Here is a 922,746-nt window from a genome sequence, read left to right on the forward strand (position 1 = left end):
AGCGTTCATCCTGAGCCAGGATCAAACTCTCCATTGTAAATGTTGTTTGATACTGACTATCAATTTTCTCTCGAAATTTGACGTCATATTATCGATCTCTTTCGCTAATATAACCTTACCAAAAAAACTAAGTTTCTTTGTGCTATTGTTTCCCTTCTTTCAAAGAACTTTTTGGCTTTTGCCTACCGTTTTTTTCGAACGGATTGCAAAGTTAAGAGCCTTTATCAAACTATCAAAAACTTTCTGCTGTTTTCCTTTCTTTAGTTATTCACAGAAGATGTGAAAACAGTGTGCAGTATTTGAAAGATCAATCAAAAAATTTTAAAGCGGACGGCAAAGATACGATCAGGATCGTTAACCACCAATTTTTCACCCGATTTTTTTGAGAATCTGTTTCCCGTCTTTCATCACATTTTCTGTCGTAATTGGGCTGTCCGCTTGCAAAGAACTTGTCCGATGTGAGGGTATTTCGTGCCCTTTATTTCAAATCGGGTTGCAAAGATAAGCACATGCACAACGCTGCCAAATCTTTTTTGAAAATTCTTCTTTCATGCAATGTGCATAACGCGTGAAACATAGTGCCGGTGCACCTCCTGGCCGAATAAAAAATTTTCCGCCACCGGCGCGGGAGAAACTAACGGCGATGAATGCCACAGTTTGCCGCAGTGTGAACAGGCTATCCCGCGTGCGGATCCAGGACACTAACGGGGAAGGTTACCTGATGCAGAAAAAGCCCGTGGCCGGGCGCGGTGAAATCGGCCAACTGGTTGTTCCTTTCGCCGAGGATAGCGTCGAGTTCCTCCAGGCTCAGTTTGCCGCGGCCCACCTGGACCATGGTGCTGACCAGTCCGCGAACCATCCCACGGAGGAAACGGTTGGCGCGGACGCGATAGACAAGGCATTGCCCGTCCTCTTCCCAGACGCTGTCATAGATGGTGCAGAGAAAGGTCTTGACTTGCGTGTTGCGCTTGGAAAAGGTAGTGAAGTCGTGGTGAGCGGGGATGATGCGGGCGGCAGCGTCGAGCTTCTCCCGATCGAGGGTATAAGGATAGAACCAGGCGCGATCGGCGAGGAAAGGGTTCTTTACCCGATAGAGATAATACCGGTACTCGCGGCTGGTGGCGTCGAAGCGGCAGTGGGCGTCGGCGGCAACGGGGTAGAGGTTTTTCAGGACGATGTCGGGCGGGAGGATGGCATTGATATTGTAGAGCACCCTCGGGTCGATAATTTCTTCATAATCAAAGTGAAAGAAGTTTTGCAGGGCATGGACGCCGGCGTCGGTACGGGACGAGCTGGTGAGGTCGAACCGCTGGCGGAAGAAGATGGCGAGGGCTTTTTCCACCTCCTGCTGGATGGAGTTGGCGTTGTCCTGTATCTGGAATCCGCTGTAGTTGTTGCCTTTGTAGGAGAGTTCGAGGAAATACCTGGGCATGGGGACAAAGATACGTGGGTTAACGCCCGCCCATCAGGGTTTTGAATTTTGCGACATAGACGGGGTCGGTGAGGAGGGCGCTCAGTTCGCGAAAGTGTTCGTCGGCGGCATAGGGCCAGGCGGCTTCGAAGAACCTGTATTTCCCTGCATCGGTGGCAAAAACTTCGCTGAGGGCGCGGACCTGGCGGGTGTAAAAGCATTTGGCCTTGAAGACCTTGAGGGCGGCGGCTATGCGCTCTTCGTCCTTTTCAGCCGCCAGCATCTTTACCCGCAGTTTGTCGACATCGTAGTCCGAGGCGAAGTTGTGGCAGTCGGAGTTGACATACGGCAAGGGAGCCCTTGTCGCCCCCTTCTGGCCCGAGTCGGCGATGCGGGATTTATCGGCCGCGGAATTGATGGGCACCGGCATGACGGCCTTATTAGGAGCGCCCTGGGCTTGGGTTGGGCTGTCCGGGTTCGGGCCATGGCTTCTCATAGCGGGTAACCTGCTGCTGTCGGCGCTATGGTGCTTTTGGGCGGCAGCAGTCGCGACGGTATCGTAAAGAATATAGAGGACGATGGTGTCGGCCTTTGTTCCCATGCCCCGATCGGCATATACGAGGCGCATGTACCGGGCTCCTTTCCTTTCACTGAGTTTGACGATGGCAGGCAGTGGTCTGAACAGTTGTTGCTGGCTGGAAGAGTCGACCACGGGGGCAGATCGATGGAGGGCGGTGCCGGCGACAGGCCGGTATTGGGGAGCGGTAGTTGTAGCGGCAGTGTCGGTATGGATTGGAGTAGAGGCGGTTGTGGGGGTGTCCACGGGCTTTAGGGTAGCGATGGCGCTGTCGGGTTTTGTAATGGTGGGGCTATCGAGGCGAGTGGTGTTTGCGGGTTTGGTTGCGACGGTGGACGAGGTATCAGTGCGGTCGGAGTCGAGGCGAGTGGCTATTGCTGGTGTGTTGGCGGTTGCAGGGGTGTCGACTGGAGCGGTGGCGACGTAGTTGTTATATAATACGGCCGTATCCTGCACGATGCCGGCCATCATCCGGGAGAAGTCGTCCTCGCGGCGGATGCCGACGGCATGAATCTCTTCGCGGGCCGTATTTTGGGCGGCGAGCCAGTCGTTGCCCATCGGATTGTAAAGCCCCCACCCTGCCTCGCCGTGAGGCCTGATCTCGAGCTCCCGATCGGTGTGGTTCACGGCAAACGTATAGGTCTGCTCCCCTGCGGCGCCATGAGGAGGAATGCCAACAATTATTGTATACGTGCTGTCCTTCAATTGCGACAGGATGAGATGGCCATCGGCGGCAGAGCTGTAATATTGCCCGCCCAGCCGGACATAGAAGGGCTGGTGGTTGTCCGTTCGGATAAGAACAAAATAGTCCTGTGCATAGTTGTGACCCACCAGCAACGACAAAAGAAGGACCAAACCGAACTTACACATGACTTAGGGGATTATGCTCCGGCAGACGCCCGCGACAGGGTCACCGTTACTGATTTTTACAGGGTTCAATAATGGTAAATCTGGTGCAAGTTAAGAAAAACCATAGTCAACGGATTATACGAATGATATATTTATTAAATATTTACAATAGGTAAGAGGGGGGCGGAAGGGAAAAATGGATAGGCGGCAGGTAAGGTCACGGACCAACGATTATCTTTATCACCTGTAAAAAAATCACTATGCACATTTACCAACACATGAGGCATCAAACGAAATTATTTACTGTCCTATTAGCGGGGTGCTTGTCCAGTGCGCTCCTTGTACAGGCGCAGGAAGCGCACCAGCCGGAGGATGATTCCTGGAAGAAGATTTACCGCGCGACGGCTACCAAATATGACGACCTGATCAATACGAAGTTGGAAGTCAAGTTCGATTACGACAAATCCTATATGTACGGCAAGGCCTGGGTGACGCTAAAACCGCACTTCTATCCTACCGACACGGTATCGCTGGACGCGAAAGGGATGGATATCCATGCCGTCGAGATCGACAAAGAGGGAAAGAAAACCCCGCTGAAATACGATTATGACGGGATGGTGCTGCGGATCCATCTCGACCGGGTATATAAACACACGGAGGACTATACGCTTTTCATCGATTATACGGCGAAGCCGAACGAGCTGAAGGTGAAGGGCAGCGCGGCGATAACCGATGCCAAAGGCCTGTATTTTATCAACCCCAAGGGCGAGGACAAGAATAAACCGACACAGATCTGGACTCAGGGCGAGACAGAGGCGAATTCGGTGTGGTTTCCGACGATTGACAAACCGAACCAGAAAACGACCGAGGAGATATATATGACCGTTCCTTCCAAATATGTGACGTTGTCCAACGGGGTAATGGTGGGGCAGAAGGAGAATGGCGATGGCACGCGCACCGATCATTGGAAGATGGACCTGCCGCATGCGCCCTACCTTTTCTTTATGGGGGTGGGCGACTATGCGATCGTAAAGGATTCTTACAAGGGCAAGGATGTAAATTATTATGTAGAAAAGGCCTATGCACCGGTGGCTCGCCGCATTTTTGGTCATACGCCGGAGATGATCGCCTTTTATTCCCGCATCACGGGGATCGACTATCCCTGGCCGAAGTACGACCAGATCGTCGGCAGGGACTATGTCAGTGGAGCGATGGAGAACACCACTTCCACGCTGCATGGCGAAGGAGCGCAGCAGGATGCCCGGGAATTGACCGACGGCAACGGATGGGAGGATGTGATCGCGCATGAGCTGTTTCACCAGTGGTTTGGCGACCTGGTCACGACCGAGAGCTGGAGCAACATCACGTTGAACGAGTCTTTCGCCGACTATAGCGAAACAATGTGGAACGAATACAAATACGGCAAGGACGCAGGAGATGCAGTGAATTACCAGGGGATCCAGAGCTACCTCCAACAGCCGGAGAATGCATCAAAAAACCTGGTGCGCTTTTATTACGCCGACAAAGAGGATGTGTTCGACCAGGTGAGCTATCCCAAAGGCGGCCGCATCCTGAACATGTTGCGGAATTATGTCGGCGATAGCGCCTTCTTCCAGGCCCTGCACGTGTACCTGACGGAGAACAAGTTCAAATCAGCGGAAGCGCAACAGCTGCGGCTGGCCTTCGAAGAGGTGACAGGCGAGGATCTCAACTGGTATTGGAACCAGTGGTATTATGGCAGCGGTCATCCGAAATTGTCGATCGATTATGTGTATGACGATGCGGCGGGGAAGGTGCAGGTGATCGTGAACCAGACGCAGGAGACGGGAAAGGTGTTTCGGCTGCCGATAGCTATAGATATTTACAATGGGGCGGCGAAAGAGCGCCACAAGGTGTGGATCGAGGATAAGACGGACACCTTTACTTTTTCTTATAAGAGCCATCCCGATCTGGTGAATGTAGACGGCGACAAGATGTTGCTTTGCGAGAAGAAGGATAACAAGACGCTTGACAATTTCATCCACCAGTATACTTATGCCGGGAATTATGTCGACCGGCGGGAAGCAGTAGAATATTGTGCTGCCCACCAGGACGATCCGAAGGCGGTGTCACTGTTGAAAACGGCGCTGAAAGATCGTTACTACCGCATCCGGGACCTTACGATGAACAAGATAGAGTGGAAACAGGATGCGTTGAAAACGGCGTTCGAGCCGCTGGTGGCCCAGCTGGCGCAGAATGATCCGAGCCGGGTTGTGAAGGCAACGGCTATAGAGATACTGGGCGCTTTCGGCAATCCGGCCTACGAGCCGTTGTTCATCAAAGCGTCGGCAGACTCTTCTTATACGGTTGCGGGCAATGCCTTGGAAGCCATGTCGGCGATAGACAGTACGTCGGCGCTGGCGCTGGCGAAGAAGATGCTCAAGCAGCCGGCGAAGGGTGAGTTGTCGATCGCGATCTCGAAGATCCTGGTTCAATCAGGGGATGAGAGTGATTTCGATGTGGTGTCGGACAATTTCGAGCGGATGCAGACGGGGCAGGCTAAATTCCAGTTTATGATGCCGTATGCGTCGATGCTGACGAAGGTGAAGAGTACGGATAGGGTGAAGCGGGGGGTTGATCTGTTGATACAGTTCAAGGAGGCAATACCGCAAGCGTATCGCAGCAGGACAGATGCTTATTTTGACAATGCGTTGAAGGGGGTTGCGAGGAAGAAGCAGGCAGAGGGGATGCAGGACCAGGCAGATTATATTAATATGAAGCTCACAAAATAAAAAAAAAGCCCCGCCTCAACGGGGCTTTTTTTTATTCGTTTACCAGGATCCGCCGGCGCCGCCGCCATCGCTGCTGCCGCCACCGAAGCCGCCGAAGCCACCACCACTATCTCCACCACCGGACCAGCCGCCTCCGCCACCGCCGCCCCATCCACCGCCACTGCCAAAGCCGCGGCCGACCATGGTACCGAGCAGGAAGGGCAGGAAGCCACCACCACCGAAGTAACCTCCCCCACCCCCACCACCGCCACCGCGACGAAAGATGGCCACGATGATAATGACGAAGATGATAAAGAAGATGCCGATGCCGGTACCACTACCCCGGGAATGCCGGCGGCCGCGATTGGCGTATTCATTGGTTGCCTTGTATTCGCCGGCGGCTGCCTTTACAAGGGCGTCTGCTGCCTGGTCGAAGCCGCGGTAATAGTTATCTCCCGTGCTGCTGCGGAAATTGGGAATGATCTCATTATCAATGATGGCTTTTGCCGTGACATCGGGGATGGCGCCCTGGAGTCCAGTGCCGACATTGATGAAGACCTGGTGCTTGTCGACGGCGACGAAGATGAGGACGCCATTGTTCGTATGCTTATTACCGATGCCCCAGTTGTTGAAGAGTTGAGTGGAATATTCGTTGATGTCCGCGTCGCCGATGGTTGGCTCGGTGACGATGACGATCTGGTTGGAGGTGCTGTCGTCGTAATTGACGAGCTTGTGCTCGAGGGCCGACACCTGGTCGGGAGTCATGACATGTGCGAAGTCGTTGACCAGCCGTGGGGGATCGGGTTTTGGCGGAACGGCCTGGGCATGGGTGACCAGGGGACGGATGAGGGTGAGGGTGGCGAAGAAGAGGAAGAGGAGTTTTTTCATTGCGTGCGATTGATAGTAGCGGGATCACCGGCCGAAGACAATATCGTCCGGGAGTTCGTTGACGTCGGTGTCGCCGTCATAGGGAAAATGTTGTTCGAGCGCGTGGCCAATCTCTTCGACGACCCGGGCAATGCCTTCCGCATAATCGGCCTTGTAGAAATGAGCCAGCATGTTCTTCACCTGCTGGTCCCAGAAGGCCTGGCCTACCTTTTCGTGGATGCCACGGTCGCCCGCAACAGCCAGTTGCCGGGACTTCAGCGCGACATAGACGAGTACGCCGTTGCGGGCGGCGGTCTTTTCCATTTGGAGGGCTCTGAAGACCTCAGCGGCACGGTCGAGGGGGTCGACATAGCGGCAGCGGCTTTCTACAAATACCCGGATCTCGCCGCTGGTACGTTTCTCGGCAGCCTTGATAGCGGTGACGATGCGGTGCTGCTGCTCTTCATTGAAGAGGGCCTTTTTTTTGAAGAATTGGATAGCCAAGGCAAGATGTTTTTGTGTGAGGGGGCGGCGGCAGGCCAGGCCGTGAAAATTGTGGACTGCCGCCGCTAGGCTTATTTTATATCAAAGTGAATTTCCGGGGCGTTCTCGCTGCCTGGGTCTGCCTTATAGTAGGGCTTTTCATGGAAGCCGAAGATGCCCGCGAAGATGTTATTGGGGAAGGTTTTAACCTTCAGGTTGTAATCGTTGACGGCGGCGTTGAATTCGCGACGGGAATTGTTTATGCGGTTTTCAGTGCCGGCAATATTGGTCTGGAAATCCTGGAACTGCTGCGTAGTTTTCAGATCGGGATAGGCTTCGGCAACAGCCATTAGGCGGCTGAAGGAACCCTGCAATTGAGCCTGTGCCCGTTGATAGGCGCCCAGCGAAGCAGAGTCGTTGACATCGACGGTGACACTGGTGGCTTTGGCGCGGGCGGTGATGACTTCCTTGAGAGTGGATTTTTCGAAGTTGGCCGAGCCTTCGATGGTCTTGATGATGCTATTGTACAGATCGGTACGGCGTTGATATTGCGTTTCGACGTTGCTCCACGAGGTCTTGACGCCCTGGTCGACGCTAACCAATCCGTTGTAACGGCTGCAGGCGCAGCCACCGAAGAGGAGGATGACAACTAATACCACGATAAGGGTGAGATTCTTCGTGCTCATTTTTTCAATTTTTAAGGTTAGCCTGTTTTAGGTTAACGGACCAAATTTACACCTTTTGGCGAGGTCCGTGATGCGGGTTTCATGGGATCAGAGGTAGATTTCACTTTAATTGGGCGAAACCGTCGGTATTTGCCCGGATTCTGCCGGTGGGCAGCCGGCGGTAGCCGGCGTATATCACTATCCGATGGCGAAAGGTGGCGGACTGGCCTTTTTCAAGGCGGAAGTTCATGGTCTGCTTACCGTTACTGAATATCTTCTGGCCCAGGGGGTTAGCGGCAAAGAGGCCATAACCGCGGGCGTGCCAATACGTGGGATAGCCGGGATTGGCGGGGTTGTCGATAATGAGGATGCTGAGGGTGTCCTTACCTTTTTTGCCATAAAGCATGCACCAGGCGCCTCTCGTTCCCCAGGCGCTGTCGCCGGTTTTTCCTTCGCTGGTGATATAATTGCCATTGATGTCGGGGGTGTTGCCTGCCGCCACCTTTGTTATATTTCCTTTGTCATCGACGAATTGGCCGGGGGTGTTGGAGGGTATTTGTAATTCTTTTGTGACACGAAGGCCGAGCATGCCGTCTTTTGCGTCGGGGAAACTTACGCCGGCATCCGCGACAGCCGTGAGAGTAGCAATGCGATCGATGACCCATTCGTCCTGGTTGCCATTAAAGATAAAAGTGGTGTGTTCTTTCAAGAGGGTGTTTTGCTCTTGATCGGTCCAGCGGGCAGCATAGCGGATGATGCCGTTGCAGTTGGCGCAAGGGCTACCGAACGAGCTGGTTGGCTCGCCGGGCTTGGGTGATACGACGGCGTTTGGGTTGGCGGTGTGGGATGGCATGGCGGTGCCGGAGGAAGTGGGGTTGGTGACGTTGGTATTGGGGTAATGGGTGAGGGCGAGGGCTTCGCTGGAGATGTTGCCCGCTTCGAGGATGCTGTCGACATGGATCCAGCCATATTGGCTTTTTTTGGCGGCGGGGATGGCGTAGGAGTTGTTCCAGAAGTCGAGGCCATTGACATTCTCATAGTTAAACCAGAGGCCGACATGATGCGGATGGTCGACGGGTTCGCCGGCACGTGGTGCAAGCGGAAAGCCGCGGGTGATGAGTTGGCCGTCGGCAGCATAGATGGGATATAAGACGGGTTTGGCGAGCGTGTCGGGATAAATGAAAGTAGTAAAGGGTTTGCCGTCGGCGGTGACGGTGATGGTGCGGGCGGCGGGGTTGTGTTGTACTTTTATGTGCATGGCCTGCGCGTGGAGAATGGCCGGAAAAAGCAGCGCGGGCAGGAAAAAAAATTTACGAAAACGTTTGCGGAGCGTGGATTTGATCATATAACAGGCGTTTGCTTGAGCAATGTCCTAAATTAGTACATTTACCGGAACTGGACTCGGTCCAGTTCGTACCGAAGGGTACAGACATTAAATTATAAAATACACTTCCATATGACAACGTCACGCAGAGATTTTATCCGTAACACCAGTATGGCCGGGATGGCCACTTACATGGGCGCGCTTGGATTCAGTGCGAGCAGCTATCGCCGCATCATCGGCGCCAACGATCGGGTGCGGGTGGGCGTAGTAGGCTTTTCCGATCGGCACCAGCACGATCATATCCCGGCTTTTTTGAAAAGCTACCAGGAGATGAATTTCGATATCATCGCCGTGTCGGATATCTGGAAGAAACGGAGAGAGGAAGGCAGCGCTTTTTTGGCGCAGAAGTTTGGGCACCCGGTGCAGGCTTGCGTGAATAACGACGCGTTGTATGCCATCAAGGAAGTGGATGCGGTGATGATCTCGACGGCGGATTTTCAGCATGCCTTGCATACCGTGGAGGCGGTGAAGGCGGGCCGCGATACATATACGGAGAAGCCGCTGGCGGAGACGATGGAGGATGCACGGGCGGTGCTGAAGGCGGTGAAAGAGTCGGGCAGGATCGTCCAGATCGGTTCGCAGCGTCGCAGTGGAGCCAACTATTGGGCTGCGGCGGAATTCATCCAGTCGGGGAAGTTTGGACCGATTGTGATGGTGGACCTCACCTGGAATGTGAATCAACCGGGGCGTTGGCGGCGGCCTGCGCTGGTGGCGCAGATGCGGGAGGAAGATACGGATTGGAAGCGCTTCCTGATGAACCGTCCTTACGAGCCGTTTGATGCGCGGAAACATTTGGAGTTCCGCTTGTTCTGGCCGTATTCGTCCGGGCTGCCGGGGCAGTGGATGAGCCATCAGATAGATACCGTTCATTGGTTTGCACAGTTGCCGCATCCGCGGAGCGCTTCGGCCAACGGGGGCATCTATGCGTGGAAGGATGGACGGAAGAATGCAGATACGATGACGGTAGTGTTCGATTACGGTCCGTTAAATGATGCATCCACCGGGTTCCAGGTGGTGTTTACTTCGCGGCAGACGAATTCATCGGGTGAGACGAAGGAAATTTATTATTCCAATGGCGGAACCCTGAACCTGGATACCAATAAGATCACGTCCGAGGGCGGGCTGAACGAGAAATATGCGAGCGCGATGGGGATGCATGCAAATCAGCTGCCTGAGCTATCTTTGAAAGAGCTGGGTGAGAAGATATCTACTGACGCGAGTACGGGAGGTGATCCGTTGACGACGGCGCATGTGCGCAACTGGATGGAGTGTGTGCGGAGCCGGAAGCAGCCGAATGCGCCGATAGAGGCGGGGTATAATCACTCGATTGCAGTGATCATGGCCAATGCAGCGTACCGGACGGGGCAGCGGGTGACGTTTGATGAGCAGACGCAGGAAGTGATGGCGGGGGGAAAGGTGTTTAAATATTAGCTATGAAAGCATTGGTGATAACAGAGAAGAATAAGCCGGTGGAGTTATTGTCGGTGGCGGACAAGGTTGCCGCAGCGGGGCAGGCGTTGGTGAAGGTGTACGCAGCGGCGTTGAATCACCGGGACGTGTGGATACAGAAGGGGCAGTATGCGGGGTTGAAGTTCCCGATTATCCCCGGGTCGGATGGCGCGGGTGTTGTCATTTCGGGTGGAGACTGGACAGGGAAGGAGGTGATCATCGACCCGGCATTGCATTGGGGGGATGCTCCAGGGTACCAGAGCCCGACGGATTTTCACATCGTGGGATTGCCGGATGACGGGACGCTGGCCGAGTATGTAGTGGTGCCGGTGGCTAACCTGGTGGACAAGCCGGCGCATTTGTCATTTGAAGAGGCGGCGGCATTGCCGTTGGCGGGTGTCACTGCTTACCGGGCCTCGATGGTGCGGGGGCAGGTGCGGGCCGGCGAACGGGTACTCATCACCGGCATCGGCGGTGGAGTGGCGTTATTTGCCCTGCAGTTTGCGGTGGCGGCAGGGGCGAAGGTGTATGTGACGTCGGGGAGTGACGAGAAGCTTGCGCGGGCGAAGGCGATGGGGGCTCTGGGCGGTGTTAATTATAGGACCCCGGACTGGGCAGCGGCATTGCGGGCGCAGGCGGGCGCTTTTGATGTGATCGTAGACGGGGCGGGCGGGGATGGAATGAACGATCTGCTCGACCTTGCGACGCCCGGAGGGCGGCTTGTCTTTTATGGATCGACACGGGGCAATCCTTCGTCGGTGGTTCTGCGGCGGATATTTTGGAAGCAGTTGAATGTGCTCGGATCGACGATGGGAAGTCCGGCGGATTTTGCGGCGATGGTGGATTTTGTAGGCCAGCATGGGATCAGGCCGGTGGTGGACCGGGTGTTCGCGATGGACGAAGGTGAAGCGGCCTTCCGGTATATGGATGAAGGAATGCAGTTTGGGAAAATAGTGATACGCATATAGGGGCGCCTATTTTTTCCTCGTAGCCTTGAAGGTGCCATTAGGTTGGATGGCCATCAGTCCTGTGACCTGGCCCTGGGCGTCGGTGACGAACTGCATGGTATAGCCGCTGAGCGAGGTGATCGTAAATTTGTCCGGGCCGATGTTGGCCAATTCATACTCCGGCTGGCCGGCAACAAAGAGATAGAGCGTTTTCCCTTTTGTATAGACTTTTGCGGTGACAGCGCCGATGCCGAAGACGTATTCGCCCACGTATTTCTGCAACTGGGCGGAGTCGAGGGGTTTGCCTTTCGGCGCCCGGGTAAAGACAATGGGCTTGTTGAGCGACGGTTCGAGCGGTATGGACGCCGTGGTTATATCGCCGGCGGGGTCCATGTCGAACTGCATTTTATTGGATTCATCGCCACCGGTGGTATCGTAGCCATCTTCGCGATCCTTTCGGACGGGGATGAAGATATCATAGTGAAAATGTTTCAACCACAGGGCTTCGTTGCCCAAAGAGGCAAAGAGCGAGTCGCCCTTCAGGGATACTTCGAAAGTTCCAAAGGCGGGGTTGTTGTAGAGACCGGTATAGTCCTGCAGCGGATGAGAAGTATGGGTCCCCGGTTTTCGATTGGAGATCTTTGCCGCCTCCGCCTGCCTGAGAGTCCTCCTTGCCTGCTCATCCTGTGTATGCAACTGGGTTGTCCAGTTTTTATACGGTAGATGCAGGAGCCGATCGGCAATAATATTCCGTACCACGGCCGGGACGGCGGAGCCATCCTGGTTAGTGAGCACGATGATACCGATGCTATCGGCGGGGAATAGACAGGCGTTGGCTGAGAATCCATCGATGTTGCCGCCGTGCTCTACACGATAGTGGCCGCGATAGCTGGAGAGCGACCAGCCAAGGCCGTAGGTGGCAAAGTACACGTCGGGGCTCTCCTTTGAGGGAAGCCCGCCGCCAATGACCACCTGAGAGCTGATAGCCTGCGTGGCGTATGTTCCCGGGATCATCTCTTTACCATGATATTTCCCCCCATGTATCCAGGTTTTGAGCCATGAAGACATGTCCAGGACATTGCTGTTGATAGCGCCGGCGGGAGCGATGGCATGTATCTCCTTGAAATAGTCTAACTTTTTTATGATACTATCCTTTCTAAGGCCATAGCCCACGGCGAAGTCTTTTTGTTTCACCATGTCCTCTATCGAGAGGGTGGATTCCGTCATCCCGAGGGGGCGGAAGATGCGGTTGGTAATATTTTCTTCCCAGGTTTGATGCGTTAGTTTTTCCACGACCATGCCTTGGGCGAAGAACATGAAGTTGTTGTATTGCCAGCGTTCGCGGATGCCGGCGGTTGGCTCCATGTAGCGGATGCGCCCCAGGAGGCTGTCGCGCGAGGAGGTACGGAAGAAATACCAGGAGAAGTCATAGCGGGGCAGGCCGGTGCGGTGGCACATCATGTCGCGGAGGGTGATGGTATTGTCCATCTGCTCGTTGTAGAACTTCAATGACGGGAGATAGTCGCGGACGGGTTTGTCGAGGTTCACCTGCCCTTCCTGTTCGAGTATACCGAGCAGCGAGGCGGTGAAGGCCTTGGTGCAGGAGCCGATGGCAAAAAGGGTATGTGGGGTGACGGGTATCTTGTTCTCCCAGTCGCGGTAGCCAAAGCCATTTGCATAGAGGATGCTGTCCTTTTCGACGACGGCCACGGCAAAGCCCGCGACGTGGAAGGTCTTCAATACGCGATCGAAGGTGGTGTCGAGGCCGGATAAGGGGTTGGCGGCGCCTTGATGTTTTTGGGCGAAGAGCGGCGCGGCGAAAAGGAAGAGGGAGCAGAAGATGGCTGGGATGCGCATAGTAGGAGGTTTAGACTCGGTCGAGCCGCTTCCGGCGGCCCAGGATGAAAAAGCCCGATAAATCTAATGATTATCGGGCTATGATGGAGATTTTTTGTTGATCAGCGGTGCGCGCGATGCCGGATGCGGCGGAGAACTATGCCTTGACTGCAGCGATGCCGGGGAGCTCTTTGCCCTCGAAATATTCGAGCATGGCGCCGCCGCCGGTGGAGACATAGCTTACCTTGTCGGCATAGCCGAACTGGTTGACGGCGGCAACGGAGTCGCCTCCGCCCACGAGAGAGAAGGCGCCTTTTGCGGTGGCGTCCGCTACGGCCTTGGCGATGGCTTTTGTGCCGTGCTGGAATTTGGCCATTTCAAAGACACCCATGGGGCCGTTCCAGAGGATGGTCTTCGACTGGCGGATGACGTTGGCGAATTGTTCGCAGGCATTTTCGCCGATGTCGAGGCCCATCCAGCCATCGGGGATGTTGTTGCTGGGCGCCGCCGAATCCATGGCATCAGCGGCGAACTTATCGGCGATGATGGAATCCGGAGGAAGGTGAATCGTGACGCCTTTGGTCGCGGCCTTTCCGAGCAATTCGCAGGCGGTGTCGAGGCGATCGTTCTCGCAGAGGGAGTTGCCGATTTTGCCGCCGGTTGCTTTGAAGAAGGTGTAGGCCATGCCGCCGCCGATGATGATGTCGGTAGCGCGTTCGAGCAGGTTTTCGATGATGAGTATCTTATCAGAGACCTTGGCGCCGCCGATGATGGCAACGAAGGGCTTTTGGGCCTGGTGCAGGACTTTTTCCGCGCTGCTGACTTCGCTTTCCATCAGCAGACCGAACATTCGTTTGTCTTTGGGGAAGAACTGGGCGATGACCGCGGTGGAGGCGTGGGCGCGATGGGCGGTGCCAAAGGCGTCGTTTACGTAGACGTCGCCGAGTTTAGCCAGTTGTTCGGCGAAGGCTTTGTCGCCTTTTTCTTCTTCCTTATGGAACCGGAGGTTTTCGAGCAGCAGCACCTGGCCGGGTTTTAGCTGGGCCGAAGCCTGGGTGGCGGGTTCGCCGATGCAGTCGGTGGCGAAGAGGACGGGGACGCCGAGCAGCTGCTGCAGGTGTGAGACGAGGTGTTTCAGTGAAAATTTTTCGGTGGGACCGTCCTTGGGGCGGCCGAGGTGGCTCATCAGGATGACGCTGCCGCCGTCGGCGAGGATCTTTTTGATGGTGGGGATGGCGGCCCGGATGCGGGTGTCATCGGTGATCTCGTACTTGTCGTTCAGCGGAACGTTGAAGTCAACCCGGATGAGGGCTTTTTCATTTGCAAAGCTGTGCTGGCTGAATTGGCTCATAAAATAGTAGATAATAAATATATAAAGCCCGGCGAGTGGGACCGGGCTTTTATTCGTTAGACCTTATTTGGAGATCAGTTTGGCGAAGTAGTGCAAGCTGCGAACGAGCTGGCTGACATAGCTCATTTCGTTGTCATACCAGGAGACGGTCTTTACCAGTTGGGTGTCGCCGTTGGTGATGACGCGGGTCTGGGTGGCGTCGTAAAGCGAACCGTAACGGATACCGATGACATCGGTGGAGACGATCTCGTCTTCGGTGTAGCCGAAGCTTTCGTTGGCGGCGGCTTTCATGGCGGCGTTGACTTCTTCGATAGTGACTTTTTTGCCGAGGACAGTGACGAGTTCGGTAAGCGAGCCGGTGATGGTGGGGACGCGTTGGGCGCCGCCGTCGAGTTTGCCTTTGAGTTTAGGCAGGACCAGGCCGATGGCTTTTGCGGCCCCGGTGCTGTTGGGAACGATGTTGGCGGCAGCGGCGCGAGCGCGGCGGAGATCGCCTTTGGCATGGGGAGCGTCCTGGGTATTTTGGTCGTTGGTATAGGCGTGAATCGTGGTCATGAGACCGGAGACGATACCGTATTTGTCATCCAGCACCTGGGCCATGGGCGCCAGACAGTTGGTAGTACAGGAAGCACAGCTGATGATGGTTTCGCTGCCGTCGAGGGTGTTGTGGTTGACGTTGAAGACGATGGTCTTCAGGTCGCCAGTGGCGGGTGCGGAGATGACGACGCGTTTGGCGCCGGCTTTCAGGTGAGCTTCTGCCTTTTCTTTATCGGTGAAGAAGCCTGTGCATTCGAGGACGACGTCTACGTCGTGGGAATTCCAGGGAATTTCGGCGGGGTTCTTCTGAGCGTATATTTTTACTTCCTTACCGTTGACAATAATGGAATTTTCGGTGGAAGTTACCTTTTCTTCGAAGCGGCCCTGTGCGCTGTCATATTTCAGCAGGTGAGCCAAAACCTTGGGGCTGGTCAAGTCATTGATCGCTACTACTTCAATCCCCTCCAGCGTATGAATCTGGCGGAAAGCCAATCGTCCGATGCGGCCAAAACCGTTGATAGCAACTTTTACTGTGCTCATAACGATGAATTTGAATTTTGAATTTTAGAGGCCGAAGGTACAATATTGGGTATTATGAGTTTATAAATTTTTGGGTATCAATTGAAAAGATGAGCTAATTTTTTTAAAACCAATAGCTTGGCGTGGTCGAATTTGTGTTGGAGATAATGTGCCTCTTTTCGTGGCCCGTGGCCGGTCCTGGTGCCCCTTTTCCTGGGTATTTTTGAGGACATCCGAGCCTAAGCGATGGATGCGAACGAGGACGGCCGTGTCGAAGCAGGCCGGACGAAGTTCTGAGCTTGCGGCTGTGGAAAGCAACGACAAAACAAATTGATGATTAAAAATTTGGCCGGTTTTTGAATGGACTATATCTTTGCACTCCTTTCACGGAAAACCGGCAATACGGTTTATACGAAAGCCGCGTTGGTCAATCGGTTAAGACGCCTCCCTTTCACGGAGGAATGAGGGGTTCGATTCCCCTACGCGGTACAAAAGAAACGGTGTAATGTATTGATAGCGAATATACTACACCGTTTTTCTTTTAGCCTCGTGGTCGGTTTTGTGGCCGAAATTTTTATCTTTTAGGTTTTTAGGTCTGTGTTCGTTACTTTGTCTCTGGTTTAGTAGCTCATTTGTTCCAATCACTCACAACCTATTTTGAAACATGACAAGTACAGCTATGCCCGAAACAATACATCATGGTCGAAACGTTAAGCGCTTCCGCGAATTGTTAGGAATTAAACAGGAAATTTTAGCCGCTGAATTGGGGGAGGATTGGAACCAGAAAAAAATTTCCCTCTTAGAGGGTAAGGAAACCATTGAACCGGAACTACTAGAACGTATAGCTAAAGCATTGCATGTGCCAGCTGATGCCCTCAAAAATTTCGATGAAGAAACGGCCATAAATAACATTCAAAATAACTATGACAGCGCGGTTATTAATGGCGGTCCACATATCAACTACAAATGCACGATCAACCCTATTGACAAATGGGTGGAGGCGGTAGAGAAAAATGAAAAGCTCTACGAACGGCTCCTAGAATCAGAAAGGCAAAAGGTTGAAATCCTCCAAAGCCAGTTAGCCGCGAAGAAGTAACCCGCCAGCTCAGGGACCGCAAAACTCATAGGCCGCCATTGTTGGCAGGCCGTAATATTGGCAAAGCCCATAAACGATTGATATGGGTAAATGAGGCCAGCGGCCATTTTCAGCCTTTGCCACGGTAGCAGGAGAAATACCTATAGCAGCCGCAACCTGTTCCCTGCTTAGTTTCCGGGCCATACGGTATATATACAGATTGAACCCTAACTCTTCCAGGGATTGGTATAATGTCAGCTTTGTACGCATGGTATCGGTTTAGGGTTGTGGGTTCTCCACGACCAGGGGAAAGGAAATAATCCGGTTAGTGGTACAGGCTTTTAGCTTTTCCTCGTAGAGCATTTGCGCAATGGCCTGTAATTCCCTCACTCGTTCGACCAGGATCGTCGCCTTTTCAATGGGTAAATTGTATCCGCTTTTATACCTGCTATCGGAATATCCACGTACCAGTAAATCAAACAGCTCCGTTTCCTCCGTTGTGATCCGGGGAAATATGGTCATCGGGAGTAAAGAAAAGGCTTCCGTTAATGCCAGTAAGCGGGTCAGGTTGTGCGTATTGGTCCGATACCCGGTAGCTGCCCGGATTAGGGCGATACAAGTATGTTCAACGGCCTGATGGAGTAAAAACCCTGTGAGGACCAGCCAGCCGGAGGACAGGCTATAGGCCGCCGCGTTGTAAAACTGCTGGGCAAGGCCGTACTCCTTTGCCCAATACGCTTTGATCTTATCAGCCGTACCCGGTTGGTCGGGTTGCGCTGGGGGCGTCACCAGCTGGCCGCTGTTTCTTTCGTATAACAAAACGCCTTCGTGGTATAGGTCGGTAAAGAATGGGGAATCCTCCGCAAGGGCCGCGTTGACAAAGGAAAGTTTATGCACGATGGACGTTACATACGCCAGGGGCTTACTAACCTGCTCGACTAGCTGGATGACCTCATAGTCCTGCCGCTTTTCTTCGACCCCTGTGATGATTAGAAGGTGGTAGGTATCCTTATCCTCCGTGAATTGCTCACCGAACAGGAAAAGGCCCCAATCCTGCGTGGTATAGGTCCGGTATCCGTAACAAACGATCTTTTCCGGGGAAATGGCGGATACAATTTTCTGTACCAGCTCCGCCAGCTGCTTTACCTGTCCTTCCGACAGGTGGGACATTGTTGTAAGCATAGGGCACGGATTAGCTGGCGGGAGTGGTTTTTCTTGTCTTTTTATTCTTCGCAGGTGTGGGCCTGTCTGTCTTTCTTAGCTTCTCTTTCAGCTGGTCGTTTTCAAACTTTAGTATTTTGATAACCTGCCGTTGGGCTAACAGGGTATCCAGCTGTAAAACCGATGTGTAAATATTGGTCCCGTGGGTTCCGTAGAGCTGGCCCAATGCCTCCGCCTGTTTATAGGTAATCAACACTTCCCCGTCCTCTATTTCTTCGTACTGTTCGGGGGTGATCTTCAAAGCGGCGGCAATGGCTTCGTTGGTTTGTTTGTGGGTTTCTTTGCAGTGTAGCAGCAAGGCGTTACTCATAACGTGTAAGGTTTATTACTGCCGGTAAGTTACGGTCCAGGGTAGGGGATATTCTATTCCTGTAGCGTCTATTTCACCAGGAGAAGCGGATATTTTATCCCGCTCCCCCTGGTATTTTATTCCCGTTTATATTCTCCTGAATGAAAGACACTCCTTTGCAGGAGATACTTACCGCTTCGCTGCCTTCAGGTAGTTGTATACCGTAGTCCGGCTCTTTCGGATTGTCGCGGCTATCTCCTGGTAACTGAACCCCTGTTTCCTCAGCTGGGCGGCTCGCTGCTGTAGGGTGTCCGGTCGGGCTTTTTCCTTAAACCGGTATTCGCTCGCCCACCGCTGGACCGTCCGGGTGGATACGTCTAACAATTTGGCCGTTTCCCTGGCCGTTAAGCCCTTCAAATGGTAGTGGTAGGCCCTCAGTACTTCCGGGGGCATTTGACCCGCTGTATCGCTTTGTTTTACTTTTGGCATACGGTTAAACTGAAATGATAGAAAATATACTTTTTCCGCTTCGTACCTAAAGGCCGCCATTATGCGCAGTTGGCTGAACTGTTTTTGAACTATACCCCCGTGGGCCTTTCGTTGCCGTTGCTTTTCCCTGCCCGGCCAATTTAGCCCCTTTTCTACCCTGGTATCCATTGCCCGTTGGCTGTATGGCTCCATCCGTGTACCGGGCTATCGTCTTTTCTATTCCCGTTAAAGCATTCGCAAGGTTGTACAGGATCATCGGCGGGGTAGCCTTGTCCCGGCTAAGGGCTATTAACCGTTTCTGCATCTCGTTTCGAATGGTCAGGTAACTACCTACCGGCAGCTCCTTCGCCCAGGTACTTGCCGTCTTTACCGATATACCCAACCGTTGGGCTATCTCCCGTTGTAACATACCTTTCCCTTTGAGGATGGCAAATTCTTTTCTGAACCGGACCAGCTGGTCGTGTGTATGCTTTTTACTTTTCCCTTTTGTTGTCTGTTCGTTCATGGTTGATGGTTTGATGTGTTTGCTTTTTCTTCTCTACTTTTCCCCTGTTCCCTTTCCTGCCCCTTCCTTCGGCCCCCCTGCCGGGGGCAAGATCGTAATATCCTCTACCCTATCCAGCCAATCCCGACTAATGGCTAGTTCCGTAGGGTGTAGGGTATATACAGCCCCCTGGTTATTCCTGTACCTGACGTTAATCAATCGGTTTCCCTGTTTGGCTTTGGATAGGATACGCTTATGGTCCCTTCTCTTATTGCTGTCCCTGTTCCGGCATTGCTTTGCCTTTGGACCGTATACCTTTTCTGAACAAAAACGACTACGTTTATCCTGTCCCGATATATCCCGACCACAAGAAATACAACGACGGGAAGGGAGGATACTGATAGGGCCAGTTACATTATTTATTTTTTTAATATAAAGATCCTCCTTACCCGAAAAACCTGCAAGGGGTTTCGTTAATTCCTGGTCCTTCTCTCTCACCTTTTCTTTGATACATTCAAGCGGTGAAAAAGTGGGTAGGTTGACTGCTTCCAATTTTTCCGACAGCCGGTGAAAAGGTGGGGCGTTGTCTGCTTCACTGCTTCCCGCAAATTGCTGCTTCCAGGTCGTGACCAGGAGGGGAGCAATGACCGCAGAAATGGGGTGATCGACATACCGGCCAAACAGGGCCGCCAGCTTCTTACGACTGTCCCGGAGCTGGTACTTGTTCATGGCCTCCCAGCTGGCCGGACTGCCCAGGTATAACCATTGCTTTTGCTCCCGGTCGTTCATGCGGTCCAGCTGGGCGGCCTTGTCGGTCCAGATGATCCCGCCCAGGGCATCGGTCAGCACTTGTATAAGCGGGTACACCTTGCCCGGATCGGTCAGGGCTTCCAGGTGGGTAAGGCCGTAGCCGTCCAGGTAGCGCATTTTGTTCACCTTCACTTCGAATCTGAGCAGGTCGCCGCAATCCGTATCGCTTTGCGCGGCCTTATCGTAGAGTTTTATATCATAGTCCCAAAGGCAGCAAAGCAGGCCCTTGCGTTTGTTCCGTTTATGGATCAGCTGGAAAGGTTTGTTTTTGTAGCAAACGGCATTGTTCAGCACCCGCAGCGGGGTAAACGGCAAGGGGATATTTAGACCGATCTCGATACCGTGCAGCTCCAACCGGTCAGGCATTACGCCAATGGCGGCACATAGCCCGCTGATCGTATCCAGGAGGCCGGTAAACGGGAAGGCGTCGGCGTTGTGCTCCCCGCCGTTGTGGTACTTGTGCAGGCTGCCGTTAATGGTCAACCGGTAGCCGGTGGCGGCGGGTTTTAGTTCCATGTTCAGCCCACGGAAGGAGGCCCGCCGCACATCGTCCACCCGCTGGCCGGTCTTTTCATTTACCAGCACTTCCCAACAGGATAGGGCCGTTAAGTGGGTCCGGTCTGGCGCATAGTGTACTAATTGGATACCGTCGATCATTACCCTGTCCTGGTTACTTGTAGTTGAACAGGGTTTGAATCTCCTGCAAGGCGTTGCCCAGGTATTGCCGGGCCTTGTAGGCGGCATCGGGTTTGTCGGACCGTTCCAGGATGGACAGGATTAGTATTTCCGTGGCGATGGTCACGTAACAACCGGCTGCCCATTCCCGCCGACCGTTGCCCCTGGTCGCGGGGGTGTAGGCCCATTGCCTGTTAGGATAGGTTTGCAGGCAGGCCAGGGCCGTTTCTATCTGTTCCAGGTGTTTCCTTTCCGGCAGCACAATAATGTCGGCCAGCTCGTCCAGGGCGGCCATTATTGCGCCTTCCTTCTTCGTCAGGACGGATACTACGTTACGCATGGGCCACCTCCTTTCTGCTGCCAACATTGACGGCGGCGGCCTTTACCTCACTGAGCAGGAAACGGGTCTTATTCCCGATCTTGTAGGGTGTGAGGATACCCGCGTTCATCCAGGCATGAACAGTGGGCAGGGAGATTTTAAACAGGTCGGCCACCTCCTGGCGGGTAATAAACGGGTCCGTTTCCTTCGGGGCCGCTGATCCTTTCAGCGTGGAGATTTTCAGGTCCAGCAAGTCACTAACGGCCTGTAGTAACGTTTGGCTGCTGACGCTTTCAACCTGTAAGAGTTTGGATTGCATTTGCATAACAGAAAATTTTGTTTCTGCTGCAAAATGCGCCGGGCGTTAAGCGGTCAGGCGGTAGCAAGTGGGTACAACAATTTTAAGCCCGCTAAACTGCTGGTTAGCGGGCCGATACATAGTGAAAAGTAAGGGGGTAGTAAGTGGGTTAGCGCCTTTTATCGTAGGCGTTTTTCAGCTCGTCCAATTCCGCTAAAGCCAGTTTAACGGCGGCGGTATTCTTGTCCGCCCTCAGCAATTCGATAGCGATTTGTAAATTACTCAGCCGGGCTTTGGCGGCATTCGCATTGCCGGAAATCCCGACCCGTTCCATCTTATCCCGCTGGATGGCCTGATAGTGATTATACAGGTCGTTGCCGCTATTGGGGGAAGTCTTGCCGAATCGTTCCGCCAGCTGCCGGGCGTTGGTCTTGCGGACCGTCTGGCCGCCTGATAGGGTGACATAGTAGAAATAAAGCGCGACGGCCCTGGTCGGGATGATGGGGACCGCTCCCGGATCGGCGGCCAGCTCACCAGCTGGCGGGCGGGTTGCGGGTATCTCACTTGCTGCCGTCTCTACGATCCGGGCAAATTCTTCGGGCGTGTAAAATTGCAGTGGGGCGTATTCGTTGTTAACCTGTCCTTCTTTGGCATAGTGCAGGAAATACAGCCGTTCGTTTGTGCCAAGGCGTTGGCATTCGGTTATAATTTGCCCGATCCGCAACAAATCGTTAACCTGTCTTATCTCCACTTCGCATTGGTTAATTAGGGCTTTAATAGGCTTTAAACGTATCTTTTCCGACAGGTGCTTTTCTGGTCCGGTAAGCGGTTTGCCGTTGAGGATAATTTGAGGGCGTGTAACGTATTGGGGTGTTCTGTCCTTTTCGTTCTCCTGGTCAATGACAGATAAAAGATACTCCTTTCGTTTGTTCAAATCCTTTATATCCCTGGCCTGAAATATGTCTCTATAGTATGGTCGGTCCTGGTACACCCGATTTTTAAATATCTTGTCCGGGTCTGTATCGGGTATCTGCTTGTATATAGTTTCCTTCGGTCGTATGTTGTCTGCTATCTTTTCTATGTCTATCATGGAAGCCGGTAGTTATGCGGTTTGCTTTATTTCTTCATTGTCCCATACCTTACTGATCATTTCCGCGTGTTCCAATTTGCTGAGGCGGATATATATGCGAAATGCCTTTTCTGTTTTGTGGCCGGTGATCGCCATAATGGTTTGAATGGGTAAGCCTTTTTTGTACAGGTTAGTCGCACATGAGCGGCGGCCCGTGTGACTGCTCACTAACTTATACTTTTCGGCTACCGTCTTTACGGTCGCGCCGCCTTTGGTCTGAGTTATTTCTACTAACTCCGTAATCTTTGCCTCTTTACAAACGTCCTTTATATAGTCGTTAAATTTTTGGTTTGAAATTTTCGGCGGGCGTGTGTCTTTATACTTATCGAATATCTCCTTCACTTTGGGGTGTATGGGTATCGTTACAGGGTTGTTTGTTTTGGTTTGGGTAAGATCAATAAACCCGTTTTTGAAGTGATGGGGTTGCAATTGCATAAAGTCGGAGAATCGAAGGCCGGTATATGCGCCGATCATAAACAAATCCCGCACCCGGTCAAGGCGCGGCTGATCCGACAATTGCAGGGCGGCGATCTTGGCTAATTCGGCTTCATCCAAATAAACAGAATCCGCGTCCTCCCTTTTGGCTTTGAAGGACCGGCTTTTATAGTCCAAGTTAACGGTGATCTTTTCAGAAGCGGCGGCGTTTAGAAACGTCTTTAGCGTCTCTATGTATTTGGCGACAGTGTTAGCGGCGTATTCCTTGCCGCTTGTAAGCCATTGCTTGAAGTCGGTAAGCATATCCAGGTCCAGGTGGTCAAAGGTCAATTTATTGCCGCTCTCCTTTTCATATTCCTGCAATATATTTCTGGCAGTGTTGTACCGTTGAATGGTTCGCCTGCTTACCTTCTTCCCTGTGTCGGGAAGTATCCGCGTGGGAGCGGTCTCAATAAACTTGTTTACAAAACTCCAAAAGGTAACGGTTTCAACGACCTTTCTGCCCGTGTGCAGGTCCAGGCGTTCTTTTAATAGTGCGGCTGTGATCGGCAAATTGTCAGCTACGGCAGCAGTGTATATCCTTTGGGCGGTTATCTTCAATTCCTGCAAGTTCCGGTTAATGTCATTTTTCATTACCTCGTCGATGGCGTTGACCTTTTGGGCCTTCTTATTCCAGTGAAGGGGCTTTACTTTCCATTTGGTGGGATACCTGTACCTATTGCCGTCCCAACGTAGGACCATGTATATATTTTCCGGGTCTTTGGAATCTTGCAGCCTGAGATTGAAATTTACCTTTATCATGGGTGCGGATTTCGGTAAATATAGGTTAAACCGCTAAATAGGTGGCCGGTTTCGTGGTCGTTTTTTCTTCACTAATTGATATTTTTTCACACTTCGTTTAACGGCAACTAGCAAACGAACACGTTATAAACAATTAAAAATGAATGAATAACACAGGCATTTGTTAGGTGTGCAAAAAAAGAGCAGTTAAGCCATGAGTAGTGCCCTACGCGGTACATAAATTTCTTAGCAAGCCCCAAATTGACATTTGGGGCTTCTTATTTACTGCAAATCAATAACTTCTGAGTGCAGGTTTGATTACCCTTATCAATGAGTTGCGAAATCATTTAGTTGAGTCTAAAGTAAAAGTGGAAGCCCAATTCACTATCAACTAAGTAATTGAGTGGATTCGCCAAGTGTTCGACTTCCCCTACAGGGGTTACGCTTTCACTCAATAAAATGCGCTAACGGTTAGGTGCATCTTCATCAAGGACGCACTGTACAATGAGAGATGCCACGAGTCTAAGAAGTGCGTCCTCTTTCTCGCTTATTTCTGGCTGCTCAAGTTTTGTTTTTACAGCTTTTGGCTTTCTTCGGGCCTCCTTAATAATTGGAATTGCATTAGCTACATTACTTCCTTTAAATTTCTTTTGCCAACGAACTAGGACCTCTAAAGTCAAATGATACTTCCGCAATGTCGGCTCTAGACCGTTAAGATGAACCGCATTTAGAATAACTGATTTCTCGTGAGTAGTAAACCTCTGACGAGAGTTTCTCATATCGTTTATCACATTTACGAAAATATGCTAAGGTATGTCTGAGTTAACCCACAACCCTTAAAGCCCGGTCATTGATATACGATGATCGGACCCAGGATGCAATTAGCGTCCTTAAAGATATTATTGGCGAAAAGCCTGCCACCGGGATTTGGGATACTGCTTTAAGGACAGCGTGTGATAAATCAATTGAATTTAGATGAGGCAACTTGGCAGCGTGGAAAGGCGTGGGCATTATGGAAGGCGCAAAAAATGTATTAAAAGAGATTTTTGAAGACTAAATTATGAAATCCAATTCGGGAAAACCTGATGCATCTTTTTACTGCCAGATATGATTATGTTTATTTCAAAAAGTCATTCAGGTAGCCTAAGATTATTTTTGTTTGCATCATCAGGCTCACATGCCCTTGCGAAGGAACAATGGCCAAATACGATTTTGGCATTGGGTGCAGGTCTGCGGCAACACCACCACCCAACAATTGATATGTTTTCATCAACTCAATTTTATCCAGTCCGTCATTGTCACCCGATATAATTAATACAGGCGCAGCAATTTTCGCAATATTCGAGTCCCCCACGTTGAATGGAACTTTAGCGAAGTCAAACATCTGCTTTAAGAAGTTCGTCCATTTTGTTTTATCAGGCGCCACTGCATCGTATCCGGTTTTTATAGGCGTATTATCAAAAAATTCGGGTTTAAAATTTTCAAACGCGCTGTTTACTATGGGTAACCAACCATCTGTTTTATAGGTGGAAGAAATGATCACTAATTTTCTTAAGCGTCTAGGGCTTTGTACAGCAAACTGGTAAGCTACAGAGCCGCCCATACTATATCCTGCTACATCAGCACTGTCAATTTTCAGGTAATCCATCACACCCTCCACATCACTTGCTAAAGTAGTAATCGATAATTTTCTATCTGAAAAGGGAGTATGCCCATGTCCTTGAAATTCAATGGCAATTACTTTCCTGGTTTTTGACAGATCAGGGATTAATTGGCTCCAGTTCATACCGATCGTGTAAAAGGCTCCGTGTAATAAAACGATAGGCCTACCCTCGCCATATACTTCGTAATAAACTTTGATGCCATTAACAGGTGCGTACCCACTGTTGGAAGGTTTGATTTGCTGCCCGTTTGATCGGGATGCTGTCAATATAATGACTACAATTAGCAGTATTGATCTAAGTGGATTATTCGTTTTGAGTAAATTTTGCATAACGTGATTTAGCTTTTGTTTGAATTTTATTGACAAGACAAAGATGGGATTCCTTTCAGGAGTCAAATTCCACAATCCATTCAATGCCGTATTTGTCTCTAAAACAACCAAAATATGAACCCCAGGGACTATCACCAATAGGCCCTTCTATTTGTCCTCCCACTGAAAGCCTATTGAATAATTTGTCTGCTTCTTCCTTACTTTCCGCAGTTATTACAATTTTACTTCTGTTCTCATTCTCGTTTGTTCTTCCCATACTTTCCGGAACATCATTTGCCATCAACATATTGCATTTACCGATAGGTAAAGCAATATGCATAATTTTATTTTCTTCTTTTTTCGCTATCGGGAATTCAGGGCTTGCAAGGTCTTTGAAACGAATAACTTTTGCAAACTCTCCGCCAAATACTGATTTGTAAAAGGTAAATGCTTCTTCGGCATTTCCGTTGAAATTAATGTGAGGATTGATTAGTGCCATAGTTACAATATTTTAGCTTGTTAAATTGTTTGTTCTATTAAAAGTTTATTCAAAATATTTTCAACAGAAATCATTTCCCGGATAATGTTGCCAACAGATCTTCTAAATTGTTTATTGACATCTTAAATCCTTCTTCGAAGCCCATTTCAATCATTTTCTCCATGCGGGCAAGAGATTCATTATAAATAGTAATGCGCACGGTTGTCTTTCCGTTCTGTTCGCTAAAGGTGTAATCCCAATCAGAACCGGGTAATTCAGGGTTTTCGTCTTTGTCAGCAAAAGCATTAAACATTTTGAAATTGGTTTTGGGGCTAATTGAAGTGTATTTCTGAATTCCCCAACGCTCTTGTCCTTCAGGGCTTATCATCGCATAAAATCTTCGTCCACCAACCTTGAAGTCCATAAATTTTGTCCTTGACGTCCATGGTTTAGCTGCCACCCATTGGTCAAGAATTTCTGGTTTGGTAAAAGCATCCCATACCAGTGAAAGGCCGGCATCAAACTCTCTGGTTATGAGTATCGTTTTTGTTGCTTTGTCTACGGTAAAATCAAATAGCAAACTGTTTGTCATTTTTTCTTTTTTTTAATTGTTGATAATATCTCGTCAAGTTGATTAAATTGAGTTTCCCAAATTTTCCTGAATTGGGCTAACCAATCGTCAAACTCTTGCATTTTTTTTGGATTAAAATGATAATAAATCTCTCTGCCAGATGGCTCAGGTTTAATCAATTCGCATTCTTGTAATACCTTAATATGCTTTGATACTGCCTGTCGGCTCATATCAAATTTTTCCGCCATTGCATTTGGCGTTAATGATTGAATAGCAATTAAAGTTAAAATAGCCCTCCGTGTTGGGTCAGCTATGGCTTGGAATATGTCTTGTTTCATTTTTCAATACTTAATTACGCAACCTTCAGGTTGCAAATATATATGCAACTTTTGAGTTGCGCAAATTTATATGCAATTATTTTTGTCGAGGTAAAATGTCGGGAAGTTTTAGTTGTTGTCGGAGGGATTGTTGCAATCCCACCCGATCCGACCTCCATTTTAAGCAAAAAACGAGTCTCCCGCCGAATTGATGGTGTGGCACATTGTGGCACGTTTTCCAGCCCCCACTTGCTAAAGATTTCCTGAAATTGAAGGTATTATGAATCCCCTGATATAGGTAATCTGTTGCACAAACCGCTCGAAATGTTCGAACCAATTCCCCGACAGGGTACACGCAATTTGTGGCACAGATTTTTGAAGGCCATCTCTTATAGAGGTGGCCTTCTCGCTTTATTATCAATTTTATACAAACACCATTTTTTCAGATCAAGCAAATTCGTGTGCCACATTTACCCGCCAACTATTGTCTCCAACAATAACCCACTCCGCTAAAAACATACAGGTGCTGTATCAGAATCGTGCACCACTCAAAACGGGGGATAACTCAAAATGTTGACCTACATCCATTTAGAGAACGGTATTCTTTTGGGGGGATTTCCAAATTAATCGTAATTTCCAAAATATAGGTATGAAAAGAATTGTTCCCCTTCTTACGCTATTAATAAGCATTCATTTCTCACAGGCGCAGGATTTCAGCGCATATAAGAAAGAATTATTTATTCGGGGAGCAGATACATTGCGCTACCGGATTTTATATCCCGAAAACTATAAAAGAGAAATAGCCTACCCTTTAATTGTTTTCCTGCATGGCGGCGGCGATAGGGGAAATGATAATGAACACCAGCTCGAGTTCGGCGGCACGCTGTTCTTAAGAGACACCTTGCGAAAACGATTCCCGGCCATTGTTGTTTTCCCACAATGCCCTCGGGATAGTTCTTGGAGCAGGTTTACGAAAATGACGGATACGACGGCAGCGGACGTGCGGAACCGCTCATTAAACACATACGATCTTACCACTCCCGAGCGTTTGGTAAAGTTATTAATGGATAGCCTGGTTCGAAACAGGATCGCTGATAAAAAGAGAATTTATCTCGGCGGCAATTCACTTGGCGGTTTCGGAACCTATGATTTGGCGATTCATTATCCGAATTATTTTGCAGCGGTATTTCCGATTGTCGCGCAGGCCAACGTAAAAGTGTATACTGAAAAAGCGGCTGGAGTCCCCATTTGGATCTTTCATGGGGCGCTTGATGAAATTATCGATCCCCAGCCCGATAGGGATTTAATCAAGGCTTTACAAGCCGTTGGCGCGAAGAATGCGAAGTATACTGAATATCCAAACGCCAACCACAAGAGTGGTGCAAACAGTGCATTTGCAGAACCAGGGCTGCTTCCATGGATATTTTCGTTTAAAAAATAGAGTATGGTCACATTTTGCTTTGAGATTCTGACATCTCGTGACAAACTGAACTTAAGCCAGTCGGCGAGTACTTCGAACACCTTAAGAGATCAAAATATTGCAACATCGTAGGAGGGAATAACCTACTTCTCAGTAAAATTTTGAAGGTCGCGCCAGGAGGTGTCCGATAGTGAACAGAAAGTGTGCGCTTATCATGCAGCTTCTTTTACCTGCTATTGAATAATTCATTGTGCAACAATCAAAAATGATATTGGCTCCTTTGTTGTTCTCAAAGAAAATAACTCTTTTGTCACATGAAGAATTTGCGATTTTATCATTTCGGTTTGTTATGCATAGTAACAATGGTGATAAGTTCATGCACGCGGTCGCCAAAAGCAAATGAGCCCATACCGGTTGGCTTCTTGCCAGAGAATATAAGAACGGTTGATAACCTCGTGGCCGCTTTTATGAATAAGTATAATATTCCAGGACTGTCGTTCACCATTGCCAGAAATGACAGCATTAAAATTAAGCGGTGTTACGGCTATGCCGATAAAGAAACGAAGGAATTGATGAACCCCGGCAACTGTTTTCGGATTGCCAGTATCAGCAAGACCTTTACTACTACGGCCATCATGAAATTAGTCGAACAAGGTAAATTGCACCTTCAGGATAAGGTCTTCGGGCCAGGCGCAATTCTCGGAACTACTTACGGAACTTATCCTTACAAAAGATGGGTAGAGGAAATTACGGTGGAGCATTTATTGGAGCATTTGGGCGGTGGGTGGGCCGATTTTGGTAATCATAACATGAAGGACCAGAGTAATGATCGGGATCCCGTGTTTCTGCATCGTGAGATGGACCTGGATGCGTTGATCAGTTGGGCAGTCGGTAATCAGCCGCTTAAGCATGAGCCGGGCACGCACTTCCAATACTCTAATTTCGGGTTTGATCTGCTGGGTCGGGTGATCGAAAAGGTAACAGGGATGAAATACGAAGAATTTGTTCGTAGAACCGTATTGCAGCCTTGCGGAATAACGGATATGCAGATGGGTGGCAATACCCTTGCAGATCGGTTGCCGGGAGAAGTGCACTATTATGACAGTCAGAATGATCCCTACACCTTGTTTGATGCGCGCAGATTGTATTCGAACGGAGGATGGATAGCCACGCCGACTGACCTGGTTAAATTCATCATGCGGGTGGATAAATTTCCACAAAAGGCAGATATTTTGGAACGGGCCACACTGGACACGATGTTCTCGCCACCCGCGTTTAACCCGGACTACGCCAAGGGATGGTTTGTAAACAAATACGGCGATTACTCTCATGGTGGCGGCTTTCCGGGACTACAGTCCCTGGTGGTCAGGACGCATGATGGCTTTTGTGGGTCCGTGATCGTGAATACACGGTCCTATAAAGCCGTTTTCGGCAAGAAGTTGGATGAGTTAATGTGGCAGATACTGCAGGCAATAAGCTACTGGCCGAATGGCGAAATATAGCGGAAAATAGCCGATGGGCTATTGCCTCATCGCCCGTCGAGGAATTCGAACACCTTTGGTACGCCAGACGTGGCACGCAATCCGTCCATGAGTTCGCATTATTATTTATTTGCTATCGCAAACCCGGCAATCTATAGCGACTTATAAAAAGCAAACTTTCAACAAATTTCGAAAAGTGTTCGATCCAGTTCCCCGACACGGTACCATATGGGAATGCTCTGAATATTCGGAGCATTTTTCTTTTAAAGGATCGCTGAAACCGGCCACTGGCCAGCACATCCAGAGAACGACCTCTTTGATCAGGATGTCTCGATAAAGTTCTTCCCTTCTAAAAAAATGAAAGTAAAAGGCCGCCTCAATTTACTTTGAGACGGCCTCATGAAGATCATTTACAGACTTCTATTTCTAATAGCCAGTATTCTGCGTAAATAACTTTGAAGCATCCATTGTAGACTGGGGAATGGGGTAAATACGGCGGAAAGGCTGAGATACGGGTTTTGTCGTACCTGCTGCCTCGAAGGTGCCGAAGCGGATCGAAGCTTTTCTTCTGTACTGTTCCCAATACATTTCAAACCCGGTTTCATTGTAGAGCGTTGGCATGTCAATAGAAGTAAGCGCTGTTCCGGGAGCATTGGCATAGAGCGCCTCACGCGTCCGGCTGGTACGCAGGGCATTAACATCAGCCAAAGCCTGCGTGGTTTGGCCTTTGCGTAAATAAGCTTCTGCGCGCATACAATACATACCGCCAAGACGATACATCGGAATAGCGCAATTGCTTCTACTGTTAAGGCCTGTCGGATCAAACTCAAATTTGAATGGCCGGACACCGCGATTGATCTCCAGCTGGGTGAATACTCCCTGAGTGGGATCGTCAAAATTAAGATCGGGTGTAAAGTTCATCAGTTGGGTGGGCGCCTTTTCGCAATACAGCATATTTACTTTGATACGTCCGTCGGGTGTACGTTGATAGTCAGTAGATCCCGAGAGGCTTGGTCCATACTGTTGACCAACCTGCAAACCGCGGTTGTAATGGAACCAGGGCAATGTAGCACCTCCCACTACAGCAGTGGTAACCGGTACGCTAACATCAGTACCGTCGTTCATAAACCAGGTGCCATCGGCGTATTGATAATGCCTTTGAAAGCGCGGATCGTTATGATTGTTATCCCACGTATGATAAAACTCGGGGGTAATACAGGAGGCATTGGTACCCCGGTTGGCCGGAGTAGGTTTCTGATTCCTTTCCATAGGCATATAAGCAAAATTATTGCTGCTGCCGGTGAGGGTGCTCACATGCTGGGTTATTACAAAGATGAGCTCAGTTCCGTTCGAGTTCTGAATATCGAAATTGTGGAAAAAGTTGCTTTCCAGCTTAAATTGTCCCGACCCAATCAGATTGGAAGTGTAAGTGATCACTTTATCCATGTCCGTTCCGTTGCCATCAACCGCTGCTTCACTAAAATTAAAACCGCTGGTATTATAACGGTCTTTGAACACAGCACGGTTAAGGTACATATCCGCCAGCAGGGCATAAGCAGCCTGTTTGGTGAAACGCCCATTACCCGTATTATTCTGGCCGATGTTCGCCAGAGCAGGTATTAATGACTCCACATCTGTGATCAGACTGTCGATGGCTGTTGCTGCTTTTCTCACCTGCAGTGGAGCATTGGCTGAGCTGGGGTCGCGGTAAGGCGCCTGGCCAAACAGGTCTAAGGCATGAAAAGTGTATAGATCCAGCAGGGCTTTGGCTTCCGCCAGCAGCTGAGCCTTGTTGGGATCATTCGATTGGTTAACGCTGTTGATGGCAGTGAGCGATTCGGTGATACCGAGATTAAGGCTATTCCAGGTGTTGGTGATCATAGAATTAGTCCCATCCCAGGTGAATTCATGAATAGCGCGATAAATACCACCGTCACCCCAGTCGCTGCCACGTGTAGGCAATATCGCTTCGTTAGTTGAATATTCCTGCAGGGCAAATGTCTGGGCATGGTTTACAAATGTTCCATTGTCCATTTGTCCGTATGCCGCGGCCAGCGAATTTTGAGGACTTGCACTACTGGAGCCCAGCACTTCATCAATTACCTGTTCTTTAAGTTTGGTACAGGCTGCCATAGCCACTATAAGAAAAACGCAGGCTATTTTCAGTTTAAATGATTTCTTGTTCATATTCCAAATGATTTAAAATTTGATCGTTGCGCCTAACAGGAATGTTTTTGCCGCGGGATAGGTAGCATAATCAACACCCAGCGACTGGTTACCGTTTGCATTTTTGTCAGTATTCACCAAAGGATCGTAGCCGGAATACTTAGTGATGGTAAACAGATTCTGAGCGCTTACATATAAGTTGAACGATTGCATCCAGGGGAGTTGTTTGAAAGTAAAGGTATTTCCCAAACGGAGATTGTTGAGACGGAGGAAATCTGATTTCTCCAGGTACAGGGACGACACGGTTACCGGGTTGCCAAGGTTTGCGTGAGCATCGACATATTTTTTCAGCACGTTGCGGTCTGTTGACAGGTTGTTGATGTTCAGCTCGAGCGCGGTGTTGTTGAACAGGTACCCACCGGTTTGTCCAATGAAGGAAATCCCCAGATCAAGGGTCTTATAGCGTAGCAGGCTATTGAAGCCGAAGTTGAACGTCGGAATTGCCCCCTGAAAGATCTGCTTGTTCGCTGAGAATATATCCTTTCCATTTTGGTCGTAGCCCAGGTGGTTTAACATATAGAATGAGCCTGCCGCATAGCCATTTGTATAGATGTTTGCTGTTACACCGGAAAGCCCCGGACCTGAGATGCTACCAGAAAATAATTGGGAAACAGGAAGGCCTTTGATGGTGTTTTTCAGTGTAGATCCGTTTACATCAACAGTCAATGAGAGGTCTTTTCTGCTGATCAGCTGGGAACCCAGTGTAAGCTCAAAACCCTTGTTCACGATCTGGCCAGGCACATTCGCCCATACGGTACTGGTGGGGCTTAATGGTTGTGAAGGGATGTTCAGGATAGGATCTTTTGTGGTTTTGTTATAATACTCCAGTGAACCGTACAGTTTGTTCCTGAAGAGTTCGAAGTCAAGACCCACGTTGTATTGTTCAACAAGCTCCCACTTGAGATTGGGGTTGGCGGTACGGTTGACTACAAGTCCATTCACCAGGTTAGTGCCATCCAGGTAATATCCAGAGGCCGTTGATAAAGAATAGCTGGCCTGGGTAATTTTGTTGGGAACTTCCTGGTTACCGGTTTGTCCCCAGCTGGCACGCAGCTTCAGGCTCCTGATCGCGGAAACATTTTGAAGAAACGATTCGCGGGTAAGATTCCAGCCCGCTGCAAAAGAGGGGAAGTAACCATATTTGTTATTGGCACCAAAACGGGTAGAACCGTCTGCACGCATAGATGCAGTAAGCAGAAACCGATTGTCGTAGTTGTAGTTCAAACGTCCGAAGTAAGATTGCAGCTCGTTCTCCTGAGCGTAACCGCTAGGGCTGATGGGCGTACCGGAATAACCCGGATTATACATGGGCGGTACACCTGCATTCTGTGCGGCAATGTTCTGCATACCGAAAGCCGTACCTGCGGCGTTGAACTTTTGATAGGAAAACCCACCTAATACTTCTACCTGGTGTTTTTGAATAGCCAGATTATAGGTGAGGTAATGTTCCAGCAAAGTAGTCAAATATTTCAGGTCGTTTTGTACATATTCGCCCTGGGGGGTTCTGTCGGTAACGTTAGGGTATATGGTCGTATTACGCTCCGAAGTTGATTTATCGAGCCCCAAATTGAAACGGTAGGTCAATCCCGGTAACAAACGCAACGTGGCTTCCACATTGCCCAACACCCGGAAAGTATTGGTTCTGTCATCATATACGCTGAGCACGTATAGGGGATTGAACAACTGGATCATGTTGAAATTGGTGTATTTGCCGGTAGAATCATATATAGTCCTGGTGGGATTGGCCATCAGGGCGTACATCATAAACTGTCCGTCTGACCCGGCAGTATTTCCGTTGGGTATACCACTTTCATCGATATTGCTGGCGGTCAGGTTCATTTTAACGATCAACCGCTTGTTGTCGAAGAACGATTCTTCGGCATTCAACCTGGCGGTCGTCCTATTGAAGTCGCTATTCTTTACAATACCATTCTGATCGAGGCGGGAAAGCGATGCATTAAAGCTGCCTGTAGCAGTAGTTTTCGCAAACGACAGGTTGTGGTTTTGTATAAAGCCATTGCGGAAGATCGCATCCTGCCAGTCAGTATTGCCACCGTGATCGAAAGTCGGACTGGGCAGTGCCTTCCGGTATTCTGAAGCAGTCAGCACCCTGATCTTCCTGATAACAGAAGAGGTACCCACATAGGTATCGTAGGTTAATGAGGGATCGCCCTTTTTACCACGTTTGGTAGTAATGAGCACTACGCCATTAGAACCCCTGGCGCCATAGATGGCCGCAGCAGAAGCGTCTTTCAATACAGTGATGGTCTCGATATCACTCGTATTCAGAAAGTTGAGTGGATTCTTGGCATCCGTGCTACCCATACCCAGATCGGGGCTGCCTGCGCTGACGTTATCATTGCTGAGGGGTACGCCATCTACCACGAAAAGCGGTGTGCTGCCGCTGCGGATAGAACCCACACCACGGATGAATACATCAACACCCGCACCGGGCTCACCACTTGATTGCGCGATACGTACGCCTGACACTTTACCCTGAAGCATGTTGTCTGCAGAAATGGTAACCCCTTGCCGTATATTATCAGCCTTCAACTGAACCAACGCACCGGTTAAATCAGACTTTCTACGACTCCCATAACCTATAACTACCGCCTCTCCGAGCTGGCTGTTGCCAATTGTCATGGTCACCTTCAAGGATGTGCCGCTGACTGTTACTTCCTGATCGCTGTAGCCAACAACAGTGATCATGAGTTTTTCGCCATCGGTTGCAGGCAGGGTAAATTCTCCCTTTTCATTGGTTGTTGTCATTTGTTTGGTGGAAAGTGATTTAACTGTGGCGCCGGCAATAGGTGTGCCATCCGGGCCAATCACTGTTCCTTTAACAGGCTCCCCTGAGGCAACCTGGTGATACATGTAATGGTCTGGCATATTAGCCCGGGAAAAGCTAATGCACGATAACCATACTCCTACCATAAGCAGAAATCGAATGTTCATACGTATACGTGTTTTAAGTATTTGGTTAAAAAACAATTTGATATATATAGAATAACTGTCTGTCGATATCTTTCGATGGCATACGAGTTGGTTTCTGTATGCGCATACACAAAATGGCCTTTGAACCCCTAGTGAGTAACAATTTGGTAATATAGGCTAGAAAAGAAGGTGTGTACGGGTAGCAGCATGGCAACCCGAAGCTGCTGACCTCGGGCTTGATTGCAAGTCGCCGAAGAAAACAGCAGAAAAAGAGTGGAAGATCATAGAAGGCCATCTCTTGACGAGATGGCCTTTTTATTTCTTATTCGCTACGCAGCGACTTGACGGGGTTGGCCGTGGCGGCACGGAAGGTGCGAAGACAAATGACGATGAGAGCGATCAGCAGCAGCGCGCCGCCGCCCAGTGCGAAGACCCACCAACTGAGCGTCGTCTTATAGGCGTAATCCTGAAGCCAGGCGTGGGTGGCCCACCAGGAGAGCGGGGTAGCAATGGCGAAGGCGATGGCGACCAGCAACAGGAACTCCTTTGAGAGGATGGCAGTGATCTGTGTCACGGAAGCGCCGAGCACCTTCCGAATGCCGATCTCCTTCGTGCGCCGGTTGGTGACATAGATGACCAGACCCAGCAGACCTAGACAGCTGATAAAGACGGTAAGACCCGTGGCCCAGCGCAACAACCGGGAGATACGCTGCTGGCCGTTATAGCTGTTGGCGATGCTTTCATCCAGGAAGTTGTAGCTAAACTCATCCTGCGGATAGGTACTTGCAAAAAGGGTCTTCATCGCCGCAATGGTCCCTTGCCAGTCTTCTCCATGCCCACCGCCTTCCCCCTTCGTCCGCAGGGTGACGATAAGGTCATTCGCCCGATTCATCATCCTGCAAAGGGCCATGGGCTTGATCTCAAAGCTCAGGGCATGGGCATGGAAATCGCGCATCACCCCTACGATGGGCATAAGGCGGTCGTCCCAGTTGATCATTTTGCCGATGGCCTCTTGTGGCTGGCGGAAGCCCAGGGCATGCACGGCAGCTTCATTGATGACGAGCTCCCTTGCCGTGTCGTTTGGCAGCAGGTCCCTGCCAGCCAACAACGGGATCCGGAACATCCTGAGATAGTTGGGATCCCCCGCCTTCATTTCCATGGCTAACTGGATATCCTTCTTTCCATCCTTATATTCCATGCCCTGTGTCCACCAGCCCCAGCCAAAGGGCACGTCATTCGCAAGGCTGGCCATACGGACACCCGGCAGCCGCTTCACCTGGTCGAGCATATAGACTCGCCGCAGCATTGACGTATCCCTGTAAGGTAGTTGGAAACTCAGAATCGCCTCTTTGTTAAACCCCAGGTCCTTGTCCAGCATATACCTTATCTGTTTGCTCACCAGCAGGGCACCCATAATAAAGAACTGTGCGATGACGAACTGAGAGACGGTGAGCCCCTGGCGCACCCATGCGCCGCGAGTCTTGGCCGTCCCGGCATAGGCCTGGTTCTTCAGTACCACCAGTACCTTGGAGGAGGACAGCACGAGGGCTGGGTAGATGCCTGCCAGCAAGCTGACCAGCAGGACCAGAAGACCGAGAAAGACAGTGAGGAAAGGTTGGGTCAGTGAGAAATGGAGTCCCGTCGGAATAAAATCGGCGAAGGCCTTTAGAAGCAGGGGGGTCAACAGGATGGAAAGCATGGTAGCCGCCAGCGTGATGAGGAAGGTCTCGCTCAGAAACTGGAGGACCAACTGACGACGCGTACTTCCCAGTGTTTTGCGGATGCCGATCTCCCGGGCCCTTTGCGTACCCTGCGCGGTCGTCAGGTTGATAAAATTGATGCTGGCTAGCAGCAGGAGAAAAGCGGCGATCAGCATGAGTCCATACAGAGTGGGTTTGTCGGCGAGCTCGACATTGAAATTCCCATAATCGCGGTTAAAGTGGAGATCGCTCATCGGTTGAAGGCGCCATGTCTCTGTGAAATTGTTTTTCTTCTCGCTCTCCCCTTCGTACTTGTTGCAGAAGGCCTTTAGTTGAGCTTCAATGGCGGCCGGCTTCACGCCTTTACCCAGCCTGAGATACAACTGCTGGTCGCTTGAAGTAGCGCTCCACTTGTCCCAGTAGAACTGCTTGCGCAAGGCAGGGTTGTCCAGCACGGTGGCGAGGGAGAGGAATTCCTTAAAGTTGAAATCGGTGCGCTGCAGGCTGTCGAAGTCCCGAACGACCCCGGTTACCTGGGCGGTCAGGGTGTCGTCATAGGTGAGGGTCCGCCCGACAATGCTATTAAGGGGTTGGTTGGGGAAATATAGTAGCGCCCTGCTCTCGCTGAGGACTACGCGACCCGGTTCGGCCAGTGCGGTGGCAGGTGAACCGGCCAGCCACTGATACGGCAGCAGCTTGAAATAGGCCTCGTCGGCGAAGATGAGGTGCTTCGGATTGTGGAAGGTTGCCGGATTTGCGGGATTTGTGCCCGGGCCTGCGGACGGGCTTGCGGCCTCGTTGCCCGGCACGACCAGCTTACCCGCATTGTAATAGCGAAAGCTCACCACCAGATCGGCCCCCGTCAGCTCTTTTTTTGCGACATCAGCAAGGAGGGCATGCGTGCCGCGTGTGTGGCCAGTATTGCCCTGATATACATTGTCGCTCACGACCCGGTAGATACGATCGCCATCGGGTTCGAAGCGGTCGAAGCTGAAGTCGTACTGGACGATGAGGAAGATGACCAGGGAGGCGCTGATACCGATGGCGAGACCAAGGATATTGATCAGGGAGAACAGCTTGTTATGGCGTAGGTTCCTGAGCGCGACCAGGAAGTAGTTTTTTAGCATGTCGGTGGGGGATGGTTGCGTTTACCGCAACACAGAGAATGCCAATAAATTACGGTTTACTAATCAATTAGTTGGCGAGGGCTTTCCCGGCTGGTGTACGGTTGTGATACAATGGATTGTACGGTAATAAGGCTCGTGTGGCACAGGTGTTCGTTAGGATTACTTGACAAATCCCTTGTACGGTCTGTTCCGCAGCATCGACGCCGTACGGTCATAGCTGAAAAGGTAATGACCCGCCAGTATTCCCGCCAGAAACCAAGCCCCAGTGTCATATCCCAGGTCTTCCAGCGCCCAGACCGCCGCCGCAAACAATGCCCATTCGAGCAGCAGGCGAAGCGGTCCAGGAATGGCCACCGGCGCCGGACGCGGGTCAGTCGGAATCCGGAAGACACCCCAAAGAATCACTGCTATGACTGGAAGGGTGATAGAGGCGGCTACGCCTTGCCAACCGGGGAAGCGGTGATAGCCCCAAAATGCGATAACGGCCAGCATGACCAACTCCAGCAGGAAGCGTAGCGCAAGATTGAGGGGGTGTGTATTCATCAGTTTGTTTTGCGGTAAATTAAATCAAAAAGCGCAATATTACTTGCGCTCTTTGCCATCCCTATCCCTCTCAGCAATCAGTCTCCATAGTCGATGACCAATTGATTGTCGACGTCCATAACGCCGGGAGCCGACCAGGCGACCCTTTCGGCCTCGTTTTTTTCGAACCAGGAATTGACGGTTCCCAGGAGCTTGACGCTGTTGTTGTTCACTTCAACTACGATATCATCGTCGTCATCGATGAAGGCATCACGCTCCAGCGCACTGATAACGTCTACCTTTTCTACCGCATCCTTCAGGCTGGGGTTGACCTCGATTTCGTCGATCACGCCTTTCACCCCTGCAAGGACCTGGACGCTGTACTCCGCCGAGGACCGTTGGTATTCCCAATCGACGGTACCGCTGAGTGTTACCCAACCATCCTCCACGTCCACCTTGATTTGGGAGTCGGGCACATCGATATTCCATTTCAGGGCATTGATCGCGGAGGCGGTAATATCGGCATCGGTCCGCTGGCCATCCGGACCAAGTTTCACCTGAATCTCCACGGCAACGCCTTTCACGCCATTGACCCGTTTGGCGGCGTTTTCTGCGGCAAGCTTTTTGGAGTAACTATCTACTGTCCCCGTCAGTGTTATCACCCCATTCTTAGCCGTAACACCGATCTCTGCGACATTCAAGGCCGGCGTCCACGTAATTTCGGTTTGGACGTCTTTCTGCAATTCAGCATCAGATTTCATTTCTTTTGTTTTATAAAGTGAATAATTGAAGGCTTCCCCTGTGTTGAATTCCCAAGGCAAAATTCGGGGAATGTCCGACCCGGGTCAATGCATCAATCCTAGATTCCGATGTCGAAATAAAGGGTTCAGGGGTGCGTCAGATCCTGACACTACAATCGGTGGTTCGTCCATTGACTTCTGTCCTTGATTCCGGCAATTTTACGTGTGATCTGTTTCACACAAAAAATTGGCCATGTTAATACCATCATTAAATAAAAAGTTGGATAATGTCTTTGGAAACCGATTCGCGCCTTTGAATATAGTAGCTTATGGCAGTTTCCAATGCCGCTTTTCCATCGCGGCGTATGCTGAAGTGCGGCTTCTGCAGGAGGTAATGGGTAGCCAGTTATTGTATGCATACAGGCATTGTCCCGACCCATTCCTTCACCCCCTGTCGCTTGACGCGGCGATCGCAGCCGAGGTGGCCGGTATGCAGGGCAAATTCTGGGAGATGCACGATGCGCTGTTCGAGACCCGGCAACCCCTTAGTCGCCCGTCGCTGATCGAGATCGGCCAGGACATCGGAGTAGATATGTCATTCTTTACCGATCCCGGAGTATACAGGAAGATGGCTCACAAAGTCATTTTGGATTTTGGGAGTGGAGTCAAGAGCGGGGTCAGAAAGACTCCCACCTTTTTTGTCAATGGCGTCCAGTATAATGGAAGGCCTGACTTCAACGGGTTATATAAGGCCTGCAGGTATGTCCAGCTGATCCGGGAAGCTAGCTCGCGGGAAGGACGATCACCTTCATTTTTTTAAAATCCGTGAAATTCATGCCCGTTACGGTCTTGAAGAACTTGCTGAAATGTGCGCTGTCGGAAAAGCCAAGATCGTAGGCTATTTCTTTCATCCCGGTATTAGAATACACGCCCAGGCGTTTTGCCTCCAGAGCGACGCGTTGCCGGATATTATGCCCGGCGGAATATCCCGTGATCTTTTTCGTAACGTCGTTGAGGTAGTTGGGTGTCACCACGAGGTCCCTGGCATAATCCGAAACCTTTTTGTGGGTTTTGAATTTTTTATCCAGCAGCGACAGAAACCGCTGAACCAACTCGAGATTCCTGGATTGTATGGCGACATGAAAATTTCCGTCCAGTTCCCTGGTCAGGTACAAAAGAAATATCTTGAAATAGCGGCGCAGTATCTCCGTCCGGAATAAACCTGAATTGTTGTACTCCTTGATCATTTTTTGAGTGATATCCAGCAGGTCAGCAAATATCTCACATTTGATCGCTATGCCCCGTGCCGAGGCGAATAGGGTGAACAGCTGATTGTAATAAGTCGTCTCCGCTCGTGGGTCCTCGATATCCAAAAATGCATCCGTAAAGCATACCACATATCCTTTCAGGTCTGCTTCCGGTTGAAATCTGTGTGCCTGGTTTGATTTTATAAAATAAAGGGTATTGTTTGTGATGGCGGTTTGCTCCAGATCCATCCAATTTGTTCCCGATCCATTGACCACCCAGATGATTTTATAGTGATGGTCGGCTTTCAGACTTTCGTTTTCTTCTTCATGCCCGAAGCCGGCCGGCTGAAGCTGGCTGATATAAAAAAGGCCCTGCAATTTTTCCATGTGTTTCTGCTGTTGGTAAGTACTCAAAGAGGTTTCCATTTGTATGCCAAACTGATGTGAGAAAACCGCCCGTTTCGATAGGGTTGATTTTCAGCCAATGTGCCCGGGCTTCGACGGAAACCGATCGCCCGATGCGTGGCCTTTTGATGGAAATTCCTCCGAAAATATTGGAGGATTGGAGATGGCTACGATAATATTGGAGGGGCTTCTACCCGTGTTCCTTTTTGATACCCAATTTTGCCATTCGGGATTCCAGGGTCGTTGGTTTCATGTTTAGTATCTCTGCTGCGCCGCCCATACCCCGAACACGGCCATTGGTCTTTTTTAGTATCGAAAGGATATAGTCCTTTTCCGCGGCTTGCTTTTGCGCCTTGATCTCCGGCAGCGATTGGGAGGGAGTGTCGGCGGTTGCAGGTGATGAGACGGCCGGACGATTATTGATCAAAGGGCGCCCCCACTGAAGCGGACTTTTCCCGTCATTCAGCACGAATGCCTGTTCCATCACATTTTCCATTTCCCGGATATTGCCTGGCCAGTCATAGGTCATCATTTCTTCAAGGGCGGAAGGCTTGATCCCGTTGAAAGGCTTCCCGGTCTTTTTTGCAAATTTGCGGGCAAAGAAATCGGCCAGCAGAGGAATGTCTTCCTTTCTTTCGCGTAAGGGCGGGAGGGTAATAGGGAATACATTGAGGCGGTAGTAAAGATCGAGTCTGAATTTCCCATTGGTAATTTCTGTTTCGAGGTCGCGGTTCGTGGCGGCAATGATGCGGATGTCGACCTTGATGGTCTGCTTGCCGCCGATGCGCTCGATCTCTTTTTCCTGTAACACGCGCAATAATTTGGCCTGGAGGTCCAGGGGCAATTCCCCGATCTCGTCCAGGAAGATGGTGCTGCCCTGGGCGAGTTCAAACTTCCCGATCCGTCTGTCGGTCGCGCCTGTAAAGGATCCTTTTTCATGACCGAATAACTCACTCTCGATGAGGTTGGCAGGCAAAGCCGAACAATTCACCTTTATCAGCAATTTGTCCTTCCGGGGAGACATGCTATGGATGGCCCGGGCTACCAGTTCCTTGCCCGTACCGCTTTCTCCCAGCAGCAATACCGAAGTGTCCAGGTGAGCCACCTGCGTGACCTTGTCAAACACCTGCAACAGACTATGACTGGTCCCGATGATCTCTTCAAAATTGGCATTCGTTTTTACTTCTTCCTGCAGGTATATCTTTTCTCTTTTTAATTGTTCGCTTAGCATCCTTATTTCATACAATGCTACCAAGCGGTCGACAGCCAGTTCAAGGGAAGGCTGGAGGTTTTTCAGCAGCTGGAGATGGTCGGGAGTATAGGCATCCGGCAGCAAACTAAAAAATGAAAGAAGAAAATATCCCTTGTCCGTTACATTGATGGGAGCGATGAGGTTGCTTTGCACCTGGAACTTCTTTGCGATCTGCCTTTTGAGCATCGATCTCGCACATAAGGCCTTAAAGTCATCGCCATTATAGATCTTAAATCCTTCGGCAATGATCATCTCCTCCATTTCGGAGAAATGTTTGGCAGGTATCCCCGTGATAGAAAAGAAATCGGCTATTTTGATGGTCTGATATTCGTCAAACCCAATGCGAAAGAAGGTACATTTCCCTTCAAGGTCGGCCTCCCGGGTCTTGTATCCAATTATAAGAAAATCGAAGGGGACTGCATGTTGTAATTGTCTGGCCATCTTTTCCAAACGTTGCTGCCACGCAATTTCCTCTCCCATGATGTTCGAGAGCGCAATTTGCAGGGTCTGTTCTTTCCTCAATTTGGCTTCAAGGCTATGCGCGTGCCTGTACCAGGCTATATCCAGGGCTACCAGCACATCCTTTTCACGGAAGGGTTTTACCAGGAAGCCGTAAGGCTGCGTCGCCCGGGCGTCCTGGAGCACCTGCTGGTTGTTATTGGCCGATAAGTATACAAAGGCTATATTCCTTTCGCCCAGCGCATGGGCCAGGTCGATTCCGGTCTTAGCCCCTTTCAGGTAGATGTCCAGCAACACGAGGTCAGGCTTATGTTTTTCTATTATAGCAATCGCTTCATCATAGGAATCGGCCATCCCGCAAACATCAAAGCCGGATCTGCTGAGGATCAGCCGCAGGTCATTGGCCACGACAAATTCGTCATCGACGATCAGTACCTTCTTTTCCATTATAATCGATTTTAACGGGATTAAAGCTCACCTGAATGGTTAGCCCCTCATGGTTCACGAGGCTAAATTCCCCATCCAACTGTTTCGACAACCCTTTCATCAGGGACATGCCTAAGGAAGGAGAATGGAGCCCGTCATATCCTTCCGGCAAACCGATGCCATTATCGAGGATCGTGACCAGCATACGGCCGTCTCCGGCGGTTTCCATCGAGACCCGGATGTGCCCTTTATTTTCGTCAGGGAATGCATACTTTATCGCATTGGTGACCGCCTCATTGACGATCAACCCCAACGGTACCGCTTGAGAGACATCGAGCGCCACGGGCGCAACATTTACCTCGAAATCGATGCGATGTCTGGCATTAAGGTTCTCGGCGAGGTATTCCGTCACCTCTTTTACATAAGAGGGCATATCGATAACCGACAGGTTTTCAGACTGATAAAGTTTCTGATGTAGCAGGGAGATCGCCTGTACCCGGTTTTGGCTTTCCCGGATGGCCGATAGAGCCCGCTCATCCGTCAGGTAGGCCGACTGGGAGTTGAGCAGGCTCATGACGATCTGCAGGTTGTTCTTAACCCGGTGGTGGATCTCTTTGACCAGCCAGTCTTTTTCCGTCACCAGGCGTTGGAGGGCGAGATTCTGTTCATTGAACTGTTTATTCGCCCGGTTCTTTATGCTGTATCGTCCGTACAGCAGGATCAGGATCACGAAGAGCAGCACAATCCCGACAATGGTCATGTTGCGGGTAAGTTCGGCCGATCGGAGCCGGGTCTGGCGCAGTTCATCGGCCTGCTGGAGCAGGGAGATGCGTTGATCACGCAACCGGATCTCGTTCTCCTTCTTTTCGGTCTCGTATTTTACTGCGATATCTTCGACCATTCGTCGCCCCTGGATCTTCAAATTAGAGTCTTGCAGTTGGATATAGTTTTGGAGGTGACGCATTCCCGAATGATAGTCTCCGGTAGCGGAGTCGATCCTGGCCATGCTCAGCTCGGCATCGCGCTCGGCATTCAGGAACGAGTTGGTGTTCCCGGAAGTGACGAACCGTTGAAAGTATCGTCTTGCTTTTGCATATTCCTTCTTCCTGAGGTAGATATTTGCCAGCCAGTATCCGGAAAAGGCTGTATTGATCGTGCCGCGTTGGCGGCTGATCTGTTTTTCCAGGCGAGCGCTTTCCCGTGCATGCATTTCGACGGAATCATATTGTTGCAAGGCCTCAAAGCATTCCGCGAGTGCACGGTGGTAATGGAGTAGGCCGCTGACAGAATAAGGCGGATAGAGCTTGGCTACTTCCCGTATCCGTGCCAGGCCGGCGGTGGGTTGTCCGCTGTCCATCGGCCAATTAAACGCATTTGCCAGGACGACATATAGGTATGCTTCATCCTTGTCGATGATCATGCGGTCGACAGACTTCAAGCTCCATTTCCTATGGTCGGCCATCTTATCGTCGAGGAGTCCGTACAAGTCGGCCATGCGGGAATAAAGCGAAGCCAGGGGCAAGCTGTCTTTCAGCGCCTCGGCGGTCTTCACGGACTGGAGACCATAACTAAGCGGCTCGCCATACCGGCCTTCGAAGACATCGACCATGGCAATATCGTCGGTAGTATAATGCGTGTAGGCAAAGCCTGCCGAGTCTTCCAGCTGGAGGGCCTGCAGGAATACCTCCCTGGCCTTTGGCAATTGCAGGGCGCTGACGAGCAAATAGCCGATGTTGGTGAGGGTGTTGACCTCTCCCTCCAGGTTGCCGGTCTCCCGGTATATCTCCCGGGCCCGTTGCAGGATATCGATCCGGTCGTTGGTATTGGCGGCGGCATAGCGCATGTACAAACCGCGCCAGGCCAACGCCTTGGCTTCCGTGGCTTTGTCGCCGTTAGCCCGGCATGCGGCAATGCATTCGTCGAAGTAAGATACGCCACGCTGCGGCTGGTCGCCCATTATGTAGAGTTTCCCCAGGAAGCAAAGGATCTGCCGGTGCCAGCCACCTTGATCCGGCGACTGGCTTTCGAGGCTGGCGGCGCCGAGATAAAAGGCCGCGCTGTCCTTATAGTTTTTCCAGGGATCCGGTTGAAAAGCATAATACAAGCCCAGCAACGTAAGCAACCGGAGATGCTCCAGTCCCTTAGCGGCGGCCAACGCCCGGACCGCAAAGGCAGGATCGCGACCGTCGAACCATGGAACGCTACCTTCAGGGATTTCCCGTTCAAAGGCCTCATTGATCACCGTCAGCCGGCACAAGCCCAGGTATCTGGCAGCGTGAATAAGGGTGGTATCGAGATCGATGTCCGCATTTTTGTACACATGGTAATACGTGCTGCTCAGCTGCAGCAGCAGCCGCTGTTGGGCAAGCGGGTACCACTTCGCAGGGTGAAAAACCGGCGAAGCCTGGAACCGGTAGGGTGTTGGCAATCCCGAAGAATCAACCGACTGCGCACGATCGGAAATCGGACTCCCCAACCCCAACACAATACAAAGAAGAATTAATGTTGGTCTCATGACCTCTTCAGGTAAATATTTTATTCTTTTCCATTATGGTCGATATTAGCGGGACTGAAGCGCACCCGGATGGTCAGCCCCTCATGGTTTACCAGGCTAAATTCTCCATCCAACTGTTTGGACAACCCTTTCATCAGGGACATGCCTAAGGAAGGAGAGTGGAGCCCGTCATATCCTTCCGGCAAACCGATGCCATTGTCGTGGATCGTGACCAGCATGTGGCCGTCTCCGGCGGTTTCCATCGAGACCCGGATATGCCCCTTATTTCCGTTCGGGAATGCGTATTTTATCGAATTGGTGATCGCCTCATTGATGATCAACCCCAAAGGTACTGCTTGGGAGATGTCCAGCGAAAGGGGTGCAACGGCCACCTCGAAATCGACGCGATGTCTGGCATCAAGGTTCTCGGCGAGGTATTCCGTCACCTCTTTTACATAAGATGGCATATCGATAACCGACAGGTTTTCAGACTGATATAGTTTCTGGTGTAACAGGGAGATCGCCTGTACCCGGTTTTGGCTTTCCCGGATGGCCGACAGGGCCCGCTCATCTGTCAGGTAGGCCGACTGGGAGTTGAGCAGGCTCATGACGACCTGCAGGTTGTTCTTTACCCGGTGGTGAATCTCCCTGACCAGCCATTCTTTTTCTTTCAGCAGGCTTTCCAGGGCGTTACTTTTTTCACAGATCAGCTGCTGCCTGATCTCCAGTTCCCTATTGAGTCGTTGTTTGACCAGGTATCGGTTATAAAGCAGGACCAACAAAAGCCCCAGCACGACGACGCCGATACCACCTACCCTGTTGAGTATCCGGGTTTGTGTGAGCCTGGCTTGTTCGATCTCCTGCTGTTGTTTGAGGAGGAGGATGTCTTTATCTTTCTGTTCAGTATTGTACCCCACCTGTTGTTCGGCGAATTGGAAGCTTGTCGTCTCGTTCAGCATCGAATCGGTGATCTTTTTGTAGTTTTTGTAGTCGGAGAAGGCAGCCTGATAATTGCCGAGGGCCGAGTCGACGCCCGACATCATTTCATATGCCCTGGCCTTCTTCTTTTTCTGATTGTTTGCCAGTTCCATCGAAAGGTAGGTCAGCGCATTTTCTTTCGCCTCAGGATACCGCCGGATAGCCATATAATAACGGAAGAGGACCGCATACGCAAGATCCGAAGCTCGGGCGGCATCCGGGTGGGCCTTCAATAGCGACATCAACTCGTCTGCGTATATTTTTGCTTTATCGAATTGTCTGGCCCTGGTATAGGTATCCAAATAAGCGAGAGCCAGATAGCTACTGTCCAGCCTATCGCCAGGTCCTTTGATGGCAGCCTGTGTGAGCCGCTCATACCTGATCGCCTCCTCCCACTGCCCTTGCCGGCTTAGTCCGGCACACAGGTTCTGCATCACCACCCGCATTGCGGGCAAATCCTTATATTTTACTGCAATATCCATGGCCATTTTCCAATACACGATCGCCTGGTCCAACCCGCCCCAATTTGTATACGCAACTCCCAACCTATTGTAGATGGTGCACAATTGCAAACTGGTGTCATGCCGGTTCTCTGCAGTACGCAGTGCCTCCAAACCATATTTTACGGCATCCGCATAGTCACCCATCCAGGAAGATGCCTGCCCCAGCAGATCGTACACTCCCTGCAGGTCTTTATAGCCGATTGATCGATAAATGACAAGGGCGCTCAGGAGTTGTTTTGCAGCCAGCGTATCATTTTCCATTACCATGTTGCAATCCCCCATATTCTTTAACGCAAAGGCCTCATTTTCTTTATCGCCTGCCGCCCTGAATAAGGGCATCGCCTCGTCGAAACAATCCCGCTTATGACTTATACCTTCAGATGCATCGGAATAATAATTGGCCATTTCAAACCAGGCAAAACCCATATCCTCGGGATCATCCAACGTTTTATACAACTCCAGCGCTTTTCCGATATACCTCCGGCCGGAGTCGATCTTCCCACCCTCGCGGAAGGCATTGGCATAGACAAAATAAGCCCGGGCCTCTATTTTCCTGTTCCCCAGGCTTTCGTTTATCTTTTCGGCTTGTTTCACCAGCAGGAGTGCACTGTCGAGATCATTGGCATATTCCCCGGGTTTGAGCACATAACCCAACCCCAGGTCGAGGAGAAGCTCCGGCCTTTTTGTATCGGTTGGCGCATTTTTCAACTGCTGCCGGATCTCATCCATGGGCCTTCCAAGGCGCACCTGAGCCGCAGCGGGAACCAGCGTCGCTGCCGTGAGCAGAATAGATAATATTGGCAGCCTTATGACCATTGATATCTTGTAGCAAACGGGATTCCATTTTGGTTTTCCTTCAAATGCAGTTGTGCACCTCTAAAAGTACGCCGATTTCGGAGATTATTCCGGGGAACTCCAATTATTTCGGAGGCATCGGATCGACGTTCTTGCTCATAAAAGGGCTATCTCCACTCATTTCGGGTCACCTGAAAAATGGTATAATGGTTGCCAATGGCCTATCCAGGATGTACTTACTATCTTAAATCAATCAATCATGTCTTTAGCCCTAACGATTACCCAGGATCTTTACCATGCTATGGAACAGGGAAATATCGGAAAGATATTTAGTTTGTTAGACCAAACATTTGTTATACAGGGACCGATAGGGACGGACAGGAACGGCAAGGAAGGCGTCCTGGATATCATCTCCAGCTTGTATCGGCAGGGGAAGGGAATCAAGAAGGAAATTGATCATTTCATCGAACATGAGAATATGGTCATCGTGCTTGGGAATATCTATATGAACCAGGCGTCATCGGCGGCAGTAAAAATGCCCTTTGTAGATATATGGAAATTACAGGATAACAAGATAACCGAGCTGCAGTATTTCTACCAGGACCCTCCGCTTCTGGCCAGGCACCTCAACCACAAGGATTGAACGATAATGCGTCACTCGTCAATCAGTGAACGAGACATTTTTTTCCCCTAACGGTCCATTGACTTCCGTATCCACTAAAAGTAATTTTGTTTTTAGAGACACGATGTTCTTCACCAACAAACACTTTATATGGAAAGTTTAATTGTAGCAACCTTCAAGGATGTTCAAGATGCAAATGCTGGTCTCAGCAAGCTGAAAGAGCTGGACCAATTGGATGATATCGTCATCTACAATATGGTCATGGTCCGGAAAGATGGAGATCAAATGTTTGAATATCTCTATCAGTACGTGGAAGATACGCATGACCTTCCTGCGGAAGGAGCGCTCATCGGATCTGTGATCGGGCTCATCGCAGGCCCCGTAGGCATGGCTATCGGCCTGATGACCGGTGCAATGGCGGGTGCTATCGGCGAGGATGACACCGATGACTTCACCGATGAGATCTCGGACAAGGTCAACAATCGGCTCAAGACAGGAGAATATGCCATCATTGCCGATGTCGAAGAAGACATCGAATCGTTGATCGACGGCTATCTCGGCGAATACGACGCTGAGATCGTTCGCACCAGCCTGGAGGACGCAGCCGACCAATATGATCTGGAGCAGTGGGCGGAGTTGGACAAGGACATTGACGATGCACAAAAGGAGCTGGACGCTGCAACGGAAGCCCAAAAAGCGTCCCTGAAGGAAAAACTGGCCAAATTGAAGACAAAACGGGAAGAAAGGAATAAAGCGTTAAAGGCAAGGGCGGAAAATATGAAAAAGAAAATGCAGGACAAGATGAAAAGCCTGGATCAAAAGATTGCCGCTGCGAACGGTGAAAGAAAGGAAAAATTACAGGCGTATAATGAAAAGGTCCGGGCCAAATTTGACAAATGGAATAAGAATGTTAATTCATTACTCACATCTAAAAATTAAAAACATGAGCAGCGTTTTAGAGACGATCCGATCGGACGTCAAGAATTGGTGGTGGTACCTCATCATCGGGATCATATTTATTATTGGGGGTATCACCATTTTTGCGAGGCCGCTGGATGGTTATGTTGGATTGAGCGTCCTCTTTAGTGTGGTAATACTTAGTTCTGGCTTCGGCCAGATCTTTTTTTCTCTCTCCAACAGTAGTATCCTGAAAGGTTGGGGCTGGATATTGGTATCCGGCATCCTGGACGTCGCCATCGGGACTTACTTGCTGATGTATCCCGTTGTGACAATGGCCACCTTACCTTATTTTGTCGGGTTTTGGCTGGTCTTCCGATCCTTTTACCTTATGGGTGCTTCCTTTGATCTCAAGGACCTGAATGCCGGAGGATGGGGCTGGCTTTTGTTTGGCGGTATTGTCGTCCTGGTGCTTGGTTTTCTGGTGATCTATTATCCCGCAGCCGGGGCCGTCGGTATTGTAGCGGTCTCCGGGTCGGCCTTTATTGTCGGCGGGTTTTTGAATATATACCTGGGATTTCAGCTGAAGAACCTGAAAATGGATGTATCCCAGATTCAGAGCGCCATAGGAAAGTACAAGCATGCCTGAAAATGAAAAATAAAACCTGAAAAATGACAAACCTTGTAGTTATATCCTTTCCAACCGAAGAGCTGGCCATGGAAGCTTCACACAAGCTCGCCGAAGCCGAGGGATTCGGGAGTATCACGGTGTATGAAAAGGTAATGGTAAGAAAGGATCTCGATGGGAAGGTTACGGTACTCGAAAGTAATACGACGGATGGCCTTCGTACCCTCACGGGTATGGCGCTTGGTACGTTAGGAGCTTTTGCCGGCCCTATCGGCCTGGTGATAGGCATCTTTACCGGTGCGTTGGCAGGTGCGGCCGTTGAAGCCGATTATTTTGATTTTGCGGAGGATTTCACGGAGAAAGTCATCGAGCACCTGCAACCCGGGACGGTCGTGATCGTCGCCGAGATCTATGAAGAAGACCCTTCTTTGCTGGACGAAGTCCTCGAGCCTCTGGGCGGCACGATCTCAAGGTCGAACCTTGATTATGTCCACGACGATTATGTGGACGGCCAGATCAAAAAGATCGAGGATGAAATTGCGGCCGACAGAAACAAGCTTAAATCGGCTTTGGCGGCTGATAAAGCCAGCATACAGGAAAGGATCACCCAGCTGAAGGAGCGGCGGAAAAAGAGGATCGCCGAGTTAAAGCAACGACAAAACACGGTGATTGCAAAGATCAGAACACTGGCCAATGACCAAAAAAAAGCCCGCCTGATGAAAAACATCTCCAGGCATGAGGAAAAAGTGGCGGAATTGGAAGAAAAGCTAAAAAAAACGGAACAACACACAAAATAAAACAACAAGTATGAAACAACATTCGATCGTGGGCATTCTCTTTTTGCTGATATTGACGGGTTGCAATTCCAATAGTAACATCAACAAGGTAAAGGATCCCGAAGCGGTTGTATCGCAGGCCGTGACCAACGATACGCTCGTTACAGTTTATGACGGGGTGAGGCCTTGTAAGGGATGCAAGGAGATCGCCACCGAGATCATCTTCGAAAGAAGACTCCAGGACACGGTGGGCAGGTTTCATCTCTCGGAGGCCTATATCAACAAAAAAGACAGCGCTTTTCAGCATTACCAGGGTGTAGGGAATTACAAGATCATTCCTGCAGCCAATGGCGATGTAAAAGGAATCGCCGTATACAACATGGTTCTGGACGATCAGAGCCGCGGATACCTGTACCTGTTGGCAGATAGCCTGACAATGGTCCGGATAGATGAAAAGGGGCAGCCCGTCCAGGGAGATGAGGCGATCACCTTAAAGAAATCAGCTAAAAAGATCTAAACAATACCATCATGAACACACAATCATTAAAAGACTCCTGGAGTCATCTGAAAGAATCGCTTAAGCAAAAGTATAGCACCCTCAGAGAAGAGGATCTGCGATACGTGGAAGGAAAAGAAGAAGAGTTGTATACCAAGCTTGGACAAAGGCTCAATATGACAAGAGAGCAAGTGGACAAGATCCTGAGTGAAAATTATCTCCACGTAAAGGAGAAATTAGAGAAAGCCAAAGCAAAGCATTAAGCGAAAGTAAAAAAGATAGGTCATCCTATCTTTTTTACATTTTCATCCCTGCCATCGCGTCCCCGCCATGCTTAAATCCATATTCACTATTCACCAGGTACGCCCCCTCCGTCACCACCACATCCCCCGCCTTTAGCCCCGACCGGATCTCTACCCGGCCGCCGTCTTCCATCCCCGTCTCCACCATCACCGGCCGAAACAGGTTATGTCCCGACACCACCCACACCAGGCTTCCCATAGCGCTGCGGATCACGGCAGCCTCCGGCAACGTCAGCGAATGTTGCGCACCGCTAGTCACCGTTACCTCCGCAGCCATCCCCGGCTTCAACACCCCGTCCGCGTTCCGCAAGGAAATCCGCACCCCGTTGATCCGTGCCGCAGGGTCCACCTCCGGGTTTACAAACGAAATCCGCCCCGACCATTCCCTGCCCGGTACATCCGGCAAGCGCACCACCACCGCCGCGTCCCTGCTCACCTCCGACAACTGCGAAGTATATAGCTGCGCCTCCACCCAGACCGTCAACAGGTCCGTCAACCGCAGCACCACCGACCCGGCACCCACATAGTCCCCTTCGTGTCCATCTACCGAAGCTACCACTCCCTCAGAAGGACTATAAAACGACGTCACCGCCTGCGGCTTCCGCGTCCGCGCAAGCTCCGCAATCTGCGCCTCACTCAAACTCCACAGCAACAATTTACTACGAGCCGCTTCCACCAGCTGCTTCAGGTCCACCACATTACTGTGCAAAGTCTCCTGACGTTCCAGCGCCAGCAGATACTCCTGCTCCGCCGTATTCAGCTCCTCGCTGTACAGATCGTACAACTTCTCCCCCCGGTGCACAGTTTCCCCCGTCGTCTTCACATACAACCGCTCGATCCTTCCCGACAGCCGGGCACTAACCACCGTACTTCGTGTCTCATCCACCGTTAACGTCCCCGTCAGCACTGTCCGGTCCCCGATCACCGAGCCCCCCACCGTATCCAGCCCGATCCCCCCCAACTGCACCTGCTGATCGCTCAACTGCACCGACCCGTCCCCCATCGAAGCCATTTTCTTCTCCGGTATCAGTTCCATCCCGCAGATCGGACATTTCCCCGGCCGGTCCTGCATCACCTGCGGGTGCATCGAACAAGTGTACACCGTATCGGAATGAGCGACAGCCGAAGCCGCCGCCTCCTTCTTCTTTCCCTGACAAGCCACCAACAACAAAGCCACCGACATGATTACCATAAAATATCGCATACCATTACTCTTTTACTTTTACAAAATCTTCGCTGTCCACCATAAACTGTGCATTCCCCGCCACCGAATCCGCCGGCCCCAGCCCCGACAACACCTGCACCTGATCGTTGTACATTATTCCCGTCACCACCTTATGCGCCCGAAACCCGCCAGCCTCCCGCAAGAAAACCACCCGGTCAGTCCCCAACGACAACACCGCGGACGCCGGTAGCCAGTTACCCGTTACCGAGCCCGCCCCGATCACCGCCTTTACCTGGCTCCCGATGGGAATATCCCGCATACTATTATCAAAGTACACCCGCACCGTCAGCGCCTTCTCGTCCTTCCCATACACCGGCAGCACTTCATCTACTTCAGCGTCAAAAGCCTTATCCGGCGCCGTCTCTGGCACCACCTTGACCACGTTACCCTTCCGTACCAGCGCCGCATCGCCCGGAAACACCTTCAACAGCGCCCAGCTCCGGTCCATATTGAACACCTGGAAAATCGTCTGCCCTTTCTCCACATACATCCCCTCCTTCACCGGCAGTTGCTCCGACATCCCCGATGCACCCGCAGCAGGGCCCGCTTCCGGCATCGTATTCCCCGCCTCATGGATATGACCCGTAGCATGACTAAATACCCCCAGCGTCGCCGAAGGCCGCCCCGTCCGCTCCACCTCCGCCAGCTGCTCTCCACTCACTCCCAGCAACAACAACCGCTGACGTGCCGCACCAATCAACGCCCCATTCCCCGGATCGTTCTTTAATAGAAACAACAGGTCTCGCTCCCCTGTCTCCAACTCCGGGCTGTACAAGTCCATGATCCGCTGCCCTTCATGCACATGCTGGTAACGGTACCGCACATACAGTTTTTCGATCCGTCCAGACACTCTCGCCGCAATCGTGCTGATCCGTCGCGTGTCATATCCCACCGTCCCCAGCACCGATAGCTCTGGCTGAACCGTCTGCCGGTGTATAGCTATCACCGCAGCAGCAGAAAGCACCCTTTGGTCGCCCGGGCCGCTATCACGCCCACCCTGTCCGCAGGCAGCCATCAACAAAGCGGCCACCAACCCGCCGCCATATAACCATTTCTTTTTCATACACATTTATTTTACCTCCAACACCTTTTTTAATTCCACCTCCATCAACAACACCTGCTCCACCCCATCCCAATACTCCATCTTCGTATTGTCCAGCGACGCCCAGGCATCATACACACTCAATAATTCTTCCGTGTTCTGCTCATACGCCAGCTCCAGCGTCTGCAAATTCTTCTGCAGCGCCGGCAATACCTGCTCCTCCAGCACCTTCACCTGCCGCCGCTTCGCGTCCAGCGCCCGCTGCAAGCCATACGCCGCACCAGTCGCGTCGTTCACCATCGCCTGCCGCTCGTCCTCCAGCGACTGCGCTTTCCATTTCAGGCTCTCCACGTTCGCCTTCGACGCCCTCGACGACCACGACAACATCGGTAGCCGCACCGTCGCCATCAACGTGTATTCCATCGGCGTCCCGCCAAAACCGAACATGTGATCATACCGTACGCCGAACTCCGGCCGCAGCTTTGCCCGATCGGCCGTCTGCTCCAACCCATTCAGCCGGATGCTCTCGCTCACCGCCCGTATGTCACTACGCCCTTCCAGCAGGCTCATGCTATCAACACCCACCACCGGCATATCGACCACCACCGCCGTGTCCACTTCGAAAGCCGTCGCCTTGTCCCGGTTCATCAGCGTATTCAGTGCAATCCGCACCTGTTCCACGTCATTCTCCAACCCGATGCGCCGGCCGGCCAGGTTTCCCAGCGCCGCCTTCGCCTTATAATACGCTCCGATCTTCCCCAGGTTATTCTTATACCGCAGCTCCGCGTCCCGGATCATAAAGTCAAGGAGCTTTGCATCCTCGTCCAGCACCCCCATCCGGTGCTCCGCCACCACCCACTGATAATAGGCACGCCTCGCCGCCGCATACAGTTCATTGGCCGTCGCCCCCTTCTTTGCCCGCTCCACCGCCGACATGCTCCGCAGATATGCCTCTTCCGCGTCCTGCCGCCTCCTGTTGGGAAACATCTGCTCCGCTGACACCATATACTGTCCTATCCCCGACGCTCCGTTCCCCTGCCGCTTCCACAGCGACGGATCATACGGCGTCATCCACCACCCCGTGCTCAACTGCGGCGCTTCCCAGCTCCGCGCCCCCTTCGCGCTTTCATCCAGCGACTGCGCCAACGCATCCGACGACCGCAGCGAAGGATGGTTGCGACCGATGATCCTCAGGATGCTGTCGATGCCGAGCACTGGCTGGGCTTGCACGGTTAGACTGTCCAGGAGCATGAGCATAATGATTATCTTGTTCATGTCATTAGTGTTTTGCATCTATTATTTGGATGCGTCCAAATTTTCGTAATTCGTATTCCTTTGTCATCAGAAAGATCAGCGGCGTCACCAGCAGGATATGAGTAGCCGAAGTCAATACTCCGCCCACCATCGGCAGCACGATCGGTTTCATCACGTCACTCCCCACGCCATTACTCCATAGGATCGGCACCAACGCAAACAACGCCACCGATACCGTCATCAGCTTTGGCCGCAGCCGCCGCGCCGCCCCCGCAATCACCGCCTCCCGCAGGTCGGCCCGGGTGATCGTCTCCCGCGAATTGCCCTTCGCCGCCACCAGCTGCGCCATCGCGTCATTCAGGTAGATCACCATCACGATACCCGTCTCCACCGCCAGCCCAAACAGCGCGATAAAGCCCACAGCCACCGCTACCGACAGGTTCACACCCCACACGTAGATCATGATCGCCCCGCCGATCAGCGCAAACGGGATCGACACCAGCGAGAAAAACGCCTCCCTCGCCGAATGAAAAGCGAAATACATCGCTCCAAAGATGATCAGCAGCACCACCGGCAAAATCCAGGTCAGCGTCCGCTCGCTGCGGATCAGGCTCTCGTACTGCCCGCTCCATTCGATATAATATCCCTTCGGCAGCCCCGTCAACGCCTTATCCAGCCGCTGCTGCGCTTCCTTCACCGTTCCCGCCAGGTCGCGGTCCCGCACATTGAACAACACCGTCCCCCGCAAAGCCGCATTCTCCGAATTGATCATCGGTGGCCCCTCCGTAATCTTTATATCTGCCACCGCTTCCAGCGGCACCGGCCCAAAGCCGTTCGTCGCCACCGACAAGCGCCGCAGCGCCGTCAGGTTGTCCCGGAAGTCCTGCCCATACCGCGCATTCACCGAAAACCGGTCCCGGCCTTCCACCGTCGTCGTCAGCTGCATACCACCAAGCGCACTCTCCACTACTGCATTCACGTCATCCACCGTCAACCCATAGCGGCCGATCTCCTCCCGCTTCACCGAAATGTCGATATATTTCCCACCGGTGATCGGGTCCACGTACAAATCCTTCACGCCCGGTATGCCATTCAGCGCGGTTCGTATCCGCTGCGACAACGCGTCGATCGTGTCCAGGTTCTGCCCGTACACCTTTACCCCCACATCCGTCCGTATCCCAGTTGATAGCATATTGATGCGGTTGATGATCGGCTGCGTCCATCCATTCGTCACCCCGGGGATCTGTAGCTTTGCATTCAGCTCCCGGATGATACTGTCCTTCGTCACCCCCGGCCTCCACTGGGCCCGAGGCTTCAACAGCACAATCGTCTCCACCATATTGATCGGAGAATTATCCGTCGCCGTACTGGCGCGTCCCGCCTTGCCTAACACGTTCGTCACCTCCGGCTGTGCCGCGATGATCCGGTCCTGCACCTGCAACAACCGTTTCATCTCCGCATTCGACACGTCCGGCTGCATCACCGGCATAAACAGAATAGACCCTTCGTCCAATGGCGGCATAAACTCCCGCCCCAGGCTCAACACCAACGGCACACAAACCGCCAGCGCCAGCACGTTGATCCCCAGCGTTACCCAGCGCAGCCGCAGACAACCGCGTATCACCCACTCATACCCCCGTTCAAGCAGCCGGTTCACGGGGTTAGCTCCCTCCTGGCGAAAACGCCCCCGCATAAACAACGAGATCAGCACCGGCGCCAGCGTCACCACCAGCACCGCATCCACCGCCAGGATAAACGTCTTCGTATAAGCCAGCGGATGAAACAGCTTCCCCTCCTGCCCCGTCAGCAGGAATACCGGCAAGAAGGACGCGATAATGATCACCGTCGAAAAGAATACCCCCCGCGACACCTGGATACACGCCTTACGGATCAGCTCCATCCGCGTTGCCTCCGCCAGCCGGCCACCCGTCCCCAGCGCTGCCTGTTCCTCCGCCAGGTGCCGGTACGCATTCTCCGACATAATGATCCCATTGTCCACAATCACCCCGATCGCCAACGCAATTCCCGTCAGCGACATAATATTGGAGGACAGCCCAAACGCGTTCAGCAGGATAAAGCTCGTAGCGATCGTGATCGGTATCTGGATAATAATACTGAGCGCGCTCCGCCAATCCAGCAGGAAAAGCAGCACGATCAGCGACACGATCACCATTTCCTCCAGCAGCTTCCCCTTCACATTCCCGATCGCCCCCTTGATCAGCTCGCTCCGGTCGTAGGCCACCTTGAACGTTACACCCGCCGGCAGCCCCCGCTGCACATCCGCCATCTTCCGCTTCACCGCCTCGACGACCTTGTCCGCATTCTCCCCATAGCGCATCACCACGATACCACCCACCACTTCCCCCTGGCCGTTCCCGTCGAATATCCCCAATCGTAAGTCCCCTCCCATCTGAACCGTCGCCACATCCTTCACCCGGATGGGAATACCTTTATTATTGCCGATGGCGATGGTCTCCAGGTCTGCCTTATCTTTCACATAGCCAAGTCCCCGGATGATATAGGCCGCGTCGCCCATGTCCATTTTGCGTCCTCCCACGTCGTTATTCCCCGCGCGAATCGCCCGCCCCACATCTCCCATCGACAGACCGTAATATTGTAGCTTCACCGGGTCTACCACCAGTTGGTACTGCTTCTCAAAGCCGCCGAACGAAGCCACCTCCGCAACGCCCGACACCGTCTGCAACGCCAGCTTCACATACCAGTCCTGCAAAGCCCGCTGGTCCCCCAGGTCCATCCCCTTCGCATCCAGGGTGTACCAGAACACATGCCCCACTCCCGTCCCGTCCGGCCCCAGCGCCGGCACCACGTCCGCCGGCAACAAGCGCTGCGCATAGCTCAACCGCTCCAGCACCCGGCTCCGCGCCCAATACACATCCACGTCGTCGTCGAAAATGATATACACGAAGCTCATCCCGAACATCGACGTCCCCCGCACGTTCTTAACTTTGGGGATACCCTGTAGATTGCTCACCAGCGGGTACGTCACCTGATCCTCGATGATCTGCGGACTCCGCCCCGACCACTCCGTAAATACGATCACCTGGTTCTCCGAAAGGTCCGGGATCGCGTCGATAGGGTTCTGCCGGACCGAGTACATGCCCCAGCCCAGCAGTCCCGCCGCCAACAGGAGCACCAGCACCCTGTTGTGCAACGACCACGCAATTAATTTTTGCACCATAGTGTTAAGATTACATTTTCATCCCCTTCATCGAGGCTGAATCTTTTTTGGTCTTGTTCAATCCCGCTGCCTTCTTCTCCGCCAGCGTCATCCCACATTTGGGGCATTTCCCGGGCTTCTCACTTACGACATCGGGGTGCATCGGGCAGGTGTATTGTTTCCTGACTACCAATGTCTGCGTTGCTTTCGGGGTTGGCTTTGTTTGGGCAAATACACCAGTAATGGCCATAAAAGAAACCATCATTATCATCAATAACTTTTTCATTGTTCAATGGAATTGTGTGTATACGGTAGCTTGCCGTCAGCATATGCCGACATAGCCGCTATCGTACGATACTTTAAGAAATAAAAATCAACAGGAAATAATCGTCCACGGTACGACGCAAACGACAAAGCCCGGCAGGACGCCAGGCATTCATTAACCAAATGGATCAAATACGGAAATTACAATTGCGCAGAAAAACGGGGACGCTTTCTGCTAAAGGTGGGCCGTTCGCCGCCGGACAGGCTATCGCGGACGCAAACACCAGCGGCTCACTCCATGCAGGAAGCGGCGTCGGGACAAGCGCTGCCGTCAGATTCCACTCCGCCCAGCCCTGCACAGGCTTTTGCGCGCGGTCGCTCTGGATATGCTTGTGCTCGTCGTGGCAGCAATTCTTCATGCCCACCGAGCAACCCTTCATCGCCACGTCCTTCGCCATCCCACAGGAAATGCAATCCCTGCTTTCATGGTCCACCAACCCCCACCCCACCAGGCGCCCCATGCAATAATGCAAATGCACCGTAGCCCCCATCGAGGTCGAGAGGTAAAGAACCGCTAATATGGACGCAATGATCCTTTTCATGGATGTTACCCCAAAGCTATACACTTTCCCCGAATCCCTGTTATATTTTACTGGGAAAAAATTGCAAAATTCCTCGCTTAATGCTTCGCTTCTATCGCAATTGGTGAGACGTCTACAAGCTCAAGAGATTTAACCATGTGTTCCACCGTGTGCTTGTATTTTAAGAAATGGGCAGTTTGAATATGATATCTATACGCATTTTCATCGGCATAGATTTCAAACACAGTCACATGCGTTGGATGCTCCTTCTCATAAACGGCAGATAAACTAAGAACACCTGGTTCCATTTTCACAGCGGCAGTTATTCCTTCCTTAAGAGCGGCTTTATAGCTTCCCAGTTGTGTGGAGTCTACTACAATTCTTGCGATTCGCATATAAGGGCCGGTGTTGTTTTGTGCCGTCAATTGATCGGTTTTGAGGAAAAGAAATAGAATAAAGATGGTAACAGTTCTAAATTTCATTTGGTGAGATTTTACTTTTTGTACTGCTCGTCCGTCACCTTTTCCATCCAGTCAACGACCTTGCCGTTCAGGTTCTCCTGAATGGCGATATGGGTCATGGCAGTGGTAGGCGACGCCCCGTGCCAGTGCTTTTCACCCGGCGCAAACCATACCACATCACCAGGCCGGATCTCTTCTATCGGGCCGCCTTCCCGCTGTACCCAACCGAACCCCGCCGTCACAATCAACGTCTGTCCCAACGGATGCATGTGCCAGGCGGTACGGGCTCCCGGCTCAAAAGTAACAGCGGCGCCGGCAGCACGGGCCGAATCATTTGCCTGAAACAAGGGATCGATGCGAACTGTCCCCGTGAACCAATCCTCCGGCCCCTTCGTGGAAGGTTGCGAACCAACTCTCTTAATATCCATTTTACAACCATTTTAAAAATGTGTTTGCCCTATCTCGACAATAAATTACCTGGCACCCGCAGTCCTTCCTCGCTTGACAGGACTTTGAGCATGACCTTTCGCAGTCCCTGGGGAATCAGGGTTATTTCGGACTGAGCAAGCGGCTGGAGCAGTTCAATGAATTCATCCTCGTCATCGTAGAAACCAAACTGTAGGACCCATTTATCCCCGGAGAGCAACCGGATCGCCAACTCCTGGTCCTCTTCGTCCTTATGCACCTTAATGATCGCCCACTGCTCATTGTCCTCCTCTTCAAAGTGAACGTCGACGGCTTTTTTATTCACCACTTCTGTCACGATCTTCTCTACTAAGGAGCCCGGGCGGTTTTTGACCAGTTCTTCGTATTTTTTGTTGTTTGCCATAGCTGCCGCAAAGATACCCATTATCAGTCAATTCGTTGCGCAAACCCGTGCAAGATTTTAATCTACTATTTTTGTAGACTTTAACAATTGCGGTATCTTGGCACTCAACAAAATAACTGCTCATATGAATACCAATACGATCGCGCCGGCAGATACGAAGCAACCCCCTGCGGAGCCAAAATTCTGGGCGAAGGAAGACTGGTGGGCGGTATGGCTTGGCCTGGGTATCATCCTTTTGGCCTATGGCTTTTATCTTTCCGGATCGAGTATCTCCTGGATCGCAGTCGCCCCTTCCAAGTGGTCGACCCTGACGCAACTGGCCGGCCAGTTCTCGACGAACGCCGCCCGGTACCTTACTTTGCTGATTGCTTTCCTGGTCCTTTTCACCATCGTGGTTTCTTTCATTGGCCAGCGGCCCAAGGCATTCATCCCCTCTTTTGTCTTTGTCTTTGTTGGATCGACAATGATCTACTTCCTCGGCAGCTGGGACCAGGCCAGCCGCTATAACCTGGAACCGCCCCTGGTGGCGCTGCTACTTGGCCTTATGATTTCCAATATCATCGGATTGCCCCGCTGGCTCGACGCCGGTTTCCGGGTCGAATTTTATATTAAGCTGGGCATCGTCCTGCTGGGCGCAACATTGCCGTTTACGTTGATCATCTGGGCTGGACCGGTGGCTATTTTGCAAGCGTCCATCGTTTCCATCGTCACGTTCCTGGCTATCTTCTTCTTTGCCCGGAAATTAGGTCTGGATAACAGGCTGGCGGCGGTGTTGGGAGCAGGTGGAGCTGTCTGTGGCGTTTCAGCGTCCATTGCCGTTGCCGGCGCCGTACGGGCCAAAAAGGAGCATCCGCCAATCGCGATAAGCCTGGTGGTATTTTGGGCGATCGTGTTCATTTTCGCTTTGCCGCTGGTATCGCGCATGATGCACCTGCCGACGGGTGTCGGGGGCGCCTGGATCGGGACTTCGGAATTCGCCGACGCTGCCGGCCTGGCCGCGGCGCAATCTTACGGCGGGCTGGCCGGAACCAACTTGGGTATTTCAGGAACGGCGGACCAGGCGCTTGCTTCGTATACGCTGATCAAGGTTATCGGCAGGGATATCTGGATCGGCATTTGGGCGTTCGTGCTGGCGCTGATCGCCGTGACGGTTTGGGAACGATCGGAAACCCAGTCGAAGGCGCCGATCGGTCAGATATGGTGGCGCTTCCCCAAATTCGTGATCGGATTCCTCATCGCTTCGATCTTGACGACCCTGATCGTCCATGGATATACGCTGGGGGATTACAACAAACTGGTGAAACCCGCCCTCATCACCCCCATCACGTCGCTGCGGACCTGGGCGTTCACCTTCAGCTTCCTGAGTATCGGGCTTACTACGCGATTCCGGGAGTTAGCCAACGCGGGGGTGAAACCCTTTGTGGCATTCACCGCCGGAGTCGTCATCAACGTACTATTGGGGTACATCCTGTCCGTAGTTGTTTTCGGCCACTACTGGGCTTCCCTGGCAACACATTGACATATGAAAATCTTTAACTCGATCGAACTAAGTAATTCCGGGCCGACGTGCCAGCAGTGCGCCCATTTCCAAAATGATCCGGCAACGATCGAAGAGGCGTATGGCGGACTGAAGTGCATGAGTTCAGGCTTTGCATCAGTACGGGACCGGGATGGTTTTTGCAATTACCATCAGCTGTATCTTTCCGCGCGGGACAGTTGTCCTCAATTGTTGCTTCAGCCCATATGAAACGGCTACAACAAACAGAGAATTGGATACCGCCAGTTTTTGAGCGGGTGTGAAATTTGCAGTATAAAATGCGCGAAATCATGAAAAATGTATTGATAACGGGAGCCAACAAAGGGATCGGCTTTGAAACTGCCAGACAACTGGCGCAATTAGGATATTATGTCTTTTTGGGCAGCAGAAACAGGGACAAGGGAGAAGATGCCGTTCAGCGCCTGAGAGGATTGGGGCTTGCCAACGTGGAAGCTGTTGAAATAGACGTCGCGGATATGCATTCTGTTATGGCTGCAAGAGTGGCGCTGGAAGCCAGGATCGATGCACTGGATATACTCATTAATAATGCGGCTATCGCAGGAGACCAACCACAGAAAATATCTACCGGCGATATCGCCAATTTGCGGAATGTTTTCGACACCAATTATTTCGGCGCCATCCAGGTGACACAGCAATTCCTTCCGCTGCTGAAGAAATCCCGGAACCCCGTGATCCTGAATGTTTCCAGTGAAGTGGGTTCCTTAAGCATAAACACCAGACCCGGGCGTAAAGACAACTGGGACAATTACAACGCATATGGCTCTTCCAAGACGGCTTTGAATGCTTTCACGGTGACGTTGGCCAATGAATTCAGAAATACTAATTTTAGGATCAATAGCGTGACGCCAGGCTATACCGCCACCGACCTCAACCAATTCCAAGGGATAAAGACCGTAGAAGAGGGGGCGAGACCCATTGTGCGACTGGCAACCAATTCAGAAGATGGACCTACCATGAAATTTTTCGGAGAAGATGGCGAAGTGGCGTGGTAAGCCATTAATAAAAGAACAATGAACAAAGTACACCGAATAAGGTCGATCACTGAATATCACCGGGTGCGAGGGCTGTCCAAGCCTGCTCACCCGTTGATCAGCCTGATAGATTATGCCGAAATCAAGAATTCGCCCGAGAATAATGATATTAATTGGGTGTTCGATTTCTATTCCATTGCGTTGAAAAGGAATTGCGGCGCCAAATTCAAATACGGTCAGCAAGAATATGATTTCGATGAAGGGATCTTATTCTTTATGTCTCCCGGGCAGGTACTTAGAATAGAGGTGGATGATGCCAACGCAGCCGATAAAGCGGGTTTGGGCTTGCTTATTCACCCGGATTTCCTTTGGAACACTTCCCTCGCCGGTAACATTAAGAAGTACGAATATTTTGGCTATGCCGTCCACGAGGCTTTGTTCCTTTCGGACAAAGAAGAGCAAACGGTTCTGGGCGTTTTGGAAAACATCCGGCAGGAGATCCATTCGAATATCGACAAGTTCTCGCAAAACATCATTATTTCCCATATCGAGGCTTTGCTCAATTATGCGGACCGGTTTTATCACCGTCAGTTCATCACACGGAAGATCAGCAATCACCAGGTTCTTGAGCGGCTGGACAAGGTGCTCGATGACTATTTTGAAAGCGATGACCTGATCAATAAGGGCCTGCTCAGCGTTCAACGCATATCGGAGGCGCTGAATATTTCGGCCAACTATTTGAGCGTCCTACTGAGGACGTTGACAGGGCAAAGCACGCAGCAGCACATTCATGAAAAACTGATCGCAAAAGCCAAAGAGAAGCTTTCCACTACCACCCTATCCGTAAGTGAGATCGCTTATGAGCTGGGTTTTGAACACTCCCAGTCGTTCAGCAAGCTGTTTAAGGCGAAAACGAAGATGTCACCGCTTGAATTCAGGAGTGGATTCAATTAGGGGGGCAACCTTCGTTCCAAGCAATTCGATGCTTTTCATCATTTGCATGTGGGTGAGGCCAGCATTGTCCATTTGAAAGGTGACACGGTCTATGCCGCCCAGGGCTTCACTGTGGCGAAGTATTTTCTCTGCAACCGTTTCCGGGTTGCCGATGATGATGGCTCCTTCGGGACCAGTTACTGCATCGAAATGCTGGCGAGTCACCGGGGGCCATCCCCTTTCCCGGCCAATTCTGGTAAATACTTCCGCGTAACCGGGATAGTATTGTTCCATAGCGAGAGCCGTGTCAGCCGCGACGTAACCCAATGAATGAAGCGCCACTTTCCTATTGGCCGGGGGGTGGCCGGCTGCCCGGTATGTTTCACGGTAAAGATCTATCAACGGGCGGAACCGCCGGGTTTGCCCACCGATAACGGCCACGGCTAAAGGAAGGCCCAGCATGCCGGCCCGCTGAAAGGATGCAGGAGTACCGCCGACACCGATCCAGACCGGCAACGCAGGCTGGAATGGACGGGGATAGATGCCCACATCGTTGAGTTGCGGGCGGAATTGGCCGCGCCAGGTAACTTTTTCGTTCTGGCTGATCCGGAGCAATAAGCTCAGCTTCTCTTCGTATAGCGCTTCATAATCGTCCAGCGTATAGCCAAAAAGCGGAAAGGCTTCGATGAATGAACCCCTTCCGGCGATGATCTCGGCTCTCCCCCGGGAGATCAGGTCAAGGGTGGCAAATTCCTGGAAAACGCGCACCGGATCGGCGGCGCTGAGCACGGTGACTGCGCTGGTGAGGCGGATCTTTTTCGTCACAGCGGCCGCCGCCGCCAGAATGACCGCAGTGGCTGAATCCAGAAACTCCCTGCGATGATGTTCGCCGATGCCGAAGATATCGAGACCGACCTCATCAGCAAGCCTTATACGCTCGAGCTGTTCGGAAATTGCTTTCGCGTCGTCGATGCCGTTCGACACCTTGGAGGCTACGTCTTTTGCGATGAAACTATCTAGTCCGATTTCCATGATATTGTGCAATTTATGCCTTTCAAATACGCAAAATTGCATCCTTTCCGGAAGTCAAAAATTGATAAATGTGGGAAAATGCTCTTGACAAAAGTCAAAATTTCCTCCTCAAAAATTCAAAAACAACGTAGCCGACGAAAGCCGACAACAACGCGATCAAAAAATTGGTAAAGGTAAAAATGTCCTCAATGGCCGCAATCAGGGTTCTATGCTGCCCATTTGAGCGCTCGAACTCTCCCATAAGGAGATTTGAATAGAAAAGGAAAATGATAAATCCGATTTCGATCATCGCCCGGAAGACTTTTGGACCCATACATGCAAATTAGACCCTTAAGATATCGCATTTTTCTCCGAGAGCAGTCTCTTGAAAAATATTTTAATTGATGCTTGTCACAAAAACTCCGCCTGGCTCTCCTTGTAATAAAACAAATCTATGGGGCTTGTTCCCCCACCTTTTGAACCCCGCTCATTTTATTGGGGTTATGAACCATGTAAATATCGGCCAGATGATGATCACGCAGGTGAAATAACATTATGGCATAGGGCTCGCCGGAAACGGCGTCGCGTAGGACTAAACCAGCCTCTCCGTTGATCTCTATAAAGTGAGGGGTAAGTTCCGCCGACCACTTTTGATAAAGACCGGTGAGGTACGCAACGCAGTTCCGCTTTCCGGTAATCGGCTTTAAAGCCGCAGGCCGCTTGCCACCGCCGTCTGCCTGAATGACAATGTCTTCATGAAGCCGATCCAACAGTTCGCTGATCTCTCCGGACGAAGCGGCCCGCACAAAAGCTGCGAGGAATTGTTGTAACTGCTCCGGTGAAGTTCTTTCTATTCGGGTGCTTGAAGATAAAGCCAGCTTTGCACGATGCTGGAGTTGCCGGCAATGTTCGCTGTTGATCGATAGACAGTCTGCTATTTGGGAGTAGGAATAGCCCATCGTCTCCCGAAGCACAAAAACAGCGCGCTCCATTGCCGATAATCGCTGCAACAGGACCAAAAGACCATACGAAAGATCCATTGTCTCCAGGCCGGGAATTCGGTCTAATACCAATGGCTCCGGAAGGTCGGGGCCAGGATAAACGTCCTTTTCCTTTGCCTTTATCACCGCGAGGCAGCGATTCGTCGCAATCCGGACGAGATAGGCTTCCGGCTCCCGTACCGTATCCGCCGGCAAGTCTTCCGCGGCAAGGAAAACGTCGTGAACAATGTCTTCAGCATCGACGACGCTTTTTGTCATCCGGTACGCCAATGCAAATAACCGGGGGCGAATGGCCAGAAAAGCCTCCCGAAGGGAAGGATCGTATGACATATTATTAATTCAAACTCCGCTCAAGATATGAAAAAGAAATACTTAGTAGAAAAGACATCTCCTGTACATGCAAGCGCAAGGCATATTTTCAATATTCTACTGCGTTTGGAGCGATGGAATTTATGGACGCAATCGGTAACAGGGATATCCACTTTGAATAATGCTTCGGTCGAAGTAGGCACTAAGTTAAGGGTATTGCAGCCCAAGTTGTCCCCTGCCATTTGGATAATTACAAAAATCGACCAGGACAAGATTTTAATCTGGGAAAAAAGGTCATTGGGGCTAAAAATGATCTCCGAACATCTCATCCACAGTGATGCAAATGAGACGAAAGTCACTATTCGCATGAATTACGAAGGTCCATTGGCTGGCTTAATTTATCAGCTCACCCGATCTTTAACAAATCGTTACATGACCATGGAGATCAATGGACTCAAAAAGGAATCCGAAAAACTGTAGTTTTAGTATGTGTGGTACGGCCGATCAGTCTTCGGACAATGCCAGTGTTGCGGCGCATTTGCCCCCATTGAATGTCTTCTTCTCCCCCCTTTTGGACAAACCACGTTCGCTACTTTTACAAAAAAAAGTTATGCGAAAAATTATCGTTACCGAATTCATCACCCTCGATGGTGTTGTCGAGTCACCCGGCGGCAATGAAACCCCTCATCCTCATGGCGGCTGGCAATTTAAGTATAGCGCGCCGGAAATGGGTAAGTACAAGGTTGATGAGCTTGCTGGCGTGGAGGCCTTGTTGTTGGGCAAAAACACGTATGAGTTGTTCGCCGGCTACTGGCCCGGCCAGACCGGCGCCGGGTTCGCCGACCCCATCAACCGGTTGCCGAAATATGTCGTATCCCGGAGCCTGCAAAAGGCGGAGTGGAACAACAGCCATATCCTTCGCGACGTGGCGGGAGACGTCAGTGCACTGAAGAAGACCGATGGCGGTGATATCCTCGTCTATGGGAGCGCCACACTCGTAAAGGCGCTGTTTCACCACGATCTCGTCGACGAGTTGCGGCTGATGGTATATCCCCTCTCGATCGGCGGCGGGTTGAGGCTATTTGATGACAATCGGGAATTAAAGAAATTCGAGCTCAAACACTCGCGCGCGATCGACAACGGCGTCCTTATCCTCGAATATCGGCCGGTGAATTGATCCAAAAGGCGGCGTGCGGCAGCTATTTCCTTACTCAGCCCAGGGCGAATGTAAAATACAGTCACAGAAATTCTTCCGGTGGAAATTGGGGATCATGAAGGCGCATACATCCGCCTTGATATTCCCGAAAGTTGTTTCGGTCTTGTGTTGAAAGCCACCAAAAAAAGTCGGAATGATCTTCTGCTTAAAATTATCCCTTGGGAATGCCTTTACGATCTCTTCCCGGTTCGCTGTATTCAGGTTTTCATAACCTTCACCCATCACATCCAACCCAACCCCGCTATACATCAGGGCTACCTCATTCTCCTTGTGCTCGGCTATGCCGATGGTAGTGTGCAAGGCAATGGTATCCCACACCAGCTGCAACTTATCCTTGGCGATACCGTGAACTGTAAGGAAATCCCTTGCGGCATTGGCACCGTCCACTTCAAACCTCAGGTCAGGGCTACTGTAGTGGGGAACCAGGCCCAGGTCATGAAAAACAGATGCCACGTAAAGCAACTCTGAATCATGCTCCAGGTTATTTCGCTGAGCATTGAGAGAAGAGAACAGGAACACCCGCAGAGAGTGGTTATAAATGAATTCAGTACCATGTTCCAATAGAAGCTCTGTCGCCTGGGTCGCAATTTTGCTATCGGGAATAATGATCCCGGCTACTTTTTTCAAACGATTAACTGACATAACCTTGATTTAATTTCCTCAAAGTTACCCTCGTAAGCAGCCCAAGGGAATATCAAAAAATGCGTTTGACATGTCAAAATTTACGACGACCACTACTGGACGCCAATACTGATAAAGTGATTGCGGTAGCTGGCAGGAGACATTTTCGTGTTCTTCTTAAAGAAATGGCTGAACTGCTCCGGCGTACCAAAACTCAGGTGATAAGCGATCTCCTTCACAGGGCTTGAGCTGAATTGCAAAGATCTTTTTGCCTCGGCGATCAGCTGTCCGTTAATAATCTCCTTCGCGCTTTTATTACTGCACCGTTTGCAAAGATCACTGAGCCTCCTGGCCGTGATTCCAAGCCGCTGAGCATAATCGCTAACTTCATGGCAATCCCGGAACCTGGCGCTTAACTCTTCCATAAACTTCCGGTACAACACATAGTCCTGGCTATCGAAGGTACCTTCTTCCGTTATCTTTATATTGGCCAGCTTGATCATAATGATCTTTAGATAGGCCGCCATGGCATCGATCTGATTAGTATATGCAGGGGCATCATGCTCGGCCTGCAATGCGTCAAACAGAGAAGTCAGCTCCGCCATTTCCGTATCATTCAAGCGAAGGCGCTGGTTGGCCGCGGCGTTATTGAACAGCACCGCTTTACAGTTGCTGGCGCTGGACGGCGCCTTTTCCCAGAAACAATCGCCGAAACATAAAAGATAACCGGAAACTACCGTAAGCTGATCAAAATTGTATATCTGACCTTTTGCTAACAGGAAGACCTCCCGTCCGTGGATCTCAAACGCATTGCCATCCACCGACAATGCCCCCTTCCCTTTTTCCACGAGCAATATGCGGTGGTAACTAAGCCGGTTTGGAAAACCATTATCAAAGATACGGTCGTTCATCCGCTCCACTGAAAAGGAATTATAAATAGCTGATTCCGCGAATATCTTTACCGAGGACATCATGGGGCATAGCTTTTCATAAAGATAGGCAGGTTTGCAAGAAACGGCGCCTGCCGGATATAGTTTTTATCCAGCACCTGAGAGACCAGGAATCGCGCAAGATCTGCTGCGTGTATCCCGGTTCCCGGGCAGTCTTCGAGACTCGTAGCGATGGCTTCGCTGTTTTCGGTAAGCCCAATAAGTGGAAGCCTGACAAGTGTCCAATCGACAGCGCTGCCGGCAAGTAATTCATACTCCAGCTGCTTGTCGGCCGTTGTTTCCGGGTAATGTTCCCTCATCCAATTAGTGCCAGCCTGAGTGACTGGTCCCTTCTTGTCCACCGGGGTGTCAACGTTCAAGCCGGTAGTAAGGATATATCTTTTTATGTTTATTGCCTGCATTGCCGTAAGTACATTACGCGTCGCCTGGCTGAATATGGACGGCTCACCTTTTGGCTGACCCAGCGTGCTGATTATGGCCGTGCAGCCTTCAGCGACTTTCAGGACTGCTTCAGGATTTCGCACATCACCCTGGATAATTTGGCCAACAGGCAGATTGCAGGACGCTGCGTTTCTTAACAAAATGCGAAAGGGAATATTTTGCCGGATCAGTTCACGGACTACAAATTTTCCGGATTTACCGGTGCCGCCGATGACGGCAATTGTTGTATTGGATAGCATAAAACTCGTTTATAAGATAAATGATGAATTCGTTCCCGCTGTCAGGAACAAGCATGATCTGAGGAATGGATGTTATCTTATAAAGAGATTTTAATGCTACAATATAGTAAAAATTGGAATATCCCGGCTACTTTGCATCGGCTGCGGCCTCATACTCTAGTGGAATTTACCTGAGCTATGACAAAAGCGGTTCCACAATAGGCAAGCGCCAAAAAAGCGCTGGTAACCTCGCCCTCGTTTCTGGCAAGAGGGGCGGATAATGCGTAAGGAATATGGAGGATGACAACCCAGATAAAGATCATTATACCTAACAGAGTAGCGGCTAACCGGCGTTTAATGTTCAAAAGGATACTGATCCCGGAACAAAATAATGCCGCGCCGGCGAGATACAACCAGAAAATATGGTAAGGAATCCATGAGGGAACATAGCCGGCTGCCTCTTTTGCATACAGGAAGTGATCAATGCTATAGCTGATAATGGTTAGGCTAAATAAAGTGATCCCAAGAGGAATCAACCTGCGTCCGGCAATCACCAATGCACCGCCGGCCAATGACAATTCTTTGGCAGCATTCTCCCAATCCCCAAAATGCTTATAATTGGGGGACACCATTAATTCATACGGGATAAAATAAAAATATCAATAGCAATACTGTTCCCAACAGGAGGGAAACCCGGCTGAGTTTCATTTCAAGAACGATACATATCCCTGCCAGCAGTAACAGGGCCCCTGATATGTAGACCCATATCACATGATCGCTGAGCCAATGATGGTTTGGAGGAATCATCATATATGGTAATCTGCGGAAGTAGATCGTTAGAAGTCCCAACGCGACTATAGCGATGCCATAGAAGATGCGACCTATGTTGGACAGATTTCGGTTTGAAGGGGGAGGCATAATGACAATATAATATTTTCTTTCTTATTTGGGAAATTAAAGGGGGGCGGAGGGCAATTCCGTAATTTTATGTAACAGCAGCCTATGACGTATACGAAGGAGAATAACGTGGTGCCCTGGCCTGTCCTGAAGTTCGACCGGTATAAAGACACCCTCGAGACTGTTCATTTATGGACGCAGATAATCGGCAAGGTACGGCTGCGGCAAATGCCCTGGCTGAACCATTCCTGGCATGTAACTTTGTACGTGAGCCCACGCGGCCTCACGACCGGAAGTATGCCCTATGCAGGCGGCATCTTCGAGATCGTCATGGATTTTACGAGTCACGAAGTGAAAGTCGCCACCAGTGATGGTGCAACCCGCAGCATGCCCTTATATCCGTGTTCGGTTGCCGATTTCTACGCGTCGTTCTTCGATATGCTTCATAATCTGGGAATCGATGCCAGAATATATGGGAAGCCGAGCGAGATTGCCGGAGCCATCCCTTTTTCTGAAGACCACGTGCATTGCAGCTATGACAAGCAGGAGATGAATCTGCTCTTCCAGGCGCTGATGAAGACGAATGTTGTCTTCACCCGGTTCAGGGCTGGGTTCAGGGGGAAGGTCAGCCCGGTTCATTTCTTCTGGGGCGCCTTCGATTTGGCTGTTACCCGCTTCTCAGGACGGGAGGCACCCAAACATTCGGGCGGGATACCGAATATGCCGGATGATGTCATGCAGGAAGCCTACTCCCACGAAGTGAGCAGCTGCGGTTTCTGGCCGGGAGGCAGGGATTTTCCGACGCCTGTCTTTTATTCCTATTGTTATCCGACACCTCCCGACTTTGGCCGCCAGCCCGTCGAACCTTCGGAGGCTTTCTATAGCGAGCAACAAGGCGAATTCTTTCTTTCCTATGAGGTCATCCGGCAATCAATGGACCCTGAAGGCACGCTTATGCGGTTTCTGAAGACTACGTACCGGGCTGCTGCCATCACCGGGCACTGGGACGACAGCCTGGAATGCGATCTCTCTCATTATAAAAGACTGTTATAAAATGGGAAGGATATTTATCACCGGATCAGCCGACGGTTTAGGCCAAATGGCTGCCAGCGCGTTGATTGCGCAAGGTCACACCGTGACATTACATGCCCGCAATGAAAAGAGGACACGGGAAGTGTCCATGAAAGTTCGAGGCGCGGATGCGGTATTGACCGCCGACCTGTCCAGCATGGAAGAAACTAAGAAGCTGGCTGCCGATATCAACAGCATAGGCCACTTTGACGCGATTATTCATAATGCGGGTGTTTACCAGGTCTCCAACAATGCCCTCAGCGTAGAGGGTTTGCCTGTGCTGCTTGCCGTCAATACCATCGCGCCTTATATCCTGACCTGCCTGATTCATCCCCCGCAAAGGCTGATCTACCTGACATCCGGACTGCATTCACAAGGCGATGCCGGACTACATGGATTGCAAAGAAATAAACTCAGGATCGGCTATCCGGACTCCAAGCTGCATGATCTCATCTTATGCAAAGCAGTTGCCCGCAGATGGCCTGATGTCCGTTCAAACGCGGTAAATCCGGGTTGGGTGCCGACAAAAATGGGTGGACCGGGTGCGACTGACGATCTGGAAGAAGGGTATCAAACGCAGGTTTGGCTGGCAGTGAGCGACGACGAAAAAGCACAGGTAAGCGGCCGTTACTTTTATCATCGGCGGGAAGCCCGTTATCTACCGGCAGCGGACGATGTAACTATCCAAGAAAAATTCCTCGCATTGTGCGAGCAGATCAGCGGGATTCCTTTTCCAGCAGAGAGGCTGGGACCCTGAGCGTCCGTTGGTTTATTTTTGCTTTTTAATAGTTGATAAGAGTGTGTCGAGCTGTTGGAAGCGATCATCCCAAATCACTCTGAAGTGTTCCAACCATTTGTCTATTTCTTTCATTTTGTCAATTTCAAGTTGATAGTAAACTTCTCGTCCCTGGTGCTCTTGTTTCACCAGTTCGCACTCGGTCAATATCTTTAAATGTTTCGAAACTGCCTGGCGTGTCGTGTCAAAATGCTCGGCAATGGCGTTTGGCGTCATTGCTTGTACTGCAATTAAAGCGATGATAGCCCTTCGTGTCGGGTCGGCAATGGCTTGAAAAACATCTCTTCTCATTGGTGGATAATTTTCATTACGCAACTGATCGGTTGCAAATATACGAGCAAACGATCGGTTGCGCAAATTTATTTTCAAAAATTTTCAGGAGGCCATCCTATGCCGCGCTATGTAGAGGCTGGTGATCATGTTACGTGTCACCCGACCGTTGAACTGGATGCGGGCGATGTGGCCCAGCTCGGCAAGAACGGCCTCTCGATCGGAGCGCGCGTTTATATTCGAATAAGTCGCATAGAGAGCGACTGTTTGAGCCGGATCGAGGACGATAGACCATGCGCTGGTTTTGTGCTCAACCACATCGAAAGCATTCGTTCGATCCAACGCGGCCAGGCGGGCCTCCACGTCAAGAGCGAAGGGCAAATTACCGATGCCCTCCGCGGGACTGGCTGCACCGTCAAGCAGCGCCTTTGTTGCTTCATGAAACGGATCAGCGCGATTGGGATCACCAAATACATTCCAGACCATTGCCCACCAACCACCCGGCCGGAGCAGCCTGGCCACTTTTACCAAAGCCAGGTCCTCGTTCAACCAGTGAAAAGCGGTCGCGCTGAAGCCGAGGTCAAAACCACCTTCCTGCAACACCACATCCTCGAATGGAGCTATGCTCACCGAGAGCGCTTCATCCGGGATGGTAGCGCGAAGAAAGTTTGCAAGGTGTTCGTTTGGCTCGATGGCTATAAGGGGACTCGCACCAAAATCAAGCAGCTGACGCGTCGCAGTCCCCGTTCCGGCCCCGATCTCGAAGGTACTGGTATGTTGCCGGAGACCACAACGATCGCGTAGCGTCTCAAACACCCAATCAGGGTAGGCAGGTCGCGCAGCATGATAGCCGGCAGGATCGGCTCCGAAGGCCTCGCGACCGAATTCCAGGTTAAGAAGTGACTTTTGGTTTAACGTCATCCGTGAAATATAGGATAATTTCATAGGTCCTGCAACTGCACATGCACGCAATCGGTGATGTGGAAGGGGGGACGCCTGGTTTCGCCGTGCACGACGACCCGGTTATGTAGGAACGTCAGCCCGTCCACGCTTCGGGCCGACAGCAACAGGCCGTTGAGGGTATCGAAATCGTTGTCTTCTATACGGATATCGTGATGAACAAAGTCTCCTGCTATGCTCTTCCGGTTCTCAGGAGCGACGGCAATGACGTAGTCGTCGGCAGCGGAGTTGTAACCGCAGCCGATGAACCGGTTGCGACGGATCGTGACATCGCGCGCAGGGCCGGACTCGAACCAGCTTAGAGCGTCATCTGCGATGAGAATAGCATGCATACCCGTCTTGTAAAACGTGTTGTCCTCGATGAGGACCTTGCGGCGGGTCGTCACCAGAACGCCGCGCGTGTTCGTCCGTTCGAAGCGGCAATGCCGAATGGTGACTTCGGGGGTCCAGGTGATGTTTTCGATGCAGTCGCCGATGCGTATGGATGCGGGTGGCGCGGTTTCCATTTGCAGGTCGATCTCGCGCCGGCTGATCAGGCGGACGCTGCGCACGATGCCGTAGCCGATGGGTAATAACGTCTGAGGGTTGATGTAAGCGATGCTGTCGCCGGGATAAAATGCCTGGAATCCCCAGGTCTGGGGATGCATGAAGCGAACTCGTAGGGTCCTGGCGGTGGACACGATGCGCAAGTGCGTGCCATGGATATTCACCGCATCGTCATGCGAGCCCTTGGTCCAACAGCTGTCCAGCAGGATGCGGCCCTTGCAGCCGGAAAAATGAAAACAGTCTGCGAAGGCGCTAACGATACGACCGGAGCCCTGGCGGGGAGCTATGCGAACGCCTTTGAAAGAGAGGTTTTCAGAATATTGGGAAACGATGCCCAGTCCGTGCATATAATACATGTCCACGTTGTCCAGCATCACGTCACGGCTCTGTTCGATAAGGGCGCCGACATTATCGCGGTAGGGGTCGCGGAATGTCAGCACGTCGCCCGCATGAAGCCCGGCCCTGCTGAAATCGCCCTGGAAATGCACCCGGAACGGCCCGACACCGATCGCCCTGCTTTCCAGGAAGGGCTGAAACGATGAGTACCGCATCGTTTCGCCAGCCGAATCATATGAAATAGTAAAAAAGTTCCGGGTCTCCCACCCTTCCCCATAAAAGTGAATCCGGCCAGCGTCGTCGATCCGATAACGGGAATCCGGATGGGTGTCAACATCAGCACCGTCCGGCCCAACAGACCGGATCGTCATTTCCGACATGGTCGGTCGGTCATAATCCACCTGCACATCCCGGATGGTGACATCCGCACAGTGCAACAATGCAAACGATACCATTTTACCATGCAGCACCAACAGGGTATGATGTCCTTCTACAACCAGGTGATGCGCCCCTTCCAGGCAAAGCGCTATATGCTTTACTTTCGAGAGCGTATCATCCTCCGTTGCATTGGAGATGTACAACTCTTTTTCAACGGCTCCTTCCGGCCAAAGGTCGAACCTGCCGCCCGGCAGCGACAACACCTTCGCCTTTGTCCGGATAGCGTCTTCGACGGCTTTTCGCAGGGCGGGGCTTGTGTTGATGCTAACCGAAACTTGCTGGCCGGGGCCCAGCGGTACATCCACATAGGATATGACGCGACCCCATTTGTCCGTTACCCGATGCATCGGAACGATCTTCCCTTCTACACTGGCGTTTTCAAACCTACCGTAGAACTGAGCCCGCCAGACCAGTCGCCGGCCGCCTGTATTTGCGACGGTACTTTCCAAGGGCGATACATGTCGTACAGAAAGGGTCGTACCCAGGATGGGCAGCTCTTCCAGCCAGGCGCTGCCGGGTCCCTGGTGTCGATACAAAGTCGTTATCGTTCGGGTGCCGGGTATGGGGTCCACACCCATCAGACCAAGAACGATCGCCTGTACGACGCCGAAAGATACCTCGGGATATTCACGGCGCTCAGTACCGGGGTCGGCGAGGTAGAGGATCGTATGTCTCGCCGTATCCCAGAATCCTTCGCGGTAAAACAAGTAAGGTAGATAGGAGGTGTTCTCTACATTCCATCGCACTGACGCCAGGTGGTCGATGGTGCGGCGAAGGCGGCCGGTGTCCTTCAATGCGTCGAACCACAGCAGGAAAGTCTCGCCTTCCCCCAATCCGAAATGACCGTCGTTGCCGTACCAGGTGTTATAGCGGCCAAGGGAGTCGTTCCACCAATCGTGTTCGAGATGAAGCCGGTATCGTTCCGCGCGTTGGTCATAGGCAGCGGCCGCAGCCGTGAGCCCGCGCCCTCGAAGGATATCCGAATAGGCCTCCAGGCCCCGGTAGAGCGCCGCAACCAGGTCTACGCCCATCTTGATATTGGGAATGCCTTCCGAATAAGAAGGCAAACCGCGACAACGGTCGAAGGCATCTTGTTCATTGAATGGTTCGGGTGCATTGGGATGTGCGGGGCGGGTAAGCAGTGAATCCGGTTGCAGCACCCAGCTATTGATATACGCATCCGCGGTTTGCTGCTGGAAGTAGCGGAAGACGGGATCCTGATAATAAGTGCTGTCACCGGTCCAAGCGGCTAAACGCCATGTGGCTGAAAGCACATCGAAGTTGGCGTCGAGATTATACCAGAATTCCTTGTCGCTGCGGTAGTCCTCCGGCGCGGGTACGCCACTCTTATTCATTTCCCAATAGGAACACCAGTTTTTCGAGGCGGAAATATTCCGGGCAAACAGCGTCAGCATATTCTTGTTCGCCGCGTCGAGCCCCAGGATGGCAGCGCCGACCAACTGATGCGAGACATCGCGCATGCAGAAGGCATCTCTTGGCGGCAAAGCCGATTCATACCAGGGGCCAACGGGGTCGCCCGGTTTGCCTTTATAGTGCAGGGCTTGCGCCTTCGCCCAGGCAAACGCCCGCGTCAGAGCCGTGTCTGTGGCGCCGAATCGAACACCCTTGGAGGTGTCCATTGTTTTGGGTCGTGGGCCCTGAGCGGTGGCGGCGCCTACGATGATGGGTGCCCGACCATCCCACCGCACATCTTTTACCAGTTTTCCATTTCTGAAGATAGTTACCTCTTTGCCGCGGACGGCAATGCGCCAGTCTGCGCCAAAGGCAGCCATATGATCGAGCGACATAACCGACCATCCGGCCGGCATCCTGGGCATGATCGAAAAACTGCCCAGCCCCAGCGGGTCTATTCCAAAAAGTCCTTCGGTGACGACCCTGCAATACAACGCGCTCTCCGCCGCTAATTGCCGCTGGTTCCCTTCCGGCCACGCTTCAACCGGATAAGGCACATGCTCACCCAGCAAACGGGTACGCGAGTAACAGGAAAAATATCGGTAACACGTATCCGTAGCGCCGGCGCAGAAGAGTCCCCGGAAAGCGTACAAGGTGGCCCGGTCCCAAAAGGTGGTATCCCCCGCCTGGGTAAGAATGCCGTTCTTCGTCCAGAGATAGGGTGACAAGAGGGCCTGCACCGTTTGAGGCGCCCGGTCGTAAATGCCCATCACGAGCGGCAGACATATCCACGACCGGAGAACCGTATTCCCGTCATAATAACGATAGGTATTGAAACCGCTGACCCGCGCGCCGAAGTACTTGCCTAAATCTTCCCTAAGCCGGCCGGCTTCCGATTGCAGGCTGGCTGCCGTAGCGTTGTCGCCGAGTGATGCGGCCAGGCGTGAGGCATATAGAAATCCGCCATAGGCTAATACGTTGGTTGATAAATTGACCTTCCCGGCAGGGAACCGCCCTTCCAGTTCATCCGCGTCGCTGGCAATAACCCCGTCGGATGTGCGCTTCCGGCGCAGATATTCCAGGCACCAGCTGATCAGCGGCCAAAGGCGCCTTGCCTCGATGGTATCGCCGTTAGCCAGGGCAAAACGCGCCGCGCCGTAAGCGATCATGGCCTGGTCTCCCCGGTCGCCCGCCCCGTCCCAGATGGAATCCCCTTCGGCAACGATCGAACTGGGTATGGGCCGGTAGCCCGGATTCATGTAGGAGGCAAATAATCTGAAAGTGTTTTCGGCCGCCTCATTCCCGGATGCATTGCCCACGAACGGGAAGAACGGACTGGCATATTCTGCCTGGTCGTTCGCCCAGATGGCGGCGTAATATTGTCCGCCGCCCGGTCCGTGCATCAATCCCGCCTTTGTGTCATAGATGCTTTCCGTAGTCCGCAGTTTTGCAAAATCAAAAAGCCGGTTGATGGTATCGTTGGGTGTTGTAAGGACAAGCGAGCCGAACAGGCTGTTCACCAGTGCCTCCCGCCGTTTCAGCTCATAGGAGGCGGAATACGCATAGGGGTTTTCGGCTACCCGCCTCACCGATAGGACGTAAGCGAAGCGCGCCTGTTCATGAGGTTTCAATTCATAGTCGCCCCCACCGTAGGTACGTCGGGTGACTATAAACGGACCTTGTATCTCGGTCGCGGGGCTCGTGACACTATCCGCATCCACCATGGGCAGGTGCACGTGTATAACAGAGGGTCCCGGGTTAGTGAGCAGGTATTGCTCCAGGTAAGCCCGTTTATCAACCGATGGGAAGATGGTCCGCTGCAGGGTTAACGGCGTTTGTGTCCTGCTTACGATACGCAAAAGCCCTTTGATATAAAAGGCGGCCGGTCTTTCGACGATCGGCTGCCCATCCACCAGGATGGAATCGGCCACCCGTTCGGTAAGACGAAGGGCATAGCTGCCACGCGTATCGTTTGGGATCTTCCGCAAGCCGGGGAAGACAAGCTGTTGCTGCAGCTTTAGCCCCCCGGAAGGGTCCACGCCGTAAGTAACAATAGCCGCAATACCCTTGCCTGCCATTTCGATATGGTCGCTATGAGCGCGTCCCGGTTGCACCGTCCAGCTAATGCCTTTGTCCCGGCTTAGGTTCCACCGGGGTTGCTGTGCGGACAGTACAAGGGGGGAGAAGAGGACAAATATGGCTACCATCACCGCCAGCAACGCTACCGCATAGTAGTGCCGGTTCTTCCAGGGCGTCAGCTCCACCTTGGCATTCATCACCGGCCGGTATGGTTCAGCCATTGGCCATACCCTGCCCACGATGAGCATCAACACGGCAGTCAACACGAACAGTATGGCCAGCACATGAAGGAAATGTAATGGAACAGGGAAGATGGTTTGAGTAAGTCCATAGCAAACAATAAAAAATAACAGCCCGATTTTCGCCGCCAGCGCGGGCACCCGTTTTGTCATCATGCCAACAAAAATGATTGTGAAGATTGGAACATTAAAAAAACCATTCACCGTTTGTATGTAGGTATAAAACCCGTGCCGTGCAAAGACCAGGAAAGGCGCTATCGACATGGCCAGGAAACATACTCCCAGCTCGAAGCGCTTCGCTGCGCGCACCATCGACCGCTCTTCCACGTTCAATCCTCTCGACAGCCGCCAGGGCCGGTAAATGTTCAGAATAAACAGGGTGCTGCTGCTGTTCAAGCCGGCATTGAAGGTGCTCAGCCCCGCCCCGAAGATGATCGCCGCGAAATAGCCGCTGATAAAAGGCGGTGACACCAGGGCCGAGAGGGCGGGAAATACTTCCGCGGTGTTGTGCAGATGGGCGAATACATGCACGGCGATCAAACCCGGGATATTCAGCAACAGCGGAGAGACCAGCTTCCCAAGACAGGCCACCGCGATACCCTGCTGGCAGGTTTTGAGGTCGCGGGATGCCAGCACCTGCTGTACGATATATTGCTCGGTGCCCCAGTAATACAGATTTACCAGGATCATGCCCGTGAACAGGGTTGGAAACGGGATCGCATCACCAGCGCGGCCGATGCTGTTGAAATGGTCGCGGTGGCTACCCATCACCGTGCGAAGCCCCGCCCCGATATCGCCGTGCCCCACATACCGCAGAGCAAAGATGGGCAACAAGATCCCGCCGGCAAAGAGGCCCATTCCCAGCAGCGTATCCGACACCGATATCGCGCGGAGGCCGCCGAGTACGCTGTACAGACAACCTACAGCACCCATGATCCAAACCACCAGCCAAACCGAGGGCCAATAACCTATGCCCAAATGGTCGGATATATGAAACAGCGCATTGAATGCTACAGCACCACCGTATAATACTGTTGGCAGCAGGTTGACTATGTAGCTCACCAGGAAAATGATCGACACCATTGTCCCCGTCGACCGGTCGTAACGCTTCGCCAAATATTCCGGTGTTGTAGCAATGCCTGTCCGCAGGTAGATCGGCATAATGAACTCGGACACCAGCAGCATGGCGAACACCGACGTCACTCCCCAGGCTATCACCGTCAAATTGTTGGTGTACACCAGCTCGTTCTCCCCGATGATCGTCGCCGTATTGATATTGGCGAACAGCAACCCTCCCCCCACTACCAGAAATCCAAGACTCCGGCCGGCGAGGAAGAAGCCACTCAGGGTAGCCGCTTCGGTTTTTCTGGCCTGCCGCCAGGCGACGAAGGCGATGATTGACGTAAAAAGAAGAAAACTGCCTATCGTGACGATGTTCCCCATTTATTTATAGTGTGTTCCTCCGCCACAACACCATTGGCATCGTTTCCATTACCGCCTCCCGGCTCATCACGAATTCTCCTGCCTTCTTTCCCATCAGGGAGAAGTCCGCCGAATAGGTCGTGATCCCAATGAGCTCCTTGGCCGGCTCATCGTTATGGGAAAGGATACCGAGGTCACGGCCCGGCTTGAGCTTTCTCGCCTTGCACTCCTTGAGCATCGCAAATACAGCAAAGTTGTCCAGGGTGAAATAGGCCTTTCCCTTTTCCAGGGTGCCGGGTTTGAACTCCGTTAGCACGCGTCCTTTGATACCGGCATCCTTCAGGAATTTTTTGAAGGAACCAACGATCTCCTTCGGGTCAAGCGATTCGGGTGAGTGATAAAATATCATCTCGTCGAACTTCCGGATCTCCGGTGCGAGCTCCATGAATATCCGGTAGGAAGATTTCGCAAACTCCTGGGTGATGTGGTTGAATTCCCCGTCGATCGGCTCAAAACGATCGACCATCAGAAACCGGTGGCGGGGAATGGCCTCCAGCAGCTCTTTCGTCCGGGGATGCGGAATAGGCGCAATCACATACATCCCATACTTTCCCTTCACCTGTGTCAGAATGGTTTCGAAAACCTCTATATTGCCGTGGTGGAAGAAGACGTTGAGGTGTACGTTGGGTCCCAGTTCGGCCCTGAAACTCCTGTAGAACTGCTCCTCGAAGGTGTCCATGTTGTACATCAACAGAGCCACCAGCAATGTCTGTTCCGTATTTCCGTTCGTCACATAATAACCTCTACCGCGGGTGGAGCCTATGAGGCCCCGGTTGATCAGCTCCTGGTAGCCTTTCACTACAGTATCCCTGGAAAACCGGAGCTCCCGGATCATTTCGTTGAGCGATGGCAGGAGGTCGTCCGTTATCAGCACCTTTTGATCGATGGCGCTGATTATGCCGTTGACCAACCGGTCGTGTTTCGAAAACGACGGTACTGCCTCCAACTTCTTTATTTCATCAAAAACTGTCTTCATCCTTTACTTTAGGAAGTTTTGCTCCAAGATACGATACTTACACTCAATTATACCCGGGGTTCTGCGTAAGATTAGGATTAGCCTGGATCTCCGACCGCGGGATCGGATAGTAATAAAAGCCCGGCAACCACACCCTGGTCTGCACGGTGTCGACCTGGTAACTAAAGGTAGTATTCTGGGAATTGGTCGGTGTAATAATAATACCCAACGCATTGCCATTACCCTGATCGGCTATTCCCCAGCGACGGAGATCGAAGAACCGGTGCCCCTCAAAGCAGAGCTCGATGCGGCGTTCCTGGCGGATCTTCTGGATCAGGTCGTTTCCTCCACCCGAGGCGATGTCGGGCATGCCCGCCCGTTCGCGAATCTTGTTCAGGTAGGTAAGCGCGGTAGCCGTCTGACCCAGTTCGGCTTCCGCCTCAGCGTAGTTGAGGTAGATCTCCGACAGCCGGAAAACGATCCACTGGGCCGCGCTGTACGGTTGCACATTGAAGTTATAGGTGGAGTCGACCATCTTCAGCATCGTATATCCCGTCTTGGAGGCATTCCAGGGAGAGAGGGAGCTTAGTTTCGAGTCCAGTCCACCCAGCCAGAACTGGGCAGGCCGTCCCTGGAAGGAAGCGCCGTTGAAAAGGATATCGGCATAAAAACGGGGATCCCGGTTTGCGTAAGGGTTGGCCGCTTCCGAGGGATTGCTCCAGCTAAAGGCCGAGCCGTCGTTCATCTGGAAAGCTTCCACCATCTGCTCCAGTACATTGTAGGCGCTGTAGCCATTGTAGCCGTTGGGGCTGAGATCGCGATAGACGGTGTTGTAACGATCTTCGAATACGTTTCCATAGACCCTGGCGAAGATCACTTCCGGGTTGAAAAAATCCGTGAAGATCTTTCCATAGGTGGTGGAGGTTCCATAGAGCGAATACTGGTTCATGTTGATCACTGCCAGCGCTGCGTCAGCTGCCGCCTGCCACCTGGACATATCGTTCGCCGTATTGAAATAAGGACTTGCCGCATATAGCAGCAGCCTGGACTTCAGGGCCAGCGCCGCGCCCGTGGTGGCGGTTCCTTCCTGGCCCTGGGGTGGGGTCGCCTGTAGACCGGGAAGGGCAGCGTTTATATCGGCCAGGATAAATGCCGCCGTCGAATCCCAGGACGCCCGGGTTTCGGTAAACTTCGTATCGTTGATGGTATATACTTTGGTGATGAGGGGCACCCCGCCGAAGCGTTTTAGCAGTTCGAAATAGCACAGCGCCCGGAGAAAATGCACCTGGCCGGTCATCGAAGTAATCTGCGGGGCGTTGCCGACGGTGTCCAGCGTGCCGATGTTTTGAAAATAGGTGTTGCATTTCTGTATGGTGCTGTAGAGCGTTGGCCAGAAATTCAGGGTGCTGCTGTAGTTGAGCGGAAAAGAGCTACCCTGGTTGTCCGGCGTCGCCTGGCCCTGCACATAGGTGTTTTCGTGGCACCAACCGAAGTTGCTGTACAGCTCATCGGTTTGGGAGCCCCAGCCGAATCCGCCGTCTTTGAAGCCAAAAACGGCCTCCGCGTATATTTCGTTCACGAATACCTGGACCAGCGCCGGACTCGACCAGACAGCGTTGGTGGTAAATGAGCTGGTCGGTTGTATATTCAGCACCTTATTGCAGGCGCCTAGTGCTATTGTGCCTATCAGGAATAGTATGCCATATGACTTTTGCATGAGAAATTGCTTTAAATGGGGAATCAAAAGGTTACGTTCAATCCGACGTTAAGGACCCGTTGCTGCGGGTAATAACGTCCGTTAGTGGACGGACTGCTCGGGGCTTCGGGGTCGAAGGATGGGCCCCATTTGTCGATCGAAAACAGGTTGTTCCCGCTGACATACAGCCTGGCCGAGTTGATCTTCGCCTTCGACAAGATGCCCGTCCTGGAGAAGTTGTAGCCTATCTCCACATTTTTCAATCGCAGGAACCCGTCATTCAGCAGCCAGAACGTCGATCCGTAGGTGTTAGACCCATAGGTGGCGTTAGTGGGACCGTTAAATGTCCGGGGATATTTGTTGTCACCGGGTTTCAACCACCTCCCGTCATAGAATTGCTGCGCCATATTCAGCCCGCCCGGTTGCAGCATGGCTTTAGCGGCTGCCTGTCCCTGGAAAAAGATGGTTGCGTCGAAGTTCTTGTACCGGCTTCCAAAGCTAAAGCCATACATGATCTCCGGCGTAGCGGAGAGGTTTGTCCGTACCTGGTCGAGTCCATTGATCTTCCCGTCGCCATTGACGTCTTTGTACTGGATATCGCCGGGGCCCGAGCCGAGGGGGTGGGGTGTATGGCTCACCGTGGCGCTGTCCTGGTATAGACCCATGGCCTGGTAGAGCAGGAAGGACCCGGTGGGGTGGCCGGTCATGCGTTGCCAGGCGGGTACCGAAGCGGGTTCCGCCTCATAGACAACTTTATTGACTGCAAACGTGAAGTTGCCGTTGACAAAGTAAGAGAAGTCTTTGGTGGGGCTTTTTCGCCATCCGAGCTGGAATTCGATGCCATGGTTCAAGACCTTCCCGAGGTTCTCATCGGGCAGGCTAAGACCGGTATATTGAGGAACGGTCTCGTTGGGCGGCACCAGGATATGCGTCCGCATGCTTCTGAATACGTCGATGTCGAATGTCAGATTCTTGAGCAACCGCATGTCCAGGCCCAGGTCGGTCGTCGTCGCCGTTTCCCAGGTGATGTTTACATTCGGCGTAGGGCCGAGCACGAAACCGGGCGCCTGTGTGGGCGTCGTTCCGTAGAAATAGCCCGCCGCCAAGTATTGGGACAGCTGCCCTGCCTGCAACTGATAGGTTTGGATGTATTGGAACGGGGTCACGGCGTCGTTCCCCGTCTGTCCCCAGCTGCCGCGTACCTTTAACTCATCGATGACGCCCGAGTGGAAGAACGATTCATTGGACACCCTCCAGGCCGCCGACACAGCAGGAAAGAAGCCATACTGGTTTCCTTTAGGGAAATTGGGCGACCCGTCTTCCCGCATATTAAAATCCAGCAGATACCGGTCGTCATAGTTATAGGATACCCGGCCGATATAGTTCTGCCTGGCCGTCCTGGTCGTTACCGAATTATTCGATTCACCGATGGTACTGCCGGCAAAAAGGTCCTGCACGTTATTGCTCAGGAAGCCCGTACGATAGGCATCGAGTTCGGTATAGGTCTCACGGGACAACTCATACGCCGCGAAAGCCTCTACCGCGCTTTTTCCAAACTTCCGTTCATAGCCCAGCTTGACGTTGAACAGTTGATCTTCCGTCTTCGAGTCCGTGATCGACAGGTTCGGCGGGATCGTGCTCTGAACCTCGGTGAATGTATTTGTCGTCTCGTTAAAACTATAAGCGGGCGGCGGCTGTGCGTTGAAACCCTTATAGTTATAATAGAAAAGGTCGTAACTATAGTAGCCGTCGAGGTGTAAACCCGGGGTGATCTTATCCCAATTCCAGGCAAAGGACGTCTTGGTCTGGAAAAAATCGTAGTTGGTGGTGGTATTGCCAAGGTCACCGTTGAGGACGTATACCATGCTGTTCTGCGGTCCTCCGCCGATGCCTACGCCGACCTTTCCATCGGGGTACCGCGCCACCAGGTAGGGATAGGCGCTCCACAGTTCGTTGAAGATATCGCCGGCGGTGCCATATTGCGGGCCTTCGTTGAGCTTGTATTCGTTGCGGTACATGACGTCCAATCCGAGCCGGAAGCCGGGTGTTGCCTGGATGTCCACGTTGGCCCGGGCATTTTTATTGGTATAATAATCTGATCCACCCCTGTACATACTGTTCTGCCGGAGGTACTGTCCCGACAGATAATACTTCACCTTATCCGTACCGCCCCGCAGGGACATCACATCATTGTTCTGATATGACCAGGGGCGCATGACGGTTTTCCACCAGTTGGTATTGGGGTAGCCCAGCGGGTCGGACCCGTCCGCGTATTTCTGCAGTTGGGTTGCTGTATAGGTAGGCTGCTGACCGACCAACGCATCGTATTCATTCACCGACTGCGCATAGTCGTGCGAATCCAGCATTTTCGGCACCCTTGTCGGTTGTGTAAAGGCGCTATTCGTCGTGAACGACAAGGTGGACTTCCCGCTGAACCCGCGCTTGGTCGTGACCAGGACGACTCCATTAGCCGCCCTGGCCCCATAGATAGCGCCCGTGGCGTCCTTCAGCACGGTGAACGATTCGATATCGTTCGGATCGAGCCGGTTAAAGCCTCCCTGCCGGTCGGGGATGCCATCGATGACGATCAATGGGGCAGTATTGCCCAGCGTACCGATGCCCCGGATATAAAATGCGGCGTCATCGGCTCCGGGTTCGCCGCTGCGCGTGTTTACGATGAGGCCGGGCATTGCGCCTCCCAGTGCATTGGAGATGTTTGATACGGGTGATTTAGCGATCTCCGTTCCGCTGATGGCGCTCACCGCCCCGGTGAGGTTTACTTTTTTCCGGGTGCCGTACCCGATGACGACGGCTTCCCCCAGATCTTTCTGGCCGCCCTGCAGGACAACCGTCACCGCGGTGCGACCGTTGAGCGGAACTTCCTGGTCGCGGAAACCCACCATCGAAAATGTCAGCACGGCATTCCCCGGGGGCAGGTTTATAGTAAAGTAACCGGTGGAATCCGTGGTTGCGCCACGTTTCGATCCCTTGATGCCGACACTTACGCCACCCAGGGAGGCGCCTGATGAATCCGTAACCCGGCCGGTGATTTGCCTGGCAGACTGGGCCGATGCGGCGTTTGGCAGCATAAGAAAGCCTCCAAGGACAAAGCCGAGGAGGCAGATCTTTAAAATCATTTTTGCAAGCATGTTCGTTAGGTTTTGGCCTTTTAAATTTCTTATTTTGGTCAAACAAGACTAGTCTGGTCTAGTCTGGTTTATGTAAAAGTAAAATTCTTTTTAATATTTTCCAATAGCTGGGAAAAAAATTCATAAATAAAAAAAGCCGGGGTTTACCCCGGCCCTGGATTGGTTGTGTGATGTCTCTTTATATATTATTGGGACAAAGCCCTTATCATATTTGTGAGCAACCGGCCCGCCACCGGATCGGTTGTCGCTTTCTCCACCATCACCTGCGAGAGCATGATAACTCCCTTATCATCGATGCGTATGATGGGAAAGCCCCGAAGCTTATCCAATGCCGCTTCCCGTTGCGCCATCTCTCCTTGCAGGTAGCCGTGCACCCGTGTAAAAGTAGCAGGCGCGGAAAGCCCGGGCCGCCGTACTACCTGGAAAGCACCCGCACACACCGCCGGCGATTCCCGCCGATTGTTGTTGAAATAACGGAGGTCCATCGGCTCCAACCCATCAAACACGGGTGACTCCGGCATATCCATATTCATGATCTCGCCTTTCCATTCCAGCAGGCCCTTGATATAGTCCGGGTAAACCATAGCCGCCATTGTGCCTGCACCGAGCCATAGTACTTTGCCGCCACCAGAAGCGAAAGCCCGCAACCGGTGGAGGTCGTCGAGAGATGTATTTCCGGCATTCAATCCCGACAGAACCAACACCCCACCGGCAGTTAGGGCCGCGTCCAGCGAAGCGAAAGCTTTGTACCGCACCCCAAGTGTATCCAGCACACCGGACATCCGCCCGCCGGGGTCCACAAGGGCAACAGCCGGCACGTTCGCGGCAGCCCAGGCACGCGGGGCGACGATGAGATCATAATCATTTGCGGAAAGTACCTGCCCGCCACGCTCGAGCTTCAACACCAACTTCAATTCCTGCCTGCCCATCACCTCCGGCGTTATAATCTCCGGCATCACCCAGCGGCGGCCATAATAACCCACCGTATCGATCGGGACTGTGCCCGAGCCAAGGATAGCCGCGGAACCCGACACCGCGTCCGAACCCGGCACCCCGCCATCGGCCAACCGCCATTCCCAATGAAGGGTCGCCGGCGAAGCCATCACGGTATCATCCTGGTCGTTGACGACACAAACCCGCACGGGTAGCCGGTCGCGGGAATAAAAATGCCGACCCCACAGCTCCGCTGAGACCAAAAGCGGCTGCATGGCCTTTTGCATGGCATAATAAACCGGGTAAGGCTGAATGCTGTCAGCGGAGTAGACATAGCGAAACCAGGTGATGCTTGCGAAATGCATAAAGCCTGCGGCCTCGTTGTCCGTGCGCCGGAAAGCCTCCGCCACCTCCCGGGTGATAAAGGCATGCGTCCGAAGAAAATACGCGGGATCACTATAGTCATACGCATACTTCCCCACCAGCGCCTGTGCTGTCTGATGCATGAAAGTATAATAACGCACCGGATGGCCGGTCTCATTGTTAGAATATCCGGTGGACATCTCCTGGCTGATCAGCGGCCGACCTTCGTTCTTATATTTCGCCTGAAATTCCCCCTTGAACTGATCGAATATTGAATAGTCGTACCAATTGGGATACATATGAATATCGTCTATATCCCCATCATCGACAATGGTAAAGAAATCCGCTCCGAATTTCTTCTTGTTGCGCCGGTAATTGGAATCGAACACGATGGGCCGCGTGGGATCGATGGTGCGCATCTTCCGCACCACATCCGAAATGATCCGCATCTTGCGCTGGGCCCGCCCGAAGTCCGGATCGTTATCATAAAATTTCATTTCATTGTTCACCGTCCAGAGCAGCAGAGATGGATGGTTGCGGTATTTCTTTAGCAGGTCGAGGAATTCATTTTTCCAGAGTGTAATGAGGGTGGAGTCGGGCATCGTGCCCTGGATCATCAGCCAGGGCCAGGTGCCCTCATAGCTGACTCCAAGCCCTTCGCGATCGGCGGCGTCGAGCCAGGTCTCCGTAAAAGGTACCGTATGCGTACGCGTAGCATTGATATGCGCTTCGTGCATGAGCCGGCAATATTTGGAAGCCAGGCGGGCATCATTCGGCCCCAGCGGCATTGCCGTCTGGTTGGCGCCCCGCAGCCAATATCGATGCCCGTTGAGGTAGAGGAAGCCGTCCCGGCTTTCGAAGGTGCGGAAACCGCTGCGTACGATTACGGAATCGCTCCCTACTATGGAAAAAACAAAATCGTAAAGGTTGGGTTCCTCCGGTGACCACAACCGTGGGTGCAAACCGTCCACCGAATACCGCAACACCCGCTCCTCTCCTGGCTTCAGATTTACCTCCGATGCCGAAACCCCACTGCATAATCCACCAATTGCCGTATGCAAGGCGAATGTCCGATCGACGTTGCCATCGTTCTTAACCCGCACCTCCAGATCGGCCCCCGTAAGCCCCGGCTTGATAAACACATCGGCAATATGTAGCGGATCGGTGATGGTCAGCTTCACCGGCTGCCAGATGCCGGCCGGGTCGTCGACAAAAAATCCATGCGCCAGATCCTTGATCATTTTTTGGGTGACTTCTACGGTGACGGCTACGTCAGCGACCTTGTCTGCATTCTTTATATTGTTGACATAGTTGCGAAAAACTTTTACTGTAACGAGGTTTTTGCCGGGATGGAGGAGGGTGCTGACGTCGAGGGTAAAATCGCCAAACATCCCGATGTGGCTTCCGGCCTTTTGCCCATTGACCCACACCTCCGCCACTTTCGATACGGCGTCGAAGGTCAGTTCCATGTGTTTGCCTTGTATAGAGGAAGGTAGCTCGATCCATTGCCGGTACCAGCCTTCATTCGTGCGGGTATAGTCGAAGCTGTAGGATGCGCAGCGGTCGATCTCCTGCTGGTAGTATTTATCCGATGCGCCTTTGCTTTCACCCTTATAATGTTCCCCATGGAGCCAGACCCGGCTGGGGTTCCAGAAATCCGGCACGTGCAGCACATGCCAGGCGCGGTCGTCCTTCGAGGGATTTGTCGCGTCGTCCGATCGGGTAAGTTCATAGTCCGGGCAGAACAGCCAGTTGCCGTCGAGAGATAGTTGAGACCGGGCGCCGGTGAGGGTGGCGAGTTGGATGGGGCGCCAGGCGGCACGCTGCCTCTGGCGGAGCTTTTCCTTGTCGGGGGCGGGGGGCTGTAATTCCCTTGCCGGGCCGTGTAACGCCCCTTCGCTTAGCTGCTTCACCACCAAGCCATCATATTTTGTTTCCCGGTAGCTTCCGCCCAAAGTGAGCGGGCCCGCCGGGCACAACGCAGCATTCAGGTCGCGTACGTCGATCCGCGGCAGGGCCTCATCCCCCAGGTAAACCCGCATGCGATCGCCGGCCACCTGTACCCGCAAGCGATACCACTGCCCCGCCCGCACCGGAAAGCCCAGCGGCCGCAGCGCGAGATAATCGTCCGTCCCCATATAGCCCATCCGCTCGAGGTATAGCGCATCGAAGCTCCCGCCCTTGAGGCCGACAATATACCGGTCGTCCCGGTTGTTCGCGTGAAACCCCGCGCAGATATGTACATCGCCGCTGTCCATCCCCATCGCGCGGAAACTGAATTCGTAGTTACGCCAGGTGGAATCGCCATAACTGGCATAGGCGTCCTTTGTGAACAGCACGCCGCTTCTCGTTTCGCATATTCCCCTGCCTATCTTTCGGGGTTGCAATTGCGCCATACCTAACGTCGCCAACCCGCAAAAGAAAATAATAAATCCTGATCGTATCATTCTATAATTTTTTCTACATGTACCAATCGGCCCGTCGCATTCATCCCTTCCACGACCACGCGGAGCCTGCGGCTGACATCGTTGTTGTAGAATTTGAACTCCGCGGTGTGGGTGTTTGCATCCGTAATAATATAAGGGTTCCAGTACAGCGTTGGCCGCACGTCCGGCAGGAAATCTGTTTGGCTCGCCGGGTCGACGGAATAGTCGGGCGAATAGAACTGTCGCTCGGCCGCATAGCCCTCCACCAATGTATAGTTCAGTCCCTTCGTGGGCAGTGGCTTCACGTCCTCGCCCTTCTTTGTGTAGATGGCGATGGCGCCGGCCCGCGGGTTGATCACCCCGCCCATGAGGAACGGTGGATAGAATACCTTGACATAAGCGATCTCGGTTATCGGGATATCACCCACCAGATCGGCCCGCATGCCCGCCTCATCTACAAAAAAGCCCGGCGTGCTCTGACGCCATGTCACGACGGGATAACCGTCCTTATACTGCACCTCCAATCCGGGGACTACCTGCCGCAGGTAGTAGAAGATGTCCGTCGAATGCACCGCGAGCGGATCGTCCTTGACATCGAACTGGTAACCCGCTTCGCGTTTGAAGGGGCCCGTGGCATATTTTTCATCCAGGATATCCACCGGCCGCTTTGTATGCCCCTTTACAGTAACAGGCGCCAGCACCATCGCCTGCCGCTTCTTCTCCTTGTCGGCTGTCGCGGCTTCGAAATACTGTACGCGTTGCATCCCCGTCGTATCCGGGAGCCTGCTCGTGGGTGGAAGCGGGGGCGCCGGCAGCAAATTAGTACCGAGTTGCATCGACTTCCCACCATAGAACACTTTCAGGGTATCGTAGAAGACCAGTCCGCGCTGCACGAACATGCCGTCCTTACTGACAGGCACCAGCAATCGCTTCCGGCTGCTGTCCTTCGCTTGTAGGATGAGCATCACGGGCTGTCCGGCCACTGCCTCCCTGACCCTGCCCTTCAGCTCGAGGTAGCCGCTGTCCCGTGGATATCGCATCTCCGACAACCCGCCCTGCCCGAAAAAGCGCCTCCATCCATGCGTTAGCATCACGAGGTCGAGCTGCCTGGCGACGACCGCACCGCCGGAAGAAAAATAATAGGAAGGATGATAGACGGCGCCCCGGATGTCATCGCTCAGCAGCAGCGTGCTGACAATATCATCGGAGCCCGCCGGCAGGTCTGCGTCGGTGACGGAAACCGAGAGATTGGTAAACACGGTGTCGGGGACATTGACCTCGATCGCATTAAGGGCCCGCCTGCCAAGCCCGGCAGTAGCTACTTTTACATCCACCGGGAACAAATGCAGCCGGTTGTTCACGAAGCTCACCCGTTCGGCTAGTGGCTTCCATCCGGCATCAAATAATGTGTATTGCAGGATGCCTGTAGGCAGACTATCCGTAGGCACCTGTACGGCAACCTCGGTGCGCGAGGTCAAGTTCAGCTGGGCGGCATATATCACATGCTGGTTCATATGCACCACCAGGTTTAGCATGGGAGAAACTTCCGCCGTCCTCCGGACGATCACGGTACTCTGGTCCGCATGCGGCTGTACCTGCAAACCAACCCCTCCTGCGGCCGCAACAGGCAGATCGTTCCGATGCTGCTGACCCGATGCATCCGCCCACATGGCCCAATACTTCACGCCTCGCCCGGGGCGGATAAAAAAGCTGCCCATCCCGTCATGTTCCACCGTCAGCGAGTCCACGAAACTCCCGTCACTGCCCTGCACCACACCGCTGACCATCACCGGTATACCCCACTGGTTATTGGCCTTGAAAGCCACCTTGCACGGCAGACCGGTGATCAGCGCGCCGCCTTCGGGGAAAAAACCGATCTCCGTCCGTGCAGGCTCGGCATTGCGTTGTGGATGGTGAGCAACACCGGCAACCGGAATATCCCTGTCGTACAAAAGACCCGAATCGAAATTCAACATCCACTGCGTATAGACCCGCACGTGGATCGAGCCGCCGGTATATCCAGCGGGTATGTCGAACTGTCCTCTGGCAGAGGCTTCCAACACCGGAGCCGCCATATGCTTCAACAACCGACCGGTAACATCATACCAGTCAACATAGATGTTCCTGCTGAGCGTTGAGGGTTCGAAGCCTGACAGCAAATAGGCTTTGAACCAAATGGTCTCGCCCGGGCTATAGGCATATCGGTCAAAGTGCAGGTACACCTTCTCCTGTGGAAACCGCCCGGCCAACGAATCAAGTGGCGACTGGGCGGCCACTCGGGTGCCCATGCCAAGCGCCAGGCAGACATATAGGATTATTCTTTGCATGGCCAGATTATTTAACTCCCCATTCCCTGTTCGGCCGGGGGCCCATCTCCAATTCCAGGGTCCCCCCCGCTATCAGCTGCTCATGTGTGAACCATGGCGTGTCCAGCGGCGCCCCGTTCAGCGTCGCCCGCTGAATGTATTTATTCGTCTTCGAACACTCATGGGCGATAATAGTAAACTGCTTCCCGTTGGGCAAATCGATCCTCACTTTTTCGAATACGGGACTGCCGATAGCATACCGTGGTATCCCGGGTGTAACCGGATAAAACCCCATCGAAGAGAAGACGACAAACGCACTCATGCCTCCGCCGTCCTCATCGCCCGGGATGCCAAAGACATTATCCTTGAACCAGAGATCGAGCAGCAGCCGCACACGCTCCTGGGTCTTCCAGGGCGAACGGGTGAAGTCGTATAGATAAGGAATATGGAAACTGGGTTCGTTGCCCATGGAATATTGCCCCACCAATCCTGTCGCATCGGGAAATTTGTTCCAGAATTCGTACTTACTCCGGCCCAGGTCTTCCCGGAACAGTTGATCGAGTCGCGCCTCGAAGGCATCCCTTCCGCCCATCAGCCCGATGAGGCCAGGGATATCGTGCTGCACCTGCCACAAATAGGTCCACCCATTGTTCTCATCGTAATAATCCCTGCCCCCCGAGCCACCGTCATACTTGGGATCAATAAGTATCCAGGCTCCTTTGTCATCTTTGGGCAGGAACATCCGGCGTTCGGGATGCCATAGGTTGCGGTAGTTGCCCGAACGCTGCAGGAAAAAATGATAATCCGAATCCCTGCCCAACTGATGCGCCATCTGCGCGACGGCCCAGTCGTCATAACTGGCGCCCAACGTCACCGCCACTGCCTGACGGCGTTCGCGGGAATCGACCTGGGGGAAACGTTCGCTTTCGCCGATCGGTAAAGCCGGGAAATATCCGTGCGCATAATAAAAACTGTCGAGCGCCATGGCCGGACCATTCCTCCACGGCAGCATCGTAGCCTGAAGGGCATTCTTACGCATACCCTCATACGCCTTCACAGGATCATCGGCCCGGATACCTTTTCGATAATCGTCCAGGATCATGATCGACGAATGGAACCCATTCATGCAAGCATGATCGCCAAACAACACCGGAAAAGTGGGCATCCAGCCCAACTGCCGGTACATGGTCACATACGAATTCAGCATGTCCCGCTCGAGCGCGGGATCGAGAATCGCGCGAAGCGGGTGCAGCGCCAGATAGGTATCCCAGACCCAGTCGTCGACATAAAACGGCCGCGACCCGTCCGCATGTATCTGCTTGTCGAATCCGCTATAATAGCGGCCGTCTTCGGTGATATCCACCATCCGCTCGTTGCACCGGTATAATGCGGAGTAAAAAGATCGCTTTTGTGCTTCGGTGCCGCCTTCTACCTGAATCTGCCCCATCACCCTGGCCCAGGCGGCTTCTCCGGCCGATCGCAACGCCGCAAAGTCCCGTCCATCCAGCTCCTCATGGAAATTCCGTTTCGCCTGTTCGGGCCCGATGTATGATATGGCATACCGGAATTCGACGGTGTCCCCGGCCGTCCCGGGAAAGGTTATCTGCAGGCGATCGCCCGCCGCCTGCGTGGTGCCCTGCACATTGAACCGCCCATAGACATATACCGGGATATCCCCATGGTAGACCTCGGTGGCGGCCACTGCACCATCGGCAAGCGACTGCCACTTCGCGCCGCCAGGATTATACTCCCCCAACAGGATGCTCCTTAACCTGGCGCCTCCAAAGGCAAACCGGTAGATGCCCACCTTCTTCCCCGGCGCGAATTCCACCGTCACATCCTCATCCAGCAGGTAGCCGCTGTAATACCAGGGACGCGTTACCTCCGCCCCCTGGTCGCAGGCCATAGGACGCGCCCAACTTTCCGGTTCGGTTGCGCGGCATGGCTTGATCGAGAAAGCCTGACCCAGCCTGTGCGACACGATGGTCAGCGGGAAATCGGTCACCTGGTCGTCAATAAAATCCTTGCGCATCGGATACATCCGGATCAGCTGATGCGGCAGCTGCACTGTCGGCCGCGTGGGTTGCAATAAGGCCCCCACATTGCCGATGGTGGGGTCTACATATTCGAGGTTGTCTTCCGGAGATCGGTATGATGTCTGCGCAGACGCCGCCAAACCCATCATCATAAGGCACGCAAAAAATAGCTTCAACATGCTTAAGGCGTTTTAAATTCTTTCTTTACAATATTCAGGTACAGCTCGCCGTAAGGCTTCACATTATTGGTATTGACCGTATCCGGTTCCAACTGCATATCGTACTGCCACTGGTTCCAGGAATCGATCAGCACCATGCGGATGCCGTTGCTCCCCGTGTCGGCATTCATCTTGGCTACATTGCAGAGTTGCCGGAATATCGCCCCACTGTCTGTCCGGGGATAAATGGGATTGGTGCTGTTGGGCGTCGTGATCGTCGGGTCACAAGCCGGACTGATATCCGGGATATAGTTGATGCCGCCCATGCTGTCCCGGAAATACTGCCGCGAATACTCCCAGTTCTGATCCATCGTCTGCGGCAACAGATACCACCGGTCCCAGGACGTCAGCCCCGTAAAACCGCTGAGAGTATTGTGATAGATCGCATCCACGCACTTATAAAACCGATCGATATACCGGGCCGGGGGAGTCCAGGCATCCTGCATGCCGACGAAATACATTTGAAAGCCCATACCCGACAGGCGCGTCCGGATGGAATCATAGATAACACTGTCCTGGCTCGAATAGATGTTCTCGGCTGACTCGATATACAACAGCGTCTTGCCGTTTACCTTCATATAATTGGGATTGCTCATAAAGGCTGCGACCCCACGCTGAAAGTCGGTGAGGAAATTATTCATCGCCGTCGCATTCTTTTCCAGCGGGTTCGCATTGCTGATACCCAGCGCCCCGGAATTGACCACATAGGCAAGGGCGAACTTCATATTACCCGACCCATTTGCATTGACAAACGTCTGGATCAGCGTGGAATCGCTCTTCCAGTTCGTATTGTCCTTTGTAGGCGACCGGTACGCAAACAGGAAATAATCGATACCCCCGGCCTGCGCCTGGGTGATATGCCTCGCCATTACAGCAGGCGACACCGCCCCATTGGTCATGTTATAATCCCCCACCACCGGCACCCGCTTAACGGCCGCCGTCCAGGTGCTGTTGTTATAATAGAAAGCACCCACCGTATAATTCTTCGTCACAGGGATCTCGTTGATGGAATAGGCCAGGATATTACTCTGCGGCGTCGGCCCGGTATTATCCTTTCCGAGCGCCCATTTCTTACAGGAATAAAAACCCGCGATCAATAGAAAACCAAATACAATCTTTTTCATATATAGAGCAATTAAGGATGATAAGTAGAAACGAGAGTATAAGGAAAATGTCCGGCCGCAGCCGCGGCCTTCAGCTGCTGGATCGTCGTCCCATACCACTTGCTGAGATAACGCAGGTCAAAACCACCCGGCGCCAGGGCATTCCAGTCGGGGATCTTATTGGGGATCGCAAAATTGAGCTGGATATCCGGGTTGTACTCCGTATTGGCCAGCAATCCGGCATTCATCGGGTTGGCCTGGAGAAAGGTCACCGCCTGGTTATACCCGTTGGTGTTGAGCGTAGCCTCGTTGAGGTTATACGATCCCCGGCCCGGCACATCCATCCACGCCGTATGACTCGTGTAACTGGCATTGCCGCCTGGGTTCAATTCGGGTGGGAAGGTAAAGAACCGCGTCCGCCGTTGCAGACACCAGCTGTCGAACCCCTGATCGGGAAAATAGTTCATCCACTCCTGCGCCCAGATCTGGTGCAGCACATCGGTGATATTTGCATTGCTTAGATCGAACAGGTCCCAGTAGGCATTCGTATTGACGGTACCCCATTGCACGCCCGGCTGCGTCATATAGGCCGCCAGCTGCGCCGCCGATAGCCCCCAGTACGCAAAATTTGCCGCGATCGCCGCATTGTAATACACCATCGGCGCCGACGCGCCCCCATAGCCCAGCTGTGCAGCCTCCGCCTTCAGGAACAAGGTCTCGGCATAAGACAGCATGATCAGCGACCGCGCAGGATTGTTAAGGATCGCATCGTTGATCAGTGAATAAGCCGTATCGTTGATCGCCGATAGGGGATTGGTAAGACCCGTCAGCGAAGTGCTCCAATTGGGCAGCAGGGTCGTGAAATTGGCCGCCAGCGGCTTGCCCAGGTAAGGGATACCGTAGCGCACCACCCGCATGGAATCATCCGCCGTGCTGGTGAGGGTATCGGTGATCTGGAACCTCGCCGTCAAGGATGTCACCGAATCGTAATATACCGCCATACGGGGGTCCTTATAGCTCCGCAAAAACACCTGCATGAACTCCGCCATCCTGGGCGGTATCTGGTGCCCGGTCGGGGAATAGGGGTAATAGCTGTTCGATAAGATGAAGAAGAGATAATACGGGTTCTGGTTATTCGTCACGTTCTCATAGGCCATCTTCGCGGTCTCCGCCTCCGAGCCGATGAGGTTCGATTCATTGGCCATACAGTCCGTAATATGGCTGACCGCCTTGGCGCCGAGGTTCTTCATACACCGCAAGGCTACCTTCAGCCGAAGCGTATTGGCAAAATGAACCCAGCTCGTGTTATTGCCGTTATAAACTATATCATAAGACAGCTTGTCCCCCGATGGCACGATCTTGCTCGTCGCGTCCTTGAGGCTGTCAAGGATATAGGAGTAGGTCGAATCCTCGCTGTCGAAGGCAACCGTATTGAGATCATTCAGGTTGTTCGCCTGCTTCACCGGGACCGGCCCGTACTGCCCTACCAGGATCGAGTACGTGTACCACTTCAGGATACGCGCAATCTGCACCCGGTTCGTATACAAAGAATTGCCGCCATAGGTCTGGATCGTCTGGTCCAGGTTCTCCAGCACATTATTATAAGCCGTCTTCCACAGTCCCTTATCGGTCACATCATACCGGGAACCCTCCCATATCTGGTTGGCGATGTCCCAATATTGGGAATAATTGTAGGTCGAGATCTGCACATTGAGGTTCTTCACCGCCGCCTCGATCACCGCCTCCGGCGAGACGACATAAAATTTGTTCGGGTCCTGGTTGATGCTGGAGAAATTTTTCGTACAGCCGGTCACCAGCAAACCTGTCAGGACATATATATAAAGGAGTCGCTTCATAATAAAAGTTTTAGAAATTTACTTTCAGGTCAAAGCCATATTGCGCATAAGGAAAAGAGTTGCCCGCGTCGATGCCCTGTGCATTGCCCGAACTATTGGCGGCCTCCGGGTCGATGCCCTGCGGCGTATGCTTGAACAGCGTCCAGAAATTGCGCCCCACAAGGGCTATCCGGGCCCCGCGGATCGGCAGCCGGGTCAGATAGGTCTGGGGCACGGTATAGCCGAACACGATCTCGGCTATCTTGATACTGCTCGCGTCGTAGGTGATAGCCGGCGTATTGTTCACGGTCATATCCGACTCGTACGTCGTAGGGTTCATCCATACCGTGCTCTTCGCCCCCGGCTCATACCGGCCGTTCTTGTCCAGCACCGGTTTGCCGCTCGCATCCACCTTGATAGTATAGGCATTCGGATACTGCACCCCCTTCACCCGGCCCGAATCGGCATAGCGCGTAACCCCCGAACCCACCGTCTGACCGATGCCTTGCTGCTCGTTGCCATTCTCGCCCAGGATCACCGAACTCAGCAACCAGGCGTCCCTGCCCAACAGGCTGTACTGCGTCACCCCCAGGAAGTTGGCGCGGCCATAGGACGCCGAATAGATCTTGCCATGCCACTTGACATTGAAAAGGATCGAGAAGTCGAACCCGGCATAGGTAAAGGTGGATCCCAGCGACCCGATCCAGTCCGGGTGGAAATTACCCAGCGGGGTATTGGGCTGCACAACGGCCCGGCCATTGGCCTGTACCAGCGTCGTATCCCCGACCTTATACGGGGCATTGCCATTCAAATAACCATAGGGCGACCCCACCTTCGCATTGACATAGACACCCAGGTTCTGCGCCAGCACGAAATTGTTCACCCCCGGCGCCAGGGATACCACCATATTCCGGTTCATCGACCAGTTGGCAATGAGATTCCAGTTGAATTTCTTCCCCCGGATGACCTTGGCGTTCAGCGAGAGCTCGATCCCCTTGTTGGTGATCACCCCGGCATTGATAAAGCGGGTGCTGAAACCCGTCTCCGGCGCCGTCTGCGCCGTAATGATCTGGTTGGTCGCCCGCGTACTATACACTGTTCCGTTGAAACTGATGCGATCGTGAAACATCGTCACATCGATGCCCGCTTCCCGCGAAACGGTCTGCTCGGGTTTGAGATTCGGATTGTTCAGCTGGTTATTGCTCGTATAGTTGATATACGGATTACCAAGGAAGATGCCCCCATAGGTATAAGGCGTGATCAGCGCCTGCGCCGGGGCCGAGTTGCCCACCTGCGCCCAGGAAGCCCGCAGCTTACCATAGCTGATCAGGTCTGTGTTATTCAGAAAATCGCTGAAAATAAAACTGCCGCTCACCGATGGATAGAAGAAAGAACAATTGTTCACCGGCAGCGTGGAAGACCAGTCATTCCGTCCGGTGACATCCACGAACAACCAGTCGCGGAAGCCGATGGTCACGTTGCCGAACAGGCTTTGCGTATTGGTCTTAGATTCGGCTTCCGATACCGTCGGAACCGCATTGCTGTTCAAAATGGAAGGCATATTGTGCACCAGCAGCGCCGCCACCCTGGCGGACCGCACCAGTGTGTTATTGGTGGCCAGTTCCGCCCCGGCATTGGCCGTCAGGTTGAAATCGCCGCTCAGCTGTTTGTTGAACATCAGCAAACCCTGGTAATCATTATTGATCGAGTGCTGTTCCAGGTTACTGTAGGAACCCTGCGGCGTCTGCAAGCCACCGAGTTCGCGATATTGCCAGGAGCTGAGGAAATCCATATCGGTGGCGCCCTGCAACCGGAGGCTAAGCATTTTGTTCAGCCTGCTCGTGGCCGTAATGCCGCCGATGACGCGGTTGTGCGTGTCCTCGTTCTTGTCCTCATACAGCGACCAGAACGGGTTCTCGAAGCTGTTGGCACTGCCCAGCGCGATGGAGTTGCCGGTGAGTGGATTCACATAGGGATTCAGCGCCGAGATATTGAAGCTGCGCGGCATATACACATAGGCGGCCATCGGACTGGCCGGATCGAGATTGCGCACTGTACGATCCTTGGTGTCCTGGTTCGTATACAGTACCCAGGTATCCAGGGTCAGCCAGTCGATCTTCCGCGTACCGCTGAGACTTACAGTGTTCCGCTTGATGATATTCTGGTTCTTCAACACATCATCGGCATAGACATTCTGATAGGACAGCCGGAAACTGCCGTTGGCGTCCCCCTTGCTGATGGACAGGTTCGACGAGTTGGTAATGCTCGGCTTATAAAAAGAGGTAATGTTCCCCGGCTGTGGACTGTAGCCGCCCGGGATCAGCTGACCCGCAAAGTTATCATAGGGCTGTCCCAGCATCGGCATGCCCCAGGTGGTGCCGACCGAACCCATCCGCGCGGCCCCGGTCCCGGGGACAATATTGTTGTTGTTGGTGACGAAGACACCGTTGCTCCCTTCTCCATATTCGTTCTGATAAGCCGGGAACTCGCTGATCGTGCTCCACATCGTGTTCTGGTTGAGCGAAATGCCCAGGGTCTTGTCCCCGGTCTTCCCCTTCTTGGTCGTCACCAGGATGGCGCCATTGGCGGCCCGCGATCCATATAAGGCCGCGGCATTTGGCCCCTTCAGCACTTCGATCGACGCAATATCATCGGGGTTGAGGTCAGCCGCTCCATTGCCATAGTCCAGGTTATCGCCCCGGGTATCACCCATATCGTTCTGAATAGGAACTCCATCCACCACCCACAAGGGCTGGTTGTTCCCTGTAATGGAATTCTCCCCCCTGATCTGCACCCGGGTGGAAGAACCGGGCTGACCGGTGGTAGTCACCTGCAAGCCGGATACTTTCCCGGCGAGCGCGTCGGTGATATTGACGTCCCGGGCCTCCGTGATCCGGTCGGGGTCAATCGACTGAGAAGAATAACCAATGGATTTTTGCCTTTTGGTAAGTCCGAGCGCGGAAATCACAATGACATCCTTTAAGTCTTTGGTCGAAGTACCGAGGGTGATCCGCAGGTCTGTCTGCCCGTTGATCGGGACATCCTGCGTGGCATAACCCACGATCGATACCGTCAACACGCCTTTTTGAGCATCTTCGACGTTGATCGTAAATCGTCCGTCCGGCCTGCTCAGCGCGGAAGCGGTTCTCCCCTTTAATAAAATGGTAACGCCTTCGAGGGGCTCCCCCTTTTCATTGACCACGGTACCCCGGATGGGGATTTTTTGACCGTAAGCGAAGGCGACGATGAAAATGCATGTTGTTAAGCAGACTAGCAATCGTTTCACAGCCGTTAGTTTTTAATGATGAATGAGCCGTGAAACTACCCCGGGGGTGATAATAATTGATTAATGAAATATTAATGGGTGGACGGGTAACTAAAAATTTACTAAGTTGTGTGCGGAATGTGGCCATTTTCGAAATCGACTGCTATGCCCAACAGGAAAACAAGGATATACGCATTGCGTTTTTTGTGTATAATTACGCTTGGGTCAGTAGCATTAACTTCTTCCGGCCAGGCTGTTCCCTCTTTTGGCCTGGGGTTTTACAACAACGAGACTGTACAGGACAGGCGGACCAGCCTCGACCTCACCCCGGAAGCAGCCTTTGCATTTCATGGCGGTAGCGTCGATCTCAGTTTCGACTTTTCCTTCCTGCCCGGCCACACTAATTTCTTCGGCTATATCCTCCGGCTGATAAAAAACAACACCCAGAACATCGACCTCCTTTATGATAAGGTCAATCTTGCTGTGGGGCATTTCCGGATGGTCGCCGGCGATAACCCGCCTTTCGCCACTTTCACCCTGGACAGCGGTCATCTTTTCAATACCTGGAATACTTTGCATCTTACCATCGATGCCGGTCAGGACCGGCTGACCCTACGAATGGGTAAGGAAGTTTTTGTGCAAAACGGCCTGCACCTGTCCTCAAAAGATAGCTTCCGCATCTGCTTCGGGGCCTGCCCGGTTCCGCCCTTCAAGACCACCGATGTGGCACCTATGAAAATCAGAGATATCCGCATCACAAAAGGACGCGACCTGCTTTATTATTGGCCCCTCAACGAGGAAAAAGGCGCGACGGCGGTGGAAACCCTCGCGGGAAAGAATGGTTTAGTGGTCAATCCACTCTGGCTCCGCAGCACCCATTACGAATGGAAACCCCTCGACAGCCTGGTCATCGACGGAGCGGCCAGCTGCGCCTTCGACTCGCGGGACGGTGTCCTCTATCTTGTCGGGCGGGACTCTCTGACCCTCTACAACCTTAGTTCGGGTACCCGCCAGGCCCTGCCCTATGCATCCGGCCGGCAGGATCTCCATGTCGGTAACCAGTCGGTCTTCGATGCTTTCAACCGAAAACTATACAACATCTTTCCCGATCAGCAGATCGCTGCCGCTTTCGATCTGACCAGCCTGCGATGGGATGCGAAATATAAACCCGGGGATATCAATTTCTGGCATGTCAATAAGTTCTGTTCGGTGCTCGACAGCTCTATCTATGTATTGAATGGATATGGCCACATGCGATACCGGAATTCCGTTTTTCGGTATCATATCCCTACCCACAGCTGGGAAAGCGTAATTCCGGGCGGGGACTCCGTTGTTCCGCGCTATCTTGCGGCAGCCGGCGCAACCGACCGGGCAGACACCCTCTACCTCATCGGGGGCTATGGCAGCGCCAGCGGGCAACAAATACTCAGTCCCCACAATCTCTACGACCTGATGCGCTTCGACGTCCGCACAAGGACCTTCAAACGGCTGCACGAACTCTCCCCTTCCGCGGATGGCTTCGCCTTTGCCAACTCACTGGTCATCGATCAGAAGAACAGGTGCTTTTATGGGCTTACCTTCAATAACGGAAAATACTACACCAGTCTCCAGATGATAAAGGCATCCCTCGATGCACCGGGCGACCAGGCAGTCGGCGACCAGATACCCTATCCTTTTCATGATATCGAATCATTCGCCGATCTCTATTATAGTCCCTCGGCCAACCGGTTTCTGGCGGTGGTGCTATTTACCGACAGCACCACGACGCGTCCCCTGCACACCTGGGTCCACCTCTATTCCCTCGACGGGCCACCCGAACCTTATATCGCGGAAACAGCGCCCGTTGCCTCTCCACACAACCACAACTGGTATATCTGGACCGCCCTCATTGTCCTTGTGACCGGTGCGGCTTTCTATCGCTATCGCAGGCGCCCCGCCAGGCTACAACTGGAGGCCCCCGTCCCCCGCCCGGCGCCCGCGCCATTCACCCCCGTTCTCGTCACTACCGCCCCAGTCACCGGGGCTGCCATCTTCCTCTTCGGCGAAATGCAGGTCTTCGACCGGGAGGGCAACGATCTCACCCGCCAATTTTCTCCCCTGGTGAAACAGCTGTTCCTGCTTATACTGCTCTATTCATTGAAGAACAACCGCGGCGTCAGCTCCGAAAAACTCAACGAAATTTTATGGTTCGATAAGGATGAGAAAAGCGCGAGGAACAACCGTTCGGTGAATATCGCTAAACTAAAGGCCCTTCTCGACAAAACGGGTGGATGCAATCTCGGCAAGGAAACCGGATACTGGAAGATCGATATCGATGTGCAAATGGTTCGCATCGACTATCTCGAGTATCTGGCGATCGTCCAAAACAGGGAGGCCGTGGACAAGGGCGCCATCGAAGCCCTTGCCACCATCACCCATCGCGGTAGCCTGCTGAGCGACGTCGAATACCCGTGGCTCGACCCTTTTAAGTCCGATGTGTCCAACCATGTCATCGACACCTACCTGCATTTCGCCCGGCACAATCCCGCCGATCCCGAATTCATGATCCGCCTGGCGGACTATATCTTCTACTTCGATGCTGTCAACGAAGACGCGATGATCATCAAATGCAGGGCCCTGGCGCAACTGGGCAAACATTCCCTGGCCCGCAACACTTATGCCGCTTTCCAGAAAGAGTACAAACACCTCTACGGCCAGGACTTCGAACGCGACTTCCACAGCGTCTTACAACAATAGTCCTATGGCCGGTCATATGCTGAATCCAGCTCTTTCAAAAAATCGGGTTGATTACACGTGAACCTGCCCTTAAAACTCCCTTTGACAACAAAATGATTCCATCCCTGATGCAATCGCAGCGCCCTGGTAACTCCTTTTCCTTTTGCCACCAACGCCTCGTTCAACCACACCTCCCCACTGCTTTCTTCCTCCAGGTTCACCACGGGAATATTCGGCTCGCTAAGCAGATCATCCAACGATCGTGGGCTCAACACCCAGAACTCACTTGCACCATTAAGCGACAACTCCCCGTTGGGCAATAAGGGCTTGCCCATGACGCTGCATTCATTCAAGTGAACGCCCAGGTTGCCAAGCAGCATCCGTACAGCCTTTGCCGCCTTATCCACCCGCGGCGCCACTGGTAGCGTACTCATCACCAGTCTGCCCCTGCCCAGCGATAGCACCACCAACACCGCGCCCGGTGGCTTTGTCTCCAGCTGCGATCGCAGCACCATGGCCGTCTTGGCATATTCCGGCTGCTTGTTCCATTTCAACCAATCCGTGCCACAGGCTTGCAGCAGAACCAGACTGCTATCCACCAATGGGCCGCCGAGCGTATAGTCCACGATCTCCGGGGGCCGCATTTCCGAAAAATACATGTCAGCCGCTGTGATCCCTGCCGTAATACTATCCTGTCCCACCGGCAATAGCGAGGAAGCCTTCCGTGGATATAGCTCCAATCTTGCCGGCAGCAGCTTGTTCAATTGGGTAAGCATTTCCGGCCGTACGCCCCACACCACAGCCATTCCGCCATGGGCCGTCACTTTGTCGATCTCCCCAAGCCCACGCACTCCATCTATAAACACCACTTCCCCGGACTGCCCGGAGTGTGCGACAGGCTGCCGCTTCACCACCGGCGTATCGGCCATCCACCTCGCCGAATTGGCCCCGGTGGCGGCATCCCGAATTGCGTCGAATAAAGGCCAGGTGCGATACATTGGTAAGGCGGGATCGTATCCCGGATTGAGAGTGGTGCAATAGGGTCCCAATCGCTCGGGCTGTACGCCTGGTTCGCCCTCTTTGAAATGGGTGAAATAAACCCCGTCTTCCAATCGAGGTGGCCGCGTCGTATCCTTCATCCCCAACGGTAAGGGCCGCAGGCCATACCAAACCATATTGAATACGCTTTGGTAGACGGCATTCCGCTCTTTTTGCGCCATCAACGATCGGCATGACGATGCTGCTACTCCCTCCATCCGCCCTTCGAAGGATTCATAGGCCCGCATCCCATTCGTTTGGGCCACCTGCTCCGGCGTCCCGTAATACGCATTCCCGGCTTCTCCAACGCCCCAGGGTTTGCCGCTCTTTTGCGCCCTGTTCATCGCATCCATGCCACCATAGTGAACAAGATACACCGGGAACCTTCCTTGGCCATCCTCTTCTCCATCGGCGGATATCCATGTGCGTGTGGGATCGAGCCGCCGGCAGATCGTTGCCCATTCCTCATCATACTTCAAGAGGGTATCAGCCATCCCGGGCGGGTCGTGGAAGACATTGCGTACAACGGGCATGATCTCGTTGGAGACACTCCAGCCGAATATAGAAGGATGATTCCGGTCGCGCAGGATCAGTTCGGTTAGATGTTGCTTGCTGTCCTGCCAGTATAAAGGGTCATCGAGCTTTGGTCCCCCATCACTCGCCCACATCGCGCTTTCGTCCAGGACCAGGATGCCCATCTCGTCGGCTACATCCAGGTAAAATGAAGGATAAGGCTGCGCATGTAAGCGAACGGCATTCAATCCCGCGTCCCGCATGGCCCGGTACCAGGCCTCCGCATAACGGCGGCTCATCTGCGGAATGCCGAGAAAATGCCAGGAGTCGCCCCGCATGACGATGGGCTTGCCGTTGAGCAATACCTGGTTGCCCTGCAGGCTCACCTGTCTCCAGCCAAATCGGGTGGATCTTGCATCTACCGCCCTACCCTTTTCGTGCACGGTTGCTATGAGGTTATATAGATTGGGCGCCTCGGTCGACCAATACTTCAACCTCCCTTTTACCACCGCGGACAACACCACTTTGGCCTCGCCACGAGCGGGGACGCGAACCACCCGGGCGGGCAACGTCAACCCTGCAGCCACTGCATCGACAGTGACAGTTGTCTCCCTATCCCGGTGATTCACCAGCGAAACCTCGGCCTGCAACGTATCCACATCCACCCGCGGTTGCACGAACACGTTGGCAACATGCACATCGGGCAGGGCCACGACAAACACATCCTGCCAGATACCCGCAATATGTTGTCCCCAGAAGGAGCCCGCCTGGTAGTTGCGGCGGCCGTAATTACCCCGATGATCGAAAAGAGAAGCCTTTCGAACGCCCACGCATAGCTCGTTGTCGCCACCGGGTCGCACAGCATCCGTTATATCGATATCGAAAGGAAGAAAGATGCCGAAATGAGTGCCCACGGGTTTTCCGTTCACCACCACCTGCACATCCCCGGCCACGGCCTCGAAATGAAGTTGAATACGCCGGCCTTCCCAGCCGCGGGGGACAAAGAATTTTTTCCGCAGCCATCCCAGCTTGCATTTTTCCCATGCTGCAGGATAACTGGGATAACATCGGAAATCGCCCCCCTGTCCATTTCTGTCGGCAAAGCTATTTACATTCCACGGAGATGGGATGCGAATGGGCGTCCTATCCCATCCGGCCTGGTCGATGCCGGCAAGCTCGGGTGCGGGATCCACGCCCTCTTTAAACCCGGTGGGCAGCGACAACGGCTCGAACTGCCAGAGCCCATCGAGACAGATATCGTCCCGGTATGGCTTCTCCCCTTCCTGCACGAACATCCGTGAGGGAGCAAATACGCCCGCATATTCCGTATGCTGACCGTAATTCACCAGCGGCGCCGCCAGCACCAGCACCAGCAGCATCCATTGTCTTTTTATCATAATGATTGTTTACCTATGGTGAGTCCACCGGAGATCGTTGCTTTTTTCCATTCGTTCGTAACCGACCAGCGGGCCAAATCGCCGTCAGTGCCGGTGAGCACCACCGTTTGCACGGCCGGCGTTGCAGTCCAATCAGCGGCCGAGAGAGTAATTTTTATCCTAACCCTGGCGCCTTTCAACCCTTCCAGCGCAAGGGACTGCTCGCCGTCTTTTAATGGAATGATCCTGGATGCCAGCGGCCGGTGGTCCTCTCCCTCGGTTTCAATGGTGAGCACCGCGCTGCTCTTTTTGGGAACGCTGGCATTGTAACGGAGAGTGGAGATGGCCGTTTTTATATCGCGCCATTCCGTAACAACTTCTCCATTGCGTAACCCACCGATCCCTTTTTCGCAGAGCTCTTTTATAGTTGAAGGAGAAAGACAATTGCGCGCAACGAGCACTTCATCCATGGCAAACCTGCCGTGACCGAATCGCGGCGCACCGCCGATGATATCGAGCGGCCCCGCATAGGCCTTCTGGGCTGCACTCTTATCCAGCCGGCCATTTATGTACAGGGTTCCTTTGTTGTTTTCCGCATCGTATGTGTAAGCAAGATGCACCCATTGTCCGGTAGGCACTCTTGCGTTGCCTTTGAGATCCCTGTCCTGGAAGGACAACAGCAACGCTTCGTTCTGCACGCCTGCAGCGAGAACAGTGCCTGTATTATCCACATCGGCGCCCATCGGCGCCTGACCACCGAAGAACATGGCCTGGCCGTTTTCGTAGCTATCCACCTTTACCCAGCTTGCCAGCGTGAAAGATTTACGGTACAGGTCGAGGCCTCCGGCCGGGATGAAAGTTTGCTTATCCGAGCTGTAAAATGCCCACCCATTCTTACCATTCGGGTATTGAGCGGCTCCCTGCACCTTCAGCGACGCGCCCGACACATCGTCTTTGGCGCCCGCCTGGTCGAAATCCAGGTACAGCAGCGGGTTTTGCAGGGCAAGCCCCACGCCACCCGGCGCCATGAGCCTTTGCTCGCTGCCATTGCCGATACGTACCCGGTAAGCACCAGCAGCGGGGAAGGCATAACTATATTGCACATCCCGTCGCTCTCCGGCCTTCAACACTAACAGCTGCGAAACCACAGCATTGTCATTCACCATTATGCGCAAGCTGTCACTATAAGGTACACTTCCCCCATTCACCGCGGTTGCTTCATAATGCAGCACCCCATCATCGCCTATCGAGAGCCGCGCGTTGTCAAGCGTAAGCATGGCGGGGCTTTGCGCTACATTCACCGGCCATGTAAGCAGCTTTTTCCCTACGATCACCGTGATAGTTTGCCGGCCGCTGCGGTACAACGTCACCTCGAACGTATGGGTGAAAGATTGGCCGGGGTCTATTTCACTGCGATAGTCATCGAGTAAGGTCTCGCCATATATTTTGATATCGGCCACATCTGTGATATTTCCCTCGTTGGTCACGGTAACCGTCACAGGGAAGGCCACGCCGCCTTTAACGCCCGATGGCGCCTGGATGCCCGGCATGAAGGAAGCCTTGTAGCGGGTGTTTATTTCGAATTCCCCCGAAACGCCCTCTTTCGGATCGTTGTACCCTATTTTCCCTTTATGCTCCGTATTACCGGGCGGCGATTCAGGACTTACGCCACCCACATGGACCCGGTACCTGCCCAGCTCCACGACCCTTTCCATCGACGCATCGAGCAGCGAAAGTTGGTAGGGCGACAGGCGGAAGCCGATGGTTTTCTTTTCCCCTGTATCGAGGTGCACCCGCTGAAAGCCCTTCAGAGTGATGACAGGCGTAATAACAGAGCTGATCATATCCGTAAGATACAACTGGGCCACTTCATCCCCCGCGCGGTTGCCTGTGTTCTCTATGTCTACCGACACGGCAACAGTGCCGTCGCCGTTTACAGCGGTTGTAAGATTGGAGTAATGGAAGGTCGTATAGCTTAGCCCGTATCCGAACCGGTAGAGCGGCGTAAAAGGCATGTCGTAGTAGTCATAGTTGCGACCCGAGGGCAAATAATCATACCGTAGCGGCAACTGCCCCACATGGCGCGGAAAGGTAACCGGCAGCCTCCCCGAAGGGTTGGCATCGCCGAACAGGATATCGGCGGTGGCGTTGCCGCCTTCTTCACCGGGATACCAGGTTTCGAGAATGGCAGCAAGGTGTTCCGCCTCCCAGGTGAGGACAAATGGCTTACCGTTTACCAGCACCAGCACCACCGGCTTTCCGGTGGCGGCAATACGCCTGATCAACTGCCGCTGGACGCCCGGGATCTCCAGCGTGGCTCCATCCACATTCTCGCCGGTGGTGTTTTTTTCTTTATGCTCGATGGCGGGATTGTTGTTAGAATAATCTCCCACTACCACAACGACAGCATCTGCTTTGGAAGCCGCGGCCGTCGCTCTTTCAAAACCCGACGAATCCATCGACTCCACATTACAGCCTTTTTCATATAATATCGTCGTACCGGCACTCACATGCGATTTGATGCCCTGCAACACCGTTACCAGCTGACCGGGGCCCGCCTTTGCCGAGTAATCGCCCGTCTGCGCCATATCGGCATTCGGACCGATAACGGCAATCGTTTTGATGTCCTTTGATAACGGAAGCAGGTTGCGGTCGTTTTTCAACAATACCGAGCCTTTAATAGCCGCTTCCCTGGCTAATTCCCGGTGCGGGGGAATATCGTATACCGGCAGCTTTTCCCAATTCATTTTATCGGGTCCCGGCCGATCGAATAAGCCAAGGCGGTATTTGGCCCTGAACACCCGGCGCAGGTTTACATCGAGATCCCTTTCCTTTAGCACACCTCTTTTGATGGCGCCGGCCAGCGTAAATGCATTCACAGAACCACACTCTATATCGACGCCAGCCAATATCGCCATTTTCGCGGCCTCATCGAGATTATAGACTACGGATTGTTTTCGGAGGAAATTTTCCGGGGCGCTGCAGTCGGAAACGACGATGCCATCGAAGCCCCATTCTTCCCGCAGTATTTTTTGCAGCAGCTCGTTGGATCCATTGTCGGGAACCGCGTCCCAGGTACTGTAGGCGGCCATGACCCCGCCGGCATGCGCTTCTTTGATCGCCGCACGGAATGGCACCAGGTGCACGTTGCGCATCGTACGGTCGGACAAGCCCACATCGTGGCTGTCGCGCCCGCCCAGCGGCTCCCCATGCCCGGCAAAATGCTTAGGCACGGCAATCATCCCTTCATTCTGGAAACCATTGATCCAGGCAACGCCCATCCGGCTCACGAGATACGGGTCTTCGCCATACGTTTCCTCCACCCGACCCCATCTCACATCGCGCGCCACATCCAAAACGGGCGACCAGGTAACCCGTAAACCTGCCGCCTTCGATTCAATAGCAGTCGTTTTACCGATATTATGGACCAGCGCCGTATCGAAGGTGGAAGCCATGGCAATAGCCTGTGGAAATATCGTCGCGCCCGTTGAATAGGATTGGCCATGCAACCCTTCTGTCTTTAGCATAGCCGGCACTTTAAGCCGGGGGATGCCCTTGGAACCCCAACTATCGCTAAGCTGTACTATCTTTTCTTCCAGGGTCAACCGCGGCAGCAGATCGGTAATGCGCGCCTCGATAGATAGGTTAGAATCCAGGTAGGGTAATGTTTGCTGCGCCCGGGCATTAATTATGCAAAATACGATGGATGAAACCAGTAAGATCAGCTTTTTTTTACTCATATAGCTTGTAAATCTATGAGTACGAGTCTAATAAAACATTAATAAAATACTAACGGGGGATGTATTTTGCATTATATGAAAGCGCATAAATTCAAGGCAGAGATCGAACTCATCGGGATCAACCCCTTCGTGTTCGTGCCTGAGAAAATACTAAAGGAAATATTCCGCCAGTCGGGTAAAGAAAAAGGACATATTCCGGTTTGCGGCTCCGTCAATCGAAAATCCTATAAGCAGACCCTGGTAAAATACAGCGGCGACTGGAGACTCTATATTAATACGACGATGTTGAAGGATTCGCCAAAGCGGATAGGAGAGGTTATCGAGGTCACTATCCGGCATGACCCGGAGGACAGGACGATCGGGCCTCATCCTGCTTTTGCAAAAGCGCTCAGAGACAACAAGGAAGCCAAAAAAGTTTTTGACAGTTTGCCCGCATCGCGGCAAAAAGAGATCGTGCGGTATATTTCCGCTTTGAAGACGCCGGAGAGCGTAAGCAAAAATATCCAACGGGCGATTGGGTTCCTTACGGGAAACAACCGGTTCGTTGGCCGGAATAAACCGTAAAATAAATCCTAACTTCCCGTATGCGTCGCAGAAACTTTATCAAAAATGCCGGCCTGCTCGCAGGCGGGCTCACTTTACTGGACCAGGCGGTCCTCCCTTCCAGCCCCCGGAAAACCAACCCTTTGCCTAAATGGAGGGGATTCAACGTGCTTGACTTTTTTTCTCCCAATCCCGCCCCCTCCCCACATCCCACTACGGAAGAGCATATCCGTTGGATGCGGGACTGGGGTTTCGACTTTGTCCGTATCCCCATGGCCTATCCCCACTACCTGCAATTTGACCGTAGCAGGGATATCACGCCTGATGAAGTATTTCAGATGGATGAACAAAAGGTCGAGGAGGTAGACCGGCTTGTCATGCTGATCAACAAGTATGGGATGCATGCCAACTTAAACCTGCACCGGGCGCCGGGCTATTGTATCAATGCGGGATTTCACGAGCCGTATAACCTATGGAAGGACCAGGCGGCCCTCGATGCGTTTTGTTTTCACTGGAACTTCTGGGCCCGCCGATTCCGGAATATATCAAAAGACAAGCTCAGCTTTGACCTGCTCAACGAGCCGGCGATGCGGATGGATATGAACGACCAGCACTCCCCGGGTACAGCCGTTCCGGGGGACATCTATCGGAAAGTTGCCGGGGCTGCAACGGAAGCCATCCGCAAAGAAACCCCTGAGAGACTCATCATCGCCGATGGCAACTGGGGTGGCAGCAACGTCGTTCCCGAACTGATAGACCTTAACATTGCCCAGAGTTGCCGCGGCTATAATCCGCACGCCATCTCCCATTATAAAGCGCCCTGGGCCAATAAGGACCCCGACCATAATCCGGAACCCAAATGGCCGGGACAGGTGGGGAACCAATACCTAAGCCGGGATATGCTGGAAACGTATTATAAGCCATGGATAAAGCTGGCAGGACAAGGGGTAGGCGTCCACTGTGGCGAATGCGGCTGTTGGAATAAGACTCCGCACGATGTCTTCCTCGCCTGGTTCACCGATGTCCTCGACATCCTTTCGTCAAACGGTATCGGCTTCGCCTTATGGAATTTCATCGGTGATTTTGGCATCCTCGACTCGGGAAGATCGGATGTAGCGTATGAAGACTGGCACGGTCATAAGCTGGATCGTCAGTTGCTGGAATTGCTGCAGAAGCACTAAAGTGGGCTCCCAGTACACCAGGCGCCTACTTGCCTACCCTTTCCTGCAGATGTTGGGGATACCGTGCACCCTGGACGGTGATGCCAGCTGCCGCCGCCTCGATTTCCCGAAGGTCATCCGCTGACAATTCGACCCTAACCGCACCGAGATTTTCTTCCAGCCGGGTCAGTTTGGTAGTACCGGGGATAGGCGCGATCCACGGTTTTTGGGCTAACAACCAAGCCAATGCCAGCTGAGCCGGTGTGGCTTTCTTCCCCGCAGCCAGTTTAGTCAATACGTCTACCAGGGCCTGGTTCGCCTTCCGGTTCTCCGGACTAAACCTTGGAACGACGTTGCGGAAATCGCTGCTGGCAAACTGGGTCTTATCATCGATCTTCCCCGTGAGGAAACCCTTTCCCAACGGACTAAACGGCACAAAACCGATGCCCAGTTCGGCAAGGAGGGGCAGGATCTCCCGTTCGGGCTCCCGCCACCATAAGGAATATTCACTTTGTAAGGCAGTCACCGGCTGAACCGCGTGCGCCCGGCGAATGCTTTGTACACCCGCCTCGGACATCCCGAAATGCTTTACTTTCCCTTCGCGGATCAAGTCCTTTACTGCCCCTGCCACGTCTTCTATAGGCACGCTGGGGTCAACGCGGTGCTGATAAAACAGGTCGATGCGATCGGTTCTCAGCCGCTTTAGGGACGCCTCAGCCACCGCGCGGATATTGTCCGGCCGGCTGTCCATGCCCTTACTCACTTCACCACCCACAAAACCGAATTTCGTCGCAATGACAACCTGGTCCCGAAAGGGAGCCAGCGCCTCCCCAAGCAGTTGTTCATTCACAAAGGGGCCATACGCTTCCGCGGTATCAAAGAAGGTGACTCCCAGATCGTACGCGGCGCGTATCAGCTTGATGGCATCCTGCTTGTCGGGGGTCGGTCCATAGGCATAGCTGAGTCCCATACAGCCAAGTCCCAGGGCCGACACTTCCAGCCCACTCTTACCCAAAATTCTTTTTTCCATATAATAAATTTTAAATTTCCTTGAAGAGCAAGGCAAAGGTCCGGCCTCTTTTCCGTCGGCAGTGTATACCAATTACTGGTTTTCGTACCAAGATTACTGATCGGCCTCACCCTGATGGCTTTCATGGCGGCCGGTTCGTAAATTTGTAGTGGAAAATCAACATATCATGGGGACACTACGCAGGTTCGATACCATCAGCGAATACAACGCCTTCAATGACCACGAGACTTTACATCCGTTGGTCAGCGTAATCGACTTCTCCAAGGCTAAGCCGCGGCGTCTTTCCCGTACCTATTTTGGGTTCTACACCGTCATGCTAAAAGACGTCGACTGCGGAGATCTATATTATGGTAAGCATACCTATGATTATCAGGAAGGGACCCTCTTATTTTTGGCCCCGGGACAAATAGCGGGGCTTGCCGATACAGGCGAACTTTATTATCCAAAAGGCTACGCCCTGGTATTCCATTCAGATTTCCTCCGCGGCACCAGCCTCGGCCAGCATATCCAGGACTACACGTTCTTTTCCTATAATGTCAACGAAGCCCTGCATATCTCGGAACGAGAGCGGCAGGTTGTCATGGACTGTCTCGCCAAAATAGACTCCGAGCTGCGGCAGTCCATCGACAAACACAGTAAAAAGCTCATCGTCTCCAACATCGAACTTTTCCTGAACTATTGCACCCGGTTTTATGACCGGCAGTTTATTACCAGGGACAACGTTCACCGTGGCATTCTCGAACGGTTTGAAAAGCTGTTAAACGACTATTTTTCATCCGACAGGCCGCAACAGATCGGCCTGCCATCGGTTGCCTGGTGCGCGGCCGAGCTCCATTTATCGCCCAACTATTTCGGCGACCTGATCAAAAAAGAAACCGGTAAATCGCCCCTGGAGTATATCCAGGAGAAAGTCATCGACGTAGCTAAAGAGAAGATATTCGACAGTACCAAGACTGTCACTGAAATAGCCTATAACCTTGGGTTCAAGTACCCACAACATTTCAGCCGGCTTTTCAAGCAGCGGGTTGGGTATACGCCCAATGAATACCGGAACATAAATTAGGCCATTGCTACAGCAAGCCTGCCAGCTCGGCGATGCGGTTGGAAATGCCCACTTCATTATCATACCAGGCGACCACCTTCACAAAATTGCCGATAGCCTTCGTCAATGTCCCGTCCACAATGGAGGAATGCGTATTACCGAGGACGTCAGACGACACCCACTGCTCTTCCGTATATTCCAAAATACCCTTCAGTGCGTTTTCGGAATAATGTTTCAGCATCTCACTCAGCTTCCCGGCGGCAACTGGCTGCTTCAGGTTGATAGACAGATCGACCACGGAAGCGTCGATGACGGGGACACGATAGGAATAACCATCCATTTTTCCCTTGAGCGCCGGCAACACATCACCGATGGCTTTGGCGGCGCCGGTCGTCGTAGGGATGATGGAATAGGTAGCTGCGCGAGCCCTCCGCAGGTCGCGGTGGGGAGCATCCTGCAAATTCTGATCTGCGGTAAAGGCATGCACGGTAACCATATAGCCGGATTCAATGCCGAACTCCTTGTCCAATATGTACAATATAGGAGCAATACAACCCGTGGTACAGGATGCAGTCGAATAGATCAGATCGTCACCGATGTTTTCATCGTTGACACCATGCACGATAGTTTTAATCCCACCGGTGGCGGGCGCGGTGATCAAGACCTTTTTTGCGCCCGCGTCGATATGTGCCTGTGCCGTGCTTCTATCCGTGAATCTTCCGGTGGATTCTATTACCAGGTCGATGTCCAACGCTACCCAGGGGAGCCTTGCGGGATCTTTTTCCTTTAGCATGCATATCCGCTTTCCATTGACCCGGATGGCGTCTTCCTCCGCCAGCACCTCGCCGGGAAATCTGCCGTGTGCCGTATCATATTTCAACAGATGGGTCAACGTTTTGACATCAGTCAGGTCATTGATGGCCACTACTTCAATTGGGGTCTTGTTTTGTAGTGCACGGAGCGTCATCCGGCCAATGCGGCCGAATCCATTAATTGCAATTCTCATATTATTCGATTTTTTGAAAGGCGCGGCGATATTCCGAAGGCGTCGTCATCAAATGCCGCAGAAAGGTTCGCCGCATGGACACCAATCCGCCCAGGCCACATCGTTCGGCAATATGCTCCAGGCTGAAATCCGTGTCCTCTAAGTATTTTCGCGCGGATTCGATCCGAAGCTTCTCAATATATTTAGCAGGAGGTACGCCGGTTTGTTTATGAAAAACCCGGGTAAAGTTGCGCGGGCTCATACTCAGGTGGGTGGCTAGCCGAACGACATCCAACTGCTCGTGCATATGTTCGCTCAGCCATGGGCGGAGCTTTTCTGCGATACTGGCGGTCTCGAACACGGGCAGCAAATGGCCAAACTGTACCTGAAAGCCTGGCCGGCTTAAAAATACCACCAGTTTCCGGGCAACTTCAACGGCCACCTCTTTCCCATGATCCTGTTCGACCAGCGCAAGGGCCAGGTCTACCCCGGAGGTAACACCCCCGGAAGTATAGATCGGCCCATCCTGGGTGTAAAAAGCATTGGCATCGACCTTCACCAGGGGATAACCGTTCTTTAACCGCGGGCATAGATCCCAATGGGTGGTGGCCCTCCGTCCATTCAGCAGACCCGCTTTTGCCAATGCGAAAGCTCCCCCGCACACGGACCCGATGCGCCGCGTATTTTGCTTTTCCAGTGTCGATAGCCAGGAAAAGAATGCGGCATATTCGGGATCTTCCAGTTTGCTAAGATCATTGCCCGCTACCAGCACGGTATCGATAGGTCCCTTAATGTCCATCGCGCTATGCTTACAGGCAATTTCGATTCCCGAGGTGCAGATCGTCTTGCTTTTCCGGGTAGGAGAGACGATCGTCACATCATATCCCCGTGATGAGCCTGAAAGCCGTAAGAGCTTATCGGCATAATTGAAGACATCGGCAGGGCCAGCAATATTCAGCAGCAAATTGCCCGACATCATCACGATGACGACCTTTTTACGCGGCTGCGCCGGGTTTATGAGAGCTTTATCGCGCTTCATAGCGCTAAAGTAGGACAAAAGCGAGTTGTCACAAAGGACATAAATTATACAATTTAGGCCAACAGAGAAAAGTATAAATCTTGCCTTTAAAGGTATAAGTGAATGGTGACGGGGTGGAAGAACTTTGTGTCATAAAATTATTTTTTATGAACACGACAAATCAACAATCGAAAATTGCCCTGGTAACCGGTGGCAGCCGGGGTATCGGCAAAAGCATCGCATTAAACGCAGCAAAACGTGGCATCGGCGTCCTTCTTACCTATAACAGCAATCCGGAACAGGGAAAGGCAGTAGCCGATGAGATCAACAAGAATGGTGGCAAGGCCGTTGCCTTGCAGTTTGACTCGTCGAAAGTGGGGACCTTCGACGATTTCGTGGGTCAGGTGGGGCAAGTACTCAAGAAAGAATGGAACCGGGACACCTTCGATTACCTCGTCAATAACGCAGGCATCGCTCAACGCACGCTTATCAAAGACACGACCGAAGATATCTTCGACCAACTGGTAAATGTGAACTTCAAAGGGGTTTTCTTCCTCACTCAAAAATTGATCCCTTTGATGGCCGATGGCGGTGAGATCATCAATATCTCATCCGGGCTCGCCCGATTCGCGTTTCCCGGTGTTGCAGTGTATGGCTCACTCAAAGCCGCGCTTGAGGGATTAACGAGGTACTTTGCAAAAGAATATGCATCCCGGAAAATTCGTGTAAATACGGTTGCGCCGGGAGCGATCGATACCGAGTTCGGAGGCGGAAAAGGAGACGAGGCTCACCGTCAACAAATTGCCAGTATGACGGCGCTCGGACGCCTGGGGGAAGCTGAAGATGTAGGCCTTTTGGTAGCGTCCCTCCTTTCGGATGACAGCCGTTTCGTAAACGCACAGCGTATCGAGGTAGGTGGTGGTATTATGATCTAAAAAAAGTAAATTACATGCCGTGAAATATGTAGATATCCCATCGGTTTCCGAGCTACATGACCTTTTCAGGATCGACAAACCAGTTCATCCGCAAATAACGGTTGTCGATCTTGCAAATGTAGATCGTTCACACCGGGAACCTGGCGCCATGTACAGGCTTAATTTATATTCCGCCTCCTGCAAAATATTAAAAGGAGTCTTCAAATATGGCCGTACGACCTATGATCATTCCGAAGGCTCTTTAATGTTTACTGAACCCAACCAGGCTCTGTCACCGGCTACCGATAATAAAGTGATCGAGGGTTGGGGCATTTATATTCATCCGGATTTCCTGAATGCCAGCAGCAGGGGGCACAAATTAACCGAGTACTCTTTTTTTGGCTATGATACCAATGAGGCTTTGCATATATCAGATGCCGAAAAGAAAATTCTCGAAGAATGCCTTGCCAATATCCAAAGGGAAATTTCAAGCAACCTGGATAAGCATTCTTACCACCTTATCCTCAGCAACCTGGAATTGTTTTTTGCCTATTGCGATCGTTTCTACGATCGCCAGTTTCTGACAAGAACAAGAAGCAGCCATGATATAGTACAGCAATTCGACCGGCTTTTGCGGGATTATTTTGCCCAGGACTCGCTTATTGAAGCCGGCGTCCCCGATGTAAAATATTTTTCTTCCCATCTGAACGTATCGGCTAACTACCTGTCCGACCTGCTAAACAAATACACCGGTAAAACGACCCAGGAGCACATTCATCTAAAACTGGTGGACAAAGCAAAGGCATTATTATGGAGTACTGAAAAACCGATCAGTGAGATTGCTTACGACCTGGGATTTGAACACCCCTCTCACTTTACGAAGCTATTTAAAAACAAAACGGGCCTATCCCCTTCAGCGTTTAGAAATTCAAATTGATCTTACAGGTATGCAGACTATCCTTGGAGCAAACGGACAAATAGGCATCGAGCTGGCAAAGGAACTCCATCAACGCTACACCAAATCCATAAGGTTGGTCAGCAGACATCCGCGTAAGGTAAATGAATCCGATGAACTCTTTGCCGCCGACCTGCTGGATGCCGGACAAACCATGCAGGCAGTTGCCGGCAGCCAGATCGTATACCTCACCGTGGGTATACCCATGGATACCAAAGTCTGGGAAGACCAGTGGCCGAAGATGATGAGCAATGTCATCGATGCCTGTAAAGCCCATAACGCCAGACTGGTCTATTTCGACAATACCTATATGTTGCCGCAAACGGCCGAGGTGCAAACCGAAGAAACGCGTTTTCGTCCCAACGGCCCAAAAGGCCGGGTGAAGGCGAAGGTTGCTTCGATGCTACTGGATGAAATGCAAAAAGGCGGACTGGAGGCCATCATCTGTCGTGCACCGGAATTCTATGGTCCCGGCAAAACCCAAAGCATCACCAATTCGCTCGTGTTTAATAGCATCAGAAAAGGGAAAAAGCCAAGGGTTCTCCTGCGGGACGATACCCTCAGAACATTAATATATACTCCGGATGCCAGCAAGGCGATGGCCCTGATCGCCAACTCAAATGATACTTTTCAGCAAACCTGGCACCTGCCCTGTGATGACGACCGGCTAACGTATAAAGAGCTTATCCGGCTCACCGGAGAGGTGCTGGGTGAACAGCTTTCCTATTCCATCCTCTCCTCTCTACTATTAAAAGTGTCTGGATTGTTTAACCCCAGGGTGCGAGAGATTGCTGAATTGCTGCCCCGCTATCGAAGCAACAACCTGTTCGACTCCCAAAAATTCAAACGCCGGTTTCCCGATTTTCCGATAACGGGATACAAGTCTGGCATCAAGGCGATCGTCAGCGCGTGGGAAGGGAAGGCGCCTGGCTAATGTCCGATGATCACCTCTTCGAGCTCTTCCAACGTCTTCCCCCTCGTTTCCTTCACTTTCAGAGCGATGAACAGAGCGCCCAGGGCACAGATGCCTGCATAAATATAAAAGGTGCTGTCTTTCAAGCGCGCGTAGAGAATAGGAAAAGTAAATATGAGGATGAAATAAGCGGCCCACAGGCTTACCACAGCCACCGAAGTGGCGGCGCTCCGTACTTTGTTGGGAAATATCTCGGAGATGAGCACCCATGTCACCGGCGCCAGCGACATGGCGTAGACGGCGATGGCGGACAGCAGGTACCAGGATACCTGTGTGGAGCCGGCCGCCAGCATCCGCACCACAATAAGATAGAGAAGGGCAAGGCCGCCAGCGCCTGCCAGCATCAGCGGCTTGCGGCCCACCCGGTCGACGAGCAGCATGGCCAACAGGGTAAATACCAGGTTTACCGCACCGATGAAGATGGTTTGCAGTAGTTGCCCGTCCTGCGGCACGCCAATGCTACGAAAGATGATGGTGGTATAGTTGAAGACCACGTTGATACCGCAAAGTTGCTGGAACACGGCGAGGCCGATGCCCACGAGTACGGCAGGCAGTATCCCCTTTTGAAATACCGCCGTATAACTCACGCGTTGCCGGTTGCCTGTGTGAAGGGTAATACCGGCCAGGCTGCTCGCGGCATAGGCGGGACCGCCAATCCTCTCCAGTATGGCCTTGGCCTGGTCGGATTTTCCTGCGCTGACCAGCCAACGCGGGCTTTCGGGCAGCCACCACGCGCCCGCAAAGAACAGGGCCGAAGGGAGCATACCCAGGCCGAACATCCAACGCCAGGCATCTGCGCCCGTGTTGCGCAGCAGGTAGTTGACAAGGTTGGTAATGAGAATACCGATGACGATAGTGAGCTGGTTGATGGCCACCATCCGGCCACGAAGATGAGCGGGCGCTATTTCGGCAATGTACATGGGTGATAGCATGGAGGCCATGCCTACACCGGCGCCTGCCATGAAACGGGCCGTAACAAACCATCCCCTGAAAGGCGCCAGCGCCATGGCCACTGAAGAAAGACCAAAGATGGTGGCAGCCAGCAGTAAGCCTTTACGCCTGCCATATTTGTCGCTCACGTTGCCGGCCACCAGGCAACCAAGGATGGCGCCCAGCGCAAGGATGGCCGTAGTAAGGCCCGCCCAATATTCGTTGAGGTCAAACTGTTGTTGTAAAAAAGGCAGTGCACCGGAAATCACGGCAAAGTCGAAGCCGAACAGGTAGCCGCCGAGGGCCGAGGTAAAAGAGATGCCCAGGATGTAGGCATGATTGTATCCGGATCGTGACATTGGCAGCAATTTATTGTATGGCGAATGTAAATATCGTTTTTGTTTGATAGACATGACCGGGCCGCAGGATGGTATTGGGAAATTCCGGCCGGTTGGGACCATCGGGAAATGCCTGCGTCTCAAGCGCAAAGGCGCCATGGCGGCGATAGGGCTGTGCATGCGCCCCGCGCAGGGAGCCATCCCACCAGTTGGCCGTATACAGCTGTACACCGGGGCGGCCTGTTGTCATCCGCAAGAGCCTGCCCGAATGCGGGTCAACTACTTCCACCGCGGGCTCGACGCCATCGAGCACATAGTTGTGATCAAAACCTCCATCTGCTGCCAGTCTGCCCATGCCCTCGCCCAGGCGTTTTGGCGAAGAGAGGTCAAGCGGTGTGTCCTGCACCGGCAGGATCCTACCCGTTGGCAGGTTTTGCTGCTGCTGCTTTTCCGTAAAAGCTTTGGCCCGGATCATCATTACATGATCGGTAATCAGCGGCTCATCAAAACCCGACAGGTTGAAATAGGAATGGTTCGAGAGGTTCACCGGCGTAGGCTTGTCGGTCATCGCAAGATAGCTCATCTGGAACTGATCGGCCGCGTTGAGCGTGTATTTCAACTGTACATAGAGGTTCCCCGGATAGCCTTCTTCGCCATCGGGGCTGGTATAGTCAAAAAGCACACCCGCCTCTCGGTCGTTGTTATAGCTGTCGATGATTCGCCAGACCTTTTTGTTGAATCCTTCAAAGCCGCCGTGCAGGTGGTTGCCGCTATCGTTGGCCGAGAGACGGATGGTACGGTCGTCGAGGTGGTAGCAGGCGCCGCTGATGCGGTTGACATACCGGCCAATGACGCTGCCGAAGTACCAGGGATTCCGGAGATATTCCAGCGGATCGGCAAACCCGGCTACGATGTTTTTTTGAACCCCGTGCCGGTCAGGGGTATGGATAGACATGATGGAGCAGCCGATATTGGTCACGCCTACCGTAACGTTGCCATTATTCAGCGTGATCACGCTCACCTCCCTACCGTTGAGCATGCTATAAGGGGTAACGGAGCAGGATAAAAAACTCTTCGAGCCGGTCAGCATGATACATCCTGTTTTAATGCCTGTGCGATAACAGGCGTCAGTTGCAGCCAGTTGGCAGCACCGGCATGGTTCGGGTCTATCTCCAGCACTTGTTGTAAATAGCTGCGGCCTTTGGCTTCCTCATGAAGTCCGAGGTAACCCAGGCCGATGAGGTAGGTGCAATGGACAGTATTGCGCAGGTTGATGTCCTGGTCGAATACCAGCATATCGGGTAGCGAAACGGCAAAATAGTCGATGTCGATGCGGTCGTTCCGGTGCAGCCGGCCGAATTCGATGAACCGGCTGAAGATGGCAGCAGCCTTTTCAGGCTCATTCAGCCTGAGCCAGGCCAAGGCCTGGTAGATGATATTATCGGGCTGTGGATCGTTGTAATAGATGGCCTGCGCCGGCTCGCTGATGCCCATAGTGGCTTTGCGGAACAGGGCAAGGGCCTCTGCCGTATTGCCCAGCCCCATATAAGCGCATCCCAGCCAGTAATCCACATCGTTTTCCTGTGCGCCATACAGCTTACCCTCGCCCAGGTTGTGGGGATAGATCGCAGTCGCCAGCAGGAGATCGATGGCTTCCTGCCAGGCGCCCTTTTCTATGGCCTGACGGCCAAGCCCGATATGACAGCGTAGAAACTGTCCCACGACCTTGCCTTCACCGCCTTCCCAGGGATGGAAGATATGCGCGGTCAGCAGTTGCCGTGCGGTTGAGTATTGTCCCAGGTTGTTGTACAGCGTCACCCTTTCCAGGTAAAGATCATCCCGCGAATTCACCAGTGGCAGGTGCGCTTCCAGCAGTTGCAGCCGTTCGGCAAATGACCTTCCTAAACTCTTGTATAGCTGGTCGAGCTCCATCAATACACGTGCATCGGTGGTATCGAGGGCAAAGGCTTTTTCCAAAAATTGACGGGCCTGTTCTTTTTTTCCCAGCTTATTGTAATAGGCCAGCGCCAGGTTGCGATATACGGTGGGAAATGTGGGATCGAGGGGTACGGCTTCTTCCCAGCAGGTGATGGCCTCGGGGTATTGACGTTTGTCGTACCACAGGTTGCCGAGGTAATAACGGGCCCTCGCATCCGTCGGGTTGAGTGCGATGGCTTTTTTGAGGATCAGCACCTCTTCGATCTTATTGGGAAAGCACCCGTCGGGGTTCGCGGTGGCGGCCAGGCGATAGAGGGTTTTCGCTTCTTCTAAATGGCCATCCTGCGCGGCCAGCCAGGCTTTGTAATAACCAACAAGGATTGCCTGTGTTGTTCGGTCATCGCCGTATAGTTCCAGCAGCAGCGTGGCATCGGTATACAGGCCGGCCTGCGCATAATCGAGGGCGATTTCGAGGTAGTTCTGAACGGCATCGCGCATAAGCCCTTTGAGAGCCGCAAGCGATTGAGGTGTTCGGTCGATGAGCCAGGCTTCGAACAGGCACCCGAAATTGAAGGGATCGATAGAGAGGGATTCTTTGATCAACGCCTGCGCCTCGGTGTGACGATCAAGCTTACGCAGCAGCGCTGTCTTAAGATGACGCGTGGTGGAAGAATGGTTATTCCGCAGCAACGATCTTTCGGCCAGCGTCAATGCCTCCGCGTAATGCTGCTGTGCGGCGGCAATGCGCGACAGCTGTAAAAATCCGCTGTGCTGCCAGGCATCGTTCCAGGTGGCTTTGTAAAAGGCTTCGAAGGCTTCCTCCAGCCGGCCCTGCAGCTTCAACGACCAGCCTAGGTTGTAATATGGCTCGCCGTCGTAAGGATTAGGGTTCCGGCTGGTGAGCGTGCGGATGGCCGTTCTGAAATAGGGCTCGGCCTTTTCAAACTGACCCCTGCGCAGCAGCAGCAGGCCCATGGCATTGTTGCAACGGATGTCGCCGGGGCTCCTGCGCAGGCCTTCCTGGTAATAATCGATGGGGTTGAAGGTGGCGTGCCGGTATTGCTCGAGATGCTGGCCGTTGATGTAAAGCTCTTCCACCTGTTCGATCTCCGCGGGCGGACGGGCCGCCGTGGCGGCGGGGGGAATTTCTTTTTGTACATTAGCCTCCGGTCGCCACGATACGAGCAGGCGGCCTTCGGCATCCTGTACCGTGATCTGCCAAGCCTCCGGCGAACCCGGCAAACCGGCATCAAATGCTTCATCAAATACATCGGCCGGCGACAACCTGGTGACAAACTCTCTCACCACCACATCGCTCTTTGTGATGCGGATAACAGCATTCTCATACACTCCCGTGGCATAGACGCGCACGCGTAGTTGCCCCTGTTCCCACTCCATGTTGAGCATGGCTTCCTTAGTAGCGTTCTTCACGACACCGATGCGGGTGTAGGGCATGAAATATTGTTCAAAGGTTTTTTCTTCATTAGGCTGCAGCCAGGAAAAATCAGGCTGGTTGTCGGTAAATACGCCCGTCATTAATTCGATATAAGGACCGTCTTCATCGGTGAGGTTGCGATCCCAGGCGTGACCGAAATCGCCATTGCCCCAGGTCCATTGCTTCTTGCCGGGCGAAATATGGTGGTTGGCCACGTGTAGCATGCCGGCCTGGGTGTCGTTCTCATAGCAGCCCATGAAATCATATTCGCTGCGAATAGCCATGTAAGAGGTGGGCACGGGAATGTTGGCATAACGGCTGATGTCGGTGCCCGGGGCATAATTCACTTTATAATAGGTGCCGGTAGCGATGGGGAAGTCGGATACGTCGCGTTTGCCGTGATCGAATACCGCGTACACATCGGGGGGGAATACCGATTGGTAATGTTCGTTGACCTTCACCGCCGGGTTGGCCCACCACAAAAAGGTTTGTGGAAAAGGCGTGCGGTTAAACAGCCGGCCGGTTATTTCCAGGTAGGCCTTACCGGGATAGAGGGTAAAACCGGCAGTACCCCGGGTACGGAACATCAGCTCTATCTCATTTACCAAAACGGTGCTGCTGCCATCGGCATTTTGCCGGATGGTAAAGTCTACCGGGCTGAACGTACTCGGCCGATGGTGCTGCGGCCAGTTGAACTCTATCCCGCCTGAGATCCAGGGGCCGGCAAGTCCTACCAATGCCGGCTTGATCACCTGGTTGTAGTAAATAAAATCCCTTCCTTTCACCTTATCGTACGCGCGCTGTATCCGGCCGCCCAGCTCAGGCAATATCATGATCTTCAGGTATTCGTTTTCGAGGAATACGGCGGTATAGTCCTGCATCACCTTTTCGTCGGCTATATGTTCGATCACCGGGTGCGGGTAGACTACGCCGCTGCTTCCCTGGTACACCCGTTTTTCGAGAAACATCGGGTTCTTTTCAGGCTTACCCGCCTGGTAGGTGGGAATGGTTACCTGCTGGATCCATGCTTTTACTTCGGTCATACTATCGGTGCTTTATTGTGGTATCAGTTCCGCCATGAGCGCGTCTCCCGGCGGAATGGTCAATGAAATAACGTCCTGCCCCGCTTCCACCGTCGCGAGGGTGGCGCCGGTTAAAAATTCTTTCACGAGGTACTTTCCCTTCTTCAACCCCAGGCTATCCAAACCACACCGCCACCGGAACACCTCATGGGTATTGAAGTTAAACAGTCCCAGCAGGGTATCTTTTGCCTTACCATAAAAAGCCATTTGCTGATCGAAACCGTCACCATCGGAATATTTCAATGGCAGGAATGCCTGTGGCCGGCTGAAGAATGCACAAAGCCTGGGATCATTAAGGTATTTTCTGCCCCGCTGAGCGGCCAGGGGTTGACGAAAATCGGAGCCATCGCCCAATATGCTGCCCATGACCATCATGGCATAGAGCCGCACCCTGATCTCCTGTTCGCTGAGATCGGGGTTTTTCTGGAAATGCTGCATGATGCATACATCCAGGTTGGTGAAGGGCCAAAGTGTGCCCTGCACCCATCCCAGGTGGGCGCCCGTGGCCAGCGAAGCTTCCGTGCTGCCCCATGAAGGAAAACCCTTTTCGTCGTCCCGCAGGTGGGAGTATACATCGGTAGAGATGAACCGCGTATGCGCGTACTGGTGGGGGAACATAGGCGAAATGGCCTCGGTGATGAAGATATCCGGCCCCAGTATGGAATCGATGAGATGCTTCACCATCTTCATGCCATAGTTATAGGCCTGCATGCCGGTGCTGATGGCAGGGTCGCTATGAGTAATCGATTCCAGCGCGCCGCAAGTAAGGAAGTCGATCTTTAAGAAAGTCGCATGGATAGCCTTGGCTTTTTGCAGTTGGGTGATGATATACTGACGCGTAGCGGGGTGGGTGGGGTCGATGGGGTAAGCGCCCCAGTCGCCGTCCTTATAAGCAATGGGCTTCCCCTGCTCGTCCTTTAGCACCGCCTCGCCAAGGGAGAAGTTTGTCCCCGGCAGCTTGGTCTGCTCCACGCTGTTCTTCCACGTCCATACGACGAAAGGGCCGAAGTAAAACCCCATCTGCTGGCCGTTCTTTTTGGCATACTTCGACAGCGAGGCTAGCAGATCGGTGGTATAGATCGACTGATCGTAAGAGTCGACGCTGAGTACGGGTGGCGACCAGCGGCTAAAATTGTCCAGGCTATGCAGATAGTCGGAAACCTTTGCCACTCCGGGGGGCATCATCACTTTTTCGTACCCGAGCACGCCTTCCACGCCAAAACTGTTCCAGTACACGGGGGCGTTGCCTTTCCAGTCCAGGCTTCCATTGATGCGGGCGTTGGCGCGGCCGTAGCCGGTGAACGCGCCGCGTATATCTGTTCCGCCGCCGAGGTAAATAAGCGGGGAAGCTACGGCCGCACCGGTGAGTGTGCCATGCGGCATAACATCATGGGTTCCGTCCCTCCCACCATACGCCCGAGGTAACGACGGGACGTCGGGCGTGGCGGCGCCACCGTATACCACCAGCGAATCGATCTGACCCGGGGCGGCCCCGGTATGGTACACGATGCCCGTTTTCCAGCAGTCATGGGTCAGGCTCCCCATCACCAGTCCATTGAAGGCGGCATTGTCGTATAGCGCCGAAAACTCGTAACTGATGCCGGCGGCGTCTGGCCAATGCCGCTCTACCACTCCTACCCAATCGTCGTTGTCGAAGGGTTCGTCGAGTATCCGGGGTTCGCTACCGGACATTGCTACGCGTCCCTGTTGGGAAGGCAGGATAGCCAGCGGGCTGATGTTACGCGTTTCCACGGTGGCCTGCCCCGTTGAACTGGCCGCAGTTATATCGGTGAGCACCCAGTGGCGGTCGGCATAAAGGGTGATCCGCTGCACGAGGCTGATGGCATGGCGGTCGTCCATGTGCCTGATATTGATACGGATGCCGTCACCCAGGCTGTCATGCACCGCATCGGTGCTGTAGGGATGCTGCGCCAGGCTGGTGGTAAGCAACAGCCCCGTCCGGGTATCCAGGACATAGCCCACAGCGTTATATACGTCCGTTGGCCCCGCAAAATGGTAGTCGATGGCGCCGTTGGCCGTGTGGAATACTATTCGAACCTGGCTGTCATACAATACTACGCTGTCGGGGTACTCCTTCAGGGTCTGGGCCTGCAGTCGCCATCCCGAAAAGATCAGGCATAGACAAAAGGTTATATAAATAGTCGTGCGCATGCGCTAGTAGCCCGGGTTTTGATCGGTGAGCGTCAAAGCCGCGTTGGTCTGCAATTCGCTCAGGGGTATAGGATATAGGTTATTGATAGCGGAGATATTCTGCGCCGGGTGCGCATCGCCACTGCCATTCCTGGCAACATAATATGGGCGGGGGTTGTCGTGTTGCAGCACCCGCGCTACCAGTGTGCCGGTGCGCTTGAGGTCGAACCAGCGCCAGCCTTCGCCGCCGAGTTCGCGACTCCGCTCTTCGAGAAGCTCAGTGCGCAGCTCACCTTGTGTAGGCGTTCGACCCCAGGCGATCTCAAGGTTTTGCAGGCCGGCCCTGTTACGCACTTTGTTAAGTGGCGTCAGTGCCTGACTGGTCTGCCCCAGCTCGTTGAGCACCTCGGCATACATCAAATATACATCGGACGCACGCAAGTAGTAGAGGTTCTTACCTGAATTGTAGATATCGATGTCGGTAGTGCTGATATCATATTTCCGGAAAGTAGGCAGACCCGGGTCTACCCACCAATCCATGGTATTGCCGCTGCCGTCATAGCGGTGCGGCCAGAGCGAAGCCTTATAGCGTTTGTCGTTGGTTTGGTCGAACAGCGTATCGGCATAATAAGCCGTAGTGATCACCACCGAGCCGCCATAGCCTGGCGTATGGGTGTTGAAGGTTTCGTAGGGAATACCGGGACCGGCATAGGAGCCAAAGAGGTTCTGAAGGCCCTGGGTGTTGTTGGCATCGAGGGAATATTGTATCTCGAACAGTGACTCGGCATTGTTCTCATGCTGGCCGTCGAAGAGCTGGCTATAATCGGGCAGCAGGGTGAGCCCATTATTGTTTATCAGGTCTTCGAATATCGTTTTAGCATCGCTATAATCGCCCATCGTGAGGTATACCTTGCCCAACAGGCCCTTGGCCGCTTCCACGCTGGCCCGGCCCACATCCGGGTTCTTGCTTTTTACCCACAGATTGGCTACAGCAAATTTGAGATCGCTTACGATGAGATTATATACTTCATTCGCCGGTGAGCGCTTTACGCCGGCCGAATAGGGTGTCGTTTCGATGCGCAGCGGGATATCGCCATACAGCTGTACGAGGTAGAAATAGAACAGCCCCCGCATGAATTTCGATTCCCCCAGCAGCCGGCTCTTCACCGTGGGGTCGGCGATGGAGGCATTGGGGATACCTGCAATGGCGGCATTGGCATTGGCAATCCCAAGGTAGCAATCCGTCCAGAAGCCCGAAAGCTGGTAATTCTGGCTGTTGAACTTGATGTCATACACGTCGAGGCCAAACACGTTGGCCCAGTAGTCGCCATAGCCCCGGCTCTGGTAGGTACACCTCGCCTCGTCTGTGCCCACCACCCCGATGAGAGCGTAGTCGCTCCTTTTGAGTGTTTGCAATTGCGTATAGATGCCGGTTACTGCTGCCGTAGCGCCGGCCTGGTCTTTGAACACCTGTGGTTGGGCCACAAATACTTCCGGAGTATAGTTGAGATCCTTCTTGCAGCTGGTCATGGCCGCTGTGCCAATGATGCCAAGCGTAAGAAAACGTTTTATATAGCGATGATAGAATTGCATAAAAATGGCTTTAATGATTATAACCCTAATTTTATCCCGGCCAGGAAAGTCCTGTATCGTGGGTAGTTTTCCAGCTGCGTGGGGTTGCCGTTATCGGGGTCAAGTCCTTTGTAGCTGGTGATGAGGAAAGGTTCGATCGCCTGCACATAGATGTTGAGGCTTCTCAGCTTCGCTTTCTGTATCAACCGGCCCGGGATGTCGTAACCCAGCGTGATGCTTTTGATGCGGATATAATCGCCCTTCTGGATGGAATAGCTCGACCCCTGGTCAGGCCCGCCGGGCAAAGGCTTGAGCTCGGTGGCAAAGGCATTGGGGCGCGGGATATTGGTATGGGTATTGGTAGGCGTCCAGTAATTGCCGCCTTCCCTGGTCACGTTGCCTATATTGCCAAAGTCTGAATTGTAGTAGGTGAGGTTGGTATACGGCAGGTTGTTCAGCTGCTGACCATATTCGTAGGAAGCAAGAACAGCCAGCGAAATACCCCTGTACCAGAAATAGTTCCAGAAGCCGCCCCAGCCTTGGGGGATGTTGTGGCCTACGATGGTCTGGTCGAGCGGGGTTATCTTCCCATCGTGATTGAGATCTTTTATCTTGATATCGCCGGGTTTGCCACCGGGGTTCAGGGTAAAGTCGTCGTTCTGCTGGTAGAGGCCGTTATACACATAGTTCACCAGCACCCCACTGGGTGGCTGGCCTACGCGCAGGGACAGGCTGACCGAATCGCGGCCGGGAAACAGCTTGGTGATCTTGCTCTCATACCGGCTCCAGTTCACCGTGAACTGCCATTGGAAATGTGGCGTCTTCACCGGCGTTGCCTGGAAGTTGATGTCCATACCCTTTGTATTCATGGCAGCCACATTTACCTGCTCGTTGTAAAAGCCGGAAGAGGGCGCCAGGTTGAAGGGCATCAGCAGGCTGCTGATGTTCTTATTGTAATAGTCCACGCTCAACGAAAGACGGTTGTTCCATGCCGCGATATCCATGCCCACATTCGTCTGGTGCTGGCGCTCCCATTCCAACGCGGGGTTACCGGCTGTACCGCCCACCTGGTAGCCGCTGACGGCATTGCTGCCATTGAAGGGGTACTGGGCATTGTTGTATCGGGTATAAATGGCGTCGTAGGGCAGGTTCTGGTTGCCGATGATGCCATAACTTCCCCTGATCTTCCAGTCGCTGAGCACCGTCTTCATCTTGTAGCCTATCCAGGGCTCTTCTATCACCCGCCAGGCAGCGCTCGCCGAAGGGAAGAAACCAAAGCGGTTGTCCGGGCCGAATCGCGATGAACCATCCCGCCGGCCGGTGAGATTGATGATATACCGGTGTTTGAATTTATAGATAGCGCGCGCCAGCAGCGATTCTACGATCCAGCCGTCATAATTGGTGTTATCCTGTACCTTGATGCCGGCGCTGCCCATATTCTTGAACGTGAGCAGATCGGTGGGAAACTCTTTTCCTTGCATGTCCATGGCGATGTCCTCCCTTCGCTCGTAGGTGGCGCCGGCCAGCACGTTCAGATCATGGTCGCCTTTTGTCCATGAGTAGGTTGCCGTATTTTCCCAAAGCACGTCGGTCGATTTGGTATTGTACACTTCGGCCCAGCCATTGGATGCGAACCCTTCGCCGGTATTACGGGGATAGTAAGTATCGTTCTCTCCGTCGAGCAGGTCGGCGCCGATGCTGCTGCGCAGCACCAGGTTGCGAATAGGTGTAAGCTCCAGGTAGAAATTGCCAAACGTCCGGTTGGAGGTGTAATTGTTAACCGAATACAGGTCCGAGGTCACGGGGTTGCGGATGGTGAGCGTACCCGTGCTCTTATCGGTGATCACCAGGGGTGCGCCGGTGGAATCGTAAATAGGCATCAGCGGGCTCTGGGTAAGCGCCTGCTGGTATACACTGGTGCTGACCCCTTTGGTAAAGTTGTGGTTAACGTTGATATTGCCGCCCAGCCGGAATATTTTATTGATATCGGTTTCTATGCTGAAATGGCCGCCGTAGCGCGTAAATCCGGTATTGGCAATGATGCCTGCCTGGTTAAGGTAGTTGGCGCTGAAATAGACCCTGCTTTTGCCCACGCCGTTGGACACCCCGATGGAGTAATTCTGCATGGGCGCGTTTCTGCGGGTCACCGCCTTGAGCCAGTCGTAGCTTTTATAGCCAGCGGCGATGCTTTGCAGCTCATAGGGGTTAAAGATCTTCGCATCAGCGGCAGCGCTACCGATGGGATACGTCACAGGGTCGGCATCGTTGAAGGCGAAGCGGCGCAGCTGGGCAAAGTCAGCTGCGTCGAGCATATGATAGGGGTTATTCATTCGCTGGATACCCGAATACATGCTGAAGTCGATGGTGGCCGTGCCCGCCCTGGCGCGCTTGGTGGTCACGATGATCACACCGGCAGAAGCGCGTGAACCGTAGATGCCGGCGGCGGCGGCATCCTTCAGCACCTCTACCGATTCGATGTCGGCGGGATTGATGTCCCGGATATCACCCGTTATCGCCACGCCGTCCACCACATACAGGGGCCCTTCACTCTGGGTAATGGAGTTGAGACCGCGTACATTGATGACGTTGCCCGAGCCGGGAGCATATCCTGTGCTGTGCACCTCCACGCCGGGCACCCTGGAGGCCAGGGCGCTGGCTAAGTTGGTAACGGGCAGTTCGTTAACCTGGTCGGAAGAAATGCTGGAGATGGAGCTCGTGAGATCGGTTCGCTTTTCCTTGCCATAGCCGATGACCACCACCTGGTCGAGCTTGCTATCGCCTCTTTCGAGCAGCACGGTGATGGAATCGCTTCCGTCCCGCAGCGCAATCTGTTTTGTCTTATAGCCGGAATAGCTTACCGTGATGGTGGCGCCGGCGACCGCCGTAATACTGAAGCGTCCGCGGCTGTCGGTAAGCTTTGTAGCGGGTGGACCGCTTTTTGTCGAAGTAGTGATAGTGGCCAGTGGCAGTGGGTTGCGGGTATCCGCATCCAGCACCTCGCCCTGCACAGGCCTTTGCTGGGCAGTGACGGGGAGCATTGCGCCGAATACCAACGCCAGCAGTAGAAATAGTCGAAGATGCAATGGAGGGAATGGCATGACAATCGTTTTAAGCAGTAAAGTTTATCTTTTTAACATGACAAAAATCGACCATGGCAACAGGAAAAAGAATAGCGTTTCTTACGAAAAGGATGGATTTTTTTCTGGTTTGCGTACATTGCAGAAAATCCCGTTGACATGCAACGACAAGGCGCCATTCGCAAGCGGCAGGGCTTTAAAGGCCAAAAGCTTATCGTGTTACCCAAGAAGATCACCACCGAATTCCTCACCAGGGACCCGGTGACCCGGCAGATCTATATTACCGACATCGGATACTATCCCAAGGCCGCTTTTCACTATGTCGACCGGCCGGCGGGCATCGGGCAGCACATTATCATCTATTGCATGGAGGGAAGCGGCTGGATCGTCATCGGCGGGAAAAGAATAGAGCTGGGGCCTTCGCAGTTTATTACGATACCCGCCAATAGCGCCCATAAGTATGGCGCCAATGAAAATGATCCATGGACTATTTACTGGTTCCATTTCAAAGGCGAGATCGCCTCTTTCGTGGTAGATCTTATCCTGCAGCGCTCTCGTACCGGAGGCACAACTTACCAGCCCGCATTGACCTATGACGAAAACCGGATAAAATTGTTTGAAGAGATATATGCCAACCTGGAGAAGGGGTATGGCCAGGACAACCTGCGCTATGTCAACATGATCTTTTACCACTTTTTGTCGTCGCTGCTGTATGAAGACAAATTCAGCCATACTGACAACAGGCAGGCCGATGACATCATTGCCCGTACTATCCAGCAGATGCAGCGAAAGATCCATACCGTCACCGGTCTGAAGGCTTTTGCCGATTTCGCCAATCTGTCGGTCTCGCATTTTTCCGCCGTATTCAAGGAACAGACGGGTTATGCCCCTGTCGAATATTTCAATCACCTCAAAATACAGAAGGCCTGCCAGTACCTGCTGCTCACCCAGATGACCGTAAAAGAAATAGCCGGTGAATTGGGGATAGATGACCAATATTATTTCTCGCGGATGTTCTCCAGGCTCATGGGCTATTCGCCGCTTGAATACCGGAAAAGAAACCGGTCGGCCAGGTGAATTATAGTAAGGCTGGTGCTGCCGGGACAGCCATCTCTTGCCGTAATTCTTCCATGAATTCGTCGATCAATTCCCTCTTAAGACCGGGCATACAGATGATATGGCTTGAACCGCTTTCAGTAGCAAGCTGCCATTTTTGACGGATGCTTAGGGATGGCGCCGGGAATACGACCGTTATGGCGGAAGGGTTTCGCCAGGCAGAGATGCCGATGCTCCGGAATTTCTCTATTGCATAGCCGGCAATTTCGAGACATTCGACGGCACGTTGCTTCAGGCCTTCCACACCCAGCCGCTTTATCGCGTACCAGAGAAAGACCGGGCTATGGCCGTTGCGGCTCCCGGAAATGGTGGTATCCAGGGTGCCGATGTAGGAGATGGCCTTCCCTATTCTGTCCTTATAGTTCTTTTTTACCAACACGACACCACAAGGTATTGGCGACCCGATGAACTTGTGACCGCTTATCGCGATGCTGTCGGCTCCGTGGCTGAAGTCGAAGCCTGGTTCGAGTTGCAGCAAGGCGCTATAGACGCCTGCCAGTGCAGCATCGCAATGGATATAATGATTCCTTATAGCCGATTGTTTCAGCACCCTGCGGATAGCGCTGAGATCATCCTTTGCCTCGGTCATGGTCGTGCCTATGTTGGCCAGGATGATGACGGGCTTTTCCCGATGAAGCCGGATCATTTGTTCCAGGTCGGCATAATCCATTTCGCCCTCATCGTCCGTACGGATGACGATGCTGCGAAGCCCCAGCAGCTGGATATTTTTCTGAACGCTGTAGTGTGTTGCTTCCGAATAATAGACGATGCCTTCCGGGTACAGTTCCCGGGCGACATACAGCCCATACAGGTTGCCTTCCGAGCCGCCATTGGTGACATAGCCCCACCAGTTGTTTTCCGGGGCCTTGAAGATCGAAGCAAAGAATTGAAGCACTTCGATCTCGATGCTACGGGAGTTGAGATCATAGGTCGACTCGACGAAGGGGTCGCCGACATTGTTCAGCGGCAGGGAGAGCAGCGGATAAAGTTCGCTGTAGTCGAAGTCGGTGGCGATGGGGTAGCCGATGAAATGCTTTGCTCTTTCAAAGGCCTTCGTCATATAGTCCTCCAAACGCCGGCGATGGGCAATAGTCAAGGTATTCATGGTATAATAAGTTGTCAAAAGGCCGGTTCGAGGTCACGTATCCTGCCCGGCGCCAATTTTACTCCGGCCGACAGGTGGCTGAGCATATGCCGCACGGTCTCGGAAATGCCATAAGCATATTCCCATTTCCAATCGGCCGCTGCCACGGAATCATCGGGTTTTTGTATCCATCCGTCGGCAATCGTCTGCCGGAAATCTGGCCGGTAGCTCATCTTGAATTCCGGCACATATCGTTGGATCACCAGCGCCAACTCCCTGGGCGAAAAGCTCATCGCGTTGATATTATATCCTCCACGGACCGTCAGCGCGGTTGCCGGAACCGCCATCAGCTCGATCGTCGCCCGGATAGCATCGGGCATATACATCATCGGCAGAATGGTATTTTCCCTCAGGTAACAGCTATACGATGCGGTATGCAGCGCCTCATGAAAGATCTCTACGGCATAGTCGGTGGTGCCACCGCCGGGCTTTGATTGGTAGCTGATCAGCCCCGGGTAACGGATGCTGCGCACATCCACCGCATACTTTTCCCAGTAATACCGGCACCAGCTTTCTCCCGCCACCTTGCTGATGCCATAGACGGTAGCCGGGTTCAACGGTCCATTCTGAGGACAGTTCCATTTCGGGGCATCTGGTCCGAATACCGCGATGCTGCTCGGCCAGAATACCCTGCCGATGCCCTTCTCCCTGGCGGCCTCCAACACATTGAGCAAGCCCAGCATATTCACATTCCAAGCTTCCAGTGGGAGCCTTTCCGCTACTGCCGAGAGCTTTGCCGCCAGCAAATAGATCCGGGAGATGTCATAGCGGGTGATCGCCCGGCCCAACTCTTCCCTTTCCAGCACATCGAGCTCCACATAGGGTCCTCCTTCCAACCCGGGAGAGACAGGGCCCAGATCGGCGGCAACGACATGCGAGTGGCCGTACAATTTTCGCAGCGACTGTGTCAATTCTACACCAATCTGTCCTTTGGCGCCGATCACCAGAATCGTATCCTTTTTCATAATTGCAATCGTTTAGTGACCAAAGGTGGCGAATACCGGTCCATTTTATACGCTTCGGCGATTGCACGGAAAATAAAACTAACTTTGGGGCTCAGAACAGAAAAAATTTCGTTGCTATGCTTGCCGACCTCGACGCCGTTGACATTCAGATTCTCACTATCCTGCAATACGACGCCCGGATGACAACCAAGGAGATCTCGGCAAAGACGGGCAAGTCAGTCACTGCCATCCATGACAGGATACACCGCCTCGAAGAGCGAGGGGTTATCCAGTCCTATGTTGCGCTGTTGGACAGGAACTGCATCGGTAAGAAGCTGACTGGTTTTACGACAGTGAAGCTGAAAGAGCATTCGGATACCATCCTGAGCCAATTCGAGAAGGAGGTGGTGAAATTTCCCGAGGTGATGGAATGTTATCAGCTTACCGGGATTGCCGATTTCCTGCTGAAGGTGGTGATCGCAGATATGGATGCGTATAACAATTTTCTCAAGAACAAGCTGGCCTCCCTCCCCTACGTCGGCAATCTGCTGACCTCATTTGTCCTTGTCGAGGCCAAACGGACGACGGCTTATCAGATCGGGTAGGCGGGGTGCACGCTAACCAACCTTCGCCCGGTAGGCGGTTGGGGTCATTTTCGTCATCCTGGTAAAAAAGGAGGAAAAATAATTCGCATCCGAAAAACCGAGTTTGTCCGCTATTTCTTTGATGGACCAGGCCGTGGTTACGAGCAGGGATTGAGCTTCCATCACGAGCCTGTTGTCAATCGTTTTTTTGGCATTCAGTCCGTTGTGTTTTTTCATCAGATAATTCAGATGTCCGGGGTGAATGTTAAGCTTGTCTGCATAGAATTCGACAGCCCGCTCTTTTGAAAAATTCTCCTCGATCAACTGATTGAATTTCTCGATGGTGGGATGATAGATGCTCTCTCCGCCAACCGACTCCGCTTCCGTGAACAGCCGGTCACAAAGGATCAGCAGCTCAAGTATCTTGATGGCGATCATTTGGTTCTTCCCCTGCGCCGCTTCGGAATTCTCATGGAAAATATATTCGAAAATGGTCTCCAGTTGCTTCCGCTTGGAAGCGGAAAGATACAGATAGGGCTTCAATGAAGACTTGAATACCTTCTTTTCGGAAATAAGCTTTTTAGGAAAGGCATTGTTCAGGAAAAATTCAATGTTGAAATTCAATAAATAGCCTGAAGCATGCAGGGAGTCATACAGCGTGGAATGGATCACCCGCTGGGGGATCAGCAACAAGGTGTTGTTCTTTATCTCAAAATTGAACAGCCCCACGCTCTTCCGCGCCGCTCCTTTTCGGAAAAGCGTTATATAGTACATCGACTGCCGATAAGGCGGAACCACCCCGTTCAATTTCGGAATGATATCCTCGAGCCGATGTATCTGGTAGCTGAACTTATGTTTCAGCCGCTTGTCCATATCGATGACGCCATCCTTTGCAAACCGCTGAAACACTTCCTTGTATCGGTCGATGATCTCCGCATCGGATAAATTATTATTCAATCGTAGCCGGCTTTTTTGCAAATATTATGTTTTTGCAAGGCTTACGCAAGCATTTTTACCGCATTCTTAATACCCCGAAGTTTAAACGCCAGCACGATCGACAACAAACCCCCTGTCAAAAAGGCCAATCCCGACCAGGCAACGATACCGACGGCGGCCGCGGTGGGAAAATACAGGATGAGGCCTGACAAGATCAACAGGAGAATACCACCCGAAAATAGCCATCCCCAGCCGGATATCCCGAAGCTTTGGATATCCATCGAAGCGCCCATGATGTAGAACGAACGGAACATCAGCCAGAACCCCACAAAATAAGGAAGCGTCGCCATCGTGACAACGGGGAACATGAACAAATAGGCCCCCACAGCAACATCGATAATGCCGGAGGCCAGGGTCCAGCCCCAGCCGGGAAGGATGTCCTTGTTCCCGATGGCAAAAACGATCTGCGAGATGCCGATGCCCAGGATGGCGATGCTGAATAGCACACTCAAACTAACATAACCTTCCAATGGCCGCGACAGGACGGCGATGCCCGAAACGATGAAGAGGAGGCCGACGATGATGAACCACCACCAGTTGCGGATGGCCCCGATTGCGTTGGATGCGACAGTCATAATTACATTTTTTAAGGTTATAAATAGCTGTACCGTGTGGAAACAAAGGAAAGTTGTATTTCGAAGAATAGCCTTTGAAAATCACACAATAGTCTTTCACTTTCAAAGAATTCCCCCGCCATTTGTGCTTCTTCGGAAATTTTTAGTAATGACTCCCTGCTGTGGACGCCTACCTTTGCAAAGATGATGTCACACCTCAACGCAAGAAATAGTGGTATAGCGATCGTCGGCCCTACAGAATGGGGAACCCATATTTGCCAGTTTTATGAAACCAGGGAAGACCTGCTGCAGGTGCTGATCCCTTATTTCAAGGCCGGCCTCGACAATAACGAATATTGCCTCTGGATCACCTGTGACCCCATTACCGCAGAGGACGCTATCGCTGCCTTGAAAGAGTCTATTCCCGACATTCAACGCCGCCTGGACAAGAAAGATCTCGAAATTATACCTTACACGGATTGGTATACACCATCCGGCCGCTTCGATAGGGAAGCCGTGACAAGCGCCTGGATGGAGAAGCTTCGCGAGGCGCTGGATAATGGCTATGACGGCATGAGGGTCAACGGCAATGAGGCCTGGCTGAAAAGCGATGACTGGAACGATTTCATGCGATATGAAAGGGACCTCACCGCCATGTTGCAACACCTGCGGATGATCGTATTGTGCACCTATCCGCTTTCAGGCACAACCGCTGGCGCAGTGCTCGATATCGCCCATGCCCATGAATGCGTCATCGCCAGACGTAAGGGACGATGGGAGATGCTGGAGGGGCCCGAACGTTTGCAGGTAGTTCGCGAAGAAGAAAGGAAATCTATTGCAAGAGAGATGCATGATGAGCTGGGACAGTTGCTCACCGTATTGAAACTGGACATCAGCCGGTTGAAGAAAAGCCTGGACAAACCGGATGAAGCAACGGGCAAAAAGCTGCAAAGCCTGATGGATATCACAGACAGCATCGTCCGCTCCGTCCGGCGTCTTGCTTCCGATTTGCGTCCGGGCTTGTTGGACGTCTCCGGGCTGGGGGCGGCCATCGAATGGCATTTACAGGAATTTGAAGCACTGTCGGGCATCGCAACGCATTTCACCGGGTCGGGGTCGGAAGAGAACCTGCCCGAACATGTAAAGATCCATCTCTTCCGCATTGTACAGGAGTCCCTGACCAATGTAGCCCGCCATTCGAAAGCTACCGATGTCCGGGTCGACATGCAGTATTCCGAGAAGCAGCTGATACTGACGATAACCGACAACGGACACGGGTTTGACAAGGGAGTGATTGCCGGGAAGCGAACGCTGGGTATTCTGGGAATGAAAGAACGTACGACCATCATAGGGGGTGAATACCATCTCCGGACAAAGCCCGGACAGGGCACCGGAATATCCGTCAAAATACCATTGAGAACACAAGCCGAAAAGCCTCCGCCAGTCGGGCTTTATTGAAGCCCCGGCGGAGGCGACCAGAAGGAAACTAACACACACTATTCGAGAATCTCCTGCAATTTCTTTTCGAGCTCTTCCCCACGCAGATTCCGGGCGACGATGACGCCATTGGGATCTACCAGGAAGTTGGTCGGGATGGCTTCGACGTCGTATTTGAAAGCAACGGCATTGTTCCATCCTTGAAGATCGGATACATGGGTCCAGGGCATGCCGTCTTTACGAATAGCCTTGAGCCAATTTTCTTTTTTGGTGAAGCCGCCGTCCAGGGATACGCTGAGGACGGTGAAGCTCCGGTCTTTGTACTTGTTGAAAGCCGCTACCACATTGGGGTTTTCGGCGCGGCAGGGGCCGCACCAGCTGGCCCAGAAGTCGATGAGCACATACTTCCCCCTGAAATCCCGGAGGGACACGGTGTTGCCGGCGGTATCGGGCTGGGTGAAGTCCGGGGCCGGCTTGCCGATCGCTGTGAGTTGATTCGCGTCGATGCTGTGCTGGAGGCGTTTGGCCGGAGCATTGTTTTTCGCTTCGGGAGTCAGCCGGGCCAGCATAGCCGCTTTTTGATCCAGGGTCAACTTTTTCAATTCGGAGGTCAGCAAGTAGGCGCTGACGGGAGAATTAGGATGTTGAAGGATCCACTGACTGGTCATCGCCTTTTCAATGGAATCCCATTGCTGTAATTGCGGCGCAAGGGCCCTCCATCCTACTGAGTCATGCGCATTGTATAAGTCCATCATCTTCTTAGTCAATTCCTGGCGCGCGGCCTTCTCCGGGCTATTCCTGATATAATCCGTGTAAGCGTTGTAATCGGTGATGGCCTGTCCGCCGGTGACGACGGCATCGGCAAAGTTGGGGCCAGGCGCGTTGATCGTGACCGTGCCCTTATCGAGATAGAGGGTCTGTTGTATGTAGGGTTTAATTTCCCGCCCCAATTGGAGAATATACCCGTCCGCGTCGCCCTCCGCCACTTCAACAGTCATACTGAACCCGTCAGCGACACTCTTCACCGAGTCTGCCCCATGGCCACCCATGAGGCGAAAGCGGTATACCGTAACTCCAGCCGGCAAACCCTTGAGGGACGCGTTGATGGTCACCTTTTCCTGGGCTCGCGGGCTGAAAGCACTCAATAGTAAAGTCAAAACAAAAAGAGTCTGCTTCATAAAGATTGTTTTTTTAATTCCGGGGTTTCAGGGTCCCTTCCAGTCTGTCATATAGATCGGTCAGGTGTTCGTGCATCACCCCGGCGGGATATCGGGGCATCGCTTGTTTGATCGATGCGGCCAGCGCTTTGGCGGATGTTTTTATGCTGGTAAACCCGTCGCTCGTCGATTGCACCTCTCTTCTTACCGACGTGTCGGCGCCGAGCATTACCACGAGCTTGTTGACATAATATTTTTGGATCATGCGCCTGTGCGCATCTATCGGTTTTCCGTCGGCCAGCTCGGAGAAGAGACCGCTTTGCAGGTCGTGCAACATCCCGGTTACCGTATAAGCCTTGGACCCCAGGGCTTCCTCCTGCTGCAACAGCTGGTGGATACGGGAAGGCTCGATCAGTCCATCGATCACCGCGGTCTGAATTTTCGCCACATGGTCGAAATCCCCTACGCCGAGACTGTACAGTTTCTCATCGATGAGCCAGGTGGGGGTGGTGAACAGCTGGGTATTAAGGAAGGCCATCGCCCGTTGCTGCTTTTCCTTGCCGGGATAGGCGATCACCGGTCCTTGTTGATCGGGCAACTTGGGCGTGATCATTTCGCCGCCGATATTCTTCAGGACATGGCCCATATAGCGGGCATACTGGCCGACGAGCGCACTGTACATAGCCTCCAGCTTTCCATAATCGTCGTGCCTGTCCATGGTCCATTCCATCAAATGGGGTTCTATCCGCTTGAGGTTGCGAATGCCGTATTCGCTTGCCTTCATGGCGTCGTCGCCGAGGTCTTCACTCTGGTCGCGGGGGTCGGGGTTATTGGGATTCCCCATGGGATTGAAGGGATTTGTCTGTGCGCCATAGAAGTACTGGGGGCCACTGGCCAGTTGCCGGACGATCCAGGCATTCAATGTATCCTTTTCGGCTTCGGCGCTTATTGTCGCGGGCAGCCAGCGATAGCCCCAGTTGATCGTCCATTTATCGTAATCCCCGATATGTGGGAAGAGCCCATTCTCATCGATGCCGTCCTCGGGCTGGGCCACATAGTCGAAGCGGGCGTAATCCATAATGGAGGGTGTATGGCCGTGGGCGTCTACCCAGGCCTTACTCCGCAGGCTGTCCACCGCAACGGTAGAGGAGGCGCCGAAGTTGTGCTGCATGCCGAGCGTATGGCCCACCTCGTGAGAGGATACGAAGCGGATGAGCGTACCCATCAGGGAATCATCGAAGTGAGGATGCCGCGCCCGCGGGTCGACGGCGGCCGCCTGGATGAAATACCAGTTGTACAGCAGCTGCATCACATTGTGGAACCAGTTGATATGCGTCTCGAGTATCTCGCCGGTGCGGGGATCCTTGATGCTGGGGCCATTGGCATTCTCTATCGGTGAGGCATGATAAAGCAAAACGGAATGCCGGGCATCTTCCATCGACCAGGTAGAATCGCCCACCGGCGCCTCCTTACCGACGATGGCGTTCTTAAACCCGGCCTTTTCGAAGGCGGACTGCCAGTCATTGATACCCTGGATCAGATAGGGCACCCATTTTTTGGGTGTCTCCGGGTCGATATAGATGACGATGGGCTTGGCGGGTTCGACCAGTTCGCCACGAAGGTAGCGTTCCTGGTCTTCCGGCTTCGGTTCCATCCGCCACCTCCAGATATGGTTGCCCGGCCGTACTGCCTGGGGGTCTGCATCGAAGTCTATATAACTGTCGTAAAACAGACCGATGCGCAGATCGGCAGGCCGGCTCCGCATCGGGTTGGATGGCAGCAGGACGACGCTGCTGTTGAGCTCGTAGCTGTGGACGCCAGTCCCTGGCGCGCCATTGTACGTGCGCACCGTCTTGATCTCGATGTTCATGGGGAAGGCCTTGATGTTCTGGATGAAGCTCCGGTCGGCCGCCAGCCCTGCAAGGCCCAAAAAGGGCTTTAATTGAGCATTAAAGTAGAGCACCTCACTCTCCGAGTTGATGAAGTCGGTGAGGTCGATGACCACCGACTTGCCCGCCTCGTTCACGGCCTTGACAGGAAATGCCGCCTCGATCGGCTGGACATTATTGTCCTGTACGTTCTGGTGCAACCCGTTGGCCGAGCTGTCGTCGCTGTGTTCGATGTAGCTGACGCTTCTGAGAAAGACCTTGTCGTCGGTGAGCCGTTCGAACCGGATCACGCTTTGGTTGATGGCATCCCCTGCATAGCTTAATGCTCCGGCAAGGGCCTTGAGCAGATTATAATAGCCGGTCGGCCCTTTGACGATGCGGGTGACCACCAGTATGTCGCGGCCCAGCAGGGAGTCGGGAATCTCGGCCAGCCAGCGGTCGTCCACTTTGTGGATGAGGAAGAAGCCTTTCGATGTCTTGGCTGTCGCGGGCACTACCTCTTTGTAAGGTTTGATCTTCGATTTGGCGGTGTCTTTCTTGCCGGCGACCATCGCCTTGATGGCCGCGGTGTCGATGTTCTGGGCCCGGATCGTTGTTGACAGTGTAAGGAAAAAGAAGGCGGTGAGGGCCGCAATTGCGCCCCCTGCCTTTGGAATGTGCAGGTGCATGATTAAATGGATTATTTGGTTATTGGAATCCGGGGGTTTGGGTCAAATGGAGATCACTTTGTATGTCGGCGGCAGGTATCGGCCACCATGCCTTATAGCTGGCCCAGGAGCCGCCTTTCAGCGGTGCTATCACATTCATGACGGCATCCAGGTTACCCGTGCGGCGGAGGTCCCAAAAGCGATGGCCTTCCGTGAACAGTTCGACCCGCCGTTCGCGGAGGATGGCTGCGAGCAGATCGGATTGGGTGATGGCGGTGGTGGCGCTGAGGCCTGCCCTTGCCCTTACGGTGTTGAGGTCAGCAGAGGCGGCGGTGAGATTATTCTGCTGTGCGCGAGCTTCGGCACGGATGAGGTATTGTTCGGCAAGGCGGAAAAGGGCGATCATCTCCACCGGCGAGGTATAGGGTCCTCTCCCCTTGTACTTGGCTGGATAGTAATAGACAGCACTCGGCGACACGCTGTCTTTGCCCACCCAGTTGGACTTGCGGGCATCGCCCGGCTCGAAGGATGCCACCAGGGAATCGCTCATCGTAGCCAGCTTATAAGCCGCGGTCGGTGTGACTCCCGCCGGCAAATAGTAACCATTGGCATCCCCCACCTGGTAGTTGTTATAGTAGCCACTGGAGTTGTAGGGTTCGATGCCCCAGATGATCTCCGAGCTGTTGAGCAGGAAGGTCTTCGACAGGGCCGTCATCTGGAAGTCTGCTGCGTCGGCGATGAGGCTGTCGGTCATCGACTCGGCATCGGTCCAGTCCTGGGTATAGAGGTATACTCTTGCCAGCAGGGCCATGGCGGCAGACCTGCTGGGTCGGCCGCGATCGGTGGTGACGGCCCCGGCAGCATTGTGGTACTTGCTGTCGAGCAGGGACTGGGCCTGCTTCAGATCGGCCACGATCTGCTTGTAGACATTGGCTTGCGGGCTTCGGGCCAGCTGGTTGTTGGCCAGGTAGTCCGAGCCGAGCACGAGCGGCACATCCCCATAGGCATTGGTGAGGTAGAAATACATGAGCCCGCGGAGGAAATACGCCTCGCCCAGCCACTGGTTGGAGTAGTTGAGGTTGCTGTTCGGCGTCTTCAGGCCTTCGATGGCCAGGTTCACCGAATATAGTTGGCCATAGAAATTTGTCCAGTAATTGGTAACAGTATAGAGGGCGCTGGTCGCGCCATCGCCGTACAAGGCCAATTGGTTGGGGTAATTGAACCAGTTCTTCAACTCATCACCATACAGCCCGGTGACGCATCCCAGCCCGCCCCAGCCGTCGAAATCTCCCTGGCTGTATAATTGCGAATACACGGCGCTGAGGGCGCCCGCCGAAGTGGCGTCGCTTTGGAACACGGTACTGCCGGCTATGGTACCGACAGGCAACGGAACCTCAACGTATTTCTTACAGCCGGTCGTGGCGGCAAGCAGCAGCAAGAGCCAGCACCAGCGTGTTATGAATCTTTTTTTATATTGAAATAGTCCTGTCATAGTCATGCGTTTTAAAAATGTGCTGGAATGTTAGAACCCTACGTTTATACCTCCGGTATATACCCGAAGGGGCGGCATATGGCTGGACGTCATATTCTCCGGGTCCAGCCCCTTGTATTTCGATACCGTCAGCAGGTTCTGACCGGCCACGTACACCTGGAGCAAGGTGAGATGCATCTTTTGAACAACCCGCACCGGCAGCCGGTAACCCAGGCTGAGATTCTGCAGGCGGGCATACGTGGCGTCGCTGTAAGCCCCCGTGCTGTTGATAAAGTTGTTCTGGTCGATGAAGGCATTGATACTATTGCTTGCCTTCGCCACCTTAGCCACATCGCCCGGCTTCATCCACCGCTCGTTCGCAATGTCCGCCGGCACATTGGTATTGTACGCACCGAGCCCAAAGCTCTGGTAGGCTTCGTAACTGGGGCCCGTCCGCTTCGTGACAGAAACCAGGAAGTCCAGACTGAAATTCTTATAGCTGAAGGAATTGAGGATGCCTCCATACCATTTGGGCGCCCGGTCGATGAATGCCGTACGATCTGAAAAACTCAGCGGTGTGGGACTCAGGAACGTATACTCCCCTTTCACTCCTGCGGCATTATAGAAGTTGTACACCCCCGTGGCCGGATCGACCCCTGCAAACTTAACTACTCTGAGTCCGGTGATCGGCTTGCCGATGATAAAATTGTAGTTGTTGACGAGCGTGCCCAGGCCGGGAAAAGAAAGCAGCTTGGTGCGGGGTATCGTCGCGTTAATCTTGGTGGTCCAGGAGAAATTCTGGTTTTGGATAATCTTCCCGGTGACCGCGAATTCGGCGCCATAAGACCTTATCGTCGCCGACGTATTGGTAAAGTATGAGCTAAAGCCCGTGATGCTGGCGAGACCCTGGCTGGTGATCTGGTCTCCTACATTGTCGGAATAATAGGTCGCGTCGATGTTGATCCTGCCCTTGAAAAGGTCGATATTGACGCCGGCCTCGAAATTCCGGTTGGTTTCCCAGTGGAGATCGGCATTGGCCAGGTTCTGGGGAAACAGTCCAAGCCCGCCTTCATAGGCGTTGTTGCCATAACCGTAGGTACTGATATATTGATAGGGCTGGAGCGCGCTGCCGCCGACAAGGCCATAGCTGGCTTTCAGCTTGAAAAAGTCCACCACTTTCCGTAGGCCTTTGAACCAGGGCTCTTCGCTGAGGATCCAGGCGCCGGCAACGGAGCCGAAATTGCCGAACTGGTGGTTGGCGCCGAATACCGAGGACCCGTCCCGGCGGCCATTGAGCGCGAGGATGTATTTGTCGGCCCAGCGGAAATTGATCACGGTGAATGCGCCGATGTATTTCTGCGGCTTCACTCTGTATACCGAATAGCCATTGGCCGAAGGGGCGGATGTCGGGTCGAGCAGCAGCTCGTCGGACGCAAAGTTGGAGCCAACGACGGCCGTCTGCGTTTGCAGCTGGTCCTTGAGGCTTACCCCGGCGATGACGTCCAGGCGCGCCTTACCCCAGGTGTGCAAGAACTCCGCGCGCGGGTCGGCGCTGAGGGTCCGGTAGCGGTAGAAGTTGAGGACGCTGTGTGTCTGGGATGGCGTAAAGGTGGCGGGGTTGAACATGGAGGAGGGTTGACCCTGGAATTCCTTTGCCGAGAGCAGGCTAAAGCCGCCGGCAGCCGTGAAGCTGAGCCCCGGCAGCGGAGAATAGGTCAACGACGTATTGGCAAGGAAGTTGTCCGTTTGGTTGTTGTACAGGCCATTCAGCGCCGCCGCGGGGTTGGTCCCATTTTGCCAGTTGAGCTTGCCATTGGGCAGATAGGGAGAAGGGGCGTTGGGAGCCTGGGTCAGGCCGTATGGACCGGAGAAATCCACCGGCACGGTATTGTCCAGGTTGGTGGAATAGCTGCCAGACAGGGCCATTGTAATCTTTCTATCGTTGGTGGCCGTGTTGAGGCTGAAATTCATGCCACCCTGCCGTACGGAACCCTTGGCCCGTTCGATATTGCCGATAGAGCTGTAGTTGGCTCCCAGCAGGAAACTACTGTTGGCGGAGCCGCCCGAATAAGTGGCGTTGATCCTCGTGGTGGGGGCATGACCGCCCATGAAGAATTTTTTCCAGTCAGTAGACTTTGTCGTATCCCATGTCCCGTTGACATCGTAGTCATACGACTGAGGCTGCTTGCCATCGTTGGCAAAGGCATTGTGGCGCAAGGCCAGGTAGTCTTGCAGGTTCAGCAGCTTGGGGGAAACACCCAGGGTGGAGAACCCCTGGACGGCGTTGATCGTTACCGAAGGCTTGCCGGCTTTTGCCTTTTTTGTGGTGATCAGGAAGACACCGAAGGCCCCGCGAGACCCGTAGATGGAAGTGGCGTCCGCACCTTTGAGGATATTGACGGATTCGATAAGGGATGGGTCAACGTAGTTTAGCGCATTGCCATAGATCTCCGCATTCGGATACCCGTAGAAATTGGCCATCGGCAGGAAGCCGTTGGCCGGATATTCCACTCCATCCACGATGTACAGCGGCTGACCGCCATTGGCAAGGACGATCGGCGCATTCGATACCCCGCCCGACAAAGTGTTGAGGCTTCTCACTTGCACCTGGAACGAGCTGTTGGGCTTGCCCGATGTCTCCGTAATGAGCATCCCCGGCACCCGGCCCTGCAGGCTTTGCAGCACATTGGGCACGGGGTTGCGGGCGATCTCTTCGGAAGTGACAGTGGTGATATCCCCCGTGTTGAAGCGCATGGTCGTCTTCGAATAGGCCATTGTCTGGATGGCGTCCAGGGCGTCGGTGGCTTTTTTCATAGGCAGCCAGAGCACCTGTGGCTTGTCGGTGAGCTTTATTTCCCGGGTAACTTTTTCATAGCCGATGAAGGTAACTTCCAGGATATACGTTCCATCGGCGATGTTTATGATGCGGAATCCGCCGTTAGCATCCGTCGTCCCGGCCACGAATATCGTTTTCCCGGGTTGCCGCAGGATGATGCTGGCGCCTGCCAGTGGTTCGCCGGTGACTTCTACAACCCGGCCCTGAAGCTTGATCTTGCTGACATTCTCGCCCGGCCGGGCCGTATCGATGAGTTTTGGTGGCGGGGCCGTAGTCTTGGGTTTGATGATGATGAACCTGTCCTGGATGGAGTAAGTGAGCGGCTGGCCGGCAAGGACCTGATCCAGCACCTGTTGCAGGGAGGCGTTCTTTATGTCAACGGTGACGCTACCCGTTTGCTGGATGAGTTCGCGGGTGTAGACAAAACTATACCCCGTTTGTTTCTTCACCTCTTTGAAGACCCGCTCGAGCGAGGCATTCCGGAGGGAAATTGTCACCGCCTGGGCGTTGCTCCTGGCGCTGACCTCCAGGCAGGTGACAAAAAGGAAAATAGCAGTCAACTTCATAACCATCCACGTTTTGGTCAGCAATCCCCGCCTGCATGGCGGAGATATGCAGCAGTCAATAAATTGCATACTTTTGCAATGTTTGGGTTTAACAATAAGCAGTCCGACGATTGTACAATTGGCCAAACCCGAATTTTCCGCCGCTCCGGATCCGACCCGGGGCGGTTTTGTTTTGGGCGTTGAGGCGGCCAAATTCTTTTCTATTGCATAACGAATACTTTCTTTCCTTCGACGCGGAAGTGCACCTGGTCGGTCGCCTCCAGCAGTTGTAGTAATTGGGATAAGGGAACATTTCGCGGGATATCGGCGACGAAATGTTTGGTGATGTTGGCTTCATATATGACATCCACGTCGTACCAACGCTGCACCTGTTGCATGATAGCCGCGATGCTTGCATCTTTGAAAGCGAAGGAGCCGTTTTTCCAGGCCAGCACTGCTTCGATGTCCGGGTTATGGTCGATGGAGATGCCCGCATTGCTGTTCGCGATCACGGCCTGCTCCCCGGGCTCCAGCATACTGGCAGCCGCCCCCTTCTCTACCCTGACCTTTCCATCCACCAAGGTTGTTTTAAGGGCCGCCTCATCGCCATACCCGTTGACATCGAAACTCGTGCCCAATACCTCTACGTTCATATCACCCTCCTGCACGATAAAGGGCTTTTGCTGGTTTTTCATTACCTCGAAATAGGCTTCGCCGCTGATAGTCACTCTACGCTCTTTACCGGCGAATGCCGTGGGATAAGTGATGGAGGAAACGGCATTCAGCCAGACCTTTGTGCCGTCCGGCAAGGTCAGATGGTACTGATTTCCTTTCTGCGTGGTCAATGTATTGTAAAAGATCTCTGACTCTTTTCCGGCTTTGGCCTGATAGACGAGCTGACCGCTGTCGTTGAGGATGACAACGTTGCCCTGACTGCCGATGGTTTTTGGGGCGCTGGCATCGAGCACGACCGTTTTGCCGCCTGCCAGCGTGAGCACGGCCGCATTCCGACCCGGCCGCACGTCGTTGCGATAGCGTTGGGATAAGGATGCAATCGGTTGTGTCGTTTTCCGGGTGAAGAGTAACCAGGCGCCTGTTATTAATAGCAGGAGTACGGCCGCGGCGCCCAGGCTTCTTTTAGTGAGCCATAAGACCCGGGTACGTGGTTGCTCCGCAATTTGTTCAAGCAGCCGGCTTTCCATGGTGGCTTGTAGCTGCTCCCGCTCCCCTTCCGCCCAATTCCATTCTCCCGCATCGACCAGCTGTTGGTACCATTGTTCTATTAAGATGATCTCCTCATGACTCGCATCGCCCTCGAGATATCGTTGCAGCAGGGCTTTGGCGGTTGTTGCATCCATCAGATAAGTTTTTAGAATAGCTATTCCTATATATAGTCCGGTGAGCGAAGAGGAAGGGGTAAGAAAAAGATAATAATTTTTTTACGCAGGGTTCATGATAGCAAATAGAAAAGCAGGGCGGGAATGGAAGCTGGCGCCTTGCCCATTGCCGACCGGAGCAATTGCAGGGCATTCTGGATGTGTTTTTTCACCGTTTCCTCGGAAATGCCGAGCCGGGTAGCTATCTCCTTATGGGTCAACTGTTGCTGGCGGCTTAGCTGGTATACCTCCCGCATTTTGGGCGGCATATTCTCAATGACGGTTTGGATCAGTTGCTGTACTTCCTTCACCCGGAGCAGCACCTCGGGAGAAGCCGGTGCGCCGGTCTCTGCCGCCTTGCTGAGAGCCTGCAGGTAGTGCCGGCGAGTGATGTTCTTATCGATATAGTTGATCGCCTTGTATTTCACGCTGACTTGAAGATAGCCGGCCAGCGGTCCTGTCAGGTCCAGCGATCTGCGCCGGTTCCAGAGGGATGCAAAGACCTCCTGGATGATGTCTTCCGCGTCCTCTTTGTTCCCGATAACCCGGACGGTGGTGACAAAAAGGGATTCCCAATGCCGCCGGTAGAGGGTAGTAAAGGCCGACTGATCATCACCGGCCATCCTGCGCAAAAGGTCTCCATCGTTGTCCAAAACCGTCTCTTTCAATAAATTCTACATTTGGGCTAAAAATAATAAAAATTGCCTTCACATAGTAGTACCAAAACAATATGGCGGGCCGCTTGTGCGGCCCGCCATCCCAACCATGTCAATATATCTACGCCTGTCTCGCCAATTCTACCTCGATATCGAAAGCAACTTCATCGCCTATCACCACCCCGCCGGTTTCCAGCGCGGCATTATAAGTAAGACCCCAATCTTTCCGGTTGATCTTCCCCTGGATACTGATGCCTGCTTTTTCATTTCCCCAGGGATCCTTGGCAACTCCGCCAAACTCTACATCCAGTTCCACCGGCCTGGTAACACCTTTTATAGTAAGATCGCCATACAGGATATAGTCATTCCCCCGGCCAGCTTTCTCCACCTTTTTACCCGTGAATTTTATCTCCGAAAAATTCGCGACATCGAAAAAGTCGGGGCTTTTCAGATGCTCGTCCCTCTTGCTGTCATTGGTATTGATAGAGGCGGGATTGATAAAAAGGTCGACCTCGGCCGTCGTAAAATCAGTACCATCGGTGGAAATGCGAGCTTCATATTCCCCGAAAATACCCCGTACATTGGTAAACATGAGGTGTTTTACCTTAAAGCCGATCTGGCTGTGCATCGGGTCAATGTTCCATTTTGTGATCGTAGATACTTCTTGCGTTAACATAAAATTTGTTTTTTAAAGTGAGTAATGATTTGTTCGTTTAAACTACCAGGGTATTCGCCCTTTGCTACCAAAAAATTGTCCGCTCGGTCCCTCCTGGGAAAGGGTAGCAAATTTCACGACTATCCGTGCGGCTTCTTCGGGCGTCTGGTGGCCGGAATGGTCCGTCAGATCGGTGGCAGTAAACCCGGGCGTAACACTATTGACCTTGAATTCCGTATGCTGCAGCTCTTTTGCCAGCATAAGGGTAAATGAATTGAGGGCGGTCTTTGAAGCGCTGTAGGCCATCAGCTCTGTCGCATAAAAAGAGGAAGTATCCCGCTCCTGAAACCATAGGGAGCTCAATTCGCTCGATACATTGACGATGCGCGGAGCTTCCGATCTGCGCATCAGTAGCAGGAATGCGCGGGTCACCTCGATAGCGCCGAAGAAATTAGTATCAAATACTTCTTTAAGGATAGCGACATCGCCCGAACTGGCCTTTTGGGGACGACGCCCCCCAATAGCTGCGTTGTTGACCAATACATCCAGATGGTCTTCCTTACCTGCAAGCCATGCCGCTGCCTTCCATACCGAAACAGGGTCGGCTACGTCAATCGAAAGCAGGGAAACTTTAGAAAATCCCTTTGCTTTAAGGGTATTGATAGCAGCCTGTCCTTTGACCTTGTCTCTGGCGCCGAGATACACATAATAACCAAGCCGGAGCAATTCTTCAGCTACCGAGAAACCTATCCCTTTATTGGCGCCCGTTATCAGGGCGGTCAATCGTTTTTCTTTCATAACTGATTTTGAAATGGTTTATCAATCTTCAACTCACCATACCGGCCCGCAAAAAAGTCAGCATATGCCTGGGCGATGTCCTTTCGGCTATTCATTACGAAAGGCCCCGCTGCAACGATAGGTTCCAGGCACTCGTTGCCACCGAAGATAAACGCATCAGAGCTAACGATGCCAGGATTATAGAGGTGGATCGTTGGTTCATTATTGATGAATGCAAGCAGATGGCTCCTACCTGTTACCCGGCCGTTGACATGAACTTCGTCTGCAGGAATAAGCACTGCATATTCAATATCCCGTTTTGGAGTATAAGCGAATGCGGATTTTGGATTCAGCCGCAAATGGTAGATAAATTCACCCGAAAATGTTTTGACGGGGGATTGACACACCCCGCAGCTGCCCAATACAACCCTCAGCACCCCAGCGTTGTCCGGCAGCTCTAATTCCGGGAAGTCATAGGAGAACAGCGCCTTGAATTCCGGCTCTTCCAGCTTGTTCACTGCAGGGAGATTGATCCAGAACTGCAATGCATGAAAGATCCCACCCTTACGTTGGAAATCGGGGCTAAGCCGCTCATCATGGATGATACCATTTCCGGCCTTCATCCAAAGAGCGCCGCCACTGTCTGCCGTGCAATGATGACCCCGGCTGTCAACATGTTGTAACGAACCACTGAGTAAATAGCTGAAAGTAACGATCCCGCGATGGGGATGGGCATGCTGTCCACGATAGGGTTTTGGCTCCTGGCCTTGCTGAACGATGGGATACACATGGTCCATGGATACAAAAGGACCGACATTTATGATCTGGTCGTTTGGCAGTAGCCGGTTTACGAGCCAATCCGCCACTTTTTCATTCCGGCCACCCGAACTTATTTTATTCGCCCTATTCATAACAACTCTTTATGCAAAGTTGTCATGAAAAGGCAGCCCGGATAATGACATAAGTTAAAAAATCAACTTGACAAATGTCAAGTCATCTTCCTGCGCATCCTGCTGAGGGTCTCCGGTGAGATTCCAAGATAGGACGCTATCATACTCTGGGGGAAACGCTGCAGAAACTGAGGATAGGTATTGACCAGGTCGTCATACCTTTCCTCAGCGGTCATACTGATAGCGGCATGAATTCTCTTCTGCGTGGCAACGGACAATTGTCTGTCCATCGCTTTAACGGTAAGGTCGAATGCTCTTACCTCATCCCTGAGTTCGTGTGCGTGTACGGTCGTTATGACGAGGAGGTCTGTATCCTCCAACACTTCTATATGATAGCGGGAGGGTGTGAGCAAATTAAAGCTTTCGTGGTCCCCCAGCCACCAGGATTCCAGTCCAAACCGGACAATATGTTCATGCCCCTTGTCGTCGATAGAGAACATTCTCGCAGCACCCTTGACAATAAAGGCTATCTTTTTACAAACATCCCCTTCCTGAAGGAAGTACTGTCTTTTTAGTAGCCTCTTAGGGATGAACTTTGATTCTATGATTGACCGTTCATCATCTGTGAGCCGCAGGCCCGACCGGGTCTCTATATATTGGAACAGCGCTTCATACATGGTGATAAGGATGTTTGCGGCCAAATTTACAAATAAACACGTCTCATTTCATGATGAATTTCCACCTGATGCCCAGCTTCCGCATCCGGGTGGAAAGAGTATTCGGGTTGATGCCCAACAATTCGGCGGCGCCGCCCTTTCCGGATACTTTACCATTGCATTTTCTCAGCGCTTCAATAATGGCCTCCTTCCCGTTCGGGGGAGAAGATACCCCTCCTTCCGGTGGCAAAGGGGAACGCCCCGGTAAAAAGTTTTCGGGCAATTCGATCTGTTCGATAAGGTCTGAAGGGGTAGACAGGACATGCCGCTCGAGCAAGTGCTGCAATTCGCGGATATTACCTGGCCAGGAATAGTCCATCAGCTGTTGAAGCGCCGTCGCCGACAGGGCTTTTGCCGCCTTCCCTGTCGCAAGCGCGAACGCCTGTAAAAAATGTTCGGCCAGCAATGGAATGTCCTCTTTTCTTTCCCGTAACGCGGGCACCACGATGGGGAAGACATGGATCCGATAATACAGATCCATCCGGAAGCGCCCCTTTGCGACCTCATCATACAGGTCGCGGTTAGTAGCTGCGATGACCCGTACATCCAGCTTCACCGGGTTCGCACCTCCTACCCGTTCGATCTCCTTCTCCTGTAAAACCCGGAGTAGTTTACCTTGCACGGACAGCGGCAGCTCGCCTATCTCATCGAGAAACACCGTCCCGCCCTGAGCCTGCTCAAATTTCCCGATGCGCCGGTCGGTAGCATCGGTAAAAGCCCCCCGCTCGTGACCAAATAATTCGGATTCGACAAGGAGGGCAGGTATGGCGGCACAGTTGATCTTTATCAGCGGCTTGTCCTTTCGATCCGAAAGCCGGTGGACGGCAGCGGCTACCCCTTCTTTTCCAACTCCCGTCTCGCCGGAAATAAGGACGGTGCTCGAGACAGGCGCCACCTGCCTGACAAGGTCGAGAACGCGAAGCAGCTTTGAGCTCCGCCCGACGATGCCCTGCGCCCGGATATTGTGGTCCTGGATCCCTTCTTCCAGTTTCGTCAGCAAAGGCATGGTCTCCCTGGCGTGCCGGCGGATATCCCCAATGACGGTTTCCAGCACCCCTTGAATGGAGCGAAGCAGGTCAGCGTGTTCGGCGTTAAATCCTTCCGGCGCCTTACTCAAAAAAATAAGTCTCGAGAGGGAAAGTGAGGATTGAATGGAATAGCGTTTTCGCAGGATGTCCATAAGAGCGGCTGCATCGATAAGGCCAGGCTGAGTCTTCTTCATCAGTGCCGGCACATCTACGCGCTTGTATTCTTCAAGATCGATGCGCTGAAAACAATGGAAAGAGTCGCCGCCAACATCTATGCCAGTCCTATCGATCACTATAAGGTCGAAAGGAATGAATTGCTGTAAGCCTTTTACCAATAGCAGCAATTTCTGATCCCTGGTGACTACTTCCTTTATAACGCTGCTGAGCAGGGTGGCCAGCCAACGCTCCTGCCGGGCAAGATGTTCCCGGGCCTGTCGATGCCGGTAGGCCGCGATATCGAGGGCAATAAGAATGTCCTTTTCCCGGAAGGGCTTTACCAGGAATCCGTATGGGTTGGTCGCTTTGGCCGCTTCCAGGGTCGATGGGTTCGAGTTGGCGGAAAGGTAGATAAATGGGATACCCTGCTTTGCCAGCGCGCCGGCAAGATGGATGCCTGTGAGATGTCCTTTCAGGAAGATATCCAGCATCACCATGTCCGGCCGCTCCTTTTTAAGGGCATTGAAAGCCTGCTCGACGGATTTCGCGATAGCCGTGACGGAATGCCCGGCCTTCACGAGGATGTTGCTCAGATGGTCCGCCTCGATAAAAACATCTTCTACTATGAGTATTTTTAATGGCATATCACGAATTCCCATTAATGCCTCTTTTGATACCCAGCCGTTTTATCTTTGACGAAAGCGTCGTAGGGGCAATTCGGAGCTTTTCCGCCGCGCCACCCTCACCGGATATCTTTCCATCACAAAGCTTCAGCACAGCAAGGATGTGTTCCCGCTCTACTTCCTCGATCGTTTTTATTCGCCGGCCAGCCACGCTGATATCGGACGCCACAGGTTTGGGAAGCTGGAGGTACAGTTTATCGACAACCGCACCGAAAGTAAGCAGCACACTTCGCTCGATAAGATGCTCGAGTTCGCGGACATTGCCGGGCCAGTCATAAGCCATCAATTGCCTCATCACCCGTGGCGAAATACTCGTTGGCGATTGACTACCCTTCCTGGCATGTTTCACCAAAAAGTGCGCCGCCAGGCCGGGGATATCTTCTTTTCGGTCGCGCAAAGGCGGAATCTGAATGGGAAATACATGCAACCGATAGAACAGATCACTGCGAAAATTGCCGGCGATGACCTCTTTTTGTAAATCCCGGTTTGTAGCAGCAATGATCCGCACGTCTGTCTTGATCACCGTACGACCCCCGATGCGCTCGATCTCCCTTTCCTGCAGTACCCGCAGCAGCCTTGATTGTAATTGCAGGGGCAATTCACCGATCTCATCGAGAAAGAGTGTGCTTTTATGGGCTAATTCGAATTTCCCTATCCGCCGCTCGGTAGCACCGGTGAAGCTGCCCTTTTCATGCCCGAAAAGCTCGCTTTCGATGAGGTTGGCAGGAATAGCGGCGCAATTCACTTTTATCATCATTCTGTCGTTTCGCTGAGACAACCGGTGAATCGCCCTGGCAACAAGCTCCTTACCCGTCCCGGTCTCTCCGCTGATGAGTGCGGTGCTCGGGGATTCGGCAACCTGGGAGACCATGGTGAAAACCTTTCGCATCGCTTCTCCCGGGCTTACTATTTCCTCACTATGACAGCAGATCTCTGGTGAAGTCATACCGAAATTTAGGTATTTTATGATAATTCCTCAATTCGTTGCGGGTTCCTCACGATATATCGTTGCCCGGTAATACCGCCTATATTCATTCGGCGTCTGTTGGGTATGCTTCCGAAAGAACGTATGGAAATGTGCCGGCTCCCTGAAAGCAAGCCGGTATGCGATCTCCTTCGCAGACAAGGCTGTTTGACTCAAAAGGGATTTTGCTTCGTCAATTACTTGCTGATGGATATGCCTTATCGCAGGCTTGCCCGTGCTCTTCTTTACTACTGCGTTGAGGTAATTCGGATGCACGAGCAATAATCCGGCATAGTATTGAACCGATCGGGCATCATCCGCCACTTCCGGTGATGTCAGATGTTGCTTTATTGCGGTTTTGAAGCGTTCGACAAGCGTCATCTGAGTGCGTCATTTTATATCTTCTCATCCGAATTGCATACCAATCTCTAATCTGCTATTTATCACTCTATTACAGTCAACTTCCAACACCTTCGCTTACGATAGGTCGTCAATTCGTTGCCGGCCGACGACAACCCGCCACCTTTGAATTTTGCATCGATGGCATTGATTTTTGCAATCGCCGGGGATTCGCGGTTGCGACCTTTGACAAAACAATTCCCCATGTTGCTTCAGACAAACAGCACGGCCACGCGTTACGCAGCCGCCGCAACCGAATACGTTGCCGTAGACGGAATATCATATGCCCACCGGCGGGTTGGTAAGTCCACGGATCTCCCACTCATTTGTTTACAACATTTCACCGGAACATTAGATAATTGGGACCCGCAGGTGATCGATGGGCTGGCCCGGGAAAGGCAGGTGATCACCATCGACAACGCCGGCATCGGCAATTCGGGTGGGGAAACACCGGACAATGTGCAGGATATGGCAAAAACGGCTGTCAGCATCATCACCGCCCTGGGCATAACCAAATGCGATCTGCTTGGCTTTTCTTTGGGGGGATTCATCGCCCAAACTATCGCAATCACCCATCCGCAACTATTCCGGAAGATACTCCTGATAGGAACCGCGCCGCAGGGAACCCTGGCCTTACATAGTTTTCCTGAATTAGTAGGCCGGGCATTCTCCAAGCCCCCGGCCGAGGGCTACCTATATCTCTTCGCTACATCCTCCGAAAAAAGCAGGGAAAAGATCAAGGCTGCGCAGGCCCGTTTCATGGAACGAGAGAACGATAGGGACAAACAGACATCAATGCCCGCTATCCAGGCGCAGATAAAAGCCCTTACCCGCTGGGGCACGGACCCTGTGACGCTGAACCTCGGCTCCATAACCCATCCCGTACTGATCGTTCAGGGGAGCAGTGATGAGATGATGAATAGCGCATCTTCCGTCGAGCTGTTCAAGCAGATCCCTAATGCGATATTGACTTTTTATCCGGATTCGTCTCACGGCTCTTTTTTCCAGTATCCGGAAATGTTTGTCGATGAGGCGAATTCGTTTCTGGATAAGTTTATGTAAGCGGTGGAAATGCAGTCGCCTGGAAGCTGAAAAAATATTCGACGCCGCCATTGTTCACTATGGTCAGCGTCGCCTCCAGGTCTTCTGCCAGCCCCTGGATAAGTCGAAAGCCGAAGGAATTTCCAGCGTGGACATCCAACCCCGGAGGGAGTCCCTGGCCGTTATCGGCTGCAAAAAGCTCGATTTTTTGATCCTGCATCTTTCTTAACCAGACCCGGATGCGGGGATCAGGGATATCGTAAAAGGCGTACTTGATGGAATTGGTGATCACTTCATTGAGGATAAGCCCGATAGGTATGGCCTGGTTGACGTCGAGGCTCACCTTTTCGATCTGGATATCGAAGATAATGCGCTGATCGGGCCGAACCATATCCCGAAGATAGTCGATGAGGTCGGTGATATAATCCTGCATGTCGATGGTAGAGACGGCCACGTTGCTGTACAATTTTTGATGGATAAGGGCCATGGCCTGGACACGGGACTGGCTTTCCGCAACGGCATCGACAGCTTTTGGATCGGTGAGAAAAACGGATTGGGATTGAAGAAGGCTGGTCACCATCTGGAGATTATTCTTCACCCGATGATGCACCTCACGAAGAAGCCACTCGTTCTCATGCAGCAGCTTTTCGAGGGTAGTGTTCTTATCGAGTATCTCCTGCTTTTGCCCTTCCAGCCGCGCTGCGAGCCTTTGCTTTATCCGGTAGCGGTTAAAGATCAGGATGGAAAAAGCCAGGAGTAGCAGGATCCCGCCGATCATCGTATTTCGAGCGAAACGGGATCGCTGCGCCTGCTCCTGTTGCAACCGGTTCTCTTTTTGCAGAAGCAGCAGGTCTTTGTCCTTTTTTTCGGTTTCGTATTTTGTGTTTATCTCCGTAAAGTGTACGGTCTTTGCAATCCCGTAGAGAGAGTCGCTGTACACCTTATAAAGCTGAAAATAATATAGTGACGAATCGAATCTTTCCATTCCGGAATCGATGCGGGCGCGGTCGAAGGCCCATCGCCGGAGGTCGATCAGGTAATTCGGAACACTACGATCAAAATGTATCCTGTTGAGGTACCATTCGGCCTTTTTGAACTCCCTGTGCAAAATATATGCTTCCGAGAGACCGGCATAGAACAATACCATGGCGTGATGGGTAAATATATCCGAATGATGGCTGTAGAAGCTCTCAGCCAGCGTAACACAACTCAGACCGGACTGCTCTGCAAGATCCGGTTTCTTCAGGGCCGTATAAGCCAGGCAAAGAATGTAGTCTGCATGGACCTTTGCGATGGTGTCAGCCTTCGTCTCCCCTTTATAGAATGGAGAAAGAATGGTTACGGCCCTGGCAGGGCTGTCGTTCCCCACCAGATCGAGGCCATATGCGCTGGCGGCCAGTATGGGTGGCAAACTATTTGACCTGCTTCGACTCAGATCGAAAGCCTTTTTCGTGTATACGAGGCTTCGTTCGTTCATGCCCGCATCCCGGTAGGCTTCCGCCATGCGGATATTGAAATAGGTGAGGTCGCCGATGTCGGTTTGCACCGAGTCCGTCGTTTTGATCATCCTTATGGCATAAAAGATCTCGCCCGCGATATCGCCCTGAGCTTTGCAGACGGCCCGAAGCAGGTCGTAGGTGTAATAAAGCTGTGGAAACCGGATGGATTGGTAGGTGTTGAGTACCTCCAGCAATTCCTTCTTTGCGATCGCCAGGTCGTTCTCGCCCAGGTGAAGGTCGGCGATCGTCTTAAGGGTATTGGTCGCGCTCAGGGTATCATGCAACTCCAGATATATCTGGCGGGCACGGGAGTAGGCTTTGATCTTCGCGTTTAGTGCAGGCTTCCGGGAATTTGTTACTTCCGCCCGCTGCATCCATGTTTTTGCTTCTTTTTGCAATGCAGCCGTTTTAAGGCTGTCGGTTCTTTTATCACGTTGTCCACACAATGTTTCACCCAGCCCAAGGATGGACAGGGCAAACAGCAAAATACTCCGGGTCATCACGCACATAGCCCCTGAAGGTAGGAAGATTTCTCCGGGTTCTTTGATATTTGCAACCAATATGAGGTTGCAAAATCCTAATTTTCACGTATGAATATCGATAAAATAAAACAACAACTGGTCAAGGGCGATTGGGTGAGCATCGCGCCGGAGATAAGGCCCAGCACCGTGAAGACCGCCACCGGCGATATAAAGCCTCTTTATTGTTCAAGGCGATTCAGCTATTTTCAAGCGGATACTTTCCGGCTGATCTTTATCAACTACGCGGACCCATTCGGTAAGGCTCCGGTGGTAGAAATGCGAATTGAAGGTCATGTGCATTATGGCGCCGAACACCCGATCGCGCCGGGGGCATACGAGGCGGATTATGTGGCTGACATTTCTTTCGACATAACGATCCTTAACCCCGCGTTTGTAGCGGCCCTGAATGCAGGTGCACCGTCCGGCGGTATCTCCCCCTGGGAGTTGAATGTACCCCAAAGCGTATTGAGTAAATCAGTGCCGGCATTCGGGCTGAAAGCCGGGGAATATTTTACCGAGTACGACCTCATTTATCTCCATGAAAACCTGTTGTTCAACGGCAGCAGGAATATAGATGGCCGGCCTTTCGACAAACCAGCCAACAGGCCGACCAATCTACAGATCCCGCTTATTCTTTTGGCCTGAGCACCAGCCGGCCGGCCTGAGCAGCAGCCGGCGGATCAGACCTCCGTGGCTGGAAATTTGCCTGCCCATTCTTCTATTTCCCTGGAAGTACGGGCGGCATTGTTTCGATAAGATTGAAGGGAATCCAGTCCAACGGGCAGGTGGAGGGGAGGATGCTCCTGGGCAGCGAGCGCCACTACAACTTTTGCCAGCTTAGCCGGATCGCCTGCCTGATTGCCGTGGTATGCGCCCGCGTTGTTTCGATATTGGCCCGCGGGAGTCTTGTCATAATCCCCGATCGGATTAGCCGGCGTTAAAAAAGAACCGGCGTCGAGAAAATTCGTGCGGAACAGTCCTGGCGCCAACGCAGTCACCTGGATGTCGAAGGGCGCGAGTTCGATCGCCAATCCTACCGAAATGCCTTCCACAGCAAATTTCGTAGACCCATAGAGCGCCCATGCCGGGATGGCGTCGTAGGCAAAAAGAGAGCTGATATTGATGATATGGCCCGACCGTTGCTTCCTCAGCTGCGGCAGCACGGCGCGGATCACATTCAATACGCCGAATACGTTCGTGTCGTACTGCTTTCTGGTCTCTTCATCCGAAATTTCTTCAATAGCCCCAACGATGCCAAAGCCCGCATTATTGACGATCACATCCAGTCCGCCAAATCGGGCAATCCCTTTTTCCACCGCGGCTTCCACTTGTTTTGGCAGAGTGACGTCCATCCCGAGGACCAGGACGTTCGGGTCGCCGTCGAAAATATCCTTTTCCGATTCCTTCCTGACGGTCGCGACCACCTTGTCGCCGGAAGCCGATGCTGCTTTTACGATCTCGTAGCCAAATCCTTTGCCGGCCCCTGTGACCAGCCAGACTTTCCCTTGTTTCATGCTGCTGAATTTTTTATGCTGAAGAATAAATCAGGAGGGCCAAATCCGTGCCATGGAATGCGTGGCTGACAATCAGCATGATGTCTACAGGGTTAGCCGGCGTCGTTTCCGACATCTCGTCATTTCGTGCCGGCTTTTACGAACCAACGGCTTTGGCGGCTTTGAGGATCGTGTATTTAGTTGTTTGCCGCTTTTTCAATTACTGCCGCGACTTCGGCAGGGTGACTAACATATACCGCGTGGCTCGCGTCGATCTCCGTCACCACCGAACCTGCCCGCTTTGCCATACTCCGCTCCACATCCGGCGGGATCATATGGTCCTGCTTCGACACGATATACCAGCTCTTCTTATTTTTCCATGCCGCTGTCGTTAGGTCGGTTGAGAATGCCGCCAGCCCGGGCGGTACCTGGGAAGCCGCCATAAAATCTGCCTGTGCAGCCGGCACGTCGGCACAAAACGCCGCGTGGAATTTCGCCCTGTCCAGCCAAATGAATCCATCTTTTGGCGGCAGAACCGGGGAATTCGGATCGGCAGGCGCCCCCTGCTGCATCTTAAAAAGAGATTCCCCCGCGTCAGGCGCGAATGCAGCTACATACACCAACCCCTTTACAATAGATTCATCTCCAGCCTCCGTAATGATCGCCCCCCCATACGAATGCCCGACCAGGATCACCGGCCCGTCCTGTTGCGCCAGGACAGCCTTTGTAATTCTCACATCTTCCGCCAGACTCGTGTTCGGGTTGGAAACAACCGTAACGTTGTATCCCTTGCCCTTAAGTATCTTGTAAACACCTTCCCACCCCGAGCCGTCGGCCCAGGCCCCATGCACCAGCACGATGTTGTTAACCCTGGTGGCTGCATGTGAATGGGGCTTCACCGGGGAAGTTCCTGCCCCCGTAACAATGGCGCCCATAAGTAGAGAACCCGCCACCGAAATCGCTTTAATGGAATTCAGAAAAATCGAATTTTTCATAACAAACTTTTTTGGTGAGGAAATAATTACGCCAGGATAGCTAAATTAGTCTAAACTTATGCAGGCCATCCAGGTAAGAACAACCAAATTGAAAAATGAGGGAACCACCGGGCATCTGAGTAAAACTACTCAGAAGGAAGCGTGCCGGGTATTCCTGTGGCTGGTTTTTATCCGGATTTGCTTGCTCGTGCAGGGGAATTCAACCGTTTTGGGGCAACAACCGATGAGTGATCCTGCGCAGGGGGCGAAGCTTATTAAGCAATATTATGTAAAAGGGGAGTATTCGAAGATACCCGATCTATATCATCATGCGATGAGCCGGCCCGGCGCCGACCAGCAGCCGGACAGCCTGAAAGTGGAGCTGTGGTATTTCATGGCCCTTACACAGTTCGAGTTTGGCCGGTATGATTCCTGTGCCTGGTATGATCAAAAGATTATTTCCTTATATACCCTGCCGGACAAATTCACCTACAAGCGTTTATTCGGAGCGCTGAACATTATGGGAATGGCTGAGGACCGGGCAGACAACGAACAAAAGGCACTCGGCTACTATCAGCAGGGAGCCGGGCTGGCGAGAGCATTCAATGACACGACGTATGAAACGATGGCATTGGTCAACTCGGCAACCGTATATGACAAACTGGGCGATTATGAAAAAAGCCAGGCCATCGGGCTAAGGGCGCTGGCCTTGTCCCGGCCCCGGAAGCAGTGGCTGAATATCATCGAAGGGGCCTCGATGGTTGGCAAAGCATATAGCAGCAAAGGAAATTACAAGGAAGAGCTGGCGTATATGAAAGAGGCATACGATGCCGCGCTGGCCTATGGGGCTTTCACCTATATCCTTAACCAAACCTATTGGCTCGGGGAATCCTATCTAAACCTCAAAGAATATTCGAAGGCAGAGGACTTTCTACTGAAAGCATTGCAAATGTATAGGGAAAAAGGGCAGCAGGACAACCTTGTGAATGTATATAAGGGGTTATCCGAAGCCTATACGGGATTGAACGACTTCAGAAAGGCCGCCGAATTCATGTCTAAATATGCGTTGCTGAAGGATACCCTCCGGGGCAACGAGAATGCCCGGCGGATCGTAGAGATCGAAGCCAAATACCAGAGTGCTGAAAAAGACAAACAACTCTCCGCGGAAAAGCTACGCGTCATTCAACGCGACCAGCAGATAATGGCCCAGCGACAGCAACTCCTTTTCATCCTTTTTGTGCTCCTGCTGGTCGGAATCGCCTGGTTTCTGATGTACCGTAACAGCCGCAATAAACAGCAGATCGCCTTATTAAAGGCAAAGATCGAAGGAGAGGTGACTGAGCGGCAAAGATTGAGCCGCGAACTTCACGACGGCATTGCCAGCCAACTGCTGAGCATCAGGCTGGGGATGGAAACGCTTGAGCGCGATGCACAAAAGACAGGGACCACGCCTTCATTCAGCCAAATCGCCAGCCAGCTCGAGAAGGCAACAAAAGAACTGCGAAACACTGCCCACAACCTTATGCCCGAACTGCTTGTTCAAAAAGATTGGCTTGCCGCCATTGCCTTATTGTGTCAAAACACGACTGATCTCACCCAGGTGAAGACGGAATTACAGGTGCTGGGTGAGCCATCGCCGCTAAGCAAGGACATCGAGCTCTCACTTTACCGGATAGTACAGGAGCTGGTGCAAAATGCCGTAAAGCATGCGAAGACCACTAATCTGCTGGTCCAGGTAAGCGATAGGGATGGGCTGCTGGCCCTCACCGTGGAGGACGACGGCGTTGGCTTCGAGACCTGGCAGGGCTTCCGGCCGGGAAGCGGACTGTCAAACGCCAGGAAGAGGGTAGAAGAGTTGGGTGGGCACATGGATATCAAGAGCAGACCCGGAAATGGAGCGACCGTCTACATCGAATTCAAGATCCGCCAGTGGCGAAAATTCAGGAAACAAACAAGCCAGAAGGCATGATAAAAGTAATGATCACGGACGATCACCTTTTAGTAACGGACAGTCTGAGCAAGGCTCTGGCGGCATATGATCATATTGACATCTCGGGTATCTATAATACGGGAGAGGCATTGCTGCAAGCACTTAGGAAACAGCTCCCCGATGTACTTTTACTCGATGTGCACCTCGCCGATGCAAAGGACGCCAGCCTGGCCAAAAGGATCCTGCAGAACTATCCCGGCATAAAGATCCTGATAATGACAGCCGATGAATCCATTGTACTGGTCCGCGAATTGATGGAGGCCGGATGTTACGGCTATTTGTCAAAGTCAAGGGCCACCGGCGCCATCCTGGCCGAGGCCTTACGGAAGGTTGCCGATGGCGAGCTTTACGTGGATGAGCCTTTAAAAGAAAAGCTGCTGAAAGACCTGTTACAGCCAGGTGCGAAGAGGTTGGGAGAAAAGAACAAGCTGACGATGCGGGAGAAAGAAGTGTTACAGCTCATCGCGGCCGGTCTGAGCAACAGACAGATCGCGGACAAGCTTTGCGTAAGCCTGCGTACAATTGAAAATCACCGTTACAATCTTTTACAAAAGCTGGATGAGAAAAACGCCGTCGGATTGGTGAAGGCCGCTATCAGACTCGGACTTTTTCCGGAAGATCGGGCTGGAAAGGAGTAGCTGAGACGCGGAGGCGGCTTTTTTACATAGTGACCAAATATGTTCTATAAGGGTCGTTATGCGGATGGGGAGGCTTATTTTTATCAAATCGTTAACTCCTCATCTGTTATGGGTAACCGCAGTAGATATGTCATCGCCACGACTATCTTTATGGCTAACCATATAACATCCTTTTATGAAAAAAACCTCCCTCCAAGCTCTTTGTTTGTTCGTTTCGATCATCCTTTCATCGACTGCCTGTAAGAAGGCATTGCAGCCGGATGAGGCCATTCCCGGTAACAGTCCCAGGAAAACCACGACGTCGACGGCAGCCCGTCTGATTTCTGTTGCGGCAACAGACTGGATGGCTTCGATCAGCGACAATATCAACCTCGCAAACCTGTCCATTCCCGGTTCACATGACGCCTGTGCCCGCTACGAACCTATAGCCGGTACGGCCATCTGCCAGTCCCTGTCCCTTGGCGATCAGCTGAATGCCGGGTCCCGTTTCCTGGACATCCGTTGCCGCAACGTCAACGATTCTTTTGCCATCCATCACGGGTCCATCTACCAGCATCTCAATTTTACGGATGTACTCAACGCCTGCAAGACTTTCTTTGCCGCCCACCCGAATGAAACTATCATCATGAGCGTCAAGGAAGAGTATACGGCCAGCGGCAATACCCTCAGTTTCGAGCAGGTATTCCTCCAGCATTATTATGCTTCCAATTCCAACCTATTTTATATGGGGACCAGTGTTCCCAACCTTGGGGCAGTAAGAGGTAAGATCGTCCTGCTTCGACGATTCAATGCCTATGATTCTGCGACAGGCGCTGCAGATGGCAACCTTTACGGCATCGATGCCACGAATTGGGGCGATAATACGACCTTCACCACCTCCACCGGGACGGCCACTCTCCATGTCGAAGATGACTATGTCGTCAACAACAACAATACCAAATGGAGCGAGATCACTGCCAATTTGAGCAACGCGCTAAGCGGCGACCCTACAGCGCTATATATTAGCTTCACCAGCGGCTATTATCCCATCCTGGGTTTTATCCCGAACATCCCTGATGTCTCGAATACCATCAATCCGGATATCAATTCGTATTTCGGTGCAGCTACACACGGGAGATATGGGATCATCCCGATGGATTTCGTGGATGCCACCAGGCCGGCAGCCATCATTGGCACCGACTATTAATATGGAGCTGGGCATCCGATTCAATATCCTTTTTGGATGCCCAGTTTTTTCATTTTCGATCGTAAGGTGGTAGGGGGAAGGTTCAGAATTTCGGCGGCGGCGCCAGGCCCCCATATCTTTCCATTGCACTTCCGCAGCACGGCAATGATATGGTCGCGTTCGTTTTCCTGGATCGTTTTTATCTGGGTCTCCGGGTTGCCAGCCCCCTGGTCATTTTTCGGGTTGACCGGGATGTCCTCGATGATCGGCCCTTTTGCCAGCAGGACACAGCGTTCGATCATATGCTCCAGTTCGCGAATATTGCCGGGCCAGTGATAGGCCATCATGCTCTTTATCGCCCGATCGGACAAGCCGGCGATCTTCCTTCCTGACTTACGATTATACCTATCGATAAAATATTCAGCGAGGTCTATAATATCTTCTTTCCGATCGCGCAACGGGGGCAGGGTGATGGGAATTACATTTAGGCGGTAATACAGATCGAGGCGAAAACGGCCATCCGCTACTTCCTTTTCCAGGTTTCGGTTTGTGGCGGCGATGACACGTACATCAATTTTTACCGGGGCTTTCGAGCCGATGCGATCTACTTCTTTATCCTGTAGTACATGCAGCAGCTTGGCTTGCAGCTCTAGGGGCATTTCACCGATCTCATCGAGGAAGATAGTGCCTTTGGCCGCCTGTTCGAATCTGCCTATTCTTTTGTCAAAAGCCCCGGTGAATGCTCCTTTCTCATGGCCGAACAATTCTGATTCGATGAGTGTCGGTGGGATCGCCGCGCAGTTCAACTTGACAAACCGCTGATCTTTTCGCAGGGACAGCTTATGGATGCAACCTGCGATCATCTCCTTACCCGTACCGCTTTCTCCAAGGATCAATATAGAGGTATCTGTAGGGGCCACCTGGATAATGTTATCGAACACATTGAGCAGCAGGTGACTTTTACCAATGATCCCTTCAAACCCGGGCATCACCGGGCCGGGGCGATGTTCCGCATACCCGCCTTCCACAATCAAGACTTTTTCTTTCATATAATAGGTTTTTGGGTGGACAAGATTAGAGGCGTGTCTGGCTGGCTTTGTCTTAGGAGGGAGAACAATTCTCTCGATGTTTTGGTTGTTAGCAACTGCGCATACATAATCAGCCCTCGATGTAGTACTTTAATTTACTACTATATTTCGTAAATGCGGGGGATATGCGATGAAATATTCCATTAATACGACTTTGCTACAGCATTATAATTATTTGATTAGTAGTAGTTTGTTCTTATGTAGTATATTTTACTGTTAATTCAGTTAAATATGAAACAAAACTATACTTTGATGAAAACGACAGTATTCCCGGGAAGAGCATTTTGCTGGAATAATTGTTGCAGCTGTTCAGCAAAAAATGGAAATGTATAACGACAATCAAACCCGGCGTCATTTTCTTAGCACTGCTGCGACTGCGGCACTAACGCTCGCCGGACCATCAATCGGCATTTTAGAATCTGCAGCTGCGCAAACAAAAAAACCGGCTGTTGCATCCCCGATCAAGCCGGTTGCCCATACATCGCTCGGTCCGCTGAAGCAGATAGATGCCGGCGTACTGAATGTAGGCTATGCCGAGACCGGCCCGGGTAGCGGACCGGTCGTCATTCTTCTTCATGGCTGGCCATACGATATTCAGAGTTTTGCGGAAGCATCGGCCCTACTGGCGGCTAAGGGTTACCGGGTTATCGTTCCTCATCTGCGCGGATATGGCACAACCCGGTTCTTATCCCCACAAACGCCCAGAAACGGCCAGCAGGCAGCCGTAGCAAGCGACATCATCGCATTGATGGATGCATTGAAAATAGAAAAAGCTATTATTGGCGGCTTTGACTGGGGCGCACGAACCGCCAACATCATGGCGGCCTTATGGCCTCAGCGCTGTATAGCGATGGTATCGGTAAGCGGTTACCTCATCGGCAGCCAGCAGGCAAACAAGGCGCCCTTGCCGCCAAAAGCAGAATTTGCATGGTGGTATCAGTTTTACTTCGCTACCGAACGGGGCAGGATGGGGTACCAGGCCAATACGCATGCTTTTGCAAGACTCATCTGGGAGCAGGCTTCCCCCCAATGGAAATTCGACGACGCCACGTTCGAGCGGTCGGCCGCCTCGTTCGACAATCCCGATCATGTTGCCGTTGTGATCCATAATTATCGCTGGCGTCTTGGCCTGGCGGATGGCGAGAGCAAGTATGACTCCCTGGAAACGAAACTGGCCACCGCACCGGTGATCACCGTCCCAACCGTTACATTGGAAGGAGATGCCAATGGCGCACCGCATCCGGAACCATCTGCCTATGCCGCCAAATTCAAAGGCAGGTATGTTCACCATACCATTAGTGGCGGCATCGGTCATAACCTCCCACAAGAGGCGCCAAAGGCTTTCGCCGATGCGATCATCGAGGCAGCTGGTAGTTGAAAACTTTCCTTTTCAGCCATTCCCGAACGGGCTCGTCATAATATTTAAGACAGGCATAGGCGAGAACGATGCTTGCTATCACCAGCACCAGGCCTACCAGCATCCCCTCGATGCCGAGCGGTATCTTATTGTTGACCACCCAGGCAGTAAAGATGTAAATAAGCGGGTAGTGGGTGATATATAGCGGGTAAGAAATATCGCCCAGGAACTTACATATTTTTGCGGAGTGTGGATCGATAATGTGTCCTCCGGCGCCGATAGCCACGATGAGCGGGAAAACGATGATCACACAGCATGCCTCGTAAATACCGTTGAGCCACAGGTGATGTTCATCACCTATACGGGGTATGGAGAGCACGATGACGATGAGCAGGCTGCACCACCAAAATGCGCCCTTGACATGGATGAGTTTTCCAACGCGCGAAAGCAGCACCCCGGCAAAAAACGGATACAGCACACGGGTGAAACCGATGAAGAGCTGATCTTTATCCAACGACCAGCCGCCTATCAGGTCGCCCTGGGGGCCTAAGACCAGGTAAAGGACCAGCATGCAGCCTGCCAGGGATACGAATATCGAAAGCACCAGTTTAGAGAAACGACGTACCACTGTCGCATACAGGATATTGGCAATATATTCGAAAAACAACGACCAGGCCGGTCCGTCCAAGGGGTGCATTTCCTGCCAACCACGGATATCCATCGAAATGGGCACGGGGATGAGCGTGCAGCCGATGAGCATCAACAGCAGCATTTTCCATACCGGGGTGCCCGCAATAAGCGGGAAAGCACTGCTTGTCTGGAAGTAAAAAAGCGCCGCGCCAATGACGGAGCCCATCACTACCATGGGCTGCAGGCGGACCAGCCGTCGTTTGTAAAAATCCCAGGTTGTCATCCTATCCCAGCGGTCGTCATAAGCGTAAGCTACCACGAAACCCGACAGCAGAAAGAAGAAATCGACTGCCAGGTAGCCGTGATTGATCATCTGGATAAAGCGGTTTCCACCGGTGAAGGTTTCAAATACATGGAAGACAATAACCAGGACGGAAGCCACGCCACGCAGCCCGTCAAGGATAGGGTAATGGTTCTTGGATTCGAGATAGACAGTAGTGGGACTATTCATTTTGTTATGACTAGACCCTTAAGATAAGGTAAAGTTGCTAAAGCTTCGTTTTTGCTTCGGCGAGTGTAACTGTTTTGCCTAGCGCACCGAATTCAGCCAGGTCGCCAAATACCTCGATGCGGATAGATTGATCAATACCGCCGACGCGTACCGGCTCGAAACCACCATCACGGATAAGGTCTTCGATTGTTGCATCGATACCTGTATCATCCGTAGCATAGAACAGGACGGCTGGTTCAGGCTTTTGGAAGGCAGCACCGGCAAGAGAGCCGGCACTTAATGAACCCAGGGCTTTGGCCAATTTTGCATTTTTGGGAAGTAGTTTAGAGAGCAGCAGGCCGGCGGATTCTTTTTCCCCAATAATCTTTTTAAACCCGCCTTTTTCGTCAGGAGCGATGGGATTCGAGGGATCAATGATGATCTTTCCCTGGAGCTCCGCGGCATATTTGGCGAGCGCTTCTTTTATCGCATTAAAATAAATGGCTAAAACGATAATGTCTGCCTCATTGATAGCCGCGGGGATCTCCATGGGTCGAGCCAGGCTGCCCAGCTTTTGGGCGAGCGTTTTTGCCTTTTCCAGCGTTCGGTCTGCTACGATAACAGGACGGTTACCTTTTACCAGATTGGCAGCAACGATGCCGCCGATGTTGCCGAGCCCGATGACGGCTACCTTTGCCTTGCTTGAACTTACTTGTGCCATGACTAATTCTTTTTTTGGTTAATGTTTGCTTTGATAAGGCAAATATCCGCCGGCCAGAGGGGCTCGCCCAATGACTTTTATCAAGAAATAGTCTTGACCTGGATTAAGATTGGGCGGTTTCCATTCTTGTCAATTGCGCCAGGGTAAAGGCGCCTACTGCCATCACCAGATCCCGGACGGCCACATCAAAATAATTGCCGCCGACGAGCAGTTCTAATGCTATACATATCAGCCAGATCATCACGATATAAGCACCGATGAGCGGCCGCACAAGCACGATGATGCCCGCTACGATCTCGATGATCCCGACAATTTTCATGAATACAAGCGGATCGAATGGGATCATTCCTTTGTTATTCCCTAAATAATCCACCCAATGGGTCAGCAAATTGGTAAATTTGTCAAGGCCGGCCACAATCGGTACAATGCCGAAAGTTAGCTTCAAAGTGCCCTGGAGTTGTTTAATCGTTGCCATAAAAGTCGTTTTGTTTCATAGATTGGATTCAGCACTTATCAAAAGGTTACAAAAAAATCTCCTGCCCGGCCCGTAACCTTTTTTCATCTTATTTATCCAATGGCCATGATAGGTCAGTTAAATGCCATATCGAACCAGGCCCCGGACGAGCAACTAATCAAACAGATAGCTGCGGGTGAGAAAGAGCTTTTCGAGATTATTATCCGGCGTTATAACCAACGGCTTTACCGGGTAGGCATGTCGGTGCTGGGCGATGACCAGGAGGTGGAAGAGGCGATGCAGGTAGCCTATATCAGCGCCTACGAGCACCTACAGCAATTTGAATACCGCAGTGCATTTGGAACCTGGCTGACGAGAATTATGCTCAATCAATGTTATAAGGCCAGGCGCGATCATACCCGGATTCTACCTGTATCCCAGGACAGCGAAAATTTTATCAACATGAAAACGCCGGAAAATGTTATGGCCAGCAAGGAGTTGAGCCAGGCGCTGGAAAACGCGATCGCGCAGCTGCCGGAAAAATATCGCCTTGTTTTCGTCTTAAGGGAGATCGAAGATCTTTCTGTCCGGGAAACGGCCGAGATAGCCGGCATTCAGCAATCGAACGTAAAGGTGCGGCTCAACAGGGCGAAATCGATGCTGCGGGAAAGTCTCAACTCCTATATGAAGGAGTCGATCTACCAATTCCACCTTTCCCGGTGTGATAAGATGGTCAGCTTTGTGATGGATTATGTGGGCGGCAATGCGGGGAAGAACCTTTAACTTCGGTGCGCTATTTAAACCAACCATTATGCCTGCAATTGGAAAAACACCGTTGATAAAACTCGAGCGGCTGTCGGAGCCGGGATGCGCCGATATCTATGTAAAGTATGAGGGGTCGAACCCCACCGGTAGCATGAAGGACCGGATGGCGCTGTCGATGATCGAAGGTGCGGAGCAACGGGGGCAGCTGAAGCCGGGGGGAAAAGTGGTGGAGTACACCGGTGGAAGCACGGGAAGCTCGCTGGCTATGGTTTGCGCCACGAAGGGATACCGGGCGCATTTTGTGTCCTCCGATGCTTTTTCCATGGAGAAATTGCTTACGATGAAGGCTTTTGGCGCTGACCTGGAGCTCTTCCCAAGCGAGAACGGCAAGATAACGGCCCGGCTCATCGACGATATGATCGAGCGGGCAAGGGAATTGAGCAAGCAGCCAAATGTTTTTTGGACCGACCAATTCAAAAACGTGGACAACCGCAATGCCTACCATGCCATGGCGAGAGAGATCATCGATGTGTTGGGTAAGGACATTGCGGAGTTTATCCAGGGTGTAGGTACGGGAGGTTGTTTTTCGGGCAACGCCGAAGTATTGAAGGAGGAGGTACCCGGCATCCGCTGCATCCCCATCGAGCCGCTGGGTGTGCGCGCACTTTCCGGCGGTGATATTTCGGGGACGCACCGCCTGGAAGGCATCGGAACGGGATTCGTGCCGGCGATCTGCCGGTTGGACCTTGCCGATGAGATCGTGGCCGTCTCCGACCAGGATGCCTATGCGACGGCACGGCGGCTGGCGCGGGAAGAGGGTATTTTCGGGGGCATCACTTCGGGCGCCAATGTATGGGCAGCCATGCAACGGGCCAGGGTCCTCGGAGCCGGGAAGAAGATCGTCACGATCATTTGTGACTCGGGGTTGAAATACCTGAATGGAGATCTTTATAGACAGTAGTTATCCACGCTGCGATAGCCTCACCAATGGCATCCGGCGCATCTTCCTGCAGGTGGTGGTGGCCGTTAACCGTCACTTCCGTCTGGTTGGGCCAGGTGCGGCAAAACTCTCTTTCTTTTGCGGAGAGGGCGCCGGGACTGGATTCGATAAATAGTTTAGGGATCGGGCTGTGGGCCATAAAATCACCGTAATCATCGACAACCTTTACGACGTCGGCGGGTTCGCCTTCGATAGGCAACTGTCGCGCCCAGCTTAGCATGGGCCTCCGCCCTTCGCCAGGTTCCAAAAAGGGGCGGCGATACTCATCGTGTTCTTCTTTTGACAAGGGACGAAGTATGGATTTGGGCAGGTTGAATTCGATGAAAGAATTCTGCCGGAGCACCATGTCTTCGCCTTTTTCCGACCGCAGCGCCTGGAAGATCTGTTGGGCAGTGGGAGAAAGTTCGCTCCAGCTGCGGGTCTGGATAATGGCTTCCATGTATACGATGCCTTTTACTGCACCGGGATGGCGGCGCGCCCAGTCGAAGCCCAGGGCGGAACCCCAGTCATGAACAACAAAGATGATGTCGCGTTTGACGTCGAGTGCGTCCAGCAGGGCATCGAGGTATTTCCGGTTTTCGAAGAAAGTATACCCATTGCTGTCGGGCAGCTTTTCAGAATCGCCCATGCCGATGAGATCGGGTGCGATGACGCGACCCATCCCTTCTACATATGGAATGATGTTGCGCCAGATATACGATGAGGTGGGGTTGCCATGGAGAAAGACGATGGGGTCACCCTGGCCTGCTTCGACGTAGGCCATCTTAAGGCCGTTGATGATTTGAAATTGTTTCATAAAATGATTTGTTTGTCGATACAAAGTTGAGCAAAGGCGGGGCCGGGAAATAGTAAAAAATCATTGATCTGGCGGAATTGGGGAAAAAGCGATAAATTTAATGCATGGCCTATAATGAAAAATTAGCCGACAGGGTCCGGGCCCGCTTTGCGGGCCTTCGCAACGTCGAAGAGAAGAAGATGATGGGGGGGCTCACCTTTATGTACAACGGGAAAATGTGTGTGGGCATCATCAAGGACGACCTGATGTGCCGCATCGACCCGGCGCTGCACGAAGATTCCATCGCCAGGACGGGTTGCCGGACAATGGATTTTACGAACCGCCCGATGAGTGGTTTTATCATGGTCGACGAGCGGGGCATGAAGACGCAAAAGGATTTCGACTACTGGATCGATCTTGCGCTCGATTTCAACAAAAAAGCAAAGCCTTCCAAGAAGAAGAAATAGGGGGCCGGCCTGGCTGCAGGGTGGCGGGACGCAAGTGACCCCGGCTTACTCGCTACGCAACGCCCTTACCGGGTTGGCGATAGCCGCTTTTATTGCCTGGAAGCTGACGGTTAGCCAGGCGATAGCAACGGCGATGAGGCCCGCCAGGGGGAAGAGCCACCAGCTGATGCTGATGCGATAGGCAAATCCCTCCAACCATTTATGCATTCCATACCAGGCCAGCGGCGAGGCGATGAGGATGGCAATGACGACGAGGCCGAGGAAGTCGCGGGACAACAGCAGGGTAATATTGGTCACCGAGGCGCCCAGCACTTTGCGGATGCCGATCTCGCGGGTACGTTGCTCAGCCGAAAAGACCGACAGGCCAAACAGCCCCAGGCAGGCGATGAGGATGGTGACGATGGTAAAATAGCGAACAATCTCCCCCGTACGCTGATCTTTCTCATAATTCTGTTGAAAATCCTTATCAAGGAAGGAATAGGAAAATGGCACACTCGGGTTTATCTTTTTCCAGGTAGCGGCTACCTTTTTGATGACGCCGGCATAGTCGTTGGTGCCGAGGCTGGCGATAGCATAGACGTACCTATCCCACAAGGAAGTAGTGAATGCATAGGGCTTTATCGGGTTATACAGGCTCTCAAAATTAAAATCCTTCACCACGCCGATGATCTCCATTGAATTATGCAGGCGTGGGATGCCGGTGAAGGAAGTATAGATCTTTCGCCCGATGGCCGTTTTGCGATCGTAGCCCAGTTGTCTTAGCGCCGTCTCATTCACGATGACGCTACCAGAGTCTGCATCGATGTTTTTCGAGAAAGTCCGGCCTTCGAGCAGCGTAAGCCCCAGCGTTTGGAAATAATCACCTTCCACAGCATTAAGGTTGAAATCTATCTGGTCTTTGGAAGTCTTACCTTCCGCATAAAAGACCATGTCATTGACGCTCGTAATGCCCGGATACGTTTCCCCACAAGTGACGGAACGGACAGCTGAAATATTTGCCAGTTCGTTCTTCAGGGCCGTGTAGTTTGCCGCGGCCTCCTTGCTTTGTAAGGGGAGAACGATCTGCTGCTCCTTATTAAAACCCAGCGGCTGGGTGTTGAGGTAATTCAATTGCCGGGCGATGATGATGGCGCCGGACACCAGGCAGATGGAGATGGTAAACTGGAAGACGATCAATCCCTTCCGGATGGTGAGGGCGGAGAAGTTGTTGAGCAGCTTTCCCTTCAGTACGGCGATGGGGCGAAACGAAGACAGGTAGAAAGCAGGATAGAGTCCGGCCAGGATGCCAGTGACCAGCGTCAGCCCGGCGACCCATGCCCAGATGCGGGGTTCATCAAACAGTTGTAGCTGTTTTTGCACCACGGTATTGAAAAGCGGCAGGAGCAGCCAGGTGAGCGCCAGCGCGAGCAACAGGGCAAGAATGCTCAACCCGATGGATTCACCCAGAAACTGATAGACGAGCGATCGCCTTTCCGCCCCCATGACCTTGCGGACGCCGACCTCTTTTGCTCTTTTCCCCGACCGGGCGGTGGAAAGGTTCATAAAGTTGATGCATGCGATGAGTAAGATGAAAGCAGCGATGCTGCCCAGGATATAGAGCGTAGTCACATTGCCGTTGGGAGCGATCTCGTCGTCCAGCTGTGAATACAAATAGATGCGGGTGAGGGGTTGGAGAAAGAAATACCGCGAGATGCCTACTTCTTTCAACTCGGTGCCGCCGCGTTTGCCGATGGCGGCGTTGATCTTTTTTTCAAAGCTGGTGGGGTCTACTGCTTTCTTTAGCCGGATATACGTGTGAAAGATGCTGCCGGCCACCCAGTTGGTCTGATTATCCACCCAGGCGCCGCCGACATCGCTGTTATGCATAGATAAAAAGAAATGGGCGGGGATATGGGATTTGAGGCCTTTATCCCGGAATACCCCTCTTACCGTATAGTCGAAATTGCCAAAACGTAACCCGATGGTCACCGGCCGGCCCACCGGGTTCTCGTTGCCAAACAGCCGCTGCGCCACTGTTTCAGAGAGAACGACGCTGTTCGGGACATCGAGGGCGGTAGGGGCATCGCCGTACTTGAAGTCATAGGTGAAGACACGAAAGAAGGTGGAATCGACGTAATAGGCATTGGATTCGTAGAACTGTTTGCGGCTGTCGCCCTGCCCGGCCGTGAGCAGCATGTTGTCTATCTCGGGGAATTTAAGCAGCCGGGTAGTAACGGCTACTTCCGGCAGATCGGTTTTCAGTGCCCAGGCGAGAGCCGGAGGCGCGGCGGCCCAGCCTCTTTGCTTTTGTCCGGCCAATGTGGCGACGGTTGGGACGCGGTAGATGAGGTCAGCATCCTTATTTTGCTGGTCGTAGCCCGATTCGCTGAAGATGAAGAACATGATCAGCAGGCAGGTGGTGAGCCCGATAGCGAGGCCAAAAATATTGATAAAGGAGAAAACCTTGTTGCGGGCAAGGCTTCTGAGGGCGACTTTGAGGTAGTTGTACAGCATGATCAAGGGAAACCTAAAAATATGCCAATGCCATAGCCAGCTGGTTATCAAACGCTTGCCATTTTGCGCGTAATCGGACCCGTTCGGAAGCGATACAGCAATTGTCCGATGTCGTGGTTTTACCACGTAAAAGCACTTATGAGGGGCGGAAAACGGATATTATCTTTGTTCGATTAAGTTGTCGCCACCGTGAATGAAAAACCCATTCACCGAGTCCACGGCGGGCCTACAATTCTCCACTACTCTATGCTTAACCCTCACACGCAGTAATCCATACCTGGGACCGGCATTGTTTTACGTAAACTTAAAACGATGTTGAAGTCGAAAGTGCCCTTTATTTGTACGCTGGCGTTTGTCATGGCCATGCCATCTGACGCCAATTCCGGTCGACCGGTTTCTGAACCAACAGAACCCCCGACCCAATCCACATCATCATCAACCCCCCAAACGATGGTTGCTTTTTCATCCCCTCAAGAGCAGGAGATGAGATTCGTGCATGCCTATATCCGGGAGAATGATGAGTCCCTTCTTGCTGTAAAGCAACGAAGCAAGCGTCCTTTTCACATCATCGAATCCGTGCTACAGCATTATGGCCTGCCGGTGGAGTTGAAATACCTGGCCGTAATAGAGTCCGATCTAAAGACAACGGCTGTCTCCAGGGTCGGCGCAAAAGGTCCCTGGCAGCTGATGGCGGGTACGGCCCATGACCTTGGGCTGAAAGTCGACAGTACGGCCGACGAACGGACCAACTTTTACAAGAGTACGAAGGCTGCTGCTTTGTACCTGCGCGATCTGCATAATACGTTTAAGGACTGGCTGCTGGTGCTGGCAGCTTATAATGCCGGTCCGCTCCCGGTCTTCAAGGCAATCCGCCGGGCAAACAGCAATGACTACCGGCAGCTGGAGCGTTATCTGCCCGCCGAGTCGAGACAGCATGTACGGAGGTTTCTTGCCACCGCCTATTATTTTGATGTAATGATGGATGACGGCATGCAGGTAGCACAGCGTGCGCCTATAACGCGGCACCCCGGCCCTGCAAAGGATGTCAAGATGAAGCCAGTCCCTGTCATGACGACTACCGGTGTAGCTGTCGCCGGGCCTGGCGAAGTGACTGTGCAGGTGAACGGTGGCGGCTTTCCTGGTCGTGCAGTGTTGCTTGGCGTGCTGCAGCGCAGGCGGGACGGCCTTGCAGCTTAGGCTTGTTGCGCCAATGCTTTCATCACATTATTCTTGAACAATTTGCCGATGGGTATCTCGGTACTGCCTATTCCGATGACCTCGCCGGTGAACGACCGGATCTTCGATCTTGACACGATGTAAGAACGATGGGTTCGGATAAAGGCGGCTTCGGGCAACATGGCTTCCACGGCAGCCATCGAATTCTTGGTGATGATGGCGCCTTTGTCGGTGATGATGCGGATATAGTTTTTCATCCCTTCGATATATATGATCTCATCGAGCATGACCTTTACCATTTTCCTATCGGTGCGAAAGTAAAAATAGGACTCCGGTTTTTCTTCCTGCTTTGCCGGCGGAGGGGCAGCGGGTTGTGGGGTCACGCCGATCTGCAGCGCCGCCTTGTTTATCGCCTTCAAGAATCGTTCGAACTGGATCGGCTTTAACAGGTAGTCCACCACGTCCAGATCGTAGCCTTCCAGGGCGTACTCCGGATAGGCGGTGGTGAGGATCATTTTTGGCGGGTGTTGCAGGATCTTTATAAACTCCGTACCGAGGAGTTCCGGCATTTGGATATCGACAAACGCCAGTTCGATCTCCTGTTGCTGGACGATGGTCATCGCCTGGATGGCGTTCTCGCATTCGGCCACCAGCTGCAGGGATGGGACGCGGGCGATGAAACGGCTGATCACTTCTCTTGCGAGGGGCTCGTCGTCTACGACCAGGCATTTGATCTTTTTAACCGGCTTATCCATTGGCGGCATAATTGGATTGGGCGGACCGGGCTCCATCCGGGTTACTGGTTTGTAATTCTACCTTAAAATTTACGATAAAAAGGTCTTGTTCGGAAATAATGCTCAGTTCGTGTTTGTTCGGGTATAGCAGCTGCAGCCGTTTTCTTACGTTGCTGAGGCCGATGCCTTCCGTAAAGTTATCACCTCCTTCACCTGTGGGCCGGCCATTGATCAATTTCACGAATAACCAGTCGTCCTTCAATTCAGCATCTATGCGGATCCAGGGTTGTTCGATCACCCTGCTGGTGCCATGTTTGAAACAATTCTCCACCAGCGGCAGCAGCAACAGGGGGGCGATGGTATAATGATCGCTATCTACGGGGAGATGAGCCGTAAGATCGAGATGGGTATACCTGATCTTTTCCAGCGAGATATAATCCTCGATGAGTCGGAACTCCTGGAACAACGGGACGAGCGGCCGGTCGCAGTCATAGAGGATATAACGCAGGAGGGCCGACAGTTTCAGGAGCATCCCGGAGGCCAGAGGAGAGGTATTCTCGGTGATGCTGTAGATGTTATTGAGCGTATTGAACAGGAAATGGGGGTGCAGCTGGGCTTTGAGGGATTGCAGTTCGGCATCGAGTTTCTCCTTTTGCAGGATGTTGTTGCGGTATTCTTTCTCGTACCAGTGTTTCATCAGTTTGATAGCAGCAGCGAAACCGGCTACGTTGAGGCATGCCTGTAAGCCAAAGAAGAAGCTGTATGGTATTTGTTTGAGCCACGGGTCGTAGGTGGGTGCGGGGAGTTTGATCTTGATGCCGCCCATGACGACGGTGGGTTCGGTGCGGTGCATGACATACCGATCGAAGGAAGGGAAAAGCAGATCGTAGGAAGCCGCGGCGATGAACCCGGCCAGGATGCTAAGGATGATTATCCAGAGAAAGCCGGCGGGATATCTTGAGTGCAAAATATACCGGGGGATCACGAAATACAGTAAGGCATAGACAATAACCAATTGGCCCGGGAGATATAATATAGGTTGCAGCAAATGTTCGTTTATGGATCCATGGGAGACCTCGATGCTGAACAAGGGCCGGACGCCCATCCCCACCAGGCCCATGCCAAAGAGCGCCACGACCCAGAAGACAAGATGTCTCGCCAGCCGGTACTTTCTCTCATTAGAAAATATAAAGGGAAGCTTTTGCATACCTGAAATTAGCGCTTCCTTGCATTGACGGTGACTTTTTTCCTTCTATTTACACCAGGGTTGTTGTTTTGGGGACGAAGTGCTTTTGTCACCGACGGGAGCGGCTGGCATCCCTTGTTACGGAGTATTTATACTGGTGCGGTGCTTCCGTGTAATAAGATGATGGCCAATGAGAATAATGCCAAGTTTTGAAGAAAAAACTGGCATGAAAACAACCAAACTATTCCTTGTCCTTGTAACCGGGCTGCTTGCCTTTTGTCCGTTATTGCTGTTCGCCCAGGGGGCTGGCGGCAAGGTGCTGGGGAGCATTCTTAACAAAGAGGGGCAGGTGGTGGAAGCGGCCACGGTATTGCTGCGGCGGCAGAAGGATTCTGCTGTTGTCAGATCGGCTGTTACCGACAAGACAGGAGCCTATGCTTTCGGCCGCGTAGCGGCCGGTAATTATTTCCTTTCCATCACCTGCGTCGGCTATCAACGGTATACCGGTGGCGCTATTGCCATGGATAGTTCGGATGCGGTTGTTGTGGCGCCGGATATCCGGTTGTCGCCGGCCGTGAAAGACCTGAAGGCTGCTTCCGTCGTTTCTCAGAAACCTTTTGTTGAATGGAAACTGGATAAAATGGTAGTGGATGTCGCCGCCTCACCCTTCTTTAATCCGGGGCTATCGGCGCTGGATGTGCTCGAACGAAGTCCGGGGATCACCATCGACTATATGACCAGTATCATCAACCTGAATGGGAGGCCCGGTACAGTGGTCTACATCAACGGCCGGCTCAGCTATCTCTCCGGGCAGGACCTTCTGAATTATCTGCGGGGACTGCCCGCGGGTACGCTTGATCAGATAGAGATCATGTCCCAGCCACCCGCCAAATATGATGCCGCGGGCAGCGGAGGAGTGATCAACATTATTTTGAAAAAGAATCAGGCCGATGGGGTATACGGGAGTGTTACCACCAGCGCCATTTTTGGATATTATTTCAAGACCCGGGACAATTTTCTACTGAATTGGCGGAAGGATAAGTTGAACCTCAATTTCTCTTATGGGATCGCGGATAATAAGAAATTTAACGATCAGCATATAGTATCTTCTTTCCGATCGGGTTATGGCTTTCCATTTTCACAGTACCAGGATTACCAGACCTCGACTATTTCGGATGGGGTGTCTCATACCCCGCGGCTTTCGCTGGACTACCAGGCTTCGAAGAAGACGACGCTGGGCGCCAATCTCACCGGACTGTTCAGCACCAATAACAGTGTCACGAATGGGCCTATCAATTTGTATGACAGCCTTTACCGAATGGTGCAGCATACCAATTTTATTAATGGCACGCAGAGTCCTGTGACCAATTTTGGGGCAAACGTCAATCTGCAACAGAAGCTGAAGAAGGGGAAGGAGCTGAGTGCGGATGCCGATTATCTTTATTACCATAGTCCTGGCACCCAGAATTCAGACAATTACCTTTACGACAATAATGGGAATGCGCTTGCGCCCTATCTGGTGAATGGGGTGGTACCGTCGCAGATAGATATTTACGCTTTTAAGACTGATTATAGTCGGCCGTTGGATAGTGCCGGGAAGTCGAAGCTGGAAGCCGGGGTAAAGACAAGCTATGTGCGGACGGATAATGACGCTGAATATACGCAATACGATACGGTGCAAAAAAGCTGGCAGCCGGATGCTGCGCTTACTAATCATTTTATTTATACGGAGAATATCAACGCGGCCTATCTCGATGTCAGCAAGCAGCTGAATAAAAAATGGAGCGTGGAAGTCGGTGTCCGGGCTGAGCAGACCGTGGCACGGGGTAATGAGTTGGTGCAGGGAAACCGGTTTACCCGGAATTATTTCCAGGTATTTCCGGATGCCTATATCGAGTATAAGCCCAACAATGTCCATTCGTTCGATGCCAACTACGGCAGGCGGATGGACAGACCGAGTTATCTCGATCTCAACCCCTTCCGGTATGTTATTAGCCAATACAGCTTCCGCGAGGGCAATCCGGCGTTGCAGCCCGAATATGTCAATGATATCCAGGTGAACTACCATTATAAGGGCGTCTTCTCCGTCTTGTTGGATTATATCAAATTCGACAATTTGTTCGCGCGGGTGGTCAAGAGTTCGGGCCAGGGGAATGATCTTATCACGATCCAGACCAAAGAAAATGTCGCCTTTCGCAGGAATATTTTCCTGTTCGTTTTTTATTCCAGAGCGCTGACCAAATGGTGGAATGCTAATTGGCTGGCCGGCTTTATCAACAGCAAATTATCGGACCCGGCCAATACGGGGGATGTACTTGATCAGATATCGGTGTTCAGGTGTGACTTTAATAACAATTTTCCTTTTGGGAAGGGGTGGAGTCTCGATCTGCGGGGGTTCTATACAACCCGGCGACTGGAAGGCATCCGCATCTATGCGTTGTCAGACGGTTATTTTTCCACCGGCATTAATAAGAAGGTGTTGAAGAACAAGGGGACGCTGACAGCGAATATCAATGATGTCTTTTATCAGTCCAGGCCCGGCCAGACGAGTGAGGCGGCAACCTTTTTTACAAAGACCGTCAACCGGCCGGAAAGCCGTTATCTGACGCTGACCTTCAACTACCGGTTTGGGAAGATAAAGCAACAGCAGCAGCACAGTGGGAGTGCTGATGATGAGCGGGGCCGCGTGAATTTTTAACTATAAAATAAAAGGAGGATTATCATGAACAACAAGACATGGGCAGTTTTTGGCCTTTTAGCGGGGTTACTTTCCGCCACCGCCGGGAAGGCGCAGACCGATCCGAAGTTGCATCCTGGGGAAAGCGTAAAAGTTACCAAGGTGGTGATGGTGAAAAAAGCGGCCGGCAAGGCTCCAGGGGATTCGGTGGCGGATGTAAAGGTGAATTATATCAAGCCTGGTGGGTCGCCGGGAGTGCTGCAGGTGAACAATGTCGGGTATTCCAAGGGGGATTCGACGAAGCGGAAGGGTCATCTCTGACGGGAGGGCGGGATAGGAAAAAGCCGCCGGTAGGGGGCCGGCGGCTTTTATTTATTGGGGGCTTCCCTATTTGAGGGTGGCAATATCGATAACAAACCGATAGCGGACGTCGCCTTTGAGCATTCGCGCGTATGCTTTCGTGATGTCCTTTATATCGATGAGCTCGATGTCCGAGACGATGTTGTGGTCGGCACAAAAATCGAGCATTTCCTGGGTTTCCTTGATGCCGCCGATGCCCGAACCGGTAAGGCTTTTGCGCCCGTCGATAATGGCGAAGGGGTGGATGGGTGTCGGCTTGGGCGGAACTCCCACGCAGATGTGGGCGCCATCCGTACGCAGCATCGACATGTACATATTTATATCGTGCTCTGCGGAGACGGTGTCGAGGATGAAGTCGAATCTGCCCCTGGCGGCTTTTACCTGTGCGGCATCAGAGGTGAGAAGGAAATGATGGGCGCCCAGTCTTTTGGCATCCTTTTCCTTAGCGGGAGAGGTGCTGAGGACAGTGACCTCTGCGCCAAAGGCTACCCCAAATTTTACGCCCATATGTCCTAATCCACCCAGGCCCAGGACGGCAAGTTTATGCCCTTTGCCAACCTTCCAGTGGCGCAGGGGAGAGTAGGTGGTGATGCCAGCGCAAAGCAGCGGTGCTGTTGCAGCCAGATCGAGCTTTTCGGAGAGGTGCAGGACAAAGTCCTCGTTGACCACGATAGTCTTGGAATACCCGCCATAGGTGGGGGTTTTCTTATCCTGTTCGAGCCCATTGTAAGTTTGGGAGTTGCCCTTGAGGCAGTACTGTTGCAGATCGCGCTTGCAATTCTCGCATTCCCGGCAGGAGTCGACCATACAGCCGGTTCCGGCGAGGTCGCCGACCTTGAAATTTTTTACGTGGCTGCCGACCTTTATCACCCTTCCGACGATCTCGTGGCCGGGTACCATCGGGAAGATGCCGGGGAACCAGTCGTTCTTTATCTGATGCAGATCGGAGTGGCAGACTCCACAAAATAAAATGTCGAATTGTACGTCATGCGGACCAACGTCGCGGCGTTGGAAGTCCCACGGAGCAAGATCGGTTGTTGGGCTCTGCGCAGCATATCCTTTTACTGGTATCATAATTCCAATTTTTAAAATGAGCCTCAAAATTACCTAATCCCCCGGGAAAACCGGGGAACGGGGTTTACTCATATTTTTATAAGTTGGGGTGCTGCTGCTTTAGCCCTCGAACTTTGCGCCGGGCAATCGGCTTCTCAGCAAGGCAATCTGCCCAAGGTGATGCGATTCGTGTTCACAGACATGGAACCATTTGCAGTAGTTGTTGGTCGGGCCCCAATACCATTTCTCGTCGACGGCCATAAACCATTTGTCATCGCGTTTTTTGAATTCTGTCAGCGTATTTTCCCTGGTTTCCTGTAGCAAAGTAAGATAAAAGTCCACGGTATTGCCTTTGATCTTCTTGCGCCCCTCTTCACCCAATTCCATGGCTACCCTGAATTTCTCATCCACAGCAGGGTCAAATTTCCCCCATGCAACTCCTTTGAAGGTGTGTTCGTGATAAAAGGCATCGGTCGCCGCAAGATGGTATAAGAGTGCGCCGATGGTGTTTGCCTTGTCATCGAGCAGGAAATCCAGTTGTTCGGTCGTCATGTTCTTGACCGAATTAACTATCTGGGGTCGGATCCAGGCCATCATCGACACCAGGGTTCCGATCTGCGGACTGTATCCTTCTTTCGGGCCAATGATGTTGATATCCTTGTCCACCGGCAGGGCAGCAATGGTGGCGGGGTTTACGGGCGATTGAGTGTTGGGGCCGTTGCCGGCCAGCACCGGTGCAGAGAGCAGGGAAAACCCGGCCATACCACCGGCAAACGTAGCAGCGGTTTTGATGAAATTACGCCGTCCGGCGGGAAGTGAAGTATCTTTCATGGTAAGTGGTTGAGAGTTGAAAGATACGAAAAGGAAAGGTTTTATGAGCGTCAGACGGGGACTGCAGTAAAGGGGAAGGTCTTGTTTTTTAGTGCCGCAGGAATAGTGAAGAGGGTAGGATGAAATAAGGCGGCCAGTAATTCGATGCCGTCGACGAGGTTGGATGGCGAGGGTTGGGTGAACAGATCGAAGTCGCAGGCAAAGACGCGACCGGTACGTACGGCAGTGATGTTGTCCCAGCCTTCGTGGCGGGTGAGGAGGTGCAGTTCTTGTTGGGCACGGGAGATATGAAAACCGCAGGGCGCGATGATCAGTATCTCAGGGTCGTATTTCCTTATCTTGTCCCAGCCGGTGACGATGCTGTCGCCGCCGGGGTTGCCGAGCATGTCGATGCCGCCGGCCTGGGCGACCTGGAAAGGTATCCAGTGACCGCAATTATAGATGGGGTCGATCCATTCGAAGATCATGACGCGTTTCATCGGCATGTTGTGCTGCCGGAGGGTATCGAGGATGCGGGAGGTTCTTTTTTGCAAGGCGGCCAGATAGGTGTAAGCGGCGTCTTCGTGGCCCAGGGCCTTCGCAATGGTGACGGCCGTCGTATAGACATCTTCGAGAGTATCGGGCGTTAGTGGGATGACCTCCGGGCGATGAGGCAGTCTGGCGACCGCGGCGGCGGTACATTTTGTGTCGATCTGGCAAACATCGCAGGTGTCCTGGGTGAAGATGATGTCGGGAGCGATTTGTTGCAAGAGCTCTTCCTCGACATAATACAAGCTTTTGCCTTGCGCCTTGGCGGCGCTGAAAACGGAATCGATCTCCGCGCTGGTATAGGTTTTGCCTTCCATGATGCAACGGACGATGGCCGGTTTTTCGGCGAGCGCCTGTGGGTGGCATTCGAAGGTGACGCCATGCAGAAGGTGTTGCAGGCCCATATCGTAGATCATCTGTGTGGCGGCGGGAAGAAAGGAACAGGCTTTTGGCGGGTTGTGCTGGTTCATGGTGGAAGGTTGGCTTAAAAACCGGGGTCGAAGATACAAAGAACCGTAACTTGCAGGGATGAAAACGGAAATTAATCTTCCGGAAACCATAAAACGTTTGTTCCCCGAATTTGATCCTTCCCTGGCGGAAGAGGTGATGGCAAAGGGGCAGGTAAAGAGTATCCGCGAGGGGGAAGAGATCATGCGGCCGGGACAGCATATAAAGTCAACGATGCTGGTGCTGGATGGCCTGATCAAGATCTTCCGGGAAGATGAGGAGGGAAAAGAGATATTTCTGTACCACTTAGAGCCGGGACAGGCCTGCGCCTTATCGATCTTGTGCTGCGCCCAGCATCGCGCCAGTGAGGTAAAGGCCGTGGCGGTGAAGGATACCCTTGTTCTTAGCATCCCGATAGCCCAGGCCGGCAACTGGATGCGGACCAACGCTTATTGGTACCAGTTTGTGCTGTCTACCTACCGCAGCAGAATGGAAGACCTGCTCAACACTATCGACGCCATCGCCTTCCGGAATATGGACGAGCGCATCCTGCTCTACCTGAAGAAGCACCGGCAGATGCTCAATTCCACGATCATCCCGGTGACGCATGGCAAGCTGGCGACTGAACTGGGCACTTCCCGCGAGGTCATCACCCGGCTGTTGCGGAAGCTGGCAGAACAGGGATATGTGAAAGTGAATCGTCAGCATATAGAGCTGCTTCATCCCGATAATCTCCCGTTGTGACATAAGTCACCGGCGACCTGCTATTAAAAGCTGAACTTGCAGCCCTATGATGGTCGGCTATATTGCTTCCCTTTTTATAGGTGTTTCGCTTGGGCTGCTCGGCGGCGGCGGTTCTATCCTTACCGTACCTGTATTGGTGTACTTGTTTGGGATCGATCCGGTACATTCTACTTCCTATTCCCTCTTTATTGTCGGGCTGACGAGCCTGGCGGGGGCGGTCGCCCAATACCGAAAGGGTCTTGTACGGGTGAGGATCGCGCTGCTGTTTGCTTTTTCGTCAGTGGTGACCGTTTTCCTTACGCGGAAGCTGTTGATCCCGAGGATACCCGAACGGCTTTTTTCGATCGGGAGCCATACCATCACCCATGGCATGCTCACGATGTTGTTGTTCGCCCTTTTGATGATAGTGGCGGGGTTGGCAATGATCCGCGGGCGTAAGGGGACGACGGGTGGCGAAGGAGTAGTGGCGGTGATGGACGGGGGGCAGATGGTAGCGATGGGCGAGATGAGTGCGGGGCAACCCTTCCGGATGACGTTATACGCCGTCGGGGTCGGGTTGGTTACGGGTATGCTGGGTGCAGGCGGCGGATTCCTGTTGATCCCCACGCTTGTGCTTTTTGCCAACCTGCCGATGAAGGAGGCGGTGGGGACGTCCTTATTGATCATCGCGCTAAATTCCCTCATCGGATTCTCCGGGGACATCGGCCGGCTGGCGATCGACTGGCGACTACTTCTACAGATAACAGTCATAGCCGCCGTGGGTATTATCCTGGGCGGGATGCTGAGTAAAAAAATGCACGGCGAAAAATTAAAACATTTGTTCGGCTATCTTGTATTGCTGATGGGGTCGACTATTTTTATACTATCCTTTTTTTCTTATGCTTGAATTGATAAAACATCCCTGGCCCTGGTATGTCGCCGGGCCACTGATCGGGTTGACCGTGCCGGTTTTGCTTATCACCGGCAACAAGACCTTTGGTATTTCCTCCAATCTGCGGCATATCTGCGCCGCCTGTTTTCCTTCGGGTATTTCATTCTTCACCTATGACTGGAAGAAGGAAACCTGGAATCTGGTGTTTATCGCCGGTGTCCTTTTGGGCGGAGCGGTCGCTGCCACCTGGCTTGCCACTGGAAGGCCCGTAGCCATAGACCCCCGTTTGGCGCGGGAGCTGGCAGGCTATGGGGTGAGCGACCATGGAACATTGCTGCCCGGTGAGTTGTTCAGCTTCCGGTCGCTGCTGACGCTGCGGGGACTTTTGCTCATCGTCGGTGGCGGATTCCTCGTTGGGTTTGGGACGCGCTATGCCGGTGGGTGTACGTCCGGCCACGCGATCATGGGTCTTTCCAATCTGCAATGGCCTTCGCTTGTCGCCACCTGTTGTTTTATGATCGGTGGATTCATCACCGCCAATCTTTTATTACCAATCATTCTACGTTTGTAAGCAAGAGAATTATGAGAGCACTACTAAAATACCTGTTCATTGGGATGGGTTTCGGGATCATTTTGGTAAAATCCGAAGTGGTCTCCTGGTTTCGTATCCAGGAAATGTTTCGCCTCGAGAGCTTCTATATGTATGGGGTGATCGGATCGGCCATTGTGACGGGAATGATCTCGATGCTGTTGATCAAAAGATTCAATGTAAAGGCTATCACCGGGGAGAAGATCTCTGTGGCGCCGAAGACCTTTAACAAGGGGCAGATCATCGGCGGGCTGATCTTCGGGTGCGGCTGGGCGTTGACGGGCGCCTGTCCCGGTCCTTTATTTGCGCAGGTTGGCGCGGGTTTCTTCGTCATGTTTATCGCGCTGCTAAGCGCCGTTGCGGGCACCTGGGCCTATGGAAGGATCAGGAATCGGCTTCCACATTAAAAAATTAAACTATCATGAAGATCAGACAATTTGAAGACAAGCATCTTTCGCATTTCAGCTATGCGGTGCTTAGCGAATCGGCAAACGAGATGATCCTTATCGATCCGGCAAGGGATACGAAGCCCTACCGGGAGTTCAGCGCCGAAACGGGGGCGGCTATAACGGGTGTAATCGAGACGCATCCCCATGCCGACTTTGTCAGCAGTCATCTGGCGTTACACCAGCAACTGGGAGCTACCATCTATTCGAGCAAATTAATAAAAGCGGGATATCCGCGTCAGACCTTTGATGATGGGGATGTGATCGAACTTGGCGAGGTGCGGTTTTTGGCGATCAATACCCCAGGTCATTCCCCCGATAGCATCAGCGTGTTGGTTTCGGCAGATGGAGTGCAACGGGCGATCTTTACCGGTGACACCTTATTTGCCGGGGATGTAGGCCGGCCCGATCTGCGGGAAAGCAACGGATCGCGAGAGACGGAAAGGCATACACTTGCCCGCCAGCTTTTTCACAGTCTGCGGGAGAATCTGGCCAACGTTCGGGATGAAGTGATCGTCTACCCGGCACATGGTGCGGGTACGCTTTGCGGGAAACATCTGAGTGAGGCGACGAGCAGTACGATGTATGACCAGCGGCAGTATAACTGGGCCTTCCAGGTGAAGACGGAAGCGGCTTTTGTAAAAGAGCTATTACAGGAGCAACCGTTTATACCCGCCTACTTCCCCTATAATGTATCGATGAACCAGCAAGGGGCGCCGGCGCCGGTTTATCCGGCATTGGGTGTGAAGGAGATAGACGCCGGGCTTTGGACCATCGATGTCCGGGATGGGAAATCTTATAAGGCGGGGCACTTACCGCATTCGATCAATATTATGGAGGGGAATTCCTTCGAGACCTGGCTGGGAAGTCTTATCCGGCCGGAGGAGCGGTTCTATCTGACGGCGGGAGATGAGAAGACCCTGCAGCGAATGTTGGCGCGGACGGCGGCCATCGGTTATGAGAATAAGGTGGCGGGGGCGTTTGTGATGGGGGCGGACGCCGGCGTGGCGGGGGATGCGGCGGCGTTGGAAGGGGCCGGCGAGTTTGTGGCGGACCAGTTGGATGTCGAATGGTTCAGGGAGCATTTTTATGACTATACTATTGTGGATGTGCGCAATGCGAGCGAGGTGAAAGACCGGCCCATATTCGACCATAGCCTTTCTATCCCGCTTTTTGAGTTGCAGCAGCGGGCCGGGGAGATCCCGGTGGACAGGCCTATCGTCGTTCACTGCGCCGGTGGGTATCGCAGCGCCGCGGGAAGCAGCCTGTTGCAATCGTTGTTACGGGGTAAACAAAGGGTGCTCGACCTTGGGGAGGCGGTGAAGACATTTTGAGCGGTGATACTATAATTTGCAGTACTAATATACACTTTTGTATATTACTAATGCACAAGTTTGTATATTTGTAATGCAAACTATTAAAATGGTTCCAAAATCATCTCTCCATCAAGTACTTACGTCCCAAAAAGAGAGCCTTTTAATGAAGGAAAGGGGGTTAATACGAGAAGTATTGCCAGACCTTCCTGACCTTTCCGCGTATGCATTGATCATTTCAGGGATCCGGAGGTGTGGAAAAAGCACGCTGCTTTATCAAATGCTGAAGGAAAGGTATTCGGACGCTTTATACCTGAATTTTGAAGATCCCCGGTTATACGAATTCGAAAGAAAGGACTTTCTAAAACTGGATGAGATCATCCGGGAGGCTGGGAGCAAGGTCCTGTTATTTGATGAGATACAAATTATCCCTGAATGGGAGCGATATGTACGCCAAAAGCTGGACGAAAACTTCAAAGTAGTTATCACCGGTTCGAATGCCAGCTTATTGAGCAGAGAGTTGGGAACCAAACTGACCGGAAGGCATATCACCAAGGAGCTCTTTCCCTTTTCCTACCGGGAGTTTAATTCGTTTCATCAATTAGTGCCATCGCCTGATTCCCTCCATCAATATCTTCAAACAGGGGGATTCCCTGAATACGTTAAACAAAAAACTGATGAGATACTAAATCACGTTTTCGATGATATTCTGATCCGCGATATTGCTGTACGGTATGGTATACGAGATATAAAAACACTACAGCGCCTGGCGTTATACCTGATATCCGATGTAGGAAAATTCTTTACTGCAAACAGGTTGAAAAGCCTGTTCGAAATAGGATCTACTAATACCATAACAGAATACCTTTCACATCTTGAAGACAGTTATCTGTTCTATTTCGTGCCGAAATTCAGCTACTCGCTTCGCAAGCAAATGATCAATCCTCGGAAGGTTTATGCCGTAGACACCGGCATGATCAGCGCAAATTCCAGCTCCTACGCCGATGACAATGGGCGTATGCTCGAAAATCTGGTTTACCTCCATCTCAGAAGGAAAACCAAGGATATTAATTATTATTCGGAGAAAGGCGAATGTGATTTTGTTACTTTCAATAAAGGGCATATTCAGGAAGTGATACAGGTCTGTTATGATCTTAACCAGGATAATCTTGACCGCGAACTGAACGGAATATTCGAAGCCCTCCAATTTTTTAATGTTAAAGAAGGTAAGATCATTACGTTTCAGCAAAAAGATCAGTTTGAACAAGAAGATTGGAAAGTTGAAGTAATTCCCTGCCATGAATTTTTGCAATAGTCGAAAACTATTTTCTTATTTCGTACCATAGTTCGACCATTCCGTTTTTGTAGGCTGTCACATCTTTCAGGTGCAATGTCTGTTCTTGTCCTACGTGGTCAAAAAACGGCGTCCCGTCACCCAAAATAATGGGCAGAACGGACATCCTTATTTCGTCCGCCAATTTCTCCCGGATGAAATTTTTTGCAAGCACTGCTCCGCCTACGACCCAAACGTTCTTGTAGTTTGGTTTTAGCCGTTCGTTCACAAGCTTTTCGAGGTCGCCTGAATACATCTCGATGTTCTGTCTTTCAATTGGCAGGTTTCTGTGCGTCACTACAATTGTCGGCACGTCTCCATAAGCCCACCCATAAGATCTTGAAAGCTCCAGGGCGTGCTCATATGTCCGGGAACCCATTATATAGCAATCTATTGTTTTTAGGAATTCCTCGGTTTCCTGTTCAGTAATTCCCACTCCTTTTTCATAATTGTCAGCTGTTTCAAACCATGAAACGCTATTATCTTTTTTGGCAATGATCCCGTCAAGACTTGAGACCATATGTATCGTTACTGTAAAGGTGTTTGGCGTCATTTGTTAGTTTTTGCACTGGCAATATAGGGACTCCGGAAGAAAAATTTGCGCAAGTAAATGCTTGCACATATATTTGCAAGTAAATACTTGCATATTTATGGAAGCCAGACGAGATGTTTTTCAGGCGATTGCCGATCCCACAAGGAGGGAGATCATTAACCTCATCGCGCACCAGCCACAGAACCTGAACGCCATTTCCGCCAATTTCGAGATGAGCCGCCAGGCCATCTCATTACATATTAAGATTCTTGCAGAATGTGGACTGGTTGCGATAAAGCAGCAGGGAAGGGAGCGCTTTTGTGAAGCAAGGCTGGAAAAATTAAACGAGGTGCATGAATGGACAGAGAAATACAAGGAATTCTGGACCAAGAGCTTCCATTCGCTTAGAAATTACCTTGATAAGGAAGCAAAAGATCAGAAGAAAACTATTATAAACCAAACTCAGAAAAAAAATGGAAAATCCAACCAAAAAGGACCAGAGCAAGGTTCTTGAAATAGTAGAATTGTTTGATGCTACACCTGAAAGAGTATTTAAGGCATGGACAAATAGGAAAGATTTCGTGTCATGGTACGGACCTGAAGGCTTTACTGTCCCTTTTTGCGAGATGGACGTTAGGGTTGGCGGTGCATGGCGCGCATGTATCAAATCTCCGCATGGTGATGAATACTGGATGCAGGGTAAATATATTGAGATCACCAGTCCTTCCAGGCTTGTATTTACCTATGAAGATGGGAGCGGGAAAGGGCTTATGGGGGCCACCTTTGTTACCATTACCTTTAACAAGATCGGAAATAAGACCGAGATGGTTTTCCGTCAAACTGATTTCCCGACGACGGAATTACGGGATGCCCATTATGGAGGCTGGTCGAGCGCATTTGAATGTCTCAGGGAATTTGTTGAAGCATAGGATAGTGATCATGCCTGTATCTGCGGCGACGACGGCGCAGTGCGGCTCTTCGACCTCGCGCTATGTTCTAAGAAACGAGCCGTTTGACTGAAGGGCCTTGACCATGAACGGCGCCGTAGTCGTTCTTGCCCAATCTCTTTGTAATTCGCATGCCAATTGAGTAACAGAAGTAAGTTGTGCACCTGCCTGTTCTACCCTGCGGAGCGCCATTTCGTGTGCTGCTATCGACGTTCCTCCTACAGCGTCTGCGATTGGATATACCTGGAACCCTTCTCTTAACGCATCCAATGTTGGAAAGGTCAGGCAGGCTTCCGTCCATAGAGCTGCCATTAAGAGTTTCTTTCTCCCTGCAGCGTTTACTGCGTCATTAAATTCTTTGTCTTCCCAAGCGTTGATCGATGTTCTGTCATAGGAAGGAAAGCCTTTCAGCACTTCCAAAATAGGGGATATGGTTTCTGCATTTTTGCCGGTTTTGACGTTCACTGTGCTCAATATGATCGGCAGTTTGTAATCCACTGCCAATTGACAGGCGATTACAATGTTAGTTATCAATTCGCTTCTGAGCATAGAATTGATAGAATTAACTTGTACCGGCTGATAGTCGATTATTATGAATGCCGAATTCTCTGGAGAGATCAAAGCGTCCTGCTTTGGGTCTCTCGCTGGGGAGTAGCTGCTCATTTTCTCAGAATTAAGTTTATAAATGGCTTCCTTTACGATGTCGGGGATGCATAAAGGTAGGGTTTCCGATGGACACGCCGCCGGATGACGATGGAGGATGCGAAAGTCGTGCGCCGCTAAGGCAGGGATCAGAGCGGGATGGGCGTTGGGTTGCGGGTATAGAAGACGCAGATCATATCGACGAGGTCGTCGTAGACTTCATCGCTGGGATAGTCGCGGGAGTGTTTGATGAGGCGCTGGGTTTCGGTTCGGATCCGGTGGCTCTCGGTCTTGTCGAAGACGCCTGAGCGTAGGAGGGTGTCGCGGACGAAGATGGCCTGGCGCTTCTGCACCCTGCGATGGGTCGCGCCGGCGACGGCCTGTAGAGTTGTAGTGGCATGTTGATGGCTATTGGCGATGCGCCGGGCTTCGTCGCGCAGGTTTTCGACGGTGCGCAGGAGTTCGCCCTGGACGGTGTCCGCGGGGCCGCCGTCCGCTGGCACAAATTGATCCCAGATGTGGCGTACCAGTTCGGGGTAACGGAGATTAGGGAATACCGGCTGCACCGTGGTAACGTCGTGGATAACGGGTTTGGCTGCTTCCCAACGCTGCACCAATTCCTGGACATCGGGGGACGCCAGTTGGAGCCATTTGCGCGTGTTCATGCCGAAGCGGTTCTCCTGGTCCAGGTCGGCGCCAAGGTGGAGTATCTTATCGAGCACCCGGAGATAGGTGGCGCGGTCGGCGCCTTCCCGCCGCAACAGCCAGCCCTGAACGGCCCAGTAGACGATGTTGGAGCCATCCGCGTCGCCGATGTTGACATCAGCATCGTAGTCGAGGAAGAGATCGAGGGCATGGATATACTTCTCCTGCTGCGCAGCAATGTGCAGGCAGTTGTATCCACGGGCACAGATGATGTTGGGATTGGCGCCTTCGTCGAGCAGGTAGTGCAGGAGGGGTAAACGATCGTCCTCAGTGGCAAAGCCGTAAGACAATAGCGCTTCCATTAGGACGGGCATCCAGGCGGAACTGTCGACGCAGGCGTTGACGTCGAGGCGATGATCTTCTACAATTTCCTGGGCCCGGGGGGCATCTCCGCGGGCTATCGCGAGGGAGAGCGAGTTCCACACAGTGGTGGGGATTAGTTTTGGCAAAGCAATCATAAAGTAGACTTGTATCCAAAAGATACAAAAAACAGTTGAGCCTTCCTAGTGGTTTTTTGCCTTTTGCTCTTCCAGCTTTTTCCTGGTGTCGGGGTTGTCCCATAGGGTCAGGCATTTTGCATAGGCTTCGATGGCCTTTTCCCGATCGCCCGCCGAACTATAGTAATCACCCAGGCTGTCAAATGTGTTGCCGCTTTTGGGATAGTTCTCCGTATTCATCTTAAAGAAGGCGAAGGACTTGGCCGGCTGGTTGCTTTGTAAGAAATAGTACCCCAGGCTGTTGACCATGTCTTCCGGCGGCAGGATGGTATAGCCCATGTTTTCGCTGAGCGCCCGGAAGCGGGTCTTGAACAGGACGATGGCGGAGTCCGCCGGGATGTCTTTGTTCACCAGCCGATCGAAGCCCCGGAAGCTGTAGAAGTCGAACATAAAGCGCAGGCCGTCGTATTCGGTGATGAGGGGTACGGTGCCATGGCTATCGTCGGGGTAATATCTATACCGGAACCGCAGGCCGTTGCTCTTGTTCTTTTTTATCGCTGCCGCCAGCCGCAGGATGCTGCGGATATGTAGGGTGTTATTGGTGGTATCTTTTCTCACCTTTGCAGTGTCCATCCCGTCGGGCATCGTGTTGGCTACCCCCATATAGAGGGTCTTGCCGGTAAATTTCTCGTGTGCGAGGGCGACCTCGGCCTCTTTCAACAACTTTCGATCGTCCCACCACATGCTGGGGTCGATGGCGATGTAGGAATTGAAAAGCTGGGGATGGTGTATCAGGGTATTGATGACCATGAGACCGCCGAGGGAATGACCGATCATGATCCGGTAGGGCGCTGTCGGATAGAGCGAGTCGATGTGGGGGATGAGTTCCTTTTCGATGAAGGCGGTGAAGTTCTCGCCGCCGCCGGAGGTGCGTACCGAGTTGCTGTCGCCAAATATGCTGGTCTTCACGTGGGTAGGGGTGAGATCTCTTTGCCGGTCGGTATTAGGAATTCCGACGATGATCATTTCCGGAAAGGCAGTGTTGCCATTCACCTCGGTGAGTTGCTGGATGAGGCCCTCTACGGAGGGGAAGTGGGCATCGCCGTCCAGGAGGTAGACGACCGGATAGCGCACGCTGGTGAAGGGGTTGTTGCCATCGTGTGGCAGGTGGATGAGGATACCCCGCTTTTCATTGAGGATATGGGAAAAGAGGGTGTCCCGCTTGCCGATGACGATGTCGCGACCGGATTGGGCGGATGCCTGCAAGGCAAGGATACAGATGAGGGGCAGCAAGAGTTTCATGATTAATCGTTTTGTCTGATAAAATATAGAAAAACAGGCGCGCAGCGCCAAAGCTGCTCCGCCCCTTATTCGCTGCGCAAAGATCTTACCGGATTGGCGATGGCCGCTCGCACCGCCTGATAGCCGACCGTCAGCAGCGCGATGACCACGGCCAACGTTCCGGAGACGAGAAATATCCAACCGGTGAGGGCTATGCGATAGTTGAAGCCCTGCAGCCAATTATTCATCGCATACCAGGCGATGGGGGTGGCGATGACGACAGCCACCAGCACCAGCTTGACAAAATCCCCTGAGAGGAGGACGGCGATGCCTGCCACGGAAGCGCCCAATACCTTGCGGATGCCGATCTCCTTGCGTCTGTTCTCGGCCATATGGATAGCGAGTCCGAAGAGTCCGAGGCAGGATATGAAAATAGCGAGGGCGGCGAAGAGGGTGCCGAGGGTGCCTTCCTGTTGTTCGGTGCGGAATTTATCGTTATAGGCTTCGTCGACGAAGTTGTACTCGAAAGGGTATTGCGGGTTGTATTGTTTAAATATCTTCTCGGCCTTTGCCAGGTCGTCGGCGATGGAGTTGGCGGGGTTGAGCCGGTAGTGGATCACGGGGTAGTCGGTTTGCAGCCCCTGGATGAGCATGGGTTGGATGGGGTCGTATGGCGACTCGATGATGAAGTCTTTTATCACCCCGACGATATGATACCTTCCGCCACCCTCATCGGTGACTATTTTCCCGATGGGGTCTGTGAGGCGCATGGCTTTTACTGCCGATTCGTTGAGCAACAGGGCGGTGCTGTCGGTAGGATAGGTTCTGATATCAATGTCCCGACCCTGGACGAGCCGGGTGCCAGTGGTACGAACAAAGCCGGCGTCGGCCGCAAATTGCTGGAAATAGGTTTTTGTATCCGTGGGGGTGCTGCCGGGCCAGGAGAAGCCGGTGACCGTCCCCCAGAGCCTTGTTATGGGCGAGAAGGTGCGGGTGACCGCTATGGCGGCGCCGCTGGCGAGAAGGTCGTGTCTGATGAGATCGTAGTGGGTGTAATTACCCCCCTGGCTAAAGGCAAAGACGAGGCGATCGCGGTCGTAGCCGGCATCCCGGCTGTGAACATAGCTAAGCTGCTGCCGGACGATGAGGGTGCCCGTGATGAGGACGATGGCGAAGGTGAATTGGAAGACGACCAGGACTTTTCTTGGTGTAAGGAGGGTGTTGATGCTACTGACAGCGCCCTTCAGGACGCTGGAGGGTTTGGAAGAAGACAGGAAGAAGGCGGGATAGCTGCCGGCGACGATTCCGGTGAACAGGACAAAGGCCAGGGCGGCGAGCCAAAATAGCGGATCGGCATAATCGATGGCGAGGCTGCTGTTGATCACCTGGTTGAAACTACCCAGGCTTAACTGTACGATTGCCAGCGCCAGGACAAAGCCAAACGCCGTGAGCAGAATGCTTTCACCGATGAACTGGGTAATGAGGGCGGACTTGCGGGCGCCGACGACTTTGCGGATGCCTACTTCACGCGAGCGTTTTTCGCTGCGGGCGGTGCTGAGGTTCATGAAATTGACGCAGGCGATGAGCAGGATGAAGATGCCGATGATGATGAAGAGCCGCACAGTAGTGATCTGCCCGGTGACGAGCTGACCGTTCTCGGCTTTGCTATAGAGGTGCATCCGGCTAATGGGCTGCGTGAAGGTCTCCCGGCCGGCGCCGTTCGCGTCGGTAACATGGGTTTTGACAATGTCTTTTATTTTGGCGTCAAATGCGTCGTGGGAGGCGCCGGATTTGAGGAGAACGTATGCCTGAGCATTAGTTGTGCCCCAGTTGGGGATATCCCATTTCAGGCGATCGACATAGGCCCAGGGAAGGAGGTATTGGAAGTTGAATTCAGTGTTGGTGGGCAGGTCTTTCAACACACCCGTTACTTTGAAGACGTCTTTGCTCTCGATACGGACCATTTTGCCCATGGCGTCCTCGTTGCCGAAGAGGCTTTTAGCGAGCTTTGCCGTCAGCACGATGCCCTGGCCGCTGTTGAGTGCGGTTTTGGGATCACCCTGCAGCAGGGGAAAGGAGAACATCGACAAAAAACCCGAATCGGTGAAGGCGCCTTCCAGATTGAAGTGTTTTTCACCTTCGGTGACGAGGAAGAAGACGTTGCGGTAGCGGATGGCGTCTTCGACTTCGGGGTAGTTCTTTTTCAGTTCGGCAGATAGCATGGTGGAGGCGCGGGGCCAGACATCAAGGTTGCCGTTGCCGAGTTCGCGGCTATAGACGAGGTATAGTCTGTCCTTTTTGGCATGAAAGCGATCGAAGCTGATCTCTTGTTGCACCCAGAGGCCGATGAGCATGGCGGCGGCCATGCCGATGGCAAGGCCGAGGATGTTGATGGCGGAGAAATCTTTGTTGCGCCAGAGGGTACGGAGGGTTACTTTGAAGAAGTTGTGGAGCATATAGGATGGCATTGGCGGTTGGAGGATTTTGCGCCAAGAGGGTGCCAGTTTTGCAGATGGTTAGCGACCAGCGGATTATGGGGGGGTGGCAGGGGCGGAAGTGTACGGTTTTGATACGGCGGGTGTACGATGGCGAGGACGGGAAGAAGATGCTTATGAATTAAACATGGTCCAACAAGAATGCGGGATCAACTTTTAGCTCTTTATATACAGCCTTTAAAAATGGTACATCGGGTTTTCTTTTTCCAGAGAGAATTTCCGAAAGTTTTGACTTTCCCAATCCCAGCGTATCAGCCAGTTTCGCTTGGGTCATTTTATTTTCATACATCTTTTGTTCCAATAGCTCGGTTATTGTCTGAGGTTCCTTTGCAGGTTTAAGACCCAATACATTGTCCTCATATTCTTCCGCTGCTTTTGCCATTGCAGCAAGGTCTTTGAGTTCTTTTGCAGTAAGATTTGCTTCACCCTTATTCATCAAGTCATAAACGGCGACCATTGTTTCATGATAGGCTTTTTTGGATGTAATAGCATGTTTCATATTCTACTTTTTAAATTGAACTTTGGAAGCATCGATCTTGTCGTATTCTTTGTGTGATCCAATGAATAAAATAAACACAGTTCTTACTTTAAAAATAATTAAAGCGATGAGCCTATACTGATTACCTTTTATATCAAAAATATACCGATCATTGGCCACCGCATCTGCTGTATTGAAAGTCTTTTTAAGATCGCTGAAATTCCTCCAATCGGCTGTATGGGTTTCATTGTACCACTTCATCAGAGCAGCCTCAGCATCCGGGTATTTTTCAGCGAACTCTTTGAGAACTGCTTTGGATATGACAACCATCGTCCTTTCTTTTCATCGAGACAAAGATAGAATAATGTTCTGAAATATAGAATTTTATTTATAAAATGAAAACAACGAGATCGATCGCTGATAAACTTTAGATTCCAACTAACTGAGGATGAGATCATCAAGAAGATCGTCCTTTTGCGCGATGAAAAGGTCATTCTGGATGTGCACCTGGCCGAACTGTACGGAGTGGAGACCAGAGCCCTGAAACAGGCCGTCCGAAGAAATATTGAGCGGTTTCCGGCCGATGATTTTATGTTCGAACTGACTGATGAAGAGGCAGATGCGGTGGTATCACAATTTGTGATACCACATAAAAAATACCTGGGTGGTGCCAAGCCTTTTGCTTTTACAGAGTTGATCAATCCACCCTTGGAACCACGGCCCCGCATTGGATTCCGCCGGGCTGACGAGAAAGACGAGGATGCCAATGGAACCTGGGGATAGAAGCGGTATCTTCTAGTCCCCCGTAGGTTGGATGGCGGCGGATTCGACCATGAGGATGACGGCTCGTTTTGGGGCGCGGGTTTTGTGCAGAACGCCCTTCGAGATGGTATAGCCTTGCCAGGGGTTGAGCGTGACGGTCTCGTTCTCCAGGTCGATGATGAATTGTCCTTCGAGGACGAAGAAGAATTCGTCTTCGTGGTCGTGTTTGTGCCAGTGGTATTCGCCTTCTACGATGCCGAGGCGGACGACGCTGTCGTTTACCTTCGTAAGGGTTTGGTTGAACCATTTGTCCTGGCACTCGCGGACCATAGCGGGGATGTCGATGAGTTCGAAGTGATCGAACTTGATGTCGAGGTGGGTGGCGTATGGGTATTGTGTTTCCATGTTGTTGGGTGTGAAGTATTTAAAGATACAGCAAGAACCGGGTTTCCGGAGCAGTGGAGGGGTGGTATTTTTGTGTTGAAAAAGGAAAATAATATGGAAACACAAGCATCGATCAATTATAACCGGATAGCGGAGGCGATCGCCTTTTACAAGGCTAATTTCAAAGATCAGCCTTCGCTGGAGAAAGTGGCGGAGCATGTACATCTGAGCCCATTCCATTTCCAACGCATGTTCAAGGAATGGGCAGGGGTGACGCCAAAGCAATTCCTGCAATACCTGACGCTGGAACATGCCAAGCAGGTGCTGGAGTCGGGAGCTACCCTTTCGAACGCGGCCTTTGAGGCCGGACTGTCGGGTACGGGGAGGTTGCATGACCTTTTCATCAAGATAGAGGGAATGACGCCGGGAGAATACAAGAACGGCGGGGAGGACCTGCCGATCAATTACCGGTTTACGGAGAGCCCGTTCGGGCCGTTGCTGATCGCGTCGACCCGCAAGGGTGTTTGTTATCTGGCGTTTGCAGATGAGGGTGAGGCGAAGGCGCTGCGGTCGCTGCAGGAGTTTTTTCCGAATGCGCAGTATCACGCCGCCAGTGACGGGTGGCAGGAAGAGGCGCTGGCCATTTTTGCGAAGGACTGGAGCCGGCCGCTGGAGATCAAGCTGCATCTGAAGGGGACACCGTTCCAGATGAAGGTTTGGGAGACGCTGCTAAAAGTTCCCATGGGCGGGTTGACGACCTATGCAGAGGTGGCGGACAATATAGATTCGCCGCAAGCGGTGCGGGCGGTGGGGTCGGCGGTGGGCGCCAATCCGGTGGCCTTTCTGATCCCCTGTCACCGGGTGATTCGCAGTGATGGGCAGACGGGAGAATACCATTGGGGTGGAAAGCGGAAGCAGGCCATCATCGGATGGGAGGCAGCGCAGGTGGAGACGAAGGTGGCGTAAGGAGAGCGTCAGGGACAGGAGCGGCAGCCCGGAGCCGAAGGCGAGGACTATAGCGGATGGCCCGACCCGAAGGGAGACGCCCAGGAAGGTCAGTCCGTTCGGAGGACGAGGACGGGGTTTGTGAGGGCCGCGCGGACTGCCTGGTAGCCAACCGTACCGATGGCGATGAGGATGGAAAGGAGGCCGGTGAGGGCGAAGATCCACCAGTTCATGTTGATGTGATAGGGAATGCCGTCGAGCCATTGACGCATAAACCACCAGGCCACGGGGGAGGCGATGATGAAGGCGATCATGACCAGGATGAGGAAATCCTTTGACAACAACGCCGTGAGCCGCATAATGGAGGCGCCAAGGACTTTGCGGACGCCCACTTCACGAAGTCGGGATTCGGCCATGTATGCCGACAATCCAAACAGCCCGAGGCAGGAGATGAAGATAGCCATCCCGGCGAAGAGGGCGGCCAGGGTGCCGAAGTGCACGTCGCCCTGGAGCTTTGCCTTGTCATACTTGTCGACGTAGTAATATTCCAAAGGATAGTTGGGGTTGTATTTTTTCAGGATGGCAGTAAGCTTTGCCTCGCTTTCGCCGATAGGCGGATGTTCGGCAAAGCGGAAAGTAAGCGTGCCGAAGCTGGCGGTTGGCGACGAGCCCCGAATGACGATGGGAACGATGCTGTTGAAGAGGCTGCCGGTGACAAAGTCATTGATGACCCCGACAACATGCCAGGTGTTGCCGTTCTCTTTGAGCATGGTGCCGATAGGATCGGCGAGGCTCATGCGCCGTACGGCTTCCTGGTTCAATAGGATGGCGGTGGAGTCGGCGGGATATTTCCCGATGTCGATGTCGCGGCCGGCGAGTAGTTTCAATCCCATGGTGGTGACATAGTTGCGATCGGTATGATATTGGATAAAGGCCGTCCGTTGCCACGGGTCTTTCCCCGGCCAGGTGTAACCGTCGTTCCAAGACCAGATCTCGGAGATGGGCGCGTCACTGCGAGTGAGAGTGCTGACGACGCCGCTGTTGAGGAGGTCGTTGCGGATAGGGGCAAAGTTGCGGGCAATGTCCCCTTTTATATAGACAAAGGCGAGGCCGGTCTTATCATAACCCGTCTTCCGATTCCAGGTGTAGTCGAATTGCCGGTAGATAACGATGGTGCAGATGATGAAGGTGATGGCGAAGGCGAACTGGAAGACGACGAGGACACGCCGGGGTGTTACGAGCGCATGGATGGTCTTGAAGTGGCCGCGCAGCACCTTGACGGGTTTGAAGGCCGAGAGATAGAAGGCGGGGTAGCTGCCGGCAAGCAGGCCGGTGAAGAGGATGAAGCCGAGTCCGCCAAGCCAGAACCAGGCATCGCCGTAGGGAATGGTGAGCCTGGTGTCGACGAGGTGGTCGAACCAGGGCAGGGCGATGATGACGATGCCTAACGCAAGAACGCCTGCCACGACGGCGAGAACCAGGGATTCGCCAAGAAACCGACAGATAAGAGAGCCTCTCCCCGCCCCTACTATCTTGCGGATGCCTGTCTCACGTGCGCGGCGGATGCTGCGTGCGGTGCTCAGATTCATGTAATTGATACAAGCAATGAGCAGGATGAAGCCGGCGATGACGGCGAGCATGTGGACGAAATTTATTTCTCCGCCGGTGGCCTGCCCGTCGACGAAGTTGGAATACAAATGCCATTTACGCATGGGATGGAAGAAGACCTCCGATCGGACATCGGGGGCATGGCTGTGTATGACCATGCGCATGGCCTGGTTGGCCATTGCTTCAGTGACGCCGGGCCGCATGAGAACATAGGTGAAAATGGAAGCCGACTGCCAGCGGGGCTCTTCCCAATGTACCTCTTTTGTATAGCTCCAGGGGAGAAGGTATTCAAATTGAAATCGCGTGTTGGGCGGCTGGTCCTTCATGACCGCGGTGACGACGAAGTTGTGGGTGCTGTCGACGTTGACGGTGCGACCCAGCGGATCGACATTGCCAAAGAGTTTTTTTGCCAGTCTTGCGGTGAGTACTACGCCGCGGGGTGACTGCAGTGCTGTTGCAGTGTCGCCTTCCAATAATGGGAAAGAAAAGAGCCGGAAGAAGCCAGGGTCGCAGAGATAGCCCTCGATATCCTGGTGTTTGTCGCCGACGGAGAAGACAAAGGCGTGGACCCAGTTCATGCGGACTACTTCCTCTATCTGCCGGGGATAGCCGGTCTTGAGGACGGGTCCCATCACCGAAGGAGTGCGGCTTTCGACATCGGGCCGGCCGTCGAGGGGCGCGCGGGTGAGTGCGATGTAGATGCGATCGCTTTTTTGATGAAACTGGTCGAAGGAGAGTTCATTGCGGATCCAGAGGATGAGAACTATGGCGCTGGCCAGACCGATGGCGAGGCCGGAGATGTTGATGGCAGTGAAGCCTTTGTTGCGGCGGAGGCTGCGAAGGGTGGTGATGAAGTAGTTGCGGATAAGGTCGCGGGTCTGCGGACGGGAGGGGGTGCGGGGGGCGACGGCGCCGGGCATAGAGGTCTCTGCGGCGGACGGCTGCAGGTCACGGAGGGTCATGCGGGTGAGGTGGCGGCTGAAGGCCTGGTCGGCCTCGGTGGCATCGGCGGGGTCAGCGGGCTTTTGAGCCCTCCAGAGATCGGCCAGAAGCTGGAGGGAATAGGTCATTTCGGGATGTTGTTGCTGAAAGCGTTCAAGCTCTGCGATCTCTTCCGGTGTGGCTTCGCCGGACAGCTTACGGGCCATCAGGATCCAAATATGGTTTTGTTCTTTCATATGAGCGGAAGCGCTTTGATCAAGTTAGGAGACTTGGGTTTGGCCGCTGTCGTTATAGTCAAAGATCGTAAAAAAAGGAGGCATCTGGAGCTAAAAGTAGATGCCTCCTTTTTTCGCAATGTCCGGTAAGCGGAGCTTACCGGGGGATGGATTGTTGTACCAACGGGAAAAAAGGGACGCGCCCGGGGGTTGGCGGGGAGGGGTTGCGCGGCGGGAGTTGGAGTTGGTGCCGACTAGGACCATACCCCCGCTTTTTCTGTCTACCGTAAAGACGGTAATGAAAAACCAAGCCCCTAAACCCAAAACCCAGCAAGCCATGAAAGAAATGGACCCTTATGCCGAAGAGCAGGAGTTATTGCTCGCTCTGGAAAAAAGGGAGGTCAAGGCCTTCCTGCGACTGTTCAAAGACTATAACGACGACCTGATGATCTTTGCTTACAGCCAGCTGAACAACCAAAAGAAAGCGGAGGAGACTGTGCAGGAACTCTTTGAAGAATTATGGTCGGCGGGGCGGTTCAAGGAAATAAAACCCCCCATTTACAAATTCCTTGTAGGAGAATTAAGTCGTATCTGTGAAAGCAAAATAAGCCAATAACAAGGCGGTTGTTGATGCTTCCTTTGTTTTTTGCAACCCTGGGGGTGAGATGCAACGGGCGTTTCACCCCTTTTTTATTGGCCGCGCGGCAACCTTGGGCGGGCCGGGGCGGGGTGGCTTTATTCGGCAGATTCGAGCAGCTGCCTGATCTGGACGAGGATGGGGTCCCAGCCGCCGCCGTCGACGGAGTGTTTGTAGCGATTCTCGCCGTCGGCCACGGTGCGGTAATCGCCCTGGGTGACGGTAAGATGAGTATGCCCGTTCTGTTCGGTTAGTTGACAGGTGACGGTGAGATAATTCTCCGGGAGATCGGGAATGGCTGGGTTGTTGGGATCGATCACCGTATAGACAAGGGTTTGGGGAGGTTGGATGCTGACAACATGGCCTTTGACCGCCACCATCTCGACGCCATTGAAATTACCTTTCCAGATGAGGGGGCTGCCGGGGAGCCAGTCGGAGAGGGCTTCACAGCCAAACATGTATTGCTTTGTCCATTCGGACATTGTTAGCGCATCCCAGACTTTTGTTGCAGGTGCGTTGATCGTTATTTCGCTTTTTATAACCAGGGGAGTGTTCATATTATTTCTTTCTACAATAGTAGACCGTATTTCCCGCCCGGGATTGCATTTTACGGATTTTTTCTAAGGTCATTTGGAGTGCTGCCAAAACGCTTTTTGAAAGCGTTGTTGAAATGCTGCGGGGTGCAGTAGCCGAGTTCGTAGGAGATCTCTGCCGCGGTGCGGCTGGTGTCCAGCAGGTATTGCCGGGCAAGGAGGAGACGTTGTTCTGCGAGGTAGCCAAAGACGGTGGTGTTGAAAGTTTCTTTGAAGCCGCGTTTTAGCTTGTATTCGTTGAGTCCAACGGTGCGGGATATCTGCGAGAGATTGGGTGGGCAGTGGAGTCTTTCATTGATGAGATCGCGGACGGCGAGAATTTTTTCCTTGTCGGCGGGCGACTTGAGGAATTCTTCTTTTTTGTCGAGGGCGAGGCGGCAGGATTCTGCGCATAGGACAAGGAGCTCGATGCTTTTGCTCAACAAAAAGAGTTGTTGCAGATCGCCTTTGTAGGGGTTGTTGACAATTTGGTGTACCACCTGCTGTATGCCGGGGTCTACGGCGCCCCATTGTTCGGAGAGGATGGCGCTGTCGCCGCTGATAAGGCGGTCGGCAAAGCGTTGGAGCAGAGGGTTCGCGTTCTGGGTGAAGCGGAGGAAGGTTTCGCGGGGGAATTGGATGCCGAAGGTTTCGAGCTGAAGCGTCCGGTTCTCGACCATCATGTCGAAATCTTTCGAGTATAGGATATTGTGATGGCCGCCGATGAGATGGTAGTGGGTGTCGAGTTGTTTATAGTAGAAGCTATAATTGCCTTTTAGCCCGATGTGGAGGCGGACGACGTCGGTGTTCGCGCTGGTGGCGCTGAAGCTGGTGAGGGTGTTGAAGGTGGAGATGGCATGGCCCATACGGATGCCGTCGAATTCCCAGGTGAGGGAGTCGCGGCTACCGGCATCAGTTGTTATGCGTTGAGGGCTGGACATGGTGGAGTAAAGATAAGAATCCGGCTGAATTTGTGTTTAACCATCCGGTGGGGCAAATAAAGAGATACATTTGCAATCTTCAAAACCTATCTTATGGCAAAGACAGTTAAAACAATGGTAGTCGCAGATGAGGTAATCGTGACTAAGATATATTTTATCAGAGGGCATAAAGTGATGTTGGACGAAGACCTGGCAGAGCTGTACGAGGTGCCAACAGGGCGATTAAATGAACAGGTTAAGCGAAATATAGACCGCTTCCCGGAGGATTTTATGTTCCAGTTAACAGAAGATGAGTTTAAAAACTTGAAATCGCAAAATGCGACATCAAGTTGGGGTGGTCGCAGGAAGGTGCCTTCTGCCTTTACGGAACATGGAGTCTTAATGCTATCCAGTGTATTGAACAGCAAACGAGCGGTTGCCGTCAATATCCAGATCATGCGAATCTATACGAAGATGCGCGAGATGCTAATGACCAATCAGGAAATATTAGTAAAGCTGGAACAACTGGAAAGAAAAGTGGACGGCCATGACGAGAATATACAGGTCATTTTTGACTACCTGAAGCAATTACTGAACCCACCCCAGGAGCCTCGGCTCCGCATCGGCTTCCGCAGAAAAGATGAACAAGATTAATCGCTGATGCCGGTTCACGGCGGCGCGGGACGCCCTGCTGAACGCTCTAGCGGCTGGCGGTTGCTTTACCGATGGCGAGGGGGCCGTCGCTGACTTTGACGCCATCGGTCCAAACGGCGGAGAGGGTGCGGGTGTTGCGGATGTTGGTGATGGGATCCTTGTCGAGGACGAGGAAGCTGGCGCGTTTGCCGGGTTCGAGGGTGCCACGGTCGTCTGCGATGCGGAGCAGGTGGGCGCCATTGTATGTACCGACCTTGATGGCCTCGAGCGGGGTGAGGCCGGCCTTTACCATCAGTTCGAGTTCCAGATGTTCGGAGAAGCCCTGGGCGCGGATGGGGGTTGCGCCGGAGTCAGTACCAAGAGCGATGAGAATGCCGGCTTTGTGTAGCTTGCGAAGATTGATGAGGGCATATTTCAGCGCTTCCTTCTCTTGTGGGGTGACGGGGCTCTTGCCGATCTTGTCCTTGTACGCCTGGCTGGTGATCATGGTATAGACACCGGGTTCGAGGGAGTTGCGGAAGAAGGGGTCGTTGAGCCAGGACGGGTCGTCAAGATAGGCGGTGGCGAACTCGTCCAGCGAGAGGGTGGGAATATAGGCGACGTGTTTCGCCTTCATTTCGGCGATGAGGCTGTCGTCGATCTCGCCGTCGCGGATGCTGTGGGCCATCATGTCGAGGCCGGCAGATAGTAGCTTACGCGCATCCGCAAGATGGTAAACATGTGCTGCGACCCTGATACCATGCTTATGGGCTTCCTGGATGATAGCGGTATAAATCTCTTCTTTCATCGTGGTCTGGAACTGACCATAGAAGTTGTCGACCCATATCTTTATTACATCCGGATGCCAGGCGGCGAGTTCGTCGACATCATTGGCGGCTTCTGCGGGTGTCTCGGGCCGGTAGATGGAGGTGAAACCAGCAGATTCGGGAGGCATGGCGCCTTTTACCCCAAAGCCGAAGAGAGCCGAGTACATGGTTGCTCCGGGTATCAGGCCGGCGCGCGAATCTTCGCGGATAGAAAGGCCGAGGGGTTGTTCGGTGCCCATGGAAAGAACGGCCCCTACGCCATAGTCCTGATAGAGTTGCAGTTGCCGGATGACATTCTCCCGGGTGTAGTTGGCCGAAGATGCGGTGGTGTCGCGGACATTGCCGAGATGGCCGTGGCAGTTGATCAATTGCGGCATGAGGTATTTACCGGTCATGTCTATCTGCGCGGTGCCAGGGGGAACGGCGATCTTGTCACGGGTGAGCTTTGCGATGCGGCCGTTTTGGATGAGCATGGTCATGTGCGACTGTGGCTCGCGACCGGTACCGTCGATGATGGTGGCGTTGGTGAGGACGGTTACCTGCTGGGCAGTGACGAGGCTGGTGGCGGCAAACAAGCCGGTGAGAGCCAGGATGATTGCTTTCATGGATTAAATGGTTCTACCAGCAAGTTACGACGCTATCCTCATTTGAACGAGATATTTAATGAAACGACGTCGGAGACGAGGTCGGTTGTCTGAGTATAGTGTCCATACCGAATCTCGAGGGTGCTGAGGTGGGTATGGAGGATGCCGCCAGGTGGCGAGAGTCGGATACCCGCGCCAAAGAACTGACTCGAGAAGGCCGAGAGGGCATAATTGCTGGTGTAATAGGTCTGGGACTCGGTATGAGTCTCGTAAGGCGCAAAATACCTGGCGGCCGTTTGGGTATAATAGCGATAGAAGGGGCTGATGGAGAAGAAGGGGGTGAACTTTACCGGGACCTCGAGGCTGGCGGTGTGCGAGCGGATGCCCCAGTCGTCGACATAGAAGCGATAGTACGAGCGAAGGATGACCCGATCGCCCAGGAAATAATTGAGGCGGAGGCCGATGGGCAATTTGAAGCGGGTGGAAGGCAGGTTCTCCACCGAATCCGTGCCATCCTTGAAATATACCCGGTGGAAGGGCAGGCCGAGATAGCCGTTCTGGGCAACGAGATCCAGCAGCAGGGCGCCTTGCAGCCGGCTGTTGATGATCTGGCTGAAGGAGAAAGAGGCGGTGTAGGTTTCCCTGGGGCTGGAGGGGATGGCCGACGAACCGCTTTCACTCACATACGTTCCACCCGAGCTGAGGGTCACGGTGCGGCCGCTGGCGGTTGTATAGGTAGTGGTGCCGCCTGAAGAGTTGGTGATGGTGTCGGTGGTGTTGAATTCGGAGGGGCGGAGAAGTTTCACCTGATCGAAATAGCCCGATAGCTTTAGCCCGAATTCGCCGTTGTGTTTGGTCTTTACGGAAAAATCTGATTCCAGGCCGATGGAGTGATAGTTATATTCAGATGAGTAAGAAGCGCCTAAACCAAAGAGGGTGCCCTTTTGTTCGTTCTCGCGCTGCCACTTGAGAGAGGGATAGATGCGGGTACCGCCGGTTTTCGACGCGCCGGTCTTGCTGACCCAGGCCTGGGAGGCGGCGGTGTGGTGGTCGTAGCCTCCGCTCAGGGTGAGGGTGTTCTTACGCTGGAGGAAGTCGTAGCCCACGAATTTGAGTTCGATGCCACTGGCGAGATCGGTGACCGCTTCTGAGCCGATGCCACCCTGGATGGAGGAGTGGTCGCCGGTTTGCGTATAGTAGCTGCCGACGAGGTTTATTTCCTCCAGTTTTAACTTCCGGGGTTTGAAGTCCGAAGTGTCTTTTGGGGCGGATTGGGAGAAGGCATGCATCAGTGTGAGGTACATACCGATGACGGTGAGACAGATCTTTCTCATGTGTAGTAGTAGCGTTTAATTACTGCCTTTAATTACAGCCGCAGCCGCCGCCGGTTTTGCCGCCATTTGCGCCGGAAGAGCCTTCGCGATAGGATTGAAAATTCAGTTCGTTCTTTTCGACGGTGCGGTTGCCGAGGGACATTTCCGCGTCATTGAGCCTGCTCTTCTGGTATTCCTTCACCGAAGTGCAGGCGGTGATGGAGAGGACGCTGCAGCCGATGGCCACGGCGGTCGCCAGGGCGACGGCTGGTGATTTGGGTATCATGTTGTTGACTTTTATTGGTGTATACGGCGGTGCCGGTGTTTGTAACGGTGATGGTGTTTGACGAAGGTTAGTTGCCTGCGGCGGTGATGGTCCGAACCTGTTGCGTGAAGGCTGGGGCTCCCCCATCGGGAAATCCATCCCAGGTTTTCAGCACTTTCCCATCTGCTGTCAGCAACAGGGTGAGCGGGAATTTGCCTTTGGGATTGTATTGATCGGCCATAGCGTCGTTCAGTTGCTGCTGTTGGGGCGGCAGCTGATTTTTCCTCATGCGGGGGAAATCCGCGTTGACCATCACCAGGGATGAATCGGCGAAATGGCGAAATACATCATCGTTGAATATTTCTTTGTGCATCCGGATGCACGGACCACACCAGTCCGAGCCGGAAAAATTGAGCAGGATGAAGCGATGTTCGCTTTTGGCGATGGTTTCGGCTTCCTTCAGATCGTGGTGCCATTCGATGTTGAACCATCCGGTGAGGAGGAAGGCGGATAAAAGAATCTTAAGCATGGGCGTGTCGGCTTGTGTTTTCTCTTTTAGTAATGTTACGAAAATAAAATGAAAAGAGTTGCCGTCCGGGGTCTCGAAATTCGCTTTAACAATGTTGTAACTTCAAAATCGGTGAAGAGGGCGAGAGTTGCGGTGAAATGGGAACGCCGCCGGGGGGTGTGCCGGTGGCGTCAGCGGGGATTGGGGGTCCACCATTGGTGGGGAAGGGCTATGATGCTGCGGGGCTCATGGCGGTGGCGATGCCGATACGGTTCCAGGCGTTGATGACGATGGCGGCCATGATGATCTGGCCGATGTATTGTTCGTCGAAGAGGGCCGCGGCTTCGTTGTAGGTTTTATCGGAGACGTGGTTGCTGATAAGCGTTATTTCTTCGGTGAGGGCCAGGATGGCGCGTTCTTCGGGGGTGAAGAAAGGGGTGTCGCGCCAGGCGGTGAGGGCGTAGATGCGTTGTTCGGACTCACCGGCCTGACGGGCTTCCTTTGCATGCAAATCGATACAGTAGGCGCAGCCATTGATCTGCGAGGCTCTTATCTTTATCAGATCTTTGTGGGTGGCAGTGAGGCGGGTGGTCTGGAGATACTTGTCAAAGTCGATGATTGCCTTGTAGCCGGCAGGTTCGGCTTTTCCGAGTTTGAGACGTGTTGACATAATGCTTTGTTTTTGATGACACAAAGTTTGGACGGATGAGGGTGGGAAAAAATAATCATGATTAAGAAAAAACAGGGCATTATTGCGGATGAGGCCAGGAGCTATTTGCGGCGGGTTTTGATCTTGCTGATGAATTCGGGAGTGAACCCGAGGTAGGAGGCAACCATGTATTGGGGGATGCGCTGGACGAATTCGGGGAAGGCGTCGTTGAAATGATGATACCGCTCTTCGCCGGAGAAGGTGTAGAGAAAGAAGAGGTTTTGCTGGGCGGCGGCAAAGGCGCGTTGGACGATGAGGCGGAGATAGTGATCGAATTGGGGAAGGCGGGCGCAGAGGGTGGGCGCGGTGCGACGATCGAGGATGGCGACTTCGGTAGTCTCGATGGCCTGGATATGGAAGCGCGACGATTGCTGCCAGTCGAGGCTTTGAAAGTCGGTGATCCACCAATTCTCGATGGCGAACTGGATGATGTGTTCCACGCCGTCCTCACGAATGAAGTACATGCGCAGACAGCCCTTGAGGACGAAATAGTTCGACGTACAGACCTGCCCTTCCTTTAACAGGAAATCCTTTTTCTTTAGCTTTTTACAGCGCAGACCCCTGGTAAGGGCGGCGGCTTCCCCGTCGTCGAGAGCGACAAATTTCCGGATGTGGGTAAAAAGCGGCAGGAAAGGGTCCGGGTTTAATGGCATGTGGTGTTTTGTTGAAGACAAAAATACTGAAACTATCACCATTCCCTTATCCCGGATGCTGCCGAATTTTGTAGCCTAAATCACTATTTATGGCAACAAGAACGAAAATTGCATTGATCACCGGTGGCAGCAGGGGCCTGGGAAAGAATATGGCGCTACAGCTGGCCGGGAAAGGACATGATATTATCCTGACGTACAACAGCAACAAGACGGAAGCGGAGAAAGTAGTGGATGAGATTCGTGGGATGGGGCGTAACGCAGAAGCCTATCAATTGGACACGACGAATATCGTATCCTTTGACGGATTCTTTGCGGCAGTATCGGCTCATCTGATGAAGTATACGGGCAGCGGAAATTTCGACATCCTGATCAATAACGCAGGTACGGGCGCCCATTATTCCGTTGCGGATACCCCGGAGGCGGTGTTCGACCAGCTGTACAGCATCCACCTGAAAGGCGTATTCTTCCTCACCCAAAAGGCGCTGCCCCTGTTGAATGATAATGGCCGCGTGATCAATATTTCCTCCGGACTGGCCCGCTTCACCTACCCGGGGTATGCGGCCTACGCCTCGATGAAGGGGGCGATAGAGGTATTTACGCGCTATCTCGCCAAAGAGCTTGGCCCGAGGGGCATCACCGTGAACACGATAGCGCCGGGATTGACAGAGACGGACTTTACCAGGGGCGGACTGCCGCCCACCGAAGAAGGCCGGAAGCAGGTGGCGTCTATTTTTGCGCTGGGCAGGATCGGGCAGCCGGAAGATATTGGCGCTGCCGTGACGCTCATCTGCAGTGAAGAAGCACGATGGATCACCGCCCAACGGATCGAGGTGTCGGGGGGACAGCAGTTGTAGAAGAGCCGCACCCGCCTTCGGCGGGGGCGGCAAAGTCATTACTTCCGGTGTGCTTTCAGCTCATCCAGCTGAGCCTGCATCTGGGCCATCTTTTTGTCCTGTTCAATGATATATAGGGTAAGCTCTTCTATCTTTTTCAGCAGCATGGTTTGGTTATCGCCCACATTAACGCCTTCCTCCTGCATCTGCTTCGCAGGAGCAACATCCGGGAGGTGGTGATTGGCGTGAATATATTTCTCCAGTTGGTGCAGGGAAGGCAGCTTATAGGCCGAATCGAATACGAAGTCGGCGCCTGTAGTATTGACCACCACCTGGTTGGCACGAAGATTCCCATAAACGTCTAGTATATAGTTGCTCACCGGATTGCCGCCAACCGCCATATGCCCCGTGTAGTCTATGTTGATCACACCGGTGTTGGGTTCGACGCCGCCATTGTTCCCTATCCGGAACATATTTAGTGTCGCAGTGAGCCAAAAGGCCTGCCAGTTACCGGCGCCTCCCTGCAGGATGAGATTAGCATCTCCACTGGCAGTCCCTTTCAGCCAGGCAGCGGCAGTGTTGGCTCCCTGGGCATCGACAACGAGTATATTGTTCGAGTGAATGGAGCCATTCACGTCCAGGTTCCACGCGGGATTGCTCATATTGATGCCGACATTACCATTTGCCATGCCCGATATGAAGAAGGTGGGGCCGCCGTCGTTGCCGATGAAAAAACTGCCGGTATTGGACCAAAGATAGCCGTGCGGTGTCGCGGAGCCAATGCCGAGATTGAGATGATTACTGGCATTTGCAAAGGTAATGGCGCTATTTGCCGTACCAGTGTATTGGAAATAGGCCGGAGAGCTTGACGAGATGACTGTAAGCGCGTTGGAAGGGGTGGTAGTGCCGGTGCCGATGCCTACATTCCCAGTGGCAGGGAAAGTATTGCTTTGAGCTTGCAGCAGCTGAACCGTAGTCAAAAGGGGGATAAGATAAGCGATAGATTGAAAAATCGATCTCATTGGTCAGTAAGGTTTAAAAGTTAAAAATTGATGGGATATCTAAAGGCGGGAACGGATGACGGGCCTTAAGATAACCAATAATCCGTTATTTCAATCATTTGTATCGGTCACAGCTATGCGATAACCATTCAAAAATAGGAACCGCCGTGCACAGAGGGAGCATAAACGTGTCGATTCATGCAATATGCGCATTGCTATGAAATTGTAAAATAAGGGAAAAGCCCAATCGAGCCGTTGCCGTTAGCTCTTCAGCGAAAGCAGCTTGTCCTTCAGATCGGATTCGAGGCGGACGAGTTCGGTTTCGGCCTGCTGGCGTTTGATCTTGCCTTCGGCCTGGATCTTGAGGGTTTCCTCGATGGTGCTGATGAGATCGTTATTTACTTTCTTCAGGGTTTCGATCTCGACGATGCCGCTTTCGGATTCCTTTGCGATCTCGATAGTGCCTTCCTTCAACAGCTGGCTGTTCTTTGTGAGCAGTTCGTTGGTGGTTTTGGTGACCTCCTTTTGTAGTTCGAGCGAGTTACGCTGGCGCAGGAGGGTGATGGCGATGACCATTTGATTTTTCCAGAGCGGTATCGTATTGAGGATGCTGCTCTGGATCTTTTCGACGAGGGCCTGGTTGCCGTTCTGGATGAGGCGGATCTGCGGCCCGGTCTGAATAGAAATGACGTGGCTGAGATTGAGATCGTAGACCTTTTTCTCGAAGCGATTGAGGGTCTGGGAAAAATCATTATACCGCTGGGCGTCGAGGGCATCCTTTGTCTCGCCGGCCTTTGCGCGGAGGGCGGGGAGAGTGGTGGTTTGGAGCTCGTGTATCTTTAGCTGCCCCGCCGCGATATAAGCTTCGAGGTTTTTGCGATAGTCCTGGTTCTTGACGAACATATTATCCAGCAGGGTGATGTCGCGTAACAGGCCCATCCGTGCGTTGTCGAGCTGATCGGTGATCTTTTCGATCTGAACGCTGAGCTTATCATAGCCGGCGATGAATTTCTTCACCGAATTGAAGAACGACGACAAGATGGGAATACGCGAGAGGAAGCCGCCTTTTATCTCGAGGCCGTTGACATCCACCTTTTTAATATGCGTGAGCAGATTGGTCATGATGTCCCCGACATAACCGCTGTCCTTGTTGCGCACTTCGCCGAGGATAGTATCAGCGAAGGTGGAGATCTCGCGCTGGGCCCCTACCCCATAAGTGATGATGGCCTGCGAATCTTCGAGATTGATCTGCTGCCTGATGGTTTCCACCCTGGTCATTTCTTCGGGGGTGAATTTCGTAATATCGAGGTTGGCGTTGCCCTGGCTTAGCGGAACGGGCATGTTGGTATCGCTCATGGCTATTGATTATTTGTATTAAGGGCATTAATGATTTTTTCCATGATGGCGGCGCGGGGCATGGGCATGGTCTTGTTGATGCTGCGCGCGAGACCATCCACCTTTATGACCTTCGGGTCGTTTTGTACGCCGATGAGGCCGGTGCGAAAGCCGTGTTCTTCCCAGGCGATGCGTTGGATCTCGGGGTCCTTCAGCGCGTCGAGGAGGGGCAGGGCTTTTTTATTTAAGATGAGTACGGGGTGTTCGCTCCACACGGTAGGAACGGGATAAACGATCTTTATCTTGTCCTTCACTTTTGGCCAGAAGTCGGGATGCTGGAGGGAGAACTCGACGATCTGGTTTTCGTAGTCCGCAATGAGGGGGTACTGTCCCACCCCGGTTTGGAGAAATTGTTCGAAGAGAAAGCCCGATGAGCTTTGCATGAAGCCCTGGCGGGTGAAGAGTTTTTGCAGCGAAGGCAGGATACGATCGACGCTGTCGGGGTCGTTGACGCCGTCGGGGCTGAGGAAGTTGGCCATGAGACCGGCGTAGAGGTTGCCGGTGTTGGACTTTGTCGGATCGGTGGTGATGACATTGACCTTCCCATACAGATCGGGAAGACCAATGTCGGGCCAGGACTTGCCGGTGAGCTCCCACCGGATGAGCTTGTCCATATCCGTGAGATAGGCGACACTGTCCTCCACCTTTACAAGGCCCTGGGCGACGAGGGCTTTTACGACGATGTCCCAGCTATAGAGGACGACGGGGGAATTGAAGACGAGTTCGGATTGGATAAGGCGGTTGCTTTGGGTGTTCTTGAAGAGTTCGAGCGCGACCTGGCTGGAAGGCCAGAGGAAATCAATGTCGTCTTTGACGGGTGAGGAGACCATTTCGATGGAGCCTTCGCGGGTGTAGTCGAGTTTCAGGCCGTATTTAGTTTCCAGGATAGAGCGGACACGGGGGTTTTCGAGAAAATTGCTTTTTTCGCTGCCGACGATGCCTTTTATGGTGAGCAGGGTCTTATGATTGCCCTCGTACCAATAGGCCACCCCGACGACGACCGCCAGAAGAAAGAGTCCGAGTCCAATGAATATTCCGCGCATAGGTTATCATTTCAAATCTTCCGCGTTGAAGGTTTTTTCCAGGGTCTGGATCTCGGTGTCGAGTTCCATCGCGTCATCGCGCAGGAGACGGGCGTGTTGCTTCTCAAACGCTTTTTCGATGGAGTCGAGCATGAGTTCGGCCTTGGCAAGGGTGGCGGCGATCTCCGGCGAACGGACGTTCTGCTGGGAGAGGTCGCGGTATTTGCGGACGATCTTTATACTGGTGTCGAGATAATAAGCCAGGAATTGCTTTGCCTGTTTTATATCCTTTGGGTCTTTTTCAAAGTTGCCAAAGATGCGTTTGATGACATCGATGATGCGGGCGATCTTGGCGCGGATCGCCGGGTCCTTTATATCGTTGGCACAGTCGACGAGGGCTTTTACCTTTTCGCCGCCTTCTTTCATCGTGGTCTCGAGCAGCTGCGGGGTGATGCCTGCGCCGATGTCGAACTGCATACGGGGTTTGGGCCGGAAGGCGTAGATAAACAGCCAGGCGCCGCCAAAGCAGGCGAGGCCGAGCAACAGGGACGTCAGCAGGGGTATCCCAAGGAAGAAGAACAGCACCAGGAATCCAGTGGCGCCGATGACGCCAGAGATGAGGCCTGTTATGTTGGTGAAATTTCGCACTAGTTATATCCTTTTGCTTTACGAAATGCGGTTATGAGATCTTTCTTGCCGTCGAAGAGACTGGCACGGGTGAGGCCGACAATTTGATTCAACTGGTCGTCGGATGCATCCCCGAAGGTGATGGCGAAGACGGGGATGTCGAGGCCGTTAGCCGTCCAGGCTTTCGAGAGATCGGGATAGGTTTTGCCGGTGTTGGACTCCCCATCGGTCATGAGGATTATGGCTGGAATATAGTGATCGGCGGTGTCGCCTTGTTTTATCGCTTCGAGTCCCCGGATGACGGGCGAATAGATGTCGGTGCCGCCGGAGGGGTACAGATCGGTCACCCGTTGGAGGATGGCTTTTAGCGAGTCGCCCTGGTTGCCATCGGCTTCCCATTCGGTAATAAGATCATGATTGAAGGGGATGATGATGAGGCGATCGTCGTCGGAGGCCTGGAGAAAGTAACGTTTTGCCTGATCCTGGTCGAGAAGAAGCTGCATGGCCTGCTTCACCTGATCGGCGCCGCCATTGGTGTTCATGCTGCCGGAGAAGTCGAGGCAGAAGACAGTAAAGGAGGGTTTACGAAAATCCGTTTGGTAGAGGCTGAGGGCTTCCCGGATGACGTCTTCGCCGGGGAGCTTGATGGGGCTGAGTATCTTTTTTGTGTCGATGCCCCAGTCGGCGCGGAAGACGTCGGGGGGCGCGTTGGTCAATTCGCCGGCGAAGCCGGTACGGCGACCGAGCTGCAGCAGCTTTGCCTGGACGTCGCTGCTGAGCAGGTAGTCCTGCAATTGGCGGAAGAAGGTTTCCTTGTCCTTGCCGTCGCTGTTGTTGTCGCTTCCGCTCCGATCGACGAAGCCCAATTGCGAGTCGGCGATGACGAGGCCGTCGGTGGGATAGACGACATAGAGGGGTTCCTGGTTGCGCCGGAGGAGTTCCTGGTTGGTCTCGATGATGATGGATTCATAGTTGACCATGGCGTCGTACTGACCGTTGCCCTGGAGGAAGAGGTCTTTTAACCAGCCCGAGCTGCCGGAAGAGCGGTTGATGCCGGAGAGCAATTCGCGGATCTGCTCCTTAAGTTCAGGCTTGTGAAGATCGTCCTTAGTGATGTATTCGGGGTTGCCGAGCAGGGCGTAGAGGAAGCCGAAGTAGGCGCTCGCGCCGGAGTTGGATTGCGAGGCCGAGGTCATCATAAATTTCAGTTGCCGGTTGCGGATGGCAGTGAGGATGTCAGCTACTTTGACGGGGCGGCCGATGAAGTTGAGTTGCCGGGCGAGGCTTTTCTTTATGCCGAAGACGACCGGGCTGGTGAGGATCGACTTTGCGTATTTCACCTTGTGGTGCTGGTCCCCGAGAGTGATCCAGAGCCCGGAAGCGGGCCAGACGCCGTCGAAGTCGGTGGTGTCGGATTGGAGAGCAAGCATGATGTCTACGGAGCCTTTGTAGACAAAGTCGATGTCATAGCCTTTCTTGTCGGCGAAGTCCTTGATGAGGGGTTGGAGGGCTTCATTTTCCGAACCGAGCAGGAGGCGGAAGTTTTTATGCTGATTACAGGAGGTGAGCAGGGTGAGGGCGGCGAAGAGGATGCCGAGAGGGTGGCGGAGGAAGTGGGATAGTTTTGAAACAACTAAGGTCAAATGGAAGCTTTTGTACAAGATACGGCGGGTTATTTTTGTAAACGAGTTCGGCCGCGCCGTAAGACGAAGTTTACAATTATTTAATGTGAGGGCCCTGGGTTGCCAGATGGGGTTTTCGCCAGCGGATTACCCACCACGCAAGGGTGGCGGAGAAGAGCATGCCGAGGCCAAGACCGAGCGGGAGTTGCATCGTATCCGAAGACATCAGCGCGCCTGCGAGGGCAATGGAATAAACCAGGATGGGGGCGATGACGAGAAGGACAAGTCCTTTTTTGCCCAGGGGGATCTTGAAGGGCCTGGGCCGGTCGGGTTCTTTACTGCGCAGGATGATCAGCGCCAGAAATTCCAGGGTGAGAGCCGCGCCATAAAGAATGATATCCATCACCACTAGTTCGGAGAAGCTGAGGACAACCAGGATGCTGACGATGGCGGAAGAAACGAGAATAGAGATATAGGGTGTGCCGAAGCGGCGATGCAGTGCGCAGAACCAGGTGGGCAACAGCTGGTCGTCGGCCATTACCTTTGGAACGCGGGATACCGAAAGCAGCACGGCGGAGTAGAGTCCGAGGGTACCTGCCATCCCGCCTGCAGCCACGAGCATCCCGAGCCAGCGGCCACCGAGCAGAACGCCGATGAGGGGCATATCGCCTTCGTGGAAGCCGGAGGTGTCGATGCCGGTCTGGTTGACGGAAATAGTGGCAAGGATGTAGATGGACACGGTGAAAAGAAAGGCCAGGCAAACAGAAGTAAAATAAGAGCGCACGGGCCGGGCAACCTCACCCGCATAGGTAGTCGCATTATCCCAGCCGATGAAGTTCCACATGACGGTGTAGAGTCCCAGGCTAAGGGTGGAGAACTGCGGGTTGTGCAGCGCGGGAGTGGGTATGGCAACGGGATGGCTGCCGAAGAAGAGCAGACCGAAAATGAGCAGGAAGGGGACGATGACCACTGCGCTGAGAACGAGGGAGGCTTTTCCGACGGGTACGATGCCGATGATGTTGAGCAGCGCCGATGTCCAGACGATGAGGAGGCAGACGGGTATCTTGTAATGCGCTATCTCGGGAAAGAAAAATGCCGCATAGGTGACGAAGAGGACGGGATAGATGGTGAGATCGCAGAAGGTGTAGAGCCAGGTCCACCACCCTTCGAAGAAGGCCCAGCGGAGGCCGAGGGCGTGTTTTACCCACTGGTAGTAACCTCCGGTGACGGGCATGAGGCTGTTGAGCTCGAGTACCGTAAGGATGGTGGGAACGTCCCATAGCAAGGGGGTGACGAGCAGCAGGAGCATGGCGCCGTGCGTGCCGACATAGGAGAAAAGGGGTTCCAACCCGTAGGGGCCGCCCGATACGGTAAGAAAAATGACAGCCGCGAGCTGGAGGGGCCGAAGTTTGCGCATCGGGTTAAAAATAAGAAGAAATGGGGAGAATGCGGCCCGGTGCGTCAGCTGATGTAGTGCGGGATGAAGCGGCTGAGATTGTTGGTGACAAGGGTGTTGCTTTCGCGGATGCCCATGCCGGCGGGTTCCTGCCCAATGATCCAGCTGCCGAGGACGGGATGGTTGCCGTCGAAGTCGGGGAGAGCACAGAGCTCCTGATAGATGTAGCCTTCGGCGCCATATTCACCTTCAGTGGACTGGAGGACGCTACTCCCGCGGACGAGCTCGATGTTGGCGCCTTCGCGGGAGAGGATAGGCTTCTTCACGTAGTCGGTGAGGCGGCCGGGTTCGAAATAGGCAGGAAGAAGATAGGGGCAATCGGGATAGAGTTCCCAGAGGATGGGGAGGATGGCCTTGTTGGAGAGCAGCATCTTCCAGCCGGGTTCGATCCAGAATGTCTTGTTGCGATCGGTGAGGATGTTTGTGCCGAAGGCTTCCTTTACCAGCCATTCCCAGGGATATAGTTTGAAGATGTTCTTGATGGGCTGGTCTTCCATGTCGACAAATATCTCGTCTTTTTGGTCCCAGCCGATATCGTCGACGAAGAGCAGTTTTGTCTGCAGGCCGGCCTGGATAGCACAATCCCGGAGATATTCGGTGTTGGTGAGGTCTTCGAGTGAGCCTTTTACACAGGCGAAGTGGAGGGAGCCGGGATAGAGATAGGCTTTGAGGTATTTCCAGTAGGCGATGAGTTTTTCGTGTACGCTGTTGAACTGATCCTTGCTTTTATCAAAGTCCTGCAGCCAGAACCATTGGATGATGCCGGCTTCATAGAGGCTGGTGGGGGTGTCGGCGTTGAATTCGAGGAGCTTGAGGTTGCCCTCCTGGTAACAGAAGTCATAGCGGCCATAGATGGCGGGGTGGTCTTCCATCCAGGTCTTTTCGATGTAGGGGATAAAGGCTTCGGGGATAGCGAAGTGATGATAGAGATTATTGTCCATGACGTGCTGGACGGCGCCGAGACAAAGATCCCAGAGTTCGGCGGACGCTTTTTCGATGAAGAGTATCTCGTTCATAGAAAATTCATAGCAGGCGCTTTCGTCCCAGTATGGGACATTGGTGGTGTGGAAACCAAAGCCGAGTTTTTCGACTTCTTTTTGCCAGTTATTGCGGGGATGGAGGGTATGACGTTTCATTGTGCGTGAAGTTAAGAGGAGACAGAATATTCTCCGCCGAAGCCGCCGCGGACAACGGAGGTTTTTTCGAAGTCGAAGCCGACGTTGCTTCTTTCGCTAAGGGCATCGGAATAGTAGCCGACACGCCGGTAGTGGCCGCTGTAATACCTGCCATAGGGCCGAAAGGCATAATACCAAAGAGGACTGCCGATAGGATGATGCATATAGGTATAGGGGGCGGTGCTGTCGCTGCGGATATAGACCTGGTGATGCCGATCGTTGGCGTCGACCCAGTCGGTGGGGCCCGGGCGGTGGCACGATGCAAGAGCGGCGGTGATGAGGACGAGGGAGATATGTTGGGGTTTTTTCACAGGGGGTTATTTTACGGTGATGAACAGCTGATAGTCCTTTTTTGCCCGGACGGTTTTTGTATCGCCGACGGAGTTTTCGGCGGTGGTGTTTAGTGAGTCGAGGGTCGGGATCGTGTCGCGGTGGACGATGGTGCTGTAGACGCCGGATTTGATCCATACTTTGTGGGTGGTGAGGATGACGTCGTGCGTGCTGTCGGCGTGCTCCACGGAAAGGACGGTCTCGACGGAACCGTCGTGATCGACGGCAACGCCCTGGTCATCACCCTGCTGGTTATTGGGACCGCTAATGATAAAGCTGAGGGCGAGGACAAGCAGGATAGAGAGGATGACGATAGCAGCGATGGCAGGCTTGGGCATAGCGTTAGGAGTTAGTACGGAATAAAGATAGCAGGTAGAGTCGAGAGTTGCCAGTGGGAATGGGAGAAGCGGACGGCGGGGGTGGTAAATGGCTGTGGGGGCCCGCCGTCGGGGATGACGGCGGGGCGGGTGGCGAGGGCGTGCGGGGGTATGGGTTATGGGTTAATCTACTGTGATGAGCCGATCGACCCGGGTGTCGGTTTGGATACGGATGTTGCGGCTGATCTTTTCTTTTCCACTGCTTACCACAATAAGGTAATCGCCGTCTTCGAGGTCGCTGAGATTGTAGACGTAGTCATAGGGCGCCTTGCCGGCGATATCTTCGAAGAGAATGTCGTTTCCATGGTGGATGGAAATGGACACCGCATGTTGGTTCGGGTTCTGGATAGTGATACGGAACCGCATCGAGCTGCTATCCATCTGCCTGATGCTGACCTGCAAATGAGCAGCGGCGACGATGGAGTCGAGGGCATTGCATTGAGCAGCGGTGGCAACTTTATAATGATAGTTTTGGCTGAAGGCTTGCGGTGCGGCGAGGGTCAGGGTGATAAAAAGGGGAAGGATCGCCTTTCCGGTGAATTGTTTCCGGGACATAATTAATAGGTTTTTTAGGTTTTCAAAAACCGGGCAAAAAATACTTTTTTCAATATTTTTTGCCGGGACATTCAAGACGTAAAAGCGCTTCTACCTTTTGTCGCCGCAAAGATAGAAAGGATATATTATGCAGGTGTTACGTGGCCGTTAAATGTTGTTAACAATGGCGACTATGCGCGACGTGCTTGTGAGTTTTGAGTGATGATCAGCGTTGGAAGCAGTTTCAAACTGGTGGCTGTTTCTTGCATTCTGAATAAATCGATATGTTCTTTTTTGAGGCGACCGTGACGATATTTTGAACATTGCGTTGAAAACCATTGCCGGAGATAGTAGTTGGTATTTTCTGTAGGAAGGTTACCGTTATTTTCCCTGATGAATTTTATTAGCAATTCCAACGTTTGTTCATATGTATTTCTTTCATACTTGAATTTGAACCCCAGTTCTATTAGTCTATCATAGACAAATTGAGGCAGTGATCCCATTCTGTGAGATACCCGGACCTGCCTGACGTCTGTTTGAATTTCAGAACCTCGGCCTTGGGGAAACTTATTATGCCTTGCAAAATATTCTTCCAACCGATCGAGTCTTTTTGTCCATAGTACTTCGCGGTCATTCTCGAGCGAGATGATCTCTTCCAGGAGATGCCGGTACTCCTTTTCCAATTTATTTTGTTGATATAACCGCTTTTGCCGTGCAAACCAACGGGCAAGGGGTTTATCGATCCGTGTGCGAGGTAAATAACCTTGTTCCTCGATAATTTTTCTGAGCTGGCGGTAATTGGCGTACCACCTTTCCTCACTGGTGTTATTCCAATCGATGCCTATTTGGGTGAGTTGCGACACCTTTTCGGACGAGAGTCTCCCGGCTCTAAATGCGCTCTGCTGTTTTTCGATCCACCTCAGCAAGTTTAAGTCTTCCTTCATTGGTACTTTCAAATGCCCTTTCTTCTCAAAAAATGCCTTTGCCCTTGAATATCCTATCGCCCAATTGTCGATTCGGTTTTCGAAAGAGGTTAAGATATCCTGGATCCCCTGGGTTTCGTCTATGAATTCGATGGCGGTGGGTACCTTATCCAATCGATTATAGGGGCGCATTATTTTACTATCGTCCGAGGCAGCTTTCTCTTCTTCATGATCCGCCTTAAACCGGGCGTGCTGGAGATTCCTGAAATTATTTACCAGATCGAGTATTATGGGTTGCTCTTTTTGATCTACCGAGAAGCATCTTCCTATCTGCTGATACCAAATGATGGGCGAGCTGGTCTCTCTCAACAGGATGACGGTGGAAATGTCCTTTGAATGCAGGCCTTCGGTGATCATATTCACGGTAAACAAGACTTTCGTGAGGTTATCGTCTTTATCGAACCTGGAAAGATGTCGTGCGTTGACTTTTTTCCCGAATTTTGTGTGAAGGGGTAAGGAGAGGAACCTTCCAAAAATGCTTTTAAGCATCGGCGTAAGCGTTTCCTCGGCCATTTTCATTTCTTTGAGCGTAGTACAAAAGACGATGATCTTTTTCCGTGACGGCGGCAGGTGCTTTTTTAAGATGGCATCCAGGCCGGAACTTTTTTCCCAATCGATGACCCGCGCCTTCATTTCCCTGATCAGCGATTCTTTTTGCTGATGTTGAGTTTGCCCGATCTTTTCCTCCATTCGCCGGTATTCCTGCGAAATGGAGTAAATGGCGCTAATATATTTGGGTGCCATTAAAATGCCTTCGAGAAACGCCCCGTGCAGGGAGAAATAGGAAGCGATATTGTTCCTGAACAGTTCGAAGGCCATATCCCGGCTATGGTCCAGGAATCGGATGTGGGTTGCGGTAGTACCCAGCACTTTTGCCTGTGGGTTCCTGTCGAGCAGTTGTAGAACCTTTGGTCCCCATCCGCGGGCGCCCACCCGATGGAATTCGTCGAGATAAATGAAATCGAAGTTGTTTCGGCCCGATAGGGTCTTGGACGTTAGCAAGTTCCTATAGGTGCAAAAGAAGAAGTTGGCGCCGTCAACGTGCTTTTGGACCTCGGCACAGATGTGTTCTCCGGGCGCCAGAAGGAGATGTCGGGCTGTGGGGTTGGAAATGATGAATTTCGCGATGATAACGGCTTTACCCGTGCCGGTGGGATGGATGATACAGGTTTTGTTGTGGTGTTCGAGGGCATTTACCGCACTATCATAGGCTCGTTGGTTATGTGGATAGAGTTGCATAGGGACAGCGTTTTAGTCAGGAGTAAATATATTACTCCCGGCCGCGCTGAGCATGCAGAAGCGGGATTTTGACTTATGTCAATTTCCTTTGAATGGGCAGAACGGTTATCCGAGTCCGTGTTCGGAGTGGAGCTCGGGGATGCGGACATCCGTGAATCCTTTTTTCAGGAGGCGCTCCTGAAAAGCCTGCTGAACATCGTATTCGCCGTGGACGATGAAGACGGTCTTTACCTGCTTGGGGTCCTGGCAGGCGAGGAACTGGCTCAGGTCTTCATAATCGCCGTGGGCACTCATGCTGCGGATGCTGCCGATCTCGGCGTGGACCTCGTGCAGGATGCCGAAGATGTGTACCTCTTTTGCCCCGGCCTGGAGCCTTCCGCCAAGTGAATGGGGCTCGCAGTAGCCGACGAGCAGGACGGTGTTGCGGCTGTTCTCGATGCTGTTGCTGATGTGATGTTTTACCCGACCGGCATCAGCCATACCGCTGGCGGAGATGATGACGCAGGGTTTGTCGTGGAAGTTGAGCTGTTTGGATTCGGCGACCGTCTTTATGTATTTCAGTCTTTTGAAATCAAAAGGGTCTTTGTCGGTCTCAAGCACCTTCTGTACCGCCTTATTGAAATATTGCGGATAGCTTTTAACGATCTCCGTGGCGGCGATGCTCAGCGGGCTATCGACATAGTAGTCGAAATCGGGAAGGCGATGCTCTTCTTCGAGGGAGTTGAGGGCGAAGAGAAGCTCCTGGGTGCGGCCGACGCTAAAAGCGGGGATGATGAGTTTGCCTTTTTTCTCGCCACAGGTGTGGTTGATCCATTTCAGGAGCATATCGGGGGTCGTATCCGCCGGATCGTGGAGACTGTTACCGTATGTCGATTCAATGATGATGTAATTGGCCTGGGGGAAGACCTCGGGACTGCGGAGAATGACGTCCTTATAACGGCCGACGTCACCGCTGAAGGTGAGATGGGTCTCCTTTCCATCTTCTTTTATCTTCAGGCTTACAGCGGCGCTGCCGATGATATGCCCGGCGTCGGTGTAGAGGACGCTGATGTTGTCGTCGATGGTGGTCCAGGTGTCGTATTCTATAGTGACGAAGTGATCCATGGCTCTTTTTGCATCTTCTTCCGTGTAGAGGGGCTGAAGATAGGCGAGCCCATTGGCCGTCTTGCGTTTGTTGGCGAACTTCACTTCTTCCTCCTGGATACCGGCGGAGTCTTCCAACAGCACGGCGGTGAGTGCTTTTGTGGCGGGCGTGCAATAGACCTTGCCGGCAAAGCCATCCTTCACCAGTTTGGGAATGAGGCCGCAATGGTCGACATGCGCATGAGAGAGAATAAGCGTATTTACCTCGGCAGGGGTAAATCCCCAGTTGCGGTTGAGGACGTCGGTTTGGTCGCCCATGCCCTGGAACATACCACAGTCGAGTAAGTATTTTTTGCCATTATTTAATGTGAGAAGATGTTTCGATCCGGTGACGGTACGGGCGGCGCCGTGGAAAGCAATTTTCATGTCGTTTGTTTATCAGGGTAAATGTAGGGAAAAACCGTTTATAAAGAAATCATTTCTTTACTACGCAGAATACTATTATAGGGCACGGTTGAGACTCACCGTTTTTCATTTATACATTTTCCTATTCTCTCATATCGCATACGATTCTTTGCCGGCGCTGATTTGTGCGATCGCAGCGTTTTAATCGATTGCAAAAAAATGTACTTTGCTGCCTCGTTTACAGTATACAGTTACCCTTATCCTGCCAGGCGGCATCCTTCGGGAGAGCGTGCTTCCGCTTCCGATATCTTAACCTCGTGAACTAAACCAATACATATGATCATGTTTTTACCCGGAAAAAGGTATAATATCTCTATTATATCTTTCCTTCTCATTCTCTTTTTTTCTGGGCGGCTGTACGCATCGCCGCCAGGGCTCGGTAGCCCGGGGAGCGGACATGGATTGCCCGGCTTTTTCGGCGGCGGCGAGCCTATCAAAACAACCCCCAGGAGGGTCGGTGACCGGCTGTATTTTACGCCGGCCTGTCCCATCATCGCGGAAAACTTCAACCAGGCCGCCGACGTCAACGGTGCGACATCCGACCCTAGCAGCGTGGGATGGTACCTCGACAGGACGAATGTTCCAAATGCGGTGTATTTCGCGATGAAATCCCACCGCATCAAGGCGCAGACCCTGGGCGGTGAGGGTGTCTGGTATTCCCAGGTATTTAATATATCCGGCTATACCGGCATCCAGGTGGATGCGAAGATCTCTTCGGAAGGGTCGTTCACCAGCAGTGAATATGCGCATCTGTTTTATAAGCTCGACGGCGGGCCCGAGACGTCTTTCGGCTCATATACCGGCGCCTTTGGGACACCCCTTGTCACTTCGGGGCAGATGACGGGCCACACGGTGCAGATCGTTATCCGGTTGTATAATGTCTCCGCGGGTAACAACGATTATTATATCGAACAGTACGATGTGTTCAAGGAAGTCGGTCCTTGTACGGTCAGCAGTATTTCGGTGTCTGCCTCCGCAAGTAATTCGGGGGTGCTGACCTGTACCAATCCTTCGACGACCTTGACCGCTTCGACTACGGCCTCGGGAACCACTACGTACAGCTGGACGGGACCCAACAGCTTTAGCGCCACCGGTGCTTCGGTGACCGCTACTACGGCGGGAACCTATACGGTGACGGGGACAAATTCTGCTGGCACGGGTACGGCCACGGTGAACGTGACCTCCAATACGGCAGCCCCAGGGAGTTTGACGGCGACGGCATCCGGGTCGCTGAGTTGTTCGGTAACTGGTGTGACGCTGACGGGAAGTTCGTCCGAGTCGGATGCGACGTATGCCTGGACGGGGCCTAACAGCTATTCCAACACCGGCGCTTCGGTCACCGCTAACATGGCGGGTACCTACACGCTGACCGCTACAAATCCCACTACAGGCTGTACGTCTTCCACTACTGTAGCCGTGACGTCCAATACGACGAACCCAACAGGCGTGACGGCGACGGCCAGCGGACCGATTACTTGTTCGTCGCCCAGTGCGACGCTGACGGGAAGTTCGACGTTGTCAGGGACGACTTTCGCCTGGACAGGGCCTAATAGTTTTACGGCCTCGGGTGCAACGGCTACAGCTACTGCAGCAGGTACCTATACCCTAACGGCTACCTACCCTCCTACGGGTTGTTGGTCGTCCGTCACCGTGGCGGTTACTTCGAATACGACGGCGCCAGCAAATGTGACGGCAACGGCTTCCGGCTCGTTGAGTTGTTCAACCACTAGTGTGACGCTGACGGGCAGTTCGTCGACGTCGGGAACGACTTTTGCCTGGACTGGGCCCAACAATTTTACCGCCAGCGGCGCTACGGCTGCCGTGACGGCTCCGGGTACTTATACGGTGACCGCTACCAATCCTTCTACAGGATGTACGGCAACTGCCTCTACCACGGTGACGCAGAATCTCACCGCGCCGGCCAATGTAACGACCAGCAATAATGGTCCGTTGACCTGTAATTTCACCACGGCCACGATGAGCGCCTCTTCTACCACTACCTCGGGTGTCACCTACGCCTGGGCAGGGACAGGCAACGCTGGCAACTACAGTGCCACCGGCGCTTCGGTTACTACTACGATTCCCGGTACGTTCATCCTGACGGCTACCTATACTGCCACCGGCTGTACGACTACTGCCATGACCTCCGTGTATCAGACACTCACCGCACCGGGCACTATAACGGCCAGCAATAATGGTCCATTGACCTGTTCTGCCTCCAGCGTCACACTGAGCGGCTCTTCTACCCTTAACACCGGGGTCTCCTACGCCTGGACAGGGCCCGGCAGCTTCACCGCCACCGGCACTTCGGCGACTGCGACAGTCCCAGGTACGTATACGCTGACGGCCACCAATACTTCCAGCGGATGTACTGCTACTGCCACGACCACAGTGGCCCAGAATATCACGGCCCCAGCGGGTGTAACGGCGACGGCTTCCGGCTCGTTGAGCTGTTCTACGACCAGTGTTACGCTGACCGGTAGCTCGACAACCTCGGGTACGACCTTCGCGTGGAGCGGGCCCGGCGGGTTTACTGTCACCGGCGCTACGGCTACTGCTACTGCAGCAGGAACCTATACGCTGACGGCGACCAATCCCACCTCGGGTTGTACGGCTACTGCCACGGTGACCGTGACGGGCAATACGACAGCACCGGCAGGGTTGGCGATTGCAGCAGCGAACAATGTTACCCAGCTCACCTGTAGCACCAACTTTACCACGCTATCCGGCAGCTCGACCACGTCGGGCGTAACCTATAGCTGGACAGGGCCTAATAATTTCACCGCGACTTCTTCGGCCGTGAATGTGTTCAATCCCGGTACGTACACTATGACCGTGACGAACCCCACTAGCGGCTGTACGGCTAGTACTTCCATTGCTATTACCCAGAATGTAACACCACCGGCAGGGGTGGCGATCAGCCCATCGCTGACGACGCTCACCTGTAGCAATTCCAGTGCAGTGCTGACCGGTACTTCCACAACCACCGGTGTGAGCTATGCCTGGACAGGACCGAGCAGCTTTACTGGTACGGGAACTACAGTCACTGCCGTTACACCCGGGGAGTATATCCTCACGGTGACCAACCCGACCAATGGCTGTACGACTTCCACTGCCGCGACTGTCAACGCAAATTTTGCTCCGCCGGCAGGAGTGACGGCCATCAACAATGGTCCGATCACCTGTAACAATCCGACGGTGACGCTGACGGGCAATTCTTCGACGGCCAATGTCAGCTATAGCTGGACGGGGCCGTCCAACTTTACGGCTTCCGGTGCTACTGCCACGACCAGTGTGGCCGGCACTTATACCCTGACGGTCACCAACCCGGTGAATGGCTGTTCGACCATTGCCAACACAGTGGTTGCCCAGAATACCACGACACCGGCCGGCCTGACGATAGGCAGCAGTACGGGGGGCTCAATCCTGACCTGTACCAGTCCCAACATCACCCTGACGGCCAGCTCTTCTACGAGTGGTGTCAACTATAGCTGGAGTGGTCCAAACAGTTTCACGGGCTCATTGGCTTCTGTCAGTGTAACCAATCCGGGAACCTATAATGTAACAGCGACCAATTCGTCGAACGGTTGCACTTCCGGCACTTCGGTCATTATATCGCAAAATATCACGCCGCCGTCGGGTCTGCTCATGACGAGCAATCCTACTACTGCGGTGCTGACCTGCGCGACAAGCAGCATTGCTTTCAATGCCAATGCTTCCGGCTCTAGAGTTGGTTATTCATGGACAGGGCCCGGCGGGTTCACGTTCAATGGTCAGACTACGAACATATCTGTACCCGGTACCTATTCGGTGACGGCTACGGACTCGACCAATGGATGTTCTTCAACGGCATCGACCACCGTTACGCAAAATATCACGCCGCCCGTAGCAGTGACCATTGCCTCTGCAACGGGGACGACGATCATCAACTGTACGAATCCTACGATTACGATCACCGGCAACGCCAACCCCCAGAACGTGAACTATAGCTGGAGCGGGCCGAATAACTATAGCTCCGCTAACGCCACTACATCGGTGACCGCGCCGGGGACTTATACGGTAACGGCTACCAAAACCGACAACGGCTGTTCGAAGACTGCTAACGTGTCCATCGCCCTCGATACGGCACATCCGGCGGCAGTAACGACGAGCAGCGTGCCTGCCAATGCTACGCTTACGTGCAGCACGCCGAATGTCATTCTCACCGGCAGCTCTAACACGACTGGCGTCACCTATGGCTGGACAGGCCCCAACAGCTTCTCCGCCTCCAGTGCATCGGCGACGGTGACGGCGCCGGGAAGCTATGTCCTGACAGTTACCAACCCCAACAACGGCTGTTCTACTGCCGCCACGGCCAACGCGGTGACGCAGAACATTGCTGTTCCGCTCGGGGTGACGGCGAATGTATCGAACAAGATCTCGTGCTTCACCACGAGTGTGACGATAACAGGAAACTCTACCACCTCCGGCGCTACCTATGCCTGGACAGGGCCGGGTGGATTCACTTCGGCTGCGCAGTCGGCATCGGCAACGCTGGGAGGCGTATATAATCTCACCGTAACGAACCCTGCCGATGGCTGTACGGCCACCAAACAGCTCACGGTAGTGGCGGATACGGCTACCCCGGCAGGGGTGACGGCTACGAATTCCGGTCCGATCACGTGTACTGTCTCTACAGTAACGCTGACGGGCAATTCCACGACGTCGAATGTGACATATAGCTGGTCGGGTCCGAACGGGTTCTTTGACCCTGAGCAGGTGTCTACAACGGCTACCGACTCCGGAACGTATGTGCTGACAGTAACCAGTTCGGGCAACGGGTGTAGCACGAATGCTTCGACCAATGTATCTGCGAATTTGACGGGCTGCTCCAGTGTGGCGCGGGCGTTGACGACGGGAAAGGCTGCTACCTTTGCACAGGGTGGGCAGGATCCTCAGACAGCAACCGCCTTCACGTATAAGGTGTATCCCAACCCGGTGAGCACGGTCGCTTATGTCGAGTTCCAGTCGCCTTCCCGGAGCCAGGTGAGCGTTGAGCTCTATAATTCACTTGGGGTGCGGGAACAGGTGCTATTCCAGAATACGGTAGAAGCCAACCAGAGCTACAAGCTGACGCTGGGCCCCGGCGGGCTTGGAGCAGGTATCCATTATTGTATGATCAGAGTGGATGGGAAAGTGTATACCAGTAAGGTGTTGGTGATGCCTGGACACTAAGTGTAGTTTGATCGATAAGATTAGGCCGCCCCGGTACGGGGCGGCCTCTCTTTTTCTCCGTACAGTGCCTGTATCGAAACAGAACACCCGCTCCCGGTCATATTTGAATAAGATATTACATATCAATTATTTGCATTAGCGGCACACTCTTGGCCGTCTGTTTGGCATGCTTAAAAATTATTTCCTCATCGCCCTCCGCCAGTTGCGGAAGGAGCGGATGTATGCCGCTGTGAAGATCGGCGGCTTTGCCCTCAGCATTGCCGCCTGTCTGCTGATCACCCTGTATATTCTCGATGAGTTGAGCTATGATACCTCCTGGGCAGCCGCCGGCCGGCTCTACCGGCTGACGAGCGAGTTCAGGCTGGATGGGAGGGTCGAAACAAACGCCGACTGGTCCGCCCCCATGGCTGCCGCCCTGAAGGATAATTTCCCCGAGATAGAGGCGGTGGGACGCCTGATGCCCCACGATCTCGCGGGCGTAACCGAAAGCAATGAGATACGCCGCACCGACCGGCAGGAGAACACCTATGCCGAACATTTCACTTTTGCCGATCAATCCATCCTGGACATGCTGCAGGTGTCCATGGTTTATGGCGACCGGGCTCACGCCCTTACCGGGCCTATGACGATGGTAATCACTAAAAAGCAGGCGGATAAGTTCTTCCCGGGCGAGAATCCCGTCGGTAAGACCATGATCCTGAACAACGACCCCAAGAAAACCTATACCGTCACCGGTGTCATAAACGACTTACCCGCCAATTCGCATATCCGGTATGATTTCTTTCTCACGCTGAAAGAATATGCCTTCTGGCCCGGCGAGCAACAGTATTGGGGAGCCAGCAACTACTACACCTATATGCTGCTGAAACCAGGCGCCAGCGCAGCGAAACTGCAAGCCCACCTGCCGCTGATCATTACCAAATATTATATACCCTTCTTGAAACAAGCGGGAGATAAATTAGCCGACCTGATGGAAGAGCATGCCAGACTTTTTGTCCAGCCGATATCCCGGATTCATCTCTCTACGCTGGATGACGAACTGCCGCATGGGGACATCCGCTTTGTATGGCTTTTCGCCGCCGTCGCCTGTTTTATCCTGCTCATAGCCGGTATCAATTTCATTAACCTTTCTACCGCCAAATCCGCCAACCGCGCCAAGGAGGTCGGCCTGCGTAAAGTGGTGGGCTCTCTCCGCAGCAGTCTCATCCAACAATTCCTGATGGAATCGATGGTCTTCAGCTTCCTCTCCATTGCCCTGGGCGTACTGCTGGCCTGGTTGATCCTGCCCTGGTTCAATACCCTTACCGCCAAGTCGCTAACGATCCCCTGGGAAGCCTGGTGGCTCTTACCCGCCATCCTCATCGCCGCTGTGGTCATCGGGATCCTGGCCGGCATCTACCCTGCCCTATACCTCTCCGCCTTTAAGCCCATCGAAGTATTGAAAGGCCGGCTCAGCAGGGGGACCAAAAGCGCTTTCTTACGCAATGGCCTGGTGGTCTTCCAGTTTACGACCTCCATTATCCTGATCATCGGCACCCTGGTGATCTATGGTCAAATGCATTTTATCCTCAACCGTGAGCCCGGCTTTGATAAAGATCAGGTGGTGGTGATCCGTGGCACCGGGGCGCTGACGAACGACCAGGTAAGAACTTTCCGTAACGAGCTGGCCGGCCTGCCCCAGGTGAGCAGCGCCTCTGTCAGCGATTACCTGCCCGTGTGGGGAACCAGGCGGGATGGGAATGACTTCTACCTCGCTGGCCGTAACAAAATCGATCTCGGCATCAATGCACAGTTCTGGACCGTGGATGACAGTTACCTCAAGACCCTGGGCATGCACCTGGTGGCCGGAAGGAACTTCAACAGCAATCTGCTGGCCGATAGCCAGAACGTCATCATCAACCAGGCCCTGGCTTCCCAGCTGCACCTGAAAGAGCCTTTGGGCAAAAAGATCACCAACGGCTGGGCTGATCTCACGATCATCGGTGTCATACAGGACTTCAACTATGAATCCATGCGGGACAATATCAGGGGCCTCGTTATGCGACCTGGCTACAGCTCGTCCATCGTATCGGCAAAGCTCCATACAAAGGACACCAAAGGGGCGCTCTCCGCTATCGATAAGGTGTGGAGGAAGTTCGCACCGGCTCAGCCTATCCGCTATACTTTTCTCGATGAGAACTTCGCCGCTATGTATGCCGATGTACAAAGAACCGGGGGCATCTTCACCAGCTTTGCCCTGCTGGCCATCGTCATCGCCTGTCTGGGCCTCTTCGCCCTTTCCGCCTTCATGGCCGAACAACGGTATAAGGAGATCGGTATCCGCAAGGTTCTCGGCGCCAGCGTCGCCAGCATCACCTCCCTGCTGTCCAAAGACTTTATTCTCCTTGTGCTCCTCGCCTTTCTCATTGCCTCTCCCATCGCCTGGTGGGGTATGAATAAATGGCTGCAGGACTTTGCCTATCGGATACATATATCTGCCTGGGTCTTCGTGGCCACCGCCCTGATCTCGATGCTGATTGCCTTGTTCACGATCAGTTTCCAGTCCATCAAGGCCGCTATGACCAACCCGGTAAAAAGCTTAAAATCGGAATAACAAAGGGCCGCCTCAAAATAGGCGGCCCCTTTTTGCACGTGTCGTTTTACTTTTTCACGAGAGTAAGGACTTTATTGAAGCCATCATCACTGGTGAGCCGAACGAAATACAGTCCGCGAGACACCCGGCTGAGGTCGAGCGGGAGGGTGTTCGAACCTTTTGGCAGATGGACCGAGAAATGCGACAGGACATGTCCGGAGAGATCGCTGATGCTGTATTGGAGATCAGTTTCGCGGCCCAGGGTTACGTGGAGATTCGAGGCACCGGTCTCCGTGACGGAGGGGGCGAGTGTGGCCTGGTCTGCCGCGGCGGCATCCGTCAGCACAACGACCTTGCTGTAGGTGATAGTCCCGTCGGCGTCGGTGAGCTGCAGCCGGTAGCTGTTATTGGCATTGGGATGCATATCGACAAAGCTATAGGATGATCCGCCCAGCCCTGCAGGCACCGTGGCGATATTGTCGAAATTGCTGCCATCCCCTGAACGCTGGACGATAAAGTTTCGGGCTTCAAAATCCGCGGGCGTTGACCAGGTGAGGCCTGCCGTGCCGTTCTCGAGCCAATGGCCGGTGAAGGATAGCAGCTTCACGGGCAGAACGACCAAGGTACTGGTGGCTACGCTGAATTGCGACACCGTGGAGAAGGGACCTTCTTCCATCCAATAGGGGTTGCTGCCGGAAGCCGAGAAGTTCATGCCTTCTTCCACTGCATATGTTCCGTTGCCGCGGATGATGGATGCAGAAGCGGGATTGAAGGAGGAAGGTTGGTCGGAGGCGTTCCATTGAAACGCAACATAGATACCGCTGGCGCCCGGATTGGCGGCGGATATGAACCAGGTGTGGGCGACAGTGGCATTGAGCGGACCACCCGGCATAGGCTGATCGTTGACAGCGACGGTAAAATCATTGGTGGCCCCGGGGTTGTAGATCTCAGCCGGGGCATACGAAGCCGGGGTCGGGCCGACAGGGATCACAAAGAAGCCGGTGTTGGTACCGAGTTGGCGGATCTTGAGTCCGCCGAGCCCGGTGTTGCCGGCGCCGCTGTTACCGTTGCCGGTGACGACCCAGCTGGTGGCGGCTGTCGGCATTCCTACGATGCCGGTGATGGAGTTGTTTCCTCCGGCATACATCGTAAGCAGATTGTTTCCCGTCACGAGGGTGGCGGTACCGCCAAGGTTGAGGGTGCCCACGATGCCGGTGTTGGTCTGCAGTATCTTGGTGCCGCTGCCGCCGATGGTGAGGTTGCCGTGGTCGGCGGGCAGTACGTTCTGGCTGCCTGCTGCTGTATAGGCCACTGTCCCGACGATGCTGAAGGGCCCCAGCATCGAAGTGCTGCCACCGCTGATGGTGAGGACGGCGCCGCTCTGGACGTTAAGCGCCGTTGAATAGGCTGTTCCGGTGGTTGAGCTAATAGTCGGCTGGAAAGGCGCCGTAGGCGAGGGCGGGATGACCACATTGGTCGTCTGTACGGGTACGCCACCGCACCAGTTGGCGGCTTGTTCCCAGGCAGTGCTGGTGCCACCCAACCAGACGCCGGAAGACTTGACGTGCAGGGTCACCGTGTTGGAGGTGAGCTGGGGGCCGCAGGCGCCGGTCACCAACACCTGGTAATGATAGCCATCCATAGTGGTAGTGACGGAGGCGTCGGTGAGGGTAGACGAACTGGTGCCGACATTGGTCCAGACGCTGGGGCTGGTGCCGTTATCCGTCTGCCATTGATAGGCGAACGGCGTGCTGCCGGTTGCGGTGATATGGAAGGTGGCATTCGTTCCGGCGCAAGCGGTTGCGTCGACCGGCTGGACGCCAACGGAAGCATTTGTTTTTAATGCCAGGGGAGCGAAGGTGGAGGCAGAGCTGCAGGTGAGGCCATGCTGGGTCTCCGACCTGATCACATGATAGCGGGCCACCGCCGCCGCCGTAGCCCCGGTGATGGACAGTGCGTCGGTGGTGGAGCCAGTGTACAGCGATCCATCAGTGGTATTCGTCCAGGTGGCGCCGTTGTTGGTGCTATACTGCCACTGATAGGTCAGAGTGGTGCTATCCACTATACTGAAAGTAGCATTCGCCCCCGGGCAGATATTGGCGCTGACGGGTGAAATGGAAACCAGGGGGGTAGGCGTGCCGACTATATATAAGATATCGACGCCGGTGCTGGTGGCAGTGCAGCCGCTGGTCGGATCGGTGACGATGAACCGGTATTGATTCCCATTCAGAGATAAGGCGACGTTCCAGGTGAGGGTATAGGTAGTGGTGCCGGTGTAGACGGCGCCGTCAGTGATGTTATTCCAGGAAGAACCATTGTCGGTACTCGCCTGCCATTGATAGTTGAGGCTGGCATTTGAAGCAAGGGCCGACCCGGTGGGCTGGGAAGAACATTGAACGATGGACTGACTCGAGGTCTGCGCAACGGGAGTGGCGTTGACCGTCAATATCCCGGCAGAAGAAGAGGTACTCCCGAGTCCGTTGGTAACGGTGCAGCGGTAGTCAGACCCTGTCAAAGAAGCCGGGGTGTTCGAGATAGTCAGGGTGGCGGTTGTCGCGCCACTGTAAGTGGCGTTGTTTGTTATCGCTGTCCAGGTAGCGCCGTTTGTGGTGCTGACCTGCCACTGATAGGTCAGTGGGGCGGCTCCTGCTGCCGTGACGGTGAAGGTGGCTGTAGTACCGGAACATACGGTTTGACTTGACGGTGATGTCGAGGAGACCGTAGGTTGCGAGAAGGCCACGATCGATGTCATACAAAGGAGGAGGCAAATTATGGTTTTCATATAATACGGAACTGGGGTTATAAGATAAAGGCTCGGGTTAAATGTAGCCTGTTTTTTCGGCGTTTCGAATAGGCGTATGGTATAGGTAGCGGCGTGGTGGCATGCGTTGGGCGGCAGCAGCTAAAAATGCAGCGGACATGCAGGGTGAGGGACGCGGGCTATGGGTACAATCGTATATATGTAATAGCTACAGTTATCAGACGCTATTATGGGATCGGGCTGCAATCGGTTGAAATGATATTTTTCCAGTAAGAGGAAATGCGCAAAATGCGTTGAATCCGGCCGGAGGTGTTATTTGACGGCTGACTACATACTTTTATTTAGGCGATAAGGAAAAGCCTTTATGATAGTGTCTAAATAGTTCGTGTCAGTTGCTTTTTGCCTTGACTTTAAACGACCAGGTGATGAAAAATTCTGCTATGGCGTCGCCATTGCGGGCAGTGCCGGCCGATCGGGCCTTGATCGTAGTGGCTTCGCCCGTGGTGATCGCCTGTTCTATCGCGGCTTGTATCGCGGGGCCATCTGTGCAGACAAAACGGGTGAGGCCGGTGGCCTTTTTGAAGTAGGCGGCTTCGGTGTGGACGACGAGCATGGAGACGGGTGGATTGCGTTTGTAGCAATGAGCCATGGCGAGGATGCCGGTGCTCATCTCGGCCGCCATGCTGAGGCAGGCGAAGTAGGTAGAGCGGAAGGGGTTGCGGGTGAACCAGCGGTAGGGAACGGTAACGGCGCACTGGGTGTCGCCGGCTTCAGCTACGCGAAGCCCGGAGAAGTAGGCACTGGGCAGGTTAGCGAGTAGGAATAATCTTACTTTCAGGGGGTTGCGGATGAGGTCGAGGAAGGGAGTCATGGCTTTAGTGTTTGGTTATTTCGACGACAGTAGCGACGATGCTGTTGGGGTTGTCGCCGCTGATGGTGAATTGCATGTTTCCTTTTGCGGAGCTTTTGAAGTCGACGTTACGGATTAGCCTGTCCGATAGGGCAGCGTTGAGGCGGCTGCCATAGTCCTGGCCGGGATTGCGGCTGAGCTCGTTGTTGATGGCGTACCAGTCGAGGGGCTGCTTGCTGACGACGACGGCCATCTGGTCTTTTGTTCCAATGCTGTCGGGCATCATGCTCTTGCCTTTTGGAAAGAGCCGGTAGCCGGTGATACCGCAGAAGGGAGAGAATTTTGTTTTTTGCGGATTGTTGTGGTCCGGATAGGGAAAGAGGGTGTAGCTGGTGCCGTCGGTTTCCTTACCAAAAACATAGACATAGCATTCGGTGGTGTTCTTGACCTCCATTTTAAACCGGGTGCCCATTTTTACGGGGGAGACAGTCTCAAAGACGTTGTCTTTCTTCACTTGCAAGGGGATGTAGTCGCCGGGAATAGTTTTGTTGCCTTCATAGTGCACCTGTACGAGGCCGATCTCGCAGGAGAAGGGTTCTTGTGCGGCGGCGCCGGTGCGGGCCATGGGTTCGATGCCATAGGCCTCTCGGACGAAATGCCGGAAATCGGGATAGCGTACCCAGGCGAAGCCGTTGTTGCCCCATTCCGGTCCCCAGCTGTTCATGATGAGGAAGGCGCCGCCATATTTGCGATCGTCATAGGCGACGACGCATTGGGCGTGACCGCCAAAGCCGAGCATGCTTCTGTCCTCGGCGGTGGGCTGCCAGAGATCTTTGCCCATCATATCCTGCATATATGATCCGCCGACCTGCATGCCGATGACGACGGGTGCACCCTGGGAGATATTCTCTTTGATAGCGTGCAGGTCGAGGACGTTGTTGCGATCACCGGGGGTGAGGCGGTTGAAGCCACGCATCTTGTATTGTCTGGCTTCTTCGAGCAGCTGCTGGTCGGGTTGTTTGGAGCAGTCCTGGTCGTTGTAGGGGAATTCATTGTAGGGAACGGAGCCCGAGCGGGTCATGAATTCCATGGCGCGTTCGATATAGCTGCCATCGCAGTTTTGGAGGCCGATCTGGTTGTACAAGAACGAGGGGCTGAAGCGGAGACTGTTGGGGTCGGAGCCCGTGCGGGCGGCTTCGGCTATCGTTCGGGCAGCGTAAGCACTGGACCAGGCGACGCAGCTTCCCTGATGGCCCTGATTGCCAACAGAGGGAGCGTATTTTTGCAGATTGGCTGCTTCGGGCAACGGGTCTTTTGTGGAGTCGAGGGACTCGTAGATATTGGCCTTTTCGAATTGTTTTGGATCGAGATAGCCGCCGGTGGAAAGCTGCTGGAGATTGCTGCTGCTGCTGCCGCCGCCACCGCCGAGGCCGCCGATGTGACAGCCGCGACCGAAGAAGAAGTAGCCGCCAACGATGATGAGGAGCAAAAGGATCAGGCCGCGGCCGCGGAAGAGGCCAAGCAAGAGCAAGAGTACGCCGATGATGCCGCCATCCCCTCCCCCGCCAGGGTCGAAACCGCCGCCTCCGCCACCGGAGTCGTCACCGCTGTTTTCCTGGGGATCATTGGGGTCGTCGACCATACGGATGGGAGGCATAGGTAGTGTTTTTTGGTTGGGATAAATGTAGGAAGAATTCGCGGCTTGCGTTAGGGACAGGAGTGGAAAGCCCGGAGTTCGAGTCGTAAGGCGAGGGCGAGGACTTGCAATGGATGGCCCGACCCGGCGCTTCGCATTGGTTTGCGGCGCCGGGGAACGCCCTAGAGTTCGATCTGATTGCGCAGCAGGTCTTCGAATTTGTCGCGGCGGCGGATGAGGTGGGCCTGGCCGTCTTTTACGAGGACTTCGGCGGGCTTATAGCGCGAATTGAAGTTAGAGGACATTTCGAATCCATAGGCGCCGGCGTTGTAGAAGACGAGATAATCGCCTTCGCGCACTTCGTTGATCATGCGGTGCCAGGCGAAGGTGTCGGTCTCGCAGATGTTGCCGACGACGGAATAGCGCTTTGGTATCCCCGTTGGGTTGCTGATGTTCTCGATACGATGATAGGCGTCGTAGAACATGGGACGGATGAGGTGGTTGAAGCCGCTGTCGACGCTGACGAATGTAGCCGCGTCGGTCTCCTTCATGACGTTGACCTTTGTGACAAAGTAGCCGCATTCGCTGACAAGAAATTTGCCGGGCTCGAACCACACCTGAAGGGGGCGGCCGCCTGGATTGGGGTGATTGGCGAAAGCTGTCTGAACCTTTTGTGCGAGTTCGGTGATGTTGGTCTCTCCGTCGCCGTCCTTATATGGAACTTTGAAACCGCCGCCGAGGTCGATGAATTGAAGCTCCTTGAATTTCGGGATTAGATCGAACAGTATCTCGATACCTTGGACAAAGACGTCGACATCCTTGATCTCGCTGCCGGTGTGGATGTGGAGATCGGCGATGCGGAGATGGTAACGGTCGACGAGGTCGAGTATCTTGTCCACCTGGTCGACGGGGATGCCGAACTTGCTTTTGTCATGACCGGTGCTGATCTTGAGATTGCCGCCGGCCATGATGTTGGGGCGGAGGCGGACACCGACGGGATAGGTATGGCCATATTTCTTCCCGAACTTCTCCAGGTTGCTGAGGCTGTCGATGTTGACGATAACGCCGAGGGACACGGCCTCTTCTATCTCGTCAAAGCCGATGCCGTTGGAGGTGTACAGTACGCGTTCGGGCGGGAAACCGGCATGGAGGGCGAGCCTTACTTCGTTGATGGAGCTGCAGTCGACGTTGGCGCCGAGGCTGTGGACGTATTTTAGGATATTGATATTCGTGAGGGCCTTGCAGGCGTAGAAGAAAACGGTATTGCTGTCGCGGAAGGCCGTCGTGAGTTTTGCATATTGCTCGCGGATCTTTTCGGCGTGATAGACGTACAGGGGAGTTCCGAATTGCTGGCCGAGGGTGATGAGATATTCCGGGGTGAGTTGAGATTGCTGCTGGGACATGTCTTGGGTCGTTTAAGGATGGGCGTCGCCGGCTTCTTCTTCGTCGTCGGCTTGCTCGTCAGACTCGCCGGATTCGGAGGTTATGTGGGAACCGGAGGCCTGGTCGCGGGGGGAGTCGGAGCTGAGGTCGGTGGGGTCGCCTTCGTCGGCCTGTTCGTCGGATTCTTCCAATTGCGTTTGTCCGGTTGATTCGGGAGCGAGGTCTTCGTCGGCGTCGGAATAGGGCGGGATGGGTTCACCATCCAGGAGTTCGCCGTGTTCGGAGACGAGGAGGGAAGCATCGCTTTCGCCTGTTTGGTGCTCTCCTTCGCTTTGGGCGGCGCCGGGGTTGGCAGCTTCGCCTTCTGCGCTTTCACCTTCGACCGAAGCTTCGCCGCCATGAGGTCCGATGATCGTAGGTTCGACAAGGGTCTCCGCGAACACCTCCTTGAGTTTGGGGAGATCGGCAGGGGAGTTGATGCCGAAATAATCCATGAAGGTTTTGCTCGTGGAATAGACCAGGGGCTTGCCCGGCATATTTTCGTTGCGGCCCGAGATGACAATGAGTTCTTTTTCCAGCAGTTTCTGAATGCTATAATCGCTGCTGACGCCCCGGATGGCTTCGATCTCGCCTTTTGTGATCGGTTGTTTGTAAGCAATGATGGCGAGGGTTTCGAGAGCGGCTGAGCTAAGGCGCTTCAGGAATTTCTCGCCGTTGAGCTGGGCTACGGTCTTATGATAATCCTTTTTGGTGAGGAACTGCCAGCCGCCGCCGCTTTCGCGGACTTCGAAGGGATAGAATTCGGATGCATATTTCTCGATGATGCCGTCGATGGAGGTCTGGATCTGTTCGAGGGTAAGCTTCTCTTCCATAAAGCCAAAAGCGTTGTTGATCAGCTCCGTGATCTCCATGGAGGTGAGCGGCTTGTCGCTGGCGAAGATGAGGGCTTCGATATGCGGGATGATGTTTCCGATTTCCATATGCTAAGTTTTCGGCCTTCGGCCTTTGGTCAGGGGTGGGGCAGCGGCGGCCTCCTTATCGGATGCCGTGACCTGTTGCTTATCCCTGGAGTGCAGCGGCGCCGCTGACGATCTCGGTGAGTTCGGTCGTGATGGCGGCCTGACGTGCACGGTTGTAAGACAGCCGAAGTGCCTTGAGCAGTTCGTTGGCGTTGTCGCTGGCCTTGTCCATGGCGGTCATACGGGCGCCGTGTTCTGAAGCCCAGGCGTCGAGTACGGCCTTGTACAGCTGGGTGTTGAGTATCTTCGGCATCAGCTCGGTGATGAGTTCGGCTTTGCCGGGTTCGAAAATGAAATCTACGTTGTTGGTACCGGGCTTCTTCTCCACCTTGGGGATGGGGAGGAATTGTTCGAGAACGAAGTTCTGGGTGGCCGCGTTGCGGAATTGGCTGTAGACGATCTCGACGGCATCGAATTCCCCTTTTTCAAAGGCCTTGACGGCGGCCTGGGCTGCTGCCTGGACGTGTTCGAAGGTTAAGTTAAGGAAGATATCCTTGTAGGTGTCGGAGACGTTGAAGTTGTTCTTGGCAAAATGCTCGTACCCCTTCTTGCCGATGCCCCAGATGGTGAGGTTGCCTTTGGATGCCTGGGTGGCGTATTTCTCACGAATGGCGGTCTTGGCAAGCTTGATGATGTTGGAGTTGTAGGCTCCGGCCAGGCCACGGTCGCTGGTTATGACGATGAGCAGTACTTTCTCGACTGGACGCTGGACGGCGAGGTCCATACCCAGTTCGCCTTCGGAATTGCTGACGATGTTGCTGAGCAATTCCTGCAGTTTCTGAGCATAGGGGCGCATTTGGAGGATGGAATCCTGGGCGCGGCGGAGCTTGGCAGCGCTGACCATTTTCATGGCCTTCGTGATCTGCTGCGTGTTTTGGATGGATTTGATCCGATTGCGTACCTCTTTTAGTTGTCCTGCCATAGTCGGGAAATCAATTTAAAATGGGTGCAAAAATAGCGCAAACAGGCGAGAAATCCCGATGATGGGGGGAAAACGGGGGAAAATTCCGAAATAATGCTGATTTTTGCTCTTCTAAGACTTATGGAAAAAAAGAATATCAATAAGAAGGGCGGCGGGACAAGGACAGCGGCCGGTGCCAATGGAAAGACGGCGGCTACGAAAAAGCCCGGTAAGACGGGGGCAACAGGGATTATCAAGAAAACAGATACCACAGCCAGACCGCGAAGGACAGGAAAGACAGGCCCTACGGGGATCATCCGGGAGACGACGGGGAAGATCGGGTTGAGCGAGGATGGCCTTGGTAAGGGTGTCGCGATCTCGAAAGTGGAGACAGCCGGGAAGAAGGTCGACGGGAAAGAGAGAGTTGCTGCAAAAGGATTGAAAAATCCTAAAGCTGCTGGCAACGGAACACATGGGAAAGGCGGCAAACGGCTGCCCGTCATCCTGGTAACGAACGACGACGGCATCAGCGCCCCCGGTATCCGCAACCTGGTGGAGGCGGTGAGAGGCCTGGGCAAGATAGTAGTCGTAGCTCCGGACAAGCCCCAGTCGGGGATGGGTCATGCCATTACCATCGGGAACCCATTGCGGCTGCAACCGATGCACCATGTTTTCGAAGGCGTGGAGGCATGGTCGTGCAGCGGGACGCCGGTGGATTGCGTGAAGCTGGCCGTGGACAAGGTCTTACGGCGGAAGCCAGATCTGTGCCTCAGCGGTATCAACCATGGCGCCAACCATAGTATCAACGTGATCTATTCCGGGACGATGTCGGCAGCGGTGGAAGCTTCTATTGAAAGCATCCCTGCCGTGGGCTTTTCGCTGCTGGATTATAGTGTGGAAGCTGATTTCGGTCCGGCGCGGAAATATGTGCGGATGATCGTCGAGGAGGTGTTGGCCAATCCCTTGGATAAACACTTGATTCTCAACGTGAATTTCCCAGCGGTGCCGGATAACCTGATCAAGGGGATCAAGATCTGCCGGCAGGCCTATGCGAAGTATGAGGAAGATTTTGTCGAGCGGAACGACCCGAATTCGAGAAAATATTATTGGTTAACGGGCAAATTTGTAAATTTTGACCGGGGAAGGGATACGGATGTATGGGCCTTGGAGCACAATTATGTGAGCGTGGTGCCCGTACAATTTGACATGACGAATTACGTTCTTAAGAGCAAACTCGAAAAAACGTGGAAATCGTGATATTTAAAAAAGACAACCTTCGGTTGGGCCTTGTGCTGGGTTTGATAGCACCCATTCTTAGCCTTGTCATCTACTACTTTGTCCAATTCTATCCTCTTTATACGATCAGGGAATTTTTCGGGTTTATCCAGACGAATAAGTCGCAGGTTACGGCTATTTCGGTGCCTTGTCTGGTATTGAATATCGCTTTGTTTACGATCTATATAAATACGCATCGGGATAAGACGGCGAAGGGAGTGTTTGCGGCGACCTTGATCTATGCGATTCTGGCGATGTTGTTTAAGTTTATATGATGGGGACGCCGGGCGCGGGCGTTTTTGGCATAAGTTGCTGATCCGGAGGGCTCCCGATTTCACAGTAAATTCTTTTGGACGGTTTTTCCTCAAAGCTTATTTTTGCACTCCTTTTTACCAAGGACGGATTGCCCGATAGTATAAAGGTAGTACGACAGATTTTGGTTCTGTTTGTCTTGGTTCGAATCCAGGTCGGGCAACAACGAACCCCGAAGCTTCGCTTCGGGGTTTTGTTTTTTCGGTACCGGGGCGAACTTGTTCGCCAAAGCGGACGAAGAAACAAAACCCGCACGGCGCCAGCCGGGCGTGGTTCGTTGGGTTCGAATCCAGCTCCGGCAACGAAAGCCTCTCGCGATTATCGGACAAGGATAAGGGTTCCGCGGCGGGATTCGGTGTGGCCGAGGATATCGGTATAGTGGATCGTCCAGACATAGATGCCTGTGGTGGCGGGGCGGCCGTCGCGGCTACCGTCCCAGCCAGTATAAGGGTCGGCGGTTTCGAAGACTGCCTGGCCCCAGCGGTCGAAGATGGTCATCGAGAAGATTTTGACCAGCTGGGGATTTTTTACGCGGAACACATCATTATGTCCGTCTCCGTTGGGGGTAAAGGCATTCGGGACGATGAGGTCCTGTGTTGTTAGCACCTTTATGTTCACGGTAACGACGGCGCTTGAGCAGTCGCCCTTTCTTAAAACCACATACAGTGTAGTATCGGCCTCCAGTGGAGCAGTGACAAAATCGCCGGTTGCGTTTGTCTGCGCGGATGCGGGCTGACCCGGCGACCCTGGTGATGAACCGGCGCCGCCGCCATCGGGGTTGATAGCGTAAAGATCGTATGTTCCGGATTGGCGGGCTTTGTTGGTAAGGGTTGCGGGCTGACCCTTCGGGATGACGATATCGTCATACACAGGAGCATTCAGCTGCGCCGATATGTCGCCGACATTCACTGTCGGGCCAGTGGTTGAGCAATCGTTCTGATCCTGCACCACCAGATAATAACTACCCTGCCCTACCGATATAAGGTCCTTTGTCGTAGCAACGGACACCCCTGTGGCCTGATGCCAGGCGAACGTAAATGAAGGCGTGCCCTTGACGGTAATCCCGGTGATTGAGCCGATATCCTGCGAACAGGTATCGGGAATAACGATAGCTGCCGACACATCGATCGTGGGCGCGGGGTCGTCGATGACCTGGAAAGTCCTTACCTTTTGTTGGCAGCCGGTGGCATCGGTAGCTTGCAGATCATAGCTGCCTGCGGCAAGATTGGCAATGGATGTCCCGTTGCCAATGATCTGACCTGTGGCATCGTCGATCCAGACAAAGCTGAAGCCGGCCTCAGTGGGACTAATGTCCTGCACCTGGATCGAGGCATTTTTTCTTTCGCATGATTCGTCGGTCTTGGCGACATTGCCGGCGGTGAGCTGGATGTCGCCGCCAGTATTTGTAATGGCGATTGCTGGCGTCGTGATCGCGGGGCAGGAGCCCTGATCTTTAAATACCAACTGGTAACTCCCCGCGGGGACACCTTGCAATTCGAGTGAGGTACCGACTGTCTTGCCAGAGGCATCGATCCAGGTATAGTTTGCCTGACCTGTGACATTGTTAGTCAGGATATTTGAAATGCCCCCCGTGGACTTCCGGCAGGTAGTACCGGTCAACACAGCCTGGCTGATATCCACGGTAGGACCTGACTGATTGATGAGCTGATAAAAGCTGGTCTGGTCGCTGCAACCTGTGACGGCATCCGTGACTACTAACTTATATTTTCCCGGTCCGGCGTTGGTAAGGTTTTGTGCCGTAGATACCGTTTGACCCTGATCATTGATCCACGCAAATTGAAGGTTCGAGTATTCGGAAACGGTGATACCGATGATGGATCCATTGAATTGCCCGCAACCGGGTTGGGTGACGACGGCACCGGCGGCCTGGATATGCGGGGTAACATCCGACAGGGAGATCGAATAGCCGATAGCTTTTATACAAGTTCCGCCGTGCACGCCAAAGAGCAGGTACTCGCCCGACCCGGCATTGGTCAGATTGATGGAATGGGAGACCGTGGCACCCGTCGTGAGATCTACCCAATAAAAACTCTCGGCGCCGTCGGATGTGATCCCGGTGATCGAACCGTTGGCGTTCCCGCAGGATGGCTCTATGATCTTCATGCTACTGGTAAAGAAACGGGGCGCTGAGAAGTCACCGGTGCGGCCGGAGGCATCTGTCGCAGTGGCTATTACGGTCCCATTAACGGGCCCGCTATAGATCCAGTTGCCGCTGGCGTCGGACTGTGTCTTACCGATGTATATCTTTCCTTCGCAGGCGGTACATTCGTCATCATAATAGAGATCGATACGGCAGTTGGCTGTCGCGATACCCGAAACGACATTGGGGGTGGGCTGACTCACCTGCACAAACGGAACGACATAGGGTTCGTCGACGTACTGCGACATGGTGGTGGATCCGTATTGGGAATTACATTCATAAATATTCTTCCAGCTGGTGATAGGGCCAACATTGCCGGAGTGTACGCTATACCCGGGATGCTGGCCGAACAAGAACTGGTTGGCATCAGCAGGATTGTCGCCACCAATGATACCTCCCGAACATTGGTCGATCAAGAGCTTGGTATCACCTATATTCAGAAAGTCAGGAGCGATCCCGAATACGTTGCGTTTAATGCTGAAGTTTACGGACAGATTGTCGATATATACTCTCTCGGGGATATCATTGTCCAACAGCTGTAGAGAATAGTCCTGCGTTGTTTTGGTATCGCCTATATCAATATACTGCGTAAAGCCATCATATCCCCTCACCAGGGTCGTTTTATCAAATCCTCTGGCAAAATGGTTGTTTTGAATAAGAAGGGGGCCATTGCCGGTGGTAGCGGTCGAGCCCATCCAGAGTCCCGCCTGTCCGGTGAGTACATTACCGGCGATCTGAGAGGGCCCGCCGATAGTAAGATTCGCTACATTGAGCAAATGCATGGCAGCGTCCATCTGGATAATATAGGTGTCCACATCCTGCGTGGCAGATGGGTACAGTCCGCATCCGATATAGTTGCTCTGGATTGTAATATCGTGGGTAAGGCTGGTGTTGTCTGCTGACCAGATGCCCACAGCCTCGCCATTGAGGACGTTGCCCTTGCCGGGCGCGCCGATAATAATATTGGAGGAGTTAGCGATGTCTACACCATAGAGCGTATGTGTCCGGAATTTAGTAGCTGAAAACAGCGCGTCCTGCCAGTCGCCGTAGTAGAGATACAGTCCATATATCTGTACGGAGGTACAGTTATACACCTTTAGCATCGAGAAAGTAGTGGCATAGGTCATCATGCGGACAAAAATGCGTGCGTCGGTGACGTAGAAAGGCATTCCGGGCTGTGTCGTTCCATCGATGACAAGGTTAGAGCTTAGGACGGGTAGCTCGGTGAGTAAGTCGATTGTCCTGCCTGTGATACTTTGATCGGCCAGGTTAAAATAGATATAGTCGGTAGTGGTGGTGCCGTTGGCGGCGGCCTGTGTGAGGGCATCGCGGAGCGTTCCCGTGCCATTATCGGCATTGGAGGTAACGTAAAAGGTGGCCGGCAATGCGGGTATTATGAATGCAATCAGGCACAGAATAGTTAGCAGGGTGCGTTTGGTCAAGGGCATGTAAGGGATAATTCCCCCCAAAATAAGTGTTTTCCAGCACTACTCCTAGCAGGGCTTGGGTAATTACCAAAGCACAGAAAATGGTACAGCCCACAGATTGTTACCGAATGGTGCGACATCTTTTCCGGAATAAAGTACTACACCACCAATAAAATCCTTCCCGGCCAATTCCTGAAACACTTTGATGCCTTTAAAGTCGTCCATGTTAACAGTTTCTGCCCTTTTAACCTCGATGGCCAAAACAGAACCGTCGGGCCTTTCCAATATAAAATCCACTTCTTTACCGTCACTGGTACGGAAGTGGTATAGCTCAGCCTTTACATCGCTATTGCTCAACTGCTTTAAAAGCTCCGTCGCTACAAAATTCTCTACCAGGTTTCCAAAAAGCCCCGGCTGCTTCGAGGCGACATCGTCAATATCATAATCGAGCAGATGACAGGCGAGATTTGTGTCAACCAAATATCCCTTTGCAGCTTTGACCAACCGTTTTCCCACATTCCTATGCCAGGGCTTGACATCAAGGGTCAGGAACATCAGCTTCAGGATTCCCCGATATGACTTCCCCGTAACGGAGCTTAGTCCAACTTCCCTCGCAATATCCGAATCATTCATTAGGCCACCTACACGCGTCGCAAGTACACTTAACAGCTGGGGCAATAAAGAAATCTTTTCCAGCTCAGATATCTGGCGGACATCTCTTTGCAAAATCGACGTAATATAACCATCAAACCATATCCGACGCTCGGCTATGCTGGCTTCTACAATTTCTGGAAATGTGCCTTTCTTAATGGCATTCAACAGGGTGAGCCCTCGGTTATTAATATTTTTGAAATCCAATCGCAATAAGCGTTCTATCCCGCCAGGAATATTATGGGTCGCTTCCGCCGCAGTAAACGGATATAACGTAAGAATCGCCATTCTACCAACCAACGGATCCGCCAACCTCGGCAACGCGAGGATATTCGCGGAGCCCGTCAGTAGGTACTTGCCATTTGCGGATGCTACACCTGAAATCCTTGCTTCATCTACCACAATTTTCAAAACTCTGAAAAGCTCCGGGGCCAGCTGGACTTCATCTATAATTACCGGACTTCCTTGATAGCCGGTCAGGAATGCCTCAGGCGCGGATGAGGCCGACGTCAGCAAGACGGGTCTGTCGAGTGAAACATATGTCGCCGGTTCATTATTGGAAGAAACTTCTTTCGCGATGGTTTGCACCAGGGTGCTCTTTCCCGTTTGTCTGGCGCCATTCAAAAAGACAATAGGACTGACTTTAAGCGCTTCTTTAATGCGGGCTGTAATATGGCGGTCTAAATACTTCAAATTCCTATTTTTGCAAATTTAAAGAGATTCTTTTAAATTTTTAAAGTCATAATATAAATTTGCAACAAATAGTACAATCTACCTATAAATTTACAAAATAGTTTATATTTAGAAAAAATATCGTTAATAATCAATCAGTTATCCGCAATCCATTAATCCACCTTATTTGTTCCCCGCCGTAGGATTGGGTAAATTCGGGCATGCGCTCCTACAAAGGCTACGTCAAAGACCAACCCGGCTTCAGACTGCTATACGAGAATTACGTAATGTCGTTAGGTCACTTATATGAGGAAGCCTATTGCTACAATAAATTGACAAAGGAGGAGATCGGCATCTGGCAATTTCAACATGACCCCACCTGCGGTGTAGTCAGCAAGAACAATGATTGGTGCCTGGTTGGCGGGGAGATTCTTATTCTGAGGACGTTTTTTGATCGAACAGTCAGGCCAATTGGAGACCTGCAAGATATCCATGAGATTAGACTTATAGATGAGAATACCGCTCAAATTCTTATTGACCCCTGGTCTGAAAATGCCGCGGTCTGGCAATTAGATTTAGTTATGAACCGAGCGGCGCCGGCCTTCAGCCTTTGGAAGATTAAAGATTTCAAAGATTATCCCGACAAGCCCTATGCAGAAAATGTCAATTGGTAAAAATATTCCAGTCAATTATTTATGAGAATTAGCCTCTGCCTTCCGATTGTTTGTATTTTTCTCCTTTCGTGCTGGAATGTCCCCAACAACAATGTCCTCCCTGCCGGGATGACTCGCTGGAAGAGCTGGAGGCTTCGCTGAATCCGGATTATTTTTTTCGGATAAATCGTAAGTACCTGGCCCATATCAACACCCTGGAAAAGATCCTTACCCTTACTAATGGCAAGATCAGGGTCGAGCTCAAAAATTGCAAGGATGAGGACGTCTTCATTAGCCAGTCCCGCATCGCCGCCTTCAAAGAATGGCTCAAACATTGAATATGATCATCCCAAGCACAAAAGAAAATTTTACCCAGATCTATGAGATCATCAATGACGCCGCATCGGCTTATAAGGGCATAATTCCTGAAGACAGGTGGCATGAGCCCTATATGTCCAAAACAGAATTACAAGGTCAAATCGATGATGGCGTTACATTTTGGTGCTACGTGGAAAACGACGTGATCATTGGCGTAATGGGCCTTCAGGACAAAGGCGATGTTACGTTAATACGCCATGCCTATGTGCGGACTACCGCAAGAAATAAGGGTATCGGAGGAAAATTACTACAACACCTAAGCACTTTGACGTCAAAACCCATTCTGATAGGCACATGGGCAGACGCGACCTGGGCAATTGAGTTCTATAAAAAGCACGGGTTTCGGGTGGTTTCATTCGAGGAAAAAGAGCGACTGCTAAGGAAATATTGGTCGATCCCCAAACGCCAGATTGAAACCTCTGTCGTCCTGTCCAGTGAGGTTTAAAATCAAATCTTCGATCGGGTTCGACATTCGTCGATTCGGGGCAGCAACTTACCCCGAAGCTTCACTATGAAAGAAAGATCAAGTAATTTTAGGTAAAACATCATAACCATGATACAAGTCCACGAGATCTTCGTTTGCAAACCCGGAAATGCATCGAAACTTGCCAAGAAATTCAAGGAAGCAATGACCGGGTCCGGCGAGCCGGTGACTATACTCACCGACATGACGGGACAATATAACCGGGTGATAATGGTATCTCAATACGAGAACCTCAGCGCCTATGAAAAGAATTGGGAAAAATACAAGGCAGACACCGAAGCGATGAAGAAAATGGAAGCGGCTATGGCGGGGTATCAGGATATGTACCTCACCGGATCACGCGAGATTTACCAAATCTGGTAATTTTCTTCATGGTTCGAAATTCATTCGGGTCGGGCAACGAAGGCCCCGCACAACGTGCGGGGGTTTTTGCATTTCAGCAGCAGGGGAAGATCAGAACTTGATCTCTAGTTTCTGAGAGACAAGTTTGTCATCTTTATAGTACTCCAAAAGCCACTCGCCATTCTTTTTAAAGACAACGCCGTTGAAAGCGTCGGCTTCGGCTAAAAAATAATCCTGCATTGAGGTTTTAAGCAGGGTTAATACTTTTTTCGGAGTGGTATCGATCAATTGATATCCATTAGGGATCACCTGGGCGTATAATGTTCCGCTTATTTGAGCAACAGCAGGCTTATCGGATGCCGGCGCGGGCGATGAATTTGCAGGTGTTGCGGTAAGTTGTTGGGGTTGTGGCGATAGCGTGCTATCATATTTGTAGGGCACACTATTTAGCGAGGCGAAGGCATATCGCAGCGCCTGGTCGTATGCTACATTAAATTCCTTTTCCCTGCTTTTACCTTCTTTACTTTTGAAGATAATATTGCCGAAGCAATCCTTCAACATTATCGTAAGGTTCGTAGTAAAAAACGCTTTTCTCTCATCCACCTCAGCCAGAAGTGCTGCGCACCTGTTGGCAACTACTGCCGGCGGCAAATCCCCATTGCTCCAAAAAACAGTAAACCCCTTTTGTTCAAGCAGTGATTTCGTTTCAGAATTCAATCCGTATTCATCTTCAGCCTTGAAAAAATCGAACCGTCGCGGCACGAGTACATACTTGTAAGCGTTGATGTTGTTTTGTGACTGGCCGGCCAGACTAAGTAACGTAAAAATAAACAATACGCATGTTTTCATATAATGTCTTATAACTAATGTTATCCTAAGATAAAGAGAAATTGCATTGATGTCTGATTTCTGCTATTTTAGGGATATGAAATTTTTCAACTTCAGTCTCTGGTGGGCCGTTATCGGCGCCGGTATCTGGGTCGGGGGAACAGTGTTCATGATGTCGGTGATAAACCCACAATGGAGTGCCGACCCGCCAGACTCGGTACGCCTTTTTTTCGGACAAACCGGTTTTAATAAAAATATCTGGTATTTCTTCGGTCCCCCCTTTATGCTGTTGCGCAGCATCGTGCCACAGACGCTAGCCTTGCTGTCCGGCTGGAAAAGTCGCCCACACCGTCGCGATCTCCTGATCACGTTGACCTGCACGGTCATAACCGTTGTTTTTACGCTTGCCTACATATACCCGATAAATGAGATACTTATGACCCGGGCCGGCGGCAACGCTGATGCGGATACCATCCGACGGCTGACCCGAACATGGCTTCTCTGCGATCGCATCCGGTTTGCCGTCAATCTTGTCGGTTTTTATTTCCTGCTTCGGGCATTCCGCCGCCCTGTGCCTTCAATTTCAGGCAGATTCGCCTAAGCGAAGATAGAACCAGGCCATTTTTTTATACATTTGTCTATTTTATGAAATCGTTCCTCTTACAGTGTACCCTGCTCTTTTTATGTGGAATGTCCACATCAGCCCAGTCTACCGACAACCTTTTTCTGAATGCGGCAATCACGAAACTTCGGGATGCAAAGGAGTACACCCTGAAAGTGGCCCAACTCATGCCTGCGGATAAATACTCCTACAAACCCGTCCCTACGGAGATGAGTTTCGCCGAACAACTGCTCCATCTCGCGGAAAACCTGGACTGGTTGAGCACCAGTTACCTGGGTAATGCAAAACCTATTCTTACAAAAGAAGACAAAGCGCTGAAAAAGAAGGAAGATATCCTCCCTTTGCTGGAAAAGACCTATGATTCTTCGCTGAATATACTCGAACGTTTTGATGCTGCTCATCTGGCCGATACCGTTTCCTTCTTTGCCGGCCCCAAGACCAAACTGCAGATCATCAACCTGGTCAATGACCATCAAACGCATCACCGGGCTCAAATGATCGTTTACCTTCGCCTCAACGGCATTAAACCGCCAGATTATGTGGGATGGTAATAGTGCCGGACTACCCCGCAAAAGTGGCGGTTTCTAGTTTGACTGCTCCAACCGCCGGATACAATTGCTCAGCGCCCGGAAATTATGATATGTTCCCTTCCAGATATGCGCCTTCAACGCCGTCTTCCTCTGCGGCTCGTTGTCGAGCCCTTCCTCATACCAGTCCCCATGCTCATGGTCGATCATGTAGGTTTGTATATACTTCCAGAGTTGGACAAACTTGTCGCGGTAGTGCAGGGGATCATGTGGATAGAGCTCAGAAAAGATCAATAAGGTATTCAATCCCTCCGCCTGTGCCCACCAGTTCTTGCTGCGGTTGATAATGGTACAGCCGGGCTTGTCTTTGAAATAATAACCTTCATCATAAAACCCACCCAACACGCTGTCCCAACCGTTACGTAACGCATGGTCCACCATTTTCTTCCCAATGGCCATCGTCGCCTTATTCTCTTTCCCGCCCAACGCTTCCGATGCCTCCTGCATCAGAAAGGCTGTCTCCACATCATGCCCAAACGAGACATGGTCAAGGTTCTTATGCTGCAGGATAGAAGCCTCCGAAGAATCCCGATAGCTCACCGGCCGCCAGTCAGGGGTAAAAAACAACTGTAAATATCCGTGGGGCGTTACAATCCGGTCACGGATCAGCACCAGCATCTCCTGCAGCCGCGTGCGCACCAGCGGATCGGGCCATACATGATACAATGCTGTAAACGCCTCCAGTAGATGGATGGAGCTGTTCTGGTCTTTATAGCCCGTTTCTGCCCGGCTATCCACTTGCGTTGTCCGCATCACCGGTGTACCGTTCCGCTCCAGGTGTTGAAAATAGCCTTTCCGCATAGGATCATGACTGTGTTGCTCCAGCCACAAAAAGGTGCGCTTCGCCAGTCCCAGCGACCCCGTGTCACCCGAACATTCATAATAGGCACAAAGAGCATAGATGCCAAAGGCATTCCCATATGCTTCCTTGATCTTACTTTTTACCCTGCCATCCCGCGAGACCAGCGTATAAAAACCGCCATACTCGCTATCCCACATTTTATCCCGCAGGAAATAATAGCCGTGTCGCGACATCGGGATGAAGCTGCTGTCATGATAGAATAGGGCCGCCTTAGCCGTCGACCAGGTATGGCGGGCCTGTGTGACGATCATCTTGTCCTGGTCGCCGACAGGCTGAAAGTCATAGCTGAATGTGCTGAGATAGCCGCCATACAAGGTGTCGATATCGCGTGGATAATACTTGTCCAGCAAACCTTCCTTTGCAGCCCAACGCATCTGCGGCAGAATGCTATCCGGCATAGCTGCCTGCTGGGAAAAAGCTCCCAGATAGCTCAAGAGACCGGCTAACAACCAGCGTATACGCATGTGTAAACTTACGAAATTAAAAGGGTACCCATTGTTCTTTGGGCACCCTTTTGGATTTTTAGTTTTTCAGGGTTTATAATTTCGTAAGCACTTGTTTTAATGCTGCTTTATTTTCCAGACCGTTGAGAGAATCGCTTGTATAGTGTATTTGCAGGCTCGGGCTCCTATCCGTTGATATGAGGGCGATCTTGATCAAAGAACCGTTAACGTTCCAGATAGCATCCATGGTGAGATACCCATCGGAGATTGCCTGCCCATAGCTATGCTTTTCAACCGATGGAGCGTTGCTGTGAAAATGCGTATCATCCGAAACCGGCTTCCCATATTTCTGTGTAAGCAGGTCTTTGAATTTGTTATAGTCCTGCAGGTATAATTCCGGGTTGGAGTATTTCTTTGTGAATACATAATTGCCGCTGATCAATTTGTCGTTGTCATTGAAAATATAGATGACATAACAGTCGGAACCCGCGAGCAGGTCTGCATATTGAAGTTCATCATCCTTGATCTTCACCACCAGCTGGGCTTTTTCCTGTGACTGCACCTGGGCAAGGGAAGTACCCCAGCTGAAGCCTCTGAAATCAGTGGTTTGACCATCCTGGGCAAAAGAAGACGCTGTGCTTGCGATCATAAGGGATGCCCCTAATAGTAGTGTTTTCATATCTGTCATTTTGTGGTTTAAACAGTTTGGAATAGCAAAATCTGTACTAATAAGAGGCGAAAAGGGAAAAAACGTTTAATGGCAATCTCTTCTTAACTTTTTATTATCAATTATAATTCATTGAAAACAATGATACCGGAGGAATAGGCAAGCAGCGTCAGCAAAAAGGAGGCAATACAGCAGATGGTGCGGATGTTGTTCAGAAAATTCCAGTGAGCTTCGAAGGCCAGCCTTTTTGCGGTTATCCCGGCCGGGGTGGCGGCGTCGATGTTAAAGCTGTCCAATGCCTCATTCATGGGGACATTGCCGAGCATGGTAATGCCTATTACCCCGACGAGATAGAGAAGGGTTGCGCTGAGAAGGAGCCAAAACGCGGAGGATGGCGGCCGCTGATAATGTGTCCAGGTGGTTATGGGTAGTAAAAAGACGAGGCCCATAAAGCCGATGAGAAAGAAGGGGTTTAGGATTGCCCGGTTCAGCTGTTGGAAGGTGCTGAGGTATTCGCGATCGGGCAACAGGGCCAGACCCCTGGTGACGGAGATCGACCAGCAATAGAAGAGACCGGCGATGAGGCCTGTCACGACTGTTGTAATGAATAGTAGCATGCTTTTACGGTTCATTTATTTTTTGTTTAAGTAGTTCTCTATCAGTTCCAGGCCCTCCTTGTGGACGACTGTTGTGCCTAGCAGGGGCATACGGCCAGATCGGAGGAAGGAGAGGATGCGTTTTTTCTTGTCCGGAATGTGCGTTTGGGAAAGGGTATTTTCGTAGGCCGGGCGAAAATCGGATTTGGAGCAAAAGCCGCTTTCGTTGTGGCAGTGTGCGCAGTTGACGTCCAGCCAGGCGCGGGCCCGCTGTTCTGTTGGTTGGGCGGTGTCATTCCATGCGGGCAGAGTTGGATACGAGGAAGGGTTGATGGGGTGCAAAATTCCCCTTTCAGCAAACCAGGTTAGCTGATTGACGCTGCGACCATTTCTTGTTACAGGAATGTTGAGGTTGCGGATCTTGAAGCCGATGGGGATGATCCCGTCGTTTGATTTATGACAGGTGGCGCATTGGCTGCTTGTTGGTACCCGGTAATGAATGATCCTGCTCGAACCGGTGGCGTCTATCCAACTGATATCCGCCTTTTGGCCGGTGTTGGTGAGGAAGGCTTCGTTTTGCTCCTTGTTCCAGACATAAGTTCCTGCCTGCCATCCGCCGGCCGATCGGATGAGCAGCCGGGTTTCGATGAGCTGTTTTCCCCTGGTTGTATCCCGTTTGTCCCGCCAATAGAAAAAGGTTTTGACCAGGATGGCGCCGTCGGGAAAGACCGGCAGGCCGTCGCCGGTTACGGTGAGGGTGGAGCCTTTGGGCAGCTTTATCAGCCTTTCCTTTTCTGCGTAGTCAGAAAATAACGGCGTGGCTACTTCATATTTTATAAATTCCGCATCGGCGTCAAGATGATAGGCCGACAGGCGGGGCATTAGCAGCGGGTCGTCATTTTTAATCGCGGAGATGCCAATGATGGCGAAGGCGAGGGCGAAGATGAGCTTCCACTTCATAGTTCTGCACTTTAGATGCACAAAACTATTTAGGGGTGTTCGCTAAAAATAGAACGATTCCGACAACTGTTTTACAAACTGTAATGGGGAGACGCCGGTGAATTTTTTAAACGACCGGATAAAATGGGATTGGTCGGAATAGCCGTTCTCGTAGGCGATGTCCGACAGGTGGTGATATTTGCCACCCTTCAATTGCTTTAGGGATGTCTGAAACTGAGCAATGTTTGCCAACAGCCGGGGAGAAACGCCTACATGCTGTTCAAATTTTCGTTCAAACGTCCGCTCCGACAAATTCAGCTCGGTGTGAATTTTTTTGAACGAGACCCTTTCTTTACCCTGCATGATCCGGCTTACCGCATATTGCAGGCCTTTATCGGGTTCCGCCGAATTCTTTTTGATGAGCGCTTCGAGATAGCGAAAGATGAGGTTGAGCTGTTGTTGCGGGTTGTTGGTGGACCATAGCTGGTCGTACAGATCGATGCGGGGTATGTCCGAAAGCAGCTGCAGATCGACAAAATCATCGGTAATCTCGCTGGCGTTGAACCGAAAAAGAGATTGGAGCACGTGCGGGTATAGCACAATCCCGATGATGATACAATTCTTTGGGGCATTCAGAACTACAGGTTTCACCGTTTGACCAAAGATATAGCCGCCGGGGATCTTTGCAGGGTTGTCACAGTCGAAGACGCCGGTGTCCCGTTGTTGAAAGACGATACCGGGGGTGCCGTCTGCATAGTTGGGAAAGGCGTTGTCGGCGGCGCCGTCGATATACCAGACTGCCCGCACGAAGGGCTTCAGCCTGTCAGGGATTGCTATGGTGTTTCCCCGGTTCACTTGAGGACGTTGAAAATCAATTTAAAGGTAAGATATTTGCAATATTATGGAAGACATCAGCCCCTTTATTGATAATATCAAAAAGAAAATACAGCTGAATCCTGAAAACCTCGACAGGCTGCTTGCGGCCTTTAAGATGGTGAAAGTCAAGAAAAGGCAGTTGGTGATACAGCCCGGTTTCGTGGCCAAATACCGCATGTATGTCTTAAAAGGGGCTTTCCGGTCTTATGTGATCGATGAGAAAGGTAATGAACATACGGTACAGTTTGCTATCGAGGATTGGTGGATATCCGACTATAACAGTTATATCTATCAGACGCCTGCAACCCAGTTTGTCGTCGCGCTGGAAGATAACGTAGTCATGCAGATCGATTACCGGTCGGAACAGGAGCTCAAGGCTTCGCACCATCAGTTCGAGACGCTTTTCAGAATGATGGCCGAAAAGTCCGCCGCATTCTTTGCACGGCGTATCGTAGCCTGCATCACACAGAGTGCGGAAGAGCGCTATAATGAGTTTTTAGAAACATACCCCGGCGTGGCTCAACGCCTTCCCCTATATGCTATCGCTTCCTATCTGAGCATGACCAGGGAATTCCTCTCCAAAATTAGAAATGACAAGGTGAAAAAAAGGTGAACTAGTTCACACATATTTAGTAAGGTAGTTCATTTTTGTCCGCCTCCTGCGAGTGTAATTTTGCTTTTCAAAAACACACGAATATGTCAGGAATTCTTACAAACAAAGTGGCTGTTATCACCGGCGGCAGCAGCGGCATCGGCCTGGGCATCGCAAAACGCTTTGCAAAAGAAGGAGCAAAAGTCGCCATTACCGGCCGGAATCAGGATACGATCGACAAGGCGCTGGAAGAGATTGGCCCCAATGGCATCGGCATCCGGGGAGATGTATCCAGACTCGATGATCTGACGCGCCTTTACCAAACCGTGGAGAAAAAATTCGGAAAGATCGACACCCTCGTCGTCAATGCCGGTATCTATATCGTAGGGCCGTTGTCGATGTTCACGGAGGAACAATTCGACAGGACAAGTGATATCAACTTCAAGGGAGCTTTCTTCTCCGTTCAAAAGGCGCTGCCCGTGCTCAAGGACGGGGCTTCCGTCATACTGGTATCGTCTACGGTCAACGGAAAGGGTATTCCAAATCATGCGGCCTACTCCGCTACCAAGGCGGCTGTCCGTTCACTCGCCCGCAGTTTTTCCGCTGAATTGCTCGATCGCCGGATACGCGTCAACACGCTGACGCCCGGCCCCGTGGACACGCCTATATTCAGTACCATCACTACTTCAGAAGCGGAAGCAACGGCCATGAAGGAGGCAATGGGCAATTTTACGCCGGTGAAGCGAGTCGCAACTTCTGATGAAATGGCTGCTGCGGCTCTCTATATGGCATCGGATGAATCCACGTTTATGGTGGGTGCCGAGATCCTGCTCGATGGGGGGCTAAGGGACCTATAAAAAAACTAAAATGCAAAAGACATCGACAAGCCAATATGAACAGGTTCGCCCTTCCGGAAACAGCTTGGCAACCAGGCTGGCATCCTGGGTAACAAACAATAACGTGCCCGCCCGAATCATGATCTTCGGGATGGTCCTGATGCTGTTCTGGGCCGGATCATATAAAATGACAGCGCAGGGTGCGGAAGGTATTATTCCCCTGGTGAGCAACAACCCATTGATCAGTTGGCACTTCAAGCTGTTTGGCCCCTATGTTGGTTCGGACATCATAGGGCTTACGGAGATATTATCCGGTGTCCTTATATTGACAGGTCTGTTCAAACCCCAGGCAGGTATCTATGGGGGCGCCATCGCGGTGGTAATGTTCTTTATCACCAGTACAATGGTAATCACCACACCCGGTTCCATCACCCGGGTGAACGGGATGGGATATATGAGCTTCCTGGGTCTCTTCCTTTATAAAGACGTTCTTAACCTGGGGGTGTCGTTTTATCTGATCAGTTATTTTGGGAAAAAAGCAGTTTAGATACTCATAACCACCGGGTCTCTACCTGGTACAATGCCCTGATCCGAGCGGATCGGGGCTTTTTGGCATCGTGACGGCGCCAAAGATGGCCAGCAAAACTATGTATACTTCCTTCGATATTCCAGCGGCGAGATGTTCGTGTGCTTTTTGAAGACCTTCCTGAAGGCGTTGATATCGTTATAACCAACGTCATAGATAATCTCCTGGATCGTTTTCCGGCTCGATTCCAACTGTTTTTTGGCAAATTCCACCCTGACGCGTTGAAGATACTCCATCACCGAATTTCCAGTGCCTTTCTTAAACCGTCGTTCAAAGTTGCGGCGGCCCAGATGGAGCGTTTTGCATAGATGATCTACAGAGAGCTGATCGCCTGAGTGATTTTCAATATACTCCTGTGCTTTTAAAACATCAGCATCACCATGCCGCTTTTGTCCAACAAAAATGATAAATGGTTGCTGGCTCTTCCGCTCGATATCGATCTCAAACATCTTTGAAGCCAGTACGGACAACTCCCGCCCCAGGTGTTTCTCGATGATATATAAAAGCAGGTTGAGGTAGGAATATCCCCCGCCGCAGGTATAGACTCCGTTCTCGTCGGTAATAATAGTATCATCGATGGCCTGTACCCGGGGAAACATCAGCGTAAAGTCATTTTTGGCCGCCCAATGGATGGCGCACCGGCGATTGTCGAGCAAGCCCGTAAAAGCAAGGAAAAACGATCCGACACAAAGACTGACGATCTCAGCGCCCTGCTGATGTTGTTTCAGCATCCAGTCTGCATATCCTTTGTTCTTTTCCATCGCTTGCGAAAAATCGCCACATAGCAACGGGATCACCACCATATCAGTTTTTGCTATTTTGTCGATCGTATTGGTGACGTTGATCCGGTATAATCCGCTGTCAAGGGTTTCCACGTCGCTTATGCCTACAATCTCCACCTTGTAAAAGGATGGCCTTCCCTGATAGTTTAAAAAAGTGTTTACGCGGTTAAATATCTGGTAGCTGCTATCGATACATGACATCGTTGCATCGCGTAGGGCGAGTATGGAGACATGTTTCATACAGTAAAGTTAGGCTAATGTGTTGTCGCAATCAACACGCTAGTTTGGCGTATCCGACATGCCTCGAAAGGGCTGGATTGTCCTAGCTTTACCGTAAAATGATCAAAATATGAAAAAGGTAGAAATCATCATGATCCCTGTTGCAGATCAGGAGAAAGCAAAAGCATTTTATTTAAATCTTGGATTCCAGGTAGTGGCCGAGGCCCCAATGGGAAACGGTGAAACCTGGCTACAGCTTGGCCTGCCCAATAGCGACACCACCATTTCACTGGCGAAATTCCAAGGCATCATCCTGGAAACAAATGACATTGCCAAAGAAACGGAAAGACTGGCAACCAGTGGCGTCAAGGTGGGCAATATAGACAATACTCCATGGGGGAAGTTTATGTGGATGAAGGATGGAGATGGCAATAGTCTTTGTTTGCACGAGAAGTAACCGGTTGGCCATCAGGTAAGGCGTACCGCCCGCGGTTGCCTTGCCAGGACCCATTGGCGAATGGAAAGAATATGCACCGAAATTGCCAGCGGCGCCAGGAAGGACGGAATGAAAATGAAAGGGAAATGGGACATCATCGAGCTGTCCGGTTGATTGTGAAACAGGCGTATGGGCGTAGGTAACGATAGAACGGTTACTGCTACAACGTTTATCAATGATAAGAGGCCGAAGATATTATACAGAAGAACGACGATGGAAGGCCAGGCTTTTTTTATGAAAGAATAATAGCCCACCGGAAAGGCCAGCAATCCCACCAGCACATCAACATTCCGTCCTTCGAAGCTCAACTGTACGGGGAATATTTTGTAGAGCACGGTTAACCATATGATGATCTCGACGACAATCCGAAAGGACTGGAAATAAATGAGCCAATGCGGCGGCAGCTCTCTCAACAGCAACGTCCCCGTAGGCGAAAAGGCGACCCATAGTACTACGATCAGAGAGATCAGCATAGGGAAGGCAACACGGGGAGGCAATGGTGAACCACTGCTAAAAAAGCCTGCCAATGATAAACCAGCTATCAGCAGGAGCCAGACTGCCAGCAAGACAGCAGTTCTGCTGAAAACAGTCCTTTGCTTTTGCTTATCCAGTACACTGGTCCTCAATACTATCTGCAATCCGCGCAGCAGAATGACATAACAACCCAGGCTGCAGAAGGAAAGCAGCAGCGTGAATAATAGCTGTTGATCCATATGCTTAATTTTTAAGCAAAGTTCGAAAACCGGCTGCCGGGAGGGATAACCAAAATTGCTATTTTGTCAGGGCCCGATATTGAGTAGGATAAATGCCCATCCGCTGGAAAAACAGGCGGCTGAAAGACTGGCTGTTATCGAATCCCAGCATGCCGGCAAGGTCGGAAACCGGCATCTGTGTTTTGGCTAAAATGGTCCGCGCCTTTTCCATCCTCAGCTGCTGAATATATTGATGCGGCGACACTCCATATGCCTGCCGGAATAAACGCAGAAAATGGTATTTGGACAGACAGGCCTCAGCCGACAGCTCTTCGAGGCTCAAGGTGGTATCGAAACCGGCATGAATGGCATCTTTGGCGCGCACGAGCCGTTTGTACAGTTCGACCCGTGTAGCTTCCCGCACCGGAGGCAGCTTTTTGATCATTGCGGCTATGTGCCGGTGTTGCCGTAAATGATATACCAATAGGGAAGATAACTGCTCCTCGAAAGCCAGCTTGTCAAATTCCTTTTCCCGGGCAGATTGGAGCAGCCGGCCAACCATCCTGTCGAAGACGGCATCCCGTCTATGCAGCTGGTTGAAAAACAGCACTGGAGAAAACTGATTCTCCGTCGCCTTATCCAATATCCTGTCCGCCGGAGTAACCAGCGCATTCAGCACAGACGCCGCAAAGAAATGTCCGAAATGGATATTGAAGGTCTCGGTATCAGACCCTTTCTCAATTTGCAAGGTATACAGCTGTTCATTATTGCTTACAAAATAGCTGTCCGTGTCGACATGGCTTACCTGCCCATCCACCCTGCAAAGGCTGTTTCCCCGAATGTTGAGGAAAAATGAAAAAGGGCCTTTGATGTCGGGTCGGTAGCATCCACTGCTACTGGTGTGAACGATGACACTGGGGAAGCCTTCGGTATCCGACAGCCCGTCACCCCAGCACAACCGGTTGCTGAAACCCTGGGCAATCTGTGATTTTAGCCAGGTAATGTCCGGAAACTCATGTAGGAACATAAATAAAGCGGTGCGAAATTGTTCCTATAAAGTTAAGCGCGCCAGGTTAAATAAACGAAGGAATTGGATGATCGGTTCACACAATAGCAATGATACTTCCGTTTAGCGACCGGTTCACCAGGATCTGGCAGGAGAGGCGGATGTCAGGGTCAGACACTCCCATCTTTGTCAGGGTCGTATGCTCATTCCTGTCGAGCTGGGGCAAACTGTCCTGGCATTCGATCACGCGGACGAGACAGGTGCCGCAGCGGCCCATCCCCTTGCATTCCCCGAAATCGCCGGGATAGAGGCGGTCGTAAAGGAGGACCATCAGATTGCGGTATTCCCCCGGAAAGGTGGACAGCACTCTTCTCTCTTCCCCGGCGATGACGGTGATCGATATGGTCTGGTCGTTCATCTTCCTATAAATTGAGTTGTGCTCTCCCCTCCTCTGTCATCATGGTATAATTCCAGGCAGGATCCCACACGAGTTGCACTTCCGCGATCTTTTCGGGGAAAACGCCGGAAAGGGCATTCTTTACACCTGTGATGATGCTCTCCCCCATCGGGCAATGCGGCGTCGACAGGGTCATAGTGACGGTGACCGCGGATGCATCATCAAAATCCAATCCATACACCAGTCCCAGATCGATGATATTCACGCAGAGCTCGGGGTCGACCACCTGGTAGAGCGCACTCAGGGCTATTGTCTTTTCCCGGAACCAGCGATCATCTATGGACAGTTGCATCTGCAGGGGTTTTTATTTTATAGAACATTACCGTGACAACATTACCAACATACAGTGCTGCCGTCGCCAGGGCTATCCATATCCCCGTTCGGATGAGTGCTTCTTGTCGCAACGCTACCCCCGCCACCAACAGTAGCAGCGAGGCTGTATGAATCCCCAACTGATAGCGCAACCATTTTTCATGATACAAATGCTTGGGCATGGGTACTTTTATTTTCCCGCTGAGATGTTTGTATCTATAGTTCCAGACAATAAACGGCAGGGTTTTGAATGTCATCCCCAAAATGAGGAAGGTGATCCAGCCCTGGAAGAGGAAGAGTCCATATACCAGGGCCCAGACATGGTCGTGAGAATAATAGAGCGCGGGTGGGAGCAGGAGCGCGATTAACAGGCAAAGACAGGAGAAAAAGACATGGCGCATCGGCAGATCAATGGCCTTGCGAACCCTGTTCCTATAGCAATCAAAAAGCCATATCAGCCAGGCGACCACGCCGAGCACTATCAATCCTTCATAAAAGAAAATGCGCGGTGTAAATCCGAATACCAGACCATCTGCCAGGAACAGGACCAGGCCGGCATTCTGGCATACAAACGAACCATACAGCAATCTGATCTTCCCGGACTTCCCCAGGAGGAAAATGGGGACTAATTTGCTGCTGACGCCTGTTATCAGCTGCCGGAACCACCCTGCCAGTCCCGCATGAGCATGCAGCTTCAACATGTCCAGGTGGCTGCGGAAGATGAAAGGTTCGTACAGGTTGATAGCCAGGAGCAGGCCCGCCAGCGTAGTGACCAGCAACCATCCTGCCGAGGCAAGAATAAACAGCTTTTGAACGGAATATCTCTTACAGCTGCCCATAGTAAGATATGCATTGACTCCGTATATGCCGGCAGCGGTTACCACCAGCGCCCCGCCCGTGATCATCATCCATCCCGGGGTAAACAGCCAGAAGGAGGCTATCAGCAGTCCCGCGCCCACGGTGAGGCAGCCATAGGACGCCAGGGCCATCTTCGAGCTGAACAGATCGCTTTCACAGATCACCGGTAATAACTGATAAGCTGACCCGAAGATGATCATGCTCCCCCACCCCAGCGCGGCCGTATGCGTCATGGCCAGCAGATGCGGGGTGAAATAGTGTCCGCCCCACTCCCCGGGAGTGAAAAGCATCATGACGGCGAGCACAAGAAAAAACAGGGCCCCTGTCCCATAGAACGGGAGCACGACATAATTGGGCGGGGCTTTCGCTATATTGATATCAGCCATGCCGGGGGGGAGTTTTGATGATCAACAACCGCACGTCACCAGCCGCCACTTCCGTTACCTGGATCTGGTAATCATTCTCAGACAGGTGTTCCAGCAGAGGAAGGGGAACCCGCTTATGATAAACATAGAGCGCATGCCCGGCTGGCAATTTGTCCAGGGCTCCCAGTATCTCCTGCATGGGTAAAGGCATTTCCAGGGCCCGGACATCGATGGTATGGATATGATCGGCCGGGATAGTGACCGGTCGGTCGTGGACAAACGGTTGACCGGCGGCAATTGGGACAACCGGCCCCGCGGCATCCGGCATAGGCGGAATGAAGTAGGTGTGGTATTCCTCCTGATCAATGGTTTTTACAACGACTTTGGCCTTTTCCTTTTCCAGCAGCCGGATCAGCGGGGTGGGGATGAAAGAATTAATGATACATAACACCTCATTCCCCTGCAAATCCCGGTATATTTCAAGAATTGACGCCAACGGGTCTTTGCCTTCGCCAATCATATTCCGCACATCAAACCGATAGATAGTCGCCCTCTGGAGGACGGCCATTTCCTGCATATCCGGTGGATCCGAAACCGGCGGAGCCTCTTCCTCCCACTGAAAACCCAGGGCAGCCAGTGCTTTCCTGAAATCCTCCGGCGAACACCCGCCTATTTTTGCGGCTTCGGCAATGGTGACCCTTGGAGCCATGACCCTGCGCAGCACCGGGTTCCGCAGTTTCTCCAACGGCCGGGAGAGAGAGGCGATGGCCTCTATACTATCCTTGTTGGCCTTGATGATGGTGGACAACCGGGTATTTCCATTAATGGCGATCATGAATACAGGGCCTTTGGAAAGAGGATATTATTTTCCAGGTGAATGTGCTGGAAAAGATCGGCTTCGAATTCCTGCAGCTTATGAAAAAGATAGGTATAGGAGTTGCAGGCATCGGCCGGCAGGGTATAGTCGCGGGTGAGCTGGCGAAATTGCCTTACATCCTCACCCGAGGCCGCATGTTCCATTTCCATCAACCCGATAGCGTCGATTATCGGAAAATCCGAGGAGGCTGCCTTATGCCTGATGGCGGGAAAAAGAAACTGCTCCTCCTTCTTCATGTGCAGGAGCAGGTCTGCGAGGAATCGGTTTAGTCCGTTCGCCAACGGGATCAGTTCAGGATGATTGGCGCCGTGATGATTGGCCACTTTCACCGCCAACTGTTCGATAATGGGTGCGCTCTCCCGGACATACCGGTGATGGATATTGATTATATAATCTGCGAGGAAGGCGGGGTCCCACTTGTTGAAGTCGTGCTGCGGCTGGCTACTGTCCTTGCCACTTACGGCTTCCAGGGCCGCATTCAGTTGATCTTCTGATACGCCTGCCTCTACGCAGGCTTCTTTCAACGTCTTTTTTCCGCCGCAGCAGAAATCGACCCCCATCTTCCGGAATACTTCTGCCTTGCGGATATCGCTGGCGGCGATTTCACCGACGGTCGGCGTTGACTCGATCTTCGTGACATCCAAGGTTTCTATGGTTGGCATAATTGCGATTTTTATTTGGTGAAAAGATTTATAGATGAAGAAGTTATTGCAAAATAGATGGCCCATGCTACAAAGAACACCAGCAGGATAAATATCCAGTAGGGGATACTCTGGGGCGTTTCACTACCGGTGATCACAAAACTTTTCTGATCGCCCTTGCCATAGGCATTGATCATAATCGGGATGGTGCCATCGACGACTGCATCTTCCTTGAGACCTTCAATGGCGATGGCCGGGCCATTCCTTACTTCAAAAGGGATGATACGGATGCCGGCCTTCCCGGAGGGATCCTCGCTCACGATCTTCAGGGTGTGTTTCCCATCGACCAGTCTGGTGGTGTCGAGCTCGAACGTCACCGGAGCGGTAAGCTCCGCAATCGGATCAGGCTCGTCATCGATGAAGAGATAGAGGATGCTTTTATCTTTCATATTGATCATTGTTTAGAATGAAATGCTTGATATGCGTAGCGGCTGATTCTCCCGGCCGGATGAGCCATTTCACCGAGTAGAAGAGTGTTAGTACCGTGATCACCACGGCAACCAGGACAATAAGATAATCCCAGCGGCTATCCGGTCCGGCCCCGTGGACAAGGCCTCTCAGCGCCCGTGGTTGTGCCTTCTCGCAGACCGGACAGGCCTGGGTGGAGATTCCCAGGAAGGCGACGCATAGCAGCAGCAAATATTTTTTCATTTTTTGATGGATTTTATAAATTTTTCAATGGTTGCCACATCCACTTTTTTGGCGTCGTTGCCCCAGCTGGATTTTTCATGGTTCATGATGGCGGTGATCTCTTCCGGTTTCAGGTTGTTGAGGGTGCCCACCGCCGGCATGGCGCCAAAGCCCTCACTCATCCTCCCCGTATAGCCGTTGATAATGATGTTGACCATCAGCTCAGGGTTGTCGTCCAGCACTACCTTACTGCCTTTCAGCGGCGGAAAAGCGCCCTTCAATCCCTGTCCATCGGACTGATGGCAGGTCTGGCAATAGGTGGTATAGAGTTGGGCGCCCTTTGCGGCCTCTGCATCACCGTTGGAAGCAGCTGCTCCGCCGCCGGCGTCCGGCGCCCGTTTTTTCGATAATTCAAGAAATGCAGGCACGGGTCCGTCGCCCGGAAGCTCTGTCTGCTTCAGGGATTGTAAATAGGCTACCAGTTGCAGTGCCTCCTTTGTTGCCACGACCTTGCCTGTTGTACCGTCGAGGAATTCATCCGGGACGGAGACGACGACGTCTTCTTTCCCCGGCGTTTCCTTCATGGTGAAAAGCCAGGGATATGCGGGCATGATAGACTCTTTGACCACGCTGCGAGGATTGAACAAATGCATCAGCTGCCAGCTTGCCGCCGGCTGGCGGGCGCCGATATTGGTCAGATCGGGCCCTGTACGTTCGGTGCCCATGAGGGTAGCCGTATTGCGCCAGACATCTGTGCGGTGGATGCCCGCATAGTCAGCGGCGACAGAAGGCCTGCTGCCCCAGGTTTTATCCATGTCCACGTTGCGGACCTGCTGGGTATGGCAGGCTACACAGCCATTGGCAATGAACACCAGTTTTCCCTGGGCGGCATCTTCGCTGAGCGGAGTCGATCCGGGAAGGGTAGCATTATTCTTTTGCTCATCCAGCGCCGGCAGAATGCATGCAAACAGGGTTAGCACCAGAAAGAACAGGAAGGCCGCTCTGAACAATTTCTTATGGTCGTGAAAGAACTCCATGAGCTTGTTGTTTTTTGAATGAACTATCGCGGGTGAAAAGTGCACTGCCGGCCACCATCCTATACAGATTGTAACAGAACAAGAGGTGGGAAAGCCACATCAGGCTGCCACCGATGGCGCGCCAGAGCCAGTAAGGGGCCATCAGCACGACTCCGTCGATGAAGGGTCTTCCCTGCGCCCAGAGCACCCCTTTCAGGGTACCGCCGATCATCAGCGGAACGGTGTAAAAAAGGAGGCCGATAAGCGCCAGCCAGAAATGGGCGCCAATGATGGACTGGGGCGCTTCTTTGCCTGTCAGCCGGGGGAGTACGGCATAAATGCCTGCCCACAGGAAAAAGCTGATGATCCCGTACATGGTAAGATGCGAATGCGCTACGGTGAAGTCGGTGAAATGCCAGACCAGGTTGGTAGACCGGAAGGCTTCCGCCGTGCCTTGCATAGAGCCGGTGAAATAAAAGATGATGCCTGCCAGGAAGAAGGGCAGTGTATAGCTGGAGGCAACACTGTGCCAGGAGCCCCGGATGGTGAGCAGGAAATTCGTAGTCCCCGCCGTGACAGGGATGATCATTCCCACGCTGCCGACAATGGCTGTTGTCTGCAACCACCAGGGGATGCTGCTGAATACAAAGTGATGGGTGCCGATGACTGTATAGAACAGTATCTGCGTCCAGAAGGCAAGGATGCCAAGGCTATAAGAATAGATGGGTTTGTTCAGCTGTTGCGGCAGGAAATAGTAAACGATGCCAAGCGTGAATAACATAAACCACATGCCGACGCCCTGGTGCATCCAATAACCCTGGACGATCGTCTCACCCAAGCCATCCTGCCACCAGGGCAGATAAGCGACGAGAGTGATGACCAGGACAAAGATCAGCGCCGAGACGATGTACCAGTTGGAGATATAGATCTCGTGGGTGGTTCGCCGGCCGATGGTGCGATAGAAGTTTTCCAGGGTGAGGACTATCCCTACGCCAAAAAGCAACATTACAGGCCAGATATATTCCCGGTATTCCCCACCGCCATTGTTGATGCCGCCCATCAGGCAGCAGGAGCCCAGTACCACCGCGGCATTGATGAGAACCAGGCTATACCAGCCTTTTTTGATGCTGAACAGCGCGGTGTTGCTGACCCTGGGTACAATATAATAGCCCAGCCCCAGCATGCCCAGGGAAGCCCATCCCCAGAACACCGCGTTGGTATGGACGGGACGCAGGCGGCCAAAGCTGAGCCAGCTAACGTGATCGGCATCGGGGGCGACAAATTTGATGCCTATGTATTCGCCGACCGTCGTTCCAAACAGGAGCCAGAAGGCGGCACAACCAATGTACCATACTACCAATCTTGCAAGGGCAGGATCGACGGGAGGACGGCTGGCCGCCCGTTTTTTGGGTGGTGTCAGAGGTAGCGCCGCTTCGGTGTTGATGTTATGGAGCAGTCCCCGCTTATCCGATGCCGGGGCAGTACCGGTCATTGCGTGGGCGTCTGGCCGGTAGTTGAGCGCCTGTTCACGCCTGGCCAGTGCTTCCTCTACTTCTTCCTTGCTCAGCGTAGCCAGGTAGTTTTTGAATTGTTCTTCTTCGTCCGTGGATTGCCGGGTACGGAACTGCGTCGCGATGCGGCTGATCTTCACCCCCATGAGGATGATGCCAAAGAGAACGGGGATCAGGATGAGGATCATCAGGATGATCATGCCCGGCTCTTTCAGGATGGATGCGCTGGTCACCGGCGCCTGTGCAAAGGAGGTGAAGGGAGAGAGGAATGCCGCTGAAAAGAGCAGTACAGCAGGCAAGGCAGGTTTCAAACCCGTACGCAGGGAAGCGAGCTTCGTGCTGTCAAATTCGCTGAGGTATTCGGCAAGCCGGGTTTTTTCAAATTCCTTTTTTCTGCTCTTGGAGAGCCGTTGCATTTCTTTTGTTTTTGCATAGAGATAGAGCGTCGCCCCCAGGACGATGCAGAGCAGGACGACGAGGATCAACGTCAGACCCGGCAGAGAATGCAAGGAGAAAAAAGCACCACCGGTGATGGCGCGCCAGGGGGTTGGTTTGGTACTTCGCATAATAAAGTATATTAAGACCTTTTTATCCTTAATTTTCGAAAAAAAGGGATTTCTATTCCCCTTTTAAAAACAATACATTTTTCTCTAATTGTTTATTGAACTCTCCCAGCTTAGCCGACTCCAGCATGTGGTAGATATCGCCCCTGATCTGCTTGAAGGTATGGTGCAGGGGACAAGGCTTTTTCTCCGAGCATTGCTTTAGCCCAAGGCCGCAGCCGGAGAAGAGGCTATCGCCATCCACCACCCGGACGACATCCGCGAGGGAGTAGTTCATCGATTCCTTATCGAGGTAGAAACCGCCAGCCGGGCCCTTTTGGGATTGGACCAACCCTTTCCGCCTGAGATCCTGCAGAATCTTGGCGATGAAATGCTCGGGGGAGTCGATTCCCTTTGCTATTTCACGGATACCGACCTTCTTTCCGTCCTTCGATTTTTGAGAAATAAACAACACCGCACGGATAGCATATTCGCAAGCCTTTGAAAACATTTATTTTCTTTGACCACAAAAGTACGCTTTCTTTCTGAATAAAAGACTTTTTTGTCTTTTATTTTTTATTCCTCTCTGTGACGCTTCCCTGAGGTGTTGTTGTCACAAAGTTAGTATAGAGGAGAGGAGGGATCATTGTCCCTTTGATGGGAATTGTGGTACTTTTCAACGCCGGGCTTATGCGGCAGACGCGTCCCGGTTCAGCGGGGGTGCAATCACCAGTGGCAGGGACACGCAGATGAGACAGCCCTTACCGGGCGCGCTGATGAGGGTATATTGGCCATTGTGCTGGCTGACGCGGTTTTTGATACTGACCAGCCCGATGCCTTTTGCCTGTATTACCGGATCGAATCCAATGCCGTCGTCCTCGACGATCATTTCGATGTGTTCGCGATCGGAGTCCAGCCGGATGACGATGTTCCTTGCCCGGCTGTGCCTGACGATATTCCGCAATTGCTCCTGCAATATCCGGTAGAGGGTGAGTTTTACATCTTCCGAAATCCCGTCTTCCCGTAAATTATGGTGGTATAGTTCTACTTCGACGCCTTTCACGGGGAGCATGTCTTCGACGAGCATCGTGATGCTTTCCAGCAGGCTATCTTCTTTCAGCTGACGGAGGACCATGCCTTTGGAAAGACGCCTGATCTCTTCCACCGCCTCCGTGATGAAGTCGTTCGTTTTATTCTTAAGCCGGACATTGCCCACTCCCCGCGTCCCGAGTACGTCGAGGTGGATCTTTGCCGAGCAAAGCAGCTGGTTGACGTTGTCATGCAATTCCTGGCCGATCTGCGAGCGGATATTTTCCTGGATCTCCATCTCCAGCAATTCCCGTTCGGTGGCGCGTCTCGATTTCTCAGCCCGCAATTCCTTTTCCAGTCTTTCCGCGGCCTGCTCCGCAAAGTATTTCTCAGTGATATCGATCGCGATACCACCTACGAATTCGATGGCCTGCGAAGTGTCTTTCCGGTTGCCGGCGGGGAATTGGGTAACCATGAAAGCGTATTTACCCACCTTTCGCAAGTGGGTGACTGCTTTCCCGTCCCGAAGCAATTCCTGGTCGGGCTGCAGGAACGCCTGCCTGTACACCGGCGACGGGAATTCGCCCATAAACCCCTCGCCCATCTGCCGTTCTTTTTCAAAGAAACGAAAGCCGCTCTTGTTGAGGAACAGCAGCTTGCCGTCACTGTTGGTGACCCATCCCAGGGCATCGGTATGTTTCATAAACTGGTCGAACAATAGTCCTTTGTTTTCCTCCAGCCACAGATGATGCTCGTTGTTCTGTCCCATTTATATTTTTCTCCTTATTTCTTCCGTTATAGTGGGTATCCTTTCCATGTCGCTGGATTTATCCAGGAAAAAATCTGCCCCCAGATTCATACAGATATCAAGGTAGTCCGCAGGGCTATTATTGGTAAGGATCGCTATTTTCATCCGGGTATCCGACCTGCGGATATGGACAAGCAGATCGATGCCGCTTCTGTCCGGCAGGTTGATATCCAGGAATACGAGATGGGGCGTCACCACAGTCAACGCCTCGATCGCCTCTCTGAAACAATTGGCCGCCGAGATCGAGAGATGTGCACATTCGCTTTCCAACAAAGTGATGATGCGGTCAATAATCTCGGGGCAATCGTCTACCAACAGGATAACCAGGTTCTTCTTCATTCATTTTGGATATGGTGCAAAGGAACGACGACTTTGCCGGGGCTGCAATAGTGAAGATTGTAGTATTGCTGTAAAGCGCTCCATGAAGGTTTGTAGCAGTTTGTACTACACCAGCTTGTTACTGATGGCATAGGTAGTGAGCTCGGCGTTGTGGTGCATCCCCATTTTTTCCAGGATCCTGCTGCGATAGGTGCTGATAGTATTGACGCTAAGACTGAGGTCGGCAGCGATGTCGGAGACGCTTTTTCCCGATGCGATGCGCTTGAGCACATCGAATTCTCTTGCGGACAATTTCTCATGCGGGGGGCGATGGGGATCTTTGCCGATGAAGCCGGCGAGCAATTCCGCGGCCTCTGCGCTGACGTATTTTTTTCCCTGCAACAGTTGCCGGATGGCCCGGATGAGGTCTTCGGGCGAACTATCTTTGTTGAGATAGCCGGCGGCGCCTGCCTTCAGGGCGCGGATGACGTATTGATCCTCGGGGAAGACACTGAGGATGAGGACGGGGGTATTGGGCAGAAGGGTTTTCAATTGTTCGAGGACCTCGAGGATGCTGCGGCCGGGCATGGAAATATCGGAGATGATGAGATCCCACTTTTTTTCCTTTACTGCCTGGTCGATGAGGCCGGCCGTGTCTCCCACTTCGACCACCCGGGCTCCCGGGAATTCTTCACGAAGCAGGGCATTGAGTCCTTTCCTCACCAGGCTGTGATCATCGGCAATCAGAAATCTCGTCATAGAGAACCATTTAAGGGTATCGAAATGGAGATCGTAGTCCCCTTCCCGGGCGCGCTGCGGATGCAGAATTCTCCCTGGACCATCAGGGCCCTTTCTTTCATCCCCATTATTCCCAGGGTTTTCCTCCCAGCGACCTCCTCGGGGAGAAAACCTTTTCCGTTGTCCCGTACCTGCAGGATCAACTTGTTGTCTTCCTGGAAAAGGACAGCACTAACGATGGTAGCTTCGGCGTGACGGGCAATATTGGTAAGAGCTTCCTGGTAGATGCGGAACAAGGCATTGCACTGCGGCCTGGGGAGAGCCGGCGAAAGCACCTGGCTTTGAAATTCGCAGCGGATGCCCGAATGCTTTTCAAATTGCCGGCATTGCCATTCCAACGCACTCACCAGCCCCAGGTTGTCGAGTACGCTGGGTCGCAGTTGAGTGGCAATTCGTCGAACCGACCGCATGGTCTCGGTCAGCAGATCATCCGCCGCTTTCATCTTTTCAAGGACGGCAGTCTGGGTGGGGTCGATCTTCTTGGCGATCATGGAAAGGTCGAGCTTCAGAACGGTGAGCTGCTGGCCGAGTTCGTCGTGGATCTCGCGGGAGATGCGGTGACGTTCTTCTTCCCTGATGTTCTCGAAATGGGCCGAGAGGTCCCTTACCTGCCGGAGTTCGGCTTCGCGCAAGGCTTTCTCTGCTTTTTTCCTTTTCGAAATATCGTTGTAGATGGTGTAGAACAGCTCGTCATCCACGGCAAAGGTGATCTCCAGATTCATGATGCCGCCATCCTTGCAATACATCTCGATTTCCATGGGGGTCGACTCTTCAATTACTCCCTCCCGAATGAGCCTGAACTGCTCGTACCATTTGGCTTCCAGCTGCTTGTAATAGTTGTCGTCCCTGAAGGCCATCTTTCGCCAATGAGCGATATCGGGCATATCCTCCATCGTATAGCCAAACCATTCAGTGAATTTGGGATTGATAAACCGGAAGCGTTTGGGTGCAGCGATCTCATAAGCCGAGATAGGCTGGGGTATCCGCTGAATGATCTCGTAGTCGGCCGAACGAATGTCGCGGAAGGCCAGCAGCAGGTTGCCAAACTCCGCCGGGGGTGGCTGGCAGATCATACAGGCATAGGTCCTTGGCGGGATGAGCCCGCAGGTGAGCCGTAGTACGATGGTAGAGGGGACAGCATCGACGTGGTCACCAACGGCTTCATGAAGATCGGCGGCAGATTCGGGTGTGAGGAAAGAATCGATGGTTTCGCCGATCCATGGTGGAGGAACCTTGGCCAGCAACGGAGATTCTTCCGGCCAAACGGCAGTGATGGCAAATGAACTCCTATCGATGCAGATCAGCAGGGTATCGCCGAAATGCTTCTTGAGATCGATGCTTTCCGCGGCAATCATATCTAAAGTTAATATCTGCCCCGGCCGATTCAAAGCGGGTTAGAAAAATTATTTCGAATTAGTACCCCGGGTTCTGTACCAGGCTGGGATTTAGTATCCGCTCTGCAGAAGGAATGGGGAAGATGCGTTTGTTACGATCGGCATCCGTCTTGTAACCCCAGGAGTTCTCGTATTTTCCAAACCGGATGAGATCGATGCGGCGGGTGAGTTCCCAATTGAGCTCGCGGGCCCGCTCGGCCAGCATGTCGTCAAGGCTCAACGTGGTCATAGGCGCCGCCTTCCGCGTCGTCCGCAGTTGATTCACCAGGGAAAGGGCGGTAGCATTGTAAGTGGGCGTGGCGCCGCGGAGAATGGCCTCGGCCTTCATCAGCAGGATGTCCGAATAACGGAATACGGCCACGTCGTTGCTCTGGTTGCGATCGGTAGCCGTCACGTCCGGATAATACTTGAGATTCCGGATGCCCTTGGCCTTGCCGAGCTCATCACCACCCGCTTCGAACTTGGCGACATTCACCAGCGTAACGTCCGGCGTGAACGTCAGCTGATAGGCCACCGTTGCAGTACCGTCAGAACCCGTATAGGTAGCGTCCAGGCCCACCTTGGTGGTGTTGATGACGATCGGGTTGCCGGAGAAATCATATTGTTTGCCAATGAGCCACAGGGAGGTACGCACATCGTTGGAGTCGTTGAAATAGGCATAGTAGGACGGGATGGTGCTCACCGGATTGCTCAGGCGATAGGAAAGACCATATTTTTGTTGCAGGGCAGGATGCAGGGAATACCAGTTGTATTGTTCACCCTGTGCAGCGGCATGATCATAAGGGATGGCGAAGATGAACTCCGTCTCCTGTGGGCCGTTGTCAGGATAGAACATTTTCGCATAGTCGGTGGCCAGACTGTATTTACCTGACTGGATGACGCTGTCGCAGTACGTCACCGCATCATTATACCTGGGAGTGCCGGTATAGACTTCGGCATTGAGGTACAATTTAGCCAACAGGGCATATGCAGTATAAGTATTGGGCCGGCCGTATTGGGTCGCATCCGTAGCCGTACTCAGCGAAGGCAGCACGGCTTTCACCTCGGATTCGATGAAATTGAATACGTCAGACCGGCTTTTCTGGACGGGCTGTGCCGTATCGCCAAATGTGGTGGGGACGGGAATGTTCCCATAGGCATCCATCATGAAGTAGAACATCAGCGCCCGCAGGGTCCTGATCTCGGCAGCGGCGCGGGTCTTGACCGGGCTGTTCTGGGAAGAAGCAAAGAGGGCGAGTATCTGGTTGCAGGTGCTGATGGTGGAGAAGCCCCAGTTCCAGGTATCGTTTACGATAGGATTATCTGCCGTCCAGTTGTGATAGTGCATCTGCTGGTAGCGGCCGCCGTCATACCAGCCACCCGCGCGGCTGGGCAGGATGGCTTCGTCGGTGCTCAGCGTTTGCTGCTGCCAATAGGAAGTGCAGTAACTGCCGCGGAGACTGACGTAGGCCGGACCGGCGGCGAGGATGAATTGCGCGTCAATTGTGGGGAAGGTCGCCGGGGTCAGCTGATTTTCCACCGGTACATCTATCTTGGTGCAGGCGCTCAGGAGAAGAATACCAGCCAGCATGCCGAAATATTTATAAGAACGTTTCATGATTACGTTTTTTAAAAATCAAGGTTTAAGCCGAGCAGGAAGCTCCTGGTACGGGGATAATAGTCTTTGTTGTCGACGCCAGGGGTGAGGCCGGCGGGGGGCGTAAGTCCGGACAAGGACACCTCGGGATCGATGCCGCGATATCCCGTGATGATGACCAGGTTGTTCCCCGCTACATAGATGCGCAAACCGCGCATTCCTTTGAAGAAGGAAGGAAAGCTATACCCAAGAGTCACGTAATCCAATCGCAGGTAGGAAGCGTTCTCCACATACCGGTTGGAATAGATATAGGCACTGATATCCTTGGGTGACTCATTGGTGGAAAACACCGGGAGATTATAATTGGTAACCTCATCGGGTCGGTTGAGATCGGCTAACGTGGCGTCCATCACTTTCGATCCCAGGGCAGCCCTCACAAAGATGTTCAGATCAAAGCTCTTGTAGGTAAAGGTATTGCCCCAGCCGATCTGTACCTTCGGCTGCGCATCGCCGGCATAGTGGTAATCCACGAAGTTCTGGGGCGCCAGGGTGATCTTGCCGGTCGCGTCGTAGAACTGGGTGACGCCGGCCGCATTCTTGCCCGCATAGCTGAACGTGAAGAACTCACCCACGGGCTTTCCAGATTTGAGTATCTGTACATAAGAACCCGTTTGCCCCTGGCCGCCGGGTGAGGCTTCGAAGATAGAATCCAGCTTGAAGACATTATTCGACAGGGAAACCAGCTTGTTCTTGTTATGCGCAAGGTTGAGCGAGGTCACCCACTGAAAGGAAGCCGTCTTCACCGGCGTCGCGTCGATGGTCAGTTCGAACCCCTTGTTGGAGATGGAGCCGACGTTGGCCGTGTAGACATTTACGAAATACTGGATGGTCGACACGGGATAATACCAGATGAGGTCGGTGGTTTTTTTATCGTAATATTCAATGCTTAACTTGACGCTGCCTTTCAGCAGGGCGAAGTCGACGCCTGTGTTGAACATAGCGGTCTTCTCCCACTTGAGATCGGGATTGGCATTCTGGGACGGCCCGATGGCATTGACGAAGTTACCATTGTAATAAAACGCCCCGACAGTACTATACTGTACTTTCGAGATCAGCGGGTCGAAGCCGAGCGAGTTGCCCGTGATACCATAGCTGATCCGCCATTTCAGGTCGCTGAACAGCGTCTGGGATTTGAGAAAGGATTCGTCGATGGCGCGCCAGGCAAAAGAGGCGGAGGGAAAGGTAGCCCAGCGGTTGTTGACGCCGAAGGCGGAGGAAGCGTCGCGACGCAGCGATAGCTGCAGCAGGTATCTATCCTTGAAGCTATACTTTGCGCGGGTGTAGAAAGAGATGAGCCGCAGCTTCTGGTAGAGATTGGAGCCCCAATCATTGCGATAGTTGCCGGCAGGACTGCCGAGACCGATGTTGTTGTAGCCGAGCGCATCAGTGGGGAAGTTCTGGTTGCTGGCCTGGAATCCATCGCCGGTGACATCCTCCTGCCAGCTGTATCCACCCAGCACATTGATGTCATGATCGCCCACTCTCCTGGCAAAAGTGAGAAAGGTCTCGATCATTTTCTTGGAGCTCTCGTACGAAGAACGGTACGCCTGACCGTTAACGCCCGTCTTCAACGTATACTGGCTGGTATAATAGGTTCCGCTGTTATCCTGGCCGCTCTGGGAAGTAAGGTTCAGATCGTATTTGAAGCCAAACGGGAGGATCACCTGTGCCGTACCGTTGAGCAGGGTGGTCTTGTTCTTCAGGTTCTGCCAGGCGTTGTTCTGTAGTGACACGGGATTGTAGTACTGCACCCGCTGCAGGTTCTCCGTGTATGTTCCGTCAGCCTGTTTTACAGGGACAGTGGGAAGATAGCGCAGCATATTGAACAAAATGATGGCCTGGTCTGGCAGCAGGTCGGAATTGCTGGTAGAAGTACTGACGAACATCCCGAGCCTCAGATGATTATTCAGCACGCGTTGCTCGATGCCGGCACGACCGATCAGCCTGTTGAGACCCGTATTCTTCATGATCCCTTTGCTGTCGAAGTAGTTGACCGCGGCATTATAGGTAAGATTATTCGAGCCTCCGCTGAGGGCGACATGATGGTTCTGGGATACTGCGGTTTGCGTAACGGCTTTCTGCCAGTCGGTGTTCGCCCCCTGGACGTCGGAAGGGTCAAGCGCCAGACTGTTCTTTGCCAGATAAGCCTTGAGCTGGCTGGCATTCATCATGTTGATCTTGCGGGCGACATTCTCAGCCGATACATAACTGTTGTAGTTGACCAGGGTTTGCGCCTGGCGGCCTTTCTTGGTCGTGATCATGATCACCCCGTTGGATGCCCTCGTTCCGTAGATGGCGGTTGCCGATGCGTCTTTCAGCACCTCGATGGTGGCGATGTCGTCCGGCGCTACCAGCCGGATATCCGCGCCGGGAATTTCGTCGATGACGTAGAAGGGTTCCTGGGCCGCGCCGGGACGCAGGGTGGAAGGGCCGCGAAGAATTATGGTCGGCTCGCCATTGGGATCACCCGAACGGGAAATGGTGAGGCCCGCCACCTTGCCCTGCAGCAATTGCGCCGGATTGTTGAAATTACCCTGGTTGAACTCCGAGTTCTGCACGGTGCTGATAGCACTGGTCAATGCTTTACGTGACTGCCGGCCATATCCAACCACGACCACCTCGCCCAGATCGGTGCCTGCCTTGTTCAACGCGAGGTTGATCACGGTGGGTGCTGTTGCCGAGATCTCAACCCCATGCGTCTCTCGCACTGCATACCCGACGTGGGAAATGGTGACGGTATAAGAACCGGACGACAAGGGCAGGGAATACCCGCCGTCCGCTCCGGTGAGCACGGTATGATCGCCGGCCCTCACCGTGACACCTTGTATGGGTTCGGCCGTCTCTCCATCGGTGATGGTGCCGGTGAGCACCTCGGACGTTGCATGAGAAGCGCCCGGTTTCTTCTGATAATTGGGATCAGCCGTCAATATGACCAGTCCCCCTTTGAACGTCCAGGTCAACGGGCTGCCGCCGAATATTTTGTCCAGCACCTGGCTGGCAGTGGCGTCCTTTAGCGAAAAATTGATGTCTTTGTCATACAATCCGATGTTCGACTCGTTGTAGGAGAAGTTAAGGCCATATTGCTTTTCCAGTTCGACAAAAGCCTGGCGCAGGCTGGAGTGCTTGAAATGCACGGTTGCTTTTTTGCCGCTATCCTGGGCGTAAAGGCCCGGCATCGCGGCCAAGACAATGAATAAGAGTAGTAGTAATTTTTTCATACTTATCCTTGTTACTTGTGGGTCTGTATAACGGTCAGATGAACGCCTGCCGTCAGCGAGACAATGTCGAGGGCATCCGCAAGACTTTTGTTGTCAAGCAGGGTGGTGATCCGAATGTCATCCGCGGCAGTGTCGATATATTGGATCCGGGCGCCGTAATAATGTTCGAGCTCGGTGATAACATCTTTCAGGCGCTGGCTGTGGAACGAGAGGATGCCTTTCCGCCACGCGCCTATCTGCGCCACATCGGGTAGGATCGTTATGCCCGACTGTTGGGTCAGAGAGTCATAATGCAACAGTTGCCCGGGAATGAGCGCCGCCAGCGGAGCAGCGTCGTGCCGGCCTGTCTGGCGCACCTGGACCTTACCACTGGCCACGGCGACTTCGACAACAGGTTCCCCCGGGTAGTACCGGATATTGAACTCTGTACCGATATCCATGGTTATCAGAGCGCCGGTTTCGACGGCAAAGGGCCGCTGCTGATCATGTTTTACGATGAAATAGGCTTCTCCTTCCAGTTGAACAAGCCGGCTGCCGTTGCCTTCTTGCCTATACCGGAGCGTGCTGCCGGAGCCCAGGTAAATACGGCTGCTGTCAGGCAGGACGAGCTCCTTGTGATGTCCTGGCTCGCTGTGATAGGACAGCCATTGTGGTATGGCGTCATGGTCCTGCCGGTTGGTAAGCCGGGGAAGAAGCAGCCGGATGCCGGCAATGATAAAGAATATAGCGGCAGCAACAGCGACCATCCGGATGATCCGGACCGCTGGTGTCCTCCGCGCGGGGGTCATATAAATTGAGCGGAATCTCGCGTACTGGTCTTCAATGCCAGCCAGTGGTGGTAATTCACTACGGTTCAGGGTTTCCCATTCTTCCTGCATGAATCGGTTCAGGCTGTCCCTGTACGCTTCATCGTGGAGATACTCCCTTATCTGCCGCAACTGTTCGCGGGTGCAACTGCCTTCGAGATAGTGCAATAATAATTGCCGGTCGACTTCTTTAGATACCATGTATGTTATTTTCTATAGACGCATACACGAGTTGACTCCCGAACCCCTAATGGTAACAATTTCATAATAATGGCTAAAGGATGATTGAGGTGAGATATTGCATCATGGCCACGCGAAGCTGTTTCAAAGCAGCCGCGATATGATTTTCCACTGTGCGGGGCGAGATATGCAATTTGCTGGCGATCTCCTTGTAACTCAGGTGTTCGTTTCGATGAAGGTGAAAGATCAGGCGCCGCTGGGGAGGCAGTTCGGAGAGACTGTCATTATATACGGTCTCCAGTTCCCGGGACAAGACCGGATCGTAAGCGGAAGCATCATCCTTGCCGGCGATACCTTCCCCTTCGGTTGGCAATGCTTCCAACGACAACAAGCCGTCGATCTTCCGCTGCCAGTGATTGATGAGGTGATTGCGGGCAGCGGTAAAAAGATAATTCTCAAAGGATTCGTGCGTAATGACGGGCTTCCTTTCCCAGACGCGGCCCAACACTTCCATGGAAAGTTCTTCCGCCCAGAAGTCATTCTTCAGATAGCGGAAAGCGTAGCGAAAAAGGCGGGGGTAATAGTATTTGAATACTTCTTCGAATGCTTTTTCCTCATTCTTCAGCCACAGTTTGATTTGGTATTGAATATTCTCCATGTAGCACGGTTCGCCGTGCAAAATAGAGATGTTATGTGAACTGAATATTACGGAACCCGGCGCAGGGCAGCGCGGCGGTATTATGGGGCCACGTCGATGAGGTATTCATTGGTTTGGGTGATGAGGCGGCCAAAGGGCCGGCAGTTCGCTTCCGGCAAACCCTGGCGGCGTAACAGCGCTTCGACCTCGGGCGCCGCTTCGGGCGTGACGGCCAGCAAGAGTCCGCCGCTGGTTTGGGGGTCCGAAAGGATGTAGCGTTGCTCTTCCGTGCCGAGCATCACTTTTTCGCCATAGCTTGCCCAGTTGCGTTTCGTCCCGCCGGGGATACAGCCTTGTTGGAGATAGCCGCGTATGGCTGGGATGATGGGGATTTTGCCAAATTCCACTACCGCCGAGACGCCGCTGCCTTCGCACATTTCCGCGAGGTGACCCAGGAGGCCGAAGCCGGTGACATCGGTCATAGCTTTTACGCCGTCGAGCCCGCCCAGGGTCTCACCCAGTTTATTCAGCGTTACCATGCTTTGCAGCGCGATCGCCGCGTCTTCGGGGCTGAGCAGGTCTTTCTTCTGCGCCGTGGACAGGATGCCGACGCCCAGAGCCTTGGTAAGATATAGCTGACAGCCGGGGATGGCAGTGGAGTTGCGTTTGATCTGTGTTGTCGGGACCAGGCCGTTGACGGCGAGGCCGAAGACGGGTTCGGGGCAGTCGATGCTGTGCCCGCCGGCGAGGGCGATACCTGCTTCGGCGCAGATGGCCCTGGCGCCTTCCAGCACCCGTTGGGCGACTTCGGGTGGCAGTTTGTCTACGGGCCAGCCAAGGATGGCGATGGCTAATATGGGGCGGCCACCCATCGCATATACATCACTGATGGCGTTGGCGGAGGCGATGCGACCGAAATCATAAGCGTCGTCGACGATGGGCATGAAAAAATCGGTGGTCGAGATCAGGGCGCTGCCGTTGCCGAGATCCCATACGGCAGCGTCGTCGCGTTTGTCGTTGCCGACCATTAGGTTAGGGTCGGTAAGCGCGTGGGCCGTGCTATGGAGTATCTTGTCCAAAATGGCGGGGCTGATCTTGCAGCCACAACCTGCTCCGTGTGAATACTTAGTCAGTTTTATTGCAGAGTAATCCATGATCTATGTTGTTGTGCGGTCTCCAGCAGTTGCCGGGCATTCCGCTGTGGGTCGGTATCCGTTGCCGTCACCGGGATGATACTGGCCGCATCGCGGCATTCGAGTCCCCGCCGGTAGGTCTTGTCATAGTAGACCAATACCAGCCGGATGAAATCCGCCATTCGATCGTCCCGGATGGCCGCGATGGCATTTTTGGTCTGCTCAGGGCCCAGTCGCCGGTTGATGCGTTCGGTGCATTCCACCAGGAAGTCCTTGTCCAGTCCGCCGTATTCTTCCACGAGGGTGGCAATGCGGCATTCGAGCGGAACGCGAAGGTCGAAGAGGGTGGCATCGCGCATCCGGGTCCAGATGCTTTTTGGCAGGAGGCATTTGCCGATGTTGAGGCTTTCATCTTCGATCCAGATGCGGCGGGCGGGGTCCAGCGAGGACAGGCGGGCCGCCAGCAGATTCTCAAACTGCTCCTGTGTTGGCTGCACGAGCCGGTTGAGGGTGCCATAGGATGAGCCGTGATGCTGGGCCAGGTCTTCGAGGTCGACCACCTGTTCGCCCGACTGGCTCAGTTGGGCCAATGCCCTGGTCTTACCCGAACCCGTCATGCCACCGACTACCCAAAAGCGCCAGGGCTGTTCCCAGTGGCGCAACACCCAATGCCGAAAGCTTTTATACCCGCCTTGCAGGAGGAAAACCTCGAAACCATAGAGATCGAGCGCCCAGGCCATGGCGGCGCTGCGCATCCCACCCCGCCAGCAGTGGACGGCGATCTTTTTTTGCGGTGCGATCTCGAGGGCCTGGCGGATGAAGCCGGACCATTTGGACCCGGTGAGGTCGAAGCCCAAAAGGATGGCGGCTTCGCGGCCCTGTTGTTTGTAGGTGGTGCCTACACTGACGCGTTCGGCATTGGTGAACAGGGGGAGATTGAAGGCGCCGGGGATATGTCCCTGTGCAAATTCCGCCGGAGTGCGCACGTCGGCTACCGGCGGGGTATCCGGTTGTGTTTGCAGGTCTGCTATAGTGATGCGGCGGATCATGTTGGTTCGGCAGGCGGCCGGACATTGGGCGGGCGGCCGGGGGGCAAATTTACACCGATGTGGCTTACGCGCCTAATCGGTGGTGGGAGCCATTGAGAGCCAATAGACATGATCGGCGAAGAAGGGGGAGGCGTCGAGGCTTTGGAGGCCCAGTTCGGCATTGAGGTATTCTGCTTCGGCGGCGGCCTCCGGGGTGTAGCCGTGCTGCGCAAAGTGATCGGCCCACCAGGCGTCCACCTGGGATTGCAGCCGGGTATAATTATGCGCCACGAATTGGTCGTAGTCGAGTCCGTGGCGTTGGAGGAGGTCTTTGAGTAGTAAGAGGTCGTTTATGAGGGAGCCCATTGTGATTGTTTTCATTAAAATTACTAAATAATTTAGTACAAAAGCGACGAACCATCCTTTTTTTGCTGACTTTTTGGGGCTAAAGTTTAGCAGGGGATCATCGAACCGTGATACCGGCGGAGAGGCAGAAATTGCGGAGACGCTTGGCGCCGCTTTCGCTGAGGGTGCCGTACTCGCTGCCTTTAAAGTTGGGAACGCAATAGAGGCGGCTGTTCTCGAAGCAGACCTGGTAGTAGCCGATAATCTCCTTTTTTGCATTGTAGAAGCAGAAGCAGTTGCGGGGCGAGTAGCACGTAGACTTCACCTTCTTATAGGTTTTAGGGGAGTTGATGATCGCGAGCAGGCGGCGCGTCTGTCTTTTTGTGAGGACGACCTTTGGATGGGGATCGTATTTCCATAGATAGCGGGCATATCCCGGCATCATTTGATAAGAGGCGGCTTTGCTGAGGGTATCTTCTTCGTAGTCTTCGATGTCGAGATAGGAGTAGCTTACCACCCTGGTTATCTCATGGGGGCCTAATACGCCACTTTCGATGTGGGTGACCTGGGGTTCCCGGGCGATGCTATCGATGTTGATATGCGGTTTCTTTGGAGCCGAAGTGGTGGTTTTGTTATGGGAAGAGGCGTTGGTGCACCCGGTGAAAAGGGGTGAAAGGGATAGTAAAAGGATTTGGATTTTTACTATTGATCGCATGAGCAAGAATTTAATAACGACCGGAGAACACGTAAATTGCGGTGGGGGACCGATATTTATGCCAAAGCGAATCCTGCCGCTGATTTGCCTTTTTGTCTGCTGCCGGGCACTGGCCCAGCCTATCGAATGGCCGAATCACCGAAAGGCGGCTATTGTACTCACCTATGACGATGCGCTGCGGTCGCAGCTTGATGTGGCGATCCCACAACTGAGGCGAAGCAGGTTCAAGGCCACCTTCTTTTTGACCAGCGATATCGACAGCCAATCGATTCCCCGATGGCGGGCGGTCGCCAAAAAGGGCTTCGAGCTGGGCAATCATAGCTTATTCCATCCCTGCAGCGATTCGAACGACAACCCCATATCCTCGACCCGATATACGCCGCAACAGATGGTGCGGGAGATTGACGCGATGAACCGGTTGCTGTTTGCAGTGGATGGCAAGAACGGCAGGACCTACGCCTATCCATGTGCGGAGACGACCGTTGGCGGCCAGGATTACGTGGACACGCTTCGCCGTTATGGAGTGGTCAAATACGCGCGGGTGGGCGGAGATACAGATGCGGTGATCACCGATGTGAGCCATCTCGATCCCTTACGGGTACCGGCGTTCGGCCTGGAGGACAGTGTGGGCGCGGAGGTGCTGATCGACTTTGTCAAAAGCGTTGAGCAGTGCGGCGGCATGGGGGTGATCATGTTCCATGGAGTGGGCGGGGATTATATTACGACGCCTTCAGGCGTTCATCAGGCGCTGCTGGATTATCTTGCCCGGAATCGCAAAACGATCTGGGTCGCGACCTTCCGGGAGGCGATGGATTTTGTAATGAAGAACCGCTAAAATTGCTTACCTTGCCGCCTTGAAATAAAAAATCAACTGATTATAAAATTGTGTTATGGCTGAAGTTATTTTGATGCCCCGACTGAGTGACACTATGACCGAAGGAGTTATTGCCGCGTGGCATAAAAAGGTGGGCGATCCCGTCAAGAAAGGTGAGCTGCTGGCGGAAGTCGAGACGGACAAGGCGACGATGGACCTGGAAAGTTACAAAGAAGGCACCCTCTTATATACCGGTACAGAAAAAGGCGGGAAAGTAATGGTGAACGATCTGTTAGCCATCATCGGCGCTCCGGGAGAAGACATTTCTGCCCTGGTGAAGGCAGGCGGGGCAGCGGCTCCTGCAGCTGCGGCTCCGGCTCCAGCTTCAGGGTCGGCAGCTCCGGCAGCACAGCCCGCGGCGGTAGCAAATGCAGCTGCTCCGGCTCCGGTAGCGGTTTCGGGCGGCATCGATCTTTCCAAAATGGAAGAAGTGATCCTGATGCCCCGGCTCAGCGACACGATGACAGAAGGGGTCATCGCCGACTGGCACAAGAAGGTGGGAGATATGGTGAAAAAAGGTGATATCCTGGCCGATATCGAGACCGACAAGGCGACGATGGAGCTGGAAAGCTATAAAGAAGGAAAATTATTATTCATCGGCGCCCAGAAAGGAGAGAAGATCGCGGTGAACTCCCTGCTTGCCGTCATCGGTGATGAGAAGAAGGTTGATCTGGAAAAGATAAAGGCCGCCGCGGCGGGGGCTGGCGGGTCCGTTGCAGCTTCCGTGGCTACGGCAGCGGTGGCAACCGCAGCGGTGGCTACCCCGGCAGCTGCTACTACGGCTCCGGCTGCTGCTGAGCCTGTTCATTCGGACCTTGCAGTGACTGCGGATGGCCGGATCAAGGCTTCGCCACTCGCCAGGAAACTGGCTTCTGAAAAAGGGATCGACATTTCCAAGGTAGCGGGCAGTGGTGACTATGGCCGCATCGTGAAGAAAGATGTAGACAATTATGTTCCGGCTGCAGGTGCAGCAACGGCTGCCGCACCTGCTTCGGCGCCTGCCAAGGCAGTACAGCCCGCATTGCCGGTGGGCCAGGAAAGCTTCGAAGAGATCCCGGTATCCCAGATGCGCAAGACCATCGCCAGGAGATTGTCCGAGAGCAAGTTCACGGCCCCGCATTTCTATGTCACCATGTCGGTGAATATGGACGTTGCGGTGGAAAGCAGGGCAAGGATCAACGAGGTATCACCCGTCAAGATATCCTTCAACGACATCGTGCTGAAAGCAACGGCGCTGGCCTTGAAACAGCATCCGGCCGTGAACAGCAGCTGGCGTGGGGACAAGATCAGGATCAACCATCATGTCAATATCGGTGTAGCGGTTGCAGTAGAAGAAGGGTTGCTGGTGCCGGTGGTGCGATTTGCCGACACGAAGTCTCTGTCGCAGATCTCCGCCGAAGTAAAAGAGTTTGCACAACGGGCCAAGGCCAAGAAGTTGCAGCCGGCGGATTGGGAAGGCAGCACCTTCACGATCTCCAACCTGGGGATGTTCGGGGTGGATGAGTTTACGGCGATCATCAATACACCCGACTCCTGTATCCTGGCTATTAGTAGTATCCAGCAGGTGCCGATCGTGAAGAATGGAGCGATCGTCCCGGGCAATATCATGAAGCTGACGCTCAGCTGCGACCACCGCGTAGTGGATGGCGCTACGGGTTCGGCCTTCCTGCAAACCCTGAAAGGGTTACTGGAAGAACCGCTGCGGATGCTGGTGTAAGAGCTGGACGCAGAAACGCTGAGACACTGATAAAAAATTTTAAAAGCCTTCCCCATGTGCGGGAGGGCTTTTTTATGCGCCCGACGGCAGCATTAAGCTTTTTTCTACACGTTCATGGTAAAAATACTCATCCGTTATTGTTATCGATGTGAGATTTATATATAAAGTTTTACCGTTTTGCTTGCATGTCATAAAAACATTTAATAATTTAACTACATACTACGTAGGCCTATCCTTTGAACGAATACCCTAATACAATTCCTATCGTTCATGCGCCCTGACAGTAGCTCTGAAGCCAATAGGCCTGATCTTACCTCCTTTTGCTTTCCCCTTCCAGGGGAGCAATTATTCCCGGCTATACTCGACAACCTGGATGAGCCTTTTTTCCTGCTGGATGATGCCGCGCGGCTTGTCTGGCACAATAAGGCGTGCAATCAACTATACCATGCGGTATCCGGCAGGGACATAGACCAGTCTTTCGAGCTTGACGAGCTGCTCACGACCGATCAACACAGCCTCTTCCTGGAGCGTTTTGATAGAGCCCTGGGTGGCGAGCAGTTGCACTTCGAATGGAGATGCCAGCTGTCCGGCGTCAAATGGTTGACGGTCGCGCTCTACCCTTTCCGGTGCGATAACCGGAATTTCACCGGGGTCTGCGGCAGTCTGCGCGACATCACCGAAAAAAAGATCAACGAGCTGGTATGGCTTCGTAACACCAATGTCCTGAACAATATCCAGGAGGGGGTGCTGCTCATCGACACTGACTATACTGTTCTTACGTTCAACCGGAGGGCAGTGGAGTTGTTCGGCCGGCTTGATCAGCATATAGCCGTGCGCACTGGAATGGACTTCTTCAAGTTGTTGCCGGAGCACCGTCGGGTACCGGTATCCCAACATCTGGAGTCGGTGCGTAGAGGTATCCGTGTCGAGTACGAAGTGAAACATCCTTCCGGTTTATGGCTTTTTATCAATTACCTGCCGGTGAAAGATGAGGAAGGCAACGTCCGGCAGATAAGCATTACTTTCCGGGATGTTACAGAAAGGAAGAAGGCGGAAGACCGCATCCGGGAAAAAGAGCTTAAATACCGGGCGCTGGTGAACTCCCTCAGCGAAGGTGTCATTTTGCAGACTACGGATAAGCAGGTGCTTGCGGTGAACAAGAGTGCGGCCACGATACTGGGCCTGGAGGTGGATGAATTGAAGGAAAAAGGATTCCCCTACCCTGGTTGGGTACTGGTTGATGAAAGTGAAAAGCTGATCTCGCATGAAGGCCTTTTTTATAAGCGCAACGGAAGGATCCATCCCGTCCGGAACAAGATCCTTGGCATCCGGCGAACAAATGGTATCCAATGGCTGAAACTGAACTCGGCGGTTGTTGCCCAACCTCAGCCACAGGGGCCTTGCGCGCTGGTTGTATCTTTCGAGGATATTACGGAACAGAAAAGGATCTCGGCCGAGATAGAGGTGCTCGCGCTGCTCGCCAGGGAGACCGTGAATGCGGTATGCATTCTGCATCCCAACGGGGAAATGCTTTGGATGAATGAAGGGTTTACACGGCTCACCGGGTATGCAGCGGAAGAGATGATCGGACAGACCTCGCGGGCGATGCTGACGGGGCCGGAAACGGACATGGCGGTTGTCAAACGGGCAGATCACTGCCGGAAGAACGGTCTTCCTTTCAGGGAAGAATTCGTGATCTATACAAAGGCAGGGAAAAAAGTTTGGACGAGGGCGCAGGGTCAATCGGTCAGGCTGGCGCAGGCGAATGCGATCAGGTATTTTGTGATAGTGACCGATATTTCGGATGAGAAAAAGATCGAGCACCAGCGGCTGGAATATGAGATAGAGCAGCAGAAGAATATCACCCGCGTCATCCTGCAGACCCGGGAGCTCGAACGTAATGAGCTGGGCCGGGAATTACATGACAATATCAACCAAATACTGGCGGCTACACGGTTGCAGTTGTCGTACTGTCTGAACAATTTCGATGATTGCGAACCAGTATTGCGGCAATGCCGGGAGAATGTGATAGAAGCGATGGAGGAGATCAGGCGGCTGTCGCATAAGATAGTGATGCCCCGGTTTACCGAGCGCAGCCTTATGCAGGCGTTGAAAGGACTGGTGGAGAATTATCGCTATGCCTATAGGATCACCCTGGACATCGGCGAATGGAAGGATGAGCAGGCGCATGTCCGGGTCAAAGAGGCGTTGTACCGCATTGTTCAGGAACAGCTGAGCAATATCTATAAACATGCCCGTGCCGCCGGGGTGTGGATCAGGCTAAAGCAGAAGGAGAACCACGCGGAATTGGCGGTAGAAGACGATGGGGTGGGTTTTGATCCGGCCGAAAAAAAGAATGGCATCGGGATCAGTAATATTCACTGCCGGGCGGAATCGTGTGGAGGAGTGGTCGAGTTGATCTCCTCGCCAGGGAAGGGATGTACGCTGGTGGTGAGGCTGCCGCTGATGAGTGGAGAGACGGGGGAGGATGACGCGAAAAAGGGATGACGGTGCATCCCTTTGTTTGTTGATGAGCTAATTGTCGTCCTGGCGTTTGCCGCTGCCCATGTTCTCAGTCAGATCATTGCTGTCCATGCTTTGGGTTTTGTTACCTGGCTGCTGGCCAGCGTAGCCTGGCTGCCCGCCGGTGTTGCCCGACTGCCCGCCAGCGCCCCGATTACCGGCTTTATTTGCTTGCTGTTGCCGGCTGGGGTCCATTTTATCTTTCTTTTGCTTTTTTGCCGGCTTGTTCTTGGTTTGTTTTTCATTTGACTGTTGCATAATCGATCGATTTGGATTAACAAAGCATTCTCTGTGTTATCGCAGCAATTTTCCGGCCAGCCCGGGGAGGTTATATCATGCGATGGGCAGATTATTTCATCCGATCCATGCCTTCGAAGGTGCGGCAGGGGGTGCGGAAGAATTTGTTGACGAGGGGATTGAACTGGTCCTTTTTATAGATGACGACGGAATGCCCGGAGTTGGGCACGATCCAGAGATATGACCGGGGGATGTTTTGGGCGATCTGCCAGAGATGGAGGGAGGGGATGGCGTCGTGATCACCGCCCACAACCATGGTGGGGCATTGGATGACGCGCAGCTGCTCCAATGTGAGGTGTGGCTGATAGAGATCGAGCTCCGTCGTTTTCAACAGGTTCTTTTCGGCGGGTGTGAGGGCTCCTTTATGATGTAGCGTGTCTGCTACCCTTTCCATATAGTGAAAGATATAGGGATCAACGCCCGTAGTGTCCGGCCACAGGTTGGGTCCGGAAATGACCATCTTCTTTATTTTATCGGGATGGCGCAATGCCAGCAGTATGGCGCTGATGCCGCCGTCGCTCCACCCGATGACATAGCAGCTGTCGATATGCAGACTATCGCAAAGGGCGTTGAAGTCGTCCGCCATTTCTTCGAAGCTGAGGGAGTCGCTGGCGTCTGTTGATCTTCCGTGTGCACGGCTGTCAACCGCGATGACTCGATAGTACTGGGAAAAATAGGGTATCTGGTTGTAGAAGACTTTCATGGACTCGCCGTTCATGTGAAAGAGCAAAAGCGGGTCGCCTTTTCCATAGGTTTCATAGTAGAGCCGGATGCCGCGGGTGTTGAGATAGTGTCCGGCTGCTTTATTGTTGCCGTAAGCAACCGGCTGGGCAATGGTCTCGATCCGGGAAGTCAGACAGGCAAGTAGTAAGAGAAGGAGGCAGGTAGTCCGCGATGGCATGGGGAGAGTTTTAGTGAAGATAAATTATCTTTAATGAAAATGCGACCCATACCATGGAGCTTTTTGCTTTTGTCAATGATGATCTTGTTCCCGCCGGGCAGGCTTCGCTTTTGGTCAGCGACCTGTCGATTCAACGCGGTTATGCCATCTTTGATTTCTTCAAGACGCTGAACCATAAGCCAGTTTTTTTGGATGCTCACCTGGAGCGTTTCTTTCATTCTGCCTCACGACTGCGGCTGGAGGTAGGAAAAAGCCAGGATGAGTTGGGCGAGATGATCGGGGTCTTACAACGGAAGAACGGGATTCCGGATTCAGGCATCCGGCTGGAGCTTACGGGTGGATATTCGGAGGATGGGTATACACCGCCAACCCGGCCCAACCTGGTGATCACCCAAAAGCTGGTGAAGCTGGAGATCGCAGAGACATTGACCAGGAGCCTCCGGCTGATGACCTATGAGCACCAACGGCAATTGCCGGATGTCAAGACGATCGACTATCTGATGGCGATATGGCTGTTCCCGCTCCTGCGGGAAAAAGGGGTGGACGATGTGCTCTATTACTGGAATGGAATTATTACCGAATGTCCGCGATCGAATTTCTTTATCGTCACGGCGGATGATGCAGTTGTTACGCCGGCGCGGCATATTCTCAAAGGCATCACACGGATGAAGATCTTAGAGATAGCGAAGACGCAGTTTAGGGTAGAAGAGCGTGATGTCACCGTTGAAGAGTTGCGGACGGCGAAGGAGGCTTTTGTGACCAGCACAACGAGGAATCTGCTGCCCGTTACGCAGATAGATGGCGTACCGATCGGTACGGGTGAGATGGGGCCGGTGGCAAGGTGGTTGAATTGGGAGATGTATGCGGTTGTGAGCAATGGCCTGCTTTAGCATTTGTAAGTATTGGCAATCAACACGTTAATCTGATAAAACAGCCAACCCGACGCATTTCCTAAATACCCGATTTCGATGTAAATTTGTTGATAATACAATGCGACTATTATGGACAGAATCGTTTTGGAAGTTGATGACAATACAGGCAAAATCTACCGGAATTTTTCTCCGGAAAGTAAACAGCAATTTAATGAGGCCGTAAGTCTGATGCTGAAAAAGGCTGTAAACGACATGTCCCTTCCTGATTATAAGAAAAAAATGGATGAAATAGGTTTAAAAGCTGTTACTGCTGGCCTTACTCCGGAAATTCTGGACGAACTATTAAAGTCGAATGATTAAAATCTTCGTCTTTGACACCAATAGTCTAATAAGCGCACACCTCTTGCCATTGTCCGGTATTCGAAACAACTGTACCCGTTGTTGCCTGCCGTGATCCAAAAGATGACAAATTCTTATCCTTAGCTTTAACAGCAAAGGCCGATTGTATTATTACAGGTGATAAGGACTTGCTCGTCCTACATCCCTTCAGAGAAATACCTGTCTTAAATTCCGCAGATTTTTTAACTAGGTTCGGCCAGGCCCACTAAAGCGTAAGCGGCGCCCTACGGGCGCCGCTGGTATTGGGTGATGATGGGTTGTTTATCTTACTGCACGGAAGATCGTGTTGGTATATGCCGAATCCACATTGCCGGCGAAGACCATGATACCGGCCTTTGTACCGCCCGAGGGTTCCCAGGCCGCAAAGGTGGTGGCGTCGCTCAGGCTGTTATATTGTTTGGACATGCCGTCCGTGGTCTTGGAGTCGCCGATGTGTGGCGCCCAGTTGTTGAAGCGGGAATAATCGTCTTCGAAATAACCCATATCTTCTACGAAGTTGAGGTATTTCGCGACGCTGCTGTGCTGACCAATCGCAAAGCCGGCCTGTGCGCCGTCATAGATAGCGGCGGTGTACACCGTGGTCGTGCTATTGGAAGACAGCGGACCGAAATAAGAGCCAAATGCTTTTATAAGATTGGTGTAATTGGTATTGGCTGCCGTGCCTCCCAGGTGTTCGACGTCGAGGGCGATGCCATCGAAATGCAAGGAGTCGATGATGCAGGCCTTTAAATAGGCAGCAAACTGTTTATAGGTGAGCCCGGTGCCATTCCACATAGTGAAAGGGGTGGTCGTATTCCAGGAGGAAGCGTCATCGACGTTCATCAATACTTTGACACCGCGTGCCTGCAAGGTATGCACATCACGGAGAATGTCGGCATAGTGATGATAATGGGGGTTGACGGTGAGGATATAGCTGCTACTGCTACCATAGTGCACCGAATCGGCCAGCTCATAGGCCGAGCCTTCGAACAATACCACTACGTTGGCATTATTGGCGAAATTGGTTAGCGGCAGATTGACGACAGGGCTGCCGGTTGGCGTTGCGTCGAAAGCATAATAAGCCACTTTGAAATTGGGTGGTGTGGGCAGGGCGGCCAGGGCGGCTGCCGACCGGGTGAGTGCGGCAGACCTGGCGGCGTCAGCGGTTGTTCCGTCGCCGGTGGGGTTAGGTCGAAAATCGCTCATTTTGGCACAGGAAGTAATGCCGAGAATAGCTACGAGGAGTAGCACGCAGTGCTGTCTTTTCATATGCAAGGTTTTTATTGTTAAATTGACGGTTGTTTTTCCGTCGGCGGGAAGTTAAGAGGGAATTCGTTGCAATCGATTGCTAAAATAGACATGGTAGAGAATAACACTTACCCGGACCGGTAGTGCCTACCGATGCCGGGTTAGTATTATTTGGGAAGAGTCCGGTGATCAATGCGGCCTGGGGAAGAGCATAGCAAAAGTGATCAGCGCCACATAGGGCAATGCCAATACACTGAGAGAGATCAACAGATGGCGCCGCTGCTTTGGATGCGCATCCACGAGACCTTCATATTTTCCAAAGATCTTCTGGTCGCGGTCTTTTACAATAAAGATATAATGGAAGAGGGCTGCCGTCAGCGCATAAACGGACCCGGCAAATATCATGGACTGCATCGGTGATGTAAACCGAGTATGTTTTATAAAATGTAAATAAATGGATTCGAACAATAGAAGCCAGCCGCCGGAGCCTATAGAAAACAAGTACATGGCCTGGGTGCGAAAGTTCATGCTTTGCCGATAGAGGCTTAACCTGTAGAAATAATTGTAGATATTAAAATACAGGTAATCTACGTGTTTCATAGATACGTTTTCAATTTAGGGTATTGATCTTGGGTTACGGTCCCTTTAATAACGCAATTTGAGGGGTAATAGTACTTTGACGGATTGGGCCGGTTTGTAATTTATTGGTTTTCAATTAGGGTTTTATAAATTATTTAGTTCCGGCCAGTGGATGGCCGGATAAGGACGAGGCGCCCGAAGGGAATGGGCGTCAGCGCTGTTTGAAGCCGATGCGTTCGCGGTCATCCCACTTGCGCTGGCCGGCTTTTTCGTCGAGGAGGTTTTCCATGGCGTCGTAGATCTGGCTGAGCTGGACGTCGTGTTCGCCGATGCGGTCTTTGATCTCCTGCAGCTGCTGTTTTTGATCGAGCTGCGTATAGATGATGCGGCGCACTTCGACAAAGGCGCGCATAATGGCGATGTTCATGTTGATGGCCTTTTCCGAATGGAGGATGCCGCTGAGCATCGCAACTCCTTGTTCTGTAAAGGCATAGGGCATATAGCGGGTTCCGCCGCGGCCGGTTTTTGAGGTTTCAGATTGCAACCTCAGATGTTGGAGGGAGTCTGAAACCGGTACGACGACGTTTGAGGTTTCATTTTGCAACCTCAAAGCATCGAATTCCTCCTTGGTCAGCTGGAACATGAAGTCAGGAGGAAACCGTTGAATGTTGCGCTTTACCGCCAGGTTGAGGGCTTTTGTCTCCGTTTCGTAAAGGGCTGCTAAGTCCCTGTCCAGCAATACTCTTTCGCCTCTGATCTCGTGGATTCTGTTTTGGATACTTTGGATTATCTGCATACTCTGGATATTAAGCCGATGTCGAAAATACTAAATTAATGCGTTGTATCCTAACCTCCATTTTACCCCCCATCTTTTGCCGATTTGCCCCCCGGGTTCCCTTGTCCCCCACCGTAATTTGTTCTAGCCATTATTCGCTTAACCTAAAATATAAATAACCATGAAACGATTGCTTTTCCCGGCCAAGGCCATGGGATATGCCTGTATGTTGGCCTCTTCCTTTCTTCTTCTATTCTCGTGCCAGAAATCAGTAAATGATCTTACAACAGCCGGTAGCTCCAGGTCCGGAAAGACCACGGCAGCAACTTCCGCAGCAGTAACAGCCAATATCGCTGTCAACAGCGTCAAAGGATTGAACTGGGCCGACCCCAACGATAATTTTTCCAGCGGCAATGTGGTTCCTACCGGTCTTAGTTCTTCAGACAGTTATGCCACCACGCAGTCGAAGGCCAATAATATTCTCGTTGCATTTCAGCAGCAGGGAGCCAATACCATCCGCATACCTATTAATACCTACACCGTAAACAACGGATGGTGGGGCTCCTACACCGGCGCCATCGATGCAGCCGTGTCGAAAGGCATGAATGTTATCCTGGGCTATTGGGATGTTTCCGGCGGAAATGGTACAGTGGCTAATACTACCGATTACTGGAACATGTGGAGCACGGTGGTAAACAAATACGGCAGCACCTCCAACGTATTTTTTGAAGTATTCAACGAGCCACACGGATACTCGGTGGCTAACCTGACCAATCTCTATGCCACATGGCTGTCCAACTATTCGTCGGTGCCTGCTGGCAGGGTGCTGCTGGATGGCGCCGGATACGCTACAGATGTAAATGATGTTGGCGCCGATTCGCGGTTAACTGGTTGCTTGTTATCCTATCACAATTACACCTGGTTCAACAACAACCTGACCACATCGGCCGACTGGGAAAACTCGCTCCAATCCATCAACTATGCTTCGCGTACTATCATGACCGAATTTGGCGCCCCGATGACGACCGGTGATAATTATCTCGGCGCACCAGGCTCCAACCGGGACATTGCCTATATCCAAGGTGTTACCAACCAGCTCAGGGCCAGCGGTATGGGCGGAGTATATTGGCCGGGACTACGTTCTGGCGATAGCTATAGCTTACTAACGCTTTCCGGAACTACTGTTTCTCTTAACAATAGCAGCGGGTTAAGCCGGATCCAATATGCGTGGGGCAGTACCAGCATCTCGCAACCGTATGGTTCGTTCACCTCCGGTGCATATTATAAGATACTCGACCGCAATAGTGGCGACGCGCTGGAGATTTATAACCAGTCCACCACCGCGGGAGCCATCGCCGACCAATGGTCATACTGGGGCGGCAACAACCAGCAATGGTCGTTTAGCAGTCTGGGCAGCGGGTATTTTAATCTTATCAATCGCAACAGCTCTATGTACCTGGATGTCAACGGCGCCTCCACCGCGAACGGTGCTTCCATCATTCAATGGACGTCCAATGGTGGTTCGAACCAAAAATGGCAAGTCATCGACATCGGTTTCGGTTACTTTAAAGTTGTCAACCAAAACAGCGGTCAGGACATGGATGTCAACGGCGCCTCCACGGCAAATGGCGCAAGCGTTATTCAATGGCCCAATAACGGCGGCCGGAACCAGCAGTGGCAGATAGTAGGGTTATGATCTTATTGTGAAAAACCGGGGCTAATTCTCCAGTGGATGGGGATGGTCGACGGGGAGATTGCGGCGCCACGCCTCGCGGAAGTGGAAGCCGCAATCTTTTATGTATTTGTAGAATTCGTAATCGTTTTCGCAGTTGCGGATGAAATCGTAGGATGGGCGGTATAGCCGCATAAAGGTATCGAGCAAGGGTTTCTGGAGGCCCGTTATTTTTTTGACAAGGGTGCGGTTGAAGCGATAGTCGACGTATTTATCTTGTTCTTCTTCGATGAGGCGGCGTTGTAAAGCAAGGGTCTGGCGGATCTTTCGGGCATTGAAGATCGCGTCGAGACTGAGTCCGACCCCAGCGCCCGAGCCGCCTACGATATAGTCGGGAGAATAATCGAAGACCTTGCGGTATTCTTCGCGGTTAGCAAGCGAATCATATCGATAGGGCGTCGGTTTTACCACGACGAGGGGAAGGCTGTCGACCGTCACGGCAAGACTCATATTCAGCGGATAATCACGGGCGATGCGTCTGACGGCGATCTTGGCGGTATGCCGGCCGAGATAAGAGAAATATATGGAGTCATCGAGGGGTAGTCTTACCCGATAGTGCCCTGCGGAGTCGGTCATGGTGCCTGCACCCGAATTGCTCAGCACGCTGACGCCGGGCATGGTGAAGAGCCGTGTCTTGTCAAACACCGTACCCGTGATCTCTTGCATCTGTGCCGTTGCCCTACAGCAAAACAGCGAGAAGAGCATCGTCCCTATAATAGGCCACTTGTTCACGTTATCCCCTTTTCTTCCCATGGATCATCCCCGACACCAGGCCCGGATGACGGCCCAGGTCGGCCCGGATGACGCCGGCCAAATGTAAAATGATATACCCATAGATAATATACTGTACAAAAGCATGCAATGACTTCACCGGCGCCCGCCACTGCTGGAAGAGCGGCACGTCCTCGAATGCCAATATCAGGCCGGTGCAGGCCATGAGGAGGATGGCGGTGTAAAAAACAAGATAGCCACGCTTGACCAGAAGATAGTGTTGCTGTTCGCCCTGTTGCTGCGGATTCGCCGGCCGGAAAGTCAATGCGGCCCTGATGCGGCTACGCAGCTTTTCTTCGCCGGGCTGGGCTATCTCGATGATGAGCCGGGCCACCAGGAAAAAACAGAGGATATAGCCAAGCCAGGTATGTAGTCCCCATAGTTTATCGTTGAACTCATGAGCGACGGCCCTTGCCTGATCGGGCGAGACGACGACGCCTTTTTGCCGCAGCTGGCTTTGCACCAGATCGATGTTATTGCGTGTCCGGAATACGGTAGAGGCGAGGCCGACGGTGATGAGGGATGCCGTCAACACGATGAAGAAGGTCCAGTGCCAGATACGGATGCCGAGACTATGGCGCTCGTTAAGATCCAGGGTGATGTCGGTATTCAAGATGAGCCTTTTAGGGCGTCAATATACCGAATTTTTTGTATGGGGAGAAAGGAGGACTAGTTAAGCGCTTGTTTTTTGAATTGGTTGGGGCTGAGGCCAACCTCCTTCTTGAACAACCGGGAGAAATAGGGCAGATTCTCGAAGCCTAATTTATATGCCGTCTCTGAAACGGTATAGTCGGGCCCCTTCAGGAGGTTCTTTGCCTCGGAGATGAGGAAGATATGGATGTGCTCAATGGCAGTCTTGCCGGTCTCTTCTTTCAGCAGATCGCTGAGATAGCGGGGAGAGAGATGCAGCGTCGAGGCCATATAGTTCACCGTGGGAAGCCCCTGGGTTTCGAGAAGGCCCCGCTCGAAATAATCGGAAAGCTGCTGGTTGAATTTCGATACGGTAGCGCTGGTCAGGATGTTACGGTTCAAGAACTGCCGCTTGTAAAAGCGCTGGGAATACTTCAATATGGAGTCGATGTGCGTGAGGATGATCTCACGGCTATATTCGTCGGGGTTGTTGGTATATTCGGACTGTATCTTATCAAACAATTCCCAGATGGTCCGCTCTTCCTTTGGCGACAGATGCAGCGCTTCGTTGGACTCATAATCGAAGAAGCCATATTTTTTGATCTCTGAATGAAGAGGATGGCCATTCAGGTAGTCTTCATGAAAGAAGATGAGAAAGCCATCCTCCTCCAATTCGAGATCGCGAAATTCGATAAGCTGACGCGGGCGGAAAAAGGACATGGAACCATTCTCGTGGTCATATTTCGTTCGCCCATAGCGGATGACGCCCGACTTGAGCTTCTTGAACCCGATCATATAGAAATCACTGGTAAACTCCCGGTCTCCCAGGGTGCAGGCATGGTTGCAACGGACCGCAGAAAACAGCGGGTGTTCGGGCGGCGCCCAGCCGTTGTCTGTAAGCACGGAGACGAGTGTTTTATAGTGTTTCATTTTTTCGGGCTTATAGAAGTTACATAAAAGTTACAATTTATTTTCCATGTGCGGCGGTTGCCACGGCGTCCCACGCTTCCCAGGTAGCCATGCGATCGGTATAGGTCTGCTTTGTCCACGGCAGCGCCAGTTTACCTAAAAAGAGCCGCAGTGGGGGATTTGGACTATCTACCAATTTGAGGATCGCTTCGCTGGTAGCCTCGGGTATTCCCCATATGTCGCCGGACGCGGAGGCATGAAAGGCAGCCTTTACCGGCTCATATTCCTGCATAGGCGTCGTCTGGAAAGCGGAAGCGCCGCTCCAATCGGTGGCGAAGCCATTAGGTTCGACGAGGGTAATATTGATCCCGAACTCCTTGACCTCCGTGGCCAGCGTCTCGCTCATCCCTTCGACGGCAAACTTGGATGCATTGTACAGTCCCAGGACGGGTAAGGTTACCAACCCCAATACGCTCGACACCTGAATGATATGGCCACTGCCCTGTGCCCGCATAAAAGGAAGGGCTGCCTGAGTGACCCACAGGAGACCGAAGAAGTTGGCTTCCATCTGGTCGCGGGCTTCTTTTTCAGTAGTCTCTTCGACGGCGCCGAAAAGGCCATAACCTGCGTTGTTGATAACAACATCGATGCGGCCGAAATGTTCTTTTGCCTTTTTCACCGCGGCAAAGCTGGTGCCCCTGTCGGTGACGTCCAGTTGGATCGGGAGCAGGGAATTACCGTATTGTTTTTTTAGATCATTGAGCGTGCTGAGGTTGCGGGCGGTGGCGGCTACCTTGTCGCCACGTTTTAAGAAGGCTTCGGCCCAAAGTTTCCCGAAACCGCGGGAGGCTCCGGTGATGAAGATGACTTTTCCCATTTTTTTCTTTTTAATGGACCAAAGGTATTACGCCACCGGGGCGGGGCGTTTGCACAAAAGTCGGGAAGATTGATACGGATTTACCCGGGCGCGTAGAAGCAGGCCGGCTGGGGTTGGAAGCTACATATGCGGGAGTGCCGGATACGGGTAATGAGGTTCGAAATAGTTCCAGAGCAGGGCGGAAATATGGCGGGCGAGCTGCCAGGCTTCGTTGTCGGGGACCCAGCGCTGGTCTTTGTTGTTCTTCGTAGCTGTATAAAAGACATAGTCGCCATGCGGGGCGTTGACCAGGACGACCTCCGATCGGGAGTCATCGACCATCCCCTGTTTCGATGCCGCCTGGACATAGGGCGGGATGGCGGACAGCGCATATTCATCATAGAAGATATGGGTCATGAGGCGATACATATTTTGGCTGGCGTCGGGATTGATCACTTCGCCGTTGTGGATCATGGTCACGAGGCGGGCCATCTCTCGGGGTGTGGTCTGTCCCCAGCCATAGAGCTGCCGGTTTGTTTCGCGGCCGGGTGTCCGGTTGTTGAGCCGGGTATCCTGAAAGCCGTGGGCCTCCAGCCAGGCGTTGATGGCCAGGCCGCCGCCTGCAAGCCTTTCGCACCAGACCGCCGTCGTGTTGTCGCTGTTGGTGATCATCAGACTGATGGCGGTGCGTAAATCGGTTGTCGAGCTATCTTTGAAGAATTGCATGAGGCCGGATCCTTTTCTTGCCATCGAGTCGCGGTAGACAAGGGATTGATCATAGGTGTAAGCGCCCTGGGATATCTTGTCGAAGATGCCGACGAGGATGGGTATCTTGATGATGCTGGCGGTGGGGAAAATGGTATCCGCGTTGATCGCCACTTCCCTACCCGTCCGCAGGTTATGGACATAAACACCGGCGACGCCATGGAAGCTGTCGATGAGGGGACGGAGGCGGGCTTCGAGCGTTTTGTCGGGCCGGGTGGCTTTGTCGGGACGGGTGGTCTGGGAAAAGGAGGCGTGTTGGAGGGCAAGGGCAGCCCCGAAGAGAAAGAGCCTGCTTAGGACATTCATTAACAAGAGATTTATTTGTAATTTAAGGATAAAATCACTCCGATGACCTTTGCACACACCCGAAAGACCTTTTTCCCACCAGAGCCGCTTCCAGCGGCTCGACCGAAGGTCAGACATAAGCGGTTTGCGCGAATACGCCTAAGTTCATTCAAAGGCGTATTCGCGCATATATTTCTCTCCGCGGCGGCCACGCTCGGTGGTTGCCGGCTACCCGAGCCGCCGGTGAGCAAAGAAGAAGCGTTGGCCCTGGCGCACCGGGTCGAACATAGCGTGGCTAAGCATGACTCCACCATACTCAATAGGATTTTCGATGAAAAAGCGCTGTCGCAGCGGGTGAGCGATGCAAGCAGCATGTTTATGAACCACAACCTCATCGCCGGCGCCGTAAAGGGGGTGGCGCAAGGGGGGCTGGGCAGCAAAGTCGTACGGGCAATAGGCGACGAAGGGACATACCAACTGATAAAACAATACGAAAAAGACGGCCTGCAGCATATCCTCTTCCGGCTGTATGGTAACGAAGGGGTGAATTACCACGACTTTGAACTGGTAAAGCGGGATGAGGGGATAAAGGCGGCCGACCTTTATATTTACACCACTGGGGAAAACATCAGCAAGACACTGGCCGACGCGCTGAAGCGCCTCAATAGCAACGGCACCAACAAGGACCTGAAGAAAACGGATAATATCAAGCAACTGATCGAACAGGGGGAATATGAACAGGCGAATACCGTATACGAAACGCTGCCGGCCGAGCTTAAGAAGGAGAAAGCCTTTCAGCTGATGCATATCCGCATCTTTTCGCATTTCAGCACCGACCGCTATATCGGGGCGCTGCGTGAATACAAGTCGCTCTTCCCCCATGACCCCAATATGTACCTGCTGATGGTGGATGCCTATTCGCTGCAAAAGGACTATCCCAAGGCGCTGGAGTCGGTGAATAAATTGGATTCGCTCATCGACAAAGACCCTTTCCAGGATTATGAGCGGGGACTGATCTACAAAATGATGAAGGATACCGTCAACGAACTCATCTGCTTCGAACGGTTGCATAAGAACATGCCCGAATTCAAAAAAGGGACATACGAATTGATCAACCTGTACTTTTCTATGGCAGAGCCCGTTAAGGGGGCGGCGCTTATCAAAGAAATGAATGATACGGCTACGGCCAAATAGACGCGGGTCAATCACTTGAAATCGAGATACATCGACTCGAAGTTCAGGATCGTCTCGTCAAACGGGGCCATGATATCCTGGCCCATGTTGCCATAGAATTTTTGCCGGATATGGCCGATGGGCTGCTGCTGCACCGACACTTTTTTCAGGACGAGCGTTTTGCTGCCCACCGTGATGTGAACATCTTTTAACCAGAAGATATTTTGCCGGATCATGCCGCCGGCGCCACCGCTTTGCACCGAATCCGCCACGCCTTCCTGGCGCACGACTTTTTCAAACCGCCTGAAATAATTCTCATAAAAGTCTGTAGCGGAAGCCCCTGTATCGAATTGAAAGATGAGGGTGTCGGCGCCGACGACACAGGATACGATGGGGTCCAGGCCATCCATGCCGAGATTGCGGAGTTTGCCGGCGGCAGGCTGCGCCGGAATAAGCAGGGAGCCGGATTTTTGGATATGCACTTCGCGCAGCTGGGCGATGACGGGGTAGCCGACGATTAAATTCATCCGAAAGTCGATGGGGGCGATGTAGAGCACCTCGTCAGGCATCACCTGGAAGACAACATGTTGCACCAGGATGCCCCCCAGCCAGAGGCTGTCCGCCACGCCGAGTCCTACTTTGAAGGTGTTGCCGGTGGCGCCGCTGCCTTCCCTATAGGTAACGTTCAGCAGCCGGATGCCCAGTTTCTTTGCATATGTAGCAGAGATGCTGGAGATGTTGGCACGGGTGTCGAAGATGGACGAGACGACACTATCGTGGATGCGGACAGGGATCTCGATGAGGCCGACCTTGTCTTTTTGCCATGGGATAGTCGTGTTGCCGGAAATGGATGTCTGCTGGGCCGGGATGGATGCCAGTCCGCTGTCGATGAGGCTTTTATTGGCGATCTCATCGGCCGTAGTGCTGTCGATGACAGAACGATAACGCCCCAGGAGCATTTTGTCGGTACCGGCAGCATGGGCATATTGAAAGGTTTTGAAGTCATTGTCCTGTTGCAATTGGAGGAGGGTAGCCTTTGCGGAGTCGGTCAGCTGGGCGCCATATACATCGAGGAGGGTGGCGATGTCCTTGTTGGAAGCTTCATTTTTATTAAAGGCGTTGTCGACGAAGGCGAGGAACCAGGTTCTATTTTGCCCGGAGAGTCGGTCGGGGTCCGATGCCAGCAGGGTCCTTAATTTGAAGTATTCTTTATTCTCCAGGAGGGTTTGGGCCAATTTCTCTTTTTCGGGTGTTGTGGAGGTAAGACAGCCGAAGAAAAGGGGCAGGAGGCATAGGAATAAGCAGGCCTTGGTGCTGATGGCGGGCATAGGTTAAATTTGACACTATAATATACCAATAAACTGTGGTACATAAATTGTTTTAATACCTTAATTCCAATCTGTTAAAAGTCCAGTCCCCCGGACGCTCCGCATCCTTACGCCGTACCAATTATTCCAATTTTTGCCTGATTATGAACTGCTTAAAGTCGTTAACAGCAGCATGGGTATGCCTTCTTTTTTCGCCTCGTCTTCCCGCCCAGGAGATCAGCCATCCGGTGGGGAATTCCCGCGACAGTGTGGCGTGGGCCAGGGTGAGCGCACTGCTTGGGGAGGTATCCCGGAAGGAATTTGAGGACAAGGCGGAAAAAAAGACGGCTCAGTTTACCGACTACCTAAAGATCCTCTGTGATAAATCGGCCAGCTACGAACAGCTGGATAAGGCAGTGGCGCAGGCTATCACCTTATTTGTCAATGAGGACGCGGTGGTAGAGACCTCGTCGAACAACAGGAACACCATTTTGCGGCTAAGGATCAGGGACTATCTGAAGAAGGTGAAGCAAATACAGTATGATAAGATAGAGATCAAGTGGACACATGTCCAGTACGTGGGCGATTTGAAGCCAGCACCAGATGGGAATTTATATGGAACCGTCTCGTTCGAGCAGGAATTCAGGGGCTACCGGGACGGTAAACTGGTGTATAGCGATGTCACGTTGAAGCATGCCAATGTCGTACTAAAGACCTATAAGAAAACCTACGAGGGATCGACCCGGAAGATCTGGGATGTATTGTTATCCGACATAGGGGTTGAAGCTACAAAATCAATTTAATTCCTCCATGATCAAGACACCCTTGAATGCGATCGGTTATGTAGTAGTCCTGTCGGCAGGGCTGCTCCTTTTTTGCAGTGGACGCGCGGCTGCCCAGGATTCCCTTTCCACCAGGGATGCCTCCGAAATTCGCTACAAGGCCGAAAGGATAGTGGGTACCGAACTCAATGAATTGCTCAACGCCCTGTCAAGCACCGCGTATGAGACCCGGGAAGTAGCCGAAAGCATCACGGCCTCCTATTCCGTGAGCCGTAACCGCATCTTCCGCGACTCGCTTGTCCTGGTAGAACCCGATGTCAACCCGGCCATCCGAACCAGCGCCCAATCGGGGGACGAACCGGTAGAAAAGTATCTGAAGGATATCGATCTCATTTACAAAAAGAGCGATAGCCCGACCATCGAATTCAGCAATATCCGGTGCAGCCCGGTGAAAAAGAAGGAGCATCTCTATGTCAAGGTATATTTCAACTCCCGCTTCAAGGGCCGGAGTGTGGTGAATGACCAGGACTATGCCATTGTGAGCAGGATAGCAGAGCTAAAGGCTGAAAAAGATGACAATCAGTGGCATTTGTATATCGACCGGCTTGCCTTTTTTGATCCGGCCGATACGGCGGGGGATGTGGTGAATAATATCCCCATAAAAAAGGAGGCGGCGCCGGTGATCGGGGTCGTAGAAAAGAGTCCTGATACAGCAGCCGTGGCAAAGAGGCCCGTGGCCGTGGAGACGCCGTTCATGGTCAGGATGCGCACGCTGGAAAACAACCGGCAGTATAAGGAGGCGTTGAAGGAATATACGGAGGCGATAAGGAAAGAGCCTAAGAACCCGGATTATTATGTGGGGCGCGGCCGCTGTTATGAAAAAATGAGGGACAATGCGCGATCGATGGCCTTGGCGTTGAAGGATTATACCCAGGCGTATGATCTCGATCATAACCATCTTCCGGCGATAGGTTGCCGCGCAGACTTATATGCCCGGATGGGCAACTACTTCAGGGCGTTGGCCGATTATACGGTATACCTCACCATTGACAAGAGCGACATCACCATCTATGAGAAGAAATCGCAGATGCATGTCCTGTTGAAAATGCCTGCCGACGCCATCGCCGATCTCGACGAGGCGCTGCGGATCGACTCTTCGAATGCCCTGGCCCTTTTTTACCGCGGGCGTTGCGACCTCCTGCTCAACAAGCTGCCCGAGGCAGCGAAGGATTTTTCCCGGGCGCGGGAGCGTGGGCTGGACAGCGCTGACCGCAACGCCATTTCGGGGTATGCCGCAACTTATTATGAGCAGGCGGCACAGCGCTTTGTCAGTCATGGCACCGACTCCGCGATCGGCTATATCGATGAGGCAATAGCTATCGAGCCGGCTTCATCCTTATATCGATTTGCCAGGGGTAACTATTACTATTCCCTTGCCGATTATAAAGAGGCGATAGGCAGCTATGACCGGGCCATCGAATACAATCCTTCCAATATACCGGCGCTGTACAAACGGGGAATGGCGCATTTTGGGATCGCAGATAACAAGGAAGCGATCGTCAACTTCGAAGCCGTATTAAAACTCGATCCGCACCATATGTTTGCCGCCAAAGGCGAGGGGGATGCTTATCAGGCCCTGAAGGATTATACCAACGCGGCGATGGCGTATGAAAAGGCGCTGCGTATCGCAGGCAGCAGTAAACAGGGGGCTGACGCTGCCGTGCTGGCAGATATTTATAATTCGCTTGGACATTGTTATTTCGAACGGGGAGAGTATGAAAAGGCGGTGACCAACGGACGGAAAGCCATCGGCTACAACCGCAATTTTGGCGAGGCCTGGTTCAACAGGGGGTATGCTTATCACAAGCAGGGGAAACTATCGGAGGCGATAGACGATCTGAAAAAGGCGACCGCCCTCGATACCAAACGTCCCAGGTGGCATTATGTGCTGGGCCTCGTTTACCAGGAAAAGAAAGACTTTGGCAATGCCGTAGCGCAGTATGCCGCCTGTACACAGGAGGATGCCGGGCTTACCCTCCCCGGCGCTATCTACCGGCAGGGCTATTGTCAATACAGGATGCAGCATTATGCCGAAGCGCTGCCGTTGTATTCGCGAGCTTTACAGGTAGACACGGTGCAGGCGTCCTTCCCGATGGAGATGGGGATCGTCTGCCTCAACACGGGCAGGTATGACTCGGCCTATCTCTTTTGCCAAAGGGCCTGGCGGCAGGACAGTACGAATGGCTATACCGCCTATTGCATCGGTGCTTCTCTTTACTTGCAGGGTAAGGTGAATGAGTCGATGACCTGGTTCGGGAAGGCTTTCCGGAAAAAGACACCCGCAGCTGCCATAATAAAAAGAGACCAGCAGCTGGCAGCGCTTCGCGACGATAAAAAATTCAAAGAACTACTGAAAAAATACCTCTAATCATGCTATTATTCAACCGTTACAAGTATGATCCGGCCACCGATGCCATCGGCAAAGGTGAGTTTACGCGGGTGTACAAGGCAATGGACACGCAGATCTATCTGCCTGTGGCCGTAAAGATCTACCAGCCCACTGACCTCCCTTCAAAATTTGGGTTTGTGCAGGTGAATAAGTTTAAGGACCTCGATCATCCCAACATCTGCCGTTATCTGCATGTCGGGGAGATAACAAAAGACAGCGCGGCCGGCGACGAGGAGAAGTCGCAGGTGTGTGTGATGGAGCTGTTGCCGGATGGGAATTTTGCCACTTATTACCAGGCCCGTAAGCAGCCGGAGCTGTTGCGCAGGATGGTGCTGGATATCCTTTACGGATTGACATACCTGCACTCGCATCGTATCGTCCACCGGCGGCTGAAGCCTTCTAACCTGCTTGTCGGGGAGACCACACAGGGGCCGGTGGTGAAGATCACGGATTTTGGGCTGGGGTCGGGAAAGGCTTCGCTTAGGGATGCGCGAATGTCGTCGATGGTGATCGATGTGACGCGGATGGCGCCCGAGCAGCTCAATGCGCGCGAGTATGGCATCGATGGGAGTGTCTCGTATCATCTCGATTTCTGGGCGCTTGGATTGTCGGTCTATGAAGCGCTGACCAACAACGATGTCCTTTTCAAGAACCGGCCCGGGGACAGCCGGGAGCAGGTGATCAGGAATATCCTGTCGCCGAGGCTGCCGGAGAAGATACTGCGGTTGCAGGCGCCGTTTGATACGTTTGTGCTGCGTTGTCTGGCCAAGCATGCGGAGCACCGGCCGCAGAATACTCGCGAATTGCTCGAGTTGCTGGCTCAGCCGATCTTGGCGAAGCCGGTTGTGACGAGAGAGGAGACGGAGGTTGTGGAAGAAGCATCGGAACCTGTCGGGGAGGAGGCATTGGTGCCTGTTGTGGAGACGGATGCGCCGACCGGGGAGGTTTGGGCGGCGGTAGATGTGGCTGGGGCTCCGGTGGCGGCGGACACACCGGTGGTTATGGTGGCTCCAGTGGTTGCGAAGGTTGCGGAGCGAAGCAAAGAAAACCAGTCCCTGCTCAACCGGTATGAATACGATGCACGACGGTCCTTCATCGGCAGGGGCGGGTTCTCCCGGGTCTATAAGGCCTTTGATAAGAAGCTGGGCCGCTGGGTGGCGTTGAAGTTCTATAAGCCCGGGGAGTATGCCGACCGGTATAGTCCCATTGCGGAGATTCGCCGGGTGATCAACCTGGACCATCCCAACATCTGCCGCTACCTGGATATCGAGGAGATAACAAAAGAGACAATTTTGGGTGAGAAGGAGGTGACACAGATCTGTGTGATGGAACTGCTGGATGGCGGCAACCTGCTCCAATATTATACGGCGCACCCTTCGGCGGAAGTGTTGATAAAGCTGTTGAACGACGTATTGAAGGGGCTGGCCTATCTGCACCGCAACGGGATCATCCACCGGGACATCAAACCCGCGAATATCCTGATCAAGGAGGACAGTGGGGGTGCGGTGGCCAAGATCACGGATTTTGGGGTGAGCAAGTACTCGGATTCGATGACAACCAACAGTGCTGCGGCGCTTGTCGTTTCGATCCCCTATATGGCGCCCGAACAGCTGAATCCCAGGAAATATGGGATAGAGGAGAAGATATCCTACAACCTCGACCTGTGGGCGCTGGGGGTTACGATCTACGAGGTGATCACCGGCGATGTTTTGTTCAAGAACAGTGAGATCGACAGCAGCGAGGAGATCATGGCGAATATAATGGCGCCCGGGTTGCCCGACAAGATCGCAGCGTTGCCGCAACCTTTCCTCGAGATCGTGCAGCGCTGCCTGGTGAAGGATGCGCGGCAGCGGGTACAGCAGGCGGAGGAATTGATCGGCTGGTTCGAAAAACGGGCGGAAGACGCCGCACCGATGGCGGAAGAAGCCGCGCCGATAGTCGAAGAGGCGCAGCAAATGGAAACGGAGCCGGTGACGCTGATGGAGGCGTGGGAGAGAGGGGCTACCGTTGAGCTGGAGCTTGGGGAAGAGAAGAAGGTATACAAGCGATGGTCGACGGGATTACGCATCACGGTTATTTCGGCGACGTTGCTGCTGGCGATTGGCTTTTATATCAATTCGCAGAACCGGCGATGGACTGAGGTATTGAACCTCCAGCCGTTGAAGCCAGATTCGCCGCATATCGCCCTGCCTATGCGAACCGACCCCACCGTTAGCGCAACGAATGGAGAAAAGGCTGCCACACCGGGCCCGGTGAAGGCGGTTGCAAAATTCGTATTGCTGCTGAGCACACCCCGAACCTGTGCTATTCATATCAATGATGTACCCTTTGGGGTACTGGAGAGCGGCAAGAAGATGAGAGTGTATCTCGATGCGGGAGATTATTCCATCCAGGCGACAACCATCGGCAGCGATCCGGTGAAATTCAGCCGGCGGTTTGTCGTGCGACAGCAGGACCTCAACCATTCGAACAAGTACAGAATCCGGTTTTAGGAATACTATCCATTTATCATGAGCTATCTCCCGTTGAAGGTCATTGGTTGTTTGTCAATATTGCTGCTCTCATGGGCACTACCGGTGTACGCTCAGGTGTTTAGCAACGACGAAGGCGCGAGGGAAGCTGTTTTTGTGACGAAGGTGATGCAGTTGGATGAATTCATCCACCGATTCAACAATGACCCTAATTCGACCATTCGTCAATACTATCTTGCTCATCACCGGAAGTGGGACAAGAGCCGGGCGGAACTGATCCGCAGCTTATTCGATTATTCGCAGGACTGGAATGCGGCGCAGATGGACCTTTTTATCCGGCGGGCCACCGATGCGCACCGGCCGGATTCATTGCGTTTTTTCCAGGACAAGTGGTACGCCGAAGCGATCTGCAGTTTCCTGTATAATAATGAGCCGGTGGAAGCGACCCTGATACTTCGGTTACGGGTAAACCTGGATGGGACCGCTCAGTGGATGATAGCGGCCGTCAAACCGGATTTTACCATTTTCCTGGAATCGACGGCGCCGGTGGTACCCCTGGCCGAGAGAAAGTTACGCTTCATCCAGCCTGCGGCCAATGATACGTACTTTGCCGAGCTGGACCGGGATCTTGCCGACAAACGATATCTACCCGCTTTTTTCGATGAAGGGTTCTTCCGACGGCGGCATTCCGGCCGTTTCTACCAGGCGTTGTTGAACGACCGGATCAGGTTTGTCACTGTAAAAAAACTCAGATACCATTACCTGCAGGTGCACGACTGGATATTTACGGTAGACAATTATGAACGGGATACCAGGAATTCCGGCTGGCTGATCTCCAGCATCCGGCCAGCTACGAGGGCAGCGCGAATAGACTATGAAAAACGGTTGTTGGAAGAATGACCGGTAATCAAAAATATTTTGGATGATGCAGATCACGCAAATCGACTATCTCCACGAAGTGGGCGCCAAGAAAAAACAAGAAGACTATCTATGGCCCGTGCCTGGAAGAGCTTCGTCGCGCGATAAGGTCTTTATCGTTTGTGACGGCGTCGGGGGATTAGAGAGTGGGGAGGTGGCCAGCAAGATCGTTGCGGAGTATGTAGGGAAAGAGTTGCTGAAGATACCGCCATCCGAAGTGGAGCTGCCGTTGATCAACGGGTTGCTGGAGGCGGCGCGGTTGAAGCTGGTAGAGTACGCCACCTTGAAGAGTCTTAGTACGGATATGGCTACGACCTTTACGCTGTTGCAGCTGGTTAACGACCGGGCTTTTATCGCCTGGTGCGGAGATAGCCGGGTATATCATCTCCGGAAGAATAAGATCCTTTTCCGGACAGAAGATCATTCGTTGGTGGACTCGCTCTTCCGGAAGGGGGTGTTGACCGAAGAAGAAGCGCGAAGCCATCCACAGCGGAATTTACTGTTAAAAGCCGTTCGGGCAGACGAATTGTTGCCGGAAGCCGATGGACATTGGATCGGGGATATCCGGGAGGATGATCATTTCCTGCTTTGCACGGATGGGTTGCTGGAAAATATTTCGGATGCCGATCTGTTGTTCCTCCTGCATCAGCATGAGCTTGGCGAGAAAGACCTGGGGAAGGCTTTGGGACAATTCTGTCTCGACCGAACCTGGGACAATTATTCCATGTACCTGATCAGGGTGAGTCCGATGAGGACAGTTATGAAAGCCGGGATGTCCAAGGCCAGGCGCGGGATCCGGCGACTACGGACATGGCTGCGGGGTGGTGGCTAGAGAAATTCACGGGTTTTTATGGGCTGTTGTTTGGAGGATCAGGACGAGAGTGAGGATGGCTGCCAGGAGAAAGATGAGGATGGCTTGCGGCCACCAGGATGTAGGAGGGGTGGATGAATGGTGGGCCGTGGTTTTTGCTGTTGATCCAATCACCTGCAGCGGCAAACTGTCGGTATGGGCAATGTCATATTTTCCGGCGGCTGGGTCGAACCAGGTGAATGCTATGGTGGGGAATACGTATTGCCCCGGGTGAGACGCGGTGAAAGGGATGGCCACGATCTTCTTTCCCGACTGTGGGAAGGTGTTTTCGCGGAGTTGCCATCTCTCGACGGGTTCAAAATGCCGGAAGCCGGCAGGCCAGCGGATGGGTGGCAGGGTTAAGTTGCCGAAGCTGCCGGAGCCTTCTATTTCCATCAAAAGTGTATCGATCTCACCGGCTGCGAGCCAGTGGGTTGAAAGGAAAGTGTGTATGTGCCATTGTCCTACGGCGCCGGTGAAATCCGATGGTCTGCCGGCAGGGGGCAAGGGGCGCACATGGATAATCACTTTGTTGCTGCCAACCACACCCGAATAATGCCCGGGTCTGCCAGTGGCGTCGAGATACTTCACGTCATTGTTGACCAGCAGCGGGCCGATGGTATCGTCGCCGGGTTGCAAGGGGGTCACCAACACCTGCCAGATGGTGAAGCCGTCATACAGTTTGCGGCTTATTTCTTTTTCGGGAAGGGGCTCCTCCTTCTGCCCGCTTTCTTTTGCCGTGAAGCCAACCAGGGAGGGTTTGGCGGCAATGGTGGAGGTGCTTTGCAGGGCTGTATAGAGGCGATAGGTAAGTAGCAGCTGCTCGCCGGGATAACAGTAAGAACGATTAATGGTGGCGAGGATGAAGATGTTGTCCTTGATCTTTTTTCCGGCATTTTCGTTTGGGTCCAGGACGGAGACAACCGATGGATCATGGACGGGAAGGTCGTCAAAGGTATGCTGGGCAAAGGTGTTAAGGGGCCTGACGGCCCCTGCCAGGAAGATGTATAAGATTAGATTTCTCCAGCGCATGGAATTAATCAGGCAAACGCCGTGCCCGTCAATTGCGATCGATCCGGCGGCCCTGGGCATCGGGTGGACCGAATACCTCATCCCGCTTTTTCCGATAGTCCGCACGGCTAATGAGGTGGCCGCCTGAAGGGGCTTTGAGCTCGCGGTTGTCGACGTTGCTGCGTATCTCTTTTGCGCTGATGAGAATGCTCCCCTCGTCGATGTTTGCTTGAAGGATAGCGCCGGGCAGACCGCTGAATTGGTCGGGCCCGATGGGCAGCGGGATATCACTGGTGTACCAGGCCACCACTTTTTCTCCGCGTGGGGTGGTGAGCGTCGCCTTTTTACAGAGATGGTTAAGGATGGTGGTAGTGTCATCGGACAGCTTCCAGGGTTGCTGGGGAATAGTGTCGGTGATGATGTATTTTTTATCTGCAAGGATGGTCTCTTCGAGCAGCCGGCCGCTGCTGTAGTTGCGGTAGAAGGCTCCGTCGTCGCCGGGTCCTGTCATCCGGAAGATCACGTGCATACCGCCGGAATTGTTATCGAAGGGATCGGGTGCCTCGTCCTTTGGCATTGCCTTATACACAGAAATGCTGTCCTTGAACAGTAGTTCGTAGACAGTAGTCTGAAACTGCGGGATCATGGCCCTGTTCTGATCGTCCTTCGGCATGTGCCGGTAGACGTCGAGCTTTTTCTCGTAGACGATACTGCCCTGACGGGGTTGGGCCGGCGATGCGAGGGCGAGGGTTAGGCAGAGAAGAGGCAGCAGGACGCGGATGGAACTGGGTAGAAGAGCGGCGGCTTTTTTCATGTTTATTGCTTTGGTTCAAAATTATCCTGTGAGGCCGTTAAGGAAGCTTGATTTAAGGTTAATTAAGGTTAATGGATGATTTTAGCGGTGTTGCGGCCGTATCTTTACCGGATGGTGAAGCGATCGGGAAAGTTAAAGCTATCCGCCTTTCTGATGATCATGACGATCGTCCTGGTTGCGGCTTTCCAGGGGTACTGGCTACGGAAGCTGTATACCGAGGAATGGAACACCCTGAAGAAGGAAACGAATGTAGCCTTCCGCGACGTCGTGTATACCTTGCAGATGCAGCGATTCCGAAAAAATGCGGCCTTCCTTAAAAAGGATACAGCCTTCTTTAGAACGGGAGTTGGCAACAATCTTTTTATGATGAATGTGCTGGATAGTGTCATACAGCTAAAGGACTCGGCGCCGGGGAGTGTCACGCGACGGGATAAGCAGCGGTTCGCTATTTCGATACAAGCCGAAGACCGGAATGACGGTCGCTTTCCGCTGCCTGGTGTGAGCGATGTGCTTCCGCCGAGGCCGGATAGCGAACTGCCGCTGGTGATCCGTTACCTGTCGTCTAAGGATTCGGCCACTCCGCCGTTGTCCATCGGAGAAATAGACAGCGCCTATAAAAAGGAACTGCTCCGGAACAATATCACCGTTCCCTATGTCCTGCAACGGATAGCAGGGAAGGAAGCCGACCTGGAGCGGCCGATAAGCGCCGACGAACTAAAGACCGGTTTTCTTCTTGTAGGACTGTCCAATGCCTATGCCTACCAGGCTACTTTTTCGAGCCCTGCAGTCTATATCCTCGACAAAGTTCGACTGCCCATAATAGTTGGTATTCTGTTGCTGACGTTTACAACGGTGTCCCTTGTCTTCCTCTACCGCAACCTTGTGCAGCAACGGCAGATAGCCGTCATCAAAAACGAATTCATCAGCAATATGACGCACGAGCTGAAGACACCGATTTCCACAGTGACGGTTGCGGTGGAAGCGCTGCGGCATTTTGGGGCGTTGGACGACCGGGAGCGGGCAAAGGAGTATCTCGACATCTCCGCCTTGGAACTACAGCGGTTGTCCTTGCTGGTCGATAAGGTTCTGAAGCTATCGCTTTTTGAGAACAGGCAGATAGAGCTTAAACCCGAACGCATCGACCTGCCTGCGCTTGCGGCGGAAGTAATGGCCAGTATGAAGCTGTCACTGGAGAAAGCGGGGGCCGTCGCGCAGCTGACCTGCAGTGGAGAAGGGCTTTTTGTCCTGGCGGACAGGATGCACTTGGGCAGCGTGATCAGCAACCTGCTTGACAATGCTATTAAGTATAGCCGCGAACGCCCCATGCTGTCAATACACCTGGCTCGTGAGGGACAGGATGTCCGGATTTCCGTCGCAGATAACGGTATCGGCATCCCGGCGGCGTACCGGGAGAAGATATTTGAGAAATTCTTCCGGGTGCCTTCGGGTGATCATCACAATATAAAGGGCTATGGATTAGGACTTAGTTACGTCCATCATATTATCACCCGGCATGAAGGGCATATTACGGTTGAAAGCAAGGAGGGCCGGGGCAGCACATTCACCATTCAACTACCAGCGGCATGAGCAGGATCAAAGTATTATACGCTGAAGACGAGATCTTCCTTGGGAAGATCGTAAAAGAGACGCTGGAGAGCCGGGGGTTCGAAGTGCTGATGGAGACCAACGGCGCCAGGGTGCTCGCGGCCTTCGAGAATGGAATGCCGGACATTTGTGTGCTTGACATCATGCTGCCCGACAGAAATGGGTTTGAGGTGGCGGAGGCGATCCGCGCCCGGAATGATGATGTCCCGATCATCTTTCTTACCGCCAAGACGCAGACGGACGACCTGGTAAGAGGTTTTCGAACAGGGGGCAATGACTATATCCGTAAGCCCTTCAGCATGGAAGAACTGATCGTGCGCATCGAAAATTGTTTGCGGGTGCGGAAGGACGCTTCGCCGGCAGCCGGTCCATTGCCGCAGAGTCTGATGATCGGCAATTTTGTCTTTCATCTCAACCGGCAGGTGTTGACCGGTGGCGAAGTCGAGCGCAAACTATCTTATCGCGAAAGCGAGTTGTTACGGCAGCTTTGGCTCCATCGGGACCACGTCATTGCACGGGAAGATATTTTGCAGGCCATCTGGGGGAATGATTCGTTTTTGAACAGCCGCAACCTGGATGTGTATATTACCAAGCTGCGGAGTTATCTGAAGGCAGACGAGCGGGTGGAGATACTTACGATAAAAGGGATTGGGTATAGATTTGTGTTACCGTGAGGGCGAGGCGATCAGCCGCGCCGGATTTTAACCTTGCTTAACTTTTCACCCACCTTGATAAACCCGGCTTGCTTCGGGGCCTTGCTACTTTTGGACAAAAGTGTCCTATGTCCAAAAATCTACTGTTATTGTTCTTTTTCTTTGGTGTCCGGTTTGCCTTTTCGCAAGATGGTGTGATCAGCGGCCGGGTAATAGACAGCGCTTCGGGTAAGGGATTGGCGTATGCCACCGTTTCGCTTGTAAAGGCCGCCGACAGCGTCCTCGTCGTTTTTGCGGTTGCGGATAGCAGTGGGGCTTTCAGGCTTAGCCGTGCCTCGGGTGGTCCTTTCCTTCTCTCGTTATCCTATGCCGGGTATGTACCCTTGTGGACACCCGTGCCGGCTTTTTCAGGGCTGTATGCGGCGGGAACGATCAGGCTCGTGCCCGTCGGGATGCAGGATGTGAATGTTATCGCCAGGCGGCCACCGGTGGAGATGAATAACGACACGCTGGAATTCAACAGCGAGAACTTCAAGACCCAGCCCAACGCCGTAGTGGAAGACCTGTTGCGGAAAATGCCAGGGGTGACGATAGAAAGTGATGGCACCGTCAAGGTGAATGGGCAGACGGTGCGCCGGGTGCTGGTCAACGGGAAGGAGTTCTTTACGGGAGATGTGAAGATGGCGACGAAAAATTTGAACGCCGATGCCGTAGATAAGGTGCAGGTGTACGACAGGAAGAGCGACCAGGCGAGTTTTACGGGGGTGGATGATGGTAACAGTGAAAAGACGATCAATTTGCAATTGAAGAAGAACCGTAACAACGCGTTGTTTGGAAAGGTGACGGCTTCGGGCGGTAGCGGAGCTTCCGATGCACAGACCAATATCAATCACTTCAAGGGCGATGAGCAGGTATCGCTGCTGGCCATGGGCAATAACACCAACCGCCAGGGATTCTCGTTTATGGATGTGCTGAACTTTACAGGCGCACTTGCCCAGGGGATGCGGAATGGCGGCGGAGGGATCCATATCCAGGCGGGTGACCCGGGCAATAACGACGGGCTACCGGTAACCGGGCTTGGCCAGGATCAGCAGGGTGTGGCGACAACGATAGCCGGTGGTTTGAATTATAACAATACCTGGGACAGGGGCCGGACCAGCCTGAATACGAATTATACGATGAGTCATATCCGGCTGCTTACCGACAAGGAGTCGGCTACTCAGAACCTGTTACCGGGAAATACCTACACAACGCTGGATAGTGCCCATACGGTGCATAGCGTGACACAGGAAAGGTTGAATGTTATCCTCGATCAGCAGCTGGACTCTTCGTTCTCTTTTCGATTGACCCCTTCCCTAACCGTTCAGCATACAAACAAAAATGCGCTTTCCTCCTATCTTAGTTCTCTGCCGGACGGGACGCTGTTGAACAATGGATATAACAACGTACAGACCTTGCCGGCAGCGGTTAATGTTACATCAGATGCGCTGATCAGGAAGAAGCTGGCCAAAAAAGGCAGAACGGTGTCGGGAGATTTCAACATCACCTATAATCATAGCACGAGCACCGGCAACCAGCTTTCCGACAATCGCTTTTACGAGTCCGGCGGAACAGCCGATTCGGCTATAAACCAGTATGCGACAAGGGATGCCGTTACGCGGAGTGTAGGTGGCAATATTACCTATACCGAGCCGATAGGCCGGCGGTCGCTGATGGCATTCAGCGGGTTCTACAACTCGAATACCGGCAGCAGCACCAGGCAGACCTTTGACTTCGACCCGGGCACGGGCAAACATGATCACCGGGATACCGTGCTGAGTAACGACTTCAGCAGCGACTATCGCTATTCGGGCGGCGGGCTTAGTTTCAGGAGCAACCAGGGGAAGCTGACCCTTACGGCAGGCGCCACGGTCCAGGCTGCAATGCTTAGCGCCATGGATAATTCCAACGGAAAGACGATACGCCAGTCCTTTACCGATGTGTTGCCGAATGCCGTGTTGCAATACGCTTTCACCCGGGCGAAAAACCTGCGGCTGGATTATTCGACCTATACGACCCAGCCCAGTGTCATCCAGCTGCAGCCCGTAGCCGACCTCAGCGATCCGCTGAATATCCGCACCGGCAACCCCGGGCTTAAGCGTACCTATCGTCACCAGGCGTCCATCGCTTTTCTCGCCGCCAGTCCCGGCAGGCGAACCAACCTGATGACGATGGTGAGTTATACGGCATCCGCCAATGCCATCGTGGAGAGCGATTCGGTGAGTCCCGCCGGGGCGAAGGTAATCACGCCGGTGAACACGGATGGGGTTAGGAATCTGGTGGCCGATGTCAACCTGGGCTTCCCATTGCGGAAGTTATCCTCGCGGCTGGAGATAGGAAGCTATTTTTCCTATGGGCAGAATATTTCCTTTTTAAATGGGGCGCGGAACAGGATCACCTCGACAACGGTTGGGCCCCGGTTCTCCTTTAGCTTCAACCGGGACGATCGCCTCGACGTAGAGCTGACGGCGTCGATCTCGTTGAATACCGGTGAGTATTCCTTACAACCGGCATTGAACACCAACTACATGCGGCAGAATTATGGGGTGAATTCGACCTGGTACCTGCCGTGGCGGTTGTCGCTGCACAATGAATTTAATATCCTGTTCAATACCGGGCGGACGAATGGGTATAATACTACGACCCCTTTGTGGAATGCTTCGCTTGCGAAGAATGTTTTGCGGAACGATCGTGGCGAGATCAAGTTCAGTATAATGGACCTGCTCGACCGGAATACGGGAATTTCGCGGAGCATCAACCAGGGAAGTATCGTGGATGAGCAATATAACGTGTTGCGCCGGTATTTTTTACTGGGCTTTACGTATAGTTTGAATAAGGCAGGGTTACGGACTAAGGGCGGGCCGAAGATAGATGTGAGGAGGATTGGGCAGTAATGATCATCTCATCTTGTTTTTTGCCTTGTTGTTCAAAATTGTTTCCAGTTTTTTCAGTTTGTTTGTCCAGAACTTATCAAAAGAGTTGATGAACTCCTGCAATTCATTAAAGCCGTCCTGCTTTAGCGTGCAATGGCGTTCTCTGCCGATGTCCGTGATAGAAATGAAGCCTGCATTGTACATCATTTTTATGTGTTTGGAAACCGCAGGACGGCTCATATCGAAGTTTTCCGCCAGGGCGTTTATCGTCATGCTGTCTTTTGAAAGCAGCTGCAACATTTGTCTCCGGCTGGGGTCGGCAATTACCTGGAAAACGTCAAGGGTTTGTGCGGTCATGATTCGACGGTGTTTAATAGTTCTTCTAATTGCTTTGCGCAGGCGATCCATCCCTTGTCGTGACCATCAAGGTCTTCCAATGCGGTGAAACCATTATGCACCAGTTGCAATTCCGTTCCGTTCGGTTTCGGAACAAGTGTCCACACGACTTTTGAGTTAAACGGCTTATCGTCTTTGAGTGATCTTTTTTGCCAGGAAAAGGAAAGTCTGGTGAATGGCACTACTTCCAGGACTTCGCAATAAGAATCGTTACAGTATGGACTGACGAAGCGGAATTTGTGTCCTACTGTTGGTTGGAAATCTGTTTTCCCGAGCCATTGTTCCAATAGATCGGGTTTGGTAAGATATTCCCAAACCTCTTGTGGAGGTTGAGGGAATGACCATGTTTGTTTGATCTCGTTTTGCATATTGTGTAACTTTTTAGTTACCTAAAGTTATAGGTAATTTTTAAGTTACGCAAATTTTTCTGAGATTTTAATGCCTTTACCCTGCGCTCACTTCCCAAGACAGCGTAAATATATCCGGTTTGATGCAACGGTTATTTCGCGCCCGTTGTCAAAGAACCAAACCTGCCTACGATGAAAAAGACTGTCTCGTTAGGCCATTGCTGTCTGATTGCAGCAATTGCCATTCCCTTGCTCTTTAACGGCTGTGACAAGAAATCCAACAGCATAAGAATGATAATCTCCCGGCCGGTGTATTCGGACAAATCCCGGATACTGGCCGCTATCAACGGCAACCCGGCAGAAAAGATCGACTCCGCCGGTAAGATCTACATAAAGGATCAATACATCTTCCTCAGCGAGCCCAATAAAGGCATTTTTATTATTGATAACAGTGATCCCCGGCATCCCCGACATATTGCCTTCCTGTCCATCCCGGGCAATATGGACATAGCTGTCAAAGGGAACATTCTCTATGCAGACATGTACCAGGACCTGCTGGCCATCGATATTTCCGATCCTCACCACGTGAGCATCGTCAGCCAGCTGCCGGGATTTTTTTCCGGCCGGCGATGGGTTAACGGTTATAACACTCCTGATGGTATGATAATAACGGGTTGGATAACCAAGGATACCCTGGTATCCGTCAACCGCACCGGAGGATACCTCAGTCCCGGCGGCATTATGGGGGGCCCGATTGCCTATTCTGCCTCAGCCAGCACTACTTCTGCTACCGGCACACAAGGCTCTATGGCCTCAATGGTATTGATCAATAATTATCTCTATGCTATCGCCGAACGACATTCGCTTGGAGTGGCCAATGTAAGCAACCCTTCCGCGCTTTCTTCTTCTCAACAAATGTATGCCGGGTACGACCTGGAGACCATCTATCCCTTCCGGGATAAATTATTCCTGGGCTCAGCTGAAGGAGTGTTCATTTATGATATAAGCAACCCGGCCAAGCCGGTGGAAATAGGCGAATTCACCCATGGCCGGGCCTGTGACCCGGTGGTAGTAGACAGCAGCTATGCCTATGTCACCCTCCATGCCGGTACTTCCTGCGGAGGATCCAGCAACGAGCTGGATATAGTCAGCATCCGGCAGCTTCCTCAGACACAAATGCTCAAGACCTACCCCATGACAAAACCGATGGGGCTTTGCAAGGACGGCGATCTTCTCTTCGTATGCGATGGCAGCGATGGGGTGAAGATATATAACGCCAAGGACCCTGCCAACCTGCAGTTGCTGACGAAGGCAGGTCAGGGTCAGGCTTATGATGTGATCGCTTCCGCCGGGCGGTTGTTGATAGTGGAAGATAATGGGTTATATCAGTATGACTATAGCAATATCAGCAATATCGGGTTGCTGAGCTTTATTCCGGTTCCCTATCCACGGTGAGGGTAGGCGGGTGCATGGCTTGCCTGATTTGCAGCGGGGTCATTAGTGCACGGGATACGGGCCCTCCGTGAATTCTTCTTCATGATATCCCTTGGAGCCGATGAGCTGGGCGAGGGGGCTTTGCATCGAACCGCCGGTGCGGAGACGGGCGAGAAGGCTGCCAAAGTCGTGGCGAGGCTGCCAGCCCAGTTCGGTGCGGGCGAGGGTGTTGTCATAGACCCGATCGATGGCGTGGAACATTTTCCAGCCGCGCTCGCGATAGACCTCTTCATACTCAGGGAAGAGGCGTTTTACCACCATGGGCGCGTCGGTGCGGAGCAGGGCGGCGTCCGCAGGAGAGAAGGGGGTTGTCGCGCTGATAATATATTTTCCAAAACCAATTTCGGGGGCTTTCTCTGCCGCGACAAGGAGGGCGCTGACGGTGTCTTCGATGTCCACACGGCGGAAGAGGTATTCATTTGCTTTCAGGTTGTCGCTGCTAAATTGCTCCCGCATCTTCTGATTGTCGTCGTCCTCGGGGAAGAAGCGGGAGGTCCGCAGTACGATACAAGGGAGCTTGAAATTCCGATAGTACAACTGGCAGAGATTTTCGGCAGCTTCCTTCGTCACCCCATAGATATTTTTTGGGATGCTCCGCGTGCCCTCGGTGACCCATTCGGCGGGAGAACCTACGGGTGGGATCAGTGCATCGCCGAAGGCGCTGGTGGTGCTGGTAAAGACAAAACGCTTTACCCCGGCGGCAACGGCCTCCTCCAGAAGAAGGAGGGTGCCGGTGATGTTGGTGTCGACAAACTGCTGCGGGCTGTGGGTCGCGACATGGGGTTTATGCAGGGTAGCAGTATGATAAACAGTATCCACACCGGCGAGACAGGCACGGACAACTTCACGATCGGTAATGGTGCCGACAAAGTGTGTAAAGGGCGAGTCCTGGATGTCGAGGCCGAGTACGGGTTGCCCGACACTTTGGAGCGATCGGACCATGGCTTCTCCGAGATGACCGGCACTGCCGGTGACGAGTGCTTTCATAAGGGATGAAGGTAAGAATTATTGCCTTTGTACCATCTTGTACGGAGATGTACAAGTGGTGGTTCGGGGGTCTGCGATTTTTGGTTGAATTTTATCCTGCTTTCGCTGTCACTCAACATAAAACATGGACTATGAAGAAATTAACGGGCATGGGCCCCCTTCTCTATGCAGTTGCGCTCATCGGCTTCGGCATCACCCAGTTGATGACGCGGGATTTTCTGACGGGGTTGTTCCCCGTGCCGGCGACCCTGCCGCTGCGGACGTTGTGGCTGATAGTGAGTAGCATCCTGTTTCTCATAGCAGCGGTGGGAATGCTGTTCCTGGGCCGGAAATGGCTTGCAGCAGCACTGGCGGGGAGTCTTTTCTTTGTTTTCTTTCTTTTTTTGCACCTGCCAAAGCTGCTGGGGGACATGTATAATCCCCTGGAATGGTCACCGCTGTTCGAAGGGCTGATGCTGGGAAGCGGGGGTTTTATCATCGCGGCTTACCTCATCGACTCGGGAATGGGTGACCCCGGATGGAACAAACCTTTGCATGTCATGGCCCTTATGGGCCAATACCTGTTTGCGGTGAGCCTGGTGGTTTTTGCGGTGCTGCACATCAAATACAATGATTATATACAGACGTTAATGCCCGCCTGGCTGCCGGGGCATGTATTCTGGTCCTATGTCGTGATCGCGGCTTTTCTACTGTCGGCCATCAGCTTTTTTACCGGGCTGAAGCTTCCGCTGGCGTCGGGGTTGCTGGGAATTATGTTTATGCTTTGGGTACTCATCATGCATGCGCCCCGCGCCTTCGGGAAGCCGACGGCGGAAACCGAATGGTCGAGTCTTTTTACGGCCCTGGCGGTTTGCGGAACGGCTTTCACTGTTTGCCGCCAGACGGCGGTGTGGCACCGGCGGGGGGTGCAGCGGGAGGCTGCCGTCGAGGGCGTAGCGGGTTAGCCATCCAGCTGCTTTTTTATCGCTATGATATCTTCTTCGCCAAAACGGGCCTGTGCTTCCTGAAAGCTCTGGAAAGCTACTTCGGCCAGCGGGGTGTTCCAGCCTTCCGCTTTCGCCAGGCGCAAGTCCTTCACGATGTGCTTCAGCGCGAAAGCGGGCTTATAGTTGTCGTTGAGGATGGCGTCGCCTTTTATCTTTCCAAAGACATTGCCCAGCGCGCCGTTGTTCATGATGGTCAGAAAATCCTCCGTCTTTATCCCGTGATGCTGCGCGAAGATCACCGCCTCGGCCAGGCCCTGCGCGTGAAAGCTGAGCAGGAGGTTGATAGCGAGCTTGGCGGTGTTGCCCGCGCCGCTGTCACCGATGTGGAGCACGAGTTTGCCGAGCAACTCGAGGACGGGGGTGGCTTTTGCATAGGCGGCGGCTGTTCCCCCCACCATGATGACGAGTTGTCCTTCCTGGGCTTGCTTGACGCTGCCGCTTACCGGGGCGTCGAGGTATTCATTCCCCTGTTCGCGGCACACGGTGGCAAAATCCCTGCTGATGGCCGGAGAGACGGTGCTCATGTTGATGATGAGTTTCCCCGATGCTTTTGCGCTGAGCAGGCCGTCGTCGCCGGAGAAGACATCCCAGATGGCCCGGTCGTCGGAGACCATGAGGAAGAGGATGTCGGTGTTGGTGAGAGCCTCCGCAGGCGTGGAGGCGATGGAAGCGCCGGCGGCCTTTAGGGCCGCCTCTTTTTCTTTGCTGCGATTGTAGCCGGTTACCGGGTGGCCGGCATCCAGGAGTCGTTGTGCGAGTGGAGCGCCCATGGTGCCCAGGCCTATCCAGCCGATGTTTGTTTTGCTCATCTTCGTTTGTGATTTGATCACAAATGTAAGGCGAGGAAAAGTGGGACCAGCCAATCCCCGATCAAAAAGGCAAGAACAAAGGAAAGGGCCGTTGCGAGAATGACGACGCGGTTCCTTTTCGATTGGCGGGTAAACAACCGGACTATGCCATAACAAATGAGGAGAACGCCGAAATACAGGATCAAAATTATCTTGAGATCGATGGTGGGGGCGTAACTAAGCTGTAAGCCGAAAAGGATGCTGCCGGCAACCCCGGCGATAGGGATGGCCAGGAGGCTTCCGATGACCGTCCTCGTCCCGATGCTGCGGTCTTGCTTCTCCACCGCCGTCTGGGCCAGGGTCTGGTCGACGATGCCTCTTACTTCCTCGGGTGACAGCACGGTGGAAGACATCTTTTTTTGGATCAATTCGTCGTCGAATTCCTTATGGCTCATCATTGCCGTCATCGAGGCGATGCGGGTCGCTTCCGCTACGCGGTTGTCCTCTTCCTTGACACGGGCCAGCACCTGTTCGGCTCCGCCTCTTTCCCCGATGACATGGATTACCGCCTCCTGTGCTTCCGGGCTATAGTCAAACTTTTGGATGTAAATACCGTAGAGCTCGAAGTCGCTCAGGGCTTCGTACCGAAGGATAAAATCTTGTTTGGTCAGCATAGTTCGGCAAAATAGAAAAAGGCCGTCTAATATCAAAAGTAGACGGCCTTTTTTTAATAGAAAAGAGTATGTTATTGCCCCATGCTGGAACCGGCGTCACCCATGCCACCGCCGTTCATGCTCTTGCGTTTGAAGATGTTGAGGTCCATCTTCCCGAAGCGATAGGCGAATACGACGCGGAAGAGCTGCGGGTCCTTCAGGCGATTGTATTCCTGGGAGAAGAACTGGCTGCTGCTATATTGGTCGGACCAGCGGTTGCGGAAGATATCGGTCATGCTGGCCGTAATAGAAGCGGCATTCTGTTTCAGGAAACTGTATTTCACCGCCAGATCGAAACCATAGTACGGTTTGATATAGCCCTGCGAAGAGCTTTGGGTGACGGAGCCGGGAGGACCGAACTGGTTGTTGTTGAGGTTCACCGGCAGGTTGGTCTTGCCCTGGTAGATGGCCGTCAGTTGGACGGTGAAATTCTTCGGCAGCTTGAAGTTACTGTTGAATTTTCCAAACCATGTCCACAGCGCGGGCTGGGAGGGCTGATTCAGGTTGTTGGTATTGATATGCGAGTTGTACACGTTGACGTTGAGCGTCACATCCCACCATTTAGTGATGTTGTCCGTCGAGGTGATCTCACCGCCCACCGTATAGGCATTGCTGGCGTTCTCATAGGTATTGATGAGAATGGGCTTGCCAATGGGGTTGGTGCCGCTGTCCTGGTAGCGGGTGATGAGGTTGGACGTGTATTTATAGTACGCCGAGACGAGCAGGGTGTTGTTGTGCGGGAAGGTCTTCATATACGACAATTCGGTGTTGTACGTAAACTCCGGCACCAGATTGGGATTACCGCGGGTGATGTTGAGCGTATCCGAATAATCCGTGAACGGAATCAGCTGGAAGAAGCCCGGGCGGTTGATCTTCCGCGTTGAACTAACCTGCAGTTCCTGGTTGTGCTTCAGTTTGTAGCTCAGGAACACAGACGGGAAGAGCGCGGTGGGATAGGAGTTCTCGAAATGCTGTTTGGGGGTATTGAGCAGATCGCCGGTGTATTTGGAGCTCTCACCCCGAAGTCCAAGGGCATAACCAAAGTTGCCGATGGCGCTGGTGAAGTTGACGTATGCAGCATAGACAGTGTTGGTGCTGGTATAGTCGCTGGTGCCGTATGGATTGAGGGTACTGTTCCCCTTGTCGTCGACGGTATAGGTGTTGTTGTCGTTTTGTAGCTTCTGGATGCTGGTGCGCAGACCGGCTTCGAGCTTTGTCTTCTCCCCAAGAGGATTGACGTAGTCGGTCTGGATGGTCCAGAAGCGGGGAGCCGCCGTACCAGTCTGCTTCTGCAGGGTGGAATAGGCGACAGCGCTGCCGGGCTGGCCCTGAAAGTAGTTGGTCGTATAGTAAGAGGTAAGCGAAGAGTTGACATCGAAGAAGGATGCGTCCGCCGTCCATTCTTCTCCTTTCTTGTCCCAGGTATGTTTCATCCCCAGCTGAGCACCGTTGACATGGAATTCGCGATCGTTGTTCGTTGACCGGATCGAGTAAATGGTGGAGTCGCGAGCATTAGTTAAGATGTCCGTCCGGATATTCGAGATATCGGTCGGCTTGAAAGCACCGTCGACGCGGATATAAGAACCCGAGACCGTGGTCTTGTTGGTGATGAACCAGTCCATTCCCGCCTGCCCGAACATGAAATGGCCCTTGCCGCGTTGCAGGTCCTGCTGGAGGAGATGGGTCGTCGTGTCGGAAAGATAGGTATAGCGATCAGTGCTGCCAGTGGTCTTTGGGTTCATGGCGTTGTACATCCCGTTGAGCGTGAAGTTGACTTTGTTCTGCCGAAGGCTTAACCCGACGAGGGCGTTGGGCTGGCCATGGGAGTCTATACCCGTGGAGATGCTGCCGTTGTAGCCTTGCTTCCGGTTCTTCTTAAGGACGATGTTGATGATACCCGCTCCCCCGCCGGAGGCATCATACTTGGCGGAAGGATTGGTCATCACCTCCACGCTTTCGATGGCGTCCGCCGGTATCTCATCGAGGGTAAGCGTCGTAGGACGGCCATCGATGAAGATGGTGGGTGTCGAGCCGCGAAGGGTAACGTTGCCATCGATGTCGACATTGACGGAAGGAACATTGCGCATTACGTCTACGCCTGTCCCACCCGCACTGACGATATTCTGCGCAACGTTGAAGACCTTTTTATCGAGCTCCAGTTTCATCGGCGGGGTCTTGCCGGTAACGGTTGCCGTTGCCAGTTCGGCGACGGCGGTAGCCAGCTTGACGGAGCCGAGATCCTTTTCGAAGGAAGGCATGGCGCCGAAGGGGTTACTATTCGCCTGTCCTGCGGGGGCAGGCGTCGACTGAGCAGAAGCAGGAATGATGGTGAAGCTCACGTCCTGGGTCTTATAGCCAGTGGCGGAGAGCCGTACTACCAGGGGCTGGACGATCGGCAGATCTTCGAAGTTGAATTCGCCGTTGGATTTGGTATCCATACCCTTTATAAGCACGAGTTTTTTCTTTTTTGTAGCAGCATCGGTCACCGACTTCAACACGATGGCGGTGGCTGCGATGGGTTGACCGGTAGAATCGGTCACTTTTCCATAGGCCCGACCGATGGATGGAGGGGCTCCACCCGGACCACCCGGGCGGCCGCCCGGAGCACCGGGTTTTGCACCAGGAGCGCCTTGACCGGCGGCCTGCTGCGCCATCGCAAAGTCTGCGAAGAGGAAAGAAAAGATAAGGATAGCAACTAATTTTCTCACAATGGTAATTTTAGAATACAAAAATAAATTCGGGATTTAATTCTGTCGAGGGCAAAACTGCAAGCGGAGGAAAAAACGCGGTAAACGGCATAAATCTGTCGGCAAACGAAAAAGGCTCCCGCGGCCATGGAAGAGGGCTTTGGCGAGTGTTTTGCAGCGCGAACAAAAACTCTTTTATATTTGTAACAAATTGAAAGATACCCCGACAAATAGCCCTTTATGAAAAGATTGCTGCCGTCAATTACAATATTACTCACCTTTTTGTTTTGCATGAAGAGAAGTTATGGGCAGTGGTGGAAAGAAGCAATTGTTTACCAGATTTATCCCCGGAGTTTTAAAGACAGCGATGGTGATGGCATCGGCGATCTGAAAGGCATCATCTCCCGGCTTGATTATATCAAGAGTCTTGGGGTTACGGTGGTGTGGCTTAACCCGATCTATAGCAGTCCAAACGACGATAATGGCTATGATGTGAGCGATTACCGGAATATTATGAAGGAATTTGGTACGATGGCTGATTTCGATGCGCTGCTGAAGGGGCTGCACGCGAGGGGGATCAAGCTGGTGATGGACCTCGTTGTCAATCATAGCAGTGATGAACACGAGTGGTTCAGGCAGAGCCGGTCGTCACGGACGAATCCTTACCGGAATTATTATCACTGGTGGAATGCCGAAAGCGGCAAGCCGCCTTACCGGTATAGCCTTTTCGATGTCAACCATGACGCATGGCGATATGATTCGCTGACCAATGCTTATTATCTCCATTATTTTTCGCGCAAGCAACCCGATCTCAACTGGGAGGATCCTGCGGTGCGCCGGGAAGTGTTCGATATTATGCGATTTTGGGCAGATAAGGGGATCGATGGATTCAGGCTGGATGCCTTCCAGTTTGTAGCGAAGGATACGACATGGCCTGTCTGGCCGCAAGGCTGGGAGGAGCATTTCATGAAATATTATGCGATGGGCCCGCATCTCCACGATTATTTGCGGGAGATGAACCAGGAGGTGTTGAGCCGCTACCCGGTGATGAGTGTTGCGGAGGGGGCGGGCAATTCCTTTGACGACGCACATAATCTTGTGGATGAAGATCGGAAAGAGCTGAATATGGCATACGCATTTGATGCAGTGGATATCGCGACGTCGGAGGGTTATAGCCTGGTGCATTTGAAAGAAGTGTTCACGCGGTGGGACAGCGCCTTTGCAGAGAAGGGATGGTTGGCGATCTTTTTGGCGAATCATGACCAGGCACGACTGGTGAGCCGGTTTGGGAACGACCGACCCACTTTTCGCGCGGTCTCATCGAAGATGCTGTCTACCTTTCTGCTGACGATGCGGGGCACGCCGTTCTATTACAACGGGGATGAGCTGGGGATGAGCAATCCGGGGTTTACAAAGATCAGTGATTACCGGGATGTAGCTACGTTGAATGAGTACCGGCATTTGCAGAATACCGGCGGGGATGTGGCGGCTTATCTTAAAGAGATCGGCTTTAGCAGCCGCGACAATTCGCGGACGCCGATGCAATGGGATGCGGGTGTGCATGCAGGTTTTACGCGGGTGAAGCCGTGGATCGGGCTGAATCCGAATTATTCGGCGGTGAATGTTGCGGCGGAAGAACGGGATGCAAACAGCTGCCTGAATTATTTCCGGCGGCTGGTGCGACTGCGGAAGGATAACCCGGTGCTGGTATATGGGAAGTATACGCTGCTGGACAAAGACAACCCGGATGTATATGCGTATACCCGGGAGTGGAAGGGGATGAAGTGGTTGGTGGTGTTGAATTTCAGTTCGCGTGCAGTGCCGTTGCCGGCGGATGTTTCGACGGCGGGTGCGAAGTTGATCATCGATAATTATGCGGCGCCTGGCAAGCCCGGAGAGCTGAGGGCGTATGAGGCAGGGGTTTATGCGTTGCAGTGAGGGGCGCCCAATTTATTTTACTCCTTTATTTGAATCCCAGTTGCCGGCAAGTTTGCGGATGTACAAGATCTGGCCGGTGTGATAGGCTGTGTGGGTGTTGATGTGGTCGAGGGTCGAATACCATTTCCTCAGTTTTGCTTCATCGGCCGTTGCAATGGCCTTTTCCCAATCTGCCATCACCTGGTTGAGTTGCTGGACGGTGGTAGTCCAGGACGCCTCTGTAAAGGTGGTAAAGGTCTCGTTGTTGTTGCCGCTGAAAGGCAGTTGTTTCCGGTTGTAGAAGCTGTCGAGCGACGCGCGGTTCCAGAAATAGATATGATAGGCGAGCTCGCCGACAGAGTGGCAGGAATCGCAGGGCTTCCACATGGCTTGTTGGGCAGTGAGTCCTTCGAGAGCCTGTTTGACGGGGACATACCAGTCTTGTTTGTTCCAGGTGTTGTCAAACTGTTCGAGCAGGATAGAGCGGAGGGTCGGGCTTTTTTGCTGCGGCTGTTGCGCGGCAGCGGGGGCGGCAGTTGCGAGGATGGCGATGCCCAGGATGGGGATGAGGTGTTTACGCATGGCTTAGCTTTGATTTGGGGTCAAATATAGGTTATCGGGAAATTGGGGAAAAATAAGTATATTTATTAATATATAAACCCCACAATCATGAACTGGAAACTCATTTTTCAACTGTCTTTATTCGGGCTGGCGATGGCGATTGCCACCGTATTTTGGATACCTTCCAACACAGAGCCCTATTTCTGGCTGGTGATCTTTATCGTTTGCGCCTATATCATTGCAAAGCAGGTGAGTAGCAGACACTTCCTCCATGGCTTCTTTACGAGCCTTGTGAATTGCGTCTGGGTTACAGGCTTCCATGTTATTTTCTTCAAGACCTACCTGGCCGGCCATCCCCAGGAAATCCAAATGATGGACAAGATGCATATACACGGACATACGCGACTATTAATGTTGCTGATGGGGCCGGTGGCGGGAGTCGTTTTCGGCCTGGTGCTGGGGCTCTTCGCCTGGATCGCCAGTAAACTGGTGCGGAAAAGCAGCGGAGCGGGGATTGCGTAGATGAGCCAAGGTGTATGGTTTGCGTACGGCTGGTTGTATCGCAACCGGACAGTTGGCCATGCGACGGCGCCATAAGAAAATGGTTATCACGCGATGATGAAGATGGCATTTTCTTCGCTGCCTTTGGGGAAATACCCTCCCCCGCTATGTTATCCCAATCACTCAAGACTGCCTGGCGCCAGCTGGCCAGGAACAAGGCCTTTTCCCTTATCAATATTCTCGGACTGGCGCTGGGCATGGCGTGCAGCCTGCTTATCTTTTTGTGGGTGAAGGACGAAAGCAGCGTCGACACCTTTAATACGAAAGCGACCATCTACGACGTATATGAGCGCGTATTCTCGGAAGGTAAAGTGGAAGCCGGTCCGAATACGCCGGGCCCGCTGGCGGAAGAGTTGAAACGCAAAATACCGGAAATAAAATTTGCCAGCGGGTATGTGAACCGGGGGGAAGAAACGGTTCTCAGCGTAGGCGACAAGCGCATCGCCCTGAATGGCTGTCATGCAGACAGCGATTTCTTTAAACTATTCAGCTATCCGCTGCTGGCAGGCAGTGCGGCGTCAGCACTGCTGGGGCCAGCGGACATAGCAGTTTCCCGCAAGACGGCGGAACTCTTCTTTGGTAGCGCCGCGGCGGCTTATGGGCAGACGATCCGCCTCAATAATTCCAAGGATTTCAAGATCACTGCTGTTTTTGAGAACGTCCCGGCCAATGCCTCCCAGCATTTTGAGTTTGTGGCCAACTGGGCGGACGTATTGCAGAACATAAGCTGGTTGAAGGAATGGATCTATCGTACCCCGTATACCTACATCCAACTACGGCCCGGTGCCGACGCGAAGCGGGTCGAAGCCAAGATAAAGGACTTCATCACTCCTTACATCCGAACGGGTGACGGGCAAGGATACCGGCTGGAGCTGGGGTTGCAACGCTTTGATGAGATGTACCTGAATGGGGTGTTCAGGAATGGCGCACCGGATGGGGGACGCAGTGATTACGTACGGTTGTTCAGCCTTGTCGCCATCTTTATCCTGCTGATCGCTTGTATCAATTTCATGAACCTGGCCACGGCCCGGGGTATAAAACGCGCCAAAGAAGTGGGGATCCGCAAAACCATCGGCGCGAGGCGCGTGCGGCTTATCGGCCAGTTCATCGGAGAAGCGATGCTGCTGACCTTTATTGCGGTCGTGATAGCGCTGGGGCTGGTGGCGCTGCTGCTGCCCGCCTTCAATCAACTATCGGGAAAACAGATCGTATTGCCCATCGCATCGCCTTTTTTCTGGCTGGCTATTGTGGGGTTGATGGTGGTTACTGGTTTTGTGGCCGGCAGCTATCCTGCTTTATTCCTCTCGTCGCTGAATCCGGTGAAGGTATTGAAGGGAGCCCTGCGATTTGGACCCGGCGCTTTGCTAATGAGAAAAGGGCTGGTGGTTTTCCAGTTCGTGCTGTCCATCGTCATGATCACCGGAACGATCGTTATCGCGCAGCAGATGCGATATGTGCAGACAAAAAACCTGGGGTTCGACCGGGAGAACCTTGTCTATATTCCGTTTCAGGGAGACTTGGGGAATAAGTTCCAACTGTTCAGACAGCAGCTGGTGGGCATGCCGGGAATAAAGGGCGTCACCATGAATACCAACGCCCCTTCCAGGATCAGTACGCACGTATACAACATGGACTGGGAAGGTAAGAGACCCGATGAACGGGTAGTAGCGATCCACAACGGGGTAGGTTATGACTATCTGGATATGATGAACATCAAAGTCATCCGGGGCCGCGGGTTTAGCCGGGATTTTCCCGCCGACACCGCCAAAACGCATTTCCTCATCAATGAAACCCTGCTGAAAATCACCGATTGGAAGAACCCAATCGGCAAAAGGATGAGTTTCTTTGACTTTCAGGGTACCGTCATCGGGGTTGTAAAGGATTTTCATTTAAAATCGCTGCGTGACCCCATCGAGCCGCTTGTTCTGTACTTTGGAGAAAAGGAAGGATGGGGTGGGGTTCTTGTCAAAACAAAATCAGGTGAGACGCGGCAGGCCCTTGCCAGCATGGAGAGCGTGTTCAAACAGGCGGAGCCTCAATTCCCGTTCAGGTATTTTTTTAGTGATGAGCAATATCAGCAACTGTACAACGGTGAGGCGACCGTGAGTAAGTTGTCCAATGGGTTTTCAGTGCTGGCCATTTTTATTTCCTGCCTCGGGCTGTTGGGCCTTACCCTCTTCACCGCCGAACAGCGCAGAAAGGAGATCGGGGTGCGGAAGGTGATCGGCGCCAGCGTCGGCAATATCGTAACGATGCTTTCGAAGGATATAGTGCAGCTGGTGCTGTTGTCGGCGGTGATCGCCACACCCGTAGCATGGCTGGCGATGCATCAGTGGCTGCAAAATTTCGCCTATCGGATCACCATTGCATGGTGGATATTTTTTGTGGCGGGCGTGCTGGCGCTGCTGATCGCGCTGGCGACGATCGGTTATCAGGCGCTGAAGGCGGCGCTGGCCAATCCGGTGAGGGCGTTAAGGAGCGAATGAGCCGCTCAGCGGGCCGGATGGGGCCGGGGCTCAGTACACATGCCGGCCCTGGTCGAGGCGTTTGGTGAGGTCTTCCTTTTTTATGTTGACCTGCGCACCGATGAGATGGCCGTCACGGTAGGTGATGACATTGATCTGAGACGCGCCGAGCGGCCATTTTACCGGGGTGCCGGTATATTTCGCATAGGTGTTATCGGGATTCGTCTGATCGAAGGTGTAATAGATATCCAGGCCGTTGACTTCGGTGGACATGCCGACGACGAAGTCACTGCCGGGTACCCTTTTGGGCGTGAGGATGACGTTGTAGGCGCTGCGCGCATATTTGATGCCGGCGGCGTCCATGCGTTTGAACTCGGCTTCCATCCGTTGGGTGAAGTCGTCCCAGTTGCGGGCCTTCTTTGGGCTCCAATAGACTTCGGCGAGGGCGAGGCCACGGGGCCAGGTCATGTATTCCGCATGACGATAGGTGGGGACCGATTCTGTCCAGAGATTGCCCTGACCGCCAAGGATGAGTTTTTCGTCGACGCTGTCGGGGACGGGGTCATACATATAGGAGTCGTGGAGCCGGCACATGCCATAGGTAGGGGGTTCAACCACGCTTTCACCCTGGTAGAGATCAAGATAGCAATAATCCCAGGGAGTCATGACTACGGCGTGGTTCATTTTTGCGGCAGCGATGCCGCCGGACATTCCCCGCCAGCTCATTACCGTGGCTTCGGGAGCGAGACCGCCTTCGAGGATCTCGTCCCAGCCGATGAGCTTTTTGCCTTTAGACTTGACCATTTTCTCGATGCGTTTGATAAAATAGCTCTGGAGTTCGTCGACGTTGTTGAGATGTTCGTCCTGCATCCGTTTTGTGCATTTTGGACAGGCGGCCCAGAATCCCTTATAGGCTTCGTCGCCACCGACGTGGATATAGGGATTGGAGAAGAGGGCGGCTACTTCCGTGAGGATCTTGTCGATCATGAGAAATATAGAGTCGTTGCCGATGCATAAGACGTTGTCGTCCCGGACGGGGCCACGGGAGCCGGGGTTGACGCTATAGGGCAGCTGGGTGCAGGAGAGATTGGGGTAGGAGGAAATAAGCGCCAGGCTGTGTGCGGGGATGTCGATCTCGGGCAAGATGGTGACATAGCGTTGGGCGGCATAGCGGATGATCTCGCGCATCTCATCCTGGGTATAGAAGCCGCCATAGGTTGCCGGTTCGTTTGCCAGGGGAGGCAGGAATTCGCCCCAACGGCCGGTGCGGGACACCCGCCAGGCGCCATGTTGGGTGAGCTGGGGCAGGCTTTTGATCTCGAGGCGCCAGCCCTGGTCATCGCTGAGATGAAGGTGAAGGGTATTGTATTTATAGCGGATCATCTCGTCAATATAGTGTTCGACTTCGTCCTTTGTGAAGAAGTGACGGCTTACGTCGAGCATCAGCCCGCGCCAGCCGAAACGGGGATAGTCGGTGATGTCGACACAGGGGATGGACATGGGTTGTACGGCAGCGGAGGCGCTTGGAGTAGCAGCCGCGTCCGGGGGCAGCAGCTGGAGCAGGGTCTGGATGCCATAGAAGACGCCGGCGGCGGTATTCGCGCTGATGCGGATGCCGGAAGAAGTGACGGAGAGCGTATAGCCTTCAGCACCGAGGTTATTATTGTCCTTAGTGATGATGTCCAGGCTGATGTGTTTGCCGCCCCTACCCTGTTGCAGATGGAGACGCTCACTGAGCCAGGTTGCAGTGGAAGCCAGCGAATCACCGGAAAATGCGATGGTAGTGGCAGCGGTGAGCTGGAAGTGGCCAGGCTTTTCCGTTACCGAAACGGGCTGTGGAATGATGTGGATGTTGCCGGCGGATAGGGTACCGCAAAGGAAGATGGCAGTGAGAAAGGTGACAAGCCGGGAGACAATGGACATAAGCGCTGTTTTATGATTGAGGTGTAAATTTAGAGAGTTTGTGGAAGATTACCGGGAGGCGGACACCTCTTGTATCGGAAGCGGACAGGAGATACTGTGAGAACCGCGATAATTGGTTGATTTGAAAGGGCTGAGATCGCCGGCATGGCTTTGGATACGGGATGGTATGTTCATCAATTATATAAAGGTTGCCTGGCGCCACATGACGCGGCACAAGATCTTTACTATTATCAATGTCCTGGGCCTGGCATTGGGTGTTTGTGCATGCCTGATCATCTACCTGATGGTTCAATACGAGTCCAGTTTTGACCGGTTCCACCCCGACAAGGAGCGGATCTACCGGCTGGTGATGGAAAAGGGGTCATTTGCGGGAACAAAAATACTCACCGGCATTCCCGCGCCAGGACCGGCGGCCATCCGGCAGGAAATACCCGGATTGGAGGCAGCGGCCGGATTTTTTACCTACTGGGCGACCGTTGACATTCCCGGGGATACGGGTAAGCAGCATCCTTTCAACACCTGGTTAGCAAGTTCGAACCATGTCGGGAGCGTATTTGCCGATGCGAATCTATTTTCCATCTTTCATTTCGACTGGCTGGCAGGCAATCCTTCCACAGCGCTGGCGAAACCTTCCCAGGTTGTGCTGGCGGAGAGCCGGGCGCGATTGTATTTTGGCAACCTGCCCCTGTATAAGGTCATCGGAAGGGAGCTGATATACCGGGATTCGGTACCTGTACGCGTATCAGGGATTGTAAGAGACTGGGACAAGAATTCGGATTTCGCGTTTTCCGATATTATCTCCCTGAGTACGATCAATAGCAACGCCTTTTTTCAGCGCGACCCTCGAAGCCTGCTTTCCACCACGGATTGGAAGGCTAACCGGGAGATCGATTGTTTTATAAAAACCACCCGAAACGCCTCGACCGAGCTGGTCCAGCGCCAGGTGGCCGAACTGCTCAACAGGCATGTCCCGGACGATCCTGGGAAGAAGGCAAGCCTGCTGCTTCAACCCCTGACCGATATCCACTTCACCGAAGAGAATAACCATGACAGCTTCCGGAAAGCAAGCCGGTCGACCCTGGCTGTGCTTATGGCGTTTGCCCTGTTCATCCTGCTGATCGCCATCTTCAACTTTATCAACTTATCCACCGCCCAATCCCTGCAACGGGCCAAAGAGATCGGCATCCGAAAGATAATGGGCAGCAGCCGGAGGAAGCTGGTCTTCCAATTCCTGGCGGAGACCTTTCTCCTTGCTGTTCCGTCGGTGGTCCTGGCCATATTATTCGTCAGGCCGGTGCTCACGCTTTTCCACGATCTCATCCCACCAGGATTGGAATTCCATTTCCTGGATCCGTTTACCCTTGCCTTCCTCCTGCTGATAACCCTCGTCACCACCGTTTTTGCCGGGTTCTATCCAGCCCGGGTGATCTCGTCCTATCTACCAGTTGCCAGTCTCAAGGGGAACGAAGCGCCGAAGGGCAGTGAACGATGGCTGCTGCGCAAAGGGCTTATCGTGTTTCAGTTTACTTTGTCGCTGGTGTTTATCATCGGGGCGATCGTGATAGGCAGCCAGATGAACTTCATCCGAAATAAGGACCTTGGGCTTAGCACCGATGCCGTGATCAATATGGGCACGCCTGCGAACGATTCCCTCCACAACGCGAAGGTTCTTGCCCGGAGATTCCGACAACTTACGGGCGTGAGCATGGTGGCACGGGAGGCCCTGCCGCCGGTGGGTACCCCCAGTTTTTTTCTTCCATTGCAGTATAAGGATAAAGAGGATAAGCCAGTGCCGATCCTGGCCAGAGCAGGCGACGAAAATCTTATTCCCCTTTACCGGATGCGGTTGCTGGCCGGCCGGAACCTGCGGCCCGGTGACAGTCTCACCGAACTGGTGATTAATGAAACCTATGCTAGAGAGCTGGGGTTTCCCCGGCCCGAAGATGCCGTCGGTAAACTCCTGCTCAACCCAAAAACAGATGCCTCCGGGATGGTCACGGATGTCAAGGCCCTGCCTATCGTAGGAGTGGTGGCCGATGTCAATGAATATTCGCTGCGGGAGGCTATAAAGCCTATGGTGATAGGGTATGTACCCCGGGCAGTAAATAAATTGGCGGTGAGACTGGACACCCGGGGTAAGGATATGGGTGATCTGAAGCGGATGCTGGCGCAGATGGAAAAGGCCTGGAAGGAGGTCTATCCCGCGGCTCCGTTTAGCTATACCTTCCTCGATGAGGCCATTGCCCGGATGTATATAAACGAAAGCCGTACTGCCTTGATAGTGGATTCGGCCATGATAATTACCATTTTCATTTCCTGTTTGGGTCTCTTCGGCCTGGCCTTGTTCACGGTAGAGAAGAAGACGAACGAGATAGGCATCCGGAAGGTATTAGGCGCGGGCATCACCGATATCGTCGTCCTGCTTAGCAGGGATTTCCTTGTCCTGGTCGTCCTGGCGCTGATGATCGCCTCGCCGATAGCCTGGTATTTCGCGAATAATTGGTTGCAGAGTTTTGTTTATCGCATTTCCATCCAATGGTGGGTATTTGCCTTTGCCGGTGTTGGGGCGGTGTCGCTGGCCCTTATTACCATCGGCTTTCAAACCCTGAGAGCGGCGCTGGCGAACCCGGTAAGGGCTTTGCGTAGCGAATAGCCGTACCTTTACCGGTACAAATTATCCAATCATGACAAAATGGGAGCTAAAAGGCAAACGCGCCCTCATCACAGGAGGAACGAGGGGCATCGGGAAAGCTATTGCCGAAGAGTTTCTGGCGCTGGGCGCGGAGGTGATCATCGTGGCGCGGGGCGGGCAGGAGCTGGATGCGCTGGTGCGATTGTGGCAGGCCGAGGGCCGGGCGGTGTCAGGAGTGGCGGCGGATGTGAGCAAGGCCGGCGATCGCGAAAAGATCGGGACGGCGGTAGCCGAACGCTGGGGAGGATTGGAGATACTGGTAAACAACGCGGGGATGAATATCCGGAAGAAACTGGCCGAGTATGAAGAAGAGGAATACCGGCTGGTGCTGGAGGTGAACCTGTTCTCGGCGGTGGCTTTATGCAGGCTTTGCCTTCCCTTTCTGCGGCGGGGAACGGGAGCAAGTGTGGTGAACATCGCTTCAGTGGCGGGTAGCGTAGATGTGCAGTCGGGCGCACCCTATGGGATGTCAAAGGCGGCATTGATACAACTCAACCGAAACCTCGCCGCCGAATGGGCGGAATTCGGCATCCGTGTGAACAGCCTGTCACCCTGGTATACAGACACGCCGCTGGTCAGCACGGTGCTGAGCCAGCCGGAGAGGATGCAACGCATCGTCGAGCGGACACCGATGAACCGGGTTGCACAGGCTTCGGAAGTGGCGGGTGCGGCGGCTTTTCTGGCCATGGATAAGGCCTCCTATATCACCGGGCAGAATATTGCGATTGACGGAGGGATGCTGGTGAAGGGTTTATAAATTCCTTGCTGAAGTCATCATATAGATAGAGGAGATCGTTTGCCTTACCCTCCTTGTCAAATATCTGTTCCCAGGTGTTCAACGGCTCCCAGATGCAGGTGCCTTTCCCCAGTCCACCGGGAACGCTGAAGGCGATGTCATTCACTTCCCTTTTACGCTGTGTATATTCCACCACGATCACATCTTTCCCATATTGCCGGGCCAGATCGTCGACATTGTATTTCAGATCGGAGAGACTGCCATGCCAGCGCGGGTAATAGGACAGCCCGATAACGTCGAAGGGCACCCGCCTGCTGAGCATATTGTCAAGCCAGAAATGGGACTCATCGTTCTGGCCGCCGAGGGCGATATGCAGCATGATCGGGCAGGTCGCATCTACGGCCTTTACTCCCCGTATACCCGCATAGATCAGCTGTGCCAGGCTATCGGGATGTCGCATGCTGCCTTCGGGCCAGATCATGCCGTGGTTGATCTCATTTCCCACCTGTACCATGTCGGGGAGCGTGTGCTGTTGAGCCAGGGCGCCGATGACGCGGCGGGTGAAGGCATATACGGAGTCTGTCAGAACCGGGAAGGTTAGCCCGCGCCAGGCTGCGGGTTTGTATTGCTTGCCGGGATCGGCCCAGTAGTCGCTATAATGGAAGTCGAGCAGAAGCCGCAGTCCCGCGGCCTTTACCCTTCGAGCCATGGTGAGGGTATGTGCCAGATCGCAGAAGCCTTTCCCCGGAGAGTAACCGCTGTCACGGGCAGGGTCGTTGAAGATGCGCAGCCGGATATAGTTGAAGCCGTGGTCTTTTAATATCTCGATGGCGTCGCGTTGGCCCTTGTTGTCGGAGAAGTGGATACCACGGGCCTCGAGTTCGGGGAGGAAGGAGATGTCCGCGCCGAGCATTTTGGTGATGGGGCGGTGGGGGGCCGACGGGGCCGGGTGATCGGAAGATGCCACGTGGGGACGCCAATCGAGGACAGAATGAGGTGTTCCGGGGTTGATAAGGGAGATGTCGGTCGACCCGGGATAGAGGCTATCGGCGGTGGCTTCGAAATGATACATGCCGGGACGCGTGCCGGATTGGACGATTACCTGGCAATGACCGTTAAAGAGATGACGTTGGGCGATGGTGTCGGCGGGGGCATCGTTGGGGTCGATGGTGGCTTTGTCGGGTTCGTGGCTGCTGGGGTCGCCGTTGCCGGCGCCGATGATGTGGAGGTCACCCGTCGCATGGAAGCGGATGAGGTTGCCGGCATCAGGGACTTCCCTACCCTGACGGTCGACGACGCTGATGTTGACGACGGTAGCTTCACTGCCATCGGCAATCATCGTTGTCTTGTATGGGGTGACGACGACCTCAAACGGCTGGCCGGTGGTCTCCACAAATGCCGTCAGCTTTTTTCCTCTTTTCATCGCCACGGCTTCGAGCCGGCCGGGTTCATACGGCACGGTCCATTCCAGGTGGCTGTTGCGGGGCATCTGCTTTTTGCCCAGGCTTTTCCCGTTGAGAAAGAGTTCCACGTCGTCTGTATTGGTGTTGACCCAAACCGGGATGGGCTGCCCTTCGTGGCCCTTCCAGTTCCAGTGCGGGGAGATGTGGAGAACGTCTTCATCGGTGAACCAGGACTTATAATAATAGTAGATATTCTTTGGGAAGCCGCAGATATCCAGGACCCCGAAGTGTGAGCTGATATTGGGCCAGCTGAATGGCGTGGGTTCACCGCGATAGTCGAAGCCGGTCCAGACAAATCCTCCCAGCCAGTACGGTTTATCCGCGGCCATTGCCCACCATTGTTCGGCGGTATTGGCCCACCAGGGTGCGTTGATATCCTCATCCGGCAGATAGGCATTGACGGTATCTTTTACATAGATGCCGCGGGTGGTAACGGTGCTGCCCATTTCCGTGCCGATGATAGGTTGGTCGGGGTGGGCTTTATGATAGGGTTCTACCCCCATAATACGATAGTTGAAGCCCCGGACGGGGATGACCTCGTTGATACCCTGATAGACGTTGGCGAGGTCGGCCGCATACGTACAAGTGCGGGTCGGGTCCCATTCTTTCTGGCGCTGGATAAGCGTAGCGGCGATGCGGCGGCCAACGGAGCGGGTCTGTACCATCTGCTCTTCATTACCCAGGCTCCACAGAAAAACAGATGCCCGGCTTCTGTCGCGCAGGATGAGGCGGTGAAACTGGTTGAGATATTCGTCGCCGCTATTGAGCAGACGGTTCTCGTCGGCAACGAGCAATCCGAGGCTGTCACAGGCATCGAGCCATTCGGGAGTTGGCGGGTTGTGGCTGGTGCGAACGGCGTTGACGCCCATTTGTTTCAGCAGGCGCGCCCGGTAATATTGTAGATAGTCAGGCATCGCGGCGCCTACGCCGGCATGGTCCTGGTGGTTGTTGACGCCTTTGATCTTTGTATAGCGGCCATTGACATAAAGCCCGCTGGCGTCGATGCGGATGGTGCGGATGCCGATGCGGAGCCGCTCTTCGTCGAGGATGGTGTTACCGCTGCGGAGGGTAGCACCGGCGCGATAGAGATAGGGTGTTTCCGGGGACCAGAGGCGAGGGTGTTGGATAGTGATAGATTGGACCACTGTACGGTGTTCGTTGGGGTTTAGGGTCAGGGGCTGTGCGGGGCCGCGGCCGAGGGTCTTTCCTTCACGATCGGTGAGGAAGGCAGAGACGGTAGTAGTGGCGGGTTGGGGGTTGTCGTTGGCGACGGTGGTTTCCACTGTGACGGTGGCTGTGGCTGACGTAACGTTAGAATGCACAAAGAGACCGTCTTCGGCGATGTGGACATTGTTATATCGCTCGAGCCAGACATGGCGGTAGATGCCGGCGCCTTCGTAATACCAGCCTTCATATTGGGTAGCATCCACGCGGACGACGAGGACATTTTCCCGGCCATACCGGAGGTAATCGGTGATGTCACAGGAGAAGCCGCTATAGCCACTGGCGTTGCTACAGAGATAAAAACCGTTGATCCAGACCTTGCTGTCACGATAGATGCCGTCAAACCGGATGACGAAGCGATGACCAGAGTCGGCAGCGTCGATGGTAAAATGTTTACGATACCAGCCGATGCTGGTTGCGGGGTAATGACCACCCACCGGTTTATAACCATGCGACATCACCAGGGAATCGGCGGAGTTTTCGAAAGGCAGTTCGACGGCCCAGTCATGGGGAAGAGAGAGGCTGCGCCAGCCGTGGTCGTCGAAGTCCGGGGCGATGGCGGTGCCGCCGGCTTTACCGGATTTTACAAAGACAGAAGCCGTGCGGTAGTTGAAGTCCTTTGCAGGATCGGCAGCATCACCAAGATGGAATTTCCAGCCGGCGTCGAAGGATTCGCAACGTTGCCCCAGCACGAAGAGGGGAAAGGTCAGCATCAGTAAGAATGTCGATCTCAAAGGTGTCGCTTTTTACTATTGAAGAAATGCGTTCATGGCGACGGTGGGTCTGCCGGTGTTGTCAAAGGCCCCGAGTCCGTAGCCCTGCCAGCTGTTGTAACATTCGGGCTCCCAATAGAAGACCCCCAGGCCTTTGCTGCCGGTGACGGCCCTCACCTTGTGGATGAGATCGGTGATAAACGCCTCGCAGGTGGCAGCCTGGTCGACGGGCATGCCTACTTCACAGATGATCACCGGTTTATTATACCGCATGACCATGTCATTCATATTCGTCGCACAGTTGTCGTTATAAGATGCCCAGTTGGTAGCTGACGGATACAGGGACATGCCGATGATGTCGTATTGGGCATTGTTTGCCGTCAGGCCATCGAATACCCACCGGAAAAGGTTGTTGTCGTATCCGTTGGCGATGTGAACGATAACTTTCGTGGTATCGCTCACCGATTTAACGGCCTTGTAGCCCGCACTGACCAGGGCGGCGAAGTTGGCCATGCTGGTGGTGGCATTGCCCAGGGGCCAAAGCATACCGTTGCTGGTCTCGTTGCCCACCTGCACCCAGGAGGGGACGACTCCTGCCGCTTTCAGCGTATCCAGGACACCCTGCGTATAGCTATAGACGGTATTCGTGAGTGTGGCCATGTTATAAGAAGTCCAGGCCGCCGGGGTTGTCTGATGACCGGGATCGGCCCAGGTGTCGCTGTAATGGAAGTCGATCATGACGCGGAGTCCCAGTTGGTGGGCACGAACGGCTTTTGTGACCACGTCGGCGGTGTTGCACCAGCCGCCGGAGGGGTTGACCCAGACCCTGAGCCGGATGGAGTTGATGCCGAGAGATTGCAAGAGGGCCATGCCGTCCATAGCGGTGCCGGCGGAGTTGTAGAACTTAATGCCGGAGGCCTCCATCTGGGTGATCCAACTGACGTCGGCGCCTTTGTAGATGAAAGTATCGGCGGCAGGTTTTACCCCGCCGCCGGTAGGAGTGCCGCTGCTCTTTGAACAATTGCTAAACCCTGCGAACAGCAGTACAGAGATGACTATCAAGTGAGTAATGCGCATCATTTACGGATTATTTGAGGGAATAGGCGTAGTTGCCCGCTCCCTGGCTAAGATCAAGCGTTACTGTAAAGGTACCCGCTTTTGTGGAAGTGATATTGCCCGAGGTGTTGCCCAGCAACAGGTTGCCTTTGGCGTCGAGGCCATATTGATTGTTCCAGTCGGAATTGCTGACGAATTTGAAGGTGCCGCCGGCCGCCATGGTGACACCGGTGGCGGTCCAGACGTTGGTGCTGGTGTTGAAGGTCATGGGCGTGGCCGTCGTGCTCCAGTTGTTGAAGGCTCCCGCAATATACCAGGAGGTAGGCGTATAGCTGATGGTAAGCGCGTTGACGTCGGCTACAACCCTGGCGTAAGCCACCTGACCGAACCAGCAGTTGCCGGCGGAGCCGCTTCCGCTGATGGTCGTCTGCGATGTTCCCCATCCATAATTGGTGCCATTCCAGCTTAACTGGGTGCAGAGCTTGAAGTTGTTGCTGGCGTTGGGGAAGTTGATATATCCCTCATATACGCCATCGCTTTTCACGGACGCCAGGATCCAGCCCGGCTGGTCTTTCTGTGTCCATTGAGGGCTAAGGAAATCTCCTGCGACATATAGTTTCGGGTAGATGAGGATCACCTTATAGGTAGTAACGGTGAGGCCTACGTCCGAAGTGAGGGAGGGGACGGTGGATTTGCTGCCGTTGCTTTGGTTAACATCGGCCTTCAGGCGAACGACGACGGGGCTGGCGACGCCGGGTGTAAGTCCCAGTTGGTTGCACAGCTTGTTAAAGTCGGTTCCCAGCCAGGACTTGTTGAGGCTATCCGTAGTGATAGTGGTTTTCAGCGCGTTGCCCCAGGCACTCGCGCCGCTGGTATCGGCGGGCTGATCGATGAGCAGCGTATACGTAACGGGTGTCGACACGTTGTAGTTGAGGGCCGGCCACTTGAAAACAGCCACTTCGACAGAGTCATTGGCCGAAGAGAGAACGATGGTGTTGTTGTTCACCGTGAACCCGCTGATGCCCGAGGGGGAGCTCAGGGTGGGTTGTGTAATATCTTTTTTGCAGCTCGCGGCCAGCATGAAAACCGCCAGGCATGCGATATATAGCTTTTTCATATTAGTATCCGGAGTTTTGTTGGAGATTAGGATTCGAAGACAGATCGGTACTCGGTATAGGAAAAATATTGTATTTATCAGCGACAGCAGTACCACCCTGCACCCCACCTTTCCAGGCCCACAGGTAAGCCGAAGTGGTAAACTTCCCGTACCGGATGAGATCGGTACGGCGGAAGGTTTCGTAATACAATTCGCGGCCGCGTTCGTTGAGGATATAGTCTGTAGTCAATTGCCCCGCGGTGATGTCCCCCGAGTGGTTGCCATAGGCGCGTTCGCGGATGGCATTGACATAATTGAGCGCTGTACCGGCATCACCGCCCGTGCCGCCGCGTAGTACCGATTCCGCGTAAATGAGATAGACTTCGGCGAGACGGAAGAGGGGGAAGTCGATGTCCGAGAAATTACCGGCAGGGTCCGCATGCGGCGCAGGACCACCGCTGCGGGTGACGTTGCGGTATTTGAAGGTGGAGAAGCCGGCCGTAGAAGTATAGAGATCGGTCATGTTGAGGGTCTGGCCGGTTTGCCAGAATTGGGCGCGGTGATCGGTGTTGCCGCTATAGTCGGGGAAGAGGGTAACGAGCTGTTGTGTCAGGCGCAGCCCGCTCCAGGAACCATTGGACCCGGAGATCTTGCCGGGGACACCTGCCGGTCCGTGAACGAGATAGGTCGTCCCACCGTAGTTCTGCGTATATGTTCCATCATAGTTGATGGTGAGGATAAACTCGTCGGTGTTGAGGTTGTTATCCGCCAGCATCAGTTGGGTATAGTCCGGGTGGAGGCTATAGCCGGCGGTGATGACCTTGTTGCAATAGGTGATCGCATCGGTGTAGCGGGGCGTGCCGGTGTACACCTGCGCATTGAGATAAAGCCTTGCCAGCAAAGCCCAGGCCGCCGCCTGGTCGGCGCGACCGTATTCATTTTGCCGGGGAGCGATGAGCCCGCTGTCTGCGGCGCCTATCAATTCCGACTCGATATATTTAAAGAGATCGGCGCGGTTGATCTGTTTGGGGAGAGAGGACGCGATAGCAGTGTTCTCCGTGGCGAAAGGAACATTGCCGAAAAGGTCCATCAGCACCCAATACTGGTAGGCGCGGAGGAAGCGGGCTTCGGCGCGGTAGTGGCGAACGGAATCCTTGGCCTGGCTGCTGAAGGGCTTGCTGCCGAGTGCGGATTCGGAAGACTGCCGGATAAACTCGTTACAGAGCGTGATCTGGAAGAAGCTGCGATAGTAGAGTCCATCGATGATGGGGTTGATCGAAGACCAGCTCATCTCGTGAAGGCCCTGGATGCCGGCATCATTCTGCCAGGTCCAGGCGGCTTCGTCGGTTGTCAGCTCCTGGAGATTGAAATAAAGCCGGAGGAAATCGGAGTTACCTTCGTCGGCAATGATCTGCGGGGAGATGTCGGGGCTACCCGTGCCGCCCGCATTGCCCGTCAGGGCGAAGGCGGCATATACCTTGGCCAGACCTTCTTTGTAGCCGGCCGGCGTGCTATAAGCTTCGCCCGCTGTAATAGCATTTGTAGGGGTGCGAACGAGGTCTTTTGTACAGGCTGTCGCCAGGAGACAGAGACAGGCGGCGGCAGTGAATATCTTGTTGTTCATGATTTTCTTTTTTTGATGATGCTTACTTATCAAAAGTCAAGGTTCAGGCCCAGGAAATACGTTCTCGGGCGGGGATAGAGGTTATTGTCGATACCGGGGTTGCCGAGGGTGTTGGTGCCGGCAGCAATCTCCGGATCGAGACCCGTGTATTTGGTAATAACGAATACATTCTGCACGCCCGCGTTGAGGCGGAGATTAGTATGCGTATGGTAGATAGTACCCACATTGTACCCGACATTGATATTGTCCATCCGCAGGAAAGAGGCGTTTTGGATGTAGTAATCGCTGAGCAGCTCCTGCGCGTTGCCGCCCTTGAAGTGCGTAGCCAGGTAATTGGAGGAAGCATTGTACAGCACGCTGTTGCCAAGAATCTGGTTGAGGGTGCCGGTCTGGCTAAAGATGTTGTTATAGTTGTAATTGCCCAGGGAAGCGCGGAGAACAAAGCCGGCGTTGAAGCGGCGGTAAGTAACGTTGGTGCTGAAACCTAAGAAGGCCTGGGGGTCGGCGGGTTTGCTCTTGTAGAGGTCTTGCTGGTTGATGATGCCATCGCCATTCTTATCCACAAAGACCCCTTCGATGGGCTGACCGCTGGTATTGTATACTTGTCGATAGAGATAGAACGTGTTCTTGGTTCCGCCAACGGCATTGATGAGGGCGAACTGTCCACCGATGCCACCTGCGATGCTACCGTTCTGGAAGCCGATGAAGCTGGTGTCGTTGGGCACGAGGGTGAGCCGGGTGATCTTATTCTTATTATACGTAACGTTGAAGCCCACATCCCAGGTGAGATCTTTTGTCCGGATGGGTTGGAGATTGATGTTGAACTCCACACCTTTGTTGTTCATCTCCCCTACGTTGGCCGTAATAAAGGCCGAGAAATTACTGCCGGCGGGTTGGGGGATGTTAACGAGGAGATTGGTCGTTTTCTTATAGTAGAAGTCGACACTACCCGTGATGCGGCCATCGAGGAAGCCGTAATCGAGGCCAAGGTTGGAGGTGGCGGTCTGTTCCCATTTTATGGAGGGGTTATACCCCCCGGGGCGATAGCCCTGGTAATAGGAATTGGCGAACTGATACGAAGCATTGGGGTTGCTCAACGTATACGTGGACATATAAAGATAGTTGTCGAAGCCATCCTGTTGGCCCGTGATGCCATAGCCGGCTCGCAGTTTCAGGTCGGATACGCCATCGACGTTGCGTAAGAAGGATTCCGATTTTATGCGCCAGGCCAGGGCGACGGAGGGGAAGTTTCCGTATTTATTAGTGGGGCCAAAGCGGGAGGAACCATCCCGGCGGATAGTGGCCGTCAGCAGGTACTTGTCTTCGAAGCTATAGTTGGCACGACCGAAATACGACAGCAGGGTATGTTCTGGTTTGTCGAAGGAGAAGGCAGGGTCGGAGTTAGGAACCTTGGCGCCGCTGGCATAGTAGCTGGGATAGTAGTAGATCTTGGACAGGTAATTATTATAGGAGTAGCCCGCCAGGACGTCAAAGTGGCTCTTCATCGCCTTGAGCTCTTTGGCATAGCTGAGATAGAATTCGAAGAGGGTGTTGGTGTTGGTTACCTTGTAAGGGTTGTTGCTGCCGCCAGTCCCGCCGGCAATGTAGGCCTCTGCTGCACTGTCGGGGATGAAGGTGCTACCCTTGCCGGTGGATATGTCATAGCCGGCATTGAGGTTGGCATGCAGCTCGGGTAGAAAGTGGAAGGAATAGTCCAGTTGGATATTGCCGATGCTGCGTTGAGGTGTGCCCTTATTGAAATGTTCTTCCAGCAGGCCCAGGGGATTGCGGCCGGCCAGATTGACGAGACCGGTGGCAGAGCTGGGGTCCAGCCATTCGTAATAGCCGCCGAAACGGTTGCTCTTGGTATAGACAGGTTGAGTAGGGTCGAAGCTTGTAGCGCCGCCGATGGCAGCCGTGTTGCCGAAGCGGGCGGTCTCGATGCTGCCCTGGAGATGCAGATCGACTTTAAGATGTTTGTCGAAAAGGACAGGATTGAGGTTAAGCGCAGCAGAGGTCCGTTGAAGATTATCCGTCTTTAATATACCATTCTGGTCCTGGTAACCAACCGAGAGGCGATAGGGAAGGCCTTTGATCCCTCCGGTGACACTGACGTTATTGTTGGTGCCTACCCCATCCTGGTAGATCTGATCCTGCCAGTTAGTATTGGCGCCGCCCAGCATTGCTTTCTGGGCTGCGGTGCCGTTGGCGTTGACGACGGCGCGGAACTGGGCCGGGCTGAGGACGGATACTTCTTTTGGGAGGGTGGCGATGGAATTAACAGAAGAAAGACTAACCTTGAGCGCGCCGCCCCGTCCCTTCTTTGTAGTAATAAGGATAACGCCGTTGGCGGCACGGGTGCCGTAGATGGCGGACGCGGAAGCGTCCTTGAGCACGGTGAAGGATTCGATATCATTGGGGTTGATAAAGCTCAGGGGGTTGGAAGCGCCGGCGATAGTACTCGTCTGACCGGCCAGGACCTCGGTGGTCATGGGTACGCCATCGATGACAATCAGCGGGTCGTTGCTGGCGTTGAGGGAGGAGCCGCCGCGGATGCGGATGGTGCTGCCGGCGCCGGGCTGGCCGCTATTGGAGATGATCGAGACCCCGGGGAGCTTGCCGGCAATCATCTGTTCGGGAGTGGTGATGCTGCCTTTCTGGAAGTCCTTCTCGCTGACAATGGCGACAGCACCGGTGAGGTCTTTTTTGCGGACGGTGCCGTATCCGATGACGACAACCTCATTGAGACTGGAAGTACCCGCGGTGAGCGCAATATTTATAGGTCCGCCTTCGATGGGGCTTTCGAGGGTACCATAACCGATGAAGGAAAAAAGGAGGGTTTTGGTATTGGCGTCGACGGAGAGGCTATAGCTTCCATCGCTACCGGTAACTACTCCATTTTTAGGGGAGCCTTTTGGCTGGACGGATACTCCGGCCAGGGGCGTGCCGTCTTTTGCATCCGTGACTTTCCCCGTAATGGTCCTTTTTTGGGCGGAAAGTGCGGAGCCAAGGCACAGGAGGAAAAGAAGGATATGCATCCTTGCAAGCAATCGTTTATTCATAACACAATTAATTTTTGAACTGAGGCAAGGTAGAATGGGGTGGGAAAAGCCTTTTGTTCTGGCAGGTATTTCTCTTGTTCTATCTGTTTATTTTGGGATTTACCAATTGATTTCCAATAAAAAATTGCTCGGTTGACTTTAAATTTGAATATAATTTATTGCCGGCCATGCGAAAGGTTATAGTAATAATAGGAGTGTTGGTGGGCTTGGGTACCGCCCGGGCCCAGGGGCCGAAACTACGGTTCACCCACCTGTCGGGGGAGCAGGGTCTATCCAACAGCACCATCGAAGCCATCTACCAGGACAGTCAGGGATTTATCTGGATCGGCACCCGGGATGGGTTGAACCGCTATGACGGCCATGAGATGGTGGTATACCGCAACGACCCGGCGGACAGTAGCAGCATCAGCGACGGATATATCCACTGCATCTATGAAGACCGGGATCACCAGTTGTGGATCGGAACAGTAACCGGACTCAACCGGTTTGACCGGGCGAAAGACCGGTTCACCCGCTGGAAACACCGGGATTCCGACAACGGCAGCCTGAGCAGCAGCAATATCACTTCCATCCTGGAGGACCATAATGGTCGCATGTGGGTGGCGACCTCCGGGGGTATGAATGAATTGGATAGAAAGACGGGCCGGTTCAGACATTTCCGGATGGGCGACGGCCCGGGGTCGTTGCGGGACGACCGGATCAACTGTCTGTTGGAAGACAAGACCGGAACTATTTGGGTTGGCACCCAGTCGGGGCTCGATCTTTTTCATCCCGGGACAGGGTTGTTCAGTGCAATAGATAATCCGGCCATCACCAATGCCAGCGGCAATACTATCATCGCTATCCGGGAAGACCGCCAGGGGAATATCTGGCTGGGTACGGAGGATGACGGGCTATACCTGTTCGACCCCTTGCGCAAGTCGTTTACCCGGTATGGTCATTCCGACAAAGACCCTTCCAGTCTTGGCAACAATATGATCAAGTGTATGCTCACCGACCACAAGGGCCAGGTTTGGGCGGGTAGCATCAATGGGGGACTCAATCTTTTTCATGCGGCCGCAGGCAGCTTTTATCACTATACCTACGAACCCGGGAATGGCACGAGCTTGTCTCAGCGAACCATCTCTGCGCTTTTCGAAGACCGGCAGGGAAATCTTTGGGTCGGGACCCATCGCGGCGGGATCAATGTCTATTCTCCCGGACTCGAAAAATTCAATCTATTCCGGCAGGAGCCCTCGCCCAACAGTCTTTCCTATAATGATGTGAAGACCTTTTGCGAAGATCGCAGCGGAAACGGAGACATCTGGGTCGGCACCGATGGGGGCGGGCTCGATCTCTTTTCACGACAGGAGCGCACCTTCCGGCATTACCGCAACGATCCTTTCAACGACCATAGCCTCGGCTCCAATGCCGTCCTCGATGTTTTCCACGACCGGGAAGGAGAACTATGGGTATCCACCTGGGGTGGCGGACTGAATCATTTCAATCGTCTGCAGGGGGATTTCACGCGGTATCTGAATAACCCGAATGATCCACATTCGATAACTTCCAATTTTGTACAGAAGACCTTCGAGGATTTTTCGGGGAATCTTTGGGTAGCCACTTATTATGGCGGGCTGAACATCTTCGACCGGAAGAAACAGCAGTTTACCCGGCTCATCGATGATCCTACCGGCAAGACGAGTCTGACGGGGAAGGATATCGTTTCTCTGCTGGAAGATAAGGAAGGCCGGATATGGATCGGCACCGATGATGGCGGACTCAACTGCTGGCACGAGAATACCCGGCATTTTACGCACTATTTTGACAAGGAAGAGAAGATGCCCGATCTGCGGGTATTGTTCTGTGATAGCCGGGGCCGGCTTTGGGTGGGGCAGAAGGGACTGTACCTGCTCGACGCGGCCCGGGATAGCTTTCGCCTCTATACGAACCGGGCCGGACTCGGAAGCGAGTTTATCAAGGGCATCGCGGAGGATGGACAAGGCAACTTGTGGATCGCCACTTCCAACGGCCTTACCCAGTTCAACCCCGAGACACAGGCGGTCAAGAAATATAACACCGGGGATGGATTGCAGGACCTCGAATTCGAAGCCAATGCCTTTTTAAAGACAAAGGATGGCGAACTGTATTTTGGCGGCATCAACGGTTTCAACAGCTTCTATCCCGGCGCTATCATGCCCAACGCTTTTGTGCCGCCGGTGTATATCACCGGTTTCCAGCTGTCTAACCGGAAGATCGGCGTCGGTGAAGGGTCGCCGTTGTCGCAGGATATCAGCGAGACGAAGGAAATGCGGCTTTCCTACCGGCAGTCCACCTTTTCTTTTACGTTCTCGGCGCTGAACTATACCACGCCGGAGAACAACCAATATGCTTATAAAATGGAGGGGCTGGATACCGCCTGGAATTATGTCGGCAAGGAGAACAAGGCGGTATATACCAATCTTAGTCCGGGGGATTATGTTTTCCGGGTGAAGGCATCCAATAACGATGGGGTGTGGAATGAGGAAGGAGCAGCGATCAGGGTCATCATTACCCCACCCTTCTGGCGGACCAGCTGGTTCATCTCTCTGCTGGTGGTGCTGGGGATGGCGGGGTTGTATATGTTGTATAAGTTCAGGACCCGGCTGAAGATGCGGGAGCTGGAAGAGAAGAAGCGGGAGGAGATGCGCCAGGTGCAATTGCAATTCTTTACAAATGTCTCGCATGAGTTTCGTACGCCGTTGTCGCTTATCCTGGGGCCGCTGGAGAAGATGATGAAGGAATACAACTCACCCGTGCTCAACCGGTATTTCCAGAATATGCACCGGAATGCGCAGCGCCTGCTTAGTCTTATCCATGAATTGATGGATTTTGGGAAGCTGGAGAGCGGTTCTTTGCGGCTTTGTGTGCAGGCAGGGAATCTCAACGGTTTTATGGAGGAATTGGCGGAGGAGTTCAGGGACTGGGCGGTGCAGAAGGAGATCGATTTTTCGCTGGACGGCGATATGAAAGGTGAGATCTGGTTCGACCGGCAGGTGTTGGAGAAGATGGTGCTCAACTTACTGCAAAACTCCTTCAAATATACCAAAGCCGGGGGGCGGATCACGTTACAGGTGCTGCCCTCGCTGGATGGATTTGTCCCTTCTTATACCGGTGAGCTGGTGTTGAAGAATCCCTATCGGGGCAAACGGTACGCCTATATCCGGGTGGCGGATTCCGGCATTGGCATCTCGGCGGGTAGTATTCACCACTTATTCGAGCGGTATTACCGCATTACGGAATCCCATCTCGGGTCAGGGGTCGGGCTTGCCTTCGTCAAGAGTCTTGCGCTTTTGCATAAGGGTGATATTTATGTGTACAGCGAGCGGCTGAAGGGGACGGAGATCATCATCGGCATCCCGGTAGACGAGAACGATTATGGTGCTGAAGAAAAGCGGGCTATGCATGTGGAAGGCGGAGTACGCCTGGAGAGCTTTCCAAACAAGGTCGCGGCAGAGCACATGCCTGCATTGGAGCCGAAAAGCGGATTTCCGCCCGTGGAGACCCTATTGCTGGTGGAGGATAATGACGAGCTGCGGCATTTCCTTAAAGACTGCCTGAGTCCTTATTACCAGGTGATGGAGGCTGCAGATGGACAGGAAGGGCTGGCCAAGGCGCGGGAGATAGCGCCGGGGATGATCATCAGCGATGTGATCATGCCGGGGATGAATGGGTTTGAATTTTGCCGGGCCGTGAAGCAGGACATCGACACCTGTCATATTCCTTTCCTGATGCTGACGGCGAGGACCGCAGCGGCGGCGCAGCTGGAGGGGCTCGATGCCGGGGCGGATTATTATTTTGGCAAGCCGCTGAATATGGAGCTGCTTTTGCTGACGATACGCAACCGGTTTGATCTGGACCGGAAGCTGAAAGATCGTTATTCGCGGGATTCGCAGGTGGAGGCGATGGAGCTGGTTCATTCCGAGAAGGACAGGGAGTTTATGAAACGGTTGCTGGACATCATCGATTCGCAATTATCCAACCCGGATTTCGATATCGACTGGCTCTGCCAGGAGATGGGGATGAGCCGAACGAGGCTCTACCAGAAGATAAAAGGGATCAGCCAGCAGTCGATAGGCGATTTCATCCGCACGATCAGATTGAAGAAGGCGGTGCAGATCATGACGCATGAGGATGTGACGCTCACGGAGGTGATGATGCGCATCGGCATTCAGACACAGTCGTATTTTACAAAGGCTTTCAAGAAGGAGTTTGGGAAGACGCCGACGCAATTCATGCAGGAGCGGAGGAAGTAGGTTGGGGTAAGTGGGGATATCCTTTCGACTATCCACAACGGTGGGGAACTAAATTTCGGGGCATGCGCAATCTATGAATATATTTAAGGACTTAACCTTAAAAATTGTAGAACATGTCAGTTATCTCGATTGCGATTCAAAAAGGCGGGTCTGGAAAGACCACAACAGCGCTGAATTTAGGGGCTGCCTTGTCCCAGGAAGGAAAAAAGGTGTTATTGATCGACGCCGATCCGCAGGCAAATCTTTCTCAGTCGCTCGGCATCGAGGACGAGCCGCAATTTAATCTGTACTCTGAATTAAAGAAGGATATCCTGCAGGAAGGAGGTGACCTGTCAAAGGCGATCGTCCATACTGCAGCAGGGATCGATGTAATACCGGCGTCGATCGATCTGGCCATCGTAGAGCTGGAGATGGCGGGCCTCATGGGCAGGGAATACCTGATCAGCGATCTGTTGAAGCCCCTGGTGGACGAGTATGATTACATTTTTATCGACTGTCCGCATGCTATCAGCTTACTTACGGTGAATGCCTTGGTGGCCAGTGATTACGTCATGCTTCCGCTGCCGGGTGAGTTCCTGCCGCTGAAGGGAGTGTACGGGTTTATGCGGCAATTCGAGATCATTCGCAAGAAACTCAATCCCCGGCTCGAGCTGTTGGGCATGGTGATGACCAAGTACGACGAACGCAAGTCGATGAATGTCGGCGTGAAGAAACAGCTGGAAGAGAAGTTTGACGGCAAGGTATTCCATACGGTGATCCGGACGAATATCCAGTTGGCCAAAGCGCAGGAAGCAGGGAAGGATATCTTCAGCTACGACCGTAGTGCAAACGGCGCCAAAGACTACCGGCAGCTGGCGGGCGAACTGATGGAAAGGTCGTACAGTGAGCGCATGGCAACCGAACAGGAGTACGCCCACGTCTAACCATCGGCATTACTGGTTGTCTGCATGCAACCGGGATCAAAACTGGATACGATACAGGATATCCGGGAAAAACCTGATCTGGTAGATGGGGGCAGCGATGCCTTTGGCCTGGTTATATTGGACCAGGAAGATGTTGCGGCGGTTGGTGACGTTCTGGAGATCGAGATAGAACGTCGAGCTGAGGCGCCGTTTTTTGCTGCTGGTGCGATAGCCAAACTTGGTGTCGAGACGAAAATAATCGCTCAGCCGTTGAGAGTTGTAGTGCAGCGTATCGTCAATTTCGTAACCGGCAGCGAGAGAAGCCGGCGTGTTGACAGGTGTCGCATAACGCCCACCGATGGCAGACAGGCGGATATCGACAGTGAAGGCATTGGCGCCACTATTACCGAGCTTCCATTCTTTGCCAGCCAGCGCATTGAAGACATATTTATAGTTGAATGCCGTGTTGCGCTCAATGCCATCACTGCCTTTATATTTCGAGTCGAATAGACTGGTCGTCAGCAGGAGATAATAGCCATGATCGAGGAAACGCTCGACCGTCAGCTCTACCCCTTTATTTGTCCCGGTGCCTTTATTGACCAGACCCACCTTATCGGGGAATCCGAAGTCGGCGCCGGCATTCAGCATCGAGAACCCGCTGGGATTTCTTTCCACTGGTACATCAAAAAGATATTGATAATAAGCCTCCGCCTTTAGCCGCCAGCCGGGCATGAAGCGCCATTCATAGGTCAGCACGTAGTGCTGGGCCCGGGTCAATCCCAGTTTCCGGTTGGATGAATCGCGAATCTGATCGGTCTCGTCATAGGACTGAAAATACACCGGCAGGGGCTGTAGCTCGCTGTGCAGCCCATAGCTAAGAGAGAGGGACTGACCGGCCGGAAGTTGATACGTCGCCGAGAGCCGCGGTTCGACCGCATCGCTGCCATTCGCATCGAAATGCATGCCATGCAATCCGCCGATGATGCTGAACTGCTCACTGAGGCGATACTTAAACTGCCCGAAATACTGCAGCAGGAAGGGTGTCCCATCGTAGTTGCTGACGGTATCGAAGGGTGCGGCAGCGGGGCGGGCGATCTTGTCGAGAACATGAATCTTCAGGCCCAGGGCTTCACCGGCTGCGCCGATGCGGTAGGAGAAGCGGCTGTTTACCTTCTGGTTGAGATAGGAAGAAAAACGGACGGTGGAGGTCCGGTTGTCATTGGTGTAATTCATCCAGCGATCGTGATAGGGCGGGACGGGGTCGGGGTAACGCCACTGATCGTAATGGTCTACGGTGTGGGCATAGGTGACGACGGTGCGCAGGTAGGTGCGGCTGTCGATGTCGAGGGTGTTCTTGGCCCCGAAATAAGAAAAATTGCTTTTATCATAGCTGTCTTCGTCCGCCTGGCCATAGAAGTCCGTCGAATCGGTCTTGCTGCCAACAAAAGATATATGACTCAGGCCACCCATGCCAAAGAAGGAGAAGCGGCCCAGGCGGCTTTTGCCGGTGGTGAGGTTGAAGGCCCAGTCCTGGTAATAGGGGATGGCCTTTGTGCCGATGTTGACACCGACCGTATTGGCCAGGGCGGCCACGGCGTATCGATAGCTTGCGAGATAGGCGGCGCCGTTGTTCTTGTTATTGAGCGGTCCCTCGACGGTTGCCTCCACGCCGCTGAAAGCGTTGACCTGGAGTGTCGTTTCATGCCGGCTGCTGTTGCCGCTGCGGAGGTTGATGTCGAAGACGGCGGCAGTAGCGTTGCCGTATTCCGCGGGGAAAGCGCCGGTGAGGAAGTCGGAGGTTTTCAACATGTTTGTGTTTAGCGCGCTAACCGGTCCACCCGTGGTCCCCAGCGTAGCAAAGTGGTTTGGGCTTGGGGAGGGACTGCCTTCGATACGCCAGAGAACGCCGGTGGGAGAGTTACCACGGACGACGATATCGTTGCGGGCATCGCTGTTGGCGACCACCCCGGCGTAGTTACTCACCAGTTTGGAAGGGTCGTTGCGGCCACCGGCGTAGCGGGTGACATCTTCGAGGTTGAAGGACCGGGCGCTGCCGGCGGAGAATTCGTTCGTAGCAGCTCCTTTTTTGGTAGCCGTCGCGGTGATGGTATAGGTCTGCAGGGTGACCAGCCGTTGCTCGAGAGCTACGTCGAGAACGACCTCCTTGCCTGCGGTGACCAGCACTTCAGGGATGGAGGCGCCATGATAGCCCGCACTGCCGTAGGAGAGTTGATGGCGGCCCAGGGGTACGCCGGTGAGAACATAGCGGCCGGCCGAGTCGGTGACTGCCCCCAGGTTCGTTCCGACGATGGTGACGGAGACGCCGGGGAGGGGCATTTCCGAGGTTTTATCGGTGATGACGCCGCGGATGGTCTGGGTGTTTTGCGCATGGATGACCACTGAGGCGAGGATGAGCAGCAAAAGGCTGGTGAGCTTTTTCATGGTTGCCAGTTTCGATGCAAACATACATGCGTAGTCTGCAGCAGGCAATTGAAAAGGAGTGAACTGTTAAAAAGGCGGTATGAGTGGCAGGGAATTGTCTTCCGAATGCTGGCTATCTGTTGTAATTTTATTGTATGCGTTGGCAAAATAATAAGATAGGGTTCGACGACCGGCCGGTGATGGTCATCGGCATCCTGGTGCTTTCTTTTTTTATCCCGATCATCTTTTTTGGCTGGCGCATCGGGCGGCCACCCTATTATCCCTGGGACGCCTACTGGACTTCATTGGTCGAAACCGCCATCACGTGGTTGGGGAGCAGGGCCATCTGCATCTGGGCGCGCAAACGTTATCCTTCTTTCCAAACGGTGAAGAAACGATTGTTGGTGCAATTCGGCGCCGTCATCGCGTTTGCGCTGGTGATCGATGGTATTACCGACGTTTTGTTTAAAGACGTTTGCGAACGGCTGCTCAAAATGCGACCCACTCCGCTATTAAATGATGATGTCACCATCAACAGCGTTTCGGCGACCATTCTCTGTACCCTGCTGGTGATGACGATGTATGAAAGTGTGTATTTTATGTACGAGCTGAGGAAATCGGTAGAAGAGAAAGAGCTGCTGAAACGGGAGAGTCTGCAGGCGCAGCTGAATGCCTTGAAGATACAGGTGAACCCCCATTTTTTGTTCAATACCCTTAATACGCTGGCCGCGGTGATCCCGGAGAATCCGCGACAGGCGGTGGATTTTGTTCAGCAGCTGTCGAAAGTATACCGGCATATCCTGGAAGTGAAGGACGAGCCGAGCATCACGCTGAAGGAAGAACTGGAGGTGTTGGAGGCGTATGCTTATTTGTTGAAGACGCGGCATGGGGATAACCTGGATATACGTATCCGGGTGGCCGAGGAAGAGTTTGGGCAGAAGATAGTGCCGCTGTCACTGCAGATACTGATGGAAAATGCCATTAAGCATAATATCGTGTCGGCCGCCCGGCCTCTCCATATCGATATTTGTGCCGAGGCCGGGCGGCTGATCGTTAGCAATAACCTCCAGCGAAAGAATCAACAGATCGAATCTACTGGTATCGGGCTGGATAACATCCGAAACCGGTACCGGCTCCTGGGCGGGCGGCAGGTGGAAGTGGAGGAAGGACCAGCAAATTTCATAGTGCGGATACCGTTATTTGGCTAGATTAGACGGAGTCCAAACCCCATTCGAATATGAAAGTCATTATCATAGAAGATGAGATACCGGCGGCCAACCGGCTCAACAGGATGCTGCAGGATCTCGACGAAGGCATCGAGGTGGTTACGACGCTGGACAGCGTGGAGTCGTCGGTTGCCTGGTTGCGGCAGGCGCCGGCGGATGCGGTCGAGCTGATCTTTATGGATATACAACTGGCTGATGGGCTCAGCTTTTCCATTTTCGAGCAGGTGAAGCTGCTGACTCCGGTGATCTTTACGACGGCCTTTGATCATTATGTACTGAAGGCGTTTAAGGTGAATAGCGTGGATTATCTTTTGAAGCCGATAGATGGGGCAGAACTGAGACAGGCAGTAACCAAATTCCGGCAAGTGCATCGCGGGGCGGAGCTGGCAGAGAAGATCGGGCGGCTGATGCAGGAGATGAGCCCCGCGAAATACAAGGAGCGGCTGTTGATCAGGCGGGGACAGCAATTGCATTACCTGAAGACGACGGCCACGGCACATTGCCATGCAGACGGGAAGCTGTGTTATGCCACCGATTTCAACGGCAACAGTTTTTTGCTGGATAATACACTGCAGGAGCTGGAAGGGGTATTGTCGCCGCGACAATTTTACCGGGTGAACCGGCAATTGCTGGTGAATATCGAGTCCATAAAGAAAGTGCATACCTTTTTGGGTGGGCGGCTAAAGCTTGAACTGGCGCCCGCGACACCTGCGGATACGATCGTCAGCCGCGAACGGGTAAATGGTTTTAAGGAGTGGCTTGGTAGGTGAAAACCCGGGTATATGATTTATGGCGGTCTTTTACTAAATTGGCAACGCTTTGATGAAGCTGACTGCCACCATACTGCTGTTTCTCTTATTTTCCCATGGCATACTCTATTATCTGGGGCAGGACATCATGCTGCTGGAATCCAAAATAGAGGCAAAATTGATCCGCAGAGAAGCCAGCCAGGATCTGATCCTGATAAAGGCGATCTCCAAACAGGCGGTCCCTGGTGACGATGATGAGCTCTCAAGCAACGGAAAACTATACGATGTCGCCCGGAAAGTTGTTACCAGGGATTCCGTGTACTATTATGGTATCGAGGATACCCGGGAAGAAGAGGTTAGCAATAGTCTTACCGACCATTTTCAGCATGACAGCCCTATTACAGGCGCACCCAATTGGAGATCCCGCATTCATAAACCTTCAGGAATCGACTTTTTCCAGATCATCACCGGTGCTACGATCGGGGATCATCCCTCTTCTTCAGCGACCGGATTTCCATCCCTCATTGGTCATTGTTGCTTAGGGTATCTCACCCATTTTACCCCTCCGCCAAAACAGTCTCTCTGATCGCTCACGCATTATTTATGTAAGTACCCTTTTATCCATTAATTTCTTTATATGAGAAGAGAAAAGTATTTCTCTTTGATACTATTATTATTGGTATCAGCGAATTTGTACGCACAAGATCAGATCAGCGGGACAATAAAAGATTCAAGTCTGGAAGAAGTGATCGTCACCGGCGTTCCACGGGCCACGGAGAAAAGAAAAAACCCGGCTGTAGTGAGCGTGCTATCCAGGACAGAATTGAACCGCAACGCCTATAGCAATCTCATAGACGCCATCAGCAGCATACCCGGGGTTTCCGAGATGACGGAGGGGCCTTCCATCTCCAAACCTTTTGTCCGCGGTTTGGGGTATAACCGGGTCGTTACCATGAATGACGGGGTCAGGCAGGAAGAACAGCAATGGTTTGACGAATTCGGGGTCGAGGTAGATGAAAACACGGTAAACGAGGTGGAAGTGTTGAAAGGGCCTGCGAGCCTGCGTTATGGGTCCGATGCCCTGGCCGGAGTGATCAATTTTCTCTCGCCGCCAACGGTTGCCAATGGAACGGTAAAAGGCAAGGTTTTGACAGAGTATCAAACCAACAATGGGCTCCTCAATGGTTTCCTCGATCTTGCCGGAAATAACCACGGCTTTTCCTGGGATGTTGCCTATACGCATCTCCAGGCGCACGATTACCAGAATAAGTACGATGGCTATGTCTGGAATTCCGGCTACAGTGAAGATAATGTGAAAGGAATTTTTGGTATCAACCGGAAATGGGGGTACTCTCATCTCATCTTAAGCTCGTTCGATCTGAAGCTGGGAGTAATTGAAGGGGCCAGGGACAGCGCTACCGGCATCTTTAAAAAACATTACCTGGCGCACGATGGTTCGGATAGCATGGGGATCGCGCCGTTGAACCAATCTACCGATTATTATAATTACCCTATCATTCACCAGCATATCCGGCATTATAAGGCCGTGCTGGACAACAGCTTTACCCTTGGGAAAGGCCGCCTGAATGCGATAGTGGGTGTGCAGGTCAATCATCACCAGGAGGCCAATGACATTACCAAGGGAGATATTTACAATAACTATTTTTTCCTGCGGACGTTGAATTACGATCTGCAATATTTGCTGCCGCAGAAGAACAAATGGGATATCTCCTTTGGGGTAAATGGGATGCAACAATCCTCGGAAGACCGGGGAATCGTCTTCGTCCTGCCGGAATACGACTTATTCGATATAGGTGGGTATGGAATAGCTAAGAGATCATTTGGCAAGCTCACCCTATCAGGGGGCGTCAGAGCAGACTCGAGAACGTTGCATGGAAAGGCCCTCTATGTAGACTCCTCCGGTAACCGGGTCGCCCAGCTCGGTTCGTCTTCCGTCGAAAAATTCGCGGACTATCATTCCGATTTTTCCGGTTTTTCGGGAAGCATCGGCCTGGCTTACGATCTTACAAAGGCTTTCTATGTTAAGCTTAATCTTGCCAGGGGATTCCGGGCGCCTACCGCAGCGGAGAGCGGCCAGAACGGGATACACGACGGAACTCCATTTTATGAGATCGGCGATCATAACTTAAAAGCGGAAAGTAGCCTGGAAGTGGATGCCACCCTTGGCGTGACTACCAATGACGTCAGTGTGGAGATCACCCCCTTCGTCAATAAGATCAATAATTATATCTTCCCCGAAAAGCTGGCCAGCGTGCACGGCGGAGATTCGATACGCGCTGATATTGCGGCCGGGTTGAGTGGCCCAACCTTCAAATACGTGGCAGGCGACGCCGTATTATCCGGTGGCGAGGTGTCGGTCAATTGGCATCCCGGTACTATTCAATGGCTGAAATTTGAAAATTCCATTTCGACGGTGAGCGCTATCCAGCTCAACCGGCCCGACTCTTCAAAGTATTTGCCTTATACGCCGCCTACAAAGATCATTTCCAAATTGACCTTCACAGCTGATAAGGTGAATGCCGCTTTTCAACAGGCGCACTTCAGCATATGGATAGAGGACTATTTCGAGCAGGATAAGATATTCTACCAGTTTGGGAACGAAACCGTCACGCCCGGTTATACCCTGCTCAATGCGAGTCTGGGGACGGATGTCCGGTGGAAAGGGAAAACTATCGGTACACTTATCATTGCCGGAAATAACCTCACCGATAAAGGGTATCAAAGCAACATGAGCAGGCTCAAATACACCGATGTAAACAACGTTACCGGCCGCACCGGGGTTTTCAACATGGGAAGGAATATCAGCTTTAAGCTGATCGTACCTTTCGATATTAAGAAAGGATAACCATCTTAATTCAGCACATAAGGGCGGCTGCGATCGAAGTGTTTTTGGAGGTGGTAGTGCAGTTCGTCAAATGTGCATCGGAGTGAGGTGTCGCTGAGTTGCACGGGAGAACCATATTTGCGCAGGTTGAGGGTCATGGCTTTTCGCTTCAGCGCACTGGACTGACGTTCGAGATAGGCGTGAGGATTTTTGAGGATGATGGCGATATATCGCTGTTTGTGACCGGGCAGGCTGACAATTTTGATACCCCTCACGTCAGACCAGGAGACATGTCCCGCTGCCAGGCCGCTGGAATAATCGGTGAAGCCGGTCTTGTCAATGACGAGACCGGGTCGTTTCTTTACTATTTGCCGGAGGCCCAGCAGTCCATAACCGACCGAGAAGAAGAGCAGTTTTGTCAGCTTCCTCTTGCTGAAAAGTATAATGGTTTCGTTGGTAGGCATAAGGCAGCTGCTTGAATGCGCGCGCGCCAAGATAAACAATTTGCCTGATTTATGCCAGTGCCTGAGGTAAACCTGCAGGTATTATCGGTGTATAGTGCCGAGCCATTCGAGGGCGTCTTCGAACAAACGGTTCTGGATAGGGGATGTACATATCGCATCGCCGTGCCCCATATTCATATAAAGCATTTTATAATGAGTATTAGTCCACACGACGGGGATGTCGCCATCATGGATGGTATCCTTCTTCCCCAGGGGATAATTGGCGGGATCGAGTGTGATGAGCACCTTTATATCCTTGTTGCTCCGCGGGTTGGGCTGCCAGCCATACCATTCATTGAGGGGAGCGGTATAATGTGCGGGCAGGCGGCGGGTAGCGGGATGTTTGTTGTCGTCGACGATGAGCCTTGCGGGCAAAGGAGGCCAGCTATTGTTATAGAAAACGGCGCCGCCCAAAAATTGAACGAACCAGGGCCAGTGTGTGGTGCGGTCGTTGTAGCCTGATACATGAAACCCCAGCCAGGTGCCGCCTTGTTCCATATAGGCCTGAAAGGCAGTACGTTGCCGTTCGGTATGCGGGAAGTCGTTCAACCAGAGGACAACCTGGTATTTTTTTAAGCCATCACTGCAATTGGCCCAGTTGGAGGTGGTGTCGAAGGCAAAGTTGTGCCGCGCTGCAAGATCCGAGTAGAACCGGATGATATCGCGGGCGAAGTCGACATGGTCCTGTTCTACCGTATTGGAGTAGAAGGCAAGGGCGTGATAACGGGGATGAGCAGGTGCAGGCGTAATGGCGGAGGCCGGGAGAGAGGGGGTGGAAGCGGCCCAGGAGATGGCGTTGGCAAAAATGCGCCGGTATGCTGAGTCGTCGAAGAGGATGGGGTCATGTCCCATGAAGATGTAGACGTTGCGGGCCCCTACCTTTTCGTTTGTCCAGATGACGGGATGGTCGCCCATCTTCACCGTAGTGTCGGGATAATAGGTGTTCTCATCGACGCTGGCCAGTACATGGACATTGGGCCGCGGACTCTTATCGTAAGTGTACCATTCTTCCTTTTGCACCACGAAGCTGTCAGGGATGCCCTGGAATACCGGATGATCGTGATCTTCGACCCGGACGGTGGCTTTTGCAAAGCGGGCGATATAATCCTTCCAGCGGATGCCGCCCATGAAGTCATGGAACCAGGGCCACATGGGAAAGTGGTCGAACTCCCCCAGCAAGGTGGCATGGTGAAAGCCGACCCAGCCGCCTCGACCCTCTTCGATATACCGTTTAAAAGCTTCCTGTGCAGCAGGTTTCCAGCCATAGGGAACATAATCCAACTGAATGATGAGCCGGTAGCGACTCAATAATTCGTCGCTGATACTATCGGTGTGGGTCAGGTAGTCGATGGCAAAATTACTGTCCACCGCCTGTTGGGCGAGCCAGTTGCGGGCACGCCAGGAATACTTTACATGCCAGCCGCCATTCTCATAGAGCACCAGGGCGCGGAAGCGGGGGTGGTTCACTTCCTTATAAAGGCTATCCATCACCATAACCATCGCTGCGTCAAGCCCCGTGAAGAGCCGTTGGTCTTCGCGATGCCAGGGATGGCCCTGGCGGAAGTCCCACCAGCAGTATTCGATCTTGGTATATTCGGAGGTGGGGCCGATGCCAACCGGTTTTTCATAGTAGTGATCGGTGCGGAAGGTATAACGGCCATCGGTGACGGCGATGGTCCAGTCGAAAGTTACCTGGTAATGATGACCCGAGTCGTTTGTGGGAATATCAAGATGGCCCTTACCGATGAGGGTACCCGTGCTTGTATCGGCTGTCGTGATGGTGAAGCGAGGGCCGGTGAGCGCTTGTTTGAGCCGGTGAAAAAGTTCGCGCTGCGGGGCGCCGGGAGTGCCGGGGATATATTGCTGCTGATAGCTGACGCGGCGGTCGCTCATAGGCAGGGAGGCGGTGGCGGGTCCCGAAGAAGCAGCCCAACGGATGGCGTCGCGGAGCAGGCCGGCATAGGCGGGGTCCTGCAGGAGTTCGGGGTCATGACCGGGGCTGATATAGATGGCCCTGCGAAAGCGTTGGTTTGTCCAGATGACGGGATGGTCCCCCATCGGTTTGTTCTGATGGTAGGTGCCTTCGTCCACCGACGCCAGGACATGGATATCCGGGTTGCCGCGGACGCTTTTATCCCACTCGTACCATTCGTCGGGGATGTCGATTCGAGCGGGCAGATGGCGGGTGACGGGGTGCTCGCGGTCGTCGACGACAAGCGTGGCGTGCTGGTAGGCTGGATGGGGGGAGTAGACGACGTTGCCCATGAGGTCTTCAAACCATTGCCAATAGCGATCGTTGAGATGAAACTGCCTGCCCGTGAGGCCGGCGGCATGGATGCCGACCCACCCCTTGCCCTGTTCGACAAATTGGCGAAGGGCGTCCTGCTGGGCGTAAGACATATCGAATGGGGCGAGGTGCAACATGACAAAGACCTGGTAACGGGCAAGATTGGCCGGGTTGATCCGGCTGGTGTCGTCGGTGAAATCCAGTTCGAAGTGTTCGTCGGCGGCCATTTGTTCAAAAAAGGGCCGGGCGGCGGCAATCATTTTCAGGTGATCGCGGGCCCGGGAAGCCACTACCAGGACACGAAACGACTGCGCACCCACGCCAGCCTGACATAGAACTAACAGGACTATTAAGGAGAGATTCTTAAAATATGTCTTGCTCATAGGCTCAGCAAATTAGTTCGATTTAGGAAGGATGTTACCCGATAGAGCAAATATCCGACCCAGGGACGGGATGGGCAATTTCTTTGCCCCTACATTAGCACTACATCTGGTGTTTTTCGATAACTTGTTGCTCTATGAAGCCCTTGCTATTCCTGGTGTTGTTTCTTTCCTTGGCCCCGGCATTTGCCCAACCGATCATCGGGTTGCCGGCTATCCGAAGTTATACCAACACTGATTATCACGCGGCGGCAGAGATCTGGGACATCGGCCAGGACAAGCGGGGGATAATGTATTTCGCCAACAATGATGGGTTGGTGACCTTTGACGGCAGTTACTGGAAGACCTATCCCTTGCCCAATAGGGTGGCCATCAAATCCCTGGCAATCGACAAGGAGGGGCGGGTCTTTGTCGGAGGGACGGATGAGATCGGGTATTTCTTCCCGGGGGCCGACGGCATCCTGGGTTATCATTCCTTAAAAGACAGGTTACCGGTGACGGCAAGGCAGTTTGCCGACGTCTGGGATATTGTTATCTACGGAAATACCGTGTTCTTCCGGACAAATGAGACGATCATCGAGTGGGCAGGCAACGGGATGCATACGTTTGACGCCCCCCAGGCCTGGCAGCTGTTGGTCCTGACGGAGGGACAGTTATATGCCGCCGACAAAGTCAAAGGGCTTTTTGTTTTTCGCGAAGGGCAATGGAAGCCCCTGTGCGGCGGAGAGCCACTGCATATCACCGGTGTCCTGGAATATAAAAAGGATAGTCTGCTGGTCACCACCCTGAAAAACGGGCTTTTCGTGTTGAGCGGGCAGACGCTGATGCCTAAATCAACGGCCATCGACGGGCTATTGAAAAATGCGCTGATCAATGGGGGCAGGCGGCTCGGCGACGACCGGTGGGGCCTGGGTACGGCTACCGGTGGAGCGCTGATCATCGACGGCAATGGCAAACTGATCGAGCGTTTCTCCAATGTCGAAGGGCTACCCGGTAATAATGTACAAGGGATGCTGAGGGACCAGGAGGGAAGCCTGTGGCTGGGACTCCAGAACGGGATTGCGCTGGTGCACGACGCCACGCCCGTACGACTGATAAAACCAGTACCGGACAACCAGGTGGTGTGCAATTCGGTGCGCATCTTCAACCACCGGCTGTATGTTGGCACCTCCAACGGGTTGTATGACCTTCCGTTGAACCCGGCTATCCGTGACATCAGTCGGTCGACAGGGATATTTAAGGAGGTGGAGAATACCAAAGGCCAGGTTTGGGGTCTGGAAGAGATGGGAAACCAGCTGCTGGTAGCGCACCAGGATGGCGCTTCGGCAGTCATGGAGGAGAAGGCGGTGCCGGTATTGACCCGGCAGGGAGTATGGGGGTTTCTGTCCGTGGCGGGCGGGGCCGTGGCCGGGACGTACACGGGGCTGGTACGCCTCGCGGATAGCGACGGACATTGGGAAGAGGGTGGTAAGTTTAACGATCTGTATGAATCGTTGCCGGTGATGGCCTATGACGGGCGGCAGACCATCTGGGCGGCGCATCCCTACCGGGGAGTATTCCGTAACCCTATGGCCGGCTCTTTCACCCATTATGGCGTAGCCCAGGGACTGCCCTCGTTGCGCAACAACTACCTGTTGGCATGGAAGAACAATATCCTTGCGGCAACGGAAAAGGGAGTGTATGCTTATGATGCTGCAAAAGACCGGTTTGTCCCTTCCCCGGAGTTTACAAAGGTGTTTGGCGATACGAGCGTGGAGTACCTCAACCCGGACAAATATGGCAATATCTGGTTTGTCAGCGATCAGCGGGTGGGCGTCATCGATTATAGCAAACGGTCGGGAGCGGTCCCTTATTCGGTGGTTTATTTCCCCGAACTGAAAGGACAGACGGTAAAAGGCGCTGCCATGATCTATCCTTATGATAAGGAGAATATCTTCATCGGGTCGAACAATGGGCTGTTGCATCTCAACTATAGCCGGTATCTCGAATCCGCCGCGAAAGTGAAGGTGTTGCTCGGCGCGGTGAAAGCCATCGCGGAAAAGGACAGCCTGGTCTTCGGCGGATACGGAAGCGATGAGCAGCCGCCGGTGCGGTTGCCCAGCCGTTGGAATTCCTTTCATTTCGAATATGCCTCGCCCCTGTTCGCCCAACCCAATGCCATCGAGTACAGCTATCAGCTGTCGGGCTTTGACCATGACTGGTCCGGGTGGTCGTCAAAGCCGGAAAAAGATTATACCAATCTCCCGTATGGGCAATACCGTTTCCTGGTAAGGGCGCGGGACAATCTTGGGAACATCTCCGCGCCGGCGACTTTTAGCTTTATCGTGAATCCTTCATGGTACCAAACGGCCTGGGCCTACATAGCCTATATTCTATTCGCCCTATGGATCACTCATCTCATCCGGCAGCAACAACGGCGGCGGTTGCTCCTGCATCAAAAGAAGTATGAGGAGGAGCAGGCCAGACGAAACTATCTTCATAGCCTGGAACTCGACCGGAAGGAGAAGGTCCTTATCGCCTTACAGAATGCCAAACTGGAAGGGGAGCTGCAGTTTAAGAATAAGGAGCTGGCGACCGTGACCATGCACCTCATCGAACGGGGTGGGATCCTGGCCAATATTAGAGAGGAGTTGACGGCTGTGATCAAGCGGTTGAATCTCCCCCATCTATCTAATGAATTCAAGCCAGTGTTCCGGTTGATCAGCGATACGGAGCACAGTGATGAGGATTGGAACCGGTTTGCGCTGTATTTCGATGAGGTGTATAATAACTTTTTGTCGACGCTGAAAGCGAAATATCCGCAGTTGAGTCCTACCGATCTGAAATTATGTGCCTTTCTGCGCTTGAATCTGTCTTCCAAAGGGATCGCGCAGTTATTGAACATCTCGCTGAAGGGGGTGGAGATCAGCCGTTACCGGCTTAGAAAGAAGCTGGGGCTGCCGACGGAAGTCAATCTTAACGATTTTCTAGGAAAAATTTCCTAGATTTTGTTTTGACAGTAGGAAAAGTTTCCTACCTTAGGGATATGAAAGACGAAAAACCGAGATCTGCCGACAGGCCGGAGCCTACCCGATCGGAGCTCGAGATCCTGCAGGTATTATGGCAATATGGTCCCAGCACCGTTCGCTTTGTCAACGAGCGGTTGAACGAGGACCGGCGTGAGGTGCAATATGCTTCCACGTTGAAGCTGATGCAGATAATGGTAGAGAAAGGGTTGTTGCTCCGGGATGAGAGCCAGGTGAAACACATCTATCGTCCCGCTTCTGAAGAATACAAGACAAAGAGTCTGTTGCTCAACCGGTTTGTAGATTCCCTTTTTAATGGATCGGTGAGCAGTCTCATGTTGCATTTGCTGGATAATACGAAGGTAGCGCCATCCGAGCTGGATGCGATCAGGGAGTTATTGGACAAAGCCAAAAAGAATAAAAAATGATCACGCAAGCCATCTGCTGGACACTGCTGCATTCGTTGTGGCAAGGAGCATTAGCCGCCCTTGGGGCAGGCATCATCATCCTGTGCACCCGGCGGTGCCGCGCGGTGGTGCGTTATAACCTGTTAGTGGCCGATCTCCTGCTTTTCCTGATGACGACGGGTGTTACTTTCTTTTATTGCCTGGCGCCGGGTGGCGGTTTGACAAAGCCCGGGATCATGACGCAGGGGCAGTCGGAGAGGGAAATCGTTATCCGATTACTAGACATACCGGTGACGGGTTCTACGCCAACGGAGAGTGTGCTGCAGAAAGCGCAACATTATTTGAATAGCCATGCATCCATTATCGTGCTGATCTGGCTGGCTTGTCTGGGAGCGCAATTGATGCGCCTCACGGGCGGCCTTTACCGTATCCATCGTATCCGGCGGAAGGGCGCCTTGCCGGTGACGGATGATTGGGAAAGAAAATTATCCTTCCTGGCACGACGGATGGGCATTCATCGGGAGGTGCTGTTGTTACAATCCGGGTCGGTGAGAATGCCGGCAGTCACCGGGATCCTGAAGCCGGTGATCCTTGTGCCGTTGGGCATGCTGGCGCAGATCCCGCCCGAACAGGTGGAGACCATTTTCCTTCATGAGCTGGCGCATATCCGCAGGAGTGATTACCTGGTGAACCTCGTGCTGCACCTGTCGGAGGCGATCTTCTTCTTCAATCCGGGTATCCGATGGATGACTTCGCTGCTGCGCGCCGAGCGGGAAGCCTGTTGTGATGACGAGGTGCTGGCCGCCACGGGTGACGCGACCGTCTATTTCGATGCGCTGGTCGGCTTTATGCAGTTTGCCCTCGGCCGGCAGCAGCTGATGATGTCGCTCGGCGGAGGTAAGACCGATCTGTTATGGCGGGTACGGCGGATGCTTACACAAGAAAATAAAAAATTACAAATTATGGAGAAGACTATTCTTTCGTTCGGGCTGATGGCGCTGGTAGCCGTGGGACTCATCAGTATGCGGGGGCGGGAACCACAACCCGTGCAAACGACGCAGGCGGCGCGGCAGCATCAACAGCCTGTGGTCGTCGCTCACCACGATAAGGACACCTTTCCCGACAAGGGGCGTGCGACGAAGGCGCATTTCAGACAGTTCAATGTCAATTCCGACCAGTCGAAGAACAAAAAGACCCTGCGGGTGGAGGCAAAGGATGAATTTGGGAATGTCTATGTCCTGCATGAGGTGAATGATGATGTCGACGAATTCAGCATCAATGGGAAGGTGATACCGGAATCGGAGTATAGCAAGTATGTGGATGTGTTCGATCAGATAGAGGAACAGGCAGAGCCCCCTGTACCTCCTACGCCTCCCGTGCCGCCTGTTCCACCAGTACCTCCCGTGCCTCCCGTTGCGCCTGTTCCTCCTGTACCTCCCGTGCCCCCGGTTCCACCGGTGCCGCCTGTACCGCCGGTTCCCCCGTCAGATTATTGGATCAAGCATATCATCCACGACCTGTTACATGACAAGCTTATCGAGAACGAGGACCCCCTTTCCTTTAGGCTGGACGACAGCGGACTAACCGTCAATGGAGTGAAGCAGCCGGAAGAAATATCCAAACGTTATAAGGAAAAATACCTCGACCGCCCCAAGGATCGTTTTATCTACGAGCACCATGGCGGCTCGACCCATACCGAAATGGATACGGACCGAAAGGCGCCGGAGTTTATTTAATGTGGATGCGACAAGTCCTTTAGAAAATCGGGATTGGCCTGGCCCATCGTCGGGTTTTCTGAGAAGAAGCCAAAGGGCATCAGCGAGAAACCGAAATGATGGCAGGGCATGACGGGCCATTCCTCGGGCCGGACGATGTGTGTGATGCCGGCCACATACCAGATAACAATATCATTGTTGCCGATGGGCCTGTTCTTCGCGGTCCATTGTTTTATCCCATCGTATACTTTATTGCTGGCCGGGTATCGGCCGGCGGGATATTCTTCCTCCTCGTTGTATTGCGTGACCCAAAACTGGTGGTCCAGGAAGCTCGCCTTTTTTCGGAGGACAGTGCCCGGTGGGGCAAAGGCCGCCGCCTGGCTTCCAGGCATGAGCATGTAGCCTGTATGCTGGCCCAGCGCATTATGGCTGTTGTTATTCATGATGTGCCAACAGCGGCTGCTCTGGTAATTAACGGAACGTTGCGCCTCCTGTTCGGTCATAAAATGCGTATGCCCGACGACAAATGCATTGCCATAAGGATTGGCCGGGCCCGGGGGCACGAGCGTCGAATTCATTTCCATGACGCCATTGTCCGTGCTGCCGTCGACGTCCATGTCGAGGCGAAAGACGAAGAAGTGCTGGTGGTTGATGGCTTCTACGTGTGGTTTTACCAGCGTGCCAAAGGGCATGCCATTGTACGAATGATCATTCTTGCCGGGTGGCTCCATCGCATTTGTCCGGTGTACGCCCTGGACTTCGACAATGCCGGTGAGTTCGATGTCGACATCGATGGTTCCATCCTCTTTAAAACGCCAGGTGAAGCCATAGTCATAGTTCTCTATCTGTGTATAATATTTTATGGCCAGGTTGGTAGCGCGGCGGGACACCGTTCCATGCCGCCACAGCGTGCCACCATATTCTTCGAAGATGGCCACGGCATTGTCCAGTCGAAAAGGGACACCGGATTCGCGGTGGAGAGTGGCAGGCAGGTAAAAGGCATTCTCCGGAGCATCGCTGCCGGGCGTCATCGGACGGGCAATACCCTGGCCCAGACGGTATTCGCCGGCGTCAAAGAAGTTATAGGCCGCCTGCAACAAGCCGGGAGAGCCGTAGGGCACGACCATCTCGGGCATGGACCCCTTGTATAGCACGGGGCGTTCGCGGCCGTTGTCCACCCAGCGTACATTATAAATAACAAGCCCTTCGCGGTTGTCGACGCCAAAGCGGAGCCGCCAGTTCTGCCAGGCGACGGACTGGCCGTCGATGCTTATCGAGCTGCCTTCGGGCTGAGTGATGCGGATGGGAGCCGGCGCCTTCCTCGTGTCGTGGACGGAATCTTCTTCGAAATAATTGAGATCGATGCGCCCGCTGAACCGGCCTGGTTCATCAACGATCTTCAGCACCCGGCCCGTAGTGAAGTCGACATAGGCGAGGAGACCTTCGATGTCGATCTTGTTGCCCTTTATCCGCGGAAGCACCAATTGTTCGCGGTGGCCGATCGGGGCAATACCCAAGTCTCCGGGGAAGATGGTGCGGTGGGTCACACCGGCGATGTTCAGGCCGCGTTTTCTTAGCGCCCGCACCCAGGAGGAGTCTTTTCGAACAATGATCTCGGCAGCGAGCGAATCGGCGTCGAGACCCATGCCGATGACATTGGAGATCTGCTTTACGGAAACCGGTTTTCCGGTGTTGAGATCGACAACTGCTTCTGTTATACCGGGTTTTGCATAGTCGTAGAAGCTGACAAAGGCTTCGCGGCGAAAGGGAGACCCGGGCTGCCAGGAGAGCACTTCCTTTTTGGGCGGTTCCTTCAGGTTGATGATGTTATAGTAATCCGCACCGGTGACGAGATGATTATCCTGCAGGATCTGGACTACTTTTTTCATCTCGTCCGCGGTGAGGGGGTCAAGGGGATAGGATTGAGCGTTGGCCGATACGCAAAGCGCGATGGCGCTTGCAAGGAGAATAGAATTTCGCATTTTATTTAAATATTCGTCCCATATAGGGGTCATCAAAAATGATCTTTCTCAGCTCTTCCGGGTCGATGGCTCCCTGCTTGGCATAGACGATCTTCCCACCCGGCTCTACGAGCAGGCTATAGGGTAAGGCCCCCTGCCATTTGGGATCGATGGCTTCTATCAGTTTGTACTTATCGTCCCCGGTATAGATATAGTTTGGTGAAGAGGATTCCTGCTTTTCGAGGAAGCGGAGGGCTTTCGGACGGGCGGCGCTGTCGTCGGTGCTGATGCTGACCAGCTCGAAGCCGCGGTCGCGGTACATCCGGTTGAGCGTCACCAGTTGCGGGAATTCTTCGACGCATGGTACACACCAGGTGGCCCAGAGGTTGATCAACCGGAGTTTCTTACTGTCATTATGGAGGAGCCCGGCGATGCCGCCGACACCGATGGTGTCGAGACTAACGGGTTCATGGGCCCAGGTGATGGCGGCCTTTTGCGTCCAGTTGCTTTTTTCGATCCATTTTATACTACAGCCAAACGTTTTTGTCACGGCCACCGGGGGTTCTTGCCCGGCGAGCAGCGCGTCGATGGCGTTGCGGGCGTCGAAGCTGTGGGGGGTCTTCGCCGGGTTCTCCTGGTCGTCGATGCGGCCGTTGTAGCGCAGGCGGCGTTGCTGGTCGAAGATAAAGATATGCGGCGTGGAGACAGGACCGTATTGCTTTGAGGCCATCTCGGTCTCGCCGTCGTACAAGTAGGGGAAATTGTAGCCAGCTTTCTTTGCGCGCACCTTCATGTCGTCGAATCCGTCACCGACATCGCTATACCCCAGCTCATCGATACGGAGGGCGGAAGGGGCGTTGGGGCTGATGGCGACGACCCGGACGCCTTTGCTTGCGTACTCGTTGGTCAGTTGGATGATACGTTTTTCATAGGCCTGAGAGGTGGGGCAGTGATTGCACATAAAGACGACGGCGAGAACCTTTGCGTCATTAAAATCCCGCAGGGTATAGGTCTTGCCGTCGACGCCCGGCAGGTTGAAGTCGGGGGCAGTGGCGCCGATCGCGAGGGTGGGATGGTCGTTGATGTGTTCGGCGTCGATGGTAGTAGCCAGTTTTTGCAGGGGCTGGCCGGCTGCGATGGCCAGCAGGTACCAGGCGTCGTGAGGCAGCCACTGTTCGGCCCAGCGCCAGTCATAGTCTTTTCCCGTCATGGCATAAGACAGGTTGAAGTCGATGTCGTCCTCGTCGTCGAGGCCGGATGTAATGCCGTTGACGATGCCGCCCGGGGCGTTGGTATATTCGAAGGTGCCGAAGAACCCATAGGCGGGGTTATTATGCCCGGTGCCTTGCAGCATGGAAGCATCGTAAGGGTTCAACCCCAGGACCCAGTTAAGCTGGTCGAGGGCAAAGGTTTCCAGTGAGTCGGTGAAATGCCCACCGACTGCGGCAAAGAGAGGGATCGCGAGGCGCGCCGCGGCCGCCATAGAAGAAAGCCGGGCGTCTTCGCCCTGCCACCAGGGAGAAGCTTCACTGCCATGGGGGAAGAAGAAACCGCTGCGCCGGTGGCCAAGCGTATCCTGTACCAACTGCCGGCTATAGCCGAAGGGGTTGTTCACTTCGTGGGTGATAGCCAATTCATGCTCCAGCGACCGGTGGACAGCGGATTTGATGGCCGCCTGGGTGGCGCTTGTTGCATAAGGATAATAGTAGAGCAGGCTCACCAGGGGCAGGCCGGCATCTGCAGGATGGAAGAAGGGGCGATCGCGGTCATCTGCGCGCCAGTAGTCGGTGTAGTGGCCCCAGGTGGTAAGGCGGCCCACCAGCTGGTTAGCTCTTTTCTCGGCGGCGGCGCGATACCTGTCGGCACGGGTAGCTTTGTAGAGTTCGGTTGCAGCGCTGAGTGCGCAGTAGTCATCTACGATATTCTCTTTCCCGTCATTGGTCATGGCGGTATTCTCTTTTTCGAGGAAGGCGAAGGCGTCTTCCGCCGCCTGCAGATACCGGGCGTTGGAGAAGTCACCTGGAACACCGGTCATCGAAGCCATCGCAAGAGCAGCAATCGCCATTCCCCCACCCGACCGGAAACTGCTCTGATAGCTGCGCCAATCATTAACCGTACGATCGCCGCCAAAGGACTGGTCCTTTGATTGTTTGATGCGATAGCTCTGCTGTTCGGGCGAGATGCCCCTGTCCTTTGCGGCCTTGGCCGCACCGGGTGCGCCGATAGATCGATAGAAGGAGCCACCTTTGGCCTGAACCCGAACCAGGTAATCGGCCCCGTACATCGCCTCGTCCATGATGCGGCGAAGCATCTGGCGGTAGTCGGTGCCGGTGCGGCTGCTGAGCAGTTCGTTTGTCTTCAGCAGGCTATAGACGACCATGGGAACCTGCTGGGGATTGAAGTACGAGGAGAAAGACAGATGGGAGAGATGAATACCGTAGTCGCCGGTGGCGTCATACCAGCCGCCGTGGAGATCGAGGGTATCCGGCGTTGCGGGTGCAGCGGAGTTATGAGCAGCGGGCGGCAGCGGCAAATGGCTATCCGCCTGGTCGATGAGTCCCGCAGAACGCTGCCCTTTGAAATAATAGAGAACATCGGACAACGTAGACTTCTCGAGGACGTTCTTCCCGATGAGGAAGGGATAGGATGTTGCGCCGTGGCCAGCGCCTTCTACCCGCAGCCGGTAGGTACCGGCTGCGGAATAGGAGGTGAAATCGATAGTCCACAACTGCCAGTGTTTCCACTTGCTGACGGGGCCGCTAAACACCGGTTTACCAGTATAGACCGGCTTACCGGTAGTATCATCGATAAGCTGGAAAGACGTCAGCGGTATGCGGGTATCCGCCATCACGAGGGCGCGTTTGGCTTTGTTGTGCTCGTAGCCAACCTGGTTGGTAAGAACACGAAGCGATTGGGCCCGGAGGAAAGCCGGAAACAAAAGCAGGAGAACGAAGAACGATCGCATAGACTATTCTATTAAAAATTACCTTTATTGACATCCCACCAGAGGCGCGTGCCGCCGTTATCGGGTCCGCCGAGCAACTGAATGCCGACTTTCTCGGCTGCTGGGTTGAGGGTTGCTTCGCTCTGCGGGTAGGCCAGGCGGCGCACCTGGATCTTTGTATCGATGGTCCCGCCGCTATTGTTGACGACGAGGGGAAATAATTGCGGATAGCCGGTGCGCCGGAATTCCGTCCAGGCTTCCTGTCCTTCGGGGAACATCGCCAGCCATTTCTGGGTGATGATCTTCTCCAGTTTCCCCTCGTTACTGGCGCTGGGGTCCCATTTTATCGTCACGGTGGACGGGGCCGGAGCGTTATTCGCGCTGTTGAGATAGTCGACATAGGCCGCCGGCGTGCTCGTGGCATCATTGACATAAGCCGCAGCCGATGCCCCCACACCATATTGCTGCATCGACGTCTGGATGCCCGTCTCGTAGTCCGTCTGTGCATCCCCCGCACCGGACCAACCCCGCAGCGCGGCTTCGGCCTTCAGGAACCATACTTCGGCTGCCGTCATGATCAATTCTGATGTGGAGATGGTAAATATAGTATTATAGTTGTATTTGGAGAACCCTGAGTAGAAGGGCTTCGGGGGAATACTGGAGCCGATGCGGATGCCGGTATATTCCGAGGTATACCCGGCGTTGGTGTCGGGCAGGAAATAGACCGACAGGCGGGGGTCGCTGTAGCCGTTCATATACGCACCGATGGAGGCGTTCATCGAGTTATCCCCATAGTTGTAGGTGATCTGATAATAATCGTTGCCGTTGGCCTGGCTGGCGAGAATGCCTGCATCGTCCGCCGGTGCGGCGAGCAAGCCACCTGAAGCGCCGAGGGCTTTTTCCGCCTGGGCCCGAGCGGTGGTGGGGTCAACCTTGGTGAGGTGCATCGCCAGCCGCAGCCGGAGGGAATTGGCCAGTTTCAGCCATTTGGTATAATCACCGCCGTAGATGGCGTCATAGTTGGCCAGCGGTGTTTTACCGGGGTTTGCCGAGATATAGGCCTGGAGGTTAGCAGCGGCCGTATCGAGTTGAAGGAACATCTGCTGATAGATGGATTGCTGGCTGTCATAGGGTACGCTTATCAGGGAGGATCCAACTTTGCTGTAGGGGACAGGACCGAACTTATCGGTAATACGATCGATGGCTTCCACCTCGATGATGAGGGCGATAGCCCAGTAGTCCGGGTTGGAGGTTTGAACGCCGGAGAGGGCTACCTTGTTTTTGATGGGCCCGATGAGGTTGGTATAGATGCTATTGAAGGCTTCGGTATTCCAACCGTCGATAAAGACATAGTTGGCGTTGTCGAGGGCGAGGCCAAAGGTCTGATCGGGCATGGCATAGCCTGCATAGATATCCGCGTTGAGGTTCTGCCCGATCTGGTAACCGTCGTCCGTCATGTACATGATCTCCTGCTCGAAGGGAATGAAGAGGGTGGCTACCTGCAGGTTCTTATTGGGAATGCCGTTGGGATCGGTATTATATTCTTTAAAATCCTTTGTACAGCCGGCGAGGCAGGCAAGGAGGATAAAGATCAAACTATATTGTAATTTCATGGTTGTCGTTTTTAAAATACTACGTTGAGTTTAAGACCAAAGCTGCGGACGGCGGGGAGGTTGAACACGTCTACGCCGCCAAGGCCATTGCTGGTGGAAGAAGTGATCTCGGGGTCATAAGGCGCTTTGCGGGAGAAGTAGAAGAGGTTTCTGCCGGTGATGGAGAGCCGCAGACTTTTAAGCGCGGAGCTTCGGACGGGCAGGTTATAGCCCAGGGCTGCTTCCCGGAGGCGGACCACCGTCGCGCTATAGACATATTGCCCCAGGGTCGCATTGCGGCCGCCGATGAAGGTATACCAGTTCTTCGGGTCGATCTGATTGACGGTCTTGTTTGTCGTTTCGTCTACACCATAAATAGGGACATAGCCGCGGTCGCGGGCTTCGCCGCTGACCTTCGAAACGCCATAGTAGTCGAGCATGCCCTGCATGACGGATATCACCTCACCGCCGAACTTCCCATCGACGAGGAGGCTGAGGGAGAAGTCCTTTACGGTAAAGCTGTTGTTCCAACCCAATTGGAATTTTGGCGCTGGGTTGCCGACGTCGGTAAAACCGTTCAGATCGCCGCTGCCCTGAACGGGAAAATAATTGCCGTTACCGTCCGGAGTGAGGATGAGCCGGCCCTGGGCATCCTTTTTCAGGGTTTGTACATAAAGGTCGCCGTATTGCCCGCCCTTTGCGACATATGTGTCATAGTTGCCGTTGCCGGGCGTAAGGTCGACGAGGTTTACCCCATCTTTGGAGTCGATGTCGATCACCTTGTTTATGTTCTTCGAGGCGTTGATCGTCGAATTCCAGGTGAAGTGCTGGCGCTGCACCAGGTTATAGCCGATGGTGAACTCGATGCCCTGGTTTTGGATATTGCCCGCATTTATATTTCCCGAAGCATAACCGGAAGCCGGCAGGGGGACGATGGCGATGTCCTGGTTGATGGTGTTTGTCTTGTACCAGGTGAAGGCAAGACTGAGCTTATCACTGAAAAGACGCATGTCCGTGCCAAACTCATATGCTTTCGTCTGCTCAGGCTTGAGGTTGGAGGGCGCCGCGCCATTGAGGACGGTGTTATTTGCCTGAGCGGTGTTCACCGGGTTCGTCTGGTATTGACCCACGGTATTGCCTACCTGCGAGTAAGAACCGCGTACCTTCCAATAGGTGATCACCTGTGGCAGGGTCGTCATCTGGCTGATGACAAGGGACAGCCCGGCCGAGGGATAGAAATAATGGTTGTCCGGGGTGAAAGCGAGGTTGGACGACCAGTCGTTACGTCCCGAGAGGGTCAGGAAGGCGTAATTCTTATAGGAAAGATTGAGATTGCCGAAGACCGACTGGATTTGGTTGTGATAAGGCTGGTCAGTGCTGACGTTGCTGCCGTAGGCGCCGCTGGTATTACCCGCTGTAACGGGTGGCGCTACCTCGATATTCTGGATCGTGAAGAGGTTGGGGAAGAAGAGCCCATAGCCCTGGCCGGCGCCGGGGCCAAAGCCTATGCCGCTGGTGATGCCGTCATTGATGCTGCCGCCCAGCACACCGTCCACTTTCCAGTCGGCGGTGATGGGGATATTGAAGTTGCCGATGATGTCGCCGTATTCCTGCTGGACGGTACGATTATAACCGTTGAAGCTGCCGTTGCCGTTTGGCGCCGCGAGCGGCGGCAGCGTACCGGCATAGTATTTCTGGTCGCCAACATCGGTGGTCCGATCGATATTGCCGCGAAGTTGCAGGCTGAACCAGGGTGTAAGGTCATACTTCAGGCTTACGTTAAGCAATATGCGGTTGCGGCTGTTCTCGTTGGTATTGCGGTTGATGATCCACCAGGGGTTCTGCTGCACGTCTTCAGTGAACGGCCAGTTTTGGGTGGTAGCGCCGTTGCCGCCGGCGACGGGTGGAAATTCGAATTGCCGTTTGTAAGGGCTGATATCCATGCCGCGCGGGAAGAAGTAGAGTCCGGTAAGGGGGTTGGAGTAGAAGCCGATGGCCGGACTGTTGTCGAGATGCTGCGTGATGTAGTTGACATTTCCGTCGACAGTCAGCTTGTTGTCGAGGAATTTAGCCGTCTCGTGAAAATTGAAGTTATTGCGGCTGAGTTTGTTCGTAGGTTCCACGCCGTGGGCCTCGGTATTGGTATAGGAGAAATAGGTCTGAGCGAGGTCTGTCCCGCCGGAAAGACTGATGGCATTGGTAAGGTTGGTGCCTGTCTGGAAGAACAGTTTGAGGTTGTCCGGCGAGCTATTGATCTTCGGCCCCCAACTATCGACGGCGCCGGCGCCGGTCTCCCCATAATGGCTTTGAAAGTCCGGGGTATAGGCTTTCTTTTCGAGCGAGGCCGACGAATTTACGTTGATCACGGTATGCCCGGCGTGGCCTTTTTTTGTGGTGATGACGATGACCCCGTTGGCCGCCTGGCTGCCGTAGAGGGCAGCAGCGGATGCGCCTTTCAAGATCGTCATGCTCTCGATGTCTTCCGGATTGAGGTTGGAGATGCCATCACCGCCTTCGGGGTTGCCGCCATAGGTACTGCTCATGGGTTGACCGAAGGGATTGCCTTCATTCGACATGGGTACCCCATCGATGACGTACAGCGGTTGGTTGTTGCCGCCCGTAGAGCGGTTGCCGCGGAGGATCACCTTTGTGGAGCCGCCGACGCCGGAAGCGCTCGGGGAGATGGTTACCCCGGCGATCTTCCCATTCAGCGAGTTCATCAGGTTGTCGGTCTTGACATTGGTGAGTTCGTTACCACCAATTTGTTGGGTGGAGTAAGTAAGCGATCTTTCCGTTCGTTTGATCCCAAGGGCGGTTACGACCACCGTATTCAGGCTTTTCGTGTTGCCGGAGAGTTCGATGGCGAGGTCGCCTGTACCGGTGACCGTTGCTTCCTTAGTGGTGAGGCCGACGTAAGAAAAGACCAGGATGTCGCCAGACTTCACATCGAGCGAGAAACGGCCTTCGGCGTCTGTACGAGTGGCGGTTTTTGTGCCTTTTACTGTGACAGTCACACCGGCAAGCGGTTGTCCCGTTTCGTCGCGGACTATCCCTTTGACAGGGGTGGCGGTGACGGCCCCCGATGAAAGCAGGGGGATAAGGAAAAGTAAGAGCAGCAAATTTTTCATGACAGCGAGTTTTGGTTAAGAAATAGATGAGCCTTATCTGGAGTCCGATATGCTTATCGCATAAAGAGCGTTATGGCCTGTGACGTATAGGATACGGGGATCATTGCCAAAGCAGACACCGGTGGGTCGTTCCGGCGTTTTGATCGTTTTCATCAGCCTGCCTTTCGAATCGTAGACGTACACCTCCCCATCGGCGATGTAGACATTGCCTTCGACGTCCGTCGTGCTGGCGAACTCGCCGCGCTGGGCGAAATAGGTAAGATTAGAGAGGAAGCCCTTGCTGTCCGCGTCCATGCGGACGGTCCGTTTGTCATACTCATCCGTGGTATATACAGACTTCCCGGGGTAGGCGGAGGCCAGGGCAGTAGAGCGGGCCAGATCGTAGACGACGGGGATGACGGTCACGCCATCGGGGGCGACAAAGCATTGCTGTGGGCGCGCGACCGAGATGCTATTGAAATCATGATAATCCCGCCAGCGATGTGCCGGGTAGAGGGCCCGGTCGATCGGGTCGATACTGCCCATGGGTTGCGTTGGCAGCAAATGGATGGTCTCGTCGGGATTGTTTGGTTCGATGCTGTAGGCCAGGGTGGTGAAGCCGGAGTTGCCCCAACCACTAAACGAAGTACCGGCAGCGTCGGGTGGGTTGGAATAAGTTTCGCCGGTGCCGGGTTTGGGGACGTATTTGAATACGACGAGGAGGTTATCTTTTTTGTCAGAAGTTAGAGAAAGGGGTTGCCAGGGATAGTCGGCGAGCAGCGTCGTTTGCCGGGTAGCCGGCGAGTAGCGGTAGATCCGGCGAAGCCGGGAATCGCAGAAATAGATGTTGCCTTTGCTGTCAGCGCAGGGGCTTTGAGCGAATTCGAAACCGGTGGCGAGTTGCTGTGCCTGGGCCGCGGCGGATGATTCCGGTCCGATGAAGAGGCGCGCGAATTCCCAGGGACGCATCTCGGTATTGGTGTTGACGTCGTAAATCGTATTAGTGGTAGTATAGATGATCTGACTATAATTATGGACGTTCAGAAACTCGAGATCGTGACCTCCCCAGCAACGGATGGAATAAGGATAGGGCTTGTTCACGCGGATGACGCGGAACATATACAGGTTGGCGAACACCATATCATGACAGTCCTGCAGTTCCATGGGCTGGCATTCGGTGGATTCCCGGCTTTCTTCTTCCAGTTGCAGCGCATAGACCTTCCAATTGGCTACAGCGTTGAAACGGACTTCGTTTCGGACATGGTGTTCGACAGAGAGCGCGTAGATGCGGCCGGGCGTTGCCGTGTGAGAGATATAGGCGCCGGCGGTGGCATACGTGTTGGCAGTCCAGATATCCTTGAACGTTCCCCCGCCTCCGTTGGTGACCCATAAGCTCCAGTATTGGGTATCCCAGTCGCTTTCGGATTGACGGCGGCCGGTGTCTCCGGTATTGGGACGGGCGATGCCGCCATGGCCGCCGATGAATTTTACATCGTTCAGATAGGAATGCTCGCCGGACTGCCATTTGCAGGCTACCGCGCGGGGATTGCTGGCGCCGGTGGAGAGGCCGATGCCACTAATGATGTTGGCGCCGCCGGTGGGGGTCTCAATCATGGGTTGGGGACCGCCAAAGCCACCAAAGGCCGGGGTATTGTCGGTGATAAGGAATTGGGTGGCAAAGGGATGAAGGCCAATGAGGACGGAGCGCGCCCGCAGATGGATGGGCGCCGTCACTCTATACCAGCCCTGGGGAACATAAATGACGTCGTGGTTGTCGATGGCATCCTGGATAGCTTTCGTATCATCGGCGACACCATCGCCTTTAGCGCCGAGCGACCGGAGATCTGTCCACGAAGCCATGTCGGGGAAGACGGGGATGTCCGAGGGGACGGCGGTAGGCATGACGGAGATGGGTTTGATATCTTTTGTCGCAGCGTATGCGGGGTCGGCATCCCAGCCGTCGATTTGCAGGCCGTCCGTAAAGCTTTTTACGAGGTAGAGCTGCCCTGGCGCCGTTGTCCGGCGGTGAGTGAGGCGGCCTTCGGTGAGGACGGGGGTGTTGCGACAGGCAATATTGCGCAGGTTCACCTGGTTAAACGCATTGTCTTCATCGCTGATCCGGATGGCTACCTCCCTGATATTATCGAACCAGCAGTCCTCCATAAATAATTTCTCGTGGTAGTTGGAGTCGATATCGACGACGACGGGTGTCTGTCTGGCCTGTAGCCGGATGAGGACCAGGCCCGCTTCCCGGGTGCGGATGGCGGCGCGGCGCTGCCCTTCGAACCAGGAGTCGACGATGGCGCAGGGCCAGCCGGGACTTGGCTTTGTGGTATAGATGCCGTAGTCGCCGCCAAAGAATCGAACGTCTTCCAGCTCATTCCCAACATCGAAGAGCCCTGCCTTGCCTTTACCCGCATCGATATCGACGTGCGAGATATAGCTATGTTGAGCGAAGTGCGTCCGCAGGGCGATAGCAGCCGGGTTGCCGTCCCCTATCCGCAGATTTATGTTCGACATCGCGCTATAGAAAGTGGAGGCACCGGCATCGTGGACTGGCTGGCCGGCATCGGAAAGGCTGCCGACAAACCAGAACATGTAGCGGCCCTGGCCCTTGTCATCGGGGTCGGCCTGCTGAAAACCAGGGGAATTGCGCCCCAGGATGATGAGGGGCCGGGTCTTGCCATAGCCGATAAGCCGGATGGCGGTGGGGATATAAATGGTCTTGGAGATTCGGTACGTGCCCTCGGGGATAAAGATGATGCCGAAATTGTCCCGGGTCTTGAGGGTACGGATGGCCCCCTGAAGGGCATCCGACACATCGGTCTGGCCATCGGCCGTTATATGGTACTTATCCGGGGTAAAATAAATGGCGTGGGGGTCTTCGGGCCGGAGGCGGAAAACGGAGATGCCGGGGGGAGTGGCGGCAGGAATGGTGGTGTGAGCAAGCAGGAGGACGGCTGTGAGCCAGATAGAGATTCTCATTGCCGGAAAGATAAAGCGAGGGTGGTCCTTTACGGTTTTTGGCGAGCCCTACATTACCACTACAGCGCAGAAAAACTGGAAAAAGCGGCTGTTTTGAGCGTCAATAGTGGTAAGATTGCAACATGAGAAAATATATGATTGTGAGTCATGGGGAGTTTGCCGGTGGTATCCTGTCGGCGTTGGAACTGATCACCGGGGCCTCATCCGGGGTGGCAGTACTGGAGGCCTATGTCGATGAGAACCGATCGGTGGAGTCAGCCATCGCGGAATTACTGCAGGGGGCCGGGGAGGACGAGGAGTGGATCGTTTTTACCGATCTGCTTGGCGGCAGTGTCACCAACCAGGTGCTGCGGGTGGCGGCGGAGATGGGGGTGGCAGGTTCGGTGCATATCGTTGCGGGTGTCAATCTCCCACTGGTGATCGAGGTGGTCATGGCAGACCCGGATGTGCCGGTTCGGGAGGTATTGGCGGAAGCGATAGACGTTGCAAGGGATCAATTGGTGTATGTAAACGATCTACTCCATAATAATAATGATTAAGCTATTTCGAATAGACGACCGGCTTGTCCATGGACAAGTGACGTTTACCTGGACTCCTGCCGTGGGCGCAGACTGTCTGTTTGTCGCCAACGACCGGGTAGCCAAGGATGAATTCCTGCGGATGACCCTTGGCCTGGCGAAGCCGGCGGGAGTGAAATTGATCATCAGGACGGTTTCCGATGCCATTACTCAGCTCACCGATGGTAAGATGAAGGACGAGGGGCTCCTGGTGCTGGTCGACTCCGTAAAGGATGCTCATGCACTCGCGATGGGGGTCGGGGAAGTGCGATCGATCAATTTTGGCGGGCTCCGGGCGAAAGCGGGCGCCAAACAGGTGTCGAAGGCCATTGCCCTTACCGCGAACGATATCCTGCTGATTCGGGAATTGATCGCAAAAGGGGTTGAATTGGAGGTGAGACAAGTTCCCACGGATAAGAAGCAACCAATTGAAAATCTACTTTGACGTGCTCACCTACTTACTTATTACACTGATCATTTTCTTTGGGCATTCCGAAGATCTGCTGGGAACGACCCTGCTGAGCCGGCCGCTGGTATTGGCGCCGCTTGTCGGTGGGGCGCTTGGCGACTGGCATCAGGGCATTGTCATCGGGGCTTCGCTGGAGCTGATCTTTATGGGCAATATCAAGGTAGGGGCCGCCATCCCGCCTGATGTTGTCACCGGCGGGGTCCTGGGGACGGCTTTTGCGATCATGTCCGGCAAAGGAGTGGGAATTGCGCTGGCCCTGGCGATCCCTATTTCGATCTTAGCCGAAATGTTGCTGAGCGCTTTGTTTGTCGCGCGTAGTGTGCTCAATAAAAGCTTTTCGCGACATGCCGGGGTGGGGGATTGGCGGGGCGTGCAACGGTTGCATGTGTTGTCGGGTTTTGCAAAGCCCTTGCTGATGGCCGTAGTTGGCTTTCTGGCCTTGCAGCTTGGGGCGGGGGTGATGAAAGCTTTCCTGGACAGGATCCCGGCCTGGGTGAACACGGGGTTGCAGGTAGCGGGCAATCTGCTGCCGGCGCTTGGATTTGCGCTGCTGATGAACCTGCTTTTCCATAAACGCGTTGCGCCCTATTTTTTCCTCGGTTTTTTGCTGGCAGCGTATCTCAAGCTGCCGCTGATCGCCATCGGCGGACTGGGAGTGATCATTGCCTTTTTGGTGACGCAGGAAAAGCCAAAGCCTGCTGTCGAAGAGGAGGAGGCTTCGTCGGAGTACGAGCGGGGTTCGCCTGCAAACGACCGGACGCCTGCGCTGAATAAGCGCGATCTGCGGCGCATCTTCTGGCGGAGCATGTTGCTGGAAGCCAATTTCAATTTCGAGACCTGGCAGAATACGGGATTTGCTTTCGCCATTTTGCCCGTGCTGAAGAAGTTTTATCCGTCAAAGGAATCCATGAGCGCCGCGCTGCAGCGGCATCTGCAGCTGTTCAATACCAGTACGTACGGGTGTACGCTGATCCTGGGGTTGACTGCGGCAATGGAGGAACAGAATAGCCGCGACCCGGAATTCGATGCCGAGTCGATCGATTCGGTGAAGTTAGGGCTGATGGGACCACTAGCGGGAGTATTCGATTCCTTGTTCTGGGGCACGCTAAAGATCATCGCCGCGGGTGTCGGGACTTCCCTTGCCCTTAAAGGGAATGGGCTGGGGGTGGTGCTGTTTATCCTGTTGTTCAATGTGCCGCATCTCTTGCTGCGCTACCGGCTCACTTTCATCGGTTATAAGGCGGGTACACGCTTCCTGATGCAGTTGTCGAAGAACAATGTCATGGATCGGCTCAAGGAAGGAGCGGCTATCCTGGGGTTGATGGTGGTGGGCGCGATGCCGGCCACGCTGATGAATATCCATACCCCTTTGTCGTTTGGAGAAGGGGCGGGTCTGCAGGGGGTACTCGATCAGATAGTGCCGGCGCTTTTGCCCCTGGGGTTGACCTTCCTGACGTATTATTTTATCAAGCGGGGCGTCAAAACGACGGTGTTGTTGCTGGGGCTGCTCGCATTGGGATTTCTGGGAAGTATCTTACACTGGATCATATGACACGAGGCGCAAGCCGACTGCATAACACCGTTGAAAATAATTTACTCGTTATGAAAGGCATCGGCGTTTCACCGGGGATTGCGATAGGCAGGGCCTATTGGCTGCGCCAGCGAGAAGCGCGGGTCAGCGGCATCGTGCTTGCGGATGCGGTTGCCGTCGAGGCGGAGAAGGTGAAGTATCGTGGTGCGGTGGTGGCGGCGATAGGCGAGCTGGAAGCGATGATGGCAACGGCGGGTAAGGAGGAAGCAGCTATCCTGGAAGTGCAGGTAGAACTGTTGCGGGACCCGGCCTGGGAGGAGGAAGTGTTCAGGCGCATCGGGGAGCATCTGATGCCGGCACGGGATGCGGTTTTATTGACGATTGCGCCCTTTGTGGAGATGTTCGAGAAAATGGAAGATGATTATCTGCGAGCGAGAGCGGCGGATATAAAGGATATTGGCTGGCGGTTGTTCCGGCAACTGGCGGGCTTTCCGGCCGGGCGGCATTTGCCGGATGGGAAAGGTTGGATCGTCGTAGCGGAAGATCTGACACCTTCCGACATGATAGGTCTCGACGCGGGTCGCGTCGAAGGTTTTATCACGCAGGCGGGGGGAAAGACCTCGCATACGGCCATCGTGGCGCGGCTCCGGGGGTTGCCGGCGGTAGTGGCGATGGGTAAGGCGTTAGTTGCGGTCGCCGATGGGGACGAGCTGGTGCTGGATGGGGAGTCGGGGGTTGTGTTGGTAAATCCGCCGGCGAAGGTGTTGGCGAAGTACCGGCGGAAGCGGAATGAATTTTTGCGCCGGCGACAAATGCTTGAATCCCTGAAAGATCGGGTTGCAGTGACGCGGGATGGAGTGCGGGTACATTTAGAGGCAAATATCGCCTCGGTGGAAGACATGGAACAGGCGCTCTCTTATGGCGCCGAGGGGGTGGGGTTATTGCGGACGGAATTGCTGTTCATGGAGAGGGACCAGCTACCAACGGAAGAAGAACAATTTACCTTCTATAAGAATGTGCTGTTGCGCAGTGGTGGCCGGCCGGTGACGATCCGGACGCTGGATATCGGCGGGGACAAGCCCCTGCCCTATCTGGGTCTGCCAAAGGAAGAGAACCCTTTTCTCGGCTACCGGGCGATCAGGATCTGTCTTGACCGGCGGGACCTGTTCCTGACGCAGTTGCGGGCTATCTTGCGAGCCGGGGTGTTTGGCTCTTGCCGGATCATGTTCCCGATGATCGGCAGCGTGGAGGAATTGCGGGTGGCGAAAGCTGTAGTTGCGGAGGCCCGGGAGACGCTGACAGTGGAGGGTGTTGACTTTGCGGCGGATATCCCTGTGGGGGTAATGATCGAGATCCCTTCGGCGGCATTGACGGCCGATCTGCTGGCGAAGGAAGCGGATTTCTTTAGCATCGGGACCAACGATCTTTGTCAATATACGCTGGCTGTAGACAGGATGAACGAGAAGATCGCCGCCTTATATGATCCTTTTCACCCGGCGGTGTTGCGGTTGATCCGGATGACGATAGAAGAAGGCCAGCGGGCGGGTATCCCGGTCGGGATGTGCGGGGAGCTGGCGGGGGATGTGGCGGCGACGAAACTATTGTTCGACATGGGTCTGCGGGAGTTTTCGATGGCCGCGGCTTCAATACCGGAAGTAAAAGCAATCATTCTTGGATTATGATCACAAAAGAATATCTGATCTTAGCGCCGGAAGGCATGCATGCGCGGCCGGCTACCGCGATGGTCAAACTGGCAAAACAATTCGCGGTGGTTGTGCAGGCAAAGAAGGGGGTTAAGACGGCTAAGCTGAATAGTCTGTTGAGCATCCTTTCGCTTGGGATCAAGGGTGGCGAAGCCGTTGTGCTGGAATTCGACGGGGTCGAGGAGACGGCGGCAGTGGCGGCCTTCGATGATTTTTTTGCGCAAAATCTAAAAGACTGGTAATATGAAAATAACCATCACGAAGAACGAACAGGAATTCGATGTGACGGCGGCCTGGCGGATCATCGGACAGATGCTGGCAAAGCCGGATGCGGTGATCGGGTTGTCGACGGGGCAAACGACCATCGGGATGCATGGCATTGTAGCCGCGATCTATAAGCAGTATCCTTTCGATGTTTCGCGGATCACGCTTTTTAATGTCGACGAGCTGACCAATCTCCCGCGGGAGTATGCGGGTAGTTGTTATTCCATCATCCATGAACAGCTGGTGAAACCGCTTGGAATAGCGGAGGAGAATTTTATCATGCCGCCGACAATGGCGGATGATTTTGTCGCCGAGGCGCGGTTGTTCGACCAGCGGCTGGCGGCCCGCGGCGGCGCCGATCTGCAAATGCTGGGCATCGGCTGGAACGGGCATATCGGCATCAATCAGCCGGGGACGCCGTTCGAGAGCGAGACCTGGGTCTCGCCGATGGACCCCATCTTTGAAGAAAGAGTCAGAAAGGAGACAGGAGTGGCAGCGGATCATGTATTGGGCGGGCTGACGTTAGGGATCAAGAATATCATGCAGACGAGAAAGATCGTGCTTATCGCTAAAGGAGAGCACAAGGCGGAGATCATCGAGAAGGCCATTCTTGGACCGGTGACGACGGATATCCCGGCGTCGGTGGTGCAGTTGCATCCGAATTGTGAGATCCTGCTGGACGCCGCGGCTGCGTCGCGGATACAGCGCTTTATTCCCTTGACATAGCCGTAACGGCCGCGAGGAACCAGGCGGCATGCGGCAACCATTGTTCGGTCCACCGCCATTCATTCCCATTGTCTTCCGTGCGAAAGTCGATACCGCTGCCGTCGCCGTGGTCTTTGCCGCCGGTGATGCCGTTGGAGATGCCGCCGCGTTGGGAGCCATGGCCGTAGTTGGAGTGCATGTAGGGGACATTCTGTTGGCCCCACCCGTACATAAAACACATCGAGTACGGGTTGCAGCCCAGTATCCAGGAGTATTGACGGGCGGCGTACAACTCCATCGAGTCATTTTTTAACAATCGATCGCCCAGTAGGGCCGCAGTCGCCAGCGATCCGAGCCGGGCATTCTCACCCTGCCACCACCAGCCCGTTTCGTTCTCGTGTGGAATGAAGAAGCCGTCTTTTACTTCGCCTTTATACAAAAAGCTCTGGCGCGCGTAACCAAAAGGGTTATCCACCTCATTTGTGACGCGCAGGTTATAGGCCAGTGCCTGCCGGATGGTTTGGATCGCTGCATTGCGATAGCCTGCCTCCTTTTCCTTATCGAGATACCGGATAAGCGCGACGACAGGCAGGCCTGCATCGGCGGCATGCCAGAAGGGGCGACGACCATCATCAGAAATGAAATAGCCGGCGGGCGTCATGCGGGCATTCAATTTTCCCGCGCGGAAGCGGGCCTGGTCGCGATAATAGCTGCTGTCGGTGGCGATCCATAATTCTGTCGCGGCCATCAGCGCACAATAGTCGTCGATAATATTTTCTTTTCCGTCGTCATCGTATTTCGTGTTGTTGACCACGAGATGAGCATAGGCCCGGCGGGCGGCGTCGAGGTATTGCTGTGCCGTATAGTCGCCGTTCTTATGCCAGCGGGAGATGCGGGCCAGGGCGGCGATGGCCATGCCGCCGCCTTCGCGGAAGGCGCACTGGTATTCGTCGGTGGTGACGCTGTTGGCGCGGAGGCCGACGACGCGGCGGGCGGCGGGGTCCTTCTTGAAGTAGGTGAAGATGGTCATATAGAAATAGCCTTCCGGCGACAGCGATCGCGTGATATAGTCCGCACCCCAGAGCGCTTCGCTGGTGAGGGAGTCGGCGAGTCCCCACTGGTGTAGTTGTTTTTGGAGGGTCTCACCGGTGTTGATCAGGCTCCAGGTGACGAGGGGTATCTGCTGGGGGGACATGAAGTTGGCGTAGGCCAAATGGGAGAAATATTTGCTTACATCGCCGGAAGCGTCGCACCAGCCGCCGTGGAGGTCGACGCGTTTGTCACTGCCAAAGAGCAGCAGGTGTTTGTCGGCCTCCAGTTCGGTGGGGGTGTTGGCGCGTTGCTGGTTGTAGTAATGCAGGATGGAGGAGATCAGCGGGCGGGCCCAATCGGTGTTGCCGATGGTGAAGAAGGCGGAGGAGATCAGCGTATCGCCTGCATCGACCGTCAGCCGATAGCTTCCGGGCTTATGGATGGTGGAGAAGTCGGCCTGATAGAATTTTTTGTTCGGGGCCCAGTCATTGACGGATTGAGCGGGGCCGAGCTTACCGCGGAATACGTTATGACCGGCGGCATCCACTACATCGAACACTCCGTCGTCCGTGTGCCCTGCGACGACCGCGATCTTTGGTACGTCGGGAGGAAAGATGGCCTGGTTGACAAATATTTGTGCGTGCAGAACAAAAGGAACTAAAAGCAACAACGTCGCGGCGTATCGGTTCATAGAATGTTTTCGTGGAACCAAATATCCCGTATTTTACCGTTATTTTGGTGAGAGGAGAATCCCTTATTTGAAAAGATAGAAACAGATGAAGGTCAGCAGCATTCCCAGGAGGAAGGAAGTGATCATATCTTTTGTGGTAATTTGGCGGTCTCTCATAAGAATTGAATATAATTTTCGCATGGGTATAATAGAGCAAGCTACATGCCGTTTGTAATAGATTGATTATCAATACCTATTCGGTTAATCAGGTTCCCAATTCGGGAATCGATGCTTTGATCCGGCGGTTATTTTTCTAATTTTGGGCAAACCAATCCATTTTTATGTATAAGAAGATCTTTTTTTCAGCAGGGCTTTTATTGAGTTTATTGGCAGGAAAGGCGCAGACAACCGATACGCTTGGTTATTATCGGAAGCAGATCGATACCCTGGATAAGCAGATCATCGATCTGCTGGGCGAGCGGATGAAGGCGGCGCGGGCCATCGGCATTTATAAATTGGATCACCATATAGGGGTCGTCCAGTCGGCGCGTTTTGAGGAAGTGTTGAACAATGCGATCAGGCGCGGTAAGGACCGGCAGTTGTCGGAAGAATTTATCCGCGCACTGTACAATGATGTCCATGCGGAGAGTATAAAACAGCAGGAGGCGCTGCAGGCCGAACACAAGAAATAGTTACTGGCCGCGCATCGCCGTGCCGGGCGAGGACATGGGGCGATCGCCGGGGGCGGCGCCAAATTGGAAATTGGGTTGGTCGCCCATGTAAAGGACGAGGGTGGAGCCCGCCTTTATCTCCTTAAAGTCGATGTAGGACTTAAGATAACGTGCCCCATTGAGGGTAGCTTTTTGAATATAGATGTTCTTCTTGCCGAAGTTGACCGTCTGCATTGTGAAGCGCTTGCCCTCCCCTACCTGTAGCACCGCCTTGCGCACCAGCGGGGTGCCAAAGACGAAGATTCCATTGGCGGGGTTGACGGGGTAGAAGCCGAGGGCGGACATGACATACCAGGCGCTCATCTGGCCGGCATCATCGTTGCCGCAGAGTCCGTCGTTCCTGGCGGTATAGAAGGAATCGGCGATCGCTTTGATCTTCTCGGCAGTCTTCCATGGGTAGCCGGCAAAATCATAGAGATAGGCGATGTGATGATTCGGTTCGTTGCCCATGGCATACATGCCGATGAGGCCGGAGATATCCGGTGAGGCCTGGCTGCCCATGGACTCGCTGACGACGAAGAGGCTGTCCAATTTTGTGACAAAGGCTTTGTCGCCACCCATCATCCGGATGAGCTTTTCTACGTCCTGCGGGACGAGCCAGGTGTATTGCCAGGCGTTGCCTTCGGTATAGTCACCCCATTCGTGGATGGATTGAAAAGGGTTGAAAGGTTCGCGGAAATGGCCACTGGCCAGGACGGGGCGCATGAATTTTGTCGTCGTATCGAAATAGCGGGTGAAAAGCTCGCCGCGTTTTGTATAGTATTGTGCGTCTTCGGTGCGGCCCATCTTTGCGGCCATCCTGGCGATGCACCAGTCGTCGATGGCATATTCCAGCGCCTTGGAGACGGACTCCCGCTCTTTGTCGGCGGGGATATAGCCTTCCTGTTTCAGATACTTCATTCCATAGTCATCGCGGGTGGAGGACGCCTTCATTGCCTGGAGCGCTACATTGGCGTCGAAGCCGCGGAAGCCCTGCAAATAAGCATCGGCGATGATGGGGACGGCGCTATAGCCGACCATGCAGTCCGTCTCACGGCCCTGCAGATGCCAGATGGGGAGTTTTCCCTGTTGGACATAGATGGCGAGCATGGTGTTGATGATATCATTGACGCGTTCGGGATGGATCAGCGTCATCAGCGGGTTGAGGGTGCGATAGGTATCCCAGAGAGAGAAGATAGTGTAATTATTATACCGCGCATGTTCGATCACTTTCCCGTCGACGCCGCGGTAGCTGCTGTCATGATCGTTATAAAGGGCGGGTGCGATCATGGTATGATAGAGCGCTGTATAGAATACCTTTCGCTGGTTGGTGTCGGCAGCCTCGATGGTGATCTTGTCGAGAGCCTTGCGCCATTTTTCATTCCCCTGGCGGACGATATCGTTGAAATCCCAGGCGGGGATCTCTGCATTGATGTTGGCGAGGGCCTTCTCCCCGCTGACGTTGGAGACGCCGACCTTTAGCATCACCGTGCCGGGGTTCGAGGCGAAGCTGATGAGACCTTTGACGGTGTCTGCTTCTAAGGAGCCTGCCTTTATGGGGTTGTCGCCGTTGATAAGGGCGAAGTCACTAAGCGGAAAGTTAGTACGGATGGCGAAATAAATCCGTCTGTCCTTTGCCCATTGGCTGGAGTTGCGCCAGCCGATGAGGGTAGAGTCGTTCAGCTTTTGCATATAGCCTTTCACCTGCGGATGCTGCCAGCCCGCATCGAAGTTGCCCTGCAGGAGATCGATGATAATATGGAATCGGTTGCCATCTTTTGGAAAGTGGTAGCGATGAAAGGCCACGCGCTCGGTGGCGGTGAGTTCGACCCCCACGGCATAATCTTTCAACCAGACGGAGTAATAGGCAGGACGGGCGACCTCGCCCCGGTGGTCGTAATGGGAGGCGTAGCCCGATGTGGGGTTCTGCTGCGTGCCGGGTTCGGTGCGGACGTCGCCGGTATACGGCATGATCAGGATATCACCGAGGTCGGGGATACCGGTGCCGTTGAGGTGGTTCTGGGCAAAACCTTTGACAACGTCATCGGAATAATTATAGCCTGAGCACCAGTCCCAGCCCTTATTGATATTGCTTGGCCCTACCTGTACCGCGCCGAAAGGAACGCTGGCGCCGAGGAAGACATGGCCGTGAGCGGCGGTGCCGATATAGGGATCGACATATGTTACGGGCGCTGCTTCTTTTGGCACGCGATGGATGGTTGGCTGCGCGGAAAGTATAAAAGGCATAAAACAAGCGAGGAGACCGGATATCAATTTCATCCGCTAAAGGTACCGCCACGTGGATTAGCAACAAAAATTTGAACAGGAATCGATACTTTGCGACGTAAAATTTTTGTAACCATCATGCTAAAAAAAGCCATTCTATTTAGCGCCGCACTTATTTTATTTGGCGGCGCACGGGCCCAGTGGGTCGATGTCGTACATGACCCCGTCGACTTTGTCAATCCCCTAATGGGAACACAGTCTACCGGAGAGCTGTCGGCCGGGAACACCTATCCCTCGATCGCTTTGCCCTGGGGGATGAATTTCTGGACACCACAGACGGGAAGGAATGGAGATGGCTGGCAATATACGTATACGGCGGATAAGATCAGGGGTTTCAAGCAGACCCATCAACCCTCGCCCTGGATGAATGACTTCGGAGAATTCAGCATCATGCCGGTGAATGGCGGAGAATTTACGGAGAACACAAGGGCTTCGTGGTTCACGCACAAAGCAGAGATAGTGAAACCGTATTATTACAGCGTTTATCTTGCCGACTATGATGTGACGACGGAGCTGACGCCAACCGAGCGCGCGGTGCGGTTTCGTTTCACCTTTCCCAAAACAGATAGTGCGCATATTGTAATAGATGCCTACAACCGCGCATCGTATATAAAGATCATCCCCGGGGAGAATAAGATCGTGGGTTATACTACCCGTAACAGCGGGGGAGTCGCGCCCAATTTCAAGAATTATTTTGTGATTGTTTTTGACAAGCCTTTTACTTCGACCAGCACATGGAGGGACAGCGTTCTTGTCGACTCACTGCAGCTGACCGACAAGCATGTCGGGGCCGTCGTTGGTTTTGCCGCTGCGCATCGCGGGACGGTGATCAATGCGCGGGTGGCGTCTTCGTTTATCAGCATCGAGCAGGCCGAGCAGAATTTATCGGAAATTGGCAAGGATGATTTTGCAACGGTGGAAGCGAAGGGCCGGGCCATCTGGAACAAGACCCTGGGCCGGGTGTCGGTAGAGGGGGGCACGATCGACCAGATCAGAACCTTCTATTCGAGTCTTTACCGGATGCTTTTCTTTCCGATGCGCATCTATGAGAAGGATGCGACCGGCCATATCGTCCACTACAGCCCTTATAATGGTAAGGTAGAAGCCGGGTATATGTTTTCCGGGACTGGATTCTGGGACACCTTCCGCGCCTTGTATCCTTTTCTGAACATCGTATACCCTTCCATCAACAAAGAGATGCAGGAAGGACTCGTCAACGATTATAAGGAAGGGGGCTGGCTGCCGGAATGGTCTGACCCTGGATATCGTGATGTGATGATCGGGAATAACTCCGCCTCCGTCGTCGCCGAAGCCTGGCTTAAAGGGTTGCGGGGATACGATATCAATACATTGTACGAGGCCCTGCTGAAAGATGCCAACGCGGAAGGCCCGATCTCTGCCGTTGGCCGGAAGGGCGTGAGCTATTATAACAGCCTGGGCTATGTGCCCTATGACGTCCATATCAACGAGAATGCGGCGCGCACGCTGGAATATGCTTATGATGACTTTTGCATCTACCGGCTTGGTAAGGCGCTTGGCCGGCCCGAGTCGGAGTTGGCCGTATATGCCCGCCGTTGCCAGAATTATAAGAACCTGTTCGACCCGGAGCACAAGCTGATGCGTGGGAAGAACCAGGATGGGAGTTTCGAGTCACCGTTCAATCCATTCAAGTGGGGTGATGCCTTCACCGAGGGCAACAGCTGGCATTATAGCTGGAGTGTGTTTCATGATATCCAGGGGTTGATCGACCTGATGGGTGGGAAAAAGGAGTTTATACAGATGCTGGACAGCGTTTTTGTAATGCCACCCACCTTTGACGACAGTTATTATGGGTTTGTCATCCATGAGATCCGCGAGATGCAGATCGCCGGGATGGGACAGTATGCACATGGCAACCAGCCGATACAGCATATGCTATATCTCTACGATTATGCGGGTGAGCCCTGGAAGTGTCAGTACTGGGTGCGGGAGTCGATGCGCAAGTTGTACCAGGCCACGCCGGACGGCTATTGTGGCGATGAGGACAACGGGCAGACCTCGGCCTGGTATGTGTTCTCGGCGCTGGGCTTTTACCCGGTATGTCCCGGCAGCGGACAGTATGTGCTGGGGACACCGCTGTTCCGGAAGACCGTGTTGCATCTGGAGAATGGGGCATCCTTTGTGATCAGCGCGCCGAATAACAGTGCGGCCAATATCTATGTGCAGTCGGCGCTGTTGAATGGGCAGCCGTATACGAAGAATTACCTCGATCATACTGCGTTGATGAAGGGCGGTGAGTTCAGGCTGACGATGGGAGCCACCCCGAACAAGGCCAAGGGCGTTGATGCCGCGGATTTTCCTTATTCTTTTTCAACGGACAAACAAAAATAAAATGACTCTGAAACACCTGCCGGTCCTTGCTGCAATCACCGCCCTGGCCCTCACCAGCCGCGCCCAATCGCTTCATGACTTGCAGCAGCAATTCGTCGACCTACGATTTGGCATGTTCATCCATTTCAACATTCCAACCTTCATGAACCAGGATTGGGCGGACCCGGATGCACCGGCATCGCTTTTCAACCCGGGGAAACTGGATTGCAACCAATGGGCGCGGGCGGCAAAGTCGGCGAATATGTCCTATGGCTGCCTGACGACCAAACATCACAGCGGGTTTTGCATCTGGGATACAAAGACCACCGATTACAATGTGATGAACAGTCCGTTGCATCGCGATGTAGTGAAGGAATATACCGAGGCTTTTCGTGCCGCGGGACTGAAGGTTTGTTTGTATTATTCCATTCTTGATACACACCACCGGCTGCGCCCCGGGTTTATCACGCGGCAGCACGTCGAGATGATAAAGGCGCAGCTGACCGAGCTGCTGACGCATTACGGGGAGATCACGGCGCTGATCATCGATGGCTGGGATGCGCCCTGGTCCCGCATTAGCTATGATGACGTGCCGTTCGAAGAGATCTATACCCTTGTCAAGACCCTGCAGCCACATTGTTTGCTGATGGACCTTAATTCGGCCAAGTATCCGCCAGAAGCGTTATTCTATACCGATATCAAATCGTATGAGCAAGGGGCGGGGCAACATATCTCTACGTCTACCAACCGGTTGCCGGCTTTGTCCTGTCTGCCGCTGAATTCGGCGTGGTTTTGGAAAACCGATTTCCCGGCGACGCCGGTGAAAGACCCCAGGATGCTGGTGAATGAGGATATCGTTCCGTACAATAAGATCTATGACAATTTTATTCTTAACGTAGCCCCCAATCGGGATGGCCTTATCGATGACAATGCGCTGGCGGCGCTGGCTTCCATTGGTCGCCTGTGGAAGAACGAGGGGCCGTCGAATCCTTTGCCGCCGACGGAGGCGCCGATCATTTCCTCTAACCTGGCCAAACATCAGCCGGCCAATGCAAGCTGGAGTGATGATATGAATATCATGGATTTTGGCAATGATGATAATTTTCACACCTCCTGGCAGTCGAATGTGACGGTGAAGGCGCCATGGTACGAGGTTGAGCTGGGACGGGAGAAGGCGTTGAATATGGTGGTGATCACCGAGGATAAGGCAAATATGAGTGCTTACCGGCTGGAAGTGCACAGCAACGGGGCGTGGAAGCCGTTGCTGACGGGGTCTCAGCCGGGTCGGGTGAAGATTCACCGGTTTGCGACGGTATATGGGGATAAGGTTCGGGTGTTGATCGATAAATTCGATACGCCACCGGCAATTGCCGAAATGGGTGTATATTATGAGCGGAGGTAATTATGAAAAAATTTATCTTTTTACTGCTGAGCCTGGGCAGCTATTCAGCCGGCATGGCGCAGGACAGCGCGCGCTTCTTTTTGCACAAATTCGCGCAAAACATCGGCCAGGAAGTGTATTACCGCACCATCGGGGATAGTGGGGTGCGTTATACCGTTCATTTCAAGTTTGTCGATCGGGGGCAGGCCGTGCCATTGGAGGCAGTGCTGACGGTGGTGCCCGGGAACTACACGCCGAAAAGTCTTTGGATCAAGGGGAAGACCTCGCGGTTCTCGACCATCAACGACAGCATCGTTCTGCATGGAGAAAGTGCGTGGGAACGAGTTGGCGATACAGCTTATGAACATAAGATGAGGGAGCCGGCCTTTCCCGTAGGCGGGTATTCGCCGGGGACGGTGCAGATGGTGTTGCTGCAATATTGGAAGAAGCGTGGCCGGCCGGCGCATCTGCGATTGCTGCCGGCGGGTGCCGTTTCTATCTCATCGGCGGGTTATGATACGCTGGGTTTTAGCGGGCAGCGGCTGGTGTTGGAGCGGACGGTGATCAACGGGCTGGTATGGGGGAACGAACTGGTGTGGACAGACCAGGCGGGCGGGCTTGTCTGCCTGATCACCAACGATGCAGAGGGTGACAAGCTCGAGATGATGTTGGACAAGTATGAATTTTTGCTGCCCGAGCTGATCGGGCGGGCGGCGACATATGGGATGCAGTTGTTTGCAGCGGAGATGAAGGGGTCGGCTGCGGCGAGTGATGCGGGCGCACTGGGGCATGGCGGGTTGTTGGCTATCGTTGGCGGGAAGGTGGTGGATGTAGCCACGGGTGAGACCACCCCCGACGCTGTGGTGCTGATCGGGAATGGGAAGATCAGAAAGGTCGGGACAAAGGCTGCGGTTGCTGTCCCGGCGGGGGCGAAGGTGATCCATGCGGAAGGCAAGACCATCCTCCCCGGGCTTTGGGATATGCATGCACACTTCGAACAAGCCGAATGGGGCCCGGCCTATCTTGCCGCCGGGGTGACGACGGTGCGGGATTGCGGCAATGAATTCAATTATATCAATGCGGTGAAGCGGGCTATCGATGAAGGCGTCGGGGTAGGTCCGCATATCCTGAAGGCAGGGATCATCGACGGTCCGGGACCGCTGGGTCTCGGCATCATCCGGGCCAGCACTCCACAGGAGGCGGTGTGGGCGGTGCGACGCTATAAAGACAGCGGGTTTGTACAGATAAAGATCTATAGTTCGGTGACTCCCCCCGTTTTGAAGGCCATATGCGACGAAGCGCATCGGATGGGGCTTACCGTTACCGGTCATATCCCGGAAGGGATGAACCTGCAGCAGGGCGTGGATTCGGGGATGGACATGGTTAACCATATCCAGTATGTAGGACCGATGCTGGCCCGGACGAAGGACAGGCTCACGGACTGGAATGATCCGAAAACAGCGGCGGGGCTTGACTTCATCAAGGAGCATGGGACGGTGATCGACCCCACGCTCGGCGTATTCGAGCTGGTCTTCCGGTCGGTGAAAGACAGCATCACCGGGATGGAGCCGGCGTTTGCCACCCTGCCTCCACCGTTGCAGGAGTTGTTTGTCAACACGGGGATGCCACCAGCGCTGGCAGAGAAATACAAGGCCCTTTTCAAGGACATGGAAAAGGAAGTAAAAGCCTTGTATGATCGGGGCGTGCCCATCGTCGCGGGTACGGATATGGGATTCCCGGGCTATAGCGTGGCGCGGGAGCTGGAGCTATACGTGGATGCGGGGCTGACGCCGTTGCAGGCCTTACGGACGGCCACGGTGGTACCGGCGCTGGTGATGAAACAGGCGGGTGTGAGTGGATCGTTGCTGCCCGGGCGGGCCGCCGACATAATCCTTGTCGATGGCGACCCGCTGCATAATATCCACGATATCCGCCGGGTAAAGCTGGTGATAAAAGATGGGAAGGTGTATGATCCGGCGCAGCTGCACCGGATAGCCGGGTTTTTGAAGTAGGAGGCTTCGTGGCGGATGTACGGCTCAAATCGAAATTTGCAAGCCATGAAAAAAATTGTAGTTCTGGTCGCGTTTTTTTGCGTTGGAGCTGGGGTGTATGCGCAACGGTCTATTGCATACGAGGTATATGCCATCCGGTTTGCAAAGAGCGGTTTTATCAAAGCCTCGGAGATAGCCATCGGCGGCAGCGATAAAGACAGTGTCGCGGATTGCTATATGTTCTGGTTATTAAAGGGGGGTGGCAGGAATATTTTGGTGGACGCCGGTTTCACCTTGAATGAGAACAGCACCCGGAATAATTCATGGAACAGCAGCAATTATATCCGGCCTGACAGCGCCTTACTACGGCTAAAGCTCCAGCCTGGTGAGATTACCGACATCATCATTACCCATCCGCACTGGGATCATATCGGGGGAATAACCTTATTTCCAACCGCGCAGGTGTGGATGCAACAGGACGACTATACCTATTTTGTCGGTACTGCCTGGCAGAAGAACGGGGATCATGGGGGATTTTATAAAGAGGATGTAAAAGCCATAGTAGCCACCAACCTCGATGGGAGGCTTCACCTTGTCAAAGGCGACAGCATCGAGCTTTTCCCCGGCATCCGGGCCTTCATCGGATCAAAACATACCTGGGAATCGCAGTATGTGGCCGTCAATACATCCGCGGAGAGGGTGATCATCGCTTCGGACAACAGCTGGTACTATTATAATTTACAACATTTGACTTCTATACCCCCAAAATTTACGTTTGACCCCAAGGCATATGTACATCAATTGAAGCGCATGCGAAGAATGCAGCCCAATATCTCTTTAATTATTCCCGGGCATGATGCGGCCGTCTTTTCTCAATTTCCGACGGTGGCGGAGGATGTGGTTCGGATAAGATAGTTATGTGGCACTCTCTACGTCCGTGAATAGGTATCGGCAATTTTGCGGATAGACATTTTGATCTCAGCGATCTCTCCGAGCAGGGACCCATTCTCCTGCGGACCGGCCTTGTCCGCCAGGATGTCCAACCGGTTCTTTATAGCATTAAGCTGCTGAAGCGTATCCTCTTTGGACTCATCGCGCACCTTTACGATGACGGGTTTGGCGGTGAGCACCTTTTTTACATATTCGGTGAGGCTGCGACAGGTGGACTGATGCTGATGGCTATAAACTTCCTGTAGTTCTTCTGCGGAAAGGCGAATAGAGAGAAAACGCTTTGCTTCTTTTACTGGCATAGGTGGTGGATTTGGTTTATGATGGCTTACTGTGTTGACTAATGATGTTGACTAACGTTTAATGTGTGTTGACTTACTCTTAATAGACAATAAATTTAGCCCCGGTGTTTTAGAAAAAACTGTTAAAACCGACCGTTGAAGGTTTAAAACCGGTTAAAATTGGAAGAGCGCGGGAGAAGCAGGATGAGAGGCGCCGAATGCTGTAAAAATGCTGTTTTTTAAATATTTATGGTTATTTTGGCCTCATGATTGGCACAATCCGCCATCGGGTAGAACAGCTTAGAACAAATCTTCATTTGAGGAGGACATTGCGTCTCATCTGGGGGATCTCGAGAAAATGGACTACGCTGACCCTGGTGTTGATCGCTGTCGAAAGTGTCCTCTACCTGCTGCTGCTGTATATCTTCAAACACCTTATCAACGAAGTGGCCAGGTCCACCCCATTCAACACCGAAAAAGTGCAGCGGGTGGAATGGTATCTCGCCGTCATCACGGCAGGGACCATCATCTATGTGGTGGTGAAGGCGTTGTCCACCCTCGCCACGGAGATAAATGCACAGCGGGTAAAGGAAAGCATTGATGAGAAGATACATGAATGTGCGGTGAACCTCGATCTCGCTTTCTATGAGAGCCCGGCCTATTTCGACACTATGAAACGTGCCAGGGATGCAGGGCCGGAGGCGCCAAATAATGTCGTCCTCAATCTGGCAGATATCGCCAAGAACTGCCTGACGCTGGTGGCGATCGGCTCCATTCTCATCTCCATCAGTTGGCTTTTGCTGCCCCTGCTGGCGCTTTTTATAGCACCTACCCTGCTTGTGCGGATACGTTATGCCGAACAGCTATACCAGTGGCGGCGGCGGCAGACGCCTGTCGAGCGGCAGGCGACCTATCTCAGCGACCTGCTTACCGAAGACACCTCTGCCAAGGAGATCAGGGGCTACGGACTGGGCGCTTATATCCGCGGGTTGTATACCGGCATCCGGCTTGGCCTGATGCGCGAGCGGTTGCAGATGACCCGACGCAACACCTTTAAAGAGCTGCTGACCAATATCATGGCGACACTGGGGCTATTTGCCTGTATTGCCTATTTGTGTTTCAGCTTGATAAAGGGCCGCATCAGCGTGGGCGATATGAGTTTGTTCCTCATCGTCTTCCCGCAGTCGTATGGAATTTTGCAAGGGATGGCGCAGGGGATCTCGGGGCTTTACCAGAACAATATTTTTATCAATAATCTTTTCGAACTTTTCGACCTGCGGGCGACGCTAAAAGAGCCCGAGCATCCGCTACCCTTTCCTGAATCCGATGCGGTAGACCTGGAAGTGGAGAACATGAGCTTTACCTATCCGCATGCAAAGGAGCCGGCGCTGCGGAATGTGTCGCTGCGGGTACCTTCGGGGAAGATAGTTGCCATCGTTGGACTCAACGGTGCGGGTAAGACGACGCTGATCAAGCTGTTGTGCCGGCTTTACGATCCGTCGGAAGGGTCTATCAAAATGGACGGCACGGATATCCGGTGTTTTCGCAGCACGGAATACCGGAAGCATATCAGCGCCGTATTCCAGGATTTTGGCCGGTTCAATATCACCGCGGCGGAGAATATCCGGTGGGGGGATATCGATGGCGAGCGGCCGGAGAGCGAGATCGAATCGGCGTCGCGTAAGTCGGGGGCGCATGACTATATCCGGAGATTCCCGGAAGGATATGGAACGATGATGGGCAGGCTTTTCGAGAATGGCCGGGAGGTGAGCATCGGCCAGTGGCAGAAGCTGGCCATCGCGCGAAGCTTTTACAGCAACAGCCGGTTTGTCATCTTCGACGAGGCAACGAGTGCGCTGGATGCAGTGTCAGAGGACGAACTGTTCCAGTCGTTTCGCCAGCGCATCGGCAACCGGGCGGCATTGATCATCAGTCACCGGCTTTCCGCGGTGCGACATGCGGATCATATCTATGTAATGGGGGAGGGACGGGTACAGCAGCATGGCACCCATGAGGAGCTGGTGGCGATGGGTGGAACGTATGCTAAATTGTTTTTAAAGAAACCGGTGGAGTCGGACAACGCCGGACAATCGTAAAGACGTTTTGGTCACAGGGCGCAAACCTTGAGAAATGCCTACAATTGCCATTATAACTACCTGTAAGGAAGACTGGGGCGGCAGCGAAGAGCTGTGGGCCAGGAGCATTCCTACGTTGCAAGCCGGCGGAATAGGGGTTATCGTGTATAAGGACAGGATCAACCGCGAGCATCCCCGCTGGACAGGACTCGTGAAGGCAGGGGTCAGGCTGAAGGAATTGCGGACCCCGACATGGCAGTTTGCCGTTCGGAAGGTGTTGCTCAGGCTGCGTGGAAAATACTGGTACAAAGGAAATGAGCTGCGTTCCGCATTTACCCGGCAGTTGCGGGCAGACCGGCCGTCCCTTGTGGTGATCGCCCAGGGCATCAATTTTGATGGCCTCGACTATGCACAGGATTGTCTGGCGGCGGGTGTCCCCTATGTCATCATTTGTCAGAAGGCGGTGGATTTTTACTGGCCGCAGCTGGATCACCGGCCAGGGATGATCAAGGCTTTTCTCCATGCACAAAGATGTTTCTTTGTATCCCGGCATAACCAGCAGCTGACGGAAGAACAATTCGGCATCCGGCTAAGCAATACACAACTTATTTATAACCCGGTGGATCGCAGCGACGGTCCCATCCCCTACCCCGGCGGCAACTCCGTCTACCGGCTTGCCTGCATCGGCAGGCTGTTTGTGCTGGACAAAGGACAGGACATCCTTATCCGCCTGCTCAGCCGGCCCAAGTGGCGGGAGCGGCCTATCGAACTGGTCTTTGTCGGCAGCGGTGACGATCGGGAGGGGCTGGAAGCCATGGCCCGGTTGCATGGGCTTGAGAATATTCATTTTGCGGGTCAGCGCAATGATATGCGGCAACTGTGGCAGGAATTTCATGCCCTGGTGTTGCCCTCGCGTAGCGAAGGATTGCCGCTGGTTGTGCTGGAAGCGATGGCGGCGGGGCGTGTCGTGATCACGACGACGGCCGGTGGCAGCCAGGAGATGATAGAAGATGGGATAACGGGATTCATCGGTGAGTCGGGCGCCGAATCCTTCGACCAGGCGCTTGAGCGGGCCTGGCAACGTCGGGGAGAATGGCAGGCTATGGGGGCAGCGGCGTGTAATCACCTGCACAACCGGCTGCCGGACAGGCCGGCGGAGATCGACTTTGCCCAAACCTTAATTGCACTTGTACATGATGGAGGCTCACGATAAAGCGCTGGTGACGGTGATCATCCCTACCTATAACCGGGCGGCACTTATAGGCCGCGCTGTCGAGAGCGCGCTTGGCCAAACCTATCCTAACAAACAGATCATTGTCGTGGATGATGGCTCGACGGACCAAACAGCAACCATTGTGAAAGGCTATCCGGGGGTGGAATATCTCTACCGGCCGAATGGCGGCCAGGCGGCGGCACGCAGCACCGGTCTGGATGCCGCAAGAGGGGTCTATATCGCCTCCCTGGACAGCGATGATGTCTGGGAGTCTGTTTTCCTGGAAAAATGTGTCGCCACCCTGGAGAACCTCGACCTCGATTTTGTGTTTGTAAATTGGTATCAGCAGATGCCGGACGGGCGGATAGCGGATTATTTTTCGGAGTTCAGGTTTCTGCAACCTTATCTGGCGGGCAGGAGCGAATCCCCGATGGTTTTTACTTATCCTGAGCTGCGGCGATTGTATCTGGAATGCTGCCCCTCGCCTTCTTCCTCCGTGGTGATCAGACGGCAGGCTTTTGTCTCTCCGTGGAACGACCGGATGCATGTCGCTGATGACTGGTGTCTGTTGCTTGACATCGTATTGTCGAAGCAGGCCCGCGGAGCGCTGATCCGGGAAAAGCTTTGGCATAAAACCGTCAATGACGACAACATTTACGACGGTCGGGATAATTATGAAGTATTGAAGCTGATGTATATCGAAGATACGCGGGAGATGTTGCGGCGTTATGCCGACCGGCTTACGAAGGAGGAGATCAGGGTGCTGGAAGTGCGATGCATCGATAATACACTGAAGCTGGTAAAACTGAGCTTCCTCATCAGGGGGCGGTATGGAGAAAGCGGCCGGCAGCTATTGCGTGGCTTCTGGTTGAACCCGGTGCTCTTCATGCAGCTTGGGTGGAAGAAGATGGTGAAATGAATGTTCTAAAGACGATACGAGCTTCTGAATGGTGGGGCTATAAGCTAGCCCCGCTGCTGGCGATTGGCTATGCCACGGTGATGAAGTCGGGGAAAAGCCTGTTCGCCGCGAGTCCGTATCTCCTGTATATCATGCTGGCGATGGTGCTTGGGGCCGCTTATGTGAGTGTTATCAATGACATTACGGATATGGAGGAAGACCTTGCCATCGGGAAGAAGAACCGGATGGCAGGTGTCCCGCCTTCGCGCAGATGGATATTCCCGGTGGTGGCCCTGGCGGCGGGCGCGGTCTATATCGGCACTTTCTATCCGCATGTGCTGATCATGGCGCTGGCAGTGATGCCATGGATCGCCTTTAGCTGTTATTCCATCCCGCCGGTGAGGCTGAAGAAGCGGGGAGCCCTTGGCGTGCTGGCCGATGCGTCGGGTGCGCATGTCTTTACCAGCCTGTTCGTGGTGGCAAGTATGAGTTACTATACCGGTCAGGAGATCGACTGGGTCTGGTTTAGCGCTGTCGGTGTGTGGGCGCTTTGCTATGGCATAAGAGGTATCCTCTGGCATATGTTCTACGATCGGGACAATGATATCGCTTCGCAAACGCCTACCTATGCGACGAAGATCGCCCCTGAACATTTCCGGGGGCGCGAGTGGATGATCCTTGCTGCGGAGATGGTCGCACTGGGATTCATGTTATGGCGCATCGGCAGGACCTTGCCGGTACTATTTCTTGTCTTTTATCTTTTGTTCGTGACCGCCTGCCGGCGGAAACTGGGTTTCAAGATTGTCATCATCCTGATGCCGCCGGGTCAGCCCTATCCCTATCTCATCTTTCTGGCTGACTATTACCAGGTGTTTTTGCCTTTGGCTTTATTGTTGCGCGGTGCGCTTATCTTCCGGTATGATTGGGTGGTGTTGTTTGCGCATGGACTGTTGTTTGCCTGGAGTATCCACAGGCTGCTGCGATATGGATGGAGGATTGCGCGGGTGCCGGGGGCGGAGGCCAGCAGATATTAATGAATGTACCCCACAAGTTCGAGGTTGGCGGCAGTTTCGCCGTCGCGCATGTCCTGGTATTTGATGCGGAGGAAGACCCTGCCGGTGGGTTGCTGCGCCGGGAGGCCAAGGTTGATCTCGACGACGCGGGCGGTGACACGGCTGGTGGCGATAGTACTGGCAGCATCGGCTTTCTGCAGGCGCCAGGTGAAGCCCTGCCATTCGCCATAGGGGCTGGAAGCAGTCGTTGCGGTCCGCCCGGCGAAGGGGATCGTATCACCACCATAGACGACGAATAATTGTTGCAGGTCGATCTGGAAGTAGTCGAGCAGGTGGCTATCGCCATCTGTCTTGAAGCGGATGTAGCCGCCTTCGCGGATGACAGTCACTTTTTGAGTATCGACGGGGACGAGCTGAGGCGGTGTTTTTTCCAGGTTTTGCAGCTTCTTATATTCATCTGCACTGATGCCAAACCGTTGGTTATACGGGAGGGTCTGTCCTGCGTAGGCATTCTTATATTCATAGAACCATTGCTTGTTGGCGACGATGGCGTTGTTGAAGCGGACGAGGATGTTCTGGATGTCCTCCGGGATTTCAGGTTCTACCCGTTCGTAGGAAAAGCTGGAGCGGTGGAAGATGGAGTCGGCGAATTGGACGGCAGCCTGGCGGGCGGTGTCGGCCAGCGTATAGGTTTTACCGATAGATGATGGAGTGACCGCAGATTGTGCGCTGCCCGAATGCGGCAGGAGGAAACCAATGAGGACCAGGAACGGAAGAAAATGGTTCGACATATTTTGGCAAAATAAGGTGAAAATTACCTAATTTTGCCCTTCCATTGCCCAATAGTATAAAGGTAGTACGTCAGATTCTGGATCTGAGTGTCTTGGTTCGAATCCAGGTTGGGCAACTTCAACTAGTTGATTTTCACAAAAAAAGCCGCGCGGTTTTCCGCAGCGGCCTTTTCAATGGTCTCATTTCCTGCCTATATAACTACACCTTACTTCGCATTTGATGCGTTTTCAGCCGCCTCCATGATGACTTTCGCGACTGCCTCCGGCTGCGAAATATAGACCGCGTGGCTCCCCTTGATCTTTGTTATTTTGGTATTCGACCTCGTGTACATTTTTTCTTCGATCTCCGGACGGATGCTCTTGTCCTCGGTTGCAACGATTCCCCAACTTGGCTTGGTCTTCCAGGCTGCCTGGGTCAACGGTGTTGCAAAAGACTTGGCCGCGAATGCGCCCTGGGAAGCGTACATGAACTCGGACTCAGCTTTGCTAAGGTCTGCACAGAACCCGGCATGGTACTTCTCCTTCGAATAGTAAACGTATCCCTTATCATCGGGATTCATCACCCCATTTTCAGGTACTGGCGGCATCGAGCTGAACCAGGTGAAGGCTGATTCGCCTAAGTCAGGCTGGAAGGCCGCGACATACACCAATCCCACCACTTTGCTGTGCGTTCCCGCCTGGGTGATCACGGCGCCACCCCAGGAGTGACCGACTAAGATCACCGGCCCATCCTGCTTGTCGAGAGCCAGATTGGTTGCGGCAACATCATCTTCGAGCGAGGACAGGGGGTTCTGGACGATAGTCACGTTGTACCCTTTTTTGGTCAGGATATCATAAATGCCTTTCCACCCTGAACCATCGGCGAAGGCGCCATGTACCAACACTACGTTCTTTACTTTCATACTTTGTGCATTTAAATTGGTGAAGGAAACTGTTAAGCATACCATGGTGATTGAGAAGATGGACAACACCCGTGCGAATCTGGATTTAATTCGTTGCATGTTCATGTTTGCAAGCTGATTTTGATTTACAAAATGATTTTGCCATTGCGTTTCAATTGGTATGCCGTAAATTGTATCAAATTAATTATCAACACTTTATGGTATTCTCCAAAGCAGTTTTTGACGACATGGCACTAAAGCAATGCGGCCAATTGTCGATATTTCACCAATCCAATAATTTTTCCGGGGATTTTCGACTTCCGATCAATGGAAGCTCAAAGAGGATTGTAACTTTAAAGGAATGCCAATGAAGTATATCATGATGACAGGCCTCTTGCTGGTATTGCAAGGCACTGTGTGTAGATCCCAACTGCTCCAGGGAATCGAGCCAGTTCCGCGTGATCGGGCGCCATCGCTGGAAAAGACAATCAAGAGTTCACATTCCGACGCAGAAAAAGTCACCGCCTTGCTGCAGCTCGGTACAATATATTTTAATACTCCTTATCCGCGCACCTTCAACCTGAATTCGGCGATGCAACTTGCCAGGGAAGCGGCAAGCCTAAGCTTACGTTCCGGGTTAACCAGGTCCTATAACGAAGCCCAACTATTGATCTCTTTTATCTATTTGCGGAAAAATATTCCCGACAGCGCAAGATCCATCCTGCCGAAAGTGAATGACAGCACGCGATTTAAGATGCTGCTCGGCATATCGCATTTTTATCAAACCATAGAATTCGGCGATAGAAAAAGTCTAACGGACAAGGCAATGTACCTTACTATGCAGGCAAAGGAAATCAGCATAAGTCTAAATGACACCTTGAAAAAAATTATGGTATTACGGGAAATTGCCTGTATCCATTCCAATATCGTGCAACCCGCCTCGGAAGCCGAATTACTCGATGTTATCAAACGAATTGACGGAATCGGCTATCCCTATCTGCACTACACCTGGTTTGAACTGTCGCTGCTGGAGTATTACATGGGCAATTATGACAAAGCGCTGAAATACTCTCAGCAGGCTTTAAGGTCTATGGCGCAAACAAAGGATAGCACCAATGCAGCCGATCTCTTCCTGATCCATGGATGCATCCTGCGTAAAGCCGGTCAGCACGAGACAAGCATAGAGTACCTAAAACTGGCTATCGGGTATTATAAGGTACAATATGGGGATGAGGGTATGGCCGATGGTATCTTAAATCTGGCCGAAGAAATGATAAAAGTAAAGCGGCCAGAAGAAAGTGATAAGGTGATCAAAAGACTCAATGCCAACTATTTTCCCGACAACAGCATAGACAGTATTCGCTGGTTCCAGGCGATGGGAACCTATTATAGATTGAAAAAAGACTATTCTAATGCGCTAAAGTACATGCAACTGCGCGCGGACATTGAATCCCGGTTAAACTACCAGCCTGACTATTATGGATTGGGACAAGTCTACCTGGAGGCAGGGAACTATGCGAAAGCCAAACCCTATCTTGAAAAAGCCCTGAGATCGGTGGACTATTCCTACTCTGTTCTTGCCAAGGCTCACGTGGAATATTGCCTTTTCCTGGCAGATTCAGCTGAGGGAGATTACATCTCTGCCATACGCCATCTATTAAAAAACAAACGTTATGACGATACGGTGATGCAACAGGCAAAGGTGGATGCGATAGAAAAATACAAGGCGCAGTACCAAACCGAACGGAAAGAAGCGGACCTCAATTTAAAGGACCAGCGGATAGCCTTGCTAACTAAGGAACGGCAACTCCAAGCTATGTACTTAGAAAGAGCGAATTTTATCAAAAACACCGCTTTATTCGGCAGTCTTATCCTCCTTGCTGTCGGTATCCTGATGAACATTCAATATCGTCAAAAGAAAAAGGCCAGCAATATAATAGCTAAAATGAACGAACAGCTTCAACGATCACTCGCCGAAAAAGAATGGCTATTGAAAGAAGTGCACCACCGTGTAAAAAACAATCTGCACACGATCATTTGCCTGCTCGAATCCCAGGCCATGTACCTGGAAAAAGATGCCTTGCAGGCAATAGAAAAAAGCCAGCATCGCATCTATGCTATGTCGCTGATCCATCAAAAGCTCTACCAAAACGACGATCTTCAGTCAATCGATATGTCCGTATACCTGGAAGAATTTATCGGTTATCTGAAAGACAGCTTCGACACCCATCAAATTGAGTTCGAAGTCGAAGTCGATCCGGTGCACCTGAATCTGCAGCAGGCGATCTCCGTAGCACTGATCATCAACGAAGGCGTAACCAACTCGATCAAATATGCCTTCAAAAACAATGATTCTCCTAAAATTTGGATCTCAATGACCCTCGCCGGCGATAAGGTGAAGCTCGTTATTGCCGATAATGGCAAGGGCTTCCAGCTTAAAGAGGAAGATGAAGTAAAAAGCCTGGGCTTACAGCTTATCAGAGGACTCAGCAAAGAGCTCCTGGGGACGGTACGGATAGAGACGACAAAGGGAACGAGACTTGTCATTGAATTTATACGAGAGAATATTACCGATCCCATTCAGCATATGCAGCAAACGATCCCGGATTATGAAGCTTAAGATCCTTATTGTTGAAGACATTTTTATTGAAGCCAATAACCTGCGGCTTATATTGGATCGGGCAGGATATGCCGTCATCCCGATAGCCTCGACCTTCGCTGAAGCGATGGATATGCTGGATCGCCATAAACCGGACCTCGTTTTGTTGGATATCTATCTGCGCGGGTCCCTGACAGGGATCGACCTGGCCAGGATCCTTGCTACCAGAAAAATACCATTTATTTATCTGACGGCGAATTCCAACAGAAAAGTCTTTCAGGCTGCCAAAGCGACCAGGCCATACGGCTTCCTGGTCAAGCCTTTCCGCCAGCGCGATGTTCTCGCGGCATTGGAAGTGGCGGTAGAACTCCACGAAGTGCTGATAAAAGGCGCCATGGATCAATCCGGAACCAATAAGCGCTACGATGATTCTGCAGAAGGGTATCCGTTTAATATCGTTACGGCATGTAAATCGATGCAGAATATTTTCGAGCACATTCGTCTTGTCGGTCCTTCGGAGACCTCCGTCCTTATTTTAGGTGAAAGCGGGACAGGCAAAGAGCTTGTGGCCAAGGCTATCCATGAAGCGTCTAACCGCAATAGCGGGCCTTTCGTCGTTGTAAATTGCGGCGCACTGCCCGCCACAATAATCGAGTCCGAACTATTTGGACACGAAAAAGGGGCTTTTACGGGCGCCCTGGAAAAAAGGGCCGGGAAATTTGAAGCGGCGAATGGCGGGACGATCTTTTTAGATGAAGTCGGAGAGCTTCCTGCCGAGTCGCAGGTGAAATTCCTTCGCGTGCTGCAACAAAAGGAGATCCAGCCGGTAGGTGGCACAGCCAGAACAGTTGACGTACGGATCATTGCGGCTACGAATCGTCACCTCGATGAAGAGGTGGCTGCGGGAAGATTTCGCCTGGATCTATACTATCGCCTGAATGTTTTTCCCATCCTGATCCCTCCGTTGCGGGAAAGAAAGGATGATATCATGTTGTTGGCTAATTATTTCCTTAAAAAATTCGCCGACCTCGCAAGGAAAATTATCACGGGCTTCTCAGCGGACGTCATAATGGCAATGGAGCGCTACGACTGGCCCGGCAATGTTCGCGAAATGGAGAATTTAATGCAAAGAACAGTGTTGCTTACGAAGGGCCCTGTGGTCACTGAATTTTATCATAAGCCAGCACATTTGAATGTTCCGACGGCTGAAACCAGGGTGAAGAGTATTGTGGAAAACGAAAGAGATCATATCATCGCTACTTTAAAGGCTTGCAATGGGAAAGTGTACGGTCCGGGCGGGGCCGCCGAACTTTTGGGGATTAACGTTTCAACCCTGAATTCCAGAATTAAAAAACTCGGCATAGAGAAGATCCGATCGGGGAAAAAGGGAAAATAGCTATCTATTTTACCTTGGTGACCCGGCCGGAACCAGCGGTGGTAACATTCGTGGTAACGGCATTGCCGGTATAGTATACGCTGCCGGAGCCGGCGATATGCGCAGACATGGTCTTCTCGACATCCAGGTGGCAACTGCCGGAGCCGGCAATGCTTATTTCCACGGCGTCGATCTTCAATTGCTCCCCACTGATCTTACCCGAGCCGCTGATCTCTACTTTTGCCTTTGCCGCTTTGCCCTGAATCTGCAACTTTCCCGAGCCTGCCACGCTGGCTTTAAGGTTATCGGCCTCCACATCGGCAGAAATGGAACCGGAGCCGCCCATCGAGACGCTAACATTATCGCCCTTTACGGTGCCGCTGACGTCGATAGAGCCGGAGCCGCCGAGACTCAGGGAGGAGAGCGATTTAGCCGTGATATAAATATCTACTTTTCCCCTTTGATGGAAATGGCCCCAGTCGTGCGGGGTCTTTATTTCCAGGATGCCGTGTTCGACCACTGTCTCGATCTCGCTGATGTCCTGCTTGTCGCCCTGGATCTTCAGACTCTCGGTACCGTCGATCTTTACGTGCACGGCAAAGGAGCCGCCGCTGGAGATGCCGTTGAAGCCGGAGACCGACCGGGTCTCTTCGGACTGGGCGAGGGCGCTTCCGGTGATGCCCGCCAGGGCGATAAGGGCCAAAAAGGCGAGTTTGATCGTTTTCATGCGTTGGTGCTTTTATTTTTGAATGTTTGATGATTAGCCTAAGAGTCGGGGAGTAGTGGTTCTTTGTTGCATGGATGCAAAAAAAAGGCCCCCGCTTGTGCGGGGGCCGCGCTGGAGAAAGGGATAAGGCAAGCAGTTGGTATCGGTTATCGGTCGCGCCGCAGGGAGCCCTACCTCCCTGGAAGCTTTGTTAGAATCTCGTTACTTTTTGCGTGAATCGCCCTGTCCTCGTCCTGGTGGTAATAAGGTATACGCCTCGGGGTAGCCAGGCAAGCCCGTCCCAGTCGGTGTTGCTGGTTCCCGCATACACCTCTGCGCTCTTTGTCGCCAGCAGCTTCCCGGCCATATCGTACAGCAGCAGGGCTATCGTTTGCTGACTGGATGAAGAGACCTGCACTCTCAGGCTGTTCTGGAACAGGGTACCCAAAACGGTGGCCCTGTCGCTGGCTCCTCGATCGAAGGTGACAATATTGGAATAATTAACCTGTCCGGTGAGATCGATGGTTTTTACCCTATAGAAGATGTGCCCGGAGAGCTGGCTTGCTCCATAGTCGTTAAAGGTGTAGGTATGGGGCCCGGCGCCTCCCTGCAGCCCGACTTCAGTGACGGACTGAAAATGATTTCCGTCCGTGCTTCTTTCCAATTGAAGGTGTGCCATGAAGGTTTCATCGCCGGTCTGCCAGTCTAACCGGATATGATCGCCTTCATCCGCGCCGGTGAGCTGCAGGAGGGAGAGGGGCAGGTCGATGGAATACAATATCGTCTCGAACATCCCTTTTCCGTGGGTGGCGGCCCGGATCTTATTATTCGGTCCCGGAACGAGGTCGACCACCTCCGTGGCATCCCAGAACCCGCCATTGAAATCCTGCCAGGTGTTACCTCCATTGGGACTGACATACACGCCGAAGTCGTTGCCGATATAGATGATCTTCGGATTATTGGGGTCGAACATTATGGCATTGGTGGGTACATCGGGAAGGCCGCCCGCCGATGGGCCCGGGTCTTTGCTCGTCCAGGTGGTGCCGCCATTACCCGTCACATAGACATGAGGGGTACCGAAACCTCCTACCGCCACCCATACGCTGTCGTCGTTCGTAGGACTGATAGCGAAATCCATTATATACCGGTTGGGCAGGTTGTTGGGCGCGGTGCCCATGATGCTCGTGAAGGGCGTATTCCCCGTGGTGGTGCGCAATACATTTGCCGATGGGGTATAATATAAGTTATCTACGTCGTTGTCGTATTGCGCGAAGGGCGAGACGGAAACATAGACCTTATTCGCATTGGTCGCAGAAATGGCAAGGGCTATCCCCGTTTTATGGATTTTGTCGATGAAGTTATTGGGGGTCGTAGCCGGGGCTCCTGCGCCAAGCGCGTTCCCGCTGAACGATGCGCCGCCGTTGGTGCTGACATGCAGGTTATCGGAAGCCACATACATGACCTTGGGATTGGATTTGCTGATGGCCAGGGGCGCCACAAAGGCTGTTCGGGAATCGCCAATAGCCCCCCAATACTGCGTAGAATTCGAAGCGGATGCCCCTCCGTTGTTGGATATATATAGGTTTCTGGCGTCGCCGGAGGTGAGGATGATGCTGTTGTTGGTAGGTGCGATGAAACAGGACGCCCCATCACCATACCCGCCCGGATAGTTACTCCAGGAGCCGCTATTGTACATCACCACACCGTTGTCCTGCAGGCCGCCCACCAGTATATCGGCGGTGGTGCTATACCCTATCGTATTATAGAACTGCACCGCCTGCAGGCCGTTGTCGATCTGGGAAAAGGAGCTTCCGCCATCGGTACTTTTATATACCCCGCCGTCGCAGGTGACATAAACATTATTGCTGTTGGATGGATCGAACTTGATGTCATGGATATCGGAGTGGATACTCCCATCGCCGGCAGAAGAACCCGAACCGATGTTGTAGGAATACATGCTGACGCCGGCATAGAGCACGTTGCTGGTGGAAGAGGGATTAATGGCGACCGCGTTGGCGCACCAGAACTGGTACTGGGAATACGCGGAATTATTCAGCACCGTCCAGGTAGTTCCAAAATTGGTGGAACGGTACAGTTCGTTAGACCCGGTTTCATTGACTCCGATGCCGGCGATGATCGTATCCCGGTTGCCCTTGGTGGGTATATTATCCAACCGGATCAACCCCTGGAAAGTAGCGGGGAGGCCGGAAGTGATCTTCGTCCAGGTCGATCCGTTATTGGTGCTTTTGTAGATGCCTTTATCCGTATTCTGGAGGTTGCCGACCCCGATGACGATCTGGGTGGTGTCTTTTGCATCGACGACCACGTCGGATACATAGTTCTTGGCGATCACCTGATTCCAGGTAGTGCCGCCATCCGTCGAGCGATAGAGGCCGTCCGTCCCGCAGGCGTAAATGGAGTTGGGGTTGACAGGGTTGAATTTAAGTTTCTGAATGCCGAACATATTGGCTTCGGTCTTTACAAAGACCTGGTTCCAGGTGGCGCCCCCATTGGTACTGCGCAATATTCCTACCCCATAGGTGCCTCTTGTCTTCCAGACGTTGAAGCCCGTAGTACTCGGGTCCGCAGTGGTCACCGTCGAATCCATCCGGTAGATCTCACCGGTGCCGGCAAAGATGATATTGGCATTGGAAGGGTTGATGATGATGCTGGAAACCCCCAGTACGGGATACCCGGTGCTCACCGACGTCCAGCTGTTGCCGCCGTCGGTGGATTTCCAGATGCCGCCGCTGGCAGCGCCGCAGAACAGGTTGTTGCCGTTGGAAGGGCTGATGGCGATAGTTATTATCCGGCCGCCGATGCCCGTGCTGGGCCCGATGGGCGCCCAGTTGCCCGTGGTGTAAGTGATAGGATTGCTGCCACCCGTGACTGTTTTTACCCCCTCCGCCATTTTTCCATGCGAGGGCGACGGTCGCATGGCCAGCGCCTGCTGCCAGGCTTGCATATATTTTGCGCCGATGTTGGTGGGGTCGGGATAAGCTCTCGACCACCACCATGCCGACAATTCTTTATCTATTCCGGCATCTTTTTCTTCCTCATCGTCCTTGTCGCGTTGGTGCGGCGAGCGGCAGCATAGTCCGGTGCAAAGGGTTAATATGGCAGAAGCGAGGACCAGGCGGGTCCTTAATGGTTGTTTCATGGATAGGGGTTATCGGGTTAATAAAGAGCTATAAAAAAAGCCAGGGATCGCCGCTGATCGGAGGTGCCCGGTCAGCGGCGACTGATGCGATTAATCCCTGACAATCTTTTCTCTTGCGGTGCCTGACGGACTCAAAACTTCCAGGATGTACAGGCCCTGGGGCAACTCCGGCAGGTGGTTCAGGTTGATAAGGTTCGTACCCTGTTTTCCATTGACCGATTGCGAATACAACAGATTTCCACGCGTGTCTATCAGTCGGATAAAGAGTGTTTCTTCCTTACCCAGCGCAACATTGGCAACCAACGATCCTTTGAAAGGATTGGGAGCGACAGTAAGGGTGAATGACACGTTGTCAAGGTTTACTTTAACTACCTCGCTATAATAAGCACTACCGCCATAATCGGTCATTCTAAGCCGGTAGTAGGAATCGCCGTTTTGGGGATCGAGGTCATCGGTGCTATATTGCTGGGTCGATTCCGGCCGGTTGTTTGGCGTCAGCGTCCGGAGGCTTCCCCAGGTGGTTCCATCAGAACTGCGCTCGATGGTATAGGATTGCATGTTCATCTCATTAGCCGTCGCCCAGTTGAGCCGGACGTCGTGGCCATTCAACGGCACGCCGGTGAAGGAGACGAGGCGGGTAGCCAGCACGACGCTTACGGGGATCATATAATCTTCTACTTCCCCGTTGCTGTAATAGCCCAGGGCATTGTTGACGGTCATGCCGTTGCTTGCCGAGGTAAGCCGGATGCGCATGAATACATTCGTTGCCGAGAGGGGTATCGATGCCGCCCCTGTCCAGCTGAGGGCAATCGACTGCATGCTCGTAGAGCTGCTCACCGTGACAGGGGTGCTGCCTTCCGAAGCATCGAAAAGGCCGTCATTGTTAAGATCGATCCACCCGATGAGGGTTGCGTTCGCCCCGGTGTGGTTATATACGTTTACGTTAGCCCCATAAGTGGTCTGGTAATTCGTAAAGGTGGGAAGGATAGGGATACCGTCATCGGTAGCGCCGTCACCGGTGGCATTGGCGCTGGTCTTCTTTGCGAATTCGGCATTCCAGTATGTTCCCAGCTTTAGCGTACTGTCGAAATCATGGGTAGCCGGGTCGGAGCCGGCAGGGTCATAACTGGCCGGTGCGTCGCCATAGTCGAGCGGCGGCTTGAAGGCATCCGATCCATCCCCCGAACCGCTGGTGGTCCAGTCGATGGCAGCCTTACCCGCCAGGTGGGATTCCGGCCCGATGGTGCCGTTCTTGTTGTACAACGCGATGGAGTCCACGAGACCCCCCAGCCAATACACGTTCTCATTCCAGGCGACACCGGATTCCCCCGGCACGGGGTTCGAGTTGGCGGGGTAGGTGCTGACAATGAGGCCCGTTTGCAGATCGTAATGGATCCAGCTGCCGCTGCCCGCGCTGTTGAAGTCATACATGACGCCGTTGCTGATGGAGAAATCGCCCCAGTCATGCAGCAGGGTGCCGGTGCCGTTATCGGCTTTCACCGCATACACCTGGGCAGCTTTTATCGGGTTGAAGCTGGCGTCGAAGTCGATGCGCCAGGCCATGGAATAGCGGCCGCTGGTGGCGGTGCTGTTATTATTGGTGCCTTCTATCCCGATGTAAAGCGAGCCATTGTAGAAAGATGCGGCGCCCGATTCGACGGCGATGTCGAAAGTGGGGATATTGAACGGCGCTGCCCGGACATCCGCGATGAGCGTAGAGATGGTACCCGAGCTCATGGTGGCATTGAGGCCGCTGAGTGTATTGAAATCGTATTTCTTGATGGCCCTGTTGGTGGTAACCCCCATCCCATCCTTCACATAATATAAGAAATGTTCATAGGGATCATAGCCAAAGGAGTTGAGCCATTTATTGGTCGCAGTATTATCGGTCATCACCCAGCGGCAGTTGCCGGTATTGACATCCGTTGTAGAAGCAGTAGCTGCATTGGACGTATTCAGGATATAGGCCGGCTGCCCGGTAAAGGGCTTGGCCACAGTGTAGTAGTTGGTGGGGAATGACCGGTATACGCAGGCAGAGAGATCGGACAGCCACCACGTTCCTGCTGTCCCGCCGATGGTGATGGTCACGGTCTTAACACCATTGGTACCGGCGGGAGTAAAACCGCCGATGGTGACATTTACCGTAGACCTGGGACTGGTAAAGGCGACTGTGGCCGCGGAAGCCATAGCCGTGGCAGAGGTGGTGCCGCTGCCGGCAACGAAGAGGGTACCTAATGCATCGGCGGCCATGGTAATATCCAGCGGATTGCCGGACCCATCCGTAGCCGTCACGTTGGCTGTCTGACTCTTGTCGATAGCGTAAAGACTGAAGTTGAGGTTGGCGACTACAGTATCGAAGGTGAAGGTCATGGTGCCATTGCCGTTGAACTCAACAGCAGTGCCCGAACCGAAAGAACCCGCCTGCGCCGTGGACTGGATGGTCGTATTATCACCGAGGGCAGCAATGGCCGTGGCGATATTTACTCTATTGGTGCCGAGGGTAAAATTCTGGCTCTGGCTCATGGCCGTCGTCACACCGACTCCTTTTGCCGCATTGTAGGCATAATTACCTGTTGTGATGAGCCACCAACGATTGTCCCATTTGAGGGTGGCGGTAACCGCAGTCCCCGGGCACTGGGCATAGGAGATGCCGGAGATGAAATAAAAGCCCAGTAAGAATAAGAGCCTAATAAAGTAAAGAGGTTTCATGAGGATGGATTAAGGTTGACCAATCACCAGCACATGGTCGCCGGGGGTTAATCGAACTGGGTGCAAGCTAGATAAGAAACCGCTTACGGGCAATCGTGAAAAGTACGAAGGGCGTTTAGAAAAATACGTTCATCGGCTTGTCCGGACTGGGAGAGAAACGTTTATGCATTAGATAATTCAAGAATTATTAGTACGGATAGGTGCTCTCTGTTTTCGCCAATAGAAGAACTACTTATGGGGCACTAGTAATCGAACGTACGTAATTGTCGGTTAAAGTTGGAGGTGTTGTCAGAGTCGGCCGAGGCAGGTGAGGAGGCTGGGTTCCCAGTCAGGAATAATAATATTATAGGTTTTACGAATAAGGGTCTTGTCGAGCAGGGAATAGTGGGGCCTTTTTGCAGGAGTCGGAAACTGGCTGCTCGGGATGGGATTGACGGTGCAGGTGCTGCCGGTGTGGTTGCGGATGGCCGAAGCAAACTGGTACCAGCTGATGCGGCCTTCATTGCTGTAGTGATAGATGCCGGGTACGAAGTTAGGACTGTTCACGATGTGGAGGATGGCAGCGGCGAGGTCGGCGGCATAAGTAGGCGAGCCGATCTGGTCGTCGACGACGTTGATGGCGGGCCGCTCTTTCATAAGGCGGATCATGGTCTTGACGAAGTTGTTGCCGAATTCGGAGTAGACCCAGGCCGTGCGGATGATGACCGTGCCGCCGGGATGGTTTTCCATCGCCCGCTGTTCGCCCGCTAATTTGGAGGCGCCATAGGCGTTGATCGGTGCGGTGGGGTCGTTCTCTTTCAGCGGGGTAGCTGAATTTCCGTCGAAGACATAGTCGGTGGAAACATGGATGAGTCTTGCGCCGCTGTTGCGGCAGGCGGCTGCGAGGTAGCCCGGACCTTCGCCATTAATGCGGAAAGCGGCGTCTTTCTCAGTCTCAGCCTTGTCGACTGCGGTGTAGGCGGCGCAGTTGATGCACCATGCCGGTTTATGGGTGTTGAAGAAGGTCGCTATCTGTTGCGGGTCCTCGATGGAGAGTTGGCTACGATCGGCGAAGACGAAGCTGTACTGCGGATAGGCAGCAGCGAGAACTTGTAGTTCGCGGCCCAGTTGGCCATTTGCGCCGGTGACGAGGATGGTGGGTGTTGCCATTAGCCTGCGTATTGAAACGTATTACGGCATTGCGCAAAGGAGGGTAGCTCGAGGTCTTTTCCGGAGACGATAACCTTGTCGGCCGGGATACCCCAGTCGATGTCCAATTGTGGATCGTCATAGCGGATACCGCCTTCGCTTTCCTTGTTGTAGAGTCCGTCGCATTTATACTGCAGCTGGGCGGTCTCGCTAAGAACGGAAAAGCCGTGGGCAAAGCCGCGGGGGATGAGGAGCTGTAGTTTATTCTCGGCAGAGATCTCGATAGCCAGGTGTTTACCAAAGGTGGGCGAACCTTTCCGGATATCGACGGCCACGTCGATGACCCGTCCTTCCACCACGCGGATGAGTTTTGTCTGGGCGTGTGGGTCCATTTGATAGTGCAGGCCGCGGATCACCCCATAATAGGAGAAAGATTGGTTGTCCTGGACGAATCGCATGTCTAAACCCTGCTTCCGGAAGACCTGTTCGTTGTAGGCCTCGAAAAAATAGCCCCGTTCGTCTCTGTAAACGTTGGGTTCGAAGATCAATAAGCCGGGGATGTCGGTGTTTTTGAAAGGCATCCTTTTATCTTTTGCTGTATTGTTCGGTATAATATTTCTGATAGTCGCCGGAGGTAACTTCTTTCACCCAATCCTGGTGAGCGAGGTACCAGTCGACGGTTTTTTCGAGGCCTTCGGCGAACTGGAGCGAGGGTTTCCAGCCCAGCTCTTTATTCAGCTTTGTGGCGTCGATGGCATAGCGTAGGTCGTGGCCGGGTCTGTCTTTTACAAAGGTGATCAATTTTGCGGATTCACCCGGCGTACGGCCGAGTTTTTTGTCCATTATAGAGCACAGCAGGTGGACGATGTCGATGTTCTTCCATTCGTTGAAGCCGCCGATATTGTATTTCTCTCCTACCCTGCCGCTGTGGAAGATGATGTCGATGGCGCGGGCATGGTCGTCGACGAAGAGCCAGTCGCGGACGTTCTCGCCCTTTCCATACACGGGAAGGGGTTTGTTGTTGAGGATATTGTTGATCATCAGCGGGATCAGCTTCTCCGGGAAGTGGTTGCTGCCATAGTTGTTGGAGCAGTTGGAGAGGATGACGGGCAGACCGTAGGTGTGGTGCCAGGCCATGACGAAATGGTCGGATGAGGCTTTCGACGCGCTGTACGGTGAACGCGGGTCGTAGGGTGTCTCTTCGGTGAAGAACCCTTCGGCGCCGAGGGAACCATAGACCTCGTCGGTGGAGACGTGGTAGAAGAGCTTGCCGGCGTAGTCGTTCTTCCAGGCAGCGCCGGCGATATGAAGGAGGTTGGCGGTGCCGAGCACGTTGGTCCTGACAAAGGCAAGCGGATCCATAATGCTGCGGTCGACATGGCTTTCCGCAGCAAGGTGAATGACAGCGTCAAACTGGTATTGAACAAACAGCTCTTTTATCCGGGTTTCGTCGGTGATGTCGGCTTTTTCAAAGGTGTAATTGGGCGCCGACTGGACGTCCTTCAGGTTGGCGAGGTTACCCGCATAAGTGAGGGCATCGACATTGACGATGCGATAGTGCGGGTATTTCGTAACGAACAGTCTTACGACATGCGATCCGATGAATCCGGCTCCGCCGGTGATCATGATGGTCCTGTTATCCTTTGCCATTATAGACTCCAGTATTTTCTGTTAGAGATCTTGTCCTTATAGATTCCCTTAAGGTCGGCAATGAGCGCGCCTTCGCGGGTGATGGCGGTAAAATATGCATCATCCAGCTCTTTGTATTGTACATGAGGCACAGTGATGATAACGGCATCATAATTGCCCGCCTGTTCGCCGTTAAGGTGCAGACCATACTCCTCATGTACTTCCTCATCTACGGCATAAGGGTCTTCAACGTCTACCGTGATATTGAAGGCCAGCAGCTCTTTTACGGTGTCGATGATGCGGGAATTTCGGATATCGCTGACGTTTTCCTTGAATGTAACGCCTTTTACGAGGACGCGGGGTTCATTGGAAATGCGCAGCACATGTTTGATAATTTTCCGGGCCACATAGCGGGCCATGTCGTCATTTATATAGCGCGAAGAGGCGATGACCTTCGATTCATAACCCAGGGCAGCAGCTTTATAGGTGAGGTAATAGGGGTCGATGCCAATGCAATGGCCACCTACGAGGCCGGGTTGGAATTTGAGGAAGTTCCATTTTGTACCTGCGGCATCGATGACGTCATAGGTATTGATCCCCATGCGGTCAAAGATAAGCGATAATTCGTTCATCAGGGCGATGTTGAGGTCGCGCTGGGTGTTCTCGATGATCTTGCTGGCTTCTGCGACTTTTATCGATGGGGCCGGGTGGACGCCGGCGTCTACGACAAGGCTATAGGTCTTTGCGATCTCGTCGAGGGCGAGCGGAGTATTGCCGGAGACAACCTTCATCACTGTCCGAAGGGTGTGCTTTTTATCACCGGGGTTGATGCGTTCGGGTGAGTAGCCCAGGCTGAAGTCGGCTTTGGAGAGGTGAAGATCGGACAGCTTTTCCAGGATGGGCAGGCAGTCTTCTTCGGTGCAGCCGGGGTAGGTGGTGGATTCGTATACGACGTAGTCGCCTTTTTTCAGCACTTTCCCAACGGTGGTGGATGCGCCGATGAGGGGTTTCAGATCAGGAACATTGTATTTGTCAACCGGGGTCGGAACGGCGATGATGAAGAAGCGGGCCTGTTTCAGCACTTCGAGGTCATCGGTGAAGACGATGTCCCGTCCCTTGAATTCAGCAGCATCTACTTCTTTGCTGGGGTCGATGCCGTGGCGCATCATGTCGATGCGTTTGGCATTGATGTCGAATCCTATGACGGATATCTTCCGGGCGAACTCGAGGGCGATGGGGAGTCCAACATATCCCAGGCCTATGACGGCTAATTTGGCTTTTTTTGATAAAAGGTCTTCGTAAATCTTCGCTTCGTTCATTGTGGTCGGTTGATAATTTGGTTAGTTTCTGCTGACAAATTCCTTTGGCTGGCGGGTCCATTCTTCCGGCGGGAGAGACCTGAAATAGTCGTAGGTGGCTTTCAGACCTTCCGAGCGGGACACTTTTGGTTCCCAGCCCAATATCTCTTTAGCGCGCGTAATGTCGGGGCGACGTTGCTTCGGATCGTCGACAGGCAGCGGTTTGTAGGAGATCTTTTGTTTCGTCCCGGTGAGCCCAATGACTTCTTCCGCAAACTGTTTCAACGTTATCTCCGACGGGTTACCGATGTTGACTGGCAGGTGGTAATCGCTCAGCAGGAGGCGGTAGATGCCTTCGACGAGGTCGTCGACATAGCAGAACGAGCGGGTCTGGCTGCCGTCGCCGAAGACGGTGAGGTCTTCACCGCGGAGGGCCTGGCCGATGAAGGCGGGCAGGGCGCGGCCGTCGTTGAGGCGCATTCTTGGGCCGTAGGTATTGAAGATGCGGACGATGCGGGTTTCCAGGCCATGGAAGTTGTGATAGGCCATAGTCATGGCTTCCTGGAAGCGCTTGGCTTCGTCATAGACACCGCGGGGACCGACGGGGTTGACATTGCCCCAGTATTCTTCTGTTTGCGGGTGTACGAGGGGATCGCCATAGATCTCCGAGGTGGAGGCTACGAGGATGCGGGCTTTTTTTGATTTGGCCAGGCCAAGGCAGTTGTGGGTACCCAGGGAACCGACCTTGAGGGTCTGGATGGGTATCTTGAGGTAGTCGATGGGGCTGGCCGGGGAGGCGAAGTGGAGGATGAATCGCAGGTCGCCGGGGACATGGATGAATTTGCTCACGTCGTGGTGATAGAATTCAAACTGTTCGAGCCGGAAAAGGTGTTCGATATTGCGGAGGTCGCCGGTGATGAGGTTGTCCATTCCGATGACGTGGTAGCCTTCCTTTATAAAGCGGTCGCAAAGATGGGACCCTAGGAAGCCTGCGGCGCCGGTGATCAGTACACGCTGTTTGCTCATGTATGGTTGATTTATGTGAGCCCTTGGCTCACGCTGGTGTTTTTATTTCGTCGGGTTTGCGGGTGCGCGGCCGATGCTTTCATAATAGAAGCCGAGTTCGCGAATGGCAGCGATGTCGAAGAGGTTACGGCCGTCGAAGATGACCTTATTCTTCAGGCTGGTAACTATCTTCAGGAAGTTGGGTGTCCGGAATTCGTTCCATTCGGTGGCGATGATGAGAGCGTCGGCGTTTTCGAGGGCATCGTACTGGCTTTCCGAATAGGTGACCTTATCGCCAATTAGCTGTTTTACGTTGTTCATGGCTTCGGGGTCGAAGACGGCGACAGTAGCGCCTTCTTTGAGAAGGGCGTCGATCATGTAGAGGGCCGGGGCTTCACGGATGTCGTCGGTATTGGGTTTGAAGGCCAGGCCCCAAAGCGCAAAATGTTTGCCTTTGAGGTTATCCTTGAAGTATTTTTTGACCTTGGGCATCAGGTGGAGCTTCTGCTTTTCGTTGACGTCCATGACGGCATTGAGGATGCGGAAGTCATAGCTTACTTCCTGGGAGGATTTTACGAGGGCCTGAACGTCTTTGGGGAAGCACGAACCGCCATAACCGATGCCGGGGAAGAGGAAGCGTTTGCCAATGCGTTCGTCGCTGCCGATGCCGCGGCGTACCATGTCTACGTCGGCGCCAAGGCGTTCGCAGAGCTGAGCCACTTCATTCATGAAAGTGATCTTGGTGGCGAGGAAAGAGTTGGCGGCGTATTTGGTGAGTTCGGCAGAACGTTCGTCCATGAAGATGATGGGGTTACCCTGGCGGACGAAGGGCAGATAGAGATCGTTCATTATTTTCCGGGCGCGGTCGGAGGAAGTCCCAATGACGACGCGGTCGGGTTTCATGAAGTCATCGACGGCGACGCCTTCGCGGAGGAATTCGGGGTTGGAGACGACGTCGAATTCGCCTTTACAATTCTTTTTGATGGCGGCGTGTACTTTTTCGGCTGTGCCGACGGGTACGGTGCTTTTGTCGACAATGACTTTATAGTCTTTCAGGATCTTGCCCAGCTGATCGGACACCCCCAGGATATATTTAAGGTCGGCTGAGCCGTCTTCACCGGGCGGGGTGGGCAGGGCGAGGAAGATGATCTGGGCTTCTTTTATCCCATCTTCCAGGTCGGTGGTGAACCGCAACCGCTCTTCCTTCAGGTTGCGGAGGAAGAGTTTTTCCAGGCCGGGTTCATAGATCGTGATCTGGCCATTCGATAGTTTCTGTACCTTGGTAGTGTCGATATCCACACAAACGACATCATTCCCCGTCTCAGCGAAACAGGTGCCTGTAACTAGTCCTACGTAACCGGTGCCGATCACAGCAATTTTCATAACGATCTTTTTTGTTAATAGTTATTTAATGTATTCCAAAACCGCGTCGCTTATGGCGTGCAGTTGCTCATCGTCCAATTCTGTGTGCATCGGGAGGGAGATGACCCTTTCCGTCAGCCAATCGGTGGTTTCGAGGTGGTAATTGCCGCCGCCAAAGTTGGCAAACATCTTTTGACGGTGGGCGGGCACAGGATAGTAGATCATCGACGGGATATTGCGGGCGGCCAGGAATTCATTCAGGCCGTTGCGGTCGACCCCATCGAGGACCAGGGTATATTGGTGGAAAACATGGTGGCTGTAGGGCGCCCGGTAGGGCGTCTTTATCTTCGGGTGAGCGTTGAATGCCTTGTCATAATAGTCGGCGACGGCACGTCTGGCGGCGATGTACTCGTCCAGTCTCTTCAGCTTTACATTCAGCACGGCAGCCTGGATAGAATCGAGGCGGCTGTTACAGCCTACCAGTTCGTGATAATAGCGCCGGCTCTGCCCATGGTTAGCAATCATTTTCAACCGGCTAGCTAACGTGTCATCATCTGTAAATATTGCTCCGCCGTCGCCGTAACAGCCCAAATTTTTCGAAGGGAAGAAGGAAGTGGCGCCGATGGTACCTATGGAGCCGGTCTTTTTTACCGTCCCGTCGGGGAAGCGGTAGGAGCTGCCGATGGCCTGGGCGTTGTCTTCGATGATATATAGATTATGGCGTGCGGCGATGTCGAGTATCTCCTGCAGGGGGGCCGACTGGCCATAGAGGTGAACGGGGACGATAGCGCGGGTGCGGGGGGTGATGGCTTTTTCGATGGCCACCGGGTCGATACAGAAAGTTTTCGGGTCGACCTCTACGAATATGGGTTTCAGTTTGAGGAGGGCGACCACTTCGGTGGTGGCGATGTAGGTGAAGGAGGGGGTGATCACCTCGTCGCCGGGTTGGAGATCGAGCGCCATCATGGCTATCTGCAGGGCATCGGTACCGTTGGCGCAGGGGATGACGTGTTTTGAGCCGGTATAAGCCGAGAGGGCCGTTGCGAAGTCGGTCACTATCTTACCGTTGATAAAGGCTGCGGTATCCAGAACCTCCTGAATGGCCGAGTCAACTTCACTTTTTATTTTTGTATATTGCCGCTTTAGATCTACCATTTGGATGGGTCGCATAGTCATTCTCTGTTTTAAACGGGTTTTAAGCGGGCACAAACCTACTGCAAAAATGTGGTTTATCCAATGCTACGAATGGGTAGTTGAGACACTATTATGAGCATCATTTTTTATCATCTGTTCCTGCTATTGTACAAATTGGGCATCCGGCTTATCGCTCCCTGGAACAGAAAGGCAAAGCTTTGGCTGGAGGGCAGGCAGGGGCTTTTCGACCGGATAAGGGCAGAGATGGCGACGGCTGCGGATAAGAGCGGCCCCGTCGTCTGGATGCATTGTTCTTCGTTGGGAGAATTCGAGCAGGGGCGGCCCGTGCTGGAAGAGTTGCGGCGGCAGGCGCCGGGTTGCCGCATCGTGCTGAGTTTTTTTTCGCCCTCGGGCTATACTACCCGCAAGGACTACAAAGGGGCCGATCATATTTTCTATCTACCATTGGACAGTCCGGGCAATGCCCGCGCGTTCATCGATCTGGTGAAGCCCGACCTCGTGTTGTGGGTGAAGTATGACTACTGGTATTACTTTCTTGTAGAATTGAAGAAAAGGAATATTCCCCTGCTGCTTATATCGGGGATATTCCGGGAGGACCAGCCTTTCTTCAAATGGTATGGCCGGTTGCACCGGTACATGCTGGAGTGTTTTACGCATCTCTTTGTGCAGACGGAGGCGTCGAAGCAGCTGTTGCAGCGGTTGCGACTGACTACCCCTGTGACGGTGAGCGGTGATACCCGGTTCGACCGGGTGATCGAGATCGCGGCGGGTGGCGAACGGGAGCCATTGTCTTTGATAGCCGCGTTTTGCGGGCAGCAGCAGGTGATCGTGGCCGGGTCTACCTGGGAGGAGGATGAGGAAGAATTGGATCACTATGCAAATACCCATCCCGACATCAGATTCATCGTGGCGCCGCATGAGATCTCCGAAGCCCGGCTACAGGAGGTGGAGCGGCTGTTTCGCCACTCGATGCGGTATTCCGTGCTGGAAAAGCAGGGCGCAGGTGTCCTGGCCAGGCCGCCGGCTGCGGGAAGGGGCGCCTGGCCTCAACCGAATGTGCTGATCATTGATAACATCGGGATGCTGAGCCGGTTATACCGGTATGCGACGATCACCTATGTGGGCGGAGGATTTGGAGATGACGGAGTGCACAATGTGCTGGAGGCGGCCGTGTATGGAAAGCCGGTGGTCTTTGGACCGGTGATCGAGAAATATATCGAGGCGGTGGAGTTGACGGAGAGTGGCGGGGGGCTGATCATCGACAGCGCCCTGGAGGCGGAAAAAGTCTTTAACCGGCTGTTACAGAACCCACAAGAGTGCCAGGAGACGGGATTGGCGTCGAGTCAGTATGTCCATTCGAAGAAGGGGGCTACCGGGCGGATCATCCGGTACATTCAGGAGAATCGTCTTTTAACCAATTGATAGAAGTGGCGGGTGGCCTCGCGGTTCTCATCCCAACCCAGTTTTACCTTCAATTCCCTTTCCATCCAGTATTCCGCTTCCGGCAGTATCCTGAATCCGTTGATCGTTTTGAGACTACGTTCGTACATGACCTCATCACCGCGGAAGAGCTGGTTTATAAAGACATAGCGGTCGTTGACACCGATGGCTTTTCTGAGGTCGCGGACGGGGGCGCCGTTGAGGGTGGTCTTGAGGTCGGCCACGTCGGATTTCAATTTGTCATTGAGGGAGGTGCCGCTCATCCCGATGACGTCGTTCACCTCTTTCGAGCGCTGAGAGAGGGTAAAGCGATCTATAGGCTTGTCAGCCAGGGGATTAAATGGCCAAACGCCCCTGTCCAGCGGCTTTTCCAGGGTGACAGTTTCGATGGCATGGTCGGGAGGGACGGGTGCGGCCTGAGCAGGTGGCATATACCGCGCGTTAGCGCTATCATGCTGATTGTCAGCGCTATCGTAGTGACCGTCAGCGGTATCGTGACGTACGTCAGCGGTATCGAGCGGTTCGACGGGGACAGGTGTGACGGGAGCTGCTGCCGGGACCTCCATTTTTGCCTCGGAATGGGCGCCGTTGACGCCATTGACAACACCGGCCGGGGCATTATTCCGTTGGGCAGCAAGGTCTTTCTTAGGCTCGGGTGCGGGCTGGGCCGGCGGCTGTCCGGCATATATTTTGGTGGCTGATGGCATCATAACCGCTATTTTTGTCGGCATTACCTTAGCGGGAGCCGGTTGGCTGGCCAAAAGCTCTAGTTCGGCCTCTATGCTTTTTGCGGTTTCGAGCATCCGGGCGGGTTCGGCCTTATGGTCGAACTGCTCCTTTAATTGAGTAAGAAGTTCTTTAAGTCGTTCCATATCAAGCTAAACAGCACTTTAAGGGTTAGTATGGGCGTCGAAAGGCGTCGTCCACATAAAGTTATAACAAATTCTGAACCTAATTTATACCTATCTATGTTCATAGAACCCCATTTGCAGGGTGAGAGGCGGGGCTGGATCGAAGTCATCTGCGGAAGTATGTTCTCGGGAAAGACCGAGGAACTGATCAGGCGGCTAAAGCGGGCTAAAATTGCCAATTTGAAAGTTGAGATCTTTAAACCTGCCATGGATACCCGCTACCATGAGCAGCGTATCGTTTCACATGATGAGAATGCCATCCAATCGACACCTATTGATAATTCGCAGACCATTCTTTTATTGGCAGGGGATGTCGATGTTATCGGCATCGACGAGGCCCAGTTTTTCGATGATCAATTGCCTGAAGTCTGCGACCAGCTTGCGGTTCGGGGTGTTCGGGTAATCGTCGCCGGGCTTGATATGGACTATTTGGCTAAACCTTTTGGGCAAATGCCATACCTTCTGGCTAAAGCAGAATATATAACCAAGTTGCATGCCATTTGTGTCAAATGTGGAAATATTGCGAACTATTCCTATCGTAAAAAAACGCAGGGAGGGCAGATATTGTTGGGGGAAAAGGACGTGTATGAACCACGTTGCCGTCATTGTTATTATACTTTGCCTTAGTATTTTATAGCCAGGTTTGGGGAGGCGTCGAGCGGCTTTTCGGGGCCTGTACCGGGGATTAATTTTAACTATTTTTTTAATATTTGAAGCACATGAGATCGATCCTGATTCTGCTCCGCAAAGACATCTTGCTGGAAATACGCCAGCAGTATACCTTTTACGGGGTATTGTTGTACGTGGCTTCCACCATTTTTGTATTGTACCTGTCGATGGGCCAGCCGGAGGGACCCGTATGGAAAGGGCTTTTCTGGATGATCGAACTGTTCATTTGTGTCAATGCCGTGGCGAAGAGCTTTTTGCAGGAGGGCCGGGGCCGGCTGCTGTATTTCTATTCCATTGCCGGGGCGAGGGATTTTATCCTGGGCAAGCTGCTTTTCAATGCCTTGCTGATGATCATGATGAGTCTGATCACCCTTGCGCTGTTTCTGTTTATGCTGGGTGACCCCATGGGGCACGAAGGCTATTTTGTTCTGATCACTTGCCTCGGAGGGGTGAGCCTGAGTCTCGTGTTCACTTTTTTAGCGGCGCTTGCCGCCAGGGCGCAACAAGGGGCAGCCCTGATGGCCATCCTGGGCTTTCCGCTGGTGATTCCACAGCTGCTGTTGCTCAACAGGGTGTCAACGATCGCTTTCGAGGACGTGTTACAGGGGGGACTCGGCTGGATGCTGGTGGTGCTGGCGGGGCTGGATGTGTTGCTGATAGCGCTGGCCCTCATTCTTTTTCCATTTTTATGGAAGGATTGAGACGGCAATACCTACCTTTGCCCTCCAAGAAGAATTCTATGCTTCGTCAGACCTGGTGGAAAATATTGTGCGTCATTTTATTAGCGTATACTGTCATCGGGGGCTTCCTCGGCCATGTTCCTGCCAAACCTATCGTAAACGAAACGATCCGCAATTTATATTTCCATGTTGCCATGTGGTTTGCGATGATGATCTTTCTCTCCGTCTCGGTAGTGTATGCCGTCCGCTATCTGCGGAAGCCCAATCACATCGATGACATCTATTCACTCGAATATGCAAAGGTAGGCATCGTCTTCGGCACCCTCGGGATCATCACCGGAAGCGAGTGGGCCGGGTTCACCTGGGGAGCTTTCTGGAGCAATGATCCAAAACAGCTCGGGGCGATGATCGCCATGCTCATCTATTATGCCTACCTGGTCTTCCGCAACGGGATACCGGATGTCGATAAGCGGGCGAGACTCGGGGCCGTGTACAACATTTTCGCCTATGCGATGTTGTTTCCAACTATATGGATCCTCCCGCGGATGGTGGAGAGTTTGCATCCGGGTGGAATGGGTGGTAATCCTGCCTTTAACGACCTCGATCCGCGGATGGCGTTGGTGTGGCTCGTCGGGGCGATACCGGGCTGGAGCCTGCTTGGAACCTGGATCGCGACCTTGCGTATCCGCCTGGCACTGCTTGCAGAGGACCGGCCTCCGGCCGGTCGTCCCAAGGACAGACATTGAGTAAAAAAATCTTCTAATCTTTAAGCCGATATGTATACTAAAATTCGAAAGCTGGTACTCCTGTTCTTTTGTTGGGTGCTTACCGTGCCTGCGATGGCGCAAAACGATACTACCAAGGTTGAGATGGCCGACGGGCTTCGGGCCAACGGCAAGATATATGTCGTGGTGATGGTGCTGGTGACCATTCTGGCGGGGGTGCTCTTATATGTAGTCCGGCTGGACAGGAAGATAGGAAAACTGGAAAAAGAATCGAAATAGTCACACGGGTCAAAAGCCCATCTTAAATATGCAAGCCAAATGGAATACAAATTTTTTGAAGCCGTAGAGAAAAGCTTTGATAAAGCAGCAGCCTATACTAATTGGGACCCCGGCATCCTGGAGCAGATAAAACAATGTAATGCGGTATATCGCATGTTCTTCCCCGTAAAGATCGGGGATAAGATCGAGGTCATCAAGGCCTATCGCGTGCAACATTCCCATCACAAGACCCCTTGTAAAGGGGGTATCCGTTTCGCCCCTTCGGTAAACCTCGATGAGGTGATGGCGCTGGCGGCGTTGATGACCTTCAAGTGTGCCATCGTGAATGTACCTTTTGGCGGGGCCAAGGGCGGGATCACCATCGACCCGAAGAAATATACACCGTACGAGCTGGAGAAGATTACTCGGCGGTATACGTCCGAGCTGATCAAGAAGAACTTTATCGGTCCCGGTACAGACGTACCTGCCCCCGACTATGGTACGGGTGAGCGGGAGATGGCCTGGATCCTCGATACCTACATGAGTATGCGTCCGGGGGAGATAGATGCCCTTGGCTGCGTAACAGGCAAGCCCGTCAGCCAGGGTGGTGTCAGAGGCCGGCGTGAGGCGACCGGACTCGGGGTCTTTTATGGCATCCGTGAGGTCTGCCATATGGAGGAAATAATGTCCAGGTTGAAACTAAAGATGGGCGTGGAGGGGAAGACGGTGGTCGTACAGGGCCTTGGCAATGTGGGTTATCATGCCGCTAAATTCTTCCGCGAAGGTGGCGCCAAAGTAATAGCTCTTGCAGAATACGAAGGAGCGATCATCAACCCTGATGGATTGAACGAAGAAGAGGTCTTCCAGCACCGGAAGAAGACCGGGAGCATCCTGAATTTCCCCGGTGCAACGAATTTGCCCGGTTCCGGTGACGCATTGGAACTGGAGTGCGATATCCTGATCCCGGCGGCACTGGAGAATGTGATCAACGGGAAGAATGCGCCCAAGGTGAAGGCCAGGATCATTGGAGAAGCTGCCAACGGGCCGCTGACGCCGGAAGCCGACGAGATCTTTGCAAAGAAGGGGACGCTCGTCATACCGGATATGTACCTGAATGCCGGCGGGGTGACGGTATCTTATTTCGAGTGGTTGAAAAACCTTAGCCATGTCCGTTATGGCCGGATGGACAAACGGTTTACGGAAAATATGAATACGCATATCCTCAACCAGATAGAAGGGCTGACAGGTAAGAAGGTGACGCAGAAGGAAAAGGATTTCATCTCCCACGGCGCCGATGAGGTCGACCTGGTGTACAGCGGACTGGAGGATACGATGATCGCCGCTACGCGAGAGATCATGGATGCGTGGAAGGCCAATCCGAAGATACCGGATATGCGGACGGCGGCGTATGTGGTGGCTATTAATAAGGTGGGAACCTCGTATGCCGAGCTGGGCATCTTCCCGTAAGGCTATATAAGCGAACAACCAACGTATCGAAAGCGGACAGCCGCGCAAGGTTGCTGCGTTGTAAACGACTGGTTGTCATCCGGTTACAATATGGCACCGGGATTGAGGCAAGCCTCACATGAACTTTCTTAAAATAACCTTCCGCAATCTCTGGAAGAACAGAAGCTATAGCTTCCTGAATATATTCGGCCTCGCAATAGGTGTAGCCTGTGCGGGGCTGATCTTTTTATGGGTGGAGGATGAACTCAGCTATGACCAGTCCTTGCCCAACAAAGACCGGCTGTACTATGTAATGACGAACCAGACCTATGAGGGGAAGGTGCGGAGTTTCAGGGCTACGCCCGTTAAGCTCGCGCCTGCCATCAGCCAGGAAGTGCCCGGCATTGCCGCCGCCTGTCGCGTGCAGGACAGACGGATACTGTTCAGTTTCGATGATAAGGCACTGTATGAATATGGCGCTTACGCCGACTCGTCCATCTTCAGGCTTTTCAATACTTCCTTTGTCGCCGGAAATGCACGGGATGCCTTCCGGCAGCTGACCAATATCGTTATCACCGAAAGGATGTCCAGGCAGCTCTTCGGACAGGAAAAGGCGATAGGAAAGGTGGTCAAAGTGGACAATAAGGAGGTATACACGGTGTCAGCCGTGATACGCGACTTCCCGGAGAATTCCACCGTGCACCTGGATTGGATGATCCCTTACGCCGTCTGGTACAACCAGTCCCTGAGCCAGGGCAGCGGCATCGACAACTGGGGATCCAATTCTACGAATACCTATGTAGAGCTGTCGCCGGGGACCAGCGCCGCGAGCGTCAACCGGCGGCTGTATGATTTCATCCAAAACAAGTCGAAGGGCGCCATTGCGAAGCCTTTCCTGTTCAGCGCCAAAGACTGGCATCTGCGTGATCATTTCGAAGACGGGAAGCAGACCGGCGGGCGCATCGAGTTTGTGCGGCTCTTTGTGATCATCGCCTGGATCATCTTATTCATAGCCTGTATCAACTTTATGAACCTGGCGACGGCGCGGAGCGACAAGCGGTCGAAGGAAGTAGGCGTGCGGAAGGTGCTGGGTGCTGAAAGGAAAGGGTTGATCGGTCAGTTCATCGGTGAGGCGCTGGTGTTGTCGGCGCTATCAATGGTAGCAGGCGTGTTGCTGATCGCCCTGGTGATGCCGGCTTTCGATCTGCTGGTGGGCAAGTCTTTGCACATCGGACTGACAGATCCTTTGCATCTTGGCGTGCTGTCAGGGATCACCCTGCTGTGCGGGCTGGTGGCCGGCAGCTATCCGGCGTTATATCTGTCTTCCTTCAACCCGATCTTTGCGTTCAAGGGGATCAGGATGCGGGGTACGGCAGCGGCGCTGGTGCGGAAGGGGCTGGTGGTGATGCAATTCACTGTCTCTATCGTGCTGATCATCTCTACCGTTGTCATTTACCGGCAGATAGAGCATATCCGAAGCCGTGATCTGGGTTATGACCGGAACAACCTGATGAGCATCAATGTGCGTGGCAAGATGGCCGATCATTTCTACCAGATACGCCAGGACCTGCTGGGTACCGGAGTCGTAGAGAATGCCGCCCTCAACAGCTTCAATACCCTCTGGGGCGGGAATAACGGGTCGGGCGTCAAATGGGAAGGGAAGCCTGCCAATGAAGATATCCTCATCTCCTACCGGGGCATCACGCCGGGTTTCCTGGCCACGTCGGGGATGCAGCTGGCGGCAGGAAGGGATTTCCGGCAGGACCTGCCGGAAGCTGACAGTATGCATGTCCTGGTGACGGAGAACCTGGCGAAAATGATGGGCAAGGGCAGCGCCGTCGGCAAGCGCATCTGGTTCGATGATGCAGCGCATCCGATGACGGTGGTGGGCGTAGTGAAGGATTTCGTATTCGACGATATGTATGGTCAGCCAGAGCCGGTTTTGTTCTTTTCTTCGACGCAGGACGCCATGTTCCTGTATACGCGGCTCAAACCAGGGGCGCAGCCGGAGACGGCGCTGGCGAAGATCGAGGGAGTGATAAAGAAGGATAATCCGGGTTATCCTTTCGAATATAGTTTTGTCAATGACGACTTCAATGCCCTGTTCCGCAGTGAGATGCTGATCGGGCAGCTGTCGAGGTTGTTTGCGGCGCTGGCTGTCCTCATCTCCTGCCTGGGGCTGTTTGGCCTTTCGGCGTATATGGCCGAGCGGCGGGTGAAGGAGATCGGTATCCGGAAGGTGTTGGGGGCCGGGGTTCCGGGGCTGGCGGCGCTGTTATCGCGTGAATTCCTGCAATTGGTGCTGTTGGCGACAGTGATCGCCTTTCCCCTGGCCTGGATGGCAATGAGCCGATGGCTGGACCAATACCACTACCGCATCGGTATCGAGTGGTGGGTATTCGGGTTGGCGGGCCTGACGGCGCTGGGGATCGCGCTGGCGACGGTGAGTTTTCAGGCGGTGCGGGCAGCATTGGCGAATCCGGCACTTAGTTTGAGGTCAGAATAGCCATGACTAACAATACCACCCGCTTCAGCGACCGGGTCGAAGATTATGTAAAATACCGGCCGCATTATCCCCAGGCGGTGCTCACCTTTTTACAGGATACCTATGGATTTGATCCAACATGGGTTGTCGCCGACATCGGGTCGGGGACAGGCATCTCCACGGAATTGTTCCTGCGAAACTTCAACGAGGTCTATGCCGTAGAGCCTAACCAGGAGATGCGTGCAAAAGCGGAAGAGCTGCTGGACGGCTATCCGGGCTTCATAAGCATCGATGGGACAGCAGAGGCCACCGGTCTGCCGGATGCCTGTGCCAATCTCATCGTAGCGGGACAGGCTTTTCACTGGTTTGACCCGGTGGCCAGCCGCGTCGAGTTCGACCGCATCGCCCGACCGGGAGCGGTAGTGGCGCTGGTATGGAACGAGCGCCTCACAGAAACCTCCTTCGAAAAGGAATATGAAGCACTGATCCAACAGTATGCAGGGGAGTACAAGACCGTCAATCACCGCAACATCACGGACGAACAGTTAGCCGGTTTCTTTTCACCAGCGGCGATGACACTTGCCCGCTTTGACAACCAACAGTTGTTCGACCTGGAAGGATTGAAGGGAAGGCTGCTATCATCGTCTTATGTGCCGAAGGGGAATGTTGCCATGATGGCGGCGCTGGAACAGCTGTTTGCGCGGCATGCGGTGGAGGGAAGGGTAAGGGTCGGCTATGATACGAAGCTGTATTCCGGCTTACTCTGAGTAAGCAGGAAGGGAGGGGATATCTTCGAAGTCGGCGAGGCCTTTGACGAAGGCGTGGCATTCCTCGCCGTTGGTGATGACGAGATATTTGATAGGGATGGCCATATTATAGCGCAGCACCTGCCAAAGGACGCGGCTGTCCAATTTTTCTTCCATGGCCTTGCACTCGACCAGCATCCAGGGCTGGGCTGCTTTGTCGAAGACGAGCAGATCGAAACGCTTATTGAGTTCGCCCAGGCGTATGCGGCGTTCAACAGCCATATAAGAGGGGGGGTAGTTTTTCACCTGTAAGAGATATTGGATAAAATTCTGGCGCACCCATTCTTCAGGGGTGAGGCGAACCCATTGTTTGCGAAGATCGTCCCAGATCTCTTCCTTGGTTCGTTCGGGCTCTCGTATCTTAAAGGGGTGGGATGGATAATAGATTTTGATCATAGCCGGAAAACTTTGTTAAATTTACGAATCACATCGACAAACCTTTCGATGTTGACAAATTATAATGAAGACCAAAGAAGAGATCGTCAACAACTGGCTGCCCCGGTATACCGGCGAGAAATTGGAAAATTTTGGCGAGTATATCCTATTGACCAACTTCGACAATTATGTGCATTTATTCGCCCAATGGCATAATGTGTCGGTTGTGGGTGAGGACAAGCCTATGCAATGCGCCACAGCCGGGGACATTACCATCATCAATTTCGGGATGGGTAGCCCCGGGGCGGCAACCGTCATGGACCTGCTGACGGCGATCCATCCGAAAGCGGTTCTTTTTCTTGGGAAGTGCGGGGGATTGAAGAAACGTAACAAGCTGGGCGACCTGATCCTGCCGATAGCGGGCATCCGGGGTGAGGGTACCTCCAATGACTATTTCCCGCCAGAGGTTCCTGCCCTGCCGGCCTTCGCGTTGCAGAAGGCGATCTCGACGACCATCCGGGATTATGCGGTGGATTATTGGACGGGAACGGTCTATACGACAAACAGAAGGGTATGGGAGCATGACGACACCTTCAAGGAATACCTGACGAAGATCCGTGCACATGCGATCGATATGGAAACGGCGACCCTTTTTTCGGTAGGTTTTTACAACAAGATACCCACTGGTGCGCTGTTGCTGGTAAGCGATCAACCGATGACACCGGAGGGGGTGAAGACGGCGGAAAGCGATCAAAAGATTACGACCGAATACGTGGAAAGACATATCAAGATCGGCATCGATTCGCTTAAACAGCTGATCAATAACGGACTTACGGTAAGGCACCTAAGATTCTGAGCGCGCAGGGTGCAACGGTTGTCAGTAACCCGTTGTCAAGCCGGAAAAAACCTCCATGAAACGAAATGTCTTTATTCCTATCCTGCTTCTATTGCTCGCGGGTACAGGGTTTTACTGCCAGCCCGGCAAGATCGAATCACCTACCCTCACCGGTAAGCTGGTGATCGACGGCCCCTGTTCGAATTACGTGATACAAGTACTCAGCGGGAATATAGATTCTTCGAAGATCGTTGCTTCGTGGAAAGACTCCACCTTTGGTCATGATACGACGTATACCAATGTGTTCACCGTATCCGATTTCTGCACCTTTGGCAATAACCACCTTTCCCAAGGCGATGTTTTCACCTTCCGGATAACGGACAGCGTCCCGGTTCAAACCTGTATGCAGTGTTTGATCTATGTTCCCACGCCGCAGAAACGCAATGCGGTGATCGATGTCCAGAAGATACAGTCGAAATAGCGTATCTTGCCGGATGCCTCCGCTGTTAAGCATCTCCAACCTCAGCATTTCCTTTTCTACTGAAGACGGCCTTGTGCTCGACCATGTCAGTCTCGATGTGGGCCGGGGGGAGATTGTTGCGCTTGTTGGGGAATCGGGCTCGGGGAAGTCGATCACTTCTTTGTCCATCCTTCGGCTGCTGCCCTCTCCCCCGGCCCGATACCTGTCGGGGGAGATCCTTTTCACGGGGCGTGACGGGCAGACGATCGATCTGTTACGACAGGAAGGTGAGGCACTGCGACACATCCGGGGAGCGGCAATAGCCATGATCTTTCAGGAGCCGATGACTTCCCTCAATCCGGTGTTTACCTGTGGCGACCAGGTGGCCGAAGCCATCCTGGCCCATCGGAAGGTATCGGCAGGGGAGGCGCGGGAGCAGGCTATCGCGCTTTTCGGGCGGGTGCGGCTGCCTGACCCGGAAGGGATGTACAACAGGTGGCCACATCAGCTCAGCGGCGGACAGAAACAGCGGGTGATGATCGCGATGGCGATGAGCAGCCGGCCTTCGTTGCTTATCTGTGACGAGCCGACGACGGCGCTGGATGTTACGGTGCAAAAGACCATCCTGGAATTGATCCGGCAATTGCAGGAGACGGAAGATATGGGCGTCATCTTTATCACCCATGACCTGGGTGTCGTGGCCGAGATAGCCGACCGGGCAGTGGTATTGTATAAAGGGAAGGTGGTGGAGCAGGGGCCGGTGCGGGAGTTGTTTCATCATCCCCGGCACCCCTATACGCAGGGGTTGCTGAATTGCCGGCCTGCCCTGCATGTGAAGGGGGAGCGGTTGCCCGTGGTGAGCGATTATTTAAACGGCTCCATCCCCCCGTCTGCGCCGGCAGCCCCTAACCTGGTAAGCACGGAAGCGTTGGTAAAAGTGGAAAACCTGCAGGTATGGTATCCGGCGAAAAAAAGCTTTTTAGGAAAGGGGCGGAGCTATACAAAGGCGGTGGACGGTGTAAGCTTCGATGTATATAAGGGCGAGACGCTGGGCCTTGTGGGCGAGTCGGGTTGCGGCAAGACGACCCTGGGAAGAGCGCTGCTGCGGCTGGTGGAGCCGACGGGCGGGCGTGTCTTCTTCGATGGCGCGGATCTTGGCGGCCTTGACGCGGCTGCAATGAAACAGTTGAGAAGCCGGATGCAGCTTATTTTCCAGGACCCTTATTCCTCGCTGAACCCGCGGCTGACCATCGGGGCGGCCATCGCCGAAGCGATGCAGGTGCATGGGCTTGGCACGACGGAGAAAGAGCGGCGGCGGCTAGTGGTGCAGCTGTTGGAGAAAGTGAGTCTCACCGCGGAATATGCCGGTCGCTGGCCGCATGAATTATCCGGCGGACAACGGCAACGGGTGGTGATTGCGCGCGCGCTGGCGCTGCGGCCCGATTTCATCGTCGCCGACGAATCGGTGTCGGCGCTGGATGTAAGCGTACAGGCGCAGGTGCTCAACTTGCTGAACGATCTTAAGAATGAGTTTGGGTTCACCGTCGTCTTTATCTCGCACGATCTCTCGGTGATCAGATACATCAGCGATCGCATCCTGGTCATGAACAAGGGAAGGATTGAAGAAGCGGGGGATGCGGAGACGCTTTACAACCATCCTCGTAGTGAGTATACAAAGAAATTGATAGCGGCTATCCCGCGGTTACGCTGATTCGTGCGCTGCGGCAGCTGCGGCGGTGGCTCCTGTGGGCGGCGGCCTTAATCTTCATCCGGCTGGGTATTGCGGTATTCGCCGTCCTGGAAGAAGACCGTCGCGCTTTTACGCCGGGACAGGAGTAGTTTGCGCCACTGCTCTTCGAACTGTTGCAGCGGCGGGACGCTGGCACGGAGCTTTTTGCCGGTGAGCACGACCAGGCTGTTGTCGGTGCTGATGTCCAGGTGATCTTTTGGCTGGATGCCGCTTAGACCCAGTTGCCAGTCGTCCTCTTTACTGACCTTATATTTGAAGAAATAAACCAGGCCTCTTTTGTTTTTGAATTGCGCGGGCTGCTTGTCCACCATATGGATATCGGCGAATTCCGTATTACCATGGCCGGAGACCAGCAGGCTGCGGGCCATGTCTTCCTGGGTGCGGTAACGTTGGGGGAAGCGGTTGCCGCTGCCGATGGCGTTGAGGCCTTCAAAGAGTGGAGAGCGTGTCGCATCGCCGGCCGCCAGCGCAAGGAGGATGGAATCCGCGACGGGATGCTGATGACGCAAGAGCAGCAGGGATGTAGTCAGGCGCAGCTGAGGGTCGCGGCTTTGCAGCAATTTGTCGAAGAAATGCGCGATCGTCGGGTTGCGATCGTAGAAAGGCATCAGCAGGATGGCATACTCATCGAGTTCGTTACCGCCGGACTCGTCGCTGTCGGCGTCCGTGTTGTCATCGCCTTCCTCTTCTTTTTTCTGTAATCGCTTTTCGTCTTTTCCCTCCTGTTTTTTCCACTGGATCTTGGCGTCGAAATAGATCTGGCTGAACCAGGGTTCGTAGTCGGCGGCGTGCAGGTAGTTGCTGTCGACGAGGTTGGAAAGTAAGGATTGGATGTTGGGTTTATAGTCATCCACCGAGGCCAGCTGGAGCAGACCGGGGAAGAGGGTGCGGGCCAGGGCCAGGGAGTCGCCGATGTCGTGGAAGAGGTAAGTATATTCTGAAGAATTGTCGAACACCGGCGGGTCCTGGATCATCAGCTGCTTTAGCAGTTGGTAAGCCGGCGCTGTCTTGTGATGGGCCAGGGCCTTCAGGACGGCATTCTGCAGCAAGCTTGTGTCGCCTGCTCTTTCATAAATATGTTTCAATCCTGCAACGACTCCGGGGATAGCGACAGAATCGTTTATATAGCCCAATTCATTTATCAGCTTCGTTTTTGTCTCAAAATAGTCCTTCCCGTTGTAAGGAAGGTTTTCGATGGCGTCCAACAGCCGGGGGACGCCTGCGCGGCCATAGTATACATTAGGGATCGCCTCTTTCGCGCGTTTGGCAACGAGGGAGTCGGTACTATAGAAATCGCGGAAGAAGGCGTCCAGCTTGCTGTCGAACACGGAAGCACCGGATGGCTGATCGAGGGGCCGGAAAGTGGCGTAGAAGCGGCTGAGGAAGTCGCTGCTCACCTGCAGCGAGTCGGTGAGGGATACGATGCGGAAGAGGTGATTGCCTTTCAGGAAGATCCACATGTCGATGCGGCGGGTGGTATTGGTGTCGGTGAGCGTATAACGGTAGCCGGACTCATCGCCGTTGCGGTAGGGTTGTTTCTTGCTAAAAACGAGGTCGCGGCGGAGTTTTTTCTCGTTGGTCTCATCCTGCCAGAAGGCGCTGGTGTCCTTGGGGTAGTAATATTTGGGGAAGGATTCTACCGATACGTATACGGCTTCCCCGGTGGAGTCATCCTGGAAGAGGGCGGTCTTCGGGTGTGGCCAGTAGTTGTTATAGTCGGGAAGAGAGTTGAGGAATTCTTCGCTGGTAGCCCTTTCGAGGATGCCGCGCATCCCGGCGTCGACATCCGGAACCATAGGCGTAGTCACGCTGATGCGGATGAAGGTGTCCACATAACTGCGGAAGGAAGTATACCGGTAGGGCGTAAAGATCAGGGAACCGAAGAAGTTGCTGAACGACTTTTCCCTGCCACGGCTGTGGGCGCATAGCAGGTAGTAGTCGGCGCCGTGGAGGATGAACCGGGCCCGGAGGAAGGAGCCGTCCTTTTCCTGGTAGGTGGCGTCGAGGCAGGCGTGGCCGACAAAGACGCCGGGCTTGCGGGACAGCAGCTTATCGATAAATTCCGAGTTGCGGAAGCTTTCTTCCATCAGCGAGAGGTCGGCGGTATCTTCTTCCATGAATCGATAGTTCTGCACCGCCTTCTTCCAGACGAGGAAAGCGTCGCCGGTAGTGGTGTCGGTAGCTTCGTATTCCCAGCGGGTGATGCCGTCGCCGTTGGAGGTATTCTTATGCTGGGTGGGGGTATGCGGGAAGGCGATGCTGAAGCCGCCGCGGTCGGGGGTGAATGTCGCCCAGGCAGCGGATGTAGTGTTGCGAAGGCGTATGGAATTGAAGAACTGGTCGGCTTCGGATCCGTCGACATAGTTGTTGGTGCCGCTCATCTTGAAGACGTATACTTCGGACGTTGTGACCAGGATATTATAGCGCTGGATGTCGCCACGACGGGTGCGGGCGGTTATATCGAATCCTTTGCAGCCGTTGCGGTTGATTGCGGTCTTCTTCAATATCTTCCCGGGTATATTTTCATACAGCAGACTGTCTACCTTCTTCAGCACGATCTCCTCCTTTTGGCCCAGGAAGCTGCTATGGGTTTTTACGCGGGCGATCATATAATAGGCGCCGTTGCCCATATCGGCATATTGCCAGGAATCGGGGGTACGGCTGTCGGTGCGCCGGTAGAGCTTGCCCGGCAACTGGACGGAGAAGTCGCCGTCTTCAGACGTGAAAGGCGAGAAGGTGACGGGGACCTTTATGCGGTCGATATCGTCGCGGCGAGTGGCGTCCCTGTCAGGCATGATGACCGGACGAAGGACATAGCCCTTTTTGCGAAGTAATTCTATTACCCCACGTTTTCCGGGGAGGTGGGCGGCCCCTACCCCTACGAAGAGCGAGTGCCGTTGGACGATGCTGTCGATGGAGGCGGCCTGGATCTCATTGCGGCGATAGAGGAATTTCTCCATATAGGATTCGGAGGGCTCTATGAGCCTTTCGAGGGAGTCGAGGAGATCGAGATCGCCCTGGCGGTAGGCTTCCTGGGTTTTACGCTCGATGTCGTAAGCGGACTGGCCGTCGGTGTCGGGAGCCTTCTTCTTCCTGTCTTTCATCATGTCCTGGGCGGCTTCCATGACGAGGCGTTCGGTCTGGAAGTAATTTTCGACGCCGGTGGCCTGTTTGCCGAGCTTTTTGCCGGTTTGGTAGATATAGAGATCGAGATAGGTATCTTCTTCGAAGTCGGCCTGGGTGCGGTAGGTTCTGTATAGCAGGCCGTTGATGACGGTTGGCTCTTCGCTGAGGGCGAATTTTAGCTTGTCCTCATATTTCTCGAGCTGGAAGGATTTCTCGTTTATGAAGTCATTGGGAGCGCCCTGGGTGTAGAAGCGGAGGTTGGATTGGAGGTTCTCGAAGCGGAAGAGCTGGTCCTGCCAGAGTTGCGGATCGAGTTCGAGGGCGACTACTTCGGTGTTGCGGATGTCGAGGTAGAAGGAGTCGCTGAGGTGAAAGACGAGTTTGCTGCTGACATGCATCGTCCCGAAGAGATAGGAGGGCTTTTTCATGCCATTGCCGGTGATCTCCCACAAGAGGGCCGGATATTTCTTTTCCACCCTGCTTTGCGCGGGAAGAAACTGTGCGAGGAAGAGGAGAAATACGGTTGCTGCGGCACAAAACCTGAAGGGGGTAGATCTCATTATTACAAATTGCATAAAAGACGGCAATTAGGGAAAATTATTTTACCAGTGGGTGAGCAAATTTCAGGGGCCGTTTGCAACCGTCAGGATGAAGTGATTGTTGTTCTTCATGCGTGTCGATTGCGGCGGAGTAAAGGGGGCGGCTGAAAATTATATTTGGAAATGCTTACTTTTTGTCGTACCTTCGCCCGCTTGAAAAATCATGCCGTAACATGATAGCAGATCGGGTGCCGTAAGACCTGGTTTGTGCGGATGAGACTCTGAGTTCACAATACCCTTGCTGATATCATGTGTGAATAGTCGTGACCGGTGATTGACCAAGAAAAAGTAAAAAAATCAACATTCCACATGAAGTTATCCCAGTTCAAGTTTGATCTTCCTCTAAACCTCATTGCCCAGCACCCTGCGAAAAAAAGAGAAGACAGCCGAATGATGGTTGTACACCGCAAGACCGGCCAGATAGAGAACAAGCATTTCCGGGATATCCTCGACTATTTTGATGATAAAGACGTTTTCGTCGTTAATAACACCAAGGTTTTCCCCGCCCGGATGTATGGCCGTAAGGAGAAGACCGGGGCCAAGATAGAAGTTTTCCTGCTTCGTGAATTGAATAAGCCGAACCGGCTTTGGGATGTGATCGTCGATCCGGCGCGGAAGATCCGTGTCGGCAACAAGCTTTATTTCGGGGACAATGACGAATTAGTAGCCGAAGTCATCGATAATACGACCAGCCGGGGCCGGACCATCCGGTTCCTATGGGATGGCAATGACGAGGAATTCCGGCAGGTGCTGGAAGTGTTGGGTGAGACGCCGCTGCCCAAATATATCAAGCGCAAGCCTGACGAGGAAGACAAAGAGCGTTATCAGACGGTATACGCCAAGCATGAAGGGGCTGTTGCGGCGCCGACGGCAGGGCTGCATTTTAGCAAAGAGCTGATCAAGCGTTTGGAGATCAAGGGGGTACGCTTTTCCGAGATCACGCTGCATACGGGTCTTGGCACCTTCCGGCCCATCGAGGTGGAAGACCTGAGCAAGCACAAGATGGATGCGGAATACTACCGGATAGAAGAAGACGCCTGTAAGATAGTGAACAAGGCTCGGACGGGCGGTCACCGCATCTGTTCGATCGGGACGACGACCATGCGGGCTATTGAATCCTCTTTCACCGCGGAGAAATTATTAAAGCCTTCCGAAGGCTGGACCAATACATTTATTCACCCGCCTTATCAATTCAATATTGCCGACGCGCTGGTAACGAACTTCCATCTTCCCAAGACCAGCCTGTTGATCATGGTGTGTGCGTTTGCGGGGTACGATCTGGCGATGGAAGCGTACAGGAAGGCGATAAAGGATAAGTACAGGTTCTTCAGCTACGGTGATGCGATGCTGGTTTTATAAAATTAGCCCGGCCTGACGGCCGGGTTTTTTGTACATTGGGGGGACATATGAAAAAACTTCTTCTCGCCCTTCTTTTCTTTCCCTCTCTTATGTCCACAGCACAGCAGGAAATGCCCTTGTATGGCACAGACCCCATTCCCAATTCCCGCCCGGCAGCCAATGCCGAGACCATCGACTCTTCGGGGCGCCCCATCCGTTATTCGTATAGCAAGGTGAGCCGCCCTACCCTGACGGTGTGGCAGCCGCCAGCCGGCAAGCGGACGGGGACTGCGGTGATCGTTTGTCCGGGGGGCGGATATGTGCATCTGGCCATGACGCATGAAGGAACCCAGGTGGCCGCATGGCTCAACAGCCTCGGCATCACCGCCTTTGTGTTGAAATACCGGTTACCCGACGACGAAACGATGGTAGATAAAACTATTGGCCCTTTACAGGATGCGCAGCGGGCCATCCAGCTGGTACGGCAGCGCGCCGGGGAATGGGGGGTAAACCCGGGAAAGATAGGAATTCTCGGCTTTTCCGCGGGTGGGCATCTGGCTTCTACAGCCGGAACCCATTTCACCACTCCGGTGATCGCCAACCCTGCCGGGGTCTCATTGCGGCCGGATTTTATGGTATTGTTGTACCCGGTGATCAGTTTTGACGACAGCATAGGCCACCGGGGAAGCCGGGATAATCTCATCGGGAAGCAGCCTTCCCCCGAAGGGATAAAAAAGTTTTCCAACGAACTGCAGGTAACGGATCAGACGCCGCCTGCCTTCCTCGTACACGCAGAGGATGACAGGACGGTGCCCGTGATCAACAGCCTTGAATTTTATATCGCGCTGATGCGACACCGGGTTCCGGCGGAATTGCATGTCTATCCCAAGGGTGGCCATGGGTTTGGAATGCATAATCCTACGACAACCGATCAATGGCCGGACAGGTTGGTCAATTGGCTGACGGCCGGAGGGTGGCTGTAGCCTCCATTGGCCGGGGCGTGATGCCCGCGGAGCTATGGTATGTAGTCCAGCGGCAGAAGATTGGAGATCTTTTCGGTCTGGCTCCAGGAGCCCGATGTGATAAGAATCTCCTTTGACGGATAGTAATAACCATTCTCCTCTACCGTAATGGGTTGTGCGCTCATCAGGCGGATGCCGGACTGGCGGAAGCTGTCGATGCGGCTGGTGACGCCATAGGAGACGATGAGAGTGCCGTCGAAATACATGCCCTTACTCTGGTCGGCACGGGTGGTGATGAGGGTGTCGGGGGATACGCCGATGCGGCGTTGTATCGGGTCGGGCTGCCGGAGCACCTCCCAGAAATAATGCAGGGTGTCCATCGGGAAGAGCCCGGGTTTCTGAAAGTCGGGGCGGTAGATATTTTTGATGCGGCGCTTCTCTGCATTTGGTACGACTACGTTCTGCTGGATCAGGAAGCCTTCCCGGATGCTGTGGCCGGCGTAAAGACTCCGCATGAAGTGCATCATAGAGCCCTGGTAGGTGGTACGACGGTTGCGTATCCAGGTTTGTTTTTTCCCCTCATTCTTTGCGGTCTTTTCCCGGAAGAAGGGATACCCGTAGTAAGTGACGATATTGTTGTTGAAATCACTGACAAATTCCTGCAGATTATATTCCAGTGTGTAGCCGAGGGCATCGTTCTCGATCTCCAGGGGTTCGGTGGCGGTGACGCTGAGGCGGTTGCTCCTTTTATAGAAGTGAAACCGCAGCACTTCTTTGTTGAGGATAGAACAAGAAGACGCATTTGGTCCCATACCGATGAAATTGTTCCAGAAGAATTTCCCATATTTCCCCCAGCCGCGTTTTTCATAGGGTTCGACGGTGATGGCCGCGAGTTCGGTGGCCTGTGGCCGTAGTTTCAGGCGGAGCGACGCCGGCAGCCGGTTGCCGTTCACCTCCGTGATGGATGTGGCATAGCCGATGGCGGAGGCCACCAACTGATAGGTCCCCGGTGGCAGGGGTAAAAGGAAGGCGCCGTCATTTTTGGAGACGGTGCCTTTTGAAGTATTATTCAGATAGATACTGACCCCCGCCAGTGGTTTGCCGGTGATGGAGTCGGTTACGGTGCCGGAAAGCGTGCCGCCGGGCTGAGCGCTGCCGGAAATTTGGGCCAGCAGCAGCATGATAAGGTAGATCAGTCGTTTCATGGAGTTGTGCCATGAATATACGGCTTTTTACTCCAGCCCGAAGAGTCCCTTGTTCAGCAGCTGCAATGTCTGGGTCTTATACGCTGAGGGGATAAGCAACGAGACATTGTGCTTGCTGCCGCCATAGCTGACCATGCGAATCGGCACCGGGCTAAGCGCGGTGAAGAGCTTGCTCAGGATATCGGGTGTGCTGTTGAGGTTGTTGCCAACGATGGACACGATGGTATGGTTCTCTTCCACTTCGATGGTGCCGAAGGGTTCGAGTTCGCGGACGATGGCTTTGAGTTCGGCGGAGCTCTCGATGGTGATGGACACGGCCACCTCGGAAGTAGTGATCATGTCGATGGGAGTCCGGTATTTTTCAAAAACCTCGAAGATCTTGCGGAGGAACCCATAAGCCAGCAGCATCCGGCTGCTGCGGATGTTGATCGCAATGATGCCGTCTTTGGCGGCGATGGCTTTTACGCCTTCGGAGCCGGCTTCTTCGGTGATGAGGGTGCCCTTTGCCTCCGGCTGCATGGTGTTGAGCAGGCGCACCGGGATCTTATAGAACTGGGCGGGCCAGATGGAAGCGGGGTGGAGGATCTTGGCGCCGAAGTAGGCCAGCTCGGCAGCTTCTTCAAAGCTGAGCTGCTCGATAGCGACGGTCTTTTTGACGACGCGGGGGTCGTTGTTATGCATCCCATCGATGTCGGTCCAGATCTCGCAGACGCTGGCGGTGATAGCGGCGGCAATGAGGGAGGCGCTGTAGTCGCTACCGCCCCTCTTCAGGTTGTCCACTTCCCCGCGGGCGTTGCGGCAGATGTAACCCTGGGTGATAAATAGCGTCTTATCGCTGTGCTGACGGAGCAGCATGTCGAGCCGGTTTCTGATACTGTTGATCTGCGGTTCGTCATGGCTGTCGATGCTCATAAACTCGAGGGCGGGCAGGAGGAAGTGGTCGATGCCGTTCTCTTCGAGGAAAACGGAGAAAAGCTTGGTGGACAGCAGTTCGCCCTGGGCGAGGATATCTTTGCTCAGCGCTTCGCTGAAAGAGATTTTCAGGATGATGGTGAGAAATTCGAAGTGTTCGGCTACGATGGCCTTTGCCTTTGCCAGCGATGACGGCTTCTTGACCAGTTCGACAATGAAGGATTGGTAGTGCGCCTCCAATTTATCGATGAGTTCTTTAGCCTTTTCGCGTTGGCTGGAGGAAATGGCGTTGCCAATTTCAACAAGGGCATTGGTGGTTCCACTGAGGGCGCTGAGGACGACGATCTTCGATTCGGCATCGGCAGTGATCAATTGGCTCACCTGCCGCATCCTTTCGGGCTTACCGACGGAGGTGCCGCCGAATTTCATAACTTTCATTGTTGCCATACGATATTTTTCAGGACCGCAAAGATACGTGGCGGACGATTAGAAAATTTTAAAAAATGCACCCGCTGGTAGTGGCCGGGGAGAGGTCGGGATGGTGCCGCGGGTCAAGCCGGATCGGGGAAGGCGACCCCCAATTTTTCGGCGAGGCCTTTGAGATCATTGACCACGGCTGGCAGGAGTGGGATGCCGTGGGCCAGGCGTTCGGCCTCCATTTCACGTTCGGGGTCGCCCGGGATGAGGACGCTTTGATTCCCCGGAACGGGCGTGGCGCTGCGAAAGCGGCGGATCCAGTTATCCATGTGGTGTTTGAAGTCGGCGGCGGGGCGGAAGGCGTCGATACGCATGGCGCCAAAGAAATGGCCGATGCCTTTGCCGGGCATGCCGGTGGGCATGGGGACATAGGCGGGAAAGGGGGGCACCCAGGGGCCGTAGTTGGCGCCGCTGAGGACGGCCGAGAAGATATCGACGATGGCGCCGAGAGCATAGCCTTTGTGACTGCCATGGTCGCGGTCGCCGCCAAGTGGCAGGAGGGCGCCGCCGGTTTTCAGCTCATGCGGGTTGGTGGAAGGCCGGCCCTGGCTATCCTGGATCCAGCCGAGGGGGGCTTCTTCGTTCTTGCGCTGGAGTATCTCCAGTTTCCCGTTAGCAGCGGTGGTGGTGGCCAGGTCGGCGACGAAGGGGGGCTCTTCCCCTGCCGGGACGGCCACGCAGATGGGGTTGGTGCCGAGGAGGCGTTCGAGGGAGAAGGTAGGGGCGACGAGGGCGCTGGCATTGGTCATGGCGATGCCGATCATGTCCCGCTTCACTGCCTGGAGGGCATGATAGCCCGCGATGCCAAAATGATTCGAGTTTTGTACGCTTACCCAGCCGGTGCCGGCCAGGGCTGCTTTTTCGATGGCAACCTGCATCGCGAAGGGGGCTACGACGAGACCCAGCCCGCTGTCCCCGTCCACTACCGCGGTGGATGGCGTTTCGTGGATGATGGAGATCCTGGGCTTCGGGTTGGCCCTGCCCGCATCCCGGAGACGGACATAGCCGATGAGCCGGGCGACGCCATGGGAGTCGATGCCGCGCAGGTCGGCGCTGAGCAGGGCGACGGATGCAGTATGGGCATCGGTGTCGGAACAGCCGATCTTTTTAAAAATGTCGATGGTGAATGCGAGGAGACGAGGGTAGGCGAAAAGCATGTCCATATAATTTACAGCGGAGAGCAGCAAAAAGCCACCCTCCGGCTGTCTTGTCATTATATTATTGTAGTTTGCTTACTTCAGCGTTATAGAATTTTACCGTTGAGATCACGTCGGGGACATTATTATACCAGTTGTCCTCGCGTTCGATGGAGAACATGCCCTTGAAATGCTGGCGCTTCAATTCCTGGAAGATAGGCGTGAATTTGATGACGCCGGTTCCTACTACCCTGTCCATTGCCTTCGTATTTCCGGCGGAGTCGACATCCTTCAGATGGACACCATAGATATGCCCTTCGAGTTTCTGGAGGCATACTACGGGGTCCAGACCATTGCGTACCCAATGGCCAACGTCCGCACAGGAGCCGATGTGGCTATGGCCCTTGATAGCGGCGAGGACGGAGTCGGGGTGCCAATAGGGGTTGGGGCGGGGATGGTCGTGGATAGCGACGTTGATGCCATAGATGCCGGCAAGACTGTCTATCCCGTCCCATTGATCTTTCAGGGGTTCGGCGGTGATATAACTAAGCCCAAACTCCTTTGCCAGATCGAAGTACTGCTTCCATTCGGCGAGGGTCCGGGGCGAGATGACGCCCATGGCCACTATCTGTATCCCTTTGGTTTGTAACAGTTGTTTTATCTCAGCCTTGCTGGCGGCCGACATGCGGATGCCAAAGCTGTCTTTCATGTTCCCACCGAGAGGCTGACCTGGGAAAGCTTCTACATATTTCAGGCCGGCGCTGTCGACTTTGTCGAGTGCCTTTACAAAGGGGCCGGCAACATGGAAGGTCCATAACTGGACACCGATCTTCCAGTCTTTAGTGACGTTGGCAGTGGAGGAGTCGCCTGTGGCGGCGGTAGAATCTTTTGTTGCTGCATCGGAATTACCCGCAGAACTACCGCAGCCGGATAGGCCAAAAAGGGTAGCGAGGGATAGCAAGCAGCCGCAGAAAAGTTTTTTCATGATGCTTTGTTTTGTCTGGTCTGGAAAATAAAGCACTGAAATTAAGCGTTTTTTGCGACTCCTAGCGTGCTAAACACCTAACAACTGTATAGCATCTATATGCGTTTATATTTACATTTGATAAGCACAGAGTCAACATTTATTCACACAAAACTACATCTCTATGAGAAGGTTTCTATTCTTCTTATGCTGTTTTGCCTTGTTGATCGACCAGGTGACGGCACAAAATCACACCATTACAGGTACGGTAACAGATGCGAACGGGGTCCCCGTCGCAGGGGCGAGCGTATCGGTAAAAGGCACGAATCGCGGTACGAGTACCGGCACTGACGGCACTTTTACGGTGACGGCGCCTTCCACGGCAAAGACTCTCGTCATTTCAGCCGTGAATTTCGCCACCCAGGAAGTGGACGTTTCCGGGAAGACCACGGTAGGGACCATACAAATGAAACCGGGTACTCAGCAAAACCTCAATGAAGTGGTGGTGGTTGCTTATGGTACCCAGAAAAAGACCAACGTCACCGGATCGGTACAGACGGTGTCCGGGACGCTGGTTGCCGACAAACCCTTTACATCGGTAGACAAGGAATTACAAGGGGCTGTAGCCGGTCTGCAAGCATCTTCTACTTCCGGTGCGCCGGGCTCGGCGACGGACATCCGTATCAGGGGCATTGGGTCTATTTATGGCAGTGCAAGTCCTCTATGGGTGATTGACGGGGTGGTCGCTACGATAGCAGACCTTAGCGTCAATACGACCACGGCCAACCCGCTGAGCACGCTGAACCCGGATGATATTGAAAGCATCACTATCCTGAAGGATGCTGTTAGCACGGCGCCTTATGGCAGCCGCGGCGCCAATGGGGTTATCCTGGTGACGACGAAGAAGGGCAAGGCCGGGAAAAGCAAGATCAATGTTGTGGCCGAAGTGGGACAGAACAGCCGCGCCTTCGACCCTTCCAACAAGCCGTTGACGACCCCACAATACCAGCAGGTGCTGCGGGAATCGATCATCAACGCCCAGTTCGCCACCAACAATGCGCAGGCCGATGCCTTGATCACCAACCCCAATTTCATCGGCTTTCCGGCCAGCTGGACCAAGTACAACACCAACTGGTTGGACGCCGTAAGCCAGACGGGCAACCAAACCCAATTGAATATGAGTCTCAGCGGCGGCAGCGATAAGACCACCGTCTATGCATCCGCGGGATATTTCAACCAGAAGGGAACATCGATCGCTTCAGATTTTCAACGGTTTAGCGGATCGCTGGCGGTGACGCACAAGGCCAGTGACCGGTTTACGCTGACGGCCGATATCAATGCCAGCAACACTGCCCAGCATACCCCTGCCAATGGGGGCGCCTTCGCCAACCCCGTGCTGGCCAGCTTCTTCCTGATGCCCTGGTACACCCCAAGGAATCCCAACGGCTCTTTCCGGTATGGCGCCAGTGATACCCTTGGAGAATTTGGGCTCAACGGCGGCATCTTCAATCCGATAGTACAGGCGGCCTATAATGTCAACCTGGAACAACAAACGGCAGTGAGGGGCAATGCAACGGGTGAACTGAAGATCCTCGATAACCTGAAGGTGACGAGCCGGATGGCCGGGGAGTATATCGCCATCCAGGAAGACCAATACCGCAACCCCTTCTATGGCGATGGTTATGCCGATGGCGGGGATGCTTCGTCCAATTATACCCGGGTGTTTACGTACACCTGGTCGAACTTTGCCGACTGGCGGCAGAATATAAATAAGGATGGGGATGTATATTTCGATCTCAAAGGCGGGATCGAAGCGCTGGATACCAAATATTATACTCTGCAGGCGAGCGGTCACTCTTTTCCCAAAACACTCGCGCTGCAGTATCTCGCCAACACATCCACGCCGACCCTGGCCAGCGCCTGGCCCGAAGAAAATTCGCAGTTTTCGGAGTTTGCCATCGGCGATCTGAATTACAAGGACCGGTATATCCTCAGTGGGAGCTTCCGCCGGGATGAGTCTTCCGTCTTCGGGGTCAACAACCGTTGGGGCTCGTTCTATTCGGTGGGAGGTAGCTGGAATATCAATGAAGAGCAATTCATGAAGCAACAGAACCTGTTCAACCTGCTGAAACTGCGGGCTTCCTATGGACAAACGGGTAATGCCAATGGCTTTGGCCGGTATACGGCGCTGCCTACCTACGGCGGAACCTACTCCTATCAAGCCGTTACTTATGGCGGCAACTACAGCGGTCAACCCGGGCTGGTGCCCAACAATGTCGGCGACAGCAACCTCACCTGGGAGAAGAACAACTCCTTCAACATCGGATTGGACTTCGCGGTGCTGAAGAACCGCATCGATGGAACCATCGAATACTATCACCGGGAAACGACCAGCCTTTTGTCGCCGGTGCCCTTCTCGCTCACCAGCGGTTTTAGCAGCCAGAATGAGAATATCGGCAGCGTCGTAAACAAGGGTATAGAAGTAACGATCAATGCCCGCCCGGTGGTTACCCGGGACTTCACCTGGCAGATCGGCTTTAACATCGCCCATAATATCAACCGGGTGACGGCCCTGTACCAGAATAAGCCCATTCCCTTTGGTGATTTCAACTATACGGTGGGACACGATCTGCAGGAATTCTACCTGCAACAGTGGGCCGGGGTGAATACACAAACCGGGGCTCCCCAGTGGTATACCGACGGGACGAAGAAGCAGATCACCGGCGGCTATGACAGCGCTGGCCTTGCGCTGAACCATTCCGCCTCCCCGTCCGTCTATGGCGGCCTCACCAATACGTTTACGTATAAAGGCTTGAGCCTGGACTTCCAGTTCTACTACAATTTCGGGAACTATATTTTCGACAGCTGGTATAATTACTACAACAGCGACGGCCAGTACTACGGCGTCCTTAACCAATTCACCACCCAGCTCAACGCCTGGAAGAAGCCGGGAGACAAGACGGATGTACCGCAATTGCTCATCGGTGGGAACAACCTGTCCAACAGTCCATCTACCCGTTGGTTGTACAAGGGAGATTTCATCCGCCTGCGAAATCTCCAGCTGAGCTATAATCTGCCCGCAGACCTTATGAAAAAAGCGAAGCTGGGCAGTATCAGCATCTATATCCGGGGGACGAACCTGTTGACTTTTGGAACGGACAAGAACCTGCCGTTTGACCCGGAATCGGGCATCAACAGTACGACCAATCTTGAAGTGCTGATCCCGAAAACATTTGCCGGCGGCATCAAGGTCGGATTCTAGACTTGTACCTATTCCTAAAAAATGAAAATCACGATCATGAATAACGCATTTCTTTATAAACATCTCCTCATCGTCCTTGCGGCGGGTACGATACTGGGGTCCTGTTCGAAGTCTTTTGTTACCAAGACGCCGTCCAACAATTTGCCTACCCCGGATGCGCTTAATTCGGCGAGCGCCCTTCAGAGCGACCTCAACGGGACGTATGCCGAGATCAGGAATGTCGATCAGTTCGGCCGCGACTTCCTGGTGATCGGCGACCTGATGGCTGACAATACTTTTGTAGAGGCCCGGAATTCCGGCCGTTATCTTTATCAGTATGCGGATGCCATACCGGTGACCGACCAGGTAACCCGGGATATGTGGGGGGAAAGCTATACCGGCATCCTTCGGTGCAACAATATCATCGATGCCAATGTCAGCGGCACCGACGCCATAAAGGCCCAGGCCTATGCCATCCGCGCCCTGCTTTATTTCAAACTGGTGAACATCTGGGCTACGCCGTATACGTCCGACAGCAGCGCGATGGGCGTTCCCCTGGTGTTGCATTACAATGTCACGGCAACACCCGCCCGCAGTTCGGTAGGGGCGGTCTACCGGCAGATCGTTAGCGATCTGACCAAGGCCTTCGCTACGGCGCCGGCTTATGTCAATTCGGTGACGCTGAGCAAATATGCCATCGAGGGGCTGCTTGCCCGGGTGTATATGTATATGGGCGACTATACGGACGCGCTTACCGCGGCGAAGGATGTGATCAATAATGGCCCTTTCACCCTCGTGTCGGCTAACAGCTTCCTGAGCTTCTGGGCCAACCCCGGGGTTCATACCGATGCGGTGGAAGTGATGTTCGAGATCGACTGCGACCCGGTGAACAACAACGCGTTTGACGACCTTGGCGCCATCTATATCAACGGCTACCAGGATATCTACTGTTCTTCGCAATTAGCAGGCCTGTTCGACTCTACTGATGTGCGGCTCTTTCTGCTGATACAGGGCACTACCAAAAGCGGGGCGCTGGCCTACCTCGTGAACAAGTTCCCGAACGCACAAAACAACGACCGGGACAACCTGAAGGTCATCCGGCTGGCAGAAGTCTACCTCATCGCCGCGGAGTCAGCCGCGAGATTGGGCCAGACCACCGCCGCACAGGGTTATGTCAACAGCGTCGCGCAGACAAGGGATGGCGCCTTTGGCGGGTATACCGATAGCGGCCCGGCGCTGATCGCCGATATTGTGCAAGAGCGGCGCAAGGAGCTCGCTTTTGAAGGAGATCGGTTGTTCGACATGAACCGGCTTGGATTGCCTATCAACCGGGCCACGAATAATGGATCTGTGGCGCAGGGTAATGGCCTGAGCATCGCCTATCCGAACGATTATCGCATTTCGCCTCTTCCGCAGCAGGAGCTGCTGGCGAATCCGAATATTGCGAAGCAGCAGAATCCGGGGTACTAGCGTTCCACAGAGTCTTACATAAACGCAAGAGCCGCTCATCAGGGCGGCTTTTGTAATTTCGTGAAATGAAGCATTTACTTGGGTTGGTACTGTTAGTGACGGCGGCGCAGGCATTGGCGCAGACCCCGCGGGAGGATATCCATACCGATTTCGTGTTGTACAACCGGCGGGTGGCGTTGGAGAAAGACCTGCGTGACAGGGTCGTCGCCAAACATTTTTCGACGCCGCTGGACAGTAACTCGGAGGATGGTTACCTGTCCGGGTGTTGGGCCGTAGAGCAATTCCTTTTTGACTCGCCGGTGGTGATGCAGGGGTTCGACCATTTGTTTGCGGGCTACGACCAGCTCTCCTATGATACGAAGCGGGCCTTGCTGGAGGCCGTGTACGCAGTTGCGCCTCTCCGTTATCAGCAGCAGGTGGGCGCCGTGTTGGCGAAGGAAGCAGATGCCCGCCTCTTTGCGTTGTGCGCCGTTTATCTCTATCGGGCGGACAGGAGTGTGGAGCATGCGAATACGTTGAAGATAAAGATGGTTGAACAGTTTCCCGGCTATGACACAGTGGCCGTTCTGCGGGAATTGCAGGACTATCTGAGTTTTGTACGACCCAAGATGCCGGCCATCGGGGAATTGTTTGCTTACCGCGGGGCGACGGGTGTCAAGACGATCTATTCCTTCCAGCGATGGCACCGGGATTATCCGGGTCTGGCCATCGTCCAGAATGCGGATGGCAGTTTTGTGCGCGACGGCAACGGGCGGTTGCAGGTGTTCGAGCAATTAGCACGATCGGGACCGGGGCTGCCATACTTCCTCACCAATGGGAATACCCCGCAGGGAGTGTACAGTATCCAGGGGACGGCGGTGTCAGGAACGAACTACATCGGTCCGACCCCGAACCTGCAAATGCTGTTGCCCGGAGAGGGGAAATGGAGTGCTTATTTTCATGATGTGGATACAGCGGCGGGTGAGGCAGGACACTCCGCGACGGGTGAAGATTCACTACAGCGATACCGGGCATTGCTGCCGCCGGAATGGCGGGACTATTCGCCGATGATGGAAGCCTGGGCGGCGGGGGCCATCGGCCGGACGGAGATCATCGCCCATGGGACGACCATCGATCCGGACTATTTCAAAGGGCGGCCATTTTATCCCCTGACGCCGACGATGGGCTGTCTCTGTGCCAAGGAATTGTGGAACCCGACGACGGGGCATTTGCTGGTGAGCGAGCAGAACAACCTCGTGAACGCCTTTTTATCTACGCCGGGACAGAAGGGATTTCTCATCGTTATCAATGTGGATGATCAGCAGAAGGCAGTGAGCCGGGAGGAAATTGAAACCTTTATTAACAAAAACCCCCGGCGTTAGCCGGGGGGTAACAACTCTTAGAAAGGAAGATCATCGATTGGCTCGGTGATGTCGCCTGCTGAGGGAACCCTCGTTGCGCCGGCCGGAGAAGAAGCGTATCCTTCGGAGCCACCGGAATAGCCGCCACCCCCTTCGGAGCCTCTGCTCCCCAGCAGTTGGACGGTTTGTACGCGCAGGGTCAGGGAGACGCCCGTCGTTCCGTCGTTCTTGGGATAGGTTCTTACTTCAGGAGTGCCTTCAGCATATACCTGGGTGCCTTTTTTGAGATAGGGGGCAATTCCCGTTCTATCTGTCCAGTATGCACATTCCACCCAAATCGTTTTATCTTTCTGATTGCCCTGGGCATCGCGGAATTTCTCGGTGTGCGCCACGTTGAAATTAATCACGTTCTTTCCATTCACCATATTGGTGACACAGTCTTTTCCCAGGTTGCCGATTACTTGGAGCTTAATCATATATATAAAGTTTGTCTAAGGGCCCAATTTACAGCTTTTATGGGTGGGAGGCGGCAAAGTTATCCGAAAGTTACGCACGGAGGCGGAGCGCCAATGGCTCAATGGGGATGACCGGTGGCGGCCGGGGGAGCGTCAACGGCTCAATCCGGGACGACCGGCAGGGCGAAAACCAGCAGGTTTAGTAACTTTAGGGGAGAGCCCTTCCAGGGTGTACATGAGAAGAATTCTGGTCATATCAGTGTTGTTGCTTGCCGGGACGGTGAGGTCATGGGCCACACCGGGAGACTCTGCCGTGTACAAGCGGATCGACAGCCTTAACGAAAAGGCCGTCAGGTGGGTACGGTTTGATAAATGGGGAATGCCGATGGACACGAGCAACTGCTATGCCGTAGAAGCTTTGCGCGAGTCCAGAAAAATAGGTTATACGCATGGCATCGCCCAGGCCCTGGCCTGCCAGGCATTTGTTATGAATATGCATGCCAATGATTTCCCGCGGGCCGAGCAGCTGGCACGGGAGTCGTTGGAATGGTATGACCAGACGGATGACAAAAAAGGGATCACACTGGCGCACTATGTGCTGGGTTTTGCCCTTTTTGCGCAGAGCCGGTTTGACGAAGCCCTGCGGCATTATGATCTGGCAATAGCATATGCCAACCGGTCGGGTGCAAAGCTGGAAGCGATCTACATGCTAACGCTGGAGGGGGAGGCCTATCGGGAGAGAGGCGATTACGAGAAAGCCTTCGACATCCTGCGCCATGCGGCCCGGTGGGCCGAGACCATCCATGTACCCGACGTGGCAAAAAAGCAATACCTGTCGCTGGCAGGGTTGTTCATACAGATAGAGGACTACAGTACGGCAGAAAGATATTTTCACCTGGGGTTGGGCGGGAAAGGGCCGGGCCAGACGGATTATTGGGATCTGATGGTTTATGCCGAACTGCTGACGCGACAGCACAAATTCGACAGCGCCCTGTATTATTATGGAAAATTCGACAGTGCGCACCTGGCGCCGACAATACTCCGAAGCTACCTGGTGAGCAAGGGAGAGTACTATCTCTATCGATCGGAGTATGCGACGGCCCTGCCCTATCTGTTAAAGAGTCTTGCCTATCAGCGACAGATGAACGATCGCAACCAGATGATGCGCTGTCTGCAGGATATCTCGCGCACGTATTATGGGCTGCACCGGGATGCGGATGCATTCCGCTATGCGCGGGAAGGGTTGCAGATAGCGATACAGACGGATGCCCGCCAGAATATCCGGGACGGGTGCCAGCAGCTCTATCTCCTGCACGACCGGGAAGGGCGGACGGACAGCGCCTACGCCTACTATCGCCGGTACATCGTCTTGAAAGATAGTGTGCTGAATGACCAGACCAAGGGGAAGTTTGCGTCCTATGACTATGAGCAGCAAATAAAACTGCAGAATAAGGAGAAACAACTGCTGGAGGTCTGTCTGCGGGAGGAGATGCTGACCAAGAACCTGCTGATCCTGGGCATCTTTGTGCTCCTCCTGCTGAGCCTGGTCTATGTCTGGATCATCCGGCTCAAGCGGAGGAATGAGGCCCATCGCCGCAAACGGGCCGAGGACGAGCTGGAGATACAGCGGCTGGAGGGAGAACGTTCGAAGGCGGCATTGCAGCAACGCGCCAAGGAGCTGGAAGTACAGGCATTGCGCTCGCAGATGAACCCGCATTTCATCTTCAACTGTCTCAACGCCATCAACCGGTTTATCCTTGGGCATGAGACGGAGGCCGCGTCCGATTACCTTACGAAATTCTCCCGGCTGATGCGCATGATCATGAACCATTCGCGTCACAGCACGATCACCCTTGCCGATGAGATAGAAGTATTGCAGCTTTACCTGGATATGGAGCGGCTACGGTTCAAGGATGCTTTCGACTACCGCATCGATGTGGAGGAAGACCTGGACACCGAAGATATCCGTATCCCGCCGCTGCTGATACAGCCCTTTGTCGAGAATGCCGTGTGGCATGGGCTGATGCATAAGGAAGAGCGGGGTTTCCTGTCGATCCGCATGCGGTTGAAGGACGGTGCGCTCACCTGTATCATTCGGGACAATGGCATCGGGCGGAAGCAGGCGGGGCTGCTGAAGAGTAAATCTGCGGAGAAACATAAATCGATGGGGTTGCAGATAACGGCCGAACGCATGGCCCTGTTGACGGGCTCCGGGGAGATGCAACATTTTTTCCAGATAGACGACCTTTATGAGGACACGGGTCTTCCCGCCGGGACACAGGTGACCCTGACAATAAAGATCGATCAGCTCGCAGAAGAGCCGGTAAAACCTATCTCATGATCAAAGCAATCATTGTAGACGACGAGCCCTATTGTTGTGAGACCCTTTCCATTCTGCTGGCCCGGTACTGCCCGCAGGTGGAGGTGGCCGGGGTATTTCATTCGGGACACCAGGCCCTGGAGTCCATTCGGGAACAAAAACCCCAGTTGCTGTTTCTCGACATCGAGATGCCGCGGATGAACGGTTTCGAATTGCTGGAGAAGGTGAAAGACCTGAATTTCGAGCTCATCTTTACGACGAGCTATGATCAATATGCCATAAAGGCGATCCGCTTCAGCGCGTTGGACTATCTTTTGAAGCCCATCGACCGCGAAGAGCTGCAGTTGTCCATACAGAAGGCAGAGCAGCGCTTGCAGGCTCCCCTTCCCCAGCAGATAGACCTGCTTCTGCAGAAGTTGGCCAGTCCCACCGGTCTTTTTAGCAAGATCGCGATCCCGACCATGGAAGGGTTGCAGATGGTGGCGGTGGACACCATCGTCCATTGCGTCTCCGATAGCAATTACACGATACTGACGTTGAAAGACCGCCAGAAGGTGGTGGCGTCGCGCACCTTAAAAGAAATAGAAGAGCTGCTGGAAGACTATAGTTTTTTGCGCGTCCATCATTCCAATCTTGTCAATTTGAATGAAGTGAACAAGTATATAAAGGGCGAGGGCGGTTATCTTGTCATGTCTGATGGGTCGTCTATCAACGTCAGCCGCAGCAGAAAAGAAGGATTGTTAAAGCGCCTGCAACCAAACAGACCTTAATCGCCAACTACTCACCCGCGCCGCTTGATGAATCCCCCATTACAACCAGTTACGTGTTTTGGCTGACGCCGTGGATAGTGCCGGATTAGCTTTGTTTCATTATTTCACAAGTAAAACTGAAATTATGAAAAAGCTATTGGGAACACTGCTGGCAGGGCTGTTCTGTCTTGCCGGTGTGAGCACGCGCGCGCAGGTATCGGGTAATACTTCTATATTGAATGTACATGCCATCGGCGCGGACGCTGCGGCCGTTAGGGCATCGCGGGATTTCTGGAGCCGCGTGGGCGAGCAGAAAGGGGAGCAATGGTATAAATTACAGGTGGGTTACCAGGCCGAGTATACCGATGGACCTGTAAAAGGTGTCTATCTGTATGACAAGAAAGGCAACTGGATATACAGCATCCTCACGTATGGCGAGGACAGGCTGCCCCAGGAAGTCCGGCAGCTGGTGCGGAGCACATATTATGACTTTAGCATCAATTGGGTAAAGGAGGTGAGCGACGCGCAAAACCTTGTATACGTGGTACATATGGAAAGTGATAAGGCCTGGAAAGAGGTAGCCGTGCAGGATGGCGAGATGCGGGTGTTGCACGCGTTTGTTAAATGAGTGGAAGAGACGTAAATTTGCAGCTTGTAATTTTTTAATTATGAGCAGGAAAGGCAAGGTGTTGGTAGCAATGAGTGGTGGTATCGACAGTACCATTACGGCGTTGATGTTGCATGATCAGGGGTATGAAGTCGTGGGTATCACCATGAAGACCTGGGATTATGCCAGTGCGGGCGCTACGAAGAAAGAGACCGGATGTTGCAACCTGGACAGTTTCAATGACGCGCGGATGGCCGCGGTGCAGCATGGGTTTCCGCATTTCGTACTGGATATCCGCGAGGAGTTCGGCGGTTTTGTGATCGAGAATTTTGTCGACGAGTATCTTGCTGGCCGTACGCCTAATCCCTGCGTGCTTTGCAATACCCATATCAAATGGCGGGCGTTGCTGAAGCGGGCGGATGCCATGGATTGCGAATATATTGCTACAGGGCATTATGGCATCGTCCGTCAGCATACCAATGGCCGGTATACGATCGCCAAAGGCGTGGATGAAACAAAGGATCAGAGCTATGTGTTGTGGGGGCTGCAGCAGGACCTGCTGAGCCGGACGCTGTTGCCGCTTGGGCCTTACCGTAAGACGGAGATCAGGCAGATGGCGCTCGACTATGGTTATCCCGAACTGGCCAAAAAGAGCGAAAGTTACGAGATCTGTTTTGTGCCCGACAATGACTACCGCGGATTTTTGAAGCGCCGCGTTGATGGATTGGAAGCGCGGGTGGCGGGTGGCAATTTTGTCGACAAGCACGGTAATATCCTTGGACAGCATAAGGGTTATCCTTTTTATACCATCGGGCAGCGGAAAGGGTTGGATATTGCGCTTGGCAAGCCGGTGTATGTGACGGCGATCGAGCCCGGGTCGAATACGGTGGTGCTGGGGGATGAAGAAGACCTCGACCGGCAGGAGATGTTTGTCGGGAAGATCAATTGGATGAAATATGATGGGGTGTCGGCCGGGATGGAGACGATGACGAAGATCAGGTATAAGGATAAGGGGACACTTAGCAACCTTTATCCGGATGGGGCCGCCGACCGGGTGCGGGTGCTGTTCTATGAGAAGGCCAAGAGCATCGCCCCGGGTCAGAGTGCGGTCTTTTATGAAGGGGATGAGGTCATCGGGGGTGGTATAATACAAAAAGGGGGGCAATAAATTGCCCCTTTTGCCGTTACAAGAGGCATGAAACCTCGCCCGGTTATTGCCTTACTGCTGCTTTGTGTGGTGATCATCGTCACCAGCTGTAAGAAAACCATACATTATCCTGCGACTCCTTTGACAGACTATTTTATCACCTTACAGGTGGGAAAATACGTCACCTACCGGCTGGATTCTTTAAACTTCTACTATTACGGCCAGCTTGATACTGTTACCTCCTATCTTGCTAAAGACTCGGTGGAGGGCAGCTTTACCGATGGTGCGGGTAATACGGCCTGGAATGTTACCCGGTATATGAGCGATACTACGGGCCAGAACTGGTATACGGGCGAAAGCTATACCGTCACCCCTTCGACGCAGCGGATAGAGATGACGGAGCAGAACCTGCGGTTTATCAAATTAGCCTTCCCGATGGACCAGGGTTTCAGCTGGACGGGCAACACCTATCTGCCCTATGCGCCCTATAAGGATTTCTTCGATTTCAGCGACGATTCCCACCTGTCGCTGGGTAACTGGAACTATACCTATCAGTCGGTGAATAAGGCCTTTACAGTGGGTTCCTTCAAACTGGACAGCACCCTTACGGTGACACAGGAGAATGATTCCATCAATGTGCCGATTACCGATCCGAATTCATTTGCCTCCCGGACGTACTGGAGCGAGACCTATGCCAAACATATCGGCCTGGTATACCGCCACACGGAGATGTGGGAGTATCAGCCGCCGACGCCGGATGGGACGCAAGCCGGGTACAAGATCGGCTTCAAGATGACGATGCAGATGGTCGACCATAATTAGGCGCTCTGGGTGGCCCGTGGCCGGCCAGGCTGTCGCTTTAGGCTTTACTAAACCGGGCGGCGAAGAGCGTGTCGGCCCGGTGCGGGTAACCGATCAGGTTCTCCATGCGATGCAGCTGCAGGCCGAATCCATCGCGGATAAAGGCGGCCATTTCTTCATTTTCCCTTTTAAAGACTGAGCAGGTGCAATAGACCAGCGTAGCACCCGGGGAGAGCAGGGTGGCGATGTTGGTGAGGATCTGTCGTTGCATCATCTGATAGCGTGTGATGGCCTTGCTATGGAAGAAGTAGAGTTCTTCGGGTGTCCGGCCCCATGTTCCGCTGCCGGTGCAGGGGGTGTCGGCCAGGACGAGAGCCGCAACAGGAAGGTTGACAATATCATTGTGGGTGAGATCGACGAGAAAGGAATGGTATTTTTTTATCCCGGCAGTCTGGAATCGGGTGCGAAGGTTGTTCAGGATAGATTCGCGAACATCAGAGACCGTGATATCCATGTCTGGGTAGAGGTCGTGGGCAAGGATGGATTTGCCGCCGCTGGCGGCGCACGCGTCCCAGAAGCTGTGAGGCGCTTCCGTGTCCTGAAGAAATTCCGCGACGCGTTGAGAACTGTAATCCTGGATGACGACTTCCCTATCGGGCGTAAGGTGTTCTTCTACCTTGAAGCCGTTGGGGAGGCGATAAGTAAAAGGCGGGATGAATTCGCCGGTGTTTTCCAGCTTTCCGCGAACCGTAGATTCCTGCCCGGGGCGGATGCGAAGGAAGAGATCGGGCTGCCGAAGGAAGGAGAGGCAGAAGGCTTCGTGGTCGATGGCGGCCGATAGTTCTTCTTTCCAGGGGAAGATATCGGTAGGGTCGATTCCGGCAGTGGCGAGCTTTTCGGCGATGGGGCGGGTTATGCTGTCGTTGAGCGTTGGTTTGAAATAATGAAGAAATTCATTCGGAATATCAGTACATAGGAAGAGGCCGGTGAGGATACGTTCTTTGACGGGGAGGTCACGTACAGCATAGCCGAGGCGGTAGAAGCTATAGACCAGCGTAGAGAACAGCTTACGGTCACGCGAACCCATCTGTTTGTTGGCGCGGAAAAAATCCTTTAGCCAGACATGCAGGGGCTCCTCGCCCTTGTAGGTGTCGATGATGTCTGCTGCGTGGCGAAGCTGGTTGTCGAATTTCATGTCTTTGAAGCCTCCTCCGTCGGCTTTGGTCATGGCGAAGGCGGAGAGCGGGGGCGCAGCTATAGCTGGAGCAGCGCTTTCAGCGGGTCTTTCCCGAACAGCAGTTGATCGGGGTTTTCCAGCAATTCTTTTACCCGCACCAGGAAGCTGACGGACTCGCGGCCGTCGATGATGCGGTGGTCGTAGCTGACGGCCAGGTACATCATGGGGCGAACGACGATCTGTCCGTTGACGACGACGGGACGGTCTTCGATCTTATGCATCCCGAGGATGGCGGATTGGGGAATGTTGATGATGGGAGTGGACATCAGGCTGCCGAAGACACCGCCATTGGTGATGGTAAATGTTCCACCCTGCATTTCTTCCATGGAGAGCTTGTTGTCGCGGGCCTTCGTGGCGAGTTCGACGACCTTTTTCTCGATATCGGCCATGGAGAGGCTTTCGGCGTTGCGGATCACCGGGACGACGAGGCCTTTTGGCGCGGATACGGCAATGGAGATGTCGCAATAGTCGTGATAGACGAGCTCATCACCATCGATGTAGGCGTTGACGGCGGGCCATTCCTGCAGGGCATAACAGGTAGCTTTTGTAAAGAAGCTCATGAAACCCAGGTTGACGCCGTGCTTCTCTTTAAACTTGTCTTTGAATTTGGTGCGGAGGGCCATGATGGCGCTCATGTCCACTTCGTTGAAAGTGGTGAGCATAGCCGTGGTATTCTTTGCCTCGACGAGGCGGCGGGAGACGGTCTTGCGGAGATTGGACATCTTCTCGCGGCGGTCGGCGCGGGTGAACAGTGCTGCCCCGATGGCGCGGCCGGGATGGGCCAGGGCTTCGAGAACGTCGTTCTTGAGGATCTTGCCGCCGGTGCCGGTTGGGGTGATGGAGCCGGCATCGATCTTTTTGTCGGAGATGATGGCAGCAGCGACGGGGGTCGCTTTGATATCGTTGGGGATAGCCGTTACCGGGGCCTGGGCCGCCGGAGCAGCGGCGGTTGCCGTTGCGGGTTGGGCGGCGGCGGGTTGCGCCGCGGCGCTGCCGCCATTGGCGGAGGCAGTGACCTGGGCGGCCGGCCCGGCCGCGTTAGCGGCCTGACCTTCGGGCCGGCTGGCAGTCTCGTCTATCTGAGCTACTACGTCGCCGATCTTCAGGGTTTCACCTTCCTTACCTACCGTCTTGAGGGTGCCGGCTTTTTCGGCATTGACCTCGAAAGTTGCTTTTTCGCTTTCCAGTTCTGCAATCACTTCATCGCGTTCGACATACTGACCTTCCTGTTTTAGCCATTTCACCAGCGTTACTTCACTGATGGATTCGCCTACTGCCGGAACTTTGATATCAATCATTTAGACTTTATTTTGAGTTGCGCTTGCAAATGTACGTCTTATATGCTAAAAGCGGTTTCGATGATCTCGGCCTGCTCCTGGGCGTGGACCTTGGAGTAGCCGGTAGCGGTAGCGGCGCTGGGCTGGCGGCTGATGACCCCATAGTTGATCGACTTCAGGTTCATCTGGAGGAAGGAAGCGGCGCCCATGTTCAGCGGTTCTTCCTGCACCCAGAACCAGGTGGCTGCCTGGCTGTACTTCTTATATAAATTCTCCAATTGCTGCACGGGCAACGGATAGAGTTGTTCGAGCCGGACGATGGCGACGTCTTTGCGGTTGTCCTTCTGCTGGCGTTCGGCAAGATCAAAATACACCTTGCCGCTGCAGAAAAGCACCTTTTTCACGTCGTGGGCGTTTTCGACAAACGAGTCGTCGATCACTTCCCGGAAGCTGCCGCCGGTGAATTCCGTCATCGTCGAGTAGGTTCCCGGGTGACGGAGGTTAGCCTTCGGCGAGAAGTTGACCAGGGGTTTGCGGAAGGGCCAGGTGAGCTGACGGCGGAAGGCATGGAAGAGATTGGCCGACGTTGTAATGTCAGTGACGACGATGTTGTATTCGGCACACATCTGGAGGAAGCGTTCCATCCGGGCACTGCTGTGTTCGGGGCCCTGGCCTTCATAGCCGTGGGGCAGAAGGAGGGTCACCCCGTTCATGCGTTGCCACTTCTGTTCGGAAGCGGTGATAAACTGGTCGATCATGGCCTGGGCGCCATTGCTGAAATCGCCAAACTGCGCTTCCCATAGCACGAGGGCATTGGGGTTGGCGAGCGCATACCCATATTCGAAGCCGAGCACGGCGTATTCGCTGAGCAGGGAATTATAGATCCTGAATTCCCCTTTTGCCCCGGGGAGGCGGCTGAGGCGATTGTATTGCTCATCGGTGTTCTCGTCGCGCAGGACGGCATGACGGTGGGAGAAGGTGCCACGTTGTACGTCCTGTCCGCTCATCCGGACGTCCTTTCCTTCAAGCAGGAGGCTGCCGTAGGCAAGCAGTTCGCTGGTGGCCCAGTCGACCTTGCCTTCTTCCTGGAAGAGCTTGACCTTATCCTGCAGCAGTTTTTCTACTTTCCGCAGGGGCTTGAAGGATTCGGGCCAGGACATGACGGCTTCGAAGATCTTTTTGAAGTCTTCTTCGCTGATGGCGGTCACCGGTGAATGGTCGAAGTCGCCAGCCGTAGACTTGCGCAGGCTGCGCCACCAGAGTTCGGGCTGCTGATACGTGTAAGGCAGCGGGTTCTGCTTTACCTCGTCGAGCCGCTCTTGCAGATCGGCCCAGAATTTCTTTTCCATGTCCTTGGCCAGCTCTTTGGCATCCGCTTCCCCATTCTCGATGAGATATTGCGTATATACTTCCCGGGGATTAGGGTGCTGATCGATGAGCCCGTACAAATGGGGCTGTGTGAACTTGGGGTCGTCGCCTTCGTTGTGACCGTGGCGGCGATAGCAGACCATATCGATGAAGACATCGGAGTTGAATTCCTGGCGGTAGCGGGTCGCTATCTCGGCGCATTTGACCACTGCTTCTGCGTCGTCGCCATTGACGTGCAGTACGGGCGCCTGGATGGCGGCTGCGAGGGATGTACAGTAGTCCGAGCTGCGGGCGTCATCGAAGTCGGTGGTGAAGCCGATTTGGTTGTTGATGACAAAATGCATCGTTCCGCCGGTGTAATAGCCCTTGAGGTTGCTCATCTGCAACACTTCGTAGACTATGCCCTGGCCGGCAAGGGAGGCGTCGCCATGGATCAGGATGGGAAGTATCTTATCGAAATCGCTCTGATACATGATGTCGGCCTTGCAACGGCTGAAGCCTACGACGACGGGGTCTACGGCTTCGAGGTGCGAAGGGTTGGGTAGTAGCTTGAGGTGGACGGTCTGGTCGTGATCGCTCTTTACGGTGCTGCCATAACCCATGTGATATTTCACGTCGCCGCTGCCCATGGTCTGGTCCATCTTGGCAGTGCCTTCGAATTCGCTGAAGATCTGTTCGTACGTCTTGCCCATGATGTTGGCCAGGACGTTGAGGCGGCCGCGGTGGGCCATGCCGATAGCTACTTCCTGTACGGAGAGGGCAGCCGCGGTGTTGATGATGGCATCGAGTGCGGCGATGGTGCCTTCCCCGCCTTCGAGGGAGAAGCGTTTCTGGCCGATATATTTGGTATGGAGAAACTTCTCGAACATGACGCCCTCGTTGAGCTTCTCAAGAATGCGCTTTTGCTTCTCCAGCGGGAGGGGGTTGAGGAAGTTCTTTTCCATCTCCGTGGTGAGCCAGTCGATCTTCTTCTGATCGCTGATGTATTTGAATTCGATGCCTACGTGATCGGCATAGCATTTCTGGAGATGGGTGAGGATGGTCCTGAGGGTTGTCGTACCCAGTCCGATGAGATTGCCGGCGAAGAAGTTCTTGTCGAGGTCTTCATCCGTAAAGCCGAAGAAAGCCAGGTCGAGGTTGGCGCCGCGATCCTTACGGGGACGGATGGGGTTTGTCTTGGCCAGCAGGTGTCCTTTATTGCGATAGCCGAGAATGAGGCGATAGGCGCCGAGTTCTTTACGCCAGTCAACGCCATCGGTTGTGGTAAACGCCTGAGACGCGGGAGCGCCTCCCGTCGTTGCGGTTGCCGCGGCGCCGGCGGTGTGGGTTCCGTTGACAGTGGCGCCGTTGGTGCCGTTGACGGCAGCGGCTCTGCCTTGAGTTACAGCGAAGTCGAAGCCTTCGAAGAATTTTCTGAATTCGGGGTCGACTGTTTCGGGGTTCTTCACGTAATCCTGGTAGAGACCCTCAATGTAACTGGGGTGGGAGTTGGTTATAAATGAAAAGTCCTTCATAGAAAGTGCTCACAAATTTGGCCTACAAATATCGGCCAAAAAAAGTTGCGGTGGGGTATGATTTTGAGGGATTTTGCTATTTATTTGCTAATTGTGCGGCTCAAAAACGTTTGCGGGCTCTCAAAGAAAAATCCGTATTTTCTTGGAAATTCCCGCAAATAGTTTACCTTTGCCGTCCTAAAAATGCTGAGTTCATGGCAAATCACAAGGCAACCAAAAAAGACGTAAGGCAAGCCGAAAAGCGCAGAGATCGCAACCGCTATTACGGTAAAACCACCCGTAATGCGATCCGTGACCTGAGGGCGATCAAGGAGCAGAAGGAAGCTGGGGAGAAAATGCCCGAAGTTGCCTCTATGATCGACAAATTGGCTAAAAAAGGCGTTATTCATAAGAATAAGGCGGCCAATCTGAAGAGTAAGCTGGCCCGGAAGGTGAATAGCCTTGCCGCCGCAAAATAAGTACTGTCACAGTAAAATAGTTTGCTGGAAAAGCACCCCAAGGGGTGCTTTTCCAGTTTTGGGAGGCGTCACCGGCGATCACCTCTTTGTATTGTCCTCGATATTGTTGAGGGTCTTGTTCATCCGGAAGAAAACGACAATCAGCTCGCACCACATCCGCCACGCTACATTACCTACCACGAGTAAGACCAGGCCGCCAAAGAACCCGTTGAAGGGGAGAAAGCTGGCAGGGCCGGGATATCCGCCAAGGTCGCCGCTGCTGCCGTGGCCGCTGAACATGGTCACCAGGGCGCCGATGGTGATCAGGATGGCTACTACCACATAGACGATCTGGATGATCTGGAGGGTGATCATCGTTTTAAACGAAAGAAAATCCTTCCAATTAAAACCCGAGGGTACAGGTGCAGCCGGAGAGACGTTTGCTTGTTCCATGATTTATCGTTTAAGTGTTAAGGAATTACATAAGACGAAAGGGAACAGGACATGCGGGAGGGATGTCACTAAAGATAAGCGCTTATCTTTAGTCCGCCAAAACAACAATATGAACAGACCTTTGCTTTTCCTGCTGCTGTTTTCAACCCTGACGGCCGGTGCCCAGCCGACGCCCTTTGAGCTTTCGGGAGAGAAACAGACACCCACTTATTCCGTATGTATTGCCTTTTACAAACAGCTGGACAGCCTCTCCCCTGCCCTATCCATCCGCGAGATGGGGATGAGCGATGCGGGCTACCCCTACCACGTGGTGCTGTATTCCAACGATGGAGTGGCGGACCCGGCGGTCTGGCACCAGCAGCATAAAGTGGTGATCCTCATTAATAACGGTATTCATCCCGGCGAGCCGGACGGCATCGATGCGAGTATGTTGCTTTTGCGCGACCTGGCGTATAAGAAGACACGGCTGCCGGATAATGTGGCGCTGGCCGTGATACCGGTGTATAATATCGGCGGGGCGCTCAACCGGACATCGTTCTCGCGGGTGAACCAGAACGGTCCTGAGAGCTTCGGCTTCCGCGGCAACGCCCAGAACCTTGACCTGAACCGGGATTTTACGAAAAGCGACAGCTACGATGCCCGCAGCTTCGCGGAGATCTTCCATTGGGTAGACCCGGTGATCCTGATCGACAATCACGTTAGTGATGGGGCTGACTATCAATATACTATGACATTGCTGGCCACGCAGTGGAACAAGCTGGGTGGTGAGATGGGGGCCTTTCTGCACGATGTGTTCCAACCCGCCTTGTTTGGGGATATGGCCGGGAAGGGTTGGCCGATGACGCCGTATGTACAGTTTGAGGAGGGCAATCCCGACCGGGGTTGGGAGGGGTTTTATGACGAACCGCGGTATTCCACCGGGTATGCGGCGTTGTTTCATACGATGGGGTTCATGCCGGAGACACATATGTTGAAGCCGTTCAAGGATAGGGTACTATCCACCTACGCGCTGATGCAGACGATGATCGGGACCGCGTCGGCACACGCGGCTGACCTTTTGAGCCATCGCGCCCATGATATTGCGGCCGACCAGGACAGCAGCCGGCTATCGCTCGACTGGAAGGCGGACACGACGCGATGGGACGAACTGAATTTTCGCGGCTATACGGCGGATACGAAGATCAGCGCGGTGACGGGGCTGCCGCGACTTTACTATGACCATAGCCGGCCTTTCGAAAAAAAGGTGCGGTTCTACGATTACTTTGTATCCGACGCATCGGTGACGGTGCCGGTGGCTTACCTCATCCCCCAGGGCTGGCATGCGGTGATCGACCTGCTGAAGCTCAACGGGGTTCGCATGCGGCGCGTCGGGGCAGATACGATGGTGTCGGTGGAGGTATACCATATTGCCGACTACAAGTCCTATCCGCGGGCGTATGAGAAGCATCATAAGAATACGGCGATAAAGGTGGTGGCCTCCCGCGGGGAGATCAGGCTGTTACGCGGGGATTATATCATTCCAACCGATCAGCCGGCACGGCGTTTCCTGGTGGAGATGCTTGAGCCAACCGGCGAGGACTCCTACTTTGCGTGGAATTTCTTCGACGCCATTCTGCAACAGAAGGAAGGGTATAGCGCCTACCGGTGGGAGGATGTGGCGGAGCAGTGGTTGAAAGATCATCCCACCCTGCGGCAGCAGCTGGAAGAGAAGCGGCGGACGGACACGGTTTTTGCCAGGGACGCGCGGCAGCAGTTGAATTTTGTATATCGGCATACGCCATATTATGAGCCGGCGCATCTGCGGTATCCGGTGTACAGGCTGGTAAAGTAGAAGACCGGGAGGATGCTCCCGGTCTTATTAATTATTTTGTTTAGAATCTTCTGTCTCCTCCGCGGTCGCCGCGATCGCCACCGCCACGATAACCACCACCGCCGCCACCGCCTCTGTCACCGCGATCTCCACCTCCACGGTAGCCACCACCGCCGCCACCACGATCTCCACCGCCGCGATAACCACCGCCGCCACCGCCGCGATCTCCGCCGCCACGATAACCGCCGCCGCCACGGTCGCCACCACCGCGATAGCCACCGCCACCGCCACGGTCGCCCCGATCTCCCCGGTCGCCGCCGCCGCGATTTGATTCGTCGGCTTCTTTGACGGCCATTTTCTTGCCGCGGATGGACGCATTGTCCAATGTTTCTATCGCTCCGCGGGCTTCCGTATCGTCTGGCATATCGACAAACCCGAAGCCTTTGCTCTTTCCTGTTTCCCGGTCCATCACCACTTTTGCAAAATTCACAGTGCCATATAATTCGAACATTTCTTTCAGGTCAACATCATCAAAATCTGAAGGAAGACCTGCTACAAAAAGCTTCATGCCGATAGATTTAAAGAGGTAAAATTACAAAGATAAAAATTATATATTCTAATTTCTCTCACAATTAGTTCCGCTAATTTTTAGGTTAGACCCAGCGATAGTAAAAACACGCAGTGAATCTCCCAATTGCTCTGCGGGAAAGCGGTTAATCTCTGTTAAAAATAAAGGTTTACTTGAATATTCCCTAACAATAAATCGCGAGATAGCCCTTTACCCATAGCAGGCGGGAAAAGAAACCCCTTAAGCTAAACGGGAGGGGGTAAAAGGACTGGGGGCGGTCTTGGGGCGCAGGAATTGCATTTAATTCAACTACAATCAAAGTTGTAGAGGATGGTGGAGAAGTCTTTCCGTTTGAGGTTGTCGGGGGGGATAAAAAAATTGCCGACTCCTACGTCGCCCCACATAATATCCTCATCGGAATCCATCTGAAAGAGCAGGAGCCAATCCTTGTACGCGGCATTGTATTGCCGGGGATCGTTTTGGGTAAAATAGGCGTATCCGCCCAGTTTATGGCCGTTGCAAGGAAAGCTGTCGTACAACTCGTCTCCAAAGTCATCGACGAGTTGAGGATATTTTCGTCTCAGCTTCTCCAGGAATGCCGTATTTGCGTCGAATGCGATCTCATTGGCGCCAAGGTAATCGGTTTGCAGCGCGAATTCGAGCGAATGCGGTTTATTAACGGGGCTATAGTCCGAATGAATGATCTCCGCCAAAAAATCGAAGTCTGTCTCGGGGTCCCAAACGTCGTTCTCTTCGAAATAGAGTACCCGAAAATTCTTTTGAGTCACCTGGTCATCAAAGTCGAGGCCATATACATCGTTGTCTTTGACAGCAATATAAAATTGCAGATACCCGCTGTCCGGATAGCCGGCGAGGGGCGGCATGTCGGCGCAGTGTAGCTGGGCCAGCGGATATAAGAAATTTCCGTTCTCATCCCGCGGATAGGCAAATCCCCTGGGGATGGTGGGATAACAACCAAAGGAGTTTTTCCGGCAATGGGGGTCTTCGACAGGGGTCGCGATTATTTTTATCGAGGCGCGTTTTGTGGCTTCCATCTGTGGCCAGTAATCCGCCAGCGCTTTTGACAGTTCAAGCCCCGGAAGGACGCTTACTTTTTCCAACGGATCGTTTGCCGCCTGTTTTTTCCTACCGAATAGCCCGTCGAATAGTCCCATGGAAAGATGTTTTGCTGTTGAAGGATAGTGTTGCCGCCCAAGATAGCGGGTTTTCGAGAAAGTTTTCTCAGGATTTGAAAAAACCTTTCAGCGCTTCTGTAGCATTCGCTGCGCTGCAAGCCATCCTTTACCAATGATCAGGCTCAATAAAAAAATCCAAACAACCACAAGGGAATCTTGTTTTGATGGCCGATCTCGATCTCATCGGCAGCGACCAAGGCGTTGTCGAGGTGTTTGATTTGGTGGCGCTGTTTGGATTTGCCGCCCACTTCGAAGGTATATTTGCCGAGAGTGAAATCACCTTCTTCCGCGTAGGCCACAGGCGAGACCGTGCTGGCCTGGTTGATGAAAAAACTTTCGCGGAGGCTGCCGGTGTCGGTTCGTGTAGCAGAGGTCAATGCATATGAAAGATTAGGGTGATGCAGATAGATCTTTTCCGGCTTCTGCATTAGGGTCATGCCCTGGCCTGATGCGTAAAGACCGCGGATGATGCGCATGTCTTCCAGGTATTTCAGGAAAGTGTTAAGGGTATGACGATTGACTCCTGTATGTTCGCTGAGCTTTGTGATATTTGGTTTGAAAGGCACGGATTCGGCGATGATGTGTAAGAGTAGCCGGATCTTTTCAATGGTGGCATAGCTCACCTGATGAATGGCAGGCAGATCGCTGTTCAAAGCCAAGGATATGGTCTCTGCCAGTTTTTGTGGATAGGCCTTTTCATTTTCTAAAAAATAAGGATAGTACCCATATTGTAGATACTTTCTAAAATGTTCCAATGGTCGAAGTTTTCCGGAGATATGTCGGGCAAGGTTGACGTGATCTTCCAACAACTGCTCTAAGGTCAGCCGCGGAAATGTATTAGTAGTAGTTACCTCTAAAAATTCGCGGAATGACAAGCCCATGAGTTCGTAGAGGACAGCACGTCGGCTTAAGTCTCCGCGGGCACGGTCCAGATGGATGATGGATGATCCGGTGAAGACTATAGTGAGATCGCCGAAGTCATCGTAGATGTTCTTCAACTCCTGCGACCAATTGGAATACCGGTGCACTTCGTCCAGTAAAAGATAAAGCCCCCCCTGCTTTCGAAAGCTATCAGCAAGATCGTACAACCTGTTCTCCGTAAAATACAGATCATCCAGGCTGACATATAGCGTTTTACCATCGCCTGGGAGTTTCCGGCGCGCATGCTGAAGCAACAAAGTGGTCTTTCCGGCGCCGCGAGCACCCTTGATGCCGATGAGTCGGTTGCTCCAGTCGATGTCATCAGCTAGCGACCGGCTGAAGACCAGCGAAAGTTGATCTATCTTGCGGTAATATTTTTCAAAAAGAAAATCCAAAGCGATCTATTAAGAGTACAAAATTAAGAATAAATTGATCACTAGAAAGATCAGTTTTATATCAAAAACGATCTCTCCGCTGACCAATATATACGATGAGCTAGTAAATCCAAAAATCACTTCGATACACTCATAGTTAATTGATTATCAATATAAAAAAGACAGGAGCAGCTTCTTGGACTGCTCCTGTCTCGTTGGATGGTGGCGCTCGCGGCGGGCCGGAATGCGCGGGCCGGGGCGGCACGCGGACCTACGGCATGACCCGCACCGTGGCGGCGCCGTTGTAAGAATGATATTCGCCGTTGTACATGGCGTCGGCACTGACGGGACCCATGTGATAGACACCGGGCGAGACAGCACGGACAGCATAGTAATAGACCTGGCGCATCGAATGCAGGTTGACGAAGAGATTTATGCGATCGTCACGGACATCGAGGGCGGTGGGGCTGTCATCACTCTTTATCCAGTCCATGCCGGGCAGCTCCTTTGTCCGGGGATTCTCGATCTCGAAGCCCGCCGGTAGCATGTCGGTGATGACGATGTTGTCGACGTCGGTGCTGAACGTCCGCTCGAGCGTCACCTGCACGATGACAAGATCGTTTTGTTTAAACGTGTTGCCGGCGATGGGCCGGCCATAGCGATCGTAGAAATGCTTCCGCACCTTCAGATAGTTGTCTTCTTCCTTGTACGCTCCGCTCGCACTGATGCCTTCGGCCTCCCAGTAATAATAGAGCTTGCCGTTGCCACGGGTGGCGATGTCGACATGCGGCAAGCCGCCACCACTACCGCGAAGCTCGCGGCTGGTCAGCTTGATGGGGTTGCCCGTCATCGAGGCGACTACCCGGCCATCGACACGCACATCCCCCGCAATGGTAGAGCCGGCAGACTGATGTGCCATCTTACCCAATCCAAGGAAGCTAAAGGCCAGTTCCTGGGTACTCAGCCAATACCGCGTCTTCAGCTTTTCTATCACATGCCTGGCCATGACAGGTATCTGCGGATTTTCAGGATCAGCCTCGACCAGCACATCCAATGCCAGCGATTCGTCCCGGATATCCGAATAGAAGCTGCCACCCGTCTGGGCGACGGATTCCTCGCCGGCAAACTGCGTGGGCAGGAATTCCCTAAAGCTTTTCTTGTCACCCGCCAGGGCATAGGCCGCCGACAGCAGGTACCGGCAATCCAGGCTCAGCTGGGATTCATGGGCCTTATAATAGTTCATGACACTGACATTGGGCTCACCGGCCAGCGCCAGCACATACAACCCATAGACCATTTCCTTTGGCACGATGCGCCTTGACTGATCTCTGTTATAATAATACACAACGGACTCGTGATTCTTCATGCGGCTGTTGATATACCCTAGCATCGTGCTGATGAGGCTCTTGTCGATGTCGAAGCCGGCTTTTTGGGCTTCGAGCAGGAAGTGGGCGGCGTAGACGGTGGTCCACCAGCTCTCCGTATCCTCATTATCCCAGAGGGTGACGGCGCCATTGTACAACTGCCGCATCTTTATCTTCCTAATCGCCTCGAGGATATTGCTGTTGGCAGAAGTACGCTGGTAACCGTTGACAGAGGACTTCTGCACGAGATCGGCCAGGTCGCCAAAATACAGCTGCGGGAAGGCTACCGATACGGTCTGCTCGGTACACCCATAGGGGTATTCGACGAGAAGGCTTAGATACTTACCCAGTTCGGCCGCGGGTGAGCGGCTTACCACCAGCCGGTAGTCGACGGTAGACGGGATATAGTCCCCCGTTGTAAAGGCAACGGACTGCGTGCTGCCGCCGGCAATAGAGCCGGCGCCTGTAGTCTTTTGCAATGGCGCCGAAGGACGGATGCCGATCTCCGTTTCATCCGTAAAGTGTTCACCCATGCTGTTGACATCGACCGTCACCTTGCCGACACCGATGGCCGGGGGCGCCAGCAGCTGGAAGACGGCGCGGCCTTCACTGCCGGCGCCGATGCTGATGGTCTGTTGTTCGTCCCCGATCGCCCGGAGGGCGCCGCTGAGTTTGAGTTTTGCCGTCGCGTTGGCATTGCTGCCCGTCGTATTGGTGATCGTAACGGGCATCGTCACCGTATCACCGGGGCTCATAAACCGCGGCAGGGCCGTGCTGAGCACGACGGGGTCGGCAACAGTGATGGCGGACTCCTTCGAACCAAAGCGATCGTCCTTGCAAGCTACCGCCATCAGCCGCACCTGCCCGGAGAATTGCGGGATGTCGAATTCAAAGTCCGCTTCGCCACTGCCATCGGCCTGAGCGATTCCACTCCAATAAGAGACGATTTTTATCCGTTTGGCCGGCATGGGGTTGACACGTTTCTTCATATCGCCTTCACCGTCACCACCCGTGCTGCTGAGGACGGGTTTTACTTCCGGAAAGAGCAGCGGATAAAGATCGTAGCCGGTGACTTCCAGCGCCCGTTTTGCATAGAAATGGGCGTAAGGATCGGGCGTATTGAAATCCGTCACCTGCAGGACACCGTTGTCCACGGCAGCAAGCGTAACAAGGCTGCCGGGCGCCGCCTTTACCGTCACTTTCTGGTGGGTATGGCTGCGCACCTTTTCCTGGGCGACGATCTCGACGGGAATATGCCGGTCCTTGGCCTCGACCTTCACCGACTGATACCCATGGGCTACGGTGAGCGGAATATCCGAAAGCTCGTGTGGTTTTATCAGCGTCGCGGTGATATAGACGTTGGGGACGTCGTCCACCGTAAGGGGGAGTTCGAGGGAAGCGGTGCGTTTGTCGACGTCGACATATTTATAGGAGACAATTTTATCGGTCTCGAGCGTGACGAGCATCCGACCGCTGAACGGGGTCTTGAACAGGGCTTTTACGCTCTCGCCGGTGTAATACCCGGATTTGTCGAGCTGGATATCGACATGGCCTTCGTTGTTGACGTCGAAGGAGTTGTTATCCCCGCCCCAGGCGCCAAAGCTGTAGAAATCGCGGCTTACATAGGTGTTGGAGCCGGGAATGGAGACCCTGATCTCATAGTCGCCGGGCGACCGGGGTACAAAACTATATCGCGTACTCTCGCCGCTGACGGTGACAATGCCGCTGGCGACCTGTTTGTCCTCTTTCTGCGACTCATACCGGAAGTAGTTTTCGCTCTTGGTGAGGACGGTGCGGTATTCGTGCTTGATCACCTGTACACGGGCGGTGGCGCCATTGAGCACCTTTTCATTGCGATCGAGGGCGATGATGGGGAACTCCACGGCCTGGTTCAGCGGATAAAAATAGTATCCGTCATCTGCCACGCCGAAGAACACACGCTGCGTATAGATGTTCACCGAGCTGCTGCGGCTGACGGGGCGGCCGGTCTCGTCAAAGACTGTCGCATAGAAAGTAGCCTGGAGCAGGCCGATGTTCTTGAAGAATTCCGGAACAGTGTATTTCTCGACAGCATTCCCCTGCTCGTCGGTCTTGCCTTCGCGCACGGTCTTGTCGAAAGAAGTGGAGTTCTGTGCGGAAAGGCTGAAATCGAAGTTCCGGTAGTCTTTGGGCTTGAAGTCCACCTGTTTCACCTGGATCTCGCATTCATAGTTGCGATTGGCGGCTGGGGGGCCGAAGAAGTTGACGGCATGGATGGAAAGTTGGGAAACGTCGCCGGCTTCGAGGAGGGGTTTATCCAGTTTGGCCGTGACTTTTATCCGGTCGGGTACGAACTCTTCGATGCGGAAGGGTTGGGTAGCCAGCAATACATCATTGGACGTATAGACTTCCAGGGAATAGCTGCCGGTGATGGCCGACTCCGGGATCTCGACTTCACCGTCCGTCGCGCCCTGGCTGTTCAGGGTCTTTCTAAACGTCTTCATCTCCTTGCCGTTGGGCAGCAGGAATTTCAGCTGCAGGGGCAGCTCGCCGGGCGATCTCCACTGATGGTCGCGCAGGATGACGGCAAAATGTACCTTCTCCCCCGGGCGGTAGATGTCTCTTTCAGGATATACGAAAGCATCCAGTCCGGAAGGGTTGCTGCGCCGGCCACCGACTTCGAAACGGGAGGTGTTGACACGCGTGGTATTAAAAGGAAGGTAGTTGAAGTCGTCGGCCGTCTTTGCGACGATCATGGCAGGTTTGAAACCGGCGTATTCCTTACGGGTATACGTGATCTCGGCCACCCCTTCGGCGCTGGTGGTGCCCATCCCCAGCAACTGGTTGTTGTTGCCATAGGCCAGGATGTTGACACCCGGCAGGGCTGCCGCGGTCTTGATGGAGTTGGTAAAAACGAGTATCTTTTCGCGGCCCTCTTTTGCGATGAGCCCGATGTCGGAAAGGGAGACGAAGCGTTTGTCTCTGACCCAGTAGTTCTTTAGTGACCGGATCATGACATGGTAGATGCCCTTGAATTCGGGCAACTTGTCGGCGATGCTGAGGTTGAGCAGGCGTCCGCCGCTGTTCCCGCTTTTGGGCAGCGTCCGGGTATCGACCTCCTGGTGGTAGATGACGTCGCCAAAGGTGAAGTCGTCGCTTCCACCGGAATAGTCGCCGCCACCTTCACCGCCTTCTTCATCGCTGACAGGGTGATAGCCCGAACCGGTGGAGGGTTCCTGGGGGTTATAGTTATAGCTCTGCGCCGCCAGTAGGTTGTTCTCATACACCTTGGATACGATGATCTGGACACGGGGGACATTGATGATCTTCACCTCGATGTTCTGTGCTCCCTTGCCGGAGAGATAGACGCCTTTGTTGTTGGCGAAGCTGATGGATGGCTCCAGTTCGCCAAAGGTGATGTTTGTCGAATATTCTTCGTGCAACACCCCGCCGATGCGCCCACGCAGGCCTTTCGCGAGGGTAAGCGTATACGATTTGGTCTGGTCGAAGTTGTCGCTGCGGATGACAAAGCCGTCGTCCGAAGCAAAGGCCGCGAATTTTACCGCGGGGCTGATGCTGATAGCCGACGCCAGGGTACCTTCCGTGATCTGCTGGCTTGTCTGGATATGAATGGACCCGGTTGAGCCGTCGTGATCCGTCGTCACCTCCCCGATGGTCAGGACATACGGAGAAGGGATGGACGAGGAAGTCTCGATCTTGTCCTTCAATCCATTAGTGCCGCCTTCGGGCAGGAGGCCTTTGTCGACGGCGATCTTCAGGTCGAGGGTCTTATCCTGCATTTTCAGGTTGGTGAGGCGAAGGGCGATGCGATCGGAGGTGGAAAGGGTTTGCAGCGTATAGTTCAACGGCTGCCCGTCCATTTGAATGGTCAGCTTGTCCTTCAGGGAATTGGGGTTCACCGGGTAGTTGAACTGGAGTTCCATCTGGGGCACGGCAATGGTACTGCTCTCATCCGGCAATACCCAGGTGGCGCTGGTGTTGTCGAGCTTGAGATCGGGGGTATGAAAGACGAGGTCATCCCCATTCTTTATCCGCCCGTATTTGCTGTATTGGAGGATGTCGCTTTTTAGCGTGGCCTTAAACGTGGTAGCCGGCGCCAGGGGTTGGGAGGGGGAGAATACGAGTTCGTCGGGATGCTCCCAGCGGAAGCGGCCTGGGATCTTTGGTTCGAAAGAAACATACTGGGTGGAGTCCCATTGATCCAATAAAGAGTCTTTGACCAGGGCCTGATCAAAGCGGAAGGTAAGATTGCCTAAGGTCGGAATTTCGTCTTTGGCGTTGGTGTATTCCAGGCTGACGGTGCTTCGGTTACAGGCAGAGATGATAAACAGGATGGGAAGGGCGGTCGTTAGGAGGGCGGTTAAGCCCAGTCGGTTACGCATAGAGGGGGGCGTTAAGAGTTTTTTGTAAAACGCTGTTAAGATAATAAATCAGAATAAAAAAAACCTGCCTTTTTGCTTGTGGGCAATTAAAGAAAGACAGAATTTTAATGTGAGAAGCTAAGGAGGGATGGTGGGGGCGTACATATAGACGGCAATAATTGCCACGCTGAAATTACAATAAGAGCATGCGGTTTGTCAAGCGTAGATATAATAAGGTTTTGTTAAATGCATTTTATGCGGTGGCGGGAAGCTTTTTGCTGTTCCTGCTGTTGAATTGGATATTACCCTTACCGGACAGAATCGAGTATTCCACCATTATCACGGATGATAAGGGGGAGGTAATCCATGCTTTTCTTACCCACGACCAGCAGTGGCGGATGAAGACGGAGCTTGGCGAGATCTCGCCGCTGCTGCGTAAGACCATCGTCGAGAAGGAAGACAAATATTTCTACTATCATTTAGGGATAAATCCTTTTGCAGTGTGCCGGGCATTTGGCCGCAACATCCTGCTGCACCGGCGCACCTCCGGGGCGTCCACCATCACGATGCAGGTGGCGCGGGCGCTCGAGCCGAAGCAACGGACGTATTGGAGCAAGATAAGGGAGATGTTTCGCGCCTTGCAGCTGGAATGGAAGTATTCCAAAACCGAGATACTGCAGATCTACCTCAACGTGGTTCCCTACGGCGGCAATATCCAGGGTGTCAAGTCGGCATCTATCCTGTATTTCAAGAAGAACCCCGACCATCTGTCACTGGCTGAGATCACGGCTTTGTCCATCATCCCCAACCGGCCTTCTTCGCTTGTGATAGGGCGAAACAATGACCTGATAGTCCAGCAACGGAATAAATGGCTGCAGCGGTGGGCAAGGGAGAAGGTTTTTACGGAGAAGGAGATCGCCGATGCGCTGGCCGAACCGTTGACGGCAACAAGAGGCACTGTCCCTTCTTTGGTTCCTCAATTGGCGCAAAAGCTGAAGAAGCGGGGCGGGCCTATCGTTCATAGCACGGTTCAGCTGAACACCCAATTGAAGCTGGAGAAGCTGATAAAAGATTATTCGCGGACGCTGGCGTTAAAAAATATCCGCAATGCGGCGGTGATCGTACTGGATAACCAGACGCACCGGGTAGTGAGTTATGTCGGCAGTGCGGATTTCCATGACTCGGCGGATGGCGGCCAGGTAAACGGGGCGGCGGCGATCCGGCAGCCGGGGAGTACGCTAAAGCCGTTGTTGTATGGTCTTTGCATCGACGAGGGACTATTGACGCCCAAGCGGATGATCACCGATGTACCGATAAACTATGACGGCTATGCGCCGGAGAACTACGACCGGCGGTTCAATGGCTATGTAACGATGGAATATGCCCTCGGGCATTCGTTGAACATCCCGGCGGTGAAGAGCCTGAAGGCGCTGGGCAAGGACAGGCTCATCCGCAAACTCACAGAGTGCGACTTCCGGCAGGTAGACCGCGACCGAAAGAAGCTGGGACTGTCGATGATCCTGGGCGGATGCGGGGCAACCCTGGAAGAGCTGACAGGGTTATATTCCATTTTTGCCAATGAGGGAAAGTATATACGGCCGCGGTATGCACAGGACGACAGCAGCGGGAAAGAGGTGAAGGTACTCAGCCCGGCGGCGACTTTTATGATCAACGAGACCTTGTCAAAGGTGAACCGGCCGGATTTCCCGCTCAACTGGGAGAGTACGGTGCATCTGCCAAAAATAGCGTGGAAGACGGGAACATCCTATGGCCGGCGGGATGCCTGGAGCATCGGGTATAACAAACGCTATACGGTGGGCATCTGGGTGGGCAACTTCTCCGGTCTCGGCATTCCCGAGCTGAGTGGCGCCAATGTAGCGACGCCCTTGCTTTTCACCGTGTTCAATACCATCGACTATGATGACGATGCCTCCTGGTTTAGCAAGCCCCGGGACTGTGACGTGCGGATGGTCTGCTCAGAGACGGGGCTGCCACCGGCGGATTTCTGTACCCACCTGGTAACCGACTATTTTATCCCGCTGGTGTCCACTGCAAAGAAATGCGACAACCGGGAGGAAGTGTTCGTATCGGCCGATGAAAAAATGGCGTACTGCCGCATCTGTCTTCCACCGGCGGGTTATAAGAAAAAATGGTACACCGTTATTCCCCCGGAGATGAAAGAATACTACGATGCGAATCATATCACTTATCAAAGTATCCCGCCCCATAATCCAATGTGCGAGCGGGTGTTCAGGGAGGGCGCACCGGTGGTAACGTCACCGGCTAACGGGAGTGAATACCTTATCAACCGGAAGGACCCGGAGCCTTTGCTGCTGCGCTGCCGCGTGAGCAATGATGTCTCGAAGGTATTCTGGTATATCAATGATAAGTTCTATAAGAGCGGAGAGGCGGGTTCCAGGGAATTCTTTGTTCCCGATGAGGGACCGGTGAAGATCTCGTGTACGGATGACAAGGGGCGCAACCGGAATGTGTGGATACGGGTGCGGTATGTGAATCTTTAGCCGGTCAGGAGGCCCAATTGACATAGGTGCCTACCAGTTTCCAGTCGCCGCTTGTGGTCAGCCGAAAAACATAGGTGGTCCCTTGACCGCAGCGTTGGCCGCAGACGAAATTGAGATCGATGACGGCGTATTGACCATCGTCCGTGAATTGCGGGAGGGAAAAGCTGAAGACGACATTTTTGGTCTTCCACAGCAGCGAGTCGGCCTCTTTCCGGGTAACGCAGACGGCTTTGTTCAATTTCGGTTGTTGCCAGAGATAGGGATAGCGGGAGAGATAGACCTTCTCGGACAGCTCGTTGAGGATATTGATGGAGAGCGGTTCCTTCAGGTGGTACTGTATCCAGTTATCATAATTGTACTTTAGAAAACGGCAGGAGTCGGTGCCCACGACGAGATAATAGTGCTTGACGTCTTTGGGGATGACGGTGGTGTCGATGGAGTTGACGAATTCTTCCGGGCTGGGCAAAGCAGCGCCCGTCGAAGACTGCTGTGAGCGCGCAGCGAGGGAGAGGACAGTGGCCAAAAAAAGGGGGACAATCCGGCTGATCATCCCCCAATTTCGAAAAAACAACGTTAAGACTTTGATAAAGCTGATTAATCCGCTTTGTGGACGCTGCCCGCGCCGCTGACGTGCTGGTTGACCTCGGTGGCGTTGCCTTTATAGGTGACACTGCCGGCGCCACTCACCTGGGCATCCAACTTTACGCTTGCATATACTTCTGCATCACCGGCACCGGAGATGTCTACGGTTGTATTTTCCGCCATCAGATCGTAGCAATGTGCTTTGCCGGCCCCTGTGAGATTGAGGTCGACTTCTTTTGTCTGCCCCTTTAAATTGATGGACCCGCTGCCAGAGACTTCGGCCCTCAGCTTCGGAGCATTTACTTCCATGTTGATATCACCTGCCCCGCTGATGTGCATTTCCAGGTTTTCCGGGTTGACGATCTTTGTCTGGCCGATGATGTCACAGGCGCCCGAGGCGTCGATGCTGTTGTATACGGGAGCCGTCACATAAACGAGGATGTCTTTTGTGGGCCTGAGATTGTAGCCGTGCTTCTCATGGATATAGATCTTATCGCCTTCCTGGCTGACCTCCATGTATTGAAGGAGGTTCTCGTCGCATTCTATTTTGACGGAGGCACGATCACCCTGGGAGACCATGACCTTTGCCGAACCGCCAACGTCCACATTCTTGAAGTCGCTGACCGGCCGGTCTTCTGTCCGGATGTTGCCGTTGCCATGAACCCTTTTGCCCATAAAGTCCGTGCAGGAAGCGAGCAGCAGCGGGAGGGCGAGGAAGAGGAAGGCGAAGCGGAGTGGGATAAAGGCGTTTCTCATTTTGTTTGTTTTTGGTGAGCGAAAATTAGGATTTTCTGCGGTAACTTCGCGTCACCATGACGGAAAAGATCCTAATTCTTGACTTTGGCTCCCAATATACTCAATTGATCGCCAGGGCTGTACGTGAGGCGAATGTATACTGTGAGATCATCCCCTATCACAAATCCATCGAGTTTGACCCTTCCTTGAAGGGTATCATCCTTTCCGGGTCGCCTTTTTCGGTGAATGATGCCAATGCGCCGGTGGTGGACATTGCCACCCTGCACGGCCGGTTGCCGGTGCTGGGGGTTTGTTATGGCGCCCAGTTGACAGCCAAGCAATTCGGCGGCCGGGTTGCCAATTCCAGCAAACGGGAATATGGGCGGGCGCTGTTGCACAAACAGAAAGACAGTGTGTTGTTGAAGGATGTTACGGAATTGTCGCAGGTATGGATGAGCCATGCCGACACGATACTCGATCTGCCGGCAGGGTTCGAAGTCCTGGCGAATACGGAGAATATCCCCTATGCGGCGTTCAAGAAGGGAGCCGCGACCGGCAACGGGACGGCCGGCGCGGAAGGCGAACAACCCTTGTATTGTCTGCAATTCCATCCGGAAGTCTATCACTCCATCGAAGGCAAGAAGATCATCAGGAATTTCCTCGTTAATGTTTGCGGTTGCAAGCAGGACTGGACACCGGCGCATTTTGTCAGCGACACAGTTGCCGCCCTGCAAAAGCAGATAGGGCAGCGGAAAGTGATCATGGCGCTCAGCGGCGGGGTGGATTCCACCGTAGCGGCGACGCTGATCCACAAGGCGATTGGTGACCGGCTGATGGGGATCTTTGTCGACAATGGAGTGCTCCGCAAGGATGAGTTCGAACAGGTGCTCAGTACGTACCGGCAGATAGGCCTCAACGTGAAAGGCGTCGATGCCAAAAATTTATTCTATTCCCAACTGGCAGGGAAATCGGACCCCGAGGCCAAGCGAAAGACGATCGGCCGGCTTTTTATCGAAGTATTCCAGGACGAGGCAAAGAAGGTGGAGGGTGTGGAATTGTTGGGACAGGGTACGATCTATCCCGACGTGATAGAAAGCGTCTCCGTACATGGCCCTTCGGTGACGATAAAATCCCATCACAATGTGGGGGGATTGCCTGAGAAGATGCATTTAGAGCTGGTAGAGCCGTTGCGCTTCCTGTTCAAGGATGAGGTGCGGCGGGTTGGGGCCGAACTGGGTATCCCTGACGATCTGCTGCAAAGGCATCCCTTCCCCGGTCCGGGACTGGCTATCCGCATTTTAGGGGAAGTCACGGAAGAAAAGGTGCGATTATTGCAGGAAGCTGATCATATCTATATAAAGGGGCTTAAGGACCATCATCTTTATTCAACAGTATGGCAGGCGGGAGCGATCCTGTTGCCGGTGAAGAGTGTAGGGGTGATGGGGGACGAGCGCACCTATGAGTTTACGGTTGCCCTGCGGGCCGTGACCTCCGTGGACGGGATGACGGCCGACTGGGCGCATCTGCCTTATACCTTCCTGGCGGATATCTCCAACGACATCATCAATTCGGTGAAGGGGATCAACCGGGTGGTATATGATATCAGCAGTAAGCCGCCGGCGACCATTGAATGGGAGTAGTGGGAGTAAGCGCCAGGCCGGGATCCAGCGGGAGTAGCTATGAACAAAAACATCCGATATTCTTGTTTGTTGTTGGTATTGGGTCTGACCCTGGGGGCAGACGCCCAGGTGGACAGCACGATGCGCCTGAATGACAGTTTGCGTCGAAAGATCGCCATTTTCGCCCCGCTTTATCTTGACTCTGCTTTTGATGCCACGGGCGCCTATCGATACGACAAGAACTTTCCGAAATTTATAAACCCGGGTCTGGAGTTCTACGAAGGAGCCCGGATGGCGCTCGACACCCTGCAAAAGGAGCATGCGATGCTGGATGTCCGGCTTTATGATACCCGTGCGGCGGGTATGAGTCTGCAGCAGCAGCTGGATAGTGCGTCGGCCCTTGGAGTCGACCTGATCATCGGGCAGGTGAACAGCGCCACAGAGCTACAGCAGATAGCTACGGCCGCCATGCGGAAGAACATTCCCTTTATCAACGCCAACTATCCCAATGACGCAGGGATCACCAACAACCCCAGTCTTGTCATTCTCAATTCTACTTTACGCGCGCATTGTGAAGCGATCTACCGCTACCTGCAACGGAACTATCCCACCAGGCCGCTGGTGTTCTTCCGGAAGAAGGGATCACAGGAGGAAAGGCTGAAGGGATATTTTACCGAACTCGATAAAAAAACGATGGGGGTGCCACTGAAAATAAAATATGTCACCCTCGAGGACAACTTCGATGCCCCGGCGCTGGCGGCCAGTATGGATAGTCTTACGCAAACAGTATGCATTGCCGGCTCGCTGGACGATGATTTTGCGACAAAGCTTTGCGCGTTGCTGGCTACGCTGAATAGATCCTATCATACCACCATCATCGGCATGCCTACCTGGGACAATCTCGATCTTGCGCGTCCGGAATTTGCCGGAGAAGAGATAGCTTACTCCACACCTTTTTATCTCAATCAGGCAGATACGCTGGTAAAGCTCATTACGAATAATTTCAAGACAAGGTTCTATTCCCGGCCCAGCGATATGGTGTTCAGGGGCTATGAGTCTACCTATCATTTTGCCAAACTGCTGTTGTTACATGGATCGAATCTGAATGGTAGCATCGGGGAGAAAAAATTCAAGGTCTTCAACGACCTGGAGATCATGCCGGTGTTCCTCAACCGGCAAACGATGACGCTGGACTACTTCGAGAACAAAAAGCTTTACTTTATCCGGAAGCTGGATGGGGCGGTGGTTGGGGTAAATTGAGTAAATTTACTCTATGAACAAGTCGATGGTGATACTCCTGCTTGGGGTGATGGGTCTTGCGTTTACTACAGTGATGCGGATATTCAGGGAAGACGAACCGGTGCCGGTGCCCCCCAGTCCGCAACGAAGCGGGGATGCAGCAAAAGGTTATATCTATCTGACGACGGGCGACTATATCAAGAGTGGCATCCCCTACGATTATTTTTTCCTGGGTTTTCCAAAAAATACAAACAACTATCTTCATCGTGATAGTCTGAATGCCGTTGTACCCCACGAATATACCGCGGTGAAGGCGGCCAACGGAGTAGAAGTGGTGGCGCCCAACTGCCTCGAATGCCATGCGCAGGTGTTCGACAACAAATTGGTTATCGGGCTGGGTAATACCTTTATCGATTTTACGGACAGAAAGAAGCTGAATCCCCGGGCGGCCGGTATGGCCGAACGGCTGTTGATGCAAACCGACGCAAAAAAGTACGATGCGGCCGAGCCGTTCTTTCGGGCAATGAAGATGATCAGCGGCCAGCTCTACACGGAAGTACGAGGTGTGAATGCGGCCGACCGGCTGGCCGATCTGCTGGTCGCGCATCGTGATCCGCAAACGCTGCGTTGGAGCAACGCGCCGGTGATCGATGTGTCGGGAAAAGTGGTGCCGACGGATACGCCGCCGTGGTGGTGGCTGAAGAAGAAGCACGCGATGTTCTACAATGGGTTTGGACGGGGTGACTTTGGGCGATTCCTGATGGCGTCGAACCTGCTGACGGTGAGCGACAGTTCGGAGGCGCGGGAGGTGGACGGTCATTTCAATGACGTGCTGGCATATATCAATTCCATCCAGCCGCCGAAATACCCCTATCCTATCGATGCCCCCCTGGCTAAAAAGGGCGGTGTGGTTTTTGTTCAGCATTGCGCCAAGTGTCATGGCAATTATGGCGATGGGGGTGAGTATCCGAACCTGCTGATCCCGGAGTCGATCGTGGCAACGGATTCGCTGCTATACAAGAGCAATTATCAGAGCCCGCAGTTTATCGAGTGGTTTAACAAGAGCTGGTTTGCGCAGGGTGACCATCCGGCACGGCTGGAACCCTTTGACGGCTATATCGCCCCGCCGCTGGACGGCATCTGGATCACTGCGCCCTATCTGCACAACGGCAGCGTACCCACACTGGAGGCGGTGCTGGACAGCAAACTGCGGCCTACCTGGTGGTCGCGGGATTTCGAGCATCCACAATATGACTATGCACACGTGGGCTGGAAATATACCCGCGAGGACAGTGCAAGGGGGACGGCGGTGTACAATACCACGCTGCCGGGGTATGGGAATTATGGCCATACGTTTGGCGACCGGCTCAGCGCGCAGCAGCGGAAGGCCGTCATCGAATACCTCAAGACGCTGTAGGTCGACGCAGGATCGTTGGCGCAGGCTACTCCCGATCGTTATGGAGCCGAACTCGAGGGAAACCGGATGAAGAACTGATCGCCCTGCCGCTGATACCCAAATAGTTCCGGCGATAATTTGGACTGTCGTACGCGGCTGACATAAAACGACTGAGTTTCGGCGAATTCGGGAGAATTCTCCGACCCCAGCATAAAGGTGAGGTAGCTTTTAAACCGCACGGGCGACCGCGTCTCGTCGAAGCTGGCCTCCTGGTATTTGATCTGTCCGCCGCCAAAGGTGGTGGCCATATGCCATACGAGGGAATCAGGCATGAAGGTGATGAAGCTTCCAGTCTGATCGACTGGCGGCAGGTCTTTGGTGATGCCGGTGCCGGGCGGGATGAAATCCATGCCGCTGGGTACTACGAACACCCCGTTGATCTCGCGGACGTACTTGCCGGTCTCCGTGCCGGTGAAGCTGGCATGCGGATCGAAGAGGCTGAAAGAATGTTCGTCGCGGATAAGCGCCGATTTCTTCCAGTTGATGTAAATGGGTTGGCTGGATTTGTTGAAGATGATGAGGTTCATGTTGCCTCCTTTGCCCATGAAGGCGTAGGTAAGCCGCATGGTGTCGTTCTCCCAGGAGAAGCTGTGCTTATCGGTCTTTGGAATTTGGGAAGAATCGAGGGTAAGGTATTGATAAGTGTTGCAGCCAAAGAGAGAGGCCAGGAGTAAAGTCAGGAGTGTAAAGCGTCGCATAGGTTAAAACTTTGCGTTAAATTAATCAACGGCTTCCCCTTTTTCAGTTAAGAGATCATTAATGAGTAGAATTTAATCTTATTGTTAAAATGCGGTTAACCATCGGATATCAGACCATTGCAGCCTGGATGGAGGCGGAGGGGCGCCGGCCTTTTGCCTTCCAGGAAGAGGCATGGGAGCATATACTGGCGGGGCGATCGGGTCTTGTAAATGCACCGACAGGATGTGGGAAGACTTTTTCGGTATTCCTGGGTGCGCTCATCGATTTTATCAATGCCCATCCGGAGGACTACCGGACGCGAAGTGCGAACGGGTTGCAGCTGTTGTGGATCTCGCCGCTGCGGGCCCTGGCGAAGGATATCGGCCGGGCAATGGAAGAAGTGATCCGGGGCCTTGGGTTGCGCTGGCAGGTTGGAATCCGCAATGGAGATACAGAGGTGAGCGAACGGCAGAAGCAAAAAAGGCGAATGCCGGAAGTACTGATCATCACCCCGGAGAGCTTGCACCTGCTGCTGGCACAGAAAGGATATCCGGAGGTGTTCAGGAGTCTGAAGATCATTGCCGTCGACGAATGGCACGAGCTGTTGGGGAGCAAGCGTGGGGTACAGGTAGAGCTTGCGCTGGCACGTATTGCGCGGGTAAAGGAGGCTGCGGTTTCTATTATTGGAATAAGTGCCACGATCGGCAACCTTGAGCAAGCAAAGGAAGTACTACTTGCTTCGCTGCAGGGAATGGCCGGCGCCATGGGGGGAGCAAAGGATTTCATCGTTCGCGCAAACATCGATAAACCTATAGACGTGGAATCCATTCTGCCGGACGAGATAGAGAATTACCCCTGGGCCGGTCATCTCGGGTTAAAGCTGATACACAAGGTGATCCCTATACTCGAGCAGAGCCGCACCACGCTGATCTTTATCAATACCCGGGGGATGAGCGAGACCTGGTACCAGTCGTTGTTGAACGTGGCTCCCGACCTGGCGGGGGCGCTGGCGCTGCATCACGGGTCTATCGACATGGAATTGCGCAATTGGGTGGAAGAGGCCTTGCATGAAGGGAAGCTGAAGGCGGTAGTGTGTACGGCCAGTCTTGATCTTGGGGTCGATTTCCGGCCGGTGGAGACCGTGATACAGGTAGGCAGTCCCAAAGGGGTTGCACGGTTTCTGCAACGGGCGGGGCGCAGCGGGCATCAGCCGGGGCAGGTGAGCAAGATCTACTTTCTTCCCACCCATTCGTTGGAGCTGATGGAAGCCGCGGCGTTGAAGTCCGCGATGACGGAGGGGCTGATCGAGAGCCGGGAGCCGATGCTGTTGTGTTTCGACGTACTGATCCAATACCTGAGTACGCTGGCCATTTCAGACGGGTTCTATCCCGATGCTTTGTTCCCCGAATTACGGTCGACATATTGTTACAGTGAAATGACGGAAGATGAATGGCTGGAGATCCTGCATTTTATCACGGAAGGCGGGGTGGCGTTGCAGCAGTATGATGAGTATAAGAAGGTGGAGGTGATGGAGGATGGGTTGTATAAGATAAACAGCCGGCGGGTGGCGATGCGTCACCGGCTGCATATCGGGACGATCGTCAGCGACGCCATGTTGAAAGTGCGGTTCACCACCGGGGGTTTTGTAGGGATGATAGAAGAATATTTTATTTCCCGGCTGGACCCGGGGGATGTGTTTACGCTGGCAGGGAGAAATCTCGAATTTGTCATGATCAAGGATATGACGGTGCTGGTGCGAAAATCGAATGCGAAGAAGTCGAGGGTTCCCAGCTGGAATGGCGGGCGGATGCCGTTGTCGGCCAACCTGGGGATGATGTTGCGCCGGAAGCTGGATGAGGCGTCGGCGATGGTGGAGGGCGGCTCGGGGTCGAAAGATCTGGAGTTAAAGGTATTGCAGCCCCTGTTCGAATTGCAGGCAGCCCTGTCGTATATGCCCAGGGAAAATCAGCTGTTGATCGAACAGATAGAGACAAAGGATGGTTTTCACCTGTTTGTCTATCCTTTTGAAGGCCGGTTGGTACATGAGGCGATGGCGGCCCTTTTGGCCTACCGTATCAGCCGGACGACGCCGATAAGCTTTTCCTTTGCGATGAACGACTATGGATTCGAGCTGTTGAGCGACCAGCCTATTCCGGTGGATGATACGAATGTCTTCGAGTTGTTTAGTCCAGATGACCTGACGGCGGATATCCAGCGAAGCGTCAACAGCGCGGAGATGGCCCGGCGGAAATTCCGGGATATCGCGGTCATCGGGGGGCTTATCTTCCAGGGCTATCCTGGTGAGTATGCGAAGGCCCGGCACCTGCAGTCGTCGGCGGGATTGTTGTTCAATGTATTCAGCGAGTACGACCCGCATAACCTGTTGATCCGCCAGGCCTACAACGAAGTGATGGACCAGCAGATGGAAGAACGGCGGTTGCGGAACATGCTCGAGCGTGTCAGCGGCGGAAGCATCGTCCTGCGCTGGCCGGCAAAGCTGACGCCTTTCTGTTTCCCGTTGAAGGTGGACAGCATGCGGGAGGATCTTTCTTCTGAAAAGCTGGAAGACAGGGTGCGGCGCATGCAGGCACAACTGCGATAGCAGCGGATGGTTGTTGACGATAGATTATCGTAGGTATTTCAATTGGCTGGCGTAGAGAATGATAAAGACCAGAACAATGATGGTGCCAATGATGCCACCAAAGCCCATGAGGGCGCCCGTACCCAGAAAGATCGCAGAGGTAATGATTGGAAGCACCTCACCGAGGACATAAAATGTATAGCCGGTCTTTTTGAGCTTGCGCATCTGGATGGCCCCGTAGATGCAAAGGGCGCAGCCGATGAGGCTCAGCAGGAGGATGGGAAGGCGGTTCTCCAGTGATCTGCGGGCCATTTCGACGGGGTCGTTGCCCATCATGCGTTTGGCGAAATCGGGCATCTGGTCCAGGTTCATGGACGCTAACTGATCATAAGAAGCTTTTGCGCGGGCAAAGCCCCAGAGAGCAGAAACGATGCCGAGACCACTACCGATGAAGGTGAGGATGGTCAGGACATTGAGCATCTCGGGTATTTTGCGGGGTTCTTCGATGATGGAGTTGTCTCCGGCTGGGCGATTGAGGTCGGCCATATGGTGTAGTTTTAATCCTTCTAAGTAAATACAATTTTAAGGAACCGCCAAATCAGTATCTTGCAATAAAGGAATCAACAAGGGTATTCATCTATGCAACCAGCATTTCCATACCGTATCAAAGGACAGCAGTTATGGCTTTCGGCCGACCGGTGTATCTATTGGGAAGAAGAGCGGTCGCTCATCGTTTCAGATCTTCATTTCGGCAAGACGGGACATTTTCGAAAGGCGGGCATCGCGGTGCCGCAGTCGGTATACCGCGAGGACCTGTTGCGGCTGCTCTGCCAGATACAGTATTTCCGGCCACGGCAGTTGTTGGTGGTAGGAGATCTTTTTCATAGCCGGGAGAATAAGGAGCTGGAGCTTTTCTTAAAATGGCGGGAGGATTTCCCGCATCTGGGGATAGAACTGATAGAAGGCAATCATGATATTCTCCATAAAGACTGGTATGAGAAGGCCGCGATCAGGGTGAACCCTGGTGTTTTGACCTTGGGGCCTTTTTCGTTTGTGCATGATATAGAGGAGGCGGCCGCAAGTAATACCTATTATTTCTCCGGGCATCTCCATCCCGGTATCCGCATCAGTGGGATGGGCAAACAGAGTCTCCGGTTTCCCTGTTTTTATTTCGGATCGGAATATGCGATCTTGCCGGCTTTTGGGCGATTCACCGGTACGGTGTCGATAGACCCGGCGCCACAGGATCATGTCTTTGCCATCCTTCCGCCTGCGAATGGAGTGCCCAGGGTTGGGGCGCCCAGGGGGCGGCTGCCGATGGGCGGAGTACGGACTCCGGCGAGGGATATGGGTGAGCGAAACAGGCCGGTGACGAGGCCCCGCAGCGCCGGCTGGATAGGGCCGGGCAGTATTTTCCGGATTCAATAACAGGCCAGCCCTTGCTTAATGGGCATGCCGCTGCGCCACAAATCAGTTCATCTTTTTCTTCAGCGTGCTCACCTGCTCCTGCAGGTTGGTGACCAGATTGGCCAACTGATTCACATCCCAACGCTGCTGGGTGTTGGCCTTGCTGATGATCATCTGTGCTTTCCACACCTCGATGATGTCATCGGAGTTGACATTATAGGGCTGATACGCCGTATTGTCACTTATGAGCGTGAGCTTGCTTTTGGTCTTGTTATTTTTCATCACTCTTTTATAGACGATGCCCTCGTTGCGGGAGACGACGACATAAGTCTGGTTGCTCTTTATCTCTTCCAGGTCGTCGACCTTTTCGCCCACAATGACCGAGCCGCTGGGGGTAGGCAGCATGGAATCCCCTACGATCTCGAAGGCGCGGTATGTTCCGGGGGCCAGCATGGGGAGGGTGAAGGTGTTAAGCTCGTCGAGGAATTCGGGGTCGGCATATCCGGCCAGGTAACCGGCTGCCGCCTTTACAGGGACCAGCTGGATATCAGTGCTGGCGGCGATGAGCTTCTGAGCCCGTCGTTTGGAGATATAGCTGCCGCCTTTGCTGTCGCTCAATTCCTTGCGCAGCAGTTCGTCAAGGGTAAGCTTGAACATATCCGACACTGTCTCGAGCACTTCCAGCCTGGGTTCAGCCCTTTCTTCCTCGTAGGCGCCCAGCAGGGATCGTTTGATCCCCAGTTTTCCGGCAAATTCTTCCTGTGTCCAGCCCCGCAGCTTGCGGAGATATTTGAGATTTTGTCCTGCTATTGACATAGACTAATATATTTAGTACTAAGATACTAACATCTTTACCAATGTAAAAAAATATTTTTTTGAGGCCCTGGCGGTCAGGCTGCAGAGGGTGGGTAGACGCTCAACTCCCGCACATATTTTGTACATTTGCTTCCCTGTCAATTTGACCTTCCGGCAAGGGTAGCATCAAATTTGACCGTTTTACGGGGGCCTTGGGTCCGCCAAAAGCGCGGATGGGGGGTAAGAAAACTATAAAATCATTAATACTTAAGGAATTATGTTAGGTATTCTATCCAAAATATTCGGCGGGAACAAGTCGGAAAAGGATATAAAGCGCATCCAACCCATTGTGGACCAGATCAATGAGCATTTTGCGGCTTGTGCATCGTTGACAAATGATGAATTGCGGGCCAAAACTGTTGAATTCAAGGCCCGGATCAAGGAACATCTCAGCACGATAGACGCACAGATGGCCGATCTCAATAAGCGAGCCGAAGAGCTGCCTTTTAGCGATATCAACGGGAAAGATCTTCTATACCAGGAGATAGATGGACTGCAGAAAGAGCGGGACGAGCAGATAGAGGAAGTGCTGGAGGCCCTTTTGCCGGAAGCTTTTGCCGTAGTAAAAGAAACGGCCCGCCGCTTCAAGGACAACGCAGAGGTCGTGGCGACGGCTACGGAGATGGACCGCAACCTCAGCATTAAGAAGGAACATATCCGGATAGACGGTCAACAGTCCGTATACAACAATTCCTGGATGGCGGCAGGGACGCCTATCACCTGGAATATGGTGCATTATGACGTTCAGTTGATAGGGGGTACGGTGCTGCACCAGGGGAAGATCGCGGAAATGGCTACCGGTGAAGGTAAGACCCTCGTATCCACGCTGCCGGCCTACCTCAATGCGCTGGCAGGGGAAGGGGTCCACATAGTGACGGTGAACGACTACCTGGCCAGGCGTGACTCCGAATGGAACGGCCCCATTTTCGAATGGCTGGGCATCTCGGTAGACTGTATCGATAAGCATGAGCCGAACAGCGAAGCCCGGCGGAAGGCCTATGCGGCCGATATCACCTATGGCACCAATAATGAGTTCGGTTTCGACTACCTGCGGGACAACATGGTGCATTCCCCGGATGAGATGGTACAGCGCAAGCATCACTACGCCATGGTGGATGAGGTGGATAGCGTGTTGATCGACGATGCGCGTACGCCGTTGATCATTTCGGGTCCGGTGCCGAAAGGCGACGATCAGCAATACCATATTTTGAAGGGTCGGGTAGAGAAGCTATTCGAAGCCCAGCGGAAGGTGACCAACCAGTTCCTCATAGAGGCGAAGAAGAAATTAGCCGAAGGGAATGACGATCCGAAGGACGGCGGCCTTGCGCTGATGCGTGCCTACCGTGGCCTGCCGAAATCCAGCGCCCTGATCAAATTTCTCAGCGAGCCGGGTGTCAAGGTAAGGCTTCAGAAGTCGGAGAATTACTATCTGGCCGATCAGCAGAAAGAGATGGGGAAGGTAGATGCGGAGCTCTTCTTCCACATCGACGAGAAGAACAACCAGGTAGACCTCACCGATAGGGGTATCCAGATGATCACCCGGGAAGGAGAAGACCCCGAGTTCTTTATCCTGCCGGACATCGGCGTCAAGCTCGCCGATATCGAGAAGGGCGATCTCAGCAATGAAGAAAAGCTGCAACGGAAGGAAGGACTGCTGAACGACTATTCCATCAAGGCAGACCGGATACATACCGTTCAGCAGTTGCTGAAGGCCTATACCCTGTTCGACAAGGACGTCGAATACGTCGTAATGGACGGGCAGGTGAAGATCGTCGACGAGCAAACGGGCCGTATCCTGGATGGAAGACGGTATAGCGACGGCTTGCACCAGGCCATCGAAGCAAAGGAAAATGTAAAGATCGAAGCGGCTACGCAGACCTATGCTACCGTGACTTTGCAGAACTATTTCAGAATGTACCACAAATTAGCCGGGATGACCGGTACGGCGGAAACAGAAGCCGCCGAATTGTGGGATATCTATAAGTTGGACGTGGTGACCATTCCCACCAATGTACCCGCCATCCGTAAGGACCACCAGGACCTTGTCTACAAGACCAAACGCGAGAAATACAAGGCGGTGATCGAGGAGATCGAAAGGCTGAGGAGTGAAGGGCGGCCATCGCTGGTGGGTACCACCTCCGTGGAAGTGAGTGAGCTGCTGAGCAAGATGCTGAATGTAAAGAAGATCCCCCACAACGTCCTTAACGCCAAGCAACATGCGCGGGAAGCCCAGGTGGTTGCGGAGGCCGGTCTTGCCGGGGCCGTAACGATCGCCACCAATATGGCCGGTCGTGGTACGGATATCAAGCTCGGGCCTGGTGTAAAAGAAGCTGGTGGACTGGCGATCATCGGTACGGAAAGACATGAAAGCCGGCGGGTGGACAGGCAGCTGAGGGGTCGTTCGGCGCGTCAGGGTGACCCGGGAACTTCGCAGTTCTATGTATCCCTGGAAGACGACCTGATGCGGCAGTTCGGCAGCGACCGCATTGCATCGTTGATGGACAGGATGGGTTATAAAGAGGGGGAAGTGATCCAGCACAGTATGGTGACGAAGAGTATCGAGCGGGCGCAGAAAAAGGTCGAAGAGAACAACTTCGGTATCCGTAAGCGCCTGCTGGAATACGATGACGTCATGAACAAACAACGGAATGTCGTCTATAAGAAACGCAACCACGCCTTGTTTGGCGACCGCCTGGCGCTCGACCTGGACAATGCCTTTTATATCGTCGCCGAAGGATTGATCAACTCTTTCCGCGAACAGGACGACTATGAAGGATTCCGGTTGTCGACGATCGTCAACTTCGGCGTCGACACGCAGATCAGCGAGGACGAATTCCTGAAAGGCGATGTCACCGAGGTGGCGGAGAAACTCTACCAGGAGTCGACACAGAACTACGAATATAAACAGGAAGACATCCGTAAGCAGGCCTTGCCGGCTTTTGCCAGCATCAGGGCCACGCGTGACAGCCACGTCGAGAATGTCGTCGTGCCTTTTACGGATGGTAAGAAACGGATCAACGTCCTGGCCAACCTGCAACGAACCCTGGATACCCAGGGCCGGGAACTGACCAATGCGGTGGAAAGGCAGATCACGCTAAGCATCATCGACGACACCTGGAAGGAGCATCTGCGCGCGATGGACGATCTGAAACAGAGTGTGCAGACGGCCTACCTGGAGCAGAAAGATCCGCTGGTGATCTATAAAGTGGAAGCATTCGAGCTGTTCCGCAACATGGATAGCGAGGTGAATAGGGAGATCATCGGTTTCCTCTGTCACAGTGGTATCCAGCAAGCCGGTCAGCAGCAGCCTGCGGCTATCCGTGAGGGCAGAGAACAGAAGACCGATATGAGCCGGCTGAAGGTGCGCAAGGATGAGATGGCGGCAGCCGGTGTGGGTCCGCAGAATGGGGTTCCGCAGGAAGGCGGCAAAGATTATTATGAACCGTCCGAGCCGGTGAAGCAAGAGCCTGTGAAGGTAGGACCGAAGATCGGGCGTAATGATCCCTGTCCTTGTGGCAGTGGGAAGAAGTATAAGAACTGCCATGGGAAGGATGCAGTGTAGAAGATTAAAATATCTACTGCTGCTCCTCACCGTTTGCCTTTGCCTGGAGTTTCCCGGGGTTCGGGCGCAATATGTTGCCCCCAGCCGGAAAGAGATGGTCCGGCTGAAAGCGATGGTGAAGGAGGGCGAGGTAAAAAAGTGGTATGATTCCCTGTTAGGTATCGCCAATGCCGCACTGGCGGAGGCCCCCCAGCCTATCGACACCATCCGCACCGAAGGCTTGTTGCAGGGTGATCCCCGGAAGACGGCCACCTGGAACGCGTTGCAGGATATGCGTAAGATGTACGCACTGGCCGTGGCCTGGCGCGTTACGGGGCGGAAGGAATACCTCAATAAGACAAGCGTTTACTTCATCGCCTGGGCAGACAGCAATTATTCGCGGGGAGATCCGATAGACGATACGAATCTCGACCCGGCCATCGAGGCCTTTGATATGGTGAAAGACGGGCTGGTACCGGGAGAGATCAAAAGGATCAGCGGCTGGCTGCGGCGGACAGGCGAGGCGGAGATGAATGCGGTATACAATCGGCCCGAACGGGCTACTTCCCATAATAACTGGCATTCCCACCGGCTGAAGATCGTGGGGGAAATAGGGTTCGCCATCGGTGACAAGACCCTGCAGGATTATGCGATAAAAGGCATCCGGCAGCAGATCGGGCGTAACCTGCTGCCCGACGGCAGCAGTGAAGACTTTCATACCCGGGATGCGCTGCACTATCATGTCTATGATCTGGAACCGCTGCTGAAGCTGGCGATCGTGCTGCGGCGGGCCACCGACTCCGACTACTATCGATATGAAGCCCCTTCGGGCGCCTCGCTGGCCAGGTCCGTCGAATGGTTGCTGCCTTACCTGGACGGGCGGCAGACTCATGCCGAATTTGTCAACAGTACTGTAGGCTTCGACCGTAAGCGAGCGGAGAATGGGGAAGCGGGTTATAAGTCCGGAACCTTGTTCAACCCGCGCAGTGGAATTACCACGCTGTTGCTGGCTTCCTATTTCGACGCCGAAAAGCTGGCCCTGGCCCGGCAGCTCATCGGCACCGAGGACACTTATCCGGCCTGGCAAGCGGTGGTCAATGCCGTGGAACGGTAACAGAACCGGGATGAGCGGATCGGTAGATAAGGTTGTTTTGCTTATTTTACCGCCTTAAAATCTGAGCTTACATTATGAGAAAAATTTTCTGCGGAGTGCTACTGGCTGCCGTTGTCTCGACAGCCGTTGCACAACAGCGGCCGGGTAATCCCGGTCAACCCCCGGCGGGCAACGCCGGCGCTCCTGGTACACGTAGCGGCCCCATGATCCCGGCGCAGACACAACCCAAACCTTACAAAGAGGTGATCACGGACAAGGCAATCAGCCATACCGGTCTGTTCACCGTCCATCGCGTGGAAGAGAAATGGTATTTCGAGATACCCGACTCCATTCTCGGACGCGATATCCTGGTCAGCACACGTTATAGCAAGACCGCTGCGGGCGGCAACTACGGCGGGGAGCAGGTGAACCTGCAAACCATTCGCTGGGACAAGGGGCCGGCGCATACGCTTTTTATGCGCATCCTCACCATCGTCAATGTCGCCGCCGACAGCAGCCAGCCTATCGCTCAGGCGGTGACGAATTCCAATATGAACCCCATTGCCGCCGCCTTTGACGTCAAGGCGTATGGCAAGAGTGCGGACTCCACTTCCGGCACTACGGTGATTGAAGTGACCGATTTCTTTAAGGGGGATAACCAACCGGTGAGCCTTACGCCGGCCATCAAACGGCGTTTTAACCTGGCGGCTATCGATGCACCGCGGTCGTATATCGAGAGTATCCACACCTTTCCTATCAATACGGAGGTGAGGACGGTGAAGACCTATACCTCCGCCCCCACTCCGGCGACGCCGGTTATGGGCGGCCGCGCTCCTGCTGGTTCCCTGGCTGCGGCCGATGCCGCGGGGGTGGTGACGGTCGAGCTGAACAACTCATTCTACCTGCTGCCAAAAATTCCCATGCGGCGGCGGCTGTTCGATCCGCGGGTAGGTTATTTCGCCAGCCAGTATACTACTTATGGCGATGACCAGCAGCGGGTGGAGGAAACGGAGTTTATCCATCACTGGCGGCTGGAGCCAAAGGATGAGGACATAGAGAAATGGAAACGCGGAGAGCTGGTAGAACCCAGGAAACAGATAGTTTATTATATCGATCCGGCCACGCCAAAAAAATGGCGGCCCTACCTCATCGCAGGGATCAACGACTGGCAGGCGGCTTTTGAAAAGGCCGGTTTCAAGAATGCCATTGTCGGCAAAGAATGGCCGGAGCATGACTCGACGATGTCGCTGGAAGATGCGCGGTTTTCCGTGATCAGGTATTTCGCCAGTGATATCGAGAATGCCTATGGACCGAATGTCGCCGATCCGCGCAGCGGGGAGATACTGGAGAGCCATATCGGCTGGTATCATAATGTTATGAAGCTGGTGCATGACTGGTATATGATCCAGACAGCGGCGGTGGACCCGCGGGCGCGAAAAATGAAATATGATGACGCGCTGATGGGCGATCTCATCCGCTTTGTCTCGTCACATGAAGTCGGACACACACTTGGACTGCGGCACAATATGGGCAGTAGCAGCAAGACCCCGGTGGAGAAACTGCGGGACAAGACCTGGGTGGAGGCCAACGGGCATACCGCCTCGATCATGGATTATGCGCGATTCAACTATGTGGCGCAGCCGGAAGACAATATCACTCCGAAGGGTCTCTATCCCCGCATCGGCGACTATGACAAATGGGCCATCGTTTGGGGATACAAGGGAATACCTGACACCAGGAATGAGGAAGAGGACAAGAAGATACTTAACCAATGGATCATCGACAGCCTGAAAAGCAATCCCCGGTTGTGGTTTGGCGGAGAAGGACAGAACTTCGACCCGCGTGCACAGACGGAAGACCTTAGCGACAATGCCATGAAGGCCGGCGAATATGGCATTAAGAACCTGAAACGTATCCTGCCCAACCTGCCCGAGTGGAGCAAGGAAGAGGCTGATCGCTATGATAATCTCTCCGAGATGTATCAGCAGCTGGTGGGGCAGTACAATCGCTATATGGGTCATGTGCTGAAGAATATCGGCGGTGTACAGGAGACCTTCAAGAGTGTGGAGCAGCCCGGCGATGTCTATGAAGCCACGCCAAAGGCCATGCAGAAGGAAGCTATCGATTTTCTCAACAAGAACCTTTACGCGACGCCCACGTGGCTGCTGAATAAGGATATCCTGAACAAGTTCAGCAACCCGGGCCTGGAAGAGGCCGTGACCATGGTGCAGGCCAATAATCTAAAGAGCCTGTTGTCGGCGGGCCGGCTGTTCAGGCTGTATGTCTGTACGGGAAGATATGGCAGCAGCGCTTACAGCGTCGACGACCTGCTCGCCGATGCGAAAAAGGGTGTTTGGTCGGAGCTCGGGCCTGCCGCGCCGATAGATATTTACCGGCGTAAGTTGCAGAAGGAATATGTCGCGGACCTTATTGCGCTGATCACCCCCGAGCCGCCTGCTGCGCTCCCACCGGGGTTGCCGCCGGGGTTGTTGATCATCTTCACAGGCGATATCCGGAATACTGATATTCCTTCCGCTGCGCGGGCACAGCTTGTCGAGCTGCGGACGGAGATTACAGGGGCTATCGCCCGGGAAGGTGACAAGGCGAGCAGGAATCACTTGCAGGATGTGCTGGAGAGGATAAAGCAGGCGCTGAATCCGAAACAGTAAACGAATCCCGGGCTAACGCCCGGGATTCGTTTTTACAAATGCACTCCGGCGGGGTTGGGGGACGGGGCTCTCTTCTCCTTTGATGGCCTTCCAGAGGACGGCGTTGAGCAGGGCGTCGGGTACCCGGTCGGGATCGGAGAGGTCGAAATGCCGGGAGACAGCGGCAGAAGGAGTGTTGCCGGTATTGCGCATATTGATATCGACCAGGGCCGGGAGCGCGATGAAGGCTGTCGTATCCGGGTTGGACATGAAGCAGCTATACATCGGAGTAGCAGCCGCGTCGAACTGGCTCATAGGCGGGAGGCCGAGGATGAGTTCCATCGTCCGAAGAACGGAGGTGGTCGAATAGAGTGTGTGGTTGACGGAGTGCCGCTTGATAAAGGGGCTGATCACATAGGCGGGCGAGCGGTGGGCGTCGACGTGGTCGGGCCCATCCTGGGCGTCGTCTTCCAGCACGAATATCGCGGCGCTGTCCCAGATGGCGCTATGCGAAATATGCTCCACCAGTCTCCCAAAGGCGAGATCATTGTCGGCCACCTGGGCAATGGGACTGTAGGCGCCTTTGTGAAGCCCGCTGGTATGATCATTGGGCAGATAGATGGTACAGAAATGCGGTAGGGCGCCCACGCGCAGGAGGGAATCGAAGTCAGCTTCGAAGATGGCCTCCCGGCGGATGTCCTGGATACCTAAATTCCAACCCGGATAAGCCGCGCAGTAGTTCTCTTTTTGTTTGAGCACAGGAAGCGTGGGAAAGCCGTTGTCCATAAACTCTCCATAATTGCGGAAGGATACCCCTGCGCGGTGGCAATAATCCCAGATGAATCCTTTGGTAGGATTGGCGATGGGGCGGCTGCCGTCGAAATCATATTCCCCACCCCGGCCGCTGTAGTTGGTGGGCCAGGTCTTTTCGGTGAAGTCGGTAGCATAGCCGGCCATCGACCAGTTGTGGCCATCAGCGCTGACCTCGGCGTCAACATAGAAATTATCCAGCAGCACGAATTCATCGGCAATCGAATGGGCGTTGGGCGTGACATTCCGGCCGAAGAGAACAAGGCTGGTGTCGCCGTTGCCCTGCGGGAGATCGCCGAGTACCTGGTCGTAGGTTCTGTTCTCCTTCAGGATATAGAATACATATTTGATAGGCGATGTTTCGCCGGCATGACGGGGAATGGGATTGCCGGCTACGCCGGCGGCCGTTTGTTCGACGGCCTGCGAATAAGGAGTATTGCTATAAACTTGTTGAGTATACGTCGTCAGCATGGCGGCATCGGGGATAGGGATAACCGAAAGCGTCCCCTTAAGCATACTACCGAGATATTGTGTCCGATGGGAGGTGTCTGCCTTCTTGTAAATATACGGGTGGCCCAGGGGACTGGGGCCATAGGGGTTCGCCATGGAAGACATTCCCTTGCCATTGGCGACGAGGAGATTGTTCCCCGAGATACGCACACAGGTAGGATACCAGCCGACGGGGATGAACCCTTTGGAAAAGCTGTGACCCGGGCTGGACACGTCGAAGACGGCCAGGCAGTTATTATCCGCGTTGGCGATGTAGAGTGTTTGGTCTTTGGGATCAAGGGCAAGACTATTGGTGGTGGAGCCGATGGGCGCGTCGGGAGAGATGGCAGTGTGGAGGGTTTCGATGACTTTACGGGAAGCGATGTCGATGACCGACACCGAGTTCGAGTTGGCGTTGGCTACGAAGAGCGTGTGGCCTTTTTTATCGAGGGCCATATCTGTCGGATGATCCTCCGTTGTCACGGAATCTTCCAGCTTGTCGGTCGTGGTGTTATAGATGAAGACTTTGCGGCCGCCCCAGGCGGAGATGTAGAGTTGTTGGTTGGTTGTGTTGAACAGGCAGGTGTAGGCTTCGGAGTACAGGGGCAGTCTCGACAAGAGTTGCTTTGTTTTGGTGTCGAAGATATAGAGAGCTTCGTCTTCCTTGGTGACTACGTAGAGCCGGTTGTGATCTTCGTCCAGGGTAAGGCCGGTGGGGCTGATCTTGTCGATGGGCCAGGGCCGGCCGAGCACCAACGTATCGGCGCCACCAACACTGTCTCCCTTCAGCGTATAGCGGATCACCCAGTCATCGTTGCCGCCGGAGGCATAGAGCCAGGGATGTTTTTTGCTGAAAGCCAGCCCCAGCCAGGCTTTTCGGATGGGGATGGAAGCGGTGACACGCTGCGTTTGCCAATTGATGAGATCGATGGTCTGGCGGCCATTGCCGTTGTTGGTCACGGCTGCGTGGATGCCATCGGGGGCAAGGGCGATGTTGAGGGGCAGGTCGCTGCTCAAGAGCAGGGAGGCGCCGGCGGGCGTGAGCGACCAGCCGTTGGGGAGTTGAGTGCGTTGCTGGGCGTGGAGGCCGAGCGAGAGAAGGAGGATGGGGAGCAGTCGATATGGCTTCATGCCGCGAAAATAAGGACAAAAAAAGCCCCGCCGGAGCGAGGCTCATTATCAATTTATTACTCTAATCCATATTTAGTCATATACCGGTGATACAGCTGCGTCTGCTTATTATCCAGGCTTACCTCGCGGCCCTGGATAAAGCAATGTTCGATGAGGCTTGTACGCATATCGAGGATGTCGCCCCCGCTGATGACGATGTTGGCGTCCTTGCCGGCTTCGAGGGTGCCGGTGCGGTCGTCGATGCCACAGATCTTTGCGGCGTTGAGGGTGATGGCCTGCAGCGCCTGTTCTTTTGTGAGGCCATAGGCGACCGCCGTTCCGGCATTGAAAGCCAGGTTGCGGAAGCGGGACTCTTCATGGTTATCGTTTAGCGCGAAGAGGACGCCCGCCTTTTGCAGGGCTGCGGGTGTTTTGAAGGGCTGGTCGATGTCATCGTCCTCGGTGGTGGGCAGGGCGTGCAGCTGCTGGAGGATGACAGAGATGTTGTTCTGCTTGAGAAGATCGGCGATGAGCCAGCTTTCACTGCCGCCGACGATGGTGACGTCGAAGCCGAATTCTTTTGCGAAGTCGATGGCGACGAGCATCTGTTTCACCTGGTCGGCATGGACGAACAGCTTTTGCTGTTTTGTATAGAGCCCTTTCACCGCCTCGAATTTGAGGTTCATTTCCTTGTGTGTCTGCCCGGCATTGTAGGCCTTTGCTTCCCGGAAGAAAGCTTTTATCTCTTCCACCTTGGCAAGGGCTTCTTTTGTGACATCAGGCGTCGTTTGTGTTGGGCCGAAACGCAAGCCGAACCGCCGGGGACGAGGGAGGAAGCTGGGCATATTGAGGTGGATGGCGTTGTCCATTTTATAGGCGGCGTCTTCCCAGTTCCATGCGTCGAGCTGGACGATGCTGGATGAGCCGCTGATAGTGCCGCCGTCGGGAGTGGTGCCGGCCAGCAGGATGCCGTTGGCCCTTAGCGTTCCGATGATCTTGGAATCGGTGTTATACGCTACGATACTGCGGATGCTGGGGTTGAAGTCGCCCAGCTCCTGGAAGTCGTTGGAGCCGCGGACACCGTTGGCGATCTCTTTCAGACCCACATCGGTGACCGAAAGGATGAGGCCCGGGTAGACCTGTTTGCCTTTTGCGTCGACCACCTTGGCCCCTACCGCCGGAGTAATGTCTGCGCCGACCCGGACGATCTTACCATTGTCCACCTCGATAGTACCATTCTCGATCACCTGGCCGTTGCCGACATGGATCGTTCCGCCGGTGATGAAAAGTTTTCCCGCATCCGGTTTCGCCGGATAGACGTCGTCCTGGGCCTGTGCCGTCGTAAGGCCAAGCAAGAACAGCGAGAGAAGACCTATGAATATGTTTTTCATGTTGTTTTAGTTGGTAGTGTTTGCAATTTCAGTGTGGTCTCCGTCCTCGTCAATGGTCAGCAGGCCATCATGATGATCGTGATCGCCGCAGCTGAGCTCGATGTGGTAGCTCGGTGTGGCGGGCGCCATGGGCGAGCCGGTGCGCTTCTCAGCTATCATTTTCTGGACGAGGCGGTTGCGTTCGGCGACGATGTATTTCCGCAGCTGTGCGTCGCGGTCGATATCATAGTAGACGATGCCATCCACGATGGTCTTTTCCGCTCTTGCATAGATGCTGAGCGGATTGTCGCTCCAGAGAACGAGGTCGGCGTCCTTTCCTTCTTTTATACTTCCAACACGATCGGCCACATGAAGGGCCTTGGCAGGGTTGAGGGTTACCATTTTAAAGGCATCTTCCTCGGACATCCCGCCATATTTCACGCTCTTGGCAGCTTCCTGGTTAAGGCGGCGGGCCTGTTCGGGGTCGTCGGAGTTGATACAAACGTTGAGCCCTACCTTCTGCATGATAGTGGCGTTGTAGGCGATAGCGTCCTGTACTTCCGTCTTATATGCCCACCAGTCGGAGAAGGTGGATGCATTGCTGCCGTGTTGTTTCATCTTATCGGCCACCTTGTAGCCTTCGAGGATATGGGTGTAGGTGTTGACGGTGAACCCAAACTTATCAGCAACACGCATGAGGGCCGTGATCTCGCTTTGTACATAGGAGTGGCAGGTGATGAAACGTTTGTGTTCGAGTATTTCGACCAGCGCATCCAGTTCGAGGTCTCTGCGGGTGATATTTGGCGCCGCCTTGCGCTGCCGTTCGTAGTCGCGGGCGCGGGTGAAGGCGTCCGTCAGCACTTCTTCCACGCCCATCCGGGTGTCGGGGAAGCGGTTATTGTTGGTAGAGGTGGTGCGTTTTACGTTCTCACCCAGGGCGAATTTTATAAAGGGGTCCCAGTTGCGAAATTTGAGACCTTCATCGTCGGCGCCCCAGCGCAGTTTGATCAGTTGGGTCTGACCGCCGATGGTGTTGGCCGAGCCATGCAGGATATGGCTGCTGGTGACGCCACCGGCCAGCTGCCGGTAGATATTGATATCCTCGGGGTTGAGGTTGTCGGCGATGCGTACCTCCGAAGTGACGGATTGTGCTCCTTCATTTATGGAGAAGGCTGCGATGTGCGAGTGTTCGTCGATGATGCCGGGAGCAAGGTACTTACCGGTGCCGTCGATGACCTGGGCGCCGGCAGCATCCAGGTTTTTGCCTATCCTGACGATCTTGCCAGCCCTTACGAGTACGTCGGTGTTAGGCAGGCGACCTTCTTTTTCATTGGTCCACACCGTTGCATTTTTGATAAGCAGGTCGTGTTGAGTGGGCAGACTATCCCAGCCATAGCCGTCGAAGGGATAGAGCACCTTCCCGACATGGTTGGGTCGTTTGCGGGCTGCCGTGTCGGGGGTGGGCGGGGTAGCTTTTGCGAAAGTGGCCGTCCAGATGACGAGGTTGCCGGTGGAGTCGGTGCCATTGCCATTCCAGGTGTCCCCGTTGACGACGCCGCTGAGGTGCATTGCAGCGGAAGGACGACCACCGCCACGAGCACCACCACGCATGCCACCACCGGCTGGAGCCGCGCCTCCCGCGGCTGCCGGGAAGCTGAGCGAAATGATGGTGCCGTCATAGCTGAACTTACCCGTCAGGGTATCTTTTGCGATGACGCTGGCAGCCGTGGGCGATTTTACGTCCAGGACGACGGTCGTCGAACCGCCCGTAGCCGAAGTGATCACAAGATTGTATTGACCTTTTATGTCTTTCCAGGCTTCTTCCTTTACTTCATATTTCCTGCCCTGAACCCAGTTCTCTACGATGCTGGTCTTTTCGTTAAAGACGGGACCAGTAGTAATAAGGAAGTTGGCTAGTTTCCCTGCGTCAAGGCTCCCCACCTTGTCATAGATGCCGATGAGGGTGGCTGGGGTCTTTGTCAGCGCTTCCAGGGCCTTTGCTTCCGTGAGGCCGGATTCGAAGGCTTTCCGGAGATTGGCGAAGAACTGTTTTGTATCCCGGAGATCGGCCGTGGTGAGGCAGAAGGGGATGCCCGCCTTCTCGAAGGCGCCGGGGTTGGTAGGAGCCAGCTCCCAATGTTTCATATCGGCGAGGGAGACGAAGCGGGCGTCATTCGGGTCTTCGACATCCATGGCCTGGGGATAGTTCACCGGGACGATGAAAGAAGCTTTTGTCCCAGCGATCTCCTTTATCCGCTGGTATTCGTTCTCCCCGGCCTTTATAATATATTGTACACCGAATTCATCACCGATGCGATCCCCGTGGAGGTCACCCCATTTGTCGCTGCCCTCGAATATCTGGGGGAGCGACTGTTCGTCATTGAAGGCCTGGAGGCTCAGGTTGGTGCCTTCGTGGTAAGGCTGGCCCTTGTACCAGGCGGCATCGATATAGGTCTGGCGCAACAGGGCGATGGAGCCCATCAGCGAAGCGGGGTAGCTTTGGGTGGATGACCCTTTGCTGAGGGAGTAATGAGCGGAGGCTTTTGTTTTGATGACAACGAGGTTCTCCTTCTCATTGGCGAGGGTGACGGCTACGCCAGTCCCGCGTGCGATGCCGTCCTTTACATGGGTGAGAACTGCGCCGAAGCCGATATCGCGAAGGGGCTTTGCTTTTGCGTCGTCGACATTGAATAAGTGGGCGGCATCCATTTCGGGGTGGATGGCCTGGTTCCAGTTGTAGGGTCCCTTTGTATTGGATTCGATCTGGGCGGGTTGCCGGAAGAAGTCGATGGGATTCACCGCACCGCGACCGCCACGGCCACTTTCGGGTGCCGGGATGCCATAATCCGTGTAGAGATCGATAAACGACGGATAAATATATTTCCCGCTGCAGTCGATGACAACGGCGTCTTTCGGGAGGACAGCTCCCGTGCCGGCACTAACGATCAACCCCTCGCGAATCACCAGGGTCGCATCACTGAGGGTGGCGCCGCCCTCTTTCACCAGGGTAGCATGCGTGAAGGCATAGCAGCCTTCCCGGACATCTGCAACGCCATTAACGGGAAAGGTGGATTGTGCGGATGAATAAAGGGTCAGCAATAAAAGAGTGGTAACGAGGGCGAATGATCTTCCCCTCGGACGATGTCGGAAGTTTCTCATGGTGCGTCAGTTTTTAAATTTCGGCGGCGCCCAATTTGGGCAGATTGAAAAATGGTCCCTAATTTACTTAAATGGAGTAATTTAGGGGTTTGAATATTTTATCAGCGGTAAAAAGAAGGCCAAACGTCGGTGAGTATGCTGGCACACTATATTGACCATACCATTTTGAAGCCCACCACCTCTCATATAGACATTAATAAGATATGTCAGGAGGCGGTGGAGTATGGCTTTGCGGCGGTTTGTGTGCCCCCGCCGATGGTTAGTTTTGCGGTGCGGGAACTGCAAGACGCCGCCGAGGTCGAGCGATCGATTGCGGCTGTAAAGGTGGCGACGGTCATCGGGTTTCCTTTTGGCTACTCTGTCACCGCGGCGAAGCTGGCAGAAGTGGAACAGGCGATTACGGATGGCGCCGATGAGCTGGACGTGGTGATCAACCTTATAGCACTGAAGGCGGGGGATTGGGCGGCGCTGGAAGCAGAGATGCGGGTGCTGACGGCGCGAATACACGCTGCGGGAAAGATCATAAAAGTCATCATCGAGACTGGGGTGTTGACGGATGAAGAGATCGTTGCCTGTTGTGAGCATTATAGCCGCATCGGGGTGGATTTTCTGAAGACCTCGACGGGGTATGCGGAGAAGGGTGCAACCGTGGAAGCGGTGAAGCTGATGCGGGCGCATCTGCCTGCCGGGGTACGGATCAAGGCTTCGGGTGGCATCCGAACGGCGGCATTGGCACAGCAATTGATCGATGCAGGAGCAGACCGGCTGGGGTGCAGTGCAAGCGTGGAGATTATAAAGGGTGAAGGGTTGGCTGGCGGGTATTAAATTTAATATCTATGTATAAGATCGTATTTGTTGCTCTTTTGTTCATCGCCCGGCAGGGGTTAGCGCAGACGGACACGGGCACGGTGGTAGTGCATAAGGACCCGCGGGTGGATAGCCTGGTGCAAAAGCAGATAGACATAAATGAATTGACATCGCGGGAGAGCCGGCGCAATGTCCCGGGGTTCAGGATACAGGTGATGAATTCGCCCGATCGGAATAAGGTGTATGCGGCGAAGGTGAAGATCTACGAAGAGTTTCCCGACTTTAAACCCTACCTCTGGTACCAGGCGCCCAATTACAAACTAAAGGTCGGCAATTTCAAGACCCAGGAAGAAGCTGACCAGGCCCTGCAGCAGTTGTCGCGACTCTTCCCGTCCGGGCTTTTCGTGATCAGGGATACTATTGAAATAAAATTATAATGTTAAAAGAGAATATCCGGCAACTTGCCAGGAAATATGCCCCCGACTCCATCGCCATCCGGCATCACCTGCATGCCCATCCGGAACTATCTTACCAGGAATTTCAGACGTCGGCCTTTGTACAGCAACAGTTGACGCGGATGGGTATCCCTTTCCGCGTGATGGCCACGACAGGGGTAGTGGGGTTGCTCGAGGGCAAGAATCCCGGCAGCCGGGTGGTCGCCCTGCGGGCGGATATGGATGCGCTGCCGATAGTGGAGGCCAATGATATCCCCTATAAGTCAAAGAATGAAGGTGTGATGCATGCCTGCGGACATGATGTGCATACGACCGTCCTTCTGGGTGCGGCGCGTATCCTGCAGGAGCTGAGAGACCACTGGGAAGGAACGGTAAAATTGATCTTCCAGCCGGGAGAGGAGAAAAATCCGGGGGGTGCCAGCCTGATGATAAAAGAAGGGGTGTTACAAAACCCTGAGCCGCAGGCCATCTTTGGCCTGCACGTACATCCGGGGTTGGAGATAGGAAAACTCAGCTTTCGCGGCGGGATGGTGATGGCCAGCGCCGATGAATTGTATATCACCATCCGTGGGAAGGGCGGTCATGCGGCCGCTCCGCATCTGACGGTGGACACCATACTTGTCGCGTCCCACCTGGTGGTGGCCTTACAGCAGATCATCAGCCGCAACCGCAACCCGTTGTCACCGTCGGTGTTGTCGATCACTTCCGTCCAGGGGGGGCATACAACCAATGTTATTCCCAGTGAGGTCAAGCTGATGGGCACCTTCCGTGCCATGGACGAAGAGTGGCGCTTCCGGGCACACGAGCTGATCCGCAGGCAGGCGACAGAGCTGGTGCATAGTATGGGGGCGGAGATAGACCTGCACATCGACGTCGGCTACCCCATGGTGCATAATAACGAGGCGCTTGATGTGGTGGCGCGGGCGGAGGCGCGGGAATTCCTGGGCGCCGGCCGGGTGCTGGAGACCGAGATCAGGATGGGGGCGGAAGATTTTGGTTATTATACCCAACAAATCCCGGGATGTTTCTACCGGCTTGGGGTGATGAATGTGGAAAAAGGGATCACTTCCGGCGTTCATACGCCTACCTTTAATATCGACGAGTCGGCTATCGAGATCGGGGTCGGGATGATGGCGTGGATGGGCGCAAAGGTGAAGTTTTAGCAACCCGGGACCGTTTTAGCCCCGGCCCCGGGTTGCATGCAACATCAGTACCCGGGGTTTTGCGGGAAATTCGCGGCATTATGCACGATGTCCAGCTCCGATTGGGGAATAGGATAAATAAACCGGTGAGCATCGATGGTCGGACTACCCTTTCCGGCATCCGCCCGGATGGCGGTAATCGCATTTCCCGTCCGCACGAGGTCGAACCAGCGATCGCATTCAAAAGGCAGCTCCAGCCTTCTTTGTAAATACACTTCATTGCGGAAGGTGCCCTGGTCGGGCCTATCGGCCGAAGACAAGGCGGTTAAGCCGGCCCGTTGCCGCACCAGGTTGAGATAATAGAAGGCCGAGCCCGTCCCGGTCGAAGCACTATAGCCTTGTTCATTCAATACCTCAGCGGCCATCAGCAGAATATCCGCGAACCGCAACACCGGGAAATCTTCCCCCGAAAGCCCTGAGGCATCCGGAACGTCAACGTATTTTCGCGGACCGGTGTAGGTTAAGCCTGTAGGCTTTATCGCATCGGTAAGGGTCTTGCGAACATCGCCCGCGCTATAGGCTTTGACAATAGAGCTGTCGATAGTAGGCAGGTTGTTGCCATTGGTAAACCAAAAGCCATGCGCCTGCCCGGTGACACCCGATGCGTATCGGACGGCAAAAAGAGTCTCAGCATTGTATTTATTGGCCGTGCTGAACACACTGGCAATATTGGGCAGTAAGGAGAATACATTCGAATTGATGACACCCTGCAAAACGGATGCTGCGTTGTTGTACTTCTTTTCATACAAATACACTTTGCCCAGGAGTCCGTTGGCGGCCCCCGTCGTCACTCGCCCGACATCGGCCCCGGTGTAAGCAGCGGGTAGGTTAGCTGCGGCAAATTGCAGGTCGGATTCTATTTGCTGATAGACGGCTGCTACGCTATCCCGGTGCAGCTGCAAGGCCTGGTCGGCTGATACCACGGTGGTCAGCACCGGTACTGCACCCCATAACCGTACCAGGTTGAAATAATGCAGCGCCCGGATAAACTGTACCTCACCGCGGACCCTGTTCTTTGTGGCGCTGTCCATTTTCACTGGGCCAATATTGGCCAGGACGGTATTGCACCGGTAGATGCCATTGAAAATATCGATCCAGGTAAGGGATAGCTGGGAGTTGCTGGGATCGTCGATAAAATGGGCCAACTTATAATTCGTGCCCGAGCCGGAAGAGATATCCAGGTCGAGCACATTATCGCCGCGTTCTTCCATTAATACCTCGAAGCCCGCGCCATATTCATTAGCATCGGCCAGGCTGGCATAGCAGCCATTGGCAGCAGTGATCGCATCGGCGGATGTTTTAAAAAAATTGTCAGTAGTGATGGCAGAAGGCGGAGTCAGCTCGAGGAAGCTTTTTTTGCAGGATGCCAGGGAGGTGATTATCGCGATTGCCAGTAAGCTTTTCTTCATATCAATACTTTTTTAAACAATTAGAAGGTCAGGTTGAGGCCAAGCACATAGCTACGCGCCAGGGGATAAGAGCCATAATCCTCGCCGGGAGAAAGCGCGTTGTTCGGCCGGTCGGATATCTCGGGGTTGAACAAACTGTAATGGGTGAACGTGAATGGGTTCTGGACGGTAGCATAGAGTCTGAGCATGCCAACGCCATATCTTTTCAGCAGGTCTTCGCCAAAGCTATACCCCAGGGAAAGGCTCTTTATCCTGACAAAAGAACCATCTTCCACATGCCACGTGGAGATCGTCCCGTTATTGCCCGTTGCCAGTCGGTTGGCCCGGTTGATATAGCCCACCCCGATGTTATTGCTGTCTTCGAACCGCCCTTTCATCAGGTTGAGGTTGTTAAAGTTACCTTCCGAGCTGGCAATATATCTCCTGAAGAGATCGAGTATCTTATTTCCTTGTGTGCCTTGTACGACGCCGGCGATGTCAAAATTCTTATACCGAAGGGCCGCGCTAAACCCGAAAGTATAGTTCGGCTGAAAATTGCCTACAATAGCCCGGTCGGTAAGGGTGTTAAGCACCCCGTCGCCATTGACGTCCTTGAATTTAAAGTCACCCACGTGAGAATTGGAGAAATGTGGGTATTTGTTCAGGTCTTCCTGGTTGCGGTAGATGCCGTCCTGCACCAGCAGATAATAGCTGCCTATCGGCTGACCAACTTTGGTGATGAAATAGGCCGAGCCTGTGCCACCGGTGACGATGATAGGCGCGTTGCCGGGCCCGAGCCGGGTCACCCGGTTTCTGTTGAAAGCGATATTGCCGCTGAGGTCGATACTCCAGCCCCCATGCAAAGATTTAAAATAGTTGGCTGACACTTCGACGCCGGTATTGGTCAGCTGCCCGATGTTCTGCAATTCCGTGCTGAAGCCGCTGGTGGCGGGTGTGGGGACGTTGAGCAATAATTTGCTCGTAGTAGAATGATAGTAATCTACTGTAATGTTGAGGGCGTTTTGTAAAAAACCTAATTCCATGCCCAAGTCGAAGCTGGCCGTATTTTCCCAGGTGAGGTTGGGGTTCGGCGGCGTCGTGACGGCAACACCACTGGTCAATGCCTGGTTACCCAGGATATAGTTGGAAGAGGTAAGCTGTGCCAGGGCGCCGTAGTTGGGTATGGAAAAATTACCGGTGAGTCCATAGCTCGCGCGTAGTTTAAGATTGCTCACCGTCCGGCTCAGGCCGGAAAAGAAGTTCTCTTTTGACACTATCCAGCCCGCAGATGCGGAAGGGAACCAACCCCATTTGTGATTGTATCCAAACCGGCTTGACCCATCCCGCCGTAAAGAAGCAGAAAGAAAATATTTGTTCAGGAGATCGTACTGCAACCTTCCCAATAAAGATTCCAGGCTCCATTGTTCCAATGTAGAGGATACGGCTGACGGCTGACCGGCATTGAGCGTGGTCACCGCATTCGTTGGAAATTTATTGGCTGCGGCATAGCTGTGATACTGGTTCTCTTTCTGGGCATTATAACCCAGCAGGGCCGTCAGATTACCCGCGCCGATCCTTTTGGAATACGTCAGGGTATTTTCCACCACCCAATTGAGGTATTGATCGGTCTTGGTGAGGCCGTAAGCCACTGAGGGCAGTGTGGCGCTCTGGATGGGAAGGTTGGTAGGCCGGTAATAATCTTCGATGAAGGTGTTGATGTCCGTACCGAAAAAGAGCCGGTAGCGCAGGCCTTTTATGATCTCCCGCTCGGCATAAGTAGAACCGGTGAACCGGAAGTTCTTTACCAGATCCTTGATCATGGTAGCAAGGGCCACGGGATTGAGGACGTTGGTCTGGCCGTAACCCCACTGGTTCACCGAGTCGGCAAATGTTCCATCGGGGTTGTACACAGGAAAGAGGGGGGCGTAGGTCAAGGCGTTGGCGACCACCCCTGCGGCATTTGGAAATCCATAAGGATTACCGTTCGAACTCCATGGCCCTTCGGAGGCCACCTGGTTGGTGAGCGTGTAGGAGGGCGAGAAATTCAGGCCGAACTTCCAGCGGTCTTCTTTGGCTTCCAATTGCCCGCGCAGCGAATATCGCTTGAAATTGTTGTTGATGATGATCCCGTCCTGGTCAAGGTAATTCCCGGAAACATAATAGGTGAGGTTGTCCGACCCGCCGCTGACGCTGAGCGTGTGATTGGTCAGGAAAGCCTGGCGGAAGACGGCTTTTTGCCAGTCGGTATTGGTGAGTCCCGGCTGGTTGCTGAGATAGGGCAGGGTTTGAGGCGGCACCCAGGTGGAAGGATTGTTGGGCCGGATGCTGTTGGGGTCGGAAGCTTTTCCTGTCGGCACGGCATCGAGATAGGCATTGTTATGGCTATCGTACGCTTCTTTGGCATAATCATAGGCATTCATGACGTCGATCCTTTTGGAGACCTCCTGAAATCCGCCGCTGAAGGCATAGTTTACCTTTGGTTTGCCCGGGGTGCCTCTTTTCGTGCGGATGAGGACTACGCCGTTGCTTCCTCTTGAACCATAGATGGCGGCAGAGGCGGCGTCCTTCAGCACATCGATGGACTCGATATCGTTGACATCGATGGTAGCCAGGGGATTCAGCGGTTGCTGATAGGTATTGGGGTTGGGCAGGGAATTGGTGTTCACATCCTGCGAGACCGGGTATCCGTCGATGACATACAAAGGATTGTTGCCTGCTGAGATGGAGGCCGTACCGCGCACATGGATAGACACATTGCCACCCGGCGAACCTGTTGTCTGCAGCACCTGCACGCCGGCCAGTTTGCCGGCCAGGGCCGCATCGAAAGAGGTTACTACCTGGTCTTTGATGGCAGCAGCCTTCAACGAACTCACAGAACCCGTCAGTTCGCCTTTCCTTCTTTCTCCATAGCCTATCACCACCACCTGGCTAAGGTCCGCGCCGGCCGGTTTCAATCTTACAAGAATGGAATTGTTATCCCCTTCATCGATGAGAAAGCCTTTGACCACCTGCTTTTCAAATCCAACGTAGCTGAAATTGAAGTCATATTTTTTCCCGGCCTTCAGATTGCTGAAGGTGAATACGCCTTTATCATTGGTGATCGTCGACCTGGTTGTATGGTAACCCGTCTCACTCGCAGTAACGGTGACGCCTTCTATCGGATCACCTTTGTCGTTGAGCACCGAGCCCTTTATCTGGGATCCCTGTTGGGAACGCGCAGCCAGGGAAAGCAACAGCAGTAGGGCAAAGAAGATACCCTTTGATCTTTTGGTTAACGTGTTTTGCATTATTTTGAGCCTTTTACAAATTTTTGACAATAGTTTGCAGGCACGCCGCCGGCGGCGTGTCAGAAGCCAGGGCTTCCGCTGCTGTTATTTTTGTTTATTGATGATGATGTCGCCGTTGTCCGTCCTGAAGGTTAGATCGTTGGTGTTGCAGATTACAGATAGCGCTGTCTGCAACTGATCGGTCCGGAGTATCTTTCCGGTGAAAGACTGGCCTTCGAGGTCTTGGGCATTTACTATTATCCTTACTTTATAATAATCACTTAATGTGCTGAAAACTCTCGCCAGCGGCGTCTTGTCGAAAACGCAGGCATAGATAGCCTCGGGTTTGCGGGTATGCATCGTTGGCTTATTTGTGACAGACCCCGTGTCCGCAGGTTGCCATTTGCCAACCACATAATCCTTCGACGCCATATTTACCGCCAGCTTTTGGCCGGGAGCCAGATAAACACCCTGCATCTCGATGCCTGTACCCGGCATAGCCTGTACGCGCACCTTTCCCTCCATTAATAGCACGGAGACCCGGTTGTCGTCCCTCGCAATGACCATGAATTTCGTGCCCAGGACGCTCGTGGCAATCCCTTTCGAATAGACGGTGAAAGGAGCGTGAGGCCCGCTGGTCACTTTGAACAGGGCCTTGCCATTCACCGTGATAGCTCGCGCCGTATCGAACGGCTCATAGTAAGCTGCCTGGCTGCCGGGATAGAGATCCAGCGCAGAAGAGTCCGGCAGCAGGATGTGCTGCACCGTCGTGTCCGGGTTCGCGTATTGCCTCAGCTGTCTTGTTTTTGGCGATTCCCGGCGTACAGTTGCGGTTTGGTTGTTCTTCCCCGGAGAATGCCAGAGCATGGCAATGCCAAGAGCAAGGGGGATAGCTGCGGCCGCAATCCATCTGAGCGGGCGCAGGAAAGGTAGAATTTTGCCTTTCCCGGCCGGCTGGTCGCCCTCCATCACCGCAATCTTCTTATGCAGCTGCTCCAATATTCGTTGTGTCTCTCCGGGGGTCCGGTCTTCAGGCTCCTTATTCAGTTGAGCCCGGAATTCCGCTTCCAGCGTCCGAACCCATTCCTGGTCATACCCAGCCATCAGCTCGATAAGCCGCTGTTTTTCATCATCGGTAGCCGACCCGGCCCAGAATTTCTCTATGAGTGATCTGATCTCCTGCATTGCTTCAGCCATAAATACTCCGAACGGGGAAGAATGGGGATGCCCCTAATGTTACCAAATTATTACTAAGCCGGGACGCTGGTGCAAAGCAGCAGGAGGGAAATGGTAGCCGTGATGGCGGCATCATAATTACGGTTGGTGTACTTCCGGATGAAGATGCCGGCCTGCTTAATATAATCTTTTACCGAGCCGATGGAAATACCCAGGAGGGAAGCGATCTCTTCATAAGAGCGGCCCTCGAAATAATGGAGGTGGAATGCTTCTTTCTTCCGGGCCGGCAGGTGCTGCAGGGCATCCTCGATGAGGGAGAGTTGTGCCTGGTATAGCGTGTCGGGGGAAGCGTCATCCGTGGCTATGTTTTCAATATGTGCGGGATCATCCAGGCGAACGAGCGAAAGCTTGAGCCGATGCCGGAGGTAGGTGGCTGCCTTATTATAGCTGACGACAAAGAGCCATCCTGCTACCCTGTCGGCCGTAACTTTATCTTTATTTTTCCAAAGGCTGAGAAAAACTTCCTGCAGGATATCTTCTGCCGACTGCGGATGCCTGACCATTTTAAAAATATTGGCATACACCGCCTGCTGGTAGCTGTGATACACAGCGTCGAAGTCAGCGATCGTCTCCACCGCCAGGGAAGTGTTTACTGCCTGCATCCGCCAAAAATAAATCTTATTCTTTGGGGGCAAAATTATGTATTTGTAATTTTTATAATTTAGGGGAAGAAGACGCGGCTTGGTGGGTGAGGCCGTGGGCAATGCGCCATTTGCGAAGTTTCGCCGGATAATTAAGATAGTGTGTGTCTTCGCCAAGGATATAGCCAGCCGGGTACAGCGGCTGCAGCGGCCAGGCATTATGCATGCCCTGTTGGTCTGTCCAGATATTCACGGGACTCATACAAACTCCGCGGAGACTGTCGGGCTTGTAAAGCTGATTGCCGGCAGAGTCTATGAGCCCTAATAGCCAGACAGCATCCATGTCTTTATACGCATAGGCTGTATGGTACAGGTTGGGCAGGCTGGAAACGGAGGCGGGGTCATAAGCGAACTGGGCTTTGTAGGCTTCTATCTCATCGCCAAAATCATCTCCCACGCCATCAACGATACTATCCTTGACTGGCGCGAGCGTATCCTTGAAAACAATGCTTCCGTGCTGATATTGAATCCCGTGGGTTGTTTCGTGGATGAAATTGGGGATATTGTTTTCCTGGATATTGAAGAAGATGATGTCCTTTTGGATGTAGTAAGTAGTATAGCCCGGGTTTTTATTAATATGCACTATTCCATACCGCTGGATGCTATAATAAAGGCTATCGAGATTTGCCAATACCTTTTTCAGGCTGTCCTTACTATCTTCATCGTCCATCTGCTCTTCCTTTTCTTTTATTTTCCCGCACATATCCAGCCACTCTTTTTTGCTTGATTCGATGACAGTGTCCGCCGTTGTCGTGCCTGCGAAGGCATCGAGCCTGGTCAGCAGCAATAGAATAAGAGTAGATAAGGTGATCAACTTACCCATATGGCAAAAGTTTAGGTTGGCGGGATACGGACAAAAGAGGAGCAAAAAAGGGACGATACGGGAGTTAGTTGTTTGAACGATAGATACTTAAGGGTAAACTTATAACGGCTGTGCGCATTCCTCGTGCAGTCGTGCGAGATTTAACCAAAAAGGGTGATTTTACGGGGGCTGTCGCTACAAGAGAGTGTTTAACAGCATTTTCGTATTTTGCACCGCAATGGGACAAAGGACCATTCCTGTAATGCAAAAAAAACAGCTCCGCAAAGAGCAGGCGCTTGAATATCATTCCAAAGGACGACCCGGAAAGATAGAAGTCGTACCGACGAAGGAGGCAAAAACACAACGGGATCTATCCCTTGCCTATTCACCGGGAGTGGCGGAACCCTGCAAAGAGATACATAAGAATGTCGAAGAGGTCTATAAATACACGGCTAAGGGCAACCTGGTAGCAGTGATCAGCAATGGCACTGCGGTGTTGGGACTGGGAGATATCGGTCCGGAGGCATCGAAGCCGGTGATGGAAGGCAAGGGGGTGCTCTTCAAGATCTTTGCCGACATCGATGTATTCGACATAGAGATCAACGAAAAAGACCCCGAGAAATTCGTACAGATCGTCAAGGCGCTGGAGCCCACATTTGGGGGCATCAACCTCGAGGATATCAAGGCCCCGGAATGCTTTTATATCGAAAGGACCCTCCGGGAGAAGCTTAAGATCCCGGTGATGCACGATGACCAGCATGGGACGGCCATCATCAGCAGCGCTGCCTTGCTCAACGCCCTCGAGGTGCAAAAGAAAAAGATCGACAAGGTGCGCTTTGTCATAAATGGCGCCGGGGCGGCAGCGATGGCCTGTGTCAAGCTTTATGTGGCGCTGGGGGCCCGCCCGGAGAATTTTATCCTTTTCGACAAGGATGGGGTGTTGCATGATGAGCGGACCGATCTCGACGAAGACAAGAAGGTGTTTGCCGTAAATAAGAATGACTGGACCCTGGACAAGGCGATGAAGGATGCGGATGTATTCGTGGGCCTTAGTGTCGGCAATGTGGTGACCCCGGAAATGGTAAAGACCATGGCCCGCCGTCCTATCGTTTTTGCAATGGCTAATCCGGACCCGGAGATCAGCTATGAGCAAGCTACTGCAGCCCGTGAAGATATTATTATGGCCACAGGCCGGAGCGACTATCCCAACCAGGTGAATAATGTGCTGGGATTCCCCTTTATATTCCGCGGCGCCCTGGACGTGCGGGCCACCCAGATAAATGAGGCGATGAAGCTGGCTTCCGTAAAGGCGCTTGCCGATCTCGCCAAAACCCCTGTCCCGGATATCGTGAACATGGCCTATAATGAAAGGAACCTGCTTTTCGGCCCCCACTATATCATTCCCAAACCCCTCGACCCGCGACTGTTGTCGACCGTTGCGCCCGCTGTAGCCCGTGCGGCCATGGAATCCGGGGTTGCCCAGACCCAAATCGATAATTGGGACGCCTATGCTATCGAACTCAATCGCCGGCTGGGGCTTGATAATCAGTTGATGCGGGTGTTGAGCACCAAGGCCCGGATCAACCCCAAACGGATCGTTTTTGCGGAAGCCGATAACATTAAAATTTTGAAGGTAGCACAGCTGTTGTATAATGATGGAGTGGCCTTCCCGATGCTGCTGGGTGACGAAAAAAAGATCAGGCATCTCGCCGCCAGCAACCAGATCGAGCTGGATGGCATGCCGGTGATCAACCCCTACAACGACGAATACGAAGAGCAGCGCAAACGCTTTGGGGAGATCTTCTTCCAGAAGCGGCAACGCCGCGGCTTTAATAAATACGAGGCTTTCAAGCGGATGCGCGACCGGCTCTACTTCGGCTGTATGATGGTGGAGACCGGGGAGGCGGACGCGATGATCTCGGGACTGACCAAGAACTACCCGGATACGATCAGGCCCGCGCTGCAGGTGATCGGGACGGAAGACGGGGTAAAGAAGATAGCCGGGATGTACCTGTTGTTGACGAAGAAAGGGCCGCTGTTTCTCGCCGACACGACAGTGAACTTCAACCCGACGGCGGAAGAGCTGGCGGATATTACGCTGCTGGTGGCCCGGGAAGTGCAGCAATTCAACCTCACTCCCCGGGTAGCCCTGCTGAGCTATTCCAACTTCGGCACGAGCGACTCGCCCGAAGCCCGGCTGGTGGCGGAGGCCCGGAAGATCGTCAAGCAACGGGAGCCCAACCTCATCGTCGACGGAGAGATGCAGGCAAGCGTCGCCCTGAACCAGGAGCTGATAAAAGAAAATTATCCATTTAGCGAATTGGTCGACCAGGAAGTCAACACCCTGGTGTTCCCCAATCTTGCGGCCGGCAACATCGCCTACAACCTCTTGAAGGAAGTCGGTGGAGCCGATGCCATCGGACCTATCCTGCTGGGGTTGAAAAAACCCGTCCATGTCCTGCAGCTGGGCAGTACGGTGAGGCAGATCTACAATGTGGCGTTAGTGGCCATTGTCGATGCACAGATAAAATGTAAGAATACCCCTTCGGACGAAGAAGGGAAAAAAGCGCCCTGGTGGAAGCGGGCAAGGCACTAAAACCAAAAACTAATTGAATGACTTTTTTCACGGAATTCGGCAGCTATCTGTTAACCTTAAGAGGCATGTTCACCAGGCCGGAGAATGGCAAGATGTATTGGAAGGAGTTCATGCATCAGTGTTCGGAGATCGGCATCGGATCGCTGGGTATCGTGGCCATCATCTCGATCTTTATGGGCGCGGTGTCGACCCTGCAAACCGCCTATCAGTTGGTGAGTCCTATCATTCCCCTGTCTACCATTGCACAGATCGTGCGGGATACCGTTATCCTCGAGTTTTCCCCCACCCTGGTATGTATAGTGCTCGCGGGTGTGGTCGGCAGTAAGATAGCAAGCGAACTGGGCAATATGCGGGTAAGCGAGCAGATCGACGCACTGGAGATCATGGGCATCAATACGAAATGCTATCTCATCCTCCCGAAGCTGCTCGCATCCATCTGTGTTATCCCGATGCTGGTGGTCATTTCGGCTGTCCTGGGCATCTGGGGGGGCAGGCTGGCGGGCACGGCCACCGGCATCCTTTCACCGGCGGCTTTCGACAAGGGTCTGCACCAATATTTCAAGCCTTATAATGTGTTCTTTGCCATGGCGAAGGCCTATACTTTTGCCTTTATCATTTCCAGCATCCCGGCCTTTTACGGCTATAATGTACAAGGTGGAGCGCTGGAGATCGGAAGGGCAAGTACGAAATCGGTGGTGGTATCCTGTGTATTGGTATTGTTTGCTGACTATTTGCTTTCGGCACTCTTACTCTAACCGTTTATGATAGATATAAAAAACATAAAGAAAGGATTTGGCGAAAAGGTGGTGATCGATGACGTGAGCACCACTTTCAAGACGGGAAAATGTAACCTCATCATCGGCACCAGCGGAAGCGGGAAGACGGTATTGATGAAATGCCTCGTCGGCCTGTTCGAGCCGGACAGTGGAGAGATCTGTTACGACGGGATGAACTTTTCCGAGATGAACGAAGACCGGCGTAAGGAGCTGCGACAAAGCATTGGGATGCTGTTTCAGGGTTCGGCACTCTTCGATAGCATGACAGTAGAACAGAATATCATGTTTCCCCTGGACATGTTCACCCAAAATACCCTGGCCGAGAAACTAAAGCGGGTGAATGAAGTGCTCCACCGTGTCAACCTCGAAGGCGCCAATAAAAAATTCCCGGCCGAGATTTCCGGCGGGATGAAGAAGCGGGTGGGCATCGCCCGGGCGATAGTGCTGAACCCCAAATATCTTTTCTGCGACGAGCCCAATTCGGGTTTAGACCCGCAGACGTCCCTGCTGATCGACAAGCTCATCAAAGAAATAACCGTTGAATACAATATCACGACGGTGATCAATACGCACGATATGAACAGCGTCATGGAGATAGGCGATCATATCATGTACATGTACCAGGGGCACAAGGAATGGGAAGGCACCAACAAAGAGATCATTTTCAGCAAGAACAAGCTGCTCAACGATTTTATATTCGCTTCGGAATTCCTCCAGGACGCCAAAGACTTGCGGATGCTGGAAGTAAAGGGCAAGATCGACATGCGCGATATAGACGAGTTGAACAAACAAGTCGATGGATAGGATGTTGACCATACCAAACGACCTGTTTCCTTTCGGCGACTGGCCGGAATTCCAGGCCAGGACGGCTATCCGCAGCTATGAAAGCGGGTTGCCTAATGCGAAGACGCGGGTGACCTTGCGGACCAATCTTGTTAGTTTTCTGCTGGAAGGCGAAAAGACCGTACATCGACCAGGGGAACCGATGCGCATCAAAGGCGGACAGTTCCTGCTGATCGCGGGTGGCAACACCCTGATGTCGGAGAAGCTGTCCATCAACGGGCGATATCGCAGCCTGCTGTTCTTCTTTGACGACAGCGTATTCAAGGACTTTTTTTTAAAATATCCCGGACTGAATCCAGCGGGCAAGGGCAATGACCCCATCGTTTCTTTTTCCATCGATGAATTTATCCGGAATTTCCTGCACTCCCTGCAACTGATGCCTGCTGCCAACCCGGACATGCAAAAAAACTGGCAATTGTTGAAATTCGAAGAGCTGATGCTCTACCTGGCGGGGAAAGCCCCCGAAAGCCTGGCTGCTTTCCGGTTGACCGATGTCCATGATGCTGACGACCGGCAACTGATGGCTGTTGTCGAAGGCAATGTCAACCATGCCATCACCGTCGATGAATTATCATTTCTTTGTAATATGAGTCTTTCCACCTTCAAGCGAAGGTTTGCCCGGCTTTATGCTACGTCGCCCAATAAATGGTTGTTGCAAAAAAGGATGGAACTGGCGGCGAGTCTGCTGGACAGCCAGGAGAAGCCAAGCGAGGTATATCATAAAGTGGGATACGAGAATCATTCGAGCTTTACCCAGTCCTTTAAACAGGTGTATGGGGTGACGCCCCGGGAATTCCAGAAAAGGACAGCTTTGACCGTTTATCCATAGTTTTTGAGCGACGGGCCCTAGTGAGCAAGTTAGCGCCCGCTTATTTTTGTATTCTAAAATCATCAATATGCAAAAGCTCATCTCCTTTGTATTGCTGGCTGTGTTGGCCGGCGGGAGCGTTTCTGCTCAGACATTTACTTTGAAAAGCAATGATGTCGGCGGTCAGGCAACGAACAGGCAAATGGCCAGTTCTTTTGGTTGTCATGGTGAGAATGTCTCGCCGGAATTGCACTGGGAGAATATCCCGGCGGGAACACAGGCCTTTGCCGTGACCATCTATGACAAGGACGCACCAACGGGCAGCGGCTTCTGGCATTGGACCATCTTTAATATCCCCGCCAGTGTGACGAGTCTTAAGAGCGACGCCGGCAATGTCGCCAAGAGGCTGACGCCGGAAGGAGCTATCCAGCTCAATAACGATGGAGGTCAGCCGGGTTATATCGGCGCCTGCCCGCCTCCCGGACCGATTCACGAATATCTTATTACCGTGTATGCCCTGAAGAGCAAGCTGCCGCTGGACAAGACGGCAGGGGCCGCCCTGGCCGGGTTTTATATCAATGCAAACACGATAGAAAAGGCTTCGATCGTGTTCTATGCGCAGAATAAATAACGGGTGGTTTTGAGTTTTTTCCCCTATTTTTGCCCACCGCAACTGTATACAAATCTACGCTAATGGCAATCTTAGTTAACAAGCAATCCAAAATCATCGTACAGGGCTTTACAGGGACAGAAGGAACTTTTCACGCTACGCAAATGATCGAGTATGGAACGCAGGTGGTGGGTGGTGTTACCCCGGGCAAGGGTGGCAACAGTCATCTCGAGAGGCCGGTATTCAATACCGTTGCCGACGCGGTGAAACACACAGGAGCCAATGTATCGATCATTTTCGTGCCGCCGGCATTTGCCGCTGACGCGATCATGGAAGCGGCCGAAGCCGGTATCGAACTGGTCATCTGTATCACGGAAGGTATCCCGGTGCAGGATATGGTAAAAGCTAAGAATTATCTGTTGGGTAAGAACACCCGGCTCATCGGGCCCAATTGCCCGGGTGTTATCACTGCCGGTGAATGTAAGGTGGGGATCATGCCGGGATTTGTGTTCAAGAAGGGGAAGATCGGCATCGTCAGCAAATCGGGTACGCTTACGTACGAAGCCGCTGACCAGGTAGCCAAGGCAGGGCTGGGTATTTCGACGGCGGTGGGCATCGGTGGTGACCCCATCATCGGCACGCCGACCAAAGAAGCGGTCGAGCTGCTGATGAATGACCCCGCAACTGAAGGTATCGTTATGATCGGGGAGATCGGTGGCAGCATGGAAGCCGATGCCGCCCGCTGGATCAAAGACAACAACCGCAAGCCAGTGGTTGGGTTTATTGCCGGGCAAACGGCGCCTCCCGGAAGACGGATGGGGCATGCCGGTGCGATCATCGGTGGTGCGGATGATACGGCTGCGGCAAAAATGAAGATCATGGCCGAATGCGGTATCACCGTCGTACAGACGCCTGCGGAGATAGGGTCGACGATGGCGAAAGTGTTGAAGAAATAAGTTATTCCCTGCATAAAAAAGTGAAGCCGGCACCCCCTCTTGGGGACCGGCTTCTTTATTGATGGCCTACGTAACTTAGTAGCAATTCCGATCACGATACAGATCGCGGCGATCGCGGCGGAGATCACGGCGATCATAATAAAGGTCCCGGCGATCGTGACGGAGATCATCGCGGTCGAAATACCGGTCATAATTCAGCTTAGCGCGGTCGCGGTGGATGTCGGCACGATCATGACGCATATCCATCCGGTCATGATACATATCGCGGCGATCCTGGGCCTGGGTGCTAACGGCGAAGAAAAGGCCGGCGGCGATGAGTATTGTCAGTTTCGTTTTCATAATTGTAAATTTTAAGTTTATGTCGAGTTCAATACCGAACTCATATATAAGATTCCGGGTAAGGAGTTGTGTTTAAGGGGGATACGTTATAACCTTGTTAAAAGGATTTTACCGTATGTAATGGATTCGCTGTTCGCATCTTACAAAGGAGCATGCAAACCAATTAAAAAAGTATCTTTAAAAAAGCTTTCGCTATGAAGCCAATCAGGTATATCCTATCCTTCTCCTGCTTTTTGTTTTCCGTTCTACACCTTTCCGCCCAAACACCGCCTTCCGTCTATAACCGTAAATGGAAAGTTGTCGATTCGCTTAGCACCCAAAAAGGGCTTACCGAATCTGCATTGGCGGAGGTGAACCGCATCTATACATTAGCGGTAAAAGAGCACAACGATGCGCAACAAATAAAAGCGCTGGTCTATCGGCTCACCCTCGCCGGGAAAAGATCCGAGGATGCAGAGCCGGCGGCTTTCGCAGCATTGGAAAGATCGATAGAAGAGGCGGGGCAACCAGCGAAAGCCATTCTGCAAAATATCACTGCTGGTGCCTATTGGAATTATTACCAGGCGAATCGCTATAAGCTGTATAACCGTACTGCTACCGTTGGTTTCCGAAAGGACGATGTCACTACCTGGTCGGCGGATGATTTTCGCCAGAAGATCGGGTCGCTGTATCGGACGTCGCTCAAGGAAGAAAAGCTATTGACGCAAGTGAAGTTGGCCGATTATGACCCGGTGCTTATAAAAGGAAATGTTCGTTATCTCCGGCCCACCTTGTTCGATGTACTGGCACATGCGGCGTTGGATTATTTCAGCAGCGGCGAGCAGAATCTCGATAAACCGGAAAATGTATTTGAGATAAATGATCCGGTCGCTTTTGGCGATGCGGTCTCGTTCTCAGAACACCGGTTCACCACCCCTGACACCAGCGACCTGCATTACCATGCGTTGCTGCTCTTCCAGCAGCTGATCCGCCTGCATATAGGCGATGTCCGGCCGGACGCGCTGATCGATGTAGATATCGAGCGACTCAACTTTGTCCATAATATTGCCACGATGGAAGACAAGGACGAGCGCTACGAGGCAGCACTGACAAGACTAACGGACAGGTGGGGAGCCGAACCGGCCGCTGCGGAAGCGTGGTACCTGCTGGCCCAGCAACATGTCGCTAAGGCAAGAAGTTATGATCCGCCGGCGGATACAGCAGGCCGCTATGAGTTGGTTGCGGCCAAAGCCATTTGTGAAAGAGTGATACAGGAAAAGGATAGCAGCGAAGGGAAGGTGAATTGTGCCAATTTGTTGCAGGAATTGTCGAATAAGAGCCTGGAAATGGAAGTAGAAACGGTGAATCTGTCCGGCCAGCCCTTCCGGAGCCTGGTGAAATGGCAGAATATCTCAAAATTGTATTGCCGCATCATCCAGGTAGGTCACACCTTCAGTCAGCAATTGAGGATGAATACCAGCCAGGATACCTTCTGGCAGCGATTGATACAAATGCCGGTGTTGCGAAGCTTCTCCCAGGCACTGCCAGCCACGGGTGATTATCAGTCCCACCGCACCGAAATGAAGATCGATGCGTTGCCGGTGGGTGAATATGCACTGATCACTTGTTCGGACTCTTCATTCAACACCGACAAGTATTCCAAACAGCCCCTCTCCGTTGTTTATTTTTATGTGTCGGCCATTTCCTTTGTCAACACAGACCGCGACTATTTCGTCCTTGACCGCGAAAGTGGGCAGCCATTGGCAGGCGCCACCGCCCAGCTGTACAAATATCTCTATGATAACAAGAGCAGGCGGTTTGTGTCGACCCGGCAGGAAAGCTATCATACCGACGAGCATGGTCTTTTCCAGGTACAAGACCGGAAGGATCATAGGCAAGGCTACGGGTCGAACTTTTCATATGAGATCACGGCGGGAAAAGATCATCTTTTTATCGATGAGGATGGTTATCATACCTTTTCCTGGCAGCGGGCAGATGAACAGACTGTCGGGAAACAGCAATATGAAAAGCAACACCGGCAGACCTGGTTCTTTACCGACCGATCGATCTACCGGCCGGGTCAGACGCTCTATTTCAAGGGTATCGTCCTCACCCGGGATGCCGATAGCCATCAACCCAAAATATTGACCCGGTACAAGACCAAGGTATTTTTATACGATGTCAATGGCGATAGGGTAGATTCGCTGGAAGTCACTACCAATGACTTTGGTTCTTATCACGGGCAATTAAGGATACCGGAGCATCTTTTGAACGGAATGTTCTCCATCCGGGATGATTCTACCAGCACAAGCGCCGAATTTTCCGTGGAGGAATACAAGCGGCCCTCCTTCTCCGTAGGATATGATACGCTGAAGGCGAGCTACCGGGTGGGTGATAGTATCCGCATCGAGGGTTATGCCAAGGCATACGCGGGGAATATGATCGACGGCGCGGTTGTAAAATACCGGGTTATTCGCCAGATGCAATACCGCTGGTGGCGGCCTTTTCGAAGGAGTGGCGAACAAGAGGTAGCGCACGGCACTGCGACTACGGATAAAGCCGGCAGGTTCAACATCGGCTTTGTTGCCACCGCCGACAAGAGCATCGATAAAGAAACGAACCCGGTATTTGAATACACGGTGTCTGCCGATGTGACGGATATCAGCGGGGAGACTCGCAGCGGGACAACGGTTGTACGCGCGGGGTATCGATCGTTGCAACTGGCAATTGACCAGCCGGCGAATGATCACCTGCCGGCGGATAGTCTTACACGGTTGGTGGTGCACGCCAGCAATCTTTCGGGAGTGACAGTGCCCGCCGTTGTCGAGGTGGCTATTTACTCCTTGCGGGCGCCCGACCGGCTGATGCGGTCAAGCTATTGGAAGTCGCCCGATACGTTTATTCTTTCGAGAGAAGAATACCTCCGGAATTTCCCGCATGATCAATATGGTGACGAAACAAATCCGGACAACTGGGCCAGGACCAGTAAGGTTTTTGAGGGGACGGATTCGGCGGGCAAGACGCTTCTCATCGCCAACGGCAAGCCGTTGGCGCCGGGCTGGTATGTTATGGAGGCCCAGGCCAAAGACAAGGATGGGAAGCCGGTGAAGGTGAACCGGTATGTTGCGTTGTACGACGGTGTGACGGGCAAGCCAGCTGAACCGCAATACAATTGGTCGCTGAGCGATGGGGAGACCGTAGAACCCGGCGGTATTGCGCATGTGGAGACGGGGTCCACTGCCGGGAAAGTCTTTGTCATCCGCAAAGTCGACCGGGGAGATGAAGGGTTTACGTATTTTACCCTCGATAACGAAAAGAAGCGAACGGCACTGCCTGTTGCGGAAAAGGACAGGGGAGGATTCGCCGTTGCCGATGTGTTTGTAAAGGACAATCGTGTTTATACCCACACCTACACGGTGACGGTGCCATGGACCAACAAGCAACTGGACATCACCTATAGTTCGTACCGGGACAAAACGCTTCCGGGCAGCGAGGAAAAATGGGGGGTCACCATCAGTGGACAGCATGGAGATAAGGCAGCCGCCGAAGTGTTGGCGGGGATGTATGATGCTTCGCTCGATCAGTTCAGGCCGCACGAATGGAGTACGCCTTCGCTCTATCCGGTGTATCAGCCAACCCACACCTGGGAGAGTACTACCTGTTTCTCCAGTGAGACCTCGCAAATGCGGTATGCCTGGGGAAGAAGTTATTCGGGCTATGTAAAGATGTACGACGAACTTTTGTCTGTCGGTATGCAACGCACAAGGTATGTCAGGGGAGGCAGGGTGTTGTTTGAAGGCGTGATGAGGGCGCCTGCCCCTGCTGCTGACATGAAGATCGAATATACTAAGGCTGAACAACCCCAATACATGGATGGGTCCTTCAGGGATGATATGAAAGCATCGAGGGTATTTGCGGCGGACACTGCAAGGATGGCTGAGCCGGAAGGGAGCGCCATGGCCGCACCGGTCGTGCAGGCCCGCAAGGACTTCCGCGAGACGGCCTTTTTCTTCCCCGATCTGCGGACCGACAGCGCGGGCAACGTCACCTTCTCCTTTACGATGCCCGAGGCGACGACGAGCTGGAAGTGGATGACGCTGGCGCATACGCGCGACCTGGCCTTTGGTTATTCGGAGAAGACGGTGGTGACGCAGAAGCAGCTGATGGTGCAGCCGAATACGCCGCGTTTCCTGCGGGAAGGCGACCGGATGGAGCTGCCGGTGAAAGTAGTCAACCTCACCGATTCGGAACTGACGGGGCAGATGCAGCTGCAGCTCACCGACCCTACGACGGGCCAAACGGCCGATGGCTGGTTCACCAACCGGCAGGCCAACCAATACTTTACGGTAGCACCACACCAGAGCGTCGTCGTCGGCTTCCCGCTGGACATCCCGTATCAGTACAATCGGCCCCTCACCTATCGCGTGACGGCGCAGGCCGGCAACTTCAGCGATGGCGAAGAAGCCACGTTACCCGTGGTGAGTAACCGGATGCTGGTGACGGAGAGCCTGCCGTTGAACATGCCCGGCGACGGCGTCCGGCATTTCACGTTCGACAAGCTGCTGAAGAGCGGGAGCAGCGAGACCCTGAACCACCATGCGTTGACGGTGGAGTTTACCGCCAATCCCGTCTGGTATGCCGTTCAGTCCCTGCCCTACCTGATGGAATATCCACATGAATGCGCGGAGCAGCTGTTCAACAGGGCTTACGCCAATGCGCTGGCCACCACCATCGCGGGGAACAACCCGCGGCTGCGGCAGGTGTTCGACCAATGGCGGACGGCCGACACGGCGGCTTTGCTCAGCAACCTGCAGAAAAATCCCGAACTGAAGAGTGTGCTGCTCGAAGAGACCCCCTGGGTGTTGGAAGGTAAGACAGAAGCACAGCAAAAGAAGAACATCGCGCTGCTGTTCGATCTGGACAGGATGAGCAGGGAGCTGCAGTCGGTGCTGGACCAGCTGAGCAGCATGCAGTCCGCGAGTGGCGGGTTCCCCTGGTTCAAGGGCGGGGTTGACGATCGGTATATAACACAATATATCATCACCGGCATCGGGCATTTGCAGCAGTTGAAGGCCGTCCCGCCGGCGCTTGCAGGGAACATGAAGACGATCGTGTCGGCGGCGCTGCCCTGGATCGACGCACAGCTGAAAGAAGAGTACAAGGAGGCGAAAGCCGCGGAAGACCGGGGTGCGAAGACCGGGGCGCGGCCGCTGGGTGTGGGAGGCCCCTCCATGCTGGCCATACAATACCTGTATATGCGGAGTATGTTCAACGACTATGGCATCCCGGGGGATGTATTGCCGGCTGTCAGCTATTTCCGCAAGAAGGCGCAACAGCACTGGCTCGAAGAAAGCAAATACGCCCAGGGTATGATAGCCCTTGCGCTATTCCGCACCGGGGATGTACAGACGGCCCGCGATATCCTGGCATCATTGAAACAGAATGCCATCCACGACGAGGAAAAAGGGATGTACTGGAAAGGCATGGAAGGAGGATATTATTGGTACCAGGCGCCGGTAGAGACCCAATCCCTGCTTATCGAAGCCTTTCGGGAGATCGGCGGGGATGCGGCCATCGACCGCGATCTGAAGACCTGGCTATTGCGGCAAAAGCAGACACACAATTGGGCAACGACAAAAGCGACTGCGGATGCTTGTTATGCCCTGCTGCTGGGTGGCCAGGACTGGCTGAATGCAGCGCGGGATGTGGATATTTCCCTCGGGGATAAGAAGGTGGAATTGAGCAAAGGGGAGGCCGGAACAGGATATTATAAAAAAGTGTTCGACGGCGCCTTTGTCAACCCGTCGATGGGAAATATCACGGTGAAAATGCAGACTCTACCGGCCTCGGGTGCCAGTGGGGGTGCAAAAGCGGGCAGCTCGCCAGCCTGGGGCGCGGTGTATTGGCAATATTTCGATATGCTCGATAAGATCACACCGCCAGGGCAGAACAAGTCGGCGCTGAGTCTCGAGAAGAAACTTTTCCTGTCGCGGAATACCGACCGTGGACCGGTGTTGGAGCCTCTCGCCGGCAATGCAACGCTGAAGCCGGGGGATAAAGTGGTAGTCCGCATCGTCGTCCGCTGTGACCGTGATCTGGAATATGTCCACATGAAGGACATGCGGGGCGCCTGCTTCGAGCCGGTGAATGTGATCAGCCAGTATAAATGGCAGGACGGGCTTGGGTATTATGAGAGCACGAAAGACGCCAGCACAGATTTCTTCTTTGGTTATATGCCGAGAGGGACGCATGTTTTCGAATATCCTTTATTCACGGGTCAGGCAGGGAATTTCAGCAATGGGGTCACCAGCATCGAATGTATGTATGCACCAGAGTTCTCTTTTCACAGCGAAGGTATCAGGGTCACCGTGGAGGGCACACGCTAATGAGAAGGCAGGTAGAGATATTGATCATCGGCCAGGGCATCTGCGGCAGTTTTCTTCACCTCGAACTGGAAAAGGCCGGGGTGTCCCATATCGTCATCGACGAAGCCCTGCCCTTTACGGCTTCCCGGGTGGCGGCGGGACTCATCAACCCGGTGACGGGACGACGTCTGGTCACCACCTGGATGATCGATCAGCTGCTGGCTTTTGCGGTAGACGCCTATCAGCGCCTGGCCGGAGTGTTGGGTTCAACCTTCCTCGAGCCGGTGGTGGTGGCCGATCTGTTTCCAACGGCGCAGATGCGGCTTGCTTTTTTGAATCGACTGGAAGAAGGAGGACCATACCTGCGGCTGCCGGCAGATGAATACGATCTGCTCGGGCGGTTTCATTATACATTTGGCTATGGGTTGATCGAGTCCTGTTATCTTGTCGACCTCCCGGGATTGCTGGCGGCCGTCCGGCGGCAGATGAAAGAGCAGCATCTGCTATGGGAGGAAAGATTTGAAGCAGGAGAATTGGAGGTGGCAGATACACAGATACGGTACCGCGATATCGAAGCCCGGAGGATCATCTTTTGCGATGGGGTTGCCAGTTTCAGCAACCCCTATTTTTCACGGTTGCCCTTTGCGCCCAATAAGGGCGAGGCGCTGATCGTGGAGATCCCGGAGTTTCAGCGGCAACGGACAGTATTCAAAAAAGGCATCAGCCTCGTGCCGTGGCGCGATGATCTATACTGGGTGGGTTCTTCTTATGAGTGGTCGTTTGAGCATGCCCAGCCGACGGAGGAATTCCGGCAGCGGACGGAAGCGGCGTTGCGGGAATGGCTGAAACAGCCGTTTCGAACGGTTGAGCACCTGGCTTCGGTGCGACCGGCGACGTTGGAGAGGCGACCGTTCGTAGGATTTCATCCTGTACATACGGCCGTCGGAATACTGAATGGAATGGGAACGAAGGGATGTTCGCTGGCTCCTTACTTTGCTCATGAGTTGGTACGGTTTATTTCGACCGGCAGCCCCATCCGGGTGGATGCCGATGTTAAGCGGTTTACAAGGGTTTTAAGCAGGCATTGAATTGCTGAGAGCAGGCGTCTTTTGCACGGCCGGTTCAGTACGGACGATGATTGTCGTACTACCGGTGAGGCAACTCAGGGGATCCTGGTTGAGCAGCCGGACCATGGCCTTATACAGTTCGGGAAGTTCGTGGCGCATCTGCACGGCGCTTTCGAAGAACACTTCCACGGCTACTGCCCAAAATTCATGATAGTTGGTGGCGGCATAGTCTCCCAGGAGATTCTTTGCCCCGTTTTCGCCCTGCATAGAGGTGAAGATGGGGCGGGCCACTTTCGAAAAGCCGGGAAATTCCTTTTTGAAGTGTTTATCTTCTTCGGTCTGAGTGATATAATTGACATAGGCCAGTGCGTGAGCCATTTCATGCAGCCCTACATTGCAATTGGCGGTCTGGCCGGTGATGCCACGCATAAAATTATCCCAGGAAAGATAGATACCGGTCTGGTCTACATGGCCCATAAACGGCCGGGAATAGAATCCATAGTGGTAGTCGTCCCGCAGGATGAAGATATCATCGAAATAGTTGAGTTTGAATTTCTCCAGGCCAAACGTGAGTTGGATCGCGGCGGCGCTGACCAGGATCGGCATTTCGGCCGATTGTTCTACTTCTATATAATGGAAGTTCTTGGAATGCTGGAAGAGCCAGGTGCGAAAAAGGAATTTACGCTGTTCTTCGAGCCCCAGCCGGTTGTAGTACCGGAAATGGCGCGCGACGACACTGTGATAGAAAGTCTCCTTTGCGATGAACCGTTTGAACTGATGTTTTGTGTATAGACGTTGCACAAGCACTGTCACCGGACGATTTAGAAGGAGAATCCCCAGCACCAATGAAAAGATTACAATGAGTTCCATAAGGTTCATTTCTTTGAAGTCTTAAGAAAAGTTAAAATAAACCAGGTCTTACATTGGCTATGGATACGGAACTAAGGCTTTCAGATTAGAGTGGAAAACCTGTAGGTGGGTTTAATCAAGAGGAATGAATCGTACGGTTGTTTGACAAAATATAAAGAATTCCTGAAAAAGAGAAACCTTGTGAAAAGATTTCGGCTCAGGAAGCGGTGCGGGCCACGGGGTCATTTGCGTCGCCGGACGACATCATATTAATATTCAAAACCTTATGAGGGGTCAGCGGATCCTGGTTCAACAGCGAACAGAGTGAAAAGTAGAGTTCGGGCATTTGCCGTTTGAAGGGAGTGGGGCGTTCGAAAAAGGTCTCGATGCAGACGGCCCAGAATTCCTGGTAGTTGGTGGCGGCATAGGGATCGAGCATGTTGGTTTCACCGGCCTGCATCCGTTCGAAAATGGGGCGGGCGACGGCGGAAAACTCGGTGAAATGGTCGTGGAAGGTGTTGTCACGGCCGTCCTGCACCGTAAAATTGACATAAGTGAGCGCATGGGCCATTTCGTGCAACCCGACATTCTGGCCATCCCCATAATCGGCGAATTCCCGGATAAAGTGATTCCAGGAAAGGTAGATACCGTCTTCGCTGACGTGTCCTTCGAAAGGCATGTTATAAAGGCCGAAGCGATATTTGTCCTTTAAGATATGGATAGTCCGGAAGTAGTCGAGGCGGTAGTGTTGCAAACCGAAGGTGAGCTGTACGGCGGCGGCGCTGATCAGCAGGGGCATTCTTTCTTCCGGCTCCATGTCGATATATTCAAATTTTTTTGCTTCCATAAAGCGAAGAACCCGTTTTAGAAAGCGCTCCCTGCCCGTCCTGCTGAGGCTTCGGTAGTACGGATTATAGCGGGCGAGCAGGCTGTCGTAATCCTTGTGTTTGGCTTCATAGACGCGACTGAGCCTTTTTTTCCTCATCCGGGCGAGGAAGAGGCGGCACCCCCATACCAGCAGGGCAGCGAGGATCAGGATAACGGCCATATAGAAAGCATCGAGGGGCATGGGGTAAGTTACCGATTTTTCCCGCAATGGCAAAGGGTGGGATATGCGCGGTTTTTACAATACCTTTGCCGCTCAAAAAAGCACGGCATGTATCGGACTCATACCTGTGGAGAATTAAGAAGCGCGCAGATCGGCCAGACTGTAACCCTTGCGGGCTGGGTACAGACCCTTCGGAAATTTGGTAGTATCACTTTCATCGACCTTCGGGACCGCTATGGCATCACCCAACTATTGTTTGGTGAAAGTTTGAACAAAGCGCTGGCGGATAATCCGCTGGGCAGAGAGTTCGTCGTGCAGGTGAAGGGGGAAGTCACCGGGCGGACCAGCAAGAACCCGCAGTTGCCTACGGGGGATATCGAGATCACTGTCCAATCCTTTACTATTCTGAATAAGGCCGTCACTCCGCCTTTTACCATCCAGGACGATACGGATGGGGGAGACGATCTGCGGATGAAGTACCGGTTTCTCGACCTGCGCCGGCCGGCCGTGCGGAAGAACCTGGAATTGCGTTATGCCGTCAACCGGGCAGCCCGCAACTATCTGCATGAAAATCATTTTATGGACCTGGAGACGCCCTTCCTGATCAAGTCGACGCCGGAGGGGGCACGTGATTTCGTCGTTCCCTCGCGGATGAACCCGGGCCAGTTCTATGCCCTTCCCCAGTCGCCGCAGACGTTCAAACAACTATTGATGGTAAGCGGTTATGACCGATACTATCAGATAGTCAAATGTTTTCGTGATGAAGACCTGCGTGCCGACCGGCAGCCCGAATTCACCCAGATAGACTGTGAGATGAGCTTTGTCGAACAGGAAGACATCCTTTCGATGTTTGAAGGGATGGTGAAATATATCTTCAAAACGGTGAAGAACATCGATTACACCGACGTTCTTCAGCGGATCACCTGGGAAGAAGCCATGTGGCAATACGGCAATGACAAGCCCGACATCCGGTTTGGAATGAAACTGCTGAACCTGAAATCGGCCTTTACCAAGGGCGGAGTCATCGTTGCGAAGGGAGAACTGATAAATGGCGCGGGTTTTGGCGTATTTGACAATGCGGAGACGGTGCTGGCCATCGCGGTGCCGGGTTGCAGCGAATATACCCGTAAGCAGACCGACGAGCTGACGGAATGGATAAAGCGGCCGCAGATCGGGATGCAGGGATTGGTGTATATCAAATACAACACCGACGGTACGCTGAAGAGCAGTGTCGATAAGTTTTATAATGAAGAGAAATTAAAAGCCATCGCTGCGGCGGCAGAAGCCAAACCCGGCGACCTGATCCTTGTGCTGGCCGGCAGGGAAGAGCGGACGCGCAAGGCGATGAGCGAGCTTCGGCTGGAGATGGGCAGGCGTTTAGGGCTTCGCCGGGAAGATGAATTCAAACTCTTATGGGTGCTGGATTTCCCATTATTTGAGTATGCCGAGGAAGAGAATCGCTGGGTGGCCCGTCACCACCCCTTCACTTCACCAAAACCATCCGACGTCGAAGTGATGATTGCCAACAGCCCCCTTATAGAGAACCCGGAGAAATACCTGGAACACCCCTATAATCATATCAAAGCCAACGCCTATGACATGGTGCTCAACGGGAATGAGATCGGCGGGGGGTCTATCCGCATCTACCAGCGCGAACTGCAGGAGAAGATGTTTGCCGCCCTGGGGATGACCCAGGAAGAGGCCCTGCATAAGTTTGGCTTCCTGCTTGGCGCTTTCGAATATGGTGCGCCGCCGCATGGGGGTATTGCCTTTGGTTTCGACCGGTTGTGCGCCATCCTTGGCGGCAGCGAGAGCATCCGGGATTTTATTGCCTTCCCGAAGAACAACAGCGGAAGGGATGTGATGCTGGACGCGCCAAGCACGATCGATGAGAAGCAATTGAAAGAGTTGTCCATTCAATTAGATACCAGTGGGAGGGATAGTTTATGAAAACAACACTAAGATTCGCATCGATACTCAGCTGGTTTAACATCATCGTGTGGGGATTCTTCGCGGCCCTGATGCTGTTGGGGTCGCTGGCGGTAGGATATATCCCATTGATGATCTTTGCGGTTCTTTTCTGCGCCATTCCGCTTAACTGTTATGCGGCCCTTCAGCTGCACAAGAGCATCCGCCGCCCCAACATCAAGCTGAGCAGTCAAACGCCGGTGGGTATCCGGTTTGTAGGATTTGTGGCCCTTTTCTTTGGCATTATGACGATCACCAACAGCATCGGCAACATCCGGAATCCAAAGGAGATGCTCGAACTTTCCAAAGAAGCTTTTTCGCAGGTGAAGTGGTTGAATATGTCTACTGCGACGGTGAGCAGCATGCGGACGGGTGGGATCATCGGGCTGTTATTGGGGTTGGCTGTCATCGTCAATGTGGTGCTGAACCTGCGGCTTCTCCGGTGGTATTACTTAGTGCATCAAAGCGACGCTTCCTAGGCCCGTTGACCGTTCGAGCGGCGGATTACCAGGGCAGCGACCCCACCCACGAGCAGCAGCAGCAAGGCGCCGATGATAAGGACATTCACCACTCCACCGGCTGCCTGGTCATTCCCAACCTTTATGTTCTCCCGGCAATCGGCAATATAAGTATAGATGCCGGGGTAGTGGCTGTTCAACCGCAGGACTGTTTCAAACTGTTTCAAGGCTGTCCGGTATTGGTGCTGGCTGTATGAGTCCAGCGCCCGGGCGAAGCGACGGGTGGCGGTGCCCGGTGAGGCGGTGATGCCGGCGCTGTCCAGGTATTCGTCAAGTATGGTGACGGGTACGGCGAAATTGAGCCCTGCAGCCAGGCCGCCGTTGCTCTCCAGGCTGCCAAAGGTGGTGAGCCCTACTACTTCCCCTCTTTCATTACAGACAGGTCCTCCACTGCTGCCGTGGTTGATATTGGCATCCATCTGCACCAGGGGCCAGCCGCCAACCGACTTTTTTATCGCGCTGACGATGCCGGTGGTAAGGGTCGGTTCGATGGCCGAGGCGGCGGAGACGAAATCATTGTTGGTGACGGGTCCCGGATAGCCGTAGACAAAGAGTTGTTCGCCGACATTGGGCAGGTCGCCGTGGGCGAGGCTCAGTACGGGCATTTCCTCGGTTGCGGCGATCTTCAGGATCGCGATATCCTTACCCGGCATCGGCTGGCCTTTGATGACGATGTCGGCGAGCCTTTTTATTGTGTCGCTGTGCTGGTTGCCGCTATCGCTTCGATAGACTACGTAGATGTTCTTCTTCAGATCGTAAAGGATCATGGAGAAGAGGCGGGAGTAGACGGAAGCATAGGTGTTGTACAGGAGGCTGCGCTGTTGCTCGTTGAAGTGGGTGGCCCAGGAAGATTCGAGGGCGGCGATGGAGGCCTCTGTTATCTGCCGGAATGCCGAAAGGATAAATTGCCGCCGGATGAAGGCATCTTCCCGGTCGATGAGGTGGCAATTGGTGGCTACATAACCGTCGCCGGTGATGAAGAAGCCGGTGCCGATGGAGGTGATCTGTTCGGGTTGCTTTATATAATCAAAGGTGGTCTGGAAAAACCGGGCGGGATAATTGTTCATCTCCCGCAGGACGATATCCAGCTTTTGTTCGGGGGGAACGCCGCCTCCATGGTCCAGGTTTTGAATGGAATCCAGCAAGGTATTGAAGGCCTTGTTATCCATTTTCATGCTGTTGACATAGACGCTGGCAGTGTATTCTGTGCGGATCATGACGACTCCCGGCCGGTTGAGGGCATAATTCTCCACGCCTGACATCTTGGGGTCCTCACCGGCAGCGAGGCAATGGACGGTTGCCAGGAGAAGGGTGAAAAGAGAAAGGATCAATGGCAAACGGGATGGCGTCATAGCTCCCTATAGAACATAAAAAAGGATAACTTGTTGTACTATTGTTGTTTAAATTTTGTTATGGTATCCCAACAGGCCCCGCTGGCAGAGCGGCTCCGTCCGCAAACGCTGGATCAACTGGTCGGTCAGCAGCACCTCACCGGCAAAAAAAGTGTATTGCGGACAGCCATCGAGCATGGAAAGCCGCCCTCCATGATCCTTTGGGGCCCGCCCGGAACGGGCAAGACCACTATTGCCGGGATCATCGCCAATACCCTGGCAGTGCCTTTTTATACGCTTAGCGCCATCTCTGCGGGTGTTAAGGAGGTGCGGGAAGTCATCGCCGAAGCCCGGGAAAAAGAGCGGGCTATTCTCTTTATCGACGAGATCCACCGGTTTAATAAAGGCCAGCAGGATGCCCTGCTGGGTGCAGTGGAGAAGGGGGTGGTGACCCTCATCGGCGCCACTACCGAGAATCCTTCCTTTGAAGTCAACAGCGCCTTGCTAAGCCGCTGCCAGGTCTATATCTTAAAACCACTGACCGATGAAGACCTGGGAATACTCATCGATAATGCCTTCCGGGATGATCCCTGGCTCCGGGAGTCGGGTATCGAACTGAAAGAAAGAAGCGCCCTGATCAATATCTCCGGCGGGGATGCGCGGAAGCTACTCAACCTGCTCGAAGTAGTCTGTGATGCAGCCGGCAAGGGCGCCGTGGTCACCGATGCCCTGGTGATGGAGATCGCACAACAGCGGGTAGCCCTATATGACAAGAAAGGCGACCAGCATTATGATATTATTTCGGCCTTTATAAAATGCATCCGGGGGAGCGATCCCAATGCGGCGGTTTACTGGCTGGCCCGCATGATCGAAGGCGGCGAAGACGTCAAATTCATCGCGCGGCGGATGCTGATCCTCGCCAGCGAGGACATCGGGAATGCGAATCCGAATGCCCTGCTGCTGGCCAATGCCTGTTTTGAAGCCGTCAACAAGATAGGATACCCCGAGTCCAACCTCATCTTATCGCAGTGCGCCATCTATCTGGCGTCATCGCCAAAAAGCAATTCGGCAACCGTAGCGATCGGCGCTGCACAGTCTGCGGTGAGCACTCACGGTGATCTGCCCGTGCCGTTGCATATCCGCAATGCCCCCACAAGGCTGATGAAGAATTTAGATTATGGCAAAGGCTATGAATACAGCCATAGCTATGAGGGTAATTTTTCTCTACAAGAATACCTGCCGAAGGAAATTGCAGGCACTCCCTTTTATGTGCCGGGGAAGAATGCAAGGGAAGAAGAGCTGCGCAAATTCCTGAAGGGCCTATGGGGTGAAAAATATGGATATTAATATATGACAAACTGGACCTGTAAGTATTTCGATCAGCTGACAACGGAAGAGTTGTATGCCATTCTGCGGCTGCGCAGCGAAGTATTCGTCGTCGAGCAGAACTGTGTTTTTCTCGACATGGATAATAAAGATATGCACTGTCATCATGTAATGGGGTGGAGAGGCGATCTGCTTGCCGGATATTCCCGTATCGTACCCGCGGGAATTTCCTATGTGGAATCTTCGATAGGGAGAATCGTAACATCCCCTGCTGCAAGAGGCGCCGGTGTCGGCAGAGAGTTGCTGATAAAAAGCATCGACCAGTTATATACGCTACATGGAAAACGCAATATTCGGATAGGTGCTCAATACTACTTAAAAAGATTTTATGAATCATTTGGCTTTGTCCAAAAAGGGGAAATATATCTCGAAGATGGAATCGAACACATAGAGATGTTGTTATCCAGTCATTAATGTTATTCCTTTTTTTGGAAAGTCCTTTGTGGATAAAATAGTTACATATACGTACACAATTTGCTTTCCTTTTTTCGTTTCTTACATGCGACCCCCTTTTCAATCAGATTGATAGGGAGGAATCCAAACCATCGGAAAACTAAATCTAATATCAATGAAACAGAGTTTACACTCCTTATCTTGGAAGTGTTTGTTTGTCGCCGCTACCTTATGCCTATCTGCTTCTGCTTACAGCCAGGAAGATGAGAAAAATAATACAGAGATAGGTGTGACGATGGGGCCTATGGTCTTCTTGGGTGACCTGGGTGGTCACGCAGGGGTGGGCACCACCTTCATCAAGGACTGGAACTGGAACACTACCAAGCTGGCTGTAGGCGCGTATGCCGCAGTTTATCCTCAACAGTGGCTGGGTTTTCGTCTCTCTTTTAATTATGGCGCCATCGAAGGCTTCGATGCATCCATCAAGCCCAAGGGCGGCGACGAAGTGAGCCGGCTCGATCGTAACCTGGATTTTCAAAGTAAAATAGTCGAAGGAACAGTGATGGCAGAAGTTTATCCTACCGTTTTCCTGGAGGATGATCCGGATGATGTTTTCGCCCGTTTGCGCCCTTATGGGGTCATCGGCCTGGGTGTCTTCCACTTCCATCCATACGGCAGCTACAGGGACCCCAACACGGGTGCAACGGAGTGGGTTTCTCTGCCCGAACTGCATACGGAGGGTGAAGGCTTCCCCGAGTATCCTAACAGCAAGCCCTATAAGCTGACACAGTTGAATATCCCGATGGGCTTTGGTGTCAAGTTCTTTCTTTCCGAGAACGTGAACCTGTCCTTCGAGATCGTGCACCGGAAGACCTTTACGGACTATATCGATGATGTGCATGACAGGTATATCGACCCGGCCTTGTTCTATAAATACCTTTCACCGCAGCTGGCGCCTATCGCGGCTGCCATGTCCAATAAGGCTGTCGGCGGATATAGCAATCCGAATTACAAGACCGGTTCTATCCGCGGCAATCCCGGGAATAACGACGCCTATTTTACGGCTCAGTTCAAACTCGGTATCCGTCTCGGCGGTGGTAGCGCACAGCGCTGGAGGAATTCCACCCACTGTCCGTTGCTGAGGTTCTAAATTCAAAAATGGCATTTAGTTGTTGATCGTACTCAATAGTTGTTTTTTGATCGTTGTTTTAAGTTGTTTCTTTAATCCGTACCCTATTTCTCATTTATTGAAATCATTATGGCCCAAACTGTACCCCTAAAGAAAACTTTCCCCTCTCCGGGCGCCCTCCTGACCATCATCGGACTGGCGCTTGGCGTACAAAACCCCGCTTTTGCCACCGGCGCCCATGGAGCAGCCGGGAGGCATTTTTCTTATCCGGGTTACGATACTATCCACAGTATCCAGGTGAGCAAAGCTCAAACCAGCAAAAAACATAAGATCAAGCTATATCCTGATGCCAGGCAGCAGGTATTGTTCTTTTCCGCCAGTGGCGAGGACGGCAGGGTTTACCAGCTGTTCCTTTTCGACATGGACGGCCGGCTGGTAAGTCAGACCCGCATCCGCAGCCGTGAGACCACGGTGCTTACAAATATTTCAGAAGGCAACTTCCTTTTCGAGGTTTTCACCGATGACGAGCGTATTGAGAATGGGCAGTTGACGGTGAGGTAATCCTCGGCAATGTCTAACCAATAAGCAAGCAGGGAAATTGGTAAAATCCGAATATCCGAAGGTTAAGTAAAACCTGATCCGTTCCCTATTTAGGTACCCTTTACAAACAAAGATTTTATTAATCACTCCCTGCTACCGCTTATTGGATGCTTCAGAAAAATATCCGCGGCCTCCTTCCAGTTGTTGATCCGATCGTAACCTGTCACGGTGAGGTTATGCGGAGAAGTAAAGAGATAGGGCTTCCCTTTGAAGCCCTTTAGGTTTTTTACATGGTCGTCGATCATATAATCGCCAAAGACCAGGTCCTTACTACCGGTGAGGGCTATCTGCTTCCATGTGAAGAAAGGGAAGTGATCCATCAGCCAGTCATATTTGTCCTTTAGGGAATTGGGGAATTCCATGGCGGCAGAGACGATGAACACTTCGTACTGCTTGTTCAGCTCCCGCAGCACATCGACGCTATCCTCCATTACAGGGAGATGCCGGAAGAAACCGGGAGATCTTAGCCTTTCCATGATCATCTCCCGATGCTCCTCGGGAAACCCGATCACCCACGAGCCGATCATTTTTGTTTTGTCGGGTTCGGCGCCATATTCCTTTTTATACCATTCTATCATTTCGCCCATCGGGTCGGCGATGACCTCGTCCATGTCTATAATGATGCGTTTCATAATAATTCGTCCTTGAGAAAGGTAGCAGTGAAACTTTCTTTGTTCTTTATCAGCTCTTCGGGCGTGCCTTCGAAGAGTATCCTGCCGCCGCCGTCGCCGCCCTCGGGTCCAAGATCGATAATGTGATCAGCGACCTTAATAACATCAAGATTATGTTCGATGACGAGCACGGTGTTGCCGCGGTCTACCAGTTTATTGAGAACATCGAGCAGGTGGCGGATGTCCTCGAAGTGGAGACCCGTAGTCGGCTCGTCAAGAATGTAAAAGGTCTTGCCGGTATCCTTCTTCCCTAGTTCGGTCCCCAGTTTGACGCGCTGAGCTTCACCACCGCTGAGGGTGACAGCAGACTGGCCAAGGGTGATATAGCCCAGGCCCACGTCTTGTAATACCTTTATCTTTCGATAAAGGTAGGGCACCGCCTGGAAGAACTCGACGGCTTCGTCGACGGTCATGTCCAGGACGTCACTGATGGATTTGCCCTTATAGCGGATCTCGAGCGTCTCGCGGTTGTAACGCCGGCCGTTGCATTTTTCGCAGTGCACATAGACGTCCGGCAGGAAGTTCATCTCGATGACGCGCATGCCGCCGCCTTCACAGACGTCGCAGCGGCCGCTTTTGACGTTGAAAGAGAACCGGCCCGCATTATAACCCCTGATCTTTGCTTCCGGTACGGAGGCGAACAGCGTACGGATATCCGTGAAGAAGCCGCAATAGGTGGCAGGATTGCTCCTGGGCGTGCGGCCAATCGGTGATTGATCTATCTCGATCACCTTGTCGATGTTCTCCAACCCCTTGATGCTTTTAAATTCCAGCGGGGTGACGCGGCTTCCATAGGCGTGCTTGCTGAGAATGGGGTAAAGCGTCTCGTTGATCAACGTGGATTTCCCGCTGCCGCTGACGCCGGAGACTACGATCAGCCGGCCCAGAGGGAATTTGGCATCCACATTCTTAAGATTATTGCCTTTGGCGCCCTTCAGTTCGAGGTACTTCCCGTTGCCCTTTCGTCTTTCGGCCGGGACCTCGATCTTTCGGTGACCATTTAGGTACTCTGCCGTTAGAGTATTCAGCTTTAGTAAGGCCGGAGGGCGCCCCTGGGCTACAATATGTCCACCGTGGAACCCGGCTTTCGGACCGATATCCACGAGATAATCGGCCGCCAGCATGATATCCTTATCGTGTTCGACGACCAGGACGCTGTTGCCGATGTCGCGCAGGTTCTTCAGCGCCTCGATGAGCCGGTGGTTGTCGCGCTGGTGGAGGCCGATGCTCGGTTCGTCGAGGATATAGGTGATGCCCTGCAGCTGGGAGCCTATCTGGGTGGCAAGGCGGATGCGCTGGGATTCACCACCGCTGAGGGTACGCGAAGGCCGGTTGAGGGTAAGATAGGTGAGACCCACATCGGAGAGGAATTGCAGCCTTTCCCTTATCTCCTTGAGGATATCCTTTGCGATGATATTTTGCTTGTTGTTCAGTTTCTTTTCCACTCCCCCAAACCAGTCGATGAGCCGGTTGAGGTTCATGGCGCTGAGTTCGGCGATGTTCTTCTCTCCCACCCTGAACCAGAGGCTCTCTTTGCGCAGGCGGGTGCCGCCGCAGGTGTCGCAGGTCTTCAGCTCCATAAAGCGTTCGACCCATTCGCGCAGGGCGTCCGAGTTGCTGCCGGCGGAAAACCAGCGCTTCAATGCGGTGATGATGCCTTCGTAGTCGGCGGCATACATCTGCCCGAGAGAGGCATTCTCGTCGAACTCGACGTCCAGGGTAGCGTCGCCGGATTCGTTGCCGTATAGCACGAGGTTCAGCGCCTTTTTGGGCATGTCCTTTATGGGGATGTCGAGGGAGAACTTATTCTTTTTCGCTATTCCCTGCACCTGGCGGAACATATAGGCTTCGCGCTCTTCCCCGAGGGGGACGATGCCTCCTTCGTTGATGCTCTTTGACGGGTCGGGGATGATGGCGTCCATGCTTATCTGGTAGACAGAGCCCAGGCCTTTGCAGGTGGGGCAGGCCCCGTAGGGGGAGTTGAACGAGAAGCTGTTGGGTGAAGGTTCTTCGTAGCTGATGCCGGTGTCTTCACACATCAGCTGTTTACTGTATTGCAAGACCTTGTTATCATCGTTCAGCAGGAGGAAGAGCAGGTCCTTCCCCATCTGGAGGGCTTTCTGGATGCTTTGACCGAGGCGGACCCGCATGTCTTCGGTGACGGCGAGCCGGTCGACAACGACTTCGATGTCGTGGATCTTATAACGATCGACCTGCATTTTTGCTGCGAGATCTTTTATTTCGCCGTCGACCCGCACCTTCACAAAACCTTTTTTGCGGATGTCCTCGAACAGTTCGCGATAATGTCCTTTGCGGCCGCGGACGAGGGGGGCAAGAATGGAGATCTTCTTATTCTTAAACTTCTTAAAAATATTGTCCACGATCTCTTCCTCGCTGAATTTCGTCATCTTCTTACCGGTGTTGTAGGAAAAAGCTTCGCCGATGCGGGCGTAGAGGAGGCGGAGGAAATCGTAGATCTCGGTGACAGTGCCGACCGTGCTACGGGGATTTTTATTGGTGGTCTTTTGTTCGATGGAGATGACGGGACTGAGGCCGGTGATCTTGTCGACGTCGGGCCGCTCCATATCACCGATAAACTGCCGCGCATAGGCGCCGAAGCTTTCCATATACCGGCGCTGACCTTCGGCATAAATGGTATCGAATGCCAGGGAGGATTTGCCGCTGCCGCTGATGCCAGTGATAACCACCAGCTGATTCCTGGGGATGCGGATGTCGATGTTCTTCAGGTTATGTACCCGGGCTCCGGATACTTCGATGCTCTCTTCGCCGGGTTGCAGGCCGGCGTCCGTGTTCGTTGATATGGACATAGGCGCTAAGGTAAGAACAACGGGGGGAAAGAAAGGTTGACTTTGCTAAAAAATTTGGGCCGGGGACTAACCCCGGCCCGTAACAATCCTAAATGGTTATGAGATAGCTACTTATGTAAAGTGATGGTGGGCAGTTTAACCGATGCCATGGAGTCCACCTTGATACCGGTGATAGTGGTGTCCTTGTAGCCATCGCGGCCCTTGAAATTGAAAGACCATGTACCCGTGGGCACGTTTCGGAATTTATAACTTCCCTCGTCGAAGGGTATTGCATATATCGTATCTGTTCCCATATAGCCGGTGACCAGCGCGCCCTCTCCTTCAGGCAGTACCGTACCGTATACCTTGGCTCCTGTCTCATCATTAAATACCTGGAGGAAGGGTTCGAGGAAGAATTCGCCGTCGCCGAAGAAGATCGAACGGTCGACGTTGAAGTCGATCCACATCTTGAAATCATTGTCCGAGAGATCATCGACATCCTCCCTGCGCACGTTGATCGTAAACGTGTGAGTAGAGTCGGAGCCGGGGAAATGCAGCGTGAAATGATTTGTACTGTCGATGTAGACCGTGTTGTCCGACCCGATAGTGATCTTGATCTTCACGATCTTACCAGTCGGGAACACACCGGTGGCAAGCAGGGTATCCACACCATTGCGCAATGCCAGCAGATCGTAAACCCCGGCCTTGATGTTGAGCGTGTCCCAGATGACGGATTTGTGGTCGGCATCGCGGTGTTCGCCATCAAAGTTGTCGTCCCATTCATCATCATGGTCAGCGTCTTTCTGTTTGGAAGCCGTGTCAATCTCAATGGAAATCTGCCGGATATCGATTAAAACCTTAAAAAAATCCCCGGGACCATCGGTCATGTACATGTTGACCTGGGACTTGCCAGCGGGAATGTTTGGGTTAGAGTTAGAGGAGTTTTGTTTGTTACAAGCAAAGAAGAGGAGTACGGCCGCGGCGCCCGTAGTGGCGGCCAGCCATTTAATTACCGTTTTCATGTTTGTGTAGTTTTATAAGTAGATGTCTCCCATCAGGTATGTTAAGGTTGCCAAAAACCGTTCCAAAAAACAAGACAAATCTCACATGGTGATGGTCCTATTTGGAAGTTTGAAAAAAGATGGTATATTTGCACCAGTTCTTACAACATCTCTTATCAAGAAAGGCTGAGGGAAATGGCCCGTTGAAGCCTTGACAACCTGCTAAAGCTTGAAAATCAAGCGGAAAGTAAGGTGCCAACTCCATCCCGATGGAATATCGGGACAGATAAGTCAGATTCCGGCTTGACAATATAGATCAAACATATTCAAAGCTCTTCTGACGTATCAGAAGAGTTTTTTTTTGAAACTCTCTGATCACATGGCCTTGGTAAGTGGTGTCGCTGAACAATTTTTAATAAAACTTAAAATTTGTTTCTCATGCAAGCGACAACACAACTCATTCACAGCATTCCTGTTGACCCGTTAACCGGCGCGATTGCCGTGCCTATCTACCAGACTTCCACCTTTGTGCAGGAGGCGCCCGGTGTGAACAAAGGGTATGACTACGCCCGTACAGGCAACCCTACCCGCGCCATCCTGGAAAGCCTCATCGCACAACTGGAGGGGGGCAGCACGGGCGCCGCTTTTGCCAGTGGCCTGGCCGCCATCGATGCGGTAGTAAAGCTGTTACAAACCGGAGACGAGATCATTGCGGTGAATGATATTTATGGCGGCGCATACCGGCTCTTCGAGCAGGTGTATGCCAAATTCGGGATCACGACCCATTATGTCGACACCACCAATCCCGATGCCGTGTCCCATGCGCTGACGTCAAAGACAAGGCTCATCTGGATCGAAACGCCGACCAATCCCACGCTGAAGATCACAGATATCCGGGCGATCGCCAGGATCGCAAAAGCGCATGGCTGCCTGCTTTGCGTGGACAATACCTTTGCTTCGCCGGCCTTGCAGCAGCCATTGTTGCTTGGCGCCGACCTGGTTGTCCATTCCGGAACCAAGTACCTCGGCGGACATAGTGACCTCATCGCCGGGCTGGTAGTAACGGCTGAGCCGGAATTAGGGCAAAAAATAAAATTCCTGCAGAATGCCAGTGGGGCCATCCTCGCACCTTTTGATAGTTTCCTGCTTATCAGGGGCATTGAAACCCTGCATCTTCGCGTCCGGCAGCATTGCGCCAGCGCAAGGGCCATCGCTGCCTTCCTGGAAAATCATCCTGCCGTGAACAAAGTGTACTATCCGGGGTTAGTAAAGCACCCCGGTCACAATGTCGCAGCCGGCCAGTCCAAAGGCTTTGGGGGTATCGTTTCCTTCTCTTTGAAGGAAGATACCCTGGCAGCAGCCACGGCCTTTGTTACATCGACCGAACTATTCAAGCTCGCCGAGAGCCTTGGGGGCATCAAGAGCCTGGTTTCGCATCCGGCAGCTATGACGCATAAGACTATCCCGGCGGAAAAGCGTAAGGCGGCAGGGGTGACGGACAGCCTCATCCGGCTGTCGGCGGGACTGGAAGATACCGAAGACCTGATCGACGATCTGCGTCAGGCGCTCGACCGGCTGACAATAAAAGCGGAAATAAAAAGCAATTCAAATAAAAAACAAGCAATATTAAATTAAATGGATACGCACAAGCAGCTAACGATCGGTCTTTTCGGTTTTGGTGTCGTCGGAGAAGGTCTCTATAAGGTATTGAAGCAAACACCCTCCCTGAAAGCATCCATCAAAAAAGTATGTATCAAGCATCCCGGCAAGAAGCGGGAAGCGCCGGCGGAGCTTTTTACGACTGACCGGGATGCTATTCTCAACGACCCCGAGATCAATGTGGTGGTGGAAGTGATCAATGAATCGGATGCGGCTTTCGAGATCGTTTCGCGGGCCCTGAAGAGTGGTAAGTCGGTGGTCAGTGCGAGCAAGAAAATGATCGCCGAACATCTGCCCGAGCTGCTTGAGCTGCAGAAGCAGACGCACGCCTCTTTCCTGTATGAGTCGGCGGCCTGCGCCTCTATCCCGGTGATCCGTAACCTGGAGGAATACTATGACAACGACTTGTTGCATTCTATAAAGGCGATCGTCAACGGCAGCACGAACTTTATCCTGACGAAGATGTTCGAAGAAAAGCTGGGTTTCCAGGATGCATTGCTGCTGGCGCAGCAGCTGGGTTTTGCCGAGAGCGACCCCTCGCTGGATGTGGAAGGGTATGATGCCGCCAACAAATGGACTTTCCTGCTGACACATGCCTATGGCATTACGGTGGAGACAAGCGACCTGGTATTCAGCGGCATCCAGCATGTGCAGGCCGGGGATGCGGAAGTAGCGCGCGAAAAGCACTATGATATCAAGCTGGTTGCGCAGGCCAAAAAGCTGGCCAACGGCAAAGTAGCAGCTTTTGTGTTGCCACAGTTTATCCGGCAGGACGACCATCTGGCGTTTGTGAAGAATGAGTTCAACGGCGTCGTCATCGAGAGCGGGTTTGCGGACAAACAATTCTTTTATGGCAAGGGGGCGGGCTCCTTCCCTACCGCCTCGGCGGTGCTTAGCGATCTGTCGGCGCTGCGGTATGAATACAAATACGAATACAAGAAACTCTATCATCATAAGCCGCACGAACTGACGGACGATTTCTTTGTGCGGGTGTACCTCAGCTTTGACGATCTGAAGTATATCCCCAAAGACCGGTTCCAGTCGATAGAAGAATGGCATTCGGATAACGAACGCAAATACCTCATCGGCGTGATCCATTTCCGGGAACTCCGGGATCATCATTGGTGGCGGCAGAACGGCACGTCGCTGGTGCTTACGCCCGACCCGATCATCGAAGATATGGAGGTGCGGCAGCTGAAGAAGAAGAGCCTCGAGCTGGCGGGACTCATCTGAGCCCCCGGCAAGCCAGCGACACACGCTTTACCGGATGAGTAAAACGGTCCCTTTCTCCGTTTTAGGGGTATCGTTTGCGAATTGATACCGGCAGAACCAGACAAAAACGCCGGGATTCAGCCGCTTTCCGTCGAGTGTGCCGTCCCAGCCATTTGCCGGGTCTGCGGACTGGAAGATCAGTTGGCCCCAGCGGTTGTAGATCACCATTTCAAATTCTTTTAATTTCCCGTTGACGCGAGGTCTGAACAGATCGTTCGCGCCATCGCGGTTTGGAGTAAAGGCATTGGGGAACAACAATTCATCCCTGCAATCTCCTACCCTTATGGTATCGGATGAGCTGTTGCCGCAAAGATCGGTGACGGTGACGTAGAAGAGGCCGGTATCCTTCACGAGGTAGTGATCGGCGACAGAGCCATCCTGCCATCGGTAAGTTTGAAAGCTGCCCTTGGGTTGCAGCAGCATCGTGGTACCCGGGCAGATGACAGTATCCGGTGGCAGCTGCACCGGTGGTGTCTGTCCATGAATGGTCACGGGCAGCGAGTCCTTTAACCCGCAGCCGGCGATGGTCGCATAGATATACCCCTGCCACTGCCTGTTGAGACCGAGTTGGATGGTAGTGTCGTTTGGCTGGCTGATGATGGTCCATGCGGATGTATCGATCTGCCAGCTGTTTTGTTTCAGACAGGTGGCGGATTTATGCGCGGTGAAGACGGCCGTCCGGTCGCCGGGGCAGAAGCTGGTATCGCCATGGATCAGGAGGCTGTCACAGGTGCTGACCTGTCGGCAAAAAACATCGGTGGTGATGGAAAAGTCTTGTTGTGTGATGGGGAAAGTGGTTGAGCTTATAGCGTTGCCGCCGTTGAGCGTGAATTGCAGGCCGGATGGAGTCGTGATCATGGGGCCTGCCTGCAACAGGCCGGCTGGTGTTCCCATACAAGCGCTGGAGACGGTGAAGCCGGGGTCTATGCGGAGGAATTGGTAAGAACCATTGCCGGATTGGAGGCCAGCCTGCATGCCGGTGAGGTTATAGCCGTCAAAAACAGGGATGGGATTGGCCGAAGGGTCGCTAGCGGCAACGAAGCGTTGAGTGGTGATATTGAGATTGCTGTCGAGTAGGGAGTAATATGCGCCCGGTGAAGCCCCTTTTTCATTGAGGCCAAAGGCGATGCCGCCGGAAGAGGGGTTGACGGCCAGGCTTGCGCCTTCGGGATTTGACACTGTATAGAAAAAACTTCCGGTGCCCGCGGGGACCAGCTGCAGGTTGCTGTCGACGCGGGCGAAGAGGATATTCCAGCTCTGGCATCCGGTGGGCCTTATCAGTGAGGCGGAGAGCAGCAAATGGTCTCCGGCTGTAGCTGTCATGGTCGCCCCAGGGGAAAGGTCCAGCTCGCAGGGAAATGTTGTCAGGGTTGTCTTCCAGGAATTACTGCCAATCACTTCTCCCGTCTGGTAGTCAAGCTTCAGCAGCCAAAAGCCGATGGAGATGTCCGGGAAGAAAGGATCATAGTAATCGCCGCCTACATACAGGCGGCCGTTGTCGCTATAGAGACCGCCGGGGTTTATGGAGAAGTGCCAGTTGCTGGATTGATAATTCTTGCTCCAGATGATATTTCCGTCGGGTGACAGGCGGGTGATGAGCACTTTACCGGGCGCCCAGCCTGCCACCGTGATCTCGCCGTTGAGCCCTTCGTTACATACCACCAGCGCCAGACCGGCATAGTTCTTCTGCCACAATACGTTGCCCGTAGCATCCAGCAGGAGCAGGATGGAAAAGGCGGGCCCTGTATTATTGCCTATGTTGGCGGCATTTCCTGCGAGAAGGATGTTGCCGTTGTGTAGGGCAATCATCTGGTTGAACTGCATCATCAGTACAGGGGTGCTTTCAGGGATGGCCTTGCTCCAGACCACGGAGCCGGTTGCGTCGAGCTTGAAAACCAGGAGGGAATCTATTACCACGCCGTTGGAAAGGAGGTCTTTATTGATAAAGAATACGGAGCCGTTGTCCGGAGTAGTGACTGATTGGGGGGAGCTCAGATCTAAGGCATTGCCGAATGAACCCGAATGATAATTGGCCAATAGGGAAGCGTCGGTGCAGGATGGCTGCTGGCTGCGACCGGGTAATCCTGAAAAAACAAACCCCAGGCATAATAGAATGCCTAGAGTTTGTTTCCATTCGGGATATTTAAAGTTCATTATTTCAGGTAAGGTTTTGAGTGATCCGGGCAGGATGCCGCCTCAAATTACCAAAAATAATCGACTATCAATAGGTGAGCGTGTAGGTTCTAACGGTAGACCATGGACCGACGCAGCAATTGGTGTTGGCGCCGGTGAGGATCGGCAAAGGCCAGACGTTGCCATAGCTTGCCAGGGTGCCGTTGAACATGATATTCCGGTATCTTATCGAGACATTGTACGTTTGGTTTCTCGCCAGGTTCAGCTGCAATTCCAGCGATCCGGTCGGGTCGACAAAAGGTTGATGAGCATTATTCACCAAATTCGCGAACGTGGCATTATTAGTGGGGGGAAGATAATAGCTCCACACCGTATTAGTCGTATCGCTGCTCCAGGCGCCGCCATTCAATGAATATTGGATCTCCTGCAGATCGGGATAGATGAAGCCCGAGACGCAGGTTCCGACAGGGTCTTCGCCATAGATGTGGAAGGGAGTAGAGGTACTGGAGGGAATCTGTATCGCGTCAAGCCGGTCGCAGGGGTTGGTAGCAGCACCCCCCGACCCGTTGAGCCCATAAGTGGTGATGGCGATGGACACCGGTTCGACGTCGGGGCAATCGGTGACCAGATTGGCGCCCAGCTTTATCGAATTGCCGCTGGCAAAATCAGTGATACTGATGTTACTGGACGTAAAGCTTACGGAAAACAGTTCATAACCAGGATTGGAATTGTCCGGGCCCATGTCCTGCAGAGTGGTGAGCCCGTCGTTTTCGGTGTAGATCTGGGAGTTGCTGCTATTGACGATGCGCAGAAGCCCCTTTGATTTTGCGGTGGTCACCGTGGGGTTGACGGCCACAATGTTGTTGTTGGTGGAGATAGTGTAATTCCAGGTAATGGAAAATCCCTGTTCGCAATTGGTGGTGATGGCATAAGAGCTGATGGTGACCACGGGGGTGTTACTGAAGTCACAGGCGGAAGTGATGCTGGCCGTGCCTTTGACGCCCGTCGAATGTTTCATCAGCAGCTCTTTGGGAATGCGATGGTTGGCCTGATCGACGTAATACGCTTCCAGCCGCTGATTGACGGGAACAAAGAAAGTGAGGCCTTTTTTGGCGATCATGGCCGAGACGAGCGCTTTTTCTTTTGCGCGCTGGTCAAGGTCTTGTTGAGAGGGGGTCTGGTCTTGTTTCTTACAACTGTGGAAAAGAAGGGCGGTTCCGGATAGCAATAGGACGGATAAGCCCACTGTAGTGAGTAAGCGCCTGGTCATAAAAGGAGTGTTTGGTTTAATGATTACATTACGGGGTGAAGATAAAGTGTGAGTATGCGATGATTTCGCAGTGACTGTCACTTTTTGCATATTAGGTATGCGTAGCCGATAGAGAGCAGCACGTTGCCGGTGTTGTTCTTTCCGTCCGAACTATATTTCTGGATGTTGATAAACCCGTATTCGAAGCGGGCGTCGAAAAAGAGCCTGTTGCGTAATCCCAGCGGTTTGGCGAGGCCTAATCCGCCTGTGACCCCGACGTTCCAACGTTTGATGCTGGACGTAACGTCCGTATTGCCGTCGAAGGATTGGGCGGGCACGGGTAGCGCCTGTTGCCCGTGGCTGTCGGCATAGATCTGGCTGTTACCGCTTGTCTTTTCCGCCGCATGAAGCAGGTAGCCCAGGTAGGGGCCGGCGTTGACATAGAATTGAAAGGGGGTGCCCCAGGTGAGTTTTGCCATGACAGGTAGTTCCAGGTAGTCGAGTACCGCTTTGTTGTCGAAGTTCGCATAGAGATAGCTGCCGGGGGGTACGAACTGCTGGTATTCGGGGGGCAGATTGGTGATGGGCTGGAGGCCATCGCGCTTGCCGCCCTGGCCGGCGTAGTTGAGTTCTGCCTGGAGGGAGAAACGATGGGTCAGGGTAAATTCCGAAAGCAGGCCGAAGTTCGCGGCCAGGCGGGAGGTATAGTTGCTGCTCAGAGGGTTGCCGCCACCGCCGCTGAGGTTGGGGATGCTGAGGCCTCCTTTTAGTCCGAGCCATGCAGATTGGGCGTTGACCGCCGTGATATGCAATAAGCATACCATCACGAGAAGGGAACAGAACTTTCTCATGTCGATGCAGTTTTAGATGTTCTTTTCTATACAAAAAAGTGCAGGGGTTGGTTCGCACGGGGCGGGCACGGGGGTTGGTTCATGCTAAGCTCAGACGTTAGTCTGCTCTTTCTGGTGGCGCCACATTTCCCGGAAGGCGGGGTCGTGGTCGCGGAGGTGTTCAAACGTTCCTTCGGCGATGGTGCGGCCCTGGTGGAGGACATAGATATAATCGAAGCGGGGAAGGAGATGGAGGCGATGGATGGAAGAGATGATGGCCTTGTCGGCAAAAGTTTTGAAGAGCTCTTCGTAGATGATGGCCTCGGTGCGAGGGTCTACGCTGCTGGTGGGTTCGTCGAGCAGGACGAGATCGCTGTCTCGGGCGGCGAGGATACCGCGAGCCAGGGCAAGACGTTGCTTCTGGCCACCCGAAAGGTTGACGCCTTTTTCCCGGATATCGGATTCCAGGCCCAGGGGCAGTTGCCGGATCACTTCGGTGAAGTGGGCACTTTCGCAGACCCGGAGGATCTCTTCTTCGGGGAAGGGCAGACCAAGGGTAATGTTATAGGCAAGCGTGTTCTCGAAGATCTCGGGTTCCTGGGGGAAGAGGGTAACGGCTTCATGGACCCGATCGAATAAGTCCGAAATAGCACCATTGCTGCCGTCGATGCGGATGTCGAAACCGGGTTCGGGAAAATAGAGTCCCCGCAGCAGAGCGAGAAGGGTGCTCTTGCCGCTGCCGCTCTCCCCGATGAGGGCGATGCGCTGCCCGCGCCGGATGGTGATGTTTAGATCATGCAGGCTTTGAGCACCCTTGCTTTGATCGTAAGACTGGTTATACGAGAAGTTGAGGTGGCTGATGCGGAGGGCGTTCCAGCCTGCGGGCAGGCCGTCGGGTCTGTCTGCGCGATGCTGTTGCGCATAGGCGTCGCTGATGAGGGAAGCAGTCTGGACATACGTATTATATTGGACGATGTCGGTGTATTGCCAGGCGATGTCCTGGAATACGCTGGTGAAGGTGTTGACATAAGCCAGAAGCGTGACCAGGCCGCCGACATAGAATAATTTTCCCGGGATCCAGTGCTGGAAAATATAGCCAAGGGTGATGATGCCATAGATGGTAACGATCATCATTTCGGCGGTGAACCATTTCCATTCGTTGATCAGCGCGCTTTTCCGGAAGGGGCGGAAGATCTGCGATACCTTGTTGAGAAGCCCGGTCTCCATGCTTTTTTCGAGCCGCAGAGTGATGACGGTCATAATATTGGAAAGACTGTCGAAGAGCGTGGCGGAGACGACATGCTCTCTTTCGTTGACTTCATCCAACGCCTTTATAAAGGGTTTGTCAAAGGTTCGGATGACGAAAATGGTGGCGAGGCCCAGGATGACGGCGATGCAGCCGTACAAGGGGGAGAAGTAAAGGATGGCCGCCACGGAGAAGACGAACTTGGTGAGCGCATACATGTACATAAAGCCGCGGTCGAAGAATTCCCGGAGGGCCTCATAGGCTTTACGGACCCGGTTGATGGTGGCGCCGCTGTGGTGATCTTGTTGCCATTTTACGGGCAGGTGGAGCACCTGGTGGTATTTTTCCTGGAGGAAATTGCGGCTGAGATGGAAAGCCAGCGTGCGCTCCATGATCCGGGCGGGACCATGAAAACACCATTGCACGAATTTTATCCCGATGTAGCCGGTAACATAGAGCAGAGCATAATGCCAGACATGCGTGAAATCCTGCTGGAGATGCCCGATGAACCAACCGAAGAGGATGGGATTCAGCGAGTAGACCAGGTTGGCGCAGATGAACATGAAATAGACGAGGATATATTTCTTCCTTTCGTTGCGGGCATAACGCCAGGCGGTGCTGAGCAGGGAAAGATAAGGGTTCGCCATAGGGTATAAAAGTACGATTTTATCGAACGCCGGCCGACGGAGATATAATAGGAGTCACTTATGCCGAACAGGGACAAAGCGAAGCGGGCAATTTTTATCCACAGAAGCCGTTGGGATCGAAACCCAATCCATGAAAAAACATCTCTACTCATTGCTTCTGCTTATTTCCCCCTATCTCAATTACGCCCAGCCGAAAGTCACCTGGGGAGACGAATTCAAACTAAAGCAAGGCAGCACAGATCTTTCCATCATCAAGGCTGATGCTTCGGGCGTTTATCTCGAGGAATTCCATATGGTGAACTATAGAACCCTTTGGGAATGGAAACAGAGAAAATCCTCTACCCTGGTGAAGCTGGACCCTTCGCTGGGCGAGGTATACCGGAAAGGATATGACCACGAGCTGAAGGGTAAGGAACCGAAGACCTTCTTTTTTATCAGGGACAAACTGTATTTGTTTGCGGTGGGGTACGAAAAGAACGAAAAGGAAATGAACCTGTATGCGGCTGAGCTGGACAAGACATCGGGCAATCTTAAGACCGACTGGCAGCAGCTGTCATCATGGGATGTGTCCGCAAAGCACAGCCTCCTGGCGCTCCGTATCACCCCCAACACCGACACTTCGAAGATCGTTATCACCAGTACCGACTTCGCCGGGGCAGATGACAGCTACGATATCCTGACCCTGGACGCGGATCTCCACCCGCTGGGCAAGCCATTTCATATCGCGAATGAATTCCGTCACGATCTGTTCGATGTGGAAGATCTGATCTATACATCCGTTGGGAATGTTGTTGTTGTCGGCCGGGTGTATGGGGAGGCGTCGCAAAGGCGGAGGTATTTCAGGCAGTACAGTATAAGACTTTATGACTCCACCGGAAAGATGAAAAAGGACGTGCAGACAGACATCCCCGGCAGGTTCCTGGCTAATAGTCAGGTGGTGCAGTTGAATAACGAGATAGTCGTGGCCGCCTTCTTCACCAATGACAGGAGTAAAATGGAGATCAACGGGCTAATGGTGCAAAGGCTCGATGCCGCGACGGGAAATCTCATCACCAGCACCAAAAAGGACTTCACCGTGGGGCTGGTTTCGCAGGTGGAGAATGATGATGACAAAGACAGCCAGAGCGTGAAAACTAACAAGGATACCGTCCGGAGCATCGGTTCTCACCTGGTGTTCCGCAATTTTTTTGTCGCACCCGATAACGGCCTGGTTTTCCTGGCCGAACAGTTTGCAACATGGACAAGCTCGTACACCTATTCCTACAATGTTCGTGGGAGCTTTTCGACCTCCACCAGTTCGTCTCAGATGTTCCTCTCCGGAGACATCTATATCGGTAAGCTCTCCCCCGGGGGTGAGATCGAATACCTGGAAATCCTGCCGAAGCGGCAGTTTGAAGAGATGGCAGGCACCCTCGGATTGGGCAGTGGAATGCTGCTGTCCCATGGTTTTTTCGACAGGACCTTCAGCCGGCCATTCTTCAGCGGCTTCGGCTGTCTCCGGGAAAACAATATGCTCGATATTTTCTTCAATGACGACGACCGGAATGCGGATGTGGTCCAACCCGGTAAGAAGGTCATCCAGCTGTCGCATTTCCACCGAAGCACCTGTTTTGAAGTACAGCTCGATATGATCACCGGGAAGCTGACACGCAAGGCCCTGTTCAGCAATAAGGATATTCCGCCGGCCATGCCGAGGCTTGGGGTGGTATCGAACAATACCCTTTTTCTCACGGGGATGAATGATCCTCATTTCGCCTTTAAATCCAAGTTGGCGGTGGGGAAGATCAATACATTATAGTTGATGAATGGAGAAGGCCGTGTTTCGGTTATCCATCATGAAAGGCTGGTGCAATTATTGTTCCAGAAATAGGAGGCACTAAATTGCATGCTATGAAGAAGCGCGTATTGATCTTTGACGACGACGCGGATATTCTCCACGTCTGCACCATAGTACTGGAAACCAGCGGATTTGAAGTGGCTACACAAAATAATTGTCATGACATCGTAAAAAAGGTGGCGGATTGCCGGCCCGATGTCATTCTTCTGGACAACAAGATCCCGCCTACGGGGGGTATCGTTGCCTCACAGGAACTCAAAGCATCCATCGACTACCGCGGATTGCCGATCGTTTTTTTTAGCGCCAACCAGGATATTGCGCGGCTGGCAGGAGAAGCCGGTGCGGATTTCTATATCGAGAAACCTTTTGACCTCGACCACCTGGTGATGATGCTGCGCCGGGCCTGTGCGGGATATTGAGCATCAGGGTCGGACGGCGGAGGCGGCCTGGGCATTGTCCAGCCGTCTTAGCTTTATGGCCTGACCACCGCCGGCTGCGAGGCCGGCCTGCAGGGTATCGGTGGACTGGACGATGCGGGTGCTCCGGATGAGATGGTTGGGTTGTGTGGCGGCATCCGGGGCGTCGCTATAGAGGGTTGCTTCGTATCGGCCGGGTTGCAGGAACCGGAGGGGGATCGACACGGTGCTGGTGGTCGGGCCGTTGATCGTCCCTACATACCAATCGTCGCCCTTGCGCCGGGCAATGGCGACCCAATTGCCGGGAATGGCTGCCGGTACCCGGGTCTCGTCCCAGGTGGACGGCACTGCTTTTATAAAATCAAAGCCGTCTTGTCCCTCATAGGCGGCAGGATAATCGCACACCATCGGGAGATAGCTTTCCAGCACTACATACATCGCGAGCATATGACAACGGGTGCCGAGCACGAGGGGGCGGGTGTATTGCGCCTTGTATTCCGATGGGGGCACGGCGCGGAACCCGCCTAAATGGTAGTCGGTGGCTCCTGCCAGCAGCCGGGTAAAGACGACGTTGAGGTCATCGTCCGGGGTGATGGGGTTGTCCCATTTATCGTTTTCGTAGTTGAGGGTGCCTTCGCGGGTAAGCTCGTTCGGCCAGGTGCGGATGAGGCCCGTGGGTTTATAGGCGCCGTGAAACTGGATATGCAAATGATGCGCGGCCGCTTTTCGCAGAATTTCCGTCTGGATATTGACCATCTGCTGATCATCCCGATCCATAAAATCCACCATCATTCCTTTTAACCCCCATTTTTCGAACTGGTCGAAGGCCTTGTCGAGATGGCGATAAAGCACCTGCCAGTGGACCCATACCCGGATACCCACGCCTTTTGACGCGGCATAGTCACAAAGTTTTTTCATGTCCAGGCCGGGGATGGGCCGGGTAACATCGGAATGGGGACCGGGGGAGTAGCTGACGCCATCGTTGGTATACCAGGCGATGCCGCCATAGCCGATCACCGTATGATAGGCTATGCCGTTGCGGGCACAGAAGTCGATGTAGTATTGGTTTGTCTCGAAGTTGATACCAGGGGAGAAGGTGGTGTCCGGGACGATGTCGCCATTCCACCAGTGGAAATCCGTCTTACCGGGCTTTAGCCAGGAGAGGTCTTTGATGGCACAGGGGTCGTTGAGATCGGTGAGCAGGTTGGACTCGAGAAAGGCGCCGGGCCGGGAACCGACGAAGAGGACGCGCCAGGGTGTCCGATGAGGAAGGATGGCCTTTACCCTTATGCCGTCACCGTCAGGCAGAGGGGATAGATCGCTTTTGAGGATGCCGTTGTGTTTTATGAGATACATGCCGGCGTAGTCTGTCAGGTTGGCTTCGGTGATGGCCATGTATATGGCAGCCGCCTGCTGATTGCTGCCAGTGGTGGGTTCACCGCGGCCGGGCAGTTCGCTGTGGCCGGGCAGTTCGAGGAATACCGGCATGTCCATGAGCGTGTCGCCTTTTACTTTGCTAAGGGGCAGGCGGGTATAGCGTCCTTCGTGGGAGGTGGTGTACCCCGGGAGGAACGAGGCCTGGAGCAGGGGGTCGCCGGTGAGCCGGAAACCGGAGTTCTCGGCGAGCAGCTGATAGCTGTTCCAGTTGGGTTGTTTGGGGAAGACCCAGCGAAAGGCAACGCCGTCATTGTACGCCCTGATGACGAGGATGAGCCGCCGGTGCCGGTTTCGAGGCTCTGTGATAGAGATGGAGTATTCGGTATATCGATCGCTGACGGTGCTGTTGCGGCCTACCGGCAGGGTATAGCTATCGGCACCTTCCCGGTAGACGGGGTGGATCAGCAGGCCCCGGCCGAAGAAGGAGGCGGGGGGAGTGTTACCGGGTTCTTTGAAAATAAGGTCTAGGGGAGAGGAATCGACGACGGGTACCCCCTTATACCAGACGCTATAACAGGGGAAGCTATCCGTGGGCCGGAAGACGACCCGGATGTTTCCGTCGGGGGAGGTGAGGGTGAGGTCTGTCGCCAGACAAGCGAGGTTTAGGGCAAGGGCGCCAATACAAAAGAGCAGGCGGATAGCAAGCATCGATGGGAATTTTTTTACGAAATTATGCATTCAGAAAAATTAAAATCTGTACATTTATTTCATTAACCCATTAAAAAGTATTCATCATGGCAAAAGCTATCAAGAAGGCTGCGAAGAAAACAGCCAAGAAAGCCGCTAAAAAAGCACCTGCAAAAGCCCCTAAAAAGGCAGCAAAAAAAGCGGTGAAAAAAGCTTCCACCCGCAAGCCTAATGCGGCATTTATGACACCTCTTTCTCCCAGCGCAACACTGGCGGAAGTCATCGGCAGCAAGCCTCTTCCCAGAACGGAGATCGTTAAAAAGATATGGGATTATATCAAAAAGAACAACCTCCAGGATAAGAAGAACAAGCGCATGATCAATGCCGATACCAAGCTCAAGGCTGTGTTCGGCGGAAAAGATCAGGTATCGATGTTCGATCTCGCCAAGATCGTCAGCAAGAATGTGAAGTAAGGCGAGTCCTCTCCTGAGAGGTTGTCAGCTGATATTATTTTAGTCAGCCTGCCATCGGCTGGTGGCAGGTTTTTTCTTTTCTCCTCATCTCTTACAGATCAATCTCTCCTTCCTCAAAGCCCCGGCACATTAAAATGTGTATAGGTGGTGAACCCCAAAAAAGTGTTGTCATTAGGGACACCAAGCGGTGCGTCCAGCGCCCGTAAGTTCTGCAAACTGCTTGTCTGTAGCACATTGTACGCCACTTCCACGCCGGGGTATACCGGGCTCGACATCGTACAGTAATTGCAACCTGTTGTCTGATTGTAGGCGGCCCACTGGAAGTCATAGCCGGCGCTGATCAGATTGTTATTGGCCGACCAGAGGGAATTATCACCCTGGACGCGGGCTAACTCGGCGGCATAAGCGAAGGCCGTGAGCGAGTATTGAAAGTGCACGCAGTCCTGGCGGCCACACAGTTCGGGCAGGGTTCCGTCGGAGTTGATGACGATAGGCAGATAGTTGAGCAATGCGTTATAGCCATTCTGATAGACGGTGGTGCTGTTGAGGAAGATGCCGATGGCCATCCTGGCATAGGACATCGAGGCATCCCAGTTGTTGTTGTAGTTAGGGGTGTTGTTGATGTAATTGTTCTTTACGTTGTTGAGATAGTTCTCGAACTGGGTGATGTCGGCGGGTGCCCAGCCGGAGCCCTGACCATTCACGGTATAATACCGGATGATCTCCGCCGCAGCTACAAAGGTGGGCGTCGTCCAGGAAGCCTCGAGATCGGGCTGGTTGGGGTTGGTGGAAGAGTTGAGCAATGCATAGTTCTGGAAGGTATAGGCCCAGCCGTTGAGAATGCCGATGGCCTGGGTGGCGTATTCGCTATGGCCCGTCTTCGCCCAGCGGAGCGCGAGGGCATAGCAGAGCTCGGCGTCGTTGCGGATCTGGGTTTTGGACGGGGAGGTCTGCCCATTGGAGCCTACCACCACCGTTGAATAGAAGGAGGTGGGATAGGTGTGGCTGTTGATAAAATCGAGCACCTTTTGATAAGAAGCGCTGCGGGTGGGGTCGCCGCTGTTGACCTGGCCCCCGACAAGGTCGAGGCTTGCCTGGGTGTTGAGTACCCCGGGGTGGACGAAGCTGGTGATCTGCGGGGCGGCGGTGCTGGCGGTAGTCCGGGTTTTTGTTCCGGGAGCAGTCGAGGTGGCGGTGGAGTTGTTGAGCGCCGGTTTTTCACATCCTGGCAAGGTTGCGGTTCCGATAAGAAGGGCGATGCCGAGGCATAGCAATGTGGGATTTTTCTTCATGTGATAGATTTTTGTGATGCCTCAAAAATCGGGGATTCGCGGAGTTTAGCAGGCTTTAGTTACGGAAACGTTTGCGTATATGCGCCAGAGGTGCAGTTTGGAATCGGTTGCAGGCGGATGGGCGGCGGCTCTTAGCTGGTATGATCGTGCAGTATCTTCCAGCCCTTTTGCCGGTGTACGCATACAAGGGAGAAACGGCCCGACAGGGTGGGCAGGTTGTTACCCGCCAGGGTATACCGGCCGGTGAGCAGGACATAGTCCCCGGCGAGGGGTATTATCCGGAATTGATCGAAGGTGAGTTGCTGGCGGGCGGCGCCTTCTTTAAAATAGGTCTGCCGGTAGTGGATCATCATGGAATCCTTGCCGATGAGGCCATGGCGTGACATCATGGTTGCGCTGTCGTCGTAGGAGTCCATGAAGCCGGAAAGGTCGCCTTTGTTCCAGTCCCGGGCGGACTGCTGCATTACGCTGATGAGTTGGCTGGTGTCGGCGGGGGTCGTCACGCTGGTGGCGGGGCTTGCCGCTGTGGTGATTGCCTGGCCGGTGCTGGTGGTGTCGGCAGGGGTTGCTTTGGGGGCAGGGCTCTGGCAGCGGGTGAACAGCAGCGCCAGCAGCAGGAAGGGGAGCGTGATTTTTCTCATAACAGGTGTAAAATAAGGAAAAATCGGGACTGGAATGCGCGCCAGAGGACGCTTACACCCTTGAAAATTGTCGCTTTTACCCCTTACCAGCGGTTGGAAGATGAGGTATTTTTGTGGTGGCTGATGCTTAAAATCCTGTCAGATTATGCTCACACCACCCGTCATTACCTGGCGCAAAGAGCGGTATTATGTGGCGATAAGGACGACCGTCACCATGAAGGATATCCCTCATACGCTGCCTTCTCTTCATCCTGAAGTGTATGCCTGGTTGAAAAAAAAGAATATACAGCCTTGCGGACCGCCTTTCTTTCAATACCTGCGGCTGACCGCGGACGGTCGGTTGCTGGTGGAGGTGGGCGTGACGGTACCCTATGCAGTGGCGGGTGAGGACGAGGTCATCAGCGGGATGTTCCCGGGCGGTGAGTATGCGACGCTTATCCATCGCGGGGCTTATTGTCATCTGAAGGAGGCGCATATGATGCTGGATGCCTGGGTGGAGAAAATGGGCCGGGATGATAAGGAAGTTATCCCGGGGGAAGGGACGGCGTTTGCGGGCCGGACGGAATTTTATCTTACGGATGAGCGAGTTGTTCCCGATGCCGCGAAATGGGAAACGGAGATTGCATTTTTGCTGCCCGCAATGGACAGGAGGTCGATGCGGCGATTTCTGCCGGTGATGGTGTAATTGTTTGTAAGTTGCGGGCATGAATAGCCTGCGCTCGATAAGGCTTCTTGGGGTAATAGTTCTATTCTCCGGCTGCCATTGGGGTAATAATGGGCGGGCGGTGCATACGATCGCTATTCAGCCCATCGAATTCCGCGACGCGCGCCAGCTTGCTTTTGTACAAAAGGAGAGCGTTATTCCGCGGATTCCATCTTGACCTGGTTATCGCAGCGGAGAGACGACACCATCGCCATGCTGGTCGGGTTGACGCGGAAGGATATTTTTATCACCAAAAAAGAAAGGAGCGGTCAGATCAAGGCGCCAGCCAGCAAATATGCGGTGTGGGGTATCCTCGGGCTCGGGAATTGCCCGGGGAATGTTTGCGTGATCAGCGATGCACGATTCTATTCTTCCGCCACAGACAAATATGAGCACCGGTTGAGAACGATCGTCATCCATGAGATAGGCCACAACCTTGGTTTGCCGCATTGTCAAAGTCCGCATTGTATCATGAATGATGCCAATGAGCAGATCGCGACCGTCGATAGCAGCGGGACTGATCTATGTTCTTCCTGTAAAAAGAGGTTAGCGCGGCTTTGACCCGGGTGTCTTGCTCAGCCGCGCGTAGAGCTCACGGATGCGGACACTGCGGAGGTCGTTTTCCTGTTTGAGTTCAGAAAGGTAGAAATCGTTTTTGTTGAGATCGATAAAGCGTTGGCTGAGAGATGGCACTTCGGCGAGCAGCGCGCGCAGGCGGATGAGCAAGGCTGGAATATCGCGGCGGGTTAACGTGGGGGAATTGGCTTCCGCCTCTATTTCCTCGAAACGCAGATATTGGAGGCGGATATCGGCCATCAGGCAGTAGTGCGCAAATTCCTTTTGATTCTTTTGCGGCTGGAGGGTGCGGAGCGTGCGGGCGGCGGCAACGGTGCTATCGATGAGCGCCGTTAGCGCCAGGGGGGTGGGGCTTTGTACCACGCCGTTGGTGACTTCGTAAGGCGCTGTTTGTAAAGCCTGCCAGAAGGCCAGCGACTGATCGCGGGTAAACCCATATTGCCGATGACAATAGTCGATGATAAATTGGGAAACGTCGATGGGCTCCGGCGAGCGAAGGCTTGCCACATAGGCGCTTATCAGGATGTTGAATCCGGTGATGGGATAGACATGGCGGATGGCCTGGAGATCGGAAAGTTGGTTCTCCGACTCGTAGACATAAGAGTAGGCGCCGGAGGTAGACCAGGAGGTGAGGACCATCCCTTTATAGCCCATCTGCCGGGCGGCGGGGACGAAGTCGCGTATGTTGTTGAAATGTTTTGCCCATTTTGTGAGATAAAAATTATCAGGGCTGCTGCGGATGGCCGGGGCGCCCCAGATGGTGAGGCCGCTGGCCAGTAGCTTCTGGTGATCACCAAAGCGGTTCATGTCCCAGCCATAGTTCCAGTCCACGAGGACTGTGCCCGCGGGGAGCGACCGGATGGCATCGGGGTATTTCAGCGCCATGTCCGCCCAGAGGACGGGTCGCTTCCCCAGCCGGAGGACGATGTTACAGAGCATGCCGACATAGTCGAAATACAATTTTGATATGCCGCCCTCTTCTGCTTTCTTGCGACAACGCGCACAGTGGCCGAGCAGATAAGTCTCGTCGCAGCCGATGTGAATATACTGCGAGGGGTGGGTCTGTGCCAATTGGGTATAGAGATCGGTGAAAAGGAGGCTGTCTTCGGTAATTTGTAGCGGGCACACCTGGGAGAGGGCTTTGTCGTCTTCCCGTAGTGGTTTGTAGCGCTGGTGACGGAGGATGTATTCGACATGTCCGAAGCTTTGTTGCAGGGGGATCACGTCGATGCCGAGCCCACCGCAATAGTTGATGAAAGAGACGATCTCGGCCTTTGTGTACGCATACCGGTTGGGGATGAGAAGGTGATTGTCGTAGGGATAGGTTGCCTCATATTCCATGATGAGGGTATTGATGCCGCCGGCGTGCAGTTTTTGGGCGAAGGCCCGGAGGGCGGGCATGGTCATCACCTGGATGCGCATGTCGAGGTGGAAGGCGCGGATGGGGAGGGAGGACTGGGCAGCACCCTGACGCGTTTGTGTCAGTACGAGGAGCAAGGCTAAAAACATCGGTTTCATGGTTGTATCAGTTTGCTGCTATCGCAGTCAAGGAATAATTCTACGGCGGAGTGGGTTCGGAGGATGGTGGAAGGGTAGCTTTCGGTAATGGGACTGTTGAAGGTATGAAAGATTGCGTTGGCCTTTCGTTCGCCGGGGACCATGGCGAAAATGTACCGGGCCGCGAGCAGGGATGGGATGGTGAGGGTCAGCGCCTGTTGGGGAACATCGGCCAGGGAGGGGAAGCAGCCGTCGTTCACCTGCTGTTGCCGGCATTCAGGGTCCAGGGTGACGATCTTGACACGGTCCGGGTCCCTGAAATTGGCCACGGGGGGATCGTTAAACGCGATATGATTATTCTCGCCGATGCCCATGCATACGATGTCGGTGGGGCACGCTTCCAGTAAGGCCGCGTAGCGCTGGCATTCGGCTTGTACATCGGGGGCTGTGCCATTCAGCAGGTGCACCTGACGGAAGAGATGTAGATCGAAGAGATGCGCTTTCAGATAGAAGCCGAAGGATTGGGGGGCGCCGGCAGTGAGGCCGATGTATTCGTCCATGTGAAAGGCGTTGATCCGGTCCCAGTCGAGGGGATGCCGGTTCAGGCTTATCAGGAACTCGTTCTGCGAGGGGGCGGCCGCAAAGACCATATTGACCGTTGGCTGGGTTGCGAGCAGGTGGCGGATCGTTTCGGCGGTGGCGAGGGCGGCGGCTACGCCGAGTGCCTGGCGGTCTTCGGCTATCTTTACGTGGATGCTACCCCTGATGCTGTTGCTATGCATAGACCTCTTTTGTATAGACGATATTGCCGCCGGCGATGGTGACGTGGATGTTCACCTGGTCGTCGAACAGGACGATGTCGGCATCCTTTCCCGGGAGCAGGGACCCTTTGCGATCGCCTACACCCATGATGGCAGCGGGGGTGCTGGTCATCATCCTCACCGCGTCGGCTACAGGTTGACCGGCCAGCTGGATCATGTTGCGCACCAGCCGGTCGGCCGTTGCTACGCTGCCGGCGAAAGCGCTGCGATCGGGCAGCTTGGCGACCCCGTCTTCGATGATCACCGGGAGTCCGTTGTGCCGGGCGCCCAGGATGCTTTCCCCCGGCGGCATACCGGCGCCCCGCATAGCATCGGTGATGAGCGCCGTCCTGCCGGGGCCTTTTATCTTACACACCAGCTGAAGCAGCGGCGGGGGAAGGTGGATGCCGTCCGCGATTATCTCCACGGTCATTTCATCGATGAGAAAGGCGGCTTCGATGGCGCCCGCATAGCGCGTGGCCCCGCGCCTGGTGACGCCAAGCATCATCGAATATAAGTGGGTGGCATGGGTATATCCTCTTTCGAAGGCTTGCAGCACTTCATCATAAAGAGCTTCGGTGTGGGCCAGTGCAGGGAGGATGCCTTTTCCCCGGAGCCAGTCGGCGAGATCAAGTGCCCCGGGGAGTTCCGGGGCCGCGCTCCAGCGGCGGATGAAGGGGAAGCGAGTGGTGAGTTCACGGTATTCGGCCGGATCGGGGTTACGGATATACCGGGCATCCTGTGCGCCGCGCTGGTTCATCGCGAAATAAGGGCCTTCGAGGTGCATCCCGATGAATTGAGCGCCATGGCCAGGCTGTCCGCTGACGCGTTGGTAAGTCTCGAGGACGGCCAGCAGCTCTTCCTTCCCGCAGCTGAGGGTCGTGGGGGTCATCGCTGTCGTCCCATGGCGGGTGTGGAATTTTGCGATGGTATGGAAGGCCTCTTCGGTTCCGTCCATAAAATCGTGGCCGCCGCCCCCGTGAACATGGATATCAATGAAGCCTGGGGCCACATACCGGCCCGCCGCATCGATGACCAGCGCCTCCGGAGCCTCGATATCCCCTTCACTGATGGCAGCGATGCGGCCTTCCGAAACCAGGAGGGTTGCGTGGCGGAGAAGGCGGTAAGGCGTGATGATCCGGCCATTGGATATCTTGATGGGTCGCGTGGTGGACATGATGGTGGAAAAATCAGTGAAAATACGGTATGCTAAGTAACAAAAATTACCTAGCATTACGGTACTCTTTATCACGCTAAAAAAACCGCTAATCTTATGGCAAAGTCAGCAAGTGTTGGATTGTCCGCAATGAACGATCTCGGAAAGCCGGTGGACTGGTTCTTTCTCTACAAAATTCCCAGCAAAGGGACAGCCAGCGATGGCAGTAAGCCTACCGGCACTGCCTATGTTTATTTCGACGCGACAGGAAAGAAACTTTCGTTGTCCGCCGACCAGATCAGTGACCCGAAAAAGGGCGCGGTGTCCGACACGCTCAACCAGATCTACAATAACCTCAACAACCCGGATTTTGCCTGGTTCTTCTATAATGACGAGAACCCGATAACGGGAGTCACCGACGGTGTCCGGGGACATACGAAAGGGGTGCTCTGTTGTGATTTTGGCACCGACAGCGCTTTCTGGCTGGTCGACTCGGCGCCAAAATTCCCGCCCCATGGCGCCTATGGCTATCCCCACACTGCGACGGACTATGCCCAGACCTTCCTCTGCATCACGTTGAAAGATTGCGCGACGGCGGAAGCGATCGCCGACCAGATGTTCGTGGCGCAGCAGCCAAATGTATATGACAAGTCTGCCGTACCGGCGGCGATAAAAGGAAAGAATACCTCCCTGGAATCGCTGCTCAACAACAAGGTGACAACGAGTACGAAAGCTTACGCCAACTACATTACCTTCAAATCGAAGGCGGGGATGGCCTTTAGCTGTTTTGCCAAGAATAAATTCTGGAACACAGCCAATGATGACGACTTCTACAACGACCTGGTAGGGCCGCAGCTGGCCGAAAACCTGGACGTGGAGACCTGGGAACACGGTCAGGAGCCGGGTCCGGAAGACAGCGATAAGATCCACACGGTGGTTGCCATGAAGGAGGTAGACCTGGCCCCGCTGGGGATCAAGCCTTCCTACAAATGGGGGGAAGCAGATGACCACGCCAAATTAGCCATCACGGCCAAGAGCGAGCCGGGTAAGAAATATATCTGTGTTGGTGATATCAATTTCACGAAATCGATGGAAAAGCGAAGCGGGGGGACGGTTGCTTTTATCTGCGACCCCCTGTGGCAGGAGATCAGTTCGATCCTGAGCGCGGTCAACGTGAGAGCGAGCAGTAAGATAAAAAATTCCAAAAAAGTGGGGACTTCCCTCTCCAAGGCAGCGACAGCCAAGGGGATCAAGGAGGGGTAATGGCTTGGGGTGGCAAGCAGATGCGGGACGACAGGCAGGTAATAATGAGGTAATATGAAAAGGCGTATATTTAGGGCGTCTTTCTATGGCAGCGGTATATATATAAATGACGAATTGTATGAGTGTCGTTCACAACAAAGACTTAGGAACTAAACAGAAAGCGCTTGCCATCAACCTCGATCCCCAGATTTACGGCTCCTTTGCAGAGATTGGCGCCGGACAGGATGTTGCCGCCTATTTCTTCAAGGCGGGGGCTTCTTCGGGCACCATCGCCAAAACAATGTCAGCCTACGACATGACCTTTTCCGACGCCATCTATGGCGCATCGAAAGGCCGGCGCTATGTAAGCGAAGCCCGGCTGATGGCGATGCAGGATAAGGAATATGGGCTATTGATCGAGCGGCTTGCCGAATCACGCGGCGAGAGGACTACTTTTTTCTCTTTTGCCGATACGATGACGGCACTGAATTACCACAAGACGAATGAGGGACATGGCTGGATGGGCGTCCGCTTCCAGCTGAAGCCAAACGGGGAATACAACGACGTGGTGATCCATGTGAAATTGCTGGATAACGACAATGTTCTGCAGCAGGCCACGGTGGGTGTCCTCGGCGTAAATCTCCTTTATGCCTGTTTTTACTATTACACCCACCCCGATATTTTCCTTCAGTCGCTGATGGACAATCTCACCAAGGATGCCCTGCAGATAGACATGATCCGATTTGAAGGGCCTGATTTTACCAACGTGGACAACCGGCTGATGAGTCTGCACCTGGTGAAGTACGGTTTTTCGGATGCGGCCTTGTTCGGTCCGGATGGGAAGAACATGCAGCCTTCCGAGGTGTTGCATAAGAAGCATGCCGTGGTGATCCGCGGACGGTTCAGGCCGGTGATCAATGTCCATATCGACATGCTAAACAACGGTGTCAGGCAATTTTTGCAGGAGCCGGATGTAGATAAGGATAATGTCGTGGTCGTGACGGAGCTGACCCTCCAGGCGCTGAAGGAAAGAGATGCGGACCCGACTGCGGACATAGATGAAAAAGATTTTCTCGATAGGGTGGATATCCTATGTGCGTTGGGGCAGACGGTGCTGATCTCCGATTTCCACGAGTATTATAAATTAGTGGCCTATCTGTCGAAGATCACCAGGCTCAAAATGGGGGTGGTGCTGGGCTTTCCCAACCTGGAATATATCTTCTCCGAGGAACATTACAAAGATCTGCCGGGGGGTATCCTCGAATCGTTTGCCGCGCTGTTCAGCCGGAATGTTAAGCTGTTCGTCTACCCTACCCTGCGCAATGGGATTATTTACAACTGCCTGCGATTTAACCCGCCGACTCACCTTGTAGACCTGTACCGATACCTCATCGCCAATAATAAGATCGAGGATATCCGGCATTACCAGGAGAGTAATCTCCAGGTACAGACGGACAGGGTTCTGCATATGATCAAGCATGGGGAGGAAGGATGGGAACAATATGTGCCGTCCGAAGTGGCAGCGATGATCAAAGCACGCTGTCTGTTTGGGTATGTATGTGAGCCCAGGCCGGCCAATCAGTAGTTTTTCTATTCCTTTATTAAGAGTTTATGACAAGAAGCGCCTAAAGACCGGGCGCTTTTTTTCCACATGGCGAGAACAATAATGTTTAGCAATTGGGAAATCGTGTTTTATTGACCAATTTTGGTTTGATATCTTTTTGTTAAACCAAATCCATTCTTATGAAAACTGAACATGTTGCTGCATTTCTTGTTGGCGCATTGATCCTGGGCATTATCTTAACAACCTGTATCAAGTAAGGGCTGTATTTGCGAACAGTGGCTGTATCAAAAACGTACGATGACGCACTGCGTAGTGAGTGAGGATGAAAGTTTGTAAATTGCGGTGCGGCACTATGAAAAATTCCCGGTTATTATCCAAAAGTATAGCAGGGATGCTATTCCTGCTTCTCGCCATGGCGCTGGCGATGTTCTTACCCTATGGCAGTCTTCATTACAGGTTAGCCTGGTTGTACTTAATTGTGTTTTTTGTCCCCGTCCTTTTTATTACCGCCTATTTATTTTTATTCGACAAGCACCTGCTGGAAAGCAGACTCGCTGTCGGACCCGTTGCGGAGCCAACCGTAACCCAAAAGCTGATCCAATCAGCAGCAGGTGTGGCATTTATTGGGGTTTATATTCTATCGGCATTGGACTATAGATACAAATGGTCAGACGTTCCGCTATACTTGTCCTATGTCGGAGACGCGTTTTGCGTACTGGCCTTCGTTTTTTTGTTCTACGTTTTTAAAGCGAACACCTTTCTCAGTGCAACGATCGAAGTACAAGAAGAACAGCAAGTGATCTCTACAGGACTGTACGGTGTTGTCCGCCATCCGATGTACACCGGGGCGCTTGTGTTGCTATTTTTTACGCCGCTTGCACTCGGGTCTTTTTGGGGGCTGGTTGCGGTTATGGTTTTAGCCGCAGTAATTATTTTCAGAGCCATTGACGAAGAGCGCGAATTGAAAGCGAAATTGACAGGGTACGAGGAGTATTGTAATAAAGTTAGATTTCGGCTTATTCCGTTCATCTTTTAAGGAAGTACGACCAGTTTTCCTCTGGTCTTGCCCGTAGCCATACTCGTATGGGCTGCCCCCATCTGCTCAAGGGGAAATGTTTCCGAGATATATGAACGAAGGGCGCCTGAATCAAGCAATTTTGCAATGGCCGCCATATCCTCGCCACTGGATTTGACTCCTAAACGATGGGTAAATACTTTTTTCTCTCTGGCCTTCCTGGCGATCGGGATATTCTTGTCGAAAGAGTGGACCAGGCTCACCAGGGCGCCACCGGGTTTCAGCGCATCGATCGATCGCGCCAGGTTTGCCGGGTCAGAGACGGAATCCACGACGATGTCCGCGTCTTTTATTACTTCTTCGAAGCGTTGTGCGCTGTAGTCGAGATGTTCGTCTGCACCCAGGCCAAGGATGAATGCTTTATTGGCCGCAGAGGAAGTGCCAATGACATAGGCGCCGAAAGCCTTTGCGATCTGCACTGCGTAGTGACCAACGCCCCCGGCTGCGGCATGGATCAACACCTTGTCGCCTTTTTTTACATCCGCATAGTTGACAAGGGCCTGCCAGGCCGTGAGCGCAGCCAGGGTGGCTCCCGCGGCTTCTTCATGGGAAATGCCGGCTGGTTTAAGGGCAAGATGAGACTCGGGGGCTGCGACATATTCCGCGTATGCCTTACCATGGCCTTCGAAGTTGACCAGCCCGAATACATCATCCCCTTTTTTAAAGCGGGTCACCGATCTTCCGGTGTCTGTGACGGTGCCTGCGATATCCCATCCCAGGATGACGGGCTGTTCTTCTGGCTGCAGATGCAAAACAGTGAGCTTTAAGAGGCCGCTCTCCCGGACATAGCCGTCGACGGGATTGATGCTGATGGCCCTGACTTGTACCAGCACTTCATGATCCCCGGGGATGGGGGTGCGAATATCCTGCACAACAAGATTTTCCACACCGCCCGGTTTTGACAATACAATAGCTTTCATCGGAATAAAATTTAACGCTAGCCATTAAGTTAGCTATTTTTTGGGCTCAGAAATCCGAACCGGTTTCTTATATTCGAGGAAGACCATAAAATTGCACCATTTAGCATATGATTGCTGTCATTCAGTGTAAGGACCAGGTAGGGTTGGTTGCAACGATATCAAATGTACTTGCGGCGGAGCAACTCAATATTACCTCCCTGCGTGAGCATGTCGACCCCATAGAGAACCGGTTTTTCATCCGGATAGAAGTGGATAAAGAGGTTCCGAAGGCCATGCTGGAAGCTAAGTTGCGCTCCCTCCTTCCCCCTGAGGCCATAGTTGCAGTTAACCCACGCACGGAGAAGAAGATCATAGTACTGGTGACAAGAGAGTACCATTGTCTCTCGGATATCCTGGTGCGCCATCATTTTAAAACACTTGGCGCGTCCGTTCAGCATGTTATTGGAAATTATCCCATGCTGGAAGATATCTGCCAGCGGTTTGAGGTACCGTTCTCCCATATCTCTCACCAGGATCTGCCAAAAGAGGTATTTGAACAAAAGATCATGGATGTCCTGCTCAACCATCAGCCCGACTATATCGTGTTGGCTAAATTCATGCGCATCCTTTCTCCTTCCTTTGTGACCGCCTTTTCTTCCCATATCATTAATATCCACCACTCATTCCTACCCGCCTTTGCAGGCGCCAACCCCTATCGCCAGGCATTCGAACGCGGCGTCAAGCTCATCGGCGCTACCGCACATTTTGTCACCGATCAGTTGGACGAAGGCCCCATCATCGCACAACAGATCATCCCCGTTACCCATTCGTTTACAGCAGCAGATATGGTGAAGGCGGGTAAAGAGATCGAGACTTCCGTCCTGGCCAGGGCCCTCCGGCTGGTGTTTGATGATCGTGTGCTGGTATATAAGAATAAAACGGTGGTTTTTGAATAGTAGTGTAATTTAGGTACCATGTCAATTCCTTTGAAAGTTTTATCTGCCTTTTTACTGTTTGCGTTTTCCTGGTTATCCTCCTACACACAGGAAAAATCCGCCCCTTTCTCACTAAGAGTTGATCTTTTACGAGATCCTGAGCGGGTGTATGATCATGGTTCAAGAACCGATCTGTCCCTGGAACAAGCACTCCTATCTGGTGAAAGATGGGAATTCTGTCGTGTGAATAGTCGCTTTCCAACGTTTTCATGGGATGTTTCAGCGTCCTGTCAATCTGCTTATCAGATCGAGGTGGCAAGCCGTACAGCGTTACTGCTGAGTGATTCACCAGATATATGGAACTCCGGACGCCAAAAAAGCAGCAGCAGTATTGGCGTTTTATATAAGGGCTCTGCATTGCAGCCCTCTACGATCTACTACTGGAAGGTTCGGACCTGGGGCAGCGGTGGTAAAGCCAGCCGTTATTCCGCCATCCAGGCATTTTGCACCGGAAAGCAATTGGAAGATTTTAGCCTGCCTTCTTTTGTATTGGTCAAAACACTTCAACAACCGGAGAAGACCGATCGGCTTGATGCCTGCAATGTCTTATATGACTTTGGTAAGGACGGTTTCAGTCAGCCAAGGTTGTCCGTTAATTCCCGGAACGCTAGTGATACGCTTGTTATTCACCTGGGCGAAGCGCTTACACCTGATGGACATGTTAATAGAGCTCCGCCTGGTTCGGTCCGGTATAGAGTGATCAGCATTCCGCTCCAACAGGGGCAGCACTCCTACGAACCGGCGATTCAACCCGATAAGAGAAATACGGCAAAGAGTGCTGTATTGATGCCCGCAGACATTGGCGAGGTGCTTCCCTTCCGATACGCCGAGGTCGCCAGCGTGTCGGGAAGGTATACGATCGACAGTGTTTCACGCTATCTGGTCGCCAGTGATTTTGATGATGGATCAACCACTTTTACGAGTTCGGATACGGGTTTAAACAAGATCTGGAACCTGTGCAAGTATACGATAAAAGCTACTTCGTTTTCGGGGTATTATGTAGATGGCGATCGCGAACGCATTCCTTATGAAGCAGACGCATTGATTACTCAGCTTTCTCATTATGCTTCTGATGCCGGGTTTTTGATGGCTGAGAGAACGCTTGATTATCTCATATACCATCCTACATGGCCTACCGAATGGTCTTTACAGAATATCCTCATTGCATGGAACGACTACCTTTATTCAGGAGACCTGAGGCTGGTAAGAAAGCTATATCCTCAGCTGAAGCATAAATTACTGGGAAGTCTGGCGAGGCCAGATGGGCTCATCAGTACGCTTACAGGTAAACAGACACCGGAATTTTTGAAGTCTATCCATTTTACGCCCTTTTATTCCAGTACGCAGCTAAAAGATATTGTAGACTGGCCTCCTCCCAATTTCAATGGACCGAGATCGGGAATGGGAGAAACAGATGGCTTCGTTTTTACGGATTATAATGCGGTTGTCAATGCCTGGTATTATGCCGGGTTGGAAGTGATGGGAAAGTTGGCGATGGCACTGGGTAACCTCCCCAATGCCAACTACTACAGCCATGAAGCAGTCCGGGTACGGAGTGCATTCCAGCGTACATTTTTCGATGCCCGGACAAACCTGGTATTGGATGGAGAAGGCGCCGGGCATAGTTCGTTACATGCCAACTTCTTTGCACTTGTGTTCGGGTTGGTGCCGAAGGAAAAAATGGCTCCGGTGTTATCTTTTATACATTCCCGCGGTATGGCCTGCAGTGTTTATGGCGCTCAGTTCCTGTTGGACGGACTTGCAAGAGTCAACGATTCGGATTATGCGCTAAAGCTATTGACCTCCACAGAGAAAAGAAGCTGGTTCAACATGATTCGCGAAGGCGCGTCCATGACGATGGAAGCATGGGGGCAGCAATACAAGCCTAACCAGGATTGGTGTCATGCCTGGGGTACAGCTCCGGCAAACTATATTGTCAGACACTTTGCGGGTATCGAACCATTAACGCCGGGCTTTGGAGAAGTGCAGATCAAACCACACCCGGGTTTAGTTGAACATGCAACGCTGAAATATCGAACAATACGGGGAGATGTCGAGGAGTGGTTTGAAAACAAACGAGACAGTTTCTGCCTTCAGCTTATTTTGCCCGGTAATACCGTGGGTCGGGTATACCTTCCTTTTGGTTCGGAGAAAACGATAATAAAGATGGATGGGCATGTTGTCAAAGCGGATTGTAAGGAAGGTTACTGTCAGCTACGCGGCGTGAGTGCCGGAAGACATTATTTTGAAGTTTATAAGGCCCCGGCCTACGGCCGGTGAGCCATCCAGACAAGTAAATTGAGCCATATAGGAAATCAGCCGTGGGGCACGATCGCCGATCTTTGTGTTGGTAATCCAAAAAATAACAGCAATGGCAACAATAACAAAGATAGCACTCGGCAAAAATGGTCCACTCGTGTCTAAGCTCGGATTAGGATGTATGCGCATGTCATCCGCCTGGAGCTCTCCGGTAAAAGATGAAGATGAAAGTATTGCGACCATCCGGATGGCATTGGACAGCGGCATTGATTTCCTCAACACCGGGGACTTTTACGGCTACGGCCACAATGAACTGCTTGTAGGCAAAGCCATCAAAGGCAGAAGGGACGATGCCTTCCTAAGTGTCAAGTTTGGCGGGATCATCTACGGCGGTCAATTCCGCGGATTGGACCTGCGTCCCCTATCCATTAAGAACTTCATCAACTATTCATTGGTGCGTTTGGGCGTAGAGACCATTGATCTTTATCAGCCATGCAGATTGGATAATGCCGTTCCGGTGGAAGACGTGATAGGAACTGTCGCCGACCTGATCAAAGAAGGAAAGGTGCGTTATCTTGGGGTGTCTGAAATAAACGCAGCACAACTGCGCAAGGCCCATAGCATATATCCTGTAACAGCATTGGAAATAGGCTATTCGTTGGCCGACCGGGAGATAGAACGGGAGCTCCTCCCCACGGCAAAAGAACTGGGAATTGCAGTGGTAGCATTTGCCAATACGGCCGAAGGACTGCTCACCGGTGAGTTGAAAGCGCCTGTACCTGCCAATGACTACCGCAACCATTTCACGCGATTTCAGGGAGAAAATCTGATAAAGAACCTGGAGAAAGTTGAAGCATTAAGGACAATGGCACAGGAAAAAGGATACACCCCGGCACAATTGGCGATCGCCTGGGTAAATGCACAAGGCGATGATATCATGCCATTGGTGAGTATGAGCCGGAGGTCACGGTTGCCGGAAAATATGCGAGCGATGGGGATCACTTTCACTGCGGAAGAGATGAATACCCTGAATACCCATTTTGCGCAAGGTGCGATAGCCGGTGGCACGTACCTGCAGCGGTAGATAATCCGGTCCCGGCTAAAACCCGAATTTATATACCTTTGCGTAGTGACAAATCCAACCGAAGTAGTCCCGGGAATCATCTTTTACTCTTTCCTTTCGTCAATGCATAAGGAGAAAGCATGCTTTCTTCGGCATAGTATCCTGGTATTGCAGGTTTCGGGGCAATTTACGCTGGAAACTTCCTGCCAAAAGGTCTCGATGAGACGGGGCGAGATGTTGCTGATACGTAAAAATCAGCTGGGGCAAATTACCAAAACACCTCTTCCCAATGAGGACTATCAAACCATTGTCATTTGCCTGCAAGAAGAACTGCTCAGGAAGATCGCCTTGGAGGAGCAAATAGATCTACCACAAAAATACACCGGTCAACCCAACATTCTTATTCCCGGAAACGATTTTCTACATGGCTATTTCCAATCCGTGATACCCTATGTCCGCAATCCCGAAGAAAAGATAACGACTGCCTTGGGCATCCTAAAAGTGAAAGAAGGGGTGAAATTATTGCTGCATGCCATGCCCGGGCTTAAGGAATTTTTATTCGACTTTTCCGAACCCTTTAAGATCGATCTGGAAAAATTCATGCTCGGCAATTTTCATTTCAACGTTCCTGTTGAAAAATTTGCACAACTCACGGGGAGAAGCCTTGCTGGGTTTAAGCGTGACTTCCAAAAAACATTCGGCACATCACCCCGGCAGTGGCTACAGGAAAAACGGCTGACGGAGGCCCGCCATCTTATAGAAAAAAAGAACAAGAAACCATCTGCCATCTACCTCGACTTAGGATTTGAAAGCCTCTCTCATTTCTCGCATTCTTTTAAGAAAAAGTTCGGCAAGGCGCCCACCGAATGGTTGTCATAGGGTTCAGTGCATGCCGCCGCCTTTCTCCAGGGCGTTGGGCTTCAGGGTCTGGACGGCCCCCTGTGCAGTGGTCTTCAGTTTGTCCTTGTCGATTTTATCCCTGAATGCTTTCCGGAGTGCATCGCTGGGTCCCTTCATCAGGATGATCAGCGAGCCGTCCTCGCGCGCGTAGGGGTTCGTGATGCTGTCCACCAGCCGCACCGCTTTGAACTCTTTCATGAAGGAGTGCTGCATTTCCTGCTTGTCGTCCGTGACGAGCAGGAGTACGTCGAACCGGTCGAAGTCCGGGGGCATCCAGTAGAGGAAACTGGCATTGTTGCTGTACGCCGGTGGCAGATGGTACTTCGGACCATAATAGTTCACGGCCCCCGCTTCACCGTAATTGTCGCAGAACAGCAGCGTGTGAGCCTTCTCCGTGCTGTCGAGGGACGCATAGGCCCTGGCCACCTTTTGGGTCATCTCTTCCCAGGACAACATATCCGCGAAGTCCTGCGGCAGGGAATGGTCCCGAAGGTCCTCCCAGCGGAGGGCCCCCACTTTACGGGCCAGAGGGTGATCGACGTAGTATTCGGCCAGGGGAGCCGGGGCCTTGAAGGGAAGAAGGAGGGGGACCAGTCGGATGCCAATGAAGAGGCTGAAGGCAAGCATCCCAATTTTCCACCATTTGTTCGCCCAGGCTTCCAGCCGGGGGGCGCCGAATGCGAACAGCACCGGGTAGACCCCTTGCGAGTAATAGCTTTTCCCGTGGCCTATCATCAGGAGTGCGAGTGTGACGAAGAACGCCAAGGCGATGAAACGGTATTGTTTCGTGCGCGCTGCCCAGACGAGACCGGTCACCCAGGTAAAGAGGGTGGCCACATTGTACAGCAGTTGGTCCGTCAGGAAAGCCCAGGGACTCAGGTACTGCAGCTGGTTATCCTGGAGGGTCTTCATGTGGTAGACGACCGGGAAGCCGTGACGGGCCTCCCAGAGGAAGTTCGGTAGGAAGAGCAGGAAGCCCAGGCCGATGGCATAATAGAAATGGCGGTTGGTAAAAAACTTTTTGTCCCAAACGAGAAGGAGGCCGGCCAGCAGCCCGGTGGCGTAGAAGGCCATAGTGTACTTACCGAGCATGCCAAGGCCGAAGCTGACGCCTGCAACGTAGAGGTATAGGGGCTTTCCAGTCTGTTGAAACCTGATCAATCCATAGGCCATCGCCGTCCAGCAGAATATATCCAAAAAATTCGGTTGGAAGAGGAAATGCATCCGGAGCCAGGCACCGGCCACGAAGGGCATCCAGGCTAGGACCAAGGCGAACCAACGGCCGCCGAGGTGAAGCACCAGCCGGCCCACGAGGACGTACGTCAGCGCGCCCGCCAGGGAAGGCCATATCTTGATCGCCCACATCCCGCCACCCAGCAGGTTCGTCAGCCAGGCGAAGACCGAGAGGAGAGGCGGCGCCTCCATGTAGCCCCAGGCCATGTGGCGCGCCTCCGCAAGGTAAAGGAATTCATCGCGGTGGGGGTCCCAAACAGGGTTCTGAAGGAAAAAGGGTAAGATCAGCTTGATCAGGGCAAGGAGATAGAGGAGACGGGTGGGTTTCATGGGAAAAAGGTAAAAAGATCGGGGCGCATACACGAGAAATTTTGACCATAGGCACAAAATCGGTGCCCTCCGGCTGTTTTGGTCCCTGTGACTGCACAATTACTGCATCCTCTGCCAAGGCATTATAAACCTTATATACCGTAAGTGTGTACTACGACTCCTCCCGGGAAAACCTTGACATCGACCAACTTCAGGTAGAGTGGCTTTGCAAGACCATCGAATATCGGCAGTCCGGCGCCCAATACCACCGGATGGATAACCAGACGGTATTCGTCGACAAGCCCTGTCGCTATCAGGCTCCGCATAAATCCGGCGCCCCCAATAGCGGAGATCGGTTTCCCCTCACCGGCTTTGAGTTCCCTGATCCCTTCGGCAAGATCGCCGCCAAAGACCCGCGCATTCGCCCAGGAAGCTGCGGCGGGCGACGGCTCATGCCCCGGATCGATGCCTTTAAATCCTTTTTTGGTAAAGACGGCCTTGGGTATCTCGTTCATCGGAGCGGCAAACGGATCGGTCGAAGTCGGCCAGTAAGGCGCCATATTCTCGAACGACTTCCTGCCCATGATAATCAGCCCTGCATCCCAGGTTTGCCCGACGAGCCAGGCCTTGGATTGCTCATCCCCGGTCTTGAAGACCCAGTCCTTCTCCCCATTGACGCCGGCGACAAAACCGTCGGCCGAGATCGACATCTTCATCTGTAACTTTCGCATAACGGATTTGTTTGTTATTTGCTGGTGACCAGGGAGAGTAAATATTCGTCCAGATTGGCGAATCCTGCAGCAGTGCCTTCTTTGAAGCCCTTTGTGACCATCATTTCAAGGACGGAAAGGTCATCGAATATTTTTTCAACGTAAACCGTGGTTGTCTCCCCTCCGGCCTTAAAGGAAGTTGTGGTCAAGGAAGAGGCATTATTGAGGTTCTTTCCGTTTTCATCGCAAAAGGAATTCCTCGATGAGAAACTGGATTTGGGTTCGATCTTAATATACTCTGCTAAAGACCAATGGTAGACATTCTCTGGGGAGATCATGGCAGTTAAACAACGCCCTCCTTCCCGGAAGTCCATCTCCTTTATGTAGGCCCTATAGGGTTTGGGAGCGGTCCACTGGCTCAGGATCTCTGGTTTTGTAAAGGCGTCCCAGACGAGATCGAGGTCGGCGGCAAATTCCCGCGTAATGCGGATGGTTTTGGTGGCTTTGTCTGCGGTGAAATCAAATAACAGGTTCATTTTTTCTTATTTTTTAGTGTGAACAATACGTGATCGAGTCGTTGGAATCCTTCTTCCGTGATCTTCCGGAACTGGTCGAGCCAGATATCGATTTCCTTCATTTTATCGATTTTTAGTTCATAATAGATCTCCCTGCCTTCTTGCTTTTGGGCAAGGAGGTCGCATTCGGACAGGATGCGCAAGTGCCGGGATATGGACTGGCGGGTGATGTCGAAGTGCTCCGCAATGGCATTGGGGGTCATTGCCTGCACGGCGATCAGGACGAGGATTGCTCGTCGGGTGGGGTCTGCAATGGCTTGAAAAATGTCGCGTCTCATGAATTTTGAATATGAAGCCGATCAGTTGCAAATATATGCGAAACCGATCGGCTGCGCAAATTTTTTTTTTGACGGGGAATTTGTCGACGGTGCTTGACGGTATCTTTACTTGAAAAGGTCGCCACCATCAAAAGTAAAAACCATGCACTTCACCAAAGTTGTTCCAAGTATCTTCTACGAAGACATCCAAATAGCCCTTAAAACCTTTATTGACTGCCTTGAATTCACCATTGGCCATGACGAACTACAAACCAACAACCCCTTCTGTGTAGTCAACAAAGACAGCCTGAGCATCATGCTCTTCCAGAATGCAGAGTACGCCGAAAAAGAACACCCCGAGATCCGGCTCGTGACTTACAATATTGATGAGGTTTATGCAAAGGTCGCCGCGAAATTCCCCGAACTGTTGCATCCGAATCTTAAGGAAGTTACTCTGAGGCCCTGGGGTGCAAGGGAGTTTGCGATGCTGGATGGGCAAATCGGAATCAGGGTTCAACAATGGTAGAAGTGTTTTGTCCGTATCTTGGTCTGCAATGGAAAAGGCAGATTATAACGAAAGGCTGGAATTTACCGTCCGGTCTACGATTCTAGACCGGCCGCGTCTACTCGTTATCAATTCGGAATATATAGAGTTCGATGATCAAGATCAGGTATCTGTGGCGGCGACTCGATTTTTGAGAACGGAGGTCGAAGGGTTGCGTTATGGCGTGAAGCCAATCCGGGGATATCGGTTTCGGATAGGGAGGATCTATTGTATCGATGTCCGAGATGTCTCGGGGAAGGTCATTAAGATTAGGCTCAAGTCCGTATATCGGGTAAGGCTTAAGCTATTAGAGCAGAAATATCTGGCAATTGTCAATGGGCTATTCCGGCATTTTTTCCACGATATGACCAGGAAATATCTCGAACAATTCCGCGACGGTCAGCCGGTGGAACTGCTTGGAGTAAGCCTAAACAGCCAGGGGGTTCTGTTCGATGAGAAGGCAGGCCGGATCAGCTGGAATTTCCTTGGGACCAAGCGATACTGGCATTATTATACGCTATATTCAGAGGAAGCTCCCAAAAATTACCGGGCATTTGTGTTCCTGGACGACTGGAATGCGGGGGTGCTGCGAGGATTGATCGAGGTGATTTTGAAGGAGAAGTTTCCCAATCGCTAGCTCTTAGCAAGAAAAGCAAGGGGAGCAAAGCAACCAATCCTTCGCAAATTAACGTAACATCATCTAGGAGAGACTCGATTTCCTGAAAAGGCCGAAACAAGCATAAGCGATTGATTTACCAATATTTAAAATGACAAATAGTTGATTATTTTTGTCTTATGAATAATGCCTTACATAGGGATACCATACTTAACATGCTTTCAGCCAATAAGCAACGGTTAGCTCTATATGGAGTTAATCGAATTGGGTTATTCGGCTCCTATGTAAGGAACGAGATGACGCCCAATAGTGATATTGACTTGCTCGTGGATATTCAAAAAGACAAAAAAACGTTCAATAATTTTTTGTCGCTTAACCATTTTCTCGAAGACTTATTTGGCAAGAAGGTAGAGTTGGTGACTACTCAATCCTTAAGCCCCTATATTGGTCCACACATTTTGAAAACCGTGCAATATGTCTCTGTCGCAAGTTGATTTTCTCCACCGGGTACTATATGACCGCCATTGACGGCGCCAATGGCAGGGATCTCCCGATTCGGGGCGCAGTGCGGATTGAATCTCTCCATTTACTTGGACGATCGTTTTTTTGTAAGTTTGCTATATGTACACTAAGGAGCAAATATTAGACTTACTCAGCCGGAAAAAGCCTGAATTGCAAGGGCGTTATCCTATTTCTGAATTGGGGTTATTTGGCTCCTACGCTCGCGGAGACTACAATGAAAAAAGCGATATTGATATACTGGTTGATTTTAATGGTCGCATCGGGATCGGGTTTATCAAATTAGCGCACGAATTAGAGGACCTATTCAAACAAAAAATTGATCTTGTTTCCCGCCGGGCTATCAAGCCCCGTTATCTTCCTTTCGTGGAAAAAAGCCTGATTCAAGTCTGAAAGAGATATCCCGTCATTGCTTCAGGATATTCTCGAAGCTATCGGCAACATAAAGGATTTTACAAGAGGTATAACTTTTGACATGTACTTGGGTGATCTTAAAACCAAGCACGCCGTAGAACGGAATTTTTTAATCATTGGAGAAGCAGTTGCAAGAATCGACAAGCCTTTCAGGGATAAATATCCTTCTGTTGACTGGCGGGAAGTGAAAGATTTCAGGAACATCATGGAAGTCAATAAATTACTATTTCAAAAGAAAGGGATAAAAGTTGAAACCCGCTCCTAGAGCGGGTTTCAGAAGTTGGTCGGGAAGACAGGATTACCTCCGGTGATCCTTTTACCCTCCTTATTACCCAAGAAGCCCCGTCCCGACTTCGTCGGAACGGTTTTGTTTTCCCGTCCGCTTAGGAGAACAAGTTCTCCACGCTTCCGGAAAAACAAAACCCGCAGCATTCGCTGCGGGCTTCTTGTTCGTCGGGAAGACAGGATTCGAACCTGCGACCCCCTGGTCCCAAACCAGGTGCGCTACCGGCCTGCGCTACTTCCCGGGTAACGAGCGGCAAAAATAGGGATTTATAGCGGAATTGCCTAGTTCAGAATATATAGCTATTTTTGCGGCCAAGGTGATGGTGTTCCACCTTATCAACCGCCCTGCATGAGAGAGGGACGATGGCGCCTACGAATTATTAATATTCACTATTGATATAATAGATAATTTGTAGGCATGAAGCAACACAAGATCGCGTTTGAACAGTTTTCTATCCTTTCCTACCTTTTTCGCTTGACCCTTTTGGTTATCCCCGTAGCCCTGACGGTGGGGTCACTGGTCGCACTGTTCCTGTGCCTGCTGGATGAGGCCACCCAATTCCGCTTTGCTAACCCCTGGATGCTTTTTCTCCTTCCCCTGGCGGGCATCTTCATTTACGTGTTGTATAAATACCTGGGCAAGAACTCGGAGGCAGGTAACAACCTGATCATCGACGAGATCCACGAACCGGGAGGCGGAGTGCCGGCGCGGATGGCGCCACTGGTGCTGCTGACGACGGTGATCACCCACTTGTTTGGCGGGTCGGCCGGACGGGAGGGAACCGCCGTTCAAATTGGTGGCAGCCTTGCAAATCTGTTTGCCCGCAAGCTCAACCTGTCGCGGGAAGATACGCGGACCTTGCTGATGACCGGGATAGCGGCGGGCTTCGGTGCAGTATTCGGAACGCCGGTGACAGGCGCCATCTTTGCGCTGGAAGTGCTGGCGCTCGGCCGCATCCAGTACGACGCTCTAATGCCTTGTTTTATGGCCAGCGTGCTGGCGGATATTGTCTGCGGCGCCTGGGGCATTCACCATACAGCCTACCATATTCATTTCGCCGAAACAGGGACAACCTTCTTCTTCCACTTCGACCTCTTTCTTCTCGCCAAAGTTATCCTTGCAGGTGTGGCCTTCGGACTGGCGGGAATGGCCTTTGCCGAGACCTCGCACGGCATCAAAAAGTATAGCAACCGGCTGATCAAAACCAAATGGCTGATCCCTGTAGCCGGTGGCCTTCTTATCATCGGACTGACCTATGCGCTGCAAACAGAGGACTATCTCGGCCTCGGCGTGGCAGGAAAAAACCCCGGTTCGGTGACAATCCCTTCCTGCTTCCATGCCGGCGGCGCCACTTATTTCAGCTGGTTCTGGAAGCTGCTCTTTACAGCAATAACCCTTGGCACCGGCTTCAAGGGCGGGGAAGTGACCCCACTGTTCTTTATTGGAGCGGCACTCGGCAATACCATTGCACTGCTTAGCGGAGCCCCCGTCGACCTGATGGCAGGACTCGGATTCATCGGCGTTTTTGCCGGGGCTACCAACACCCCCATCGCCTGCACCCTGATGGGGGTGGAATTGTTCGGCGCTGATCATGTGCTGTATTACGCCGTAGCCTGTTTTACTGCGTATTATTTCAGCGGCCACTCCGGCATCTATACCGCTCAGCGCGTGGGAGTTGCCAAGGTGGTGGATGCCCGAAGGGGCGGGATGCGGAAAAAATAATTGCACGGGCCGGTTACCGTCCGTTTTCAACGAGTGTCCAATTTAGGTTAATGCAATTTCGCACAACCAATAAACTCATAATCATGCAAACGGAACAATTAATCGGCCTCGTCATCGGCGGCGTCGCTGTAGTCGGCGGCCTGGCCATCGGCGGTATCGCCATCGCCGTCTCAGTCCCCTGGGCGATGAAAGAAAAATTAGCCAAGCTGGACATCAGGAATAAAGAGCGCATGGCTATGCTCGAAAAAGGGGTCGACCCCACAATAATCTTCAAAGAATCCAAGGGCGTTGGCCAGGACCCCATGCTCTGGGGGCTATTACTTGCCGGCATGGGACTGGGCATCTTTTTGGGATATATGTTGTATCTTATAACAAAATGGGACCGCATTGTCCTGACCAATTCCCTGGGTGTTCTCTTTAGCGGCATCGGGTTGATCATTTTCTCGCTTTACCACAAAGCATCAGGTGATCAACACGCTTAAGTGGACCAGGAATACCGCTATATCCAACAGATCGTCGATGGACAGCCGGCCAGGTTCGCATATTTTGTGACCGAATACAAGGACCTTGCCTTTTCCATCGCGATCCGCATCCTGGAGAATCAACAGGATGCCGAAGAAGCCGTTCAGGACGCTTTTGTTCAGGCGTTCAGGCAAATAAAGACCTTCAGGGGAGACTCGAAATTCTCTACCTGGCTGTTCCGGATCGTAGTGAATAATTCGCTCACACGGGTTAAAAAGAGAAAACGCACTATACTCTATGAAGAGATAGAATTAGCGGAAGGCCGGTTTGAAGAAGTCGAATCCTGCTACAACGGGCTGACAAAACAGGACCAGACAAAATACATCGACCAGGCCCTGCAAAGGATGGCGCCGGAAGACAAGATCATATTGACCCTCTATTATCTCGAAGAGCAGCCGCTGAGCGAGATAGCAGTGATCACCGGCATCAGTAAGGATAACATAAAAATGAAACTGCACAGGGCCCGCAGAAAGATGTATGGTATCCTCAGCAAACTATTGAATATCGAACTAAACATGATATAAGATGATGGATCAAGACCATGATAAAACCCGGGAGATACTGCGAATGAGCGGGCGGGACGCCGCACCGCACGGACTGGAATTGCGGGTGATGGATAACATCATGGCGATTGCGAATAAACGGGCCAAAAGACGAGCCGCCCTTTCCGGACTGCTTCGGTTTGTGGCGATCTCGCTTGTAGTAATAGCCGCAGCCCAGTCCTTTTTCCCCGGGGGCTCGGGGAAGGCCGTCACCGTTGTCCCGGCAGTGGGCCAAATGACAGAAAACCTTGGCGCCAAGATCGCCGGGCTACTGGAATATAGCTATTTCTTCATTCCGCTGATCGCAGTGTATGTTTTTCGCCAAATAGCAAGAATAAAGGCAGGATAGTTCTTATCTTTCCATTGCCATGTTCCGCACGTCGACCACTTTTATTAAAGCGCAGAATCCCGCGGCCTCGAAAGCGATGCTGCTTGACTTTTACCAGCAGGAACTGGAATACCAACGTGTCCCCAATATCACCGTGGGGGAGGATGCTATTTATTTCCGTAACCGGCCGTTGGCCTTTGGCGGAGGGCGCTTTGGCAACCAGTATTTCTGTTTCACCTCCGGCAAGATCCTGATCCAGGACACCGACAGCGAATACCAGGTTTTCCTGGAAGGCGATCTCTCACGGATCATGGGGTTGGGTGGTGCGCTGGCTGGAATATGCGGGCTGGCGATTGTCATTACCGTGGGGTTCAATGCAATAGCAGTCGCCCTTGCCCTTATCATCTTTTTGCTTGTCTCCGTTGTCAACTACCTCTATACCCTTTTCTTCTTTCCCGTCTATTTCACCGATCTGCGCAACGAAATGGAAGAATCGATACAGAATATATCCTAGGCTTTTACCGTTGCCAACGGATAAGGGTATCCTCCAACGGCGAGGAAATGTCCTCATAAGCGGGGATGACCCGAATGGTATAATCGCTGGCGGGGCGGGAGGTTTGCACCTTAGCCGAGTAGACGGGCAGCCCATCAGCCGGAGGCGCCTCCTGACGTTGCATCACGATCTTCTCGGGTTCGCCGCCATCCTTACTATCCGCATACAATTCAACGACCACTTTTGCGGGATCGATGCCGTTGAGTCCTACGGGTATCCCAAACACGTAGCCGCCATCAGCGTGGATGGATTGCTCTGCACCAAAATGGATCCCGTCCCATTTAGCTGCAAGTTCACGGTGGCTGGCGACGATGCGGCTGCCCGCGGCGCCTTTTTCTTCCGCGCGTTGCAGGTATTTTGCCGCGGCAGGCAGATAATATTTTTCCGTATACTCCCGCACCGTTCGGTTGGCCGAAAATTGAGGGGTGAGGGTCGACATGCTTTTCCGCATCCGGTGTACCCATTTCTCCGGGATACCTCGTTCGTTACGGGTATAGAATTCGGGGATCAGCTGCTGCTCGAGTATATTATATAGGGCATTCGCTTCTTCCGCATCCCAGGCGGGGTCATCCCCATGTTCCTTTCCATCGCCGAGAGCCCAGCCTACTTCGGGGGTGTAGGCTTCAACCCACCAGCCATCCAGTTCGGAGACATTGATCCCGCCATTGACCAATACCTTCATACCGCTGGTGCCGCTGGCTTCCCATGGACGCCGGGGCGTATTGAGCCATACATCCACACCCCGCACCAGGTTCTCCGTCAGCAGCATGTCGTAATCGCTTATAAAGACAACGTGCCGGTAGAGCCTATACCTTTCGATGAATTGAATCCATTGCCGGATCAATGCCTTTCCGCTTTCATCGGCGGGAGAGGTCTTCCCGGCAAGGATCAGCTGTACGGGCCGGTCGGGATTTGTCAGGATACGGATGAGCCGTTGTTCGTCGTGCAGGAGGAGAAAGGGACGTTTGTAGGGAACAAAACGCCGGGCGAAGCTGAGGGTGAGAACGGCGGGATCGAAGATATGCCGGGCCGCTTCTACGATGTCGGCGGGATAGCCGGCTACGGACCATTGTCTTGCGAGCCGGTCGCGCATATAACGAACAAGGGTATCCTTTGACCGGTTGCGCATCTCCCACAGGAATTCGTCGGGTACACAGGAGATGCTCTGTTCCATCCCTTCCAGGCCCCCCTTCCAGGCGTCCTGGCCACAGGCATGGGTCCATACCTCCTCAGAAAAAGAACTGTCCCAGCTTGGCATATGAACCCCATTGGTCACCGAACCGACAGGAACTTCGACTCTTGGCCAGCGGGGGAACAACGATTGAAACAGCTGCTGGCTTACCTTCCCATGCAGCTGACTGACGCCATTCACCGCACCGCTGCCGCGTACGGCGAGCCAGGCCATATTAAAACTTTCGCCATGATCATTGGGATTTTCGCGGCCCAGCGCCATCAACGCATCGAAGCTAAGGTGCAGCTCTTCCCAGGCATAGGAGCCGAGGTATTGGCCTACCAGGGATGGGTTAAAGTGATCGAAACCCGCCGCAACGGCAGTATGTGTCGTGAACAGGTTGCCCGCGCGGGTCACCGCCAGGGCCTCCTCGAAGCTGACGCCCGTCTCCTTCATAAAATCACCGGCCCGCTCAAGGACGAGAAAGGCAGCATGCCCTTCGTTCATATGACAGACCTCGGGCCGGATGCCGAGCGCACGCAGCAGCCGCCAGCCGCCGATGCCCAATATGATCTCTTGTTTTATCCTCAGCTCTTCCCCTCCCCCATATACTTCGCTCGTAAGGCCGCGATAGATGGGAAGATTGGCCGCATCATTGCTGTCCAGCAAGTAGAGTCTTGTTCTTCCCACCTGTACCTGCCAGGTTCGCAGCCATACCGGGTATCCGGAGATGGTGACCTTTATCCTTAGCCATTCTCCGTTGGGCAGCCGTAAGGGCGTGATCGGCAACTGCATGGGATCGTTATAAGGGAACAAAGCCAGCTGGTTGCCATTGCGGTCGATCTCCTGGCGGAAATACCCCTGCTGGTAAAGAAGGCCAACTGCTGTCACCGGTACGCCAAGATCGGCAGCCGCCTTCAGCTGATCGCCTGCTACATTACCGAGGCCACCGACATAGATCGGCAAGGCTTCGCTCAACATGTATTCCATACTGAAATAGGCCACTGTCTTCAGTGCGGAGCCGGAATATTTTTTTTGGAACCAGGCAGGCTCGTCAGCAGCCTGTTGTCTCTTTTCCAGGAGATCGTTAATCTTTCCGCGGAAAGCGGGGTCAGCCATCCGGATTCGCAGCTGTTCGTGGGACATTGTCAGCAGGACGATCCATGCATTGTGGGTCATCGCCCATAAGTCGGGGTCGAGCGCCTGCCAAACTTCGTCGGCTTCATGATTCCATGACCATCGCAAATCCAGGGCCAGGCCTACAAGGTCGTCCATGCCTTCAACATCCGAAGGCAAAAAACCGAAATGGGGATTCATGTGGATGGTTGGGTGCTCCATATTTTGACGATTTTGCTCGGAATATACAGCCATTTAGAAGGAATGTTCATCCCTGTCCTGTTTTTAATGTTGAAATAATGACCGGCAGTAAAAAACGGGTATTAATTTTGTAGTCCATCGGGTCTCCCGAGAGCTGCTCCTGTGAGCAATAAAAAATACAACTATGGCAATCAGTCCACTGGCGGGGAAGCCTGCCGAACCGCAACAATTGGTTGATGTTACCCGATTGATCACGGCATACTATACGGAGACGCCCGACCCCGCCATCCCGGGGCAACGGGTGGCTTTTGGAACTTCGGGGCACCGGGGTTCTTCCTTTGACTCCGCGTTTACCGAAACGCATATCGTTGCCATTACGCAGGCAATCTGTCTATATCGTCAGCAGCAACGGATAGACGGTCCGATATTCCTTGCGATGGACACCCACGCGCTTTCCTGGCCGGCGCAGATCTCCGCCCTGGAGGTGCTGGCAGCCAATGGAGTAGAAGTGATGATCGCGGATGGAACCGATTACACGCCGACACCGGTGCTTTCGCACGCCATCCTTACCTACAACCACGGGCGGACGACAGGTCTTGCCGATGGCATCGTGATCACCCCTTCCCATAACCCGCCCCGCGACGGTGGTTTTAAATACAATCCACCACATGGCGGTCCTGCCGAGCCTGCCATCACCGATTGGGTGCAGAAGAAGGCGAACGAATTTTTGGAGAATGGGCTCCAGGGCGTCAAGCGCATCACCTATTCCAAGGCGCTACACGCCGCGACGACGCACCGGTATGATTTTCTACACCCCTATATCGCCGATCTGGGGAATATCATCGATATGGACAGGATCAGGGATGCGAAGATCCATTTTGGCGTCGATCCGCTGGGTGGCGCCGGCGTCGACTACTGGCAGCCTATTGCAGATCATTACAATCTTGACCTAACCGTGACGTCGACAACGGTAGACCCGACCTTCCGCTTTATGACCGTGGATTGGGATGGGCAGATCCGCATGGACCCCTCTTCCCCCTATGCCATGGCGAAGCTGGTTGGATTGAAAGACCGGTTCGATATCGCTTTTGCCTGTGACACCGATCACGACCGGCATGGTATCGTTACCCGTGGGTCGGGGCTGATGCAGCCTAATCACTATCTGTCGGCCGCTATCTATTATCTTTTTCTTCACCGGCCGAAATGGCCGGCAACGGCCAAGGTGGGGAAGACGCTTGTCAGCAGTCAGCTCATCGACCGCATCGCCGCCAAACTCAACCGCGGATTGTACGAGACGCCCGTGGGATTCAAATGGTTTGTGGATGGATTGCTTGCCGGAACCCTGGGTTTTGTAGGCGAAGAAAGCGCGGGCGCTTCTTTCCTCCGCAGCAATGGGAAGGTCTGGACGACGGATAAGGATGGGATGATAGCGGGTCTGCTGGCGGCTGAGATGACGGCCGTCATGGGGAAGGACCCGTCCCAAATCTACCAGGAACTGACGCGCGAACTGGGCAACCCAATATACGACCGGATGGAAGCAAGGGCAACGCCGGCAGAGAAACAAAAGCTGTCTAAGCTCTCAGCTTCCATGATCAAACAAAAAGAGATGGCTGGTGAAAAGATCACCGGTATCCTTACTACTGCGCCGGGTAATGACGCTGCTATCGGCGGATTGAAGGTAACGACCGAAAACGGGTGGTTTGCCGCGCGGCCTTCGGGAACGGAGGATATCTATAAGATCTATGCGGAGAGTTTCCGTGGAGAAGATCATCTGAAACAAATACAAGAGCAGGCGCAGGCAATAGTCAATGAAGCGCTGAAGGCCTAGTGGTCCACGCTAAATTGGCCTTCCGCCTGATACGCATCGGTTGCACTATGGATATATTTGTTTTTAAACCACTGATAGACTTCGGCCGTTTGTTTTTCCCCGTTGATGATAAATGCTTCGTGGGTAAGAGAAAAGGACTTTAGCTCCTTAGCCGAACCTACGAGGTGTTGTTTCATAATATCCTCCATGATCTCCCGGATCGCCTGCAGTTTTTGCTTTTCTTTTTCCAGTTGCTCCCGGTCGATCATCAGTTGCTTTTGTTTGATCTCCATATCTTTTTGAGCGGCTGCCAGCCGTTCTTGTTTGGCATTTGTCTCTTTTTGAGCAATTTCAAGTTGCTCTTGTTTAGCATTTATTTCTCTTTGAACAGCTTCCAGATCTTCTCTTTTGGCATTCATTTCTTTAATTGCGGTTTCCAATTCCTCCTTTTCGGCCCTCAACTGAACATTGTCGGCATCCATATGTGGCGTATCGGCCACCACCTGCGCCTTTTTTCCATCGGAGACGATCTTGGGTAGTTTGGCATCGCGGATGATGATCGGCGTATCTTTCGAGGGTTTGGGCGTCGTATCTCTTGTGATCAATGCTGGCGCTGTGTTTTTGGAAACCTGGACGCCGTGGGTCTTGGACGTCACCGGTGGCACCTGGCCATTACCCTGCTGGTTGTGTTGGACAAAGGCAAGGGTCAGCATGCCGACGACCGTCAGGCTTAGTGCGAGAAAGAGGCTTTCGGCGGAATTTATCGTCCGGTTCTTATTCTGGACGATGCGGGCTATTCTGTTGATAAAGGAATTCCGGTCGCCGGGAAAGCCAACGGCTAGTCTCGAATGATTGGTAATAGCGAACTGCTTGAAGCTGACAAGCGCCCGGACGAGCTGTTTTTTATCCCCTGTCTGCGCGATGGCGATATCGTCACAGCAATGCTCCCGTTCCTGCCGGATAAGCGAGGACAGCCACCAAACGGCGGGGTTGAAGAAGAAGATAGTTTCGACCATATTCTGCAATAAATTTATCAGGAAGTCGCTACGGCGAACATGGGCCAGTTCGTGCGCAAGTATAGCTTCAACCTGGTCGGGTGGCAGTTGGGCCAAAAGACCGGCGGGGATAAAGATCACGGGTTTCCAATGACCAAATACGGCAGGCATTTGTATGAGGCCGGATTCCAGCATCCGTACCGGTTTGCTGATCTTCAGCCGTGCGCAAAGCGATGTGAGTCGCTGCTGCCAGTCGGCTGTGAGCGGGGTTGAGCGATGGTCTCGGATATAACGCGTGTAGAAGATAGCATAGCCTGTTCTTACTAGCCTATAACTCAGGATGCAGCCCCAAACAGAGACGATGAGCAGGGCATGCAGGGATAAGAATTGTGCCAGTTGTTGCAGGTAACTCTCGCCGGTGGCGATGCTGTCGAATGCGTGCGGCCGACCGTTCACTTCCGTCAACTGAGGCATGGCCGCCGCAGTTTCATCGGCAGGGATATTATTCCACTCCCATATAAAAGTAACCAGGGTTGCGCCGGCGAAAAGAACGAATAGCCCGGAGAGCAGATAGTATCTCAATGCGGGGCGGGATGTCCTGGTGGCGAAGAGTACGATGCCTGCGAAGAGGGCCAAAAGGAGACCTTGCCATATCGAGTGGACGAGTGTCCAGCATATCGCTGTGCTCATAAGATGATATTTATAAAATGATTATTCTGATTGGTCGAGTTGATCGAGCAACTCTTTGAGTTTCTTTACTTCTTTTTTCGAGGATTTGGTGTTCTTTAAAAAGGCAACCAGCAGGTCGCCGATGGAGCCGTTGTACATGTTCTCCAGGAATTTTTCCAGAACAAGCCCCATGGTCTTCTGCTCTTCCAGCACCGGGATATAGATGTGCTTCATGTTGGTCTCATCCCTTTGCAGCATTCCTTTTTCGGTCATCACCTGCATGAGCTTCAGCGTAGAAGTATATTGAACGGTCTTTTCACCTTCATTCAGCGTGTCGTGTACGAAACGGACAGTGGAAGGGCCATGTTTCCAGAGGATCTTCAATACCTCCAGTTCGGACCTGGCCGGGGTTGTCCCGGTAGTTTTATCGTTGGAAGGGCGTGCCATGCATTAAAGGTACGATAATAAACGTACGTCCCAAATATTAGTGGAGATTTTTTGGTCGGCTGGCCATGCAAATGGGATGATTTAGATACTATTGTGCAATCGGTTGCAAATTCGGATTTTTATGCTTATTTTATAGTGCTGGACAGCATTATACCACTGCCACTGCTTTTTATGAGTTCCCGAAATCTTCGCTTTGCCATCTCTGCCTTATCAATTTTTATTGTAATCGCTTGCAGTAAATCAAGTTCGCAGTCGCCTGCTGGTTCCGGCGGGCCACCCAAACAAGATACCACCCAGGGCACGCAGGCTGCCATAGATGCTTCCAAAGTGAATCAGACCATCCGGGGTTTTGGTGGGGCGACAGTTTTCCTGGGCTCGCTGACCACAAGCGAGATGAATACCTTATATGGCAACTCAACTTCATCGCAATTGGGCCTCACGGTGTTGCGCATCCGGGTCGATCCGGGCGGACAGGCTAATTGGGGCACAGAGCTCGGAAATGCCCGGAAAGCGATGGCCAACGGAGCTATCGTAATGGCAACACCCTGGTCACCTCCGGCCAATCTTAAAACCAACGGCAGCACTATCGGCGGAATGCTGGATACTGCTTCTTACGCTGCCTATGCCAATTACCTGGATAGTTTTGCCACCTATATGTCTGCTAATGGCGCTCCCCTATACGCCATATCCGTCCAGAACGAACCCGATATCACCGTGACCTATGAGTCCTGCGACTGGACACCGCAGCAGATGTTCAATTTTGTAAAGAACAATGCACCCGCTATCAAGAACACGCGGCTTATTGCCTGCGAATCCTATCACTTCGATCAATCCTATACCGATGCCATCCTCAACGATTCGGTGGCAGCCTCGCACCTGTCGATCGTAGGCGGCCACATTTATGGCGGTGGACTGGCGCCTTATCCGCCGGCGGTGTCGGCGGGCAAAGAGATCTGGATGACCGAACACCTTGACACCAGCACGGACTGGAACGGCGCGCTGAACACCGCCAAAGAGATGAGCGATTGTATGGCTGTGGCCGGTTATAGTGTATACAACTGGTGGTATCTGAAAAGGTTCTATGGCCCGATCGACCAAAATGATAATCCGACTAAGAGAGGTTTTGTCATGGCCCAATTTTCCAAATATATAAGGCCGGGCTATCAAAGGGTCAATGTGCCCTACAACCCAACGAGCAATATTTATATCAGCGCTTACAAAGATGGTCCCAGCCTGGTCATCGTAGCAGTCAATATGGCAACGGTTGTTGTTAACCAACCTTTTTCGATCAGCGGAAGCACCCCGGCTTCCTTTACGCCACATATCACGTCAGCCAGCAAGAGCCTTTCGACAGAAGGCGTGGTCAGTGTTGCCGGCGCATCGTTTAGCTATCCTCTCCCGGCCCAAAGCATTACCACGCTGGTGTCGAATTAATGACCCATCGCGTGCCCGGAGATTGCGGCTAAGCCTGCACGCCGCTTGTGATAATAAATATAAGAACCGGCGATCAGCGCAAAGCCAATGAGCATAGGAGCCACCGTCAGCGGTGAGTCGCCCGAGGAAAGGCCGCAGAAAGTGGCGCCCGTCAGGTCGAATGTCAAGCCGGCGTAAACCCATTCCTTGAGTCTGGGATAGTTGGGCAACAAAAGAGTGATGCACCCAAGCAGTTTGGCCGTACCAAGAAAGGGCAACAGGTAAGTCGGGAGGCTGAGGTGTTTGAACAAGGCGACGGCATCGCTGACCTTCAGGATATCGGGTATGGATCCTAATCCAAAAAATATGATCAGCAGGCCGGTGAGAATGCGGTGGATGATGACAGTCTTTTTCATAATGTTATATTTTTTCGTTGATACAAAGCTATTGCCTGTCTCAACAATCGGCAATCCGGTATTACGACAAAAGAAGGGCATTTTGCGACAGAAAAAGTTACTGACACTTAATGCGGGCGAAGGTCAAAATTAGTGAAATTGCATCCATGCGTCAATACCTTTCACCCTTCTGCCTGACTTTACTACTCCTCGCAATGCTGGCTTGTCATAAAGACCATCCGGCGCCGGTGCCTCCACCGCCTTCGTCGGAGAAGGACATTACGCTATTCGAACTGAAGAAAGCAGACAACCCTACTGTTCTGACTGCGGATGTTATCGGGGTTTTTGTGAACGATACCATCCAACTAAACCTGCCGGCACAGACGCCTGTTACTTCGCTTGTTCCTTTTATAACGATCATTGGTAAATCGGTCGCTCCGGCGGCTGGTTCACCGCAAGATTTTACATCCGGCGTTACTTACACGGTCACAGCCGATGATGGCAGCACCAAGACATTTAAGGTGGTGGTAAATCACAAAAGCGCACTATATGTAACAGATGGAACCGGTAAACTGACATGTCTGGACCCCATAACCAGTGGGGTCAACTGGACCTATCAATGTGGCACTACATCGTTGTCATGCCCAACTGCCGGCAACGGCATGGTATTTACAACCGGCTATGACGGATTGTATGCGGTGAATGCAAACAACGGATCACTGGCATGGAAGATGTCTTTTACAGCGTTGAGGGATACATTTAATATAAAATCGCCTGGCCCGGCTTTTCCAGTACCGATATTTGTAAATGGCACTATTTATGGAAGTTTTGCCGATGGGACTGTAAGGGCCGTCGACGCTAAGACCGGAACGGTAAAATGGTCTTTTACAACAAACTTTCCCTTCCACTCGGGGCCGACATTGTACAATTCGAGCTTATATGTCGGCGGTGTGGATGGCTACTTGTATTCAATCGATGCCAATACCGGCGCGCAAAATTGGCGGTTCAAGGGCAGCGGCGATCCCTTCATCGAGAATCCCCTGGTCCTGAACAATATTGTATATATAGGTTCCCAAGGTGCCTACTTTTATGCAGTCCAGGCCAATAGCGGAAATCTGGTATGGGATAATACTGATTATTTAGCAAATGCCAGTCCTGCTGCCGGCAACGGGATTATATATACGGCTCCTGAAAATTTGATCATTGCGACCGATCCGTTGACTGGTACGCAAAAATGGTACGTCGATCATGACACAGTGGGACCAGACTACAACGGGATGTCCAGTCCATACGTAGCCAATGGGAAAGTATTTGTCGGCAGCATCAATGGCCACGTTTATGCGCATGACGCTACAAATGGCCACTCTCTATGGTCTTATAATGTTGGGTATTATATTTTTTCCAGTCCGGTAGTAGCCAATGGGAGATTGTATATAACGGATATGTATGGTCATGTAATCGTATTGAACACGGCCGACGGAAGTTCCGTATGGACGTCCAACGTCGGGCAATTCGCCTCCAGTATATGTCTGATCGACTCCAGCGGGACTACCTATCATCCTGCGGAATCCGGCGAGCAGAATTAAGAATCGGTTATTTTAAATCCGGGAAATTAATATCCGCCTGTTTTAGCCGGGTAAAGCCCTATTGTATTGCGAAAGGTCTGTGGCGAGATCCCGGTCTGCCTCCGGAAGAATCGGCTAAAGTAAAACTCGTCATCGTATCCTAGCTCGAAGGCAATTTCCTTAACCGGTTTGGCCGTAAGATAAAGTTCGCGCTTGGCTTCGATGATCAATCGGTCTGCGATCAGATTGGTAAGGGTCTTCTTGAAATGGAGCTTGCTCAGCCGGTTTAGAGTGGATGTCGTTGAATGGAGAAGACCGGCATATCCGGACGCATTGTGAATTTTTCTGAAATGCACTTCAATCTCTTCCTTCAGGGCAGTGGCCAGCGGCGCAGCCGCCTGGGTTTCGACAGCTTCCTTTTGTTGATCGATCTTGATTCGGGATGCATTGATCAAAAAAATCTTAAGATAAGAGATCAATACATCCTGATCCGGATCACTATGACCATTCATTTCGTCTCTCATCTGCTTCGTGAGCATCACCTGTGCATCGGCTTCTGCGGGTGTCAGCCTGACCAACGGCGTATCGTACAAGTTATTAAAAAGTACGCCATTGCAGGACACGTCCTGCCGATGTTTAAAGAGGCAAAAAAAGGAAGGAGTGAACTGGATCAGAATTCCTTTGAATTCGCCCTTAGATCTTATCATCATTGTTTGATATAAGGAGAAAGTAAGCAGGGCAGGCTCATTAAATTCATATTCAGCGCCATCTCTTATGGCGAAGCCTACGCCCCGGAGGACAAGTAACATTGAAAAGCAGGGATATTGCCTGGGAGAGGCAAAATCACCGACCTCCCCGAATGTCGATAAGTTTAAAGCTGCATCTCCGGTTCGCTGATCTACCAGCTTTACTGCATATGGTGTGGCATTCTCCATCATCGATCAAAGGTAAAACAAAAGCGTCTCGAGCCGCTTCTGTCTGACTTTCGAAATTAGTCGTCAACCCGGTCTCCGTCGGAATTAAGGCAGTTTCCGCTCGTTGGTTGTGACCGTAATAACCTCCTGGCTGGCGAATCGCCTTTCGATCTGTCCGCTCTCATTGAACTGCAGCACCTGTACTCCATAAGCATGAAACCATTGCCCGGATTGGTCTCTCCATTCCGCTTCGAACCTGACGGCCATGCGGGCTTTCAAGGCTCCCCACAGATCCAACTTTAGCCGAAGATCCGACTGATGGGCGAGTTTCTGTACCAGAAAGCTTTTCAGTTGGTTCTTGTCATTGACAAATGCAGCCCCGTCGCGCATTTCGATATTGTCGGCATACCCTTCAGAAATTCGCTCCGGATCACGCGTATTCCAGGCTTCTTCTTCAAATTTCAGCCGTTCTGCGGCCATATCCATATCCCAGGGTGGCGTAGGAAATTGAATTGCTTTGTTCATAAATAATCGTTTTAATAATACAAAACTACTCGCCTTCCGAAGTCAGGAACATGGATAGAAAAGCCATTCGCATGGACAATTTCGAAGCAACGAAAAAGTAAGGCCGCCTCATATTTCTGAGACGGCCTCATTTGCCTAACCCTAAAACCAACCTGTGAAGTCGTTGTTGTTCATCTAAGTTTTCCTGACTGACCTTTCTATTGTTTTACATTCAAATTGGTTGATATTTTGCAATGCCGAGTATAAATTCTCAAAATCATTAAAGCCATTATACCGGGCGCCATTGATGAAGAAAGTGGGGCTGCTGTCCACCCCGCCTCTTACTCCACCCTCGAAATCGCTGATGACTTTCCGGAATAATTTCCGGTGTTCCCGGCAGTCCTCAAATGCGCAGGTATCAAGATCGATCTCCCTGGCGAATTCACTGAAAGAGGTTCGTGTCAGGAATTTTTGGTTTTCATAGATTATATCATGCATGTACCAAAACTTCCCCTGCAACGCCGCGGACTCAGTAGCCACGGCAGCCTCCAGGGAGAGCGGGTGCCGGGTGGGTATCGGGTAGTGGCGATAGACGAATTTGAGGCGGTCGCCAAAGGAGTCCAGTAACCATTTGATCACCGGATAAACATCGGCGCAGTGCTCACATTGGAAGTCGCCATACTGAATGAGTTCCAGCGGAGCGCGCGGGCAGCCAAGATAATGATCGTAGTCCGTTCTGAAGTTTGGATGTAACATACCGTTAGATTACTATTTGCATGCCAGAATATAAGCAATTAGTTACCATGGAGATGTGGACTATTTCGGTTGGGCGGGATGACGAAATACCGTCTTTTCGATACGTTTTATCGAAATATCAAAAACATTCATTCTTTTTCACACACCCCGCAAATAGATAGACACAAAAAAGCCCCGGTCGCGGGGCCGCTTCCGGAGCTTGATCTTTAAACCCCCAAACTGATCAAAAGCACACGATCTTCGAGCTCGTCAACGAATCGTGATCATCCTTTTTTACCAGCAAGAAGATCTTATCTCCCGAACTGGGCTTTTTGCTCGAGACCTTGTACTCCACCACCGGCGTTCCGGGGGGGACATTTACCGTTCTTGCATGTCCCTGATATTGGAGCGTCAGTGATGTCGTGTCTGCTTCCGATACGCTTCCGTTCGACATCCGGGAAGCACCGCTGTTGGCTATGTCGGAAGCCGAGCCATTGGTCATGCGACCGGGGCTTTCGGCTCCTTTGTCGGCAGGCAGCATGAAGCTTCCCTCGTTCAACCCGCGCAATTCTTCCGGCAGTATCAGCACCTGGACAGCCTGATCTGGTTGGTCGGGTTGTTTTTTACTGATCACACCGATATACTCCGAACTCTTTACATTAGCGAGGCTGCTGGGTGACGGAGCATAGATGCGAAGCGAGTCCGTCAATTTGATGAATACTGGTTTGTCGCCTGCGGAGATTTCAACCTGATTATCGGCGTATTTAACCACATTGCCAATTGCTCCGCTAAAACCGTTGGGATTGGTTGGCGGAACTATTTCATCAGCTGACTTTGAAGTACTATCCGCAGGCGCCGTAGCATGTGCATTCGACTCGTTTGAAGTACAACCGTTTGTCAGGATAAAGGCCAGGGATAGAGCTAACAAGGTGCTTCGTGATTGCAAATTTGTTTTGAATTGCTTTTTCATCTTTCTTATTTTAAACTGTCGCTTGAATATATAATGCCGGATTGAGAAGTTATTTCGCCTTCACTGCGAGCAGGTCGACCTGCTCGATCACGGGAGGCTGAGACAACAACTCGGGGACTTTGGCCACCAATGCAGCAGCAATAGGTCCATTCAAATGCGCCTGCCTGCCTTCTTCCTTCTCGAAGGTGTCAAAAATTCCATACGTGGAGGGACCGATACGGAGAGCGAACCAGTGGATGGTGCCCGGTTCATTCTGTGCCATCGGGAGTGAAGTGGTGAGAAGTTCTTCCAGCTCTTTTTCTTTGCCTGGCTTGGCTTCCAGCCTTACCAGTAATGATAACTTGACCATAAAATTGAGTTTAATTAATCAGTAAATTTCGAGTCAAAGGTATTGACGCGTATAGTTAGATTTAGTGACCTGGATCACTATTTGAACGATTACGACATGTCAAATAATTTTACGATTTCACGAAATAACATTTTCCGGATAACCCAGTAAAGAGGATAAGTATTTGATTGCTAATTGGCAAAGTGTTGGCACGAAAGTGGGATTTACCAGGCCCTAATAATTAAAATCACTTCCATTATGTACTCATTCAAAAAACTGAGATCGTTACCGTTTTATCTATTGTCGGCTATTGCCAGTTTGCTCTTACACGCCCCGGCGGATGCTCAGCAAATAAGCCACCCTGAATATATCGAGGTGGCAAAAAATGTTCGTCTTCACGTTACGGATATCGGTAAGGGTCGACCTATAGTCCTTATTCACGGTTTCCCATTAAGTGACGAAATGTACGAATACCAGTACGGGGCACTTGCCAAAGCCGGCTTCAGAGCTATCGGAATCACCATGAGAGGTTTCGGCCACTCGGACAAACCTGGCGCAGGGTATAACTACGATACTTATGCAGATGACATTAAGTCGGTGCTTGATCAACTCCAATTAGATAACGCCGTACTCGGTGGGTTTTCAATGGGTGGCGCCATAGCGATCCATTACATGAACCGGCATCACGGATCCCATGTAGGCAAGTTGGCATTGTTCGCTGCTGCGGCGCCTTGCTGGACAAAACAACCTGACTTTCCGTACAGCTTTTTTACCAAAGAGGACATCAACCAGCTTATTGAACTGGCCAGCGTCAACCGCCCGGCCCTGTATGAGGAGTTCGGAAAAAAGTTCACAGCAACAAGCACATCTGTACCCGCGGGCATTGCCGCCTGGTTGGGTACAATAAATTTGAAGGCTTCCGGCTTTGCTGTTCAGCAAATGCTAATGGTTTTGCGTGACGCCGACGAACGGGAAAGTTTGAAAGCGATAAAAGTCAATACCTTGATCCTTCAGGGACGTTTGGACAGCATCGTGAGTTATCAATTAGCCGAACAGCTCAACAAGGCTATTCCTAATTCAAAACTCGTTCCTTTCGAAAAAAGCGGCCATGCATTATTTGTGGAAGAAGCTGATAAATTCAACAAAGAGCTAATAGAATTTGCAGGTAACTAATTCACCAGGTATATACAATGGAAGCCAAAGAGATATTAAAAACTCATGTGGCTAAATTTGCCTCGTTGAGTGATGAGCAGTTTGAATTATTTCTCTCCTTTTTCAAAAGACAGAGTTTTAAAAAGGGACAGGCAATAATCAGTGTGGGAGATGCAGTCAATTGCGAATATTTCGTGATTTCCGGCTGCCTGAAATCCTTCTTTATCAACGATAATCTTAAAATGCTCATCCTGCAGTTTGCCATGCCAACCTGGTGGGCCTCCGATTACTATGCTTTGTATAATCATACCAGGGCTACGATAAGCGTTGACTGTATTACTGATACGGAAGTGCTTTGTCTTAGCAATGCTCACAGGGAAAACCTATGTAACGAACTTCGCGGGGCGGAATATTTTTTCCGGTGGCGAACCAATAGAGGCTATGTCGCAGCTCAAAAAAGACTGCTGTCCATCATGAATAATGATATTAAATGCCGGTACGAGGAGCTCTTAAGGGTGTACCCGGAACTCTATAATATTGTGCCGAAAAACCTGATAGCCGCTTATTTAGGCGTTTCCAGGGAAACACTCAGCCGACTATACCAGGTGTGAAATGTCATGAAAATAAAGGCAACCAAAATGAAAGGCATTAAAGAAAAGCATCCGCTTTTAATGAGATGGACGCACTGGGTAAATTTCCCTATCCTGACCATTATGATCTGGAGCGGAATGTTGATCTACTGGGCAAATGATGAATACAAGATCACTCTTTTGGGGCATACTTATGTTCACTTCTTTCCTGACTGGTTCTACAATCTTCTCCACGTACCCGGGCGCCTGGCTGAGGGAATGGCTTTCCATTTTCTGTTCATGTGGCTTTTTGCGTTAAACGGATTTGTATACGTGCTTTATACGATCATCTCCGGCCAGTGGAGGCAACTGCTGCCCAACCGGCATTCATTTAAAGAAGCATGGCTGGTGGTATTGCATGATCTTCATATCCGAAAAATGGCGCCGCCCCAGGATAAGTACAATGCCGCCCAGCGCATTGCCTACACTGCCATTATTATCATGGGATTGGGTTCACTGGTTACCGGACTGGCTATTTACAAGCCTGTGCAGTTTAATTGGCTGTGCTGGTTGTGCGGCGGTTACCATTTAGCCCGGATATGGCATTTTGTATTGACTATTGGCTATGTTTTCTTTTTTCTGATACATGTTATACAGGTTATTCTTGCGGGATGGAATAATTTCAGATCGGTGGTATCCGGATTTGAAGTGGTGAACGTTCGACCTGAACCTAAAATTGAAAATAACAATGGTGATGAAAAAGTCTAAAGAAGGACTAATGACGGAGAGAAAGATCAAGCGCAGAAACTTTATCTCTTTTGCTTTTTTTGGCGCTTACATTGCAAGCACCTATACTGGCTTTAGATGGTTATACAAATCACCCGATGAAACTCCGGACATAACTGCAGGTGCGCATAAACCTCTGCGCAGAGCATTAAATAAAACAGAATTATTTTTCAGGAGGCTGACCTTTAATGAGAACCATCTGGTAAAAACCTACCCTCGCTCAATGGCCGTACAACAAATAAGGCATAACAGCGACATTGGTTCAGCAGGAGAATTGCCGCCCGAAAACTGGAAGCTACAGGTAAAAAGGATCTCTGGGGAAACGTTGCAGATCACGCTTAATGAACTAATGAAACTGCCCAAAACAGAGATTACCTATGATTTTAAATGCGTTGAAGGCTGGGACCAGATATCGCACTGGGAGGGGGTGAGTTTCCGTGATTTTATGGCCCATTATAGCCTGGAGGCCGAATCCGGGATGGGATATGTAGGCTTGGAAACTCCCGACCAACAATACTATGTAGGGATAGATATGCCAAGCGCCATGCATCCGCAAACTTTGCTGGCCTACCAAATGAACGATGAGTTGTTGAATGGTAAACACGGGCAACCCCTCCGCCTGATCATCCCGGTAAAGTACGGCATCAAAAACCTCAAACGTATTGGGACGATCACCTTTAGTAACAGCCGTCCGCGCGACTACTGGGCCGAACGGGGATATGATTATTATTCAGGGTTATAGAGTGCGAGTGGCTTTTGTTCTTAACTTAGCATATACAATGGAAGCCAAAGAAATCTTAAAAGCTCATGTGGCCAGATTTGCCTCGTTGACTGATGAGCAGTTTGAATATTTTTTCTCCTTTTTTAAAAGGCAGGGTTTTAAAAAGGGGCAGGTAATAATCAGTGAGGGCGATGCAGTGAATTGCGAATATTTCGTGATTTCAGGCTGCCTGAAGTCTTTCTATGTCAACGATAATTTGAAAATGTTCATCCTGCAGTTTGCCATGCCAACCTGGTGGGCCTCCGATTACAATGCTTTGTATAATGATACCAAGGCTACGATCAGCGTTGACTGTATTACTGATACCGAAGTACTTAGTCTTACCAATGATCACCGGGAGAGGCTATGCGCCGAGCTTCACGAGGCGGAACATTTTTTCCGGTGGCGAACCAATAGAGGCTATGTCGCAGCTCAGAAAAGGCTGCTATCCTTTATGAATAGTAATGTAAAATGCCGGTACGAGGAGCTCTTAAGGCTATACCCGGAACTGTATAACATTGTACCTAAAAACCTGATAGCCGCCTATTTAGGTGTTTCCAGGGAAACACTCAGCCGCCTATACCAGGCGTGAAATGTGATCTGCGTCACATAAATACACGCCCCTGTCCAATAGTGATCCAGGTCACACAACTACCTGATATTTCCTGCCGAATTTTGTGGTGTAATTCAAACTCAAAGAAATGGGAAATCAAAAAATCATTTTATTGACCGCTTTTTTATCGTGCGCAATGCCGGTACTAAAGGCACAAAATTCAAAAAATATGAAATCGACTCAAGATTCAGCGGCAATTACCCAGGTACTGGAAAATTACTACTTCAAAGGCATTTACGAAGGTGATATTAATATCCTGCGGCAGATATACTACCCCGGCACCTTACTATTTGGAGATGTGAAAGGCCAGCCTTATGCTAAAACCCTGGATCAGTATCTTGACGGTGTTGCCCACCGCCAGAGCCCGAAGGATTCCGGGAAACCCTTTAAAGGAACGATCATTTCAATCGATGTAGTCAACTCCATAGCAGTTGCCAAATTGCATGTTAAGATGTACGATTTTGAATACGATGAGTTCATCTCATTTCATGAGTTTGACAACCATTGGTTGATCGTCAACAAAATGATCACTGATATCAGCAACTAAATTTTAGCAAGATGTGGTATCAAACTAAGGCTTCCGAGATATTGGGTATTCGATATCCAATCCTGCAAGGGCCATTTGGCGGCAGCCTGTCCTCAGTTGAGCTGGTATCAACGGTGTCCAATGCGGGGGGGCTTGGGGGCTACGGGGCCTATACATTAAGTCCGCAAGAGATCATAGAGGTAGATCAGCAGATAAAAGCTGCCACTGATAAGCCTTACAATATTAACCTGTGGGTCTCGGATACTGATGCTATTGATGGTACGGTGTCAGACGACCATTTTAAAAAGGCACAGGAATTATTCAAGCCCTATTTTGATGAGCTTGGAATTGACTTACCTGGAAAACCTGCACCATTCAAGTCCCGTTTTGAAAACCAGGTTGAGGTTATCCTGCATCAGAGGCCATCGGTATTCAGCTTTATATTCGGCATCCCATCTGCTGATATTTTGGAGCAATGCCACAGGCTCGGGATTATTACTGTAGGGTCCGCGACTACGCTGGATGAAGCCATCGCCCTGGAATCAGCCGGAGTTGACACGATCATAGCTTCTGGTTTTGAAGCAGGCGGCCATCGCCCGTCCTTCCTGGCACCAGCAGAATCATCTGTAACCGGAACATTCGTTTTGCTGCAGCTGATCAAAGAAAAAGTAAAAATCCCGGTTATTGCCGCAGGTGGAATTGCAAACGGGAAGGGTGTTGCCGCAGCACTGGTACTTGGTGCTGATGCTGTGCAGATCGGTACTGCTTTCCTGGCAACCGACGAATCCAATGCTTCAGCCATGCACAAGCTAATGCTGTTTTCTGATGCGGCCGATCATACTACCCTGTCGCGGGCCTACACCGGGAGACTCGGCAGGGGAATACCCAGCCGTATTGTAAAGGACCTGGCCAATAAGGAAAATACCTTCTTACCCTTCCCGCTTCAGAGTCAGTTTATGTCGCATTTAAATAAAGCGGCCAGAGAGCAGGAGAGATGGGACATGCTCTTTTTTTGGAGCGGCCAGATCGCACCGGCATTAAAATATACAAAGGCTGCTGAGCTAATGGAGGCCCTGGTCGAAGAAACAACTATCCATGATGCTTAGAAACTCTGCAAACGGAGAATTGGGTTTCAGAATAATGCACTTTGAAGATGACAAACATTTCAGTGAGCTGCAAAGAGTACCCCACTTCTCTATTATCCTGATATCAGAAGGAGATGGTAAATTAAACGCAGACTTCGCTGATTATGAAATTTCTATAGGAACAATATTGTTCTTTTCGCCATTTCAGCCATTTAAGATCGAAGCCACAATGCTAAAAGGAGTTATGATTAATTTTCATCCCGATTTTTTTTGCATTTTCAGGCACCAAAATGAGGTGGCGTCCGAGGGTATACTTTTTAACAATCCCAATGATCCACCTTTTTTTAATATACCAGAAAATGAAAGTTCTTCCATTTACAACATAATCGAACAAATAACGGCTGAAATGCGATTTGCCGGTCTTGCTCAACAAGACCTTCTGATCGCATATCTCAAAATATTTTTGATCAGGGCAATTAGAATAAAGTTGCTAAAACCCACAACGGCACTGCCGCAGGATCAGCGTACAACTGATGCCAACCTTTTGCGCGAACTTAAAAAATTGATAGAGCTTCATTTCAAGACCAGGCATAATGGAGGTGAATATGCTGATCTATTGAATGTTCCTATAAAAACGCTTGGCAAAATTGTCAAAAATCATTTTCAAAGAACCTTAACGGATATAATAGCTGAAAGGATCATAATGGAAGCCAAAAGAGAGCTTAACCTTACTTCCAAGACTGTAAAAGAAATAGCTTTTTATCTGGGTTTTGATGACAAATATCATTTCAGCCGATATTTTAAAAATAAGACAGGAGTATCTCCTCAATCCTATAGAAATTCTTTAAGAAATACCACCCTATCACTAACCCGGGGCCTCGACCCCCGCCGTGACAAGGCGGCATACTAGCCAACTGAACTACTTTTTTTCCGATGCGTCAATGATCACCTGCGCCACTGCCTCAGGCTGAGAGATGAAAACCGAATGACTACCTTTGATCTCGGTGATCTTATCATTTGCCCGCTTGTACATATTACGCGCTATCGCCGGGAGGAGAGCTTTATCTTCGGTGGCCACAATTGCATAGCTTGGCTTATCTTTCCAGGCCGCCTCAGTAACAGGCGTAGCAAAACATTGTCCAACAATGGGCTGTTGCGAAGCGTTCATGAAATCTGCCGTAACCTGGGGAAGATCTGCACAGAAACCTGCATGGAACGTTTCTCTGTCAAAAAATATAACTCCCTTTTTATCCGGCGCTGTAAAACGCAAAGAAGGATCACTTGGTTGAGAGCCCAACCATTGATTTGAAGTCTCACCCTTATCCGGCTGAAGAGCGGCCACATAGACCAGTGCTACGACCTTTGGATCGACACCTGCCTGGGTAATTACTGTACCTGCCCACGAATTACCCACTAGTACTACCGGCCCATCCTGTTGATCAAGTATGCGTTTGGTTGCTTCGACATCATCATCTAATGAGGTGAGCGGGTTTTGAACAATGGATACATGATAACCTTTTTTGATAAGGATAGTGTAAACACCTTTCCACGCGGAACCATCCAAAAATGCTCCATGTACAATCACAATGTTTTTTATTGCCGGAGTCTGCGCCGCTATCGGACTAACCCGGATAAGCAGGCTGCTGAAAATAATGAGTGCTACGATTTTCATTTGAATATTTTGCTATTGTTATTAATAGACAAATGTATTCTATAAATATGCCTGTAATAATGGATAAAATTCCCAAAATGATGGATTGTTTTCCCTGAGAAATGTGATCCGGGTCACATAAATTACCCTCTCGTTCAAATGTGATCCAGGTCACATAACCATCTGACGATTCCTGCCCAACTTTGTGTCATAATTAAAACACAAAGAAAATGGGAATTAAAACATTTGAAATTGTAAGCACCCAAAGCAACATTGATTGGGTGGGCAAAAAGGTAACCGGTGCACACAATGGTACCATTGCTTTTAAAGGAGGAGAAATTTTTTTGAATGATGGCAAAATATCCGGCGGTAAATTCGTCATCGATACCACCTCTATCAAAATACTGGATATAACCGACCCTGCAACCAATGCACAGTTCTTCGGTCACCTGGCTTCTGATGATTTCTTCTCTACTGAAAAATATCCCGAAGCTACTTTTGAGATCGCCTCAGTCTCAGGCAACCGCGTTGAAGGCAACCTGACCATCAAAGGCATTACTCATCCGGCTGGTTTTGATGCAATCGTCAATGTTAATGGCGATCAGCTAACTGCAACCGGCAAACTCGTAATCGACCGTACCAAATATGACATGAAATTCCGCTCAGGTAATTTTTTCAAAGATTTGGGTGACAACCTGATCTATAATGATTTTGAATTAAATGTAATTGTAAATGCCATACATTAAAATAGAAGTGACCCGTGAGGGGGTTACAAGAGAACAAAAACAAGCCCTGATCAAAGGGGTAACCGACCTGATGAGTGAAGTATTGAATAAAGACCCTCAACTAACCTTTGTGGTAATCCAGGAATATGACCTGGACGATTGGGGGCACGCCGGAGAGCAGGTATCCGTGCTGAGAGAAAAAGGTATAACCGCTGAGAGGAAAAGGTAAAACAACAAAAACAAATAAAATGAAAAAGCAAACAATAATAATAACCGGTGCTTCATCAGGTATCGGCAAGGAAGTAGCCCGCCACTTTTTAGCAAACGGCGACAATGTAGTGATCAATTCCTCCAACGCTAAGAAGCTGGAGAAGGTTTATCATGAACTGGGCGGAGGCAAGAACTTAGCCATGGTAGCTGGTAATGTGAAGGATAAAAGCACCGGTGAGAAACTTTTAGCAACCGCTATTGAAAAATTTGGGTCTGCGGACGTACTGGTCAACAACGCCGGTATCTTTGAAACCAAGCCTTTCCTGGAAGTGGACGAAGCTTACCTTGACCGCTTTCTGGATACAAACCTGAAGGGCACTTACTTCACTACCCAGGCCATTATTCCTCAAATGCAGAAGCAGCATGATGGTGTGGTGATCAATATTGGCACACCCCTGGTGAACCATGCTCTTGCGGGAGTACCCATTACTGCACAAATGGCATCAAAGGGGGCAATACATGCGCTGACCATACAGCTGGCAGGCGAATTCGGCAAGGACAACATCAGGGTGAATACGATTGCGCCCGGTACGATCCGCACCCCAATGCATGCTGGCAATGCCGATCAAAGCGCGGGCTTGCATTTGTTGAACCGTGTGGGCGAAGTGGAAGATATCGCAGAAATGGTTTTCGCGGTTGCCAAGAGCAACTTTGTCAACGGCGCCATTATAAATGTGGATGGCGGTTTGGGAGCCGGACACAACCTGAATTAATATCATAAGATCTTAACCAAATAAAAAGAAGCAACATGAAACGTACAGCAAATGCTCATTGGAAGGGTACCCTTAAAGAAGGTAAAGGAGAAATATCTTCACAAAGCACCGTTCTTAACCAAACACCTTATTCTTTTAAAACTCGATTCGAGTCTGGTATCGGTACCAATCCGGAGGAATTGATAGCTGCGGCACACGCAGGCTGTTTTACCATGTCAGTCGGCGCAACACTCGAGCGTGCGGGGTTTGTAGCGAAAGACCTGAATACCGAAGCCATTCTCGATGTGGATTTGGCTAATCTTATGATCACTGGCATTCATTTGGATTTGAAAGCATCATTGATCGACGGTGTATCCGCCGAAGCTTTTCAGCAAATCGCAGAAGGCGCCAAGGCCAATTGCATTGTATCAAAAGCGCTGAGCGTGCCTATTACTTTAAGTGTTTCTTACAAATAAGGATGGAGGATTAATGCCTCTAACCAGGTAGTTGCAATCGCAGCTACCTGGCTGAAAAAATATAATATCATGAATACTTCAAAAGTATGGTATGTAACAGGGGCCTCTCAGGGGCTGGGACTGGTCCTCGTAAAAAAACTGCTTGAAAATGGCTACAGGGTTGCCGCAAGTTCCCGCGATGCGCATGCACTGAGCCAGGCGGTCGGTCTGATAGACAAGGACCGTTTTCTCCCGCTGGCTGTCGATTTGAACAACCTGGATTGCATCGATGAATCCATACAGCAAACTCTCGCAGCATTCGGGCGTATCGATGTGGTGGTCAACAATGCAGGATACGGAATGGCTGGAACAATAGAAGATATAGCAGAGCAGGATATCCGGAACATTTTTAATGTTAACGTGCTGGCTACAATAGATGTGGTAAAGAGTGTCTTGCCGGTGATGCGCAGACAAAGATCGGGCTACATTATTAATATCGGTTCGGTGGCTGGTTTTGTGGGTGCTCCGGGCTGGTCTGTTTATTCGGCTACCAAAGCGGCGGTGGCTGCTTTTTCCGAAACGATCGCGCTTGATGTCAAAGAATTTGGAATTAAGGTTACTGTAGCCGAACCATCGGGTTTTCGAACCGGCTTTTTGACCAAAAACTCACTTGCACTGATCCCCACTAAAATAGAGGGTTATGAAGCAGTAAAACGCACACAGGACCGTTACCTGTCTTCGGATGGAAAGCAGCCAGGCGACCCGGACCGCGCAGCGGAGATATTTATGGAATTAGCCGAAAGCCCGGAACCACCAATGCACCTGTTTCTCGGGAATGATGCTTATAACCGGGCTTCAAAAAAGCTGACTGAAATGTCCGAGGAACTGGAGCAATGGAAACCCGTAACAGTCGGGGCGGATTTTAAATAAGACCTATGAACTTAAGTATATTAATTATAGAGGATGAATTTCTTGAAGCGGAAAATTTAAGCATCATTCTCAAAAACGCAGGTCATGCGGTGCTCGGGATTGCGAAGTCGGTCGATCAGGCCATTGGTCTGATTAACAAAAGCAAGCCCGACATCGTCCTGGTTGATATCGTTCTCAAGGGAGACCTTAATGGAATTCACCTGGCCCATATTCTGAATAAGAAAAACATACCTTTTATTTTTCTTTCAGCAAATTCAAATGCAACGACACTAGAACAGGCTATCGAGACAAAACCCTACGGCTTCCTTGTAAAACCTTTCAGGGAGAAGGAACTTCTGATTGCCTTGAACGTCGCGGTTTACCGGTATCAAAAAAATATTGAACTGATCAGCAGGCAGCAAAAGTGGTTAAACGGTCTGCTTACGTCTGTTATCAAAATGCCGGGAAGCAAAAGTGACAAAATATTATCGCTGATCCGTGCGCTTACTTCTTTTCTGCCCTTTGATTTTATTGTCATCGACACGAAACTGGCAGATAAAAGCGACTCGGTAGTTTACCGTTACCAACGAACAGGATTCGACGCCTACGATAAGTTAGACGACAAAAAAAAGCAGTCCGATGGCGAATTGAATGTTGCGGATATGAATGCTGCAAGAAAAAAGTGCAATGGCAGTAGCAATGCCCATTTTCTAAATGGACAGGATTTCATAGACACTTGTGCGCTTAGCCCTTTACTGGACAAAATACGTAAGACCAAAAAATTTACCGCTGTACTATGGCTTCCCTTACTATTTCGCTGGGACGTGGATATGGGTATCACCTTTTATCGCTGTGGCGGAGAACGTTATACGCAGGATCACCTTGATCTGATGGTTTCCATGCAGGATCTTTTGGCCGATGTCGTAGATAGCATCAGGAAAACTTCTGAGGATGATGGGGCGTCTGAGCAATTTCAGCCATCGAAAGCGCCCAATCAGTTGTTGAGCCCGGGAATTGAAGGCATCATCGGCAATAGTCCAAAATTAATTGAGGCCCTTGACAAAGTGATCCAAGTCGCACCGTTTGATAATACGGTGCTGATACTTGGTGAAACCGGGGTGGGAAAAGAGGGGATAGTTAAGGCGATCCACCACCTGTCCCCACGAAAAGGCCGACCGCTGGTGAAAGTGAATTGTGCCGCGATACCCGTCAACCTGGTGGAGTCCGAATTGTTCGGACATGAGAGAGGCGCATTCACCGGAGCAACCGAAAGAAGAGTCGGCAGATTTGAACAAGCGAATGGCGGCACCTTATTTCTGGATGAGATAGGTGAATTACCTATCGAGGTACAAAGCAAGCTTCTGCGTGCGCTGCAGGAGAAAGAAATTGAACGTGTCGGAGGCAGGGCAACGATAAAGACAGACGTCCGGATCATAGCAGCCACGAACAGAAACCTGCTTAAGGAGATTGCGGCCGGACGCTTTCGCATGGATCTGTACTACCGGATCAATGTTTTCCCAATTTATCTTCCTCCATTGCGGGAAAGAAGAGAGGACATTCCGGCTCTTACAGAATATTTCCTGCAATATTATGGGCGCAATATCAGAGCGGAGGCTATGAGCGTCTCCGCCGCTGCGCTCAATCAGTTGGAAGACTATTCCTGGCCTGGCAACATTCGTGAATTGCAGCACCTCATAGAACGCCACGTTTTACAGGCGCGGTCGAGCCGTATAGAGGCGTTTGAAATGCCCGATCAGATGCCTGGAAATGAGTTTATACCAACTATTGAACCCGAAGTAAAATCTTATATCGAGATGGACCGTGAGCATATTATTTCCGCTCTCAAAAAGGCAAATGGAAAAGTTTCCGGCCGGGGAGGCGCTGCCGAACTATTAAAACTTCGGCCAACGACACTAACATCGAAGATGAAACGGCTTGGGATCACGTGGCCGATTGCGAATGCATAAAGTCGGGCGAGGGCAACTTTCCGGAAAACACCCGTCAATGTACAAAAAATCATTCCTCCTTTGTTTTCCCTTATGGCTGCTGGCCTGGTGTACTGGCCAATGCCAAAATACACACGGAGACCTTGCTGTTCCAAAAGTTGCTGCGAATATGCTGTCTGCAACATTAGTAGATTTGAATGGCGCGCGCGACGATACCATGGAAATCCGGCTACTGCTGAGACTGAGCTATATCTATTATTGGCTAGACGAAACCAGGCATCATCATGAGGGCGATAGTGCGGTATTTTTTGCACAGCAGGCGATGGCCCTCAGCTCCCAAACTAACTTTACCGAAGGGCTTACCGAGTCTGAGTTCTTACGGTGCAGGATATCTATTGACAGATCAGACCTTGCAGGCGCAAAGCGGATTGTCGACATGACCTTTGGGGAAGAACGTATCCGGCTTTTGATAGTGATCGGTGAGCACTATGTTTTGCAGGCGGCTCCTGTTGGCAAGGATAGCTCGAAAATTGCGTACTCTGTCTTAATGGAAGCTCTATCACTGGCAGAACGCCTGCATTCAAATTATTGGCTTATTGCAAGCATGGCTATGCTGGGACAATATTACTATGCAAACGGACAAATCACCAGGGGGCAAGAATTTTTTTTCCGCATCATTAAGATGTTTGAACAAAACCATGACGTTGCAAGCCAGGCATATTGGTGGGCGAAAATGGAAAATTACATGCCGTATGCACCGGAGACCTATTCCATGCAGCTAAGTGATTATCAAAAGGCTATCGATCTGTATCTTTCAATCGGTGAAACTGCCGAAGCTGCAGAGGTCTATGGAGCTATGGCCTTTCTGGCCAAAACCATGAATGATTTCGACTATGCGAAAAAGCTATATTTTAAGAAGATTGCGCTGCTTAAAGAGGCAGGGGGTAGAAACATTTACGAAGCCTTCCTATACCTGGCGGAAATCTATTATGCAGAGGGCAATCTGGATAGCGCATTGAATTATGCCCTGCAGGCGCTAAGAAATATTGAGCTTTTGCATGCGGACGAGTATCTTTCCGTGGCGTATAAGTCGCTCGGTGATATCTACCGTAGCATGAACGAAGGTGGTCGGTCGAGTTACTACTATCGTTTGTCCATTGATTACGGCGAGAGCCCTGCTTTCAAAAAGAACTACGGGTATGCGGTCCTCAGAAGTTATATAGCAACGTTGGTCTCACAAGGGAAAGCGTCGGAAGCTTTGGCGTTTGCCAAAAATTATATTTCTGCCAGTCCACCCGTGTCCATGTTCGATGAAGAAATTTCCGAAAACGTCCTTGGGACATGTTATGACGCCGTCGGGAATATCGACATGGCGGAAACAAAGTATTTGGAAATGATCAAATGGGACACGTTTTGCCAGGCCAATTTGGGAAAAGAAATGTATTTAACCGCGAACATAGTCGGCGCGGAGGCCTATTACGAGATAGGGAAATTTTATGTCTCGCATGATAGATACCGTGAAGCGCAACCTTACCTTGACAAAGCTTTAAAATTTGAAAATAAACCGGCGCCTCTTGAAAAGGATGTCAACTACCTGCAATTCAAGACAGACTCTGCATCCGGGAATCTTGGCAGTGCTATCCGGCATTATCAACGAAGTGTTTTTCTTAAAGATTCGTTATTGGCCAGAGAACGTCTTAAAGAACTCAATTTCCTGAATGTGCAATTCGAGACGGCAGAAAAGGAAAGAAACATCAAGCTCCTGGAGAAGGAGGCGCAATTGCAAAATAGAAAGCTGCAAGAATCGGCGCAATTACGAATGTGGTCCGGCGCTGCCATGCTATTGCTGGTAGCCCTTCTTGCCATTCTCTATAGCCGAAACAGGCTCAAAAATAAAAAGAACATTCAGCTTCAAGGGCAACAAGAGATCATCAACGAGAAGAACCTATCTCTGTCGCAGCTGGTCCGGGAGAAGGAGTGGCTTTTAAAGGAAGTTCACCATCGCGTAAAGAATAATTTGCAGATTGTTACCAGCCTGCTGAATAGTCAGTCGGCTGGCGTCGGCGAGGGCCCCGTATTGGACGCTTTATTGGAGGGGAAACACCGGATACAGGCTATGGCCATGATCCACCAGCGGCTCTACAATGGGGACGAATATGGCTGTGTTCTGATGCCATCGTATATTTCGGAACTGGTCGATTATCTAAAGGAATCGTTTAATCCCGGCACCCGCATTATTTTTAAGTTGTGTATTGATCCCGTTGCTTTAAATTTGAGTGTTGCCGTTCCTTTTGCGCTTATTTTAAATGAGGCGATCTCCAACTCGCTGAAGCATGGATTCCCGGACGGTCGGGAAGGGACGGTTACTGTTGAGCTGCGAAGCCTTGGTGGCCAAACAAAGGTATTGAAGGTCGCTGACGACGGCATCGGAATTCCGCCTTCCGTTGACGAAAGCAATCCTAATTCATTCGGCCTTCGTCTTATTCGTGGATTTACATCCGATATTTCAGGGACATTGAAGATCGAAAGATCCAGGGGTACATCGATTGTAATCGTTTTCGACGTCAATGAGGAAGCAAGGTTTTCTGGTGCTAATACATTCTGAAGAATTTAACAGTGATTAAAGAAAACTATGAATACTACTTATCCTTTTTTTATTAATTTTAGCAATTAATTATTGCGAGTGCCCGAAACAATATCGAAGAATGTACCATTCTAATAGTATGCTGTCTCAAAGAGCCATGCAGTCCTTGCGATACCTGGGCGGCCTCCTGATCATTCTGGGCTTCTTCGTGTTTGGCTCTTGTCCCGTGAGAAATGCGATAAGTTCGCTAATTAATGATTCATCGCAAAACACGGAGCAAAAAAATACCGGCACTGCAAATGTTATTTCCAATCATACCTGTACCGGTTATACTTCAGATGAAATAGCCCTTTTTGATGACGGGACATCATCTGTAAACCCAACTTTGCCTCTATTAGCCGTCCCTGTTACGGCATTTTTCCCGGCCCCTCCTCCTTTTAATAACATCAACGTTCTGCATGACGTACTTTCGGCTCGGGGTGTCAATTCCATTCCAATATATCTTAGAAATCGGGTCTTGTTAATTTGATCTCACTGTTCCCTTCTAAAGGCTACTGAATTTTCTTTAAGACTATTGTAATCGCATGCTCCGGTTATGATCAGTGCATACTGCAATCTTGTGGTATCAACTGATGATCCTATCGGGCAAATGCGGGATGCTATCAAACTTTTTAACTATGCTTAACAACACGTTTTCTATAGCTGGTAAAGATTACCGGCAAATAGCCCCTTTATTTTTGCGCTTAATTATTGGCTTTGGATTCATGGCTCACGGATGGACGAAATTAAGTAGGGGGCCTGGGGGCTTTGAGAAGTTATTAACACAATTAAATGTCCCCTTTCCCCATCTTATGTCCTGGATTACACCTTTAGTGGAAGTATTTGGCGGGGCGGCTATTTTCCTTGGAATATTTGTAAGTATAACTGCTATACCCCTTATTGTCACGATGATGGTCGCAATGTTCGGCATTCATATTCATTACGGATTCAGCTCTATTAAAACCATTGGCTTAACCCCGCAGGGGCCGTTGTTTGGTCCACCCGGATACGAAATCACTCTATTATATATTTGCGGCCTCATTTCATTGCTCGTTTCCGGCTCAGGCAAATTCTCCATAGACGCGATCCTGTCCAAAAGACATGATCAGGACCAGGAACATTGAGTGTCTGATATAAAGCGACTGCACTACCTGCCACTTTTCATCGGTTAGGGCCTCTTTGGGCCCTAACCAAATCATTAATAATAATGCTTATCTAATGGGAACTGTTTTCATCTATATCTTAATCATAAGTTTTATTGCGACTTTAGTAAGGTCCTCATTTGGGTTCGGAGAATCTTTGGTAGCCGTACCTTTGTTTAGTATTGTCATCCCTATAGAAACAGCCGTCCCGCTTTCCGTTCTCATATCGGTGTTGGTGGCGCTGGTTGTTGTTATACAGGATTATAAGCAGATACATTTGTACAGTGCAAAATGGCTAATTTTCTTTTCTGCTCTGGGAATACCAATAGGCATAGCGGTATTGATCTATGGTAATGCTTTCTGGATAAAAATTGGTTTAGGGATCCTAATAATCTTGTACGCTCTTTACGCGATTTTAGGGAAAAATAAATTTCACCTGGAAAGGGACAGCAGGTTATGGTTGTTTATTTGCGGATTTCTATCAGGCATTTTTGGCGGAGCATATGGGGTAAACGGGCCGCCATTGGTCGTCTATGGGAATATGAGGAAATGGACTGCCAAAGACTTCAGGGCAACACTCCAAGGATATTTTCTACCCGCCAGTTTTATCGGGATAGTGGGATATGTTTTTAAAGGATTGATTACTTTAGAATTGCTAAAATATTTTATGATATCCCTGCCAGCCGTTTTCCCCGCAATTTTTTTGGGCAGGTTTTTGAATCACAGATTTAAAGACGGTTCTTTTTTCAGATACGCTTATATAGGTTTATTGTTTATCGGCGTGTTTCTGATCGTCTATTCTATCTTTACCAGTGCCTCCGCGAACCCTTTAGTGATTGGAAAATAGCTTATTAGTTCGAACCAAAATCATAAAGGAGGGAATGTTTAAATGGTGTAAATTGATCTCCGTCATGGAGATTCGATTTACTCTTTTTATTGTTCTTACCAGTTTATTTTGTGGCATTGTCAGCGCCGCACAGGAAAGATATGGCGCCTATATCCCATGGACCACATATGAAGCGGAGCAGATGACGACAACCGGGTCCGTCCTGGGCCCGAAATATGGTCCCTACCAGGTAGAAACAGAATCCTCTGGTCAGCGTTGTGTGAAGCTAACGGCCAAAGGGCAGTATCTGGAGTTCGCCGCCATCGCACCGGCGAACAGTTTGGTAATCCGGTACAGTCTTCAGGACGGCCCGGCTGGTGAGGGTCTGAGTGCCAGACTGAGCATTTATAAGAACGGCCGGTTTGTCGACAGGTGTGTGGCGTCCTCCCGTTATGCCTGGCTTTACGGGAAGTATCCTTTCAGCAATGATCCCGCTATGGGGTCGCCGAGACATTTTTATGACGAAATAAGAGTGAAGGGGCTTCAGATCCGAAAAGGGGATGTGATCCGTATCCGGTGGGATGACGGCCCGGGTGAATATTGTATCATAGATTTGGTGGACCTGGAAGCCATAGCGCCTCCATTGAAACGGCCTTTAAATTCGCTATCTCTCATGGACTTTTCGGGCAATGCGTTTAACGGCGACTATACCCAGTCGCTCAGGGACTGTATAGCCAGGGCAGTTTTAGAAGGGAAAGCCGTGTGGATACCTGCAGGATCGTTTAAGCTTACAGGAGATATTCTGCTGCCGGCCAATGTAACTATCCAGGGGGCGGGAATGTGGTATACAGAATTGGTAGGAGATGACAACCTGTATGCAGATGCCAATAGGCGGGTAAGATTGAAGGGGAACGGCAGCAACATCCATATCGCCGATCTGGCCATTACTGGGAAGCTGGATCACCGCAATGATAAAGAGCCCAATGACGGAATAGTAGGTTCTTTTGGGAGAGGCTCCACCATTTCCAGGGTCTGGATAGAACAAACGAAGGTAGGGATGTGGATAGAGAACTCCGACAGCTTGAGGATCACGGGGTGCCGCATCCGAAATACCATGGCAGACGGTATCAATTTCTGCGTGGGTATGAGCCGATCGATTATAGAACAATGCACTGCCCGCGGAACGGGGGATGATTGCTTTGCTGTCTGGCCTGCTGTGTACTCGCGACAACTATTTTCTCCTGGTAATAATCTTGTACTCCACTGTACAGGTCAGCTACCGTATCTTGCCAATGGGGCGGCCCTTTATGGAGGAGAAAGCAATGTGATCAGGGACTGTGCTTTCACTGATATTACAGCTGGATCGGGTATACTGATCAGCACAACATTTCCGACTTCGAGCAGGGAGAGGGGGATCGATAATAATTTCAGCGGTACGACGGTGGTTGAGAACTGTGCCGTAAAGACCTGTGGGGGCTTTGACCATGAGTGGGGCTGGCGTGCTGCCTTGGAGATCTGCACGGACAAGCGCAGCATCGCGGGGGTAATAATCAGCAACGTGCATATCGACAGCAGTTTATCAAATGGAGTTAGCGTAATCGCCAGGAATGGGCAAACGCTGTCGGATGCTGTGTTGCGACATGTTTCGGTGGCAGTCTATGGGGTTGGTGCAGATGGTAAATATGGGCTTTTTATTCCTGCGGGTGCGCGTGGGAGGATGGACGTTCGTGAATGCAGCCTTGGGCAGGTAGAAAATGAGGGCAAGGAGTTTCGGATGGAAAGATGAAAATGTAACTCGCTCGGTTACTCCAAACAAAAACCCCAGCAATGCTGGGGTTCGCTGCTTTAGAAATGAAGGGGATTGAGTTCTGTCGCATATGGATCTACAATACGCGTTCCTTGCACACCTCCAGGGATAATCACATATCGGTATTGTAGCGACAACGGTATCTCTATACTCCCTGAGTTATCCGAGGTATAGCGGGTGATGAGAATAGTCCCTGTCTCCGGAATAAAGGATAGCGTACTGTTGACGCTTCCGGCATACGCGATATAGGGCAAGACCTCTTCCCCACCGCCAAATTGAAGATATACCTGTATGCTAGCGGTGCTCAGGTCAACCTGGCTCAGGGCGCTCGCAGGGAAATTGACCACCCATAATTTGGATTGATCGATCGTCGTATCTCTGGGATTGCTGCCATAGCCCCAGGCAGAATAGATCACATTGGCCGTGCCGGTGGCTCCTTTCAGAACGATGCCGGTTCCCCAGCCGGACGAAGTTTTGGGGCCGTACAACACGTAGTTGGTGGCATCCAGATAATAATCGCCGGTGATCCCTGTGGAAGTGGAGGGAGTTCCGCTACCGGAATAGATCTGGCTACCTGCTTTACCGGCAGCACCCGATTGCCCCATCAGGGAAACGCCGGAACCCCAGCCGGACGAAGTCTTGGGACCATACAAAACGTCAGTGGTCAGGTCGAGGTAATAATCACCGCTGTTTCCGGTACTGGAAGCTGGAGTAGTAGTCCCGCTATATATCTGCGTTCCGTTAGCGCCTGCTGGTCCCACGGATCCAGCGGGCCCCGTTGCACCTTGAGGCCCGGTAGATTTGGAGCATGAAAAGATGGTCATACATCCCAGGAAGATAGGTAGTGTACACAATACCGATAGTTTGCTCATTATTTTTTTGTCGAAAGTATTCCGATTCGATCGCCATGACAATGCCCTAAAAATGTGATTTTTTGTTTTCTACCCATAAACCCCGGATGACGACCATTGGCCATCAATAACCGGCCACATGTCAATTAAATATTTAAATGGCACTACCATCGAATAAATTTGCCCGACCGGCGTCTATTTTGCGTACCCCTATTTGTCATCCTAAAACAATTATACTATGCTATGCAGAAATCTGTTGCCCGTATTGTTATTCCTCATAACCTCCCCGGCCTTTTCCCAATCTAAGAATGCCTGGCCAACCTCCTCTCCCGAAGAGCAAAGGATTAATTCCGCGACTCTGGCAGATGCCATAAAAAGGGCAAAACAGCACGGAGATAATATTCACTCCTTATTAATTATCAAAAACAATCATATTGTTCTCGATGCCGGCTTTTACCCGTTCAAAAATTCTTACGTGCATGACTTGGCCTCCTGTACAAAAAGCATTATGTCATTGCTAATAGGAATCGCCATCGACAAGGGGTTCATCAAAAGCGAAAATGAACATATCCTGGATTTTTTCCCGGAATACAAAATAACGAATGACACGCTAAAAGCAGTAACAATAAGAGATCTGCTTAATATGTCTTCCGGATTTCATTGTAGCTGGAATGACGGAGAGAAAGAATTGAGTGAAATGAGGGCTAGTAAAGACTGGGTAAAGTATATGCTCTCATTACCGTTTTCCAATTACCCAAATGCGCAGTTTTCTTATTGCAGCGGTAATTATTATTTACTCGCGGAAATCCTGCAACGAACAACGAAAGTTAATTGCCTCAACTTTGCCAAAAAATATCTTTTTAAGCCCCTGGGCTTTGGAAAATCCTATTGGCTTTCAAATTATAAAGGAGTAAATCAAGGCTGGGGCGACCTGCACATCTCCATTTATGACTTTGCAAAGATTGGCTGTCTTGTGTTGAACGATGGGGTCTGGAACGGTAACCGAATAATTTCGAAAAAATGGCTCGAAAAAATTCAACCCTTGCATAAAATTCAAAAAACCGAGTCCTATGGATATGGCTGGTGGCTGGACAGTGAGAATCCGGACGAGATACAAGCGGTGGGACGGGGCGGACAGCGGCTATTTATTTTTAAAGGCCGGAACATGGTCATCGCGACAAATGGCGGTGGCGGCTATGAGTCAGGAGATATTGACAATATCGGTTTAGAAGCCATACAAGCCTATCGCAACGGGGAAAATAGTGACTCCTTGTTGCAAAAGGAAATCAGGGATGTTGCACTACCCGATACATCAACTTTGACAGCGGAAAGCTTTCCGGACGACGAGTTGAATAAGTATTTTCTGCTTACTGATAACGATATGGGTTTGAAAGGTATGCGTTTTGAAAAAAGAAAATCCGGCTATTATATCTTACTTGATTATGTTGATGGTTTTAAAGACGAGCATCCCATTGGAATGAATAATCAGTATAAGATATCCAAAGAACATGACTTCGGCTTGCCAATGGCCGTTAAAGGAAAATGGGCAAATGATACCCTGAAAATCGATTTCAATCGATTATGCAGAATTGAAGATTATCGGTTTTCGATAGTCTTTAAAAAAGGAAATTCAATGGAGCTTACGTTGATCGAGGATTCACGCAGAATTGACCAGATCTTTTCCGGAAAGTCATTGTGATACCGATGTTTTTAAAAAAGGCTATTTTCGGATTATTAAGAGCAATCGTTTATGATCAAAGGCATGTATCTGATAATGTTATGCTTGCTAGTTGGGGCGACAAGAGCCCGGGCACAGGCGAACGCCATTAAGGGTACACCTACGCGGCAGGATACCTTGAAAGGGTCTGTCACGCCGGAGCGGGCATGGTGGGACGTTATGCGATATGACCTAGCCGTTAAACCGGACTACGTTACGCAAACAATCACCGGCAATAACCGTATTACGTATAAGGTGATCCTGCCAAAGCATAAACCCGTTATGCAGCTTGATCTGCAAGGCTCATTACACATTGACAGCGTTTTGCAACAGGGTAAGAAACTCAGATTTGAACAGGACGGCGACGCCTGGTTCGTGCATGTTTCGCCCGATAAAGGATCGGTTTTCCAAACCCTGACTGTCTATTATTCCGGCAAACCGAAGGTATCGGTCAACCCGCCATGGGACGGTGGTTTAATATGGACGACCGATTCCCTGGGCCGGCCCTGGATGGCGGTAGCTTGTCAGCTTAGCGGCGCCAGCACCTGGTACCCTTGCAAAACTTATATTGGCGATAAACCGGACAAGGGCGTTTCGGTTAGCATCATCGTTCCGGATACTTTGACGGCTATCGCCAACGGCCGCCTGAAAAGCAGACGGCTTGGCTCAGATAAAACGGCATGTTACACGTGGGAAATAGTTAATCCCATCAACAACTATGGGCTGACATTTTACATAGGCCAATATGTTCATGTTCCGGATCAATACCCGGGTGAAAAGAGAAAATTAGATATGGACTTTTGGGTATTGGACTATAATCAGCAAAAAGTAGCCAGTTATCTTATTCCCGAGGTCCATCAGACTTTTCACACATTTGAACAGTGGTTTGGCCCTTATCCTTTTTATGAAGACGGTTTTAAAATGGTCGAAGCTCCATACATCGGTATGGAGCACCAGAGCGCTGTAGGCTATGGCAATCATTTTGCACACGGTCGTTATAAGGCCAAGCGGCTGACGGCCTGGGATATGAAAACAGACCGAATGGTCGTCCATGAAACTGCGCATGAATGGTTTGGGAACAATATTACCGCGAAAGACCCGGCTGACCGCTGGATACAAGAAGGTTTCGCCGGATTTGCAGAAGAACTGGCTATCGAGGATCGCTATGGCCGGGCTGCAGGCGAAGCATTTTTCCTCGACAGAAGTACCGGCCGAATCAGCAATGACAAACCGGTGATTGGCCGCTACGGGATATTTGAAGATGGCAGCGATGATATGTATATGAAGGGCTGGGTGCTGATTCACATGATCAGGGCGATCATGCAGGACGATCAAAAATTCCGTGAGCTGTTACGGGGTATGAATCGTACCTTCTATCATCAAGCCGTGACATCGCAGCAAATCGAAAATTACATTACCCACGGTTACGGGATAAATTTAAGAAAGGTTTTTGACCAATACCTCCGTACAACAGATGTTCCGGTGTTAGAATATCGATTAAGGGATCATGTCATGCAATACCGCTTCTCTGACTGCATACCCGGCTTTTCCATGCCGATCCGCACTAGCTGGACGAAAGGTAAAGAGATTCTTCCCACAACCAACTGGCAACAAGCATGGGTGGAAACTGCTGCTTCAGCCGATACCTTAAAAGTCAACCCTGATCTCTATGTGCTGACTAAAAAAATGCCGTAATTGGAAATAATCTCTACAAACAATGGCTTAATAAAATCAAAGCCTCCCTAGATGGATCGTTTATCTCAATTATGTATGTCTATCGGGGATAGTAGCTTGGCCACTAGTTTTTTTCGGCTCCATTTTTATGTTCGACAATCCTCAAAATCTTAATTCGACATACGTAAGTTTCATCCTAAGAAACAGCTATCCGTTGTTGTTGATGCTATCGACATATTTTAGTTTCAAAATATTTCGATTCAGCAGGCTGATTTCCGCACTGATTCCAACGATCCCTTTGTTTGGATACTTTTATATAATCGTTAAATACTTGATCCCGGCGTTAGGGTAAACAGCCTTCAGTTCGAACGAAACCGAAGGCTTTTCCTTGTCTTCCGCTGCCCAAAATTGCGGATAATTGCAATTCCTTGCGGATAATTAACCTTGCGGGCGGAGGGGACAAGTTTCGAACTTTTCGGAAGATGTTTGGGCTATGATGAAGCAATTTTTGGACAGCCATTCCAAGCGATTCTGATGCGGGCCGGAATACCAAGGCATTGTTTTGTAATCGTCACTTTTTGCCCGACAGTAAATTATAAATGTAGCTATATAAAATACCGTGTTTTTCACGTTTTTATGCCAGATAATAAACGTTAGCTTAGCTCAGCTAATTTGGAGTTCATTCGACAATGGAATGATTCAATACCATTTTACGGTACATCCGTTGGGCAGGCGAAACTCAATGATAGCAAATACTCCGCATTCTCGTATTAATCCACCTCTTGGGAACTACTCTAAATATGGAAAAAATAACAGAACCCGTAAACATCGTAGCTCTCCTTGGCGTCATCCTCGGTACGTCTTACGCAGCAATTATATACTGGATTCGTACGACCGCTGAAAGGAAGATGATAAACAGAGCTTTTCTGGCAGAAATATCTCGTCTATTAGGGGCTCTCTATTGGCACACTCATTGGTGGAAAGGATGCATGCAAAATAATAATACAGGACTGCCGCTAATCTCATTTTCAACGGACATCTACGATAATTTTAGCAAAAGAATAGGTGTGTTAGATAAAAAATATGGGGCTCATGCGATTAGATTTTATGGTGTCGTCAAATTCATTAACCAACTACAAGAATCCAGGGATAAGCATGTACCTATTGATAAGGTAGGCGACTTTGACCATGCCTATAAAACGGCACTGTGCCACTTGCTGGAGGACTTCTATTTTTCAACTGCATTCGATTCCTCGTTCACACATTACAAGATAGACACACTTCGTCGTGGGGATGAACAAGAAGATTCAGAAATTAAACATTGGGGTAAAGATGTTCATTGGGGTAAAGATACAAGGGAGCGGCATAAGATTGTTAGTCAAGAGAAAACTCTTCTACCAGTGACTCCCGTGTAAGCTCCTCTGTCCGGGCCATCAGCGGCTTATATTTTTTAAACTAAAAAGCTTTCAATTCGAATGAATCTGAAGGCTTTTCCGTGGAACCCACTGCCCCAAAATTGCATTTAATTGCAATTCCTTGCGGATAATTACCGTGTTTTTCACCTTTTTATATCTCGATATTATATTTAATCTTATGATGTCTAAGAAATCAGCCATTTAAAGGAGAGAATACTTGTTCGATATCTAACGCTCGAAAACCCCTTGTTATGAAAAAGACATACCTTGTCATTCCCGCAACAATTCTATCATTAGTAATCATATTCTTACTGTATAAATATATTACAAGACCCGAACCCGATTCATGTGATACTATTTTCCAACAAACAGCAGTTCAATTGACAAGCAGTTTGCAGATACTTAAACAAACGGGAGAAATTTCCGTCGGTGAAAAAAAGATTCAAGATCTAACGGAAGCAGCTCAGATAGTGGCTCTGAACCTAAAGACATGTTGTATCATGAATATGAAACATCAAATTTCTTCAGAAGATTTTCTTAAATGTCAACAAATTGGCGATAAATACAATCAACAGGTAAATGATTTAGCAAACAATGTGAATATAATTGAACAGGCTAAGAGAAAGGGAGATAGTTCATCAGTGAATCAAACGTTAACTACTGTCGACTTGCAACTTAGCAATTTACAACAAACTGTCACGTTCATTAAAGATAAGATTCAGCCCGCCTCTTTTACGCCAACACTGGAAGGAAGAATCAATCTTATTAATGTAAAATTTGGCGGGCATATTTTCATTGCTCCGGATCAGGATTGGGCTCAAACTATAGATACTAACGAGAGTGCCGCTGTAGATAAAAATCCTGGCGAAGTAGTGTATGGGTTTAAGGATGGCAGGAAGGCTACTTTTGATATGTTCTGTATGCTCATACCTGATCAAGGAGATAACGTAAAAGAGTTCGAGTTATATTACGGAAACGATTCGCCTACTGGCCGATTTGATTCCATTGGCCATTTTACGACGCAGAATGCCAGGTTATTCGATACTCCCTATCAGCAGTTTAAGTTTTCAAGTGTTACTGCCAAATACATTAAAATTAAGATTATTTCATTTTGGATGTATGGCTATGGATGGTTACATAAATTTCAACTATGGGGAATACTGAAATAAATTGCTTATTTGTATGTCTTCAAAAGAAAGTGGACTAGCGAAAGCTCCCACCGCAGACCAAAAATGCATTTTATTGCAACTCCTTGCGGATAATTGACTTGCGGAGAGAGGGATTAGCTGCGCCCGCTGGGGCGGTGCTCGCTGATCCCTTAGGGGAGGGGCTTAAGACCAATCCAATGCCCGTTCGCTATGCTCACTTTCATTTTTGTTTTCCGCATCCGCCTCGAGCAAGCTCGCGCGTCTGCTCCAAACAAAAATGCCCCGCCGAAGGCGGGGACATTGATTTGGTCTTGCGGAGAGGGAGGGATTCGAACCCTCGGTACAAGTTTAAGCTCGTACAACGGTTTAGCAAACCGGCCCTTTCGGCCACTCAGGCACCTCTCCAAAAGGCCCTTTCGTCTTGTCTAAACGGACCGGATAGTCCGAATCTCGAAAGGGGAGGCAAAAATAAAGATTAATTGCGGTATGCCCAAAAGGACTATGTTTTTTTTCAGGGGGGTGCCAGGAGGCCCTCGACGGGGCGCGTGAAGGGGGTGGAGAGAGCAATCCTTGGAGAACTGGGCGGCCCAGTGGAGCGCTTACGGGGGTGGCGGCGGCGCAGGGGCGGGGGGCCACAAAAAACCCACCCCGGAGGTGGGATGGGGATATAGCGTGGGCAAATTTGCCGCGCGGATTTGAGGATTTACATGGCAGCGAGCTGAACCTTCTGCTGAAGCTCCATTACATTTTCGCGGAAGAGGCTGTCGGTATCCATCAGGTCTTTCACCGTCTGGCAGGAATGGATGACGGTGGTGTGGTCGCGGCCACCGAAATGTTCGCCGATGGTTTTGAGGGAATTCTTGGTGAATGCTTTGGCCAGGTACATAGTAATCTGCCTCGCCTGAACGATCTCTCGCTTGCGGGTTTTTTGCAGTAATTTATCATAAGAAACATCGAAATACTCACATACCATGCGCTGTATGGTTTCGATGGTAATTTCCTTACTGCTAGTTTTCACGAAATTACGGAGTACCTTTTTTGCCAATTCAAGGTCGATTTCCCTCTTATTGAGCGAAGATTGTGCCAAAAGTGAGATCAATGCGCCTTCTAACTCACGCACATTCGTATTGATATTATATGCAAGATATTTGACTACCTCCTTCGGCATCTCGAGACCATCGTTCTTCATCTTCCTTTCCAGGATGTCGATGCGGACATCATAATCGGGCACCTGGAGATCGGCGCTGAGCCCCCAGCGGAACCGGCTCAGCAACCTTTCCTGTAGGCCATCGAGATCCTTCGGCGGCTTGTCGGAAGAAAGGATAAGCTGCTTTCCGGACTGATGCAAGTGATTGAAAATGGCAAAAAAGGCGTCCTGGGATTTCTCGGCCCGGTTGAAGAACTGAACATCGTCGATGATGAGGACATCCACCAACTGATAGAAGTGGATGAAATCGTTGATCGCATTGTTACGGCTGTGATCGACAAACTGGTTGATGAATTTCTCCGAGCTCACATATAATACTACTTTGTTCTGATGAAGCCGCTTTACTTCATTACCGATGGCCTGGGCCAAATGCGTCTTGCCCAACCCTACCCCACCATAAATGACCAGCGGATTGAAAGAATTGGCGCCCGGCTTTTCCGCAACCGTCTTACCGGCCCTGCGCGCAACGCGGTTGCAATCGCCCTCGACAAAAGCATCAAAAGTATATACCGGATTGAGCTGAGCATCGATCTGCATCTTCTTCAACCCAGGGATCACGAAGGGGTTCTTGACGGGGTTCGTTATAATGAGTGGAAAATCCATTTCGTTGTTGGAAAAGGTTTTGTACCCGTGAGCCGGAATATCCATTGTGAGGGGCTTGTTCTGATGATTCCCGCTATCCACCATAATCCGGTATTCCAGCATCGCCTCCTTTCCTAATATTCGCCTCAGGGTTTTCGCTAATAGATTTACATAATGTTCTTCAAGGTATTCATAAAAAAACTGGCTAGGTACCTGAATCACCAGTATGTTGTTCTTTAATTCAACAGGTTTAATCGGCTCGAACCACGTTTTATAATGTTGCCATTCTACGATGTCCTTGATTATTTCCAAGCAATTACTCCAAACTTTGTCAAACGTTTTTGCCATTATTAAATAACCAATTTTTATGCCGATTTAAGAATTGTAATTTTTAAAAGCTCTAAGGAACCGGATTCAAAAAACTTGCGTGGGGCGGCGAATATCAAAACTTTTCATGAAATAAAAAATTTTTTATTCACTTGTTTTTTTTGCTTCGCATACAGTTTTGATTTACTAAAAAAAGATTCCGATTTTTTCTACAAAACACGTGTCCAGCCCAATGAAACAAGTACGATCGCAAAAATAACCTGACATCCTTTTCAGGCCTTTTCATTCTTTTCAAAAACCATTTCTTTAGGACTTATTCACATCGTTGCGAGTTGGAGATGATCGCAAAGCAACCACCTCCGCGGGGCATAGAACGACAGTAGTAGTGGATCCAGGCGTAATGCGGCAGTTGACCCTGCCGGGATGTTTTCAACTTACCTTGTATGAAGAAGGAAGACGTGAGCTTCGATGTGAACGAACCTTTCTTCATATACGTAGAGTTTAGTGTGAAGTCATTGAAGATACAAATTATTTGATTGCATTTTCCAATCCAGGATTTTTTTTTTCAAAGATTGCTTCAACCTTTTTTCAGAAACTGTTTCACGGAGAGTGTTCCTCATAGAGTACTATTCGGGTTGAAGATTATATCTCAAACAGGCAGAACTATTTATAGTAATTTTGAAGGCTGGATTCCAAGAATTGTCAAAGACATGAAGCAAACTCTCCAACTAAAGTTACTGCCGGCCGAAGCGGCCGATGATTCCATCATCCGGGAATATATCGCCAGGTCTACTGCAAGACGGGAAGAAGAGATCACCGGCTTCCATCTGATAAAACGATCGATAGACGCAAGAGGACGCCAGCCGCATATCCTGCTAACGGTGAATGCCTTTATTGGTGAGCCTTTCCACGAGCAGACCCCGGAGACTTTTTCCTTCCCCGACGTATCGAGAGCCCACCGGCAAGTACTGATCGTCGGAGCCGGTCCAGCAGGGCTGTTTGCGGCTTTACGACTCATCGAGAAAGGCATCCGACCCATACTACTGGAAAGAGGAAAAGACGTCCGCGCCCGGCGGCGTGATCTCGCTTCATTAAACAAAGAAGGAGTCATCAACCCCGAAAGCAATTATTGCTTTGGCGAAGGCGGAGCAGGTACATACAGCGACGGCAAATTGTACACACGAAGCAACAAGCGTGGCGACATCAACCGGATCCTCGGGCTGCTGGTTAAATTTGGCGCCGACAAGTCGATACTGGCCGACGCGCATCCACATATCGGAACAAATAAACTTCCGCATATCATCCAGGCCATCCGACAACAGATCGTCGAGTGTGGAGGCGTTTTTCTTTTTGAGAAAAAAGTTGTAGACTTTCTTCTACAGGATTCGACCATCCGGCAGGTGAGGACGGCAGACGGCGAAACCTTCGATGGCGACGCCGTTATCCTGGCAACCGGTCACTCCGCCCGCGACATTTTCCGGTTGTTACACGCCAAACATATATTAATAGAGGCCAAGCCGTTCGCTCTTGGTGTGCGCATCGAACACCCGCAAAAATTGATCGATATCATCCAATACCGGACACCATCACCTTTTCTTCCACCGGCGGCGTATAGCCTTGTGGAACAAATCGACCACAGGGGTGTCTTCTCCTTTTGCATGTGTCCCGGTGGTATTATTGCGCCGGCAGCTACAGCGGAAGGAGAGGTCGTAGTGAATGGGTGGTCTCCCTCCCGCCGTAATAACCCCTATGCCAATTCCGGTATAGTGGTAAGCGTGGAGGAAAAAGATATGGCTCCTTTCCATAATGAAGGGCCATTGGCCGGTCTCTCTTTCCAACAAAGCGTGGAACAAAAAGCGTTCACGGCAGGAGGTGGGAAGTTCGTGGCGCCCGCGCAACGCATGGCCGACTTTGTGGCCCGCCGGGCTTCGTCCGATCTACCAGCCTGTTCGTATCTGCCAGGACTTCATTCTGTCCCTTTGCACCATGTTCTGCCACATACTATCTTTGAGGACCTGCGGGCCGGGTTCAAGGCCTTCGGGGACAAAATGAAAGGCTATTTCACCAATGAAGCCGTCATCGTGGCGACCGAATCGCGTACCTCCTCGCCGGTGCGGATCCCCAGAGACCCTGGTACATTACGTCATCCGCAGATAAATAACCTCTTTCCCTGTGGGGAAGGGGCGGGATATGCCGGCGGCATCGTCAGCGCCGCAATGGACGGAGAACGGGTCGCAGACCGGGTAGCGCAAAACTGATCCAGCCAACTGTAACAATCAGGGGGAAGTCGCGACAAACGGATGGACAGAACTCACACCAACAATAACTATTCTATTATGAATATTCTGGAAGTGAACGACGTACAGAAGACCTTCGCGACACAGGTGGCTGTCGACAAGGTCAGTTTCCGCCTGGACCAGGGTTCCATCTTTGGATTGCTGGGACCAAACGGAGCCGGTAAAACGACGTTGATCCGGATGATCACGGGCATCTTCTACCCCGACGCCGGAACTATCCATTTCGAAGGCCGGCCTTTCGACGCTGCCAATGATATTCTCCGCATCGGGTATATGCCGGAAGAGCGCGGTCTCTATAAAAAGATGAAGATCGGCGAACAGGCCCTCTACCTCGCCCAGCTAAAAGGGTTGAGCAGGCACGAGGCCACGCAGAAAGTGAGATATTGGTTCAATAAGTTCGAGATGCAGAATTGGTGGAATAAAAAAGTGGAAGATCTCAGCAAGGGGATGAGCCAGAAGCTGCAGTTTGTCACTACGGTGTTGCATGAGCCGCGACTGATCATCCTGGATGAACCCTTCAGCGGGCTCGATCCGGTGAATTCCAACCTTATAAAAGACGAGATCTACGACCTTGCACGTAAAGGCTCCTCCATCATCTTCAGCACCCATCGCATGGAACAGGTGGAAGAGATCTGCGATCATATCATTTTGATGAACAAAGGGCAAAAAATATTGGATGGTTCGGTGAGCGGGGTTAAGCAGCAATTCAAGGAAAACCTCTTCCAGGTGGGCTTGGAGAATGCTGAGCCGGCGGAGAATGGAGCAGCGCCCCGTTCGGAGGCCTTCGCCGTGGTGGGTGAAAAAGACGGTCAGCTGGTGGTAAAGATCGACCCGGGCCACCGGCCAAATGATGTGCTGAGCTATTTTATCCAACGGGGAACAGGCATCACTTCCTTTATGGAGATACTGCCCTCCCTGAATGATATTTTTATCCGGCTGGTTGAGGGTACTCCCCTTGCCCGGCAATTCCAAAAAGTATAATACTATGAGCAAGATCTGGCTGATCACGCGGCGGGAATACCTGACCCGCCTTCGTAACAGGACCTTCCTGCTTTCCACCTTCCTCTTCCCGCTGGTGATCGTTCTTTTCATCGTGGGGATGGTAGCCATTGCCACGCAGACCCATACACGCCACCGGATAGCGGTGATCGATGCCAACGGCTATTTTAAGGATTATCTGAAAAGCGACAGTACGATCAGTTTTGTTTTCTCGCCCGACCTCGACACGCTGAATTATGAAAGCAAGGGTTGTTCGGCCGTGCTCATCATCCCGGTGCTTCCGGAGGACAAAAAGACTATCTACCGGCTGAAGTACAAAAAGCAGCTGGGGCTGGAAGGAAGCGGCGACCTGACAAACCGGGTCAACGAGGCCATCACCGACCATCTTATTTATGAGAAGACGGCGGTGAGCAGGGCGCAGCTGGACAGCATCCGCCGGGGTTCGGATATCGCCGATTTCCGAAGCTATGAAGATATGGGTACCACCGCCAAAGCTTCCAACCAGGGGGCGTCTTTTTTCGTTGCCTATATGAGCGGTATCCTCATCTATATCCTCACGTTCGTTTATGGCGCCATGGTTATGCGCGGCGTGATGGAAGAAAAGACCAATCGCATTGCCGAAGTGGTTGTCAGCTCTGTAAAGCCTTTTCAGCTGATGATGGGTAAGATCACGGGCATCGGCGCGGTAGGACTGACTCAATTCCTGCTATGGATCGTCCTGCTCGTCAGTTTGGGCATTATTGCCCAGGGATTCATCCCGGCCAGCACCTGGAAGGACGTCCAGGACATGCAGCATGCGAGCGCAATGGGGGATGCCTCTTCCGTCGCCAAGACGAGCGAGCTGGCCCAAAGAGTATATAGGATCGACAACGCCATCAATGGCGCCAACATACCCCTCACCATCTTCTGCTTTCTCTTCTATTTCATCGGCGGCTATCTTTTCTATTCCGCGCTCTTCGCCGCCGTGGGCAGCGCCGTCAACGAAGACCCGCAAGAAGCGCAATCGTTGATGATGCCGATAACGCTGCCCGTTGTCTTCTCCTTCTTTATTATGACCGTCGCGGTGCAGGACCCCGGCGGACCACTGGCTGTCTGGGCCAGCATCATTCCTTTCAGCAGCCCCATCGTGATGATGGCGCGCATTCCCTTTGGCGTCCCCGGCACGGTTGCCTGGTGGCAGCTGGGTCTCTCTATGGCGTTGCTGGTGCTTGGTTTCCTCGGGACTACATGGCTGGCGGGGAAGATCTACAGGACGGGCATTCTGATGTACGGGAAAAAAGCAACCTGGAAGACGATGTGGAAATGGGCCTTCCATAAGTAATCGCCTCCGGCGGTGGGCATGCAAAGGATGAATGGTAAAAAAAGCCTGAGCTTCGGTGCAACATTCCGGGCATCGCTGCGTATTTTTATACGAAGAATGTCGTACCGGCTGACGCCGGTTCGAAGTGGAATACGGATTGTGTGAAACCAAAACCGGCAGGCCTAATTATCAAGATAGATTTTAAGCCTCATGTGTAGTAGAAAAACGGGACTGTTCTCAGCCCCGTTTTTTTTATAATAGTATGTTATATGCAGTTTACTGATCCACCGGCTCGAGCATGCGTAAGAGAGGGTATTCGTTGACGCCCGGATCGTACGTCCTATCCTCAGGAGAGAATTCCACGTTGACCCTGACCGAGGTCTTTTCCTTGATAGTAATGTTGGGCTTTTTGTAGGACTGATAGCCCTTCTTATTGAATTCGACAGTCACCTGGGAGGCGGGGAGTTCGGCAAACCGGAAATAACCGTCTGAATCGGTGAGCACTTCTTTGAGGTTGTTTGTCCCGGGGATAAAGGCCGAAACAGTAACCCCTGGCAGCGGCTTTTTGGTAACGGCGTCCGTCACATATCCATTCAATACTCCCTCGAGCTTTCCCGTGCCGGCTTTTGCAACCAGCGTCAGCGGGATCAGCAGTAGGAAGAATAAGATTTTTTTTGACGTGCCCATAAGACAGTTTTATAATAGTTAGCGGGCGGAGCGCAACACTAATTTAGCCCAATTTTGGCATTCCGGCAAATCCGGGTTTGACCGCACGGGGTAGTTTTTTTCGGCAGGCGGGGACTGCGCTGGGGCCGCAGTTCTCCGGGGAAATGGGGAGATTGGCCGGCGGGCCTCCGGTCCGACTACGACTCGCCGAGGTCGATCTCGGTGTTGTCACCGATGTTGAGGCTACGGGATTCGCCCTTGACCTCGGTATCGCTGCCGATGAGGGAATGGGTGAGGACAATGTCGTAGAGGTCCGCAAAGGAGCCAATGATGGAATCCTTCAGAATGGAATAGTTTACCCGGGTCTTCTCCCCGATGGCCACGTTAGGGCCGACGATGGAATTACGGATATCACAGCCGGGAGCGATGCTGACGGGTTGGATGATGATGGTATTCTCGAACTGGTGCTCCGGGGCGATAGTGCCGCCGAACTTTTTGAGCAGTTTGGCATTGGATTCCAGCAGGGTCTCCTTTTTGCCACAGTCGAACCAGTTTTGCACCTTGAAAGCCCGGAACTTTACGTTGTTGCGGATCATGCATTCGATGGCGTCGGTGAGGTTGTATTCGCCATAGCTGGTCACCTGGTTACGGATGTTGGCTTCCAGACAATTAAAAAGGACCTCTGTCTCCCGAATGCGATAGATGCCGACCAGCGCCATGTTGGATTTGGGTATCTGGGGTTTCTCCACCACCCTTTCGATGCTGCCGTCATCCTCCAATTCTGCAACGCCGAAATTACGGGGGTCGTCGACCCTTTTGACACCCAATAAGGAATGGGGTTGATTCAGGACATCTTTTACATCATATTCACAGATGGTGTCGCCCAGCACGATGAATACTTCGTCATCGCCGACGATGCTACGGGTGAGCAATACGGCGTGACCGATGCCCTGACGCTCGTTCTGGTAGACAAAATGCGCCGTCAGTTGCGGATATCGCTGTTTGACAAAATCCTGGATCTTCTCGCCAAGATAGCCAACGATGAAGATGAATTCGGTGATGCCGGCCTCCGTCAATTGATCGACGATGATGGAGAGGATGGTCTTACCCGCCAGCGGTATCAAAGCCTTAGGTTGCGTATAAGTGTGCGGACGTAGTTTGGTGCCGGCGCCTGCCACGGGAATGATCGCTTTCATGTCGAATGGTTACCGGATCATCCGGTTACGAGCGTAAAATAGTGAAAATTATTCTTTTTGACCTATTTTTGCGCCATGCAAAATGATACCATAGTCTTCGATCTCATTCATAAAGAACTGGAACGCCAGCGCCATGGAATTGAATTGATAGCTTCTGAAAACTTTACTTCCCTGGCCGTGATGAAGGCCATGGGGACGGTACTCACCAATAAATATGCAGAAGGTTATCCCGGCAGAAGATATTATGGCGGCTGCGAGATCGTTGACCAGGTAGAACAATTAGCCATCGACCGGCTGAAGCAGATCTTTTCCTGCGAATATGCCAATGTCCAGCCGCATAGCGGCGCTCAGGCTAATGCGTCCCTGATGCTGGCCATTCTGCAACCCGGGGATACCTTTTTGGGGCTCGATCTCAGCATGGGCGGACACCTGACGCATGGCTCGCCGGTGAACTTCTCGGGTAAGCTGTATCGTCCCGTAGCCTATGGCGTCCGCAAAGAAGACGCCAGAGTGGATTACGACATGATGGAGGCGGTAGCCAAAAAAGAAAAACCGAAGCTGATCGTTTGTGGCGCCAGCGCCTACAGCCGTGACTGGGACTATGCACGGATCAGAGCTATCGCCGATAGCGTCGGAGCCCTGGTGATGTGTGATATGGCGCATCCGGCCGGGCTCATCGCCAAAGGGTTGCTCAACAGTCCCTTCGACCATTGCCATTTTGTTACTTCCACGACACATAAGACGCTTCGTGGTCCCCGCGGCGGTATCATTCTCATGAAAAAGGACTTCGACAATCCTTTTGGCCTGAAGGATGTAAAGGGAAATATCCGTCCTATGAGCAATCTCATCGATCTGGCGGTGTTCCCCGGCACACAGGGCGGCCCCCTGGAGCATGTTATCGCAGCAAAGGCTGTCGCTTTTGGGGAGATACTGTCGGAAGATTTCACTACCTATGCCAATCAGATCATCAGCAATGCCCGGGCTATGTCGTCCGCTTTCCTGGCAAAGGGTTATCACATCGTCTCCGGCGGCACGGACAACCACCTTTTACTCATCGACCTGCGCAACAAGGATATCAGCGGCAAGAAGGCGGAGATCGCGCTTGGCAAGGCCGAGATCACGGTGAATAAGAATATGGTACCTTTTGACGACAAAAGCGCCTTTATCACTTCGGGTATCCGGGTGGGTGTGCCGGCCGTGACTACGAGGGGGATGAAGGAAGCGCATATGGCCACCATCGTGGAGATGATCGACAAGGCGCTGGTGAATGCAGAAAAGGACGATGTGCTGACAGCGCTGCGCGGCGATGTAAACGCGTTTATGAAGCAATTCCCGCTTTATCCTGAGCTGGTTTAAGCGGTTGCCGGGCAATAAAAACCTTTACTATGCTGCAAAGAAAACAAACGCTTTGGATGCTGCTGGCCGTCATTTGTGCGGTGCTGACTTTTTGGTTTCCTTTTTATACCGGAAACGTGACAGTGGGCACAAATGGACATGTTATGATGGGAGTAAAAGCCGCGCCGGTATTCGGTTTCGGAAAGGATAGCGCCAGTTCCGGCAGTGTGCTGATACTGATAGTGACCTGTGTCATCATCGCATTGACGCTTTACAATATTTTCAACTACAAGGACAGGAAAAAACAGCTCTGGATCACCATCGGGCTCATCATTCTATCCCTGCTCAACATCCTGCTCTATTGGCAGGCGAGCGGCCCCCCCCATTTTGTGGAAGGCAGTTTCAGTCTCGGCGCCCTTTTGTCGGCTGCGATCCCCGTATGCCTGTTTTTCGCAGCCCAGGGCATCCGTAAAGACGAAAAATTGGTTAAAAGCACGGATCGGCTACGATAAGCCTGCAACATTCCCGGGGATTTTGGTACCTTAAGCCAAACTCCCTCCTATGCTTCGAAACTACCTGCGAATCGCCTTCCGCAATCTCTGGCAACATAAAGGTTTTACTTTCCTCAATATCATCGGGCTGACCGTGGGCATGGTCGCCTTCTTTCTCATCTTCCTCTATGTCCGCTTCGAGCTGAGCTATGACTCGATGCATTCCAAGGCCGACCGCATCTACCGCATCGTATGCGATATCAAGACGCCGACCGAGACCCTCCATGCCAGCCAGCCTTCCTGGGCGGTACCGCCCCACCTTACCGGGGAATTGCCGGAAGTGGAATCGGCAGTGCGGGTCGGAACGGGAGACACCTGGCTGGTCTACCGGGGAGATCAGCAATTCGCGCAGGACGATGTCGCGGTGGCGGATTCCACCTTCTTACAGATATTTGACTTCCCGCTGCTGAAAGGCGATCGGAAGACCGCCCTGAAAGAACCCTTTAGCGTCGTACTGACCGAAACCACCGCCAAAAAATTCTTCGGTAGCGCCGATCCGATGGGTAAGTCGCTGGCACTCGGCCAGGAAAAGCTCCATGCGACAGTCACCGGCGTCCTGAAGGATATTCCGGATAATTCCATCATCAAGGCCAGCATGATCGTCTCGATGAATACGATCACCCAGCGACTCAACCGGGGGCTGGACGACCAATGGGGAAATTATGGACCCAACGGGTATGTGCTGCTCAAACCGGGGGCCAGCGCCGCTGCCCTGGAAAAGAAATTCCCGGCTTTCCTGGAGAAGATGAATGGAACGGAGATGCATAAGATCAATATGATCCCCACCCTTTTCCTCGAACCACTGAGGGATGTCTATCTTCGGAGCACCAGGGATGGCTCGAAAACGGGGAATATCACGGATGTCTATATCTTTTCCATCATCGGCGTATTCATTCTACTCATCGCCTGTATCAATTTCATCAACCTGACCACGGCGCGGTCGGCCGACAGGGCAAAAGAAGTGGGTATCCGGAAAGTAGTAGGCGCGGTGAAGGGGCAATTGGCCCGGCAATTCATCGGAGAAAGTGTCATCCTTTGCCTGATGGCCTTATTGCTGGCGGTGATCCTCACGGCACTGCTGATACACCCCTTCAACCAGATCGCCGGAAAGATCATCAGCCCGGGCATCTTTTCACATCCCGGCGACCTGCTGATCCTGCTGGGGATCGCTATTCTCATCGGGATTGCCGCGGGGTTATACCCGGCGCTGGTGCTCTCTTCCTTCCAGCCGGTGTCGGTCCTCAAAGGCCGGTTTGCCACGGGCGCAAGAGGTACTTTTTTGCGCAAGGCCCTCGTGATCGTACAATTTACCATCGCTACCGGGCTGATCATCGGCACGCTGGTGGTCTATAACCAACTCAACTATATGCGCAGCCAGGATCTCGGTTTCAACAAAGACCAGAAGATGGTCTGCGACACCCGGGGAGATTCGTCGAAACTGGTTTTAAAGCAAGCCGTGTCGGGCCTGCCGGGTGTTCTTTCCACCGCCATGTCCGGCAGCGTACCGGGAGGAGGAAACCCGGGAGCCTATTCGCAGATCGAAAATACCCATGGGGAAATGCAGATCGCCAACCTCGATCTGTATTTCGTCGATTTCGATTATATCCCCCAGTTCAAGATGAAGATGGTTGCCGGCCGGGCCTTTTCACGGGCTTTCCTGACGGATACCACCAATGCCATGGTGTTGAACGAAGCCGCGGTGAAATTATTCGGGTACCGGTCGCCGAAGGAAGCGGTGGGAAGGAGGTTCGACCAATGGGGCAGGAAGGGGACCATCATCGGCGTTGTACAGGATTTCCATTTCCGCAGTCTGCAGGAAGTGATCAAACCGCTGAGCATGCGCATCGAACCCCGCGCCTGTGATCTGCTATCCATCAATATCGACGGACAAAACATCCCGGCTACGATCGGGACCATCGAGAAAACCTGGAAACGGCTGATGCCCGATAAACCTTTCTCTTATTTCTTCCTGGATGAGTTTTTTGACAAGCAGTACAGGGCCGAAGACCGGTTTGGAAAGCTTTTCCTCTACTTTGCCGTACTGGCCATTGTCATCAGCTGTCTTGGCCTGATGGGGCTGGCTTCTTACAGCACCCTCCAGCGGACCAAGGAGATCGGCGTCCGCAAGATCGTCGGCGCCTCGGTGGGCAATATTGTGTTCCTGCTCTCCAAGGACTTCCTGCAGCTGGTGGCCTGGTCGTTCCTGGTGGCTTTTCCCGTGTCCTGGTTCCTGCTCCATGGCTGGCTGAAGAGCTTTGCCTACCGCATCTCCGTTTACTGGTGGATCTTTGCGGCGGCCGGGATGATGGCGCTTTTGGTCGCCTTATTAACCATTAGCTTTCAATCAATTAGAGCGGCAGTTGCAAGCCCTGTCAAGAGCCTCCGGACGGAATGACCGATGGCCGTCCAAAAAAATATTTGGCGGAGAAGAAAAAATCTTACTAATTTTACAGTGTTAAATTATTTACGACAGTAAAACCCATCGGGAGGTGGGTGCGCCGGAAGGCGTGAAGCAACCACATGGGGAGCAAGGAGCGAATCAATCGATTAAAGGAACAGACCCGGGTAAACATCCTGGATGCAGCACACGATATTGTGAAGGATGAGGGTTGGCAGGCGCTTAGTATGCGCAAGATCGCAGACAAGATAGAATATACGGCACCGATCATCTACGAATACTACGCCAACAAGGAGGCCATCCTGCTGGAACTGACGAAGAAAGGATTTATGTTGCTGGCCTGCCGAATGCAGGAGGCCAGGAACAAACACACCGACCTTGGAGAACAGCTTGAAGCCATGTGGCTGGCGTATTGGAACTTCGCATTCGAGGAAAAAGAGTATTACCAATTGATGTTCGGAGTGGAAATGAACTGTTGCATCATGGACGAGATTCTTCCACCAGGATCCAACCCCTTTGATATCGCTGCCGGCCCCATCGCTCAACTGATGGGTATCAGCGACCCGGATGACGACCGCGTCTGTACCAAATATTATACTTATTGGTCGATCATTCATGGACTCATCTCCATAAACATTGTCCGGAAAGGAACTTCGGACGAAATAAACCGGCAGATCTTAAAAGATGCTATCTCCGGCATCACCCGTAGCCTGAGCAACTAAAAAAAAGTCTCTACGATTGTCCAAAAAAGTTTGCCCCGATTGTCTTCCAGGACGAGCTACGTTCGTCTTTGCTATGTGAACCTGTGTTTTTTTTGCTTTTTCATTTAACAGTGATAAATAATATGAACAAAAGTCCTTTCCTAGCGTTTGATTTAACACCATTAAATATTTTAATAAGGTTATGAGAAAGTATCTAGTTTTTTCCGTCATTTTGATAGCCGCTGCGATCTATATCGCCGGCTGTAATCAGGCTCAGGGTACGCAAGCCGCATTCCCTCCGCAGTCTTTACCCGTCCTCCCGATCAATACGGCTCCTGCCACCACCTACCTGACGTATGCTGCTTCGGTAGAAGGCAAGACCAACGTCGAGATCCGCCCCCAGGTGAGCGGCTATCTCGAGAGTATCTATGTGGAGGAAGGCGCCTATGTCACCGCGGGCCAGCCTTTGTTCAAGATCAACGACCGTCCTTATGAGGCTCAGGTTCACAACAACGAGGCCAATGTAGAAGCCGCCAAAGCCAACATGGAAAAGGCAGCCATCGAAGTACGCCGCCTGCAGCCGCTGGTAGACAACAAGGTCGTCTCCGACGTTCAGCTGAAAGCCGCACAGGCCGCTTATGATGCTGCAAAAGCACAAGTGGCACAGGCTGAAGCAGAAGGCAACAACGCCGGTATCAACCTGGGTTACACCTTGTTGAAAGCCCCGGTGAGCGGCTATATCGGTCGCATCCCCTTCAAGGTCGGCGCGCTCGTCGGCAAGGGTGAAGCTCAGCCGCTGACGGTGCTCTCCGATGTGAAAGAGGTGTATGCCTATTTTGGGATGAGCGAGAGTGACTTTTTAAAATTCACCAGCCAGGTCCCTGGTAAAACGATCAACGAAAAGATCAAGGGATTACCGCCAGTAGAACTGCAGTTGGCTGATAAAAGCATTTATGCCAGCAAAGGCAAGATCGAGCTGATGGAGGGTCAATTTGACCGGAACATCGGGGCGATAACCTTCCGTGCCACATTCCCGAATACCGCAGGGCTGTTACGCTCCGGCATCACCGGTGAAGTGCGCATCCCGCAGACTAATTCCGGTCTTTTGCCTGTTCCGCAGACATCCACCTATGAGATACAGGACAGGATCTTTGTATACGCTGTTGGGGATAGCAATAAGGTTGTCAGCAAACAACTGCACATCGTTGGAAAAACAACCGATTATTATCTCGTAGATAAAGGTGTACAGGCAGGGGACAAGATCGTGTTCGCCGGGATGGATCGGCTGCAGGATGGCGCGGTGATTAACCCGCAGCTACTGTCTGCAGACAGCGTACTCAAGGTGATGCCGCTGTAAAGATCGAGACAGGACCGCAGACAGGTTTGAAATACAAACAGAAAGAATTTATTTTATGCTAAAGAGATTTATTGAAAGGCCGGTGTTATCAACGGTCGTGTCTATAATTTTGCTTATACTGGGTGGTTTATCCATTTTTACGCTGCCCATTTCGCTCTTCCCGGATATTGCGCCACCCAGTGTACTGGTGCAGGCCACGTATCCCGGCGCCAACTCCGAAGTCGTTGCGCGCAGCGTCGCTACTCCGCTGGAAGAAGCCATCAATGGGGTGGAGGGCATGACTTATATGACCTCCAACTCCAGCAATGACGGAAGCATGCAGCTGACGGTCTACTTCAAACAGGGAACCAACCCCGACATCGCAGCGGTGAACGTACAGAACCGCGTGTCCAAGGCCACGAGCCAGATACCGGCGGAAGTTATCCAGGCAGGTATCTCCACGACAAAACAGCAGAACAGCATCATCATGTTCATCGGTCTTTATTCAACCGACAGCAGCTATGATGAGACTTTTTTGCAAAACTACGCGAAGATCAACCTGATCCCGAAGATTCAGCGCATACCTGGCGTTGCAGACGCCCAGCCCTTCGGCACCAAGGATTATTCCATGCGTATCTGGCTGAAACCCGACCGGCTGGTCGCTAATAACCTTTCTCCCGTCGAAGTGACCAACGCCATCAAGGATCAGAGCCTGGAAGCGGCTCCCGGCCGGCTCGGTCAGAGCAGCAAGGAAGTCTACGAATACGTGCTGAAATACAAGGGCAAACTGAACAAGAACGAAGACTATGAGAATATCATCGTCAAATCCAACAGCGATGGCTCTGTGGTGCGGCTGGGGGATGTGGCCCGGGTGGAATTCGGCTCTTATACTTACTCTTCGAACAGTACGCTGAACGGCCATCCTACCACGGGTATTGCGATCCAACAGCTGTCCGGCTCCAATGCCAATGACATCCTTACGAATGCGGAGCAGCTGGTCGACAAGTTTTCGCAGCAACTGCCCAAGGGTTTGCATGTTACTATCATGTACAATTCCAAGGAATTCCTCGATGCTTCGATCGACCAGGTGAAACATACGCTGCTGGAAGCCTTTATCCTGGTTTTTATCGTAGTGTTCATCTTCCTGCAGGATTTCCGGAGCACCCTGATCCCTGCCATTGCCGTACCTGTGGCCATTGTCGGCACCTTCTTCTTCCTGCAGGTGTTTGGGTTCACCATCAACCTGCTGACTTTGTTTGCCCTGGTGCTGGCGATCGGTATCGTGGTGGATGACGCCATTGTGGTAGTGGAAGCCGTGCACGCAAAGATGGAAAATACGGGATTGCCGGTGAAGGAGGCCACGCTAAAGGCGATGAGTGAGATATCCGGCGCCATTATGTCGATCACGCTGGTGATGGCTGCCGTATTCATCCCGGTGGGCTTTATGAAGGGGCCGACGGGTGTATTCTACCGCCAATTCGGCTACACGCTGGCTATCGCCATATTTATATCGGCCGTCAATGCCTTGACGCTGAGCCCGGCGCTTTGCGCCATCTTCCTGAAAGATCTGCACGCCACCGACGAGCATGGGAAGAGGAAAGGATTTGGCGCCCGGTTCTTTGTCGGCTTCAACACGGGTTTCAAAGCCATGACGAATAGATACGTGGGCAGTCTGAAGTTCCTGTTCCGCCACAAATGGATCACTATCGCTGCGCTGGTTGTCCTTGCCGGCAGCGCTTACTATATGATGGGGCGGACCCCCAGCGGTTTTATCCCAACAGAGGACCAGGGTTTTATCCTGTATGCAGTGAATACGCCTCCTGGCAGCAGCCTGGACAAGACGCATAAGGCTATTGCGGAGATAGACAGCATCATCAAGGCCTCTCCCGTCACCGACAGAAGGTATAATGTAGAAGGGTTGAACTTCATTACGAATGCCAATGCATCTCCCTATGGCGCAGGTTTCGTCCGGATGAAACCGGTCGATGAGCGGGGACCGGTGAAAGACATCAATACCCTCAGCGGGATGTTGACGATGCAGGTAGCCCAGCAGGTGAAAGATGCACATGCCTTCTTCTTTACTTTCCCGACCATACAGGGTTTTGGTAATGTGGCCGGATTCGAGTTCGCGCTGCAGGATCAGACCAATGGGTCGATGGACAGGTTGAGTTCTATGTCCGGTGCTTTCATCGGAGCGCTGATGCAACGCAAGGAAATAGCCTATGCCCTTACGACTTTTTCCTCCGGCAATCCTCAATACATGATGGATGTGGACAACAACAAGGCCAAACAGATGGGAGTGTCCGTCGCCGACCTGATGCAGACGATGCAGATCTACTTCGGTAGCAGCTTTGTCAGTGATTTCAACCGGTTTGGTAAATACTACCGGGTGATGGCGCAGGCCGATATCCCTTACCGGAACAATGAAGCATCGCTTACGGGCATTTATGTCAAGAACAATCTTGGTGAGATGGTACCCGTCAATCAGCTGATCACTTTAAGAAAGGTGTATGGGCCGGAAACAGTGAGCCATAATAACTTATATCATTCGGCAACGATCAATGGGGTTCCCAAACCAGGATACAGCACGGGGGATGCGATCAAGGCCGTTGAAGAAACGGCTGCCCAGGTGTTGCCGAAGGGGTGGGGTTATGAATTTACCGGAATTACCCGGGAAGAAAAGTTGGCGGGTTCCCAGATCGTCTTCATTTTTATCCTGAGCCTGGTATTTATCTATTTCCTGCTGGCGGCGCAGTATGAAAGCTATATCCTGCCTTTTGCGATAGTATTATCTATTCCGGCCGGGGTATTTGGAGTATTCGCCTTTCTTCAGATCTTTGGTATAGACAACAATATCTATGTTCAGGTGAGCCTCATCATGCTGGTAGGTCTGCTGGCCAAGAACGCGATCCTGATCACTGAATATGCGGTACAAAGAAGACATGCGGGCATGGACCTGTGGACTGCGGCGTCGGAAGCGGCCAGGCTCAGGCTTCGTCCCATCCTGATGACTTCTTTCGCCTTTATCGTGGGGCTCATGCCGCTGATGCGTGCCCAGGGGGCTGCGGCACTCGGTAACCGGAGCATTGGTACCGGCGCGGTTGGTGGGATGCTGACAGGGGTGATCCTTGGTGTCTTTATCGTTCCGGTGCTATTTATCATTTTCCAGTACCTTCAGGAAAAGTTCTTTGGTCTAAAGCACGTGAAATCACCCGCCCTGGCAGAATAAGTTCCGAACAGCCAAAATAATCATATCATGACATCATCATTTATAAGATCAAAATCTTTTGCCCTGGCCCTTCTCCTGGGGTTAGGAGCCTGTAAAGTCTCAAAAGACGTAGCTACCCCGACGGCGGATACGCCGGGACAATTCAGGAACGTGGCGACGGCGGATACGACAAGCGTAGCCAACCTTCCCTGGAAGAGTTTTATCACCGACCCGACGCTGCAAGTGCTGATCGACAGCGCCATCGCCCGCAACTACGATATGCAGGTGGCGTTGAAGAGTATCCAGTCCGCCCAGCTGGTGCTGGGACAAAGCAAGCTGGGTTACTGGCCGGACCTCAACTTCAATGCGACGTACAGTCGCAACCGGCCGGCAGATAACAGTCTCAATGGTCAATTCGTCCCGACGTTCGTAGGACATAAGTACCTGGAGGACTACAATGTCAACGTCGCGCTCAGCTGGGAATTGCCTATCTGGGGCAAGATCCAGAACCAACAGTCAAGGGCCCTTGCACAATACCTTCAGACGGAAGAGGCGAGAAAGGCCCTGCAGACCAATATCGTCGAAGGGGTAGCCGATGGTTATTACAACCTGCTGATGCTGGATGCACAGCTCAGGATCGCCAAAGCTAACCTCGCCCTTAACGACTCTACCCTGACCATCATCCGGCTCCAATATAACGCCGGGGATGTCACGGCGCTGGGTGTACAGCAGGCCGTTGCCCAAGAGCAGGCGGCGGCAGAGCTGGTCCCACAGCTGGAACAAGGCATCCTGTTGCAGGAGAATGCCCTCAGCATCCTGACGGGCACCCTCCCCGGTGCTATCACCCGCGGGACGACGCTCGAACAGATGACCATACGCGACAGCCTCTCCGCGGGTGTGCCTGCGCAGCTGGTGAGCCGCCGGCCCGACGTCCGGAGTTCAGAACTGGCGCTTACCGTGGCCAATGCCAATGTCGGCATCCAAAAGGCCAGTCTCTACCCTTCGCTGACTATCACCGCACAGGGCGGTCTCAACAGCTTTAAGTCCAGCAACTGGTTCAATATACCGGGTTCGCTCTTCGGCATCGTGGGTGGCGGGTTGACACAGCCGATCTTCCAGCGCAAGCAGTTGAAGACAAATTACGAATTGGCAAAAGTGGACAGGGAAAAGACAGTGATCCTGTTCAGGCAGTCGGTACTGACGGCAGTAGGCGAAGTATCCGATGCGCTGGCGAAGATCGAAAAACTGAAGGAGCAGCAGGTGATCGCCGCCCAAAGGGTGGACACCCTTCAACAGGCGATCGTCAACGCCAACAGTCTCTTCCGTAACGGACTGGCGAATTACCTGGAAGTGATCACCGCACAGAGCAATGTTTTACAAAGTGAGTTGGAACTCGCATCTATAAAGAAAGGACAATTGAGCGCAGAAGTGGAATTATACCGATCGCTTGGAGGTGGATGGAACTAAAACTTTGGAACTACAATTTATGAGAGGCAGTTGAAAACGACAGGAGGTAATTTAACAGAAAGCCGGGCTACGCCCGGCTTTCTGGCTTATAGAAATTTACCCGTATTGCTGTTCTTGGGCATTTTGGAAGGGATTCCCGCATATACCAGGTTTCCGCCAGCGTCGCCGGCTTCGGGCCCCAGGTCGATGACCCAGTCGGCCGACTTAATGACGTCGGTGTTATGCTCGATGACCAGGATAGTATGACCTTGTTCAATAAGAGCATTGAAGGATGCAAGGAGTTTGCGGATATCATGGAAGTGAAGTCCGGTGGTAGGCTCATCGAAAATGAAGAGGATATGCCCCTGCGCCCTGCCTTTGCCAAGGAAGGAAGCCAGCTTGACACGCTGGGCTTCTCCGCCGGAGAGCGTGTCGGATGACTGCCCCAGCTTTACATAACCCAGCCCTACATCGCTGAGGGGTTTTATCTTCTGCAGGATGGCTGCCTCGTCCTTGAAAAATTCCAGCGCTTCGTCCACGCTCATCCCAAGTATCTCGTAGATATTCTTTTCCCGGTAACGGACCTCGAGAATTTCTTCCTTGAACCGCCTGCCATGGCAGACTTCGCAGGTGAGATGGACGTCGGCCAGAAACTGCATTTCCACCACCTGTTCGCCTTCGCCCTTACAGGTGTCGCAACGGCCGCCGTCGACGTTGAAGGAGAAATGCTTGGGCTGGAAGCCGCGAAGCTTGCTCAGAGGCTGTTGGGCGTAGAGATCGCGAATCTCGTCATAGGCCTTTATATAGGTGACGGGGTTGCTCCGGGAGGATTTGCCGATGGGGTTCTGGTCGACCAGCTCCACCTGGGTGATGGCATCGATGTCGCCTTTCAGGGCTTTATGCAGCCCGACCTTGTCGCCGGGCTCGCCTTTTATCTTTTGCATCGCAGGGTAAAGAATCTGTTTTACCAGGGTGGTCTTGCCGCTGCCGCTGACGCCGCTGACCACGGTAAAGACGCCGAGAGGAAATTCCACCGTAAGGTCTTGAAGGTTGTTCTGACGGGCGCCTTCGAGGATGAGTGAGCGGGTCCATTTGCGGACGATGGCCGGCGGGGTGATGGCGAGTTCTCCTTTTAAGTATTTGCCGGTGAGGCTGTCCTCGTCTTCTATGAGCGCCTGGTAGTCGCCGGCGGCTACTACTTCGCCCCCGAGATGGGAGGCCAGGGGGCCCATGTCGATGATATGATCGGCCTCACGCATCATCATTTCATCATGTTCGACGACGACGACGGTATTACCGAGATCGCGCAGCTCTTTCAATACCCGGATGAGCCTTTGGGTGTCCCGGGCGTGGAGCCCGATGGAGGGCTCGTCCAATATATAAAGTGAACTGGTAAGATTGCTGCCCAGACTTCGTGTAAGCTGGATGCGCTGGCTTTCGCCACCGCTGAGGCTGTTGGCTAAGCGGGCCATGGTGAGATAGCCCAGTCCCACATCCATTAGGGTTCTCAGCCGATGCCTGATCTCGATGAGAATACGTTTGGCGATCTGCTGTTCGTGCGCGTTTAGTTCGAGCCGATCGAACCATTCGGCCAGGTCTTTCACCGGCATCTCGCATAATTCCCCGATGTGGCGATCACCGACCTTTACATAGAGCGCTTCCTTGCGCACGCGGTAGCCTTTGCAATCGGGGCATTCGGTGCGCCCGCGATAGCGGGAAAGGAGGACGCGGTATTGTACCTTATATAGATTGCGCTCGACCTCGGCGAAAAAGTCGTTGATACCCTGTACGTGTTCGTTGCCTTCCCAGAGAGTTTTGTATTGTTGTTTGCTGAGATCGATCACTGGCTTGTGGATGGGGAAGTCGAACTTTTTTGCTCCTTTAATAAATTGATCTTTCCACCAGACAAGCTTCTCCCCTTTCCAAGGCGCTACGGCGCCTTCATAGATGCTCAACCGTCTGTCCGGGATGACGAGATCGGCATCGATGCCCAACACCTGGCTAAACCCTTCGCAGGTGGGGCAGGCGCCAAAGGGATTATTAAAGGAGAAGAGATTGGGGACGGGTTCTTCAAAGGTGATGCCGTCCAGTTCGAAACGGTTGGAAAAGCTCAGTTTCTTCGTGCCATTGATCTCGAGCTCCATCCCACCCTCGCCTTCATAGAAGGCCGTGCCGACCGAATCGGCAATACGGTGAAGATCGTCCTCGTCGAATTCCTTTACGACTATCCGGTCTACAAGGATAAAAGTACTGGAAGCGGGAAGTTTGGTTTTGAGCGCTTTATCCGTCATCTCCAGCAACTCTTCGATGCGCAGGGTCTCACCTGTCTCACCAGCGGCCGAAACATAGAGCCGGGCAAAGCCTTTTTGAAGCAGAATATTCAGCTCTTCTTTTATGTCCCTGTTGCGATGCTGCCGGAAGGGGGTAAGCATAAGTACCCGATCTCCGGTGTTGAGGGCGGAGATGGTTGCAACCACGTCGGAGACATCATCTTTTTTTACAATGCGACCGGAGATGGGGGAATACGTCTTCCCGATGCGGGCAAAGAGCAGGCGGAGATAGTCATATATCTCGGTCATGCTCCCTACTGTGGAACGAGGAGTACGGGTGATCACCTTTTGTTCGATGGCGATAGCCGGGCAGAGGCCTTTTATATAATCCACGTCGGGTTTGTCCATGCGAGCCATGAATTGCCGGGCGTAGGCGCTAAGACTTTCGGCATAGCGGCGCTGGCCTTCGGCGAACAGGGTATCGATGGTGAGCGAGGATTTCCCCGAACCTGACACGCCGGTGACCACGACCAGTTTGTTGCGGGGGATGGAGACATCGATATTTTTTAAATTATGAACCCTTGCGCCTTTTATAAATATTGCGTCAGCGTGAGGAGCTGGTGCGGAGGGGATCAATTGTTGTTTTTTTGGCTGTTTTACTTTTCCCGTTGTACCCATATATTATTGTAACAAACCTACTTTAAGAATAGATGCAAATTACCAAAAAAATTAGGAATTGGCGGATGTAGCTGTTTCCAAAAAATAGACGCCGCGATAAGACATTTTGTAAGTAGTTACCTTACAGTTTCTCCGGGGGATTGGTGAATTTCAAAAACAAAAAATTTCCCAAAATGTTGTTTATTCCAAAAAATGTATATCTTTAAACTCTATTAGTACAAGATTTATTTGTACACAATAGTGTGGGAAATGTGAATAATTAACACCCAAAAATTACGGTCGCCTATTGATTGATTACTTCTACAAAGAAAAACCGAACCATCTTTAAAATCCAAAATATATCCTATCACCTTTTAAAACCCGTAGAAGTTTATGACATTGCTACGCAAGAAAACCGACCACGAACTTATTCACCAATTCAAGGACGGCGATCTCTATGCATTAGAAGCATTGATCGTGCGTCACAAGGATAAGTTGTACACGTCCATCCTTTTCCTCGTAAAAGACAAATACCTTGCCGAGGACATTTTCCAAGACGTTTTGATCAAAATTATCGACACCATCCGCGGTGGGCGTTACACGGAAGAAGGTAAATTCCTTCCCTGGGCAATGCGTATCGCGCACAACCTGTGTGTTGATCACTTCCGGAAAGTCAAGAGGACCCCAGCCATCAAAACGAGTGATGACCGGGACATCTTCGAAGTAATCCATTTCACGGAAGAAGGTGCAGACACCAAGATGATGAAACGCCAGAGCCACGACAGGGTCAGACAAATGCTCGACCTGTTGCCGGAGGACCAACGCGAAGTCATTATCCTGCGTCACTATGCCGACCTTAGCTTTAAAGAGATTGCAGCTTTGACAAATTGCAGCATCAACACGGCGCTTGGCCGGATGCGGTATGGGCTGATCAATCTTCGCAAGATGATGACCGAAAAAAAGATTGCCTTGTAATGATTTTTACTTTCGAAAAGGATTAAGAAGATGGTAGTCCAATCGCAGGTACGAAGCAATACGATGGACGAGTTTTTTAATAATCTTTAACTACCTTTGGGTACGGGGAACGGAAACAACCGCTAACTTCATTGTGTGAAAAGATCGATTAAAAAAATATTGAAAAGGTTCTCGCTGTAACAGGCGGGAACTTTTTTCGTTTTACGTTCTTGCCATTAAGTTCTTGTCATTCTGGCCCTCCATCTGGTGTTAAGCACTTGCCCTTAGTCTTGCCGGAAGGCCGGGACAGAATGACGCCTAATTAAGCAAAAGCCCCTCTCACGAGGGGCTTTCTTTATTGTAGGGATCTTATTTCCGTGTAGTTGCCGATTGCACCTGCTTGTAGGCGTCGAGGCCGCATTGGAGCCATTGGGCATAGGTGGCCACATTGTCCGTATAGCCTACCGGTTTATTGAGCAGCTTTTCGTCGGGACTGATGACGACATATAGCGGCTGGGAGGCATTCTTGAAATTCTCCGATTGCAGGGTGGCAAACTTGTCGCCGATAGTGCGGATGGATTTCTTGCTACCGTCACTGGTGGTGAACACGAATTGCTGATCGTCGGGCAGCTGCTTGCGATCATCCACATACAGTGACACGAGGATATAGTCCTTGCTGATGAGTTCTCTTACCCCGGGCTTCGGCCATACGTTCTCCTCCATTTTGCGGCAGTTGACACAGGCCCAGCCGGTGAAATCGATAAGGATGGGTTTGTGCTGCTCCCTGGCCAGCTGCAGGGCCTTATCATAATCATTAACCACGTTGGCCTGTACCTCGGCCGTCTTGCCGGAACCATAGAGACTATAGGACAGGGGTGGCGGGAAGCCGCTCACGAGGGCGCGGTTGGCATAACGGGTATTGGTGAGGCCCGGAGAAAGGTAGAGTACAAAAGCAAAAAAGAGAATGGCCGTGGTTATTCTGAGTCCGCTCAATTTCGCGGGTGGCGGGTCGTGATGGAATTTGATCACGCCCATCAGGTAGAGTACGAGGGCGAGACCAATGAGGATCCACAGCGCAAAGAAGGTTTCCCGCTTGAGCAGGCCCCAGTGGGTGACGAGGTCGGCATTGGACAGGTATTTGAGGGCCAGGGCCAGCTCGATGAATCCAAAGACAATTTTGATCGTATTCATCCAGCTTCCCGATCTTGGCAGCGACTGCAGCCAGGAAGGGAAAAGCGCAAATAAGGCAAAAGGAAGGCCGAGGGCCACTCCAAAGCCGGCCAGGGCAACGGTGAGCTGCACGGCGCCGCCATTCTGGTCGAGTGCGCCAACCAGCAAACTGCCGAGGATGGGTCCCGTACAGGAGAAGCTGACAATTGCCAGGGTAAGGGCCATGAAGAAGATGCCGCCGATGCTGCCGATATTCGATTTCGAATCTACCGAATTGGATATACTACTCGGGAGGGTGATCTCGAAGAGCCCGAAGAACGAAAGGGCGAAGGCGATGAAGACGGCGGTAAAAAAGAGGTTGAGCCAGACGTTGGTAGAAATAGTATTGAGGATATTGGCATTACTTCGCTGGAGGAAGTAGAAGGGCACGCTGATAAGCACGTAAATGAAGAAGATGAAGAACCCGTAGAGAAAGGCATTAGCGATGCCCTTCGACCGGGAAGCCGAGCGTTTTGTAAAAAAGGAGACCGTCAGCGGTATCATCGGGAAGGTGCATGGCATGATAAGACCGACCAATCCGCCGAGAAGACCCAGGATAAAGATACCCAGGAGGCCTTTGGTGCCTTCAGTGCCGGTGCCGCCACAGCCATTTACCGGATGAGCCAGGTCGATGGAAGCCTTTTTCAGCTGATTGGAAGCGCCGGCCGATTCCTGCAAACCCGCAGTTTTTGCCACGAGGCCGCCGGCCGCATGCCCATAGCGGAAGGGTACTTCCAAAGGACCCAGCACGGAGTCCTTATAGATGGCCATGAAGGTGACCGTGCCTTTCAGGTCGCCGGCATCGGAACCGGCAGATTGCAGGTGTACGAGCCACTGCGCATCGTCTGTAAATGAGCGGGTCTCTGCATTATTGAACAGCGGTTCTTTTTTGTTCAGAACAGGGCCTTTTTCTTCGATGCTGCCGATAGTAGCTTTTGCTGTACTATCCAGAGCAACCCGGGAGTTGGGCAGGCTGTCGGGCATGGTCGTGGAATAGAGCCGCCAGCCGGGGAGCAGATGTGCATGGAGGACGAGCACCGGTTTACCGTCGGCGCCCTGGAGGGTGCTGAAATCCCAGGTCACCGCCTGTTTTGCCGTATCGGTCTGGGCGAACGATGTGCCGAAAAGAAGCAAAGCCAGGAAGAAGAGACCGGCGCACTTGGCCCGGCGGATCAGAGAACTGTTATAAGGATGCATGCTTAGCCGCCGATGTTTACTTTTATATCGACCGTTGCGGGCGGAAGACATTCATGGTCGTCGCAAACCATAAACTCCACTTTTCCGGAAAGATTGGTCTTTACATTGCTTTTCAATTTGACCACCTGGACAAAATCGACGGTCCTTTCATAATATTTTACGTCGTGATTCCAGGCAGATTCAAATTTTTTTATCAGTTGGCCTTTTTCTTTTGGGGCGCCTTCCAGGTCAAGAAGAGGGCTCTTGGTGAAGGTAAACGCTGTGGGGATGGGGCCTTCGCCGCCGGCATCCTGCGCATACAGGTGATAGTCACCGCCGATGGTGGCCGTCATATGTATCTCGTAGGTTTTATCCGCGATCTTTTTGGAAGAGTATGTCCAGTTGACTTCTTTACTGGATTGGGCCATTGCCAGCGTACCGGTCAAAACAGCCATGCTGAAGAGTATTATTTTTTTCATAACCGCTATAAAGTAAGTATTCTTAATGTTACCGAAATACTAAAATGTTCGAACGGTGCGCTATTGGTTCACCAATCCGGCCTTGCGGCTTACCGACGGTTCGTAGGCGTCGATGAATAGCGTCCGGAGGATGAGCCGGCCATCTATATTTCCCAGGGCGTCGGAGCAGGCGCGTTCGGGATGGGGCATCATACCAAAGACGTTGCGGGTCTTGTTGCAGATGCCGGCGATGTCCCGGAGCGAACCGTTGGGATTGGCTGCGCCGCCGATGGTACCATTCTCGTCGCAGTATCGGTAGATGACCTGGTTGTTGGCGCCCAACTCGTCGAGAGTCTTTTCATCGGCATAATAACGGCCTTCTCCGTGTGCAATAGGGATCTTCAGCGCCCGGCCATTGTCGCCGACGCCGCGTAGCCAGACATTCTTCGAGATGAATTGTTGGTTGGCATTCCGCAAAAGGGCACCGGGAAGGAGGTGCGATTCACACAGCACCTGGAAGCCGTTGCAGACCCCCAGCACCTTACCGCCTTCGTTTGCAAACCGGGTAACGCTTTGCATGATAGGGCTGAAGCGGGCGATGGCGCCGCAACGAAGATAGTCGCCGTAGGAGAAGCCGCCGGGGAGGACAATGCAGTCGTCAGTGCCGAACCCCGGAAGACCCGTATCCTTATGCCAGAGCATAACTACTTCCTGCTCAAGGTCTTGCTGAAGGGCGTCCTGCATATCACGATCACAATTGGAACCCGGAAAAACGACTACGCCAAATTTCATAATACGACGATTTTGGGCCGTAAAGGTACGATTAAATAAAGTAATTCATTGCCAGGATATAACCTACTATCAACCAATGCAGAATCTCCGGGCCGAGGGTCTTGTTCGGAAAATAATAAGCTGAAGCATGAAAGCAGGCCAGAGGCACGGCCATGATGATCCAGTTCTCATAGGAAGTGACCCGGCTGATGAGGATGATCACGATGGCCACCATAAGGAAAAGAAGCAGGAGGCTCCAGCTCTTCCGGATCTGGATGAGGAATTTATTCAGATTCTTCTGGACGAAATAGCCGCCAAGGATGAAGGGAATGACGAGCCAGACGATGCCGAGGGTGAGCCAGATAGTGGCGGGGAAGGCCGGGACGGCGAATTTGATGGAAGGGATTATGCCCGCCCATTTCCACGTGCCGGTGAGATAGAGGATGAGGAAGAGGAAATAATAGGGAAAGGTGAAACCCAGTAATCCGACAAACCATTCGCGGATGCGGAAGGGCCGCATGGTCAGCAATGCCGAGAGCATCAGCAGGAGGAAGGCCACGGCGGGGACATAGAGCAGGGCGACGATGCCCGTCCAGACGCCGATGCCAAAAATGGCGGTGCCTGGCCGATGGCTATTGTACAGCTCCATCATCCGATACCATACCCAGATCATGACCATATTGATCAGCAGCGGAGCAGAGAAATGGCCCCAATCGGGTAACAGGGAAGTGATCAGGATATAGGACATGCCGGGCAGAAAGTTGGGTTTCGGCAGAACTTTATGGTGGTTGGAGATGCGGTTGAGCAGGATGGCCTGGCTCACCAGGAGCAGGAAGGTGAGGATGGAGTAGCAGATGGGGATGTTGTGGATGGCGGAATCCAGTCCGTGCAGGATCACCCGGTAGAGGTAGTTATCCTCGGAATGCAGCACGGGGACCACCGGATGGAGGAAGAGGGGAAACTTCAATACCAGTGCGTAGAATAATAACAACAGGGCATTAGCCGGGGTTTTCTGTCTGAAGATACCGATCACCTATGGATTATTTAAAATTCAACCTTTGCAAAACAAAGATAATTCCTGTAAAGACAAGGAATGATCGCTTCCCAACTGCTTACCTGTTTACCATAGCGGGGCATGAAATCATAGCCACGGTCGAGGTTCTTGAGGGTTGGGTAGCGGGTGACCCGGCCTTCCGGTGAAATGCTTTGATCATTGAGGAGCATATTCCGGCGTTCGTAAACATTGAACAGGAAGTGTAATTCGCCGCCGGTGTTGATCAGTTCGTGGGAGATGAGGTTTTCCGTCTCGTCGTCGAACTGGCTTTTGGGGATGATGGCGCTCCATTGCAGGTTGTCAGTCGCATCAAAGGAGAGCACCATAATGTTCTCCGCATGGAAGCGGGTGGCGTAATTGCCATAATTCCGGCTCCAGGGGTTGTAATAAGGACTGTAATAATAAGGTGAATAGAAGCCTCCCGGACCAAAGGCGGGATTGTACATATAATCCCAGCGGTTGAACATGTTGCCCCTGGAAGTGGTGTAAAGGGATTCGGTGACAAGAAGGTAGCCCCCATCCCGTTTGATGATGACGTGTTTGATGAAAAAGTCGTTGAAGGCCATGCGCAGGTTTGCGTCGGAACTCTTTGCCTGGGCCCGCAGTTCTTCGGTAAAGACAGTAACCTTCTCATCCGTCCGGGCGTTGGTGGCCTTATCCCAGACGACCGAATAGAGGCCTTCGATATTACCACGCCGCTGTTTGTAATAGAAGCCGGAGAGGATATACCGTTTATTATTGTTGTCGACCTTGATCTTTATCTCATCGAGGATGCGGTCGCCCGACCCGATGTCCTTTATGGAAAAGGTGTCGGCCGTGGGGTCTTTTGTGACAAGGGAGACCTTGGTGATATAGTCATTGCTGCCGCTGCGCATGTACCTGCCAAAAACCAGTTCGCCCTCGTTATCCAGCTGGAAGTCAGTGAACAGATCGTTGCGCTCTTCCATTGGCAGGTAAAGCCGGTGGCGGTCGAGCCGCTTCAGATCGGCATCGAAAAGGAAGGTAGTGAAGAGGAAGTTGCGGGGGTTCTTACTGTTGATCTTAAAGATCATGATCCGCTGTTTGTCCTCGCTGACGACGGTGGTATATATCTTATTGTTGGCGGCGAAGCTGATCTGAGTGGTATCGAGCTCGACCGGTTCGCCGACCTTTTGTCCCTGGCTGTTCAATTTTACAGCCGTGCAATGGACAATGCCCCTGTGCTGGTATTCATAGACGAGGTAACAGAATTCAGGATAGGCAATGAAGTCGACGTTGATATATTTGTCCGGCATGAAGGTGAGGGGCACCCGCTGCTGCAGCCGCATATTGCTGTCGTAGATGCTGACGGCGTTGTTGGAATTATTGTTCTTGAATACCAGGTAGTTACCATTCAACTTTCCAATGATCTCGAAGTTGGTACGGCGGCCGTCTTCGCGCTCGGGTTCGGAATAGGTGATCTGCTCCACCTGGGCTTTTACACCGCACCAGGCCATCAGTGTCAGTGTGAGAAGCAGTGATGACAGGGTTCTGCTCATGGTTTCCACTCCATTTAAATAAGATCGTAAGATAGGTAAAAGTTTGACTGTTACTACCTACGGTATGGTTAAAAGTTAGGTTGCCGGGATGGGCGGATGAGGTAAAATTACCTTGTACGCTCATGGTTTTCACCTTAAATTTGCCGCTCGTGAGTAATCAGATCAATAAAGTCTCTTTTGCTAACCTTGTTATAGCCTTAGGCATCATTTACGGCGACATCGGTACCTCCCCCCTCTACGTTCTCAACGCCATCATCCACGGAAGAGTTATCGAAGAAAAGCTTATTCTGGGCGCTTTGTCCTGTATCATCTGGACATTGACACTACAAACCACCATAAAATACGTCTGGCTCACCCTAAAAGCTGATAATAAAGGGGAAGGGGGTATTTTCTCCCTGTATGCCCTGGTGAGGCGGCAAAGGCGGTGGCTGGTGATACCGGCGATGCTGGGGGGTGCGGCGCTGTTGGCCGATGGTATGATCACCCCGCCCATTTCCGTCACCGCCGCCATCGAAGGGCTGCGGCAGAGGCCAGCTTTCCGCTATATAGACCAGTCCACCATCGTCTACCTGGTCATCGGTATCCTGGTGATCCTGTTCTTCCTCCAGCAGTTTGGGACGGAGTCCATCGGGAAGCTGTTTGGGCCGATCATGTTCCTTTGGTTCAGCATGCTGGCCGTGCTGGGTTGTACTCACCTCCTTGACGACCTTGGTATCTTCAGGGCCCTTAGTCCGCATTATGCCATCCAGTTGCTGACCACCTATCCCAAGGGATTCTGGGTGCTGGGGGCGGTCTTCTTATGTACGACGGGGGCCGAAGCTCTGTATTCCGACCTGGGTCATTGCGGCCGGGGGAATATCCGTTATTCCTGGATCTACGTAAAAACCTGCCTCATTCTCAACTACCTTGGCCAGGGGGCCTGGCTGCTGGCGCAGTACAAAGGCAAAATCTTCGATACCAGCGTAGGTAACCCTTTTTATAGCCTCATGCCTGAATGGTTCATCGTCCCGGGCGTCATCATCGCCACGGCAGCCGCCATCATCGCCAGTCAAGCGTTGATCACCGGGTCTTTTACCCTCATCAGCGAGAGCATGCGACTAAATCTCTGGCCCAAGCTGCGGATCAGCTATCCCACCGAAGAACGGGGGCAGTCTTATATCCCGGCGATAAATTTCCTGCTGTTTACAGGCTGTACGGGGATCGTCCTGTATTTCCGCACTTCGGCCCATATGGAAGCGGCCTATGGCCTGGCCATCACCCTTTGTATGCTGGCTACGTCCATCCTCTTTTCCAATTATCTCATCTCCCGACGGACCAATTCCCTGCTGATCTATCTTTACCTGGTCGTTTACCTGACCATCGAGCTCAGCTTTCTGTTTGCCAACCTGGAGAAATTTCCCCATGGCGGTTTTGTCACCCTGATAGTAGGCGGGGGGCTGTTTTCCGTTATGTTCATCTGGTTCCGCGCCGGCAGGATCAAGAACCGGTACGTGGAATTTGTGCGGATGGAGCATTATATCCCGCAGATCCAGGAGCTCAGCAACGACCGGACAGTACCCAAATCGGCTACCCACCTGGTTTATATGACCAGCGCCGGCAACCCGAAGGAAATAGAACATAAGATCATCTATTCCATCCTCAACAAGAAGCCCAAGCGGGCAGACATCTACTGGTTTGTTCACGTGGAGACGACGGACGCTCCCTATACTACCGAATATTCGGTGGAGCATATCATCCCCAACGATATTATCCGGGTGGAATTCCGCCTGGGTTTCCGCATCGAGCCCAAGATCAACCTCATGTTCAGAAAAGTCGTGGAAGACCTTGTGAAGAACCGGGAAGTAAATATCACCAGCCGGTATGAATCGCTCGAGCGGAACAATGTCGTGGGAGATTTCCAATTCATCGTAATGGAAAAGTATCTGAGCCAGGATAATGAATTACCCTTCTTCGAGCGGGTGATCATGAAACTGTATTTCTGGCTGAAGCAGCTGAGTCTTTCCGAAGAAAGGGGTTTTGGACTCGATCCCTCCAATGTGACGATCGAAAAATTCCCGTTGATCATTTCGCCGGTGCCTGATTTCAACCTGAAACGTATAATTGTGGAGTAAGGCGGCAACCGCTTTGTAAACGTTATGAATAAGAAAAAACTTTTTCGCTGGGTCAAGGTCGCTATCCTGGTTTACTGTACCATCGGCATCGCCTTGTACTATAGCCAGGAGTGGTTGTTGTTTCATCCGAAGCCGATGGAGCGAAAGGCAGCGTATACGCTTGCACAGCCTTTTACGGAGCTGAACCTTAATTACGACAAGGAGACCAATCTCAATGTTGTCGAGTTCAAGGCCACCGACCGGCCGCAGGACAGTCTGGCCAAAGGCGTGGTGTTATATTTCCACGACAACACGGGGAATATCGCAACGCATGCGTCGCGCGCCACCGACTTTACGTCAAAGGGATATGAGGTGTGGATGCTGGACTACCCCGGTTTTGGCAAGAGCACGGGCAGCCATCAAGAGAAAGACCTCTATATCTATGCGCTGGTATTCTATAAGTTGGCGCACAGCCGGTGGAAGCCTGCGGAGATCATTCTCCAGGGGACGGGGATGGGGGCGGCCATCGCGGCACAGCTGGCTTCCGTAAGGGATTGCCAGCGGCTGATCATGGAAGAGCCTGCTTACAGCCTCACCGCCGCCTGGCGGAAATATTTATTTCTTTATCCGCTGGGAACACTGTTGCACTATCACTTTCCCATCTATCAATATCTGCCGGCGGTGACGGCGCCGGTGACGATGCTTCATGGGGACAGCCGGTTGAGATCGCTCCTGAAGCCGGGTGATGAATTTATCCCTTGATGAAGGGGCGCATCCTTTCGAGGCGTTGGGGTGGGATAAAATAATCGTTTTGTGCGGGCATCGGTCCATCGGCATAAACATCGAGAAGCACCAGCCTTCCGCCTTCCAGCAGATAGGCCTGGTAACCGAAAGGTTTTAGCAATTCAAAAAGCCGGATGCGCTGCTCGCGCTCGAACAGTTCGCAAAGAAGGATAGGATGGTGCCGGCCGATAGTTTCGGTCATGGAAGCAAAGACCTGGTATTCCAGTCCTTCCACATCGCATTTGATATAGTCCAGTCGCGGCAATTGGCCAAAGAGCCGGTCGCCGGATTCGTTCCTTACCTTTTCCGACTCATTAAAAGAGAGATGAGGGTTTGCTTCAACAACCCGGGCATAGGCGAAATGCTTTGTCGCACCGGTGTTGGGGATGCCCATTTGTACAAATTCGCCTTCACCGCCAAGCGCCACCTGGTAAAGCGTCACATTGGAGGTTTTTTTGAGCAGTCGTTGCAGCGTATCGTGAAAAGCGCTCATGGGTTCGATGGCGAAGACCTTACCGGCATCCCCCACGAGACGGCTGAGAGGCAGGGTAAAATAGCCGAGATGCGCACCGATATCAACACAGTAATCCCCTTCCCGAACGAATTTTTTCAGGAAATAGATATCCGCATATTCCTTTCCCAGCAGCCCGGCGTGATAGAGATTTTGAAAGCTTCCGGCGAGAAAGGATAGATACTTCTGCTCACCCAGGACGCTTAGTAATATCTTTTTGATAGCCATATCGGCTGCAAATTAGGGTATTAGATAGGAACGACGTTATGATTTTTGTTCCCTCTGATCTTTTCTGGCACGGAGCGCAATATTTCCTGGTACAGCGCCTGCACCAGCCGTTGTTTGACGAAGTCGCGGTGTACTACAAGGCTCACTTCCCGCATCGGGGCCGGTCTTTTGAAGTGACGGATCAGCTGCTGCTGTTTGCCGGTGAGATCGAGGGCTGCCATTTCGGGCAGGATGGTGATGCCATCGTTGAGCTCGACCATCCGGCGAAGTGTTTCCAGGCTTCCGGCCTCGTAGTCGAAATGACTTCCTTCTTTGCTGGCCTTTCTCAGTTCGCAAAGCCGGACGATCTGTGAGCGGAAGCAATGGCCTTCTTCCAGCAGCCATAACTTGTCGGGGTCGATGTCCTGGGCGAGCATATAGGTTTTTTTGTAGGCAGCGTTTTTGCGGGAGACATAGACGAGCAGCTCTTCGTAGAAGAGCACCTGTTCGCGGATGCCGTTCTCCTGGAGGGGAGTGACGAGGATTCCGACATCGATGCGGCCTTCGCGGAGGCGCGTGACCAGCAATTCTGTGGTCAATTCATTGACGATTAGCTTGATCTGGGGGTACTTGGCCGTGAAATTCTGCACGAAGAGGGGCAGCAGGTAAGGAGCCAGCGTGGGGATGATCCCGATGCGCAGTTCGCCGGTGAGGACGCCTTTCTTCTCCTGTACGATCTCAGTGATAATTTGTTTTTCGCCGAGGATTTTGCGGGCCTGCTCGATGATGGCGCGACCCGCTTCGGTAGGGATAACGGGTTGTTTGCTCCGGTCGAAGATCTTGAGTCCCAATTCCTCTTCCAGCTTTTGCACCTGCATGCTCAGGGTGGGCTGGGTGACAAAGCAGTGGCCGGCGGCGGTGGCGAAATGGCGATACGTGTCGACGGCGACGATGTATTCGAGTTGTACGAAGGTCATAGATTTCTTCTATATAAACATAAAAATAATCAATCTTTCCAATCAAAAAAAAGTTGGACCTTTAAAGTGAGTCGATGCCTACATAAGAAGAAGGGGCCTTCCGGTTGGGAGGCCCCTTCAATTTTTTGAGGTCTATTGCTGCGGCGGGATTTCCAGCAGTGTGGCATGGTCGGACGCAACCTCGAGTGAATAGGTGGCCCCGATCTTCAGTGCTACATTATCCCCGCCATGGCTGACGGGAAAGTCGAAGGCTACCGGGCAGGCAGCATCGCCGATGGCGTCGCGAACGATGGCTGAAACGGTGGCGCCAAAGGGGCGGATGGTGTCTTTCATTTCCGTAAAGCCGCCTATGAGGAGACCGGCCAGGTTGCGGAGCTTGCCGCTTCGCCTGAGCTGGTATAGCATGCGATCGATATTATACAGGTATTCGCCGATGTCTTCCAGGAAGAGGATACTGCCGTCGGTGTCGGGTTCCGAGTCGCTGCCGATGAGGTGGGCCAGGAGGGCGAGGTTGCCACCGATGAGCCGGCCGGTAGCCCTGCCGGGCCGGTTGAAAGGATGTACAGGGCTTTGATAAACCGGGCGCTCTCCCGCCAGGACCCGGCGCAGGGATTCCACACCCGGTGCGGCAGCGCCGCCGTCATTGAAAGCGCCTGCCATCGGGGCGTGGAGGGTGGCTATCCGGTAGTTGGAAAAAATATGCAGGTGGAGGACGGTGATATCGCTAAAGCCGATGATCCATTTGGGCGCCTGTACAAACCGGGTAAGATCGATGCGGTCGATGATCCGGCTGAGACCATAACCGCCGCGACCGCAGAGGATGGCTTTTACATCATCATCGTCAAGCATTTGCTGAAGGTCTGCGAGGCGTTGGTCATCGGTGCCGGAGAAATAATTATCTGATGGCCCACCGAGGGTTTTGCCGATGCGGACCCGGTAGCCCCATGTCTGCAGCGTGTCGATGCAGGTCTGGGCTTTTTCCGGGGCCATATAACCTGCCGGACAGACGATGGCGATGGTGTCGTCGGGTCTGAGGAAGGGAGGAAGGATGATCATGATGTTATGATTGTGCGGGGGAAGCAGTGGATCCCGTGATCGAGGTATCCGTCAGGCTCACCTGCTGCTCCTGTACATCGAGCAAATGTGGTATTCCGTATTTAAGTGCGAAATTATCTTTTTGGTGGCCGACGGGGAAATCAAAACAAACGGGGTAATCGTAGGATCTTACCCTATCCATGACGATGTCGGCCACAGTGCGCTTGAACTCTTCGCCAGGGTCGTCGGGCTTCACCTTGAATCCGCCGACGACAAGACCGGCAAGGCGGTTTAATTTCCCGGAGCGTTGCAGGTGCCAGAACATGCGGTCGATGCTGTACAGGTATTCACCGGTATCTTCCACGAAGAGGATCTTTCCTGCCGTGTAGATATCCGAGTGGGTGCCGGCCAAGGTCTCAATAGTCTTCAGGTTTCCCCCTATGAGGGTGCCTTCCGCGCGCCCGGTACGATTTTGGCTATTGGGAGCAACGTTGTATTGCATTCTTTCGCCGCTGAGGGCCTGGCGGATGGAGAGGATGGATGCTGCCTGGCCGGGTTCTGCTTTTGACCAGTCATCCGGAAAGCTGTTGCACATTTTCGAGTGGATAGAAGCTATGTTGCCATTGGTATGAATATGACAGAGGATGACGGTGATGTCGCTGAAGCCGATGATCCATTTGGGATGCGTGGCGAGAGGAGTGAAATCCAATTGATCGATGATGTGGACGGCGCCATAGCCGCCTCGCGCGCAGAGGATGGCGCTCACTTCGCGATCGTTTAACATTTGCTGGAAGTCGGCGGCTCTTTCCGCGTCAGTACCGCCGAAGATGGCGTCTTTTTTTCCGACGGTGTCACCTACTTTGATACGGAAGCCCCAGCTTTCGATCAATTGTGTGGCGGGCAGGATCTCCAGCGCGGTGATGTCGCCGGCGGGGCAGGTGATGCCGATGGTGTCGCCGGGACGAAGATAGGGTGGGATGACGAGTGGGGTGGCGACCTTGGCGCCTGCGGGCATGGGTGCGGGAGGCGCGGCTTTACCGGCCATGGGTGCGGCGAGTACGGGCCCTGCGGCGCCAATCGTCAGCAGGGATGAGAGAAAGTTTTTTCGGTTCATCTTAACAATTGAAGTAATATTGTCGGGCCAAAGCCGGGAGTCACGGCTTTAAAATTACTACTTTTAAAATATGCGCTTTGTATGGGTTATCCTGTTGCTGTTATCAGGATATGGATTGAGGTTGCAGGCACAGGATCTAACCGGGCAATGGACGGGTACGGCCATCGGCAAAATATCGCAAAAAAAGCAAAAGCTGGTCCTGTCCATCACAGAGAGTGATTCGTCCATTGGTGGCGTACTGCACTGGTATTCTCCAGAAACCCAAATCATCCGGCATATTATTGTAAGCGGACGCTTTTATGGCAAAGATTCGATCCTCACCATCCGGGAGGATAGTACGATGAATCTGGAAGAAGGAAGGGCCGGGGGTCCGCCCGGTGGTTTTTATATTCTTTTCTACCGGCGGACGGCGGGGCGGCGCGACCAACTGGAAGGACACTGGCAGGCTGTAGGCGGATGGGTTGGCTCCACGGAAGAGCTGATGATCAGGCTGGAGAAAAAGGCGCCACCTTTTATTCCGATGCCGGTGGTGAAGCCGCCGCATAAGAAGAAGGATTCTGCCGACAACAAGCCTCTTCAGGCCCTGCTGGGGCGCGAAAATGTAGTCGCCAAAACCATCCCCGTACAGGGTACCGATACTATCCGCGTTGCATTATATGACAACGGCGAGATCGACGGGGACTCGGTCAGCCTGTTTATGAACAACGTACTGTTGTTGCAGCATCTCAAACTCACCGCAGAGCCGAAAGTATTACTCATTCCTATCGATAAAAGTCTTCCCGTCAACCGGCTTTTGCTTTTTGCCGAGAACCTGGGCAGGCTGCCACCGAATACTGCATTGATGGAGGTGACGGTGCATGGGAAGACCTACGAATTGTTTCTTTCGACGGATTTCAGGAAGAATGCTTCGGTAGAATTCAATTTACAGGAGTAATTGGCCGCCAATTTTAGGTTGCGTAAATTTGCAACCTACTATGACGAAGCAACCAAAAAGATACCTGATCACGGCGGCCCTGCCTTATGCCAACGGACTGAAACACATCGGCCATCTGGCCGGGGCCTATCTGCCGGCGGACATATTTGTCAGATACTTGCGAGCGCAGAAACGCGATGTGGCTTTCATCTGCGGCAGTGACGAGCATGGGACAGCCATTCCGATTCAGGCGATGAAGGAAGGGACTACTCCAAGGGCGATAATCGATAAATATCATGAGCTGATCAAGCAGAATTTTGCCGACCTGGGCATTTCTTTCGATATCTATCACCGTACCAGCGAACCCCTTCATCACGAGACTGCCCGGGAATTCTTCACCTTCCTCCATAGTCGCGGAGAACTGATCGTACAGGAAAGTGAACAATATTATGATGAGGAAGCAAAGACCTTCCTGGCAGATAGATTCATCGTAGGCACCTGTCCGGTGTGCGGCAATCCAAGAGCATATGGAGATCAGTGTGAGAACTGCGGCACGAGTCTAAGTCCGGAAATGCTGATCAACCCGCACAGTACATTAAGCGGTACGTCCCCGGTGAAGAAACGCACCAGCCATTGGTACCTGCCCCTGGACAAATATGAAGATTTTCTCCGCCAGTGGATCCTGACAGAGCACAAGGACGACTGGCGGGCCAATGTCGTGGGTCAGTGCAAGAGCTGGATAGACGGGGGGCTGCAGCCCCGGGCCGTTACCCGCGATCTGGACTGGGGGATCCCGGTGCCTTTGCCGGAGGCGAAAGGGAAGGTCTTATACGTTTGGTTCGATGCGCCGATAGGGTATATCAGCGCTACCCGGCAGTGGGCCCTCGACACCGGCAAGGACTGGAAGCCTTATTGGTATGACCAGGATACCCGGCTCGTCCATTTCATCGGCAAGGACAATATCGTTTTCCATTGTATCATCTTCCCGATCATGCTAAAGCTGCATGGAAATATCCTGCCGGATAATGTCCCTGCCAATGAATTCATGAACCTGGAAGGAGATAAGATGAGCACCAGCCGCAACTGGAAGCTCGACATGCAGGACTATATCGACGATTTTATTAAAAAGGAGAATGGCGGCCCCCGGTTTGCGGATGTCCTGCGGTATTATCTGACGACCATAGCACCGGAGACCAAGGACAGCGAGTTCACCTGGAAAGGTTTTCAATATGCCAACAACAGTGAGCTCGTCTCCAAGTTCGGCAACTTTGTCAACCGCACCTTTGTGCTGATGCATAAGCTGTGCAACGGCAAGGTTCCGCCCCTGCATGCCACCCGGGTAGACGACACCGACCGGGAGATGATCGCCGCCATCGGTGCTACAAAGGCGAAGGTGGAAGAGCTACTGGAGGCCTACCGCTTCCGGGATGCGCTCTTCGAGGTGATCATGTTGTCCGACCTTGCCAATAAGTACATGCAGAAGAAGGAGCCCTGGATCGTGGTCCGGACCCTGGCTGAAACGCCAGCCAACCAGCAGCTGATCGACAACTGTCTGCATATCTGTTTGCAGGTGACGGCCAATCTTGCCATCCTGATCAATCCTTTCCTGCCATATACGGCTAAAACGATGCTGCATATGATGAAGGTGGTGGAGAAGATGCTGGACTGGGAGAATGCCGGGAAGCTAAACCTGCTGAGCGTGGGTTATAGCCTGCGGGCGCCCGAGCTGCTGTTCAGGCCGATAGAAGACGAAGAAGTGAAGGTGCAGATAGAAAAGCTGCAGGCCGCGGCGGCGGCAAAAGCAGCGGCGGATGCAGCAGCCCAAGGACCCGCGGATGCAAAGAGCGCAAAGACGGCGGCCACGCCGGAAGGAAAACCGGGCAAGCAGGATGACGCCGCCCAGGAAGTGGCGGCAGGCAAGCCGGCTATCGTCTATGATGATTTTGCTAAACTCGACCTTCGGGTGGGGACCATCCTCGCCGCGGAAAAGGTGGAGAAAGCCGATAAGCTGCTAAAGCTCACCGTCGACCTGGGTACCGAACAACGGACCATTGTCTCCGGCATCGCGGCCCATTTCAAGCCGGAGGAGATCGTTGGCCGGCAGGTGGTGGTGGTAGCGAACCTTGCCCCCAGGAAGATGCGAGGGATCGAGAGCAATGGGATGATCCTGATGGCGGAGGATGCGAGCCGGCTTTTCTTTGTCAATCCGGAGGATAAGATAGCGCCCGGGTCGGGGGTAAGCTGAGAGAACAGACCCCAGGGTCTGGTCGCGCGCCGAATCCCGGGTAGTCGTTTTTTCGTATGTAAGTGCTCAATACTTACATGGAGCGACGCACTAAATACGGCATCTTTCTGCTGGTCTTCCTCATCGCAGGCTTATCTATCTATGGTCTCTGGCATCAATTATACGGTGGCGGCAAGGCCCTCGCCAAAGCGGATTACCATATCGCGGCGCCCGACCTGATCGCGGCTTTCGACCGGAATGAGGGGTCGGCCGACAGCCTCTACCTTTATAAGGTGATCTCGGTTAGCGGGGTCCTGCGAGAGCTGGCGACCAACGGCAAAAGCGAATATATCGCGAGGTTAGCCGGAGACCGGAATGAGAAGACGACGGTGGATTGTCACCTTGACAGTTTATACAAGCAGGGCGAGCTCACCCTTCGGGCTGGTGACAGCGTTACCATCAGGGGGACCTGCACCGGGCGCTGGCTCAACATCATTCTGGTTCAATGTATAATAGAAAAATAGCGATTGTAGTACAATAACTACAATCCTTCTAAGTGCAAGCGACTATATTTTTGAATCCAAATACTTAGGGCCGACGTTAGTCGTTAAACTAGTGCTAACTTCCGGAGTCATTATCCCATGGAAGCAGCTATCCTTATGATCTATAAACAAAAAGCCCGTATCTGTATCCAACGAAACGCCTTATCTCGCATGAGCCCCGCTAAAATCTAATATCAATTCTAACACAAACCCAATTGTGCTATGAAACAAACCCTGCAATACAGGATACTTCCGTATAACCGATACAATTCCTTTTACCAGGAAAGAGAGAGCTTTTATCGTAGTTTTATCAACCAGTATTATCTTGATTTTGCCCACCAGGTATTGTCCCAGCAACATCCCGATCCTTATCTCACCAAGACGTTGATAGCACCCCATGATATTCAGTTCGGGGCTACCCCCCGGCGGGTCATCTGGAAGATAGGTATGCCTTCCTTCCAGGTGAAGGACATCAACGATTTCAAGGATCACAAGATACTTTTCTACCGGACGAAGCTGCTGCGCCAGAAAGTGCTTATCCAATTCCACTTTATCGACAGCTTCTTCTATTATTCTCAACTTTCCTTCCTTTCCTTTACGGATAAGACCAATAACATCCTGTTCAATTCCATCAAAACCAAATATGCGTGCCCCAGTGTGCTGGAAGGTGAGGATCGCGTTGTTATGACAGACATCTGTAATAACAAGCTCATCATCGAGAAGGGTATCTACCTTACGGTAAGCTATATCACCGGTGACCCCTATCCACGCCAACTGATGGAAACACAGATCAAACAGAAGTACGACCTGGTTAACCGGGCCGACAACTATGAGATCGACAGGCTCAGCAGAATCCTCTAATTTATACCGGCTACGCCCTGCCAGGTTTATGACGATCATTGGTTGCGAATTAATACGCAGCCAATGATTTTTTTTACTAACTTCGGTAAATGGTTGTTTAACTAACCAATTTAACCATATGAACCGTATCATCAAAAAAGTGGCTGTGTTGGGTAGTGGCGTCATGGGTTCGCGGATTGCCTGTCATTTCGCCGGCATCGGGGTTCAGACCTTATTGCTGGACATTGCGCCAAAAGAGTTGACCCCGGCGGAGTCGGCAAAGAAGCTGACACTGGAACATCCGGCCGTCCGCAACCGGATTGTCAACGAGTCTCTCGCGGCAGCCCTCAAATCCAATCCCTCACCGGTGTATATGAAGGAGGTGGCTTCCAGGATCAAGACCGGGAATTTTACAGACGACTTGAAGAATATTGTCAGTTGCGACTGGGTCATCGAAGTGGTGGTCGAGCGGCTGGACATCAAACAGCAGATTTTTGCAGAAGTCGAGAAATACCGGAAGCCAGGGACGTTGATCACATCCAATACTTCCGGGATCCCCATCCACCTGATGGCTGAAGGCCGGAGCGAGGATTTTAAAAAACATTTCTGCGGAACCCATTTCTTCAATCCTCCCCGCTACCTGCGGCTGCTGGAGATAATCCCCACGCCTTATACGGATGAGGAAGTGACCCGCTTCCTGATGCATTATGGGGACCTTCACCTGGGCAAGACAACGGTATTGTGCAAGGATACCCCTGCCTTCATCGCCAACCGCGTGGGAGTCTACAGCGTGATGTCCATCTTTCATCTCGTTGACGAAATGGGGCTCACCATCGACGAGGTGGAAGCGCTGACGGGACCGCTGATCGGAAGACCCAAATCCGCTACTTTCCGCACCTCGGATGTGGTGGGTATTGACACGCTTGTCAAGGTGGCGAAGGGTGTCGCCGACAATTGCCCCAAGGATGAACAACGGGGGGCTTTCGCCATTCCGGCCTGGCTGGATAAGGTGGTCGCCAACAACTGGCTTGGGGATAAGACGGGGCAGGGTTTCTTTAAGAAGACAAAAGGAGCAGGTGGTGAAAAGGAAATTCTTACCCTCAACCTGCAGACGATGGAATATGGCCCACGCCAGCGGCCAAAATTTGCTTCCGTGGAAGCGGCGAAAGCCGTCGACGATCTGTACACCCGGCTCCGGATGTTAATGCAGGGCGCCGACAAGGCCGGCGAGTTCTGCCGGAAATTCCATTATGGGCTTTTCTCGTATGTCTCTCACCGTATCCCGGAGATCTCGGATGAGCTATACCGGGTTGACGATGCGATGATGGCGGGTTTTGGCTGGGAGATCGGCGCTTTTGAAAGCTGGGACGTGTTGGGCGTGGAGGCGGCAGCGAAGAAGATGAAGGAAGCAGGTTATAGCGTGGCGGGATGGGTGGATGAGATGCTTGCGGCGGGAATAAAAACCTTTTACAAAGTAGAGAATGGAAAGCGATTGTACTATGACATCCCCAGCCGGCAGTATGTCGCGTTGCCCGGTGGGGAAGCTTTTTTGGTGATGAAGAATTTTGCAGGGCAGACGGTCTGGAAGAACAGCGCCTGCAATGTATATCATTTGGGTGACGATGTGCTGGGACTGGAATGGAACACCAAGATGGGCACCATCGGCGGGGAAGTGCTGGAAGGGATACAGCGGGGAATAGGAATGGCGGAGGAAAAGTACAAGGGACTTGTCGTCGCCGGTGACGGGGCCAACTTCAGCGCGGGGGCGAATGTGGGATTGATCTTTATGCTGGCCATCGAACAGGACTACGATGAACTGGATATGGCAGTGAGGCAGTTTCAGCAGACGATGATGCGGGTGCGGTATTCGGCAGTGCCGGTGGTAGTGGCCCCGCATGGACTAACCCTTGGTGGCGCTTGTGAGATGAGTCTGCATGCCGACCGGGTTGTTCCGGCGGCGGAATCTTATATCGGGTTGGTCGAATTAGGCGTGGGGCTGATACCCGGCGGGGGTGGAACAAAAGAGTTCGCGCTCAGGGCCGCCGATGAGATGCATGATGGCGAGCCGGAGACGATCACGCTGAAAAACCGGTTCTTTACGATTGCAACGGCCAAGGTGTCGACCTCCGCGTACGAGGCCTTCGACCTGGGCATCCTGAAAAAGGACAGGGATATCGTCAGTATCAACCAGGGCAGGAGGGTCGCAGAAGCCAAGAGTGCAGTGATCGAGCTATATAACGACGGTTATACCATGCCCGTGCTCCGAAAGGATGTCCGGGTTCTGGGGCGGAGCGCATTGGGTATGTTGTACTCCGGGATCCACTCGATGTGGCGGGGCCAGTATGCCACTGATCATGATGTAGTGGTCGCCAAAAAGCTGGCTTATGTTATGTGTGGCGGCGATCTCAGCGAACCCGCGTTGGTAAGCGAACAATATCTCCTCGACCTGGAGAGAGAAGCTTTTCTCAGTCTTTGCGGCGAAAAGAAGACACTCGAACGTATACAAAGCGTACTCAAGGGTGGGAAGCCGGTACGGAATTGATACACGGGAATTAGTATATTGCGCCATGGGCGAAGCTGAATTAAATACCTCTAAACACGAATTGACGATCAGGTCGCTGCTCTATTTCTACGGTGGCGCTGCCAACCAGGCACTGGCCATACAAATAGCCGATGATATCAGCACCGCCTGGAATGCTCCCCGCGGTCGCGTCCGCATCAGGAGGGAATGGTATGATGTGCAGTTCATCATCGAGGGGTATTACAAACCCGATCTGCAGCCGGCGGCAGTGTGGCACAATACAGACCCGCGGCTGAACTTCTTCCGGGTGGAAGAATTCTCCTTACACGATATCTCATCTGTCGACGGATTAGGTTGTAATACGGGTTATTTCAAATTGGGCAACCTGCTGAATCATTCTACCACCGCAGCTCACGAATACGGGCACACGCTGGGGCTGGATCATCCCCAGGACCTGGATATCCGTGGAAAGGGTCAGCCGGGTATCATGTATCCCCGCGGTACGCTCTGCGACCCGGAGTACCAGTATGATCCCGCTGCGCCGGCGGGTGGCCCGGGGGGCACGCTGAATCCCTTCAAGCGCCGGGTTCTGGAAAGCGATATTGCCGGGCTCCGGCTGTCACGGCTCTCTTTTGACAGCCAAAGTCTCTCCATCCTGGGGGAATTCTCTTCGCTTTATCATCAGAAACATGAGGATGTCGGCCGGGTTATAGAATGAGGCGGCAGTGCGAGGGCCACCTGTGGCTTCAGTTCCGCGGCAGCAGCGCTGCCAGGGCTTTCTCTATGGAAGGATAGATAAACTGGAACCCGATGGACCGGACCTTTTCCGCACTCACCGTCGTACTCTTCAACACTTCGATGCTCATCTCCCCTATCATTATCTTCAGCAGGAAAGAAGGAACATACACCGGGACAAAATACCGGCCCTTGAGTTGCCTGGCCAGGGCCAGGGTCAGCGTGCGGTTATCGACGGGCCGGGGGGCCACAGCATTGAAGACGCCGCTGCAATCGTCGTGTTCGATAGCATGGAGGTAGAGACGGCAGAGGTCTTCGATATGGATCCAGCTGGCTACTTGTTTGCCGCTGCCAAGAATAGCAGCCGCGCCAAAACGCAGGGGTTTACGAAACTCGACCAGGGCCCCGCCTTTTGTGCTGAGCGCGATACCTGTCCGAAAAATAACGAGTCTTTTTCCCAGGGTCGCAACGGGGGCAATAGCTTCTTCCCAGCGGCGGCAGGTCTCGCCAAGGAAGGCGCCGTCGGCGGGGTCTGTTTCCTGGAATGGCCTTGGGTTGGGGATCACCGCGTCGGCGCCATACCAGCCGATGCCGGAAGCGCTGATGACGGCTTTGACTCGATTGGGGATGCCGGTAAGGGCTTGTACGAGCAGGGCGGCGCTTTTTGTACGGGATTCTTCTATTACTTTTTTCCTTTTGGCGCTCCATCGTTTGTCGGCAACGCCGGCGCCGGCAAGATGAATGATGAAATCCGCCTCGCGGATGGCTTCGGGGTCGATGTAGCCCGTGTCGGGGTCCCAGCGGAAGGTATCCGGCTGGGAGGGAGCGGCGCCGCGAGACAAGATCATGACGCGGTGCCCCTTTTCGCGGAGCAGGGTGCTGAGGGCGGTGCCGATGAGGCCGGTGCCGCCAGTGATGAGGATGGTGGACATGATGAGAGCAAGGTACCAAAAAAATCCCCCTGGAGACCCAGGGGGAATAAAACAACTAAAAACAAACTATCGTGTACGGGTTAGTACGGGTTAGTCAGGTCTTTTCCCGTCGAGAAAGGTATTGATCGTACTGATCTCGGTGTTGTTGTTCTCGTCGGTCTTTACTTCATAGTTGCTGTAGAAGTTCTCGACATTGGAGATCGTGTTGTAGAGTTCTAAATTACGGCGGATGTAGGCCGGCACGGTTTCAAACTCATTATTCGGATCGGCAGCATTCACATTAAAGGACAAGTTTCGCAACTTGTTGATCCTTTCTGCTGCCCTGCGTTTGTGATCATCCGCATCGTCCTGCGTGGCAGGCTCCTCTACGGTTGAGTTCGGCACCGAATGCGCGTGAGTTGGATGGGCCCCAGGCTCATCCGCCGTCGAATCCGCATCCCTGAATACCAATTGCATGTCGGGTGAAGCATCTTCTTCCTTTGACGGATCGCTGACAGAGGTGTTCAGGGTCGGCTCCTGCATGGGCTTGTTGTGTTCAGGGTTGGATTGTTGCTTGTCGTAGAAGGCGTCTTCCGCATAGATATTGGATGGCCTTGCAAGGTATCCTCCCGACGCTGCAGACGCAGGAGAACTTTTTGAGGCGGTGGTCGCCTGGATCTTTGGTTGTGGCACCGGTTCGGGTTCGGTTGAGAGCACCCATTCGATGCGGGGTGAGCGCTCTTCAGAGGAAGTAACCAGCCGGGGTTCGCTGGCCGGCGGAGCCGGAGTAGGGTTGGCCTGGCTCGGGTGGGCTTGGACCTGGTGAGCCACCGGAGTCGGGGCCGGGTTGATTACTGAAACCATGCTCTGACCTGTGGATACGGGAGCCGGGGCCGCCTGATGATTGGTCACTGGGGATGGCCCCTGAGCGGCGGGTACGGGGGATGAGGCCGGGACAGGTTCAGAGGCGAGAACAGGCCGTTTTTCTTTGTCCTTCTCTTCAACGGGCAGTTCGAGAGTCATGATGATCTTCTCCTCCTTTTTGGGGGAGCCGAAAGTTTCTGCATTCCGCACCGGGAACGGGTCTTTATGTTCAAATCCGGTGGCGATGAGCGTTATGCCCAGGCTGGAGCCAAGGGAATTATCATAGCCGAGACCAAGGATAACATCGGTGTGCTCTCCGGCGCGGCCGAGCAGGAAATTCTGGATGATGTCCACCTCATCCATGGTGAACTCATGTTCTCCTTCACTCGAATTGATATTGATCAGGATCCATTTTGCCCCACTGATATCATTATCATTGAGAAGCGGCGAGTTCAGCGCTTCTTCGATCGCTTTTTGTGCGCGGCTGTCGCCCTTGGCCGTGGCGCTACCGAGGATGGCTACGCCGCCATTACGCATTACAGTGCAGACATCGGCAAAGTCAACGTTGATCTGGCCCGTGCTGTTGATGACGTCGGTGATACATTTCGCGGCCGTCGCCAACACATTGTCCGCCTTTGCAAAGGCTTCCTTCATTTTCAGGTTACCGAACTGGTGGCGCAATTTGTCATTGCTGATGACCAGCAAGGTGTCTACATAATTTTTCATCGTCCGGATGCCTTCTTCCGCCTGCAACTGTCTTTTCTTCCCTTCATAGGAAAAAGGCGTGGTGATGATGCCCACCGTGAGGATGCCAAGGTCTTTACAGATCTTGGCGATGATGGGTGCTCCGCCGGTGCCGGTGCCGCCGCCCATACCGGCCGTAATAAAGGCCATTTTCGTATTCACCTCGAGGATACCTTTGATCTCCTCCAGACTTTCTTCACACGCTTGTCTGCCGATGTCCGGGTTGGCGCCTGCCCCCAGCCCCTGGGTGAGATGCGGCCCCAACTGGATCTTGTTGGGTACGCGGCTTTGCGCTATCGCCTGTGCATCGGTATTACAAATGATGAAATTCACTCCTTCTATGTTCTGGCCGAACATATGATTTACTGCATTGCTTCCACCGCCACCCACACCAATGACCTTGATAATGGATGACTTTTCCTTCGGTAGATCAAAATGGATCATAACAAAAAATTTAATAAATGAGATTTGCTTGCATAGGGTATGATCTTCATTTATAACTGGTGATCTTCTTCTTCTTTAAACAGGTCGATGATGCCGTCCTTGAATTTTCCCCAGAAATCCTTCACGCCTTTGCGGTTCCGAACGCGCTCGTGATGGAGTTGTTCTTCGGTTGCCGTTGCCTGATGGTTGACGGATTGGGTCTCGGCTTTTCTCAGGTTGTCGGGAACTTCCACTTTCCGGTATTGGTTTTCGAATTCCTTGCGGTTGTGTTCATAGTCGCTGTATCCTTTCAGAATAAGGCCGATACAAGTGGCATAAGTGGGTTTCGCCAGCTCTTCGATATGACCCGCTGCCAGATGCTCCGTCGGATAGCCGATGCGGGCATTGAGGCCGGTGATGTATTCCGTCAGCTGGATAAGGTGTCTCAGCTGGGAACCGCCGCCGGTCATCACAACACCGCCGTTGAGCATCCGGTTGTCGAGCCCCACCTGCTTGAGATGGTAGGTGACGAAGTCCATGATCTCGCTCATCCGGGCCTGGATGATATTGGCCAGGTTCTTTACGCTGATCTCCTTTGCCGGCATGCCGCGCAGCCCGGGGATGGTGATATAGGCATTGGCCTTTGCCTCATTGGACAACGCCGACCCGAATTGCACTTTCATCTGTTCGGCCTGGGTCTTGAGCACGCCCAATCCCGTCTTTATGTCGTTGGTGATGTTCTCACCACCGAAGGGGATAACAGCCGTATGCTTCAAGATTCCCTCATAGAATACAGCCAGGTCGGTTGTTCCGCCGCCGATGTCCACTATCGCTACACCCGCTTCGAGGTCTTCCTGACCCATGACAGCAGCAGCCGAGGCGAGAGGTTGCAGCACGAGGTCTTTTGTATGCAGGCTGCTCTTTTCCACGGCCCGGTTGATGTTGCGGATGGCGTTCTTGTCGCCGGTGATGATGTGGAAGTTGGCGCCGACCTTTACTCCGCCATAGCCGATGGGGTTGGGGATGTTCTGGAAGTTGTCGACGGTAAACTCCTGGGGGATGACGTCGATGATCTGGTCGCCGGCGGGAATGTAGGTTTTATACTGGTCGGCAACCAGTTGATCTATCTCCCGGCGCGTGATCTCCTCATCCGTGTTTTGGCGGACGATGTCGCCCCGGGTCTGGAGGCTCTTAATATGATGCCCGGCGATTCCGACATAAACTTCACTGATCTCCAGATTAGGGTTGGACGCATAACAATTGTCCAATGCCATTTGGATAGCTTTTATCGTCTCGTCGATGTTCAGCACCTGGCCATGTTTTACTCCGTTGGAGTTGGCCCGGCCGAATCCCAATATCTCCAATTTGCCGTACTCGTTCTTGCGGCCTGCTATGGCAGCAATCTTCGTAGTACCGATATCGAGACCGACAATGATCGGTTGTTCCTGATTCATAGTTTAGTTTATTTTGTGAGTTGTTTTTTTACGGTTTTTGGGTGGCATTATTGCCTTTGGTTTTGGGTGGTCAGTCGCGGCCGGGTGGCTGGTAGCAGCCGGATGGTCGCTGGTGACCGGGTGTTCGGGTACGGTGACGGAACTGTCTCCTGCATCGGGCACTAGATCGAGTGGTGTCAGGTTTTGTTCCGTCATCGTATTATGTTCTAACGGGCGGATATTCTGTTGACGAATGGTATCGGGTTGCAATTGCTGTGCCGACCTTATCATCTGCCGGATATTGTTCATTCCCTGGACAGAGTCATAACGCTGCTGCTCACTGCCTTTCTTTACTGCGACGATCTGTCCCGCATAGGAGACATCGATACGATCGTATTTATCGAAACCCGTCCGGCTGAGCACTTCTTTATAGAAGAGGAACAGCCGGTGAAACTTGGCGGAGATGTCGTTGCCATCGCCGAAGGTGATGCGGTGGTCGCCCACTTCCGGTTCCAGTTCGAAGCCTTTGTCCGGAGTGATGGCTACCTGTGCGATCTGGGCTGTCCAAAAGCTATCCCGGTGGATGAAACCGCTAAGATGGAGGATGGCCATCGTCAAGGCGCTGTCGCCGCCTTTGATCTTCTGACCAGGGTAACCGGTGAACACGGGGAGCCGCAACGGTAGTTTGTAGGGCAACTGTACCCCGTTGCTGTCGAGGTAGCAACTGCCGCCCTCCTGGAAAAAGACGCGGGCGACAGGCTCCCTTTCTACGACTTTTACCTGCAGAATACCATTATTATCAAAGAACAGCTGAGCCTCTTTTATCCATACATTTTTCGTCAGCGTTGCTTCCAGGCGGCGAAGGTCAAAGGATTGGATGGCCCTGTTCTGACCTTTTGCCGCGCCTGCCGAGGTGAGGATATCGGCGACACCCTGTTTGTCGATGAAGGGTGCGTCCGATGGCCCGGCGATCGTAATCCTGTAGCCTTTGCAGACGTTGCTGTTGCGGTAGCGAATGGCCGCGACGAGTAAGACCAGCATACCGGTGCCGGCTGCCATCCAGAAGACGGCGGCTACTACTCGTTTGATATTTACTTTAACGGCCATATTCACAATTCAATTTGGTTGAGACCCGCCCAACGGCCCAGCGGACCGTTAGACGGGTACAACTAGTGTCCGGGTAGATGAAACCTCGTACACAATGGGCTACACTTCCAGCAATTGCCGGATGGGTTCGATCAACATATCAATATCGCCTGCACCGGCCGTGATCAACAGCTGCGCCGTATCACGGTCACCGGCCTTTTCTTTTATCATTGCCAACACCTCCTGCTTGTCGGTAATGGTCACTTTTGCCTTTTTCATCATCCCGGCAATCAACTCACTGGTCACCCCGGCAATAGGCTGCTCGCGGGCGGGGTAGATGGGCAGCAGGATCACCTCATCCGCTTCGTCAAGACTGGCGGCGAAGCCCTCGGCGAAATCACGGGTACGGGTAAAGAGGTGTGGCTGGAAGATGACGGTGCATTTCATTCCGCCGAACAATTCTTTTGCCCCGCTGATAAGCGCTTTCAACTCTTGCGGGTGATGCGCGTAATCATCGATATAGACCCGGTTAGGTTGTTTGATGATAAACTCAAAGCGTCTTTTTACCCCACGGAAGGCTGCAACGGCCTCCACTATCTTATCACCGGCTATGCCAAGACGATGGGCTATAGCGATTGCCGCAACGACATTTTCCACATTATGGCGGCCACCCATGGGCAGGACTACCTTGTCGATGCTCCAATCACTGCTCATCATCCGGAAGAGATAGTCCCCCTGGTCGATTCGAATTTCTGTAGCGTAGAAGTCCGCGCCGGGAGCCAGGCCATAGGTCAGATGGTGGTCGCCTTTTAAGTCCGCTCCCCGCGCCAACCCTTCTTTACTCAGCAGCAGCCCTCCCGGCTTCAGACAACCGGAGAACTCGATGAAGGCCTGCTGCACTGCTTCTGTGGTGCCGTAGATGTCGAGGTGATCGGCATCCATCGCAGTAATAACAGCTATGTCAGGACTCAGCCGCAAGAAACTGCGGTCATATTCATCGGCTTCCACCACACAGACATTGCGCTCATCACTCCAGTAATTACTGTTATAATTCACCGCAATCCCACCCAGGAAAGCATTACATCCATAGCCGGTATGCCGCAGGATATGGGCGATCATTGTCGTGATGGTCGTCTTGCCGTGTGTCCCGGCGACACAGATATTAAAAGAGCTACGGGTGATGAGGCCCAGCACTTCGCTGCGTTTCAGGAGAGGCTTACCTTGTTGTTGGTAGTATACCAGCTCCTTGTGGTCAGCGGGTACTGCCGGGGTGTAAACCACGAGATCGACATCCTTCGGAATCAGATCGAGGTTCTCTTCATAATGAACGGCGATGCCCTCCTGTTCAAGTTGATGCGTAAGCGAGGTAGCCGTCTTGTCATATCCACTCACGGCCTTACCGTGGAATTTGAAATACCTCGCCAGTGCGCTCATCCCGATGCCGCCGATGCCGATGAAATAAACCGATCGTATATCCTTAAATTCAACCATTTCCTGCTTCTTTTTTTGCCGTTGGCGGGAGGGCGATCTCTTTTAGTATCTCTCCTGCGATGCGGTCGCCGGCGTCCGTGATGGCCAGCCGGCCGATATTTGTTTTCAGCGCCGTCTGCCACCCCGTGTCTTTGGACAACGCGAGAACGGTGTCGACTAACTTATCCTTCGCTTCACTATCTTTTACCAGGAGGCCGGCTTTCTTATTTACCAGGTTTTGCGCGTTTGCCGTCTGGTGGTCTTCCGCCGCAAAAGGGAAAGGCACGAACACAACGGGCTTTTGAACAACACACAGTTCAGCGATGGACATGGCACCCGAGCGCGAGATCACGATATCTGCTGCTGCAAAGGCGTATTCCATTTGGGCGATGAAATCATGTGTCCAGATGTTACCGTGGCCGGCGCTAAGGCTTGCCGCCTGTTCGGCAAAAGGTTTACCCGTTTGCCAGATTAGCTGCAGTCCATTCTTTTCAAAGCCGTCGAGATGCGCGGCAATGGCTTCGTTGATACCTTTGGCGCCCAGCGATCCGCCAGTGGACAACACGGTTTGCTTTGCCGGGTCAAGCCCAAAGAACCGGATACCCTCTTCCCTGGTGACCTTGCTTTGTACGATGGTGCTGCGGACGGGATTGCCCACAACACTGATCCGGCCGGCTGGGAAGAATTTCTCCATACCGTCGGTGGCTACGAATATATGCGTCGCTTTCTTTCCCAATAAGATGTTGCTCTTCCCCGCGAAAGAGTTGCTTTCATGGATGAAGGTGGGTATTCCTTTCGCCTGGGCAGAGCGCAGGACGGGGAAGCTCGAATAGCCGCCGACACCCACTACGGCATCGGGCATAAACGACCGTAGGATCCGGTTCACCTGGAAAAAGCTTTTTATCAGCTTAAAGGGAAGACCGATATTCTTTATCAAAGAGCTCCGGTTAAAGCCGGCGATGGTAATTCCCTCGATCTTATATCCGGCCTGGGGTACTTTCTCCATCTCCATCTTTCCCTGCGCGCCCACGAACAGGATCTCGATAGAGGGGTCCTGCTGTTTCAATGCTCCCGCGATGGCAATGGCGGGAAAGATGTGACCACCTGTTCCGCCGCCTGCTATGATGATGCGTTTGTTCATACGGGTTCCGCCTCCTTTCCGGTGGATGCTGTGGTACGGCCGGCATCGCCTCCTTCGGTGGACTCGACGTTGCGGGCTACACTGAGGATGATGCCGATGGCCAGACAGGTAAACAGGAAACTGCTGCCGCCCATGCTCACCAACGGCAGGGTGACACCTGTCACCGGGAAAAGGTTTACGTTGACTGCCATGTTAGCCAGAGCCTGGATGACAAGGGTGAAGCTAAGCCCCAATGCGAGGAAGGCTCCAAAGGCAAAGGGGCAGCGTCTGAAGATGCGGATGCTGCGCAGCAGGAACACCAGGTAGATGAATACAATAAAAATTCCGCCCACCATTCCGTATTCCTCGATGATGATGGCATAGATGAAGTCGGAATAAGGGTGCGGAAGAAAATTCCGTTGTTGGCTATTGCCGGGGCCCAGACCCAGGATACCACCTTTTGCGATGGCGATCTTGGCTTGGTTTATCTGGTAACTATTATCACCGTTATCTTCTTTTCCGCCATAGACAAAGGTCTCTACGCGGCTGATCCAGGTATCCACCCGGACGAAGAGCCCGCTTTTGCCTTCGACCTTTGGTTTCTCCGTTGTCCCGCCATTGGCGCTATGCCGGATGACGGCTGCGGAGATGAGCAGCGCGACAGGAATAGCCGCCACGCCGATGGTCAGCAGCAAATGTTTGGCGCTGACCCTGCCGATAAACAGGAGCATCAGGCTGGTGGCGCCGATGAGCAGGGCGGTGGAGAGGTTTGCAGGCGCGATCAGCAGACAGATGATGGCTACCGGGGTGATCACGGGCAGGAAGCCGCTGCGGAAATCCTTGATCACATCCTGTTTCTTACTCAGCAGCCGGCCCAGGTACATGAAGAGCGCGAGCTTCGCCAGATCGGAGGTCTGGAAGGTCATATTGATAATGGGCAACCGGATCCAGCGGCTGCCCTCGTTTAGTTTTACTCCAAAGAAGAGCGTATAGAACAGCAAGGGTATGGAGATGATGAAGAGGATTCTTGCCACCTTGGAATAAACAGTATAGTTCACCTGATGGGCAAAGTAGATGATCATTACTCCGACCAGGATGAAAGCAAATTGTTTGAAGAGATAGACCTCGGTGTTGCCCTTGTACATTTTATAGGCCAACAGACCCGTTGAGCTGTACACGACAAGCAGGGACACGACGGCAAGCAGGACTACTGCAGTCCAGATGACCTTGTCGCCCTTCGTCCTCGAACGGAGCCCGCTAAAGGGTGTTCTTTCTATCGTCGTGGTATTGCTCATAGATCGCGGACAGCCTCCTTGAACTGTCTGCCCCTGTCCTCATAATTTTTAAAGAGATCAAAGCTGGCACAAGCCGGGCTCAGAAGAACCACGTCACCCTTGGTTGCAAAATGGAAGGCGGCTTTTACGGCTTCTTCCGCGCTGGCGGTATTGACCATCAGCGGCACATCCTGCTGGAAGGCCTCATGTATCTTCCGGTTGTCCACTCCCAAACAGACGATGGCTTTTACCTTCTCCTTTACCAGGTCACGGATGAGGGAGTAGTCATTCCCTTTGTCGACGCCGCCAAGGATGAGGATGGTCGGTTTTTCCATGCTTTCCAGGGCATACCAGGTGGAGTTGACGTTGGTCGCCTTGGAATCGTTGATAAATTCCACCCCTCTCACGGTGCTGACGTACTCCATCCGATGCTCCAGCGCTTCGAAACTCTGTATCGCCTCGCGAATCTTCTCTTTGCGGATGCCAACGGTGGCGGATGCGATGCCTGCTGCCATGGTGTTGTATTGATTGTGAATGCCTTTGAGGGCAAAATCGTAGATGCTCATTTGTAGTTTCTCACTACCGGTGTTGATGTTCATTTGGCCGTTTCTGATGGATCCTCCTTGGTTGATGTCTTGTTGCATGGTAAATGGTAGTGGGTTAGAGTGAATTTCGAATTGGTCTATATATTTTTTTATGATAGGGTCGTCTGCACAATAGATGAAATAGTCTTCCGCCGTTTGGTTCATCGTAATCCGGAACTTGCTGGCGATGTAGTTCTCGAATTTGTAGTCATAGCGGTCGAGATGGTCTTCGGTGATATTGGTAAGAATGGCTATTTCCGACCGGAAAGCGTGGATATCATCCAGCTGGAAGCTGCTGATCTCGCACACGTACCATTGTTTCGGGTCTTCCGCTACCTGCCGGGCAAAGGAATACCCGATGTTGCCAACCAGCGCAGCATCAAGCCCGCCATGACGGCAGATGTGGTAGGTAAGGGCCGTTGTCGTGCTCTTACCGTTGCTTCCGGTGATGCCGATGACGCGGCCGTCGCCTTTGTGACGCCAGGCCAGTTCGATCTCACTGATCACGGGGATACCCTTTGCCCGAATAGCTTTCACCATCGGGGTCTTGTCGGGGATGCCCGGGCTTTTCATCACTTCATCGGCATCGAGGATCCTGGATTCGGAGTGACCGCCTTCTTCGAAAAGGATGCCATGGTTCTGAAGGTCGCTGCGGTAGGTGTTTTTCAGTTGGCCACCATCGGACAAGAATACCTCGTATCCTTCCTTTTTAGCAAGGATAGCAGCACCAACGCCGCTTTCGCCACCACCGAGTATGACCATTTTTTTCGACATAATTGCTCTTTTCCCCACCGGCCGGCTAATGATTGGCCTTCGGCCGATCCGGCTCCGCCGGATTAGCGGGGTTCTTCATAAGTATTGGACATAACTGCACCACAATTTCTTTTGCTGCGAGGTTGGTGTATGTGGTTTTTCAATTTTAGCTTACCTGATCTTCAACGTCGCTATGGCAAATGCCACGCAGAGGATCGTCACGATCCAAAACCTCGTCACGATCTTGCTCTCATGATAACCCAGCTTTTGATAATGATGATGCAGGGGACTCATGAGAAAGACCCTTTTCCCCTCGCCATATTTCTTTTTTGTATATCGGAAATAGGTGACTTGTATCACTACACTCAGATTTTCCACCAGGAATACGCCACAGAAAATGGGGATCAGCCATTCCTTGCGCACGATAATGGCCAGGGCGGCGATGATGCCACCGAGGGTAAGGCTGCCCGTATCGCCCATGAATACCTGCGCCGGGTAGGCATTATACCAGAGAAAGCCCACACAGGCGCCGATGAGCGCGCCGATGAAGATGGATAATTCCCCCAGGTTGGGGATATACATGATGTTGAGGTATTCCGCAAAGCGGATATTACCGCTGGCATAGGCAAAAATCCCCAGGCAGGCGCCAATGACGGCACTGACGCCGGTGGCGAGACCATCCAATCCATCGGTGAGGTTGGCTCCGTTGGACACTGCCGTGATGATAAAGATCACAATAATGATATAGAGCACCCAGGTGAGCCCTCTTATCGCCTGTGGCAGCAGCTTGGAATAATTGAATTCGTGCGTCTTCACAAAGGGAATGGTGGTGATCGGTTCTTTTGCTTCCACAAAATATTTCTTCTCCTTGTCCAACGTCACGACCTTGATGCCGGTGGTATCGGCCGGAAGTTTAGCTCCCACGTATTCGCGCCAGACGCGAGTGTTGGCGTTGAAGTACAGGGTATATCCTACCACGACGCCCAGCACTACCTGGCCAAGGATCTTGAACCAACCCGCAAGACCGTCCTTGTCGCCTTTTTTGTAGGGCACGCCCGTTTCCTTGGCGATGCGTTTTGCCCGGAGTTTCAGATAGTCATCTATAAAGCCGATGAGCCCAAGCCAGATGGTACTGAAGATCATGAGGCGGATATAGGCTTTATGCAGATCGGCCAGGAGTAAGGTGGGAATGAGGATGGCCAGAATGATGATAAAGCCCCCCATGGTCGGCGTCCCTTTCTTTTGTTGTTCGCCGGCCAGCCCCAGGTCGCGGACGGTCTCGCCTATCTGTTTTCTTACCAGCAGGCGGATCAGTCTTTTGCCAAAGATCATGCTGACGACGAGCGACAAGACAACGGCCACCAGCACCCGGGAGGTAATGAACTGGAACAGGGCGCTGCCCGGCACCTTTATACCGTGTTGTCTAAACCATTCAAATAAGTAGTACAGCATACCTTTTATTTATCCAGCAATTCAAAAAATTCCAATAACACTTGTTTATCGTCAAAGGGATATTTTACCCCTTTTATCTCCTGGTATTTCTCATGTCCTTTTCCCGCAATGAGCAGGATATCTTCGGGGCCGGCGAGGTTCAGCGCCGTGCGGATCGCCTCTTTCCGGTCGGTGATCGAAATATATTTTCTTTTTGCTGCAGTGTTAAGCCCTGCCTCGACGTCGCGAATGATCTGTTCGGGGTCTTCAGTCCGGGGATTATCCGAGGTGATGATGACCCGGTCGCTGTATTCAGCGGCAGCTGCACCCATCAGCGGCCGTTTCGTCTTGTCGCGATCGCCACCGGCTCCCATGACAGTAATGATCTTTTCATGCCCCTTCCTGAGCTTCTGGATCGTGGTCAGCACATTGATCAGCGCATCAGGTGTATGAGCATAGTCCACGATGCCGATGATCTTTTCCTTTGGCGACACCACATAATCGAACCGTCCTTCGGCGCCGCTGAGGGTGCTGAGGACGCGCAGTATCTCGTTCCTGTCCTGCCCCAGGCAGATGGCGGCGCCGTAAACAGCCAGCAGGTTATAGGCGTTGAATTCTCCGATGAGCCGGAAATGGACTTCCTGGTCATTGATGGTCATGACGAGCCCGGTGAGATTGTTCTCCAGGATCCGCCCTTTGAATTCGGCCAGGGTCTTCAGGCTATAGAAATATTTCTTTGCGTTGGTGTTCTGTAACATCACGGCGCCCCGCTTGTCGTCGGCGTTGGAGATGGCAAAGGCATCGGAGGGCAGGGAGTCAAAGAAAGACTTCTTTACCCGGATATATTCATCAAAGGTCTTGTGATAGTCGAGGTGATCTTGGGTGATGTTGCTGAATATTCCCCCCGTGTATCTCAGGCCTGCTACTCGGTGCTGATGGATGGCGTGGGAGCTGGTCTCCATAAAGACATGGGTACAGCCTTCATCCACCATGTCCCTAAGCAGGGCATTGAGATGCAGAGCGTCGGGGGTGGTATGCGTGGCCGCTACGATACGGTCGCCGATGTGGTTCTGAACGGTGCTGAGAAGACCGCATTTATACCCCAGTTCGGAAAAGAGCTTATATAATAAGGTGGCGATGGTCGTTTTCCCGTTGGTCCCGGTGACGCCCACGAGCCTTAGCTTTTCGGATGGCTGGCCGTAGAAGTTGTGCGCGATGACGCCGGCGGAGGCGGCGCTATCCTCCACCTGGATATAGGTGATCCCTTCCTGTAAATTGCCGGGGAGGTCTTCGCAGACGATGGCGATGGCTCCGGCCTCGATCACCGCGGAGATATATTGGTGGCCGTCGACGTGCGTACCTTTCACCGCAATGAACAGGGTGCCGGGTCCTGCGAGCCGGGAGTCTGTTTGCAGATTGGTGATGGCCTTATCGCGGGGCCCTACGATGCTCCGGATACTTACCTTATATACTATGTCCTGCAGGTTTGCCATAACCTTTTCGGCATCTTGTTTAATCCAGTTGAATAAATATTGTTTCTCGTTTTTGCAAGGGGCTGCCCGGCTCGATACTTTGTGTCCTTACTTTTCCACTACCTTTCACCGCAACCCGGAGGTCCATGCCCTCCAGCAGATAGAGCGCGTCTTTCAGCCCCATTCCTTTTACATCCGGCATCATTTGGCGGGATACTGGTTCACGGTTCAACACCGGCTGGCTGCCTCGCGTCGAGGCATAGAGCCGGCCATAGTCGGTACTGCCGGCCGAGTCGGTATAGGTGAGCCCCATTGTCTGTTCGACCAGCTTTATATCGCGGGTGCGGCCGGCATAACAATAGCGGAGGCTATCCTTTGTCAGCGGCGGGGTAGCGGCGAATTCCTGGTCGGCGCTTGTGCTCATCAGGTGATCGGCGACTTCCCGGAAGACCGGTGCAGCTACTGCTGCGCCATAGAATTTCTTTGCAAAGGGTTTGTTCTTTATCACGACGATGCAGGTATATTTCGGGGCAGCAGCCGGGAAATAGCCTACAAAGGTGGATTGATAGATATGATCGGCATAGCCGCGCGAACGATTGGCTACGAGCGCAGTGCCCGTCTTGCCGGCCACTTTATAAAAGGCATCCTTGAAAACCTTCGTGCCTGTACCTTCCGGGTCCTGGCAGACACCGATGAGGCATTCCTTTAATTGGCGAAGGGTTTCATCGCTACAGATCTTTTCTACGATGGCGGTGGGTTGGTTCTCTTTTACGGTGATTCCCGATTCCTGGACAGAGCTGACGAGATAGGGCTTCATCATGCGGCCATTATTGGCGACAGCATTGTATAGGGTGAGCGTCTGCAATGGAGAAACCAGCACTTCATACCCAAATGCCATCCATGGAAGAGCGGTGGCACTCCATGTCCGTGACTTGGGGGTGATGATCACCGGCGTAGATTCACCCACAAGGTCGATACCTGTAGGGCGATCGAGGTGCAGTTTCCGCAGGTGATCGATAAATTGATTGGGATTGGTAGAATAATGCGCAACGGCGAGTTTGGCCATGCCGACGTTGGAGCTGAGCTCAAAAGCCTCTTTTACAGGAACGACATATTTGCCATGTTTTTCCGCGTCGTATACGGTGCGGTTGGATATCTTCCATGTGCCGCCTTCCAGGTTGACGGTATTGCTGAGGGATATCTTTTTATCTTCCAAAAGGGACAACAGAGTCGCCAGCTTGAAAGTGGAGCCGGGTTCGGTGGCGCGGATGGCGTAGTTGAGGTCTTCCCAGTACGTTCCATCGGGTTGGAGGCCGAGATTAGCAATGGCTTTGATCCTGCCGGTCGCCACTTCCATGACGATGCAGGTGCCATGTTCGGCTTCGTTGTCGATCAGTTCTTTCAACAAGGCATTTTCCACGATGTCCTGGATGTTCACATCGATGGTAGTTACAATATCCTTGCCGTTCTCTGCCTCGATCTCATAGCCTTCGACAGGGATATATGTTCCACCGGCGATGTAGCGGACGAGACGACGGCCGGACTCACCTCTGAGAAGAGTGTCATATGTTCTTTCGAGCCCGACGTTTTGGGCATTCGCTCTTGCCAGGCCAATGGTACGATTGGCCAGCAAGCCGAACGGATTCAATCTTTTATTAACCACTTCCGCAATGAAGCCGCTTTTGTTGCGGCCCTGGCGGACGAGGGGGAAGTTGCGGAGTTTCTGGTATTTTTCAAAGGAAACATTGGACTGCAGCTCGTAGTAGCGATCGACGGTTCGGTAGCCTTTTAACAATATCTTTTTGTAGGCTGCAGCGGACTGGTCGTCGAAGAGCGCAGCGAGACAGCCGGAGAGCGAGTCGAGGTTCTCGGTGAAGCGGCGGCCATTCTTTTCGCGGAGGCCGTCGGCGCCAAAGTCGATATAGATGTTGAAATAGGGGATCGAAGTGCTGAGCATGCTGCTGTCCTCGCTGTAGATGGTGCCGCGTTCGGCATCGAGTTCTACGAATTTTTGGTGAAGGCTGTCGCTAAGCCCTTTCCAGTAGGCGCCCTGTACACGCTGGATATAAAATACCTTTCCCAGCACCACGAGCGATAGCGCTACGATGCCGAGAAAGCAGAGGTAGACCCTCCATAATATATCGCGTTTGACTTCCATCTGTTTTATTTCACGGTGTCCACTAGCACATAGGGCGGATGAGTGAGCTCCTTCAGTCCAAAAGGCTCCACAGCCTTCGCCAGCTCGCTCTGTTTGCTCCGGAACATCACTTCACTTTTCAGCGTTTTGTACTCATATTGCAATTCCTTCAGCTCTTTGTTTGTCCGGGTGATATCCCGGGAGATCTTGTCGGCATAATGGCCGTTGTAGATGTAGATCACTGCGAGTGCGGCGAGGAAGAGGAAGAAACCCATATTCTTCATGATCCAGCGATAGCCAAGCAGGGAAGGTTTCCATTTAGTCATTTTATATGCGTTCGGCGATCCGTAGCTTGGCGCTGCGGGATCGTGGGTTTTGGCGTAATTCGGTCTCGCCGGATATCACCGGTTTTTTGGTAATCGCTTTTAACAGGGGGGGTGCCGTACTCTGTCCGAAGGGATCAGACGGGTCTTCGTCTTCGAAGGATCCTTTTTTAAAGAAGTTCTTGACGAGCCTGTCTTCCAGGGAATGAAAGGTGATGATCGCTACACGGCCGCCTATAGAAAGCAGCCCGGGCACCTGTTGCAACATTTCTTTTAAAGCTCCCAATTCATCGTTCACTTCAATGCGTAAGGCTTGAAAAACCTGGGCAAAGTATTTGTTGGGATTCCCTTTCACCACGCTATTCAACGCCGTTTTAAAGTTGGCAATGGTCCTTAGCGACATTGTGCCGCGCATCTGCACGATGGTCCGTGCGAGTGTTCTGGCATTTGTCACTTCCCCATACTGCTCGAATAACTTGTGCAACTGCTGTTCAGACCAGGTATTGACGACCTCATATGCGGTGAGGGTCTGGCGTTGGTCCATCCTCATGTCCATATCGCCTTCAAAGCGATAGGAGAAGCCTCTATGCCCTTCATCGAACTGGTGGCTGCTGACGCCCAGGTCGGCCAATATTCCGTCTACGGCAACGGTTTCGTGCAAACGCAGGAAACGACCGACGTGGCGGAAGTTGTGGGGCAGGAAGGTGATACGGCTGTCATCCGGCAGATTGCGTCGGGCGTCGCTGTCCTGGTCGAAGGCGAAGAGCTTTCCTTTTGGACCCAGCCTTTCGAGGATGCCGCGGGAATGGCCACCGCCGCCAAAGGTGAGGTCGACATAGACCCCTTGAGGCCGGATGGCTAGCCCGTCAAGCGTCTCCTGCAGAAGGACGGGCAGGTGATAAGAATAATCGCCTTTATTGTCCTGGCTGTTCGACGTCGTCATGACGTGAGCCCTCCCGGGTTCATCACCTGCTTAGCCAGGCTGCTGAATGCTTCCGGTGAAAAAGATTCAAAGAACTGTTGGTACTTACTTTTATCCCAGATTTCGATCTTGTCTACTGCTGCCGCCAGTACGATGTCTTTTTCGAGACCGGCGTGTTCTTTTAAGTTTTGAGGGATCAACAACCGCCCGGCGGAATCCAGTTCGACCATTGTCGCCCCATTCAGGAAATATCTCCTGAATTGACGAACTTCGGGGTCAAAATCATTTAATTGGCTTACCCTGGCGAATATGGGTTCCCAGCTTTTCATCGGATAGAGACTTAGGCATTTTTCAAATCCGCGATTGATGACAAACTGGGCGGGACCGTCTTCCGGCAATTGCTTTTTGAAGCCGACCGGAAGCAGGAAGCGACCTTTCGAGTCCAAAGTAGCTTCGTATTCGCCCAGAAAACCAATCATTTATGAAGAGTTGAATCAATTTTGACTAATACTAACACAAAATAACACTTTTTCCCACTTTATTAAGGGAAATGGATAAATTTAATTTTTCCACAATAGTGTATTGTGTTTCTGTGTGTTGTCGCAGATGCAGTTGGGTGGTGATCGTCGGGTTTTGGGGGCTTTTTGGGCTGTGCGCAGCGTGTGAATTGCGGTGGATAAGCCGTGCATAACAGCAGTTTTAATGAGGATAACCTCCAAATAATTCACATTCGCCATAAAATAGCATCCTATATGCCTGTTGCCGGTTATTCAGGAACACCTTTATTGAAAAAGCTGGGAATCAAAGAAGGCTGGAAGATCCGGCTCATCGGCGCTCCGGCCGATTATTTTGCCCTGCTGGAAGCCGATCTTTCAAAGCAGGTGTGTACGGCAAGGCCACCGATCTCACCGAAGAGCTGATCCGCAACTATGCCCTGGCCAATGGATTGGTAGACATCAAAGTATGCGCTGTCAGCGAAGACTGGAGCGGGCTAAAGCTTGTTGTGCCGGTGAAGAAGCGGTGAGAGCCCGGAGAGTGGCGGCCCAGGCGGAAAGTCGTACCTTCGCGCGACAAAGCCGACGGCAGTTAGCCGTTACTTCTATGCAGCCCAAAGACATTTCCATCTCGGATTACCATTACGATCTCCCCGCGGAACATATTGCTTATCATCCTTTGCCTGAAAGGGATGCAAGCCGGTTGCTGATCTACCGGGGAGGAGCCATCAGCGAAGACATTTACCGCAACATCGCCGGCCATTTGCCCGAAGAAAGCCTGTTGGTATTTAACAATACCAGGGTTGTCGAAGCCCGCATCGAGTTTCGGAAAGAGACGGGTGCGCGCATCGAGATCTTTTGCCTCGAGCCGCCGGCTGACTATGGCGGCATTGCTGCGGCCCTGCAGCAGAAGGGAAGGGTGAAGTGGAAATGCCTCATCGGCGGGGCTTCGAAGTGGAAGCACGGACAGGTGCTGAGTAAGAAGATTGGCGCGGCCGGCCTGCATGCAGCAGACTGGGGGCGACGTGAGGAGCCAGGCGATGGCCTTGTGCTGGAAGCCCGCTACCTGGAGAAATCGGAAGATGCCTTCCTCATCGAGTTGTCCTGGACACCGGCAGAGCTAAGCTTTGTCGAATTGCTGCACCGTGCGGGATTCATCCCTCTCCCACCCTATATCCACCGCCAGGCGGAAGCGGAGGATAGCGAAAGATATCAGACGATTTATGCCCGGCAGGAGGGATCGGTGGCGGCGCCGACGGCAGGGCTGCATTTTACCGGGACGATCTTTCATTCGCTGGCAGAACGAAAGATCAGGCGCAGCTTTGTCACCCTGCATGTCGGGGCAGGCACCTTTTTGCCGGTGAAGGCAGCGACGCTTGGCGGACATGTCATGCACACTGAATTTATTGACGTGAGCCGGGAGTGTATCCGCGAATTGAGAGAAACGCTGCAGACAGGGAAACCGGTGGTTGCCGTAGGCACCACCTCGGCGCGAACGCTGGAAAGCCTGTACTGGCTGGGATTGAAGGCCATGGGGAATGAAGAGCTCATCGTTTACCAATGGGACGCTTATGCAGGAAAGGATGAGGGTATCACGGCCACCGATGCGCTGTCGGCCCTTCTGATCCACATGGAGGAGAAGACGATGTCCCGCCTGATGACCACAACACAATTGCTGATCACACCAGGGTATGACTGGAAGGTCGTCTCCGGTCTGGTGACGAATTTCCACCAGCCTGAGTCGACGTTGTTATTGCTGATCGCGTCTTTCATCGGGGAAGACTGGCGGCGCGTTTATTCCTATGCGCTGGAGCATGGGTTCCGATTCCTCAGCTATGGGGATGGATGTTTGTTGTGGCCGCTTAATTGTGCTTCAGCGGGAATTCGAGGGTGAAAGTGGTGCCTTTGCCGACGGTGCTGTCCACCTTTATCTTTCCTTCATGTGCTTCGACGATAGTCTTTACATAGCTGAGACCCAGCCCGAACCCTTTTACATTATGCAGATTGCCGGTATGCGCGCGGTAAAACTTCTCGAAGATGCGACGCTGGGTCTCCTTGCCCATCCCAATACCATTGTCTTCGATGCGGATGACGAGGTTCTTTGGTGTGCTATGCGTTGTGAGCCGGATGAGCAGGTTCTCCTTTGAGTATTTTATCGCGTTGTCGACGAGGTTGGTGATGATATTCGTGAAATGCACTTCATCAGCCAGGATCAGGTCGTTCTTTGCGTTAAGCTGCAGCTCGGAACGACCGCCCTTCCCTTCCAATTGCAGATGAAAATTCTCCATCGCCTCCTGGATGATGACGTGCGCATGCAGGGCGCGCTTGTTGAGCTGTTGTTCCTGCCGGTCAAGAAGGGAGGCCTGGAGGATTGTTTCCACCTGTTTGTTCATCCGCTTATTCTCTTCCTTTATAATACCAGTGAAATATTCCGACTTAGTGCGATCTTGGATCACCTTCTCATTGCGCAAGGCGTCCACCGCAAGGGAGATGGTAGCAAGGGGCGTCTTGAACTCATGGGTCATGTTGTTGATAAAGTCGTTCTTTATTTCGCTGAGCTTTTTCTGCCGCACCAGGGCGTTCACGGTTACATAGAAAGCAGCGATGATGACAAGGGTGAAGAAGATAGCGCCGGCGATCATGGCCCGCATCTCTCCGAGGACAATGTTTTTGAAATCAGGGATGACGACGACCAGTACCTCATCGGGCAGGGCGCTGCTGCCATCTGCGCTCTCGGGAGCCTGTAAAGGCATAACGGCAAACTTATTATTGGTCGTGTCCTCTATTTCTCTCAGGAAGTTTTTTGACCGAAGCTCGAGAGGATGATAGTTGAGGCCGGAGCCGCCGGCGTCGGATGTTACAGAAAATTCAAAACGGGTGTTCTTCAATCCTACGAGATTGAAGGCCTTACGCATCTTGTCACTGATATCATCGACCGTATATCGCTCTGCGACAGTGGGTATCCGCATCAGTTCCATCTGAAAGGGGTCCATCGGCCGCAATAATCCGGGCTTCAGCCTCAGCACTTTAGCCGGGTTACCCCTTTGCGCCACCAGTTCCTGCGCGACATAGTTGGTAGCGTCTACCAGCTTATGTTTCAGCTCCTCCTGCTTATTCTCCAGCATCGTGAATATCCAGTTGATCTGGATATAAATACTGCCGATCAGGGATAGGGTGATCAAAACAAAAATGACAGGGAAAATTTTTTTCAAACCCATACTTTTTGGTCCATCTGTAAAATTATTCAAAAGGTTGGAGGCTGCCCTTGTTAACTTTTTCGGGGAGGGCGATTTAACGAAGCTTTCACAAAGAAAGGGGATTTCAACCTAAAATTCAGTATATTAGTATATATGGGTTATAAAAGATCCATTTTTTTTTGGGGGCATTTTGATATCCCACAGGAATACTTAATTTAGATAGTATGGAGAGCCCGGCACCAGGCATATTATTGATCGCTGATCCCTTTTTGAAAGACCCAAATTTCATGCGTACGGTCGTGTTTCTATGTGAGCACCAGGATGAAGGCAGCTTTGGATTTGTACTGAACAAGAACTACGAATATACGCTCGACGAGCTGGTAAGCGGGCTGGACGACCTGAAGAAGATACCGGTGTATCTTGGCGGGCCCGTACAGATGGACACCATTCATTTCCTTCATCAATACCCGGATAAAATTGCCGGTGGATACGAGATCATCGACGGCGTTTTTTGGGGCGGAAGCTTTGAAACGGCGATCGATCTCATCAGGAATGGAGAGATCGACATGGGAAAGATCCGGTTTTACATCGGCTATTCCGGCTGGGGAAGCGGGCAACTCGCCGATGAGCTAAAAGAAAAATCCTGGTTAACGGTACCGGCCAGCCGGCCATTGGTCTTTCATAAAAAACCTTCCGAGATTTGGAAGGATGCGCTTCGCCATCTCGGCGGCGAGTATGAGATGATGGTGAATTTCCCTATCGATCCGCAATTGAATTAAAAGCAGAGACCCCGGCAGAAGCCGGGGTCTTAAAACTAACATTTCGTTCCGTCGGGGAAGGACTTACGATTTGCCTTCAACAGGTACTGCGCCTTCAACCAATACTGTAGCCTTATTGTGAATTACCTCCACGAATCCGCTTTGGATCGTGAAGAATGCAAGGTGATTGCTTTTATCTTTCAGGACCTTTACCTGGCCGGCTTTCAGGGCACTCACCAGGGGTGCGTGACGGTCCAATACTTCGAAAAGGCCGTCGACTCCGGGCAGTTGCACACCGTACACATCGGCACTGAACAACTTTTTCTCAGGTGTTAATATTTCCAGGTTCATTAGTAGTATTTAGAATTTAACCCCGAGCCTGGGCCAGTAATTTCTTACCTTTTTCGATAGCGTCGTCGATATTCCCTACCAGGTTGAAAGCTGCTTCGGGATATTCGTCTACTTCCCCGTCCATGATCATGTTGAATCCGCGGATGGTCTCGTCGATGGGAACGAGCACCCCTTTCAAGCCGGTGAACTGTTCTGCCACGTGGAAGGGCTGGGACAGGAAACGCTGTACCTTACGCGCGCGGGCAACGGTCATTTTATCTTCGTCGCTCAGTTCGTCCAGACCGAGGATGGCGATGATATCCTGCAGTTCCTTATAACGCTGAAGGATAAGCTTTACGCGGTTGGCGCAATTGTAATGGGCGTCGCCGACGATCTTGGGCGTCAGGATACGGGAAGTGGAATCCAGGGGATCAACCGCAGGATAGATACCGAGGTCGGCGATCTTACGGCTCAATACGGTGGTAGCATCCAGGTGAGCGAAAGTAGTAGCGGGAGCCGGGTCGGTCAGGTCATCCGCAGGCACGTAGACGGCCTGTACGGAAGTGATGGAACCATTCTTTGTAGAAGTGATCCTTTCCTGCATAAGACCCATTTCCGTTGCAAGGGTGGGCTGGTATCCTACGGCGGAGGGCATACGACCCAACAGTGCGGATACTTCAGAACCGGCCTGAGTGAAACGGAAGATATTGTCGACGAAGAAGAGGATGTCCCGACCCTGGCCTTTGCCGTCGCCGTCACGATAATATTCCGCGATGGTAAGACCGCTGAGGGCCACACGGGCGCGGGCGCCAGGGGGTTCGTTCATCTGACCGAATACGAAGGTGGCTTTGGATTCAGCCAGCTCGTGCATGTTGACCTTGTTCAGATCCCACCCGCCATGTTCCATGCTATGTTTGAACTCTTCACCGTATTTCATGATACCGGCTTCGATCATTTCGCGCATGAGGTCGTTACCCTCACGGGTGCGCTCACCCACGCCGGCAAAAACAGAGAGACCGGAATAGGCTTTTGCAATATTATTGATCAACTCCTGGATAAGCACGGTCTTTCCTACACCCGCACCACCAAACAGACCGATCTTACCGCCCTTTGCATAGGGTTCGATGAGATCGATCACCTTGATACCGGTAAACAGCACTTCGGTGCTGGTGCTCAGGTTTTCGAAGGCGGGGGGATTGGCGTGGATGGGGCGGCCGCCGACTTTGGAAACGGCGGGCAATCCGTCGATGGGGTCACCCGTTACGTTGAACAGGCGGCCTTTGATCCCTTCGCCGGTAGGCATAGCAATGGCGTTGCCGGTATCGGTAACATCGAGTCCGCGGACAAGCCCTTCGGTACCGTCCATGGCTATGCAGCGGACGCTGTCTTCTCCCAGATGCTGCTGGACTTCCAGAACGAGGGTTTCACCATTGGACTTTTTCAATTCCAGTGCATTATAGATCTCGGGGAGCTTGCCTTCAAACTGCACATCGATCACCGCACCGATGATTTGTTTGATCTTACCGTTACTTGCCATATACTATTTAATCAATTTTGCCGCAAAGGTAAGGGGACGGGGGGAAAGTAAAAAGACCTATATTTGTTTTACTGTTCGGCTATGCAACTGATAGAAGTCACCAATTCAGACACGGCAAAGGAATTCATCCAAGCGAATGTAGAACTCAACCGGAATGTTCCGGGTTATATTCGCCCTATTGACAAGGAAATCAATGAAGTATTTGACAAAAACTACAACAAGGCCTTCCGCCATGGGGAAGCGACCCGTTGGATATTGAAGGATGATGGCGGCCGGCTGATCGGCCGCATCGCTGCCTTCGTAAACAAAAAGTACAAAAACAAGGGTGATGACGTGCCAGTTGGCGGGGTTGGTTTCTTTGATTGCATTGATAATCAGGAGGCTGCAGATATACTGCTGGATGTGGCCAAACACTGGCTGGGTCAGCGGGGGATGGAGGCGATGGATGGCCCTATCAATTTTGGTGAACGGGATAAGTGGTGGGGGCTGCTGGTGGAGGGTTTTCACGAGCCTTTGTGGTCGATGAACTTCAACCCTCCATATTATAAGGAGTTGTTGGAGAATTATGGCTTTAAGCCCTTCTTCCACCAGTTGTGTTTTGGCCTCGACCCCTTGAAGCCTCTTAGCGCAAAGATCGCGCAGCGGCACGATGCTCTTGCCGCGGATCCCCTCTACAACGCCCATAACATTGAAAAAAAGAAGCTCGAAAAGTACGCCATGGACTTCGTTGAGGTCTATAATGCGTCTTATGCCGGTCATGGCGGGTTGAAGGAGATGAAAAAGGACCAGGCTTTGCAGCTGTTCAAGCGGATGAAGCCCCTGTTAGACGAAAAAATTGCCTGGTTTGCCTATTATGGGGAGCGGCCCATCGCCCTCTTTCTCAATATCCCCGAATTGAACCAGTACTATAAGCATTTCAATGGGAAGCTGGGGTTGCTGCAAAAGCTACAATTCCTCTGGCTTCGGAGCCGCGGCGCTTGCCGCCATTTTACCGGGATCATCTTCGCGCTGATCCCCGAATTCCAGCAAAAGGGAGTGGATGCGTATATCATCCAAAAAATGGCGGAAGCCGTTCAGCCCGCAAAATTCTATGTCCATTACGAGATGCAATGGATAGGGGATTTCAACCCCAAGATGATCAATGTGGCGAAGTCGCTCGGCGAGACATATGTCAGCCGGAAGCTGACGACCTATCGGTATCTGTTCGATCGGGGCAAGGAATTCAAGCGGCATCCGATGGTGGGGGTGTAAAAAATTAAGGCCGGCTGACGCCGGCCTTTTTATGTTGCCGTTGGAGGTTAAGCCATCGCCAGTACGGGCTCGGGGGCCGGCGACGCTGGCCCGGAGTCCGGGTTGATCCGCGGGGCCAACAGTTTGTACAGCACGGGTGTCACGATGCGGGTGAGGATGGTCGAGCTGAGCAAACCACCGATGATGACAAGGGCAAGCGGTGAATACAGGGGATTGTTCTCAGCCACCAGCGGAATAAGACCGCCGATAGCGGTGAGGGTGGTAAGGATGATGGGGACGAAGCGGGTCTCACCGGCTTCCTGGATCGCGTCGTCGAGCCCCATGCCGCCTTTGCGTAATTGATCGGTATAATCAACCAACAGGATGGAGTTCTTCACTTCAATGCCAACGAGGGCAATGATGCCGATGACGGCCACAAAGGAGAAGGTGTTGCCGGTAGCCCATAGCATCAGCACCGCACCGATGATACCAAGGGGAACGACGGAAAGGACAATAAGGGTGCCGCGGAAGGTCTTAAACTCAAGGATCAGGATACCCAGAATACCGAAAATAGTGATCAGGATAATGGGTCCTAGACCGCCAAAGCTTTGTTCCTTACTTTCAACCTCACCCGCCGCTTTGTAGCTGGCCCCGGCCGGGAAATGAAGCGTATCCAGCTTCTTCAGGATGCCTTCCGTCAGCCGGGTGGTATTGTAGCCGCTGCGGACAAAGGCGGTGACGGTGGTATACCGGTCTTTGTCATAGTGGTTGATGCTGGTGGGCGAGGTCTGGAATTGGATACCCGCCAGATCGCTAAGCGGCACGGAAGACCCGCTGTAAGAGTCGACATAGACCTTGTTCAGCGCATCGAGCGTCTGGTACCGGCCCCGGGGCAGGCAGACATTGATGTTGTAATCGTTGTCCTTGTCGTCGTCCTTCCTGAACTTGCCGACGTCCAGCCCGGCAATGGCCAGCCGCACCGTCCGATCGATGGAGTTGATAGGCACGCCGAGCAGTCCGGCCTTCTCCTTATTGACATTGACTTTGATATCCGTTTTCAGCGTCGTCAGGTCGTTGTTGACATAGATGGTGCCATCCGTCCGCTTCAACAGATCTTCGACGCGGAAAGCCAGGCTGCGCAAGGTGTCGAGGTCTTCGGAGAAGAGCCGGATCGCGATGGGTGCCTCTATCGGTGGCCCCTGTTCGAAATCCTTCACCTCGATCTTCGCCCCGGGATAGTCCTTGAACTGCGTCCGCAGGCTGTCGATCAGCTGTCTTTTCCGGATGGAAGGGGTCTCGTTCAACTGGACAAAGACCTGGGCATAGTTGCTCACTTCGTTCTGGGGGATGACATTGTAATAGATGCGGGGATTACCGCGGCCTACGTTGGTAGCATAGTTCTTCAGATCGGGAAGATGTTCGATGTGCTTCTCCACCCAGCGGGCCACGGTGTCGGTGGCGGTGAGGCTGGTACCGAGCGGGGTCTGGATATTGATGAGGAACATCGGTTTCTCCGAGGCGGGGAAGACGCTAAAGCCTACACGGGGAATAAGGGCCAAACAACCTACAAAGATAGCCAGGGCCACCAGCAGGGTAAGCACAGGCCGGCGGATGGCGCCGTGCAACACGCGGCGATAGGAGCCACTGATGAGGCGACGCAACCCGCGGAGGAAGAGATTGCCTTCGGGATGCTCATGCGCGGAGAGGATGCGGCTGGAGAGGAAGGGCACGATCGTCAGGGACACGAACAGGGAGGCCAACACGGTGGTCACGACGGCCGCCGGCAGGCTCCGGATGAAATCCCCGGCCGCTTCGGGCAGGAACATCAGCGGCAGGAAGGCAAAGATCAACGTGGCCGTACAGCCGAGAACCGCCAGACCGATCTGCTTTGTCGCGGCCATGGCCGCCTCTTTTCGCGAATAGCCCAATCGAAGATAGCGCTCGATGTTCTCCACCACCACGATGCTGTCATCTACCAGCAACCCGAGGGCCACCACCATCCCCACAATGCTTAATTGGTTGATCGTAAAATGGAAAAGGTTGAGCAACGCGAGGCCGATGAGCAGCGACAAGGGAATAGAGATCATCACTACGATGGAAGCCCGGGGGCCCAGGGGTAGCAGGGTCAGCAGCACCAGGAAGATGGCAATGGCAAAGTCCCGTGTGAAATGGCCCAGCCGCGTATGAACGCTTTCGGCATTGTTAAAGCTTTTGTTATAGACGATGTTGGGCGGCAGCTCCGACTTGAACTTATCCAGTACGGGATCCATTTCCTTCTCGATGGCGAAGATGTTGGTGCCCGACTTGCGGCTCGCCGTGACGAAGACGGCCCTTTTCCCGTTGAGCCGGCCGATATAGCTCTGTTCTTCGTAGTTGAACTCCACATCGGCGATATCCTTTACATAGATGATCTTCCCGCCGGTACCGCTGACGATAGTATTCTTTATCTGGTCGACAGACTTATAGTCGCCGGTTGTCTTGATGTTGAACTTACGCGACCCCATATCGACGCTGCCGCCCGGGATGTTCACGTTCTCCCCCTGGATGGCCTGCAGGACGGTGTTGAGGGCGATCTTGTTCTGGGCCAGCTTTTCCAGGTTGAGCGCTACTCGCACCTGCTGTTGCGGGAACGCCCAGTTGTCGACGTTCTTCAGCGTTTTGATCTTTTCCAGCCGGTCTTTCAATTTTTTGCTCCAATCCTGCAAGTCTTTATAGGGCGCCGTTTCACTCATTAGCGCCACCTGCAGGATGTTGACATCGGAGGGCCGGAAACGCTGGATGTCGATGCTGAGGAGATCGCTGGGGAGATCGGCGCGGACGGCATTGAGCTCGCGGATCACGTCCTGGTATTTCTTTTCCGGATCGGTCTCGTAGTTGAATTCGATCTGTACCACCGCCAGGCCGTCGTCGATGGTACTGCGGATGCGCTTTACATCATCCATCTCATTGAAGCGCTTTTCGATGGGATTGACCACCAGCTCTTCCATGTCCTTGGGGCTGGTGCCGGGATATATGATGATTGCCGAGTAGGTGGGCGCTTCGGTATCCGGGTCCTCACCCCTGGGCATATTAAACATGGCGCTGACGCCGATGAGGGCCAGCATCACGAACACGATGAGCGTGAACTGGTAATTGCGAACAGAAAAATCAGTGATTCTCATGGCCGTAGATTATTTGGTGAGGGAATCAGGATTCGAGATCAGCTTTACCACCGATCGCTCCGTCAGGTAGCCTACGCCATCAGCGATAACCGCCGATACGCTGTCCAGCCCGCTGCTCACAGCGATGAGGTCATCCTGCAGAAAGGCGATATGTACGGGTAGCTTTTTCACGGTACGTTTATCGGCGTTGACCGTATAGACATATCCGGTGGACCCGTCGCCTTCGGCAAGTGCCGATGCGGGGATAAAAGTGTACGCTCGCCGGCCGGCCGGCTGTAGTTGCAGCGTGCAGAAAAGCCCGGGGGCCAGCTTGCGGCCGGCGGCCGTGACGGTGACCTCAACGGCATAGGTTCCACCGGTGGCGTCTGCGCCTTCGGCAAGTTTGGTGATCTGGCCGATGAACCGCTGGTCGGGATAGGCGTCGATGGAGACATTCGCCTTATCGCCCTTGTGCAGGATGACCCAGTCCTTATCGGACACGCCGAATCGGACCACCCAGTCACCCTGATCGGCCCCGTTGAATTCGAGTACGGCCGTCCCCGCGGAAGCGTATTCGCCTTCGTTCATCAGCTTGTGAAGGATCGTGCCACTGCTGGTGGCGCGGATCTGTGCATACTGCCGGTTGAAGCGGGCGATGTTGAGTGCGTCTTTTGCCACTGTCGATTGGGTGTGCATGTTCTGAACCTGTTCGAGGGAAGCGACAGTGTCCCGGTAGAGGTTATTGATGCGCTGTTCGTCCCGTTGTGCTTTTTCTACATTTTGTGTGGCCTGTGATACCTGCGCATCGATCTCGGTGAGGTCGAGCGTGGCCAGCAGCTGACCGTCGACGACATGATCCCCTTCCTTTACATAGATGCGGGAGATGATGCCGCCGATCTTGAACGAGAGGCGAGCTTCGGAATTAGAGGCGATGAGTCCCGAATACTGGAGGATGCGGCCCTGGTTACCGGTAACCACCGGCTGCAGTTTGACGGGAATAGGCACGTCGGCGGGCGGCGTGACGGCGGCTTTGTTTTCTCCGCATCCGGAAAAAACGAGCCCGATGATCATTGCTGCGAAGGGCAGGCGGAGATAATGGAGCAGAAGGGTGTTCATAACGTTATTTTTTGGATGAGTTTTTAGAATTTGTAGGCGGCGTTGACCCGTTCGAGATCGGCAGCCCTGTTGAGTACGGCGAGGCGGCCGAGGGAATAGCGGATCTCGGCATTGGTCATCTGGGTGCGGGCATCGATGAGATCGACCTGCAGGGCCTGGCCTTCTTTAAATCTTTTTTCAACCAGGCGGTACGCCTCGCGGGCGCTGCCGGTCTCATCGGCCAGGGCGTTGAGGGCTTCCTGGGCCGAGCGGTAATTGTTGAAGGCGGTCTGTTGTTCCAGGGACAATTCGAGGGTCAGCTGCTGGTATTGTTCGTCGATGGCGTCCATGTCGATGCGGGACTGCCTGATCTTATAGCGGTTGTCATTCGCCTTGAACAATGTCCAGGTCAGCTGGAGGCCGCCTAATTGGTAGAACTGCGTGCTGTTGAAATGAAAGCCATAGCCCTGGTAGCCGATATCATAGAAGGCATTGAGCTTGGGGAGAAGATAGTTACGATCCCATTTCAGGTTGGATTGCAGGATGCGGCGGTAGCTCTTGAGGCGATCGAGCTCTTCGCGGCCGGCGATGCCGTCGCTGGTTTTGATGGGGGAAAGACCCGGGGCGCCGGAAGCGGAGTCAGGGGCTGCAGACGCCGCCATGAGCGAGGAATCCGTCACGATCTGGGTGTCGAGGCTTCGGTTTAGCAGGAAATTGAAGTAGGCCGCGGCATTGCGGCGATCGTTCTCCGCTGCGATGTACTGCGACTCGACCTGGCTCACCTGGGCCTGGCTGCGCAGGACGATCTCCCGGGTGGCCATGTTGTTCTCTACGAATTTCTCGCTGACCCGGCGATTCTCCCTTACCAGCACCAGGGCCGTGGCATAGATCTCGGCTGCCTTGCCGGTTTGCAGGTATTGATAGTAGGCCTGGCGGATGCTCCGGACGAGATCGCGACGATAGACATCGCGGTCGGCGCGGCGGGCAACGATCGTCTCGCTCGTCACTTCCCGGTTGTGGAGCAGATCGCTGTTGAACAGTGGCATGGTGACCTCCATTTTGGTGTCCTGGAAGTCATTGGGGAGAAATTGGATGTTCTGGTTGGCCACTTGGGGGAACTTGCGGCTGGCGGTGAGCTGATTCAGGGTGGAATAGACATTATTGAGCAGATCGCCGATGGGTATCGGCACGGTACGGCCGCCGTTTGCCAGGGTATATTGGGAGCTGATGCCGGCCTGGGGATAGAAGAGGGTCCGGGCCCGATCGAGATCGAGTTGTGCCCGCTGAAGGTCGAAGTTGCGTTGATGCAGGGCGAGATTGCTGTCGAGGCCGACGCGGAGATAGGCATCGAGGATAGTCTGGGAGGACGCTCGTGTGGCGATGGTTGCCGCCAGCAACAGGAGCAAGAATGGTTTTGGCATGGCGTTCACTTTATTAGTTATATAAATTAACTTAACAATGTTCACTAAGCGTGTTAAAAAAAGGCCCTTTCGGGCTGTCGCTTAAAGACGGCGGGTTTCGGTTATTAATGACCGTTGGGCTTCTTTTTGTCTTTGCTCTCTATATTATTGATGAACCAATTGAGACTCGCCTTCACAGTGGGCAGGATCATCTCTTTCTGGTGCACAAATTTTTCCAATCTTTCGCGGATGACCAGGGACATCAGGCCGTGGACGAAGCTCCAGATGGAGAGGGTCACCAGCAGCGGTTCCGCTTTTTCCAGATAGCCTTGCTCCATGCATTCAATGACAACTTCCTTCAAGGTCTGGAGTGCGCTGTCGCCCGGTGCCCATTCCAGACAGTTCTCTGCGGCCATTTTCTTCATGGGCTCCCGGTCGATGAACATCAGGTTATAGTACTCCGGTTGCTCCATTGCGAACTGAATATAGTTCTCACCCATCTTATGCAGGCGGAGGAAAGGATTCTGGATGGCAATGAGATTGCGGTTGAATTCCTGCATCTTCTGGAATCCCTGCTCATGCAGGCTGGCTAATATCTCATCTTTGTCCTTAAAATACAGGTATACAGTAGTAGGGCTGTACTCGATGAGATCCGCAATGCGGCGGATCGTCAAATTGTCAAAACCTTCCTCCACGAACAATTTCATGGCGGCATCAAGGATCAGTTTGCGGATCTCCTGCTTTTGTTTCTCTTTTCGCTCCTGAATTCCCATGTTCCAAATATTAACGATACAAATTTACTTAACAATGTTAATAATCCAAATTTTTATTGGCTTATTTTTCCGAAGGTAAGGAAATCGTCGGTGTAGCAGGCGGTTGCGCCGGCGAGTGGAGGTTAATTGAGGGGTGGGATGATGGCAGACGGCGGCGGTTGCGGGGCCGCAGGCCGCAAATGGAAAAATGGCGGGGAAGTTGTACGTTTGCTAAAGGAGTGATGATGTTAAATGGATAAATTTATCGTTTCGGCCAGAAAATACAGGCCCCAGGATTTTTCGACAGTCGTGGGGCAGGCTCATATTACCACGACTTTGAAGAATGCCATCAAAAACAGGCAGTTAGCGCATGCTTTCCTGTTCTGTGGACCGCGGGGCGTCGGCAAGACCACCTGCGCCCGTATCCTGGCCAAGACGATCAACTGCGAGAACGTCACACCGGAAGGCGAAGCCTGTAATACCTGCCAATCCTGTGTCACCTTCAACGAAGGCACCTCCCTGAACATCCATGAGCTGGATGCCGCCAGCAACAACTCCGTGGACGATATCCGGACCCTGGTCGAACAGGTGCGCTTCGCCCCCCAGGCCGGAAAATACAAGGTGTATATCATCGATGAGGTGCACATGCTGAGCACATCTGCCTTCAATGCCTTTCTGAAGACATTGGAGGAGCCGCCGCCCTATGCCATTTTCATCCTCGCAACAACGGAGAAACACAAGATATTACCCACCATCCTGTCCCGCTGCCAGATCTTCGATTTCAAGCGGATAACGGCGGCCGACACGGTAGAGCATTTACAGGACATCTGCAAAAAGGAAAATATCACCGCCGAAAAACCTGCCCTGCAGATGATCGCACAGAAAAGCGAAGGCTGTATGAGGGATGCGCTGAGTATCCTGGACAAGATCGTCAGCTTCACCAACGGGGAATTGACCTATCAGAATACGCTGGAGCATCTGAACATCCTCGATGCCGACTATTATTTCCGCATCCTGGACGCCATGCAGCAGCAGAATGTATCGGATGCCCTGCTGACTTATGATTCTATCAACCGGAAAGGATTCGAAGGCGACCTGGTGCTCAACGGGCTGGCCGAATTCGTCCGAAACCTGCTGGTATGCAAGGACGAGAAGGTTGCCGTCCTGCTGGAGGTAGTGGAAAGCTTCAGAGACCGGTATATCACCGCCGGCCAGAGCGCGGATACGTCCTATCTGGTGAGCACGCTGAATGTATTGAATGAGGCCGAGATCAACTATAAATCCGCCCGCAACAAGCGACTGCATGTGGAGCTCGCCCTGATCAAACTCTGCTATCTGGCGCAGGCTTTGCAGGTGACAGCGGGGGATGCCAACGGGAAAAAAAAACAGCCTGAAGCCGTAAAGCCGGTGTCTTTCCGCAATATCCCTGCGATGGAGCTTGTGAAGGCGACCGTCGCTGCACCAACGGCGCAGCGGGCAGCAGAGCGTGGGCCGGCAGGAGCGCAGCAGGCAGCAGAGCGCGTCGCGGAACCGGCAGCAGCAGGCGGCGCAAAGCTGATAGTCGAAGAGGGGGCGCCCGAGCCGGTGAAGAAGGCAACAGCACCACCCGCCCAACCAGCCTCCTCCGGGCAGCCTACCCAGCCTACCATCCCGGCCACCGCTTCCCTGGGGTCCCTGTCCCGTATCCGGCAGCAGTTCAGCACGCGGCAGCAAAACGATGATGCCAGCAACAGCCGGCCGCTGGAGCCGGAAGCGCTGCACAAGGCCTGGCAACAGTATGCGGACTATCTGCGGGAGAATCGCAACCCCGCCGTACAATCCATGGAGCTGGCTACGCTGCGGATAACAGATGCTCATACTTTTGAAGTAGTTACCAACAATAACCTCGAACAAAAATTTGTCGAACAGGAGAAACGCACCTTATCCGACCACCTGCAAAAAGCGTTTGCGAACAAAGCGATATCTTTCACAGTGATCATCGAGGAAAAGGAAGCCGTCGACGAGGAACCTGCGGACAGACCGCTTAACAAGCGGGAACAGTTCATACAGATAGTGGAACAATATCCACTCGTAAAAGAGCTGAAAGACCGGCTGAGGCTTGAGCTGGATTATTAAAGCGTATGGATACAGCAAATCAATTGTTAAATACGCTTACTCCAACGGATAATCCACCCGATTGGCGGGAATTTTGCCAATACTGACTTATAATCTATGGACGGCAACGCTACACCAACTTCGACAACCCAGATCTTCCAAACGAATTCACCAGGCCGCTGGCAGCGTCTCAAATGGGGCGGGAGGATATTATTGTTCTTCCTGGCGTTGGGGATTGTCATTTTCTATGTTGCCATCTCCCGGGATTATAAGCCGGCCCTGCCCCGGATGAAAGAGCAAAGCCAGCTTTACAAAAAAGTCCTCGACACCAGCCACAGCTTTCTGTTCAAAAATACCCTCATCGAACAATACGGCGGTTTCCGGAAATACATAAACGAGAAAGTTCCCTACCACGGCGGCGCCTTCCCCGGCCAGTCGAAAAAAGATTCGGAGCGGATGGCACAGCAGCGCTCGAAGAAGGTGGATACCAATTTCCGGAGTTTTACGAAATTCCCCACCGGGATCCGTGCGGCCTTCTATGTGGATTGGGACGCCCAATCCTTTCTTTCCCTGCAACAGTATATCGACAAAATGAATTTAGTGATCCCCGAATGGATCTTTATCGATCCGACGGCGGATACCGTCTATACGGATATCGATGCCAGGGCATGGGGAGTAATGAAAAAATCGGGAGTAAAGATCCTGCCCATCCTTTCCAACAACTATAAGGAATTGTTCCGTGGGGATGCAGTGCACCGCATCATCAACGACCCGGTGAAGAAACAGCGGCTGATCAATGATGTGATCAATATCCTGGTGAAGAATAATTTCATCGGGGTCAACGTAGACTTCGAAGAGCTGCAGGAGAAGAGCAATGACAAACTGGTGGAGTTTCAAAAAGACCTCTACGAGCAATTGCATGCCAGGCATCTGCTCGTGACCCAGGACGTGATCCCCTTCAACGAAGATTATGATGTCAGACAGCTGTCGAAATACAACGACTATGTATTCCTGATGGCTTATGACCAGTATTCAGACAACTCCGGTCCGGGTCCGATCGCGCATCAGAAATGGATAGAGGGAGCGGTGGATGCTGCCGTGAAATATATCCCGGAGCAAAAGCTTATCCTCTGTCTTGCCGCCTATGGCTATGACTGGCGGCTGGGCAAGGAGATGTCGAGCAGGACGGTGAGCTATCAGCAAGCCTTATTCACTGCAAAGGACAACGAGGCAACCATCGACTTCGACAATGATTCCTACAATCTGCACTACAGCTATGACGACGAGGATAATGTCCGGCACCAGGTGCAGTTTACAGATGCCGCGACGATCTTCAACGCCCTGCGTTTTGCCACCGAGTATGGACTGGCGGGGACTTCCATCTGGCGATTGGGAGATGAGGACCCGCGAGTGTGGGAATTCTACGATGAGGACATGCAGAAGTCGGCGGTGGCGCATTTCAACTTCTCGGAGTTCAGCAAGGTGGATGCGATGGCGAGTGCGGATTTTGTCGACTATGAAGGCAGCGGTGAAGTGTTGGACATCATCGGGACGCCTACCAATGGCCGGATCACGCCGGAAGTGAATACGGGCGAGATGCTGATCAGCGAGGAAAGCTATGACAGCCTGCCCTCGCGGTTCGTCGCCCGCAAGTATGGAACGGAAGATTCCATGAAGCTGGTGCTGACCTTCGATGACGGTCCGGACCCCGACTACACGCCCAAGATCCTCGATATTCTCAGCCGGTACCATGTTCCCGCGGCCTTTTTTGTCGTCGGCATCAATGCGGAGAACAATATCCCCATCGTCAAAAGGGAGTTCAGGGAGGGGCATGAGATAGGTAATCATACGTTTACCCACCCGAACATCGCCAAGGTGAGTACGCGAAGGGCCATCCTGGAGATGGAGTCGACGCGGCTGCTGATAGAATGTATCACCGGACGAAGCACCATTATGTTCAGGGCGCCCTATAATGCAGATTTCGAGCCGGAGAAATGGGAAGAACTGATACCCGTGGCCATCGCCCGGAAGAAGAACTACCTGGACATCGGGGAATCCATCGACCCGCTGGACTGGGAGCCGGGGGCGACTGCGGACAGCATCTTCGAACGGACGATCCGTCGCAAACAAGAGATGAGCAAGGCCGGGCTCAGCGGCAATATTATCCTGTTACACGATGCAGGCGGCGAAGGCCGGGAGGCGACGGTAGTGGCCTTGCCGCGCATCATCGAATATTTCCAGCATAAAGGATTCAAATTCACTACAGTGGCGGATATCCTGGGAAAGACCAGGGACGAGATGATGCCGCCGGTGCCGAAGGGTAGCGGTTACTATCTGTTGCAGGTGAATTATTATTTTGCGGAGATCGGGTACTGGGGCGGCCATATCCTCTTCTCAGCCTTTGTCGTATTCATGATCCTGTCGGTGAGCCGGGTGCTGTTCATCGCCTTCATCGCCACCAAGGAGCATCTGCGGGAAAAGAAATACGGGCTGCAGCCTTTCTGGAGGTTGGATGGCCAGTCGGCGCCACTGGTAAGCATCATCGTGCCGGCCTATAATGAGGAAGTCAATGCCGTAGGCTCGGTGGAAAGCCTGCTCAAGGGGGATTATCCCAACTTTGAGATCATCTTTGTCAATGACGGCAGCAAGGACCAGACCTACGAACGGGTGAGCGAGGCTTTTGCAGACAATCCGAACGTAAAGGTCTATACCAAACCCAATGGTGGGAAGGCGTCTGCGCTCAACTATGGCATCAGCCGGAGCAACGCAGAATTCGTGATCTGTATCGACGCGGATACAAAGTTGAAACCCAATGCGGTATCCTTATTGATGGAGCATTTTGGGGAACGCACCGGCCGCAGGAGCGGGCATGCCGGTCTGGTGGGCGCGGTTGCGGGCAACGTAAAGGTGGGCAACCAGGTGAACCTGCTCACCCGCTGGCAGGCGATCGAATATATCAGCAGCCAGAATTTTGATCGTAAGGCATTCTCTTATCTGAATGCGATTACGGTAGTTCCCGGAGCCATCGGCGCCTTCCGGAAGAAGGCAATCGAGGATGCCGGTGGATTCACAACCGATACGCTGGCAGAGGATTGTGATCTTACCATCCGTATCCTGCGTTGCGGCTATGTCATTGAGAATGACAACCGCTCCATCGCCATGACGGAGGCGCCCGAGACGTTGAAACAGTTCTTTAAACAGCGGTTCCGCTGGAGCTATGGGGTCATGCAGACTTTTTGGAAGAACAGGGATGCGCTGATGAATTGGAAATACCGGTGGCTTGGCTGGGCGGCGCTGCCAAATATCCTGATCTTCCAGTATATCATTCCTTTTCTCATTCCCCTGGCCGATTTCTTTATGGTCGTGGGACTGCTGACGGGCAATGCGTCGAAGATAGGGGGCTATTATCTTGTTTTCATGCTTGTTGACCTTGCTGTGGCCTTGCTGGCCTTCTCATTTGAGCGGGAGAATCTTACCAGGTTGATCTGGCTCATCCCTCAGCGGCTGATCTGGCGCTGGCTCACCTGGCTGGTGTTGTTCAGGGCCGTACGCAGGGCGCTGAAAGGAGAGTTGCAACACTGGGGAGTGTTGAAACGTACCGGCAACGTAAAAGTAGTATGACCGTCCCGGTTAGATAAATTTCTATAATGGCTGATGAGGGTTTGCATGTACGTGGCCTACATTATTTTGCCTTTACAAGATGTAATTCGAAGACTATCCCGTATTTTTAAAAAGGTTTAATCAAGACTATATCCGGTTAATGCTTCTGAGGTAGTAGCTATTAAAATACCTTTTATGAAGCATTACCTTAACCTTCTGCTAAGACTAGACCAATTTATCCGTTTGAAAGGAACGGGTTCTCCGCCCGAATTTGCCCGGAAGATGGGCATCTCCGAACGAAGCCTTTATGAGTACCTGAAAGTATTGAAAGAGTTGGGCGCCCCCATCCGGTTCTCCCGGCAAGACCACTCCTATTATTATGAGATCGAGGGACAATTTCATATCAGCTTCCAATAAGGTAAGACGGTCAGGATCAAAGAAAAAGCCGCCTCATAGACATGAGGCGGCCCTTTAAACCTTATCCTTTCGAGTCACCCGTAGACACGGACGGCTCTCAAGAACTGTGTCCTTGCTGTTCCAACCAAACTTTAACTGTTAGAAAAATTTTATAGACCCTTAACCAGAGGCGGCTGATCTGTGTCAACCGTTGATGAAACAAATATAGTAAAAAATCCCAATTGCGGATTAAAAAGACCGCAAAAATTTTTAAAATTTCTTCACATTGGATTTTTCAGACTATAATATATTGATTATCAATTATATTTCCCCCTTTGCAAAGTAGAACCTCCCCCCAGCAGGGCGGGGGAAAGCCGCGCAATTGGCCATTCGGACCAAATTGTCTATTTTTGCACCCGTTATATTCCTTTCTAATCACTTTCGTGACAACCTTCTGTACATACTCCTGAAGGATATTGATGAGTAGATGGGCTTTTTTCAATTTAAATGGAACTATTTTGTCATTTCAACAACTCAACCTCATTGAGCCTTTGTTAAAGGCATTGAACGATGAGGGGTACACTACACCCACACCTATCCAACAACAGGCTATACCTGTAATCCTTGAACGAAAAGACCTGCTGGGCTGCGCCCAGACAGGCACGGGTAAGACGGCGGCATTCGCCCTTCCCATGCTTCAGCTGCTGTGTGAAGATGCAGCGGGAGTAACCGAAAACACGCGTCCTGGTGGCCCGCGTCCTGTCAAGGCTTTGATCCTTACACCCACTCGTGAATTAGCGATCCAGATAGACGAGAGCTTTGCCGCCTATGGCAGATATACGGGTATCAAACACACCGTCATCTTCGGCGGAGTGCCGCAACATCCCCAGGTCCAGGCGCTGCAACGGGGAGTAGACATCCTCGTAGCCACGCCGGGCAGGCTGCTCGATCTGTGCGACCAAAAGCTGTTACACCTCAAGGACATCAAATATTTCGTCCTGGATGAGGCAGACCGGATGCTGGACATGGGCTTTATCAACGACGTCAGGAAGATACTGACCCGCCTTCCCCAAAAGAAGCATTCCTTGTTCTTTTCGGCCACGATGCCGCCGGAGATCCAAAAACTGGCCGCCACTATCCTGGTCAATCCGTCCAAAGTGGAGGTCACGCCGGTGTCTTCCACGGCAGAGACCATCCAACAATCGATCTATTTCGTGGAAAAGAAAGACAAGCGCAGCTTGCTGTTGCACATCCTGAAAGATAAAGCTATCCCCACGGCGCTGGTCTTTACACGGACCAAGCATGGTGCGGACAAGGTTGCACAGGGGCTGACGCGGGCGGGCATCCGGGCCGAGGCTATCCATGGCAATAAGTCGCAGAATGCACGGCAGCGGGCGCTGGTCAACTTCAAGAACAGGCATACACGTATACTGGTAGCCACGGACATCGCGGCCCGGGGCATCGACATCGACGACCTGACGCATGTCATCAACTTCGAGCTGCCCAATGTGCCGGAGACCTATGTTCACCGCATAGGCCGCACCGGTAGGGCGGGAGCCAGCGGCACTGCCTTGTCCTTTTGCGACGGGGAAGAGAAGGAATTCCTGCGGGATATTCAGAAGCTGATAGCCCGCCAGATCCCGGTGGTGGATAATCATCCGCATGTGATGGGCATTTCTCAGGCCTCCCCTCCCCCGGCGGCAGCAGCCGTCATTGCACGGCCGGAAGCCAACCGCAATAACAACGGCGGTGATGCCGGAAGAAATAACGGCGGCATAGGCAAGAGGGACGACCAACGCAGAAGGGGTCTGCAACAGCAGAGCAATCAGCGGAGGAATCCCGCGGGCGGAGGCCAGGCTGGTCAGCAGACAGGCAATGGAGCCATCCAGCGCGAAGGGCGGCAGAATAATGGCCAGCAGCACGGTCGTCCGCCAAAGCGGGAACAGCAGCCCGTGCAGGAAGCTGGTAGTGTTGAACCATCCCGTGACCGGCGGCCCGAACCACGGAAGGACAACCAGCAAGGCGGAGCAGCACCGTTGGAGAAAAGAAACCCCACACCCGAAGTAAAGCGGGAGGCAAAAGCGCCGTCGGAAGAACCGGTCTTTTCGGTTAAGGTCAACCAAAGCGCGGGCGACGAAAAATGGTAGATTTTGCCTAGTTTTGAACGGCATGCTTATCCCTTTTCTTCTGTTGGCAGTCTTGATCGCTCCGGGGTCGGTGTCTTTACCGCAACCGGTGAAGCCTGCCGGCGTCGAGGCCTTGTTGTCACGCCAGCAGTATGAACGGGCGTTTCCGCATCACCATCCCCTTTATAGTTACGAGGCTTTTATAAAAGCAGCGGCTAATTTCCCTTTATTCGCCGGAGAAGGTACTCCGCAAACGCGTAAACGGGAATTGGCCGCTTTTTTTGCGCATGCTGCCCATGAGACTACCAATGGCGGACCCGGGGCAAAGGGTGGAACATACGCCTGGGGACTTTATTACACCGAAGAGCTGAGTTGCAGCGATGGTCATTGCACCGTATACAACACGGCCGGCACGAGCCCTTACCAGCCGGCGCCCGGCAAATCGTATCATGGCCGGGGACCTTTACAGCTGAGTTACGCCTATAACTATGGGTTAGCCGGCGCCGAGATGGACCTTCCGCTGCTCGCACATCCCGAACTGGTGAGTCAGGATGGGGTCATCGCTTTCCGGGCGGCCTTGTGGTTCTGGATGAAAGCGCAGAAGCCAAAGCCCTCGTGCCACGAGGTCATCTGTGGCAAATGGACACCAGGTGCGGACGACCTTCGGCTGGGACGGAAACCTGGCTTTGGAATGACGATCAACATCATCAATGGCGGCGTAGAGTGTAAGAGCCAGGACCCGGAAATAAAAGGTAACCGGGACGACCGGATCGGTTATTACCGTCGCTTTGCGGCATTGCTCGGAACGACGACCGAGCCTGATTGTGATTGCGCCGGTATGGCGCCTTATTAAATATTCGAGAATGAATCTGTCGAAATCAAAGCTGCTTCGCTTCTGGCATTCCCATTGTCTTTCAATCGTCCTTTTTGCCTATATCCTCATCTCCATCGTCGCCGCTATGCAAGGGCTGCTGGCAGGGCCGAAGGTCTATGTCCCCGGCGGCCGGCCATATATCGACTACAATAATTTCCGCATCTTCAAATTCTCCTTTTATCATCTGGTGCAGAATAAGGATATCTACCAGCTCTTCCCGAATGACCACTGGGATCTGTACAAATATTCTCCGGCTTTCGCGCTTTGTTTCGGACTCCTGTCCTGGATGCCGGACACCATCGGGCTTTTGCTCTGGAATCTGTTCAATTCCCTTTGCCTGTTTGCCGGCATCCGTCTGCTGCCCGGGCTTGACGATGAGAAGAAAAGTTATATCCTGTTGTTTTGTCTGCTGGAAATGCTGTTGTCGATACAGAATACGCAGAGCAACGGGCTGATGGCGGGCCTTACCGTTCTTGCCTTTGCCCTGGCCGAACGCCGGCAGTATATGTTGTCAACCCTTTGCGTCGTTTTCTCGTTCTATATTAAAATCTATGGCGCCCTGGCATTCGTTATTTACCTTTTCTACCCCGGTAAGCTCCGTCTGATGGGCTGGACGCTTTTCTGGATGGTCTTCTTTGCGCTCATCCCGCTGGCCGTCGTCAGCGGACCGCAGTTGCTATTGCTGTACAAGAGCTGGCTACACTTGCTGTTGAATGATCGTTCGGCGTCTACGGGAGTTTCGGTAATGGGGATCATGGTAACCTGGTTCAATCTTCCCGGAGCCAAGAACATTGTTACACTGGCCGGCATCCTGCTTTTTTTGTTGCCGTTGCTTTATGTGCGCAAGTACAAAGACCTGTCCTTCCGCCTCCTTTACCTGGCCTCGGTGCTCATCTGGATGGTGATCTTCAATCACAAGGCCGAGTCACCTACCTATATCATCGCCATGAGCGGCATTGGCATCTGGTATTGGGCTCAGCGACCCGATGCAGTGAACCGCGTGCTGCTGATACTCTCCTTCCTGCTGATCACGATGTCCGTTTCCGACCTGGTACCGGCGCCGGTGCGGAATGAGTTTATCCGGCCCTATGGGATAAAAGCCGTAATGGCGATAGTCGTTTGGTTCAGGATCGTATACGAACAGATCTTTTTATCATATAAACCGGATAGTGTCGCGGAGGCTCGCACAGTATGAAACAAACCCGATCATCTACGCTGCAGTTATTACGGCTTCCTTTCTCTTTCTTCCTGATGCCGGTATATTGGTTTGCGCTGAGCCAGGTGGTGGATAAGGACTGGGGACGCGCGCTGCTGATCTTTGTAATACTGCATGGGCTGGTCTATCCTGCCAGCAACGGTTATAACAGCTATATGGACAGGGATAGCACACCTATCGGTGGATTGGAACATCCGCCGCAACCGACGCGGACATTATTCCGGGTGACACTGATAATGGACCTGGCAGCGCTGGCCCTGGGATGTTTTATTGGACTCTATTTCGTAGCCGGACTAGCAGTCTATATTCTTGCATCAAGGGCCTATAGTTATCGGGGCATTCGGTTGAAAAAATATCCCATCATCGGCTGGCTGACAGTGATCAGCTGCCAGGGTGCACTCATCTTTTTCCTGGTATACCAGGGCAGCCATAAAGCAGGAATATGGGCGGATACCTTGGATGTGGCGCCGGCAATGCTTGCCGCTTCCCTGTTACTCGGCGGCTTTTATCCTTTAACACAAATTTATCAGCATGAGGCCGACCGGCAGGATGGGGTGAGGACCCTGAGTCTGGTGCTTGGCTACCGGGGCAGCTTTATATTCACGGGACTCATCTATGGGGTTGCTTTTTTCGTCCTGGCCTATTATTTTCTGAGTACGCTGCAGATCAGAGAATTTCAGGTACTGGCAACCTGTATGCTGCCTGTGATCGTTTATTTTCTGATATGGGCTGTTAAAGTATGGCGGGACCCGGCGGCGGCAAATTTTAACAATACCATGCGAATGAATATCCTAGCTTCGATTTGCACCAATGCCGGTTTCATCGCAGTACTGGTGATGGGGTAAAATTTTAAACACATCTATTGAGTAAGATCATCTCCATCGGAACGGCAGTGCCTGCCCACCGGCATCGACAGGAAGACATCCTGCCCTTTATGCAGAAGATTTACGGCCTGGAAATCGAAGCCAGCCGAAAATTGAAATTCCTTTACCATCAAAGCGGCATCGGGACACGATATTCGGTGATTCCAGACTACTCACGGCCCGCCAGGCAATGGCAGTTCTATCCGCCTACGGAGAACCTGGAGCCTTTCCCTTCGCTGGAATTGCGGATGAAATGGTACCGGGACCATGCGGCGCCTTTGTCGCTGTCGGCTATCCGTAATTGCCTGGAAGGTGTGTTGGACGCCCGGGAGATAACCCATCTGATAACGGTGAGCTGTACAGGCATGAGCGCGCCGGGGCTTGATCTGGAATTGGTGGCCGCCCTCGGATTGCCACCCACGGTGTTCAGAACTTCGGTCAACTTCATGGGTTGCTATGGCGCTGTACATGGCCTGAAGCTGGCGCATGCGCTGGCGGCGGCTGACACCGGGGCACGCATCCTGGTCGTATGTACGGAGCTATGTACCCTCCATTTCCAGCAAGAGTCGACGCTGGACAATATCCTGTCGAGTCTGTTGTTCGCAGATGGTTCGGCCGCCACCCTGGTAGTATCGGATGAGCATCCGGGAAAGGGTCTGCGGCTGAAACAATTCTATTCGGAGATAGCACCTGAGGGACAGCAGGCCATGACCTGGGACCTCTCTTCGACGGGGTTCCGGATGACGCTCACCGGATATGTAACCGATGTCATCCGTGCAGACTTTGCGGGACTGGTGCAAAACGCCCTTAAAAAGTGGGGTATCGGGCAACAACAGGTGACACATTGGTGTGTACATCCGGGCGGTAAAAAGATCCTGGATGCCATTTATAGCAGCCTCACTTTTACAAACGGCCATTTGGACCATAGCTATGCTGTCCTGGAGCAGTTTGGGAATATGTCTTCTCCCACCATCCTCTTTGTGTTGCAACGCATCCTGGAAGACCTGAACGATAATCAGCCAAATTGTATATTCGGGGCGGCTTTTGGTCCGGGACTTACCATGGAGACCTTTATCGCGGAGAGTAATTAATGTTATCGTATGCCTGGCAAACCTGATTTTTCAAGGCGAAGCTATGAAAAGGAATTGCTGGACGGTGAGGGACTGCCATTTCCGGATATCGAAAGAAATATGCTGGAACTGGATTTTATCAACACCTGGCTGGGAGGGCATGCCATCAGCATAAGCGGTCTGGCTGATCTCGCCCGCGGGCGGCGACGGCTACACCTCTGCGAGATCGGTTGTGGCGGTGGGGACAATCTGCGGGTGCTTCACCGATGGTGCAGGAAGCGGGGCATCGAAGTACGGGTAACCGGCATCGACAGCAATGCCGACTGCTTAACGGTAGCCCGGCAACGATGGGTTGGTGACAATGCCACGTGGGTGCATGCTGACTACCGGGATGTGTCGTTCACCGAGGGGAAGCCGGATATTCTATTTTCTTCCTTGTTCTGTCATCATTTTACGGACGAAGAGCTTATATTTCAGCTTCGGTGGATGGAAGAACAGACAGCGATAGGATGGTTTATCAACGACCTGCAACGGCATCCGGTGGCGTATCACGCGATCAGGCTGCTGACGACCTGGTTCTCGGCGTCCTACCTGGTAAAGAATGATGCCCCTTTGTCGGTGTTGCGGGGTTTTAGCCGGCGGGAGTGGGAAGACCTGTTACGGCAGGCGGGCGCCGGCGCTTATTCGTTGAGGTGGAAATGGGCTTTCCGCTGGTTGATCGTACACAAATCTATATGCATGACGTCATCATAGCAGGGGGTGGCCTGGCGGGGCTCGGGCTTTCGATCCAATTGGTCAGGGCCGGCTATCGCGTAGCCGTTTTTGAGAAAGAGGCCTATCCGTTTCACAAGGTCTGCGGAGAATATATCAGCCTGGAAAGCTGGAATTTCCTGGAGGAACTGGGTTTGCCCCTTAGCGACTGGAACCTCCCCATCATCCACACCCTGTTGATGTCGGCTCCCAATGGCCGGTCGCTGCAGCAGGAATTGCCGCTTGGTGGTTTTGGCATCAGCCGCTACCGGCTCGATGCCGCGATGGCGGAGATAGCCCGGTCGGAAGGGGTTGAATTATATGAATCGACACGGGTGACAGATATTTCATTCCAACGGAACAGCTTTACCGTTGAGACGAGCGGTGGAACTTTTTCGGCCAGGGTAGCCTGTGGAACATACGGGAAGCGAAGCAACCTCGATGTCCGCTGGAAGCGCGCCTTTATCCGGAAGAAGTCCACCAGGCTAAATAATTATGTGGGGGTCAAATATCATGTCAAGGCCAGTGTTCCCGCTGACCAGATAGAGCTGCACCATTTTCCTAATGGGTATTGCGGCATCTCGAAGGTGGAAGAAGACCGTTACTGTCTTTGTTATATGACAACGGCCGCCAATCTCCAGGCGTGCGGCAATTCCATTCCGGAAATGGAAGCAACCATCCTCCGCACCAATCCGTACCTGGATGAGTTGTTCGCTAAAACAGAGCGGCTCTTTCAACAGCCGGTGACGATCGCCCAGATAAGCTTTGAGAAAAAGACGCAGGTGGAAGACCATGTTTTGCTCATCGGAGATGCGGCCGGAATGGCGCCACCCCTGTCCGGCAACGGGATGAGCATGGCCCTGCATGGCAGCAAGATCGCATTTGGCTGTATAGACGACTTTTTAAAGGGCGAAATAGCCCGCTATCAGCTTGAACAGGAGTGGATCGACCGGTGGAACAGCCAATTCGGCTGGCGACTGTGGATGGGGCGATTCTTACAACGTTGGTTTAGTACTGTGTTGCGTACAAATCTTTTATTATATTCGCTGAAACCATTTCCAAAAGTGGTTTCGTTCTTGATCAGGCAAACGCATGGTCAACCGTTTTAATGATCCTTTTCTCCTGTTGAGGCGACAGCCGTAACCCTATATCCCACCGAAAAAGCCGCCCAATCAATTGACTGCTATTGAATTGCAAACTCTTAAGACCATGAAATTCAGGGGGGTATTTTTTGCTTTATTGATCTGTACGTTTGGGGCGACCGCGCAGGACTATCAGGCCATCAACGGGTCGCCTTATGCTGGTTCGATGGGGGTAGCCAATAATCCGGCCACCATCCTGAGTACCCCTTATCCCTGGGATATTACTGTTTTTTCGGTGCAGGTCAAGAATACCACCAATGCCATCACCTTCACTAACTTGTCCTATCTCACCCATGGAGATACGCTTGGTTACAGCTGGACCAACGGGCCGCTGAAGCGGTACGCTTCCTTCAATTATAATGTTCATCTCCTGAATGTCAGGCTCGCGCTTGACCGTAAGCAGGCCATATCCTTTGGCGCCAACCTGCGGGGATATGGTTCCGTGCGCACGGGCGTAGTCAACTACAACGATACGTTGCAGGATATGAACCAGTTCTTTAGCATCAATGAGGGCAATAGCTACCAGGCGAGCGTCGTGTCCAGCAGTTGGCTGGAATTGTATGGCACCTATAGCCGGACGATGTGGGATGACGAATATGGCCGGTTGAATGCGGGTGTCACCCTTCATGCCATGCGGGGTATCTCGGGGGCGTATGCGCAATTGACCAATGGCGCGGTGAGGCGTAACGCGCTGGATAGCACGACCATCTATTCGCTGGCGGGTGGCAAAGCGATCTATGGGTATTCTGCCAATTATGATCTATGGCATAATAACAACAGCACCACCAAGAATCTGAATGATTTTTTGACGCATACGCAGGGAGGGGCGGCCATCGACCTTGGGGTGGAATACCTGGTAAAATCGCAAAACGTCCATGTCTTTGGCGATGAAGACGATTATTACGATTATGAGTGGAAGCTCGGCGCCGCCTTGATGGACATCGGGGCGAATATGTACGATTATGGAATAGAGAGCAGGGCCGTGAGCAATCCCAAAACCACTACATCGGATATCGATCTCAACGAGAAATTCAATTATGTCAAAAGCTTTGCCGCTTTCAACGACAGTCTTGCCACCGTTGTCAATACGATGACCAAGCTGAGAGGTCATTTCCGCATCTGGAACCCGGCGAGGCTGGTGCTAAATGTCGACCGGCCGCTACCCAACCATTTTGCCCTGAATACCGAACTAACCCTCAACCTTGGCGGGAACAACATGGGACAACGGTTGTTTACCAAGGAGATCACTTTGCTGGCGGTTACCCCCAGGTGGGAGACCAGGCGCCTTGGCGGCTATCTGCCAATAACGGTGACCACGGATGGCAAGGTATGGATCGGCGGCGCCTTTAAGGCAGGCCCCCTGTTGTTGGGCTTTCATAACTGGGGCGATGTCTTTTCGAAGAGCAAGTCGCAGAACGGGGGTTTCTATCTCGCGCTGGTGATCCGGCCGGGCAAAGGAGGATTCTCCTTCAAGGAGCCTAAAGAATATACCTGTCCGAAGAATGGAACGGTAAAGTAATTTTCCGTATTTATGCATCATGCTCCTGACCAAAACCTCTCGCGTGACGGCCATTTCAGGCCTGTTGTTGTTATTCATGTCCCTATCTTCCCGGGCTCAGATCTACCGGAATGAAAAGCTCACCTTTCTTGATGGATCGGGCAATCCTACCAAAGAAAAAAAGGCGGTAACCTTTCGGCAGGTCGTCAAAATGGATGACACTTTATGGGAGATCAACCTGTACCAAAAGGGGGGTCCCCGCATCCGTTCGATGCAGTCGGGCGACCCTGACGGCCATATGTTGAATGGCCGGTATATTACGTATACATTTTTGGGTGATGCCGATACGGTAGGAACCTATTCCAAAGGCCGGCGGGAGGGATACTGGCGGGTGTTTACCCGTGATGGCCGGATAGTGCGGGTAATGTGGTATAAAGAAGGCACCCTGCTCTGGACAAAGGACAGCGTGGAATGGAAACAGCAATTGCAACTGTACGAAGCCTTTGTGCCTATGAAAGGGGAAGTGGGGCCGGAATTCCCGGGCGGACCGGCAGCCTGGTTGGCCTATCTGCATAAAAATCTGCGCTATCCCGATATGGCGTTTAAAAACAGGGTAGAGGGAGATGTGATCATCGCCTTTCTTGTTGATGAAGATGGAATGGTATCGCTCGATGATGTTTGGGTTGCCCGATCGGTAGAATACGATCTTGACGGCGAGGCCCTGCGGATCATCTACCGGAGCCCGGACTGGGAGCCGGCCAAAATGGATGGTAAACCCGTCAGATCGTATAGGGAACAGCCCATCTTATTCAAATTGCATTAAGTTGATTTTACGGTAATTTTTCCGTACTTATGCGCCATGACCTATAGAATTACCCCTTTCCGGACGGCCGCGTCGGGCCTGGTCCTGATGCTGTTATCATTATCTTCCCTTGCGCAGTCCTATAAGAATGAAAAGCTCATCTGGCGCGACGAGAACGGCCAGCAGTGCAAAGAAAAAAATGCCGCCCTTCTCCTGCAAACAGTGCAGGTTGACGATACGCTATGGGAAACGAATCTCTACCGGATAGACGGCCCCCGCGTCGTTTCCTTCCAAAGTAATACGGCCGATGGTACGATGCTGAACGGAAGATATATTACCTACAGTTTCCGTGGTCAGGTGGATACCTTTGGAAACTATCATAATGGGAAGCGCACTGGCTACTGGTCGATCCACACGGACGGGTTGCATGGCAGCATATTTGTCGCGCAACAATTCTATTCCAATGGAGAGTTGATCTGGCAAAAAGATACGCTTCAGCTCCATCGGGAAAGGGATAGCATCAAGGTTGCCTCGGACAAGGAAGAAATCCAAACAAAGGTAGAGATCGAGTCTGAATTTCCTGGTGGCCCCGCAGCCTGGCTCAGATTCCTGAATCATAATTTGCGTTATCCGGACGAAGCTGTCAAGAAGGGATTGATGGGGCAACCCGTAGTGGAATTTATAGTCGACAAAACAGGGTTTATCGCACCGGCCTCCATCTGGATGGACCAATCGATCGCCTATCCCCTCGATAAAGAGACGATGCGGGTCATCGCCCTCAGCGGCAAATGGACCCCTGCAGTGCAAAACGGCAGGCAGGTCAGATCTTATAAGCGGCAACCGATCGTTTTCAAAATGGAGGTCATCAATAGAAAATAAACTTTCAGTAAATTTTGAAAGTTCAAAAAGTTTACCTAGCTTTGGTCATGCAATTAGCAGAAGCAAAAGCCCGATTCATAGCCGACTGGGGGCGATTTGGAACCAATTGGGGGATAAACCGGACGATGGCGCAAATCCATGCGCTGTTGCTGGTGAGCCCCGACCCGCTTAGCGCGGATGAAGTGATGGAGCAGCTGGCGATCAGCCGGGGGAATGCGAATATGAACCTGCGGGAGCTCATCGATTGGGGCCTGGTGCAGAAGGTGCTTGTCCCGGGTGAAAGAAAAGAGTTCTTTTCAGCCGAGAAGGACATCTGGAAGGTGGCCCGGCAGATTGTAAAAGAAAGGAAGAAAAGAGAGCTCGATCAGATGCTGCCGGTGTTGAAAGAGTTGAGCGATGTAGAGGGCGACAAACGGGACAAGGGGGTGAAGACTTTTACCGAGACGATCAATAATATCCGGAAATTCAGTGAGCAGGCGGACAAGGCGCTCGATACGATGATCAAGGCGGATGAGCACTGGTTCCTGGGTAGCCTGGTCAAATTTTTTGCAGGGAAGAATTGATAGGGGCCGGAAGACCGGGTGCGCTGCGAAAGGAGATGCCGGGATGCAGGCGCAGTGTAGGAATAAAGTAAGCCGTTATGCGGCTTTTATTTGGCGAATATCTTTCAATATTTTCTGAAAATTCAAAACAAAATAAAAACTTACAACTATGACTTACATTCTCATCTGCTACAGCGTCTACCTCTTATTAACCGTCACCCTCACCGTGTGGGTTGCCCGCACGCTGTTTCGCAACGGTAAGGTCTTTCTTATCGACATCTTTCATGGCAATGAGGAGTTGGCGAAGGCGGTCAACAACCTCCTGCTGGTCGGCTTTTACCTGGTGAATATCGGTTATGCCGTATATACGCTGAGTGTCGATTACAACATCTTAACCGCCAGGGTGCTGGTCGAGGTGCTGAGCATCAAGGTAGGCGCCATCATCCTGATACTTGGCGCGATGCATTTCCTCAACATGCTGATCTTTTTCAAACTGCGTAAAAGGGCAATGCTGGAAAAGAAGAGTCTCGCACATCATTTTGTTTACCCCGGTGAAACTGTAAAAAATGAAAAATAAAAAGATCGTCATCGCCGGTGGTACGGGTTTCATCGGTCAGGCATTGGCCGCCCGCTGGGGCAAGGATAACCAGGTGGTCATCCTCACCCGTCAATCGGCTACGGCTACCGGCAGCCGCTCGGCAACACCCATCACCAGCCGGCCGGAGGAGTCCATCAACAACTCCTATAGCCACCGGCTTCTGAGAGCGGCGGATGGCTACAACATCACCTACTGGCATTGGGATGGCCGGTTTGTAGAGAAACACTGGGCCGATGAGTTGGAAGGCTGCGACCTGGTGCTCAACCTGGCCGGCCGTAGCGTGAACTGCCGGTATACGGCCCGCAACAAGCAGGCCATCTCAGACAGCCGCGCCGACGCCACCCACGCGATCGGGCAGGCGATCAAGGCAACAGTAGTGCCACCAAAGCTGTGGATCAATGGAGGCTCCGCCACTATCTACCGGCATGCACAGGACAGACCGCAGGATGAGTATACGGGTGAGATGGCGGATGACTTCTCCGTGCGGGTCTGCAAGCGTTGGGAGAAGACCTTCGACGAGCAACGTACTCCTTTTACCCGCAAGATCGCGTTGCGGCTGGCGATCATCCTTGGACATGGCGGCGTGGTCGTCCCGTATCTCAATCTGGTGAAGTATGGGCTCGGTGGCCGGCAGGGTAATGGGCAGCAGATGTACAGCTGGGTACATATCGATGATGTTGGTCGCGCCATCGAATGGTTTCTCGACCATCCCGAACTGGAAGGCACCTACAACCTCTCGGCGCCGGGCCCCGTGACGAATGCTGTCTTTATGGAGACCCTCCGCAAGGTCACCGGCAATCGCCTGGGTCTGCCCGCACCCGCCTTCCTGTTAAAACTCGGCGCCCTGCTCATCGGCACGGAGACCGAGCTATTGCTGAAGAGCCGTTGGGTGCTGCCGGCAAAATTGCTGGAGACGGGATTCCGGTTCGAATACGACCGGGTGGAGCCGGCATTGAACGCGATTGTCGGCAAGCTGCCGCGCAAGAGGTTTCATTTGTTCTGATCCAAAAAACCAATTGTTATGAGCTTATTACACGACCAACGGCTTAGAACCGTCCGGTGGCGGGATCTCAGTCGGCTGACATTCACCGAAAAGGTGATCGAGAATGGCATCACGCTGCCCTGGCTTATCGCTTCCCTGACCCTCGCCTGGTTTCATCTTTATCTTTTGGCAGCACCCTGTTCGTTTCTTTTCTTTCTTACGGGACTGCGTGTAGTACATAACGGGTTCCATCATACCCTCGGAGTTTCGAAGACTGCCACCTGGTTCACCTTATTCCTCAACAGCATGCTGATGATGACGGCGATGCACGCTGTAAAATACAACCATCTCCGTCATCATAAGTACTGTTTACAGGAAGAGGATGTCGAAGGAAATTGCGCAAGGATGAAGCCGTTGGTGGCAGTCCTTTATGGTCCGATCTTTATCTACAGGCTTCATGCCGTGGCGTTACGGGATGGCGGCAAAGCCATAAGGCAGGGAATCCGGATCGAACTGGCGGCGATGGTGTTGTTTGCGTTGGCTGCTTTCTTCTTCCGGCTCCGCTTCCTGGAGTACCATATCCTCGCTATGCTGACAGGCGAATTGTTCTCGGGGTTCTTTGCCGTGTGGACGGTTCATCATGACTGCGATGAGCATGTGTTTGCCCGGACCCTGAGCCCGCGTTGGAAGAATTTCTTTACCTATAACATGTTCTACCATTTAGAGCACCACCTCTTTCCGGGGGTGCCGACGATAAAATTACCGGAGCTGTCGACCCGCATCAGGGAGAAGCTGCCCGATCTGCAGGTAAAAGAAGTGTTCTAGGCTGTGAACAAACCGCGTTGCCGATTGTATTATCAACATGTCCATCGAAAAAAAGACACTGGTCCTTGGAGCCTCGGATAATCCCGAACGCTATAGCTATCTGGCCATGAACCGGCTGCGAAGCAAGGGGCATCCGGTGGTAGCCATTGGCCTGAGGCCGGTCACCGTGGGAGATGTAGCCATCGACACGGAAAAGAAGGCCTTCACAGATGTCGACACCGTGACGCTCTACCTCAATCCAAGGCTGCAAAAAGAATACTACGATTATATCCTTTCCCTCCATCCCAAACGTATCATCTTCAATCCCGGTGCGGAGAATCATGAATTAGCCGGATTGGCACAGGCCAACGGCATTCAGCCCCTCGAGGCCTGTACGCTGGTGCTGCTGAGTACGGGGCAGTTCTGACCCCCTGAAAACCACTAGCTTACATAAGAAAATTTTATTATCTTCAATGGTAAATCAAACACTATCATATGAAGAAGTACTTGGCTGAACTCATCGGCACTTTCTCGCTTGTGTTAGTTGGCTGTGGCGCTGCCGTTATATCCGGCAAGACCATTGCGGCAGGCGCCCCTGCGGGCATCGGCTTATTGGGGATCGCGCTGGCTTTCGGGCTTACGGTTGCTGTAATGTGTTATGCTATCGGCCCTATCTCGGGCTGTCACATCAATCCTGCCATCACCGTTGCCATGCTGGTTGCAGGCAAGATCAATGGAAGGGATGCGGTCGGTTATATCGTCGGACAATTCGTTGGCGCCTTACTGGGGGCAGCGGTATTGTATGCTTTTCAGCAGGGAGCGTCCAATTTCACGATGGGTGAATGGGCGTTGGGTTCCAACGGCTGGGGACCAGGTTACCTGGGCAATTACAGCATTGTCTCGGCTTTCCTGGCAGAAGCCGTGATGACCTTCCTGTTTCTCTTTGTCATCTTTGCGACGACATCGAAGCTGGGCACCGGGCCAATGACAGGGCTTGCCATCGGGTTAACGCTTGTGCTCATCCATCTCGTAGTCATCCCTATCACGGGAACATCGGTGAATCCTGCGCGAAGCTTCGGCCCTGCTTTGTTCGCTGGCGGAAAGGCGCTTCAGCAACTGTGGCTTTTTATTGTTGCCCCTCTCGTTGGAGGCATCGTGGCTGCATGGTTATGGAAAGGCGTATTTGAAACAAAGGCCTAATGCTGAGCGCTTAATAAAACCTTAATCTCCATGCGATTTTGCTATTAGAGGGTTTTTCGGTAAATTCGAAAAATCCTTTATTATATGCTATGGCGAAAATTTAATGGTGATGTCATCGAACTTCCCATCATTCAAGCCGTTGAAAACGCGATCCGCAGGGAGACCGAGAAGGGCTACCGGCTGAAAGTATGTATCGGCACCGACTCCCAGGTAAAAGGTTTGGAAACGGAATTTGCTACCGTGATCGTTTTTCTGCGTGAAGGACATGGCGGGTTCATGTTCATTCACAACGAAAAGACCCGACATCAGTACACGATCAAAGAACGGATGCTGGTAGAGGTAGCAAAGAGCATCGAGATTGCTTACGAGCTTTGCAATCTCTTCAACAAGTATAATGTCGACATGGAAGTCCATGCTGACATCAATACGAATCCGCATTTCAAGAGCAATGATGCATTGAAGGAAGCGATGGGTTACATCCTTGGTATGGGCTTCGCCTTCAAGGCCAAGCCGGAAGCATTTGCCAGCAGCAGCTGTGCAAATAAAGTTGTGAACTAGTCCGCACCCGCCGATATTCCTACGCGGCGACGGTCGTGCCCCAATCACGACCCATGGAATTGTCTCCCCTCTAAATAGCTGATTTTCACTTCGTTCATCACTCTCCAGCGCATTAATTTATCAGCATACTACTAAGTTGGTATTGGATTCATTCGCCAGAATGTATACATTGCCAGCCGACCCTTCTGACCATAATCCTATCGCATGACCCAGGAGACCAGCGCTTTTATTGTAGATGATGAATATCAGAGCAGGCTTGTTATTGCCCAACTGTTGAGCCGTTATTTTCCCGGCATACAGATCCTTGGACAAGCGGGCTCCGTGGCGGAAGCTACGGAAGGCATCCGGTTATTGCGACCACAAGTGATATTCCTGGATGTACAAATGCAGGGCGAGACGGGATTCGAAGTGCTGGACCAGTTGCCGGAAAGTGAATTTGAGATCATCTTCACCACAGCGCACCAGGAATATGCAGTAAAAGCCTTTAGGTACAGCGCGATCGACTACCTCATAAAGCCCATAGACCCGCCCGCCCTGGCGGAGGCTACCCAAAAAGCAATCAATAAGATACGGCTTCAACGATCCCGCACAGCCGAACAGTTGCAAGTACTTCATCAGCAAATAAATCCTGGTCAAAAGTTCACGAATAAGATCGCCGTACCCACCTCCGAAGGGCTACAGTTCCTCCCCGTTCAGGATATTATTTACTGCCAGGGCCAGGGCAATTATACTGAGATATTCCTGGTCAGCGGTCAGAAGATCACTTCCAGCCATACGTTGAGGTCCTACGAAGAAATGTTGGGCGGGCAGCACTTTTTCCGTGCGCACAAATCATTCCTGATCAACCTCCTGCATATCGAAAAATACCTGAGGGGCGAAGGCGGCATCGCAGTGATGAGCAATGGCTCTGAAATTGAAATAGCAAGACGTAATAAGACCAGTTTCCTGAACCTTTTCAAAGGATAACTAGTGTTGACAAGACCTTTTCTTTATGGTTGCATGCTACTAGCGCAACTACTTCTCTGTAGTCTTACCGGCAGAGCGGTTCGCCAGCATTTTTATTTACATAAATATACAGCCAATGACGGGTTGCCCGATTCCTACGTCCTGCAGATCTACCAGGATAGGCAGGGATTTTTGTGGGTGGGAACGGCAAATGGGCTCAGCCGGTTCGATGGCAGGGAATTCGTCAATTATGGATATGCCGCCGGGTTGCCCAACCTGACGGTGGATTGTATTTATGAAGATCATAACCAGCGAATATGGGTCGGCACCCGTAATGGGATCGCAGAGATCAAAGGCAGGAAATGTATCACGTATCCTTTTGATGATAATCAGCCCGTCTCCTTTATATTCGGCATTGAGGAATTAAAGAACAACGATCTCCTGGCATTTACGGATAAAGGGGTGTACCGGTGGAACACCTGTCAGTGGAAGAAGATCCAATTATATCCCGGAATGGGTAACCATGCCTGCCGCAACATCATTGAGACCGGAAAGGGCATGTTCATTAATTACGGCGACAACCTGGTGCTCCGGGATAATGGGGGGCAATACCGCCTATTAGGCCAACATCCCCTGGCGCGTACCTGGTACAATAGGCTGGCCTTGTACGATGACCGGTTGTACCTGAGCCTGCCGGACAGACTGGTATCGTCAGGGCCGGCAGGCGCCGGGTTATTACCGACAGATGCCGGATCATTATTTGAACATACGCTGTACAATAATAAGATTGAAAATTATTTCCATGATTCCCGGGGCCGTCTATGGATGAGCACTGAGCAGGAAGGGCTGCTGGTCTCCCGGAAAGACGACGAGAAGGTGATCACAGACTCTTTTCCCCTGACCCAGAACCTGGTGTCGGATATTTATGAAGATAGGGATGGGAATATCTGGGTGGGCTGCGTGGACGGGTTGCTGCAGATCAGGGAAGTGAATTATACCCTTTTCCCTGCCACCCGTAATCCGTTGTTAAAGGACGTACGCAACCTGGCCAGTGCGCAGGATAACGCCGTGATCGCCTGCACCGGCAACGGCCTGCTGCAATTTAAGGGCGACGGGTTCGGCCCTATGCCGCTTACCTATACCCCCTCCGCCGCCGCCGGTATCGCCAGGCAAATAGTGGATGACTGGTGCCGGGATTCCCTGGGCAGAACATGGCTGGCGATGCGTGAAAAAAAAATATGCCTGCTGGAAAGGAACAGGTTGAAGGATATAACCGGGATAACCGGGGAGGCAGGTAGCAAACAGAGTAGTTACTGGCGGATAGGTTTTAATAAAGTGAATAAAAAAGTGTACCTGTGTGCCCAGGCCCTCTTATATGGGAATGAGCACGGCCTGGATGTTTTCCGGGCAACCGGCAGCGGGCAACCGATCACCCGGCTGCGCGGGATCCACTGCTTTGATAATGGGCGCGTCCTGGTCAATACGGCCGACAGACTGCTGATGATAGATATGGAGGGGAGGGTGCGGGATGTCTCCCGCGAAACAGGGACCACCGGGTCCAACTCTTTTATGACCTTTTATACCGAACCTTCCGGGAAATTCTGGATCGGCTATTACGGCGGGCTTATACGATGTCATTGGAATGAACAGCAGTTGCCGGTGCAGGAGCTAACGATCACCGTTAAGGATGGCTTACCCCAGGATGTTGTGCCAACCCTTACTATAGATGCCATGGGCAGGGTATGGGCCATCACCGGCTCGGGATTGGTAGTCGTGGAAACAGGCACGTCTCCGACAGACCGACCCATCATACACCGGCTGAGCGAACAAATGGGGATTTCCTATAATCAATGGCGGGATGCCAGGTTACTGACAGAGCCGGGCGGAGAGGTATGGATGAGCACTGGGGACTGCATTTTCCGGTGGGACCCGTCCCTGGTGCAATTCAGTAATGCTCCTCCTGCCACAGCGATTGAAGATGTCCAGCTCAACCTGCAGCCGACCCAATGGAGCGCATGGGCGGACACGCTCTATGGATACCGGCAATTACCCCGGCTGGCGGTATTGCCCTACAATCAGAATAACCTGAGCATATCGTATAGGGCCCCTTGTTTCAGCAGCACATCCGGGCTGGAATATTCCTATCACCTGGAAGTGGAAGACGGCGATGTACAGCCGAAGATTCAGGCTGCCGGGTGGAGCCCCGCCACAAAGAATAATGCCGTATCCTTCGTAAAGCTCCCCCCCGGCAGGTACCGTTTTACCGTGAGGGCCCGTGTATCCGACACCGACTGGGGTAAGCCGGCTGAAGTTGCCTTTATGATCGAACGGCCGTATTGGCAAACCGGGTGGTTCAGACTGTCGCTTGTGGCGCTGACCGCCGCCCTGCTGAGTCTGGCTCTTTACTACCTCATACGGCGCATCCGGCGCAAGGCGCAGATCCGGGAGCAACTGCAGGAGTTGGAATTGAAAGCACTACGCTCCCAGATGAATCCCCACTTTATTTACAATTCGCTCAATTCGATACAGGCGCTGGTACTCGATAACAAACCGGAAGAAGCCTCTTTGTATATCAGTAAATTCGGCCGCTTGTTACGGCGGGTGCTCAACCATTCGGAGCAAAGCACCATTTCCCTTAAAGTAGAGCTGGAAGCGCTGGAATGGTACCTTCAACTGGAGCAATTACGGCTGCACGTTAGTTTGCAATACACGATCATGACAAGCCCGGATATTGACCCGGATGAAGAAGGGCTTCCGCCGCTGATCCTGCAACCCTTTGCAGAGAACGCACTGTGGCACGGGCTGAGCCGGAAAGAAGGCGAACGCCGGCTGGATATCCTGGTGAAAACGGACAATGACTGGCTGATCGCAGAGATCATCGATAACGGGATAGGCCGGGAGCAGGCCGCCGCCGGAAAGGTGATCCGGGAAGCCAACGAATCAAAAGGCATTGAGATCAGCAGACGCAGAATAAAAGAGCATAACGGAACAGAAGAGCCGGCGCCAATTGATATTGGCGACCTATATGATCCTGATCACCGGCCGGCAGGTACAAAGGTGATCCTGCGGATCAGGAGAAAAAGAATGCTGCCCGGATAAAAGCCGATAACCCTGCAGCGCTGGCTCAGCCAATCCCTCCTTTAAACGGTGAATCGAACCGTATACTAATTCCCATCCAAAAGACCATGAATAAGTATTTTTTTTGTATCGTAATGCCGTAAGTATTACTAACCCTATGGCGGCTTTGCTACTTCACCGGTACGGGCTCTGAGTATAAATGCGGGTCACCACCAGACTGCCTTCACGCGAGGCAGTCTCTTTTGCAACATTCCTGCCGGCAGAAGTTATCTTCATCCTAATCCTTATTTTATGAAAAATGCTACCCCCTTTCCCTACACCGATGCCTTAAAAAAGGTATTTATTTCCATCATCACCATTATGACCATAACCGGCAGCCGCCTGGAAGCCCAAACGACCGACCAATGGACTTGGATCAGCGGGGATAATACCGCCAACCATGTCGGAGTGTACGGAATGAAAGGTGTTGCTGACCCGGCCAACAAACCCGGCAGCAGAATGGATGCAGCCACCTGGACAGACAATAATACTCTCTGGCTTTTTGGGGGACTGGGGTATGATGCTTCAGGCAGCTCAGTGGTGTTGAATGACCTGTGGAAATATGATCTTACCACTAACCTATGGACCTGGGTCAGTGGCAGCAATACCGGTAATGCATTCGGAGTGTACGGCACGAAAGGTGTAGCGGCAGCCGCCAACCAACCCGGGGCCCGCCACTATCCCGCATACTGTAAAGATGCTGCCGGCAACCTGTGGTTATTCGGGGGAGAGGGTTTTGCCACTCCCACTTCGTCCGCATCGAATTCAACTTTTATGAACGATTGCTGGAAATACAACATTACTACCAACCTATGGACCTGGGTCAGCGGGGACAGCGCCGTCACCATCACCGGCGTATACGGGACACAAGGGGTCATGGCTGCAGCCAATAAACCCGGCGCCCGCCGTGGAGCCAGAGGCTGGGTCGATAGTCATGGCAACGTATGGCTTTTTGGGGGAGATGGCGTAGGCACTACTCCGTTGAGCGAAAATTTTTTGAACGACCTCTGGAGGTTCGATACTACGGCAAAACAATGGACCTGGATCAGCGGCGATAATACAAGCACGACCGATCCGGCCGGCGTCTTTGGGACCAGGGGCGTCCCGGCCAATACCAATAAACCCGGCAACCGCTGGGAATTTGTAAGCTGGATAGACGGGCATGACGATCTGTGGCTTTTTGGCGGCAGGGACGGGAATGCCCACTTCTTAAACGATTGCTGGAAATATGATATAACGGCTAACCAATGGACCTGGATGAGTGGTGACAATACATTCAATACAAACGGGGTATATGGGACGATGGGCACTCCGGCCGTTGCCAATAAGCCTGGTGGCCGTTGGCAATTTGTAAGCTGGACCGACAGCAATTACGGGCTATGGCTCTTTGGCGGAGACGGCTTTGCGGCTACCGGTAGTTTCGATAACCCTTTAAACGATATGTGGCGATACGACATCCCCTCCAACCAATGGACATGGATCAACGGAAATAATTTTGGCGGCGCAACAGCCAGCTATGGAACAAAAGGCATCAGCGCCCCCACCAATAATCCCGGCTCCCGGACTGGTGCTGTCAGCTGGACCACGAGCAATAACGATCTCTGGCTCCTGGGGGGAAATTCCTCCGGTTATCTCAATGATCTTTGGGTCTATAGGCCCAATATGACCGTGTTGTTGTTGGAGATCATTGGCTTCACGGCAACCTGTAACCGTAACAAGGCACTGTTAACCTGGAAGACCTCGCATCAGCAAGGTAGCGCACATTTCATCATACAGCATAGCCTGGATGGAATGCATTGGCAAACGATCGGGACGGTAACCGATTTTGCCAACAACACAGGCATTTCCGATTACCAGTTCACTGATGACCACCCCGCAGAAGGAATAAATTACTATCGCCTGCAACAGGTGGATGGGGAAAAGCAATTGGCTTATAGTAGAATTGCTACCCTTTCCTTCTCTCCTGCTTATGGTTTAACCTGGTACCCCGAGGGTCAAGGCGCCGTAAAAGCAGTTTTACGCAACGGCTCCCGGGAAAGCTACCTGCTCATCGGGATAGACGGGAAGATCTGCCAGCGCGGAACCTTGCAGGATGGCCAGGTTGTCCTGCGGCAGTTGACGCCAGGGATATATGTGCTGCAGGTGGTGACACCGGCGGGAACCGTTGTCAGAAAAATTGCTATCCCCACACCTTGAACATATTCAATCAGGAACTATTTTATGCCACCATTACCTGTGAATAATATGGATGATTTGTTTAAGCGGGCTTCCGAAGAATACCCGCTCAGGACGGATATTGCTGACTGGGATCAGTTGGTGGCTGCACTGGAAAAGGGCCTTCCCATGATCCTGCCCCCTGTAAATTTCCAGGAGGGTGGAGATAGGCATAAAAGAATGAACACATCTCTTAACTGATCAATAAACAACCTGTAATTATGAGGCCCATCATTATCCCGGCATTCCTTTTCAGCATTATTATCGCTTTTACGGCCTGTAAGAAAAACTCTACAGCCCCTGCCATTCCTCCAGTCGTTCCTGTTGTCCATAACAACAGTCAACTGACCGTCACCATCGATACGGCTATAGGCGCCATTGGGCATAGCAGCACCCCGGACACTTTCGCCATCGACCTGAAAGACCCGTCCCAAGTCGGAAAAGTGCCCGTCGTATTCCATATCGATCCTGCGGCTACCAGCAATGCGGGAAAGAAAGTCAATGACAGTACCTATTTCGATACAATCGACATCAGCAATAACAAAGTGGCCGGAGTTACCGTTACCGCCGGGAACGGCTCCTCCACTACCTATGGCCTGGGATTCAAATATATCTTCTCCAATTATACCCAGGCCAACGGACTGGCGGATTCCACTGTATACGGCGTATATGCACAAGGTGATACTATTTTCGCGACCACTACTAACGGGCTCTCCATCTCTACCGACGGGGGGCAGCACTTTACCAATTATACCCCGGCCAACGGGCTGGGGGATTACTATACATACGGGATATATGCTCAGGGCAATACCATTTATGTGGCTACTCTCCGCGGGCTTTCCATTTCTGTCAACGGGGGAACCACCTTCACCAACCATACCATGACCAATGGGCTGGGAGCTAATGCGGTACATGGCGTATATGTACAAGGAAATACCATTTATGCAGCTACTATCGGCGGGCTTTCCATTTCTACCAACGGAGGAAGCACCTTTACAAATTATACTACGGCCAATGGGCTGGGAAATAATTCAGTATTTGGTGTATATGCACTGGGTAATACCATTTATGCAGCTACTATCGGCGGACTTTCCATTTCTGCCGACGGGGGGAACACCTTCACCAACTACACCAAGGTCAATGGGCTGGGGAGCAATCAGGTGTATGCCGCATATTCACAGGGCAATACCGTTTATGCCGCTACCAGGGGCGGTCTGTCCATCTCCACCGGCAATGGCAGCTTTACCAACTATACCACAACCAATGGATTGGTAAATAATTGGCTACAGGACGTACATGTGCAGGGTAATACTGTTTACGTGGCTTCAAGAGGCGGGCTTTCTATCTCCACGGACGGAGGCAGCCACTTTGCCAGCTATACTACGATAAATGGGCTGGGAAGAAACTGGATATTTCTCTTATATATACAGGGTAACACCCTTTATGCCGGCACCTACGGAGGGGGGCTTACCGTCATGAAACCACGGTAAAAATACAATCACCTTCTCTTATGAAGAACACCATCTATATCGATAAACCTGCCAGACCAATGATGCTCACTACCCTTTTCTCCCGCTCTGCGGACCAATCCGGCCTGCTAAGCCTGACGACCGACCGCCACGGCGAAGTGGGGATCTTGACCTGGCAGGCAGCGGCAGACCAGCATGCCGGGCATTTTGTCCTGGAACATAGTTCCGACGGGATGTATTGGCAACCCCTCGGGCCCCGGTATACAACAGAGGAAAGGACGAGCATTCATATGTACCGCTTCGCCGGCGGCTACCCGGAGGCCGGCCTCAATTATTATCGCCTGCTTTATATTGCTCTCAACGGCCAATTGTCCTGGAGCAAAGTGGCAATCCTGGGCTTTGTCCCGGAATATAATGTGAGCTGGTATACAGTGGACCGGCAGGTTGTAAAATTGGATATCCGGCATACGGGCAGGGAAAAATACCGGCTTATCAGGACGGATGGGAGGGTCCGGGAAGGTATCTTACAGAATGGACAGGAAAATTTCCCTTCGCTGGCACCAGGAGAATATATGCTGGAGGTATTCACGGCTTCGGGGATTTGGAGGAGAAGGATCGATGTGCCCCGCTGTGCCTGATTTTTCTGGCCCGGCACCTTCTCAACCGATCTCCTTTTGAAATTCCTCGTTCATTTCTTCGATCAGGTGGAGAATCTTGTCCCGCCCCATTTTTTTGACGACGCTGGTGACAAAATGCTGGGGCAGGAATTGCCAGGTCTCTCGCATTTTATCGAGGAAGGCCTTTACGTTGGCGGCGACGGTGCGCTGATTTTCCTTATCCGCTTTCGTAAATACGAGGCAGAAAGGGATCTGCCATTTTCCCAGCTTGTTTACAAATTCCAGGTCGATCTTCTGGGGACTGTGACGGCTGTCGATGAGGACAAAAACGGTAACGAGGTTCTCTCTTTTCCGCAGGTAGTCTTCGATCATCTTTTCCCATCTCCGCCTCTCCGCCTGTGAGACCTTTGCAAAACCGTAGCCGGGCAGGTCGACGATATACCATTCATCGTTGATGCTAAAATGATTGATCAGTTGTGTTTTGCCGGGAGTACCGGAAGTCTTGGCCAATTTGTCGTTGTTGCAAAGCATATTGATGAGCGAAGACTTGCCGACATTGCTTCGGCCGATAAAGGCATATTCCGGCCGGTCGGGTTTCGGACATTTGGTATAGTCGGGACTGCTGATCACATATACGGAGGAATGTATATCCATGCGCTAATTTCGATGAACCGGACTCCGTCCGGTTTTTGGGCCTAAGATACGTACCTTTGTCCTCCTATGGCTAATTATTCACATGACAGGATCGTCCCTTTCAAGGATTCGGAGGCAGGGAAGAAACAGCAGGTGGCCGAGATGTTTGACAAAATAGCCTTTCGCTATGATTTCCTCAACCGTTTCCTCTCCGGCGGCATCGATCTTTACTGGCGCCGGCGGGCCATCCGGGAAGCAGGGGCGGTCATCAATGGCAAAGGGGTCGCGGCTGGGAGTGAAGCCGGAGCAGAATCGCACGAGCCGGGAGAAATCCTCGATGTGGCGACGGGTACTGCGGATATGGCCATTATGATGGCGCGCTATTTGCCCGTCGTCCGAATCACGGGTGTCGATATTTCCACCGGCATGTTGGAGATCGGCCGGCAGAAGATCAACCGGTTGCAGCTGCAGCAACGGATAACCTTGCAAACGGGCGATAGCGAGTTCCTTCAATTTCCGGATGAGACGTTTGATGCGATAACGGTAGCCTTTGGTGTCCGCAATTTTGAACACCTGGAAAAAGGATTGAAAGAGATGTTTCGCGTGTTGAAACCGGGTGGCAGATTGGTGGTGCTGGAATTTTCGCAGCCGCATACACCCGGCATCCGGCAAGTCTATGATCTATATCTGCGGTTGGTGGCTCCCAATGTTGGGAAGATGGTATCCAGCAGCCGGGAAGCCTATCAATATCTGAACGATTCCGTGAAGGCTTTCCCCGAAGGAGCAGCCTTTCTCCGGATATTAGACGGCTGCGGGTATGCGCGTACCCGGTTACACCGGCTCAGCCTGGGAATCTGCTCCTTGTACACCGGGGAGAAAGCGAAGCTTCCAGCCGGCCGATGAAAAATAATTACCTGCGGCTGAAACAAGCCTGAGCAGGCAATTATTAACCCGTTTTATCGTTATGTTTACCACTTCAAGTCAAGCCTATCGAGTCTATCTACCCTCAATCTATGTCGGATGCCCGGGTCTAATGTACCTGGGACGTATTAATTTACTGATTTTAAGTAGTTTATGAAGTTGTTTAAAAGTAGGGTAGTTGTTTTTTCCGTACTGTTTTGCGGCTGTTTACTGGCAGGCAGGCGTGCTTCGGCGCAGTTGAGGGATTTCCTTAACCTGCCGGATCATGACACTAAAAGATATTACCTGGGCATCGGGTTTATGTATACCAGTTCGCATTTGCAAGTAACCCCGCATCCGCAATTCCTGCAAAGCGACAGCGTCCTATATGTGACGCCCGGCAATAACGGTGGCTTTGGGGTGTCGGGGATGTTCACTTTTCGCCTCGCCGAGCATTTTGAGTTTCGTTTTGCCTTTCCGGAGTTTATTTTCGCCAACAATACACTCGCCTATCATGTCAAATACCCACCGGCTGGCGAAACGCCTATAGCGACCAAACAGATACAATCCCTCCTGCTGGGCTTTCCTGCGCAGGTGAAATTCCTGTCCGACCGGATCAATAATTTCCGCGTATATATGCTCGGCGGCATCAACTACCGCTACGATCTGGCTTCCAATTCTTCTGCGCGCAAAGCGCAAAACCTCGTAAAGCTGCTCCCTTCCGACATGAGCGTCGAAGCGGGGGTTGGTTTCCAGATCTATTTCCCTGTCTTCATCCTGTCCCCGGAATTGAAGATCAGCGAGGGTATAAAGAACATCCACAGCCGGGACCCCAATCTGCAATACTCCAATGTTATCGACAAGCTGAAGTCGAGGATGATCGTTTTCTCGCTGATCTTCGAAGGCTAAAAAATTTTCCCCATTGCGAACCGTGTGCTGCACATTATTGTTCTAATGCGAGATTACAATGTCAAGTATTGAGGTATGGAATCCTATACCCGAAAACAGGAGATTGTCAACGGTCTTACCCATGCTACCGGAGTGCTGTTCGGTCTCACGGGGCTTCCGCTGCTGCCTGGTATCGCCACCGCACATGGCAATACCGCAGGTGTCATTGGGTCCTGTGTCTATGGAATTTGCTTCCTGCTCCTCTTTGCTTCCAGCACCGTTTACCACCTGACCAATTCACCGCGAAAAAAGCGGGTCTTTAAAATATTCGACCACATCGGCATCTACTTTTTCATCGCCGGCACCTATACTCCCTTTCTTCTCGTCTACATGCATAATTCCTTCGGCATGACCCTGCTGATAATCTTGTGGAGTCTGACGGTGGCGGGCACGCTCTTCAAAGCCTGGTTCACCGGAAAGTTCGAGATCATCTCCACCCTCATCTATCTGGCAATGGGCTGGATCATGGTCGTAGGTGGCAGAAAATTCTTCGACGTATTGCCGCATGAGGTGCTGGTCTTTATTTTCGCCGGCGCCGCCCTCTATACCATCGGCGTCTTCTTCTACCTGTGGGATAAATACCAGTATACCCACGCGGTGTGGCATGGGTTCGTGCTGACGGCAGCCATATGTCACTATGTAGCCGTGCTGATGGCGATGTGATCGACCCCCGGCGTCCCGGCAGACCGATCAATAATCATATTCCCGTCGAAACATATTGATGCGCACCCCGGCCGTGAACATCGTGGAGTTATTGCTGCGATAAGTGTTGCTCGGATCATTGACGGAATAATGGCGGTATTGGGCCGAAAGCTCCAGGAAGAGGTTCTCTTTCCATTGATAGGAGACAAGACCGGACATCAGCAGGCAATTGGCGGGTAGGCCGCTGGTACCGATCTGGAAGCCGTAGTCCCGCGGTCTGGAGGTATAAGGTTCGAAGATGTTGCTCCCGAAATTGACGCCGGCGGAGTCCACCCCCTGTTTGTAGTAAATGATCTTCCCTTCCAGATTCCACTTATAGACGGGTTGGTAGTGGGCGATAGCAATAAATTCGTAAAAGCCCGCGCCGAGCGGGTGCGCCAGGGGCTGGTTGTAGTGGCTGTAGTTGGACACCGTATCTTTTGCCTGATACGTATAAGGCCGGACGATGTTCGTCTCGAACTGAAGATCGAGGTTCTTCACTTCGAAGGCATTGACGTATTTAAAGCCAAGTTGCAGCCCCTGTTTGTTGGCCCAGTAACCCTGACCATAGTGGAGAATCTGATGCAGGATAAATTCATTGATCAACACTTGCCCATAGAATTGTGTCGCATGACCGATGTTCATCTTCCAGTCAAAGCCGACCGTGGTCTTGTCCGGGTTGCCGTTCTGTGATTGGGCGGACACCAGGAAGATGACGGGATTGAGATAGGAGAAATCGTAGTGGTCCGCCCGGCTGAAGATGATATTCTCATAAAGACCCAGGTTGAGCCAGGGGGTAGCGTTGATGTTGAGGTGGTGGACGACGCCATATTTTTTTGGATACTGATAGTCGGTAATAGTATTGTGCTGGCTGATCAGTTCCATATAGATCGTCTGGTAATTGAGGTGCCAGATGCGGGTATTGAACTTGAGGAAGAGGTAGGGCGCGCTGTTGTCGCTGAGAAAGAGGCTGCGATAGCCGTTGCCGATGAAATTCTTGTCATACCCGAACTGCCAGTCGACGTATTTCCAGGTGTTGAAGTAGATGGAGGCCCGATTATCCCAGTAATCGAACGCCGTCGTATGAAAAGCTTTGAAATAGCCTGCGCCCGGGATAGCATCGAATTGAGCAACGCGTTGCTGGAAATAGCCCGGTCCTCTTTCCTGGTTGTCGGTGAGATAGGCGGAGAATCCCAGTTTGCCCGCGATCATCCCCCGGAGGGTAACGCCCTTGGAATTAAGGAATACGCGGTTTTTATTCCCGCTCTCATAGGACTGGGTCTGCTGGATAGCCGGATCGACAGCCAGAAAGAAATCTTTATCTTCCACCTCGTAGAAATTGGCTTTGTTCTTATAAAACGCCTGCAGCCAGGGGCGCTTGCTCATGAAGCTATCCTTATTGGTAGTCACCCATTCGATGTTGTTCATCAGCAGGGAGGAGAGATTGGCCCTGTCCACGGATGAAAGATGGTAATAATAATCATAAGGATAGAATTTATGGAGGGAGTCAGATAGCTGAGCTACCCGGACGGCCAGGCGGCGGCTGATGGGTTTGGCGGTGCTGATATTCAGGTCTGGATCGGTCTGCAACAGGATCTCCATCCTATCCAGAAAATGATCAAATTTAGAACCCTGGGGCAAGTAGCTGGACTGAGCATGGCCCTTTCCCGGCATCAGTACAGCCAACAGAAGGGTACATACCAGGAAGGACAACTTTTTCTGAAGTCTTACAAGGGTTTTAATAAATTGCGTCATAATGCGTCAAATAAAGGGAGGATCTAATATTCGTTATGCATAATTACTTGATCAAGAATGTCTCCATAGTCAACGAAGGTAGGATTAGTACAGCAGATTTACTACTCAAAAACGGGCGGATCGAAAAAATCGGAACAGAACTTCAACCATCCTTTGCTGTCACGGAGATCAACGGTGAAGGTCTGCATTTATTGCCCGGTGTTATCGACGAGCAGTGTCATTTCCGGGAGCCGGGACTAACCCACAAGGCTACCATCTATACGGAGGCAAGAGCCGCGGTAGCCGGGGGCGTTACGTCCTTTATGGAAATGCCGAATACCCTGCCGCCGGTGTTCACCCAGCAACTGCTGGAAGACAAGTATGCCATCGGAGCGCGCAGCTCGCTGGCGAACTATTCTTTTTATATGGGCACCTCCAACGACAATGCGGATGAGGCCTTGCGGACAAATGAGAAGAAGAAGGACATCTGCGGGATCAAGATCTTTATGGGGTCGTCCACGGGCAATCTGCTGGTGGATAACTACCTTACCCTGGACAAGCTTTTTCGCGAAAGTGAAGTGCTCATCGCCACTCATTGCGAGGATGAAAAGATTATCAGACAAAACCTGGAAAGATTTCATAAAGAAGGGCGGGAGTTGGTGGCGGCCGATCATCCCCTGATAAGGAATGAGGAAGCCTGTTTCGAATCATCGCTGACGGCTATCCAATTCGCCAAAAAACACAATAGCCGCTTGCACGTCTTTCATCTGTCTACTGAAAAGGAGATGTCGCTTTTCAGCAATATGCTGCCGCTGGCGGATAAACGCATCACGGCGGAGGTTTGTGTGCATCACCTGCATTTTACCAGTGACGACTATGCGGTATTGGGCAACCGGATCAAGTGTAACCCGGCTATTAAGGCGCCGCATAACCGCGAAGCGCTGTGGAAGGCGCTGCTCGACGACCGGCTCGATCTTATCGCGACGGATCATGCGCCGCATACGCTGACTGAAAAAGGGCTGATGCGGACGGTGGACGGCAGGCTGGTTCCGGATGGAGAGCCCAACGCCTACGAACGGGCGCATGCCGGGTTGCCGCTCGTCCAGCATTCCCTGCTGCTGATGCTCCATTATGTCCGCGAGGGAAGGATCAGCCTGGAGAAGGTGGTGGAAAAGATGAGTCATGCCGTGGCTACCTGTTTCCGCATTGCGGAAAGAGGATTTATCCGGGAAGGTTATTTTGCCGACCTTGTGCTGGTAGACCTCAACCGGCCATCGCGGGTGAGCCCGGCGTCCGTACTCTACAAATGTGGCTGGAGCCCGCTGGAAGGATTCGAATTTCCGGCGACCGTGACCCATACCTTTGTAAACGGCCACCTGGTTTATGGAAATGGGCGCTTCGATGAATCTCAATGGGGGCAGCGCCTGCGATTTGACCTTTAATATACGCCATGGATATCGATAACACTACGTATGAGGACCTTTCCCTTTTCAATAGGGAGGAAGAGTTATCCATCTTTCACAAACTGGATTTTACCCGCACCCGGGGCGGCAAGGATGTTTTGCTGGAGCTTTTCAGCAATCCCTTTAGCAAACCGGGGCCGATAATAGCGACACAGCAGATACTGGCGCTGATAAGGGAAAAGATGGGGGAATGGCCATCCTCGATAAGCAACGGGACGATCATGGTGATGGAGCGTTTCTATGAGACGCAAATAGACCCTATCCCTCACGGCCAGAACCTGCCGGCTGCGCTTGGCTATAAGTTCTTTCACGCGGCGGATTATGCCGTCGTCCGGTATTCGGTGGGACATTTTGCCGATTTCGTCCGGGGTATGAACCAACTAATATCCCTGTTGAATGTCCCGGGTTGTCCGGCGTTGTTGAACGATCTGCTGGAAAGATCACGCCGGCTGCTGGACCAGGATATCCTTCACCAACTGAGAAAGATCGAGTCGGGGACAAAATTGAACCCGGTGCAGGTCATCTATTTCGGACATTATATTCGGCATAGTTTCAAGACTGCCATGGTGTCGCTCATCGATATCTACAATCGGCTCGACGCCTGGTATTCGATGGCAACAGCCATCGAGCGATATCAGCTGAGCTTTCCCGTTTTTCTCGAACAGGAAGACCCCTTCCTGGAGGCAGAGCAGCTATATCACCTCTTGCTGCCCCATCCCGTCGCCTATGACGTAAAACTCGACCGGAATGCCAATTTTATCTTTCTCACCGGGGCCAATATGGCGGGCAAGAGCACGTTCATCCGGAGTGTAGGAGTGGTCGTCTTTCTTGCCCACCTGGGTATGGGGGTGCCGGCCAGGTCGATGCAGCTCACCCTGTTTGACGGCATCCTCAGTAATATCAATGTCGTCGACAACATCAGCAAGGGCGAAAGCTTTTTCTTTAATGAAGTGCAGCGTATCCGGAATACATTGCAGAAGATCGGTACGCAGAAAAAGTGGTTGGTGCTCATCGACGAGCTGTTTAAGGGAACCAATATGCAGGATGCGATGAAGTGTTCGAGCACGGTGATTAAAGGGCTTATCCGCATCCACCGGAGTTTGTTCATCCTTTCCACCCATCTTTACGAGATAGGCGAAGAGCTGAAAGTATATCCCAACATCCTTTTCAGTTATTTCGAGACGACCGTAAAGGACGATCAATTGCAGTTTAGCTATCAGCTAAAGCCGGGTATCAGCAACGACCGCATCGGGTATTTGATCCTCAAAAGGGAGAAGGTGGTGGAGATGCTGGAGAATCTGTAGCGTCGTGCCGTGGAACATTTTTTGTGAAACGTCGTTGCAAATTATTTTCATGCATATCAAAATTTTGGTTAGCTTCATCGGCTAAACCTTATTGATATGTTGGTGAAGACGTTTGGAAGTGCGGTGTATGGAGTGGAGGCTATCACCATCACCGTGGAAGTGAATGTGACTGAAGGCTTGCATACTTTTGTGGTCGGGCTGGCCGACAGCGCAGTAAAAGAAAGCATTCAACGGATAGAGAGCGCAATAAAGAGCAATGGATTTTACATGCCGCGGACCAAGATCGTGGTCAACCTCGCTCCGGCGGGCATTCGGAAATATGGTTCGGCATTCGACCTCCCTATCGCCATCGGCATCCTCGCCGCCAGTGAACAGATTCCCGATGCAGAAAGCCTGAAAGATTATGTGATCATGGGGGAATTGGGTCTGGATGGCAGTATTCATTCTATAAAGGGCGCCCTGCCCATCGCCATACAGGCGCGTAAAGAACAATTCAAAGGACTCATCGTCCCACAAAAAAATGCATCCGAAGCGGCTATCGTCAATCAGGTGAAAGTATTTGCGTTTAGCCACCTGCGGGAAGTGATCGGATTTTTCCGGAACACTTCTTCCATTGACCCCGTCATAGTCGATGTCCGTAAATCCTTCCTTTCCCAAGCTCCATCTTCAGACCTGGACTTCAGCGATGTAAAAGGACAGGAAAATATCAAAAGAGCATTGGAGATCGCCGCAGCAGGCGGCCACAACGCCGTCATGGTAGGACCACCCGGGGCAGGAAAGACGATGTTGGCAAAACGGTTGCCAGGCATTCTACCGCCATTAAGCCTGCAGGAAGCGCTGGAAACAACAAAGATTCATAGCGTAGCCGGCAAGCTGCCGGAAAATACGACCCTGCTTTCTCAACGCCCTTTCCGTTGTCCCCATCATACCATTTCCGGAATGGCGCTGGTGGGAGGGGGTAGTATCCCTCAGCCAGGAGAGATTTCTCTCGCTCATCATGGAGTGCTTTTTCTCGATGAATTGCCGGAGTTTAGCCGGAGTACGCTGGAAATGATGCGACAGCCGATGGAAGACCGGAAAGTGCTGATAAGCCGGGCCGCGCTTTCCGTGGAATTCCCTTCTTCTTTCATTCTTATCGCTTCGATGAACCCTTGTCCTTGTGGCTATTATAACCACCCGGACAAAGAATGCACCTGTCCGCCCGGGGCCGTGTCGAGATACCTTAATAAGATCTCCGGACCTTTGCTCGATCGTATCGATCTCCACGTAGAGGTGGTACCCGTGTCCTATACGACATTGGCTGATCGCGGTGGAGGGGATAATTCACAGCAGATTCGCCAGCGAGTGATAGCAGCGAGGGAACAGCAACGCAAACGCTATGAAAGGGTGTTGCCGCAAGGGATGGGGATACCGGCGCAGGCATCTTCCGGCCTTTACTGTAATGCACAGGTGAGCGGCCGGTTGTTGCACCATTATTGCCGCATCGACGCTGCCGGGGAACAATTGGTGCGGGCGGCCATGGACAAATTGAAGCTGTCGGTTCGGGCCCACGATCATATCCTGAAGATAGGCAGGACGATCGCTGATCTTTCGGGTAGTGAATGTATCCGGGCAGAACATCTTGCCGAGGCCATCCAATTCAGGGGTCTCGACAGAGAGGGCTGGGCGGGATAGCCGAATCGCTGTTCCACGCGGCGATGGCACGAAGGTCTGACGGTGGCGATCAGACCGGTTTCGCCGACGGGTAGTCGATGGGGACCTTTATCAGACGATAGACATAATTGGTAAAACTCATAACATTGATGAGCACAAACAAATCCATGATAGCGGCATCGTTGTATCCAAGGGCGGAGAAGTCGCGAAGCAGCGCGTCGGCGACCTCGCCTTTGTTTTCGATGACCGATCGAACGATCGCATAGATCACCTGCCACTTTTTGTCGGGGTGGTTGCCGGCGCGGATGGCGAGGGTGTCTTCTTCTTTCCAGCCGGCTTTGAGTGCGCTGGCGGTATGCGAGGCAAGACAATATTCGCAACCGTTCAGCTGTGAGACGATGAGAAAGATGCCTTCGCGGTCGCGGACATGAAAGGTGTTCTTCGCCTGCCCGCGGGAATATTGCACGTAGGTGACAAGGGCATTGGCGGAATAGCCGATAGTAGCGTAAAGGTTGGGCATTTTCCCGCCGGACTGCTGAAACTGATCGTAGAGCACCTGTGCTTCGGGCGCCAGCTGGTCACGGGAAGGGACAACGAAAGGAAGCATATGCGAATAATTAGGATGCTAAGTTACCAATCGTTTCCGGATCATACCGGACAAAGAAATTGAGCCAGATGGTCCTGGACAGGCGCATCAGCACGGGCTGCAGCAGAAGCAGGAGGATACCGTTGACACCCATCCACCAAAAGAGCCTGTTGTCCTGCAACGACATCCCGATCAACACCTTCCAGGCGATGAAGCTGGCGACACAAACCGCGATAGCAAGGGCATAACTGACATAACCCGTACCAAACCAGAAGCCAACCTCTATCTCGAATGGCTGCCCACAGACGGGGCAGTGCTCGTTCATCTTCATAAACCGTTTCAGGTGATACGGGTTAGGGTCGATGAAAAGCGGCCCCCTGCGACACCGGGAGCACCTGTTGTGCAGGATGCTGCCAATCAGGCTGGGCCTGTGATGAGAATGTTCATGATCAATTTTATCGGCACACATACAAGGGATATTTTATTACCACACAAAGGTACTAAGCCGCCATCCCCGGGTATTGTGCTATTCCGGACTTAAATGGTACTTTTTACGTTTTTCCGCATGGCTACCCCCGATGAGCAGGATGGCGCCGTCGGTGACGAATACGTTGGGACAGGCATGCAGCTGATTCCATTTGTTGAGGAGGGAGGTCTTCGGGTCTTTCCCCATGCGAACGCCCCCCATTTCGTGGATGTCCAGGCCGGGCGCTTGTCCCGAATCACCGGTCTTGATGTTGGTGAAGCCAGCAGCCGTATACATGTCCGTCATCTGTTTAAAAAAGTCCTTCAGCATTTTTTCGTCGTTGTCATCGTAGCTGATATTGATCTTCAGCTGAGGGATACCCCAGGCATCTTTCCGGCTGTCATCCAGGCTAACGGTATTTGTTTCCTTGGGAATGGTTTCGCCCATCATATGCGAGCCAACCCACCAGGGTCCCAGGCGTCCGCTGTTGAGATTGTTTTTCAAGGCAAGACCAAACCCTTCGGTCGGGTGATCGAAGCCGCGGAAAGCGGAGAACCCGGCGGCATACCCGCGGAGAAAGCTGGCGTCCTTGTCCTGCTGGAAGACGTTGCGGAAACGGGGGATATAGGCGCCGGTAGGGCGGCGGCCGTCCGTGGTAGAATCTTTAAAACCGTCGTATTCGGCGGAAATATGTATTCGAACGTTTCTTTTGTGTTGGCGTCAATGATCCTCACCCCGGTGGCCCGGTTTTTTCTCTCATCATAAAGAATGGAGTCAACGACGGAAAAGGGGCGGAGGGTCAGGTAGCCGGTGCGCTCGGCCCAGGGTATGGTGGTGGAATTGGTATTACCAGGGCGCCAGGTCTTTATACCGGATAGGCCAGTCGACCGCAAAGCCGTCGCGGGCAGGGCCTTCAAAGTCGAAGTCGCTCCAGCGCTGGGTCTGGCGGGCCCATAGGAGCGATTTGCCACCCACCTGATAGCCGCGGATCCAGTCGAAGGGCTTCTCCTGTACAGTGGTGGGATAATCCTTGAGATGGCGTACTTCTCGACCCCGTTCGAGCACGAGGGTCTTGTAGCCTTTTTCCGTGAACTCTTTGGCAGCGGCCGGGCAAAGGAGTCACCGTCGGAGGTCTTTGCTGCGGCATCGAATTGCTGCATGCCCTTCAGAAATTTCGCCCGGTCGTCCGCGGTGGCGCAATCATCGAGCATTTTCAGTACGAATAAATGTGCCGATACTTCTTTCGCACCAGGTGTGTCTGTGGTTGGAATAAGGGTAGCTGTCAGTTCTTCCATTAATCGCTGCTGGTCGGGGTCCAGGCGGAAATTCCGGAGTTGGACTCCTTTACCGCCCTGGTTTTGGAGACAGGAGGAAAGCAGGGCTGCGCCTGCAGAAAGGATAGCAATTGGGTGATGGCGGTGCGTCGGTTGATCCTCATCTCCCCGAATATACAATTTTAGTAGTGTAGCACCTACGCAATTTTCTTAGCTGAAACCAGGGATTCCGAATTATAAACGGGCCTATTGTTATCGAGAGGTACGGGCTGATCCTTGTAGAATACGGACCGCATCATCAGCAGGGCCGTACCTACCATGATCTTTAGATCGAGGGTAAGACTCACATTGCGGACATAATAAGAATCCCATTGATAGCGGCGGAAAATGCTTTCGAAACTCGTGGCAGGTCCGCGATATCCTCTCACCTGTGAGAGTCCGGTAATGCCAGGACGGGCCATATTACGAAACTGGTAATTGGATACCAGGTTGGCAAATTCATTAGAATCCTTTAACATATGCGGCCTGGGCCCTACAATGCTCATATGCCCCAAAAGGACATTGATGAACTGCGGAAGCTCATCCAGGCAGGTGTTGCGGAGGAACCAGCCGATGCGGGTAACCCGGGGATCATTGCGGGAAGCCCGGCGGGTATCGGCGTAATCATTGACATACATCGTCCTGAACTTATAGCAATAGAAGGTTTTTCCAAGGAAGCCCACTCTCTTCTGCTTGAACAGCACAGGGCCCCTGGAATCCAATTTGATCAATACATATAGTAGGGGAAACAACCAGGGAAAAATGAGAAGGAGGACTACAAGAGAAGTGGTAATATCCATTATTCTCTTGACAACCAAATAATTGTACCTGTCACTCCAATACTCGCGAATAAACTGCCATTTACCTTTTTCCCAGTTTTCGGGGCAACGAACGGACGATTCAACAATTGTGCTCTGCATGTTACGAAGGATTGGTTTTTCGTTTTCTGATAACGTTCTCTACTGCAACTCAACCATAGCGGCATAACGGATGCAAATAAGCAGTTATTCGGTACGATAGCAAGAACGGTGCCATCGGCGTTTTCTGATCCGGACCTGATTCCGCGCGCAGGGTCATGTCGGGGTTGCTGGAAAGCGTATCTCAGGCGTCTTTGACAATGTTCAAAATAAAAACGTTGCATCGGAAGCTGTTAAATAAATTAACGTTAAAAGTCGTTTTTACACGTTTAACAGCAATAAGACACGAATTAAGCGCTTTTAGGCATGCTTAAGCCCGAAATGAGCACATTTGCACGCGACAAAAAAAATGAAAAATAATTGGCTTAGTTGAGCATATTCTTAGGTTCGATGAGTTCGCCGGCGAGGGTGGGCGTCGGCACATCGTCGATAATGATAAACTTGCTCAGAATATACGAGAAGGTTTGCATGGCGGTAAAGTGGACGATGCGAAGGTCGAGCCAGAAGTTTGCATTGCGCACATAGAATGCATCCCATTGATATCGCCTGAAGATCTTGTCGAAGCTTTGAGCAGGGCCACGATAGCCCTTCACCTGCGCCAGACCTGTGATGCCGGGTTTCATCAGGTTGCGAAGCTTGTAGGAGTCTACTACACGGGAGAAGCTTGCGCAATCCTTGTACATATGCGGACGGGGACCCACAATGCTCATCTGCCCTACGAGAACGTTGAGGAATTGTGGAAGCTCATCCAGATTGGATTTGCGAAGAAACCTACCCATCCGGGTGATGCGGGGGTCATCATCGGTAGCCTGTTTGGTATTGGCTTCCGCGTTAACATACATCGTCCTGAACTTAAGACAAGGGAATGACTTTCCCAGGAAACCTACTCTCTTCTGTATGAAAAAGACAGGACCCCGCGAATCAAGCCTGATGAGAATATATAAAATTGGAAAAAGCCAGCTAAAAACGAAGATCAATACGCAAGCGGAGAAGACAACATCAAATATTCTTTTGATAATTAAGTAGTTACGCCTTTCACTTAAATAATGCCTCAGATTCACGGCGCGTCCTTCTGTCTGATCATCTGCCTTAACAAATTCTTGAGTCAGCCGCTTGCTTTCAATCATAAGACCGAGGTTTATTGATTTTGTCCGTTTTGTAAATCTGCGTGCAAATTACGCTAAATTAATTAATTAGATGTTTAACCTACCAGATAGGTAAGACGTTTTTCTTGGCCTTTGGTTTAAAGACCCTATAACAGTTTTTTTACTTACTTATTGCTGATAGGAACTAAAATTTGTTCTGGAAGCAACCGGCGAAACACTTGACTGCGTTTGACATAATAAGCTTTCACATAGCAAGCTGCAAAGAAACTCAATAATTCCAGGAATAAAAATACTACTAACTGGTAGGGCATAACCTTGTCCCGTCAGCGGGGCGATCAATTTAAAAAAAATTGAATGTGTTGGCTACCCGCACGCGATTGAAGATCAAAATTAAATCATCCAATGAGGATCGGAATCTTAGGTACTCGGGGTATTCCCAATAACTATGGGGGCTTTGAGCAGTTTGCGCAGTTTCTCTCGGTTGGCCTTGTACAACGGGGACATTCGGTTTGGGTATACAATTCGAGTAATCACCCTTACAGGGAAAAAGAATGGGAAGGCGTACATATCATTCGCTGCACCGATTGGGAAAACTATATCGGGTCGGCAGGACAATTCGTATATGATTATAATTGTCTGAAAGATGCGCGTAAAAGGGGCTTCGATGTGTTGTTGCAGCTGGGATATACCAGCAATTCGGTGTGGCACCGCCTGTGGCCGAAGGATGCGCTAAACGTCATCAACATGGACGGGCTGGAATGGAAGCGCAGCAAATACGGGCCGCTGACAAGGAAATTTCTTCTCCACGCTGAAAAATGGGCCGCGCAACATGGTGACATACTGGTAGCCGATAGTACCAATATCCGCGATTACCTGGAAAAAAGATACCATCGGCCACTCGCTCATATCCCTTATGGCGCCGAAATTCCCGAATACTATGTGGCCGGCAATCTGGGCCGGTGGGGATTGGACAAGCAGGATTATTTTCTGCTGATGGCCCGGATGGAGCCTGAAAATAATATCGAAATGATCATCCGCGGCTGGCTTGCTGCCGACAGGAAAAAACCGTTGGTATTGATCGGCAACCCGGGCAATGCTTTCGGCAGCTATCTGCAAAAAACCTACCGGAAGGACGATCTGCTTTTTGTAGGCGGAATTTACGACGCTGAGGTAGCCAATGCCCTGCGGCATTATTCTTCTTTCTATTTTCACGGCCATTCGGTTGGCGGGACCAATCCTTCGCTGTTGGAGGCGATGGCTTGTGAATGCGCGATCCTCGCCCATAATAACTCTTTCAACAAGACGATACTGGGGAAAGAAGCGGGTTATTTTGCGTCCGAAGATGATATTGCGGGTCTGCTCGAACGATTGCCGGAGCAGCAGATCATCGATGAATGGAAGCAGGTGAATACAGAAAAGATCCGTAACATGTACACCTGGGAGGGAATTGTGGATAGCTACGAACAACTGTTTGCGGACAACCTGCAGGGAAAGAAGCGGACCGATGGTAAATTACAGGTATTATGACAGAGAAAAACACCTCATCAGAAGATTATATTTCCTTTGCCGGTCTTCAACTATTCTTTGTTCATACTCTCCGTTTTTTCTTCCAATGCCTGCATCAGGTCGGTGCTATATTCAGGAAGGGCTATCTGTCGCTGACCTTTGGGGTTATCCTGGGTGCCTTGGCCGGGTGGCAGTATTATTCGTTTGCCGGAAAGAATTACAAGGTATCCATGCTGGTTGAATATAATACCCTGGATAAGGTGGCCTATATGAACATCATCGATCAGCTGAACCTGCTGGTCCGGTCGGGCTCGAAGGAGCAGTTAGCGCAGCAGCTGCAGCTCTCACCCGTGCTTGCGGATAGGGTAAATAGTCTTGGGACCCAGAACCTCCTCGGCCAGACCCTGGATAAGGACGCGACGGAGAGCCGGTTCTTCCGGATAGTGGCGGGGCTGAGGTCTCCTTCCGGGGCCGACAGCATCGGAGAAGCATTGATCAACTATATCAATGGCCTTCCCTATCTCAAAAAAGAAATGGACGAACAAGGGCGGATATGGCACGAACGGCTCGATTATCTGCAGGGGGAAATGGTGAAGATCGACTCGCTGAAGAAAGAATATTTCGACCCCGCATCTCTCTATAGGCAATCCAATTCGCTGGACAGTCTGAAAACCGAGATCAACAACTACCTTATTCACCGGGATAAGGCCTTGGCTAAGATCACGGCATTCCGGCCCACCGAAAATCCGCAGTCGGTGACCATGACCAAATCCATCACTGCCTGGACCGCACTGGGTTTCGTGGCGGCTTTTATCATTGTCACGCTTCGGGAATTAAAGAAAAAAATAAATGTAATTTAGGGAGTGGTCGATCTCTTCAAACTCTTATGCTACCAGGCCGTCTACTATGCCGTGAAATGCATCCCGGCCCGGCAGCAGCCACGGCGATTGCTGCTGGTAAAGACAGATGAGATAGGCGACTATATGCTCATCCGGAATCTGCTGGGTGCTTTCAGGAGATCGAATGCCTACGGGAGCCACCACATAACGTTTGTCGGCAACATAGCTTTCCGGCAGCTGTTCGAAGCCTTCGATGCCCGGGCAGCAGACGAAGCCATATGGCTGGATAAGCTGCGATTCAGGCGGAATCTGTTCTACCGGTTCGCCATTTTAAAAAGACTGCGGCAGGCAGGGTTTTCCGATGCCGTAAATCTCATCTATTCCCGCAGCTTCCGGATGGACGACCTGCTCGTGGCCGTCAGCACCTCTTCGAATAATATTGCCATGAAGACGACGGATCTCCCGGCATCGGCGATCGAGCGGAGGCTGACTCCCCGCCGGCTTTATCACCGGCTGGAGGATGCGGGTGAGGAGACGGTATTCGACGCTATCCGCAATGCGCGGTTCATCTATGGCATCCTGGGCATGAACCCGGACCCCGTAACCACGCGACTGGCGGCGAGCGTGCCCCCTACTAATATATCCCTGCCCCGGGCCTATTTCGTCGTAGTCCCGGGCGCCGGCAACAGGAAGAAGCGGTGGCCGACGGAGAATTTTGTGGCCGTAGCCCGGCATCTGTCCCTGCAATACGGCCTCACGCCGGTGATCTGCGGGTCAGCAGCCGACCGGCAGGACACCGAACCCTTATCTACCGCATTGAGTGGGACGGCAATTGATCTCGCCGATGGATCGGCAATTGATCTTACCGGACGGACTTCGCTTGTCGGGCTGCTTGCCGTCCTAAAAGGCGCGCATTGTCTCATCAGCGTGGACACAGGCGCCGTCCACCTGGCTGCGGCAGTGGGGTGCCCGGTGTTCGGTCTCTTCAGTGGTTTTCATTACGGCAGGTTTGCCCCTTATCCCCGTGAGATGGCAACGCATTTCTTTGCGATCTATCCCGACTCTACGGAGGAAAAAGTAAGGGTCGGCCTGCTCGTCCCGCGCGAAGTATCGATGAACCTGATAAGCGAAATACCCGCTGAAAAGGTTATCCGCGTAATAAAGACGGCGTTGCAGCCCGTGCAGGGGAGGGAGCTTCAAATTGACTGACTATGTTTTATACCGCAGCCTGGTGTACCAGTGACGAATCAACCTTCCGCAGGCAGTTGCCGCTCGAGCTGCTTGGCGAGAGCCTGAAAAGGTTCGGCTCTTCCATCCCTTTCCATATCGTGCTGCTGGAAGGGATCGAATTGCTTTCGGCGGGTTACCTGCGGATGCTGGAGGAGATGGGTTTCACCGTAATCGATTATTCCGCGGGGTTTGCCAGCATCGTCGCCGCCTATCCGAACATCGACGCACAGCACAGCCGGTACGAGCGCAATTGCCTGCTGCGGTGGCTCGCATTCCGCGAACTGTTCGAAGGACATCCGGACAAGCCGGCCCAATTCTGGCACCTGGACAGCGATATTCTCCTGCATGTTTCGCTGGACGAGCTGGCCCGGGATACTGCCGGTAAAACCTTTATGTTGCAGGGCTGCCCCGTACTGCTGACGGTTTCCGACCAAGGGTGGTTCGACATTTATGAGGCCAACCTGCGGGAGCTGGATCGTGATCCGGCCGGGTATTCCGCCGCCGCCGCCGCGGAAAAAGCGCTGTGTCGGGCTAACGACCGGATGCTCGCCAATAATTCCTTTTACCGGAATCCCATAGGCCACGACCAGGATCTGCTGGAGTATCTTATCTCCAGCAGGCGGCTTCCGCAGGACGACCGCTCGGTCATCTATCGATCGGATTTATTTTTTATCGAAAACCCGCTGTCGCTCAACGTTGGCGGGTTCGATAACCAGGGCGAGGCCAACCTCCATTTTGAAATGAAGGAAGACGGGAAAATTCTGGCCGGGAAGAAACAGGTTCCCTTCATGCACTATCAGAACAATTTTGCACGGTATGCCCAGGTCTACCTGGTACTGAAACAGTGGCATGTCCCCGAAGGAGTCATCAGGATGTTGTTGCGTTACCAAATCGATGAAGCCAGGTTCGGGACGACACTGGCTTTCCGGGTCTTGTCGAAGCTGTGGTTTGGATCTCATCCCGCATGGGGCAGAAGCGTCGTCATGAAGCGCCTGTCGGCCGGTGTAAATGGACAGACCCCGGCCGATGTGCTCAATTTTCTGACCCTTTATTCCAGCTTCCGGTCATGAATCGAATGTTCATCAATAGGCTGGTGACGGTGCTGTCGCTCGACATCCTCGTAAAGGCATCCGCGATCGTCCTGCTGCCTGTCTATCTGCACCTGATGACCCAGGAACAGTATGGGATATTCAACTATACCCTTTCCATTGCCTATTCCTTTTCCGCCATCCTCAACCTGGGGCTCTATATTCCACAAAGTAAGCTCTATCATGATGAACAAGACCCGCAACAACGCGGAAAGCTCATCTATTCCATCAACCTCCTGCTGCTGGCGGGGTTGTTAGTGTTCGTCCTGCCGGCTTATTTCTTCGGGCTCGATCATTATGCCGTGCGGTTCCTGTTCAGGAATCCGATACACTACGACCAGTATCGCCCCTGGATCCTGCTGCTGACCCTGACCTCGCTTTTCGCCTATATGCTGAGTAATTTCTTCTACACATCCGAGAAGATAGACAGTATAAAAAAATACAGTCTTTTCCGGGTTATTGGCATCAACAGCATCAGCATCCTTGCATTGTACTTCCTGCGGGCCCGTGATCCCATCGAGCTGCGGTTTATCGCCATCGGCGCCGTTGAGCTCATCCTTCTGCTGGCGTTTTATGGCAGCTATATCGGGAAGATGGTGAGGGTAATCGATTGGCAGCTGATAATGAAATGCCTGAAACTGGCCTTGCCGGTGATGCTCTCCGCCGTGTTTGGCATCATCATCAATTTCGGTGATAAATTCTTCCTCGAAAAACATGTAAGCTATGCCGCTCTGTCGGTGTATTACCTGGCTACGGCATGTGCCGGCGTCATCGCCCTGCTGTCCACTTCCCTGCAGAATGTCTGGCTCCCGTTATTTTTCAAGGAAAAAGACCTGCTGAACAATTTGCGCAAGACGAGAAAGCTGGTCGGCCGCCTGGTATGGATACTCGTTGCATTGTCCGTTGCCATCATGGCCGGGGTAATGGTCTGCCTGCAGCTGAACCTAATACCAAAATCTTATTCGGAGATCGTTTACCTGCTTCCGCTGCTGCTGGCCGGGCAGATCGTCATCTGCGTGGCGCTTTTGTATAGCAACTATCTTGTCTATTTCGAGCGAACTTCATTAATATTGTGGTCAGGGCTTGGTGTTTCCCTGACCAGCACGCTGCTGAACATGACCCTGATCCCGGTGTGGAAGGCCTACGGGGCCGCAACGACGCTGCTGGTTTCGAATGGCTGTTATCTCGTTATTTATTATTTGATTGTCCGGTATTATAAAAAAAGGCGATGAACAGCATCCCCCTTCGCTTTAACATATATCTTCCCGCTGCCATTCTCTATTTCTTTTTGAATGGCTTCCTTCTGCCGGTGGGTCTGCTTTACACCACGCTGCTGGCGCCGGTGTTGCTTTTCTGGATTGCCCGCTACCGTAACATCAACTATTTTCTTGTTTATTTCCTGCTGGTCATCCCTTTCGTCATCGCCCATTCGACTGACGGCATCGAAGACGGAAGATTTTACCTGTATTCGATAGCGCTTTCCTTCACCGTACTGGTCTTCTGCATCGCTTTTCACCAGTATCTTCTCTTTTGTCACAGCTTGCGGGACATTTATAAAAAAATACTGCTGATCAATGCCGGCTTGGTCCTGGTCGCGCTTGGATTTCTATTTCTTCCATCCATGCGAACAGTATTCTGGAACGCCAATACCTTGTCCCTGGGTCCGGTAGACCTGCTGCGGTTGAAGATGCTGACCTACGAGCCTTCGTATTATTCTCTCTTGTTTGCGCCGATCGCTATATACTATCTGCTGAAAGTGTTAAGACGCGAGCTGCCCCGCCCGGTGGTTTATTGCGTGCTGGTGCTCGTACCACTTTTCCTGTCCCTTTCCTTTGGGGTGATACTGGGTATTGCCCTGGCCCTTTTTCTGCTGTTGATCGTGCACGCCAAAACGCTGATCTTCGACACCAAAAACAAGGGCTATTTTATCACAGGCGGGGTATTGGCAGTGGCGGTGGTGGGTTTCTTTCTCTTCTTTTTCCCCGACAATGTGTTTTTCCGGCGACTGCAAAATATCGCCGCAGGACAAGACACTTCTTTCAATGGCAGAACCTGGGATTCTTTTATCCTGAGCGTAGAAATAGCCCGCAAAAAGAGCATTCTCTGGGGCGCCGGCTTCGGCCAGGTGAAAGTGCTTGGCCTCGATGTTTTCCGGAATTTCTATCGTACGCACAATTTTACCGTACACGATGTGGCTATCCCGAACAGTATCGGCGATCTGCTGGCAACACTCGGTTTGTTTGGCGTTGGGATAAAATTATTCCTGGAGACGTATTTCTTTTTCAAGACGCGGGTTTTTTCCAACTACTACCGGCTGGCCTTGTTCCTGTTTATCTTCGTGTACCAGTTTTCCGGTAGCTTTATTATGAATATAGTGGAGTATGTCATCTGGATACTGGCTTTCACCCCAGGGCTGTTCCCGGAATTTGATAAAAAACCTGCCTTATGAACGTACTTTTCATCGCCAGGGCCTCCTTGTACACCAACAGAGGCGGGGATACGATACAGCTGCTGAAAACGGCTGAATATCTCGGGAAATTGGGCGTAAAGGTGGACATCCGGCTAACGGACGAGGAGATCGATTATTCCGGCTATCAGCTGCTCCATTTTTTTAATATTATCCGGCCGGCCGATATCCTGAAGCATATCCGACAATCTTCCAAACCGTATGTTGTTTCTCCCATCTATGTGGATTATGCAGAAGCCGACCAATACGCGCGAAGAGGGCCGGCAAGACTGTTGCTGCGGTTCTTTTCGGTGTACCAGGCTGAATATATCAAAGTCATCGCCAGGCAGCTGTTCAATGGGGAAAAGATCGTCAGTCTCTCCTATTTATGGTTGGGCCAGCGGCGATCGATGCGTCGCATCCTGAAACGGGCCGCGCTGCTGCTGCCGAATTCGGAGGCCGAGTACAGCCGGCTTCAACGGCGATTGGCAATCACCTGCCCCTACCGGGTCATTCCGAATGCTATCGACCCTGCTGTTTTCCGGCTGCCGGCCGATCCGCCTGCCAGGGAGGACGACCTGGTGCTCTGCGTGGGAAGGATAGAAGGGATGAAGAATCAGCTCAACCTCATCAGGGCAGTCAACGGGTCTTCCTTCCGGCTTATCCTGATTGGGGCGCCGGCAGTCAACCAGCCGGCCTACTATGAGGAATGCCGGAAATCCGCAGGAGCCGCAATCACCTTTATCGATGCGGTGTCACAAAAAGAGCTTGCCTTTTACTACAGCCGCGCGAGGGTGCATGCCCTGCCCAGCTGGTTCGAGACCACCGGGCTCAGTTCGCTGGAAGCCGCGGCGATGGGCTGCAGCATCGTCATTACGGATAAGGGCGATACGCGGGAATATTTCGCAGCCGAGGCCTGTTACTGCGACCCGGCATCTCCAGCCTCCATTCGGGAAGCGCTGGAAAAGGCGGCAAAAGAAGGCCCGTCGGAGACGCTGCGGGAGAAGATCATGACGCAATATACCTGGCCGATTACGGCAATCAAGACCCTCGAAGCCTACAAAATGGTGCTTAGCGCAGCATCCGGGAAATAGTAATGGCCATCACCTGTTTGACATAATATAGCCGGTGGGCCAGCTTCCGGGAAGGAAGGTATTTATCCTTGATCCGCATCGTTTCCAAACAGGCCAGCCGCCACTGCACGTCGCTCACTCCACCCCACCGCATATGGGCCAGCACGCCGGGAACATGCACAAAATCCCGGCCGGCCATCGCCAGGCGAAGAAGAAAGTCGTAGTCCATCGCGCATCGGTATTGCTCATCGAACAACCCAAACTCCTGATAACATTCCCGCCGGACGAACACCGTCGGGTGATTGATGGACATCTCCCTGCCGAGACGACGGTGATCCCCCTTAACGATGCCGCCTGCCCGATCTTTGTGCCACAGCTGAAGATCCCCATAGGCAACATCGTACCCCTCGATGGCGCGGACCGCTCTTTCAACCGCATCCGGCGCGTACCAGTCATCCGCATTGATCATCCCGACGATGGCGCCCCGGGCCCTCAGGACCCCCTTGTTAAAGGCGTCACTGATCCCCTTGTCCTTTTCACTGATCACCGTCGTGACAGCGGATCCAAATTGCCGGATGACAGCAAGCGTGCTATCCGTAGAGCCACCGTCGATGATGATATATTCTATGTTGCGATAGGTCTGTTCCGCCACGCTGCGTACAGTATCGGCTATATGCCGCTCACCGTTGTAAACGACCGTAATAATGGAAACCAGCGGTGCCGGGCTCATACTATTTGGAAAACTTTAACGTTCTACCCTCGCGGCAAAGATCGTCCAAAACTACCCAAAAAGACATAATTTTGGCCGCCTAAACCGCCTGTGGCGAATATAAATACCCAGAACAAGGACTATGAGCAACGGATCACCAGTCTTCCTTCAAAATAGATTCAATTTCCTGGCGATTGTTGCTGTGCTTTTTACCACTCTCTTCGGTTGGTTCAACCCAAACAGCTGGTCGATCATCCTGCTGCTGGCCTGCCGCCTGTTTTACGGCAATCCTCTTACCAATATAAGAACAGCCTTCGCCAACCGCATCTTCCTGGCGTTCTTTATATTTTTCCTGATCGATGCGGCCGGGTTTCTCCATACCCATGACATGGTTACGCAAGGGAAGATTGTGTCAAAAGAAGCTACCATGGTCGCCATTTCCTTCGTATTCTGCGCCGGAACATTTGCCGATAACAAGAGCTACAGGCGGTTGATCACTATCTATTCCCTGCTGTTGCTGGCGTCTTCCCTGTATTGCCTTTTCATTGCCTGGCGCCATTACCAGACGAGCAAGGATCCTTACGATTTATTCTATCATGCCCTCACGGCTCCTATCTCTTATAATGCCGTGTTCTTCTCCGTATACGTTTTGTTCGGCATCGTCTTCCTCTTGTCCCGCTATGGCGAGCCGGCCATCGATTTCCTGCCGAAATGGGGGAGGAAGGTGCTGCGCTATGCACTGTTCGTTTTCTTCCTTGGTATGATGGTCATGCTGTCTTCCAGGCTTATGATGGTGATAACGCCACTCATCATCATCAACATCATCTTTCGCAGATTTTCCTACCGAAAGCGAAAGCTGGCCTTGCTGATCGTCGGATCGCTGATCCTTATTATGGTTGGCGTGTTTGGCTCTTCCAATAATTTCATCAGTTGGCGATTCGGTGAGATAAAAGAGGGGCAGATTACTGTTTTAAAGCAAAAGCAATTCGATTCCACTACGCATTTTAGTTCCTGGGACTCCCGCCTCCTGCAATGGCGTTATGCGATCGAGATCCTGAATGCGAAGAATGGCTGGGTCTTTGGCGTGAGTCCCGGTGACTGCCAGAACCTACTGGATCAGAAGTACATCGATGCACATATGTACGTCGGGGACCCTGCCGAAGGCCCCAACAGGCATAATCGCGGCTACCTCGGTTTTAATTTCCACAACCAATATATAGAGACGCTCGTGCAATCGGGGTTAGTGGGTCTGGCCTCCCTGGTGGCTATCTTTGCACTGTTGTTTGCCTATGCCAGACGATCGGGGGTAAGAGAGGCCTGGTTCGTCATGCTGACCATTGCCATCTGGTTTCTCGTGGAGGCGCCGCTGACCCTGCAGCAAGGTGTTTTCCTGTTCTGCTTTTTCCCGTTGTTGGTTGTCAATATGCCCCGAAAAGCTGTGCCGGAGCCGAAGGATAGTGCTAAAATCGCCATAAATTAATGATAACAAACAATTTGCATGACGAGTTCACGATAATTCGGGACTAAACACTATTTTGCGACGCAAATATTTGTAAAAATTTAATTCAATCTATCCATTCAACACGTATGGAAAATCAACCTAAACAACCTGTTTCCGGGGAAGAAAAGGAAGTCGACCTGGGCCTGCTTTTCACTGTCTTTACGAAAGTGATGCATAGCATAGGCGCTGGTCTGAGATCATTTTTTAATTGGCTCTTCGAAGGCGTCATCCTTTTCCTGTTATTCCTCAAGAGAAGGATCCTGCTGGTACTGGTCGGCCTGTTACTGAGCCTGGTGCCCGGACTGTACAACTATATGACGAAAGGCAATCAGTACTATTCGACCATGACGGTCAGAGCCAACTTCGGGAGCGCTCCTGAGCTGTACAATAAGATCGACTACTTCAATTCCCTGATCAAGCTGGGCGATACCAAGAAACTGGCAGACATTTTTCATCTGTCGGAACCCGAGGCCGGCAAACTTCGCACATTCGCGATCGACCCGGTAGACGATGAGCTGCAGGCAGCCGAGCTGTACAAGAGCACCTTCTTCGATCTTGACAGGAGCTTCGAATCCCCGAGCACCGAAGCCGGCGCCATGCTACGGGACACTTCGTGGCAGAAGCTGATAAAATATGCTGATTTCAAGAAAAAGCTGAAGAATACCGACTTTCCTTTACAGACGATCACCTTATATAGCCTGTCGCCCGACGTCTTTACGCACGTGAGTGCAGGGCTGATCGAAACCGTAACCAGTACCCCATCACTGCTAGCGAGAAGACAAGCGGAAGATTCGTTGGTGCAAGAGCAGGCGAATCTCATCCTCGGTTCGCTTTCCAACGCGGATACCCTTATGAAGGCCTACAACAGGAAGATAGGCTCTGGCGACCGGGGGGCGGATGTTTCGACCCTGGCCATCTCCACTCAGCCGACCCACAGCCCGGTAGTAGAGCTGTTCGATAAAGAAAAAGACCTGAGAAGATCGCTGACCAATACCCGGCAACATGTGGAGGAACATCGGGATATTCTGCAGGTCTACTCCGATTTCAACGCGGTGGGTACGCCTATTGCCCCCTTCAGGGAGTCTTTCCTCCAGTATTCGGTGTGGTGCCTGCTGGGAACGATCGTCTTGTTGCTCCTGTTCGAAGGCTATTTGAAACTGGGCGAATTGGAAAAGCGTAGAAGCACTGCCAAAGGGATATAATGCTTAAAAGGCTTTCTCTTGTCGCGCTGTTCACGGGTTCTGCCCAGTTGACCACCTTGATTGCTCTGAAGTACCTGGCAGGGTCCATGGATGCCGGCCGGCTTACTGCTCTCGGCGATATAGATTCGTTGTTGAATCTGATCATTAACCTGATAGGACTGGGGTTGTTGATGTCATCGGTGAGGGATATCGCCATCACCAAGGATTGGCAGCTGGAGGTGGACAAAGCGCAGACGGCCCGGATGACCCTTTCGCTCTGTCTGATCCCCGCCGCGGCATGGAGCATTTACAATCACGATTACCGCATCTTCCTTTTTGCACCCATCTTCGCGCTCAACGCCGATTATGCGTTGTATGGAAGGTCTTATCCCGTGCTCGCGGCATGCCTCGCCTTCGCAAGAGTGTTGATCCCCTACATATTCGTACTCATCGCAGCAGCCATGCACTCTGCCTATACGGTAGAGATATTTCTCTTTAGTTCGGTACTCGTCTACCTTGGGTCGGGGCTTTTTATTGCCAGGTTCCTGGGCCGGCCCTATTGGCGGCGACCCTCCTGGAAAAGCCTGCATTTGTACTGGCTGAGCCTTGGCCTGGGGATTGCAAGTCTCTCCTATTATTTCATCGGGCTCGGTCTTATTCCCATCGTCGTATACTTCTACGACGACCGGGTTGCAGCTGCCGCCTACGTCGGCTGCAAGGTATACATGATCTTCAAAGGTGTTTTAAGGATCATCAGCCAGTCCTTTATAAAGGAAATGGTCAGTACGGAGGTACAATTGCAGGTGGACAGGCTTGCCGGTTTTGCCGGGTTCCTCTTCCTGGCAGGCGTGCTGTTCTACCCTAATTCGTTCATAAAGCTTTTTCTGAGCAAGGCCCTGGAGTTCGACAAGCGGATGCTGATCATCCTGGCGCTCGCAGGCCTTGCCGCCTCGGTGCTGATCAGCTATGTCAACAGGGCCATTCTGGAGAAAAGAGACCGCCCCTACTCCGTGATCACCGGTATCGCAACCCTTGCTTCCATTGCAGTTTGTATAATTCTTTCCTTTTTCTTACCTTCTGCGGCAAGTGTATTTATCGCCATCCTGGTAGGAGAGTTGATAAGCATGCTGGGCCTTGTGGGCCTCTTCCGCAGTAAGAAGGACCTCATCCTGAGATCGAAGATCTGGTTGAAATACATTCTGCTGGCGGCGATACCCCTGGGTGTCAGAGTTTGTTGGGGCGATTCCTTGCTCCCCTTTTTCGCCGGGATGGGCCTCATGGGAGGGGCATTCCTGCTGGTCTTCCATAAAAGGCTCCGCCTGTAAAGAAATTCAAATCAATGCGAGCAAGCAGCTTATCCATAAAAAACATCTTCCGGCTCGAGACGCTTATCGTGCTGTACTTCCTGGCCCTGCTGTTCTTTGGCAAGGGATTCACGAAATTTCCCGTTATCGGCCCGTTGTATCTGCATGATGCCGTGCTGCTGCTCATTACGTTGCTGGCGATAAATCGGGGAAAGCTGGTATCCCGGTTCAATTCCATCTGGCTGCTGCTGGCGATAGCCGTGTTCTACCTGGTGGTCTCCCTTCTTTTCTTTCATTTGCCGGGGCCGATAGTGCTGATGGCCTTCCGGCAATTCAATCTGTTCCTTTACCTGGGGTGCACATTCGTGACATTCAATGCTGTCGTAATGACCAGCAGCGATCTGTGGAAGCCCATAGCGCTGATCAAGCTCATATCCGTCCTCTCCGTTGTGTTACAGTGCGGACTGTTGATATATGGGAAACTATTCGTCCCCAATTTCGAGCTATTTGGGGAAGGCGATTATAATTATTACTCCCCTCTGGCCGTGTTTGGCATCATCACCTACGGCGCCATGGTCGCCACCTACGAAAAGAATGTCTACCTCCGGTGGATCAAACTCATCCTTGTCCTCTTCCTTTCCACCACCACCGGGCACTCTTCGGCTTTTCTTGCCGTCTTCGTCATCATCCTTGTGCATTTATTCATCATGATCAAGCCCATGCAGCGATTCATCGCGCTCGGGTTTTGCCTGGGCGCCGTGCTGGTGCTGGATTTCCTGCCGGAGTTCAGGGATGTGAATGCCAGTTGGCGACTGTTATACTGGAACCATGTGCTGCACAATGTCATAGTTGATCACTATATGATCCTGGGCAACGGTTTTGGCAGGCCCTTTATGACCTATGACTTTGCTTTATACCTCAACGATGCGCTTCATTCTCCTATCATGATCGACGAGCTGTATCCCATGGCACGCTACCTGTCCCCGCCGCATAATTCGCTGCTCACCATGTGTTTTCATGTGGGCCTGTTGCCGGTGCTGCTGCTGCTTATTCCATTGCGGCGGTTCTTCGTTCAGGTTTTGATGCGCTCACGTCCGGCGGATGATTCGGTCACCTTCCTCGTTTATGCCCTTCCCGGCTGTTTTGTCTGGGTCATGTTCAACGTCATACTCGAACTACCCCATTCGGCTACCTTTTTCTGGCTTGTTTTCCTGACCACTGCTTACGCTTTGAAGGTTCAGGACAAGCGGGCGACCACGTAAAAAATGGTAGAAATTAGCGGGAAAATAGCATCTTTGCGCTTCCATGAAGAGGATATTATTTTTGGCGCAGGTGCCTCCTCCCGTACATGGGGCGTCGATCGCGAATAAGATATTGATCAGCAGCGACCTTATTGCGGAGCATTTCGAAAGCAGGCATATCGATATCGGCGCAGCCGGGAAGATAGAAGATATCGGCAAGTTCTCGGTGGCCAAGCTGCCTGGGGTAGCCCGCACGCTGGTCAGCATTGTCCGAAATCTGTTCGTATTCCGGCCACATATCGTCTATCTGAGTCTGGCGCCTTCGGGATTCGCCTTCTACAGGGATGTCGTCTTCGTTCAGATCATCAGGCTTTTTGGGCCAGAGCTGGTCTTCCATCTGCACGGGAAGGGTCTGCGCCGCAGCGGGGAAAATAGCCGCCTGTTCAGGCGGCTTAGCAAAAGCATCTTTAAGAACTGCCATGTCATCTTCCTTTCCGAAGGACTTCGTTCGGATGCCGCCGGTCTCTCCTATAAAAGCTCTTTTGTCGTCAATTATGGATTCCCGGAGGGGCCGGTAGCCCCAAGGGTCGCATCCGATGGTCAAAAAAAGATCGAGATCCTTTATCTTTCCAATTATGTCCGTACCAAGGGAGTGATCGACCTTGTGGACGCCCTGGAGCTGGTTTCCCGTACGCATAACCATTTCGGCGTCACCCTGGCAGGAAAACCTTTTGACATCAGCCTGGAATTCCTGGAGAACTATGTAAGGGAAAAGGGTCTGGCAGACAGGGTCAGGGTTTGCGGACCCAAGTATGATGGCGACAAGGTCGAACTGTTGGAGAAAGCCGATATCTTCGTCCTGCCGACCTACTACGAGAATGAGGCGTTTCCCCTGTCGATACTGGAAGCCATGAAATTCGGTCTGCCTGTCATCAGCACGTATGAAGGCGGGATCCCCGATATGATAGCGGAAGGAGTGGATGGGCGGCTGTTCCCCAGCAGGGATATTACGGCCCTTGCGCGACAGATCGAATACCTGCTGGATCACCCGGAAGAAAGAAGATCGCTGGGCGAGGCCGCCAGAAGAAAATTTTTGGAAAGGTTTACCGTTTCTACTTTTGAACGGAATATGCTGCAGGTGTTTCAGCACATCTGCCCGCAGGAACCATAAAACGAACTCCATCATCTATGTGCGGCATTGCAGGATTTATCAATTTTCAGGAGGCGGACAAACTCGCCCGGATGGCCATGGACGCCGAGGCGCACAGGGGGCCGGATAGCCGGCAATCATGGACGGAGGACAATGTCACTTTCGCCCATCTGCGCCTGTCCATTATCGATCTGGACCACCGGAGTGACCAGCCTTTTATCAAAAACGGGCTGGTGATGGTCTTCAACGGGGAGATATATAACTATAAAGAGCTGCGGGCACGCCTGCTGGAAATCGATGCATCCCTTGAATTTCGCACGGATTCGGACACAGAAGTTCTGCTGGAATGGTACCGGCTGAAAAGAGAGGAATGCCTGGCCGATCTCATCGGGATGTTCTCGTTCGCCGTCTATGATCCAACGGCAAAGACGCTTTTCCTGGCAAGGGACCATTTTGGGATCAAACCCTTGTTCTATACTTTTATAGACAACCGGCTGGCCTTTGCTTCCGAGCTGAAGGCGCTGGTGAATATCCCGGGATTCAACCGGACGATCAATCGGGTGACGCTGGTCGGGGCAATGACGTATCTATGGGTGCCCGGGAATGAAACGATGTTTGAAGGCTGCTTTAAGCTGCCACCGGCCCACTACATGCAGCTGGACCTCTCCAATCCTTCCCTACAGCCACGGATAAAAGAATACTGGCGCCCCGAGACCCGTGTCGTTCACACCGACGAAAAAGCGACCATCGAGACACTTACGGACTGCATGGAAGCCTCGATCAGGCGGCATATGATCGCGGATGTGCCGGTGAGCAGTTTCCTCAGCGGAGGCCTTGACTCCTCGCTTATCTCGGTGATGGCCGCCCGCACCGGCGTCAATCTTTCCACCTATACGATCGGGACATCGGAAGAAGACAAGAAGGTAGAAAAGATGCCTGCCGATGAAAAGTATGCCCGGATGCTGGCCGATCAGTTTCATTTCGATCATCATGAGATAGTCGTCAAAGCCAATATCATTGACGATCTGCCCAGGATGGTGTATATGCTGGACGAGCCGATAGGCGACCCCGCGGCGCTGAACACCTATCTCATCTGCAAGGCGGCCCGGGAGAATGGAGTGAAGGTACTGCTCTCCGGCATGGGTGCGGATGAGCTCTTCTTTGGCTATCGCCGGCAGCGGGCTACCTTGCTGGCCACCCGGTATCAGCGTACCCCTGCCTTCCTTAGAAAGTCACTGGAAGCCATAGCCGCCCTTCTGCCGGTAAAGGCCTTTGGAAAAGGCATCCGCATCGTCCGCTGGCTAAAGCGATTCTTGTCGTTTGCTGGGTTATCCCCCGAAGAAGCATACATGCGCAGCTATTCCTATTATGACGCCAATGAGCTGAAAGAGCTTTTCCGGGCAGATGTCAGCGCCGACTTCGGAAAACTGCGCGAACAGCACAAGCATTTCTACAACGAAAATGGGTACGATGAGCCGAGAAACAAGATGTGCTACACCGATATGCATCTGTTCATGGTCGGCCTGAACCTTACCTATACGGACAGGGCTTCCATGGCAGCATCGGTGGAAGTAAGAGTACCCTTTATTGACAGGGAGGTGGTGCAGACGGCCTTACACATCTCCGGTGGCCTGAAATACAAAAAGAAACAGCAAAAGTACATCCTGAAGAAAGTAGCGGAAAAGTATTTGCCGCATTCGATCATTTACCGGCCGAAAGCATCCTTTGGGGCGCCCATCCGCTCTTGGATCAGCAATGATCTGAAGCCCCTGATCGACGAGTTGCTGTCCGAACGCCAGGTAACTGCCAGAAATCTTTTCAACTACGGCTATGTGAAGAAGCTCATCGACGAAGACCGGAAGGGAATCGCCGATCATGCCTATCGACTCTACCAGCTCATCACCGTCGAGCTGTGGTTGCGCCGGTACGCCGATGAGCCCGCGGTCCCTGCTGGGCCCGCCGCAGTCTATGAGCAGGCATAGACGGGCCTGTGGGAAAAAGGCGACGAGACCCCGGTGATGGCAGATCCCCGGTTTGCCGACACCGCGAGATCGCAAAAAAATAACCGATGGTTTACTATGAAATATTAAAGAAAAATATTATCTTAATATACTGCTTTTATAGCCAAATCCTCCCCTTATCTAGCCAGATGGTACCCTCGCCAAACTGATCATCTCCTTACGACAGATCGTGCCCTGACCCCCAAACGCTAAACACCCTGTCGTCATGAAACGCTTTGTCTGGCTACTTTGTGCAATCCTGCCTGCGATGCAGGACTGCACCAAACACGTAACTTCCTTCTATGTAAGCGGTAACAACCTGAGTGCTATCCTTATTCCACCGGGAAGAGATATTGCCGATTTTATCGGGACTCACCCACAAAAGAACGAATTCCTGCTTGCGACAGGGCAATATCCAGCCGGCCAGGGGACCTGTATCACCCGGAGCCACATCATCATCCGAAGCAAGAGCCCAGGCGACCAGCCTCGGATCACCGACCCCATGCAGTTTTGCGGAGATAACAATGTCATCGACGGGCTCACCTGGGATGCCGATAAGGATCCGGGTATCCGCATGTCCGACCCCGGGACATTGTGCCTCAGCGGAAAGCGTAACATCGTACGAAATTGTGTTTTCCGCAACTTCCGGACAACAGTCAACGGAGACGTGATCGTCATGCTCGGCCGCTTGTTTACTGGAAGCATATTCATCAATACGGTGGCGGACTGCAATACCATCGAATCCTGCGTCTTCGACAATTGGGGTTTAAGGGGCGAGCCCCATAATTCGGTGAAAAGCTCCACTTGTATTGCGGTAGGCCTGGAAAACGACAAGGGAAGGTTCACGGGAACAGTGATCAGGAAGAACCTCTTCATCAACGGGCCCTATAGGGAATACGGCTATAACGCTGCCTGCAAGGTATTCAACGCCGTCCTGCTGGAAGACAATACTTTCTTTGGCGGCCAGGAATGCATGGAAATGAAATTCGGCAACAGTACGGTGAGAGGCAACATCATCCATCATTTCTCCGGGTATAATATCCTGGCCAACCGATATGGGAAGAATAGCCTTTATGAATACAACACGGTGTACGATGTGGCCCCTTTCGATGGCGTTTCCAGCTCCCAGGGGCTCATGATCTGGGAATGCGGCAATACGGTATTACGGAACAACCTGATCTATGACTGCCAGACGACCGGACTTATCCCGGGAAGACAGACCCTGCAGAACACCTTGTTGGAGTACCTGTTGATCGAAAACAACAGTTTTATCAATAATAAGCGCGGCATTGTCTTTGAAAACGAGACCGGCAGTCCCCGCCAGGTCTTCATCACCAGGAACATCTTCTACCACGGTGCGGGTGCTGCTGTCTATGCCCTGTCCAATGTCGATACCGCATCGCTCGCCTATTATGCGGACAATCTGTATTACGATGGCTTCACGGAAAGAGGCGACAGAGCTCCTGTGATAGCAAATCCGCAGTTTGTCAACCCAGCCGGGCAGAACTTTCTGCTTTCCAGCCAGTCTCCCGCCTGTGGATATGGCGCCTTCCCCTGCGGGACGGCAAATGCCGGGTCCGGGGAGCCCCCGGACGACCCGGCACGTCACGTGGTTATCTACCCGACGAAAGATAAATGGGTCTTTCACGTCGGGCTCGTCGGGTTGGACATCCGGCCCCTTCGCCTGGAGGTAGTGGACGGCGCCGGAAAAGAACTGGCAATAAGAAATGTTCCCGATCCGGGCTATAAACTCTTTAGCAATATCGACCTGCGGGCGAGCCAGCCACGGGATATCGTTATCCGGTTGAATACCGATAAGACCGTTATCACCAAATACGTACATATCGAATAAATTGGGGCGACAGGCCTGTTTCGCGCACTTTAATTCGTTAATTTCGCGGCCAAGTTATCATACATGAAGCAGGTTATCCAGAATTTCAAGACAGGAGAGTTGTACGTAGACGAAGTGCCATTGCCGGCCCTCTCGGGGGGTATGGTATTGGTAGAAAATCGATTTTCCCTGATCAGTGCGGGTACCGAACGCAGTACGGTCAAAACGGCAAAGGCTAACCTGCTGGGTAAGGCCCGGCAGCGTCCCGATCTTGTGGCCCAGGTGCTGCAAAACATCCGGAAAGAGGGTCTCAAAGCTACGCTGGAAAAAGTACGTACAAAGCTGGATTCGCTCAAAGCGCTGGGTTACAGCACAGCCGGTGTGGTCGTCGGCTCGATGGACACGGAAGGCCGCTTCAAACCCGGAGACCGGGTCGCTTGTGCCGGCCAGGATTATGCCTCCCATGCGGAGATGGTCAGCATCCCTCAGAACCTCGTCGCCCGGATACCCGACAATGTTTCCTTTGAAGAGGCCAGCTTCACGACACTGGGGGCCATCGCCCTGCAGGGTGTTCGACAGGCAGAACCGCAGCTGGGTGAGTCCGTTTGCGTCATCGGACTTGGGCTGCTGGGACAGATCACCTGCCAGCTGCTGAAAGCAAATGGCTGCCGCGTATTAGGCATCGATATGTCCGCCAGGCTGGCGGGGCTGGCCCGCCAACTGGGTGCGGATGAGGCCCTGACCCGCGATGATGCCGATCTCAAAAACGTCATCGAGCATTTTACAAACGGCTACGGATTCGACAGCATCATTATTACGGCCGCGGCGCCTTCCAACGACCCCATAGAGCTGTCGGCGGAAATCGCCCGGAAGAAGGGAAGGGTGGTCGTAGTAGGCGCCGTTAAGATGGATATCCCCCGTGATCCACACTTCTACCGAAAGGAGCTGGAGCTCCGCATGTCCTGTTCCTATGGACCAGGCAGGTACGATGTCCACTACGAAGAGCAGGGCGTGGATTATCCTTACGGCTATGTACGGTGGACGGAACAGCGCAACATGGAAGCTTTCTTACAGCTGCTGTCGCAGAAAAAGCTCGATCTCAACGCCCTGATCACCCATCGCTTCGATATAGATGAGGCAGCGACGGCCTATGACATCGTCATGGGCAAGGTGCAGGAGCCGCACATCGGTATTCTCCTGCACTATCCCCCAAACGACAGGAAGTTCCACACCTTCACACCGATGAAAAGCCAGGCTGCCGGGGCGGCCCTGCAAGTCGGTTTTATCGGGGCAGGAAGTTTTGCACAGAACTACCTGATCCCGCCGGCGAAACAAGCAGGCGCAACCTTGCAAACGGTGGTCACTTCCAAAGGGATCACGGCAAAGAACGTAGCCACCAAATTCGCCTTTGCAAAAGCGTCGACAGACAGCTCGGACATCATCGATGATCCGGGTATCGATACCGTTTTTATTGCCACCCAACACGATACACATGCATCTTACGCCCTGGAGTGTCTGAAAGCAGGAAAAAAGGTATTTGTCGAGAAGCCGTTGGCGATGACCGAAGAAGGGCTCGAAGATATCCGCTCGTTCTATGAAGCGCACGGTGGTTTTTTGATGGTAGGCTTCAATCGCCGGTTCTCACCGGTGGCGCAGGCCCTGAAAAAGGAATTCGAAGGGGTAGCCGACCCGCTGGTCATCAACTACCGGGTGAATGCGGGCTTTATTCCAAAGGAGCACTGGACACAACAGGCAGATACGGGCGGCGGCCGGATCATCGGGGAAGTGTGTCACTTCATCGATCTGCTGCAATTCTTTACAGGATCGCTGCCGGTGAGGGTCTTTGCAGAGTGCATCGGCTCGGACAACAGCCGGGTGAAAAATGATGACAATGTTCTCATCACCATCCGATTCCAAAACGGGTCCATCGGGACCATCACCTATGCGGCGGAGGGCGATAAAGCGCTGGCAAAAGAACGGGTAGAGCTGTTTGGCGGAGGCAAGGCAGGTATTATCAATGATTTCAGAAGCGGGGAGATCTTTCACAACAACAAAGCAAAAACGCTAAAGCTCGACGGCAAGGGACACCGGCAGGAAGTGGAAGCCTTCCTCAACGCCGCGAAGACCGGCGGGAATAGCCCGATACCTTTCGAATCCATCTACTATACTACGCTGACATCCTTTAAAATACTCGATAGTCTTAGCAGCGGCCTTCCTCAAGCCCTTTAAACAATGCCAATGACAGATCAACAACATACCAGCGACATCCGGCAGTTTTGGAACGAAAATCCCGTTGGAAGCAATTTTGTAGCCTACGAGGCCGACAAATCCTTCTATACCAAATATGACGAATTCCGGTATAGGACCGAAGGACATATCCTGGGTGAATTGGATGCCATCGACCTGGCAGGGAAAAAAACGCTGGAGATCGGGCTGGGGCAGGGGGCCGATTCCATGCAGCTGATCGACCGGGGCGCGATCTATTATGGAATTGACCTCACCGACGAATCAGTGCGCAGGGTAAAAGAGCGATTCAGGCTGTTCGACAAAAAATACGCTGAGGTAAGAGTGGCTAACGCGACCCAGATCCCCTATGCCGATGAGACCTTCGATATCATTTACTCTCATGGGGTGATCCATCACTCTCCCGAGATAGAGAAGATCGTAAGCGAGATACACCGCGTGCTGAAGCCGGGTGGACAGGCGGTGATCATGCTATACCACAAGAACTCCTTCAACTATTACGTCAGCATCGGCTTTTTAAGAAGGACAGGACTCATGCTTATGCAAGTACTTCCCTTCCTGGCCAAACCCGTTTCCAAGCTCACCGGTGAAAGCGTCGACCGGATCAACCGCCACAAATACCATCTTAAACAGGAGGGGTGGAAATATTTTCGGATGAAGAATTTCCTGCATCGGTCGACCGACGGACCTGACAACGTCTATTCATCAGTGTGGACCGATAAGACCTCCAGGAAGCTCTTCGGCGCTTTCTCCACGGTAACCACCTATGTTCATTTTCTGAACGAACGGCATTTGCTGGGCATTCAACACCTTTTGCCCCAGTCGGCAAAGAAAGCCATGGCCAGGCGGTATGGGTGGCATTTATGGATAAAAGCGGTCAAATGACAAAACACTCCCCAAACCATCTAACTGTATTTACTCCGAATGAAACCGACCTCCCTTCTGCTGCGACGTGCCCTTGTCTGGACGACGATGGCAGTAATCATCCTGTTGCTTGTCTTTCAATATCTCCGCAACAGAAGCCTGTGGCTCGACGAAGCCATGCTTGCATGGAGTGTCATCAGTAAAAATCCCTTGCAACTCTTTAAGCCGCTCGACTATAGCCAGGTGGCTCCTATCCTTTTCCTGCTCATCGAAAAATTGTTTACCTCGATCTTTGGGAACAACGACATGGCCCTGCGAATTTTTCCGCTGTTATGTGCCATACTAACGCTTCCCTTGTTCTACGATTTCGGCTCTGCCCTCACCAGGAACCGGACCATCGGCTTCCTCGCCTTGTGCCTGCTCGGCTGTACGCCAAAATTCATTTATTACTCTTCCGAGATGAAGCAGTATGCGTGCGACATGTTCGTCCTGTGTGCCATTTATTTTGCGGCCTTTAGCGAGTCTTCTTTTGCAGTCCGCAACCGGAAAGTATTACTCGCGGTCACCGGGGCCATAGCGGTTTTCCTGTCCAATGTTTCGGTTATTCCCCTGGCGATCGTAGGCGGTTTGCTGTTCTATCAGTGTGTCAGGAATAAAAACGATCGGGAAATTTATACCCTACCGCTGGTTGTCTGGGTGGCCTGCATCGGCGTCAATTTCTTTGCGTTTGTCAACAATAATCCTACGGCACAGGTGATGCGGGCGTATTGGCAGGATTACTTTATGCCCTACCCCTGGCATGCGGGATTTAAAGATTGGTTGGTCACAAGGGGCACCGATGTATTTTCCGGTCTGCTGCCAACGAGCGGTCCGTCGCTCTTCTGGCCACATATTCCCATCCCCTACCTGTTGGGGATGATCCTTTACGGCGGCAGCATCGTGTATCTATTGTTATCCAGGAGGTTTCGGCTATTGTATTTGTGCGTGGGGCCCGTTGTGCTGCATTTATTGCTAAGCGCACTAAAGCTTTATCCTTTCGACCTGCGGCTGATCCTGTATATGTTGCCGTTGTTCCTGCTGGTCATGGCCACCGGCCTGTTTGCGCTTTGCAATTTCCTTTTCCAATGGGCGCCCGCTGTCCTGCGGTATGCGGTTGCCGTGCTTTGCGTGGTGGTGTTTTTTGCCTGGAACGCCTATTACAATTATCCTTTCCTCTCCAGCGGTGAAGATATCAAGCCGGTGCTTACCGTCATGAATCAAAATATGCAGGACGGGTACAATGTCTACGTATATTTTGGCGCCAGGCCTGCCTATCGTTATTACCGGGAGATCGGCTATGCGCGTTTCGGGGGCGCGAAGATCGTCATGGGCGAAAATCATACCGGTGACCCGGAGGGTTATCTCACTGAAATGAGATCGCTGAAAGGACCAACCTGGTTCTTAATCTCCCATGGGAGCACTCAGGAGGAAGAGCAATATATCCTGAAAGGCCTGGCCATCAGGGGGCCCAAGCTCAAGGAATTCATTGGCTATGGAAGCAGAGCCTATTTATTTGACCTTAAGTAATTTGTATTTTAATACCAGGGCAAGAAACCGGGCATTACCCACCAGGTAGCGCTTGAACATGCGCCGCGGCTCCTGGTACACGCGGAAAAGCCATTCCAATCCAACCTTTTGCATCCACATCGGGGCGCGTTTCACCAGGCCGCTGACGACGTCGAAGCTTCCGCCTACCCCCATGATGAAATTAACCCTCCGCAGGACTTCCCGGTTCTGGTAAAGGAAATTCTCCTTGGTAGGTGAAGATATGGCCACGAAAAGGATGTTGGCGCCCGAATCGGCGATCTGTCGGGCGATGGTCGATTCCTCTTCTTTTTTGAAATAGCCGTTGCGACAGCCGGCGATGATATCGGGGGAATAAAGTTCAGAATAATGCTGGACGACCGACCGGACGATTTCCTCTTTGGCGCCGAAGAAGAATACCTTATAATGATTGCGGCTGGCAAGGCCGACCAGCTCTTCCATCAGATCGATACCGGCTACCCTTTCCTTCAGCGGCTTGCCCAGCAGTTTGGAGGCCCACACCACACCCTGGCCGTCCGCGTTGATGATATCGGCGTTGACTACGCTTTCCCGCAGCTGGGGATCCTTTTGCATGGAAACGATCTTTCCGGCGTTGACAACGGTATGGTGCAGGTGATCGCTGTTCTCGATGGCCGTAGCGATACTTTTCAGCGTCTCGCTCATGCTCAGATTGTCGATCGGTGTACCCAGTACTACAACTCGTTGATCCATTTCTTAGAATTTGAAGATGCAAAATAACAACAGAAGGCGTAAAACATCCAGGCTTGCGCCCACCGCATATAGTTGATACGAGAGCTCATTAAACGCCGCTTCTGATAAAAAAAGTATCCCTGGGGCGCCTGCATTTTTCGGATGGTCCAATCCAACACCTTGTCGGCCAGCTCCTGGTGCTCTGCCATCCGGTTCATTTTATATAAGGTGGCCATGAGCTGGGCCGGGGAATGAATATCTACCGGAAAGGTCTTATTATTGTAATACTTGGGGATACCGCCGTCGGTAAAGAAATGCTGCAGGTAATAGGAAAAGCCTTTTTCCAAAAAGGGCTGGAACGAAGCGTCCCCCGTGAACTGCTGGTACTGGTAGATGCATTCCAGGTTGAACCCGGTATGAAAATTATCCACCCACGCGTGATAGGGAAGCGTCCCATATGCCCAGGCGCCGTCGGGTTGCTGCCGGTCGGAGGCATACTGCACTGCTTTCCGGGCTTCATCACGGAGAAGCGTCTCTCCTGTATAGGAATATACTCTTGCCAGCAGCCGGGCGCCCAACAGGGAGGCGTTGAAAACCTGTGTTTTATCAAGGGGGGAATAGGAAAAAGAGAAATTCCCTTTCTCATCGTAGGTCCTGTTCAGGTCGTTGAGGACGAACCGGGCGCTGGAGAGCGCGGTATCCTGCCAGCGGGATTCCTTCAGGGTGTCGCCGGCGGTAAGCAAAGCATCTGCTACGAAGGAGGTAGCCACTACGGTAGGAGTATGCCTGGGTTGGAAGAAGGCCCGTGCCTGCCAGTCAAAATTGTAACCCCAGCAAGCCCCCGCATAGCCCCCGGAGGCGAGACCGATGATCTTATCCGCCAGAAAAACGATCTTTTCCCGGTATTCATCCTTGGGCTCTGTCTTATACAGGTAGCAATAGCCGGTTAAGAAGAGCGCAAGTCCCTTGGCGTTGTGTTCTTCCGGTACGAAGGCGATTCGCCGGAGATTTACCGGGCTGAGTTTGAAGAACTGGATCCAGGCCAGACGGGCCCATCGCGATTGCCGGAGACCGGGCAGGGATTGAAACAGGCGGCTGTTTAAACCATCATAGGGATCCCATCCCGCGAATTCTTTGTTCTCGCAAAAGACTTTAAGGGACGAAAAACTTCTAACCGAGGATAACGGCATAATATTCCACTGCAATCGGCAGTTTTGGCAACAAAATTAGTAAATATTTGTCATGGTAATTTTCCCGATATTGTAAACCGAAAATACGAAGACAAGAGACTCATGAGAACGTTGCTAAAATACCTTGCTCCTTATAAATGGCTGGTAGTGCTGGCGCTGGCGCTGGCGGCGATAAACCAGGTGTTTTCCATGCTCGACCCCTATTTCATGGGAAAACTGGGGCTCGATAAATTGGCCGGCCACCCCTGGGAAACCGGTTATTTCGACCATAATAAGGTTTTTCATAAGACCGGCGACCGCACCCAATCCCAATTTATTTGGGCCGCCATCGCCTTCCTGAGCATCCAGGTGAGCGTGGCCATGGTCTCCCGGATTGCAAAAGCCTTCCAGGATTATTTTAGCAATGTCATTGTACAGCGATTTGGGGCGACGATCTTTACCGATGGCCTCCGTCATTCCATGGCCTTGCCTTTCAGTGAATTCGAAGACCAGCGCAGCGGCGAGACCCTTTCCATCCTGACGAAGGTGCGCGCAGACACCGAAAAGTTCATCATCGCCTTTGTCAATGTCCTGTTCACTATCTTCATCGGTGTCATCTTCGTTTCCATTTATTCCTTTACGCTGCACTGGTCGATCATGCCGATCTATGTGACGGGCATGATCCTGCTATCCCTGCTGACCAGCCTCCTAAGCAAAAAGATCAAGCGTATCCAGAAGACCATTACGACGGAGACCAATGCCCTGGCGGGCAGCACCACGGAATCCCTCCGGAATATCGAACTGGTGAAAAGCCTCGGCCTCACCGAACAGGAGGTTAAGCGGCTTAATCAAAACACCTTCAAGATACTGGGCCTCGAGCTGAGGAAGGTAAAAAGCATCCGCGCGCTCAGCTTCGTGCAGGGCACGTTCGTCAACTTCCTTCGCCAGTGTATCATGTTTCTCCTTCTCTGGCTGGTATTCGGACACCGGCTTACGCTCGGTGAAGTGATGACCATGGTGTTCTATTCTTTCTTCATCTTCGGCCCCTTACAGGAGCTGGGCAATATCATCCTCACCTATCGCGAGGCAGAGGCTTCCCTCAACAATTTCGCCGTATTGATGAAAAAGGCGCCGGAGATGCCGCCAGTTCATCCAAAGCCACTCGGCCCCGTCCAGAGCCTGGCTTTCGAGGATGTCATCTTCCGGCATCAGACGGCGCACCACAATGCCATCGACAATATAAGCTTCGAGGTGGAGAGGGGAGAGACCATCGCCTTCGTGGGTCCGTCCGGTAGCGGAAAGACCACCCTTATGAAGCTGCTGGTGGGGTTATACCGGCCGAAAGAAGGGAATATCCTGTACAATGGGCTGGACGAGTCGGCCATCAATTTCGAGGACCTGCGGCGGCAGATCGGTTTCGTCACCCAGGATACGCAATTGTTTGCCGGCACCATCAAGGAAAACCTGTTATTCGTCAATCCGGAGGCATCGGAGAAAGACCTGCAGGAAGCCCTGCGCAAAGCTTCCTGTACCAGCCTGCTGGCGCGTGCGGAAAAAGGCATCGATACCATGATCGGGGAAGGGGGACTGAAACTTTCCGGTGGAGAAAAGCAGCGGTTGTCCATTGCCCGGGCGTTGTTGCGCAACCCTACCCTGTTGATCTTTGACGAAGCCACTTCGGCGCTGGATTCATTGACGGAAGAAGATATTACGCGAACCATCCGGGAAATTTCTGCGGATGGAGATCAGATTACGATCCTCATCGCACACCGGCTGTCCACTATCATGCATGCCGACCGCATCTATGTGCTGGAAAAAGGTGTGATGGCGGAGATGGGAACCCATGCGGAGCTGGTTGCCGAGAAAGGCCTGTATTATGCAATGTGGCGGCAGCAGATAGGCGAGCGGAAATATGCAGCAATCAACCCTTAAACTCAACATAACAACCTATGGGCTGGCTATCTGACATTTTTGGTGGCGGAAGCGGGATCAAACAGGCAATGCAGGAAGGAGCAGTAATCATCGATCTGCGTACTGCCTATGAATTCGACCAGGGGCATATTCCCCGGAGCCTGAATATCCCGGTCGACCGCATAAAGGCCAATCTCGACCGTATCCGGGGCTTCAACAAGCCGGTGATCCTGTGCTGCGCCACGGGTAGCCATTGCTGGGAGGCGGCCGACATCCTGCGAGATGCGGGTATTTCGCGGGTGATCAACGGCGGGGCCTGGCAATCCGTGTTGCAAAAGGCGCGGAGATAAAAAAGAAGCGCCCCTCTGTGAAGGGGCGCGGGATGGCCGGTTGTATCCTATTTTCGAGTGCAGTTAAGTCTTTGTACCTCCGTTTTCAGCGAATCCACCTGTTTCTGCAATTCAATAGTATATAGCGTCAGCTGCTCGACTTTTTCGAGCAGTTTGGCCTCGGTGGCGCCGAGGTCGATGCCATTTTTTTCAACTTGGGCGGAGGTGGGCATGCCGGGTAGATGGCTGTTCAGCCTAATATAGGCAGCGACACTATCGAGTGAAGGAAGTTGATAGTTTTTCCGAAACACATAATCGGGCCAATTAGCCTGTAGCTTGACAACGGCCTCGGTAAAAATGGCAGCCCCGGCCACTGCAAACGCGTATCCTTTGGTATCCATAGTATTGATGCCAACATGATTCTGCCAGTCGATGTTGAGGGCAGACGGTCCTGTTCCGTTGGAGTTCATAACCCCCATGATCATGTTGTTATCGACTGTTGCGGCAAGCGTATAAACCGTGCCGGTGGCATTGCCTTCCACTCCCAACCCGCCGATGGCGCCGGTATTCCCCTGGATAAGCAGGCCCAAATATGCCGGAGTGTTGGCGTTGACATGAATATCGAGAGGTTGAGAGCCCGTCCATGGCTGAGCAAAAAGCGGTGCAAAGACCAGCATAAAGCCGGAGATGAGGATGAGTTGGCGCATAAATTATAGGTTATGGTTATTTTTCAGATAAGCTCTTCTTCAACTGATCGACCTGTTGCTGCAGGTTAGCAAATTTCTGGTTCTCGGCTTTCAGCGAATCGACCTGTTTCTGAAGATCGATGGTATAGAGCGTCAGCTGTTCGATTTTTTCGAGGAGTTTGGTTTCGGTAGAAGCGAGATCGATGCCATTTTTTTCGACTTCGGCGGAAGTCGGTATCCCGGGGAGGTGATTGTTTTCCCTGATGTATTTTTCGATGCTTTCCAGCGAAGGGAGCCTGTACTCCTTTTTGAAAACATAATCCGCCCAGGGTGTGAATGTGGGGTTGTTGCTGGAAGTAGCCTTAACGGTCACTTGGGTGAAGAGGGCCGTGCCGGCCACTGCAAACGTATATCCTTGTGTATTCGTGGTATTGATGCCCACTGTATTGCCAAACGTGCAATTGATCATGCCTACTGAAGGTTCGGTGCCGCCGTAGGCGCCGATCTTGAGATTATAGGGGTCGGCGGTGATCCAAAAGGCGTTGCCCCCGCTGGCCTGTACGACCACATTGCCATTGACGCCCGACGCTCCCCCACGGACCCAGGCGCCGATGTTGCCTGCCGCCAGCGCGTCCACGACCATAAAGTTGTTATGGATCATTCCATAGACGTCAAGGGGACAACCAGGGTTCATTAGGTTGATGCCTACGTTACCGCCATTGTAATAGATCGCACCACTGTTACCGCTGACAAATGGCCATTGACCTTGGGCGAATCCGGAATAGAAAGCAAATAGAAGACCGGTGAAGAGCAGGGCTTTTTTCATGATTGACAGGTTTATGGTTGATGGATTTAAGCATGTCAATGTTAGCAAAGTTTCCCCTCCTGCCCAATTCCGGCGAGGCATAGTTCACGGTCGTACCATTTATGGAATAGCCGTGCTGAAACCCGTCGTTTGCGTGGTTTTGAGTATTCTTCTATTTTATCAGATATTTGCGGCATGAACGAAAAAATAAAGGAGATCATCAACGAATCGCTTGCTGTGAAAAACCGGGTGGTGCAGGATCCAAGACTGATCGGGATCGTCGCGGAGATCGTGACCCTCATCGTCGACCGGTTCAGGGAAGGCAAACACCTGTATTTCTGTGGCAACGGGGGAAGTGCGGCGGATGCGCAGCATCTGGCAGCTGAATTCTCCGGCCGGTTTTATATCAACCGCGATGCGTTACCCTCGGAGGCTTTGCATTGCAATACTTCCTATCTGACAGCGGTGGCTAACGACTTTAGTTATGACCTTATTTATTCCCGGCTTATCAAGGGCATCGGCAAGCCCCGGGACATCCTGGTCGGGATGTCCACCTCCGGCAACTCGGTGAATATTCTCAAGGCCTTCGAAACGGCCCGGGAGAAAGGGATCACGACGATCGGGATGACGGGTGAAGGTGGCGGCAAGCTCAAGGAATTAAGCGACTATCTCATCGACATTCCTTCCAGGAATACGCCCCGCATCCAGGAAGGGCATATGCTGTTGGGACATATCATCTGTCAGTTGGTGGAAGATCAATATTTCAACGCATGATCATCCGGGAAGCCATCGTCCTGGCCGGTGGACTCGGTACGCGGCTGCGCGCAGCCGTCCCCGATCTACCCAAATGTATGGCGCCGGTCGGCGGCCGGCCCTTCATCGGGTATGTCACGGATTATTTCCGGCAGGCGGGCATCCAACGGTTTATTTTTGCGCTGGGCTATAAGCATTCCGCTTTCGACGACTTTTTTCGGCAGACCTTCCCCGAGGGCGGGTATGTTGTTTCCCTCGAGCAGGAGCCGCTGGGCACCGGCGGGGCTATCCGGCAGGCCTGTACGTTCGCGACGGAACAGACGGTACTGATCCTCAATGGAGACACCTTTTTTCGCATCGCCCTGGAAGCCCTGTCGGCCTTTCACTACGAGCACAAGGCCGACTGTAGCCTGTGCCTGAAGCCGATGAGGGATTTCGACCGCTTTGGCGTTGTCGAACGGGACGGGCAACAACAGGTACGGCATTTCCGGGAGAAGCAATACTATGCGGAAGGGCTTATCAACGGCGGGGTCTATGCCCTGGACAAGGAGAAATTCTTACAGGAAAACCTTCCGCCCGTGTTCTCTTTCGAGAAAGACTACCTCGAAAAAGTGCTGGATACCCGGCGGGTATATGGGCTTGTACAGGATACGTATTTTATCGATATAGGTATCCCGGAGGATTACCAGCGTGTACAACATGAAGTCAACCAATTACTATGATATACAGGAGTAAAGCGCCCTTGCGGATAGGGCTTGCCGGTGGCGGCACGGATGTAAGCCCCTACTGCGATCTGTATGGCGGAGCGATCCTCAACGCGACCCTGTCGCTGTACGCGCATGCCACTATCGAACCGCTGCAGGATAAGACCATCATCCTGCAGGGTGTCGACCGGAAGGAAGAGCAGCGCTATGAGAACGGGACCGACCTGGAGGCTCTGCCCATAGATGGAAAGCTCGATCTGCTGAAGGGTGTCTACAACCGCATTCGGAAAGAATATGGCTGGTCGGGTGGCGGTTTCCGGTTGTCGACCTTTGTAGATGCGCCCGCAGGGTCGGGTCTCGGCACTTCATCTACCCTGGTGGTCGCCATCATCGGCGTTTTTACGGAAATGCTGCGGTTGCCGCTGGGAGAATACGACATGGCTCATCTTGCCTACGATATCGAACGCAAAGAGCTGCTGATGGCCGGCGGCCGCCAGGACCAGTATGCAGCCACTTTCGGCGGGGTGAATTATATGGAATTCTATAAGGACGACAAGGTGATCGTCAACCCGCTGCGGGTGAAACAGCAATATCTTTTCGAGCTGGAAAATAATTTGCTTCTGTACTACACGGCAACAAGCAGGGAGTCGGCCCGCATCATCGAGGTGCAGAGCCGGAATGTCACCGACAAAAAAGAAAAATCGATCGAGGCGATGCATCAGTTGAAACACCAGGCCCAACTGATGAAGGAGGCCCTGCTGATGGGCCGGATCCATGAGATCGGGGAGATCCTCGATTTTGGTTTCCGCCAAAAGCAAAAGATGGCCGAAGGCATTTCCAACGCCTTTATCGATAACATCTACGACCAGGCCCGTCGCGCCGGGGCTACGGGTGGAAAGATCTCGGGAGCGGGCGGAGGCGGGTTCATGACCTTCTATTGCCCGGGAATCTCGAAATACCGCGTTATGGAAGTACTGGCAAGCCTGGGCGGTCATTGCCAGCCGTACAACTTTACGGGTCATGGGTTGACCACTTGGACCGTTTAATATTTGCATACCTTTGCGTATGTCTGCACCAGAAAAACCCAATTACCTTTGGAGCATCTTCACGATGAAATGTCCCCGCTGCCGCCGGGGTCCGATGTTCTCCCAACCCAATGCCTGGAAATTAAAGGAAGTCCTTAAAATGCCCTCGAAATGCCCCGAATGCGGGCAGCCTTATGAGCTGGAGGTCGGCTTTTGGTATGGTACGGGATATGTCAGCTATGCGTTGTCCTTTGCCCTGTCGGTAGCAACCTTCCTCGCCTGGTGGGTCCTCGTGGGGCTGTCCACCAACGACTACCGTTTCTTTTACTGGATGGGGCTTAATGCCGTCTTCCTGATCGTGCTACAGCCCTGGCTCATGCGGCTGAGCCGGGTGGTCTATCTGTATTTCTTTGTCAGCTACGACGCCCATTACAAGCACACAAATGTGAAGCAGTTCGATTACGAGACGAACAGTTATTACCAGAAAGAGGGCGAAGATGAGGGCCTGGCGGAAAAGTGAAAGCCATCCTTTTCTTTTGTCGGGATGGCTTTCTGGTTATATGATTGGGTTAGTAACCACTTTACTAACGCATAAATTACGATATTATTATAAGTCTGCCGCCGCCTTGTCTGACTTCAGACTAAAATCGAGGGGGAAATCCAGTTTAAAGCTGATATTCCGGCCCATATTGTAAAGGCCATGGGCCGGATTGGTATCCGCCGGAGAGTAATAAAAATATTTCAGCCGGCTGAGGTGGTCACGATAAGCAACATCGAACAGGTTGTCCCCCATGACATAGACATTGACAATGGTCTTCCCTTTCTTATTGGTGAACCCGCCGCCTATTCCTGCGTTGAAGAGCGTATAGCCGGCCGTAGGCGTCTCGGTGCCATAGGCGATGTAGGCACGATTCTGCGTGGCGGAATATTCGAGTTGAACTTTGATAAAGGCATTGGAGATATGGGCCTGCCGGTCGCTGAACTCATAGCGTAATTCTGAGAGGCCATGTGGCGGTGGGATAAAGGGCAGATAGCGGGCGCTGTCCCCGATGGATTTGGGATGAGAGCCTTTATTTTCCCCATAGATGAGCGAGAAGCTGTTCTCGAAATGCAGTGCTTTTACGGGATGGATGTCGATGCTGACCTCTCCGCCATAAAGGTGAGCTTTGGAAGCGACATACTTGAAATAGGGCAATTCGCTCACCGGGTCGGTGGAATCTTTGCCATCGGCCCTCACCAGCTTCTGGTCGTAAATGTAATTGGAGAGCACGTTATTAAAGAGATCGAGAGACGCTACGATATAGCGGGAGGAGAAGACGAAGCCGGCATCTTCCTGTAAGTTGAACTCGGGTTTGAAACCCGGGTTCCCCAATTGATAGAAATTGGTGCCGGGGTGGACGCCGTTGGCCGAGATCTCGGCGATGTTGGGCGCGCGATAGCCACGGGAGATATTGGCTTTTATGGAAAATTTATCCGAAAAATTATACGTTGCGCCGAAACTGCCGGAGAAGCCGGTGAAATTTTTCCGGTAAGTGGAAAATGGATTGGCCGCACCGGCGGTGTCTGCGCCTGTCACCGGCATGTCGAAGCCAGTGACAGGATTGGGTTTGGTGTAGAGCGCGAAGTTGTTGAAGCTGCGACTGTCGAAGCGGATGCCCCCGGAGACGTCCAGCTTATCGAAGGTCCTTTTGGCGAGTACGAAGGGACCGATATCGAACTGGTGGTAAGAGGGAATGACAAATTCCGTCCCATTGGTAACATTATTATCCTGATACATGCCATTGACGCCGACCGTAATCGTCCAGTCGTCGAGGTCGGGGAGGAAGTATTTCACGTCATAGGAGTACGTATTGAGTTCGAGGTCAAGCCCGGGGATGGCATTGAGAACGGGATGGCTGAATTCCTGGCGGATGCTGCGCTGGAAACCCAGGTTGATCTGCATCCGGCCATATTCGCCAAGGGTAAAGCTGTTGCCGGAGTAGATGCGGTAGTGCCGGACATGCTGGTGCAATTTTTCTATGGTGTAGCTGTTAAGGTCGTGCTGGGATACTATTGCCCGGACGGTGTCCGCTTCGGTTATCTGCCGGGTGAACTGGCCCGTAAGACTGTCACGGCTGCCGTCGGGTATTTCCTGCAGGTCGTCGAAGAGGACAAAATCGAGATGGGAATAGCCCCATTTGCGGTGAAGGCCGAGGGTAGCATTGGCATCCGTCTCGTTGTAAGCCGTGCCAAAGACGCGGCCGTCTATCTTATCCTGGTAGTCGACGGCCTGTTTGTGGGAGATGCGGCCCATCCATTCGAACCCATTCTTTGTAGCGCCGAGCATGGCAGAACCGCCGATATTCTTGTTGTTGGTTTGATAGTCGAGGGTGAGGCCGCCGATCATTTTTCCTTCCGGGGCCGGTTGGGTAGGGATGAGGTTGACAACTCCAGCCAGCGCATCCGAGCCAAAGCTAAGACTCGCCGGGCCTTTAATCACTTCCACTCTATCTACCGCAAACTGATCCACTTCGATGCCATGCTCATCTCCCCACTGCTGGCCCTCCTGGCGGATGCCGTCATACAGGGTGAGTATCCGGTTGTAACCCAGGCCCCGGATATAGGGTTTTGAGACGTTGGGCCCCGTCGTTACGGCACGAACCCCGGGTATTTTGGCGATGGCATCGATGGCGTTGGTGCTGATATTGGTAGCCAGGTAATCGTGGGAGATGGCTACGATTGGGACTGGATTGCGTTTTATCTGGGTAGCTTTGGAGAGCCCTGTGACGACTACGGCGCTTTCTTCGACATAGGAATCGGCGAGGGTGAAGTCCTGGGTGACGGGTCCGCTGATGATCACCGTCCTTGTCATGGTCTTAAAGCCGATGGAATGGACTTCGATGAGGTATTTGCCCGATGGAAGGGAGTTGAAGCGATAGTAGCCAGCGGTATCCGCAACAACACCCAATTTGAGATCGGGAATATAGATAGTAGCGCCGGAAAGTCCGCTGCCATTTTTATCGGTCACCCGGCCGGCGAGTGAGCCAGTGCCTGGATCAGGTGAGCCTGCGGCCGGGTAAGCTGTGGCCGACAAATTGGCTAAAACCATCAGTAACAATACAATGCCGGATAATAGTCGATTCATGACCGGACGAATTTAGGCAACCAGGGTAACTTGTTCCGCGATAAACTTGCTAAATGGTAGTTATTTTTTAAGAATGACAGTAAAAACCGAGCCATCACCGGGTGAGCTCTCGCAGGATATCTGGCCGTTGAGCTCCTCGCAGATGCGTTTTACGATAGCCAGGCCAAGCCCGGTGGAGGACTCCCCGGCTGTAGGTCTGGAAGATATCTTGCTGTACTTGGCAAAAAGGTGTGGCAGCTCATCTGGCGGAATGCCAACGCCTTCGTCGCGGATCTTGATGCTGATGGCGTCCTTTTCCTCGCTGACGCTGATCCAGACATTCTTACCGGTGGCAGTATATTTGATGGCGTTGGACAGCAGATTTTCAAGCATCCGGCCAAGGAGCTGACGATCGCTGAGGAAGTAGATGGCCTTGTTGGGGCAGTCCAGGTGCAGTTGTATGTCTTTTTTGGCTGCGGCGGGTTCGAAGTTGTCAATAACGTTTTCGGTGAAGATGCGCAGGTCGACGTTCTCCAGCTGCACCTTATGCTGGTTTGTCTGGGCTTTTTCAACGTCAAGGATATGGCGGATCAGGCTCTCGCCATAACGGGTAGCCTGACCGATGCGGTCCAGGGCCTTCCGCTGACTGAGGGAGAGATTATCTTGTTCGTTCTGCAACAACTGTTGCCACATGCTGATGCTGGCAAAGGGTGTGCTGAGATCGTGGGAGACGATGCTGATAAGGGAATTTTTTTCGTAATTCAATTCGGAGAGTCGTTCGTTCTGCCGGACGATGTGTTCGTTGGTGGCCTGGAGCTGGCGATTGGCGTTGCGTTTGGTGACGAACAGTACGGCGGCGGCGATGGCGATGAGCAACAGGAAAATGGCCATGATCAACATGATCCGGTTGTGAAACAGCTGTTGGTCGAGAGCGGCTTGCAGCAAAAGTTTTTCGTTCTCTTTTTTGCGGGCCTCGTATTTCTGTTCGAGCTCGGCGATAGATTTATATGTCTCGGCGTTGACCAGGGCCGTGTCCAGGGTATACCAGTCGCGTTGATACTCCCAGGCTTTTTTGTAATCCCCCCGGTGTTGGGCCAGCGCGGCGAGGATTTGGTAGCTGTCGGATTGTTTGCTTCTCGAATCCTGTTGCTTTGCGAGTTGCAGGGCAAGCCCCCCATATTTGCCGGCGGAGTCATAGGCGGCTTTTTGCGTGTACGAGTCGGCCATATTGAGCGCGTCCAGCCAGAGATTGGCCAGGTGGTCGGGGGCCTGGCTGTTGAGATCGGTATTGTAATTGATGCGAAACCATCGGATGGATTCGTCGTATTGCTTCAGAAAATAGTAGCTGTTGCCCATGTTGTTGTATATCTCATACAGGCTCTCCTTGCCTTTTTCCTCCAGGGGTTTGCCGATGCGCAGTCCTTCCTTCAAAAAGAACAGCGCGCTGTCGTATAAGTGGAGGTTATTGTAAATGGCGCCGAGGTTGGCATAGGACACGATGAGCGAATGAGCGTCGCCTAATTGGGTATTCAGGCGAACGCCTTCCTTGTATATCTCCTTTGCCTTCTGCGGCTGCTTCATATCCGAGGTGTAGACGGCGGCAAGATCAGCCATCAGTTCGGTCTGGCGGCCAATGCGGCCATGCCTGCGGGCGGAGTCGAGGGCCCGGTAATAGAAATTAAGCGCGTTGGTAAAATCACCTTTGTTCTCATAATACCAGCCGTATAACCGCAAGAACATAATATTGGCGTCGGCGTTCCCCCCATTGGGGTAGATATGGCTTATGGAGTCGGCATAATATTTTACGGAATCCACGTCGCTGAGATGGGCGGCCCGGTAATACGTCCGTTGGAGGGCATTGGTATCCACCTGTGCGGTCAGAACCTGGCTGATCAGCAAGAGAACTAAGAAAGATAAAAGCTTCACTAGTCGATCAAATTATTCCGCAAGGCGAATTTAACGAGGCCCACGGTATTATTGACGCCCAATTTGGCAATGAGGTTCTTGCGATGGGTTTCAACGGTGCTGACGCTGAGGAATAGCTTGTCAGCTATTTCCGCATTGCTGTATTCCTTACAGATGAGCCGCAGGACTTCCAATTCCCGCCGTGACAGGATCTCGTCGATCTGTTTGTCTTCGATGGTGATGGTGTTACGGAAATCTTCATCCCTGTCACCGATGTGGATGTCCTTGCTGAAAAAGCTGCCGCCATCCTGGACGGTCTTCAGCGCCAGCAACAGCTCGTCCAGGGAAGCATTCTTTAACACATAGCCCTGAATATTGTATTTGGACAATTTGTGAATATACCGGGTTCCGCGGAGCAGGGTCAGGTAGACGATGCGCAGGTCGGGGCGGATGGCCCTGATCTGCTGGAGAATTTCTTCTTCGCCCAGATCGGGCAGATATACGTCCAATAACAAGACATCGGTCTGCAAGTCCTGCACTTTTTCGAGGAGTTCTTTACCCGATGTAGCGGTGCCAATAACTTCTATGCCATCTTGCTTACCCAATAACAGGGCTAATCCTTCCAGGTAGATCTCATGATCATCGGTGATAAAAACTCGAATCATGGTATTTTAGTAGATTCCGTAAGTATTTCAACTACAAAGCAAGTTAAAACTATTTATGATATGAGTAAATTAAAAAGCCTCCTTGTTAGGAGGCTTTCCAAAAAATGAGTGGTTATACGGTGGCAAATAAGCCCTTTTGCCGAATCCGATGTCGTTTTTATCCGGTCCGGGCTATGTTTCGGCCCGTCCGCAGACATTAATTAAGATTTTCAATAATACCGGCAATTCCCTGGCCACCGCCGACACAAGCCGTCACGATACCATATTTCTTGTTCAATCTTTTCATGTCGTGGATCAATTGTACGGTGAGCTTGCAACCCGTGCAACCGAGCGGATGTCCGAGGGCGATGGCGCCTCCGTTGATGTTGACGATCGATGGGTCGATACCCAGTTCCCTTATGACGGCCAGCGACTGGGAAGCAAAGGCTTCGTTGAGTTCGACCAGGTCGATGTTGCCAAGATTCATCCCGGCCTGGCGTAGGGCCTTGGGAACGGCTTCTATCGGTCCGATGCCCATGATGCGGGGATGAACGCCGGCGCTGGCGCAGGCCACCAGCCGGGCGAGCGGTTTTAAGCCAAGCTCTTTCATCATCTTTTCTCCCATGACAATGACAAAGGCGGAGCCATCGCTTGTCTGGGAGGAATTACCGGCCGTGATGCATCCCCCGGCGGCAAAGACGGGTTTCAATTTGGCAAGTGCGTCGAGGGAAGTGTCTGCACGGGGGCCTTCATCGGTGTCCATCACAAAACTCCTTTTCTGCCGCCGTCCTTTCTCGTCTACATATACTTCCTCTACCGTCATGGGGAGGATACCGGATTTGAAGTAGCCTTTTTCAATGGCCTCGATGGCCTTACGGTGAGAATGGTAGGAGAATTCGTCCTGGGCTTCGCGGGTAACATTGAACTCCTTTGCCACGGCTTCAGCCGTGAGACCCATGTTCAGATAATAGTCCGGTTCTTCGGAGGCGATGGAATAAGCCGGCACCGTTTTCCAGCCGGCTTGGGGTACCATGGTCATGCTTTCCGTTCCGCCGGCGATGATGCAATCGGCCATGCCCGAGCGGATCTTGGCAGTGGCCATGGCGATAGTTTCCAGGCCGCTGGCGCAATAGCGGTTGACGGTGACCCCCGGGGCGTGGATGCCGACGGCGCGGGCGGCGATGATGCGACCCACCTGGAGCCCCTGTTCGGCTTCGGGTACGGCATTGCCGACGATGACATCGTCTACCCGTTTAGGATCGAGGCTGGGTACGGAGGCCAGCAGCCCCTTGATCACATCGATGGCCAGATCGTCCGGGCGATAGAAACGAAATTTTCCTCTCTTGGATTTGCCTACCGCCGTGCGGTAGCCGGCGATTATATATGCGTCTTGCATAATGATATGTTTATTTGGTTTCAGCGCAGACTCCGGCATTTGGACCGGCCGGTCGCTGCGCATAGTTGTTTATGCAACTTTCACATTCAAAGATAAGATTTTGATGGGAAAAAGGAAAGTGAAATATCTTCGCGGGCATGTATAAGATCCTGCGCACGTTATTGTTCTTTTTCCCGCCGGAGGGGGTGCATCATTTTTCTATGCGGTCGTTGAAGGTGCTATGTAGTTGGAGCGTGACGCGCCGGCTGGTGAGCTGGGGTTGTCAGCCGGAGGGAAAGGTAAAACGGCAGTTGCTGGGGCTGTTGTTTCCCAACCCCGTAGGATTGGGGGCGGGGTTTGACAAGAACGCGCTCTATCTCCGGGAGTTGGAAGCCCTTGTGTTTGGGTTTGTGGAGATCGGGACGGTGACGCCAAAGCCGCAGGCGGGTAATGAGCAGCCGCGGTTGTTTCGGCTGCCGCAGGACCAGGCGCTTGTCAACCGGATGGGGTTCAATAATGACGGGGTGGAAGTGATCGCTGCCCGGTTGCGGGCCTGGCGGGAGAGCGGAGACCAGCGCCTCATCGTCGGGGGGAATATCGGGAAGAACAAGGTCACCCCTAACGAGGAAGCCTGGAAGGACTATGAGCACTGTTTCCGGGCGTTGTATGCTTATGTCGATTATTTTGTAGTGAATGTCAGCTCTCCCAATACCCCCGGTCTGCGCGAACTCCAGGAAAAGGATGCGCTCCGCCGAATCCTCACCAACCTTCAGCGCATACGCTCCGAACTATCCGCCGCCGGTTCCCCCCATCGTCCCCTCTTGCTCAAGATCGCCCCTGATCTCACCTCCGAACAGCTGGACGATGTCATTTCACTGGCCCTCGAGATTGGCCTTGACGGGTTGGTAGCCACCAACACCACCATTAGCCGCGACGGCCTGCTCACCCCGGCCGAAAAATTGGAAGCCATCGGCGCCGGGGGCCTCAGCGGCGCACCCTTGCGCGAGCGGGCTACCGAAGTCGTGCGTTATGTATGCGAAAAGACAGCGGGTCGCCTCACCGTCATCGCTTCCGGCGGCATCTTTACGGCCGCCGATGCGCGTGAAAAGATCGCTGCCGGCGCCTCGCTCGTGCAGGTGTGGACGGGTTTCATCTACGAGGGACCCTTTATCGTCAACCGCATCTGCCGCGGGTTGCAGAGCGGCGATCAGTAGTATATATATGTTTTAACGACAACGTCCCCGTTGTCTGCCGAATCCGTTTCTTTGGTGAGCCTGCCGGCGCCGTCGAAAGCATAAGAGTAGGTAATAGTGCCAATAGGACTACCTGCCCCGTCCGTCACTTTTTGTGTGGCCGGCAGGTATTTGGCCCCCGGGGCAAAATAGGTGGGGTTTGTCCTGACACTCAGCGGGTAAGTGGTATAAGTGAACGTAGTGATCTGATTGATATTACCCTGCCCGTCGCTTTGCACATCTTTTATGGTATTCCCATTATTATCATAGGTATAATCGTCGCGCGTATCGATGCTTGTTCCGGCGCTGGAATACGAATACGTCGTATCGCGGGTCAGCAGGCTGCCTGTGTAAATATATTTTTCTGTCGTCGTGTCGTTGGTGTTATCAAACTGAAAAGTGCTGTCGACGTAGGAGGCACTGTTGATATAGAATATCTCATGGATAGACAACTGGTTATTCTCGAAAAGGTCAAGCGTGAAGCTTTTACTCGAATAGGTGTATACGAATTTCAGGGCCGGGGAGGCCAGGCTGGTGATCCGGTTGTCGTTATCATACGTAACATTGAAGCTGTCGGTCACATGCGAGTTGCTTGTCTTTGCATCTTCGATGTACATTTTCAGCTTATTGGCATTCCCGGAAGAATTGGCGCCGTTGTTCTTTTTACAGGATACCAGCAGGTATAAGGCGATAACATAAAGGGGTAGGTGTCTGATAGGCATAGAGTCGAGTTTAGGATGGAGTATACCCGAAATTAAGCAATAGTAGTGATGTACGAAAAGCATAGCGCAGATATTATGCGGTCGCCCCTGAGGGGCCACCGTAATTTAGACAAGCGATAACCGAGCGTTTCGCAATGATTAACAATTAAAACGCTGCACTATGAAGCCGGTTTCAGCGGGACTGGGGCTCATGAGGAGCTCTGCAAACTTGGGATTAAGAATATCGTTGTCCATTAACCGGCTAAAAAGTTGTTTGTTGTTTTCCGGTATCGACTGCAGTTCAATTTTTGAAGGGTATATCTCAGCCAGAGTGATCGCCTCCGGTGGTATCTTTACGGTTCTGTTTCCCTATCCAAGATATAGTTTAACGCCTCATCGGAATCTTTGAAATGCCCCGCTTCAAATTTTGTCCGGTATCGCCGATTGATAAATCTAAGTAACAATTCATCATCTTTTCCACCATGCGTAAACAATGCCCAAGACCCATACATTTTTAATATTTCATGCGGCTTTACCAATAGCATGATATTCATCCCCAGATGTAAAGGGTCATCACAGATCGCTGTACCTTTTTTTTCCGCTATTACTCTCCAAAGGGTGCGCTTATAGTTCAAGTTAACATAATCCGTGAATGTTCCAGTTGGAGAATTGCTAAAAATTCGCATAGATTTAATATCTTCCCTGGCGACGTCTTTGACAACATTGGTTATTGTGTCCCACACCGGGTAGGCGATTCCTTCACGCCACAATTTTATTAATCCTCGTAGAGTATCTGCGTTTTTTGTTACGATATACCCCCCGACAACAGGAGCGGAGTAAATAGAGGGATGAGGATAGGTAATCGGCCATTTCTTTTCCTGTGCCAAGGCAGGTCTGCAAAATAGCGCCAGCCAAACTATGTTAAGCAGAATTCTCAAATAAACATACCATTTTCTACTCCTCAAATTATCTCTCTTTTAACGATTTATCAATTATTAATGTGGGGTCAAAAAATTATCAGGCAAGAAATCATTAGGCCATCCCCCTAAGGTGTTATAAAATGTATTATAGCCGTAAAGGTCCTCATTATAGGGTTTTGTTTCAAATTGGTTTTGCACCAACTGTTGAGTAAGCGCATTACCGGCATTTGCCAAAAGCGTTTGGAACACCTTTCCGAAGGCCTTTTTAAGAAATTCGCTATTATTAATTTGGTTATGAACTATTTGTGCTTCATAATTCGACGTGAAGCCTTCCCATGCAGCTTCCCCCAGATTTGAACCGCTGAAATCCCACTTGTGTGTTTGAGCATTATAGGCCTGCAACGCCTTGTTGCCTGTATTTGAAATAGCTCCACCAAACGCATTGGATAAAGATCCTCCTAGCAAACCGTTTGGATCTACGTGTACCCATCCATCAATTAAATTTTGCATGTGATTTGACTGGAATCCAGCTTGAATGGCTGCAGTGGCGGAGTAGCCTGCAAACAATCCTACGGTGGACCAGGAATCCGATTTTAACTGATCGCTTTGTTGAATTAGGTTTGAAATTTCAGTGGTAGAATAGACGGCGGCAAATGAGACAGCGGCTTTAATACTCCCATAGCCACCCACTTCCATTGCTGTACCAAATTGTGACATAGCCGCTGACTCGGTAGCGGCATCAGTAGACATAAAAGCTACATTTCCTCCGCCCAAGGTATAATAGCCAATTTCTGCGATAGCGGCTCCCTCCGCCCCGGCTACCAATGCTTTCCCTCCCCAATGATGTGTTTCAAGGCCATATCCTACATAGTTGGTGATAAAGCCGATTCCCATGACAATAAGATCGTCAACTCCAAACATTCTCCCATCCTTATCCTTTCCATTCGGCCAATTATTACCCATCGCCAGATAGGGGTTGGAATACTGGCTCGCCGGGTCCTGGGTATGCCACCGGCCAAGCTGCTGATCATAGAACCGGGCGCCGAAATCATGTTCGGCCAGGCCTGTCCCGTCACTGAATTCCTGGTCCTGCATCTCCTTGCTTTGGTAATGATTGAAATTCGGCAGCTTGTTCCAGGCGCGATCGCTGATGCCGGCCATGACAAGGCCCGCTGGATAATAATGGGTCTCCTCCAGGATGGGACCCCGGGTCTGTACTACCTGGAGATTATCAAAAAACACGTCCTGATTGGTTTTGTTATCGCAAAACACGAACAGATACCCATTCGTCGTCATGGGAACATTCAGCAGCGCGTGCGATTTAACGACATCCCCTGTGCTGCTTACAAGGTCGGTGCTCATACCTACGGGCACAAACTGGTCGTTGAAGAGGACCCAGCTGATTCCCGCATTTGGCTCCGTAGAAGGAGCGGGCTGACTGGGCTGATTATTTAGCAGGGTGGTGAGCGGGTTAGTGGTTGCCCCTGAATTGCTTAGTGTAGCTCCGGTCACCGCGGAGTGTGTACTGCTGGTTACGACGGGAGTGCCGGCAAAGACATTTAACAGGGAACCCATCAACAAACTCACCGGATAGGTGGTTATAGTAGCTCCCGAATTATGCCAAATGCTCTTACCAAAAATGGATACCTGGTCGCCTGCCATAACCTTTAGGGTTATACCAAGACCGACCCTATCACCCATCCCGGCATTCAGCCGGTATACGTAGTTGCTGATCTGGTTCGCGGCTGCATCGCCTGGATTATTAACACCGGGATTACTATTGACATAATTGTCACTTGACGACCACCATGTCAGCGAACTGGTAGCCGTAACATCCCCCGGCAAAATGGAATAGTAGTTTTGTTCGGTATTGATCGAGCCGGTCTCCAATGTAGCAGCGGGGTAAGTATCCTGCCATTGCTCGTCCGTCAACACCATTCGTACATTGTTAACATTATCCCGGATAAAATAGTCAAATGCATAGCCGGTGGGCTGGGTGGGGTTAGTTGCATTGGTGTAAAGAGCGCGAACCCGTCCCTGTTGGCTGCCGATGAACTGCAATTCATCCGTGTATTGCAGCGAGGAAAGTGCGGGGTTTCCATAGGAGACGCTTTTGTATACAAATCCATCGATATAGGTGGTTGTAGTCGTAATACTGGTAGTATAGCTCGAACCATTATAGGTGACCGATCCGCTATTCTCCGTAGTGATCTTCCTCACTTTATTGCCTGCCGCGTCATAGACAAATTGAATATTGCCCTTACTGTTGGTGATCGTTATCGTTTGGGGAAGGTTTAAGTAATTATAGGCAATGGTGCCGATGGCCCGGTTGGCATCCGATGTAACATTCCCATTGGCATCGTACCCATAATCTGTGGTCGTCGAGCTTTTGGTACCGGCATAATGGAAATCCCCCAATTTGGAAGCGGGGTTAGCAGCATTGTACGAACTGTTATCGGCCACATATTGCAGCCGGTTGCTGTTGTTGCCATTAAGGTAGTTATAGGTCAACTGGTCTATCGGCTGCGACCCACCGGGAATCCACCCATTCTGCTGCATCGATCCGATGTTGCCGTTTAGATCATAATTCGAAAGAGATACACTAAAATCTATGCCGGCCGTTTTGTCAAAAGTGCTCCCGTCCAATTGATTGAAATCTGCCCCCTTTAAACGACTGGACATATCATAGGTGTAATCGTATTTTCGCACCTGGTTATCACCCTTGCTTTTCCATACCGTACCAGCCAAATTACCGTTGAATATCGGAGTAGCATAGCTTCCTATGGAAGTCCCTGTTGCCGCAATATTCCCATTATCATAACCCAAATCAAAACCAAAATAATTGGCGCCGGCACCAGCCGTTTCGGCAAAAGCCCTGTTCATTCCCAAAGACCATCCTCTAACGTTGTAATCAAATTGTTGGGTCTCCAGGTTGTTTCCCAGTACGTTTGTTTTTAACCGGCCCAGCTCGTCGTACTGGTTTTGGACCAAGGTCGTCACCGGTGTCGCTGTCGACACTCCATTTGTCGTACTGGAGACTGACTTGGTAAGACTCAACAACCTTTCCATGGCATCATAATTCATGGCGGTCGATACCAGGTGGCTCTGCAAATTAATCCCGGCTTTATTATGTGACTGCAGGGTGCGGATCATCTTACCACTAAAGTCATATTGATTGGTAACGACATCCGTACCCCCGGTGATATTGTAGCTCTGTGTCTGTATCACCCTTCCCCTATCATCGTAAAGGATAAATGCATATAGGTTCTGTGAGGGAGAACCAAGTGTAGCTACTATTTTCCCGGTTACCAACCCCTGAATCTGGGTGCTCTGGACTATAGGCGCAGCATATGTGGGAGAAGTGTAATTGCTGGTAACAAAATAAGCACTATTGCCTGTATTTGCTGTATTCAGGAGGGCGGATTGATTTACTGTCGGTGAATTCAACCAGTTGTAGTTGTCATAAAAAGTGGCTGTCAGTTGGGTTATCGCAAGACCAGAAGGGATTGGGTTGTTGTTGACGGTAATGTTACCCGAAGCCGTTGCGGGTTGCAACCCGATAGATGCACTGAAATTGCCATTCGCCGGGGTTGAAAATCCCTGACCAAGCGTAATGCTTTGCGTCGCCCGCCAGTCTCCGGTTGTGTTGGGTTGATTCAGTGGAATATTTACCCCCTGAATGGCCGATGGGGCAGCAATAGATACGCTACCCGAACTGTTACTACTGGTCTGACCATTCACCTGATTCTGCATGGTGAGGAGCGAACTGCTACTGGTGATCGTGCCTGACATCACTTGCCTGTTCAATCCATCATAGAGGTAACAAAGCCATTGAGGCTGGCCGGGCTGGGAAGGCAGCCCCGCACGCATGTTCCCATCCTGTGTCATGACCAACCTGTTGCGCATGTCGTAGACCATCCACACTTCACCCCCGCTGCCAGAAGGAGTACCGGGTGTCTTCTTAATGATCATCCGGTCAAGGCCGTCGTATTCGAAACGGTAACAGAGTTCGTCTGCCTGGGTTTGACTGATACTCCAGCTTCCATCTATCTGGGCAACTACATCCGGGGGGATGATAAACCGAAGGTGACCGTAATCGTCGTATACATTATAAGTACAAAGCCATCCCGAATGAGCGCTTCCACCGCCAATATCAGGAGTAGTATTGTCGGTCATCACTTTCTTGAGAATTACCTGTCCATACCGATCTTTATAGGTAATCGTCTGCGCGCCCTGTTCGTTTATAGTGATGGTTTTATATAGTTGCCCTGCACCATAAGCACCGCTGCTTACCGGTATGCTACCCTGATTGATACCGATGGACCACATTTGGACATTGTCGGTGGATGTATTGATAAGGGCTTCGACCTGAACATTGTGCTTATTCTGTACTCCTGCCGTACCTGCCCAATTCACACCCGGAGCATAAGTATCAAGGGTGCGGTTGAGGGGCGACTGTTCATAATCCACTTGGCTATACGCCCAGGTATAATTGGCCAAAGGCCCCAGATTGGCCCCATTCGCGTACAGTTCGTTCGGCTGGCCTTGTAATTGAGCATCATAAAAGGTCTCTTGCTGGAGGAATGCATCCGCCTTGAACTTACCGTCATTGGTAACATCCCCGGATTGAGCAGCCGAAGAGGTGAATGGCAGGAATTGATATTGTTCGTGACCAAACGAGTTGTATACATGAGCCGTCACCATATCATTTCCAAGCGGGCTTCCTTGTTTCAAAACCGTTTGCATGGGTCTTCCCCAACCGTCAAAATATTGTGTCGTTTGTTTTACATCCGTCAAGGGGCCTGTCAGCAGAGTGGAAGAAGTTTGACCCGGAGCCGTCGCTTCCCAGATGCGGGTATAATTGACGGCCGTGCCGGTATACGCAGTGGGTGGGATATAGGGCTGGCTCTGTGCATGCAGTTGATTTATCGCTATAACGCTATACACAATTGTAATGAGCAATAAATTTTTTTTCATATTTATCAGATATAACGATGATTATTGTTGTAAGCCCACCTGGTATTGATAGTCGTATTGTTTCAGGATATTCCCGTCCTGGTCCCGGACATGCAGCAATCTGCCCAGGCCATCATACTCATAGGTGAGTGTTTTTCCCGAAGGGTCAGTCTCTGAAGTTTTGCCGACCAGGGGGCTGTAGGTGTACGTCGTCATCAGCGCATCCGAGGGAAATACCCTGACATCGTCTATTGGACCAGTCAAGGTCATATTAGCTGTATAGGGTTGCTGGTTAAAGACCCATTGACTCCCGTTTAGCTGCCACCACTGAATAATGTATTGTCTGCTGTTGGGAGGAGTAAACGGAACCGTATAGCTGGAATTATTAAAATATCTTGTACCCGTGTGGGCGGCACCGGCGGTCGATAACCCGTTTTGTTCAAATCCCTCATAAAAGAACTCGGAATACCCGGTGGAAACGTACGAGGCCCCCTGGTAGGTGCAGGTAACGGTCATCGGCCCGCTGCTCGGGTCCTGCATCAATGTAAATGTCATTGAATAGGTGTCGGGTGGAACGTTGTGGTAAGGTATAGAGCTACTTCCCAGACAAGCACTCGGACTGCTGGAATTGCAAAGCCTGCTGGTCGCCGTCCAGCCCGTCGAGGCGCCAGTGATGGTAAATTCAAGTTGGTAAGCATTATTATCCTGTGGCACGCCTGTCAGGGCGACGGTCAGGTCTCCTGAGGTGTTAGAGGTAAAAGTAGTAGGGGGCGTAAATGCCGTATTGAGGGGTTCACCGGGAGGAATATTGAACTGGGCCGTTTGTGGGGCAGACTGCGTGGTCGTGCTGATGGAATTGACGGCATTTTCGATCTTGACTAAAGGGTATGACAAATTATAGCCATAAGTAGCAGAGGTCGACTTGCCCCCCGTCCAATTGGATGAGATCAATTGCGAAGTACTGACATCATAATTCAAAAATTGCTGCTGCATCTGTGCGCCTGCGGTATAAATGGTAGTGGTGGTTGGATACCAGTTCGTACCCAGGCCCGTTGAAAGAGGTGAATAAAGCGTATGCGTTTCCCGGGTAAAGCTATTGCGACTATCAATGCGGTGAACCAGAAGGCTGGTTGCATTTATGGCACTGGAAGCAAGGGTAGCCAGGTTGCTTATCTCTGTCGGTGTCTCGTAGGGAATACCGGTATCGTCGGAATAATAATAGGTCTGGACATGGCTTTGCCCCTTGGAATCGGTAGTGGTGATAGACCGCACCTGCCGGTTGTCCGGTGCGTAGGTATAGGTTGTAGTAGTCATCATACTTCGGGCAGTCGGTGACATTTGGTCAAAATCGACGTGAACCTTCTGCATCAGCCGCCAGTCCTCTATATTCGAATGGTAGATATTCACACCCCAATAATAGTTGCCATTCTGGTACCACCAGGTATTATCCTGGATACCGATCTCTTTTATGGCAGGCTGGTTGTTTTCGAGCGACCCATAAGTATAGGAATCCTGGGAAACCGGGTCACCATTCGCCTTACGCGTGAACTGAGCTTTCAGCATTCCCCTTTTATATGAGAAGGATGAAAGCTGTTCGGCAACCTGCGCACTATAAGTAGTACTATAATCCTGTGTGGAATAAAAATAAAGTGGCGATATATTATCAGGGTAATCGTTGAAATTATAATAAAGGCTGGTGGTTGAACCTCCATTAGGGTCTGTCTCTATGACTTGTGAATAGCCGACCATTACTCCGGCATCATCCGCAACTCCATACGGAGATTGAGAAAGACATAGTGTTTCCAGGCTGCAACAGTTGATGCCATAAAATAGTTTCACATGCCTGTATAGGTCGCTCCCTATCCGCCCGGTAGAATGGCCGTAGGCATCATAATAATAATAACTCGTCGTCAGGTTTTCTCCGGTTGGGAGTTGCCGTACGATGCTGCTGATCCTGTCGCCGCCCACCAATACATTGCTCGATCCGTTGAAATAGTCGTTCTGGTCATAATTGAACACTGTTGACGCCCCACCCAACTGATCAATTTCCTGGAGGGAGAAAATAGCGGCCATCGGCACTGCAAGGTTGGTTCCTGTAGGGCTATAAAAACTAGGTTGCCTGTAGCTATCAGGATAAGTAAAATATCCATCATATGGCAAGGCGAGGCCGTTTAAATTCTGGTACCCCCAATAATCGAGTTTCATCGCTTCTGCCTTTCCGCAAAAAGGCAGATTTTGATAATATTTAAGATTATAGAGGGTCTGTGCGGTTGAGGTGGCCGTAGTACCGCCGGTTATAGTTATGGTGGTCAACAGTCGCCTATAGGAGTCACTCCATTCGAGGGGATCAGCATAGGGAGGAGTATCACCATAACAGTTTGTCTGAATGTCCGTATAGGTGAGGTTGTAAGTCCAGAGAACAGTTGTATTTGCATTCGTAGCTGGATCAAATTGTTTGATCCTAATACTCGTGAGGGCCGGAGGATTGGAAGCAGCAATATTCGAATTGCTGTTGCCAGTGTAAGTAAAGTCCGCTTCGCCCAGCTTGGTGATGATCTGCGAAACAAATGCTGGTCCATTATATACAATGCTCCCGCTTTGCGTATTTGATGTATTTAGGGAATAACCTGTGATGTCAACGGTGGGGGGATTGCCCGAACCTGAGGGGAAGGTGGCGGTATAGTCCTCCCAGGGTTCGTAGGAATAGACGGTTTCATCCGGCCAGGTCTGATAGACAAAGCTGATCACATCCTTCGAGTTCAGGGTGATGATCTTTTCCAGATACCATGTACTTACATATTGAAAAGAAAAGCCAAAGAATTTTGTCGTTGCCATCGTCCTGTAGCCTACATGTACACCAAAGATATATTGGGTACCCTGGGCATCGATGACCGTGATACCGGTGGAAATCGCGTTGGCGCTATTATTGTACAAGTAGTGAATGACCTTCAACCCCCTATTGTTTCGAAATACCGGATTGCCTGAGGGGTCCAGGGTAAATTGAGAAGTAAAATAAGGAGTGGTGATCACGAAGATATCCGGTTCTCCATCTACCAGATGTGATAGAGTACGTATTCCGGCATTATTATTCGTATTGTTGAACCCTAGCGTCGCCTGGGCATTGGGGCTATTGAAGTCGTTCGTAACAGCCGTCCCTTTCATATTGGTACCTATATACCCGTTTGTCGATTCATCGGGAAGACCCCTTACGGTTCGGGTAATACTCCCTCCGGCCATCAAAGTCCAATCCATGCCTACTGAGGTATTAGGATCGGCGGGCCTCACCCCATTGTTAGCCGTATAATCGATGGAAATGGGAAGTTGGAGGTCGGAGCCTTTTAGCGTATAAATAGGGAGGGACATTTGCAGCCCCCCGGTATAAAGACTGGGGGAAATACTTGCCGAAGCATTAAGAAAGTTCGGACTCCCGTTTGGCGAAGCACTATTGTTGTAATTCATCGAGTTGTCTCCTGTAGCAATTTGTGACAGAGCCGTCACTGCCATCGACAAAAAAACTACGGAAATGATAAAGACCCGGCGATAGAAATAAAGAATGCGCATACGTTATATTTCAAATAAATTAAAATCCATAACCTACCCGGAAAAGGATAGGCTGTGTCTTTGGCACCTGTTGGTAACTAAGGAAATCCCAAAGCAGTTGCATGGTCGTTTTTTTCAGGAACCGGCTCTTGACTGATACTGTCTTCATTACTCCGACAAGGCCGCTTCGTGTCCACCAGTCGAGGTTGTGTATCTGTTTAAATGAAGAAAAAGGCGTCTCATAATTATATTCAAGACCGCCAGTGGCCGACCAGCTTCCTTTAATTTGGATGTTCAGGTAAGAGCGTAAGCCGACTCCCTGGCTCGAAAGCGCGATATGGTTGATACCGCTGCCCCAGCCCATTTTGTAACTGGCGCCCACCCCAACAGAATTTCTGTTATTCAATTTATATCCTACCGTAAGCGCGAAGTCCGTCACTGTAGGAAAATTATAGTTCGTTCGGCTTGTTTGCACGTTGGCGCCATATTCCAGTCTCCCCCAGAAGGTTTTGGTCTTCTGATTATTGGGCTTAAAGTCAGGAGATTCGATATTACCTCCACCCGTGCCGTATTGGCGGAGCCTGTCTTTCAGGGTACTTAGCTGGGATTGTGCAGACTGGATGTTTTGGCTCAACGCATCCATCCCTCCTTGTCCCCCCGGGGCGATCTGCCCCTGGATCATCTGCTGCAACTGATCGCGCGTTTGCAAGCCTGCCAGAGCGGCCTGGGGCGTCGATGAATTTGCACTATTTCCCGGCAAATGAAACAGGCTGGCCAATTGGGAATTCGAGCGCATAAAATCCTGGAAGGCGCTGGTTTGCCGCAACAAGGACAAGGCCTTCTTTTCCAGTTCATCGGGGTTGTTGAGCATATCCTTGTAATGCTGCACCTGTTGCGTATAATAATAAGCTTGCTGATTCAATCCCTGGTATTCCTTATCCAGGCCTGCAGGTAGATGAGTATATTGGCTAAGGTATTGCTTGATCAACTGTCTTCGTTGCTGCACGAAGGCATTCACAGCCTCTGTATTCTGCATCCGCCCCTGTAGTTGTTGGAATTGTGCCGATGCGTCTTGCACAAGGCCTGCGTCCTTTCCGGCAGCGCTGGTGAACTGCGGATTTTGTTGCAAAAAACGCAAGGCCGTTCCCAGTGAATCTGTGTACGGTTGATAGGTTCCGCTAAGATTGGTTGACTTGAATGAGGCCGGGTCGGCCTTGAATTTCTGCATCATGGCAGCATATTGTTGCTCGGAATTGGCAAAAAGCCTTGCTGCCGCGACTGAATCCTTTTTTGCCAGCTTTTTTTTAAGCCGCTGTTCCTGCCGCGCCATTTTTTGCAGGTATTTCTCCGTTTGCCGGGTCAATTGCTGATCAAGGTCACCGGCCTTTCTCTTAATGCGGTTAAATAGCTTCGATGGAAAATTTAGCGCCTTATTCGCGAGGGAATCGACGGATTGACCGTAGGAAACCGAAAATGAGGCTATCAACACGCCTAGACAGATGACGGCTTTTCGCAGCCATACATACGGGACCACACCGGCGCAGCAAGACAATGCTATTCTTTCGGGCATAAAGGTTGCAGTTAACGGTAATATAATTACTGTTAACACAGGGCGGATGAAAGCTGATATTACCTGGCCGGTTTCTCCAGCCGGCTGATACGCTGTTCGAGGCTTTCCAGGGTGCGGTTGCGCTCTTCAATCTTTTTTAGCAATACCACCTGGTCCCTTCCACAGCCAGTTGGTTGAACCCGACATTGGTAGTGCCAATGGCTACGGGACCGCCGGCAAAAAAGGTCGTACCCTGCGCGTTCAGCTGCGTTGTAACGCTGTTCGAGGTATTGAATAGGGAACCGTACCTCCGACGGAAGGGGTCCCATATTTGAAATAGTCCATAAGAATTGTTGCTCGGATCTATTCTCGTGAACAGCACCGACGAGCCCCAGCGGATACTATGAAGATCCAAATGGAAGGTGCCATCATCGTAGGTATTAAATTGAAATGACGGCGCGGTCACTCCATCGTGCAGGTTACCCATGCTCAACGGGGTCTGGGTTCCGGTTGGACCGGCGGTGGTAGTTTCATTGGCTATCCAATCGGAACTAATATTCGGTGTTTGCGCATACGAGAGCCGAACGATAAGGCAGAAGAATAGGCTAAGGCTAATACGGCATAGGAAGGTCAATCGCCTTGGGGCGCTTTTCATAAAACAAGGTTTATATGTTATCAAAATAAAGTAATTGCCTCGATATCACAAATGGTACAGCTGATCAGGCAACACAATATCGGTTGAGAAAACTGCCTTACGCTTCATTTCGGTTTTCCATGGGCGTGCATATCGGAATAACAAATGCGCTTTTATTAATCATAACTGTGCAGCGCCGGTCTCAAAGCTTATGACTGCCGGATGATTAAAAAATCGAGTAAAAGTACTCTCGCTTTTGTGGTTTTCCGCAGTGAAAAAAGCTTCAAGACCGGTCGGCTGACACCGCATTACTTAAGTGATTTCTCCAGCCGGCTGATGCGCTGTTCGAGGCTTTCCAGGGCTTGATTGCGTTCTTCCAGGCGCTGGTTTTGTTCCTTTAAAGCTTTCAGCTCCTTATCCTGTTGGATCAGATAAAGCGTCAGCTCCTCGACCTTTTGCAACAACCGGGTCTGGTTGTCGCCAAGGTCGACTCCTTTCTGCTGCATCTCTGCTGCAGGTGCGATATCCGGAAGGTGGTGATTGGCCTGGACATATTTCTGCAATTCGGGAAGGGAAGACAGATGATAGGCGGGATCAAAGACAAAGTCGGCGCCGCCGGTATTCACCACCACCTGGTTGAAGCGGCCGTTGCCGTTGACGTCGAGAATGTAGCCGGAATTGGTTTGCGAGGTCTTACCGATGAGCACGTTGCCGCCCGTGAAATACGTTGTACCCTGCGCATTAAGCTGAAGGGTAACCACGTTGGATGTGTTATAAAGAGATGCTATCGCTCCGACGGAATTGTTTCCGCCAACCTGCATCACGTTATAAGAATTGTTGGTCGGGTCTGACCTTGTAAACGTGACCTGGGTGCCCCATCGGGTACTGTGAAGATCCAGGTTTGACGTTCCATTATCAGAGGTATTGAATTGAAAGGATGGAACCGTAGTCAGCGACCCGTTCCAGTTGCCCAGACTCAGTGGGGTCTGCGTAGCCCCTGTCGTGTTGCCGTTGGCAAGGAAAAGACTGGTGGGCGAAAAGGCGCCCGATGCAGCTTGCCAGGTGGCGTTACCATTGGCATCCGAGGTCAGCACCATGCCGGCGGCTGCTCCTGTGGGAAGGACCAAACCCGTTGCCGAGATTTTCCCGTTCACCTGGAATTTGTTGCCATTATCTGTTCCTCCACCTACGATGGTATTGCCCGACGTGGAGTTGAGCAGGTTATTGCCACTGACATTCTCATAGGCAACATTGGTCAGCGTTCCCGCGGTGGCGGTCAGCGTAGGGTTATAATACAGCCCTCTCACCAGGGTCGTCCCGGTGGTATTATTAATGGATGGAGTGATCGACAAATTGTTAAAGGTGAAATTGCCCGTAGAAGAGGCATTGCCTATCGAGAAGCCATTAATGGAGACACAGGAATATGTGCCCGTATTATTTATTGCGGAGTTATTGGCCGACAGATTAATGGCTCCAGGATCGGTACCATTGAAATTGCCATAGAACCACAACCCTTTGCCTCCCACGCCATACATCCGCCAAAGCCCGACATTATTGTTTTCTTTCAGCTCCAGGATATTCACCCCGCCGCTGTTAGGGCTCCGGAATTGGGCGATGATATCCTGGCCCGCCCCGGCGTAATTAAAATCCAGTTTGGTTAGTGGGGGGGTGGTTGTCCCGAAGCCTGTCCCGATGCCGATTTTACCCGTATTGGTATTCCAGATATTGCCCGAGGCGTCTGGGGTAGACCATTGCGACATAGCCGGCAGGGCGAAACAAAAGGAAAAAACGATCGTTGCGGCGAGGGAATAGGTGATTCCCCTCCGGTTAGGAGTGCATCTCATAAGAGCAATAGAATTTAGAGATTATGAATAATGGAAAAGGAGTAGGATGAATTCTCTGCCTCAAAATAAAGTAATTGTCGCGATTTTGCCAATGGCAGAACTGATCAGTCAACGCAATACGGGGTGTGAAAACAGCCTTACCCTCCATTTCGGTTTTCCATGGCCGTGTGCATCGGAATGACCGATGTGTTCGTATTAATGATGGATGTGCATTGCTGGTTACAGGGCAAATGGCTGCCGCATGCCGAAAAATCGAGTAAAAGTACTCGGCTTTTTGTGGTTTTCCGCAGTGAATTAACCCTTCAAAAGCGCTCGTTCGGCTTTCTTCTCATTATTTAAGCGATTGCTCCAGGCGGCTGAGACGCTGTTCGATGCTTTCCAGGGCCCGATTGCGTTCTTCCAGCCGCTGATTTCGTTCTTCCAGCCGCTGGTTTTGTTCCTTTAAAGCCTTTAGCTCTTTATCCTGTTGGATCAGATAAAGCATCACCTCTTCGAGCTTTTGCAACATTCGGGTCTGGTTGTCACCCAGGTCGATACCTTTCTGCTGCATCTCGGCAGCCGGGGCGATGTCCGGGAGATGATGATAAGCCTGGATATATTTTTGTATTTCGGGCAGAGAAAGCAGATGATAGGCGGAATCGAAGACGAAGTCGGCGCCGCTGGTATTCACCACCACCTGGTTCGCCCGGGCAACACCGTTGACGTCGAGCATGTAGCCGGAATTGGTTTGGGAGGTTTTGCCGATAAGCACATTGCCGCCGGTGAAATACGTTGTACCCTGCGCATTTAGCTGGAGGGTAACCTGGTTGGATGTGTTATAAAGAGAGGCTATCGCTCCGACTGAATTGTTTCCGCCAACCTGCATCACGTTATAAGAATTGCCGGTGGGATCCGATCTTGTAAACGTGACCTGGGTGCCCCATCGGGTACTGTGAAGATCCAGGTTTGACGTTCCATTATCAGAGGTATTGAACTGAAAGGATGGAACCGTAGTCTGCGATCCGCTCCAGTTGCCCAGACTTAGTGGGGTTTGCGTAGCGCCTGTTGTGTTGCCATTGGCGAGAAACAGGCTGGACGTAGGCAAGCTGGATGGCGCTTGCCAGGTGGCATTCCCATTAGCATCCGAAGTCAGCACTTTACCCGCACCGGCATTGAGGGGATACGTCAGGCCACCCTGTATCCTGACAGAACCGTTTACATCCACTTTATACCCAGCATCTGAGGTAACAGCACCTAACCCCCAGTTACCACTGCTAAACACCGTTCCAGCTGTGCTTCCATTTATTTGAAACGTAAAATTGCTCCCTCTCAGTACCAAGGGCTTAAATTGGTTGGCCGTATTATCGTAGGCGGTAACATAACCCATGTCGCCAACATAGACAAGCTGGACTCCGGCTCCGGCAGGCCAGGATGAAACGTTACCTGTCGCCTGCAATCCGGTATTTGTAAACAAAGTTCCCGAGAAATGCCCGTTTCCAACGACATCCAGTGGATAGGCCGGGCTGCTCGTCCCGATGCCGACATTTCCCGTATTGGTATTATGTATATTGCCAGAACCGTCGGGGCCGGCCCATTGCGATTGCGACCTGGCCTGAAGACAGGCAAAAAGGGACAAAAGAATCATTGCGGCGAGGGGATAAGGAATCCCTTTCCAGTTAGGGTTGCTTCTCATATGAGCGGTAAAATTTATGATTACAGGTGATTGGAAAAAGAGGTAGGATTAATTCTTGCCAGCGAAGTAAACCAATTACACTGAAATTAGCTATAGGTGGGCTTGATCATGGTAATCAAAACCAGGTAAAACAAAGTCCATCTCCTTATTTCAGTTTGGCATCACCGTGTAAATCGATACGCTCCGGAGTGTATTTTTTGGAAAGGGCGTGCAACTGTTGTTACACTACAGTCGGTGTGACGACCGCGATAAATCAAGTAAAAATACTCGGGTCTTTGTGGTTTTCCGCAGGAATCCAAAGCTTCGGAAGCGGTCGGTTGGCACCGCATTACTTAAGCGATTGCTCGAGCCGGCTGAGACGCTGTTCCATGCTTTCCAGGACTCGATTTCGTTCCTTTAATGCCTTTATCTCCTTATCCTGTTGGATCAGATAAAGCGTCAGTTCCTCGACCTTTTGCAGCAATCGTGTCTGGTTGTCGCCCAGGTCGACACCTTTCTGCTGCATCACTGCAGCCGGCGCGATGTCCGGAAGGTGGTGATTGGCCTGGACATATTTCTGCAATTCGGGCAGGGAAGGCAGATGATAGGCGGAATCGAAGACGAAGTCGGCACCGCTGGTATTCACCACTACCTGGTTGAAGCGGCCGTTGCCATTGACGTCAAGCATGTAGCCCGAGTTAATTTGTGAAGTCTTTCCGATTAGTACGTTGCCTTGCTGGGTGATGCGCATTTGTTCTGTGCTGCCGGAGCCGAAAGCCATCCCGGCTGTTGCGCCATTGGGATTGAAATCAATATAAGCCTGTGGAGAGACATCGGTCCATGCCTGAATACGGGTAGAAGCGGTGGTCCAACCTGTGCCTGCAGCAAACCTGTTGAGCAGGAATCTTATCTGGCTGTTATTGGCAGTATACCCGTCTATCCGGGCCATTTCATAGGTTTGACCCGCAGTCTGACTCAACTGCCCGACCTGCACCTCCAAAGGGGCAGCCGGAGTAGTTGTGCCGATGCCTACATTGTCCGTCGTCGCGGTCGAATTACTTGCCAGAGACCAGCCACCCGACGATGAACCAGATGCCGTTTGCCAGGTGGCATTGCCATTGGCATCCGAGGTCAGTACTTTGCCGGCGCCTGCACTCGTGGGGAGGATGAGACCCGTCGTCCAAAGATTGCCGTTCACCTGCAGCTTATTGCCATTGTCGGTCATATTGGTATTGATGCAAACGTTGCCGTTGCTAAAGAGGGATAAATACTCCTGCGTCTGGCCGGCGTTCATGATGCGTAAAGGTGGTATGCCACCACGCGTATCGAAATTAAATCCTATTGAACTATTCCCCAATGTTGCATAGTTGCCGCTGGGGCTGACATTAGTATAAATGCTAAGTGCGGATACATTCACTCCGCCGGGGTTCAAAGACAAGCTGGCGTCGGTGGCAGAGTTGATCATGACAAGTCCATGAGTAGCAGTGGATCCCACATAAACCCCGCCCGCATCTCCAACCATAAATGTATTGTTGCCAGTGCTGCCTTGCAATAAGAAGGAATAAGTTCCATCTGTAGTACCGGTGCTTCTCACATGAAGCATTGCCTGCGGCGTTGTCATCCCGATCCCCACCTTCCCCGTCGACCCGTCTATACGCATGCGTTCGGCATTATTCGTCCCGAAAACCAAGGGCTGTGCCGTTTGCGTTCCAATGCTAAGACCTAAATTGTTTGGTCCACCTGCAGATATTATGACTCTGTCAGCGTTGGAAAGGCCAAAATTGTTGCTGTAGCCGTTCGTCGAGCCGCCAATAACGAACTGGCCGTAGGAACCAAAAGAACCATGGTTGTTCTCCATGATCAGAGAAGCGAATCCTCCTGAGTTGGTATTCTGTATATAAATCCCTCCCCGGCCTCCCCCACTGCCTGTAATACCGATGAGATCATTGACAGATCCAACCACATGAAACGGAAAAGTGGGACTAGTCGTCCCGATGCCAACATTTCCTGTATTGGTATTCCAGATATTACCCGAGGCGTCGGGGTTAGACCATTGTGACATAGCCGGCTTGGCGAAACAAAAGAAAAAAAGGATCATCGCGGCCAGGGGATAGGGAATCCCTTTCCTGTTAGGAGTGCTTCTCATAAGAGCAAGAAAGTTTAGAGATTAATAGTAGATAAATAACGGGGCAGGATCAATTCGCTGCCCCGAAATAAAGTAATTATCTCAACATAACCTATAGGTCGGATCGTTCACGCAGCACAAGCGAAATATCAAGCGCGCCCTTTCCCTGATTCGGTTTGACATAAGTGCATGCATCGAACTCACCGGCGGGTATTTTTTGGTCAGGCGTGCAACAGGTTTAATCCCGCAGGCGGTCGCCAGGCCGCAAAAAAATTGAGTAAAATTACTCGCCCTTTTGTGGTTTTCCGCAAGCGCTTCCAGGATGTGAATTCGGTCTCAAACGACTATTTTTGTGCCCACTTAACCGGCCGTACATGCATTCATTATTTACGCTTGATTCTTTGATCAGCCTCTTTACCCTGTGCCTGTTGGAAATAGTGCTGGGCATCGATAATGTCATCTTTGTTTCCCTCATCATCGGGCGGCTGCCGGCGCCGCAGCAACTCAATGCCCGCCGGGTCTGGATGATCGCCGGGATACTCATCCGCAGCGGACTCCTGATGGGTCTGGGCTGGCTGGTGACCCATGGCAATAAGGTATTATTCTCCATCGCCGGATATGGGTTCAGCACCCGTCACCTCATCATGATGGCCGGGGGCCTTTTCCTGCTGTTTAAGACCGTTCAGGAGATACATGAGAAACTGGAAGGGGGCGGCGAAGGAGAAGCCGGCGTCAGCGAACGGTCCGGTCAGAGTTTCCTGGCCATCGTCACCCAATTAGTCCTGGTGGATACCGTCTTTTCCTTTGACAGTATCATTACGGCGGTGGGCCTGGCACAGCAGGTGACCGTCATGATCACGGCGGTGATCCTGGCGATGATCATCATGTTCTTTTTTTCGCAGGGCATCGCCAATTTTATCAACCGGCGGCCAACGGTGAAGATACTGGCGCTTTCCTTCCTGCTGATGGTCGGGTTTAGCCTCCTTTTCGAAGGGTTGGAGCCCATCCACCACTCCCACATCGACAAAGGGTATATCTATTTCTCGATGGTCTTTGCCTTTGGGGTGGAATTGCTGAATACCCGCGCCCGGAAAAAGAAGCATTAATTTTCATATATTAGGGAGATCAATATCTTTCCCCATGCCTTCCACCGACGCCCGCATCGACGCCTATATCGCGAAGTCAGCCGGCTTCGCTCAACCCATCCTGGCCCACCTGCGCCAATTGGTGCATAAGGCCTGCCCGGAAGTAACCGAGACGGTGAAATGGAGCATGCCTTTCTTCGAATACAATGGGAGTCCCCTATGCAATATGGCCGCATTCAAACAACATTGCTCCTTCGGGTTCTGGAATGCTTCCCAGATGAAGGATGCTAACAGCAAATTACAGGTAAAGGAAAGAGGCGCTATGGGCAACTTCGATCGCATCACCTCCGTAAAAGACCTGCCTTCCGACAAGATGATGCTGGCCTACATCAAAGAAGCCGTCACCCTCATCGAAAAGGGAGTGAAAAAGCCTGCCGCCAAAAAAGCTCCCAAACCCGAGCTGCCGGTGCCGCCGGAGTTAACGGCCGCCCTCAAGAAGAACAAGAAAGCGCAGGCAACCTTCGAAGCCTTCTCCCCTTCCCACCGCCGGGAATATATCGAATGGATAACCGAAGCAAAAACGGATGCCACCCGGGATAAGCGCTTAGCCACTACCGTGGAATGGCTCACAGAAGGCAAATCGAGGATGTGGAAGTATGAGAAGTAGCCGGCTGGGTCATGCAGTCTGTTGCCGCCTGGCACTAGAGCTGATCATCGATGCAAAGCAGGGTGGCGGCTACTATACCCGCGGTCTCCGTGCGGAGCCTGGCAGCGCCCAGGGTGACGGGTATGAATCCTTCCGCCAGCGCCGATTCCACTTCCATTTGGGAAAAATCTCCTTCCGGTCCGATGAGGATGAGGCTCGACCGGGAATGTCGTTTATGGATGAGGGCGGCAAGGCTGGCTGTGGGCCGCGGCGCCTCCAGGCAATGAGCAATGAGCCGGTCGTCTGCCTTTGCCGTGTGGAGCAGCTGAGAAAAAGGCGTCGGCGCCGAAAGTTCGGGTAGCCAGGTCTGCTGGGATTGCAACATAGCGCTGACGAGGATGTTCTGCCAGCGTTCGGGCTTGTTATGCTGGCGTTCGGTGCGCTCGGATAGCAGGGGAATGATAGTGGTGACGCCGATCTCGGTCGCCTTTTCCAGGAACCACTCGAACCGGGAAGCATTTTTTAGGGGCGAGATGGCCACGGCAACGGTCTTTTTCGGTGGGGGTTGGGTCGTGACGGTACCGACCCTGACCCGGCATTTCTTCTTATTATCGTCGATGATGACGGCGGTGAGCAATGCCCCCCTTCCATCGGTGAGCTGGAGGCCTTCCCCCGGACGCATCCGCAAAACCTGGATGATGTGCCGGGAGTTGTCTTCGTCAAGCATGATCTCCGGGTTGGCCGGGTCGAACGAAGAAATGTAAAAAAGGGGCAGGGCCATACTAAAAAGGAGTATCGTCATCATCCATAGGCACATCCTTCATCCGGCTGCCGGCCTGGATATAGAGCTTGGCGCCGTCGCCGCCTTCACCCTGGACAGGTTTCCAGCTTCCGCCGGAGGGGACGCCGATGCCGCCGAAATCATCTTCACCATATTCGGTAAACTTCTGGATGTGAAGTAGTGCCCGGAGCTTTACCGTATCGAGGGAGCCATTCCGGTGCTTGGCGATCTTCACATGGGTCTCGCCCTTATTGCTTTCACCCATTTCATTGGCGGTGATGCCATAGTATTCAGGCCGGTAGAGGAACATGACCATGTCTGCGTCCTGTTCGATGGCGCCGGATTCCCGAAGGTCGCTGAGCTGCGGGATCTTTTCCCCTTCTTTCCGGGATTCCACGGCGCGGCTCAATTGGGACAGGGCGATGATGGGTACCTGGAGCTCTTTTGCCAATCCTTTGAGCGCCCGGGAGATCTGGCTGATCTCCTGTTCGCGGTTGCCGTTTCTGTTATCGCCGGCCCCGCTCATCAGCTGCAGATAGTCGATGATGATGAACCCGACATTGTGTTTGTTCTTAAGCCGGCGGCATTTGGCGCGAAGCTCGAAGATATTCAGGGCGGGGGTGTCATCGATAAAGATCGGGGCTTTCGCCAGCCGGTCGATCCCCTTCTTGTACAGCTGCTTCATTTCATGCTCTTCCAGCCGGCCCCGGGCGATCTTTTCCATGAAGATCTCCGCCTCGGCGCTAAGGATACGCTGCACCAATTGCGCAGAAGACATTTCAAGGCTGAAGAAGGCCACGGAAGTGGGCTTGCTGGCGTTTAGCGCTGCATTCCGGGCCAGGTTGAGCGCAAAGGCGGTCTTACCGACGGCGGGCCGGGCGGCCAGGATGATGAGGTCGGTATTCTGCCAGCCGTAGGTAATCTTGTCCAGGGATGGGAATCCGCTGGGCACCCCGGTGATCTCGTCCTGTTTGTGCCGCAGGTCTTCTATCCGCGCGATGGTTTTGACCAGGACGCTGTCGATGCTGTCAAAATTCTTCCGTAGGTGATTGTTGGTGATCTCGAAAAGCTTGCTTTCGGCGTCATCCAGCAGGTCGAATACGTCGGTGCTATCTTCATAGGCGTCCCCGATGATCTCGCCGCTGATGCGAATCAATTCACGCTGGATGAATTTCTGCAGGATGATGCGGGCATGGGTCTCGATATTCGCTGAAGAGACGACGGCATTAGTGAGTTTGGTCACATAATAGGGACCGCCAACCATTTCCAGCTCCTGACGCGTTTTTAGTTCTTCTACTACCGTGAGGATGTCGATCGGCTGGCTTTTCTGAGCCAGGCCCTGCATAGCGCGATAGATGCGCTGATGGCCTTCCAAATAGAAGCATTCCGGTTTGAGAATTTCCACCACGGTATCGAAAGCGCTCTTTTCCAACATAATAGCGCCAAGTACGGCCTCCTCGAGCTCTTTTGCCTGAGGAGGAATCTTACCATATACCATGGTGCTAAGGTCCACAGGAGGCTTGCGCCTCATCTTGTTGCGGTCCTTATTGAGATTAAGGTTAGTGAGATCCATACAGAACCGTCCAGAATAATATATTAAAAAATAGAATGTCCAGCTGTCGTTGCCCTTCTCTTGTCAGGGGTGTTCATCGCGCTTCGCTCATTAAGGAATTGTTACGACAAGATGAACGGAATGTTACCCACTGAGTCAGGAGGGCGAATATAGAACTCGAAATCTCCTTGGAGGCATTTTTTCTTTTCCTTTCTTTATCCTTTAGAAATCCACCTCGTTATCCACCGATTTCCCCAGTTTACACACAGTTGCCCCCAGTCTTTCCACAATTTAAAAAAGTTTTCAGTCCTTTTGAGATTAAAATGCACACTAACTGTGCACAAAGATTTACCGATAAATATTTTGCCAGGAGGGCGAAACCACAGAATGCGGTTTGAGACAATTTAAAAGGCCGGCAGACGTTGAGTCTGCCGGCCAAATCCGCAATCAGTGCGGGATGCAGGAAAATCGTCTATTATTTGTTGTCTTTTTTCTGATCATCTCTCTTCGGTGGCGGCGGCGCAACTTGCCGTGGGGCCGCGGGTTTGGGCGAATTGGTCACCGGTTTGGCCTGGTTGTTATTATTCTGCGGCGTGAATTGACGGTTAAACGCAGGCGCTGGCCGCTGGAATTGCTGGGGTTGCTGGGGTTGACCGGCAGGGTGATTGTTTGCCGGTGGGTTATAGACCGGTTGATTGTTTGCAGGGGCGCCAGGACGTACAAACGCAGGATTAGTTCCGGGTCGGTTGAACGCTGGCGGGTTATTCGCCGGCTGATTATTCACCGGCGGATTGTTTACAGGCCGGCTGAAAGCGGGCGGATTGTTGGCCGGCGGGTTGTTCGCCGGTTGATTGTTCACTGGTTGATTGTTCGCAGGAGCGACAGGCCGCGTGAAACCGGGATTTCCAGGCCGGTTAAAAGCGGGCGGATTGTTCGCCGGCTGATTATTCATCGGCGGATTGTTTACAGGCCGGCTGAAAGCGGGCGGATTGTTGGCCGGCGGGTTGTTCGCCGGTTGGCTATTAACGGTCGGGTTATTCGCCGGTTGGTTGTTCGCAGGCGAACCGGGACGTGCCCAGGTAGCGGGATTATTCCCATATCCATAGCTGGCTCTGTTCACCGGCTGGGCATTTTGCAGGCTCTGGACATGAGGCGGCATCGGACGGGGATTGTTGCCGACACTGGAACTAGCCGCCGGAGCTGCATTTACATGCGGACGGTAGATGGCGAAACTTGCGCCTGAAGCCTGTTCACCGGGCGCATTGGTATTCCGGATAGCTACAGGGTGGATGGCCGTACCGCTGTACCGGCTCACCTCGTTGGGATCGGGCCCGCCGCCATAGTGGATATTGTTATGGATGTTGTTATGAATATTGTTGTTGGTGATGTTGTTGGTGATATTATTGTTGGTGATATTGTTATTGGTGATATTGTTGTTGGTGACGTTGTTATTAATGGTCGTATTGTTGTTATTGATCGTCGTGTTATTGATATTATAGTTATTAATAACAGTCGTCTTATTAATAATCGTCACGTTATTGGATTCATGAACATAATAGTTGTTCACCTGCGGGCTGGCAACATATTGATGGGGAACAAAGCACCAGTAGTGTGGCGGTGGGGTATAACCGCCACCGATGGCAATATTGATGGAAATATTGGGACCAAGGGGCGCCCAGCCATAGTATTCGTCACTGTTGCGCCAGCTTACCCAGGCGGGAGCCCATTCGTTGCCGGGTATCCACATCCAGCCATAGCCATCCTCGAAGAACCAGCGGCCATAATGGAAGCAGGCCCATCCCCAGGGATAGCCGGATGCCCAGGTCCATCCCTGATCGGTGTAGACCCAGTGGCCGTTGGTGGCGTAGGGCTTGAATTCGGGGCCGACGTTAGGCAACCAGACATAGCCGTAATGCGGGTCGTCGATCCATTGACCGTAGGGAGCCAATTGATCGTAAAAAGTCTGATAGGACGCTTCCGGTTCAGGTCCCGGTTCAGCCGGCGGCGGAGGCACAGGAGGCGGCGCGGGGGCCGGGGCCGGATTGGGGTCCTGGACTACATAAGTAGGGCCACAGGCACCAAGGCAGAAGGCGAAGACGCTTAAGATGAGCAGGCGTTTTTTCATACATTGACATTTAAGTTATTACTTGGACTTAGCCATCCCTGGAAAGTAAAACTTATGCAAAAGTATTAACATTTGATTATCATGACAAAGTCAATCGGTCCAGGACTGCACCAACCCTTCATGCTAACGTATTTTTCCGCTAAATATTTACCTTTGGCCAATTATTAAATTAGACGTACATATTTTAAAAAGGATTTGTTGTCATGACCATCAGTTATAATTGGCTTTGTGATTACCTGCCCGTACAGATAGAACCCGAACGGCTTTCGAAAATATTGACCTCCATAGGACTGGAAGTAGAGCACCTCGAAGAATATGAATCGGTGAAAGGTGGCTTAAAGGGACTCGTCATCGGGGAAGTACTGGAATGCGCCCCCCACCCCAATGCGGATAAACTAAGGGTAACCCGGATAAATACCGGCGGTCCGGAGCCATTATCTATCGTCTGCGGGGCTTCCAACGTGGCTGCGGGCCAGAAGGTGATCGTGGCCCTGCCGGGCACGACCATCCATCCTATAAAAGGAGAGCCCATCACACTGAAAGTTGCCAGGATCAGGGGTGTGGAAAGCCACGGAATGATCTGTGCCGAAGATGAAATAGGGTTGGGAGAAAGTCACGAAGGGATCATTGTCCTCCCCGCCGAGGCAAAGGTCGGGACGCCCGCGGCGGCCTGGTTTAAGCCCTATTCCGATCATGTGATAGAGATCGGGCTTACGCCCAATCACATGGATGCCATGAGCCATTGGGGTGTTGCGCGGGACGTTTGCGCCTGGCTTTCGCATCACGAGAATAAGGAATACCGGCCAAAACTGCCTTCGGTAAATACTTTTAAACCGGACAACAACAGCCTGCCGGTGGCCGTCAGCATTCTGAATACCCGGAGTTGCGGCCGCTATTCCGGCGTGACGATGAAGGGCATCACTATCCGGGAATCACCCCAGTGGATGAAGGACAAGCTAAAGGCCATCGGCGTCCGCAGCATCAACAATATCGTCGACATTACCAACTTTGTGCTGCATGAACTGGGACAGCCCCTTCATGCTTTTGACCTGGAGGCTATCAAAGGGAGGAAGATCATCGTCAAAAACATGCCGGAAGGCACACCCTTTGTGACCCTGGATGAGAAAGAAAGGAAATTGTCGGCGGAAGACCTTGTCATCTGCAATGCGGAAGAGGGAATGGCTATTGCGGGCGTCTTTGGCGGGCTGCATAGCGGCATCACCGACACCACCCGCGACATCTTCCTGGAAAGCGCCTGGTTCAACCCTACGGATATCCGCAAGACCTCCTTCCGCCATGGCCTCCGTACCGACGCCGCCACGCATTTTGAAAAGGGGATGGATATTTCCGGCACGGTAAATGCGCTAAAAAGGGCAGCCCTGCTGGTCAAAGAACTCGCAGGTGGCGAGATCGCTTCCGACATTGTAGATGTGTATCCGGACCCGGCAAATAAGGTGGAAGTATCGCTGAAATACCATTACCTTAAGAAACTGAGCGGCAAGAACTATCATCCCGACGCCGTAAAGAATATCCTATCCGCTCTCGGATTTGAAATCATAAAGGAAGGCATCGACGTCATTCATGTAGCCGTGCCCTGGCATAAGCCGGATATCAGCCTGCCCGCCGACCTGGTGGAGGAGATCATGCGCATCGATGGCCTGGACAATATTGTTATCCCGGCCGCGATCACCATCTCGCCCTCTGTTGAGAACGACAGTTCCCAGGCATCCTGGAAATCAGCGGTAGCGCACTACCTGGTGGGACAGGGATTCAACGAGATCCTGACGAATTCGATCACCAACAGCGCATATTTCAGCGAACAGGAACTGGAGACGGCCGTAAAAATGATCAATAACCTCAGCGCAGAACTCGATATCCTGCGTCCTTCGCTGCTGGAGACCGGGCTCGAGTCTGTGGGCTATAACCTCAACCGGAAGAATGGCCAGGTGCGCTTCTTCGAGTTTGGCAAGACTTACCGTACCGCGGGTGTGGGCGATTACCAGGAAACCAATCATCTCTGCCTCTACCTCACCGGGCCGGTACTGGAAGATTCGTGGAGAGGGAAAGGAAAGGAGGTTGACTTTTATTATGTGAAAGGGCTTTGTGAAAAGATCTTCCCCCTGCTGGGCCTTAACAAGCCTGACTGGTTAGCCTTCCAACATCCAAAGCTGCAGACGGCGCTGACGATCTTGCAGGATGGCCGGACGCTGCTGGAAGCAGGGTCGGTGAAGCCTGAACTGCTGAAAAAGTTTGATTGCCGGCAGGACGTCTATTTTGCCGACTTCCGTTGGGATACCCTCCTGGAGCTGGCGCTGGCGAAGAAAATAGAATTTAAGGAGTTGCCGCGGCAGTTGCCGGTTTATCGCGATCTGGCGATGATAGTGGACCAGGGACTGCCCTTCGAGCAGGTGGAAAAGGCCATCCGGGGGGTGAAGCTGGATAAATTGCAGGAAGTAAAGCTTTTCGATATATTTGAAAGTGAGAAGTTGGGCAAGGGGAAAAAGTCGCTGGCCGTCAGCTTTACTTTCCTTGATGAAGAAAAGACCTTGACGGATAAAGAGATCGACGGGATGGTGGGTCGTATCATGGGTGTCCTGGAAAAAGAGGTCCAGGCCGAGATAAGGAAATGAGTATGAGCGAAGATACCAATAGTGCGGGCAAGCAGGGAGCACCTGCGGGGGATGCAGAACTTCGGGTCAGGCGGATCCAGGAGAAGTTGCAACAATTGTTGCGACAGCGCGATCTCCTGCTGAAGGAGAATGGGCGGCTTAGGGAGGAGTTAAAACAGCTACAGCAGGACCATACTGATCAAGGGGCCAGATTGGAACAATTACAACAGCAGGTAGAGATACTAAGGGCGACAAAAGCGGCTATGAGTGAGGGGGAAAAAAGGGCATTAGAGAAACGTCTCGGCCAGTACATCCGGGAAATCGACCGGTGTATTGCAATGCTGGGTGAATGATTACCGGTCAGACCCTTTTTACTAATCGCATTTTCATCTCATCCGCACCACGCGATACTTCAAGGGTGTAGACGCCATACGGCAGGTCGTTGAGGCCATTCCAGTCCAATTCCTGCTGGTCGTTCTCCACCTCTGTTTCCAGAGCGCTGCAGACCAGGCCAGCATCATCTTTCAAGACGGCCTTCAATAGACATTTTTGTGGACGATCGACCTGAATGGTAAGGTGGTCGATAAATACGGGGGACTTGACTTTTAAGAACATGGCTTTTGTATTTTTTACATAGGGTATTGGTGAAAAGTTCTTTTTTTATAAGGAATGGTTTGCGTAAAAGTCAGAAAAACCAGTTAACCTTTCCTTCCCGTCAAAATTTCTTGTGTACAAGGTGTGGATAAATATAAAACAAGTATTTCAACTATGCAAGAGCTAATACCAATAAATGTTGTCATTGGCGACCGGACCTACCGGATCAAGATCGAACCCCGGGACGAGGAGGTCGTAAGAAAGACCCTGAAGCTTATCAATGACAAGATAATCGAGTACAAAACCCAGTTCGCAGGCCGGGATATGCAGGACTATATCGCCATGGTCGTCCTTTGGTATGCCACCCAGCCGGTAGAAGGAGGGGTACATGGTCTTAATCACACGGTGATGGATGCGCTTGTCCGCATGGAACAGCAGTTGGATAAGGTTTTATAGTGTGGAACATCCCATTATGGCGTTGTTTTACTATCTTCGCCAACTAACACAAAAACGAACCGATGGTTCGTTGAATTTCCATTTTTTATACAATCATGAAAATCAATATGAATTATGTGATTGTGAACGTTTTAAACTCATTATTCAATGACAGAAACAGTTATTGTAGTTATAGTAGGGGTCGCCGCTTTAGTGGTGGGGATCATCGCCGGTAAATTCCTTTTTGCTAAGAACGTCCAGGGAAAGGTAGAAGAAGCTGAGCGACAGGCAAAAAAGGTCGTAGCTGATGCTCAGACGGCCGCCGAGAACCTGAAGAAGGAGAAATTGCTGGAAGCAAAGGAAAAATTTGTACAGCTGAAGGCCGAACACGACAAAGAGGTGCTGGAAAAGAACAAGCGGGTGAATGACACAGAGTCCCGGATCAAACAGAAAGAGCAGAGTATCAATCAGAAAATAGAGAACCTCGACAAGCAGGCAAAGGACAACGAAGCCATCAAAGAGAACCTCAACCGCCAGATAGAAGTCGTCAACCTGAAGCGTACCGAACTGGAAAAGCACCAGGAAGAGCATATCCGCCGCCTGGAAAAGATAGCCGGCCTGACGGCCGAAGAAGCCAAGGCGCAATTGGTGGAAAGCCTGCGCCAGGAGGCTCAGAGCAGGGCGCTGGCGCTGCAGCAGGAGATCATCGACGACGCCAAGCAGAAAGCAAATAAAGAAGCCCGCAAGATCATCATTCAGAGTATACAACGGACGGCTGCCGAACAGGCTATCGAAAACTCCATCACCGTCTTCAACCTGGAAAGTGATGAGATCAAGGGCCAGATCATCGGCCGTGAGGGTCGTAATATCCGGGCTATCGAAGCCGCCACAGGGGTAGACCTCATCGTGGACGATACTCCGGAAGCCATCGTACTGTCTTCCTTCGACCCGCTGCGAAGGGAAATCGCCCGGCTTTCGTTGCAACGACTGGTGTCGGACGGCCGGATCCACCCCGCCCGCATCGAAGAGATAGTGGATAAGACACGGAAACAGATCGAAGAGCAGGTGATGGAAATCGGCGAACGCACCGTCATCGAATTAGGCATACACGGACTGCATAAGGAGCTGGTGCGCATTGTAGGTAAGATGCGCTTCCGTTCGTCTTATGGCCAGAACCTGCTGATGCATAGCCGGGAAGTGGCCAACCTCTGTGGTATTATGGCCGCCGAACTCGGGATGAACCCCAAATTGGCAAAGCGGGCGGGATTGTTGCACGATATCGGCAAGGTTCCGGACGAGGAAACAGAATTAAGCCATGCCCTGCTGGGGATGAAGCTGGCGGAGAAATACGGTGAAAATCCGGCCGTTGTCAATGCGATCGGCGCTCACCATGATGAGGTGGAAATGCAATATGTCATTGCTCCCATTATCCAGGCCTGTGACGCCATCAGCGGCGCCCGCCCCGGTGCCCGGCGGGAGATCATGCAGCAATACCTCCAGCGTATAAAAGACCTTGAAAACCTCGCCCTTGGTTATCCCGGGGTCGAAAAAGCCTACGCCATCCAGGCGGGGCGGGAGCTCCGGGTCATCGTGGAAGCCGATAAGGTGACGGATGTGGATAGCGATAAGCTGAGCTTTGAGATCGCCCAGAAGATACAGACCGAAATGACCTATCCCGGCCAGATCAAGGTAACGGTGATCAGGGAAAAACGGGCTGTAAACGTAGCCAGATAATATTTGGTGTATTACCGAATAAAACATACCTTTGCCATCCTTAAAAAAGAATGTTATGAACGCTGCTGTAGCTTTTGTACACGACCAACTGACGGGAAAAAGAGAGTTTCCGAAGTTTAAAGCCGGTGATAATATTACCGTCAACTATAAGATCATCGAAGGAAACAAGGAGCGTATCCAGAGTTTCAAAGGTGACGTGATCAAGCGTCAGGGTACAGGCCACACAGCCACTTTTACCGTCCGTAAGATCTCCGACGGTGTAGGTGTAGAAAGAACTTTCCCCCTGTTTTCCCCTAATATCGAGTCGGTCGAACTGAACAAAGTGGGCCGCGTCCGCCGGGCAAAGCTGTACTTCCAGCGCAGCCGGAGCGGTAAGAGCGCTCGTATCAAGGAAAAGAGAATGGCAACAGAATAAGAGGCTACAACAGGATATTAACAAAAAGGACCGTGAATCACGGTCCTTTTCTATTGGAATATGCTAACTTCGCAGTTCAATCTTAAAGACTTTGATTATGACAACATTTATGAATGGCATCTACCTCATCTCGATGCCCGGTGGCAGTGAGTGGGTATTGATCATCCTGGCCGTTCTTGTATTGTTTGGCGGACGCAAGATCCCCGAATTCATGCGTGGACTCGGAAAAGGCATCCGGGAATTCAATGATGCCAAAAATAATGTGAAGGACGAACTGGAGAAAGGTATGCAAGAAAAAGATACCAGGCCTACCAGCAGCACAACAACAACCACTGTCAGCAGCAACACGCCTCCCCAGCAATAAATCCTCTGACGCCGGCTGTTTACTTTTCACTCCATACAAGACTATCATAAAGCCTTAAGGGATGGGACTGCTTCCTGCGAAGAAGCAGTCCTTCATTATTTAATGGCCATAGAGCAACAGCAGCCGCTGAACGCCTACATCCGCGTGTACAGCAAGGAAGCGCTTGCAAAAGCCCGGCTACTGGATCAACAGCGAAAGGAAGGCAAGCCCATGGGAAAGCTGCATGGTGTCGTCATCGGGTTGAAAGACGTCATAGCCTATAAAGACCACCCCCTCACGGCCGCCTCACATATCCTGCAGGATTATGTCTCCATCTACAATGCCACGGCGGTAGACAAAATGTTAGCGGAAGAAGCGATCCTCATCGGCCATCTCAACTGCGACGAGTTCGCCATGGGGTCGAGCAATGAGAACTCCGCCTACGGGAAGGTGCTCAATGCCCGTTGTAACAGCCGGGTGCCGGGAGGTTCTTCCGGCGGCAGCGCCGTGGCTGTCCAGGCAGGGCTTTGTATGGTCAGCCTTGGGAGTGATACGGGAGGCTCGGTTCGCCAGCCGGCAGATTTCTGTGGAATCCTGGGTTTAAAGCCCACCTATGGGCGGGTTTCCCGTTATGGGCTTATAGCCTATGCCTCTTCCTTCGACCAGATAGGCATTTTCGCCCATACCATAGGCGATGTCGCCCTGCTCCTGGAAGTTATTGCAGGGGTGGATGAATTTGACAGTACGGTGAAAAAAGAGAAGGCGCCGGTCTGGAAAGAAGCCCCCGATCAGAAATACCGCATTGCTTATTTCAAAGAAGCGCTCGATCACCCGGGCCTGGACCCCGAGATCAGGGAGGCGATACTCACACGGACAGAACAATGGCGGCAGGCTGGTCATACAATAGAAGCCATTGATTTTGAACTACTAGGCTACATTGTTCCCGCCTATTATGTCCTCACCACCGCGGAAGCCTCTTCCAATCTTGCCCGGTTTGATGGCGTCCGCTACGGCTACCGGACAAAAGACAAAGACCTGGAATTAACAGAGTTTTATAAGCGCACCCGGAGCGAGGGCTTCGGGCGGGAAGTGAAACGGCGTATCTTATTGGGAACCTTCGTTTTGAGCGCAGGATATTATGACGCCTATTTTACAAAGGCGCAACAGGTGAGACAGTTATTGGTAGAACGTACCAATCTGATCTTCAAGAATTTCGATATTATCATCCTTCCTACAGCCCCCACTACGGCCTGGCGCATCGGCGAGAAGATGGATGACCCGATAGCCATGTATCTCGCTGATATCTATACAGTTTACGCAAATCTCACCGGAATTCCCGGGATTTCCATACCACTATTCGGCCATACAAATGGCATGCCTTTTGGAGTGCAGGCTATGACAAGTCATTTCAATGAGGTATCTTTGCTTCAATTCTCGCATCAGATGATGCAACAATAAAGTCCTACGAAAATCCTACTCTATGTGGCTGAGAGATGTGAAGCTGATTGACTTTTCCTTTTTTGGTTGATGGCTACGTTGCAATCTCCCAGTGTTATTCCGCTCCTATGAAAGATTGTAGACGCCGATAATGGCTGTTTACTATCTTTAAAAGTTGGACAAAAAATGTACAACAAAAGGCTTTTATTGTTGGGCGTGACCATCATCGGTTCGGGATGGGTATACCCTACAAATGTTGACACGAACCTTATCGTCAAGGGGGGTGTTCCCTCAGCAAATAACTCTCTGGTTACCAATTCCCAATCAGAAAATACGGTCTTCCAGACCCTCTTTACCGCTACTTCCGTCGGAGGGACCAATGGCGTGCGCCTCAACCCAAAAGCGCTGTCCTTTATCCAGGACTACATGAAAGAAAACTGGGAAGAGCTGCAAAGCGTCCGCAGCTATGGCAAACCCTATTTCAACCTCATCGAATCAGTGCTCGTCCGGTATGGCCTTCCCAGGGAGCTAAAATACCTGGCAGTGGTGGAGTCCAACCTTAAGTCCTCCGCCGTCTCCAAAGTGGGCGCCAAAGGCCCCTGGCAACTGATGCCGCAAACGGCCCGCGACCTGGGATTGAAAGTTAACCAGAACGTGGACGAACGGAAGAATTACTACAAAAGCACCGTGGCCGCCGCCGCTTATCTGCGCGACCTGTACAACGAACTGGGTGACTGGCTCCTGGTGATCGCCGCCTATAACACGGGCACGGTCAACGTCTACCGCGCCATCCATCGCAGCGGGAGCCGCAATTTCTGGGACCTGCAGAGCTACCTCCCTACCGAATCCCGGAATCACGTAAAGAAGTTCATCGGCACCCAATACATGTTCGAAGGACAGGGTAGCGTGACGACACTGACCAAAGCAGAGGCCATCGAACAACTGTCGGGTTCGGCCATGTATGTCTTCTACCGCAACCTCAGCGCCCAGGAGCTGACCAACTCCCGGACCATCGCCGTTTCGGGAAAATACCACTCCTCGGTGATCGCCAAATATATCCTGATGGACAAGGCCGGTTTCGACCGCTATAACCCGGATTTCGACAAGATCATGGCCAGCGCCAACAACAGCTATGATCTTAAGCTGCCCACCGATAAAATGGATCTCTTCCTATCCAACAAGTACGAGATCCTCAACGAGTCGGTGCAGCTGCTGTCGGAGAACGATACGACCGAAAGCGTCGCCGTCAAATAACCAAAGCCGCGGTAGCGGCTTGTCCGCAAGGACAGACATTAGCGCTTGTGCCGGGAATGCGCTATTTTTCCCCGAGCGCATTCCCGGCACTATCCCCCATCGCTTTGCGGATGCCTTCGGCCTTTACGAGACATTCCTCGTATTCAGCCTCCGGATCACTGTAAAAAGTGATCCCCGAACCTACCTGGTAGGAAAGATACCGGCTTCCCCGGTTGTAAAGGAGGCTGCGGATAACGACATTAAAGTCGAAATCACCCTCCGGCGTGACATAGCCGACGGCGCCTGAAAAAAGCCCGCGACGCGAACGCTCGTACCGGCGGATCAGCTGTACTACCCTGTTCTTTGGCGCACCCGTCATCGACCCCATCGGGAAGCTGCTCCGAATGGCGTCAGTCCAGTCAAGACCAGGGAGCATTTCCCCTGTCACGGTGGAGATCATCTGGTACACCTGGGGAAAAGTATAAATTCCAAAGAGCTCACTTACCCTGACGGAGCCAGGCCGGCAGATGCGGGAAAGATCGTTGCGGACGAGATCGACGACCATGACATTCTCGGCGCGGTCTTTCGCACTTTGAAAAAGCGCATCTCGCTGACGCCTGTCGGCCGCAGGGTCCTGCTTTACCCGTGGCGCCGTTCCTTTTATCGGTTGGGAAAAAAGATCATTCCCCGTCTTTTTCAGGAAACGCTCGGGACTGGCGCAGAGCAGAAAACGCTGGTCGATCCGGTAGAAGGCGGCAAAAGGATTGGGGGAAGCATTGCTCAGCGACCGCCAGACAGCATACGGATCGATGTCCGCAGGCTGGGCAAAAAATTCCTGGCAGAAGTTGATCTCATAGCAATCTCCACGCAGGATATGCCTGCGCAGAGCGTCAATAGTAGAAAGATATTCGTCGCGGGCGATGCGCGGGGTGAATACAACGGGGGTGGCGGACGATGATGAACCGGACGCTACAGCGGGCGCTGAACCGGAGGCTGCAGCGGGCATGGCGGGAGCCGGTGTGGTCTGGCTGATCGCCTGCCAGATGGATGCGGGATCGGAATGCAGGCAGCCGATGAGGATATTGTTTGTTTGTAATTGGATGGTGACCTCGGGGACGAAGAAGAAGAGATCGGGAAAACCGATGGGGTCAGTCGCGGAGGTTGCGGCAGATTCGCCGACAGCAGGTTCGCCAGCGGCAGGTTCGGTTTCTGCCGCGAGGTCGTAGGCAAAATGACCAAAGAGCCAGTCCTGGCGGCCGGCAGCCCATTGCTTTAACCCGGCAAACGCATTCCCTGCAGAGGCGGTGAAAGTATCGACGGCGCCGGCGGCAAGCAAACATTCAAAAACAGGCGCCGGAGTCTTGTAAGAGTGGTTATCCAAAAAACAACAAATGTTGAATGGGGTGGCCCATGTCAACATTTGTCGCTTAATATATTCCTGATCCGTAACGGGGAATGAAAGGTAGGTCCTTTTCACCTGTTAAAAGTCATCTTCTTCTTCCTCAAATCCGCTGTCATTGAAAAGATCAAGGTCTTTAAAATCGTCATCGAGACCAAGATCATCCTCATCACCCTTGGCTGTTTTTTTGGAGGTGTTGCCGCCCGTGCTTTTCTTGGTCTTGGATTTGGGAATATCGAATTCATCGAAGTCAGGATCCCACTCTTCTTCTTCCTCAACCTTTTCCCACTCGTCTACTTCATCATAATCTTCTCCGTCATCATCGTCGTCATCATCATCCTCTTTTTTGGATTTTGGTGCAGCTTTGGATGCAGGTTTCCTTGACGCAGCTTTTGACGCATCATCATCGTCTTCCACATCGTCATCATCATCATCATCCGAAGGCTTCTTGGCTTTCGGAGATGGTTTCTCAGGGGTTTCCTTTGGTGTCTGAGGCGCGGATTTCTTTGAACCCTTTCCCTCCTTATCAGATTTTGGTGCCATTTCTAATAAGATTGTTATGTAAATTTTCAGCGAAGTTTTTAATCCGCCAAATTTTTTTAAAATTAATTTTTATCCAATTTTTCGGATGGATATTATAAGTTCTCAATCAGTTGATCCCGGCCCGGACCGTTGGAAATATAGGCAATCTTCACACCCAGGTATTTGTTAATGAATTGCACGTATTCGCGCATCTTTTCAGGCAGCTTGTCATATTTCTTGACGGCGGTGATATCCGTGTTCCAGCCCGCAAAAGACTGCCACTGGGGCTCGATCTTCACCCTGTTCATCTGGAAAGGTATCTCGTTGGTTGTCTCGCCGTTGACCTTATAGGCGGTGCATATTTTCAACTCGGAAAAAGCGTCCAGGACGTCGGCCTTCGTCATGACGATCTTGGTGACTCCATTGATCATACAGGCGAATTTCAAGGCAACCCCATCGATCCAGCCGCAGCGGCGCGGCCGGCCCGTTGTGGCGCCGAATTCGTTGCCCACTTTCCGCAACTCCTCGCCGGTAGCGTCTTCCAGCTCGGTTGGGAATGGTCCGCCGCCGACCCGGGTACAGTACGCTTTACTGACGCCGATGACGTCACGTATCTGCTGCGGCGCGACGCCGAGACCAGTGCAGACACCCGCGGAGATGGTATTGGAGGAAGTGACAAAGGGAAAGGTTCCGAAGTCGACGTCGAGCATGCTGCCCTGGGCGCCTTCCGCCAGCACCTTCTTCCCCTGGGAGATCTTGTCATTGATGAAATATTCCCCATTGACGATCTTGAATTGCCGCATGAATTCCAACGCTTCGAAGAATTCTTCTTCCCATTCCGAGAGGTCTTCATGGAAATTGAAGCTGTCGAGCAGCTTTTGGTGTTTCAGCCGGAGCTTTATATACTGGGTGGTAAAGCTTTTGTCCAGCAGATCGCCCACTCTAAGGCCATTTCTTCCCGTTTTGTCCATGTAAGCCGGTCCGATGCCTTTCAGGGTGCTGCCGATCTTTTCCTGTCCTTTTGACATTTCTGAAGCCTTGTCAAGCGCACGATGGGTAGGCAGGATAAGATGGGCGCGTTGGGAAATGTACAGGTTTTTGCGGTAGTCTACGCCAAAGCCGGCTACGGACTCACATTCCCGCTTGAGCGTGACGGGATCGAGAACGACACCATTACCGATGAGGTTCATGGTCTTTTCGTGAAAGATGCCCGAGGGTATCTGGTGCAGGACGATCTTCTTGTCTTTTACGTAGAGCGTGTGGCCTGCATTCGGGCCGCCCTGGAAGCGGGCTATCAGGTCGTAGCTGGGCGCGAAATAGTCCACTATCTTTCCTTTTCCTTCATCTCCCCATTGGAGGCCTAAGATTACATCAACCATTAACTAACTTGTTTGAAGCGGCAAAAATAGGTGAAGTCAGTCTTTTCAAAAAACCTGATTTATGATGAGGTTTCCGCATCATATCGGACGACCGTGTTGATGCCGTTGAGCTGCTTTAGCCTCAAGACCAGCTCTTCGAGCTCTTCCTTGTCGTGTACATAGATGCGGATATTGCCTTCAAAGAGTCCATCTTTCGCCTCGATGGTAAGCGCATTGATATTGAGCTTTAGCTCCCCGGATATGAGGTTGGTGATCTTATTGATAACGCCTACGTCATCCATACCCACGATGCGGATACCGGTGAGAAACGAGATCTCTTTGTTTTTGGCCCATTTCGTCTTAACGACGCGGTGGCCATAGTTGGCCATGAGCTTGGCAGCATTGGGGCAGTTGGTCCTATGTATGGTGAGGCCCTTGCCGACGGAAACGAACCCGAAGACGTCGTCGCCGGGTATGGGTTTACAGCAATTGGCCAGGGTATAGACGATGCGGTCGCTGCTCTCCCCGAAGATGATCAGTTCGGTATCCTTGCGGGGCACGGCGGCTGGCGCCTGCTGATCGCCCTGCCGCACGTCGACAGTAGGTTTTATTGGCTTCGGCGGCTCGAGCCTGTCCCCCAATACCTGAAATTCCTTCAATTCCTTCAAGTCAATATTGCGAACCGACACCTGATAAAAGAAATCGAGCGAAGAAGACAACTTATAGAAAGTCGTCAGGACATCGATGTTGTGCTGGTTGTAGGCGGCGCCAAAATGCTCGAGCCGGCGTTGGACGATGTATTTCCCTTCGTCGGCAATCTTTCTCTTCTCTTCCTTGAGGGCGTCCTTTATCTTGCTCTTGGCCTTGGCCGTGACGACGATGGACAGCCAGTCCTCATTGGGCTTTTGCTTTCCGGATGTAATGATCTCCACCTGGTCGCCACTGCGCAGTTTATGACTGATGGGCACCAGCTTATGGTTTACCTTGGCGCCGATGCACTGCACCCCGATGGCGCTGTGGATGGAAAAGGCAAAGTCGAGGGCCGTCGAACCGACGGGCAGCATCTTGACATCCCCTTTTGGCGTATATACATAGATCTCTTCCGCCAGGAAGCTGGTCTTGAAATCCTGCAGGAAATCGATGGAGTCGTTATCCTGGGTGTTGAGCACCTCCCTTATCTGCTGGAACCATTTGTCAAAGCGGCTTTCATCGGCAGCGCCTTCCTTGTATTTCCAGTGGGCGGCAAGGCCTTTCTCGGCGATCTCGTTCATCCTTTTCGATCGTATCTGCACCTCCACCCATTTTCCCTGCGGGCCCATCACGGTTGTATGCAGGGCTTCATACCCGTTGGATTTGGGGTTGCTGAGCCAGTCCCGCAGCCGTTCGGGTGAAGGATTGTACTCATCAGTGACCATGGAATACACCTTCCAGCAATCCTCTTTTTCTTTTTCGGGCGGAGAATTCAGGATGACCCGGATGGCAAAGAGATCGTACACCTCTTCAAAGGCCACGCCTTTCTTGCGCATCTTGTTCCAGATGGAATGGATGCTTTTGGGACGGCCATAGATATCGAAGTCGAGACCGCCTGCGTTGTCCAGTTTGTCTTTCAGCGGCTTTATAAATTCGTTTATATAACGGGAGCGTTCGCGTTTGGTCTCCGCCAGTTTGCGGGCTATTTCCCGGTATTCCTCGGGTTCGAGGTATTTCATCGCCAGGTCTTCCAGCTCGGTCTTGATGGTATAGAGGCCCATACGGTGTGCGAGGGGGGCATAGACATAGACGGTCTCCGAGGCGATCTTCAGCTGTTTCTCCCGCTTCATGCTGTCCAGCGTCCGCATGTTGTGCAGGCGGTCGGCCAGTTTTATCAGGATGACCCTGGGGTCATCGGTGAGCGTGAGCAGTATTTTCTTAAAATTCTCGGCCTGACGGGACGCATTCACGTCCACCACATTGGAGATCTTCGTCAATCCATCGACAATACGGGCAATCTCCCCGCTGAACTCCCGTTCGATGTCTTCGAGGGTGATGTCGGTGTCTTCCACCGTATCGTGGAGGAGGGCGCAAATGGTAGACCTGACGCCCAATCCGATCTCTTCAGAGCAGATTCTGGCGACGGCCAGGGGGTGAAGAATATAGGGCTCACCACTCTTGCGGCGCATGGTTTTATGCGCTTCGGCAGCCATTTCGAACGCCCGGCGGATGAGTTCTTTGTCGCCCAATTTCAGTTTGGTCTTCAGCGAACGCAACAAGGCCCGGTACTCGCGTAGGATAAGTTTCTTCTCCTGGTCTTCCGTAAGATTGTATTTCGGTATTGCAGCTACTGTTTCCATGTCCATACCTTACTAAATTACAAAAAAAGCCCTAGCTTTGCACACTTTTCCGGAGGACCATCCGGTGATGGACATAGTGTCGCGGGCGTGGCGAAATTGGCAGACGCACCAGACTTAGGATCTGGCGCCGCAAGGCATGTAGGTTCGACTCCTATCGCCCGCACAAGTTAATACTCAATGGTTTACGGCCGAGTGAACCACTTCCCCCTTTTCATTTAACGTCTCGATAACGGGTTCATTTTGTTTGCTGATATAAATCCGCAGGCGGGGGATGCCTTTGTCGTCGCGCAGGAAGAGCCCGGTGCTGCCGTCCGGGGTCCGGCCGAGGAAGAGGCGGTCGACTACCTGCTTTTGGAGGAAACCCATGCCTGCACGGTAGGCGGAAGTGTCATGGAGGCGGCGGAGGGAGTCGATGTAAGCCAGCTGCTTGCCGAGGGTGAAGCTGTCGCTGCGATCCCATAGCCGGAAGCCATACAGGCGGGAGGGCGTAGCGCCACGATCGTCCTCATAATCAAGCGCCATGATCTGGTCGTTCTTATACTGGTCGGCCGTAAGGGACATGCTATTAAAGGTCTTGTTGCCATCCCAGGAGTAACCGCCGCATTCGTCGCCTTCTTCGTTGAAATAGATGAGACCCGCCGGCCGGTCGCGGGGTGGGATGTCTTTACCGTCAATCCGGCCGGGATGCTGTCTGGCGTGGTCGCTGATCACCAGGGCGAGGCGGCCGTCGGGTTCGACGATGTTGATGCGCTGGGCCGTCAGTTCTCCAAACTGGTAGCCGTGGCGCGCAAGGAAAATAATGGCAATGATACAGCCAATGAGGACTACGGTCAGGACGGCGACATAGCGTCGCAGGAGCCTGAGCTGGCGGGTAAGTTGTTCCATGGTATAAGGTTATGACTAATGGGACAAATTAGCAAAAAAAGGCGTACCTTTGCCCCCCGATTTAAATAACATAAAGATATATGGCAACCGTAACAAGAGAGAATATCGGACTCCTGACGGACAAGATCACCGTCAATGTTTCTAAAGGCGATTATCTACCTTCTTTCGAGAAATCTCTGAAACAATATAGCAAACAGGCAAACATCCCCGGATTCCGGAAAGGGATGGTACCGTCCGGCCTCATCAAGAAGATGTATGGCAGCTCAGTCTTTACGGATGAGGTGCTGAAGACGGTGGAAAAAGAGCTCACCACCTATATGTCGAATGAGAAGCTGGAGATCTTCGCTCAGCCGCTGCCCCTGCCGGACAATGATTCCCGGCAGATAGACTTTAATAACCCTGCCGACTACTCCTTTGCTTTCGAGATCGGGCTGAAACCGGCCTTTGCCCTGGCTGATCTGGGCTCGGCCAAGCTGACCCGGCTGAAGGTGGATGTTACCCCCGAAATGATCGATGAAGAGGTGGAGCGCCTGCGCAACCGTAATGGGAAAATGACCGACGTGGAGACCGTCGGCAGCGACGAGAATGTACTGAACATTCAATTCACGGAGTCGGATGCCGAAGGACAGCCCGTCGAAGGCGGCATCCAGAAAGACAACTCCCTGCTGGTAAAATATTTTAATGAAGCCACCCGGCCGAAATGGATGGGGTTGAAGAAAGGCGATTTCCTCGTGCTGCAGCCCTCACAGGCTTTTGAAGCGAAGGAAAGAGAGTGGGTGTTAAACGACCTGGGTCTGGACAAGGATGATGCCGCCGGCGCTGATAAATATTTCAAGGTAACCATCACCAAGATCGGGCTGATCGAGAAACCCGAACTCAACGAGGAATTCTTCAAGACCGCCTACCCTGGCAAGGAGATCGCCACCGAAGCGGCTTTCCGTGACGCCGTGAAAGATGATATCCAGGCTTACTGGGATGGTCAGAGCCGCAACCAGCTGCAGCATACCCTGTATCATGTGTTGCTCGATCAGACGAAGATTGAATTCCCGGAAGACTTCCTCAAACGCTGGATGCAGACCAGCGGTGAAAAACCCAAATCACAGGCCGAAGTAGAACAGGAGTTTCCCTCCTTTGCCAACCAGCTGAAGTGGACGCTCATCGTGGACAAGGTGGTTAACGATAATTCCATCGAAGTGGACCCCGAGGATATAAGGGCGTTTGCGAAGCAACAGCTTTTCGGTTATATGGGGATGCCCGCCGGTGGCGAAGAGCAGCCCTGGGTAGCCGATTATGTACAGCGGATGATGCAGGACCGGAAATTCGTAGAGGATACCGTTCACCGTATCCAGACCGAAAAAGTGTTTAATTGGGCGGAAACGCAGATCCACCCGACGGATAAGCCGATAAGCAAGGACGAATTCCAGCATTTGGTGGAGGAACATCAACATCATCACCACTAAAAAATCTTTAAAGCCCGGTCTGCGACCGGGTTTTTTTGTGGGTTAAACTGCTAAACTGTCAGTTTTTTGGCAATTTCGAAGTTTGGACGGAGATTTGGAAGGAAGTTTAGATTAGTTTACATAATTGAAACAATAGACAAATTATGAATCCTGCAAACGAATTCGAGAAATATGCTGTGAAACACCGTGGTATTTCCAGTAACACATTAAACGACTACAACAAATACGTTGTCACCAATCTTACCCCCAACATTATTGAAGAAAGGCCTATGAACGTGGCCGTCATGGACGTCTATAGCCGTCTGATGATGGACCGGATCATTTTCCTTGGCTACCCCATCAATGAAGAAGTGGCCAATATCGTCACGGCCCAGCTGCTTTTCCTCGACAGCACCGATCGCCACAGGGATATCCAGATGTATATCAACTGCCCTGGCGGCAGCGTCTATTCCGGTCTCGGCGTCTATGACACCATGCAGTATGTGACTCCTGACGTAGCTACCATCTGCATCGGCATGGCTGCTTCGATGGGTCAGGTGCTGATGTGCGCCGGCACAAAGGGCAAACGCACGGCCCTCAAACATAGCCGGGTGATGATGCATCAGCCCAGTGGAGCCATCGGCGGACAGACGACCGATATCGAGATCACCGTCAACGAGATCAAGAAATTGCGGAAAGAGCTGTATGAGATCACCGCTTTCCACACCGGCAAAACGGCCAAGCAGGTGGAGAAGGACAGCGATCGCGACTATTGGCTTACGGCACAGGAAGCCAAGGACTACGGTCTTGTAGACGAAGTGCTGCTGCTCAATCCCCGGAAAGAGACCAGGGAGTAGCCTTCTTCCCCACGCAAACAATTTCAAACCTATTATAAAAAACATTGATCATGAACTATTCCAAATATTTGATGAACCCTATGCGCCTGGACGACGAGCCCGATGAAAAGGAACCCCCTAAAGACGATAAGGCAGATCTGGGTATGCTGGCCAAGAAAATGGAGAAATATTTCTTCGAAACCCGGACCATAGAATTGTGGGGACCCGTAGACGATAAATCCGCGAAAGAAGTGGTCACCAAGCTGCGGCTGCTGGATGCCGACAAGCCCGGCGAAGAGATCAAATTCTTTATCAACAGCCCCGGCGGGGTCGTTACCTCCGGTTTTATCATCTATGATACCATGAAGATGCTGAAAAGTCCCGTCAGTACGATCTGTATGGGTCTGGCGGCCTCCATGGGGTCGATCCTGCTCAGTGGCGGGGAAAAAGGCCGCCGTTTTGTCTATCCCCTGTCCGAGATCATGATCCACCAGCCCAGCCTGGGAGGATATATGCAGGGGGTGAGCGTCGACCTGGAGATCACGGCCAAGCAGACAAGAAGGGTAAAAGATATCAGCGCCAGGATCTTAGCCGAAAATTGCGGCAAAAAGTTCGAGCAGGTGATGAAGGACTTCGACCGGGATTACTGGATGGACGCAAAAGAGGCGATAGAATATGGTATCGTGGACCATATTTTTGAGAAGATATAGCTCAACCTGTTGATTAATAATATTTTAGACAAACAGTCCCGTCGAATGTGCGGGACTGTTTTTTCCACCACACTGTAATAATCCAATAAGTTGGGTAAATTTGTATATGGCAAAAAATACTCTGCACTGTTCTTTCTGTGGGCGTAATAGAGACGAGGTAAAGATCCTCATAGCCGGGCAGGAAGGGCATATCTGTGAAAACTGCGTTGAGCATGCCCAAGAGATCATCCAGCAGGAGTTGATGATCCGCGAAGATTCGGCCGGCAGCAGTTCGTTCAAACTCACCGTCAAGAAACCCATCGAGATAAAGCGTATCCTGGATGAATATGTTATCGGCCAGGATGACGCCAAGAAAGTGTTGTCCGTCGCTGTGTACAACCACTACAAGCGCCTCCAGCAGAAAGTGGTGGAGAATGAAGTAGAGATCGAAAAGAGCAATATCATCATGGTGGGTGAGACGGGTACAGGCAAGACGCTCCTGGCCAAGACGATCGCCCGGTTATTGAACGTTCCATTCGCCATTGTAGACGCCACCGTATTCACCGAAGCCGGTTATGTCGGGGAAGATGTGGAAAGCATCCTGACCAGGCTCCTGCAGGTTTGTAATTATGACGTCGCCGCCGCGGAAAGGGGCATCGTCTACATCGATGAGATAGATAAGATCGCAAGAAAAGGAGATAATCCTTCCATCACCCGTGACGTCAGCGGTGAAGGTGTGCAACAGGGGCTGTTAAAGCTGTTGGAAGGTACGGATGTGCTTGTTCCGCCCCAGGGTGGCCGGAAGCATCCCGAGCAAAAGCTGATCAAGATAAATACCCAAAACATCCTCTTCATCTGTGGCGGGGCCTTTGACGGGGTGGACAAGATAATCGCGCGCCGCATCAATACCAACGCCATCGGGTTCAATGTCAATAAAGAACAGCAGGAAGCCGCGAAGAAGAACCTGCTTCAATACGTGAATGCGCCCGACCTGAAGTCATTCGGTCTCATCCCGGAATTGCTGGGACGGCTGCCGGTGGTGACGCATCTCGATCCGCTGGACAAGACCACCCTGCGTAGTATTCTCACCGAGCCAAAGAATTCGCTGATCCGTCAGTATAAGAAGTTATTCGAGCTGGAAGGTATCCAGCTCAGCTTCGACATCGAAGTGCTTGACTTTATGGTGGACAAGGCGGTGGAATACAAATTGGGGGCCCGGGGCCTGCGGAGCATTTGTGAAAGTATCCTCACCGACGCGATGTTCGAGCTGCCATCAACAAAAGCGGACAAGTTTCATCTCGACCTCGAATATGCGCAGAAGAAGTTCGATAAGAGCAAAATGAATCTCCTAAAAGTTGCCTGATGCAAGAATTGATCGACCGGCTGAAGTCCGAAGGACTCACCGAAGACCAGGCCTATAAAGCCATCGAAGTCATCAAAAACTTCACAAAAGAGAAATTCCCCCTTTTTTCCGGAGCCATCGACAAACTTTTTGATAAGTATGGGCCAAAGACGGAAGAGGATTTTATGCCCTAGGCCGGGCTCCGTCCAGCCCGGCTGCGAGGCCTTGGACCGGGCAGACAGCCATCAGGCTTTCAGTACTTCGCGGGCGATGACGATCTTCTGTATCTCGCTGGTGCCTTCGCCGATGGTGCAGAGCTTGCTGTCGCGATAGAATTTTTCAACGGGAAAATCCTTTGTATAGCCATAGCCGCCAAAGATCTGGACGGCTTCCGTGGCGACGCGTACCGCGACCTCGCTGGCGTAATATTTCGCCATGGCGGCCTCGCGGGTAACGGGCAGATGTCTGTTCTTCCGGTCGGCTGCCTGGAAGGTGAGCAATTCGGCTGCCGTGAGTTCGGTCATCATATCGGCCAGCTTGAAGGAAATGCCCTGGAAGTTGGCGATGGGCTGGTCGAACTGGTGTCTTTCTTTACTGTATTGCAGGGCTGCATCGAGGGCGCCTTTTGCGATGCCGATGGAGAGGGCAGCGATGGAGATACGGCCGCCATCCAGTACCGCGAGGGCCTGACGAAAGCCATCCCCTACTTCGCCGAGGCGGTGGGCATCGGAGACGCGGCAGTTGTCAAAGATCATCTCGGCCGTCTCACTGGCGCGCATCCCCAGTTTGTTCTCTTTTTTTCCGCCACTGAACCCGGGTGTTCCTCTTTCGACGACGAAGGCGGTAGCGTTGTTGCGGGTGCGGGGCTCGCCGGTGCGTGTCACTACAACGGCGATATCGCCGCTGATGCCATGGGTTATCCAGTTCTTTGTGCCATTGATCACCCATTCCTCCCCATCTTTTACGGCAGTACAGCGCATGTTACCCGCGTCGCTGCCGGTATTCGCTTCGGTGAGTCCCCAGGCGCCAAGAGCCTCGCCAGAGGCCAGGCGGGGCAGGTATTTCTTCTTTTGAACTTCGTTGCCAAAGGCAAGGATGTGACCGGTGCAAAGGGAGTTGTGGGCAGCAAGGCTAAGCCCGATGCCGCCGCAAACCGCCGCAATCTCCCGGATGATGGTTACATATTCGAGGTAGGACAGGCCGGAACCGCCGTATTCTTCGGGAACGACAACCCCCATCATGCCAAGGCGTCCCAATTCTTTGAAGACGTCGTGCGGGAAGGTCTGGTGTTCGTCCCATTCCGTTACATAGGGTTTGATATACTGAGTTGCGAAATCCCGGGCCGTGCGGCCAACTTGCTGGGTAAGTTCATCTGTTGCGAATTCCATGTGGCGGTTTTAACTTTCTCCGTAGCGAACCTCCGGTTCGCTAAAAGAACCCGGCAACAACCGACGGGGCTATTGCCGGGTAAACACTGGCAAACAATCATTATCAGAAAAGCGTCTCGGAAGACTAATCTACTTGCAAGATAAGACGTTTTTTTCATAAAAACTAACGAATGTTAGTTAAGATGAGAAAAAAAAGCCCCACCGGAAGGGCCGGAGGCCCTTCGCCCGAAGGGCAGACATTAGATAACGGCAGGGCCCTGAGGTATGGATTAAGAACGATTAATAATACCGGTAGTAGCGGCGCCTTGGGTGCGGGCGAAAGATCTGTTCTGGGAGCACACGGCCGAGGCCGATGATGAGCCCGCCGCTGAGCGAGAACTGGTAGATGGAAGAGTACGTGTCGATGCCGCCGCCGCTGCCGTAATTGCTGAAGTAGAAGCCGCCGCCTGCGCCGTCAACGGGGGACAGGAGTTGCGCTTTTAGCTGGATACCCACGCGGGGTGAGATGTAGATATTCGTACCCAGCTGGAAGCCCACTGCAAAACGGGTATCGCTGGAAAAGCCCGAATTGGCGTCCGGTGTCAGGATGGCTGCACCAAGCAGGGCGCCGACGAAGGGCCTGACGGTGGAGTTGGGGATGGTGAAAGATTCTACCGGTCCGGCAAGAATATAATCGAGTTGGAGATTGCCTCCCTGGAGCCAGCTGCCGTCGTAGGCGGAATAGAGGTCGGAAGTCGTATTCATGTGACTATAAAGGACTTCAATGCCAAAGCTGCGGTTGACGTTGAATTTTATGGAACCGCCATAGCTTAATCCATCGGCAATGCGGCCATAGGTATCATAGAAATCCGTCCGGCTGGCGAAGGTATATCCGGCGGTAGGGATCAGCTCTACCGAGGTTTGAGCAAAAGTGCGCGCCGACAAGAGAAAGATAGCCGGTAGGAGCAGGATTATTCTTCTCATACTTCCGAGTTTATGCAGACTATAGACACGTCATTGCCGATAAGGTTTAACGGAAATAGGCGACTCACATCCCATTAACGATTGTTAAAGAAATGCTAAGCATGAAGCGTAAGGCCATCATAGGCCAGGTGCATTCCCGGCGGGAGAGTGGGGGTGACATCTTCATGCTTGCCCAACTGATGGCTGACATGCGTGAACCAGGCTTTTGGAACGCCTAGCTGACGCACTTCCGCGATGGCTTCGGTAAGAGAAAAATGCGAGAGGTGTTTTTCATGCCGAAGAGCGTTGAGGACGATCTGTTCGCTGCCCCTCACCTTTTCGCGTTCGCTCTCGTCGATGCGATTGGCATCGGTGATGTAGGTGAAGCTGCCGAAGCGGAATCCAAGAACGGGCATCTTCATATGCCATACCTGGATGGGAACGATGGTGATGTCACCGATGGTAAACGGGTCTTTGTCGATGCGATTGAGCCGGAGATCGGGAATGCCGGGATACTTCATATCCGCGAAGGCGTAAGGGAATTCCCTTACGATGGACTCCTGGGTCATTTCGTTGGCATAGAGGTCCATGGCCTTGTGCTGAAAAAAATTATACGCCCTGACGTCATCCAATCCTGCCAGATGATCTTTATGCGGGTGGGTGAAGAGGACGGCATCAAGGCGGCGCACCTCCTCCCGCAGCATCTGGTAGCGGAAGTCGGGTGTGGTGTCGACGACGATGGTGGTGGTAGGAGACTGAACGAGGATGCTCGAGCGGAGTCTTTTGTCTTTTGCATCGGTGGAAGCGCATACTTCACAGGGACATGCGACCATGGGAACGCCTGTACTTGTGCCCGTACCAAGGAAAGTGATTTTTAATGACGGGGTGTTCACGCAGTGAAGTTAAGAAAAAACTACTACTACCCCTCGCTCACCTGGTGCGCCGCGACGAGCACTTCCTCATATATTTTACGGACCTCGGGGCTGAGGTCATCAGGTGTTATCTTCAATTGAGGGACAATATCGATGAGGGTGCTGATGCGGCCTTCCAGTTGGAGGAACTTATTCAGCACTACGACTTTCTTCTGTTCGAGGATACAGTAGCCGCTCTGGAAGTTGCCCCGTTCGTAGCGTACGATGTATTCTGTCTCATCCAGGATGCGTTCTATCTTGTCGAGTGTAGTTTGTGTATACTTCATACTGCATTATGTCTGACCTTACGGTCGAGCCGCTTCCAGCGGCTTGGTATGTAAAGTTACAACTTAATAACGTCTCCGGGGCGGGCGAGGGGAATCGGGCAGGCCGATTTTATCCACGAGATGTGGAAATCAGGCACCTTTGGTGGTCATCCGAATCACGGGAATGATCATTTCTTCCAGGCTGACGCCGCCATGCTGGAAGGTATTGCGGTAATAGTTGACATAATAATTGTAATTATTGGGATAACAGAGGAAACCGTCACCACGGGCGAAAATAAAGGAGGAATTGACCGTAGGCACGGGCAGACCGGCTTCTTTCGGATCGCGGAAGGCAAGTACCTCTTTTGCCTCATAATTCAGGTTGCGGCCGTGTTTATAACGCAGATTGGTAGTTGTCTGTTTGTCGCCGATGACCTTATAGGGTGTTTTCACCCGCACGCTGCCATGATCGGTGGCCAGGATGAGGTTGATCTTTTTGTCGGCGATCTTTTTCAGCGCGGCATGCAGGGGGGAGTGTTCGAACCAGGATGCCGTAATGCTGCGATAGCTGATCTCGTCGCTGGCCAGCTCTTTGAGCACTTCCATTTCGGTGCGGGCATGGCTGAGCATGTCGACAAAGTTGTAGACGATGATGTTGAGATCGTTATTCAGCAGGTTGTGGACATTGGCTACCAGATCTTGTCCGGCCTGGTAGTTGAGCACTTTCGTATAGGAGAATTTGAGGTTGTCTTTCCTTAGCCGCTTGAGCTGCGCGCGGAAGAATTCTTCTTCGTAGAGGTTCTTGCCCCCCTCTTCATCATCGTTTTTCCACTGCTGGGGGAATTGCTTTTCGATGTCGATAGGCATCAGGCCGGAGAAGATGGCATTGCGGCTGTATTGGGTAGCCGTCGGCAGGATGCTGTAGAAACTGTCTTCTTCCAGGATTCGAAAGCTTTCGCCGAAGATGGGTTGGATGGCCTTCCACTGATCGATGCGCAGGTTGTCTAACAAAATAAAGAATGTGGGCACGCCTTTTTCGACATGGGGAAGAACCTTGAATTGAAAAAGGGAATGCGACATGATGGGGCTTTCCGACGATTTGGGGTGAACCCAGCCCGCGTAATGCTTCGATACGAACTTAAAAAATTCCGTGTTGGCCTCCTGTTTCTGGGTCTGCAGCACTTCCCGCATTTCGGGGCTGTCAGACTTCTCCATTTCCAGCTCCCAGTAGACAAGCTTTTTATAGATGTCCATCCATTCGTTATAATCCGGATTGCTGTTGAGCGCCATGAAGAGATTGCGGAACTGCTGCTGATAGGCCGTTGTGGTCTTCTCCGCCACGAGTCTTTTATTGTCGATGATCTTTTTGAGGCTGAGCAGCACCTGGTTGGGATTGACGGGTTTGATGAGATAGTCGGTGATCTGGCTGCCGATGGCATCATCCATCAAATTTTCCGTCTCGTTCTTGGTGATGAGTACGACAGGTGTTTGCTGATTGACTTCTTTTATCTTGGCGAGGGTTTCGAGACCGGTGATGCCGGGCATCGTCTCGTCGACCAGGACAACGTCGATAGGGTTTTCCTTTACGAAGTCGATGGCATCGAAGCCATTCGTAAGAGCTTTGACTTCATAACCTTTGGTCTCCAGGAACAGGATTTGGGAGTGGAGGCTTTCGATCTCGTCGTCAACCCATAGTATTCTTGCTAATGGCATATACGCACAAACTACAAACTCCTGGCCAATTTTAACTACATTTGACGATTCTTCCCACCGTTTTTAACAAAATAGAAACAGGAATGGCCCAATTATCGCGCAAGATAATCAATGACCCGGTGTATGGCTTTATTACCCTGGATCACCCGGTGTTGCTGAACATTGCAGCGCATCCGTATTATCAACGGTTGCGACGGATAAACCAAATGGCTTTTGCGCATCTTGTCTATCCGGGTGCGGTACATACCCGGCTGCACCATTCGCTTGGCGCGTATCACCTGATGGGAAGCGCCGTGAGCGAACTGCAACGGAAAGGGTTTCCCATCAGCGAGGAAGAAGCGCTTGGCGTAAAGATTGCGATTTTGCTTCATGATATCGGCCATGGCCCTTTTTCGCACGCGCTGGAGAATGTGTTGATACGCGGTGTTCATCACGAAGCCTTGTCCCTGCTTATCATGAAGGTGCTGAATGAGGAACTCGATGGGCAGCTGGAGATGGCCATCAACATTTTCACGGGGGTTTATCCCAAACGGTTCCTTCATCAATTGGTATCAGGGCAGCTGGATATGGATCGGATGGATTATCTCACCCGGGACAGCTTTTTTACCGGGGTTTCCGAAGGAGTCATCGGTTACGACCGGATACTGAAGATGCTGACCGTACATGGCGGAGAGCTGATGGTAGAAGAGAAAGCCATCTATTCGATAGAAAAATTCCTTGTCGCCCGCCGGTTGATGTATTGGCAGGTCTATCTGCATAAAACCGTGGTCAGCGCCGAGAAGATGCTGGTCAGGATCCTGGAAAGGGCCCGGCAACTGGTGGAACAGGGTTTTGCGGTACCCGCTTCTTCGCCCGTGCTGGACTTTTTCCTGCAGGAGAAGGAGCCGGATGTAGTGGGCAATTTGGATAAATTCTGCCTGTTGGATGATTATGATGTCATGGGTGCCATCAAGCGCTGGATGTCCCATTCCGATGTGGTGCTGTCGCTGTTGTCCCGGAGCCTGATCGACCGCCGGCTGCTTAAAGTTAGATTCCAGGCAACTCCCGTGGATGAAAACTACGTAAGGGGGGAGAGAAAGAAGCTGGCGGGACAGCTGGGCATTTCCGAGGAGGAGGCACGATATTTTGTTTTTACAGGAGAGGCCGTCAATACGACCTACAACTCGAAGGATGAGAAGATCAATATTCTTTTCCGGGATGGGTCCGTAAAGGATATTTCGGAGGTGGACAACGCGCTCATCCAACACACCCTGGCAAGCACCGTTAAAAAATTTTATATTTGTCATTTGAACATCGACATCTAATGATGGAGCAATTGAAAAACCACTAATTATGCAATTCTCTGCCGCACAAATCGCCCTGCTGATCAATGGTAAGATAGAAGGAGATGCCAATGCCGCCGTAGGCTCTTTTGGAAAGATAGAAGTAGCCGGCGCGGGTCAGCTTGCCTTTCTGGCCAATCCCAAATATGAAGAGCATTTATATACGACGGGGGCTTCGGTGGTCATTGTCAACGAGACACTGGAATTGAAGCAGCCGGTGAAGTCTACTCTTATCCGGGTGGCCGATGCCTATTCGGCGTTTGCGAGCCTGTTGACCAAATACCAGGAAATAGAGGCGCAGCAGCTATCGGGTATCCAGGAGCCATCCTATATCGCGACGACGGCGACAATCGGCGAGAAGGTCTTTATAGGTGCTTTTGCTTATGTCGGCGAAGGAGTGGTCCTCGGCAACAATGTAAAGATCCATCCGCAGGTCTACCTTGGCAAGAATGTTCGCATCGGTGACAATACCATATTGCATCCGGGGGTGAAGATCTATCATGACTGTGTTATTGGTAAAAATGTGACGATACATGCGGGTACGGTCATCGGCGGCGATGGTTTTGGATTCGCTCCACAGGCTGACGGGACATTCCAAAAGGTTCCGCAGATCGGCAATGTGGAGATCGAAGACTTTGTAGAAATAGGCGTGAACGCTGCTATCGATCGGGCAACGATGGGCTCCACCATTATCCGGAAGGGCGCCAAACTGGACAACCTGATCCAGGTGGCGCATAATGTGGATGTGGGTCATCATACCGTTATCGCCGCGCAGGCCGGCATCAGCGGCAGCACCAGGATCGGCAACGGGGTGATGATCGGTGGGCAGGCCGGTATTGTCGGGCATCTGCAGATTGCCGATGGAGCCAAGATCAATGCCCAGAGCGGGGTCACCAAATCGATCAAGTCACCAGGTGGGGCCGTTACCGGTACGCCGGCCTACGATTATACGAGCGCCTTGCGCAGTCAGGCCATTAGCCGCAATCTACCCGAGATGGAAAAGCGGCTAAAAGAGCTGGAAGAGCAGATCAGGCAGTTGCTGGCGGAGAAGGTGTAAAGCGCCCATTCCCTATCAGTCGGACATATTCGATTGGAGATAAAAAATATCAGGGTCGAATTCGAACATAATTCATAACTTTAAGATGATGGCCGTAAGAAAATCATATAAACGCCGGTTATTTTCTAAGAGTCCTACCCTTAGTGGAATTGCGACTATTTTCAATATTTGGGGTAATTTCTATACTCACAACTATACCGAAAACCCCAGATCAGCAGATGCCCGCGCTCTGGCTTCCGATTGGGAGATTGTTGGGAAAGACATGTGGGAGGCCACGGAATCTATCCGGGTAAACCTAAATATCCATGTCAATTCCCCCTCTGGAAGAAAACTTTCCCGTGGCACCGCGCGACTACGCGGATGATGGCAAACCCGACCTTCCTCCAAAAATTCTGGAATCTCTCGAAGGATTATCTCAGCCTCAGCGGGACCGGATCATTGCGGCAATGATGAGTGAGATCGGAGAATTTGAAGAAGAAACCTCAGTGACGCATTTCAGCGGACCTCTCCCACCGCCGGATATTCTCAGGCAGATGAACGAAATAGTGCCGGGAGCGGCGGCCCAGATTATCAATATGACGGTTAGTCAAAGTGAGCACAGAAAGGCTATGGAGAAATGTGTGGTCGAGGGGCAAACCAAACAAAGCAGGGATGGACAACGATATGGTTTTGCTATAGCCATAATAGTAATATTAATATCCGGCTTTCTCGTCTACAATGGCCATGATATCGCCGGTACAATATTGGGCGGCGTAGATCTGGTAGCATTGGTAGCGGTATTCGTTACCGGCAAGGCATCTCAAAAAAGCAATTTAAAAGGCGGAGCTTCCTCTCAAGAGGATTAAAGAAAAACTTAAAATTTTTTATTCACGCTGCGGTCTTTTTAGCCCATTTTTCACTTATCTTCGTAGTACCACAAACTATTTATCCCTACTTCCGCTTGGAAATCAGCGAAATTCCCAAGGACGTAGGAAGACGGGAGCCCATTTCCTAAAAAGTTAGGGTTGGGCTCATGTCTGTCTCTCTTACGTCGGGCCATCGCTGAGCCTCCAAGCAGAGAGCGGGTGAGCTGCAACCCTATCTTTTATGAAAAGGCGCAAATCATCAAGAACTAATACGTGTCAGTATATTCAGCTGGAATTTCCATTCCCGAATACAGCCTCTTTCCCTGCTGTATTCCTAAATAGTATTGAGCCTCTCGCCTGGTCTCTTCCGGAAGCAAAGGATTTCAGGAAGGCTGCCCGGCCAGAAGCATGGTCAGTCATTACCCAAACCCATCGCAAAAAGATAAGGGAGTTTATCAGCGTCGGGGGCGCGAGGGGCTATTTTGTGAAGAAAGCTTCGAACGACGGCGCAAACAATTGTCACATATCTCACAGTCATTGATCTCCTTGTCGCCGAAATAGTTCGCCAGATAACGACTTCGGCATTCTTCCGCGAGGCCTAAATAACGCATCATCGCGCGGATGCGGGTTGCATATCGCTCCTTCCTTTCCCTGTAACTTACCGGTTGGATATACAGCTCTTCCGCCGCCGGGCGGTTTCGAAAGAAATATAACTGCGGCGATTCCTTTGCCGGCGTATAGTCGATGATGCGGAAGGCTTGCAGCCGGGTCAGTTCGGTGGTGATCTGGGCAGGCTCTTTACGGGTATTCCAGGCTAGCTGCTTTTCGCGAATCGGCACGGGCATGTCAAAAATTCCTTCATAGGTGCGCAGCAAGGTGTTGATCAGCGTTTCCAACTCCGGATGCGCCTGCTCGAAATCATAGAGTCCTTCCTTCCCCGTAACAAATTGTACTCTTGCCGGCAAAAAGACCTGTTGCTGGAAGCTGAGCAAGCCTTCCTGTTCCAGCACTTTCAACACATTGACGACGGCCGTGGTGGTTTGGTTGAACCGGGTGGTGAAGGCTGTCAGGTCGAAATCATAGTATTGTCCCTCGCCGGAACCCGCAGGCAGCTGTAGATAGTTGACGATATGCTGGTAAATGGGACGGATCTGGTCGATGGGTGGGAAGCGGTTGTCGGGCAGGTTTTCGAGTCTGCCGGCTTCAGTGGAATCGGCGAGCAGGACGGCATAGGCTTTTTCACCATCCCGCCCGGCGCGACCGGCTTCCTGGTAATAATTCTCCACCGACTCCGGTACATCGGCATGGATGACGGTGCGGACACCGGCCTTGTCGATGCCCATCCCAAAAGCGTTGGTGCTAACCATGACGCGAAAGCGATCTTTCAACCAGTCGTCTTGTCGCTGTGATCTTTCTTCCTGTGGGAGTCCGGCGTGGTAGGCGGCGGCGGGGATCCCCTGGCGGACAAGCCACTCGCTTATTTCCCGGGTAGCCTGACGGGTCTTGCAATAGACGATGCTGCTGCCCGCAACCCTGTTGAGGATCTCCGTGATCTTGGTCACCTTGTTCTCCACTTTAAAAAAGCTGTACGAAAGATTAGGCCGGGCAAACGGCTGGCGGAAGATCCGGGCGTCCTTCAGCTGCAATTTGTCACCGATGTCCTGCAGCACCTCCGGAGTGGCGGACGCGGTGAGGGCAAGAATGGGGATATCCGGCAGATGTTCCCGCAGGGCGGCGATGCGCAGATATGGGGGGCGGAAATCATATCCCCATTGGGAGACGCAATGCGCTTCGTCGACGGCGATGAGGCTTATATTCAGCGCGGGGAGGTACTCGATGAAGAGGGGGTTCTCCAGGCGTTCGGGCGAGACAAAGAGCAGCTTGCAGTTGCTGCCTGCCGCCAGCTGAAGGGTACTCGTCACCTCTTTACGGTTCATCCCGGCATGCAGGGCGAAGGCCGTAATATTCCGGCGGCGGAGGCTGTCGCTCTGGTCTTTCATCAGCGCGACGAGGGGGCTTATCACCAGGCAGAGACCAGGGCGGGCAAGGGCCGGCAGCTGGTAACAAAGGGATTTGCCGCCCCCCGTGGGAAGGAGGGCAATGGTGTCGACGCCTTCCAGCACAGAATGGATGATCTCTTCCTGTTGCGGCCGGAAGGCTTTATGAGGCCAGTAATTGCGCAACAGGGACAGCAGGTCGGCGGACGAAGGTATTGGCAGACGGTGAGGCATAGTCGTTAATCCAGTTTTTTCCAATAGAGCCGGAGAGAGTTGGCGGCCAGAACTACGTCGCTAAACCCCATTACCAGGGCGGCCAACGCAGGTGTCAAAAATCCAAAAGCGGCGACGGGTATGGCAATGCTGTTATAGAAAAACGCCCAGAACAAATTCCCTTTTATCGTCCCGAACGTGTGGCGGCCAAGGCCAAGGGCGGCGGGCAGCGATCGCAGTCCATGGTTCATCAGCACTACATCTGCTGTTTGCATGGCCAATTGAGAGGCGTCGCTCATGGACAGGCCGATGGTTGCCCGGGCAAGCGCCGGTGCGTCATTGATGCCATCTCCTACCATCGCCACCGGCATTGCGGTGTTGAGCCGGGTCACCTGCCCGAGTTTTTGTTCGGGGGATTGTTCGGCGAGTACTTCTTTTATTCCGAGGGCAGCCGCCAGCTCCTGGCAGGGTTTTAGCCGGTCGCCACTGAGCAGAACGGTATGGATACCTTTTTCGTGCAAGGAGCGAACGACGGAAGCCGCTTCGGGGCGGACAGTATCCATGACATCGATGAAACCCAGGAGGCGGTCGCCGCCGACAATATACACATTGTGGGTGTCGTCGGCGGTGAGGTGTGCTGCTACTTTGTACGAGCCGGCCCAATATATCTCGCCATCTTGCGTCTCACCCCGCATCCCAAGGCCTTTTACCTCTTCCACCTTCGCCCATCGCAGGGAGTGTTTGACCTTCCATTGTTTGGTGATGCCTCTTGCAATGGGGTGGTTGGAGTATTTTTCGAGCGAAAAGGCGATCTCGCGGAATTGTTCGGGGGTGATGGAGTCGGCGGCATGCCAGTGACGGATGGAAAATTCTCCCGTCGTGAGGGTGCCGGTCTTGTCGAAAACCACCTGCCGGATATTGCGAAAGGCCTCCAGGTGGCGGGCATTACGGATGAGGATGCCTTTGCGGGCGCCCCGGCCCAGTCCTACCGCTATGGCGGCGGGGGTAGCCAGTCCCATGGCGCAGGGGCAGGCGATGACCAGTACGGCAATGCTACGCATTAGCGCAGCGGCCGTCTGGTGAGCATAGAGATAGTTACCGATGAAGGTGAGGGCTGCCAGGCCGAGGACAACTGGTACGAAGACAGCGCTGATCTTGTCGGCCAGCTGCTGGATCGGTGGTTTTTCCCCCTGTGCCTGTCTTACCAGCCTGACGATGCCCGCCAGAATGGACTCGTCGCCGACGGCTGTCACCTGGGCCTTTACGGTGCCAGAGACGAGGATGCTTCCGCCGATGAGGCTGTCCTTGACTTTTTTGTCGACAGGCAGGCTTTCGCCGGTGAGGATGGATTCGTCGACGCCGGCTTCGCCCCACAGGATCTTGCAATCGGCGGGAATTTGTTCACCGGTGCGGATGAGGATGAGGTCGCCGCTGCGCAGTTGGCTATTCTCGACAGGGAAGAGTATTTCCTGGTGTTCGTGGTCAAAGGCAATCATGTTGGCCATCGTCTTTTGCGTGGCGGCAAGGGTGTTCAGCGTCCGTTGGGTGGCCTTGACGGAGGCATCTTCCAGGTAATAGCCAAAGAAGACAATGGTGATGATAGAAGCCGTGGTCTCATAAAAGAGATAGTCGGGACCCAGTCGCAGCAGGGTGCCGGTGAGGCTGTAAACAAATGCCGCCGTGGCGCCAAGCGCGATGAGGACATTCATGTTGGGCAGGCCGTTGATCAGGCTTTTTACGGCGCTGCGCCCGAAGAAAAGCATCCCGGTGACGAATACGGGCAGGCAAATAAAGAGTTGGACCCAGGGATGCATGAGCCAATGCAGGAAGGCGTTCTCCCCGAGCATGGGTAAGAACAGCAGGAGGGTAAAGGGCAGGCAGAACAGGAAATAACGAAGGTGTTTGTTCATCGGGGCCCGGGTTCCTGTGGTGGCGCCGGGCTGTCCGGCCAAAACGGTGTATCCGAGATCGTGGATGCCTTTTTCCAGCTGGTTGCGATCGATCTCGCCCGTTGCGTCGAAGCTGACGTCGCCGCTGGCCAGGCTGACCTTGACGTTTTGCAGACCGTTTTTTTCCAAATATTTGCCGATGGTGAGTGCGCAGGTGGAGCAGCTCATCCCTTCTATTTTCCAGTTAATGGTTTCCATATACTATTAGCCTCGCCAGACGCAAAGTTACTGTATCTTTGCCAGCCATTATGGAGCTTCGATTTCACCTGCAGGATATTGAAAAAGCGGCCATTGCATTCTGGCAGGCATTTCCCTTGCAGCAGGTTTTTGCCTTTCATGGGAGCATGGGGGCGGGTAAGACGACCTTTATCCATGCCCTATGCAACATCAAGGGAGTCACCGATACCGTTGGAAGCCCTACTTTTTCCATTATCAATGAATACCGGTATCCCGGTGGGAAGATCTTCCATCTCGATCTCTACCGGTTGAAGGATGAAGAAGAAGCCCTGAGGGCAGGTGTTGAAGATGTCCTGTATAGCGGTGAATATTGTCTCGTGGAATGGCCTGACCGGGCGCCGGGGATTTTTCCCCCCGACGCTGTCCATGTCCGGTTGGAAATAGTGGACCTCGATACCCGTAAAATCAATTTATAAATTGTAATTTCCCAGGCATATATGTCGCAGCAGCAAAAACCAGTCATCAGCACCTCCTTCAGCTATGAAACCCTGGAAGAAACCCTGGATATCAAGCCCAAGGGAGTGCCCCTGCATATCGGCATGCCCAAGGAGATTGCGTTTCAGGAGAACCGTATCGCCCTGACACCGGATGCGGTAGGTGTATTGGTCAGCAATGGACATGAAGTAATCATCGAACATTGCGCCGGTGAAGGCGCACACTACCGGGATAAGGATTACAGTGAAGCCGGGGCGAGGATCGTCCACGACAAGGCCGAAGTGTTGAAGGCGCCCATCCTCGTAAAAAGCGCCCCCGTTATCGAAGAAGATCTGCCGATGCTGCAGCTGAATCAGATTATCATCTCCCCTATTCATCTGTCCGCGATGAAGGCCGATCTGCTGCAAAAGATGATGGACAAGCGCATCACGGGTATCTCCTTCGAAAATCTGAAGGATGACAGTGGAACCTATCCCATCGTCCGGAGTATGAGCGAGATCGCCGGTAGTGCGGTGATGCTGATCGCGGGGCAATACCTGAGTTCGGCCAATCGCGGCAAAGGCGTTTTGTTGGGTGGTATCTCGGGGATCCCGCCGACCAAGGTCATCATCCTGGGCGCGGGTATCGTCGGGGAATTTGCGGCGCGTGCCGCCCTCGCGCTTGGGGCTTCAGTGAAAGTCTTTGACAACAGCGTCTACCGGCTGAAGCGGTTGCAGAACAACATCGGCCAGCGGATGTGGACTTCGGTGATGGAGCCTCGCATCCTTGCCAAGCAACTCAAGACCTGTGAGATCGCCGTCGGGGCCCTTTCTTCGCAGACCGGCAGGACGCCGGTGGTCGTCACCGATGAAATGGTCAGCAATATGCGACCTGGCTCGGTGATCATCGACGTCAGTATCGACCGGGGAGGATGTTTTGAAACTTCCGAGATCACCACGCATGAGCATCCCGTCTTTATGAAATATGGCGTGATCCACTACTGCGTACCCAATATTCCATCTGGTTTTGCCCGTACGGCTTCGCATGCCATCAGTAATGTGCTGATGCCTTTGTTGCTGGAGGCGGGAGAAGAAGGCGGGTTCGAGAATCTCGTATGGCATAAGATACATCTGCGCAGCGGCATCTATCTTTTCAAGGGCGCGTTGACCAATTTTCACCTCAGCCAGCGGTTCGATCTGAAGTATACCGATCTAAACCTGCTGATCGCCAGTCAGCGATGAGGCTTTTACTTCCAATTCAAAATATTGATCGACTGCTCGCAGAAATCGTATTCCTGCACATCATTGCTGCTGACAATGATCATCCGGCCGGTGGCGTATTCTGCGATGAGGCGGCGGTAGAGGGCGATACCATCCACATCGAGATTGGTACAGGGTTCGTCGAGCAGGATGACGGGGGTGTTGGAGAAGAGGGCCTGCGCGAGGCGAACGCGTTGTTTCATCCCTGAGGAATAATAGCGGATCTGTTTTTGAGCGGCGGCTTCGAGTCCCATTTTCCTGATGATGTCGGGAATGGAAAGTCCGGGCAGGAATGGCTTAAATGAACCGTGAAATGCGAGGAATTCGGTGACCGTCATTTCCTCGATGACTTCGAGGTAGGGGGCGCAGAGGGAGAGGTGGCGGTAGGCTTGTTCGGGAAGGATAGCACCGGAGCCCTCATATTGGACCGAGCCTTCGCTGATGCCGATGGCCCCCGCGATGGACTGTAATAACGTAGACTTTCCGGACCCGTTGGGGCCGACGATCGCGTAAGTATGAGAGCCGGTGAATTCGTAATGGAGATGACGAAAGATCCAGTCGCGGTTGAACCGTTTACCGGCATCAATCAGCGTAATCTTCATCAAAGCTCGTTTTGCTATAGCGTTTGATAATACCGCGGCCGCTTTCCCGTATAAAGGCGACAATCTCATCGCGTTCGTCGCTGGCGGGGAACTCTTCTTCGAGGAATTCGAGGGCCTGGCTGGTATTCATGCCTTTATTGTAAATGACCCGGTAGATGTCGAGGATGTGGTTGATCTTGTCGATGGTGAAACCGCGGCGCTTGAGCCCGACGGAATTGACACCGGAATAGCTGAGAGGCATCCTGGCCGCTTTTATATAGGGGGGAATATCTTTCCCAACGAGCGAGCCGCCGCCAAGGAAGACATGGGAACCCACTCTTACGAACTGGTGGATGGCGCACATCCCGCCCAAAATGACCCAGTCGCCAAGGACGACATGCCCCGCGACCTGCGAATTATTGCTAAGGATACAATTGTCGCCGATGATACAGTCGTGGGCAATATGGCTATAGGCGAGGATCATGCAGTTGCGGCCCACCCTGGTGGTCCAGCGATCGCGGGTGCCGCGGTGGATAGTTACAAATTCGCGGATGGTGGTATTATCGCCAATCTGTACAGTCGTCTCTTCGCCGTCAAATTTAAGATCTTGAGGATCAGCAGATACTACAGCTCCGGGGAAAATCCTGCAATTTTTTCCAATCCTTGCGCCCTCCATTATCGTGACATTGCTGCCGATCCAGGTACCTGCTCCAATTTCTACATTTTTATGAATCATCGTGAAGGGGTCCACTCTTACATCGGGAGCCAGCCTCGCATCGGGATGAATGGAGGTGAAAGAATGAATCATTCGACGATCAATTGATTGATTTTCAGTTTCTTGGATCATTATACTTTCTTCCTTGTGGATTGCTGTTTTCTTCATAAGAAATGCTGAGAAGCACCCGGCATCTCACAAAAATAAACTTATTTGACACAATTACCCGAAATAAACTTGTGTTTACACCCGGTTAACCAGTCTTAGCAAGTCGTTAACTCCGCTTTACGAGCTGTGCCATCAGGTCGGCTTCTGTAGCAATTTTATTGCCTACATATACCGTGCCGCGCATTTCGCATATGCCTCTGCGGATGGGGTTGATGAGCTCCATTTTCAGGAGCATGGTGTCCCCGGGGATGACCTTGTGTTTGAACTTGCAGTTGTCGATCTTGATAAAATAGGTGTCGTACTGGCCTTCGGGCATCAAATTGATGCAAAGGATCCCACCGGTCTGAGCCAGGGCTTCGATCTGCAGGACACCGGGCATGACGGGATTGCCGGGGAAGTGGCCGACGAAGAAAGGTTCATTGAAAGTGACGTTCTTTACCCCGATGATATGTTTGTCAGTGAGCTCGATGATCTTGTCAACAAGCAGGAAGGGGAAGCGATGAGGCAGGGTTTTTTCTATCTGGGTAGTGGTGAACACCGGCGCCTGGTTGGGGTCATACACCGGGGTGTTCTTTAGATGCTTGTTTTTTTTTATATACTGTTTGATCTTCCGGGCGAATTCTACATTGGTGGAATGGCCGGGGCGATTGGCGATGATCTGTCCTTTTATCGGAAAGCCGATAAGCGCGAGGTCGCCGATGATGTCCAGGAGTTTGTGCCGGGCAGGCTCGTTGGGGAAGCGCAGCTCCAGGTTGTTGAGATAGCCTTCGCTTTTGATCTCGATCTTATCCCTTTTGAAGGCCTTTGCCAGGCGATCCATTTCTTCCAGGGTCACGGGTTTGTCGACCACGACGATGGCGTTGTTGATGTCGCCGCCTTTTATGAGGTTATGTTCAAGCAGCATCTCCAGCTCGTGAAGGAAGCAGAAAGTTCTGCAAGGAGAGATCTCGCTTTTGAATTCGCGCATAGTCTTAAGGCTCGCATGCTGGGTGCCCAGGACAGGGCTGTTGAAGTCGATGAGCGTAGTGACCTTGTACTCCATAGCCGGCATGACGACCATTTCCACGCGCTTTTTCTCATCGGTATGGGTGATGTTGGAGTCGATGGTATACCAGACCTTGGCGGCATCCTGCTCGGCCACACCGGCTTCCTCGATGATCTCTACAAAAGGCTCAGAGCTGCCGTCGATGATCGGAACCTCAGGACCGTTGATCTCGATGAGGCAATTATCCACACCCATTCCCACAAGAGCAGCCAGGATGTGCTCAACCGTGCTCACCTTCCCCCCATTGTCTTCCAGCGTCGTACCCCGGGAAGTATCAGTGACCAGATCGCAGTCCGCCTTGATGACAGGCTGGCCGGGAAGGTCGATACGCTGGAATTGGAAGCCGAATCCCGGTGTAGCGGGTTTCAGGGTCATATCCACCGTGATACCGGTGTGCAGGCCAGTGCCGGAAATACTTGTTACAGAAGCTAATGTGTGTTGTTTGTCTGGATTGAAATTTGCGTCCATGCGATTTTTTAATGAATGGTAGCCCCTGGCGCGGTACGGCGGCGCCGAGGTGCAACCCCTTATGGCCGACAAAGATAGGGGAATCGAAGCTTATATATCCTCTTCCCGCTCTAACATGAGGATGGCGCTCTGGGGGACAATAAAGTATTTTTCCCCTTCGTAGAGTACTTCCGTAGCCCCGCTGAGCAAAAAAATGGCGATATCGCCCTCCCGGGCCTGGAGGGGGATGTACTTCACCTGTTCGTCCTGGTGTTTCCAGGGCTCTTCGTCCACCGGCATAGGGATGGCATAGCCCGGACCGGTTTTTATGACATATCCCTGCTGAACCTTTTCTTTTTCCTGCACGCCGGGTGGTAGATAAAGGCCTGAGTCTGTGCGTTCGTTAGGTTTTGAGGGTCGAATGAGTACCCTATCGCCAATTACGACTAGTTTCTTAAATTTATTGTCAGAAGTAAGATGCATAACTTGCAAAGTTATGGGGTTTAACAAAATATTATTCCGATTCGTTGATAATCAGGGAATGATTTAATTTTATTTGTACTCAAAATCATCAAATCATGGAAGGAAAGAAACCCAAAATATTGTTGTGCGAAGACGATCCCAATTTAGGCATGGTCCTGAAAAACTATCTTGAGCTCAGCGATTTTGATGTGACCCTGGAAAGGGATGGCCGGCTGGGGCTGGCAGCCTTCCAGCGGGAGCATTTTGATCTCTGCCTGCTGGACATCATGATGCCGCATATGGACGGATTTACGCTGGCTGAAGAGATCAGGGACGTCGACCCCGATATTCCCCTTTTCTTTCTTAGCGCCAAGACGATGAAAGAAGATATCATCCAGGGGTATAAGCTGGGGGCAGACGACTATATCACCAAACCTTTCGACAGTGAAGTGCTGTTGATGAAGATAAAGGCAATTCTCAAGCGCAATGACGATCTCAACAAGGAGTCGGACAATAAGGAATTTGAGATGGGGTCGTATCATTTCAATCCCAAATTGCGCGAACTGAGCCATAAAGGGCAGACACAGACCTTGTCGCCCAAGGAGAACGAGCTGTTGAAGATGCTGGCCGAACACATGAATGATCTGCTGCCGCGCGAACAGGCGTTGAAGAAGATCTGGGGCAGCGATACTTACTTCAATGGGCGAAGCATGGATGTGTATATTGCGAAGTTGCGGAAGTATCTGAAAGACGATGCCAACATCGAGATCGTCAATATACATGGAAACGGGTTCAGGCTGGTGGTGCCTGTGAGTGCTTAGAATAACTCACCTTCTCTGCCCGGTCTCTTCTTTCCCAGATGTTCGTAGGCTTTGGGTGTCACTTCGCGTCCACGGGGGGTGCGCATGATAAAGCCTTCTTGTATGAGGAAGGGTTCATACACTTCTTCCAGCGTTCCGGTTTCTTCGCCGACAGCAGTGGCGATGGTGGTGATGCCGACGGGACCACCCTTGAACTTGTCGATGATGGTCGACAGGATGCGATTGTCCATTTCATCCAATCCATGTTCGTCGACATTGAGGGCCCGGAGGGCATGTTGCGTGATACCCAGGTCGATGATGCCGTTGCTCAAAACCTGGGCAAAATCTCTTACCCTGCGCAGCAGGCCATTGGCGATGCGGGGGGTGCCCCGGCTTCGCCGGGCAATCTCGGCGGATGCATCGGAGGTGATCTTCGTCTGTAAGATGCCGGCGCTGCGCAGGATGATCTTTTGCAGGGTGTCGGCATTGTAATATTCCAGCCTCGATTTTATGCCGAAGCGGGAGAGAAGCGGAGCCGTCAGCAGCCCGCTGCGAGTGGTGGCCCCCACCAGGGTAAAGGGATGGATGGAGAGCTGGATGCTGCGGGCATTGGGTCCGCTGTCGATCATGATGTCGATGCGATAGTCTTCCATAGCCGCATAGAGATATTCTTCGACGACGGTGCTCAGACGATGGATCTCGTCGATGAATAATACGTCGTTGGGGGCCAGGTTGGTAAGGAGGCCGGCCAGGTCGCCGGGTTTTTCGATGACAGGCCCGGAGGTTTCCTTGATATTCACCCCCAATTCGTTCGCGACGATGCGCGACAAGGTCGTCTTTCCCAGGCCGGGAGGGCCATGAAAGAGGATATGATCGAGGGCTTCTCCGCGCATTTTTGCGGCTTTGATGAAAACGCGAAGGTTTTCGATCAACTGTGGCTGACCGGAAAAATCTTCTATCGCCGAGGGGCGAATGTTGTTCTCAAACTCCTTGTCCGCGGGGCTTAAGGCGCTTTTTTCACTGTTGAGATTGAGATTGGACATGAGCAAATATACCGATTGCCTTTGTTCGGGTTGCGGGGAGGGGTTGTTTTTTGGGATTTTGATGTTTTGTATATACAAACCAATTTTTGTGGAGATTGGGTTTTGAGGGCTTGGTAGCAAAGGTTGAAAATGAAGGATATCGCGGGAGGACCTTTCAACAGGTTATGGAATTTTTTGATTTGTATATACAAAACATGAAATTTTCGTTTTGCATACCCCGGGGGAGGCTGTAATTTTAAAGAATAGTGCGTATGAAAATAGTCAGACAAAGAATGCAACCAGAAAGTGAAAAGGCCGCAGATAACCCATTTGCGCGATCTCTTCATTTTTCATCCGCGGCATTGTCGCGTGAGGTCGAAAAACTGGCCATAGAATGCTTTCGACCCTCCGGGCTCCATCCCAGTCTTGCTTATATCGTTCGGATCTTGTCATATATCTCGTTTACGAATCCCTCTTTCCTTGCCAAGAGCCTGCTGCTGAGTCCGAGCACGATGACACGCCTGTTGGATAAATTGGAAAAGAAGGACATTATATACCGCCTCGAATACGATGGCATCCGGATGGTAAGCCTCACGCCAAAAGGGCATGAATCAGTGCTTTTACTGGGCGAATGTGAAAACGCTTTCCGGCAACGTTACAGGGCTATACTGGGGGAAGAGCGTGCCAAACAGCTGTCCGGGATGATGAACGAAACTACCGACTTGTTAAGGGGCAAGGGCGATTGTCGGAATGCCGACGCTAAATCCGGCGGGGAATCCCGATATTTACCGGCAAAATTGCGAATTATGGGTACTCGGGATACGAGTCGTAAAGTCGAAGCTGCCTACCTCCAAAAAGCCATTTCCTACGAAGCTTATGTCGCGCTGATCGATGACCTGGTGGCCAAAGGCCAGACCACGGGACCCGATCAGTCGGAGGCTTTTATCCACTATACCGTATTGAACCAGCAACGGATGCGCCGCTGGGAGAAGACGATGCAGCTGCTGCCTGCCGCGGAAGCAGCCATCCGAAGCATAACCCATCCACAGACCTGGCTGGTACTGACGGAAGCCTGGTGCGGAGACGCGGCACACATTACCCCAATAATGCAAGCGCTGGCCGCATTGAATCCGCTGATTACCCTGCGGTTTCTGATGCGGGACGATAACCTGGAACTAATGGATCGCTATCTCACCAATGGAGTAAGCCGCAGCATTCCGAAACTGATCGGCCTGGATACAGCCACGCTGGAAGAGTTGTTCACCTGGGGGCCGCGCCCGGCAGTACTACAGGCGAATTTCATGCAGCTGAAACAGGCCGGAGTGGAATTCCACGCGATAAAAGAAGAACTGCAACGCTGGTACAACAAGGACAAGACGATTTCCGTGCAGGAAGAATTGTCTGCGCTGGCGGCAGGGGCATCTGCTTCCTCAATTGGGATGACGGCTTAGGCCAGTCGCCGCCACAACACATCGGCAAACCATCGCTTCGAATCGAAGAAGGTATCCACCGGCTCGAATCCCGCCTGAGCGGCCATCGATTCCGTCTCCATAAGCGTATATTTCTGCGATATCTCCATGTGGATGACTTCGTTCTCGGCAAAAGAAAATTGGTTATCACCGATGTGTACCTCCTGTTGTATCCGGCTGATGAGGTAGCTTTTGCAGGAGCCCGTACCAGGGTCATAGACGGGATAGTGTTCGAATTGCTCAACGTCGAAATCGGCGCCGAGTTCCCGGTTGATGCGAGTGAGCAGATTCAGATTGAAGGCCCTGGTGATCCCCTGCTTGTCGTTATAGGCAGCGAGGATGGTGCCGGGATATTTCTTGAGATCGAAGCCGATCATCAGCAGATCGCCGGGGTGCATCTGCTCATGAAGCTGCCGGCAGAACTGCGTTGCCTGATGAACGGTCATATTACCGATGTTTGCACCCATAAATAGCACGATCTTCCGCTTGTTGGAAAAGGTGTTCACCTGGTGCAGCTGCTCCAGGTATTCTCCATTGAGACCCTGTAAGCGTATACCCGGCAGGGTGACTGGCAGCTTGTCCTCCAGCCAGCCGATGACATTGGAGGAAATATCTATGGGATAGTAGGTGAAAGACGCATGGTCTTTTTGCAATTCCCGCAGCAGGAACCAGGACTTGGTGGCGTCCCCCGGGCCCAGTTCAACGAGATCGAAGTCGCTGCTTTCCTCCATAAAAAGCCGCGCCATTTTTCCCGACTGGTGTTGCATGATCTCCAACTCGCAACGGGTGGGATAATATTCGGGGCAGGCCATTATCTGCTGGAAGAGCTTGTCCCCATTCTCATCATAAAAATACTTGGATGACAGGTATTTGTGATCTGCCCTCAAGCCGTTGACTACATCGGTGTAGAAGGTGGCCGACCGGCGACCGGGCAACTGGGCCGTGCTAAGAGGAAACATTAGACCTTTTTTTGAATGTTAGTTATGAATGGGCGACTGAGCTACTTTGCAATCCGTATGCCAGTAAACTGCCACCTTAGATATGGTTGAAAGAAATTACGATAGCTTTTCCGGCTGTGACCAGCCGGAGTAGCCACGGACGCGCCTCTCAGCACCATCTGACTGACCATGAATTTTCCGTTATATTCTCCGATCGCCCCCTCCGCCTTTTTAAATCCGGGGTAGGGCAGATAGGCCGACTCGGTCCATTCCCATCGTTGCCCCCAACCGAATTTTCCGGCGGAAGCCTCCCATTCGAATTCGGTGGGCAACCGGCATCCTTTCCAGGCGGCATAGGCAACAGCCTCGTAATAACTGATATGTGACAACAATTGTTTACCATCCAGCGGTCGCAGCCCCGCCATTGTATACTGGTGCCACCGTCCGTCGATGAGATGCCAGTACATCGGCGAAGAAATGGCGTTCTTCTTTACCCAGTCCCAGCCTTCCGCATGCCACCAGACGAAGTTTTGATAACCACCCGCTTCTATAAACTCCAAATATTCCTCATTAGTGACGGGGGTCGCCGCGACCTGAAACCCTTCAAGATAAACCTTGTGGCGGCTGAGCTCATTATCAAAGCAAAAGCCATCGCCTTCATAACCGATCTCATAGAGACCGGCGGGCACGCTTACAAATCCATTGGATCCCGCACCGGCAGATGGCACTACGTCGATATCCCGATCTGACCAGGCGGGGAACAGCGGGTTGTGACCCAAAATATATTTTATATCGGTGAACAGCAATTCCTGGTGCTGTTGCTCGTGATTGAGTCCCAGGACAATAATCTGCTCGAGCTGTTCGCCCGGGCCATCGGCGATGAGCCGTAGCATCGCTTCATCTACGTATTGCCGGTAGGAATAGATCTCATCTACGGAGGGCCGGCTGAGATTGCCCCGATCGGTACGCACTACCCTTGCGCCGATGGTTTCATAATAACTGTTGAATACATAATTATAGTCGGGATTGCAGGGTTTATAGCCGGGATGGTGCGGAATAAGCACAAAGGCTTCCCAAAACCAGGTGGTATGGCCAAGATGCCATTTGGGGGGACTGACATCCACAATAGGCTGAACGACATAGTCCTCTTTTTGAAGGGGTTGGCAGATGGCTTCGCTGGCCTTGCGGACGGCGCGGTATTGCTCCAATAAGGTCATTATTTCTGATTTTTTAGATAGTGGGTGAGATCGGAGATGGTGCGAATGCCTGACTGTTCTGCCTGGCTGCGGCGCATCATCAGGGCATAGGCATTGTTGAAACCTATGGGGTCCAGCCAGGTGAGCCCATATTCTCTATCAAACCGGTCGGATACATACCGATACACGCTGTCCCGGCTGCCTGCAAGGCGGTCGGTGAGAGCCGGCGGCGGCTGAAGGATCGCCAGCAGGGCGGTACCGGTGTATTCGGGATACATATCTATTTGTTGATGTACTAACGCTTCAAAACAGATTTTTGTTCCGCCAAGACCGGTTTTGCTGTCCACTTCCAGGTCGGTGAATCCACGGATAAGCATGGCGTACATATCCGTCAGGATATATTGTTCGGGGAATATCTTGGAACCCAATCGGATAAGGCCTTTTTTGCCATTGCGGGGCGGATGGTATAATCCTGCGGATTCGAGAAAATCGCGGGCGATGCGATCGGGTGGCTGGTTGAGATATTCGGCCCGGTAGTTTAGCAGGGTCATGATCGAATCGTTGATCCTGCCCGCCAATTTATTGAGGACGGGAGCCAATTCGGGATAGTTGCGCAGGACTTCGCTGCGGACAACGGGCGCGGCATAGTAGGGTGGGAAGATCTTTTTGTCATCCTCCAGCGTGACAAGGTCATAGGCTTGCAGCCTGCCGTCCGTGCTGTAGCCGCTGATGACATCGAGCTTATGGTCGTAGATAGCTTTATACATTACAGCGTCGCTGATGACGACTGTACGGATGGTAAGACCATAGACGCTGCGCAGACCGATGTCACCATCACGTCTGCCCATAAATTCCGGGGTAAACCCGGCAAGGAGACGGGTATTGCCAATGGGCATTACGTAGAAAGAAGAGAAGAACAGCATTACCAGGGGAAGGAGACCAAGCACCATCTTTCGTTTTCTGCTGCCGGTGCGCTGCACCAGGGAAAGCAGGAAATCCAGCAGGATAGCCAGAAGGGCGGCAGGGATGGCGCCTGCCAGGATCATGTTGGTATTGTTGAGGGCGATGCCGCCGAAGATGAATTCCCCCAGGCCGCCTGCGGCGATGTAAGCGGCCAGCGTCCCCACACCCACATTGATGACGGTAGCCGTGCGGATGCCGGCCATAATGACGGGGAAGGCAAGCACAAGGTCAACACGGAAAAGCCGCTGGGTGGCCGTCATTCCCATGGCCAGGGCCGCTTCTTTTACGCCGGGATCTACGCCGTTGATACCCGTGTAAGTATTTCGGATGACGGGCAACAAAGCATATAAGAACAGCGCCGCGATGGCGGGTACGGGGCCGATGCCCAGCACGGGAATAAGAAAGCCCAACAAGGCGATGCTTGGAATGGTTTGCAGGACGCCGGCGGCGCCCAGTACGATGCCGGCCGCTTTTTTGTTGCGGGCGATGTAAATGCCGAGAGGCAGGCCGATGAGGACGGCTATCAACAGGGAGATGAAGGTCAGCCCGATGTGTTGTATCGTCTGTTGCAACAGCTTGCCGGATTGCTGCTGCATAAATTCCCAGAGGCTCTGGCGTTGGTCCATCAGTGTTGGCTGTTCTTGAAGTGATCGAATATATAACGCTGCCCTTCAAAAAAATCTTTCACATACTGCGTCGCCGGCCGGTCGAACATGTCTTCGGGTTTACCTTCCTGTATGATGCGTCCTCCATCCATCAAAAAGATGCGGTCGGCCAGTTCGAAGGCTTCCTGAACGTCGTGGGTTACGAGGATGATGGTCTTAGACCGCAGTTCGTCCAGCTCTTTGAAATCCTTCTTTACGCTGGCCCGTGTGATAGGGTCGAGTGCGCCGAAGGGTTCGTCCATCAGCAGCACGGGGGGATCCGCGGCCAGGGCCCGGGCGATGCCCACACGTTGTTGCTGGCCGCCGCTGAGTTCGTTTGGATAAGCATTCAGGTACTGCGCCGGGGGTAGCCGCAATTTTTCCATCAGGGAGATGACCCGGGGAGCTATCCGGTCGCGGTTCCATCCCAATAGCCGCGGGACGATGGCGATGTTCTCTTCGATGGTGTAGTGCGGGAAAAGGCCGTTGTTCTGAAACACATAACCGATGCCGCGACGCAGATGCTCGGGGCGTTGATCGACAATGCTGCGGCCGTCGATGAGTATCTCGCCGCAGTCGGGTTCGATGAGCCGGTTGATCATCTTCAGCAGTGTCGTCTTTCCTGAGCCGCTCGTGCCCAGGAATACGACATTCTCCCCTTGCCCGACGGTGAAGGAAATGTTGTCAACAGCGTTGTGCATATTGAAGCGTTTGCTGATATTTTTTACGACGATCATTGCAGGCGTGAAAATAGGTTGTTCAGGGATTCCGCAAAGGTCGGATGGGCGAAAACGGCATCTCTCAACACATTGTATTGGATACGGCCCATCATGGCCATCTGCAGGATGCTCATCAGTTCGCCGCCGGCGGAAGACAGCATCGCCGCCCCTATGATGGTCCTGTCGTCGGCGTTGACGATGGCTTTCAGCATACCGCGGGTCTCGTCGTTCTCCCAGGCGCGGGCAATATTAGCCACCGGCAAGGTAGCCACTTTTATGTTCAATCCTTTAGCCCTCGCCTCTGTTTCGGTGAGTCCTACCCTGCCCAGTTCGGGGTCCGTAAAAAGACAATAGACGGGCGGCCGCCCGGCAATGCTGCAATCCGCCTTTTCTATAAGATTCCTATATACGATGAGATGATCGTTATAGGATATATGGGTGAATTGTGGTCCACCCTTGACATCGCCAAGCGCATAAATTCCATCGACGCTGGTTTCCAGCCGATCGTTGACGACGACGAAGCCATGGCGATCGAGGGTGATGCCCGTGGCGCCGGCATTGAGGGCGGCGGTGTCAGGGACGCGCCCGGTTGCAACCAGGACATGGGAGGCCGTGATGACGCTGGTCGAGGCAGTGGACGTTCCGGTCGGCGCTGAGAGGGGCCCAGCGGACAGGTGGAGCCCGATGCCATCCGCTTCCTTTGTTATCTTTTCGACGGCGGCACCGGTGTGGATGCGAATGCCGTCCTCTTCCAGGAAGCTCTTTATCGTCGCGGCGATATCCTCGTCTTCTTTAGATAGAAAACGCGCGTTGTTCTCGATGATGGTCACTTCACTGCCCAGCCGCCGGTAGAGTTGCCCGAATTCGAGTGCGATATAGCTGCCGCCTATGATCACCAGATGGGAGGGAAGAACCATCAGGTCGAGGATGGTATCGGAGGTAAGATAACGGACGCCGGCCAGGCCGGGAATCGAGGGGATCACCGGGCGGGTGCCGGTATTCAGAAATATCTTTTCGGCCGTCAGCTCCTCGATGGACCCGTCCTCTTTGGTCACCGTGATCGCTTTTGGCGCGGTGAAAACGGCATTGCCAAAGATCACGTCCAGATGATGGGTCTCCAGCAGCCTTTTTGCCGAAGATTCGCGGGCGGTGAGCACATGGGCGTTCTTCCGGCGGATCACCTCTTCGATGTTAACGGAAAACCCGGTGGTGTGGATGCCGAAGTCCGCGCTTCGTCTTACCAGGTAGGCGACGCGACCCGAGGCGATGAGGGTTTTGGTGGGCGTACAGCCGACATTGATACATGTTCCGCCGATGAATCTTTTTTCTATCAACGCCGTTTTCCAGCCGGCTGCAGCCAGTTTTATTGCCAGAGGGTTGGCGGCCTGCCCGGAGCCGATGATGATGGCGTCGTACTTGACCATGGGATCGTACACCCGATGGGTGCGTCTCAAATTTAAGGATTATTATCTTTACACCATGACATTCGAACAATTCAAAGCAACGCTGAATCATGATCAGCCGCCCACCGGCATCCCTCCGGTGCTCACCGCGTTGTGGTATGCCCAAAAGGATAATTGGAATAAGGCACACGACATTGCGCAGGATATCCCTACCCGTGAGGGGTCATGGGTGCATGCTTATCTGCACCGGGTGGAGGGGGATGAGGGGAATGCCCATTATTGGTACACCCAGGCGGGCCGCCAACTACCCGAGCTGACGCCGGAGCAGGAATGGGAGCAACTCGTTACCAGCCTGCTAGTTGCAGGATGATGTTGGGGTCGGGGCAGTTATCCAGCCACTGCTGTCTTTCGGAGAAGCGGCAGACGCCGGGGTAGTCGCCTTTCCAGCCCTGCATATCGGCGATTATCTGGAAATGCAGGTGGGGTGGCCAGTTGCCGTTCTCGAATCGCATGCCAAATTCCCCGATAACTTCCCCTTTTGTAATATTCTTTCCTTCGTAGAGATTCTTTAGCGAGTTGAGGCTGAGATGGCCATATAGGGTGTGAAAGCCGACGCCATCCAGCTGATGGGTAAGGATGATGGTAGAACCATAATCGCTGTCGTTGTTGTTGAAGGCGAAGCTGTGGACGATGCCGTCGAGGGGCGCCATCACTTTCGTACCGGCGGGCCCCCAGATGTCGACGCCGAGATGGAGACGGCGGGGTTCGGATTCTCCCGGGTCGAGGCGGGGAGTTTCGCTGCCGGCGACCAATGGTCGATTGAAATGACTGCTGCGGGCATAGAGCGTCCGGTGTTCGCCATAGCCGCCGATGCCATAGCGAGCCTTGTGCCGTTGCAGGGTAGCATTGATGTAACCAGCGAAATGTTCGGTACTGGCAATAGTGGTGGGAGAAAGTTCGGTATTGTCCTCGGTGAAGTCGAAGGGATACAGCCTGTCCCTGCCCGCATCGAAGGGGACCACCGGATGAAAGTCTGCCCGGTGCCTTTCCAGTATGGCGGTAAGCGACGGCATTTATAGCGTTAAACAACCACGTTGATCATCTTGTTCTTTACGTAGACTACCTTTTTGGGTGTATTGCCATCCAGCCATTTTTTTACGATGTCGTCGGCCAGCACAATCTCTTCCACCTGCTGCTGGGTTGCATCGAGGGCGATATTGAGTTCGGTGCGGGTCTTTCCATTGATGGCAATGGGATAGTTCTTGGCCGACTCGACAAGGTATTTTTCTTCCACTACGGGAAATGGCGCGTCCAGCACGGAGGTGGTATTGCCGAGAAGATGCCAGAGCTCTTCGGCAAGATGGGGCGCATAAGGAGCGAGGATGACGATGAGCCGATCGAGCACTTCCTTCTTATGACATTTCAGATCGGTGAGTTCGTTGACGCCGATCATCAGCGCGCTGACGCCGGTGTTGAAGGAAAAGCGTTCGGTGGCGTCCTCTACCTTTTTGATGGTGCGGTAGATGCATTTCAGCTCTTGTTCGGTGGCTTTGTCCGTCTTCCATACCTTGCCCTTCGTCTCATCGAAGAAGAGCCGCCAGAGTTTGCGAATGAAGCGGTATACCCCTTCTATGCCCTTAGTGTCCCAGGGTTTGCTTTGTTCGACAGGCCCAAGGAACATTTCGTACATGCGATAGGTATCCGCGCCATATTTGGCAACGAGGTCGTTGGGGTTGACAACGTTGTAGAGGCGTTTGCTCATCTTTTCGACCTCCACTCCGCAGATATATTTGTCTTCTTCGAGGATGAACTCGGCATCGGCATATTCGGTCCGCCATTTTTTGAAGGCCTCGATATCCAATTCCACCCCATCGACGATGTTGACGTCGACGTGCAGCGGAGAGACGTTGATGGACTCCAGCTGGATGCCCGCATTGCTAAAGATATTTCTCACGGCAAGGCTTACCAGCTCGTGGAATTCGGGGCTGCCCTGCATCGCTGCGACACCGGCGGATACGAAGACCGGGGTGTGCTTCGAGAGATCGTCGATGTTTCCGCTGCCATCGAGCTCCAGCCGGTAAACAATCCGGCTGCTGCCCTGGATCATGCCCTGGTTGATGAGGCGCTTGTAGGGTTCTTCATGCCCGATGTAGCCACGGTCGTATAGGAATTTGGTCCACATGCGGCTGTAGAGCAGATGGCCTACAGCATGTTCTGCCCCGCCAATGTAGAGGTCTACCTGTCCCCAGTAATCGGAGGCGGCGCGGCTGCAAAAGCTGTCTTCATTATGGGGGTCCATATAGCGCAAGAAATACCAACTACTACCAGCGTATCCCGGCATGGTGTTGGTCTCGAGATGGCGGGCCGTCCACTCAGGGACGTTGGCGAGGGGGCCTTCACCTTCGGGACCTGGGCCATATTTTTCGACGTGAGGTAGTTCGAGCGGAAGGGCCGTCTCGGGCAGCGCTTCGGCGATTCCGAAGCCGAGGCTATTCGTCCAGACGATGGGAAAGGGCTCACCCCAATAGCGCTGGCGGCTGAAGGCGGCGTCACGCATCCGGTAGTTGACCTTGCGGGTACCGATGCCTTTATCTTCCAGCTTTTTGATGGCAATTACCATAGCGTCCTTCATGACGAGGCCGTCGAGGAAACTGCTGTTCTGCAGGACGGCCTCCTTTGTGGGGTTGGCTTCCAGGCCGTTGAAGTGATCGCCGATGATATTGGTCACGGGCAGGTCGAAATAGCGGGCAAAGGTAAAATCGCGCTGGTCGCCGCAAGGCACGGCCATGATGGCGCCGGTGCCATAGCCGGCCAATACATACTCCGATGTCCAGATGGGGATATGCAATCCGCTGAAGGGATGGATGGCAAAGGCCCCGGTGAAACAACCCGTGATCTTTTTCTCCGCCATCCGTTCGCGTTCGCTGCGGCTTTTTACATAGGTGAGATACTCATCTACTGCCGGGCGCTGCTCTGCGGAGGTAATGGTTTGGAGCAGTTCGTGTTCAGGGGCGATGACCATGAAATCGACACCAAAGAGGGTATCGGGGCGGGTGGTATAGACTCGCAATTTTGCGCTTCCGGCGGGCTGGCCGAAGATGTCAAAATCTATTTCGGCACCAAAGCTTTTGCCTATCCAATTGGTCTGCATCTCCTTCATGGCGTCGCTGAAGTCCACCGTCTCGAGACCTTCGAGCAGGCGGTCGGCATAGTCGGTGATGCGGAGATACCATTGCCGCAGTTTCTTTTTGACGACGGGAAAGCCGCCGCGTTCGCTGACGCCATTGATCACTTCGTCGTTGGCGAGGACGGTACCCAGGGCTTCACACCAATTCACTTCGCCATAACCGCAATAAGCCAGGCGGTAGTGCATGAGGATGTCCTGTTGCCGGAGACGATCAAAAGCCGACCATTCGGCAGCGGTGAAACGAAGGGCGGTGTCACCAGGACAGGGGTGATGGGCATTTCCGTCTTTTTCAAAGTTTCTTACCAGTGCTTCGATGGGCATGGCCTTGTTTTCCCGTTTGTCATAGAAGCTATCGAACAGTTGCAGGAATATCCACTGGGTCCATTTATAATAACCGGGATCAGATGTTCTTACTTCCCGGGTCCAATCGTAGGCAAAGCCGATATTATCCATCTGCCGGCGGAAGTTGGCAATATTATTGTCCGTAGAGATGGCGGGATGGATGCCATGGTCGATGGCGTATTGTTCGGCCGGGAGGCCAAAGGCGTCATAGCCCATGGGATGGAGGACGTTGAACCCCTTCAGACGTTTGTAGCGGGCAAAGATGTCGCTGGCGATGTACCCCAGGGGGTGACCGACGTGGAGGCCGGCGCCGCTGGGATAGGGGAACATATCCAATACATAGTACTTCGGTCGGGAAGCATTGTTGGAAACACGATAAATACCTTGCTCGGTCCAAAGCCGCTGCCATTTCTTTTCAATATCGCCAAAATTGTATTCCATAGCTATGTTGAGAGAGTCTTTGCTCCCCTTTGTTGCAAAAAAGTTAAAAGCTTGTTTATTACCGAAATAATGCTGGCAAACAATCGTTAAAGGGATAGCAAAAATACAAAAACGGGCCCGAAAACTTGTATTTTTACACCCAGCCCGCATGGTTTCTACTAACCCAATAAAACTAAATATCCCATGGCGCAATTCGGAAAAGGCTATGCCAAACGCTCGACTCCTTCTTATTTTATGGCAATCGTTGGCGTCAGCCTGGTCTTGTTCCTGCTTGGGTTGTTAGGTTGGATCGTCATCAATGCCAATCGGTTAGGAGAAAACTTCAGGGAAAATGTGGAAGTGCAGGTGTATGTACGGCAAAATATCTCGCCAAAGGATAGCGCGGCGCTTGTTCAGTTTGTCTCCGCCCGGCCGTATGTAAAAAGCTACGAATACATCACGAAGGAAATGGCCCGGAAGCAGTTTGTGGGCACCGGTAATGATGACTTCATGTCCGTCCTGGACCAGAATCCCCTGCCGGCCTCCGTGGATTTCAGGGTGAAAAGCGAGTACGCAAATGCAGATTCCCTCAACAAGGTAAAGGCCGACTTTTCCGGCAACATCGCCGTGGACGAGGTGAAATACAATAAGAAGCTGGTTACCAACCTCAACGACGTCATCAGAAAGGTGAGTCTTATCTTACTGGTGGTGACGGTGGGCATCTCGATAGCGGTGATCATTCTCATCGACAATACCATCCGGCTGGCCATGTTCAGCAACCGCTTCCTTATCAAGACTATGCAGATGGTAGGAGCTACCCGCTGGTTCATTGCCAAACCGATGGACAGGCGGGCGGTGATCAATGGGGCTATCAGCGGGCTGATCGCCATTGGCGGCATCATCGGGATCATTTTTGCTTCCGAGCAATGGATACCGGAGATCAGGGCGCTGCGGGACTATACCCTGTTAATGGCGATGTTTGTGGTGATGGTCCTGCTGGGGATCTTTATTTCCTTTATCAGCACCCACCGGAGCGTATTGAAATACCTAAAAATGAAGCTGGACGATTTGTACTGAGTTTTCTCTATATTGCAGGCCCAAACTATCCTTTTTATTCATGGCAACGACCAAAAAAGAAACGCCGACCGCACAGAAGAAGCCTGCGGCTCAAGCTGCGGCCCATGCTCCGCGGGTACAGGCTGTTCCCTTGTTCGGGAAAGAGAACTACCGCTGGATGCTCATCGGCATCGTTCTCATCGCTCTGGGCCTCATCCTGATGGCAGGCGGTAAGAGCAAGGACCCTAACGTATTCAATCGCAAAGAAATATATAGTTTTACCCGGATAACGCTCGCCCCCATCCTCATATTGGGCGGGTTTGTAGTAGAGATCTTCGCCATTTTCCGCAAGGACAAGAAGGAAAGTCAATAAGCCACCATGACTATAGTACAGGCACTCATTCTCGCAGTAGTAGAAGGGCTGACGGAGTTTCTCCCTGTGTCTTCTACGGCGCATATGAAGTTTACCAACCCGATGATAGGGGTCACTTCTACCCCTTTTTCAGACATGTTCGAGATCGTGATCCAGCTGGCGGCTATTCTGGCTGTCGTCGTGGTCTATTACAAGAAATTCTTCGATTTCTCCCGGTTTAGCTTTTATATAAAGCTCATCATCGCCCTCATCCCGGCGCTGGTCTTTGGTGTCCTGCTGAAGAAACATATCGACGCCGCGCTGGGCAACCTGTATTTCATGGCCGGGGTCATGATCGGCGGCGGAATACTGTTCCTCTTCGTGGATAAGCTGTTCACCGCGCCACGGATCGACGATGAACAGCAGGTATCCAATCGCAACGCCTTTGTCATCGGCTGTTTCCAGGTGTTGTCGATCCTGCTGCCCGGCTTCAGCCGCAGTGCAGCAACCATCATCGGTGGCGAGAGCCAGAAGCTGACCCGCAAAGCTGCCGCAGAATTTTCCTTCTTCCTGGCCGTGCCGACCATGCTGGCGGCTTCGGTGAAAAGCTTTTGGGATGTACACAAAGAGCATCCCGATGTCCTGGGTGGAGGAAATGCAACGCTGCTGGGGCTGAGCTGCCTGGTGACTTTTTTTGTCGCTATCGTCGTCATCCGGCTTTTCATCGGCTTTCTGAAGAAGTATGGATTTAAGCCCTGGGGGTATTACCGCATCGTTGTCGGCCTGTTGATGCTGTTCTTACTCTGGAGGGGGATGATATGATCCGGACAGCGTCCAAACGAGTTATCAACGGATGGGCCATGTATGACTGGGCCAATTCGGTGTATAACCTGGTGATCACGACGACCTTCTTCCCTATCTATTTCACAAAAGCGACTTCCTTTTATTTCAAGAGCGATATAGTGCCTTTCCTCGGGCTGAGGATAAAGAACACTTCGTTGTACAGCTATGCGATGGCGGCCGCCTACCTGGTGATCGCCCTGCTCTATCCCGTGCTCACGTCCATCGCCGATAGTCGCGGCAACAAGAAAACCTTTATGCAGTTCTTCTGCTATATGGGGGCACTGGGCTGCAGCATGCTTTATCTCTTCGATGGCAGCAATCCGGTGTTGGGAGTTTATTGTTTTATCCTGGCCTCGATGGGGTATGTCGGCAGCCTGGTCTTTTATAACGCCTATCTGCCGGAGATTGCCGCCCCGGAAGACCAGGACAGAGTCAGTGCCAAGGGATATGCCTATGGCTATGTTGGCAGCGTGATCATGCAGCTGGTCGGCTTTTTGATCGTGTTGCTGCTCAAGAATAACCCTTTCTTCAGCCTGCGACTTAACTTCCTGCTGGTTGGCCTCTGGTGGGCGGGTTTTGCCCAGATGACCTTTGCCGTGTTGCCCAAGGCGAGCGCCGCGTCTGTCCGGAAAAAGAATGTCTTTAAAGCGGGCTTTGCAGAAGTAAAGAAAGTTTATGCCCAGGTGAAGAAGATGGCCCTGCTCAAGCGCTTTCTTCGGGGTTTCTTCTTCTATAGCATCGGTGTGCAAACGGTGATGGGAGCCGCTACGATCTTTGGCAGCACCGTGCTCAAGCTCGACGACACAAAGCTCATCATTACGATTGTGCTGATCCAGCTGGTGGCCATTGTTGGCGCGACTTGGATGAGTAAGCTGTCCGCCCGCTTCGGCAATATCCGCGTGCTGATGGGTGTCGTCTTCTTCTGGATATTGATCTGCATCTCGGCGTACCTCACCGCAGGCCAGGCCGAGAACCTCGAGCCCTTCCATGCGAAGATTGCGGAGCTGCAGCAGCAGAAGGCTGACCTGATGGCTAAAAAGGCACAGATGAGCGCCACGGCTTTCGATGAGGCGGATGCCGGCGTCGAAGGTGAACTGTCGCGCTGGGAACATGATCTCGCCCCGCATCAGGAGCCTATCGAATATTCCTTCTACCTGTTGGCCCTGGGTGTAGGCCTGGTAATGGGTGGTATCCAGTCCCTGAGCCGGAGCACCTATTCCAAGCTGATGCCGGAGACAAAGGATACGGCCTCCTATTTCAGCTATTATGATCTCACCGAAAAGATCGCCATTGTCATCGGCATGTTTACCTTTGGCTTTATCGGCCAGGTTACAGGCAGCATGAAGAATTCGATCATTTGCCTGATCGTCTTTTTCATCATCGGGCTTTTCTATCTGTTCTCGGCGCAGGCTAAGCAGCGACAGGAGCCGGCACCGGCAGTTTAATCTGGTCGGGGGGCCTCTACAAATTTTTTTCTATGCAATTGTATACCATCCACACCGGCTTCTTCAAATTGGACGGCGGGGCCATGTTCGGCGTAGTGCCCAAGAGTCTTTGGAGCAAAGTGAACCCGCCAGACGAGAATAACCTTTGTACCTGGGCGATGCGATGTATGCTTATCGAGGAAGGCGGGAAGCTGATCCTGGTGGACAACGGCATCGGCGACAAACAGGATGAGCGGTTTTTCAGACATTACTATCTACATGGGGACGATTCTTTGGACAAGTCGCTGGCGGCGCATGGCTTCCATCGCAGCGATATCACCGATGTGCTGCTGACCCATCTCCACTTCGACCATTGCGGCGGAAGTATTGTCCGCCAGGGAGACAAGCTGGTACCGGCCTTTCCCAACGCCACCTACTGGAGCCATTCGCGGCATTGGAAATGGGCGACGGAGCCCAATCCGCGGGAAAAGGCGTCGTTTTTAAAAGAGAATATCCTGCCAATAGAAGAGAGTGGGCAGCTGCGGTTTGTGGATGCGGGTAGTGGCGCCGGCGGGGGTTCGGGTGCTGCCGGGGGGCCGGAGTCCCGCCTTGTGGCGATAGCCGATGTTATCCTGCCGGGGCTCTCCGTCCGGCTGGTCAACGGGCATACGGACGCGATGATGCTGCCGCAGGTGGAATACAAGGGTAAGACGCTGGTGTTCATGGCCGACCTGCTGCCTTCTACCGGTCATTTTCCCATTCCCTGGGTGATGGCTTATGATATGTTTCCATTGACCTCTTTATACGAAAAAAACTCCTTCCTGGAAGAGGCAGTTGCGGGCGGTTATGTGCTTTTCTTCGAACACGATGCTGCGGTTGAATGCTGTATGGCCGAGCGGACGGAAAAGGGGATCCGGCCCGGCGCCGGATTCCGGCTGGCAGAACTCTAATTCGTATCCTTCCATATCCATAATTGCGAATGTGGCCGGCCGGGGAGGTCCATCTGCCGGTAGTGGGCTTGCATAAAAGACATCCACCAATCGTAATCCCGCTGGTGGCGGAAAGTGGCAACTTTGGCCTGGTCCATGATGATATACATGGTATGGTGAGCAAGCAGATCGTCGCCGATAGACCGCAATATCCGGCCATCCTCATCCCAGGTATCATACCAGGCCCAGAAATGCTGATAGATCCACCGGGTGGGGGAAAAGATGCTGAACTCGTAATAGCAGCCGATGAGGTCCTCATTCTGGCAAATAAACAGCTGATAATTTCCCGGTCTGTGCTGACGTAAATAATCGCGTTCGGGGGTGTTGACATACACATCCTTGTCCCGGCGCGGCAAATGCGTGCCGTGCTGAAAAGCGGTATATGTCAGGCTGGTGCAAAGCAGGATGACGAGTGGGAGGCGGGCCTTCTGATGATCGACGATATACCTGTCGCCAAAAGCAAAGACAGTGAACAGCAACACGCTGATGCTTGCCGAGAGGGGAAGAAAGTAATAGATGTAATCCATCACCTTTTCGTGGCCATTGAACCGGCCGCCCAGGAATTCGGGGCTCATGGTCAGCAGCATCGCAGCCAGCGTAGCCAGGATCAGCCCTTTCTTTTGCGCCTGCCAGATGAGGGCTGTGATGCCGAGGATCAACGAAACCATAAAAGGGATCTCATAGTTGCCGTCGTCCAGTACCCGCTTGATCGACCGGAAATGATCGCCAAAGGATTTTTCCTGGGTAGTGTAGGTCTTTAGATTGAAGAGAAAAGCCTGTTGCCAAAAATCACCCAGGGCATGGTGCGCGGCAAAATAGAGCATCGGGGGGGCCACGATGGTCGAAAAACCCGCAATGGCATACAGCAGCCGTTTGGCCACCGGCACCCTATCGATGGTAAAAAAGGAATAAAGGAATAGCGGGATCAGCGGCAGCACCTGGTCCTGCTGCATGAAAAAGATCAATCCACTCAACAACCCCAGCAGGAAATACCGGTAACGCACCTGGCTCATCATGACACAGAAAAAGAATATATAGAAAAAGGCCGTATACTCCCGCGTCATATTAATCCCTTCGCTGATGAGGTCATCCCTGAGCATGAGGTTGAACAGCAGCGGGGGAAGCCAGGGGAAGGGGCACTTGTATCTGCGGCAGCAGTTGAATAGGAGAAAGGTGGCGAGAAGAGCGAGACCGGCATTGATCACCCAGAGGGCCCAAGGGCCTCCCAGCATGATACCAAGGGCATGGACGAAATAGATCAGCGGCGGCTTGTGATCGACGAAATCTTTGTATGGGATGAGCCCCTTGCTCACGGCCCAGCCGGCATACGTGAAGATATCCTTGTCGGATATACCCACATCGAAGGGCGGGCAATAGCACAGGCTCAGCAGTACGGATGCTGCTGCCAAAAGCGGGAAGGTATAGCGGCCTGGCTTCATGGTTCGTTTATTTTCCAAAGATCGGAATTGGGTTTGCCAGGTACTGACAACCGATGATAGTGTGTTTGCATAAATGTCAGCCACCAATCCTGATCAGCCTTATTCTTCATCATCGCAAAACCCGCAGAATCCATAAACACATAGGTCGTCTTATGGCGTATCAGGTCGCCCGCAATGGATTCCAGGATGCGATGGCCAGGGTCCCATTGGGGATACCACGTCCAGAAATGCTGGTAGTAGTAAATGGACGGGCATAAGAGATTGCGTTGATTATACATAGCCGCGAAATCTTCTTCTAAAAAAACATAGAGATCGTATTGCTTTAGGGGCTGCGCGTCGAGATAGTCGGCTACGGGACCTTCTACATCTTTCTGGTAGTTGCGCCGGGAGAGATGCGCAACATGCTGAAAAGTGGTATACACCAGGCTTGTACAAAGAAGAAAAACATACGGCAGCCGGATCCGCTTATCCGTGAGGGCGGGGTCTTCGGTAAAGGCAAAGACCGTAAATAGCACGATACACACGGTTGCGGATAAGGGAAGAAAATAACCCATCATGTCCCGGAAAACGGTGAGACCCATTGTGCGGCCACCCATAAATTCCGGGGTTAGTGAGAGCAGAAAGGCGCCGAGGGCTGCCAGCACCAACGGTTTATTCTGGTTTCGCAGAAAGAGCGAGAAGACCCCCAGGATCAGCGCCACCATGAATGGGATCTCATAGTTGCCGCCGTCGATGATCTTTTTGATCGCCCTAAAATGGTCCCCCAGGGACTTGTATTCCTGGATATACCAGTTTACGTTGATGAGATAGGCATCCGCCCATAAATAGCCAAGTGAACGGTGAACGGCAAAAAACAATAACAGGGGGATGGCGACGGCGCAAAACCCGGCGGCGAGCCGGAGTAACCGCGCCCCGATGGACATCGGAATCTTCTCCCAGAGCAGGTAGAGAAGAAAGGGGGCGAGAGACAGCACCTGCTCTTGCTGCATAAAGAAGGTCAGGGCGGCAAAGAATCCCATGCCAAAATGCCGGTAACGCGATTTGCTCATCATGGTCAGGAAGAAGAGCATGATGAAATAGGTGGAATATTCCCGCGTGAAATTGATCCCGTGGGCAATCATATTATCCCTCAGCATCAGGTTGAACAGCAAGGGTAGCAGCCAGGGAAAAGCTAGCCGGTAGCGGCAGCAGAGCCGGTAAAAGAGCCCAGTAACCAACAGAGCAAGCGTTGCGGTGATGATCCACATGCCCCAATGGCCAAGCAGGATACCGGCTGCATTGACGAAATAGATAAGCGGCGGCTTATGATCAAAAAAATCCCGGTAAGGTACCTGCCCCAGCAGGAGTACGCGGCCGCAGTATCTGAAGAACTCTTTGTCACCGAACTCAGGGTCAACCGGGGGACAATACATGAGGCTCAGCAGGAGCGAGGCGCCCAGGGTGATAAAGAGCCCGTAATATTGTTTTTTTGTCATTTTATTTTATACGGAATAGGATGAGCTGTCGAAACGATCGCAGGGCGCCACGCAGGAAATAACGGTTCATCCGGCTTTGCCGCAGGCCTTTATCCATCGGATGGACGGTAGTGATAAATATCCGGTATTTTTTTTTGACAAACCAGGAAGTGATCAGGACATTCGGGGCGAAGCTGTCGGCCGGTATTTTTGACAGAGCTGGTTGAAGTGCCGTACTTAACATCAGCCGGTAGGGACTGTTGATGTCGCTAACCCCCGCGCCAAAGAGGAGGCGTACCGACCAGCCGGCAAAGCGGCTCACCCACTGACGGCCGGGCGAGGCATATTTCCTGGTCCGCTGGGCAAGCAACAGATCGTATCCCGTTCGGTTGTCCCACAACTGTCTGAAAGCCGTTGTCTGAAGTTGGTGATCGGAGTCGATCTGGAAGATCCAGCCGGCGCCGGCGTCGATGGCCCGGTGGTAGCCATTTAGAATGGCCGGACCATGGCCGGCATTGGGCTGGGTATAGACCTCGAGCGTGGGATCGCCGGCAGCGAGGGTTTGCAGGAGCCGGAGGCTGTTATCTTTCGAGCCGTCGTCGATGAGAATGAGCTTATAGGGCACACCCGTGTGTTGGAACACCGGCTGCCAGTCTTCGAGGAGGGCGGGGAGATTCTCCGCCTCATTATAGACCGGGATAACAACAACCAATTCGGGTTTATACGACATGGATCGTGGAGGTTTGTGGCAGGATGCAGGTCTCAAAGATCTCCAGCGCCCTGTCGATGGTCTGGTGCATGTCGTAGTATTTATAGTCGCCGAGACGTCCGCTGATGAAGACGTTCTTTAATTGTGCGGCCTCTTTCCGGTATAGGGACAGGAGGCGCTGATTATCTTCGGAAGCGATGGGATAGTAGGGATTGTCGCCCTGGTCGGCCAGCGAGTATTCGCGGAAGATGATCGTTTTATTCCCGGTGTATTCCTTTTCAGGATGCAGGTGCCGGGGTTCGTGGATACGGGTGTAGGGTATTTCTGCTTCGGGGAAGTTGATGACGGAGTTGCCCTGGTAGTCGGCTTTGTCGATGATCTCCTGTTCGAATCGGAGGGTGCGCCAGCTAAGTTTTCCGTGTTTATAATCGAAGAACCGGTCGATGGCGCCGCTATAGACAAGGCAGGCGTCTTTTTTCAGCAGGTGACGGATCTCGAAAAAATCAGTGTCGAGCAGCACCTTGATCTTTCGGTTTGCGAGGAGACGCTCGAACAGGTGAGTATAGCCTTTTTCCGGGATGCCCTGCCAGCGATCGAAGAAATAGTTGTCGTCGTAGTTGGTACGGAAGGGGAGGCGGTTGAAGATGGCCGGGGGGAGATGCCGGGGATCCACCTGCCATTGTTTGATCGTATAATATTTGAAAAAGGCTTCGTATAGGTCGCGCCCGAGCAGGGACATGGCTTGTTCTTCGAAATTAGTGGGGGCTCCAGCGGTGGGGGGGCCGGCGGCTGGTTGGGCGTCGCGGCGCCCGCCATCGGCGCGTTGGCCTAGCTGGCTCTGGCGCAGGGAGGCCATGAAATCTTCGACCTCATAGGGTTTGAGATTCCGGTTGTAGAACTGGTTTATCGTGGCCAGGTTGATCGGGAAGGGATAGAGCCTGTTCTTATAACAGCTGAGCACCCTATGCTGGTAGGTGTTGAAGGTGATGAACCGGCGGACGTAGTTCCAGACCTTTTCGTTTGATGTATGAAAGATATGGGTGCCATACTTATGGTATTCGATGCCGGTTGTCGGGTCGGTGGCGGAATAGCAGTTGCCGCCGATGTGGTCGCGTTTTTCGATGACCAGTACGGGTTGGTCGAGTTGATTAGCGATCCGCTCTGCGATCACGGCGCCCAGAAGTCCACTGCCGACGACAACGTAGGAGTACTCCGATATATCCATTCCGCAATATAAGCCTTAAATCAGACATATGGTATGGGTGTAAACCGGAAGGGTGGAATTTATAATTTGCCAAAAGTTGGTTTTTAGGTAAGATTTGGCAGAATATAAAATTTTATAATTTGCCAAAAGTGGGCTTTTTTAGTAGATTTGGCAGAATATAAAAGTATATGGAAGAGCTCATCGGCAGAAAGGAGGAACGGGAGCAGCTTCGGGAGGTGTTGCTATCCAGGGAAGCCTCATTCGTAGCTGTCTACGGGCGAAGGAGGGTAGGCAAAACATTTTTGATAAGAGAATTCTTCAAGCATCAATTCTTTATTGAATACGCAGGAATCCACGATGCTACCTATAGGGTGCAATTGGAAGGATTCATCCTGATGATGACAGAGTTGACCAAGGACAAACTGCCTTCGGGTATTCCTTCCAGCTGGATGGAAGCATTCCAGCTCTTACGGCATGTCGTGACCCCAAGGCTGGCCAAAGAAAAAGTAGTGATCTTTTTTGATGAATTCCCCTGGCTGCATACTCCGCGATCGGGATTCGGGCCAGCGTTCGAGCATTTCTGGAATAGTTGGGGCTCCCGCCAGCCCAACCTGATCGTTATCATTTGCGGATCGGCTGCATCGTGGATGATCCGGCGTGTTGTCAATAATAAGGGAGGGTTGCACAATCGTCTCACCAAGACCATACAGCTTTTTCCTTTTACCCTCCGGGAGACTGAACAGTATTTGAAGAGTCGGAAAATTGCCCTTACCCGTTATCATGTGTTACAATTGTATATGGTGATGGGTGGCATTCCTCATTACTTAAAACAGGTGAAAGCAGGGCAAAGCGCAGTACAAAATATCGACAGGCTATGCTTTACCAGGAACGCTATACTAAGTATGGAGTTTGGTCGCCTATACCAGTCACTATTCGACGGGGCCGAGAAACATGTAAGTATCATAAGGGCATTGGCGCGCAAGCATATAGGGCTTACCAGGAACGAGATCATTGTGGCCTGTAAGCTCCGGTCGGGCGGTGGTACAACCTACCTCCTGGACGAACTGGAGCAATCAGGTTTCATCACAGCATATACACCTTTTGGTAAAACGAGTAAAGATAATATCTACAAAATATCGGACGAATATTCTCTTTTTTACCTTCGCTTTATCGAGCCAAACCAAGACGGCGGGCCGGGAACATGGGGAACGATCGCTACCGGCGCCTCTTGGAGAAGCTGGAGTGGGATTGCTTTTGAAAGCATCTGTCAGAAACATATTTCAGCGATAAAAACCGCACTAGGCATTCCTGCAGTATACACACGTGTGTCGGCCTGGCGCTGGCATTCCAAGGCTGGACAGTCAGGAACGCAGATCGACCTGCTGATCGATCGTAAGGATGACTGTATCAATATCTGCGAGATGAAATTCTCGGAGACCGAGTTCGTCATACAGAAGTCCTATTCAACGGAACTGGATACAAAATTGCGCGTCTTTAAGGAGCGTACTGCCACTCGTAAGCAGCTTTTCCTAACGATGATCACTACTTATGGAGTGAAGGAAAATGAATATAAGGTCGCCCAGGTGAGCAATGATCTTACCATGGATGCTTTGTTTGAGGGATGACGTATTTTGTGCAAGTCATTGCCTTTTCACCGAAGGAATTTAAAGCTATTGATGATGGCCGTCGCCGTTGGTTCATATCTGGCATACTGGGATTGTTCGGCAGTGTAGGTAAACACATACGCCGTTTTATTTTTGATGAACCAGATTTGTTGAAGCTTCATGGCGCGGCCTTCGAAGGTCATGGTGTAGATGGTTTCCATCGCTTTTTGCCCGGCGAAGGTTGTAGGGGTGGACGAGAGGATGGTGGATGCAGCCGCATTCTCCGTGATCATCTTTTTGCTCAGCGCCGTGTACTGTTCGAGATTCAGGGGATTTGCGGACAAGTCCTGCAGCATGATGTTGACGTTCTCCTGAAAATCATCGTTCTCGTTCTCTTTTGGGCTTAGAAAGAGGACGGAATTACCGGTTTCCCTGTGGGTCCATTCTTTTGGATAGTTGACGGTGAATTTGTTCGCGGAGTTGGTGTAGGTGAGCCAGCCGGGTACCAGCATGATGGCAAGGCAAAAGCATAGCTTCGCCACGGGAGTGAGAGTGGTGGTGTGGTTCATAGTATTTACTAAGTTAGCAGAGTAAATATACTGAAAATTCTATATGAGGATTCAGCGGAACCCGCCATTAGCAATTTCTAATCCACTTCTAATATGTTTCTAATCCGATGCTTAGTGGGGGTCTGCTACAGATCGATCAGCGAACTGAGAGGATAGCGAAGGTTGTGATAGTAGATCATGTCGACGGAGACCTTGCCAACGGTGATGGGACTTTCGATGCGAACGGCGATGTGATTGGGATCATCAGAGACCCAGACTGTCATTTTCTCGCCGCCCTCGAACATGGTGCCCTTTACCAGCAGGGGTTTGAATTTAATGGTGCGGAACTTGCCATAGCTTGTGCGGAGGGTCTCTTTCCCCAGGTAGCGGACGTAGAGATGGTAGACCTGCCGGTCGAGGAACATGTCGAAAGGTATCTTGTCGTTGATCTGGTGATGACTAAAATCGATATTGCGGGCATAGAAGATGGCGCTGAGCACATCCTGGATGCAATCCGGAACATTGTAGACGCCGGTGTTGGTGATGGCCGTATGGGTAGCCTTTATAAATGAGACATTCTCGTAGGTTTTGTATCCGCCCTCGTCGACATCCCGGAGAAATTTGTAGGGCTGAAGCGTGGCGGTGTCGATATACGACTCATACTTATCCCTTACCTTAAAGAATTTATCATAGAAAGAAGTGGTCTTTCCTTCGCCGATGAGATGATAGACGTCCTTACCCTGGAATTTTTCGAGGGTGGTGGTGAAGGAAGCATCGCCGCCGGTAGTGAGATGGATACCAGCCACCCCATAATTCACTCTATATTTCAGGACTTCTCCATTCTGGAAGGCGTGGTTGCGGATGCCACCGCAAAATTCATTGTCGGGTGTGGATTGTTGGGTAGCAGAATCCTGTGGCTCATAAGCATTCCAAGCCATTAGGGGTGAGGTCAAGGTCAGCAAGAAAATACAGCCCGTAATAAATACTCTCATCGACTTTTGAATAATTTGATACGTACAATTAACAAGCTTCCTATCAAGGCCGGTATGATCAGGTTGATCAGCCAGATCGCAAAGCTGGTAGCAAATATCCCTACCACATTAGAACTATATAGTTGGAGTACCTGGATACTGGCTTCCCAACGCAACCCCAGTTCTGTCAGAAAGGTAAGGGTAGGAACGACAGCCATCACCAAAAACACCACACTCATCCCCCCCAACACCTGCCAGAAACCCAATGCTACTCCAAAAACGGGAAATACCAAACTATATTGAACAATAAACACGATATATCTGCCAAAAGATAAGAACAAAATCCTCAATAAGATCGTTGCATCAAAATTTTCTAAAACTTTTATATAAATGCTGAACCGGCGTGTACCGGGTACTTTTAGCAGGAGGGATGCCACGAGGGAAAACCGGCAATAAATAAATGTTAAACTTACCAGCAGGACCAGGACAATCCATAAGAGGATATCCAATGCAAGCAGCCCCTGATGCTTTCCGGAAAGGATGGGGGGTGGGGCGGCGCGCAGGTAGAGGATGCCCACCAGGCCGATGAGCAGTGTGACCATCAATTGGGCGATGCTGCATGCCATGGTGAGGGAAATTGCTTTTATCCGCCGGCCTTTTTCTATGTATAAGATGCGGCCCAGGTACTCCCCCATCCTGTTGGGCGTAAAACAAGCCATAGTGGTGCCGGTGAACACTGCCCGAAAGGCATCGCGGAAAGCAATACCGCCTACGGGGCGAAGCGCCAGCTGCCATTTGCGGGCTTCTATGCCCCAATTGACGGGCATCAGGGCCAACACGAGCCACAGTTTCCATTGCTGCGGTGAGGTAATAGCCATCCAAACCTGGTGGAGAGAGGTCTTCCAGTTGGGTTGATGGATCACCTGGCGGTAAATAAACCAGGATAGCACCAGGAAGACAAGCGGGCCAAGGATATAAGTTATTTTGATACCTTTATTCATTCGACGTTCGGAATCAAAAATAATCCTCCTCTTGCAAAAGCGATCTAAAATAATTTTGGGTATAGACCCCGGAACGGTGGTCATGGGTTATGGACTCGTCAAATGCACAGGTAATGAAGTCAGCATGTTGGATATGGGCGTCCTTCGGCTACCCACCAAGGAAGACGGCTACGAACGATTGAGGCTCATCCACCTGAAAGTATTGGAGCTGATCCGTCGTTTTAGCCCCGGGGAATTCGCCATCGAAGCCCCTTTCTTTGGGAAGAATGTTCAAAGTATGCTAAAGCTCGGGCGGGCCCAGGGAGTGGCGATCGCTACGGCGATGCATGCCGGCATTCCCGTCACCGAATACTCGCCCCGGAAAGTAAAACAATCTATCACGGGTAAAGGTAACGCTGAAAAGGAGCAGGTGTGGAAGATGTTGCAGCGGATATTACAGTTGCAGGAAGATCTGCCCGCCTATGATGCGTCGGATGCGCTGGCCGTAGCCGTGTGTCATTTCTTTCAGCACCGGCTTGATGAGAAACTGGAGCCGGAAGCTACAAATAAGGCAGGCCGCGGGAAGGGTAAGAAAGCCGATGGCTGGGAAGCCTTTATCCGGCAGAATCCGGACAAGGTGCGCAACCGGTGAGTGGTGCGGGCCCCAACAAGGCGGTCGCGGGGTGAGGTGGCGGCCTTCGCTTGGGTCGGGACGCAGGGGAGGAGTGCTGCGGCTAGAGGTAGCGAAGTATCTTCTCCTGGGCGGCTTTCAGCCTTTCGGGGCTCAGTTTTAATTTGGGCCGGGTGAAGTTGAGATCGTCGCTACTGTCGATGGGCACCAGGTGGAGATGGGCATGCGGAACCTCGAGGCCGACTACGGAGAGCCCGCAGCGGTTGCAGTCAAAGGCCTTTTCAATCGCCTTTGCGATAGGCCGGGCAAACGCCAACATCCCGGAGAGATAAGGCTCCGGCATGTCGAAGAAATCATCTACTTCCATTTTTGGCACGACCAGGGTATGACCTTCCCGGAGAGGAAAGATGTCCAGGAAGGCAAAGAACTGGTCATTTTCGGCAAGCTTATAGGAAGGTATCTCCCCGGCTATTATTTTGGAGAAGAGTGTCACACGGTGATGTTTTCGATCTTGAATTGAAGGTTACCGGCAGGCACCTGTACGCTGGCGACATCGCCTACGTGTTTGCCCAGGAGCCCTTTGCCAATAGGTGATGTGACGGAGATCTTGCCCAATTTGAGATCGGCTTCTTTCTCCGACACCAGATGATAGGTCATCTGTTTTTTATTCGTGAGATTCGTGACCGTCACCTTTGTCAGGATGGACACTTTGCTTGTATCAATGGTGCCCTCATCGATGACCCTTGCATTGGCGAGTTCGTTTTCCAATTTCTGGATCTTGGCTTCCAGCAAGCCCTGCGCTTCCTTGGCAGCGTCATATTCGGCATTTTCTCTTAAATCTCCTTTTTCCCGGGCCTCAGCGATGGCTTTGGATGCAGCCTGTCTTTCTACTGTCTTCAGTTTCTGCAGTTCGGACCTCAACTGTTCGAGCGCATCTTTTGTGAAATAAGTGAATCCACTCATAACTCCTCCTTTGATTTACAAGAAAGAAAAAAAATACAACGCCTCGGAGCGATCCAAGGCATTGCATTAGTCATTTAAATTACCGCAAAAATAGGGATTTTAGCTTGCGGCAAAAAATCGGTAAAATATAATTTTTGGCCTAAATGCCTAATTTTTCCAGGGTTACCCGGGCCATTTTTAAAAAAGCTTCGTGGGAGTACCCGGCGATGTGGGGGGTGATGAGGACGTCCGGGCGGGCCAGCAGCCAGTCCAGCTGCTGCCGCTGGAGGTCGGTATAGGTGTCCAGCTTTTCGTTTTCAAGGACGTCCAGGGCCGCCCCGGCTATCCTGCCGTTTTCCAGAGCCCGGACGAGCGCCGCGGTATCATGGACCTTCCCCCGGGAGGCATTGATAAAATAGGGTTTGTTCTCCAGCGAGTTGAAGAAGGCATCTCCCGCCATATGAAAGGTTTCATCGGTTAGCGGGACGTGGAAGCTGATGACGTCCGCATACCGGGCTACCTGTTCGAGAGAGGCTTCACGGACATTGCCTTTGGCAAAGCCAAACTTATATTTATCATGGGCCAGGATGGTGACATCAAATCCAGCCAGGACCCGGGCAAAAGCGCCACCGGTATTGCCAAAACCGACGATGCCGACCGTTTTACCGCCTAATTCGGTACCCCGGTTGGCGTCCCGGATCCATTTCCCCTCTTTTACTTCGGCGCTGCTGATAAATAACTTGTTCATCAATGCAAGGAGCATGCCCAGCACCTGTTCGCCAACGGCATTGCGATTGCCTTCGGGGCTGCTGACGCAAAGGATGCCCTTTTCTTCTGCATAGGCGGTGTCGATGAGCTCCATCCCGCTGCCCAGGCGTCCGATCCACCGGAGGGATGGGGCACGGTCGATGACGGCACGATCGATCTTGAGCCGGGTGGTTACGATGAGCCCTACCGTCCCGTCGAGGGAGGTGAGTAATTCGTCATAGGTGATCTGTGGGGAATATTGGACGGTATATCCTTTTTCGGTGAGGGTGTTGATAAGATATTCGTGGGCCTTGGCTGTGACGATAACTTTTTTCATTGTATTCTTCTAACGCATTTTCCAGGTGAGTTGTGCGAAATCGGTGACAGAAAGTTGTTCGGCCCGGCGATCGAAAATGGGATCGACGAGAGCGGTCTCATCGAAAAGAGATCGCACGGCATTGCGTAAGGTCTTTCTGCGCTGGTTAAACGCTGTTTTTACGAGCAGGAAGAAACTCTTCTCATCCCTAAATGCCGGCGCCTGCCTGGGTGTCAGCCGGATGACCGCGCTCTTCACTTTTGGCGGCGGGTTAAAACATTGTTCGTGCACTTCGAACAGATATTCCACGTCAAAAAAAGCCTGGATGAGCACGCTGAGAACGCCATAGGTCTTGTTGCCCTCCTTTGCCGCCACGCGCTGGGCCACTTCTTTCTGGAACATGCCGACGATGGTCTCGAGATCGTCCTTCCAGTCCAGCATTTTGAAGAGTATCTGTGAAGAAATATTATAGGGGAAGTTGCCGATGACCGTGAATTTGCCCGGGAAGGGTTTTTCGATGTCCAGGATGCTGGCATGGATGAGTTTGCCCTGTAAAACCGGATAAGTTTCCTGGAGGTAATGGACCTTCTCTTCGTCGAGCTCTACCGCCTTGAAGTCGACATCCCCAAGGCCGATGAGATGCCGGGTCAGCGCGCCTGCGCCGGGTCCCACTTCCAGCAGCTGAATGAAGGGCCGTTGGCGGAGGGCCGCCACTATCTTCCGTGAGATGTTCTCGTCGCGGAGGAAGTGCTGGCCAAGGGATTTTTTCAGGGTGTACATGAAGGGGTAAAGTTACGTATATTTATGCCCTGAAATGTAAGTGTATGAGCCAACAACAATCAAAGCCAGTGATAGGGGTGTCCGTAGGAGATGTGAATGGGATTGGAACTGAAGTGATCATCAAGACCTTTGCCGACCATAGGATCCTGGAATTGTGCACCCCCCTGATCTTCGGTTCGAACAAGCTCATCAACTTCTACCGGAAGTCAAGTCCGGAGATGAATTTCAACTACCAGACCACAAAGGATTTTTCCCGCATCGTCCAAAAGCAGATAAATATCTACAACTGCTGGGAGGAAGAGATCGCTATTTCGCCGGGCCAATTGACGGATGTCGGCGGGAGCTATGCCGTCAAATCCCTGACGATGGGGGTGGAAGCCCTGCGGGACAAGAAGATCCAGGGATTGGTGACGGCGCCCATCCATAAGAAGAATATTCAGTCGCCCAGCTTCAGCTTCACGGGTCATACGCCCTATCTGAAAAAGGCCTTTAATGCGAATGATGTGCTGATGTTGATGGTGTCGGAGGGTTTTCGCGTTGGCCTGGTCACCGAGCATGTGCCCATAAAGGATGTCGCCGGGTTTATCACCCGCGAAGCCATCCTGTCCAAATTGACTATTTTGCGGGATAGCCTGATAAGGGATTTTGGCATTGACAAACCGCGGATAGCCGTACTGGGTCTGAACCCCCATGCCGGGGATGAAGGACTCATCGGCAAGGAAGAAGAAGAGATCATCAAGCCGGCCATCAAAGATGCCAAGCACCAGATGCTGGTGTTCGGTCCTTACAGCGCCGACGCCTTTTTTGCCCGGAACTATCACTCCCGCTTCGATGCCGTGCTGGCGATGTATCATGACCAGGGGCTTATTCCCTTCAAATCGCTGGCCAGCGGGGAAGGGGTGAACTATACGGCCGGGCTGCCGATGGTGCGGACCTCCCCGGACCATGGTACGGCCTTTGACATAGCGGGTAAGAACAAGGCAGACAACACCTCCTTTATCGCGGCCATCTATACCTGTATCGATATTATCCGCAACCGGCAGGAATACGATGAGAACCGGCGCAACCCATTGAAAAAGATGGGTTCTGTGGTCCTTGCCAATGCCGAGGACGAGAAGATCGAAGAGAATTAGGGTATTTTTTACCGGCCGGGCTTGCAAAAACAGAATCTCCGCTCTATCTTTGGAGCGTATCCACTAGGCTAATGTCTGTGCCTTCGGCACGATCGGACTCCGTCCGATTTGGTGGGTATCCACTCCAATTTACAATCCCCTCGAAAAACAGCGTTCAATTCAAGTAGTTCCTTTCGGATAAACCGTTCCCGTTCCTTCCTTTGAATCACCAACGGTCTGTTATTCAAATTCTTCACCTGCTGAAAATTACAAAGATGAAAAGGAACTTCCTAATGGCTTCATTCACGGTTGTTGCTGCCTTGCTATTCCAACCGGTGTTTGCGGCTCCTGCCTCGACTACTGACAATTTCAATTCCCGGCCCGGGGTCCGGCTTACGGAGGTAAAAGGCTATTTACAAGGTAAATGTTGGTTCTTCGCTGATTTTGACATCAACCGCAACGGCTGGACGCCGAATATCGAGGGGGATGGTGCAATGGTATCCGGCACCGGCGCCAGCGCCACCGAACGGACGGGTATCTATACTCCCCTGTTGGACCTCACGCCCGGCACTACTCTTTCTTTTTCTTATAAATTCAACCAGGCCGTAACCAATCGCCGCTGGATCAGGATCCTCGCCATCGACGGCAATAACAACCCGGTCGCTACCCTGGACAGCCTGGAGCTGACGGGTGATGCAGCCGGCCAGGTCTATACCTATAACAAGCCCCTCATGCTCACCGGCGCCTACAGCCTGGCTATCAATTACCAGGGCATCGGGGGTGCAGAGCGCATCGCCATCGATGAATTGAAGATTGGCGCCGCCCCACATTATGCTTCTACGTGTAATGTCGCCCCGGTATCGCTGAAGGATAAGTTTTCCGGTACGGCTTCTCACACGGCCAACGGCAATGTGCTGAGCAACGATTATGATCCCAACCACGAGACGATGACGGCTTACCTGATGACCGAATCACCCGATGGCCAGGTCGAGCTGCAGAAGAATGGAGATTTCGTCTTCACACCGAAAGATGGCTTTAAGGGAAATTCTACGCAGTTTAGCTATAAGGTTTGTGACAACGGCTCGCCTGCCCTTTGCTCCATGACCACGACGGCTACCATCCATTTCCCCAGCCGGAGCAGCTTGTTGAGCTTTGAGGCGCTTTACAACAGGAAAGAGGTAGCCATCGACTGGAATACGGGCAGCGACAACCACAGTAAGGTGTTCGAGGTCGAGCGGAGCCTCGATGGAACCTACTATAAGAAGGTGGGCGAGGTGAAGGCGGATGAGGCTCTCGGTCAATATACCTTTAGCGACAAGATACATGAGCAGGAGCGGAAGAATGACCTGTACTATCGTCTCCGGCAGGTGGATGGTAACAACCGGGTTACCTATTCGAAGGTGCTGATCCTCCGTTCGTATGGCACCCGGAGCGTCGAGGCGGTGAGCGTCACCCCCGACCCCAACGTAAACGACATCCAGGTGAATGTTCAGCTGAAGGAGAAATCCTTTGTGATGGTGCGGGTGATGGATGACAACGGCAGTGAGCTGATCAAGCAGTCGGCGATGGGTGAGTATGGTTCGAACAAGTACAACATCGAAGGGACTTCCCAGCTGCAGCCGGGGATGTACCAGTTGGAAGTGATCATCAATAGCAACGAGCGGCTGACGATGAAGCTGGCAAAGAGCTAAGCGCTATTTTTTTATATTGAGATACGACTGCAGGTCGCGGACATATTCTTCAAAAGCCTGTACGCCCTGGGGCGTGATCTTACAGATGGTTTGAGGGTAGTTATCCTTGAAGGTCTTTGTGACGTCGATGTAGCCGGCCTCCTTTAATTTATTGATCTGAACGCTTAGATTGCCGGCTGTAGCATCCGTCTTTTCCCGGAGATAGGTGAATTCCGCCTCCTTCACCGAGATGAGGATGGATACTACGGCAAGGCGTAGCTGGGAATGTAATATCGGGTTTAGATCTTTAAACATGTTTTTCTTTTGCTTTCAGATAGCACTTTCTAAGGATGAGCCCGGGGATGAACCAGGCCAAAAGAGCCCCGGCGGCGATGCATAGCATCGTATACGGATAATTACAATAGAGGCTCACCACAGCCAGCGCCCAGCAGGCCAGGCCTCCCAGCAGCATGGGCCGGAAGCCACGGGTATAGCCGGTGGCAAAAGTGGGTACCCCGTAGAGCGTGAGGTAAATAGCGCCCTCCCCATTGACAGGATAGCGGCCGAAGACAAAGGTCAGCAGCCAGACAGCAATGCCAAAGCTGATCCAGATGCCGCCCAGATGGTCTTCATCATAAGACCGGTATCTCTTGCCCTTGCGTTCGCGGACGGCAATGACCACCTGCGGCACTACCGCCACGATGGTCAATAACCAAATATAATCCAGCGCCGGCCACTTGAGGTAATAGTTGGCAAAAGTCACGAGGCTGCAAATAGGGATCACGGTACCCCAGAGAAGAGCGCTAAGCCCGCTGTTGAGATAATCTCTACGGGCCCGCTTGATCATCCTGGTGATGAGTTCGAGGCTTTCCTGGCCGGTCATTTCTTTTTCCTGTTCCATCAGTTGGGTTGGTTTAGTAGTTGCTTTTTATATTCGCCACGAAGCAGGTATCCCGGGATGATATAGCTCAGCAGGACTGCCCCGGATGTCAGCAGCATATTGGTTACAGCATCGACGAAGGTCATGAGAATGACTATTGCCCAGCAGGCTGCGGCGCCCCAGACCAGGGGTGGGAATTTCAGCATACGACCGGTGAGAAAGCAGCCAACGGAATACAGGATGAGAAATATGGGATAACAGTGCTCCCAGTCTCCCCGCCGGAGGAAGATGATGACGATGAGTATCTGCACGACAAAGATGCAGAGCCAGATGCTGGCCAGTCCTTCGTCGATGAAGGTCTTTACCCTGGGGGGCTTATTCTTCACCCGTCTCACGATAGAAATGATAAAGCCCAGGAACATGACGTTCCAGGCAGCGCCATTGGCAGGGGTTTTTACGAAAACAACCAGGATATATTGGAGGAGTGCACCGCTAAACACCAGCCATCCCCAAACAAGGAAATAAAAGCTGTTGTCCACGACGGAAGTCTTTGTTTTGTCGATCATGGTCTGAATGACCCTGAGGCTGTCTTCCGGTGAGAAGTTCTCCGTATTATTCTCCATGATACAAATTGGGTTTAAGCAGGAAAGGTAGCGCGCCTGAACGACAAAGCCGGTTCAGACGCGCACATTTTACTGACATATATATGTCTTATTGACATTGAGAAAGCATTTGTTCCGCCTGTTTCTCGCCCCAGGTGGGGTATAGCGGCTTTGGCTGCGCGCTTTTGTACAGGGCGATCGACTTTTCGAACAATGGCTTTGCCTTGTCCTTACCACCGCCGAACTGGGTCGGAGTACCAAAGAGGCTCATCCCCTGGAGGTAGTAGAGCCGGGGGTTGTTAGGATCGGCTTCCATTCCTTTCTGGAGGGCGGCTGCGGCATCTTTACCATTGGTGGCCCAGCGGGTCGAGGGATCTACCAGCATCTGCTGGGTGGCGGACATGTTCTCTACAGCATAGAGCTCGGAATTCTTTTCGATGGCTTCAGCCTTGGCAAGGTAGGCGTTGATCTTGGCAGAGTTGGCGTCCTTGTCCTGGGTAGCGGGGTTCCAGCCGATCCAGGTCTGGGCAAGGGCGGCATAGTAATAGGGGAGCCATTTGGTCTTTTCGGCATCGCCGATGCGATCGAAAGTTCCGGCCAGGCTTTGCAGATCGTCGATGGTCTTGGCGGAGTCGAGCAGGGTAATGTTCTTCTGCATCACCTGGGTGTACTTGTCGGACTGAGCGCCTGCTGCGAGGGAGATCAGCAGGGTAAAGAAAAGGATTGTCTTACGCATAGATGTAGTTTTTATGATGTGAAATGGTGAATGGTTTATAAGTTGTTGTTAATGGCGTCCTGCGAGCGATCGACACCCCAGCTGATGAAGCAGCCGACGAAGTAGAATCGTTTGGCCGGGGGTGTTATGGGTTGTTTGTAGAGGCCGCTGTAAGAGAAATTATACCCATAGACCGAATTATATCCCAACACATTGCTCACGCTTGCAAAGAGGACCACGAAGGACTTTGCCTTGTTATTGCCCATGCTCGGGATATATTCGGCGCTGAGATTCAGGCTGTTGTAATCCACTGTCTTACCCTGTTCGGCCAGATTATATTTGAGTCCGTTGAGCATGAGGTTGTAATACGGCCGGCCGGTGGCGTAGCTGTATGTCACGTTGACGCCGGACTTGATCTTGGTAAAGAAGCGTTTCATGACAAGGGAAGCGGTGTGGGTGGCAGCGAAGTTGGGTGTCATTTGCTCGGTGAAGTTGAGATAGTTGCGTTTGGTATCCAGGTAGGAATAGCTGATCCAGTAGTCGAAGTTCTTAATGCTCTTCTTGTCACGCCAGAACAGCTCGAAGCCTTTCGCATAGCCGCTGCCGCTGTTGTTATAGGTGGAATAGTAATAATTGATGGGGACGGTCTTGATGAGATCTTCGTACTTCTTATAGTAGGCTTCGATGCGGAAGATGCGATCTTTCGACATCTTCTGATAGTTGATGATATAGTGAGTGGCCTTTGTGAAGCCGACATTGGTCGTAGCGAAAAGCTGGTTACTCTCCGGTTTTTGGTAGAAGATGCCATAGGCCAGGGATACCTGGGCTTCCGGACCGGTGCGGTAAGCGAGGGATACCCGGGGAGCGATGTCGGATTTATTGATCACGCTGGAGTGTTCGTAGCGGACGCCAACCTTTGCCGCCAGCGCATTGGTGAGGTAGATGTCGGATTCTGCGAACAGGGAATTGAAATTATCCGTGAATTTGTACAGGGTATCGGTGTGGTAGGCCGGGTTGCGGTATTTCTGGTAGTTGTACGAATACCAGTATTCGGAGCCAAACCGGATGGCGCTGAGGGTGCCCAGTTTCTTGTCGAAGACGGCGCGCACCTGTGAGAGATCCTGCCGCTGGTCGATGTTGAAGCCCTTGTAGTTCATCCAGAAGACGGAGTCGTTGAAAGACTGGTCCTGGTTGGCGGCGTTCTGCACCCGCTGGCCGAGGTTATCCAGGTTGGTGCTGTAGCTGGCGCCGAGGTCCATTTTCCAGCCGTTGCTAAGGTAGTCGCGCCAACTAAGGTTGTTGTACCAGTTGTGGTTGGTGAGGCCAAAGGCGTCTTTCATATTGAGGCTGTCCCAGTCCTGGCGGCGTAGACCCAGATCGTTATAGGCGAAGGTCGTATAGTATTTGATCATCCCGCCGCTCTTGGTACGGATGCGGAAGTTGGCGTCACCGTTGTGGAATTGAGGCATCCGGAAATAGTCGACGTCCTGAGGAATGGCTTTGAAATAGGCGTAGGCGTTGACATAGTCGTAGCTGAACCCATAGGAAGATTGCTTATTCCTGGCCAGCTGCTGCGTGCCCAGGCCAACCACCAGTGGAGAGATGGTGGCGTCGATCTCCGATTTTTCGGGCAGGTCGATGGATTCGAGCAGGACGACGGAAGAAAGGGCCTGACCGTAGAGGGCGGAATAGCCGCCGGTGCTGAATACCGTCCCTTTAAAAAGGAAGGGGGAGAACCGGCCCCGTTGGGCGATGTCGGGTACGCTGGTGTAGTAGGGGTTGTTGACCAGGGTTCCATCTATATATTGTTTGGCCTCGTAACCGGCGCCGCCGCGTACGAAGAGGCCTTCCTGCTCGCCTACCTGCTGGGCGCCGGGGAGAGTTTTGAGGGCCGCGGTGATATCGGCGTTGGAGCCGGCGGTGGTGGCTACGTCGATGGAGCTGAGTACGGCCCCGCGTTTGGCGTCGCCGGCGGTGAAGGAGCCGGCGGTGATCGTTACGGCTTTGAGTTCGCTAAGCTGTTCTTTGAGGGCGATATGGAGTTCGATGGGGGTACCGGAGAGGGTGACGGTCTGTTCGACGGGGTTATAGCCGATGTTGGTAATGGTAAGGGTTTGAGCGCCTGTTTCGGCTGCTTCGAAGTGGAATTTTCCGAGGGAGTCGGCGGTGGCGCCGTCATAAGAGTCTTTTATGGTGATGCTGGCGCCGCGGAGGGGGTGGCCTTTACCGTCTTTTACAGATCCGGATATGCGGGTCTGGGCGTGGAGCCAGCCGGTGAGCAGGAGGAGGGCTATGAATAAGGCAGGTGTTCTCATTTCTCATAATTTTAAGCTAAGGTAAATTGGTTTATAATATAAACCAAACTATTTTATAAATTTATTTAGAAATCTCGGTTGAGGGCGGGAAATGGGGGTTGAATGGGGTGTTTTTACCGGTGAAGGCGCGCAAAAAAAAAGCCAGGCTTAGACAAGCCCGGCGGTTGTTGATCGTACCCTTTAAAACTAAAATCTTCGTGTTCCCTATATTTTGGATAGCAGTCCGATCCTTTGGCCGCGGCCGAGGACAAGAGTTGCTACTATGATAATCAGTTGTATACGGGTTCAACCGCGGTAGAGGAGTCGATGATCTTGTACGGATCCCCTGGCGATAATGGCCCGGTCATTCTTTTTCGTCCAGTGAACGGATGAACTTACAATAAAGGATTGGAAATAAAAAGTAATGGAGTGTTTTTCGGGAGCTTGGAGAGTCGTCGATGATGACGCTGTAAAGATTATAAAAGGTTTCGAATTCTGCAAGGGTTACGGGCACTTTTTTTAACAAAGAAGGCCGCACTTGGGTGGTGCGGCCTCTTTGGGTATTCTTGACATTTCTTATTTGTACTGTGGGACGAGGCCGTTAGCAAGCTCGACCATTTTCTTGACTCCATCGTCGGGTAGATTACCCTTCTTGAACTCCGCGAGCACGTCGGGCAATTTGTTCTCCATCTCCATCAGGAAGTGGTCTTCGAATTCTTTCACCTTACTGACCTTTACCTGCCGCAACAGGCCCTGGGTCCCGAGGTAGATGATCGCTACCTGCTTTTCTACGGGGAAGGGGGAGTATTGCGGTTGTTTGAGAATCTCCACATTACGTGCGCCCTTGTCGATGATCAGCTTGGTGGCTGCATCGAGGTCGCCGCCGAATTTGGAGAAGGCTTCCATCTCACGGTAGAGGGCCTGGTCCAATTTGAGGGTACCGGCCACTTTCTTCATCGACTTGATCTGGGCGTTGCCACCTACGCGGCTAACGGAGATGCCCACGTTGATAGCGGGGCGGATGCCGGAGTTGAACAGGTTACCCTCCAGGAATATCTGTCCATCGGTGATGGAGATCACGTTGGTGGGGATATAAGCAGATACGTCACCGGCCTGCGTCTCGATGATCGGCAGGGCTGTCAGCGAACCGCCTCCTTTTACGAGGTGACGGATGGAATTGGGAAGATCGTTCATATTCTTTGCCACGTTGTCGTCGGAGATGATCTTGGCGGCGCGTTCGAGCAGACGGCTGTGCAGATAGAATACATCACCGGGATAGGCTTCGCGACCTGGCGGGCGGCGGAGCAGCAGAGATACTTCCCGATAAGCAACGGCCTGTTTCGAAAGGTCATCATAGATGATGAGCGCGGGTCTGCCGCTATCGCGGAAGAACTCACCGATAGCAGCGCCGGCGAAGGGGGCGTAGAACTGGAGGGGAGCCGGATCGGAAGCCGAAGCAGCTACGATCACCGTGTAATCGAGTGCGTCATTGTCAGCCAGGGTTTTCATAACACCGGCTACGGTGGAAGCCTTCTGCCCGATGGCAACATAGATGCAGAATACGGGCTTACCGGCCTTATAAAACTCTTTCTGGTTGATGATAGTGTCGATAGCGATGGCAGTCTTTCCGGTCTGGCGGTCGCCGATGATCAGCTCACGTTGTCCACGGCCAATGGGGATCATGGCGTCGATAGACTTGATACCGGTTTGCAGCGGCTCTTTCACCGGCTCACGGAAGATAACACCCGGGGCCTTACGCTCGAGGGGCATTTCATATTTTTCGCCGGAGATGGGGCCTTTCCCGTCGATGGGTTCGCCGAGCGTGTTCACCACCCGGCCAAGCATGCCTTCTCCGACCTTGATGGAAGCAATTTTACCGGTACGACGAACGGTTGCGCCTTCCTTGATGTCTCCGCTCTCCCCCATCAATACCACACCCACGTTGTCTTCTTCCAGGTTGAGAGCGATGGCTCTTACGCCATTTTCGAATTCCACCAGCTCACCTGCGCCGACATTGCTGAGTCCATACACCCGGGCGATGCCATCGCCTACCTGCAGGACGGTGCCGACTTCTTCCAGCTCCGCGGAAACATTTGCATTGCTCAATTGCTGGCGCAATATCGCTGAAATTTCATCCGGTTTGATCTCTGCCATAATTGTATTCTGTTTGAAGTTTGTTTGTTGTTGTCGGTTTACCTGATCTTATATATAAAGTCGTTGTTCTGGAATTGTTTCCTGATATTGTTGAGCTCGAATGCGACGCTGGTGTCTATCCGCTGGTCACCGATCTCGAGGATAAAGCCGCCGATGAGTTCCTGTCTTACATCCGTATCGAGCTCGATCTGCTGCAGCTGGCGTTCGGTGCGCAACTTCTGCAGGAGAGCCTGTTTGATGTCGTCGCTTACTGGCACCGCGGTAGTCAGCTTCACCACGGAGATGCCCTTATAGTCCTTGTATTGTTGCACAAAAGCGACAGCGATCTCCGGGAGATTGCCTTCCCGTTCTTTATTCAGCAACAAGGTGATGAAGGCCCTGGTAAGGGAGCTGATCTTAGCGGCGAAGATGGCGTCAAGTATCTTCCCTTTCTTATCTGCCTTTATGATAGGGCTGCGCAGGAGGTTTACCAACTCATGGCTGCTACGGAAGGTATCCTGCAGGAGCAGCATGTCCTTGTATACCTCTTCCAGCTCTCCTTTTTCAATGGAAAGATCGAGGATCGATTTGGCATAACGGGCCGCTAAACGGGGATTGGGCATCATAAGGTTAGTTGAGTTTCACTTCGTTGGACAATTGACGGATATAGGTCTCCTGTTCGCTTTTGTTCTCCAGCTGACGGCGCAGGATCTTTTCCGCAACCTCTACCACCAGGGTTCCCACCTGGTTTTTCACCTCGGTGAGGGCTGCCATCTTCTGCTGTTCGATAGCGGCCTGGGCATCGACGATAATCTTGGCGGCTTCCTGTTTGGCCATATCCTTTGCTTCGTTGATCATCTTGTCCTTTGTCTCCCGGGCTTCTTTGAGCAGCTGGGCCCTTTCTTCCCGGGCCTTGGCCAGGAGGGCTTCGTTCTCATTCTTCATCTGGGCCATCTCCATTTTGATCTTCTCGGCAGACGCCAGCGAATCGGAGATGCCTTTTTCCCTTTCTTTAAGGCTTTTCAATATCGGCTTCCAGGCAAGCTTGCGCAGGATGATAAGCAACAGCAGGAAAATAACAATATTCCAAACGAATAAGCCTAAGTCGGGTGTTAAGAGATCCATGTTATATCTTATAAAGTTTTTTAGAGAAAAATACTGCATCCTCGGCCCTGTGCGTCGGATGCAGTACATTTTTTACGTGCCTTACTTCTGGAATACAGCAAGCAGACCGGCAACGGCAGCCAGAAGGGCAACGCCTTCTACCAGGGCCGCAGCCAGGATCATGTTAGCACGAATGTCGTTCGAAGCTTCCGGCTGACGGGCAATGGAATCAACAGCGCCCTTACCGATCTGGCCGATACCGATGCCGGCACCGATAGCAGCGAGGCCTGCGCCGAGTGCGCCATAACCAGGCTGAACCACATCAGCCAGTAAAGTTGTCATCAACGTCATCTTATTTTGGTTTTATAATTAAAAAAGAGTTTATGCTACTACGGTTTCGGCATGATGCCCATGATCTTCCTCATGGCCTCCTTCGAAGGCTTGCGCGATAAACACGGCCGTCAGGTTGGCAAAGATAAAGGCTTGTATGAAGGCGACCAGGACTTCGATGAGGTAGATGAATATCGAAAGCAGGACGAAGAAGGGTGAGGTTCCCCAGCCCAGCGCGGTGTTCATGGCGCCGAAGATAAAGATGAGGCAGATGAAGCTGAGGATAATGATGTGCCCCGAGATCATGTTGGCAAAAAGACGGATGATCAGGGCGAAAGGCTTTGTAAAGATGCCCATTATTTCCACCGGAAACATGATCACCTTGATGGGACCGGGAACGGGCGGATTGAAGATATGTCCCCAGTAGTGCCTGCCCGTGCTGATCATGATGGCTATGAAGGAGAGTATCCCCAGTGCCGCGGTAAAGGCAATGTTCCCGGTGACATTGGCTGTACCAGGGATCAGGCCGAGCAGGTTGTTAATCAGGATGAAGAAGAACACGGTGAGCAGGAAAGGCATGTATTTTTCATACTTGTCGCCCAGGTTGCTTTTCCCTACCTCATCGCGGACAAAGGTGATCACCGGCTCAACGACATTCTGGAACCCCGTGGGCGCCGTGGTGACCCCCTGGCCATTCCGGTATTTAGCGGCGATGCCCGGCATGATCCACAGCAGGATGAGAGCGGAAATTATAGCCTGAACAGCATTGCGGGTAAGCGAGAGATCATAAACCTTGCCGGATGGGTCTACATCGCCGGCTTCATTGACCGCCCAGATCTTCCCGGGCCGGTAGACCTTGTCATTCAGTTTCTTTTCCCCGACGTATTCTTCTGTGAGCAGGCGATAACCATTATAGGTCTGTTCGCCATGTTCGAATTTCGAGGACATAAACACCGACCAGCCCTTTGTGGGCGAATACAGGATCACCGGCAGCGGAATGAACACCGGTTTCTTATTGAACGTATAAAAATGGAATTCGTGGGCGTCGGAAACGTGTTCCAGGATGATCTTGGAGGGGTTTAGTTTTGGGGCTTCCTTTTGGCCGGCCTCAGCGGGATCACCGGGTGCGGCATGTACTTTCGACACATTAAAAAAAAACACGAAAACCAGGCTGAAAACCGCGACCAATATAGATTTGAAGCATTTTGACCCCATACCGTCCTGAAATTTGCCGCAAAGATACGGGTGGGGGGGCAGAATATGAAAATTACATTAAAAAAAGGTTAGAGGGTGTCGGAATGGCGGGACGAGGGTAAGGGTTAGGAAGCGCCGGGCGGCTTTTAGCCGCCCGGAGTCAGGAGGCTTTACGTTCGGCTGTGGCGTGTTTGCTAAACTGCATCTCATGGAGTTTAGCATAAAAGCCGCCTTTGGCCAGGAGCTGCTCGTGGGTGCCGATCTCGCGGATCTCGCCTTTGTCGAGGACGATGATCTGGCTGGCCTTGCGGATGGTGGAAAGGCGATGGGCGATGATGATGGAGCTGCGGCCGGCGATGAGTTTGTCGATGGCTTCCTGGATGAGTTGTTCGGACTCGGTGTCGACGGAGGAAGTAGCTTCATCGAGGATGAGGATGGACGGGTCGTATAGCAGGGCCCGGATAAAGGAGAGTAATTGTCGTTGACCAAGGGAAAGAGAGCTTCCTCGTTCCATCACATTATAATGATAGCCCCCTGGAAGGCGCATAATAAAATCATGCATTCCAATGAGTTTTGCCGCCGCGACCACTTGTTCAATCGATATTTGGTCGTTGCGGAGGGTGATGTTATCCACTACCGAGCCGGAGAAGAGGAACACGTCCTGCAGCACCACCCCGATATTTCGCCGCAGGGCAGCGAGATCATAGTCTTCGACTCGGACATCGTCGATGCGGATCTCGCCCTCCTGGATCTGATAAAGCCGGTTCATCAGGCTGATGATGGAAGTCTTTCCACTGCCCGTATGTCCGACGAGGGCGATAGTCTGGCCGGGCTGCATGGTGAAGGTGATATTTTTCAGCACATAGCGGTCGCCGGTATAGGCAAAAAATACCTTGTCAAACTCCACTTTCCCTTTCATCCGGGCGGGAGCATATGTTCCCTGGGTCTTTATGAAGTCGTCATTATCCATCACCCTAAAGACCCGTTCGCTGGCTACCATACCCATCTGCAGGACGTTGAATTTATCGGCCATGACCCGAAGGGGGCGGAAGAGCAGGTTAAGATAGAGGAAGAAGGAGACGATCTTGCCGCTGAGCCCGAGGGCTTCCGCATAGGGCAGGTTATAGACGCGGGTTGCGCCCCAATATACCAGCAACCCCGTAGATATGGCAAGAATGATCTCGACGAAAGGGAAGAAAACGGAATAGGCGAAAATGGCGTTGATATTGGCGTTGCGGTGTTCGCGGTTGATCTTTTTGAACTTCTTTTCTTCTCTCTTTTCGGCGGCAAAAGCCTGGACGATGGCCATGCCGGTGATATGCTCCTGGACGAAGGCGTTGAGGGCGGCCACGGCGTTGCGCACGCGGATAAAGCTCTTGTTCACCGACTCCTTGAACAGCCAGGTAGCCAGGAGAAGAAACGGGAAGGGCGCCAGGCAGACGAGGGTGAGCCGCCAGTCTGTCCAGAACATAAACGCCAGCACCGAAAGAATGGACAGCAGGTCGGCGATGATGGGGATCAGGCCGTCGGAGAAAATATCGTTGATCGCTTCTATGTCGTTGATGGTGCGTGTTGTCAGGGTGCCGATGGGAGTGGTATCGAACTGGGAGAGATTGAGTCCCAGTATTTTCTTATAAACGTCGACCCGGAGATCGCGGACGACGGTCTGTCCCAGCCAGGCGGTGGCAAATGAGAAATAAAACCGGGCAATGGTTTCCGCCAGTAGCAGGACGATCTGGAAAATGGTCATCCAGATGACGGCCTGCGCGGCTCCGTGCCGGATGTAGTCGTTGATGGTAACCTGGATGAGGAAGGGCCGTAAGGGAGATAGGACGGCCAGCAGGATGGATAAGGCGATTGACCAGTAGATTCTGCTCTTGTAAGGAGCGGCGTAGGAAAAGACGCGGCTCAGCGTGCTAAAATCAAAAATCTTCTTCTTTGGCTTTTTCTCGTCCGACATGCGATGTGCAAGATACGAAGTTTGGCGCCAAGGGGCCATCCCGCTCATCAAAGGCTGCTGCCGGCGGGCCACCGTGGGGGCGGGGGCTGGCGGGCCGGCGCGGGGGCGGCCGCGGGGGCCGGTGGGCGTGGGGGATCGGCGCGGGGGCCGGTGGGCGTGGGCTATTCACCATCATCCATGGCCTTGCGGTAGGCCTTTATAAAGATGGCGCCCAGGTTCTTATACGGAGGAATATAGTCATCGAACTTTTCCCGGGCGGCAGGGTCCTTCCGGAAGCCGGCTTCCAATTCCCGCCACATAGGCAGCCATTCGATGTTGCGGCCGGCGATGAGGCTGTTGTTTATTGCTTGCAGAATGGGTTCGTTCACCGTCTTTGTGCCCACCTGTTTGGAGGAGATGATATGAGCATCCTCACTGATCTTCAATACTTCACTGAGGTTGTTGTAGCCGCCGCAGGACCCAAGCACGACGATGCGGGCCGTCGCCGGCATCTGTTGAATGGTATACTTCACGTGATAGCTATGCCCCCGGTGGATGACGATCGTCGGTTTCAGGTGATGGTCATAGAGATAATCGCTAAGCGCCCTTTGTGCTTTGGCATCGGGGTCATCCTCGCCCAACAGGGGTTTGTTGGCAAAGATCATCACCGGTTTTCCGCGGGTGGAGGTGATGGTGACCCATTGCGGATTTTCCGTGATCTTCCATTCCGGCTTTGTTTTTGGTTTCGCCTGGAAGATGCGCATGAAATCGACATAGGAATTCTGCCCGTCCTTGTCTTTGTCGCCATAGAAGTACACCTGCTGGATAACCCGGCCGCTATCATCCGTCAAAGACTGGCGGTCGACGGTATAGATGGGGGGAATACCGAGCGCGGCCGAAAGATCTATCTTTTTCGAGGTGTCCGCAGACTCGAACAGGGTTTGCAGCAGATGATAGATAATGATACCCTTCTTGTCACCGTTGGCGACATTCTTGTCGTAGTTCCATTTCACTTCGCCAAGGATGAATTTTGCCAGGGCCGGACTCTTCTCCACGATGCTGCTGTAGGAGTCGGCGACATCCACGGCCTCTTCTTCACCCGCATTTTCGAGGTGGATGACAAAGGATTTCATGATGGTGCCGGCATTCTGCTTGTCCATCGTACCCAGGAAATGTTCCAGCTTATTATAGGCAGCGGCCATTTTGATAAACTTCCGGAAATAATCGCCATGCACCTGCATGAGCAGGCTGTCGCCATAGGGGGCCTTCATCCGCTGGAAGATGCGGTCGTATACTCCCAGATAGCTGGAGGTGTAGATCTCGTCTTCGCTCAATACAACAAGGTAGTAGAGCTCTTCGGGCGTCAATGGGTCGAGTATCTTGAACCGGATAGCCGGATTTTCCACGGTGTGGAGGGCGTTGATCTCACTGACAAAGACCTGTTTGCCCTTTTTTTCCAGCATATTGGTTAGCGCATTCATTTCCAGTGGGGTATCGCGGAAGGGCGGGAGTACCCTGGCGGCGTAGTCCAGGCGGGTCTTCACCAGCAGGCGGTAGTAGTTGAGGTCGTCATCTTTTACCTTGTCGATATCATCGATGGTGATCTTACTCTTCACCAGCTGGTCGAGGAAGGGGAAGTATAGCCGGCCGCTTTTGCTGGCGGCCAGCATGGCCACCATATGAACGAGGGAATCCTTGCTGTTGCGGATGCGATAGCCCAGTCCATTTCCCGCGGCGGCAAAGTCATAAAGCTGTTCGATATTATGGTGGCCGGCCAGGATGATCAGACTGTCGTCGCCAGGAACTCCGGAATGTGTAGATAAATAATTGAAGATCAATCCCGGATGTGCTTCCAGATATCGCCGCGTCAGCCCGATGCGGGCGGGTCTGACCCCGCTGTTCTCCGAAGGATAGCTAAAGCATTCGACCACGATCTTCCCCACTTCATAAGGGCTGGCGGCTATCACCGGCTCGATGCTCTCCCCTTTTCTATCCAGCTGCATGGCGCGGATAAAGCCATCGACGAGTCCGGGGGCCTGGGAGGGTGCGATCTCTTTTGACTGCACGGCCTGGTCAAATTTCTGCAGGGCATCCGCCAGGCCACGGAGGTACCGCTTTTTATTATTGGTGTTAAGGGTGGAATCCAATTCTATCTGCTGCTGGAGATCGTCCACCTGCCGGATGAGGGCGTCGGTTATCTGGAGGTTGACGGCTTCATCTTTGGTTAGCCGGACGATGCTGTCATTGCTGCCGCCACCGCCTAACTGGATGAGCCGTTGCTGCTCTTTATCTACATAGTCGTGCCAGAGCATACGATCCTGCGCCACCTTGTACGGGTAGGAATTTGGCTGCGCCACTGCGACGGCAGAGCCTGCGAGGACCAGGGCACAGATGATGATCAAAGAGGTGGTAAAGGATCGTACCATTCGCTTCATAGGCAACCTTTTTTTCTATTTTACAAAAATACTACCAAAAAGAGTGCGGACCCGCTGAAAATATATTTGAACAAATATTTATATGTTTGCAGGAGAGCTACTCTGTATTATTTATGTATTAACAAATTGTAAACTGAGTTGATATGAATCAACCGGGAAGGTTATTTGAAGTTACTTTGTCCTAAATTTTTTGATTAATGGAATCCAAAGGCAAGAAGATCCTGATAGCCGATGATGAGCCCGATATCCTTGAGATCATCCAGTACAATCTAACAAAAGAGGGGTATGAGGTGGCCACGGCCAAGGATGGCGACGAGGCCATCGGCAAGGCCAAGATCGTCCGACCCGATCTTATCATCCTGGACATCATGATGCCCAAGAAGAACGGTGTGGAGGTATGTGAGATCCTGCGGTCGCAGCCGTCCTTTAAGGAGACCCTGATTCTGCTGCTTACCGCGCTCAGCGACGAAGGTTCGCATGTCCGCGGGCTGGAAACCGGCGCCGACGATTATGTGACAAAGCCTATCAGCCCCAAGGTATTGATCAGCCGGGTAAATGCCCTTTTCCGGCGGGTGAATAAGGAACCCGAAGGCAAAGTTTTGAAGATAGAAAATCTAAGCATCGACCCGGCCAAATTCGAAGTGATGGTCGAAGGGAAAGACGTGACACTGGCCAAGAAGGAGTTCGAATTATTATACCTGCTTGCATCCCGGCCGGGGCGGGTATTCCTGCGCAACGAAATATTGAACCAGGTATGGGGAAATGAAGTGATCGTGGGCGACCGCACCATCGATGTCCATATCAGGAAGATAAGACAGAAGCTCGGATTGGACTGTATTACAACAGTGAAAGGGGTGGGTTATAAGTTTAATCTTTAGTATTTTTGGGGTTACATGCCGTCCACTAAAAACCTATCTCCCAGGCAGCTATCCGCTCTTACCGCCGGGCTGCTGGCTCTCCCTATTTCCATCGGCATCTTTATCCTCACCGGTAATATTATCGTGGGGGCAGCCTCCCTGTTGCTGATCTTTTCGGGCAGCTATGGGTTGATCCTTTTCACCCTCGAAAAGTTCATCTACCGGAAGATCAAACTGATATACAAGCTGATCCATCAGACAAAGGCCACCAAGAAGGAGGAGGTCTATTTCAAGTATATCCTTCCCCAGAAAAGCATCGACGAAGTGCGGGAGGATGTCGAAAAATGGGGGGAGAAGCGCAATGAGGAGATCGAGCTGTTGAAGAAGAACGAAGCCTACCGGAAGGAATTCCTGCAAAACCTGGCCCATGAGTTCAAAACGCCCATTTTCGCTATCCAGGGGTATGTGGACACCCTGCTCAACGGGGCGATGGAAGACATGGCGATAAGGAAAAAATTCCTGGAGAATGCGGCGAAGAATGTCGACCGGCTGGTCAATCTGATGAATGACCTGGATGAGATCTCCACCCTCGAACGCGGCGAGCAGCTGCTGTACAAACAGAACTTCATCACCCAGGACCTGATCCGGGAAATCTTCGAGTCCCTGTCCATCAAAACGCATAATAAGAATATCCGGACGACCATCAAAAAGGGATGCGAGTCCCCCATCATGGTCTTTGCCGATAAAGAGAAGATCAGGATGGTGCTGATCAACCTCGTAGAGAACGCCACCAAGTATGGGAAGCCCAATGGCAGTATCGTTGCCAGTGTCTATAAGATCGACGAGAAGAATGTGCTTATCGAGATCAGTGATGACGGCATCGGCATCGAGGAAGAACACCTGGGGCGCATCTTCGAACGATTTTACCGGACGGATGCGGCCAGGAGCCGCGACAAAGGGGGGACTGGTCTTGGGTTGGCGATCTGCAAGCATATTGTCGAGGCACACGGGCAGTCGATCCATGTGCGGAGCACGCCCGACGTGGGGACCACCATTGGGTTCACCCTGGAGTCCCGGCGAGATTGAGTGTACCGGGAATGCGCTTTGGGAAAAATGCGTACCTTCGCAGATCAAAATCCAAACAGTGACAACCACGACCCAAATATTCGATTACGAGAAGTGGACAGCCCAGCTGCCCGAACTTAGCAAGCGGTATCAGACGGCCCATCCATATGCACACATCGTACTGGAAAACTTCCTGGATCCGGCTGTGCTGAACAAATGCATCTCGGAATTCAACCACCTGAATGAAACCGACGGGTGGATCAATTACAAACACTATAACGAGGATAAGCGGGGATTGAATAAGATCGACCTGTTGCCGGAGACGATCAAGGAGACGATAAACGAACTCAACTCCCCGGCGTTTCTGGACTGGCTTAGCCAGATCACCGGAATCAAGGGACTGCAAAAGGATGACGGCCTCGAAGGCGGCGGCATCCATCAGTCCACGCGGGGTGGTTTTCTGAATATCCACGCCGACTTTACTGTACATCCGCATCATCGCAACTGGCAGCGTCGCGTAAACGTGCTGGTCTATCTGAACAAGGACTGGAAAGAAGAATGGGGCGGCAAACTGGAGCTTTGGGATAAAAAGATGAAGGCTTGTGAAGAGAGCGTGCTGCCAGTCTTCAATCGTTGTGTCATCTTCAATACCGATGCCGACTCCTATCATGGGCATCCTCTGCCGATGGAGTGTCCGGAAGGCACCTTCCGCCGGAGCATCGCGCTATATTATTACACGGTGGAAGAAAACCCTTATCGGAGGGCCACTTATTACCAGGCCAGACCCGGCGATGGAAGCAACAAGCTGCTGGTGAAGCTGGACAATGCTCTCGTGTCGGCCTATACAGCCGTCAAAGGGAAACTGGGCGCCAATGATAAGGTGGTGAGCGGCCTGCTGCGATTCTTCTCCGGTGGAAAAAAGAAGGGCAAGTAATCAGCTGAGGTAATATAGGGTTAATATTGATTGGTTAGCTTTAACGTCGCTATCCAAGCCCTTTACCTATGTGGAGCATCCTGGTCATAACCTGTATTATCTTTCAGACTGCTGTGGCGATCTTTCTGCTCAATGGGGTGCGGACGGGGGATAGTATGGATAAGTTTCTCCGGGCAATGCTGGTTATACTCCTGCTGCATCTATCCACCAAATTCCTGTTATTAGCCGTTTTGAAGGACCAGTTTCTGTATGCACAGATACCGACAGGGTTTAGCCTGGCCTATGGTCCCCTGCTGCTGGTAATTGCGCGCAGCATACTGGGCAAGCCCATGCGGCCACGGGCCATTCTCTTTCAATTCCTTCCTTTTTTCTCGCTTTCCCTGATCTATCTGACACTGGTAACCGCCGGGGCCACCGGGCGTATTCCGCGGTCGGTGATCTCGGGCTACGCCGCCTGGTATCAATGGATGATGATCCCGTCGCTATACGGATACCCCATCTATGTGAGGTTCTTGTTACGCCGGAATAAGACGCCGGAAGGGCGGCTGGCGGCGCAGATGGCGAATATTTTCCTGATCGGGATCTCCACCGGGATTTGTCTGTTCACCTTACATTTGACAATTATCAACATTCCTGGCTTCGACCCGCGGCTCCTGCCCTATATCTGTTTTTCCGCCATCCCTGTGCTGATCTTGCGCTACCGGCTGCGCAAGAGCGAGGAAAAAAGAGTAGTAGTTGTAGAGCGGGAGACCCCGGAGCAACGGGCGATGGATGCGGTGGTGGATCGACGAGCTGCAGGGGTGGCGGCTATGGAGGCGGCGGCTGCGGACGTGTCGGCTGCGGATCACGCCGCTACCGACCGCCGGTATGAGAAATCGGGTATGGATGCCGCGCGGATGGATGAGTATGAAGCCGCACTAACCGCCTTCATGGAAAAAAGCCGCATTTTCCTCGACACCGAGTTGTCGCTCGAGGGGCTGGCCTCGCGCATGAAGATGCCCAAGCATCATCTGACACAGCTGTTGAACGAGCGGGTGATGAAGAACTTCTACACGTACATCAACGAATATCGGATCGCCGAGGCCGTCGCCCGGTTAAACGATCATGCCAGGGAGGTGAATATCCTTTCCCTGGCATTCGATTGTGGATTCAATTCGAGGTCTTCCTTTAATAATTACTTCAAGAAAATTACGGGATATACCCCTTCCGCTTACAGGAAAAAACAGTTAGAGGCCAACGGAGCTGTCGCCCCTTCGGTGCTTATTCCAGGTACTTCGCCTTCAATATCGTGAGCTTCTCCTTATCCAACCCCAGCTGTTCGGTGAGGTACCGGTCGACAGACCCATATTGCGCCCGGATGGCGGCGAAAGTCGCGTCGAGATAAGCGCCGTCGGCGCTCATCAGTGCCCGCGCCACCGATTCGGAGATATGCATGGAGGTTATCGCCTGCTGTGATCTCGCGTTATCGGCAGCCCGATAATAATTTGTCGCCTCGTAATCCTGGCGGATAGTGGCATAGGGAACGCCCAATGCATAGAGCAGGAGGGCCGCCGCAATGCCCGTCCGGTCTTTGCCCGCTGTGCAATGGAATACCAGCGCATCGCCTTGCGGCAAGACCAGCAGCTTCCCGAAGAAGGGTTTGTATCTCGCGCTGAGGTAAGTGGTATTGCTATAAAATGATTTCATCAGCGAATCACCGCCGCTGGTCATCCCGGCGAGACGCCGGAACATTGTGTTTACGCTGTCGCTGCCTGCGGGACAAAGGATATAGTCCGTGCCGGGGTTGAGCTTATCGGGCGCCTGCGCTGACTCGGCCACGCCTCTGAGGTCGACATCATAAACGATATTGCGGGCCTTGAGCGTATCCAGGTCGGCCGATGTCAGCTTACTAATGTCCGCGCTTCGGTAGATGCTGCCCCAACGTACATGATGGCCGTCGGTGGTGGCATAGCCGCCGAGATCGCGGAAGTTGATGGCGCCCTGCATGGGAACGCGCCGGAGGCTGCTGTCGGCGACCTGGGCGATGAGGCCTGCCGGGAGCAAAAGCCCGAAAATGAAAAGATACTTGTACATGATCGTTATCGTTAGATTTAAAAAATGGCCGGCAGGAGTGCAAAACTCCACCGGCCTTGACTTAACGGAACCAAAACTATCGTCAGAGCCTCGTCCATTGACCGGATGGGGTCCGGTCGGGGGTTGGCTTATTTTACCAGCCACATATTCTGTGAGATATCATCCGTACCGCCATACTGCGATTGAATGGCGGCTTTGTTATTGGTGGTGTTCGCAAGCGCCTCATCCGATCCATACTGGAAACGGCGCGGGATGAGGTTGCTCGGGGTACCGATGCCGGCGCCGCCCTGTGAAAAGGCGGGGATGCCGGTTCTTCTCCAGTTGTAATAGGCTTCCCAGCCGGAATTGTTGAAGAAGGCTACATACTTCTGTTGCAGTATCTGGGTCAGGCCGGCATTGTTGTTGCCGGCATAGGCTACATTGGTGAGGAAGGTATTGATGTCAACCGTCACCGTACCCAGCGTAGTCCCGCCAACATCGCCGATGGTAAGGGTCTGGCCCTGGCTGAGGCCATAGTTGCTGAGGGAGGCTTTTATCCCGTTGGTGTACCAGGTGGCGGCAGTACCCGTGGTGCTCCACCCGCGGTTGAGGCCTTCGGCAATGTTGAAGCAGAGTTCGGGGTAGCCGATGAGGATGAAGGGTTCTGCGTTCGCCGCCGAGCTGGAGGTATAATACCTGCTGTAGTTGGCAAAAGAATACATCCCGCTATTGGCGGAATTCGTCTGGATGGTGCCTATCGCCGTGCTGATGTCGGCCCCGACATAGGCGGTGAAGTCACCGACCAGTTTGCCGGCTTTGATCTGTCCCGGAGCCGGTGTCGCCGTAACGAAAGTGCGTGGGTCCTTGGTGCTGGTGGTCAGGTTGAGATAGGTGTTGCAGATGTTCGCATAGCCATTGTAGGGAGCCCAACCGTGCAGGAAGATGGGATACTGGTTAAAGGCGGCATTGTACTTGAAGACCATGTTGTCGCTGTTGGAGGTCATCACCGGGTATTGGCTAGGGTTAGCCAGGATGGTGGCGAACTGCTGCGGGATATTCAGGTCGGCATTGTCCGTCGCCCGTTTGCTGAGGCTGACGAGCACGCGCAACCGGTAGGTGTTCACCACTTTTTGCCATTGCAGGTTGGTCAGGCCGAAGATGTCGCCGCTTGCATCGAAGGCAGCGCCGGGCTTGGTCGTGGGCAGAGCATTATAGGCTCCCAAGATGGTGTTGGCGCTGTCCAGCAGGGCAAGGGCATACTGATAGACATCGTGCTGGCTGTTATAAGTCGGGGTTGGATAGGCCGTAGGATTGCCCGCCTGTTTTGCAGGGATATCGCCTACACGCTGGGTGTACCAGATGAGGCTGTAGGCCTGGAAGAATTTGGCGAGGCCATAGTATTTGTTGGTGTAGTTGGAAAACTGTCTGTACGCCTGGCTTCCCAGCAGGCCGGCATATTTCAGCAGGTCGTATTCGGTGGCGCTGACAGACCAGTTGTAGAAATTGTTGCCCCGGTAGTAGGGATAGTTGGAAACATAATACTGCTGCCAGATGTAGAGCTGGTCCCAGGGCGTTTCATTATAGGAGCCCGGCCGGCTATCGACCACGCCGCCGCCGGCATAGAGGCTATAGGTCATGTGGTTGAGGATCAGCGAAACAGGGACGACGCTAGTCTGACTCGCCACGTTTGGATTGGACAGCAGATCGCCTTTCTCACAGCCGGTGCCGGTCACCACGATCACGGCCGTCAGGGCAATCCAGAAGATGAGATTCTTTTTCATGTCAATATTTTTATTCTGTTGTGTTTTGTACATGTTACTAGAAGCTTACGTTTAGATTCGCCCCAAAACGACGGGACGTGGCGCTTTGCAGGTCGGGGTACGTGCCGTTGGCGCTGAAGTTGGAATTATTATACCCGGCCGGATACTGGTCGATGTCGAAATCCTTGCGCTTTGCGAAATAGAGCAGGTTCCTGCCGATGAGGGAAACGGAGAGCCCTTTGAGGGTAGAACCAGGCTTCAGGCGGAAATTGTAGGTGAGGTTCACTTCACGGAGCTTGACAAAGCTCCGGTCGATGAAATAGTATTCGTCGACATTGGAACCCAGCCCGGAGGACAGATAGGTCTGTACCGTCGTAGCGGTGGTGTTATTGGCAAAGGTCAGCGACTTCAGGTTATCGATCTGGTCGTTGGTGTAGTGCGGGGTTCCGCTGGCAATGACCACGCCGGGGGCGACATAAGCAGCCACAGGCGCATTCTGACCCTGATTGGTGGAGTTCCATTCTGCGCGGCGGGCGGCGCCGTAGGCGCCGGAAGCGGATTCGATGGAAGTACCGCCGTTGTTACCCTGGTACAACACGCGGTCGTAGATCTTGCCGCCGATGCGGCCGTCAAACTGGAAGCTGATGCTGAAATTCTTATAGGAGAAGCGGTTGTTGATGCCGAAAGCGAAGTCGGGGTTGAGATAGCCGATGAGGCCACGGTTGCTCAGGTCAGACTGGCCGGGTGCGACCAGCGGCGCATTCGTGCCGGTGCCGTAGACAATATTGCCCGAGCCATCCCGAACGAACTTGGTGCTGTAATAGGCATCCAACCTTTCACCCACCTTATAATTGTGACCATTCAGGGAGATAGTCGAAAGACCGCCATAGATGGATTTCAGGGTCTCGCGGAAAGTGGACCAGTTGGCCAAGATGTCCCAGGAGAACCCGTGCGGATTGCGGAAAGGACTGCCGGAGAGGGTCAGTTCCCAGCCGGTCTTCAGCGTGGTGAGACCGTTGGCGTTCTCCGAATAATAGCCGGTGGAGGAAGGCAGCGTATTCTGGAAGATATTCGGTCCGTTCACCGTCCGGAAATAGGTAGCGTCCAGGCCCAGGCGGTTCTTCAGGAAGCGGATATCGAGACCGCCTTCAGTAGATTGTACGTCATAGGGTTTAAGCGCCGGGTCGGCGAGGTTGGTGGAATAGTTCACCGATGTTCCGCCGTTGTAGTAGCTCGTGATGCTATAGCCATTCTGGTTGTAATAGGTGGGACCGTCGTAGGACGTCACGTCTTCCGTTCCATATCCCAGGTAGTTGCCCAGGGTCTGCGGGCCGACATAGCCGTTGGTGGCCAGGGAATAGGCCGTTCCGATGGAGGAAGAGGTAAGCGCACCCTTTACATCGGCGAAGGAAGCGCGCACCTTCAGGAAGCTGATGGCGGAAGGCATATCGATGTAATCCGACAACACCGTGCTGGCCGAAACGGAAGGATAGAAGAAGGTGTTCGAACCGCTGGGCAGGGTGGAGAGGTTGTCCACACGACCGGTGGTCGACAGGGTGAAGAAGTTCTTGTAGCCGATGTCCACGCTATAATAGCCGCTGTACACCTGCATTTTGGAATCCCAGGTGAAGGTGGCGCCGTTTTGCGTATTGGACAGGATATAGATACCAGGCTGTGAAAGTCCCTTGGTAGTGGCCCAGGAACTCTTATAAGAGAAAGCGCGGCTGCTGGCGCCAACGTTGGCGCCGATGGTCCAGTCGCTGACCTTCTTATTATAGGTGGCGAGGAAGTCGGTATTGTTCTCCAGGAGGTTGCGATGGTCTTCACGATAATCACCGTACCAGCCGAAATAATACCAGGACAGGTAGGTATTGAGGTTGGCCGAGGAGGGCACCTGCTCGGTACGCAGCTGATCCCAGGTGGTCACCTGGCTGCGGATGGCGAGGTTGATGTCATTGGTGAGCTTATAGCTCAATTTCAGGTAGGAATAGATGTCCAGCTTGTTGTGCGTGCGCATCCACCGCTCGGCCATGAACCAGGCGCTGTTCTCACGGCCGTATTCCGGAGCGTACTGCGTCAGATCGGGCACGCCCTGCGGGCCTTTATAGATGTTCTTCAGGTCGTTGATATCGTAATCGGAAGAGCCATACACCCTAAACATATAGGTGTAGCTGTTGGGACCGTAGGAGGCATCAGGGATGTTGGGCGAATATTGTACGTTGATGTTGGCATTGCCTTCCAGCCGCAGCCTGGGAGTGAAGTTATAACCGGCATTGAGATTGAAGTTGTCGACATTGAGCCGGGTGTTGGGGTTACGCCCTTTCTGGAAGGTGTGCGAGTAGGACATCCGGATATCGGAATTAGTCCCGCTGGTGGCGGCCGAAACGTTGACCGTATTGAGCAGGCCGATCTCCATGAACTTGTCGAAGTTGTTCGCCCCTCTGGCCGTCCAGGGCGTGGGAGTTCTGACGCCGGTGGTGGGGTCATAGGGTCCGTCATATTGCTTGATCAGCTGACCCTCGAAGCGGGGGCCATATTCCTGGAGGCGCTGGGAGTTGTCATACAGGACGTCTACGCCGCCGTAGGTTCCGTTGCCATTAGTCCCATGCGGAGCATAGGTGTAAGACCCTTTCTGTGCATACTGATAGAGGTAGTTGGTGCCGCGACCATATTCCGTCTGGCTTTTCGGGACGGTGAGCCAGGTATCCTCGACCATGGCGCTGTTGTTGACGTTGATCTCCCAGCCTTTCTTATCCTTCGAACCCCGTTTTGTCGTGATGACAATGGCGCCGTTCTGCCCGCGGAAACCATAGAGAGCTGCAGCGTTGGGGCCTTTCAACACGGAATAGGATTCGACATCATCCGGGCTGATATTCCAGGTGTCGGAGTTGATGGGTACGCCATCCACGACGAACAGGATATCGGTGTTGCCGCGCATCACCACCTGGGGGCGGGTAAGCATTTCCGCATTGGCGCCGACGCTGAGGCCGGCTATCTTTCCTTCCAGGCCCTGTACGGGGTTGACGTCCCGGGCCTTCGTGATCTCTTCTCCTTTCAATTCCTGTACGGCATATCCGATCTTCTTCACTTCCTTTTTAATACCCAGTGCCGTAACGATCACTTCGTTGAGCTGGGCATTAGTTGGTACAAGCGATATGTTAATACGGTTATCCTTTCCGACGGCCACTTCCTGGGTGGTGTAGCCGATGAAAGAAAAGACCAGCACAGGGCTCTGACTTTTCAATGTGAGGGCGTAGTTGCCGCCCGCGTCTGTCGTAGTAAAATTTTGGGCCCCTTTTTCCTGGATGGTAACTCCCAGAAGGCCGCCCCCATCGGGAGCAATGACCTTACCTAAGATGGTCCTCTCCTGGGCAAAAGCAGAACCACCCGAAAGCAGGCAGTTCAGTAATACCATAATAGTTACTGCCGTTCGTGTCAATTTTTGTCTCATTGGAGTTGATTGAGTATTTAAAAAAGATGAAATAGAGAAGCGATCCAGCCAGTCAGTTTCGGCCTGCAAATGTGCCTTATGCGACAGCCCTTTTCAACTTCGCCATGCGGGAACTACATCTTTTTGAACAGCCCACACGGGAAATACATCAACGAGAAATAACTATTTGACTATCAATATTTTGCAATGTTTCCAAATGGTTAACTTACCATTAATAAAGTATGAATACTCCGGACCAGGGTATCGCCGCCTTCTTCGAGTGTGCCGTTATTGGCGATGCGGATGAGGCCGGGCAGGTCCGCAGGCAGCACCGGTTGCCGTTTTATCCTGGTAGCGATGCCATCAGCCGTCTCGCGGCCCCGGGTCTCCAGGCGCCGGCGGATGATCTCTTCATCGGCTTCTATAATAATAGGTGTCAGCTGTTGGTATCGTTTGGCCGCTACCGGTAGATACTGGCGGCTACCGTTGACAACGACATGCAGGCCGCTGTTCATCCACGATTCAATTTCCAGTCCAATACCATAATAAAGGTCATGACTTTCCCAGTGAAGGGCGAACAATCCCGCATCTCTACGCAGGCGAAATTCCTGCGGGCTGATGGCAATATGGTTTTCGCTGCCCTCGGTAGCATCACGGGTGATATACCGGTGCGCGAAGAGGACGGGTAATGAGCCATTAATTCGTTGCCGTGCGTATTGCATCAGGGCATCCTTTCCCACTCCTGAAGCGCCGATGATATAAATAAGCCGGGATGTCATGGATACGAATTTGAGGTGTGGACATTCGGGTTTGATTGGGATTTGATTAGAACTTAATTATTCCTTTGTTGGTCATTAAATATTAGCCATTTGTTAGCACTTTGTTAGTGGCGGTCGAATAATGCGGCAGGAATGGATGGAAAGTGGGGGAATTGTTACACATTTAACATTCCCCTAATCATCGGTTCATATTTGTTGTCTAACATAGTATCATGAAAAAGTACAGGCTCATCATCATCGACGACCATCATGATACGTTGGAGCTGCTTAAGTACAACCTGCTTTCCGAAGGATATGAGGTAAAGGCCTTCTTCAACGCGGTGGATGCGATGAAATATGTCACTATGGATAATACCGATCTGGTGATCACCGATTGGATGCTGCCGGAGATGGATGGGCTCGACCTGTGCAGAAATCTAAAACACAATCCGGCCACCCAGTACATCCCGGTTGTCATGCTCACCGGTAAGGCGGATGAGATAGACGTTGTGACGGCATTGGAAGTAGGTGCGGAAGATTATCTCGCCAAGCCGGTGAGGATAAGGGAAATGCTGACCCGGATCAAGAAGATCCTGCGCCGGCAGGCGGGTGAGCTGGTGGCGATGACGACCCGGATCAATAAGGAGTCGATAACGCGAGGAAGGCTGCAGCTGGACCTTGCCAGCTATACAGTGAGCATCGGCGAAGAGCCGCTGGATCTTACCATCGTCGAGTTTCGCCTGCTGGAATTGCTGGCCCGTCAGCCTGGTAAGGTTTTCTCCCGGGCGCAGATAATGGAGCGCATCAATGGAACAGACTATTTCGCGGCCGAGCGGTCGGTGGATGTGCAGGTAGCCGGGCTGCGGAAGAAACTTGGGCCTTATAAAGACGGGATCGAGACGGTGCGGTCGGTGGGCTACCGGTTTAATGAAAAAGCGTTGTGATAGCAGCCGGCGAACGGTTGTGACAGCTCGCGGCGACGAAGAAACGGCTGTAACGATGAAATAATAAAACTCCCTACTCCTCCTAACAATTCCCACACAATTGCCTGCTACTTTTATCGCAAACCGCGAAGATGCAACAGGCCGACTATATCTTATGCGAGTGTGCGTTAGCGCCATTAGAAGCCTTTGTACGGGAGCTCGAGCCGCAATGCACCGTGCAGGTTATACGCCATCCTGCAGTTGTCATCACTATGATACGGGCGGAAGATTCAGTGGAAGGGCAGCCTTTCTACCTCGGTGAAGCATTAGTCACGGAATGTGAGCTGAATGTCGACGGGCAGGCCGGCTTTGGCCTTTGCCTGGGTGACGAACCGGTGCGAAGCTATTGCATCGCCTTTATGGATGCCTTGTTACTGTTGGCCGACGGCAGGCTGCCCTGGGTTCAGGCCTTTCTTGAAGAACAGGAAGCGCTTATCGCCGATCGCCTGCAGACGGAACACGCGCATATCCAACGCACCAAAGTGGATTTCAAATTAATGGAGGAAGAATAGTTATATGCAACGGGAAACCCTTTATGATGCAGTGTTTGACGCACAGGCGGACTATCGCCTGTTGTTGGATGCAATGGCGAGGCCGGGGAAGATCAACAAGCTGCCACGACGGGGGCTGACGCCGCCGCCGGGTCTTTCCGAGGCCGCGGCGTCGGTGGGGTTCGCCCTGCTGGATGCGAATGCAGGCTTTTTTGTGGATGGGGAGGATGTGGCAATAACACGCTACCTGGTCGTCAACACGTCTGCCAGACCTGTAGGGATAGCCGAAGCAGATTTTGTTTTTGCAGGGGGACTCGCTTCGCCTTCGCTTGTCGCTTCGATGAAAAAAGGGACGCTCGCCTATCCGGATGAAGGGGCGACGCTGGTGGTGGATGTGGAGGAGTTGGCGGCGGAGGTGCGGGGACTGGGCCGGGAAGTGGAGGCGGCGGAGAGACATGTGACGCCGGATAGCGACTCCACCCTGGCGTTGACGCTGAGTGGTCCGGGTGTAGCGGGAGAAAGGGTTTTTTTTGTGCGGGGGTTGAACACGACCCTTGTGCAAGCGCTGCAGGAGTGCAATGCGGAGTTCCCGCTTGGGGTTGACCTTGTGCTGGCGGATGGCGCCGGGCGGATTGCTTGTATACCGCGGAGCAGTAAGGTTAAATGGGCAATAATAAATTAAAGGAAGAACTATGGGATATGTAGCCGTAAAAGGGGGCGACGACGCGATCGCACACGCCAGGGTGTTGGTAGAATTCTACCGCCTGCGCGAGCAGACGCCACCGATCACTATTCAGCAGATGAGGACACAAATGCGGCTGGCGGTGGACAAGGTGATGGGAGAAGGCGGGCTGTATGCGCCCGAATATGCCGCCATCGCCCTCAAACAATCGGAAGGAGAGGTATTCGAAGCGGCGTTTATCCTCCGGGCTTTTATCACGACCCTTCAGCGCAGGTATTATTCAGAGGCCATCGATACGCGGGAGATGTTTGTCCGCCGGAAGATCTCTGCCTCATTCAGGGAGATACCCGGTGGCCAGGTGCTCGGACCTACCCGGGATTATACGCAGCGCCTGCTCGATACTGCACTGACGGAAGAGACCGAAGAGACGATCGGGCGTTTCCTGGCGGAGCTCGAGGGCCATATCGATCCACAGCAATTGGCCGCTGTCACCACCTATGACAAGGTGATCGACCTGTTGCGGCGGGAGGGTTTGTTAAAGCCGGTAGAAAATGAAGAAGATACGACACTGAAGGACATCACCCGCGAAGCGATCAAATTTCCTGCACCCCGGTCGGCCCGGCTGCAGATGATGGCCCGGGCAGAGACGGGTGGGCTGATGGCCCTGGGCTACAGCAGCCTGCGCGGCTTTGGCAATACGCATCCCACCGTGTGTGAACTACGTTATGGCACAGTACCGGTGCGGGTGAAAGACCCTTCGGGCCGTATCCGGTACATCGGCAAGATCGAAGTCACCGAAGCGGAGATGATCACGAGCACAACGTGCACCTCGAAGAAGAAGGTCCTACCCTTTTACACCATCGGTTATGGGCTTTGCTTCGGGCAGAACGATACCAAGGCGATCTGTATGGGCATCCTCGACCGGGCGATGCGCAGTCCTGATGGGCGCAGTCCTGCCACAGATCAGGAGTTTGTGCTCTATCATACGGAAGGCATCGAGGCGATGGGTTTCGTCAACCATTTAAAGTTGCCGCATTATGTCACCTTCCAGGCGAGCCTCAGTAATGTCCGGGCGGCATTGAGAAGGGCCGGCGCCGCGTCCCTGGAAACTGTAAGTGAAACCGTATGATCGAAAACACCAAATTCCAGCACCGATACAACTTTGCCTTTATCGACGAGTCTACAAAGAAGGAGATCAGGAGAAAATTATTAAAGGCCGTGGCGATACCGGGTTATCAATGCCCTTATTCCTCCCCCGAGATGCCCATCGCGCGGGGATGGGGAACAGGAGGGCTGCATGTGACCCTGGCGATCATCGGCCGGGAGGATATCTTCAAGATCATTGACCAGGGCAGCGACGCCAGCGTCAACGCCTGCAACCTTCGGGATTTTGTGCAGGCTATGACCGGATGCAGGACGACGTTCGACACGACGGAAGCCACGTTGATCCAGACGCGGCACCGGATAACCGAAGAAGCACTGACGGCGGAGCAGGTGTTTGTATTCCAGGTTCCGCAGCCCGAGCCTCTTCGGTCGGTGGAGCGCTACGAGTACCGCACCCGACAGATGCATGGGGAGGCTGATTATGCGAAGATGTGGGTCAGCTTATACGAGTCTTTCGTTCGTCATGGGGACATCCTGCTGGGTGCGGGTTATCCTGTCAGGATCAACGGCCGGTATATCATGGCGCCATCACCCATCCCCCGGTGGGATATCCCCAACCTGCACCAGGCGGAGACGCTTTACCTGTTTGGCGCGGGCCGGGAGAAGCGGCTCTATGCCGTTCCACCGCATACTACTGTGGAACCACTGGAATTCGAGGATGTCCGGTTTCATATCGAAGACTTCAACGGGCAGGTCTGCAACCAGACGGGTTACCGGAAGGCGTTTCTGGATGAGATCTATTCGGACGACGGATCGAAACAATTCGTCGTAAACGACAGCAATTTTCTCGACAAGCTGCGGGCGGGTGAACCGATCGCTCCTTTTGTCAACGCATATATCCAACAGATAGAATCATGAACAACGGAAATCATCATAACGGGGCCGCGACGGCGGGGGGAGTGGGGCCAGCGGGGATCGCGGGTGCGGGCGACAACCAATGGCTGCTGCGGGTTCGTAACCTGACAAAAATATATGGAGAACCGGGGCCCCGGACCCTGGAGCTGACGGGTCCGGAATTCAGCTCCAACATCTGCCCGGACACCGACAGCATCGTAGCCTGCGCCGAAGTCAGCTTCGACCTCTATCCCGGGGAAGTGCTGGGCATCGTAGGGGAGAGTGGTTCGGGAAAGAGCACCGTCGTGAAGCTGTTGTATTTCGATCTCGGGAAGACTGCGGGCAGCGCCTTGCTGTATCCCTATGACCAGGGGCAGACTAACATGCTCGAAGCTTCCGGCCAACAAAAGCGCCGTATCCGCAACCACCTCATGGGGATGGTCTACCAGAACCCGCGGGATGGCTTGAACTTCCATTTTTCCTCGGGAGGCAACATCGCCGAAAAGCTGATCATGGCGGGGCAGCTGCATGTCGGCGGCATCCGGGAGAGGGCCTCGCAGCTGCTGGAGAAGACCGAGATCCCGGTGCGGCGCCTCGATGATACGCCGGCCACGTTTAGCGGTGGCATGCAGCAGCGGGTGCAGATAGCCAAGGCCATCGCCAACAATCCGCCCTTGCTCTTCCTGGATGAAGTGACGACGGGTCTCGATGTCTCGGTGCAGGCAAGAGTGCTCGATCTCATCCGCGAACTCCAGCAGGAGCTGGGTATTGCGATGATCGTCGTCAGCCACGACCTCTCCGTGATCAGGATGCTCACCGACCGGACGCTGGTGATGAAGAATGGACGCATCGTGGAGAGCGGGCTTACGGATCAGATACTCCAGGACCCGCAGCATGCCTATACACAATTACTCGTCAGCTCATTATTATGAATATCATAGAAGTCCATCAGCTGAGTAAGACCTTCGATTTGCATATCCTTCATGATAAGCAGATCACGGCCTTGCAGCATATCGATATGACCATCAGGGAGGGAGAGATCATCGGCCTCACCGGCAGATCGGGTTCGGGCAAGTCCAGTCTGATGAAGTGTTTGTATCGCACCTATTTAGCCACGACGGGAGAGATCCGCTATGCTTCCGCTTCGGGTGTCATCGACCTGGTAAAAGCCGATGATCATGCCATTATCGCGTTGCGGCGGCAGGAGATGCGCTATTGTTCGCAATTCCTGAGCGTCATTCCGCGGGTGCCGGCGGTGGATGTAGTAGCAGAGCCGCTGCTCCGCACGGAGAAGAATAAGGAGGAAGCGAGGGCCAGGGCCAGGACATTATTGGAGATGCTGGGGCTGCCTTCGGGTCTCTGGGACGCCTATCCCGTCACTTTTAGCGGGGGTGAGCAGCAACGGGTGAATGTGGCAAGAGCCATCATCGCAAAGCCGCGGCTGTTGCTCATCGATGAGCCCACCGCATCGCTCGATGTTCGGACCAAGGATGTGGTGATCGGGCTTATCCGCGACCTCAAACAGCATGGGACATCCGTTTTGTGCATCTCCCATGATGAATATACCCTTTCGACATTAGCCGACCGCCGGTTGCACCTGCAGGCGGGACGCATAACACCTACCGTAACTGAAATCATATGAATACAGTATTGATCACCAATGCACAAGTAGTCACACCTGATGGCATCATCTCCGACGGTTCGGTCTGGGTAGAAGAAGGCCGGATCCGACAGGTGGGCGCCGTCACCGATGCGCTGGCCCGGGAGGGGCAGCTGCTGGATGCCGGTGGGGCCTATGTTATACCCGGCATCATCGACATCCACACGGATGCCATGGATGCGGAGATCGTACCGCGGCCTGCGGCCGATATCCCGGTGGAGGTAGCCTTTCGCGAACTGGAGCGGAAGATGTGCAGCTGCGGCATCACCACGGTCTTTCACTCGCTGCATCTTGGTTATGAGTCGGCCGAGAACCAATCGCGCAGCCGGTATACGCGGGGGGATATCTTCCGAAAAGTTTACGGAGCCGCCACCAGACCCACCCTTATCCGTAACCGTATCCATCTCCGCTTCGAGCTCAGTGGGATAAATGCTTTTGAGGAATGTCTCGATCTTATGCGCAACGGCGTTGTCGATCTGCTTTCCGTGATGGATCATACCCCGGGACAGGGGCAATTCAACAAAGAGCGATTCAAGGAGCATTTGCTTGCGCAGGGGAAGAGTGAAGCGCAGTATCATGAAGAACTCCTGTTGCGCAGCACCCGGCCAAGGATCGAAGGCGACCAATTGGAATACCTTGTCCGCGCGGCCCTGGAGAACCGGTTGCCGGTGGCGTCGCATGATGACGACACCATCGAAAAGGTGGATGCTATGCTGGCCATGGGAGTAAGCATCTGTGAATTCCCTATCAATTTCGCGACAGCACGCTATGCTTCGGAGATGGGCATGCATGTCGCCGGCGGGGCCTCCAACATCCTCCGGGGTGGGTCGCTCTCCGGTAACCTGGATATGACGGAAGCCGTGCTGGAAGGCGTTGTGGACATTCTTTGCTCGGATTATTACCCGGCGGCCATCCTGCATTCGATATTCAAGCTCCACCGGGAAAAGAACATGCGGCTGCATGAAGCCGTCAACCTGGCGACGCTGCATCCCGCGGAATCTGTTGGCCTTGACGAGACCCTGGGCAGCCTAGAGGCAGGCAAGGAGGCCGACCTGCTTATAGTGCGTATCCAGGATGGGCTGCCGATGGCGACCCATGTCATGGTAAACGGCAAATTCGTAATGCAGACGACCACAAAATAATAGCTTATGACCTCTATTACATCTATCACAGACCTTTCCTTTGCCGACTATACGCGCCGGCAATGGGATGAGATCCAGGCTGACCAGTTGCTGGAAAGGGCGATGGCGTTGCGTCCGTCGGGTAATTACCGGCGTAACGAAAGAGGATGGGTGCCCCAGTCCTACCCCGGTTTTGCGGTGGTGTCCATGGTTGCCGAAAACCCAGGCAACGAGAACCTGCCCGGCATCCTGAAAGCCATCCAGGCGCATCTGCTGGAGCAATGTCCCTGGGAAGAGGCGCTTTACCTGCTGCCTGCCGAAAGCTTTCATCAAACCGTCGCCAACACGCTTTCCGAAGAACGCTTCCTCCGGCACATCCTGCGGCCGGGCCTGGAGTCAACCTACCCCGCGTTGGTAGCGGGGGCCTTTTCACGAATGCCCGGGGGTGCGCATCGCTCACTGACGATGCGGCTCATCGGCCTGGGTATTTTCGGCACCGCCATAGGCCTGTTGGGGATATTCGATGATGAAGCGGCCTACCGGCGCATCGTCGACTTCCGGGCCGCCTTCTATGCCGACTCCGCGCTTTCCGCCCTGGATGTGCGGATGACGAGACCCTTTGTCGGTCATATCACGCTGGCTTATATAGAAGCCGGGTTGACGGAAGTGCAGCGGGAAGAGCTGGCGTCAGCAGTACACGCTATCAACCGCAGCCTGGAAGGCGCACCGCCCCGGTTGAAGCTGGCCTCCACCGGACTACGACGGTATCATCATCTTTCCGCCTTTCTCCGGGAAGAGGACTATCCCCGCTTTTATTTCTAACGTATCAATACAACCGCTTTATGCACCATATCGATCACTATCCCGCGCCTCCTGCCGAAGCATCGGGCGTATCCCTTGGCGAGCAGCCCTACATCCATCCCAGCTGCCGGATACGCAACAGCCGCATCGGCGCCTGGACGGCCCTGGGTGAGAACACGTCGCTCGTTGACAGTGTGTTTGGTGATTACAGCTATACGGCCGGTGATGTGCAGATGATCTATGCGGAGATCGGGAAATACTGTTCCATCGCCAACGGTGTGCGGATAAACCCCGGCAACCATCCCCAGTGGCGGGTGACGCAACATCATATGACCTACCGGCGGCGGCAGTATGGCCTGGGAGCCGTCGACGACGAGGCCTTTTTCCAATGGCGCAAGGAACATGCCTGTATCATCGGCCATGATGTCTGGATCGGGCATGGGGCGGTGATCATGCCCGGGGTCAGCATCGGCACGGGGGCCGTTATCGGGTCGGGGGCGGTGGTCACCAAGGATGTCGGTCCCTACCAGGTGGCCGTCGGGGTGGCGGCGAAGGTGATCAAACAGCGGTTTCCCGACGACGTGGTAGAAAAGTTGCTGGATAGCCAATGGTGGGATTGGCCCCGGGAGACGCTGGAACAGCGGTTTGAAGACCTGCTCGATCTGGACATTTTCTTACATAAATACACAACACTAACAGTATGAGACATAGGAATGCCTCTTTGATGATGATGACGGCGCTGCCCTTTCTGTTGCTGCTGGCGGCAGTAGGGTGCAGAAGCAAGACCGCGCTGGATGCCAATGGCGTGCCCTATACGCTGGTAGTGGCCGTTTATGATGGCGAGAACCCGAGTGAAAATTCCCGGGTGCTGGGGAAGGTGCGGGAGTACCTGGAAAGCAAGCTCAACATCAAAGTAGAATTCCTGGAATCCACGGATTATACGACAGTGATCGAAGCCATGGTTGCCGGCAAGGCACATATGGCCTACCTGAGTCCTTTCAGTTATGTATTAGCCACCGAGAAACAGCATTTGGTGCCGCTGGTGGCCCCGGGTGTCAATGGCAAACCTTTCAACTACAGAAGCTATATCCTTACCAACCCGGGCACCGGATTGCATTCCATGGATGATGTAAAAGCCCGGTCGCACCAACTGACGCTTTGCTTTGCGGACCCTGCCTCTACCTCCGGTCACCTGATACCCCGGGCCTACCTCACATCCATCGGTCTCGACCCCAAAACAGCATTCAAACAAACCATGTTCGCCGGGACACATTTCGCCTCGATCGTCTCGGTGAAGACGGGAAAGACCGATCTCGGCTGCGCCTTCCAGTTCAGCTATGACAAGGCGATAAGGGAAGGTTTGGTCAGGCAGGAAGACCTCGTCATCCTCTGGACGTCGGACCCCATTCCCGAGAGTCCTATCTGTATGCGGCCCGAGGTGAACCCGGCCTTTACCGAAAAGGTGAGGGAGGCCTTTATCCGGATGCCGCAGGATGGCCACGAAGCCTTCCATGCCTTTATGTCCATGTATTTCCCAAAACAGGCGGACAGCATATCTTATATCATAGTGAACGACACCCTATACAATGGATTGCGGAAGATAGCCGCGGGCATTGGCGATCTTACGCCCACTAAAAAATAACAACGTCATGATCGAAGTCTGCAACATCAGCAAATCGCTGCCCGGAGGCAGAAAGGTGCTCGACGGTATCAGCTTTACCGTGAAGAAAGGGGAGTTTGTTGGCATATTAGGGGCCAGCGGCGCGGGCAAGACGCTGACCCTGCGTTGTCTCAACGGGTTGCTCAGGCCCGATGCGGGATCGGTCATCGTGGAAGACCAGGATGGCAGCAGGTGGGATCTCTGCAATATCGCCAAGAGCAGGCTCCGGCGACTACGCCGGCGCATCGGCATCGTCTTCCAAGGCTATCATCTTGTGCAGCGGCTGACGGCCCTGGACAATGTCCTGCTGGGAAGGCTTGGACAGATGAGCACGCTGCGCAGCCTCTTTTATGGCTTTACCGACAGGGAGCGGGAGGAAGCGTTATCCGCGCTGAACAAATTGAATATCGGAAACGTGGCCGGAATGCGGGTAAGCCGGCTCAGCGGTGGCGAGATGCAGCGGGTGGCGATTGCCAGGGCCATCTTCCAGTCCCCGGGACTGCTGCTCGCCGACGAACCCTTGTCCAACCTCGACCCGAGCAATGCCAAGATCATCATGAAGATGATCAGGCCGCTGGCCGACGAGATGCCGGTGATCGGCGTCTTCCATCAGCCGGAGATGACGGCAAAATATTGCACCCGGGTGATCGCGATAAAACAGGGCCGCGTGATCTATGATGGCGATCCCCGGCTGACGAATCGCCAACTGATCGACATCTATGGCGAAGAGCTCGAACAGATAGAGAATGCTCCCCATCCTCCTGTGGAGAAACCGACGATTGTTGCGCAAAATCCCAATGAGCATGAAAGAGATTTCTTTTAGTCTCCATCCACTGCGCCGATACGGCAGGGTGCTGTTAGTCGCCGCGGGGATCTTATTACTGGCGGAGGGCGCGGCCTGGGTCTGTGGCGCCCGATGGGGTCTTCTCTTCAAGGGTATAGCCAGCAGCACTGATCTCCTGGTGCAATTGTCATCACCTGATTGGTCGGCTTTCGCCGATCTGGTGCAGCCCGCCCTGAATTCCGTATTCATCGCCATCGTTGGGACCGTGGCGGGTACGGTGATCTCGCTGGTCTTTGCGCTGCTGGCCGCCTCCAACCTGACGCCTCCCTGGATACGCCAGCCTGTACGTGCGTTGTTGGGCCTGGAGCGGGCCCTGCCGGAGATCGTCATCCTGCTATTCCTCGTCGCAGCCTTTGGGCTGGGCCCTTTTGCCGGAGTTCTGGCGCTGGCTATCGGCAGTGTCGGCATGCTGGGAAAGCTGATCGCCGACGCTATCGAAGAGCTGGACCCCGTGAGCATCGAAGCTATCCAGGCAGTCGGCGCAACGCGGGTACAGGTGGTCGTGTTTGGTGTCATACAGCCGATAGTGCCTTCCATCATTTCCTTTGCGCTCTTTCGCTTCGAGTATAGCATCCGGCTTTCCGTGGTACTGGGGGCGGTGGGTGCGGGTGGCATCGGGCTGGAGCTATACCGCAGTTTCGTCCAGCTTGATTATGGGCGGGCCACCGCCTCGCTGATAGTGACCCTGCTTCTTGTCTTTCTGAGCGAACGTCTTTCGGGATTTCTGCGGAAAAGAATAAAAGAAGGAGGACGTTTCCAATGAAAGACCGCAGCATCAACGTACTGTCCCCGGCGGGTTACCGGCAGCGAGCTACGGCCTTTAGCGCAATAGCTATCCTCCTGGTGGCGGCGAGCCTGTTCATGGGTTTCGATCCGGCGATGTTGTTTACCGAATTCCACTATGTCACCGATCTGTTTGTGAGTATGTCGCCGCCCAATCTGAGCCTGCTCTGGGCGGACAAGACCATCGGGATGGCGGTGTTGGAGACCGTAAGTATGGCTTTCCTCGGAACGCTGATCGGTGGCGTCCTTGCGATGCTGCTGGCTTTCCTGGCGGCGGAGAATACCATGCCCAGCCGGCCGGTGCGCATCGGCGTACGCATTTTCCTGTCCGTGGACAGGGTGATACCGCCGCTGTTTATCATCCTCATCTTTGTCGCGGCGGTGGGTCTTGGTCCCTTTGCGGGGATGCTGACGCTGGTGGTGGGCACGGTCGGAACATTCGGGCAGCTGTTTGCGGAGATAATCGAAAATACGGAGTCCGCGCCTGCCGATGCCATCTATTCGGTCGGGGCTACGCGATGGCAGGTGATCCGCTACGTTATCTTACCTCAGGTGTTGCCTTCCTTTATCGCGAACTTCTTCTATGCTTTCGATCTCAATATCCGGGTGGCGATCGGGCTTGGCATCTTCGGGGGCGGGGGCATCGGCTTCCAGTTGTTTCAGGCGATGCGCGTGCTGCACTACAGGGATGCGCTGGCGCTTATCCTGCTGACGATGCTGCTGATACTGGCAAGTGAGAAACTGTCCGATCTGCTGCGCAGTCGCCTGTTGTCCCGCGGACCATTAAAATAACACCGGTCGAACTAAACGAATTGTATTTTAGCCAAATGAAAATAGGGGTCATCGGAGACATTCACGAAGACATTGTCGCATTGAGAGCAGCCCTGACGCTGCTGGAGCAGGCCGGATGCACGGAGATCATCTGCCTGGGGGATATCGTAGGGTTCAAGGTGAATACCTATCATTATCTCGACACCCGCAGTGCGCATGAATGTATTGCAATGGTCCGGGCCAACTGCAGCGCCACCGTAATCGGCAATAACGATCTTTACCAGATAAAGAAGCTGCCGCGTCATCGCAGCGGTTTCGATTTCCCGGACAATTGGTATGACCTGGATTTCTATCAGCGTAAGGCGCTGGCGGGCCACCAGCTGTTCCTGTATGAAGACGTGCAGCTGAATGCGCTGCTGACGAAGGCGGACAGGGCATGGCTGGAGTCGTTGCCGGATGTGCATGTCGGAGACTTCGATGGGTTACGGGTGTTGTTTTCCCATTTCGCTTATCCCGACCTGCTTGGTCTTCGGACCTATTTCCCCAAGCGGGCGGAGGAATTCCAGGAGCACCTCGGGTTTATCGGGCAGCATGGCTGCGTCATCGGCATTTCCGGGCATATGCATTTCGAGGGGCTGAGCCGGGTGAATGATGTCGAGCTGCGGCGGCAGGGTTTCGGGCGCTATCCTTTCTCGCGCGATCTGCAATACTGGTATGGGCCTTGCGTGGCGAGGTGCCAGTTTAATAATGGGTTTCTTGTTATCGACACGGAGACGTCAATCGTGGAGGCGGTGGCGTTATCGCTGTAGTGCGGCATATAGCAGTGCCGATAGAGTTGAAGGAAATTACAGGGGAATGTTTTATCTTTACTTGTAACTGCCACTTTTCCAACCCAAGAGTTTATCTCCAATTATCAAAGAATGACCGGTTTTATGTAACTGGAATCCTATGCGCATGTGTGGGATTGATAATAATTTATTGAATGGCCGAAAATCAGTGTATAGAATACAAACAATCCTGGAGAGATGAATATCTAAAATGGATATGCGGCTTTGCAAATGCACAAGGCGGAAAAATATTTATAGGTATCGACGATAATGGAGTTGTTGCCGGAGTAGATGATTATAAAAGGCTAATGGACGATATACCCAATAAGGCTGTTAATCATTTAGGCTTGGTTGTAGACGTAAATCTGCATCAAAGTGAAGGCAAACACTATATTGAAATTATAGTTCCGGTTAGTAGTGTTCCAATAGCTTATCATGGTGTCTATCACTACCGAAGTGGGAGTACTAAACAGGAATTAAAAGGCGTGGCGTTGCAAAACCTGCTATTAAATAAGATTGGAAAGAAATGGGAGGATATGCCGGTTGAAGGTGCTTTTCATAAAGACCTCAATGAAACCAGCATTCAAACATTTATTGGCAAGGCTATTGAGAAGGACAGGATACCTTCGAGTGCCGCAAATCTTGACCCAGAGCTTCTTTTAAAGAACCTTAACCTTGTAACCGAGCAAGGACAGCTAACCAATGCAGCGGTGCTACTCTTTGGCAAAAATCTGGCAAAGGTTACGGTTACAGCGAGTTTAAAAATAGGCAGGTTTGGTCGGTCAAGTAATGATCTGTTATTTCAAGACATTATTGAAACCAACATTTTTGACATGCCAGATAAGGTAATGGATACTTTAAAAGCTAAATACCTCATCCGCCCAATATCCTATAAAGGGCTGGAAAGAATGGAACCATTAGAGTACCCAGAGCCGGCCTTGCGGGAAGCGATTCTAAACGCCATTATCCACAAGGACTATTCAAGTACCTATATATTTCTGCGCGTTTATGATGACCGCCTGCATATTTGGAATCCAGGAAATTTACCCGAGGAATTAAGTATCGAAGAACTGAAAAAAAACCATTCTTCCTACCCTCGCAACCGAAACATTGCAAATGTGTTTTTCAAAGCAGGCTACATTGAATCCTGGGGACGAGGTACAAATAAAATAATTGAGGCTTGTAATGAAGCAGGGCGGCCGGAGCCAATCATTGAAGAAGAACAGGGCGGCTTCAGTATTACATTTTTGAAGGATATCTACACGGAGGAGTTTTTAAGGAAACAAAATCTGCAGGTAAGACAAATTAATGCTCTGCTATATATAAAAAAATATGGCAGTATCAATAATGCCCAATATCAGGAATTAGCTAAGGTATCAAAACGTACCGCAACACGGGATTTACAGGAATTGACAGAAAGAGGCCTTATCCAAAAATCCGGTACAACTGGCAAAGGCACTTCTTATATCTTTCATCTATAGGGGTCATGTTGGGGCCAAAGGGGTCATATTGGGGTCATAGGGGTCATATTGGGGCCAAAGGGGTCATGATGGGATACGTAATTCATTATCATTCTATTTATTGGGAGAGGCGGGAGAAGGAAGGCCAGGCGCGGGGGCCGCGGGCGGGGATGCGGCTGGCGTTGCGGGGGCCGCGGGCGGGGGTGGCGCGGGGGCCGCGGGAGGGGCGGCCGCTGGCGCCGCGGGAGGGGGCACATCGCGTTTGAGGAAGACGAATCCGTTTTTGCGGTATAGCTCCTTCAGCTCGGGGTATTGCGCGGTCTCCCAGTTTTGAACACGATCGATCTTTGTGACGAAATAGACGGGTTTGTCGATGGGGCCGGTGAGCAGCCAGGTTTGATCGTAGGAGTTGGGGTTAGTGGGCTTTTCCTTGAGGGTATAGAAGAGGTCGCCGTAGCTTTTGAAGCCAAGGGTATGGACATAGCAGTCTTCTCCCTGGCGGGCGATGAAGAAGTCGATGTCCGCGCCCTGGCTGTAACGCTCTACCTTGGGAACGATGATGGCGGACGCGAAGAAGACGACGATGGCTGTCCCGCCAAAGAGGGTGAGAGCGGCACGGCTGAACCGGTTACGCGACATATAGAGGATGCCGGCGATGAGGGCGACGACCATCAGCACGCCGATGGCGCCTTCGAAACCCGACCAGTGCACGTCCGCCTCCATGTTGGCGCGGGCGAAAATATCGTCGACATGGGGCGCCAGCAATCTTATGTTGAGGCCGATGACGGCGACACCCAGTATCGCCAGGGAGATGATGCCGCCAAGGATGCCCAGCAGCACGCCCACATATTTCCGGTAGGGAAGCTCTCTGCGACTCCATTTATATATACTGTAAGCAGCCAGGAAGGTAACAGAGAACCAGGCCAGGGAAGAATAGTGGATGATGCGGGACTGGACGATGGTGAACAGCACGGTCACCACCCAGAAGAGGATGACCATCCATTTCTTAAAGTCGCGGTCCCAGCGGCCATTGTATTTTGCCTTGAAGAAAGAAGGGATGGCCAGGATAGAAGCGGGGAAGCAACCTATCAGCAACACGATATAATGATAGCCGAAGAATCCGGCCTGGTCGGCGTCATGGGTGCGGAAGAGGCGCCACTGGTATTTCAGGAATTCGTTTATGAACCAGGGACCGCGTTTTATCGTCTCATAGCCATACCAGCTGGAGGTGACAAGGAAGGCGACGACGAGAAACAGCAGGGCATACCACCAGCTGAAGTAGACCTTGAACCGGTTGTAGACCAGGTAAACCCCCAGCGCCAGCATAAACACCATCAGCGCCACCTGGCCTTTCATCAGTACGGCCAGCCCCATGAAGATGCCGGACCAGAGTACATAATAAAACTGGCCATGATTCAGCCCGGGTTTGTCGAAACCGTTCCGCTTCCAGTGATAGAGTATAAAGTTATAGAGAGAAAGAAAGGTAAAGAGATTGAACCAGGGATCGATGATGCCTGATTTGAAATACATGTTCGGGAAGAGCGAACCACCATACGCCAGCGCCCAGAGGATACCGAAGCGCTGGTCGTAGATGCGGCTGCCACAGAGGAAAACGACGATCAACGTGACGATGCCGCAAATGGCATTGGGAAAGCGGGCGGCGAATTCGTTGACCCCAAAAACATGCATGGACGCGGTCTGCATCCAGAAGAACATCGGCGGCTTTTCCCAGAAGGGCTTGTAGTCTACATACACCCGGGTATAATCATGCAGCTTCATCATCTCCCGCGAACATTCGGCGAAGTTGATCTCATCCCAGTCGAAGAGATGTACGTGGCCCAGGAAAGGAAGGAAGAGCAGGGCCGCGAAAACGGTGATCAGCAGGATGGCGGTGGGTTTTGTGAAATGCATGCGAAATCGATTAAATTATGTTAGCGGTTTGTACATTTCTCTTTTCATCAGGCCCCATTTGCAGAGCCTGTGAACGATAGAAACCCTCATTACACCCAGTCCATAGGTGACGCTACGGCTAAAGTTGATGCTCGACGCTTCTTCAAAATACTTGGTGGGGCAGGTGATCTCGGCGATCTCATAGCCCAGGTAGACGATCTGTGAGAGCATCTCGTTGTCGAACACGAAATCTTCGGAGTTGATCTCATAGTTGATGCGCCGGAGAATCTCGCGGGAAAAGGCCCGGTAGCCGGTGTGATATTCCGCCAGCTTCTGGCGCAGCAGTACATTCTCGAAGAAGGTGAGTCCGCGGTTGAAGATGTATTTATACAAAGGCATGCCGCCGCGAAGCGCGCCTTTGCCGAGCGTTCGGGCGCCCAGCACCACCTGGTAGACGTCGTTGGCTATCAGGTAGGCCATCGAAGGGATGAGCTTTGGAGTATACTGATAGTCGGGATGAAGCATGATCACGATATCGCCGCCCAGCTCGAGCGCCTTGTTATAACAGCTTTTCTGGTTGCCGCCATAACCACGGTTCTTGTCGTGTTTGATGATGTGACGGATGCCCAGCTCGTGGGCCACGGCTACGGTGCGATCGTTGCTGTTGTCATCCACCAATACCACTTCGTCCACCATATCGAAAGGGATCTCCGAATAGGTCTTGCGAAGGGTCAGCTCCGCATTGTAGGCGGGTAGGACGATCACCAGTTTTTTGCCAAGGATCATGTATATCTTTTATATATCAATCTTCCCATAATGGGAAAGGCGCTTAGAAAAATTGGGCAAACCTACGGGTTTTTGGGCGCAAATACGGGGAGGGATTGGAGTTTTTCGACAAACAGCCAATGGATGAGCACTGCTACGAGGATTCCAATACAGGAACCCATGAGTACATCGCCGAGAAAATGCTGCCCCAGGTAGATGCGGGAATAGCCGACGATGATGGCGCCCAGCAGATAGGCGACTTTCCCCCGCTGGTCTTTTGTAAAGATGGCCAGCAAGGTGGCAAGGGCAAAGATGGAGGTAGTATGGCCGGATGGGAAGCTGGCAAAACCCAAATGGGTCACTCCATCGATGAAATAAGGATAGGAGCCGGGTGCAAAGAACTGTTTTGGCCGGGGCATGGAAAAGACATTCTTCAGGATCTGGGCCAGCAGACCCGAGATCAAAAAGGCGAGGATCACTTGAGTAGCCTTCGACCAGCGACGCCGTACCAGGAAGATGACAAAGACGATGATGCTGAAGGTAGCGTCCCCGAGAAAGGTGATCCAGACAAAAATGGTGTCGAGCGTGGTGCGGTGATAGGGATTGAGATCGACAAAGGCGGCGGCCTTCCCTACGGTGAGGAGAAAGAGGAGGCCGACGAAAAAAAAGATACCCCAAAGACTAAAAAAGAGGCGGTTGCCAGAAATTATCTCCCTGAGCGTCTTCATCCGGCGAAATTAGGGATTTCTTTTGGTCGGCGATTTCCCGGGGGTGGGGCGGATTGCGGTCTTGCGGCGGCCGGTCGGTGGTTCGGCCGCGCAGAAGCAGGAGGGGCTAGAGGCCCGCAACCAGTTCTTCGGCCAGGCCAAAGGAAAGGGTCATGCCCGCGCCTCCTACCCCATTGATGACATAGACATAGGGTTCGGGTGAAAAGAAGAGATCGGCTTCGCCATCCGTCAGCTTCGCATATACGCCATTCCAGGTCTCGGCGACAGACCAGTCTTTGAAGCAGGCAAAGCGCCGGAGATAGTCGAGGATCATGCGGTTGATAAAATCTTTGTCGAAGGGGTCGTGGGTAAGGCCATATTCATGGGAGTCGCCGATGGTAAGCTCGCCGCGGCCGTTTTGGGCGACCATGACGTGGATGCCCCATTGCAGATAGTCGGCCATCTCCGCTGCATAGCGCTCGCGGAGGGCGGGCAGAGAAGACGCAGCTTTGAAGCTGTTGTAGTGGATGAGGGATAACCCGCCGCAGAGGGCGGGGCCGATGCGCCAGTCATCGGGCTGCGATACCAGCCGCATCATCTGCAGCTTGCATTTCGTCACCGGCTGTTCGCTAAAATGCTCAGGATACAGCGTCTCGAAGTCCGCACCGTTGCAGATGAAGACAAGATCGGCCTCATATTCTTCTTCGTTGCCGATGTATACTATCTGATCGGAGATGTAAGAGACGCATTTCCCCCAGTAGAATTCCACCTTGTATTGTTCGGCGAGCCAGCCAGGGAGGGTGGCGATGGCTTCGCGGGGGTCGACAATCACTTCGTCGTTGCTATAAAGACCACCGAGAAGCCCGTCGGTCTTGACGGCAGGTGACGAGGCAGTGATGGCGGCCTTGTCGAGTAACTGGACGGGGCGGCCTTCGCGGCGAAAGACTTCATACAATTCCTGGAGAACCATCCATTCGTCCGAATGGTAGGCCAGATGCAGGCTGCCGGCGGCTTCATACCAGAAGTCGGCCCGGGGGGCTATCTCTTTCCAGATGTTTCGGCTGCGCATGGCCCGGTCGTACATCTTGCCGGCGGGCTGACCGATGGGCCATATCATGCCGAAGTTGCGGATGGAAGCGCCTACCGCTTTGTCTGTCCGTTCGAACACCTTTACCGCGTATCCTTGAGTAGCGAGGGCCCTTGCCGTAGCCAATCCCACAATACCGGCTCCTATAACTATTGCTGATCTGGATCCCATAGACTCCTGATGTTAATTGATTTTACTGTAAATTTTTGTAAAAAGGACAGATCCCCACAAGATAAGGAGGATGCCCGCAAAGGCAGAGACATAGAACATCCCCGTAAAAAAGTCGACCCAGCTATACCGGAGATGCACAAACTCCTTTACCAGGAGCACGACAACCGTACCCAGATAGCCGAAGGCGTCGGCTATATACATAATGAAGCCGACATTCCCCGGTATCCGGTAGGCCGCCAGCATCCGTTCGAAATAAAAACAGTTATACGGAACATAGCCCAGGTAGAGCCCCGCCGAGGCAGAGACGATCCAGATCATGGGGGAGATCACGTGCAGGTGAAAGGCAATGGTAGAGCCGGCCGCCAGCACAAAGCCGCCGATGATGATGACGTTGTTGAGCTGGAAGGCGCGGTAATTGTTGCGGATGACGAAGAAACCGCCGATGACAGCAAGGACGAGCAGGGATACGATGGTGCTGGAGGTGGCAAAGACGTCGGCATTGTTGCGAAAGCCGGTCTCCGTCCATAACTCATTGGCGAAATCCTCAGTGAAGTCGCGAAGGATGGTCAGCATCACATAGGCGATGATGACGGGGATAAGCGCAAAACCAAAGATCCGGAGGAAGTTTCGCCGCTGCTCCCGGTCCATCGGCAGGCGGACGGTTCGTTGCGCGATATCTTCAGCGCTAGGCGGCGGGGTCTGGTTGAGCAACCAGGTGCTGATCAATGCGGGACCTATAAAGACAGCGCCGGCCAGGAAGGGCATCCAGGATTCGCTGACCCCGTGCAGGAGCAGCGACTTGCCCACCGTCTTGGCCAGGCCGGAAGCGAAGATAAAACTGGTAGCCACAATGGCGCCCATCAGTTCGGTGACCTTCCGGCCTTCGAGAAAGCCGAACATGAGTCCCCAGACCATGCCCAGCGGCAGGCCGTTGATAAACATGAAGACAAAATTGTACGGCACGGGGACGATGGCAAACAAGAGCAAAGAGAGCCAGCCTGTACCGATGAGCAGGATGATGAACCATGCCCTTCGTTCGGGGCGCATCCCGCCAATGAAGCGGATGCCAAAGAATTTGCTCAGCGTATAGCCGATCACCTGGGCGATGACCAGCACTACTTTATAGGAGATGCCGAGGAAGGTGATGCCATCATAGGAGGCCGCCGTGAAGGGCTTCCGGATGCCATACATGGAGGCATAGACGATATAGCCCGTGACAGACGCATAGAGGATGAGGACCCAGGCAGGGCTTCGCTGGAGGCGCGCTTTTAGCGTCAGCCGGCCACCGGCAGTCAGGGCTGCGGCAGGGATGGTGGGAGGAGTGGCCGGTGAGGACATAAAACGATGGGGTTTAGGCCTTTTCAATGATGGGGAGCAGCTCCCGGAGATCGTCGATGATGAAGTCGGGGTGGTAGGGCTCGAGCTGTTCGCGGGTATAGGCTCCGGTGGTGACGCTGACCACTTTGCCACAGGAGGCGTTGCGGCCTTCCTCGACGTCCACTTCGGTATCCCCGATCTTGAGAACGTTGGAAGGAGAGCTAACACCCAGTACGTTGATCAGTGTTTCGATCATATCGGCGTATGGGCGACCGTGGGAGACCTCGTCGCTGCAGATGACCATATCTATCAGGGATGAGCGGTCGTCCCAGCGCAACCGGTGCAGGATAGTATCGGTGATGCTGCGGGTGAAGCCGGTGTTGAGCGCAACCTTGATCCCTTGCTGCTTGAGGGCGGAGAACACCTGTTCTGCATAGGGAAAGGGGGCGAGGTCTTCATCGTCGCGGTAGAAGGCGATCATGGTGTCGATGAAGCGGGTATGGATGCGATCGATGAGGATATCATCGTCCTTTTTGGCGGGTGCGAATGTCTCCAGCAGGAGGGCGATGGCGTCGATCTTGCGAAAGCCCATCACTTTTTTTACTTCGGCTTGGGGTATCTCGAAGCCAAAATCCCGGAAGGCGGAGATGAAGGCTTCCGCCACGCTCCCGCTGTCCTGAACGGTGGTGCCGGCGATATCGAAAACGACCAGTTGGATAGAGCTCATATCAAAAGAAGTTTATGCATTGACCGAGAGATGCCGTAGGATCATCTGCCGGTAGTGGTTGAGGTCGGGCAGGGGCTGCTGCTCAATTTTTGCCTGTTCGTCCCATTTCCGCATCTGGATGATGAGGGGAAAAAGGGGATACTGTTCAAAGGCTGCGGCTTCTTCGGGGGTCATGGGTCCACCCTGGTATTCGAGGGTCTTTTTGCTGGCCTCGGACAACTGATCGTAGTATTCTGGCTCCTTTACGGTGAGGTAGCGTTTGGCTTCTACATGGGATTCCACGAGGCGGACGATCTTTTTGGAGAACCCTTTTTCGCGGAGGAATTCGGCGCCGAGCTCTTCATGATCGATTATCCCGTATCCGTCCATCTCCCCCCGCGAAGCGGACATAGATACTCCGCCTTTGGCGGCTTCCGAAATATGACCGATGTCGTGAAGGAAGGCAGCCAGTATTACTTCTTCGTCATAACCCTGCGCTTCGGCCAATTGAGCAGCCTGGGCCATATGTTCCAATTGCGAGACTTTTTCCCCCGCATATTCTGCCCCGCCATACTCTTCGTAAAGGTCCATGATCTCGTTAGTGATCTTCTCGGCTTGCTCAATGGTCATAAATAGAGGAGTTTTGTTATGCTAATAATGACCTACAAAGTATCGAAAATGAGGATAGGCCGAACGGCACTATTATTAAATAATGTTTAAAAGTTTCCTGCCGGAAAAATACAGGCTGCTATTTCTAGCAGCCTGTAACTGGTATTCATGAGCCGTTGTCTTATCATTTAAGCAGCCACATTTTCTGATTCAGGTCGTCGGCGCTGAAGCCCTGGCTGGTCAGCGCGGCTTTCCAGTTGGCGGCATTCTGCGACTGTTCGGAAACCGGATATGCCCACCGGACCGGGACAACGCCGTTATTACCCACACCGCTGCCGCCTTCGAAGGCCGGCACGCCGGTGCGCCGCCAGTTGTAGTAGGGTTCGTAACCCGAAGTCTCGAACATGGCGATATACTTCTGCAGCACGATCTGCGCGATGGCTGCTGTCTGATTGGAAGAGAACTGCACGGCGGGTTGTGCATAGTAGCTTGCCCAGCTGAAGCTGAACGGATAAGGTTGCACCTGGGTAATAGCGTTTGCCGTCGGCGGAAGGAAATAAGCGGTAAAGTTTGTTTGGGTCACATCGATGCCGAAGAATTTCATCGATTCGATGATCCCCTTCTTATACCAGGTCTCCGCGGTGCCTCCGGCAGCCCATCCGCGCTCGACGCCTTCGGCGATGTTGAACAGCATTTCCTTATATCCGACCAGGACGTTGGGGTCGCCTGTAAAGTTTGAATAGTAGCGCTTGCGGCCGATGAAGGAATAATCGCCGGCGCTGGCGTTGGCGTACATTGTTCCCAGCGCGAGTCCGGTGCTGGCGCCGACGAAATATTTGAATTGCGCCGGGTTCTGTACCGGGTTGGCCGAATCATTTTTAAACAGCTTCCAGGCGGGGTCGCAAGTGATATATACGCGGGGGTCGCTGATAGCCGTGAGTGCGCCGACATAAGTATCAGCCATGTTGAACCGGCCGGCGATGGACCCGAAGTTACTGGGATTGAACGGATAGGTGCTGAAGGTATTCGATCCCCCCGGGTTGTAGACAAAGGCCAGATCATCGCTCTCGCCGGTGAAGATGGGGTACTTGGAGGGGTTATTGATAATGTTGGCGAATTGCGCGGGCACATTCAGGGTAGCATCCGAAGCCTTGGCGCTGAGGGCCACCAAAACCCTTAACTTGAAGGAGTTGACCAGCTTCTGCCATTTGGTAAGATCCCCTCCATAGTAGATGTCCTGGGAAGCCGAGAGGGAAACGTCGTTGTTGTTGATGAGTGCGGCCAGGTCGTTATTAGCCGAATCCAGCTGGTTCAACACGTAGAGGAATACCTGCTCCTGCGACGTATAGGCAGGCGTGGAGATCGTCGGTGCCTGCAGGGCCTGGGTGAGGGGAACATCGCCAAAAAGAGAGGTCATGTTGTAGAAGTAATAGGCTTTGATGAACCGGCCGACGGCTTCGTACGGGTTGAGGGCAGCGCCGCCGCGGATCGTTACTTCCTTTTCCATTTGCAGCTCATTCTTGAGCACCAGGTAGGAATTGAACGGGCCGTCGCTGACATTGCCGATGCCATTATCCGAATGCGTGGAATTATTCGTCCACGAATAGATATTATTGCCGTAATAGTTATAGTTCTGGCAATGGTATTGATTCCAGTCACCCACATTGTCCCAGGAATTGACCCCGCCCAGGGCGCCGATGGAGGAGCTTCCATTGTTGCCGGACATAGCATTGAGCACGGTGCCGAGGATCAGGTTCGGGGGGACGGAGGCGGGATTGTTGGGGTTGTTAAACTTATCTTCGATCTTCTTGCTGCAGGCAGTCATCAGCAAGGCGCCCATCAGAACGATAGCTATATTTTTAATCTTTTTCATATTTCTTTTTCTTGAGGATTTAGAAAGAAAAATTGATGTTGATACCATAGCTGCGGGTCGTCGGCGTTTGCAGGCCCGAACCGGAGTCCTGGGAATATTGGTCTACATCCAGGTCTTTATACCGGCTGGGGAAGAAGTAAAGGAGGTTCCTGCCCACCAGCGAGACGCTTGCATTGCTGACGATCGACTTCTTGCCAAAGGTGCTTTGCGGAACCTTGTAGGTAAGCGTTACTTCCCGCAGTTTGACATAGGTCTTTTTGATCGTGACCAGGTCGTTGATGGAGCTTGCCTGGTAAACGAAGGGCTGTACAAGGCTCTTGGTGGTGTTCGTCGATTCGGTGAGGCTTTTGTAGTTGGTGATAGCGCCCGTGATAGGATCCAGTTGGATCGATCCGCCGGTGAGGTTGACCCCATCGCCGGTATAAGCAGGCACATTGGCTTCGTCCGAAGGCCTTGCCGCGCCGAGAGCACCGGTGGCCGACTCGATGTGGCGACCGCCCTGCAAGGTCTTTTTCCGGATATAGTCGGTGATCACACCGCCTACGATACCGTCAAACTGAAAGCGCATGGAAAAGTTCTTATAGCTTACGGTGTTGATCAAACCCCAGTGCCAGTCGGGATCGGCGTGCCCGAAGATCTTTTGGGCGGAAGAGCCCAGGTCGGAGTAGCGGATATAGGTGCCGGAGCTGGGATCGATGACCATCTTGCCTGCGGGGGTGCGGACAAAAGCATCGCCATATACGAGGTCGACGCGCTGGCCATTCTTTTCATAGTTGTCCGGGTTGGAGTTGCTAACCCATTCCCTTTTAAACGTAAAGAAGTTGGCGGTCACATCCCAGTTGAGTCCATGGGGGTTGACAATAGCTTTGCCGCTGACTGTTGCTTCCCAACCATTATTGGTGTAGACGTTGCCATTGGTTTCGTAGACCGAGTATCCGGAGGCGTTGGATGTACCCTGATTTACGATAAGCTGATTCCAATAGCGGTAGCGGGTGACGTCCAGTCCGATGCGGTTCTTCAGGAAACGGATGTCGAGACCGATCTCTGTCGCCTTTCTGTCCGCCGTATGAATATTGGGGCTAACTACCTGATCGGTATAACGGGCACTGTTCTGACCGGTGTAGGTGGGTGTCAGGTTGTAGCTGGGAGAGAACTGGTAGCTGGGCCCGTTGTAGGGGGAGACCCAGGTGTAGCCATAGCCGCCGGCAGGGGTAGCGCTTACATTCGGGGTGAAGGTGGGATTTGTTCCGCCGTCCTTGCTTTCCGCGTAGGAAGCCCTGACCTTGAGGAAGGAGATGACTTCCGGCAGGTGGACGTATTCGGAAACCACGGTTGCCAGGTTAAAGGAGGGGTAATAATAGCTGTTATTATTGACAGGCAGGGTGGAGGATTTGTCCACGCGGCCGGTGACATTGGCCGTCAGGTAGGATTTGTACCCGAGGTCGACGGAGTAATAAGCGCTGAGCACAAGCATCTTTGAAGAGAAATTGCTTCCCGTCAGGGCTCCCTGCGAGTTGGAGAAAGCATATACCCCAGGTGCATTCAGGTAGTTGGTGGATTCGAAGTTGGAGTTGAAGCTGAAGTTGCGCACCGTAGCGCCGGCTACAGCAGAGAGATCGAGGAATCCGGCAATCTCGTTCTTATGAAAACGAGCCTGAAGGTCTTCGTTGTTGTCGAACAGCTGCCGCCGGTCTTCGCGGTAATCGCCCTGGCGGAGCGGCCGGCCATAAACACCTGCGGAATAAGGCATCTTCTCCGAGTTGAACATATCATAGGCCGTGAAGCTGGGGCGGAACTGGAAGTCGAAGTTCTGGTTGAGCTTGTAGTTGAGGGAGGCGTAGCCGTATTCATTGTTCTGGTAGTGGCCGCGCAGCCATTCGTAGGACATGAACCAGGGGTTGTTGTACCGGTAGTACTCTTCATAGTTCTGCTCGATGCCTGCCTTACCTGGCTGCCAGTAATTACGGATATTGGGGCTGTTGACACTCCAGTCGGCGCCGCCCCAGATGATGATGTTATAGATGATACTGTTGGGGCCGTAGTTGACGTCCGGGATGTTGGGTGTGGACTGGCGGCTGAAATTGAAATAGGTGGAGAGGCTCAGCTTGTCGCTGAAGCGCTGGGTAACGTTAGCCGTAAAGCTCGCATTGTTCAGCTGGGTATTGGGTACGATGCCTCGCTGCCAGGTGTCGCCGAAGGAAAGGCGCATATCGGTCTTCTCCGTCGAACTGCTGACAGAGATGCTGTTGACGGTGAGTTCGCCTGCCTGGATGAAGTTTTTCAAATTGTCTTTCCCCCTGGCGGTGAACGGTGTGGGCGCTACGTGGCCGGTGTACTTACTGCCGTCGGCAAAAGTCGTCGTATAGGTTTGATTCGCAGTGTAGGCGCCGTCGTACTGAGGCAGCAGCTGGCCGCGGAACTGGGGGCCCCAAACGTCGTAATCATAGTCATTGATCCCTACGCCAACCGCACCGCTGCCGAAATAAGAAGCCGCGCTGGAACCGCCACCGCCAAAAGCATATTTGCCGTTGTCGCCGGGGCCATACGTGTCCTGGTATTTGGGAAGGGCGATGAAGCCTGTATTGATCTGGTTGCTGGTGTTGAAAGTGATCACCGGTTTACCCTTGGCCTTCGAGCCTTTCTTAGTGGTGATGATTATGGCGCCGTCCTTACCCTGGAATCCATAGAGCGCCGCGGCATTGGGGCCTTTCAGGACGGTGAAGTTCTCGATATCGTCCGCATTGAGATTGTAGGTATCCGAGCTGATGGGAACGCCGTCCACCACGAAGATGGGCGAACCTTCGCCGCGCATGATCACCCCGGCGGGGCGGCCGATCTCCGGATTAATATTGATCTCGAGACCCGCGGCCTGGCCCTTCAGGGCGTTGACCGGATCGGCTTCGCGTGCCTGGGTCAGGGTGTTGGCATCAACGGTCTGCAAGGCATAACCAAGGCGCCGCGCCTCCTTTTTAATACCGGTGGCCGTTACTACCACCTGGTTCAGCTCGCGGGCATCCGCCGCTACAGCGATGGTCAGATCGGAGCCATTCACTTCCTGTTCGGTCTTTTCGATGCCTACACCGGAAATGACGAGGACATCGCCTTCTTTTGCTTTAAGGGCGAAGCCGCCATCCACGCCAGTGGACGTGCCGGTGTGCGTCCCTTTAATAATTACGGAGACGCCGGGAACAGGTGACTGATCGTTCTTTGATAATACGTGCCCGGTGATGACCTTCTGGGCGAAACTGAAGAGCGGCAATAGAAATGCCACAAGCAAGACACCCGTTATGTGGGTAATTTTCTTACTCATAATACAGTATGTTTTTAGTTGAGAATTGCGGACTTTATCTCAGCGGCGAAAGTATAAGGACAATGTGACTGAAAGGTTAGGGCTGATTTAAGTAAATGTTAACAGTTTAGCGAGACTAAACCAATGTTAAGTATTTGTAAATAAGCGGGAATAAGTGAAAATGCCGGTTGCAATCGATTTTATGTGTGGACGAGAAAGACCTTGGGTGAGAAAGATCAATCAAAAAAGATAGAAGACGAGAATGAGGGCTTCGGTGCTGCCGATGTTCTTAAGGCGGTGGCGGGCGCGGCCATCGAAGAAGAGGGTGTCGCCTTCACTCAGCGTGAAGTTTTCGTTCTCCACCTGGTATTCGATATCACCTTTAAGAATGTATTTGCATTCGTAGGCGTCTGTGCGGATCAGCTGTTTGCGGTTGGCGCCTTTTTTCAGTTCGAGCAGGACGACGTCGGCTGCCTGGGAGCTGATGCTGCGGGTGAGAATGCGCCGGTAAGAAAATCCTTTCACCGGCTCTTTTGTGAAGAGCTTCTCCTGGCCTTTGCGGATGATGAGGATGTGGTTGTTGGTAAAGCTGTCGTGCATGTCTTCGAAGAAGGTGCGGAGGTCTTCCTCGAGGGAGTGGATGATATTGAAGAGGACGGGGAGAGAGGGGACGGTGCGATTGTTCTCGATCTGCGAGATGAGACCCTTGCTGACACCGGCTTTTGTTGCCAGCTGTTCGAGGGTAATATTCTTCTGTGTGCGTTTGGTCTTTATCTTATCACCGATGAGCAGCAGGAGTTCTTCTTGCATACCTGTGACAGTTTGCCCGGTAAGTTATAACAATTGCAGGGAAATTACAGGGAATTCAGATAAGCGGCGAGGTCGGCGATGTGGTCGGTATTGAGATAATCGACCTGTAGTTGCATCAATTGGCGCCAGGCTGCGGGGAAATCAGGCGCATCCCAAAGCCGGACGGGCAGGTGTAGGGTATGCGAATGGGTGATGGCCGCTTTCAGGGCGCCCAGGTCTGTGTCCGGGATGCCGGTGCGCGAATCCCAGCGGGTATAATAGCGCAGGTCGTCGCTCATCATAGCAATGCGGGAAAGCGCTTCAGGGGTGTATTGGAGATGCAGGATGCCGTCGAAAGCAATGAAAGGGGGATAAGCCGTATACTGTGCCGGGTCGGGCCGGTTTCCACTGATGACCCATTTCAGGGCGGAACAGTGTTCGAGGGCAGGGTATTTGTCGAGCAGACCGACAAGCGCGGCGAGAGCCGCGACCGAGTCCGCCTTTACGTCGATGAGGATCTGCAGCCGTCTCAAAGTATCAGCATAGGGATAGCCGTTGTTCTTTTCGATGCAGGCCTCCAGCGGTTTGACATAATATTCTTCCAGCGTTCGGCCCGCTTTTATCTCTTCCCGATCGTGGCCGATAAGCACCTTGCCGCCGACGAGCCAGATATCGGCTTCGATGGAGCCGAACCGGTGTTGCCAGGCCATCCAGAAGGGAGTGGGTTGCTCATAGTCGTTATGGGAATGGGTGTTGGCGACGGTATAATGCAGGGGCTGTGCATTCGATATAACAGGTCTTACGGTTAGGGATAGTGTTATTGCAGCGGCGAGAAGGATAGGCCAGTTTTTCATGGGCGCAAAGGTAATCTATCCAAGAACCGTAACACTGGATTAACAATAGGCTTACAATTTGTTAACCCTGGCTTAAAATAGCAATAATATCTTATATAGAACTTTGGGAAACCACAATAATGGAAAAACGTCCCGTAGATGTAGTTGTTTTATCCGATGTTCACCTTGGAACATATGGATGCCGGGCAATGGAACTCGTCAACTACTTAAAGAGCATCACACCTAACATATTGATCCTGAATGGGGATATCATCGACGGCTGGCAGTTTACCAAGCGTTACTTCCCCGTGGCCCATATTATGGTGATCAAGGAGATAATCCAATTCATCACCAATGGCACCCGGGTCTTCTATATCACCGGCAACCATGACGAGATGATGCGCCGCTATACGGACATCCAGATGGGGAATTTCACCCTTACCGACAAGCTGGTGCTGGAGATCGATAATAAGATGACCTGGATCTTTCACGGCGATGTTTTCGACAATACTACCAAAGGGAGTGCCAAAATCCTGGCAAAACTGGGGAGCAGCGGTTATAATCTCTTGATTCGCTTCAACAGATTCATTAATTTTATATTGAAATCCCTCGGTCGTGAGCGCGTTTCTATCTCCAAACAGGTGATGGCTCAGGTGAATAAGGCCGTCAGCAAGATCAACGATTTCGAATTAATAGCCGCCGAGCTCGCCATAGAAAAGAAATACGATTACGTCATCTGCGGGCATATTCATCAGCCGCAGAAGAAAATAGTGGAAACAAAGAACGGGAAAGTCACTTATCTGAATTCAGGGGATTGGGTGGAGCATTGTACGGCCCTGGAATATCATCAGAACGAATGGAGCATTTTCGAGTATAACGAGAAGGACTTCCCGGTGACGCAGACGATCGAAATGAAGCCGTCTGTCAACGTGCTGACTGACGAGATCAATTTTTACATCAACTCTTTGGCAGCGATATAGGTAGCTGTGATATAACTGATTATGAAGATTTTTTACGCGGTGCAGGCAACGGGCAACGGCCACATCAGCCGGGCGATGGAACTACTTCCCTATTTCCAACGCTACGGGAAAGTGGACATTTTCCTGAGTGGGGCAAACAATAGTCTTCAGCTCGACGCTTCGGTTAAATACCGGAGCAAGGGGCTTAGCCTTTTTTATACCAGTAGCGGCGGACTGAATTATTGGGAAATTGGGAAACAGATCGCGCCGCTGCGGCTGTGGCGGGAAGTGCGTGACCTGCCGGTGGAAAAATACGACCTCGTCATCAACGACTTCGAATGCCTCACCTCCCTGGCCTGTATGTACAAGCGGGTCCCATCCGTGAACTTCGGGCACCAGGCCAGCTTCATCTCCCCAAAGGTTCCCCGCCCCGAAAAACGGGAATGGATGGGAGAATGGATCCTCCGTAATTATGCCCGGGCCACGCAGTATGTCGGGCTTCATTTCAAGCAATACGACGATTTTATCCTGCCGCCGGTGATCAAGCGGGATATCCTGCAGGCAGAACCACAGGACAAGGGGTATGTCACCGTCTATCTCTCTTCTTATAACGACGCAACCGTCCGCCGTTACCTCCAGCCGCTGAAGGAGTTTACCTTCCAGGTGTTTTCCAAAGAAGTACAACGGCCGACCCAGGACGGTAATATCCTTTTCCTGCCCGTCAACAAGGCCGCCTTTAACAAAAGCCTTATCTCGTGCAAGGCCATCCTCACGGGCGCCGGCTTCGAGGCCCCGGCAGAGGCCTTATACCTGGGCAAGAAACTAATGGTCATCCCTATCCGGGGACAATATGAGCAGTCCTGTAATGCGGCCGCATTGCAAAAAATGGGTGTGCCGGTGCTTAAGACGCTGGACGCCGGATTTGCGGGAGTTTTCCGGCCTTGGATGGAGTTGCGGCGGAAGCCTTGCCTGCATCTCGATTACTCCACGGAGGCGATAGTCAGCTATCTCATGCATCATTGTCATCTCGAAAAAGAAGGAACCCTGGATATGCTATATCCGGAGGCGGTGTTCAACTAGACTTTTCGGTAAAAATAAATTCCCCTCGTAGAAACGAGGGGAATTCTGCATGAGAAAATTCAACTCTACATATATAAACCATCGATTAACAGGTGACTGTTTAATTTGGTATATCAAAAATAAACTCCCCGTATTACGGGGAGTTTACTTAAGTGTTATGTGAATATTATGATT

757 protein-coding genes, 7 tRNA genes, 3 pseudogenes and 2 riboswitches are annotated in these 922,746 nt (G+C 52.7%); of the genes and pseudogenes, 355 read left to right on the forward strand and 412 right to left on the reverse strand.

Annotation, left to right across the window (positions count from 1 at the left end; all coding sequences use genetic code 11):
- Window positions 1-676 precede the first annotated feature (676 nt).
- Both truA and IEY39_RS13320 read right to left on the reverse strand, forming a co-directional pair.
- Window positions 677-1,432, reverse strand: a complete 756-nt coding sequence (gene truA, locus IEY39_RS13315) for a tRNA pseudouridine(38-40) synthase TruA (RefSeq protein ID WP_188932308.1) — start codon at window positions 1,430-1,432, stop codon at window positions 677-679.
- A 19-nt stretch (window positions 1,433-1,451) separates the two neighbouring features.
- Entirely contained in the window at window positions 1,452-2,858 is a 1,407-nt protein-coding gene (locus tag IEY39_RS13320) for a hypothetical protein (RefSeq protein WP_188932310.1), read from the reverse strand.
- 302 nt (window positions 2,859-3,160) lie between these two features.
- On the opposite strand from IEY39_RS13320, the gene IEY39_RS13325 reads away from it, so the two are divergent.
- On the forward strand, window positions 3,161-5,608 hold the full coding sequence (locus IEY39_RS13325; RefSeq protein ID WP_229688900.1) for a M1 family aminopeptidase: 2,448 nt from the start codon (window positions 3,161-3,163) through the stop codon (window positions 5,606-5,608).
- 39 nt (window positions 5,609-5,647) lie between these two features.
- Here IEY39_RS13325 and IEY39_RS13330 read toward each other — a convergent pair whose 3' ends face one another.
- From IEY39_RS13330 to IEY39_RS13345, 4 genes are all read right to left on the reverse strand, one after another.
- The gene (locus IEY39_RS13330) at window positions 5,648-6,475 is read right to left on the reverse strand and encodes a TPM domain-containing protein (RefSeq protein ID WP_188932312.1); all 828 of its coding nucleotides are present in this window, start codon (window positions 6,473-6,475) and stop codon (window positions 5,648-5,650) included.
- A gap of 24 nt (window positions 6,476-6,499) precedes the next feature.
- On the reverse strand, window positions 6,500-6,958 hold the full coding sequence (locus IEY39_RS13335) for a TPM domain-containing protein (protein ID WP_188932314.1): 459 nt from the start codon (window positions 6,956-6,958) through the stop codon (window positions 6,500-6,502).
- 71 nt (window positions 6,959-7,029) lie between these two features.
- On the reverse strand, window positions 7,030-7,623 hold the full coding sequence (locus IEY39_RS13340; RefSeq protein ID WP_188932317.1) for a LemA family protein: 594 nt from the start codon (window positions 7,621-7,623) through the stop codon (window positions 7,030-7,032).
- Between the two features lie 100 nt (window positions 7,624-7,723).
- Complete coding sequence (locus IEY39_RS13345) at window positions 7,724-8,947, reverse strand: DUF6807 domain-containing protein (protein ID WP_188932319.1); 1,224 nt, start codon at window positions 8,945-8,947, stop codon at window positions 7,724-7,726.
- A 111-nt stretch (window positions 8,948-9,058) separates the two neighbouring features.
- Between IEY39_RS13345 and IEY39_RS13350 the strand changes: the two genes are divergently transcribed.
- Window positions 9,059-10,417 carry a Gfo/Idh/MocA family protein gene (locus IEY39_RS13350; protein ID WP_188932321.1) on the forward strand — a complete coding sequence of 453 codons (1,359 nt, stop codon included), beginning with the start codon at window positions 9,059-9,061 and terminating at the stop codon, window positions 10,415-10,417.
- 2 nt (window positions 10,418-10,419) lie between these two features.
- Window positions 10,420-11,403, forward strand: coding sequence for a zinc-binding dehydrogenase (locus IEY39_RS13355; RefSeq protein WP_188932323.1), 984 nt, complete (start codon window positions 10,420-10,422; stop codon window positions 11,401-11,403).
- Between the two features lie 6 nt (window positions 11,404-11,409).
- Here IEY39_RS13355 and IEY39_RS13360 read toward each other — a convergent pair whose 3' ends face one another.
- The 3 genes from IEY39_RS13360 to gap (IEY39_RS13370) form a co-directional block, all read right to left on the reverse strand.
- Window positions 11,410-13,239 carry a serine hydrolase gene (locus IEY39_RS13360; protein ID WP_188932325.1) on the reverse strand — a complete coding sequence of 610 codons (1,830 nt, stop codon included), beginning with the start codon at window positions 13,237-13,239 and terminating at the stop codon, window positions 11,410-11,412.
- A gap of 136 nt (window positions 13,240-13,375) precedes the next feature.
- Window positions 13,376-14,569, reverse strand: a complete 1,194-nt coding sequence (locus IEY39_RS13365; protein WP_188932328.1) for a phosphoglycerate kinase — start codon at window positions 14,567-14,569, stop codon at window positions 13,376-13,378.
- Between the two features lie 63 nt (window positions 14,570-14,632).
- Window positions 14,633-15,646 (reverse strand): type I glyceraldehyde-3-phosphate dehydrogenase, encoded by a 1,014-nt coding sequence (gap, locus tag IEY39_RS13370; protein ID WP_188932334.1) that lies wholly within the window; start codon window positions 15,644-15,646, stop codon window positions 14,633-14,635.
- A gap of 396 nt (window positions 15,647-16,042) precedes the next feature.
- Between gap (IEY39_RS13370) and IEY39_RS13375 the strand changes: the two genes are divergently transcribed.
- A tRNA-Glu gene (locus tag IEY39_RS13375) sits at window positions 16,043-16,114 on the forward strand.
- Window positions 16,115-16,289: 175 nt separating this feature from the next.
- Entirely contained in the window at window positions 16,290-16,721 is a 432-nt protein-coding gene (locus tag IEY39_RS13380; protein WP_188932336.1) for a helix-turn-helix domain-containing protein, read from the forward strand.
- A gap of 9 nt (window positions 16,722-16,730) precedes the next feature.
- Here IEY39_RS13380 and IEY39_RS30235 read toward each other — a convergent pair whose 3' ends face one another.
- From IEY39_RS30235 to IEY39_RS13450, 14 genes are all read right to left on the reverse strand, one after another.
- Window positions 16,731-16,970, reverse strand: coding sequence for a helix-turn-helix domain-containing protein (locus tag IEY39_RS30235; protein ID WP_188932338.1), 240 nt, complete (start codon window positions 16,968-16,970; stop codon window positions 16,731-16,733).
- Window positions 16,971-16,979: 9 nt separating this feature from the next.
- Window positions 16,980-17,882, reverse strand: a complete 903-nt coding sequence (locus IEY39_RS13390; RefSeq protein ID WP_188932340.1) for a HEPN domain-containing protein — start codon at window positions 17,880-17,882, stop codon at window positions 16,980-16,982.
- 10 nt (window positions 17,883-17,892) lie between these two features.
- Window positions 17,893-18,231 carry a hypothetical protein gene (locus IEY39_RS13395; protein ID WP_188932342.1) on the reverse strand — a complete coding sequence of 113 codons (339 nt, stop codon included), beginning with the start codon at window positions 18,229-18,231 and terminating at the stop codon, window positions 17,893-17,895.
- A 168-nt stretch (window positions 18,232-18,399) separates the two neighbouring features.
- Window positions 18,400-18,699: a helix-turn-helix domain-containing protein gene (locus IEY39_RS13400; RefSeq protein WP_188932344.1), complete on the reverse strand. Its 300-nt coding sequence runs from the start codon at window positions 18,697-18,699 to the stop codon at window positions 18,400-18,402.
- A gap of 46 nt (window positions 18,700-18,745) precedes the next feature.
- Window positions 18,746-19,204, reverse strand: coding sequence for a response regulator transcription factor (locus IEY39_RS13405; RefSeq protein WP_188932346.1), 459 nt, complete (start codon window positions 19,202-19,204; stop codon window positions 18,746-18,748).
- A 33-nt stretch (window positions 19,205-19,237) separates the two neighbouring features.
- The gene (locus tag IEY39_RS13410; RefSeq protein ID WP_188932348.1) at window positions 19,238-20,650 is read right to left on the reverse strand and encodes a hypothetical protein; all 1,413 of its coding nucleotides are present in this window, start codon (window positions 20,648-20,650) and stop codon (window positions 19,238-19,240) included.
- Window positions 20,651-20,663: 13 nt separating this feature from the next.
- The gene (locus IEY39_RS13415) at window positions 20,664-21,008 is read right to left on the reverse strand and encodes a hypothetical protein (RefSeq protein ID WP_188932350.1); all 345 of its coding nucleotides are present in this window, start codon (window positions 21,006-21,008) and stop codon (window positions 20,664-20,666) included.
- Complete coding sequence (locus IEY39_RS13420) at window positions 21,001-21,312, reverse strand: helix-turn-helix domain-containing protein (RefSeq protein ID WP_188932352.1); 312 nt, start codon at window positions 21,310-21,312, stop codon at window positions 21,001-21,003. The genes IEY39_RS13415 and IEY39_RS13420 overlap by 8 nt, the downstream gene beginning before the upstream one ends.
- A 142-nt stretch (window positions 21,313-21,454) precedes the next feature.
- On the reverse strand, window positions 21,455-22,375 hold the full coding sequence (locus IEY39_RS13425; protein ID WP_188932354.1) for a hypothetical protein: 921 nt from the start codon (window positions 22,373-22,375) through the stop codon (window positions 21,455-21,457).
- 12 nt (window positions 22,376-22,387) lie between these two features.
- Window positions 22,388-23,650, reverse strand: coding sequence for a site-specific integrase (locus tag IEY39_RS13430; RefSeq protein WP_188932355.1), 1,263 nt, complete (start codon window positions 23,648-23,650; stop codon window positions 22,388-22,390).
- Between the two features lie 1,096 nt (window positions 23,651-24,746).
- A complete protein-coding gene (locus IEY39_RS13435; RefSeq protein WP_188932356.1) occupies window positions 24,747-25,622 on the reverse strand; it encodes an alpha/beta fold hydrolase in 876 nt (291 codons plus the stop codon).
- Window positions 25,623-25,677: 55 nt separating this feature from the next.
- Entirely contained in the window at window positions 25,678-26,100 is a 423-nt protein-coding gene (locus tag IEY39_RS13440) for a VOC family protein (RefSeq protein WP_188932357.1), read from the reverse strand.
- A 70-nt stretch (window positions 26,101-26,170) separates the two neighbouring features.
- The gene (locus tag IEY39_RS13445) at window positions 26,171-26,671 is read right to left on the reverse strand and encodes an SRPBCC family protein (RefSeq protein ID WP_188932358.1); all 501 of its coding nucleotides are present in this window, start codon (window positions 26,669-26,671) and stop codon (window positions 26,171-26,173) included.
- Entirely contained in the window at window positions 26,668-26,988 is a 321-nt protein-coding gene (locus tag IEY39_RS13450; protein ID WP_188932360.1) for an ArsR/SmtB family transcription factor, read from the reverse strand. The genes IEY39_RS13445 and IEY39_RS13450 overlap by 4 nt, the downstream gene beginning before the upstream one ends.
- Before the next feature lie 628 nt (window positions 26,989-27,616).
- On the opposite strand from IEY39_RS13450, the gene IEY39_RS13455 reads away from it, so the two are divergent.
- Complete coding sequence (locus IEY39_RS13455; protein WP_188932362.1) at window positions 27,617-28,408, forward strand: carboxylesterase family protein; 792 nt, start codon at window positions 27,617-27,619, stop codon at window positions 28,406-28,408.
- 341 nt (window positions 28,409-28,749) lie between these two features.
- The gene (locus IEY39_RS13460; RefSeq protein ID WP_262892860.1) at window positions 28,750-29,889 is read left to right on the forward strand and encodes a serine hydrolase domain-containing protein; all 1,140 of its coding nucleotides are present in this window, start codon (window positions 28,750-28,752) and stop codon (window positions 29,887-29,889) included.
- A gap of 405 nt (window positions 29,890-30,294) precedes the next feature.
- Here the strand turns inward: IEY39_RS13460 and IEY39_RS13465 are convergent, their stop codons facing one another.
- From IEY39_RS13465 to IEY39_RS13485, 5 genes are all read right to left on the reverse strand, one after another.
- Window positions 30,295-32,055, reverse strand: coding sequence for a RagB/SusD family nutrient uptake outer membrane protein (locus IEY39_RS13465; protein WP_188932366.1), 1,761 nt, complete (start codon window positions 32,053-32,055; stop codon window positions 30,295-30,297).
- A gap of 12 nt (window positions 32,056-32,067) precedes the next feature.
- Window positions 32,068-35,049 carry a SusC/RagA family TonB-linked outer membrane protein gene (locus IEY39_RS13470; RefSeq protein WP_188932368.1) on the reverse strand — a complete coding sequence of 994 codons (2,982 nt, stop codon included), beginning with the start codon at window positions 35,047-35,049 and terminating at the stop codon, window positions 32,068-32,070.
- A 301-nt stretch (window positions 35,050-35,350) separates the two neighbouring features.
- Window positions 35,351-37,855, reverse strand: coding sequence for an FtsX-like permease family protein (locus tag IEY39_RS30135; protein ID WP_188932370.1), 2,505 nt, complete (start codon window positions 37,853-37,855; stop codon window positions 35,351-35,353).
- Between the two features lie 159 nt (window positions 37,856-38,014).
- Entirely contained in the window at window positions 38,015-38,398 is a 384-nt protein-coding gene (locus tag IEY39_RS13480) for a YrdB family protein (protein ID WP_188932372.1), read from the reverse strand.
- A 77-nt stretch (window positions 38,399-38,475) separates the two neighbouring features.
- Window positions 38,476-39,138, reverse strand: coding sequence for a BON domain-containing protein (locus IEY39_RS13485; RefSeq protein WP_188932374.1), 663 nt, complete (start codon window positions 39,136-39,138; stop codon window positions 38,476-38,478).
- 232 nt (window positions 39,139-39,370) lie between these two features.
- Between IEY39_RS13485 and IEY39_RS13490 the strand changes: the two genes are divergently transcribed.
- Window positions 39,371-39,937, forward strand: coding sequence for a DsbA family protein (locus IEY39_RS13490; protein WP_262892856.1), 567 nt, complete (start codon window positions 39,371-39,373; stop codon window positions 39,935-39,937).
- Here IEY39_RS13490 and IEY39_RS13495 read toward each other — a convergent pair.
- From IEY39_RS13495 to IEY39_RS13510, 4 genes are all read right to left on the reverse strand, one after another.
- Window positions 39,900-40,778: a helix-turn-helix domain-containing protein gene (locus tag IEY39_RS13495; protein WP_229688901.1), complete on the reverse strand. Its 879-nt coding sequence runs from the start codon at window positions 40,776-40,778 to the stop codon at window positions 39,900-39,902. The genes IEY39_RS13490 and IEY39_RS13495 overlap by 38 nt on opposite strands.
- A 181-nt stretch (window positions 40,779-40,959) precedes the next feature.
- Window positions 40,960-42,927 (reverse strand): sigma 54-interacting transcriptional regulator, encoded by a 1,968-nt coding sequence (locus IEY39_RS13500; RefSeq protein ID WP_188932380.1) that lies wholly within the window; start codon window positions 42,925-42,927, stop codon window positions 40,960-40,962.
- Window positions 42,899-45,421, reverse strand: coding sequence for a sensor histidine kinase (locus tag IEY39_RS13505; RefSeq protein WP_188932382.1), 2,523 nt, complete (start codon window positions 45,419-45,421; stop codon window positions 42,899-42,901). The genes IEY39_RS13500 and IEY39_RS13505 overlap by 29 nt, the downstream gene beginning before the upstream one ends.
- Window positions 45,422-45,441: 20 nt before the next feature.
- Window positions 45,442-47,697, reverse strand: coding sequence for a histidine kinase dimerization/phosphoacceptor domain -containing protein (locus tag IEY39_RS13510; protein WP_188932384.1), 2,256 nt, complete (start codon window positions 47,695-47,697; stop codon window positions 45,442-45,444).
- Between the two features lie 238 nt (window positions 47,698-47,935).
- Here IEY39_RS13510 and IEY39_RS13515 point away from each other — a divergent pair, with 238 nt between their 5' ends.
- From IEY39_RS13515 to IEY39_RS13540, 6 genes are all read left to right on the forward strand, one after another.
- Window positions 47,936-48,319: a nuclear transport factor 2 family protein gene (locus IEY39_RS13515; protein ID WP_188932386.1), complete on the forward strand. Its 384-nt coding sequence runs from the start codon at window positions 47,936-47,938 to the stop codon at window positions 48,317-48,319.
- A 129-nt stretch (window positions 48,320-48,448) separates the two neighbouring features.
- Window positions 48,449-49,237 (forward strand): DUF1269 domain-containing protein, encoded by a 789-nt coding sequence (locus tag IEY39_RS13520; RefSeq protein ID WP_188932388.1) that lies wholly within the window; start codon window positions 48,449-48,451, stop codon window positions 49,235-49,237.
- Between the two features lie 4 nt (window positions 49,238-49,241).
- Window positions 49,242-49,844 carry an HdeD family acid-resistance protein gene (locus IEY39_RS13525; RefSeq protein WP_188932390.1) on the forward strand — a complete coding sequence of 201 codons (603 nt, stop codon included), beginning with the start codon at window positions 49,242-49,244 and terminating at the stop codon, window positions 49,842-49,844.
- 23 nt (window positions 49,845-49,867) lie between these two features.
- Window positions 49,868-50,620, forward strand: a complete 753-nt coding sequence (locus IEY39_RS13530; protein ID WP_188932392.1) for a DUF1269 domain-containing protein — start codon at window positions 49,868-49,870, stop codon at window positions 50,618-50,620.
- A gap of 10 nt (window positions 50,621-50,630) precedes the next feature.
- On the forward strand, window positions 50,631-51,116 hold the full coding sequence (locus tag IEY39_RS13535) for a copper resistance protein NlpE N-terminal domain-containing protein (RefSeq protein ID WP_188932394.1): 486 nt from the start codon (window positions 50,631-50,633) through the stop codon (window positions 51,114-51,116).
- Window positions 51,117-51,127: 11 nt separating this feature from the next.
- On the forward strand, window positions 51,128-51,358 hold the full coding sequence (locus IEY39_RS13540) for a CsbD family protein (RefSeq protein WP_188932396.1): 231 nt from the start codon (window positions 51,128-51,130) through the stop codon (window positions 51,356-51,358).
- Between the two features lie 34 nt (window positions 51,359-51,392).
- Here the strand turns inward: IEY39_RS13540 and IEY39_RS13545 are convergent, their stop codons facing one another.
- The 9 genes from IEY39_RS13545 to IEY39_RS13585 form a co-directional block, all read right to left on the reverse strand.
- On the reverse strand, window positions 51,393-52,601 hold the full coding sequence (locus tag IEY39_RS13545) for an efflux RND transporter periplasmic adaptor subunit (RefSeq protein ID WP_188932398.1): 1,209 nt from the start codon (window positions 52,599-52,601) through the stop codon (window positions 51,393-51,395).
- Window positions 52,602-52,605: 4 nt separating this feature from the next.
- Window positions 52,606-53,685 (reverse strand): efflux RND transporter periplasmic adaptor subunit, encoded by a 1,080-nt coding sequence (locus tag IEY39_RS13550; RefSeq protein ID WP_188932400.1) that lies wholly within the window; start codon window positions 53,683-53,685, stop codon window positions 52,606-52,608.
- Between the two features lie 6 nt (window positions 53,686-53,691).
- Window positions 53,692-54,939: a TolC family protein gene (locus IEY39_RS13555; RefSeq protein ID WP_188932401.1), complete on the reverse strand. Its 1,248-nt coding sequence runs from the start codon at window positions 54,937-54,939 to the stop codon at window positions 53,692-53,694.
- A 4-nt stretch (window positions 54,940-54,943) separates the two neighbouring features.
- Window positions 54,944-58,117 carry an efflux RND transporter permease subunit gene (locus tag IEY39_RS13560; RefSeq protein ID WP_188932402.1) on the reverse strand — a complete coding sequence of 1,058 codons (3,174 nt, stop codon included), beginning with the start codon at window positions 58,115-58,117 and terminating at the stop codon, window positions 54,944-54,946.
- Window positions 58,118-58,127: 10 nt separating this feature from the next.
- Complete coding sequence (locus IEY39_RS13565; RefSeq protein WP_188932403.1) at window positions 58,128-58,382, reverse strand: heavy metal-binding domain-containing protein; 255 nt, start codon at window positions 58,380-58,382, stop codon at window positions 58,128-58,130.
- A 166-nt stretch (window positions 58,383-58,548) separates the two neighbouring features.
- The gene (locus tag IEY39_RS13570; RefSeq protein ID WP_188932404.1) at window positions 58,549-58,962 is read right to left on the reverse strand and encodes an HYC_CC_PP family protein; all 414 of its coding nucleotides are present in this window, start codon (window positions 58,960-58,962) and stop codon (window positions 58,549-58,551) included.
- Window positions 58,963-59,039: 77 nt separating this feature from the next.
- Entirely contained in the window at window positions 59,040-59,423 is a 384-nt protein-coding gene (locus IEY39_RS13575; protein WP_188932406.1) for a putative quinol monooxygenase, read from the reverse strand.
- An 11-nt stretch (window positions 59,424-59,434) separates the two neighbouring features.
- Window positions 59,435-59,830, reverse strand: a complete 396-nt coding sequence (locus IEY39_RS13580) for a (R)-mandelonitrile lyase (RefSeq protein ID WP_188932408.1) — start codon at window positions 59,828-59,830, stop codon at window positions 59,435-59,437.
- Window positions 59,831-59,859: 29 nt separating this feature from the next.
- Window positions 59,860-60,231, reverse strand: a complete 372-nt coding sequence (locus IEY39_RS13585) for a hypothetical protein (protein ID WP_188932409.1) — start codon at window positions 60,229-60,231, stop codon at window positions 59,860-59,862.
- Window positions 60,232-60,355: 124 nt separating this feature from the next.
- Here IEY39_RS13585 and IEY39_RS13590 point away from each other — a divergent pair, with 124 nt between their 5' ends.
- The 3 genes from IEY39_RS13590 to IEY39_RS13600 all read left to right on the forward strand — a co-directional run bounded on the left by IEY39_RS13590 (window position 60,356) and on the right by IEY39_RS13600 (window position 63,714).
- Window positions 60,356-61,750 (forward strand): YeiH family protein, encoded by a 1,395-nt coding sequence (locus IEY39_RS13590; protein WP_188932410.1) that lies wholly within the window; start codon window positions 60,356-60,358, stop codon window positions 61,748-61,750.
- 308 nt (window positions 61,751-62,058) lie between these two features.
- Window positions 62,059-62,781, forward strand: coding sequence for an SDR family oxidoreductase (locus IEY39_RS13595; protein WP_188932411.1), 723 nt, complete (start codon window positions 62,059-62,061; stop codon window positions 62,779-62,781).
- Window positions 62,782-62,799: 18 nt separating this feature from the next.
- A complete protein-coding gene (locus IEY39_RS13600; protein WP_188932412.1) occupies window positions 62,800-63,714 on the forward strand; it encodes a helix-turn-helix domain-containing protein in 915 nt (304 codons plus the stop codon).
- Here the strand turns inward: IEY39_RS13600 and IEY39_RS13605 are convergent.
- From IEY39_RS13605 to IEY39_RS13610, 3 genes are all read right to left on the reverse strand, one after another.
- On the reverse strand, window positions 63,682-64,725 hold the full coding sequence (locus tag IEY39_RS13605; RefSeq protein WP_188932414.1) for an Atu2307/SP_0267 family LLM class monooxygenase: 1,044 nt from the start codon (window positions 64,723-64,725) through the stop codon (window positions 63,682-63,684). The genes IEY39_RS13600 and IEY39_RS13605 overlap by 33 nt on opposite strands.
- 94 nt (window positions 64,726-64,819) lie before the next feature.
- On the reverse strand, window positions 64,820-65,038 hold the full coding sequence (locus IEY39_RS29800) for a hypothetical protein (RefSeq protein WP_229688902.1): 219 nt from the start codon (window positions 65,036-65,038) through the stop codon (window positions 64,820-64,822).
- Window positions 65,039-65,156: 118 nt separating this feature from the next.
- Window positions 65,157-66,035 (reverse strand): sigma-70 family RNA polymerase sigma factor, encoded by an 879-nt coding sequence (locus tag IEY39_RS13610; RefSeq protein ID WP_188932417.1) that lies wholly within the window; start codon window positions 66,033-66,035, stop codon window positions 65,157-65,159.
- A 27-nt stretch (window positions 66,036-66,062) separates the two neighbouring features.
- Between IEY39_RS13610 and IEY39_RS13615 the strand changes: the two genes are divergently transcribed.
- Together IEY39_RS13615 and IEY39_RS13620 are read left to right on the forward strand one after the other, a co-directional pair.
- Window positions 66,063-66,494, forward strand: a complete 432-nt coding sequence (locus IEY39_RS13615; RefSeq protein ID WP_188932419.1) for an SRPBCC family protein — start codon at window positions 66,063-66,065, stop codon at window positions 66,492-66,494.
- Between the two features lie 130 nt (window positions 66,495-66,624).
- Window positions 66,625-67,191, forward strand: a complete 567-nt coding sequence (locus IEY39_RS13620) for a dihydrofolate reductase family protein (protein ID WP_188932421.1) — start codon at window positions 66,625-66,627, stop codon at window positions 67,189-67,191.
- 30 nt (window positions 67,192-67,221) lie between these two features.
- Here the strand turns inward: IEY39_RS13620 and IEY39_RS13625 are convergent, their stop codons facing one another.
- From IEY39_RS13625 to IEY39_RS13640, 4 genes are all read right to left on the reverse strand, one after another.
- Window positions 67,222-67,872 carry an HD domain-containing protein gene (locus tag IEY39_RS13625; protein ID WP_188932423.1) on the reverse strand — a complete coding sequence of 217 codons (651 nt, stop codon included), beginning with the start codon at window positions 67,870-67,872 and terminating at the stop codon, window positions 67,222-67,224.
- Window positions 67,873-67,964: 92 nt separating this feature from the next.
- Window positions 67,965-68,825, reverse strand: coding sequence for a helix-turn-helix domain-containing protein (locus tag IEY39_RS13630; RefSeq protein ID WP_188932424.1), 861 nt, complete (start codon window positions 68,823-68,825; stop codon window positions 67,965-67,967).
- Complete coding sequence (locus tag IEY39_RS13635) at window positions 68,822-69,481, reverse strand: NAD(P)-dependent oxidoreductase (RefSeq protein WP_188932425.1); 660 nt, start codon at window positions 69,479-69,481, stop codon at window positions 68,822-68,824. The genes IEY39_RS13630 and IEY39_RS13635 overlap by 4 nt, the downstream gene beginning before the upstream one ends.
- Before the next feature lie 149 nt (window positions 69,482-69,630).
- Window positions 69,631-70,092, reverse strand: coding sequence for a DoxX family protein (locus IEY39_RS13640; RefSeq protein WP_188932426.1), 462 nt, complete (start codon window positions 70,090-70,092; stop codon window positions 69,631-69,633).
- Between the two features lie 370 nt (window positions 70,093-70,462).
- Here IEY39_RS13640 and IEY39_RS13645 point away from each other — a divergent pair, with 370 nt between their 5' ends.
- Window positions 70,463-71,410, forward strand: coding sequence for a DUF5996 family protein (locus IEY39_RS13645; RefSeq protein ID WP_188932427.1), 948 nt, complete (start codon window positions 70,463-70,465; stop codon window positions 71,408-71,410).
- A gap of 1 nt (window position 71,411) precedes the next feature.
- Window positions 71,412-72,185, forward strand: a complete 774-nt coding sequence (locus IEY39_RS13650) for an SDR family NAD(P)-dependent oxidoreductase (RefSeq protein ID WP_188932434.1) — start codon at window positions 71,412-71,414, stop codon at window positions 72,183-72,185.
- A gap of 12 nt (window positions 72,186-72,197) precedes the next feature.
- On the opposite strand, the gene IEY39_RS13655 is transcribed toward IEY39_RS13650, so the two are convergent.
- The 12 genes from IEY39_RS13655 to IEY39_RS13710 form a co-directional block, all read right to left on the reverse strand.
- Complete coding sequence (locus tag IEY39_RS13655; protein WP_188932436.1) at window positions 72,198-72,515, reverse strand: ArsR/SmtB family transcription factor; 318 nt, start codon at window positions 72,513-72,515, stop codon at window positions 72,198-72,200.
- 84 nt (window positions 72,516-72,599) lie between these two features.
- Window positions 72,600-73,415 carry a class I SAM-dependent methyltransferase gene (locus IEY39_RS13660; RefSeq protein WP_188932438.1) on the reverse strand — a complete coding sequence of 272 codons (816 nt, stop codon included), beginning with the start codon at window positions 73,413-73,415 and terminating at the stop codon, window positions 72,600-72,602.
- A 20-nt stretch (window positions 73,416-73,435) separates the two neighbouring features.
- Window positions 73,436-79,948, reverse strand: coding sequence for a solute:sodium symporter family transporter (locus IEY39_RS13665; protein WP_188932440.1), 6,513 nt, complete (start codon window positions 79,946-79,948; stop codon window positions 73,436-73,438).
- 4 nt (window positions 79,949-79,952) lie between these two features.
- Complete coding sequence (locus tag IEY39_RS13670; RefSeq protein ID WP_188932442.1) at window positions 79,953-80,963, reverse strand: GntR family transcriptional regulator; 1,011 nt, start codon at window positions 80,961-80,963, stop codon at window positions 79,953-79,955.
- A gap of 43 nt (window positions 80,964-81,006) precedes the next feature.
- Window positions 81,007-82,659, reverse strand: a complete 1,653-nt coding sequence (locus IEY39_RS13675) for a RagB/SusD family nutrient uptake outer membrane protein (RefSeq protein WP_188932444.1) — start codon at window positions 82,657-82,659, stop codon at window positions 81,007-81,009.
- A gap of 23 nt (window positions 82,660-82,682) precedes the next feature.
- Entirely contained in the window at window positions 82,683-85,787 is a 3,105-nt protein-coding gene (locus IEY39_RS13680; RefSeq protein WP_188932446.1) for a SusC/RagA family TonB-linked outer membrane protein, read from the reverse strand.
- 185 nt (window positions 85,788-85,972) lie between these two features.
- The gene (locus tag IEY39_RS13685; protein ID WP_188932449.1) at window positions 85,973-89,530 is read right to left on the reverse strand and encodes a glycoside hydrolase family 2 protein; all 3,558 of its coding nucleotides are present in this window, start codon (window positions 89,528-89,530) and stop codon (window positions 85,973-85,975) included.
- Window positions 89,527-91,836 (reverse strand): hypothetical protein, encoded by a 2,310-nt coding sequence (locus tag IEY39_RS13690; protein ID WP_188932451.1) that lies wholly within the window; start codon window positions 91,834-91,836, stop codon window positions 89,527-89,529. The genes IEY39_RS13685 and IEY39_RS13690 overlap by 4 nt, the downstream gene beginning before the upstream one ends.
- A 7-nt stretch (window positions 91,837-91,843) precedes the next feature.
- Entirely contained in the window at window positions 91,844-94,030 is a 2,187-nt protein-coding gene (locus tag IEY39_RS13695) for a GH92 family glycosyl hydrolase (protein WP_188932453.1), read from the reverse strand.
- A 2-nt stretch (window positions 94,031-94,032) separates the two neighbouring features.
- Complete coding sequence (locus IEY39_RS13700) at window positions 94,033-95,193, reverse strand: glycoside hydrolase family 99-like domain-containing protein (RefSeq protein ID WP_188932455.1); 1,161 nt, start codon at window positions 95,191-95,193, stop codon at window positions 94,033-94,035.
- Between the two features lie 11 nt (window positions 95,194-95,204).
- On the reverse strand, window positions 95,205-97,028 hold the full coding sequence (locus IEY39_RS13705) for a SusD/RagB family nutrient-binding outer membrane lipoprotein (RefSeq protein WP_188932457.1): 1,824 nt from the start codon (window positions 97,026-97,028) through the stop codon (window positions 95,205-95,207).
- 10 nt (window positions 97,029-97,038) lie between these two features.
- The gene (locus tag IEY39_RS13710) at window positions 97,039-100,293 is read right to left on the reverse strand and encodes a SusC/RagA family TonB-linked outer membrane protein (RefSeq protein WP_188932459.1); all 3,255 of its coding nucleotides are present in this window, start codon (window positions 100,291-100,293) and stop codon (window positions 97,039-97,041) included.
- Window positions 100,294-100,437: 144 nt separating this feature from the next.
- Between IEY39_RS13710 and IEY39_RS13715 the strand changes: the two genes are divergently transcribed.
- Window positions 100,438-103,008 carry a tRNA wybutosine-synthesizing protein 4 beta-propeller domain-containing protein gene (locus IEY39_RS13715; RefSeq protein WP_188932461.1) on the forward strand — a complete coding sequence of 857 codons (2,571 nt, stop codon included), beginning with the start codon at window positions 100,438-100,440 and terminating at the stop codon, window positions 103,006-103,008.
- A gap of 2 nt (window positions 103,009-103,010) precedes the next feature.
- Here IEY39_RS13715 and IEY39_RS13720 read toward each other — a convergent pair whose 3' ends face one another.
- Entirely contained in the window at window positions 103,011-105,935 is a 2,925-nt protein-coding gene (locus IEY39_RS13720) for a glycoside hydrolase family 2 protein (RefSeq protein WP_188932463.1), read from the reverse strand.
- A complete protein-coding gene (locus IEY39_RS13725; RefSeq protein WP_188932465.1) occupies window positions 105,932-109,654 on the reverse strand; it encodes a glycoside hydrolase family 3 N-terminal domain-containing protein in 3,723 nt (1,240 codons plus the stop codon). The genes IEY39_RS13720 and IEY39_RS13725 overlap by 4 nt, the downstream gene beginning before the upstream one ends.
- Window positions 109,655-109,729: 75 nt before the next feature.
- Between IEY39_RS13725 and IEY39_RS13730 the strand changes: the two genes are divergently transcribed.
- Both IEY39_RS13730 and IEY39_RS13735 read left to right on the forward strand, forming a co-directional pair.
- Complete coding sequence (locus IEY39_RS13730; protein WP_188932467.1) at window positions 109,730-110,218, forward strand: YdeI/OmpD-associated family protein; 489 nt, start codon at window positions 109,730-109,732, stop codon at window positions 110,216-110,218.
- A 20-nt stretch (window positions 110,219-110,238) separates the two neighbouring features.
- Window positions 110,239-111,378, forward strand: coding sequence for a glycoside hydrolase family 5 protein (locus tag IEY39_RS13735; RefSeq protein ID WP_188932469.1), 1,140 nt, complete (start codon window positions 110,239-110,241; stop codon window positions 111,376-111,378).
- Between the two features lie 25 nt (window positions 111,379-111,403).
- On the opposite strand, the gene IEY39_RS13740 is transcribed toward IEY39_RS13735, so the two are convergent.
- The gene (locus IEY39_RS13740) at window positions 111,404-112,387 is read right to left on the reverse strand and encodes an aldo/keto reductase (RefSeq protein WP_188932471.1); all 984 of its coding nucleotides are present in this window, start codon (window positions 112,385-112,387) and stop codon (window positions 111,404-111,406) included.
- A gap of 166 nt (window positions 112,388-112,553) precedes the next feature.
- Here IEY39_RS13740 and IEY39_RS13745 point away from each other — a divergent pair, with 166 nt between their 5' ends.
- A complete protein-coding gene (locus tag IEY39_RS13745) occupies window positions 112,554-113,450 on the forward strand; it encodes a helix-turn-helix domain-containing protein (RefSeq protein WP_188932473.1) in 897 nt (298 codons plus the stop codon).
- Between the two features lie 7 nt (window positions 113,451-113,457).
- Here the strand turns inward: IEY39_RS13745 and gap (IEY39_RS13750) are convergent, their stop codons facing one another.
- Together gap (IEY39_RS13750) and IEY39_RS13755 are read right to left on the reverse strand one after the other, a co-directional pair.
- The gene (gap, locus tag IEY39_RS13750; RefSeq protein WP_188932476.1) at window positions 113,458-114,435 is read right to left on the reverse strand and encodes a type I glyceraldehyde-3-phosphate dehydrogenase; all 978 of its coding nucleotides are present in this window, start codon (window positions 114,433-114,435) and stop codon (window positions 113,458-113,460) included.
- A gap of 1 nt (window position 114,436) precedes the next feature.
- Window positions 114,437-115,453, reverse strand: coding sequence for a GlxA family transcriptional regulator (locus IEY39_RS13755; RefSeq protein ID WP_188932477.1), 1,017 nt, complete (start codon window positions 115,451-115,453; stop codon window positions 114,437-114,439).
- A 146-nt stretch (window positions 115,454-115,599) separates the two neighbouring features.
- On the opposite strand from IEY39_RS13755, the gene IEY39_RS13760 reads away from it, so the two are divergent.
- From IEY39_RS13760 to IEY39_RS13770, 3 genes are read left to right on the forward strand one after another with little or no spacing between them, the layout of a single operon-like run.
- Complete coding sequence (locus tag IEY39_RS13760) at window positions 115,600-116,367, forward strand: SDR family NAD(P)-dependent oxidoreductase (RefSeq protein ID WP_188932479.1); 768 nt, start codon at window positions 115,600-115,602, stop codon at window positions 116,365-116,367.
- Window positions 116,368-116,386: 19 nt separating this feature from the next.
- Window positions 116,387-117,283: a helix-turn-helix domain-containing protein gene (locus IEY39_RS13765; protein ID WP_188932480.1), complete on the forward strand. Its 897-nt coding sequence runs from the start codon at window positions 116,387-116,389 to the stop codon at window positions 117,281-117,283.
- Window positions 117,284-117,293: 10 nt separating this feature from the next.
- Window positions 117,294-118,235, forward strand: a complete 942-nt coding sequence (locus IEY39_RS13770; RefSeq protein WP_188932481.1) for an NAD-dependent epimerase/dehydratase family protein — start codon at window positions 117,294-117,296, stop codon at window positions 118,233-118,235.
- Here IEY39_RS13770 and IEY39_RS13775 read toward each other — a convergent pair.
- The 6 genes from IEY39_RS13775 to IEY39_RS13800 are packed head-to-tail and all read right to left on the reverse strand — an operon-like array spanning window position 118,232 to window position 130,818.
- Window positions 118,232-119,563 (reverse strand): sugar porter family MFS transporter, encoded by a 1,332-nt coding sequence (locus tag IEY39_RS13775; RefSeq protein WP_188932482.1) that lies wholly within the window; start codon window positions 119,561-119,563, stop codon window positions 118,232-118,234. The two genes, IEY39_RS13770 and IEY39_RS13775, sit on opposite strands and share 4 nt — an antisense overlap.
- Before the next feature lie 10 nt (window positions 119,564-119,573).
- Window positions 119,574-120,632 carry an aldose epimerase family protein gene (locus tag IEY39_RS13780; protein ID WP_188932483.1) on the reverse strand — a complete coding sequence of 353 codons (1,059 nt, stop codon included), beginning with the start codon at window positions 120,630-120,632 and terminating at the stop codon, window positions 119,574-119,576.
- Window positions 120,626-123,958, reverse strand: coding sequence for a DUF5107 domain-containing protein (locus tag IEY39_RS13785; RefSeq protein WP_188932485.1), 3,333 nt, complete (start codon window positions 123,956-123,958; stop codon window positions 120,626-120,628). The genes IEY39_RS13780 and IEY39_RS13785 overlap by 7 nt, the downstream gene beginning before the upstream one ends.
- 12 nt (window positions 123,959-123,970) lie before the next feature.
- Entirely contained in the window at window positions 123,971-126,169 is a 2,199-nt protein-coding gene (locus IEY39_RS13790) for an alpha-amylase family protein (protein ID WP_188932487.1), read from the reverse strand.
- A gap of 3 nt (window positions 126,170-126,172) precedes the next feature.
- Complete coding sequence (locus IEY39_RS13795; RefSeq protein WP_188932489.1) at window positions 126,173-127,741, reverse strand: RagB/SusD family nutrient uptake outer membrane protein; 1,569 nt, start codon at window positions 127,739-127,741, stop codon at window positions 126,173-126,175.
- Window positions 127,742-127,758: 17 nt separating this feature from the next.
- Entirely contained in the window at window positions 127,759-130,818 is a 3,060-nt protein-coding gene (locus IEY39_RS13800) for a SusC/RagA family TonB-linked outer membrane protein (RefSeq protein WP_188932491.1), read from the reverse strand.
- 138 nt (window positions 130,819-130,956) lie between these two features.
- Here IEY39_RS13800 and IEY39_RS13805 point away from each other — a divergent pair, with 138 nt between their 5' ends.
- Complete coding sequence (locus tag IEY39_RS13805) at window positions 130,957-131,874, forward strand: AraC family transcriptional regulator (protein ID WP_188932493.1); 918 nt, start codon at window positions 130,957-130,959, stop codon at window positions 131,872-131,874.
- Window position 131,875: 1 nt separating this feature from the next.
- Here the strand turns inward: IEY39_RS13805 and IEY39_RS13810 are convergent, their stop codons facing one another.
- Together IEY39_RS13810 and IEY39_RS13815 are read right to left on the reverse strand one after the other, a co-directional pair.
- Window positions 131,876-133,018, reverse strand: a complete 1,143-nt coding sequence (locus IEY39_RS13810) for a histidine decarboxylase (RefSeq protein WP_188932495.1) — start codon at window positions 133,016-133,018, stop codon at window positions 131,876-131,878.
- Between the two features lie 14 nt (window positions 133,019-133,032).
- Entirely contained in the window at window positions 133,033-134,022 is a 990-nt protein-coding gene (locus tag IEY39_RS13815) for an NAD-dependent epimerase/dehydratase family protein (protein ID WP_188932497.1), read from the reverse strand.
- Between the two features lie 116 nt (window positions 134,023-134,138).
- On the opposite strand from IEY39_RS13815, the gene IEY39_RS13820 reads away from it, so the two are divergent.
- Complete coding sequence (locus tag IEY39_RS13820; RefSeq protein ID WP_188932499.1) at window positions 134,139-134,606, forward strand: Lrp/AsnC family transcriptional regulator; 468 nt, start codon at window positions 134,139-134,141, stop codon at window positions 134,604-134,606.
- Between the two features lie 12 nt (window positions 134,607-134,618).
- On the opposite strand, the gene IEY39_RS13825 is transcribed toward IEY39_RS13820, so the two are convergent.
- Both IEY39_RS13825 and IEY39_RS13830 read right to left on the reverse strand, forming a co-directional pair.
- Window positions 134,619-135,563 carry an AraC family transcriptional regulator gene (locus IEY39_RS13825; protein WP_229688903.1) on the reverse strand — a complete coding sequence of 315 codons (945 nt, stop codon included), beginning with the start codon at window positions 135,561-135,563 and terminating at the stop codon, window positions 134,619-134,621.
- 20 nt (window positions 135,564-135,583) lie between these two features.
- Window positions 135,584-136,156: an HdeD family acid-resistance protein gene (locus IEY39_RS13830; protein WP_188932503.1), complete on the reverse strand. Its 573-nt coding sequence runs from the start codon at window positions 136,154-136,156 to the stop codon at window positions 135,584-135,586.
- A 183-nt stretch (window positions 136,157-136,339) separates the two neighbouring features.
- Between IEY39_RS13830 and IEY39_RS13835 the strand changes: the two genes are divergently transcribed.
- Entirely contained in the window at window positions 136,340-137,593 is a 1,254-nt protein-coding gene (locus IEY39_RS13835) for an MEDS domain-containing protein (protein WP_188932505.1), read from the forward strand.
- Window positions 137,594-137,631: 38 nt separating this feature from the next.
- On the opposite strand, the gene IEY39_RS13840 is transcribed toward IEY39_RS13835, so the two are convergent.
- The 13 genes from IEY39_RS13840 to IEY39_RS13900 form a co-directional block, all read right to left on the reverse strand.
- The gene (locus tag IEY39_RS13840; protein ID WP_188932507.1) at window positions 137,632-138,750 is read right to left on the reverse strand and encodes an AhpC/TSA family protein; all 1,119 of its coding nucleotides are present in this window, start codon (window positions 138,748-138,750) and stop codon (window positions 137,632-137,634) included.
- A gap of 13 nt (window positions 138,751-138,763) precedes the next feature.
- Window positions 138,764-141,286 (reverse strand): zinc-dependent metalloprotease, encoded by a 2,523-nt coding sequence (locus IEY39_RS13845; protein WP_188932509.1) that lies wholly within the window; start codon window positions 141,284-141,286, stop codon window positions 138,764-138,766.
- Window positions 141,287-141,305: 19 nt separating this feature from the next.
- On the reverse strand, window positions 141,306-142,757 hold the full coding sequence (locus tag IEY39_RS13850) for a RagB/SusD family nutrient uptake outer membrane protein (RefSeq protein WP_188932511.1): 1,452 nt from the start codon (window positions 142,755-142,757) through the stop codon (window positions 141,306-141,308).
- 30 nt (window positions 142,758-142,787) lie between these two features.
- Complete coding sequence (locus IEY39_RS13855) at window positions 142,788-146,138, reverse strand: SusC/RagA family TonB-linked outer membrane protein (protein WP_188932514.1); 3,351 nt, start codon at window positions 146,136-146,138, stop codon at window positions 142,788-142,790.
- 200 nt (window positions 146,139-146,338) lie between these two features.
- Window positions 146,339-147,475, reverse strand: a complete 1,137-nt coding sequence (locus IEY39_RS13860; RefSeq protein WP_188932516.1) for a FecR family protein — start codon at window positions 147,473-147,475, stop codon at window positions 146,339-146,341.
- 92 nt (window positions 147,476-147,567) lie between these two features.
- The gene (locus IEY39_RS13865) at window positions 147,568-148,161 is read right to left on the reverse strand and encodes an RNA polymerase sigma factor (RefSeq protein ID WP_188932518.1); all 594 of its coding nucleotides are present in this window, start codon (window positions 148,159-148,161) and stop codon (window positions 147,568-147,570) included.
- Between the two features lie 109 nt (window positions 148,162-148,270).
- The gene (locus IEY39_RS13870; RefSeq protein ID WP_188932520.1) at window positions 148,271-148,825 is read right to left on the reverse strand and encodes a YceI family protein; all 555 of its coding nucleotides are present in this window, start codon (window positions 148,823-148,825) and stop codon (window positions 148,271-148,273) included.
- 42 nt (window positions 148,826-148,867) lie between these two features.
- On the reverse strand, window positions 148,868-149,602 hold the full coding sequence (locus tag IEY39_RS13875; protein ID WP_188932522.1) for an SDR family oxidoreductase: 735 nt from the start codon (window positions 149,600-149,602) through the stop codon (window positions 148,868-148,870).
- Window positions 149,599-150,492 carry a pirin family protein gene (locus tag IEY39_RS13880; protein ID WP_188932524.1) on the reverse strand — a complete coding sequence of 298 codons (894 nt, stop codon included), beginning with the start codon at window positions 150,490-150,492 and terminating at the stop codon, window positions 149,599-149,601. Before IEY39_RS13880 ends, IEY39_RS13875 begins: the two co-directional genes overlap by 4 nt.
- 77 nt (window positions 150,493-150,569) lie before the next feature.
- Window positions 150,570-151,148, reverse strand: a complete 579-nt coding sequence (locus tag IEY39_RS13885) for a Crp/Fnr family transcriptional regulator (protein ID WP_188933929.1) — start codon at window positions 151,146-151,148, stop codon at window positions 150,570-150,572.
- Between the two features lie 43 nt (window positions 151,149-151,191).
- Window positions 151,192-153,015 carry a sigma 54-interacting transcriptional regulator gene (locus tag IEY39_RS13890; protein WP_188932526.1) on the reverse strand — a complete coding sequence of 608 codons (1,824 nt, stop codon included), beginning with the start codon at window positions 153,013-153,015 and terminating at the stop codon, window positions 151,192-151,194.
- A gap of 1 nt (window position 153,016) precedes the next feature.
- Window positions 153,017-154,000 carry a sigma-54 interaction domain-containing protein gene (locus IEY39_RS13895; protein WP_188932528.1) on the reverse strand — a complete coding sequence of 328 codons (984 nt, stop codon included), beginning with the start codon at window positions 153,998-154,000 and terminating at the stop codon, window positions 153,017-153,019.
- A 30-nt stretch (window positions 154,001-154,030) separates the two neighbouring features.
- Complete coding sequence (locus IEY39_RS13900) at window positions 154,031-154,399, reverse strand: helix-turn-helix domain-containing protein (RefSeq protein ID WP_188932530.1); 369 nt, start codon at window positions 154,397-154,399, stop codon at window positions 154,031-154,033.
- Window positions 154,400-154,621: 222 nt separating this feature from the next.
- Here IEY39_RS13900 and IEY39_RS13905 point away from each other — a divergent pair, with 222 nt between their 5' ends.
- Window positions 154,622-155,479, forward strand: a complete 858-nt coding sequence (locus tag IEY39_RS13905) for an alpha/beta fold hydrolase (RefSeq protein ID WP_188932532.1) — start codon at window positions 154,622-154,624, stop codon at window positions 155,477-155,479.
- Here IEY39_RS13905 and IEY39_RS13910 read toward each other — a convergent pair.
- Entirely contained in the window at window positions 155,472-157,355 is a 1,884-nt protein-coding gene (locus IEY39_RS13910) for a sensor histidine kinase (RefSeq protein ID WP_188932534.1), read from the reverse strand. The two genes, IEY39_RS13905 and IEY39_RS13910, sit on opposite strands and share 8 nt — an antisense overlap.
- A 192-nt stretch (window positions 157,356-157,547) precedes the next feature.
- Here IEY39_RS13910 and IEY39_RS13915 point away from each other — a divergent pair, with 192 nt between their 5' ends.
- On the forward strand, window positions 157,548-158,123 hold the full coding sequence (locus tag IEY39_RS13915) for a hypothetical protein (RefSeq protein WP_229688904.1): 576 nt from the start codon (window positions 157,548-157,550) through the stop codon (window positions 158,121-158,123).
- A gap of 35 nt (window positions 158,124-158,158) precedes the next feature.
- Here the strand turns inward: IEY39_RS13915 and IEY39_RS13920 are convergent, their stop codons facing one another.
- Both IEY39_RS13920 and IEY39_RS13925 read right to left on the reverse strand, forming a co-directional pair.
- Window positions 158,159-158,992: an SDR family NAD(P)-dependent oxidoreductase gene (locus IEY39_RS13920; protein WP_188932536.1), complete on the reverse strand. Its 834-nt coding sequence runs from the start codon at window positions 158,990-158,992 to the stop codon at window positions 158,159-158,161.
- Window positions 158,993-159,168: 176 nt separating this feature from the next.
- On the reverse strand, window positions 159,169-159,966 hold the full coding sequence (locus IEY39_RS13925) for an alpha/beta hydrolase (protein ID WP_188932537.1): 798 nt from the start codon (window positions 159,964-159,966) through the stop codon (window positions 159,169-159,171).
- Window positions 159,967-160,024: 58 nt separating this feature from the next.
- Here IEY39_RS13925 and IEY39_RS13930 point away from each other — a divergent pair, with 58 nt between their 5' ends.
- From IEY39_RS13930 to IEY39_RS13940, 3 genes are all read left to right on the forward strand, one after another.
- On the forward strand, window positions 160,025-161,914 hold the full coding sequence (locus IEY39_RS13930) for a tetratricopeptide repeat-containing sensor histidine kinase (protein WP_188932539.1): 1,890 nt from the start codon (window positions 160,025-160,027) through the stop codon (window positions 161,912-161,914).
- A complete protein-coding gene (locus tag IEY39_RS13935) occupies window positions 161,911-162,573 on the forward strand; it encodes a LuxR C-terminal-related transcriptional regulator (RefSeq protein ID WP_188932541.1) in 663 nt (220 codons plus the stop codon). The genes IEY39_RS13930 and IEY39_RS13935 overlap by 4 nt, the downstream gene beginning before the upstream one ends.
- A gap of 175 nt (window positions 162,574-162,748) precedes the next feature.
- Window positions 162,749-163,759 carry a phosphatidylinositol-specific phospholipase C gene (locus IEY39_RS13940; RefSeq protein WP_188932543.1) on the forward strand — a complete coding sequence of 337 codons (1,011 nt, stop codon included), beginning with the start codon at window positions 162,749-162,751 and terminating at the stop codon, window positions 163,757-163,759.
- Between the two features lie 20 nt (window positions 163,760-163,779).
- On the opposite strand, the gene IEY39_RS13945 is transcribed toward IEY39_RS13940, so the two are convergent.
- Window positions 163,780-164,787, reverse strand: coding sequence for a sigma-54 interaction domain-containing protein (locus IEY39_RS13945; protein WP_188932545.1), 1,008 nt, complete (start codon window positions 164,785-164,787; stop codon window positions 163,780-163,782).
- A gap of 358 nt (window positions 164,788-165,145) precedes the next feature.
- Here IEY39_RS13945 and IEY39_RS13950 point away from each other — a divergent pair, with 358 nt between their 5' ends.
- Window positions 165,146-166,204 carry an alpha/beta fold hydrolase gene (locus IEY39_RS13950; protein ID WP_229688905.1) on the forward strand — a complete coding sequence of 353 codons (1,059 nt, stop codon included), beginning with the start codon at window positions 165,146-165,148 and terminating at the stop codon, window positions 166,202-166,204.
- On the opposite strand, the gene IEY39_RS13955 is transcribed toward IEY39_RS13950, so the two are convergent.
- From IEY39_RS13955 to IEY39_RS13965, 3 genes are all read right to left on the reverse strand, one after another.
- Window positions 166,182-167,324: an acyltransferase family protein gene (locus IEY39_RS13955; RefSeq protein ID WP_188932549.1), complete on the reverse strand. Its 1,143-nt coding sequence runs from the start codon at window positions 167,322-167,324 to the stop codon at window positions 166,182-166,184. The two genes, IEY39_RS13950 and IEY39_RS13955, sit on opposite strands and share 23 nt — an antisense overlap.
- Before the next feature lie 37 nt (window positions 167,325-167,361).
- Window positions 167,362-168,024, reverse strand: a complete 663-nt coding sequence (locus IEY39_RS13960; RefSeq protein WP_188932551.1) for an NADPH-dependent F420 reductase — start codon at window positions 168,022-168,024, stop codon at window positions 167,362-167,364.
- Window positions 168,025-168,127: 103 nt separating this feature from the next.
- Window positions 168,128-168,499: a hypothetical protein gene (locus IEY39_RS13965; RefSeq protein ID WP_188932553.1), complete on the reverse strand. Its 372-nt coding sequence runs from the start codon at window positions 168,497-168,499 to the stop codon at window positions 168,128-168,130.
- A 105-nt stretch (window positions 168,500-168,604) separates the two neighbouring features.
- Here IEY39_RS13965 and IEY39_RS13970 point away from each other — a divergent pair, with 105 nt between their 5' ends.
- Both IEY39_RS13970 and IEY39_RS13975 read left to right on the forward strand, forming a co-directional pair.
- The gene (locus IEY39_RS13970; RefSeq protein WP_188932555.1) at window positions 168,605-169,261 is read left to right on the forward strand and encodes a sigma-70 family RNA polymerase sigma factor; all 657 of its coding nucleotides are present in this window, start codon (window positions 168,605-168,607) and stop codon (window positions 169,259-169,261) included.
- Between the two features lie 28 nt (window positions 169,262-169,289).
- Window positions 169,290-170,204 carry a PLP-dependent cysteine synthase family protein gene (locus tag IEY39_RS13975; protein WP_188932556.1) on the forward strand — a complete coding sequence of 305 codons (915 nt, stop codon included), beginning with the start codon at window positions 169,290-169,292 and terminating at the stop codon, window positions 170,202-170,204.
- Here IEY39_RS13975 and IEY39_RS13980 read toward each other — a convergent pair.
- On the reverse strand, window positions 170,152-171,039 hold the full coding sequence (locus IEY39_RS13980; protein ID WP_188932558.1) for a haloalkane dehalogenase: 888 nt from the start codon (window positions 171,037-171,039) through the stop codon (window positions 170,152-170,154). The genes IEY39_RS13975 and IEY39_RS13980 overlap by 53 nt on opposite strands.
- A gap of 104 nt (window positions 171,040-171,143) precedes the next feature.
- Here IEY39_RS13980 and IEY39_RS13985 point away from each other — a divergent pair, with 104 nt between their 5' ends.
- Window positions 171,144-171,485 carry a TfoX/Sxy family protein gene (locus IEY39_RS13985; protein ID WP_188932559.1) on the forward strand — a complete coding sequence of 114 codons (342 nt, stop codon included), beginning with the start codon at window positions 171,144-171,146 and terminating at the stop codon, window positions 171,483-171,485.
- A gap of 45 nt (window positions 171,486-171,530) precedes the next feature.
- Here the strand turns inward: IEY39_RS13985 and IEY39_RS13990 are convergent, their stop codons facing one another.
- Window positions 171,531-173,978, reverse strand: a complete 2,448-nt coding sequence (locus tag IEY39_RS13990) for an ABC transporter permease (RefSeq protein ID WP_188932561.1) — start codon at window positions 173,976-173,978, stop codon at window positions 171,531-171,533.
- A gap of 312 nt (window positions 173,979-174,290) precedes the next feature.
- Between IEY39_RS13990 and IEY39_RS13995 the strand changes: the two genes are divergently transcribed.
- The gene (locus IEY39_RS13995; RefSeq protein WP_188932563.1) at window positions 174,291-175,175 is read left to right on the forward strand and encodes a lytic transglycosylase domain-containing protein; all 885 of its coding nucleotides are present in this window, start codon (window positions 174,291-174,293) and stop codon (window positions 175,173-175,175) included.
- Here IEY39_RS13995 and IEY39_RS14000 read toward each other — a convergent pair.
- Together IEY39_RS14000 and IEY39_RS14005 are read right to left on the reverse strand one after the other, a co-directional pair.
- On the reverse strand, window positions 175,172-175,909 hold the full coding sequence (locus IEY39_RS14000; protein ID WP_188932565.1) for a LytR/AlgR family response regulator transcription factor: 738 nt from the start codon (window positions 175,907-175,909) through the stop codon (window positions 175,172-175,174). The genes IEY39_RS13995 and IEY39_RS14000 overlap by 4 nt on opposite strands.
- Window positions 175,902-177,095: a sensor histidine kinase gene (locus tag IEY39_RS14005; RefSeq protein ID WP_229688906.1), complete on the reverse strand. Its 1,194-nt coding sequence runs from the start codon at window positions 177,093-177,095 to the stop codon at window positions 175,902-175,904. Before IEY39_RS14005 ends, IEY39_RS14000 begins: the two co-directional genes overlap by 8 nt.
- Window positions 177,096-177,300: 205 nt before the next feature.
- On the opposite strand from IEY39_RS14005, the gene IEY39_RS14010 reads away from it, so the two are divergent.
- Window positions 177,301-179,772: a TonB-dependent receptor gene (locus IEY39_RS14010; protein WP_188932567.1), complete on the forward strand. Its 2,472-nt coding sequence runs from the start codon at window positions 177,301-177,303 to the stop codon at window positions 179,770-179,772.
- A 24-nt stretch (window positions 179,773-179,796) separates the two neighbouring features.
- Window positions 179,797-180,072, forward strand: a complete 276-nt coding sequence (locus IEY39_RS14015; protein WP_188932569.1) for a hypothetical protein — start codon at window positions 179,797-179,799, stop codon at window positions 180,070-180,072.
- 66 nt (window positions 180,073-180,138) lie between these two features.
- Here the strand turns inward: IEY39_RS14015 and IEY39_RS14020 are convergent, their stop codons facing one another.
- The 3 genes from IEY39_RS14020 to IEY39_RS14030 all read right to left on the reverse strand — a co-directional run bounded on the left by IEY39_RS14020 (window position 180,139) and on the right by IEY39_RS14030 (window position 182,993).
- Window positions 180,139-181,185 carry an NAD(P)-dependent alcohol dehydrogenase gene (locus IEY39_RS14020; RefSeq protein WP_188932571.1) on the reverse strand — a complete coding sequence of 349 codons (1,047 nt, stop codon included), beginning with the start codon at window positions 181,183-181,185 and terminating at the stop codon, window positions 180,139-180,141.
- Window positions 181,186-181,284: 99 nt separating this feature from the next.
- Complete coding sequence (locus IEY39_RS14025) at window positions 181,285-181,995, reverse strand: DinB family protein (protein WP_188932573.1); 711 nt, start codon at window positions 181,993-181,995, stop codon at window positions 181,285-181,287.
- Window positions 181,996-182,045: 50 nt separating this feature from the next.
- A complete protein-coding gene (locus IEY39_RS14030) occupies window positions 182,046-182,993 on the reverse strand; it encodes an ABC transporter substrate-binding protein (RefSeq protein WP_188932575.1) in 948 nt (315 codons plus the stop codon).
- A 58-nt stretch (window positions 182,994-183,051) separates the two neighbouring features.
- Between IEY39_RS14030 and IEY39_RS14035 the strand changes: the two genes are divergently transcribed.
- The 6 genes from IEY39_RS14035 (at window position 183,052) to IEY39_RS14060 (ending at window position 188,248) form a co-directional block, all read left to right on the forward strand.
- A complete protein-coding gene (locus tag IEY39_RS14035) occupies window positions 183,052-183,714 on the forward strand; it encodes a Crp/Fnr family transcriptional regulator (protein ID WP_188932577.1) in 663 nt (220 codons plus the stop codon).
- Window positions 183,715-183,760: 46 nt separating this feature from the next.
- Window positions 183,761-184,600, forward strand: coding sequence for a sulfite exporter TauE/SafE family protein (locus IEY39_RS14040; RefSeq protein WP_188932579.1), 840 nt, complete (start codon window positions 183,761-183,763; stop codon window positions 184,598-184,600).
- Window positions 184,593-185,156, forward strand: a complete 564-nt coding sequence (locus tag IEY39_RS14045) for a YeeE/YedE family protein (RefSeq protein ID WP_188932581.1) — start codon at window positions 184,593-184,595, stop codon at window positions 185,154-185,156. Before IEY39_RS14040 ends, IEY39_RS14045 begins: the two co-directional genes overlap by 8 nt.
- Before the next feature lie 11 nt (window positions 185,157-185,167).
- On the forward strand, window positions 185,168-185,581 hold the full coding sequence (locus IEY39_RS14050; protein WP_188932583.1) for a DUF6691 family protein: 414 nt from the start codon (window positions 185,168-185,170) through the stop codon (window positions 185,579-185,581).
- Between the two features lie 14 nt (window positions 185,582-185,595).
- On the forward strand, window positions 185,596-186,954 hold the full coding sequence (locus tag IEY39_RS14055) for an MBL fold metallo-hydrolase (RefSeq protein ID WP_188932585.1): 1,359 nt from the start codon (window positions 185,596-185,598) through the stop codon (window positions 186,952-186,954).
- Between the two features lie 88 nt (window positions 186,955-187,042).
- On the forward strand, window positions 187,043-188,248 hold the full coding sequence (locus IEY39_RS14060; RefSeq protein ID WP_188932587.1) for an ATP-binding protein: 1,206 nt from the start codon (window positions 187,043-187,045) through the stop codon (window positions 188,246-188,248).
- A 7-nt stretch (window positions 188,249-188,255) separates the two neighbouring features.
- Here IEY39_RS14060 and IEY39_RS14065 read toward each other — a convergent pair whose 3' ends face one another.
- Window positions 188,256-188,819 (reverse strand): dihydrofolate reductase family protein, encoded by a 564-nt coding sequence (locus tag IEY39_RS14065; protein ID WP_229688907.1) that lies wholly within the window; start codon window positions 188,817-188,819, stop codon window positions 188,256-188,258.
- A 97-nt stretch (window positions 188,820-188,916) separates the two neighbouring features.
- Here IEY39_RS14065 and IEY39_RS14070 point away from each other — a divergent pair, with 97 nt between their 5' ends.
- A complete protein-coding gene (locus IEY39_RS14070; protein WP_188932589.1) occupies window positions 188,917-189,312 on the forward strand; it encodes an ArsR/SmtB family transcription factor in 396 nt (131 codons plus the stop codon).
- Complete coding sequence (locus IEY39_RS14075; protein ID WP_188932591.1) at window positions 189,272-189,727, forward strand: SRPBCC family protein; 456 nt, start codon at window positions 189,272-189,274, stop codon at window positions 189,725-189,727. Before IEY39_RS14070 ends, IEY39_RS14075 begins: the two co-directional genes overlap by 41 nt.
- Before the next feature lie 60 nt (window positions 189,728-189,787).
- Here IEY39_RS14075 and IEY39_RS14080 read toward each other — a convergent pair whose 3' ends face one another.
- The 6 genes from IEY39_RS14080 to IEY39_RS14105 form a co-directional block, all read right to left on the reverse strand.
- Window positions 189,788-190,408, reverse strand: coding sequence for a hydrolase (locus IEY39_RS14080; protein ID WP_188932593.1), 621 nt, complete (start codon window positions 190,406-190,408; stop codon window positions 189,788-189,790).
- A gap of 128 nt (window positions 190,409-190,536) precedes the next feature.
- Window positions 190,537-191,541, reverse strand: coding sequence for an ankyrin repeat domain-containing protein (locus IEY39_RS14085; RefSeq protein ID WP_188932594.1), 1,005 nt, complete (start codon window positions 191,539-191,541; stop codon window positions 190,537-190,539).
- Between the two features lie 54 nt (window positions 191,542-191,595).
- The gene (locus IEY39_RS14090) at window positions 191,596-192,831 is read right to left on the reverse strand and encodes an alpha/beta hydrolase-fold protein (RefSeq protein ID WP_188932595.1); all 1,236 of its coding nucleotides are present in this window, start codon (window positions 192,829-192,831) and stop codon (window positions 191,596-191,598) included.
- Between the two features lie 65 nt (window positions 192,832-192,896).
- Window positions 192,897-195,278, reverse strand: coding sequence for an ABC transporter permease (locus tag IEY39_RS14095; RefSeq protein WP_229688908.1), 2,382 nt, complete (start codon window positions 195,276-195,278; stop codon window positions 192,897-192,899).
- Between the two features lie 148 nt (window positions 195,279-195,426).
- Window positions 195,427-195,804 carry a helix-turn-helix domain-containing protein gene (locus IEY39_RS14100; protein WP_188932596.1) on the reverse strand — a complete coding sequence of 126 codons (378 nt, stop codon included), beginning with the start codon at window positions 195,802-195,804 and terminating at the stop codon, window positions 195,427-195,429.
- A gap of 3 nt (window positions 195,805-195,807) precedes the next feature.
- Window positions 195,808-196,113 (reverse strand): type II toxin-antitoxin system HigB family toxin, encoded by a 306-nt coding sequence (locus IEY39_RS14105; protein ID WP_188932598.1) that lies wholly within the window; start codon window positions 196,111-196,113, stop codon window positions 195,808-195,810.
- A 135-nt stretch (window positions 196,114-196,248) separates the two neighbouring features.
- Here IEY39_RS14105 and IEY39_RS14110 point away from each other — a divergent pair, with 135 nt between their 5' ends.
- Entirely contained in the window at window positions 196,249-196,566 is a 318-nt protein-coding gene (locus IEY39_RS14110; protein ID WP_373285463.1) for an ORF6N domain-containing protein, read from the forward strand.
- Between the two features lie 12 nt (window positions 196,567-196,578).
- Here the strand turns inward: IEY39_RS14110 and IEY39_RS14115 are convergent, their stop codons facing one another.
- Window positions 196,579-196,950: a cupin domain-containing protein gene (locus tag IEY39_RS14115; protein WP_188932600.1), complete on the reverse strand. Its 372-nt coding sequence runs from the start codon at window positions 196,948-196,950 to the stop codon at window positions 196,579-196,581.
- 93 nt (window positions 196,951-197,043) lie between these two features.
- On the opposite strand from IEY39_RS14115, the gene IEY39_RS14120 reads away from it, so the two are divergent.
- On the forward strand, window positions 197,044-197,895 hold the full coding sequence (locus tag IEY39_RS14120; RefSeq protein WP_188932601.1) for a bifunctional transcriptional activator/DNA repair enzyme AdaA: 852 nt from the start codon (window positions 197,044-197,046) through the stop codon (window positions 197,893-197,895).
- Window positions 197,896-197,984: 89 nt separating this feature from the next.
- Here the strand turns inward: IEY39_RS14120 and IEY39_RS14125 are convergent, their stop codons facing one another.
- Complete coding sequence (locus IEY39_RS14125) at window positions 197,985-200,660, reverse strand: ABC transporter permease (RefSeq protein ID WP_188932602.1); 2,676 nt, start codon at window positions 200,658-200,660, stop codon at window positions 197,985-197,987.
- Between the two features lie 316 nt (window positions 200,661-200,976).
- Here IEY39_RS14125 and IEY39_RS14130 point away from each other — a divergent pair, with 316 nt between their 5' ends.
- On the forward strand, window positions 200,977-201,255 hold the full coding sequence (locus tag IEY39_RS14130; RefSeq protein ID WP_188932604.1) for an RNA polymerase sigma factor: 279 nt from the start codon (window positions 200,977-200,979) through the stop codon (window positions 201,253-201,255).
- A gap of 119 nt (window positions 201,256-201,374) precedes the next feature.
- Here IEY39_RS14130 and IEY39_RS14135 read toward each other — a convergent pair whose 3' ends face one another.
- On the reverse strand, window positions 201,375-201,833 hold the full coding sequence (locus tag IEY39_RS14135) for an SRPBCC domain-containing protein (RefSeq protein ID WP_188932611.1): 459 nt from the start codon (window positions 201,831-201,833) through the stop codon (window positions 201,375-201,377).
- Window positions 201,834-201,883: 50 nt separating this feature from the next.
- Window positions 201,884-202,789: a helix-turn-helix domain-containing protein gene (locus tag IEY39_RS14140; protein WP_188932613.1), complete on the reverse strand. Its 906-nt coding sequence runs from the start codon at window positions 202,787-202,789 to the stop codon at window positions 201,884-201,886.
- A 93-nt stretch (window positions 202,790-202,882) separates the two neighbouring features.
- Between IEY39_RS14140 and IEY39_RS14145 the strand changes: the two genes are divergently transcribed.
- Window positions 202,883-203,422: an ORF6N domain-containing protein gene (locus IEY39_RS14145; RefSeq protein WP_188932615.1), complete on the forward strand. Its 540-nt coding sequence runs from the start codon at window positions 202,883-202,885 to the stop codon at window positions 203,420-203,422.
- A gap of 46 nt (window positions 203,423-203,468) precedes the next feature.
- Here IEY39_RS14145 and IEY39_RS14150 read toward each other — a convergent pair whose 3' ends face one another.
- From IEY39_RS14150 to IEY39_RS14175, 6 genes are all read right to left on the reverse strand, one after another.
- Window positions 203,469-204,833 carry an amidohydrolase family protein gene (locus IEY39_RS14150; RefSeq protein ID WP_188932620.1) on the reverse strand — a complete coding sequence of 455 codons (1,365 nt, stop codon included), beginning with the start codon at window positions 204,831-204,833 and terminating at the stop codon, window positions 203,469-203,471.
- A 38-nt stretch (window positions 204,834-204,871) separates the two neighbouring features.
- Window positions 204,872-206,146 carry a DUF3570 domain-containing protein gene (locus IEY39_RS14155; RefSeq protein WP_188932621.1) on the reverse strand — a complete coding sequence of 425 codons (1,275 nt, stop codon included), beginning with the start codon at window positions 206,144-206,146 and terminating at the stop codon, window positions 204,872-204,874.
- A 28-nt stretch (window positions 206,147-206,174) separates the two neighbouring features.
- Window positions 206,175-206,411, reverse strand: a complete 237-nt coding sequence (locus tag IEY39_RS14160; protein ID WP_188932622.1) for a DUF4266 domain-containing protein — start codon at window positions 206,409-206,411, stop codon at window positions 206,175-206,177.
- A gap of 67 nt (window positions 206,412-206,478) precedes the next feature.
- The gene (locus IEY39_RS14165) at window positions 206,479-206,919 is read right to left on the reverse strand and encodes a thioredoxin family protein (protein ID WP_188932624.1); all 441 of its coding nucleotides are present in this window, start codon (window positions 206,917-206,919) and stop codon (window positions 206,479-206,481) included.
- Window positions 206,920-207,127: 208 nt separating this feature from the next.
- Window positions 207,128-207,568 carry a carboxymuconolactone decarboxylase family protein gene (locus IEY39_RS14170; RefSeq protein ID WP_188932626.1) on the reverse strand — a complete coding sequence of 147 codons (441 nt, stop codon included), beginning with the start codon at window positions 207,566-207,568 and terminating at the stop codon, window positions 207,128-207,130.
- 101 nt (window positions 207,569-207,669) lie between these two features.
- Window positions 207,670-208,260 (reverse strand): Crp/Fnr family transcriptional regulator, encoded by a 591-nt coding sequence (locus tag IEY39_RS14175; protein ID WP_188932628.1) that lies wholly within the window; start codon window positions 208,258-208,260, stop codon window positions 207,670-207,672.
- A gap of 89 nt (window positions 208,261-208,349) precedes the next feature.
- Between IEY39_RS14175 and IEY39_RS14180 the strand changes: the two genes are divergently transcribed.
- Window positions 208,350-209,114 (forward strand): SDR family NAD(P)-dependent oxidoreductase, encoded by a 765-nt coding sequence (locus IEY39_RS14180; protein WP_188932629.1) that lies wholly within the window; start codon window positions 208,350-208,352, stop codon window positions 209,112-209,114.
- A 38-nt stretch (window positions 209,115-209,152) separates the two neighbouring features.
- On the opposite strand, the gene IEY39_RS14185 is transcribed toward IEY39_RS14180, so the two are convergent.
- The 12 genes from IEY39_RS14185 to IEY39_RS14240 all read right to left on the reverse strand — a co-directional run bounded on the left by IEY39_RS14185 (window position 209,153) and on the right by IEY39_RS14240 (window position 222,363).
- On the reverse strand, window positions 209,153-210,115 hold the full coding sequence (locus IEY39_RS14185; protein ID WP_188932631.1) for a hypothetical protein: 963 nt from the start codon (window positions 210,113-210,115) through the stop codon (window positions 209,153-209,155).
- Between the two features lie 240 nt (window positions 210,116-210,355).
- On the reverse strand, window positions 210,356-211,450 hold the full coding sequence (locus tag IEY39_RS14190) for a toxic anion resistance protein (protein WP_188932633.1): 1,095 nt from the start codon (window positions 211,448-211,450) through the stop codon (window positions 210,356-210,358).
- 2 nt (window positions 211,451-211,452) lie between these two features.
- Entirely contained in the window at window positions 211,453-212,532 is a 1,080-nt protein-coding gene (locus IEY39_RS14195; protein WP_188932635.1) for a substrate-binding domain-containing protein, read from the reverse strand.
- 6 nt (window positions 212,533-212,538) lie between these two features.
- Window positions 212,539-213,159, reverse strand: coding sequence for a 5-bromo-4-chloroindolyl phosphate hydrolysis family protein (locus IEY39_RS14200; protein ID WP_188932637.1), 621 nt, complete (start codon window positions 213,157-213,159; stop codon window positions 212,539-212,541).
- Window positions 213,159-214,781, reverse strand: coding sequence for a VWA domain-containing protein (locus tag IEY39_RS14205; RefSeq protein WP_188932639.1), 1,623 nt, complete (start codon window positions 214,779-214,781; stop codon window positions 213,159-213,161). The genes IEY39_RS14200 and IEY39_RS14205 overlap by 1 nt, the downstream gene beginning before the upstream one ends.
- 76 nt (window positions 214,782-214,857) lie before the next feature.
- A complete protein-coding gene (locus IEY39_RS14210) occupies window positions 214,858-216,177 on the reverse strand; it encodes an APC family permease (RefSeq protein WP_188932641.1) in 1,320 nt (439 codons plus the stop codon).
- A gap of 44 nt (window positions 216,178-216,221) precedes the next feature.
- On the reverse strand, window positions 216,222-217,352 hold the full coding sequence (locus IEY39_RS14215; protein WP_188932643.1) for a glutathionylspermidine synthase family protein: 1,131 nt from the start codon (window positions 217,350-217,352) through the stop codon (window positions 216,222-216,224).
- A gap of 11 nt (window positions 217,353-217,363) precedes the next feature.
- Entirely contained in the window at window positions 217,364-217,702 is a 339-nt protein-coding gene (locus IEY39_RS14220; RefSeq protein ID WP_188932645.1) for a hypothetical protein, read from the reverse strand.
- Window positions 217,703-217,708: 6 nt separating this feature from the next.
- Window positions 217,709-218,059, reverse strand: coding sequence for a hypothetical protein (locus IEY39_RS14225; protein ID WP_188932647.1), 351 nt, complete (start codon window positions 218,057-218,059; stop codon window positions 217,709-217,711).
- A 162-nt stretch (window positions 218,060-218,221) separates the two neighbouring features.
- On the reverse strand, window positions 218,222-218,653 hold the full coding sequence (locus IEY39_RS14230; protein WP_188932648.1) for a hypothetical protein: 432 nt from the start codon (window positions 218,651-218,653) through the stop codon (window positions 218,222-218,224).
- Between the two features lie 170 nt (window positions 218,654-218,823).
- Entirely contained in the window at window positions 218,824-220,854 is a 2,031-nt protein-coding gene (locus IEY39_RS14235) for a Helicase associated domain protein (protein WP_188932651.1), read from the reverse strand.
- 105 nt (window positions 220,855-220,959) lie between these two features.
- Window positions 220,960-222,363, reverse strand: coding sequence for an MBL fold metallo-hydrolase RNA specificity domain-containing protein (locus IEY39_RS14240; RefSeq protein WP_188932653.1), 1,404 nt, complete (start codon window positions 222,361-222,363; stop codon window positions 220,960-220,962).
- 315 nt (window positions 222,364-222,678) lie between these two features.
- Here IEY39_RS14240 and IEY39_RS14245 point away from each other — a divergent pair, with 315 nt between their 5' ends.
- Complete coding sequence (locus IEY39_RS14245; protein WP_188932655.1) at window positions 222,679-227,616, forward strand: T9SS type A sorting domain-containing protein; 4,938 nt, start codon at window positions 222,679-222,681, stop codon at window positions 227,614-227,616.
- Between the two features lie 166 nt (window positions 227,617-227,782).
- On the forward strand, window positions 227,783-230,209 hold the full coding sequence (locus IEY39_RS14250; protein ID WP_188932657.1) for an ABC transporter permease: 2,427 nt from the start codon (window positions 227,783-227,785) through the stop codon (window positions 230,207-230,209).
- A gap of 46 nt (window positions 230,210-230,255) precedes the next feature.
- Here the strand turns inward: IEY39_RS14250 and IEY39_RS14255 are convergent, their stop codons facing one another.
- The 6 genes from IEY39_RS14255 to atpG form a co-directional block, all read right to left on the reverse strand.
- Window positions 230,256-232,970 (reverse strand): DUF8696 domain-containing protein, encoded by a 2,715-nt coding sequence (locus tag IEY39_RS14255; RefSeq protein WP_188932659.1) that lies wholly within the window; start codon window positions 232,968-232,970, stop codon window positions 230,256-230,258.
- A gap of 367 nt (window positions 232,971-233,337) precedes the next feature.
- The gene (locus IEY39_RS14260; protein WP_188932661.1) at window positions 233,338-233,820 is read right to left on the reverse strand and encodes a DUF4442 domain-containing protein; all 483 of its coding nucleotides are present in this window, start codon (window positions 233,818-233,820) and stop codon (window positions 233,338-233,340) included.
- A gap of 4 nt (window positions 233,821-233,824) precedes the next feature.
- Window positions 233,825-235,456: a C1 family peptidase gene (locus tag IEY39_RS14265; protein WP_188932663.1), complete on the reverse strand. Its 1,632-nt coding sequence runs from the start codon at window positions 235,454-235,456 to the stop codon at window positions 233,825-233,827.
- 161 nt (window positions 235,457-235,617) lie between these two features.
- On the reverse strand, window positions 235,618-236,838 hold the full coding sequence (lysA, locus tag IEY39_RS14270; RefSeq protein ID WP_188932665.1) for a diaminopimelate decarboxylase: 1,221 nt from the start codon (window positions 236,836-236,838) through the stop codon (window positions 235,618-235,620).
- Window positions 236,839-236,850: 12 nt separating this feature from the next.
- On the reverse strand, window positions 236,851-237,798 hold the full coding sequence (gene scpB, locus IEY39_RS14275; RefSeq protein ID WP_188932667.1) for an SMC-Scp complex subunit ScpB: 948 nt from the start codon (window positions 237,796-237,798) through the stop codon (window positions 236,851-236,853).
- 79 nt (window positions 237,799-237,877) lie between these two features.
- Window positions 237,878-238,759 (reverse strand): ATP synthase F1 subunit gamma, encoded by an 882-nt coding sequence (atpG, locus tag IEY39_RS14280; RefSeq protein ID WP_188932670.1) that lies wholly within the window; start codon window positions 238,757-238,759, stop codon window positions 237,878-237,880.
- Window positions 238,760-238,879: 120 nt separating this feature from the next.
- Here atpG and surE point away from each other — a divergent pair, with 120 nt between their 5' ends.
- The 3 genes from surE (at window position 238,880) to IEY39_RS14295 (ending at window position 240,488) form a co-directional block, all read left to right on the forward strand.
- Complete coding sequence (gene surE / locus IEY39_RS14285) at window positions 238,880-239,995, forward strand: 5'/3'-nucleotidase SurE (RefSeq protein WP_229688910.1); 1,116 nt, start codon at window positions 238,880-238,882, stop codon at window positions 239,993-239,995.
- Window positions 239,992-240,288, forward strand: coding sequence for a hypothetical protein (locus tag IEY39_RS14290; RefSeq protein WP_188932675.1), 297 nt, complete (start codon window positions 239,992-239,994; stop codon window positions 240,286-240,288). The genes surE and IEY39_RS14290 overlap by 4 nt, the downstream gene beginning before the upstream one ends.
- A gap of 129 nt (window positions 240,289-240,417) precedes the next feature.
- Window positions 240,418-240,488 (forward strand) — tRNA-Gln (locus tag IEY39_RS14295).
- 155 nt (window positions 240,489-240,643) lie between these two features.
- Here the strand turns inward: IEY39_RS14295 and IEY39_RS14300 are convergent.
- Both IEY39_RS14300 and IEY39_RS14305 read right to left on the reverse strand, forming a co-directional pair.
- Window positions 240,644-243,934 carry a T9SS type B sorting domain-containing protein gene (locus tag IEY39_RS14300; RefSeq protein ID WP_188932677.1) on the reverse strand — a complete coding sequence of 1,097 codons (3,291 nt, stop codon included), beginning with the start codon at window positions 243,932-243,934 and terminating at the stop codon, window positions 240,644-240,646.
- A 63-nt stretch (window positions 243,935-243,997) separates the two neighbouring features.
- Entirely contained in the window at window positions 243,998-245,257 is a 1,260-nt protein-coding gene (locus tag IEY39_RS14305) for an ATP-binding protein (protein ID WP_188932679.1), read from the reverse strand.
- 200 nt (window positions 245,258-245,457) lie between these two features.
- Between IEY39_RS14305 and IEY39_RS14310 the strand changes: the two genes are divergently transcribed.
- From IEY39_RS14310 to IEY39_RS14325, 4 genes are all read left to right on the forward strand, one after another.
- Window positions 245,458-245,910 (forward strand): hypothetical protein, encoded by a 453-nt coding sequence (locus tag IEY39_RS14310; protein WP_188932681.1) that lies wholly within the window; start codon window positions 245,458-245,460, stop codon window positions 245,908-245,910.
- Between the two features lie 68 nt (window positions 245,911-245,978).
- Window positions 245,979-246,227 carry a LytTR family DNA-binding domain-containing protein gene (locus tag IEY39_RS14315; protein ID WP_188932683.1) on the forward strand — a complete coding sequence of 83 codons (249 nt, stop codon included), beginning with the start codon at window positions 245,979-245,981 and terminating at the stop codon, window positions 246,225-246,227.
- 2 nt (window positions 246,228-246,229) lie between these two features.
- Window positions 246,230-246,712, forward strand: a complete 483-nt coding sequence (locus tag IEY39_RS14320; RefSeq protein ID WP_188932685.1) for a GNAT family N-acetyltransferase — start codon at window positions 246,230-246,232, stop codon at window positions 246,710-246,712.
- A gap of 108 nt (window positions 246,713-246,820) precedes the next feature.
- Entirely contained in the window at window positions 246,821-247,114 is a 294-nt protein-coding gene (locus IEY39_RS14325) for an NIPSNAP family protein (protein ID WP_188932687.1), read from the forward strand.
- Window positions 247,115-247,204: 90 nt separating this feature from the next.
- On the opposite strand, the gene IEY39_RS14330 is transcribed toward IEY39_RS14325, so the two are convergent.
- Window positions 247,205-247,942: a hypothetical protein gene (locus IEY39_RS14330; protein ID WP_188932689.1), complete on the reverse strand. Its 738-nt coding sequence runs from the start codon at window positions 247,940-247,942 to the stop codon at window positions 247,205-247,207.
- Window positions 247,943-248,018: 76 nt separating this feature from the next.
- Between IEY39_RS14330 and IEY39_RS14335 the strand changes: the two genes are divergently transcribed.
- Both IEY39_RS14335 and IEY39_RS14340 read left to right on the forward strand, forming a co-directional pair.
- Window positions 248,019-248,522, forward strand: a complete 504-nt coding sequence (locus IEY39_RS14335) for an anthrone oxygenase family protein (protein ID WP_188932691.1) — start codon at window positions 248,019-248,021, stop codon at window positions 248,520-248,522.
- A gap of 89 nt (window positions 248,523-248,611) precedes the next feature.
- Window positions 248,612-249,094 (forward strand): DinB family protein, encoded by a 483-nt coding sequence (locus tag IEY39_RS14340; RefSeq protein ID WP_188932693.1) that lies wholly within the window; start codon window positions 248,612-248,614, stop codon window positions 249,092-249,094.
- A 33-nt stretch (window positions 249,095-249,127) separates the two neighbouring features.
- Here IEY39_RS14340 and IEY39_RS14345 read toward each other — a convergent pair whose 3' ends face one another.
- The 5 genes from IEY39_RS14345 to IEY39_RS14365 all read right to left on the reverse strand — a co-directional run bounded on the left by IEY39_RS14345 (window position 249,128) and on the right by IEY39_RS14365 (window position 253,492).
- The gene (locus IEY39_RS14345; protein WP_188932695.1) at window positions 249,128-250,456 is read right to left on the reverse strand and encodes an AGE family epimerase/isomerase; all 1,329 of its coding nucleotides are present in this window, start codon (window positions 250,454-250,456) and stop codon (window positions 249,128-249,130) included.
- Window positions 250,457-250,529: 73 nt separating this feature from the next.
- On the reverse strand, window positions 250,530-251,114 hold the full coding sequence (locus IEY39_RS14350) for a hypothetical protein (protein ID WP_188932697.1): 585 nt from the start codon (window positions 251,112-251,114) through the stop codon (window positions 250,530-250,532).
- A 110-nt stretch (window positions 251,115-251,224) separates the two neighbouring features.
- The gene (locus IEY39_RS14355) at window positions 251,225-251,734 is read right to left on the reverse strand and encodes an anthrone oxygenase family protein (RefSeq protein ID WP_188932700.1); all 510 of its coding nucleotides are present in this window, start codon (window positions 251,732-251,734) and stop codon (window positions 251,225-251,227) included.
- On the reverse strand, window positions 251,735-252,658 hold the full coding sequence (locus IEY39_RS14360; protein ID WP_188932702.1) for a hypothetical protein: 924 nt from the start codon (window positions 252,656-252,658) through the stop codon (window positions 251,735-251,737).
- Window positions 252,659-252,700: 42 nt separating this feature from the next.
- Complete coding sequence (locus IEY39_RS14365; RefSeq protein WP_188932704.1) at window positions 252,701-253,492, reverse strand: helix-turn-helix domain-containing protein; 792 nt, start codon at window positions 253,490-253,492, stop codon at window positions 252,701-252,703.
- A 46-nt stretch (window positions 253,493-253,538) separates the two neighbouring features.
- Here IEY39_RS14365 and IEY39_RS14370 point away from each other — a divergent pair, with 46 nt between their 5' ends.
- The 3 genes from IEY39_RS14370 to IEY39_RS14380 all read left to right on the forward strand — a co-directional run bounded on the left by IEY39_RS14370 (window position 253,539) and on the right by IEY39_RS14380 (window position 255,488).
- The gene (locus IEY39_RS14370; protein ID WP_188932705.1) at window positions 253,539-254,126 is read left to right on the forward strand and encodes a Crp/Fnr family transcriptional regulator; all 588 of its coding nucleotides are present in this window, start codon (window positions 253,539-253,541) and stop codon (window positions 254,124-254,126) included.
- Between the two features lie 83 nt (window positions 254,127-254,209).
- Window positions 254,210-254,962 carry an SDR family oxidoreductase gene (locus IEY39_RS14375; RefSeq protein WP_188932707.1) on the forward strand — a complete coding sequence of 251 codons (753 nt, stop codon included), beginning with the start codon at window positions 254,210-254,212 and terminating at the stop codon, window positions 254,960-254,962.
- Between the two features lie 10 nt (window positions 254,963-254,972).
- Window positions 254,973-255,488 (forward strand): DUF417 family protein, encoded by a 516-nt coding sequence (locus IEY39_RS14380; RefSeq protein WP_188932710.1) that lies wholly within the window; start codon window positions 254,973-254,975, stop codon window positions 255,486-255,488.
- A gap of 98 nt (window positions 255,489-255,586) precedes the next feature.
- Here IEY39_RS14380 and IEY39_RS14385 read toward each other — a convergent pair whose 3' ends face one another.
- Window positions 255,587-256,549, reverse strand: coding sequence for a GlxA family transcriptional regulator (locus tag IEY39_RS14385; protein ID WP_188932712.1), 963 nt, complete (start codon window positions 256,547-256,549; stop codon window positions 255,587-255,589).
- 109 nt (window positions 256,550-256,658) lie between these two features.
- Here IEY39_RS14385 and IEY39_RS14390 point away from each other — a divergent pair, with 109 nt between their 5' ends.
- Window positions 256,659-256,985 carry a VOC family protein gene (locus IEY39_RS14390; RefSeq protein ID WP_188932715.1) on the forward strand — a complete coding sequence of 109 codons (327 nt, stop codon included), beginning with the start codon at window positions 256,659-256,661 and terminating at the stop codon, window positions 256,983-256,985.
- An 11-nt stretch (window positions 256,986-256,996) separates the two neighbouring features.
- Here IEY39_RS14390 and IEY39_RS14395 read toward each other — a convergent pair whose 3' ends face one another.
- The 24 genes from IEY39_RS14395 to IEY39_RS14510 form a co-directional block, all read right to left on the reverse strand.
- Window positions 256,997-257,737 carry a DUF8737 domain-containing protein gene (locus IEY39_RS14395; protein WP_188932716.1) on the reverse strand — a complete coding sequence of 247 codons (741 nt, stop codon included), beginning with the start codon at window positions 257,735-257,737 and terminating at the stop codon, window positions 256,997-256,999.
- 58 nt (window positions 257,738-257,795) lie between these two features.
- Window positions 257,796-258,743, reverse strand: a complete 948-nt coding sequence (locus IEY39_RS14400) for a helix-turn-helix transcriptional regulator (RefSeq protein ID WP_188932717.1) — start codon at window positions 258,741-258,743, stop codon at window positions 257,796-257,798.
- A 76-nt stretch (window positions 258,744-258,819) separates the two neighbouring features.
- Window positions 258,820-259,140, reverse strand: a complete 321-nt coding sequence (locus IEY39_RS14405) for a 2Fe-2S iron-sulfur cluster-binding protein (RefSeq protein ID WP_188932718.1) — start codon at window positions 259,138-259,140, stop codon at window positions 258,820-258,822.
- A 4-nt stretch (window positions 259,141-259,144) separates the two neighbouring features.
- On the reverse strand, window positions 259,145-259,471 hold the full coding sequence (locus tag IEY39_RS14410; protein WP_188932719.1) for a metal-sulfur cluster assembly factor: 327 nt from the start codon (window positions 259,469-259,471) through the stop codon (window positions 259,145-259,147).
- A complete protein-coding gene (locus tag IEY39_RS14415; RefSeq protein ID WP_188932721.1) occupies window positions 259,452-260,735 on the reverse strand; it encodes a hypothetical protein in 1,284 nt (427 codons plus the stop codon). The genes IEY39_RS14410 and IEY39_RS14415 overlap by 20 nt, the downstream gene beginning before the upstream one ends.
- The gene (locus tag IEY39_RS14420) at window positions 260,728-261,549 is read right to left on the reverse strand and encodes a DUF2249 domain-containing protein (RefSeq protein ID WP_188932723.1); all 822 of its coding nucleotides are present in this window, start codon (window positions 261,547-261,549) and stop codon (window positions 260,728-260,730) included. Before IEY39_RS14420 ends, IEY39_RS14415 begins: the two co-directional genes overlap by 8 nt.
- A complete protein-coding gene (gene ric, locus IEY39_RS14425; protein WP_188932725.1) occupies window positions 261,546-262,253 on the reverse strand; it encodes an iron-sulfur cluster repair di-iron protein in 708 nt (235 codons plus the stop codon). The genes IEY39_RS14420 and ric overlap by 4 nt, the downstream gene beginning before the upstream one ends.
- A gap of 11 nt (window positions 262,254-262,264) precedes the next feature.
- Entirely contained in the window at window positions 262,265-262,681 is a 417-nt protein-coding gene (locus IEY39_RS14430; protein ID WP_188932727.1) for a cytochrome C, read from the reverse strand.
- Complete coding sequence (locus IEY39_RS14435) at window positions 262,671-262,943, reverse strand: hypothetical protein (RefSeq protein ID WP_188932729.1); 273 nt, start codon at window positions 262,941-262,943, stop codon at window positions 262,671-262,673. Before IEY39_RS14435 ends, IEY39_RS14430 begins: the two co-directional genes overlap by 11 nt.
- Window positions 262,940-263,959 (reverse strand): cbb3-type cytochrome c oxidase subunit II, encoded by a 1,020-nt coding sequence (locus tag IEY39_RS14440; protein ID WP_188932731.1) that lies wholly within the window; start codon window positions 263,957-263,959, stop codon window positions 262,940-262,942. The genes IEY39_RS14435 and IEY39_RS14440 overlap by 4 nt, the downstream gene beginning before the upstream one ends.
- Complete coding sequence (locus IEY39_RS14445; RefSeq protein WP_188932733.1) at window positions 263,937-266,015, reverse strand: cbb3-type cytochrome c oxidase subunit I; 2,079 nt, start codon at window positions 266,013-266,015, stop codon at window positions 263,937-263,939. The genes IEY39_RS14440 and IEY39_RS14445 overlap by 23 nt, the downstream gene beginning before the upstream one ends.
- A 52-nt stretch (window positions 266,016-266,067) precedes the next feature.
- The gene (locus tag IEY39_RS14450; RefSeq protein ID WP_188932735.1) at window positions 266,068-266,502 is read right to left on the reverse strand and encodes an RrF2 family transcriptional regulator; all 435 of its coding nucleotides are present in this window, start codon (window positions 266,500-266,502) and stop codon (window positions 266,068-266,070) included.
- A gap of 177 nt (window positions 266,503-266,679) precedes the next feature.
- Window positions 266,680-267,789 carry a PAS domain-containing sensor histidine kinase gene (locus IEY39_RS14455; protein ID WP_188932736.1) on the reverse strand — a complete coding sequence of 370 codons (1,110 nt, stop codon included), beginning with the start codon at window positions 267,787-267,789 and terminating at the stop codon, window positions 266,680-266,682.
- The gene (locus tag IEY39_RS14460; protein WP_188932738.1) at window positions 267,790-268,167 is read right to left on the reverse strand and encodes a response regulator; all 378 of its coding nucleotides are present in this window, start codon (window positions 268,165-268,167) and stop codon (window positions 267,790-267,792) included.
- Window positions 268,168-268,272: 105 nt separating this feature from the next.
- Window positions 268,273-268,905: a response regulator transcription factor gene (locus IEY39_RS14465; RefSeq protein WP_188932740.1), complete on the reverse strand. Its 633-nt coding sequence runs from the start codon at window positions 268,903-268,905 to the stop codon at window positions 268,273-268,275.
- Complete coding sequence (locus IEY39_RS14470) at window positions 268,902-270,299, reverse strand: sensor histidine kinase (protein ID WP_188932742.1); 1,398 nt, start codon at window positions 270,297-270,299, stop codon at window positions 268,902-268,904. The genes IEY39_RS14465 and IEY39_RS14470 overlap by 4 nt, the downstream gene beginning before the upstream one ends.
- Window positions 270,300-270,357: 58 nt before the next feature.
- A complete protein-coding gene (locus IEY39_RS14475) occupies window positions 270,358-271,935 on the reverse strand; it encodes a RagB/SusD family nutrient uptake outer membrane protein (RefSeq protein WP_188932747.1) in 1,578 nt (525 codons plus the stop codon).
- Window positions 271,936-271,946: 11 nt separating this feature from the next.
- Window positions 271,947-275,192 carry a SusC/RagA family TonB-linked outer membrane protein gene (locus IEY39_RS14480; protein ID WP_188932754.1) on the reverse strand — a complete coding sequence of 1,082 codons (3,246 nt, stop codon included), beginning with the start codon at window positions 275,190-275,192 and terminating at the stop codon, window positions 271,947-271,949.
- A gap of 11 nt (window positions 275,193-275,203) precedes the next feature.
- Window positions 275,204-276,199, reverse strand: coding sequence for a FecR family protein (locus IEY39_RS14485; RefSeq protein WP_188932756.1), 996 nt, complete (start codon window positions 276,197-276,199; stop codon window positions 275,204-275,206).
- 73 nt (window positions 276,200-276,272) lie between these two features.
- The gene (locus IEY39_RS14490) at window positions 276,273-276,836 is read right to left on the reverse strand and encodes an RNA polymerase sigma-70 factor (protein WP_188932758.1); all 564 of its coding nucleotides are present in this window, start codon (window positions 276,834-276,836) and stop codon (window positions 276,273-276,275) included.
- 80 nt (window positions 276,837-276,916) lie between these two features.
- Window positions 276,917-277,969, reverse strand: a complete 1,053-nt coding sequence (selD, locus tag IEY39_RS14495) for a selenide, water dikinase SelD (protein WP_188932760.1) — start codon at window positions 277,967-277,969, stop codon at window positions 276,917-276,919.
- Complete coding sequence (mnmH, locus tag IEY39_RS14500) at window positions 277,951-278,997, reverse strand: tRNA 2-selenouridine(34) synthase MnmH (RefSeq protein WP_188932762.1); 1,047 nt, start codon at window positions 278,995-278,997, stop codon at window positions 277,951-277,953. The genes selD and mnmH overlap by 19 nt, the downstream gene beginning before the upstream one ends.
- Window positions 278,998-279,069: 72 nt before the next feature.
- Complete coding sequence (locus tag IEY39_RS14505; RefSeq protein WP_188932764.1) at window positions 279,070-279,357, reverse strand: hypothetical protein; 288 nt, start codon at window positions 279,355-279,357, stop codon at window positions 279,070-279,072.
- Window positions 279,358-279,439: 82 nt separating this feature from the next.
- Window positions 279,440-280,036 carry a hypothetical protein gene (locus tag IEY39_RS14510; RefSeq protein WP_188932766.1) on the reverse strand — a complete coding sequence of 199 codons (597 nt, stop codon included), beginning with the start codon at window positions 280,034-280,036 and terminating at the stop codon, window positions 279,440-279,442.
- A 58-nt stretch (window positions 280,037-280,094) separates the two neighbouring features.
- Between IEY39_RS14510 and IEY39_RS14515 the strand changes: the two genes are divergently transcribed.
- The 3 genes from IEY39_RS14515 to IEY39_RS14525 all read left to right on the forward strand — a co-directional run bounded on the left by IEY39_RS14515 (window position 280,095) and on the right by IEY39_RS14525 (window position 285,135).
- On the forward strand, window positions 280,095-280,871 hold the full coding sequence (locus tag IEY39_RS14515; protein ID WP_188932768.1) for a polysaccharide deacetylase family protein: 777 nt from the start codon (window positions 280,095-280,097) through the stop codon (window positions 280,869-280,871).
- A 55-nt stretch (window positions 280,872-280,926) separates the two neighbouring features.
- The gene (locus tag IEY39_RS14520) at window positions 280,927-282,627 is read left to right on the forward strand and encodes a pyruvate dehydrogenase complex dihydrolipoamide acetyltransferase (protein WP_188932770.1); all 1,701 of its coding nucleotides are present in this window, start codon (window positions 280,927-280,929) and stop codon (window positions 282,625-282,627) included.
- 270 nt (window positions 282,628-282,897) lie between these two features.
- Window positions 282,898-285,135, forward strand: coding sequence for a PAS domain S-box protein (locus IEY39_RS14525; protein WP_188932772.1), 2,238 nt, complete (start codon window positions 282,898-282,900; stop codon window positions 285,133-285,135).
- Window positions 285,136-285,162: 27 nt separating this feature from the next.
- On the opposite strand, the gene IEY39_RS14530 is transcribed toward IEY39_RS14525, so the two are convergent.
- Both IEY39_RS14530 and IEY39_RS14535 read right to left on the reverse strand, forming a co-directional pair.
- Window positions 285,163-285,408: a hypothetical protein gene (locus tag IEY39_RS14530; protein WP_188932774.1), complete on the reverse strand. Its 246-nt coding sequence runs from the start codon at window positions 285,406-285,408 to the stop codon at window positions 285,163-285,165.
- A gap of 91 nt (window positions 285,409-285,499) precedes the next feature.
- Window positions 285,500-286,348, reverse strand: a complete 849-nt coding sequence (locus IEY39_RS14535; protein ID WP_188932776.1) for an alpha/beta fold hydrolase — start codon at window positions 286,346-286,348, stop codon at window positions 285,500-285,502.
- A 53-nt stretch (window positions 286,349-286,401) separates the two neighbouring features.
- Between IEY39_RS14535 and IEY39_RS14540 the strand changes: the two genes are divergently transcribed.
- The 3 genes and pseudogenes from IEY39_RS14540 to IEY39_RS30240 form a co-directional block, all read left to right on the forward strand.
- On the forward strand, window positions 286,402-287,238 hold the full coding sequence (locus IEY39_RS14540) for an aminotransferase class IV (RefSeq protein WP_188932778.1): 837 nt from the start codon (window positions 286,402-286,404) through the stop codon (window positions 287,236-287,238).
- Between the two features lie 111 nt (window positions 287,239-287,349).
- The gene (locus IEY39_RS14545) at window positions 287,350-287,580 is read left to right on the forward strand and encodes a hypothetical protein (protein WP_188932780.1); all 231 of its coding nucleotides are present in this window, start codon (window positions 287,350-287,352) and stop codon (window positions 287,578-287,580) included.
- A gap of 80 nt (window positions 287,581-287,660) precedes the next feature.
- Window positions 287,661-287,828, forward strand: a pseudogene (locus IEY39_RS30240) (putative toxin-antitoxin system toxin component, PIN family); the annotation flags it as partial.
- A gap of 52 nt (window positions 287,829-287,880) precedes the next feature.
- Here the strand turns inward: IEY39_RS30240 and IEY39_RS14555 are convergent.
- The 3 genes from IEY39_RS14555 to IEY39_RS14565 form a co-directional block, all read right to left on the reverse strand.
- Window positions 287,881-288,867: an EndoS/ChiA family endoglycosidase gene (locus IEY39_RS14555; protein ID WP_188932781.1), complete on the reverse strand. Its 987-nt coding sequence runs from the start codon at window positions 288,865-288,867 to the stop codon at window positions 287,881-287,883.
- A 168-nt stretch (window positions 288,868-289,035) separates the two neighbouring features.
- On the reverse strand, window positions 289,036-289,446 hold the full coding sequence (locus IEY39_RS14560) for a hypothetical protein (protein ID WP_188932782.1): 411 nt from the start codon (window positions 289,444-289,446) through the stop codon (window positions 289,036-289,038).
- Between the two features lie 190 nt (window positions 289,447-289,636).
- Complete coding sequence (locus tag IEY39_RS14565) at window positions 289,637-290,221, reverse strand: ORF6N domain-containing protein (protein WP_188932783.1); 585 nt, start codon at window positions 290,219-290,221, stop codon at window positions 289,637-289,639.
- Window positions 290,222-290,381: 160 nt separating this feature from the next.
- Here IEY39_RS14565 and IEY39_RS14570 point away from each other — a divergent pair, with 160 nt between their 5' ends.
- Window positions 290,382-291,896, forward strand: a complete 1,515-nt coding sequence (locus IEY39_RS14570) for an RICIN domain-containing protein (protein ID WP_229688911.1) — start codon at window positions 290,382-290,384, stop codon at window positions 291,894-291,896.
- 21 nt (window positions 291,897-291,917) lie between these two features.
- On the opposite strand, the gene IEY39_RS14575 is transcribed toward IEY39_RS14570, so the two are convergent.
- From IEY39_RS14575 to IEY39_RS14595, 5 genes are all read right to left on the reverse strand, one after another.
- Window positions 291,918-292,664, reverse strand: coding sequence for a peptidase associated/transthyretin-like domain-containing protein (locus IEY39_RS14575; protein ID WP_188932784.1), 747 nt, complete (start codon window positions 292,662-292,664; stop codon window positions 291,918-291,920).
- 1 nt (window position 292,665) lies between these two features.
- Window positions 292,666-293,316: a cytochrome b/b6 domain-containing protein gene (locus IEY39_RS14580; RefSeq protein ID WP_188932786.1), complete on the reverse strand. Its 651-nt coding sequence runs from the start codon at window positions 293,314-293,316 to the stop codon at window positions 292,666-292,668.
- Window positions 293,317-293,372: 56 nt separating this feature from the next.
- Window positions 293,373-294,263 (reverse strand): helix-turn-helix domain-containing protein, encoded by an 891-nt coding sequence (locus IEY39_RS14585; protein ID WP_188932788.1) that lies wholly within the window; start codon window positions 294,261-294,263, stop codon window positions 293,373-293,375.
- Between the two features lie 37 nt (window positions 294,264-294,300).
- The gene (locus IEY39_RS14590; protein ID WP_188932790.1) at window positions 294,301-295,119 is read right to left on the reverse strand and encodes an SDR family oxidoreductase; all 819 of its coding nucleotides are present in this window, start codon (window positions 295,117-295,119) and stop codon (window positions 294,301-294,303) included.
- 120 nt (window positions 295,120-295,239) lie between these two features.
- Window positions 295,240-296,169, reverse strand: coding sequence for a serine hydrolase (locus tag IEY39_RS14595; RefSeq protein WP_188932792.1), 930 nt, complete (start codon window positions 296,167-296,169; stop codon window positions 295,240-295,242).
- 42 nt (window positions 296,170-296,211) lie between these two features.
- On the opposite strand from IEY39_RS14595, the gene IEY39_RS14600 reads away from it, so the two are divergent.
- Window positions 296,212-297,342 (forward strand): tetratricopeptide repeat protein, encoded by a 1,131-nt coding sequence (locus IEY39_RS14600; protein WP_188932794.1) that lies wholly within the window; start codon window positions 296,212-296,214, stop codon window positions 297,340-297,342.
- Window positions 297,343-297,353: 11 nt separating this feature from the next.
- On the opposite strand, the gene IEY39_RS14605 is transcribed toward IEY39_RS14600, so the two are convergent.
- A complete protein-coding gene (locus IEY39_RS14605; protein WP_188932796.1) occupies window positions 297,354-298,649 on the reverse strand; it encodes a retropepsin-like aspartic protease in 1,296 nt (431 codons plus the stop codon).
- A 143-nt stretch (window positions 298,650-298,792) separates the two neighbouring features.
- Here IEY39_RS14605 and IEY39_RS14610 point away from each other — a divergent pair, with 143 nt between their 5' ends.
- The 5 genes from IEY39_RS14610 to IEY39_RS14630 are packed head-to-tail and all read left to right on the forward strand — an operon-like array spanning window position 298,793 to window position 306,080.
- The gene (locus tag IEY39_RS14610) at window positions 298,793-299,431 is read left to right on the forward strand and encodes a hypothetical protein (RefSeq protein WP_188932798.1); all 639 of its coding nucleotides are present in this window, start codon (window positions 298,793-298,795) and stop codon (window positions 299,429-299,431) included.
- A 7-nt stretch (window positions 299,432-299,438) separates the two neighbouring features.
- Window positions 299,439-301,838, forward strand: coding sequence for a tetratricopeptide repeat protein (locus IEY39_RS14615; RefSeq protein ID WP_188932800.1), 2,400 nt, complete (start codon window positions 299,439-299,441; stop codon window positions 301,836-301,838).
- A 2-nt stretch (window positions 301,839-301,840) separates the two neighbouring features.
- Entirely contained in the window at window positions 301,841-304,351 is a 2,511-nt protein-coding gene (locus IEY39_RS14620; RefSeq protein ID WP_188932802.1) for a protein kinase domain-containing protein, read from the forward strand.
- Window positions 304,352-304,369: 18 nt separating this feature from the next.
- The gene (locus tag IEY39_RS14625; protein ID WP_188932804.1) at window positions 304,370-305,230 is read left to right on the forward strand and encodes a hypothetical protein; all 861 of its coding nucleotides are present in this window, start codon (window positions 304,370-304,372) and stop codon (window positions 305,228-305,230) included.
- Between the two features lie 22 nt (window positions 305,231-305,252).
- Window positions 305,253-306,080, forward strand: a complete 828-nt coding sequence (locus tag IEY39_RS14630) for a PP2C family protein-serine/threonine phosphatase (RefSeq protein ID WP_188932806.1) — start codon at window positions 305,253-305,255, stop codon at window positions 306,078-306,080.
- 6 nt (window positions 306,081-306,086) lie between these two features.
- Here IEY39_RS14630 and IEY39_RS14635 read toward each other — a convergent pair whose 3' ends face one another.
- Both IEY39_RS14635 and IEY39_RS14640 read right to left on the reverse strand, forming a co-directional pair.
- A complete protein-coding gene (locus IEY39_RS14635; RefSeq protein WP_188932808.1) occupies window positions 306,087-307,130 on the reverse strand; it encodes a BatD family protein in 1,044 nt (347 codons plus the stop codon).
- Between the two features lie 28 nt (window positions 307,131-307,158).
- Window positions 307,159-307,923, reverse strand: coding sequence for a GLPGLI family protein (locus tag IEY39_RS14640; protein ID WP_188932810.1), 765 nt, complete (start codon window positions 307,921-307,923; stop codon window positions 307,159-307,161).
- A 111-nt stretch (window positions 307,924-308,034) separates the two neighbouring features.
- Here IEY39_RS14640 and IEY39_RS14645 point away from each other — a divergent pair, with 111 nt between their 5' ends.
- From IEY39_RS14645 to IEY39_RS14655, 3 genes are all read left to right on the forward strand, one after another.
- The gene (locus tag IEY39_RS14645; RefSeq protein ID WP_188932812.1) at window positions 308,035-309,510 is read left to right on the forward strand and encodes a sensor histidine kinase; all 1,476 of its coding nucleotides are present in this window, start codon (window positions 308,035-308,037) and stop codon (window positions 309,508-309,510) included.
- The gene (locus tag IEY39_RS14650) at window positions 309,507-310,202 is read left to right on the forward strand and encodes a response regulator transcription factor (RefSeq protein ID WP_188932814.1); all 696 of its coding nucleotides are present in this window, start codon (window positions 309,507-309,509) and stop codon (window positions 310,200-310,202) included. The genes IEY39_RS14645 and IEY39_RS14650 overlap by 4 nt, the downstream gene beginning before the upstream one ends.
- Window positions 310,203-310,309: 107 nt before the next feature.
- On the forward strand, window positions 310,310-313,114 hold the full coding sequence (locus tag IEY39_RS14655; RefSeq protein ID WP_188932817.1) for a TonB-dependent receptor: 2,805 nt from the start codon (window positions 310,310-310,312) through the stop codon (window positions 313,112-313,114).
- A gap of 3 nt (window positions 313,115-313,117) precedes the next feature.
- Here the strand turns inward: IEY39_RS14655 and IEY39_RS14660 are convergent, their stop codons facing one another.
- Both IEY39_RS14660 and IEY39_RS14665 read right to left on the reverse strand, forming a co-directional pair.
- The gene (locus IEY39_RS14660) at window positions 313,118-313,450 is read right to left on the reverse strand and encodes an ArsR/SmtB family transcription factor (RefSeq protein ID WP_188932819.1); all 333 of its coding nucleotides are present in this window, start codon (window positions 313,448-313,450) and stop codon (window positions 313,118-313,120) included.
- The gene (locus IEY39_RS14665) at window positions 313,447-313,857 is read right to left on the reverse strand and encodes an SRPBCC family protein (RefSeq protein WP_188932821.1); all 411 of its coding nucleotides are present in this window, start codon (window positions 313,855-313,857) and stop codon (window positions 313,447-313,449) included. Before IEY39_RS14665 ends, IEY39_RS14660 begins: the two co-directional genes overlap by 4 nt.
- 171 nt (window positions 313,858-314,028) lie before the next feature.
- On the opposite strand from IEY39_RS14665, the gene IEY39_RS14670 reads away from it, so the two are divergent.
- The gene (locus IEY39_RS14670; protein WP_188932823.1) at window positions 314,029-315,291 is read left to right on the forward strand and encodes an LVIVD repeat-containing protein; all 1,263 of its coding nucleotides are present in this window, start codon (window positions 314,029-314,031) and stop codon (window positions 315,289-315,291) included.
- A 42-nt stretch (window positions 315,292-315,333) separates the two neighbouring features.
- On the opposite strand, the gene IEY39_RS14675 is transcribed toward IEY39_RS14670, so the two are convergent.
- Complete coding sequence (locus IEY39_RS14675; RefSeq protein ID WP_188932825.1) at window positions 315,334-316,317, reverse strand: NAD-dependent epimerase/dehydratase family protein; 984 nt, start codon at window positions 316,315-316,317, stop codon at window positions 315,334-315,336.
- A gap of 131 nt (window positions 316,318-316,448) precedes the next feature.
- Here IEY39_RS14675 and IEY39_RS14680 point away from each other — a divergent pair, with 131 nt between their 5' ends.
- Window positions 316,449-317,261 (forward strand): hypothetical protein, encoded by an 813-nt coding sequence (locus tag IEY39_RS14680; RefSeq protein ID WP_188932827.1) that lies wholly within the window; start codon window positions 316,449-316,451, stop codon window positions 317,259-317,261.
- Here IEY39_RS14680 and IEY39_RS14685 read toward each other — a convergent pair.
- The 3 genes from IEY39_RS14685 to IEY39_RS14695 all read right to left on the reverse strand — a co-directional run bounded on the left by IEY39_RS14685 (window position 317,258) and on the right by IEY39_RS14695 (window position 321,512).
- Window positions 317,258-318,112 carry an NAD(P)-dependent oxidoreductase gene (locus IEY39_RS14685; protein ID WP_188932829.1) on the reverse strand — a complete coding sequence of 285 codons (855 nt, stop codon included), beginning with the start codon at window positions 318,110-318,112 and terminating at the stop codon, window positions 317,258-317,260. The genes IEY39_RS14680 and IEY39_RS14685 overlap by 4 nt on opposite strands.
- 17 nt (window positions 318,113-318,129) lie before the next feature.
- Window positions 318,130-318,765, reverse strand: coding sequence for a hypothetical protein (locus tag IEY39_RS14690; RefSeq protein WP_188932831.1), 636 nt, complete (start codon window positions 318,763-318,765; stop codon window positions 318,130-318,132).
- Window positions 318,766-318,836: 71 nt separating this feature from the next.
- Entirely contained in the window at window positions 318,837-321,512 is a 2,676-nt protein-coding gene (locus IEY39_RS14695) for a TonB-dependent receptor (protein ID WP_188932833.1), read from the reverse strand.
- 270 nt (window positions 321,513-321,782) lie between these two features.
- Here IEY39_RS14695 and IEY39_RS14700 point away from each other — a divergent pair, with 270 nt between their 5' ends.
- On the forward strand, window positions 321,783-323,429 hold the full coding sequence (locus IEY39_RS14700) for a glycoside hydrolase family 13 protein (RefSeq protein ID WP_229688912.1): 1,647 nt from the start codon (window positions 321,783-321,785) through the stop codon (window positions 323,427-323,429).
- 12 nt (window positions 323,430-323,441) lie between these two features.
- Here IEY39_RS14700 and IEY39_RS14705 read toward each other — a convergent pair whose 3' ends face one another.
- Entirely contained in the window at window positions 323,442-323,990 is a 549-nt protein-coding gene (locus IEY39_RS14705; protein WP_188932837.1) for a DinB family protein, read from the reverse strand.
- Window positions 323,991-324,077: 87 nt separating this feature from the next.
- Between IEY39_RS14705 and IEY39_RS14710 the strand changes: the two genes are divergently transcribed.
- Together IEY39_RS14710 and IEY39_RS14715 are read left to right on the forward strand one after the other, a co-directional pair.
- A complete protein-coding gene (locus IEY39_RS14710; RefSeq protein WP_188932839.1) occupies window positions 324,078-324,491 on the forward strand; it encodes a hypothetical protein in 414 nt (137 codons plus the stop codon).
- Between the two features lie 146 nt (window positions 324,492-324,637).
- Window positions 324,638-327,016 carry an ABC transporter permease gene (locus IEY39_RS14715; protein ID WP_188932841.1) on the forward strand — a complete coding sequence of 793 codons (2,379 nt, stop codon included), beginning with the start codon at window positions 324,638-324,640 and terminating at the stop codon, window positions 327,014-327,016.
- A gap of 30 nt (window positions 327,017-327,046) precedes the next feature.
- Here the strand turns inward: IEY39_RS14715 and IEY39_RS14720 are convergent, their stop codons facing one another.
- Complete coding sequence (locus tag IEY39_RS14720) at window positions 327,047-328,918, reverse strand: beta-N-acetylhexosaminidase (protein WP_188932843.1); 1,872 nt, start codon at window positions 328,916-328,918, stop codon at window positions 327,047-327,049.
- Window positions 328,919-329,039: 121 nt separating this feature from the next.
- Between IEY39_RS14720 and IEY39_RS14725 the strand changes: the two genes are divergently transcribed.
- Together IEY39_RS14725 and IEY39_RS14730 are read left to right on the forward strand one after the other, a co-directional pair.
- On the forward strand, window positions 329,040-331,571 hold the full coding sequence (locus IEY39_RS14725) for an ABC transporter permease (protein ID WP_188932845.1): 2,532 nt from the start codon (window positions 329,040-329,042) through the stop codon (window positions 331,569-331,571).
- A gap of 31 nt (window positions 331,572-331,602) precedes the next feature.
- Window positions 331,603-332,367, forward strand: a complete 765-nt coding sequence (locus tag IEY39_RS14730) for an SDR family oxidoreductase (RefSeq protein WP_188932847.1) — start codon at window positions 331,603-331,605, stop codon at window positions 332,365-332,367.
- Here IEY39_RS14730 and galA read toward each other — a convergent pair.
- Genes galA through IEY39_RS14755 form a run of 5 tightly spaced genes read right to left on the reverse strand, consistent with a single transcriptional unit; the run spans window position 332,315 to window position 342,584 of the window.
- Window positions 332,315-335,767: a beta-galactosidase GalA gene (galA, locus tag IEY39_RS14735; RefSeq protein ID WP_188932849.1), complete on the reverse strand. Its 3,453-nt coding sequence runs from the start codon at window positions 335,765-335,767 to the stop codon at window positions 332,315-332,317. The two genes, IEY39_RS14730 and galA, sit on opposite strands and share 53 nt — an antisense overlap.
- 15 nt (window positions 335,768-335,782) lie before the next feature.
- Window positions 335,783-336,826: a glycoside hydrolase family 53 protein gene (locus IEY39_RS14740; protein WP_229688913.1), complete on the reverse strand. Its 1,044-nt coding sequence runs from the start codon at window positions 336,824-336,826 to the stop codon at window positions 335,783-335,785.
- Window positions 336,827-336,833: 7 nt separating this feature from the next.
- Entirely contained in the window at window positions 336,834-337,919 is a 1,086-nt protein-coding gene (locus IEY39_RS14745; RefSeq protein WP_188932851.1) for a SusE domain-containing protein, read from the reverse strand.
- Window position 337,920: 1 nt separating this feature from the next.
- On the reverse strand, window positions 337,921-339,522 hold the full coding sequence (locus IEY39_RS14750; RefSeq protein ID WP_188932853.1) for a RagB/SusD family nutrient uptake outer membrane protein: 1,602 nt from the start codon (window positions 339,520-339,522) through the stop codon (window positions 337,921-337,923).
- Window positions 339,523-339,551: 29 nt separating this feature from the next.
- Window positions 339,552-342,584, reverse strand: coding sequence for a SusC/RagA family TonB-linked outer membrane protein (locus tag IEY39_RS14755; protein WP_188932855.1), 3,033 nt, complete (start codon window positions 342,582-342,584; stop codon window positions 339,552-339,554).
- A 167-nt stretch (window positions 342,585-342,751) separates the two neighbouring features.
- Here IEY39_RS14755 and IEY39_RS14760 point away from each other — a divergent pair, with 167 nt between their 5' ends.
- The gene (locus IEY39_RS14760; RefSeq protein WP_188932857.1) at window positions 342,752-346,858 is read left to right on the forward strand and encodes a hybrid sensor histidine kinase/response regulator transcription factor; all 4,107 of its coding nucleotides are present in this window, start codon (window positions 342,752-342,754) and stop codon (window positions 346,856-346,858) included.
- A 113-nt stretch (window positions 346,859-346,971) separates the two neighbouring features.
- Complete coding sequence (locus tag IEY39_RS14765) at window positions 346,972-347,781, forward strand: ParA family protein (protein WP_188932859.1); 810 nt, start codon at window positions 346,972-346,974, stop codon at window positions 347,779-347,781.
- Between the two features lie 36 nt (window positions 347,782-347,817).
- On the opposite strand, the gene IEY39_RS14770 is transcribed toward IEY39_RS14765, so the two are convergent.
- Window positions 347,818-350,202: a TonB-dependent receptor gene (locus IEY39_RS14770; protein ID WP_188932861.1), complete on the reverse strand. Its 2,385-nt coding sequence runs from the start codon at window positions 350,200-350,202 to the stop codon at window positions 347,818-347,820.
- A gap of 134 nt (window positions 350,203-350,336) precedes the next feature.
- Here IEY39_RS14770 and IEY39_RS14775 point away from each other — a divergent pair, with 134 nt between their 5' ends.
- From IEY39_RS14775 to IEY39_RS14790, 4 genes are read left to right on the forward strand one after another with little or no spacing between them, the layout of a single operon-like run.
- Complete coding sequence (locus IEY39_RS14775; protein WP_188932863.1) at window positions 350,337-351,389, forward strand: sensor histidine kinase; 1,053 nt, start codon at window positions 350,337-350,339, stop codon at window positions 351,387-351,389.
- A gap of 29 nt (window positions 351,390-351,418) precedes the next feature.
- Window positions 351,419-352,177: a LytR/AlgR family response regulator transcription factor gene (locus IEY39_RS14780; protein WP_188932865.1), complete on the forward strand. Its 759-nt coding sequence runs from the start codon at window positions 351,419-351,421 to the stop codon at window positions 352,175-352,177.
- A 49-nt stretch (window positions 352,178-352,226) separates the two neighbouring features.
- Window positions 352,227-352,742 carry a hypothetical protein gene (locus IEY39_RS14785; RefSeq protein WP_188932867.1) on the forward strand — a complete coding sequence of 172 codons (516 nt, stop codon included), beginning with the start codon at window positions 352,227-352,229 and terminating at the stop codon, window positions 352,740-352,742.
- 51 nt (window positions 352,743-352,793) lie between these two features.
- A complete protein-coding gene (locus tag IEY39_RS14790) occupies window positions 352,794-355,022 on the forward strand; it encodes a TonB-dependent receptor plug domain-containing protein (protein ID WP_188932869.1) in 2,229 nt (742 codons plus the stop codon).
- A gap of 5 nt (window positions 355,023-355,027) precedes the next feature.
- Here IEY39_RS14790 and IEY39_RS14795 read toward each other — a convergent pair whose 3' ends face one another.
- The gene (locus tag IEY39_RS14795) at window positions 355,028-355,465 is read right to left on the reverse strand and encodes an STM3941 family protein (protein ID WP_188932871.1); all 438 of its coding nucleotides are present in this window, start codon (window positions 355,463-355,465) and stop codon (window positions 355,028-355,030) included.
- Window positions 355,466-355,546: 81 nt separating this feature from the next.
- Window positions 355,547-358,174, reverse strand: coding sequence for a ThuA domain-containing protein (locus IEY39_RS14800; protein WP_188932873.1), 2,628 nt, complete (start codon window positions 358,172-358,174; stop codon window positions 355,547-355,549).
- A gap of 134 nt (window positions 358,175-358,308) precedes the next feature.
- Here IEY39_RS14800 and IEY39_RS14805 point away from each other — a divergent pair, with 134 nt between their 5' ends.
- Genes IEY39_RS14805 through IEY39_RS14815 form a run of 3 tightly spaced genes read left to right on the forward strand, consistent with a single transcriptional unit; the run spans window position 358,309 to window position 363,319 of the window.
- Complete coding sequence (locus IEY39_RS14805; RefSeq protein WP_188932875.1) at window positions 358,309-361,155, forward strand: ligand-binding sensor domain-containing protein; 2,847 nt, start codon at window positions 358,309-358,311, stop codon at window positions 361,153-361,155.
- A gap of 41 nt (window positions 361,156-361,196) precedes the next feature.
- A complete protein-coding gene (locus tag IEY39_RS14810; RefSeq protein ID WP_188932877.1) occupies window positions 361,197-361,604 on the forward strand; it encodes a BlaI/MecI/CopY family transcriptional regulator in 408 nt (135 codons plus the stop codon).
- Complete coding sequence (locus IEY39_RS14815) at window positions 361,601-363,319, forward strand: M56 family metallopeptidase (protein ID WP_188932879.1); 1,719 nt, start codon at window positions 361,601-361,603, stop codon at window positions 363,317-363,319. Before IEY39_RS14810 ends, IEY39_RS14815 begins: the two co-directional genes overlap by 4 nt.
- On the opposite strand, the gene IEY39_RS14820 is transcribed toward IEY39_RS14815, so the two are convergent.
- From IEY39_RS14820 to IEY39_RS14840, 5 genes are read right to left on the reverse strand one after another with little or no spacing between them, the layout of a single operon-like run.
- Window positions 363,316-365,280, reverse strand: coding sequence for a copper amine oxidase (locus IEY39_RS14820; RefSeq protein WP_188932881.1), 1,965 nt, complete (start codon window positions 365,278-365,280; stop codon window positions 363,316-363,318). The two genes, IEY39_RS14815 and IEY39_RS14820, sit on opposite strands and share 4 nt — an antisense overlap.
- A gap of 1 nt (window position 365,281) precedes the next feature.
- The gene (locus IEY39_RS29805; protein WP_229688914.1) at window positions 365,282-368,224 is read right to left on the reverse strand and encodes a redoxin family protein; all 2,943 of its coding nucleotides are present in this window, start codon (window positions 368,222-368,224) and stop codon (window positions 365,282-365,284) included.
- 11 nt (window positions 368,225-368,235) lie between these two features.
- A complete protein-coding gene (locus tag IEY39_RS14830) occupies window positions 368,236-369,816 on the reverse strand; it encodes a SusD/RagB family nutrient-binding outer membrane lipoprotein (RefSeq protein ID WP_188932883.1) in 1,581 nt (526 codons plus the stop codon).
- Between the two features lie 11 nt (window positions 369,817-369,827).
- The gene (locus tag IEY39_RS14835; RefSeq protein ID WP_188932891.1) at window positions 369,828-372,923 is read right to left on the reverse strand and encodes a SusC/RagA family TonB-linked outer membrane protein; all 3,096 of its coding nucleotides are present in this window, start codon (window positions 372,921-372,923) and stop codon (window positions 369,828-369,830) included.
- 33 nt (window positions 372,924-372,956) lie between these two features.
- Window positions 372,957-375,887 (reverse strand): glycosyl hydrolase family 28-related protein, encoded by a 2,931-nt coding sequence (locus tag IEY39_RS14840; protein ID WP_188932893.1) that lies wholly within the window; start codon window positions 375,885-375,887, stop codon window positions 372,957-372,959.
- A gap of 122 nt (window positions 375,888-376,009) precedes the next feature.
- Here IEY39_RS14840 and IEY39_RS14845 point away from each other — a divergent pair, with 122 nt between their 5' ends.
- The 6 genes from IEY39_RS14845 to IEY39_RS14870 are packed head-to-tail and all read left to right on the forward strand — an operon-like array spanning window position 376,010 to window position 381,137.
- The gene (locus IEY39_RS14845; RefSeq protein ID WP_188932894.1) at window positions 376,010-376,426 is read left to right on the forward strand and encodes a PTS sugar transporter subunit IIA; all 417 of its coding nucleotides are present in this window, start codon (window positions 376,010-376,012) and stop codon (window positions 376,424-376,426) included.
- The gene (locus tag IEY39_RS14850; protein WP_188932896.1) at window positions 376,419-376,889 is read left to right on the forward strand and encodes a PTS sugar transporter subunit IIB; all 471 of its coding nucleotides are present in this window, start codon (window positions 376,419-376,421) and stop codon (window positions 376,887-376,889) included. The genes IEY39_RS14845 and IEY39_RS14850 overlap by 8 nt, the downstream gene beginning before the upstream one ends.
- 1 nt (window position 376,890) lies before the next feature.
- A complete protein-coding gene (locus IEY39_RS29810; protein WP_229688915.1) occupies window positions 376,891-378,465 on the forward strand; it encodes a PTS system mannose/fructose/sorbose family transporter subunit IID in 1,575 nt (524 codons plus the stop codon).
- A gap of 50 nt (window positions 378,466-378,515) precedes the next feature.
- Entirely contained in the window at window positions 378,516-380,126 is a 1,611-nt protein-coding gene (gene ptsP / locus IEY39_RS14860) for a phosphoenolpyruvate--protein phosphotransferase (protein ID WP_188932898.1), read from the forward strand.
- Complete coding sequence (locus IEY39_RS14865; protein ID WP_229688916.1) at window positions 380,123-380,389, forward strand: HPr family phosphocarrier protein; 267 nt, start codon at window positions 380,123-380,125, stop codon at window positions 380,387-380,389. Before ptsP ends, IEY39_RS14865 begins: the two co-directional genes overlap by 4 nt.
- A 1-nt stretch (window position 380,390) precedes the next feature.
- Window positions 380,391-381,137: a 6-phosphogluconolactonase gene (locus IEY39_RS14870; protein ID WP_188932900.1), complete on the forward strand. Its 747-nt coding sequence runs from the start codon at window positions 380,391-380,393 to the stop codon at window positions 381,135-381,137.
- On the opposite strand, the gene IEY39_RS14875 is transcribed toward IEY39_RS14870, so the two are convergent.
- Entirely contained in the window at window positions 381,121-382,839 is a 1,719-nt protein-coding gene (locus IEY39_RS14875; RefSeq protein ID WP_188932902.1) for a glycoside hydrolase family 9 protein, read from the reverse strand. The genes IEY39_RS14870 and IEY39_RS14875 overlap by 17 nt on opposite strands.
- A 320-nt stretch (window positions 382,840-383,159) precedes the next feature.
- Here IEY39_RS14875 and IEY39_RS14880 point away from each other — a divergent pair, with 320 nt between their 5' ends.
- On the forward strand, window positions 383,160-383,510 hold the full coding sequence (locus tag IEY39_RS14880; protein ID WP_188932904.1) for a chorismate mutase: 351 nt from the start codon (window positions 383,160-383,162) through the stop codon (window positions 383,508-383,510).
- On the opposite strand, the gene IEY39_RS14885 is transcribed toward IEY39_RS14880, so the two are convergent.
- The gene (locus IEY39_RS14885) at window positions 383,511-385,808 is read right to left on the reverse strand and encodes a GH92 family glycosyl hydrolase (RefSeq protein ID WP_188932905.1); all 2,298 of its coding nucleotides are present in this window, start codon (window positions 385,806-385,808) and stop codon (window positions 383,511-383,513) included.
- Between the two features lie 84 nt (window positions 385,809-385,892).
- Between IEY39_RS14885 and IEY39_RS14890 the strand changes: the two genes are divergently transcribed.
- From IEY39_RS14890 to IEY39_RS14905, 4 genes are read left to right on the forward strand one after another with little or no spacing between them, the layout of a single operon-like run.
- Entirely contained in the window at window positions 385,893-388,184 is a 2,292-nt protein-coding gene (locus tag IEY39_RS14890) for a GH92 family glycosyl hydrolase (protein WP_188932907.1), read from the forward strand.
- 1 nt (window position 388,185) lies between these two features.
- A complete protein-coding gene (locus tag IEY39_RS14895; protein ID WP_188932909.1) occupies window positions 388,186-389,565 on the forward strand; it encodes an alpha-L-fucosidase in 1,380 nt (459 codons plus the stop codon).
- A gap of 2 nt (window positions 389,566-389,567) precedes the next feature.
- Window positions 389,568-391,556 carry an amidohydrolase family protein gene (locus tag IEY39_RS14900; protein WP_188932914.1) on the forward strand — a complete coding sequence of 663 codons (1,989 nt, stop codon included), beginning with the start codon at window positions 389,568-389,570 and terminating at the stop codon, window positions 391,554-391,556.
- A gap of 45 nt (window positions 391,557-391,601) precedes the next feature.
- Window positions 391,602-392,450 (forward strand): MBL fold metallo-hydrolase, encoded by an 849-nt coding sequence (locus IEY39_RS14905; protein ID WP_188932917.1) that lies wholly within the window; start codon window positions 391,602-391,604, stop codon window positions 392,448-392,450.
- Window positions 392,451-392,464: 14 nt separating this feature from the next.
- Here the strand turns inward: IEY39_RS14905 and IEY39_RS14910 are convergent, their stop codons facing one another.
- Window positions 392,465-392,785, reverse strand: coding sequence for a hypothetical protein (locus tag IEY39_RS14910; protein WP_188932919.1), 321 nt, complete (start codon window positions 392,783-392,785; stop codon window positions 392,465-392,467).
- 245 nt (window positions 392,786-393,030) lie between these two features.
- On the opposite strand from IEY39_RS14910, the gene IEY39_RS14915 reads away from it, so the two are divergent.
- From IEY39_RS14915 to IEY39_RS14930, 4 genes are read left to right on the forward strand one after another with little or no spacing between them, the layout of a single operon-like run.
- Window positions 393,031-394,860: an ABC transporter ATP-binding protein gene (locus tag IEY39_RS14915; RefSeq protein WP_188932921.1), complete on the forward strand. Its 1,830-nt coding sequence runs from the start codon at window positions 393,031-393,033 to the stop codon at window positions 394,858-394,860.
- Window positions 394,861-394,894: 34 nt separating this feature from the next.
- Entirely contained in the window at window positions 394,895-396,052 is a 1,158-nt protein-coding gene (locus IEY39_RS14920) for a glycosyltransferase family 4 protein (protein ID WP_188932923.1), read from the forward strand.
- Complete coding sequence (locus tag IEY39_RS14925) at window positions 396,033-396,971, forward strand: glycosyltransferase family 2 protein (protein WP_188932925.1); 939 nt, start codon at window positions 396,033-396,035, stop codon at window positions 396,969-396,971. Before IEY39_RS14920 ends, IEY39_RS14925 begins: the two co-directional genes overlap by 20 nt.
- Window positions 396,968-397,984 carry a UbiA family prenyltransferase gene (locus IEY39_RS14930; protein WP_188932927.1) on the forward strand — a complete coding sequence of 339 codons (1,017 nt, stop codon included), beginning with the start codon at window positions 396,968-396,970 and terminating at the stop codon, window positions 397,982-397,984. Before IEY39_RS14925 ends, IEY39_RS14930 begins: the two co-directional genes overlap by 4 nt.
- On the opposite strand, the gene IEY39_RS14935 is transcribed toward IEY39_RS14930, so the two are convergent.
- Window positions 397,981-398,754 carry a hypothetical protein gene (locus IEY39_RS14935; protein ID WP_188932929.1) on the reverse strand — a complete coding sequence of 258 codons (774 nt, stop codon included), beginning with the start codon at window positions 398,752-398,754 and terminating at the stop codon, window positions 397,981-397,983. The genes IEY39_RS14930 and IEY39_RS14935 overlap by 4 nt on opposite strands.
- Before the next feature lie 45 nt (window positions 398,755-398,799).
- Here IEY39_RS14935 and IEY39_RS14940 point away from each other — a divergent pair.
- A tRNA-Gln gene (locus tag IEY39_RS14940) sits at window positions 398,800-398,870 on the forward strand.
- A 90-nt stretch (window positions 398,871-398,960) separates the two neighbouring features.
- Here the strand turns inward: IEY39_RS14940 and IEY39_RS14945 are convergent.
- Window positions 398,961-399,701, reverse strand: coding sequence for an alpha/beta hydrolase (locus tag IEY39_RS14945; protein WP_229688917.1), 741 nt, complete (start codon window positions 399,699-399,701; stop codon window positions 398,961-398,963).
- Between the two features lie 301 nt (window positions 399,702-400,002).
- On the opposite strand from IEY39_RS14945, the gene IEY39_RS14950 reads away from it, so the two are divergent.
- Both IEY39_RS14950 and IEY39_RS14955 read left to right on the forward strand, forming a co-directional pair.
- Entirely contained in the window at window positions 400,003-402,255 is a 2,253-nt protein-coding gene (locus tag IEY39_RS14950; protein ID WP_188932931.1) for a histidine kinase dimerization/phosphoacceptor domain -containing protein, read from the forward strand.
- The gene (locus IEY39_RS14955; protein WP_188932933.1) at window positions 402,245-403,630 is read left to right on the forward strand and encodes a sigma-54-dependent transcriptional regulator; all 1,386 of its coding nucleotides are present in this window, start codon (window positions 402,245-402,247) and stop codon (window positions 403,628-403,630) included. Before IEY39_RS14950 ends, IEY39_RS14955 begins: the two co-directional genes overlap by 11 nt.
- A 4-nt stretch (window positions 403,631-403,634) precedes the next feature.
- Here IEY39_RS14955 and IEY39_RS14960 read toward each other — a convergent pair whose 3' ends face one another.
- The 10 genes from IEY39_RS14960 to IEY39_RS15005 form a co-directional block, all read right to left on the reverse strand.
- Window positions 403,635-404,336, reverse strand: a complete 702-nt coding sequence (locus tag IEY39_RS14960) for a head GIN domain-containing protein (RefSeq protein ID WP_188932935.1) — start codon at window positions 404,334-404,336, stop codon at window positions 403,635-403,637.
- Window positions 404,337-404,526: 190 nt separating this feature from the next.
- Complete coding sequence (locus IEY39_RS14965; protein WP_188932937.1) at window positions 404,527-407,475, reverse strand: WD40/YVTN/BNR-like repeat-containing protein; 2,949 nt, start codon at window positions 407,473-407,475, stop codon at window positions 404,527-404,529.
- Between the two features lie 90 nt (window positions 407,476-407,565).
- Entirely contained in the window at window positions 407,566-410,184 is a 2,619-nt protein-coding gene (locus IEY39_RS14970) for a GEVED domain-containing protein (protein WP_188932939.1), read from the reverse strand.
- 288 nt (window positions 410,185-410,472) lie between these two features.
- Window positions 410,473-411,333, reverse strand: a complete 861-nt coding sequence (gene rfbD, locus IEY39_RS14975) for a dTDP-4-dehydrorhamnose reductase (RefSeq protein ID WP_188932941.1) — start codon at window positions 411,331-411,333, stop codon at window positions 410,473-410,475.
- Window positions 411,333-411,893, reverse strand: a complete 561-nt coding sequence (gene rfbC / locus IEY39_RS14980; protein ID WP_188932943.1) for a dTDP-4-dehydrorhamnose 3,5-epimerase — start codon at window positions 411,891-411,893, stop codon at window positions 411,333-411,335. Before rfbC ends, rfbD begins: the two co-directional genes overlap by 1 nt.
- Window positions 411,894-411,897: 4 nt before the next feature.
- Window positions 411,898-412,962 (reverse strand): dTDP-glucose 4,6-dehydratase, encoded by a 1,065-nt coding sequence (gene rfbB / locus IEY39_RS14985; protein WP_229688918.1) that lies wholly within the window; start codon window positions 412,960-412,962, stop codon window positions 411,898-411,900.
- Window positions 412,962-414,176 (reverse strand): nucleotide sugar dehydrogenase, encoded by a 1,215-nt coding sequence (locus IEY39_RS14990; RefSeq protein WP_373285465.1) that lies wholly within the window; start codon window positions 414,174-414,176, stop codon window positions 412,962-412,964. Before IEY39_RS14990 ends, rfbB begins: the two co-directional genes overlap by 1 nt.
- 105 nt (window positions 414,177-414,281) lie before the next feature.
- Window positions 414,282-415,265 carry a UDP-glucuronic acid decarboxylase family protein gene (locus IEY39_RS14995; RefSeq protein WP_188932945.1) on the reverse strand — a complete coding sequence of 328 codons (984 nt, stop codon included), beginning with the start codon at window positions 415,263-415,265 and terminating at the stop codon, window positions 414,282-414,284.
- 42 nt (window positions 415,266-415,307) lie between these two features.
- A complete protein-coding gene (locus IEY39_RS15000) occupies window positions 415,308-416,627 on the reverse strand; it encodes a UDP-glucose dehydrogenase family protein (protein WP_188932947.1) in 1,320 nt (439 codons plus the stop codon).
- A gap of 21 nt (window positions 416,628-416,648) precedes the next feature.
- Window positions 416,649-417,776, reverse strand: a complete 1,128-nt coding sequence (locus IEY39_RS15005) for a DegT/DnrJ/EryC1/StrS family aminotransferase (RefSeq protein ID WP_188932948.1) — start codon at window positions 417,774-417,776, stop codon at window positions 416,649-416,651.
- A 96-nt stretch (window positions 417,777-417,872) separates the two neighbouring features.
- Between IEY39_RS15005 and IEY39_RS15010 the strand changes: the two genes are divergently transcribed.
- Window positions 417,873-419,183 (forward strand): 3-deoxy-D-manno-octulosonic acid transferase, encoded by a 1,311-nt coding sequence (locus tag IEY39_RS15010; protein WP_188932949.1) that lies wholly within the window; start codon window positions 417,873-417,875, stop codon window positions 419,181-419,183.
- Here the strand turns inward: IEY39_RS15010 and IEY39_RS15015 are convergent.
- Window positions 419,156-420,073 (reverse strand): DUF8457 domain-containing protein, encoded by a 918-nt coding sequence (locus IEY39_RS15015; protein ID WP_188932950.1) that lies wholly within the window; start codon window positions 420,071-420,073, stop codon window positions 419,156-419,158. The two genes, IEY39_RS15010 and IEY39_RS15015, sit on opposite strands and share 28 nt — an antisense overlap.
- A gap of 96 nt (window positions 420,074-420,169) precedes the next feature.
- On the opposite strand from IEY39_RS15015, the gene IEY39_RS15020 reads away from it, so the two are divergent.
- From IEY39_RS15020 to IEY39_RS15050, 7 genes are all read left to right on the forward strand, one after another.
- Complete coding sequence (locus tag IEY39_RS15020; protein WP_188932951.1) at window positions 420,170-420,739, forward strand: thymidine kinase; 570 nt, start codon at window positions 420,170-420,172, stop codon at window positions 420,737-420,739.
- 92 nt (window positions 420,740-420,831) lie between these two features.
- Window positions 420,832-421,482 carry a heme exporter protein CcmB gene (locus IEY39_RS15025; RefSeq protein WP_188932953.1) on the forward strand — a complete coding sequence of 217 codons (651 nt, stop codon included), beginning with the start codon at window positions 420,832-420,834 and terminating at the stop codon, window positions 421,480-421,482.
- Window positions 421,483-421,520: 38 nt separating this feature from the next.
- Entirely contained in the window at window positions 421,521-422,207 is a 687-nt protein-coding gene (gene ccsA / locus IEY39_RS15030; RefSeq protein WP_188932961.1) for a cytochrome c biogenesis protein CcsA, read from the forward strand.
- Between the two features lie 30 nt (window positions 422,208-422,237).
- Window positions 422,238-422,465, forward strand: coding sequence for a CcmD family protein (locus IEY39_RS15035; protein ID WP_229688920.1), 228 nt, complete (start codon window positions 422,238-422,240; stop codon window positions 422,463-422,465).
- A 39-nt stretch (window positions 422,466-422,504) separates the two neighbouring features.
- A complete protein-coding gene (locus IEY39_RS15040) occupies window positions 422,505-423,911 on the forward strand; it encodes a Glu/Leu/Phe/Val family dehydrogenase (RefSeq protein ID WP_188932963.1) in 1,407 nt (468 codons plus the stop codon).
- 118 nt (window positions 423,912-424,029) lie between these two features.
- Entirely contained in the window at window positions 424,030-426,396 is a 2,367-nt protein-coding gene (locus IEY39_RS15045; protein WP_188932965.1) for an ABC transporter permease, read from the forward strand.
- A 2-nt stretch (window positions 426,397-426,398) separates the two neighbouring features.
- Window positions 426,399-427,142, forward strand: a complete 744-nt coding sequence (locus IEY39_RS15050) for a class I SAM-dependent methyltransferase (RefSeq protein WP_188932967.1) — start codon at window positions 426,399-426,401, stop codon at window positions 427,140-427,142.
- Here the strand turns inward: IEY39_RS15050 and IEY39_RS15055 are convergent.
- Window positions 427,134-427,577 (reverse strand): type I restriction enzyme HsdR N-terminal domain-containing protein, encoded by a 444-nt coding sequence (locus IEY39_RS15055; protein WP_188932969.1) that lies wholly within the window; start codon window positions 427,575-427,577, stop codon window positions 427,134-427,136. The genes IEY39_RS15050 and IEY39_RS15055 overlap by 9 nt on opposite strands.
- A gap of 64 nt (window positions 427,578-427,641) precedes the next feature.
- Between IEY39_RS15055 and IEY39_RS15060 the strand changes: the two genes are divergently transcribed.
- The 3 genes from IEY39_RS15060 to IEY39_RS15070 are packed head-to-tail and all read left to right on the forward strand — an operon-like array spanning window position 427,642 to window position 430,562.
- Window positions 427,642-428,412, forward strand: coding sequence for an AMP nucleosidase (locus tag IEY39_RS15060; RefSeq protein WP_188932971.1), 771 nt, complete (start codon window positions 427,642-427,644; stop codon window positions 428,410-428,412).
- A gap of 55 nt (window positions 428,413-428,467) precedes the next feature.
- On the forward strand, window positions 428,468-428,872 hold the full coding sequence (locus IEY39_RS15065; protein WP_188932973.1) for a hypothetical protein: 405 nt from the start codon (window positions 428,468-428,470) through the stop codon (window positions 428,870-428,872).
- 13 nt (window positions 428,873-428,885) lie between these two features.
- Entirely contained in the window at window positions 428,886-430,562 is a 1,677-nt protein-coding gene (locus IEY39_RS15070) for an ABC transporter ATP-binding protein (RefSeq protein WP_188932975.1), read from the forward strand.
- Between the two features lie 47 nt (window positions 430,563-430,609).
- Here the strand turns inward: IEY39_RS15070 and IEY39_RS15075 are convergent, their stop codons facing one another.
- Window positions 430,610-434,287 (reverse strand): TraB/GumN family protein, encoded by a 3,678-nt coding sequence (locus IEY39_RS15075; RefSeq protein WP_188932977.1) that lies wholly within the window; start codon window positions 434,285-434,287, stop codon window positions 430,610-430,612.
- Window positions 434,288-434,635: 348 nt separating this feature from the next.
- On the opposite strand from IEY39_RS15075, the gene queA reads away from it, so the two are divergent.
- Both queA and IEY39_RS15085 read left to right on the forward strand, forming a co-directional pair.
- Complete coding sequence (queA, locus tag IEY39_RS15080; RefSeq protein WP_188932979.1) at window positions 434,636-435,685, forward strand: tRNA preQ1(34) S-adenosylmethionine ribosyltransferase-isomerase QueA; 1,050 nt, start codon at window positions 434,636-434,638, stop codon at window positions 435,683-435,685.
- A 47-nt stretch (window positions 435,686-435,732) separates the two neighbouring features.
- Window positions 435,733-436,647 (forward strand): alpha/beta hydrolase, encoded by a 915-nt coding sequence (locus IEY39_RS15085; protein ID WP_188932981.1) that lies wholly within the window; start codon window positions 435,733-435,735, stop codon window positions 436,645-436,647.
- A 32-nt stretch (window positions 436,648-436,679) separates the two neighbouring features.
- On the opposite strand, the gene IEY39_RS15090 is transcribed toward IEY39_RS15085, so the two are convergent.
- The 4 genes from IEY39_RS15090 to IEY39_RS15105 all read right to left on the reverse strand — a co-directional run bounded on the left by IEY39_RS15090 (window position 436,680) and on the right by IEY39_RS15105 (window position 441,341).
- Window positions 436,680-437,831 carry a carboxypeptidase-like regulatory domain-containing protein gene (locus tag IEY39_RS15090; RefSeq protein WP_188932983.1) on the reverse strand — a complete coding sequence of 384 codons (1,152 nt, stop codon included), beginning with the start codon at window positions 437,829-437,831 and terminating at the stop codon, window positions 436,680-436,682.
- A gap of 27 nt (window positions 437,832-437,858) precedes the next feature.
- On the reverse strand, window positions 437,859-439,181 hold the full coding sequence (locus tag IEY39_RS15095; RefSeq protein WP_188932985.1) for an aspartate kinase: 1,323 nt from the start codon (window positions 439,179-439,181) through the stop codon (window positions 437,859-437,861).
- A 113-nt stretch (window positions 439,182-439,294) separates the two neighbouring features.
- Entirely contained in the window at window positions 439,295-440,434 is a 1,140-nt protein-coding gene (locus IEY39_RS15100) for an Ldh family oxidoreductase (protein WP_229688921.1), read from the reverse strand.
- A 4-nt stretch (window positions 440,435-440,438) separates the two neighbouring features.
- Entirely contained in the window at window positions 440,439-441,341 is a 903-nt protein-coding gene (locus IEY39_RS15105) for a sugar phosphate isomerase/epimerase family protein (protein ID WP_188932987.1), read from the reverse strand.
- A 163-nt stretch (window positions 441,342-441,504) separates the two neighbouring features.
- Between IEY39_RS15105 and IEY39_RS15110 the strand changes: the two genes are divergently transcribed.
- The 3 genes from IEY39_RS15110 (at window position 441,505) to IEY39_RS15120 (ending at window position 447,392) form a co-directional block, all read left to right on the forward strand.
- Window positions 441,505-444,582, forward strand: a complete 3,078-nt coding sequence (locus IEY39_RS15110) for a SusC/RagA family TonB-linked outer membrane protein (RefSeq protein WP_188932989.1) — start codon at window positions 441,505-441,507, stop codon at window positions 444,580-444,582.
- A 36-nt stretch (window positions 444,583-444,618) separates the two neighbouring features.
- Window positions 444,619-446,031 (forward strand): RagB/SusD family nutrient uptake outer membrane protein, encoded by a 1,413-nt coding sequence (locus IEY39_RS15115; RefSeq protein ID WP_188932991.1) that lies wholly within the window; start codon window positions 444,619-444,621, stop codon window positions 446,029-446,031.
- Window positions 446,032-446,096: 65 nt separating this feature from the next.
- The gene (locus tag IEY39_RS15120) at window positions 446,097-447,392 is read left to right on the forward strand and encodes a hypothetical protein (protein WP_188932993.1); all 1,296 of its coding nucleotides are present in this window, start codon (window positions 446,097-446,099) and stop codon (window positions 447,390-447,392) included.
- Window positions 447,393-447,409: 17 nt separating this feature from the next.
- Here the strand turns inward: IEY39_RS15120 and IEY39_RS15125 are convergent, their stop codons facing one another.
- Window positions 447,410-447,847 carry a single-stranded DNA-binding protein gene (locus IEY39_RS15125; protein WP_188932995.1) on the reverse strand — a complete coding sequence of 146 codons (438 nt, stop codon included), beginning with the start codon at window positions 447,845-447,847 and terminating at the stop codon, window positions 447,410-447,412.
- A gap of 214 nt (window positions 447,848-448,061) precedes the next feature.
- Here IEY39_RS15125 and IEY39_RS15130 point away from each other — a divergent pair, with 214 nt between their 5' ends.
- The 5 genes from IEY39_RS15130 to IEY39_RS15150 all read left to right on the forward strand — a co-directional run bounded on the left by IEY39_RS15130 (window position 448,062) and on the right by IEY39_RS15150 (window position 453,471).
- The gene (locus IEY39_RS15130; RefSeq protein WP_188932997.1) at window positions 448,062-450,167 is read left to right on the forward strand and encodes a tetratricopeptide repeat-containing sensor histidine kinase; all 2,106 of its coding nucleotides are present in this window, start codon (window positions 448,062-448,064) and stop codon (window positions 450,165-450,167) included.
- A complete protein-coding gene (locus IEY39_RS15135) occupies window positions 450,164-450,916 on the forward strand; it encodes a LytR/AlgR family response regulator transcription factor (protein ID WP_188932999.1) in 753 nt (250 codons plus the stop codon). Before IEY39_RS15130 ends, IEY39_RS15135 begins: the two co-directional genes overlap by 4 nt.
- Before the next feature lie 124 nt (window positions 450,917-451,040).
- A complete protein-coding gene (locus tag IEY39_RS15140; RefSeq protein ID WP_188933002.1) occupies window positions 451,041-451,523 on the forward strand; it encodes a hypothetical protein in 483 nt (160 codons plus the stop codon).
- A gap of 40 nt (window positions 451,524-451,563) precedes the next feature.
- Complete coding sequence (gene mnmA, locus IEY39_RS15145) at window positions 451,564-452,670, forward strand: tRNA 2-thiouridine(34) synthase MnmA (RefSeq protein WP_188933004.1); 1,107 nt, start codon at window positions 451,564-451,566, stop codon at window positions 452,668-452,670.
- Window positions 452,671-452,697: 27 nt separating this feature from the next.
- Window positions 452,698-453,471 carry a hypothetical protein gene (locus IEY39_RS15150; RefSeq protein ID WP_188933006.1) on the forward strand — a complete coding sequence of 258 codons (774 nt, stop codon included), beginning with the start codon at window positions 452,698-452,700 and terminating at the stop codon, window positions 453,469-453,471.
- 37 nt (window positions 453,472-453,508) lie between these two features.
- On the opposite strand, the gene IEY39_RS15155 is transcribed toward IEY39_RS15150, so the two are convergent.
- From IEY39_RS15155 to IEY39_RS15165, 3 genes are read right to left on the reverse strand one after another with little or no spacing between them, the layout of a single operon-like run.
- Window positions 453,509-454,678 carry an RsmB/NOP family class I SAM-dependent RNA methyltransferase gene (locus tag IEY39_RS15155; protein ID WP_229688922.1) on the reverse strand — a complete coding sequence of 390 codons (1,170 nt, stop codon included), beginning with the start codon at window positions 454,676-454,678 and terminating at the stop codon, window positions 453,509-453,511.
- Window positions 454,679-454,704: 26 nt separating this feature from the next.
- Complete coding sequence (gene odhB / locus IEY39_RS15160; protein WP_188933008.1) at window positions 454,705-455,985, reverse strand: 2-oxoglutarate dehydrogenase complex dihydrolipoyllysine-residue succinyltransferase; 1,281 nt, start codon at window positions 455,983-455,985, stop codon at window positions 454,705-454,707.
- Window positions 455,986-456,023: 38 nt separating this feature from the next.
- Window positions 456,024-458,846 (reverse strand): 2-oxoglutarate dehydrogenase E1 component, encoded by a 2,823-nt coding sequence (locus tag IEY39_RS15165; RefSeq protein ID WP_188933010.1) that lies wholly within the window; start codon window positions 458,844-458,846, stop codon window positions 456,024-456,026.
- Between the two features lie 17 nt (window positions 458,847-458,863).
- Here IEY39_RS15165 and rpsT point away from each other — a divergent pair, with 17 nt between their 5' ends.
- Entirely contained in the window at window positions 458,864-459,304 is a 441-nt protein-coding gene (rpsT, locus tag IEY39_RS29815) for a 30S ribosomal protein S20 (RefSeq protein WP_229688923.1), read from the forward strand.
- A 78-nt stretch (window positions 459,305-459,382) separates the two neighbouring features.
- Here the strand turns inward: rpsT and IEY39_RS15175 are convergent, their stop codons facing one another.
- Window positions 459,383-459,736 carry a DUF4282 domain-containing protein gene (locus IEY39_RS15175; RefSeq protein WP_188933012.1) on the reverse strand — a complete coding sequence of 118 codons (354 nt, stop codon included), beginning with the start codon at window positions 459,734-459,736 and terminating at the stop codon, window positions 459,383-459,385.
- Window positions 459,737-459,845: 109 nt separating this feature from the next.
- Here IEY39_RS15175 and IEY39_RS15180 point away from each other — a divergent pair, with 109 nt between their 5' ends.
- Entirely contained in the window at window positions 459,846-461,567 is a 1,722-nt protein-coding gene (locus IEY39_RS15180) for a M14 family metallopeptidase (RefSeq protein ID WP_188933014.1), read from the forward strand.
- A gap of 40 nt (window positions 461,568-461,607) precedes the next feature.
- Here the strand turns inward: IEY39_RS15180 and IEY39_RS15185 are convergent, their stop codons facing one another.
- The 4 genes from IEY39_RS15185 to IEY39_RS15200 form a co-directional block, all read right to left on the reverse strand.
- The gene (locus tag IEY39_RS15185) at window positions 461,608-462,114 is read right to left on the reverse strand and encodes an RNA recognition motif domain-containing protein (protein ID WP_229688924.1); all 507 of its coding nucleotides are present in this window, start codon (window positions 462,112-462,114) and stop codon (window positions 461,608-461,610) included.
- 305 nt (window positions 462,115-462,419) lie between these two features.
- Complete coding sequence (locus IEY39_RS15190) at window positions 462,420-463,289, reverse strand: YwqG family protein (RefSeq protein WP_188933016.1); 870 nt, start codon at window positions 463,287-463,289, stop codon at window positions 462,420-462,422.
- Window positions 463,290-463,432: 143 nt separating this feature from the next.
- Window positions 463,433-464,626 carry an ATP-binding protein gene (locus IEY39_RS15195; protein ID WP_188933019.1) on the reverse strand — a complete coding sequence of 398 codons (1,194 nt, stop codon included), beginning with the start codon at window positions 464,624-464,626 and terminating at the stop codon, window positions 463,433-463,435.
- 250 nt (window positions 464,627-464,876) lie between these two features.
- Window positions 464,877-470,351 (reverse strand): alpha-2-macroglobulin family protein, encoded by a 5,475-nt coding sequence (locus IEY39_RS15200; protein WP_188933021.1) that lies wholly within the window; start codon window positions 470,349-470,351, stop codon window positions 464,877-464,879.
- A gap of 218 nt (window positions 470,352-470,569) precedes the next feature.
- On the opposite strand from IEY39_RS15200, the gene pbpC reads away from it, so the two are divergent.
- Window positions 470,570-472,852 carry a penicillin-binding protein 1C gene (pbpC, locus tag IEY39_RS15205; RefSeq protein WP_229688925.1) on the forward strand — a complete coding sequence of 761 codons (2,283 nt, stop codon included), beginning with the start codon at window positions 470,570-470,572 and terminating at the stop codon, window positions 472,850-472,852.
- A gap of 4 nt (window positions 472,853-472,856) precedes the next feature.
- Here pbpC and IEY39_RS15210 read toward each other — a convergent pair whose 3' ends face one another.
- Complete coding sequence (locus tag IEY39_RS15210; RefSeq protein WP_188933025.1) at window positions 472,857-473,402, reverse strand: hypothetical protein; 546 nt, start codon at window positions 473,400-473,402, stop codon at window positions 472,857-472,859.
- Between the two features lie 44 nt (window positions 473,403-473,446).
- Window positions 473,447-474,190, reverse strand: coding sequence for a head GIN domain-containing protein (locus IEY39_RS15215; RefSeq protein WP_188933027.1), 744 nt, complete (start codon window positions 474,188-474,190; stop codon window positions 473,447-473,449).
- 56 nt (window positions 474,191-474,246) lie between these two features.
- Here IEY39_RS15215 and guaA point away from each other — a divergent pair, with 56 nt between their 5' ends.
- The 3 genes from guaA to IEY39_RS15230 are packed head-to-tail and all read left to right on the forward strand — an operon-like array spanning window position 474,247 to window position 478,444.
- Window positions 474,247-475,809, forward strand: a complete 1,563-nt coding sequence (gene guaA, locus IEY39_RS15220) for a glutamine-hydrolyzing GMP synthase (RefSeq protein ID WP_188933029.1) — start codon at window positions 474,247-474,249, stop codon at window positions 475,807-475,809.
- A gap of 39 nt (window positions 475,810-475,848) precedes the next feature.
- On the forward strand, window positions 475,849-477,048 hold the full coding sequence (locus IEY39_RS15225; RefSeq protein ID WP_188933031.1) for a type 1 periplasmic-binding domain-containing protein: 1,200 nt from the start codon (window positions 475,849-475,851) through the stop codon (window positions 477,046-477,048).
- Window positions 477,049-477,061: 13 nt separating this feature from the next.
- Window positions 477,062-478,444, forward strand: coding sequence for a c-type cytochrome (locus IEY39_RS15230; RefSeq protein WP_188933033.1), 1,383 nt, complete (start codon window positions 477,062-477,064; stop codon window positions 478,442-478,444).
- Window positions 478,445-478,482: 38 nt separating this feature from the next.
- Here the strand turns inward: IEY39_RS15230 and IEY39_RS15235 are convergent, their stop codons facing one another.
- A complete protein-coding gene (locus IEY39_RS15235; protein ID WP_188933035.1) occupies window positions 478,483-479,181 on the reverse strand; it encodes a hypothetical protein in 699 nt (232 codons plus the stop codon).
- 89 nt (window positions 479,182-479,270) lie between these two features.
- Here IEY39_RS15235 and IEY39_RS15240 point away from each other — a divergent pair, with 89 nt between their 5' ends.
- Window positions 479,271-481,763 (forward strand): ligase-associated DNA damage response DEXH box helicase, encoded by a 2,493-nt coding sequence (locus IEY39_RS15240; protein ID WP_229688926.1) that lies wholly within the window; start codon window positions 479,271-479,273, stop codon window positions 481,761-481,763.
- 24 nt (window positions 481,764-481,787) lie between these two features.
- Here the strand turns inward: IEY39_RS15240 and IEY39_RS15245 are convergent, their stop codons facing one another.
- Complete coding sequence (locus IEY39_RS15245) at window positions 481,788-482,288, reverse strand: hypothetical protein (protein ID WP_188933037.1); 501 nt, start codon at window positions 482,286-482,288, stop codon at window positions 481,788-481,790.
- A gap of 93 nt (window positions 482,289-482,381) precedes the next feature.
- On the opposite strand from IEY39_RS15245, the gene pdeM reads away from it, so the two are divergent.
- Entirely contained in the window at window positions 482,382-483,170 is a 789-nt protein-coding gene (gene pdeM, locus IEY39_RS15250) for a ligase-associated DNA damage response endonuclease PdeM (RefSeq protein WP_188933043.1), read from the forward strand.
- Between the two features lie 42 nt (window positions 483,171-483,212).
- Here pdeM and IEY39_RS15255 read toward each other — a convergent pair whose 3' ends face one another.
- Complete coding sequence (locus IEY39_RS15255) at window positions 483,213-483,965, reverse strand: XRE family transcriptional regulator (RefSeq protein WP_188933045.1); 753 nt, start codon at window positions 483,963-483,965, stop codon at window positions 483,213-483,215.
- A 256-nt stretch (window positions 483,966-484,221) separates the two neighbouring features.
- Here IEY39_RS15255 and secA point away from each other — a divergent pair, with 256 nt between their 5' ends.
- The 3 genes from secA to IEY39_RS15270 all read left to right on the forward strand — a co-directional run bounded on the left by secA (window position 484,222) and on the right by IEY39_RS15270 (window position 491,307).
- Window positions 484,222-487,566, forward strand: a complete 3,345-nt coding sequence (gene secA / locus IEY39_RS15260) for a preprotein translocase subunit SecA (protein WP_188933047.1) — start codon at window positions 484,222-484,224, stop codon at window positions 487,564-487,566.
- Complete coding sequence (locus IEY39_RS15265) at window positions 487,547-488,659, forward strand: alginate lyase family protein (protein ID WP_188933049.1); 1,113 nt, start codon at window positions 487,547-487,549, stop codon at window positions 488,657-488,659. The genes secA and IEY39_RS15265 overlap by 20 nt, the downstream gene beginning before the upstream one ends.
- Before the next feature lie 74 nt (window positions 488,660-488,733).
- Window positions 488,734-491,307, forward strand: coding sequence for a zinc-dependent metalloprotease (locus tag IEY39_RS15270; RefSeq protein ID WP_188933051.1), 2,574 nt, complete (start codon window positions 488,734-488,736; stop codon window positions 491,305-491,307).
- A gap of 12 nt (window positions 491,308-491,319) precedes the next feature.
- On the opposite strand, the gene IEY39_RS15275 is transcribed toward IEY39_RS15270, so the two are convergent.
- From IEY39_RS15275 to IEY39_RS15285, 3 genes are read right to left on the reverse strand one after another with little or no spacing between them, the layout of a single operon-like run.
- Window positions 491,320-493,716, reverse strand: coding sequence for a bifunctional YncE family protein/alkaline phosphatase family protein (locus IEY39_RS15275; protein ID WP_188933053.1), 2,397 nt, complete (start codon window positions 493,714-493,716; stop codon window positions 491,320-491,322).
- 56 nt (window positions 493,717-493,772) lie between these two features.
- On the reverse strand, window positions 493,773-495,086 hold the full coding sequence (locus IEY39_RS15280) for an amidohydrolase family protein (protein WP_188933055.1): 1,314 nt from the start codon (window positions 495,084-495,086) through the stop codon (window positions 493,773-493,775).
- 6 nt (window positions 495,087-495,092) lie between these two features.
- Window positions 495,093-498,224 carry an amidohydrolase family protein gene (locus IEY39_RS15285; protein ID WP_188933057.1) on the reverse strand — a complete coding sequence of 1,044 codons (3,132 nt, stop codon included), beginning with the start codon at window positions 498,222-498,224 and terminating at the stop codon, window positions 495,093-495,095.
- Window positions 498,225-498,359: 135 nt separating this feature from the next.
- On the opposite strand from IEY39_RS15285, the gene deoC reads away from it, so the two are divergent.
- The 3 genes from deoC to IEY39_RS15300 are packed head-to-tail and all read left to right on the forward strand — an operon-like array spanning window position 498,360 to window position 500,649.
- Complete coding sequence (deoC, locus tag IEY39_RS15290; protein WP_188933059.1) at window positions 498,360-499,049, forward strand: deoxyribose-phosphate aldolase; 690 nt, start codon at window positions 498,360-498,362, stop codon at window positions 499,047-499,049.
- A gap of 11 nt (window positions 499,050-499,060) precedes the next feature.
- The gene (locus IEY39_RS15295) at window positions 499,061-499,468 is read left to right on the forward strand and encodes an SPOR domain-containing protein (protein ID WP_188933061.1); all 408 of its coding nucleotides are present in this window, start codon (window positions 499,061-499,063) and stop codon (window positions 499,466-499,468) included.
- Window positions 499,468-500,649: a M20 metallopeptidase family protein gene (locus IEY39_RS15300; RefSeq protein ID WP_188933064.1), complete on the forward strand. Its 1,182-nt coding sequence runs from the start codon at window positions 499,468-499,470 to the stop codon at window positions 500,647-500,649. The genes IEY39_RS15295 and IEY39_RS15300 overlap by 1 nt, the downstream gene beginning before the upstream one ends.
- Before the next feature lie 44 nt (window positions 500,650-500,693).
- Here the strand turns inward: IEY39_RS15300 and IEY39_RS15305 are convergent, their stop codons facing one another.
- The 5 genes from IEY39_RS15305 to IEY39_RS15325 form a co-directional block, all read right to left on the reverse strand.
- Complete coding sequence (locus tag IEY39_RS15305; RefSeq protein WP_188933066.1) at window positions 500,694-502,097, reverse strand: RagB/SusD family nutrient uptake outer membrane protein; 1,404 nt, start codon at window positions 502,095-502,097, stop codon at window positions 500,694-500,696.
- Between the two features lie 20 nt (window positions 502,098-502,117).
- Window positions 502,118-505,363, reverse strand: coding sequence for a SusC/RagA family TonB-linked outer membrane protein (locus IEY39_RS15310; RefSeq protein WP_188933068.1), 3,246 nt, complete (start codon window positions 505,361-505,363; stop codon window positions 502,118-502,120).
- Window positions 505,364-505,447: 84 nt separating this feature from the next.
- A complete protein-coding gene (locus IEY39_RS15315; RefSeq protein WP_188933070.1) occupies window positions 505,448-506,539 on the reverse strand; it encodes a FecR family protein in 1,092 nt (363 codons plus the stop codon).
- 53 nt (window positions 506,540-506,592) lie between these two features.
- Window positions 506,593-507,180 carry an RNA polymerase sigma factor gene (locus tag IEY39_RS15320; protein WP_188933073.1) on the reverse strand — a complete coding sequence of 196 codons (588 nt, stop codon included), beginning with the start codon at window positions 507,178-507,180 and terminating at the stop codon, window positions 506,593-506,595.
- Window positions 507,181-507,232: 52 nt separating this feature from the next.
- Window positions 507,233-508,042 (reverse strand): hypothetical protein, encoded by an 810-nt coding sequence (locus IEY39_RS15325; RefSeq protein ID WP_188933075.1) that lies wholly within the window; start codon window positions 508,040-508,042, stop codon window positions 507,233-507,235.
- 241 nt (window positions 508,043-508,283) lie between these two features.
- Here IEY39_RS15325 and IEY39_RS15330 point away from each other — a divergent pair, with 241 nt between their 5' ends.
- From IEY39_RS15330 to sucD, 6 genes are all read left to right on the forward strand, one after another.
- On the forward strand, window positions 508,284-510,617 hold the full coding sequence (locus tag IEY39_RS15330) for an NADP-dependent malic enzyme (protein ID WP_188933077.1): 2,334 nt from the start codon (window positions 508,284-508,286) through the stop codon (window positions 510,615-510,617).
- Between the two features lie 17 nt (window positions 510,618-510,634).
- Complete coding sequence (locus IEY39_RS15335; RefSeq protein WP_188933078.1) at window positions 510,635-511,372, forward strand: MlaE family ABC transporter permease; 738 nt, start codon at window positions 510,635-510,637, stop codon at window positions 511,370-511,372.
- 6 nt (window positions 511,373-511,378) lie between these two features.
- Window positions 511,379-512,197 (forward strand): ABC transporter ATP-binding protein, encoded by an 819-nt coding sequence (locus IEY39_RS15340; RefSeq protein ID WP_188933080.1) that lies wholly within the window; start codon window positions 511,379-511,381, stop codon window positions 512,195-512,197.
- A gap of 1 nt (window position 512,198) precedes the next feature.
- Window positions 512,199-513,065 carry a helix-turn-helix domain-containing protein gene (locus IEY39_RS15345; RefSeq protein ID WP_188933082.1) on the forward strand — a complete coding sequence of 289 codons (867 nt, stop codon included), beginning with the start codon at window positions 512,199-512,201 and terminating at the stop codon, window positions 513,063-513,065.
- A 67-nt stretch (window positions 513,066-513,132) separates the two neighbouring features.
- Complete coding sequence (locus IEY39_RS15350; protein ID WP_188933084.1) at window positions 513,133-513,675, forward strand: YbhB/YbcL family Raf kinase inhibitor-like protein; 543 nt, start codon at window positions 513,133-513,135, stop codon at window positions 513,673-513,675.
- A gap of 62 nt (window positions 513,676-513,737) precedes the next feature.
- The gene (sucD, locus tag IEY39_RS15355; RefSeq protein WP_188933087.1) at window positions 513,738-514,610 is read left to right on the forward strand and encodes a succinate--CoA ligase subunit alpha; all 873 of its coding nucleotides are present in this window, start codon (window positions 513,738-513,740) and stop codon (window positions 514,608-514,610) included.
- 75 nt (window positions 514,611-514,685) lie between these two features.
- Here the strand turns inward: sucD and IEY39_RS15360 are convergent, their stop codons facing one another.
- Window positions 514,686-514,949, reverse strand: coding sequence for a hypothetical protein (locus tag IEY39_RS15360; protein ID WP_188933089.1), 264 nt, complete (start codon window positions 514,947-514,949; stop codon window positions 514,686-514,688).
- Between the two features lie 194 nt (window positions 514,950-515,143).
- On the opposite strand from IEY39_RS15360, the gene IEY39_RS15365 reads away from it, so the two are divergent.
- Both IEY39_RS15365 and IEY39_RS15370 read left to right on the forward strand, forming a co-directional pair.
- Window positions 515,144-521,314 carry an alpha-2-macroglobulin family protein gene (locus tag IEY39_RS15365; RefSeq protein ID WP_188933091.1) on the forward strand — a complete coding sequence of 2,057 codons (6,171 nt, stop codon included), beginning with the start codon at window positions 515,144-515,146 and terminating at the stop codon, window positions 521,312-521,314.
- Window positions 521,314-522,381, forward strand: a complete 1,068-nt coding sequence (locus IEY39_RS15370) for an NAD(P)/FAD-dependent oxidoreductase (protein ID WP_188933093.1) — start codon at window positions 521,314-521,316, stop codon at window positions 522,379-522,381. Before IEY39_RS15365 ends, IEY39_RS15370 begins: the two co-directional genes overlap by 1 nt.
- On the opposite strand, the gene IEY39_RS15375 is transcribed toward IEY39_RS15370, so the two are convergent.
- Window positions 522,367-523,230, reverse strand: coding sequence for a zinc-dependent peptidase (locus IEY39_RS15375; RefSeq protein WP_188933095.1), 864 nt, complete (start codon window positions 523,228-523,230; stop codon window positions 522,367-522,369). The genes IEY39_RS15370 and IEY39_RS15375 overlap by 15 nt on opposite strands.
- A gap of 196 nt (window positions 523,231-523,426) precedes the next feature.
- Window positions 523,427-524,278, reverse strand: coding sequence for a zinc-dependent peptidase (locus IEY39_RS15380; RefSeq protein WP_188933097.1), 852 nt, complete (start codon window positions 524,276-524,278; stop codon window positions 523,427-523,429).
- 87 nt (window positions 524,279-524,365) lie between these two features.
- Between IEY39_RS15380 and aspS the strand changes: the two genes are divergently transcribed.
- A complete protein-coding gene (gene aspS / locus IEY39_RS15385; RefSeq protein WP_188933099.1) occupies window positions 524,366-526,207 on the forward strand; it encodes an aspartate--tRNA ligase in 1,842 nt (613 codons plus the stop codon).
- On the forward strand, window positions 526,204-526,704 hold the full coding sequence (locus tag IEY39_RS15390) for a hypothetical protein (RefSeq protein WP_188933101.1): 501 nt from the start codon (window positions 526,204-526,206) through the stop codon (window positions 526,702-526,704). The genes aspS and IEY39_RS15390 overlap by 4 nt, the downstream gene beginning before the upstream one ends.
- On the opposite strand, the gene IEY39_RS15395 is transcribed toward IEY39_RS15390, so the two are convergent.
- Window positions 526,701-528,095 carry a S1C family serine protease gene (locus IEY39_RS15395; protein WP_188933103.1) on the reverse strand — a complete coding sequence of 465 codons (1,395 nt, stop codon included), beginning with the start codon at window positions 528,093-528,095 and terminating at the stop codon, window positions 526,701-526,703. The genes IEY39_RS15390 and IEY39_RS15395 overlap by 4 nt on opposite strands.
- Before the next feature lie 60 nt (window positions 528,096-528,155).
- Here IEY39_RS15395 and IEY39_RS15400 point away from each other — a divergent pair, with 60 nt between their 5' ends.
- The 4 genes from IEY39_RS15400 (at window position 528,156) to IEY39_RS15415 (ending at window position 531,543) form a co-directional block, all read left to right on the forward strand.
- Window positions 528,156-529,421, forward strand: coding sequence for a replication-associated recombination protein A (locus IEY39_RS15400; RefSeq protein ID WP_188933105.1), 1,266 nt, complete (start codon window positions 528,156-528,158; stop codon window positions 529,419-529,421).
- A gap of 3 nt (window positions 529,422-529,424) precedes the next feature.
- The gene (locus tag IEY39_RS15405; protein ID WP_188933107.1) at window positions 529,425-529,874 is read left to right on the forward strand and encodes a GNAT family N-acetyltransferase; all 450 of its coding nucleotides are present in this window, start codon (window positions 529,425-529,427) and stop codon (window positions 529,872-529,874) included.
- A gap of 154 nt (window positions 529,875-530,028) precedes the next feature.
- The gene (locus IEY39_RS15410) at window positions 530,029-531,003 is read left to right on the forward strand and encodes a hypothetical protein (RefSeq protein ID WP_188933109.1); all 975 of its coding nucleotides are present in this window, start codon (window positions 530,029-530,031) and stop codon (window positions 531,001-531,003) included.
- Between the two features lie 108 nt (window positions 531,004-531,111).
- The gene (locus tag IEY39_RS15415; RefSeq protein ID WP_188933112.1) at window positions 531,112-531,543 is read left to right on the forward strand and encodes a T9SS type A sorting domain-containing protein; all 432 of its coding nucleotides are present in this window, start codon (window positions 531,112-531,114) and stop codon (window positions 531,541-531,543) included.
- Between the two features lie 122 nt (window positions 531,544-531,665).
- Here IEY39_RS15415 and IEY39_RS15420 read toward each other — a convergent pair whose 3' ends face one another.
- From IEY39_RS15420 to IEY39_RS15430, 3 genes are all read right to left on the reverse strand, one after another.
- Window positions 531,666-532,214: a 5' nucleotidase, NT5C type gene (locus IEY39_RS15420; RefSeq protein WP_188933114.1), complete on the reverse strand. Its 549-nt coding sequence runs from the start codon at window positions 532,212-532,214 to the stop codon at window positions 531,666-531,668.
- On the reverse strand, window positions 532,211-535,081 hold the full coding sequence (gene uvrA, locus IEY39_RS15425; RefSeq protein ID WP_188933116.1) for an excinuclease ABC subunit UvrA: 2,871 nt from the start codon (window positions 535,079-535,081) through the stop codon (window positions 532,211-532,213). The genes IEY39_RS15420 and uvrA (IEY39_RS15425) overlap by 4 nt, the downstream gene beginning before the upstream one ends.
- Before the next feature lie 107 nt (window positions 535,082-535,188).
- On the reverse strand, window positions 535,189-536,082 hold the full coding sequence (locus tag IEY39_RS15430; RefSeq protein ID WP_188933118.1) for a DUF4382 domain-containing protein: 894 nt from the start codon (window positions 536,080-536,082) through the stop codon (window positions 535,189-535,191).
- Between the two features lie 149 nt (window positions 536,083-536,231).
- A riboswitch (SAM riboswitch) is annotated at window positions 536,232-536,354 on the forward strand.
- A 145-nt stretch (window positions 536,355-536,499) separates the two neighbouring features.
- On the opposite strand from IEY39_RS15430, the gene IEY39_RS15435 reads away from it, so the two are divergent.
- On the forward strand, window positions 536,500-537,696 hold the full coding sequence (locus tag IEY39_RS15435; RefSeq protein ID WP_188933120.1) for a trans-sulfuration enzyme family protein: 1,197 nt from the start codon (window positions 536,500-536,502) through the stop codon (window positions 537,694-537,696).
- Window positions 537,697-538,953 (forward strand): homoserine dehydrogenase, encoded by a 1,257-nt coding sequence (locus tag IEY39_RS15440; RefSeq protein WP_188933122.1) that lies wholly within the window; start codon window positions 537,697-537,699, stop codon window positions 538,951-538,953.
- 27 nt (window positions 538,954-538,980) lie between these two features.
- Here IEY39_RS15440 and IEY39_RS15445 read toward each other — a convergent pair whose 3' ends face one another.
- The 4 genes from IEY39_RS15445 to IEY39_RS15460 all read right to left on the reverse strand — a co-directional run bounded on the left by IEY39_RS15445 (window position 538,981) and on the right by IEY39_RS15460 (window position 545,097).
- The gene (locus IEY39_RS15445; RefSeq protein WP_188933124.1) at window positions 538,981-541,146 is read right to left on the reverse strand and encodes a T9SS type B sorting domain-containing protein; all 2,166 of its coding nucleotides are present in this window, start codon (window positions 541,144-541,146) and stop codon (window positions 538,981-538,983) included.
- Between the two features lie 67 nt (window positions 541,147-541,213).
- Window positions 541,214-542,395, reverse strand: a complete 1,182-nt coding sequence (locus tag IEY39_RS15450) for a hypothetical protein (protein ID WP_188933126.1) — start codon at window positions 542,393-542,395, stop codon at window positions 541,214-541,216.
- 77 nt (window positions 542,396-542,472) lie between these two features.
- A complete protein-coding gene (locus IEY39_RS15455; RefSeq protein WP_188933128.1) occupies window positions 542,473-543,225 on the reverse strand; it encodes a porin family protein in 753 nt (250 codons plus the stop codon).
- Window positions 543,226-543,315: 90 nt separating this feature from the next.
- On the reverse strand, window positions 543,316-545,097 hold the full coding sequence (locus tag IEY39_RS15460) for an ABC transporter ATP-binding protein (RefSeq protein ID WP_188933130.1): 1,782 nt from the start codon (window positions 545,095-545,097) through the stop codon (window positions 543,316-543,318).
- 130 nt (window positions 545,098-545,227) lie between these two features.
- On the opposite strand from IEY39_RS15460, the gene IEY39_RS15465 reads away from it, so the two are divergent.
- Together IEY39_RS15465 and IEY39_RS15470 are read left to right on the forward strand one after the other, a co-directional pair.
- Complete coding sequence (locus IEY39_RS15465; RefSeq protein WP_188933133.1) at window positions 545,228-546,895, forward strand: hypothetical protein; 1,668 nt, start codon at window positions 545,228-545,230, stop codon at window positions 546,893-546,895.
- 92 nt (window positions 546,896-546,987) lie between these two features.
- A complete protein-coding gene (locus tag IEY39_RS15470; RefSeq protein ID WP_188933135.1) occupies window positions 546,988-547,353 on the forward strand; it encodes a response regulator in 366 nt (121 codons plus the stop codon).
- A 3-nt stretch (window positions 547,354-547,356) separates the two neighbouring features.
- Here the strand turns inward: IEY39_RS15470 and IEY39_RS15475 are convergent, their stop codons facing one another.
- Window positions 547,357-549,465, reverse strand: a complete 2,109-nt coding sequence (locus tag IEY39_RS15475) for a glycoside hydrolase family 97 protein (RefSeq protein WP_229688927.1) — start codon at window positions 549,463-549,465, stop codon at window positions 547,357-547,359.
- A gap of 56 nt (window positions 549,466-549,521) precedes the next feature.
- Between IEY39_RS15475 and IEY39_RS15480 the strand changes: the two genes are divergently transcribed.
- Window positions 549,522-549,887 (forward strand): SWIB/MDM2 domain-containing protein, encoded by a 366-nt coding sequence (locus IEY39_RS15480; RefSeq protein ID WP_188933139.1) that lies wholly within the window; start codon window positions 549,522-549,524, stop codon window positions 549,885-549,887.
- Window positions 549,888-550,000: 113 nt separating this feature from the next.
- Here the strand turns inward: IEY39_RS15480 and IEY39_RS15485 are convergent, their stop codons facing one another.
- Window positions 550,001-551,179 carry an alginate lyase family protein gene (locus IEY39_RS15485; protein ID WP_188933141.1) on the reverse strand — a complete coding sequence of 393 codons (1,179 nt, stop codon included), beginning with the start codon at window positions 551,177-551,179 and terminating at the stop codon, window positions 550,001-550,003.
- Window positions 551,180-551,310: 131 nt separating this feature from the next.
- A complete protein-coding gene (locus IEY39_RS15490; RefSeq protein ID WP_188933143.1) occupies window positions 551,311-551,820 on the reverse strand; it encodes a YybH family protein in 510 nt (169 codons plus the stop codon).
- Window positions 551,821-551,965: 145 nt separating this feature from the next.
- On the opposite strand from IEY39_RS15490, the gene IEY39_RS15495 reads away from it, so the two are divergent.
- Together IEY39_RS15495 and IEY39_RS15500 are read left to right on the forward strand one after the other, a co-directional pair.
- Window positions 551,966-552,505: a GyrI-like domain-containing protein gene (locus tag IEY39_RS15495; protein ID WP_188933144.1), complete on the forward strand. Its 540-nt coding sequence runs from the start codon at window positions 551,966-551,968 to the stop codon at window positions 552,503-552,505.
- 192 nt (window positions 552,506-552,697) lie between these two features.
- Window positions 552,698-553,084, forward strand: a complete 387-nt coding sequence (locus IEY39_RS15500) for a matrixin family metalloprotease (protein WP_188933146.1) — start codon at window positions 552,698-552,700, stop codon at window positions 553,082-553,084.
- On the opposite strand, the gene IEY39_RS15505 is transcribed toward IEY39_RS15500, so the two are convergent.
- The 3 genes from IEY39_RS15505 to nagA are packed head-to-tail and all read right to left on the reverse strand — an operon-like array spanning window position 553,070 to window position 556,573.
- Window positions 553,070-554,617: a beta-N-acetylhexosaminidase gene (locus tag IEY39_RS15505; protein WP_229688928.1), complete on the reverse strand. Its 1,548-nt coding sequence runs from the start codon at window positions 554,615-554,617 to the stop codon at window positions 553,070-553,072. The genes IEY39_RS15500 and IEY39_RS15505 overlap by 15 nt on opposite strands.
- Window positions 554,614-555,378 carry a glucosamine-6-phosphate deaminase gene (locus IEY39_RS15510; RefSeq protein WP_188933148.1) on the reverse strand — a complete coding sequence of 255 codons (765 nt, stop codon included), beginning with the start codon at window positions 555,376-555,378 and terminating at the stop codon, window positions 554,614-554,616. The genes IEY39_RS15505 and IEY39_RS15510 overlap by 4 nt, the downstream gene beginning before the upstream one ends.
- Window positions 555,371-556,573 carry an N-acetylglucosamine-6-phosphate deacetylase gene (nagA, locus tag IEY39_RS15515; protein ID WP_188933151.1) on the reverse strand — a complete coding sequence of 401 codons (1,203 nt, stop codon included), beginning with the start codon at window positions 556,571-556,573 and terminating at the stop codon, window positions 555,371-555,373. Before nagA ends, IEY39_RS15510 begins: the two co-directional genes overlap by 8 nt.
- A gap of 96 nt (window positions 556,574-556,669) precedes the next feature.
- On the opposite strand from nagA, the gene IEY39_RS15520 reads away from it, so the two are divergent.
- From IEY39_RS15520 to IEY39_RS15530, 3 genes are all read left to right on the forward strand, one after another.
- Window positions 556,670-557,815: a deoxyribonuclease II family protein gene (locus IEY39_RS15520; protein WP_188933153.1), complete on the forward strand. Its 1,146-nt coding sequence runs from the start codon at window positions 556,670-556,672 to the stop codon at window positions 557,813-557,815.
- A gap of 118 nt (window positions 557,816-557,933) precedes the next feature.
- A complete protein-coding gene (locus IEY39_RS15525) occupies window positions 557,934-559,379 on the forward strand; it encodes a TonB-dependent receptor (protein WP_188933155.1) in 1,446 nt (481 codons plus the stop codon).
- A gap of 331 nt (window positions 559,380-559,710) precedes the next feature.
- The gene (locus tag IEY39_RS15530) at window positions 559,711-560,394 is read left to right on the forward strand and encodes a methyltransferase family protein (RefSeq protein ID WP_188933157.1); all 684 of its coding nucleotides are present in this window, start codon (window positions 559,711-559,713) and stop codon (window positions 560,392-560,394) included.
- Here IEY39_RS15530 and IEY39_RS15535 read toward each other — a convergent pair.
- Entirely contained in the window at window positions 560,391-561,353 is a 963-nt protein-coding gene (locus tag IEY39_RS15535; protein ID WP_188933159.1) for an NADP-dependent oxidoreductase, read from the reverse strand. The genes IEY39_RS15530 and IEY39_RS15535 overlap by 4 nt on opposite strands.
- Window positions 561,354-561,460: 107 nt before the next feature.
- Here IEY39_RS15535 and purU point away from each other — a divergent pair, with 107 nt between their 5' ends.
- From purU to IEY39_RS15555, 4 genes are all read left to right on the forward strand, one after another.
- A complete protein-coding gene (gene purU / locus IEY39_RS15540; RefSeq protein WP_188933161.1) occupies window positions 561,461-562,288 on the forward strand; it encodes a formyltetrahydrofolate deformylase in 828 nt (275 codons plus the stop codon).
- Window positions 562,289-562,306: 18 nt separating this feature from the next.
- Window positions 562,307-564,607 (forward strand): alpha-L-rhamnosidase-related protein, encoded by a 2,301-nt coding sequence (locus IEY39_RS15545; RefSeq protein ID WP_188933163.1) that lies wholly within the window; start codon window positions 562,307-562,309, stop codon window positions 564,605-564,607.
- A 91-nt stretch (window positions 564,608-564,698) separates the two neighbouring features.
- A complete protein-coding gene (locus IEY39_RS15550; protein WP_188933165.1) occupies window positions 564,699-565,670 on the forward strand; it encodes an aldo/keto reductase in 972 nt (323 codons plus the stop codon).
- Window positions 565,671-565,772: 102 nt separating this feature from the next.
- Complete coding sequence (locus IEY39_RS15555; RefSeq protein WP_229688929.1) at window positions 565,773-566,528, forward strand: helix-turn-helix domain-containing protein; 756 nt, start codon at window positions 565,773-565,775, stop codon at window positions 566,526-566,528.
- A gap of 3 nt (window positions 566,529-566,531) precedes the next feature.
- On the opposite strand, the gene IEY39_RS15560 is transcribed toward IEY39_RS15555, so the two are convergent.
- The 4 genes from IEY39_RS15560 to IEY39_RS15575 all read right to left on the reverse strand — a co-directional run bounded on the left by IEY39_RS15560 (window position 566,532) and on the right by IEY39_RS15575 (window position 569,654).
- Window positions 566,532-568,112, reverse strand: a complete 1,581-nt coding sequence (locus tag IEY39_RS15560; protein ID WP_188933170.1) for a glycosyltransferase family 39 protein — start codon at window positions 568,110-568,112, stop codon at window positions 566,532-566,534.
- A gap of 131 nt (window positions 568,113-568,243) precedes the next feature.
- Window positions 568,244-568,822, reverse strand: a complete 579-nt coding sequence (locus tag IEY39_RS15565; RefSeq protein WP_188933171.1) for a dihydrofolate reductase family protein — start codon at window positions 568,820-568,822, stop codon at window positions 568,244-568,246.
- 14 nt (window positions 568,823-568,836) lie between these two features.
- On the reverse strand, window positions 568,837-569,337 hold the full coding sequence (locus tag IEY39_RS15570; RefSeq protein ID WP_188933173.1) for an SRPBCC family protein: 501 nt from the start codon (window positions 569,335-569,337) through the stop codon (window positions 568,837-568,839).
- Window positions 569,334-569,654: an ArsR/SmtB family transcription factor gene (locus IEY39_RS15575; protein WP_188933175.1), complete on the reverse strand. Its 321-nt coding sequence runs from the start codon at window positions 569,652-569,654 to the stop codon at window positions 569,334-569,336. The genes IEY39_RS15570 and IEY39_RS15575 overlap by 4 nt, the downstream gene beginning before the upstream one ends.
- A gap of 142 nt (window positions 569,655-569,796) precedes the next feature.
- Between IEY39_RS15575 and IEY39_RS15580 the strand changes: the two genes are divergently transcribed.
- The 5 genes from IEY39_RS15580 to IEY39_RS15600 all read left to right on the forward strand — a co-directional run bounded on the left by IEY39_RS15580 (window position 569,797) and on the right by IEY39_RS15600 (window position 571,991).
- Window positions 569,797-570,159 (forward strand): VOC family protein, encoded by a 363-nt coding sequence (locus IEY39_RS15580; protein WP_188933177.1) that lies wholly within the window; start codon window positions 569,797-569,799, stop codon window positions 570,157-570,159.
- A 382-nt stretch (window positions 570,160-570,541) separates the two neighbouring features.
- Window positions 570,542-570,814: a hypothetical protein gene (locus IEY39_RS15585; protein ID WP_188933179.1), complete on the forward strand. Its 273-nt coding sequence runs from the start codon at window positions 570,542-570,544 to the stop codon at window positions 570,812-570,814.
- A 137-nt stretch (window positions 570,815-570,951) separates the two neighbouring features.
- Window positions 570,952-571,287, forward strand: coding sequence for a nucleotidyltransferase family protein (locus IEY39_RS30245; RefSeq protein ID WP_373285466.1), 336 nt, complete (start codon window positions 570,952-570,954; stop codon window positions 571,285-571,287).
- A 127-nt stretch (window positions 571,288-571,414) separates the two neighbouring features.
- Window positions 571,415-571,705 (forward strand): nucleotidyltransferase family protein, encoded by a 291-nt coding sequence (locus tag IEY39_RS15595; protein WP_188933183.1) that lies wholly within the window; start codon window positions 571,415-571,417, stop codon window positions 571,703-571,705.
- Window positions 571,706-571,721: 16 nt separating this feature from the next.
- On the forward strand, window positions 571,722-571,991 hold the full coding sequence (locus tag IEY39_RS15600; protein WP_188933186.1) for a HepT-like ribonuclease domain-containing protein: 270 nt from the start codon (window positions 571,722-571,724) through the stop codon (window positions 571,989-571,991).
- Window positions 571,992-572,179: 188 nt separating this feature from the next.
- On the opposite strand, the gene IEY39_RS15605 is transcribed toward IEY39_RS15600, so the two are convergent.
- Window positions 572,180-572,253, reverse strand: a tRNA-Pro gene (locus tag IEY39_RS15605).
- A gap of 65 nt (window positions 572,254-572,318) precedes the next feature.
- Window positions 572,319-572,391: riboswitch (Fluoride riboswitch) on the forward strand.
- Between the two features lie 38 nt (window positions 572,392-572,429).
- Here IEY39_RS15605 and IEY39_RS15610 point away from each other — a divergent pair.
- From IEY39_RS15610 to IEY39_RS15630, 5 genes are all read left to right on the forward strand, one after another.
- Window positions 572,430-573,734 carry a voltage-gated chloride channel family protein gene (locus tag IEY39_RS15610; RefSeq protein ID WP_188933188.1) on the forward strand — a complete coding sequence of 435 codons (1,305 nt, stop codon included), beginning with the start codon at window positions 572,430-572,432 and terminating at the stop codon, window positions 573,732-573,734.
- Window positions 573,735-573,817: 83 nt separating this feature from the next.
- Window positions 573,818-574,216: a DUF6249 domain-containing protein gene (locus IEY39_RS15615; protein ID WP_188933190.1), complete on the forward strand. Its 399-nt coding sequence runs from the start codon at window positions 573,818-573,820 to the stop codon at window positions 574,214-574,216.
- Window positions 574,217-574,780, forward strand: a complete 564-nt coding sequence (locus IEY39_RS15620) for an RNA polymerase sigma factor (protein WP_188933192.1) — start codon at window positions 574,217-574,219, stop codon at window positions 574,778-574,780.
- Window position 574,781: 1 nt separating this feature from the next.
- Window positions 574,782-575,147: a hypothetical protein gene (locus IEY39_RS15625; RefSeq protein WP_188933194.1), complete on the forward strand. Its 366-nt coding sequence runs from the start codon at window positions 574,782-574,784 to the stop codon at window positions 575,145-575,147.
- A 19-nt stretch (window positions 575,148-575,166) separates the two neighbouring features.
- Window positions 575,167-575,640: a hypothetical protein gene (locus IEY39_RS15630; RefSeq protein ID WP_188933196.1), complete on the forward strand. Its 474-nt coding sequence runs from the start codon at window positions 575,167-575,169 to the stop codon at window positions 575,638-575,640.
- Between the two features lie 4 nt (window positions 575,641-575,644).
- Here IEY39_RS15630 and glgP read toward each other — a convergent pair whose 3' ends face one another.
- A complete protein-coding gene (gene glgP / locus IEY39_RS15635) occupies window positions 575,645-578,188 on the reverse strand; it encodes an alpha-glucan family phosphorylase (RefSeq protein WP_188933197.1) in 2,544 nt (847 codons plus the stop codon).
- A 163-nt stretch (window positions 578,189-578,351) separates the two neighbouring features.
- Between glgP and pgm the strand changes: the two genes are divergently transcribed.
- Window positions 578,352-579,995: a phosphoglucomutase (alpha-D-glucose-1,6-bisphosphate-dependent) gene (pgm, locus tag IEY39_RS15640; RefSeq protein WP_188933200.1), complete on the forward strand. Its 1,644-nt coding sequence runs from the start codon at window positions 578,352-578,354 to the stop codon at window positions 579,993-579,995.
- Here pgm and IEY39_RS15645 read toward each other — a convergent pair.
- Window positions 579,992-581,659, reverse strand: coding sequence for a M56 family metallopeptidase (locus IEY39_RS15645; RefSeq protein ID WP_188933202.1), 1,668 nt, complete (start codon window positions 581,657-581,659; stop codon window positions 579,992-579,994). The two genes, pgm and IEY39_RS15645, sit on opposite strands and share 4 nt — an antisense overlap.
- A gap of 21 nt (window positions 581,660-581,680) precedes the next feature.
- A complete protein-coding gene (locus IEY39_RS15650) occupies window positions 581,681-582,085 on the reverse strand; it encodes a BlaI/MecI/CopY family transcriptional regulator (protein ID WP_188933204.1) in 405 nt (134 codons plus the stop codon).
- Between the two features lie 327 nt (window positions 582,086-582,412).
- On the opposite strand from IEY39_RS15650, the gene IEY39_RS15655 reads away from it, so the two are divergent.
- Window positions 582,413-583,519 carry a glycoside hydrolase gene (locus tag IEY39_RS15655; RefSeq protein WP_188933205.1) on the forward strand — a complete coding sequence of 369 codons (1,107 nt, stop codon included), beginning with the start codon at window positions 582,413-582,415 and terminating at the stop codon, window positions 583,517-583,519.
- Here the strand turns inward: IEY39_RS15655 and IEY39_RS15660 are convergent.
- Window positions 583,516-583,914 carry a DoxX family protein gene (locus IEY39_RS15660; RefSeq protein WP_188933206.1) on the reverse strand — a complete coding sequence of 133 codons (399 nt, stop codon included), beginning with the start codon at window positions 583,912-583,914 and terminating at the stop codon, window positions 583,516-583,518. The genes IEY39_RS15655 and IEY39_RS15660 overlap by 4 nt on opposite strands.
- A 146-nt stretch (window positions 583,915-584,060) precedes the next feature.
- Here IEY39_RS15660 and IEY39_RS15665 point away from each other — a divergent pair, with 146 nt between their 5' ends.
- Window positions 584,061-585,479 (forward strand): PQQ-binding-like beta-propeller repeat protein, encoded by a 1,419-nt coding sequence (locus IEY39_RS15665; protein ID WP_188933207.1) that lies wholly within the window; start codon window positions 584,061-584,063, stop codon window positions 585,477-585,479.
- 26 nt (window positions 585,480-585,505) lie between these two features.
- On the opposite strand, the gene IEY39_RS15670 is transcribed toward IEY39_RS15665, so the two are convergent.
- The 5 genes from IEY39_RS15670 to IEY39_RS15690 all read right to left on the reverse strand — a co-directional run bounded on the left by IEY39_RS15670 (window position 585,506) and on the right by IEY39_RS15690 (window position 588,930).
- Window positions 585,506-586,396, reverse strand: coding sequence for a helix-turn-helix domain-containing protein (locus IEY39_RS15670; protein WP_188933208.1), 891 nt, complete (start codon window positions 586,394-586,396; stop codon window positions 585,506-585,508).
- Window positions 586,397-586,477: 81 nt separating this feature from the next.
- On the reverse strand, window positions 586,478-586,897 hold the full coding sequence (locus IEY39_RS15675) for a DUF1348 family protein (RefSeq protein ID WP_188933209.1): 420 nt from the start codon (window positions 586,895-586,897) through the stop codon (window positions 586,478-586,480).
- Window positions 586,898-587,071: 174 nt separating this feature from the next.
- The gene (locus IEY39_RS15680; RefSeq protein WP_188933210.1) at window positions 587,072-587,632 is read right to left on the reverse strand and encodes a DsbA family protein; all 561 of its coding nucleotides are present in this window, start codon (window positions 587,630-587,632) and stop codon (window positions 587,072-587,074) included.
- Between the two features lie 223 nt (window positions 587,633-587,855).
- Window positions 587,856-588,581 (reverse strand): hypothetical protein, encoded by a 726-nt coding sequence (locus tag IEY39_RS15685; protein WP_188933211.1) that lies wholly within the window; start codon window positions 588,579-588,581, stop codon window positions 587,856-587,858.
- A gap of 49 nt (window positions 588,582-588,630) precedes the next feature.
- Window positions 588,631-588,930: a putative quinol monooxygenase gene (locus IEY39_RS15690; RefSeq protein ID WP_188933212.1), complete on the reverse strand. Its 300-nt coding sequence runs from the start codon at window positions 588,928-588,930 to the stop codon at window positions 588,631-588,633.
- 237 nt (window positions 588,931-589,167) lie between these two features.
- On the opposite strand from IEY39_RS15690, the gene IEY39_RS15695 reads away from it, so the two are divergent.
- The 8 genes and pseudogenes from IEY39_RS15695 to IEY39_RS29820 all read left to right on the forward strand — a co-directional run.
- Entirely contained in the window at window positions 589,168-590,082 is a 915-nt protein-coding gene (locus tag IEY39_RS15695) for an alpha/beta fold hydrolase (protein ID WP_188933213.1), read from the forward strand.
- Between the two features lie 17 nt (window positions 590,083-590,099).
- Window positions 590,100-590,672 carry a Crp/Fnr family transcriptional regulator gene (locus tag IEY39_RS15700; protein ID WP_188933215.1) on the forward strand — a complete coding sequence of 191 codons (573 nt, stop codon included), beginning with the start codon at window positions 590,100-590,102 and terminating at the stop codon, window positions 590,670-590,672.
- A 27-nt stretch (window positions 590,673-590,699) separates the two neighbouring features.
- Window positions 590,700-591,398, forward strand: coding sequence for a cytochrome b/b6 domain-containing protein (locus tag IEY39_RS15705; protein ID WP_188933217.1), 699 nt, complete (start codon window positions 590,700-590,702; stop codon window positions 591,396-591,398).
- Window positions 591,385-592,158, forward strand: coding sequence for a molybdopterin-dependent oxidoreductase (locus IEY39_RS15710; protein WP_229688930.1), 774 nt, complete (start codon window positions 591,385-591,387; stop codon window positions 592,156-592,158). Before IEY39_RS15705 ends, IEY39_RS15710 begins: the two co-directional genes overlap by 14 nt.
- Window positions 592,159-592,195: 37 nt before the next feature.
- On the forward strand, window positions 592,196-592,768 hold the full coding sequence (locus IEY39_RS15715; RefSeq protein ID WP_188933219.1) for a Crp/Fnr family transcriptional regulator: 573 nt from the start codon (window positions 592,196-592,198) through the stop codon (window positions 592,766-592,768).
- Window positions 592,769-592,958: 190 nt separating this feature from the next.
- Window positions 592,959-593,336: a nuclear transport factor 2 family protein gene (locus IEY39_RS15720; protein WP_229688931.1), complete on the forward strand. Its 378-nt coding sequence runs from the start codon at window positions 592,959-592,961 to the stop codon at window positions 593,334-593,336.
- Between the two features lie 11 nt (window positions 593,337-593,347).
- Window positions 593,348-594,421: an NAD(P)H-dependent flavin oxidoreductase gene (locus tag IEY39_RS15725; RefSeq protein WP_188933223.1), complete on the forward strand. Its 1,074-nt coding sequence runs from the start codon at window positions 593,348-593,350 to the stop codon at window positions 594,419-594,421.
- Window positions 594,422-594,806: 385 nt separating this feature from the next.
- A pseudogene (locus tag IEY39_RS29820) lies at window positions 594,807-595,190 on the forward strand (AraC family transcriptional regulator); the annotation flags it as partial.
- A gap of 12 nt (window positions 595,191-595,202) precedes the next feature.
- On the opposite strand, the gene IEY39_RS15735 reads toward IEY39_RS29820, so the two are convergent.
- A tRNA-Asp gene (locus IEY39_RS15735) sits at window positions 595,203-595,329 on the reverse strand.
- The gene (locus IEY39_RS15740; RefSeq protein ID WP_188933225.1) at window positions 595,320-596,072 is read right to left on the reverse strand and encodes an alpha/beta hydrolase; all 753 of its coding nucleotides are present in this window, start codon (window positions 596,070-596,072) and stop codon (window positions 595,320-595,322) included. The genes IEY39_RS15735 and IEY39_RS15740 overlap by 10 nt, the downstream gene beginning before the upstream one ends.
- Window positions 596,073-596,281: 209 nt before the next feature.
- On the opposite strand from IEY39_RS15740, the gene IEY39_RS15745 reads away from it, so the two are divergent.
- The 10 genes from IEY39_RS15745 (at window position 596,282) to IEY39_RS15790 (ending at window position 607,425) form a co-directional block, all read left to right on the forward strand.
- Window positions 596,282-596,797, forward strand: a complete 516-nt coding sequence (locus IEY39_RS15745; RefSeq protein WP_188933227.1) for a YceI family protein — start codon at window positions 596,282-596,284, stop codon at window positions 596,795-596,797.
- Window positions 596,784-597,005, forward strand: a complete 222-nt coding sequence (locus IEY39_RS15750) for a tautomerase family protein (protein ID WP_188933229.1) — start codon at window positions 596,784-596,786, stop codon at window positions 597,003-597,005. The genes IEY39_RS15745 and IEY39_RS15750 overlap by 14 nt, the downstream gene beginning before the upstream one ends.
- 19 nt (window positions 597,006-597,024) lie before the next feature.
- Complete coding sequence (locus IEY39_RS15755) at window positions 597,025-597,759, forward strand: SDR family NAD(P)-dependent oxidoreductase (protein WP_188933231.1); 735 nt, start codon at window positions 597,025-597,027, stop codon at window positions 597,757-597,759.
- 35 nt (window positions 597,760-597,794) lie between these two features.
- On the forward strand, window positions 597,795-598,214 hold the full coding sequence (locus tag IEY39_RS15760; RefSeq protein WP_188933232.1) for an OsmC family protein: 420 nt from the start codon (window positions 597,795-597,797) through the stop codon (window positions 598,212-598,214).
- A gap of 69 nt (window positions 598,215-598,283) precedes the next feature.
- Window positions 598,284-599,123 (forward strand): SDR family NAD(P)-dependent oxidoreductase, encoded by an 840-nt coding sequence (locus IEY39_RS15765; RefSeq protein WP_188933233.1) that lies wholly within the window; start codon window positions 598,284-598,286, stop codon window positions 599,121-599,123.
- Between the two features lie 5 nt (window positions 599,124-599,128).
- Complete coding sequence (locus tag IEY39_RS15770; protein ID WP_188933234.1) at window positions 599,129-601,069, forward strand: sigma 54-interacting transcriptional regulator; 1,941 nt, start codon at window positions 599,129-599,131, stop codon at window positions 601,067-601,069.
- A gap of 37 nt (window positions 601,070-601,106) precedes the next feature.
- On the forward strand, window positions 601,107-603,653 hold the full coding sequence (locus tag IEY39_RS15775; protein ID WP_188933235.1) for a tetratricopeptide repeat-containing sensor histidine kinase: 2,547 nt from the start codon (window positions 601,107-601,109) through the stop codon (window positions 603,651-603,653).
- A 656-nt stretch (window positions 603,654-604,309) separates the two neighbouring features.
- Window positions 604,310-604,795 (forward strand): DoxX family protein, encoded by a 486-nt coding sequence (locus IEY39_RS15780; protein ID WP_188933236.1) that lies wholly within the window; start codon window positions 604,310-604,312, stop codon window positions 604,793-604,795.
- Between the two features lie 94 nt (window positions 604,796-604,889).
- On the forward strand, window positions 604,890-605,660 hold the full coding sequence (locus IEY39_RS15785) for a sulfite exporter TauE/SafE family protein (RefSeq protein ID WP_188933238.1): 771 nt from the start codon (window positions 604,890-604,892) through the stop codon (window positions 605,658-605,660).
- A gap of 64 nt (window positions 605,661-605,724) precedes the next feature.
- Complete coding sequence (locus IEY39_RS15790; RefSeq protein WP_188933240.1) at window positions 605,725-607,425, forward strand: glycosyl hydrolase family 28-related protein; 1,701 nt, start codon at window positions 605,725-605,727, stop codon at window positions 607,423-607,425.
- Between the two features lie 59 nt (window positions 607,426-607,484).
- On the opposite strand, the gene IEY39_RS15795 is transcribed toward IEY39_RS15790, so the two are convergent.
- Complete coding sequence (locus IEY39_RS15795; protein ID WP_188933242.1) at window positions 607,485-608,318, reverse strand: collagen-like domain-containing protein; 834 nt, start codon at window positions 608,316-608,318, stop codon at window positions 607,485-607,487.
- A 217-nt stretch (window positions 608,319-608,535) separates the two neighbouring features.
- Here IEY39_RS15795 and IEY39_RS15800 point away from each other — a divergent pair, with 217 nt between their 5' ends.
- The 4 genes from IEY39_RS15800 to IEY39_RS15815 all read left to right on the forward strand — a co-directional run bounded on the left by IEY39_RS15800 (window position 608,536) and on the right by IEY39_RS15815 (window position 614,272).
- Window positions 608,536-609,996: a serine hydrolase domain-containing protein gene (locus IEY39_RS15800; protein WP_188933244.1), complete on the forward strand. Its 1,461-nt coding sequence runs from the start codon at window positions 608,536-608,538 to the stop codon at window positions 609,994-609,996.
- Window positions 609,997-610,047: 51 nt separating this feature from the next.
- On the forward strand, window positions 610,048-611,709 hold the full coding sequence (locus IEY39_RS15805) for a M1 family metallopeptidase (protein WP_188933246.1): 1,662 nt from the start codon (window positions 610,048-610,050) through the stop codon (window positions 611,707-611,709).
- 779 nt (window positions 611,710-612,488) lie between these two features.
- A complete protein-coding gene (locus IEY39_RS15810) occupies window positions 612,489-613,103 on the forward strand; it encodes a hypothetical protein (protein ID WP_188933248.1) in 615 nt (204 codons plus the stop codon).
- Between the two features lie 251 nt (window positions 613,104-613,354).
- Window positions 613,355-614,272 (forward strand): hypothetical protein, encoded by a 918-nt coding sequence (locus IEY39_RS15815; RefSeq protein WP_188933250.1) that lies wholly within the window; start codon window positions 613,355-613,357, stop codon window positions 614,270-614,272.
- A 293-nt stretch (window positions 614,273-614,565) separates the two neighbouring features.
- Here the strand turns inward: IEY39_RS15815 and IEY39_RS15820 are convergent.
- Window positions 614,566-614,656, reverse strand: a tRNA-Ser gene (locus IEY39_RS15820).
- A gap of 298 nt (window positions 614,657-614,954) precedes the next feature.
- Window positions 614,955-616,388 (reverse strand): chromosomal replication initiator protein DnaA, encoded by a 1,434-nt coding sequence (dnaA, locus tag IEY39_RS15825; protein WP_188933251.1) that lies wholly within the window; start codon window positions 616,386-616,388, stop codon window positions 614,955-614,957.
- Between the two features lie 689 nt (window positions 616,389-617,077).
- Here dnaA and IEY39_RS15830 point away from each other — a divergent pair.
- From IEY39_RS15830 to IEY39_RS15840, 3 genes are all read left to right on the forward strand, one after another.
- Window positions 617,078-618,625, forward strand: coding sequence for an NAD(P)/FAD-dependent oxidoreductase (locus tag IEY39_RS15830; protein ID WP_188933253.1), 1,548 nt, complete (start codon window positions 617,078-617,080; stop codon window positions 618,623-618,625).
- Window positions 618,626-618,703: 78 nt separating this feature from the next.
- Window positions 618,704-619,645, forward strand: a complete 942-nt coding sequence (locus tag IEY39_RS15835; RefSeq protein ID WP_188933255.1) for an ABC transporter ATP-binding protein — start codon at window positions 618,704-618,706, stop codon at window positions 619,643-619,645.
- 4 nt (window positions 619,646-619,649) lie between these two features.
- On the forward strand, window positions 619,650-620,984 hold the full coding sequence (locus tag IEY39_RS15840; protein WP_188933257.1) for an ABC transporter permease: 1,335 nt from the start codon (window positions 619,650-619,652) through the stop codon (window positions 620,982-620,984).
- Window positions 620,985-621,239: 255 nt separating this feature from the next.
- Here the strand turns inward: IEY39_RS15840 and IEY39_RS15845 are convergent, their stop codons facing one another.
- The gene (locus IEY39_RS15845) at window positions 621,240-621,650 is read right to left on the reverse strand and encodes a carboxypeptidase-like regulatory domain-containing protein (protein ID WP_188933259.1); all 411 of its coding nucleotides are present in this window, start codon (window positions 621,648-621,650) and stop codon (window positions 621,240-621,242) included.
- Between the two features lie 176 nt (window positions 621,651-621,826).
- The gene (locus tag IEY39_RS15850) at window positions 621,827-622,825 is read right to left on the reverse strand and encodes a sugar phosphate nucleotidyltransferase (protein ID WP_188933261.1); all 999 of its coding nucleotides are present in this window, start codon (window positions 622,823-622,825) and stop codon (window positions 621,827-621,829) included.
- A 75-nt stretch (window positions 622,826-622,900) separates the two neighbouring features.
- Between IEY39_RS15850 and glyA the strand changes: the two genes are divergently transcribed.
- The 7 genes from glyA (at window position 622,901) to IEY39_RS15885 (ending at window position 633,821) form a co-directional block, all read left to right on the forward strand.
- A complete protein-coding gene (glyA, locus tag IEY39_RS15855; protein WP_188933263.1) occupies window positions 622,901-624,181 on the forward strand; it encodes a serine hydroxymethyltransferase in 1,281 nt (426 codons plus the stop codon).
- A gap of 29 nt (window positions 624,182-624,210) precedes the next feature.
- Window positions 624,211-624,672 carry a DUF4293 domain-containing protein gene (locus IEY39_RS15860; RefSeq protein WP_188933265.1) on the forward strand — a complete coding sequence of 154 codons (462 nt, stop codon included), beginning with the start codon at window positions 624,211-624,213 and terminating at the stop codon, window positions 624,670-624,672.
- 49 nt (window positions 624,673-624,721) lie between these two features.
- A complete protein-coding gene (locus IEY39_RS15865) occupies window positions 624,722-627,106 on the forward strand; it encodes an ABC transporter permease (protein WP_188933267.1) in 2,385 nt (794 codons plus the stop codon).
- A 125-nt stretch (window positions 627,107-627,231) separates the two neighbouring features.
- A complete protein-coding gene (locus IEY39_RS15870) occupies window positions 627,232-627,831 on the forward strand; it encodes a TetR/AcrR family transcriptional regulator (RefSeq protein ID WP_188933269.1) in 600 nt (199 codons plus the stop codon).
- Between the two features lie 181 nt (window positions 627,832-628,012).
- Window positions 628,013-629,167: an efflux RND transporter periplasmic adaptor subunit gene (locus IEY39_RS15875; protein WP_188933270.1), complete on the forward strand. Its 1,155-nt coding sequence runs from the start codon at window positions 628,013-628,015 to the stop codon at window positions 629,165-629,167.
- 55 nt (window positions 629,168-629,222) lie between these two features.
- The gene (locus tag IEY39_RS15880; RefSeq protein ID WP_188933271.1) at window positions 629,223-632,375 is read left to right on the forward strand and encodes an efflux RND transporter permease subunit; all 3,153 of its coding nucleotides are present in this window, start codon (window positions 629,223-629,225) and stop codon (window positions 632,373-632,375) included.
- 27 nt (window positions 632,376-632,402) lie between these two features.
- Complete coding sequence (locus IEY39_RS15885; RefSeq protein WP_188933272.1) at window positions 632,403-633,821, forward strand: TolC family protein; 1,419 nt, start codon at window positions 632,403-632,405, stop codon at window positions 633,819-633,821.
- A gap of 86 nt (window positions 633,822-633,907) precedes the next feature.
- Here IEY39_RS15885 and uvrA (IEY39_RS15890) read toward each other — a convergent pair whose 3' ends face one another.
- The gene (gene uvrA, locus IEY39_RS15890; protein ID WP_188933273.1) at window positions 633,908-636,748 is read right to left on the reverse strand and encodes an excinuclease ABC subunit UvrA; all 2,841 of its coding nucleotides are present in this window, start codon (window positions 636,746-636,748) and stop codon (window positions 633,908-633,910) included.
- A 372-nt stretch (window positions 636,749-637,120) separates the two neighbouring features.
- On the opposite strand from uvrA (IEY39_RS15890), the gene IEY39_RS15895 reads away from it, so the two are divergent.
- Window positions 637,121-637,702 (forward strand): RNA polymerase sigma factor, encoded by a 582-nt coding sequence (locus tag IEY39_RS15895; RefSeq protein ID WP_188933276.1) that lies wholly within the window; start codon window positions 637,121-637,123, stop codon window positions 637,700-637,702.
- A 348-nt stretch (window positions 637,703-638,050) separates the two neighbouring features.
- Here IEY39_RS15895 and IEY39_RS15900 read toward each other — a convergent pair whose 3' ends face one another.
- The 5 genes from IEY39_RS15900 to IEY39_RS15920 are packed head-to-tail and all read right to left on the reverse strand — an operon-like array spanning window position 638,051 to window position 643,866.
- The gene (locus IEY39_RS15900; RefSeq protein ID WP_188933278.1) at window positions 638,051-640,087 is read right to left on the reverse strand and encodes a protein-disulfide reductase DsbD family protein; all 2,037 of its coding nucleotides are present in this window, start codon (window positions 640,085-640,087) and stop codon (window positions 638,051-638,053) included.
- 2 nt (window positions 640,088-640,089) lie between these two features.
- Window positions 640,090-640,545 carry a protein-disulfide reductase DsbD domain-containing protein gene (locus IEY39_RS15905; protein ID WP_188933279.1) on the reverse strand — a complete coding sequence of 152 codons (456 nt, stop codon included), beginning with the start codon at window positions 640,543-640,545 and terminating at the stop codon, window positions 640,090-640,092.
- A 60-nt stretch (window positions 640,546-640,605) separates the two neighbouring features.
- Complete coding sequence (gene purQ / locus IEY39_RS15910) at window positions 640,606-641,316, reverse strand: phosphoribosylformylglycinamidine synthase subunit PurQ (protein WP_188933280.1); 711 nt, start codon at window positions 641,314-641,316, stop codon at window positions 640,606-640,608.
- Window positions 641,317-641,347: 31 nt separating this feature from the next.
- Window positions 641,348-642,328, reverse strand: a complete 981-nt coding sequence (locus tag IEY39_RS15915) for a DUF6427 family protein (protein WP_188933281.1) — start codon at window positions 642,326-642,328, stop codon at window positions 641,348-641,350.
- 11 nt (window positions 642,329-642,339) lie between these two features.
- Window positions 642,340-643,866 (reverse strand): hypothetical protein, encoded by a 1,527-nt coding sequence (locus IEY39_RS15920; protein WP_188933282.1) that lies wholly within the window; start codon window positions 643,864-643,866, stop codon window positions 642,340-642,342.
- Window positions 643,867-644,015: 149 nt separating this feature from the next.
- On the opposite strand from IEY39_RS15920, the gene IEY39_RS15925 reads away from it, so the two are divergent.
- Both IEY39_RS15925 and IEY39_RS15930 read left to right on the forward strand, forming a co-directional pair.
- Window positions 644,016-645,977 carry a KUP/HAK/KT family potassium transporter gene (locus tag IEY39_RS15925; protein ID WP_229688932.1) on the forward strand — a complete coding sequence of 654 codons (1,962 nt, stop codon included), beginning with the start codon at window positions 644,016-644,018 and terminating at the stop codon, window positions 645,975-645,977.
- Window positions 645,978-646,001: 24 nt separating this feature from the next.
- A complete protein-coding gene (locus IEY39_RS15930; protein WP_188933285.1) occupies window positions 646,002-646,718 on the forward strand; it encodes an alpha/beta fold hydrolase in 717 nt (238 codons plus the stop codon).
- Here the strand turns inward: IEY39_RS15930 and IEY39_RS15935 are convergent.
- From IEY39_RS15935 to IEY39_RS15950, 4 genes are all read right to left on the reverse strand, one after another.
- The gene (locus IEY39_RS15935; RefSeq protein WP_188933287.1) at window positions 646,708-647,478 is read right to left on the reverse strand and encodes an FkbM family methyltransferase; all 771 of its coding nucleotides are present in this window, start codon (window positions 647,476-647,478) and stop codon (window positions 646,708-646,710) included. The genes IEY39_RS15930 and IEY39_RS15935 overlap by 11 nt on opposite strands.
- A gap of 20 nt (window positions 647,479-647,498) precedes the next feature.
- Entirely contained in the window at window positions 647,499-648,434 is a 936-nt protein-coding gene (locus tag IEY39_RS15940) for a hydrogen peroxide-inducible genes activator (RefSeq protein WP_188933289.1), read from the reverse strand.
- Window positions 648,435-648,566: 132 nt separating this feature from the next.
- Window positions 648,567-649,490 (reverse strand): S66 peptidase family protein, encoded by a 924-nt coding sequence (locus IEY39_RS15945; RefSeq protein WP_188933291.1) that lies wholly within the window; start codon window positions 649,488-649,490, stop codon window positions 648,567-648,569.
- Window positions 649,491-649,494: 4 nt separating this feature from the next.
- Complete coding sequence (locus tag IEY39_RS15950; protein ID WP_188933293.1) at window positions 649,495-650,583, reverse strand: S66 peptidase family protein; 1,089 nt, start codon at window positions 650,581-650,583, stop codon at window positions 649,495-649,497.
- Between the two features lie 70 nt (window positions 650,584-650,653).
- Here IEY39_RS15950 and IEY39_RS15955 point away from each other — a divergent pair, with 70 nt between their 5' ends.
- The 6 genes from IEY39_RS15955 (at window position 650,654) to IEY39_RS15980 (ending at window position 658,341) form a co-directional block, all read left to right on the forward strand.
- Complete coding sequence (locus IEY39_RS15955; RefSeq protein WP_188933295.1) at window positions 650,654-651,517, forward strand: hypothetical protein; 864 nt, start codon at window positions 650,654-650,656, stop codon at window positions 651,515-651,517.
- Between the two features lie 40 nt (window positions 651,518-651,557).
- Window positions 651,558-653,741 (forward strand): methionine--tRNA ligase, encoded by a 2,184-nt coding sequence (metG, locus tag IEY39_RS15960; RefSeq protein ID WP_188933301.1) that lies wholly within the window; start codon window positions 651,558-651,560, stop codon window positions 653,739-653,741.
- A 77-nt stretch (window positions 653,742-653,818) separates the two neighbouring features.
- Window positions 653,819-654,244, forward strand: a complete 426-nt coding sequence (locus IEY39_RS15965; protein ID WP_188933303.1) for an OB-fold protein — start codon at window positions 653,819-653,821, stop codon at window positions 654,242-654,244.
- 240 nt (window positions 654,245-654,484) lie between these two features.
- Complete coding sequence (locus tag IEY39_RS15970; RefSeq protein ID WP_188933304.1) at window positions 654,485-655,123, forward strand: hypothetical protein; 639 nt, start codon at window positions 654,485-654,487, stop codon at window positions 655,121-655,123.
- Between the two features lie 118 nt (window positions 655,124-655,241).
- A complete protein-coding gene (locus IEY39_RS15975) occupies window positions 655,242-657,644 on the forward strand; it encodes a 3-hydroxyacyl-CoA dehydrogenase/enoyl-CoA hydratase family protein (protein ID WP_188933305.1) in 2,403 nt (800 codons plus the stop codon).
- 25 nt (window positions 657,645-657,669) lie between these two features.
- A complete protein-coding gene (locus tag IEY39_RS15980; protein WP_188933306.1) occupies window positions 657,670-658,341 on the forward strand; it encodes a peptidase M10 in 672 nt (223 codons plus the stop codon).
- A gap of 28 nt (window positions 658,342-658,369) precedes the next feature.
- Here IEY39_RS15980 and IEY39_RS15985 read toward each other — a convergent pair whose 3' ends face one another.
- The 14 genes from IEY39_RS15985 to mraZ all read right to left on the reverse strand — a co-directional run bounded on the left by IEY39_RS15985 (window position 658,370) and on the right by mraZ (window position 675,784).
- The gene (locus tag IEY39_RS15985) at window positions 658,370-659,290 is read right to left on the reverse strand and encodes a TIGR01777 family oxidoreductase (protein WP_188933307.1); all 921 of its coding nucleotides are present in this window, start codon (window positions 659,288-659,290) and stop codon (window positions 658,370-658,372) included.
- 90 nt (window positions 659,291-659,380) lie between these two features.
- Window positions 659,381-661,321 carry a cell division protein FtsZ gene (gene ftsZ, locus IEY39_RS15990; protein WP_188933309.1) on the reverse strand — a complete coding sequence of 647 codons (1,941 nt, stop codon included), beginning with the start codon at window positions 661,319-661,321 and terminating at the stop codon, window positions 659,381-659,383.
- A gap of 50 nt (window positions 661,322-661,371) precedes the next feature.
- Window positions 661,372-662,754 (reverse strand): cell division protein FtsA, encoded by a 1,383-nt coding sequence (gene ftsA / locus IEY39_RS15995; protein ID WP_188933311.1) that lies wholly within the window; start codon window positions 662,752-662,754, stop codon window positions 661,372-661,374.
- Window positions 662,755-662,757: 3 nt separating this feature from the next.
- Window positions 662,758-663,840, reverse strand: a complete 1,083-nt coding sequence (locus IEY39_RS16000) for a cell division protein FtsQ/DivIB (protein WP_188933313.1) — start codon at window positions 663,838-663,840, stop codon at window positions 662,758-662,760.
- A gap of 99 nt (window positions 663,841-663,939) precedes the next feature.
- A complete protein-coding gene (murC, locus tag IEY39_RS16005; RefSeq protein ID WP_188933324.1) occupies window positions 663,940-665,310 on the reverse strand; it encodes a UDP-N-acetylmuramate--L-alanine ligase in 1,371 nt (456 codons plus the stop codon).
- A complete protein-coding gene (murG, locus tag IEY39_RS16010) occupies window positions 665,303-666,430 on the reverse strand; it encodes an undecaprenyldiphospho-muramoylpentapeptide beta-N-acetylglucosaminyltransferase (protein ID WP_188933325.1) in 1,128 nt (375 codons plus the stop codon). Before murG ends, murC begins: the two co-directional genes overlap by 8 nt.
- Window positions 666,427-667,704 carry an FtsW/RodA/SpoVE family cell cycle protein gene (locus IEY39_RS16015; RefSeq protein ID WP_188933326.1) on the reverse strand — a complete coding sequence of 426 codons (1,278 nt, stop codon included), beginning with the start codon at window positions 667,702-667,704 and terminating at the stop codon, window positions 666,427-666,429. The genes murG and IEY39_RS16015 overlap by 4 nt, the downstream gene beginning before the upstream one ends.
- Complete coding sequence (gene murD, locus IEY39_RS16020; protein WP_188933328.1) at window positions 667,701-669,041, reverse strand: UDP-N-acetylmuramoyl-L-alanine--D-glutamate ligase; 1,341 nt, start codon at window positions 669,039-669,041, stop codon at window positions 667,701-667,703. The genes IEY39_RS16015 and murD overlap by 4 nt, the downstream gene beginning before the upstream one ends.
- A 150-nt stretch (window positions 669,042-669,191) precedes the next feature.
- A complete protein-coding gene (mraY, locus tag IEY39_RS16025) occupies window positions 669,192-670,472 on the reverse strand; it encodes a phospho-N-acetylmuramoyl-pentapeptide-transferase (RefSeq protein WP_188933329.1) in 1,281 nt (426 codons plus the stop codon).
- A 5-nt stretch (window positions 670,473-670,477) separates the two neighbouring features.
- Window positions 670,478-671,944 (reverse strand): UDP-N-acetylmuramoyl-L-alanyl-D-glutamate--2,6-diaminopimelate ligase, encoded by a 1,467-nt coding sequence (locus IEY39_RS16030; protein ID WP_188933330.1) that lies wholly within the window; start codon window positions 671,942-671,944, stop codon window positions 670,478-670,480.
- Between the two features lie 19 nt (window positions 671,945-671,963).
- Window positions 671,964-674,081, reverse strand: coding sequence for a PASTA domain-containing penicillin-binding protein (locus tag IEY39_RS16035; protein WP_188933331.1), 2,118 nt, complete (start codon window positions 674,079-674,081; stop codon window positions 671,964-671,966).
- A 5-nt stretch (window positions 674,082-674,086) separates the two neighbouring features.
- Entirely contained in the window at window positions 674,087-674,386 is a 300-nt protein-coding gene (locus IEY39_RS16040; protein WP_188933332.1) for an FtsL-like putative cell division protein, read from the reverse strand.
- Between the two features lies 1 nt (window position 674,387).
- Window positions 674,388-675,326 carry a 16S rRNA (cytosine(1402)-N(4))-methyltransferase RsmH gene (gene rsmH / locus IEY39_RS16045; RefSeq protein ID WP_188933334.1) on the reverse strand — a complete coding sequence of 313 codons (939 nt, stop codon included), beginning with the start codon at window positions 675,324-675,326 and terminating at the stop codon, window positions 674,388-674,390.
- Complete coding sequence (gene mraZ, locus IEY39_RS16050) at window positions 675,323-675,784, reverse strand: division/cell wall cluster transcriptional repressor MraZ (RefSeq protein WP_188933336.1); 462 nt, start codon at window positions 675,782-675,784, stop codon at window positions 675,323-675,325. Before mraZ ends, rsmH begins: the two co-directional genes overlap by 4 nt.
- A 273-nt stretch (window positions 675,785-676,057) precedes the next feature.
- Here mraZ and IEY39_RS29825 point away from each other — a divergent pair, with 273 nt between their 5' ends.
- The 3 genes from IEY39_RS29825 (at window position 676,058) to IEY39_RS16060 (ending at window position 677,693) form a co-directional block, all read left to right on the forward strand.
- On the forward strand, window positions 676,058-676,225 hold the full coding sequence (locus IEY39_RS29825) for a hypothetical protein (protein ID WP_229688933.1): 168 nt from the start codon (window positions 676,058-676,060) through the stop codon (window positions 676,223-676,225).
- A complete protein-coding gene (locus IEY39_RS29830; protein ID WP_229688934.1) occupies window positions 676,189-676,329 on the forward strand; it encodes a DUF3052 domain-containing protein in 141 nt (46 codons plus the stop codon). Before IEY39_RS29825 ends, IEY39_RS29830 begins: the two co-directional genes overlap by 37 nt.
- Window positions 676,330-676,406: 77 nt before the next feature.
- Entirely contained in the window at window positions 676,407-677,693 is a 1,287-nt protein-coding gene (locus tag IEY39_RS16060; protein WP_188933338.1) for an S-adenosylmethionine:tRNA ribosyltransferase-isomerase, read from the forward strand.
- Here the strand turns inward: IEY39_RS16060 and IEY39_RS16065 are convergent.
- The gene (locus tag IEY39_RS16065; RefSeq protein ID WP_188933340.1) at window positions 677,662-679,017 is read right to left on the reverse strand and encodes a sensor histidine kinase; all 1,356 of its coding nucleotides are present in this window, start codon (window positions 679,015-679,017) and stop codon (window positions 677,662-677,664) included. The genes IEY39_RS16060 and IEY39_RS16065 overlap by 32 nt on opposite strands.
- A gap of 203 nt (window positions 679,018-679,220) precedes the next feature.
- Here IEY39_RS16065 and IEY39_RS16070 point away from each other — a divergent pair, with 203 nt between their 5' ends.
- Window positions 679,221-679,775, forward strand: coding sequence for a YqgE/AlgH family protein (locus IEY39_RS16070; RefSeq protein WP_188933342.1), 555 nt, complete (start codon window positions 679,221-679,223; stop codon window positions 679,773-679,775).
- 63 nt (window positions 679,776-679,838) lie between these two features.
- Here the strand turns inward: IEY39_RS16070 and atpC are convergent, their stop codons facing one another.
- Window positions 679,839-680,105 carry an ATP synthase F1 subunit epsilon gene (atpC, locus tag IEY39_RS16075; protein ID WP_188933344.1) on the reverse strand — a complete coding sequence of 89 codons (267 nt, stop codon included), beginning with the start codon at window positions 680,103-680,105 and terminating at the stop codon, window positions 679,839-679,841.
- A gap of 16 nt (window positions 680,106-680,121) precedes the next feature.
- The gene (atpD, locus tag IEY39_RS16080; RefSeq protein WP_188933346.1) at window positions 680,122-681,621 is read right to left on the reverse strand and encodes a F0F1 ATP synthase subunit beta; all 1,500 of its coding nucleotides are present in this window, start codon (window positions 681,619-681,621) and stop codon (window positions 680,122-680,124) included.
- 81 nt (window positions 681,622-681,702) lie between these two features.
- On the opposite strand from atpD, the gene IEY39_RS16085 reads away from it, so the two are divergent.
- On the forward strand, window positions 681,703-682,872 hold the full coding sequence (locus tag IEY39_RS16085) for a hypothetical protein (protein ID WP_188933347.1): 1,170 nt from the start codon (window positions 681,703-681,705) through the stop codon (window positions 682,870-682,872).
- 47 nt (window positions 682,873-682,919) lie between these two features.
- Here the strand turns inward: IEY39_RS16085 and IEY39_RS16090 are convergent, their stop codons facing one another.
- From IEY39_RS16090 to IEY39_RS16105, 4 genes are all read right to left on the reverse strand, one after another.
- Complete coding sequence (locus tag IEY39_RS16090) at window positions 682,920-686,012, reverse strand: efflux RND transporter permease subunit (protein ID WP_188933348.1); 3,093 nt, start codon at window positions 686,010-686,012, stop codon at window positions 682,920-682,922.
- 9 nt (window positions 686,013-686,021) lie between these two features.
- Window positions 686,022-687,107 carry an efflux RND transporter periplasmic adaptor subunit gene (locus IEY39_RS16095; RefSeq protein ID WP_188933349.1) on the reverse strand — a complete coding sequence of 362 codons (1,086 nt, stop codon included), beginning with the start codon at window positions 687,105-687,107 and terminating at the stop codon, window positions 686,022-686,024.
- Window positions 687,108-687,130: 23 nt separating this feature from the next.
- Window positions 687,131-688,507, reverse strand: a complete 1,377-nt coding sequence (locus tag IEY39_RS16100; protein WP_188933351.1) for a TolC family protein — start codon at window positions 688,505-688,507, stop codon at window positions 687,131-687,133.
- A gap of 104 nt (window positions 688,508-688,611) precedes the next feature.
- On the reverse strand, window positions 688,612-689,259 hold the full coding sequence (locus IEY39_RS16105) for a TetR/AcrR family transcriptional regulator (RefSeq protein ID WP_188933353.1): 648 nt from the start codon (window positions 689,257-689,259) through the stop codon (window positions 688,612-688,614).
- A gap of 231 nt (window positions 689,260-689,490) precedes the next feature.
- Here IEY39_RS16105 and IEY39_RS16110 point away from each other — a divergent pair, with 231 nt between their 5' ends.
- The 26 genes from IEY39_RS16110 to IEY39_RS16230 all read left to right on the forward strand — a co-directional run bounded on the left by IEY39_RS16110 (window position 689,491) and on the right by IEY39_RS16230 (window position 719,615).
- A complete protein-coding gene (locus tag IEY39_RS16110; RefSeq protein ID WP_188933355.1) occupies window positions 689,491-691,353 on the forward strand; it encodes a DNA polymerase III subunit gamma/tau in 1,863 nt (620 codons plus the stop codon).
- Between the two features lie 96 nt (window positions 691,354-691,449).
- Window positions 691,450-694,953 (forward strand): trifunctional glycoside hydrolase family 18/polysaccharide deacetylase/glycosyltransferase family 2 protein, encoded by a 3,504-nt coding sequence (locus IEY39_RS16115; protein WP_188933357.1) that lies wholly within the window; start codon window positions 691,450-691,452, stop codon window positions 694,951-694,953.
- Window positions 694,954-695,127: 174 nt separating this feature from the next.
- The gene (locus IEY39_RS16120; RefSeq protein ID WP_188933359.1) at window positions 695,128-695,349 is read left to right on the forward strand and encodes an HTH domain-containing protein; all 222 of its coding nucleotides are present in this window, start codon (window positions 695,128-695,130) and stop codon (window positions 695,347-695,349) included.
- A gap of 497 nt (window positions 695,350-695,846) precedes the next feature.
- Window positions 695,847-697,475, forward strand: coding sequence for a DEAD/DEAH box helicase (locus tag IEY39_RS16125; protein ID WP_188933361.1), 1,629 nt, complete (start codon window positions 695,847-695,849; stop codon window positions 697,473-697,475).
- A 22-nt stretch (window positions 697,476-697,497) separates the two neighbouring features.
- Window positions 697,498-698,307: a chitinase gene (locus IEY39_RS16130; RefSeq protein ID WP_188933363.1), complete on the forward strand. Its 810-nt coding sequence runs from the start codon at window positions 697,498-697,500 to the stop codon at window positions 698,305-698,307.
- Between the two features lie 10 nt (window positions 698,308-698,317).
- The gene (locus tag IEY39_RS16135; protein ID WP_188933365.1) at window positions 698,318-699,523 is read left to right on the forward strand and encodes a glycosyltransferase family 87 protein; all 1,206 of its coding nucleotides are present in this window, start codon (window positions 698,318-698,320) and stop codon (window positions 699,521-699,523) included.
- The gene (locus tag IEY39_RS16140; RefSeq protein ID WP_229688936.1) at window positions 699,520-700,389 is read left to right on the forward strand and encodes a UbiA family prenyltransferase; all 870 of its coding nucleotides are present in this window, start codon (window positions 699,520-699,522) and stop codon (window positions 700,387-700,389) included. Before IEY39_RS16135 ends, IEY39_RS16140 begins: the two co-directional genes overlap by 4 nt.
- Window positions 700,390-700,406: 17 nt before the next feature.
- A complete protein-coding gene (locus IEY39_RS16145; RefSeq protein WP_188933367.1) occupies window positions 700,407-701,498 on the forward strand; it encodes a type III polyketide synthase in 1,092 nt (363 codons plus the stop codon).
- A gap of 9 nt (window positions 701,499-701,507) precedes the next feature.
- Window positions 701,508-702,230, forward strand: coding sequence for a methyltransferase domain-containing protein (locus IEY39_RS16150; RefSeq protein WP_188933369.1), 723 nt, complete (start codon window positions 701,508-701,510; stop codon window positions 702,228-702,230).
- Window positions 702,212-703,336 carry an NAD(P)/FAD-dependent oxidoreductase gene (locus IEY39_RS16155; RefSeq protein WP_188933371.1) on the forward strand — a complete coding sequence of 375 codons (1,125 nt, stop codon included), beginning with the start codon at window positions 702,212-702,214 and terminating at the stop codon, window positions 703,334-703,336. Before IEY39_RS16150 ends, IEY39_RS16155 begins: the two co-directional genes overlap by 19 nt.
- A 100-nt stretch (window positions 703,337-703,436) precedes the next feature.
- Entirely contained in the window at window positions 703,437-704,888 is a 1,452-nt protein-coding gene (locus tag IEY39_RS16160; RefSeq protein WP_188933373.1) for a hypothetical protein, read from the forward strand.
- A gap of 19 nt (window positions 704,889-704,907) precedes the next feature.
- Window positions 704,908-705,690, forward strand: coding sequence for an energy transducer TonB (locus IEY39_RS16165; protein WP_188933375.1), 783 nt, complete (start codon window positions 704,908-704,910; stop codon window positions 705,688-705,690).
- Between the two features lie 36 nt (window positions 705,691-705,726).
- Window positions 705,727-706,548, forward strand: a complete 822-nt coding sequence (locus tag IEY39_RS16170; protein ID WP_188933377.1) for an energy transducer TonB — start codon at window positions 705,727-705,729, stop codon at window positions 706,546-706,548.
- A 47-nt stretch (window positions 706,549-706,595) separates the two neighbouring features.
- Window positions 706,596-707,111: a GbsR/MarR family transcriptional regulator gene (locus IEY39_RS16175; protein WP_188933379.1), complete on the forward strand. Its 516-nt coding sequence runs from the start codon at window positions 706,596-706,598 to the stop codon at window positions 707,109-707,111.
- Between the two features lie 148 nt (window positions 707,112-707,259).
- Window positions 707,260-707,667: a hypothetical protein gene (locus IEY39_RS16180; RefSeq protein ID WP_188933381.1), complete on the forward strand. Its 408-nt coding sequence runs from the start codon at window positions 707,260-707,262 to the stop codon at window positions 707,665-707,667.
- Window positions 707,657-708,691, forward strand: coding sequence for a TIGR01777 family oxidoreductase (locus IEY39_RS16185; protein ID WP_188933383.1), 1,035 nt, complete (start codon window positions 707,657-707,659; stop codon window positions 708,689-708,691). Before IEY39_RS16180 ends, IEY39_RS16185 begins: the two co-directional genes overlap by 11 nt.
- An 18-nt stretch (window positions 708,692-708,709) precedes the next feature.
- The gene (locus tag IEY39_RS16190; RefSeq protein WP_188933385.1) at window positions 708,710-709,495 is read left to right on the forward strand and encodes a fatty acid desaturase family protein; all 786 of its coding nucleotides are present in this window, start codon (window positions 708,710-708,712) and stop codon (window positions 709,493-709,495) included.
- Window positions 709,496-709,532: 37 nt separating this feature from the next.
- Complete coding sequence (locus IEY39_RS16195) at window positions 709,533-709,901, forward strand: CoA-binding protein (RefSeq protein ID WP_188933387.1); 369 nt, start codon at window positions 709,533-709,535, stop codon at window positions 709,899-709,901.
- A gap of 68 nt (window positions 709,902-709,969) precedes the next feature.
- The gene (locus tag IEY39_RS16200) at window positions 709,970-710,674 is read left to right on the forward strand and encodes an MIP family channel protein (protein ID WP_188933389.1); all 705 of its coding nucleotides are present in this window, start codon (window positions 709,970-709,972) and stop codon (window positions 710,672-710,674) included.
- A gap of 84 nt (window positions 710,675-710,758) precedes the next feature.
- Window positions 710,759-711,232: a ribonuclease H-like YkuK family protein gene (locus IEY39_RS16205; protein ID WP_188933391.1), complete on the forward strand. Its 474-nt coding sequence runs from the start codon at window positions 710,759-710,761 to the stop codon at window positions 711,230-711,232.
- Window positions 711,233-711,436: 204 nt separating this feature from the next.
- Window positions 711,437-712,198 carry a LytR/AlgR family response regulator transcription factor gene (locus IEY39_RS16210; protein ID WP_188933393.1) on the forward strand — a complete coding sequence of 254 codons (762 nt, stop codon included), beginning with the start codon at window positions 711,437-711,439 and terminating at the stop codon, window positions 712,196-712,198.
- Between the two features lie 33 nt (window positions 712,199-712,231).
- Window positions 712,232-715,276, forward strand: coding sequence for a sensor histidine kinase (locus tag IEY39_RS16215; protein WP_188933395.1), 3,045 nt, complete (start codon window positions 712,232-712,234; stop codon window positions 715,274-715,276).
- A 270-nt stretch (window positions 715,277-715,546) separates the two neighbouring features.
- Window positions 715,547-717,490: a tRNA wybutosine-synthesizing protein 4 beta-propeller domain-containing protein gene (locus IEY39_RS16220; RefSeq protein WP_188933398.1), complete on the forward strand. Its 1,944-nt coding sequence runs from the start codon at window positions 715,547-715,549 to the stop codon at window positions 717,488-717,490.
- A gap of 48 nt (window positions 717,491-717,538) precedes the next feature.
- Window positions 717,539-717,709 carry a hypothetical protein gene (locus IEY39_RS29835; RefSeq protein WP_229688937.1) on the forward strand — a complete coding sequence of 57 codons (171 nt, stop codon included), beginning with the start codon at window positions 717,539-717,541 and terminating at the stop codon, window positions 717,707-717,709.
- 20 nt (window positions 717,710-717,729) lie between these two features.
- Window positions 717,730-718,998 carry a ligand-binding sensor domain-containing protein gene (locus IEY39_RS16225; protein ID WP_188933399.1) on the forward strand — a complete coding sequence of 423 codons (1,269 nt, stop codon included), beginning with the start codon at window positions 717,730-717,732 and terminating at the stop codon, window positions 718,996-718,998.
- A 20-nt stretch (window positions 718,999-719,018) separates the two neighbouring features.
- Window positions 719,019-719,615, forward strand: coding sequence for a hypothetical protein (locus IEY39_RS16230; protein WP_188933401.1), 597 nt, complete (start codon window positions 719,019-719,021; stop codon window positions 719,613-719,615).
- 21 nt (window positions 719,616-719,636) lie between these two features.
- Here IEY39_RS16230 and yihA read toward each other — a convergent pair whose 3' ends face one another.
- Complete coding sequence (gene yihA, locus IEY39_RS16235) at window positions 719,637-720,248, reverse strand: ribosome biogenesis GTP-binding protein YihA/YsxC (protein ID WP_188933403.1); 612 nt, start codon at window positions 720,246-720,248, stop codon at window positions 719,637-719,639.
- A 66-nt stretch (window positions 720,249-720,314) separates the two neighbouring features.
- Here yihA and ubiE point away from each other — a divergent pair, with 66 nt between their 5' ends.
- The 3 genes from ubiE to trhA all read left to right on the forward strand — a co-directional run bounded on the left by ubiE (window position 720,315) and on the right by trhA (window position 722,738).
- Window positions 720,315-721,130, forward strand: coding sequence for a bifunctional demethylmenaquinone methyltransferase/2-methoxy-6-polyprenyl-1,4-benzoquinol methylase UbiE (gene ubiE / locus IEY39_RS16240; RefSeq protein ID WP_188933405.1), 816 nt, complete (start codon window positions 720,315-720,317; stop codon window positions 721,128-721,130).
- A 171-nt stretch (window positions 721,131-721,301) separates the two neighbouring features.
- Window positions 721,302-722,036 (forward strand): type IX secretion/gliding motility protein PorT/SprT, encoded by a 735-nt coding sequence (porT, locus tag IEY39_RS16245; protein WP_188933407.1) that lies wholly within the window; start codon window positions 721,302-721,304, stop codon window positions 722,034-722,036.
- Between the two features lie 75 nt (window positions 722,037-722,111).
- Entirely contained in the window at window positions 722,112-722,738 is a 627-nt protein-coding gene (gene trhA / locus IEY39_RS16250) for a PAQR family membrane homeostasis protein TrhA (RefSeq protein ID WP_188933409.1), read from the forward strand.
- A 27-nt stretch (window positions 722,739-722,765) separates the two neighbouring features.
- Here trhA and IEY39_RS16255 read toward each other — a convergent pair whose 3' ends face one another.
- On the reverse strand, window positions 722,766-724,511 hold the full coding sequence (locus IEY39_RS16255) for a hypothetical protein (RefSeq protein ID WP_188933411.1): 1,746 nt from the start codon (window positions 724,509-724,511) through the stop codon (window positions 722,766-722,768).
- Between the two features lie 35 nt (window positions 724,512-724,546).
- On the opposite strand from IEY39_RS16255, the gene IEY39_RS16260 reads away from it, so the two are divergent.
- From IEY39_RS16260 to IEY39_RS16270, 3 genes are all read left to right on the forward strand, one after another.
- Window positions 724,547-725,932, forward strand: coding sequence for a dihydroorotase (locus IEY39_RS16260; RefSeq protein ID WP_188933413.1), 1,386 nt, complete (start codon window positions 724,547-724,549; stop codon window positions 725,930-725,932).
- A gap of 8 nt (window positions 725,933-725,940) precedes the next feature.
- Window positions 725,941-727,257, forward strand: a complete 1,317-nt coding sequence (locus IEY39_RS16265) for a MutS-related protein (protein WP_188933415.1) — start codon at window positions 725,941-725,943, stop codon at window positions 727,255-727,257.
- A 96-nt stretch (window positions 727,258-727,353) separates the two neighbouring features.
- Complete coding sequence (locus IEY39_RS16270) at window positions 727,354-728,931, forward strand: YifB family Mg chelatase-like AAA ATPase (RefSeq protein ID WP_188933417.1); 1,578 nt, start codon at window positions 727,354-727,356, stop codon at window positions 728,929-728,931.
- 49 nt (window positions 728,932-728,980) lie between these two features.
- Here the strand turns inward: IEY39_RS16270 and IEY39_RS16275 are convergent, their stop codons facing one another.
- From IEY39_RS16275 to IEY39_RS29840, 3 genes are read right to left on the reverse strand one after another with little or no spacing between them, the layout of a single operon-like run.
- Window positions 728,981-729,517 (reverse strand): carboxymuconolactone decarboxylase family protein, encoded by a 537-nt coding sequence (locus IEY39_RS16275; protein WP_188933418.1) that lies wholly within the window; start codon window positions 729,515-729,517, stop codon window positions 728,981-728,983.
- A gap of 10 nt (window positions 729,518-729,527) precedes the next feature.
- Entirely contained in the window at window positions 729,528-729,965 is a 438-nt protein-coding gene (locus IEY39_RS16280; protein ID WP_188933419.1) for a DUF983 domain-containing protein, read from the reverse strand.
- A 57-nt stretch (window positions 729,966-730,022) separates the two neighbouring features.
- Entirely contained in the window at window positions 730,023-730,466 is a 444-nt protein-coding gene (locus IEY39_RS29840) for a GMC family oxidoreductase (RefSeq protein ID WP_229688938.1), read from the reverse strand.
- 24 nt (window positions 730,467-730,490) lie between these two features.
- Here IEY39_RS29840 and IEY39_RS29845 point away from each other — a divergent pair, with 24 nt between their 5' ends.
- A complete protein-coding gene (locus IEY39_RS29845) occupies window positions 730,491-730,727 on the forward strand; it encodes a hypothetical protein (protein WP_229688939.1) in 237 nt (78 codons plus the stop codon).
- A gap of 81 nt (window positions 730,728-730,808) precedes the next feature.
- Here the strand turns inward: IEY39_RS29845 and IEY39_RS29850 are convergent, their stop codons facing one another.
- The 5 genes and pseudogenes from IEY39_RS29850 to IEY39_RS16305 all read right to left on the reverse strand — a co-directional run bounded on the left by IEY39_RS29850 (window position 730,809) and on the right by IEY39_RS16305 (window position 733,319).
- Window positions 730,809-731,027 carry a hypothetical protein gene (locus IEY39_RS29850; protein ID WP_229688940.1) on the reverse strand — a complete coding sequence of 73 codons (219 nt, stop codon included), beginning with the start codon at window positions 731,025-731,027 and terminating at the stop codon, window positions 730,809-730,811.
- Between the two features lie 101 nt (window positions 731,028-731,128).
- Window positions 731,129-731,257, reverse strand: a pseudogene (locus tag IEY39_RS30250) (gluconate 2-dehydrogenase subunit 3 family protein); the annotation flags it as partial.
- A complete protein-coding gene (locus tag IEY39_RS16295) occupies window positions 731,257-731,400 on the reverse strand; it encodes a hypothetical protein (RefSeq protein ID WP_188934009.1) in 144 nt (47 codons plus the stop codon). The pseudogene IEY39_RS30250 and the gene IEY39_RS16295, both read right to left, overlap by 1 nt.
- A 33-nt stretch (window positions 731,401-731,433) precedes the next feature.
- Window positions 731,434-732,195: a sugar transferase gene (locus tag IEY39_RS16300; RefSeq protein ID WP_188933420.1), complete on the reverse strand. Its 762-nt coding sequence runs from the start codon at window positions 732,193-732,195 to the stop codon at window positions 731,434-731,436.
- A gap of 362 nt (window positions 732,196-732,557) precedes the next feature.
- Complete coding sequence (locus IEY39_RS16305; RefSeq protein ID WP_188933421.1) at window positions 732,558-733,319, reverse strand: sugar transferase; 762 nt, start codon at window positions 733,317-733,319, stop codon at window positions 732,558-732,560.
- Between the two features lie 381 nt (window positions 733,320-733,700).
- Here IEY39_RS16305 and IEY39_RS16310 point away from each other — a divergent pair, with 381 nt between their 5' ends.
- The 7 genes from IEY39_RS16310 to IEY39_RS16340 are packed head-to-tail and all read left to right on the forward strand — an operon-like array spanning window position 733,701 to window position 741,501.
- A complete protein-coding gene (locus IEY39_RS16310) occupies window positions 733,701-734,825 on the forward strand; it encodes a DUF1972 domain-containing protein (protein ID WP_188933422.1) in 1,125 nt (374 codons plus the stop codon).
- Window positions 734,822-735,664: a hypothetical protein gene (locus IEY39_RS16315; RefSeq protein ID WP_188933424.1), complete on the forward strand. Its 843-nt coding sequence runs from the start codon at window positions 734,822-734,824 to the stop codon at window positions 735,662-735,664. The genes IEY39_RS16310 and IEY39_RS16315 overlap by 4 nt, the downstream gene beginning before the upstream one ends.
- 3 nt (window positions 735,665-735,667) lie before the next feature.
- A complete protein-coding gene (locus IEY39_RS16320; protein ID WP_188933426.1) occupies window positions 735,668-736,852 on the forward strand; it encodes a glycosyltransferase family 9 protein in 1,185 nt (394 codons plus the stop codon).
- A gap of 2 nt (window positions 736,853-736,854) precedes the next feature.
- The gene (locus IEY39_RS16325; RefSeq protein ID WP_188933428.1) at window positions 736,855-737,943 is read left to right on the forward strand and encodes a hypothetical protein; all 1,089 of its coding nucleotides are present in this window, start codon (window positions 736,855-736,857) and stop codon (window positions 737,941-737,943) included.
- The gene (locus tag IEY39_RS16330; protein WP_188933430.1) at window positions 737,940-739,193 is read left to right on the forward strand and encodes a lipopolysaccharide biosynthesis protein; all 1,254 of its coding nucleotides are present in this window, start codon (window positions 737,940-737,942) and stop codon (window positions 739,191-739,193) included. Before IEY39_RS16325 ends, IEY39_RS16330 begins: the two co-directional genes overlap by 4 nt.
- Window positions 739,190-740,410 (forward strand): hypothetical protein, encoded by a 1,221-nt coding sequence (locus tag IEY39_RS16335; protein WP_188933433.1) that lies wholly within the window; start codon window positions 739,190-739,192, stop codon window positions 740,408-740,410. Before IEY39_RS16330 ends, IEY39_RS16335 begins: the two co-directional genes overlap by 4 nt.
- Window positions 740,407-741,501, forward strand: a complete 1,095-nt coding sequence (locus IEY39_RS16340) for a glycosyltransferase family 4 protein (RefSeq protein ID WP_188933435.1) — start codon at window positions 740,407-740,409, stop codon at window positions 741,499-741,501. The genes IEY39_RS16335 and IEY39_RS16340 overlap by 4 nt, the downstream gene beginning before the upstream one ends.
- Here IEY39_RS16340 and IEY39_RS16345 read toward each other — a convergent pair.
- Window positions 741,479-742,210 carry a glycosyltransferase family 2 protein gene (locus IEY39_RS16345; RefSeq protein WP_188933437.1) on the reverse strand — a complete coding sequence of 244 codons (732 nt, stop codon included), beginning with the start codon at window positions 742,208-742,210 and terminating at the stop codon, window positions 741,479-741,481. The two genes, IEY39_RS16340 and IEY39_RS16345, sit on opposite strands and share 23 nt — an antisense overlap.
- Window positions 742,211-742,331: 121 nt before the next feature.
- Between IEY39_RS16345 and IEY39_RS16350 the strand changes: the two genes are divergently transcribed.
- From IEY39_RS16350 to IEY39_RS16395, 10 genes are all read left to right on the forward strand, one after another.
- Entirely contained in the window at window positions 742,332-743,669 is a 1,338-nt protein-coding gene (locus IEY39_RS16350) for an O-antigen ligase family protein (protein ID WP_188933439.1), read from the forward strand.
- Window positions 743,670-743,776: 107 nt separating this feature from the next.
- The gene (locus tag IEY39_RS16355; protein ID WP_188933441.1) at window positions 743,777-744,892 is read left to right on the forward strand and encodes a hypothetical protein; all 1,116 of its coding nucleotides are present in this window, start codon (window positions 743,777-743,779) and stop codon (window positions 744,890-744,892) included.
- Complete coding sequence (locus IEY39_RS16360) at window positions 744,892-746,196, forward strand: polysaccharide biosynthesis protein (RefSeq protein ID WP_188933443.1); 1,305 nt, start codon at window positions 744,892-744,894, stop codon at window positions 746,194-746,196. The genes IEY39_RS16355 and IEY39_RS16360 overlap by 1 nt, the downstream gene beginning before the upstream one ends.
- A 14-nt stretch (window positions 746,197-746,210) precedes the next feature.
- Window positions 746,211-747,437, forward strand: coding sequence for a hypothetical protein (locus tag IEY39_RS16365; protein ID WP_188933446.1), 1,227 nt, complete (start codon window positions 746,211-746,213; stop codon window positions 747,435-747,437).
- A gap of 43 nt (window positions 747,438-747,480) precedes the next feature.
- The gene (locus IEY39_RS16370; RefSeq protein WP_188933447.1) at window positions 747,481-748,587 is read left to right on the forward strand and encodes a glycosyltransferase family 4 protein; all 1,107 of its coding nucleotides are present in this window, start codon (window positions 747,481-747,483) and stop codon (window positions 748,585-748,587) included.
- A 17-nt stretch (window positions 748,588-748,604) separates the two neighbouring features.
- Window positions 748,605-750,548, forward strand: a complete 1,944-nt coding sequence (gene asnB / locus IEY39_RS16375) for an asparagine synthase (glutamine-hydrolyzing) (protein ID WP_188933448.1) — start codon at window positions 748,605-748,607, stop codon at window positions 750,546-750,548.
- Window positions 750,549-750,792: 244 nt separating this feature from the next.
- Entirely contained in the window at window positions 750,793-752,418 is a 1,626-nt protein-coding gene (locus IEY39_RS16380) for a right-handed parallel beta-helix repeat-containing protein (protein WP_188933449.1), read from the forward strand.
- A 63-nt stretch (window positions 752,419-752,481) separates the two neighbouring features.
- Window positions 752,482-754,626, forward strand: coding sequence for a bi-domain-containing oxidoreductase (locus tag IEY39_RS16385; RefSeq protein WP_188933450.1), 2,145 nt, complete (start codon window positions 752,482-752,484; stop codon window positions 754,624-754,626).
- Window positions 754,627-754,635: 9 nt separating this feature from the next.
- Window positions 754,636-755,526, forward strand: a complete 891-nt coding sequence (locus IEY39_RS16390) for a class I SAM-dependent methyltransferase (RefSeq protein ID WP_188933452.1) — start codon at window positions 754,636-754,638, stop codon at window positions 755,524-755,526.
- Window positions 755,527-755,565: 39 nt separating this feature from the next.
- Window positions 755,566-757,071 (forward strand): glycosyltransferase family 39 protein, encoded by a 1,506-nt coding sequence (locus tag IEY39_RS16395; protein WP_188933453.1) that lies wholly within the window; start codon window positions 755,566-755,568, stop codon window positions 757,069-757,071.
- Here IEY39_RS16395 and IEY39_RS16400 read toward each other — a convergent pair.
- Together IEY39_RS16400 and IEY39_RS16405 are read right to left on the reverse strand one after the other, a co-directional pair.
- Window positions 757,054-757,800 carry a WecB/TagA/CpsF family glycosyltransferase gene (locus tag IEY39_RS16400; protein WP_188933454.1) on the reverse strand — a complete coding sequence of 249 codons (747 nt, stop codon included), beginning with the start codon at window positions 757,798-757,800 and terminating at the stop codon, window positions 757,054-757,056. The two genes, IEY39_RS16395 and IEY39_RS16400, sit on opposite strands and share 18 nt — an antisense overlap.
- A complete protein-coding gene (locus tag IEY39_RS16405) occupies window positions 757,782-758,969 on the reverse strand; it encodes a delta-aminolevulinic acid dehydratase (RefSeq protein WP_188933455.1) in 1,188 nt (395 codons plus the stop codon). Before IEY39_RS16405 ends, IEY39_RS16400 begins: the two co-directional genes overlap by 19 nt.
- 102 nt (window positions 758,970-759,071) lie before the next feature.
- Here IEY39_RS16405 and IEY39_RS16410 point away from each other — a divergent pair, with 102 nt between their 5' ends.
- Together IEY39_RS16410 and IEY39_RS16415 are read left to right on the forward strand one after the other, a co-directional pair.
- Complete coding sequence (locus IEY39_RS16410) at window positions 759,072-760,880, forward strand: ABC transporter ATP-binding protein (protein ID WP_188933456.1); 1,809 nt, start codon at window positions 759,072-759,074, stop codon at window positions 760,878-760,880.
- 17 nt (window positions 760,881-760,897) lie between these two features.
- Window positions 760,898-761,209 (forward strand): rhodanese-like domain-containing protein, encoded by a 312-nt coding sequence (locus tag IEY39_RS16415; protein WP_188933457.1) that lies wholly within the window; start codon window positions 760,898-760,900, stop codon window positions 761,207-761,209.
- Window positions 761,210-761,256: 47 nt separating this feature from the next.
- Here IEY39_RS16415 and IEY39_RS16420 read toward each other — a convergent pair whose 3' ends face one another.
- Entirely contained in the window at window positions 761,257-761,895 is a 639-nt protein-coding gene (locus tag IEY39_RS16420; protein WP_188933458.1) for a hypothetical protein, read from the reverse strand.
- Between the two features lie 16 nt (window positions 761,896-761,911).
- Window positions 761,912-762,700 carry a TMF family protein gene (locus IEY39_RS16425; protein WP_188933459.1) on the reverse strand — a complete coding sequence of 263 codons (789 nt, stop codon included), beginning with the start codon at window positions 762,698-762,700 and terminating at the stop codon, window positions 761,912-761,914.
- Window positions 762,701-762,874: 174 nt separating this feature from the next.
- Between IEY39_RS16425 and IEY39_RS16430 the strand changes: the two genes are divergently transcribed.
- The 4 genes from IEY39_RS16430 to IEY39_RS16445 are packed head-to-tail and all read left to right on the forward strand — an operon-like array spanning window position 762,875 to window position 765,681.
- Window positions 762,875-763,453, forward strand: coding sequence for a D-sedoheptulose-7-phosphate isomerase (locus tag IEY39_RS16430; protein ID WP_188933460.1), 579 nt, complete (start codon window positions 762,875-762,877; stop codon window positions 763,451-763,453).
- Window positions 763,450-764,154, forward strand: coding sequence for a nucleotidyltransferase family protein (locus IEY39_RS16435; RefSeq protein WP_188933461.1), 705 nt, complete (start codon window positions 763,450-763,452; stop codon window positions 764,152-764,154). Before IEY39_RS16430 ends, IEY39_RS16435 begins: the two co-directional genes overlap by 4 nt.
- Entirely contained in the window at window positions 764,151-765,182 is a 1,032-nt protein-coding gene (locus tag IEY39_RS16440; protein WP_188933463.1) for a GHMP family kinase ATP-binding protein, read from the forward strand. Before IEY39_RS16435 ends, IEY39_RS16440 begins: the two co-directional genes overlap by 4 nt.
- A 19-nt stretch (window positions 765,183-765,201) precedes the next feature.
- A complete protein-coding gene (locus IEY39_RS16445; RefSeq protein WP_188933465.1) occupies window positions 765,202-765,681 on the forward strand; it encodes a DUF983 domain-containing protein in 480 nt (159 codons plus the stop codon).
- An 87-nt stretch (window positions 765,682-765,768) separates the two neighbouring features.
- Here the strand turns inward: IEY39_RS16445 and IEY39_RS16450 are convergent, their stop codons facing one another.
- The 4 genes from IEY39_RS16450 to IEY39_RS16465 all read right to left on the reverse strand — a co-directional run bounded on the left by IEY39_RS16450 (window position 765,769) and on the right by IEY39_RS16465 (window position 772,209).
- A complete protein-coding gene (locus tag IEY39_RS16450; protein ID WP_188933466.1) occupies window positions 765,769-768,285 on the reverse strand; it encodes a TonB-dependent receptor in 2,517 nt (838 codons plus the stop codon).
- A 60-nt stretch (window positions 768,286-768,345) separates the two neighbouring features.
- A complete protein-coding gene (locus tag IEY39_RS16455; protein WP_188933468.1) occupies window positions 768,346-770,190 on the reverse strand; it encodes a tetratricopeptide repeat-containing sensor histidine kinase in 1,845 nt (614 codons plus the stop codon).
- Window positions 770,190-770,834 (reverse strand): response regulator transcription factor, encoded by a 645-nt coding sequence (locus tag IEY39_RS16460; protein WP_188933470.1) that lies wholly within the window; start codon window positions 770,832-770,834, stop codon window positions 770,190-770,192. The genes IEY39_RS16455 and IEY39_RS16460 overlap by 1 nt, the downstream gene beginning before the upstream one ends.
- A 196-nt stretch (window positions 770,835-771,030) precedes the next feature.
- Window positions 771,031-772,209: an acetyl-CoA C-acyltransferase gene (locus tag IEY39_RS16465; RefSeq protein ID WP_188933472.1), complete on the reverse strand. Its 1,179-nt coding sequence runs from the start codon at window positions 772,207-772,209 to the stop codon at window positions 771,031-771,033.
- A 137-nt stretch (window positions 772,210-772,346) separates the two neighbouring features.
- Here IEY39_RS16465 and IEY39_RS16470 point away from each other — a divergent pair, with 137 nt between their 5' ends.
- On the forward strand, window positions 772,347-773,402 hold the full coding sequence (locus IEY39_RS16470) for a quinone-dependent dihydroorotate dehydrogenase (RefSeq protein WP_188933474.1): 1,056 nt from the start codon (window positions 772,347-772,349) through the stop codon (window positions 773,400-773,402).
- On the opposite strand, the gene IEY39_RS16475 is transcribed toward IEY39_RS16470, so the two are convergent.
- From IEY39_RS16475 to IEY39_RS16515, 9 genes are all read right to left on the reverse strand, one after another.
- Window positions 773,396-774,142: a hypothetical protein gene (locus tag IEY39_RS16475; RefSeq protein ID WP_188933476.1), complete on the reverse strand. Its 747-nt coding sequence runs from the start codon at window positions 774,140-774,142 to the stop codon at window positions 773,396-773,398. The two genes, IEY39_RS16470 and IEY39_RS16475, sit on opposite strands and share 7 nt — an antisense overlap.
- A 332-nt stretch (window positions 774,143-774,474) precedes the next feature.
- Window positions 774,475-775,059 carry a hypothetical protein gene (locus IEY39_RS16480; RefSeq protein WP_188933478.1) on the reverse strand — a complete coding sequence of 195 codons (585 nt, stop codon included), beginning with the start codon at window positions 775,057-775,059 and terminating at the stop codon, window positions 774,475-774,477.
- A gap of 57 nt (window positions 775,060-775,116) precedes the next feature.
- Window positions 775,117-780,018, reverse strand: a complete 4,902-nt coding sequence (locus tag IEY39_RS16485) for a DUF6443 domain-containing protein (RefSeq protein WP_188933480.1) — start codon at window positions 780,016-780,018, stop codon at window positions 775,117-775,119.
- A 21-nt stretch (window positions 780,019-780,039) separates the two neighbouring features.
- A complete protein-coding gene (locus IEY39_RS16490) occupies window positions 780,040-783,558 on the reverse strand; it encodes an RHS repeat protein (protein WP_229688941.1) in 3,519 nt (1,172 codons plus the stop codon).
- A 19-nt stretch (window positions 783,559-783,577) separates the two neighbouring features.
- The gene (locus IEY39_RS16495; RefSeq protein WP_229688942.1) at window positions 783,578-785,107 is read right to left on the reverse strand and encodes a GumC domain-containing protein; all 1,530 of its coding nucleotides are present in this window, start codon (window positions 785,105-785,107) and stop codon (window positions 783,578-783,580) included.
- Window positions 785,108-785,243: 136 nt separating this feature from the next.
- Window positions 785,244-785,741, reverse strand: coding sequence for a hypothetical protein (locus IEY39_RS16500; RefSeq protein ID WP_188933482.1), 498 nt, complete (start codon window positions 785,739-785,741; stop codon window positions 785,244-785,246).
- Between the two features lie 287 nt (window positions 785,742-786,028).
- Window positions 786,029-787,564, reverse strand: coding sequence for a TMF family protein (locus tag IEY39_RS16505; protein WP_188933484.1), 1,536 nt, complete (start codon window positions 787,562-787,564; stop codon window positions 786,029-786,031).
- Window positions 787,565-787,895: 331 nt separating this feature from the next.
- A complete protein-coding gene (locus IEY39_RS16510) occupies window positions 787,896-789,236 on the reverse strand; it encodes a hypothetical protein (RefSeq protein WP_188933486.1) in 1,341 nt (446 codons plus the stop codon).
- Between the two features lie 328 nt (window positions 789,237-789,564).
- Window positions 789,565-791,361: an autotransporter outer membrane beta-barrel domain-containing protein gene (locus IEY39_RS16515; RefSeq protein ID WP_188933488.1), complete on the reverse strand. Its 1,797-nt coding sequence runs from the start codon at window positions 791,359-791,361 to the stop codon at window positions 789,565-789,567.
- 353 nt (window positions 791,362-791,714) lie between these two features.
- On the opposite strand from IEY39_RS16515, the gene IEY39_RS16520 reads away from it, so the two are divergent.
- Window positions 791,715-792,446: a TerC family protein gene (locus tag IEY39_RS16520; protein ID WP_188933490.1), complete on the forward strand. Its 732-nt coding sequence runs from the start codon at window positions 791,715-791,717 to the stop codon at window positions 792,444-792,446.
- Between the two features lie 34 nt (window positions 792,447-792,480).
- The gene (locus IEY39_RS16525) at window positions 792,481-793,092 is read left to right on the forward strand and encodes a YdeI/OmpD-associated family protein (protein ID WP_188933492.1); all 612 of its coding nucleotides are present in this window, start codon (window positions 792,481-792,483) and stop codon (window positions 793,090-793,092) included.
- Between the two features lie 34 nt (window positions 793,093-793,126).
- Here the strand turns inward: IEY39_RS16525 and IEY39_RS16530 are convergent, their stop codons facing one another.
- The 3 genes from IEY39_RS16530 to IEY39_RS16540 all read right to left on the reverse strand — a co-directional run bounded on the left by IEY39_RS16530 (window position 793,127) and on the right by IEY39_RS16540 (window position 797,529).
- Entirely contained in the window at window positions 793,127-793,852 is a 726-nt protein-coding gene (locus tag IEY39_RS16530) for an RsmE family RNA methyltransferase (protein ID WP_188933494.1), read from the reverse strand.
- Between the two features lies 1 nt (window position 793,853).
- A complete protein-coding gene (gene dnaB / locus IEY39_RS16535) occupies window positions 793,854-795,425 on the reverse strand; it encodes a replicative DNA helicase (RefSeq protein ID WP_188933496.1) in 1,572 nt (523 codons plus the stop codon).
- A 454-nt stretch (window positions 795,426-795,879) separates the two neighbouring features.
- On the reverse strand, window positions 795,880-797,529 hold the full coding sequence (locus tag IEY39_RS16540; RefSeq protein WP_188933498.1) for a DUF6600 domain-containing protein: 1,650 nt from the start codon (window positions 797,527-797,529) through the stop codon (window positions 795,880-795,882).
- A gap of 203 nt (window positions 797,530-797,732) precedes the next feature.
- Here IEY39_RS16540 and pheT point away from each other — a divergent pair, with 203 nt between their 5' ends.
- Together pheT and IEY39_RS16550 are read left to right on the forward strand one after the other, a co-directional pair.
- Window positions 797,733-800,159 (forward strand): phenylalanine--tRNA ligase subunit beta, encoded by a 2,427-nt coding sequence (pheT, locus tag IEY39_RS16545; RefSeq protein ID WP_188933500.1) that lies wholly within the window; start codon window positions 797,733-797,735, stop codon window positions 800,157-800,159.
- A 2-nt stretch (window positions 800,160-800,161) separates the two neighbouring features.
- Complete coding sequence (locus tag IEY39_RS16550) at window positions 800,162-800,491, forward strand: hypothetical protein (protein ID WP_188933502.1); 330 nt, start codon at window positions 800,162-800,164, stop codon at window positions 800,489-800,491.
- Window positions 800,492-800,498: 7 nt separating this feature from the next.
- Here the strand turns inward: IEY39_RS16550 and IEY39_RS16555 are convergent, their stop codons facing one another.
- On the reverse strand, window positions 800,499-800,753 hold the full coding sequence (locus tag IEY39_RS16555) for a hypothetical protein (RefSeq protein WP_188933504.1): 255 nt from the start codon (window positions 800,751-800,753) through the stop codon (window positions 800,499-800,501).
- A 153-nt stretch (window positions 800,754-800,906) separates the two neighbouring features.
- Here IEY39_RS16555 and IEY39_RS16560 point away from each other — a divergent pair, with 153 nt between their 5' ends.
- From IEY39_RS16560 to IEY39_RS16585, 6 genes are all read left to right on the forward strand, one after another.
- Window positions 800,907-801,188 carry a cell division protein ZapA gene (locus IEY39_RS16560; RefSeq protein ID WP_188933506.1) on the forward strand — a complete coding sequence of 94 codons (282 nt, stop codon included), beginning with the start codon at window positions 800,907-800,909 and terminating at the stop codon, window positions 801,186-801,188.
- 147 nt (window positions 801,189-801,335) lie between these two features.
- Complete coding sequence (gene rny, locus IEY39_RS16565) at window positions 801,336-802,901, forward strand: ribonuclease Y (protein WP_188933508.1); 1,566 nt, start codon at window positions 801,336-801,338, stop codon at window positions 802,899-802,901.
- 55 nt (window positions 802,902-802,956) lie between these two features.
- Window positions 802,957-803,316: a 50S ribosomal protein L19 gene (gene rplS, locus IEY39_RS16570; protein ID WP_188933510.1), complete on the forward strand. Its 360-nt coding sequence runs from the start codon at window positions 802,957-802,959 to the stop codon at window positions 803,314-803,316.
- Window positions 803,317-803,413: 97 nt separating this feature from the next.
- Window positions 803,414-803,680 carry a Sec-independent protein translocase subunit TatA/TatB gene (locus IEY39_RS16575; protein WP_229688943.1) on the forward strand — a complete coding sequence of 89 codons (267 nt, stop codon included), beginning with the start codon at window positions 803,414-803,416 and terminating at the stop codon, window positions 803,678-803,680.
- Window positions 803,681-803,713: 33 nt separating this feature from the next.
- Entirely contained in the window at window positions 803,714-805,117 is a 1,404-nt protein-coding gene (gene gatA, locus IEY39_RS16580) for an Asp-tRNA(Asn)/Glu-tRNA(Gln) amidotransferase subunit GatA (protein WP_262892862.1), read from the forward strand.
- 165 nt (window positions 805,118-805,282) lie between these two features.
- Window positions 805,283-806,350 (forward strand): lytic transglycosylase domain-containing protein, encoded by a 1,068-nt coding sequence (locus tag IEY39_RS16585; protein ID WP_188933512.1) that lies wholly within the window; start codon window positions 805,283-805,285, stop codon window positions 806,348-806,350.
- 61 nt (window positions 806,351-806,411) lie between these two features.
- Here the strand turns inward: IEY39_RS16585 and IEY39_RS16590 are convergent, their stop codons facing one another.
- From IEY39_RS16590 to IEY39_RS16605, 4 genes are all read right to left on the reverse strand, one after another.
- Window positions 806,412-807,710, reverse strand: a complete 1,299-nt coding sequence (locus IEY39_RS16590) for an anthranilate synthase component I family protein (RefSeq protein WP_229688945.1) — start codon at window positions 807,708-807,710, stop codon at window positions 806,412-806,414.
- Window positions 807,711-807,809: 99 nt separating this feature from the next.
- The gene (locus IEY39_RS16595; protein ID WP_188933515.1) at window positions 807,810-808,271 is read right to left on the reverse strand and encodes a hypothetical protein; all 462 of its coding nucleotides are present in this window, start codon (window positions 808,269-808,271) and stop codon (window positions 807,810-807,812) included.
- 92 nt (window positions 808,272-808,363) lie between these two features.
- Window positions 808,364-809,629 (reverse strand): adenylosuccinate synthase, encoded by a 1,266-nt coding sequence (locus IEY39_RS16600; protein WP_188933517.1) that lies wholly within the window; start codon window positions 809,627-809,629, stop codon window positions 808,364-808,366.
- A gap of 59 nt (window positions 809,630-809,688) precedes the next feature.
- On the reverse strand, window positions 809,689-811,938 hold the full coding sequence (locus tag IEY39_RS16605) for a RelA/SpoT family protein (RefSeq protein ID WP_188933519.1): 2,250 nt from the start codon (window positions 811,936-811,938) through the stop codon (window positions 809,689-809,691).
- An 81-nt stretch (window positions 811,939-812,019) separates the two neighbouring features.
- Between IEY39_RS16605 and IEY39_RS16610 the strand changes: the two genes are divergently transcribed.
- Window positions 812,020-812,101 (forward strand) — tRNA-Leu (locus IEY39_RS16610).
- A gap of 11 nt (window positions 812,102-812,112) precedes the next feature.
- Here the strand turns inward: IEY39_RS16610 and IEY39_RS16615 are convergent.
- The gene (locus IEY39_RS16615; RefSeq protein ID WP_188933521.1) at window positions 812,113-812,823 is read right to left on the reverse strand and encodes a hypothetical protein; all 711 of its coding nucleotides are present in this window, start codon (window positions 812,821-812,823) and stop codon (window positions 812,113-812,115) included.
- Between the two features lie 80 nt (window positions 812,824-812,903).
- Here IEY39_RS16615 and tig point away from each other — a divergent pair, with 80 nt between their 5' ends.
- From tig to IEY39_RS16640, 5 genes are all read left to right on the forward strand, one after another.
- Entirely contained in the window at window positions 812,904-814,283 is a 1,380-nt protein-coding gene (tig, locus tag IEY39_RS16620; protein WP_188933523.1) for a trigger factor, read from the forward strand.
- 143 nt (window positions 814,284-814,426) lie between these two features.
- Window positions 814,427-815,119, forward strand: a complete 693-nt coding sequence (locus IEY39_RS16625; protein WP_188933525.1) for a ClpP family protease — start codon at window positions 814,427-814,429, stop codon at window positions 815,117-815,119.
- 50 nt (window positions 815,120-815,169) lie between these two features.
- On the forward strand, window positions 815,170-815,808 hold the full coding sequence (locus IEY39_RS16630) for a ClpP family protease (protein WP_188933526.1): 639 nt from the start codon (window positions 815,170-815,172) through the stop codon (window positions 815,806-815,808).
- A 106-nt stretch (window positions 815,809-815,914) separates the two neighbouring features.
- Window positions 815,915-817,150, forward strand: a complete 1,236-nt coding sequence (gene clpX, locus IEY39_RS16635; RefSeq protein ID WP_188933528.1) for an ATP-dependent Clp protease ATP-binding subunit ClpX — start codon at window positions 815,915-815,917, stop codon at window positions 817,148-817,150.
- A complete protein-coding gene (locus IEY39_RS16640; protein ID WP_188933530.1) occupies window positions 817,150-817,323 on the forward strand; it encodes a hypothetical protein in 174 nt (57 codons plus the stop codon). The genes clpX and IEY39_RS16640 overlap by 1 nt, the downstream gene beginning before the upstream one ends.
- Window positions 817,324-817,374: 51 nt before the next feature.
- Here the strand turns inward: IEY39_RS16640 and IEY39_RS16645 are convergent, their stop codons facing one another.
- From IEY39_RS16645 to porX, 5 genes are all read right to left on the reverse strand, one after another.
- Window positions 817,375-818,517 carry an acyl-CoA dehydrogenase family protein gene (locus IEY39_RS16645; protein ID WP_188933532.1) on the reverse strand — a complete coding sequence of 381 codons (1,143 nt, stop codon included), beginning with the start codon at window positions 818,515-818,517 and terminating at the stop codon, window positions 817,375-817,377.
- Between the two features lie 279 nt (window positions 818,518-818,796).
- Window positions 818,797-819,480 carry an outer membrane beta-barrel protein gene (locus tag IEY39_RS16650; protein WP_188933534.1) on the reverse strand — a complete coding sequence of 228 codons (684 nt, stop codon included), beginning with the start codon at window positions 819,478-819,480 and terminating at the stop codon, window positions 818,797-818,799.
- 95 nt (window positions 819,481-819,575) lie between these two features.
- A complete protein-coding gene (locus tag IEY39_RS16655; protein ID WP_188933536.1) occupies window positions 819,576-820,292 on the reverse strand; it encodes an MBL fold metallo-hydrolase in 717 nt (238 codons plus the stop codon).
- Between the two features lie 86 nt (window positions 820,293-820,378).
- Window positions 820,379-820,657: a hypothetical protein gene (locus tag IEY39_RS16660; RefSeq protein ID WP_188933538.1), complete on the reverse strand. Its 279-nt coding sequence runs from the start codon at window positions 820,655-820,657 to the stop codon at window positions 820,379-820,381.
- Between the two features lie 129 nt (window positions 820,658-820,786).
- Window positions 820,787-822,349 carry a T9SS response regulator signal transducer PorX gene (gene porX, locus IEY39_RS16665; RefSeq protein WP_188933540.1) on the reverse strand — a complete coding sequence of 521 codons (1,563 nt, stop codon included), beginning with the start codon at window positions 822,347-822,349 and terminating at the stop codon, window positions 820,787-820,789.
- Window positions 822,350-822,432: 83 nt separating this feature from the next.
- Between porX and IEY39_RS16670 the strand changes: the two genes are divergently transcribed.
- The 3 genes from IEY39_RS16670 to IEY39_RS16680 all read left to right on the forward strand — a co-directional run bounded on the left by IEY39_RS16670 (window position 822,433) and on the right by IEY39_RS16680 (window position 825,573).
- A complete protein-coding gene (locus IEY39_RS16670) occupies window positions 822,433-823,653 on the forward strand; it encodes an HD domain-containing protein (protein WP_188933542.1) in 1,221 nt (406 codons plus the stop codon).
- A gap of 28 nt (window positions 823,654-823,681) precedes the next feature.
- Entirely contained in the window at window positions 823,682-824,728 is a 1,047-nt protein-coding gene (gene lpxD, locus IEY39_RS16675; RefSeq protein WP_188933544.1) for a UDP-3-O-(3-hydroxymyristoyl)glucosamine N-acyltransferase, read from the forward strand.
- 305 nt (window positions 824,729-825,033) lie between these two features.
- Window positions 825,034-825,573 (forward strand): DUF2335 domain-containing protein, encoded by a 540-nt coding sequence (locus IEY39_RS16680; protein ID WP_188933546.1) that lies wholly within the window; start codon window positions 825,034-825,036, stop codon window positions 825,571-825,573.
- A 455-nt stretch (window positions 825,574-826,028) separates the two neighbouring features.
- On the opposite strand, the gene IEY39_RS16685 is transcribed toward IEY39_RS16680, so the two are convergent.
- Window positions 826,029-827,804, reverse strand: coding sequence for a RecQ family ATP-dependent DNA helicase (locus tag IEY39_RS16685; protein ID WP_188933548.1), 1,776 nt, complete (start codon window positions 827,802-827,804; stop codon window positions 826,029-826,031).
- A gap of 5 nt (window positions 827,805-827,809) precedes the next feature.
- Window positions 827,810-829,930: a heavy metal translocating P-type ATPase gene (locus IEY39_RS16690; RefSeq protein WP_188933550.1), complete on the reverse strand. Its 2,121-nt coding sequence runs from the start codon at window positions 829,928-829,930 to the stop codon at window positions 827,810-827,812.
- Between the two features lie 50 nt (window positions 829,931-829,980).
- On the opposite strand from IEY39_RS16690, the gene tsaE reads away from it, so the two are divergent.
- Both tsaE and IEY39_RS16700 read left to right on the forward strand, forming a co-directional pair.
- A complete protein-coding gene (tsaE, locus tag IEY39_RS16695) occupies window positions 829,981-830,385 on the forward strand; it encodes a tRNA (adenosine(37)-N6)-threonylcarbamoyltransferase complex ATPase subunit type 1 TsaE (protein ID WP_188933552.1) in 405 nt (134 codons plus the stop codon).
- A 21-nt stretch (window positions 830,386-830,406) separates the two neighbouring features.
- On the forward strand, window positions 830,407-831,624 hold the full coding sequence (locus tag IEY39_RS16700; RefSeq protein WP_188933554.1) for an alanine dehydrogenase: 1,218 nt from the start codon (window positions 830,407-830,409) through the stop codon (window positions 831,622-831,624).
- 5 nt (window positions 831,625-831,629) lie between these two features.
- On the opposite strand, the gene IEY39_RS16705 is transcribed toward IEY39_RS16700, so the two are convergent.
- The 4 genes from IEY39_RS16705 to IEY39_RS16720 form a co-directional block, all read right to left on the reverse strand.
- Window positions 831,630-832,244 carry an ABC transporter ATP-binding protein gene (locus IEY39_RS16705; protein WP_188933556.1) on the reverse strand — a complete coding sequence of 205 codons (615 nt, stop codon included), beginning with the start codon at window positions 832,242-832,244 and terminating at the stop codon, window positions 831,630-831,632.
- Complete coding sequence (gene lpxA, locus IEY39_RS16710; protein WP_188933558.1) at window positions 832,225-833,031, reverse strand: acyl-ACP--UDP-N-acetylglucosamine O-acyltransferase; 807 nt, start codon at window positions 833,029-833,031, stop codon at window positions 832,225-832,227. The genes IEY39_RS16705 and lpxA overlap by 20 nt, the downstream gene beginning before the upstream one ends.
- 181 nt (window positions 833,032-833,212) lie before the next feature.
- Window positions 833,213-834,619 carry a bifunctional UDP-3-O-[3-hydroxymyristoyl] N-acetylglucosamine deacetylase/3-hydroxyacyl-ACP dehydratase gene (locus IEY39_RS16715; RefSeq protein WP_188933560.1) on the reverse strand — a complete coding sequence of 469 codons (1,407 nt, stop codon included), beginning with the start codon at window positions 834,617-834,619 and terminating at the stop codon, window positions 833,213-833,215.
- Window positions 834,620-834,709: 90 nt separating this feature from the next.
- Entirely contained in the window at window positions 834,710-835,081 is a 372-nt protein-coding gene (locus tag IEY39_RS16720; protein WP_188933562.1) for a co-chaperone GroES, read from the reverse strand.
- A 95-nt stretch (window positions 835,082-835,176) separates the two neighbouring features.
- On the opposite strand from IEY39_RS16720, the gene IEY39_RS16725 reads away from it, so the two are divergent.
- Entirely contained in the window at window positions 835,177-835,881 is a 705-nt protein-coding gene (locus IEY39_RS16725; RefSeq protein ID WP_188933564.1) for a response regulator transcription factor, read from the forward strand.
- On the opposite strand, the gene ruvB is transcribed toward IEY39_RS16725, so the two are convergent.
- The gene (ruvB, locus tag IEY39_RS16730) at window positions 835,878-836,903 is read right to left on the reverse strand and encodes a Holliday junction branch migration DNA helicase RuvB (RefSeq protein ID WP_188933566.1); all 1,026 of its coding nucleotides are present in this window, start codon (window positions 836,901-836,903) and stop codon (window positions 835,878-835,880) included. The two genes, IEY39_RS16725 and ruvB, sit on opposite strands and share 4 nt — an antisense overlap.
- A gap of 272 nt (window positions 836,904-837,175) precedes the next feature.
- On the opposite strand from ruvB, the gene IEY39_RS16735 reads away from it, so the two are divergent.
- Window positions 837,176-838,333 (forward strand): thioredoxin family protein, encoded by a 1,158-nt coding sequence (locus tag IEY39_RS16735; RefSeq protein WP_188933568.1) that lies wholly within the window; start codon window positions 837,176-837,178, stop codon window positions 838,331-838,333.
- Here IEY39_RS16735 and egtD read toward each other — a convergent pair.
- Genes egtD through IEY39_RS16760 form a run of 5 tightly spaced genes read right to left on the reverse strand, consistent with a single transcriptional unit; the run spans window position 838,330 to window position 844,265 of the window.
- Complete coding sequence (gene egtD / locus IEY39_RS16740) at window positions 838,330-839,310, reverse strand: L-histidine N(alpha)-methyltransferase (RefSeq protein WP_188933569.1); 981 nt, start codon at window positions 839,308-839,310, stop codon at window positions 838,330-838,332. The two genes, IEY39_RS16735 and egtD, sit on opposite strands and share 4 nt — an antisense overlap.
- Before the next feature lie 41 nt (window positions 839,311-839,351).
- Entirely contained in the window at window positions 839,352-840,506 is a 1,155-nt protein-coding gene (gene egtB, locus IEY39_RS16745; RefSeq protein ID WP_188933570.1) for an ergothioneine biosynthesis protein EgtB, read from the reverse strand.
- Window positions 840,506-842,074, reverse strand: coding sequence for an ABC transporter permease/substrate-binding protein (locus tag IEY39_RS16750; RefSeq protein WP_188933571.1), 1,569 nt, complete (start codon window positions 842,072-842,074; stop codon window positions 840,506-840,508). Before IEY39_RS16750 ends, egtB begins: the two co-directional genes overlap by 1 nt.
- Window positions 842,074-842,829, reverse strand: coding sequence for an ABC transporter ATP-binding protein (locus IEY39_RS16755; RefSeq protein WP_188933573.1), 756 nt, complete (start codon window positions 842,827-842,829; stop codon window positions 842,074-842,076). The genes IEY39_RS16750 and IEY39_RS16755 overlap by 1 nt, the downstream gene beginning before the upstream one ends.
- Window positions 842,826-844,265: a mercuric reductase gene (locus IEY39_RS16760; RefSeq protein ID WP_229688946.1), complete on the reverse strand. Its 1,440-nt coding sequence runs from the start codon at window positions 844,263-844,265 to the stop codon at window positions 842,826-842,828. Before IEY39_RS16760 ends, IEY39_RS16755 begins: the two co-directional genes overlap by 4 nt.
- A gap of 25 nt (window positions 844,266-844,290) precedes the next feature.
- Here IEY39_RS16760 and IEY39_RS16765 point away from each other — a divergent pair, with 25 nt between their 5' ends.
- Window positions 844,291-844,584: a hypothetical protein gene (locus IEY39_RS16765; protein WP_188933575.1), complete on the forward strand. Its 294-nt coding sequence runs from the start codon at window positions 844,291-844,293 to the stop codon at window positions 844,582-844,584.
- Here IEY39_RS16765 and IEY39_RS16770 read toward each other — a convergent pair.
- Together IEY39_RS16770 and IEY39_RS16775 are read right to left on the reverse strand one after the other, a co-directional pair.
- Window positions 844,559-845,287, reverse strand: coding sequence for a peptidoglycan DD-metalloendopeptidase family protein (locus IEY39_RS16770; protein WP_188933577.1), 729 nt, complete (start codon window positions 845,285-845,287; stop codon window positions 844,559-844,561). The genes IEY39_RS16765 and IEY39_RS16770 overlap by 26 nt on opposite strands.
- Window positions 845,288-845,295: 8 nt before the next feature.
- Window positions 845,296-848,184, reverse strand: a complete 2,889-nt coding sequence (locus IEY39_RS16775; RefSeq protein WP_188933579.1) for a leucine--tRNA ligase — start codon at window positions 848,182-848,184, stop codon at window positions 845,296-845,298.
- Window positions 848,185-848,367: 183 nt separating this feature from the next.
- Between IEY39_RS16775 and IEY39_RS16780 the strand changes: the two genes are divergently transcribed.
- The 5 genes from IEY39_RS16780 to IEY39_RS16800 are packed head-to-tail and all read left to right on the forward strand — an operon-like array spanning window position 848,368 to window position 852,788.
- Window positions 848,368-849,240 (forward strand): cell division protein FtsX, encoded by an 873-nt coding sequence (locus IEY39_RS16780; protein WP_188933581.1) that lies wholly within the window; start codon window positions 848,368-848,370, stop codon window positions 849,238-849,240.
- 40 nt (window positions 849,241-849,280) lie between these two features.
- Entirely contained in the window at window positions 849,281-849,592 is a 312-nt protein-coding gene (locus IEY39_RS16785) for a DUF3098 domain-containing protein (protein ID WP_188933583.1), read from the forward strand.
- Between the two features lie 6 nt (window positions 849,593-849,598).
- Window positions 849,599-850,393, forward strand: a complete 795-nt coding sequence (locus IEY39_RS16790; RefSeq protein WP_188933585.1) for an undecaprenyl-diphosphate phosphatase — start codon at window positions 849,599-849,601, stop codon at window positions 850,391-850,393.
- Window positions 850,393-851,859, forward strand: a complete 1,467-nt coding sequence (locus IEY39_RS16795; protein WP_229688974.1) for an MFS transporter — start codon at window positions 850,393-850,395, stop codon at window positions 851,857-851,859. The genes IEY39_RS16790 and IEY39_RS16795 overlap by 1 nt, the downstream gene beginning before the upstream one ends.
- 32 nt (window positions 851,860-851,891) lie before the next feature.
- The gene (locus tag IEY39_RS16800) at window positions 851,892-852,788 is read left to right on the forward strand and encodes an MBL fold metallo-hydrolase (protein ID WP_188933587.1); all 897 of its coding nucleotides are present in this window, start codon (window positions 851,892-851,894) and stop codon (window positions 852,786-852,788) included.
- Here the strand turns inward: IEY39_RS16800 and IEY39_RS16805 are convergent.
- Genes IEY39_RS16805 through IEY39_RS16820 form a run of 4 tightly spaced genes read right to left on the reverse strand, consistent with a single transcriptional unit; the run spans window position 852,785 to window position 857,654 of the window.
- Window positions 852,785-854,266 (reverse strand): hypothetical protein, encoded by a 1,482-nt coding sequence (locus IEY39_RS16805; protein WP_188933589.1) that lies wholly within the window; start codon window positions 854,264-854,266, stop codon window positions 852,785-852,787. The two genes, IEY39_RS16800 and IEY39_RS16805, sit on opposite strands and share 4 nt — an antisense overlap.
- Window positions 854,263-855,741 (reverse strand): hypothetical protein, encoded by a 1,479-nt coding sequence (locus IEY39_RS16810; protein WP_188933591.1) that lies wholly within the window; start codon window positions 855,739-855,741, stop codon window positions 854,263-854,265. Before IEY39_RS16810 ends, IEY39_RS16805 begins: the two co-directional genes overlap by 4 nt.
- 1 nt (window position 855,742) lies before the next feature.
- Complete coding sequence (locus IEY39_RS16815; protein ID WP_188933593.1) at window positions 855,743-856,450, reverse strand: glycosyltransferase family 2 protein; 708 nt, start codon at window positions 856,448-856,450, stop codon at window positions 855,743-855,745.
- Entirely contained in the window at window positions 856,440-857,654 is a 1,215-nt protein-coding gene (locus IEY39_RS16820) for a UDP-galactopyranose/dTDP-fucopyranose mutase family protein (RefSeq protein WP_188933595.1), read from the reverse strand. Before IEY39_RS16820 ends, IEY39_RS16815 begins: the two co-directional genes overlap by 11 nt.
- 167 nt (window positions 857,655-857,821) lie before the next feature.
- Here IEY39_RS16820 and IEY39_RS16825 point away from each other — a divergent pair, with 167 nt between their 5' ends.
- The gene (locus IEY39_RS16825) at window positions 857,822-859,258 is read left to right on the forward strand and encodes an AAA family ATPase (protein ID WP_188933597.1); all 1,437 of its coding nucleotides are present in this window, start codon (window positions 857,822-857,824) and stop codon (window positions 859,256-859,258) included.
- Window positions 859,259-859,284: 26 nt separating this feature from the next.
- Here IEY39_RS16825 and IEY39_RS16830 read toward each other — a convergent pair whose 3' ends face one another.
- From IEY39_RS16830 to IEY39_RS16840, 3 genes are all read right to left on the reverse strand, one after another.
- Window positions 859,285-859,806, reverse strand: a complete 522-nt coding sequence (locus tag IEY39_RS16830; RefSeq protein WP_188933599.1) for a PsbP-related protein — start codon at window positions 859,804-859,806, stop codon at window positions 859,285-859,287.
- A 125-nt stretch (window positions 859,807-859,931) separates the two neighbouring features.
- Complete coding sequence (locus IEY39_RS16835; protein WP_188933601.1) at window positions 859,932-860,723, reverse strand: DUF3108 domain-containing protein; 792 nt, start codon at window positions 860,721-860,723, stop codon at window positions 859,932-859,934.
- Window positions 860,724-860,773: 50 nt separating this feature from the next.
- Window positions 860,774-861,757: a lysylphosphatidylglycerol synthase transmembrane domain-containing protein gene (locus IEY39_RS16840; RefSeq protein WP_188933603.1), complete on the reverse strand. Its 984-nt coding sequence runs from the start codon at window positions 861,755-861,757 to the stop codon at window positions 860,774-860,776.
- A gap of 31 nt (window positions 861,758-861,788) precedes the next feature.
- Here IEY39_RS16840 and ruvC point away from each other — a divergent pair, with 31 nt between their 5' ends.
- On the forward strand, window positions 861,789-862,388 hold the full coding sequence (gene ruvC / locus IEY39_RS16845; protein WP_188933605.1) for a crossover junction endodeoxyribonuclease RuvC: 600 nt from the start codon (window positions 861,789-861,791) through the stop codon (window positions 862,386-862,388).
- An 82-nt stretch (window positions 862,389-862,470) separates the two neighbouring features.
- Here ruvC and IEY39_RS16850 read toward each other — a convergent pair whose 3' ends face one another.
- From IEY39_RS16850 to rsmA, 4 genes are all read right to left on the reverse strand, one after another.
- On the reverse strand, window positions 862,471-862,860 hold the full coding sequence (locus IEY39_RS16850; RefSeq protein WP_188933607.1) for an HIT family protein: 390 nt from the start codon (window positions 862,858-862,860) through the stop codon (window positions 862,471-862,473).
- The gene (gene greA, locus IEY39_RS16855) at window positions 862,857-863,330 is read right to left on the reverse strand and encodes a transcription elongation factor GreA (RefSeq protein ID WP_188933608.1); all 474 of its coding nucleotides are present in this window, start codon (window positions 863,328-863,330) and stop codon (window positions 862,857-862,859) included. Before greA ends, IEY39_RS16850 begins: the two co-directional genes overlap by 4 nt.
- A 139-nt stretch (window positions 863,331-863,469) precedes the next feature.
- Window positions 863,470-864,393 (reverse strand): NAD(P)-dependent oxidoreductase, encoded by a 924-nt coding sequence (locus IEY39_RS16860; protein ID WP_188933610.1) that lies wholly within the window; start codon window positions 864,391-864,393, stop codon window positions 863,470-863,472.
- 9 nt (window positions 864,394-864,402) lie between these two features.
- Window positions 864,403-865,152: a 16S rRNA (adenine(1518)-N(6)/adenine(1519)-N(6))-dimethyltransferase RsmA gene (rsmA, locus tag IEY39_RS16865; protein ID WP_188933612.1), complete on the reverse strand. Its 750-nt coding sequence runs from the start codon at window positions 865,150-865,152 to the stop codon at window positions 864,403-864,405.
- A gap of 44 nt (window positions 865,153-865,196) precedes the next feature.
- Here rsmA and pdxA point away from each other — a divergent pair, with 44 nt between their 5' ends.
- Window positions 865,197-866,285 carry a 4-hydroxythreonine-4-phosphate dehydrogenase PdxA gene (gene pdxA, locus IEY39_RS16870; protein ID WP_188933614.1) on the forward strand — a complete coding sequence of 363 codons (1,089 nt, stop codon included), beginning with the start codon at window positions 865,197-865,199 and terminating at the stop codon, window positions 866,283-866,285.
- Window positions 866,286-866,539: 254 nt separating this feature from the next.
- Window positions 866,540-867,955, forward strand: a complete 1,416-nt coding sequence (locus tag IEY39_RS16875) for an Ig-like domain-containing protein (RefSeq protein ID WP_188933616.1) — start codon at window positions 866,540-866,542, stop codon at window positions 867,953-867,955.
- Window positions 867,956-867,958: 3 nt separating this feature from the next.
- Here the strand turns inward: IEY39_RS16875 and IEY39_RS16880 are convergent, their stop codons facing one another.
- The 12 genes from IEY39_RS16880 to IEY39_RS16935 form a co-directional block, all read right to left on the reverse strand.
- Window positions 867,959-868,249 (reverse strand): winged helix-turn-helix domain-containing protein, encoded by a 291-nt coding sequence (locus IEY39_RS16880; protein WP_188933618.1) that lies wholly within the window; start codon window positions 868,247-868,249, stop codon window positions 867,959-867,961.
- Complete coding sequence (locus IEY39_RS16885; RefSeq protein WP_188933620.1) at window positions 868,242-868,835, reverse strand: hypothetical protein; 594 nt, start codon at window positions 868,833-868,835, stop codon at window positions 868,242-868,244. The genes IEY39_RS16880 and IEY39_RS16885 overlap by 8 nt, the downstream gene beginning before the upstream one ends.
- Window positions 868,835-869,437, reverse strand: coding sequence for a hypothetical protein (locus IEY39_RS16890; protein ID WP_188933622.1), 603 nt, complete (start codon window positions 869,435-869,437; stop codon window positions 868,835-868,837). Before IEY39_RS16890 ends, IEY39_RS16885 begins: the two co-directional genes overlap by 1 nt.
- Window positions 869,438-869,525: 88 nt before the next feature.
- A complete protein-coding gene (locus IEY39_RS16895; RefSeq protein WP_188933624.1) occupies window positions 869,526-870,152 on the reverse strand; it encodes a hypothetical protein in 627 nt (208 codons plus the stop codon).
- Between the two features lie 35 nt (window positions 870,153-870,187).
- Entirely contained in the window at window positions 870,188-872,446 is a 2,259-nt protein-coding gene (locus IEY39_RS16900) for a TonB-dependent receptor (protein WP_188933626.1), read from the reverse strand.
- Window positions 872,447-873,001: 555 nt separating this feature from the next.
- On the reverse strand, window positions 873,002-874,579 hold the full coding sequence (atpA, locus tag IEY39_RS16905) for a F0F1 ATP synthase subunit alpha (protein WP_188933628.1): 1,578 nt from the start codon (window positions 874,577-874,579) through the stop codon (window positions 873,002-873,004).
- 38 nt (window positions 874,580-874,617) lie between these two features.
- Window positions 874,618-875,184, reverse strand: a complete 567-nt coding sequence (gene atpH, locus IEY39_RS16910) for an ATP synthase F1 subunit delta (RefSeq protein ID WP_229688947.1) — start codon at window positions 875,182-875,184, stop codon at window positions 874,618-874,620.
- Between the two features lie 4 nt (window positions 875,185-875,188).
- Window positions 875,189-875,683, reverse strand: coding sequence for a F0F1 ATP synthase subunit B (atpF, locus tag IEY39_RS16915; RefSeq protein WP_188933630.1), 495 nt, complete (start codon window positions 875,681-875,683; stop codon window positions 875,189-875,191).
- 81 nt (window positions 875,684-875,764) lie between these two features.
- Window positions 875,765-876,004 carry an ATP synthase F0 subunit C gene (gene atpE, locus IEY39_RS16920; RefSeq protein ID WP_229688975.1) on the reverse strand — a complete coding sequence of 80 codons (240 nt, stop codon included), beginning with the start codon at window positions 876,002-876,004 and terminating at the stop codon, window positions 875,765-875,767.
- Between the two features lie 39 nt (window positions 876,005-876,043).
- Entirely contained in the window at window positions 876,044-877,138 is a 1,095-nt protein-coding gene (atpB, locus tag IEY39_RS16925; protein WP_229688948.1) for a F0F1 ATP synthase subunit A, read from the reverse strand.
- Window positions 877,139-877,346: 208 nt separating this feature from the next.
- Window positions 877,347-879,146 carry an ABC transporter ATP-binding protein gene (locus IEY39_RS16930; protein WP_188933637.1) on the reverse strand — a complete coding sequence of 600 codons (1,800 nt, stop codon included), beginning with the start codon at window positions 879,144-879,146 and terminating at the stop codon, window positions 877,347-877,349.
- 161 nt (window positions 879,147-879,307) lie between these two features.
- The gene (locus IEY39_RS16935; protein WP_188933639.1) at window positions 879,308-881,560 is read right to left on the reverse strand and encodes a hypothetical protein; all 2,253 of its coding nucleotides are present in this window, start codon (window positions 881,558-881,560) and stop codon (window positions 879,308-879,310) included.
- Window positions 881,561-881,757: 197 nt separating this feature from the next.
- Between IEY39_RS16935 and IEY39_RS16940 the strand changes: the two genes are divergently transcribed.
- The 4 genes from IEY39_RS16940 to IEY39_RS16955 all read left to right on the forward strand — a co-directional run bounded on the left by IEY39_RS16940 (window position 881,758) and on the right by IEY39_RS16955 (window position 885,708).
- Complete coding sequence (locus tag IEY39_RS16940) at window positions 881,758-882,438, forward strand: response regulator (protein ID WP_188933641.1); 681 nt, start codon at window positions 881,758-881,760, stop codon at window positions 882,436-882,438.
- 15 nt (window positions 882,439-882,453) lie between these two features.
- Window positions 882,454-883,503 carry a sensor histidine kinase gene (locus IEY39_RS16945; protein ID WP_188933643.1) on the forward strand — a complete coding sequence of 350 codons (1,050 nt, stop codon included), beginning with the start codon at window positions 882,454-882,456 and terminating at the stop codon, window positions 883,501-883,503.
- A 58-nt stretch (window positions 883,504-883,561) separates the two neighbouring features.
- On the forward strand, window positions 883,562-884,416 hold the full coding sequence (locus IEY39_RS16950; protein ID WP_229688949.1) for a 2OG-Fe(II) oxygenase: 855 nt from the start codon (window positions 883,562-883,564) through the stop codon (window positions 884,414-884,416).
- A 68-nt stretch (window positions 884,417-884,484) separates the two neighbouring features.
- A complete protein-coding gene (locus tag IEY39_RS16955; RefSeq protein ID WP_188933648.1) occupies window positions 884,485-885,708 on the forward strand; it encodes a helix-turn-helix domain-containing protein in 1,224 nt (407 codons plus the stop codon).
- On the opposite strand, the gene IEY39_RS16960 is transcribed toward IEY39_RS16955, so the two are convergent.
- From IEY39_RS16960 to phnN, 4 genes are all read right to left on the reverse strand, one after another.
- Window positions 885,677-886,489 (reverse strand): tyrosine-protein phosphatase, encoded by an 813-nt coding sequence (locus tag IEY39_RS16960; RefSeq protein WP_188933650.1) that lies wholly within the window; start codon window positions 886,487-886,489, stop codon window positions 885,677-885,679. The two genes, IEY39_RS16955 and IEY39_RS16960, sit on opposite strands and share 32 nt — an antisense overlap.
- A 128-nt stretch (window positions 886,490-886,617) precedes the next feature.
- Complete coding sequence (locus IEY39_RS16965) at window positions 886,618-888,249, reverse strand: SusD/RagB family nutrient-binding outer membrane lipoprotein (RefSeq protein WP_188933652.1); 1,632 nt, start codon at window positions 888,247-888,249, stop codon at window positions 886,618-886,620.
- A gap of 37 nt (window positions 888,250-888,286) precedes the next feature.
- Window positions 888,287-891,679, reverse strand: a complete 3,393-nt coding sequence (locus IEY39_RS16970) for a SusC/RagA family TonB-linked outer membrane protein (protein WP_188933654.1) — start codon at window positions 891,677-891,679, stop codon at window positions 888,287-888,289.
- A 200-nt stretch (window positions 891,680-891,879) separates the two neighbouring features.
- Window positions 891,880-892,437 carry a phosphonate metabolism protein/1,5-bisphosphokinase (PRPP-forming) PhnN gene (gene phnN, locus IEY39_RS16975; protein WP_188933656.1) on the reverse strand — a complete coding sequence of 186 codons (558 nt, stop codon included), beginning with the start codon at window positions 892,435-892,437 and terminating at the stop codon, window positions 891,880-891,882.
- Window positions 892,438-892,649: 212 nt separating this feature from the next.
- Between phnN and IEY39_RS16980 the strand changes: the two genes are divergently transcribed.
- From IEY39_RS16980 to IEY39_RS17055, 16 genes are all read left to right on the forward strand, one after another.
- Window positions 892,650-893,360 (forward strand): response regulator transcription factor, encoded by a 711-nt coding sequence (locus IEY39_RS16980; protein ID WP_188933658.1) that lies wholly within the window; start codon window positions 892,650-892,652, stop codon window positions 893,358-893,360.
- A gap of 131 nt (window positions 893,361-893,491) precedes the next feature.
- Window positions 893,492-893,911 carry a phosphonate C-P lyase system protein PhnG gene (gene phnG, locus IEY39_RS16985; RefSeq protein ID WP_188933660.1) on the forward strand — a complete coding sequence of 140 codons (420 nt, stop codon included), beginning with the start codon at window positions 893,492-893,494 and terminating at the stop codon, window positions 893,909-893,911.
- Window positions 893,912-893,915: 4 nt separating this feature from the next.
- On the forward strand, window positions 893,916-894,572 hold the full coding sequence (gene phnH, locus IEY39_RS16990; RefSeq protein WP_188933662.1) for a phosphonate C-P lyase system protein PhnH: 657 nt from the start codon (window positions 893,916-893,918) through the stop codon (window positions 894,570-894,572).
- A 10-nt stretch (window positions 894,573-894,582) separates the two neighbouring features.
- A complete protein-coding gene (locus IEY39_RS16995) occupies window positions 894,583-895,701 on the forward strand; it encodes a carbon-phosphorus lyase complex subunit PhnI (RefSeq protein WP_188933664.1) in 1,119 nt (372 codons plus the stop codon).
- Window positions 895,698-896,594 (forward strand): alpha-D-ribose 1-methylphosphonate 5-phosphate C-P-lyase PhnJ, encoded by an 897-nt coding sequence (locus IEY39_RS17000; RefSeq protein ID WP_188933666.1) that lies wholly within the window; start codon window positions 895,698-895,700, stop codon window positions 896,592-896,594. Before IEY39_RS16995 ends, IEY39_RS17000 begins: the two co-directional genes overlap by 4 nt.
- Window positions 896,591-897,502 (forward strand): ATP-binding cassette domain-containing protein, encoded by a 912-nt coding sequence (locus IEY39_RS17005; RefSeq protein WP_188933668.1) that lies wholly within the window; start codon window positions 896,591-896,593, stop codon window positions 897,500-897,502. The genes IEY39_RS17000 and IEY39_RS17005 overlap by 4 nt, the downstream gene beginning before the upstream one ends.
- Entirely contained in the window at window positions 897,499-898,212 is a 714-nt protein-coding gene (locus IEY39_RS17010; RefSeq protein WP_229688950.1) for a phosphonate C-P lyase system protein PhnL, read from the forward strand. Before IEY39_RS17005 ends, IEY39_RS17010 begins: the two co-directional genes overlap by 4 nt.
- The gene (locus IEY39_RS17015) at window positions 898,209-899,372 is read left to right on the forward strand and encodes an alpha-D-ribose 1-methylphosphonate 5-triphosphate diphosphatase (protein WP_188933670.1); all 1,164 of its coding nucleotides are present in this window, start codon (window positions 898,209-898,211) and stop codon (window positions 899,370-899,372) included. The genes IEY39_RS17010 and IEY39_RS17015 overlap by 4 nt, the downstream gene beginning before the upstream one ends.
- 6 nt (window positions 899,373-899,378) lie before the next feature.
- Window positions 899,379-900,173 carry a hypothetical protein gene (locus IEY39_RS17020; RefSeq protein WP_188933672.1) on the forward strand — a complete coding sequence of 265 codons (795 nt, stop codon included), beginning with the start codon at window positions 899,379-899,381 and terminating at the stop codon, window positions 900,171-900,173.
- A 20-nt stretch (window positions 900,174-900,193) separates the two neighbouring features.
- Complete coding sequence (locus IEY39_RS17025) at window positions 900,194-900,856, forward strand: DapH/DapD/GlmU-related protein (RefSeq protein WP_188933674.1); 663 nt, start codon at window positions 900,194-900,196, stop codon at window positions 900,854-900,856.
- On the forward strand, window positions 900,853-901,794 hold the full coding sequence (locus tag IEY39_RS17030) for a phosphate/phosphite/phosphonate ABC transporter substrate-binding protein (RefSeq protein WP_188933676.1): 942 nt from the start codon (window positions 900,853-900,855) through the stop codon (window positions 901,792-901,794). The genes IEY39_RS17025 and IEY39_RS17030 overlap by 4 nt, the downstream gene beginning before the upstream one ends.
- A 7-nt stretch (window positions 901,795-901,801) precedes the next feature.
- Window positions 901,802-902,635: a phosphonate ABC transporter ATP-binding protein gene (locus IEY39_RS17035; protein ID WP_188933678.1), complete on the forward strand. Its 834-nt coding sequence runs from the start codon at window positions 901,802-901,804 to the stop codon at window positions 902,633-902,635.
- Window positions 902,616-903,419 (forward strand): phosphonate ABC transporter, permease protein PhnE, encoded by an 804-nt coding sequence (gene phnE / locus IEY39_RS17040; RefSeq protein WP_188933680.1) that lies wholly within the window; start codon window positions 902,616-902,618, stop codon window positions 903,417-903,419. The genes IEY39_RS17035 and phnE (IEY39_RS17040) overlap by 20 nt, the downstream gene beginning before the upstream one ends.
- Window positions 903,416-904,231: a phosphonate ABC transporter, permease protein PhnE gene (phnE, locus tag IEY39_RS17045; protein WP_188933682.1), complete on the forward strand. Its 816-nt coding sequence runs from the start codon at window positions 903,416-903,418 to the stop codon at window positions 904,229-904,231. Before phnE (IEY39_RS17040) ends, phnE (IEY39_RS17045) begins: the two co-directional genes overlap by 4 nt.
- A 35-nt stretch (window positions 904,232-904,266) precedes the next feature.
- The gene (locus tag IEY39_RS17050) at window positions 904,267-905,019 is read left to right on the forward strand and encodes a metallophosphoesterase family protein (protein WP_188933684.1); all 753 of its coding nucleotides are present in this window, start codon (window positions 904,267-904,269) and stop codon (window positions 905,017-905,019) included.
- A 173-nt stretch (window positions 905,020-905,192) separates the two neighbouring features.
- Window positions 905,193-906,518, forward strand: coding sequence for an ATP-binding protein (locus IEY39_RS17055; protein WP_188933686.1), 1,326 nt, complete (start codon window positions 905,193-905,195; stop codon window positions 906,516-906,518).
- Between the two features lie 93 nt (window positions 906,519-906,611).
- On the opposite strand, the gene IEY39_RS17060 is transcribed toward IEY39_RS17055, so the two are convergent.
- From IEY39_RS17060 to IEY39_RS17110, 11 genes are all read right to left on the reverse strand, one after another.
- Window positions 906,612-908,408 (reverse strand): ArnT family glycosyltransferase, encoded by a 1,797-nt coding sequence (locus tag IEY39_RS17060; protein WP_188933688.1) that lies wholly within the window; start codon window positions 908,406-908,408, stop codon window positions 906,612-906,614.
- A gap of 15 nt (window positions 908,409-908,423) precedes the next feature.
- On the reverse strand, window positions 908,424-909,173 hold the full coding sequence (locus IEY39_RS17065) for a glycosyltransferase family 2 protein (RefSeq protein ID WP_188933690.1): 750 nt from the start codon (window positions 909,171-909,173) through the stop codon (window positions 908,424-908,426).
- Between the two features lie 62 nt (window positions 909,174-909,235).
- The gene (locus IEY39_RS17070; protein WP_188933692.1) at window positions 909,236-909,880 is read right to left on the reverse strand and encodes a phosphatase PAP2 family protein; all 645 of its coding nucleotides are present in this window, start codon (window positions 909,878-909,880) and stop codon (window positions 909,236-909,238) included.
- A gap of 106 nt (window positions 909,881-909,986) precedes the next feature.
- Window positions 909,987-911,117: a TIGR03364 family FAD-dependent oxidoreductase gene (locus IEY39_RS17075; RefSeq protein WP_188933694.1), complete on the reverse strand. Its 1,131-nt coding sequence runs from the start codon at window positions 911,115-911,117 to the stop codon at window positions 909,987-909,989.
- Window positions 911,118-911,129: 12 nt separating this feature from the next.
- A complete protein-coding gene (locus tag IEY39_RS17080) occupies window positions 911,130-912,455 on the reverse strand; it encodes a DUF5690 family protein (RefSeq protein WP_188933696.1) in 1,326 nt (441 codons plus the stop codon).
- Window positions 912,456-912,468: 13 nt separating this feature from the next.
- Complete coding sequence (locus IEY39_RS17085) at window positions 912,469-913,161, reverse strand: HAD family hydrolase (protein WP_188933698.1); 693 nt, start codon at window positions 913,159-913,161, stop codon at window positions 912,469-912,471.
- A gap of 12 nt (window positions 913,162-913,173) precedes the next feature.
- Window positions 913,174-913,770, reverse strand: a complete 597-nt coding sequence (locus IEY39_RS17090; protein WP_188933700.1) for a phosphonate degradation HD-domain oxygenase — start codon at window positions 913,768-913,770, stop codon at window positions 913,174-913,176.
- Between the two features lie 163 nt (window positions 913,771-913,933).
- Complete coding sequence (locus tag IEY39_RS17095; RefSeq protein ID WP_188933702.1) at window positions 913,934-915,622, reverse strand: SusD/RagB family nutrient-binding outer membrane lipoprotein; 1,689 nt, start codon at window positions 915,620-915,622, stop codon at window positions 913,934-913,936.
- A gap of 19 nt (window positions 915,623-915,641) precedes the next feature.
- Window positions 915,642-918,932: a SusC/RagA family TonB-linked outer membrane protein gene (locus IEY39_RS17100; protein ID WP_188933704.1), complete on the reverse strand. Its 3,291-nt coding sequence runs from the start codon at window positions 918,930-918,932 to the stop codon at window positions 915,642-915,644.
- 219 nt (window positions 918,933-919,151) lie between these two features.
- Window positions 919,152-919,721 carry a helix-turn-helix domain-containing protein gene (locus IEY39_RS17105; protein WP_188933706.1) on the reverse strand — a complete coding sequence of 190 codons (570 nt, stop codon included), beginning with the start codon at window positions 919,719-919,721 and terminating at the stop codon, window positions 919,152-919,154.
- A gap of 44 nt (window positions 919,722-919,765) precedes the next feature.
- Complete coding sequence (locus IEY39_RS17110) at window positions 919,766-920,554, reverse strand: PI-PLC domain-containing protein (RefSeq protein ID WP_188933708.1); 789 nt, start codon at window positions 920,552-920,554, stop codon at window positions 919,766-919,768.
- A 119-nt stretch (window positions 920,555-920,673) separates the two neighbouring features.
- On the opposite strand from IEY39_RS17110, the gene IEY39_RS17115 reads away from it, so the two are divergent.
- Window positions 920,674-921,513 (forward strand): UDP-2,3-diacylglucosamine diphosphatase, encoded by an 840-nt coding sequence (locus tag IEY39_RS17115; RefSeq protein WP_188933710.1) that lies wholly within the window; start codon window positions 920,674-920,676, stop codon window positions 921,511-921,513.
- Between the two features lie 21 nt (window positions 921,514-921,534).
- Complete coding sequence (locus IEY39_RS17120; RefSeq protein ID WP_188933712.1) at window positions 921,535-922,572, forward strand: glycosyltransferase family protein; 1,038 nt, start codon at window positions 921,535-921,537, stop codon at window positions 922,570-922,572.
- Window positions 922,573-922,746: the final 174 nt, after the last annotated feature.

Origin of the sequence: Puia dinghuensis (assembly GCF_014642875.1) — a bacterium.
GTDB classification, from domain to species: Bacteria; Bacteroidota; Bacteroidia; order Chitinophagales; family Chitinophagaceae; genus Puia; species Puia dinghuensis.

Excerpts from the sequence above, each read along its gene's own strand:
- truA (WP_188932308.1), bottom strand. The coding sequence starts at position 1,432 with ATGCCCAGGTATTTCCTCGAACTCTCCTACAAAGGCAACAACTACAGC.
- IEY39_RS13320 (WP_188932310.1), bottom strand. The coding sequence starts at position 2,858 with ATGTGTAAGTTCGGTTTGGTCCTTCTTTTGTCGTTGCTGGTGGGTCAC.
- IEY39_RS13330 (WP_188932312.1), bottom strand. The coding sequence starts at position 6,475 with ATGAAAAAACTCCTCTTCCTCTTCTTCGCCACCCTCACCCTCATCCGT.
- IEY39_RS13340 (WP_188932317.1), bottom strand. The coding sequence starts at position 7,623 with ATGAGCACGAAGAATCTCACCCTTATCGTGGTATTAGTTGTCATCCTC.
- IEY39_RS13345 (WP_188932319.1), bottom strand. The coding sequence starts at position 8,947 with ATGATCAAATCCACGCTCCGCAAACGTTTTCGTAAATTTTTTTTCCTG.
- IEY39_RS13350 (WP_188932321.1), top strand. The coding sequence starts at position 9,059 with ATGACAACGTCACGCAGAGATTTTATCCGTAACACCAGTATGGCCGGG.
- IEY39_RS13355 (WP_188932323.1), top strand. The coding sequence starts at position 10,420 with ATGAAAGCATTGGTGATAACAGAGAAGAATAAGCCGGTGGAGTTATTG.
- IEY39_RS13360 (WP_188932325.1), bottom strand. The coding sequence starts at position 13,239 with ATGCGCATCCCAGCCATCTTCTGCTCCCTCTTCCTTTTCGCCGCGCCG.
- IEY39_RS13365 (WP_188932328.1), bottom strand. The coding sequence starts at position 14,569 with ATGAGCCAATTCAGCCAGCACAGCTTTGCAAATGAAAAAGCCCTCATC.
- gap (WP_188932334.1), bottom strand. The coding sequence starts at position 15,646 with ATGAGCACAGTAAAAGTTGCTATCAACGGTTTTGGCCGCATCGGACGA.
- IEY39_RS13380 (WP_188932336.1), top strand. The coding sequence starts at position 16,290 with ATGACAAGTACAGCTATGCCCGAAACAATACATCATGGTCGAAACGTT.
- IEY39_RS30235 (WP_188932338.1), bottom strand. The coding sequence starts at position 16,970 with ATGCGTACAAAGCTGACATTATACCAATCCCTGGAAGAGTTAGGGTTC.
- IEY39_RS13390 (WP_188932340.1), bottom strand. The coding sequence starts at position 17,882 with ATGCTTACAACAATGTCCCACCTGTCGGAAGGACAGGTAAAGCAGCTG.
- IEY39_RS13395 (WP_188932342.1), bottom strand. The coding sequence starts at position 18,231 with ATGAGTAACGCCTTGCTGCTACACTGCAAAGAAACCCACAAACAAACC.
- IEY39_RS13400 (WP_188932344.1), bottom strand. The coding sequence starts at position 18,699 with ATGCCAAAAGTAAAACAAAGCGATACAGCGGGTCAAATGCCCCCGGAA.
- IEY39_RS13405 (WP_188932346.1), bottom strand. The coding sequence starts at position 19,204 with ATGAACGAACAGACAACAAAAGGGAAAAGTAAAAAGCATACACACGAC.
- IEY39_RS13410 (WP_188932348.1), bottom strand. The coding sequence starts at position 20,650 with ATGATCGACGGTATCCAATTAGTACACTATGCGCCAGACCGGACCCAC.
- IEY39_RS13415 (WP_188932350.1), bottom strand. The coding sequence starts at position 21,008 with ATGCGTAACGTAGTATCCGTCCTGACGAAGAAGGAAGGCGCAATAATG.
- IEY39_RS13420 (WP_188932352.1), bottom strand. The coding sequence starts at position 21,312 with ATGCAAATGCAATCCAAACTCTTACAGGTTGAAAGCGTCAGCAGCCAA.
- IEY39_RS13425 (WP_188932354.1), bottom strand. The coding sequence starts at position 22,375 with ATGATAGACATAGAAAAGATAGCAGACAACATACGACCGAAGGAAACT.
- IEY39_RS13430 (WP_188932355.1), bottom strand. The coding sequence starts at position 23,650 with ATGATAAAGGTAAATTTCAATCTCAGGCTGCAAGATTCCAAAGACCCG.
- IEY39_RS13435 (WP_188932356.1), bottom strand. The coding sequence starts at position 25,622 with ATGCAAAATTTACTCAAAACGAATAATCCACTTAGATCAATACTGCTA.
- IEY39_RS13440 (WP_188932357.1), bottom strand. The coding sequence starts at position 26,100 with ATGGCACTAATCAATCCTCACATTAATTTCAACGGAAATGCCGAAGAA.
- IEY39_RS13445 (WP_188932358.1), bottom strand. The coding sequence starts at position 26,671 with ATGACAAACAGTTTGCTATTTGATTTTACCGTAGACAAAGCAACAAAA.
- IEY39_RS13450 (WP_188932360.1), bottom strand. The coding sequence starts at position 26,988 with ATGAAACAAGACATATTCCAAGCCATAGCTGACCCAACACGGAGGGCT.
- IEY39_RS13455 (WP_188932362.1), top strand. The coding sequence starts at position 27,617 with ATGAAAAGAATTGTTCCCCTTCTTACGCTATTAATAAGCATTCATTTC.
- IEY39_RS13460 (WP_262892860.1), top strand. The coding sequence starts at position 28,750 with ATGGTGATAAGTTCATGCACGCGGTCGCCAAAAGCAAATGAGCCCATA.
- IEY39_RS13465 (WP_188932366.1), bottom strand. The coding sequence starts at position 32,055 with ATGAACAAGAAATCATTTAAACTGAAAATAGCCTGCGTTTTTCTTATA.
- IEY39_RS13470 (WP_188932368.1), bottom strand. The coding sequence starts at position 35,049 with ATGAACATTCGATTTCTGCTTATGGTAGGAGTATGGTTATCGTGCATT.
- IEY39_RS30135 (WP_188932370.1), bottom strand. The coding sequence starts at position 37,855 with ATGCTAAAAAACTACTTCCTGGTCGCGCTCAGGAACCTACGCCATAAC.
- IEY39_RS13480 (WP_188932372.1), bottom strand. The coding sequence starts at position 38,398 with ATGAATACACACCCCCTCAATCTTGCGCTACGCTTCCTGCTGGAGTTG.
- IEY39_RS13485 (WP_188932374.1), bottom strand. The coding sequence starts at position 39,138 with ATGAAATCTGATGCTGAATTGCAGAAAGACGTCCAAACCGAAATTACG.
- IEY39_RS13490 (WP_262892856.1), top strand. The coding sequence starts at position 39,371 with ATGTTAATACCATCATTAAATAAAAAGTTGGATAATGTCTTTGGAAAC.
- IEY39_RS13500 (WP_188932380.1), bottom strand. The coding sequence starts at position 42,927 with ATGGAAAAGAAGGTACTGATCGTCGATGACGAATTTGTCGTGGCCAAT.
- IEY39_RS13505 (WP_188932382.1), bottom strand. The coding sequence starts at position 45,421 with ATGAGACCAACATTAATTCTTCTTTGTATTGTGTTGGGGTTGGGGAGT.
- IEY39_RS13510 (WP_188932384.1), bottom strand. The coding sequence starts at position 47,697 with ATGGTCATAAGGCTGCCAATATTATCTATTCTGCTCACGGCAGCGACG.
- IEY39_RS13515 (WP_188932386.1), top strand. The coding sequence starts at position 47,936 with ATGTCTTTAGCCCTAACGATTACCCAGGATCTTTACCATGCTATGGAA.
- IEY39_RS13520 (WP_188932388.1), top strand. The coding sequence starts at position 48,449 with ATGGAAAGTTTAATTGTAGCAACCTTCAAGGATGTTCAAGATGCAAAT.
- IEY39_RS13525 (WP_188932390.1), top strand. The coding sequence starts at position 49,242 with ATGAGCAGCGTTTTAGAGACGATCCGATCGGACGTCAAGAATTGGTGG.
- IEY39_RS13530 (WP_188932392.1), top strand. The coding sequence starts at position 49,868 with ATGACAAACCTTGTAGTTATATCCTTTCCAACCGAAGAGCTGGCCATG.
- IEY39_RS13535 (WP_188932394.1), top strand. The coding sequence starts at position 50,631 with ATGAAACAACATTCGATCGTGGGCATTCTCTTTTTGCTGATATTGACG.
- IEY39_RS13540 (WP_188932396.1), top strand. The coding sequence starts at position 51,128 with ATGAACACACAATCATTAAAAGACTCCTGGAGTCATCTGAAAGAATCG.
- IEY39_RS13545 (WP_188932398.1), bottom strand. The coding sequence starts at position 52,601 with ATGCGATATTTTATGGTAATCATGTCGGTGGCTTTGTTGTTGGTGGCT.
- IEY39_RS13550 (WP_188932400.1), bottom strand. The coding sequence starts at position 53,685 with ATGAAAAAGAAATGGTTATATGGCGGCGGGTTGGTGGCCGCTTTGTTG.
- IEY39_RS13555 (WP_188932401.1), bottom strand. The coding sequence starts at position 54,939 with ATGAACAAGATAATCATTATGCTCATGCTCCTGGACAGTCTAACCGTG.
- IEY39_RS13560 (WP_188932402.1), bottom strand. The coding sequence starts at position 58,117 with ATGGTGCAAAAATTAATTGCGTGGTCGTTGCACAACAGGGTGCTGGTG.
- IEY39_RS13565 (WP_188932403.1), bottom strand. The coding sequence starts at position 58,382 with ATGAAAAAGTTATTGATGATAATGATGGTTTCTTTTATGGCCATTACT.
- IEY39_RS13570 (WP_188932404.1), bottom strand. The coding sequence starts at position 58,962 with ATGAAAAGGATCATTGCGTCCATATTAGCGGTTCTTTACCTCTCGACC.
- IEY39_RS13575 (WP_188932406.1), bottom strand. The coding sequence starts at position 59,423 with ATGAAATTTAGAACTGTTACCATCTTTATTCTATTTCTTTTCCTCAAA.
- IEY39_RS13580 (WP_188932408.1), bottom strand. The coding sequence starts at position 59,830 with ATGGATATTAAGAGAGTTGGTTCGCAACCTTCCACGAAGGGGCCGGAG.
- IEY39_RS13585 (WP_188932409.1), bottom strand. The coding sequence starts at position 60,231 with ATGGCAAACAACAAAAAATACGAAGAACTGGTCAAAAACCGCCCGGGC.
- IEY39_RS13590 (WP_188932410.1), top strand. The coding sequence starts at position 60,356 with ATGAATACCAATACGATCGCGCCGGCAGATACGAAGCAACCCCCTGCG.
- IEY39_RS13595 (WP_188932411.1), top strand. The coding sequence starts at position 62,059 with ATGAAAAATGTATTGATAACGGGAGCCAACAAAGGGATCGGCTTTGAA.
- IEY39_RS13600 (WP_188932412.1), top strand. The coding sequence starts at position 62,800 with ATGAACAAAGTACACCGAATAAGGTCGATCACTGAATATCACCGGGTG.
- IEY39_RS13605 (WP_188932414.1), bottom strand. The coding sequence starts at position 64,725 with ATGGAAATCGGACTAGATAGTTTCATCGCAAAAGACGTAGCCTCCAAG.
- IEY39_RS29800 (WP_229688902.1), bottom strand. The coding sequence starts at position 65,038 with ATGGGTCCAAAAGTCTTCCGGGCGATGATCGAAATCGGATTTATCATT.
- IEY39_RS13610 (WP_188932417.1), bottom strand. The coding sequence starts at position 66,035 with ATGTCATACGATCCTTCCCTTCGGGAGGCTTTTCTGGCCATTCGCCCC.
- IEY39_RS13615 (WP_188932419.1), top strand. The coding sequence starts at position 66,063 with ATGAAAAAGAAATACTTAGTAGAAAAGACATCTCCTGTACATGCAAGC.
- IEY39_RS13620 (WP_188932421.1), top strand. The coding sequence starts at position 66,625 with ATGCGAAAAATTATCGTTACCGAATTCATCACCCTCGATGGTGTTGTC.
- IEY39_RS13625 (WP_188932423.1), bottom strand. The coding sequence starts at position 67,872 with ATGTCAGTTAATCGTTTGAAAAAAGTAGCCGGGATCATTATTCCCGAT.
- IEY39_RS13630 (WP_188932424.1), bottom strand. The coding sequence starts at position 68,825 with ATGATGTCCTCGGTAAAGATATTCGCGGAATCAGCTATTTATAATTCC.
- IEY39_RS13635 (WP_188932425.1), bottom strand. The coding sequence starts at position 69,481 with ATGCTATCCAATACAACAATTGCCGTCATCGGCGGCACCGGTAAATCC.
- IEY39_RS13640 (WP_188932426.1), bottom strand. The coding sequence starts at position 70,092 with ATGGTGTCCCCCAATTATAAGCATTTTGGGGATTGGGAGAATGCTGCC.
- IEY39_RS13645 (WP_188932427.1), top strand. The coding sequence starts at position 70,463 with ATGACGTATACGAAGGAGAATAACGTGGTGCCCTGGCCTGTCCTGAAG.
- IEY39_RS13650 (WP_188932434.1), top strand. The coding sequence starts at position 71,412 with ATGGGAAGGATATTTATCACCGGATCAGCCGACGGTTTAGGCCAAATG.
- IEY39_RS13655 (WP_188932436.1), bottom strand. The coding sequence starts at position 72,515 with ATGAGAAGAGATGTTTTTCAAGCCATTGCCGACCCGACACGAAGGGCT.
- IEY39_RS13660 (WP_188932438.1), bottom strand. The coding sequence starts at position 73,415 with ATGACGTTAAACCAAAAGTCACTTCTTAACCTGGAATTCGGTCGCGAG.
- IEY39_RS13665 (WP_188932440.1), bottom strand. The coding sequence starts at position 79,948 with ATGGGGAACATCGTCACGATAGGCAGTTTTCTTCTTTTTACGTCAATC.
- IEY39_RS13670 (WP_188932442.1), bottom strand. The coding sequence starts at position 80,963 with ATGAAGACAGTTTTTGATGAAATAAAGAAGTTGGAGGCAGTACCGTCG.
- IEY39_RS13675 (WP_188932444.1), bottom strand. The coding sequence starts at position 82,659 with ATGCAAAAGTCATATGGCATACTATTCCTGATAGGCACAATAGCACTA.
- IEY39_RS13680 (WP_188932446.1), bottom strand. The coding sequence starts at position 85,787 with ATGCTTGCAAAAATGATTTTAAAGATCTGCCTCCTCGGCTTTGTCCTT.
- IEY39_RS13685 (WP_188932449.1), bottom strand. The coding sequence starts at position 89,530 with ATGATACGATCAGGATTTATTATTTTCTTTTGCGGGTTGGCGACGTTA.
- IEY39_RS13690 (WP_188932451.1), bottom strand. The coding sequence starts at position 91,836 with ATGCAAAGAATAATCCTATATGTCTGCCTGGCGCTTGGCATGGGCACC.
- IEY39_RS13695 (WP_188932453.1), bottom strand. The coding sequence starts at position 94,030 with ATGTTGAAGCTATTTTTTGCGTGCCTTATGATGATGGGTTTGGCGGCG.
- IEY39_RS13700 (WP_188932455.1), bottom strand. The coding sequence starts at position 95,193 with ATGAAAAAGATTGTATTTGGTTTTCTATTGATCGCGGGTTTTTATTCC.
- IEY39_RS13705 (WP_188932457.1), bottom strand. The coding sequence starts at position 97,028 with ATGAAGCGACTCCTTTATATATATGTCCTGACAGGTTTGCTGGTGACC.
- IEY39_RS13715 (WP_188932461.1), top strand. The coding sequence starts at position 100,438 with ATGCCCAACAGGAAAACAAGGATATACGCATTGCGTTTTTTGTGTATA.
- IEY39_RS13720 (WP_188932463.1), bottom strand. The coding sequence starts at position 105,935 with ATGATAAAAAGACAATGGATGCTGCTGGTGCTGGTGCTGGCGGCGCCG.
- IEY39_RS13725 (WP_188932465.1), bottom strand. The coding sequence starts at position 109,654 with ATGAGTAAAAAAAAGCTGATCTTACTGGTTTCATCCATCGTATTTTGC.
- IEY39_RS13730 (WP_188932467.1), top strand. The coding sequence starts at position 109,730 with ATGAAAGCGCATAAATTCAAGGCAGAGATCGAACTCATCGGGATCAAC.
- IEY39_RS13735 (WP_188932469.1), top strand. The coding sequence starts at position 110,239 with ATGCGTCGCAGAAACTTTATCAAAAATGCCGGCCTGCTCGCAGGCGGG.
- IEY39_RS13740 (WP_188932471.1), bottom strand. The coding sequence starts at position 112,387 with ATGGAAAAAAGAATTTTGGGTAAGAGTGGGCTGGAAGTGTCGGCCCTG.
- IEY39_RS13745 (WP_188932473.1), top strand. The coding sequence starts at position 112,554 with ATGGGGACACTACGCAGGTTCGATACCATCAGCGAATACAACGCCTTC.
- gap (WP_188932476.1), bottom strand. The coding sequence starts at position 114,435 with ATGAGAATTGCAATTAATGGATTCGGCCGCATTGGCCGGATGACGCTC.
- IEY39_RS13755 (WP_188932477.1), bottom strand. The coding sequence starts at position 115,453 with ATGAAGCGCGATAAAGCTCTCATAAACCCGGCGCAGCCGCGTAAAAAG.
- IEY39_RS13760 (WP_188932479.1), top strand. The coding sequence starts at position 115,600 with ATGAACACGACAAATCAACAATCGAAAATTGCCCTGGTAACCGGTGGC.
- IEY39_RS13770 (WP_188932481.1), top strand. The coding sequence starts at position 117,294 with ATGCAGACTATCCTTGGAGCAAACGGACAAATAGGCATCGAGCTGGCA.
- IEY39_RS13775 (WP_188932482.1), bottom strand. The coding sequence starts at position 119,563 with ATGTCACGATCCGGATACAATCATGCCTACATCCTGGGCATCTCTTTT.
- IEY39_RS13780 (WP_188932483.1), bottom strand. The coding sequence starts at position 120,632 with ATGCTGACCGGCTCGAAGAGTTTTTTATCCTGCTCCGTTACCCCTTAT.
- IEY39_RS13785 (WP_188932485.1), bottom strand. The coding sequence starts at position 123,958 with ATGACCGAAGTAAAAGCATGGATCCAGCAGGTAACCATTCCCACCTAC.
- IEY39_RS13790 (WP_188932487.1), bottom strand. The coding sequence starts at position 126,169 with ATGCGCACGACTATTTATATAACCTTTTGTCTATGCCTGATCTTTTCG.
- IEY39_RS13795 (WP_188932489.1), bottom strand. The coding sequence starts at position 127,741 with ATGCAATTCTATCATCGCTATATAAAACGTTTTCTTACGCTTGGCATC.
- IEY39_RS13800 (WP_188932491.1), bottom strand. The coding sequence starts at position 130,818 with ATGCCATTCCCTCCATTGCATCTTCGACTATTTCTACTGCTGGCGTTG.
- IEY39_RS13805 (WP_188932493.1), top strand. The coding sequence starts at position 130,957 with ATGCAACGACAAGGCGCCATTCGCAAGCGGCAGGGCTTTAAAGGCCAA.
- IEY39_RS13810 (WP_188932495.1), bottom strand. The coding sequence starts at position 133,018 with ATGAATACCTTGACTATTGCCCATCGCCGGCGTTTGGAGGACTATATG.
- IEY39_RS13815 (WP_188932497.1), bottom strand. The coding sequence starts at position 134,022 with ATGAAAAAGGATACGATTCTGGTGATCGGCGCCAAAGGACAGATTGGT.
- IEY39_RS13820 (WP_188932499.1), top strand. The coding sequence starts at position 134,139 with ATGCTTGCCGACCTCGACGCCGTTGACATTCAGATTCTCACTATCCTG.
- IEY39_RS13830 (WP_188932503.1), bottom strand. The coding sequence starts at position 136,156 with ATGACTGTCGCATCCAACGCAATCGGGGCCATCCGCAACTGGTGGTGG.
- IEY39_RS13835 (WP_188932505.1), top strand. The coding sequence starts at position 136,340 with ATGATGTCACACCTCAACGCAAGAAATAGTGGTATAGCGATCGTCGGC.
- IEY39_RS13840 (WP_188932507.1), bottom strand. The coding sequence starts at position 138,750 with ATGAAGCAGACTCTTTTTGTTTTGACTTTACTATTGAGTGCTTTCAGC.
- IEY39_RS13845 (WP_188932509.1), bottom strand. The coding sequence starts at position 141,286 with ATGCACCTGCACATTCCAAAGGCAGGGGGCGCAATTGCGGCCCTCACC.
- IEY39_RS13850 (WP_188932511.1), bottom strand. The coding sequence starts at position 142,757 with ATGACAGGACTATTTCAATATAAAAAAAGATTCATAACACGCTGGTGC.
- IEY39_RS13855 (WP_188932514.1), bottom strand. The coding sequence starts at position 146,138 with ATGAAGTTGACTGCTATTTTCCTTTTTGTCACCTGCCTGGAGGTCAGC.
- IEY39_RS13860 (WP_188932516.1), bottom strand. The coding sequence starts at position 147,475 with ATGGATGCAACAACCGCCAAAGCCCTGCTGCAACGATATCTCGAGGGC.
- IEY39_RS13870 (WP_188932520.1), bottom strand. The coding sequence starts at position 148,825 with ATGTTAACGCAAGAAGTATCTACGATCACAAAATGGAACATTGACCCG.
- IEY39_RS13875 (WP_188932522.1), bottom strand. The coding sequence starts at position 149,602 with ATGAAAGAAAAACGATTGACCGCCCTGATAACGGGCGCCAATAAAGGG.
- IEY39_RS13880 (WP_188932524.1), bottom strand. The coding sequence starts at position 150,492 with ATGAATAGGGCGAATAAAATAAGTTCGGGTGGCCGGAATGAAAAAGTG.
- IEY39_RS13885 (WP_188933929.1), bottom strand. The coding sequence starts at position 151,148 with ATGTATGAAGCGCTGTTCCAATATATAGAGACCCGGTCGGGCCTGCGG.
- IEY39_RS13890 (WP_188932526.1), bottom strand. The coding sequence starts at position 153,015 with ATGCCATTAAAAATACTCATAGTAGAAGATGTTTTTATCGAGGCGGAC.
- IEY39_RS13895 (WP_188932528.1), bottom strand. The coding sequence starts at position 154,000 with ATGACTTCACCAGAGATCTGCTGTCATAGTGAGGAAATAGTAAGCCCG.
- IEY39_RS13900 (WP_188932530.1), bottom strand. The coding sequence starts at position 154,399 with ATGACGCTTGTCGAACGCTTCAAAACCGCAATAAAGCAACATCTGACA.
- IEY39_RS13905 (WP_188932532.1), top strand. The coding sequence starts at position 154,622 with ATGTTGCTTCAGACAAACAGCACGGCCACGCGTTACGCAGCCGCCGCA.
- IEY39_RS13915 (WP_229688904.1), top strand. The coding sequence starts at position 157,548 with ATGAATATCGATAAAATAAAACAACAACTGGTCAAGGGCGATTGGGTG.
- IEY39_RS13920 (WP_188932536.1), bottom strand. The coding sequence starts at position 158,992 with ATGAAACAAGGGAAAGTCTGGCTGGTCACAGGGGCCGGCAAAGGATTT.
- IEY39_RS13925 (WP_188932537.1), bottom strand. The coding sequence starts at position 159,966 with ATGAAAAATTCGATTTTTCTGAATTCCATTAAAGCGATTTCGGTGGCG.
- IEY39_RS13930 (WP_188932539.1), top strand. The coding sequence starts at position 160,025 with ATGCAGGCCATCCAGGTAAGAACAACCAAATTGAAAAATGAGGGAACC.
- IEY39_RS13935 (WP_188932541.1), top strand. The coding sequence starts at position 161,911 with ATGATAAAAGTAATGATCACGGACGATCACCTTTTAGTAACGGACAGT.
- IEY39_RS13940 (WP_188932543.1), top strand. The coding sequence starts at position 162,749 with ATGAAAAAAACCTCCCTCCAAGCTCTTTGTTTGTTCGTTTCGATCATC.
- IEY39_RS13945 (WP_188932545.1), bottom strand. The coding sequence starts at position 164,787 with ATGAAAGAAAAAGTCTTGATTGTGGAAGGCGGGTATGCGGAACATCGC.
- IEY39_RS13950 (WP_229688905.1), top strand. The coding sequence starts at position 165,146 with ATGGAAATGTATAACGACAATCAAACCCGGCGTCATTTTCTTAGCACT.
- IEY39_RS13955 (WP_188932549.1), bottom strand. The coding sequence starts at position 167,324 with ATGAATAGTCCCACTACTGTCTATCTCGAATCCAAGAACCATTACCCT.
- IEY39_RS13960 (WP_188932551.1), bottom strand. The coding sequence starts at position 168,024 with ATGGCACAAGTAAGTTCAAGCAAGGCAAAGGTAGCCGTCATCGGGCTC.
- IEY39_RS13965 (WP_188932553.1), bottom strand. The coding sequence starts at position 168,499 with ATGGCAACGATTAAACAACTCCAGGGCACTTTGAAGCTAACTTTCGGC.
- IEY39_RS13970 (WP_188932555.1), top strand. The coding sequence starts at position 168,605 with ATGATAGGTCAGTTAAATGCCATATCGAACCAGGCCCCGGACGAGCAA.
- IEY39_RS13975 (WP_188932556.1), top strand. The coding sequence starts at position 169,290 with ATGCCTGCAATTGGAAAAACACCGTTGATAAAACTCGAGCGGCTGTCG.
- IEY39_RS13980 (WP_188932558.1), bottom strand. The coding sequence starts at position 171,039 with ATGAAACAATTTCAAATCATCAACGGCCTTAAGATGGCCTACGTCGAA.
- IEY39_RS13985 (WP_188932559.1), top strand. The coding sequence starts at position 171,144 with ATGGCCTATAATGAAAAATTAGCCGACAGGGTCCGGGCCCGCTTTGCG.
- IEY39_RS13990 (WP_188932561.1), bottom strand. The coding sequence starts at position 173,978 with ATGCTGTACAACTACCTCAAAGTCGCCCTCAGAAGCCTTGCCCGCAAC.
- IEY39_RS13995 (WP_188932563.1), top strand. The coding sequence starts at position 174,291 with ATGTTGAAGTCGAAAGTGCCCTTTATTTGTACGCTGGCGTTTGTCATG.
- IEY39_RS14000 (WP_188932565.1), bottom strand. The coding sequence starts at position 175,909 with ATGGATAAGCCGGTTAAAAAGATCAAATGCCTGGTCGTAGACGACGAG.
- IEY39_RS14005 (WP_229688906.1), bottom strand. The coding sequence starts at position 177,095 with ATGCAAAAGCTTCCCTTTATATTTTCTAATGAGAGAAAGTACCGGCTG.
- IEY39_RS14010 (WP_188932567.1), top strand. The coding sequence starts at position 177,301 with ATGAAAACAACCAAACTATTCCTTGTCCTTGTAACCGGGCTGCTTGCC.
- IEY39_RS14015 (WP_188932569.1), top strand. The coding sequence starts at position 179,797 with ATGAACAACAAGACATGGGCAGTTTTTGGCCTTTTAGCGGGGTTACTT.
- IEY39_RS14020 (WP_188932571.1), bottom strand. The coding sequence starts at position 181,185 with ATGATACCAGTAAAAGGATATGCTGCGCAGAGCCCAACAACCGATCTT.
- IEY39_RS14025 (WP_188932573.1), bottom strand. The coding sequence starts at position 181,995 with ATGAAAGATACTTCACTTCCCGCCGGACGGCGTAATTTCATCAAAACC.
- IEY39_RS14030 (WP_188932575.1), bottom strand. The coding sequence starts at position 182,993 with ATGAACCAGCACAACCCGCCAAAAGCCTGTTCCTTTCTTCCCGCCGCC.
- IEY39_RS14035 (WP_188932577.1), top strand. The coding sequence starts at position 183,052 with ATGAAAACGGAAATTAATCTTCCGGAAACCATAAAACGTTTGTTCCCC.
- IEY39_RS14040 (WP_188932579.1), top strand. The coding sequence starts at position 183,761 with ATGATGGTCGGCTATATTGCTTCCCTTTTTATAGGTGTTTCGCTTGGG.
- IEY39_RS14045 (WP_188932581.1), top strand. The coding sequence starts at position 184,593 with ATGCTTGAATTGATAAAACATCCCTGGCCCTGGTATGTCGCCGGGCCA.
- IEY39_RS14050 (WP_188932583.1), top strand. The coding sequence starts at position 185,168 with ATGAGAGCACTACTAAAATACCTGTTCATTGGGATGGGTTTCGGGATC.
- IEY39_RS14055 (WP_188932585.1), top strand. The coding sequence starts at position 185,596 with ATGAAGATCAGACAATTTGAAGACAAGCATCTTTCGCATTTCAGCTAT.
- IEY39_RS14060 (WP_188932587.1), top strand. The coding sequence starts at position 187,043 with ATGGTTCCAAAATCATCTCTCCATCAAGTACTTACGTCCCAAAAAGAG.
- IEY39_RS14065 (WP_229688907.1), bottom strand. The coding sequence starts at position 188,819 with ATGACGCCAAACACCTTTACAGTAACGATACATATGGTCTCAAGTCTT.
- IEY39_RS14070 (WP_188932589.1), top strand. The coding sequence starts at position 188,917 with ATGGAAGCCAGACGAGATGTTTTTCAGGCGATTGCCGATCCCACAAGG.
- IEY39_RS14075 (WP_188932591.1), top strand. The coding sequence starts at position 189,272 with ATGGAAAATCCAACCAAAAAGGACCAGAGCAAGGTTCTTGAAATAGTA.
- IEY39_RS14080 (WP_188932593.1), bottom strand. The coding sequence starts at position 190,408 with ATGAGCAGCTACTCCCCAGCGAGAGACCCAAAGCAGGACGCTTTGATC.
- IEY39_RS14090 (WP_188932595.1), bottom strand. The coding sequence starts at position 192,831 with ATGAAACTCTTGCTGCCCCTCATCTGTATCCTTGCCTTGCAGGCATCC.
- IEY39_RS14095 (WP_229688908.1), bottom strand. The coding sequence starts at position 195,278 with ATGCCATCCTATATGCTCCACAACTTCTTCAAAGTAACCCTCCGTACC.
- IEY39_RS14100 (WP_188932596.1), bottom strand. The coding sequence starts at position 195,804 with ATGAAACATGCTATTACATCCAAAAAAGCCTATCATGAAACAATGGTC.
- IEY39_RS14105 (WP_188932598.1), bottom strand. The coding sequence starts at position 196,113 with ATGGTTGTCATATCCAAAGCAGTTCTCAAAGAGTTCGCTGAAAAATAC.
- IEY39_RS14115 (WP_188932600.1), bottom strand. The coding sequence starts at position 196,950 with ATGGAAACACAATACCCATACGCCACCCACCTCGACATCAAGTTCGAT.
- IEY39_RS14120 (WP_188932601.1), top strand. The coding sequence starts at position 197,044 with ATGGAAACACAAGCATCGATCAATTATAACCGGATAGCGGAGGCGATC.
- IEY39_RS14125 (WP_188932602.1), bottom strand. The coding sequence starts at position 200,660 with ATGAAAGAACAAAACCATATTTGGATCCTGATGGCCCGTAAGCTGTCC.
- IEY39_RS14130 (WP_188932604.1), top strand. The coding sequence starts at position 200,977 with ATGAAAGAAATGGACCCTTATGCCGAAGAGCAGGAGTTATTGCTCGCT.
- IEY39_RS14135 (WP_188932611.1), bottom strand. The coding sequence starts at position 201,833 with ATGAACACTCCCCTGGTTATAAAAAGCGAAATAACGATCAACGCACCT.
- IEY39_RS14140 (WP_188932613.1), bottom strand. The coding sequence starts at position 202,789 with ATGTCCAGCCCTCAACGCATAACAACTGATGCCGGTAGCCGCGACTCC.
- IEY39_RS14145 (WP_188932615.1), top strand. The coding sequence starts at position 202,883 with ATGGCAAAGACAGTTAAAACAATGGTAGTCGCAGATGAGGTAATCGTG.
- IEY39_RS14150 (WP_188932620.1), bottom strand. The coding sequence starts at position 204,833 with ATGAAAGCAATCATCCTGGCTCTCACCGGCTTGTTTGCCGCCACCAGC.
- IEY39_RS14155 (WP_188932621.1), bottom strand. The coding sequence starts at position 206,146 with ATGAGAAAGATCTGTCTCACCGTCATCGGTATGTACCTCACACTGATG.
- IEY39_RS14160 (WP_188932622.1), bottom strand. The coding sequence starts at position 206,411 with ATGATACCCAAATCACCAGCCGTCGCCCTGGCGACCGCCGTGGCCATC.
- IEY39_RS14165 (WP_188932624.1), bottom strand. The coding sequence starts at position 206,919 with ATGCTTAAGATTCTTTTATCCGCCTTCCTCCTCACCGGATGGTTCAAC.
- IEY39_RS14170 (WP_188932626.1), bottom strand. The coding sequence starts at position 207,568 with ATGTCAACACGTCTCAAACTCGGAAAAGCCGAACCTGCCGGCTACAAG.
- IEY39_RS14175 (WP_188932628.1), bottom strand. The coding sequence starts at position 208,260 with ATGCCATTAAACCCGGACCCTTTCCTGCCGCTTTTTACCCACATCCGG.
- IEY39_RS14180 (WP_188932629.1), top strand. The coding sequence starts at position 208,350 with ATGGCAACAAGAACGAAAATTGCATTGATCACCGGTGGCAGCAGGGGC.
- IEY39_RS14185 (WP_188932631.1), bottom strand. The coding sequence starts at position 210,115 with ATGAGATCGATTTTTCAATCTATCGCTTATCTTATCCCCCTTTTGACT.
- IEY39_RS14190 (WP_188932633.1), bottom strand. The coding sequence starts at position 211,450 with ATGAGCGATACCAACATGCCCGTTCCGCTAAGCCAGGGCAACGCCAAC.
- IEY39_RS14195 (WP_188932635.1), bottom strand. The coding sequence starts at position 212,532 with ATGCGCGGAATATTCATTGGACTCGGACTCTTTCTTCTGGCGGTCGTC.
- IEY39_RS14210 (WP_188932641.1), bottom strand. The coding sequence starts at position 216,177 with ATGCGCAAACTTCGGCCCCTCCAGCTCGCGGCTGTCATTTTTCTTACC.
- IEY39_RS14215 (WP_188932643.1), bottom strand. The coding sequence starts at position 217,352 with ATGAAACGTCATACCCTCCATCCCCGCAATAACTGGCAAAAAGAAGTC.
- IEY39_RS14225 (WP_188932647.1), bottom strand. The coding sequence starts at position 218,059 with ATGCCCAAGCCTGCCATCGCTGCTATCGTCATCCTCTCTATCCTGCTT.
- IEY39_RS14230 (WP_188932648.1), bottom strand. The coding sequence starts at position 218,653 with ATGTCCCGGAAACAATTCACCGGAAAGGCGATCCTTCCCCTTTTTATC.
- IEY39_RS14235 (WP_188932651.1), bottom strand. The coding sequence starts at position 220,854 with ATGCAACTCTATCCACATAACCAACGAGCCTATGATAGTGCGGTAAAT.
- IEY39_RS14240 (WP_188932653.1), bottom strand. The coding sequence starts at position 222,363 with ATGAAAATTGCTTTCCACGGCGCCGCCCGTACCGTCACCGGATCGAAA.
- IEY39_RS14245 (WP_188932655.1), top strand. The coding sequence starts at position 222,679 with ATGATCATGTTTTTACCCGGAAAAAGGTATAATATCTCTATTATATCT.
- IEY39_RS14250 (WP_188932657.1), top strand. The coding sequence starts at position 227,783 with ATGCTTAAAAATTATTTCCTCATCGCCCTCCGCCAGTTGCGGAAGGAG.
- IEY39_RS14255 (WP_188932659.1), bottom strand. The coding sequence starts at position 232,970 with ATGAAAACCATAATTTGCCTCCTCCTTTGTATGACATCGATCGTGGCC.
- IEY39_RS14260 (WP_188932661.1), bottom strand. The coding sequence starts at position 233,820 with ATGACTCCCTTCCTCGACCTCATCCGCAACCCCCTGAAAGTAAGATTA.
- IEY39_RS14265 (WP_188932663.1), bottom strand. The coding sequence starts at position 235,456 with ATGCCTCCCATCCGTATGGTCGACGACCCCAATGATCCCCAGGAAAAC.
- lysA (WP_188932665.1), bottom strand. The coding sequence starts at position 236,838 with ATGTCCCAGCAGCAATCTCAACTCACCCCGGAATATCTCATCACCCTC.
- scpB (WP_188932667.1), bottom strand. The coding sequence starts at position 237,798 with ATGGAAATCGGAAACATCATCCCGCATATCGAAGCCCTCATCTTCGCC.
- atpG (WP_188932670.1), bottom strand. The coding sequence starts at position 238,759 with ATGGCAGGACAACTAAAAGAGGTACGCAATCGGATCAAATCCATCCAA.
- surE (WP_229688910.1), top strand. The coding sequence starts at position 238,880 with ATGGAAAAAAAGAATATCAATAAGAAGGGCGGCGGGACAAGGACAGCG.
- IEY39_RS14300 (WP_188932677.1), bottom strand. The coding sequence starts at position 243,934 with ATGCCCTTGACCAAACGCACCCTGCTAACTATTCTGTGCCTGATTGCA.
- IEY39_RS14310 (WP_188932681.1), top strand. The coding sequence starts at position 245,458 with ATGCGCTCCTACAAAGGCTACGTCAAAGACCAACCCGGCTTCAGACTG.
- IEY39_RS14320 (WP_188932685.1), top strand. The coding sequence starts at position 246,230 with ATGATCATCCCAAGCACAAAAGAAAATTTTACCCAGATCTATGAGATC.
- IEY39_RS14325 (WP_188932687.1), top strand. The coding sequence starts at position 246,821 with ATGATACAAGTCCACGAGATCTTCGTTTGCAAACCCGGAAATGCATCG.
- IEY39_RS14330 (WP_188932689.1), bottom strand. The coding sequence starts at position 247,942 with ATGAAAACATGCGTATTGTTTATTTTTACGTTACTTAGTCTGGCCGGC.
- IEY39_RS14335 (WP_188932691.1), top strand. The coding sequence starts at position 248,019 with ATGAAATTTTTCAACTTCAGTCTCTGGTGGGCCGTTATCGGCGCCGGT.
- IEY39_RS14340 (WP_188932693.1), top strand. The coding sequence starts at position 248,612 with ATGTCCACATCAGCCCAGTCTACCGACAACCTTTTTCTGAATGCGGCA.
- IEY39_RS14345 (WP_188932695.1), bottom strand. The coding sequence starts at position 250,456 with ATGCGTATACGCTGGTTGTTAGCCGGTCTCTTGAGCTATCTGGGAGCT.
- IEY39_RS14350 (WP_188932697.1), bottom strand. The coding sequence starts at position 251,114 with ATGAAAACACTACTATTAGGGGCATCCCTTATGATCGCAAGCACAGCG.
- IEY39_RS14355 (WP_188932700.1), bottom strand. The coding sequence starts at position 251,734 with ATGAACCGTAAAAGCATGCTACTATTCATTACAACAGTCGTGACAGGC.
- IEY39_RS14360 (WP_188932702.1), bottom strand. The coding sequence starts at position 252,658 with ATGAAGTGGAAGCTCATCTTCGCCCTCGCCTTCGCCATCATTGGCATC.
- IEY39_RS14370 (WP_188932705.1), top strand. The coding sequence starts at position 253,539 with ATGGAAGACATCAGCCCCTTTATTGATAATATCAAAAAGAAAATACAG.
- IEY39_RS14375 (WP_188932707.1), top strand. The coding sequence starts at position 254,210 with ATGTCAGGAATTCTTACAAACAAAGTGGCTGTTATCACCGGCGGCAGC.
- IEY39_RS14380 (WP_188932710.1), top strand. The coding sequence starts at position 254,973 with ATGCAAAAGACATCGACAAGCCAATATGAACAGGTTCGCCCTTCCGGA.
- IEY39_RS14385 (WP_188932712.1), bottom strand. The coding sequence starts at position 256,549 with ATGAAACATGTCTCCATACTCGCCCTACGCGATGCAACGATGTCATGT.
- IEY39_RS14390 (WP_188932715.1), top strand. The coding sequence starts at position 256,659 with ATGAAAAAGGTAGAAATCATCATGATCCCTGTTGCAGATCAGGAGAAA.
- IEY39_RS14395 (WP_188932716.1), bottom strand. The coding sequence starts at position 257,737 with ATGGATCAACAGCTATTATTCACGCTGCTGCTTTCCTTCTGCAGCCTG.
- IEY39_RS14400 (WP_188932717.1), bottom strand. The coding sequence starts at position 258,743 with ATGTTCCTACATGAGTTTCCGGACATTACCTGGCTAAAATCACAGATT.
- IEY39_RS14405 (WP_188932718.1), bottom strand. The coding sequence starts at position 259,140 with ATGAACGACCAGACCATATCGATCACCGTCATCGCCGGGGAAGAGAGA.
- IEY39_RS14410 (WP_188932719.1), bottom strand. The coding sequence starts at position 259,471 with ATGCAACTGTCCATAGATGATCGCTGGTTCCGGGAAAAGACAATAGCC.
- IEY39_RS14415 (WP_188932721.1), bottom strand. The coding sequence starts at position 260,735 with ATGGCTGATATCAATATAGCGAAAGCCCCGCCCAATTATGTCGTGCTC.
- IEY39_RS14420 (WP_188932723.1), bottom strand. The coding sequence starts at position 261,549 with ATGATCGCCATTAATGGAAATACCCGGTTGTCCACCATCATCAAGGCC.
- ric (WP_188932725.1), bottom strand. The coding sequence starts at position 262,253 with ATGCCAACCATAGAAACCTTGGATGTCACGAAGATCGAGTCAACGCCG.
- IEY39_RS14430 (WP_188932727.1), bottom strand. The coding sequence starts at position 262,681 with ATGAAAGATAAAAGCATCCTCTATCTCTTCATCGATGACGAGCCTGAT.
- IEY39_RS14435 (WP_188932729.1), bottom strand. The coding sequence starts at position 262,943 with ATGAAAAAATATTTGCTGCTGCTATGCGTCGCCTTCCTGGGAATCTCC.
- IEY39_RS14440 (WP_188932731.1), bottom strand. The coding sequence starts at position 263,959 with ATGGAGTTCTTTCACGACCATAAGAAATTGTTCAGAGCGGCCTTCCTG.
- IEY39_RS14445 (WP_188932733.1), bottom strand. The coding sequence starts at position 266,015 with ATGCGAAGTACCAAACCAACCCCCTGGCGCGCCATCACCGGTGGTGCT.
- IEY39_RS14450 (WP_188932735.1), bottom strand. The coding sequence starts at position 266,502 with ATGTTTTCAAAGGCTTGCGAATATGCTATCCGTGCGGTGTTGTTTATT.
- IEY39_RS14455 (WP_188932736.1), bottom strand. The coding sequence starts at position 267,789 with ATGGGACAGAACAACGAGCATCATCTGTGGCTGGAGGAAAACAAAGGA.
- IEY39_RS14460 (WP_188932738.1), bottom strand. The coding sequence starts at position 268,167 with ATGAAGAAGAACCTGGTTATCCTGTTGGTAGACGATTGCCCCGAGATT.
- IEY39_RS14465 (WP_188932740.1), bottom strand. The coding sequence starts at position 268,905 with ATGACGAGATTTCTGATTGCCGATGATCACAGCCTGGTGAGGAAAGGA.
- IEY39_RS14470 (WP_188932742.1), bottom strand. The coding sequence starts at position 270,299 with ATGATTGCCGCGGAAAGCATCGATCTCAAGAAGCATTTCGGCGATACC.
- IEY39_RS14475 (WP_188932747.1), bottom strand. The coding sequence starts at position 271,935 with ATGAAACGTTCTTATAAATATTTCGGCATGCTGGCTGGTATTCTTCTC.
- IEY39_RS14480 (WP_188932754.1), bottom strand. The coding sequence starts at position 275,192 with ATGAAAAAATTACTACTACTCTTATTCATTGTCTTGGCCGCGATGCCG.
- IEY39_RS14485 (WP_188932756.1), bottom strand. The coding sequence starts at position 276,199 with ATGGTATCTAAAGAAGTCGACCGGCAATTATTATTGCACTATCTCGAA.
- IEY39_RS14490 (WP_188932758.1), bottom strand. The coding sequence starts at position 276,836 with ATGGAGAATATTCAATACCAAATCAAACTGTGGCTGAAGAATGAGGAA.
- selD (WP_188932760.1), bottom strand. The coding sequence starts at position 277,969 with ATGGATTACTCTGCAATAAAACTGACTAAGTATTCACACGGAGCAGGT.
- mnmH (WP_188932762.1), bottom strand. The coding sequence starts at position 278,997 with ATGATCCGCCGCATCACTATAGCAGACCTGCAAACACAACCGGATACC.
- IEY39_RS14505 (WP_188932764.1), bottom strand. The coding sequence starts at position 279,357 with ATGAAAACAATCACAATGGGCTCCCTCATAAACGACCTCTTACTACTC.
- IEY39_RS14510 (WP_188932766.1), bottom strand. The coding sequence starts at position 280,036 with ATGCGATCAATAGTAAAAATCCAAATCCTTTTACTATCCCTTTCACCC.
- IEY39_RS14515 (WP_188932768.1), top strand. The coding sequence starts at position 280,095 with ATGCCAAAGCGAATCCTGCCGCTGATTTGCCTTTTTGTCTGCTGCCGG.
- IEY39_RS14520 (WP_188932770.1), top strand. The coding sequence starts at position 280,927 with ATGGCTGAAGTTATTTTGATGCCCCGACTGAGTGACACTATGACCGAA.
- IEY39_RS14525 (WP_188932772.1), top strand. The coding sequence starts at position 282,898 with ATGCGCCCTGACAGTAGCTCTGAAGCCAATAGGCCTGATCTTACCTCC.
- IEY39_RS14530 (WP_188932774.1), bottom strand. The coding sequence starts at position 285,408 with ATGCAACAGTCAAATGAAAAACAAACCAAGAACAAGCCGGCAAAAAAG.
- IEY39_RS14535 (WP_188932776.1), bottom strand. The coding sequence starts at position 286,348 with ATGCCATCGCGGACTACCTGCCTCCTTCTCTTACTACTTGCCTGTCTG.
- IEY39_RS14540 (WP_188932778.1), top strand. The coding sequence starts at position 286,402 with ATGGAGCTTTTTGCTTTTGTCAATGATGATCTTGTTCCCGCCGGGCAG.
- IEY39_RS14545 (WP_188932780.1), top strand. The coding sequence starts at position 287,350 with ATGGACAGAATCGTTTTGGAAGTTGATGACAATACAGGCAAAATCTAC.
- IEY39_RS14555 (WP_188932781.1), bottom strand. The coding sequence starts at position 288,867 with ATGAAAAGACAGCACTGCGTGCTACTCCTCGTAGCTATTCTCGGCATT.
- IEY39_RS14560 (WP_188932782.1), bottom strand. The coding sequence starts at position 289,446 with ATGAAACACGTAGATTACCTGTATTTTAATATCTACAATTATTTCTAC.
- IEY39_RS14565 (WP_188932783.1), bottom strand. The coding sequence starts at position 290,221 with ATGCAGATAATCCAAAGTATCCAAAACAGAATCCACGAGATCAGAGGC.
- IEY39_RS14570 (WP_229688911.1), top strand. The coding sequence starts at position 290,382 with ATGAAACGATTGCTTTTCCCGGCCAAGGCCATGGGATATGCCTGTATG.
- IEY39_RS14585 (WP_188932788.1), bottom strand. The coding sequence starts at position 294,263 with ATGAAACACTATAAAACACTCGTCTCCGTGCTTACAGACAACGGCTGG.
- IEY39_RS14590 (WP_188932790.1), bottom strand. The coding sequence starts at position 295,119 with ATGGGAAAAGTCATCTTCATCACCGGAGCCTCCCGCGGTTTCGGGAAA.
- IEY39_RS14595 (WP_188932792.1), bottom strand. The coding sequence starts at position 296,169 with ATGAATGTCCTAAGCAGGCTCTTTCTCTTCGGGGCTGCCCTTGCCCTC.
- IEY39_RS14600 (WP_188932794.1), top strand. The coding sequence starts at position 296,212 with ATGACCTTTGCACACACCCGAAAGACCTTTTTCCCACCAGAGCCGCTT.
- IEY39_RS14605 (WP_188932796.1), bottom strand. The coding sequence starts at position 298,649 with ATGCCCGCCATCAGCACCAAGGCCTGCTTATTCCTATGCCTCCTGCCC.
- IEY39_RS14610 (WP_188932798.1), top strand. The coding sequence starts at position 298,793 with ATGAACTGCTTAAAGTCGTTAACAGCAGCATGGGTATGCCTTCTTTTT.
- IEY39_RS14615 (WP_188932800.1), top strand. The coding sequence starts at position 299,439 with ATGATCAAGACACCCTTGAATGCGATCGGTTATGTAGTAGTCCTGTCG.
- IEY39_RS14620 (WP_188932802.1), top strand. The coding sequence starts at position 301,841 with ATGCTATTATTCAACCGTTACAAGTATGATCCGGCCACCGATGCCATC.
- IEY39_RS14625 (WP_188932804.1), top strand. The coding sequence starts at position 304,370 with ATGAGCTATCTCCCGTTGAAGGTCATTGGTTGTTTGTCAATATTGCTG.
- IEY39_RS14630 (WP_188932806.1), top strand. The coding sequence starts at position 305,253 with ATGATGCAGATCACGCAAATCGACTATCTCCACGAAGTGGGCGCCAAG.
- IEY39_RS14635 (WP_188932808.1), bottom strand. The coding sequence starts at position 307,130 with ATGCGCTGGAGAAATCTAATCTTATACATCTTCCTGGCAGGGGCCGTC.
- IEY39_RS14640 (WP_188932810.1), bottom strand. The coding sequence starts at position 307,923 with ATGAAAAAAGCCGCCGCTCTTCTACCCAGTTCCATCCGCGTCCTGCTG.
- IEY39_RS14645 (WP_188932812.1), top strand. The coding sequence starts at position 308,035 with ATGGTGAAGCGATCGGGAAAGTTAAAGCTATCCGCCTTTCTGATGATC.
- IEY39_RS14650 (WP_188932814.1), top strand. The coding sequence starts at position 309,507 with ATGAGCAGGATCAAAGTATTATACGCTGAAGACGAGATCTTCCTTGGG.
- IEY39_RS14655 (WP_188932817.1), top strand. The coding sequence starts at position 310,310 with ATGTCCAAAAATCTACTGTTATTGTTCTTTTTCTTTGGTGTCCGGTTT.
- IEY39_RS14660 (WP_188932819.1), bottom strand. The coding sequence starts at position 313,450 with ATGACCGCACAAACCCTTGACGTTTTCCAGGTAATTGCCGACCCCAGC.
- IEY39_RS14665 (WP_188932821.1), bottom strand. The coding sequence starts at position 313,857 with ATGCAAAACGAGATCAAACAAACATGGTCATTCCCTCAACCTCCACAA.
- IEY39_RS14670 (WP_188932823.1), top strand. The coding sequence starts at position 314,029 with ATGAAAAAGACTGTCTCGTTAGGCCATTGCTGTCTGATTGCAGCAATT.
- IEY39_RS14675 (WP_188932825.1), bottom strand. The coding sequence starts at position 316,317 with ATGAAAGCACTCGTCACCGGCAGTGCCGGTCATCTCGGAGAAGCCATG.
- IEY39_RS14680 (WP_188932827.1), top strand. The coding sequence starts at position 316,449 with ATGAAGAAATTAACGGGCATGGGCCCCCTTCTCTATGCAGTTGCGCTC.
- IEY39_RS14685 (WP_188932829.1), bottom strand. The coding sequence starts at position 318,112 with ATGAGCAAAACAAACATCGGCTGGATAGGCCTGGGCACCATGGGCGCT.
- IEY39_RS14690 (WP_188932831.1), bottom strand. The coding sequence starts at position 318,765 with ATGCTGACCAAACAAGATTTTATCCTTCGGTACGAAGCCCTGAGCGAC.
- IEY39_RS14700 (WP_229688912.1), top strand. The coding sequence starts at position 321,783 with ATGAAGAGAAGTTATGGGCAGTGGTGGAAAGAAGCAATTGTTTACCAG.
- IEY39_RS14705 (WP_188932837.1), bottom strand. The coding sequence starts at position 323,990 with ATGCGTAAACACCTCATCCCCATCCTGGGCATCGCCATCCTCGCAACT.
- IEY39_RS14710 (WP_188932839.1), top strand. The coding sequence starts at position 324,078 with ATGAACTGGAAACTCATTTTTCAACTGTCTTTATTCGGGCTGGCGATG.
- IEY39_RS14715 (WP_188932841.1), top strand. The coding sequence starts at position 324,638 with ATGTTATCCCAATCACTCAAGACTGCCTGGCGCCAGCTGGCCAGGAAC.
- IEY39_RS14720 (WP_188932843.1), bottom strand. The coding sequence starts at position 328,918 with ATGTCCATTGTCTCCCGGCTTGTCACCTTTCTCACTGCCATCTTCCTT.
- IEY39_RS14730 (WP_188932847.1), top strand. The coding sequence starts at position 331,603 with ATGACAAAATGGGAGCTAAAAGGCAAACGCGCCCTCATCACAGGAGGA.
- IEY39_RS14740 (WP_229688913.1), bottom strand. The coding sequence starts at position 336,826 with ATGATGCGCATTACTCACTTGATAGTCATCTCTGTACTGCTGTTCGCA.
- IEY39_RS14745 (WP_188932851.1), bottom strand. The coding sequence starts at position 337,919 with ATGAAAAAGCTATATATCGCATGCCTGGCGGTTTTCATGCTGGCCGCG.
- IEY39_RS14750 (WP_188932853.1), bottom strand. The coding sequence starts at position 339,522 with ATGAACAACAAGATATTCACTGCCGCCGCCTGTCTCTGTCTCCTGGCG.
- IEY39_RS14755 (WP_188932855.1), bottom strand. The coding sequence starts at position 342,584 with ATGAATAAACGATTGCTTGCAAGGATGCATATCCTTCTTTTCCTCCTG.
- IEY39_RS14760 (WP_188932857.1), top strand. The coding sequence starts at position 342,752 with ATGCGAAAGGTTATAGTAATAATAGGAGTGTTGGTGGGCTTGGGTACC.
- IEY39_RS14765 (WP_188932859.1), top strand. The coding sequence starts at position 346,972 with ATGTCAGTTATCTCGATTGCGATTCAAAAAGGCGGGTCTGGAAAGACC.
- IEY39_RS14770 (WP_188932861.1), bottom strand. The coding sequence starts at position 350,202 with ATGAAAAAGCTCACCAGCCTTTTGCTGCTCATCCTCGCCTCAGTGGTC.
- IEY39_RS14775 (WP_188932863.1), top strand. The coding sequence starts at position 350,337 with ATGCGTTGGCAAAATAATAAGATAGGGTTCGACGACCGGCCGGTGATG.
- IEY39_RS14780 (WP_188932865.1), top strand. The coding sequence starts at position 351,419 with ATGAAAGTCATTATCATAGAAGATGAGATACCGGCGGCCAACCGGCTC.
- IEY39_RS14790 (WP_188932869.1), top strand. The coding sequence starts at position 352,794 with ATGAGAAGAGAAAAGTATTTCTCTTTGATACTATTATTATTGGTATCA.
- IEY39_RS14795 (WP_188932871.1), bottom strand. The coding sequence starts at position 355,465 with ATGCCTACCAACGAAACCATTATACTTTTCAGCAAGAGGAAGCTGACA.
- IEY39_RS14800 (WP_188932873.1), bottom strand. The coding sequence starts at position 358,174 with ATGAGCAAGACATATTTTAAGAATCTCTCCTTAATAGTCCTGTTAGTT.
- IEY39_RS14805 (WP_188932875.1), top strand. The coding sequence starts at position 358,309 with ATGAAGCCCTTGCTATTCCTGGTGTTGTTTCTTTCCTTGGCCCCGGCA.
- IEY39_RS14810 (WP_188932877.1), top strand. The coding sequence starts at position 361,197 with ATGAAAGACGAAAAACCGAGATCTGCCGACAGGCCGGAGCCTACCCGA.
- IEY39_RS14815 (WP_188932879.1), top strand. The coding sequence starts at position 361,601 with ATGATCACGCAAGCCATCTGCTGGACACTGCTGCATTCGTTGTGGCAA.
- IEY39_RS14820 (WP_188932881.1), bottom strand. The coding sequence starts at position 365,280 with ATGCGAAATTCTATTCTCCTTGCAAGCGCCATCGCGCTTTGCGTATCG.
- IEY39_RS29805 (WP_229688914.1), bottom strand. The coding sequence starts at position 368,224 with ATGCGATCGTTCTTCGTTCTCCTGCTTTTGTTTCCGGCTTTCCTCCGG.
- IEY39_RS14830 (WP_188932883.1), bottom strand. The coding sequence starts at position 369,816 with ATGAAATTACAATATAGTTTGATCTTTATCCTCCTTGCCTGCCTCGCC.
- IEY39_RS14835 (WP_188932891.1), bottom strand. The coding sequence starts at position 372,923 with ATGAAAAATTTGCTGCTCTTACTTTTCCTTATCCCCCTGCTTTCATCG.
- IEY39_RS14840 (WP_188932893.1), bottom strand. The coding sequence starts at position 375,887 with ATGAGAATCTCTATCTGGCTCACAGCCGTCCTCCTGCTTGCTCACACC.
- IEY39_RS14845 (WP_188932894.1), top strand. The coding sequence starts at position 376,010 with ATGAGAAAATATATGATTGTGAGTCATGGGGAGTTTGCCGGTGGTATC.
- IEY39_RS14850 (WP_188932896.1), top strand. The coding sequence starts at position 376,419 with ATGATTAAGCTATTTCGAATAGACGACCGGCTTGTCCATGGACAAGTG.
- ptsP (WP_188932898.1), top strand. The coding sequence starts at position 378,516 with ATGAAAGGCATCGGCGTTTCACCGGGGATTGCGATAGGCAGGGCCTAT.
- IEY39_RS14865 (WP_229688916.1), top strand. The coding sequence starts at position 380,123 with ATGATCACAAAAGAATATCTGATCTTAGCGCCGGAAGGCATGCATGCG.
- IEY39_RS14870 (WP_188932900.1), top strand. The coding sequence starts at position 380,391 with ATGAAAATAACCATCACGAAGAACGAACAGGAATTCGATGTGACGGCG.
- IEY39_RS14875 (WP_188932902.1), bottom strand. The coding sequence starts at position 382,839 with ATGAACCGATACGCCGCGACGTTGTTGCTTTTAGTTCCTTTTGTTCTG.
- IEY39_RS14880 (WP_188932904.1), top strand. The coding sequence starts at position 383,160 with ATGTATAAGAAGATCTTTTTTTCAGCAGGGCTTTTATTGAGTTTATTG.
- IEY39_RS14885 (WP_188932905.1), bottom strand. The coding sequence starts at position 385,808 with ATGAAATTGATATCCGGTCTCCTCGCTTGTTTTATGCCTTTTATACTT.
- IEY39_RS14890 (WP_188932907.1), top strand. The coding sequence starts at position 385,893 with ATGCTAAAAAAAGCCATTCTATTTAGCGCCGCACTTATTTTATTTGGC.
- IEY39_RS14895 (WP_188932909.1), top strand. The coding sequence starts at position 388,186 with ATGACTCTGAAACACCTGCCGGTCCTTGCTGCAATCACCGCCCTGGCC.
- IEY39_RS14900 (WP_188932914.1), top strand. The coding sequence starts at position 389,568 with ATGAAAAAATTTATCTTTTTACTGCTGAGCCTGGGCAGCTATTCAGCC.
- IEY39_RS14905 (WP_188932917.1), top strand. The coding sequence starts at position 391,602 with ATGAAAAAAATTGTAGTTCTGGTCGCGTTTTTTTGCGTTGGAGCTGGG.
- IEY39_RS14910 (WP_188932919.1), bottom strand. The coding sequence starts at position 392,785 with ATGCCAGTAAAAGAAGCAAAGCGTTTTCTCTCTATTCGCCTTTCCGCA.
- IEY39_RS14915 (WP_188932921.1), top strand. The coding sequence starts at position 393,031 with ATGATTGGCACAATCCGCCATCGGGTAGAACAGCTTAGAACAAATCTT.
- IEY39_RS14920 (WP_188932923.1), top strand. The coding sequence starts at position 394,895 with ATGCCTACAATTGCCATTATAACTACCTGTAAGGAAGACTGGGGCGGC.
- IEY39_RS14925 (WP_188932925.1), top strand. The coding sequence starts at position 396,033 with ATGATGGAGGCTCACGATAAAGCGCTGGTGACGGTGATCATCCCTACC.
- IEY39_RS14930 (WP_188932927.1), top strand. The coding sequence starts at position 396,968 with ATGAATGTTCTAAAGACGATACGAGCTTCTGAATGGTGGGGCTATAAG.
- IEY39_RS14935 (WP_188932929.1), bottom strand. The coding sequence starts at position 398,754 with ATGTCGAACCATTTTCTTCCGTTCCTGGTCCTCATTGGTTTCCTCCTG.
- IEY39_RS14945 (WP_229688917.1), bottom strand. The coding sequence starts at position 399,701 with ATGGTATGCTTAACAGTTTCCTTCACCAATTTAAATGCACAAAGTATG.
- IEY39_RS14950 (WP_188932931.1), top strand. The coding sequence starts at position 400,003 with ATGAAGTATATCATGATGACAGGCCTCTTGCTGGTATTGCAAGGCACT.
- IEY39_RS14955 (WP_188932933.1), top strand. The coding sequence starts at position 402,245 with ATGAAGCTTAAGATCCTTATTGTTGAAGACATTTTTATTGAAGCCAAT.
- IEY39_RS14960 (WP_188932935.1), bottom strand. The coding sequence starts at position 404,336 with ATGAAAACGATCAAACTCGCCTTTTTGGCCCTTATCGCCCTGGCGGGC.
- IEY39_RS14965 (WP_188932937.1), bottom strand. The coding sequence starts at position 407,475 with ATGAAACAACCATTAAGGACCCGCCTGGTCCTCGCTTCTGCCATATTA.
- IEY39_RS14970 (WP_188932939.1), bottom strand. The coding sequence starts at position 410,184 with ATGAAACCTCTTTACTTTATTAGGCTCTTATTCTTACTGGGCTTTTAT.
- rfbD (WP_188932941.1), bottom strand. The coding sequence starts at position 411,333 with ATGGCAACACCCACCATCCTCGTCACCGGCGCAAATGGCCAACTGGGC.
- rfbC (WP_188932943.1), bottom strand. The coding sequence starts at position 411,893 with ATGCCTTTCAAAAACACCGACATCCCCGGCTTATTGATCTTCGAACCC.
- rfbB (WP_229688918.1), bottom strand. The coding sequence starts at position 412,962 with ATGGCAAAGGATAACAGGACCATCATGATCACCGGCGGAGCCGGATTC.
- IEY39_RS14995 (WP_188932945.1), bottom strand. The coding sequence starts at position 415,265 with ATGAGCAAACAGCGTGTACTGATCACCGGCGCCGCAGGCTTCCTAGGG.
- IEY39_RS15000 (WP_188932947.1), bottom strand. The coding sequence starts at position 416,627 with ATGAAAATTGCTGTGATCGGCACCGGTTACGTAGGACTAGTTACAGGC.
- IEY39_RS15005 (WP_188932948.1), bottom strand. The coding sequence starts at position 417,776 with ATGCGACCCATCCAAATGGTAGATCTAAAGCGGCAATATACAAAAATA.
- IEY39_RS15010 (WP_188932949.1), top strand. The coding sequence starts at position 417,873 with ATGAGCATCATTTTTTATCATCTGTTCCTGCTATTGTACAAATTGGGC.
- IEY39_RS15015 (WP_188932950.1), bottom strand. The coding sequence starts at position 420,073 with ATGGAACGACTTAAAGAACTTCTTACTCAATTAAAGGAGCAGTTCGAC.
- IEY39_RS15020 (WP_188932951.1), top strand. The coding sequence starts at position 420,170 with ATGTTCATAGAACCCCATTTGCAGGGTGAGAGGCGGGGCTGGATCGAA.
- IEY39_RS15025 (WP_188932953.1), top strand. The coding sequence starts at position 420,832 with ATGAGATCGATCCTGATTCTGCTCCGCAAAGACATCTTGCTGGAAATA.
- ccsA (WP_188932961.1), top strand. The coding sequence starts at position 421,521 with ATGCTTCGTCAGACCTGGTGGAAAATATTGTGCGTCATTTTATTAGCG.
- IEY39_RS15035 (WP_229688920.1), top strand. The coding sequence starts at position 422,238 with ATGTATACTAAAATTCGAAAGCTGGTACTCCTGTTCTTTTGTTGGGTG.
- IEY39_RS15040 (WP_188932963.1), top strand. The coding sequence starts at position 422,505 with ATGGAATACAAATTTTTTGAAGCCGTAGAGAAAAGCTTTGATAAAGCA.
- IEY39_RS15045 (WP_188932965.1), top strand. The coding sequence starts at position 424,030 with ATGAACTTTCTTAAAATAACCTTCCGCAATCTCTGGAAGAACAGAAGC.
- IEY39_RS15050 (WP_188932967.1), top strand. The coding sequence starts at position 426,399 with ATGACTAACAATACCACCCGCTTCAGCGACCGGGTCGAAGATTATGTA.
- IEY39_RS15055 (WP_188932969.1), bottom strand. The coding sequence starts at position 427,577 with ATGATCAAAATCTATTATCCATCCCACCCCTTTAAGATACGAGAGCCC.
- IEY39_RS15060 (WP_188932971.1), top strand. The coding sequence starts at position 427,642 with ATGAAGACCAAAGAAGAGATCGTCAACAACTGGCTGCCCCGGTATACC.
- IEY39_RS15065 (WP_188932973.1), top strand. The coding sequence starts at position 428,468 with ATGAAACGAAATGTCTTTATTCCTATCCTGCTTCTATTGCTCGCGGGT.
- IEY39_RS15070 (WP_188932975.1), top strand. The coding sequence starts at position 428,886 with ATGCCTCCGCTGTTAAGCATCTCCAACCTCAGCATTTCCTTTTCTACT.
- IEY39_RS15075 (WP_188932977.1), bottom strand. The coding sequence starts at position 434,287 with ATGAGATCTACCCCCTTCAGGTTTTGTGCCGCAGCAACCGTATTTCTC.
- queA (WP_188932979.1), top strand. The coding sequence starts at position 434,636 with ATGAAGTTATCCCAGTTCAAGTTTGATCTTCCTCTAAACCTCATTGCC.
- IEY39_RS15085 (WP_188932981.1), top strand. The coding sequence starts at position 435,733 with ATGAAAAAACTTCTTCTCGCCCTTCTTTTCTTTCCCTCTCTTATGTCC.
- IEY39_RS15090 (WP_188932983.1), bottom strand. The coding sequence starts at position 437,831 with ATGAAACGACTGATCTACCTTATCATGCTGCTGCTGGCCCAAATTTCC.
- IEY39_RS15095 (WP_188932985.1), bottom strand. The coding sequence starts at position 439,181 with ATGAAAGTTATGAAATTCGGCGGCACCTCCGTCGGTAAGCCCGAAAGG.
- IEY39_RS15100 (WP_229688921.1), bottom strand. The coding sequence starts at position 440,434 with ATGACAAGACAGCCGGAGGGTGGCTTTTTGCTGCTCTCCGCTGTAAAT.
- IEY39_RS15105 (WP_188932987.1), bottom strand. The coding sequence starts at position 441,341 with ATGAAAAAACTTTTCTGCGGCTGCTTGCTATCCCTCGCTACCCTTTTT.
- IEY39_RS15110 (WP_188932989.1), top strand. The coding sequence starts at position 441,505 with ATGAGAAGGTTTCTATTCTTCTTATGCTGTTTTGCCTTGTTGATCGAC.
- IEY39_RS15115 (WP_188932991.1), top strand. The coding sequence starts at position 444,619 with ATGAATAACGCATTTCTTTATAAACATCTCCTCATCGTCCTTGCGGCG.
- IEY39_RS15120 (WP_188932993.1), top strand. The coding sequence starts at position 446,097 with ATGAAGCATTTACTTGGGTTGGTACTGTTAGTGACGGCGGCGCAGGCA.
- IEY39_RS15125 (WP_188932995.1), bottom strand. The coding sequence starts at position 447,847 with ATGATTAAGCTCCAAGTAATCGGCAACCTGGGAAAAGACTGTGTCACC.
- IEY39_RS15130 (WP_188932997.1), top strand. The coding sequence starts at position 448,062 with ATGAGAAGAATTCTGGTCATATCAGTGTTGTTGCTTGCCGGGACGGTG.
- IEY39_RS15135 (WP_188932999.1), top strand. The coding sequence starts at position 450,164 with ATGATCAAAGCAATCATTGTAGACGACGAGCCCTATTGTTGTGAGACC.
- IEY39_RS15140 (WP_188933002.1), top strand. The coding sequence starts at position 451,041 with ATGAAAAAGCTATTGGGAACACTGCTGGCAGGGCTGTTCTGTCTTGCC.
- mnmA (WP_188933004.1), top strand. The coding sequence starts at position 451,564 with ATGAGCAGGAAAGGCAAGGTGTTGGTAGCAATGAGTGGTGGTATCGAC.
- IEY39_RS15150 (WP_188933006.1), top strand. The coding sequence starts at position 452,698 with ATGAAACCTCGCCCGGTTATTGCCTTACTGCTGCTTTGTGTGGTGATC.
- IEY39_RS15155 (WP_229688922.1), bottom strand. The coding sequence starts at position 454,678 with ATGACCAAAGCCGACGGAGGAGGCTTCAAAGACATGAAATTCGACAAC.
- odhB (WP_188933008.1), bottom strand. The coding sequence starts at position 455,985 with ATGATTGATATCAAAGTTCCGGCAGTAGGCGAATCCATCAGTGAAGTA.
- IEY39_RS15165 (WP_188933010.1), bottom strand. The coding sequence starts at position 458,846 with ATGAAGGACTTTTCATTTATAACCAACTCCCACCCCAGTTACATTGAG.
- IEY39_RS15175 (WP_188933012.1), bottom strand. The coding sequence starts at position 459,736 with ATGGAACAAGCAAACGTCTCTCCGGCTGCACCTGTACCCTCGGGTTTT.
- IEY39_RS15180 (WP_188933014.1), top strand. The coding sequence starts at position 459,846 with ATGAACAGACCTTTGCTTTTCCTGCTGCTGTTTTCAACCCTGACGGCC.
- IEY39_RS15185 (WP_229688924.1), bottom strand. The coding sequence starts at position 462,114 with ATGAAGCTTTTTGTAGCAGGTCTTCCTTCAGATTTTGATGATGTTGAC.
- IEY39_RS15190 (WP_188933016.1), bottom strand. The coding sequence starts at position 463,289 with ATGGGACTATTCGACGGGCTATTCGGTAGGAAAAAACAGGCGGCAAAC.
- IEY39_RS15200 (WP_188933021.1), bottom strand. The coding sequence starts at position 470,351 with ATGCGTAACCGACTGGGCTTAACCGCCCTCCTAACGACCGCCCTTCCC.
- IEY39_RS15210 (WP_188933025.1), bottom strand. The coding sequence starts at position 473,402 with ATGATCAGCCGGATTGTCCCCCTTTTTTTGGCCACTGTCCTCTCCCTC.
- IEY39_RS15215 (WP_188933027.1), bottom strand. The coding sequence starts at position 474,190 with ATGAGAAACGCCTTTATCCCACTCCGCTTCGCCTTCCTCTTCCTCGCC.
- guaA (WP_188933029.1), top strand. The coding sequence starts at position 474,247 with ATGACGGAAAAGATCCTAATTCTTGACTTTGGCTCCCAATATACTCAA.
- IEY39_RS15225 (WP_188933031.1), top strand. The coding sequence starts at position 475,849 with ATGAACAAAAACATCCGATATTCTTGTTTGTTGTTGGTATTGGGTCTG.
- IEY39_RS15230 (WP_188933033.1), top strand. The coding sequence starts at position 477,062 with ATGAACAAGTCGATGGTGATACTCCTGCTTGGGGTGATGGGTCTTGCG.
- IEY39_RS15235 (WP_188933035.1), bottom strand. The coding sequence starts at position 479,181 with ATGCGACGCTTTACACTCCTGACTTTACTCCTGGCCTCTCTCTTTGGC.
- IEY39_RS15240 (WP_229688926.1), top strand. The coding sequence starts at position 479,271 with ATGCGGTTAACCATCGGATATCAGACCATTGCAGCCTGGATGGAGGCG.
- IEY39_RS15245 (WP_188933037.1), bottom strand. The coding sequence starts at position 482,288 with ATGGCCGACCTCAATCGCCCAGCCGGAGACAACTCCATCATCGAAGAA.
- pdeM (WP_188933043.1), top strand. The coding sequence starts at position 482,382 with ATGCAACCAGCATTTCCATACCGTATCAAAGGACAGCAGTTATGGCTT.
- IEY39_RS15255 (WP_188933045.1), bottom strand. The coding sequence starts at position 483,965 with ATGTCAATAGCAGGACAAAATCTCAAATATCTCCGCAAGCTGCGGGGC.
- secA (WP_188933047.1), top strand. The coding sequence starts at position 484,222 with ATGTTAGGTATTCTATCCAAAATATTCGGCGGGAACAAGTCGGAAAAG.
- IEY39_RS15265 (WP_188933049.1), top strand. The coding sequence starts at position 487,547 with ATGGGAAGGATGCAGTGTAGAAGATTAAAATATCTACTGCTGCTCCTC.
- IEY39_RS15270 (WP_188933051.1), top strand. The coding sequence starts at position 488,734 with ATGAGAAAAATTTTCTGCGGAGTGCTACTGGCTGCCGTTGTCTCGACA.
- IEY39_RS15275 (WP_188933053.1), bottom strand. The coding sequence starts at position 493,716 with ATGAAGCCATATCGACTGCTCCCCATCCTCCTTCTCTCGCTCGGCCTC.
- IEY39_RS15280 (WP_188933055.1), bottom strand. The coding sequence starts at position 495,086 with ATGAAAAACATATTCATAGGTCTTCTCTCGCTGTTCTTGCTTGGCCTT.
- IEY39_RS15285 (WP_188933057.1), bottom strand. The coding sequence starts at position 498,224 with ATGAGAAACTTCCGACATCGTCCGAGGGGAAGATCATTCGCCCTCGTT.
- deoC (WP_188933059.1), top strand. The coding sequence starts at position 498,360 with ATGCTGGCACACTATATTGACCATACCATTTTGAAGCCCACCACCTCT.
- IEY39_RS15295 (WP_188933061.1), top strand. The coding sequence starts at position 499,061 with ATGTATAAGATCGTATTTGTTGCTCTTTTGTTCATCGCCCGGCAGGGG.
- IEY39_RS15300 (WP_188933064.1), top strand. The coding sequence starts at position 499,468 with ATGTTAAAAGAGAATATCCGGCAACTTGCCAGGAAATATGCCCCCGAC.
- IEY39_RS15305 (WP_188933066.1), bottom strand. The coding sequence starts at position 502,097 with ATGAAGAAAAGCTTACTGGCAATCGCGATAATCACCTCCCTGGCATCC.
- IEY39_RS15310 (WP_188933068.1), bottom strand. The coding sequence starts at position 505,363 with ATGCAAAACACGTTAACCAAAAGATCAAAGGGTATCTTCTTTGCCCTA.
- IEY39_RS15315 (WP_188933070.1), bottom strand. The coding sequence starts at position 506,539 with ATGGCTGAAGCAATGCAGGAGATCAGATCACTCATAGAGAAATTCTGG.
- IEY39_RS15320 (WP_188933073.1), bottom strand. The coding sequence starts at position 507,180 with ATGCAGGCAGTAAACACTTCCCTGGCGGTGGAGACGATCGCTGACTTC.
- IEY39_RS15325 (WP_188933075.1), bottom strand. The coding sequence starts at position 508,042 with ATGGGTAAGTTGATCACCTTATCTACTCTTATTCTATTGCTGCTGACC.
- IEY39_RS15330 (WP_188933077.1), top strand. The coding sequence starts at position 508,284 with ATGCAAAAAAAACAGCTCCGCAAAGAGCAGGCGCTTGAATATCATTCC.
- IEY39_RS15335 (WP_188933078.1), top strand. The coding sequence starts at position 510,635 with ATGACTTTTTTCACGGAATTCGGCAGCTATCTGTTAACCTTAAGAGGC.
- IEY39_RS15340 (WP_188933080.1), top strand. The coding sequence starts at position 511,379 with ATGATAGATATAAAAAACATAAAGAAAGGATTTGGCGAAAAGGTGGTG.
- IEY39_RS15345 (WP_188933082.1), top strand. The coding sequence starts at position 512,199 with ATGTTGACCATACCAAACGACCTGTTTCCTTTCGGCGACTGGCCGGAA.
- IEY39_RS15350 (WP_188933084.1), top strand. The coding sequence starts at position 513,133 with ATGCAAAAGCTCATCTCCTTTGTATTGCTGGCTGTGTTGGCCGGCGGG.
- sucD (WP_188933087.1), top strand. The coding sequence starts at position 513,738 with ATGGCAATCTTAGTTAACAAGCAATCCAAAATCATCGTACAGGGCTTT.
- IEY39_RS15360 (WP_188933089.1), bottom strand. The coding sequence starts at position 514,949 with ATGAAAACGAAACTGACAATACTCATCGCCGCCGGCCTTTTCTTCGCC.
- IEY39_RS15365 (WP_188933091.1), top strand. The coding sequence starts at position 515,144 with ATGAAGCCAATCAGGTATATCCTATCCTTCTCCTGCTTTTTGTTTTCC.
- IEY39_RS15370 (WP_188933093.1), top strand. The coding sequence starts at position 521,314 with ATGAGAAGGCAGGTAGAGATATTGATCATCGGCCAGGGCATCTGCGGC.
- IEY39_RS15375 (WP_188933095.1), bottom strand. The coding sequence starts at position 523,230 with ATGGAACTCATTGTAATCTTTTCATTGGTGCTGGGGATTCTCCTTCTA.
- IEY39_RS15380 (WP_188933097.1), bottom strand. The coding sequence starts at position 524,278 with ATGCCCCTCGATGCTTTCTATATGGCCGTTATCCTGATCCTCGCTGCC.
- aspS (WP_188933099.1), top strand. The coding sequence starts at position 524,366 with ATGTATCGGACTCATACCTGTGGAGAATTAAGAAGCGCGCAGATCGGC.
- IEY39_RS15390 (WP_188933101.1), top strand. The coding sequence starts at position 526,204 with ATGAAAACAACACTAAGATTCGCATCGATACTCAGCTGGTTTAACATC.
- IEY39_RS15395 (WP_188933103.1), bottom strand. The coding sequence starts at position 528,095 with ATGACGCCATCCCGTTTGCCATTGATCCTTTCTCTTTTCACCCTTCTC.
- IEY39_RS15400 (WP_188933105.1), top strand. The coding sequence starts at position 528,156 with ATGGTATCCCAACAGGCCCCGCTGGCAGAGCGGCTCCGTCCGCAAACG.
- IEY39_RS15405 (WP_188933107.1), top strand. The coding sequence starts at position 529,425 with ATGACAAACTGGACCTGTAAGTATTTCGATCAGCTGACAACGGAAGAG.
- IEY39_RS15410 (WP_188933109.1), top strand. The coding sequence starts at position 530,029 with ATGAAACAGAGTTTACACTCCTTATCTTGGAAGTGTTTGTTTGTCGCC.
- IEY39_RS15415 (WP_188933112.1), top strand. The coding sequence starts at position 531,112 with ATGGCCCAAACTGTACCCCTAAAGAAAACTTTCCCCTCTCCGGGCGCC.
- IEY39_RS15420 (WP_188933114.1), bottom strand. The coding sequence starts at position 532,214 with ATGAAACGCATCATTATAGACATGGACGAGGTCATCGCCGACCCGATG.
- uvrA (WP_188933116.1), bottom strand. The coding sequence starts at position 535,081 with ATGTCCATATCAACGAACACGGACGCCGGCCTGCAACCCGGCGAAGAG.
- IEY39_RS15430 (WP_188933118.1), bottom strand. The coding sequence starts at position 536,082 with ATGAAAACGGTAATTAAATGGCTGGCCGCCACTACGGGCGCCGCGGCC.
- IEY39_RS15435 (WP_188933120.1), top strand. The coding sequence starts at position 536,500 with ATGCAAGCGACAACACAACTCATTCACAGCATTCCTGTTGACCCGTTA.
- IEY39_RS15440 (WP_188933122.1), top strand. The coding sequence starts at position 537,697 with ATGGATACGCACAAGCAGCTAACGATCGGTCTTTTCGGTTTTGGTGTC.
- IEY39_RS15445 (WP_188933124.1), bottom strand. The coding sequence starts at position 541,146 with ATGAACTTTAAATATCCCGAATGGAAACAAACTCTAGGCATTCTATTA.
- IEY39_RS15450 (WP_188933126.1), bottom strand. The coding sequence starts at position 542,395 with ATGACCAGGCGCTTACTCACTACAGTGGGCTTATCCGTCCTATTGCTA.
- IEY39_RS15455 (WP_188933128.1), bottom strand. The coding sequence starts at position 543,225 with ATGAGAAAGTTCTGTTCCCTTCTCGTGATGGTATGCTTATTGCATATC.
- IEY39_RS15460 (WP_188933130.1), bottom strand. The coding sequence starts at position 545,097 with ATGGCGAACCCTTATCTTTCCCTGCTCAGCACCGCCTGGCGTTATGCC.
- IEY39_RS15465 (WP_188933133.1), top strand. The coding sequence starts at position 545,228 with ATGAAAAAACATCTCTACTCATTGCTTCTGCTTATTTCCCCCTATCTC.
- IEY39_RS15470 (WP_188933135.1), top strand. The coding sequence starts at position 546,988 with ATGAAGAAGCGCGTATTGATCTTTGACGACGACGCGGATATTCTCCAC.
- IEY39_RS15475 (WP_229688927.1), bottom strand. The coding sequence starts at position 549,465 with ATGCATAATTTCGTAAAAAAATTCCCATCGATGCTTGCTATCCGCCTG.
- IEY39_RS15480 (WP_188933139.1), top strand. The coding sequence starts at position 549,522 with ATGGCAAAAGCTATCAAGAAGGCTGCGAAGAAAACAGCCAAGAAAGCC.
- IEY39_RS15485 (WP_188933141.1), bottom strand. The coding sequence starts at position 551,179 with ATGAAGAAAAATCCCACATTGCTATGCCTCGGCATCGCCCTTCTTATC.
- IEY39_RS15490 (WP_188933143.1), bottom strand. The coding sequence starts at position 551,820 with ATGAGAAAAATCACGCTCCCCTTCCTGCTGCTGGCGCTGCTGTTCACC.
- IEY39_RS15495 (WP_188933144.1), top strand. The coding sequence starts at position 551,966 with ATGCTCACACCACCCGTCATTACCTGGCGCAAAGAGCGGTATTATGTG.
- IEY39_RS15505 (WP_229688928.1), bottom strand. The coding sequence starts at position 554,617 with ATGAAACCGATGTTTTTAGCCTTGCTCCTCGTACTGACACAAACGCGT.
- IEY39_RS15510 (WP_188933148.1), bottom strand. The coding sequence starts at position 555,378 with ATGCATAGCAACAGCATCAGGGGTAGCATCCACGTAAAGATAGCCGAA.
- nagA (WP_188933151.1), bottom strand. The coding sequence starts at position 556,573 with ATGTCCACCACGCGACCCATCAAGATATCCAATGGCCGGATCATCACG.
- IEY39_RS15520 (WP_188933153.1), top strand. The coding sequence starts at position 556,670 with ATGGCAAAGTCAGCAAGTGTTGGATTGTCCGCAATGAACGATCTCGGA.
- IEY39_RS15525 (WP_188933155.1), top strand. The coding sequence starts at position 557,934 with ATGAGTGTCGTTCACAACAAAGACTTAGGAACTAAACAGAAAGCGCTT.
- IEY39_RS15530 (WP_188933157.1), top strand. The coding sequence starts at position 559,711 with ATGAAAAATTCCCGGTTATTATCCAAAAGTATAGCAGGGATGCTATTC.
- IEY39_RS15535 (WP_188933159.1), bottom strand. The coding sequence starts at position 561,353 with ATGAAAGCTATTGTATTGTCAAAACCGGGCGGTGTGGAAAATCTTGTT.
- purU (WP_188933161.1), top strand. The coding sequence starts at position 561,461 with ATGATTGCTGTCATTCAGTGTAAGGACCAGGTAGGGTTGGTTGCAACG.
- IEY39_RS15545 (WP_188933163.1), top strand. The coding sequence starts at position 562,307 with ATGTCAATTCCTTTGAAAGTTTTATCTGCCTTTTTACTGTTTGCGTTT.
- IEY39_RS15550 (WP_188933165.1), top strand. The coding sequence starts at position 564,699 with ATGGCAACAATAACAAAGATAGCACTCGGCAAAAATGGTCCACTCGTG.
- IEY39_RS15555 (WP_229688929.1), top strand. The coding sequence starts at position 565,773 with ATGCATAAGGAGAAAGCATGCTTTCTTCGGCATAGTATCCTGGTATTG.
- IEY39_RS15560 (WP_188933170.1), bottom strand. The coding sequence starts at position 568,112 with ATGAAACCCACCCGTCTCCTCTATCTCCTTGCCCTGATCAAGCTGATC.
- IEY39_RS15565 (WP_188933171.1), bottom strand. The coding sequence starts at position 568,822 with ATGCGAAAGTTACAGATGAAGATGTCGATCTCGGCCGACGGTTTTGTC.
- IEY39_RS15570 (WP_188933173.1), bottom strand. The coding sequence starts at position 569,337 with ATGAACCTGTTATTTGATTTCACCGCAGACAAAGCCACCAAAACCATC.
- IEY39_RS15575 (WP_188933175.1), bottom strand. The coding sequence starts at position 569,654 with ATGAGACGCGACATTTTTCAAGCCATTGCAGACCCCACCCGACGAGCA.
- IEY39_RS15580 (WP_188933177.1), top strand. The coding sequence starts at position 569,797 with ATGCACTTCACCAAAGTTGTTCCAAGTATCTTCTACGAAGACATCCAA.
- IEY39_RS15585 (WP_188933179.1), top strand. The coding sequence starts at position 570,542 with ATGACCAGGAAATATCTCGAACAATTCCGCGACGGTCAGCCGGTGGAA.
- IEY39_RS15595 (WP_188933183.1), top strand. The coding sequence starts at position 571,415 with ATGTACACTAAGGAGCAAATATTAGACTTACTCAGCCGGAAAAAGCCT.
- IEY39_RS15610 (WP_188933188.1), top strand. The coding sequence starts at position 572,430 with ATGAAGCAACACAAGATCGCGTTTGAACAGTTTTCTATCCTTTCCTAC.
- IEY39_RS15615 (WP_188933190.1), top strand. The coding sequence starts at position 573,818 with ATGCAAACGGAACAATTAATCGGCCTCGTCATCGGCGGCGTCGCTGTA.
- IEY39_RS15625 (WP_188933194.1), top strand. The coding sequence starts at position 574,782 with ATGATGGATCAAGACCATGATAAAACCCGGGAGATACTGCGAATGAGC.
- IEY39_RS15630 (WP_188933196.1), top strand. The coding sequence starts at position 575,167 with ATGTTCCGCACGTCGACCACTTTTATTAAAGCGCAGAATCCCGCGGCC.
- glgP (WP_188933197.1), bottom strand. The coding sequence starts at position 578,188 with ATGGAGCACCCAACCATCCACATGAATCCCCATTTCGGTTTTTTGCCT.
- pgm (WP_188933200.1), top strand. The coding sequence starts at position 578,352 with ATGGCAATCAGTCCACTGGCGGGGAAGCCTGCCGAACCGCAACAATTG.
- IEY39_RS15645 (WP_188933202.1), bottom strand. The coding sequence starts at position 581,659 with ATGAGCACAGCGATATGCTGGACACTCGTCCACTCGATATGGCAAGGT.
- IEY39_RS15650 (WP_188933204.1), bottom strand. The coding sequence starts at position 582,085 with ATGGCACGCCCTTCCAACGATAAAACTACCGGGACAACCCCGGCCAGG.
- IEY39_RS15660 (WP_188933206.1), bottom strand. The coding sequence starts at position 583,914 with ATGAAAAAGACTGTCATCATCCACCGCATTCTCACCGGCCTGCTGATC.
- IEY39_RS15665 (WP_188933207.1), top strand. The coding sequence starts at position 584,061 with ATGCGTCAATACCTTTCACCCTTCTGCCTGACTTTACTACTCCTCGCA.
- IEY39_RS15670 (WP_188933208.1), bottom strand. The coding sequence starts at position 586,396 with ATGATGGAGAATGCCACACCATATGCAGTAAAGCTGGTAGATCAGCGA.
- IEY39_RS15675 (WP_188933209.1), bottom strand. The coding sequence starts at position 586,897 with ATGAACAAAGCAATTCAATTTCCTACGCCACCCTGGGATATGGATATG.
- IEY39_RS15680 (WP_188933210.1), bottom strand. The coding sequence starts at position 587,632 with ATGTTACATCCAAACTTCAGAACGGACTACGATCATTATCTTGGCTGC.
- IEY39_RS15685 (WP_188933211.1), bottom strand. The coding sequence starts at position 588,581 with ATGAAAAAGCAATTCAAAACAAATTTGCAATCACGAAGCACCTTGTTA.
- IEY39_RS15690 (WP_188933212.1), bottom strand. The coding sequence starts at position 588,930 with ATGGTCAAGTTATCATTACTGGTAAGGCTGGAAGCCAAGCCAGGCAAA.
- IEY39_RS15695 (WP_188933213.1), top strand. The coding sequence starts at position 589,168 with ATGTACTCATTCAAAAAACTGAGATCGTTACCGTTTTATCTATTGTCG.
- IEY39_RS15700 (WP_188933215.1), top strand. The coding sequence starts at position 590,100 with ATGGAAGCCAAAGAGATATTAAAAACTCATGTGGCTAAATTTGCCTCG.
- IEY39_RS15705 (WP_188933217.1), top strand. The coding sequence starts at position 590,700 with ATGAAAGGCATTAAAGAAAAGCATCCGCTTTTAATGAGATGGACGCAC.
- IEY39_RS15710 (WP_229688930.1), top strand. The coding sequence starts at position 591,385 with ATGAAAAAGTCTAAAGAAGGACTAATGACGGAGAGAAAGATCAAGCGC.
- IEY39_RS15715 (WP_188933219.1), top strand. The coding sequence starts at position 592,196 with ATGGAAGCCAAAGAAATCTTAAAAGCTCATGTGGCCAGATTTGCCTCG.
- IEY39_RS15720 (WP_229688931.1), top strand. The coding sequence starts at position 592,959 with ATGAAATCGACTCAAGATTCAGCGGCAATTACCCAGGTACTGGAAAAT.
- IEY39_RS15725 (WP_188933223.1), top strand. The coding sequence starts at position 593,348 with ATGTGGTATCAAACTAAGGCTTCCGAGATATTGGGTATTCGATATCCA.
- IEY39_RS15740 (WP_188933225.1), bottom strand. The coding sequence starts at position 596,072 with ATGAAAATCGTAGCACTCATTATTTTCAGCAGCCTGCTTATCCGGGTT.
- IEY39_RS15745 (WP_188933227.1), top strand. The coding sequence starts at position 596,282 with ATGGGAATTAAAACATTTGAAATTGTAAGCACCCAAAGCAACATTGAT.
- IEY39_RS15750 (WP_188933229.1), top strand. The coding sequence starts at position 596,784 with ATGCCATACATTAAAATAGAAGTGACCCGTGAGGGGGTTACAAGAGAA.
- IEY39_RS15755 (WP_188933231.1), top strand. The coding sequence starts at position 597,025 with ATGAAAAAGCAAACAATAATAATAACCGGTGCTTCATCAGGTATCGGC.
- IEY39_RS15760 (WP_188933232.1), top strand. The coding sequence starts at position 597,795 with ATGAAACGTACAGCAAATGCTCATTGGAAGGGTACCCTTAAAGAAGGT.
- IEY39_RS15765 (WP_188933233.1), top strand. The coding sequence starts at position 598,284 with ATGAATACTTCAAAAGTATGGTATGTAACAGGGGCCTCTCAGGGGCTG.
- IEY39_RS15770 (WP_188933234.1), top strand. The coding sequence starts at position 599,129 with ATGAACTTAAGTATATTAATTATAGAGGATGAATTTCTTGAAGCGGAA.
- IEY39_RS15775 (WP_188933235.1), top strand. The coding sequence starts at position 601,107 with ATGTACAAAAAATCATTCCTCCTTTGTTTTCCCTTATGGCTGCTGGCC.
- IEY39_RS15780 (WP_188933236.1), top strand. The coding sequence starts at position 604,310 with ATGCTTAACAACACGTTTTCTATAGCTGGTAAAGATTACCGGCAAATA.
- IEY39_RS15785 (WP_188933238.1), top strand. The coding sequence starts at position 604,890 with ATGGGAACTGTTTTCATCTATATCTTAATCATAAGTTTTATTGCGACT.
- IEY39_RS15790 (WP_188933240.1), top strand. The coding sequence starts at position 605,725 with ATGGAGATTCGATTTACTCTTTTTATTGTTCTTACCAGTTTATTTTGT.
- IEY39_RS15795 (WP_188933242.1), bottom strand. The coding sequence starts at position 608,318 with ATGAGCAAACTATCGGTATTGTGTACACTACCTATCTTCCTGGGATGT.
- IEY39_RS15800 (WP_188933244.1), top strand. The coding sequence starts at position 608,536 with ATGCTATGCAGAAATCTGTTGCCCGTATTGTTATTCCTCATAACCTCC.
- IEY39_RS15805 (WP_188933246.1), top strand. The coding sequence starts at position 610,048 with ATGATCAAAGGCATGTATCTGATAATGTTATGCTTGCTAGTTGGGGCG.
- IEY39_RS15810 (WP_188933248.1), top strand. The coding sequence starts at position 612,489 with ATGGAAAAAATAACAGAACCCGTAAACATCGTAGCTCTCCTTGGCGTC.
- IEY39_RS15815 (WP_188933250.1), top strand. The coding sequence starts at position 613,355 with ATGAAAAAGACATACCTTGTCATTCCCGCAACAATTCTATCATTAGTA.
- dnaA (WP_188933251.1), bottom strand. The coding sequence starts at position 616,388 with ATGGCAAAAACGTTTGACAAAGTTTGGAGTAATTGCTTGGAAATAATC.
- IEY39_RS15830 (WP_188933253.1), top strand. The coding sequence starts at position 617,078 with ATGAAGCAAACTCTCCAACTAAAGTTACTGCCGGCCGAAGCGGCCGAT.
- IEY39_RS15835 (WP_188933255.1), top strand. The coding sequence starts at position 618,704 with ATGAATATTCTGGAAGTGAACGACGTACAGAAGACCTTCGCGACACAG.
- IEY39_RS15840 (WP_188933257.1), top strand. The coding sequence starts at position 619,650 with ATGAGCAAGATCTGGCTGATCACGCGGCGGGAATACCTGACCCGCCTT.
- IEY39_RS15845 (WP_188933259.1), bottom strand. The coding sequence starts at position 621,650 with ATGGGCACGTCAAAAAAAATCTTATTCTTCCTACTGCTGATCCCGCTG.
- IEY39_RS15850 (WP_188933261.1), bottom strand. The coding sequence starts at position 622,825 with ATGAAAGCGATCATTCCCGTGGCAGGCGCCGGCACCAAACTACGTCCG.
- glyA (WP_188933263.1), top strand. The coding sequence starts at position 622,901 with ATGCAAAATGATACCATAGTCTTCGATCTCATTCATAAAGAACTGGAA.
- IEY39_RS15860 (WP_188933265.1), top strand. The coding sequence starts at position 624,211 with ATGCTGCAAAGAAAACAAACGCTTTGGATGCTGCTGGCCGTCATTTGT.
- IEY39_RS15865 (WP_188933267.1), top strand. The coding sequence starts at position 624,722 with ATGCTTCGAAACTACCTGCGAATCGCCTTCCGCAATCTCTGGCAACAT.
- IEY39_RS15870 (WP_188933269.1), top strand. The coding sequence starts at position 627,232 with ATGGGGAGCAAGGAGCGAATCAATCGATTAAAGGAACAGACCCGGGTA.
- IEY39_RS15875 (WP_188933270.1), top strand. The coding sequence starts at position 628,013 with ATGAGAAAGTATCTAGTTTTTTCCGTCATTTTGATAGCCGCTGCGATC.
- IEY39_RS15880 (WP_188933271.1), top strand. The coding sequence starts at position 629,223 with ATGCTAAAGAGATTTATTGAAAGGCCGGTGTTATCAACGGTCGTGTCT.
- IEY39_RS15885 (WP_188933272.1), top strand. The coding sequence starts at position 632,403 with ATGACATCATCATTTATAAGATCAAAATCTTTTGCCCTGGCCCTTCTC.
- uvrA (WP_188933273.1), bottom strand. The coding sequence starts at position 636,748 with ATGGGTACAACGGGAAAAGTAAAACAGCCAAAAAAACAACAATTGATC.
- IEY39_RS15895 (WP_188933276.1), top strand. The coding sequence starts at position 637,121 with ATGACATTGCTACGCAAGAAAACCGACCACGAACTTATTCACCAATTC.
- IEY39_RS15900 (WP_188933278.1), bottom strand. The coding sequence starts at position 640,087 with ATGCATCCTTATAACAGTTCTCTGATCCGCCGGGCCAAGTGCGCCGGT.
- IEY39_RS15905 (WP_188933279.1), bottom strand. The coding sequence starts at position 640,545 with ATGAAAAAAATAATACTCTTCAGCATGGCTGTTTTGACCGGTACGCTG.
- purQ (WP_188933280.1), bottom strand. The coding sequence starts at position 641,316 with ATGAAATTTGGCGTAGTCGTTTTTCCGGGTTCCAATTGTGATCGTGAT.
- IEY39_RS15920 (WP_188933282.1), bottom strand. The coding sequence starts at position 643,866 with ATGAGCAGAACCCTGTCATCACTGCTTCTCACACTGACACTGATGGCC.
- IEY39_RS15930 (WP_188933285.1), top strand. The coding sequence starts at position 646,002 with ATGAATAAGAAAAAACTTTTTCGCTGGGTCAAGGTCGCTATCCTGGTT.
- IEY39_RS15935 (WP_188933287.1), bottom strand. The coding sequence starts at position 647,478 with ATGGCTATCAAAAAGATATTACTAAGCGTCCTGGGTGAGCAGAAGTAT.
- IEY39_RS15940 (WP_188933289.1), bottom strand. The coding sequence starts at position 648,434 with ATGACCTTCGTACAACTCGAATACATCGTCGCCGTCGACACGTATCGC.
- IEY39_RS15945 (WP_188933291.1), bottom strand. The coding sequence starts at position 649,490 with ATGATCATCCTTCCTCCCTTCCTCAGACCCGACGACACCATCGCCATC.
- IEY39_RS15950 (WP_188933293.1), bottom strand. The coding sequence starts at position 650,583 with ATGAACCGAAAAAACTTTCTCTCATCCCTGCTGACGATTGGCGCCGCA.
- IEY39_RS15955 (WP_188933295.1), top strand. The coding sequence starts at position 650,654 with ATGCGCTTTGTATGGGTTATCCTGTTGCTGTTATCAGGATATGGATTG.
- metG (WP_188933301.1), top strand. The coding sequence starts at position 651,558 with ATGACGAAGCAACCAAAAAGATACCTGATCACGGCGGCCCTGCCTTAT.
- IEY39_RS15965 (WP_188933303.1), top strand. The coding sequence starts at position 653,819 with ATGGAGCGACGCACTAAATACGGCATCTTTCTGCTGGTCTTCCTCATC.
- IEY39_RS15970 (WP_188933304.1), top strand. The coding sequence starts at position 654,485 with ATGAAACAAACCCTGCAATACAGGATACTTCCGTATAACCGATACAAT.
- IEY39_RS15975 (WP_188933305.1), top strand. The coding sequence starts at position 655,242 with ATGAACCGTATCATCAAAAAAGTGGCTGTGTTGGGTAGTGGCGTCATG.
- IEY39_RS15980 (WP_188933306.1), top strand. The coding sequence starts at position 657,670 with ATGGGCGAAGCTGAATTAAATACCTCTAAACACGAATTGACGATCAGG.
- IEY39_RS15985 (WP_188933307.1), bottom strand. The coding sequence starts at position 659,290 with ATGTCCACCATCCTCATCACTGGCGGCACCGGCCTCATCGGCACCGCC.
- ftsZ (WP_188933309.1), bottom strand. The coding sequence starts at position 661,321 with ATGATCCATTTTGATCTACCGAAGGAAAAGTCATCCATTATCAAGGTC.
- ftsA (WP_188933311.1), bottom strand. The coding sequence starts at position 662,754 with ATGAATCAGGAACAACCGATCATTGTCGGTCTCGATATCGGTACTACG.
- IEY39_RS16000 (WP_188933313.1), bottom strand. The coding sequence starts at position 663,840 with ATGGCCGTTAAAGTAAATATCAAACGAGTAGTAGCCGCCGTCTTCTGG.
- murC (WP_188933324.1), bottom strand. The coding sequence starts at position 665,310 with ATGGTTGAATTTAAGGATATACGATCGGTTTATTTCATCGGCATCGGC.
- murG (WP_188933325.1), bottom strand. The coding sequence starts at position 666,430 with ATGAACAAACGCATCATCATAGCAGGCGGCGGAACAGGTGGTCACATC.
- IEY39_RS16015 (WP_188933326.1), bottom strand. The coding sequence starts at position 667,704 with ATGAGCAATACCACGACGATAGAAAGAACACCCTTTAGCGGGCTCCGT.
- murD (WP_188933328.1), bottom strand. The coding sequence starts at position 669,041 with ATGTCGAAAAAAATGGTCATACTCGGTGGTGGCGAAAGCGGCGTTGGT.
- mraY (WP_188933329.1), bottom strand. The coding sequence starts at position 670,472 with ATGCTGTACTACTTATTTGAATGGTTTAGACAACACGGTATAAAGGTG.
- IEY39_RS16030 (WP_188933330.1), bottom strand. The coding sequence starts at position 671,944 with ATGGCAAACCTGCAGGACATAGTATATAAGGTAAGTATCCGGAGCATC.
- IEY39_RS16035 (WP_188933331.1), bottom strand. The coding sequence starts at position 674,081 with ATGGAAGTCAAACGCGATATATTATGGAGGGTCTACCTCTGCTTTCTC.
- IEY39_RS16040 (WP_188933332.1), bottom strand. The coding sequence starts at position 674,386 with ATGACTAAATGGAAACCTTCCCTGCTTGGCTATCGCTGGATCATGAAG.
- rsmH (WP_188933334.1), bottom strand. The coding sequence starts at position 675,326 with ATGACGACGTCGAACAGCCAGGACAATAAAGGCGATTATTCTTATCAC.
- mraZ (WP_188933336.1), bottom strand. The coding sequence starts at position 675,784 with ATGATTGGTTTTCTGGGCGAATACGAAGCTACTTTGGACTCGAAAGGT.
- IEY39_RS29825 (WP_229688933.1), top strand. The coding sequence starts at position 676,058 with ATGCCTGTTGCCGGTTATTCAGGAACACCTTTATTGAAAAAGCTGGGA.
- IEY39_RS16060 (WP_188933338.1), top strand. The coding sequence starts at position 676,407 with ATGCAGCCCAAAGACATTTCCATCTCGGATTACCATTACGATCTCCCC.
- IEY39_RS16065 (WP_188933340.1), bottom strand. The coding sequence starts at position 679,017 with ATGGGTTTGAAAAAAATTTTCCCTGTCATTTTTGTTTTGATCACCCTA.
- IEY39_RS16070 (WP_188933342.1), top strand. The coding sequence starts at position 679,221 with ATGGAGAGCCCGGCACCAGGCATATTATTGATCGCTGATCCCTTTTTG.
- atpC (WP_188933344.1), bottom strand. The coding sequence starts at position 680,105 with ATGAACCTGGAAATATTAACACCTGAGAAAAAGTTGTTCAGTGCCGAT.
- atpD (WP_188933346.1), bottom strand. The coding sequence starts at position 681,621 with ATGGCAAGTAACGGTAAGATCAAACAAATCATCGGTGCGGTGATCGAT.
- IEY39_RS16085 (WP_188933347.1), top strand. The coding sequence starts at position 681,703 with ATGCAACTGATAGAAGTCACCAATTCAGACACGGCAAAGGAATTCATC.
- IEY39_RS16090 (WP_188933348.1), bottom strand. The coding sequence starts at position 686,012 with ATGAGAATCACTGATTTTTCTGTTCGCAATTACCAGTTCACGCTCATC.
- IEY39_RS16095 (WP_188933349.1), bottom strand. The coding sequence starts at position 687,107 with ATGAACACCCTTCTGCTCCATTATCTCCGCCTGCCCTTCGCAGCAATG.
- IEY39_RS16100 (WP_188933351.1), bottom strand. The coding sequence starts at position 688,507 with ATGCCAAAACCATTCTTGCTCCTGTTGCTGGCGGCAACCATCGCCACA.
- IEY39_RS16105 (WP_188933353.1), bottom strand. The coding sequence starts at position 689,259 with ATGGGAATTCAGGAGCGAAAAGAGAAACAAAAGCAGGAGATCCGCAAA.
- IEY39_RS16110 (WP_188933355.1), top strand. The coding sequence starts at position 689,491 with ATGGATAAATTTATCGTTTCGGCCAGAAAATACAGGCCCCAGGATTTT.
- IEY39_RS16115 (WP_188933357.1), top strand. The coding sequence starts at position 691,450 with ATGGACGGCAACGCTACACCAACTTCGACAACCCAGATCTTCCAAACG.
- IEY39_RS16120 (WP_188933359.1), top strand. The coding sequence starts at position 695,128 with ATGAAGCATTACCTTAACCTTCTGCTAAGACTAGACCAATTTATCCGT.
- IEY39_RS16130 (WP_188933363.1), top strand. The coding sequence starts at position 697,498 with ATGCTTATCCCTTTTCTTCTGTTGGCAGTCTTGATCGCTCCGGGGTCG.
- IEY39_RS16135 (WP_188933365.1), top strand. The coding sequence starts at position 698,318 with ATGAATCTGTCGAAATCAAAGCTGCTTCGCTTCTGGCATTCCCATTGT.
- IEY39_RS16140 (WP_229688936.1), top strand. The coding sequence starts at position 699,520 with ATGAAACAAACCCGATCATCTACGCTGCAGTTATTACGGCTTCCTTTC.
- IEY39_RS16150 (WP_188933369.1), top strand. The coding sequence starts at position 701,508 with ATGCCTGGCAAACCTGATTTTTCAAGGCGAAGCTATGAAAAGGAATTG.
- IEY39_RS16155 (WP_188933371.1), top strand. The coding sequence starts at position 702,212 with ATGCATGACGTCATCATAGCAGGGGGTGGCCTGGCGGGGCTCGGGCTT.
- IEY39_RS16160 (WP_188933373.1), top strand. The coding sequence starts at position 703,437 with ATGAAATTCAGGGGGGTATTTTTTGCTTTATTGATCTGTACGTTTGGG.
- IEY39_RS16165 (WP_188933375.1), top strand. The coding sequence starts at position 704,908 with ATGCTCCTGACCAAAACCTCTCGCGTGACGGCCATTTCAGGCCTGTTG.
- IEY39_RS16170 (WP_188933377.1), top strand. The coding sequence starts at position 705,727 with ATGACCTATAGAATTACCCCTTTCCGGACGGCCGCGTCGGGCCTGGTC.
- IEY39_RS16175 (WP_188933379.1), top strand. The coding sequence starts at position 706,596 with ATGCAATTAGCAGAAGCAAAAGCCCGATTCATAGCCGACTGGGGGCGA.
- IEY39_RS16180 (WP_188933381.1), top strand. The coding sequence starts at position 707,260 with ATGACTTACATTCTCATCTGCTACAGCGTCTACCTCTTATTAACCGTC.
- IEY39_RS16185 (WP_188933383.1), top strand. The coding sequence starts at position 707,657 with ATGAAAAATAAAAAGATCGTCATCGCCGGTGGTACGGGTTTCATCGGT.
- IEY39_RS16190 (WP_188933385.1), top strand. The coding sequence starts at position 708,710 with ATGAGCTTATTACACGACCAACGGCTTAGAACCGTCCGGTGGCGGGAT.
- IEY39_RS16195 (WP_188933387.1), top strand. The coding sequence starts at position 709,533 with ATGTCCATCGAAAAAAAGACACTGGTCCTTGGAGCCTCGGATAATCCC.
- IEY39_RS16200 (WP_188933389.1), top strand. The coding sequence starts at position 709,970 with ATGAAGAAGTACTTGGCTGAACTCATCGGCACTTTCTCGCTTGTGTTA.
- IEY39_RS16205 (WP_188933391.1), top strand. The coding sequence starts at position 710,759 with ATGCTATGGCGAAAATTTAATGGTGATGTCATCGAACTTCCCATCATT.
- IEY39_RS16210 (WP_188933393.1), top strand. The coding sequence starts at position 711,437 with ATGACCCAGGAGACCAGCGCTTTTATTGTAGATGATGAATATCAGAGC.
- IEY39_RS16215 (WP_188933395.1), top strand. The coding sequence starts at position 712,232 with ATGCTACTAGCGCAACTACTTCTCTGTAGTCTTACCGGCAGAGCGGTT.
- IEY39_RS16220 (WP_188933398.1), top strand. The coding sequence starts at position 715,547 with ATGAAAAATGCTACCCCCTTTCCCTACACCGATGCCTTAAAAAAGGTA.
- IEY39_RS29835 (WP_229688937.1), top strand. The coding sequence starts at position 717,539 with ATGGATGATTTGTTTAAGCGGGCTTCCGAAGAATACCCGCTCAGGACG.
- IEY39_RS16225 (WP_188933399.1), top strand. The coding sequence starts at position 717,730 with ATGAGGCCCATCATTATCCCGGCATTCCTTTTCAGCATTATTATCGCT.
- IEY39_RS16230 (WP_188933401.1), top strand. The coding sequence starts at position 719,019 with ATGAAGAACACCATCTATATCGATAAACCTGCCAGACCAATGATGCTC.
- yihA (WP_188933403.1), bottom strand. The coding sequence starts at position 720,248 with ATGGATATACATTCCTCCGTATATGTGATCAGCAGTCCCGACTATACC.
- ubiE (WP_188933405.1), top strand. The coding sequence starts at position 720,315 with ATGGCTAATTATTCACATGACAGGATCGTCCCTTTCAAGGATTCGGAG.
- porT (WP_188933407.1), top strand. The coding sequence starts at position 721,302 with ATGAAGTTGTTTAAAAGTAGGGTAGTTGTTTTTTCCGTACTGTTTTGC.
- trhA (WP_188933409.1), top strand. The coding sequence starts at position 722,112 with ATGGAATCCTATACCCGAAAACAGGAGATTGTCAACGGTCTTACCCAT.
- IEY39_RS16255 (WP_188933411.1), bottom strand. The coding sequence starts at position 724,511 with ATGACGCAATTTATTAAAACCCTTGTAAGACTTCAGAAAAAGTTGTCC.
- IEY39_RS16260 (WP_188933413.1), top strand. The coding sequence starts at position 724,547 with ATGCATAATTACTTGATCAAGAATGTCTCCATAGTCAACGAAGGTAGG.
- IEY39_RS16265 (WP_188933415.1), top strand. The coding sequence starts at position 725,941 with ATGGATATCGATAACACTACGTATGAGGACCTTTCCCTTTTCAATAGG.
- IEY39_RS16270 (WP_188933417.1), top strand. The coding sequence starts at position 727,354 with ATGTTGGTGAAGACGTTTGGAAGTGCGGTGTATGGAGTGGAGGCTATC.
- IEY39_RS16275 (WP_188933418.1), bottom strand. The coding sequence starts at position 729,517 with ATGCTTCCTTTCGTTGTCCCTTCCCGTGACCAGCTGGCGCCCGAAGCA.
- IEY39_RS16280 (WP_188933419.1), bottom strand. The coding sequence starts at position 729,965 with ATGTGTGCCGATAAAATTGATCATGAACATTCTCATCACAGGCCCAGC.
- IEY39_RS16295 (WP_188934009.1), bottom strand. The coding sequence starts at position 731,400 with ATGAGGATCAACCGACGCACCGCCATCACCCAATTGCTATCCTTTCTG.
- IEY39_RS16300 (WP_188933420.1), bottom strand. The coding sequence starts at position 732,195 with ATGCAGAGCACAATTGTTGAATCGTCCGTTCGTTGCCCCGAAAACTGG.
- IEY39_RS16305 (WP_188933421.1), bottom strand. The coding sequence starts at position 733,319 with ATGATTGAAAGCAAGCGGCTGACTCAAGAATTTGTTAAGGCAGATGAT.
- IEY39_RS16310 (WP_188933422.1), top strand. The coding sequence starts at position 733,701 with ATGAGGATCGGAATCTTAGGTACTCGGGGTATTCCCAATAACTATGGG.
- IEY39_RS16315 (WP_188933424.1), top strand. The coding sequence starts at position 734,822 with ATGACAGAGAAAAACACCTCATCAGAAGATTATATTTCCTTTGCCGGT.
- IEY39_RS16325 (WP_188933428.1), top strand. The coding sequence starts at position 736,855 with ATGTTTTATACCGCAGCCTGGTGTACCAGTGACGAATCAACCTTCCGC.
- IEY39_RS16330 (WP_188933430.1), top strand. The coding sequence starts at position 737,940 with ATGAATCGAATGTTCATCAATAGGCTGGTGACGGTGCTGTCGCTCGAC.
- IEY39_RS16335 (WP_188933433.1), top strand. The coding sequence starts at position 739,190 with ATGAACAGCATCCCCCTTCGCTTTAACATATATCTTCCCGCTGCCATT.
- IEY39_RS16340 (WP_188933435.1), top strand. The coding sequence starts at position 740,407 with ATGAACGTACTTTTCATCGCCAGGGCCTCCTTGTACACCAACAGAGGC.
- IEY39_RS16345 (WP_188933437.1), bottom strand. The coding sequence starts at position 742,210 with ATGAGCCCGGCACCGCTGGTTTCCATTATTACGGTCGTTTACAACGGT.
- IEY39_RS16350 (WP_188933439.1), top strand. The coding sequence starts at position 742,332 with ATGAGCAACGGATCACCAGTCTTCCTTCAAAATAGATTCAATTTCCTG.
- IEY39_RS16355 (WP_188933441.1), top strand. The coding sequence starts at position 743,777 with ATGGAAAATCAACCTAAACAACCTGTTTCCGGGGAAGAAAAGGAAGTC.
- IEY39_RS16360 (WP_188933443.1), top strand. The coding sequence starts at position 744,892 with ATGCTTAAAAGGCTTTCTCTTGTCGCGCTGTTCACGGGTTCTGCCCAG.
- IEY39_RS16365 (WP_188933446.1), top strand. The coding sequence starts at position 746,211 with ATGCGAGCAAGCAGCTTATCCATAAAAAACATCTTCCGGCTCGAGACG.
- IEY39_RS16370 (WP_188933447.1), top strand. The coding sequence starts at position 747,481 with ATGAAGAGGATATTATTTTTGGCGCAGGTGCCTCCTCCCGTACATGGG.
- asnB (WP_188933448.1), top strand. The coding sequence starts at position 748,605 with ATGTGCGGCATTGCAGGATTTATCAATTTTCAGGAGGCGGACAAACTC.
- IEY39_RS16380 (WP_188933449.1), top strand. The coding sequence starts at position 750,793 with ATGAAACGCTTTGTCTGGCTACTTTGTGCAATCCTGCCTGCGATGCAG.
- IEY39_RS16385 (WP_188933450.1), top strand. The coding sequence starts at position 752,482 with ATGAAGCAGGTTATCCAGAATTTCAAGACAGGAGAGTTGTACGTAGAC.
- IEY39_RS16390 (WP_188933452.1), top strand. The coding sequence starts at position 754,636 with ATGACAGATCAACAACATACCAGCGACATCCGGCAGTTTTGGAACGAA.
- IEY39_RS16395 (WP_188933453.1), top strand. The coding sequence starts at position 755,566 with ATGAAACCGACCTCCCTTCTGCTGCGACGTGCCCTTGTCTGGACGACG.
- IEY39_RS16400 (WP_188933454.1), bottom strand. The coding sequence starts at position 757,800 with ATGGATCAACGAGTTGTAGTACTGGGTACACCGATCGACAATCTGAGC.
- IEY39_RS16405 (WP_188933455.1), bottom strand. The coding sequence starts at position 758,969 with ATGCCGTTATCCTCGGTTAGAAGTTTTTCGTCCCTTAAAGTCTTTTGC.
- IEY39_RS16410 (WP_188933456.1), top strand. The coding sequence starts at position 759,072 with ATGAGAACGTTGCTAAAATACCTTGCTCCTTATAAATGGCTGGTAGTG.
- IEY39_RS16415 (WP_188933457.1), top strand. The coding sequence starts at position 760,898 with ATGGGCTGGCTATCTGACATTTTTGGTGGCGGAAGCGGGATCAAACAG.
- IEY39_RS16420 (WP_188933458.1), bottom strand. The coding sequence starts at position 761,895 with ATGCGCCAACTCATCCTCATCTCCGGCTTTATGCTGGTCTTTGCACCG.
- IEY39_RS16425 (WP_188933459.1), bottom strand. The coding sequence starts at position 762,700 with ATGAAAAAAGCCCTGCTCTTCACCGGTCTTCTATTTGCTTTCTATTCC.
- IEY39_RS16430 (WP_188933460.1), top strand. The coding sequence starts at position 762,875 with ATGAACGAAAAAATAAAGGAGATCATCAACGAATCGCTTGCTGTGAAA.
- IEY39_RS16435 (WP_188933461.1), top strand. The coding sequence starts at position 763,450 with ATGATCATCCGGGAAGCCATCGTCCTGGCCGGTGGACTCGGTACGCGG.
- IEY39_RS16440 (WP_188933463.1), top strand. The coding sequence starts at position 764,151 with ATGATATACAGGAGTAAAGCGCCCTTGCGGATAGGGCTTGCCGGTGGC.
- IEY39_RS16445 (WP_188933465.1), top strand. The coding sequence starts at position 765,202 with ATGTCTGCACCAGAAAAACCCAATTACCTTTGGAGCATCTTCACGATG.
- IEY39_RS16450 (WP_188933466.1), bottom strand. The coding sequence starts at position 768,285 with ATGAATCGACTATTATCCGGCATTGTATTGTTACTGATGGTTTTAGCC.
- IEY39_RS16460 (WP_188933470.1), bottom strand. The coding sequence starts at position 770,834 with ATGATTCGAGTTTTTATCACCGATGATCATGAGATCTACCTGGAAGGA.
- IEY39_RS16465 (WP_188933472.1), bottom strand. The coding sequence starts at position 772,209 with ATGCAAGACGCATATATAATCGCCGGCTACCGCACGGCGGTAGGCAAA.
- IEY39_RS16470 (WP_188933474.1), top strand. The coding sequence starts at position 772,347 with ATGTATAAGATCCTGCGCACGTTATTGTTCTTTTTCCCGCCGGAGGGG.
- IEY39_RS16475 (WP_188933476.1), bottom strand. The coding sequence starts at position 774,142 with ATGCCTATCAGACACCTACCCCTTTATGTTATCGCCTTATACCTGCTG.
- IEY39_RS16485 (WP_188933480.1), bottom strand. The coding sequence starts at position 780,018 with ATGAAAAAAAATTTATTGCTCATTACAATTGTGTATAGCGTTATAGCG.
- IEY39_RS16490 (WP_229688941.1), bottom strand. The coding sequence starts at position 783,558 with ATGCGCATTCTTTATTTCTATCGCCGGGTCTTTATCATTTCCGTAGTT.
- IEY39_RS16495 (WP_229688942.1), bottom strand. The coding sequence starts at position 785,107 with ATGCCCGAAAGAATAGCATTGTCTTGCTGCGCCGGTGTGGTCCCGTAT.
- IEY39_RS16500 (WP_188933482.1), bottom strand. The coding sequence starts at position 785,741 with ATGAAAAGCGCCCCAAGGCGATTGACCTTCCTATGCCGTATTAGCCTT.
- IEY39_RS16505 (WP_188933484.1), bottom strand. The coding sequence starts at position 787,564 with ATGAGATGCACTCCTAACCGGAGGGGAATCACCTATTCCCTCGCCGCA.
- IEY39_RS16510 (WP_188933486.1), bottom strand. The coding sequence starts at position 789,236 with ATGAGAAGCAACCCTAACTGGAAAGGGATTCCTTATCCCCTCGCCGCA.
- IEY39_RS16515 (WP_188933488.1), bottom strand. The coding sequence starts at position 791,361 with ATGAGAAGCACTCCTAACAGGAAAGGGATTCCCTATCCCCTGGCCGCG.
- IEY39_RS16520 (WP_188933490.1), top strand. The coding sequence starts at position 791,715 with ATGCATTCATTATTTACGCTTGATTCTTTGATCAGCCTCTTTACCCTG.
- IEY39_RS16525 (WP_188933492.1), top strand. The coding sequence starts at position 792,481 with ATGCCTTCCACCGACGCCCGCATCGACGCCTATATCGCGAAGTCAGCC.
- IEY39_RS16530 (WP_188933494.1), bottom strand. The coding sequence starts at position 793,852 with ATGGCCCTGCCCCTTTTTTACATTTCTTCGTTCGACCCGGCCAACCCG.
- dnaB (WP_188933496.1), bottom strand. The coding sequence starts at position 795,425 with ATGGATCTCACTAACCTTAATCTCAATAAGGACCGCAACAAGATGAGG.
- IEY39_RS16540 (WP_188933498.1), bottom strand. The coding sequence starts at position 797,529 with ATGAAAAAACGCCTGCTCATCTTAAGCGTCTTCGCCTTCTGCCTTGGT.
- pheT (WP_188933500.1), top strand. The coding sequence starts at position 797,733 with ATGACCATCAGTTATAATTGGCTTTGTGATTACCTGCCCGTACAGATA.
- IEY39_RS16550 (WP_188933502.1), top strand. The coding sequence starts at position 800,162 with ATGAGCGAAGATACCAATAGTGCGGGCAAGCAGGGAGCACCTGCGGGG.
- IEY39_RS16555 (WP_188933504.1), bottom strand. The coding sequence starts at position 800,753 with ATGTTCTTAAAAGTCAAGTCCCCCGTATTTATCGACCACCTTACCATT.
- IEY39_RS16560 (WP_188933506.1), top strand. The coding sequence starts at position 800,907 with ATGCAAGAGCTAATACCAATAAATGTTGTCATTGGCGACCGGACCTAC.
- rny (WP_188933508.1), top strand. The coding sequence starts at position 801,336 with ATGACAGAAACAGTTATTGTAGTTATAGTAGGGGTCGCCGCTTTAGTG.
- rplS (WP_188933510.1), top strand. The coding sequence starts at position 802,957 with ATGAACGCTGCTGTAGCTTTTGTACACGACCAACTGACGGGAAAAAGA.
- IEY39_RS16575 (WP_229688943.1), top strand. The coding sequence starts at position 803,414 with ATGACAACATTTATGAATGGCATCTACCTCATCTCGATGCCCGGTGGC.
- IEY39_RS16585 (WP_188933512.1), top strand. The coding sequence starts at position 805,283 with ATGTACAACAAAAGGCTTTTATTGTTGGGCGTGACCATCATCGGTTCG.
- IEY39_RS16595 (WP_188933515.1), bottom strand. The coding sequence starts at position 808,271 with ATGGCACCAAAATCTGATAAGGAGGGAAAGGGTTCAAAGAAATCCGCG.
- IEY39_RS16600 (WP_188933517.1), bottom strand. The coding sequence starts at position 809,629 with ATGGTTGATGTAATCTTAGGCCTCCAATGGGGAGATGAAGGAAAAGGA.
- IEY39_RS16605 (WP_188933519.1), bottom strand. The coding sequence starts at position 811,938 with ATGGAAACAGTAGCTGCAATACCGAAATACAATCTTACGGAAGACCAG.
- IEY39_RS16615 (WP_188933521.1), bottom strand. The coding sequence starts at position 812,823 with ATGGAACAACTTACCCGCCAGCTCAGGCTCCTGCGACGCTATGTCGCC.
- tig (WP_188933523.1), top strand. The coding sequence starts at position 812,904 with ATGGCAACCGTAACAAGAGAGAATATCGGACTCCTGACGGACAAGATC.
- IEY39_RS16625 (WP_188933525.1), top strand. The coding sequence starts at position 814,427 with ATGAATCCTGCAAACGAATTCGAGAAATATGCTGTGAAACACCGTGGT.
- IEY39_RS16630 (WP_188933526.1), top strand. The coding sequence starts at position 815,170 with ATGAACTATTCCAAATATTTGATGAACCCTATGCGCCTGGACGACGAG.
- clpX (WP_188933528.1), top strand. The coding sequence starts at position 815,915 with ATGGCAAAAAATACTCTGCACTGTTCTTTCTGTGGGCGTAATAGAGAC.
- IEY39_RS16640 (WP_188933530.1), top strand. The coding sequence starts at position 817,150 with ATGCAAGAATTGATCGACCGGCTGAAGTCCGAAGGACTCACCGAAGAC.
- IEY39_RS16645 (WP_188933532.1), bottom strand. The coding sequence starts at position 818,517 with ATGGAATTCGCAACAGATGAACTTACCCAGCAAGTTGGCCGCACGGCC.
- IEY39_RS16650 (WP_188933534.1), bottom strand. The coding sequence starts at position 819,480 with ATGAGAAGAATAATCCTGCTCCTACCGGCTATCTTTCTCTTGTCGGCG.
- IEY39_RS16655 (WP_188933536.1), bottom strand. The coding sequence starts at position 820,292 with ATGGTCGCATGTCCCTGTGAAGTATGCGCTTCCACCGATGCAAAAGAC.
- IEY39_RS16660 (WP_188933538.1), bottom strand. The coding sequence starts at position 820,657 with ATGAAGTATACACAAACTACACTCGACAAGATAGAACGCATCCTGGAT.
- porX (WP_188933540.1), bottom strand. The coding sequence starts at position 822,349 with ATGCCATTAGCAAGAATACTATGGGTTGACGACGAGATCGAAAGCCTC.
- IEY39_RS16670 (WP_188933542.1), top strand. The coding sequence starts at position 822,433 with ATGGCCCAATTATCGCGCAAGATAATCAATGACCCGGTGTATGGCTTT.
- lpxD (WP_188933544.1), top strand. The coding sequence starts at position 823,682 with ATGCAATTCTCTGCCGCACAAATCGCCCTGCTGATCAATGGTAAGATA.
- IEY39_RS16680 (WP_188933546.1), top strand. The coding sequence starts at position 825,034 with ATGTCAATTCCCCCTCTGGAAGAAAACTTTCCCGTGGCACCGCGCGAC.
- IEY39_RS16685 (WP_188933548.1), bottom strand. The coding sequence starts at position 827,804 with ATGCCTCACCGTCTGCCAATACCTTCGTCCGCCGACCTGCTGTCCCTG.
- IEY39_RS16690 (WP_188933550.1), bottom strand. The coding sequence starts at position 829,930 with ATGGAAACCATTAACTGGAAAATAGAAGGGATGAGCTGCTCCACCTGC.
- tsaE (WP_188933552.1), top strand. The coding sequence starts at position 829,981 with ATGGAGCTTCGATTTCACCTGCAGGATATTGAAAAAGCGGCCATTGCA.
- IEY39_RS16700 (WP_188933554.1), top strand. The coding sequence starts at position 830,407 with ATGTCGCAGCAGCAAAAACCAGTCATCAGCACCTCCTTCAGCTATGAA.
- IEY39_RS16705 (WP_188933556.1), bottom strand. The coding sequence starts at position 832,244 with ATGAAGATTACGCTGATTGATGCCGGTAAACGGTTCAACCGCGACTGG.
- lpxA (WP_188933558.1), bottom strand. The coding sequence starts at position 833,031 with ATGATTCATTCTTTCACCTCCATTCATCCCGATGCGAGGCTGGCTCCC.
- IEY39_RS16715 (WP_188933560.1), bottom strand. The coding sequence starts at position 834,619 with ATGGACGCAAATTTCAATCCAGACAAACAACACACATTAGCTTCTGTA.
- IEY39_RS16720 (WP_188933562.1), bottom strand. The coding sequence starts at position 835,081 with ATGCATCTTACTTCTGACAATAAATTTAAGAAACTAGTCGTAATTGGC.
- IEY39_RS16725 (WP_188933564.1), top strand. The coding sequence starts at position 835,177 with ATGGAAGGAAAGAAACCCAAAATATTGTTGTGCGAAGACGATCCCAAT.
- ruvB (WP_188933566.1), bottom strand. The coding sequence starts at position 836,903 with ATGTCCAATCTCAATCTCAACAGTGAAAAAAGCGCCTTAAGCCCCGCG.
- IEY39_RS16735 (WP_188933568.1), top strand. The coding sequence starts at position 837,176 with ATGCAACCAGAAAGTGAAAAGGCCGCAGATAACCCATTTGCGCGATCT.
- egtD (WP_188933569.1), bottom strand. The coding sequence starts at position 839,310 with ATGTTTCCTCTTAGCACGGCCCAGTTGCCCGGTCGCCGGTCGGCCACC.
- egtB (WP_188933570.1), bottom strand. The coding sequence starts at position 840,506 with ATGACCTTATTGGAGCAATACCGCGCCGTCCGCAAGGCCAGCGAAGCC.
- IEY39_RS16750 (WP_188933571.1), bottom strand. The coding sequence starts at position 842,074 with ATGGACCAACGCCAGAGCCTCTGGGAATTTATGCAGCAGCAATCCGGC.
- IEY39_RS16755 (WP_188933573.1), bottom strand. The coding sequence starts at position 842,829 with ATGATCGTCGTAAAAAATATCAGCAAACGCTTCAATATGCACAACGCT.
- IEY39_RS16765 (WP_188933575.1), top strand. The coding sequence starts at position 844,291 with ATGACATTCGAACAATTCAAAGCAACGCTGAATCATGATCAGCCGCCC.
- IEY39_RS16770 (WP_188933577.1), bottom strand. The coding sequence starts at position 845,287 with ATGCCGTCGCTTACCGCCATACTGGAAAGGCACCGGGCAGACTTTCAT.
- IEY39_RS16775 (WP_188933579.1), bottom strand. The coding sequence starts at position 848,184 with ATGGAATACAATTTTGGCGATATTGAAAAGAAATGGCAGCGGCTTTGG.
- IEY39_RS16780 (WP_188933581.1), top strand. The coding sequence starts at position 848,368 with ATGGCGCAATTCGGAAAAGGCTATGCCAAACGCTCGACTCCTTCTTAT.
- IEY39_RS16785 (WP_188933583.1), top strand. The coding sequence starts at position 849,281 with ATGGCAACGACCAAAAAAGAAACGCCGACCGCACAGAAGAAGCCTGCG.
- IEY39_RS16790 (WP_188933585.1), top strand. The coding sequence starts at position 849,599 with ATGACTATAGTACAGGCACTCATTCTCGCAGTAGTAGAAGGGCTGACG.
- IEY39_RS16800 (WP_188933587.1), top strand. The coding sequence starts at position 851,892 with ATGCAATTGTATACCATCCACACCGGCTTCTTCAAATTGGACGGCGGG.
- IEY39_RS16805 (WP_188933589.1), bottom strand. The coding sequence starts at position 854,266 with ATGAAGCCAGGCCGCTATACCTTCCCGCTTTTGGCAGCAGCATCCGTA.
- IEY39_RS16810 (WP_188933591.1), bottom strand. The coding sequence starts at position 855,741 with ATGACAAAAAAACAATATTACGGGCTCTTTATCACCCTGGGCGCCTCG.
- IEY39_RS16815 (WP_188933593.1), bottom strand. The coding sequence starts at position 856,450 with ATGTCGTATAAACCCGAATTGGTTGTTGTTATCCCGGTCTATAATGAG.
- IEY39_RS16820 (WP_188933595.1), bottom strand. The coding sequence starts at position 857,654 with ATGGATATATCGGAGTACTCCTACGTTGTCGTCGGCAGTGGACTTCTG.
- IEY39_RS16825 (WP_188933597.1), top strand. The coding sequence starts at position 857,822 with ATGGAAGAGCTCATCGGCAGAAAGGAGGAACGGGAGCAGCTTCGGGAG.
- IEY39_RS16830 (WP_188933599.1), bottom strand. The coding sequence starts at position 859,806 with ATGAACCACACCACCACTCTCACTCCCGTGGCGAAGCTATGCTTTTGC.
- IEY39_RS16835 (WP_188933601.1), bottom strand. The coding sequence starts at position 860,723 with ATGGCTTGGAATGCTTATGAGCCACAGGATTCTGCTACCCAACAATCC.
- IEY39_RS16840 (WP_188933603.1), bottom strand. The coding sequence starts at position 861,757 with ATGAATAAAGGTATCAAAATAACTTATATCCTTGGCCCGCTTGTCTTC.
- greA (WP_188933608.1), bottom strand. The coding sequence starts at position 863,330 with ATGAGTGGATTCACTTATTTCACAAAAGATGCGCTCGAACAGTTGAGG.
- IEY39_RS16860 (WP_188933610.1), bottom strand. The coding sequence starts at position 864,393 with ATGAAAAAAGTTATCGTCACAGCCAAGGCCCACGAATATCTTATCAAC.
- rsmA (WP_188933612.1), bottom strand. The coding sequence starts at position 865,152 with ATGTACACCCTGAAAAAATCCCTTGGCCAGCACTTCCTCCGCGACGAG.
- pdxA (WP_188933614.1), top strand. The coding sequence starts at position 865,197 with ATGAGCCAACAACAATCAAAGCCAGTGATAGGGGTGTCCGTAGGAGAT.
- IEY39_RS16875 (WP_188933616.1), top strand. The coding sequence starts at position 866,540 with ATGAAAAGGAACTTCCTAATGGCTTCATTCACGGTTGTTGCTGCCTTG.
- IEY39_RS16880 (WP_188933618.1), bottom strand. The coding sequence starts at position 868,249 with ATGTTTAAAGATCTAAACCCGATATTACATTCCCAGCTACGCCTTGCC.
- IEY39_RS16885 (WP_188933620.1), bottom strand. The coding sequence starts at position 868,835 with ATGGAACAGGAAAAAGAAATGACCGGCCAGGAAAGCCTCGAACTCATC.
- IEY39_RS16890 (WP_188933622.1), bottom strand. The coding sequence starts at position 869,437 with ATGGAGAATAATACGGAGAACTTCTCACCGGAAGACAGCCTCAGGGTC.
- IEY39_RS16895 (WP_188933624.1), bottom strand. The coding sequence starts at position 870,152 with ATGCGTAAGACAATCCTTTTCTTTACCCTGCTGATCTCCCTCGCAGCA.
- IEY39_RS16900 (WP_188933626.1), bottom strand. The coding sequence starts at position 872,446 with ATGAGAACACCTGCCTTATTCATAGCCCTCCTCCTGCTCACCGGCTGG.
- atpA (WP_188933628.1), bottom strand. The coding sequence starts at position 874,579 with ATGGCAGAGATCAAACCGGATGAAATTTCAGCGATATTGCGCCAGCAA.
- atpH (WP_229688947.1), bottom strand. The coding sequence starts at position 875,184 with ATGATGCCCAATCCCCGTTTAGCGGCCCGTTATGCCAAATCGATCCTC.
- atpF (WP_188933630.1), bottom strand. The coding sequence starts at position 875,683 with ATGGATCTCTTAACACCCGACTTAGGCTTATTCGTTTGGAATATTGTT.
- atpE (WP_229688975.1), bottom strand. The coding sequence starts at position 876,004 with ATGACAACTTTACTGGCTGATGTGGTTCAGCCTGGTTATGGCGCACTC.
- IEY39_RS16930 (WP_188933637.1), bottom strand. The coding sequence starts at position 879,146 with ATGTCGGACGAGAAAAAGCCAAAGAAGAAGATTTTTGATTTTAGCACG.
- IEY39_RS16935 (WP_188933639.1), bottom strand. The coding sequence starts at position 881,560 with ATGAAGCGAATGGTACGATCCTTTACCACCTCTTTGATCATCATCTGT.
- IEY39_RS16940 (WP_188933641.1), top strand. The coding sequence starts at position 881,758 with ATGGAATCCAAAGGCAAGAAGATCCTGATAGCCGATGATGAGCCCGAT.
- IEY39_RS16945 (WP_188933643.1), top strand. The coding sequence starts at position 882,454 with ATGCCGTCCACTAAAAACCTATCTCCCAGGCAGCTATCCGCTCTTACC.
- IEY39_RS16955 (WP_188933648.1), top strand. The coding sequence starts at position 884,485 with ATGTGGAGCATCCTGGTCATAACCTGTATTATCTTTCAGACTGCTGTG.
- IEY39_RS16960 (WP_188933650.1), bottom strand. The coding sequence starts at position 886,489 with ATGTACAAGTATCTTTTCATTTTCGGGCTTTTGCTCCCGGCAGGCCTC.
- IEY39_RS16965 (WP_188933652.1), bottom strand. The coding sequence starts at position 888,249 with ATGAAAAAGAATCTCATCTTCTGGATTGCCCTGACGGCCGTGATCGTG.
- IEY39_RS16970 (WP_188933654.1), bottom strand. The coding sequence starts at position 891,679 with ATGAGACAAAAATTGACACGAACGGCAGTAACTATTATGGTATTACTG.
- phnN (WP_188933656.1), bottom strand. The coding sequence starts at position 892,437 with ATGACATCCCGGCTTATTTATATCATCGGCGCTTCAGGAGTGGGAAAG.
- IEY39_RS16980 (WP_188933658.1), top strand. The coding sequence starts at position 892,650 with ATGAAAAAGTACAGGCTCATCATCATCGACGACCATCATGATACGTTG.
- phnG (WP_188933660.1), top strand. The coding sequence starts at position 893,492 with ATGCAACAGGCCGACTATATCTTATGCGAGTGTGCGTTAGCGCCATTA.
- phnH (WP_188933662.1), top strand. The coding sequence starts at position 893,916 with ATGCAACGGGAAACCCTTTATGATGCAGTGTTTGACGCACAGGCGGAC.
- IEY39_RS16995 (WP_188933664.1), top strand. The coding sequence starts at position 894,583 with ATGGGATATGTAGCCGTAAAAGGGGGCGACGACGCGATCGCACACGCC.
- IEY39_RS17000 (WP_188933666.1), top strand. The coding sequence starts at position 895,698 with ATGATCGAAAACACCAAATTCCAGCACCGATACAACTTTGCCTTTATC.
- IEY39_RS17005 (WP_188933668.1), top strand. The coding sequence starts at position 896,591 with ATGAACAACGGAAATCATCATAACGGGGCCGCGACGGCGGGGGGAGTG.
- IEY39_RS17010 (WP_229688950.1), top strand. The coding sequence starts at position 897,499 with ATGAATATCATAGAAGTCCATCAGCTGAGTAAGACCTTCGATTTGCAT.
- IEY39_RS17015 (WP_188933670.1), top strand. The coding sequence starts at position 898,209 with ATGAATACAGTATTGATCACCAATGCACAAGTAGTCACACCTGATGGC.
- IEY39_RS17020 (WP_188933672.1), top strand. The coding sequence starts at position 899,379 with ATGACCTCTATTACATCTATCACAGACCTTTCCTTTGCCGACTATACG.
- IEY39_RS17025 (WP_188933674.1), top strand. The coding sequence starts at position 900,194 with ATGCACCATATCGATCACTATCCCGCGCCTCCTGCCGAAGCATCGGGC.
- IEY39_RS17030 (WP_188933676.1), top strand. The coding sequence starts at position 900,853 with ATGAGACATAGGAATGCCTCTTTGATGATGATGACGGCGCTGCCCTTT.
- IEY39_RS17035 (WP_188933678.1), top strand. The coding sequence starts at position 901,802 with ATGATCGAAGTCTGCAACATCAGCAAATCGCTGCCCGGAGGCAGAAAG.
- phnE (WP_188933680.1), top strand. The coding sequence starts at position 902,616 with ATGAAAGAGATTTCTTTTAGTCTCCATCCACTGCGCCGATACGGCAGG.
- phnE (WP_188933682.1), top strand. The coding sequence starts at position 903,416 with ATGAAAGACCGCAGCATCAACGTACTGTCCCCGGCGGGTTACCGGCAG.
- IEY39_RS17050 (WP_188933684.1), top strand. The coding sequence starts at position 904,267 with ATGAAAATAGGGGTCATCGGAGACATTCACGAAGACATTGTCGCATTG.
- IEY39_RS17055 (WP_188933686.1), top strand. The coding sequence starts at position 905,193 with ATGGCCGAAAATCAGTGTATAGAATACAAACAATCCTGGAGAGATGAA.
- IEY39_RS17060 (WP_188933688.1), bottom strand. The coding sequence starts at position 908,408 with ATGCATTTCACAAAACCCACCGCCATCCTGCTGATCACCGTTTTCGCG.
- IEY39_RS17065 (WP_188933690.1), bottom strand. The coding sequence starts at position 909,173 with ATGATCCTTGGCAAAAAACTGGTGATCGTCCTACCCGCCTACAATGCG.
- IEY39_RS17070 (WP_188933692.1), bottom strand. The coding sequence starts at position 909,880 with ATGAAGACGCTCAGGGAGATAATTTCTGGCAACCGCCTCTTTTTTAGT.
- IEY39_RS17075 (WP_188933694.1), bottom strand. The coding sequence starts at position 911,117 with ATGGGATCCAGATCAGCAATAGTTATAGGAGCCGGTATTGTGGGATTG.
- IEY39_RS17080 (WP_188933696.1), bottom strand. The coding sequence starts at position 912,455 with ATGTCCTCACCGGCCACTCCTCCCACCATCCCTGCCGCAGCCCTGACT.
- IEY39_RS17085 (WP_188933698.1), bottom strand. The coding sequence starts at position 913,161 with ATGAGCTCTATCCAACTGGTCGTTTTCGATATCGCCGGCACCACCGTT.
- IEY39_RS17090 (WP_188933700.1), bottom strand. The coding sequence starts at position 913,770 with ATGACCATTGAGCAAGCCGAGAAGATCACTAACGAGATCATGGACCTT.
- IEY39_RS17095 (WP_188933702.1), bottom strand. The coding sequence starts at position 915,622 with ATGAAAAAGATTAAAAATATAGCTATCGTTCTGATGGGCGCCTTGCTG.
- IEY39_RS17100 (WP_188933704.1), bottom strand. The coding sequence starts at position 918,932 with ATGAGTAAGAAAATTACCCACATAACGGGTGTCTTGCTTGTGGCATTT.
- IEY39_RS17105 (WP_188933706.1), bottom strand. The coding sequence starts at position 919,721 with ATGCAAGAAGAACTCCTGCTGCTCATCGGTGATAAGATAAAGACCAAA.
- IEY39_RS17110 (WP_188933708.1), bottom strand. The coding sequence starts at position 920,554 with ATGAAAAACTGGCCTATCCTTCTCGCCGCTGCAATAACACTATCCCTA.
- IEY39_RS17115 (WP_188933710.1), top strand. The coding sequence starts at position 920,674 with ATGGAAAAACGTCCCGTAGATGTAGTTGTTTTATCCGATGTTCACCTT.
- IEY39_RS17120 (WP_188933712.1), top strand. The coding sequence starts at position 921,535 with ATGAAGATTTTTTACGCGGTGCAGGCAACGGGCAACGGCCACATCAGC.